Source organism: Candidatus Saccharimonadales bacterium (genome assembly GCA_036388415.1).
Classification (GTDB): domain Bacteria; phylum Patescibacteriota; class Saccharimonadia; order Saccharimonadales; family UBA4665; genus UBA4665.
Genome location: DASVRW010000002.1, coordinates 114,567 through 1,037,312 on the forward strand (window position 1 = coordinate 114,567; position 922,746 = coordinate 1,037,312).

The window sequence follows — 922,746 nt, forward strand, 5'->3', positions numbered from 1 at the left end:
TATCGACCTCAATAGCGCCTTTGCCAGCGCCGAACAGCAAGCCTGGCCGCATCTCCGCGGACGGCCCATGGGAGTAACAAATCGCATTTCCAAAGAATGCTGTGTGATTGCTGCCAGTTATGAAGCCAAAAATCTAGGTATTAAGGTGGGGATGCGGCGTAGCCAGGCTATGGAAATCTGCCCGGAGTTTATTATGCTGGAGACAGATCCGAGCAAGTACACCTGGATGTACCAAAACTTGATGCGTATCATGAAGTCATATTCGCCCAACATCAAAATGAAGAGCATTGACGAGGGTGTTATAGATTTTCATGGCACGCGGCTCGTAAACAGCCGGCCACTGCGAGACATTGGCGCGGAAATCAAACAACGCATGAAAGACGATGTTGGTAGCTGGATGCGTACGAATATTGGTATCGCACCAAATCGCTTTTTGGCTAAAACTGCCGCCGGGCTGCACAAGCCGGACGGCCTAGACGTGATTGATCATCATAATCTCGTCAGTACGTATGCTTCCATGCAGCTGCGTGATCTGAGCGGCATAGCCCGTGGGTATAGTACGCAGCTGCAACTGTACGGCATCCACACGCCGCTGCAGTTCCTGGAAGCCCCGGACGAACTATTGTATAAACATGTTTTTAAAAGTATCAATGGGTTGCACTGGTACGAGCGGCTGCGTGGTTACGAAGTTGACGACTATCCGACGCATCTAGGCATGGTCGGTCGGCAGTGGGTTGTCAAAGATCCGAGCAATGACGACGAATACTTGCGCTCCTGCTTGCATTACCTGGCAGAAACGGTTGGCGTCAAGCTGCGCTACCGCGGCGTCGAGGCGCGCGGCATCTGCGTCTGGATGGGATTCAGTGCTGGCGGCGGCTGGAAAAACAAGCAGATGCTACAAACGACTATTTACAGCAACCAGGATATCTGGAAGCAGGTTGCCCGCCTGTTTGAGTCTCGCCCAAAACATATGGTAGTCCGTATTATGGGGATTTATTTGTACCAATTGACGCCGTCAACCCGCAGCCAGACGAGTATGTTCGAGAATGTCGAAAAATCCGATAATTTGACGAAAGCCATGGATGGAATCAACGATTTTTATGGATCGTTTACGGTGCATGCCGCGGATACCTTAACCGGAACAAAGCATGTCAAACAGAAGATAGCCTTTGGCGGTACGGAGTATTTTGATCTGTTGCTAAAACGGGCATAACGAGGCAATGTTCTACAGGATTATGCTACTATAAGCGTATACGTTATGACAAAAACTGTAAGCTCAACGGTAAAAAATAGATACCGCGGCGTACCTTCTCTACGAATTTTTATTGTAGTCGGATTGTTTACGGCCCTTGGAATGCTGTACGGGCTTACAAGCCGTGCGGCGACACCGTATATATCAGCAGAGCCCGAAGCAGTAGCGCCAACTGGTCCAGCTGTGATCGGTTCTGATACAGCCGCATCGGGTGGTAAATTTGTACGGTTTGGTACTGGGGGAAATCCCGGCAAAGCAAACACGTTTTGGCTGCACTTTAACAGTACTCCCGTGAGTAATACGATGCTGGAAACCGAAGCAAAGCGACGCAAAGTCATTGTTCTCAATGCTTGGGAGCACCAATATATTCCGACGCTCAAAGCCGCAAATCCGAATATTGTCGTGCTGGTGTACAAAGATCTGTCATCAACACGCGACTATGAATGTACGAACGGCGTTGATAGTGCCTTGCTACCAACAGGCATTGGCTACTGCTTTGCAGATACGTATCACAAAGACTGGTTTCTACTCGATAGTGCTGGCAAGCGCCTGGCGTATTCTGGTTATGCGGGCCATTGGCAAATGGATGTCGGTAATGTGGCGTATCAGCAGCAATGGGCCGCCAATGTGAAGACCGAGCTTACGGCGCGTGGATGGGACGGCGTATTCATGGATAATGCGCTCGTTTCCTGCGATCAATATCATACCGGTGTCTGTCCTGCTAAATACACCACGGACGTAGCCATACAGGCTGCCTACAGCGCCATGCTGAAAGTAACCTATCCGGCACTAAAGAATGCTGGCTTGAAAAGCGTTGCCAATATGTCGAATGCCAGATTGTATCCTGGCATCTGGAATACTTATCTTGCGAACCTGGACGGCGGCTTTGATGAATGGTGGCTGACGTTTGATCCGGGCAATCATCTGGCGGAATACGGTACGCCCTCAATCGGCTGGAAGGCCCAGGTAGATGAAATAGCCGCCGCGGAGGCAGCCGGAAAAATGGCTATCGTCCAGGCACATACTAGATACACTGATAAACCCTCGTTTTATTACGGACTGGCAAGCTATTTTCTAGCGAGTGGCGGCAATTCATCGTATGGAGAGATAGATGTCGCCGATAATTATAGTAATCCAAGTCCGTGGCAGCCGGCGTATGATTGGAATCTGGGCGCGCCAGTGTCCGCGTATAGCACGATCAGTACACACCTCTATCGCCGTGACTTCAAATGTGGCGCCGCGATTGTCAATGCAAACAATACAGTGGCCACAACAGTCAGTCTCGGCGGGACGTACTTAAACGAATCAGGTGCTTCGGTAACGAGTGTCGCCATGGCAGCCAAGACTGGTACAGTGCTGCGCAAGCCCAACTGCTCGCCGTAAGTAGATCTGTCCACTTTCGTCCTATTACAGGGACTCGTCAGCATGACGACATAGTCATGGAGTGGAGATGAGAGATAGACAAAGTTTGCGACGGTGGAGAGATGAGAGTGTGGGTAGGTCGGCCGGATGGCTGACGAACGTTTGCTCTTATCAGCTACCCCCTGCCAACAAACCTTTGTCAGTCTCTCATCAGCCACTGTCCGTGTTCCTTCCGGTTTTGTGAGCATGTATCTTGTGATGATGGCGCGCTGTTGGCGGAGGCGGAGTAAGAGCCGGTGGATTGCCCAGTTAGGCTATCCGTATGATGCACGCTACGCCGACAAGAAAGGCGCCAAACATCGCTATGTCACTCGCGATGAAGCGGCCGATCCAGTGGACGGTTTTACGAACCATCTCGTTCTCCTTTCCTTGTCGTTGTCTAGCCGATTGGCCAGCCGTAGCCTTTGGGCGGTCCGACTGTCAGGAGTAGCACGATCACCGATACGGCGAGGATAATGCAGGCTCTGTAGACGTTGACCATGTAGATAATGCAGACTTTGCAGACGATCTTCATGTGCAGAACGAACCGCTTGGTCATAGTGGTGGGCCGGTTGGTCATGATACTCTCCTCATGTCTCGGGTATGTCTGGGTGGGTGGTGTACAAACTTTGTCTATCTGTCAATGTGCTTTGGAGTCTAGGTGTTAGCCTCAACAAAACAAGGAAATAATACCATTATTTACCGTATATATCAACTGTAAGCCTGCACTATCGTCTATTCAGATTGTGCACTAGCGGTAAGTGACTTTAGCGGCGTCGCTGACGACAGACAGCCACGTTTGACCAGGATTGAGCGCTATCACTTTTCCGGCATCGTCTTTGAATTCGAATTGGCTTTTTGGATCGCCTTTGGTCCATGTGCCGGTAGTGACGGTGCCGTCTTGAAATACGTACATTTTACCGCTTCCCTGCGTCGTGTAGGCAGAATGATAGCCGTCTGCCATCAGACCGTACTGCATAGCAAGTGCGATAACGACTTTGGGTGCAAGCTGCGTATTACTGTCGGCGTCCATGTGTGGCGTACCTGCCATATTGCGTTTGTAACTATTGGTGGCGGCGTCGTAAGCGTACTGTGCGTTATAATACGGTCCGGAAATGCCGAGGTCGATCGTATTCGCGGCAGTCCGCGCCTCTGCAGCTGGTTTCGACGGAGCGCTGGGAGTTGGAGGTGTCGTGGTGCTCGCCGCCGGCTTGTATGGCTGCTCAGCTTTGCGGGCAAACCCAGTAAATGTACTCGTCTCATAGCCTTTGGCTTTGGATAGGTTTGTCAGGTCGTCAATGCTGGTATAGACATTGTGCGGAGCGAAGCGCGTTGTAATCCGGCGATAAGCGGCCGGATTGAAAAACTGGTCGAGATCGCGAACTCCTAGATCTTTGATGCGCTGCAAGGCATCGGGACTGCCGCCAACATGAGCGTAACTGGCATCAAAGGCCAGTGCCCAGTCGAGATAGTATGGCCGGGCACTGCGGATAGGTCCGACATTTCCTGGGTGCGATTCTTGAAACAGCGCCAAAAACCGCGTAATGCCGGCTTCAGCGATTGCTTCGTACACAACGCCAGCATCTTTAAGACCCGACTGCGGACGGGCATTCGGGCTGTTTTCGACCATCACGCCGATGACGGGCAAGGTTTGCTGAGATGGGATGACCGGCATTCCGGTGAGCGGCGAAGTGATCGGCTTGGGTGCCGGCTTCACGACCACCTTGGCTTTGGCGACTGGTTTTGCGGGTGCTGGCTGATCCCGCGTCAGCGCATAGCCGGAGCTACCACCGATCAGCAGAAGTGCGACGACACTCGCCAGCAGAATTTTCTTTTTTGATACATCCCAGCGTCGGAATAATCGAACCGTACCGCTCAGAAACGATTTCTTTTTGTCAGGTGTGGCATGTGCCGGTAATAGGAGTTCGTCGGGTTCAAATAGGCCGGTCGGTTGCACAGTTTCGGGAGGTGCAATCGCTACCGGAATGCTGCCGGCGACCTCTTCCGGAGTGCGGAATCGGGGCTGAGAGCGATCTATGTGCAATGGGGTCGGACTGGTGCTTGCATTCGGTAGGCTGGCTGTGCGTTGCCGATACCCGCGGTTTGGATCTAGTCTGGTTGGTTGGCGTTCGGGTATTTGTTTAAAATCATCAATCATAAGCACTATTGTAACAACCCTGCAGACGACAGCCTAGGCCAAACGGGGTAAAAACCGGAAGTTCCAGTTGTAGTTATTACAGACTGTCTATTTGCGATTGCAGCCTGGCCAGTGCACGCTCACGTCCAAGCACGGCCAGCGTCTCTGCCAGACCGGGGCTGGACTGTGCCTGGGTCGTGGCGATACGGATCAGGCTAAACAGTACTGCTGGCTTTTGACCGGACGTCTCAAGTAGCGCGTTCAGTGCGGCTGTCAGGCTTTCAACATCAAAATCAGTTGTTTCGAGCACGGCTCGGGACTGTTCCAGTAAGCCACGGAGTTCGTTAGGCTCAAATTTTTTGAGCTGTTTGTGTGAACGTATGAGCTCCGGCCTGATCGGCAGGTCAACAAAGAAAAACTCAGTTAGTTCCGGGAGCTCTTTAAAGTATTTGAGCCGCTCCTGGACCAGGCTAAGCACCTGCTGACGGTAGCTATCGTCATAGTCGGCGGCTGCGGCTGGCCAGTAGTCGCGCACCATATCAGATAGGTCGTCCAGGGATAATTCGCGGATATGAGCACCATTCATCCATAGCAGCCGCTGTTCATCAAAGCGGGCCCCGCTCTTTTGGACTTTGCTGAGGCTAAATTTGTTGATCAGTTCATCGACGCTGAATATTTCCTGTTCGGTGCCGTCATTCCAGCCGAGGCTGGCAATAAAATTGATGAGCGTTGCCGGCAAAAACCCATCGCGGATGTAATCGAGTACGTCTTTGGCGCCGTCACGTTTGCTGAGTTTCTTATTGCCATCCGGCCCGAGTATGTGCGGCATCGTCGCCAGTAGCGGTCTACCCTGGCCGGGATACAGGCCAAGTGCTTCGTATAGGTTTAGATAATTCGGTGTGCTGGCGATAAACTCCTGGCCGCGGATGACGTGCGTGACTTCCATCTCAGCGTCATCGATAATGTGCGCAAAATTGTAAGTCGGGTAGCCATCGGATTTGATGAGTATGAAATCATCAATTGCTTCGGCACCGGCCTGCAGATCACCCATAACTTCGTCGTGCCAGGCATAATCCTGCGGCTGGCTACAGAACCGCAGCGGCATTGTGCCGTCCCACGTTGGCGGATTGTCCGGCCGGTAATTGCGGTACAAAAAAGGCTTTTTGGCGGCTCGAGTCTGGTCGCGGAAAGCTTGTACTTCGGCTGGCGTATACGGATCGGCATAGGCCCGGCCGGCGTCGATCAGCTGCTGCGCCCACTGGCGGTAGTGATCAAGCCGTTCACTCTGCTTGTATGGAGCGTGCGGGCCACCGACAGTGATGCCTTCGTCCCATATCAGCCCCAGAGCAGTCAGAGAATCCTGAATCTGCTGGCCGGAGCCTTTGACTTCCCTGGCCTGATCGGTATCTTCAAGCCGTAGTATAAATTTCCCGCCGGACTGGCGGGCGAGCAACCATGCAAATAGCGCAGTGCGGATGCCGCCGACATGGAGGTAGCCGGTAGGGCTCGGTGCAAAGCGGGTACGGACTGATGATACTTCGGACATGTCATTCTAGTATGTCACAAACAGGGGTTAATCGCTAGATCAAGTACGGATTGACACGAATTATAACCTACTAATTTTCCCGCGGACTTTGCTACGATGATTTTTGTTGTATTCAAATTTAGTTTGTACAGGAGCTTACATTGAGCTGGCGAGATCGAGTACTTGCTGCGAGGTCAAACTGGCGTTGCCGTCGACAGTGTACCAAATACCGCTGTCAACCCAGGTCGCGGTGTTGTTGCTCAGTACGTAGACAGTCCGGCCGGCCCGCTGATATGTTTTGTAGGCAGAATTGGCACTGGCAACAAAATTGCTGAGTAGCGCCTGGCTGTCCCAGCTGGAGGCTTTCTGAGTGATGTTGTATTGCCGGCCGTCCTGTTCGGACGTAAAGTTGGCAGTAATATTGCCTGGCTGGTAATCAAGATAACCGAGATTGAAGCCCGATGGCTGCTGAGACGGCAATGTTGCCTGTAGCCCAGCGCGGTAAGAAGCGATTTTGAGGCTCAAAGCTGGGGCATTGTAATATGCCAGAAAGCCGATAACGGCAAGCACAGCGGCAGTGCCGGCCGCGAAACGGAAAAAGCGGCCTCGTTTTCGAGTGCGAGTTGGGCGCTGATCATAGGTTTGTTCATGACTAATGGACCGAGCGATAGCGTCATCGAACATATCAGTTTTGGAAGCTGGCTTTCTCGTTGCAGCAGGATGCATTCTTTGCATTGCCGGAGCGTGTGTACCAGACGGCCGGCTGGCTACTGCTGGACGCAGATCGGTGAGCACAGGCTTGTGGGCTGCAATCGCCTGCGCGGCTGGCTGCGGCTGGACGGCAGAGTGGTGGCTTACCGGGCTGTGATGATGCGTTGGGGTGAGAGTGTAGGAACTAGCCTGTACGGTTGCCGAAGGACGAGCATAATGACTGACGGCCGGGCTTTTGATCATCCGCTCGGCGCGGCGGTGCCGTGTCGGATCAATGGCACTGACTGATAATTTTGGAGCGACCGTTTGCATGGGAGCTTTGGCCAGCAAATCAGTTCGTGTCTGTGCCTTGATGACTGTTGCAGATTTGATAACTGGCTTTTTGACAGCACTACGCATCAGCGTTGTAGCTTTTTGCTGCGCATGTGGTTTGACGCTGACAGCCGGTGCATGTGCGGTCCGGACTGGCTTAACGTGCAAAGGAGAATAAACTTTGGCTGTTGGTTGCGCTGGATGCTTAGGTATGGCTCGTAGCGGTTGCAATGCGGTGCCCCGGCTGACGCGTGTAAAGCCGTCAATTGTGCCGCCCATGCGTGGACGTGCAATCTGTTTTGTCTGGTTTGTCTTAATTTCCACAGTAATCCCTGCTACTTAAACGTATTACCATCGTACCGCTTATGCCGTGTAACCGCAAGGGTTTTCAGTGTAATCATAGTGTTTGTTCCCTTTTCTGCTAACGATAAGTGATACTATATAACAAGGAACGTTTTGTACCGCTGTGGCCATCCATCGCCTGCAGCAGCATGACTAACCGCATATATCTATGGATTTTTTAGACCCGCAAAAACAACGTGCTCACATGATCCGGCTTATCTCCGGCTATATTCTGATTGGTGTTGCTATCCTGTTTGCAACCTTGATTCTGCTCTATCAGGCTTACGGCTTCGGGCTGGGCAAAGACGGCGAAGTTATTCAAAAGGGTCTCGTCTTTGTATCGTCACAGCCTGACGCTGCCAAAATATATCTAGACGGCAAACTATATAAATCGACAACCAATACCAAGCTGCAGCTTGAAGCAGGCGAGTACAAAACCGAGCTGCAACGCGAAGGCTATCGATCATGGCAAAGAATTATTACCGTCGAGGGTGGCAGTGTGCAGCATTTTGATTATCCAAAATTGTTCCCAACTGCTATGACGACCTCTCCCGTCAAGACATACGCTGAGACACCTGGTTTTGCAACTCAAAGCCCCGATCGGCGCTGGATTGTCGTACAGCAAGGCGCATCGCTGTTCAATTTTGACGTATTCGATGTGGCCGATCCTGCTGCAGTGAATGACAACGTAACGGCAATCAGTCTGCCGGAAGCAATTGTTACAACGGCCCGTTCTACGGCACATACGTATAAACTTGTTGAATGGTCAACCGACAACCGTCACCTGCTTGTCGAACACAGCTATACGCCTGAGGGCGCAGCTGCCACGCTTGAGTATCTAATGATTGATCGAGAGGAGCCGGCAGCATCACTAAATCTGACCAAATCGCTCGGTTTGACTGCCGGCAAAGTTTTAACGCTCCGCGATAAAAAACACGATAAATATTATGTCTACGATTCAACCGCCAAAACGCTGAGTGCGACCACGCTTGACGATGCTGGCACGCTGACAAATATCCTTGATCAAGTCTTGGCTTACAAAACTTATGGCAACGACATGGTGCTGTATGCGACCGACAAAGATATTTCGACGGATAAATCCCTGCCGTCCGACAAGACGCAGTCCGTGCTCTATGACGACAAATTATTTTACAAGATTCGGGAGCATGGTGCGACGGGACCATTCCTGCTCGATATTGCCGAGTATAGCAATGATTGGTATGCGGCTGTCGGTGCCAGTGGCGACAGCAAAGTCTATGTCTACAAAAACCCACAGCAAATTCGTAAATCATCGCAAACTGCCGCGCTGGTGCCAGTACGAATCCTACGCGTTACGTCACCAAACCACGTCGCTTTTTCCAGTAACACCCAATTCATCATGGCCGAAAATGGTGTCAACTTTGCCAACTACGATGCTGAAAACGATAAGGGCTACAATTACACCTCAAGCTTACCGCTCGATGCGCCAGCGACCCATGCCAGGTGGATGGACGGCCATCGTCTTAGCTATGTCAGCGGCGGCAAACTTGTGGTCTTTGATTACGACAATATCAACGCTCAGACATTGGTCGCGGCCAGCCCGAACTATACGCCATTTTTCGACCGTGATTACGACAATGTGTATACGATGGTGCCAGCCACCAATCAAAGCGGTGTAACAACTATCACGCTGTCCGTATCTAGCTTACTACTGCCCGAAGATCAGTAATTATTAAATAGTGCAAGGCTGAATAGCCTAACTCTCAAAACCATTGCCTTGAGTGGCAACCTGCGGGGCGGCCCTTAGAATTGTTTATCTTGGGATAAGAATTTTAGGGGCGGACAGGCTAACGAGGCTCATGGATAGGTTTTGAGAGTTAGGCTATAGTAATGCTGCACAGATGTATTAATCCACCTGTCGATGTCCTTACGTAAAATGCGTACTACCACGCTTAGAAGACACTGTTCCAGATGCGTGACCATAATGTCGGGCCGTTACCAGGCAAGCCTGATTGCTTGGCGGCTGCAGCAACAATTGGCTTGGGAGTTTGTCCTTCAGGAGCCGCATTACCTGCTGGATCAGGACTGATTTGCTCGCCAACGACCACAAGCCGCCGCAAGCTGGTGCCGGGCGGATCACAGGTAATCAGCGTGGCTGTGGCGGCCTTGCCAGCGACTGGGCCAAGCACGCTGACTTCGCTCGGCTCAACAATCCGTTTACTGAATACGCGGTACGCATAGGTTTTACCATCATGTGTCAGATAGAACGTGTCGCCTTCAACCAGTTGATTCAGTAACACAAAGGCAAACTTATATTTGCCAGGATTGAAAATATTGTTACTGGAATGGCCAAAGAAGGCGGCATTACCAGCTTGGCCAGGCTTGACTGTCGTCGGGTAGTGCACGACACCGTTATCAAGCGCCAGTTCTATTTGTTTTTCGTCCGTCGTCGTTTGCGAATAGTCAGTTGGGATTTCCAGATTTATTTTGGGAATAATGATTTTTGGACCGCCGGATACGACCGTACTCGCAACGTCTACAATAATTGGCGTATCGTTGATCCGCCGGCTGGGCTGCACGAACGGTGCGATAAAAAGCTCATTAAAGAATCCAAAGAGAACAATAAAGACGGCAAATAGACCGGCGCCCAGTCCAAACGCCAGCGAGCGCAGATGGTGCTCTGCTTTGAGCTTACCACCAGCGCTCGCTGATCCGGCAGATTTGACTGACGAAAGAATACGTTTTTTGATGTCTGATGCATGTTCAGTAGTCAGAGCGGTTTTGAGCTTGCCGGCAGTTTTACCAATGGCTTGCTCGGCAGATTTCGTATGACGATCCAAGGCGGCAGCCCGGCTGGTTACGCGGGCCGAAACATCGACAACGGCTGGCTTTGGCTTAGCAGGTGTCGGCAGGTCCTTAATTGTCGGCTGGATCGTCTGGAGAGGCTGCGTCGGCGCCGTGAATTGCTGATACGCCGGATTAGAGCCGTTGGCAACGTAAAATTCCTGCCATACCTTGTATTTCTCCTGATCTGGCAGGCCGGCGTAATAGTTGTGCCAGGCGGTCTGGATTTCGGTCATACTTTTGCCGGAGCTGTTCAGCTGAGCCATATATTGCTGGTGGGGTGAACCCTGGTGTGTCAGGCTTTCTACTTTGACTATTTCTTGGCCTGCATCCGGCTCTTCAGCGTAGATGGCATGTATTTTGTTTCGTATCAGCTCGACGGCTGGATCGGATGAGCTGTTACGGGCTATAGGCTGCGTCGGCGTCACTATAGTAACCGGCTGTACGTAGGCCGGTTGCTGGTCAAGCTGGCCGCCGGGTGCCGGCGAGTGGTGAGAAGGTTGTGTAGGGTCTGACATGGTCCGTTGTCGTATACGACTTAGATGTTTGCTCAAGTTGGCTGACTGCTTATAAGTATAGTACAATACTCCTTCAGTGGCACGCTGTTAGCTAAAATTAGCTTATGTTTAATAATGCAAACGAGCAGCCGCCTGACGGGCGAGTGGCGGAATTGGTATACGCGCACGACTCAAAATCGTGTTCCTTACGGATTGAGGGTTCGATTCCCTCCTCGCCCACCATACAAAAAGACTCTGCCAACGGTAGGGTCTTTTTGTATGAATCTATTGAGAACCGAGCACCCAGTCGTCAGCTTTAGCTGACAGGATTGAGAAGTTCGATAGCAAAAAGCTCACGCAGAAGCAGCGCAGCAAGCTTTGAGTAAGCTTCGCAGATATACGACCAGAGCCATATTCCCTTCTTGCATACAATATTTTAGCACTCATTACTCTGTTACGTGCAGTGAATCAAATACTGCCGTTGTCAACGCCGCATGGGTATTGCTTGGATTTTGCAGCCACCAGGTGGCAGCGTGTCCGGCTGTCCGCACGCGCCAGATCGGCAGATCGGCTGTCAGTCGCGTACTGCTGACCTGTCCGGCTGATGCGGCGAATATATTGTCCAGATGTTTGACAATGATATTGACACCGTGGAGCTCTGTAAAGGCGTGGAGCGCGTCGACAAATCGTAATATATCCATATCAAAGGTAAATGCCGTCGTATACTTGGCGTTCATAGCCAGCTTTTGTAACTGCGCCATGCTGATAACCAGCAGCGTATCGGGCCGGGCCAGCAGCGTGTCCGGCGTTGTGATATAGTAGTCGGCCGCATCCTTGGCGATTGTCAGCTGACCTGGGTGTTTGATAGCAAACTTCTCCAGGAATATCGCCGTTTCGCTGTTGCGGCCGAGATCACCGGCGAGTTGTACGCCGTCAGCCCAGTTGCCCATTGCCAGGGCTTCAGCCAGCGCCAGCTGCGAGAACGAGCCGCTCGGCGTCGCCCTGCCAAATTCGCCAGCGTCAAAAGTTTTGCCGAGGAGCTTGTGCAGCGAATCCGGCAAATACATCCGCGCCGTGCCGATGCCTGCTGCGGTAGCAGCCGAGTAGGCTTCGGCTGACGCGGCAAATCCGTGGATGTTGCCGCCGATAATGAGCAGTTTGCCGGCAAATAGCCTATTTTCCGGACGGCTCCATAGCATATCCGGATAAAGCGGCGTGTCGGCGGTTTGTTTGTGCCAGTAGTCTCTGTCCATCTTACGTCTGCTGAAATTCCGGCACGAACTGGAATTGTCCCTGCGTCATATCGTTAGTAGCGTCAAACGTAAAGGTGGCCTGGACTAGTTTTCCTCGCAGCACCAGCGGCAGCCAGACACTATCGTCCTGCCACATGTCGTCATAGGGAATATTGGTCAGCTTATACCACTGCGGAGCCATCTCTTCGGTCTCGCACGGTTCCCCGCTCCATTGCCGGCAAAAATAGGCGTGAACCTGCATATCAGCTGTACCGTCTGGAAATACAAAGTCGTGAACGGCTACTTTGCTAAACTCAGTGGGTGTCAAGCCGATTTCTTCCTGCGTTTCGCGTACCAACGCTTGTTCTATTGTTTCACCTGGATCAACTTTGCCGCCGATACCGTTCCAAAGCCCGCTGCCGAAGCCGCGTTTTTTCATAGCCAGCAAAATTTCATCATCACGTAGTAAAAATACCAAGGTGCAGATCTTGAGAGGAGTTTCAGACATGTAGCTATCTTAGCGCATCGCCCTGGCCATAACCAAACATTGCCGTCTGTGCTACCTCGGTTCTATCCTGTCGTTCTAGTATGCTGCAGAATAATATGATGAATGAGATCGGCGTGCTCTCGCGTGTATAGCCAGCAGTCGTCATGCTCCCCCGGCAATCTGTAAAACGTAAAAGTTTCGTTGGTTGGTAACGCCTCAGCCGCGTTCGGCATAAACCAGGCGTCGTGGTCATTCCGGATGATCGCTACTGTCTCATGTGCTAGCGCTTCGTGAAAGTTATGCTTGCGCGCCAGTTGCCCGATTTTGACAACCCGGGCAATGTTGGCCAGTATGTATACCCAGTTCCAAGCTGTTTTATGCAGATAAAATCCGACCTTGCGGCGGCGGATATGCGCCACAAAATCCCACCAAGTTTTTTGGCAAATCCGCACGATGTTGCTGCGGCCAGGCCAGTACGGCGGATCGATCAGGATGAGCAGCTTGTTGTGACGCGTGTTCGGTAGAAAGAAGCAGCCAGCTGAGTGTGTAACAACGATGTCGGCAATTGAGGCATCCTGCACTGGCCGGTAGCCGTGTGTTGTTAGTTCACGGGCCAGCCGATTGGTGTGCCATGAACCTTCACCAAAACCCGGCATTATAGCAACAGTCGTTTGTGCACCGGGCGAGGCTAAATACTTGGCCATTATGCTCTATACCTCGAGTGTAATACTAACCGGACAATGGTCGGAGCCGTAGACGTCCGCATGAATAGCAGCGTCTGTCACCTTATCTTTGAGACTCACTGACACCAGGAAATAATCGATCCGCCAGCCGACATTACGCTCGCGGGCCTTGGCAAAATGCGACCACCAGCTGTAGTGGCCATTGCCCTGCTTGAACAAACGTAGCGTGTCGATAAATCCAGCATCCAAGAAGGCTTGAAAGCCGCTACGTTCCTCTTCGGTAAAGCCCTTTTTGCCGCGGTTGGGCTTGGGATTAGCCAGGTCGTCTTCGGTGTGTGCCACATTAAGGTCGCCACAGAAGACGACCGGTTTGGGGGTGCCATTGGCTGGCCCGCCGCCGCGTTCCAATTGTTTGCAATATTCCAGAAATGCCGGATCCCATTGCTTGTGACGCAGTGGTATACGACTCAGGTCGTCTTTGGCATTTGGCGTGTAAACGGTGACAACCCAGAATTTTGCGAACTCAGCAGCAATCACCCTGCCCTCTTTATTGGGATCGCCGTAGACATCGCCGCTGACGTTGTATTCGTCGATGATATCCTGCGGAAAACCATTCACGACTTGGAGCGGCGCAACTTTACTGAATATTGCTGTGCTGCTGTAGCCCGGCTTATCTGCCGAATACCAAAATTGGCTATAACCCGGCAGCTCAAGCTCGACTTGTTCCTGCTTGGCCTTGGTTTCTTGCAAACAGATGATATCGGGCTGCTCATTGTCGATAAATGGCTGCCACATGTTCTTTTTGATGACGGCGCGGATGCCGTTGACATTCCAGGAGTAAATTTTGATCATATGGCCAGTATAGCCGGGGTCGACATGATTTGCTAGACTGATAGATAATGTACAAACGCATCCTACTCAAGCTTTCCGGCGAACAATTATCAGGTAAATTCGAAGGTGGTATTGATGCTGAGCTTGGCGCCTGGTTGGCTCAAGAGGTCAAAAAAGTGATCGCGAACGGTACGCAGGTCGTGATCATGGTTGGCGGCGGCAATTATGCCCGCGGGGCCCAGCTGGCCGGTCATGGCATCGGACGAGTCACGGCTGACAATATCGGCATGTTGGCGACACTGATGAACACGCTGGCACTGTCTGATATCTTCAATGCTCAGAATGTGCCGACTCGTGGCGTTAGTAGTATTGTAGCCGAACAAGTGGTCGATCCGTTCACACATCGCCGCGCCATCAGTCATTTGCAGAAAAACCGGGTGGTTATCGTCGGTGGTGGTATTGGCCGGCCGTACCTGACGACGGATACTGCCGCTGTCAGCCTGGCGCTTGAGCTGGAATGCGAAGTAGTCCTGAAGGCCACCAAAGTCGACGGTATCTACGATAAAGACCCGGCTAAGCATGACGACGCCAAACGATTTGGGAGCTTATCGTTCCAGCAGGCAGTTGCCGACGATGCCATCATGGTCATGGACAAAGCGGCTCTCGGACTCGCCATGGAACATGACTTACCAATATTAGTGTTCGATTCATCGGTATCTGACAATATCTTGAAAGCAGTTGCCGGCGATCCAGTCGGAACTATCATCTCATAACATTTGTATTCAAGATCGATATAATCAAACCATATTATTGCTATTTGTAATAAATAGGTCTACATTATATTTTAAGAAACATAGCCGGGAGTTTGATATATGGGTCGTAGGATGATCTTAGGTAGTTCGGCATTGGTTCTGGGTGCAGCAATTGGCGTGCCATTAGGGGTGTACACGAGCGTAAATATCGACTCTGAAACAGACCCAGTTACAAAATTTTTCCATAACATGGGTGAATCTTATGATTCGGTCGGTCATGTTTTATCATTCATGGTCCAGGATGCGACGTGCTTCGCTAATGATGCCTGGTGTCCAACCGAGCCAGCGCGGGATGTGCAAACAAAGTCCCCGAGTGTACAATCCCAGGATCCATCCGCGGCACCAGCACCAAAAGACACCCCTTCACCCTCCCCGGCATCCGCAACAAAGACGAATAAAATAGATCCGATTGCCGAAAACTGCATGAGCCGGCATATCTCGCTCAGTGAGCGGCTTGGTAAATTGATGATGATCAAGGTCGACGCAAATAATACTGCTCCTATGACGCCGTTATTTAATTCGTATCATATTGGTGGTGCGGTTCTGACGGGTCAAATTGCCGATCCAAGCAAGGGTGAGGTAAAGGAATTCAAAGCAGCCACGAACGCACTGATTGCAGTCGAACAAGGTGAAATCAACCAGCCATTTAGTAATCTTAGTCTGCTACCTGCTCCGGCAATAGTTGCCGCGACGCAGACACCTGAGCAAGCAAAGACAATGGTGGCAGAACATGCCCGCAAACTGCATGAAGCCGGTGTCGATGTGGTACTTGGCGCGCAGTTTGAGCAGATGCCATCGAGTAATACGGCTATTCAGTCTGATCAACATGATCAGGATTTTGGCAAGAGTCCAGAAGAAATACGACAGTACAACACTGCTTATCTGCAAGGCTGGATCGACGGTGGAATTCTGCCAGTAGCCGAGCTATTTGGTGACGACACCGATCTGCAGTCATACAATAATCTGGGCAACAATTTTGGCGACAATGTCGGAGCTTTAACTCGTCAACATGCTACGACTAATCCAAATAATGTGCAGTCAGCTCAGCTGAGTACAAAAGATATTACTGGCAAATTAAGAAATCAAATGGATTTTAAAGGGCTTATCATCACCGAGTTGTTGAGTAATGAATCGATTCAGGGAAAATTATCTGTTGCCGTAGGCCGTGCGCTTATTGACGGTAACGACATGATATATGTTAAAGATTCCCCTGCTGATACTAGTTGGAACGCACAGCTGTATGCAAATGTAGCAAAATTACAAAAATTATATGAGTCAGGTGAGCTAACAGATAAACGAATCAATGCTTCGATAGTGAGAATCCAAAATACTCAAGAAATCAAAATCACATACGATCCATTGTGTTAAATACCGTCTTGTTAGTCACCAATGAAAAGAGTAAGCTTATGCCTATAACACCATGTACGACATATGTCTGAAGAACTAAGATCACGCGATCGAAAAACAAATCTCATGGCGATCGGCGCAGTCATAGGCTGCTTGTGTGCGGCAAGTGGACTTAGTGACGAGGTCTTTAATCAAGGCAAAATCCGGCACGTGGTTACCGACAAAACTATTGAATACTCTAGGGACTTTATCGATCAAAACATCGGCTCGTTAGGATCACCATCTTTTGTACTCGATGAGGCTGTGCCGATATATATTCATTCTGCGGTTATTCGACAATCCTAGCTTTACGCCTGATTATTTAAAATCTTTGGAGCCTTGCAATAACCACTCTATGATCTGATATGCTTCACGGATACGGTTAACTGCCTTTTTTGTACGTAGCGGATCCTCGCTATAATAGGGTATCTTGCCCTCTAAAGTCAGCTCAGCAAAATACAGCTGACGTGCGATTCTTACCATCACGTTTCGGCTGTCGATATTTTTTGTGTGGTCGAAGGGTCGGCCGTAGACGGTGATATTGCGCATTGGAGCAATGAGCATTTCGCGAATTATTGTATCGTGATGAACAAAGCCTTTATTGCGTATATCGTCTGGTACGAAAGCATTGCCTAATACGTTTTCTATGCCCATAACAGTCAAAGAAATCTTACGCACATTATCTGTTTGGTCAAGGATGTCGATGCCTTCGTTGAACGTAATGTAATCGAAAAAAGAGCCACTGAGAACAACGTCAAAATCAATATCTCCTGGCTTTTCGGCATGAGCGTATGAGCCGGCTATAGATATGTGCTCAATAGTGAACCCGAGCGGTCCGTAAGTTTTGTCTATAAAGTCGAGTACGATTTGTAAGTGCTCATTGATATGTACGACACGTTTGAGCATACCATCTCGCTCATAGACATTACCCTTCTGGTACCAATAGTTGTAAAGAAGTTCTTTTTGCAATACTTTTGCGTCAGCACCTATGTTCAGATAGCTTGGCTGAAATTCAACCAGAGGATATATAACGTTGAATGGCAGACTATCACGGTCATGATAGCTGTGTTCACTTGCATCACCCGGTTTCGCCAAAGTGACGTATGGTTTTTGAGGTTTGGCAGTATTCATTATGTGTTCTCCCTGGCTCTTACAAGTTTAATCGTATCAGAAAGCATATCAGGCTCAGCGGCAGTAAGGCTCTTCCCTTTTGCCGACAGGCCTTTATCAGCATAAGATTTATGCGCTACTTTTTGCTTCCTAAGTGAGACCGTTATTTCTCGAGCAATTTCGTGCATAGGAGTGCCACGAGTAAGTTCGACGATGCTTTTATTTGCATCTGGAGAATTGTTTAGGCTTTTCAAGAGAGCTTTATGATGAGACGGTATATCTTGTTCTCGATAGGCAAACTGACTTGCTAATGAAAGATTATTTGCCATAAGCTCATATAGAGATCCAACAACTAATCGGTCAAATGTCATTAATCCGCTGTGGCTAGGATTTGGTCCCTCATAATTTTTATCTCCGATGGTTATTGGACCTAGGTAACGCGTCAGCCTGTTGGAGACAAATTCTGGACCGACCTGACGATATGTGTCTGCCATAAGACTTTGCATTTCAGTTGTTGATCGTAATACTTCAAGGAGGCGATCATTTGCTAATTCGTTATTACCATCGCTTACGGCATTACGTGCGTCAAGTAAATTGTGGATACCATTATGTGCAAGCTGAATAGTATTATCAAAGATTGTTAATAAGGCGATTTCCGCCGCTTCACCAGTGTAAGTTGCGCCTAGATTTGCCGGCATACTTGCAGCATAATCATAAAAATTAGCACGAGGGTTCATGCCTCGTTGTATGAAATAATCAAAAGCGTAGTTGCTTGTCACCGCTTCGGTTAGTTTAGTCACTTTTCGCAGGACGAGTGCACCCGTTGCTTTATCTAAGTCCCGCCGTAGAGCTATAAGCGAGGTTTCATCAGCATCGCGGTGTTCTGTTATCCAGTCGTTTGATCGAGAAAATAGCTCCATGGCAGTAGTCGAAGTGTTTGACGAAGGATCTTCACTTTGAAGTTGTTCAAACAAATTATCATTGGACGCATTTAACGGGTCTAATTTTGCAGCATCAGCATGTGCATGTAAGAACGCATTATCTAATGCAATAAATTGTTCTGAAGTTATTGACAACATTGTCATATATTATATACTATACACTAATTATGCGCAAGTTGATAATGAATGCACCGATTCAAAACCGGGAATTTAATCCAGACGGACAGTTAGGTAAAGTTGTTCCACTTTTTGTTGCCGCTCATCTTCGTACGCAGGATGCATATATGTCTACTCCCGTCGAGTTATGGAACAATGTCATAGCTCAGGAACAACTCGGCTATGACGCCCGAAAATATGAAATTCGCAGCACAACTATGCTTGATCAAAAGTACGGTAGCTCAGTGCTGTCGCTTTTACATAGTCAGACTGGTGAGGCAGAAATCATCGCAGATGATGACTCGGATTTTACTAAATGGGCGACAACCGTAGTAGAGAGTGGGCTCGATTCAGGAAATATACGCATCGAGGAGGAAACAGTGTATGTTTGTCAAGATTGTCATGCAACTTTAGCTTTAGCCCACGGGCCAAAACCTCGGAATTGTGCATGTTGTTATGGATCAGGCGGAATAAATGAATTAAATACAGTTGCGATGACGGCTACCATAACGCCAGAGGCATTAGTATCGACCGCTCATGCCACAAAACAGTCAATACAGCTTGATTTAAGCGGACGAAAGTTTATTATCAACAAACGACGTGTTACGGGAGTTGGTCTTGAATGGGCAGGTTTTGCAGACGATGTCTTAGATCCTCGTATTGGAGTAGGCTTGCTTGGGCTCTATGCTGCTATCCGCAATAACGCTGATGCCGTAGATTTTGTATCAAGTCGATCCGCAATTTCTCATAATTTACCACAGTTTTTTGCTGCAATTGCATCCCAGTGCGATACATTACCGGCTCTCGAGATGGTTGGAATAGCGAAAGCTCCAGCAAACTACTTATCTATGCTTGTAAATAACCACACATTAAGTGCAGATCAAATGGTATCTGGGTTGAAAGATCGACTTGCGCCGCAACTCTTGAAAATGCGTAAAGATATGACACCACAATGCGCCGAGCAGCTTCTTTTTTCGCGCAGATTCAGATAGTTGACCAAAATAAACAAACATGATAAAATACTATTATGAATTATGCCATCGAGTCATTTACAGGTATTCGTCCGACCGCTGACTTGACTGTCGCAAATTATATTGGTGCTGTTCGTCCTGTATTAGATCGTGAATCAGATGGACAGTCTACATCTATTTTTCTAGCCGAGTTGCATGCAATTACTACTGCTCCTCCTGCTGACGTAATCAAGAATTCAAGGGAGCTTGGCAGGACTCTCATAGCAAGTGGTCTTCAAGGAGATATATACAGCCAACGCGAAGTGCAGGATTTAGTGTTTGAGGCAGAACATTATTTGCTAGGACTGACGAGCATATCCCGGTTACTTCGACTTCCAACGCTTAAAGAGAAAGTGACTCAATCTGATAACACGGAAAATGCTACAGTCGGGCTGGCAATGTACCCTATGCTGATGGCTTCAGATATAATTTTGGCACGTCCGGCTCAAGTACCAACTGGAAAAGATCAGAAACCTCATTTGGAAATAACAAACGAGCTTATCAGGGGGTTTAATAGGCAGCATGGTGCACGGCTTCCTGAGCCACGAATGCTTGAGGTTGAATTACCTAAAATTATGTCTCTCGACGGCAGTGGCCGCAAAATGAGTAAAAGTATTCCGAAAGGAGCGATCTTTTTAGACGACACACCACTCTCGGGCTTTAAAAAAGTCATGAAAGCTGTTACGGCTTCTGAACCTGGTCCCGTAATGGATAGCGCTCTCGACAATATGATCACAATGGTAACAGGCCTCGGTACCGAATCTGATATTGCAGGTCTAAAAGTAACTGCCGACCAAATTCGAGAGGGCCAGCCGTGTATAAAAGATTTTAAGGAACAGGCTGGCGATGCAGTTCGCGGCTTCCTTACGGACATGCAGGAACGGCGAGCTTCTGTTAGTGACAGCGAGGTTTCGCTCCGGATACTCGAAGGTAGCGAACGATTTCGACCGATTGGACAGGCCACTCTCAATTACATGAGAGATATGTACTGGTCTCGCTAATATTTCTATAAATTTTTATAAATAACATAAGAGACGTTGATAAATATAATTGTGGATTGAGTGTACGATAATCTGCCTGGCGGAGGGAGGGGGATTCGAACCCCCGAGGGCTTGCACCCAACACGCTTTCCAAGCGTGCGCCATAGGCCACTAGGCGACCCCTCCATGACGTTACATTTTACGCTGGCTCAAGTATAACGCAATTTTACTACAAAAACACCTTGCCTGTATGTGCGGGCCAGAGTTACACTAGTGTTAATGCCCATCATAGAGTTAGAAGACGTCAGTAAACTGTACGGCTTTGGCGACGCCGCTACCGTGGCGCTCGACGAAGTCTCTCTTCATATTGAAGAGGGTGAATTTGTGGCGATCATGGGTCCCAGCGGCTGCGGCAAATCGACGCTGATGAACATCATTGGACTGCTTGACCGCCCTTCATTTGGTAAATACACACTGAATACACGATCAGTCGCCAAGCTTCGCCCTGCCCGTGCGGCCAAGTACCGGCGCGATACGATCGGGTTTATATTTCAGAATTTCAACCTCTTGCCACGGCTGACGGCACTCGAAAATGTCTCGTTACCACTGGCCTACAAGGGTATGTCGCTGCACAAACGGACGCAAGCGGCCAGCGATATGTTGGCCCGCGTCGGATTGCAGCACCGCGAGTATTACTACCCGCGTCAACTCAGTGGCGGTCAGACGCAGTGCGTCGCGATTGCGCGGGCGCTCGTCAACAATCCCAAGCTGATCATTGCCGATGAACCGACTGGAAATCTCGATAGTGCCGGTTCACGTCTTGTCATGGAACTGCTGAGTGAAATTCATAAAATGGGCAATACGATCCTGTTTGTGACACACAACCCTGAGTTGACGCGCTATGCAACGCGTGTTGTCTACATGCATGACGGCGGCATAATGCGCGATGAACAAACGGCCATCGGCGAAGTCGCCGCCACGGCGAAGCGCGTTATGTACAATGTCCCCGTCAAGACGGTCGAAGACGATTTGGCTGGTGTCTCGGCGCTGATGAACCACTTGCCTGCCAATGAACCGACTGAGTCTATGTCTATGAAACAAAAAACCCGTAAGGTAAAGCGCTCGAAACGGATGCAAAAATGAAATCATTTACACGCGGTAACTTCAAGACGGCACTCTCGTCAGTCCGGAGCTCAAAATGGCGCAGCCTTATGACAATGATGGGTATTATTATCGGCATCGTGTCGGTTGTTACGATCGTCAGTATTGGTGAAGGTGTCAAACAACAAGTCACGGCGCAGATTAATCATCTCGGTGAAGATTTAATCACCGTGCGCCCCGGTCAAATCGTCAATCGCGATAAAGACGGCAAAATAACTGGCGTCAACCTGTTTGCCGGCTATACGTCGACTGGTGTACTGACAAATGATGATGTGCAGACCGTTCAAAAGACTACGGGTGTCAAGCAAGCGGTGCCGCTGAGTATCGTAGCCGGAACTCTGTCGTTTGATAAACGGCCGTACGCAGGCTATACGGTTATAGGTACGACGCCGGAACTGCCGGATGCGCTGAAACAAAAGGTTATGTACGGTGATTTCTTTAGTTCGAGCGACGGTAATCAAAATGGCGCTGTCATTGGAACTGGCGTCGCGGAAGACGTCTTCGGCCAGGACGTGCCGCTTGGTCAAAGCTTTGACTTCCAGGGCCAGACGTTCGTTGTCCGAGGTATCTTTGATGAATTTAAGTCAGCACCGCTGTCACTTGAAATCGATTTCAACCGTGCCGTGTTTATTCCATACGAAGTGACGCAGGAGCTAACAAGTCAAAAGGTGTCGATATACGAAATACTGGCGCAGAGCAAGACCGGATCGGCCGATACAACAGCTGCTGCAATTACCAAAAACCTGACAAAGGCACATGGCAATCAGACTGATTTCACGGTACTCAAGCAAAGTGATAGCCTCGGAGTCAGCGGTAATCTCCTCAATCTGCTGACCCGTTTTATTGGCGGTATCGCCGCTATTTCGCTGCTAGTCGGCGGTATCGGCATAATGAACGTCATGCTGGTATCCGTGACTGAACGGATGCAGGAAATCGGTATTCGCAAAGCCATTGGCGCCACGTCGCGGCAGATTATGAATCAGTTTTTGGTCGAAGCAACTGTACTAAGTGTCATTGGCGGCATTATCGGCGTTGTCGTCTCGCTGATCATTAATGGCATACTACGAGCATTTACCGATCTGCAACCAGTTATGAGCTGGCAAATCGTCGCTCTGGCGGCTGGCGTGTCGCTGGCAGTCGGTATTATATTTGGCACGGCTCCAGCGCTTAAGGCTGCTCGCAAGGACCCTATCCAGGCACTTCGTAACGAATAAATAAGACACAAGTTACTTACTTGACAAAATTCATTATATTGTTATAATTAAATAAAATCCATTAGGTAAAGGATCTTCGTTAATGGAAATTGTCAAAAATTCTCTTAAATTGAGCGGTGCGGCCGTGCTATTAGGCGCTGCCGGATTTACAGGTGCGTATGGCGCCGAATCATTTGCCGCAGCGGCAGCTGCTCCCGGTGATTACGCGCGTGAGCACGACGTAAGTAAGTCCTGTGATTCGAGTATCAGTGATCACGTCACGAGGATGGCGTCAGCTTCAGACAAGTCATATATGGCGGAATGCGGTGGAGTCTCACCAGCTAATATCGACAGGCTTATGGTATTGCATGAAGATATCGATGAGAGTTCATATTTTGCCATGAACGCTTTGCTACTGGGTGGTGGCAGTGCGGCCTTAGCTATATCAGGCGTGCGTGGATTGCGTAGTCAACCAGGTACACGCCGGGAACGTATACGAATTTAATCCTTTAGATGAGCGCGTAGATCGCTGCCATACCGGCAGCTGTCATAAGTAGGATCACGCACCAACCGATAAACGTCGTCAACGGTTTGTTGGTCCACCGTCCCATAATTCGCCGGTTGCTGCTCATAATGACAATCAGCAGCAGGATAAGCGGAGCTACGAGCCCGTTGGCAACGGCCGCATAGATGAGTGCCTGTATAGGATCAATCCCAATGAAATTGATCGCCAGTCCGATAAACATCGAAATGATGATCATACCGTAGAAGGCATGAGCTTGATTGAGGTTGCGGTACAATCCTTCTTTCCAGCGCAGGCTTTCAGCGATGGCGTAGGAGCTGGAGCCGGCGAGCACGGGTATAGCGAGCAGCCCGGTGCCTATGATGCCGATGGCAAATAAGAAGTAGGTAGCGTCACCGGCGAATGGCCGTAGGGCTTCGGCGGCTTGTGCGGCCGAGGTAATTTCGGTAATGCCGTTCTGGTGCAGCAATGCGCCGCAGGCAGCGATAATGAAGAACATTACAAGATTTGACAAGAACATACCAGTCCAGACGTCAACTCGCATGCTTTTGACGTCTTCAGTACTGGTTGCTGTGCTGCGCTGACGAAGCGTCGTCTTGCCCTGTAATATTTGCTCTTCCACTTCCTGAGACGTTTGCCAAAAGAATAAATACGGTGAAATTGTTGTACCGAGTATGGCGCAGATAAGGAGTAGTTGTTCCTTGTCAAAGCCTATCTGTGGCACGACAGCATGACGCAGCACGTCGCTCCAGTCAAGATTTGCGAGGAGTGTTGAAAATACATAGCTCAGTAGCACGAGTGCCAGCCATTTGAGATAGCGGGCATATCGAACGTAAGGCGTGAATATTTGCAGGAGCAGGCTGGTGACACTAAACCCGATGACGAGGGCGGCAAAATTAAGATTCGGATTAAACAACTGCACGGCTTTGGCCATAGCGCCCAGATCGGCACCAATGTTGATGGTGTTGGCGATAAACAGCAGTGTGGTGCAGACGTACAGGATCTTTTTGTTGAAATGTATTCGGATATTACCAGCCAGCCCCCTGCCTGTCACGAGGCCGATGCGGGCGCACATTTCCTGAATGACGGCCATCAGTGGAAACGTCAGCGGTGCCATCCACAAGAAATTGAAGCCGTACTTGGCACCCGCCTGTGAGTACGTCAGGATACCTGACGGGTCATCGTCGGATGCTCCGGTAGTTAGACCCGGTCCCAGCATGTGCCAGTAGTTGCCTGTTTTTTGCAGTACTTTACTGCCGGGCATGGCGTCGCGGACATGCAGTCCGGCAACAACGGTGCGCTCCAGCATTTCGGCTGGTAGTTCGGCGCTCTTTGTAATGAAATTTTTTGGTTTTGTCATCGGATATGTTTTATAGGCGTTAGCGGTATTATATCACGATATGACACTGGCTGCGGTCTTTGTCGTAGTGGCTACTCCTTGGCGCAATTACCAGTTGATACTGCCCTGTTCTGGGCTTGCGCCTGACTGATGGCGGCAGTAATTTGCGGTGTGCTGAGGGCATAGCCGACATTCTCGTATGACGTTGATTGGGCAAAGATAACGCCAATAACAGTGCCGTCGGCAGCTACAACCGGCCCGCCCGAATTCCCAGGAATCACCTTGGCGGCCAAACTATAGACGTCACGTTCTGTAATACCCTGTCCGTATATATCGCGGCCACGGGCTGTGAATTCATCGAGGACTTCGGCGCCACCGGCTGTCAGTGCGCCACCACCCGGATAACCGAGCACGGCGGCTTTGGTACCACGCGGTACGATTGAGTTATTGATGGTCAGCGGCTGCCCGGCAAGATTTTGCGTGCGCAAAATTGCAAAATCGAGATCTGGGTCGAACCAGATTGCAGTCGCAGAATGTTGGCCATTTGCATCTTTGATATACGGACGGCTGACACCGGCGACGACATGCGCATTAGTGACAACCAGGTCGGTGCCGATGACGAAGCCTGATCCGTCAACGATACCGCCGCAGCCGAGACCTTCGATTTTGACTGTCGACAGCTTTGCCCGATCAATCGCCTGCTGTAATTCTGGCCCGATGCCCGGAACTTCTGTATCGCCGCTAAGCGCCGGCTCATTATCAGTAAATACCCTTGGAAAGCCATTCGGTTCAATTAATTTGCCTATCCGGGCGATAATGTCGGGGGCTGGGGGGAGTGTCCGATTCATGGCAGAAATTATCCGAGAGCCACGAATTTGCTCCTGTACGCCGGCTGACGGTAGTGTTACCAGGATAGCTGCCGCCAGCCAGACTGATACAGCCAGCGTTGCTGCCCCCAGTAATGATCCAAGATAGCCATCGAATTTGTTGAGGTGTATCGTCGCCGCGACACGCTGCTTGAGTTTTCCGCCTATCCACTCACCGACCGCTAGCAATATCAGCGCGCAGCCTAGAGTTGTAGCGATAGTTACGACTGACCGTTCGATTGGCGTGTCCGCCAATGTCACAGTATATTGTTCTAGCCATGCACCCAGAAACAGCCCACCAATAAATCCAACCGTCGAGAATAGCTGCTTTACAAGTCCGATTTCAAAACCACGAAATAGCGAACTCGCTACCATTGCGATAATGATTATATCGAGTACGTTCATGAGGCTGTGGCCGCCGATTTTGCGTTGTCTATCATGCTATCTATAGTGTAGCAAAACTTATGGCTAACTATGCGGTACCACTTCTGCAGCACCCTGAGGATATATCACCAGTCCGTCGTCAGACACGCTCCAGGTATGCAGGACATGTTCAACAATCCGCCAGGCTTCAAGCACCTCAGTACTGGTCGTAAACAATGTGTGATCGCCACGGGCAGCATCGATAAGTACTCGTTCATATGCGTCCGGATGGCCATTGACGTCGAAGGCTTGCTGATAATTAAAGTTCATATGCACTGACTGCAGTTCATTGGTAAAGCCTGGTTTTTTGGCGTTGAGGTGTAACATAATTCCCTCGTCCGGCTGAATGCAAAAGACGAGCTCATTGGGATCGGCTACCATCTCAGCTATGCCACCAGACTGTTTGAACACCACTCGGATTTCCGTGAGTTTACGTTGCATGGCCTTGCCGGTCTGAATGATCATTGGCACATTGCGCCAGCGATCGTTTGCAACAGCTACAGTCAGTGCGGCGTATGTTTCGGTCGTGGTGTGCGGGCTTTGGACTTCTTGCCGGTATGTCTCATATTGACCGCGGACGGCCCGCTGCGCAACCTCGTCCGGCTGAACTGTCTCGACAGATTCCAGCAGCTTTTGTTTGCTGGCGTGCACGGCGTCACTGTCATCATTGCCCGGTAGCTCCATGGTCACCACAGTGAGCAATTGTAATAAGTGGCTTTGTATAAAATCGCGCAGTGCGCCGACACCTTCGTAAAACGCCGTTCGGCCTTCGATGGTAATCTCTTCGTAAGCAGTTATCTCGATGCGGTCAATATGCCGGGCATTCCATATACTTTCAAATAGCGGATTGAAGGTGCGAAATGCCAAAATGTTTTGGACGGTTTCCTTGGCAACATAATGATCAATCCGGAACAACTGGTCTTCGCGGAACCATTCGCCAGTTTCTTTGATCAGTGTTTGGGCAGAGGCAGTATCATAGCCAAACGGCTTTTCGACGAGCAGGCGTGCGCTGCCAGTACCGTGAGCGCATGTCTGATTATGTCCGTGTTGTCCTAGATTACGGACGATCGGTTCGAACATCTGCGGCGGTATCGACAGATAGTAGAGCCGGTTTAGGCACATACCCTTTTCGGCCTCGATGCCGTTCAGCATTGTCAGGAGTTGGTCGTATTCGGCACCGTCTGTCTGGCTCATCTGGTGCATGCGGAGAGCAGCTTTTACTTTGCGTATGCCTGTCGGATCGCAAACTTTATCAATTTCATTAACGCATAACTCCACTTGTCCCAATAGGTCATCGGCGGTTACATTGCGTCTGGTAATACCAAGAATGACACTGTCTTCGTGGAGGAGTCCATCTTTGAGGAGATGATACAGCGCGGGCAGCAGTTTGCGCTGCGCCAAATCGCCGGTGATGCCAAAAATAACAATGATGACAGGTTGGAGGCTCATGTCTTCGGCTCAACCTGGCTATCGACGGGACTTTCATTGTTTATTGCATGGCCGCCAAATTTGTTGCGCATTGCAGCCAGCAACTTGGTGGTAAAGCTGGTTTCTCCCTTTTGGCTGGCGAGCCGGACGTCGAATGAAGCTTGGATGCTCGGCAGCGGAATATTCAGTTCTTTGGCTGTCTCCAGTGTCCAGCGAGCCTCGCCTGATTCAGCCACGAAGCCGTCGATGCCTTGCAGCGTTGGGTTTTCTGCTAATGCCTGCGTTGTGAGCTTGTTTAGCCCCGAGGTGACAATACTGCCGTTTTGCCACAGGTCGCCAGCAGCCGCAAGATCGAGTTCTTTGTACGGGCCTTCATGGAGCATGCGGTAGCCTTCTGCAAGACTTTCCATCATCCCGTATTCAATGGCGTTATGCACCATCTTGACGTAATGGCCGGATCCAGTTGATCCAAAATGGTGGTAGCCGCCGAGTGGGGCTGCGAGCGATTGGAAAATCGGCTCAAGCAGCTGATACGACGTCTGGTCGCCGCCGATCATCATACAAAAGCCGTCTTTCAGGCCCATGATGCCGCCACTGGTACCGCTATCAAGCAGAATCGAACCGTGGTTGTGGACGGTTTCGGCGTGCTGCCTAGTCAATCGGTAGTCCGAGTTGCCGCCGTCGACAAATATCGTGCCTTCTGGCAGTATGTCCATCCAGTCGCTAAGCTCGCTGTCGATAATGGCAGCTGGCAGCATGATCCATAGAATAGCCTGCTCGCCGTCTTCAAATGCAGCTGCAACATCTTGTTTGCTGTATGCGGCAGTTGCGCCAAAGCCAGCGGCATGATCAACCTTATCGGAACTGCGGTTGTGCGCAATGACAGTATGTCCATCTTTGACCAATTTTTCAGCTATCTGCATCCCCATGCGTCCAAGGCCTGATATTGCGATTTTCATGAATGCTCCGTTCTAAGATTGGTGGTTATTTAGTCAATCTGATCATTATATACATACGAATCTGGGATATGCTTGATGATTTGGGCAGGTTGTTCGTCGAGGCTAAGGGTTTCGGCTTGCAGACGCTGCATCGCTAGACGCTTATCACTACCGAATGCAAAGACATAGGCAGCGGTCAGCTGCCGAAGGGCGTTAGGCGTCAAGGTAATCCGTGTAAAGTTCGGCGCCACGTAGCCGGCTGCCATGTCTGCCGATCGAACAGCAACCGAACCAGGCAGTATGCCGGCAATATGCCCGTCGGCGCCCATGCCAAATTGCCCGATGATTACATCGGCGGACCCGGTGGCTTGAGTAAAGGCTGCAGCATAGTGTGCGATAGTCTCCGGCAGCGACAGATTATCCCGAAGCACGGGTACGACTGTTGCCTGTTTTGGTAAAAACCCGGTTTCATCGAGCTGGTGTGCATTGGAATCGGGGTGTCCGACTGGTCCGAAGCGCTCATCAGTGAGTAAGATGGTCAAGCCCGCAGTCAACTCATCTGGCAGCTGCGCCATGACCGCAACTGTCAGCGGTATATTGGAGCCGCCGGGCACTAGCCAAACGACGCGTTTGCCATCAGCCAGCTCTTTGAGCAATCGATCACGTAGTGGCTCAACGCCGTCTGCTAATTGGTGTACCCTCACAAATTTCATATTTCTATAGTACACCGTCAGGTGCGTTGCCGGAATGGCTGCGGCCAATTTAATTATATGAACCGCCGCCTTTGATGTGTATCAGGCGTGTTATTTTGCCGTCAAACAGTAGATGGCTAAAATACCCGACGAGCGCCGCCCCGTACAAGACTAGCGCCGTATCCAAATAGGCACTGTTGTATAGATACGGCACCAGCACTATAGGTAGTGGCACGAGAATCATTGCTGGTTTGCTATGTGTCCAGCCGCGGTGATGACTCAGGATCGGCGTCATGGCCAGTAAGCCCAGGAAAGCGGCTGCCGTTATCCGGCCGTCGTATATGAGGAGTATGTCGGCTATGAATGCCAAGCCAAAAAATATATCCTGGCCCTTAGAGTTGGTGTCAATATCCGGAAACAAGCCAAACAAAATAGCGATAACAAACAGACCGATCAACAGCTGGACATCACTAATAAGATAGTGATTACTGCCGAGAACAGCATCAGGCGCGAGCGCCAGGGCGCCGACGTAGGCGCTATTGCAGACAGCAGCACCAAATACATGACCTTTATATCCTGGCATACCGGTAAGTATAAGCTATATTCCCACGAATGTCAGAACACCAGACACTAGAATCCGAGACCAAGCAGCAAAGCACCGATAACTGCCAGCACGGCCAGGTATCCCAGCAATTTACGAAAGCGGCTCAGTCCGCTGGTAATCTCTAGATATCCCCAGTAGGCGAGTGCGGCATAGCCGATGAAAGCAAACAGCGTTTGCAAGAAGCCTGGATAGACAATAACAGCTAGGATAATAAAGATGACAAAAATTACCTGCGGCACATTCGGAGCTTGGACAATAATGTATTTGCCGTTACGGCCATGCAAATCTTTGAATAACCAGTCCATACCCTGTTTTAGCTGTGTCATATTGACTGTCCTCGCTGCATAAAGTTTCTTATATATATTTTAACTTACTTGAAGCTGTAATGCCTGAACGGCCTACATCTGTAGAAAGTGATGCTAATCTAGGACGCAGAGCTTGTCGACTGCGCCAGCTCTTGCCGGCCAGTTTTCAGTATGCGTGCGAGCCAAATAAGCTCAGCATACAGCTTGCCGAGATTCCGGTCATAGCGTTCAGCATGTTCGGCTTTTATAGTGCCATCTTCCGTGAACAAATCTTGTACTCGAGGAAAGTATATATCCCACGATAGTACGACAAGGCCAGTTTCGCGTACCGCCGGCACCAGGGCTTCGACCGCGCGTACCCCGCCCCAGTTACCGCTGCTGGCGCCAGCAAGAGCGACTGGCTTGTGATTGTAGGTCTGCAGTTCGCTGTCGAGCATTCGCTTCAGGCTGCCCGGAAAGCTGTGATTGTATTCAGGAGTGACAATGAAGAATGCGTCAGCCTTCTTGGTAATATCGCTATAGCGCGGGTCTTTGCCTTCGGGGTCATTGCCGTCGCCGGGGAAATTAAAATCTATGGGATCGACGTACATAATCTCAACCCCATCCAGTTTTTGGCCGTACTGGGCTATATATCGGGCGGCTTTGTCTGATTCTCGCTGCGCCCGTGTTGTGCCAGCGAGAACGGCGATGGTAAGTGGTTGCATGTATGTAGTATACCCTGCTCTACCAGCGAATGCCGCGAATCAGCAATCATGACCCGCGACTCGTCTGACAGAATGGGCGCGGCTTGCTATACTAAGTGGCGTGCATCATAACAAACACACATCGTTTTATGGGTTTTTCTAACGTGAGCAACGATTCAATCCGGCAGATCACCGGTACGCTCGAACAAATTTCAAATTCCTTTCTTAACTTGGATTCGATTGTGACACTGGTGATATTCCTCGGTTTGGCGTACGCGCTTGGCCGGGTGCTGGCTGTACTGCTGCGCCGCATCGTCGCTGCGCTCGGCCGCCAAGCCGACAAAACCGAAAGCCTGCAAATGGTCAACCGGCTGCGCCGCTACGAGACGATTATTGTTATCTCTATCGCACTGATCAGGACATTTCTGATACTGCTGGCGCTCTATCTGTGGTGGATTGACGGCCATCCGTCGCAGCAGCCGACTGCCCTCATTGGTACTAGTGCCCTGCTGGCGATCATCATCGGTGGCGCCCTCGGGCCAGCGCTCCGTGACATATCGTCCGGTAGCGTTATGATGGCCGAACAATGGTATGCTGTCGGTGATCATGTCAGGATTGAGCCGTTTGGTGATATGCAAGGTGTCGTCGAGCGTGTCACCCTGCGTTCGACCCGCATCCGCGGCTTGAACGGCGAAGTTATTTGGGTTAACAATCAGAACATCCAAGCCGTGCGGATTACGCCGAAAGGCATCCGAACGATTGCCATTGAGTTGTTCGTCAATGACCTCGACCGCGGCCACGCCCTCATCGAATCCACCAATCGCCGCTTGCCGGGCGGTAAATTACTGGTTATAAGTCCATTGCAGGTTATGACCAGCAGCAAAGTCGGCGACAAACTGTGGCATATCACGGCAATTGCCGAGACAGCCCCGAGCCGCGAATGGCTGATCGAAAAATACGCTATCGATGTCATGACAGAAATAGACGAAAAACAAGAATTAAACCTGCTAGCGACAGATCCGATCGCCCGCTTCGCCGACACCGAATCAGAACGCCGCTTCGCCCGCGCCATCACCAATGCCCGCAAAGCCCCAACTGCCAAGCGCAGCTTGTCGGCACGGCGTTACACGACGAAAAAATAATTCGGCTGTGTAATCACTGATTAACCTGAATCTCAAAACCTGCCCATGAGCCTCGTCAACCTGTCCGCCCCTAAAATTTTTTATCTTTAGGGATAAAACAATTCTAAGGGCCGCCCCGCAGGTTGCCACTCAAGGTAGAGGTTTTGAGATTCAGGTTTGATTATGCTTGTGTTTAGTTGACACATGTAGTATAATGGTTATTAATAACTTAAATTATGTAATTATCATGTTTTCAAATGTTTATCCTACAACCGAAACTTATACACTCCGCCATGGGTTGTCGGATGACAATATAAATGCTGCCGGTACATTTGGCAGCAGAGATCCATCTCTTGTGGACATAGGGCGCACACAGGCATATCAAGCTGGGATATTTGCAGCTCGACTTGGCATTGGGCTTATCGTAAGCTCGCCTGCAATTCGTGCACGGCAAACAACCGAAGAATTTACCAGAGGTCTTGGCCATCCGGTCGAGATAGTATACGACTCGCGGGCAGCAGAACAGTACTATGGCCCATGGCCTGAAGGCACTTCAAAATCTGCCATATTTGATACACCCGAAATGATTGAACGAGCTAAAGCCGAAGGCTTACGATTGAAAATCCACCCAGAAGGTGAGAGTGAGGCGGACGTCGCAGAACGTATTGCTGAATTAGAGCGCGACTACCAGCATTTAACGCCTGGTAAATTACTAATATCTACACATGGTCAGACATCAAAAGCACTGCCCGGAGTACATCAAAATGTCAGCAGACAGGTATTTCGCAAATGTGATGTACCCAACGGATCAATCGCCCTGTTGGATGTTAATGACCCTAATCTCCGAACGCCAATATTCATACCGAGTATATAGTTACTGCTCCAGTTCCCGTATCCGGTCGTGATCGAGCCCATAATAATGCCCGATCTCGTGCCACAGCGTATGCCGTATCTCTTCTTTAAACTCATTAATGGTGCGGGCGCCTGAGGCCAGCGGATGCTTGAATAAGGTAATTTTATCGGGCATGAGCCGGGTTTGTCCTTGCCGGGCTGGCAGCGGGACGCCTTCGTAGAGCCCGTACAGCGATTGGTCATCACGCAGTTGCAGCAGTCGGCGTTGCTCCGGTGTCGGGTCATCCTCACGCAGAATCGCAATATTTTCGATTTGTTTGATGTGCTCGCCGGGCAGACTTGCCAAGGCTTCATTTATCAGTTCGTCGAATAATTCGTCAGATATATCTAGCATCAGCTCATTGTACCAAAATCCGCATACATGTTTGTTGGCTGCGCTAATCGAAGCGCGGTAGATCGAGGCAACTATTAATTGCCATGATGGGTACCCGTAGACGCTCGAGCGGTAGTGTATCGCCGCAGATGCTGGCTGCCATCAGTGTTGGCTCTTCAAACACCAATACAATTGAATCAAGTGGAATATCCTTGTCCAACAAGTAAGTGCACGAAGCTAGTACACCGCTAAATGTAACACCTTCGTTAAACAGAACTCGTTTGTCGTCTGCGGCGTTTAAGGGTTATCCGAGTGCAATGTATGTCTCGACCATGAACGGCTTACCCAGTATGTCGCCAGTACGAGACTGCCGTATAGTGTCTCGGATATGATCAATTCTGGCGTTTTCGGATGTAATCCTAGCTGATGAAACCTGCAGCTCCTGCAGAGCAGTAATGTATTCATGGGTCGGATAAGATTGTTCAGTCACGCTGGAATCCTCAATTGGTACTGCCAATCATAGCATTTCTCAAGACGAAGTTACAAAATATACTATTTTCTAATGACGTTACAGCCAGCGCTTGCGGTGGAACAGCCAAACTGCGGCTAACATTAGGCCGGCTATAATTAGCAGGACGTACAGGAAGGCGTGGCCCTGGTCGGCTAACGGTATTGGCACATTCATGCCGAACAGTCCACCAATGATCGTCGGTATGGTTAGAAAGATGGCGATGCTGGTCAGGCGTTTGAAGGTGTTGTTCAGGTTGTTGGTGGCGATGGCGTCATAGGCTTGGCGGATGTTGGTGAGCGTCCGCAGCCGGGATTTGGTCAGCTCGATAAGCTCGTTGGTGCCAAGCCGCAAGTCCTCGATCATTTCCTTGTCGTCTTCTGACAGGCGCAGGTATTTGGTGCTGCTCAGTGCCGCCAGCAATATGCCTTGCGGCTGCAGCGCGGCGATAAATTCGTTGAGGTCTTCTTCGAGCTCGATGATGCCGACAAAGGCGCGGTTACTGATCTGCGATTGTCGCAACTGAGCGCGGATTCTGAGAATCTGCTTGGAGACTTTATTGATCTGTTTCTCGTAGGAAATGTTGACTGCTTCCATGATTTGGACCAGCAAGTGGGCCTTTTGAGCCGTGTTGACTTCCATTTTGCCGTTTGTGAAATTTGCCAGCAGATTGTTATCAGTTCGCATGACGGTAATCAAGTGATCGGCAGTCGCGATCAGTAGCAACGGTTCAGTCGCGATTTCTTTGCCTTCGGGATAGCAATAACGTGTGTACACGTACACGCTGCTGCCGTCTTTTTCGACACGCGGCGCTTCGTAGATATCGACGGCGTCGGCCAGCAGGTCACGGTCGAGGCCATAGGCTTCAGCCAGCACATCCAGCTCGGCCTCGTCTGGCCCCATGACGGCAATCCAGGCGCCCTGCCTTGGCTCTGGGAGCAGCTCTATAGTGCCTTGCTCGGCCGTGTTGTAGTAGATACTGGTCATACTATTATTGTACCTGAAATATAAGCGTAAGCAGCATGTCTATATGGGGCTTACGCGCTGTGTTTATGTAATTGGAGTAATTTGCTGGGCGTGCTTGCGCTTAGAGGGCTATTTAGGGGCTACTTAGCGCGTTTTCTTTTATTAGGATCGAGTTCGCGTTTGCGCAGCCGTAGACTCTTGGGCGTGACTTCCAATAGTTCGTCGTTTTCAATAAAATCGAGGCACTGCTCAAGGCTAAAGATGGTCGGCGGTGTCAGCTGGACGACGCCGTCAGAGCTGGATGAGCGCATGTTGGTCAGGTGCTTTTGCTTACAGACATTGATTTCCATATCTTCTTGGCGGGTGTTGAGTCCGATGATCTGACCGGCATAGACCTTTTCTGCCGGGCCGATGAAGGTCGTACCGCGGGCTTCAGCATTTTGGAGCGCGTACGGCGTGGTGACGCCCTGCTCGAAGGAGATCAGCACACCATTGCGCAGTTGCTGTAATGCACTGCCAAGCGGCTGGTAGCCGGTGACCAGGCTGTTCATGACGATGGTGCCTTTGGTACCGGTCATCAGGATGTTGCGGAGACCGATGAGTGCCCGGGTCGGCAGTTCATAGACTAATTTCGTGACGCCTTTGGGGCTGGCAAACTGTTCGATTAGTGTCGCCCGGCGCTGGCCGAGTTCCATCTGGACTGTGCCGACGTGTTCAGCCGGGACTTCGATAATAACTTCTTCGAGTGGCTCTTTGGTGACGCCGTCTTTTTCGTCGACGATTGTAACGACCTGCGGGCGGCCGACTTCGAATTCGAAGCCTTCGCGGCGCATGGTTTCGATCAGGACAGACAGGTGCAGTTCGCCCCGGCCGGAGACCTTGAAGCCGATGCCTTCGTCTTCGACGCGGAGGCCGACATTGGTCTCGAGTTCCTTCTGCAGGCGGTCGCTGATTTGACGGCTGGTATTGAATTCCGCTTCCTGCCCCTTGAACGGACTGGTGTTGGGCCCGAGATAGATCTGGAGCGTTGGTGCTTCCACTTCTAGTACTGGCAGCGCTTCTGGTTGTTCAGCGTCAGCGACGGTTTCGCCGATCTGGGCATTGCCGACGCCAGTCAGCTGAACGATATCTCCGGCGACACCTTCTGGTACTTCAAATTTGCTGACGCCGTGGCTCATGAATACCAGTTCGACCTTGGATTTGCTGAATGTGCCGTCTTTCTTGCAGAGAGTGACTTGGTCGCCGCCTTTGATGCGTCCACGGGAGATTCGGCCGATGGCGTATTTACCCTTGTAGGTGTCCCAAGCAAGTGCTGTAACGAGCATCTGGAATGGCTTGTCGAGTTCGACGGAGGGAGCTGGAATGTCATTAATAATAGCCTGGAAAATCGCTTCGAGGTCACCATCTTCATCTGGATGGGCTGGCGGTGTGGTCCAGGCTTTGCCGGCGCGGCCGATAGCGTAATAGACTGGGTAGTGCAATTGGTCTTCATGAACGGCCAGCTCCAAGAATAAATCTGCCAGTTCGTTCTCGACTTCTTTGATGCGGGAGCCGTCTTTGTCGATCTTGTTGATAACGACGATTGGCTTCAGGCCGTTGGCAAGTGCCTTGGTCAGAACGAATTTGGTCTGTGGCATCGGACCTTCCTGGGCGTCGACGATCAGCAGACAGCCATCGGCCAGATTCAGCGTGCGCTCGACTTCCCCGCTGAAGTCAGCGTGACCTGGAGTATCAATGATATTGATACGGTAGTCACCGTGCTGGACGGCAGTTACCTTGGCAGTAATCGTAATACCCCGTTCACGCTCCTGGTCTCCAGAATCCATGATGAGGTCTTGCTTCATCTCGGCCTGGTTGTCGCGGAACGTCTGCGATTGCTTGAGGAGGCCATCAACCAGCGTTGTCTTGCCGTGGTCAACGTGCGCGATAATCGCGACATTACGAATCTTGGTTGGGTCTTGCATCTGGGCCATATAAATTACCTATCTCAATACTATTATCTTATTGCTTAATAAAAGACGCCCGCGTCTACCGGTCCATACGTATTGTCGGTACCGCTATCATCGGAGTAACGCGCGGAGCGTTGTATCTTGTCAGCATTATGACATAAGCAACATATTTTTTCAAGACCGGGATATAATTTTGCGATTGGAGTACTATGTATACCGGAAATTGCGATAATAAATGTATTGTCAGCCTGTTTGTTTATCGGTTTGTCAATTATATAGTAATGATATATAATTCAAATAATTATGACGACAGACGGTTCTAATCCTAATAATTCTCACACCGGTAAAGACTGGTGGGAGATGGGTGGGGGTATGTTTGTCCCAACTGATGCCGGATCACCGGCGCCGCCTGAAGCACAACCACCTGGATCACGGCCGCCTGCCCCGCCCCAGCAAAGTGGCTCAGCTCAGCCTTCTGTATTCCCGTTCGGCTCAGCAGTAAAGCCGCGCCCGGGACAGCCGCAGCCGCAGATTAGACTTCGCGTAGTTCCAGATCGGACACCGCCCCGCCCCATGCCACCGACCAACCCAGTCGCTCCTTCAGTCGCTTCGAGGGAAACAGGCGCGGGTTTTCTCGATGAATATGCAGAACCGGACGACGGCAATGAACGACGCAAGAGTGATCGTCCAGCAAAAATTCTTGGCGCTATAACATTACTTGTCATTGCGCCGTCAATCGGTATCTATGCATCTGGATATAGTGATGAAGTGATAAGATACGGCAAAAACTTTGTAGGCTACGTGTCTGATTCGCAACCCGACGGCAAGACTAGTACGGGCAATCCACAGACAGTGACTCCGACGGTCCCGCCGAGCCCATCGCCGACGCTAACTGAACCGGCCGCCATACTGACGCCACTGGAATGCGTGCAGAAAACACCGGTAGCTCAGCAAGTAGAATCCCGAACTATGATCCGAATCACTGGCGACGGTCTGCCGGCTGTTGCCAAAGAGCTGCAAGATCATCGTATCGGATTTGTATCGTTATCGACAATGCCACAGGACCTGACACAAATCAAAGCCTTCAAAAATATTATGTCCAATTCAACCGTCGTATTGCTGGAAGAAAAAGCTGTTGTCTATGGAGCGGTGCCACTAGAAACGCCAGCTCAAACACCCGCTCCGACAGCAGCTAACACGTCGTCGCCAACAGCGTCAGCGACAGTCGAGGCAACACCTGCCCCAACCGAATCACCTGCAGTTCCGGCTGCGACCGAGACTGCAGTCCCAACGACTGCGCCAACTGATGCGTCCACTGAATCAGCACCAGCGCCGACTGATTCAGCTACAAATATAGACTTGGCTGCGGCTGCCTCAGCGGCTGAGAAGCGAGCGACCGAACTCCGCAGCCAGGGTATAGACGGCGTCGTCGTCAATTGGGCAGATCTGCGCCAGGTGAAGGATGCAAATACTTCAATCAATGATCCGGCGGCTCTGGCAGAATACGCCAAGGTGTACGCCTTGGCATACCGGCAGGCTGGAATGAAATATGTTATTACTGAAGGTTTCACAGATAGTGAAACACCAGAAGACGTCACACAGGACATGCAAACAACCTATAAATTGCCTGGATTTTTTGACACAGAAACAAGCGTTAATGGTTCGGGTATTGATGATCAGGTCGTACCTGCCTTGTCAGATAATAACTCAAATGAGAAAGATTCGAATGTTTACTCGGTGCTGCGAGAACACACCGGGGATGATATCCCATTATTCTCAGATCCTATGTCCAAACAATCACTTGGTGAAAAACTTAGCAACGGCGTGCTGGACGTCTATCGGAGTGGTGCCGATGTAGTCAAGCTTCAGAACCGCGATGGATCTGAAATTACTAGTGCGGACATCACAAGCATTAGTAAAGCGGTATTACAGGCCGTCGATGATAGTCGAGACTTCGAGATTGCACTAGACACGGCGACACTACGTGTCATGAAGAACGGCAATATCGATCCGTGCGGTAACCTGCCGCAGGCTACGCCGAACGTTACTCCAGCTCCAGCGCCAACGGAAACCATGGCAACACCAACTCCTTCATAGGTGAGCTTTCATAGTGCTTCCAAGCGCATTTGTTTAGCTACACAGATAAAATGCTATCACAAAATTGGTGTAGCATTAATTTCATGCGCTGTATTTCTGTGTAGATTCTTGTGGTGCACTGAACACTTTACTTTCAATGCACCATTATTTTGTAAACACACCACTGTTCTATTATTAGTCTTTAGGTGACCAGTGCCAAGATTCGTGGATGTATTGCTTGAAGCCAAATTTTGCTCCATTTTCATTCAGCCATCGCCAGCCTTTATGGTCCGGTGCAACACATTTGCCGTCGTGCAGGTGGGCGCCTCGACAGTTACCGGAGCGACCACGGTTAGTATCTTTAAAGTCGATTGCTTCGCCGTTTTGGTGCTCGGAATGGCCAGGTTGCGCAACGTATTTGTTAGCGCCCGGTCTTCCTTTTATGCAGGCAGTGGTCGGACATAGATCTATTTGGTGCTGATTAGTCCGGTACGAGCTAGTAGCTTGTAGATTGACGCCGTCTGCTTTGGCGGCCGCTACCATATCGACGAGATTCTTTGAGTATTTTGCCAGGATGAGCGCGTTGCCTTCTGCGCCGCGTACGTAATATTTATTGCCGGGAGTACTTTCAGAGCCGCTACTTGGCAAGCCGACAACTGCACATAACTCAGTTTTACTGGCTTTACCATTAGTGTACACTTTGTGAATACCGACCGATACCGAGCCAACGGCGCATGCGCCACCGCCATCATCATTCGTATCGGGCTTAGCATCACGGTCCTTGTTTTCATTGCCATTCGGGGGGGTGACGGCTTTAGGTTCTTCGGCCTTCTTCTCATCTACCGGGGCTGGCGGAGGAGTGACAGGCGGTGGCGTTTCGACAGTCGGACCTTCGACGAGTACATCTCCCTCCGTAGATTCAATGATATCGAGAGAACTCTGATCACGCGGTTGTTCATCCGGTACTGTCTCGCTGTCTAGTACGTTGTCAGGAATGGTTATGCTCGATTGAGAAGGTTCTACATATAAAGCTGGATTGAGGACAAGATCTGTATCGTCTGTGTTGGAATTTCCCGGATCTTGAATCTCTGGATCGGGTGTTGCTGGTGCTTCTGTCGTTGGAGCCTCGGATGCAGGGCCTTCAACGGCAGGAATGTCGATGAAGGTGTCGGGCACAGTTGCGACCGCTCTGAGGCTATCAAAGAGTCCGTTGATGGCTGCTGTAGCGGGATCTATTGTAATAGGTACTGGAGCTGGGGCAGCCTCGGGAGTAATCGGGGCTGGTGGTGTCACGGGTGGCGTAGCAACCGCGCCGTTACCGGATTTCAGACCATTTTCCAAGGCTTCAAGTGCATTGTATACCTCGCCCATACTAACGTGCGCGCTGTTGAGGCCATCGCCGGCGTAGAAACTACGGCTTGGCCGCGACCCAGTCATTTTGGGGAGAGACGCCCATTCTTGAGCAAGGTTAGCGGCAAATTCTCGTCGGCTCAGACGGCCTTCCGCATACTCGCGTAGACCACGCCGCTCCAGTAGCTTGATTGCAAGCCGGTCCTGCAATTGGGCATCGAACTTTTCATTCATGTCCACATCGAGGTCTATGATTAATCCGCGTAATGTCCCCTGAATGAACTGGTATTTACCGACAGCGCTACTGGGGCTTCCGTTTTTAACATATGCTTTTTGCCAGGATAAAACCTGTCGCACGCTCATCTCGGTAAATTCTTTACTCGTGTTGTCTCCATTCCCGTAGTAAGCGTTGTAATTACCACCGCTTTCGCCTTTTGCGATGACATTTAGCAGCGGTGTGTATGCAGCGAGATTACGGAGGCGATCGTTACGTTCAGGAGCTTTTGCTTGGTTTGGTGCTTGTATCGGCGGCCGGACTGCTGCCGGTGGTGCGACTGACGGCTTTTGTAGTACGGCAGGTGCAAATAATACCGATGACTCCATCGGTGGTGCGAAGTCTGGCGATTGGGTGGCAGCCGCCAGAATATTTTGTATACTGGTCGGTAATTGGCCTGTCAGCGAGCTGGTTTCGGTTCCAGCCAATACCGAGGACAAATCTAATTTAAATGATGATTCAGCAGATTGTGTGGTTCTCACTGCTGCCGCTGCGCCTTCGGGATGTATCACTCCAAGCGCAATCGCACCAGCTACTGCGCTAGCTGCTACGGCCGGCCTGCTGACATCGGCGACGCGGCGGGTTGCGTCGCCACCTGCCTCTACAACTCGACGTTTAAATACCTGGCCTTCGACGAGGACTGCTCGTCCGCTTTCCTGCCATTTCTCTAAAGTGGCCGGGCGTATGTCTGGCATTTCAAGAGGTGGGTATTCAAACGTCATTGCATTGTACAGTGGGGCTGTCAGCATTTTGGTCAGATCGTGTGCCGGGGCAGCATGCTCAGCTGACCGAACTCTCCTGGGCATGAGCGCCTGGGCTGTTTCGAGTTGGTGGTGCCGGATGTCAGATAATTTTATTTCCTCGACGGTTACGTTGTCGGGATATGTAGAACCTTTAGAACGATGCGGTATAGCGCGTCTATCGTTGGCAGCGACCGCGCTGTGGGCCAATGCCAAACAGCGAAGACGTATGTCGTCGTCTTTGGCGATCTGCGCACCTTTTCGTTCCCTGACGCGGGCAGTGACTGCCTCGTATTCCTGCATGACACTGCGCGCGAGACGAAGCTCAACTTGTGGATCCGGTGTTTGTAAGCGGGCAAGCTGTGAGTATAAACGCTCAATGCCGCCTGATTCACGGTGATGTTTTGCTGATGGTTGGCTGATGTCTTTGACTCGCCGCAGAAGCTCACCGACAATAACGGTGCTCCGCTCAGCCTGGAGCTGGGGTCGTAGTTTCTCTGCCAGCAAGTGGGTACAGTATGCAGACTGAATGTTGTACAATGCCCATTCTTTGACAGTTTTTAAATCTTCTATAGAATCTTCTACAGAACGGGATCGACCGGCGTTCCGCTTGCCCCAGCTATTTATGCGATCGATCTGTTTTGAAGTCGTCGCGCGTGTTTGACTTTGAATCTGATGTACTGTTTCGACAGAGCTCAGCTCATCGCGTATAAGACTTCCCAGGGGACTGTACATGAGGCGTTTCATGTTTTCATTTGCCTGATCCTTACCCCGTCGGTAGGCTTCAAGACTATTTGGGGCGACTGTTATTCCGACAAACTGAAAGCCGCCACGCTCCTTTTCGATAACTGCGGAGGTGGCCAGAGGATCAGCGCTGCTATCAACATTCAGCGCATCGACAAGGTCGGCGCTGACAACTCCTGGGAACTGCTTATCGGAGCTGTCAACACCGCGGAGCTGCTCACTAAGCCGTGTTCTGTAATCTAGAAGGGCCGGATTGTCGGCTATGCTCTCTGGCGAGGGCGTTTGTACCTCAGCGGGGCTCATACTGGCTTGGTTCCGTTTTCTGAACACGATGTTTCCTTTCTCGACGATCCTATAATGACGATGCGATCTAATTTATTTGGCTGGGCTTATTACTAGTACGATTATGTTCACTTCTGTGCTTATCACCCATCTGCCGGCGGAGTCTTACGTCCTATCGAGAGTATTTTCCCTCCCAAAGTTTTTGCGGTTGGAGCCGTGGTGGCAATGCGACGATGCTCCTGGACTGCTGGTTGTTGCCGGGCTGCGTCTAGTAATTGTTTGACTTCGTCGACGATTGACGTAGTAGTTGGGGATAATTGTCGATCTATTTCGTCTCGAATCTGTCGCAATCTCCCAGTAATTAAACATGTACGATATTCTGCTTGCTTTAAGCTTTCTTTTAGACGATAGTACTCCCGTTTTGCGACAGCTGTATCCTCGCGGCTTTGCTGGGCCTTTTTGCCGAGAGCTGCTAATGGTTCGGTTTCCGTGAGTAAATCTGCTTTTAAACTCTCTCTTCGAGCGTATGATTGGGGCGCGAAATTGTCTTGTATATTAGCAATTGCGTCTTGAATCCTTATCGATAGATCTGAACTGGCGTTAGGGTCAGTGTCTCCCCTAACCGCGTATATTTGTAAATATTCATCAACTTCGGGGGTCTTGGAGGGCGGATCCTGTTTTGGCTCCCTCCAGACTCGGAGATATGCATCGCGTAGTACACCTAAAATCTCGCGATACTCTTTGAGTTGATGTGTTTCGGTATCAATGTCATGTGAAATACCACGAGCATGATGGCGCTTAAGTTCAATCTGAGCTTTAGTAGCGTCGTAGGTCATTTTATGCATTTTCACTTCCTGGTACGCCACCTCAACGGTCCGTCTGCAGGAAGATTGGTAATCGATAGATATCTGCAATTCGTTCCCAGCTCCCATAAGCTCGTTGCGTAGCTGTTGTATTTTTTGTCTATTTTGGATTGATCGCTCTGCGCGGGCCGCAAATACCTGTGCAAACGCTTGAGCAGCTGCTCTATCGGCTTCGTCACTCGATTCCCATCCGTCTTCAATATTCCGGGTCTGCTGATATGCGTCATTTGCTTTGGATCTCGTTCGTGAATAATCAGGCTGCTGATTGAGCGGCTCTGGGCCGAGTCCGGCAGCGGGGTCTTGCCCGAATCGTTCGTCACGCATGGCAGGGTCTCGGGACACCGCTAGCCTACTTGCAGCCGCGTGATCAACGGGTAAGTTATCTATGGGTAATGGTCGTGGATATTCGTTTGGTGACATTATTTTGCTCCCTTTGCTGGCTTGATGGCAGCTTCGCCGGACACGCAGGTTGGGTTCAACACGACATTCAATCCTGGGTTTGTTAATAATTTTTTGTTGTCTGCGTTTGATTCGTAGGCCTTTAGCAGACCGCTGTAGCTGCCGCTGAATGAGACAGTTGGCAACGGCGTTTTAACACCTTGGTTTTGTAAGTATGATTGTACAAACGTCGTCATCGATTCGTCTATAGCGCCTTGTAGTGTAGCGCATTTTGCTGGGTCATCCAGTGTTTTCAAGAATTCTGCGATCATTTTCGCACTGAATAGTTTGATGTAGTTTTTGTTGGTGCCGGCATTTGCATTATTAACTCCTGGCGTGGTTAATCGTGTGATGCGAGCATCCTCATTAACTATCTTCTCGTACCGGGGTGATTGGGTAATGTTGTCCTCGCCCAAAAACACGACATGCGTTTTACGATCATTGCCGACCCTAGCGGGATCGCAGACGATCAGCTTCGGGGTGGTCTCAATAGCAGTCATTCGTTCACATTCTTTACGGTTCGGTGACTGTTTATTGGGCGGTGACTCCATTGCGGCGTTTTGCATGATTATTGCCTCGCGGTGTATGACATAGCTGCCATTCGTGTATTCTGCCAGAGTTTGAGGCTCGTTATTTTTGGTCATACCGCAGACGCTGACACTGGCTTTTGCGATTGTCCGAAGGCCAACGGGGGTAAAGGCACGGACTTTAGTATTCGTTTCCTTGTCCAGTACGTCGAATCCTATTTCGATACGCCCGTTCGGGTCACGAAGAATCGTGCTGGCCACCGGTAGCGGCTTGATACCGCCGCCGCAGACCAGTGTATCGGTGCTCATGGTCGGATAGCTGGATTCTGTTTTGGACGCCTGTTTTGAGGTTGCACTTGATTTACCACTGAGGTCGGGAAAGCCCAGGAAGTAACCAGCTCCGCCGCCACCAACTAAAAGTACGCCAGCAACGGTACCAAGCGCAATGTATGCATTCCGGCGCCTGTGACCAGTGGATGGCGTCTCAACAGCCGGCGGTAAAGCAGCCGGACCCATTGGATTACCTGTCGGATTTCTGAGTGGATGGCCTTGCCGTGGAGAGTACATAGGGTTTCCGAACATATCTCTTTGCTGTGCCCTGGCTTGTTGGGCAGCTTGGGCAGCATGCTGAGCGGCTTGAGCGGCCCGGTAAGAGTTCTGACGACGCCTCTCTTCTATTTCTTTCATAGCTCGCTCCGAGACTGCAATATCGCGGACTTGTGGCACCACTGGCTGTGGTGCTTGTTGAAAACCCAGAGCTGCCCTCTGATCTAATCGACTGGCAGGCTGACTTACCACTTCCCCCCAATCTATTACTTGCTCGTGCTGTTCCGGTGGCTGAGACCGTTCAGGTCTTTGTCCTTTTTTGCCCATGTTAATTCCCTTGATTGTGATTAGTTTTTCGGACAAATATTTGTTCCAGATGTTCGCCAATGAACGGTATGCTTTTGGTGCTCTGCTTGCCTTGCTCACTCCAATATGAAGGAATCTCATCGTCGCCAGACATAAGTCTAAAAGCCCATGTTTCGGTCGGTTCAATAACAGTTTTTTCGATTTGGGCGCATATGGCTACAGCGGCGACCAGATAAGCGGTTGGCTTTCCTACAAAACGCCATAGCTTATTCCCTTTGTCACTACTGTCTTTGGGTGGTTTTTTGCCTGCTGCTGTAGACGCCTGAGGATTGTCGACTGCGGAAGTATTCGGTAGTTCTGGCTGCATGTCTGGCTGTGTATTGCCTGTTAGCGCCGGAGGTCCCTGGTAATGTGCGGCCTGCTCGAAGTTTGCATCAGCGTGGTACTCTTGCGGATAATAGCTTGCAGGGTCGACATAAGCATCAGTCGCTCTGTCGGCGGGATTATTTCCAAATGCACCCCGTAGGGCATTATCTAATATTTGTCCTGCTACATGTGCATCTTCTGGACGTGCTAGCCATCCGATGTTGATCCGTAATTCGATATTTCGCTCGATGCGCCCGGTAGCATCTGGCACTGGCCCCTGATCGTATTGCGGTGGTACGGGCTGTGCATAGCCCGCTGTCTCAGCCGAATGGTCAACTAAGTCTAAGTGAGCAAGCTCTTCCTGGGTTAATTCCCTAAAAGAGTTATCCGGGTAGCGTTCAACAAGCCCGTAACCTGGTTCGTAGTCAACATGCGTCTCTGTCATCTCGCTGCGCACCGACTCATCGACCGGCGGCTGGGGCGGCAGGTTGGTGATTGTCTGAACCTCTTCAATAGGTCGTCGGCGTCCTATAAATTTCACGGCTGCAACGCTCCATCCTTTGGTGCCTGACACTTAACTCCTGATGCTTTCATTATTATATCTGCGCCAGAAGGTGCGCTGAGTAATACGCCGCGTGCTTTGAGGTCATCTATCGCTGAACGGGTGTAGTCCGGAGGAGCGGTCGTCGGTTTGTTATCGTCACCGACAAATTCTACGAAAACGTTTTCTTCCTTCCAGCCTTTATCGACACTGGCAGCAACAATCGACTGTATAATAGCTTTTTGCTCTAGTTTCCACTGCAACGGTGCGCACTGCTTCTGAACTGCTTCAAGCGTATCAAATCGTAGTCGTTGCTGGATGACGGCGTCGTTCTCTAACAATCCTAGGAGTTTTTGCGGGTCAAGCTTTTGGCAGATATCGGGCTTCTTGCCTAAGGTGCTAAGATGGCAGGCTGCCTGGATCGGGGCTCCTGCTACGCCGGTTATCCCTTCTAAGAACATTGTCAGCTCATGGCTGGCGTTGACCTTTTCTATCCGAGCGTCCGCTTCTGGAAATTGTGCATTCGAGATGAGTGCACTATTCTCCGGCCCTATCGGAAAGGTGATAATTTGTTTTTCAACGCCGTTTTCGGTTATAACTTTTGTCGTTACAGTTCCAGCATCAGGATTAGAATTGAGCTTGCCCGAACCACTGAATATAAGTACCTTGCTCCTTGGATCAGACATCGTGCCGTCTGCCATCTTTTGTGGCTCACCAACGTTCACGAACTGAGCGCCGTTGCCCGTGCCAGGTACGTTGATTTTATCGAGTAAGCGCATTTTGGTATCAATCCTGCCTTCTACCGCGTAGACGGTGCTCGAATTGAGGTCTAGCTGAACGCTACTGATATCAATTGCTTCAACGGATAGTTTCTCATAGCCGGCATTTTGTTTCAGGCGATAGTTAAAACCGGCAACGCCAGCTACGACTGTGCCGGTAACTCCGACTACGAGGCAGGTAGCAGTTATTCCAAGCCCCATTCCAACAAGCGTCCTAGCTCGTATCGAGCCTTCATCGCCATGTAATAACCTGTCAGAAATAGCTCCTGATTCATGAGCTATTTCATCGACTGGAGTGACGAAACGAGTCTGGCTGTGTTCTGACATTGTATTGCACCTTTATATTTACCAATAAAATCAAAGAGACTAAGCTCTATACTACTTTTCAATCTGTGAGGCAACTGTCTGTTAGAGTTGAGCGTTAGCGGCGAGGCGCGTCCGCAAGCTGTAATAGCCAGGTGTCTATCATGCATCTGCGGGCTCGATCGCCACGTAGGTTGCATGACCGATAGGTACGATAGTTCATGCCTATTGGTCATACAGCTCGGGAAAATTTCGAGAAGTACTTTGGACTATAATACAGCCTTGACATGAAGTCAACAGTTAATTCAGTATTTTGGTGTTTCGTCAATTAACTTTCTTGGTGAACTCTTCAAAATAATAAGTTAAGGTGTAAATTCGACAATGCAATAGGTGTGGGGATCCGCATAGATGCGGTGGTGGGGACGGCGTCGCCAACTAGCAGCGACACCGCCCCCGCTGACACCACATGTGCTGTGCAGACGTGCCGACTCAGTCGCCTCCGGTGCCGAACCTGGCATCGAACTCGTCCCGGTCGAACGATGGAGCTGCGCTGGTTTCGAAACTGCCGTCCTCGTCCCATGCGAATGCCTGGGGACTCTCCTGGACGGTGCCGACGTGGACCTGCTCGTCGTGCTGTGGCGGTAGAGCTGCCGGCGGTGAGTACGCTTGGGTTGCCGGAGGCAGGTGCTGCTGTGCTGCTGGCTGCGGCACGGCTCTGGTTGCGTTGGCACCGATGGCTGAGGCCTGAACGAAGACTTCTTCCATCTGCTGGTGCTTTGCGGCCATTTCCTGCTCGCCAGCTGCCTTCGTGACCACAGCTAGACCCAGGGAGACCTTGAGCTCACCGCCTACTTGGCTGACCTCGACGAGCCGCTCGCCGAGCTGGTTGTTGAGCTGGATGCCTTGCTGCTGCAGGGCGTCCACCATCACAAGACGCTCGTAGAGGTCTTCCTCCTTGCGCGCCCACTCGGCTTGCTTGGCCTGTTCCAGCTTGTTGTGCTCGGCCATCTCGAACAGTCCAGGCAGTACCATCAGGATGGATACCGACAGCAGGAGAGCCGTCAGATCTCCACCGATAACGGTGAAGTAGCCGTAGACGACTGCTACCATGCAGGCCAGCAGTCCGTAGACTACCAGCTGCGCCGAGCCAGTTCCCTTGCGGAACTGTCCCTGCACGTAGGCCAGGAGGGCGAACAACAGGAAGGCACAAGGCAGCGCCTTTGGTTGGCCCATCATGGCGCCGGCGAGACCATCGTGGATCCAGAGCATCGCGAGAACGATGAGGAATCCGATGGCGCCGTCGATGCGGTTGAAGTAGATCAGCGTCCTGCCGGTGTACTTCTTGCCGTGCGCGTAGGTGCGCAGGGCACGGGTGCCGAGACGCTGTGACAGCGGAGGCTTCGAACTGCCGAACGGCTCGACTGGCTTGGGGCGTCGAGGCTGGGAAGCCTTCTTGGCCTCGCCAGACTTACGTCCGAGCTTGGGCGTCGTGATACCGAACATAGGATCTCTCCTCGTGTATTGCATTGTCGAAGAACGGCAACTGCAGTCCGTCAGCAATGCGGATGTGTGTGGCAATGCGAGTACTACAATTACTGCATGCAGGTTACACTTCTTTCCGCGCAAAAGTCAATATTATTATCGAGTATAGTAATTAAAGTATCGTATTAATAGTCATATGCACCATAGATACGATAATCACCCTTCCAATATCTGCAACACGCAACGTTCCTCGGGGCTCAGATACTGAGCCCCTTTTGCGTGCTTCATCGATTCGACGGTTCGGCGGACGGTGCGCAGGTCATCACCCTCCATGTAGCGCTGGATAATGCGCGGATCGATGTAGCTGCTGCGCGCGACTGCCGGTGTGTTGCCAAGCTTCCGAGCGACTTTGCGTGCGCAGGCGGTAATTGTCCTCTTGCGCTCCCGCTCCGACGCAGCCCGTTCAGCTTGTACGAGTTCGGCGCTGGCGATGAGCGTCCCGGCCCAGGTGCGGAAATCTTTGGCACTAAACTCTTCTCCCATGATTGATTTGATGTAGGCGTTCACGTCCGAACTTTTGACATCGTGGAGTTTATCGTTCTCGTCATAGTATTTGAATACTTCATAGCCTGGCAGTTCGTCGAGCTGACGGACAATGCGGGCCAGCGTCCGGTCTTCAATCTTTTTGATGTGATGTTTCCCGCTCTTTCCAATGAAATCAAATGTTATGGTACTGCCTTCAACTGTTGTATGTTTGCTGCGCAGTGTCGTCAGGCCGTAGCTCTGATTGTCTTTGGCGTAGGTGTCATTGCCAACGCGGATGTATGTCTGGTCCATGATACTGATAATGGTCGCCATAACCTTTTGGTAACCGAGTCCGGTGCGCGCCAAATCTTTGTCGACAATCTGGCGCATTTTTGGCAAAGCTCGCGCAAACCGCAGCACGCGTTCGAATTTTGCCTCTTCCTGGCGGGCCCGGAATGATGGATGGTAGATATATTGCAGTCGGCCAGCTGTATCGGTGCCTGTTGCTAGGATTTTGGCCTGTCTGTCACCGGCTATACGGACATCTTCCCATGCCGGTGGTATTCCCAATGATTTGCAGTAAGCTACAGTCGTTTTGTCGGTGATCGGCTCGCCAGATTCATCGAAGAATCGGAATGCCTTCGTTCCGCGCCGCACTATCCATGATTGTTTTAGCTTGCGCCTGGTGTCTGCTGTCATAGTACAAGCATGCGGCATTGCCGGTAACTCAGCAGTAAGTTATTTGATATTTGATACCCATTCTTTGCTTCGTCAACGCCATATTTTGTTCTAAGCGAAATTTCAGCATCTTTTGCTATAATTGTCCATTGTGCGCTCAGTTAAGTACCTATTTGATAGTACTTGAGGCATAATAAGAGATAAGCTTTATGAATCCGCAAAAAAACAGTAATTATCAATCGACTGAGCACGATATATTGCCTGCCCCGCAGCAAGTCCATCGCACGGCAACCGGCGCCGAGGCTGCTTTTCCGCCCCTTGGCACAACGCTGTCCAGCTATGCGCCAAATGCCTACGGTGACGCGAGCCGGTCACAGTCTGCAGTTGCTCAGGAAGCCCCAAAGCGCAACTGGAAGAAAATAATAAAGCGAACGTTTATCGTTCTTTTTATTGTTGCGCTGCTCGCTGGCGGCTATGTTGGATCAAAAGTCCTTATGAATGCCGGCAAATCTCTTGGCGGCAACTTGTTCGGGCTGTTGCAGACAGACAAGCTCAAAGGCGAAGATACTGGCCGGGTAAATATATTGCTGGCTGGTAATTCGGCTGATGATGTCGGTCATTCCGGCGGTGACCTGACTGATTCAATTATGATTGTCAGTATCGATACCAAAAACAACACGGCGTTTATGCTGAGCGTGCCGCGTGACCTCTGGGTGGCTATACCGGATCATGGGTACGGCAAAATCAACTCAGCATATGTATTTGGTAAGGCTGATAATTTTAGCGAGCCCGACTACCCTGCTGGCGGCATGGGACTGCTGGAAAAGATTATTGAACGTGATTTTGAAATAGACATTAATTATTATGCGCTCGTCAATTACACGGCGCTTCGTGATGCCGTCAATTCGGTCGGCGGGATTGACGTCACTATTGCCAGTACTGATCCGCGCGGACTGTACGACCCGAGCCGTGACTACAGTAAGCCGACTCGGGCACCGCTCGTGAAGCTCACGAACGGCGTGCATAGCCTGGACGGCCAGGAAGCACTGAACCTTGCCCGCGCCCGCGGTGACGCCTACGGTGCTTACGGCTATAATGCAGACTACACGCGTACTGCCAACCAGCGTTTGATGCTGACTGCCCTCAAAGACAAGGCAACCAGCGCCGGGGTCACCTCCAACCCGATTAAAATCGGCAGTTTGCTCGACAGCTTCGGCAATAATGTTCTGACGGATTTTCAAACCAATGAGGTCCGCCGCCTGGCGAGCATCTCCAAGGCTATACCCAGCGCCAGTATCAAATCGGCCAGCCTGAACGACGTTAACGGCAAAAACCTGCTTACCAGCTACCGCTCAGCAAACGGCCAGTCGGCGCTGATACCAGCGACAGGCGTCGATGATTACACCGATATTACCGCGTACCTCACCACTCTTATGACGCCGCCCGCCCCGGCTACTCCAGCCCAGCAGTAACATGCGCCGTATGCAGCATGTGCGGTTTAGTAATTTCTAAAGCATTTTTTAAGATTCAGTGGTTATGCTGTGAATGTTGGCTCACCGGCTAACACCACAAGCGAGCGTGTACGCCAGATATGCCCCGACATATTGTCAAACGGGCGCGTGACGCTCATAACCAAAAGACGAAACATAACAGAAGGAGAAATGTATGCAGCACATTGAATTACCGAGAGACTACGCATTAGTATTACAGACTGTTCATGAAAATGGTGAAGAAGATTTTGCAAATTTAGCCGAAACGCTCCGCTTTGACCGCCAGCGTTTAGCGCATATTATCGAGGCATTGCGCCACAAAGGACTGATATATCTCAACCGTTCGACCCGCAGCAGTAGTGACGCCTGGATACGGCTGAGCGCCAAAGGCCGCAAATGTATGACAAACATCTGGCCTGAATCGACGATGAACGGCGCCGCTTACAGCTACTAGACTCATTACAGCCCTAGGTGACAGTGCGGTTCGGGTATACCGGAGGCGAACGTCCCGCGTATCACCCGAACCGCTTTATTGCTATAATGACACTATATGACCGAACGTATGGCAGAAGATACAACTAGTACAACGACGACACAGACAAAGATGACAGCCCGCAGCAGCAAGCCCTGGACCTGGCTGCTTGCTGGCTTATTGCTGGGAGCACTGCTGATACTTGGCATCCGGTTTGCCACTTATCAGCCCCACGCCGAAACGCACTACCACGCCAACTTCGCCGTATATATCAACGGCGTCCGCGAAGAGTTCAAGGATCCGCAGTATTATCAAGAAGTCAAAATCTGCGACCTGCATGGCACTTCACCCCAGGCCCGGACGCATATGCATGATGAAGAAAACGGTGTTATACACGTCCACGATGATGCCGTCACTTGGGGCCAGTTCTTCGAAAATGTCGGCTGGATTGTCGGGCCGGACTTTATTCGTTCGACGACGACCCTGTACCAGGCCGACGGCACCAATAAGCTCAATATCCTGCTCAATGGCCAGGATCTGACTGATCTGACGACTATTACCAATGAAGTGATTGATAATAAGGACCGGTTGTTGCTTAGCTACGGCCCAGTTGACCAGGCTGTACTGCAGCAGCAATACAAAACAGTAGCATCTGACGCTGGAGACTATAATAACCGCCAGGATCCTGCTTCCTGCGGCGGCCACGAAGCATCAGGCATCTCCGACCGGCTGCGCAATCTATTCTAATCTGTGCTTTATTTAACTTACAGCTATGTCCGCAGACCTTATGATACATAGTGTTAGTAACTAACGAGGAGAAACGCTATGAGTATATTAGACGACGCCGCTGACAAGAGAAAAGATGTTCAGGAACGCCTGGATTCAACGCAGATCGATGACAAAGCCAAAGAACAGATGGAAAAGATGCGGAACAAAGATTCAAACGACTCATCAGATTCCGACAAGATGTAATCCACGCATTGACATAAAAAGAGCCCGTTATGGGCTCTTTTTTGTTTGAGCGACGTAGGATTATTGACAACGCATCGTCTCCGTAAGTAGAAATGATACTATCTGTTAGTTTCGAAAACCGCTGACAATAATACTATTGTCGACCAGTACAAGCCGGCGTTATAATCAGGGCTAGTATCGTGAGTGCTGGTCAACGTTGCTACGTGCTTTGTTTATCTTCCTACTCACCTGCTTTACAACCCAAGTAGCATACTCACTAGTTTGTAACGGCCCTATAGGCTTCAACAGACAAAGCGTCACTGCAATTCTTATTCAAGCAAGATATATGGTCATCTGTAGGTTATCTCTAAGTCAACTTTAGGATTTCCCCGTAGAAACAAGTCGACTCCCGAACGGTAGCGCTTCTTGTATCCATATCTCCCCTGTTCTAATCCGTTCACTGATTGCAGCTATGCTAGTCAGTTCTCTTCATAAATTTTATCTTAGGAGCTTGAACCTATGAACGATTCTCGAAATGCACGTGTTATTAATAAAGAAGTCAATGTAACAAGCGTTTACTTTCGCCCCGGACGCCACCTCAAGGGATTCCCAAAGCGCATGGAGTATGAAGGCCGGGAGTATACATTCGTCGAATCCGGACTGCGCTACCTTGTCCAAAAGGGACAGCAGCTATTTGAAATTTTCGACATGACTGACGGCGCCCAGGATTACCGGTTGAAATTTGATACAGATGCCCACGTCTGGACACTAATTGGCGTACGGGAGAACAATCATGTCACCGCTTAGTCTCGTTACGCGCCCTAGTGCAGTGCATGCCGATATAACGCGGGATGAGAACCGTGGCGGTTCGCTGGCAGTATTGAGCAAGCCGAAGAGATTTACCGCTTGTTTTCCGAACCTGCTGGATTGGCTGAGCCTGAGGCAGCCGTGCAGCCACCCGCGCTGTACTCGCTGCAGGACAATGATATGGTGCTCGGCGAAGCCGATACGCCGTACGTGCTGCGCGTCCGTGATATGGAAAGCCAACAAAAGCCACGGGAGAGGATGATCAAATACGGTCCGCAGGATTTAAGCTTGGCCGAGATCATAGCTATCTTGCTGGGTGTCGGCACGCGGCGCGAGGAAGTCATGGTCATGGCTCATCGCATACTCAAAGAATACGGCGAGCGCGCCCTGCTACGCGAAACCAGTCCCAAGCGGCTGGCGGCGTCACTGAACATTCCGCTGACCAAAGCGTGCCAGTTGGTTGCCAGCTTTGAACTAGGACGACGGTTTTATGAAAATCGGGCTGGCAAGCCGACGGTTGTGCGTACCTCAAACCAAGCATATCAGCACCTCAAAAACATGGGTGAATTGCAGAAGGAACAACTGCGGGCTTTATATTTGGGAGCTCGCTATCAGATTGTACACGAGGAGGTTATTTCTATGGGAAGTTTGACGGCTAATATCGTACATCCCCGCGAAGTATTTCAGCCGGCCATTACCTACGGAGCGGTAGCCGTGATCATCGCCCATAATCACCCTTCTGGTTCCCTGGAGCCGACACAAGCCGATGCAGAAGTCACCGACCAGTTGATTCAAGGCGGCAAACTGCTCGGAATTGATCTGCTCGATCATTTAATTATTGCGCGAGATGCATATCTTAGTATGATGGAAGAAGTATAAGCTGCTTACGTTAAGGCAATAGGAGACAGTATGAATCCAACAAATTACACCATCAAATCTCATAGCACGACACTGAGCCACTTTCCAGCAGTACAACCAATAGTGCGCGATACGGATGACCATGCAGATGTCTCACAAGAACTGATGATGCATGCCCGTGCCCGCTCCGGGGATTATTTGATGACTCTCGCTATCGAGCTTGACGTAGTTGCCCAGGAACTTGCAGCCACCGATGCCGCCCTGGCACCAGAAATAGAACGACTCGTCGCTGAACTCATATATCTCAACCGCGACTACGCAATCCGCAAAAAGTAGCTCAGATTATTTCGGCTGGTCTGGTAGCGGCATAGTTAGCTCAGATGCTGCATCTAATGGCGTGATCGTAATTTGAGTTGGTGCGTCTGAAGCAGGTTGCACAGACATCGCTTCAGTCGTCGGGGGTGTTTCAGTAGTAGTTACTGAAGCAGGTTGCGGGCTTTGGACTCCAGATACCGTTATAGGGGTTGCGTCGACGGTTGCAAGCGGCTGAGTGCTAGCCGGAGTAGTTTCTTGAATATTCGGTGTCGGAATTAATGGAGGAATATTAGTAGTTTTAGGACTGATGTCAGGTTGCTCCATAGCCGCCTCTGCTGTACTACGAGCAGCCGGTTGCGGAAATGTTGCAGGTATCGTCGCTTGGTTCGATGCTGTTGTGGGTCCTGCCGTAGAATCGCTCATGGCAGCATCCAACTGATTGTTGGCGGCTTGCAACGGTTCGGTTTTCGGATTTGTGGATATATCTGGCTTGAGCTGCCCCAACCCGATTGTTGCATCGGAGCTAGCGTCATTTAGTACAGATTGGCTGGTCGGTGAACGAGCCAATGGCTGCTTGCCAGAGTATGTCAGAGGGTTTTGAGTAAGATTGATCGACATATTCAATAGCGAAAGCCACACTACGACCAGACCGGCTGCCGTTACGGGCAAAATAATGGCCGCATTTATTCGACTGGCCCGGGTACCGAGTTTCTCGCGTGGTCCGTGGTGGATGCCCTTCCTCATAAAATATTTCATCAGTTTCTCCAAAGGTTATACGTACTACGCTACCTCATGGTAGCTATACAGTCAGTTAGATATGATACCAACATACATAGAGCAATGTTTCACGTCAGTAATACCGCAGCTCATATCATGCCGATACTGCAGCCAACCGGTGCAGAGTAATTAGCATAAATCATGAATAATCGTATATTATATAGTAATACCCCGCACTTTAATGAGGGCTGTTTATACGACTTGGCATCAGGCTGCTCTGTAAACAGGTATAAATAAAGAGAAGAATTGTATGTTACTATCTGTTGCTATTGGTGAAAAATCATTCGGAGATAAAGTCCTGTATCAGGGATTGCAGTTTTCTGTCCAAGAAAATGAAAAAGTAGGCTTGATCGGACGTAACGGTACGGGAAAATCTACGTTATTTAATATCATAGCCGGCGATGATCTGGATTATGATGGAGAAATAATACTCAAGCGTGGATCTATTCTTGTCGCGAGCCGGCAGGAACATCACGGACACGAAGCCAAAACGGTTCTCGAGTACATTCAGGGCGACCTACCGGACTACCAGAAGTTGGCGTACATACTCGATACCTACCCTGAAAGCATGGGTGATAGCACGCGTAAAATGCAGGAATACAGCGATGCACTCGAACGGTTCAGCGACCTCGGCTATTACCAGCTAGAGGATGAAATAGAACAGGCTTTTGAGCTGTATCAAATTGATAAAACCAAGTTGCACAGCGAGCTTGGCAGCCTGAGCGGGGGCCAAAAACGCATGGTTGAACTCATGAAAGTGCAGCGCTCCCGCGGTCATATTGCACTCATCGACGAACCGACCAACCACATGGACTACATCGCCAAAGAAGCTTTCGTAAAATGGCTCAAGGCGGCTCAAGAGGCGGTTGTTGTCATTACCCACGACCGTGATGTACTGCGCAGCGTCGACCGGATTATCGAAGTCCGCGACGGAGCTGCCTATGCCTTCCGCGGTAATTATGACGATTATCTCCGCACCAATAAAAGCCAGGTAACTTCACAGGTCAACGAATACGATATTACGCAGAAGCGGATTCGCAACCTGCAGGAAGATGTCATCCGGTTTCAGCGGCTCAAGGAAAAATCCCGCGACCCTGGTACCATTCGGCGTTTCAAGTCGCAGGAGCAAAAGGCTCGAGACGATTTGCGCGATCTGCAGTCACTCGAAAAACCTTCATTCTGGATCGACCAGGAATCAGCCAGCAGTATGAACGATAAAATGTCGGCTTCCTATGAAAAATATAAAGCTCAAAATATTCGTATTAGAACTGCGACCAAAGAGTCTGCCTCGCACCGTCTGCTGATTCAGGCCGACAAACTCAGTCTGGGGTACGGCGACAATCCCCTGTTTGCCGACATCAGCTTCGGGCTGCATGAATCAGAACGAATCCGCCTGCATGGCCGTAACGGTGCCGGCAAAACGACGTTGATTCAGTCAATTATGGCTCAAGCTCATGGAACTACTGCCGGCAGTAAGCGTTTCGCGGGTACGATCGCCACCGAGAAGGATTTGAAGATAGGCTTGTACGAACAAGAAATCAATCCAAAATATCTGCCGCTTCCACTGTCGCAGGCGCTTGAGCAGGTCCTGATGGACAAAGACTCGCCGTCCAGCCCGCAGCGTATCAAGCAGCTACTCAGTGACTATCTGTTCAACCCGGCTTCAGATGGTGATATGCCGGTGCAGCGGCTGAGTGGTGGCCAGAAGGCCCGCTTCCAGCTGATTAGTATGTTAGCGGACGATCCACTGGTACTCATTCTCGACGAACCGACCAACCACCTTGATCTTCCAAGTATCGAGGAGCTGGAGCACGCACTAACGGCTTACCACGGTGCCATCATATACATATCCCACGACAGTTATTTTGCTGATAAGTTGGGTGGCAAGATGATTGCGATCGGCGACTAAACGCCTTTATAGACACCGGGCTATGTGCGAATATGTTAGCGTGACATCAAGGCTGCCCACATGATGTCAAAATTTGTTACGGCCCGTCTGCATGAATGTACAGATGGGATTAACGCGCTCGGATAGCTTAGCGATTACAGACGATGACCCGCATGTGGGGCACTAATTGACGCGCTTCTTTATAGGTCATGCCGACTGTCACGCCGTAAGCCTTGGCTTGTTTAGAACATGATGTTATGTAGTAGCGGTTAAGATTCCGGCGCGGGCTGAGTGATGGCCGATAGCGTTTGGCAGGCGGCGTTATGTCACGGGCAAAAGCCCAAAAATATTTTTGATTCATGGCGTTTGTAAGCGAAAGTTGCATGTGAATAGTCCCCTCCCCAAAAAAGTAATGATATATACAGATGTCTCACGCGACGGATGCTGTGGAAGTGATCGAAATAGACGGCCCATAGGCCAAAAAACAAAACGGTAAATGATAGTAAGAAACAGTATTCAGAAGATTAAAATGAAGTTCGGACTAGTGAAGTTTGAGATGGCTCGTGCAGTGACCGAAGTGTGCTGGCCGATGTATGGAAGTCTGCGCGTAGGTGACCAAGCAAGTTATGTTGGGTACACGTGCACGACTATTCATATTATACATAAAGCTTGCGCAAAGTACTAAAAGATTATAAAAAGCTTATGCTTAGGGCGGTATTACACATATCTATCTATGCTGAGTGCAGCACGAAGCGTGGCCAAGCACTGAACTTAAAACGTAGATGCTATGCAGTAACTTTGATCGGAACTTGTATGATAAAACTAGTACCGCTGCCGATTTTGGATTGTACCTGGATTGTTCCGTTGTGCAGTTCGATCACCTCTTTAGACCAGTAGAGTCCGAGCCCAGTACCTCCGACTTTTACAGAGAGCGGATTATCAATACGTGAGAATTTTTTGAATAATTTGTCGAGGTCCTTTTCGGCAATCCCGACACCCTCATCCTGAATGATAATTGTTGCCGACTGGTCGGTATCGGCGGCGACGCTGACAGTAATTCGCTTGCCGACTGGTGAATACTTGCTAGCATTGTCGATCAGATTACCGAGCGCCATGCGCATGTATTCGGTATCGATATCCGCGATGATGGGTTTGCTGTCGTCAATATCATACGTGAGCGTCTGTTCACGGTTAGAAAGCAACGACGCCATGTCATGCAAAATACTTTCAAGTAGTTTACCGATATCGGTCGGTGCCTGCTTGAGCGTGATTTTTTTGAGATCAAGCTTAGCGACACGCAGGATATCGTTGACGACTTGGATTTGACGTTCGTTGCTTTCGTAGGCGCTACGCAAAAATTTGTCTTGTTCGGGCGTAATGTCGCCCGCGTATCCCTCGAGAATCATGCCGACGTACTGCTTGACTGCCGTTGCAGGTGTACGTAGTTGGTGTGAGGCAAGAGCGATGAATTCATCTTTTGACCGGTTGATTTCGATTAATTGGTGTACGCGCTGAGCTTCTATCAGCTTTCGTTGCAGGCTATACCGAAGGACACGGGATAATAATTCGCTGTCCAAGGCTCCCTTCACGAGGTAGTCGGCAACGCCCATTTTCATGGCCCGGCGTTCGACATGCTCGTCACCAGCTCCCGTCAAAATTATGAACGGCTCCGGACGCTGCACAAGGTCAAAGTCACTGAGTAGCTCCAGGCCATTTTCGGCACCGAGCCGATAATCAACCAGGTATATGTCATGGCTGGCCTGCGTAATGAGCTTTTTAGCCTTCGATAGATTTGATTCCCATTCGATTCTAAATGGTGATTGCGGAATTTTGGCAATCAAATTACGTATGATCAGGTAATCATCTTCATCATCATCGATCAGTAGAACATTTAAGCTATCAGACACTGGTTCCCTCGTTTTTGGCTGGCAATTCTACGATCTCGAACCAGTATTTACCGAGTGTTTGTATAACCTGCAGTAAGCCCTCGAACGTGACGGGCTTGGTTATGAATGAGTTGACGCCAAGCTGATATGACTTATATATATCTTCCTCCGCTTTTGACGTCGTAAAGACCACAACGGGAATGTTTTTGAGTTCTTCGTCTGATTTGATCTCACGAAGCGCTTCCCGGCCATCTTTCTTCGGCATGTTGAGATCAAGCAGTATCACGCCGGGGCGGGCATGCTCGCGTTCACCTTGATATTCGCCGCGTCCTTTTAGGTAATCCAGCAGTTCCTCGCCGTCTTTGACGCGGTGCAAGGTATTAAGCAGCTTACTTTCTTCCAAAGCCTTTTTGGTTAAAAGATAATCATCGTCATCGTCATCGGCCATTAGTATGACTATTCCATTTTGGTTCATAGTAAATTCTCTCCTTTTTTATGCCGCATCGGCAGCATCATGATAAATGTGGAACCTTTGCCTGGTTTGCTGGTCGCAGTTATCGAACCACCATGCCGCTCAATTATCTTCCGGCAAACAGCGAGTCCTATACCAGTGCCTTCATAGCTGTCGCGGTTATGCAGACGTTGGAAAACCGCAAAGATACGATCAAGATATTTTTCATCAAATCCAAGACCGTTGTCTTCGATCTCCAAACGACAATATTTGATATTATCAGCTTCGTTTGTTTCTATGGTCGACCTGATGTGCAGGTACGGTGGGACGCCGGGGCGTTGAAATTTGATAGCATTGGCGATGAGGTTTTGCATCAACTGCCGCATTTGCATGGCGTCAGCATGAATGCTTGGCAGCTTGTCGACTTCGATGACTGCTTGCGTGTCGGCAATGCGGATTTCCAAATCTCCCATGACTTCTTTGACAACAGTATGAAGATTGACGGTTGTGAATTCGCGGCCCTTGGTTGTAACTCTCGAGAACGAGAGAATGTCTTCGATCAAAGCGCTCATCCGGGCAGCAGCGTTACGCATCCGGTCGAGATAATCGGCACCTTCGCCGATGACATCACTGTACTCAGTTTGCAATAAATTTCCAAATGCTTGAATCTTGCGCAGCGGTTCCTGTAGATCGTGAGATGCGACATAGGCAAAATCCTGTAATTCCTGATTGCTTCGCTGCAGGCTTATGTTCGTTTCCTCGAGAAGCGCCGTGCGACTCTCGACGCGGTGCTCTAACTCTTCATTGACGATGCGCAGCTCTTCCTCAAGTCGTATACGTGCAGCCAACTCTTTTTGGGCGTCATCATACAGACTGGCATTGGTCATGGCGAGCGACGCCCGGCTGGCGAGTTCCTCGGCCATTTCAAGATCTGATTCGTTATAATTTCGCTTCTTGTCGGTCGTAATGAGCGTAATCGCTCCAACGGTTTTACCATGTGTTTTGAGTGGAACAATGATAATAGATGTCAACGCTAGATCATGAAGCAATTTGTATTCTTCCTCGCTTTTCGCTGATGCCAGTATCAGGTTGTCATCGATATATGGATAGAATTCTGGCTTGCCGGTACGCACCGTTTTGGGGATGCCCGTGGGATCATCAAGGTTTGGCGGACCTTGCTGTGCGCGGAGCTCACGGGCCCACGTAACTTTGGCAGGATCTTTGTGAGCAAGCGCAACTTGTTGCAGCTGATTTTTGTCATCCAAAATGTCCACAGTACACCAGTCGGCTACGTCTGGAACCATCAAATCAGCAATAGTCTGAAGCGTCGTCTTATAGTCAAGTGACTGCGACAAGACGGCACTGGCCTGCGCAAGATAACTCAAATTATTTTCGACTATTTTCCTCTCAGTAATGTCTACTAGAAAACCGGGGAATTTGACGGCCTTACCGGTGCGGTCTTTTTCGACGCTGCCCCGTGCAATCAACCAGCGGTGTGCACCGTCTCTGCTGATTGTGCGGTATTCGCTATGGAAAACGTCGCCGGATTTTATGGCTTTAGCAATCGCCTTCCGTACTTTTGGCCGATCGTCTGGATGCATCGCAGCCGTAAAGGCATCTAGCGGCAATCCGTTGGCAGCTTCGTCGACGGGTACGCCAAACATTGCAGCTGTGTTTTGGTCGCATATAATTTTGTCAGTATCAAAATCCCAGGTCCAGGTTCCAATCATGCCGGTTGATAGGGCTTCATTGAGCTGACGCTGGGTGTATTCCAATTTATCACCTGCCAAAACTTCCTGAGTGATATCTTTGGTTGCCTGATAGACAAGAGCTAATGTACCATCGGAGTTAAATATAGGGTGGTGGGTCAGGCGCCAATATTTTGGGACGAGCATGCCGGTCTGATCCTTCAGATCATACTGTATAGTCGGCATAGAATCCGGGCTACCAGTAGCGATAACACGTCGCATTGATTCGGCAACATCGTTAACGCCCGTTTTTTGAAATTTCTCTGAAGTATCAGGGAACACTTCAAACAGTGGTCTTCCCAGTGCGTTTTCCGGGTTCATCATCGCCATGCGGCTATGAACCCGGTTCTCGGCAACAATCGTAAAGTCCGGATCATCCGGGAGCACTGCAATATAACCTTCCGGTAACGAATCAAACAGTTGCTGGTAATCGATCGGGGTGCTGCGAGCTAACTTTTTGATTGTAGATGTGGGAGCGGTCATACGGCACAACGAGCAGAGATTAATCAATGCTCCTCTTTCTGTGTCTATAGTATATGCGACGATAATCAATCGCAAAGAGAATTATTTCATAGCGAAATTAATAAACGTTAGCGTAATAATTATGAATCGCCATATTTTATACATGAACGGTGTACAATTAAGGTATGATAGCCCTCGAAATACTGACTTGGTGGTACCGCCAGGGCTGGTCTCAGATCATCAAAAACGCGGAAACACGCAGTACTAAGGTATCGCACCTGTTTTCAGTTCCCATATTGCTCCGAACCTTGTTTGCGCCGTGGCGCCGGATCATAACATATCCAGGAGCCAGTATCGAGGCCAAATTCAGAGCCGCTGGTGATAATCTGGTGAGCCGGGTCGTCGGCTTTACGGTGCGCTCGCTGGTGCTGCTGTCCGCGGGAGTTATGTTGCTGCTCACGACTGTGGCGGCATTGCTGCAGCTAGTCATCTGGCCATTGATACCACCTGCCGTCATCGTTCTATTCGTAAAAGGAATAATTGGTTAATTTATGAATCCAGATCAGCAATCACCGACGCCACCGCCAAGTCCACTTCCGCCCGAGGCGCAGCCGCAGCATAACCCGGCAGTTCAATATATGGGGCCAGCACAGACGCAGTATGCCCCAGCCTACCCTGTCCCGACTGAAGCCGCAGTCACGGGGGCAGCGCCGCCAACTGCCGTACCTGGCAGTTTGCCCGAACCAGTGCAGCCACTGGCCAAGCAGCCCGCCTACCCTGCCACGCCGAGCCTCGATACATCCCGCCCGGCAGCTAATTCGCCCTATCTTGATCTTCGGTCACAGCGCGCCCGTTATGCGCGCCTGGGCCGGCGTCTGTCGCGCGGTGGGTACGCAGTACTAGTCGGGATTTCCGCGGTACTACTGTGCATCGGGCTTATTTGTTTATATGCCGGGCTGCAGCGGTATGGATTTTTAGCATTGTCGGCTGCCCTGCTGAGTTTTATGCCCGCAGCCTGGTATGCTATGGAGTTGAAGCCTTTGCCGGCGCATGGCAATACGCTGACGGACCACGTCTCGGCAACTATATTGTCCGCTTTCCAGCCAGATGACATACTGGCGCCGCAAGCGATTTGGCAGAAACTACGTAGCAACTGGCAATTTGTGTTTTATGCCAATCATTTCCTGGTGTCATCCGACATAATCGAGCAATGTCTGAGTACGCGTGAGCAAGACATGGCCCATGTCTGGTCCGAAGCTGAGCGCCTAGCGCGGGCAACAGACAGTAACGTCATTGAACCTGGCCATTTAGCGGGTGCGCTGCTTGTCACGTCGTCAGAATTCACCGATTTGCTGTCGCGGATGAAGCTGGCTGCCGGCGACGCCGAGGCGGTTGCCATGTGGCTTGGCCGGGCGCTCGATGCGATGCGTGCCGACAAACCGTATTTTGGCGGCATCGGCCGGGATTGGGCCAATGGCTTTACTCCGCAGCTAAATAAGTACGGATTCAATATCAGCTTGTCGATCGAGCAACACGGTTCGCATTTCGGCTGGTTAACAACCTCGCCGGGCGTGACGGCGATGAAAAACGCTTTTTCGCAGGGTACATCGACAATTGGCCTGATAGGCGAGCCGGGTGTCGGCAAAACTAGCCATGTGCATGCCCTCGCGCAGTTATTGCTCGAAGAAAAGAACGATCGCAATTTGGAACACCGACAGTTAGTTTCACTGAGTCCATCGACCATTTTGTCGGCGGCCAAACGGCCCGGTGAACTTGAAGATATTGTTATGTCGCTTTTGGTTGAGACGGTGCACGCCGGTCACATTATATTATTCCTCGACGACGCACAGCTATTTTTCCGGAGTGGTCCAGGATCATTCGATATGACGCAGATTCTGCTGCCGGTATTACAGTCCCGATCAGTCCAAATGGTCATGGCTATGACGCCGCACGACTATCAGCTACTGAAGGCAACAAATGCATCATTCGCGAATCTCATCAGTCCAGTCATGCTGAGTGAGCCGTCTGAACAGGATGTCATGCGCGTACTCGAAGACAATGCTTTGTCGCTTGAACATCGGCACAAAGTGCTGATTCCCTACGAAACGCTCCGTGAAACATATCGATTGAGCGGCCGCTACCTGCAGGACGCATCTTTCCCCGGCAAGGCATTGCAGCTGCTCGAGAATTCCCTGTCATACAGTGAACACGACGGTATCGTCACGGCTGTATCAGTACAAAAAGCCATCGAGCAGAGCCGCGGTGTTAAAGTCAGCTCGGCAGCGCCGGCTGAAGCAGACGAGCTGCTGCATCTCGAAGACCGCATTCATGAACGGATGATCAATCAAACGCATGCCGTCCATGTCGTTGCCAGTGCCCTGCGCCGTGCCCGCGCCGGTGTTGCCAACCCGAGACGACCGATCGGTAGCTTCCTATTTCTCGGTCCAACTGGTGTCGGTAAGACGGAACTTGCCAAAGCCGTCGCGGCCACGTATTTCGGCGCCGAGTCCAATATTATCCGGCTCGATATGAGCGAGTATCAGCAGCCCGACGATGTGCGCCGCCTGCTTAGCAACGGCGCCGAAGAAAGCCGTAGTCTCATTATGGCCGTACGCCAGCAGCCATTTGCAGTCGTACTGCTTGATGAGATCGAAAAGGCCCACGCAAATATACTCAATCTGCTACTGCAGCTGCTTGACGAAGGCCAGCTGACTGATACTGGTGGACGAATCGCTTCGTTCAAAGACTGCGTGATTATCGTGACCTCCAATGCCGGCGCCAGTACGATCCGGGACCGTATCGGCCACGGCGAGCAACTGGAAAGTTTCCAATCCGAGCTGGTTGATGAACTGATCAACAGCGGTCAGTTCAGACCGGAACTTCTCAACCGCTTCGATGAGATCGTGCTGTTCCGTCCGCTCAATGAGTCGGAACTGGCACAGGTCGTCCAGCTGATGATGAAGGATATTAATAAGACGCTGTCCAACCAGAATATCTCTGTCGCACTGACGGAGGCAGCTATCCAGAAAGTCGTGGCCACCGGCTACGACGCCCGTCTTGGTGCCCGGCCGATGCGCCGCGCGCTGCAACGCGCTGTCGAAGACGGTATAGCTAATCGGATTCTCCGTGGTGAGACGCGGCCCGGCGACCATGTTGTCATGGACGTGGCTGACTTAGGCTAGCTTAGATTTAAATTTGTTACGCCGACGCTCTTGAGATATATTTCACTGCCCTGCATACTAGGTATACGTTACGCTAACCGGATGCATACTGATATGAACGACCACACACCATTTTTGATACCTGGACAAGACAAGATCTTTGGGCGTTGGCCCGAGGGAGCGCTGGTCTATCATATATATCCACGCAGCTTTCAGGACAGTAATAATGATGGCATTGGTGATTTACCCGGCATTATCAGCCGCCTCGATCATTTGCAGGATCTACATGTCACTGCACTCTGGCTTAGCCCATTTTATCCGTCTCCCATGGCAGACTTCGGCTATGACGTCTCAGATTACTGCGATGTTAATCCGCTCTTTGGAACACTGGATGACTTCAAATCGCTTATGAAAGAAGCGGCAGCGCGTGACATCAAAGTCATGATCGATCTAGTGCCAAATCATACCTCGGATGAGCATATCTGGTTCCAGGAATCTGCCAAATCGGCCGACACTACCAATCCGTTTCGCGACTGGTATGTCTGGCGCGACCCAGTATACCGTGATGGTAGCGACCAGCCAAGCCCGCCAAATAACTGGCGCGATGCTCTTACCGGTGGGACGGCCTGGCAATGGAGTGAGTCGAGGCAACAATATTACCTGCATAGCTTCGATGTGCGCCAGCCTGATTTGAACTGGAGCAACCCTGCCGTCCGTGAGGCTATGCGGGCAGTTATGCGCTTTTGGCTCGATCTCGGTGTCGACGGCTTTCGAGTTGACGCCGTCTACTGGATGGCCAAGGAGCCGCTGATGAGCGACGATCCGGTTGACCCAGAATACGTCGAAGGTGAAGATCTGCCCTATCATGCGCTGAAGCATGACAATAGCCGCGGCTGGCCGGCAGTCTACGCCTATTTGTCAGAAATGGCCGAAGTGCTGCACGAAGATCGCTACAAGGACAAACAGCGCTTCATGGTCACTGAAGCTTACCCCGAGGGCCATAACCCACTGGTTGAGTATCTTAATTTTTATGTCGGCATGGACCCGCAGGTGGCGGCGCCGTTCAATTTTGAAGCCTTGGAGCTGCCTTGGGAGGCTGGCGCCTGGCGCAGATTCCTGCGCGCTTTTCACAGCGCGCTGCACCAGATAGATCCGCACTGCGTACCGAGCTATGCCTTTGGCAATCATGATAAACCGCGCATAGCCTCCCGTATCGGTGCCGAGGCTGCACGGTCAGCTGCTGTGTTACTCCTGACGCTGCCTGGCATGGCATTTCTGTATTATGGGGACGAGATAGGTATGAAAGATGTCGTCATACCCCGTGACCAAGTGCAGGATCCGGCCGCGAAAGGCGAACCGGGTTTGGAGCTCGGCTACGGCCAGGGCCGCGATCCGCAGCGTACGCCAATGCAATGGTCGAGCGGCCAGAGCGCTGGCTTTTCAACAACTGACGAGACATGGTTACCTGTCGCACCGGACTACCAGGAGCAAAATGTCGAAGCTCAGCAAACTGATCCAAACTCACTGCTTAATCTGTACAAAAAGCTGAGCGGTCTTCGGGCTGGATCGGATGCCATCAAATACGGCACGATAACTGTACTCGATGTTAGCAGCCAGCATGTCCTTGGATTCATACGCCGGCCAGCGGCCGATCACAAGAATGCTGACGGTATGTCATATATTACGCTTATAAATTTTTCAGATCAGGCTGTTGAATGCGCTGCTACTTTTTCGCAAGGCTATCAGCTCGGCCGCGTGGTTGTTTCGACTCATGAGAACTACCCGCTTGAGCAGGCTTCAAGCTCATCCGAGGACGCAGGCGATTCGCCGCGTTCCGCATCGACAGCGAAGATAGTGCTTCGCCCGCACGAGGCCGCCGTATACGAGCTGGCATAGCGTCAGCGCTACTAGCACGAGCGCTCCGTTCAATTTTACGCAGATAGCCACTATAATTAATGGCCTTTAGTAAGCTGCCAACAGAATTTTGGATCGTAAATTCATTACACGCCTGTCGTCGTTCGCGGGCTGTCAGCGGGCCTTTTGCGATTGCAGTGGCAATACCATTTGCAAGCGACTTGGGATCATCAGGACGTACCAGGACCACCCCGCCAAGGTTTGTTTCCGGTAGCCCACCAGAACGCGAGGCAACAACCCGGCATCCAGCGTGTTGGGTCTCAATTGACACCATACCGAATAGCTCCTGCCAAAAGATTGCCGTCGAAGGCATGACGACGATATCGTGCTTTGCCATCAGGGCAGCCATATCTTTTGGCTCGCGCTCGGCCGGAGCAATTGTGACGTAAGGGTTTTTGCGGAGCATTGCCAGCAGGACCTTGCCTTCAGCCGTATTGCTGCCTGACGTCGTAACCGTTAAGTCAAAGGGCGGCTCTTCCTGCTTGTCTTCCATGAACATTGCAGCCAGTAATGTATAAATACCCTTATCGTTCTTAAGGCGACCAGCGAATAAAACTTGCGGCCGGCCGGTTCGCCTGCCCTGCGTTCGCTGTGCCTGACTAAATGCTACATCGGCATAGGGATAGACAGTTGGCATGCGGCTGAAATTAGTCTTGAGATACCGCCGCCAGATACCAGCTGCAAATTTACTGGCCGTTATCAGGCGAACGTCCCGGAAGGCTTCGCGTTTGTACAGCGGATCGCCGTGCTGAAACGTCGGTGGCGGACAATGCAGGATAGCGTATGGCTGATGTTTTGTCTTGACTGCCAGTGGATAGATGACATAGACAAGCAGGTCGTCGAGCTCTGCTAGTTCTTCCTTTGATTCGAGGGATAGGAAAGGAATATCGGGAAAATCATCCCGGCCGTCGTTCAGGCCATGCCCGATCGTAATGATACGTGCTTCGATACCGCGCCGATGGAGTTCGCGTATTTGTCCCGCTGTATACGTTTCTGATCCACCCGAGCCTGCCGTAAAAGGATATTTTGACGACCAAACGAACGATATCATGTAAATACTCCGTAATAAAATATCACCTTATAGTACCTGGAAAATTGTTTCCAAGGTGTGAGATATTCCTCTATGTTTCCATTCTAGCTAGAAACATGAGCAACTTCAGCCTGTCAGACTGCTTTAATCTGCTTCGGTTTCTTGGTTTCTTTTTTGCCTTTATCTTTGGACATTACGTATCCTTTCATTAATTCTTGCTTGATATAGTATGCGCTACAACTGCCAGGAGTGCTATATATAAAGTTATTGATGATCTTGAATCAGCTTAGTACGGCTACAGGCGAGCCGAAAATACTGATGCGAAGCTGAGCCGAGCCGGGAGCGCTTTGGCAATCGGTCCGCGCTTGTATAAGGTACCGATTTTGCCGCTGCCAGCTGGGACGAGCCTATTGTATTGAGCAGTTAGCTCGGTAGACGGTACTAGTTGATTTTCGGGAATATCCTTGTTTCGAAAGAATGTCGGCGCAACGTCGTCATTGGTATTGGACATGATCGTGAGTATCTGACCATTGTTGTCGACGATTACCCTGCGCATCGGCAATATGCGAGCTGTCACGTGTATTTCCTGCACGACTGATAATTGCGCCGCCGAAGCGCTACCACCCGCAACGACAAAAGTTGAGAGCGTAATAGCGAGTGCAGCGATGAAGTGTGAGTGTTTCATACGCCTCATCATAGCGGCTTCGTGATATCCGCGAAGCTAAGAATTTAACTGCTTGAGTATGTTTTAGTCCTGATTTTGTAATCGATAGATAGCAGCGTCGGTATTGCCTGAAAAGTATGTATAACTGCTTCTAATATTTGGCTTTGAATAGGTTTCGGCGACCATAGCGGCAAACGCTTCGCTTCCCAGAACGACAGCTTGTTTGAGGCGGTTAACTTCTAGTGGATCGGACGCGTTATACTGATGCGCGGCCAATTTGCGGTGCAATCCGTGTAAACTCTGACTGACAGTGTCGTGCGTGTATACAAGTGCCTGTTCATCGGGTTCATCCGCTACCACCCTGTCATTGTCTAGAGTAATCGCTATAGCTGCCTCTGCAACAAGTCTGATTTTGTCGTGAGTATTTGGGGTTAGAGCTTCCCATTCAAATGTCGCTAAATGATCCGTGATAACGAGAGCATTACGGAGAAGCCGCTCTGCAGCATCAACATTGAAGACTTCTCTATCCTCTATCACGCGCGCGAGACTTGTATTAGATGTTGCAAGTAATTCAAAATCAATATATTCTGACATATTATGATAATATCATATTTAAGCATAAAAGTAAATAGATAGGTCGGGCTACTATTGGGCGTAGCCTGATGTACATGGCCACTAGCTTATACGGCTCAAGATTGGATGTTATCCAGCGCCCGATACACCTCGGCAATACTGACCTGCACTTTGTTTAGTCCGTCGCCGGCGTAGTAGCTTTGCTCAGGGTTCGATCCGATTATTTTTGGCAAGGCGGCCCACTCCATAGCCAGATTCGCTGCAAATTGCTGGCGTGATAATTTGTTTGTAGCGTATTCGAGTGCGCCGCGTCTTTCGAGCAGCGCGATTGCCAATCGGTCCTGCATCCCCTCGTCGTATTTCTCATTCAAGTCGATGCCGAGTTTCTGCACCAGTCCCGACAATGTCGGCTGGATGATCTGGTATTTGCCGACAGCGCTGCTGGGATTGCCCTGGCGCACAAACTCATCCTGCCATGCCAGTACCTGCCCGACGGTCATATCCGTGAAGCGTATCGAACTATTTGATGCGTTGCCGTAATGGGCATTATAATTTCCATTGCTCTCTCCCTTGGCAATGGTGTTGAGAAGCGGTGTATAGACTGTAGGATCGACGCGTGGTGTCATAGAGTAGTTATACACCATCCAGCCCGCGCCGAACATCAGGGCCAGCAATAATGCGCCGCCTGCCATAAGTCGTTTCGCGTCTAGATGTAGCAGTGACCGCAGCAGACCATAGCGCTTCAATTTTCGCTTCCATGTTTTCAATACTATAACTGCACCCTCCCCCGTTTGACGCCCCTTTAGATGACGCCCCGTATAGGCTTTATTATATCATTTTGACTGGTAGTAGACTGTACTATTGCTGACTGACGAGTATACCGCTAGCTATTGTCGATTGTCGTTATGTTCAGTGTTGAGCCCGGCTCCGGCGTCGAATTATTCTTGCGGACTACGTTGTAGTGCTTTTCGCGGCGAATTACTTTTTCGATCGGATCAACCTGGTGGTTTAACTTTATGATAAACAAATTCCGGTCTTCGTGGATTTGCTGATATTTGTTCAGTTCAAGCTGTATGCGTTCATTGCAGTTTTCATCCGAGCACTCGCATTTGAAGCGCAAGAGTAACAGCTCGTCCCGTATCAGGTGAACATTGCCGTCTTCGATGTGCATGGCGTCCAGCGCGCCGAGATCATCACCGACTTTCTCATTCAAACGACGGAAAATCATCTCATTTTCGATTTGGCGTCTTTCGGCAGTGGATATAGTCATAGCCTTATATAAACACATAAAGATAATAAAGTCTGTTAAAGTGTACCGAACCGTTAACTTGGAATAATTATGTCAAGCAGTAGCCATGCTGGGTCATTTGTTTTTATCGCCATTACCGATAGTGACAAAGATGATAATGCTCCAGCAACGATAATAAATGACCACCAACCTAAGGGGATACTATACAGAACAACCCCAGTAATGATCAGCAGGTCTAAAATTATAATAATAGAGGCGATGGAAACAAGCAGCCAATTCCTACTACGAGCTTTCATTTTCATGATTTACCAAGCCGCCTTAGTAGGACTCACAACCGTATCCGTCGTTATCGCGGTCGAACCTATGCGTATCACTGCCTATCACAGATACACTCATGCCGATATCACCGCAGTCCAAATCGTAGGAAACATTCGGAACGCAGGGTGTGTAATTTGGGTCGCAATCACTGTCTGGAGCGTCAGCTGGTGTCGTAACGACTGGTTCGCTATCAATGGCCTCAGGGGGTGTAGGTACACTATCCGGCACCGGTTCGGGTGTAGCTGATTCTAGATCCGGAGCGACTGGCTGAACCGCGGAAACTTCTTGTACATTTACCTTCGTATTGACGGGGTTTACATCAGAACTGTTATTCGCAATTGCAAACAGGGGTACTGCGACAATCATGAGCAAACCGAACAAGACAACTTTAACCGCATTTGACTGAGTACTGTTGGCCATAACTAAGCATAAGTATATACCTGTTTTCAATACTTGAGGCCATAATATAAAACCTAAGGTTTACATGTAAAAACAGGTCTACCTGTATTCGTCCTATGCAATGACGCTTAAAAAATATGGCTTGGCCGACTGCCATGCCTGCCGTTGATAAACGAACTTCGAATTATGACTTTGTAGTTTTATATTTCGAATTATTCAGGAGAGCACTGTGATACGCATCGTACATAAACGCAGCAATAGGAAGGATAAAGCAAAGGAATGATAAAATATCCCACACTCTAAATCCAGCATTGAGATATGGATCATCTGGGCTTACGGCTAGCAACGGGTCGAACATTGCAGCGACCGCCAGGACAAGAGTCGTCAGCAGCAAAATACCAAAAATACGCTTAGTGCCACCGATGTATATGTAACCTAATCCAGGAATAATATTCAGTATAGTAGCAATAGTTGGGTTTTTCATATCTACACTATACTATAAAAAATTGCATTGTCAAGTTTAAACTGTTGGAGCAGGACGAATTGGAGCTATAGAATAGCTGAGTCGTATTAGCATTCAGGGGAAATAACGGAGGTAACAGATACTTCTCTAGCGCAATGGCGTTGAAAATATTGGAGCCAAGTAGACCGGCAATAGTTATCTACTTCAAAATTAGTACTGCTCGACGTTGCAGCCAAGTTTAGCTAATGCTTGCCCTGACTCATAGTCGGCATATCTAACATCTAATCCCCATATACCATATGCTCCGATCTCGCGATAGGTGAAATTAAGCTTCGGCGCCTCATAGTTAACTAATTTTTCATTAGGATATACGGTTATAATGTCTTGCCCGTCGAGTATCCTGGTAATGGTAGTGGCGCCATTATTAAGATCGTAAATGGTATTTTCCAAGCATGCACCACCATCGGTATACGTATCTTCGAATGCATCTTCAGGTATCTTAAATATGCTTCTGTTGGTAAATGTAACTACGCCAACGGTGCCAGCCGCAGCAAGCAAGCCGACTGATAATGTGCCTGCTGCAATTTTATTCCTTAATTCAACGTTCATATATTTACTCCTATACGAAACACAGTACATTCTTAATCAAACATATTAACAAATATTGTAATACATGCCAAATTGCGCAATTCTCTGGCTCGGTGGAGTAGGATGAGTTGGAGTCGTTGTCGGATTGAACTACTGACTTTTGCTGACTTATCGCTAAACGCAGTTTGCTAAAAATTGAATGTTATGACACCTTGCTCGGGCTTAGCTCATTGTTCCTGCTCGCATACCGCTCAGAAATTCATTCGCTTCATCCAATTCAGAGGACGTTCCGACATTGAAGTACTGTATGTCTGGATTAAAGACCGCATGCATTTTCCTTAGCTCAACGAGCGGATTGATGACACTACTCCAGTCATTTCCATAACGCTCATCTAGAGTATGGATCGCTGATTTCGGTACCATTAAAAATCCAATATTTATCATCCCTTCCACCTCTGGAGATTGTTTATATTTTTCGCCTTTGAGTGTCGTCGTGGTTATTACATCTGCGCCATTTGTTTCAATAACCCTATGGCGAAATAAATTGCGGGCCCGAGTTGTAGCCATCGCACACTCATCGTTTTTGATTATGCTCAAACCCTGATTTATAAAAGAGTCTACATCAAGACCAACACGAATCTCATCCGTATTACAAAGAATAAAATGCGATGATGTGAGGTAGGGTGAGGCGCTCATTATTGCTGCTACAATGCCTGGCGCTTTCTGTTGCGAAATAACGATCTCCGTTGAAAATTTTTGCTGATGTATCCATTGCACCATTGTGTCTGCCTGGTGATCTACTGCAAAGATTAATTTATCAATAGCAGGTGCTGAATCCAGACTGTCGAGGGTATAACGGATCAGTTCTTTGTCCTGCACTTTATAGAGCGACTTTGGCAGCTTATCTTCAGTCACGTCCCTAAATCGAGTTCCTCGACCCCCACATAGCAGTACGACATTTATTTTCGTATTATTCACTTTTCTGCCTTTGCAATATAATTTGCAATATCAAAGAAGCGGTTAACGGAATTTTCATTGTCAAAATACCCGCCAATATAAATATTGTCTCCGACCACTTTAATATTTGGTTTTACCAGTACAGCTGATTTCTTCGTAAATTTGTGCTCTTCGGGTCCATTGTCATATTCAGCCAATCCGTACAGGTCCATTAAATCGCCTGATGCAAGTGCATCCGATAAGCTATCAATGAACTCATTTTTCGATGTCTCTTTTGTTACCCGAAAGCGGTAGTCGATCATTGATACGCCAGTGTATGGAACCAACGTATAGATAACTGTAAAGTTATCTTCGTGAAGAAAGTCTAATAAATGTGGTGCGACTTGCTCAAGAGTGCATGCACGGCGTTCAAGCGTGTTGAATTTTCCGTTTTTGTGTAATGGGATATTATGGATCACGCCGACATCCGAGTCGATTACGCCCCACCTGTCATGTACCCATTTAGCTAGCGGTATATAGGCATTAACCGTGCATGATCCATACGAAATTACTTTCCGTACATCTTGACTAAAGTTCTGATGATTATACCCGTACACTAATATCTGATCTGCCGTCCATGAAGTAGCCGAAATAACGACATAACGTGTTTTGCTTATTAATACTTCGCTCCAATCGCTTTTTTCTGTGTGCTTCCCAGAGCACTCTAGAAGTAGGTCCACCTCCCCAACCCAAGAAACGCTTCCAAGTTGAACTGTGCTGTATGATATATTCTTGTGTGTATTTCCGATCTTTATAATTAATGCATTTTCTTTGAAGTCGATGCTATTTTTTAGTGTTAAATAAGGATCATTTTTGATGATAGTCTTAATTTTTTCGATACTTAGGGCGTCGTCGTTGATGGCAACAATATCAAATTGCGCACCTTTATAGTTGTCTACCCAATACTGCAATAGATGCATTCCAAATCGACCAAAACCATTTATAGCAACGCGTATCATTTTCTCTCCAGATGTTTGCTAGTATCCTCCGAATCCAACTCGACGTCAATAACCGCATAGCTGACTTCACTGCCGTCTGGCAAGCCGGCAAACATTTTGAAAAAACCACCAACGATGCCATACGTAGCGAGTGCCAGAAATGGCTCGATAAATGGGATAAGTAGAACGATCTGAGTATTGAAGCCCGCCGTTAAAAACTGTTCTAAAGCTTGTTGGAAAATGGCACAAATATAGAGGCAATAAAAAAGAAGCCGTATAAATCGACTTCTGATTTAGTAATGCGCAATTCTCTGGCTCGGATGAGTGGGATAGGCTGGAACCATCTAAAATTACAAATAATGTCTATGAATGTTTTATCGTTATACTGTCGCGTGTTAAAATACAAGCCAAATCAAATTTATCAATGAGGTCAAAATCATATCAACAATCATAGAAAAGTTACAGTGTTTTGATAATTCAGTTTAATTGCTACTTTTACTTGGGCTCAGGCGGAAGTATGAGTAGGCTTGGGCTTGATTGGCCTTCAGGGTACCATGGTTCTGAAAATTCCGGGAGAGGTACGTAATCGTCACGTTCTCCATGTAATGTATGATCAATACCTGACAATGCATTACTGTCATACATCCTGTCACCTACTATCTCAACATCATCGCGAATTACATATTTTGCGGTATACATTGATCCAGCGCCCCTATCTATTAATTCAAGCCCTGCAATATGTCCACCCTCTCCACCGTAACTATCAAAAAGGATATGGCAATTTGCTTCTCCAGCATTTTTAATCAAATCACGGATTCGAAGTTGCTTTGCGGTTACGCTAGTATTAGACCAGTTCTGTAATTCATCGCTGTAGTCGTAAGGAGCATCCGGACAATACAGCTGTGGACTAGCACCGTATGCATTGTAAATAGCTACAGGAGCGGTATCAGTGTCGGGCTGCGGGTCAACTTTGAAAAAATCCTTAAGCAAAGTTGAGATACAGTCATTAAACCCTAGGCCGCCATCCTCATGGCCTTCACGAAACATATCATAAAATCTTTGCGGTAATTCAGCGTTGCGCATAGCAGCATCAAGTGATAGAGGTAAACAATAGCCTGCTGGATCTCCAAGTCTTTGCAACTGATTTCGGGCTGACATAGACGACATAACGTATAATTTACTATAACAAAGACACAGTGTCAAACTTATAACATGGAATATTACGAACAAAAATTCATATATAAAATGAATTACAAATCATATTCCGAAGCAATGCTGGCTTCTGATTTGGTAATGAATACTTCTCTGGCTCCCCATACAGGTCTTGAACCTCAAACAGAGATAAATGGCACAAATGAGACAGTAAATGGCATAAAATGAGTGTCTCGAAAATATCATTAATAACTATAAGGAAACGCTAGTTTCTGGCAATGTCCTATTATTACTTTTTGAGTTGTTTGATTCTCTTAATTAAATTAATCCACGATTCACAAGATTCCAGTAGTGTTGGCCAAGTACGGTAAGTTCGCAGGACTTACTTTCCATTGCTGCATTCCACATGTGTGGTGTTCCTACTGGACGGAGTAGATTAACTTTAATATATCTTTGCAAAATAGCAAATATAGCTGTATTAGTTGAATTTGGAACGGGTACATTAGCTTTTGCGTCATCTGAAGAACGTACCGGTTCAAACGTCGGATCAAGAGCAAATTCAAAATCAGCTGTTGGAAAATGTGTAGTTATCGCTTGCAAATCGGTTAATGCGATTGGAGGCTCTGCAGTACGCAGAGAAACAAAAGTCTTAACATTTGTTTTAAATACCGGGCGTTGAGCCCATGTACCTAATGATTGATCAACGTGTGCGTAAATGCTTCCCGGCGTTACATCGCCAAGAAGGTTTCCTGCAGCCCCATTTAGAGCATCGACAAACAAATTAGTAAAAACACCAGATCCTCCACCTGGAGTTTCCATGGCGTATTGGTCGGCTGTCGATGCTGACAAAATCGTAACACCATCTTTTATTTCAGCAAGACCAGTAACTAACGCATTGTTACCGGCAATGCCTCCATGGCAACTATCAAGTATAATTACCTTATTTCGCGCTGGAGATTGATTTGCTAGTGTCATTACTTCACTTAGTGCCAATCCATCATCACCGGATCGATCGTCACTAGCACAAAGGTAGCCGCCTACATCTTCTATGTATCCATGACCGGCAAAATAAAATAAAGCAATTTCACTATCGTCTGCAAAAAGTTCTCGCACCGCATCTTTAAGCTGCTCTCGGCTGATGGCGCTTCCGGCATCATTGCCGGTTAGGAGCTGAGGAGTAGCGAAGTTCAATGTCCCATCGGAGTGTCGTTCTAGTATGGCTTTTACGGCATGAGCATCGTTTACGCACCCACTCAGGTTACCTATTCTCTCATAAAAATCGATGCCTACAATTAAAGCCTTACGCATTATAGAGAATCAATGAAATTACTAATGTTTGCATCAGACCATGTATACGTGGTTACTCCGCTGATTGTTGTCCGATCTGCGCTGTATGCCCAGATTCCTCGCACAGGCGTGCTCTCCTCTTTTGCACATTCGATTTCCCATTTTTGACCTTCGGATGTAAGAGAGTTTTTACTTACTAGGACAATAACACCGTCGGATCGACGGATTCTCGTACGAACACGTTCCTTCCATTCTTTATCGTATGCTTGCTTTACGGACATATCGATAAATTCGAATGGTTGCCTGGGATGTAGCGATTGACCCTTTAAAAAGTCACGCTGATGCTCATCTTCAATTGCAAAAGCTACAAATATAATTTTCTTATCATTGTCAGACATATTACCCCCTTTTTTTCATAAGTCGGCGTTAGATACGCTGCTTGTTACTATTATACGCTGCAACTTGTCAACAGCCCAATGCACATGGTCAAATATTCTTATTTGAGCTATTGTACAGCTCGACGAATTGCTTCGGTGAACGGCGTGTCTTGTTCTTGTACGTCCGGCTCCAGTTCATCGTATGGTTTGATTGATCGATGCTCAGGGTCATTAAAACTCATCCATGCGGCCCAGACGTTGTGAACGTCTTCGTTGGTAACTTGCGTATGCTTCGCAAGCGCCAAGACGGCGTACATAAGCATTAGCTCGTCAAGGTTTTCGGCTTCTGGTAAAACTTCGGCTGGGATTTGGCCATGAATTTCACCGGCTAGTTCTTTTATGTAGTTCATGACTTAATAGTAGCACTTTAGCTTGGTATAATAATAATTAAGATAGGGGTAAACGTGAGCAACGGGAGAACAGTTTCAATCCAAGTTTCGACGGCGCAGCAATTCCATGTTGCTGCCGAAGCTCGCCGTGCTGCCCAAAAAACGATTGAAGCGTCTTTACCGGCTGAGAAGCTAGCCCTAATTGCTGAAGCCCAGCAACGCCAGGTGGCGGCAATAATGCCACGAATTAGTTCAATAACTGTACCAATATTCAAAGAGTTCCGTCGAACAATGCTGTTTCACGGTGCGGCTTTTCGCTCGGTCTCAATGCCCTATACTCAGCTGAACCAGTCGATTACGGCTTGGCAAAAAGTACTAAGCAGCTCGCTTATTACAGGCTTCCAACAATCAACATTTGGCTCGATACCGTTTGTTATCAACTTTGAAACGCCAGATATCCTTATGCCGCGCCAACTTGAACAAGCTGTTATTGCGGATGAGTCATTACAATTACCAGACAGTACAAATCTTACTGTTTCAATCGACCAATATGGCAACTTTGTTATTAATCAGCATACAATGTACCGTGCAAACGCAAATACTTCCGAACACGGCAAGCTACTGCACTTACTTGAGAGCCGTAAAGACGAGTTTATTAAAAATGACGAACTAAGAGCGCATTTTAAGGCTGGCAGCGTACGCGAAATTATGAAGAATCTTAAAAAGGATATGCGTGAATCAGGCTATCGGTTAGATTATGACCGGCACCGTCGCCAAGGTTTGGTGTACCACGGCATTATTCACCGCCAACAGTAGTCTACCCTCATAATACCCCTATATTCCCCCGTTTCATAAGCGGGGTTTTTTGTTATTCCTAAGACATAACGAAAGGAAAAGTTATGTCGGAAACATTGGAAATCAAACAAGTCGGCGTGTCATTGTTAAATCCCGCACCGTATAACCCAAGAAAATGGAGCGAACATTCGATCCGTCAATTGACTGAAAGCATTAAGCGCTTTGGAATGGTCGATCCGATTATCGCCAATAGCGCTACTATCCGCAAGAACATTGTTATTGGCGGCCACTTCAGACTCAAAGTTGCCAAAGACCTCGGCTATACCCTGGTACCGGTGGTTTATGTTGATATTCCGGATGAGAATCGTGAAAAAGAATTGAACCTACGACTTAACCGTAATACCGGTGAGTTCGATCTTGAGCTTTTAAAGCAATTTGATGTCGACCTTTTGCTCGACGTTGGCTTTGATGATAGCGACCTCGGCGACATTTGGAATGATGCGTTGGAAACCGATGACGATAGCTTTAATCAGGAAAAAGCCGTCAAGCAAGCTGAAGGCACTGATATCAAACTCGGTGACATGTTTCGACTTGGCAGCCACCGGCTAATATGCGGCGACTCGACTGATCCGACCGTTATTACTAAGCTAGTAAGCACTGATCGCCCCGCTATTTTTTATAGTGATCCGGTCTACAATATCAAACTTGATTATAGCAAAGGTATTAACACCGGCGGCAAATATGGTGGTTCAGCCAAAGACCATAAATCAGATAATGAGTATAAACAATTTCTGCAGGCTGCGCTGACGGCCGCGATGCCAGTCTTGGCCGAAGACGTCCATGTATTTATGTACTGCGACCAGAACTACATTGGCTTACTGCAATCACTTATGCAGGAAAATAATCTTAAGAACCGGCGCGTCTGCCTATGGATCAAGAACAGCTTCAACATGGTGCCAAAGGTAGCTTTTAATAAGGCCTACGAACCCTGCGTTTATGCGACTCGTGGTAATCCGTATCTATCGGATACCAGTAAAAACCTGACAGAGATTATTAATAAAGACATATCACCCGGTAACCGGACTATCGATGATATTACGGATCTATTTGACATCTGGCTGGCTAAACGTGAATCAGCACAGGAGTACCAGCACCCAACGCAGAAACCGGTAACCTTGCATGAAAAGCCGCTCAAACGCTGCACGAAAGTCGGCGATATGGTGCTTGATGTTTTTGGCGGCTCAGGTTCAACGTTGATTGCCTGCGAGCAAATGAAGCGTGTGGCCCTACTTAGTGAAATCGATCCGGTATTTTGCCAGGTCATCGTTGACCGTTGGCAAGCGCTAACTGGCAAAAAGGTAGTACAGCTATGAAATCCGGTGACATATACCGGCTTGGCAGCCACCGCTTAGCCTATGGCAGTTCTAGTGACACGGACCTACTTGCCCGGCTTGTAAGCGCAGATAAAGTAGCCATGGTCCTAACTGACCCGCCCTACGGCGTCTCATATGTTGAAAGCAAACGCGGTATTGCTAGTTTGGCGACCGATAAGGTTATCGCTAATGACAATATCGGAGACGAAACGGAATACAAGGCGTTCAGCGTGGCATGGATCGAGGCGGTTAAGCCGCACCTGGCCCGCAAGAATAGTATCTATATCTTTAATTCGGACAAAATGCTGGTGCCGACTGTTGAAGCTATGAAGTCTACCGGCTGTAAGTTTGCTCAACTTCTTATCTGGGCTAAAACTCATGCGGTGGTTGGCCGCTTGGATTACTTGCCTCAGCACGAGCTAATTCTGTATGGCTGGTATGGCACCCATACTTTTAAAAAGAGCAAAGATAAAAGTATTCTGGTCTATCCCCGGCCGAATCGGAGCAAACTGCATCCGACTATGAAGCCAGTCGGTTTATTACGGCGGCTTCTACTTAATAGCTCGAGCGTCCGAGATATTGTCTTTGACGGCTTTGCCGGGAGTGGCAGTACTCTATTAGCTTGTGAACAGACTAACCGCCAATGCTTGGCAGTCGAGCTTGACCCGGAGTACTGCCAAGTAATCATTGACCGTTGGGAAAGACTGACTGGCCAAACAGCGGAGCTGCTAATATGAGCCGCAACCAGAAAGCCGATAAGAAGCAACTACTGTTACGCCTTGAAAAGACACCGATTGTAGAGGTGGCCTGCCAACAGGCCAAAGTCCCCCGCAGTACCTATTACCGCTGGCGTAAGGCAGATAAAGCATTTGCCGAAGCCTGCGATGAGGCGCTTGAGGAAAGTATTGGCCGAATCAATGATCTAGCTGAATCGCAGCTCATCAGTGCGATTAAGGAGCAGAATATGGGGGCTATAACATTTTGGCTAAAACACCACCACAAACGCTATACTACCCGCGTCGAGCTAACGGCCCGGACTGACCAGGATGAAGCCTTAACGCCAGAACAAGCGGCTACGGTTCGGGCTGCCCTGCAGCTGGCTGGACTTCTAAGTAATGAAGTAAGCCTGAAAGATATCAATGAATAATCAACTACCGGCTGAACTATGGCAACATATTCAGTCTGACCGTAAGGTGCGAATGAAGACCGCCGAGCAAAGCCATGAATGGTTTTTTAGCTTATATCTGGCGGACTATGTATCGTATCCGACTGCGCCGTTTCAACAGGAGATATTCAATTTAACAGAGCGCACGGACATCAACCATATAGTGATCGTTGCTTTTCGTGGCTCCGGTAAGTCGACAATGGTTACCTTGTCATATCCAATTTGGTCCATCCTTGGAGTGCAGCAAAAGAAGTTTGTATTAATACTAAGCCAAACTCAAAACCAAGCTCGTATGCACTTGGCGAATATTAAACGAGAGTTTGAAAATAATGAGCTACTACGTGCGGATTTTGGCCCGCTTGAAGAAGAAAGCGATGAATGGGGATCATCTTCGCTTGTCTTAAGCCAATATGGCGCCCGTATTAGTGCCGCATCAACCGATCAGAGTATCCGCGGTATTCGGCATGGTAAACACCGCCCTGACCTTATTATATGCGATGACGTTGAAGATCTATTATCCGTGAAGACTTATGAAAATCGTAATAAGAACCATAATTGGTTGACCGGTGAAGTCATACCTGCCGGAGACAACAATACTAAGCTTGTTATGGTCGGCAACCTATTACACGAAGATTCCCTCCTCATGCGCGTCAAAGCCCGGTTTGAAGCCGGTGACATGGATGGCGTCTTTAAAGCGTACCCGCTTGTCTCTGATGATGGTCAAGTGCTATGGACTGGTAAATATCCAGATATTGCCGCCGTCGAAGCCGCCCGACGAAAGCTTGGTAATGACCGCGCTTGGCTTCGTGAATATATGCTCAAGATAATACCCGATGAGGATCAGATTATATTACCGCAATGGATTAAATACTATGATAATCTGCCGTCTAAGGATTTTAATACACTTCGTTACAAGGCGGTTGGCATTGACCTGGCCATATCCCAGCGCACTACCGCCGACTGTACAGCCATGTTATCTGCTGAGATACATGGTCTCGGCGAAAATATGAAAGTGTATATTCTGCCGGATCCGGTCAACGCCCATATGTCCCATTTAAAAACGCTCGAAAAGGCTCACGAGCTAGTTGCTAAGCTTGGTACAAAAAGCAGCGTGAAGTTGTTTGTTGAGGAAGTTGGTTACCAGGGATCGGTTATTGAACAATTAACAAAAGAGAATTATAAGGCCGAAGGCGTAAAGGTACGCGGCCAAGACAAGCGAGCGCGATTGTTATCGATCAGTCATCTGGTTGAAAGCGGCAAAGTTGTCTTCCCTCGATACGGTGGCCACCAACTTCTCCAGCAGCTATTAGGTTTTGGTAGCGAACGATATGACGATTTGGCAGATGCATTCTCGATATTACTCGAGAAGGTATTGGAGCATGATCACAGGCCTTCAGGAGGAACAGTCACATGGGGCACGGGTTTTTGGGATAATTATTGGAAGCACCGAAATGCTTTTGAAAGTAGCCGCTGGGAGGGACGAAGACATGGCTGGTGATATGGATAGGCTTGACAGCGTATAGCAGGTATAATCAATATTGTCTAGATCAGAGTAATTCAGTATTGCGCGAGCAGCCTCGCGTGGTGATGCCATAAAAATGGGCAGCCATGCGAAAAAGTAGGCATCACTGCTTGCTCTGATCTAGACAGTCTAGTGTGGCTGTCCATTTTTATATATCGGGCAGCCTCCAGCGCTCACAATAACTTAAACGGAGGCTAATCCCATGGATAGCACAAAAAAGCGAAACTTTTTCGCACGACATAAAATATTAACCGGGTTCCTAGTTCTTGTCGGGCTAGGAGTGATTATTTCTGCGGCTGGTAGTGGCGGATCAAACACCCAAACGGCTTCGAATAGTGGATCAAGTAACGCAGCTCAAACAGACGACAAAGCAAAGGTAGCAAAACTAAATGAAACAGCCCGAGACGGCAAATTTGAATTCACCGTTACCAGCATCGAATGCGGCAAAGCGTCAGTCGGTACCAATGAGTACTTAACGAAGCAGGCGCAAGGTCAATTCTGCCTGGCTAATGTTAGCGTCAAGAATGTCGGCACCGAAGCCCAAACGTTTGATAGCTCAAGTCAGTATCTTTATGATGCAGCCGGGTCCAAGTTTTCCGCCGATGGCACTGCATCACTATATGCTAACCCTGAGGGCAGTACCTTCCTAAATCAGATCAATCCAGGTAATAGCGTTACAGGTGCAATTGCCTTCGACTTGCCAAAAGACAAAACGCCGGTCACGGCAGAGCTACACGACAGTGCCTTCTCGGGTGGTGTAAAAGTCAGCTTACAATAGAAGCACGAAAATCATAAAATAGTCGTCTTCATGGCGACTATTTTTATTATGCTGGACTTGTTGAAACACTTGCGGCATTACTTGTGTTATGAACACAGAACCCGAACTTAAATACTGCTTGTATGCTCGCAAGTCCAGTGAATCAGATGAGCGCCAAGCTATGAGTATAGATTCTCAGTTAGCTGAAATGAGAGCCTTGGCTAGCAGTAGTGGACTCAATGTAGTATGCGAATTGCAAGAAAGTTACTCGGCCAAAGAGTCGGGTAAGCGGCCAGTTTATAATCAATTGCTTAAAGGGTTACGGGGTGACGAGTATAATGCTGTGCTTACATGGGCACCCGATCGTCTATCTAGAAATGCCGGTGATCTCGGCTCTATAGTAGATCTAATGGACCAGGGTAAATTGTTGCATATTAAGACGTACTCACAAACATTTACTAATAATCCAAATGAGAAGTTCTTGCTTATGATCCTTTGTTCGCAGGCAAAGCTTGAGAATGACAACAAAAGCATCAACGTCAAACGAGGTATTAAAACGAAGTGTGAAATGGGCTGGCGGCCAGGGGTCGCACCGCTCGGCTACATGAATCGGGCATTCGGTGGTATCAAGGACATCGTTCCTGACCCTGACCGAGCCGATATCATTACTGAAATGTTCCGTAAGGCTGGCCAGGAGGGCTGGAGCGGCCGGAAACTGAAAGACTGGCTTGACGGCCAGGACTTCCGCAACCGATCTGGCTTGCCGGTCATGTTGAGCCAGGTTCTTGCCATCCTCATTAACCCTTTCTATTATGGCGAATTCCAGTATCCAGAGTCGCCTGGCGGCAAATGGTTCAAGGGCGCGCATAAACCGCTTGTTTCTAAAGAATTGTTCGACCTCGTACAGCAAACGCGCGGTGTAAACAAAGGCGTGTGGGGATCGAAGCAGTTTGCTTTCCGCGGCTTAATATCATGTGGCCAATGTGGTGCAAGCTTTACGGCGCAGGAAAAGTTTAAAAAGCTGAAAAACGGAGACTATAACCGTCACGTTTACTATAGTTGCACTCGACGCGTTGATCCTAACTGCAAGGAAAAATATATCAACGAAACAAACTTCTGCCTGATACTCCAAGACTTTATTGAGCAGAATTACAACGGAATACGTATCAGCAGTAAGTTAAGGGCTAAAGTCGAACGACACTACAGTGCTACCAAAAGTTTGTTTGCTCATTACAAACTTGAGCAGCCCCTCGACAAGCCGTTCATCGAATATTCGAGATATGTACTGGACTGTGGATCAGAAAGCGAAAAAACGGCTCTGGCAGCTGGAATTGAAACAAAACTTAAGCTCACTTTTGGAGCTCTCGCTTTTGTAAAGTAAGATTCAGCGATATACCAACGATAAATCCAAAATGAATTTTATTTCAATTTACTTTTCAGGCTCACTTTTCATATTTTGAAATACTTTCCATCCTTCTTCCGTTCCATCTTCAATGTCCTCTTCGTGTCCAAAGTAGAGTGAAGACGCTTGAATAGTTTCTTTACCGTATTCTTCAAATTGTTCAGTTTTCCAATTAATAGGCGTTTCAGAATCGATAACTTCAAAAACTTCTGATGGCATCCACCAAGGCAATTCGCTGTCGTCAGTAACGATAAAGTAGAATTTACCCAAGTCATTGATACGAACACCATAACTTGTATACTCTTTATCAATCGTGATTTCAAGATTACCGTTTTGGTCCTGCGTAAATGCGAACTTTCTCAATTTAACACTTAGATCATTTATGTTATTTTTGATACACTTCAGTTTCATCGATATCTCTTTATCTTCACCTGTTTTACAGCTTTCTTAGACGAGTTGTAGAAGTAATGTACTATAACTTTCTTACCCTTATTTGTCAAAGGAACATGCCTGTACTCCATTTTTCGCCACCCATCTTTGGCTGAGTATCTAGCATCTTTAATTTTTCCTTTCATTATCTCTATGCCTACTTTTGGATTTGCACGAACAGTCTGCATAGCTAGCTTTTCACTAAGATTTCTAGCCGCTACTGTAGCAGCTTTCTTGGCTACATGTTTTGCGGCGTACTGAACTGCTATTCTCCCCGCAAATATCGCTACTGGTATTAAGAAAGCTGCTTGTCCGTCTAGATCTTCTTTGTTGATTGGATCAGCTGGGTAAATGTATCGATTTTCTACCCCGCCCTCTATTGGATCGACCTGTAAAAAGCGACCAAGGCTTGCAATATAGATCCTGGCACCCATTTCCTGAGGCTTAAGAGTAAAGTCTTTTTCAGTTTGCTTTTGATGCTTACCGACCCAGCCATAGCTATTGCCAGCGGTAGTGTTGTCTGCAGCAGTCGAGGACAACAATTGACCGAATGGATCATATTGATATGATCCGGTACTTGTACCATTAGTATTTGTTGTTGCCATGACGTCACCATGTATATTCGGTAGACTGTAGGTGTCTTTTTTAGCAGCATCGGTTTCAGTTGGTCGGATAGTAAGTAGAACGCCACCAGGAAGTGCCTGGTACTTCTCAACGACCGTCCAGCTAGTATTACGGATGAAGTCAGCGGTATCGCCAGTTCCAGTGTAGCCAGAAAAGGTTTGTTTTTGATTTAATCCATAATTGTCTTGACTGCGGTATTTAATGCGGTTTTGCGCATCGCGACTGAAGAAGGCTTCGACGCCTCCATTATTCTCAATTATCGCGCTATTGCGATCGCTTGAATCGTAACGGAATTCTGTTCTGGTCGTGCCACTGCCAAGGAAACGGGTATTGCCATGGGCGTCGTACTCGGCATTTGTTACAGTAGGATCTGTCGAACTCACAAGCTGATCGGCATTGTTGTAGCAGTAGTTAGTTGTAGTGGTCGTACCACCATTAGTACGGGTCGCGCTTGTTCGGTTAGCGTTTTTCCCGGCGTTTGCGTTGTCGCCAACGGCGCAACCGGTAGCGGTACCAAAGCCATAAGTGAACTGCTGCCCTGCAACCGTTGCACTTACTAATCTACTGGCTTTGTCATAGCTATAGCTTTTCGCTTGGCCTAGCTCTGTCCCGGAGATTATCTGACCAGACTGCGAACGAGTTACCGAATCGCTGACTTGAGATGTGCTGTCGCCAAGAGTGTAAGTAACATTGTTACTACGTCCAAGTTGGTCGTAACCGATACTGACAGCGGATGATCCGGCAGTCGGATATGTTGCGCTGTTCAAGCGGCCAAAGGCGTCGTAGCCAGCATAAGATAGTACTACTGAATCGAGTTTCTGCTCTGTCAAGCGATTAAAATTATTGTAAACGTATTCTTCAAGACCAACCGGGCTGGTTTTAGAGGTGAGTCGGCCAATTGCATCGTAAACATATTGTGTAGTATTTACGTACGAGTCTGAGTAGGTAACGGTTCGACCTAGCAAATCAAATGTCGTTTGTATAGTGCCCTCAGGATCACTCGTGTTTGTAATCAGTGGGTTTCCGCCTACTGCCCAGCTATTAGTAACTGTTCTGGCTGATGCACCATTGATGGCTGGTATCTGCACCTGTGTGACGCGGCCACGATCATCATAGGTTGTACATGTCCACGGGTCAGTGTTATAGCGGATAGCTACAACCCGACCTGCGTCATCGTAGACTGTTTCAGTAGTGCGAGCAGCTCCGGCTCCGGCAAGACCCGGCTCAGTCTTAAGCTTAAGCATGCCGCCTTGCTTAAATACTTCAGTAGCAGGTGTGCACGGGTTATCAGCTGTTTCAGTCGCACCAAAGTAGCCGTAACTTGTGTTGGTGCCGCCAGGCAGTGTCTTGCCAATCATGCGCATTAAGCTCCCAGTTGCGCCTTGTGCTTCGTAGCTAGAGGAGGTGTTATAGTTAAGCCCGCCCGGATCAACAATACTACTTTGAGCGAGGCCCAACTCTGGACTGGCGCCGTAATTGGTATTTGTCTGTGTGTCACCGACTTGAGTGCTAGAATCGAAATTCTTTTGAGAAGTTGTTAAGCCGTATCGGGGTGTCAGCAGTGATCCTAATGCAGCTGTTTCGGATCCTCCCGGCGAAGTTTTGTAAAGAATGAGTTGAGCATCGTTTTCGGTTGTATTCTTATTGTAATACTCAACTCGGATAGGGTGATAGCTGTTAGCAACGGTGTTATTAATCGTAACGTTCATATTCATAGCGTGAGAGCGTTGGCCGCCGTCTTCCCAGTCATTGATGATAAGCTTGTCATCAACGTATAAACGGACACCGTCGTCGCTATGTACCCTGAACGTATGTACGCCTACTTCATTGAGCTTGACATCACCACTTAAGCGTACGCCCCAGCCAGTATTGCCGTTGCCAGTATCGACCGGTGTCGGTACGGTTGAACCCCACGTCCGGTTGATATCACCGTTCGAGCCGCCAATACCTGTCTGATGGTTCTTAGGTGCTCCGCTCAATGTTTTAGTGCTGGATTTGTAGTTATAGTATGTAGCAGCAAGACTATTAATGCCTTCATCATAGCCACTTTGATTACGCGGTACTTGTGATACATAAGCAGCTAATGGCTTTCTATCTGCTCCAAACCAAGCGGACGGTGCTGCGCCGTATCTATCAGTCAACCGATCAGCATAATCATAGATATGCATTGTTTTAAGACCGACTGGGTCGGTGGTAGACAGGATCATGTCTTTAACTGGATCCCACTCGGTCGTAGTCATCAAGTTTGCTAAATCAGTATCTTGCAAGGTCCTGAAGGTACTGTCGTATTCAACCTTACGGTTAAAGCCGACTGGTTCCGTGGCACCATCAACTTTTACGAATGAGTATCCGGCACTTGCTACGCCACTCTGAGGATCAACGCTGTTGTATTGATAGGAATGAGCTTGCCTGGTAGCTCCCGGTGTTGCCTCAGGATATTTGACTTTTGTAGCCCGACCAATCAAATCGTAGCTTATGGTCGTATTAAGCAAATCACTTTGAGTTCTTACTCCAGCAGATACTGCATCGTTTGCTAGTGCGGTTCGCATCTGCGTAAGTAGCCCAGTTCCAGCTGAATCATAGCCAAATGATTGTATCTCATTGCCAGGCTCAACAATTCGTGCGAGTTGCGGCTTACCAGTAGGATCGTTCTGATAGACAAATTGAGTTACACGGTTATCGGAGGTCTTTAAGGCACATACCATATTTGTCGGTACGGCATCGAAACCTGATGGCACAGCTGGACAAGCCGATTCACCAGCGTAGATCAATTGTGCAAAACGCGAAGTGTCCACAGAATCGCTTAACTTCAATAGATGGGTGATGTTAGGGTTAGCAGATCCGGGGCTTGTACCGTAATCATAGTTTATGACGGCTGCTTTGCGGCTATCGACTGGATTAGTGACCGAGCGAATAGTACCATCGGAGTTAAAGACGTAGGTTTTTCCATCCGAATCCTGCAAAGTTAAGCTGCCATCGGCGTTACGAGTCAATATGCCTTCTTCATTTGGCGGAGCAACATAAGCATTGTTAACGTATTTGTATTCATGAGTTTCTCCAGTTGCGTCACGTAAGACTACGCTGCTGTTATTAATTGCAGCAAATTCGTAAGTTAAGTCACCATCTTCATCTGCACTTAGCTTCCAACCGTCCGGTAAGGCCGGTACTTCTTGTGTAAGCATTTCGGCTGGTACCACCCGTTCAGCTCCCGATGAATCTATCATATGTAGCTCTGCGGTAGCACCACCGGCGTTTTCATAGTACTCGACAGTAATTGGATATGACTGACCGGCGTTTAATTGAACGGTGTTTGATTGTGTCGTAATGCCAGGGTTATCAGCCCAGTTATTGAGTATCGGCGTAGTCGAATTATTAAGGAATACCCGACTGCCGTCATCAGCTACTGTCTTAAATTTGTAGTTATCGGTGACTTGAGGAGTGATATAGCCGCTCCAGCGAACCATGAAGTCGTCTGAAGGCGCACCTGGAATTGGACTACCGCCTCCCCAGTGGAATGATACCTGACTGTCATTACGTGTTAAGAAAAGTCGGTCATTAGCATTTGCAGGAAAGCTTGGTGAGGGGCCATTATTGTCGCTGTAGTAATACCGTCCTGTTAATCCGTACTTGTCACTCACCTGCTTTACGCCGGTTTGAAGCCAGTTACTTAGCACGACCCGTTCACCATTTGGATTAGATTGTGCATTGGCAAACTGAGGACCCTTTACATACAATTTCATTCTTGCACCTTGCTCCCAGTCAAAGTACTCAATCTTTATAGGAATAATTTGTCCGGCAGTCAGCTGTACTGAATCTGTACCGAATCTCAATGTCGGTGAACTATAACCCCAGCTGTCCAGTTTCGCGGTCGTTTCATTATTCACAAATATACGAACGCCATCATCAGCATCAGCACCAAACTTATATGTTCCATCTAGCGGAGCGACAAAGTAACCTTGCCAACGAGCTAAGAAATGATCATTGCTAATCGTGCCCGGTTGCGGCGATCCGCCCAACCAATCAGAGTCCACAGCACCGTCAACACGAGTTACGGCCGGTGCGGTGCTTGGGAAGCAGGCACAGTTGGCCGCATCATTCCAATACTGGGCAGTCAGCCCATTACGTGAGCGTACTGGGGAATTGTATTCTAGTCCTAAGCCTAGTGAGCCCCCTAATGCACTAACAGAATGAGTGTTATTAGAAGTAGTTACATTGCCAGTTGCCAAATCAGTTGAAACCCCTTCAACAGTGTCGAAGGCTTGCGTAGCGTCTTTGCCATTGCGCATATCAACCCTAAACGACCGCACTTCGCTGTCTTTCCAAGAACCTAGCCGACCAGTTGCAGGATTGCCAGCATCTACTTGATCCCACGTTTGCACTTTCCAGTAATAAGTTGTTCCGTCTTTCAATGCGTTATCCGGTACCGTCCACTGCGGTGAATCGAGCCAATCAGACGATACGACCATACCACTATTTCCATCATTGCCAGTCGTAACGCGGAAGCGATACTTAACCGCTTGTCCGTCAGGATCGGTCGCGTAGCCACTTGTTAGAAACGGTTGTACATTAACGACCGTTGCTTTATCTGCCGGAGCAGTTAAAGCACTAGCAGCTGGAAGATTGTCATAAGTAAAAGTGACACGGGTGTCTTCATAATCAAAAGTCTTAAATGTATAGTTATCACTTTCATCACCATTAACCATCATCCAGAAGCCGAAATCGCCGCCTGCAATCGCTTTACGGTAGAGCTCAGTCACGTCCATGTCACCTTGGTAACCGATGTTAGCACTGGCCGTACCATAGCTTCCGTCAATACCATGGTAATTGAATGCACCTAAGTGGCGTGCGTAGAACATACGTCCGTCGTATGTACCTTTAGTAGATATGGAGGAATCATTTGGCTCAACCATTTGAAGGTGCAGAGAGGCATTTAATAAGTACTTATTAGGATCTTGTAACTGATCAAAATTAGCGTGCGTAGCAAACCGCCAGATATAGTACGGTCTGTTGTTACCAGCGCTGTTGCTGCAGCCCATACCTGGATTGCATACGTAGCCATCGTGGCGGTAGTTCACATAATTGAAGCCATTGTTTGATACAAAGCTTGGGTCGACAATTACCGGAAATGATTTCTTATCTAATTTTGAAAACCAATCTTTGTCTACATCGACGGTTATTTCATTGTTGCTAATTGTCTGTTTAACATATGGTTCGGATCCGACAATACCCTGGTCGGCAAGGCCAACAGTAGGTGGTGCTATATTAAGGTCAGCCATTTCACCGTCCAATTTATAATAGCCAGGTTGATCAGGATTTGGACTTAAGCTTGCGCCATCTAATTTAAATTTGAAGTTGGTTTGACTTTCCGGCTTACTAATAACGATGCTTTCTTTTAGCTCGGAGGCATTAACTTCATACTTTACGTCTACCCCAGGCCAAACATTCTTGTAAGTAACAATTTGGTCAGAGCCGCTGTCACTTACTTCAGGCTCGCTATCTTTGCCGCCTATTGGAGTTAACTTTGCAGTTTGATTGCCCTGCTTTACATTAACGCCCTCAGTTTCAGTTAATTTCTTAAAAGTTACCTGCCACTTGTTGGCTTTTGTTTTCCACTCGTTCTTTGACTTGTCTTTTTCGAGAGTCATATCAATGTCTTGCCACTTGCCGTCTTTTTGATAACTTGTCGGTAAAACACTTTGCTCGACGGTTTTGCTGCCATCTTTATTAAGGAAGGTCTTTTGAGTTGGACTGCGATCTTCGTCGAGTACTTTAACTTTTGTAAGATCCCGTGGTTTACCGTTTTGAAGTACCTTACGGGTCTCGCTCAACTCGTTCTTCATTTTATCGGGAAGTTTAGAGACTTTCTTAGCGTCGCCCAGATCGACCGGGACGGCACCTGAAGCGACATTGTTCAAGGCTTGAGGCGTTCGGGCTTGCTTCTGCTGATAATCATAAAGAAATGAACCTAACCCAACTGTAAGGCTTGAAAAAGTAAAAACGGTTGCAACTGTTACTGCGGAAAAGCGCATATTAAAGTCTTTGATTTTACGCTCATTAAGCTTGTATTTTTTGTGTAATAAAAAAAGCGCCGTCAATTTTAACGGCGCTTTTGCAATTGCTTTGAATTTTTGGCCAAAACCTCTCATGACACACCCTACCGCATAAGTGTATTTATTGTTACTTACTCAAATCATACAGCAGCAGTAACAATATCGGCAATACTGCTAGTGCTTTTATATATTGTGTAATCTACATCTATATGAAAGAAGTAAAGTCATTTACTAATAGATGATAATACTGTTAATAATTGTCGTAGGACCGATCGTTTGAACGATTAAACGTTACAAATTATCAAAGAACCGGTTATGGAACCTGGTCGGCTTTTTGGCCGCATGCTTACCATAATGGCAATCGGTCGCGGTTAGAATTAAACTAAGGAGCAAAACGAAGAAAACCGCCCTTTCGGACGGTTCCAGCATATATCTCAGTATTCTACGTAATGAACAATTCTCTGGCTCCAAGAGGTCAAATGGAGAACAGGTCATAGAACCTGGTCACTCCTTTTGACTGCTTGGTCTGGCTCCGGGGACTGGGCTCGAACCAGCGACCTAGTGGTTACATATTATCCACTATTTTCATAGCGGCATGGACTATCTCATCATCCTTATTGCTAAGGATGCAGGGCGCTTATGAAGGATTATTGCTTAAGGTCTCACCTTCTAGTCTCTGAACCTTCCAAGCGTTGAATGTAATATTCAGTGCCTCTAGCTTGGCTTGGCTGCGGATCAGCATATCCCGTATAGGACGTAGCTTTCCCGACAATTCACCCTGTTTTCACTGCATGATTACTCATACAGGCTGCACTTCGACGATACCGGCATGCACTTCTCGGTGACAATTAGCGCAAATAAGGACGCATTTATCTGCTTCTTCGACAACTTTATTCCAGGCACGCGTTAATCCGCCTGATGACACACCGAATAATTTCTGATTCGGATCAATATGATGAAGGTCAAGAGCATCGATACATTTATTGTAACCGCACAGCATACATTCCCCGCCTTTATACTCGACTAGCTTCTTGCGAACTGCCCTGCGGCGTTTCGTAACAGCTTTTTTGAGATATTCTGCGCGGTGAATGTATAATCGGCGTTCTGGCATACTTCTATAAGTATACCGTATTTCGTACAGCCACCCGCTCTACCACTGAGCTACCCCGGACTATGCCAGAGAATTATTCACTACTACACTGCGAATTGTTAATGAACCCTTATGACTAGGGTGATTATATCCGACCTCTCCCTATGGTGCAACTAATTGTAAGATGCCAAACGGCTTACGAGCGCCTTGCCTTGAGGGCTGCATTGATATTGCGGGTTTCATCGCGCTTTTTGAGGGCTTGGCGTTTGTCATATAGTTTTTTGCCGCGGCCTGTTGAAATGCGAAGTTTTATGAACCGGGTTTTGGTCAGCATTTCAAGCGGCACGATGGTCTGGCCTTGTTGTTTGGCCGCGATCAGCTGGTCGATTTCTTTGCGTTTGGCGAGCAGTTTGCGGGCCCGGGTTTGATCAGATTCGCTGATCGGAATACCGTTGCTCGGGCTGATCGTGGCATTGATGAGCAACAGCTCGTCGTCTTTGATGGTCACATAGGCGCCGCGAAGCTGGCCGTGGCCCATGCGCAGTGCTTTGGTCTCTGCTCCGCTGAGCTGTATGCCGACAAGCAAGCTGTCGCCAAGTTCGTAATCATGCCGTGCTCGCCTATTAGTAATCGCTGACGCGGTGTGTTGTTTTTTCTTAGCCATGATCACTCTATTGTAGCGAACTATCCGTACTATTGACAAAAGTATTGACAAAAGTGATATAATGTATTGATATGTCACGAATGAGACGCCTGCAGGAATACTATGCTTTTGACGCTGCAATCGTTGACGATGTTGACCAAGCAGCAGAGCTTCAGAACCGCCTGAATTTTGCCGAGCTAGCCGACAAATATAACGTCGCAAACGGTTCGTCAGCCGTGCTACCTGATGGTGCTACGAAACCAATCGAAGTTATGACGCTGACACCCAAGCACGATTATGATGAGCACGCAGCTCGAGTCTACCACACGGCGTTTGGCTATCCCGTCAATAAAAATACTGCACTGCATGCTATGCGCATGTTTGAAGCCGACGACAGCGAGCAGCTGATTGTGATAGGTAATCCAGCAATGGTCGGTATGAAAACTGGCAAATTATCTTTGCGCCAATCTCATGAGGTATATAAAAATGCGTCGTTGCGTCCAGCGGTCGATGCGCCGCTACGCTACTTAGAACAAGCAGGTATCACCCACACGAAGCATTTGGGGTATTCATACGGCGCAGACAAAGCTGCTACGACAATAGCTGAAAGCGGTACCTACAGCCAGGTAGCTAGCCGAGGCGTCCTTATAGAGCCGGTGTCGGTTGTCGAACGTAGCATGATCGAGCTTGTCAAAGCTTTTGGTGAAAGTGGTAAAGTCCAGCGGCAGTATATTGACCAGACAGAGAGCCGGCCGTACGACGAAATTTGGTCCGAAGATTCGATCGTCAAGGCTGCAGCGTGGGGTGCGGGCTTGGTTCGAATGAGTAATCTGGCTATTGCTAGTATCCTCGCATCTGACGGATTCAAGCAGCGGGCATCGGATGCGCTGCAAGCAAATGACGAAACAGATCTCGTGATCGGTTGGGGCACGAGCAGCGAGCTATGTCCGGGCGATACATTACAGGCGGTGACAAACAGCCTGCGGGCGCAGCACGGTCTGACCAGAGTTGAGTCTATGCCGATTACAGGTATGCACCATGCCGGTGTCGATGATCTGGATTTACACGCTGCAGTTATGCTCCAGGGTATTCATTCGACCTCCCGACGGGAGTAATTCATCTCATATACATACCGCTTATGATTATTGTGGTACACTTTTCGTAACGATATGTAATGAGAAGGCTATGAACCCAACACAATCCCCCGAACCTGCCGATGTACCAACCAATAAACCACAAGCTGGGAGTGCACCAGGCGACCAGATACCGGTACGCGTAAGCCAAAATAACGACGGTGTACGTATTTCCCCGCCGCCGGCGCCATCTGCAAATACGGATACCTCCACTTCAAATACTCAGCCGAATGGCACTATCCAGCCGTCAAGTGCTCAGCCAACTTTCGCATATGATGCCGTGCGACCAGCCCAGCCGGCTGCAACTGACGCGCCAGCACCAGGGGTGTCAGTGTCTCAAGCGGCAGGAGCATCGGCACCAGTGCAATCCGGGCAGACCTCTGAGCAGGACATGCAGACAACGCAATCAATGACGCAGGAGACCCAGCCAGCCGTTCAGCCCGATGCGGCTCCTGCGCCGCAGCAAATCATATCTCAGCAATGGGCTTCTGGTGCTTCCGGGTCCCTGCCAACAGAAACGTCGGCTACCGCTGCGCCGAGCCCGGCGTTTTACTCTGATGATCATCCGGTTGTCGGCGGCAAGCCAGCAGGCAGACGCAAATTTGTCATTTTCGGAGCAGCACTGGCACTTGTACTGGTGCTAGCTGGCGGTTATGTGTTTGGCATGTATCTGCCGAACAAGCCTGAAAATGTTTACCGCACCGGACTGAGCCGCACTGGCGTCGCCGTCGATAAGCTGATAGACGCTGGTACTGAGCAATCCAAAATCGCAGCTATCAAGAGCTCGGATGTCAGCGGTACGATCCAGGTGACTGGTCCGGATGGCAAACAAACGGGCACATTCAGTACCAAATACGACGACAAACAATCTGATTCGGCGTTCAATTACCGTCCATCGGCTACAGCGAATAATTTTAACGTTCAGATCATGAGCGACCTGGCGGACGGCCAGACATATCCGAGCGTGTACTTCAAATGGACGAATCTGTCGGTGCTCGGACTCGACCAGATGATACCTGAACTCGCGAAGTACGATGGTAAATGGATCGGCGCGACCAGCCAATATATCGAATCAATGATACCCGCTGAATCGCAAGCAGCCGAGAAGGACAAGCAAGCGAAATTTACGGAAGCCGATGCAGCCCAGCTGGCCCGCACTGTGACGGACACGACCCGCGAGTATGTGCTGACTGGAGATAGTAATAAGGCTGTGCTTGTTCAAAAGTCGTTTAAGGGTACCGAGAAGCTTGACGGCGACGTAACGGCCAACAGGTATGTCGTCGGCATCGATAAGCCGCACGCCAAAGATTATTGCGCTGCCCTGATCACACGGGTTATGGCAGCTGATGCCTACAAGCGGGTGCCCGGCGTATCGACGGATGGTATTGCCAAAGACCGTGACGCTGCCATCAAAGACTGCAAGCAAAGTATCGATGATGACATCAAGGATTCTGACACCTTTGAAATGTGGATTGATAAAAGCAGCAAGCTGATACACAAAATACGTTTTGCGGAAAAAGATGACGCAGGAACCTATGTCGAGCTCGGCCAGTCATACAAAAGCGGCGACCGAATTCCGCTCTTCGTCCGATTTTATAGCAAAGCAGACAAATACGATGCCAAACTGACACTCGATGTCGACACTAAACAAAGCGTTACAACCGGTTCATTTACAGGTACCTTTACGGACGGCGAAGACAAAGACTGGACGGTGAAAGCAAGCATGACGTTCAAGCCATACAGTGGTGACGTCAAGGTTACGCCGCCGAAAGACGCCGTACCGCTGCAGGACGTCTTGACGCTGCTTGGTCTCGACCCAGCCATGCTTAGTACTGGTAGCGCCGAGAGTGATGCAACGCTGTTTGAAAGTGGGTCTACCCAGACTGAAGCTGAAGATACTGAGCGGCAGATTGATATATGGGCGTTGCAGGGCCAGCTCGAAGCCTACTATGCTACCAATGGCTGGTACCCGAGCCTAGCTCAAGTCAATGACGCCAGCTGGCGGGCTGCCAATATGAAAGGCTTGGACGCCGAAGCGCTCGTGGTTCCTGGCAGTATGCTGAAAACATTGGCTGCCAGCCCGAGTGTTACGCAGTACGGCTACCAGGCAGGTGGCTGCAGCGCCAACAAATGCCGGACATATTCTCTCGAAACTATTTTCAGTAATGGCGAGAAATTCATTGAGACAAGTCTCAATGAGGACGTATCTGCAGCTTGAGATAGTACCGATACTCTAGTATTGCTGCACCTGAATCTAAAAACCTCCACCCTCTCGTGGCAACCTGCGGGGCAGACCTTAGAATTATTTTATCCCTAAAGATAAAAATGGTAAAAATGGGGCGGGGGCAGACAGGTTGACGAGGCTCATAGGGAGGTTTTGAAAATAGGTTGCTACTTGTCCTGACTAGTTTCGAAGGTATCTTTGGCGACATTCCACAGGCTCGGATCCTGCAGTTTGATAAGACGGTAATACCAGTACTCGCTGCCCCAGAGATACATTTCGCGCATACCGGTTGCCCGGCCGTATTCGACCCGGTCTTTGAAACGCTGGGCGTCGAATGATTTGTTTTGCTCATCCAGAGACGTCTCCTGAATACTCTGGCCGCGCGGCGTCCAGGTCTCGGCTTGCAGCTCATGGATCATCATGTTCCGGCCGGTTGCCAGTCGTTGCCAGCCAGCAACAAAGCCGTAGTACCATCCGGGGTATGGGTATTCCATGTAGCGTCCGATCGGCGGGCTCCATACGCGCTTGTAGATAGAGATGCCGTGTTCGTCGGGTGTGGGCGCACCGACTGGCCAGCCAATAGCGTTATTGCTGCGGGCGACGATAGCCTTGTGTGTCGGATCGAGACGTTTGACAAGATTATATTCAGAGACCAGGCGATCGCGGTTGAAATTAGTGCAGATACCAAAGCCTTTCAGGAAAAATTCGTTTTCTACCTGATAGCTGTCCAGGGCCGGTGAAGTTTTGTATCGGTTTACAACTTGCGCCATAAAGGCTTCTAGCTGGGGTTGCCAGACGCTTTCCGGCTTGTTTCGGGCCCAATCCGGCATGTGGCACTCCGGCCAGCGCGGTTGGCGCAGGCCGAGGCTCAGCGTTACTTTGGCACCGGCCTGTTCAGCTTTGGCAAATTGCCAATCCAGCAGGCTGAAGTCGTATCTGCCCTGCTCCGGTTCCAGCTGATTCCAATAACTGACCAGCCGGAAATGCCGAACGCCGAGATCATTGATCAAGGCGTCCATAGTTTGCTTCGGATCGAGTCCAAGGCTCTCGGCATAAGCTGGGATGAATGAAGTGCCGACTACCAGCGGTTTTGATGCCTGGCTGGCTATGTACCAGCGGGCGATGCCGTACATGCCGCCGATCAGCAGCAAGAATGCGACGCAGCTAGAAGCAATTACTTTATGACGAAAGCTCGCCCGCTGGTAGCGCGCTATAGCAGAACCGAGTGATCGAATCCAGCTTATCATCAGGTTGTCCTTGTATACTTAGAGTTGTCAAATAGCGAAATGGTATGATGATATAGGTTATGCATATGGTAAACAAAAATCTTCGTGTTAGTATCGTAATTCCAGTATATAACGAAGCGGCCCACTTGCCTGCCTGTCTCGATGCTATTGCTCGCCAATCCGTCCAGCCCTACGAAGTTATTGTCGTCGATAATAATTCATGCGACGATACGGCAGCGATAGCCTGTCTGTATCCGTTTGTACGATTACTGACCGAAAAACGCCAAGGTGTGGTCTATGCACGGGACCGTGGCTTTGATGCAGTTCGCGGAGACATCATCGGCCGGATCGATGCCGACACAATTATTGCCGACGATTGGGTGGCGGTGCTACGGCAAATATTCGCGGACGGTACAACCGATGCCGTCACCGGGAGCGCTCATTATTACGATATGGCCCTGTCGTCAATTGTTGATCAAACGGATATGGCCATCAGACGCTACTACCGGCGCTGCCTCGGAAAAGCCGTTGTACTACAAGGCGCCAATATGGCGCTACGCCGCTCGACATGGCGCCACATCCGAAAAGATGTCTGCCGAACGGCGGGCGTGCATGAAGATTTTGATATATCGATTCACGCGTCACAATCAGGCTACCGTGTCACATTCGACGAAACGCTCGTGGCCTCACTGTCATTTCGGAGTGTCGAGGCCGCCCCGGCCGACTATCTCGAATATAACCTCATTAGTCCACGGACATATCGTGCACACGGCCTAAAGCGGCATGTATACATGTACCCGATAGTCGCTCTCGCGGTTGTGGGATATCTGCCTATTAGATTGCTCCGAAGAGGCTATGACGCACACACTGAACGATTCTCTCTGGTACGGATGCTGTCAGTTCCGGCGCAAGCCCGTGTGAACCCAGGAACTTTTGTCGATTAATCACTGATCGTTAGATGTATAACCGCCGCCGTTGGTAGGCTTGGGCGTGCAGTTACCCCATAGTCCTTTGGCTGCAGTCTTGGCTTGCTGCTGCGCGGTATCGAATTCGGTAGATTTGGTAAACGGAAAGTACGGGTAATAAAAGCCGTAACCTTCTTGAATCAATTTGAGATTTAGCAGCGTACCATCGGGGAGGTATACATACCGTAGCAGCCGGTTGTAGCGGTCGCGGTTGTTGCTGAGGCTGTCAGCGGCCAGCCGTACTTTTGAGCCAGCAGCAGTCAGGGTATTTTTGGTAAATGCTGACGCAGCAGGTCCGTAGCATTGGACTTTTTTGCGCGGGTCGTGCGTTTCCGGCGTGTCGACGCCGATGAAGCGGATGGTTTCGCTGGTCCCGAGCATGTCAATCGTGATGGTGTCGCCGTCTGAATATCGGGTGATCCGGTACATACCCGGCTGATTGGCTTCGATGGTCTTTTTGGCGGACTCAGCTGTCTGAGCCGTCTCGGATGCTGCCGAAGCGAACCAGCCCTGACTCTGGCCGTACCAGACAAACAGCGACATGACGGCGATCAATAGTGTCGTACTCGTGGATCGTCGCCGGCTCATCGATGCTGTACCGGTTTGGTTATTTCATTCACTTTCGGCGATTTTTGTTTGGTTAATTGTAGTGCTTGTGCGACGTAGACGGGCGTTATTTTGGTTCCGTCGAGCACTATCGGGTTTTCGTCTTTGGCGGGCGGTTCCAGATGGCTGGTAATGCGTTCAAAGTCTTTTGCTGTCATTGTGTCTTCGTAGCTATTCGATGCCGCATGCTCATGCGACAGGGCACGCTTGCGGGCGGTAGATTTGTTCAGTTTGATCCAGACTAGTTTGGTTTCGGCGTTGTATTTTGCGGCAATTGTACGGAGCATGTCGCGGTCTTTGCGAAAGTTGAAATTTGTATCAAATATGACGCTTTGACCGTCCGCCAGTAACAGTTCAGTCGATTTGTTGAGATGGTCGTAGAGTTTGCGGCTTTCCACGGCGCTGTGTGTCGGTTCGCCGAACATGGCACGGCGTTCGTAATCGGCCCAGATATGCACCGCGCCAGTCAGGTCATGGATAATGGTTGACGTGGTCGTTTTGCCAGACCCCGGAAATCCTACCAGTAGAAATAATGTCGCCCTCTTCACCCGCTCTATTGTACGGGCCGGATCTGCGGTAGTCCAGACGATCCGGCGTAATAAAGCCCTATTCCGGCACTCTGAGAGCGTCATGGACCTGTTGCAGGAAGTTGCCGTCGATAGGGATAGCTTGATCAGAGCGATTGCCGAACTCCCACACGTGCTTTCCGGGTAGATCGGTAGCCAGTCCTCGCCAGCCGGTGAGACTGACCTGCACGAACCGTCCATCCGCAGGATGTTCCAATTCGTACGGTATACCGCCGGCGATTCTTAGTTTCTTCCCAATTGATGCATAGCTTGTCGAAAGTGCTATATGCTTTGACTCCTGTAACGTTCTTATACCGAATGGTTCGGAGCTTCCGAAAGATGGGCTCGGAAACCTCATAAGCTGGTGCTCAAATTCGGCGGTCTGCAGCATAAATGCAACGACTTTACGAACTCTGTCTGGTTCACGAATATAACGGATTAAGTTTGGATTGAACATAGGACAATTATACGGACAAGTCAGACAAAAAAGATGTTAGGTTTATCACGTTTCGCCTTCGGCGCGTGGCTGTCAAAAGTCGATGCCCTTGTTCGCTAGGAATTTATCGTCAAAATGGTGCTTCAGTTTGGTCATATCGGTTGCGATGTCGACCTTGTCGAGTAAGTCCTTTGGGAAATCACGACCCGTCAAACACAGGCTGGTGGTTGGCGCTTTTGTCATCATCAGCGTCATAAGCTGCTCCCGGCTGATCAGTCCCTCATGGACGGCGTTATTGATCTCGTCGCAGATAACCAGGTCATATTCACCGCTTATGGCCGCAGATAATGCTTCGTCGTAGGTCAGCTGGGCGGCTTGCTTGTGCTGTTCCTCGCTGACATGCTGTGCACTCATATCCCCGGCTTTGTAGAAACCTTTGCCGCCTTTATAAAAGTACAATTTATCTTTGTAGATTGGCATGATGTCGCGAATGAAGACATGTTCGCCGACGCCCCAGTATTTGATGAACTGGATGACGGCGACTTTCCAGCGGTTGCCGAGAGCGCGCGTCATCAGCCCCATGGCGGCGCTGGTTTTGCCCTTGCTCTCACCGGTATAGACGATAATAACTGATTCTTTGGTTTGAAAATCTTCGAAAGCCACTTATAATCCTCGTTTCTCTAGATAATATTTGCTTCTGCTATGTACCGTGCCGGCAGACAGTATCTGGAGATGGGTAGCTTTTGCTTTTTGAATACTGTCAATACGTGCGCCGTATACTGCCAGCAGCGCCCGAACAATATCAGCGGCAGATGCCGCCTGCCGCAGGCGAAGCCGATGCTCCAGTGCCGCCGCTAATTCGATTTCGGGAAATATATGAGCGTTACGCATCGCTCTCTTAACAAACTCTTCCTGATATGCGAGTGCTTTGCCGTGTCGTACCCTGTCCGCTGAATCAATGCCAGGTGCCTTATCCCGGTAAAATGTACGCAGACCTGTTTCGATTGAGCCTGGCATTTTAAAAGGTATAGCTAGCTCTTTGCTGTCGTCAGCTTTGATTCCCGCCTGCTCAGCCGCAACCTTGTTAGCCGCAGCCTTCTCGACTGACGCTTGTTTAACTTCTGCTATGGTGTCATCCGCGTGCTGACTGACTGTTGCTCCGACCATTTGGCCAAATGTCTGTCTCTGTTCGGGCTCAATGGCAAATATGTCGATATGTAAGGGTTCGCATGCTTCAGCTATGGTTGATTCAATGCTTACGAGCCGCCGAAAGACGTCGAGCTGATAGTCGTTCAGTATATCGTCTGCACCGATCGGATGCTCAAATGTCGTATTTCCATTACCAGGAGCTGTTTCGCTCATAGTGTGTCTCCCCTTATGGTGAGCTCAGTGTAGTACGTCGGATGTCAGTTTGTAAACTGATAGCTGTAGACCACACCATTGAAACTACTACAGAAGCTTTGCGGCTTTGAGACTGGCATCGATCTTTGGACGATCAAATCCAACGATAATCGTGCCGTCAATGTCGATGACGGGTATTCCCATCTGACCGGACTTTTCGACTGATTCGGTGGCGTAGGCATGATCTGCTTCAATGTCGCGGACTTCGTATTTGACGCCGAGCTTATCAAAGTATTGCTTAGCTGCGTGACAAAAGGCGCACCAGTTGGCGCTATAGATGATAGGTGTTGTACTCATGTACTCCAGTATATCACTATACAATGTAAAGTAAATAGCTATATGCGTATTGATTCACACTTGGCAGCCTTGCCCGCCAAGTGCCAGGAATGGTATACTAGGTGTAAATGGTAAAAACATATCCAACCAGTAAAATTGGACTGGCTAGCACTGCTAGGACCGATGAGGGCCAGCATATTCAGGGGGCTGATCCTGCGCTGCGTTCGCAGTTTTCCAGTGCGGCGCTCGGCATGGGCTGGCAATTGGCTGTCGTCGTTCTTGTCCCGATTGTCGGTGGCTACGAGCTGGACAGCCGGTTTGACAGTTTGCCGGTTTTGACCCTTGTCGGTTTTGTCATTTCGATTGCCGGTTCGATACTGGTTATCAAGCGGGCGCTGGCTGCGTTTAACAACTTTATGCCCTCCACTCCAAATGCTCATGAAGTCTCTGACAAGGAGAAGCAATCATGATATCGACGCTACTCAGTCGTTTTGCCGCCGAAGACGGACCGGCTATTCATATTGCGCCGGGCGGCGTGTTTGAGGTTGGCGGTCTGACGATCACCAATTCAATTCTGTACGGATGGATATGTGCCCTCGCTATTATCGCGCTGATGGTATGGGTAGCCCGCCGGGTTACTATCAAGCCGCAGGGGGGCGTCGTGCAGTTTATCGAAGCCGGCGTTGAGTTTATTAGCAATATGGTCACCAACACCTTTGACGACAAAGCCAAAGGCCGGAAGTATGTTCCGTTCTTCGTCACGCTGTTCTTTTTCTTGCTGCTCAACAACTGGCTTGGTTTGCTGCCAGGTGTCGGAGAAGCTTTCAAATCCGGCGATGAGCCGCTGTTCCGCGCATTTACCGCTGATCTCAACGGTACGCTGGCAGCTGGTATTGTGACCATGCTGTTTGTCTACGGCGCTTCAATCCGTGAATCGGGCGGACCGCTCAAATATTTGCGCCATTTCTTTATCGGCAGCCCGTGGAACCCGCTGTACTTTATCATCGGTATTTTGGAAATGTTTACCGATTTAACCCGTGTATTCAGTCTGTCGCTTCGATTGTTCCTGAATGTCGCGATCGGTGAGATCGTTATCGCTGTATTCTCGTATCTGGGCAGCGGCGCGGCGCCACTTACCGCGTTGCCGTTTACGATGGTTGAAATGTTCGTCGGCGCCTTGCAGGCCTACATCTTTACTCTGCTGAGTTTGATGTATCTGTCAATCGCTGTTAATCATTCGCATGACTCGGCTGAAGATCACGCTGCACATGACGATGGCTTGACCAGTGACCGCGAAACTGGAACAATGAAGTTAAGACCGGGAGAAGCCTAGCGTGATACTAAGGTTATAATACTCCCCGTGTACCCGTCGTTCGTAAAACAATAATCAATCAAGGAGAAATGAAATGTTGACATTATTCGCTGCAGAAGCCATAAGTTTAGATGTAATTGGTAAGGGCCTTATGATTGGTCTTGGCTTTATCGGGCCAGCTATCGGTGTCGGTATTATTGGCGCTAACTACCTACAGGCCGTCGGCCGCAATCCGGAAGCTTCAAAGTTCTTCGGACAGGCCTTAGTATTTGTGGCTATTGTCGAGCTGTTCGGACTGCTCGCCTTTGCTGCCACCTTCATCGTTAAATAATATTTAGGATCATATGCAGTTATCTTTGACACAACATATAGGACAGTTTGGTGCAGAAAGCTCATCTGGTATCGGAGCTCTGGGTATCAACCCGCAGGCTCTTGTAATTCAGTTGATCACGTTCGTGCTGGCCTACCTGGTGCTGCGCAAATATGCCTTCAAGCCTATTCTGAAGGTTCTCGGGGAACGGCGCGAGCTGATTGAAAACGGCGTCAAACTGGGTGAAGAAATGCAAAAAGAGCGTACCGAGCTGGACCGCAAAGTCAGCGCCACTCTGCAGGACGCCCGCCGGCAGGCTGATACTGTTGTCGCTGAAGCGCATGATGCTAGCCGTGACCTGCAGCGCGAAGCCGAAGAAAAAGCTCGTTTGAAGGCTGAAAATATAGTTACCGAAGCCCATGCGCGCGCCGAGCAGGATAAGCAACAAATGCGCAAGCAATTGGAGCAAGAAGTTGTCGGACTTATATCGGATGCCACTGAGGTGATAATTGACGAAAAAGTCGATGCCCGCAAGGATGCAGCTCTCATTGATCGTGCTCTGAAGAGGCGTAGTCAGGGACGGCGCGCCTGATGAAAACACCTCGCCACACCATTGCTCGGGCCTTGGCTAAGCAATCACTGACAGTCAGTGATTTTGATAGCTTTAGCTCAGAAATTGCAGCCTATCTGCTGTCAGAGCGACGTGTCGGCGAGCTGGATTCGATTATGCGGGATATTATGCAGTATCGTGCCGATCATGGCATTGTTGAGGTTTCTACGATCGGCGCATATGAGCTCGACGATGCGGTGCGAGCTGACATAACTAATGAAGTGCAGGCACTCTACCCTGATGCCGAGCAAGTTATTATTAGCCATCGGATTGACACGTCAGTTGTCGGCGGCGTACGACTAGAATTTGCAAATCAGCAGCTTGACCTTAGCGTCCGGAATAAACTGAATCGATTGAAACAATTAACTGCACATCCCTAACCCACTTAACTTATTGGGACAACCCCTAAGAGACGAAAGGAACATATGGCCGAATTATCCATAAAAGAATTATCAGATGACATACGTGCATCAATTGCCGCTCTCAAAACGCGCCCTGAGATTGAAAATGTCGGCGTAGTGACCCGTGTCGGCGACGGCATCGCCTGGATCTATGGACTGAGCGAATCGGGCTTCAATGAGATGCTGGAAATCGATGGAACAGATGGCCAAAAAATTACCGCCTTTGCGTTTAACCTTGGTGAGGACGAGATTGGTGCGGTTATCCTCGGCAACGATGCCGAAATCAAGGCTGGAGCAACTGTCCGGCTGACTGGCAAAGTCCTGGAAGTTCCTGTCGGCCCTGAACTGGTTGGCCGGGTCGTTGACCCGCTGGGCAATCCGCTCGATGACGGCGAACCGATCAAAACCGCCCAGCGCAGCCGTGTCGAACGCCCTGCTCCTGGTGTACTCGCCCGTAAATCAGTCCACGAACCACTTATGACAGGTTTGATGGCTATTGATGCCATCGTGCCTATCGGACGCGGCCAGCGTGAGCTTATTATTGGTGATCGTCAAACCGGTAAAACTGCCATCGCGATCGACACTATGGTAAACCAAGCTCGCCAAAAGACCGGCGTTATCAATGTCTATGTCGCCATTGGTCAAAAGTCGTCCAAAATTGCCGCACTGCAGGAGCGCTTGAAGCGTGAAGGCGTTATGGATCAGACAATCATTGTTGCCACCAGTCCTGCCGACCCGGCAGCTATGCTCTACCTAGCGCCATACACCGGCGCAGCCATCGGTGAATATTTCCGTGACAATGGCCAGCACGCGCTGATCATTTATGATGATTTAACTAAGCACGCCCAGGCTTATCGCCAAATGTCGTTGTTACTCCGTCGTCCACCGGGCCGTGAGGCGTATCCGGGTGATGTCTTCTACCTGCACTCGCGCCTACTGGAGCGTGCAGCCAAATTGTCCGACGAACTTGGCGCTGGCTCCCTGACGGCACTGCCAATCATCGAAACCCAGGCTGGTGATATCTCGGCCTACATCCCAACCAACGTCATCTCAATTACCGATGGTCAGATTTTCCTGGAAACCAACTTGTTCTACCAAGGTGTCCGCCCGGCTATCTCAGTCGGACTGTCAGTTTCGCGTGTCGGTGGCGCAGCACAGACGAAAGCCATCAAGGCTGTCGGCGGTGGCCTCAAGCTGAGTTTGGCACAGTTCCGAGAACTAGCCGCTTTCAGTCAGTTCTCGACTGACCTCGATCCCGAAACGCGCCAGACTATCGAGCGCGGCCAACGCCTGACTGAGCTCCTCAAGCAGCCACAGTTCAGCCCATATTCTATCTGGGAAATGTACAGTTCACTGCTGGCTGCAACTGAAGGCTGCTTCGATAAAGTCCCACTCGAAAAGCTCAAAACTGCTGAAGAATCATTGCACCGCGAACTAAAGAGCAAGCATGCCAAAGTCATTGATGTAGTAAACAGCGGCGACAAAGTGTCAGACGAGAATCAAGCTATCATCGTCAAGGTCGCAAAGTCGGTCGCTGATGCTTACAGCGAAAAGCCAGCCTCTAATACCGGTAAGGCATAGGTGTAGCTCGTGGCAAGTATTATTGCACTCAAGCGGCGGATTACGTCTATCAAGAACACGCGGCAGATCACCAAGGCGATGCAGCTCGTCTCAGCCAGCAAGATGCGTCGTGCGCAGGATTATGCTTTCAAGTCACGCGCTTACCGCGATCTAGCGTACAGCTTGTTGCAGCGGCTCAATGCGACCCGTGAAGTCGAATCACAGCCGCTTTTCAAGGTGCGACCGGTTACATCACGTTTATATGTCGTCATTACGAGCAATAGCGGTCTGGCTGGAGCCTACAATGCGAATGTGCTCAAAATGCTGACCAAGGGTCTGCAGTCTGATCGGGCATCAGATATTAACAGCAAAGTCATCGTTATCGGTAATAAAGGCGCGCAGTTTGTCCGTCGCATTCAAGACGTCGAGCTGCAAGCGGTCTATTCGTCATTTGGCGATCATCCATCGGCCAATGATGTCCGTCCGATTTTAAATTCCATCATGAAGCAATATGCCGACGAATCAGTCGACGAAGTCCGCTTGATGTACACGTTGTTCAAGTCAAATATTCTGCAGGAAGCACAATCAGTGCAATTGCTGCCAGCCCGTCTGGATGACGCTGATCCAACCGACGATGTAAAGCTGCTCAGTAATTTTGAACCAGATTTGGAAACGGTTATAGAACAGGTTGCGACCCGCCTGGTAGAAGCGCAAATCTGGCAAGCGCTGTTGGAAAGTCTCGCCAGCGAGCACTCGATGCGTATGATCAGCATGAAGAATGCTACTGACAATGCCAACGATCTGATCGGTGATTATACGCTTGAATATAACACTGCTCGTCAGGCCGGCATTACTCAGGAGTTAGCTGAGATTACCGGTGGTGCGGAGGCTATGAATGGCTAAAATAATACATCCATGCTTGAAGCATAATGATAGGCATATGAAGAAACGATTGATGATTAACCGGACAGGAGAAATATAATGGCAACAGCAACCAAGGATAAACCAACACAGACTACCAAGTCTGGCCGCATCACTGCCATCGTCGGCGTGGTGATCGATATTGAATTCAGTACTGGCAACTTGCCGGCTATATATAATGCCCTCAAAGTTCAGAATGGCGACGAGGAATTAACGCTTGAAGTTGCTCAGCACCTTAGCGAATCAAGTGTCCGGGCAATTTCACTCGGTGGTACTGACGGCCTGGCTCGCGGCACCGAGGTTACCGATACTGGCGCGCCGATTCGCGTGCCTGTCGGCGAAGAAACGCTCGGCCGCATGTTCAATGTCACCGGCGAGCCAATTGACGGCCAAGGCGGTGATTTCAAGAACAAAGCCAGCATTCACCGTGCGCCACCACCGCTGATGGACCAGTCCGGGCGCGTCGAGATACTCGAAACAGGCATTAAGGTGATCGACCTCATCGCGCCGATTACCAAAGGCGGTAAGGTCGGACTATTTGGTGGAGCCGGTGTCGGTAAGACCGTTCTGATCCAGGAACTTATCAACAACATCGCCAAATTCCATTCCGGCTACTCTGTATTTGCCGGTGTCGGTGAACGTACTCGTGAAGGTAATGACCTGTACAACGAAATGCAGGAATCCGGCGTGATCAAGAACACTTCCCTGGTCTTTGGACAGATGAATGAGCCGCCTGGAGCTCGCCTGCGCGTCGCACTATCGGGTCTGACGATCGCCGAAGGCTTCCGTGACAACGGTAATGACGTGCTACTGTTCGTGGACAACATTTTCCGCTTCACGCAGGCCGGCGCCGAGGTGTCTGCGCTGCTCGGACGCCTCCCTTCCGCAGTCGGTTATCAGCCAAACCTGGCCCAGGAAATGGGACAGCTGCAGGAGCGTATCACCTCAACCAAAGAGGGCTCGATCACCTCGGTGCAAGCCGTCTATGTTCCAGCTGACGACCCGACCGATCCAGCGCCAGCAACTGTCTTTGCGCACCTTGACTCGACGATTGTGCTCGACCGCGGCCTAACGGAAATAGGTATCTATCCGGCCGTTGATCCGCTCGGCTCAAGCTCTACCCTGCTTGACCCGGAAATCGTCGGCGAAGAGCATTACCGTGTTGCCCGTGAAGTTCAGCGGGTACTGCAGCGTTACAAAGATCTGCAGGATATTATCGCTATTCTTGGTATGGAAGAATTGAGCGACGAAGATAAAAAGACGGTCGCCCGTGCCCGCCGTATCCAGCGCTTCCTAAGCCAGCCATTCTTCGTCGCCGAGCAGTTTACGAACAATCCTGGCCAGTACGTCAAACTTGCTGACACGATACAGGGCTTCAAAGAAATCCTCGACGGTAAGCACGATGACAAGCCAGAAAGCGCCTTTTATCTCAAGGGTGCAATTAGTGATGTTAAGGCAACAGAGAATAAATCATAATGCCATACTTACCCAGACCTGAATTGCCGTCTGAAACTCCTGTTATGCATAGTGACGATGTAAAAATTCAAATGTTGCATATGCTTGGTCTTGGCAACGAGGATTCGTATCCTATGCCTTCTGGCGAACTGCAAACCGATGACGAAATGCAGGTGCCAGCAAACGTTCAGACGTATTTTGATGCAAATGGCAGATTGGTCGGGCCTAAAAATGACGACGAATATATAATACGAGGAGCAGATAATGTTCCGTTTTAAACTTGTATCACTCAGCGGTATTCAATTTGACGATGATGTCTATGAAGTGCTTTTGCCGACTATGGAGGGCGAAATCGGCGTTCTAGCCAAACACATGCCGCTCGTTAGCGTCGCCAAAACCGGCGTGATTGCTGTTCGCCGCGAAGCCAGAGATCCTGATGATGCCCGCGAATACTTTGCAACCAACGGTGGTGTCATTGAAGTTGAAGGTGGCGAACTGCGCGTCCTGGTCGATGAGGCCGACCATGCCGCAGACATCAACGAGGCTGAAGCCCAGGCTGCATATGACCGGGCGCAAAAAATGAAATCGGAAGCGACTGATGAAGTTAGTCTAGAGCGGGCTCAACAACTCGTCGACCGCCATGCAGTCCGCCTGCAGGTTACGTCGCTCAAGCGGCGCCATCAGAATCGCAGCTAGGTCTGCGGTACCGCAGCGGGTTCAGTACCGTCAGATACGTTCCATATTTGCTCAGTCATGCCGTGCATAGATGCGTTTTCTATAAGTAAAGAAAACCCGACCAAAGCTTGTGCAATTGTTTGACGCTGCTCGGCGTTAGCACCGGACATTAATGCCGTATTACCTATGAATCGTGCGATCTGCGGCTGACAAAGTAGCAACTCACGCCAGTGCTGCGTAATAGCAAGCGAATGCTCGTTATCGCTGTTTTGTTTTTCCAACAGCTGTGTCACAATATGTTCCGGTATGTCAGGCGTTAGAGGCAGATTGATTTGATTGGGTACCGAGTCTGTCATTGTAGTCCTAGTTTAAGCCGCTACTGGTAGTGTACGAACATTGTAACCTACGCTAGTTGTAGTGTGATGTGATATTTATCTCAAGTTTTAACAAAGAAAGGGATAGGATGGGAGAATTTATGAAAGAAACAGTTGTACATGTAGATGTTATACCAATTCCAGTCAAAGGACGTGAACGGGATGAGATGCCTTTTGCGCAGATCGAGGCACAAGCTGAGATTAATCGGAGTAATCTTGTCGAAGTCGACTATCATAGCGTCCCTAGTACATGCTCGGATGAACGGCCACATGAAAACGAGGCTCGTCCGTCAGTGTTCGGCGGGTCGGACGTCTATGCTTTAGCAATCGGCGAACTAACCGGTCAGTTTGCTGGCAGCAAATTGGCGGCAAAGGAACGTTTGATTGTATCGAAGCAGACTATCAACGATGCGAAGCTTTTGAGTGGCGGGCACGTCAACTGCGCCGCTGCCACTTCCTTCGAAGTGTGGATGACATCCATCCACGAGCAACCAGAAAATATCATACCGTATGTCCGGCAAGAAATTGGTGATGACTATGATGACGATATGATGCAGGAAGTCATAGCTAATGCTGCCCGTGCGACAGATAACGGTACCTATGCCGACTTTTCTGAAGAAACTTTGCGCGATGTACTCGGTGATGAGGCAGAGCTTGCCATCGAACGGGTAGGAAATGTTCCGCATGAGGGTGTGACGCTAGCCAAAAACAAAGTCAATGGTAAGACAATCGATCAAACTGCCGTCTACGAACAGAGTGTTGCCGGTCGTGGGACATTCGACTTTGACGAGGCATATGCTCAGAAAATCGAAGATGCTGTTACTTCAGGTCCCGAAGCGGTTCGTCTGCAGAAGCTCGCGCATCACGCCCGTGAAGCAGTCATTGCGGCTATAAGTGGCGCAGTACCAAACGACCTTATTTACCAAATCACTATCAGCGAATAGCGCGAGTACGCGTCGCCCCAGAAGCTTAAGGGGTTTAACTTCTCTTGCATTTCTATTGTTAACCCGATATCCTGAAACTATCAACTAAGGAGGAATCCCAAATGTTCAAGAGAAATAAACTTGCCATGTTAGTGGCTGAGTTTCTCGGTACCGGCATATTGACGCTGGTTGTGTTAAGCGTACAACGCTCACAGCTGGGTCTGGCCTATTTTGTAGCAATCGCAGCTGGTCTTGCAGTCGTCGCGCTCACATACACGTTCAGTAACGTGTCTGGCGCTCACTTTAACCCTGCGCTAACATTCGCTCTTTGGACGGCACGACGTGTCCGCACGCCAGCTGCAGCAATGTACATCGTCGCACAGCTGCTCGGTGCGTGGGCTGCTTACGGATTGTACCGTTACTTTGTTAACACGGACGTTCAGCAAGTCACACAGGCATTCAGCGGCCGTATCATGGTTGCAGAGGCAATTGGTACAATGATCTTTGCAATGGCGTGGGCTGCTGCCGCCTACAACCGCTACGATACATCCAAATTTGCAGCTGTAGCTGGTCTTGGGTTTATTCTGGCTATCATTGTTGCGTCTGCTGCATCTGTTGGACTTGCAAACCCAGCTCTCGCAGTTGGTGCACGTGCTTGGGAAGTCTTCGGCAACAACGGCTGGGGTAATTACTTCCTTGGACCAATTCTTGGTGCTGTCATCGGCGTAAATCTCTACGGTTTACTATTCGCTGACGGTGTATCACCACTCGCTGCACTTCGCCGCCGATCATCGGCTGCAAAAGTTAGCAGTGTTTCATCTGTCGACAAAGACGAAGATCTGAGTGATGACGATGAAGATGATGCTGCTGAAGAAATTGACGTTGATAAAGCGATCAATAAGAATGCAAAAACCGGAACTGTCGCACCGCGTAGTGAAATCAAAGTGACTAAGTCAAAGAAATCGACAGTTAAGAAAATAGCTGCAAAAAAGAAGCGCTAAATATATTACTGTTCGTAAAAGCTGGCCAGGACACGTCCTCGGCCAGCTTTTTATTTTACGCCGTCAATCAGATCCTGCTCGAATTGCAACACGCCTGCCAGTGTTGGCGGGTAGGCGTCTGTAGCAGGAAAATCTAGTCTTTGGACATGCGCCCATATGCTGTTCATGAGCTGCTTAATCCGCTGAGCTTCGTCGTCTTTAAAATGTAATTCCAAATTATTGACGGTACCGTCTGCGTCGCTCTCGATAAACTCCAACCGGCCTTTGGTGACCGTATAGCCGGCATACGTCCGCGATCCTTCGATTAGTAATTTGTAAGCATACAGCTGCAGGTGATATCGATGCATACGTAGATCGGTTTTCCAACCCTTGTAAGATTTGCCTGTTTTGTAATCCACGACAGTAATTGTTTTGCTCACCGTATCTATTTCAAGCCTGTCGACGCGGCCAGCCATATGCACATCGCCGTAGAATACATTCTCATTGCGAAAGTTCTTTTCAGCAATGTCCTCGGGCATATAGATATGGCCGCGTTGCTGGGTATATTCCGTCAAGGCAAGGCGGCCTCGCTCCTGTTCTAGCGCAATACGTTGCTCAGTTAGTTTTTTTGCCTTGATGCGTATATCGAACTGTTGCAGAACGTCCGTTAGCTCTGGCCGATAGCCATGTTCGCTCACCTGATGCTGGTACCATTCGAGTGTTTCATGTATCGCAGTACCAAACTGGCCGTCAGGACTCGGTACGCGGGGGAATTTCAAAATTTCATCGAGGAAAAATTGTTGCGGGCCGGCGTATTCGATATCTACAAAACTGACAAGGTGCGTCGGACTGAATTGGTAATTATCAGTCCGGGCGCTGAGCAAGCTCGATAAACTGACATTCTGCAGACTACCCAGGTGTGTTGTTCGCCAGTCAAGCTCCAGTAAGCTTATCGGTGGGACTTCAATATCGTCCGATATGACACGCTGGACTGCCGCTGGCAAAACCATTGCTTCGACGTGGCCGTCTGTCTGTTCCTGCTCATCAAAATACTTCAGCCGTGTCGAAGTTTTGCCGCTGAAACTCCGCGTCGGACTTGTCAGGTACAGTCCGGAGCGAGCCCGTGTCAGTGCTACAAACAGAATACGCAGTCGTTCATCGTCAGTTGCTCCGGCATGCCGGATGGGTTGTAAGTTGGCCGGCAGTGTCAGCTTATTACTGTTACCGCGGGCGCCAGCGCCCCAGACATCGTCCAGACAGCCCGGCAGGAAGACGTGAGCATACTCCAGGCCTTTGGCTTTGAAAACCGTCAGTAGCTGCACGGCATCAGCCTGCTGACTATACGGGCTGGTATCGATCATCGGCTGTTCGGCTGCCTCAAACATTGCAATAAAACTCAGAAAGTCTGCCAGCAGGAGTGCGCTGTCGGCACGATCTTGAAAGTCGCTGAGCCGGGCACGCAGCACTGTCAAATGCGATAGCGTCATATAGAATAACTCTGGCTGCAAGCGCTGAACTTCGGCTGACGTGTAATATTCGCGCAGCGGCGACATGACTGACCCCGTCTCGGCGTCTGAACAGTGTACCGGCAGCTCAGTCGAACCAATCAGGTAATCCAGTATTGTCTCGCAGCTTTCAGTCCCGACGCGCGCGCCAGCAGCCAGTAGTACCAGACCGGCCCGTCGCACGCTTGGATCGGTAGAGTCGAGCACTGCTTGGCTCCACGTCAGCTTGGTTTGGCCAATATCCGGATTGTTACGGCTATCGCTCACTTGCCACGATAATCGCCATATAACATCAACAGGGATTTGCCAGAATTCATAACTCAGGACTTGCGGCCATAGAGCGTTCGCGGCGCCCTGATCATTGCCAGTCATTGCAAGCAGCAGCCGGCTCATCGTAACCAGCTGTCGAACCACGGCGGCATCCAGTATATTTTCGCGCTTTTCATAGCGAACTGGAATATCGAGCGCATTCAAATAGGGTACCAGTGGCTCAAGTTGTTTATGTTTTGGAGCTAGAATCGCGATTTCACTCGGTGCAACGCCTTCATCAATAAGTTGTTTGATACGGCCCGCGGTCCAACCACGTTCAGCAATAGCGCTCTGGAATTCGCGCCGTTCAATTGTCGAAGAGGCAATGCTGTTATTTGCGGCTAAGAGCTGCTTGCTCATGCCGTCAAAATCTGTTTGGAGCCGGGCATCTATCTGACTGGCAACTGCACTGGCCACTGACAGAATATCACTATGCGAGCGATAATTTTCTGTTAGGTTGATGACTGTCGTGTTCCGGTACATTTTGTAATAATCGCGCATATTGGAATACTGTGCGCCCTGAAAAGCGTAGATCGCCTGATCGTCGTCGCCCACGGCTAGAATGTTTGGTCGACCCTCGTTAACCGGGTTTTCCGTCAGTAGCTGCACCAGTCGCAGCTGCGCAGCATTAGTGTCCTGAAACTCGTCGAGTAGTACGTACAAGTAGCGTTCTTGCAGGGTATAGCGCAGGTCAAGATTGGTTTCAAGCGCATTGATGCTGCGCAGTATCATGTCGTCAAAATCGTATAATCCTTCGGCGGCCAGTGCCGTCTGATAGCTGTCCAGCACGTCGGCTAGTGCTGTTATGCGCCGGTTTTGCAGCTCGCCGTCGATAATGAAATGATTGTTGCTGTCTTTGGCCAGCCATTTGTTTTTCCATTTTGTGAGCGGTGTTGATTTGCCGGCTGCCTCAGCGTCTTCAAGTGCTGTTTGCAGCTCGCTGACGCAGAGACGGCTGAGCGGTTCATACCGCTGGAGCGCCGGTGTCTGCGGTACGGCCGCTGCCAGCGCAACCAGTGTTTCTTCGAAGAGCGGCCGGGCTTTTGCGAGTGTACCGGGCATCTTGGCTACCTGCTGGTAAATTGGCTGTAACCGCTTGCCTGCCTCAGTAATAAAGCGCAGGTTTTCGATTGCCAGCGCCCGCAAATCGTCACTCGTCAGCAATGCCCGCTTGACTTCACTGATGGTGCTCATCAAATCGCCGGGATGGTGGCGCGTTTGCTTGAGCGGATTCTTGTAGCTCATAGCTTCGACGATGCTCAGTATAATCTGCCGCTTCGCCAGGTCATCAATAGCATTCTGCAAGCGTGTTTCGCTAAAGTATTCCGGATATCGGCTGATAATGTCACTACCAAATGAGTGATAAGTGCCGATGTTGACGTCGTAGGCTGATTTGCCAATAAACCGCGTCAGCCGTTGCCGCATGTTGGCCGCTCCACTTTCGGTAAAGGTCAAGCACAGGATATTTTGGGCGGGTGTGTCAGTCGTGCGCAGAATATTTGCTACTCGTGCACTGAGTAGCTGCGTTTTACCCGTGCCCGGCCCGGCGATAACCAGCAGCGGTCCTTCGATTGTGTCGACGGCTTGCTTCTGCTTGGCGTTGAGTGCCCGGTAGGCTTCTTCAAATGCATTCATCTGTCATTAGTATAGCCGTATTGGGCTCTGACGGCGACTAACGATGCTTTATTTGTTGACACTGGCGACGTATGAAATTTATTTATCGGTCATAGCTTGGCGCTGCGCATGACGGCACACCGTGCAGGCTTCTTCAGCTTCAAAGCTGGTGAGCCATTGCCGTCCGGCTTTCCACCATGGCAAATAATCAGCGAAAGCTATGAGATCGGCAAACTCGCGTAGCACCCAGCCAAGCCGGCCGTACAAACGGATCTTTCCCCATACGACAGCTGCCCACTGCTCGCCGACAGGAATAACGGTAATCGGCTTTTTGATCTTGTAACTTTTCGGGTCTTTACCGTCAGCTTTTCGTTTCAAATTACCAGCAACGTAAATACCGTCGTGCAGGGCCGTCTGCGCCATGCCGCTATATGGTGTGTTGGCGTTGTCTCCAACGACGTATATATTGTCTTCGGCTTGGAGATACATATCGGTGCTAACTTTGCCTCTTGGGGTCATCGCAAAGCCATTGTTTTTGAAAAACGGATGATTTGATACGCCGGCCGTCCAAATGACAGTATGACTTCGGATCGGTTTGCCGCTGACGGACAGCTGATCGGCGGCTAGCGCTTCGACAACTTTGCCGGTATACAGTTTGACGCCGATTTTGCGTAGGCGCTTCGCTACCATTAGTGAAGTGTCCTTCGGCATGCGTGGAAGCAAACGCGGCGCGGCCTCAATCAGGTCGATGTGTGCGGCCTTATGCTTGATGCCATGATTAGCCATAATCTGTTTTAGGTACTCTGGTAATGCTCCCGAGAGTTCGATGCCGGTTGGGCCCGCGCCGACGATGACATAATTTAGATCCGGAGCTCTGTCGTCTTCGATCTGCTTGTGCAAATGCTCTTTGAAACGCTTGATTTCAGTTGGCGATTTAATGCTATACGATAGCTCCTGCATGCCAGGAATGCCAAAGTAATTGGTTACGACGCCGAGTCCTATGACCAAGGCATCGTATTGGACAGTTTGACCGTCCTGCAAGCCTATCGTCCTAGTTTTACGGTCGAGTGTCGTGGCTTCGCCGTGCAGCAAAGTGATTTTCGAGTCATCAAATAAACTTTTGAGCGGAATGATTGAACCTGCAACATTACCGCCGGTTGCCGTACGGTACAGTGATGGATAATACCGGAAATCGGTTTGATCTGACAGCACAGTTATATCGAAACGGCCAGCGTCTTCGGCTAGTTCAAGTGCGGTTTTGATGCCAGCAAAGCCAGCGCCAATAATCAGAACTTTTTGCTTCTTCAGTTTTGTGGTTTGGGCAGTCATTACTACGCAAGTATATAAAACTATAAGCAATATGGCTATGCTGAAATATGCTTATGCATATAGACTTATTAAAATCCTGACTCTCAAAACCTCTCCATGGGCCTCGTCAACCTGTCCGCCTCCACCCATTTTTATCTTCAGGGATAAAATATTTCTAAGAACCGCCCCGCAGGTCGCCAGAGTAAGGTAAAGGTTTTGAGATTCCAGTTCAGAAAGATTGCATATATGGGCTGAAACGGTTAAGCTTAATGCTATATGACCCCAGAAAATAATCCAGAAAATACAGAAAATCTTGCAAGTGTAAAACAAAAACTTGTGGAGCTCGGCTTCAAAGGCGATCTTGACGATAGCACTGAGACAAAGGACTTTTACAGTCATGATGCATCAATGTTTGAACTGATTCCAAAGCTGGTGGTATTTCCCAAGGACACCCAGGATGTCTCGACACTGATTGGCGTAGTTAATGCCAACAAAGCAACAATGCCGGAATTGTCGCTGACAGCCCGCAGTGCTGGCACCGATATGTCAGGCGGCGCGATCAATGATTCTATCATTGTTGATTTCAAAAAGTATTTCACGACAATCAGCGAAGTCACACCGACAACCGCCCATGCGCAGCCCGGCGTTTTTTACCGCGATTTTGAAGTTGAAACACTCAAGCACGGCGCGCTGATGCCAACCTACCCTGCTTCACGTGATTTATGCACGATTGGCGGCATGGTCAGTAATAATTCCGGCGGCGAGAAATCATTGGAATACGGCAAGATACATCGCTTCATTCCGTCACTGAACGTTATGTTCGCGGACGGCATCGAGCGCGTTGTCAAGCCACTGCAACGTCCGGAGCTTGACGCTAAGATGAAGCAGAATGATTTTGAAGGATTTGTATACCGAGAACTTTACCGCCTGATCGAAGATCATTACGACCAAATAAAGTCGGCCCGGCCTAAGGTTAGCAAGAACTCAACCGGCTATTCGCTGTGGGATGTCTGGGACCGCAGTACGGGTATATTTGATCTGACGCAGCTGATATGTGGGGCGCAGGGTACGCTTGGATTTGTGACGGATATACACTTCAAGCTCGTGCCGCACCGCCAACATTCCGGCCTGCTGGTATTATTTATGAAGGATATCAATAAACTTGGTGAAGTCATCAATGTCGTACTTAAGCACAAGCCGGCGACATTTGAATCATTTGACGACGCCACGCTGCTGTTATCGATCAAGTTTATGCCGTATTTCCTGAAGATGCTCGGCGTCAAAGCGTTTTTGAAGCTGATTATCGGATTAATACCGGATGGCCTGCAGCTGCTGCATGGCATACCGAAGCTGGTTCTCATGGTAGAATTCGACGGCGATTCCGCCGATGAAGTCCGCCAAAAAATCCGCGCTCTTCATAAAGAACTTGGCGCTAAGCGCACCTACTATGAAATCAACGGCTTCGAAGAAGATGATACTGAACTAAAGAGTGAAAAGTTTTGGATCATGCGCCGCCAGAGTTTTCAACTGCTTCGCAAAAAGGTCAAGGACAAGCACACGGCGCCGTTTATTGACGATTTGGTTGTTAACCCGCCGTATCTGGTGGAATTCTTGCCGCAGCTGCGGGCTATCATCAAAAAGTACAAATTGTTCGCAACCATCGCCGGCCACATGGGCGACGGCAACTTCCACATTATTCCACTGATGAAGCTGGAAGACCCTGAGGAACGCGCTAAACTTCTGCCGGCGATGAAAGAAGTCGACGAATTGGTGCTTAAATACCACGGCTCATTATCCGGTGAACACAATGACGGCCTGGTCCGCGGCCCGTGGCTGACACAGATGTACGGCCCGGAAATGGTTGACGTATTCAAGGCGGCCAAAAAGATCATGGATCCTCAAAACATCTTCAATCCGCATAAAAAATCTGACGCTGATTGGGATTACAGCTTCAGTCACATTCGCGACCATTTCTAATCACTATATCCGTCGTCTTTACTGCGTTCGGACCTGGATCACAAAACCTCCCCATGAGCCTCGTCAACCTGTCCGCCCCTAAAATTTTTCATCTTTAAGGATGAAACAATTTTGGGTCTGCCCCGCAGGTTGCCGCTCAAGGTAGAGGTTTTTAGATTCAAGTGTTCTACCTGACGCATGCTTGCCTGTTTATGATTTCAAGGTAGTCGGCAATATAACGCTGACGCTGGTTCCGCTTCCTTCGGTACTACTAATAACGATCTCTCCGTCATGGAGGTCGGCGATAAGCTTGGCAAGCGACAGTCCGAGTCCGAAGCCACGGGGTGACGGAGTTGATTCGTTGCTCGTACGCGCAGTGTCGGCGCGGTAAAACCTGTCGAACACATGCGGCAGCGCGCTGGCGGGAATACCGGCACCGCTATCCTGAATGTCGACAATTACCCTGCCGCGGCCGCGGAGCATAGTTAGTTTCACATTGGAGCCAGCCGGACTGTATTTGACAGCGTTTTCAAGCAGAATTATAAATAGCTGTGTCAGACTGCCACGATTTCCCTTCAGCTGTTTTTGCTCCAATTTAGCATCAATTTTTATATTTTTAGTCGCTGCCAGCGGCCGGACAGTTTCTGTAGCGTTGTTGATGACTTCCTGTATATCAAGCGTTGTGAACTCGTTGCGCAGCTTGCCAGCTTCCATGCTGCTGAGGAGCAACAGGTTATTTATGAGCGCTTCCATGCGCTCGACTTCCTCCATGTTGCTGCGCAGCGTACTACGTAGCTCTTTGCCGGATGATTTCGAATCGAGCAGGGCGACTTCTGTTTCCATCTTGAGCGCGGTCAGCGGGGTGCGCAGTTCGTGACTGACATCGGCAGTAAAGCGTTTTTGCTGCTCGTGGGCCGCCTCGATTGGCCGTAGAGTGCGCCGGGCTAGCAGATAGCTGGCAGCGGAGGTCAGGATGAGTACTAAAATGTTGAAGTAGACTATTTCCAGGAATATACGATGAGATCTCAGGGCAAGCTCGGCATTGGGCGTACCAGGTGTGCGCAGACCAAAAGGTTCGTAGGCGGTCGTCCAGCGGGTGTATTGATTATAGATGCCAGTATGCAACTCATGCACGGCGACGCGGTATAGTACGACGCTGAATACGATGCAAATTGACATAACGAGCGCCACATAGACGGCCGTCAGTTTGAATAGCGCCGAGCGAAACATCAGGCACTTTCACCGAGTATGTAGCCGAAACCGCGCCGGGTATGCAGCAGCGGCTTCTCGTCCGGGAAGGCACGGTCGATCTTGGTACGTAGATAGCCAATATAGACTTCGACGGTATTAGGCAGTATATCGGCCTCTTCGTTCCAAATGTGAGCAATCAGTGAATCTTTGGTGATGATCTGCCCAGCGTGATGCATAAAATATTCAAGCAGTAAAAACTCTTTGTGCGAGAGTTTGATCGGCTGTCCGGCACGATGTGCAGTATAGGCGACTGGATCAAACTCCAGGGTGTCAACTTTAAGGATTGTGCCGGTACTGGTAGCCGGCCGCCGAAGGAGTGCTCGCACGCGGGCGGTTAGTTCATCGAATGAGAACGGCTTGACGAGATAGTCGTCAGCCCCGCTGTTGAGGCCTTCAACTTTATCACCGATGGTTCCCCGGGCCGTCAGCATCAAAACCGGCGTGTGAACGCCATCGGCACGGAGTTTTTGGCACAGCGCAGTGCCGTCCATGCCGGGCAGCATACGGTCCAGTACAATCAAATCATAATCATCGCTCGAAGCGTAGGCGTAGCCGGCGTCACCGTCATGCACCATGTCGACAGCGTAGCCCTGCAACTCCAAACCGCGTTTGACGGCACTGGCTATCTTAACTTCATCTTCAACGACTAATATACGCATTACAGCTTACTATACGATATTCTATTGAATTTTTGCTGTAATTTGCTGCACATACACACGACTTATTCCTCATCACTCTTCGTTATGTGTTTTGGGCCGTTTGATAGATATTTCTTGGCTTGCATGCTGGTTGCAATAACAATCAGTATAAGCAAGTATAGGACGTAGACGCCGCGGTCGATCAGGCTGGCGGTGACCACCTGGCTGCTTGGCAGATGGTGCAGGCTCTGCGAAAAGACGACAAATGATTCGCGGAATCCAATCGCTCCCGGTGTAACGGACACAAATAGTGCGAAATTTGCTGCACCGGTGTAGATCAGTGCTGGTACGGCGCTGATCTGTTGCCCGAAGCTGCCGAGTTCAACATAGAAAATAATGGCGAACATAGTAACCTGCGCCAGCGTTGCGACTGCCAAACTGCCGACATGCTGCAGTTTGAGGCGTTGGAAGCGCACCGGCAGCCAGTGCGCCCGGCGAACTATCAGCGGTGCCAGGACGACGATCAGGCAGATGCCGGCCAGTACCCACAGACCGACAAAGTAAGCGAGTATGAACAACCCGCTAAAAGCAGCATAAAAAGCGTAATACAGCAGTGTGGCGATCGTATAATTTTTGAGCTTAATGTTATGGCGCCGCTTGAGGTATGCGGCCCGGAAGGCTGGACCGCTCTGCAGCGGGCCAAAAAAATTGATGATCGAGGAGTACATGATGAGCAGCATGCTTTCTTTGCGGCCGAGTTTGATCTCGCACAGTTCCAGCGTTTCGCGCTGAATCCAGACAAGCGTACCCAGAAATACACCATACAACGCCAGTAATAATCCCAGGTCAGCCAGCGACAGTTTAGTGATCTGCCGTATGATTTCTGGATTCTGCCGGACGTAGTAAGTAAATGCTATGCAGGTGGCGAGGAGGACAATGACTGCAACAGCAGACCGAAGATGCTTGCGGACCATGAGCATATTGTAGCGCAAAATCAGACCTTTAAGGCAATTGTCAGCAAAACCCAGTATAATGAGCTGTAATGGTATGTATTGTTCGTCGCGTTCAGGCATGGAAAGACGCCAGCATCTCGTATGTTTGATGCTGTCTCTCAGCTGGTGCTGCGCTGTTTGCGCTCCCGCAAGTTTTTTTACGGCATAGTCGGCTTGCTGGTTATCCAGGCGGCCTGGATTGCCCTGACTGCCCGCTATCCTCAGGCGTTTGACGAGAATTATCATCTCGGCCTCATCGAGCTGCATACGCGGCAGATACTGCCATTTTTTACCGAACAGCCTGCCGGTCCGGCTATCTATGGAGCGCTGGAACGTGATCCATCGTACCTGTATCACTACATCATGAGCTTTCCCTACCGGCTGCTGACGGATATCACATCAAGTGCGACTGCTCAAATTATTGTGCTGCGGTTTATCAACATCGGTATTTTTGTAGCCGCGCTGTACGTCTACCGCAAGCTGTTTCAGGAGCTTGGCATTGGCCGTGCATTAACAAATACGGTGCTGCTGTTTTTTGTTTTGCTGCCCGTCGTACCGCTGCTGGCAGCACAGATTAATTATGATAATTTTATGGTGTACCTGACTGGCCTGCTCTTTTTGTATATTGTTCGACTCTATCACCAGGTATACGGCGCTGGCCAGCCGAACCGAGCTATGCCAGTCGTCGTTGTCTTGCAGATACTTTTGGTGGGGGCTATTGGTAGTATCGTCAAATTCCCGTTTGCGCCGTTATTTTTTGCCGCCGCCGTCATCGCCGGTTTTATTATTTTTCGTCGCTGGCGAACGCTGCGAACGGCAGATGATGCGCGCGCGTCAGTATTTGCAGTACCGCCCCGGTCAGACCGCCTCAAATTGGTACTGCTCGCCGCCGTGACAGTAATTATGCTTGGCCTCTGTGTCGAGCGCTATGGTGTCAATCTGGTCCAATATCAGGCACCAGTGCCGAAGTGTGACAAAGTACTAAGCATTGATGCTTGCCAAGCCTACTCACCATGGGCACGGGATCACCTGTTTGCGGCGACCTATCCAAAGCCGACATTGCAGGGTATCGCGGTCTATCCAGCCGTGTGGGTACACCGAACTGTCTACGAAACGATGTTCTCGATCACCAGTTATTTTGAACCATCGGGCAAGGTGACCTACGCGCCAGTTCCGCCGCTGACAATTGCTAATTACACTGCCTGGACTATTGTCTGCCTAGGTGCGCTCTGTGCGGCGCGTTTCTGGCGCCAGATCTGGAACAATGCCGGGCTTCGCCTGACGCTACTGATCTCGGTATTTTATTTGGCGGTATTATTTATCCAAAATTTCGCGATGTATCTGCATACCGGCGAGGCAGTGGCGATACATGGCCGTTATCTCGTGCCAATGTATCCGGTACTGCTGCTGGCGCTCGCAATCGGAATTTCTGCTGCGTTCAATCACTACAAAGTAGCGAAATTTAAGTCAGCGCTTGTGATCGTGACCCTACTGCTATTCTTGCAGGGCGGTGGTATAACTGGCTGGATCGTCCGCAGCAACCCCTCATGGTACTGGCAGCAGAGTTCAGTGGCGGCACGAGCCAACTGGCTGGCTCAGGGCACACTAAAGCGGATAGTGCATCATTAACGAGTTTATGTTATAATACATATAGTTAAACACAACTGCATATGAAATTAGTCATTCAAATCCCCTGCTATAACGAAGAAGCGACATTGCCGATCGTCCTCAAAAGCATACCCAAAAAAATCAAAGGTATTGATAGTATTACGGTTCTTGTCATGGACGATGGGTCGACCGACCGGACTGTCGAAGTTGCCCGCAAACACGGGGTCAAAGAGTTTGTGCTGCACCGGCGTAATGTCGGCCTCGGCCGGCAGTTCCACGACGGCGTCAACCGTGCCTTGGAGCTCGGTGCCGATATCGTCGTCAATACCGATGCCGACAATCAGTATCCGCAAGACCGCATCGAGGATCTGGTACAGCCGATACTGCGCGGCGAAGCCGACATTGTCATTGCTGACCGACAAACGCATACAATCGAACATTTCTCGGCTTTTAAGAAATTTTTGCAAAAAGTTGGCAGTCAGGTCGTCAATAAAGCCGCCGGCACTGATCTGCCGGATGCTGCCAGTGGCTTCAGGGCTTACTCGCGTGAGTCGCTGATGCAGCTCAATACGATTACACGGTTCAGTTACTGCATGGAAACAATCATCCAGGCCGGTACCAAGCGGCTGGCTATAACTAGCATTGCGGTAACGACCAATCCAAAGCTGCGCGAATCCCGTCTATTCCGGTCCACGCCTGAGCACGTGCTTAAGTCGGCGATGGCCATTATCCGGGCCTACATTATGTATCGGCCGTACATGGTGTTCGGAACCCTCGGCCTAAGCTTATTGTTGCTTGGACTCGTGCCGTTTGCCCGCTACGTGTACTTAACGTTAATTAATGATACGGGTCGCGGCCATCTTCAGTCATTGATAGTCGGCTCTATCTTCCTGACCGGCGCGTTTCTCTGCCTCGTGTTGAATATCATCGCCGACTTGATCCGCATTAACCGAATTCTCATTGAAGACAATCTCGAACACACCAAGCGGATGCGGTTTCCAAAAAAATAAGGCCGTCATCGGCAGTTTTCAGAATTCAGGTGTATCCGTAGTTAAAAACTGATAGCTGCACAATAAAGCATAAGCACGTATACTGTAGTCAATCATGGCTACACGCACTCCGCCTGCTAAGCATCGTCCCTATCACCTGGCAATGCAGCGTAATCTACTCATTAATATAGTCATCTTTGGGGGTGTATTGTATCTATTTGGGTGGCAGCTGCGCGGTGTATCCGAAAGCCTGACGGCGCTGCGGCAAGCTGATGTCGTGCAAACACTTTGTGCCTTGGCGGCAATTATTGTCAGCTACGTCGCTGCTGCGCTCAGCTACCAAGCTCTAGCGATCCGGCGTCTGCAGTTCCGGGCGACACTGGCCGTCCAGGTTGCATCGGGCTTTACCAACAGGTTGCTACCGGCTGGCCTGGGCGGGCTGGGACTATTCGCAGCCTACTATAAAAAGCAGGGTCACACGCTGCCGGTTTCGTCTGCGCTTGTCGCGACTAATAACCTCGTCGGGTTTATCGGTAATAGTATTTTACTGATAGCTGTCGTACTGCTACATCCATCGTACATCAGGCAGTTTAACGGTCTTAATGCTTCAGGTGCAGTCCTGATTATAGCTGCGGGCATTGTGGCTGGCCTGTGTCTGTTTTTGTTCATTCGGCAGGATCTGCTGCGGCGCCTGATGGCATTTGTTCGGGCGACCTGGCATGCACTCCGCGTCTATCTTCGTCCCAATAGCCGTACAGTCAAAGCACTGCTATGTAATATGATAGCCACGAGCTGTAATGTCTTGGCTTTGAGCCTGGCCGTATCAGCTGCTCACGGTTCGCTCGATTGGCCAGCGGCGCTGCTCGTCTTGTCGCTCGGTACGGCTATCGGCGCTGCGGTGCCGACTCCGGGAGGTATAGGCGGCGTCGAAGCTGGCTTGCTGGCAGGCATGGTGGCGTTCAACGTTTCTCCGGCCAGTGGACTGGCTGCTGTATTTTTGTACCGTGGCCTGTCCTATTGGCTGCCAATCATTCCCGGCATCGTAGCTTTCCGGCTGATTGAAAAACGCTTGCTGTAGATTTTCTGGTCCTGCGCTTGCTACAATATAGTTTAAACGAGGAGTGTATATGTTTCAGGAATTTAAAAAATTTGTGCTGCGTGGCAATGTCGTCGATCTCGCGGTAGCGGTCGTCATCGGAGCTGCCTTTACATCGGTGGTTACTGCCTTTGTAACGGACTTTCTGACGCCGCTGATTGCATCTGTTCAGGGTTCACACGACTTCGCAAAATACGCATTTCAGCTAAACGGCACTAGTTTTCCATACGGGCATTTCCTCAATGCCTTCATTAGCTTTCTACTAACGGCTGCTGTCGTCTTTTTCTTCGTGGTACAGCCGCTTAATCATTTGACGGAAATCAGCAAACGAGCCAAGAAAACTGCCGACCCAACTACTCGCAGCTGCCCAGCCTGCTACGGAGAAATACCCGTCAAAGCGTCGCGCTGTATGCACTGCACGACGCGGTTCGCGCCGAATGATCCTTCGACGAAGTAACAGGCGTTAACTAGCTCTTATGTGTCTGATGTATCATCAAACATCGGTTTCGGCCAATCCTTCTGGGCTCGTACTGCCGTGATAACCAGCGCATAAATAATAATCTGCGATTGTATGTATATCCAAAACATTATGCCAAGTGTCAGGGCAAATGAGCCGTAGCTATCATTCAGTTTCGGCAGCTGTTGCGACATAATGCGGGTACCAAAATGCTGTACGAGCAATAGTCCGCTGGCAGCTATCAAGGCTCCGGGCACCAGCCAGTGAAGCCTAATGCGGTTTGATGTACCCAGCCGAAATACAACGAGAAACAAGCCGAATACAATCGCCAAGTTGACGATTGTTATGAGTATAGCGCCAATAATGCCAATATCGAGGATGCTGCTAAGCCCATAGCTGACAACCGTACCGATGATAATGCCAATACCGACAGAAAACATCATGGCAAAGCTGCGTAAGTTGTCACCGACAAAATTCGGCCGGTGCTGTTTGTCGACATGCCAAACGTTGTTGAAGGCTTCCTGCAGCATCGCCGCCAGACCACGGGCACCGTACAGTAGTGCAAGGATTTCTAGGGCTAGTACGACGCCGCTGCCCTTAAGGGTGTGCACGCTGTTTTGTATGCTTGAGCTCATCGCCGGAAAATATTGAAATACTTCACCACTAATGCGTTTTTGGAGTTCGGGATCACCGCTGGCGACTATGCTGAGAACGGTAATAAATACTAGCAGCAACGGGAATAAAGCCAAGAAAGCATAGTAGGTTATGAGTGCAGCTTGCCGTCCTGCCTTGTCATCACCGTAACGCTTGATGACAGCGACTGAAAAGGCTAAAACGGCATGTTTTTGCTGATATGTATCGACGGCACTCTTCGCCGAGTCTAAGAATTTCATATATCACTATGATACGGTGCCAAGCCAAGCATGCAAAACCCAATTTGGAGCTGTATTCGTATTATTGTAAGAATTCTCATAGCTTACGGTTATTGCATGCACGACAATGTGGTGTAGATTGTGAGGAACTACTACTATGGAAGCAAAAATTTCAGCGCTTGTGACAGAATACGAATCGCAGCAAAGACTAAAACTTGCTCGGTTTTATACCAGGCACAATTAAGCGGCGATAGGTTCTTAATTGCCTGCATAAGTTATACTCCATGAATGTTTTTGTTAGCACCGGATTTATTGTATGCAGCTGGCTATAGATGCATACCTCGACATGATTAGGCAATTTGGCAAAACGAGCGTATACTAGAGACATAAGAAACCATACGATCCTCGTATACACTTTCGGAAAGCTTTTCTATGAAACACGTCATCGGCAAAACCAATAATGGCGTCACGGTATATGTTGATCTCATAAGTTCCCAGGCAGCTAATCAAATCTCACGCCAACCCTATTTGCTGAATTTATTAAAGGAGCTGGTCGAACGCACGGTTATTACCGGAAACGAGCTGCAGTTTGACCAGGATATGGGCCGGCCGGTTGGTCACGAGTCTATTGTCGAAACTTCCGATACGGATACCGTTATATATGCCCAGAAGCTCAAAGACGATGTCTACACCCGGTTCGTCAAAAACGCCAAGCCAAAGCCGACACAGCACGTCACATTGATACTTCAAAAAAATACTGATGATGAGTACGAACTGATCGATACGTGGATCGGCCGGCTCAGCCCACCCCGCCCCGGCAGCAAATACGAAAATGCCGAGAGCATACCGTACTGGGCCACGCACGCCTACGTGCTCGACGGCGAACCAGTCCAGTCGAAGAGCATCACTAAAGATTGCCCGTACTAGCATAATTTGAGTAGAGCTGCCAAAAGCGCTCGCAGCGTACACCCACCGCGTAGATCACTTGTTTACTGAACGTTGTTCGGATTAAACTGGTTGATACTTTGTATAAACGGGTCTTGATCGGGGCTGGTCAATGGGCTGTAGGTCACGTGCAGTAATCTACTATCAAGCCCTTCGTCGGTCGCGGCAATCGAAACTATATTGCCTACTTGAGGATTTAGAACGCTATCCCTTACTTGCCTCATCGCATTAGCGACCGCTTGCGCACGCAGGGCATATCGTAAGTCTAAGTCTATGATTTGAGATATCTCAGCAACGTTTATGGCGGTCCTTTTGGGAAGTTCTGAATCCTTGTCGATGACAAGGTTGATATCAGTTTTAGGCGCGCCCAGTAAACCCTTTTTTTCAACTACTATTCCATGAAACCAGAATACTTTGGGTCGACCGCGGTCTAATTGTGGCATTGCCCATTGATCGGGGTTATCATTTCGGCCGTCGTTGTTTGGGGAAACGGTAGACGATTCTGGTGTTTGTGACATAAGCCTATAATACTACGTAAATAATTTATGTCAAATTATCTATTTGAATGATTGAGCGTGCGTGTCGTTCACGACTACTGACGAGTTGCTGGGCACGCGCACCTACTTATATACCGGGCCCAATTTATTTCTTCGCAAAATACTTCAGTGCAACAATGCCGAGCCCACCGCTGATAGCTGAGGCTATAAAGATGCTGATTTTGGCTGCTTGTATGAGTTGCTCTTCTTCGAAGGCAAGTTCTGTTACGAATATCGACACCGTAAATCCAATTCCGGCCAGCAGCCCGACACCAATGACATGATTCCAGCTCGACCCGCTCGGCAGCTCGGATATTTTCAAGCGTATCATGAGCCATGAAGCGCCGACGATGCCGAGAACTTTACCGACTACGAGACCAAGTATAATCCCTCCGGCAATCGGGGCAGTTCTGCTGTCGCTAAATATATCGAGCGAAAATGCTATCCCAGTACTAGCAAACGCAAAGAGCGGAACAACGATCAGTGTAGATAGCGGTATGGTGCGTTTTTCAAGCCGTTCAGCAATAGATTCGTGCTCATCTTTGCGAGTGGCTAGTGGTGCCAGCAGCCCGATGACCGCCCCGGCAATACTGGCGTGTATGCCTGATTGTTCCACTGCCAGCCAAAGCAGTATGCTACCACCTACAAACAGCGGCATCGACAGCAATCTGTACGTATGCAGAGCCGCAAAAAGTAGAGCGATTGTAGCAGCAATGCCGAGCATATATAGGTTAATGCCAGAGCTGTAGAAGAGAGCAATGATGACAACCGCGCCGATGTCGTCTACGATTGCCAGTGTTAATAAAAACAGACGTATCGAAGCCGGTATGCCCTTACCGACAAAAGCTAATATGGCGACCGCAAACGCAATATCTGTAGCCATTGGTATAGCCCAGCCGTTACTTGCCCCAGTCCCGCGGGTAATTATTAAATATAGTACTGCTGGCACAACCATACCACCGAGCGCTGCTGCAAACGGCAATGATGCTGTCTTTAGTCTGCGCAGTTCACCTTTGACAAGTTCCCGCTTTAGTTCCAGCCCGACGACCAGAAAGAAAATTGCCATCAGCCCCTCGTCTATCCAGTGGCGTAGGTCTTTTGATAGAACCCAGTCGCCCACTCCTATGCTGAGCTGCATATTCCATAAGCCGTCATAGGCTGTCCGTAGCGCAGTGTTGGCAGCAATCAATGCCAGAATGGTGGCTCCGAGTATTAACTTCCCGCTTATTGCTTCGTCCTTCAGTAAATACGTCGCGAGAGCCGATAGCTGCGCAGGATGGAATGCTTGAGCTATATTTTTGATTTTACTGTGCAAGATGTTGTCCAGTCGAACTTAATTGATCGCTGACCAGACTTCCCAGCACGCCTTATAAACATAGTAGCTGAATTGCTCCGTATGTACCAGGCGAAGTTCAGAATTGCCACCGTTCTGTAGACTGCGATTGCGTGTATGCAGTATAGGCGTATCGCATTTTTACCGTATTATTAAAACAAAACGTATATTTACAAAAAATAGATTGTATAGTATAATACCGTTTACTTTATTCAAGGATTATTATATATGAGTCATGAAATTCCAGTGTTTGATCCCAAAGTCGAAATGAAAACACTATACAGCGATGGCGTATCAAGCCTACGTGGTGCGTTCGACAGGCAGTCCGGTCCTCGCCTGCTTGAGGAATATGGTGCGGAATTGCAGCAAGCCAAAGATGCCAAAATCACCAAAGGGCGCGGTCCAAATCGTATATGGTTTCCAGCTCGTCCAGAAAAAATTTCAATGTTTACTGAGTTGATAACGCACCCTTACATAACGGAAGTCAGCGAGGCGGTGCTTGGTCATGATTATCAAATAGTCGAGCTTGGATTTGACGAGCCGTCGCAGGGTGCCAAAAATCAACCATGGCATCGTGATTTTCCAATTCCTAATGTTACAAAGGACGGAGGCAGATTAGACGCCTTAGCCTTTAACGTTACATTAAAGGACGTCAAGCCAGACATGGGACCATTCGAGATTGCTCCCGGCACGCAGTTTATGGAAGAGCCGGAATTTATGCTTGCGAGAGGCATGTTTGTCTACAAGCGGTATTATGATTATTTTACTGATGATACAACACAAAAGCGTATGGGAAAGCTGGGTGATATTCAGGTACGTACACCGCTGACCCTGCACCGGGGAACTACGCACGCCTCAGAGGAGACTCGACCAGTCATGATACTAGGCGTCTGTGCCCGTGAAGTGCAGACTGAAGGCGTGCATAGTTTGCCGGTTAGTGCCGAGTGGTTTGACGGGTTATCGCCGCGGATACAGGATACAATGCAGCAACACGTTCGATATACGCTCGTTGACACACTTAGAGCTATCAAAACACCAGGTACAGATGTCGAAGAGTTGATGATGGGTAACGAATCGCTCATCCCAAACTAAAGACTCAATAGAGTCGTAACGCATAATGGGCGCCAGTGCTACGAGAGCTAATAATTTAAGCCCACCGCACTTACATAATCTGAGCTACCTAATACTTTATATCTAAATCGCCTAAATCTCTTTTGATGGCTTCGGCTCGATCAACGAGTTCCGATAAGTTAGCTGTGTTATGCGTAGCCCATTTACCCGCGACTATTACAAGACCTAAGTCCGGGCGATGCTCTAATCCAATTTCGTGTTCCGGGGACTGAGCAACTCTGACGGTATATTGCTCTATGCCGTGTAATGCATTTAATTCTTCAGCGGCAAACTGTAAGTATGCTATGTTTCTTTTTTCTACGACTTCACCATTGACGGCTATAAGAGGCTGTCCAGAGAATAATCGAAGAGGTTCTCTGTCCATCATAACGTTACTGTACTATGTAATGATGTGACTGTCAAAAAATTACTTTATGTATTTTGTGCAGACTGCTTCTTATTTTTGCCGTCTAAACGCAGCGTATCTGTTTCATCGCAGTGTTTGCCCTGACTGCCCACGTGTTTGTCACTTATCTTAGGACCATGTTTTATGACATGGACTAAGGCCATGGCATGTCCATGCCCGAGTCCAAAATCTTGTTTGAGCCAGCTCACGATTTCGGCTGGTTTGACTGAGGGGTCATCAAAGCCCTTACTCTGAGCGAGCTTTATAAAATCATCCGGCGTTTTCCCGGTTTTTGCTTCGATATTATCTAAGTATGCTTGAAACGACATAGGTATAGTATAGCAAGCTGCAGCCTATGTTGCTGTGCTGCCGTTGGTACTACCATCGAAGCATCGACGAGATTGTTAATTCAACTCCTCCAGGTCTGAGGGCTGACCCTGCGGCACCAACCGATGTTGTGCGTCGGCACTATGCCGGTAGCTTTGCTTATAATGCGTACAGCGATTGAAAATAATGAGCTGCTGCTCTTAATCAATATATTTCAAACTCTTCTAGCCGATAGGGCCTATGGGCTCTCCTGTCTTACCGCTAAAAACAATCGTAGCGTTCTCATTGAATTTGTTGTATGTCGACGCGGATACTTCCGTGCGTTTCACAAAGCAACCAGGATCGGAAGTATGAGTATCTAGATTGAAAGAGGGGCGATTAACCGTCAATCCATTTTTGACGCTCTCAATATCTGAGATGCATTGCTTCAAACCAAAATAGTAGACAGTGGGCCATAGAGACGGATTGCTCGCGTCATATTCCGACTGGGCCCGCTTATAATCGATTTGAGCCGGGACACCGGATACGATTTGCTGCTCACCTGATTGGCCGCAATTGGCGACAAGCATCAAAATCGCGCCAGTACCTAGCGCCTGAGCGGTTTTTTTATCAAATATTTTATGGTTACCTTTCTCAGACATGCCGATACATTACCATATTTATGTGCGCGAGGAAACGCATCAATTTGGCGAGGACTAAGCGTCTGAGATTGTAGCTATCAATCTTGTAGCTTTTAGAAACTGTTTCGGTGATCGGTTTTCGCGAACCTAGCTATATTTAAATGTAAATGCCACAACACCGTATTCAGCTTCATCTTCAGGTGTATAAAATGTATGATACGTAGCTATTGCTTCATCAAGGGATTTTACTGTAGGTAATATAGACTCGATATCTAATGATTCCAGCATCTCGCGAAATGAGACGAAGTACAGTATTTGCGTGATCCTTATTATCCCCTGATTAGGGATGGATTTGATAATTGAGCCATTTTCCCATACGTCCTCGCGTAGCTGCAAGCTATCACCGACTTTAAGCTTTAAGAATTTTGCTTTCCCCAGTCTGCCTTCAACTGTCTTGTTTCCTTCAAAAATTTGCTTTAATACTGTAGATTCTATTCCAATTTCTTCCATTAGATAACTATAACAAACTAAGACCAGTTAAGTATTTTTCTGTAGATTCGCTGTAAGTTCGTAGAGTTAGCTCCCGCCAGTACATTTCCTTTATCGGTTTCGATAATGCGATACGACATCACCTGGCGGCAATACAGTGAATGTCTCGCCCAATACCCTCCGCATGGTTAGGTCGTATATATTCATGCTTTCAAAATTAAATGGTTCCCGAGCATAGAACGCAACCGCCTTTGGTAAAGCATATCCTATTTCCAATGCAGTCGATGCGCCAATGTAGCCTTCATTATTCATGACATACATAAAATCGGAGTTATCAATCGCTCGTAGGAACCTATCTTCAATTTGTTTCGCTGTTAGGTTCTCTTCGGTCGGTAATGGCCGTAATCGGCCTTGTGCAGAATAATGCTTCAATTCATGCGGAGGTATAATTAGCCACCCTTTTGTAGACTCCAATACCCAAACGCCTTGTTGACTAAATTCGTCTATAGCTTCATCTATTTCAGGCTTATATTTAAAACTTCCAGATATTACTGCTTTTATTCTCTCGCTCATTGAGTACTCATTTTTGCATTAATTACGAGTTATGCAAGCGTAAGCAATATTGCAACTCCTATCTGACGTACTTCGCAACTTGTAAGTATTTTTAATATTTCCGGTAACGTCATCCATAGCCCTCACGTACCAAATACCAACATCGGCAAATCTACTCAGCCGGCGAAAGCTTTTGTGATTCTACCGTCGTCAATTTCAAAGTTCATGCGATCGGCCGAATAATCCATGGTAGAGGTAAAACTCTCGCTATCTCTACGCACGATTCTGTATGTGACATTGTCTTTCTCGGCTCGGGCAACCGCTTCTTTCTCCGTAAGTCCTACGTATGCATCTGCAGTTGTCGTGCCAGACGTGTCGCGCGAAGTACCAGCCTGTTGATTATGTGCGGCGAATCCTAAGCCGATAATGACAATGGAGAAGGCAGCAACGATGAGTAATAACTTTTTCTTATTCATGAATGAATGATATCAAAAAAGACGCTTCAATAAGAATCATTCAAGCATAAGCAACTTGGCTATCCTTAGTTGATGTGCTTCAAACTTTTATATCCTCACAGCTAACGAATTAGCCATGAGGATTCCGTGATAACACATCGTCATTACCCTCGTCTAGAAGCGTAACAAAACTTTTTGAACCCTTTGAAAGCTCTTTTTCTGCACCATGCCGACTCCCCCATTCGCTGTATACATTTGCGTATAATACCGAGATCTTCGGAATTTTAGTCCTACTTTCCCCATCATCGTACCGACCGCGTCCAATTGTTTTGAGTCCACTCGTAGCTATTGCCGCATGTATCCCGGTACTGGAATGAGCTGGCTCTACTGTCCATGCCTTCGGAGTAAATTCACTCTGCCGGCCGCCCGTTGACTGGAGTAAAAGTTCTTTATAAGCTGACGCCAGCAATTCCTCTTCGTCCACACTCGTCCATGCATGTATATTCGGATTTGCATTGCCGAACGTTTTTGAAAGCGGGCTAATAGCAATTCGAGGAGGTAGCGGGATCCGCTGTCTTTTAAGTGGAAGCCCTGGATATATAGAGGCAGAGCCTTTTACGTCGCCATCAGCATTTACGACTGCGAAATGTCCTAGATCACGATGTTCAGCTTGACCCTTGCGTATTTTATTTTCGGCCTCGTCCAATCTACTGTATCTGGCGATTACGCCTTCTAAATTTCTTTGTAATAATAAGTCCGTACTTTGTGCAACTACAGAATGTAATTGATATGCCAATTCGAATGAGTCGAATTCGGTATACGGTATTAAAATTCGAGATATATCGCCCTGTTCATTTGATATAGTATTCATTAAACTATTATAACATGAAACATCAGTATATAAACATAAGAAGCTTGGCTACCCCTAGTTGATGTACTTCGTAACTTTTAAAGTAGACATTTCGCAGCAACTTTAAATTTGTCTGGTAAATCTAAGTTATAAAAATCATCGAAATTGATCCATTCGAAAGAACTGTGCTCATGGCTAATTGCTGTCGCATCGCCGTAATATTTTGTTGAGTAGAACAAAGTTAATATATATGCAGGACTTACTTCAGTTGATGCGTGTATTATGGTAGCCGTATTGATGTCAATCGACGTCTCTTCTTTGATTTCACGCAGTACTGCTGTATTAGGATCTTCCTTGTGTTCAACTATCCCTCCAGGTAAATCCCACTTCCCTGGCCTGATTCGCGCAGTGTCGGATCTTTTGAGTATGAGAACTCTCCCAGCATCATCTGTGATAAAACATTTTGTTACTAGGTTTATATTATTCATTCAGTAACTATAGCAAAAAGACTGCTTACTGCTTAATAAGAAGTCTTTAAGCATAATCAATATGGCTACTCCTAATCGACGTACTTCGCAACTATTTCCAAGATCCTATCGACAGTTTCGTTGATTGAGAGATCTGAATTATCAATAACATATCCGAAGCTTGGAGATGCAATACCCGTATCGTAATGGTATTTAACCCTAGATACTTCCCACTCCGAAAGTTTACGGTTTCCTCTAATGCCCTGTGCTATTTCTAGCCGGGGAGCAAGAGTAATGACAATTTGTGGCTTTGTGTGTATCTCATTCTTAAAACGAATAAAATCCTCAGGCCTTATAACATAATTCGCTACTACGTCTTTACCTTCATTTGAGTATTCGTTGATTGTAGCAATGGCGAGATCCATTGACTTGTCTAAATCAGTAGCAAGATTGAAATTTGGAATAGTATCGTTCAGATCATCTACATTTATTAAAGCTGCATTGATGCGATCGGCGAGTGCATTTGATGTAGATGTCTTACCGGAATTGATGCTACCTGATATAAAAATTAGCATAAACTATATAATATCATCAATAAACTAATATGTATACTGCTTATGCTCGACTAGGACGGAGGGATAGTGCACGTCAATCTATGCGCCGTGCTGCGCTCGGGCATGAGACTGACGACCGAACCTCGTTCATTGAATCCCGGCACTCGAACCAGGATATGAAAAAGCTCCAAGCGTTGCCTGGAGCTTTTTCATACGGCTACCCCTAGTTGACGCACTTCGAACTTTTATATCTGAGAACAGTCAGCCTCAGATACATTATCAATGAAATATTGTAGAGCTGGGCTAGTGATTAGAGCTTTCTGTATTTCTTCGTCTGTTGGTCGTTCAGAAGTTTTTGAAACTAGAGCAAACACATGATCGTGATCAATACTTTCCCCTAATGGGTTGTTCGTCAGTGCTTCATAAAATGTCATAATAATACAATAACATTAATAATGATATTTGGCTACCCCTAGTTGACGTACTTCGCAACTCTCAGTGACTGTATCAATCTAAGGAAAAATTAATTCCTATTAGAATCTATCTGATTCTAGAGTAGTCCACGAGCCTGTTTGTTCCTGAAGTATTCATCGTCGATGATGTCTATCGAACCTATTACTGATAATTGAGGGGCAGATGTATAACCGGTGAAGATAGGCGGCGCCTTCGGCTGAGGCGGGTAAAAGCCTTCATATTGGCGGTCTTTTGGAGATAAATCCTCAGCTTCGTCGTCCATGCCCCATGCAGCACTGCATTCTATCTCGCCAAAATCTGGTAAACTGCTGTTTAATTGTCGTTCATACTTAGGCATGTTGTGTGCTTCCTCTGCTAACAAATGGTAATTATACCTTATAATTACCATAATAGCAATAGCAGTCTAATCGATCCGAATGAACCAACAAATTATGCTTATGCTTGGCTAGGGCGGAGGGATTCGAACCCCCGAATGCCAGTACCAAAAACTGGTGCCTTACCACTTGGCGACGCCCTACTATAGCAGTGCGTGTAGAATTATACATTACAGAGGCGATCGGTGCTACCTATAGTCTGCCCCACCGCTGATACCAAAGAACTCTTCGAGTGTGGCAACCTTCTGTTTGCGTAGCTCTGCTGCAAGATCGACCCCGACATACCGAAAATGCCATGACTCTGCCCGGTAGCCAGTGATTGGTGTATCATCCGGTGTGTAGCGGAGTATGTATCCGTACTTGTAAGCATTGTCTGCGGCCCATTTGCCTTCAGCTGTTTCGCCGAAGCAATCTTCGATGTAGCAGCCACCGCCTGCCAGATCAACGCCAAAGCCGGTTTGGTGCTCGCTGTATCCGGGCCGGGCGCTCTGACTGTCGGCAACCGCCTGACCGTTGGTCGCTACCTCACGGTTATATACTGTCACCTGCGTAGTATAAGAGCGATAAGCGCTAGCTGGGGTAATTGTTAGTCCTGCTTGTTTGGCGTCGCTCAGCATACGTGCGAGTGCTGTCGCTGCTTCGGCGCGCAGATATTGCCCATTGCCGACAGCAGTTAGATCGGTCGGGGCGTACGACAATTGTGACAATGGATGGTGCTTGTTGACGACGACCCAAATACTACCGGGGTCAGTTCGCGACAGCCGAGTTTTGTTAAACGAAGCCGACGCGAAATTTGTAGCTGACGCAGGCTTTTGTTTTGTCGCTTTTGCAGTAGCACCGCTGACTGAAGCTGTACTGTCGGAGCGCGAGACTAATGTAATTGTTCCGACTATCAGCATGCATACGACAAGCAGTATAAGGATGATACGAGTGCGGCGTGGCATAGTATTGATTATACGTCACTACGAGGTTTCTACGCGAACCAATGACAAGGCTTATGCAGTGGCTAGCATATAGTTCTATACTAGAGCCACGCTCGCATCTATTCGAGTTGTTCGACTCTCGGAAATACGGTACAGTTGACATATCTATGGCAGAACAAACGCATAATCCGGCAGACTATATTGTGCCGCTTAATATTAGTGGACTCGAAGGCCGGATGCTGCGCTTGCCGCACCAGCCTTCCGGGAAATCGCCAGTACACCACCGCGAGATATTATTCGTATACGGTCATCACTCCACGCTCGAACGATGGTGGGGACTGATGGAAGTACTCAGTGAGTATGGCACAGTGACGATGCCCGACCTGCCCGGCTTCGGCGGCATGGATAGTTACTACAAAGTTGGGCAAAAGCCGACGATTGATGCGCTGGCAGATTATCTCGCTGCCTTCATCAAGTGGCGCTACAAGCACAAGAAAGTCACGATTGCAGGGATGAGTTTTGGATTTGTCGTCGTCACCCGCATGCTCCAGCGTTATCCTGAGCTGACACACAAGGTTGATATGCTTGTTAGTATCGTCGGTTTTGCCCACCATCAGGATTTTACCTTCACCCGTCCGCGCTACTGGTTTTATCGTTTGGGAGCTGGTGTTTTGTCGCACAATCCCATGGCATGGCTATTCCGCAGCACGCTACTGACTCGTCCCGTGCTGCGGGCTGCCTATGGTCGTACGCATAATGCCAAAAACAAATTTGCTGCTGCCACTAACGCCGATGAATTTAATGCCATGATGGACGTCGAAGTCGGGCTGTGGCAGAAAAATGATGTCCGGACGCATATGTTCACTACCGTGCAACTGCTGACGCTTGATAACTGCACGAAACAAGTTAATTTGCCCGTCTGGCATGTGTCGACCGAAAACGATCACTTCTTTGACCATACAGTCGTAGAACAGCATCTGCGCATCATATTCACAGACTTTCACGATGCTCCCACGACGTTGCCAAATCATGCACCGAGTGTCATCGCCGATGCGGCCACGGCTGCTCCTTTGCTGCCGACAGTGCTCCGCGAAGCGCTTTCGCAGCCTTCAGAAGCCTGACTATGGTATACTGATGGTAATGAAGATCGGTCTTATATGCCCGTACAACATCGCTAGAGGCGGTGGTGTTCAGGAAATTGTACGTGCCATGCAGAAGGAACTCATCCACCGTGGGCACGACGTCAAGATCCTGACACCTGAGCCGCGAGAGCTAGCCGATTCACATCGAACCAAAGATATTATCTTTGTCGGATCGGCCGCTGATTTCAAATCGCCCTTACATACGACATCGCAGTTTTCGGTAACGGCCGATATGTACGGTATTGAACAAATGCTGGAAGAACAACAGTTTGATATTTTGCACTTCCACGAGCCATGGGTGCCTATGCTCAGCCGGCAGATTCTTAGCCGTTCAACGAGCGTCAACATCGCAACCTTCCATGCCAAATTACCTGAAACCATGATGAGCCGCACTGTCGTACGAGTCGTTACGCCCTATACCAAGGCAGTCCTGCGCAATCTCGATGAATTGACTGCCGTATCCGAAGCTGCAGCCGAATATGTCAGCACCATGACTGATGCGCCGATATCGATTATTCCTAACGGTATCGATCTGTCGCAGTTTAAAGCCATCAGTAAAATTAGCACACCGAGTAAAAAGACCAAGAAGACGCTGTTATATATTGGTCGCTTGGAGCGCCGCAAGGGTGTCAATAATTTGCTCGAAGCCTACGGCCATTTGAGTGACCGGTCACCGGACGTCGAGCTTATCATTGCTGGTGATGGGCCGGACCGTGAAAAACTTGAAGCAACGGCCAGTGAACTTGACCTGCCAAATGTTAAATTCCTGGGCTACATCAGCGAAGAGGAAAAGATCAAATTGCTGGCGACAGCAGATCTCTTCTGCGCGCCTGCTCTGTACGGTGAAAGCTTTGGCATTGTACTGCTCGAGGCAATGGCATCGGGCCTGGTGACGGTTGCCGGAAACAATCCGGGGTACGCATCCGTCATGCAGGAGCTTGGTTCCATCTCGCTCGTCGATCCTAAAAACTCGGATGAATTTGCACGCCGGATGCACGTGCTGCTGTATGATGATGAGCTGCGCAGTCTCTGGAAAAAATGGGCTAAGGGCTACGTCAAGCAGTTCAGCTATCCGAAAATCGTCGATCAATACGTTGAAGTATACGAGACGGCTCACAAGCGCCACGCAACTATCAATGAAATGGCTTAGCAATTATGAAAATAGGCTTTGTACTCGACGATACGCTAGATTCAACTGATGGAGTACAGCAGTATGTGCTAACGCTTGGTGTCTGGCTGTCGGGCCAGGGTCATGAGGTGCACTATCTCGTCGGTCACACGACCCGGACTGACATGACATCGGTGCATAGCCTGAGCCGTAATATGAATGTTCGGTTCAATGGCAATCGGATGTCGATGCCGCTGCCTGCCAGCCGGAGGCGGATCAAAGCTTTGCTGGCCCGGGAGCAGTTTGATATTTTGCATGTTCAGATGCCTTATAGTCCATGGCTGGCTCACCGGATCATCATGGCAGCACCAGCGTCAACGGCCATCATGGGAACATTTCATATTGCGCCACATACCAGTCTTGTCAATCGTGCTACCAAAGCTCTAGCGCTGTGGACCCGTCAGTCACTTAGGCGCTTTGATGGCATTGTCAGCGTCAGTACGGCTGCTGCTGACTTTGCGCGTACGACCTATGGTATTGAAACAACGGTACTTCCGAATGTTGTCACGATCTCAGAATTTTCCAATGCTCAGCCCTTCCCGCGCTATGCAAGCAAGCCAACCATTGTCTATCTGGGCAGACTCATGCCGCGCAAGGGCTGCCAAGTGCTACTGGAAGCAGTTAGTCGTCTGCGGGCAACTGATCCGGACCTAGATTTTCAGGTCGTCATCTGTGGACGAGGACCGCTTGAATCGACGCTTAAGTCCTTTGTCGCTCGTCATAACTTGGCCGACCGAGTTGAGTTTACCGGTTATATCAGCGAGAGTGATAAGCCCAAATATCTGAAGTCAGCCGATCTAGCGGTCTTTCCAAGTAGCGGCGGCGAAAGTTTCGGGATCGTACTGATCGAGGCAATGGCAGTCAAAGGTCCAGTGGTGCTGGCGGCTCAGAATGCTGGATACGGGGCAGTGCTAGCGCCCTATCCGGATGTGTTATTCAAAGTTGATGACGCAGCCGAGCTAGCGAACAAGATTTGTACGTATCTGACTGACCCTCGAAAGCATGCTAGAGCTCTCAAATGGCAGGCATCGTACGGGCCGCAGTTTGACGTAGCGGTTGTCGGTGAAAAACTGCTCAAGCAATACAAACGAGCCCAGCAAAAGCGGACTAGCCGCTCCAATGAAACCGTGAGACAATAAACGCATGTTTAAACGATTTAAAAAAGATACTGTTGAAGAAACTGAAGTAACTATTAGTAACAAGACAGTGCTGCGCGTGCTGGCTCTGGTGATTGGTGCGTTTTTATTGCTGGCCGCCATCCAGCAAGCAGCCTCGTCGCTGATACTTATTTTTACCGCATTCTTCCTGGCGCTTGCCTTGAACGGTCCTGTTCAGGGTATCGCCCGCCGACTTCCTGGCAGCCTGCGCGGTAAGCGCTCTGTGGCAACGGCAATATCATTTCTGGTGGTCGTCCTGTTTTTCGTCGGATTTTTGGCAAGTATCGTTCCACCGCTTATCAAACAGACTGAGAGTTTTGTGAATTCAGTACCGCAGCTGGTACGCGATGCCCATGACCAGGATAGCGAAATCGGCAGCCTGATCCGACGCTACCGCCTGGAAGGACAATTAAACACTGCCTCGAATGATATCGGCGAAAAACTACAAGGCATTGGCGGCTCGGCACTGTCGACAGTTGCCAAAGTCGGTAGTAGCTTGTTCGCAATTTTGACGATACTTGTACTAACATTCATGATGCTGATCGAGGGGCCGAAAGTACTCGCCTTTTTCCGGGAACTTGTGCCTCCGAAAAAGCGCCGGCATGCCGATCGGCTGGCTGGCGATATGTACCGTGTGGTCAAGGGCTTTATTAACGGTCAAGTGACGCTGGCGGCACTCGCGGCGATACTCATATTCCCGGCCTTCTTTATACTGGACATCAGCTATCCGGTTGCGCTCATGGTCATTGTATTTATCTGTGGTCTCATACCGATGTTTGGACACACTATCGGTGCGGTCATCGTGACATTGGTCGCCCTCGCCACTTCCCCATTGGCCGCAATTATCATTTTTGGTTACTACATTCTGTATCAACAGATCGAAAATTATATTGTCCAGCCGCGCATTCAGGCTAATTCCACCAACATGTCTCCACTTCTGGTATTTATATCGGTTGTTATCGGTATCAAGTTCGGCGGCTTGTTCGGTGGTCTGTTCGCAATCCCGGTTGCTGGCTGTATCCGCATCGCCGTTCTCGACTATCTTGTCAATCATGAATACATCAATAACACGGAAACTCCGGTCATAGATAAAACTGCTGAAGAGGCAAAAGCCTAGCACTCCTTATGTGTATGCTATGTAGTTGGTTGTCAGACTGTTCTCGATAGATAATTTACTAACGCTGCGGCTGTAATCTACAGCCGATACCATAATGATCGGTCGCCAGCATCGCGGATGCCAATGCCTTGTGCGGATATTGCCTCACGCAGCTGATCGGATTGCGCCCAGTTCTTGTCGGCACGGGCAAGAGTACGTTCGGCAATCAGGTTCTTTTGCTCATCGCTAATGTCGGAGCTGGCAAGCAGGTCGATACCGAGAGCGTCATAAATGTAAACACTCAAAAACGATTCAAATACATCTTTGGCTTGACTGGTGTAGCCGTCTCGCAGCTGTGTTTCGTATTCGCTCAGTATAGCAAGTACCTGTGGGGTATTCAGGTCATGCTGTAGCGCATTGCTTATGAGTTTGGGTAGAGTATGAGTCAGTAATTCTATATAGCCGGCATTGGCGGCTCCTGGTATATCCTGCCAGCGGACATCAGCCATCGCCTGATAGCTCTGAAGCCGATTGTGGGCCGCTTCGAGACCGGCCATACTAAACAGGCTTTGGCTGCGATAATGCGATTCAAGCACATGTAGCCGTACGGTTTGTGCCGATATGCCCTTCTTTAGAATATCCTGCAAACGTATACCATTGCCGAGGCTTTTCGATATCTTATTACCTTCTGCCATCACGTGATTGCCGTGCATCCAATAATTCGCGAAACGCTTGCCGGTAGCAGCCTCGCTTTGAGCAATTTCATTGGTATGGTGCACGGGTACGTGATCGATACCGCCGGTATGTATGTCAATGGTGTCTCCAAGGTACTTCATGCTCATTGCCGAGCATTCAATATGCCAGCCTGGAAAGCCGATTCCCCACGGGCTTTCCCATTCCATATCTCGGCGCTTGTCGCCGTTTCCTTCAGTTGCGGCAGGACTGAATTTCCAAAGGGCAAAATCAGTCGGGTTGCGCTTTTCGGTGTTATATTCGACCCGCGCACCGGCCTGTTGGCCCTCCAGGTCCAGACGTGCAAAAGCGGCATAACTCTCAAATTTACTAGTATCGAAATAGACGCCGTCGCTGATAATGTAGGTGTAGCCCTTGTCTGTTAGGCGCTCGATTAGTGCAATTTGCTCGGCTATATGATCGGTTGCCTTCGTGATATGATCAGGCTTGGATATATTGAGCAGTTTCATGCAATCAAGAAAATCTTTGGTATAGAACTCAGCAACTTCCCATGCCGTTTTGCCTTCGCGTCGGGCGCCCTTTTCAAGTTTGTCTTCGCCATCATCTGCATCACTCACAAGATGGCCGACGTCGGTTATATTCATAACCCACTCCGGCCGCATGCCGCTCTGTCGAAGTGTTCTAATTAAAATATCCATTCGGATATAGTTAAACCAATGTCCGATATGGGCATAATCATAGACGGTGGGTCCACAGGTATAGACCGTTACGGTTGGTGCGTTCAGCGGCTCTATAGTATCAATTTGTCTGGTAAGTGTGTTGTAGAGTTTCATGGTCGGTTGCGTCCTGTTCAATTTTATCAAGAAGTATGGCTGCTTGTGTCAAACATTCACTTTTTATTTCGTTGAACGGCCGACCATCGACTACTTTGAAGCCGCTGGCGTAGGGATGTCCACCACCACCCATATGCGTTGCCAGCGCACCAGCAACACCGTAACCCGTGCTGGCTCGCAGGGCCGCCGTGACTTTGCCGTCATCGTATGTCTTAAAAACAATAGCCAGACGGACGCCCTGTACCTGCAGCATGTCGAACTGAACCAATGGTCCGGGATTGTATAATGGGCTGAAGCTGTTGATTTCATCCTGCGGTATCGTCAAGTGTGCAATCCGGCCGCCTGAGATAAACTCGGTTCGCGATAGCAGACGGCCTTTGTACCTGTATATTGTCTCCGGCATTTTGCTGTATTCCCGGCGATGCTCTTCGAGTTTTGGCCGGTTGGCACCATGCTCGACCAGATCGGCCATGACACGGTAGGTGCCGGCTTTGGTCAGCTCGTTCATGAGGCCCTGGGTATCGCCTAGAATCGATGCCATTAATGCTTCACAGGCAGTGCCGCTGAGCGGCCAATCATACGAGTCGGCTAGTCTATATATTAGTTCGCCCGTCGATGCGACCTGATTATCGCAAATTGTCACCTGCGCAAAATCGATTGGCTGTTCGACATTAGTATGATGATCAAGCACGACGCAAGGACGCGCCTTTACGGCCGCCAACATAATCGGTTGGGATGATAGTTTTTCGAACAGCGTATAGGTACCGGCATCAACAATAATGCTGGCATCAAATTGTTTAGGCACTTCGCGTTGTACCCGGTCCCAGCCCGCTAAATAGCGTAGATATTCCGGCATATCGACGCCGCAGTACATGTCCACATTCTTGCCGATATCACTCAGTATTTGCTCAAGCGCCAGCGCGCTGCCGAGACTGTCGGCATCGGGGTTGTCGGCCTGTAAAATGACAATATGCTGCGCTGCATCGATAATGGTTTGTAACTGCGTAGCTTCTGGATATAGGTCGGTTGTCATAAAGTTATTATACGGCACGCAGCACGGTTATAATGTTTGTCTGCCAGATAAAGCCCGACCCAGCGTGATTTGGTCAGCGTACTCAAGGTCGACGCCGATAGGCAGTCCGCGCGCCAATCGGGTTACTTTGACTGGCCTATTGCCGATTTGTTGCTGTATGAACAATGCAGTTGACTCGCCCTCAACGCTGGCGTTTGTCGCTAAAATAATTTCAGTGACCTTATCCTCGTCAATTCTGCTGGTCAGCTCCGCAATATGAAGCTGATCCGGACCAATGCCGTCGATTGGCGATACTAGCCCACCGAGCACATGGTACGTGCCTTGGAACTGACCGGTTTTTTCAAGTGCGACGACATCAAACGGCTCTGCCACAACTGCCACTACCTGCTTGTCACGGCGCGGGTCTGTGTACAGGTCTGATAGTTCACTGTCGGCCGATATCAGCGCAAAAGTCTTACGGCAATAGCTCACGCCGGTATGCAGACGCAGCAGCGTATCGGCCAGTCGGGCGCTAGTGTGCGGCTCGTGCTTGAGCAAAAAATAAGCATACCGCTCGGCCGTGCGCGGGCCGACACCGGGCAATGCGGCCAAAGCGTCAATAAGATCAGTTAAGGCAGGTGGTAGTACTTGCATGTACTACTTATAAACCTAGATTGCCAAGTGAACCCATCATTGGTTGCATCTTTTCGGCAGCTTCCTTTTGACTTTCCTGAATAGCCGTTTTGACAGCATCTTCAATCCAACGCTCCAGCTGTCCGATATCTTCGAGGTCTATGTAGTCTGGATCTATATGTATTTTCTTGATTTTCTGTTCACCGCTGATCTCTACTTTGACAGCACCGTCGCCGGCTTCAACAGTAATGATCTGATTGGCAAGTTCCTTTTGGATTTTACGAACCTGCATTAACATTTTGGCTTGATCAAATTTCGTCACGGTTATCTCCCTTATTCTGAAATATTCGAATACATTCAGTATACCAAATCAAGACATGAACGCGTAACCGGTGACTGTCCGGCAGTAGTATCGGCCTGTGTGTATCTGCTATAACTTTGTATTAAAAACTTTTGAAGTTTCGATGTTGTAGCGCCAGGCGACAAAATAACTGCGGGTCTGATAAACGCTAGTCAGGAACACAGCCAGTAAAATGGCCACAATGCCGCAGGTTCGGGCCAGCGGATTGTTTGGAAATACTTTCATCCATTCATGTAGTATGTAGGCTATTCCAGCCGCCAGCAGCAGATAGACGACCGGTATGACCATTGAAATCGAATTTATACCGATGATGCCGACGAGCGCCCAGGCAACGCCAGCCAGTGCGACGATCAGCCGGGTGCGGGCAGCCCGAAGATGCGTCGCATAAAAGTAGGCTCCGAGCGCAAACATAATAATTTCGAAGGAGCTGAGCAACGGCAGCGTACCAAGCCAGTGCACCGGATCAAACGAACTGCTGACAAATAGACTTTTCGGAACGTCAACCAGATTGGATAGAACATTCGTGACTGACAGATTCGCTGGCCCAGTTCCTGCCGGTAGCCCAATCCATTGCCAGACAAGTAACGGCGACTGGATCAGGCCATAGATAAGCGGCGCAATCAGTGCCAGGCTGCCAATAATGCTGGCGGCACGCAGCCAGCCAGCACGGGTCGCTTCCCAGGCTTCAAAGATATTTTTACGTTGCAAAATAATACCAGCCAATACCAACCACACCATACCAGGAACGTACAGAACGCCGATCAGGGCGGCAAGCGTTGTTGGTAGTGCCAGTGACGTTTGGCGGCCGTTCTTATTCGGAGTCAGCACAACAACAATAGTCAGTATGCTGACGAGCCACAATATTTCCGGGGTACCGAGCCGAGAAACATGCAAAAACCAGCTGGAGCTGATAAACAACCAGGTTGCCAGCATGGCGACACGCATGCGATGCCACTGCCGGGCAACAAAATAAAACAGCGTTGCTGCCAGTGCGCCAAACATGGTGCTGATCAGACGCTGCGAGGTGATACCGTCGTGCCCGGTAGCGACCACTAGCCGCCCGACGACACTGTACGGTGCATTGAGTGGATTCGTAATGATGTTTTGCCAACTGGCTGCTGCCGTCCGGCTGGCTACCTCTACATCAGCAGCATTGCCATAGGTCAGCGAGCCAAGCCGGAACCACAGCAACGTCAGCAGAAGTGCTACACTGGCAACTCCAAGCAGGATGTGCCATACATGACGACTAATAACTAATTTGTATTTTTTCATTGTTCAAATATGATGTTTGCTATATTTGCTCGGGATCAGCCTTGCTGCATGCAGTATAGCAATTTTTGGCGTAGAACTCGATATTTAGCGGCGTCTGCCGTGTCTTATTCGAACGGATCGCCTGCTCCGCCGTGATGGGTGTCGAGGCCGCGGAAACGCTGCTTGTCCTTATCGAAGTACAGCTCGACGTTGCCGAGCGGACCGTTACGGTGTTTCTTGATCAGGATATCGGTGATGTTTTTACGGTCGGTATCGGGGTTGTAATAATCTTCGCGGTAAATAAAGGCGACCACATCAGCATCCTGCTCGATGGAGCCTGATTCGCGGAGATCGGACAATTGCGGGATTTGCGGCGTCCGGCTTTCGACGGAACGGCTGAGCTGGCTCAGTGCAATCACCGGCGCGTTGAGTTCACGGGCGATGCCTTTCAGGCCACGGGAAATTTCTGAGATTTCTTGTACGCGGTTGCCGTCCCCACCGAACCTTGATCCGCCGCTCATGAGCTGCAGGTAATCGACAATAATCAGGCCGGGTGGACGCAGGTGCGCTTCGCGCCGCGCCTTGGTGCGCATGTCACTGACAGTAATACCAGGCGTATCATCGATGTATATCGGTGCTTCTGACAGCGTTCCCATGGCTTCACCAATTTTTTCAAAGTCTGTGTCACTGAGGTTGCCTGTCCGTAGCGCCCAGGCGTCAACGCCGGATTCCATAGACAGCAAACGGTCGACTAACTGCTCTTTGCTCATTTCCAGGCTAAATAACAGTACTGGCTCTTTGGAGTGGACAGCGACATTATGTGCGAGGTTGAGTACGAAGGCGGTTTTACCCATAGACGGGCGGGCGGCTAAGATAAATAAGTCGGATTTTTGCAGACCTGCCAAGATATTGTCCATATCCTTGAAACCGGTCGGGACGCCGCGGATGGATTTTTTGTCTTTGTGTAGTTCGTCGAGCCGTTCGAAGCTTTCGGCTAAGATATCCTCGATTGATACGATGGTTTGTTTGACGTGCTGCTGGCTAACTTGAAACAGGCGTGTCTCCGCTTCCTCGATCAGCTCTTTGAGGCTCCTTGATTCGTCAAAGCCAAGCCCGCTAATCTCATTTGAGGTGTGTATCAGTCGACGCCGCATCGATTTTTGGGCGACAATGTCAGCATACTGTTCGACGTGGGCGGCAGTTGGTACGAAATTTGTCAGTTCGGTCAAATACGTCGGGCCGCCGATCATATCCAGATAGCCCATATTTTTGAGCTGATCGGAAAGCGTCAGCACGTCAATGGCTTGCCGCTTTTCATAGAGCTGCGTAATGGCGTCGTAGATATGCTGATTACGAGCATCGAAGAAATCGCCGGGCAGTATAGCATCGGCTATTTTGACAATCGCATCGGCGTCGATGAGTATGGCGCCGAGCAGTGAGGCTTCGGCATCCGTATTTTGCGGCTGCTCTGTCTGATTGAATTTGGGTGTGGTTGTTTTGGTCGTTTTCATAATGTGTCGTTACGAGTCCAGTACTTCAGCGCTGCCGAATATGTTTTGTATCGCTTCCATATCGTTTCCGGAGGGGGTTGTGTCGGTAGCTGCTGTCACACCGCCCGAAACGCCGTCTTTGACGTAAGTACAGGTCACGATAGCATCAGAACCGGTAATTTGCTTGATGTACGCCGCGATAATTTTCTTGTTCTTGACTTCATTTAGTCGTTTCTGGTGAAACAAAAATTTAAACTGCAGTTCGACCCCATCGGCCGTAAATACCGGGTTTGCCATTCGCAGAACACCATACAAGGTATTATATTCCTTTTTTATACTGCCGAGTACGTTTGGCCAGGCAGCAGCATCCAGTAAAATGACAGCCGAAGGAGTGGCGGCCTCAGTATCAGCAGATTGAGGTGTTGGAGGTACTTCAGTCGTTACCGTGGCCTTCGGTGTTTTGGCGGCTTTAGCTGGTGTCGGTTGTGTCTCGTTTGCGGCCATTGGAGCCGGCTGCTGGACTGGATCGGGCATGCTACTGTCAATTGACGCAGACGCAGCGGATGTTGGCTGAGGAGCTACCGGCGTTGCTACCGCTTGTTGCTCGGCTGCTCTAACGGGTTCGGCAGTGGAATGAGCATGAGCAGGCGTCACGAGCGGCATGGGTGGCGATGAACCATGCACCGTATCGGCAGATTCAAGCAGCACTATTTCCAGCAGGCGCTCAGGATTGTGCGAGGCCGGCACTTCGATTAAGGATTTCATGAGCGATAATGATTGGCCGACTGGCAGTAACGGCTTGCTGACGGTCAGTGCAGTCCGTAATTTGCCAGCGAGCTGGCTGGCGATATTGGCAGCTTGCAGGCCCTGGGCGTACAAATCACTGAGTTTCCCGAGTAGTTCGCCGGACGGCGTTGCGTGGCTCAGTGCAATGATGAGCTCATCGATCGCTTCGTCTGGAACTATGCCCAGCAGCTGCCGGACATCGGCTGCGCGGATCTCCGTTTGATCATTCAGGTTGCTCAGACTTTGCGCCTGATCGAGGACGCTGATGCTGTCGCGGAACGAGCCTTCACCATGTGCGGCCAGGATGGCTAATGCCTCGTCGTCGATTGCGACGTTTTCGGTGGTTGCAATATGACGCAAATGCTCAATGACCTTGGCTGCATCGACGGTTTTAAAGGTGTAATGCTGCGTGCGGCTAACGATTGTTTCCGGTAGTTTGTGTGCCTCGGTGGTAGCTAGTATAAAGACAGCGTGAGCTGGCGGCTCCTCGAGTGTCTTGAGTAAGGCATTGAAAGCTTCGCGGGTGAGCATGTGGACTTCATCGATAATATAGACTTTGTAAGCACCACTGGTCGGCGCAATGTATACTTTGTCACGCAGATCGCGGATTTCGTCGATCCGCCGATTGCTGGCGGCGTCTATCTCAATGATGTCGAGGTGCATTGAGTCGTCAGTGTAGGCCAGTCCATTGATCTCGTGCGCCAGGATACGAGCGATCGAGGTTTTGCCGACGCCGCGCGGTCCGCTAAAGAGATAGGCATGACTAATACGCCCACTGGCGAGTGCCTTGGTAAGCGTGTCCGTGATGTGTTCCTGGCCAACTATCTCACTCAGCGACTTCGAACGGTATTTTCGATATAATGCTTGCCCCATAGTTACTAGCTATTATACTCGCTTATGCAGTAAGCAGCGCGTTGTAGATTTGCAGATAGATATAAAATGTACCAACGCAATCCGCGGTTACTGCCCGATTCGGAATATCGGCTTGTTGTTTACTTGCAAACAAATGGACGCGTATGGCTACTAGAGAGCAGCTTCGAGGGCGGCCCATTCGGCCTGTGAGTCGTCTTCGGGGAGGTTGACGCTAACCTGGTCATTTGGCTTGGCCTTGAAGTACGTCACGCTGGCTAGCAACACACGGTAGTGCTTGCCAGCGACATCGACGAAGTAATGGCCGTTTTCGAGCTTGAGTGTACCGACAACTTGTTTGCGGGCAATTGGCCCAATCTGCTTGTATAAAAATGAACCGTCATCGGCTATCGTCAGCTTGAGGATGTCACCCTGCACCAGCTTGGACTTCGACGCATAATTGGCTGGTACTGGATACGTTTTGCTATCGCTGCCGACCATATTCTGACCGTCAAATACGCCCTCTATGATTTTGCCCATCTGGTCATCGCGGGTTGCGGCTGGCGCAACCATTTCATCATCGCCAACTAGGCTGATGAGTAATTCAGTTGCTGCCGCCAGGCTGGTCTCAGCCTCTTGAATAAGTGCCCGTAATCTTTTGATTTGTTTTTCTGCTACATCTGCCATGATGGTATTTATTCTCTCTGCGTGTCTCTCAACTATGTCTCGTGGTAATACTGATAGTTTTTGTCTGGTGTCCTCTTAGACATAATCCTACCACTTCATCAAAGTCAAGTCAAAAGTTTATGAAATGGCTTAAGCTTTGATAAGCAAACCCTCTAAGTATTTGTTTCATACCTAGGGTATGCAGTTTATCCTTGCGTAACGGGTAATTTTACATCACTGGCTTCGGTATCAGGCTGTAATTGCGCCAAGCAGACGAAGTCATATTCACGGCCATTATTGACGCCAACTGGATTGGACAGACACGACACCGAACTTATATATCCGTTAATTTTTTCTTGATTACCGCATCCATTTGCCCATATGAGCATATTTGCACTTCTTGCAGCATCATCATAATCAAGCAGACCGGGTTCGACGGCAGTGACAGAAACCTCAGCAGTAGCAAAATAATGCCCGGCTAATTGTGTCAAATTCTGGCAGCGCTGCTCGTTGGCCACATACGCATCGGAACTTTCTAACATTCGCCTTTGATCGTGTAAGGCGTAAGCACTTCCAACCGATATGCTTGTTACTAAACCAGCAGCGACGAGAACTGCCGCGCGTAAATATTTACGATGTTTCACAGGTTCGATAAGTGGTAGTTCTGGCGATGTCATTAGAATATAATATCCTAAACAATAAGATACCGCAAACATATTGTCTGCGGTATCTTATTGTTGTTAATCGTTAGCTTAGATTAAAACTAGGCGAGTTCGACAGTAGCGCCGGCGTCTTCGAGGGCTTTCTTGGCCTTGTCGGCGTCGTCTTTGCTTACTTTTTCGAGGATGGTCTTTGGTACGCCATCGACAAGTGCTTTGGCTTCACCCAGGCCGAGGCTGGTGATGTCTTTGACGGCCTTGATGACAGCGACTTTCTGGGCGCCAGCGTCTTTGAGGACAACGTCGAATTCAGTCTGTACGTCTTCAGCAGGACCGGCGTCTCCGGCAGGACCAGCGACAGCGACAGCTGCAGCAGCTGGCTCAATACCGTATTCATCCTTCAGGATGGTCTTTAGTTCGTTTACTTCAAGTACAGTCAGCTTTGTCAGCTCTTCTGCAAGTTTCTTTAAATCAGCCATGATGTATGATTCCTTCAATTATATTGTTTGTGGCAAATGCCTTAATGATTGCTACTTACGATAGTTTGTACTTACGCGGTAGCTTTGTCTGAAACACCGTCAAGCAAAGCGTGCAGGTTGCCTGATAGAGCGTTCGTAACGTCGTGAACCGGCGACAGCAGCATTGCAACTACTTGGCCGATCATTTCGTTCTTGCTTGGCATGGTTGCCAGTGATTTGACTTCGTCCGCAGTCAGGAACTTGCCTTCGGCGCTGATCGCACCAACAAATTCAAGTGTTGGATTGAGCTTGGCGAAGGTAGCGATGACCTGAGCTGGCGCGACTTCGTCCTGATCGTTGAAGGCGTACAGTAGCATGCCTTCCAGGGCGCTCGTGTCAGTGCCTTTGAGAGCGTCTGATTGTGCGAGTGCCTTGATAACCAAGCGGTTTTTGACGACTTTGAGCTGCGTACCATTGCCACGGGCCTCGCGGCGCAGATTCTGCAATGCCTTGACAGTCGTACCCTGGTACTTTGTCACGACAGTCATTTTGGATGCGCTTAGTAGCTGGGCCACTTCTGCGACAACTTCGTTTTTCTTGTCCTTAGTTAATGCCATGTATGCATTATTCCTTTGATGCTTTGCAGCATTAATTTGCTTTCTGATCACGACTCGACCTTGTCGTGATGTGTTAGATCCGTTGCCAAACAAAAACGCCTCTTGCAGTTGTGTGGTGCAGAAAGACGTTCAAACATTCATCGATATCGTACATTACTGTGCAATATGAGAATTTGTTTGTACCTCGGCGACTAATTAAGGTAGGTACAAGTACTTACCTGTCGCTGTCTCTGGCAACTTAAGAACTATTATAACTCGAGAAGTAGCTATGCGTCAACTTGGACGGACCGGTTGCCGGGCTCATGAGTATATTTTGAATCCAGATCAACGGCTGCGACGATCGTTACGAATTTTTTGACAACTTCATAATACTGATAAAATTCTTTTTCACTGATCCACTCATTTGGTCCGTGATGGCCACCGCCTTTCGGCCGGGCGGAAATAGTTGTAATACCCCTCGGCACCAAATACCGGGCATCGCTCGCCGCAAATGAATGCGTATAGCCAGGCGCTTTGCCCGTTATCTGCTCCGTGACTGATTGCCACACCTCCAGCAACGGCGAGTCGACATCATGCTGAATCGCAGCAGCCTGCGCCGTGAAAACGGCTTTCACAGTATGTTTTTCGCAAAACGCCTGAAAGTGTTTCTTGAAACTGGCGTAGCTAGCTTCGTCAGGATAGCGGATATCGAATGTTGCGGTCGCTTCGCCGGGAATCTGGTTGTAAGCGGGCCCTGCATCAAACCTGGTCAGTGTGCAGGTTGTATCAAGCGGCGCGGTATATGGAAATTGCTCGCCGAGTAACGTCAGTATGTCTACCAGTTTCACGGCCGCATTATCGCCTTCCCATGGCCGCGATCCATGTGCACTCTTGCCGCTAACAAGAATTTCGGCGGTTGCAAAGCCCTTTGAGCTGGCCTCAATATTCCACTCATCACCGCTATCTGGCAGTATGCAGACGTCGGCGCCGTAGCCTTGGTTGAGCAAATAATCAACGCCGTTGAGGCCATTTACTTCTTCATCTGCCGTTAACATGACCGCAAAATCATACTGCTGCGCTGCTGGTCCCATATCTTCCAGTAAATGGACGAAGCAGGCAGCAGCGTATTTCATATCATAGACGCCGCGCCCAAATAATTTTCCTTCTTTTTGAACAAGTTGGAACTGCTCTGGATAGGCTGGAACGACGTCAATATGCGACTGCAATAGCACCTTGGGATGCTTCGTATCCTGGGTCGAGATGACAAGTGATTCGTAGCCGTTTGAGCTATAACGATTTATGTACAGCCGCGGTGACTGTATCTGAGATACAATAGAGTCGTAACACGATCCGACCTGCGCATGATTGCCGGTCACTGTTTCGAAACCAACGAGCTGTCGCAGCCCCTGCAAAAGTTGCACATAATCAGACATAATCGTATTGTAGCAGTTCGCTTAGAGAAATGTTTGTAGTGCGCGGGACATTACTGGGCTGTACTCGTAGCCCGTGGTTTCGAGACTGCGTGGTACGTCATCAGATTCGGCAGTTTCGAAACCGATGAGGACTTTGCCGGTATCTGCACCCTGGCCACGGTAGTGAAACAGGCTGATGTTCCATTTATTGCCCAGCGAGTGCAAAAAATCTGCCAACGCACCGGGCCGCTCTGGAAAATTAACTTCATATATTTGCTCGCCGCGGGCTGCGCGTGCCGGACCGCCAATCATGTGCCGGATATGTTCCTTAGTGACATCATCGCTCGAGAGGTCAGCGTAGTCGTAGCCGTGTTTGTGTAGTTTAGTGACAAAATAATCCCGATCGGTCGCACCGCTAACTGTGATTTCGACCAGAATATGCGCCTGCGTATGGTCGACCAGCCGATATGAAAATTCAGTAATATTATGACCGTTGACGACCTCAGTACAAAACTTAGCGAGAGCCCCCGGTCGTTCAAGTAAGCTGACGCTAAAGAGTAATTCGCGGCCGCTGCCGAGCATAGTACGTTCTGCAATGTACTGCAGCCGTTCAAATGTGATGTTGGCGCCGCTGCAAATGGTCACAATCTTTTTGTCATGAACCCGATGTGTAGAAATGTACTGCAGCGCCCCGGCGAGACTCAATGCTCCGGCCGGCTCCACAATACTCCTTGTTGTCTCAAATATATATTTTGTCGCTGCACATATCTGATCGTTGGACACGGCCACGACACTATCGACATAGGTGCGGCATAGCTCATATGTTAATTCACCCACCTGCTTGACGGCCACGCCATCTGCAAAGATACCGACATGCGGCAGTATCACGCGCTCATTGATCTTGAGTGATGCCTGCATCGCGTTACTGTCGGCAGGTTCGACGCCGATAATTTTCACACTTGGCATGAGCGCTTTGACGTACTGCGCGATGCCGGCAATCAGTCCGCCACCACCAACCGGTACAAATATATAGTGAACGTCTGGCAGTTGTTCGAGGATTTCCTTGCCCACCGTTCCCTGTCCGGCAATAACATATGGATCGTCAAACGGATGAATCAGCGTTTGGCCAGTTTCGGCCTGTAGTTTCAGGCAGCTATCATAGGCGTCGCTATAGCTATCACCGGCAAGCAGTACCTTTGCGCCATAATCTTTGACGGCATCGATTTTAATACTTGGTGTTGTTCTCGGCATGACGATGGTCGCTTTGATACCGAGTTTTTGAGCGCTGGATGCGACGCCTTGCGCATGATTGCCGGCGCTGGCTGCAATGATACCTTTGGCGCGTTCTGCCGATGATAAGCTGACGATTTTATTGTAGGCACCGCGAATTTTAAACGAATGTACCGGCTGCATGTCTTCACGTTTCAGATAGATTGCGTTATTGTGCAAACTTGATAATTTCGCGGCGAGTTGCAACGGTGTTTTGATCGCCACATCGTAGACTGGGGCCAGCAATGTTTGTTGTACTGCGTCGTTCATGATAACGTTTCGGGCGCTGTCTCAAGCTCCACATGGCGGACGTCCACAATCCGCTCAAGTAGTTTTATCAGTGGTTCCTGCCAGCGGCCGGGCGCTAGTATCGTACAGCGCATGACAACTTCTGCGTTTGGGAGCGTACCTGTTGTGAGTGCCGTCAGTTTGCACCCGCGGCGGCTTAGTATCTGTAGACACCGGGGCAATACAGTCATGGTGTCTTTTGCCGTAATGACAAGCGTACAAGTCGTGTTGGCCGGCATGTTATGTGCTCCCGATTGGCTTCTCTAGTTTTTTAGCGGGTGCTTCCAGCATCATGTGGGCATACGACCGGCCTGCCGGAATCATAGGGTATATGTTATCCGCCTTTTCAACCTCACACCAGACAACGACCGGCCCGTCGTTATAATCGAGCGCGCTTTGCAACTGTTGTTTTGCGTCACGTGATTGAGCAATGTGAAATGTTTTGATGCCGTAGGCTTGAGCCAAAAGTGCAAAATCCGGATTGCCATGCAGACTGATGCCGCTCTCGCGGTTGTCATAGAACATTTCCTGCCACTGACGCACCATACCAAGACATTTGTTATCGAGTATGATGATTTTGATAGGTAGCTTTAGGTTTGCAGCTGTAGCGAGCTCGTATTCGGTCATCTGGAAGCCGCCATCACCGCTGATACTGATAACCAGCTGGTCCGGCCGGCCGAGCTGGGCGCCCAGTGCCGCCGGCATGCCGAATCCCATTGTGCCAGCGCCGCCAGAACTAAGCCAGTGGCGCGGATGCTTAGTTTTGTAGAACTGTGCGGCCCACATTTGATGCTGGCCGACGTCAGTGCAGACGACCGCCTCGCCATCAGTTAGTTTAGTCAGCGTATTGATAATACACTGCTGCGACAATGTCTGGTCGGAGGCTACAAAGCTTAATGGATAGGCTGCTTTTAGATCGGCAATCCGTGCTAACCAATCAGGGCGTGCCCGTGGTTTAACGAGATTTTCCAGCTGCTCCAGTGCATATTTGGCGTCACAAATAGCGCTGTAGTCGGTGGCGACCATTTTATTTATTTCAGTCGCATCAATATCAATGTGGCAAATTGTGGCCTGGCTGGCAAAGACGGAGGCTTCACCGACAATCCGGTCATCAAACCGCGACCCGATGTTTATAAGACAATCCGTTTCGGTAATTGCAAAATTGGCGTAGGCCGTGCCGTGCATACCAAGCATACCGAGGCTGAGCAGATCAGTTTCGTCGATAGCGCCCTTGCCGAGCAGTGTTGTGACAACTGGTATCTGCTGCTGCTCGGCAAAGCCCCGTAATGCCTTAGCTGCACCCGAGATAAGCACGCCCTGGCCGACCAGTAATAACGGGCGTTTGGCCCGCGACACGGCGTCCGCGATTGATTGCAACCCAGTCGAAACCGACACAGTATCTGCCGGTGCTGCCGACAGTTGCACGACCGTTTTGTCTGCAACTTGGAGTGTCGCTGCCCCGGCCTTATATGGTGCGGAGCTAATATCTTTCGGTATATCTATGACGACCGGTCCGGGTCGTCCGCTGCTTGCAATACTGAAAGCTTCCCTCACAATCTGCGGTATGTCGTCGGCCCCCAAGATCTGATAGCTGTGCTTGACGACCGGCATGCTCAAGTTTATGACATCCGTCTCCTGAAAGGCATCTAGGCCAAGCATGCTGGTTATCTGTTGGCCGCTGATTAGCACCATCGGTACGCTATCCATATGTGCTGTCATCAGACCCGTGATAGCATTGCCAGCTCCCGGTCCGCTGGTGACCAGCACAACGCCGGGTTTGCCGGTAGCACGGGCGTAGCCGTCTGCCATGTGTACGGCGCCTTGTTCATGCCGGCTGGCTATGAGTTTGATACTGGTCTTCGTCGTTACGATGGCATCAAATATCGGTATGACGGCGCCGCCGCTGTAACCAAAAATATACTCGACATCAAGTAGTTCGAGGGTTTTTATAAGCGCCTGTGCGCCGTCGAGTGTCTGCTCTTTGGTTGTCATTTCTGTCGTCTCTTACTAGTGTTTGTCAATTACATGTGTAAATAATATGCACAGCTAGAACGGCTGTCGCAGGGCAATCAATTTCTTTTGATACAATATGCGACATCGGGAATTCCACATCTTCCTCCTTTAATTCTACAGCTAACGCAATATTTGTATAATTATTCTGCATTCAAAAGCTTGACATATCATGGGGTGCATGTAAAATTGCTACCGTGACGAACACATATCAATACATTATTATTTCAGTCTGCGACAAGATGCTTGCCCGCACTGTCTTTGATGATTCATTGGTCTGATTACGCTCACTAAACTAGGAACAAACGTAAGCCGGACCAACCAAAAAGGTCCGGCTTTTTTAAAGGAAATGAATTGCTTATGATGCAATCTCAAACTATACGCAAAGCATAAATACTATTGACAAAACAATGTAAACAATGTAATATAGTAAAAATATAAGTTTGAAATAATGAGTATATACATAGACTATCCTCACCAGGAAGCACCATCCAGATATATAAATGATCTAGGATCGGATGCTGAACTAACAGCTTATGGCCTTTTACGAACTCCAGGAGAACATATGCAACCTAATGATTGGAATAAAAGCAGTGGCGGCGAGTCATTCGTCTCTAAGGATGACCTAGCAAAAGATCCTGTTGAACTTGCTCATATACGATCTATGCATATGGCAAAATCAGTTGTCGATTCGTTATGTGAAATTGCTGATCCCAATACCCCTAAATCGGACGAAGAAAAATTTTATTTCAGTCTCGATAACGAAGTACATCGCCAAGCCTATAAACTAGTCAGGTCGGAATTTGGTTTACCTGTTGACGGTGAACCCGAACGCGGACGTGTATTTGATTTTGATTCAGCTGTCGTGGTATCCGAACCGGTTAATTATGGTCAACGAGAACTGCATGATAGTCCGTATGCGGATTTAGAAGGCAAAGTCTTTGGTGTCAATCTTCGTGTAACTCATAAGCGACACAAACACTAAGTTAACGTGAATATTGCTTTTAGGTCTAAAAATTTTGACTAATCGAGCTGTTGCAGCTTGAACTGCGTATACCGCTCGGCGGCCAGCCGCGTTAGCGCTTCGTCTTCGCCTTGATTGACGAATTTCATGGCTTCGGCGATCACGGGATGTATCTCCGCGACTTTGGCGTGCATTTCCTGGACGAGTTTTCGGTAGCCAGGATGTCCCTGCGGACTGGTACGTAGTTCATGCAGATGGAAGGCTTCGCGGGCATTGTAGGTAACTTTCCAACGCATTTTGTGCCCGAGAAGCGTAGCATATTGGGCTTCAAGGTTATGGCCAGCGGCTTGCAGCATACTGTGCAGTTTCAGGCTAATTTCAAAGCATTGCTCAAAATCGTCTACCAGGTCTGCTTGCTCGATCAAAGATGGCGTTTCAAAGCCATAGCGCGGCGTCAGTTCCTGCCATTCCAGATCGTCAACCATACGGTGCCGCTGCAAATCCCGGAAAATACCATAATCGCAGACCAGATCCCAGCTGTAATGTATCTTTTCGAGAGCTCTGCCGGGTTTGTGCCGGCGATTAAGTCGTTCGCCAAAATAGGTATGCATGACTTTGATCTTTTGTTCGTACGGCCAACTGGCAACAGTTTTTTTGATGTCACTCAGCGGAAGGTGGCTGTGCTCGTAGAGCATGTCGGCCACAATGTCGACTTCGTTTCGTGGCCAGACGTCAGTCAGCTGGACAGCAGCCGGATTGCCGTCAGCGTGTTGACCTGATAAGTATGCGGTAGCGAGATCGGCAACAGCGTCAGCTGTCGTTGCCCGGTACGCAATGGTAGCTCCCCCGCGGTCAGGCAGGTCGGCTCGTTCTAGAAATGACGGAATAACTTTGCGGGCTTCATCGAGAATTTTCTGACCAGTACTACGGGCTTCTGCAAATGGGTCACTCTGCAAATGCATAATCAGGCTCTCGAGCGCTTGGCCGGAAGCGTATATCCCGACAGTTGATGTCGTCGCGACTGGTAATACCGACCGGACGGCGTCACAGGCCTGGGCGCGCGTCGCACCGTTCCAAGCCATATCCCGATCGGCTTCCGGCGTGTCAGAATGGCTACGGACATAATCGGTCAGTGTATGAACCATGCTAGAGTATAGGTCGAAAATGGCATCCATATGTAGTATGTAGTCACTGCGTATCTGCTCACTCAGTGTTTCGGGCACGAAATATTTATAGCTACCATCTCTCGTTTTATGATCGTAATATATATAACGCGTCGATTGCTCCAGATAGGCGCCGAGGCGTCCCCATTGCAATTTTTTAGTCAGGATATTTGATGCATTTTCAACCACCAAATGCTGGCCAACAAGCTGCTGCACTGAATCATCCCCGTATGCAGTAATGACGCGCTGGATCAGTTTATCGTCTTTGTCCATTTTACCGGCAAATTCATCGAGTAGTATAACCCGCATATCATCGCCGCGCCGGGACAAGCGTGCCATCGCAGCTGCAGCTGTCAGGCTGCTCAGCTGCGATTTCGTGGCGTAGACGGGTCCGTCGACATTGGTAAGCATCTGGTCTAACCACGCATCTCCGTCGGGCGTTACCGTATAGCTGCCATTAGCGTTTTTTGATACTAATGGTGTATCTGTCGCTATTGATTGCTCATTGGTGGTGTTCTTTTCGACAATATAATCTGTAGTTTCGTCATTTTTTGGCGGTATATCACGTGCTGCAGTATCCCCTGTACTGGTCGGTGCTGCTGTGGCTGGGTCAGGCTGAGCCGAAACAGATGCAGATGCACTTGGAGCAACGGCCGCTACTGATGGGGCAGGCGCAGTGTGCTTGGCAAGCGAATTGGCGACGAGGCGCCAGATGGTTTCCGATATTACCTCAGACGTGCCCTGAGCGTCGATAACCGGTAGATTACGTTGCTTAGCTTCCCATAGGTAACCAGTCCGGACGCGTTCCAAGAATCCGAGATCTAGATTATCAAACCGTTCTCCGTTGCCCCTGCCCTGGGCCCGGGCATGCAGAACCTCTGCCGGAGCATCCATAACGATACACAGGTCGGGTTCCATGCCGTCGACAGCAAAATTGATAATGTTATTGATGGTGTGATAATCGGGTACGTCGCCACGTCCATAATACTGTATTGCCAGCGTGGTGAGATAATTACGATCAACAATACAGATCAAACCCTGATCGACACTGTTTTTGATAATCTGTAGTGACTGCGCGCGGGCAGCATTATAGAGAAGTACTTCAGTGCGAGTGTTCATTGGGTAGCGCGGATCCTGCGTCAGCTGGCGAATTGCCCGAGCCGTCAGGTCGCTTTGGCTGTCTGGCTCACGCAGTACGCGAACAGGCAGACCAGCGATCTGCAGCCTTCTGGATAGCTCCAGGATTTGAGTAGTTTTGCCAACGCCCTCCGGGCCTTCAAGAACAATGTAGCGGCCGCGTTTGTTTGGCGTAGCCGCATCATTCATAAAACAGCCCTTCAACAACAGTTGGCATAATTCGCACGTCTTTATAGGCTTTCGGTAACATCATATCCGGTGACCAGGTTTTGATAATCGTTTCAAGGTCACTACCTTGCTGGTATTTGCCGCTAAAGCCGGCATCACGGCCTTCGCCGTACGACCCTTGGACTTCGCCTGTCGTGTGGAAAACTGCTTGGGCGATGCGTTCGCCAACCGGCAGGAGCACTGTTTCTCTCTCATTAAGATTATAAATTTCGAGCGTCAGACGGTTGATGTAACCGGGGTCAACCCAGCCAGCGTCAAAACATACGGCTACGCCATTGCGGCCCCAGCTGGAACGCGATTTTACTTCGTAGGCGCCAGGTGGTTTAATGCCGAAGAATTCATGCGTATGTGCCAGAATCCGCTCCTGCGGCTTGAGTGCGATGACAGGATGTTCGAGCGGTATATTTTTGAGCGGGCTGATACCGTTCAGTTTGCACCATTCGCCGTGCGGCATGGCTTTGTACGGTCCGTCAAAATAGCGTTCGACATCTTCCTGATCGAACGGATTATAAATTGTCCGCTCCTGCATACGCTCGATACGGTAATAATGGTAGCCGAGCGTGACGTCGAGACTCGCATGGCTGACGTGTTTCGGATCGAACGGATGGCAGACGATATGGCCATCGGCCATTGCCTGCGTAATGTCAGTATTGCTGTAAACTCCCAAAATGCTGCTCCTCCACAGTTACTGCTATTGTAGACTGATCAATAGCCGAACAGCAATAGGACGTCGCAGAATAGTAATGTGAAATTTACGCAAACATCTGTCATTATGTTTATGTTTAACGGGACTAAACGCCGGCTGTGTGGATTATTTCCATAGTTTGTTCATGGACTGACTCAATTGAACCACTAGCATCAATAATGATTCCTCCATACAATTGTGCGGCCTCCGCATAACCTGCGATCACACGATTGTGGTAATCAGCAGGTTTATCTTCGAAATAGTCGCCCGCACCCCCGCGATGTCTTCTTCGTGATTCTAAGACTGCTAGGTCCGCAGTGTATATAAGCAGCAGTGTAGGATCGAAGTATTGCATATCATTATTGATGACAGGGTAAGCAATATCCGCGTCAAGGCCGCTGCCATATACTTGATACGCCAGCATTGATGCCGGGCTTCGATCCACTAGACAGGTTGTTCCTAAGCTTCGCTTTATGTGTAGTTCGTATGCTAACTCAGCATGGATCGTTCGGGATAGTAGTAAGTCAGTCAACGGACGCCGCGGCGTATCAGATAGCGACACCAATCGCAGTTTTTCTCCGACTGGTGTGCCGCCATGCGCGCGCGTAACGTAAACCGACTCACCTTGTTTGGTGAGTCGGTCAGCGGCCAACTCGACTTGTCTGGTCTTCCCAACGCCATCAGGACCATCAAACATGATCAAGCGACCGTACGGTTGAGGAGATGTCTCCATGGTCTGATTAGTTTGCGCTGCTGGTTTCGACTTTAATGGATGGGCCCATTGAAGTCGTCAGGTGGATGGCGCGGACATAATTGCTTTTGACGCTGCCCGGCTTGTTGCCTTTGATCGATGCCAGCGCAGCGGCAGCATTCTCGGCCAGGCGGTCTGCACCGAAGCTGACTTTGCCGATGCCGAGGTGGACGATACCGGTGCTGTCGACGCGGTATTCGACCCGTCCGGCTTTGGCTTCTTTGACGGCTTTGGCTACGTCAGTCGTGACGGTACCACTTTTCGGGTTCGGCATTAAGCCGCGTGGGCCGAGGGTGCGAGCGTATTTACCGAGCTTCGCCATCTGTGAGGGGGTAGCGATCAGCGTGTCGAAGTCCATTGAGCCTTTTTCGAGTAATTTCGTCACTTCGTCGATACCGGCGATATCAGCACCGGCAGCCGAGGCTTTGGCGGCATCATCAACATCAGCAAAGACGGCAACACGTATAGTGCGGCCAGTACCCTGTGGCAATACGAAATTGTCACGGATGTTCTGATCAGCGTGTCGGGGATCGACGTTCAGGTTGATATGCAGCTCGACGGTTGCGTCGAATTTGACTGGGTTAGTCTGTGCAGCGAGTGCAAGTGCTTCTGACAAAGGATATACCTTGCCCTTCTCAATTTGCTCGGCGGCCTTACGGAAGTTTTTACCCTGGCGCTGCAGACGTGTGCGAGTCGGATTGTGGTGCTGCTTTGGCTTGTCAGCGTCTTCGGCTTCTTGCTCGGCTTTTTCTTCTTTGCGGGCTTCCTTGGCAGCTTTGGCTTCAGCTTCTTCAAGCGCTTTTTCGCTGCGCTTGCCAGCTTTAGCGGTCGCTTTCTTGGTCTTGGTTTCATTCTTTTCTTCGACGACTTCTACTGCTTCAGCGTCAGTAATTTGGTCTGCAATGACTTCTTCAATCGGCTGGTCAGCTGCAATATCGGCTGCGTTATCTTTGTTGGCTTTTGCCATGTGTATGTCTCCTTCGTGGTGGTAACGGCTCTGGTTTATGCCAGAAGCCTCCCACAAATTAATTATGTAGTCTTTTTAGTGTGCATATCAGATAATGCTTGCAAGATTGATCCTGGAGTAATCTGCTGTGCTATAGCTCCTAGAAATGCGGCATTATCTGTTATGATTTCTGCCTGATCAATAACAGCTTCAATCTCGGGCTGTTGTGGCTCTGGGAAAGGTTCGCTCATTTTACCCCTCGACTTCAACGCCCATGCTGCGGGCGGTGCCGGCGACCATCTTTTTGACGGCTTCGACGTCGTCGGTGTTCATGTCGTGGGCTTTTTCGGTCGCGATTTTCGTCAGTTGAGCCTGTGACAGTTTTTTGCTGATCTTTTCAGTATTCGGTTTGCCGGAACCCTTTTGGATACCGAGCTCGGCGCGGATGCGGTCATCAGTTGGCGCGCCAACGACGCGGAATTTCATAGTTTTATCGGTGTATACAGTGATATGTGCGGTGACGGTAGCGCCCTGCATATCTCGAGTCATATCGTTGAATGGATTAATAAAATCCATCATGTTAACACCGTATTGTCCGAGCGTGCTACCAACTGGTGGCGCTGCGCTGGCACGGCCGGCCGGGATCTTCATCTTTAGATGAGCGCGGACTGGTTTTTCTGCCATATTGTATTCTCCTTTAGAATTTGTCGAGATTTCAGGAAGTATTGAAGCGATCCTTACTAACTCTCCTACCGTCCGTGATTGGAATGAGTAGTGTACATATGTGCGTAACAGATGTGATTGTACCAGATATAAGCGTATAAGTCTAGGCTATTGACACAGGGTGTAATACTGCTCATGTCAATAGATACTGCAACGTTTTGAGTGTGCCTGATACTGTACTAAACTCGCTTGACCTGCAATGAGTCGAGCTCTACAGGAGTTTCACGGCCGAACATGTTGACGAGGACTTTGAGTTTGCCTTTTTGCGGATCAATTTCGTTGATTGCGCCGTCGAAGCCCTTGAATGGACCGTCGGTAATAGATACGACGTCCCCAAGCTTGTAGTCTATCTTGTGTTTCGGCTGTTCGAGGCCCATGCGCTTCTGGATTTTTTCGATCTCGTCATTGCCGAGCGGTGTCGGATCAGTGCCGGAGCCAACGAAACCAGTGACTGATGGTGTATTACGTACGATGTACCAGGCATCTTCGCTCATTTTCATTTGGACGATGACATAGCCTTGGAAGATACGCTTTTCGACAACGCGGCGTTTGCCGTTTTTGATTTCAATCATTTTTTCTTTGGGTACCAGAACCTGATAGATCTTATCCTTCATATCGAGGCTGTCAGCTCGCTGGCGGATAGATTCAGCGACCTTTTCTTCGTAGCCGCTGTAAGTATGAATGGCGTACCATTGCTTAGTTGTATCGTATCGTTTAGATATAGACATCACTTTATTATTAACTCCTTAAATAGTTTATCAAGTACAAAATCTACCAGTGCGACGATGACGCCGAATACGATCGAGAAGACGATAACGGCGTAAGTCAGTTTCCAGCTGGTACGCCAATTGGGCCAGGTCACCATGCGCAGTTCACGCCAGCTGTTCCGCAGATACTTTGGAAGCAGTATGCGGCCGATAATTCTAAAGACACGGTAGCGGCCTAACTTGCCGACAAGGCGTCCAAGCTGGCGCAGTGGCCAGATAAATCCACGCATGAACGATCCGAAGAAACTGGATTTTGGTGCAGCTTCGTTCTTTTGCTGCTGCTGGAATTTTTCGGTTCGCTGCCGGACTGTTTCGCTATTGGTACGCAAGCGGCGCTTAGCTGGTTTCTTATCGGTATTGTCTACTACTTCACCTTCAGGTACTACTGGTTTGTCGTCGGCCATTACTCACCTTTGCTGATTGCTGTGCTGTTACTTGTTTGACATTAAAAAGCCTACTATTGACATAGTAGGTTTCTCACGTGCTATGTCAAGCATACGCCATAGGTGGGCCGTCGTCAATATGCCCTCTCGTGCAGCTTATCGCCCTGAACAGCGGACGCCGCAGTACGGCCAACGAATGCTATAGTAGAACCATGATGCTTGTGCTTGTATTCTTCGTGATGAGTTTGTTACTCGAAGTTTGTCTGCCGTTTGTACATGTGTCCCACTTATTTGCTAAGCGCTTTATTGCTGCAGTAATAATCGGACTCTTGCTTGCCAGCAGTGCATATCTCGTCTGGAACTATCCATCCGGATGGAGTGTCATATTTGCGATACTGACGTTGTACCGAATATTTAATGTACTGCGGATTGTAACAGCCCGCATGCATCCGGTGTACCTGCGTCGTGTCTGCAGTCTGACGACGATATGGTTGGCGGCTGGGCAAATCGGTACAATGTCGCTCCTGTACGTGTTGTCTGAAGCGCTTATCCCCGCTGTCATACTGACCGTTATGGCGATGCTCCTGGCGCTGGTAGGGAGCGTGACGATCTATATAACCGTCCGGGGACATGTCAACCGGACTGCGCAGCTGGCGGAGCCAAGCCATTATAGCAGTGCAACGATACCGAGTGTGACAGTGGCTATATCTGCCCGTAATGAAACCGACAGCTTACTAGCGTGTATCGAATCAATACTAGCGAGCGATTATCCGAAGTTGGAAATTCTGGTACTGGACGATTGTTCGCAGCAGCGCCGCACGGCAGAAATCATCCGCGGTTTTGCGCATGCCGGAGTCCGGTTCATTCCCGGTGATGAGCCCAAGCCGGGCTGGCTGGCGCGTAATCAGGCCTACGATGTGCTTGCCCGGGCTGCCAGCGGATCATATATATTTTATTGTAATACCTCAGTACGTATCGAGCCGTCAACCGTGCGCACGCTGGTGGCGATGGCAACGGCCCGCGACCGCTCAATGGTAAGTGTTATGCCCAGGTACGCTCTGGCGCCCGGTCAAATTTCGTTGATTGAACCGATGCGAGCCGCCTGGGAACTGCTGGTGCCGCGCAGTTTGGTGAGTCGTCCGCCAGTCTTTAGTCCATGTTGGCTGATACGAGCCGACGCTCTGCAAGCTTGGGGCGGATTCCGGGCCGTGAGCCGGATGGTTGCACCAGAATCCTACTTTGCCCGAGCAGCCAATACCGCTCACAGTTATGATTTTGTTGCTGACGGCGCTGCCTACGGCATTTATGGGGAATCAACAATACAAGAACAGCGTAGCACTGGCATTCGAACGAGCTATCCTGCTCTCCGTCGCCGACCTGAAATGGTCGCTAGCGTCAGCTTGCTGACGGCGATCATTGTTGCCGCGCCATTCGTTGCTATGCTAGGTGGTGTCATGTTGCATGACCTTTCGGTAGCTTGGCGAATTGCTGCGGTCTTAGCCGGGATTGGAGCTGCCGTCTTGCTACTGGCAGCTTACCGCCAAGTGCTGCAGCTCACCTACGGCAGCGCCCGGCTCAGCCAAGTTGTCAGTTTCCCGGCTGCCGTAGTTACTGCAATCGGACTACTGCATTATTCGATGTATAAATACGAATTTTCTGAGGTCATTTGGAAAGAACGCAATATTTGCCTGCCCGTAATGCACGTTGTGCCGTCGCTGCCAAAGATCTGAGCTACTGTAAGTTCGGCAGATAGATGGTAAATTTCGAGCCTTTTCCAAGCTCACTCTTAGTCGTAATTTCAGCATGGAGCAGTCGGGCCAGCTTCATGGTGACGTACAGGCCGAGGCCGGTGCCGCCTGTTTTGCGTGTCTGATAATTCTCGGCGCGGAAGAATTTATCATAAATTTTTTCTTGGTCGCTTTTGCTGATACCGATCCCGGTATCTTCGATAGTGACGCTAACGCCCTTATCATGTGGTTTGGCGGCCAGTGTGATGTGGCCGGCATCGGTGTATTTGATGGCGTTGGTTACGAAGTTCTGCATGACTTCGCGGACGTACAGTTTGCTCGACATCAGTAGCTCAAGGTGCGGGCTCAGCTCGATGTAAATGCGCAGGCCTTTTGCGGACGCTTCCGGACCATAGACGCGGCCCAGATCGCTGATGAGATCATGCATGTTGATCGACTCTGGCTCAATAGTCAAAACACCTCGTTCTGCCCGTGACAGGGTGGAAAGATCGTTGATCATGTCGGCCAGGAACAACGTCTGCTGATGAGCTTCGTGCAGCGCGTCCTTGATAGGTTTGCTGCCGCCGGCTTTGTCGACAATATACTGCGCGTTGCTGATGTTGCCCTCAGCTATCGTGATCGGCGTGCGTAATTCGTGGCTGACGACGCTGATAAACTCGTCACGCTCTTCCTCGAGGGATTTTTCATGGCTGATGTCACGCAGGACGATAACGTAACTTTGCTTGCCGGATTTGCCGTACCCAAGGTGTACGGGAGCAATACTCAGGTATAAGCTGACTTTGCTGCCGTCGGCATAGCCGATAGAATAATCGCGGCTGACAAAGGCTGTTTTGGCACTTCGTATCAGGCTGGCAATAGCAACCGGTTGATTGTCCGCGTCTACCAGTTTACAGACTGAGCTGAGCGATTTATCTTTCATCGAGCTGTTCAAATCAAGGATGTTAAGTGCGGCCCCATTGTATAAATCAACTTTCGCGTGCTCATCTACGGCAATAACACCGTCAACCATACTGTTAATTAAGCTGAGCAGGCGTTCATGTTCGAATTCGGCTGCCGCTTTGGCTACACCGGCTACTGTGGACTGATTTTCAGGCATAACCGTATTATGCCATACCCAGTTGCTTGGCGAAAATTAGATCTGTCTGCCTCGCGCTCGTTCGGTACCATCCGGCTTTTACCGCCTGTTCGGTTATGTAGTCGGTCGTAGGATCGGCTGGTGTTGTTTGATAACCTTGCGGAGCTGCTTAGCGCGTGGATCATGGCGCATGAACTCTGACCAGAAGGCATCGCTGTGATTGAGATGTTTCGTATGTACTAGTTCATGGATGAGTACGTAGTCGATCAGCTCCCAGGGTAACTGCATAAGGAATAGATTAAGTACGATATCTTGTTTGTTGTCACAGCTCCCCCAGCGGCCCTTGAGCCGTTTGATGCTGACGCTGTTATAATCGAATCCGAATTTGTCGGCTAGGGTGCGCAGCCGCTGCGGCAGTAGTGACTCGGCCTGTGCCCGGAGCGCTCGGATGCAAGCCCTCTGCGCGACTTTTTGCACTTCCGGATGCATGGCTGCCATGCCGAGTGGCCGGGTAATGCGGATTTCACTGCCAGCAAGACGCGATGATGGCGCATCGATAGTGGCTGTAGCAAATACTAGACGGTGCGCCTTGCCGATCCGCATGCCACTTGCGAGCGGCACTTCTCGAGCTGGGGCATTACTCAGGATCCAGTCTTTCCTAGACTTCGCAAAATCAATGCCGCTTTGATACGGGGTCCAGCTGGGTATCGTGACACGGACTTCGCCGTTTGCTGCGATGCTGATCCGTAGCGACCGGCTACCGCTGCGTTTGTTCACCCGCACGGTGCCAATGTCGTCCAGCTCAAAGAATTTTATAGCCACCATTACCCTCGTCTACATTATGTTGTTGCTGCCAGCGAGCCAGCTATACTGCCGCGAAACTGCGTGAGCAAACCGAGCGAACATCTGCCCTGCGATTCATCACGGCCTTAACGGATCATGATATTGCGGCGCGTCATATCGACACGGCCGGCGGCGGATGACGCAGTGTTATTCGGAATCAAGTTGACCAGGCCCGGTTTGACGATCTGGGTCAGCGCATCATCAAGTGAAACCAAGTTGAGCTCGTGCAATCGTTTGACGACAGCGCTGAGCTGCGTCTTGAAGACGTGCTTGCCGCTAATGACGATATAATCCTCGATGGTTTGCGGATTTTGCATCCGGCTGGCCATGGCATCGAATGTTGCATGGTCCATGGCGGCGGCATACTTGTCGTCACTGCGGCGGCGATCGCGCTTTGTGGTACGGACATACGATCCTTCGGCATCAATCTGCAACCAGACGAGTACTGGCTGAGCATGTGACTTGCGAGCCATTTCCCGGAGTCCGTGGCGCTGGGAGGCCCGCATAGCATTCGTATCATAGACGACGCTGATACCGGCGTTCAGGAATTCGCCAGTCATATAATCCATCAGTTGGGTGATAACATCATTTTCCTGTTTGTCATAGCGAGGTTCATCAAATAGCTCAAATCGAATGCGATCGTCCTGAACGTGCGCAGCCTGCACGTGTTCGCAAAATTGGCGTGCAAAATACGTCTTGCCCGAACCGGGATATCCATAGAGGTGGACGAGGAGCGGCTTTACTGGATTGATTTTTGCCATATGTATCTATTATTTATACCAGATAACATCGATGAAGCAAAGCACTGACAGATGACAATTCGACGCGAATAGCTTATTATTGAGCAGTCAGCTAAAATATATCAAATCCATACTATAGAGGGGTGTAGCTCAGTTGGTAGAGCACTGGTCTCCAAAACCAGGTGTCGCAGGTTCAAGTCCTGTCTCCCCTGCCAATATAAAACGGCCTGCCCTTGCGGTAGGCCGTTTTATATTGTTACAACGTAAAGATTTGGTTCTGCAGCGCAGATTAGGAAAACTCTAGTTTGTTTTTATGTAACACATTAGATTCCCAGGTATATATCATGTTAATGTAGTACAGAGAAGTAAGGGTAACATAATTCTAGGTTAGAGTTAGAGGGTATTGTGCAAGCTATTTCGGTTGAGAAAATTCGGAACAAATACGTGGCTTATATTGCAGCCTTTGTATTAGTCGCCGCCACGCTGATACTCTATTTTAATACTGCCGCCATTACACGCCAGCTGAATGCCTGGCAACTATTGCCACAGCCGGAACGCTTAACTGAGTTATACTACGAAAAGCATACCGAATTACCGACAACCTATGCTCCCGACATGCAGCAATCGTATAGCTTTACTGTTCACAATCTGGAATACCGCACAACCGCCTACAAATACGAAGTTATGGAGCAATCCGAGGACAGCAGCCAGCGCCGTGTCCTTTCCAGCGGCTCATTCGCACTCGAGCATGACAGGTCGCGGACAACTGCAATTACTATATCCCCTATCGATTTTGGACCTCGAGTCAAAATTGTGACGACAATTAACAAAAATGTTTCAGACAATGACGGCAATGAATCAATACATTATTGGGTGACGAGACGAGGGGCATGATGTATCGAGGAAAAACTAAAAAATTGACCGTTTTGATTCCATGTTACAACGAAGCCAAAGGCATTGGCGCTGTTTTGGATAAGCTTCCACTTGTTAAGCTGACACACAACCATTACGTGGTAGATGTGATAGTTATTGACAACAATTCTACGGACAAGACTGCTGAAGTTGCCCAGTCTCACGGCGCCCGCGTTATACATGAACCCAAAAAAGGCAAAGGTAATGCAATGCGTGCCGGCTTCCAAGCCGTGTCCGACGATACTGATTATGTTGTGATGCTTGACGGAGATGACACCTATGACGCCGGTGAAATTCAGCGCATGATTGAGCCTCTAGAAAATAAATTTTGTAGTGTTGTCATCGGCTCCCGCCTGGGTGGCAAGATGCATATCGGCGCAATGCGTACATTCAATCGGGCTGGTAACTGGTTCTTTACGCACATCGTCCGGATGTATTACCGGGTAAATGTCACTGACGTACTTACTGGTTATTTTGCGTGGAAAAAGCAAAACATCGACGAACTGCTACCCCATCTGGTATCAGAAGGTTTTGCCATAGAGATGGAAATGATCACGAAGATGGCCAAGCTCGGCCACGACATATACAGCGTGCCAATCAGCTATACACCGCGGAGCGGGGAGACGAATTTGCGGCCACTATACGACGGGCGGCGGATATTGCAGATGTATTTCAAGAATATACGGTGGCAACCGGCCCGGCAATATGAGGACGTGGGGGACGCTGGGTGAAAATAGTCTACGTCTCCGATTCCATCTATCCATACAACAAAGGGGGCAAAGAAAAACGGTTATACGAAATCAGCACACGGTTGGCTTCGATGGGCCATGAGGTTCATATTTATACTATGCACTGGTGGAAGTCAACGGAAACTTCTCGTCTAGAAGATGGCGTACATTTACACGCAATTAGTAAATACTACCCCTTGTACAAAGATGGTGGTGACCGGCGCAGCATAAAAGAAGGTGTGTTGTTTGGCTTGGCTTGCTTGCGACTATTTCGAGTGAAATTTGATGTGCTGGATGTCGACCATATGCCTTTCTTTCCTATCTACGCCGCCTGGTTTGTCTGCATTCTGCGTGGTCGTCGACGGCAGTTTTATGGTACCTGGCACGAAGCTCTAAACCGTAAGGATTGGATACGTTACATGGGCATAGCTGGAAATATAGCTTCCGTTATTGAACGAGTAAGTATACATCTGCCATATATGGTTACAGCGGCATCGCCACATACGCAGCGACTCATCAAATCAGAATTGAACCGCAAAAAACGCGTAGCATTGGTAACCTCCGGCATAGATCTGGATATGATCTCGCACATCAAACCGGCTCGGGTACGCTGCGATGTACTGTATGCCGGGCGGTTGGTGAAAGACAAAAATGTCGACGTACTCGTCGAGGCCATTGCCCTTATCGCAGCAAGTTACCCGAAGATTCGCTGTACAATCATCGGACACGGTATAGAAAAGGATAATATTGCTGAAAAGATTAAGCAGCTAGGAATGATAAAAAACATTTCCTTACTGGCACCCCTCACCGAATCAAGGGACGTATATGCTTATATGCAGGCCGCCAAGGTATTCTGCCTCCCGTCAGTACGCGAAGGCTTCGGAATTGTAGCACTAGAGGCTCTAGCATGTGGTACCCCCGTAGTAACCACAAATGCTGCGGCCAATGCTGCTAAAGACTTGATAACCGACGGTGGTAACGGCTCAGTTGTAGCGCTAGGGCCGATTACATTTGCCGTGTCCCTGCAAGAATGGGTGATGAGTCCCCGTAAGAAACACATCAGAGGCAAGGCAGAGGGCTACGGTTGGGGAGCATTAGCTTCGACGCAGGCAGAGGTGTATGCATTATGAAATACTCATTCGTATTGATTGCTTACAATGAAGCTGAAAACATTATCAATTGCATCCAGTCTATCGAGCATTTGCAAGAGCTTGGCAATAGCTACGAAATCGTTGTTGTTGACGATGGATCCCAGGATCAAACAGCCTCGATGGTGAGAGCGTACGCCAAAAAAAAACGTAAGGTGCGCTTAGTCAGTGACGGCAAGAACCATGGCCGTGGCTACGGACGGTACCGCGGAGTGGAAGTATCCACCGGTGACTATATCGTGATGGTCGACGCCGATATTATTATGCCGAAAGCTTGGTTGACATCTACCCTGCCTTACATGAAAACACACGATGTGGCCGGTGGTATCGCCGTACCGGATGGTGATGTGGCCTTTATCTATCGACGGTTTAAGCTAAAGCCAAAAACTGTCATGGGGAGTACGACCATTACCGGCAATAATGGCATATATAAACGACGGGTTTTTGCGGAGGCTCAGTTTGATCCTAAGTTGCGCGAAGGCGAAGATGTCGACTTTAATCACAGCCTTTCCAAGACCCAATACTCAGCCATATGCGTACCTGGCCTGACCGTTGAACATCAGGAACACAAATCATTTCCGAAATCGATGCAGTGGCTCTACCAGAGCGGAATCGGCGCTACGCGGCAATTGATCCGATACAAGGAAATACGGCTGCCGGACATCGCTTTTGGCCTGACATTTATGACGTTCATTGTCGCAGTCACCTTCACTATCACTGCCGGCAGATGGATTGCATTCCTCATCCCACTGCTCGGCGTATTGGGAGCTAGTTTTCTACACCTGCGTGGTAAGTTTAATTTTTCGCTAAGAACATGTGTACTAAGCGCTGGATCCTTATTTACAGATGCAATATTTATTATTTGCTACTACATGGGTCGTGTCACTGGCATAGTGATTTTTTTCAAGAAGTGGTTTAAAGGACAGCACATATGAGTTTACCACAAATTAAAGAACCTAGTTTCATAGTAGAAAAAATGCCGACTGTCACAATCGCCATACCTACATATAATGGTGAACACAAGCTAGAATCGACTCTTAATTCTGTTATTGAGCTTGACTATCCAAATGATAAAATACAAATAATTTTAATTGATGATGCATCAACCGATGCGACACTTGCAATTGCTAGAAGGTATAATGTCGATATTATAAAACACTCTGTTAATCGAGGTGTTTGCGCAGCTCGCAATAGCGGGCTCAAGCGGTCTTCATCAAAATATTTTGCAAGTATTGACGATGATTGTGTGCTCGATAAAGATTGGCTCAAGCTATTAATAGGTGGTTTCGAAAATAAAAATATTATTGGAACTGGAGGCTATTTAGAATCATATTCTGAGAATAAGTCATTTTTAGCCGTTTATTTGAACGCCGTAGGATATGGAATGCCAACGCCAATCAGTCTTGATGCACGAAAAACTCCGATTGAAAGAATTATAAACTTTATATCCGATGCACTAAAGCAAAGAGGTCAGATCGAAGGTCAGTATGTACGGGAATTGATGGGTGCTAATTCCGTCTTTAAAACTTCGGTTTTGAAAGAAGTCGGAGGCTGGAATGAAAATTTGTTAGCGTCTGAAGATATTGACATATGTATGAGGGTAAGAAATCGATACCCAATCAGAAAATTTTTATTTGTTCCTCAGTCACGTATGCGTCATATGATCACAATGAGTTCCTACCAGTATATAAGGCGAGCGTATGACCGTATGAGACATACTTATGCCTTTTACAGATCTCATGATTTGGTTCCGCCGGTAATGCCATTTCCTTTTCTGGTTCTGATATTCATAATTTCAGGTATGATACTCGATTTTAAAACTGGACTAATCGCGATAATATTCGCGCCACAAATAGTGTATTTTTGGTGGCTCTACAGATCAATAACAAGCCGAAAGGCTGTATATATTCTCATACCTTACTTTGAGTTCTTGTTACATTTAACGATGAATATGCAGGTGCTTAGGTTATTTGCATTGGGAAATAAACATGGATAAGCCGTTAATATCTATCGTAATAATTAATAAAAACGATAAAGGTATTTTAAATACCCTAAATCGATTACAAGAAATCGAACGTCCGGCTTTAACCGAGACTATTGTTGTCGATGCTTCAGGGAAAAAATTAGATTATATACGGCAAAAGTTTAATGATATCAAATGGATAAATTTTAAAGTCAAGACGGATAAAAAGTATACCATTCCTGAGCAGAGGAATATTGGTGTTGAGTGTGCTTCCGGTGAAATTATTGTTTTTACTGATGCAAATTGTATACCCAATGAAAATTGGTTAAATAACCTAGTGCAGCCAATCATTGAAGGAACTGAGTCTATTGTCGCGGGAGCAACATTTTCACAAAATCAAACTACTCTTCATGACAACAGAGCCGAAATAGACAACGAATACTTGAATGAGTGCCCCACCATCAATTTGGCATTTAAAAAAAAGATATATGAAGAAGTCGGAGGTTTCGACGAAGAGTTCGACTATGGATCAGACGTAGACTTCAGTTGGAGGCTCAAAAACTACGGCTATAAAATCAAATTTCAGAAAAATGCAACAATTACGCATGACTGGGGTAACGGTAAACAAGAAATCAAACGTGAATTTTTATATGGAAAAGCTAGAGCGAAGCTATATATAAAACACAAAGTTGACTTCATTAAGATGTTGAAAAACGACCCTGTCATATTTGTTTATCCTGCGTTCATACTCGGATTACCTTTAACATTTTTCTTTCCTTTCTATCCTGCTCTAATCTTATTATTAGCATTAAAAAACATTCAGCATAAACCATTATTAATCCTACTGCATCATATTGTCTATGGATTAGGGGCTATGAGTGAAGTATGTAAGTCACTTTTCGTAAGTCAGTTTACAGAAGCGCGTAGGATACGTTTATGGTTAGCATATTTCCTGATAGTTATCTCAAATATTCTACCGAATTTTATATCGTTGCCAACTATATTTAAGCCAATTTTATTTATTCTATTAATTTCATTAACAGGTTATATTTTTTCGTTTTTAATTAAATTCCCACGCGAAATATTGTGGCAACTGAGAATCGCATTCAGTGTGTTTTATCTTATTATTTTAGGATTATCAGTAAATACAGCTTTTACAATACTCTCCATAGATCATCCATTGATTCTGTCATATTTTTCATTAATCAATCTTGTTACCTCCACTATATTATTTATTTTTGCTTTAAAGACAAAAATTGTCTATATACCTAATAAAATAAATATTTGGAAGTCTGACATAGTTCTTTGTGTTGGTTATTTTGTTTTCATTGCACTTTGTATCTTTAACTCTATTCTGTTGAATAATGACGTTAATAATATATTAAGTGCCATTATCTTCCCATACATTGCCTTACTCATTTCCTTTTCTATATACAAAAAGGAAACTGATGATTGGGCGCATAAATTTAGCTTGTACTGTTTTGCGCTAGGCTTATTATATTTGTTTTCTTTAAGAGGTAACCTTGTAAATGGGTGGGATATACAATCTGAGATGTTTGTATTCAACCTTACAAATAATGGTGAACTTTGGAACATTAACCTATTACGTGACGCTTATAACGCTTCACTTAGTTTAAATATATTACCAACAATTCTAAGCAACTATTTACACGTTTCGGGTGATTATATATTTAAAGTTTATTATCCTTTAATTACGGCATTCTCATTGCCTGTAATATACAGTTTCGCTAAAAAGTTTCTATCACAATCGTACGCCTACATTTTATGTGTATTCTTTATTAGTCAAGCACAGTTTATGCAGCAATTACCGGCTCTAGCACGTCAACAAATTGCGTTTTTATTCTTTTTCATTTTAATTTACCTATGTTTCTCAAAAATTTCATCATCCAGTAAATTTACTTTGCAACTCATTATCGGAACTGGTATGATACTGAGTCATTATTCAACTGCTTATGTTGCTCTTGCAATACTAATATCAGGATTGGCAATCTTTAAATTATTAAAATTATTTGGCCTTATAAAATCACATACGGAATTAATAAGCATAAGGTGCATAATTATATTAGTTTTAGTAAGTCTTTTTTGGTATGGTCAACTAACAAATACCTCAAATAGTCTTAAAACTACTTTTGTTAAAACGCTAAATTCATTATCAGGATCCCCTGAAAATTCTCGCAGTAAATCAGCACAAGCAGCTTTGCCGGGATATATAGAACCGAATTCAGAAGAGTTAATGCAGGAGTATATAAAAAATAATATTTATAACAGTGAGTATCTTTCGCAGTCACAAAAAAAATCTGTAGCTAATGAGGTCAAGCTTTCAGATGACATATCTTCATCCGAAAATAATAATATCTTAGAAACATCTATAAGTATATTTACCGATACAATAAAACAACTATTTAAGCTTGGCGTAATAATCGGTACAGTCTTTTTAATAATTTTTTATAAAAATAAAAGAAAAAGTGCAGCTGTATTGAATATCATATGCATAAGCTCTGCAAGCATATTACTGCTTTCGGCTATTATATTATTACCCCAGCTATCACTCAACTACAATTCCGAAAGACTTTACCAACAAATCATTCCAATAATCGGTATCGGGTTATTTACACTACTATTGACAGCAGCAAATCGTTATAGCTATGTTTTTGTTACGTTTCTAGTCTATCTATCTTTATTGGCATATTTATTCACATATGTAGGATTTTTAGCAAATATTGTAAATGGTAATTCTACATTGCAACTGTCTGGCAGTGGCCAAGCATACGATCAATACTTTGTTCATAAGGGCGAGATAAAAGCATCAGAGTTCATAAAAATGGAGGGTTTGGAAACAAAATTAATCGTATCTGACGTGTATGGGTTAGTTAAGTTAAATCGTATATTGGGTAAAGATGTAACGACATCACAAAATATATATGCCCAAACCTACAATTCGGACACCGTATTCTTTTTAACCGATACTAACATTAGAGGTACTATGTATGGCGCTGAGTCCAATAACACAATATCGTTAATATATCCACTAAAGAGTCTCGATACTAAACGAAATCTAATTTACTCTTCTAGTACATCGAGAATTTATAAGTAATTATGAATAAGCACATGAAAATACTTGTTTTACCGAAGGACACAAATCCGTATCAAGAACTACTCTATAATCACATGCCAAATAAAATTACAAAAAAGTATTTGACATGGCCCGTTAATAAACTGTCGATATTGATATTTATGCCGTCTTTAATCATGCAACTTATTTATAATCGGATGATTGGATTTAATACTATTCACCTACACTGGACATATCCGTTCTCTGTTGATAATCGAGTTCCAATGCATCGATACATAACTACTTTAAATCACTTCGTGTTTATTAATGCATTAGCTATTTTAAAATACAAAATAGTTTGGACGGTTCATAATATCTTACCTCATGAACAAGAATCTTTAAATGATACAAAGGTAGTTCGTCGAATTATTAAACGCTCTACATTAGTTATTGTACATTCATCGCAAATTTTAAAAGAAATGGCTGACTTAGGTTTTGAGACAAGAAACACTCGTGTGATACCTATTGGAAGTTATGACAATATTTATACAAATACCTATAGTGTGCATGCTGCCAGACAGAAATTATTAATCAAAAAAAATGAAATTGTTATATTATTTTTTGGCATAGTTAGGCCCTACAAAGGCTTGGAGATATTGATTAAAGCAATTCGGATTTTGAATTCAGCAAATATCAAGTTAATTATTGCAGGAAAAGCAACCGAAAATGAATACATGCTCTCATTGCGTACGCAAAGTGAGGGATTGAGAGTCGAATTTTATGATCAGTTTATACCTGACGAAGATGTATGTTTATATTTTGCAGCATGCGACTTAGTCTGCTTGCCTTTCAAAAAGATTACAACGAGCAGCTCTGTACTTTTAGGTATGGCATTTAAAAAAGCAGTAGTCGTACCGAAAATGGGTATAATGCATGACTTTCCTGAAAATTCTGCTTTTTTTTACACTAATTCAACTGCTGAAGATTTAGTGAAAATTTTACGAATAGCTATAAATCAACAGAGCCTGCGAAAAGTGGTTGAATTGAATGGATACGAATATAGTAAATCCCTAAATTGGCAAAATATATCTAAATTAACATACGAAGCATTTAGAGAGATTCTATGAGTGATTCAGATATAAATATTCTCAGGAAAAAAATTGCTCTGAGCGGATTAGGGCAATTGATAAGCAAGTTTGGAATAATAATATTATCGATTTTCACCCTAAAGTACTCTACAAACATTTTGGGCGCAGACTTATATGGACAATATGCTGTTGTTATTTCTTACGTTTCAATCTTTTTGTTATTTACTGACTTAGGCTTAAGCTCAATTACTAGTAGAGAGCTTTCGAAACATCCTGAAAATAGCGAGCGGATATTAGGTAATAGTTTTTCACTTAGATCAGCGATTTCAATAATACTCATACCAATTGTTATTGTATTAGGTTTTTTATTGTATAACGAAAAAACGGAAAGTATAAAATTTGGAATAGCCCTAATGGCAATAACATTGCTGTTTAGTGCCTTACAATCTACTGCTTCCACCATATTTACTTCTCGCACCAGAAGTGACATCCCTGCATATATAAACTTGTTAAATAAGCTCACATATTTACTGTCTATATTGGCAGTTGGTGCTTTAGGATTAGGATTTTATGGATTTATATATGCATCGATATTCGCCGCCATCATTTCCACTATAGTTAGCATTGTATGGTCTTCAAAACTGGTAAAAATCAAGCTTCGATATGAAATTCGATCATGGAAAAATATTGTTATTGTGGCACTACCACTTGGAATAATACAGATCGTTAACGTAATATATTATAAAATTGATACGTTGATGCTTTCTATTTTTAGATCGGCTGATGAAGTTGGTGCATATTTTATCGCCTATGGTGTTATAGACATAGCTATGTCTATTCCTAGTATGCTAATGCTATCTCTTATGCCTACTATGTCAACAGCTCGTAGCTTGAAAAAGTTAATCAAGATTACAGAAAAAGCGTTTTACTTAATGCTACTTCTTAGTCTTCCTCTTACGGTATTTGGAGCGATAATAAGCTCGCACATTATACTTTTTATTTCTAGTCCTCAATTCATTTCTGCCGCACAGCCGCTAAGCATACTTTTAATTGGATGCATATTTTCCTACTTAAACTATGTATTTGGTTTCGCTGCCGTGTCAATTAATAAACAAGCTAAAATGCTTAAAGTATCGCTTGCGACTATCGCAATAAATATAATGCTTAATTTATATTTCATACCACATTACGGCATTACGGGCGCGGCCACAGCAACTTTCATTACCGAAATTATTGCACTTATAGCAATATATAACGTATTTAAGAACGAGACAGGTTTTAAAATTAACTTTTTAAAAATCTGGAAACCGATATTTTCGATTGCCGTAACCGCCCCCATTGGCCTATTAATTACCAATGTAATTAATCTGAATATTATTACAGCACTACTTATGTCTTGCGCTTTAGTGTTGATGTATGGAATTATATTAGCGGTTTTAAAGGCTTATCCGGAGGATGTACTAGTGTTGGCAAAAATATTTGTTCATAAAGCTAAGTCAATGATCCGAACATGATTCAACCAATGATAATTATCAACATATTTACAGTCATATAATAAGATCGCTGACACTCTACTTTACGGTATAAAAATAAGACATTAAACTCTTTGCCCAAATTTTTTAAAAGCATAATCTACATAACCTTTAAGAATTGCAAATACAATCATAATCTTTGCCGGTGCGGGACTACGTAATATCATCACAATCTTTTTTAATGATGCGATGAAGTGTCTGAGTAAATAGAATTTATTCACGTGATTCTTATGTTTATGTAGGAATAATAAAGAATTTCTAGTTACATAGTATTGATAATTGGGGGTAAAAAAGCCACCTGTCGACGCCGAGACTGCATGGCGACATATAGCTTTCGGGACATATGTTATTTCATATTTCATATCACTGAAAGAAACAGACCAATCTGTTTCTTCGTAATACAAAAAGAAACTTTCATCCATAAGTCCTACCTTTTTTATTGCATCGATACTTATCAGCATTGCGCAACCGCTCGCTCTACTTACTGGCTGAATTTGTTCATATTGCCTCGAATCAATCTCGCCTTGTCCACGATGTGGGCTCTCTCCTGTAGACCAGTCAATGTAGGCACCTGCATACCATAAAGCATTGCCGTCTATATACTTTATTTTTGGAGAAAGAATGGCACTCGATGGCGAAGCAAGAGCAACTTTCACAAGTTCTTCAAGGCACTTTACGTCTAGTATTGCGTCAGGATTCAAGATAAATATATAGTCTGAATTCTGTTGGTCAATAACTTTGCGAACCCCGACATTATTACCTGCCGCATAACCCAAATTGCTACCAGTATTAACTAGTTCTATATTTTGGAATTTTGATTTAACAAGTGTTCTTGTGTTATCACTAGAGTTATTGTCTATAACAATGATTTCCGATTTTAACGAAGATTGTATTACAGAATTGATGCAGTCCTCAATAAATGCTTGGCTGTTCCAAGTTAAAATAATTGTTGATATTATTGGATGTTTGTTTCTCATTGCCGCTTAGCTTATTTATTTGTTTATTTCATTTTGTATGATATGAAATGCAGGCTTTTTGATACCATCTTTGGTCATCAACCCATAAAAATTATCATTATCATCAGCCACTGTTGAGTTGTCTTTGAATGTGTACCAATATACTGAGTGCACCTGCGGCGTGCCCTTAGCTTCGTCAATAATCTGCTGCACGAAAGTCGCTTGCAGCTCTAAGCTGACATGGTCAAAAGATGAGTTATAAGGGACATCGAACGAATTGCGTATTTGTTTTGGCCCATTTGTGGGGATACCGATTTCATTTAACCAGATTGGTTTTTCAACATCATCATTTTTTGCCATTATCGATACTATATTGTTAGGAAGCCTCATTATTTTAGCCCAGCCATTGTTCTCTGCATTGACTTTAATTGACTGCAAATTTGTATAAGGATGATATGCAATTGCGTCAAAATAATTCTTACCACCATTATTGTATACGCCGTCAAGAAATGTTCTTGGATCAACATGCATAGCATTGCCGTCACCCGTACTACCTGAAAGTCCGCCAAGTAATACGACTGTCTTAGGATCGATTTTTTTTAGAGCCACATACGTATATTTTAAAAGGTCAACATAGTCTTTTACATTAGGTTGTGGTTTCCAAAAACTATATGTATTCGGCTCGTTCCATACTTCCCATGCTTCAACTTGTTTTCCGTAGCGTTCATATACCTGCGTAGCAAAATATGCAAATTTTTCAGGATCAGCTGGTGGACATAATGGCGACTCAACACAACTATCGGCTCGCGCCCAACGCGGAGTCCGATCTAATATTAGATTCGCTTTTAAGTTGTGAGCTCTTATGGCTTCCATAATTTTGTCAAAATTAGCCCAATCGTACTGTTCTTCAGATTGCGGTTGAACGATAGACCACTCTAAATCAAGTCTAATAGACTTAAAACCTGCATCTGAGATTTCTTTCAATTCACCGTTTAACGCATTGCTGTCTAAATAAGGAAGTTTACTCCCTATAGCAATTCCATTAAATAGAGGTTCTTTAGCGAATTCGTCAACGCTATCAATAGATTGTGTTTCAATTTTTGTAGGAATAACTTCTGACGGACGATATGCATAAGTCAGAATTGCTGCTGTTGTTGATAAAATGAGCAATATCAATATGAATTGGCGCCATTTCGATCGTATCAGTTTAGTTTTGGACATAAGCTCCCTATAAATATAGACTTAAACATTAAATCTGCATTATTTAAACTGAAAAGTAGCGCCTAAGCTTTACTTCCAAAATTATAAATATGCCACGGTAATACAATTGGCTTGGATACTTATAGTATGTCACATATCTATACAAGTTTCTGGTTAATATCCTAAACATTAAAATCCATCTTGATCTGTGTGAGGGCCAGCATAAGGTGAATATTCTCAATGGCGGCTATACTGGCTATATGAAATACCGAACTGCACTCATACTATTTGCAATAGCGACCGTTGGACCCCCTTGGTCTGCCTGCGGATTGACCCTATATACGTTCCACGGTCAGCCGATCGGATGGAGGAGGAGATCAGACTGTAACTGTTTCCCCATGAGTCAATTGTCTTTTACTGCAATACAAATACCGCCACAAGCCCGATATACGTCAGCTTGGCAGCGGCATTGACGCTGATTGTCAGTAGCACGTTCTGCTTCTTGTAATACACTGCAGCCAGCACAATACCCAGGATAGCACCAAGTACCGGCGTGAACATACCGCCACGATGGCCAAATGACATGCCGGCATATAATCCGGCCGACAGCACCGCTGCCAGTATTGGGTGCAGTAGCAGCATTGCCCGCTGCTGTATAAGCCCACGGAAAAATATTTCTTCGGCGATGGCAAAAACAATCGCTCCGAGCGCGACTAGTAATAGTGAGCTATCCCGGAAATCATACTGATTGCGTAGTAATGCATAGCCTAACAAACCAATGAACTGTCCTAGGATCAACATAAATGGTATAGCAAATAAGTAGCCATGGCGAGTCATTCTCATGCGGCTGCCGTCTGTCGGATAATCTAGTGTAAATAAGTACTGGTAAATCAGCCCAAGCGCTAGCAAGATAACTACAAGCACTGTCGTACGGACAAATACGGTCATTTCTGGCAAACTTAGGCTGACGAGCATTGTCAGCGGTATGATGGCAATGACAATATAGAACTGCCGGGCCCGTTCCTGGCGTACCGCCAGCCAGGTTAGGTTAGCGAAAACAGCAGCATTTACATACACTCCGATAAGCGGATTCACAAACAGCGCTAGCTGCGATGCAGCGATGACTACGATGATCCATACGAATAGCCATAGATTACGGCCGTAATGCTGCCCGGTATAACCGGTGGAATTTGTACCCTGAGTAATATTAGTAGGAGGAGTTATCGACTTTTTGAGCTTGGAGTTGTCGACTATGTCAGTTGGTGACACGTCTGTAGCGGTAAGCGCAGTAGGTGTAGCGACTTCCAATTTCTTCGGAGCCTTCTGCCCTACTTTGAACGGTTTGACAGGCTTTTTCCGTGTTGTATTCGTAGCAGCAGCTACTGCTTCGGTTTCGGATGCGTTTGGGGCAACCTTAAATGGCGCTGCCTGGACGGCAGACTTAGTTGCTTTGTCCGAGAGGTCTTCTCTTAGAAGTGGCGCCGTAAAGCGGTCGCGCATCGTCTGTCGCATTTGTTGAGCAGACGGCATCCGGATACGACGAAAATCTTTCGGCTTCATCTACGACTTCCCGACTTGCTTAATGACGGCGTACAACAAAATTCCGACGAGCACCATGAAGAGTGGCATGAATAGCCGTAAGTGCTTACGTTGTTCAGGTGCTGACTCCGCGTATACCAGCTCCACTGCAATCAGGGCACCTATAAGCAGCACCGTGTTCACGATAAGTGCCGTTTGCTGTACGGAATCATTAAATTCAAATGGAAACTTTAAAAACACGCTTAGTATACCTCAGTTATATACATCATAGTATATCCTTGCATGACAGGCAATTCGCTTTCGTTATACTTATGCTTGATGATTCATGGCGTAGAACATATGTAATTATTATAACCCTGTGACTAAACTAGCCATATCACCTTATTTGGGATCTGATCATAGAATGATCATTGCTGGCATAACTCTCTAGCGAGCGTAGATATCGTAATGAGTTATATCAACTGGCATTGAACTTTATTGTGGTTGTGCTTGTGTGAAATATTTCATATACTGAACTTAATAACATAAGCGCTTGATATGGGTAGTGGATGAAAATCTTGATGCTTGGGTGGGAATTGCCACCATATAACAGCGGAGGACTTGGGGTAGCTTGCTACCAGCTATGTAAGGCTCTCTCAGAACGACCAGATGTTGATATCGAGTTCGTACTTCCCTACGCTGCCGAACATGATATAGACTTCATGGAAATCACCGCCGCTATTCCGCAAGGTGTCGAGACGATAGTGGAAGCAGGCGGCGTGTACGACAGCCACAAATATGTGTATACAGATGGACACGAAGAGTGGCATGATATCGTTGGCCAGCAGCGGATGTTCGAAAAATCAGTCGGCCGCTTGGTAGATAGCCGCGAATTTGATGTCATACATGCTCACGACTGGCTGACATTTCGAGCTGGACTCCGAGCAAAAGCACAGTCAGGCTGCCCACTCATCCTGCATGTACACTCTATCGAACGTGACCGTGCCGGTGGTAATGACGGCAATCCGCTTGTCCGTGAAATTGAAGCTCTGGCGTTCTTGATGGCTGATCGTATCGTCGCTGTCAGCGCGCACACCAAACGAATGATCATGAAAGATTACGACATTCCCAGCGATAAAATTGATGTCGTTCACAATAGTATTGATCGCAGCCTGATGACACCGCTTGATGATAGCAATGCGTACCATTACTTACAGTCGCTCAAAGACGATGGCTGGCGGATAGTTACCAATGTCGGCCGCATGACCGTACAAAAGGGCCTATTTAACTTATTGCATGCGGCGCGTGAGGTCATCGCACGCCAGCCAAAAACGATATTTTTACTCGTTGGCAGTGGTGAGCAGTATAACGAACTGATTGCGCTCAGCGCTGATCTTGGTATATCAAAAAACGTTATTTTTACCGGCTTCCAGCGCGGCAAAAACTGGCGCGACAGCTTCGGCATTGCCGACTTGTTCGTTATGCCGTCAGTGTCTGAACCGTACGGTTTGACCGTGCTCGAAGCGATTGAATACGGAGCACCGGCTCTCATTAGTCACCAGTCGGGTGTCAGTGAAGCGATCATGAATTGCCTGCGTGTTGATTCATGGGATGTGGCTGACATGGCCAATCAAATTACCGCTGCCGTCCGTGACCGCAGCCTCCTTGAGGAACTTCATCACAATGCCTACCGCGAGCTATTGCAGCTATCTTGGAATGATGCGGCTGACAAGTTGCTGCATTTGTACAACCACCACGCCGCTGATCCGCATCTGCCGCGGCAAATCGTCGGAGTATACGCATGAAAGCCATAGTCCTCTATCTCCACGTTCATCAACCGTATCGTATACGTCACTACACAATCTTTGATGCTGGCAAAAACCACGATTACTTCGATGCGGCCTATGACAGTCGTGAGAGCAACGAACGCATCCTGCAGAAGGTCGCCGAGAAGTCATATTTGCCTACCAACGAGCGGCTGCTGACACTGCTACGCAATCATCCGGAGTTCAAAGTCAGCATGTCGATTACCGGTACGATTCTTGAACAGCTGGAGAAATGGTCCCCGCAGGCATTGCAGTCGTTCAAAGATCTTGTCGCAACTGGCCAGGTGGAAATCGTCGGTGAAACATATCACCACAGTTTGGCGTTTTTTTACTCACGGGCAGAATTCGAACTACAGGTGCGTATGCACCGTGAGAAGGTGCAGCAGCTGTTCGGGCAGACGCCAAAGGTATTTCGCAACACTGAGCTTGCGTACAACAATGACCTTGCCTATTGGGCCGACAAAGCAGGCTATAAGGGTATTTTGGCGGAAGGCTGGGACAAAGTACTTGATTGGCGCAGCCCGAACTTCGTATATCGTCCGACGTATACTAATAACATCCGCCTGCTCATGAAAAATTATAAATTGAGTGATGATATTGCCTTCCGCTTCGGCGATCAAAACTGGGAAGGCTGGCCTCTGACGGCCGATAAATTCTCGCATTGGCTCAATCAGGATCCTGATGCGACGAACTATAATTTATTCATGGATTATGAAACGTTTGGCGAGCATCAGTGGCATGAATCAGGCATATTCGAATTTTTGAACCATCTCCCGCAGGAATGGCTCAAGACAGAGGGTAATACATTTATGACTGTCAGCGAAGCTATCGATGCGTTTGATCCCCGTGACGAAGTGACTGTGCCGCAGACCGTTACCTGGGCTGATACGGAACGCGACCTATCGGCCTGGCTCGGAAATTCTATGCAGCAAGAAGCTATCCACGCTCTGTACAGCCTACAGGAACGGGTCATTGCGACGAATGATTTGGCGCTGATCGAGGATTGGCGGCGTTTGCAGACATCAGACCACTTCTACTACATGTGTACAAAATATTTTAATGACGGTGATATTCACGCATACTTTAGTCCGTATGCGACGCCGTATGAAGCTTTTATTAATTTCATGAACGCGTACCACGATGTATCATATCGATTAAAAGAAAAAGGAGTTGTCTGATGGGCCGACCTGTAATGCTCGGAAATGGTGCTTTAACGGTCGGGCTCAACGAGCAAGGTCTGGTGCATGATTTTTATTACCCCTATGTTGGCCTTGATAATCTGACGACGGCGCGGAGCATGCACCATATGATCGGCGTCTGGATCGATGGAGTGTTTTCGTGGGTAGACGACGGCTCGTGGGAGATACAGGTTGATTTCGAGACTGACGCCCTCGTCAGTAATATCACCATGGTCCATAAAAAGCTCCAAGTAGAACTGCATGCCGTTGACTTCGTTGACCCGGAATTGAATGCTTTTTGCCGGCAGATTACCATTACTAATGGCTCGTCCACCGATCGATCAATCCGGTTGTTTTTGCACCAGGTATTCCAGATCTCACGAGCTGGCCGAGCTGATACGGCACTGTTCGTACCTGATGAAAATTACCTGCTCGATTACAAAGGCCGCTGTTGCCTGCTCATCTATGGCCAAGATGCAACTGGCGCGGTCTTCGACCAATTCTCGGTCGGCAATTATGGTATTGAGGGCAAGCAAGGTACCTACAAAGATGCTGAGGACGGTGAGCTAACTAATAATGCCGTTGAACATGGCGGCGTCGATTCGGTGATGCGGTTTACCTTGTCGCTCGCTAGCGGCCAGAGCCAGCCGGTTGACTACTGGATAGCCGCTGCCGATTCCCAGCAAAGCTCAGAAGCGATTCATCACGTCGTCAAAAAAGACGGTTTGACGCTACGGCTCGATAAGGCTCGTGATTACTGGCAGACTTGGCTCGGTACCGGCGGTCAAGCAATCCAGGCAATGGACAGAGCGTATCAGCCGCTTGTTAAAAAGTCACTCATGCTTATCAAAGCTCACACTGATAAGCGCGGCGGGATTATCGCCTCCTGCGACTCGTCGATATATAATTACGGCCGCGATTATTACAGCTATGTCTGGCCGCGCGACGGCGCTTATGCCATGTGGCCGCTCATACGACTCGGCTATACGGAAGAGCCAAAAAAGTTTTTCGAATTTTGCCGCGATATCCTGAATCCTGATGGCTATTTGATGCATAAGTATCAACCCGACAAAGCGATCGGCAGTACCTGGCACCCGCTGCTCCATGGTAAACGTGCTGAGTTAGCAATTCAAGAAGACGAAACCGCCAGCGTTATCTATATGCTCGGTGAGTATCACGGCCATACTGGTGATGATGATTTCGTGCAAGGGCTGTACGAGACGTTTATTCGACCGGCCGCCGATTTCATGGCGAAATTTATTGATCCGCAAACAAATCTGCCGCACGCGACGTATGACCTATGGGAAGAAAAATTTCTAACCAATACCTACACCGTCGCGGTTACGTACCAGGCATTGCTCGTCGCCGCCGAGTTTGCTGAAAAATTCGGATATCCCGACAACGCACACGATTGGCAGGCGGCCGCAGTAACTATCGCCAAAGCAAGTGATGTCTTATATGACAATGGGCGCGGCCTGTACCGCAAAGGCTATTTGCTGCAAGAAGATGGATCGCTACGACATGACAGCACGCTCGATGTCTCAAGCCTGTATGGGGTGGTCATGTACGGTCTGAAGCCGTTCGGAGCACCAGAAGTTCAAACTACAGTACGCGCAATAGAAACGATTCTGCTCGATAAATCGCCGAGTGGCGGTTCGCCACGTTACGAAAACGATAATTATTTCGCGGTTGACCAATCATATCAAGGAAATCCATGGTTTGTAACATCGTTATGGCTGGCACAGTATTACGTTAAAGTTGATCGGCTAGATGCAGCGCATGGTATTATGCGCTGGACGATGGACCGGACGTTTCCGAGCGGTATACTCAGCGAGCAGATCAATCCAGTCAATAACGGGCCACTCTCGGTTGCTCCACTTGTCTGGAGCCATGCTGAATTCATCAATACGGCAATCGACCTGACGCAGCCACCTACTAATTCAAAGTCGTAAGTGCTGCGGCAGCAGGTTACTGTATATATAAAAAACTGCCGGATCCGGCAGTTTTTTTGATTGAGCGATATTATTATTTCTTTGGTTTGACTTCGTTGCGACCGAGGTTTTTCTTGGTTTCCAGGAACACGACGTGCTTGCGCAGCTTCGGGCTGTACTTTTTCAGGCTGAGCTTCTCAGGGGTGTTCTGAGTATTCTTGGTCGTATAGTAGATTCGTTCGCCCGACTCTTCACTCACAAGTCCTACGATTTTACGCTTATCACCTTTTTTTGCCATGACTAATCCTTTATGTCTGTTACTTATGTCAATCGTTTCCGTTAGTTTAACAGAGAACGGCCCTGATCGCAAGTCTACCATCGCCTGACAGGCATATATCCTTGCTTTACCGTAGATAACGCTTGTGGTAAGATATGAGTATAGCCTGCCAAATATTGGAGCAACCCGTCAACCATGAAAATCTGGTCAAAAAAATTTAATCAATCCGGCGATACAATTGTCGAAGTCCTTATAGCACTGGCCGTTATCAGTAGCGTATTGGCTGGTGCCTTTTTAGTATCTCAAAAGAGCGCCCAAGCGGTTCGAAACGGGCAAGAACAAGCTGAAATGCTACAAATACTACAAGGCCAGGTTGAGCAAACGAGATCTATGGCGCTTGCGGAAACTAATCCAGTGGCCGGCATATTCGCTACCAGCCCCAGGTATTTCTGCGTAAATGATAGTGATGCAAACAATTTGCAACGTGCTAATTACCCGGCTTCTTTCGATATAGGCAATCGTAACTTTGATGATTATGAAGCTGACTGTAAAAAAGGCCGGTACAATGTTATCGGAACGTACGATAGTGGAGCAAAAACCTTTACGTTTTATGGTCGTTGGGACGGCATAAGCGGTGGCAAAAACGAAGTTAAACTTTCATACCGGGTATATCCGGCAACGGCTGCAGCCGCAAGTATCGCAACTTTAAGTTCTGCAACGAGCACCCCAAGTGCATCTTCGGGACCAAGCCCAAGCCCAAGTCCGGCTCCGCGGGGTCAAGCAGAATTTACCAATAATTCGAATTGCGGAGGTGCGTTCTACCCGCCATGTCCGCCACCACCCGCCAATGGCCGGTACATCTATTATGCGCAGTACACAAATATATCACTCAATGACCCATCGATTGTTATTGGTTGTACATGGAACTGGGGAGACGGCACAGTTGAACGACTACCTGCAAATGATACAAGATGTCAGTACGGCCAAAGATCGAGCCGCCATCTTTATGCCGTCCCTGCAGGTGAATTGCCTTATCCTCAACAGTGTAGCGCTCGAACGGTCTACAGAGTTACGCTCGTCATGCATTTGATAAACGGAGTCAACACGCCGCCGTATAGTTCATCTGCAGTCATGCCCGTATGTGCGTAACCGGCTTGTATAACTTCTAATTGCGCTTTTTATTTTTGAAAACAAATCATATTGGGTGCGTGTCAGACTTTTTATTATAATATATAAACTTCGTTTTTCTAGGATCTCATGGCTACCAGGTACGTCCTTTATGGATGTAAGCAAATAAAAAACTCTGTTATTTCTAACAGAGGTGAACTATCTTACTTAAATCTTGGAGCCACGACTGAGATTTGAACTCAGGACCCCTTCCTTACCATGGAAGTGCTCTACCACTGAGCTATCGCGGCATTGTGGATATGTGTAGAATTGTACAATAATAAATGGTGCAGGGTGTAGGATTCGAACCTACGAACTCGGAGAGGGCAGATTTACAGTCTGCTGTGTTTGACCGCTTCACTAACCCTGCATATATAATTGTTAAACTTGCTCCGACAAGTATCTCGGTATGTTGGAGCCGACAGAGGGATTCGAACCCACGACCCGCTGTTTACAAAACAGCCGCTCTAGCCACTGAGCTATGTCGGCGATTTGTTAAGAAGCGGTATATCTAACGCTGATTAACAGATGTTAGTGTATCAAATTGACCCGCATTCAGCAACCATTGGAAGTGCATATCCTGATTTACTATATGACGACGCGCTTCGGACGGACAATTCGCTTGGGGCGACCTGCTGGCACAATAAGCTTTTTAATTTTGTCCTCGATGAGATCGGCTTCGGCCTGCATGCCAGTTGCCATGTACGCTTTATGCAACAAGGTGTAGGTTTCTTTGTTTGGTTCGAGGCCAACGGCCTTCTCGAGCTCTTGGATCATGAGCTTGTAATTACCAAGTTTTTCCTGCACCTTGGCGTAGGCGACGTGGCGTGCGGCCAGCTCGTCTTCCAGCTTCAGTGCTTGCTCGAATGCAATAGCTGCTTTTTCATAGTTTTCAGTTTCGTAATAGATGAGCCCGAGGTTGTGTAATGAAGACGAGGTCGCCTCAATACTGGATGCGATTTCAAAGCAATCAATCGCGTCCTTGTATTCTTTTTGCTTGGCGTACAGTATACCAAGCCGGTTGTAAGCAGCTGCGTTCTTTTCGTCAATTTTAAGTATAGTCAGAAGTGCTTTTTCGGCACGAAGAAAACGATTTTCACGCATGCCTTTGTGGGCAATATCCCAGAGTTTGCCCAGGCGATCGCCAACTTTACGCGGTACGGCACCAAATTCATCTTCATGTAATTGAGCATGACGATAGGCCAAAGCGCTAAAACCAGCAACAACAAGTAGTTCTATCATGTACAGCCATTATAGCAGGTAAACTGCGTCGTCGCAGCAGACGACATGGGCTCAAGTAAGCTACAATTTCAGCATCAAGTTTGTCAGTACCAGCTTCGTTTGTGTGTTGTACTGGAGCTGCTCGGTCGCATCATATGTAGCCTGCATGACAGTACGCCAGCGTTGAATGGCTTTGGGGTCGGAGGTCCTGCGTATTGCTGTCCGGGACATCTGCCCGAGTACGTATAGGATGTCGAGACATAGTTGTCGTTGTTTGCTCAAACCGTCTACAAGCAGCAGACGCTGATAGGTTTTGGACTGCAAAATACCTCGTGCGTGCGTCGTGGCAACAACTAGGGGATGGGCTGTATCCTCAGCAAGCAGCGCGGCAGTCAGGCCGGGTAGCTCTCCGCTGAGCATCATGGCGCGCTGAATATCGCTGCTTTTGTGTCCATGTGAGCTGAAATATTCCGTTAATGTATCGGCCGCGGGCGGTAAGACGGCTAGCTCACGAACACGGGACTGTATTGTCGGTAAAAGTGAATCAATGCTGGATGCGGTCATGATAATAACGGTGTCCCGCGGCGGTTCTTCAAGTGTTTTTAGTAGTGAATTTTGAGCTTCAATTGTGAGGAACTGCGCATCTTCGATGATTACGGCCCGAGAAAAACTCTGTACTACTTTGCCGGGAATAGTCAGATGTAAAAAATGCTGTAAACTGCGTACCGTTTCGATTGGTATGGCCTTATTGTCGATGGGACGAATAATACGTATGTATTGATGCTTAGCAATTGCGTCAGGGGTATCCGACGATAGACCAAGCATGCCTGCGGTTATATACTGGGCAACACTCGCTTTGCCGCTGCCGCTTGTTCCGGAGATAAGGAGCGCATGAGACGGCTGCCTCATATAGTCAGCTATAGCAACAGCCGTTCGTGGATGAAAGATAAGACTTGATGGAGCTAGCATGCTTTAGCTTAATCTTTCAGTAGTTCAGTAAACGCATCTGGAACTGGTGCGGTGAAGGTGCGCTCACTGCCGTTTGGCAGTATGAGCGTTAATTCTGCGGCGTGCAGGTACAGTCGATCGGCCGTACGTCCGCCGTACAGTCTGTCGCCAACAATCGGCCGTTTAAAATGCATAAGATGTACACGCAGCTGGTGTGTTCGCCCGGTCGTCGGCCGCAGACGTAGCATGGTGTAGGTGTCGTTAGACATGATGCTTTCGTAGGCCGTGACCGCTGAACGGCCATTAATACCAACTCTAAATGTTTGCGGTTTTTTAGGATTTCGTTCAATCGGCATATCTATAATCGCCTGTTCGGGATGCATAACGCCTTCGATAACGGCCACATATTGCTTTTTGGCATGACGCTGTGAAAACTGCCGTTGCAGCCAATTGTGCGTGTCAGGTGTTTTGGCGCAGATCATGACGCCGCTTGTGTCGCGGTCCAGCCGGTGGACAATGCCAGCGCGTTCTCCCTCCATGCTTCGTAATCTGCCGCGCAGCCAGGTTGCAACCGTCGCCTCAGCGTGAAACGCGCCCTTGCTGTGTGTCAGCACCCCTGTCGGCTTGTTGACGACGACACAGTCATCATCCTCATATAGCACTTGCAAATCAATGCTCGGTATTTCATAAAACATGTCTTCGTCATGATCTATAGTGACTTTATCACCCGGCTTCATTTTGTAGCCGGCTTTTGTGACGACTACGCCGTTCACTGTTACTTTGCCATCGTCGATCAGCGTCGCTGCATAATTACGCGTTAAGGTCGGCATTTGCTCTACAACTCGTTGATCAAGCCGCTGGGCACGTGAGATTTCGAGATTACTCATCGGTTGGTAGCTTGTCTGAGGCCGACGGCTTCCTGAGTGCGAAGTAGTACGCCACTTGCCTGCTGGCGCATCGCCGCTTCACTGGTTTCTAGTTTGGTTTGGATAGCATGTAGATCAACATTGTCGAGTTTGATTTGGAAATCTTCCAAAAATGCACAAATGGCATCGGCCACGGCAGATTTGAGCGGACCATACTGCGTTTGGCCTTCGTACTGCTGGCGTATATCTGCAATCGGTACGCCTGTGAAAAGCGATAGTAAGTCGAGCAGGTTTGTAATCCCAGGCTGTAGTGCTAAATCGTAGGTGATTTTGCCGATACTGTCTGTTGTCGCCGATAGTATTTTCCTGCGGGCGATTTCGCTGCTATCACTTAAGAATATGACGCCTCTGCCGGTTTCGTCTGATTTGCTCATCTTTTTGGTCGGATCGTGTAAGTCGCGGATTCGCAGGCCCTGATCTTTACCAAAGAAAGCATGCTGTTCCTTGACTGGTTTTGGAATGGTGTAGAGCTTGCCGAAGCGGTTGTTCATGCGCTCGGCAATATCACGAGTGAACTCGAGGTGCTGTGTCTGATCGTCGCCAACTGGAATATACGCCGCGTCGTATAATAATATATCGGCAGCCATGAGTACCGGATAATTAAATAACCCGACGGACAGGCGGTCATCGCTAAGTTTGGCGGATTTATCTTTGAACTGTGTCATACGGCTCAGCTCGCCAAAACCGGCAAAACAATCTAATATCCACGCCAGTTCACTGTGCGCCGGTACGAAGCTCTGCCTATAGATATGTATATGCTCATTGTCCAGCGGCAGGCCGGCCGCGACAAACACTGCCAGATTATCTAAAATCTGATTATATAGTTTTGTGTGATCTGTTGGCGTTGTAAAGCTATGTAAATCAGGCACGAACATATTTATCTGGTAGGCATCAGATTTCGTTGTAGCCATATCGACCAAGGGAAGCATTGCTCCGAGATAGTTGCCAATGTGTAAGTCGTTATTGGCGCGGAGGCCAGTCAATATTACGGGTTTTGTCATATATAGTTTCAGTATACCTTAATTTAATGGTGACGGCCGTTAGCCAATCAATCGCTGTCCGGCGTAATGCACGCGTATTTTGCGCTTCCCGGATGCTATTACTTCAGTTTAGTTAATGATTGCATTTGTACATTGAGAAATAAAAATCCGCCTGATTGGCGGATTTTCTGTGTATCTTACCGCTTGCGATAAGAAGATCGTACAGGAGAAACAGCCAAGCTCTTGCCGGTGTACACAAACCAATAAACGAAGTTAACTATATGACTCATTACATCTATTATAGATCACGATTCTTATGCTGTCAACAACCTGGTCATGTATACAGATTATAGAGCACCATGTACATGCAAAACCCGTAGATTTCTCCACGGGTTTTGCAAGCGATAGGTTATATTAACGCTTGGTAAACTGACGCTGTTTGCGAGCGCCTTTGAGTCCAAATTTCTTGCGTTCTTTCTCGCGTGAGTCACGACCGAGAAGATCAGCACGCTTCAAAGTTGTTTTGAGATTTTCGTCCATAACTGTCAAAGCTTTCGCAATGCCGAGACGAATGGCTTCGATCTGGCCATCGTGACCGCCACCACTCACATGAGCGGTGATAGTGTAGGTATTCTCAGTTCCCAAAACAGTAAACGGCTGGTTTAATTTTGCGAGTAAATACTTACTGTCGGCAAAATATTCTTCGGCAGATTTTTCGTTGACGTGGATAGTCCCTGTACCTTTGCTAATACGTACACGGGCCGTCGCGCTTTTGCGCCGGCCGAGAGCGTAGAAATAGTTATCAGTTTTATCAGCCATCTTATTTCTCCTCTACTTTCGTTGCACGTGACGCACGGGCTTTTGGTGCGCGGTCGGCTGCCCGGACAGACACTGATACTGGCTTTTGCGCCTCGTGTTTGTGTTCTGCACCCTCATATACTTTGAGGCGGGCTAACCGATCGTCACGTAGTTTGTTAACCGGCAACATGCCACGGACGGCGTGCATGATTGCGTGAGTCGGATCTTTTTCCATTTGTTCCGCAAAGGTGCGCTGTTTGATACCGCCTGGGAATCCACTGTGACGGTAGTAAATCTTGTCGGTAGTTTTTTTGCCTGTTACGACTGTGTCTTTGGCATTAATGATTATGACAAAATCACCACAGTCAATATGGCTGGTAAACATCGGCTTTTCTTTGCCTGTCAGCAAAGTAGCAACGCGGGCAGCGACACGGCCAAGCGGTGCTTCAGAAGCGTCGACGATATACCAGGCGCGAGTTACGTCACCTGGTTTGGCGCTATAAGTTGTATTATGTATTTTCATTATGCTTTCTCCTCCGTGCTGGCGGCGGCTTTTGATTTTGCCGTTCCTGCCGGCTTAGCTGCAGGCTTTGGAGTTGCCGGTACGGCAGCTTTGGCGACTGGAGCTTCCTGCAGATCGTCTACGAAGCTGACGCGTGCCAGCTGAGCGTTGTCACCACGGCGCGTGCGGGTTTTTACTATTCGCAGGTGGCCGCTGTTCCGTCCAGCAAGCTTTGGTGCGATTTCATCAACTAGCTTGTGGGCACTGGCGATGGTCTGCAGCTTGGCAATGATCTGACGGCGGTTATGTAAGTCACCTTTTTTAGCTTTCGTGATCAATTTTTCAATGTAGGGCACGATTTCCTTGGCTTTTGGCAAAGTAGTTTCGATTGTTTCATACTTCACGAGGCTATCAGCGAGACCCTTTACAAGAGCCCGGCGTTGATCGCGTTCGCGGTTGAATTTCTTTCCTTTATATCCGTGTCTGTGCATAATTAATTCCTACAGTTCCAGTTCCGCTAGCTTGTCTTTGACTTCGTCGAGCGCTTTACTGCCAAAACCTTTAAGGTCGCGTAGTTCAGCGTCATTTAAAGAAAAGAGATCTTTGATAGTGTGAATGTCGTTGTTGATCAGTGCATTGGTAGTGCGGGCAGATAAATTCAAATCTTCAATTGATGTATTCAGTGCGCCTGGCTCGTCACCACTGACTTCTTCTGACGGCTGTACGCTTGAAGTTGTGCTGTGTGATGACTCAGCAACAGCGACTCGAGTAGTACCGGCTAGAGCTGTGTACTGGTTCACAAGGATGGCTGCAGCCTCTTCAAAGGCATCACGAGCACTGATAGATCCATCAGTTTCTATAGTTAGGAGTAGTTTATCGAGATCGGTAACTTGACCAACGCGGGTGTTTTCGACTTTGTAGCGTACTCGAAGAACTGGCGTGAAGACCGCATCAAGCGCGATGGTGTCACCGGCTTTACGGGCAGTGCCTTCTTCGATGGTGCGGTAGCCGCGTCCGACTTCAACAGTTAGATCCATCGTGAAGTTTGCTGTATCGTCATCAATTGTTGCGATGACGTGGTCAGGATTGACGACTTCAACGTCCGCATTTGTCTGAATGTCTTTTGCAGTAACATTTCCCTTGCCTTTTTTGACAATACGCAGGTTTTGCACATCGTCACCGTAGACTCGGAAGCGGATACCTTTGAGGTTTAACATGATGTCAACGACGTCGTCTTTGACGCCAGGAACAGTTGTAAATTCGTGCGTTGCACCTTCAATTTTGAAGCTGGTAACAGCAGCGCCAGAAATACTGGAGAGTAATACTCTGCGCAGGGAATTGCCGAGCGTCATGCCGTAGCCGCTGTGCAGGGGCTCAATTGTAAATGTTGAGCTTGAAACGGTATGATCATCGACTGCGACGAGACCCGGTGTGTGAATGTGATTTGCCATTGTACTAGCGTCCTTCCCTTAACGTGAGTAGTATTCTACGATTAGTTGTTCATTGATATCTGGTTCAGCATCGTCGCGGACTGGAAGGCCCGTTACTTTGACTTCAAATTTCTTGCGGTTAGCGGTAATCCATTCAGGCGTCGATGGTGGAACTGGACTAACTTCATCAAGCCGCTTGAAATATTCAGTTTGCTTGCTGTGGTCACGAAGTGTCAGTGTATCACCGGCTTTCATGCGGATTGATGGAATATCAACGCGGGTGCCATTCAGTAGGAAGTGTCCGTGTGTAACGAGCTGCCTGGCTGCGCGGCGGCTTGGTGCAAAACCTGAACGGTATATGACGTTGTCGGCACGTCGCTCAAGCAACTGTAATAGTACAGCGCCGGATTGACCTTGTGAGCGGCTAGCTTCCTTCATGAGATTGCTAAACTGCTTTTCAAGCAGTCCATACAGGCGCTTGACCTTTTGTTTCTCACGGAGCTGCAAGAGGTATTGGCTGCCTTTGCCACCGCGGAAGCGGCCATTGGCTGCCTGACCGGGAGGTGTAGAGCGCTTGACAAGTGCTTTGTGAGCTTTTGGGTGAAGGGCATAGCCTTCACGCCGGCTCATCTTTACGATTGATCCTGTATCACGTGCCATGTTAGATTCTCCTCGCCTTCTTAGGTCGAACGCCGCCGTGCGGTACGCCAGTCACGTCTTTGATGCTTTCAACGGCTATGTCCATGCCTGCAAGCACGCGGACGGCTGCATCACGGCCGAGACCGACGCCTTTGATGAAAACGTCTGCACGCGAGAAGCCGTACTGTTGCTTGGCGGCTTGAGCGGCTCGTTCAGCAGCAACCTGTGCGGCGTATGCTGTTCCCTTTTTAGAGCCACGGAAACCACAAGCCCCAGCGCTTGAAGCCGTCAAAACTCCGCCGCGCGGATCGCTGAACGTTACAATTGTATTATTGAATGTTGCAAGCACGTGAACTTGACCTTGGGGAACGCTTCGCTTAGCCTTCTTCTTGGCTGTTGTCTTTGCGCCAGTTTTTGCTGATGGTTTAGTAGTTGCTTCTGCCATATGGATATCCTACGTCTTAGACGCGACTTTCTTAGCCGTGCCACCGACAGTTAATTTGCGACCACGACGGGTTCTGGCGTTTGTCTTTGTGCGCTGGCCGCGACTTGGCAGGTTTGCCTTGTGGCGAAGCCCGCGGTACGAATTGATTTCTTTGAGTCGTTTTATGTTGCCCGCAACAATACGCTGCAGCTCGCCTTCGACTGTGTAATCATTGTTGATAATTTCTTGAATGCGGCCTATTTCAGCATCAGTCAAGTCTTTGACCCGGACAGTCGGCTCAACTTTGGCGCCATTTAAAATGTCATAACTAGATTTTTGACCAATACCATGGACGTACGTTAACGCAATCCAGGTCTGCTTTTCATTTGGAATGGTAACTCCAGATATTCGCGCCATAGTTAACCCTGCCTCTGCTTATGCTTAGGTTTCATTTTGTTGATAACGTATAGTCTGCCCTTGCGACGGACGATTTTGTCATCTGGACTGATCTTCTTGACACTTGCACGTACTTTCATACGGATCATTGCCTTTCTTTATGTGGTAATGACACACTGCTTATAGTTTGTAAATATAACCTGAACCGTTCAGGACAGTGCAGTTTGGAACGATTCGCGAAGCCCGTAAGCGAGCCGTACTTCCGTACGGTGAGTGCGGACTGGAACGAATCGACCAAAATGTGCTGTAATGAAAGGTTCAGGATTTGCGATAGGTGATTCTGCCCTTAGTAAGATCATAAGGGGTCAACTCGACCGTCACGCTGTCACCGGGTACGATACGGATGAAGTGTTTCCGCATTTTCCCAGCAACATGAGCTATAATTCTATGGCCATTTTCGAGCTCTACAATAAATTGAGTCCCTGGAAGAGGCTCAATTATCGTACCCGTTAACTCGATTACTTCTTTGTTGGTGGCCATAAATATAACAAGTTCTAACTATAACAGACTATAGGGACGTTTGTAAAGTTCTAACTGATAAATCGTTGTTATTTTTCATCTTTATTTTTGTTGCGTGACTTAAATCGTGGTATGAAGCGAAGCCGTGAGCTCGCACCAGTAGCTGCTTCATTAGCGTTCAGTGGTTCATAGAAAAAGTCAGGCTGCGCATACTGGTCGTAAGTGACCATGAGGGCCCTCGACTCAACGGCACGTAGCGTCTGTAATGCAACAGACACCAAGATGAGTACACTGGTACCGCCGATTGCGATGTTGGCAACGTTTGTCACGAACATCTGGGCTATGATCGGCACTAAGGCTAACAAGCCGAGACTGAGCGCTCCAAAGAATGTCAGCCTGTTAACGGTTTTAGCTAAATACTTTTCAGTCTGAGAACCGCTCCTTACTCCTTCGATGAAACCGCCCTGTTTTTGCAGATTTTCAGATATTTCCTTGGAGTTGAAAGTTATGCTTGTGTAGAAATAGGTAAATACAAATACCAGCAAGAAGTACGCGACAGGATATATGTACGCATGCCAGCCGCCTGCAGCGAATGCTTCGGCGCTGGTCGGCGGTTGAAACCATAAAGTTAGGTTACCAGCCAGCTCGCGCAGTCGTTCGCTGCTTGAGTTCGTTAACAGCTGTCCGGCAAATGTCGGTACACTTAAAAATGCGACTGCAAAAATGATCGGTACGACACCGGCCGTTATAAGCTTCACCGGTAGTACTGTCGTCACGCCGCCGTAGGCGCGGTTGCCTTGCACACGTTTGGCATAATTCACCGTTATCTTCCTGGCTGCTTCATTGAGTTTGACCACAAGGAACGTCACGAATATAACCGCCAGTATAATTAATAATGCAGTCAGTAGTGCCTTACCGTTCACAGGTATGGTTTGGCCGAATAGTGTGAATTGCTGGCCTTTTGCGAAGATTGGACTACCAAGCTGGGCAATAGTTTGCGGCAAACTACTGACAATACCGACAGTAATAAGTAATGATATACCGTTTCCAAGGCTTTGTTCGGTCACCAGTTCACCGAGCCACATAAGCAACATCGACCCGCCAGTCAGTGCACTGACCATAAGTATCCATTGCCCGAGTGACGCGTTAGCCGTAATGTCTCCAACACCGCCAATGCTTTGTGCGGTTTGCCGGATGAGATATACGGCACCGATGGACTGTATGATGGCGAGTGGAAACGTCAATAGACGGGTGTATTGGTTGATCTTCTTCTGTCCGTACTCACCTTCCTTACGCATGGCTTCGAGCCGGGGAATGGCTTTTGTCAGCAGCTGCATAATGATCGAGGCATTGATGTATGGCCCGAGACCAGCGATCATTATCGAAAAATTCGCCAGTGCTCCACCGGACAAAACATTCAAAATATTCAAGAATTGGGGAGAATTACCGTTTTCAAAGATGTTGGAAAGAATCTGCTGCAAGGTTTGCGGATCTGTAATCGGTACTGGTATGTGCGCTAAAATACGAAATACCAATAATATTCCGAGTACAACAAAAATACGCTTTCGCATATCTTGCGATTTTAGCGAGCGGCCAATAACTTTCCAGTTCACGTGTTTCCCCCAATTATGAATACTTGCAATCAAGCAATTGTAGTTATGTTCATCAGTATAGCGCGAGTCCTACTCGACTAGCTAGTGTTGCAGTAAAAACTACTTATCAGTTTTAGCTGAAGGTTTCACCGGTTTTGATGTTTTCCGGCCTACTTTATCGTCCGTTCGGGCGGGGCGACCGACCTGAGCAACGATAGTAACGGAGCCGCCTGCTTTTGTCACCGCTTCACTTGCGTTGGCGCTTGCGCCTTGCAGATGAACCGATATGGCGCGGGTAACGTCACCTTTGGCAAGTAGCTTGATGCGTACATGCGCACTGCTGACAAGTCCGGCTTCAGCAAGAACGTGCGCGTCAACAGATTTTGCAGATAGTTCGTTGATCTGTCCCGTATACACATATTCCATGGGTACGCGGTGACTGCGGAAGCCAGGCAGCTTAGGTAGGGCTTGCATAAGTGGGTTTTGGCCACCGGCGAAGCCAGGCTTAGCCTTTGATCCGGTACGCGAGCCGTATCCCTTTGTTCCGCGTCCAGCGGTCTTGCCTTGTCCGGCTGCAATGCCGCGGCCGACACGCTTTGGAGATTTCTTGTGCTGAGTATTTAATTCGTTAAATTTCATTTTGCTTCCTTCTTGTCGGCTGCATCACTGACCATTTTGGCTCGGGATGCAGTTTTTTTCTCCAAGCTTGTCGTTACCCATTTGCTGGCTGGAACAATTTGTTCAAGCGCTGCGATGGTTGCATACGCTGTGTTGGCTTTGTTAGTTGAACCAAGTGATTTGCTCAGCGCGTTGCCGACACCAGCAACTTCAAGGATTGTACGTACGACACCGCCGGCAATGAGTCCGGTACCAGCGCTGGCTGGTTTGAGCATGATCTTAGCTCCGGCTACTTTGGCTTCGGTTTCATGAGGCAGCGTGCCTTTGTAGAGAGCAACGGTAATCATGTGCTTCTTCGCAACGTCGGTTGCTTTGGTGACAGCTGCCGTTACGTCAGCACCTTTGGCGATGCCGATACCGACTTTGTGCTTACGGTCTCCGACGACGACAAGTGCGCGGAATCGGAAGCGACGACCACCTTTGACGACACGTGCGACACGGTCAACGTGCAACGTTCGTTCATCAAATTGCTTTTCTTCGGGAGCCATCTCTGGACGTCGTGGACGTCGGTCATTGCCACCACGGCCACCGCCCTGACCACCACGGTTGTAGCCGCCCTGCGTTGCTTGCGGTGCTGCATTTGCTGCTGGTGCTTGTGTAGTTGTAGCGTCAGCCATATTAGAACTCCAATCCTGCGTTACGGGCTGCGTCAGCTAGAGCTTTGACGCGGCCATGATATGACCTGCCTCCGCGGTCGAAGACGACAGCGCTTACTTTGGCGCTTTTAGCCTTCTTTGCAATTTCTGTACCAACCCACATCGCTTTTTCAGTTAGGCTACCGGTGGCTTGTTTCTGGCCAACAGTAGATACATAGGCAACCGTTTTATGGGTTGTATCGTCAATAACCTGAGCGGTTACGTGGAGCAAGCTAACGTGCACACTGAGACGCGGGCGTGCAGTGGTCCCGCTGACGGTGCTGCGGATACGGCGCTTACGAATCATGCGAGTTTGTAATTTACGTGTAAGATTTGTCATGCGAACTCCTACTTGTCCTTTCCAGATTTACCAGACTTGCGGATAATACGCTCGCCTTCGTATTTAATGCCCTTGCCCTTGTATGGTTCTGGCTTTTTGAGCGCCCGGATTTCTGCGGCAATTTGTCCGACTTGCTGTTTGCTAATGCCATTCACGGTAATCGTGTTTTGCTCGACAACAGCGGTGATACCTTGCGGTAACGCAAAGTTGACGTCGTGCGAGAAACCAAGGTTCAGCTTGAGGCCGGATCCTGCCATAGCGACACGGTAACCCACGCCGTTAATTTCCAGCTTTTTACTAAAGCCGGTTGTCACGCCCTGGACCATATTGTTAATAAGCGCACGCATCAAACCATGCTTGGCACGGTTTTTCGGCTCGTCATTTGCGCGTGCAACTGTCAGCACGCCATTTTCCTGCGTTATTGTGATACCTGGCAGTGTGAACTGTGATAATGTGCCTTTCGGTCCAGTCACCGTAATCGTGTCAGGGTCGACAGTGATTGTCACGCCGTTCGGGATTTCGATCGGTAGTTTTCCAACTCGACTCATGATTATTCCTTATGTATTCCGTTATCCGGATTAGTAAACTTTACAAATTAATTCGCCACCAACGCCTTGAGCCTGGGCTTCCTTGCCAGTCATCATGCCCTTGGATGTCGATACAATAACGACTCCACGACCACGCTTGACAACAGGAATTTCCTTGGCACCGACATAATATCGGCGGCCAGGCTTACTGAGGCGCGTGATTTCAGTGATTCGGGCATTTTCAGATTCGCCGTTGATCGTAATGGTGAGCGTCTTGCCAATTGTAGCATCGCTGGTGCGTACTGCCATCAAGAAACCGCTTTTTTTCAGCAGTTCAGCAACTGCTTGCTTTGATTTACTATGCGGCATGGACACTTCGTGTTTGTTAACACCAATTGCATTGCGGATCCGGGTGAGCATATCAGCGATAGGGTCTGTGCTTGTTATCATCTGTATTTACTCCTTTCTACCAACTTGATTTAGTTACGCCTGGTATTTCGCCCCGGCTAGCGTGTTCGCGGAAACTGATACGACTGAGACCGAACATTCGCATGTAGGATCGGGGACGGCCTGTTTCGTTGCAACGGTTCTTCCATCGGGTTGGGCTTGAATTGCGTGGTAGTTTTGCCAGACCTTCTTGGTCACCGAGGGCTTTGAGTTCAGCTCGCTTTGCGGCGTACTGCTTAATCATTTTCTGACGCTTTAGGTCGCGGACAACGATAGATCGTTTAGCCATTATTTCTTCTCCTCTTTCTCAAACGGCATGCCGAATTTATCCAGCAGTGCACGTGCGTGAGCTTGTTCTTCGCACTTGATTACCATAACTGCCTGTAAACCGTGTGTGGTTGTCGTTTCTTCGAACGTGAGTTCAGGGAAGACTGATTGGTCGGTCATGCCCAGGCTGTAATTGCCTTGCTTGTCAAAAGCTTTGGCGCTGACGCCGTGAAAGTCACGCAGGCGAGGGAGTACGACAGTCAGTAAACGATCCAGGAATTCGTACATTCGATCACCACGGAGAGTGACTTTAAGGCCGACTTTATTGCCTTCACGGAGCTTGAATGTCGCAATTGACATACGAGCTACTGTTTCGACAGGCTCCTGGCCGGTGATTTTACGAAGCGTGTTAGCGGCAAATTCCATCAGTTTTTTATCGTCTTTGGCACGTCCAAGGCCGATGTTGACAATAATCTTTTCGAGACGTGGCACTTGATGTGCATTTGCAAGACTAAGCTCTTTGAGAAGAGCTGGTGCGATTTCAGTGACGTATTCTTCGCGCAGGCGAGGTCGAGTCGTAACTTTGGCTGAACTGCCTTTTGGCGTCGCTGTTGCAGCTGGCTTCTTGGTCGCGGTTGTTGCCATTACTTGATCTCCTTTCCTGTGCTTTTAAATACGCGTGTCTTGGTACCATCTTCGGCTACGTTGTAACCGATACGGCTGGCTTTTTTGGTGGTCGGCTCAACGAGACCGACTTTACCTACCCATATTGGCTTCGTTAGTTCTACGATACCACCTTGCGGGCGAGTCTTTGTCGGCTTCATTGCCTTTTTGACGATGTTGATACCTTCGACAGTAACTTTATTCTCAGTTGGGTGTGTCGCGACAACTTTGCCAGTCTTGCCTTTATATTTGCCGGCACGAACAACGACAGTGTCGCCCTTTTTAAGACGGATTTTGTAAATCTGCTTGGCTTCTTGAGTTCTAGAGTTGGACATTATAGTACCTCCGGTGCAAGGCTGATGATTTTGGCGTAGCCCATGTCACGAAGTTCGCGTGGTACTGGTCCAAAAATACGGGTTGCCTTTGGTAGTTTATCTTCACCAATGATGACGGCTGCATTATCGTCAAATTTGATAGTTGAGCCGTCTTTGCGGTTGATCTGATATTTCGTCCGGACGATGACTGCCTTGACGACGCTTTTCTTTTTGACAGTGCCATTCGGAGCTGCTTGTTTGACGGTTGCAACAATAGTATCACCGACGCGGGCGTAGCGCTTGCGGCTGCCACCGAGAACGCGGATACAAAGAATTTCCTTGGCGCCCGAGTTATCGCAGACGCCGAGTCTTGTTTCTTGTTGAATCATGATTCGGCCTCCTCGCTAGCGTCGTCAGACTTAGTTTTGACTGGTTCCTCGACTTTTGTGAGAGACAGTGAGTCCTCACGGAGTAGTGGCTTCTCGATAATCCGCTCAAGCGTGTGGCGCTTGCGAGCACTCAAAGGACGAGTCTCTACGATAGATACCTTGTCACCAACTTCAGCTTCGTTTTTTTCGTCGTGGGCCATAAATTTACGGCTGACGCTATATTGTTTGCGGTAAATTGGGTGGGTCTTACGGGTCTGCACAGTGACGACAATCGTCTTGTCAGTTTTGTTCGACGACACAATACCGATGATTGTTTTTGCCATTACTTGCTCTCCTTAACGAGCTGCTCACCGAGAACGGTTAACATCCGTGCTAAATCTTTGCGCTTGCCGCGGATAACGCGGACATTCTGGATTTCACCCATGTGTAAACCGCGTTTGAGACTCGCAATCTCGTCGCGGAGTTTGCTGGTTTCAACCGTCAGGTCTTGTGTGGATAATTTGCGTATGTCGATAATTTTCATATTATGCCTCCTCTTTCACGAGGAACTTGGTCTTAACTGGAAGCTTGTGAGCTGCAAGACGCATAGCTTCACGGGCGGTTTCTACGGGTACACCCTGCATTTCGAACAGGATGGTGCCAGGCTTTACTTTGGCGACGTAGAATTCAGGACTACCTTTACCACTACCCATTTTTACGTCCTGTGGCTTGCGCGTAACTGGAGTGTGTGGGAAGATGCGAATCCAGATTTTACCACCACGCTTAACGTAGCGAGTCATAGCTTGACGTGAAGCTTCGATCTGGCGCGAGGTGATGCGCTCGTGGCCTTGTGCCTGAAGTGCAAATTCGCCGTATGCTATGTTCTGTCCGGCAGTAGCAACGCCTCGGATCTTACCCTTGCGTACTTTGCGGAACTTCATTCGGTTTGGTAACAACATATTAGCTTACCTCGCCTTTGTAGATCCAAACTTTAACACCGATGATTCCAGCGTTTGTCTTGGCAGTTACGCCTGCATAGTCAATGTCAGCACGTATGGTGTGCAGTGGAACCGATCCGGCTACTTCTTTTTCTGTGCGGGACATTTCAGCGCCGTTTAGACGTCCTGCGACCTGGATACGAATACCAAGGGCACCGGCGCGCATAGTAGCAGCAGCTGATGACTTGATTGCACGGCGGAAGCTCATACGGCGTTCAAGCTGGTGAGCGATGTTTTCTGCAACCAGCTTGGCGTAGAGTTCTGACTTTTTGATTTCGTCGATATTGACGCGGACAGGAACTTTGTATACTTTTTCAATTGCAGCTTTGAGCTCTTGGGCACCCTGGCCACCGCGACCGATAACAACACCAGGCTTAGCGGTCGTAATAGTGACAGTAACAAGGTTTGGTGATCGCTCAATATCAACTTTGTTAATTGATGCCCTCGAACCGAGGTTTTTGATGATCATGCGGCGAATCGTGAGATCGTCTTTAAGGTATCCAGCATAATCACGCTTCGTTGCAAACCATTTGCTGCGCCAGTCTTTGTTGAGCTGGAGGCGCATGCTAATGGGGTTAACTTTTTGTCCCATATTATTTCTCCTCCTTAACTACTTTGGCCGTACTGGTGGCTGCCGCTTTGACAGGCTTCTTAGCCTCACGGATGTCACCATCAACGACAACACGGATGTGACTAGTGCGGCGCTGGAATGGCAATGCACGTCCTTGCGCAGCTGGGCGGTAACGCTTGATGCGCGGACCGTGGTTAACGGTAATTTCAACGATACGAAGCGTCTTTAGCTTCATGCCGTGATTATGGTCAGCGTTAGCGCGGGCGCTTTCGATAGCTTTGATAACCGGCAGTGCTGAACGACGAGGTGTGTTGGCAAGAATTACCAATGCATCCTCGACTGTACGGCCACGAACCAAGTCAGCAACAACGCCGACTTTGCGGGGACTCATACGAACACCCTTAGCGATAGCGATAACTCCTTTATTTGCGATTGCGAGTACACTCATATCATTTACCTTTTCGCCAGCTTACCGCCGTGATTGCGGAATTTACGTGTTGGACTAAACTCACCAAGCTTGTGGCCAACCATGTTTTCTGTAATGAACACAGGCACATGGACTTTGCCATTATGCACGGCAATGGTGCGGCCTAAGAAATCAGGCGTAATCGTGCTGGAACGGGCCCAAGTCTTAATGATTGTGCGGTCGTCGCTTCCGAGCGCCAAAACCTTCTTCATAAGCTTTGGGTCAAGAAATGGACCTTTTTTCAGTGATCGACTCATCTTATCTCCTCTTCGCGAGTGATCGGCTTCTGACGATCATGTTGTTAGTTGACTTACGACGGCGGGTTTTGAATCCAAGTGTTTTCTGACCCCATGGAGTTCGCGGAGCTTTGGCCATACGGTGACGACCACCATCACCACCACCGTGTGGGTGATCGACGGCATTCATGACGACACCACGGACACTCGGGCGCTTACCCTTGAGCCGGTTACGACCGGCTTTACCGATCTTAACGTTTTGGTGCTGCTCATTGCCGAGACTACCGATACTTGCCATACATTCGACAAGTATTTTGCGGACTTCACCAGATGGCAGGCGAACCTGTGCGTACTCACCTTCTTTGGCCATCAGCTGGGCACTGTTGCCAGCACTTCGCACCATTTGTGCACCTCGGCCTGGCTGAATCTCGATAGCGTGAATGGTGCTACCGACTGGGATGTTCTTAATTGCCAAGCGATTGCCAGTTTCGATTGGAGCTTCTTCGCCGCTGGTGATAGTTTGACCGACGGTCATGCCGTTTGCAGCAAGTATGTAGTGGTATTCACCAGTTTGATCTTTGATACGGGCAATACGGGCTGAACGGTTCGGGTCGTACTCGATGTGTTCAACAGTTGCGACTTTGCCAGCTTCAAATTTGAAGTTAACAAGACGGTAGAAGCGCTTGGCTCCACCGCCACGATGTCGGGTAGTGATGCGGCCCTGGTTATTTCGGCCGTTGGTACGGTTCTTGATAACAATCAGGCTGCGCAGTGGCTTCTTGGTGGTAATGTCACGCGAACTGATGCTCGTCATGCCACGTCGGCCGGGAGTAGTTGGTTTGTATGCAATTATAGCCATTACTTGCTCTCCTTCTTAGCCTGTTTAGCTGCAGATTTGGCTTCGTCTTTTGCGGACTTTGCTTCAGCTTTGGCAGCTGCTTTCGCGAACTGCTCATTTGCTTTGGCTTCTTTCGCAGAAGCTTCCTCGATAGCCGCGAAGATTGGCATAGAATCGCCGGCTTTTAATGTTACGTAAGCTTTCTTGACGTCAGACGTACGTCCTGCTGTCGGTCGGCCGCCCTTGCGAACAGTACGCTTCGTTTTACCTTTGGCATTTACAACGTTGACTTCTGTGACAGTAACGCCGTATTGAGCCTCAACTGCACGAGCAATTGTGTGCTTGTTGGCGGCTCGCTCAACGTCGAACACATAAGTGTTACGAACTTGGCTCAGGCCGTAGGCTTTTTCGCTGACGCGAGGTTTTAATACGAGGGACATACTCATGATGTTGCCTCCTTTTTAGTTGTATCACCGAGCCACTCAGAGACAATGCTCAGCGCGGGCTTAGTAATAACGATGGTGTCCGCATTCAAGGCATCAAAGGTATTGATGTATTTTGCTGAAATCAACTTTACATCACCAATGTTGTTTGTTGCACGTACCATGTCATCGGTTAGTATATCAACGACAACGAGAATACGGCGGGATGCGCCGACCTTGGCAAGCAATGCAACTGCAGCTGATGTTTTACCACGTTGTGCTGTGAAGTCATCGATAACGATAACGTTGCCTGCTTCGTGAGCCAAGCTGAGTGCCTGACGGATAGCTAACCGCTTCGCCTTGACGTTCATGTTTTTGATGTAGTTTTCTTCACCGGTTGGACCGAAAGCGATACCACCGCCACGCCAAATTGGGTTGCGTGATGAACCGAAGCGGGCGCGTCCAGTACCCTTTTGCTTCCAAGGCTTCTTACCACCACCGCGTACGAGTCCACGGGTCTTGGTAACTGCATTGCGCGTACGACCATTGGACAGGTATGCAGTGTACGCAGTTTTTAACAAATCGTGATTTTCTGGGACGACCTCGAATACATGCGCATCGAGCTTGGCTGCCGTTGTTGCTTTCGTGCCGTCAGCTTTATAAGTAGGAGTAGCCATGATTACTTCGCTCCTTTCAAAATGATAATGCCTTTACGAGGGCCAGGTACGGCACCGGTAACGCCAATGAGGTTGTTTTCCATATCAACGAAAGCTACTTTCAGATTCTGAATAGTTACCTGATCATGGCCTAGGTGGCCAGCCATTTTCTTTCCCTTGAAAATGCGCTGCGGATACATAGATCCGATAGAACCTGGCTTGCGGGTGTTACCCTTTCCACCGTGTGTTTTGCGCTGACGGTGGAAGTTGTGACGGCGAATTGTGCCAGCCCAACCTTTGCCTTTGGTGAGGCCAGTAACGTGTACTTCATCACCAACAACAAAAGAGTCGGCGGATACCATCGCGCCGACCTTGAGGTCTTCAGTAATTTCGTCCACGACGAATTCACGCACAATCTTTGGCATAACTTCTGTTTTAGTTGCGTCAGACGCGGCTTTGTAGTGGCCCGTCAGCGCTTTAGTAATGTTTTTACCAGTTTCAGCACCAAGCTGAACGGCGGTGTAACCATCTGTGTCGATGGTCTTCACTTGCGTTATTACGCAAGGACTAGCGGAAAGCAAGGTTACGGCAGTTACAACACCATCGTCAGCGATAGTGCTGGTCATACCAACCTTCCTAGTAATCATAGCTTTCATAGTTACCTCTTAATTACCCCTGTAATACCACTCGTATATCATCCCAAAGACTGACATAAAAATTCTTGGCGACTCGTGGTTTCGTCTCTGTTATTGCTAACAAAACCGACCAAACCGAGCACGCCAAGTACAGGTTTTTTATAATGTACCACACTAGAGTAACATGCGAGGATAACACCTGTCAATGCGTTGCGAATAATACTGCGTTACTAGTACGCCTTTTCACAATTCTAAAGGACTGGTCGATCGCGCTTAGCCCGTTCTGGCGCAGTCTTTGCTTCGTCAGCAGCCTTATCGGTGCTGTTTTTTACTTTTTCGGCTGTTTGATCAGCTGCATCTTTCGTTTTGTCGGCAGTATTATGTGCTTTGGAACGCACCGATTCAACACCCTGATTTACTTTTTCACGTGCATTTTCAGCCGCATCTTGTGATTTATTCTTCGCACCGTTATAACGTACTTTTAGATCTTCGCGCATTTCTATGCCACGTTTTGGAGCGAACAGAAGTCCTGCAACGGCGCCGGCTGCAGCGGCAATAAGCACCAATCCCATGCTGTTTGAGCTTTTGCCTGTTGTGTATCGATCGTCTGACATATCTGTCTCCTTCATATATTTGTTACTTAACATATCGTAGTTGATACTCGACAATTGGTATATAAAATTATTTACATGCCAAAAAGTAATAACCGCCCTGGTCGGGCGGTTATGTACTACATCTTGATTTCGACATCACAGCCTGCGGGGAGGCTAAGATTCATAAGACTATCGATTGTTTTTGGCGTAGGCTCAAAAACATCTATCAGGCGTTTGTGTACGCGCATCTCAAATTGTTCGCGGCCTTTTTTGTAAACATGCGGGCTCTTGACGACCGTAAAGGTACTTCGACGAGTCGGCAGCGGTATCGGACCGGCTAAAGTCGCTCCAGTACGTAGCGCAGTGTCGACGATCTGCTTGGCTGCTTGATCGATTACTTTATGGTCATAAGCCTTGAGGCGAATGCGGATCTTCTGCTTTACGTCTGTTTTAGCATCTGCTTTTTTAGTTGGCGTTGTGTCTGCCATTTATATAGCTCCTGTTGTTATACTGTAACCTCTTCCGGAGTTGCAATGATGCGTACCGGACGAGTTCTCAATATGATTTTGTGATGGATTTGATTATAACAGATACAAAAGTATATTTCCAATATTGAAAAAAACGCCATTTCTAGCGTCTTTTTCAATAAAGTAGTTTGTGTACTATTTGTTGATCTTAGTAACAACACCAGCACCAACGGTACGGCCACCTTCGCGGATAGCGAAGCGGAGACCCTGGTCCATGGCGATTGGAGCGAGCAACTTAACTTTGAAAGTTACAGTATCACCTGGCATGACCATCTCTTTGTCAGCTGGAAGCTCAACTTCACCAGTTACGTCAGTTGTACGGAAGTAGAACTGTGGCTTGTAGCCCTTGAAGAATGGTGTGTGACGACCGCCTTCTTCTTTGCTGAGGATATAGACTTCAGCATCAAATTCAGTGTGTGGAGTAATAGTACCTGGCTTAGCAAGGACCTGACCACGCTCGATGTCATCACGCTCAATACCGCGAAGCAGGATTCCGGCGTTATCGCCAGCCTGACCTTGGTCGAGGGATTTCTTGAAGGCTTCAATGCCAGTAACAACTGATTTCTTGGTTGTACGGACACCGACAATTTCAACTTCTTCGTTGATTTTGACAATACCGGATTCGATACGACCGGTTGCGACTGTACCACGGCCTTTGATCGAGAAAACGTCTTCAATAGGCATCAGGAATGGCTTGTCGAGTTCGCGCTTTGGTTCTGGAACGTAGGCGTCCATGGCTGCAACAAGTTCGATGATAGCATCTTCGTTTTTAGCGTCACCTTCGATAGCTTTGGTAGCTGAACCTTTGATGACAGGACAATCGCGGTCAAAGTCGTATTTCGCAAGCAAATCGCGGATTTCTTCTTCAACGAGTTCGACGAGGTCTTCGTCAGCAAGGTCCATCTTGTTCATGAAGACAAGAATAGAAGGAACACCGACCTGCTTTGCAAGCAGTACGTGCTCACGAGTCTGTGGCATAGGACCGTCAGCAGCAGATACAACGAGGATAGCGCCGTCAATCTGTGCAGCACCGGTAATCATGTTCTTGACGTAGTCGGCGTGACCTGGCATGTCAACGTGTGCGTAGTGGCGCTTCTCTGACTCATATTCCTGGTGAGAGGTAGCGATGGTAATACCACGAGCGCGCTCTTCAGGTGCGTTGTCAATTTGGGCGTAATCAACAGCTTTGTTAACTGCAGTAGGCATGCGCTTTGCAAGCACCATGGTGATCGCTGCAGTGAGGGATGTCTTACCGTGGTCAACGTGACCCATGGTTCCTACGTTAACATGAGGTTTAGTTCGGTCGAATGCTTGTGCTGCCATATAGCGGATACTCCTTATTAGATGATTTATAGCATGAGGGTAATTATCTCTGAGAGACGCTCACACGAGTTACTCGAGATAGTATAGGGATATTACAGGGGTTTGTAAAGAGGCCGACTGCCGTTTGACATAACCTAATCTAATTCGGTCATTAAATCGTATCCCTTGTGTCTACTAAGAACCGCCTCGGCCACTTCTATTCTTGTTACCAGTTCACCAGATAACTGTGAATCAACAATCTGATTTGTATCAAAATGATCTAAAGCTGTGCCGTATATGACACGTTCTGCCATCGCAGTAATTACTGGAGCTAAGACGACCGCGCCTAAAGTGGCTGTCATTGACGCCACATTATGATCTATTTCCCAAGCTTTCCGAGATCTCTCAACTGCGTTCAGATAATTGTGCGCTGCATCAAAGACGTTCATTGGTACAACTTAATTTCTATTTCGAATTTTTTGCAATGATCGCTTCAGCGACGTGGCTTGGTACGTCAGCATAGTGGTCCAGCTCCATACTCGAGCTGGCACGACCTTGTGTACTGCTGCGAAGGTTGGTCGTATATCCGAACATTTCGCCAAGCGGTACAAAGGATGTGATTTCTTTGATGCCTGTCGTCAGGTCTTCCATCGATTCGATACGGCCACGCTTACTGTTGAGGTCACCGATGACGTCACCCATGAATTCTTCTGGTGTTACGACGACAACTTTCATGACTGGCTCTAGGAGTACCGGTCCGGCTTTACGGACACCCTCTTGAAGTGCCATTGAACCGGCAATCTTGAATGCCATTTCGTTGGAGTCGACATCGTGGTAACTACCGTCATACAGTTCGGCTTTGACGTCTACGACTGGGTATCCAGCAATGACACCGTTTGCTAAAGCTTCGATGATGCCCTGCTCAACGGGCTTGATGTATTCCGATGGGACTACACCACCCTTGATCGAGTTGATGAATTCAAATCCAGCACCTTGTTCGTTTTGAGACAATCGTAACCATACATCACCGTATTGTCCGCGTCCACCAGATTGGCGAATGAATTTACCTTGGACCTCGACGTCAGATTTGCGAATCGATTCACGGTAGGCGACCTGTGGTGCGCCGATGTTGGCTTCGACAGAGAATTCGCGCTTCATGCGGTCGACAATGATATCAAGGTGAAGCTCACCCATTCCCGAGATAATCGTCTGCCCTGTTTCTTCATCGGTCTTAACTCGGAAAGTTGGATCTTCTTCAGCCAAGCGTTGAAGGGCAATACCCATCTTTTCCTGGTCAGCTTTGGTCTTTGGCTCGATGGCAATAGACACCGGCGGATCTGGGAAAGTGATGTTTTCGAGAACAATTGGGTTCGACGGGTCGCAGAGCGTGTGTCCAGTGGTCGTGCCTTTTAGGCCAACGATGGCGGCGATGTCACCGGCGCCGACTTCAGTAACGTCTTCACGCTTGTCGGCTTGCAAACGGACGATACGGCCGACACGTTCTTTTTCACCAGTTGAGCTGTTCATGACATATGAACCAGCCGTGACAACTCCCGAGTAGACGCGGAAGTAAGCTAGCTTACCGACAAATGGATCGCTGGTGATCTTAAAGGCTAAGGCGGACATAGGATCGGATTCAGAATTTTTACGCTCAATCTGATCACCAGTCTTCGGGTGTGTACCCCATACATTGCCGCGGTCATCAGGAGCCGGTAGATAATCATTGACCAGGTCGAGGACTTTTTCAACCATGACGCCACGTCCGTCGCCGCCAGTTACAATAAAGAATTTACCGGTCAGGGTTGCTGCACGGATAGCGTGCTTAATCTCAGCTTCGCTGAGGCCCTCTTCGCCAACTTCGAAATATTTTTCCATAGTCGCTTCGTCTTCGGCGACGGCGTTTTCAATCAATAGGCTTCGGTAGCGTTTGACTTTGTCCATCATGTCAGCCGGGATTTCAGCTTCGACCATTTCATGGTCAGTGAATTCCTTGTAAGTGTAGGCTTTCATGGCAATCAAATCGACAATGCCGTTGATCGACTGCTCAAAACCGATAGGAAGGTGTATCGGGAAAGCGTGCTTGCTGAGACGAGCGTGAATGGTATCAAGCGATTTATAGAAATCACCGCCGGTTTGGTTGATTTTGTTAATAAAGCAGATGCGAGGCGTGCCGTATTTGTCTGCTTGGCGCCAGACAGTTTCGGACTGCGACTCGACACCCATCTTGCCGTCGAATACAACGCAGGCGCCGTCAAGCACGCGCAAACTACGTTCAACTTCGGCAGTAAAGTCGATGTGACCTGGCGTGTCGATGATGTTGATCTGGTGATTCTTCCAGTAACAAGTAACCGATGCAGCTACAATTGTAATACCACGTTCGCGTTCTTGAGCCATCCAGTCAGTCGTTGTTCCGCCTTCATGTACCGCACCGATTTTGTGCTTCAGCCCAGTTCGGTACAGAATGCCTTCTGTCGTCGTCGTCTTACCGGCGTCAATATGCGCGATGATGCCGAGGTTGCGGATCTTGTCCATTGGTGTTTTCTTGTCTGCCATATATTCCTACTTTCACTTAGTCAATAAAGAGTCTATTTCAGGTGTTATTGCTCTAACCCTCGTGCAATGCCCATTAATGCATTTTTGATTCCAGAGATACGATTTTTACTATCGTGTTCTACGATTAACTCGATAGCTCTGTCTTCATCAATTCCCAGTGCGCCCATATAAAGTCGAACTCTATTTCTGTCTTTTAACGCGTATGATAGCTCTAGAAACTGAGATGCACGATTTTCGGTTGCCGATTCATCGGGATGCGTAACCCAGTATGAATTCCATGCGTCAACATCGGACGGGTCAATTGCTGACAATTCGACATCTTGATCGCGAAAATCCGCCGAACAGCGGTATAGCTCGTCATCATATGATTTAGCTAGCGCGATTATCTCAGCTGAATGGGTTTGGGATGCAAGCATACCTAGATTACGCCGAATTTCATCAGCAACCATTTTCGTTGCTTCGACGGTATACATGTCGAGCGGCGAATCAGGAACTTCAGACATGCTAGGTCCGGGCAAAGTGCGCAAAGGCACGGTTAGCTTCTGCCATCTTGTGAACGTCTTCACGCTTTTTGACTGCTGAACCTTGGCCATTATAGGCGTCCGTCAGCTCTGCAGCGATACGATCGGCCATGCTAATGCCTTTGCGTGCACGGCAGGCTGCAACGAACCACATAGTCGTCAGGTGATTCTGGCGCTGACCATGTACTTCGAAAGGAATCTGGTAGTTGGCACCACCGACACGGCGAGATCGAGTCTCAACATGCGGACGGATGTTCTTCATGGCAGTCTCAAAGACTTCAAGTGGATTTTCGACTTTCAGACGATCTGCAGCTTTCTGCATACCATCATAGACGAGACGTTCAGCCAGCTGCTTTTTGCCGTTCAGCATGACACGGTTGATAAGGCGAGAGACAGGGACGCTGTTATACAGACGATCCGGTGCAATTTCGCGGACTAAAGCTTTAGTTTTCTTACGAGGCATTTTGATCTCCTTGTACTACGGTCGTGTCGGTCGGAAAATGAAATTCAGCTTGTGGGTCGCTGACTTTGAGAGGTGACTCGTCTGCACGATCTATCAGCCATTTCTCCATTTTTCGTGGATCTGATTGATCAGGTATAAAGCCGAAGTCTTTGGCAGTATTGCCCTTAAACATTCTGTTAGATCCAGAAATCATTATTTGCTCGCTTTCTTGGTGCCGTATTTGCTACGGCCTTGTTTGCGGTTGTTGACACCTTGCAGGTCGAGGCTGCCACGGACGATGTGATAACGTACACCCGGAAGGTCTTTGACCCGTCCGCCACGAACGAGCACAACGGCGTGTTCCTGGAGGTTGTGGCCTTCGCCGCCGATGTAGGCCCAGACTTCGTAGCCGTTTGTCAGGCGCACGCGGGCAACCTTACGAAGGGCGGAGTTCGGCTTCTTCGGTGTCTTGGTCGTTACCTTGACACATACACCGCGCTTAAATGGCGCTGGCTTCTCATAGTTTTTGGTTTTGAGGTTGTTCACGACGCGTTGCATAGCTGGTGACTTCGTCTTCGAAGTCACCCGTACGCGTGGCTTGCGAACTAGTTGATTAATTGTTGGCATTATTTCTCCTTATCAATCTACCGCAGCGGGGAGTCGCCATGACCTGTGCCAACTCACTGGCGACTCCTGTTCCCGGCTCGGATTGTTTAATGTAACTGTCTCTAACAATATTGTACTTTAACAGGTATCAGAACTATTTTCAACTATTCAGTCTGCACTGATTTTATAGTGCATTCGTAATGCTTGCCAGTGGCTCCATCATTTCGAGTCCGCTGGTACTGCTAGCGGTTTTACCGTAGCCGGTACCCACTGGGATTTTGCGACCCAGAATGACGTTTTCCTTCAGGCCATACAGCTGATCGATGCGACCACTGGTAGCGGCTGCGATCAAGACACGGGTTGTGTCCTGGAATGACGCGGCACTCAGGAAGGAGTCAGTACTCAGGCTTGACTTGGTGATACCGAGCAACAGCTGATTGTACTGGACTAGTTCCTTCTTATCTTTTGCTAGACGCTCGTTGGCATCAACGACGGCGAGCTTACTGACGATGTCACCGGTAACGAATTCACTGTCGCCAGCATCTTCGATCTGCACGCGGCTGAACATCTGGCGCACAATGATCTCAAGGTGCTTATCAGCAATATTCTGGCCCTGACCAGCAAACATACCAAGGATTTGGTTCATGATGTAACGCTGGGTTGGCTCAACACCTTGCAGACGCAGTAGGTCTTGCAGATTGATCGAACCATTTGTTAGACGCTGTCCAGCTATAACTTCATCACCGTCCTTGACGAACAGTTGCTTGTAGCCGGGGATTTCGTAGCGTACGACACTTTGGCGGACAGGTATGATGATGATTTGCTTATCAGTCACCTCTACTTTACCGGCCATAGGTGCGATCAGTGGTTGCGCACCGCTATCTTTGCTGGCAACAACATCACCGATTGCAATGTCAGATCCGGTTGCGACTTGTACTTTACGTTCACCGATTTCAAGGATCACGTTTTCTTTGTCGTGCGCTGTAACTTGAACGACATAGTGATCGCCCTCTTCCCAAGTATTAGCTGTACCACCGACGTCAGTCAGATAAGCCTGACCCTTTGGTGTTCGAACTTCGAAGAGTTCTTCGACACGGGAGAGACCCTGTGCAGTATCGTCGGCAAGTGAAGCGCCGGAACGGTGCTTAGAGTCGAGTGACAGCTGCGTACCTGGCTCACCGATTGACTGTGCGGCAATAACACCGATCGGGTGGTGGCTGGCAACCTTCAGTCCGGTTGCTGGGTCGACGCCGTATGATTTCTGTGGAACACCGCGAACTGAAGTACAGCTCAGGGCGCTCATGATGCGGACACCATCAATTGATTCATCAGCCTCAATTGCTGCCGCAGCTTCAGGACTAAATTGCTCACCAGCTTTGATGTGTTTCTTCACATCTTCAGCGGCAAAGCGACCGATTAAGCGTGAACCGTAACTAACGCCAATAGCAGCTGCATCCTCGCGGAGCATTGCAAAGCCGGGGTCAGTGGTTTGATCGTCTTCATCAATCGTAAAGACATCTTGTGAGACATCAACGAGACGACGAGTCAGATAGCCGGCATCAGCTGTCTTGAGGGCGATGTCGATGAGTGCTTTACGAGTACCACGGGTACCGGTGAAGTATTCAAGTGGGTTTAGACCTTGAATGTATCCGGACTTGATAGGCAGCTCGATGGCGCGGCCGGATGCATCGGACAAAACTCCAAGCATACCGACTGCGTTATTCATCTGAGAAATGTTACCACGGGCACCTGAGTTGATTGCGATTGCGGTTGCGCTGTCGCGGCCTTTCATTTGTTCAGACAAGGCGTCCTGAACTTTGGCTTCGACTTTTGTCCAGTTGTCGACAGTGAGACGGTAGCGTTCATCTTCGGTAATGAATCCACTTTCAAATTGTTCGGATATAGCAGCCGAGCGTGTATCGCCGGCTTCGAGCATCTCACTCATGCCTTCGACTTCTTGGAAGTCGCCCATGCCCATCGACAGGCCTGACAGTGTTGCGTAGTAAAATCCAAGATCTTTCAATTTGTCGGCTAGTTCGGCAGTAATTTCCTGACCGTAACGGTGATAGGCGTCGGCAAGAACTTTCTGCAGCCGCTTTTTGGTCATTGGCTCATCCTGGAATGGGAAATCTTCGGGGAAGGTTTCGTTGAAGAGCAACCGGCCAAGTGTTGTTTCGCGGCGCTCACCACGGAACGGTACACGGATCCGGTTTTGCAGCGTCAGGCTACCAGCATCAAGTGCCAGTACAGCTTCATTGATATCACTAAAGCCGCGAACTTCCTGGCTGATGCCGGGACGGTCGTATGTCAGATAGTAACAGCCGAGCACAATGTCCTGTTCAACATGTAGGATTGGCGAACCGTCAGCTGGCTTCAGCAGGTTTTTGTTGGCAGCCATAATGTCGCGGGCTTCAGCTTGCGCTTCGTCGGAGAGTGGCAAGTGAACAGCCATCTGGTCGCCGTCGAAGTCGGCATTAAAGCCCTTACAGACGAGCGGGTGCAGCTGGATGGCGCGACCTTCTTTAAGGACGGGCTGGAAAGCCTGGATAGACAAACGGTGCAGAGATGGCGCACGGTTCAGAAGTACGTATTTGCCCTTGATGACTTCATCGAGTGCATCCCAAACGGCTATCTCACCGGTTTCAATCATGCGAGTTGCTGAGCGAATGTTGTGAGCCAGTTCTTTTTCGATCAGTTCACCGATGACAAATGGCTTGAATAATTCGAGGGCCATCATCTTCGGCAGACCACACTGGTGAATCTTGAGTTCAGGACCAGATACGATAACAGAACGACCAGAGTAGTCAACGCGCTTACCAAGCAAGTTCTGACGGAAGCGTCCCTGCTTGCCTTTCAGTAGGTCGCTCAGTGATTTCAGGCGGCGGCGCTGGCCAGTTGCGGCGACAGCACGGCCACTGCGGGCATTGTTGTTATCAATCAAAGCATCAACGGCTTCTTGTAGCATGCGCTGCTCGTTGCGGCGAATAACTTCTGGAGCATTCAGATCCATCAATTTCTTCAAACGGTTGTTGCGGTTAATGACGCGGCGATAGAGATCATTCAGATCTGACGTCGCGAAACGGCCACCTGTCAGCTGTACCATTGGTCGAAGGTCTGGAGGAATAACCGGCAGTACCGAAACGCACATACTTGACGGCTTGATACCGGCGCGGTCCATTGATTCAAGCAAACGAAGTCGCTTCATGATCTTTTTCTTGCGCTGGCCTTTAGCTTCATCAGCTTCAGCGCTGAGGCTCTCGATCAGTTCTTTGAGGTTGATTTGCTCGAGCATTTCGCGCAGTGCTGCGCCGCCCATACCGACTTCAATCAGATCTTGCAGATCTTCAGGGAGGTTACGGTAATCGGTTTCGTTGATGAGGCTTAAGCGCTGCAGGCTGGTAAGCTGGGATTTGAGCAGTTCAAAATCAGCCGCAGTCTCTTCCTGCTCTTTGGTCTGCAGTTCTGCAAGAGTCTTGATGCTAGCATCTTCCTTCTTAGCTTCTGCTTCATAGCGGTACTTGATCGCTTCTTTGGCAGCAGCGAATTCAGCTTCCTTGTCAGCAAGCATTTGGTCGCGCTTGGCAGTGTCGACTTTTTTGACGATGTAACTCGCAAAATATGCCACGCGCTCTAAATTTTTGACGGTCAGGCCAAGGAGGAGACCGATAGCAGATGGTGTTCCACGGAGGAACCAAATGTGTGCCACGGGAACAGCCAGACTAATGTGGCCCATGCGTTCGCGGCGGACAATACTTTTTGTCACCAGCTCGCCGTTCTTGTCGACAGCGGCTTCACGTGAACGCACGCCCTTGTATTTAGCGTCGTGCGGATTGATATCCTTAACTGGTCCGAAAATACGCTCACAGAACAAGCCATCGCGTTCGGGCTTTTGAGTCCGGTAGTTAATCGTCTCGGGTTTCGTTATTTCTCCGTAACTCCAATCTAGAATATCTTCTGGACTGGCAACAGCCAAGCGTACGGCTGTAAAATCGGAAATACTAGTGCCGTATGAATATTTGCGCATTAGGCTGTCTCCTCACTATCATTTTGGGTAACATTTATTTCAGTGCCTTCATCAGTAGCTGCTGCGACAGATAGTACTGCTTCTGCATCAATGGTGTGCACTTCATCATCGACGTCAATGACGCTAAATTCATCGAGTGAATCGTCCTCGCTCATTTCAATATCGGATACTGATGGCTGCGGAACCTCGACTTCAGCCAGGGAAGCTGCCTCTTCTTGAATGTTTGTTGCAAGAATGTTCTCGGCGTCAATAACTTCGTTAGCATGTGTATCGATGAGGTCAACTTTCAGACCGAGACCTTGCAGCTCTTTGACGAGCACGTTGAACGATTCTGGGACTTTTGGTCCGACAATCGGAGCTTTCTTAATGATTGACTCATAGGCCTTGGAACGTCCGTAGACGTCATCAGACTTGATAGTCAGCATTTCCTGCAACGTCGTCGCGGCGCCGTAGGCTTCGAGAGCCCAGACTTCCATTTCTCCAAATCGCTGTCCACCGTTTTGAGCTTTACCACCAAGTGGCTGCTGCGTAACCATGGTGTATGGTCCGGTTGAGCGAGCGTGAATCTTATCGGCGACCATGTGATTCAGCTTGATCATGTACATAGATCCGACCGTTGTGCGTTCTTTGAAAGCTTCGCCGGTACGACCGTCGTATAGTTGCTGTTTGCCATCTTCCGGCAGGCCGACTTCACTGAGCAGACTGCGGATCTTGTCACCAGATACACCGTTGAATGACGGACTGGCTACTTTGATGCCTAGTGCTCGTGCTGCCATACCGAGGTGTGTCTCGAACAATTGTCCGATGTTCATACGGGATGGAACACCGAGTGGGTTGAGGACAATGTCGAGAGGCGTGCCATCTTCAGTAAATGGCATATCTTCGATTGGAAGAATTTTAGCGATCACACCCTTGTTACCGTGACGACCACCGAGTTTATCTCCTACGGAAATTTTGCGCATTTGTGCGACGAACACCTGGATCTGCATGATGACGCCAGCTTTGAGTTCATGACCGTTTTCGCGGGAGAACACCTTAACGCCGACAACTTTGCCGTGCTTACCATTACTCATGCGCTGCGAAGTATCACGAACTTCCTTGGCTTTTTCACCGAAAATGGCACGAAGCAATCGTTCTTCTGAGCTAAGCTCTTGTTCACCCTTGGGTGTAATTTTACCGACCAGGATGTCACCGGCATGAACTTCAGCGCCAATCCGGACAATACCATCTTCATCGAGGTGACGTAGTGTTTCCTCGGAAACATTCGGAATATCACGTGTTACGACTTCCGGTCCCAGCTTGGTTTCACGGACTTCAAGCATGAAATCAACGATGTGAACGCTCGTCAAAGTATCATCTTCGACTAGACGGCGAGAAATGATGATGGCGTCCTCGAAGTTGTATCCAGCCCACGGCATGAATCCAACGAGTAGGTCTTTACCAAGTGCCAGTTCGCCGTTTTGAATAGACATACCTTCGATCAGGACGTCGCCGGCTTTGACGTTGTCCCCAGTGTTGACGACGATCTTCTGATTGATACTGGTTCCTTCGTTGCTGCGTACAAAATGCTGGGGCTCGTAAGTAACGGCGCCGTCTGCATAACGTACGACGACAGCATCGCCGGAAGCCTTGATGACTTCGCCGTCACCTGTCGCTAGAACAACCTGGCCGGTGTTACGGGCGGCAACCGATTCAAGCCCGGTACCAACGATTGGTGACTGCGGCTGAATCAGCGGAACTGCTTGGCGCTGCTGGTTGGAGCCCATGAGCGAGCGGTAAACATAGTTTTTCTCAATGAATGGAATGAGACCGGCCGATGATCCGATAATCTGATTTCGGGCGGCATCCATGTAGGTAACGTCATTAGAGTCGACTTCGCTTGATTTCAGGCGGTTTCGGGCACTGACGCGTTCGTCAATAAAGTAGCCGTTTTCATCCAGTTCGCTACCGGCTCCAGCAATGACTGCCACTTCTTCAGCATAGGCATCAAGATAGACGATTTCGCTGGTGACCTTGGCACGAATTGGCCAGGTAACCTGCTCGGTAACCTTGGCAAGCTTCGCTGCATCGGCGCTAGTGATCGTCTTGCCTTCAGCAACGATGACTTTGCCGTCAGCATCTTCCAAATTGACGGCAGCGATGTGACCTTCTGCGTCAGCGGCAGTGATTGCATTTACTACCTTACGGTATGGTGTTTCAACAAATCCATATTCGTTGATGCGGGCATAATTAGCCAGGTTTAATACCAAGCCAATGTTTGCGCCTTCTGGTGTTTCAACGGCACAGATACGGCCATAGTGTGTGGCGTGGGCGTCACGGACTTCAAAGCCGGCGCGCTCACGGGACAGTCCACCTGGACCCATCGAACTTAAGCGGCGCTTGTGGGCAAGTTCGGACAACGGGTTGATCTGGTCCATGAACTGTGACAGCTGAGAGCTGGCGAAGAATTCGCGGACAGCCGCAACAACTGGTCGAGCATTGATAAGCTGGCCAGGTTGGACAGTTTCGATCTCGCTCATGCTCATACGATCTTTGGTGTTGCGCTCCATGCGAAGCAGACCGATGCGGAATTGGCGCTGCACCAGCTCACCAACCAATTTGACACGGCGGTTTGCCAGTGAATCGATATCGTCAGCCGGTTCCTGTGTGTTGTTCAGGCGAATAATCTCAGCGATGATAGCTTCGAGGTCTTCAAGCCGCATGACACGGTTCTCGGTAGTATTCGGCACGTCGAGGTCAAGACGCTTGTTGATCTTGTAGCGACCAACGCGGCTGAAGTCAAAGCGTTTGAAGTTGTAGAACATATTCTCAAGCAGTGATCGGGCGTTGTCGACAGTCGCAAGGTCACCTGGGCGAAGACGGCGGTATACTTCGATCAGAGCGTCGTTTTGGCCTTTGGCTGGATCCTTTTCAAGAGTGGCATCCAGGTAGCTCAGCTTACCTTGATCAACATGCTTAAATGAATCTTTCATGCGCGCTTCAGACATACCGAGTGCTCGCAACAATGTGGTAACTGGAATTTTGCGCTTGCGGTCAATTTTGACATAGACTGCGCCGTTTGCAGCTGTTTCGAATTCCAGCCATGCACCGCGGCCAGGAATGACCTTGGCGCCGTACAGTGCGCTAGAACCATGCTGATCAGCGGTAAAGAAAACACCAGCTGATCGAATAAGCTGAGATACGACGACACGCTCAGCGCCGTTTATAACAAAAGTTCCCCGAGTTGTCATCCATGGGTAGTCGCCAAGGTAAATTTCCTGCTCTTTGACTTCACCGGTAATTTTGTTGGTCAGTTCAACCGTTGCTTTCAGCGGAGCGTCGTATGAAACGTTATTTTCACGAGCGGCCGCTTCGGTCATTTTTGGTTCGTCAAAGTGATAATCTTTGAATGAAAGTGATAATTTAGTGCCGGTGTAGTCATCAATTGGACTGATTTCTGCGAGTAATTCACCTAGGCCTTCAGCCACAAACCATTTAAATGACTCGTTCTGATGATCGACCAGGCTTGGTAAATCGATTGCGTCATCTGCCTGCGTGTAGAAAACACGTGAGCTTTGTAATGTAGTGTCGTTCTTAGCGTTTTTAATCATAAGCTAGTAACAATGCCCCCTGCTAAAAATTGATAATGTACAAGCGTTGTCCACCTGCATATATTTCTGTTGGCTTCTGTTGTAACTCAAATATCAATATACATACAGCCTCGTGCAGCTGCTGCGTAATACACTTGTGCGTTTGCATATATAGTTTGAATTGTTGTAGTTTTCGCGCGAAGGTTAACTACGTACAGGGTTTTTGGACGTTGACATTGCTTTCACAACTACATCAAACATCTCCGAACGTACACTACTTCTTACATAGTACTATGAAGGAAGCGACATTAAATGTCAACAATCTGCGTTATTTTGTCAATGCTAATTATAACTGCGCAAACGGCGTCATTTTAGTTGTTCTTTTGGCGGATTACTGACAATCTTGTCAACGATGCCGTATTCGAGTGCTTCCTGAGCAGTCAGCCACTTGTCGCGTTCCATATCGGTGTGGATTTTTTCTGGTTTTTGCCCAGTGTTTTTGGCCATGATTTCCTCAAGTAGTTTTTTGATGCGCAGTGATTCTCGCAGATCAATTTCCTGATCAGTGATTTTGCCGCGAGTTCCGCTCGAAGGCTGATGAATCATGACCGTGGAATGCGTCAACAGTTGGCGCTTGCCTTTAGTACCTGAACTCAGCAAAAAAGCTGCTGCTGAGGCCTGAATGCCAATGCCGACAGTCTGTACGTCGTTAGTAATAAACTGCATGGTGTCGTATACCGCTAGCGCATCGTACACGCTGCCGCCAGGGCTGTTGATATAAAAGAAGATATCTTTTTTGGCGTCTTCAGCCTGCAAGAAGAGTAACTGCGCGACAATAACATTCGCACTAGCTTCATTAACGTCTGAGCCAAGGAATATAATTCGTTCCTTTAGTAACCGGGAGTAGATATCGTAGGCTCGTTCAAATCGGCCTTCACTTTCGACAACGGTTGGAATTAATACTGACATACTTACCTCCTCGGTTATTGTATTTGCAATCATGCAATGCGCATTTGATGTATTATCGTACGCACTAAACATGCAAATCTATAGATTTATGATACAAAACTAGCACTCTCAAGTCAAGAGTGCTAGTTTAGAATAACGTAACTTTAGGCTTTGGCGGGTGTCGTTTTATTCTTGGAGGCGTAGCCGACTAGTTTAGCGACGGTATGCTCGCTCAACAGACGTGATGCCAGCTCACGCTTATTCTCCAGCTTATCAAGTTCGGCTTGCATGGCTGGATCCTGATATTGACCCTTTAAAAGCTGCAGGCGCATATCAAGCTCTTCGGGACTAACTTCAACTTTTTCACGATCTGCTATTTCAGCCAGCACCAAGCCAGCTTTGACGCGCATTTCAGCGCCAGGGCGGTTTTTGACGCGGTGTTCTTCATCGGTAACGCCCTCTTCAGCAAGGTGCTCCTCCCAGGTTTGACCACGGTAGACAACATTTTGGCGCTCTTCACGCTCCAAGCGGGAAAGCTCTTCTTCGATCAGCGACTCCGGAACGGATACCTGCGATTTCTCAGTAATGTTGGTAAGAAGTTCACTTTCGTAATCACGATCATTCTGATATTCACGCTCGCTGGTAATCTGCTTTTTGATGTCAATACGAAGCTCGGCTAGCGATTTAAACGGACCAGCCTTAGCGGCAAAGTCATCATCTTCTTTTGGTAGTACGACTTCGTTAACCTTCGTAACTGTAGCAGTAAAGGTGACTTTTCGTCCCTGCAACGTCTTGACTCCATAATCTTTTGGAAATTCAAGCGTGAATTCACGCTCTTCACCGGATTTCGCACCTACCAGATGCTCTTCGAAACCGGGTATAAAGGTATTGCTGCCAAGTACCAAGGGATAGTCTTTGCCGTCACCGCCTTTGATAGGCTCACTCGTCTTTGCATCAACGCCGACAAAATCAATCCAGACTTCATCTTTTTCGGCAGCAGCGCGTTCGACTGGTTGTTTTTCAGCCATTCGAAGCCGAAGATTCTGGACAACTTCATCGACGTCTTTGTCAGTGATTTTAACTGGCTTTTTGGTGAGACTGATCTTTTTGTAGTCCGCGAGTTTCACTTCCCCGATAATATCGAGTTCAGCTTCAAACTCAAGCGTTGTAAAGGGTACGAATTTTTTGACGGTTACCTGAGGCTGGGACACCGGGCGGACGTTTTGCTCGGTCAGCGCCATGCCGTACATACGGTTAAGGGCAGCATCGAGAAAATCAGACTGCAATGTCTGCTGATTAATATTCTTTTCAACGAGCTCCATAGGGACCTTGCCGGCACGAAAGCCAGGGATTTTAACATTCCGCTTTAGGCGCAGTAGCGTCTCACGCTTGGTGTCTTCGAGGAGCTGAAGGTCAGCATCAAACGTTAATTTGATACGAGTGTCGGTAAGTTGAGTCTTTTGTACTTGCATAAGGAGTTATTGTAGCAGAATAGCTCGCTTTTGACCAGAGACACTGTTCGAAATAGATAAGCACAAGCGACATGCAAACGGAGAATTATTCCTCGTCATCAGTCCGGCGGTAATCTTTGACGATACTGACGATGCGATCGATGCCATGCTTTTCTTCGATACCTGTCTGCAAGTTTTTGATGGTATAGTGGCCGGTTTCAAGCTCATTTTCGCCGATAATAATGACGTAGTGGATACCTTTTTTCTCAGCTGTCTGTAATTGAGCGCCGATCTTGCGGCCCGACACATCAACTGCCAGGTTCAGTCCGGCGACACGAAATTCGGCAATCGGTTTTTGGGCCTGCGCGGCAATCTCGCCGACCAGAACGACGTAGGCATCGGTTTCAGGGTGGAGCGTAGGCATTAAATCATGCAGCTCAAGGAAATTAGCTAACGTAACGTCTCCGAAGCCAAAGCCGACCGTCGGAACTGGCGCAACGCCAAACAGGCCAACTAAGCCGTCGTATCGTCCACCACCGAGCATCGCGCGATTATTGTCGGGATGAGCGTCAAATACTTCAAATACAATGTCGGTATAATAATCAAATCCGCGCATAATCGTCGGGTCAAATTCGGCATTGGTAATGCCAGCTTCTTCCAGCATTGTCATCATTTCCTGCAAAGCAACGACAGACGGATGTCCCTGTAAATGTTGTGGCAGCATGGTGATGCGCTTTGCCTGCAGTACGTCCAGCAATTGCTCGACAATACCCTGATCACGCTGAGACTGCGTACACAGCCCATCAACTTGAGCAATGAACTGGGCGTGATCGAGCTTGTGCATGCGGTCAATTAGTTTGCTCATGCTATATGCCTGCACCTCATCAAGGCCAAGATAATTGCGGAGCGTGTAGTCTGTGAATTTCCGGCTGTTGACTTTGACAGTATACATATTTCGTTTTGCCCGGAACGACTGCAGCATCGTATCAATCAGTAAAATTATCTCATATTCAGCCTGCACGTCGGCGACACCGAATATATCGACATTCAGCTGCCAGTGTTCGCGGAGTCGGCCACGCTGCGGTCGCTCGTAGCGCCATAAATTCGGAATGCTGTACCATCGTAACGGGTACGCCAGTTCCTGGCGGCGGGCTGCCACCATCCGGCTGACTGTCGGCGTCATTTCAGGTCGTATGACAACTTGCCGCCCGCCACGGTCCGTAAAGGCATAGGTTTGTTCATTAACAATTTCTTCGCCGGATTTTGCTAAATATAAATCTAGGGATTCAAGTATTGGAGCGTCATACTCTTCGTAGCCAAACTGTTCGACGGCACGGCGAATGGTGTCGAATATATATTTTTGCTTACGCTTGTCTTCCGGATAGAAGTCGCGAGCGCCTTTATAGGGTTGTGTTGATAATGCCATAGTTAAGTTAAGTATACGCTAGCTGTTTGCAAAGTTATGGTGGGGATGAGAGGACTTGAACCTCCACGCCTTTCGGCACTAGTTCCTAAAACTAGCGTGTATACCAATTTCACCACATCCCCGTCGATGTATTGGCGTTCTACTCTGGTGATTATACAAATTCGATTGATATTTGTACATGCCTGTACTTATTGACAAAATCAGCACTACGCCTGATGATGAAGCTAAAGATTAAATCATATAAGGATCAACATTGAGATTATTTCGTACCGATAGAAAATTGACAGGCAGCTGGGATCTAATTTTACCGAGCATACGGCTGGTTCGTGACAACCTGTGGCCAGTGTTTTACCTAGGTTTTTTACCCGGCTTGCTCACACTTACTGGATATAGTATGGCCGAAAGCACGATTCAGCCAGCAAGCCAAATGCCGCCAATTGATGGCCGAGCAGCTACTGGCCTTGTCATGATGCTTATTGGAACTCTTTGGACTATTCTAGCGTACCCTGGCTTACTAAAACTTCAGCTAAAAGCCGTGCGAGGCGAACAGCCGGATGCAGTGGAGTGTCTCAAACAAGGCTTACCCCGGCTGGTGCCATTTATTATGACGACGGTGCTTGTGGCAATACTGTTAGTATTTGGATTAATTGCCTTCATCATACCTGGCCTTATTCTGCTGCGCGGTTTCTACCTCTCGATGTATTATGTCGTTGATCGTAATCTAGGTCCTGTTGATGCTCTCAAGCAAAGTTATAATGATTCTAAGCCGCACGCTGGCTACATATGGGGACTGATCGGTGTCGCGCTGATAATTGCGTTCCTCAGTTCTGGACTTGATGAAATTCCAGTTGTGGGCTATGTCCTAAGCTTGGCATTTGGATATATCTACTCCTTTGCTCCCGCTATTCGTTATAACGAAATAACCTCTGCAGCCCCAGAATTGCCCAAAGACCCGGCATATCCGAAGCTATAATTTGCGGTAAAACACCAGCTGCGCATCGCCGTAACTCTTGCTTGTGAGTACTGTGACGCCGGGAAATACACGCACCGGTTCATTGCCCGGCCAGGACAGAACAAACACGCCGCCAGGCTTGACCTGCACCATCAGCGTCTGCAGCAGCTGCGGCCGTATGTCGTCATATGGCGGGTCAGCGAGCACAATATCAAATGTTTTATCCCGGTTATTTCGTGACCAGCCAGCGACATTTTTACGCATCACTATCACCTGCTCAGATAGATTGAGTAGAGCAATATTTGCTTGAATTGTTTGGTGTGCTTCTTTGTCGACGTCAATGGCAAGTGCCGAGGCGGCACCGCGGCTGATTGCTTCAAAACTGAGCGCTCCGCTGCCAGCGAACGCATCGAGCACTGTCAAGCCATCAATGTCACCAAGTATGTTAAACAAGGCACCACGTATTTTGTCGCCCATCGGATGCGTCCGATGTCCGCGCGGGGCATCAAAGGTACGTCCGCCAAGCTGGCCCGCTATGATTCTCATGCTGGCTCCGCAATCAAATTTGCATCGCAGAGCGCTGCAAACCATGATAATGTTACAATCCGAACCATTCGCGGCGCTAGCTCGCGTCGTATATCGCGTGTTAGTTTTGGTGTCCAGCCCTGTTCATAAAATCGCACATATAAATCATACGAGGCAATTTCGCGGGCATAGCGATGAAATATCTCGACAATACCATGCTGCCGGATCGCTATCAGGTCTTCCCGCGTCGGCAGAGCTTTTTTGAGACGCATCGGCGCCATGATCGAATAGGCTCCGCCTTCAAACATAGCATGGGTCGTCAAAAGTCCTTTTGGACCAATCAGCTGGAAACTGCGCCGTAGTGAATCACGACGGTTGTCGCCTTTGACGTAGGCCCGCCCAACCAGACCTTTGCGACTATGGCGGACGTCACCACGCAGCGCTTCAAGCTCTTTTTCGTACGGATAATGATGTGCAGGTGTCAAGCCGTCCACGAGTGCATGAGCCAGCCAGGCAGCTTCAAAACCGCTCCGTATTTCATCCCTGGCAGCCAGTGCAGTTACCAAATTCGTATAATGGTCGCTGATAAGATAGTGCAGGCTGGTGTCAGCTTCATCGAACGGATCGATGAAATGCCAGGGCTGCTCAACATTTTCTTTGTTCTTGAGCTTAGCCGCATCTGGACCATTGCGGCCTTCAAAATGAATAATTTGCGGCAGCGCCGGGAAAAACACGTCCTTGTCATGCAAAGACAGCAGATGGCGATAGGCGACTTTGTCGATTTTTTGATGCGCATGGAGAAAAACGGCGTACATATGTGTCAGTCAATCCAAATTCTATCAGTTCAAATTAGTCACGGCACTGAGTTTGGCCACTTGACTACTGAGATAAGGATATTGTAACAAATTCTCCTGCTTGTCGATAAATGTCTGGGCTGCCGTTCGAGCTTTGGCTATCAATTTGCTATCGGTCAGTGAGGCGACACGCAGGTCGAGCTGCCCGTGCTGCATTGTGCCATATATGGCGCCGGGGCCGCGGATTTGCAAATCGAGCTCAGCCAGTTTAAAGCCGTCAGTCGAACTTTCCAGGGCTCGCAGCCGGCGGCCCGGCTGTTTTGAGTCGCTCATCATAAGGTAACAGTAGCCTTGGTCTTTGCCACGGCCAACTCTGCCGCGCAGCTGATGGATCTGAGCCAACCCAAAGCGCTCAGCACCTTCAATCAGCATGATACTGGCGTTCGGCACATCAACGCCAACCTCAATCACTGTCGTCGATACCAAAATATCAAGTTTATGCTCAATAAACTGCTGCATAATGGCGTTCTTTTCGTCGGCTTTCATTTTGCCATGCAATAGTCCAACGGTCCGATGCTTAAAATCTTTTTTACGTAATACTTCGTACATTTCTTCGGCCGACACCGCCGGCATCATGTCTGACTCAGCGATCAGCGGACAAACCACAAACATCTGACGCCCCTGCGATAGCTCACTTTCGATCTGAGCATAAAGCTGTGGACGCGAATTGGGTGAAACAATTTTTGTCATAATTTCAATTCTGCCGGGTGGTTTAGCATCGAGTATAGAAATATCCAGCTCACCGTAGAGGGTGAGTGCCAACGACCGCGGAATCGGCGTTGCCGTTAGGCTCAGCACATGCGGCATGTGACCAGCCTTGGATTGCAGTCTGGCACGCTGTCCAACACCAAAGCGGTGCTGCTCATCAATGATAATGAGTTCGAGTTTCGACATATCAACCGTATCTTGTATCAGTGCATGCGTGCCGATGATAAAACGGATATGACCTTTAGCAATGTGTTCATGCGCGCTGCGTTTTTGAGCCGGTTTCATGCCACCGACGAGTAAGCCTACTCGATCGCCGTACCCGAGCGGTGCGAGTAGACGCTGCAACGTCTCGGCATGCTGTCGGGCTAGTAGCTCGGTTGGTGCCATCAGTGCGACTTGATGCCCATCGTAGAGCACCATGAGTGCCGCCATGGCAGCTACGACAGTTTTGCCCGAGCCGACGTCGCCTTCGACGAGCCGGTTCATGGGTTGGGTCTTTTGCATATCCTGAAATATTTGCCAACAGACTTTGCGCTGCGCGTCAGTCAAATCAAACGGTAAATGCTTTACAAAATTTTTTGCCACTGACTCACGAAATGGCACAGCCGGCGCTTGTTCAAGTTGCAGATCATATTTATTCCGCAGTGCGGCCAACGTCAGCACAAATACCTCTTCAAACCCAAGGCGGCGTCGTGCTTGCTCGAGATTTTCCATATCCGCCGGAAAATGCATAGCCATGACTGCCTCGCCCCGGCTCATAAAATGCTCTTGCTCAATTAACCACGCAGGCATCGTTTCAGACAACGTACGGACAAGTGGTACAACCTGGCTTAATACTGCGCGGATTTGCCTCGAAGTAAAACCTTTTGTTTCGCGGTAAATTGGCAAAACGCGAGCTGCCTGCAACGGAAAATCGCTTGTCAATTCGATTGACGGATTCATAATACTCAGCCGCTGATGACTAAGCTCAAAATTACCGGAAATATAGTAATCTTGGTTGTGTTGCAATGAAGCTGCCCGATACGGCTGATTGAACCAGATGAGCCGGACACTACTGGTAGTATCGCTTGCAACCGCCTCGGTTACATGCATCCCGCGTCGTACATAGCGGCCTGAAACCTGCTTGATAGATGCCTGTATTGTGACAGCGCCTGGCTGCAAGGCTTCAATTGGCGTCAAATGTGAATAATCTTCATAACGCCGCGGATAATAGTCAATCAAATCACCGATGGTACGCAGACCGAGAACTGCAAACTTTTTGGCAAATGCCGGCCCGACGCCCTTTAATGCGGTCAACTCAGTCGCTAATGTCATATACAACCATTATAAAGAAATATTCGCGCATAATACGGTGAACTACAGATTCCACACACCCGAGCCACATTCTTAAATGTTACTTGGCTTTTTTGACGAGCAGAAACACGCTGGGGCCAAAGTAACTGTGAGCTAGTGCGGGCTGCAGAATTCCTTCGACAGCTAGCATAATGCTTTTCGGAAGGATTTTTTTCAGGCCTGGACTGCGCAGGTTTGAAACTGATAATATACGTTCAACTTTTAGACCGGCGTGGGCGAGTTGTTTTATGACCGTCTTCGGATTATGATTCACGAAAGCAATTTCATCTTTGGTCCGGTGCTCGGCGGAGCGGATGTCGACTGGCTGCGTCGGCAGTTTTTTGCGCTGCATGATGTGTTTGACGCGGTTGCGGGCATGGCTGTAATTCGCAACTTCAATTATTGCGTAACCATCTGATGCAAGTACGCGGTTGATTTCAGTAAACTCTGCCGAAGGCTCTGGTAAGTGGTGCATGACACGAACCATTGTCAGCAGATCGACCGAGCTGTCTGCAAATTTCAGATCATCGGCTTGTAATAATTTACGGTCAATTTCCGGGTGATCTTTGAGGTAGTCTTTAGCGATGTCGAGTTGTTGCTGGCTCGGCTCTGCCAATGTTACTTTAGCAGCATATTTTTCAAGCAATACGCAGAGACGGCCATAACCTCCGCCTACGTCGACGGCATTACGGAATTTCTTACCCTCTAACAAGCGCTTGACTGCCATTTCTTCGGCGGCATGTTCGTAATCCCGTCCATCCCAATAGTGAAGGTAGTTGTGATTCGGGTCATTGTACTGGTCGGCTTTTTTGTGCGTTTTCGAATTCGATAGTTGTGTGGCTTTTTGCATATTACTAGTTTACACTAACCCTTTATATTTATTTACAATTACTGCAGTTCTACTAGCGCTGCGTCCCGGAATTTTTTGCCTTTTTTGACTAACAGCCGGCCATTGGTAAAATCGCTCGATTGCAGCGTCTCGCGGGCTACTTTTTCACCGTTGATTGCAACCGCATTGCCCTGAATCAGGCGGCGGGCCTCGGACACAGAAGCAGCTAGGCTGGCTGATACGAGTACCTCGAGCAAAGATCCGTCAGCCGATGAACTAACAACTGGCATTTCGGATCGCAAGATTTGAATAATGCGCTCGTCTGCCTCAGCGATTGGTTGTGCGCCTGTCAGATACTGCGTAACTAGCTCAGCCGCTTCCATTTGCTCCGCACCATGGACCAATGCTGTCACCTGGCGGGCCAGTTGGATTTGCGCATAGCGAGCAGATTTATCAGCCTGATGCATTGCCATAATTTTATCTACCTCATCTTTTTGCAGTTCAGTTACTATTTTCAGGTAGCCTTCGACACCTTCATCATCGACGTTAATCCAAAATTGATAAAACTGTGTCGGCGAAGTTTTGGCCGGATCAAGCCAAATAGCGCCGTCTTCGCTTTTTCCGAATTTTTTGCCCGTAGCCTTGTTGATGAATAAGTTTAGCGTCATGACATCCACGGATGCGCCGCGTGCCCGACGGATTAGCTCAACACCTGATAAGCAGTTTCCCCATTGATCAGATCCGCCGAGCTGCAAGGTAACCCCTTCAGTGTCGTACAAATGTAGATAATCCATACCTTGCAGGATTGTGTAGCTAAACTCTGTGTAGCTGATGCCTACCCCACCTTCACCAATACGATTAGCAATATAGTCCCGTTGGACCAGCGGTGTCATGCTAAAGTGCTTACCGATGTCACGGAGAAAGGTCAGCACTGGCAAGTCACGTGTCCAATCAAGATTATTAACCAGTTTAAAGTCATGACCGCGCAAAATAATTTGCAGCTGTTCGGCAGCTCGGGCGACATTGTGCGCAATCGTTTCTTCGCTCTGCAGGATGCGTTCTTTGTCCTTGCCGCCTGGATCGCCAATCAGACTGGTCGACCCACCGGCTAAAAGCACGCCTTTGTAGTTGTGCCTGAGGTAACACTTCGCGAACATCATGGCTGCAAGATTACCGACGGTCTGCGAATCTGCCGAAGCATCAAACCCGAGATAAAAGGTACGCGGCTCAGTGTCCAGCGTCCGCAAATCGTCGATTGTCGTTTGATTAACGAAACCCCGCCAGGTCAGTTCTTCGGAAAGTGTCATATATGTGGTCCTTATTTACCGGTGTTGTCTGTTCAGTACGTCTTATCTGCTAGTATACCAATTCTGACCAGCTATGCCATATACAGATTGGGTAGGTTTTCGAAAACATAATCTTAAATACTATGGTTAATTTTAAGGTTCAATTTGATATAATACGGAAGACAAATACAGCAACTTACGGGGGTCTTGTATCATATTATGAATGACATTAACAGAGGTGGTTCAAACGGCCAAAACAGACGCCGCCCTAACAAAAACATTTATACAACAAAAAGTGGTAAAACAATCAAACTGCATCAAAGTCTTGGCGAACGAATGCGCGCCCGCAAAAACTTCCGCGCAGCTACAAAAGCAACATACCTGAGTACCCTGCCAAAGAATCCCGTTAAACGGATGTTTTACCGCATGCACCCAAAGCGATTTTTCGCCTACTGGTTTAGCCGTGAAGGCGGTATTATGGCCCTCAAAGCGACCGGTATCGGCATTATTGTTTGTTTCTTTCTGGCCGTCGGCGTCTTTGCTTACTTCCGCAAAGATCTTCCAAAGATCAAAGATTTATCTGGTGATAAAATCGGTGGGAGTATTACATATTACGATCGCACCGGCGAGACAGTCCTATGGCAGGATTACGGTGCCGTCAAGCGCGTCCCTGTCCCAGGTGACCAAATAACTGATTATATGCGCAAGGCAACCATTGCCATTGAGGACAAGGATTATTACAAACACGGAGCTTTCGATGTCCGCGGTATCTTGCGCGCCGGTGTCACAAACGTAGCTGGCGGCAGCGCCAAACAAGGTGGATCAACCATAACCCAGCAGCTGGTCAAAATCAATCAAAAGTGGACTAATGAGCGCAGTCTATCGCGTAAGGTCAAGGAGCTGATATTAGCCGTTGAGCTTGAACGCCAATATAGTAAAGCCGACATCTTAAACGGCTACTTAAACATCGCGCCGTACGGTGGTGTAAACTACGGCGTTGAGACTGCTGCCCGCGATTATTTCGGCATTAGCGCCAAAGATCTAACGCTGGCTCAATCAGCTATGCTAGCCTCTATCCCCAAAGCTCCGACAGCCTACTCACCCTATTCAGATCCGCGGTGGAATCCGTCGGCTACTGACAGCTTGTTTGACGAGGAGGCATTGATTGGACGCCAACACTATATCCTCAAGCAGATGGCAGACCAGCGTCTGATCACTGGCCAGGAAGCGGAAGCTGCCAAAAAGGTAGATATTCTGGCTCAGGTCAAACCATTAGTACCGAAGTATTCTGGTATAAAATCACCGTATTTCGTACTCGCAGCTAAGAAGCAACTTGAACAAAAATACGGTGCTGCGACTGTCGACCGTGGTGGCTGGAAAGTCGTAACGACTATGGACAGTAAGCTGCAAGCAACAGCTGAAGATCTGGTTGCCAAAAACTTAGCTAACGCTAAGCGAGCTGGCGCTGACAACGAGGCTATCGTGGCCGAGGACGTACAAACCGGACAGATTGTGTCACTAGTCGGTGGTACGGACTTTAATAACACTGAGTTCGGTCAGAACAACTTTGCATCAGGAATTTTGCTGCCTCCTGGTTCAAGCTTTAAGCCGTATGATTATGCAGCGCTCATCGACAATAGCAGTAATGTCGGAGCCGGCTCCGTCTTCTATGACACGCAGGGTGCAATACCCGGCTATCCATGTACGCAAAAGCGTGTTAGCACAAAAGAACCGGGCAATTGTTTGCAGAATTACGACTTTGGATATCCAGGTCCGGTTACGCTCCGCTACGCACTCGGAGGGTCACGGAACGTTCCGGCAGTCAAAGCGATGTTGTCGGCAGTACCGAATGATAACAGCACTGGCCGGGTTAACTCGATTAATAAAGTTATTTCGACTGCCAGCGCAATGATGGCCAATCCATACGTCAAAGGCAATACATATAACTGCTACAGCGATGAAGCATTGACGAGCAAGACACAGTGTTACGGTGCTTCCGCAATTGGCGACGGTGCTTTCCTGCACCTCGATGATCACGTTAACGGTCTATCCACGCTCGCCAGGCTTGGCAACGCGATCCCTCGAACCTATATTCTCAAGATTACCGATGCTGGCGGCAAGACTGTTGACGAATTTAAGCAACCGGCTGGCAAGCAGGTCATCAAGGCCGATACTGCTTACATCGTCAACGATATGGCCAGTGATGCAAATGCCAGCTATCTACCAGCTGCTTTCAAATTTCAAAATCAAAAGAACGGTTGGAAGTTTGCCGTCAAGACCGGTACGACGAATGATGGTTACGACGGCCTCATGACAAGCTGGTCATCAAAATACGCAGTTGTTACCTGGGTTGGTCACCATGAACGCAATGTGACGCTCAGGAGCTCCATGGAGACTCTAACAAGCCCGCTGGCTCGAGGCTGGATGGAGGCTGCACATGCTGACCTAAAGCCGGTTGCCTGGACTAAGCCGGCCGGACTGAAGACTTTGCCTGCCTATACAGTCCGCAATAAAGTATCACGGCTCGGCGAAGTCGTACCAAGTCCAACAAACGATTTGTTCCCATCTTGGTATCAGCCAAAGTCCACCTCAAGTACAAGCCAAACAACGGATAGAGTAAGTAGCAAGGTTGCTACCAGCTGTACTCCGGAACTTGCCCGCCAAACCGCCAGCAACAGTAATGCAGCCGGTTGGAACATCGATCTGTGGAACGGCGGTAGTACAAGCAGCACGAATACCGCCGGCACATCCAAGGAGACTGATGATGTCCATAGCTGTAACGACAGCCCGCCGTCAATTACGATTACCTCACCGGCCAACTGTGACGCAGATGATGGCGGCTGTACAATAACAGCAACAGCCAGCCAGGGTACGCACGCCCTGACTGACCCAGCCCGGGCTCAGTTCCCCGGCACCGTTAACTTCCTAATCAATGGCCAGGTCGTAAAAACCGCCAATGTGTCTGACTCGCCGAGTACCGTATCATTCCAATATACACCGACTGAAAATGGCAACATAACGATTACCGCTCAGGCAATAGACAGTGTCCTGTACCAGGCGACGGATAGCGCAAATTTTACGGCAGTAGCCTCAAACGTACTGTCGATAACCAGCCCGACGAAGGACGGCAATGTAAGCGGAAACGTGACTGTTAGTTGGAGTGGCGGCAAACCAGGGTATATCATAACTGTTACAGGAAACGGTAAATCATCGACTAAGTCGAGTCCCGGTAACTCTATCACATTCAACGACGGCGACATTGGTATTGCCGTACTCCCTGTTTCTTATACAGCCACCGTCACCGCTGCTGACGGAAAAACATCTTCGGTAACGTTCAAACGCAAATCTTAAACTAACTTACAGAGCAACCGTAACTTCGTCTAACGGCCAAAACAAGTCTATCGACTTCAAGCGGTAGCTGAAACGTACAATTTCGTAGTATTTTTGCACCGGTGCCTATTCTTTTTCAAGAAATTGATTCAGTGCTTCACGGACTGATGGCACACCATGCAGAAAATCATCTTTTTTGGCGAGTCGGTTGCTACCTTTCAGCATTGGTCCGATTGCGCAGTCAAAACCGAGTTTCTTAGCTTCAGCAATTCGCTTTTCAGCAAACGGTACGTGGCGGACTTCACCAGATAAGCCAAGCTCGCCAAAAACAACTGCATTCTGCTTCAGCTGCAATCCACGGGCTGCAGAACCGATTGCCATACAAACGGCAAGGTCAGCTGCCGGTTCAGTAATACGCATACCGCCTACTATGTTAATGTATATGTCTTGTTCAGAAAGATTAAGCTTCGTGCGTTTCTCCAGCATGGCGATAAGAAGATTAATCCGATTGATATCAATGCCACTGGCAGCCCGCTTCGGATAACCATAGCTCGATTTATTGACGAGTGCCTGGACCTCTACGAGTAGTGGTCGGGTGCCCTCAAGTGTTGCAAGAACGACAGATCCATCACTGACTTGGCGTTCTTCCAGTAGCGCTGCGGATGGATTGTCAACTGGACGCAATCCAGAATCTACCATCTCGAAAATACCAGCTTCGCTCGTTGAACCGAAGCGGTTTTTGATAGCGCGCAGTATTTTGAAGCCACCATATCGGTCACCTTCTAGCTGCAATACAACGTCAACAACATGCTCGAGCACCTTCGGACCAGCAATCGCTCCTTCTTTGGTAACATGCCCGACCAGCACTACAGCAGTATTGACCTGCTTGGCCGCCGCCATAATCAAATGCGTACTATTTGTAATCTGAGATACGGTACCTGCACTCGACGACACGTCGCTCGCGGCAATGGTTTGAATTGAATCTACAATGACAAGTGCATATGTACCACTGGCTATAGTTGCCGCTATGTCATCAGCTGAGGTGCTGGTAGCTAACTGCAGACCATTACGGGTTGCGCCAAGGCGCTCGGCCCGCAGTCCGATTTGATGCGCTGACTCCTCCCCGCTGATATACAGCACGCTGGCATGGCCAGCCACTGCATACGCAAGCTGCAGCAGTAGAGTACTTTTGCCAATTCCGGGCTGTCCGGCAATCAGGTTGACGCTACCAGCCACAATGCCACCGCCCAAAATAATATCAATATCGGGTATACCTGTCTTCAGGCGTGGTTGGTCTGCGCTAACGAGTTCACTGACTGCTTGCGGGACAAGCGCCCGTCCGGTTGTGCTAACCCTGCCGCCACTTCCAGTACCGGCCACAATTTGGACTTCCTCTTGCAGAGTATTCCAATCACCGCACTGCGAACAGCGCCCAGCCCAAGCACTCGACATGGCGCCGCAGTTGGTACAGACATATTTTGGAGTTTGTTTCTTCGCCATAGAACTTGTAGTATAAATCCTTTTATCATTTTACTATTGTCTGCAGCTATTTCTGTTCGATTGCTTGCAATGAGCTATCGATAGAACGGGCCAGATCAGCAACCTGCAGTGCGACGGCGTTTCGATCCTGTACCAGCTGATTATAGCGTGCTACGGATGATTTTGTCATTGTAATAAGGTTATTGTAGGCATCGATTTGCGCATTGTAGATAGGTACGTACTGATTATAGGTAGCGATATCCCCTGCATTACGGGAGGTTTCAAGCTGGCTGCGTAATACCGATATTTTCGATTCCTGTGTTTCGAGCTTTATTTTATTGGCATCAATTTGCTGTCTCAGTATCTGCAAGTCTTTATCATAACTAGAAACCTGCGTTTGCCGTGATGTAAATTCAGCCTGGTAGGTAGCAGCGTACGCTGTGACAACGGAACGGTCCTGGAAATACTGTTGATAGTATGTTTCAAGCTCGCCAGGCAGTTCAACAATTTCTGTTCCAAAGATCGCATGCATTTCATTCACCACATCATTCGGCTCTGATTTTGTATAAGCTCCAATGATTGTCTTAATACGCTCACTCTGCAGTTTATTCTGGTAGAAATCTTGAAGCATCGTATCAACTCGCTGGCGTTCACGACCAGATAATCTATCGTAGGCGGCGTGCAGCATTTCATGCGCCGCAGTTACTTGGCTCACACCTGTCAGCCGTGCGTCAGTTACCTTATAGATATATATGCCGCGGTCAACTGGATGATAGCAACCAAGTATAATTGTATGCTCATCGTCCTTACTGCAAGCTGCGTTAAAGGCAGTCCGGTCTTCTAGCTGCGGATGATTCACGTAAAACAATTTGCGTGCCTGGGGCGTAAACTGTAACTGATTAGCCAGCTGGCTGATCGATGCCGCTGGCTGATAGTTATAGAGGCGCATCCAATCACGTATCGCTTGTTGTTGCCAAAATCCAACGATAATGACAGCTAGCAAAGTAAATAGCAGCCATACCTTCGCCGATTTGAAACCGCTCTTTGACATAACCATAAGTATAGCAACTTAATGTATACGTAGTGAAGTTATATGACTAACCATCATATTATTCTGTGGCTGCAGCGTAGGCTAAGACGCCACGTTTGGCGGCTACTTGTAATATGTGACCCTTGGTCAGTTTTTCTGCCAGCAGCTCCATGGCTACATGATCTTCGATCGTATCCTGTATCAGCCTGCGGAGTGGGCGGACGCCATTCTTTGAGTCGTAGCCCTTTTGCAGCAAATGATGCTTGGCCTGCGCACTAACTTCCAGTCCGACTCCTTGTTTCTGCAATCTGGTACGTAGGTCGTCAAGTTGCAGATCCACAATGTGCAAAATATCTTTCTTCGTCAATGCGCGGAAGACAATAATCTTATCGATGCGGTTCAATAGTTCGGGTCGCATCATTTTCTTCAATTCGTCGAGCACTTTATCTCGGTTACGCTTGTGAAGATCATCAAGGTCTTTCAAATCGCTACGATCGGTCGCCTGAAAGCCAAAGCTCGATTCTTTCTGCAGCTTATCAGCACCAATGTTACTGGTCATGATTACGATTGTATTCGTGAAATCAATCCGGCGACCCTTCGCATCAGTCAGATAGCCGTCTTCCAGCATTTGCAACATCATATTGAAGACATCTGGGTGCGCTTTTTCTATCTCATCGAAGAGTACCAAACTGTACGGTTGGCGGCGGATCTTATCGGTCAGTTGCCCACCCTCGTCGTAACCGACATATCCTGCCGGCGCGCCAACCAGGCGCGAGACGTTATGATGCTCGCCAAATTCACTCATATCAATTTTGACGAGCGCGTTTTCTGAGCCAAAGAATTCTCGAGCCAGCACCCGTGCCATCTCCGTTTTACCAACACCAGTTGGCCCAAGGAATATGAATGATCCGATCGGCCGGTTGGTCGCGCCAATACCTGAACGGTTTCGGCGGATAGCCCGTGACACAGCTTCAACGGCTTCCGATTGGCCAATAACATATTTACTGAGCGTCTTCTCAAGGCCAATTAAGTACTTTGCTTCGGCACGAATAACCTTCTTCGTAGGGACGCCAGTTATACGTGACACAACCTCAGCGACGTCTTCGCTCGAAACCTTGAGGCGCTTTACTTCGGGCGCATTTTTAGCTAGCTTGGCCAGCTCTTCGTTGATCTGAGAAGCACGAGTTTTTTCGCGGGCTGCTTTTTCGTAATCTTCGCTGTCGACAGCTTCTTCGATACGCGTGTTGACAAGCTTCAGCTCTTTTTGCAATTTGCGAACTTCCGGCGATGTCTTGCCTTTATCAACGCGCAGGTGTGCAGCCGTCTCATCGAGTAGGTCAATTGCCTTATCCGGCATGAAGCGGTCATTAATGTAGCGCTTGGCAAGTGTTACGGTATCTTCTAGTACCTCATCGCTAATGACGACACCGTGGAAATTCTCGTAATGCTTACGGAGACCTTTTAATATTGCCAGTGTTTCAGACGGAGTTGTTTCCGGTACTTGCACCGGTTGGAAGCGCCGTTCCAGGGCGGCGTCCTTTTCGATATGCTTGGTATACTCGCTGGTCGTAGTTGCACCAATTACTTGGATTTTTCCGCGGGCTAGTGCCGGTTTCAAAATGTTACCAGCATCCATGGCACCTTCGGCGGCGCCGGCACCAACTATCAAGTGCAGCTCATCAATAAAGACAATTGTTTTCTTGTCCTTTTCGAGTTCGCTCATGACTTTTTTCAGCCGCTCTTCAAATTCACCACGGTACTTTGTACCAGCAATCATTCCCGCTAGATCGAGCATGACAATACGCTTATCGAGCAGGCTGTCTGGCACATCTTCGCTGACAATACGCTGCGCTAAGCCTTCGACAATTGCCGTCTTACCGACTCCAGGCTCACCGATGAGCACCGGGTTGTTCTTAGTGCGGCGGTTCAGAATCGTAATAACGCGGCGTATCTGCGCTTCCCGGCCGACAACTGGATCAAGCTTATTGTTGCGCGCCTGGGCAGTTATATCAGTTCCATAGTGATCAAGAGCGGTTTTCTTGCCCTTTTTGGACCGCGTAGAGCCACCATCGGTACCTGCCTCTGACTCTTCGTATTGTTGGCGGTTCAGGAACTGTTCAAGCTCGTTCATAAGACTATCGACGTCGATATTCATATCGCGTAGTAGTATGGTTGCTCGGGCGTTTTTTTGGCTGATGATACTGAACAGGATATGTTCCGTACCACAAAATTCTTGGCTGTAATCCTGAGCAACATCATACGCCATCTTGAGTGTTAGTTTGGCTGTTTCGCTGAGGCCTTTGGCACCCATATTGATGACTAAAGTTTTTGGCGTTAAATTCAATGCCATGCGGGCGCGGTCGAGCGTGACTCCAGAACCTTCCAGGATTTTGGCGCCCATACTAGAATCCTGCGCCAGTACACCGAGAAGTAGATGCTCCGTACCGATGTAGGCACTACCAAAACTACGGGCAATTGCATCAGCGTGCTTCAACGAATTGAGCGCGTTGTTGGTCAAGTGATTTAAAAATTCTCTAAAATCTGGACTATTTGGCATCATAGTTTTGTACCACCTTTTCTCATTTCTACATTGTAACGGCTCAGAATGAAAATTTGCTGTGAGGAATCCCACGTCTATCTGCATTTTCGCGGTGAGCTATACAGCTATCATACTAAAATTAGCACTCTCAAGTCAAGAGTGCTAATTACGACATAATCTATAGCAGTGAAATCTATTCGCCGTGTTCTTCGATCGCTTCCAGCAGGCTGTTTTCCAGATCTGATTTGCGCTTCAGCTTTGGAACTTTAGGCAGTTCGGTTGTCTCAACGATACCTTCGGATACTTCAGCCTGCGGCTTGTCAGCTTCAATATCGATGTCGTAACCAGCAAGTTTGCTAGCAAGACGAACATTTTGGCCGCTTTTACCGATTGCGATGCTGAGCTGGTCCTCGGGAACAATAACGCGGGCTTTTTTGCGCTCTTCGTCGAGAACTACTCGGCTAACTTTAGTTGGGCTCAGTGCACCGATAATATATTCAGTTGTGTCTTCGTTCCAGACAACAATATCAATCTTTTCCTGTTCGCCAATTTCGCTCATAACTGCATTAACACGGGTTCCATGGCCACCAACGAAGGTACCGACTGGATCGACGCCAGGTACGTTGCTGGATACAGCTATTTTGCTACGGACACCGGCTTCACGGGCAATGCCCTTGATTTCGACGGCACCGCTTTCCATTTCAGGCACTTCAGCACGAAACAGCCATTCGACGAACTGCGTGTTGCCGCGCGATACAACTAGCTGTGGACCGCGGAAACCGCGCTCGACATCTTTCAAGAAGACCTTTAGCCTCTGGCCAGGATAGTAGCGTTCGCCTTGAATCTGTTCTGAACGCGGCATAATTCCCTGGGCTTTGCCAAGATCGATCCGGACGATATTCCCTTCAACTCGCGAGACAACTGCATTGATGACAGTGCCGATCTTGTCTTCGAATTCTGCCATGACAATTTCACGCTCCGCTTCGCGCAGACGCTGCAAGATGACCTGCTTTGCTGTCTGGGCAGCAACACGGCCGAAATTTTCTACTTTTTCATGAATTTCGATAATATCGTCTTTTTTGGCATCCTTTTTAATCAGCTGAGCATCTTCAATACTGATTTCATAGTCGGGATCACCGACTCGCTCAACGACATCCTTTTGTACGTAGGCGTCAACGTCACCAGTGTTGAGGTTCATAGTGACACGGACATCCTGTTCGCGGTCGCCATAATCGCGGCGATAGGCAGCGGCCAGGGCTTGCTCAACGACTTCCTGAACAGTTTCTTCCGGCAAGTTTTTTTCCTCGGCAATTGCTTTGATGGCGACACCTAATTGTTTAAAATCCATGTCCATTGGTTTCTCCTTTTGGTTAACGGTATTTTCTTCTTACGGACTTATTCATTATCTGAAGTTCTAATAATCTCAAGTCGCAAGAGTTTCTTATGAAAAAATCCGACCAGCTGGCCGGATCGAACATCTACAATTATACATACGAATGACGGTGACTGTCAATGTCGACCTCGTATTAGCAGCTATTCCGGTGTTCCGAAGCCAATACCGCCTTCAATGTTATCCAATCGCCTTAAATAGCTATCACGACTGCCTGCTATGTCCTTCTCAGCTTGATGTTCAAACATGGCAGTGGCCGCTACGCTGACAACAAGTCCGCCTATAAACATCGGCAGAAGACCGCCGGTTGCTTCTGCGCGGTAGACGATGTCTGCCGTAACTCCAGTACAAAACCCACTAATAGGTAAGATTGCAGTCATGAGTGGCCTCTCTCTTGGATCATCGTATGGTGAAACATGCAGTGTTTGCGGGTCAAGCTGTTCCTTTTCGATAAGAGCATCTCCTTCGATACTAAGGACGGAGATATATTGACCGTTTTCGCTACTATCAGGATTTCGTATATGTGCCAAATTACTGATTTGCCGACTACTCCACCAGTCGGCCTGCGTTCGATCTCCGATCAAACCAACTGCCATACCGGCCACAATGCCAACAACCGTCATGGCTTCGGATCTGTCAGCCATTGGCAAAGCTTGGCCAACCGCGCCTGTTAGCAAACCAGTACCGACTGATATACGGCTCAGCACGGTAGAAGCGGCAAATCTACGCTGTATACTGTCTCTAGCATTTTGGACAGATTTCTCATGAGAAGCACGAAACATAGATTTTAATCATACGTTTATTATGATTTTTGTCAAGTGTCTACACGACCGTTCATCGGTGATACTATAGAAGTTACGCAGGTTCATCAGCAAATACACGCAGTTCACAGGAGGTTTACCATGAGCGCATCGGTCACGAGGTTATTTACACAGTTTCAGCCAGAACATTATGACCTGGCACTCGAGCTAGATAGAGCCAATATGAGTTTTCGGGGCCAGATTACCATCACGGGCCGAAAAACTGGCCGGCCGAGTAAGCGGCTGACCTTTCACGCCAAAGACCTCAAAATTACTTCGGCAAGCGTATCGGTAACTGATAAAAAAGGGTTGCGTGATGTAGCTATTGAGCGCATCAATCTGCAGAAATCGTTTCATGAAGTCCGGCTGCACGCATCCGAAATGCTATATCCTGGCAAGTACACCGTGCAGCTAGATTTTGAAGCGCCAATAACACCTGGTATGACCGGTCTGTATCCTTGTTACTATAAGCTTGAGAACCAGGAATTTGCTTTGCTGGCGACGCAGTTTGAGAGTCATCATGCCCGCGAAGTTTTCCCCTGTATTGATGAGCCAGAAGCCAAAGCAACGTTTGATTTGACACTGGTGACAGAACCCGGCGTGACGGCACTGGGCAATACACCCGTCAAGAGCCAGGTTACGACCGACCCAGCCGCGCAAACCGCATCCGAGGCAGAAAACAATACCGAAGCCAAAATGACGACGACCTTTGAAACGACGCCGCGTATGAGTAGCTACTTACTGGCATTCGTTGTTGGCGATATGCAGTCGAAATCTGCCAAGACTACAAGCGGCGTAGAAGTGAGTGTTTGGTCTACCCGGGCGCAGCCGATTGATTCGCTGGACTTCGGACTGGATGCAGCGGTTCGCAGTATAGAATTCTTCGAAGATTACTTTGGCGTAGCCTATCCACTGCCGAAGGCGGAGCATGTTGCTCTGCCCGATTTCAGCAGCGGTGCGATGGAAAACTGGGGGCTCATCACCTACCGTGAGCGCGTCCTGCTGGCATACCCCGGTGAATCGTCCCAATCAATCAAAGAAACAATTGCCCTGGTGGTTGCCCACGAGACATCGCACCAATGGTTCGGGAACCTCGTTACAATGAAATGGTGGAATGACCTCTGGCTCAATGAATCATTTGCCAACATGATGGAGTATCAGGCAGTTGATGCTATGTTCCCTGAGTGGCATGTCTGGGACACCTTCGTAGCGGCCGAAGGCCTGTCGGCGCTCCGCCGCGATGCTACGCCTGGCGTGCAGGCTGTTCGCGTCGAGGTTAACCATCCTGACGAAATCAGCACACTGTTTGATCCATCCATCGTCTACGCCAAGGGCGGCCGACTGCTGTACATGCTAAAAAGTTATATCGGTGATGATAATTTCAGAAAAGGCCTGAGTCAGTACTTCACAAAATTTGCCTACAAAAACACTGAGGGCAGCGATCTGTGGAAAGAACTAAGCGATGTCAGTGGTGTCGATGTGGCGGCATTTATGAATCCGTGGCTCGAGCGCCCCGGCTTCCCCGTTGTAACTGTGTCGCAAAACGGCAAAACGGCATCGATCGGTCAGCGGCATTTTTCCGACAATCCGGACAAAGCCGATAAGGCCCGTATATGGCCCGTACCGCTGTTTGCAGGTGACGGCACAACACTACAATTGTTAGACTCGCCTTCGATTGAGGTTGAGTTAACAAGTGACGATCCTCTACACATCGACAAAGATGCGCGCGGCCATTACATCGTCAACTATAGTCAATTTGCACACCGAGGCGCCCTGGCATCCCGCGTAGCGGCAGGAACATTGTCAAACGCTGAACGGCTGATGCTACTCAATGACAATTCCATGTTGTCCCGCGCCGGCTACCGGCCGTTTGGCGATGTACTGAGCCTGCTGGCGGCGTATGGAAATGAAAGCAATGAATCCGTCTGGGACATTATGTCGCTTATTGTTGGTGAATCGCGGCGCTTCGTTGATGGCAGCGGCCACGCAGAGGAACTCGAAAAGCAGATAAAGTCATTTATCCGAGGGCTTATCGCCGAGCAATTCGACCGGCTGGGGTGGGACGAACAATCCGGCGAGTCAGCTGCCGACCAAAAACTACGCGCGCTTATTATTGGACTTGGGTCGTATGCTGACGAGCCAGCAATCATCGAACAAGCCAAACAGCGCTTTACTGCCTACCAATCCGATCCGTCAAGCTTGTCGAGTGAGATACGCGCAATTGTCTTCGGGGTACCGATCAAACTGGGCGACGACACAGCCTTTGAATTTTTACTGCAACTGCACGATAGTACCAGTAACAGCGACCTCAAAGCCGACATATCCGGCGCACTGACTGCCACTCGCTCTGCAGACAAAGCAAAGCTTTTGCTGGAACGCATCAAAGATCCGAAAATCATTAAGCCCCAAGACGCTGACCGCTGGCTGGTATACCTAATGCGCAACCGCTATGTACGAGACGTCGGCTGGAATTTTATGGTCGACGAATGGTCGTGGATTGAAGAAACATACAAAAATGATAAATCATACGATTACATGCCCCGCTATGCTGCGGCTGCCTGCAATAGCCATGAATGGGCGGCAAAGTATAAAGACTTCTTTGAGCCAAAGCTCGACCAAGTCGTACTAAAACGCAACATCCTTATTGGAATTGAAGAAATTAACAACAGAGTCAATTGGCTGGAGCGCGACCTGGCATCTGTAGAAGCGTTTTTTGGTCAGTAGTAAGCTACCTAAATTTACAAAGCGAGTAACGATCACTAGTCCATTACATCAATAAAGGTATCGACCGTAAACTCTTGGCCACTGACTTCGATTGCCGCTAAGACGTATTCGTCGTTCCAGCGTCGTTCACGTACCCATGTTTCTGCAGCCCGCTGCATATGTTGCAGCTTCCTGGCATCAATATAGTCTAGGCCTGCACCATTTTTATCAGTTGCCCGGTATTTCACCTCGACAAAATAGATTGTGTTATCAAACCGTGCCACGATATCAATCTCGCAGTGCGGCCGCCGGTAATTCATTTCCAGAACGTCGTAGCCTTCGTCCGCAAGGAATGCGGCAGCGGCTTGCTCTGCCCGGCCGCCTGTCTCAACGCTCGTCATTATGCTGGCAACTTCGAATCGTGGCAATATGCATACATGCGTCAGATTGTACCACGCTCAACAAACACCCACACTACAGTTTCAGGCTTAATGATTAAGGAGGGCTTGTATCGGCTTGAAGGATTTTCGATGCAGCACCGTCACGCCGTGCGTCTGAAGTGCAGCGATGTGTTGTGCCGTGCCATACCCGACGTGTCGTTCAAACCCATACAGTGGGTAGTCGACAGCCTGAGTAGCCATATAATCATCACGCGCAACCTTGGCTACAATACTGGCAGCACTGACTTCTGGTATAAGCCCGTCGGCTTTGACTAAGGTCGTAACGTGTGCGTACTGTGGCAAAAAATTATAATTACCGTCGATAATAATAGCTTCGTACGGGTATTTGATCTGTGCAATTGCCTGTTCCATTGCTGATTTGACAGCTGCTGTAATACCACTTATGTCAATAGCTTCCGGCCACACCCAGCCGATGCCAACTGATGCTGCATTAGCATGGATCAGCTTCGCGAGCAGTTCACGCTGGTTTTTGCTGAGTGTTTTGGAGTCTTGTAAGCCAGCGATTGGTATTTCTGGGTCCAGTACGACCGCAGCCGCTACCAGCGGACCGGCCCAACATCCCCTGCCAACTTCGTCGATGCCGATAATTACCATAGACTCACTATAGCAAGCGAAAATACTTAAAGACTAATGGCTATCATCGCGGTCAGCGCCACTATAGCCGCCTAACGGGTCATAAAATTTAGCAAAGACCGGCTCGACCGTCTCACCGATATACATAAAGCGCGGCTTCATAATGCCGTCAGCGATAACTTCCTCGAAGAACATTTTGTAAGGTCGCACCCAGACCTTGGCGCCGGCAGCGCCACTTAACTGAATGTAAGCGACCAGCTTCTCCTTCGTCTCACTGTGTTGGGCAACGCTGAGCACTAAATATAAGCCACCTTTGTAATGCTTATAGACGCCGGCTTGTAACTTATGCATAATGATCGCGCCTCAGCGCCTGGAACTACTTGGTTTCTTCAGCTGGCTCAGCAACAGGCGTTTCTTCGGCGACGGGCAATTCATTGACAGCGCGCTTGTCGAAATCAAGGCCAGTCAAGCGGGCAGCCTTGCCAGTACGCTCACGCATGTACGTAAGGTAGTTACGGCGGACTTTGCTACGCTTCGTCACTTCAACCTGCACAATAAGCGGGCTGTGTAGTAAGAAGCTCTTTTCGACACCAACGCCGCTGGCAATCCGACGAACAGTGATGCGGCTGGTGTGCGAACCTTTATTGTCGGTACGAATAACCAATCCCTGGAAGATCTGAACACGCTCTTTGTTGCCTTCGCGAATCTTCTGGTGCACCTTGACGGTATCACCGCTCTGGACGTCAACGACTGCCGGCTTTTTAAATTGACTTGCAAATGAGTTAACGATTGATTCCATGTATGTAACCTTACACTTAGTATTGCTTTTGATTCACTATATCATATCTGTTAGGCGGAGACAATACTTACGTATCTAAGTCTCAAAACCTCTCCATGAGCCTCGTCAACCTGTCCGCCCCTAAAATTTTTTATCTTTAGGATAAAACAATTTTGGGGCCGCCCCGCAGGTTGCCACTCAAGGTAGAGGTTTTAAGGCTCGGGTTTACCTTACTCAGCCAACAACACGATAGACTTCTTCGAGTGTTGTGTCGCCATTGATGACCTTGAGGACGCCGTCCTGCAACATGGTGATCATACCTTCTTCGACAGCCTTTTGCTCAATCATGTCAGTTGTCACTTGTCCAGGCGGCATGCGAAGCAGTTGCTGAACGCCCGATGTCATCTGCAGTTGCTCACGTATCGGGAACTGGCCGGTATAGCCGTAAGGATTGGCGGGTGACGTACCGGCTTTGTATAGCGTTAGCTGGCTCAGGTCCGGACGGTCGACACCGGGCGGCAGCGAATCGACGACAGTCTGCAGCTGCGCTCGCAGGCCGTCATCAGGCTGAAAGGCAACTTTGGTAGCGTCGTCGAGCCGGCGTATCAAGCGCTGGGCCATGATCAGGCGTATCGCCGAAGCAAACAGCGGATTGACACCGACAAAGTCAATCATCCGGGTTAATGCCGCTGCTGCCGATGAGGCGTGGAAAGTACTGAGGACGAGGTGACCTGTCAGGGCAGCCTGCAGCGCCGTCCGGGCAGTGTCCTGATCGCGGATTTCACCTACCATCAAGGTGTCCGGATCAAGCCGCAGGACAGCCCGAAGCTTATCGGCAAAGCCGGACGTGTTGTGATCGCCCTGCACCGGTATCTGCACGACGCCTGGAATGTAATATTCGACTGGATCTTCTAGAGTTATGATCTTGCGTTCATCGGAGTTAAGCGTCGTTATCAGCGAGTACAAAGTCGTCGTCTTACCGGATCCAGTCGGGCCCACCACCAGCACCATACCCGTCGGATGGCTGATGATATCGTCGACGACACTGCGCTCACGGACTGACAGCCCGAGGCCGTCCAAATTGAGCATTTCCAGTTTTAGATTAAACAGGCGCATGACGACGTCCTGTCCGTAAATCGTCGGTACCGTTTCTACGCGAAGATTAACGGTTACTTTTTCGCCAGTTGCCATGGCATATTCCTGGTTGATGTGACCGCTCTGCGGGTCGGGTGAAGCTGTCGACATGTTGGCAACAATCGCCATGCTGGACATCAATTGTTTGTATTTGCTAGGACTCAGCCGGGCGATGGAATGCAGCACGCCGTCAACCCGAAAGCGGATCCGGACATCATCTTTTTCATTTTCCATGTGAATATCCGAGGCTTTGAGCCGGTAGGCCTGTTTGACGAGATAGGCTAGAACATCATCTGATAGCACTTGCTCCAAGGTTGCAGATACGCTTTTGATCAGATCGAGGTCTGTCGTCGTACCGAGCGATACATCTTCGTAGGTAATTTGTTTTGGCGGATTATAAAGCCGTAAGTAATCCCGAAATCCATTTTCAGAGATAATAGCAAAGGTAATGCGCTGACTATTGAAATGAGCCTTGATGGCATTCATCGTCTGCTGCGATGTCGTCGTCGTGATACCAAACAGCACGTTTGATTTGTCGGCCTGCAATGGCACGATGCGGTATTCACGGATCTGGGGTTCAGTCAGCAAATCTTTGTAAAGTTGCTTATCGGCAATCTTTGACGTATCAACATATGATAGATTAAGTATACGTGCCCGGCGCTGGGTAGCTAATTCCTCGTCAGATCGTGCGTCTTGGCTCATAACCATAAGTATAAATTAAAAGCTCGCTGGAGTACATTAAATGGCCGGTAGCCACCACCAGAACAATCCGACAAGCCGGAAGATTATCCTCATCGCCCATAATTTACGAAGCTGTCATAATGTCGGCTCGCTGCTTCGAACCGCCGAAGGGCTCGGCGTCAACGAAGTCATCCTCAGCGGCTACACGCCATATCCGCTGCGTGACGAAAATAATGACGATCGGCTGCCCCACATAGCTCACAAAATTGATAAACAGATCCGCAAAACGGCACTTGGTGCTGAAACTATGGTAGCTTGGCGTCACGAAGTGAACATACAGAGCATTATAGATGAACTGCGCGGCGACGGTTGGCAGCTTGTCGCCGTGGAGCAAGCTGCTGATGCAGTCGACTTACCGGCGTTTATGCCAATGGGCAAAGTAGCGCTGGTCGTTGGACGCGAAGTTGAAGGTATCGAGGCTGATATACTGACCGCCATGGATAACATTGTCGAAATACCGATGTCCGGCCGCAAGGAATCGTTCAATGTCGTGCAGGCAGCGGCAATGGCATTGTACCACTGCCGTTTCACCCGCCTTTGACGATATTTACAGCCTATAAGCACAAGCTTATTGCTCGTAAACAGCATGCGTGATAGAATTATTGTAGAATACCTAAAAACAAATATATGGCTCTGACAACTCAGCGTAAACCAACCGCCCATCACAAAAAAGCCACCGGCCAGCACCACCGCCGCAGCAAGCACTATCTGAAGGCGTATTCGCCGTACCTGCCGCTGCTGCTCGTCGTCCTCATCGGACTAGCTATCAACAGCTTTTGGGCATCACGGACACAGGTCCTCGGTGCTGCGACCACCTTGTCAGCCAATGAACTATTGCAGGACACCAACATTGAACGTTCACGGCTGCAGCAGCCTGACCTAATCATCAATCCCAAGCTCAATGCCGCTGCCCAGGCCAAAGCCAATGACATGGTGCAGCGTGATTACTGGTCGCACAATGCGCCGGACGGCACGACGCCGTGGAGTTTTGTCGAGAGCAGTGGCTATGAGTATCAGGCTGCTGGCGAAAATCTGGCATTTGGATTTATGAACGCTCAGACCATTCTGGCGGGTTGGATGAACAGTCCGGAGCACCGGGCCAATGTCCTAAACAGCAATTATGCAGACGTCGGCTTTGGTATTACGACTGCCGAAAACTTCCAAGGACAAGGTCGTACAACCGTCGTCGTGGCTATATATGGCCGACCAATATCAGCAAATCTTGGTGTCACGGCTACCGTTAGCGGCACGGAGAGCGCGGCCACAACACAGCCCTACCGCAATGTTTCACGGATTGAGCTACTGACTGGTGGCGTCGCACCCTGGAGCTTTGCCCTACTCACGGCCATAACACTGCTGGCGCTGGCTTTCCTGGTATTCCGTCACGCTATCGCCTGGCATCGTATGCTCATCAAAAGCGAAAACTTCGTACTACACCACAAGACCTTGGATGTTATCGTACTCAGCCTTCTCGTCGGCAGCGTCATACTAACGCGCACAGCTGGTTATATCAACTAGGACAATACCGAAAACTTAGTCTTAAAACCTCAGCTCTAATGTGGCAACCTGTTAGCGTTCTACAAATTATTTCATTCTATTTGATGGAAGATGTCGAGAACTAACAGATATGTAAAGCTGATAGGTAGGTTTTGAGATGCAGGTTATGTAACCTAGTGGACTTTGACGTTCTCGCGTCCGACGAGTGATTGCAGTCGTTCCAGTGCCGGCAGTTCTTTGGCCATACCGACAGGCAACTTAATGATTTGCTTTTGATTGTCGGCGCCGAGCACCAGGACTACTTCGGTTGATCCTCGGTGCTCATCAATGGCTTGTTTGAGCGACATAAGCGTCGCGTTATCATTGGCGCTCAGCAAACGGATATACACTCGTTCAGGAGCTACCGGTGATGGCGGGCCTGATTCCTCACCCGAAGTCCGTGTCGGCGCGGCCGCAGCTGCTTTTGCACCAGGGCCTTTCAGCGCGACCAGCTGCTTGCCTTTGAGGGGCTTTGGAATTGCTTTTTTGCGGCCGCGCGCCTTGTAGGCCTGAGCTTGCTCAAAGGTTATTTCACGGGCATCATCAACTAAAATTTTAAGTTCGTCAGTCAGTTTGCCCTCACGGTCCCGGGCATTCACCTTGCCGTGCATCAGGATGATATGATCGCGCTCCCAAATACCAATCGTCTGCTGATAGGTGCTCGGGAATAGAATAACTTCGATATCACCAAACTTGTCCTCAATTTTCACGAACGCCATCTTATCACCCTTTTTGGTGGTAATCTCACGCATGTCGACGACGACGCCGCCAACCGTGACTGATTTGCCGTCGTGCGCTGCTTTGAGCTCGGTCAGCGGTACTGTCTGCTCTTCGAGAATATCAGTGTACATATCGAGCGGGTGCTGCGATAAGTACAGTCCGAGCAGTTCACGCTCCCAAAGTAGCTGTTCGCGGCTGTTGTAGATAGTCGTGGCCGCTTCCAGGTCGAGTTGCGGCTTCAGGTCAATGCCGTCGACTGATTCGCCAAATAAATCGACCTGGCTGCTGTTTTGAGCTTTCTGGACGCGGTTTGCATAGGCCAGCATCAATTCCAAATTACACATCAGCTTGGAACGGTCGCCGTAACGATCGAATGCTCCGGCCTTGACAAGGCTTTCCATGGCTTTTTTATTACAGGTTTTGATATTGACGCAGCCGAGAAACTCCTCCAGATCATCAAACTTGTCGCAGACCTTGCGGGCGCGTAGTATTTCTTCGACAGCTCCGGTACCGACGTTTTTGATTGCCGCCATACCAAACCGAATCGGGGCTAGGCGGTTGTCCGGATTTTCGGGATCGGGCACAACGGCAAACTCAACGAACGACTCATTAACGTCGGGCGGCAAAACAGCAATTCCCATTTTGTTGCATTCCGATATTTCAATCGACAGACGATCGGTATCGTCAAAATCGCTAGTCATTAGCGCCGCCATGAAAGCCGCCGGATAATGCGCCTTGAGGTAGGCTGTTTGATATGAAATCATACCGTAGCAAGCGGAGTGCGATTTGTTAAAACAGTAGTCAGCGAAGCCGAGCAGGTCTTTCCAGAACTTTTCTATCACTGGCTTCGGTACGCCGTTGGCGACGGCACCGTCAATGAATTTGACCTGCATCTTGGCCATAACATCTTTTTTCTTTTTGCCGATTGCCTTACGGAGCGTATCAGCTTCTCCGCCGGTAAAGCCGCAGACATCACGCGATATACGCATCACCTGCTCCTGGTAGACCAGGACGCCGAATGTTGATCCCAGCGCTCCTTCCATAAGCGGATGGGCGTACACAACCGGCTCGAGATTGTTCTTGCGCTTGATGAAGCTATCAGTCAGTCCGGCGCTGAGGGGACCGGGACGATACAAAGCGCCCATGGCGATCACATCGTCAAATTCAGTCGCCTTCAGCTCGCGTAAGTAGCGCTTCATGCCACTTGATTCAAACTGGAACACACCGGTGGTATCGCCGCGCCGCAGCAGCTCAAACGTCTTCTCGTCGTCAAGGGGTAGCGTGTTGATATCTATTTCTTTACCGTACACCTTACGGATAATACGTAGGGCATTATTCATAACTGTTAAGTTAGATAAGCCTAAAAAGTCCATTTTGAGCAAGCCGAGTTCCTCGATTGGATCTTTGGAATACTGTGTTGATACAACGCCTTTTTGGGCCATTTCAAGTGGCGCAAATTTGACGATATCGTCAGGAGCGATCACCACGCCACAAGCATGGACACCATGCGAGCGGATCGTACCTTCAACACGCACCGCCAGATCAAATACCCGATGTGCGACTTCGTTTGTCTCATATTCTTTCTTAAGATCAGCATCAGCTGCTATAGATTTCTCGAGTGGGATGTGACGGCCCTGCACGGGTGCGGGGACCATCTTTGACCAGCGATCAGCCTCGGCGTATGGCACCTGCAGCACCCGGGCAACATCGCGGACAGCATTACGGGCAGCCATGGTACCGAACGTGGCAATATTTGATACCCGCTCAGCGCCGTATTTGTCGGAACAATACTGTATCACCTCATCGCGGCGGGTGTCCTGAATGTCTATGTCGATATCAGGCATACTGATACGGTCAGGATTCAGAAAACGCTCGAACAAGAGATCGTACAGCAGCGGATCCAGCTCAGTGATGCGCAGCGCATAGGATATGATGGAGCCTGCCGCAGAGCCTCGGCCAGGACCAAACACAATCCCCTGGTCTTTGCCCCAATTCATAAAATCGGCAATAATGAGGAAGTAACCATTGAAACCCATCTGTTCTATAACGCTGAGTTCGTACTCAGCACGCTTCAGCACCGGAGCCGACAACGAGGCTTTAATCTCATCTGTCGACAGGGCCTTGGCGGCTTCATTTGTTAGGCCGTTGTAACGCATTGTTAAGCCCTGATAGACTGTCTCGTCGAGGTAGCTTTTTTCGGTCATGCCTGCAGGCACGGGAAATTTCGGAATCAATATGCCGCCGAGTTCTATCTCGACATTGCAGCGGTCAGCAATCGTCCGCGTATTGCGGATAACCTCGGGATGTTCAGGGCCCCATCGCTTGATAAGCTCGTTTGGGTCTTCGACGTGCAGCGGATAATCTTTGAGCGACATGCGCTTTTCATCACTCAGAAACGAGCCAGTCCCGACACAGAGTAGAATCTCGTGAGCGTCCTGATCTTCGTGCTTCAAATAGTGGGCGTCGCAGGTCAGCGCAACCTCTATACCAAGCTCTTTACCCATTTTGAGCACCTGTTTGTTGATGTTGCCTTGTTCGACACTCGGCAGTGGATTATCCGGGTGTCCATGGTCTTGGATTTCCAGATAATAGCGGTCACCAAAGATGCTTTTGTACCATTTGGCGATTTCGTAAGCTTTTTCAGTCTGACCCTCTTTAAACGCGTTCCCGACCTCACCACCCATGCAGGCGCTGAGTACGATGAGCCCTTCGTTGTACTTCTCAAGCAGCTCGTGGTCGATACGCGGATGGTAGTAAAATCCCTGCAAATTGGCTACTGTCGAAAGTTTCATCAGGTTTTGATAACCCTTGTGGTTCATAGCGAGCAAAATCAGGTGAAAACGCTGTTTGTCCTTTTGCGGATCCTTGTCGGTATGACGCCTCGAGGCCACATAGGTTTCAAGGCCAATAATCGGATTGATGCCGGTAGCTTTGCCGGTTTTATAGAAGTCAATTGCCCCGGATAGCGTTCCGTGATCCGTCATGGCGACAGATGTCATGCCCTGTTCTTTGACATAATCAAATAGCGCCGGCAGCTTCGTGAGACCGTCGAGCAGACTGTACTGCGTGTGATTATGTAGATGCACGTAATCACTAGGACTGAGTGGATTGACTGTGTCAGCCGCCATATTGTTACCCTTTATGTTTGTACTCATTATAAGAGCTGGCGCCGATTCAAGCGAGCATACAATTTACAACATGCACATCAAATGGCCCGGCACATAGATAGCAACGGTTCAAAATTGGTAGAACTACTTCTTTTTCAGATATGTTTTCATGGCTTTGATGGCTTTGGACGCTTCACTGACGGCCGTATCTAGGTCGTGGTCATTAGCGTTTCCATCATGCAAGGCACTGAGGATTTCACGCGCCTTCTGGCGGGTCCGTGATGCTCTATGTACTATCTCGCCCTCCAGGGCAACTTCGTGTTTTTGTCTAGAAGAATGCTTTTCGTCGTGCTTGATTTTGCTTTCGGCCTCACCAAGCAAATGATTGAGTTCTGTATGCAATTGCTTGAGCTGTTTTTCGGCCTTGGCAATGCTGCTATCGCGGACGCTGCGAATGCTGCTCCGTGTATCGCTACCGCTTTTTGGAGCGGTCAAAATACCAGCTACGTAGCCGACCGCACCAGCTACAATTGTCCCAAGAGCGATCCGTTTTGCTTTACCATTCATGCTGTACCTGCCTATGCTTAGACTTATTTAGACTTATTGTGGTGCCGGACAATGTTACTGACCATTTTCAATATAGCCAGTGGACCAGAAGCGTTCTTGAGCATATCACCGGCAGAACTGACTGAATCAACGGCTTTTTCTGCTCGGTCTGCAATCAGCTTGAGTTGTTTCATCAGCTTGACGGCTAAAACAATTACCACAATCAATGCGATGAGGAATAGTGTGAGTGTTGCTGAAACGATGATGACCAGTATTTGTGTGGCGGTATCCATAAGTATCTCCTGTAATATGTCTAGTTAGTCGAAGGTGCCCTTGTGTATAGTTATACCACGCAGAGTCTACTATTGAAGCAAAATAATTTACACAACATCGTTCAGCTATACAGCCACAATCTACATCTTCGAACGCAAATATGCCATGATGTCGTCCTGCATATCGGGCCGTTCAAGTGCAAAGTCGATGACCGTCTTAATGTACTCAAGCTTGTTTCCCGTGTCGTAATAAGTTCCGTTTTGGACTTCGTATCCATAAAACGGATGACCGTCGGCCATCATGGCTTGCATGGCTGGCTGAATTTGTAACTCAATTTTACCATCATAATTGGCAGCAGCTTTTTCAAGGTATGGAAATATTTCAGGCACCAACAAGTAACTACTGACACTGGCTAAGTCTGACGGCGCATTGTCCTTGCCTGGTTTTTCGATTATCTGGCTCATCTTAAGAATACCGTCATGTCCATCGACAGATTCGCCCGCGACAATTCCATAACGCTCGTAATCTTCATCCTTCTCGACACGAATACAGCTAAGTACCGATCCTTGTAGTTCATCGTATAGATTAATGAGCTGCGTGAATCGACTTGGACTGGCCCGGAAAAAGTCATCGGCATAAGTATAAATGAACGGTTCATCACCTATGAGGTGCGCCGAATTGAGCAGTGGCGTCGCATTGCCGTATGGACCTTTTTGACGCAAGTAAATAAAATTGGCCAGGCCGGCAATAGCTTCAATCTCTTCGATATAGTGTTTTTTGCTCTCACCGCCAGCGATTAGGTTTGCCAGCAAATCCTGGCTTGGCATATCAAAGTGGTCTTCGATAGCCCGCTTGTTGCTGCTACCGACAATGATAATATCTTTGATACCTGCAGCAACTAAATCTTCAACGATATATTGGATAATCGGTTTATCAACCAGTGGCAGCATTTCCTTGGGCATAGCCTTAGTCTGCGGCAAGAAGCGAGTACCGAATCCGGCTGCTGCAATGACTGCTTTTGTTACTTTGGCCATATCGTATCTCCTGTTTACCGTTTACGCCTATGCAGTATAGCAACCTCTCTGCTATGCATCCATCCCCAGCTGTTTTTTTATGAGTTTTTGGGCAAGAGCTGGGTTCGCTTTGCCTGTCGAGCGTTTCATAACCTGGCCGACTAAGAAGCCAATCGCCTTCATTTCACCACCACGTACGTCATCAGCTGCTTTGACATTTTCTTTCAGGACAGCATCAACGATCTCCAGAATCGCAGTCTCATCTGACTCCTGTATGAAGCCTTGCTGCTCGGCAAAAGTGGCAATATCTCCGGGCAATACATCCGCGGCCAGCAAAACGAGCGTCAGAGCCTTGGCGTTTGTCGAACTTAGCTTACCGCTGCCGACTAAATCGGCAATCTTTCGGTACATTACAGCACGGTCCACTCGCACCAGCGATACGTCACGGTTCACCGCCCCAGTCATTTCATCCGAATCATTGTGCGTCTCTGGCTTGCCAGCTTCCCGAACATAGGGAATATCAATATTAACCAGCCAGTTGGCAAGCTGTCTGGCATAGGCCTGGTCATCGAGCGATTGTTCAAGGAGCGGTAAATAATTCTCTGCGAAGTACTCCACCTGTGCGTCGAGCAATGTTTCAATCTGCGCCGTGTTCAGTCCGAGTTCACCAAGACGGCTGCGCCATGCATCTGGCATTGGCGGCATTGCAGCCCGAATCTGCTCAATGTATTCGGCAGTCAGCACGATAGGCGGCAGATCGGGATCTGGAAAATAGCGGTAATCATGCGAATCTTCCTTGGACCGCTGGCTAAACGTTACCTGGCGGGCATCGTCCCAGCCACGCGTCTCCTGATCAATCACCCCACCTTTTTCCAAAACTTCAATCTGGCGGTTCGTTTCATAATCTACCACTTTTTCAACTGCCCGGAAGCTATTGATGTTTTTGGTTTCCGTCCGCGTGCCCAGCTGGTCGGAGGTACTGACGCTAACATTGACATCAAATCGCATATTTCCATAGTATAAATTGGCGTCAGACACATCTGCATACTTCATACGGAGGTATAGTTCGTGAGCGTAGGCTTTGGCCTCAACCGCCGAATGCATATCCGGCTCTGAAACGATTTCCAGCAGCGGCGTACCGGCGCGGTTCAGGTCGACCAAGCTGTAATCTTTGCCTGCAGGATGCGTACTTTTACCTGCATCAGCCTCGAGATGAGCCCGTGTTATGCCGATGGTTTTTGGCTTGCCGTCGATGGTAACCGTAATAGAACCGCCCAGAATTATCGGTTCGTCGAACTGGGTAATCTGGTAACCGAGCGGCAAATCAGGATAAAAATAATGTTTCCGATCGAATTTACTGAACTTCTGTGGCTCCGAGCCGAGCGCAAATGCCGCCCGGGCAGCGAGATGTACTGCCTCGGCATTGAGTACTGGCAGTGCACCAGGCAGGCCGAAGCATAGGTGACTGACGAGCGTATTTGGCGGCGCCTCGCGGGCATCGTTACCGACAGCAGCAAACAGTTTTGATTTTGTCTTGAGCTGGACATGACACTCAATGCCGATCGTAATTGTATATTTGTCGCGAGTTTCTGATGTAATCATTTGAGAGCCCCTAAATCTTTGAGAGCTTGCCGGATGCCGATGAGTGCATCTTTGACATCTCGCTCAGTCAAATTGTCATATTGCTCATGCACCAGCTTGTTACGTAGCTTGTGCGCATACCAGACACCATCGTTGTCACTGAGATCGCGTTGCACGGTAACCAAGCGTTCTCCCATCGTTTTGCCTTTGACCCGGCTTTTCTTAAGTGCCTCGTCGAGCAGTTTATCGGCGTCTATAATAGCCAGCGGCCAGGTCGCCCTGCTGGCGCACTTTTTTTGTATCACTTGCCATTTTTCCGCAAAGTAACCGGTGTTCAGACGGCTGCCAGTCCGGCGGCGCACCAGCCAACTGGCGCCGAATATCAGCACCAGCAGAATGACGATAGCTATACCGGCCATAATCAAATTGGTTGTGCCAATATCAATCAGTCCTGATGGATTCATCGTACAAGCTCCTCAGTTTGGCGAGCAAACGCTAGAAGTGACCGGTCTGCACGCTGGGCGGCCATGAGCTGCACGCCCACCGGCAAGCCGTCAACCATACCAACCGGTACTGAAATCGCCGGTATCCCGGCCAGGCTTGGGCCGACAGTCATAACGTCTGATAGATACATCTGCAAAGGATCATTGCTGTTTTCGCCGATTTTAAATGCCGTCGTCGGCGCCACTGGGCCCAACAAGAAATCAACCTGTTCAAAGGCTATGGCAAATTCGTTGATAATTTTGGTGCGGACAGTCTGCGCCTTTTTATAGTAGGCGTCGTAATAGCCGCTACTGAGTACATAGGTGCCAATCATAATCCGGCGTTTCGCTTCTTTTCCGAAACCCGTGCCGCGTGACCCGCGGTAGCTATCCTCGAGCGTCGTCGCATCTGGATAACTATAGCCGAAGCGTTGGCCGTCATAGCGGCTCAAGTTACTGCTGATTTCAGCTGGCACGATGATGTAATACACTGCCAGCGACAAAGGCAGCGATGGCAGGCTGAGTTCCTGAACGTCGGCACCGGCGGTACGAAGCCGTTGCAATACGTCATCAATAATCTGGCTGACACCGGGTTGAAGGCTGTCACCCATATATTCGCGGATAACTCCGATTTTCTTGCCAGTAAGATTGATGTCTCCTGGCAGATCAGCATAGCCGGCAGCATCCCGCTCGATGGTTGTACTATCAAGTTGATCCCTGCCAGCAATAACGTCAAACACGAGAGCGCTGTCAGCGACCGTTCGTGTCAGTGGACCCATCACATCGGTACTACTGGCCATCGCCACCACACCGGAGCGTGACGTCAGGCCGTATGTCGGCTTGAATCCAACGCATCCACTAAAGCTGGCTGGCTGGCGGATCGAACCACCCGTGTCGGTACCAAGCGCAAACGGCGCCATGTCGAGCACGACTGCTGCTGCTGAACCGCCGGACGATCCACCAGGTACCCGAGCCATGTCATGTGGGTTTTTCGTCGGATAAAAATCGCTGTTTTCAGTCGAACCGCCGTGCGCAAAGGCGTCCATATTAGCCTTGGCAACACATATCGCTCCTTCAGCTTCCAGTCGCTCGATAACGGTCGACTGATACGGCGCCGTGAAGCCACGCAGAATATTGCTGGCGGCTGTTGTCTCGGCCCCAAAAACCAGATAATTATCTTTGGCAATAAACGGAACGCCAGCCAGACGACCGGCGGGTTTCGAGGCAGCTATGTCTGCATCAATCTGCCGTGCCCGCGTGCGTGCCCTATCTTCGGTTGTCGCGATGATCGCATTGTACTGCTGGTGCTCAGCAATCGTGCGCAGAGACTGTTCGACCAAGTCAACTGCCCGTAGCTCGCCCGAGACAACTTTAGCCGCAATCTCCGCTATAGGCAGCCATTGTGAAGCAGTTGTAGCAGCGCTCATTATCCGATCATCCTTCGAACTTTAATAAGATCACCCTGCACTGTTGGCACATTTTGTAGCAAACTTTTGGGCTCATAGCCATAATCACCGATTTCGTCGGCGCGCGTTACATTCACTAGACCAGTCACCTGGCTGGTTGGCTGCAGTCCGGCTGTATCTACGGCGTTTAATTGTTCGACATACTGTAAAATTTCATTAAATTCCGACGAAAAAGCCGCAACTTCATCGTCATCAAGCGAGATCCGGGCAAGTTGCGCCAATTTCAAAATATCATCCCGTGTGAGGTCGGCCATATCCGTCAAGTATAGCACCGCTCGTACGCACAAACCAGTATAAGTATGCTTTAAATTACGACCTACTGACTCGATTCAGCCGTCAATTTTTTACTACTTTAGCCCTACTGTCATATTAAAGTTACTATATTATAAACACTACTGTGTTTACCTAGTCCGGCTGATCAAATAGTATATTTACATGCACAGAACATTATAATTATCTGGCTACATCTTCTGCTTTAAATCGTTAATAATATCGCGTAGCTCAGCTGCTTGCTCAAACTGCAGGTTGGCAGCGGCCATATCCATTTGACGATTCAGGTCTTTAAGCAGATGCTTGTATTCGTCCTTCGGTATTTTTTTCAGATCCAGCTTAGCGGTTTTGGCTTGCTCAGGCAGGTCAGGCCGCATACCTTTCTCGACGGCTCGGCCGGCACCGGTTGGCGTGATACCGTGCTCAGTGTTGTATGCAGCCTGAATATCACGGCGCTTGTTCGTCTCACCGATGGCTCGTTCCATGCTGCCGGTTACGCGGTCGGCGTACATTATGACGCGGCCTTCGACATGGCGGGCAGCCCGGCCGATAGTCTGGATGAGTGCTTGCTCGCTGCGCAGAAAACCTTCTTTGTCAGCGTCTAATATGGCGACCAAACTAACTTCAGGCAGATCGAGTCCTTCACGGAGCAGGTTGATGCCAACAACAACGTCATAAATCCCGAGCCGAAGATCACGCAGTATATCCGTTCTATCCAGCGTATCGACATCACTGTGCAAGTACGTTACTTTGATGTTTATCTCTTTCAGGTATTCAGTCAGGTCTTCGCTCATCCGCTTTGTCAGCGTTGTTATCAGGACGCGCTGCTGCTTGGCGATGGTCGCTCGGACTTCATTGATCAAATCATCGATCTGGCCGTCAATCGGCCGGACTTCTATAACTGGATCGAGTAGTCCAGTCGGTCGTATAACCTGCCGGGCAGGCTCCGGACTGCGGCTGAGCTCATAATCCGCCGGTGTCGCCGACACGTAGACAGCTTGATTCACGTGGCGTTCAAACTCGGTAAAGGTCAATGGCCGGTTGTCGAGGGCGCTCGGCAGCCGAAAGCCGTGCTCGACCAGCACTTCTTTGCGGGCGCGGTCACCGTTGTACATGCCGCGGATTTGCGGAATGGTCATATGCGATTCGTCTACCAGCAGCAGGTAGTCATCCGGGAAGTAATCCATGAGCGTCGCTGGCTGCTCGCCCGGTTCGCGGTTCGTAAGATACCGGCTGTAGTTCTCAATGCCTTTGACGAAGCCAGTTTCCTCCAGCATTTCCAGGTCAAAGCGCGTGCGCTGTTCCAGGCGCTGGGCCTCAAGCAGCTTGTTTTCCATTTTGAACTGTGCCAGCCGCTGATCAAGTTCTGATTCGATACTGCCGAGTGCGACCTTCAATTTGTCGTGCGGAGTCACGTAGTGCGAACTCGGGAAAATCTTCAGTTCCGTCAATGTCGCTAGTACTTCGCCGGTCAGCGGTTCGAGCCGAGTAATTTTCTCTATTTCATCGCCGAAGAATTCAATTCGGTAGGCGACTTCTTCACCAGCTGGAAACACATCAACCACATCGCCTCGTACCCGGAAGGTACCACGGTGAAAGTCAATGTCATTGCGCTGATACTGAATATCCGTCAGCTGGCGCAGCAGCTTATCGCGCACCCGGCGCTCACCGACAGCAACCTTGACGGATAATCCGTCATAATCCTCGACTGATCCAATGCCGTAAATACAGCTGACACTGGCAACAATAATAACGTCACGTCGGCTGAGGAGTGCGTCAGTGGCAGCGTGGCGCAGCCGGTCGATCTCCTCATTGATCTGTGAATCCTTCTCGATAAAGGTATCGCTGCGGGCTATGTAAGCTTCCGGCTGATAATAATCGAAGTAACTGACGAAATAATGGACAGCGTTGTCCGGGAAGAAGCTTTTGAATTCGCCGTACAGCTGAGCCGCCAGCGTTTTGTTATGACTGAGAATCAAGGTCGGTTTCTGGACGCTTTGAATAAGATTCGCCATTGAGAATGTCTTACCGGAGCCGGTTACGCCCAGCAGCGTCTGGTCGCGCAGCCCATCATTGATGCCTTGAACTAGCTGCTTGATAGCGGCCGGCTGATCGCCCTGCGGCGTATAATCACTATGTAGTCGTAGTTTACTCACCAAATAAGTATACCGTACAATTTGGTTTGCTATTTATGACAACCTGGCCAATACACTAGAATATGCCGAGGGAAACGAACTACAACTGCGAACGGCGGAGCCGTGCCAGATATTACACTTTACTGCGTGACGGCTTCAATGCCAATGAAATGTTTCGAAAAGCTTTTGACGACATTATGAAATTTCTCTGCTGTGACTTGGTCAACTTCATAATCACCAGTGGTTGTTGTGGCAAAGCAGGCCGGGCCGTATTGTTTTTTGGTGGCAAGTCCATACATGTGTTTGCCGACGGTTCGGTGCTCATTGTATGGCATAGCGTCCGTTTCCTGCCAGCGAGGATCATCGATTGGCATACGCATGACGTAGGCGAGATACTCGCCGCCGCAGTTTTTGCCGGTTGGACCGATGATCTGCTCAGTGTTTGTAGCGGTGATCGTGAGTATGGACTGGTCAGTAGGCGATGAATCATGAAACGCATATGAAGCTCCCGAATCGACTTCGCTCAGCGGTATACGGACACCCCACTCTTTGATTACGAGATACTGCCGCTCCAGTGTCGTTATGGAATTGTCGGTAAATACCGTTCCGTCAGCCGTGACGCACTGCTGCGGTGTTGACTGCACCAGCGTGTTTGTCCGGTCTTGTTTGCAGCCGTCAAACGACGTAACCCGCTTGGATGGCTGCGCCTGCAACTGCCGCCCGGCTGTGTCGTGCCGGAAAATTTGCAGACCGATAAACCCGACGACTATCAGAACGAGCACCACTACGCCGGCTGCGAGGTGCATAAAACCATGTTGATTGATAGTAGTGCGTTTCATATTCAGGTACCTACTTTGCATAAATATCAGCGTACATTTTGCGCTCTTCGTTGAGGGCCAACGTCAACTGTTTGACGAGCTCATCGGGAGAATCATTGAACAAGACAACAGAACCCGGCTTAACGGGTTGCGCCAGCGCCATGATTGCCTCTATCTGATTGCTGATGCCGCCAGCTCCCTGCAAAAAACCGATCGGGGTGTTACTCTCCATCGCAATCGTAAATTCGTGGAGTGTTCCTAGCCGGCCGCCAATACTAACGACCGCATCACTCGAGGTAATGAGCAGTGAATCGCGCCCGACATAGTGCAAACCGCTATACAAAATAACGTCGTAGGCTTCGGTCGGCAAGCGATACTTGAGGACATGCTCGACCTTGCTGCCAGCCGGACTGATGCCAAGGCTCATTTTGCCGCCGGCTGCCTTGTAGCCTTCGGCCGCATAATTCGGCAGTCCAACGGTGGCACCGGTCATGAGAGCGTGTCCGGCGTGAGCGATAGCTGCTCCAGCTGCTCGTGCCAGCTCCTTGCCTTCTTCGACGCTATCGCCTTTGGCGGCTCCTGATACACAAATTTGATACATACTAGTTTCTCCTCAAAATTCTTGTTTAATTATGACAGCGCCATCTCTGGAGCCAGCTTACGCTGCAAACCGCCCAGCACAGCCTCTTCCAGCTTGTGATGACTCAAATACTGCAGCAACAGTTCGGAACGCAGTGACTGTTTGAAATACTGGACGACCCGGTTGTCAAACGGCAATTGATTGCAATGACTCAGCAGTGCATCGGTCAGATTGCATGACACCGCATGTGCACCGCTGATCATACCGAGATGCTGGCTGCCTTGCCAGAAATGGAGCGACGGTTCGATTTTTGCCAATGCGTCCTCGACGGTCGTCCAGGCAAGCTCCGGGGCGGCAATCATTGGTTCAAAGATATCGGACCGCACCGAGCTGCCAAAGCGTGCAAAGTACTGATGCAGACTATGCCATGACACTGGTTCGTCGAGCGAAAGCGACGGCAACATCGGTTCACCGTAGACCACTTGCTGCACAATTCCGCCGAAATTCGATTGCATTTGATGCAATTTCATAAAGGTTCCTGCTGCTCGGATCTCATTGACGGCATGGAGCACTAGTACTGCCGTGGTCAGTGTCGATAGCTGCGGTTTGTTGACAGGTAACGGCAGCATGACAACCGAGCCAAGTTCCTTGAAGCTCAGCACGTGATGTTTTTGAACTGCAACCACCGATTCACTGAGCGTCTGCCATCTTTTTGATGCGGGATATTCAAGCGTCAGCGGGCGCTGTTCGAAATCGCTGGCAGCCAGCTTGGTGTAGGCGGCCAGAATCCGCTTAGTCCACTGTGGTGATTCGATCAGCCAGGCGGCCGCATACAGTGACGCAGCTGATTCGTGCTTCAGCATTGATTCAGACGAACGGTAGCCCAGCGCTTTCATGGTTTTACGCGGCAGATGAGCCCGCAAGATCTTTTTGGCAGCCGTTGATTTCAGTGCAAAGCTCCGAGCTGGTGCAATGTCGTTTTGCAGCACACGGGCCAGCTGCTGCGTTATGTCTTCACTGGTTTGCGCAATCGAAGCAGCCGAAGATCGTATCGCCTGTTCGAAGCGCTGATCATCGATCCGCAGGCGCTGGCCAAGTGCGGCGTAGAGCTCAGGTCCGGTTGTGTCGTGGGCATCCAGCTGCAGTTCGTGCAGCTTCCCGCGCAGCGCCTGCTGCAGAGAACTCGATAATCGTATATCAGCACCGGGATGGCCGGCTAGGATTTCAAGTTGCTTTAAACTTTGCTGAAACAATGGCTCACGGGCGCCCAATAATTCAGATAGAACCCTTGTCATAGTGTCTCTATATTAGCACAAGCGTCATTCGAGAGATAGCGCTTTACTCAGTTAGAATCGTTCTGGCTTGTAGCCTGCAGGTGCGCTGCGCAGCAAGCTTTCTACTTCTTTTTCAGTCAAAAGACCCGCCTGAGCTCCTATCTTTTGCACGACACTCATCGAGTTGATTGGCGCCCACTGCAATGCGCCTTCGAGCGTATTGCCTTTGGCAAGTGCCGCGACAAATGTACTTGCGAAGGCGTCACCTGCGCCAGTGCGGTCAACTGGATCGGCCGGGTCTGGATATAGCGGCATTTGAAAGCGGTTTGCACCGTCACTGGCGTAGGCACCGTGCGGGCCGTCGGTTACAACGACTATCTTAGCGCCCAGTTCGTGTAGCTTATTGATAAGGTCATGGAGATCTTCGTGATTGCCACCACCTACTGTGACCGCCTCTTCGCGGTTGAGGATCAAAACATCACTGCGGGCGTACAGCCGCTTCAAGCGCTCGGCACCAGCTTCCATCTGGAATGTTCCCGGTTGGAATGCTAATTTGACATCTGGGTTAGCATCGAGCCAGTCAGAGACTTGGTCATGATACGGTATGGCATGCTCGCTGATCGAACTAAAATATAGCCACTTTGGAATATCGGTCGGCGCGAATACTGGCCAGTGATAGTCATACTCTTCGTGTTTAATAAGTATTGTGCGCTCGGCTCCATATCGAAGGACGTAGTGGTAGTTGCTCTTTTTGTCTGGATTGACGCGTACAAAGCGGGTATCGACATTTTCAGCATGGAGCGCCGTGATCATGTCGCGGCCATCTTGGTCTCCACCGACATTAGTCACAAAACCGCTGCTGACTCCTAGCCGAGCAAACGCGACGGCAGCATTGGCAGCATTGCCGACAGCCGTGACGACATCTGCACTATCGAATGGTATTTTGGCACCAAACGGCATTGCCAGCACATTTTGGCCTTTGTCGTCTACGTACGTCCACGCTTGGTCATCGAGCAGCTTGATAAAGGCATCGGTTACGATATCGCCAATACTCATGACGTCTATTTGGTTTTGACTCATCCCACCCACTCCTCGTTCTCATTTATCTAGGTTATGTTTAACCGTATTGTACATCGATTACTAGGTTTATGGCAATGGATGGCACTCGCGGGATTATATTTGTGCTTTGCCAGTACTATTGAAGCTATCGATCTTGCTTTCGACGACTTTCTGCACGGCTGCAATCACTTTGGGCATCAGCTTGATGACGGCGTACTCTGTCGGGTCTTCGTCAAGTACTTTCTCAAGTGTCGTGCGATACGCATAACGCATGTCGGAATTGATGTTGATCTTGGTGACGCCAATCTTGACAGCATCAACAAAATAGTGGCCCGGGGTGCCGCTGCCACCGTGCAGGCTTATATTACAGTCGATAGCATCACGGATTTCCTGCAGCAATACAAGATCTAGTTTCTTAGGCACTGGATATTTGCCGTGCAGATTGCCGACTGCGGCCGCATAGGTGTCAATGCCGGTTGATTTGACAAAATGGTAAGTGCCTTCCGGCGTGCTAAAAGTTTTTTTAATTTCAGCATAGTCAATGCCTTCAGTATGGATGTTGGAACTGCCGCCAAAGTAGTGCGGCTCACTCTCGACCAGCGCACCGGTCATTTTGGCGTACTCGACAACTTCGCGGGTTGCTTGGATGATTTCCTCTTCTGTTGCATCGTGATTGGCCTGCGATATATCAATATGGATAAATTCATAACCGGCATCAATACCGGCCTTGGCATCTTCGACAGTCGGTGAATGATCAAGATTGATATATATCTCGACGCCAAGAATGGCTTTGTAGTTATCAACCATATCACGGACGTTTTCGAGGCCGAGTGCCTCGACCTCTCCCTGACTGATTTCGACCAGTACTGGCGCATTACGGCTCTTGGCAGCCTGGGCGACAGCCCGCAGCGTTTCCTGGTTGTCCAAATTAAAGGCGCCGAGCGCAAAGTGCTCGTCCCGTGCCCGCTGCATCGTCGCGCGAGCTTTTTGACAGTTTTCTCTAATTTCTCGAAGTGTTAATGGCATACGAATATAATACCATGCTTATGCTTGCAGAAACTATTACAATCAGTATTCGTACTTGAGCTACTTTCGGTCAACCACATGATGGGCGGCCATTGCAATATGCTTAGCGTCGAGTCCAAAGTGTGTCAGCAGCTCGGACGGCTCACCAGACTCACCGAAGCGGTCTTTCATGCCGATGCGTACCATCGGTGCCGGGCATTCATCAGCTAGCAGTTCGGCGATTGCGCCGCCCAGACCGCCAGCCATCTGGCCTTCTTCGGCCGTGACGACGCAGCCTGTCTTGCGAACACTCTTCAGTATCGTTTCGGTGTCGAGCGGCTTAATGGTTGGGACGTGCACGACTTCAGCTTCTATGCCTTGTTTGTACAGGCTTTCGGCTGCTAGCAGTGCCTGATGCGTCATGGTGCCGCAGGCGATGATCGTGACATCAGCACCAGGTGAAAATACATAGGCCTTGCCTATTTCAAACGGTGTTTCAGGTGTTGTGATCACTGCCGATGCTTCACGGGCCAGGCGTAAATAATTAGGCCGGCCATCTTCCGCCATCGCCAGCGTAGCCTTTTCGGCTTCAACACTATCGCACGGCACGATAACGACCATATTTGGTAGTACGCGCATGATGGCGATGTCTTCCAACATTTGGTGGGTCGCGCCGTCCGGTCCAACTGAGACGCCAGCGTGAGAGCCGACAACTTTCACCGGGCGATCGTTGAGGCAGATCGTAGTGCGTATCTGTTCCCAGTTGCGTCCCGGACTAAAGGCAGCATACGAGCTGACGAAAGGTATTTTGCCCATTGCTGCCAGTCCCGCACCGACGGTGACCAGGTTCTGCTCGGCGACACCGATTTCAACAAAACGTTCCGGAAATTCGGCTTTGAACAGACTCATCTGCGTACTATCAGTCAGATCAGCGCAGGCAGCGACAACCTGGGCATTCCGCTTACCTGCCTCAAGCAGTCCGCGTCCAAAGCCTTTGCGAATCGGCTCCTGCTGAAGCGTCCCGTTCATGTCTGCAAGATGCATATCGGCCATTACAATCCCACTCCTCTCAATATACTCAGCATGTGCACGCTGTGTTTTAGTACAAACCCACTCACGAGCAGTCCAACGTAAAATAACAATCCGGCAGCGCCGTACACAATGATACAGTTCGACAGTTTGTCGCGGTGATCATCATACACGTTATGCATGCTGATTCCGCCATTTAGATATCATGACAATCAACCCAATAGTTATAAGCAACCATATTAATGAAAATATTATTGCCGTCATATGCGACGGGTTGCCACAGGCGCTCTGGCTGGCCGTTAACGAAGATGTGCATGGTCTAAAGCTAAGAAATACCTGTAGAAGTAGGTATGCCGCAAACAACCAAACAGCTCCTAACACTGTCGTGGAAATTGCTAATATGGTTTTTTTGTTATTCATGCTCGCTCCGGATGCGTCCGCCGAGGGTACGGAGTTCTTTGAGTGCTTCGACGGCCTGTTCATGGTTTGGTGGCATGCCGTGCCAGCGGAAATCGTATTCCATAAAGTCGACGCCCTTGCCTGGGATAGTGTGCGCGATGATCATCACCGGCTTTTCGACAATTGCCCGTCCCATGGCGCAAGCATCAATGACGGCCTCGATGTCATTGCCGTTGATTTCGATAACGTGCCAGCCGAACGCTTCCCATTTGCCGCGAAGATCTTCCAGTGGCATGACAGACTCAGTCGGGCCATCGATTTGGATGTTGTTGCGGTCAATAATACCAATAATATTATGCAGTTTTTCTTTGCCGGCCAGCATAGCCGCTTCCCATATATTGCCTTCGTTCAACTCACCGTCACCCATTACGACATAGACCCAGCGGTGCGTGACCTTGTCCATGCGCATGGCAAGAGCGATACCTGCTGCCTGCGACAAGCCGCATCCTAGTGGCCCACTAGTAGTTTCCATGCCAGGCAGCCGTGTCCGCTCAGGATGACCCTGCAAACGTGAGCCGAGCTTCCGGAGCGTCATGAGTTCTTTTTTATCAAAATAGCCGGCTTCGGCCATGGTAGCATATCGTACCGGGACGCAGTGGCCGTTGCTCAGTAGCAATATATCGCGTTCGTCCCAATCGGGATGCTTGGGATCGTGTTGCAGTACATCAAAATACAAAGCCGTAAATATATCGGCCAGTCCGAGCGGTCCGGCCGAATGCCCACTGCCTGCATGTTCGAGCATACGGATAATATCACTGCGGATATCTACCGCTTTATGTTCCAGCCAATCAATCGAGTAAGTTTTTTTCATTCTGCTCATGATTATACCATTAGGCTGGTCGAATACGCATGCAGAACCTAAACCTCAAAACCTACCCATGAGCCTCGTCAACCTGTCCGCCCCTAAAATTTTTCATCTTCGATGAAATAATTTTGGGGCCGCCCCGCAGGTTGCCACTCAAGGTGTAGGTTTTGAGGTTTAGGTTACAGAATCCTGCCAAACGTGTGTTGGTTTAATGAGCAGGCTGAGCAACCAGCTGCGCGAGCAATTCGTAGGCGGCATGCGCATCCTGGCTGCGCTGAATATAGCCACCGACGTTGAGTACGTCGACCCCGCCCGCAGCCAGTTGACAGATATTCTGGTCGTTGATGCCGCCGTCCCAACCGATCTCAAGCGTTGGCTTAGCAGCCCGCAGCTGCTGGACTTTGTCGAGTAAACGCAGGTCAGCCGTGCCACCAAAGTAGCCGAGCTTTCCGGAAAATATCAGTACATGATCTATAATATCGATGGCTGGAAGTATAGTTTCGACGGACGTATCCTGCAGGAGTGCGACGCCGGTTTCTATACCATGCTTATGGAGCGTATCGGCAAACGCCACAAAATCTCCTTCAGCCTCCGCATGGACAATGACCATCTGCGGTCCCAGCACGCGGTATAGCTGCGTATGCTCAAATGGATTCTTAAGCATGACGTGCAGATCAGCCCGCACGCCGCCTGGCCACCAGATCTGATCCAGATCGAGTAGTTTATTTGGCGCCAGCACTCCGTCGGATACATCGATATGAATCCGTGGCGCAAAGTCGGCAATGCGCTCAATCTGCGCCCGGTACAAATGGGCGTTTTCGGCTGTAACCGTTGGGCAAATACTGACCATACTATACTTTGTCTTTCGTTCGAATCAGGATTATAAGGTATGCCACCACACAGACAGCCATAATCACATAATCAACTGCGTATGACGTTACCCACGCTGGCGGCTGGCTACCTGGCTGCGAGTCGCCGACGAAAAAAATTCCAGAATAATTTTTTAATGAGACCAACACGCCATATACGGCCATGAATGCAGCAGATTTTATAATTGCCACGAACCATCGGTTGAGTCGAATTGGATACCGCCCGGATAGAATGTAGGCAATGCAGAATGCGATCACTGGTAGTAACCCGCTCAGGATAATTACAGCCGCATAACTCCATGAATAACCCGTTGAATTGAAGATATACAGAGCGAGCGTAAATGCCATTCCTACAGCCGCCGACACAGTCATTGCAATGACGAATGCCCGCTGCAGGCCGGCTGGTACCTGCAAAGCTCCGGCTGAGGCCGCGGTTCGTTGTTTTGGAAATTTCATATTTGCTTCCGTTATACCCTATCCAAGTTGATCAAGTTCCTGCAAGCGGCGTTTGAAACGGGTTGCCCCGGCAAACGGCGTGTTGAGCCAAGTTGTCATGATAGCCTGCGCCTTGGCGTCATCGAGACTGCGGGCACTAAGGCAGAGCACATTGCTGTCATCATCATTGCGGGCCGACCGGGCTTCAGTCAAGTTCCAGCACAGACTGGCTCGTATACCCTTGAATCTATTGGCAGCCATGCACATGCCCTGACCACTACCGCAGATGAGGATGCCTTTAGAACTAGCGTCGCCGTCAGCGAGCAGCCCAGTAACCGCCCGGCCAGCAAACTGTGGAAAGTCATCATTTTGGTCTAGCTGCAGGTCGCCGGCATCGATTACGTCATAGCCGCTGCGCAGCAAAAAATCGTATAATTGCTTTTTGAGATGAAATCCGTTGTGGTCGGCGCCGATATATATTTTCATTGTGTATTCTATACCAGATTAATCGTGCTTGTGTTCTTCGGCCTTATGCAGCAGTTTACCGGTGTCAGCGACAACTTCAACCAGTCGGTTACTGTAACCCCACTCATTGTCGTACCACGCAACCACCTTAAGCATGTTACCGGCGACAACCGCGGTCAGTTTGAGGTCAACGATCGCCGAATGACTATTACCAATAAAGTCTTTGCTGACAAGTTCTTCTTCGGTGACGTCTAAAATGCCTTGGAAGAATGGTTCTGTCACGGCTTTTTTGAATGTTTGATTTACTTCTTCGACGGTAACATTGCGTTTGGTGATGATGACAAAGTCGCTCAGTGATACGACGGGGGTTGGTACGCGGACTGACATCCCGCCGAATTTGCCTTGCAATGCAGGCAATGCTTGCCCGGCTGCAATCGATGCGCCAGTAGTGGTCGGTACGATGTTTTCGGCAGCATTGCGGCCTTCGCGGAGATCTTTGGCAGGAGCATCCTGCAGCACCTGGCTGGCGGTGTAGCTGTGTACGGTGGTCATCATAGCCTTATCGATACCAAATGCACCCTCGATAACAGCCATGACTGGTGTAATACAATTGGTCGTGCACGATGCGTTACTGATAATATCATTTGAACTCTCGAGCTTGTCCTCGTTTACGCCCAGTACGATTGTCGTCGCGCCTTCGCCCTTGGCTGGAGCTGACAATACAACTTTCTTGGCACCGGCGTCGATATGAGCCCGAGCTTTGGCCGGATCGACGAAGAAACCAGTTGATTCGATAACTACATCAACATCAAGCGATTTCCAGTCCAGCTGGGCTGGGTCACGCTGTGCAAATACCTGCACTTTTTTACCATCGACGATAATGTGCTGCTCATCGTGGCTGACATCATGCGAGTAGAGACCGTAATTACTGTCATGCTTGAGCAGATGCGCCAGAGTTCGCGTATCCGTCAGGTCGTTGATGGCAACTATGTCAATGTCGCTGCGCTCAAAGGCTACCTTAAAAGCATTCCGCCCAATTCGTCCAAATCCGTTAATTGCTACGCGTGTCTTCATGCAGTACCCTCACTCAAAGTTATATTGCTTATGCAAGCATTGTAGAAGTTATGCTCGTCTGGTGCAATAGCTTAAGCACATTGACAACGATAATAAATCGTGTATAATAAGTATGATGATATGGGATACCCCACCGAATCAACTGCAAGAAGCAGAAATGAATTTCAGAAAAGCACCGCATATGCTGGAACAAACTGAGCTGATTCATAGCAAACTGCATGATTTAGGTTTGCCTACCAGCCCTATAGATTATTTCGAAATACCTTCCCGCGCGCATAGTGTAGGCAAACTAGTTGTGCCATTTGTACACTTGTTAGACACCGGCGAGATCGACGCTGGGTTACCACCCATTTACGGCGTTACCAGCCAGCCGAACGCACATACCAAACGGTCGTCGGTACTCCGTTCACAAGAAGCCCATGTCTTTGCTGAAGATTTAGCGCTGCGTCGCGGAATATTCACCCCGTACGCACGCGGCAGTAGCGAAGTGATAGCAACAAAATTGATTCCAAAAGCATATCTTCCACAGTACGTCAGTGACCGAGTCGCACACCTGGGAGCGCTCATTGTTGAAGTTGACGAAACTCGTAACCTGACAAAAAAACAACGCGCATTCGTGATCAAGGAAATTGGTAGCGCTAAAGGGATGCTCGAAGATAAATAGATACAGAATCTATTTAATGCTGCTACACGGCCGCTGTACGGTTCCACTCATTGACAGCTACCATTCGCAACCGGCACATTTTACCAATCTTAGGTGCAATTGCTTGAGCTCGCTCATCGTCAAAAAATATCCATTCTGCATGCACAGGACCATTCGGATCTAAAACCGGTGTTTGTGTATTATATAAATCATTTCGAGTTGCCGATGCTACAAATGGATAGCAAAGATCCAGCGACATGACGGGTTTTGCTCCAGAATAGTCAGGCGGCCGAACCGCAGCCATTGAATAATCAAGCGGGACCTGCGGATCTTGAGCTACTACGTGAAGCGCCTTGACGAGCATAGTACCCGCGAGCGTTGACGCTATTTCATGAGCAGCAACTTGTGGTTCGACACCAGGCGTATCGAGTGCAACACCTGGCAATATCCAATGATCGTTGGTTTTGTCATACAGCATACACACCTGGTCTTTGGTCGCTGAAAGTATTAATGCACTCGTAGTCAGCCCCTGCGTCGCACCGTTATCGTAACTCAGTCCTGCATTCAGATATGCATTTTCAACATAATTATCAAGTGAAGCACCGGCTTCAGGAAACAGCGTAAAATAGGTTCTTGAACTGTTCAAATGGTTTAGGCTCATTATAAAGAAAGTCTACCACGAACAATGCTTATGCTACAAAGATCCCGTGCTTTAAGCCATACGCGAGGCCGGTACCATACATCGGGTGCGGAAACAGCCGCAGTGCTTCCTCGGGGGTTACCCATTGGTACTCGTCATGTTCGAAGCTGAGCTGCACCGCCGCATCCTGCACCCGTGTCCAAAATAGTAAACGCGTGATATTAGTATCGCGGTATATTTCTGAGGCAGCGTAAAACAAATGGACATTGCCAACGGCTACGCTTAGGCCAGCTTCCTCAAAGATCTCACGGCAGACAGCCGCTCGGTACTCTTCGCCGTCTTCGATACCGCCGCCTGGAAAATCTTGTTCGCCCGGACGGCGCGTGTCAGTCGCGCTGCGCCTGAGCAGCAGTACATTGCCAGCAGCGTCAAATACAACTGCTTTTGCGATGAGAGATGTCCGCATACTTATGCTCCGCTAGCGTAGCGCGCGATTGATTCAGCAATGATCTGCTTGGCAGCTTCTACGTCGCCCCAGCCTTCGACCTTGGTACTGCCAGGCTTTTTGAGGTCTTTATAGTGGGTGAAGTGCTGCTCAACTTTCGCCTTCCAGCGTTCGCCGAGATCATCAAGTGTCTGGATGCTGTCGCCAGTATTGCGGTCATCGGCTGGTACGCAAACAATCTTGTGATCAGCTTCACCGTCGTCAATAAAGTTCATCACGCCAATCACTTTTGCACTAGTATAGACGCCAGTTGGAATCGGCTCGTCGCAGACAACCAAGGTATCGAGTTCATCGCCGTCCTCATCAAGCGTCTGTGGAATGAAGCCGTAGTTAGTCGGTTTGGCGTATATATTCGGCTCGACGCGGTCCAGCATAAAGCAGGCCCGTTTGCGGTCCCATTCAATCTTTAGAAAGCTACCCTGCGGTATTTCGATAACCGTATTGACGATGCCGTTTTGATAATCGCCTGTCTCAAGTACTACGTTATAGTCAGCCATGGTATATTCCTCCGTTACATTAGCGTCTGTATCGCTCATATTGTACACTCTAAGATGAATATATGACAAAAAACAATACCACAAAAATTGTGGGCCACCGTGGAGCAGCCGGTCTCCAACCGGAAAATACGCTACCAGGTTTTTTATTAGCAAAAAGATTGGGCGTCGACGCCATCGAACTTGATGTGCGGCTAACCCGTGACAACCAATTCGTCGTCTGTCACAATGATCGTGTCAGGCTGAGCAACGGAACTCATGGCAGGGTTTCAAAACAAACATACGGTGAACTTACGGTTAGTTTATTGTCAAATGGCCATCGCCTGCTGCTACTGCAGGAGGTGCTGGCTGCGGTTCCGAACATCCCTATTGTACTTGACCTCAAAATCGATCACGGCATTTCTGAGCTCAGCAGACTTCTCGAAACATACGACAACGAGTTTACGTTTGTTACCCACCGCAACCGCGTGGTACGCGAATGTAAACGATTACGACCGGATATACCGGCTTTTGTTGGCCGCCACTACAGTCCAGTCGGGTTGATGCGAAGCATCCGTATACATGATGCCGATGGTATAAATCTCAATTATATATGGCTCAATCCACTGACATACTACGCCGCACAGAAGCTAGGGCTGCAGATTCAGGTATACACCGTCAACAACGTCACCGTCGCCCGCCTACTACAGCGGTTTTATCCCGGTATTTGGATTTGTACCGATCGCCCTGACTTGCTCATAAGGTCTCTGCGCTCCAAACCAATCTATTCGGTTGAATAGCCGGCATTACTAGTGGGCACTGCAGTCTGCTACACTACTATAGATGCGTGCGCGATTCGTGAAACAAGAATGGGAAAATCAGGCACGAACCATTGCCAGTTTATATTTTAGTCCTGTGCCAGGACAACCTGCCTACCGCTACGAAGCCGGGCAATATGCCTCTATTGTCGTTCCCCATTCTGATATAGACAGCCGCGGCGATAGCCGCACAATGACGCTGTCGTCTTCACCAACGCAGGATCTGTTGAAGATATCGCTGAAAGTTTTCAATGACGATGGTAGTAGCTTCAAGCGTGCCCTGCTTGCGCTACGCCCCGGGGATGAAATCATAATATATGATGCGATGGGTGATTTAATCCTACCCCTCGATGCATCTATTCCGTTATTGTTTGTGGCAGGCGGTATCGGTATTGCATCCTACACCGGTATGACGCAGTATCTGCTTGATACTAAAGACACCCGGAATATTACGCTTCTCTACACCGTGGCGCGTCTTGAAGACATTGCACTGCAGTCCGTGTTCGACGCTTATAATGAGCAATCTGGCTTGACAAGGCGGATAATTACACCCGATGTCAAGCCCGTCATGGACACGACTGCCGGAACAGGCAAGCGGCGATTGGCAAGCAGTGATATCATGCAGCACTATACATCTGACACGCAGATCTATTTGTCGGGCGTCGAATCAATGGTGGAACAATTTCACACTGAACTTATACGCGACTATCATGTTCCGCCGCATCAGATCGTCTTTGATTATTTTGAAGGCTATAGCGAATTATAAAACAGTCCGTCGTTCGGAAATCCGACACGTATACCGTTCAATACGACGCTCATAGGATAATACGCTTTTAGTTCTGCACTGGGTGTGGCTGGGATTCTAGGTATTCGCGGAGTTTGAGCGCTGCCGTGGCGCCTTCACCGGCTGCCGATGCAATTTGCATAGTCGCACCGCTGCGTATGTCTCCGGCTGCAAACACACCTGGCATCTGCGTCTGCATATGCTGATCAGTCAGAATGAAGCCAATTTCATCGAGCTTGACTTCTGATTTCTGCAGGAACTGTGAGTTTGGTGACAAGCCGACAAAAACAAATACGCCATCGGTCGGAAACTCTACTGTAGCGCCAGCTTCGTCACTACCCACCACTTTTGTAACTTTATTATCTTCACCAGCAATCTCTTCTGTTTTAGTACCGAGATGTACCGTAATTTTGCCGGCGTCAACGTATTGCTGCAAATCTTTCTTCAATACATCGCTGGCTTTGATAGTCGAGCGAACCAGCAGGTCAATGTGTGATGCAAAGCGAGTTAGAAAAATAGCTTCTTGTACCGCTGAATTACCGCCGCCGACAACGACCAAGCGCTTATCCCTATAAAAGGCACCGTCACAGGTAGCACAGTAATGGACGCCGCGCGCATAATATTCCAGTTCGCCGGGTACGTCGATTTTCTTATAATCACTACCGGTAGCGATTAGCACCGCTCGCGCACGCATGTCACCGCTGGTTGTTTCTAGACGCTTGTAGGTACCCTCGTTAACGATCCGCGTTACTTCACCAAGTTCAATGACAGCACCGAAGCGTTCAGCCTGTTCTTGCAGGTTGGTTGCCAGTTTCAGCCCTTCGATACCCGTTTGGAAGCCAGGATAGTTATCAATCATGTCAGTTACAGCAGCCAGCCCACCGATAACCCCACGCTCAAAAAGCAGCGTTTCAATATCTTCGCGCGTGGTATAGATCGCTGCCGTCAAGGCCGCTGGCCCGGCGCCAATAATAATGACTTCGTGGGTTGGTATTTCAGTTGTCGTTGCACTGGTTGTTTCTGTCATGCTAGTTGTCCTTTGTTGTAGTTGGTCAAAAAAATACTGTTGTTTCAGTTTACTAGCCGGGATATATCTTAAGCGACAGCCGGAGCCAATTTGGCAAGGTTGAATCCGACTATAACCTCGCGGGAGTTATCGTCTTTCGTTACAACAGTTACTGGAACTGTCAGCGCACCGCTCAGCTCAAGCGCCTCAGCCTGGCGGTCAGGGTATTGATCAATATTGACTTCCTCGTATGCGTGTCCCTTTGCAGCGAGCCATTTTTTGACCATGACACAGTAGGCGCAGGTGTTAGTCGTAAAGATTGTAATATTTTTAGCCATAAGAAGTTTCCTCCATGCACATACATGTGCTTTTTTGTATTATACCGTACTTCGTACAGTATATATAGCGTTTATGCTATACACAATACGCTACATGTTGTGTTTTTTTCCAATATTCCCTCGATTTACGCGTCGATTTGTACCAGCTCTATATCGAACACGAGATCAGCATCAGCCGGTATACCTGAGCCGGGAGGAGGCGTCGAGCCGTATGCCTGAGCTGCCGGTATCAGCAGACGGCGTACACCGCCGACTTTCATACCTGGGACGCCGTCAGTCCAGCCCTTGATAACTTGATGCAGCCCGAATGATATTGGACGACCAAACTCTTTGGAGCTTTGAAAAACAACTCCGGTTGCAGCAACGGCACCGGTGTAGTGAGCCGTGATGGTTGCGCCTGGCTGTACTTCATCGCCGGAACCTTCGCGTATATCAATTTTTGTGAGTTCAGCTACGTGATCGATGGGGGTGAAATTATCCATGTGTGTCTCCTTAATCAAATTTATATATGGGCTACAGAACGGATTACTGGGCTACCTTTTGTAGCGTAATATCAAACACCAGGTCAGAATTGGCTGGAATACTTCCGGTTGCCTGCTCACCGTACGCCTGAGCAGCTGGAATGACCAAACGGCGCTTGCCACCTTCTTTCATACCAATCATGCCGGTTTGCCAGCCTGGTATCACTTCACTGAGCTTCCTCGTAAACGGCTGGCCTGCATCGAGTGAACTCTCAAAAATAGTACCGTCCTTGGCGAGGGCGCCGGTATAATCAGCAGTGATAGTATTGTCAACGGAAGTGATTTCAGCACCCGTTCCTGGCGTGAGGTCCGTTGATTGGATTTCAGTTACTGACGCTACTGGCGTAAATCCGGCAAGTTTCGTACCTTGTAGCTTGCCTGCTTGAGGCTTCTGATCTGTTACTGCCGTATTAGCCGTCTGTTTCTTTTGATTATTCTCTTGTATGATCTGTGCGATGACAACAACCGTCAGCGCTATCGATGTTACAAAAAATAATATGGCACCACTGAGCGCAAATGCCCGGTCCCGTACTTCCTTAAAATCAGCCACTGTGCTCCCCTTTCTTACATTGTTACTACATCTATCGTTACCCTAACTGCAGACAATTCTACCATATCACTCCCCTATCATTCTATGGGCTGACGGTCAGCCGGTCTTCAAACGATCGTTTTAGGCTGCGATATCAAACTCTTTGAGCTTTTTGTCGCGAGCTTTGCCGCTGCTGTACTGCTGTAGTTCAAGTAGTTTTGCATAGACGCCACCTGACTGAGCTAGTTCAGCTGGAGAGCCGGATTCATCAACCGTACCGCCTTTGATCGTTACAATCTGGTCAACATGCTGTATGGTACTGAGCCGGTGGGCAATGATGATCGTCGTGCGATGTTCCATCAGCCGCTCCAAGGCTTCCTGTACCAGCAACTCACTTTGGCTATCAAGGCTGCTGGTCGCTTCATCGAGCACCAGGATGGGCGCGTCTTTCAGAATTGCGCGAGCTATAGCAATGCGCTGTTTCTGACCGCCGCTCAGTCGGAGACCACGCTCACCAATTTCTGTCTTATATCCGTCAGCTAGTTTCTCGATAAATTTATGGGCATTTGCTGCTTTGGCGGCTGCAATTATTTGATCGTTGCTCGCTTCTGGATTGCCGTACGCGATGTTTTCCTGAATCGTACCACTAAACAGCGCCGGCTCCTGAAATACGACGGCAACCGACGCCCGCAGGCTGGACTGAGTAACATGTTTGATATCCTGGCCGTCAACCGATACTATGCCGTCATCTGCCGTATACAGCCCAAGCAAGATACTTGAAATCGTTGTTTTGCCTTCGCCGCTCTGGCCAACCAAAGCGACTTTGCTATTGGGCTGTACCTTGAAACTTACGTTTTGTAGCACCGGTACACCGTCTTTATAGGCGAAGTTAACCTTATCAAACGTCACGGCAGCCCGGTCGACCTGCAATTGTTTCGCATCATCGCTATCAATCCGCTCGAGTGGTTCGTCCATAACTTCAAAATAATCCCGGCTATTACTTATAGCGCGCTGCGTCTGATCGACAAGATAGCTGATACTAAACAGCGGTATGCGGATAAGCTGCATGTATTGTATGAGCAGCACCATAACGGCGATGCTATAGGTACCACGGGCAGTTTCGACGAATATATAGGCATAGAGCGCAAAACTGATTACCGCCAGCACGCTACGTCGGAATATATCCTGCTTATGCCAGTACTTACTCTGTGGGTTGGTGGTTTTGACAACCCGGCGCATAAGACGGTCGAAGTAGCCCAGCTCCAGTTCCTCACGGACAAAACTTTTGACAACCTTGATTTGACTGACCCCCTCAGCAAACCGTCCGCTGGCCACATCAAGATCGGTATTGATAGACTTCTGGTATTCCTGCCAGGTGCTGCTGGAGCGTGCCGTCAGCCAGATAAATACTGGGTAGAGTGAAGCCAGCATCAACGCCACCGGCCAGGCAAAGTACGCCACGATCGCCAGTGTGAAAACTGTGCTGAATATAAACTGCAAGAAGTTGTTGCTCAATGTCTGCGTATAGGATGTAATCTGGTCAATACCGCGGCTCATGCGGTTGATAATCTTGCCGGACAATTCGCGGTCAAAGTAGTGCTGCGGCAGTCCGAGAATATGCGCATAATATTTCTGGCTGAGTAGCCGGCGCTGCTTGGCAGCCAGTAAATCGCCGAAGTACCCGCCGACATTACTAAAGATAGTCTGGGCGATATCTGTCAGGAATATCAATGCCGCAATGATAGCTACGTACCGGACATTTGCGTTTTGTACGCCGCCCGCTTCAGTTATCTGATCGATTGCCGCTTTGGTCAATAATGGTGTCAACTGAGAAAGAATAGCAATCAAGATTGTGAAAACTGAAACAGCAATATAATAGCGCTTCAGCTCGCTAGTAAAGCTAATAATTCGCCATATACTTTTCATCGTTATCTACAGTATAGCGGTGACAGGGTAAGTCATGAAACAAAATACTTTGCTTATGGCACAAATTGTTCTATAACTGTATGCATGTCTCCGGGACCGTCCCGTGATGACACGCACCTCAGAGGAGTTACACATGTCCACGAAGAGTGACCGCGAGAGCAATGCACTGCTCATCGGCTGTATCGTCGGTATTGCTTCACCGATGCTGTACGCCCCGCTTCTGAAGTGGATCGTACCAGGAATGCCCTGGTTCGGTGCAGCAAGTGCAACGACCACCGCGCTCATTCTGTCAGCCGTGACAGGTCTATGGGCTGGGCGTATGCAGTTGAGGGAATGGACCGACTTGTTCGGGCGCCGTACCGATATAGCTAGCGATCAGCCTAAACAAGATCGTCAGAGCACGGTGATCGCTTGGCTGTTCGTGATGACGGCGTCCGCAGCTCTGATCGGACTGGGTCTGATTTGGACTCCAGCAATGCCGTTCGCGGTCCTGCTAACTGTGCTGCTGTTCGTGACCCCGATCCTGTTGGGATTCCTGCGCGGATCGATCGAGGAAGCCGAGAGGGCTACGATCGAGAAGCATCTGAAGCCTGTCAAGCCAAGCGCTCGTCTCGCCAAGATCATTCCACCGGCTGAGACGATCAGAGTAGATGTACACAGACATCCTGTGTACATCTCTCCCTACGTTCTGCTCATGCTAGCGGCCTTGGTCGCTGCGCATCTGATCGGACGTGCCGTCGACAACGTGGTGGTATCCCTTGCAATACTAGGGACCGCTACAGCCTTCACGTCATGGAAGGTCTTGGGCTGGTACCGGACCCGTCTGGTCATCACGCTCTGGCGATATCTGGAGATCAGCGGAATACTTCGGACGAAGTCGCCTGGCTCTGCTGTCAAGACTTTCACCGATCTCACAGTCTACGTCCCGTTCTGGTCACATGTCTTGGCTGGAATGCGAATCATCTCCGTTCCGTATGGAGATCTCAGAGTGGAGACACCGGGGCAGGAACAGGGCATAACCCTTGTGAAAGGAGTACCGGGAGTAACACCCATCAACCTGATCCTGGTCAGCGAAGCCTTCGCCCCGGCTCAGGTCGAGAAAGTCGATGATGCAGAAGATGACCCGATCGACGAGCTCGAGCATGATGCCGTCGAACCGGAGGAACCAACTTCAGAGTCCGCACCTGATACATGGCCTTTCCCTCCAACGAAGGAGTAACTACCTACGTGGTGCGAACGGTCCTGGTGGCGAAGATTTTTGAGTCCCTTCGGGATTCTCATCGCCATCAGGACCACGCACAACTTTATCCTAGAACCACATTACACTCGTACAGCGCCAAACCTATCGGCTGCTGCCTGGGCAACGCCATCGAGTAGAACGCTCACTTCTTTATCGGTCATCGTTTTATCAAATGAGGCAATACTTATCCTAAAGGTAACTTGCTTGTTCTCGGCATCATCTGAGCGCTGATAGATATCAAGCGGTGTTAGCATAAAATTCATCTTAGCGGACGGCTGCCGGGCATGAAGTGACTGGTATATCACGTCGTGGAGCGGCTGATATTGCTGCCCAGCGGAGACGCGCAGGCTGATGTCCTGTGAAACTTTAGGAAAACGTGACTGAGTAACGTAACGTGTTCGGCTCTCAGAGCTCAGACTGTCTGTAGCGAGTTCAAATCCAGCACTGTAGCGCGGCAGTTTGAAAGCCTTCTGGACGCTCAGCTTATATTCACCGACAATCCCGACAATCTCATCATTTTGAATGAGGACAGCTGAGCGAGAAGCGTCAAACGGCGCTGCCAATTGTTCCAGCAATGTACCGTTCCCATTTGTTACTTGGCTAAGCGGTTGGAGCATCAAAGACACTTCGTCGGCTTGAGTTAGCGCCGACAAGTATTTACGTGCTTGGTAATAGGCTGCGCCGCTGTATGATTTCTGAGCTTTTTTGTCATCGGCTACAAAGACACAGGCTAAGCGGTTGGATTCTTTTGGCAAACTATCTTCATCCGTTTCACCGACGGCGTGTACTTTCCCTATTTCAAAAATTGCGAATGCGTCATAGCCGGATTTGATATTGGCATGAACTTTGTCGAGTAAGCTCGGCGTCAGGCTGAGACGGTAATACTGCAGATCAGGGCTGAGAGCATTGCTGAGTTTGTATGCAAATGCTTTGTTTTGTTCTGATTTATCGATCGTATTGCCGTGAACAAAACTATATGACAGCACCTCATTGGCACCGGCTGCCTTGAGTACATTTCTAATATAATATTGTTTTTCAAACGGCATGCATTTGTGGGCTGGCATCAATGCTCGAAGCGGTAGGTCGAGAGGAAGACGGTCATACCCATACAGGCGACCTATTTCCTCGACAATATCTTCCGGAATCTCGATGTCAGTACGCCAAAATGGCGCCCGGACAGTTAGGACATTGTCTGACAGCTGTACATCGAATTCGACTGCTTGCAGTAAGCCTGCCATGTCTTCACCACTGAGCTGGACGCCTAACCGTTCGGTGACAAATGCGGTCGGTATGGTCACGTCAGGATACAAAGCTTTGTTTTCCATCACCCTAGACTCAAGATGATTATCATCCACCAGCTCGCCTGCCACGCGGCCGCCAGCAATCTGCTGCAAGCCCTCGATGATGTGGCCGAGCACCGCTAGGTTCTGCAACGGGCTTTGGCCTTTGTTGAAGCGAGTGACGGCGTCGCTGAATAGCCCATGTGCCATGGAGGTTCGGCGAATTGAATACATATCGAAGCTAGCGCATTCCAGAATGATATTGCGGGTTGAGGCGTCAACTTCCGTATCAGCGCCGCCCATGACGCCGCCGAGTCCAATAGCTCTGCCAGCACTAGTAATCAAGATGGCTTCACTGCGTGGTTCAATCGTTTTGCCGTTTAGCAGCTTCAGTGTCTCTCCAGTATTTGGCTGGCGAATAACGATAGTTGCGTGATCCGCTCCTTCGTCCTGAGCCACGACTTTGTCATAGTCATAGGCATGCAGCGGTTGCCCCGTGAGCAGCATGTGATAATTCGTCAAATCAACGACATTGTTGATCGGACGCATGCCGAGGCGAGACAGCTCGACTTGCAGCCACACTGGACTTGGCCCAACTGTAATGCCAGACATCGGCACAGCTACAAAGCGCGGTACCAGACCCGGCACTTCATTGCGAATGTCGATACGCAGACTACTATCTGCAGATGTATCTACAGGTGCATCAGCAAGGTACCAGGCGGGACTGGTGTACTTCTGACCTTGTATGCCAGCAATCTCACGGGCTACGCCGAGAATCCCAAAGCAATCCGGACGATGCGTAAACATTTTATTTTCCATATCGATAACGACGTCATCCCGCAGGCCGTATTTATCAGCAAACATCGTGCCGGGAGCAACCTCTTCGTCGATTTCGAGTATACCGTCATGATTGTCCCCCAAGGCAAGTTCCTGAGGACTGGCCAACATGCCGTGGCTGACTTCACCGCGCAGTTCGCGGACTGATAGGACAAATGGATCAGTGTCGTAACTGCTGGGCACGGTAGATCCTGGCGGCAACCATGCGACTAACATGCCAGCCCGTACATTGGGGGCACCGCATACCACCTGCACATAGCCATTACCGTCTCGCTTGACATCGGGTGTATTACTACTGTTGTCAAGGCTTATGTTCGCTCGGGTGTTAAATCCGTCATCAATGGTGCAAATACTGAGGTGGTCAGAGTTTTCGTGCTTACGGCAATCAACAATACGAACGATAATGACGTCAGCATATTTTTTGCCGATGGCAACGACCTCTTCGACTGCTGCTAGCTGTGCACCGATTCGCTCTACGAGCACTTCTACGCCGTCCAGGGCTGGATCACCGGCGCAACCATAACGTTCATTAAATGCTCGGATAGCATTAACACTTATTTTCATGATTTTGGCTCATCAATTCGCTTAGTAATCGTATCCATCGTACCTAAAAACTCTTTTTCCAGATCGATGCCATAATGATTGGCAATCACAAATAGAGACCATAGACAATCAGCCAGTTCATGGCCGAGCTTGGCGTCGACGTCACTGATACCGCGCAGATTTTCTTTGGCCATAACCAGCTTCATGAGATCGCCGAAGTCACCGCCGAATCCCATAGCGTAATCGCGGATGCGCCAGGCTTCAAGGCCGTTTTTGGCATTTGATTCTTCATATTTCTGTCGAATCTCTTCGGCGCGCCGCATCAAATCTTGTATGTCACTCATGAAAATTGCCTCAAAAAATCTAATTTACCTGATTCAAAATGCCGGACATCCTCGATATTATATTTCATCATGACCAGCCGTTCGATGCCGCCGCCCCAGGCAAAGCCGGTGTATACAGTCGGGTCGATCCCGGCTTCGCGCAGTACGTTCGGATGAATCATACCGCAGCCGAGCAGCTCGATCCAGCCGGACTGGCTGCAGATACTACAGCCTTGCTTGTTGCAGAACGGGCAGCTCATGGCAAATTCAAATGACGGTTCGGTAAATGGGAAATAGAATGGCTGTGTCTTGATGTCGAGTTCTTTTTGGTAATAAGCTTGCAGAAAGGTTTTGAGTGTTGCCATCAGATGGCCGACGTGGACGCCTTTGTCGACATAGATGCCTTCGTACTGATAAAACGTATGCTCATGCCTGGCATCCAGGTCTTCATTGCGAAATACGCGGTCCGGAATCACGACAGCAATCGGCTGACCGCTGCGCAAACCGTCAGCGTACTCGCGTAGTATACGGTGCTGCATGGTGCTGGTATGAGCCGGCGCGATCAGCCGCTTGCCGTTGCCGTCAGTTTGTTCGGTCATAAATGTGTCGTAGTCATCGCGAGCCGGATGGCCTTCCGGGAAATTGAGCGCACCGAACATATGATAGTCATCGTCTATTTCCCGCGATTCGGACGCAGTAAATCCCATGCGGTAAAAGATGTCGAGCATAATCTGACGTTCGCGCATCAGCGGGTGCGCCGAGCCAACTTCACTGCTTAGCAGATGTGGCCGACAATCCGCCGGTACATTCATATCAAACGGCGCAGTGACATCGATCGGTGGCAATGCTTCGGCCTGCTCCTGCTGCGCCGAGACAAGCGCCTGCAGCTCCTGCTTCAGCTGGTTTAATTCTTTGCCGAACGAACCGCGCTCTTCCGGCGCAAGCGTTGCAATCTCGCCGTACAGTGCTCGAAGCTCAACTGCCTTCAATATATCTTCCTTGACTGCGAGTGTCTGAAAACGGTCATGTAGCAAAGCGGCTGTTTCAGCGATTTTCAGATTTTGATAGGTCATAGGTAGATACAAGTATAGCAGTCCGCGGCCGACCTGGCACGCCAAATATGGCCGCAGAACAGACTTACAACATAGTATTTAGATCAGCGTCAAGCGAGCTATCGTCAAGGCCGCTATCGAGCTGGCTGCCCGATTGGTCTAGGCTCTTGCCTGTCGCCGTCAGATCGGCTTGCGTCTGAATAGTCTCCGGCGCCGTGGTAGCCGCAGGGATTTGACTGGTAGTATCAAGTTTATTCATGCTGACTACTTTGTAGCCGACGCCCGCGATGACAGCCACCAAAAGCAGTCCGACAAGCACGCCGACAGCCCCAAAACCAGCTTGGTTTATTCTAGAACGGTTCATTCGGTTGTCTCCTTTGGTTCAACGGTTGTACTGCCGGCTGGCGCTGCAGTCTGTTTGGCCGTCATGAGAGCAACAAGCACTGCCTTGACTGACGTTCGGTACGATTGCAGAGCGGTCCGAGCGTTTTTAACTGCTTCTTTGACGACTGCGACGGAGGCGGCAGGGTCAGACACCGTGCAGTCTATATCGACACTGACTGCCGACAGCGCTTCGACTGCGGCCGTTGCCTGTGATTTTTCGGTTACTGCAGCTGCGGCCAGCGAGTCGTACGATGGCACGGTTAGCTGCTTCTCAGTTTGATAGTCTTGCAGCTTGGTCAGTGTCGTGTCGTATTTTGCCAAATGATTTTTGGCATTTCGGCTGTAGTTTACGATTTTTTTGTTGAGATTAGCTTCGCGGGCCTGGCAGGCTTTTTGGCGGACTGCCAAGGTTTTTTCTGATTTCTTTTCTTGTCGGTCAGCTTGAACTTTCTTCTGGGCGCGCTGCCGAAGGTCTTCGACCTTTCCAGTTGTATTTTGTTTGTCTGCTTCAGTTTCAGTTCCGGATTCAGCCGACGGTTGGCTACTCTCCGAAATTACTGCCATGTCGGCTGTATCATCGCCGCCGCTATTCATGCCACGGGCTGATGCCGGTACGACTGCCAGCATACCTGCGGCCAGCACCGACACGAGCGTCATGCCTATTTGAATTTTTATACGCATTATCAAATACCTTTCGTTGTTCTATTATCAATAATTTCAGCTTATTCCAATAAGCTTATGTTTGCAACATCGCCGGGAGAGACTACAATAAGATTATGCCAAGTTTCTCTTTTGACGCAGTATCCGAATATGACAAAGCCGAGATGAATAATGTCTTCGATCAAACCGAACGCGAACTAACAAGCCGCTACGATTTCAAGGGAACACCAGCTGCTATCGAATGGCTGAACGGCGACAAGACTGGTTTGAAAATTACCGGTGCCGGCGATTGGCAGATTGATACCATACTAGACATCGTTCGTAAAAAGCTCGCGGCTCGCGGCCAAAGCCAAAAAATTCTCGATTTATCGAAAGAAGTTGTCGAAAGCAACCTCAAAGCCACCAAAGAAGTTCCATTTATAAAAGGCCTGGATCAGGAAAAAGCCAAGAAGGTCTCGGCCCTCATCCGCGAGCACTATCCAAAGGCCAAGCCGCAGATTCAAGGTGACCTAGTCCGCGTTACCAGCGCTAGCAAAGACGATCTCCAAAACGTTATGCAGCTTTTGCGCTCGCAGGACTTCGACTTTGCCATTAGTTTTACTAATTACCGCTAGCGGCTTCCTCTTCTCGCGAAATAGCTACAAACACCCAATAATCATCCTACTAGATCTACATAATAACGAGTGCAGTAGCGTATACTGGAAACCATATGCAAGATAGCGAAATTCCTGTCGAAACAGATCTTCCTTCAGATGTTTTGAGCAATGATACTATTGGTCAGCCGACCATGTTCGAAGCAGCCGCAGCTGTACTGGCTGCAAATGACCGCGGCGGCCTATACACTGTTCCCGGCGCAAAATTATACCCACATCAGTGGTTGTGGGACAGCTGTTTTACGGCTATTGGACTACGTCATATCGATAGTGAACGCGCACAAACCGAAATTCTGAGTCTACTACGCGGCCAATGGTCGAACGGTATGGTACCAAACATCATTTTTAATGACGATAAAAAATACGCTACCGACCGCAACGCCTGGCGCAGCTGGGTCAGTCCCTATTCACCAGACAAGGTTGCGACGAGCGGTATCACCCAGCCACCGATGATCGCAGAAGCTGTCACACGTATCGGCGAACTGATGACCAGTTCTGAGCGGCAAGCATGGTACAAAGAAGTCTGGCCAGCACTTCTGGCATATCATACTTGGCTATACAATGACCGCGACCCGCACAACGAAGGTCTTGTCTTACTTATACATCCTTGGGAGGCCGGTATGGACAATACACCGCCGTGGATGGCGTACCTGCACCAGCATCAGCTGCCCGGCTGGATTCGGGCACTTGAAAAGCTCAAGCTACTCGGTATTGTCGGTAAATTCCGTAGAGACACTCAGACGATACCAATGGACGAGCGCTTTGAAACAATCGAAATCCTGGCGCTATTTGACACACAGCGTCGGCTGCGACGCAAAGCATACAATATCGACAAGATCATGGACCATTCGCTTTTCCTCATCGAGGACCTGGCATTTAACTCAATGTTTGTCCGGGCCAACCAACAGCTTCGTGGCATCGCAAAAGCCTTGGGTCGTCAGGTTCCCACGGATCTAGCGACCCGGATGACAAAGACTGAAGCCGCACTGGAACAATTATGGGACTCGGACAGTAAGCAATATTATTCAAGGGATTTCATAACTCATAATCTTATGAAAGAGACGAGCGTCGCAGCATTACTGCCGCTGTATTCAGGCTGCATATCAGCGGAACGTGCCGAACAACTTGTAAAACTGATTGAAAATGACAATCTATACGGTCCAGCCTTCCCGTTGCCATCAACGGCTGTTGGATCGAAATGGTTTCAGCCCATGCGGTACTGGCAGGGCCCATCATGGATGAATATTAACTGGATGGTTATCGATGGTCTGGAGCGCTATGGCTATCACGATCACGCATCAGCGCTGCGTGACATGTCGCTAGAAATGGTCGGCAAGTCTGGCTTCGCTGAATATTTTGACCCGATCACCGGCGAACCGCTCGGCACTGATAATTTCAGCTGGACGGCGGCTCTGGCAATTGACTTGCTACACCAGGAATCTACCAAACAAAACGGCTGAGCGCTATTGAGCCTGAATCTCGAAACCTACACCTTGAGTGGCAACCTGCGGGGCGGCCCCAAAATTATTTCATCAAAGATGAAAAATTTTAGGGGCGGACAGATTGACGAGGCTCATGGGTAGGTTTTGAGATTCAGGTGTTTAAAGGTTGAGCACGGCTGGTTTAGTCAGCGCGCACCTCGATAAGTTTTGGAGCTTCCTCAGCTTCTGCGACTGTTTTGTCAGCCAGTTTCTGTACTTTTGTGAGCTTACTCTCAATCGTGCGCGACTTGCGTGATGCATCCTCGATCGTATTCGTTGCTTGCAACAATTTTTCATGTGTCTTGTCGAGCAGATCGCCGAATTTACCGAACTCACCTTTGATGCCAGTTAGCAGTTCCCAGACTTCGCTGGTTTGTTCGGCTATGGCCAGTGTGCGGAAACCAAGCTGGTAGCTGCTGAGGATAGCAGCAATCGTCGTCGGACCGGCCACCGTGACACGGTAGGTTGACTGCAGCATTTCAAACAGTCCTGGCGTACGCAGCACTTCGGCGTACATGCTCTCGATGGGTACATACAGCACGGCAAAATCAGTCGTTTTGGGCGGCACAATATATTTCTCTTTGATGCTTTTCGCCTCGGCCTTGATACGGCCGATCAAAGCCTTTTGCTCGATAGCTGCTTGCAACAAATCGCCTTTTTCCTCGGCTGCAACTAAGCGCTGATAATCTTCGAGCGGGAACTTCGCATCAATCGGTAAATATATAAATCCTTTGCTGTTACTTTTGTCAGGCAGCTTAATACAGAAATCGACGGCGTCACGGCTGCCATCACGGACTGTAACCTGTTTTTCATAATGGTCTTTGATGAAAACCTGTTCCAATAAATTTTCCAGCTGTACTTCTCCCCAGGTTCCACGTGTCTTGACGTTGGTCAGCACCCGTTTGAAATCACTGACATCGGTTGCCAGGTTTTGCATTTCACCAAGTCCCTTATGCACTTGCTCCAAGCGGTCGCTTACCAGCTTGAATGATTCACCAAGCCGCTTTTCCAGTGTGCTTTGCAGTTTTTCATCAACTGTTGCACGCATTTTTTCCAGTTTTTCGGCGTTATCCTTTTGCAGCGATTCAAGCCGGCCTTCAACAGTCCGGCGGATCTGCTCCAGCTTTTCGTCGTTTTTATCGCGCATTTGTTCCAACCGTTTGTCGAGCGCTTCGCGTGTTTGATATATACCGTTGCTAACTTCCGTCCGCAAATCTTTACTAGATGCTGCGTATTCTTGACGGCTGCGAGCAAATTCCTGCGCCATCGTCTGAGTCAGATTACGGGTAACGGCTCCATCAATCCCGCCAGCGCGGCGCGTCGCCATATAGAGCAATCCAAGCAAATTTATGACACCGAGTACCACCAGAACATATTCCATATACTATCAGTATACCCTACCCCGTTTATGTTTATTCAAGTAGCTGGGTAATCACAAACATAGACACGACGCCAAGTATCGTCAAGCCGATGGTTTTGTACGACGAATGTTTACTGTGGGCTTCCGGCAATATTTCGCTTGCACCAATGTATAGCAAAAATCCAGCGAAAAAGCCAAGGTACCAGATAAGTGCCGTATCTGACAAATGGAAGAAAAACGTTGATACTGCACCTAGTATCGGAGCTACCGCATCCAAAAACAAAAACTTTATCGCCCGGCGCTTGCCATTTTTGTGGGTCAGCATTAGCGCCACTGTGTTCAGCCCATCAGAGAAGTCATGTGCCAGCACAGCGATTGCCACAGCAATACCGACAGTAGCGTCAATCTGAAACCCAAGCCCGATACCAACTCCATCGAGGAAGCTGTGTCCGCTTAGTGCCAGTGCCGATGCCATGCCAACCTGCGGGTGGTGGTGTTCGCCGTATTCTGTTTCATGCGAATGATGAATAAGAATACTCTTTTCGATAATATGAAACGCCAGGAAGCCGACAACCAGCGCAATCATCGGACCTGTAGCCGATATATTCTGCTCTTGCATGGCGTCGAATATTTCCGGCAGCAGGTCAAAAGCGACGACACCGATAATAACACCGGCCGTATAGCCCAGTAGCCGATGCAGATTATCCTTGTGACGCAGTGCCGTCAAACCGCCGAGTAAAGTCGAACAGAATGCTGCGACAGCGAGTAGTATGACAATCATTTTAAAACATACCTCATGTTAGCTATTGTCATACAGCAACAATTTAATTGCAAATTTGTTGCAATTAAAGCCTAAAGTGCAACCCACCAAAAAGACCCGGTAAAAACCGGGTCTTGGTTGGAAGCCTCACACTTCCTATATTTAGCTTATGCCGATACATGCGTTTTATCAAGTCCTCATAGTACATACACCCGCCTAGTTTTTATTGTCAGAGAAAATCTTTTATTATAAGAGTTGCATGCAAACAACAAAGCTACGTTTCAAAGACCGCTTCTGGCACAAATTACTCGGTCGCCCCTACCGGCTGCATGTGATTGATCATGGCGGAGATAAACCTGTCATAGTCTTATTGCATGGGCTTGGATCATCATCGGCCAACTGGCACGAACTAACACCCTTGCTCAAAGCGTCGTATCGCTGCATCACGATCGATCTGCTCGGTTTCGGTTCCTCCCCAAAACCGCAATGGGTATCTTACAGTATGGAGGACCATATCCGCTCTATCCAGGCGACACTGAACGCCCTCCATTTACATCAGCCATATATACTGCTCGGCCATTCACTAGGGAGCCTTCTCGCAACGCGCTATGCCCGTCATCATGCCAACTATATACGTCGGCTCATACTACTGAGCCCGCCGGTGTACGCGCCGATTGATACTATTAAAAACAGATCGGCCCGACAGCGTACTTCCATATATCTGCGAGCATATAGATTTCTTCGAACGCATCACCGGGCTACCCCAGAAAATATGGCCCGCTTAGGTAATCTCCTGCCGCACGTCAATCCATTTGCCATCACCCGTGATACCTGGACGCCCTTTGTTCGTTCGTTGGAGCAGTGCATTGAAAACCAAACGCTCATTGCCGATATCAAGGATGTATCTGTGCCAATTGATATTTATTACGGTATTTTTGATGAGGTTGTCGTACCATATAACGTCAAACAACTCGCCAAGATCCGCGACGTCGAACTGCATCCACTCCGCGTCAACCATGTCGTCGGCAAACGCTATGCTAAATCAGTCGCAACGGCGCTTCTAAAACAGGCTTAGTAGCGTAAACAGCTCCGACTACTTATATTGATTGCTGGCATTGCAGCCCGCGGCATTTTTGCTCCCGAACAATACACTGCGTATCGCAGCACTATGAATAAACGTCACTAATATTACTACGCCTGAGACTTTATTCAGAGAGTCATTAACGTTATAATATGTAGTATTAGCACGTAACGAAAGGGGGTAATTTTTGAAAAATCCTAAATCTAACGGGCAGGAAATCACAATCGACATGAGAGAGGTACTCGCGTCGTAGTTTCGTAACCTTAGACGTTTGCCTGCCTTAAGTAGGTCAAATACCTTAGCCGCTTCTCCTCTCGAGGAACAAAGAAGCGGCTTTTGTTATATCAAGTACATGCTCGATGCAGACAATCTAACGTCTGGCTAGCTGCCAAACCCGGTAATTATAGTGCTAAAACGAGTATCAACGGTTGCTGCTACTCGTTTCTGTTCTATCTGTTCTAGAGCCATAAAAGTCGTGCCAGCGACTAATTCCGCGACATGGGGGTATATCGTCGAAGGATCAAGCTCAAACTGATAAGCACCGACTAGTCCATCGATTGTCGGTGCTGTCTCGTAATATGCTGTCGCTGCTTCGTTTAGCCGTTCGTAGGCATCAATATAGCCGTCGTGGGTTTTAATAACCTGTAGATCCTTTGCAGATGAAATGTTTGGCTCCGATCTAAATAATATCCGCGCAACTGAACCCGCAAATAAATAAGCTCGGTTCGTTGTTTCATATGCCGAAGGACTAAACTCACCATTGTTTACAATACATGAGAGCGTCGTAAGGTATTGCCTTACATCTGAAGGCGTTTGCGGGCCTGTAGGCAGTACGAAATTCGGCGGTGGTCCATCAATATTAATCTGCGCATTCAAACCGTTCATTAACGGCGTCATGGATTGCTCAGCTAATCTTTCAAGAGTATGAAACGTAATATCGCCGTATGCTTCAGGGTCACTACATTCGAACATTTGAGAAAACTATAAACTATATAAATTTCTGTGTCAAGTTTTTATCATAATACGCTTAACTGCGTAACTGTTCGATCTTCGTCTATGACCTCAGTGTCATCGTCTCCGATATCGAGCTCGAGTGTTTTGATGGTCGGCAGTGCCCGATTAGTAATACCTTGGAGATCGCCGTACATGCCAATGGTGTTGTCAATAACTGCTCGGATGGCTTTTTCCTGGCGCGCCCATTTGAGCGCACTCGATCTTTTTTCACGTTCAATTTCATCTTGGAGAACAGTATAATTCTCAATAATCGCTTCGACTCTATGCCGAAACTCTGGGCCCACCAGGAATTGGTAGAGGGCTTCCATTTTAGCGTCTTTACCGGCATTCATCTTGTTGGCGCTATCGACATGCAGGATAGTAATACGCAGTGCCGCAGCAAGACGCGTCGCCAGCTTCGGTGAGACCACCCAGACATTGCCTTCAATATTCTTAAGGTCGCCAATTTCGCTCGGCGTTTCCTGCGATACTATTACGCCAATGCTGGCATTCGCACCGCGAATATCGGCTTTGAATTTTGCAATCCAGGCCGGCTGCCACTTACCGTTTTTGGTTTCCCACAGCAAAATGCCGCAGGCAGTACCGCCAGGATTTTTGACATGTTGCTTCACGTCAGCACCGCGAACTCCCTTTTTGACTTCTTCAATTTCATCATAAGGGAATTCTTCCCGCAACCGGTTTTCGAGATCCAGTTCAAGCACCTCACCTTGATTTTGCTGCGAACCTTGGGCGGCTTTGCGCTGAGCGTCTTCAAGCGCTTTTTGTGTATCGGCCAGCTTCTTTTCGCTTTCGGCAATCTTGAGGCGGTATTTTTCATCAGATGTGCGGGCTACTTCTTCGCGGATTTTCCCCTCTTCAGCGGCTAATTTTTTCTGTGCTTCAAGTTCAGCATTCTCGCGGGCTTTCTTTTCTCCGCGCAGGCTCTGCATCAACTCCCCGAGCTGCGTGCGAAGCTGTTTGTTTGACTGTTTTTCGCTCTCGGCGTCTTCACGGAGAGACTGTACCAGCATCTCTTGATCGGCCAGAGATTTCTTCTGGGCACTCAACACTTCGCTTTCCAGCTTTTTGCGGGCCATTTCAAGCTCTGCCTCAGCTTCTTTCTTCAGCAATTCTTTTTCGCCTGCCAGCTGCTTGCGCGTTAGCAGGGTTGCAGCGTCACGTTCACGCTTTGCTATGGCTTCGACTTCACTACGGACGCGCGCTAGCTCCAGCTCGTGTTTCTTATGCTCGGTTGCACGTACCTGAGCCTCAATCTGTCCCTGCATCGCAGCGTTGACTTCTATAGTCTCCCCACAAGTTGTACATATGATCGTATTCATTATTATCCCTCTATACACTCATTATAGCGTGCGGGCAGTCAGACGCGCGACGTAGTACCTACAACGGACTAGCTAAATATTAGGTCTTCATAGATGTCAGTAAATATCTTATGCTCATAAAAACTAGAATTATAATGGGCTTTTGTAATGTTCTGTTTTTGGCGGCCAACGAGGAAAGTAGCTGGCACAAGCAGTAGATCGCCGTCAACTTTTGTCTGCGGATAACCCATAGTGAAAGCCGATTTTAGCCAATATGGGATATCCAGGATGCTTTTGACGGCTGCTTTGGCGGAACCACTGACACCATACTGATCATAAATCTGACGGTCTGGATCTGCCACAATTGAATAGGGCGGCGGCAATTGTTGACGGTCATAAATGTTTTTTTTGATATTTTCAGCGCTTGATTGCACGAAAGCAATTACTTCGCAGCCGCTCTTTTTGAGCATTGGATACTCCAATGTCAGGCGGTGAAGCGTTAGATTGCACAGTGGACAGCCGGAGTAGCGCAAGAACACTAGCAACACGAAGCCGTCCTTGTATTCAGTCAACCTCACCTCATTCCCTAAAACGTCGGTAGTTTTGAAGACTGGTGCTGCATCCCCTGCTCGAATTTCTGGCCGCATCATTGTATCTCACTATTTTTTGTATAGTTTACCCATTTCTATTGTACGCTACTAATCTGAGATGCCACTGGCAATATTAAGAGTCAAGGTTGAGTGGTGGCTCAGCTTACTTCACTCACGTCATGGGGCAATAATACCGCGTATACGCTTAACATCACAATTAAAACTTGAGCAAAACATACGGTTTTTGTAACGCCACGACAGCGCGCGCTTTTTTGGGATGAGTTTTGATCAGATGTGTGTGCTGATGCGCGACAGAGCGCTGGCCGCTGCCGAAGCCGCGGGCGTAGATGTTATAACCCTGTGCTTCGTATTCACCGAGAATGTTCATAATATCGAGCTTGGCTTCGTCGCTCAGTTCTTGCAACGATGTAACGTGTTTCCGCGGTATAACGAGCAAGTGGTCGACGACATTGCGCATTTCCCAGACATCATACGACACCCGATTTGGCATAACATATACATGCTCGGTCATGCGTTCAGAACGACCGATAAGATCATCTTCACAAAATGAGCACACGGCCGGTTTCGGAAAACTTTTATATTGTTGATGGGTTTTGCGGTAATGAAACACTAATATGTAGTATCACACATCAAACATGAGCATGAAACTCATAAATTAATTTTACTGCGGGTATTAGCTTTAATCATTTCATCGCTACTAGTTACCTGCGAAAGATTATCTGTGAAAGATATTACTTCGTGTATATGTGGATGGAAGTAAAGTAATACAGAACAGTAAGGAGGTAACGATGGCAGACGACAATCAGAGCAAACCACAAGATCAATTCACGATGCAGGATCCGACCAAGCAGTATCCTAAACCAGATTATCCGGAGCAGCCCCAGGATGCACCTGGCCTCGCCGGTGAGATGACTCCTAGGCCCGACCACGGCGAAAACACTTATCAAGGCTTTGGCAGACTAAAGGGCCGCCGGGCAATCGTAACAGGCGGAGACAGCGGTATCGGCAGAGCGGTGGCCATTGCCTATGCCCGCGAAGGCGCAGACGTGCTCATAGCATACTTACCTGAAGAGGAAGCTGACGCTCGTGAAGTCATCGAGCAAATTGAAAAAGCCGGACGTAAGGCCGTTGGCTACGCTGCGGATCTCAGTATCGAAGCAAACTGCCGGGAACTTATCGACAAGGCCGTACAGGAACTCGGCGGCATCGATATCTTGGTCAATAATGCCGGCAAGCAAGTTGCTGTCGAACAGCTGAGCGATATATCGACGGAACAGCTGACCAAGACGTATGCTACCAACGTCTTTGCAATGTTCTGGCTCTGCAAGGCTGCCCTGCCGCATTTGCCGGCCGGGGCAACTATCATTAATACCACTTCAATCCAGGCATACCAGCCCTCGCCAACATTGCTTGATTACGCGTCGACCAAAGCCGCTATCGCTAACTTTACGCATGGATTCGCGCAGCAAGTCATCAGTAAAGGCATTCGTGTGAACGGTGTGGCGCCAGGACCAATCTGGACGCCTCTGCAGCCAAGCGGTGGCCAGCCCCAGGACAAAATCCCGAGCTTTGGTGAGCAGGCACCGATTGGCCGGGCTGGTCAACCAGCCGAGCTAGCACCGATCTACGTCTTCCTGGCCAGCCAAGAGTCTAGCTACATTACCGGGGAAATTATGGGCGTAACAGGTGGTCAGCACTTACCATAACCCGCTCGTTACGGTCGTCGCATCCGCTTGCGGTAGGGACCAAGCAATTGTCCGACGACAGCTCGGTATATAGCTGGTACGATTCGGTAGCTCAACCATGAACTATAGACATACCACTGCGTAAATATAACCGGCTTATTGCGCTGTGTACCGCGCAGGATTTTGCGAACTGCTTTGTCGGGCTGGATCATGTAGGCACTTTTCTGAAGCAATTTTTTAGCTTCGGCTTTGTCCGTTTTGCTGTATATGCCAGTATCATAGATTGGCGTATCGACTAAGCCGGGCGTAACGGCGCTGACTTTGACACCTAGGCTTTTACCTTCTAGGCGCAGCGCCTCAGACAAGCCAGTTATGGCAAACTTTGATGCGCTGTACACCCCCATTAGTGGCAGCGGAAATAGCCCAGCACCCGATGAGAAATTAATGATATGCCCTGATTTTTGCTTCGACATAATGCGGTAAGCGTAGAAGCTACAGTACGACGTCCCCAGTACGTTGGTTGTCAGTATTTTCTGTACATCTTCTATGGCATGGTCGCGGATTTCACCGCCCATGATGATACCAGCAGAGTTGAAGGCATAATCCAGCCGGCCATGACGCTGCATAATTGCCGCGAAGAAACGTTCGCAGTCCTCAGGCTTGCCGATATCAATCGGGGTGTAGCTGACAGCTGCACCTGACGCAGCCAGCTCAGCTACCAGACTCTCAGCCGGGACAGGATTGCGGGCACCGATAATCACGGTTGCACCCTGTGCGGAGAGTTGCCGGACGAGCTCAGCGCCCATGCCGGACGAACCGCCGGTAACTGAAACGATTTTGTCCTTGAAAAATGTATTCATAGCTATAGTGTAGTCCAACTATCGACAGTTATATAGTCGTCGTTACGGGCGCCGCCTATTAGGCTGCGAGTCCGAGTTCCTGCTTGAACTTTGCCTGGTTGAAGCCGGTCATTTTGACCTGAGTGCCATCATCTTTATCGATAACCGTGAACGGTACACTAATCATACCGTCGTTGATTGACATAAACTCGATCATCGCTTCACCGTCTTCGTCAGTGATCTTGGACGTGTAGGCAATGTCTTGTTTGTCGAGCCAGCCTTTCAGCATGTGACACTCTGCGCAGTTAGCGGTCGAAAAAATTGTTATATTCATGTGGTTCTCCTTATTTATTAACTTCCGAATGTAAACACGTTCAGTTCGATACCGGCTGGGACTTCCAGCTCAAGCATACCGTCTTTATCAAATTTTGGATATGATATGAGGCGATACAAACGATTTTCGCCGATTTCTACCTGGCTGCCACGGACATCTTTGCCAGCGTTATTGCTGGCATCAACTGGCTTTCCATCGAGTGTCAGCTTGATCGATTGCTTACTTGCCGATCCTGCAACCAGATAGACGTCTTTCCCAGCAACTCGAAATTGCAGTTTGCTCGGCGCACCAGCTGTACCACGGGCTATGATTTTTTCTGACTGGACTTCCCAGGCGCCGCTGAGCGACCAGTAATTTTGTTTGAGGGGACCATCGGCTGCAAACGTGCTGTTTGCGCCTGCCGCGCCGAGCGCTGGCTTGCCGCCAAAGTTACTGCTGCGCTTACTGCCTAGGTAGGTTTCGGGTGTTTCCATCGTGCTGGATGGCACTTTTTCGCTGCCGCTGGTAAACATCTTGGTTGGCAGCTTGGCGCCAGCTTCTTCGAGCAGTACCCGGATAGCTTGCTCGGTCTGCATGTACTGGCCTTCGCCGTAGTGAACACGGCGGACTTTGCCGTTACTATCGATCAGATAGTTAGATGGCCAGTACTGGTTTTCGTATGCTCCCCAGGTAGCAAAGTCATTATCGAGTGCTACTGGATAGGTAATCCCGGCTTCGCGGACGGCTTTTTGAACGTTTGCCGGCACGCGCTCAAAGGCGAACTCTGGTGCATGGGCCCCGATCACGACCAGCCCGCTGTCTTTGTAGGTCTCATACCAACCTTGAATGTTCGGTGTCGCACGAATACAGTTGATGCAGCTGTAAGTCCAGAAATCCAGTAGTACGACTTTGTTTTCAGCCTGCAGCTTCTTGAGCGTCAGCGGCTGGCTGTTGATCCAATCCTGCAAACCAACTAGTTCCGGTGCGTCGTACGGCGTGACATTCAGGACTTTACTCTTATCAATCTTTGCGCCGCTCTGCGGTATTAGCTTGGCGCTCAGTGCATCAAATTTGAATGGTGTGTGCTCTGATACGTAAGTCTGTACTTTTACAGCTGACCCGGTAAACACCAGTAGTCCAACGAGAATAAATATGATTGCAAGCGTGCGCTGGAAGATACCCTTTGGGTTACTGGCAAATTTGATGCGTCCAATAAACTGCTGGCCATAATATCCAATGATAAGGAGGATTAAGCTCAAACCAACAACGTAAGCAGCAATATAGGTCATCGCGACACCGAAGTTAGCCGGTAGTACGGTTGCTAGTATATAGCCGTAGAACGGACTACAGCTGGAGAATACCGGGCCGAGTGCTGCACCAGTAATTATAGGTCCGATGAGTGAACTTTTTGATTTAAATCCTTTACCGAGAAGCTGTTGAGCTTTGTGCTCCAGTCCAATTTTGTTGACGATCCGGGCGTAGACAGCTGGGAATAAGGCTAATAGCCCAAGGACGATAATGATAGATCCTGAGAAGTAGTTGATGTACTCCGGCGGAATGTTGACGAATAAGGTCGTAACCTTCAAAAGTAAGGTAAAGATAATCAATGAGATCGCCAGCGAGACAGCTATGACAATCGGACGTTTTTTATCCTTAGCTCCACCCGAGACCGATCCGCCGATAATAATCGGCAGCAGCGGCAATACACAGGGCGCAAGCACAGTGAGTACGCCAGCGACGAAAGCTCCAAGGAGTAACAACATGTTGATTACCTATATCCAATTTCTGAGGTTAATGTCGGGTTAATAGTTGTGTGAGACTTGTTTTTTATTTCAATTAGAAATGGGAGGCTTCCCCACCCCGCTGCATATGGTGATGCGCTGGGTGAAGAAGCCGAATCCGAGACTGCTACTAGCTAGCCATCAACACGTTGTCAATAACGTGTGTGACGCCGTTGCTTGAGATAACATCGGCAGTTTCAATAGTAACTGCGTTGCCCTTAGCATCTTTGATTTTCAGTTCGTTGTTTTCCATGACAGGAGTCAATATGCCACCCTGTACGGATGTTAAGGTTTCACCCTTTGAAGCCATAGCTGTCAAGTCAGCACTGGTATATGTACCAGATACGACGTGGTAGGTAAGAATGCTGGTAAGCATTTCCTTGTTCTCTGGCTTCAGGAGCGTATCTACTGTTCCAGCAGGAAGCTTATCGAATGCACCGTTGTTTGGAGCGAAGACGGTGAATGGACCTGGCCCCTTCAGTGTGTCGACGAGTCCGGCAGCTTTAACGGCTGCAACGACAGTTGTAACGTTTTTGGCGTTGACTGCGTTATCGACGATGTCTTTAGTACGTACCATCTTAGCACCACCGACGAGTACGCCATCGCTCTCAGCACTGGCTGTGTTGGCGTTTTGGCCTGTTGTCATTGATGCGTTCGATGAACCATCTGTTTTGTTATTACCCATGCTATAACCGATACCGCCACCGACGAGTAAACCGACGACGAGGGTTACGATTGCTATTCCTGTTTTATTTCCTGAGTCCATATGACCCTCCTTCTTTAGTTACCGTTTAGTTCACTTTACAAAGTAAACCTTTTACTATACTATTATGTGGTGCCCCCAAAGTCAAGTAAAATAGAAGAGTATGGATATTAGCAACATTACTACCTACCAATCAGGTGTCGCCCAGTCATCAGCTTATCGTAATCTACATAAGCTCTTTTCGAAGTTTCTGAAAGACTATGACCTCACCTGCATGCAATGGTTCGTACTTGGTACTATATATGACAGCGGGCCTGGTGGTATTCAATTGTCCAAATTAGCCACCAAGCTGCAAACCGGCCTGCCCTTTATAACGAATATCATTAATCTTCTTGAATCGAAAAGTATGGTCGTGCGCCGCGAAAGCGAGACAGACAGCCGTGCTAAATTCGTATCAATAGCACCCGACTACCGTAAAGAATGCCAGCAAATTGAAATCGACCTCCGTACCAAACTACGCTCGTCAATTTATGCTGATATTACTCCTGATGACCTTATCATATACATCAAAGTGCTGTATCAGCTGAGCGCTATTCAAAAATAGGCTATTGTTTCCGTTTGATCAGCCGATAAAGTCTGTTTGTTCAGATGGTCGCTCGGTGCGCTGTTCCTGGTGTATCACATAGGTGATAAGTAGCAATATTGCCAGGTTGAACGCGAATCCAGGCAAAGCGTCAAATTCGATACGTGAAAATACGAAGAATTCAGTCAAAAACAAATTTATAAGTGTCGCACGGCGAAAATATTCGAAGGCTTTCAATCTCGATTTCTTCAGGTAGAATGCACCGTAGACGATAACGGCTGCGGCAACGAGGGACGATACGAACTGTCCAATCAACAAACCGACCCCGTACGTCACCTTGCCGGAGAAAACCTGTGCAATGTCATCCAGGTTTATAAATGCGTTGGCCGCAACCGCAATCACGAAAATAGCAGCTTCAGCGATGAAGAAAATACGTACAAGTAATCGAGTATTACGCTTCCGCCAAAAGGTAACGTACATCGCATCCAGCTTGGCTAGTACTCTCCGCAACATACGCGGCTGTGTTTCTGGCACCAGATCAATGCTTTCGAGCAGCTGCTGCAAATGCGTCGTGATAACACTGCGCCGATTCGCATGAGCTAGCAGCGTATGCGCTCGCTTTTTTTCAAGTGGGTCCATATCGTGCAGAATAGCTTCCTCCAGCTGTGCCATCGCATTCAGCTGGTATTCGCGCGAGGTAAGCTTTTGCTTTCGTCCAAGAAAGTTAAAGGTCAAATACAAAATAATGAATATTGCATAAATAATGCCGACTGCCGGACGGTAAAAGTAGTTATTGTCGCTGGTAATGAACTTACCGATTTCATCGATAAAGATTCCAAATCCAATTCCTCCCAGCAGCGCCGATAGCCGCTGCACGCGCAGACCCAGAAACGCCAAGCTGATTGTAATGCTTGCCAGCATAAATAGGCCGCCGAACAACATATGGCCAATATGCAGTCCGTTGCCGCCGATCTGCGGATAATTGGCCACTGCCAGGAAAAACCTGGTCAGCAGCAGACTGCCGATGGCGGAAATAAGGAAAATATCAAGCTGTTCGCGCGCTCGAACGTTCCGGTAAAAGAGTTGTTGTTTCATGAAGGTAATACTAGTATAACGCACCATGACAAGTGCTACGGTTTTGAGACGTATTGATTGCCGCGTATATAAAACCGCCATGGCACGTCCTGAGCCTGTTTGATACCAATCCGGGTCGTCTGTACAATGCGGTCAGGCGACACGGGGTCTTGCACCTCAAGCTGCAGCGGAGTAGTGCGTAGGTCATGCCCGTTCAGGGCTTTATCGATCCGCATCGCCTGACACAGTTTGGCCGGGCCATTTGTCATGTCCAGTCCGGTTCTGCCCCGCCGGTTTTGTGCTAATATATCTATCCCCTCTATTGGTTCAACGGCACGTATTAGCACGGCCGCCCCCTGCCCTACAGCTCCTGTCACGACATTGCAGCAATAATGCATGCCGTACGTAAAGTAGACATACAAATGCCCCGGCGGGCCGAACATAATCGCAGTTCGTGGTGTCACCCCGCGGTAGCTATGGCTGGCGGCATCGGTTTGGTTGTAGGCTTCAGTTTCGACGATACGGCTCACGACCTTTTTACCATTCAGCTCGCGTATCAGAATACAGCCGAGTAGACGCCGAGCGGCCAGGTCGGTCGGACCGGCTAAAATCTCATCTATTGACTCTTTGTACATGCTGCTATTGTAAAGTACCGAATATAGGCTTAGAGACGGACGTTACGCTGCAATCTTATTACTGTCTTCAGTTTTATTCAGCCGTTTTGAAGCCACCAGCGATGCACCGATGATGGCAACTGTCACGATACCAGTAATAGCTTCTGGCAAATGGTAGACGAGGCTGATAAGCATGGCGAGCGACAGGAACAATACTGCGTAGTGAGCGCCGTGTTCGAGATAGGCGTAGGCATCAAGTGTATTGCGGCGCACCATGTACACCGTAAACGACCGCACCCAGAATGCACCGACCCCGAGACCAACAGCAATCAGTACGACATCCGTCGTGATAGCAAATGCTCCGATCACGCCGTCGAACGAGAAGCTGGCATCGAGCAGTTCCAGATACAAAAATGAGGTAAAGGCGGCCCAGCCAACCAGATGCGTCGCATCGGGCGTTTTAGCTTTGACGGCCTTCTGTGCGGCCTTCAAAATCAGCTGCATCGCAACATACACGATGACGCCGAGCGCACCGGCTTTGAGCGTTTCAGAAACATGGTCGTTCATCGGTAAGGCTGCGAAAATGCCGAGCAGTGCGAATGCCACGATTGGCGGCAGCCACCAGTGGCCCAACCGCTGCAAATGATTTTCGAATGGTAGCCAGTGGACATGCCGCTCTTTGTCAAAAAAGAAATATAAGGCCAGCATCAGCAGGAACGATCCACCGAAAGCCGCAATTGACGGATAGGCGTCCTCGATATAATGCGCGTAGGCTTCGGAGTCGTTGAGAGCAACGCGGATCACCTCACCGATAGACAGCCCGGCAGTGATGGCGACCAGCAGAATAGGAAAGACTAGGCGCATGCCAACGACTGCGATCAGGATACCGACAGTCAGGAACAGGGTTTGCCAAAACTTGGAGAGCTTGGCGAGGACTTTGGCATTGATAACCGCATTATCAAAGCTAAATGCAACTTCGATGACCAGCAAAACCAGCGTAACGCCAGCAGCCGCCCAGCCCTTGCCGAGCAACATAGCGATGATAGCAATGATTGTTATTGAACCCGAAAACCAGAAGTGTCGTACTAAATGTTTCACCGTATATACTATACAGCATGAAGACAAAGCCGCTAGCAGAAACAATCTACGCCGAGAAATTAATCAGTGACAACATAAAACAATTTCCAGAAAATTTCATGTGGGGCGCCAGCACTGCCAGCCACCAGGTTGAAGGTGGTAATCATAATCAGTGGAGCGTCTGGGAGAAGCAGAACGCCAAACGGTTAGCTTCTGACGCAGTTCATGACCTACGGTTGCTGCCAAATTATGATGCACTACGAGTTCAACTGCAAGATCCCAACAATTACCTCTCTGGCGCTGGTGTCGAACACTACTCCCGCTATGAAGCGGATTTTGACCTCCTTGGACAGCTCAATATGAACGCTTTTCGGTTCAGTATCGAATGGTCGCGGCTTGAGCCGACTGAGGGCCTTTGGAACGAAGCCGAAGTAGAGCATTACCGGCGTTATATCACCGCCTTAAAATCTCGTAATATTGAGCCGGTTTTAACGCTGTGGCACTGGACACTACCCGTGTGGTTTGCCGACAAAGGCGGCTTCGAACGATCAGACAATATACATTATTTTGAGCGCTACGTCCGTAAAGTAGCTGAAGAATTTGGCGCTGAACTGCGCTATGTCGTCACACTCAATGAACCAAATGTTTACACCTCGTTCGGCTATGGCACAGGTACCTGGCCACCAGCTCGGAAGCGGCCATTGCTGGCGGTGCGGGTTTACCGCAATCTGATTAAGTCGCATATCGCCGCCTACGATATACTCAAGCTTACGAACCCGGAACTGCAAATTGGACCAGCGGCGCAATTGTCCGACAGCAGGCCAGTACAGCCACGCAACCCACTTAACCGGATAGTCATTGCATTGCAGATGCGTATCTGGAATTGGTGGTTCCTAAATGCCGTTCGAAACAAGCTCGATTTTATCGGCGTTAATTATTACTTTACCGAGTACCGCGATTGGATGGGTAGGATCAAAAATCCACCAGGACCACGCAGTGATCTGGGCTGGTACATGGAACCGTCCGGCATACAAGATCTGCTGCAGTCCGTCTGGCGTAGATATCACAAACCGCTGCTGATCATAGAAAATGGTTTGGCTGATGCCGACGACAAACAGCGCCAGTGGTGGCTCGAACAGACGTTGTCCGCTCTCAATAAGGCAATGCTAGGCGGCGTACCAGTCATTGGGTACTTGCATTGGAGCCTGCTTGATAACTTCGAATGGGCGTATGGCTGGTGGCCGAAATTTGGATTGATTGCAGTGGATCGCCATACCATGAAGCGCACTATCCGTCCGAGTGCTCATTGGCTGGCGAAACGTATACAAAGCGAGCGGTCTTCCGCGGCCGCGCTCAAAATAGACTAGCTAAGCTATACTTATACCTATGTCACTGCCCGAACAACGACCGCTCGCCGAAAGAATGCGCCCCAGTACGCTTGATAGCGTCGTCGGACAGGATCATCTGGTTGGCGCTGGCAAAATAATCAGGCAGATCATTGAGCAGAAACAGCCGACCAGCCTGATACTGTGGGGTCCGCCCGGCAGCGGTAAAACGACTTTGGCCCGGATTATCGCCCAAGAAACTGGTGTTGAGTTCATCGAACTGAGTGCCGTTACTTCTGGCAAAGCTGACGTACTGAAAGTCGTTGAACGAGCGCAGCAAAATCAGCGCCTCGGTATGCGCACTATCTTGTTTGTCGATGAAATTCACCGTTTCAACAAGGCACAGCAAGATGCCTTTTTGCCCCATGTTGAAGACGGCACCATTATACTGATCGGTGCCACTACCGAGAATCCTAGCTTTGAGGTCATTACTCCACTGCTCAGCCGCAGCCGGGTGCTGGTACTCGAACCGCATAGCCACGCAGATATCGTAGCCATACTGCAGCGAACTGCCGAACAGGAAAAGCTTGATACGACACGCTTGCCCGTCAGCAGCATCGAACTACTCGCCGAAATATCCGGCGGCGATGCTCGGGTAGCTCTGGGCAACCTTGAGCTGGGATTACAACTCACACAGGGCCCGCTCACCGAAGAAGTCATCAAAACCGCCGCCCAGAAGCGCGTCCCCGGATACGATAAAAACGGCGAGAATCATTACAACATCATCAGTGCTTTCATCAAAAGTATGCGCGGCTCCGATGCCAATGCTGCGCTCTACTACCTAGCTCGCATGCTGCAAGCCGGCGAAGACCCAAAATTTGTGGCCCGCCGGATGGTCATATTCGCATCAGAGGATATTGGTTTGGCAGCGCCAGCCGCCCTCAATCTCGCCATATCGACTTTTCTAGCTGTCGAACGCATCGGCATGCCGGAATGCGGCTACAATCTGTATCACTGCGCCAGCGTGCTGGCTAAAACTGCTAAATCGCGCGAAGTCGCCGATGCGATGTACGCCGCCCAGGCCGCGGCGCGTAACCATCCGGATTTACCTGTGCCACTACATCTGCGCAATGCGCCAACCAAACTTATGAAAGATTTAGGATACAGCAAAGGTACGAAGTGGGAAGCTGGCTTTCAGCATCCCAAGGGATTTTTGCCAGATGAGATTGCTGACGCTGATTTTTTCAGTCAGTGCGACTAAATGTGTCTTCGCAAGCCTACTTTTGGCGCGCCTGACGCCCCTGCTTTTACTAGCACGTACGTTGACCGATGTTAATGCACGGCACGCAACAGTTATAGTCAAGCGGCGTATTTGATTTCTATCGAGTCGTGCAGGTTCTGACTTCTGGTGCAGTTAGAGCGCGAGTAGCTTTGAACTTGTAGGTTACTTTGTAGTGTCCGGCGAGTGCTGGACCTTGAGTGCTATAAGTGGTGTAACGCCATGTGGCATCTGGTCCCCACAACGACTGTACGTATTTTGAAGTAGCAGTGACAGACGCTGAACTAACATACCATTGACCGCCACGCTTGGTCTGGTATTCATGGTATGTTGTTGTGCCTCGTAATTTACCACCTAAAAGCGTACAGGATTGCACGCGGTCCCGCTTAGCTACAACCGCAGCCGACGCCGAAAAAGTACTGACCATGGTAACCGCAAGTAAAACTACGGCAAACATGGCAACTTTTATTACCAAGCCACGTGATATGGAACGACCAATTGATAAATTCATAATTGCACCTCCGCGCATAGTTTATTACATAAGGATTCGATTCGAATTATATACTATATGTATAGTAAGTGCAATAATCTGACGTAACAACTATAATCGAGCTGACGAACACAAACTATCCGCTAGTGACCCCGTGAACGTACGCTGCACGGGCTTATTGTGACCAGCGTTCCACATAGCCGTTCCGAGCGGGCTCAAATTCAGGCCCGGACCGCCACCACCGTAAAACGCTGAGCCATCGTTCTTCAAACTATAATTATCGCCGTGCGTACCTGACCACTGAATGAGTCCAAAGCCATATTTGGGCCCCAATGCAAACATGGCGTCAGCAGCCTGTTTGTTCATCATATACGTACTATCAGTTGGTGCAACATCATATCTGTAGCCGAACTCGCCGACGATCAAAGACAATTTCAGCAGTTTCATTTGGTCAAACAGTTTTGTATAGGTTGTCAAATTATTATTCCAGCCGTAGGCATGGAGGCCGAACATCTGGTTGCACTTGCCGGCAGCAAGTTTTGGTCCCATCGACGGATCGTATATATGCAGGGCGCCGTTGGCTGCGGCGTCGTTGCCAGAATTCATAATGTCAGCAACGGCAATATTCTCGGCACCCCGGGTACGGACTAGATTATAGAAGTGATTATTAAGTGTTATGAAAGCTGCATTGTCATTGCCGAACGGCTCATTAAAGAAATTGAACCAGACATATGGGTTAGATTTGTAGCGGTCAGCGGTATCACGCCAATATTCTTCCATCTGCTGACGATACGTCTTGCCGACGTCACTTTGATTGCCGGCATTAATGCCAGCACTACCCGGCTGAAGGATGACGGTATTCTGCTGTTCGGGCGTTGACCAGATCTGAGCATATGGATCATGACATTCCAGCATAACGACAATTTTTCTTGCCGTGTATTCACGGACGACGTCATCGACCTGCTTGAGAAGCGCGGCGTAGCCATCCCGGTAGCGGGTGTTGTAGGTAACCCGATTAGTACACGCGTAATTAATTCTTACGATATTCCAGCCCCAGGCGGCGGCTTCGGCCGCGTGGCCGGTCGCAACCCCCTTCCAGTCAAAGGCGTTGCGGATGCCGAGATTGGAGCCGACCGGATACATAATCTTGCCGTCAGGATCGACAATATCAGATCCGACGATATAGAAATTTTTGACGGCGCCGAATTTGAGCGCTTTGGTGCCACTGGCAGTTGTGTCAGATACAATTGAACTATTGCCTGTCAGCGTTCCAGTTTCGGGCTGTGTCGATACAAACGGCGTAGCAGCTTGGCTAAAACGGTTGAGATACACGCCAATAGATACGACACTCGCTACGACGGCAATCGCTAATAATCCCGATATAATCCTACGTTTATTCATGACTATACATATAATTTACCACACCAGGGCGATACGTTTATGTTTACTTTGTAACAGCTTGTAGAAAATTATGCAGTTGTTGGAGAAACGACTTCTTCCCATGGCAGCCCCGCTTTGCCAAAGTGCCCATAAGCAGACGTCTGACTATAGATCGGCCGCGCCAGCTGTAATTTGTCGATAATACCCGACACTGATGTATCTATCAGCGCATCTTTGAATGAGTACAGCTCGGCTTCGCTGACCGTCGCTGTACCAAATGTTTCGATAGTTTGCATCAACGGTGCCGGCTGACCAATGACGTACGCTAGGCCAACCTCGCATTTGGTCGCCAGTCCGGCTGCAACAATATTTTTGGCAATATAGCGGGCAGCGTAGGCGCCCGAGCGGTCGACCTTGCTCGGATCCTTGCCACTGAAAGCGCCACCGCCAACGCGGGCATAGCCACCGTAGGTATCGACGACGATCTTGCGTCCGGTCAGCCCGGCGTCTGACTCCGGACCGGGTATGTGCCACAGCCCTGTTCCATTGATAATGATGTCGGCATCGTCCGGCAGCTCGAAACCATAGGCTTCAATAACTGGCTTAATTACCGTCTGTAATAGTTGCTCACGGACTTCCACGGCGGTCGTGTCTTCATGATGCGCGACGGCAGCAACGACTTTGGCGATGCCAACAGGCTTGCCACCCTCATATCGCACCGTCACCTGTGCTTTGCCGTCAGGGCGCAGCCAGGCCAGTTCGCTGGACTCTCGAGCTGCATCAATCCGGCGGGTCAGGCTGTGCGCCAGGGCAATTGGCAGTGGCATAAGCTCCGCCGTCTCGTTACATGCAAAGCCAAACATCATGCCCTGATCACCGGCACCGATCGCATCAGCCTGATCAACGCCTTGTGCAATTTCTGGAGATTGCTGATGTACAAAGTTGCTAAATGTCGATCCGGTCGCCGAGAATCCCCACGCCTCATCGGTATAGCCCTGCTCGCGAATCGTGTCACGTACGATGTGCTCGTAGTCGAGATTAGCTTTGGTTTTTATTTCGCCGAATAGACTGATCTGATTAGCTCCAGCCACCGTTTCGATACCAGTACGGCTGTTCGGGTCCTGCTTGAGCGCAGCATCCAGGATCGCATCGCTGATTGCATCACATATCTTGTCCGGATGTCCTGCGCAGACAGACTCGCTCGTGAATAGCGTAGTACTAGGAGAATTTGACATAAAAATATCCTTTCTGGCGTGTAGCGAGAAAGGATATAAGGTGAAAATATCTTTCCCGCAGCCGGGGCTAGACGAAGCACCTTGTCTACTCGAAAGTAGATAGGTTGCTGGCGGGTCAACGAGCTAGATCTCTCTCCGCACTCTGTATATTTATAATTGTTAAGCTCTCCTAGCGTAGCACAGCATATTGCGTCCCGCAAACCCCTTGCGCATTTCACATTCACTACAGAGTTGGCGTATAGTCTAGCCAAAATCAACAAATTTCGATATAATCACCGAGGTTGAGCAGTCGCTCACACAATCATGGGGATTGGCCAAGTGGTAAGGCAGCGGATTCTGGTTCCGCGATCGGGGGTTCGAATCCCTCATCCCCAGCCATAGAAAAAAGACTAAGCCAACGGTTTAGTCTTTTTTCTATCTCATGAGTTGGACTTGAACCCACGATCAGCGAATGCAATGAGCAAGATCGGGGGTTCGGTCGGCCAGCTCGCCCGCAGAAATATATTTCGAGGACGAGTGCAGCCGTGCGACTATCCCTCATCCCCAGCCAATCATTGACTATACATATAAGTTGTGATATAATGTATTAATGATATCTAATTATTCGGAAACAGGCGCAGTACTTTATTCATTTAGCGATGATAAACTTGATAAAGTCCACGAATTAATAGATTGTGACGACGCACTACAATTGTCATTGACTCCTGGTGAGGCTATAACTTACCGTGTTGATACCGTTACAAGCCTAGCATTAGGAGAACTGTTCAAATCTACCGATGAAACCTTTGATGCTACCGTTAAATATGTAGGCGCTAGAGCCGTCAAGAGTACCATGCAACGAGTGTTTGCAATACAAAAATCAGGGCAAACTGATACAATTGAGGCCGCTCTAGGTATAGTTCACATGGAAGGTTTGGTAGAAGGTTCAGATTCAGATTTTCCGCCTCAACTGACTCCTGTATTTGAAGTGCTTGTTCCCAAAAAATCAGAATAGTTGCGAAGTACGTCTACTAAGGGCAGTCATAAAGCTTATACTTATTATCCTTCTACGGATTTATATTGATATATTATACTTTTGTTGTTTAAATTCTTTTATGAACGAACAGGCATTTTATCGAGTAAGTGTTAAAGGTGTTGCATTTGATGCTGAGGGCCGGCTCCTCTTGGCACGTGAAGATAATGATATATGGGAGATGCTAGGTGGCGGACTAGACCACGGCGAAGATCCAAGAGCTTGTCTTGTCCGGGAAATCCAGGAAGAAACTGGGATAAAAGTCTTGAATGTTTCTGAAAACCCAATAGGATTTGTAACAGTGCCTAAAGCAAATGGTAGTCATCAAATTGCGAATGTCATATATGAAGTAATACTTGATAATTTGGATTTCGTGCCATCCGATGAGTGCCAAGAATTAAGATATTTTAGCCTAGATGAAGCAGCTAAGATTAATGCGTTTCCTAACGTGACAAAATTCCTTGGTATTTTAGCTTCTCGACAGTAGTAAAGTTGCGAAGTACGTCAACGATGGGCAGCCAAGTTAAGCAGTATGAAAGACTTCTACGGAAGTCTTTTTTGTTACTATAATATATATGAGATATCCTGAACTATCCGCAGAGCTCGTACGACTACTTGAAATGGATCAAGGCGAATGGAAAAAGTTTGCTCGTGCAGAGTATGTACAAAAAATGCCCGAATCAGAGCTTAAACAGTTACGCGTGAAGCTACGAATGAGCTTAGAGACTAGAGCGAAACGTGCTTTAGCCATCCTTAATGAAATAATAGATCCTTCGATAAGCAACATTGGTGCCGAAGCAGCTAAATCGCTATCCATACTTGCAACTCATCATTCCCGTGCAAGTACTCATAAAGTCTTATCAGCTTTCGAAGTTTTGTATGATGAGTCTCCTAACGATACATATAAAGAATCCATACCTGCCATGACTGACTGGCTCGCGATACTTGAACATCGTCCACAAACATTCGGCACCATATGGCTGTTTGATGACAAGCAATTTCCTTTTTTGCCGACTGTCAGAGATTTCAAAAATATTAATGAACGACGTGTATCATACGGCATCGAACCTTTAAGATGGCCGAAGTCACTTGTTATTCCCGAAGAAGAACAACCCTGGCTGAAAAAACCTATTACTTCAGCTGTCATGCGTGAACCGACTTCTGATGAAATTTCTACACTTATTGACTATCTTTAGCTCAATGATGGCCTGCTCTGTCTCACCAGAATAGTTCTAACCTTGTAACAGATGTCCAGCCATACAGCTTATGCTTATAAAAGTCATTGTTTGTGACACTTTATTCCTTCTTGTATTACAATATGTTTATAGCTGTTAAGTGATAATTTGACGTATAATAAAAGTATTATATTTATATAAGGATACAATTGTTCGTTCGCGCTGCTTCCTTCAATGTTCTAGCCGATGCTTACACGGGCTACGGTGATTATTCTCATGTAGATCCCGCTCTGCTACTTCCTGGTGCACGAACTAAAGCAATAATCCGTTTAATAGACGAACTACGGGTAGATGTTATCGGTCTACAAGAAGCCGAAGAACCTCTAAAAGTTGCTGTCGAAGAATCAGATGACTGGCAAACCTTTTGGTCACCCAAAGAGCGTGGCAAAGCTGATGGATGCTTGACGCTCGTACGACAAGGCCTCGATGTAAACCGATTTGATGCCTATGCATATAGTGACGGCTCGGGTCATATTGTCCAGTCTGTACAAATAGGTGAAGTAGTATTCGCTAACACACACATCAAATGGGCTCCGGCGGATTCGCCTGACCATTTTGGAGTAGGCCAAGCGAAAGAACTATTATCACAGTTCGATCCAGATCAACGAGCGGTAATATTTGCCGATTGTAATGATAGACCAAAAGGACCAGTCAGAAAGTTAGTAGAAGATGCTGGATTTATGAATGTTTATGACGAGCCCACTGCCCTAGTCAATGGTGAGCTGGTCGCTTTAGATTTGCTAGCAGTACGCGGGGTTACTGCGCGGAATGTAACAAAACAATATGATTTGATTACAATACCTAATTGTTTCTGTCCATCTGATCATATACCTGTAGTTGCGGAACTCGAGATGTATTAAGCTGAAAGTTGCGTAGTACGTCTACGATGGGCAGCCACGAAGCTTATGCTTATTCTAATCACTAAACGTAGCTCTTTTTGTTTTACTCTTGTTTATATATTTATAAATTCTAGAATAAGCCGTATGAAACAAAGCGTGACTCAAGAATTAGATTATGGATGCGGCGTAGCTTGCTTTGCTTACGCATGCAATATGACTTTCAAACAAGCACAAAAGTTTTTAGGCGTAACCTATAGCGTAAAGCATGGTTGGCGCCCTAGTGATCTGGTCAGTCAGCTTAATCGCTATGGGTTCAAATATAAGAATCATTATGTACGCAAAAAACTTGATGCCGTTTGCCCGATTGGTACCATCGTGCTTATTGAGAGGTCACCTTCTTATCCAGTCGGTCATTATTTGATCTTGGGTAAAGCAGGTTGGATGGACCCCTGGATCAATCTACCTATATCAAATAATTTGTCGCTTGCCGAATCAGGTTTCAGGGCTAAATTACCAGGTAAAGCAATGTACGCACTTACACCAGAATCGTAGTCGTAAAGTTGCGAAGTACGTCAACGATGGGCATCCAAGCATATGTATTATAATTAATGGCTTGACGCACTACATCATGAAATCTGATTCACTAGGCGGCCTGCGAGGTGCTGTATATCCAGGGTCACGCATACCGAGGCAAGCACGACTGCCCTGTTCAAAATTTGAGCATACCTTCGGACGGCGCTCATCCTCGTAAATAGAACAAATCGCAGCAGAGCCTACTTGTTTCAAAAAGGAGCAATCCTGCCATAGATAGTAATAGTGTTCTGGCTCAGCGTCATTAACGCTTGAGGAACTTAGATCGGTTCGAGTCAAGTCAACACCGCTTGCTTCGAAAAATGCAGCCTCCGTATGAGTTAGTTTCATTGTAGTCCCGCGCCTGCAACAAGCGCCCGTACAACTACTGCATAGACTTTCTGCTGGAATAAGAGGTAGCTTTTTTCTTTCGGGCATTAGTAAACAATATTATAAAATATACTTTTGTACAATATTTTGCTTAACAGCATATCGACAGAAAAGATCGAAGTATGTCAACGATGGGCAGCCGTATAAGCAGCATAATTGTTAGCTTGATATATTGAGCTTTTTATGTATAAATAATCGGATGACTCATTCATTCGAAGATTATGAACAACAAGGACCGTACATCGAAGTTACGTCTCACATCGCTGATCTAGCAAATCTTGGTAAACCTAGAGAATTTGCTATGCGTAGCGCTCGATTCAAGTCGCAAACCGACCATAGAATATCATGGATCTTGCTTAAGGCTGTCGATGCGACTCGTCCACTGCGTACAGCGATAATTAGATTTGAGGACGATACGGATTTCTCAATAAGTTTAGTGAATGGCAACGTCGAAAGTATTACGCATACAGATCCGGCTCAGGCAAAAGGTATGGATTTAGACAGAGTTATCCCTTTTAGTGGCGGCAAACGGAGAATTGATTATGTATCTGATAGGCATAAAAATGAATTTACACACGAAAATTTAGCCGACTCAGCCGTCCCCGCCCTTGTATCGGATGAATCAGCCGTCAAAATGATTGATGCTTTCATAGGCAAGGTGTTTTCAGAAGAAGATCGGTTTGCAAGCTCTTGGGCAAAAGAGCTTGATCCTTCAGACATAGAAATGGATACTGTGGTAGATATTCTGATGTCCCTTCGTCCAGAAGACAGGGTTGATGTATATCCCCATGATTTGAGTTAAATACTAAGCACCTCCTTATAACAATTTAAAAGTCACGATGTACGTTAACTAGGGGCAGACTACATTCTTTTATTCATGGTCTTCAGTCGTAGTGTTTTTGTTATTATGACATTATGTATATTCAGCCACTAATAGTAGCAGCCTCATCCGTTTTATTAATTGAGACCTTTTTTCTTGTTATCAGATACCGCGACAGTCTCAACAATAATCCCCGGCCTAATTTCATTGATTACGTACCACTGTATCAGCCTATTACGTACATGAGCGTAAGAGAATTTTTAAGTGGCGGTGATAGGCGATGGGCAATATATTTTCTATACCGGTACACACCGCATCTTGTCGTTCTCTTATTGCTCGCGGGAGTTTTACAAGAATACTTCTCCATAAGTAATGTCCTCCCCTACCTAGCATTAACTACGACGATATCGGTCGTCAGTAGAAATGTATCAGGTTGGTACAGGTCAAAGTTCATTTCTGAAAAATTACTCCATACCTTCAACTCAATCATGCTATATCTGATAACTGCTGCCGTATGGGTAATCTCGGAAGCAGCTAGTCTCGCATTTCTTGCGCCAAGTGTGTCGGGGGTGTTGGATAATCTATGGTCGTCAATATTAGCTGCGAGTGCTGTCTTGCTTTACGCTCGTTTAACTAATCCTAATAGTAGATTGGCCGACAAACAAGCGGAAGACACTGCTCGCGACAACCATGTATTAAAAGCATATAATCACATTAAAGCTCAACATGAAAGCATCATAAATGATAGCTGTTCAAAGTACTCATGCTCACGGCCAGTTCTATACGCTGTACTGATATATGAGAATATGAATAGACCGCCTTTGTTTAGAAAATTTGAAAATATAATTGTAAAACTAGGCAAAACGCCGCTTACTGTGGGTATTGCGCAAGTAAAATCAGATAAGCCATTGTCAGATGCGGAAAGCATCGAAAAAGCAGCGCGCATATTGTCAGGAAGCGCATCGACAGATATTGATTTTGGCAGTGGATACATTGACATGCAGCACTTAGAGGGGCTGTTGGAGAATTACAATACAAGCGCCTTGTATGCGGAATCCATAGCCGAAATAATGTCCGTGCTCCGAAGATACACAAATGCATACTCTTTCAAGAATAATGGTCCGATAGGATACTAAGACCCTGACGTATTATTTGAGTTTGCTACAATTACTAAGTGGTTAAAACCTTAGCAATTGCCAATACGTTATTCAATGATGAAGATAAAGAACTAGTAGATTCACTTTTACGAAAAATCGCTGTCGCAAGGACTCGAAATGATCGTATGTCGGTAGTCTCGCGGCGAGAGATAACAAGTATACTCAACTCCGCAGAGATATCTCAGATAGAGAAAGTTTATTCCCTTGATCCTTTTCAATTCGGCTTCAAAGGACCTAAACAAGAGATAGAGCCCGTACCAGGAAAACTTGTCCGTATCCCACCGATGCCATATCATTCAAAAGGCATAGGACTGTTAACAGCCCCACAATATATACCAGATCACACTTATACAGTGTACATGCGGATGGCGAAAGCTATATATGAACAGCTCGGCAGGACGTTGTTGATCGAATCCTGTTACCGCTCCAATGATTTTCAAGCTATTACATTTTTGAGAATACTAAAAATAAACAATTTTAACATACAGCAAACCATACAACGTGCTGCAATTCCAGGATATTCTGAACATACCACTCCTAGCCGCTTAGCATTAGATTTACAGAATGTAGACGGCTTTCCTACAGATGAAACTCCTCAAGATTTCCAGGATACCCTCGAATACAAGTGGCTGGGTGAAAATGCTGAATTGTTCGATTTTTATATGTCTTATCCTAAGGATAATCCATATGGGCTCATGTTTGAGCCTTGGCATTGGCGTCGTATCCCCAGTTAATTGCGTTAGGCTCGAAAGTTGCGAGGTACGTCTACTAAGGGCAGCCGGTAAAAATCGCCGACAAGACCGGTGTTTTTTACTGCTCTGCGGACTAACGAACGAGGTCGACCATCTACATCCTGTCTGAGCGAAGCGTGGCGCAGACATCGACGTGCACTATCCGTCATCTCCAGCTACCAAAGAGATCTACTCCTGGAGCGACTAGATCATTTATTGTACACTGTGTACAATATGCAAGTTTCCGATTTTGATTACGTGTTACCAGCAGAGTTGATTGCCAATACCCCACCCGAGGTGCGGGGTACGTCGCGACTCCTGGTTGTTCACCGGAGCAACGAAAAATTAGAAGATGCTAAATACGGTGATATCGTCAATTACCTGAACGCAGGTGATGTGCTAGTCCTAAATGATACGCGCGTCATAAAAGCTCGCCTCAAAGTAACTAAGGTGAATGGCGCCTCCCGTGAACTAATTGTTCTTGAGCGACATAGCGCCGATACCGATTGGCATAAGCATAAAGTCATGTACCGCCGCAAGCTTACTGTTGGCGATAAGCTTACTATCGGTGATGCGGAAATTATTGTTGAAGAAATCGTTGGCCAAGGCATTGCCGTCGTGAGCAGTAGCCACGACTTGCTGCAGCTGGCCGAAAAATATGGGAGCGTCCCCTTGCCTCCATATATGCACCGCGATGCGAACGACATTGACATTGAAAGGTACCAGACCGTATGGGCCGAACAACAAGGTTCGGTGGCAGCGCCAACTGCGAGTCTTAATATGACCGATGAGATTCTCGACAGGCTGCGTGCTAAAGGCGTTATTATTAAAACGATCACACTGCACGTCGGCCTTGGGACGTTTCTGCCGATAAGGGTTGATGAACTGGATAAACACACTATGCACCAGGAATATTTTAAAATTCCAAAATCAACGGTCGAAGCAATTCAGCACGTCAAACAAAATGGCAACAAAGTCATAGCCCTCGGCACAACCGTCGCGCGAACGCTTGAGTATGCCGCTGAACAATTACAGCAGCCTGCTATGGACTTAAAGGGTGAAGCCGACATTTTCATTTACCCCGGTTACAAGTTCAAGACGGTTGATGGACTACTTACCAATTATCACGCGCCGAAAAGTACCGTTCTGATGTTAACGGCGGCATTCGCCGGCTGGCCGCTACTAGCCCAAGCATATGCCCACGCCATTTCAGAGCGTTATCAGTTCCTAAGTTATGGTGACTCAATGATTATCCTATGACCAACCCAAATATATCGTTTACCATACATGACAGATTACCCGGGACTCTAGCTCGTACCGGTACTATTCACACCCCGCACGGTGATATTCAAACGCCAGCCTTCATTGTCGGCGGCACGAAGGCGACCGTCAAAACGCTGACTGTCGAACAGATCAAGGCCTTCAATGGGCAAGCAGTACTAGCTAACACCTACCATTTAATGCTGAAACCCGGTGCCGATGTGATTCGAAAAGCTGGCGGCATACATACGTTCATGAACTGGACTGGTCCGACATACACCGATAGCGGTGGCTTTCAAGTCTTTTCGCTCGGAATGGCTTACAAAAAAGGTATCGATATGACGAGCCATAGCCAAAAAGGCGTCAGTACGACTGCCGTGCACAGCCAAGGCCAATTAGCCAAAGTTACTGACGATGGCGTGAGTTTCCGGTCGCATATCGATGGCAGTCTGCAGCGTATGACCCCGGAAAGCTCAATGGAGTTACAGCATGCAATCGGCGCTGATATTCACATGGCATTCGATGAACTGACGAGTCCACTAGCTGGGCGTGACTATATACAACGGGCAATGGACAGGACGCATGCCTGGGCCGAACGTTGTCTCAGTAGCCATATCGACCTTAATGCTAAACATACAGCCGCCGGAGAACCACTCCAGGCGTTATTTGCGGTTGTGCAAGGCGGCCGCGAAGCAGACTTTCGTACTCAGAGTGCCAGTTTTCTCGGAAGTCGTGAGTTTGACGGATACGGTATCGGCGGCGTATTCGAACCGGGCGAGATACCAACTGTTGTCCGGTGGGTGTCCGAAACACTACCCGAAGATAAACCGCGCCATCTGCTTGGCATGGGCGCTCAGCCTGCTGACCTGTTTCTGGGCGTCGAATACGGCATAGACACCTTCGACTGCGTAGCCCCGACCCGACAAGCACGTAATGGCGCACTGTACACCTACGATGGCCGTATTAATATTCTCAATCGGCGCTTTGCTGAAGACTTCACTGCCCTTGACCAAGAATGCGATTGCTATAGCTGTGCCAACTATACGAGCGCTTACCTGCACCATTTGTTTAAAGTCGACGAAATTCTCGGCTTTACGCTCGCGAGCATCCACAATGAGCGCTTCATAATACGGACGGTTGACGCGATCCGGCAGTCGATTACAGACGGCACATTTTTTAAATACAAAACTTCATTCTTAAACCGTTACTACGGCGAGAACAAAGCCGCATCATTCCTGCACTAGTCTGAAGCTATTTCGACTTTTTTTAATTCCTTAATAACACGAAGTGTAATCGGCGAAACAACAAGTTCGACCAGGAGTTTGATACACCACACTGTTGCCATCAGTTGTAGTAATGTTGATCCGCTCATTGTTCCGGCAAAAGCGATGACACTGAATATAATAGTATCGACTAAACTGCCCAGCCCAGATGCTCCAATGATACGTCCCCACAGGTACTTACCTTGCAAGCGTTCCTTAAGACGGTTCTGTACATAACCACTGAAAAATTCACCGGCGGCGATCGCAGTAATACTGGCGAAAATAATCCGAAACACTACACCGAGAGTAGCATCGTATGACGATTGCCCGCTCCAATCGGCTGCAGCCGGCAGAATACCTACGATCCAAAAAACTAAGCTCGTTAGCAGTAGCATACCGATGCCGATATATAACATTTGACGTAAACGCTTGAAGCCGTAAACCTCGTTGATGATACCAATGAGAATGTATGCGAACGGAAATAATATAGTGCCAGCATCAAAAACCGCTGGACCGATTGAAACTATTTTTACCGACGCGATATTACTTACGATCAATATGGTGACGTAGAGTGCGGCGCAGATTTGGAAAGCGGTACTATATTGATTTTTCATTGGTGACAAATAGTATATTACACTAGTTTATGGCTATTGAGTAATGAATGCCGGTAATCTCGAACATTGTGTGTGTATTCTAGAACTGATGTACCGCCCACAACGTAAGGTTACTAAGTGCATCTGGACATAACTGCTCAAATATTTATACGCAGCCGAATTAACAACTGATTATCGACAGTTGCAAAGTATGTTAACGACGGGCAGCCAAGCATAAGCAGTATTTAGTCCCGAATGATTTTTGATATAGTTGTAATATGAAGAAAGAAAGTAAATCATACATTGCAGTCGGATACCTTTTTATGATAGCCAGTGTAGTGGCAATAACGTTAGATGAAACCTCAATGTTTGCAACTTGGCTTCCAATTGGCGCCGCTTTTTTGGCTATAGGCTACAACGAAAAACGTAGTAAATAATAGCAACCTATAGATACTAATCAGTTCTCGATATATGCCCCTGCAGGAACAGTAAACACAATTAAGAGACAGTTAATATTAGCTACGAGGTGCGCTGACGATGATTAGTCGTGTATGCCATCATTGATATTACGAATCTAGCGTATACTTCGTATATGAACAACAATAAGCGAAATATGATAATCTGGCTATCGACGGCAACTACGTTTTTAGGTGCAGCAAGCGCCTATAAATCCATCGTGACTCCTGAGTTTAGATTAGCCAACAATATAGCCATCGCTGTTTTAATAGTAATCATATTAGTTATGGTATACCAATTATCTAAGTTAAGGTAAGCTGAAATTTGACCCTAACCCCTACCCCGGTCAATACTTTAGTCTCTGCAGCTAAACAGTTGCAGAAGGAGCAGATAACGGGGTGACGTCGCATTCGTAATCAAATTCAGTCCGTGCTTCATTACGCTTAATCATTTCGCAATCAAATGAACCATTCCGCACATTTGGTGGGATATTCGAAAAATAGATTTCTAAAGCTTGATCACCTTTGTTTAGTTCATCAATAATACTCATCTCAGCGTTACTATCTGTAACGGGCGTGTCGAATTTTTCCGATGCATATAAATGCCCCTTGTTTGTAGTGGGATTGTAGGTAAACTCTCTAACTGAGTATTCTCTGGCTACAACGTATATACTGTCATTGGACTCGGTGGAACTACATCCTGACAGGGTGACTCCTACCACAACAAACGCAGCGAGTTTTCTGGTAATAGTGTGCGTACTCCCTAGCTCAGGAGCGGTATGTGGTGGCGTATTCATCAAACTACCCTATATGATTTAGTAAATTTAGTCAATGATGGGCGAGCCGCACAACTCGTGCTTACTAAACCTTTGTCTTTAGATATTTTTATTATTTACTGCCGTTATAAACGGCTACGCCGAGTCATTCGGACCTTCCGCGTTGCCGCTTGACTTCCACGATCTTGCCATGAATGCGATGCGGACAATATGTCTCGAACTGGCAGCCCGCTTCTTGATTGATATAGTGCATGATGACCATTTTGGCTGGGATAGCACCCTTTATACAAGCCGGGCAGATCACAACTTTGCACGCGCTAAGGCGCAGTATGATATCTACTCCCAAGCCAGCTCTGCATTGTAACGGCTAGTGAATAAATCAAGCCCGCAAATGCCGTTTGCTAAAATAACAGGATGGACACAAAGCTAATTCTACTCAGAGGCCCATCCGGTGCCGGCAAAAGCACCATAGCCCGTTTGCTACAAAAAGACAGTCCTAGAAGCATCTTACTTATAGAGCAGGACTATTACAGAAATACAGTTCTCGGTGGAAAACCGGATGAGAAAAGCTTAGTTCCAGAAATGGTATATGAAAATGCCCTGACAATTCTTAGCGCTGGCTATGACGTAATCATCGAGGGAATATTCCGTAAACAAAAATATCTGCCTATGTTCGAACAGTTAATGGATAACCATGCCGGTGAAAATTACATGTTTTATTTCGATATAAGCTTCGAGGAAACCGTCAGGCGTCACAGTACGCGCTCCAAGGCCACACAATTTGGCAGGGATGAAATGCAGGATTGGTATGATCTGGCAGAACCGCTAAGTACGAAAAATGAATATATCATCAAGGAAGCAAGCTCACTCACAGAATCAACAAAATTTATCAAAAAAATAGCACTCATATAAATTCATACTAGGACAGTTTACACCGGTTGAGTCATGAAGTGTGACGCCATTTGTTGGCCGAGTATGAACACTTACGTCTATGCAATCTTGGTTTATAATAAACAAGATGTCACTCTACAATCATGCGCTTTATCAGGTAGCAACTAAGGCCTTAATATACAAAGGCGAAAAGATATTAGTGCTTATTACGCCTGATGGCTATGTGGACTTTCCTGGAGGCCGCGTAGACGAATCCGAGCGCGATATACCGTGGACCGAAGCACTAAAGCGTGAAATAGCGGAGGAGTTAGGCGAAAACATCGTTATAGATATAGGAGACACTGTTTTCGTATCGAAGCGGCAGTACAAAATAGACACATTGCAGCACATAGCGGCCATATTTTTTAGATGCACTTATGTGAGCGGCGAAGTGACGCTTTCTGAAGAACACAGTGATCATGTATGGCTTACCGCCAAAGAATTAATTGATTCAAAACGAAAGTTTTTATCTGAGGATGAACGAAAGCAGCTTTCTACTTTATTTAGCACAATTTAAATAATATAGGTGCGAAGTACGTTGAGTGATTAACAGCCAGGAAGCTTATGTCACTAGCTTTCGTATTCTATAGATAGGATTATAATCAGTGTCATGACAGATGAAGAATCTACACGCAAACAAGCCTTAGCTGATAACGTTACCCATTTCGCTACTGGTATAGCAGTATTCCGGGATTCTACACTATTAGTCGTACGCCGAGCCGTAGAAGATGATTTTCTTGGAGGAGAATGGGAGCTGCCTGGCGGCGGCGTAGACGCAGGAGAAACGATAGAACAAGGTGCAATTAGGGAATTGTTGGAAGAAACGAGTTTAGCGGTCGACAAAATTATTGAAACTTTTGAAAGCTTTGATTATGCAACGCCTAAAAAGCCTAAAGTCCGGCAGATAAATTATAAAGTCACAGTAAAATCAGGTGATATAAAACTAGAACCGACCGAACATGACGCCTATCGCTGGGTAGTTGCCGCAGATATTCCAGGTCTCAAAACAAATGCAGTCATGCAAGAATGCTTGTATAACGCGTTTAAATAAGCATACTATGCTATAATCTAAACATTATGCCAATACGAGATAGGATTAGACAAGTTAAGCATTTACAAAATAAATACTTTATATGCGTGTTAGAAAACCCGAAAGACATAGTAAATATTGCGGCTGCCATGCGAAACATTTCGGCATTTGGCGTTGAGAAGCTATACGTAATTGGCGATAACAATATCGTTAAGGATTTCGAAACGTCAAGAAGTCACAAAGGACTTACGAACACGAGCGTTGGAGCAAATAAATGGGTATACGTAAAGCAATTTGACACCGCTGCGGATTGTATAGCACACCTACGCGAAGATCGGTATACCATTGCCGTAACCTCCTCCCATCTCAAGAGCAAGGACAACGTATACCTATACGATGAAACATTCACTCAAAAGCGGCTAGCCGTATGGTTTGGCAATGAATCAAAGGGCATTTCGGATGAAGTAGCCGGTGAGGCAGACATGTGTATTCAAGTACCGATGGGCGGCATAGTCGAGAGCCTGAATCTCGGAACAAGTACCGGTATCATCCTAAGCTACATAAGTTATCAGCGCCTGAAATATATCTACGAAAACGATAAAGCAACTTTCAAGCCAAAGAGTATAGCTGCATCAAAAATGCAATCATGGCATGAGTTCATCAAGCCACATCGAGACTGATAACATAGCGTAGAAATAAAGTCAGGCAGGCTGCAGCTCGGTCGACCGTTCTTTTCGTTCATAGTAAATAATGCTAATGTTTATATAGATGACAATCAAAAATAAACATAAAAGCTGGAAATTGCTACTCTTAGCTAGCTATGCGCATAACCTGGGTTGGGGTATATATGCACCGCTCTATGCGCTGTACGTTTTGGAGATTGGCGGTACGAATTTTGATGTCAGTTTATTATGGAGCATGTACGCACTCATCGCAGGTTTGCTGATGATAGTATTTGGGCGACTGGAAAACCGCAAGGATTACAATCCGATCAATATGCTCGTCGTTGGATACGGCCTATTTATCATTGTTGCCGTCGGTTTCTTATTTGTAAAAAACGTTCACCATTATTATATATTGCAGTGCATACTGGCTTTGGCTATGGGCATCATGACGCCGGCCACAAAGGCTACCTATAGTCGGGCGCAGGTCAAAGGCAAAGAGGCCGGCGGCTGGGGTATGTTTGACGGTGGGAACTACATACTGATGGCTATCGCAGCCTTCTCGGGAGGACTGCTGTTCAAGGCCGGCGGCTTTCAAGCAATATTCATAGCTATGATCTGCATCCAGACGGGTGCAATGTTGCTGGCACTCAACAACAAGCGTTTATACGCGTAATATAACCGCTGGAAATCCGTTGTATGTCAGTGGCTGATATCGAGATCTAGAGCAGTTACTTCAGCCGGATGCTCAGCCCGAGCCCGCCGAACTGCTGGCAGACAAAAACGGGCTGCGTATCGGTACTCAGGCGTTTATGATAGCGGTAGTTTAACTGGTCATATTTAACTATCTGTTTCGCATCGTCAATTTTATTAGTGATGAGCCAGTTAGCAAAAGATCCGCGGGCGATCTTGGCGTGCACTGTTACAAATACCGGCAGACTCGTCTTGTCGTTGACTGTGAGGAATTTTGGGGTTAGCATCCGTGAACGCTGCAGTCTCTTTTCGACAACTTTGAAATACTCTTTCGAAGTGAGGTTTAGATATACGTCGCTGGTGTCTAACGTCTGCGCAATCTCATTTTCCCAAAACTTATCTAGTATCATTCCATTATCCAGTTTAAACTTGTATCCCATTTCAAGCCGGTATGGTTTGATCTGGTCGTAAGGCCTCAGCAGGCCATACAATCCGGAAACAATGACAAGATGTTTTTGTGCGAATTGCGCATCGGCTTTGTTCCATGTCGCAGCAGACAAACCACTATAGATATCGCCCCTAAAGGTTAACGCGGCAGCCGACGCGGCAGTTTCATCCATCCAATTGTCTATGTGCGCTTTGACTGTATCTGCGATTTTGCCGCTCACTCCCATCAGCGTCATCAACTGCGTTTTATTCATACGGCGCAATTGTTGATTCAGATAAGTAGCCTGCTCAATATACTGCGGTGAAGTCAGCGCATGCACCGTGGACGATGCAAGCTTCATAGATTTGGAACTATGCAATAGTATCTTCATGATTGTCTATAAGTATAGTGTACGTCCACATGTAAGCACTCTCTGCTGTATTCGTGACTAGCATATTGCGGCATGTAGAAGCTGCTTAGCAAGATCGGATAACTTAGTTAAAAGTCTTTACTATTGATATACTCAGTAATAGAAACCATAAATCTTACCGGAGACATATACATGTGGATCGTCGCAGTCATAGTAATTATTATATTTATTTTATTATTTGACGGCCTTTTTATCGTACGGCAGCAAACATCGGCAATCGTCGAGCGCTTCGGACGATTCAAGCGAATCGCACCTGCTGGACTCAACATCAAGATACCGCTCATCGACCGCATCTCTGGCCGTTTGACACTGCGCATCCGACAGCTTGATGTGCGCATCGAAACCAAAACCAAAGATAATGTATTCGTGTTCGTTGTTGTCAGCGTGCAGTACTATGTTCTCCCTGGCAAGGTCGTTGACGCATTTTACAAATTGCAGGATCCGCAGGGACAGATCACTTCATTCGTGTTTGATACTGTCCGTGCCCGTGTGCCGTCTATCGTACTTGATGATTTATTTGAGAAGAAAGATGACATTGCGCAGGCTGTAAAAACCGAGCTGGACGCAGTTATGGACGCCTTCGGATATGGCATCATCAAAGCACTGGTGACAGATATTGAGCCGGATGCTAAGGTCAAGGCCAGCATGAATGAGATCAATGCGGCGCAGCGCCTGCGTGAAGCTGCTATTCAGCAGGCCGAAGCCGATAAGATTCGTGTCGTCAAGGCCGCCGAAGGTGAAGCCGAAAGCAAAGCCCTCCAAGGTCAAGGTATCGCCAATCAGCGAAGAGCGATTATCGATGGGCTGAAAGAATCGGTTGAGAACTTCAGCAAAGGCGTTAACGGACCCAAAGCCGAGGATGTCATGAATTTAGTGCTCATGACACAATACTTTGACACCTTGAAGGAAATCGGACTGTCCAGCAAAAGCAACACGATACTCATACCTCATTCTCCCGGCGGCATGGGCGATATCAGCGACCAGATGCGTAACGCCATTATTACCGCCAACCAGGTCACAAAAGATTCGAAAACAGGCATTCAGTAAATACTTCGGTAACGCGCAAGCTGAAGCGCACTGCGCGCTCATGGCTATGGTATGATTTGACTAAGCATGACCTACATAGACCTCACCCATACCTTATCTACTGATACACCCATCTTTCCTGGTGACCCCAAGCTGCATATTGAACCGGCTGCAACTTTTGACCTACAGGGCAATTCGGGCCATAGCCTGTCCTTAGGTACACACACTGGAACACATATTGATGCTCCGGCTCACATGATACCGGGCGGCAAAACGCTCGATGACTTCGATGTAGCCAGCTTCATTGGCCGCGGCGTATACATAGCCGTGTCTGGCGCTACTATATCACTCGACCTGGTGCAAGCCGCCGACATACACCACGGTGACATCGTTATGATTGATACCGGCATGGTGTCGAAATACGGACAGACTGCATACTACGAATCTTACCCGGTATTGACCACTGAAGCGGCCGCTTACCTTGCCCAGAAGGGCATAAAAATGGCTGGCATCGATGCTTGTAGTTTTGATAACGACCCTAGCTTCCCTATCCACAAAATATTACTTGGCGCTAATATCCTGCTTGTAGAGAACGTCGCTAATCTACACGTGCTAGCTGACACATCTTTCACGGTTTCTGCATTACCGATACGCCTCAATCTCGATGGAGCACCCGCCAGAGTCATAGCGGAGGTACAATGATGGCGAAGAAAGTATTAATTACTGGTAGTGGCGGCGTGCTTGGCAGCGTACTCCGCAAGGGGCTACCCCACGACACAACCGACTTTGACTTGCCGCACTCCAACGTCGGAGATTTTGACCATCTTATGGAGAGGGCACGCGGTCATGATACCATCATCCACCTGGCTTGGAACAAGACTCACGACGACTGGTTGGCCGAGAATCTTAATACCGAAAATATTCAAAATTGCTTTAACGTCTATGAAGCTGGCCATCAAGCGGGCGTCAATCGAATCATCATTGCCAGTTCAGTACACGCCGATGATTTTGTGGGAAGCCACATCTCGAGACCGCTGGATCCCTATGCCCTTCCGACACCCGACAGTCCATACGGCGCAAGCAAATGCATGATGGAAGCACTTGGCAGATACTATGCGCACGCCAAAGGCCTAGAAGTGATATGCATACGTTTCGGCGGTGTCAACAGAGATGACACTCCGCCAGCTTCCCCGCAGTCCGAGCGTCAGGTATGGCTGAGTCACGCCGACTGCGTTTCACTTGTTGCAACTTGCCTAAATGCAGAGGCGGTGCCGGCAAATTTCTCCATAGTGTACGGGATTTCAAATAATGTGAACCTGCTCCATAATCTATCGAACCCATTTGGTTGGGTGCCCAAAGACGGCGCTCGTTAGCAACAGACTGCGGACAGTACAAACTAATTTTGTACAATATTTTTGTTATGTTGCTGCTGCATGTCTGCATAGGATCGGGCAACCAGTATTTCTAAAACATTTATGTCGACGTCAGCCAGCTTATGAATATATAAACAGCTTTTACTAATTTTATGCTTGCCTAGTTTACTTACTATGTCGGCATAGTCGTCAAAGCCGGACAGTATGTACAAAGTCAGATTTTGCTTGCGCGGCGAAAAGCCGGCGAGCATCCAGTCACCTTCTTGACGGCTGCGCAATCGAGGCTGTTACGTAACAGGCGTATCCTGAAATCGTACGAATTTGCTATTATTAGCATAATGATTAGTTCAATACAAATTTCCGGTTTCAAAAATTTTCGAGGCAAATCTGTGAAGCTGACTGATTTGAACCGTATCAATCTATTAGTTGGCATAAACGGCTCTGGCAAAAGCAGCATACTCGAACTGATGATGGGCGTATCGAAATTGAGCCAACTGAATAACACCGGCAGACAGGATATATACGTCGGCAAGCACTCCGAGCGGCTGCATTCACTGTTCGAGCCGGAAACTGAGATTAAGTTCACCTACACTGACAGCCGGGAGTCTTACCGCCTGAAGATTATTACCCAATCCGGCGATAAATGGCAACTTGAGAAAGCCGGCCAGCCATTTGGAGGTAGCGACGTCATAGCCATGATGAACGTCGGCTCGTCACCGTTTCATAACCTTGTGGGTACTCAAGAAGGGGCACGGAACGACAAACCATTCAGTGACATAACAATCTTTGACCGTGATGCGCATGTTCGCTTTACCGACATTGAAAAGGCTAATGCTATCCTGCAAAAAATAAACGCAGCGCAGCGCCATTTTCGAGAGCGAAGTCTCTCGAGCGGTTCGTTCACGTTCGAGAATGAAAATGAAATCAGACCTGAGTTTGTAGCTGGCGGCACACGCTACATTGCTGGACTGATAGCAGCGATACGGCAACTCAGCAATGCCAGCCCGGTGCTATTGGTCGATGATCTCGGCGACGAGCTATTCCCTGCTGTCCGCAAAATATTATTGCCAGAAATCATTGATCTCATCGAGTCGTCAGAAAGTACGCAGTTCGCACAGATGTTTGCCACCACGCACAATATCGAAATCGTCAAAACCGCCCTGCATCACCCAGAGTACTGCAGCGTCTACATGTTTGACTACGATGGAACGCTCCTCGAAATAGAAGGCGCACAGCAAAGGAAGGTAGAAAGTTCTGCCGGCATCCGCTCGCAGGAAGTCGTACCAGCCATTGCAAGCATGCTCGGACTAACAGATGTCGACCTCGGATTCCCGGAACTCGTAATACTCGTTGAGGAAGAAACTAAAAAAACATTTTTGGACGCACTCTTCAAAAATCCGCATTTCAAGCGTCAGTTTAAAACCTTTGATGTGTTGGTTCCGTTTCAATCCGGCGATGGTAACACCTCAAAAGCCGTTCACAACCTGCTCGATTTGAGTAAATATTTCTTCTACTCCGAAATTTGGTCCGATAGATACGCTATATTTGTCGATTACAATACTGCAGACTACAGTATTCAGGGACTCGCCAAAACCGACAGTACCAGACAAAAGGCGCTCGCCGTAGCTCAAGCAAAACTTGGACACGGCAAACGCTTCCTGCTAACCAAACGTGACGGTGAATATATGCCAACATTTGAAGAAACCTACCCAACGCGACTCTGGGAAGCATACAGAAAGCTGCATGCAATTCCAGAAACCAGCCCTGCATTGTGGCTTGGCGCGCTAGATGACCATGCGGAACGTGGCAAGGCAAAAAATGGTTTGGCGCTGTACGTTGCCGAAAATATCAACAGTCCCGAACTAGATACACACTATCCCGAACTAAAGTACCTGCTAACGATGCCAATTGAAACTACTGAGTACGTAGAACCGATCATCCTTGCAGACGTTGAGGATTCTGATCCGATCGATCAAATGCTCGAAGATGCCCTACGCGCCGTAACCGACAGTCAAAAGGCTTCAACCAGCATGCTTCAGCGAAAACTGCGCATCGGCTACGGACGAGCTGCCAGAATAATCGAACAACTTGAAACCTTGCAGATAATAGCACCTGCCGACGGTGCACGTCCCCGCAAAGTCTTGGTTGCGTCATTCGACGAGGCGCTCGCGATAGTGCGAACTAATTTCCTGTAAACCGCAGTTGGCTTGGGTCGGTATCACAAACGATACATTAACTTCTGATCGCACAATCATTCCCAGTGTTGCAATCTTCAGCCTGCGTCATACCCCTCGGGCGGTGCGATGTATTTTGGATGCTTTTTCCGCAAATACGCCATTAATTGCTCATACACAAGCGCTGTATACGGCGGGACACCGGCGGCCAGAGCAGCTATGAACCTTACAGGACCCCACCCCATACTGCGAGCAGTGATGAGCACGCCGACAAAATATAGCAGAAACAGCACGCCGTGCAGCCTGCCGGCAATGCCGATAGCAATTTCAAATCCTGGCAAGTCGAACTTGCGGTAGATGATTGCCGCGATCAACATTGTCCAGCCGGCAGTTTCGCCAAACGCAAACACTTTGTATATCGCCCAAGCATCTTTGTCTACAAACCAATGCGTCTTATCGTACACGTAGCCTATGCCATGAATGAACGGACTGAGTACCTTATCATGCAGTAATGATGGTACATTCATATGAACAGTATACAAATTACACGTCACAAGCGGAATTCTGACAGTATCAATGTTTGCAAATGTATAGCGAATCGATGTAAATGATACCCCATTATCTGCTCAAACTGAGTTTTGTCTGAGAGGCTCCGTATAAATTATCAGCTAAACCTAATTATCTATTTTGAATTGGATATGTTTTAGTATGTTTCCTAACTTCGAGCGCGTGACATAATAGTGTCTTGCTACAATTACTTCACAAAATAAAGCAGTTAGTTATATTACTAACTGCAGTTCATTTACTCTGTAAAGTATTTTTTAGCGTCAAGTACGCTGCGTAGCAAGCAACAGCTACTACAAATGTAATTAGGAGGTCTATATGCAAAAGCAATTAGCATTACCAAATATCAAAACAAGTTTAGTCGCAGCTGCTATCACAGTATCCGCTATGGCAATGATGAGTGGTAACGCATCGGCTACCAGCATGCCGACGTCAGAACACCACGGAAACTCCCATGTAGCCATGGCCAGTCATGAGGACAAGAAAACTCATGAAAATAAGATGAAACACGAAAATAAGGATCACGGCAACAAGCATCAGCAAAGCCAGGCAGCGATTGACCTGCGTGTCGGCCTGAACAATTTACTGGCTGAGCACGTCACAACCAACCTAACGGTGAACCGCAGTATTGCCGGTGGTGCGTCTTCGGCACAAATTGAAGCTGGTATGCAGGCCCAATTAGCGAACTCTGACGCGCTCTCTGCAGCTGTTGGTAGCGTATACGGCGCCGAGGCACAAGCACAGTTCTCAGAAATGTTCCGTGAGCACATTGTAGAATCAAATGCATACGCCCAAGCTGTCGCTGCCGGCGATGAATCTGCTAAAGCAGCAGCTAACGCAGAACTCCAAGAGTACTTGCACGAACTTTCAACATTCTTTAGTACAGCAATTCCCGGCCTTCCCCAAGAAGACGTCTATAGCTTGCTAAACCAGCACGAAGAACTCATTAATGCGTCAACAGAAGCCTTCAAGGCCGGTGATTATCACCAGTCATACAAGCTCGAACACGATGCATTAGTGCAAGTTGCTACGATTGCCGACGCACTTGCCGATGGTATCGTCCGTACGCAACCAGACTTGTTCTAGTACTATCGTACGTAACTCTAAGAAGCCCGGATTTCCGGGCTTCTTTCTTTTTGCCTTCGTTAGATTGAAGCGGCGACGCTCCCGCATGACAGTCCAAGGATGCTATGTAGTCATCAACTCTGGCAATTTCCAAACCCGTTTTCCACTTAATACAAATGCTCATGCGATACTATCATGCGACCGCATAAGCTCAAGTATCTTGACAGTCGTGTTCCAATTACGGATTGTCATGGACCGGTAAGCTGAAGTACCGATAATTTTGCCGAGGCGGCTTTTGGTACGCAGCTCACTCACGCGCTGGGAATATATGACGCCGTTACCGGGCCATACATGGTCGACGCCTTCACGTGGATCGAATACGGACATAGCCTGCCCGGCATCTATGTTAATCAGGAACACGACATCACTGTGATAGACATCTGGTTGTTCGCCAAATCCGGCGGGTTTATTATCTACAATATGCTGGAATTGAGCCCTATCTAGTACAAGCACTTTGATGAGTGAGCTATCGAGCTTGAAATTATTCGATATCATCGTTTCTACAGCCGGGCCGAGTTGCTGAGCGTCCATATCTGAGCGAACGACGACATTACCGCTTTGAATGTATGTGATCACGTCGCTGCAGCCAAGCTGTACGAGACAAATCCTCAGATCTGCCATAGGTATTTTGTTTTTGCCACCGACGTTAATGCCGCGCAGCAACAATGCATAAGTTTTCATGTATACACTCTAGCATACATGCCTCAGGGCATTCATTGTACGAGACTATGCAAACCACCGTCATGCACGTTATAGAGCTGGGAACTATGCAGACCGCTATAGCCATAGCCATAGCCGCAATAATACTAAGGCGTTGCAGAATTTGTTTTTTTATCTGTTCTTGCTTATGCTTAGCATATGAGCAAATCTGCAAAAAACCTCAAAGCCTCTACAGCACCGCGTCATAAATCTTTATACATAGTGCTCGCATTAGCTTTCGTCGTGTCACTGCTGATCGTAGTTTGGACCCAGCATACGGTCTCACAAAAGCAAGTTTTCAAGGATACATACGTTACACAAAGTAGGCTCGCCTACGTAGACGGCACGGACGCAGCCGCTCATGTCGCCAGCTTCTATAAACAGTACATCGATCCGCGAACGCCAGCCGCGAATAAATTAAAATTTATTGATGCCTACGGCAACAAAAACCTGCTGTTTTATAGTCAATATTATCTCCATGGTTTCGATCCTATTACTTGCAGCCAGGATGCGCCGACTGACGTATCGACTTCTCTCGCCTCTACCGGGCCGGTTGCAACGGTGAACGTCATTCCACTCAGCCCAGATGCAGACGGCACGACCGAGACAATCACTGCGCGAGTTGTGCTTGACGAAGAAGGACTGAGCATCGACTCTATCACCTGCCCTGGAAACAAAGCGAACTTACCGCCAAATTCTTAAATTTCGGTACGATGTCGGTATGGATGACAGATCTACATACTCATAGCTGTAAGTGGAAATTCTTGCGGCATGAGCATGTGTCAGCTGGTATACTATGACGTATGGAAATATTTGAATTCTTCATAACTATCGTTAACAGCATTGTCGGTGTCCTAAATGGCTTGCTTAGCTTCGTCGAGCGCATATTCACGCCAGTCATTGATCTAGTGCAGCGTTGGAATAATCTTTTTGGACGCGTGGCTCAGTAAGGTCCTGCGACAATAAACCGTAAGCCTCCAGTGTATTATCGAAAACAGAGAGCTATCATACGCGAGGTTGTTTACTTAGCACAGCCTTACGAACCCACGGGCTCATTGGCTTGTCGGTACGATGTATACAGCCAACCCAGCAACAAGGCCGTCGTTTGCCCTCTGCAAGTTGCGAACAAACACGCGCCACGTGTTCAGTCCGGGTACTGCTTTGCTTCACGGATATTGTCCAGCAAATCCACTCGTTACGAGCCAGCGGCGTGATATTTTCCCATGCACTTAATGCTTCCGGATGACTCAGTAACGCCTCTTTCAAGTCAGCCGGTAATTCGTGTGCTGTGCCGCTGCTAATTGTGTGCTTCATTCTGATTTTATAATACTCCATGCATGAGATATCATCCACGTCCAACAAGCTTATAACGCATGTGATTTTTGTAGTCCACATAGAAATAGTATCGACCGCCCGATATCATATAACCGCGTCATCGACTGTTGTGCCGCCTGTAGCGACTGCTGCAGTTTCTGCAGAAATTCACGAGTACCGATTTCAAGGGGCGCCTCTACTGCTTTGTTCATTGCGGTGTTTGTCAGCAGACTATCCAAATAGTGGATATGTGTCAATGTACGACATGACTCAAGCAACTGCGGTGTGTATTCGATATCCAGTTCGACAAATAGCTCAACAAATAATGCTTCAATCTTTTGCTTGGCAGTTTGCTCATCAGCTTCTGCAGGCACGGCAACCACGTCCATAATATCGTTAGTGCTATCCCTATTGCTATCTTTATTGCCGGTTATGTTGGCCGGTGTCGTAATGATTTCCTGAAGGATTCGATGAATTGCCTGTGCTTTGGGAGATTTTGGACGATCAAGCGTGTCAATAATCAATGTTATTGTCGTCTGAATTTCTGCGATGGTTGCAGGTAATTTCGGGGCGCGCCGTGCTGCCAAATCATACAATTCAGGCTGTGGCAGAGTAAGACCGTCTACCGTTATCTTATGTTTCTGTAGCGCTTCACCTACGCCGGTGGCATTGTCATCATTGTCGTTGTACGCTGCCCCTTCGGCATTATCTCGAAGCTCAGTCATTTGGCCGATCGATTCAATCGTGCCCATGCAATATTCCGCAAACTCATCATATGATTCATTTGGCTGTAATAATACCGACACAGGCACTTGTGCTGCTGGATATAGCGGCTCAGGAGCATACCCTGAGCTGCTATGGTTTTCGAATCTGATTGCCGGTGTTTGGGCTGGGGCATTTGTATGCGCGTCAGAAGCACGACTATCGCTAGGTGATCCTGGCACATCGGACGGGCGCAGTATGGTCACAATTAACGGCTGCGTCGCCGGTTTCTGGACACTGCTTCGAATTTCCATCGTTCCGTCTAGTATCCACGAGGGTCCATCCGGAGTAGCCTCAACATACAAATCCTGTTTGTTGGTACTTGCTGGTTCTTGCACTGGCCGACGTACAACGCCGAGATCAGATTTGAATAGTTCGTCAACTTCGCTTACAACAATTGTATCTACATGAGCCTGCCGTATCAAAGATGCCGGCTCGATTGGTTTCATGCTACTGATGCGCGGAATCTGCTCACGCACGTTTTCCTGCTCAGATGATTTAGTTGCTTCGGGACGTGCCGGGTATAAGGCTGTCTCTAATTGCGGCACTATTAGCTCTCCCAGTGGGATGGCCGGAGTTGTTGCAGGCTCCTTTGCGACGCGACTAAGTCTGGATTTACTAACCGCATGAGTGGTATTGTCCTCTTCTTTTTTCGTGATTTTCACTGGATTGGGAGCAGTTGCCTTTTTTATTGATAGACGCTCAGTGACCACTTTCTCTGCTGATCCCGTTCGGGAAGCTATTAATTCTTTTCCCAGGGCTTCAAGCTCCAATAGCAGTCCCGCCTGCTTTATCGACATGCCGCCAAGCACCGGACACATGCCTCGAGCTACGTCGACAGATTGCGCTTCATATATTTGTCCGCCAGCATGTTCATAGCTGTAAACTGGCGTTTGCTCAGCCTGCTGGTTTACTTCCATGTATACATCCAGCCGTACTACTCTGCTTGAGCCGCATTAGCAAAATAACTTTGAAATGCCTTGCGCGCGGCTTCTATAAAATCGTTGTAACGGGGATGGCTCGGATTAATCGATTCAAGAGCCGCGAAAATAGGCCCAGCATGATCACCGCACAATTTATCAAAATCCCGAGCGAGTACAGGTACACCATCAATGTAATGACCAGTCGGCCGGTCCATCATGTCTCCATATCCAATCAGCTCCAGCCAGCGCTCGCCGTCTGGCTTTTGCTCATACTCTGGCGATTGTGGCGGTGTCTCAGCGTTCGTCATATTAAACATCCCATTTATGGTTATAGTATGTCATACTTCAGCATGTAAACATACAGATGACGTCCATTTAAATCCGGCCAAATTCATTTGCATACTCTCGGAACTGACATCATGAGACCAATATTGTTCACTCTAACTTTCGTACTTGAACTCGTAGCATTTTTCGGTTTTGCGGCCTTTGGCTACACGTTCAATATTTCTGATAGTGCTCAAATTATGAGTTTTGCTGCTTTGTTGACTGTACTTGTCATTTTTTGGGCTCGCTACATGTCGCCGCGAGCCCCATGTCCAATAAGCCCACAATACGCATACGCCGCACGAGCACTTATATACGGGGCTGCTGGGTATACGCTTTACGTCCTGTTACACAGCAATGCCGCGGCTATATTTATCTGCGTATGGCTCGCTGACGAAATCTTGCTGCGGAAATATAAAATTCATGCAGGTCGCTAAATACTGGTCTGTGGCATTTTCTAATACTATACGATATGTATTAGCTTTGATTTTTGGTAAAAGTTTACGTACGAACTGACTGCTTTTTGTTATTATACAAAACCATGGTTTATCAAAATGAATGCATACCAGTCATAGTTCGTAGCGTGCAACCAGAAACCCCTGGACATATCAGCGTGTATTTTGAACGGCCGCGCCTGTTCAGTTATGCGCCTGGGGACTGGATTGAACTTGCCCTACCCACCCATCAACTCGCTGGCGGAAAGGTGTATTCGTTGTCCTCGTCACCACATGAGCCGGAACTGCGCATTACCTTCAAAGCAGGTCTCAGTCCATTCAAAAAAGCACTGGCAGCGCTTCGTCCTGGCGATGAGCTGCGCATCATACGGCATGGCAATGATTCCGGATTTAGCCTGAAAGAGCATCAGCCGAGCGTACTGATCGCTGGAGGCGTGGGCATTGCACCATTTCGGAGTATGCTGAGCAATATGGTGTATACGGCCAGCAGAGATACGGTTCGGCTGATATATCTGAATACGTTCGAGGATTTCCTGTACCATGCAGAATTCGCAGACTGGCAATCTGCACTGCCCGGCCTATCCATACATCTTATTGCGACAAAAAATCTCAAACGAAAAGATAGAGAAAAAACAGTTGGTGATTTGTTGCTCGGCAGCGAACCGCAGCATTATATCGCCGGCCCGACAGCTATGGTCTCGAACACCCTCACGCTACTCAAGCGGCATGGCATATTTATGAAAAGCATCAAGATTGATGACTTTGGCCTGTACTAAGGATGGTTCAAAATTGAGTCGACCAGCCGGTCTAAGTCATCATTTTGCAGGTTGGCTTTGACAACATAGCCTTCAATACCTTGTTCGCGCAGTCCGGCTGGGGCATCTGCTTCATTGAGATTGGAAATAATTAAAACTTTGATGTCTTTGCCCCATTCGCTGGCCCGCATTCGTTCCAGAATCTGGTCACCGGCTACTTTCGGCACCATCAGGTCAAGCAGTACAAGTTGCGGCTTGACCTGCTCGATCAATCGTAAAGCTTGCTCACCGTCAGTCGCGATAGAGCAGGTATACCCCAGTATCTCCATCCGCGTCTTATATATTTCTGCCAATGCCACGTTGTCTTCAACGATAACTAAGCGCGGACTCATATTGAATATACTCATAATGCTTAGAATTGTAGAGCACGACTAACCATTTACCAAGCCTGACTCTCAAACCCCTACCAAATCGTGGCAACCTACGGGGCGTCTCCAAAATTAATTATCTTATAATAAAAATTTAAGGGGCGGATAGGTTGACGAGGCTTATGGATGGATTTTGAAAGTCAGACTTATAAATACTTATTAGTCAAAAATTGTGAGCAGCCATAGCCATAATTCTGAACTAGACTACAATAAGTACCATGGACCCAGCATCATTTGATTCAATATATGAATTGCCAATTTATAATCGCCGGGCTGAAATAGTTGATTCTGTCAATCGCAATCAGGTTACGATCATCACCGCTGAAACAGGCGCCGGCAAAAGCACGCAGGTACCGCAGTATCTGGCCGAACATGGTTACCGCAAGGTTATCGTTACCCAACCACGCATCCTGGCAGCCCGCAATCTGAGCGGACGCGTGCGACAAGAATATTCATGGCGCCGCGGCAGTGACAGCACATCGCTGGTCGGCTACCGTACAGCCCACGAACAAGACGACAGCCCGGACAATGTCATTTTGTATTGCACCGATGGTTTGCAACTTGTCCGCGAGCTAACTGGCAGCGGCATCAATGAGCGGCAGGTGCTCATTCTGGACGAAATCCATGAATGGAATGAAAATATGGAAGTCCTGATAGCCTGGGCCAAGAAACGTTGTCAGGAAGAGCCGAGTTTCAAGCTCGTGCTGATGAGTGCGACAATTGAGGCCAACAGCCTAGCTGAATATTTTGGCGCGCCACCACCGATTGCCGTCGAAGGGCGCAGCTATCCTGTGGAGCGCCGCTACTCGCCGGATATATTAGCAGTCATTGATGAACAGCTCCAGCGGCCGGCTGCTAATATTCTGGTGTTTCTGCCGGGTAAAGCCGAGATTGAACAGACTACCGAAGCCATCCAGGACGCGGCGGCCAGCAAGCCTATTATTCCCCTGCATAGCCAGCTGGAAGCCGAAGCCCAGCAAAAAGCTTTTGCACATTATCCAAGCGGCAAAATCGTACTCTCCACCAACATCGCCCAGACCAGCATTACCATCGATGACATTGATACCGTGATTGATTCCGGACTTGAACGCCGGGCTGAGGTCCGCAGCGGCGTAGAAGGCTTATTTATATCCGAGATATCTCAAGCTGACTGCCTGCAACGGGCGGGCCGAGCGGGCCGAACAAAAGCCGGTGTATATATCTTATCCCAATACGACCGGCTGCCCTGCTCCCGGCTCGAAGACCGGCCAGCTTATGGTGTACCGGAGATTATGCGCAAGCATATAGACCGCTTGGTGCTGCGTCTCGCAAATGTCGGTATTGATATCGAAGCCCTTGAGTTTTTCCATGCACCCAGCAGAAACACCATCAAACAAGCGAAGCGCACCTTGGCAGCGCTCGGAGCGACTGAAAACGGCATAGTTACGGCAACCGGCCATAAAATGGAGCGTTTTCCTGTCGAGTCCAGTTACGGACGGATGCTTGTCGAAGCCGAAAACTATACAGCCGCAGTTCAGACCAAGCTTGCGGCCATTATATCAATCCAAGAAGTTGGCGGCATCGTTAAGGGCGGACCACGTTACAGTGGCTGGCAACGCTACAACCACCAAAGCCGGTCTGATTTGCTGGCCCAATACAATGTACTGCTGGCATTACCAGATATAGATGAAACTGATTATGAAGATTTAGGCATTATTGCCAAAAACATTGATAAAGCCCGTGAGGTGAATGAACGGTTATGCCGTGACCTTGGCATGGAATATGGCGAACCGACAGCGATTATGCCCGAGGAAATCGAGCCGCTGCTAAAATGCATCGTAGCCGGACTACTCCATCAAATATGGGCGTTAGACCAAAACGGTGAAGCAGTACACTTGGCCAATCAAAAACACCGCGAATTATCGAGTACGACGGTTGTCAGACACGCCGGGCTTTTTGCCGGCACACCATTTGACCTCGAAATTGCTACTGGCGCCGGACTAGAAGTCATGCACCTGGTAAATGACATTACGACAGTCGATCCAGCCTGGCTCCATGAGCTCGCGCCCGGCTTATTCAAATTCCAGCCGGGCAAAGTATATTACGATAGTTATCTCGGTACTTTAGCAGCGCGAATGCAGCTAAAGTTTCGCGGCCGCTCAGTCGAAGTCGGCGGTACGCCAATACTGGAGCGTAGCCGTGAAAACAAGCGGCTGTTCGTGTCACTTTATGCCGGCTGGATCAATCAACAACTGGAAAAAGAACGGATGACTATACGCGGTACGCATCATCAGCGCGTTCATGCCGTGCCGCTGAAGCGGATTGAGGAAAAGATTCGAGCCATTGCTCCGGGTGCGATCTCAGTCGCAGAATTACCAAAAAAAGACCGTATCCAGCTCGCTCAGCTCGCGAGACTGGAGACGTGGCTCGGTAAAAATTTTATGCAGCACGCACACATAGCTTCACCTGGCCAGGGAGCACGTCACCACGAAAACCGCTCGCATGGCTGGCGATCACGACCCAAAAAAGATCGCTGGCGCAACCGGGACTAACTGACATCCCGAGCGGTTGTGCTAATAAGAGTCTGATATGATACGTTTATGAAGAAATATCAATTTTTACTCGGCTTACTCTGCGCAGGCCTCATGTTCATGACAAGCAGCATCCCGGCATTTGCTGCAGTCAATGATTTTTATATTCAAAATTATAAAATTGATTATTATCTGGATCGTGATAACGCTGGCCGGTCGACGCTCAAAACAGTTGAAGCCATTGCCGCTGTATTTCCTACAACCGATCAAAACCACGGCATCGAACGGGCAATACCCAATACCTATGACGGTCATCCGATTAATCTAGCGATAACATCTGTCACCGACGAGACAAACACCACCCGTGAATATTCGACCCGCAGTTCAAACAATAATACCGTCCTTCGCATCGGTTCGGCGTCAAGCTATGTCCATGGGATGCAAACCTACAAAATCACCTATACGCAGCGTGATGTCACCAAATATTTCAAAGATATTAACGACGATGAATTCTACTGGGACACGAACGGCACGCAGTGGGCCGTCCCTATTAACGCTCTGCAGGTCCGGCTACATATCGCCGACGCACTAAAGGACAAACTAACGGCGCGGCAAGAATGCTACGCTGGACAGGCCGGCTCCTCGAGTTCTTGTCAGATTACTACTGAAGGCGATGGGTTTGTTGCCAGCGCAAACGGACTGCAGGCCAATGAAAACATGACACTGGCTATCGGATTTCAGCCAAAAACTTTCACGAGTTACAAGATGTCGTCGCGCGATTTTCTATTTAGTGTTGTTGTCCCGGCACTGCAGTTACTAACGCTTGGGCTTGCCGTTCTGGCCATAATCTGGATCATCGTCCGCTATCAACGCAGGTCCGAAAGGACCGCGGAAATCGGCACCATCATTCCCGAGTATCTGCCTCCGGCTGATACCAGCGTGACCGCCTCAGGCCGGATTATCGGAAAATCCAGCTTCAGCGCGCAACTTATTGATTTTGCCGTGCGGCATTATATAAAGATATACCAGACGAGAGAAAAATCACTACTGCGGGCTGCAAATTATGAGATTGAGATCATTCGAGATATAACCGATCTTAAGCCGGAAGAGCAAGAGATTTTGCGCGACTTGTATGGTGACCCATATGTCGGGGCACGTTTGGATATGGCGACTCTTAAAAATAACCGAACCGTATCGCGGAAGTTAGTCGACAACCAAGGTAAGCTCATGAAAGACATCACGGGTCAGTACGGACTGCGAGCTCGAAACAGCGTTGAATCAGCTTGGTTTAAACGCCTGGGCATCATCTTGCTGTTACTTGCAATAGTGACACTGTCACCGTGGCTGCTGATAGCGTCTATCATCGCCTTTGTCTGCAGGACAACGCTCAAGCCACTGACCGATCAGGGTCTGCAACTCGCAAGATACTTAAAGGGTCTTGAAATGTATATAAAAACCGCAGAAACAGATCGCCTGCGGATGCTGCAAAGTCCGAATGGTGCCGAAAAACTCGGCGCGCCAATCGATACGAACGATGCGCGGCAGCTTATAAAATTATATGAACGAGTACTGCCCTATGCCATTTCGTTTGGCCAGGAAAAGGAATGGAACAACCGGCTCGGTCATTACTATGAAACGCTCAATGAATCACCAATTTGGTATGCCGGACACAACAATGCTGCTTTCAACGCAGTTGCGCTCAGTTCGGCGATGAGCAGTTTCAATACTGCTGCCTCGTACAGCGATCCTTCCAGCTCTTCATCGGGTGGCAGTAGTGGCGGTGGCTCATCTGGCGGTGGCGGTGGTGGCGGTGGAGGTGGCGGCTGGTAAGACAAATTGTACCGTGCATACGCGGCTTCTTCTGTAAAATACGCTAGAAAACTATACAGTTTACAAGAATATTGGATTAGTCGAGCTGAAATTCGTCGTCTACATGATTATCTGAAGGATTATCTAAAGGTCGGGCGACGGCAACCGCTAGCAATGAGGACGCGATAGAAAGATCACGGAGACCAGTTTGCCAGCCTTCTTTTTCGGCGCACAGCGGCAATACTCCGAGCCACCATAGCGCAGCCAGGCCGGCAATCGGTTTTGACGGCTTGCGAAGCAGCAGCAAGCCAAGTGTTATATTGATGGTACCGTGTACCCTGAGGCTGGTTTCGGGCGATACGGGTAGGGCTTCGGCAAGCACGTCCGGGATGTAATCCGTCCATTTTTGAGGCCGCAGCAGCTGGCTTGCGCCAAAGGCGAACATTGTCAGTCCGACGCTGGCAGTAATTATTTTGTGTGATCGGCGCAGTGGAATAGGCATAGTGCCGTATTATATCTACTATTGCCACGTACTGGCAGTGTATTTTCTTACATCAGCTGGTTTATAGCAGCCTCTGTCGCCGAAGACACTATGTCTGACACTAGCGATTAAATCCGGTGGGGTAGTCAGCGAACCGTAATTTTTGCCAATCCCGGCTTCGTTTGCCAGGACGATATATTGATGATAATCGCTTTGCGACAACGCCTTCCATGCCGAGTTCCTGGGTCGCCTGTATTACCTCGTCTCGTTCCGCAAACATTGGCGATATCTGTATGTGTGTTTGCGGCTTAACGGCTGCATCGAGCAGCTGTCGCCGATCTCGAAGTGGCGCGTCGATAATTGGTTTGCCGTCAAACTCTAGTATATCGAAGATAATACAGGCTGCTTGGGGGCGTCTTTTGCGAAGCTCAGTAAAGTTCGGTGCACCCGACGCGTCAAACGCAATAATTTCGCCGTCAATGACAGCCGTATGTCCATCGAATGCATCAGGAAGCTGCCCGGCAATATCGGGGAATTTGTCCGTAAAATTATTGCCATGTCTGGACATAAGTACGACGCGTTCGACGGCAACACTGGCAAGGACTCGAAAGCCGTCATATTTTGCCTCATACGCCCAGTCGGGGCAGCTCGGCAGCACATCAGCTTTTGTGAGTAACATGGGTGTGTAGTGTCGTTCTGTCATACATACCAGTATAATCCTGCTGGCAATACTTTTGACATAACTAAAATGATACTACCCACATGCAATAACGCCGCAACAGGTTCATCAAAGGGTTTCGCTTATGGTATGCTTAGCGTATACATATGCGTAAACATTCTCGTATTATTATGGCGTGTGTGGCTGTCATTGGAGCCGTGGTCGCGGCAATCGCATTACTGAGCCAGCTTAGTTTTGCGGTGCTTGATCCAGCCGGTCAAATCGCCAGTCAGCAGCGAAATCTTATAATTTTCTCCTGTCTGTTAATGCTTTTGATTGTGATACCGGTGTTTGGCCTGACCTTTTATATTTCCTGGAAATACCGCGCCGGCAATACGAAAGCCAGGTACGAGCCGGACTGGGATCATAATTCGCGGCTTGAGACATTATGGTGGGGCTTTCCCTGTGCAATTATTCTGGTGTTGGCAGTCGTCACTTGGAATAGCAGTCACAGCCTGGATCCGTATAAGCCTATTCAATCTGACAAAAAGCCCATGACCATCCAAGTTGTTGCCTTACAGTGGAAATGGCTGTTCATATATCCGGCCCAGCGAATCGCCAGTGTCAACCATGTGCAATTCCCGGCTGGTACGCCGATTAAATTTGAAATAACCTCTGATGCGCCGATGAATTCTTTTTGGATTCCCCGGCTCGGTGGTCAGATATACGCCATGCCAGGCATGACCACGCAGCTGCATTTAATGGCCGACAAACCGGGTACCTATCAGGGATCTTCGGCAAATCTGAGTGGTGCCGGCTTTGCCGCTATGCGCTTTACTGCCACATCCAGCACGAGTGAGGATTTTGACATGTGGGTACGAACCGCCAAAATATCTCAGTACAGCAATCTCAGCCAAAACGAGTACGCAAAACTAGCCGAGCCGGCAGTCATGCCCGAACCTCGGCAATATGCCACCTATGAACGTGACCTCTATGATACAGTTGTTATGAAGTATATGGCGCATCACGGCGTCAAACCTGCTGCCCACGGAGCTGCGACTTCTGGCAATAATATGGAATCAATGCACCATGAATAAACATCCAATCGAGGGCGCTCAACTATGCTAGGCAGGCTCAATCTTGATGCATTTATGCACGACCCGGTCACCTTAGGCGGGATTATCGGTGGAGCGATCGGCTGTATCGGTCTTGTTGCTCTTATTACCTACCTCAAGCGCTGGCGCTGGCTCTACAAAGAATGGCTGACTTCACTCGATCCGAAGAAAATCGGCATCATGTACATGTTGGTTGCTGCTTTGATGTTACTACGCGGTGTTGCCGACGCCGTTATGATGCGTATCCAGCAGGCCATATCCGTTGGCGACGCCCAGGGTATCGTAACGAGTGACACCTACCAGCAGGTGTTCTCGGCGCATGGTACGATTATGATTTTCTTTGTTGCCATGGGATTTATGTTCGGCCTGATCAACCTGATTGTACCGCTACAGATTGGCGCCCGTGACGTTGCCTTTCCCTTCCTCAATTCTGTCAGCTTCTGGCTATTTGTCGCCGGTATGGTGCTTATCAATCTGTCTCTCGTAGTCGGCGAATTTGCCGCTGCCGGATGGCTGGCATATCCGCCGCTGTCAGGACTCAAGTACAGTCCAGGCGTCGGCGTCGATTATTGGATTTGGAGTTTGCAGATTGCGGGTATAGGTACCTTACTGTCGGGCATAAATTTCTTTGTAACAATCCTGAAAATGCGGGCACCCGGCATGACACTTATGAAAATGCCGATTTTCGTTTGGAGCGTACTCGGATCGATGTCACTGGTTATGTTTGCTTTCCCTATACTGACGGCGACTCTTGCGATGTTATCACTCGACCGGTTAATGGGTATGCATTTCTTCACGTCTGACTACGGCGGTGATCCGATGATGTATATAAACCTCATTTGGGCTTGGGGCCACCCCGAGGTATACATATTGATATTGCCGGCGTTTGGGATATTTTCCGAAGTAGTAGCAACATTTTCCGGCAAACGTTTATTCGGATACAAGTCCATGGTATGGGCAATCGGGGCTATTACCTTCCTGTCTTTCGTCGTCTGGCTGCATCATTTCTTCACAATGGGTGCTGGTCCGGACGTCAATGCATTCTTTGGCATAATGACGATGATTATTGCCATTCCGACAGGCGTAAAAGTATTTAACTGGCTGTTCACGATGTACCGTGGCCGGGTCAGGTTCACGACTCCGATGCTGTGGTTTCTCGGCTTTGTTACAACATTCACGATCGGCGGGATGACAGGAGTCCTTATGTCAGTACCAGCCATCGACTTTCAGCTGCACAACAGCCTATTTCTGGTTGCCCACTTCCACAACATGATTATCGGCGGCGTGCTGTTTGGCTATTTCGCGGGTATCACGTACTGGTTTCCCAAGGTAGTCGGATTCCGGCTCAACGAACGTATTGGCACCTACGCTTTCTGGTGCTGGCTCATCGGCTTCCTGCTCGCCTTCCTGCCGCTCTATGCACTGGGCATCATGGGCGCGACGCGGCGACTGGATCACTATGACCCTTCCATGGGATGGCAAGGCTTGTTTATCGTTGCCGCCGTCGGTGTCGGTGTCATATGTATCGGTATCGCCATGCAGGTGCTCCAACTTGTCGTGAGCGTCGTGCAATGGCGCAGCCGCCAAGACCTGACTGGCGATCCGTGGAATGGCCGCACACTCGAGTGGTCGATCGCCTCACCAGCCCCGGCATATAACTTTGCGGTTATACCGGCAGTTACAGACCGTGATGCCTTCTGGGTTAGCAAACAAGCGAATGACCAACCAGCTCAGCTAAGCGCGTCTGATTACACGGACATCGAACTGCCGCGTAACAGCGGCATGGGATTGGCGATTGCCGGCTTCGCCGGACTAGTCGGCTTCGGACTGATTTGGCATATCTGGTGGCTGGCAATTGTGGCGTTTATTGGTATCGTTGCCGCGATCATCATTCGTTCGATGGACGAAAACACTGAGTACGTGATTCCAGCAGCGGAAGTACTGCGCATCGAAACGGCGCGCCGGCAAAGGATGACGGAATCATGAATAAGCCGATTCGCAGCGTATCTGCCCGTCACGCCATCGTAGACGTAGACCAGTTTACCGACAAAACGACATTTGGATTTTGGGTCTATCTCATGACCGACTGCGTCCTGTTCGCGACGCTATTTGCGACCTACGCCGTGCTGCACAATAATACCAACGGCGGCCCATCTGGAGCTGAGCTGTTCAGCCTGCCGTTTGTCTTGGTCGAAACACTGCTCCTCCTCACCAGTAGCTTTACCTGTGGTCTAGCTATGCTGGCCGCCCGGCGAGCCGACAGACGACAGGTATTAGTCTGGTACGGAGTCACCTTCCTACTTGGGCTGGCCTTTGTCGGCATGGAGCTCAGCGAATTCAGCCACTTAATAGCGGAAGGCCAAAGCTGGCAGCAAAGTGGCTTTCTGTCGGCCTTTTTCACGCTCGTTGGTACCCATGGGTTGCACATTTTAGCAGGCTTAACCTGGATGTTGGTACTTATGATACACGTAGCTAGACAGGGACTCGGCGGAAATACCTTCAAGCGCCTCACGCTGCTTAGCCTGTTTTGGCACTTGCTTGATATTGTCTGGATATTCATTTTTAGTATCGTATATTTGATCGGAGCGGCTTGATATGGCGAACTCAATTTCTGATAAATCGCACTCTCATCAGCCTGCAATCAAAGCGACGCCACCGCACACAGGGCATGCCACGCTGCGTTCCTATGTTATTGGCTACGTCCTGTCGCTAGTACTAACGATTGAAGCGTTTTTGCTCGTTACGAATCACACATTTTCGTCAAGCGTGATCATAACGACGGTTATAGTGCTTGCAATAATTCAGCTCTTCGTACAACTATTCTTTTTCCTCCATCTCGACCGAGCAGCGAAAGCGCCGTGGAATATAAGTTTGTTTCTATTCATGGTGCTGGTAGTGCTGATCATTGTGCTCGGCTCACTATGGATAATGGGACACCTGCACTATAATATGACATCGCCAGCTGAGCTCGACCAGCGCCTGCTGAAAGAGGAAGGCATTACCAAAGGACCCTGACATTACAACGTTTCAACACTATTATGCCCTGACTAAGCCTGGTATTATCCGTGGCAATCTGATTACGGCTACGGCCGGATTTTTCTTAGCTTCCGGGGGTACTATACAGCTCGGACTCTATATAGCCATATTGAGCGGCCTGGCGCTAACGATCGCCTCGGCATGCATTTGCAATAATTACCTCGACAGGCGCATTGATCAAAACATGGAACGAACCGCATCTCGCGGGCTGGCAAGCGGTGCTATACCGATTCAAAACGCTTTGCTCCTGGCGGCCGTACTTGGTACCGTCGGACTCTGCATGCTCATCTGGTACGTCAATCTGCTGGTGGCGGCGTTAGGCATTTTCGCGTTCATCGCCTACGTTATTGTGTACGGCGCCGCAAAGCGGCGCAGCGTTCACGGTACCGTGATTGGCAGCATATCCGGCGCACTTCCACCCGTGGCAGGCTACTGTGCTGTCAGCGGCCATATCGACCTCGCCGCAGTATTACTATTTTTGATAGTAACTGCCTGGCAGATGCCGCATTTTTATGCCATCGCCCTATATCGAATGAGCGACTATAAAGCAGCCAGCATACCAGTTTTGCCGCTTGTAAAAGGCACGCGTACCACCCAATTGCACATACTGTACTACATTGGGTTATACATCGTCGCAGTAGCCGGGTTATATCTATTTGGCTACGCAAGTCTTGTTTACCTGCTCATTAATGTCGGGCTTGGTCTGGCGTGGCTGATGATTGGAATTCGCGGGTTACAAATCCGCAGTTCAGCACAGATTGTGGCCTGGGGTCGTCAAACATTTGGTTTTTCACTGCTTGTCATAACCGGATTTTGTGGCAGCTTGATTCTTGATGCCTACATTCGTTAATCCCTAAATGCGCCATAGTGATTCGTGAGAACGAGCAAATCACAACAAAGACATCGTCCAATGCCGTGCTAGCAGCGGTTATTTATAGCGAAGTAATTGTCGTACTGTCTGCAGACTTTCCCTGTACATGGCAGCTATAATCTGCAATGGTTCCGAGCGGTTTGCATGCTTTTTGAGCCAAGCGGTTACCCTGCGGTAGCGCAGCTCAAGCCAGGTATCAAACCGGGCAGCCCGTGGACGCAACCATAGCCAGGTCTGCGTGGCTTGTCGCCCACCGCGCACACGAATCCAGCTATAGGTCGCTATCGTCCACATTGCCGTTGCTCGGCCCATCCGGGGCAGTAGCCCCACGCCTGAGGTAGCGAGCCGCGCACCCATAGCAGTGAGCGTCCGCGCAGTAAACGTAAGCCTATGGATGATGCGAAGAAATGTGTCGGACCCGGTATCAAACACGCGCCGCAGTCGCTGAGTCCAAGCATACTCAACCGCCCAAGTAGATTGGCGTGCGAACTTGTTGGAGACTGTCCGAAACCAGGACATCTTGTTATTTACAGCCAGATGTTCGTTTGTAGTACTTGGCTGGCTCAGCTGTACGGCTGGTGTAGCGGTTGGCTGGTCGGCAGGTTGGTCAGCTATATGAGTGCCGCTCACATGTACAGCTGGCGTAGTCAGCCCGAGCTGACGCATCGCTCTTTTGACGGCTATAATGCGCTTGAGCCAAAAAGCTGCGATCAGTACAGCCACGCAGGCACAGCCAGCCATGGCTCCAATAATCATTGTATCCGGCGATAAGACGCGGTCAGAGCCTGGTACGACGCCACCAAAACAAAAGTCTACAATGGCTTCTAGAACCATTGGGCTCGCGAGTACATATATGCCAGCAAAACAGACAAGCGCATAAACCAGGTATTTTACCTTGATCATATTCCGCATGCGCCGAAGACTGAGTAGTACGTCCATGTCCACCTTTATAAACTATATGTCTGTATTATAACATATTTTAATTTATTTATCTAGAGGTAAATATGGAGGTAGATCATGTAGGATGCGTTTGACGCCTCGCTGTTGCCCGAACAGTATATTTATAGGCTTACAACTGTGTGAGCCGCCGCCTACTGACGTCCCGCCAAACTCGACAAATGCTGCTCGCGGTATTTGTCGAAAGCCGCCTTATCGCTACCATTGCGCTGAATAAAGCCGCTTGCCTGCTCGCTACCGATATAATGTGGCAACAACACGTAGGAAGCGCCCTTGTCGTATAGCAGCAACGCTTCCTCCATCGTGCTGGCATGACAAACAAATATCGTGTCTTTACCCCGGCCCATAATGTGACTGATGATCAATAAGTTTGATTGCATATCAGCGATCGTACTGACAACAAGTTCAGAATTGTGCAGGCTGATTTCATTGAGAAGTTCAAGGTCAGTCACATCACCATACAAATGGCTCGCATGCTGCCGCTCCAAGTGTTCTATTACTTCAGGATCATAGTCAATGACAATGTAGCGTTTTTTCATTTGCCGGAATGTCCGCAAAAATTCATAACCGCCCTTTCGGTATCCAAGCAAAACTAAGGGATATGTCTTCAATGAGCGTATTTCCCGTTTTGTCTGGCCGCGTTCAAAAATTGATAACGGTTTTTGCCATAATTTGTACAGCACATCGTCATATTTCATGAGGTATGTCGAACAGACAATCGTTATGATAGCAGTCAGCGTTACGATGGTTGCGATTTCTGGACTGGTTACTTGCCGGCTGACTGCCAGCGCTACCAAAACTATCGAGAACTCACTGATCTGCGACAGGTGCACCGCTGTCTTAAAACCTGTTTGCTTAGTATACCCAAGAAGTCCGAGCGTCGATATAATCGTCAGCGGCTTGACTATCATAACCACAGCCGACAGGACGATTGCCGGTAGGATTGCTGAGCTCAGGTTGTCAATATTGAGATTTTGGCCAAGCTCGACAAAGAACAGCACCAGGAAAAAATCACGGAGCGGCTTGAGACGAACACTTATCTCCTGAGCATAGGGCATGTGCGCCAAGCACACGCCCGCAAACAGCGCGCCGACTTCCATAGAAAATCCATACCAATAAAAGACACTTGCGACACCAAACGCCCAGGCCAGCGCAAATATATACAGCAGTTCCTGGCTCTTCGCAAACAAATGCACGGTGCGCGGCAAGAGATAGCCACCGCATACGATCAGCGCCGCGGCCAGCACCGCACCTTTGGCCAGTAAAGTGACAAGTGTTGATGTCTCAGCGCTGCCGGCACCACTACCCTGCGACGATACAAACAATAACGCCAGCGTCGCAGCAATATCTTCAACAAGCAAAATACCGATAGCAATCTGGCCATACAGTCTAGATTGCTCCTTCTTGTCACTGAGTGAGGTAATAACGATAATCGTACTGCTGAACAACAGCGCTACCGACAGGACAATCGTATCTGCCTGGCCGAATCCCAATAACTTCGATACAAGAAACGTGACACTTCCAACGCCCGCGATGATTGCAACGCACGCGAATAACACCGGCTTGCCAGTCGCCCGAATAATACCTGCATTCAAGCCAAGACCAATAACGAATAGCAACAAGGCGATGCCAATTTGGCTGAACGACGAAAACGCCTCATGATCGTGTATCAGATTGAGCAGCGAGGGGCCAGCTAAAAATCCCGTCAAAATATAGGCGATGACGAGCGGCTGGCGGAAATATTTGAAGGTGAGCGACAACAGTGCGGCTAGCGCGAGTACGAAGCTGAGTTGTATGAAAACAGTATGATCCATGATTTCAAGTACTTACCATAAGTAGTATGACAGAATTGCCGTATTGAAACAAAGAATTACCATACAAAATAGCCCCGGAATTCCGGGGCTATTCAGGACATCATGTCAATATTTATTCACTTGTTTTGCGGCTATCACTGCCCTTGGCGCCACGCTTTTCATGAAATGCCTTGCCGCCCATTTGTGCGACTCGGATACGCGTTTCCTTGCTTGCGCTCTTCAGTCCTCGTTTATCATCACTACTATTATCACGATTAGTTGCTCCAGCCATACTCATACTCCTTGTTACGTTAGCATAGCCAGTGTAGCCCAAGCGATACCAGCAGACAGTATGAATTTTCATAAACAATAGCGGAAAGTATATAATGCGACAAGCTGAGTGATAATTCATACTGCTAAGTATCGCTGGCAGGCGCACAATAAAAACATACTAACCGATGGAGACAGGCACGTGGCAAAAATATTTATTGTTGAAGACGACCAGGATTTGAATGCAGCTTACCGCATGATCCTGACAAAAGAAAAATACGATGTACAAACCGCTTTCAATGGTGAAGAAGCACTCAAGAAAGTTAACGATTTTGATCCAGATCTCATACTGCTCGACCTACTTATGCCGGTAAAATCTGGTGTTGAGTTTTTGCAGGAATACGACGTCGTTAATAAGCACAAAAAAGTAAAAGTACTGATATTTACCAATCTGGAACACGCGTCTGAGATTCATGAAGCGTTCCGGCTCGGTGCCGATCAGTGCATCATCAAAGCCTGGACCGCTCCACAGGGACTGGTAAAGATCGTGTCCGACGTGCTCGGACCTGACAGCACATCAAAGTCCAAAACTGCACCTGCCAAAACTGCCTCTTGATTATTTATTGCCCAGTGGCGCCTGGACGATAAACTTTGAACCCCGGCCTTTTTGAGATACGACTTTTACTGTGCCTCCGTGCAGAACCATGATTTGTTTGACCCAGTATAATCCCAGTCCACTTCCCTCGGTATTCGCAGAAAACTCGTTGGCCAAGCGAGTAAATTTAGTAAATAGCTTCGGCATCTCGCGCCTTTCGATTCCTAAGCCGTGATCGTGCACGATGACTTTAAAGGTATTGTCAGCCGGGTTCGCCCGAATGCGGACACTGATGCGGGTTTTATCGTGTGAATATTTCATGGCATTATCAACCAGTTTTTGTATGACACTCTTAAAATACGTCCGGTCGACAGCCGCCATCAGCTCGTCTGGCGCCTGCAGCGTCAAGGTTTGTTCCCGTTCACTGCTATGTTGATCGTAGTCCTTCAGTACCTGCTTCACGATGGCGACAATATTGACACGTTGCTTTCGGATATGAATTCGCTTAAGGTCGAGCTTAGCGACATCAAGCAAATCGTTCATGATCCGGATTTCTGATTCATTGTTTTTATAGGCAATATTCAGGGCATCGCGCTGTTTGCTACTGATGTCGCCAAGATAACCGTCAAGCAGCAGCCCAATATATTGCTTAACATTAGTGGCCGGCGTACGCAATTGATGCGACGCCAAGGATAAGAATTCATTTTTCGTACCCTCAAGCGTTCGTTCGCGGCGTATGGCATATTGAAAGTAGCGCACGATAACGACACAGAGCCCAAGCACGAGTACCGTTACCGCTCCGGCAACCCATAGTGCCCGCTGTAAATAGTCTTCAGATTGCTGTTGCTGTGGCCGGATCGAATTCAAACTCCGGGATGAAATCGCGCTGACTTGGGCGCGAATAGCATCCATAATCCGCCTACCTTCCCCACTCGCCATGGCCGCACGGGCGGCGTCTTCACCAGAACGTTGGCGCGTCTCGACCGTTTGCTGCAATATAGCCAGTCTTTCATTTGACAGCGATTGTAGCGTTTTCAGCTGACTCGCTGAAATATTGTGCGTTTGCTCCGAATGCGGCTGCATAGACGCAAAGCTACGCGGTATAGCACGGAGAGCAGTAGTATAAGTATCAAGATACGCATCGTCGCCGGTAATGACATAACCGCGGGCACTCGACTCAGCATCTTCCAAATCTATAAAAAAGTCTTGCAGAATTAACGCCGATCCAACGTCCTGACCACTTTTACGAATCAGCGAATCAAGATTCAGCAGTGCGTAACTAAGAAAAAGTATAGATGCAAGTGTCGCTAGAACAAGTAGGCTGAGGATCGCGAGCAGGCCTTTATTGACAAATTTTAGCGCTGGCAATAAATGTATTTTGTACATGACCTTTATACGTTTACTATACACCTTGCGGACCAGAAGTTTACATATCCGTGTCCATGGCATACAATATTTGATATGGTAAAAGTACTTATCGTCGAAGACAACGAAACACTCAACGAGGCTTACAAGCTCATCCTGGAAAAGGATGGCCATGATGTCACGACTGCATTCAACGGCGAAGAAGGTCTAGAAAAACTCAACGACCTGACTCCCGACCTCATATTACTCGATATGCTCATGCCCAAAATGGACGGCCTTGAATTTCTTCGCAATTTTAAATTAGATAAGTATCCAAAGACGACAATCATCATCCTCAGTAATCTCAATGAAGATGAACAAGTCGAAGAAGCCCGTAAGCTGGGTGCTCACCGCTACATCTTGAAGGCAAATACATCGCCCCGCGAGCTAGCGGCCCGCGTCAATCACATTGCCCGCCATCTGTAGTAATAGCTTACAGTCTACATAATAGATGTACTCTGTACACACAAAAAAGCCCGATCAATGATCGGGCTTTTCGTTAGGGAATGGTTATCGTCTATTAGACGGTACGGTGAGAACCGCGGCGAACCATATTGTAGATGAACAGCAGTACAACTGCACCCATCAATGCAACCAAGAAGCTACGAATATCAAATCCGTTAACGCCGGTTGTGCCAAGAGCGTTCATGATGAATCCACCAAGGAATGCACCAAGTACACCAACGACGATGTTGCCTATGATGCCTTGTTCAGCGTTGCGGCCCATAATAATTGAAGCGACCCAACCTGCTAATGCACCGAGTACGATAAATGCTAATAATCCCATATTGTCCTCCTTATAGTTCAGACGTGGTTTGTTAATTGATTATATTGGCAGCATTCTGCCTAAGGTACAGATATTCTCATCATCGCGTTGACCCGGACGGTTCTGTTGGTGCAGCTTCCGGTCGGCGCCATGACTCAAATCGACGTCATCAGTAAAAGTGCGGGCTAACTTCGAATCCAGTGTGCTTGCATAAAAACTGCCCAGCCTGGACTTAAGTTGCTGCCTTTGCAGACATACAAACGCTTTAGTTTCATATGTATTAACTATCACGTTGCACCCTCCTTTCACGATTGTCGTTGCCTCCCTCACTGAGCTACTATATGATTGCTCAACTGAGGCTACGTCTATAGTACGAGACAACAAACATCTTCACAGCGAAATAATTCGCATTCGTTTAAGGAGTTTAATCAATATAAATGTCAATTAGATTTTTAAATCGATACGTACAAAGCCTTCGGCATACTGCACGCCGATCGTCGCTCCGGCTTCCTGTGCCATAGTCGTCATCATGACTGCTGATGATTCAAGCCCAGGCCATTGGCTGGCGTGCGCCTGGAGCGCTGCCTGTTTACGCGCGAACTGCTGACTCATATCAACATAAAAATTTTGTTTTTCGGCGTTGACTAGTAACAGTGTCGACACATGATGCGGTTCAAGACCTTCGTGTAGTAATTCGGTGAAACTTGGACGGTTGCATGCCAAAGGATACACAGAGTCAATCGCTGCCTGTCCGGCAGCCCGATGATCAGTATGATTAACAAGACCTAATTTTGCATCGTACAGCACCGTCGGATCGATTGTCAGCACAACATCAGGTGTAACTTGCCGAATATAACGCACAATATCACGTTTTACATCCATGGTAGCTTCGAGCTTGCCATCTTCATAATCACAGAAGAATACGTCCTTTGCACCAACTATATCGCCGGCAGCCCGCTGCTCACTACGCCGGGTTTCACCGAGCGACATCATAGCTTCTATGTCTGCACCGCCGCGGCAGCCGCTCGTTAGAATCAGATAATACACCTCAGTGCCTTCGTCTGCCCAGCGTGCCAAGCTTCCCGCCATGCAAAAGTCGAGATCATCTGGATGGGCCACAACAGCCAAAACACTCTGTGGATTTAACGCTGGGAAGCTTTGTGTAGTCGAGTCGGCCATAATACTTTTCCTGCTATCAATTGTACGCCGACCCAACCAAACTGCCTACTATCGGTGCTCTGGCCCGGATTATCGCCTTCGACATACACTTCATAGTTTCTGACGCGAGATATACGTTTGATGATATCCCGATTATTCCGGTGCAAAATTACAATGTCGCCGATCTTATAACTGCGGCTTGGACGATTCAGTGCGACGACAATTTGACCAGGCTTAAGCGTCGGAGTCATGCTATCTCCACTGACGCGCCGCACAATCAGCCAGTTACTACGCCTTCTTGGTGGCCCAGAAAATATCGGCAATCTCATCTATCATCGCGATCAGTTTTTCGGCTTCTGCCGGCTCAAGGTGGTGCTTGCACTCGCCAGCCTGCTTAGTTGCTTTCCAAAATTTGTCATGCAAATCCGGATATTGCTCCAGGTGCTCCGGCTTGAAATAATCAGTCCATAGTACCCACAGGTGATGCTTGGCGAGTTCAGCCCGCTCTTCTTTAATAAGAACCGCTCGCATTTTGCCGTGCTCATCGAGACTTTCGTACTTGTTCATAATATTTAGCACGCTCTGCGCTTCGATGCGGGCCTGCGCTGGGTCGTACACGCCGCACGGCAAATCGCAGTGAGCGTAAACGGGCTTGATCGACGGTAGTAGTTTCATATATGTATCCTCCGGTTATACTACCAGTATAGCCTAAGAGGAAAGTTTACTGTTGCCGTTTCGCCATTTCAATATCTCAGCGTGATGGCCACCGAGCAGCACTTCTGGCACCTTTTCGCCGCGAAATTCGGCTGGCCGGGTGTACTGAGGGAATTCGACGCTGGTGTCGTCGTCCTGGAATGATTCAATTTCAGTACTGGTTTCGCCGCCTAATACACCAGGTAACAGCCGCACAACCGAGTCGACAATAACCATCGCCGGCAGTTCGCCGCCAGTTAGGACATAATTGCCGATGCAGTATTGCTGATCGACCCACTTAGTAACACGTTCATCGTAGCCTTCGTAGCGTGGGCAGATAACGATTAAGCCGCCGCCGTCCGCTGCCAAGCGCTTAGCGTCAGATTGCTTGTAGATTTCACCGCGCGGCGTAGGTAACAGCACCCGGGCTGTCGGATCCTGTAATTTGGCAAATTCAATTGCTGCCACCAGCGGCTCCGGCTTGAGCAGCATGCCATCACCGCCGCCATACGGCGTATCATCGACCTGCTTTCGCGGACCAGCGCCGTAGTCGCGGAGATTGATAAGCTCATACTGCACTATGCCACGGTCGCTAGCCTTCCAGAGCATGCTGGTACCGAGCACCGCCGTGAACATCTCCGGAAACAGGGTTATAACTTGTATTTTCATACTTTTATGATACTATAAATATCGTGTTTTCTGCAAATAAAGCAGCTATTGAAAGTGTCGTAAGCAACCTAAATACTAAACATCTAAATCGTCGTAAGCTTCAAGTTCTTTGCGAGTTTTGGCGATAACGTCACTTTCCGTGGTGTCGTAAGCCGACTTACGAGTATCGACTTCGTCGAGATCATCGTCCTGCGGTTTGGTAACGGTTGAACTTGATGGCGCGTAGGATGATTCTGACCGATCTTGAGCTGTATTGTCGCGTAAGTCGTCACGCCTATCATTGCTACTGTCATCGTCTGAGCCCGAATGGCCGCCGACGCCGTTATCGACGATTTTCAAATTGTAGCGGGCATCATTCTTTGTACCAAGTGCTCGCAGCAGTGTCCGGATACTCTGAGCCGTAGCTCCACGTTTTCCGATAACACGGCCAAGATCTTCAGGATCTACCGTGAGTTCCAGCAAAACGCCTTTTTCATCAATACGCCGATCGACGATAACAGCGTCAGGATTACTTACGAGTGATTTTACGACAAACTCGACAAATTGCTGGTCAATACTACTATTCATAGCCGGACTCCCTCTTTCGGATTAGGTGGTGGTGTGCTGAATATTATAGCAAAATAACGGTATTGTCATTGTACGGCACTTCATAGACGGTAGTACATAGTGTCTGGTATACTCTGACGCTGCATTTACAGCAGACTATTTATCGGTCATTTGCGCGTCTTGTAAAAAGACGGGGCAATAACTAACGATAGTTATTAGGATTCAGTTGTGCCGGTAACGGCTTCAGGTGCGTCTGCTGGCGCATCGTCAGTAGGAGCGTCGGCCGGTTCAGCTTCAGCAGCTGGCTGGTTTTTGCGAAGTTTATCAGGGTGACGAGTCGTGCGGCTCTTGGCATCCGATAGCTTAACCCATGATGGAAGCTCGACACCTTCTTTTTGCAGCAACAGTGCAGCACGGCCAGATGGCTGGGCGCCGTTTTTGAGATATAAGCTAGCCTTCTCGACGTTCAACTGAGCAGTTTTGCTGTGCGGATCGAAGCTACCGAGCTGCGCGACAACTTTGCCGCTCGTTGGAGTGAGGCGTGATTCTTGAACCACAATACGGAACATGGCGTGTCCCTTACGACCGGTACGTTGCATTCGAATTGATAGCATAACTGACTAACTTCTCACTTTCTTATATTCTCAGTACGAGATTTAACACATTGATAAGGTATTCCACACTATTTTACAGATATGGACCTCCTTTGTCAATCAATGGTCAAACTATAGTCGGAAGCTTACCCGCATAATACTCCAGCGCAGCTTCGGCAGCCTTCTGCTGCCCGTTTTGTTTGCTCGGCCCACTGCCGCTGCCGCGCAGGTTATTATTTACAAATACGCCGACTGTAAATACCTTGTCATGATCCGGGCCGACTTCTTCAAGCACTTTGTATACAGGCGTAAAGCCTTCTTTACTTTGGACAACTTCCTGCAAATGCGACTTTGGATCCATCCATGAGCCGCTATCAAGAATTTGCTTGAACGTGCTGAGGATGGTTTCTGTGATAAATTTTTTGGCAGCATCATACCCCTGGTCCAGATACAACGCACCAGTAACTGCTTCGTAGCTATTGGCTAAGATCTGTTCGCGGGCGCGGTCACTGCCGCGCTTTTCTCCGCGGCTGAGGCGAAGTAGCGGCTCAAAGCCGGCTTTGAGTGCCGCCGCACCGATACTCTCAGTCCGAACCAGGGCGCTGCGCCAGTTAGTAAGTACGCCTTCGGGGTCATTAAAATTGCCGTAGAGGTACTCGGTGACGACCAGCTCGAGCACTGCGTCACCCAAGAACTCAAGCCGTTCATTGTGTACGCTAACGGTTTTTTTATGTTCATTGACGTATGAGCGGTGCGTAAAAGCCGTGATGAGCAGTTCGATGTCGTTGAAGGTGACGCCAAGTACTTTGGTTGAAAATTCGGTATAGGGTGTGTAATCCATGGTGGTATTTCTATTGTTAATCTTATAATTTGGCGTCGCGGATCTTTTTCATTCCGAGTAGCATTAATTTGCCAATATCATCGTAAGCGATCTTATCGACTGCCTCGTGAGATGGGAACCATTTGATGTCAGTTAGCCAGTCCTCACCCTGTAGCTGATTGGTGTCGGCCAGGCCTTTGACCAGGTAAATATGCATGGTCATGAGTACCAGCGTGTGTGTGCGGCGGTAGCGAAAGTTAACCTTGCCAAGCCAATTGTAGACTTTCATTTCCTGCAGTCCCGTCTCCTCGCGGATTTCCCGCTCAGCTGTTTGCTTGGGCTCTTCGCCTTCTTCGACGTGGCCTTTGGGTATCGTCCAGCGGTTTTTAGCGTCTTGAATCAATAAAATTTCGACTTGGTTGGTGCGGTCGTTATGCCGAAACACAATCCCGCCAGATGTCGTCTCACGGACAACCTCGTCAATCGATGGCCGGCGCTTAGCGACAAAATCGCGAATACCCTGTATCGGGCCCGGACGCTTGCCGAAAAGACCGCGGTCCCTGCCAGAATCCTTGGCGGCGCTGTTATCGGCATTCGGCTTTGGCTCGTCAGCCATGCTAGGTTACCTTCGCCTTATCAGTTGTTTTGTCAGTTTTGGCCGTTTTAACAGCAGTATCGGCTTTGCCTGCTTTGCCGATTCCAGCGGTTTTGGCAGTATTTGTTGCCTTGGCTACTTTGGCAGCCGCAGTACCCGTACCGGTAGTCGTGTCGACAGCAGCGACACCGGCATTATCTCCGTCTGTGTCATTTCCCGTGCTGTGCGCTGGACCGCTGCGTTGGCGAAGGACAGTGCCAAGCACACCGTTGACGAACTTGCTCGAATTTTCTCCGCCAAAGGCTTTGGCAAGTTCTACGGCTTCATTGATAACAACCTTTGGCGGCACGTCCTGAGTATGGAGGAGCTCGTACAAGCCGATCCGGAGTACGATGCGGTCCATGCGCGCAATCTGATCGATCGGCCACTCCGGTGCAATCGGCTGCAATGTCGCATCAAGCGTCGCAGCGTGCTTGATAACGCCGTTAACTAGATCTGTAATAAAGTCGACGTCATCGACCATCTCAGCATAGCGCGATATATTACGCTCGAGCACTTCCCCCAGATCAAATTCCGCATCGGCGGCGTCACGCCGAAATTCTTCCTCGTACAAGGTTTGAAGGGCGATAATACGACCGAGGTGACGATTTGATGCCATATTGTTAAGGCTCCGTACAGATTATTGTTTACAAAATGCCAGTGACTACGAGTGTGTACCTCTTAGTATAGCCGACACGGGCCGATTATGCCCATGCTTTTATAAACATACCGTTATACTTTGGCGACTGGCTTACCGAGGTTTTTGCTTGATTCACGGCGGGTCGTGTAAGCTTTGATAGGTGATTTTGCGTTAACTGCTCGTGCCAGCTTTAGCAGTAAGTGGCTACGGCGTGCGCCGGTAGCTCGTGGACTAGTTCGTTTCTTTGGTTTTCCCATACAAATAATCTCCTGACTGCATTAGGTGCAATCTATTAATACTAAGCGTTGCCATTAATAATAGCTCATTAACTCCTTGTTTACAAGGCTCAATGTTGCATATTCGCATGTAAAGTTGTTTTGTTGTTTACTTTTTATGTCTTTTGTGGTATATTAGTAGCCATGGAACGATCTCGTTCGATAAATACTCCACACAACCGCGCTACAACGCGCAGAACGCTCAGTGCGCTTACACTTGCAGCCACTAGTCTGGCATTCGCCACTGGCTGCGGTGGTTCGGATGCGGCTGATAAATTCATGCAGCAGAGCCACCCCGTTGAGATATCACGAGGCGAAATACCTGCAGGAACAAATATCCGACATACGCCTCGTGCGTATGACCGCAACGATAATGGTGCTTCAAATCTGTGTACAACACTTGATGAATCGATCAAATTTTTACCTATGAAAAATGCGCTTCAGAATCCGGGTGATTTCAATGGGCCCTTTATCGGATTTAACGGCGATAGTTTATCGCCTTGGCTGGCCAACAAATGCGCCGATCCGAACGGTATTGTATGGGTGGCTAAAAGTCAATTACACGAGGCACGGGTCACGCCCCTACCTTATGATCGAGTACCTGGCTCAGAAAATAGCTAAACAACGAAATTAACCAGTTTTCCTGGCACGTAAATCGTCTTTCTGATCATTTGCCCGGCTATGTAAGCTACGACTTTGCTGTCTGACTGGGCCATACTGACGATGTCATCTTGGCTGGCATCCGACGAAACGCTGATTTCGGCGCGGAGTTTGCCATTGATTTGCACGACAATCGTCATGCTGTCTTGCCTCAGATATTGCTCGTCATATACCGGCCAGCTGCTGGTGTGCACAGATACGTCGTGGCCGAGTTGCTGCCATAGTTCTTCAGTGATGTGCGGCGCGAGCGGCGCCAGTAGCTGTACGAGCGATTCCAAAGTCGGCTTCCAGTCCGAGGACGTATAGCTGTGCGCTGCCTTGATACGGAACAGCTCGTTCACCAGCTCCATGAGTGCGGCGATGCCGGTATTAAAGCTAAGCGTATCGATATCCTGGCTGACCTTTTTGATAGCCTTGTGCGTTGCACGCTGTAAGTCGGCAGATTCCGGGCCGTTGTGGTCTGAGGTTTCGTTATATTCCTGGACCAGCGTCCAGACGCGCTGCAGGAAGCGGAAAGCACCGCCCATGCCTTCGACACTCCAGGCGGCTGACTGGTTCCAAGGCCCGATAAAGAGCTCCATGATCCGCACCGAATCAGCGCCGTACCCCTGATCAATCAAGACACTCGGCTCAATGGTATTGCCCTTGGATTTACTCATTTTCTGGCCGTCCGGCGCCAGGATCATACCATGGTTACGCAGCGTATTGAATGGTTCATTAAAATCAATCAACCCTTCGTCATGCATGACTTTGGTCCAAAAGCGGGCGTACAGCAGGTGCATAACGGCGTGTTCGGCGCCGCCAATATAATCATCGACGGGCAGCCAAGACTTGGCCTTGTCGGTGTCGAATGGCCGTTCGTTGTTGTGCGGATCGGCAAAACGCAGGAAATACCAGCTGCTACAGGCGAAGCCGTCCATGGTATCCGTCTCGCGTTCGGCCGGACCGCCGCAAGTCGGACAGGTAGTACTCACGAATTCTGGAACGTTGGCCAGCGGGCTGCGACCGTCACCGGATGGTTCAAAACTCTGTATTTCTGGCAGAATGACCGGCAGTTGGTCGTCGGGCACGGCAACTGCGCCGTCTGTCGGGCAATGTATGATCGGAATCGGCGCGCCCCAGTAGCGCTGACGGCTGATTAGCCAATCACGGATTTTATAATTCGTGCGCTCCGTAGCTACACCAGCGCGGCTGAGATCGGCTACGATGTTTTCGCGGGCTTCGGTACTCGGCTTGTCGTCATATATACCGGAATTGATCATAACGCCTTCGTCATGCGAACAGGCATCGTCGGCCGCGTCATTCTGTACGACCCGTACAATCGGCAGCTTGAATGTCGTCGCGAAAGCATGGTCGCGCTCGTCGTGAGCCGGCACTGCCATAATGGCGCCGGTGCCATAACCGCTCAGTACGTAGTCGGCAATCCAGATCGGAATTTCTTTTTTGGTTGCCGGATTGACAGCATAGGCGCCAGTAAAGACGCCGGTTTTTTCACGGTTGGTTTCCTGCCGCTCAATATCACTCTTAGCAAGTGTGGCAGCGCGGTAGTCCTGCACTGCCTGGCGCTGAGCGTCAGATGTGATTGATGCAACAAGCGGGTGCTCTGGGGCAAGCACGATGAAGGTGGCACCGTATAGTGTGTCCGGACGCGTTGTGAATACCGTTACTGCTTCGTCCGCATCGACTAGTTTGAACGTTACCTCAGCGCCCGTACTCCGCCCAATCCAATTGCGCTGCATCGATTTGATGGAATCACTCCAGTTAAGATCTTCGAGGTCGTCAGCCAGGCGGTCGGCATAGTCAGTTATCTTGAAAAACCATTGTTTGAGCAATTTCTTTTCGACTTGGTTGCCGCAGCGCCAGCACAGGCCGGCCTCTACCTGCTCATTGGCGAGTACCGTCTTATCATGCGGGCACCACCACTGTAAACTCTCCTGCTGATAAGCCAGCCCGCGGCGGAACAGCATCAGGAAAAACCACTGCGTCCAGCGGTAATATGCGGGATCGGTGCTATCAATCTCGCGGGACCAATCGTAGCTGAAACCCATTTGCATCAGTTGCTGTTTGAATTTACTGGTATTGTCGTCTATTGCCTGCCGTGGACTGATCCCGGTCTTAATGGCGTAATTCTCAGCCGGAAGCCCAAAGCCGTCCCAGCCCATTGGATGCAGTACGTTGTAGCCAGCCATGCGGTTGTAGCGAGCTAAGACATCACCGATTGTATAATTACGAACATGGCCGACATGCATAGCAGCACCGCTGGGATATGGGAAATACTCTAAGATATACTTTTTGGGCTTATTGGCATCCTCAGAGACGGCATAAACTTTGTCAGCTTCCCACTTTGCCTGCCAACGCGGCTCAATATCTTTTGGATTGTAACGCTGCATGAGATCGGTCCTTACTTACACTGAGAAATAGTATTCCTTAAAATTATAACCTACCCAAACAATTAATCCCCAAGCAGATGAAATCCCATATCATTGAACAACTATTTGAGATCGGGGTGCTCAAATGCATGTTCATCTGCACCTAAACGCCGAAATTCATAGTCATTGTACGGCCGCGCCCGCAGCAGTTGTCGTGTCGATCCCAGGAATAATTCCACTTGTTTATCATCGGCTGGAATACCAATATCGAGCGGAGGGTTATTATTGACAGTCTGTACAATACTTACTGTCAATTCATGGTTATCAGGCTTAAAATCCCATGTATATGTAGGATTTCCAAGATCTGAAAGATTTGGATAATGTTGCTCCGCCTGATACTTTTGAGGTTCACTGCCTGCTATTTCTACCAATCCGAGAAACTTATTGTGCTCAGTCCAACCGGCATAGCCATCTTCATCTGGTATAAATGCACGTACCCGGTTATTTCCTTCGGCTGACTGCGTAACAGGAATTTGACCCTCGCCAGCGAATATCCGCCGAATATTCTCAGCGGCTGTTTCAAGTCGTTCATGCCGATCTTTGGCCAGCGTATATTCACGTTCAAGTCTTCCGAGATCCTCTTTTGCCATGACTATCCTTTCTACGGTGTCTCGCACTTATCTGTTACATAGACAGCATACCAGAACGCCTGTCTTCAAATAAAGCAATGTTATGATTTAACTCCGACTACTGACATGCACCGAGTTCACGACAATACTGGTGGTGGCGTCGTCGATTCGACTTCGGTGACGTGCGGTACCGGTCCGAACTGCTTTGCCTTAACCCGCATCCAGTACGCTGATTGCCGCACCAGTTTTTTGGCATCTGCCGGATCTGCGAGGAGAAGTTTGAGCGATTCTTCGGCGAAGACGCGATTTTGGGAGCCTTCGGCCAGTACAACGGCACCGTGCTGGACATGCTCCCGGATATACAAGCCAGCTTCGTACGGACTGCTAAAAGTTTTGACATGGCATCCATGAGCTCGGGCCGCGGGAGCCAAGTACTTTGCAGCATTGTCGCCAATAGTGACAACGAGGTCGAGCTTGCTAGCGTCGCAGTATTTGCCGACTTCGACATGCGCGGCTTCGCTATAATCTCCAAGCTCATTCATTGTACCGAGCACCGCGATGCGTTGCGGCGCTGGCGTCGCATAGAGTACGTCGAGTCCTGCCGTCACGGCGACCGGACTGGCATTGTAGGTATCGTCAATAATCGTACTGCCGCGGATACCACGGAGAATTTGCATCCGGCCGGCGAACGGTTTGACTTCAGCTAGGCCACGGGCAATCTCATCTCCCGGCAGTCCGGCAAGCTGCGCTGCCGCTGCCGCTGCCAGCACGATTTTGACACCCTGTGCGCCAAGTATGGCGACCTGCGGTTCGAGCGTTACTCCGGATTGAAGCCGTAGTGTTACCTTGCCGCCACGCAGGCCGTCCGGATTGTAATTGCTGGCTTGATAATCACAGGTCTGCTCGGTTCCATAAGTTTGCATGTTTTTGTCAGATACGTATTGCAGCGGTGTGTCGTCGGCATTGATAAGCACCGTTTTGGAGTAATCGCATACGGTCAACTCTTCTGCAGCCACGGCATCCAGCGTCCCAAAATATTCCATATGTTCAGGGGTAATTGCAGTCACAATCGTAATATCAGGCTTCAGGTACGCAAAGTGCTTCATATCACCCGGATGGTCTGTGCCCAGTTCGACCACCGCGACGTCGTAATAATGCGGCCGTTTGATGGCGCGTTCATTGGCCATAAATATCTTTATCCATGCGACCAGATTGAATAGATTCGGCAATTTTTGGCCGAACAGTACCAGCGGTACTGTCACCCGATCGTTGTAATTGCCAGTTTGATATATCACCCGGCGTGACGGCTCCAGTGTATGAGCTATCGCCAGCTTGGTTGACGTCTTACCGATACTGCCAGCAACGGCGATCATCGTAAACTGATGCTTGGCGCGCAGTTGGACAACTTGCTTTTCGAGAATCTTACAAACAATTGCCCGGCCGGTCGTTTTAGGATGCAGAACAGACCACAGCAGTTTGTAAGCAGCGTAGAACAGAGCCAGAGCGTGCGCCCAGACAATTGGCGACGAGACAACCAATGCCAGCCCAAACCACGTCGCTTCTGGCATATCACGCTGCAGTGCATAGACAAGCAGTGCCAGGCCGAGCATCGTTTGCAGCAGACTGCCGAGCATCACAAACATAACCAGCGCACGGTTTCGACTTGTCGGCGTCGGACGCTTGCCTGTCAGTGTCGAAAAGTCCTGTGTTGACCAAAACCGTGCTAAATACAAGTGGATGCTGTATCTTGTAGATTCAAGCAGCCAAACGAGGCTACTCAGATAACCAGGTGCATACAGCGCACTGGCGGACCGGACAAATTGATTAAATTGCTTCATACGTTACCAATCATTATATCGAAAGTGCTTACGAATACTATGCCGCAATCGCACAAAACAAAATTGTACCTTACGAAAAATCATAGCATGTCAGTATTCTTCAGTAATTTATATTATTAAAAACACGTAGCGTATTGATTTTTAGAATGTCAACGTCGCGGTTAGTGGTGATTCAACCAAACAACCCCTAGAAATTCAGTCAGATGGGTATACGAAGCCTTGCATTCCACTCGGAAAAGAAGATAATAAATTTAAATTAAGGAGAAATTATTGTGGCAGAATATATTGAAGGTGAAAGCGAAGATTGCTGGATGAACCAGACGTTATTGAATGGAAAGCGGGGTGAATATGATCGTCTTTCCAAAAAGCGAGGTGAAGCTATAGCTCGAAGACATATAGCTACTAATCCTTTTTCCAGTATCATTGCGGCTGTCTCTGTGCCAATCTATGAAAGGCGCATCGCACAAGTCGTGGATGACATAAAAACTATCTTGACCAACCTCAACCTCTTTCGTACGAAAATTAAGCTACTTCGAACCGATTAATTCCTATCAATGATAATCCAAAGTTTGAAATATACATATAAAACATGGCTAGACAGTCTATGATTGCTGGTCGTACAGCTACCGAGAGTTAAATCGTCCTGTCCAATGTTACTATTTCGACGTTCCTAGTTCAAAAACTATAATGCATATCTCTAACATATACGCGTTGTTATCGCTTTGTCGAGCGCAGACCGTTCTGAGCGCGCGATCGCTGCCATTCTTTCTACGAACTCCGCATGAATCTCGTCGAAGCGGAGTCGTCCGTCGTGTTCTTCTAGGTAGTTGAATGGCATTTCTAGAGCTATAACTCCTATTTGTGGGGCATACCGATCGAAGACAGTTTCAGGATGATTTTGATCGCCCAGCTCATTAATTTTTCGAGATACGACCTGCCTGAAAGCCTGCTGCGGCATTAGTTCTGCTGCTTGAGTACTTTGCTCATGGGACATACAAACTCCTTCGTTTGACCTCAGTATACATCGACTTGCGACACACGCATATTAATACAATAGAATGGGTTGTAAGAGTTACTTTATGAAAAATGAATTAACGAATATGAAGACCGCTCATTATCAGGGACGAAGTTGCCGTCGATCCCGGCGAGGCGCAGGTGCACCCATCCAAACGCTTGTCGGATTCTCATCAAAAAACTTATCAACTGCTAATTCGCCTGCAATTGCAGCTGCCTCTTTCACGTAAAAGCGCTTTTCGCCGAAATGCGAAAGTGATGCCAAAAATTCGTATCCTTGTTGTACAGTTTCACGAGATGCCCCTAAGTCATCAAGCCCATATACAGCTGTTTTGACGGTTTCTTTGTCAGCGCCTTTCGCCCTGCCTAAGTCCGTGTACAATCGTACGACTGATCCTAAGCTATCAACTATACGATCTTTAAGTTCATCTACTTCTGCTCTATGTCTGACGGGATTGTCCCTATTGGTAACGTCAATGGAATGCTGTCTTAATAACTCAGTCGCTGTTTTATAAGCTTCGATCGCCTCCGTAGCATTGACTTGTTCTTCATACGATACGCCGAGTTCGAGCGCACCGACACCCGCAGAAAACAATTCTCCTCTCGTATCAAATGTAGTGACCGCATCAGTAAAAGCTTTAATTTCACGCCCCTTGATTTCTTCGCGACCGACAGAGGCAATCTCTTCCAGATCAGTTATCAGCTCGTATGGCGTGCCGAATGCTTGCTGCATTGCATCACTCTGAACTTTGTCGCGCCTACGGTCAACTTGTATTGCTCGATCTATTCTATTTTGTCCTGTTGGTATTGGCTCTGCATCAGAAAATTCCATTCCCATTGCCCGTATGACGACATTTTGATCAAATATAAAACTTCTGCCCCGTGAAGGAATTTCCACCGCCAGCCGGCTGCATACTATCGCTCCTGCTGGGTCAGCCGCGGCAATAGAACTCCGGGCATGTTCGATATGCGTATCTCTAAACTCTTTTCTTCCAGCGGCATATTCTTGAACCCATTGGACTGCATCTCTCGTACTATGCCCAACATCAATCTGTACATGAGCCCCTCTACCTGAGTCGTCAGTCCAGCTTGTCATTTTCGGTGCTAATTCGTACGTCGGAAAGTCCGGAAAAGATTCTGATGCCATACGATCTCCTAAATTAATCACCTCATACTATATAAAACTTAACGCATACGCAAGCACCTACACCCCCAGCCGTTCGCTTACTGTCCGATCAAACTTTTTTGTAATTCATTCGCTGCTATATATTTGCTCGGAGCAGCCACTTCTGACACAACGCCGTAGTCTGAAAATACGACGCTGCGCGACTTGGCTGCATACTCAATCTTTGCCAGTCGTCCCGAAGACGTATCAACGTAAAATTTCATGTTTTCAGCTTTTTTGGTATCAAAGCTGGCTGCGCTAACTGTATCAAGGTCTTTTAGGCCATATGCCTTGGCGACACGTTTCATAAAATCGATATAGGGGCGTGGCTGTACTGCAATCTGGTAGATTCTGTATGATGTCGTATCTGTTTTTTGCACGGTACTCGCTGACATATTTGTTTTGAACACCGTGTTTTTCTGCAGCTCAGCTGTTAGGTCACGAGCTTGCTTGGTAGTAAGATGCGCCAGCGGAACGATGCAGTTGCCAAGTGCCGTTTGACCAAATAAAGTTGCCGCTTGCTTGCTGGTATCGACTTTGCCCCAGACATTAAGCACCTTTTGGAAGTCGGGAGTTTTGCCGGCGGCATTTTTGTCTGTTGAGGTGATGTTGGTATACCGAATGAAGTTGCCGCTCGGTACGACAATCTCTTCCAGCTCGACTGAGCGTGATGGTGCAGCCGCCCGTAGTGTCGAACGTGCCTGCTGTTTGCTCGCCAGATCAAGCGCTATAGACTGGCGGGACGTGGTCGTACCGACTGTTTCCGTAATCGTACACGTCAGGCCTTTGTCCTCCAGGTTTTGCTGCAGCGCCTGATAAAACAATTCTGATGGATCGCTCGGCGGCCGCGAACGTGAACCAACCAAGGTGACTCCGGCAGTAACTACAGCAATGAGAAAAAGTAATCCAAATAATATCCGGGCACGCCGGCTAAATACACGCATATCCTGATTATACCAAAATACTCATGCATTGATCGGGCCGCTAATTTACTGTATTGTTCCGCCGATTGATGTACCTATGATATAATCACCCTGTTACACGGCAACATTGCCACCACATGGGGATATAGCTCAGTTGATTAGAGCGCTGCCCTGGCAGGGCAGAGGTCCAGGGTTTGAGTCCCTGTATCTCCACCAACGAACGACACTTTTAGCGCTGTTATACAGTATCGTATGCTTTTGAGAATTATTTGTTACTAAAAGCAAATGTTTACTAACAGTGACCCTGCTTGCCTTTTATTAGACTTATATATCACTCCTCGGGTAATACTGACTGCGCGCCGGACCTTGACATTCGACTGAAACCTGTAAGTTATATGCGGATTTTGAAGAAGCTATTCTGTTCGGAGGCGCTCCGTTTAAAGAGCTATAATAGTAGTAGACAATAAAACAGATACGCATGTTAGTAGTTGAGCCTGCGAACGTATCGCTGACAACTTTTACGTCCTGGGTTTTTGGTGTTTCCGAATAGAACAAACCGGGATCAGTAGAAAGCTTATCACCGATAAGATCTTTTCTTTGAGCAAGTGAATCGTGCACCCTGTTCGTCATCATCTCTACCGCTTGCGGACTGCTTGCATCGTATATAAGGGCACGTCCAACATGGCAACTTAATGGTCCGGCTTTCAATTTTTGATGAGGTGCGCTACATCCACGGATAGATTCTGAGGACAACGGACTGCCAAGCTCTTGTTCTATCGCAGCGCTTACCTTGCTTGTATAGTTAAACGTTTCTTCAAAATTATTTAACTCGATAGTATTTTTGATTCTATTAGTTACTACTACAGACACGACTAATAACAGAAGGCTAACAAGTACTACATAAATAATTCTTCGAGAAATGCTACCACGTTTACGATATGAACTTAATTCCTTCGTCTTTGTATGTGTTGAAGTAATTTTAGGCTTTTTTATCTCAGCAGTCATTATGCTTATGCTAACATGATGTTTTAACTTTCATAGAAATTTTTTACAATTATACGGCACTTTAATTAATACTTTTTGGATATCTACTTTAGTGTGAGTAAAAGTTAACACGTCTTTTTATCACAGCAATGCTATGAATTAGCGTGCTAGAATAGCAGTATAAATTTGGAGTGAGACTATGACTCAGCAAGATGATGTATCTGGGATTTGGAACTGTCGTTACTGGTATCCAAGTAACGCGCACCCTGGCGAGGAAGAAGTCAGCGAATATGAAGTTCATGCTGAACAGACTGGCAATCAGCTCATCTTGCAAAGCATTCCGAACGCGACTGATTCATACATTTTGATCCGCCTGATCATCGACGGCGTCTACGCCAGCGGCAGCTGGACTGAGAACACATCACCAAGCGGCGAATTTGCCGGCATGATTTACAGCGGGGTTGTACAATTACTTATCGATAATGACGGGCAGCGGATGCGCGGTAAATGGGTCGGTGTGGGCCGTGACTTAGTGCGGCAACAGCCGGACGTCTATGAGGGCCGCTGGGAATTGACGCGGGTCTAAGAAATGCGGGCACAGGCCTAGTTTTGCAATACATAAAACACCGGCATTCGCCGGTGTTTTATGTTCGTGCGCGCCCACCCGCGCGGCGGATGAGAGCATTTTATTTTTAGGTGAAATGTTTGTTTCACGCGCCGCGGTAGCTAGCGCACGAATTACCTTAAGCATAACGCACTGCTATAAAATGTCAAGTAGCTCTAAGCTGCGACGCAAATGCTACACCTTGAGTGGCAACCTGCGGAGCGGCCCCAAAATTGTTTTATCTCTAAAGATAAAAAATTTTAGGGGCGGACAGGTTGACGAGGCTCATGGGTAGGTTTTGAGACGCAGCTACCCAAGAATTTCAATCAGCTCTGCCTCGGTCAATTTCGTAGTGCCGAATTTTTCGGCTTTTTTGAGCTTACTGGCACCGACGTTGCCGCCGACGACCAGATAATCAGTATCTTTACCAACGCTGGACTGGAAAACGCCGCCGAGCGCCCGGATTTTCTCGGCCGCTTGGTCGCGGCTCATGCTATCCAGACTGCCGGTGACAACAAAATTCTGGCCGCTGAGTTTGCCGCCAACTTGCTTGACGTCTTGCGGCTGTACGCCGTAGGTTTTAAACTTTTCAAGTAACTGCTGATTACCTGGCTCCGCAAACCACTCAACCAATGATTCGGCAACGACTTCGCCAATGCCGTCCACTAGACTGAGTTCATCAATCTTCGCAGCAGCTAATCCATCAAGCGTTCGGAAATGATTTGCCAGGTCAATCGCCGTCTGCACGCCGACGTGCCGAATGCCTAATCCGTATATAAAGCGCGCCAGCACCGGCGTTTTCTTGGCTTGGATAGCCTTGACGAGCTTCGTAGCAGATATTTCGGCAAAGCGGTCCAGCTGCACCACTTGCTCCTGCGTCAAAGTAAAGATATCCGCCGGATCTTTGATAAGACCAGCGCCGAGCAGAGCGATAACATTCTTTTCACCAAGACCTTCGATATCCAGGGCAGCCTTGCTGGCAAAATGCTCGATGCGCTTCCAGGACCGCGACGGACAGGCTTCGTTCGGACAGCGCCAAGCGGCGTCCTTTTCTTTGAGCTTGACTAGCTTAGTACTACATTCCGGGCAAACCGTCGGCATTTGAAACAGTAGTTCTGAACCATCCCGCAGTGTAACCAGCGGTTCGACAACTTCGGGAATAATGTCGCCGGCTTTGTGAACGATGACGGTATCGCCAACTCGGATATCCTTGCGCAGGACTTCGGCTTCGTTATGCAGCGTCGCCATCTGCACCGTACTGCCAGCAATGACAACCGGCTCCAGCATGGCGACTGGCGTGGCTGCGCCAGTGCGGCCGATGGAAATAAAGATGTCTTTCACCTTCGTTGTGGCTTGCTCGGCGGCATATTTGTAGGCGACAGCTGCTCGTGGCGCTTTGCCAACGACACCGAGACGATCGTATAGCAACCGGTCATTGACCTTGACGACCAGACCATCGGTGTTAAACGGCAATTCTTGGCGCTTCGTTTCCCAAGTCTGCGCAAAATTCATAATGTCTGTCACCGTTTGCAGCACGGGCGCGTCCGCATTGGCCAGGAAACCGAGACCGCGCAGCGCAGTATACGCATATTTGTGCGTCGGTATGTCTGTAGCTTCTGGACGGCGCAGGTCATAGGCCCGGAAATAGAGCGGCCGGCTAGCAACTAGCTCGGGATTGAGCTGACGGATGGTACCAGCCGCGGTATTGCGGGGATTAGCAAACAGCGGCTTGCCCTGCTCGGCCCGTGCAGCATTCAAGGCTTCAAAATCTTGTTTATACATAACGATTTCGCCGCGGACTTCAGTAGGTCCAGTGAGCAGCTGGCCATACTCCTGCGAGGCACGTAGCCTGAGTGGGATCGAATCGATCGTCCGGATATTAGCCGTTACATCCTCGCCGACGAAGCCATCACCGCGGGTAATGCCACGAACCAGCACGCCGTCCTGGTAGTGCAGCGCGCAGGCTAGTCCATCCATTTTGATATCCGCAAAGTACTCGATCTTGCTGTCTGCCGGCGCCAGTTTCGTGATTCGATCCGCCCAGGCTCGAACCTCAGCTTCGTCAAAGACATCATTGAGACTTAGCATGCGTTGACTATGCGCGACAGACGTAAACTCCGGCGATGGCGCACCGGCTACGCGCTGTGTCGGTGAATCTGATGTTATCAGGTCGGGATATTGTGCCTCCAGTTGGCTCAGCTCATGCTTGAGACTGTCAGCCGCGGCTTCACTCATAATCGACTCATCGAGCACATGGTAATGATAGCGGTAATCATTTATGACTGCTCGTAGTTTTTCAATGCGTTCAGTGGCAGCAGATTTATCAAGTGGTGCGGTCATTTCAACAGCTCCCGGTACAGCGTGTATAGGTACGCGTGGACAGCAGGCAGAGCGGCAATCGTCAGGACAAAGAATGTCCATTGTGCCAGTGGTGTCACCAGCATAATAACTGGCAGCATAATCAGCAAAGCTATCAGCAGCAGACAAAATGGCAGAAATAGTAGCTTCCGCAGTATCGTCCAGCGCCGAGTTCGCACCAAATCTTTCGCCGAACGAAGCGCCTTCATCGGCGTCATATCCGGCAGCGCCGCGATATACACAGCGAAGATAGAGGAGATAATCATACGAAAACTCCAAGCCGTCAGCAGCAAGCCGAGCACCGCGAATAAAATCTCCTCAATCGGATGCGCGGCAATACCCTGACTAACGACAATACTGTAGAGCGCGGCACCGATAACCATAGGTAGTAACTGCAAACCAATAGTTAATATTACAAGGAGCACTGGAATCAATGGATACATACCTTGGTAAAACGCATCCCGGACTCGAACCTGCACCGGACTGTTGAAGACATGTCGCAGTGCCCAAATGACAGCCAAGCTCATGATCAGTATCAAAAATGTCTGGTAGAGGCCTGCTACTTGGGTAGAACTACTGCCGGCATTGACGGTTAGAAGCGTAAAGACAAGCAAGCCGCCTGTGAGCGACTTGGCGTCGCCGTTCAGTATCGTCTTCAAATCGAGCGAGTCTGCCGAAATGCTGAATCCCTTGACGAGCACGAGCGACAACACGAGATAGACTGCAGCGATGCCGAGAAACAACTTCCAATTGTCACGGAGACGCATGGCTGCACTACGGGCAATCCGCCAAGCTGGCGGCAGTCGGACGGGAGGTTTAGCTGGCTTTGACTGAGACGATGCCGGCTTCGATGGCATTATTTTAGATGACGTCGGCTTTGATAGTTTTTGTTTGGGTGTTGTTGATTTCGGCATAGTTGTTGACTAGTTACAATATATTGAGACGCTACAATCTTTATTTAAGCGTGCGTATTCATTTCGCGCAAACGGCGAACGCGCTCTTCGATTGGTGGGTGCGTACTGAACAAATTACTAATGCCGCCAGATTTCAACGGATTAGCGAAAAACAAATGAGCAGTAGCAGAGTTTTGCTTACGGGTTACACTACCGTAGCTGCCGATCTTTTCGAGTGCACTGGCCAGACCTTCTGGATAGCGGGTCGCCAGCGCACCGGTGGCGTCGGCCAGATACTCACGGCGCCGAGTGATTGCCAGTTGAATCAAGGTTGCGATGAGCGGCGCCAGGATTGCGCCAACGATTGCCAAGACAAAAAATACTGGATTGTTGTTGCCACCCTCATCATCGTTGCTTCTGAAAAACGTCATGTGCAGCATAATGTCAGCAATCAGCGATATCACACCGGCCAGCGCGAAAGCTATCATCGAGACACGGATGTCATAATTCTTGACATGCCCCATTTCGTGAGCGAAGACACCTTCGAGCTCGTTGTCGTCCATAATTTCTAAAATACCCGTCGTTGCGCAGACGGCAGCATGAGCTGGATCCCGGCCGGTGGCAAATGCGTTCGGTGCTGGATCTTCCATGATATACACTTTCGGCATTGGCAGGCCTTCGGTGATTGCCAGGTTTTCGACGATCCGCCACAGGCGTGGATTGTCACTTTTCTGGATCTCCTTGGCCCCGTTGACAGCCAAACTCAGTTTGCTGCCGGAGTAATACATGACTAGCGTATAGATAGCGGCACCGATCAAAACACCGATAGTCATATATGGCGGATAGCCCATAAATAACGTGAGCAAATATCCAATCAGTGCAACGAATGCGATGAAAAAGGCCATAATCACCCAAGTTTTTTGCTTATTGCGTGCAATTTCGCTATACATGACAGCTTCTCGCCTCCCTGCGAGCTAAAAAACACGTTATTAGAATTTGACTTCAACTGGACTTTGGACTGCGGCAGTTTGTGCCTCATCGAGTTCGAAGAATACTTTATCTTTTTTAAATCCAAAGATACCAGCCAGGAAATTGACGGGGAAAACAGTTCTCGAAGTGTTAAAGTCGCGCACAACACCGTTGTAGAAGCGGCGTGATGCCTGGATCTTGTCTTCGGTATCGACCAGTTCAGCCTGCAACTGCTGGAAGTTCTGGCTGGCCTTCAGGTCAGGATAGGCTTCGGAAACGGCGAACAGGCTTTTCAGTGTCTTCGTAAACTCACCTTCGGCAGCAGCGGTTTCGGCGACACCTTGGGCGTTCAAAGCATTAGAGCGAGCAGCGGTGACTCTCTCGAAAACACCACTTTCGTGCTGTGCGTAGCCTTTGACCGTATTTATAAGATTAGGTATCAGATCGTAACGCCGTTTTAACTGAACGGTGATGTCACTCCAGGCTTCTTCCGACCGAACGTTGAGACGGACAAGCTTGTTATAGATTACGACAAGCGCGATGATTATGATGACCACGACGACTGCGACAATAATGAATGTAATCGGACCCATGGATATGTACTCCTTTAAACTGTTTACTTAATTATACACCGAAACTACTAGTATCACTACTGTTTACGGCCCTGATTGTTGTACATTCTCAGCCAATCGCCAGAAATATATTCTGCGTGGATAAGGTATCATAGACATAAGATGTATCGAACATATAATGCCCGCCCGCTACCACAACAAGCAGCTCAACGCCGATCGAGAAAACTGCTGTATATCTTTGCTGCAATCGCATCCCTAGTTGCCGCCTATTGCGCATTTGCGCTGCTACGACCCGTGCCTGGTCCGCAAGTTGTCATATCGCCGCCTGTGTTGCCAGCACTTGTGAAGGTTAATGTCCCTTGGCCAGCACTCACGCCGGGTCAACAAGTTGCGTTTGGAGCTGATGGCTACGGCGTGCTGGCGCACAAATCCTCGGACAATACTGAAACGCCCACTCCAATGGCGAGCGTTACCAAAACAATTACCGGACTGGTTATTCTCGACAAAAAGCCGCTCAGCCCCGGCCAGCAAGGCCCGAACATCATCCTGACGCAGCATGACGTTGATCTTTATAATCAATATATTGCCAAAGACGGCTCAGTTGTACCGGTGTTTGCCGGCCAAACAATCACGCAGTACCAGGCGTTGCAGGCCCTAATGTTGCCCTCAGCCAACAACATCGCCGACACGCTTGCCGAATGGGCTTTTGGCAGTATAGCGGCCTACAATACGTATGCTAATGACTACGTCAAAAAGGTCGGTATGACTAGCACGACAGTGACCGATGCCAGCGGCTTTGCGCCGACTACCGTCAGCACGGCGTCCGACTTAGTACGCCTGGGTGATGCTGCCCTTGATAATCCCGTTATGGCTGAAATTTTCAATCAAAAAACTGCTACTTTTCCTGATTATGGCACGATCCGCAATGTAAATTCTTTGCTTGGGCAGTCCGGCATCCGCGGTATCAAAACCGGCAATACCGACGAAGCCGGCGGCTGCTACTTATCTGCCGCCGATGTGATAATTGGTACCAAAAAAATTACTGTCATTACCGCAGTCATGAAAGCTCCGGACCGCGAGACCGCCATGCGCGCATCACTGCCCTTGATACAATCCGCACCGTCCCAGTTCCAAGTCATGCGCGCAGTTCGCAGTGGTCAGACTGTCGGCAGCGTCACGACGCCGTGGGGTGCAACCTCAAACATTCGAGCAGTCCGCGAAATCAGCGCTGTCGCCTGGACTGGCACGACCATCGCACCCAAAGTTACCAAGAGCAAATTGTCCACCCCAGCACCTGCCGGCAGTTCTGTCGGCTCACTTGACCTCAAGTTTAACGGCACCGCCCAAAGCAGTGAACTGCAGCTGACAAATGCAATTTCTGGTCCAAATGCGTGGTGGCGATTGAGCCATCCGCTGTAAATCGGTAATAGCATTAGCCTTATGTATCATTCGTAGTTCTAACACCAAAATAAAAAGGCTCCTTGCGGAACCTTTTTATTTTGGTGGGTGATGAGGGACTCGACCTACCTACGGCAGGCCCGCAACTTCACTGTCAAAAGCATAGCTTTTGCCGGAAGATTGCCTTGCGAATTGCCACTGGCAATTCTCACCCCTCCCCTTGGCGTCGTGAGCCCTAGCCCGTCATACATGCATGAAAAAAGCCGGTCAGATGACCGACTCTTTTCATGGTGGCCCTAACGGGGACGAGTTCGAGGCAACGTACCGTGATCGCTCGTGTCTTTGCGTTACTGGACGGGCCGAGAGCGTCTCTGCGACGTGCTGGCGCGGCGGTAGTAAGTCAGCCGCAGCGACGGCTCACCGAGCTGGAGGCGGCTGAGCTGGTTGCTGACTACATGGTCGGCGCCACCATGCAGCAGCTTGCAGTCAGCTGGAAGTTGCACCGCACGACTGTGACCGAACACTTGCGACGTGCCGACGTGCACATGCGTCGCCAAGGCATCCCAGCTGACGAGGCATCTGTTGTGGCTGCGCTGTACGCGCAAGGCTTGTCATGCGCCCGTATCGGAGCACGTTATGACTGTGATGGTGAGACTGTCCGACAGGTTTTGCTCAAGGCCGGAGTGCGACTTCGGGCACCTTATGAGCGCCGAGTAGAGGGGTTTTGAGACCTCTAGCTTGAGGGGTACCCCGTCGGATGTCCATGCGTGTCTCTGCAGCGGTAAAACTCAAGAAGTAGCCAGCCGTGAACGCTCGTCGGAGTCTGCATTCCCCCAGCTCACTGGGGCTTGCCCCGCGTCAGGGCGAGATCCATCTTTGCCGATAACGTCTGCTCATTTCCCAGGCCCCAGATGCCGACCTCAGAATCATCTTGTGGTGGGGACACCGCGTCGCCATGCTGATTATAGTGTTGGCGAAGAGAGGGCCGCCAGAAGAAATAGTCGCGCCTCGGGAATTGCTCGACAGCCCCAACTCTTTCGGCATAGCCCAGCGTCCAAGGCCGCTGATTGACGATTGCAGGCGGCATGAATAGCGGACGCTGCACCAACTCGTCGAAGTCTTCGATCTCCCCCGACTCCGAACCACCTGAGAAAATTGTCACGAGGATGCTGCCGGGAGCCATCGGGCCAACGGCCATGTTGCCATCGACGACCAATCCGAAGTAATACGGACTGTCGGCGAAGCGAACACGGAATACGTCACCGGTAGCGGGTCGCTTTTGCCGTCCCGTTAGCTTATCGAGAACGGGGCCTTCGTCTTCACTCATAAGATCATTTTACCAGATCGCTCATGTCACGGGTATGTGACATTGTGTGTCTTCAGCCATGCCTTACCCCACTCGACAGCATCATCGTAATAGTTCTTGGGAGAGATGCTGTTAATCTTGTTCAAAAAGCGGGGACTCTTGGGATCTAATACTTATGGCTGATGTATTGGTTCTACCAGTGCTGGCTGTGAGGCATTTCCGTGGGCTTCACTCAGATGCATGGACCTTGACTGCGATAATCTTTATTTTTATGTCGCCACTGATCTGTGGTACGTATTCGATCGATATGCACTGTAAACACGACAGACGGCGGCCGCGCAAATGTTGTAGTATCGAGATAGCGGTCAATACGCTTAGAATGAAAAACTAGTCCTCAGTTGATCGTCGGGTTAGATACCCGACTTCACGTTTAAATCTATCATCGATATAGCGATTGACCCGCTCGTCGAGTTCTTCTATGGTCAACCGTAATAACTCACGCTCGGGAAGCAGAAATGGGTTCGCGGCTTCCTCGTGAAGCTTATCAGATTGTCCTATCGCTATTCGACCGACAGATACCGGAGATGGTAGATTCAACTCATGTCCGCAATTGGGACCTTGATCGGGTTGCTGATCTGGACACGAGGTGGATATTTTTTTCATATGTGTAACTCTACAGTACATTTTAGACCAGTTGGTCTCGCATGTCGACATTAATGTCTCAGTATAGCGATATGCTGGGGCACGTCGAGCTGCTGGCTGAGCTCATAGTGACAGACACTGATGTTGTTTGCACCACGATCGGCTTTGCTTGCCGCATAGGCAGGACCACCGGAGCGGCAGCTCGCCAGCACCCGACATGGTCGGAGACATGAAAAGACGCCGTAGCGGAGGCCGCTACGGCGTCTTCACCCGTGTCCGGGGTTCGAACGTCGAACTTTTGGTGGGTGATGAGGGACTCGAACCCCCGACCCTCTCGGTGTAAACGAGATGCTCTAGCCAACTGAGCTAATCACCCATAACTATTAAACTACTTACTACTAAATTACCAGATTGAGTATACCACAACAGATTACAGCGGCATATAGTTATATAATATAAGTACATGCGATATGCCCCAAAACGAGTATATACCTGGTCTGCAGATACTGCGTACTGCGTCGGGCTTATTGCCAGTGACGGCTGTTTGTCAAAGGACGGCAGGCATATCGACCTTACGTCAACCGACATCGAACAACTCAATAATTTTTGTACGGCATTGCGACGAGATATACCTGTTGCATCCAAATCCAATGCTAGCTCTACGCCTGCCTACCACCTACAGTTTAGCGATGTCGCCTTTTACGATTTTTTACTGGCTGCTGGTCTAACGCCTGCGAAAAGCATGACAATCAGCAGCGTGAGCGTGCCTGATGAATTTTATCGTGATCTTTTACGGGGCATCCTTGACGGCGACGGCTGTGTCCGCGGCTACATGGACCCACGCTGGACGAATAGTTTAATGTTTTATACTGAATTCGCCTCGGCCAGTCCGCAATTTATTCAATTTATACGTGATAAAAATGTGGAGCTTTTCGGAGTTACAAAAGGCTCTGTACATCAGTCGCCAGGCGTGCAAACGCTGAGGTACGCTAAGAAAGATAGTATTAAGCTTGCGTCTGCGCTGTACTATGCCGATACAGCAGTATCACTGTCGCGTAAACGACTAAAGCTTCTCAACTTTGTAAAACAACATGAGGCTGCTATAATTGCACGGAACGCGCGAGTGGCGGAATGGTAGACGCGTTAGCTTGAGGTGTTAATGTTCGCAAGGACGTGGAGGTTCAAGTCCTCTCTCGCGCACCACATAATTTACCTTAGCTTCATGGCTAAGGTTTTTTATTACCGAAGTTTCTGCACCCAAACGAGCTATTGACATCGGTTGTGATACTACTTATGTCAATAACCTGCGGAACGCCTATCCAAACAGTCTAGCTTCGTGGCAAATGGTCGTACAAATGCTCCATGCTGTAGTGGGTGCGCACCATTCCCTTGAGGTCTTCCATAGTGACGCCAACTTTGACACCGGGGTTCAACGTGCCATATGGGTCGCATATCTTTTTGACCTTGAGAAATAGCTCGTAGGCATCGTGGCCATAGACTTTGTCGAGGTACGGACCGCGCAGGCGGCCATCGTTGTGTTCGCCGGACGTAGAACCGCCAAGTGATAGTACCAGGCTGTAATACTCGTCCATTATTCGAAAGGCCAGTTGCCGGTCACCAATTTGGCTGAGATCAAGGAACGGCTGCATGTGCAGGTTGGCATCACCGGCGTGGCCCCAGAGCGCGACCTGCAAGTGGTTTTTAGCAAATATACTATAGACGCCGTCAACATATTCCTTGAAACGGTTGAGTGGCACGACGCCGTCCTCAATGATGGGTACCGCTTTCTTGGCGCCCACGCTATGCGCGACAACTGCGGCTGACGCATGACGGATCTTCCATAGCTTTTCCTGCTTCAGCGGGTCTGTTTCCTCGATCAGCTTGGCGGCAGTTTGCTCCAGCACCTTACGTACCTGCTTGGATGTCTTTTTGCGGGCTCGATCACTGTTTTCGTCACACTCGACCAGCAAAACGACTTTTGGAAACGGCATTTCGATGACGTCTTTCAATTGATTGGGATTAGCTTGCTGGACAAGTTGCAAGAGATGCTCGTCGACCATTTCTATGGCACTCGGTGCGCTGTCATGGCGCTTTAGTTCCAGTACCGCCGTCTGGGCGGCGTCCATGCTATCAAAACTGGCGACAAATAGCGTTGTGACTGGATTATGCACTTCTGTTTCGAGCGTTACTTCACTGACGATACCAAGTGTACCTTGGCTGCCGACAAATAGTGGCGTCAGGTCAAAGGTGCCGTCGCGGCGCTTGATATCGAGCAGATTGTAGCCAGCGACGTTTTTGGACACAGATAAAATCAAGTCGTCGAGCACTTGCTTGTGCTCCTCAAGTAATCCGTCAAGTGCGCGGTAGATTTCACCTTCGAACGTAGCCAGACCAAGCTTTTTGCTGAGTTCTTTTTTGCTCAAACGGTAAGTTTCGATGACCTCGCCGTTGGCGAGCACGACGCGGAGCGAACGGACATAATCCAGTGTAGCGCCGTATTTGACCGTTTTTTCACCGCTGGAATTATTGGCAACTGCACCACCAATGGTGCAATATTCATAGCTGGCTGGAAACGGCGGCAAAAAGCGGCCGTGAGTATGCAAGGTTTGCTGCAAGCGGCCGTAGTTTATACCCGGCTCTACTACAACAACGCCGGTTTTATTGTCAAATTCAATGATGCGGTTCATGTGAGCTGGCATTGCCATGACAATGCCAGTGCCGAGCGCCGCCCCGCTTTGGTCAGTACCCGAACCGCGGGCTGTAATCGGTATGACACGGCCACGCTCGGCGAGCTGCCAGGTAAAGCGGGCAGTCTTACGTATATCATTTTCATTCTGCGGATACACCACCATCAAGGGTAACAATGTGAAAATACTACCGTCTGTGGCAAAATAGCGCCGGGCATCGGCACTGGTCATAACTTCACCCGTCAAATGATCCTGCAGATAGTGTGCGATTTTACTCATCGGTAGCTTGACCTCTCAATTTGATATCATGCATATCTATAATTTTTATCATACTAACTGTGGTAATAATAGCACGAACAATGGCGTTGCGCTCGTGTTTACATTCTACGCTGTTCCTAGCCGCCATTATAACCATGCCGAGCATTGCACTTTGAATTATAATTCCATATAGTCATAACCAATATAGCCATTTCCATCTGTTCATGAAAAATACGCCCTTACATCAAATTTTACAAAAAGAAATGAGCCGTAAGGAATTTCTCGGTGTCAGTGCTTTGGCGGTCGTCTCTCTCTTTGGCATAGCTGGGTTGCTGCGTGAGTTATCTACATCTGCGGCGACACCTGCAATATCTAACGAACCGGAAAATGGCACTGCCAGCGGTACGAGCAACATATCAGATACTACTGCAAGTGGCAGTACATCTGTAAAATTTGGCACCGGCACGGCTATGTACGCTCAGCCGACCGATAGTACGACTGGCATAGCAACGCTACCCGCCGGGGAACAAGCGGCTATTGCCGCTAACGTTGTTACCGGAACGGTCACCTTGTCGACGGGCGGAACCCCTGGCAATCCGTTTATTTATGAGCTGAAAACGGTTGAACGTATTGTTGTCGCCGCATCGTATGTCCGAATCCGCAAATGCAAAGTTGTCGGCGGCCCGCGCGAATCGCAGACGACGACAGATGTCGGGCTTATCCAGTGCACTTCAGGCTCGCTGGTCGGTATAGAAATTGAGGATTGTACGATAGATCCTGTCCATCCAAATGAATATATATCCGGTATCCGCGGCCACCATGTGACACTTCGGCGTAATCGCATCAAAAACGTCACCGACGGTTTTGATATTGTCGGTGTTCCCACGACGACAGCTTCGGCTGAGGTCTACATGTACGGCAATTATATATCCGACCTGGCAGTCTGGATGCCTGACCGCGCCGGCAACCGGCCAAACGCCCATAATGACTGCATGCAGATTCCCGGCTGGGGCGGCGTGTATTGTTACGGCAACCGCTTCTCCTGCAATGCTTCATCGAAACGTGGCTCCGGCTATGATGGCTATCCGCCGCTGACGGGCACCAACAGCTACGCTCCTAGTGCCATCGGCCAGTGTATCGGCGTCACCCAAAATGTCAGTGCCGCCAACCACCCGATCGTTATCGAAGACAATTGGTTCGCTTATGGTGCCACCTGGCTAATTTGGATTAAGGCCGGCAAAACTAACACGAGTGGCGTCGCACATTCAATTAAACGCAACGTAGGAAACTATCCAACGCTTCATCCGGCCGGTGGCACCTCTCGTCCATTTGTGATTGATCCGTCTATCAGCGTACCGGGCATTCCGACTATTACGAATACCCTGGATACGTCAGCCGCCGAGGGCGGCTCAGCAAATGTATATACCGATAATAGTTATGCTCGCTTTTATCGATCGAGCTCATAACATACAGCCATAGCTGTTTCGTCGTTTTTTGATAACAAGCTAAAGCCTATTTTGAGAGAGTCCCTATTTATTATGTGGCGAGAAACTACGTATTGAGTTTGCGATATGCCATGCCTTTACCGCACGTCGCGCGGTAATTTGGGCCGCATCTTTTTTGTATGGGTTAATACCGGTTAGCAAAATTTTACTTATAAGTTTTGCGTATGGAATGCTGTCCGTCTCGGGTTCTCCATCTTCAGGAACAATGATGCCTAAATAATCTCTACGCAGCGTTTTCGGGGCAATAACATCAATCATACGCTCTAGGTGCGCAAGCTGGGCAACAATTGCCACAGGTCGAGCGTCATTCGGACCAAAATATCCACCGTCTTCGCTGAATGTAAAGTTTGTAACCGTATCAATTGAACGGCGCTCAACAGCGATACGCGCAGGATTTACTTTTTGGGAAAGCAATACCTGTTTTATAGAATCAGCTTCAGGCACACCTACGTATACTTCATCAGGAGTATCTTCGGGAGACCAGGCTACGCCTTTGTTTTCTGCAGGAGTTTTATATCCAGTACAAACTAAGTAACCCATTTTACGCTCAAGCTTGTGATCATTATAAAACTCAGCACTATGTTTTGCTCTTGCAATACTATGCTCAGAAAGCCCGTTACCGCTTTCGTCTCTGCCTCGGCCTGGAATTATGACATGTGCTATTTCGTCAATGCTGAGTCCAGGAGTTCCTGGCATGATGTCGTAGGTATTCATTTGTATTGTTGAAAGTAATTAAAATATTGTGTATGCATCAAACTATAAAGTCATGGACGAACATTATTTAAGACACTGACTGATGACGCTTTAGATTGGCAACATTATTGAGGTCACTTATAATCCGACGATTATCTCTGTACTGAGATAGATGCGTTACGACAATGTAATATATAACTTGTCCGCAAACAACGAAAAAGCTTTTCCTATCAGAAAGGATCTTTTTCGAACTATGGATTACTTGCAAAACTTATCTGGTGCGGATGAGAGGACTTGAACCTCCACGCCTTGCGGCACTAGTACCTGAAACTAGCGTGTATACCATTTCACCACATCCGCAGGATTCGGCTAAAGTACAGGGGTAATTGTACTGTACAACTATGTCTGAAGCAAGCAGGCTTACTGCGGTCGCTGATTAGTCTGTTCAATCTCGCGGATTTGCCAGTTATTCACGTTGTTGTATCTGTCGGTATTAGTGTTCAAGACATGCCGTTCCATGCCGTAGACGATACCGTGCGTCAGATACTCATAATGCGGCTGGTACAAGCCGAGCGCTGGAACATCCTGCTGCCAGGCCTGCAGGAATGGTTTATACTTTACGACCCGCAAATCCGGCTCAATACGAGTACGGCCAGCCTCGAGTGAGACATCAGCAGTTTTGGATTTGAATTCTGAAAAATTAAGTCCGCTCGAGCGAACGTCGGTTTGTGAGCCGTGCCAATATACAAAAACGTCTGGATCAACGCCGACAGATATTCCGTACAGTAAGGCATCGTAGTCACGACTAGAAATTGAACGCTGCAGATCCTCGCTGCTTTGCAGGCGAACGATTGGCGCAACGCCTATAGTGCTCCAGGCTTTGACGAGTTGACCAGTTACCATTCGGCTTTCGGCCGTGTCTTGCCCGTAGAGCGAAAAACGCAGTGGAACACCGGCTTTACTGCGCACGCCGTCCTCACCAAGCTTCCAACCGGCAGCATCGAGTCCGGCCGTTGCAGCAGCGACGTCGAAGACTGGCTGTACCTGCGTGTTGTCATAGCCTAGCTGCCCCAGCAGGAACGGGCCGCGTACCGGGTGTGTCGGGTAACTCAAGCTGTCTATAATCGCCTGGACGTCTACTGATTGTACTAAGGCTTTCCGGACGGCAACATCAGCCAGCACTGGATTGCTATGCTTAAAGAACACCATGTTTGCCGCCGACAACATAAAGCTGTTCGAGTTGATACCGTCTTGCTCCACGAGATCTTTCGGCGGATCCATGATACTGGCAGCTGTTAATTCCTGATTTTTGAAGCCTTCACGCAGCTGTTCAGCGTCATGAAAAGCATGGACGACGAAACTTGCCAGTTTGGGCGCACCGCCATGGTAGCCCTGGAATGGCTGCAGCGCGATTTTGGATTGGCGGGTTTCCGGTGATTCACCAGTTACTTCAATATTTTGCCAGGCAAACGGACCAGCACCAACCGGCCTTTCCGTGTTGAAGCTGACTGATCGCATTTCGGACGGCGCAACGTCCTTCAGCAGATGCTTTGGAATAATACCGTTCGTCATGTTATACGGAAATGAGCCGAGTACGCTCGGGAGTGTAAAGCTAACCGTGAGCGGATCGACAACAGCGATAGTAATTCCCTGCCAGCCGCGGTTTAGAACAGAGAGGGCGTCGGGATTTTGTATCATGCCGTACGTAAAGACCACATCTTCGGCGGTCAGCGGTGCACCGTCATGCCAGGTCAGTCCGGGCTTAAGGGTCACCGTATAGGTCTTGCCGCCTGGGTCAACCGTGTAGCCGGCTGCCAGATCGCCGATGAGATTGTTATCGTCGTCGTATTTAAATAATCCGGCAAATATAAGTTTTGATACCGATTCGTCAACCTGGTTGGTGGCATAGAGCGGGTTGGCATTGGTGAAGTCACCTAGTATTCCTTCAGTAAAAATTCCACCAGTTGTCGGCTGTAAAGTTTGAAAATAACCATCAAGTGCCCGTATCTGCCCGACAAGTGCGGCACAGAGCAAGGCTACAAGCACCAGCCAGCCAGCGACAAATCTGCGCACTGCAACTAAGCGGTCAAGCCGTTTGAAGAAGAAGCGCTCTGAAGCATGCTCAGCACGGGCACTGAGGCTTTCCACCTGAGTGCGCCGTTTGCGGAACTTGCGCCGAAAGAAAATCTTGGAATCGTGTAGCATAGTGTATTTTACGCAAGGATACTAAATAGCAGTGACAATGTGAACAGTAGTCCGGTAATGACCGTTAACTGGAAAATTGTCTTGTCGGTGCCGCGCCGCGTCGTATTTACTTCAGCCGATCCACCGATACCGGCACCAAGGCTAGCACCGCGTGTTTGCACTAGGATTAAGATTGTCATAAGTACCGTTGAACCGATTGTTACGTAATTCCAAATAGTCATTCTATCCCCTTATTTTCTTTCTTCTAGAATTGCTGTTACTAGATAGTTTACAAGCCCGATTATCATCCCGGCAAGTATTGCAGCCCAAAAATTAGTTATTTCGAGCGGCGCATACAGTTTACTGACCAGAAATACCATCAAACCGTTGACGACAATCATGAATAATCCAAGTGTTAAAAGGATAGCAGGAAGCGACAATATCACCACGATTGGCTTAATGATGACATTGACAATCGCCAGAAGTAATCCAGCGATAATAATCACGAAGACGCGGTCTTGGTAATCAATACTATTGCTCAGCAAGCCTGCGGCGATCCAGAGGCCCAGACTTGATACCAGCCAGCGGATCAAAAATCGGTAAAATGGCCGTTTCATTACTGTTTATTGTAGCATGCAGGACATGCATTCAGATATCAGATTACATAAGCGTTTTAGGTAATCGGGCACTCAGGACCGTGGCACCGTCCGCTGTAATCAGAACGTCGTCTTCCAAACGCACGCCGATTCCTTCGGCTGGGATATATATACCGGGCTCATTGGTCAGGACCATGCCCGGTTCGAGCGGCTTGGTGTAATCACCGACATCATGGACGTCTAGGCCCAGGAAATGCGACGTGGAGTGTGGAAAATAGGTACGGATTGATTCGCGGTCTACCGTTTTGATAAGCTGCAGTTTTTGTAGAGTCTGCCCCATATACTTTTCAACGGCTGCTTCATACTCCTTGAGTAGGGTACCGGGCTTGAGCAACGTTAGAGCGTATGTCTGGACGTCTAGCACGGCCGCAAACACTTCTTGCTGACGCGCCGTGGGGGTACCGTAGACTTTGGTGCGGGTTATATCTGCAGCATAGTGACTGACTTCGGCGCCGACGTCCAGTATAACCAGCGAATTAGCCTGCAGAGCGCCGTTATTTGCGACGTTATGCAGCGTGCAAGCCCGCTTACCCCCGGCGATAATCGGCGCAAATGCATGGCCACTAGCTCCGCGGAACCGGAATTCTCGTCCAAGATCGGCTTCGATTTCATATTCGTTGTGGTAGCCGCCGAAACGGGCTGGTTCCGTCAACAGCAATAAACTATCGATGGTCGTATCAATAGCGGACTGTAAAGCCTCTAGCTCGGCGGGCTGTTTGATGCTACGCAGTGTTGCCAGTTCGGCGCGGATATCAATAAAATTAATGTCTTTGACATGCTGGCGCAGCCGGTCAGCCAGGCCGAGGCGTGCTGGATTGGTGTACATACCGTATTGCTCAATGTATGCGGCTGGCGCTACCGGAGTTGCCACTGACTTTGACTTCGTGACATCAGCTGCCAGCTTCGACCAGCCAGTGTCAGCATCAAGCACCGTCTTAATACCCGAAATCCGCGTTAGCTCAGCCGCATCGACGGCTCCATCAAAGGCTTCCCGGCTGGCGCTGCGTCCGGGTACAATTAAATATTCCTGGCCGTCATGCATGACGAGCATAAGATCAGGCTCGGAAATGCCCGTCAAATACCAGAAGCTACTATCCTGCTGAAACGGAAATGTATTGTCGGCATTCCGCTGCAACAAACCATTAGCCGTTACGACGATTGGAACAGCATTCTGAACTGCATCACGCAGACGCTGCCGGTTACCGGCAAAAAATTCTGCTGTAAATAATAGATTAGTGTTCATAGTCATTAATTTTCAAGTATATCAAAAAGCCAGCGGTTATGACTGGGCTGACTTTATCGGCAGCAAATACTTACGGAGCTCGGCTGCCCTTTTATCGCCGAGACAGACAGCGAGTTCGGTCGGAGAGGCCTCGGCAATGCCCTTCATACTGCCGAATGTTTTAAGCAGTTTTTTGCGGGTGGCTGGCCCGAAGCCTGGTATATCGTCCAGCATGCTAGCTGTCTGACGCTTTGACTTAAGCACGCTGTGATAGCTGACTGCAAAGCGGTGCGACTCATCGCGGATACGCTGCAGCAATTTTACGAGGTTTGTATTGTGCGGCAGATTAACGAGCGTGAAATCCTCGCTGACGGTACTAAAACCGCCGAGTTTATGCAGATACTCCGTGCTAAGCGTGACATTACTGAAATTATGCTTGATGACAATCTGCTCTTCACGCTTGGCGAGGCCAATCATCGGAATGTCTTGGCAGCTTGGGATAGCTGTCACAGCGCCGTTATCGTCAACTGGACCAGCTTTGCAGGCTTCGTCACGGGCGCGGGTGGCTGCATCGAGCTGCCCTTTGCCTCCATCGACCAGTATCAAGCTCGGCTTGCCCCAGGCTTTCAGATTTTTCTCTGATAGTCTGCGGCTGAGCGTCTCGTGCATGTTAGCAAAATCATTGTTATGGTCCTTTTTGGTTTTGAATTTGCGATACTCTGCTTTGTCACTGGCACCATTTGTGAATACAACCATGCTGGCGACAACATCCGTACCGGACATATGAGAGATATCGTAACCTTCGATGCGCTGCGGAAACCGCGCCAGCCCGAGGAGCTCGACCAGTTCGTTGAGCGCGTGGTCTTTGCTGATATCCATAAACTCTTTATCACTGAAAATGACCTGCTTGTTGAGGTTTTGCAACGCCGTCAGCCGGTTGCGAAGCTGCGCTGCCTGCTCAAAATCCTGTGCTTTGGCAGCTGTCTTCATATCCTTTTCGAGTTCACGGATGATTGTAACCCGTTTGCCTTCGATATAGGCCATCAGCCGACGCAGATTTGCCCGGTAATCCTCCAGCGTTGTCCGGCCTTCCTCGAGGCCGGGATCCAGTCCAAGGTGATACTGCAGCGTGGCCCGTTTTTGACCAGTCGATTGCTTGGTGGCATAGGGGAAAATGCGGCGCAGCAGCTTGAGCGCGACGCGGACACTGGATAGCGATGGATATGGCCCAAAGTAACGGGCACCGTCATCGAGCGGCCGGCGGGTGGTACTTACCGTTGGATAGCTAGCATCATAATCAATCCTGATGTAGGCCATGGCTTTGTCGTCGCGCAGCAAGATGTTGTACTTCGGCATATAGCGCCGAATCATTTCTGCTTCGAGAAACAAGGCTTCAATTTCGGATTCCACGACCATCCAGTCGGTATCAGCTATTTCACTCACTAATACATCTGTTTTGACATCACGGAGGCGCGACTTCTGGAAATACTGACGGACGCGGTTACGCAGGACGGCGGCTTTTCCGATATAAATAATACTTCCGCTGGCGTCTTTGTGGAAGTAGACGCCCGGCTGTTTGGGAAGATCCTGCAGTTTCGTTTCAAGCGCCGATGATATTTGTATGTGCATAGCATAATCTATTATATATCGGTTACGCCTGCTTTCTATTCCAAATTATGCCGACGAGGGTTTAAGCCCATTCATATCTGCCAACTAACGGTTACGAATTCGGTATGTTGCACCGGCTGTGGTACTGATGACGTTCTGGCCGTCTGCCGCACTCACGAGCAGCGTTGAGTTCAGATCGTAACTCAGGCTTGCTGTGCCGCTGGCACCTGGCAATACCTTGAAATTGACAGTTGCAACTAGTTGCTCGCCGGTCACACCAGCGGCTGAACCAGTTGCAATACTTCGTGCGATGCGGATCAGACCAGGCGTTGATGTATCGGTTGATGCGACAACTGGAAACGCCGTACTCTCCCCGATACTCATAAATTCAAGTTGGCCCGCAGGATAGACGAGCGCAATCTGTGCGACATTAACTGGGACTGTACCGCTATTTGCATAGATAGCAGCTGACACATTGGAACCTGGTGTAATTGTCGTCGATGCTGGTTTGATAAGTAATGTTTGAACTGTAGCAGTCGGCTTGGCGCGTGCGGCCTGGCTACTATTCTGATAGTTGACACCTGCAGCCCCAACAATCAATACCGCCACAATTGCCAGTCCGGCTGACATTAGCCTGAAACGCTGATTGGTTGCAATCTTTTTATTCGATTTTTTGGACTTTTTCATATTATTTCCTTATATTATGGGCGACTAGCGTAGCTGCATTGACCCGGTTGATTGTCCGAGGATATTTTGATTATCGGTACTTCGCACCAAATATGATTCTCCCCAATCAACCGTCAACTCAGACACCAGATCAACTTCCTTAAGCGCCTTAAATGTAAAAGTTACCACTTGATTTTCACCTGTTACAGACGCGGCGTTTGCTTCGACAGAACGAGCAAACCGGACTAACCCTGGCGTTGTTGTGTCAGTTGCAGCTTCTTGAGGAAAGGCAGTTGCCGTTTTGACGTCGACGATCTTGAGTTTATCAGATGGATAACGGACAACTCCTTGGACTGCATTAACAGGTTGGGTTTGACTATTTGCATACAGGCTTATGGTAACCATATTGTCTGGCTTTGTTTGAGCATGCACCAGCGGCTTCAGTGATAATGAAGCCTGCGTATCTTTTTGCAGATTTTTTTGCTGACTGGCGGCATTCTGCAAAGATGCCGGCTTATCATAGTCTGCCAGGCCTAGTGAAATAGACACCAGCATAGCAGCGGCAAGTACAGCCCCCGCCGTAAATACCGACCGCTCTTTCTGGGTTGCGGCCTTCGACTTCGTTGACCGCGACCTACTCCAGACACTACTCATGCTCTTACTTGATACTTTACTTGCTTTTGCAACACGAGCTGATTTGGCTGGTGATTTTGTTGGCTTGCTCGGCATGGCTTGAATCCTTGTTATGCTTTGTTTGTATTCTATCACGGAAGCATACCGTTTATGGTGTACTCTAAAACTATTTTACAGTAACAGCAGTTTCGCAGGCTGGACAGCTGGTTCGGGCCATGCATGCGGTGCAAACGACAATCAGTTCATTGCACTGCTTGATCGCACAATTCGTGTAGCGGCTGGTTTTATCACCGCAGTGCACGCATACACCGATGTCTGTAGCCTTGTCAGAGAATTTAACGCCCATACGTCCGTCAAAGACATACAATGAGCCCTCCCATAGACCGTCATCAGCGTATTGCTGACCGTATGTCACGATACCACCGTCCAGCTGATAGACCTCTTTAAACCCACGTGTTTTCATTAAACTGCTAAGAATCTCGCAGCGGATACCGCCAGTACAGTAGGTCACGACGGGCTTATCTTTAATGTCATTGTACTTGTCACCTGCCAGATCAGTCAAAAAATCTTTCGTGGTCCGGGCATCAGGAACAACCGCGTTTTTGAACTTACCCACTTTAGCTTCATAGGCGTTACGGCCGTCAAAAAAGATAACATCCTCGCCGCGTTCTTTAACTAATTTATGCACGTCAGCTGGCTTGAGATGTTTGCCGCCGCCGACAACGCCGTGATTATCAACCTGCAACTCGTCGGCCGCTCCAAACGTTACGATCTCGTCGCGCACTTTGACAGAAAGCTTCGGGAAATCATCCCGCCCACCATCACCCCATTTGAACTGAGTGCCTTTGAAGGCATCGTAGGCCTTGGTTTCTTTGATGTATGTTTTGACATCGTCGATTTCACCGCCAAGCGTCCCATTGATACCATGTTTGGATATGATGATGCGGCCGCGCAGCTCCAAACGCTCACAGAGAGCTTTTTGCCACAGCCGAACTGCCGCAGGGTCAGTAACTGGTGCGAATTTGTAATAAAGAATAATTTTTTGCATGTGTCCAGTATACCTGATTGGGGCCAGTTTTGTCTTGATGCGGAGTATGTCAGTACAGGCACGCCTGAATCTAAAAATCTCTCCATGAGCCTCGTCAACCTGTCCGCCCCTAAAATTTTTCATCTTAAGGATGAAATAATTTTGGGTCTGCCCCGCAGATCGCCACGATAGGGTAAAGGTTTTTAGATTCAGGTAGGTACAAATAGTCTGCGCAGCTACTACGCAGTCAGTCCCAGCAGCACCGCAACCGTCAAGCTGACAAGGACGACCGTCACGGTTATGGTGGCGATTTGCTTGTCGCGAATCGCTTTGAGTGTCGCCGCGTCCGGCTGTGGACGCGGACCGCTGTACGTGCTGGACGCGGACTGATCATCAGTCGCCAGCCGATGATCATTTGCGTCATTGTGTCCGTTAATACTGTCAGAACTAGTTGCCATTATGCCGCCGGCTACTAGAGAAGCGGCTTGTCCGCCGGTCGATTGCCGCATGCGCGGGTCGCGTTCGTATTTTAATTCTTTTTCCCGTATTTCTCGGCTGACAGCGGCACTGACGTCCCGCCCTTCCAAAAATTCGCCGACCACCCGGCGAACGGCTCGCTCGTCAAGACTGCCGAGTTGCATCATTTCTTTGAGGCTGAGACCTTGGACGCTGATTTTTTCAGCTGCCCCGACCAGTTCTTCGCGGCTGAATTCTTCGGCAGTTTTATGGAATGGCACAACAGGAGAGCGCTCAGCTTTGTCAGCGATATTTGCAGCGGCGGCGGCAAGTGGCACTTCTACCAGTAAACGGCCGACGTTTTCGGATCTCGCAAACTCAGCTGGTGACTGGTTCGACTGCAGTTCGGCCTTGAATGCGGATGCTGCCGTAGCCGGTTGCCGGGCGTAAAGCTCGCCCGCTATACCGGCACCAATTCCGGCGAATACCGCCGCTTCCGCAGTCGGCTGTTCAGCATGAGGTACAACAATGTTTTTGCCAGTCGCTTTCGGTACCGGCTGCAGTAAATCTTTGACAAAACGCTGGCGTTCCGGGACGCCGGTGATAGCCTGCACTTTTTCACGGGCCAGGGCTTTAATCTGACTTTCTTTATGAACAATGGTTGCTTGCAGATTTTGAAGCTGCCGTTCCAAACCGCGCTTAACGGGAGCTGATTGCCTTTCAGCAGTAGCCTGACCGATCTTTTTGCCGCGGCGGCGGCCAATGAAGTATCCGACCAGTCCGCCTGCCAGCAAGCCTTGGCCTGCCGCCGCACGTGCCTCCCGCGCTGCCTCTCCTAGCGAAACAGCATTTGCAGCTAGTTCTGTATTTCGTGCCGAAAAGCTGCCTGGCCTCCCACCTGAATAATCAGGAGATGACGGGCCACTGTTGCCATACAACGGCGGTATCGGTGGCGCAGCCGCGGATGCCGCAAATACCATGCGGTCCTCAGTGGCTCTATCTGGCAACGGGGGCAGCGCTTCGGCCAGACTGCGCTGCGGGCCCATACCACCGAGCGTGTCGGTGTTTGGCGGTAAGGCAGCGCCCTGGGGGTCGGTATCGACAATTTCTGCTGGCTCGATTGAAAGATTTTCAATGCGTTCGACAGCTGCTTGACTAGCCTGTTCGATGGCCTGCGCCGCTGTCTGCGGATTATCATCAGCTAGGCGTTCCTGCATACTGCGCAGCAGCGCCACATCAGCTGCTGTTTCAGCGGCGATGGGACTGGCTGACATATCCAGTGGCAGATCATGTAGCTCGCCGTCTGCCGCGTGTAATTGGATTTCCGCAAAGTCATGGGCAGCGCGTTTAAGCTCTCTATTGTCAGCTGGGCTGAGTTCGGCGGAAGTGGTCTCTGACCTTTCCGCATTGTCTGAGGCAGAGAGAGCTGCTGCTTCTTTGCCCGCGCTGGTTAATCCGCTGGCAGTATCCTCAGGCTTCGGTATACCGAACAACGGTATGTCCGCGGAGTCGCTTTTGTTCTCAGGCGCACTGATAATTTTCTGCCAGTACGACTCTTTTTTGCTGCTGCGCAGTTTGCGCTGCTCGGCTTGCTCGCGCTTCACCGAATCGCTAGTTGCTATCTCAGCCAGCGCGGCCGCCGACGTTGATTTCTTCTTCTTTTCTTTGCTTTTAGAGTCATCATCTTTTTGTGATTCTGATGATGGCTTTGGTGAGGATGATTCCGGTGATGAAAATGTGCCGAATTCCATGGCTATAGTACAGTGTAAGCGAAATAACCACTATTTGACAACTTGCTTCTGTGCGTTCTTGTATTTATAACGGCAAACGTATAAGATAAGAGCTATTATTTAGCAATCAATCCGGAGTCGGCGACATGTTCCAGTCAATTCAGTCATACAGTATTTGCGCCGTTCGCGTCTCTTCTGACGTCGTACACCTCGCACGCGCCGCGCATGTCCTCCGTATGGATAATCGAATTGCTCGACTCCCGTTATTGCATTCGATATCGTAACAAACATTCCGTCCTCCGCTATACCTCTTCGACATTTACAAAGTAACTGCTAGTCTGTACTGCCGCACGGCGTCAACTAGCCAACATAAGGCCCCATTTTAAGCACCATGAGCACCAAAACAATTCCTAAAATTCCAGACTCTGAAAACACGACCCGCCAGGCAATCCGGCTCTTTTTGAGCCATGCCTTACGCTACAAGCGTTTTCTAATACCTTTGCTGATATCTATCCCTCTTACTATACTGATCATGGAATTTTTGCAACCATATATACTATCGCTGGTTTTCCAAAAGATCAGCCAAAAACAGTACGATACCAATAATCTATGGCAGAGCTTTTATCCGTATATCGGTGCCTACGCCCTGGCGACTATCCTCAGCAGCATAGCTGGCTGGCGGCTTAATGTCTGGCTGATCTGGCAGCTCGAGCTCCGGGTTGTCCGCGACCTGTCACAGCGCAGCTTTGATCATTTAGTTGATCTGAGCGCCGATTTTCACAGCAACCGCTTTGCTGGTTCTTTGGTGTCGCAGTCTCAGAAGCTGACCGGGTCGTACATCAGGTTTATTGATTCGACGGTGTTTAATCTCATTCCTCTGATTGTTTCTATGATTGCTACGGTGGTCATCCTGGCGCCGCGGGTACCGCTCTATGCGCTCAGCCTGCTCGGGTTTTCAATTATATATGTGATCGGTACAATTTACTTTTCAAAATCTGTCCGCCGCGCTAATATCAACGAATCTGAAGCCCAAAGCCGCCAAACTGGGTATTTGTCTGACAGCATATCTAATCTGATGGTTGTCAAAAGTTTTGCCGCATCGGGCTACGAAAAGCAACGGTTTTGGGACGTCACTGGCGAGACGCAGGCAGCCGGCTTCCGCAGTATGCGGGCCACGACAGTGCGCGAAACGTACTCGAGCATCATCACCTCAAGCATTGGTATATCAGCGCTTGTCATTGCCGTCGTTGGAGCTGGCGCCTTCCAATCGGATATTGCAACGCTCTTTTTGATCGTGAATTACACTGCGTCTGTCGGCCAACGCCTGTGGGACTTCCAAAACGTGCTACGGCAATACAACCGAGCCTTTGGTGATGCCAGTGACATGGTGAAGATTCTGCAGATTGAGCCGACTATCAAGGATCCGGTTAATCCGGAACCAGCCCGAATCATCCGCGGTGATCTAAAATTTCAAGATGTTACATTTACACACGGTGAAAACAAAGACCCGCTGTTTGATAAGCTCAACCTGCACGTCAAAGCCGGTGAAAAAATCGGACTTGTCGGCCCAAGTGGCGGCGGCAAAACATCACTCACCCGGCTTCTGCTAAGATTCAGCGATATTGATAGCGGCGCAATTATCATAGACGGCCACGATATTCGTAACATTACGCAATCGGATCTACACCGGCATATTGCCTATGTTCCACAGGAGCCGCTGCTATTCCACCGCAGCCTGTCGGAAAACATCGGCTATGGACAGCCGGATGCCTCGCAGCGTGAGATTGAAGCAATTGCTAAGGCAGCAAACGCCCATGAGTTTATACATCGGCTTGATAAGGGCTATGCCACACTGGTCGGCGAGCGCGGTGTCAAACTGTCCGGTGGTCAGCGGCAGCGCGTGGCCATCGCCAGGGCAATGCTCAAGAATGCCCCGATACTTGTTCTCGACGAAGCCACCAGCGCACTGGACAGCGAAAGTGAAGTCTTGATCCAGGATGCGCTATGGAAACTCATGGAAGGCCGCACGGCAATCGTCATCGCTCATCGTCTGAGCACAATCCAGCACATGGACCGCATCGTGGTACTCGACCGCGGCACAATCGTCGAACAAGGCAGCCACCGGGAACTCATTCGTGCTGGCGGCACCTATGCCAAACTCTGGAGCCACCAAACCGGCGGCTTTATTGAAGACTAGCTAGCGGTTGTTAAACTGCCGGCGGGCATTAGCTTGCCGCGGGCAGGTCATGGGCTATATATAAAAGACGGCTGAGTAAGCCGTCTTTTTATTGAACTTAGGTATTGTCCGCAATCGACAACGCGGTGCCTAGTGCTTTTCCGGGTTGTGTCCCTGAGTCTTGTCTTCAAATTCTTTTTTACCGCCTGGACGAATTTCGTCAGCACCGGATGTCTGATCATCGGTTTCGGCTGAACCATGCTCAGAGTCAACTGCGGCAGCTTCGTCGCCGGTTGCTTCTTCGGCGTCACCACCAGCAGCATCATTAGCCGCTGCAACAACTGTCGGGTCGTTAACGGTCACAATAACTTGCGCTGGATCAGTCATAATCTCGACGCCGGCTGGCGCAACCAGATCACCAACTGTAACGTGGTCACCGACTTCGACCAGCTTTTCAGCATCGTATTCCAGAACATCAGGCAGTTTGGATGATATCGCCTGGACAGTTACAACCGTCAAGTGCGGTAGTACCAGCAAGCCGCTGCGTTCTGCCGGTGATGATTCGTTGCCTTCTGCGAAGACAGCGAGCAGTGGAACTTCTGTTTCTACCTTTTCAGTTGCCGATACGGCGTTGAAGACAACATGTGTCAAAGCCTGTTTGCGCGGCTCGAATTCGATGGTTTTGATCATAGCAGTGTAATTCTTGCCGGCTGCACTGAGTTGGATTGGGTGGTGCTTGCCGGCTTGTTTGTAGGCCTTAGTTATAACACGGACATCGCCCTGAACTAGTACAGAATCTTTGCCGTGGTCATGGACGACTGCAGGAACGATGCCAGCTTTGCGCAGGTGCTTGACGGCTTTGCCTTCGACAGTACGCGCTTCGAGGGTTAATGCAATTTTATCTTGTGACATGTCAGTTCCTTTTCAAACTACTCTCAGTCGTTGCAGAGTACGGTTATTTATACGTGTAATCATTCTATTTTAACAGATTCGGGCTACATTTCCACCCCTATTCCTGTATCTGTTCGTCAAGCTGCTTATGCAGTTGGACTTATTGTCGTCAGTACGGTACCCTGATTACATATGTTTGGCGAAGGCTTAACCGAATTCATTATTACCAGCGGATTGCTGGTCATTGCCGCAACCGTGTTTATCGAGTGCGCCTTTATATTTGGTTTCTTCCTACCTGGCGATAGTCTTCTGTTTCTAGCTGGTTTCATTGCCGGTGAGGGCGAGAACAATATTTTCCTGACGATGCTGGCAATCTTCATCGCAGCAGTCGTTGGTAATGTCGTTGGATATCGTATCGGCGAACGCACTGGCCCCAAACTGTTCCGCAAAGAAGAGGGTATATTTTTTCAGAAGAAATATATTTTGCAGGCACAGCAGTTCTACGCGAAGCACGGTGGCAAGACACTTATCCTAGCACGCTTTGTCCCTGTTATGCGCACCTTCGCACCACTGGTGGCTGGCATCGGTAACATGCCCTTCGGCCGCTTTTTCTTGTACAGCACGGTTGGCGCAGCATTATGGGCAGTATCCATACCGCTAGTCGGGTTTTATGCCTACCGAATCCTTGGGGAAGCCATAGATATTGAAAAATATGTTATCCCAGTTGTCTTTGCCATCATGCTACTTTCTATCGGTGGCAGTCTACTTCACGCTGTCCGCGAAGGCGTAAAGAATAAAAAACGTAAAAAAGTCGACGCCAGCGAGCTCGAAGCCAGCCAGGCAGCGGCCGATGAGCAAATCGACTAGCAATCTGACTACCCACTCCACACAAAGTTTATAGTTTGTATTTTATAACAATAAACTATACATTACTTTATAACATCTTACGTGCGACTCCATGAAACCTGATTTTAGTTCATTATCAAGTGGTATATACACACCTACAGGCGCCAGCTTATTCGTGATAGCGTCATGCAGTACGCCCACGCATACCGAAGATTACAGTACCGCGGTGACTGCACCATTTAAACTTATATAAAGTAAAGTTGCGGATACTGTTATTTGATGCTATAAATATTACACAAACATAATTACGAGTTAGGAATATGTCGTGAAAAAACGTTTTGAACGAACCGGTGCAATTGTTGCCTTGACAAGTCCTTTACTTGGCATAAGCGCCTGTAGTGCGTTAACATCTGAATCACCAGATCCGCAAGTAACTGCTACAGCAACAATAACACCACCTGAGACGTCTAAGTCTGATCTTCCACGAACCACAGAATCGGGGCAAGCCCTTCACGACACTAGACACGTGGATTACGGAATTGAAACACAATGGACTTTGAGTGCGAAACACATCGGTAAAATCGTACATACTCATGGCTCATTTAATCCAGGAAAAGTTACAACTTATGAGGACATTGCCTGTATCGAAGAGGGCGGCATAGCCGCTACTGTAAAAACAAATAAGGACACTGAACCTTTGTCATTCGAGTTTGGAAATAAAAATGATACTCATTCTTATTATTCTCAAGTTTCTGATTTTTGTGAAAATGGAGTTTTACAGCCGTTAAACATCGACACGCTCACAGATTTTCGGCAGGTTTTAGATCAAGCCGAGTCATATGCTCATAGCGATGAAGCCGTAAACCAATAGAAACTGGCTATTTCTTCAGCATGCGCTTCAGGAACTGGCCGGTGTGACTATCGGTTACTTTAGCAACCTGCTCCGGCGTGCCTTCAGCCATGACACGGCCGCCTCCCGAGCCGCCTTCCGGTCCCATATCTATCAGCCAGTCGGCGTTCTTAATGACGTCAAGGTTATGTTCGATAATAACCATGCTGTTACCGCTATCGACAAGGGCGTGCAGCATATGCAGCAGTTTGTCGACATCGGCCATATGCAGCCCTGTGGTTGGTTCATCAAGAATGTAGAGCGTCTTTCCGGTCGGGCGCCGGGATAGTTCTGTCGACAGTTTGATACGCTGTGCCTCACCTCCGGACAAAGTTGTCGCCGACTGACCAAGCCCGATATATCCAAGCCCGACGTCAACCAGCGTCTGAAGCTTACGGGAAATCGACGGGATGTTTTCGAAGAATTGTAACGCCTGCTCGCAGGTCATCTCCAGGATGTCGCTAATTGTTTTACCCTTGAAATGGATCTCAAGCGCTTCGCGGTTATAGCGTTTGCCATGACAGACTTCGCAAGGCACATAGACATCGGGTAGAAAATGCATTTCAATTTTGATGATACCGTCGCCCGAACAGTGTTCGCAGCGACCACCTTTGACATTAAAGCTAAACCGGCCGGCGGCATAGCCGCGCAGTTTTGCTTCGGGCGTTTGCGCAAACAGCTCACGAATCGGTGTAAAGAGGCCGGTGTATGTTGCCGGGTTGGAACGTGGCGTCCGTCCGATCGGCGACTGATCGATGATGATCGCCTTGTCGAGCAGCTTGATACCTTCAATATCATCATGACGACCAGGCACTGTGTTGGCGCGGTGCAGCCGAGCCAACAGTTCTTTGGCGAGGATATCATTAATCAGGCTTGATTTACCAGAACCGGACACGCCACTGACAACCACCATCTTGCCGAGTGGTATCGTCACGTCGACATTCTGCAAGTTGTTTTCCCGGGCATTTTTGATCACCAGCCGCAGGCCATTGCCTGCCCGGCGCTTCTTCGGCGTGGCTATTTCCTTTTTGCCTGACAGATACTGCCCAGTAATGCTCTTGGCGTTTTTCATAACTTCGGCCGGCGTACCAGCCGCAACAACATGGCCACCATGAATACCGGCACCAGGCCCAATATCAAGTAAGTAATCTGCCGTACGGATTGTATCTTCATCGTGCTCCACGACGATCACCGTATTGCCAAGATCGCGCAGATGATGCAGCGTCTTGATCAGGCGGTCATTATCACGCTGGTGCAGTCCAATACTCGGTTCATCAAGCACATAGAGTACGCCCTGTAGTCCGGAGCCAATCTGCGTTGCCAGGCGGATGCGCTGCGCCTCACCGCCGGATAACGTCGTCGCACTACGAAGCAACGTAAGGTAGTTTAGGCCAACATCCTTTAAGAATTTCAATCGGGCGTGTATTTCTTTGAGAATTTGTTCTGCAATATGGCGCTCAGCGTCACTCAGGCTAACTTCATCAAACCAGCCCAGGGCATCATCGATTGACAGTGTACAAATATCCATAATCGAGCGGCCATGAATTGTAACAGCCAATACTTCAGGACGCAGACGCATGCCCTTGCATTTGTAACATGGGCGTTCTTGCATGAAACGCTCAATGTCACGACGAATAAAGTCGCTGTCTGTTTCCTTGTGCCGGCGTTCGAGATTTGGCACAACGCCTTCGTACGTCGTATTGAATGACCGGCCAGCGCCCAAGCGGACTTTGTAGGTTTCAGTGCCAGTACCATACAGAATTTTTTCGAGATTTTCCTTGCTGAGTTCGCCTGTTGGCACGTGCAGACTAAAGCCGTAGCGTTCAGCAACTGCCTGCAGCTTTTTCATATACCAGTTATCGACGTTGATGCGGTTGTAGGGCCGGATGGCGCCTTCGGCAATCGTCAGTTTGCCATTCGGCAAGACGAGTTCCGGATCAACTTCCATGCGCGAGCCAAGCCCAGTGCAGACCGGGCAAGCACCGTGCGGTGAGTTAAAACTGAACGTCCGCGGTTCGAGCTCTGGTATGTGTACATCCGGGTGGTCGACACAGGCATACATCAGACTATAGCTAAATTCTTCCTGAGTGTCAGCATTGACGACGCCCAGACGGCCCTCGGCTACGTCGAGCGCCTGCTCGACTGATTGCGTCAAACGAGTTCGGCTATCGGTGTTGTTGACGAGACGGTCAACTACAACGTCAATGGTGTGCTTGCGGGCTTTGTCGAGTTCCGGAAATTCATCAAGTGCGTACACCACGCCGTCCACGCGGACGCGGGCAAAGCCAGCCCGTGTATACTGCTCCGGAACGTGCTCGAAGGCGCCCTTTTTGTCGACAATGATGGGAGCCAAGATCATCAGGCGGGCATCAGCCGGCAGCGCACTGACTTGGTCAACAATGGCATTGGTTGTCTGACGGGCGACCGGCTTGCCACAGACCGGGCAATGCGGTACGCCGACACGGGCATACAACAGACGTAAATAATCATAAATTTCTGTGACCGTCGCGACGGTAGAGCGCGGGTTACGGCTGGTCGACTTCTGGTCGATCGATATCGCCGGACTGAGCCCATCTATCTGATCAACATCGGGCTTCTCCATCAATCCCAAAAATTGGCGGGCATATGAGCTGAGCGACTCGACGTAGCGGCGTTGCCCTTCAGCGTAAATGGTATCAAAAGCCAGGCTCGATTTACCAGAACCTGACAACCCCGTAATCACGACCAGCTTCTCCCGAGGAATCGTTACACTGATATCCTTGAGATTATGCTCCCGTGCCCCGCTAACAACAATATTGTTACTCATATAGCCGTGCCATTATAGCCGAAAACAAGAAGATTTTCTAGTCTAATCAATAACCACGCTTGAGTAATATGCGTTATGGCTTTGATACGCTACGCACAATAGGACTGCCCATGGTAACCATAACGGGGGCAAGCCTACAGAGCCCTTCGATAATACGAGTATATTGGACGTCTGTTACATCTCCCGGAAATCGAGCGAAAGGGGCGACGATCTGAGACAGATCTGACGGATATGCAATCCGAGGGCTGTCGCGCTCAAGCCGGATCGTGACTGCTCGTGACTGCTCACTGAGCACGCGGTAAGGTACTTTCGACGGATCAGGGAACAGTCCCACAACGTGATCACGGCCACGTTCTCCAACGACGCCAACAGTACATGAGACTCGCGTGTGAACCGGATCTACGCTATGAGTAAGGCTTATGTCTTCAAACTGTTGACTCAGTCCAGCAAATTTTCTACTCGCTCGTCGTCGCTCCCCGGTTTCAGGATCCCGTATAGTATCATAGCGGGTAACCGTCTTTGCTCCGAGTTGAGACATTGTACGACCAATAGCAAATCTTGACGCAAGATGACCGGGCACTCCTCGCGAGACAACGACCATTGTCAAATCATTAGGCGCACATACTTCGAGTAACGGATCTGCGATTGGTGAAATGTCATGAATGGGCTCATGGAGTTCATCTTGCCATTCATCAGAAACATCAAATCCATATCGAGCGAGCGATGTTGCGTGTTGCGTGTCATCACCAAGAATTCGACGCCCGACTTCACGTGCTTGAGTCAAAAACCGCCTTCCATCCGATATCGGTCTGTCGACCTGAATATAGGCGTACTCTCGTGGATTTGGTGTTGTCATGTAATTTGCAACATTATGCACGATATTGTAACACTAACTAACTTGAATCTGAAAACCTCTACCCTATCGTGGCAACCTGCGGGGGCCCCAAAATTATTTTATCCCTCAAGATAAAAAATTTTAGGGGCGGACAGGTTGACGAAGCTAATGGGTAGGTTTTGAGATTCAGGTTAACTATTGGTGTTTGCTCAATATTGCTTTCGGTGCACCGAAATCCATGACCGGTGATAGTTGTACTTGATATTTCAAAGCACTTGGAAGTCCTTTATTACCAAAGTGTTCCTCAGGAGTAAAAATGGTAGCATGCGGTTCCCATCCATCTTTTTCTAACCTGGAGGTATCCACGCGTTCACTGACTCGAAGATGACGTACCATAGCATCTCGCTCTTCGTATAGATCCGGGTTAGTCGACAAGTCCAAGGCATATCCTGGACCATACATGCCAACACCGCGAACTTTGTAGGTTGCAGCTACAAATGGAAGATCAGCGGATTTGACGGATACAGGCTGAGTCTGTAATTCAGTTATTGATTCGGTATCCGCATCGGGGCCGTATTGATCTCTCAATTGGTTTTGGTTTGGGACATATCTGATTTCTTGCCACGAGCGAGCTTGACTATGTGTATCATGTCTAGGCATGTCATGAGCAATCCGCATATCACGGAGCTGCTCAGCATTAGCGGTCATCTGAGCACTCCGCATCAGGTCATATAATCCGCTTGCGATTTTGCGCTGCAAATCAACCGTCTTTGCCCTAGATGCGTATAATTTAGGGTATTTGTCCTCAAGCATCATGTTCATAGCTTTCGCAGGTATAAACACAATTGCGATTGATCCAAGTGACCGGGCAGTGCCGCTCCCATAATTCCTTCTACCGACATCATCCAGGTATTCGTGCCAGTCAGGCGCTATGCGAGACTCTGGTTCAGCCTGACGGACAATCCGGAGTTCTGGCCAGGGACCTCTAATTTCTGCAGGTGCAGTTCTGCTGCTTCTTGCCTTGTCAACAATAACGAACTCGTTACCTGGGCGACTTCCTTTGGCCACAATGGACTCCTCTGTCATAATGCTCATGCTAATATGAGCTAATAACTCTCAGCATACGACTATTGTTGTATCGTGTACACTGATCTATTGTAGTAAAATCGTCAACCGGCGCTCTTCGGTAACTAGTAACTTTACTAGAGATGGCGTACACTAATGGAAATGTCACAGGAAATATCTAAAAAGTTTAAACGCATTGGCACCGATATCGCCGGCTACGCCCTGGTACTCCTCGGTATCGCATCCGGCTGGCTGCCTGGCCCGGGCGGTATTCCGCTCGTGTTGGCTGGTCTTGGCCTACTATCAATCAATAATGAATGGGCGCGCCGGCTGCGTGACTACCTTATCAAACACGGTGGTAAATTTGTCGAAAAGCTATTTCCAAAAAATCCGCATGTTCAGGCACTGTACGATTTTATTACCGTAGCGTTGCTGGCGCTGGTGGCATGGCTGGCCTGGCGGCATGCGGCACTGTGGCAAATCAGCCTGGCAACGGCCCTGTTCTTTATCGCGCTGCTGATAGCCGGCATGAACCGCGACCGCATAACTCGTATAAAGCAGCGCGTTAAGGGCTAGCGTCCTGATCGGTGTCCATGATCGGCATAATCGATTCGCCGTATAGGTGTAGCTCCTCGAGTGCATAACGCTGGTTTTCAGTCAGGCCATCCTGGCGGGCCAATTCGTCAATCCGCTGAAAATATTTTGCCAAACGGCTTTTCTGTGCCCCGTCGATGAGACGCTGCTTGCAAAACTCGTCCCAAGCCTGCCGCTCGTCCGGCCCGAGCAGCTGCGGAAAGTTACGGGCCTTGTACAGCGGCAGGAGTGCCTGCAACCGCTTGTCACGCAGCTCGACATGAAGATCCGTAAAGGCGGCAGCCGTGTCAGCACGCCGAATTGCGCTCATTGCGTCTTTGTCCGGCTTTGAAAAGAAATCACCGTCGTATAGTTGCCCGTCTACGGCCTGCACGTCCCCGACTGGCACGTCGCTATGATGATACGGCCGAGCTGCCTCAACCCGCTCAATCGCTTCAATAACCCGTGCCACAAAGTCAGTTTGCCCGCTGAGTGCATTGACGTGCTTCTGTACCGTTGCAAGCGGTAATTTCAGACGGTCCTGCACTGATGTATCCGACAATATGCCGATTGGCGCAATCGCTGGACAGCGGTTATAACGCATGATTTTGACTGGGAGTTTGACATGTTCCGGGTCTCGGCTGAATTCATAGCATTTCACCAGCTCATCGACTGACATATCCATAAACTGTGCCGGATCCGCCCGCAGATCGTAGACGTAGCCGTAGGCTTGCCCCACGTGGTGCGCCAACAACTTTACAGCGGTAGTATGCGTATACTCTACTGAATACCGGCCAGAGGTGTACAGGAACGGCTGTTTGCCCTGTACGAAGCTATTGAGGTGCTCTTTGCACTTTTTCTTGCCGCGGCAATCCAATAAATAATCGAAGAGACCTTTCTGCTTGTCCCGGATTAATCTGGCCACCGCTATCGACGCCGTGACGTCGCTCATGGCATCATGCGCCTGCTCGTGCTCAATGCCGTTGAGCTTCGTCAGCAACTCCAGGCGGTTAGTCGGCTTGCCGTCAGCATAAAACGGCCATTCGATGCCTTCCGGTCGCAGCGCACGGGTCATCCGGATGACATCAAGCAAATCCCAGCGCGAACACTCATCACACCACTGCCATTCGTAGGCATCATAGAAATTGCGGTAATGCAGATAGCGCATAAACTCATCGTCGAACCGTACCGTATTAAAGCCGAGGAATATTGTCCCCGGCTGCACGACTTCGTCGTAAAATATTTTTAAAAATTCAGCTTCAGTCACGCCGTCCGCGATCGTTGACTGCGGCGTGATACCCGTCACCATGATGGCATCCGGCTCCGGCACGATGTCAGGTGTCAGTTTGATGAGCACATTTACCGGCTCACCAATCGGGTTGAGTTCCATATCAGTCCGCTGCCCGGCAAACTGCATAATGCGGGCATCGCGCGGATTCAGGCCCGACGTCTCAAGATCATAAAAGAAAAAACTGGCAGCCATACGTAGTTTCCAGTTTAGCAGACTTGTGGAGAATTGGACGTTCTAATTGCAATTCAGGTCGAAAGGTTCTGGTCAAAAGCGACTGATAGGAGGCAGGCCGATATCGTCGGCGATTTGATACATGCCGTCTATCCATGTATTAGAATCAAATGGCTCAAGTGGCTCAATTTCTTTTATTGCAGTATGTCCTACTAACGAAGCAACGATTACGCGACGGGCGACCTCGCATGCGTGATCAGGATGCACAACACGATCATGTTTATTAACAATAACAATGTCATTTTTTCCATTTTTGACTTCTTCATGGGATAAATGCCATGTATTTCCAATTGGATTATATACGACTTCAACAGTAGTTCTACCCAAATCAGCTACACTACTCGTGTAACGAGAACTCATTAAAGGTCGAGGCCGTTCGATGGGATCAGGTTTCCAATCAGCTGATCGTCGTTGTTTAATTACAGGTGTCGAAATTCGAAGTGCGGCGTACACGACATCGGTACGGATTTGTGCAGATTCTTCAATCTGTTGCAGTACTGGGTCGGGATCGCTGAGCAATCTTACATCGGGCTTAGCCAATCCCATCAAATCTCCATTAAAATCGTAAATTGCCATTGATCAATTATACAACATTATGAAATTTGTCAATATTATGATTGAAAATATATTATTGAATGAACTGTACACTTATAAATTAAAATTCGACGATATAGAATACAAACAATTCGTAGCCATATCACTAACAATATCGTTTGAAGGCATGCTATTACTACGTCTTACGCTTATAAATAGCATTGAAAATTCCGCGAATAGTCGGCGGCTGAGGAAGATCAAATTCCTCTACAATACTCAGCTTGCCTCTGCTTTCAATAAGTGGATTCAAGGTTTGTTGCCATTCATCTAAATTCTTTGGAAATTGTGTTTCGGTTTTGATTACGCCATCATTACCAAGAAATCCGTTGGAATAAGTTGTGAGAGTACCGCGGGTCCTGTATGTAGTGTCAGAAATTATTAAGACTTCCACGTCATTACATGTAAAATTACGGAACTTTTCTGTCGTGTTCTGTACTACTTTCATTTCAGCCGAAATAGCATTATCAGTCGGCACAATAAGATCAATTACCTTGACTTTTTTTGCAGGGTAGGATTGCGTTGCCTGAAACCGAGCAACACCATCTTCAATTAAATCACACTTCCAGTCACCAAATCTTTCGCGATTTGTGACGGCTGTATAGAGGTCAGCAACTTCAGTTCTCATAGCGACTAGTCTATCTCGGTCAGCAGTCACTTCAATGAGTTGGCCTGACAATTCAGCCTCATCAGGGTCTTCGCCGCCATAATGATACATTTCTTTGCTCATAAAGTTTATTATACACCTTATGTCAACAAAAGTCAATGCGCTTATGCTAGTAGGTTATCGAGTAGGCGCTGCCGATGCGGATAACCTGGCCCGGCTCGATACCCTGACGAATAAGGGCGTGCATGATGCCCATTTTCTTCATAATGTCACGCAGGCGCTGGATGGCTTCTTCGTTGTCGTATTCGGTGCGGGCAGCAAAGCGTTCGATTTTGGGGCCAGTTACCTGGAAGCCGCCTTCAATCGGCGTAACACTCCATGGAATACTGTCTGCCGCTGACAATCGAAGCGTCGGGATGTCATCTTCTGGCGCTACTTCTTGAACAATGCTGCGGCGCGTCGTAACGACGGCGTGCACTGCGTACAAGAACTCCTTAAGGCCGGTACCGGCGACTGCCGAGATAGCATACACTGGTGTGCTAGGAGGAGCAACTTCTTGCAGCTGTTTGGTTAGGTCGGCAATTATTTCGGCGTCAAGCCCGTCGATTTTGTTCAGTACAACAATCTGCGGGCGGGCGCTGAGATCAATTTCATAGGCAGCCAGCTCGTCTTGAATAGTGGTGTATGCTGCTGCGACATCGTCATTGTAGGCTTCGATCAGATGCACGATAACTGCGGTTCGTTCGATATGACGTAGGAACTCGTGGCCCAGGCCCTTGCCTTCGGCTGCACCCTCGATGAGTCCAGGAATATCCGCAAAGAGTAAGCTCGACCCTTTATCGATATCGACCACACCAAGATTGGGACGAAGCGTTGTAAACGGATAATCGGCAATTTCTGGACGGGCATTGCTGATACGGCTCAGGAGCGTCGATTTGCCAGCATTCGGCAGACCAACCAAGCCAACGTCGGCGATCATCTTGAGTTCCAGCATTGCTTCCAGCTCTTCGCCTGGCTCGCCCTTTTCGGCAAATGCCGGGGTTTGGCGACGCGAACTAACAAAGTGGGCATTACCAAATCCACCCTTACCGCCTTTGGCGATGATGGCTTCCTGACCGTCTTCGATGAGATCAGCCAATACTTCCGTACCGTCGGCATTCATGACTATTGTGCCAACGGGCACGTTGACGATTAGGCTTTTGCCGTTGCGGCCATGCTTTTTGTTGGTACCGCCTGGCATACCAGGATCTGCCTGCAATTCGCGCTGATAGCGGAAGGCGGCCAGCGTATTGTGATTACGGCTGGCCATGAATACAACGTTGCCACCATGGCCAGCATCGCCGCCATCCGGGCCGCCTTTATCGATGAACTTCTCCTGACGGAAGCTCATTTTGCCATTGCCACCATCACCGGCTTTGATTAACACCTTTGTCTTGTCTATAAAATTCATACTGCCTCAGTATAGCAGGGTGTAGGCACTGCCAAGCGGAAATTTTTATTATCAGCGCTGTTTCGGGATAGAATTACTGGTAAATATAGTTTTCAAATTTGGCCGCACTGACGAAATCAGGGGTTGAACCGACACGGCCCCAGCCAGACAATCCATTCATATCCGAGTATTTAATCATGGTACCATCTGCCGAGACATCGGTGACGATGGCGACGTGGCCTTCTGCACCGCGGTTCGTCTGACCGATGGCACCGACGCGCGGCACCGAGCTGACTGTCCAGCCACTGATGGCGGCACCGTTATCCCAGGTGTTGGCATTACCCCAGTTTGATGGCACGGCGACACGACCAGCAACATACCAGGTACAGTAACCATAGGCGTAGGCATTGTTGCCATAAATTGGCGCGGTACCGAAAGCGAATCCGCCAGCGTTTGAGGCTGCCGTACGGACTGGCGCGATGACTGGTGCGGCGATGCTGCCGCCAGGAATAATAATGCGTTCACCGACCTTAAGCGGTGTTAATTCGACGTCGTTGAAGGCGGTAATTTCATCTTTGCTCGCCTTATACTTTGTTGCTAAGCTTTCGGGGGTATCACCGGCTTTGACGGTGTAGACGATACCAGACACGCCTTCAGGTGGTATGGACAAGGTCTGACCAACGGTCACGACAGAGCCGGACAGATTGTTGGACCACTTGATACTGTCTGAGGTAACGTTGAATTTTGCTGCGATAATCGCCACATTGTCACCAGCAACTGCAACATACGTCTTAATGTCTTTTTTGCTCTTGAGCGCCGTGCTGACGACTTGCGGTTTGGAGACGATACTGGCAGTAGCCGGCGCAATGGTCAGTTCGATATTGACTGATGCGGCCTGGTTGGCGACGGCAGTAACTTCGGACATTGCACTCATACTGGCAACATTGAATGCGATATCAGCTGATGATACCTGGTCAAGCGGATTCGCGACAGACTTAGGTGAGCTCGCGGCTAGGGCCGACGAGCGTAAGGTGTTAGTACTGTCAGCATTTGCCTGGTGACCAGCCACCACAAAGCTAATAACGCCGAGCAGTAATACGACGTTGAGACCAACAAGTCCGTAGCGGATAGCTTGGCGTCGAAAAGACTTCCGACGAAGCGTTTTATGGACCTTTTGGTCGAGCTTGCGGTAGGTTTCAGTTGATTGCACGGCTTCAAGCGGCAGATGTGAGGTAACCGATTGCAGATGTGAGTTGCTTATACAAATCTCCTCAGTATTGAGCCGGCAGCAGAAATCTGACACTGGCTCGTATACTATGGCTATTAAAGCTGATATTTGGTGTAATACTAATGAAATGTAGCTTTGCTACCCCTGTAGTATACCAAATATGTTGCAATTATCAACCTTTTTACGGTTATGTTTACAAATTACAGAGTTTATTGCAATACTGTTTGATGAGCGCGTTGTGCTCTTCAAATGTCTTTGAAAAATAGGTATTGCCGTCATCACCGGCTACAAAATACAGCCAGTCGGTATCAGCCGGGCGAGCAATCGCATTGAGCGAACTCTCGGATACATTACTGATCGGACCAGGTGGCAAACCCTTATACATCAGTGTGTTGTACGGAGAATCGTACGTCAGTGAAGGTTTTTGTCCGGCAATGACCGAACCGTAGAACGCCGTCACGTCAGACCCGAGTGGCATATCGACCTCAATTCGCTTCAGGAATACTTGTGCTGCTTGAGCCCGGTCGGTATTTCGAGACACTTCTTGTTCGACAATCGATGCCAGCGTAACGGCCTGAAAGGTGTTTAAGCCTTTTTTGGCGTAGGCAGCCCGCAGGTCTGGCGTTAATTTGGCGGCCATTTCGGACAACGACTGCTCCACAATCAGCTTCGGGTCAGTCGAAGCGCTCTTTTGGTATGAATCCGGATACAAGAAACCCTCGAGCGAAGCACCGGCCGGTTTATCGGTTAGCGCAGCATTGCCGGCATAGGCGGCCGGATCGAGCGCAGCATCAACGGCCGCCGGATCAAATTTGGCTTTGACGAAGGCGTCGCGAATTTGCGACAGGCGCGCGCCAGGCAGGATGGTCACCAGGTCTACTGCAACCTTGCCGTCAGCAATCTGCCGCGCAATATCACGAGCACTCTGCGAAGGAGAGAATTTATAGGTACCGGCTTGCAGCTGCGTGCCGAGCGAGTGGTTGCGAACATAGCGTTCAAAGGCCCAGACCTGCCGGATAAGGCCGGCCTGCTTCAGATCATTGGCAATCGTCGGGACGGTAGCGTCAGACTCTACAGTTATGACTTTCTCGTCTTTTGAACTGCTGACGGGCTGCAGATTGACGTCGTAGATATGTCGTACGACAATCACGCCCGCAATCAGTAGCACTAATAATGCCAGCGCCGTGTATAACAACCGCTTCGGCCAGTGCCGGACTCTCGAGTACATTGAATATTCAGCCATGATGCTCCTTTGATTGTTCGATCAAAAAATCTTCGAGTATGTACGTTGCCGCTAGTGCATCGATGTCGCCTTTGGCGTGTGCATACGGTTTACGTGCGTTGCCTCGGCTGCGGATCTCGGCTTCAGCGCGAGCAGAGGTCAGCGCCTCGTCCGTCCAGTATACCGGAATCGGCGCGTTGCCGCTTGCGAGACGCTGTTGTAATTCGTCTCCAAATGCCTGTGTCTGTGCCGTCTGTGCCGTATCCTGGCCTTGCATGCCGCGTGGCAAACCGATCACTACCCAAGCAACATCCTCTTGGCGCACTAGTTCGCATATATCATCAACGAAACGGTCTGGCTGCTCAAGTGTAGTTAAGGGTCTTGCGAAGCGAACACCGAGGTTGGCAACAGCCACACCAATCCGCTGTGTGCCGACATCAAGCGCCATCCCGCTCCGCTGGTGATCGTTACTGATTTGATCCATTAGTCGTGCGGGCTGGTTGAGCTGACTTTTCTATAATAATTTCGACTTTACTGGCGTTCTTTGGAACGGATGAAATCCAAAATGGGCTGTATTTGACTGTAGCATCACTGACACCTGGGATGGATTTCGCAACAGATTTCACATCACCGGTTTTCTTGCCCGCTAACTGGCTGGCGAGCCTATCAGTCTTGATGTCCGGGCCTGCAAGTGAGGTAGCGCTGAGCGTCACTCCAAGCGGACCAGCCGTGTTCGGGGTATTGATCTCGTATTTGGCGGTGTCAAAGCCATCTTTGAGGATTTCCTGCTTGCTCGTGTCAATCTGTTCGCGGACATGGGCAGCGATAATCTTTTTGATATCGGCAGACTTTGCGCCGTACATGGTATAGGTCGTCGATTGCGATACGGTAACCGTATCGGCTTGATCACCGACGGCAGCACTCGGCGTAACCGTCGGTTCACCGGCTTTGAGACTTGCAGCGATCGCCGTATAGCCTGCGGCGGATAATTTTTTAGCTAAGTCATCTTCGGCAGTATTACTGTCTTTTTCCTGACCGGCAATCTTCTGCTTGGCACTATCGATATCTGCCTGGGCAACGACTTTTACGATGTTGTCGGTGCCACCAGACATCGGATCGCTTGAACCGCCACTGACATTCGAATAACCAGCCACTGTAAAGGGGCTGGGCGGGAGATTATAACCCGCACCTGCTTTTTGAGCTACGACGCTAACCCCTGCAGTTGATACATCTTTGAAATCAGTATTGCGACATTTACCAGCAATCTTCACGCTTTCCATCGTGGCACTTGATTGCGTTATAAAGGTTTGACCACCCGAGCTGACACCGGTACCCGCGGGTACGGTCACCGAATCCACATCACAATTGAGAAGCGTTAATGTCACCTCACCTGTTGCCTTCGTACCGTTATTCTTTTCACCGCTGGTACTGACTTGCTGGGAGCCAGTTTGCTGCTTGGTTTCTATACGAGCGGGCAGCGTGTCTGTTTCGAGGTCAACCTCCTTCACGGACGGGTCAAGCGTTAGGCTGGCCTTAGTCAGTACATCGCTACTGTTAGTCTTGAGCGTGATCGTGGCTTTGGCGAGCGCAATATTGCCATATATAAATCCGCCGATAAGCAGGACAAATACGGCGACTCCGGCGATCAGCAGTGTACGGAATTTATTGAAGTTCGGTATTTTGAGTTTCTTGTTTTTACCCTTGACGGCCGCGGTTGCAGCGGCGCTACCGGATACAGCTGCGGCGCTGGCGCCAAGTTTTGCACTGTCTTCGTCGTCATTCATCTGTATGGTTTCTGGTTCTTCCGGTGGCAGTCCTGCCAAAACGCCGATTGGCTTGTCTGCTGCGGCGTCGGCGCTAAAATCTTCGACGTCGCTTACCATATCATCACCGTTATTCATTGCCATGTCACCGCCAAGAGAAGCCGGCACGACGGGTATTGCCGGCTTAGACTGCAGGCTACTGGCTACGTGGAGACCGACAACGCCAGCCAACGGCAGCAGCCCAGACTCTGAAGTAATCAGGACGACATGTTTTTTGGCATTGTCAGCGGATCGCTTGAGTAGTTTCATGTTAACAACACTCTGCAGAACGGCGGCGCGCTTTGGTAATACTAAAGCAACGATACGCTGCGGTGAATTTTGCAGTTTTTCAACGATTGATGTTATCTCATCATCGACATCAATGTAGACGGTGTCTTTTTTGATTTCCCTCGACGAGGAGGGCGATGAGGATGATGATGCGGGTAATACGGCCATAATGCTAATTTCTCTTGGTTATTATTACGTTTGAAGAATGCGGTCAATCTTTTCTTTGACAGAGTTACCTGATGCTCCGGCGTAGTGCAACGTATCGAGACCGACGCGGAGCAAGCCCATGGCAGTAATGAAAGTATGGTCGGAAACATTGCCGGTTCGATCGGTAATGCCGACAACCTGGCTTGGGCTGATGTGCTGGACGACCGGCTTGCGGGTAAATGGCAAACTGCGGTACCAATCGGTTTTCTGCAGTGCGTCCATGAGCATATCGAGGCTTGAACCACCACCGCAGAGCAGTAAGCGGTGTGGCAGGTGGTCGAGCTGCGGAAATTCAGCCAGCGCCAGCTCGACACCGCTAGTCCAGACATTTAACGTCTTTTGCAGACTAGCTTCAACGGCTTTGATCTTGGCTGGCGGCAAACTGCTTCGAACATCAGCGGAAGCCATCGCTAGCTTGAGTTTTTCAGCAATATCGAAATCTACACCGAGGTCGCGTTCGATTGATCGAGTATACGCCCGCCCGCCGATACCGAACATCTTCGTGCCTTGCACACCGCCTTCATTGATAACAGCAATATCCGTGGTACCGCCACCGACGTCCATGAGCACTGCACTGAATCCGGTGTTTGATTCATCACCGATAACCGAGCGGGCGACTGCGAACGGTTCGGCCGCGACTGCCAACAGATCGATATCCAGCTCGCTGGCAACACGCTCTAATGCGCCGATATGAATCATCGGTGCAAAAGCGGTGTAGAGCTGCACGACGACGTCACTGCCCTGAAACCCAATCGGGTTTGTGACTGGATAGCCGTCGATTTCAATACTGACAAGCGCGCTGTTCACCAAGCGGACCTCGACATCCTTGCCGCCAAGTTCCCAAGCCATTTGCGTGCGAGCTTTGGATTCAGCACGCTCCTGCACGAGCTTGATGATCTTTTCCATTTCGGCAATATCAAGCGGCTTTGTCGCTAGCTTGCGCGTGACGCGGACTGTGGTTGTCGTCCCCTTGACGAGTTCTCCTGCGATACCGATAACGGCACTGCGTACGCTGACGCCGGCTTGCTGTTCTGCTTTGTTGAGCGCTTCGTCACAGTTTCGCACTACGCCCGCAATATCAGAGACTGCCCCTGCTTGCATATCTGACAGCGATTGATGCTGGCGGCCAACACCAATGATATCAATCTGGCTGGAGTCTGCGGAGACTTTGCCGATCAAGGCTTTGACGTATTCGGTACCTATATCAAGTGCGACGATATACTGCTCATCGCTCGAGCTATTGCTGGTTTTGCGATTTTTAAGAGAAGCGTTGGCCTTGCCCGCGCTTTCCCTGGCTTTGTCGGCTGCTTTGCCAGCGGCTGACAGCCCGAGTTGTTTCATCTTTTGCAAATCAAGCATATGCATTATTTTATCACATCCAGCAGTTCAAGTATTTGATTGAGACGTCGTATTTTGCATTTCGGCATAGTTATTGCGCATTTGCACCAATAATGATCAGTATATCAGCGTCCGGACGGTTTTCGCCTGCCGGCAGTTGCGCTACTTCTCCGCCGATTAGCTCCGCTGTACGCTTGGCTACATCTGGGCGATTACCCGCTATATCGATGACAAGTGTTTTGGGGTAGTCTCGCTTATTGGAGGTGTCCCGCGACACAATGGTAAATCCAGCCGCCTGATTGAGCTTGTCGCTGACCGAAGAAGGCACATTTTTGCTCGAGCCATTGCGTACGAACACCTCGGCCGCCGGCTGTGCAAGTGGGCCCATATTGACAATTTGCCTCGTCGACGGCCGATAGACGATAGCTTGCCCTGATTGAAAATAGAGTAATACCTTGTCGCCATCAGCCGCGTTTGCTAGAAATGTCTGATTTATTTTCTTCTTATCAACGACTGTTGTGATAGTGGGCGTTTCGCCCTGCGGTAGGACGGCTCGCTCGGCAACTTCAGCTACAAGCGCTTTGTTGGCAGCAGATGTCGTATCGTCTGTACTGCGGGCTTGATACGCCCAGACGAGTCCGAGTACACCGACGAGCAGCACGAAACTGGCGACAATCAGACGGGTACGGGTTACTTTAAGAATTTTGTGTTTCTGTAATGGCGGCTGTACTCGTGATGATTCTAGGGTATCAGTTTCGGAATGACTTTGGGATTGTTTGGGTTTGTCATGCAGAGGTCGAGAAGCATTATCTGTTGATTTATTTAGTCCTACAAACAAATCGTCCGTCGTATCATTCGAATCAATAGATTTACTATCACCCGATACGGGCTTTGCCTGTACCGCAGCAGTACTTCCTGTATATATGCCGGGAACTGTAGTAGATGAATCTAGCTCGGTCTCCGGGGCGGCATTGTTGATGTCAAGTTGTTGGCTATCAATTGAGGCCGCTTGCTCAGCATCATGCGAAGTAACTAATTCAACTTCTGGCGCTGTTTTCGAAGCCGGCGGCATTAGAGGAGCGACAGTTGGCATTGAGGTAGATTTATATGATGAATTATCCAGAGATTGGACACTCGTTGCATCCGATTGTTTTCTCCGCGTGGATTTTTTGAAATTTGATTTTGGATTTTTTACCATTGTGCTATTCCTGCCATTATGACTTAGGTTTTAGTAATTCGATAAATGCCTTCCAGGATGCATCATCAAGCTGGCGGTCGGTATGAATAAACAATAAAACCTGCGTATCACCAAATACTGCCAGCTGAGTTTTGTCTTCGTTAGTAGCAATATAGATAGGACCTTTGCCAGTATCGATGCGCTGCTTGGCGTTTATGCTGTCGGCAGCAGCTGTAATTGCCTTGGGGTCATTTGCAAACCGTGCCGGTACCGGCTGTTGGCTAACTGTGAGGCGTACACCACTAAAGGTAGCCGCGTAACTGAGCATATTGCGCTTGCCGTCATACTGTGTTGCACTGGCCTGCTCGGCAGACGGCATTAACGGCTTAAAATCAGGTTCTGTTCGTTCGGCGGCAGCTACTTTGCCTGAATCAGGTGTAGTTGTATCTTGAGCCATGCGTATAGTGAATCCGACAACGAACACGGCAACCAGCGTTAGGCCGATGGCGAGCGGACGGCGCAGCCGGAAAAACTTTGGTAGTTTTGGTAATTTGGCAGCTATCTTTGGATGAAGACGCGGTGCAGCAACGTTAACGGTAACCGATACACCCATTCGGGACGGCCTGGCTGGCTGCATGCGCCGCTCAGAATGCGACAAGCGAACAGCGCGCGGAGGTCTTGGATTTCGTTTTGATTTTTTACTGGCTGGTTTCTTGATTTTTGGGCGCGCGCTGACAGATTTACGCTGGTTAGTCGCATCAATTTCAACACTCTTCAACTTCGTGCTTTCCATTATTACCCTCTCGCCATATCTGTCAGCTTAGCATAAGCGTGCACTGTGCTTCAACCCGGCAATTGAACTGTTGGCGTTTCGTCGCTTTAAAAAGTACTGCTTACGGGATCGGTGTATCCAGCGGCTGCTGGACGCCGCCAGTAAACGTCTTGCCGTGTATCAAACGCTTGGACGGGTCACTGGTAAAGAATAGCGACAAGTCATTGATCGTCGGGCCACGAGACACATCTTCCGGATAGCCAAATGCCTGCGAACTGTCGATAGACACGCTGAGGTAGTAATAGCGGGCAAAATTCGTATTAGTGCCGACACTGTCGACTGGTGTGTATGTCGCAGGCGTGCCAAGCGTTACCGTACCGTAATCGGTCGTTTGGCCCCATGCTGCCGTCGCGTCGGTGCTGGAACGATAGGTAAACTTCCAACGGGCACCAACATCATTATCGAGGCCGTTCATCAGCCATTTTGATGGGAATACATCGGTATCGGTGTCGATAAGTAACGAGTATTTGGCGACCTGTGGCTGCGATTGCAATGTCGAATAGTAAGCTCGTTCACCGGCCGCCACCATTGCCGTACAGCCACCCCCAAGGATATAGGCTCGGCCTTGGTCGTAGGCTGCTGCTACGCCGTAGCGGGCACCGGCATATTTGACATTGGTTTGTGACCAATCGCCAAGGCCAGTTGGGTTATTGCCGGATGCGATAGTGGTATTGGCACTGATCGGCGCAATATAGGTATTAGTCGTACAGGTCGTCGCATTTGACCGGCCTCCGAACAAATACATATATCCGTTGGCCGTAAAACCATCTGCCTGGTAGACGCGCTGCGGCAGACTCGTCGTATAGCTCCAGGCACCGACTGCACCAGTAGAGCTGATTTTGGCATACTGGACATCATTCAGATAATTCGTACCGTCGAAACCACCAAGTACATAGAGATTTCCAGCATATGCCATTGTTGTATGGCCAGATCGTGCAATATTAAAGGCCGTATCTGTCGTTACCCAGGCTGAGCTGATGTTTCCACCGGCACTCATGTCTGGACTACGATAGACTGTTGTTTGCGCGGCATTGGCGCCATCAAGTCCGCCCGTTACATAGATACGATTATTCCAGACTGAAGCACCGATCTGACTGCGTACTGCAGGCAATCCATTAGTCGCAGCAGTAATACTCCATGTCGGAACGCCGTTACTGATACCGGAAGTATAGTAAACAGTGGCCTGTTCGGCGCCACCACTATCCTGTCCGCCCACATAGTACAAGGTGCCACCTGCCGCCACGAGCTTGCCCCATGCCCGAACGGCCGGCATGGTACTGGCGGCTAATGTCCAGGCGCCAACAGTACCGTCGGGGTTTAGCGGTGCGTAATAGGTGCTATTACTAGCTGTCGTGCAAGCGATAACTGTACAGCCACCACTGTAGTAGACGTAGCCATTCAGCACCGTAGCACTACCTCCGATTCTGTCTACACCAGTTGTGCTTGTCGTATTATATGCAGTTGGAGAACCAGAATAGTTGTTATAGAGCTGGAAAGTCTGAATCGATGCAGTCATTGCAGTACAGCTGGCCGGAGGGGCTCCTGTACTACAACCGCCAATGGCATACACATAACCGTTCGCTACAATTGCTCGCAGATCCCATCTGGTAGTCACAGTTACATTTGAAGTATTGAACGGCTCAATACTTCCATTGCTTACGTTAATCTTGGCATACAACAAATCGTTTAACGACGCGGTACCGTTGTACCCAGCAAGTGCATAAAGATATCCGTTGTAACCGAATGCAAATCCGCGCCTCCGAACTGGATTAAGCTGTTCGGAGGAAACGGTCCATATTGTACCGGTCACCGCAACAATATTATTAGAGTTATCGATTTTAGCATAAATAATTTCCCCGCGCTGCGGTGTATTAGCATCAGAGCCACCGACTAAATAAACATAGTTTGCATATACTGCGCCTGCCATCAATCCCAACCCCTGATTGCCGGCTACACCAGGATCGGCATCGACCTGCAGCTGGCCAGCAGTGCTACATCCCGAGACACTCCCGGCAATCGTGATATTACATTTATAATTCTCCGTGTAATACGCACTACAACCAACGCCCGCATTACTAGAGCAGCCTCCCATAATATACATATTTCCAGGGTTCGTACCGGCTGATGCAGGATTAGCGCGGGTAAACATATAACTATAGCCGCGTCCGGTTGTAGACAAACCCGTTGCTGCGGCAGTCTGCGGAGTCCACGCGCCACTTAAACTGCCGTCCGCATTTAAAGCCACGTAGCTCAGCGTCGTTTCGAATGTTCCAGTGCCGTCTGTACCTCCGTAGACATACAATGTATTATTAAACACGCTGAACGCCATCGTACCTAGTCCCGACGTATAGATAACATAGTTCTGATTTGCAACAGCCTGAGTCGTAGTAACAGTAAGTGACGTGTTATTGTTACGAGCGGTAATAGTACCTCTACTGCCGTTTGCAAAAACTATATTCATTCCTACCATAGCTGCTGTCCACGTCGTACCGTTACCAGTTATATTCGTACCGGCGATTGTACAGTTATTTGCGGCATTGCCTTGACAAGCAGTACCCGTAGAATAAAACTGGTTTGGAACTTTGTTGGTACTATCGACACACCATGTGCCACTCGAAAAAGTGCCGCTACAGCTAGCAGGAGCGACGATTGTACCATCTGAAGCAATTGCGGCATAGGATACGTTTCCACTCATTGCGGAGGCGCCGCCATTTGCCGTACATTCATTGGTTTGCGAAATATCCGTACAACCGCCTATGACATATATATAGCCATTATTAACAACTACGCCGGAGTTCATTTGGCCACCTTGTCCTGCACCGCTCCCTGCTGGTGGAATATTACAGGTATTTAGCGATGCACTACCCGTTGCAAAGCCACTGCATGGATTGCCCGCGACTACACCAGCACTATAGGGCTGGGAACTGTTCACCGTACTAGCGTCACCGTCACCATTTATTACACCGTACTGTATTGCCGGAGCTGTTGTCGAACATGCACCAGTGGTAGTGTTTTGAGCAGTACAGCCACCAATCCCATACAATGTGTTACGCCACGCCAGGAGACCGTAGCCTATCCGCGGTGCAGTGACGCCGATGATATCGGACCAGTCCGTCAGGCTACCATCGGCATTAATACTGGCCAGCTGAATTGTATTGCCACCGGTGATCCCAGCAGCCGAACAGTTGCCAGTCGTCAGTGAGGTACAGCCACCACCAACATAAATATAGCCGCCCCAAATGGTACTCATATTACCGCCCCAGGCCATGCGGGCCGTCGTAAATGGTGTGGTCGTTACCCACGAACTGGCTAGCGTGCCGTCGCTGGAAATTTTGATATATTGCACACTGTTCTGAAGCGTACCGTTACTATTACCACCGATGGCATACATACGGTCGTTGTATATCTGTACGCTATGATTATGCCGCACACTCGGCATAACTGTCATTCCGGCTATAGACCAACTGCTAAGTGTTCCGATTGGATTTATATCAGCAACTTCGACAGTATTAACACCACCGGAATTTGCATTGGTTTGACCACCTAGGAGATACATGCGGTTATTGTACGCGACCGCTGCCGAATAGCTACGTTCGGACGTTAGCGACGCCGCCGTGTGCCAGTACACCCAGTTGTTCTGATTTGTGTCAGTCGGATGCCATAAGGCGGGCTCACCAGATTGGCCGAGCTTGGCAATGTAGACGCTATTACTGCGGGCGCCAGCGCCATCAACGCCGCCAAAGGCGTAGAGATAGCCATTGTACGCCACGACTGACAGGCCGGCGCGGGCTGCTGGCAGATTGTACGCCGTATCGGTACACCAGCTGGCACAGGCTCCGTTGCCAGGATTTGGTGCGACAATCGCATTTGTCGAGGTATCGAACTTGGCCCAATACACATTTGATTGGTTGACGCTTCCACTACTGCCACCGACGACGTAGGCATAGCCCCCGGCAACAGCGCTCCCAAAATTCCAGCGGGCAGCCGGTAGTGTCAGGCCGGTTGTCCAGGCGTCGAAGCGCGCACCAGTTAACTTACCCTTTTGGATAAGTTCATTGCTGGTATCGAAGTCGACATTTGTTTCATTGTTTCCGCGCATCAGCTTAGTGGCAGTCTCGACATAAACACTGGGGTCAATTGACAGTGGGTATGTCGCTTGCTTGAGCCGGTCAGCGTGCATGGTCAAAACATTCTTCTCGAGACTAAACCAGGCTTTGGCGCCACTCGATTTGCTTCCGGATTCACGTATAAAGGGCGCCGGTATGGTAAAGAGCAGATTGTTTTTTTCGCCATTAGTGCGCGCCTTGCTGAGCAGTTCCTGATCCTGTGCTGTTCCCGTCGTAACATTACCGAGTAAGCTGTTTGATACGCCGTACACCCCGAGTGAGCCATCCTGCTCGAGACGAGCTTCGGTACCATCACTAAGAACGAGGTCATAGGCAAATTTTAAAGCATCTCCGGCATATGCGTTCAGCACGATGTCTTCTTTGTATCCATCTCCCTTGAAGGTGTAGATATTTTGGCCTGGTTTGCCAAGTAACGGGTATACCAACCGGTTGTCGTCCTGAACAGGCGTGGCCATAGCAAATTTTGGTTTCATCGTCAGTGATGCCTGGCTGACTGGATCAATAATCGTTGAGCCCAGTTCAGGTTTGGCGCTAAAATTAGCTGAGAATTTTGGTCCACCACCAAGCCCGGTTACGCCGCTGGCACCGTCGCCCGGTTTGTACCCCTTGTTGTACTCATAGCTTTGGCTGGCAGCATCGTATCTGAGGCTGGCAGCATAGGCACTGTTGGCACGGCCAACCAGTTTTTCGGCTTTAGGCGACAGCTTATAATCCTGTGCCGAAACACGGGCTTCGAACACTTGCATGTACACTGTCGCACTCATCAGAAGCGCCATCATTCCCCATCCGAGTCGAGCCAGAACAGGATAGCGTCGTACACCTGGCAAATAGCTGACCGCCCAAATAATTTTGGTGCGTAGCCGCTGCTGAAGTTGTTGCAAGTGTATGTTCATACTCACTACTGGCCCGTCGTCGTAAAGCTGAGCGTACCGACATATACGTTGGCGTTGCTTCTGGCTTTTACATTTATTTTGAAGATTGCGAAGTTATTGGCTGAGCTGCTGCTAAATCCACAGGATGTTAATTCATTTCCGTTAATGCCTACAGTCTGCCATGTATTGAGAGTAGAGGTAACGGTCGTCTCAGTACCACATGCCGACAACGCGCCAGCCTGACTGCGGAACATTTCATAGCTCACGATACCATTTGCAACATTATCTGTACGGGCGGTCAGCTGGATCGTGCTATCACTCTGGAACTGCTTAAACGCCGCCGGCAACTGGTACGACACGTAGATGCTGTAGGTTTGCTGGGTGGCCTGCGGCGAGGTCCATTTGTAGTAGTTGAGCGCCTGGCCAGTGCTACAGAGAGACAAATTGACTTGTAGCACAGTTGACTGATTGGAACAGAAGTCAGATGTCAACGTGCCGATACCTGTGCCATTAAGCACGGCACCGGTATACTCAGGCACCAGGTTAACGTAGTTGTCTGGTGATGAACCGCAAGCACCCCAGCCATCTGCTTCGTAGCACTGAATGCGGCCCGATGTTGTGTCGTAGTACATCGAGCCGAGTAGTGCCGTATTGCCGGTGGCAACAGGTGCGCTCGATGATCGGTCGAGTGTCAGGACTGTCGGCGCGCCGCCGTACAGACCACCACCAATCTGCACGTTCGGTGGTGTCGAAGTCGCCGTCAGGATGGTGACACTAAGGTTATCAACCCAAAAGGTACGGGCAGTTGCATCCGTTTGTCGAATAATCAGATCAGGGTTTGTCGCCGTCGTCGCATCAGTCGTAAAGGTACAGGTCACCTTGCTCCAACCGGTCGTTACCAGCGTCGTTGTGCTGACATTAGTACAGGCTGTTAGCGTCGTACCGCCATCGCGGGAATAATCGACATCGAGTGTCGTAAAGCTACCACCGCCAAGCAAACCGGTGAATGAAACCTGGTATGTCGTACTGACAGCCGGGTTTGCTACCAGATTGTTCCGGATACCAGTGTTAATGGCTGTGGTGGTTGCAACTTGTGCTGAAGCCTGTCCGGTCGCAACGTTAGCCAGTGTCGTGTTGCGTGTAACTGTTGCTGCGCCGATAGCCGTCCAGGCCGTGCCAAAGCTGGCTGCCGTCTCGGCACCACCGTTGGCGGCGAGCTCTGTGGCGTTATTGTTGACTGACAGCAGGTTGGTACCAATAGCGGACTGAACTTCGAGCAGTCCGCCAGTGATCGGCGTCGTGGCATTGTTACGAATCGTAAATCCGTCAGCGTTGCCACCGGAACCATTGAGAACGATTTCGGCACCACCAGCTGATGTCAACGTGTTGTTGTAAGCAGACTGAAGGTCAGTCGAGCTGGACGCACCGGCCGCCGTCCAGCCAGTACCATTCCAGATAAGCGTAGCTGTCGAATTTGCCTTCATGGCAATCGCAATGCTCGTCCCACCAAGTGAAATCGTAAAGTCATTCGATCCACCGGCTGCAGTAACATACAAGACGCGTCCCGTCACCGCGCTGAGCGGTACGGGAACACTTATCGTCAAGTTGGTGGTATTTGCCGTCACAGGTATCGAACTATACTGATCGACTATACCAGCCGCGATAGAGTTCGTCTGAAGCGGCGAAGCCGAAAATGCTGCCGTTGAGAGATTTACAAGACCCTGTACGCCGGTTCCGGTACCAGCGCCGCCGCTCAGGATCAGATTGCCGCCGTTCACATTGCCCGTACCGGCAGCACTGCCTCTCAGCGTCAGGTCGGTACCCGCTCCGGCAGCTGACGCAGCGATGGCTATCGTACGGCTGGCGCCGGATCCAAGCGACAAATTACCAGTTGACGTATCAAACGCAAAGAGCGTTGCGGTACCGGCAGCATTTTGTACAGACAGAGCGGTAGCGGATGATGATCTGATGGTTGTATCACCATTTACAATCAGTGTCCTGCCACTAGCTATAGTTGTATTACCATTTAGCGCCACGGTGCCCGTACCCGTACTGAAGGTGCCACTCGATGCAGATTGATTGAAGTTACCTGAACCGCCCGTAAACACAACACTCCTGTTGGAACCAACATTCAAATCCTGGACATTCAAGGTCCCGGCGACGGTCGTCGAAAACCCACTTTTACCGATTGTGATTGAGGATGCATTAACGGTACCGATATTGAGAACTGCGGCTGATGCTTGATCAAAAAATCCTGCCTGGTAGCTGGCTGCGATACCGACACCGGTGATGTTGAAATTACCCGTTTCAGCCGTACCCGGCGTACTGGACTGGAGAGATATATAGGCGTTACCGCCAGAACATGAGCCAAACATCAGGTTTGTTGTCGAAGCATTCGCCGTTTGTAAACACTGCAAGCCGGCAGTTGGCGCTGACGCCGGCAGATTGATACTGTAACTCGCCGTAAGACCGATTGTCGACAACGTCACCTGCCGGTTGTTGGCGGTGCCGTCCCGAAATACTATGCCGCCAGCAGCGGTCGTTGATCCCAAATTAAGTGAATTATTGCCCTGCAGCGACATAGTGAAGCTACTACTCATCGTCGTATTTTTAGCAAGTGTAATGCCGCTGGCATTAGCCGATCCCAGCGTCAGTGCCGTACCACCAACAGCCGAGTCAATAGCTGCCGCATTGACGGCAGCCCCGCTGGTAATGTTGCCGCTGACGTTAATCGTACCCGTCTGCTGTGCTGACGGAGATAGCTGCACCAGCGATGAACTGTCGAGGCCATCAAGCATGTCAGCATTAAAGGCGTACGGTACTGACGTGAGACGGATGCGCGGTGTCATTTCGGTATCGCCATTGAAAACGACCCCGATATACAATGAATCGGTATTGAAGTTCACTGATCCCGGCAAAGCAGTCGTGTCTCCAAGATTGGTTTGGAATATACCGTTGACGGTCGTCAGACTTTTGGATTCTTCCCATAGACACGTCGTCGAACAAGGAATTGCAGTGTCGCCAGTAGCGCTGGTATAGATACGGAATTTGAATGTGTAACTGGCGTCAGGAACATTGATGCCGCTGGTGCTCACGACTTTACCCTGGAAGTTGACAGTTTTGTAGACACCGGGAGCTGCCTGTGCTGTCGAGGTGACACCAATGGCGATAGCTGCAACTAGACACAATCCGAATACAGCTACTACAGCCGTAACGAGGACCCGACGGGCCTCAAATAGCGTTTTTATTCGCAAAACTATGTGTTTCATCCCAAATTTCAATCAGACAACCCCGTACGTCACCCTTGTTTCGTAGTACTTTAAGGATAACAGTTTTGGCAGTTCAAAACAATGCGCTTACGCTATCGAAATTTTCACACTACGTCTGTATTATTGTCTGTTAATGTGGGTCAGTTTACCCTCAGCAGCTAGACTTCGTTACCGAGGATTCTTACCGACTCGGCCTGGCAGCCGTCTTAATCGGCTACCAAGTTTTTTCAGACTTTGTTTAGTCCACGTACGCACGCGCTTACTGAGCACTATAGATAAGCCAGCAGCCACTATGGCAAGTACTCCGAGGGCAAATCCGAGATTGACATACACAAAGCTTGATTCGACCGTACGAAAGGTGGCTTGATCGTCATAGCGGTATGCGATCGTCATCTTGTAGCGACCCGGCAGCCACGCAGCTGCTAGCCTGTCGAATGGCATACTGATACTGCGGAATGTCTCCGGCATCACGATGGCCGAGTCTGGATTTATAGTTGCCCGCTGAACAATTCTGCCGCGCGGATCAGTCACCGTCGCGATACCCCGCGGCGTGACATGAACATTACCCCGATTTTGAAACCGCAGATCAAGCGTGCCGGGCAGTGACAGCAGACGGGTTGCTATGTTTGAGTTGCTTAGATTGAGATTATAGACTTCCCCGCCGAGCTTTTTCACAAACAGCAGCGAAGATGCGACTTGATCTATTTGAACTTTTTGCTGCGAGTTACCGCCGACCTCGGTCGGTGTTACCAGTACTGCTCCGTAGTGGCCGCCGGGAGTGAGCGATTCTTTGTTGTTCAGCGTAATCGGGATCTTCTCAGTCGCATACGGAGCTACCACGATCCGATCTTTTTCGAGTGTCACCCACGGAGATAATGCATAACGGTAGCTCAAGGCCTTTTCGGCGTTGCCGACAAACAAAACACCGCCAGTTTCGTCCAAACTTCCAAAATCGACAACTGACAACGCAAATTCATACTCCTGAGCCGAATTGTTGGTAACCGCAAAATCAAATGTTCTTGTGGTATTGTCTGAGGTTAGACTAATCTGTTGGAAGGCCGGTGAAACGGTAACACCGCCACGTTTCGATGTGCCGACAGCTGGCCGATTGCCGGATTGCTGACTTGCAGTTGCAGCAAATGAACTACCGATCGGCGCTAGCAGCTGGCTTGCTGCTGCCGCTGGAGCCGCATGTAAAGCTATCGTGAGCAGGCCGACGATAGCGAGACCGAAAATACTGCCGTGCAGACGATGTCTCATCAGTCCTTGAGCTCGGGAGCTGTTTTACGTTGATCGGACGCTTCTGCGGGCGGGATACCAGAACTTTTTGACGGTTGATTCGGCCTAACTTCTGGAGCTGTTTTCGGCGTACCATCAGCTGCTGGTACTATTGTCTCTAAGTTATCTGTATGCCGCACACTGGACAGCTTTGGCGCAGTTTGGGTGTCATCCGCGGAAGCATGCTGTACTGGCATATCGACGCCATCAGATACTGTGCGCTCGTCTTCTTTTGCCACCAAGGCTGGCTCAGGTGACATCGCTGCCGCAGTCGGGGCTGAGCCGCCCGTATCACTGGGACGCCGCCGAATCTTTTTCCATATACTGCGTAGTATCATCCACAGACCTGCCCCGACGAGCAGCAAAATAAGCAGCAAAACTCCGAGTATGCGCCACGGTATTATCCAGAAACCGACAGTTGCTTCGATAGGGATATCACGTTGACCATCGTCGTAAACAGCCACGAGCGTTGCCGTATAGTGCCCAATCCGTAGTTTTTGTATTTGGCCAAAATCCCATTTTAGTTCTTTGGTAGTCTTTGTGCCACTTGTTTTGACATCATAATACGGGAATCCATCATTCCATGTGGCTTCGAAGGCGCGCGTGGAAGCTGGCAGGATATTGCCGCGCTGCGTATTAAAATCGATGAGGGCAATTTGCTTGTCGCCGCGTTTAATAAATATACTGCCGGCGGGCGCTACATGGACGTTGCCATTATTCCGGAGCTTGATTTTGAAATTAGCCGGCAAAAACTCATAGACTTTGCGGTCTGCCGTCAGGCTAATAACACTGGCTTCCCGCTTGGACCCAGGCGCATTGACGTCGAGTAATACCAGACTTGCGACGCCGCCTTCGACAGCGCTGGAGCCACCCGTTGGTTTGTCCGGTGTAGCCCTCGAGAACAAGACGGCTAGATAATATCCGAACGCCGCAGATGGTGGCGTTTTGATTGTCATTTTGATAGTTTTCCAAACTCCCGGTTCAGCTGTAAAAGTATCCTCTGAAAAACTCACCCACTCAAAATATGTATCTTTAGCTTCCCGCTCACGAAGTTGCGGATTGCCGGTTTCGCCGTTCGCGCCAAACTTGAGCAGCTCAATCTTGAGTTTTTCCGTCGACGTATTATTGTTTTTGACACGAAGATCGGCAGTAACCGTTTCGCCGGGCTGTGTCACCACATTGAGTGGAATCGGCGAAGTCGTCAGACTGAGCGGCGGCCTCGTCGTAGTTGCCTGTGCCGATACTGCGACCGGCAACAGTATATTGAGCGCCAAAGCCATCATGGCTGCTATCCCTAATGCCCATGATCCGAATTTTTTAACGTGAGACATTATCAACCATTATATACTCTCTGTCCCGCTTATGTATAATCAGGAATACTAGAATTTACATTTGACGATGTAGTATCATTTCAACCGCGCTAGAACTGGCCGGCGCCAATAACCTGGACGACATCCGTATAATCCGATGCTGCCGGCGTAATACCAGCGATAGTAGCAGCCGCAGCTAGCGTCACAACCGACGTATCGGATGTACCACTTGATGATGCAACCTGACGGTAACTGTTGTCAACGCCCGTTCCTTCAAACGTACCACCTGTTGCATCAAATGCAGTCGAGACTGCCATAGTACCAAGCCCAGCGACCTGAGACATACCGGTTACACCCCAGACATACTGTTCGGTTGAGGCTGCCGTGTCGACATCGACAGCCGTACCGGGTGTCGTAGGTGCGATATTTTTGGCGACGCCAGTCGAATACAATCCGTTTGCATCGGCATTTCGAATCCAAGCTACCCAACCTGTCTTGGCATTTGTATTAACGGTAAACGTACGTGGAGTAGTTGTGCGTTTCGTTCCTGGCGATAAGTCTGCCGTGAATGCAGTCGTGTTACTATCAAGCTGGAAGTTGAAAGTCGGCGGAACATTGGCAGTAACGGTAATCTGATCTTCGGCGACAACACGCAGTGCGACTACAGCCTTGTCATCGACGGTTGCGCCAGTTTGGGTGGTCAAGACCGCATGATACTCGCCCGCTATCGGCAATGTGACTGCCGATGTAGAAGTAAGGTCGAAACAGTAGCCGGTTGAAGGTGCTAAGTTAGTAACACCTGTAATAGTCACGACCGGGCTAGCGCCACTGACAACAAGCGTGCCGGGTAAAGCGGTTTTTCCCGTTTCAGTCGCACACGTGGCCGTTGTCACGGTTTGGGCTGCATTAACGACGCCAGATGAACCGGTCCACGTCGTTGTATCGGTACCGTTAAAATCAAGTTTGACCGTATCTTCAGTTGCCGTAGCAGTAGACGTCGTAAATACGACACGCACGCTCGATTGCGTAGCGGCTTTCATCCTGTCCAAACGGACATACGTATTAGTCATACCTGCCGCAGAAATATTACCAGGTAGTAATAAGCCGAGACCAAGAACAAACGCTACTAATAACGCAGTCTTTTGTCCTATGTTTGTTTGTATCCGCATTATCTCGCCGTCTCAACCTTTATGGTTATGCTAACTAGTATCATATTACTTGTTGATGCTTATGGTGTCAACATATTATAAAACGTCATTGTAGTGTCTTATCGCCACCGTACAGATTCAAGCATTTTCTGGTATTCACCGGCTGTCGCTTCAGAATTAATCGTCACACTCGTTATTGTAAACGTGAGCAGCTTTCCCTGGTGCACCCAGAAAGCCGCCTGCTGAGAATCCTTTTCGTTGAGCGCGACAATCACCTTTTCACCCTGTATAGTTTGCGGCGTCAATTTGTACGTTTCCGGATGCAGGCTGCGCATGAGATACGACGCATCATCTTCAAGCCGGCCTGAAGGCAGCGCCACGACGGTGACCGTCAGTATTTTACTCATCATTCCAGACGCCCTCAGCAAGTGCGTCTCCAGGCTGTTGGAATTATCCTTTGTGGCTGGCTGCACTTGATACGTATTAGGATACGCAAATGTCATATGGACGCCTTCGAATTGTTCCAGCTCCACGGCTGACTGTGTCTGAGATGGATTTTCAGGAATTGCATTAACAATTATTCCTTCCGACGGACCGACCAGCATCTGAGCGCAGATATACACAACTCCGGCAAGTCCAGCCGTAACAAATAGCAGCACAATAGACCGTTTAAACTTATTTCGTAGTGAGCGTTTCGGCTTTTTAGGTTCTGAAGCGTCATTGGTGCTGAGCGTGTCAGGTAGCTGCGTCATATCAAAAGCTCGCTGCCGCAACAACGGTTAGCTTTTCACTATAATCGCTTGATGACGGGGTTGTAGCGGTGATCTTTGCTTTGAGTTGCAACGATGAACGACCTGCAGTAACTGGAGCTGCCGCAGAGTACACTCGGCGAATATTGGTGTCAGTTATGCCTACGGTATCGCTCGTACCATTGTACGGGCTGGCTACGGTAAATGGTCCGCCTGAACTCTGTGTCGCCGAAGTGCTTTGCGCGCCAAAGCCTTGTGCGATTGCTGCCAAATTACCAGTTAGCGCGCTGATCGTATAAGCAACCGCCACGCTGCGCAGACCGCCATTTTGACCGTATGCGTATATATTACCGCCAAAATCGCCGTTAGTATCAAAATCAACCCAAATTTTCTGCGGACTGTTGACGACGGTATTCGGGACTAAATCATTGAACGCGAGATTATAGGGTGCCGCCGTCTCTACGTCGCTCGATGCGATGTCGAGGTCAAATGTCAGCGAAGGATTTACCGTTGCGGCCGTGGCTACGGCGCTATATCCGGATTCAGTAAATTTGCCGTGCTGGGCCCGTACTTTGACCTGGTAGTTTGTATTGGGAGTTAAGCCAACCAGCGTAACACCGCTGGCACCACCCCAGCTGGCGTAGGTTCGATAATCGCCGATCACGAGCGACGAGCCAATAGTAAAATCACTTTTAATGTACTGCGTCGTGGCAAAATTATCACTGCTAATAGCAACGGCAAAGATAGCGTCACTTGGATTGCCGCCGTTATTTATGACAAGCTGTAGTTTATTATAAAAATTACTTGGATTAGTCAGCGTCGGCGCAGTCGGAACATTCGCCAACTGTGTCGTCACGAGCCCGCTGCCGCCGCGGTATGTTGTGCCAGACATCTGGGTACCGCTCACTTCCCCGCTTATACCTTCCATGGCATAGGCAGAAGAAGTTGAATTAGCCGTACCACCCGAGCCGACACCATAACTTTCGAGCTTGTACGTCGTTCCTGTCGGTACGGCGGCAAACAGCATTGCTGCACCTGCCATCAATGAAAGAGAACCCATAGTCAACTTGCTAAACATAACTACAATCACTGTAACCCGAATTTACAGCCTCGTCTAGTTCAAAACGCGCTGTGCAATTACGTCATCACAATAGCTTTACTTGACATTTCGTTATATATAGTGTATTTTATATTTATGAGACAGCCTGAATTACCTGACTGGTATGTCAGGACGCGTCGGTATGACGAATCGTCAACTGTCGTAACCAGTAATATTGCATTAGAAAAAGCCGACTACGCTCCATTGTCGGATTTAACTGGCCCTATATCAGACGCTCTTCTATGGCGTGGCCACCAACGCAGACAACAATCACTTGCTCCAACGCCTTTATTTCCTGCACATTTTCAACCAGGCTCAACACATCGAGGCCTATTAGACACTCCGTTTAGCTATGTTCAGTACGATGTCACCTCGGATGAAGACTTAAGTGGGAGTAATCTAACGACCGCTACTATTCAACTCCGAAACGCCGGCAATACTGGCTGTGCCGAAATACGAATCGATAAACGTGGCGCATCTAAGCCAACATACAAACTATCTCAAGCGAAGTTAATACATGAGCTCAAAGACGCAGGTACCCAACTACTCGATGAACCAGCTACCCTAGACCTTTTAGCAGATATACGACGTCAAACACACCGCTATCAGAGTGGCACGCCAGAGCCGGCCACGATTGACGAATTTTGCGATTCGCTTATAGCAGCTTCGCCAAAGGTACGAGAAGTACAGGAAGGCATATATCAAACTTATAACGACGAAACTAGTACGGTTATCATGAAAGTCGGTAAAACAATTGTTCAGACATACCGAAATCCCGAAGAAACCGACATTGCCGTGCGTCTTGACGTGCGCCAAGCTCTCGGCGTCGACGATGATTCGTTTGCTGCGACGGCATTAAAATTCGCGACTCAGCAGAATGGACGAGGCGTACAAGCTAGTGTTGCCGCAGGCATAACTGCAATATCTCGTAGAGATCTAAACATGGAGACAAGGGACAGCTACCTCGCGAAAATGATACAAGTATATCGAGAGCCGGATGTGTTTATGGACCGAATACTCACAAATATCGGACGCATTTTATAGCCGGTTACACTAACACGGCTTTGATGCGGCGTATGCCGGAGCTCGATGATTCTTCTTTGGTGATTTTGAAGCGTTTGCCGTCTTCGGCAAGCTGGCCGGTGTGGTCAACGTGCGGACCGCCGCAGATTTCGAAGCTAAATGGCACATCATCGCCGTCGGCCTGCATACGATAGCATTTCACAACGTCGCCGTAGCGGTCACCGAACGCACCGAGCACATGCATCTCGTCAATGGCGACAGGCGTCGGATGCTCTTCCCAGGTTACAGTCAGGTTTTTGTCAATTTGCTGGTTTACCATGTTCTCAACTTGCGTAATTTGCTCCGGCGTCATTTTGTCGGGATGACTGAAGTCAAAGCGCAGACGCTCTTCGGTGATATTACTACCGTGCTGGACGACGTGATCACCAAGCACGGTACGCAAACTCTGATACATCAGATGCGTCGCCGTGTGGTATTTTTTATGCTGGAGGGTTTGACCGCCGAGACCGCCCTTAAATGTTCCTTTGGCTGCAGTTTGGCTGCGGGTTCGCTGCTCGGCCATTTTAGCGTCAAATTGCGCGCGCCAATTTTCGCTCACTTCGATATTATGCTTAAACGCTTCCTCTACACTGAGTTCAGCCGGAAAGCCGTACGTATCGTACAACGTAAAAATAGCCTCGCCGTCAATCGACTTATAATCACCGCCGGGCATATCAGTTAAAATCTTCAAGCCCTTTTTGAGCGTCTGGCGAAATACCTTTTCCTCTTTAGCCAGCACGGCAATGACATCAGTCCGCTTCGCTTTGACCTCCGGGAAATCCATTTCATAGCAATCAGCGATTACCGGTACGATCTGCTCAATAAAATTCTGTTCAATACCAAGATTGAAGGCTTTCATAATCGCCCGGCGCATCAACCGACGCATGACGTAGCCCTGCTCTTTGTTGCTTGGGACGACACCATCAACGGCCAGGAAGGTAGCCGCGCGGAGGTGGTCGGCGATGACGCGCATACTGGCAGCATTACTGTCGTAGCCCTTGCCACACAACTGCTCAATTTTTTCTATGATTGGCCATAATAGGCTGATACGGAATGCGTCTGGGCTGTTTATAGCAGCGGCGGCAATCCGCTCGAGTCCGGAGCCGTGATCAATGTTTGGCTTTTCTAAGGCTTCAAAGGTGTCATCGGATACTTTGCGGTACGCCATAAAGACGTTATTACCAATCTCCATAAAGCGGCCGCAGTCGCAGTTTGGGTGGCAGAATTCACCCCACCGCGTGTCATGTGGCGTACCGAAATCATAAAACATCTCAGAGTCCGGTCCACACGGATCGCCGACTGGCGTCGTATCCGGACCAGTCTTACCGCGGTTCCACCAGTTTTTGCTGCCATCATAATAAAAGACGCGTTCACCCTCTTTGATACCGCGTTTATAACCGTTCTCTTCCGAACCAATATCAGCAATGCCAGACGAGATGCCTTTGGCGGCAAATAATTTTTGCCAGGTTTCAGCGGCGACTGTATCTTTTGGTATGTCATAGCGCTCGTCGCCGATGAAGCAAGTCGCATAGAGCTTGCTGCTGTCTAGTCCGACCACATCGACTAAAAACTCAAACATCCAGTTGATCTGCTCCGTCTTGAAGTATTCACCAAGTGACCAGTTGCCAAGCATCTCGAAGAAAGTTGTATGCCGGTTGTCGCCAACTTCCTCGATATCCTGCGACCGCAGGCAGGTCTGGCTGTCCACCAGCCGCGTACCCTCCGGATGAGGCTCGCCAAGTAGATACGGAATCAGCGGCTGCATGCCCGAGCCGGTAAATAATGTCGTCGGGTCGTTTTGTGGTACCAGCAAAGCCCGCGGAATAACGGCATGGCCACGCTGGGCATAAAATTTCAGGTAGGCGGCGCGGATATCTTGTGCATTCATAGCTACTATTGTAACAGATTGGATAGTCGACAGAATAGATATAATATGGTACAGTCGGCATACGTTCGTTCGAGAGTGTCGAAATGTGCAGGGCAACCGCCTCAGCACACATCACTACACAGTGAGGTGAGTCGTATGAACCGATCGTATGCACAGCAGCCCCCCAGGAAGCGCGCTTGGTGGGAAGGCTGGTGGGAGGCCTTCAAGCTCTTCCTGAAGAGTCCGGATTCCGGTCCCTTCATCAAGCTGATGGTTGTCCCCGCACGGGTGTTCGTCACTTCAGTGGCGGCCTACCTGCCTGTCAACGTTGCCAATGACGTGCTCTTTCCATTCGCTGGGATGGCTGACGATGTGGTCATGCCGATCAACTTCCTCTCAGCCGTCTGGCTGGTGTACAAGGTCAACAAGTACCGCAAGGTACCGTGAGCTGTGACTCCGTCGAACGAACACCCTTCGGTACACCGAGGTCACACAGGCATCACGAGTGTGATTGGAACCCGAGGGGCAAGCCGTGGAAGTAATTTGTAGTTTGATCGACGTTTTGATAGCCAACCTTGGCATCATCTACTCTCAACACTACTTAATACTTCCCCGGCTTTTTTCATAACTTGCTTTATGAAGTTACAGGACAATCTATACAATTTGTTACTCCAGTAATTTGGACGCCGTGCTACAGTGATTTCAAAGGAGAGTACACATGGCGCAGGCAAATGAAAATGTACCAGCTCAGCGCAGCTGGAGCGAAGCGTTTATGTTGTTCCTGCGTGACAGGCAGGTTAGTATTATACTAAAGTTTGCCTTTGGGCTCGGACCCATCACAATACTTGACGATATTATTCCAGGTATTGGCTTGCTCGATAATCCGCTCATTCCAGTTTGGTTGATAGTCGTTGTCGTTGTGTTCTTCAAAGTTCGATCATATCGTTAAATGTTTCCCTTTCGTATGTAAACCACACCACAATTTACTTCTTCAGAATCTGTTGTATTTTATACTTGTTATAAAGCAGGTTTGACGAAAAAGTGCTACTGTGGGTTGGTAACGAAAAGTTCCGAGAAAGAAAGTCATTTACGACTTGCCTCTAGTAGCTTAACAGCTTTACTTGCTTTACCTCATCCCAGCGGCGGACAGACAGCTGACCGTCACAACGAGAACGGAGCACGGCATGTCCATTCACGCACACGTCCTCGCGGACGGTCTGACGCTGGCTGCGAATGCGGCAAGCGAGGCATCCAGCCGTCCCAACTTCACGAACGGTCTGGCCGGCGTCATCGTCGCTCTGGCGATCTTCGGACTGTTCAACCTGTTCAAGCCCACTTCGATGGCGGTTCGCATTATCGTCGGGATCCTGATCCTCGGGGTCTTCGTGGTCAATGTCGGCTTCCTGCTCGACTTCGGTCGCTGGATCCGGCGTGGCATCACGACCCTGGCAACCAACTGGGGAGCACCCGAGGTGGCAGGACCGTTCGTCTTCACCCTGCTCGTGATCGTGCTGCTGGTGTTCGCGATCATCTTCCTGCGGAGAAACCCTACCAGCGGATTCCTGCGTCTCCTGGTCATCCTGCTGGGAACCTCGCTGTTCACGGTCTCTTCCTTCCAGGAGGCCATCGTCGCCTACAGCGACCTCGCATCGCAGGGTCTGGTCAAGCTCGGCGAAGGCGTTCGGCTCTGAGCGAACCGGCGTCGGTACGGCCGAGCGCGTGGAGATTTTTCCGCAACCTCGGCCGTACCGCCATCCCAGATTGTGCAAGGTAGCATTAACAAATTGGCAGGGTGTGCTGGATTATATCTCGACGATACGTCGAACCAATCCACCACCCATCACCACCCCTCGTAGAGCTTTTCGTTACATTTCCCAATTTGCTTTATACACACATTTATTCGATAGCCAGGCACTAAGCCTGGCTATTTATATAACAATCCCACCGCCGACCACGTGGTAGCCATGAGCACCATCTTGCTCGTAGAGGACGGCTGATTGACCCGGTGTTATCGCCCGGACTTCTTCTTCCATATCGACGACCAGCTCAGCTTCGTAAGCATCGCGTGAAAGGAAACATTTCACGAGCGGCGCCCGGTATCGGGTGCGTACATAGTATTCGCGGCCAAGCGTCGGATAACTATTAATCCAGTGCTCGCTTGTCAGCGTCAGCTCGCGGGTCCAGAGTTTGTCGTCATTCAGGTCTGTGGTGACATAAACTTCGTTCTTATGCATGTCTTTGCCGATAACATAGTACGGCAGGCCGCCACCGACATCGAGACCATGACGCTGACCAATAGTATAGAATATGGCGCCGTCATGCTCACCGATGTGGCGGCCTGTGCTGTCAACGATCGCACCCGGTTCGGTCTGGACGAATTGCTGCAAAAAGTCTTTGATCCCCACCTTGCCAACAAAGCATATTCCTTGGCTATCCTTCTTCTCGGCTGTACTGAGGCCGTACTTCCGGGCCAGCTCGCGAACCGCCGGCTTTTTGTATTCACCAATCGGCATCAAGCTCCGCAGAAGCGCCGATTGCTGCACACGATACAGAAAATATGATTGATCCTTATTAGCATCGAGACCAGTCAGCAATTGTCCATCTCGGATACGGGCGTAATGCCCTGTAGCAATCATATCCGCGCCGTCTTCTAGAGCAGCATCGAGGAATAATTTGAACTTCACTTCCTGATTGCACATGATATCAGGATTGGGCGTAATCCCCGCCTTGTAGCCCTCCAGCATATAGTCGACGACTCGCTCACGGTACTCGGTTTCGAAGTCATACATTTTGAAGTCTATGCCCAGTTTCACGGCGACGCGTTTGGCATCCTGATAATCTTCTTTCCAGGGACAAATCATGCCCGGCAGATCCTGGCTCCAGTTTTTCATATACACACCCGTCACGTCATAACCCTGCTCAAGCAGCAGCGCAGCCGTAACAGAACTATCAACACCGCCGGACATGCCGACATATACTTTTTTAGACATAATACTTATATTTTATCAAACTTATCGTGGATTCAGCTAATTATTGTATTCACTGTTGGTGCTGGCTTCAATCCGGCGGCGTAGTACCTGCAGCTCGTATTTCCGGCCCAGCCAGAACGTTGACAGTGTCAGCGGCAACGCAAGGAGTGATGGAATAATTGAATACTTGGTTTTGGTGACAGTCGTGGTCGAGCCACTTTTGTCATCTTTAGCATTGGTGCTGCTGGAGCCAACGGCTCCGTTCGCAACTCCGATCAGCTGCAGATAGGCAGTCGACCCCAAAGAATCAGTTGCCTTGACGATAATCCGGTAGACACCGGCAGCGTCATAGATATGGTCAAAATTTAGCGTGTCTGCAAACGGCACGCTCTTGAGTGTAACGGGCTTACCGTCACCCCAATCAATACTTATAGCATACGGCCCGACGCCGCCACTGAGGATAATTGGCCAGGTCAAAGCGTCACCGGGGTTAGCGCCCTTTTTCGCGAAAGAGCTGCTCAGCGTCACCCGGCTGGCAAACGTACCGAATGAGGCATCATTGAAGGTAACGTTAACAATATTCGAGTCCGGCCCAGCCTGATCGAGGTCATCAAACACCCGTGCAATCAGTTCGTTCTGGCCGCTAAACAGATCCACCTGCAGGCTATAGCTACCATTGGTACAGGTAACTGATCCGATAAAAATATTGTTTGAAAACAGTTTTACCATGACGCCCTGCGGACAGAGACCATTGACGGTTACCGGCAGCGTCGTAAACGACCGGCCGCTCACTGGAGTCGTTATTGTGGCCGCGCGAGTCGGTGGTGGTGAAGATATCGTGCCTTCAAGGCCGACTGAACCATTTTGGGGATTTTGCGGCAACGGCGCTGCTGCTTCCACGACGGGGCGCGCCAGCAAAAGCATAGTGCCAATTGACAAAATGGCAGCGCTGAAGGCAATAATTCGCCAAGAGTGAAATAGTTTTTGCGTCATAGGAGATTACTTTTATATTTTACCATAACCGATATAAAGTTTTGCGTGCGTCGGTCCACTAATACGTCGCGGTTGCAATCAATGTCAGCGTCGTCGTGTAGACACCGGCCTCGGTCGTACCGGCGGATTTAGCAGCAAATTCAATCGTACTGCCTGATACATCATTTGGCCCGCTCGTCTTACCAATTTCTTGACCATAGAGTGTGTTGGTAAATGTTGGGTCAAATCCATGGAATCCAGTTGCACAATCGAACGGAGCTGTTGCCAACTGGTCAGTACCCAGCGCGCTAATGCGTAGGCCGAACTGCTCTTCACTGCCGACGGTTGAGTCCTGCGTACAGGCGTTGCCATGCGGCGAGATCGAGAATGATCCCGACTTCAGGGTATCACCCTTGATTTTTACGGATACACCGCCAAATGAGTTGCTGGCCACATCGTAATAGGCATTACCAGTATACGTGGTGCTTGTATTGAGCAAGACGCCGTTAGTATCACCGAGCGCGATTCCCGTACCGCCCGCCGCACAATCGGCGCCGGTATAGACGCAGAAGGTCAGCGTTTCCTGGACCTTGGCAGTGACGTTCAGCTGGTTGGCGGTACTCAGGGCGATACCACCGGCATCGAGTGAATCTAAAGTTTCACTCCCGCTTCCAGTCGTGCTCGAAAACGTCAGGATACGGGCATAAAAAGTCGTATTGTCGTTAGCAGGATTAGTCAGTCCATTGGTCGTGCCGTTACCAAGCGTAAAGCTGACTGGTCCATTAGCAACGGCACCGGGTGTCCGCGTCAGTACGACTCGGTTCGACGTGCTTGTGCCTTGAGCGGTATTGATGCTAAGCCCCGTTATGTTTCCGGTCACATTATTGAGCGACAATGAGGCGTAGTTCGTATCAAATCCAGATGCGATACTACAACTATCGCCTATGATCGGGCTGTTGCTACAAAACTCTACAACTACCGAACCGATGTTTTGATTGTCGGTAACGGTCGTAAAACTCACAGAATAGGCAACGTTGGTGGCAGCACTGGCTGTGCTGCTCATAAGGATAGAGCGGTTGGTAAGTGCGCCGTAAGCGGACGCGGTGGCGGGCATAAAACTAAAGATCGCCGAGAACAGCAATATACCAGACATAGCACTATACTGCGCGCGACGTACAACCGTCCTTACCACAGCAGCCGCCCGCTGTTTGCTTTTGAAATAATCTGTAAAAACTATTCTTCCCATGCCTAGCGTCTTCGATTTTGTTTTGCTTTTCGGATAATGCTTTCGTTGTAGGCACGTATCAGTCTTGGAAGAATGAATACTACGAACACGAGGAGTGCGATGACGCCGCCTATCAGCTTGTATGGGATAACGTAAAAGGTCTTTTTGGCGAGCAGTAATTCCCCATTGCTACCATAGCCGAAGCTAGCTTCTGCGGTGTACTTACCGAAGAATTTTTTATTGCTGACAGGATTACTAAACTTACGAATACTAGCCGGCAAGATACTGCCCCGGGGCTGAGCATTGTTTATTTCGATCGTCTCTATAATCTTGCCGGAAAAATTCTTAATATATATCTTTCCGAATGGCTGGACATGGATATTACCGAAGTTACGGAAACGAGTCTCAACGCTAATCGGACCACTACTGAACAGCGAGCCCAGCTCGTTGTTGTGTGCTACCCCAAAGCTTTCGATACTGATTTTTTCAGTGATATTGCCGGGGACGCGGACAAGGAAGATTGATCCGACGCTGGCGCTGAGGGCAACGTTTTTGTCATTTTCACCGTTACCTGGCGAAAACCGGACGGCACCATAGTAGCCGCCGCTGGCAGCCTTGGCGGGAACGCTGAGCGTCACCTTGACTTCGCGCCGTTCACCTGGCTGCAATGTAACAGTCGGTAGGTCACTTAGCAGCGACTTAAAGCTATTCCCTGGCGCCCGCTGTGATTCATCCAAAATGATACGGGGTTCACCCGATTCATCGTCGCTCGGTATAAAATCGTTCGTCACGCCTCGCACCGTGACGGGAGAAGCAGTCACGTTTTCGACAAATAAGCTGACAGTCCGACTCGTCCCTTTATCTATAGTGAGGTCAGTTCGAACCGGTGCGATCTTCAGACCGTTGCCAGTACCTATTGGTGCGCCTGCCGCTGGGGCCTGAGCTGAGGCGCTGCTGTCAGCAGCAGTCCAGATAACACCAACAATCAAGGCACACAGAGTAGCTGCAATAGCTACAGTGCTTCGAGCACGAATCATTCCATTCCTCACAAGGGGCCTCACGTTTTAGTCTACTAAGCATAATGGTAACAAACCCCTAAAGCTTATTCAAGGACTAAAAATTTGCGAGACAGATATAGGAGACAGTGGCGACGTACCTGCCAGGCGGCTGGTTTGATCCGACGTTGACGATATAGCTCATAGTAAGCTTGCGATAATCATCCGCATTACTACTACTGGCGACGATGTCGCCACTGTTAAATTTGAATATGTTGGGCGTATTGTAGCCATTAGCTGGATTGATCAGTCCAGGCCCGTTGGGCTCACTGCCGACGGCTGGCGATACGTTTTGGCGAGCATTGACGCCAAATTGATTCGTTCCACGCTGCGAAGCCCCGCCCGTCATAGCTGGTATGACATTATTACCGGCAGTCATCGTCGTACCGGCCAGTGTCACACTATAGCCATAGGCTGCGTTAGTACTGGCTAGCATCTGCGATGTTGCAGACCGCGGCGCTTGGCTTGATAACTCACCGAAACTGATAAAATTGCCGGCAGCCGTTGAGCAGTCATAGCCATCGATCGTGATACCCGTACAAAATAGTAAGTATGGCGGTACCTCTGTTGTGATACCGATACCTTCAGTCGTCGCATATACGACAATGCCATAATCTGTTTCGGGGCCGCTGGCATCAGTCGTTACAAATGTGCTGATACGAACATAGCTACTCCCGATGGTGCTCGGGTTGGTGATGTCTGAAAATTCCATTGTCAGCTGCTGCGGTGAAGCCGGCAAGCTGACAGACCGGCTCAATATGAGCTTATTGCCGGTTGAGGCAGGATTGAGTGTAAAATCTGCAATACCGGTCTGTCCAGACAGTGTTGCATTACTCGCATCAAATCCGGCGGGAGGCGTACAGGGATCGCCCTGCTCGTATTGGTAATTATCACAAATCTCAAAGGCGACAGAACCGATTGAATTGCTGGTATTCGTATTAAAACTAAAATTGTATTTTACATCTGTAGAGCTTACCGTCGCGTCAGACAACTGGAGCTGTCGAAAAGACAACTGAGCGGCATTCGAAGAACTATACAGCAAAAATGGCACCGCTGCTGCTAGCAGAAGTACCGTCAAACGCGAAACTGCTCTATATGTAGAACGGCGTATGGGCAGAAGATTCAGCTGTCGTATCCGGCGCAACATATGCGTCCTCTCACAGAATTACCGTTAATATGTTGCTGTTGCTATCAATGTGAGCGTCGTCGTGTAGACACCGGCCTCAGTGGTACCGGCGGACTTGGCGGCTAGTTCAACGACACTGGTCGACGAGTCGGTGGCACCAGCAGTCGATGCTATGTTTTGGCCGTACACCGTGTTGATGTTTGCAACGTCAAAGGTATGATTGTTAGTCTGACAGCCGTACAGCGGATCAGCCGTTTGGCCAGCGCCAACTGTACTGACACGTAGACCAAACTGTTCAGTACCGGTGACTACTACATCTGCGGTACATACAGGACCGTGTGGTGTGATCGAGAATGATCCTGACTTCAAGGTATCACCCTTGAGCTTGACGGCGACACCGCCAAGGGCATTGCTGGCAAGATCGTAACTGGCAGTATTGGTGTAGGTCGTACTAGTGGAGGATAGTACACCGTTGCCATCGCCCAGCGCAACTGCGGTGCCGCCATTGGCACAGTTGATGCCAGTATAGACACAGAAGGTCAGCGTTTCCTGGACCTTGGCGGTGACGTTCAGCTGGTTAGCAGTACTGAGGGCGACACCACCGGCGTCGATTGAGTCTGCAATCTCATCGCCGGCGCCCGTAGTCGAGTTGAAGGTAATAATCCGAGCGAAGAAGGTCGTATTGGTCGTCGTCGGATTGGTGACACCGTTGTTCGTGCCATTACCCATTTCAAAGGTTGTTGTACCGTTTGCGACTGTGCCGTTGGCACGAGTCAGTACAAGGCGATTAGCCGAGCTGTTAGTCGTGTCAATAGTAAGACCTGTAACGTTACCGGAGTAGTTATAGAGCGCCAGTGTCGCTTGGTTGATGTCCATGCCAGTTGGCGGTGTGCAGGTATCACCGAGGATTGGCGAATTACTACAGAATTCAACCACAACCGATCCGACATTCTGGTTGTTTGTTACCGTTGTAAACGTCACTTTGTAAGCTGTGTTGGTGGCACCGTTGGCTGAGCTACTCATTTGGATAGATCGGCTGCTGAGCAAGCCATAAGCTGCGACCGGTGCTGGTCGCACTGTCGAGAAGACAGCCAAAGCAAAGGCGGCTACGACCAACAAGCAACCGGCGCGCTTTACTTTAGTATTAAAAGTCATGCTTTTTCCTCATTTTTGTGTTTTAGTTTTTTTGATTACAGACTGAGTGTACCATAAGCGCTTTAATACATACAAGTATTTATTTGAATTAAGAGTTACTTTCGTTACCTGCTTATCCACATGTACGGTAGGTACGACTGCCTCACATCTTAGCGACGGCTGGCAGAATAGCGTCGTTTACCGAGCTTACGTACGATCAGCACGACCGTGCCAATTATCAGCAACAATCCGGCGGCGACAGCAAGTACAAACCAAACGGGCAAATACCAGAAGCTGACGAGCGAACGTAGTTCATGCGATGAGCTGCCATTATCGCCGTATACAAGCGCAAGCTGGGCGGTGTAGCGACCGGGGGACATATTAGAATCGTTACACTTCGTCTCTTCGACTTCACGGCCACTCTCCGAGTCATTGCGAGTAATCTTTTGTTCGTTGAGACACAAATCAATGCGACGAGTCTGATCTATCAGCACTGTGCTCTTATTTGGATTGGCATTTTCAAATATTTTTATCTTTTTCCCAAAGACGTTTTTGAGCGCTATGCTGCCTGTTGGCTGCTCGGCCACATTACCTTTGTTGGTGAGGCGGTATGACAAATATTTGGGTGGCGTACCGATATACAATTTGCCGAAGCTACCGCTCGTCCCGGTAGAATTTGGCGTAAACGGCCCGAATTTGTTAAGCAGTAATACGTCGTTGGCTTCGCCCGGCACCCGCACGAAGACGAGTGTTGCACTCGAGCTCGTTAAGCTCACATTATTATTGGCCGTGTCGCCACCCGTAGTTGAGTATTTGATAGCACCGTAATAGCTACCGGCACCAACTTTGGCCGGTATGGCAATCGTGAATGGCAGCTGGATAGACTTACCAGCTGGTACGCGGACATTGCTCGCAATAGTCAAATACGGCTTTAGGGACCAGCGTGTTGGCTCTTTTTCGGTGAGCAGCAGCTTGGGAGAACCTGTTTCATCCTGCGGACCAAAATCTATCAGCTTGATATCGATAACAAGATCGTCAGTTTTACTCAAATTCGAGACGCTGAGTACATCACTCACCTTCTCTCCCGATTTAATGGTATAGTCACGCCGCGGATTAACTCCAAGGCTGTTGGACGCCGCAGATGCTGGCATTGTTGGAGTGAGCATAGTAGACAGCAATACAAAGACCGCTATACTAGAATAAATTTTCGTTCGCAAATGTCGCATATTTTCCTCTTTGTTACAAACTCGTGTCCCGACTATTGTAGCAAAAGACGCGACTTATTAGAATAAGCATTTTGTCAAAACGGCTATATCATATTTAAAATACAACAGCCCTCATATGAGGGCTGTTGATGTAATCACTTACATTTGATGTTTAGAATGTGGGTGTTGCGATGTAACCAATAGTTGTCTTGTAAACACCAGGCTTGGTTACCGGGCTAATGTTCGCGACATAGCGTACAGAGCCAGTATCGCATGCAACCGTCGTGCCGGTCGTTGCGCTAGCTATTTGTACAGGCGACGTCATACTTGCAGTATTGAAGGCGAAGTTAGCTGTGCCCAAGTTAGTTATAGTACCTGCAGCCGCAGCATACGGCGAGGTGGCTACGAGGTTTGTAAAACTATGGCCGAACAGCGTTGTATCATCCGTATCAATACCTAGACCGAACTGAGAAGTACCCACTTTGCTTTGTTCTCCAGTAGCTAGAGCTGCAGCAATAGAATTTGTTCCACCAGCTGTCTTTAATGTATCACCAGTATAGGACACGACGGTTCCATTGGCTGCATTAGTGCTGAGGCGAAAGTAAGTGTGATTGTCATATGCAACTGACGTATCAAGCACGCCGCCGGAACCAAGCGTAATCGCACCGGTACCCGTCAGAGCCGCACAGCCGGCGCCGGGATCCTGATTTTTAGCTGCCGAGACGCTGAAGTTCAGCTTTTCCTGGACTTTGGCGGTAATATCGATGTTTTCGTTCACCGAGCCAGCGACTGCGGCTGCATCGATCATGCTGGCTGTCGTGTAGGTAGTATTACTGAAGGTGTAGATACGGACATAGAACGTACCAACGGCAGTTGGGTTCTGAATCCAATCGGTGCCGGTACCCTGTCCGAAGGCCAGCGATATTGCCTGACCAGCAGTAATATTCGTACCGCTCGCACGTTGCAGCGTGATACAGTGTGCCCGGCTCGTACAAGGGTAGGTCGCGAAGTAATTACCCGTCGTTACGCTCGTAGTCGTGTCGAGCGTAAATGGCTGAGCACCACCACCCGATTGAGTGGCAACGGAAGCGACAGTGCCGGTATTCAAGCCAGTTGGCGCCACACAGGTGGTATCAAGTAGTGGCGTCGTACAGTATTGCAGTAATACGGATTGAACTGTTCCAGCAGTACCAATCGAAAAGTCAAAGGTGTGCCGAGCGAAAGCACCGTTGCCGCCAGAACCTTTGGCGACGGTAGCAGCGTTGGCGTCAGTAGATATGTCACCCTTTGTTTGGCTGCTCATAGTCAGCTTGCGGGGTGAGAATTGCCCTGCAGCAGAGGCTGAGCCGGATATCACTACCGGTGCAACGGTAGCAACCGCAAAAGCAAACGCAGTCAGCGCGCTGCCGCTGCGGCCGATAAGGCGTTTAATAGAATTCATGGTTTCTCCTTGTTAATTTTTGTTTTTTGGATTACTTAGGGATTTTACCATAAGCATTCTTGCATTTGCAATAGCGCTTATGCAAATTTGCAAGTTGATCTATGCGGCTATGTAGTTAGAAGGTAGGCACAACATTGATAATCAACCTGCCGCCGTACGCGCCTGCTTCAGTTGTCGTGCCGATATTGGCTATCATTGACATCGTGTAATCAGTTTGACCGCTGCTCTTGTTTGACGCGGCGATAAGGTCTCCTGGCACGTATTTGAAATTATTAACTGCTGAGTACCCGGCGGATGGAGCACCGAAACTAAACGTACCACTCGGAATCTGGGCCACGTCGGCACCAACAGCCGGCGACGTATTGAGCCGTAGATTAATGCCGAATTGCTCTATACCAACCTGCGAAGCAGCCGCAGTACTCATTGGCGTCAGTGCATGACCGCCGACACTGCGCGGCGTTGTACCGTCGATATATACGTTGTAGCCGGAAGCGAGGTACGACTTAACGGCAAACGTCGTACTTCCCTTACCGGTTGTCTCGGGCGTCAGATCCCCAAGGTTAACGACCGCACCGGATACGCTAACCTCCAGGAAAGGTTCACGCTGCGTATTAAACCCGCCCTGGGCTTGATAGTTCGTACTGCTGGTATTCCCGACTGTCAATTCGCCGGCAGATTGCTTGGCACAGTAACTGGTGGAGCAGGCCCGTAGGACGCCACCGCTGCCGAATTGTACCTCGCTGACGCCATAATTCGAGGATTTAGCCTGTGACGCCATGACTGTCGGGGTATACGACAGAGCAGTCAGCGTACTGAGCAGGAATGCAGCTAGTATTTGTTTTGGCTTTATCATAAGTACTATACATAGTGTGCAGCATTACGGCCGTTTTGACAATTCCGTTTACGTTTAAATACTTATTTAGTATAGTTATAGCATAGGGGCGCTGCCCAGAAACAACTGTATCGACTATGGCTACCGACGAAAAAGACACAAACACACAGCAAGACGCACCTGCGGTTATCGAAACCGATTCGCTTGAGACGCCGTCCGAAGGTGGTGTTCAGCCGGCTCCTGGACAGCAACAAGCCCCTGTCATTCCGAAACAACCAAATGGTCTGAAGAAGTTCGGGCACAAGTTTAATATATATTTATTATTGTTCGTGCTGGTCATTATCATCAGCGGTGCAATCGTCATTATTACAGCTACCTCACAAAAGACAGACGATGACACCGCCAAAATATCCAGCCAGGCCATACCTAGTGACGTGCTTAAGCAGCTCGCCAAATCTGATGCTACTGTCGGTGATCCAAAACAAGTATTGAACGTCCAATCAAACGCTGTCTTTACCGGCAAGGTCCTGATCCGAGACAGCTTGGATGTCGCCGGTGCGCTTCGGGTCAATGGTGGCTTGTCTATACCGGATATAGCCGTTAGCGGCCAGGGATCATTTGACCAACTTCAGATCAATAAAACACTTAATGTTGGCGGGGACACCTCGGTGCTAGGACAACTCAATGTCAAAAAGGGTATGTCTGTTACTGGCGGTGGCACCTTTGGCGGACCGGTAACAGCGCCGCAAATTGCGACGAATCAATTGCAGCTCATTGGTGACCTGACGATCAGTAACCACTTTATTGCTGGCGGTCCAACACCGGGACGCAGTAACGGTGGCGCTCTCGGTGGTGGTGGCACGACATCCGTCAGTGGGACTGACACCGCTGGCAGCATCAATATCAACACTGGCGGTGGCCCGGCCGGCGGTTGCTTCCTAACCGTAAACTTCAGTAATCGCTATAATTCCACACCGCATGTTGTAATCACGCCGACAAGTCCAGCCGGAGCAGCACTCGACTACTACGTAACTCGAACGACCTCTGGATTTAGCGTTTGCGCCGCTTCTACACCTCCGGCCAACAGTAGTTTCGGATATGACTATATCGTCGTCGGATAATACTACACGTTTAGAAAAATAATAACCTGATCAGCTTTGACGTGCATGATACCGCCCGAAATACGCACTCGGACGTCTTCCCCGGAGAGCGTCTTTATAACAAGCTCTGCTTCACTCAGCAGCGAAATGAAGTTATGGTGGTGCGGTAATATATCAAATGGTCCGCTGGCATTAACGCCAGACAGGCTGGCTGCATCATCATCAAAGAACGTTTTGAACGGCGACGACACGCGCACATGCATAATTGGCACTTCATGCTGTTCTTTCTTTTCCGTTTTTACGCTGTCTGCGCCTGCCGCGGCGGTTGCAGGAGTTTTGGTATCATCTGCCATACGATCTAACCCGCTTAAATAATTATCTCTTCAATTTTTGTCAGCATTTCTTCGCGGGTGACAAATTCTCCCGGAATACCATTAAGTTTTTCCATAACGAACATTTTCTGTCCGAAATAATCAACTAGCTTACGGGCTTTGGCAAAATCTTTGCGGTCTTCGGGGCTCAGTTCGTTTTCACCGATGATGGCGATAATACCCTTCAATGATTCGTATTTTTGCAACAGTGCCTGAACCTGCACGCTGAGGACATAGTGTCGTTCACCGACGATATCCGGCGACAGTAAGCTTGAGGTTGTCTTCAGCAAGTCGACAGATGGCCGAATGCCCTGTTCGGCGACTTTACGACTGAGTACCAGCGTTCCGTCGAGCTCATGCTGAATCATCTGCACCGCCGGATCGGACAGGTCGTCGGCCGGCACGTAGATAGTCTGGACGGCAGTAATTGAGCCATGCTGATTGGAACTCAGCCGGTCCTGCAACAGCTTGACGTCAGAGAACAGTGTCGGCTCGTAGCCGCCTTCTGCCGGAATCTGATCCAAAATCGTGGATAGCTCGTTGCGGGCCTGGATATAACGGTACATGTTGTCAGCGAAGAACAAAATGTCTTTCTTGTGTTCATCGCGGAAGTATTCTGCCAGCGTTACGGCTGACAGTGCGATCAGGGCGCGCTGCACCGGGTTCTGGTCCATCTGTCCGAAGAACATACAGGTGTTCTTAAGCAGGTCATTTTCGCCCAGCGTCTGGAACAGTTCATGGCCTTCACGAATACGCTCACCGATACCAGCAAAGAACGCCATACCAGCGCCGGAGCGCGACACATTGTTGATCAGCTCCATGGTAAGCACTGTCTTACCGACACCGGCACCACCGATAATGCCGATCTTGCGGCCTTTGACGAACGGCGTAAAGAAGTCGATGACCTTGATGCCTGTTTCCAGTATCTCCGGCTTGGTGACAGCAAACGAGGTGCTGCGCTCCGGAATCGTAAATATACTGCGGTATTCCAGTATCTTGCCTTTGGCAGCGACGATTGGTGGCCGGCCGTCAACCGGTCGGCCATTGGCATCGACCACCCGGCCGATCAGCTCGGTACCCACAGGAATCTGGATACTTTTGCCGGTACGGACGGCTGCCATGCCTTTTTGCAAAGTCGTCGCGCCACGAACGTTTAGGCAGATAACCTTGCCTCTCTCCGTGACATGATCGACCATGAGCGGTGAGTCATCGCCGTCAGCGGCTAGCAATACTTCAGCTATATCCGGGTAATCATCATCGAATTCAACGCTAACAACCAGGCCTTTGATTGATCTAATAACTCCCTTGTTCATGCTTCTACCCTTTTGCGTCCGTTAAGAATTTCCTTGAGACGTTCGTCAGCTATGTTGCGCTTAGTGCGATTGTACAGCGTGTGCAGATCGGCCAGTGTCTCGCCGGCCCGGTCATGGGCGACGGTCATAGCCCGAAATCGGCTGGCATACTGCGCGAGCTTCGAATCCAAAATGACCTGACTCAGCGTAATCTCGAGCATCGACCGCTCCAAGTGTGCCACAACTTCGAAGGGGCTTGGCTCGAATATGTAGGTCCGTTCGCTGATCTCTTCCTCGGGCTTGCCAGCCATGTTTCCCGCCAGCTGTACGGCGCTGTTAAGCTCGATACGCTTGACATCCTGCGTGGTCAGAGACACATATGTCTGATAGTAAACTCTAGTCGACTGGTATTTTTTGACTTGCTGAATCAGCGGTTGGACATTGATATGGTCGTCTTTTTCGGGTAATTTATAAAATTTCATATACTCAACCTTGGCCTGTGCCAGCTGCGTCGCACCGTGGTGGCCGATAATTATCAGGTCATGTTTGGTCGGATCGTAATCTTTGAGAAGCGTGGAAATCAGCTTTTGGTCGATATCGCCGCTGAAGCCACCTTCTGCCGTCACGGCTATAAACAAGCTTTTGTCACCGATCTTGTCGTCTTCAGACCGGCCAAACCGAAACAAGCTGTCGACGCGCAGCTGCGAGTAGATATGCCACAGCTCGTTGAAAAAGCCTTGCGACTGCAATACCTGGGTTTTAGTCTGCGAAATGCGCATACTGGCCAGGCTCTCGAAAGCACTGGTCAGACCGACGATGGTTGTCATGTCAGCTTCCTCAAGGGCGATATCCTGCGGCCGCCTCATTTCTTGAGCTCCACCAACGATTTCTTGAGTAGTTCGGCACAGACTTTATCAAAATCCTTGTCAGATTTGACCTTGGCGGCATATTCGCGGACATGGAGCTTCATTTGTTTGACATCAATTACCTGGTCATCTTTGAAGTTCATCACAATGTCGAGCATCAGCGTTTGCGCCACAATGCTGTAAGTATCTTCAGGAGTTTGATTGAGCAGCTCATAGATGTGCTTGCCGCGCTCCAAATCCTTTTGAGCCGTCAGGGCCAGCTCGGAGCCGAAGTGGGCGTATTGTTCAGCCTGTTTGTAAGCATTCAGCGCTTTGACCGTTTGGGCCAGCAGATCATGCTGCCGCTTGCTTTGGCCGACACCACCGACACGGGTGACTGACAGACCAGTGTTGACTGCCGGGCGCATGGTATCACGGAAAATATTCATATCGAGGATCCACTGTCCGTCAGTGATAGACATGATGTTGGTCGGCATGTAGGCGGTAATGTCACCGCCGTTAGCCAAGACAATCGGGATCGACGTCAGTGACTTATGATTCCGGTTCAGCTTGCCGGCGCGCTCCAGCAGACTTGAGTGAGCATAGAACATATCACCCGGGTATGATTCGCGGCCTGGGCTGGTCTGAGCCAGCAATGAAATTTCGCGGTAGATTTGAGCGTGGCTGGTTAGGTCGTCATAGATAATGACGGTATCCTGGTCTAGTTTTTGCCACAAATACTCCGCCATCGCGCAGGCCATGTACGGTGCGAGGTAGCTCGAAACCAGCGATTCAAACATTGTCGAGACGACGACAATAGCCGTGCTCATCGCATTAGTGTTTTCCAGCCGGGTGAGCAGCATGTCGACATCACTACGGCGCTTGGCGATACAGACATAGATAACAACGACATCGGTATCACGCTGGCTGATAGCGACTTGGGTTGCCAGTGCACTCTTGCCGGACTTGCTGTCGCCGATCAACGCCATACGCTGCCCCCGAACAATCGGGAACATTTCATCGATGACGGTCACACCTGTCTCTAGCTGCTTGTCGAGCAGTTCACGCTCGTAGAGCATCGGTGCCGCATTAAATATCGGCCAGACACTCTCGGCTGATATCGGGCCTTTGCCGTCAAGCGGATCGCCGTTGACTGATATCACCCGGCCGATGAAGCCTTTGCCAACTTTCGATACCAGTTCATTGTGCTGTACCACAGCCATAACGCCGACAGTCACGGTAATGGTACCAAGGTGCAAAATGATCACATGGTCGTCAAGAATCTGGTAAACAAATCCCTTACTACCATCTTCGAACATAATGAGCGCATGGATGTTGACTGGCTGCAAGCCTTTGACGCGGACCAGGAAGCGGTCCACGCCGATGACTTCGCCAACGGGATTGCCTTTGCTGACGAGGGCATCAAAATGTTTATTATCGCTCATGCCTGACTCTTTCCGGCGGTTTGCTTAGTTGGTGCCACGGGCTTAGCTGCGGGTGCCGACCGGACGGTACCATTTTCGTCGATCATGACTTCAGTCGACGTGGCGGCAGGCGCTACTGCCTGAGGGGCTGGCACTACTCCGGCTGGCTGCAACTGAGTGCTCGGCTGCGAATACTCGCGCAAACTACTGACGAGCAGCTCGCGTTGGCGCTCAAATGCCTGGGTCAGCGAAAAATCGAATTGCTTATTGGAAGTCCGCACGATACAGCCGGCTGCAATCGATGGTTGCAGGCCTAGATGCACCAGCACCTGCGGATGGATGTTGCTACGCAGCCAGATGATCAGTTTATTCATAAATGAAGCCGACGGTTCGCTGGCAAAGCTAAAGTGCAATACCGGTGCGCTGGTAATCAGATCAGTCAAATATTTTAATAATTTTGCCCGGTCGGCGCTTTGCAACATATTGACATTCGTTTCACTGGCCAGCTCATCAATCAGCCGGCTGGTTTGCGGCATCTTGAGGGCTTTGCCGCCTTGGCGCAAGCTGGCCTGATGCATAAAATCATCCAGCGCTTCCAGCTCGCGGCGGGCTCGCTTGAGGTCGCTCGGCGAGACAATCATGGTTGTCAGCGGCAGTATTTTAGCCATTCGCTATGTCTTTCATAATTTCTTTTTTGTTGGCTTCCAGCTCGCTCATGATGTAGCCCAGCTGATCGCTCATATCGATCTGGTTCCCGATAGCCGCCAGCACGTAATGATTGACGACCCGGGCCATATCTGACTCAAAGCGGCTCATGAGCTGCTCTTTCTCGGCGGCCACTTGCTGCTGTAGCTCTTTGCCAAGCGTCTGGCGCTGCTCCTCGATCACAGTATTGGTCTTCTCTATTGAATCGACGGCCAATTGTTTGGCGTCCATGATTGATTCTTCGTACTTTGTAAATTCTTCCTTGAGCTTGCGGGTGATTTCCGATTTCATATATTCATTCAGTTGGCTAGTCGTCAGACGCAAATCCTGTTGCAGGAACATCGCGTTCTCACCAATGATTTTCTCGAAATGCAGCCGGCCACGGTTACGAAGCTCTTCACGGAAATCGTCATTAAAGATTTGCTCGACATGCTTGTCTGCCGCTTCATCGATTGCCCGGATGCCGCCCGCCGCCTTTACCTTGGGCTTTTTGTGCACGATATTATTCTCGATTGTTACATAGATTAATACCGCGGCCAAACTACCGAGTACTGCCAGTGCCGCTACAATCATCCAGGTTGTCATGTATTTATTCCCACCATACTGTCTTACCGGTCTTTATGAGCCACACTGGCGGATACGGCAATCAATCGTCTGTTGCATATTTTTTGAACATCCAAACGATCGCCAGCTATATTCGTAAGTGCTAAAGCTTTAATATTAAATATACCCCAAGTAAGCCGATTATGAAAATTATTATGCTCACTAGCACTACCTGGAATAAGCCTCGGAGAATAGATTTTTTGGCAAGCGGGTTTCGGCCGATTGATACCATGCTGCTGCGAACACCGCCGTATAAAATACTTCCAGCAATGGCGGTTACGGCAACTAATATCAGTAGACTCAGATAGAGGCGCGAAGGATCAACCGTTTTGTTGACCAGCGCCTTGGCCCCGGATTGCAAAAATGCCACTCCCGGTACGCGGCTTTCCTTTGGCTTCTCGAGAGGGTTATGGGAGATATTGATATCAACTGGAATAAGGCCAAAGGAGACCGATTTTGCTGCCCCAGCCGAATCCTTCAGTGACGTAGTGCCGCTAATACTCGATTTGCCGTCAAAGCCGACCAGTGCTTTGCCAGCGACTATCGGCTGATTAGTATCAGCTTTCATGGCTACGCCCTTCAGGGATGATATCGTCAAATAATCCCCGGCCTTAATGACACCATTCTGATTACTGACGAGTAGATTATAGCGTCCGGTTGTTGCTACATAGACTTGCTGTAATGTCGCATCAGTGCTCGACAATGTCACCGGAGAGTCATTGGCGGCTACAATCACACCTTCCATCTTGGCAGCTTCAGTATCAGCCAGGGCTTCAACTTTATTTTTATCTTTGGAGGTTAATTTGACAATCATACCCCGTTGTAGCTGCGAATCTGTCAGGTAGGCCCGGGTGACGGCCTGGGCAGCAACCGTGCCAGGACTAAGCACAAGCAGGGCCAGCAAGCCCGCGGTAGCAGCAAAAGATGTAAAACGAAGCATTGTAGGATTAAGTATAAACGTTTTGAGTTATGTCGCAAGAAGCATAACAACTATACACAAGACTAGCGGGCAAAATCACTAAGTGCTTGAAGCGTGCGCTCAAGTGCCGCCTTGTCGGTAGCGCGGCCCATAGTCAGCCGCAAGCTGGAACGTGCGTCAGCTTCGGACAGCCCCATTGCCAGCAAAACATGCGAAGCAGCCTCATTGCTGGCACTACAGGCCGATCCAGCTGCTGCCATGATGCCTGCATCATCAAGCTGATACAGCAGCCGCTCATTGTCTTTGCCGGGAATCGTTATATGCAGATTATTAGGTAATCGGCGTTTCAACGATCCGTTGATGATAGCAGTCGGCAGATATTCCTTAAGCTGATGATAAAAATATCGCTGCAGCTCAGCAAGTCGTTTCGTCTCCTCATTTCGCATGCCCTGCGCAATCTGGAGAGCGGCCGCACATCCAATGATGCCCGGTACATTTTCGGTTCCACTACGAATTTTGTGTTCCTGACCCCCGCCTGTTATCAGCGGCAAGAGCGTAACACCTGCCCGTATATAGAGCGCACCCGACTGTTTTGGTCCATACATTTTACCGCCATTGAGTGTCATGAGGTCTACGCCCAATCGAGAAACCTGCATATCGAGGTAATTGGTCGCCTGCGCCGCATCGGTGTGAAAATATAACGGCAGGTCGACACCGCGTGCTCTACGGTCGTTACGAACTTGGTTGATGATGCCGCTAATCTCCCGGATTGGCTGGATTGTACCGACTTCATTATTGGCATACATAATTGTTACAAGCACCGTTTGGTCGTCAATGCGGGCCTGTACGGCTTCAGCCTGTACGATCCCCTGCTCTGATACCGGCAAAATACTGTGCTCATACTGTTTGGCTGTTTCGAGGACAGAATCATGCTCAATTGCGCTCAGCAGCATGCGGGCCTGCGGGTAGCGGCGCATTACACCGCTGATCGCCAGATTGTTTGCCTCTGTGCCGCCAGCCGTAAAGACGACTTCTGCCGGACGCACACCGAGGCACAGCGCCACGACACTCCGCGCCGCCTCGATGTCCCTATACACACCCTGGGCAGCGCTATACATGGCAGATGGGTTATAAAATCGTTCACTAAAATACGGCTGCATTGCTGCCAGCACTCGTGGGTCTAACGGCGTGGCAGCCGCGTGGTCAAGATAAATCATATCCATAGCGTGTATACAGTATAAGCCCGGCGACGGCGCTACGACTAGACGGCTTGCAACATCAGCTGTTGTTCGGTGCCGATTTTATCATTGTATAATTTGACGGCGCGGTACAGATTGGCCAGCTCTTGCCGGCTAAGGCGCTGATACGAAGCGCCGCCTTGCGACTTGAGTATACCGTTTGGGCGGACATCGTAGCGGGTAGTCACGGCTTGCCATTGGCCGTTTTCATCCTTCCATTCCTCGTGCCACACCCAAGTGTGCTCATCGAGACAAAAGAATTCACGGCGGTGGCCTTCCGGAATCGGCCCGAACAATTCGCCGCCGATTTTGGCTTCGTGATGGATCAGCGCGCTGTAGATTTCGGCTTGGCGCTCTTCTCGTTTTTGGCGGAAGTAGTTGTTAAGCAGCATGACGGTTCTCTTCTTCAGTATGATTGTCGTCTGACAAAGTCTCTATGTAGCCATCGTTCATACCAGCCCCAGAGCCATCAGAGTCACTGAACAGATAATTATCATCAGTAGGATAGATTTCAGCCACACGGCTGCGCGCTTCATCAAGACTGAAAACATTACTGTTCGTATCTGATGATGATATAGACGCCGTGGTTGTCGGAGCGTTCAGTTGAGTTGGCTTTGGAACAACTGATAAAGCCGGACGAGCCAACCGCGCTGCATACACGTCCTGCTCACCCGATATTTGGTCAGCTGATGCCGCACCAGCTGACATTTCGTTAGATAGCTTGGAGCTAGCCTCTATCTCGTTTACCAGCTGCGGATCGATAGTTCGGACAGCTGCAAACGTCTCGTTGACAATAGCTTTGAGAATAGTAGCCCGCTTTTCGAGCGGAAGGCGGCCTTCCGCATTGCTTTTGCGGGGGTGCTGGTCAAAAGACTTGTGTCGTATGTCGTTGCTTGTTTTCATAATCTATATTCGAAATGAGTTATATCCGAAACAATTGTTTTGCATTACTCGATGTTGCTTCAGCTAGCTCGCCGAGGGCTTCATTTCTAAGTTCTGCTAAAAATTTTGCCGTTACACTTGTGTGATATGGCTCACAAATATTACCACGGTACGGAGATGGTGTCAAGTACGGCGCGTCGGTTTCCAGTAAAAGTCTTGACAACGGGATGCTTTTGTACATTTCACGCTGCTGGTCACTTTTGGTGAAAGTTGCGATCCCATTTACGCCGATGTACAAGCCTCGTTCAAGCGCCATAGCCAGATTCTCCGGCGAATCCGTAAAGCTATGCAGGACGCCTCGTATGCCATCATACTGATCAAAAATTGGCCAAAAATCATCAAACGCCTCGCGGACGTGAAATATCATCGGTAAGTCATGTTCTAATGCGAGTCGTATCTGGTAATGCAATACTCGGGCTTGTTCGGCCGGCGCTGAATGCTCATAGAAATAATCAAGCCCGCATTCACCGACTGCAACAACTTTGTCATGCGCGGCCATTGCAGCAAATCGCTGCAATTGGGACTTCGTTTTATCGTCATGACTGCTGTAGTCTTTGGCTTCATGCGGATGTATGCCGATGCTGGCGACGCAGTTGTCACGGCTTTGCACAAATTCGACGGCCAGCTCGCTATCCGCAATAGTGCAGCCGACACAGATCATTCGCCGGACGCCCGCATCAGTCGCCCGTACGATCAGCTCGTCGCCAGTCGGAAAGCCAGCTTTTTGCCACATATTACGTGTTATCGCTTCACCGCCATCGCCACTTTTAATGGTCGAACCTTGAATATGACAGTGCGTATCAATAAACTCCATATACTACTCCTCTCGTGAATTCTTAACACTTTGACGGGGCATGTATGTCACTGAGTGTTCTCGCCTCTATAATATTGCGACTGACCGAATGGCCCTCCAATCTTGCGGGCGGTAACGGCTAATCTTCTTGCGGGCGATCGTGCTTCGGAAACAGCGTGCCGTCGATCGGATGGACAATGCCCTGTTCGAACACCGCTTTGATGCGGCTGGCCGTCGTCGGCATGAATGGGTCGAGCAGTTCAGCAATCTGCATCAGCGAACTGGCTTGATAGGCCAGCACTTCACGCAGGTGATCCATATCCCCGATTTTTGCTATTGTCCACGGCTTTTCGGCATCGATATACTGATTGATGCCGCGAACTTGTTCCCAGACTTCATCGAGTGCTCTGTCGAAGTGGCAGACCTCCAGCGCTTTGCGGTATTCCGCAGTATCATGCTGCGGTTCCGGTATGTCACCGATCAGGCCGTCTTGATATTTGATGATCATGGCAGCGGTACGCTGGACTGCATTACCGAGTTCGTTGGCTAGTTCATTATTGTAGGCCGCTTCAAGTTTCTCCCAACTGAAATCGCCGTCTTCGTATGATGGCACGTGGCGCAGGAAATAGTACCGGAAGGCGTCGGCGCCGTATTTGGCTATGACGTCATGCGGGGATACAGAATTACCGAGTGATTTACTCATTTTTTTGTCGTCAACAGTGACATAGCCATGGACATACAGCGTTTTTGGCAATGACAAATCAAGCGCTAGCAGCATGCCGGGCCATATTGCGGCATGAAAACGCAGTATTCCCTTGCCGATGACCTGAATATTGGCTGGCCAGTAATGTTTAAAGTCTTCGTATTCTGGATAGCCGAGGACGGTGATGTAGTTCATGAGCGCCTCAAACCAAACGTACATAACCTGGTCTTTGTCGCCTGGAACCGGAATACCCCATGAAATTTTATCGTTTGGGCGCGAAATACTAATATCTTCTAAACCTTCGTTAATAACCGACAGTATCTCATTACGCTTTGTTTTAGGAATAATCTGGAACTGGCCGGATTCAATAGCTTTTTTGATTGGCTCGTTATATTTGCTAAGCGCAAAGAAATAGTTCTCTTCTTCAATCTTTTCGTAGGGACGGTTGTGGTCCGGGCACACTCCTTTGTTTTCATTGACGACCGTTTCAGTAAAGAATTCCTCGTCGCCGGTACAATACCAGCCGATGTATTTGTTCTTGTATATGTCTTTTGATAGCGCTTTCCATATCACCTGCGCCCGCTGTTCATGCCCCTTGTCTGTCGTTCGGATAAAGCGGTCGGCGCTGATGTCAAGCGAAGCCGCCAGATCGCGGAATTTTTGACTCATCTGATCGGCCATTTCTTGTGGCTTGAGATGCATTTCTTCGGCTTTTTCGGCAATCTTGCCGCCATGTTCGTCGGTACCAGTACTGAATATGACATCATTGCCATGGATACGGGCAGCTCGGGCAAGTACGTCCGCCATGACAAATTCCATAGCGTGCCCAAGGTGCGGTTCGCCGTTTACATATGGAATAGATGTTGTCACGTAGTATTTCATTGAGACTCCTCGTGTACCGTTTCCGGTGTCTTTGTTACTGACTGTAGTATAAGGAAATGCGTAAATAGACTGCCCGCATGGGCATATATCGCATCGTCGCATACTGCATTATATTCATAGGATCAGTATAGCATCCTACTTAAGAAGATCAGTCACGGCATCACGCTCCATGTCGTCGAGTTCGGCATACAAATCTGACTCGTACTGTTCGGCGACTTTAAAGATGTAATCGTCGTTGGAGCGCGGCAGTACATGGAACACCAGGTGATCCAGTTTTATCTCATTTTGCGGTCGGAACGGGCGGTAGCTCTGCCGGATATCGAAGCCGTCGCCAAGTTTGCCAATCAGTTTTTGCTCTATATCGAAAATCAAATCAAAAATACTAGTAATTTCATCTTTGGTGAGATCCCATGGCTGTTCGACGTGGCGACGCGGCATGACCAGCAGATGGCCAGGTACTTTGTGTGGGTCACTCAGGATAACCTGAGCCAATTCATTACCCTCGAGGACACGTTCCTGCGGATGACAAAACGGACAATTTATCGGATCAGCCATGTAAAACACCTATCTTATCGTTGCTTGGTGGGCGAGGTGGGATTCGAACCCACAACCCGTTACCGGGGACAGATTTTAAGTCTGTTGTGTAAACCATTCCACCACTCGCCCGAATATATCGACATTGTGACACTTCAGCGACGCTGATACTGGCAATAGCCCGATTATACTACGATTCATCAGTCTAAAACTACTTCGCCGGACATAATTTTGTCAAACAATGCCTGGACACCCGGTGCAAGCGCTAAACTTAAGAGATCCTCGGTATCAAAATATGCTAAGTCGTCATACATCGCAGTTTCATGCAGGACTGGGTCGGCATCTATAACGACTGCCTGAAACCAGGTGTAATGATAGTCATTTTCGTCATCTTCGAATTCTCCAGAACCGAGCGCTTTGGTGAGACGCACTGCAATACCGAGCTCATCAGCAATAGCTTGGACAGCTGCCTGTTCGGCCGGCTCATCTTCGTCCACCTCACCGCCCGGCAGCTCCCACCACGTCTTTTCCGAGGCAGCTTTGTGCAACAGCAGAATCCTGCTGTAGTCATCGAGAATCACACAACCAGCTTGTTGAATTTTAGACATATTGTAGTGCCAATCCCCTACGATCGCCTTTCGTGTTTAAACAAATAAAGATATAGCAAATATGGAGGCACCTACCGGGTTCGAACCGGTGTACGCGGTTTTGCAGACCGCTGCGTAACCACTCCGCCAAGGCGCCTGATAGTGTGTAATCTCTAATTGTTGCCGTATTACTCCCCAGATTATACATGTTCTTGCACCGAAAAGCACCGAAGGGGCCGGTACGAACCAGGAATAAGCCAGGAAATAAGATAGTAAGTTAGCTAGGATATGTGAAATATATAACTGTAAGCATGTGCTGAATGTTTTAAAGTTTTTGCAGGTGAGCAAAACAGCAAACCAAAATAAATTCGACATAAACCGCAAAAGCAACATTAAAACAGCCAACACAGAAAGTAGTAAATATTACAGAAGGAAACACATATGACGATCGAAGAAATAATATCAAAAATAGAAAACACGCTGACCGAGCGCAAAAGTAGACATCCACACAATAATGGGTCCCGCCATAATGGAAATGGGCGCGGTGGTTCTCCTCGCGCCTAAACCATCTTATATATTTTACTTACCGGCGTTACCGCTTACAGACTGCGGATATTGTCGTAGCAAATAATTACCGTAGGTGTAGGTGTTTTGGCATTCAAAAGCAGTTTGGCAGACCGCACCGTCAAATTTGGCATATGACAGAAATGTTGACTGTTTTACAGTCACGTCATCATCAGACAGATTTGCGGGCAGAAGCTTATTAGAGTATCCGAGGTACTGTAATAATTCGTGCGGTTGCAAATAGCTTGCGGCTGCCTCAGTCGTTAACGTACCGACATCATGATGATCGGCATGATCACCGTCTGCTTTATCATGTGAGCCCTGCGTACGAATTTGGTTCGGAAGATCTTCGATCATAATCTGGCGCAGTGCGGTCACCAGCTGCTCCTTGGTATAGGTATTCGTGCCGTCCACTGTATGCAAGAGCGGCATCGCTCCGCTAACCAGCGCCTGCAGGCTTTCATGCGAACGGCCGGCGAATCCCTGCCCGCTCAAATTGCCGTCCGGCAACCGTAGGAATACCAGCGACACCTGCGGTATATTCTCTAAGTAACTGACGGACACTTTGCGGCCAGCTAACATTTGCTGCTCATCACGCCAGATGTTTGGCATACCGTACATTTCGGCATAAGCTGCCTTGGCACCAAGCTCACGACCACCCCAATAATTGACTTGCTCGCCAGCGTCGCCAGCCGTCACGTAGACCGTCCGTATACATTCTCCCTCCCGAATACTAGCTGAGACATCCGGATTCATAAACAACAGATCATCGTCCTGATGGGCAATCACTTGTAGCGTCGTGCCACGGCGACAGGGATCGATTTCAGTAAACGGCACGAACGATACTATCTCAGGCGGCTTGGCAGCTGCCGGTTTTGAAGAATTAGTAGGTGCAGCGGATTGTCTGGAGGGGGTAAATAAGGGGGAACGAATACCGTCTGGATACAACAACAGCAGAACATCGGGTGTAGTCTGCATGGCATTACTCTTAGTGCTGCCAACGGATACACGCTCGCTCGGGACACCGTATTCGCCAACCACGCGGGCCAGACTGCAACCATTGTAGGTGGGCGTTTGTTTGGCGGTGCCGGCGCTAGCAGAATCAGCGTCTTTTACGGCAAGATAGGCCGCGGAGGTACGGTCAGGTTTTTGGAACCACGCGCCACTGCTCAGTACCTGGCGCGGTAGTATACAGGTATCAACTGGCATAATGGTGAGCGGCCGGTTGGTTTTGGCCTTGATCGGTGTTACGTCCCAATAATCACCAACTAGACGGTCAATATTACGCCGCTCCAACTCTTCACTGACGCGGTTAGCGACTATGTTTTTACCCGATAATGCCGCGACGTCCGTCCGGTACTCCTGCCAGGATGTGTATAGTCCGATAGGTATTGCAAGTATCAAAAGCGTTGTTACGACAACAACATATGATTCAGGCACTGTACGATGCCGAATGTAGGCGGCGGCGGCGATGAAAACTGCAAACAAACCAATCGTCATATAGCGCGCATCGACGGGATAGTAATGATCAGTCAGGACGAAAACAGCGGCGGCGGTCAGCGTCGAGCCGAGTAGTACAATTGCCAGCCGCGTCCAAATATCACCGTGTTCGTTTCCTTCTTGGACGCGGGTTTGCTTAAAGAAAATCAGCCGTAAACATGCATACAGGCCCCCGAGCAGCAACAATAAATTGACAGTGTAAGGCAGCGTTGAAAACTGCGTCAGACTCTGTAGCAGTGCAGCCGGTATGTCCCGGACGATATTGGTTCCGTGTATGGCACTGGCACCGAAATTTGCGGCAATCGCATCAATACTATAGATCATACCGGTGGCCAGCTGACTAGCTGACTGTACGAGCGGGTACGGCGAAGCCCGCTCGCCGTCGCCGATATTGGTAACCGATGCCTTGTCTATGGCCAAGAGCAGTCCGGTTGCGGCGATTAATCCGACGGCTGCAGCAGCCAGCCAGCGCAGTTCTGGTAGCAGCCCGTCGCGGCGGCGCGTGCAAATACCATACCAAGCACAGGCAGCAATACCACCACCAATACCTAGCACTGCAAAAAGCTTGTCGCTAGCAATGAGTAAAATCATAAGCACCATAGCGCTCATAAAGCTATAACTCATCAACTTACGCGACCGTAGCGCCAGATACAGCGCGGCAATATAAACGACGTATTCAAGGTTACGGGTCGTCGTCATCGCCATGTTCACCGGTAATAATGTACCCGGTATCGGCTGTGCTGGCACCAGCAGCAACATGGACGCCAGTATCAAACAGAACAGACCAAATACGATCGGACGCTTTTCTATCCGGTACAAAATATAGACCAATGTTCCAACAGTAATAAACACCATAACAATCGTTGCAAGCATAAACACTGCCAGCGAGCTGCCGAGAAGGCTTATCGCCAGAAATAATGGCCATTTAATGAGGAAGCTGTGGGCGCCTGGGAATACAGCTTGTTGAAATGTTTGTAGGCTCTCGAACAAATAGGCATCGATAAGCTGGTCGGCGTTCAGTTCGTGTAGCCGGGCCGTCAAAACAGTCCAAAACAGCGTCGTGGCAATCAATATACCAAGGCTGATCCAGGCAAAGGCTTTGGCAAAGCTGGTCGTCCGCATATACGGCGGTACGAGGCTTGAACCCTCCGCGGATACTTTTTGCGGCGGTTGGCGGACAGCAGTTGCAGTCCGTCTGGGAGTAGCAGATTTTCGGCTGGATTTTTTACGTGCTGCTGCTTTCTTATGCTTTGTCATTTTTGCCGTGGTTTATAGCTTTGATACGTTCGATTATACCTAACTATTTTCGCATACTGCACAATAACATATCCACGAGCGATGTGGAGCGATCAACCGTATCAATTTATTTCTGTTCGAAACGCACTATAACTCCTACAACCGTCGGCGTGGTACAGCTTAAGCGGTTCCGGTGTATTATAGACATTATGGAGCATCCTCAGGACCGGCAAACAGAACAATCTGCTCCCGGGCGCCGTACCTTCCGATTCATTTCACTATTGACTGTTTGTTTTCTCGGCATTGCACTGGTGCTGGTATTTATATATATTCAAATAAATCGGCCGGTTAACGGCACAATCATTCAAACAAAACAGCCGACTGTGCGTGATACCCCAACCACCAAGACGCTGACGACGCCGTATTACAGCTTGCAATATCCTGTCAATTACGACCTGGAGCCACGGCCGACAGCATCGGCTTCACTGAGTGCCGAAGTTCTGAAAGCACGGCAGCAGAACCGCTTTGGTACCGGCAGCCGGATTACTATTACCGTTGAGCCAACTCCTGACGGAGGTGTCACCGAACACAGCAGCTACAAACTTTATATGTCTCAACCTGATATCTACACCGTTATGACCGCTGAAGTTGGTGGTGAAAATACTATTTCCGCCAGCCGCGTCGATCCAAATTTTGAAAAAACAATTTTGTGGGAACATGGCAAATATCTTTTGACCGTCACGCTCATCGCCGATACCTCCAGCTCGACACTCGATGCCGAGCTGCAAACTATACTGACGAGCCTCATTTGGCAATAATCTGTAGAATTGAATCTCAAAACTTTCCCATGAGCCTCGTCAACCTGTCCGCCCCTAAAATTTTTTATCTTTAGGGATAAAATAATTTTGGGGCCGCCCCGCAGGTTGCCACTCAAGGCGAAGGTTTTGGGATTCAGGTTCTGAAAATTTAGTTAAAGCGTCATGTATACTGGTTATGTATGAAAGTATTTGGATTTGATTGGCTCGGTGGCATCGGTGGACTGTCCGCGGGCCTTGTGCTGTTTAGCGCGCTGCCGGCAACACCCAATTATCAGCTCAATAGCTACGGCTTCGGCAGCGGCGGTGTTTCTAATGCCACCACCAGTACCTACGCACTAGAGGGTACAACTGGTGAGCTCAGTGGCTCAAACGGCGCAAGTTCGACGGCGGCGTACAGCCTAAAACCAGGATTTACTCAGACCCAGCAGGCCCAGGTGCCAAAATTATCGGCGTTCGATAACGGCAGTAACACCTATTACAACAAGTTGCATTTCGTCATCGACACCCAAAGTAATCCATCTGACGCGCTGTATGCGCTCAGCATCAGTACCGACAATTTTAGTAGCGACATTCGTTATGTCAAAAGTGACTTAACGGTTGGCTCCAGCCTGGTTGTCGCCGACTATCAGACTTATGCTGCGTTTGGCGGTGCCAGCGGTACCAATATCATCGGCCTGACCCCAAGCACAACCTACTACGTTCGAGTCAAAGCTACGCAGGGCAAATTCACCGAATCTGCTTTTGGTCCGGTCTCAAGCGCAACTACCGTCGGATCCAGCGTGTCCTTTTCTGTATCGACCAATGCCGTCACTATGGGTGCGCTGCTGCCCTCGATCGTCACCACTGGAGCGCCGGCCGTAAACATTACTTTCGCGACCAATGCGGCCTCTGGTGGCGACATCTATATTAGTGGCAAAAATATCGGATTACTCAGTACGAAAGCTGGCGTAACCATTCCTTCGGCAACAGGTGATCTGAGCTCACTGCAGCGAGGTTATGGCGCCCAGGTAGCAAGCGTCGGAACAACGACAGGAACACTTCTTCGGGTCAGTCCGTACGACGGAGGTGCAAACAACGTTGGCGTTACAGATACAGTTATTCGGCGCATCATAACGGCAACAGGCCCGATTGCCGGAGGCACTGGATCAGTGGTATTCAAAGCCAAAGCAACTGCAACTGATGCGGCCGCCAATGATTACAGCGAAGTCAATACCATGCTCGCCTCTGGAAATTTTTAAAAATTTCAGATATGCACAAGCATTATATTGACTTCACGAAAGCATAACTGGTATTGTTACATCAGTATCCGTATTAATGTCTAAAATAAAGGAAAAATAATGTCATATAAGCGCCCTCTGACTCTGACAGCACACTATATCTCCGCTATCATGCTGGTCGTGCCATTTGTGCTCATATCGATTAACGCGCAGATTGTGGACGCTGCTGCTCTGACCACCAGCTATATTCGTCTAAACCGTATCAAAGCCGGACAGACCACCTCGTACCGCGTCGTCTTTCGTACCGTGAGTGCTGGCGCGACATCAGTTGCTATCAACTTCAATGGCACTGATTCTACGACCTGGACCGGATCATCGGGCGTCGTGCTGACGGGAGCACAAGCTACCAACACAGCGACCTGTGCATCTGAAACAGGCAGCACGGCCCTTCCTGGCACCTTAACTGCGACCGGATCTGGTTCGGCCCTCACTATCTCTGGGGTGACCGCACTCGCAGCAACAACAACCTATTGTGTCGACCTAACGGCTACTAATGCCGTCACAAATGCAACAGTTGGTGAATACCACCCAACAATCACCGTCGGTAGCGATTCAACAACAGTCGCCGTTCGAACTATTTCTGATGATCAGATTGTTGTGTCAGCGACCGTGCCGCCGACCTTTAACTTTGTCATCACTGGACCAAACACCGATAGCTTTACAACCAGCTTGAGTCCTGGCTCCGTTGTGTCGACAAGCGGTAAGGCAGTTACTATCACATCAAATGCAGCAGCAGGCTGGATTGCCTGGGCCAAAAACGCAAACGGTTCCAGCGGAGCCACCACCAAGGGTGCTTTGCGTTCATCATCTGCTGCAAACTACACAATCCCAACCCTCAATGCCAACGCCCTCGGCAGCGCGTCACACACCCTGACGCCCGGTACCGAAGACTACGGACTCGGCGTTACCATAACCACCGACGCATCAGGTGGCGGTGCAGTCGCCGTAGATGCAGCCTATGACGGCACCGGTACAAAAGCCGGCGTCCTTGACCCGACAAACTACCGCGCTATCGCATCCGCCAACGGCACTGCCAATGGCGACGTCATCACTCTGACAGAGCGCGCAACCATATCCGGTAACACGCCTGCCGCCAACGACTATTCAGACACCTTGTCTATCATCGGCGCAGCAGCGTTCTAGACTTCGTCTGCACTCTAAAAGAACCGGCTTACTGAAGCCGGTTCTTTTACGTTACAACTCTACAGCAGCATGGTTTGGCGTGTGCATCTGCTTCGTGTATTATAAGCATAAGTATGCGTACATCGAGGTTCATTGGACTACTAGCAGTCATGGTATTGTCTGCTAGTATTTTTTTGATCACATCAGCGCCTGTCCATGCAGCAACCGCCGAGGACACCACGCTCAATCTTATTACCTCGCCTCTTCCTATTGACCTTAAGGCAACGCCAGGTAGTACCGTCTCAACCGAAATTCGTATCAAGAACGGTAGTCCGCACAGCGAAACGCTCAAAGTCCGCCTCATGAAGTTCTCTGCCTTCGGCGAAGAAGGCAAGCCCTCGATTCAGGACCGCGGTCCTGGTGACACTTATTTCGATTGGGTAAATTTCTCATCTGAACGATTTGTTGCGCCTTCCAACAAATGGGTAACGATCAAAATGTCGATTACAGTTCCGAAGGACGCGGCTTTTGGTTATTACTACGCAGCCGTGTTCTCGCGGGCCGATACCCCGAAGCCGGCTACATCTAGGCAGAATGTCCTCGTCGGCTCAACGGCTGTCCTAGTACTCGTAGATGTCGACGTACCCGGTGCGAAGCGCACGGCTGAGATCAAGAGCTTCACCGTCAACAAACACACCTTTGAATTCCTGCCAGCTGATTTTGCAATCAAAATTCGCAATACCGGTAACGTTCACCTTGTGCCGACGGGAAATATATTCATTAAACGTGGTAACAAAACCGTCGCTACGCTGAACGTCAACTCGCCTGGCGGTAATGTCCTGCCCGCCAGCAACCGCATCTTTACCGCCAGCTGGACAGACGGCTTCCCCGTATACACACCGAAAGAAGCGGGCGGTCAGGTAGTGCTCGACAAAAACGACAAGCCCGTTACTGAACTCAAGGCTGATTTTACCAAAGTTTCCAAGCTTCGCATCGGACGCTACACCGCCCATGTCTTGCTAGCGTATGACAACGGTAAATCGGATGTCCCGCTTGAGGCTACCGTCAGCTTCTGGGTAATTCCCTGGCGCCTCATCCTCATCGCTATCGCCATCCCGGTCGTGCCAGCAGTGGCGGTGTATCTGTTTACCAATTGGCGTTTCAAACGGCGCCTGGCACGGGAACGAGCTACCAAAAAGTCCCGCATTGAGCAATGATGACGCAGACAATATTTCGGGTTAGTATTGTCGTGACGGCACTGTGCGGTCTGTTGTTTCTAGCACCACCCGTAGAGGCAGCACAATCAACCGCTCCCGCTATTGCAGCTCCAGATCAGTCAGTTGTGGTGTCTCCTTTTCTCAACGAAGTCCAAATTGCAGCCACTGATACATCGAAAGACGTGAGTATAAACTTAACAAATAATACTGCGGCTGCACAAACTTACACCATAGCCGTTGTCGATTTTGGATCGCTCAACGAAAGTGGCGGTATAGCCTTTGCTGGCAATACCGACGACAAGCTGGTGCGGAAATATGGTCTTGCCAACTGGCTGCGGCTGCCCCGCGATCGTGTCAGCCTCAAGGCTGGCGAAAGCACTAAAATACAAGCTACTGTCGTCAACGAAACCTCTCTCGGTCCAGGCGGCCATTACGCTGCTCTCGTCGTCTCTATTGACAATGCGGATGCTGTCGGCCAGCAGACAGTCAGCGTTCAGCAAAAAATATCCGCCCTGCTCTTTGCCACGAAAGTCGGTGGTGAAGTCTATGACCTAAAGCTCACGAATATTCAAAAGGACGGCGACTGGCGACAACTGCCCAAAATCATCACGCTCGATTTCAAAAACACTGGCAATGTCCATGTCGTCCCACGCGGTGTCGTACAGCTGATCGCCCCTGGCGGCAAGACTATCAGCAAAGGTGTCATCAATGAGGCATCAGCATATGTGCTGCCAGAAACAACCCGCCAGTTCGTCGTACAGACAGAACCTGTCAGCAATCAAGGCTGGCGGCCCGGCACATATACACTGCGCGTAGATTATCGCTACGATGGATATGACACGTTTGCCAGCAAGCTAATTGCATTTCGATACAACAATCTGTCTGGATTCGGCTTCATCATTGTACTGCTGATCCTAACAATATACACAGGCTACAGACTGCGCCAAAGACGAGCTCGCACAGCCGCCCCATCGACGTAGCCCTGGTGCTCGTGACCGCTGTAAAAATTGTTTATACACTACACGAAGATGCTTGTGGTTGACTGTCAAAACGGTTATACTAAAACGCAGATGGGACATATAATCAGGTGAGTCATATGCTTCGTTGGGTTCAAGGGAATAAATATCTCCGCTACGCTGCTGCCAGCATAGCGTTTATTGCTGTACTCGGCCTGTCGTATGTTGGCACCAACCAAACTGCCTCAGCATTGCCAAACCCAAACATGATGAACTTCCAGGGTAAAGTCGTAAACAGCGATGGCACCAATGTCACGAATGGCAGCTATACCTTTCGCTTCCGGCTGTACACCTCGACCGCTCCGACTGATGCTGCCAATGTCTGTAGCGCCAACAGCTGTAAATGGGAAGAAAGCAAGACCGTAACTGTTACAAACGGCGTATTCCAGACTGAGCTCGGCGATACGACAACGATGATCGATGTGAGCCTCTATACTGATCTCTACCTCGGCGTCCGCTTCAACAACGATGCAGCCGGCGAAATGACACCTCGTGTGCACCTGAACAGCGTTGCCTATGCACTAAATGCCGATAAAGTCGGTGGCATTGGCGCGGCTGGCTTCGTGCAGCTTGGCGCGACGCAGTCTGGCAACATCAATATCGGTACTGGTACTATCACGTCTGGCAACATCAACAGTCAGACAATTGGCACAGCGGCTAACTTTACCGGCACACTCACCATCCAGGGCGCCAACGCCCTGGCACTTGGCACGTCTAGCACCAACAACGCTTCGATACTGTTCCGCTCGTCTGGTGGTGCCAACACTATCACCCTGACCGCTCCAACCACTAACCCAACATCGTCCTACGTTCTGCGACTGCCGACTACTGCCCCAGCCCTCAGCCAGTGTCTCCAAAACGACGGCACGACCATTGGCCAACTTACGTTTGGGTCGTGTGGTTCAGGTGGTGGCGGTGACAGTATCTCGGTTAATGGCACGGCCGCAACTGACGCTAACTTCCTTAATACTACTGCCACCGGTACAGTTACCGGTACGACATTTACACTAAACACCGGCGCAACCCCAAACACCGTCGCTGTTGCTATCGGTAATGCATCGACAACCACAGCTGGTGCAGTTACCAACGCGGCGCAGACATTTGCCGGTGACAAAACTTTCCAAAGCACAACCAATTCTACCACCGCATTCCGGGTTCAGAATTCATCCGGCTCTGACATATTGAGCGTCGACACCACCGACACCAATCTCATTGCCAACAATCCCGGTTTTGAAGCCGCTATCACCGGCTGGACGGCCGCCAACACGACCGCCCCGACCCGCGTTACAACCACTGAATACTTGGGTATCGCATCCGGAGCCGTCACAGCAGTGACGGCAGCCGGCGAAGGCTTCAGACAAGTGCTTGCGAGCGCCTTACCGAACGGTACCTACACTATTTCGTGGTATGACAAGCTTATCTCTGGGCCAGCTTTTACTGATGTTCGCGCCGCATACTCAGCTACCGGTGGAGCCGCTGTCGATTGTACCGGCCAGAATAGCGCTGTTGTCGTAACTACCGGCTGGACACGCCACTGGTGCCAGATTACCGTCAGCGGCGCCAGCGCCAGCAATTTTATCACGATCCGCCAAGTTGGTGCATCTGCAGCACGGACTTGGAACATTGACGCCGTCCAGCTCGAGCTCGGTGCAGCTCCAACTGCATATGGTGCCGGTACGCTCAGTATCAATTCGAACATCATATCACCAATTAACTTCAAAAATGCCGAAGATTCAACAACTGCTTTTCAGATCCAGTCGTCAAATGGCACAAACTTAGCGACCTTCGATACGCTCAATAAAGGCCTGACTTTTCAGGGTGATATCAATCTAAATGCTCAAACTGACATACGCTTTGCCGATACCGACAGCTCGAACTGGGTGGCTCTGCAGGCACCTGATACTGTTACTTCGAATGTAACCTGGAAATTGCCGTCGGCTGATGCTGCTGGCTGTCTGAAATCGGATGGTTCCGGTAATCTCTCCATTTCTCCGTGTGGGGATACGAACGTTCAGACATTATCTGCAAATGGATTTTTTACTATTCCAGTAAATGGACTCATAACCATCCTTGAAGCCTGGGGTGGGGGTGGTGGTGGTGCAGGTGGTACCGGAAACTCTCTGGCTGCATCACGTTCTGGTGGTGGTGGAGGTGGTGGTGGTGCTTATAACACGACAACAATTGTTCCTTCATCTTTAGGCTTACCGAACGCAAATATACCTGTAACCGTTGGTGGTGGTGGTACTGCTGGAAACGGCGGAACAACAAACCTTGGAACAGTTGGTGGTGCAGGTGGACAGACATGTCTTAGCAGCACGTCTAGTTGCGGAGGAACTATGTTTATTCAAACATTTGGTGGTGGTGGAGGCGCATCTGTCGCAGTCGGAAATGGTGGTGGGGGTGGTGGCGGGTCACAAGCTGTTGGAGGAAACTCGACATCTGTAACTGGTGGTACTGGCGGTGGCCCAGGCGGATCAGGCGCAACCGCGTCCAACGCAGCATTTGGTGGTGGTGGTGGATCAACCGCTACAACCGGAACATTCACAGTTGGAACTGGCGTCATGGGTGGTGGTGGTGGTGGAGCATCGACCACCACTGGTGTCAATAACTCTGGTCCGGGTGGTGGCAGTTATCAAGGAGGAGCAGGTGGTGGTGGTGGTGCAAGCACACCTATCACTACATATGTTCAACGTTCCGGTGGCCAGGGTGGTCGTTCGCCCATACTTAGCGGTGGCGGTGGCGGTGGTACAGCCGGTTCAACTGCCGGACAAGCTGGTGGTCCCGGCTCATCTGGTGTTGGAGGTGGTGGTGACGGTGGCGGTGGTGGTGGCTCCACAGGTGCCGTCAGTGGCGTTGGTGGCGCAGGAGGAGTAGGTGGCACTCGTGGTGGCGGTGGTGGCGGTGGTGGTGCAAGTGCTGGCACTGGTACGCAAGTTGGTGGCGCAGGAGGAGTTGGAGGATCCGGATTCTTCAGAGCTACCACCCTCCGTGGCCAAGGCGCCGACCTTGCTGAAATTTATTGTACGAACGACTCAGACATGGTCGCTGGCGACGCCGTATCAATCGATCCTGCCCTTCGCGCTGGTGTCCGTAAAACCACCAAGCCATATGACAACACCGCTATTGGCGTTATTTCTACGGCTCCTGGCCTGACGATCGGTACCGTCGAAGAAGAGTGTGCCAAGCCGGTGCTGGTAGCTCTTGCCGGACGTGTTCCGCTCAAAGTATCCCTCGAGAACGGCCCGATCAAATCCGGGGATTCACTTGCGGCTTCATCTATACCTGGCGTAGCCATGAAAGCCGTCAAAGCCGGTACCGTTATCGGCCAGGCACTAACAGCTTATGATGGCCAGCCTGCTGATGGCTACGTCGTCGCCTTCGTCCAAAACCATGTCTCAAATGGTAGCTCCCTTGCCGAATTCATCCCCGGCCTCGACACGAACCAGGATGTACCCGTCAGCCAGCAAGCACTTGAATACTTACTCACCAAAAAGGACGAAGCCGTTGCTTCGCAGTACGTATCAGAGATTACAACCGACCGCGTGACTGCTGGTCTTGAAATAATTACTCCATCAGTCATCACTGATGCCCTGACGACCAATAGCATCGGCTCATCGGGTGGTGATATCTCTTTCATTCTCGGTGACAGCAACAAGCTCGTCGTCAAAGGCCGGGCTGGCGAACCAGCCTTCAGTATCGATGCCACCGGCAACGCCACCTTCGGTGTCAGCTTAGTCGCACTTGGCGACATCGAAGCTAAGGGCGGCCTGATCGTCGATGGCGACGCCCTCTTCAATGGCATTGCGACCTTCACTAAGCTGGCTCAGTTCCAGGGTGACATTGACGCTCTAGGCCGCGTCACCTTCAACAAAGACGCCGGTGGACTTGGACTCCTCACCAAGGGCGGCACCAGAGTCGACATCGTATTCGACAAGCCGTATGAGCGCCCACCGGTGGTTGCCGTGACGCTTGTCGCCGATCAGACGGTCCTACCAAATGGCACCATCGAAGATAGTAAACTCAAGGAACAACGTCTCTTCGCCGCTGGTTACAGCTACCTGGTCTCGAATTCTACGACAAAAGGCTTTACAATAGTACTCAACAAAAAGGCCTCCGAAAATCTCCAATTCAGCTGGAATGCCGTCGCTATCAAGGATCCCACGACAACAACCGGCGATGCAGACACCACCGAAGCACCGGCCGTTCTAACATCATCACTCGCAGAAGGACAATAGACATATGAGCAAGAAGAAATCCAAATCACAGGCGAGCGACACCAGCCCGCTTCCTCCGCAGCAGCCCATCCAAACCAATCCACCACGAGCCATTGATAATTCTGCCCGTCAAAATCCCCGTCAGCAACAATCGTTCTCCCCACGCTCACAGCAACAGCGCGATCAGGCACCCCGGCCACAACGCCGATCGACGCTGCGCTGGGTTCTGAGCTCCCGCGCCCTACAACTACTCGTCATCGGTCTGCTGATTGCCCTACCGAGCTACTATTTTTATAACCAAGGCAAGAAAGTCGAGAGCCAAACCAATAGCCCGGCCCAAAACAACCTGCAGACAACTGCCGAAGTCGTGAAGCAAGTCAGCAAGCACATTTTACTACCTTCTGGCGAGCAACCAACCGTCGCTACCGTATCCGACGCCAGCAAAGTTCGCAATCAAGCCTTCTTCACTAACGCCGCCAGCGGCGATAAAGTCCTTGTGTACGCCCAGGCCAAAAAAGCCTACCTCTACCGCCCCAGCATCGATCGCATGATCGAGGTTGCTCCACTAGCTCCGAATAAAACCACACCATAATTCACTGATATATCCACAGATTATAATGCTTATGATTTGCAGTAATCACACAGTGTAAATGATACAATACGGTTATGTATAAACTGAGTGGGATTATATCGAGGCCGTTTACATTTGTAATCTTGTCGGTTCTTACCATCAGTACCATTATCCCGGCGACCGTCTACGGTGATATCGATGCCTGCTCAGCGCTATTTTCAGGATCCAGTATAACGCCCGGCACGCAGAGCAACCTGAACATACAGGTCAACAACGAAAGCAATAATCCTATCAACTGGATCCGCGTTGTGCGGCCGAACAATAATTTCGTCATTTCCGGCGCCAGCTCAGAAGATTGGGCAGCCAATTTCGCTGATGATGCCGCCGTATTTAGCGGCAGCTCACTAGATCCGAGCACGGCATACAACCGGCTGTATCTGTCGGTTGACGCCGCTGCCAATGAAACACCGCCTGCAACCTGGCTGATACAAGTCTCCGACGATCCGGGCGGCAATAATCCATTTACCTGCGCTAATGGCGGTCTGGATTTGGCCATCAGCGACGGCGCGGCGCCGACATTTTCAGACATTATCGTCGAGAATGTCGATACCAGGTCGGCGATTATTACCTGGACATCAGATCAGCCGTCAAACGGACAAGTGTTTTATGGCAAGACAAGTCAGTATGGTAGTGCCTCGGCACTCAGTAGCACCTACACAACCAGCCATACGGCTACGTTGTCAGGTTTAACACCGAATAGCGCCTATCATTTTAAGATCGCCGGCACTGACGCTGCTGACAGTAGCAGTACATCCGGCGACAATACCTTTGTGACGCTCTATGAACCGCCCGGCAGTGTCGCGACCACACCGCAGGTCATTAATAACAACTCCGGCGGCGGCAGTCTGAGCAATTTTGGCATTGCGCTCAAAACCACGCCAACCGAGAAAGTAGTACCAACCATTGCAACCAAAACTGACTTCACGAAGCCCTTCAAAGTCGCTCCACTCGTTACCGGAACAGCGCAGGACAATGAGTCAGTCGCCATTATCGAATACTCAATGAACGACGGCAAAGACTGGCTACCAGTAGACGCCGCACCGGGCATTGGAGGTAAATCCGTAAGTTACAGCTTTACGCCAATGGGACTCGAAGACGGCAATTACAACTTGCTCGTCCGGGCCATTGATACATCCGCGAATGTCGGCACGACAACTGCCGTTACCATGATCATTGACCGGCTCGATCCGCTGGTCGGCGGTATTGTCGTATCGCAGGGTCCCCAGGTCATATCACCCGCTAGTGACGGAACTATCTCCGCCATGGCCGGTGTCAGCCAAAGAATTACCGTCAGCGCCGTTGGCGGCCCAACAAAAATCACGCTTGTTGCCGCCCAAACAGACGGCCAGCCAGGCGGTGGCACGACCGGCAAAAACGCTCAGCCGCAGTCGTTTTATCTGACAAAATCTAGCGATACTGGCCTATGGATGGGTGACGTCAATTTCAGCTCGGCTGGTCGTTATGACATCGTAGCCACTGCCGTTGATGGTGCTGGCAACCGTACCGCCCGCGTCCTCAGCGCCGCACAGGTCGCCAGCCCTGCACAAACGATCGACGAACGGACGATGGCCGGAGTTATCAGCAAGGTCACGCTGTACTACCAGGAGCCTGCCTCCAAAACCTGGGTTATTTGGGATGCCGCTGGCTACAGTCAATCAAATCCGCAGGTCACTGATAGCAACGGTTACTTCAAATATTTCCTGCCGGCTGGAAAATATTACATCCGGTCCGAAGCTAAGAATTACAAAACCCTTATTAGCAGCATATTTCAAATTAAGCAATCTCAGGCATTCAGTAGCACGCTAACACTGAAACCACTCCATAAAATTGGTGTCGGCAAGGCAAGCGTATCATTTCCGTTGCTGGCAGCCCAAAACATGACTCTACAAAATGGCCAACAAAATCAAAATAACCAATCTACGAAAGTCCGTGATGCCGTAATCGACAAAACAGCACCCGACTTTACGCTTAAGGACACCAACAACGCTACCGTATACACCGCCGACCTGCTCGGCCGACCCACGCTGATATCAATTGCTTCGACCTGGATGCCCGCCGCCAGCGAACAGCTGGGTACGCTCGACGAACTACAGCGCAATAAAGACATTAATATTATCCCCGTCGCGTTGCAGGAAAACATCAACAAGACGCGGGCCTACACAGCAATAGCCGGACTGGATCTGCGTTGGCTAGCCGATCCTGACAGTACGCTCACCACCAAATACGACATTTCAAATCTCCCGATGCATTATTTCCTCGACCGCAAAGGCGTGGTCCGGCAGATAGAAACAGGCGTTGTCACTAAACAGCGAATAATCGACATATTATCAAGCTATTAAGCAGCAAAGCTCAAGAATCATATGAAAAAGCTCATGGTTACTATATCATTAGGTAGAAGCAACACGTCACCGGCCAGCAGTGCCAGGGAACAAAAGTAACTCATATGGTGCCGCTACAATTTTTTGGTCAAAACATCCACTTCGCAATCAGTCTGTTTGCGGCCCTAGTGTTTTTCGCCGTTTTTTGGCTTGAATTCGACGCCTGGCTCGCCAAGCGCGCACCGAAGGAACTAATACAGTGGTCGAGCTTCCTGCTCATTGCCCTGTCATTCTTATTCAGCGCGACCATCATCGAGCAGTCAGTACTTGGCCAGTCGTTTTTCGGTAGTCTGTCAGAGACAATTGCATTTGTCCTGCGGGCACTCGGCTATATCGGCATTATCATCGCCCAGTTACTTGACCCACTCCAAAAAATACCCGAGCTGAAGGGCGTCCAGGCAGAAGAATTCGTGGATACGCCTGCCCCCGTAGCATCTGAGCAACCTAAGTCCGCGTCTCTCACCCCTGCCCCACTCACCCACGCTCAATCTGTCTCCGCTTTGCCGACTTCCGAGTCTGGAGTGCAAGTAGCAGTTCATCCGCATTCGACGCCTGCTGGTCACATCCACAAGAAACCTGCCAAAAAGCCTGCAAAGCGCATGCAAGCAGTCGGCTTTGCCAGCTTGCCAAACGTAGCCCAATTATTACTACCACTTAGCGCACTGGCGATCGCTGCACTCTACTGGCGCCGGGCGACAACTGGGCTGGAGCGGCACTACAAGCCAGTGGCTATCTCATTTGGACTATTGTTTCTGTACGAAACGCTGGCATTGACCAGCCTCTGGCAAGACAGTAGCAACCCGCAGGTCGCGGCACTGGTGGCAGCATTTGGGCCACTTTGGATCGTGCAGCAGCTTGTTCTACTGGCAGCCGTCATCGTACTCGGCCGATGGGTGTGGCAGTATTTAACTCGCCGTTTCCTATCGCAACTATTTATGATCTTCACCTCACTGACGCTGGCAATCTTCTTGCTCACAACAATCAGCTTTACCTTCTTGCTCGTAAGCAATATTCAGAAATCCAGCCTTGATAACCTCAAGACGGCCGCCGCCGTACTTGGCTATGCAATCGACGGCAAAAAAGCTGAGACGCTCGCCAATACACAATCAATCGCCGAAAATCCTGATATCGCCAGAGCCGTCAGTGCCAAAGACCACACTGCGCTGATCGGCCTCACCCAGTCCTTCCTTCGTGACAAAAAGCAGTCCTCACTGCTCATTACGAACGACAGCGGCCAGGTGCTGCTGCGTGCCGAGGATCCGGACCGCTATGGTGATTCGGTGTCGTCAGATACACTTGTGCGGCGGGCACTGATCGGCCAGCCCAGCTCGAGCGTCACCAGCCGCGAAGGCGTGCTGGCGCCAGTCATCTACATTAAGTCCACTATTCCGATCCGTGAGCCAGGTGGACGGGTTGTCGGTACCGCTACGGCTAGCCTGGTTGCCGACAATGCCTTTGTCGATGGCATCAAGCGCTCGACAGGGCTCGATAGTGCTATATACGCCGGCAGCATCCGTTCAGCAACGACGTTCGTCGCGCCAGACGGCGTGTCGCGCTGGATCGGTGTCAAAGAAACCAGCAGCGAAGTACAAAATACTGTTCTCAAACAACGACGCACCTTCCAGGGGCCGATCGAAGTACAAAACCGGGGTTACCTCGCCGTGTACGCTCCGCTCAAAGACATCGACAACACCGTCATTGGTATGTTGTTTATCGGCCAGCCGAAGTCAAATATACTGCAAGCCGCCGGACGATCCATAGAACTTACCTTCGCAGTCACGGCACTTTTGCTGATTCTATCTATTATTCCTGCCTACCTCATCGCGAAATACCTGGCATATCAGCTGGAATAACAAGACATATCTTCAAATAAACGCCGGGTAGGCATAAATAGTTCCTGCAGCATGCATATGGTAGGATATAAGCACTAGCACTTCGACAAGACAATCATTATGAATACAGAGACCGCTAGTCAAATCGCCGAAAAGGAGCAGTCGAGAGATACGACTAGTCAGTTTAATGCAGCCAGTCCCACTGATACGCCTGTTGAAGATCGTCCACCTCAAACAAAACGCATGCCGCGCAAAATATTTGCTGCTATTCTCTTTATTATTTTGTTGACTGGCATAGGAATATATTCGTTAAGCAACCGCACATCACCGCCATCGGCAACAACAGCTAACACACCAAAGCTATATCATGTTGGTATACTAAGTGCTCTCGATTTTTTTGCCCCAACGACTGAAGGCTTCAAGCAAAGAATGACTCAACTTGGATACATAGAAGGTAAAAACATTGTATACGACATACGCCGAGCCGACAGGCCTGTTGGGAATCAATCGATCATCAAAGATTTTGTTGACGCCAAAGTAGACCTTATATTAGCCTTTCCTACCGAGGCGGCAATAGAGGCCAAAGCCGGAACAAAAGGCACGAGCATTCCAGTCGTCTCTGGCAATACGATCATAGAAGGAAGCAGCCTGGTAGATAGCCTGCAGCGTCCCGGCGGCAATATTACCGGGGTTAGATTTCCTGCTCCTGAAATAGCATTAAAACGTCTTGAACTGATGCAGCAAATTGCACCAAAAGCCAAACGTCTAATGGTGCCGTACCTCAAAGATTATCCCTCGATATCTGCTGCATTTGCAGCCATCGAACCAGCAGCCGCCGCCGCCGGAATAAAGCTCATAAAAGTTCCTTTAAACACGACTGATCCTACCGATCTCAAAGCCTACCTTAGTTCGTTACCTGCTAAAGGAAACGTTGGATTTGATGGTATCTTATTTATACCAGAGCCAGTCGCCGCTCTCCCTTCTACGGTGGGAATACTATGCGACTATGCCGCAGTTCACTTACTGCCAGTAGGCGGTGGTGCACTAACGAGCACTGACCGTGGAGCCATTTTTACTATTGGGCCAAACTCATTTGAGGTCGGCAAACTTGCAGCACCATTAGCCGTCAAAATATTTACAGGTACCAAGGCCGGTGATATTCCGATTGTCAGTCCTGAAAATGAATTAAAGTTCAATATAAAAGCGGCTCAAAGGCTCGGGCTGACCATCGATGAAAGCCTGCTCAGTACCGCAACTAGTATAGTCCGCTAACGAGAAGTTAATTATGAAAAAACACAAATATACCCGCGGATTTAAAAGCCTGTCAGCTACCCTTGCCTTATCCTTTGTGATTTTAAGTCTTTGTACTCTATTGGTTGCCGGATGCATCAACACATACTTTGCCTATCGCTCTGAAAGCAGAGCGATTACCGATCGCCAGCAACTAGTCGCGGGTAGCGCCGCCCGTACCGTAAAGGGCTTTATGGATGACAAGCTTCTCGCAGCTAGCCTGTCAACAAAACTGTACAATCTATCATCTGGGAATACGCAATCCAGCCAACTAGCTCTCAGCAAGCTGCTCGGGATTGAGCCCGCATTTCGATACGTAAAAGTTGTAGATACAAACGGCGTACTAAAGCAACAGATTAGCCGTAACGCCAGCTTCAGTACGTCGACCTCAAACGACAGCAAAGCGTTGCTTGAGACAGTAAAGAGTGGCAAGAATTATATCGGGCCAGTCTACATAGATACCGTGACGAGCGAACCATTAGTAGAAATAGCGACGCCTATTCAAGATGTATTCAAAGACTACAAGGGTGCGCTTGTAGCTGAAGTAAATTTAAAATTTATGTGGGAACTTGTTGACAACATAAAAGTTGGTCAGCGCGGCCAAGCCTATGTGGTCAACAAAGACGGCAGCCTTATAGCCTACAAAGATACGAGCCGGGTACTCGCTCGCGAAAATCTCAAAAACCTAGAAGAGGTAGACGCATTTATACGCAATAAATCAATCCATGCCGCCGGTATATCGTACACAGCTACAGGTATCAACGGTGGCAAAGTCGTTGCCTCGCATGCCGCGCTTCGGTCGCCAGCTTGGGCAGTCATAGTTGAAATGCCGGTAAACGAAGCCTACGCGCCTATCATTCGTAATCTATATAACTCCTTATTAGTATTTCTGTTAAGCGCACTGGCAGCTACAGCTGCTGGCTACTACGTCTCCCGACGAATAACCCGGCCGCTCGTCGAACTCCAAAAAGCGACAGAGCAAATCGGCCAAGGCGATCTGGCCGTCCGCACAAATATTGCCGTTCGTAATGAAATTGGAGAATTAGCGCGCGCCTTTAACGCGATGGCGCAGGGCCTGCAGACATCCGGCCAGAAGCTCTATGATGAGCATGCCCGACTTAAAGCATCTATAGACAGCCTCGACGTAGGACTGCTGATGACATTTAAAGACGATCAGGCGATTTCATACAACACAGTAATGCCGAAAATTCTTGGACTTGGCATGACGCAGTCCGGCCGGCAAATTACGCTTCAGGCACTCAGGACAAAACTGCTGACCAAAGGATTCGACCTCATACAGTCGCTAGAGGCGTGTCAACAGACCGGTGAAAGCTTTGAGGTAGGAGAAATATCGTATGACGACCGTATACTTCGTATATTTGGTGCTCCGATAATGGGCAGTGACGATCGTATCATCGGAGCAATTGTCCTGCTGGACGACATCACTGAAGCCAAAGTACTGGAACGCAGCAAAGACGAATTCTTTTCAATCGCCTCTCACGAACTCCGAACTCCACTTACCAGTATTAAGGGCAACAGTAGTATGATCTTGGAGTACTACAAAGAAGCTCTTAAGGACGACCAGCTCAAAGAGATGGTGGACGATATGCATACCAGCAGTGTACGACTTATCGATATCGTAAACGACTTTTTGGACCTGTCACGGCTCGAACAGGGCAAAATTAGATTTAACTACGAAGCAACTCATATTGAGCCGGTAATCGAAAGTGTTGTGTACGAAATGCGTCCCGTGCTCGACGAAAAGAAGATATACCTCAAGCTCGACGAGCTTACCTTGAATACACTTCCACAAGTCTGGGTGGACAAAAACCGGCTCAAGCAAGTCGTCTACAATCTCGTTGGCAACGCGGCCAAATTTACCGATGAAGGCGGTATCATGATTACCGCTCGCTTAGACCGGGCCGCACAAGCTGTCAAAGTTCTCGTAAGCGACACGGGCCGGGGTATGACGATCGAATCACAAAAGTTGCTCTTCCATAAATTTCAGCAGGCCAGCAGCAGTTTACTGACCCGTGACACGACGCGCGGTACTGGTCTTGGACTATACATATCAAAGATGATCGTAGAGAATATGGGCGGTGCCATAGCTCTGGACGAATCTGTCGAAGGAAAGGGCACGACGTTCAGCTTCACGATACCACTAGCTACGCCCGAGCAACAGAACAATGCGGCGGCCAGCAGACACGATACAATCACAGACACAGCGACGGGGCTGACCGTACAAGACAAAAGCACTAAAACAGATCAAATATAATTATTTTGCTTGCTATCGGCTAGTGCTTGACTGTAGAATACAGACATATGACTAAAGTACTTATTATCGAAGACGATCCGTTGATGTCTCGTATGTATCAGAAAATCTTCACGTTTCAAAAATACGATGTAGAGCTAGCTGGCGACGGCGAAGAAGGACTCACAAAAGTCGCCGAGACAAAACCAACAGTCATTTTGCTCGATGTGATGATGCCCAAAATGAACGGTCTGCAAGTACTTGAGATACTCAAAGCTAATCCTGCTACCAAAGCCATACCGGTTATAATGCTGACAAACCTGGCCGGACAACAAGACGCAGAAACAGCCCTCATGAAAGGCGCCGTCAAATATATCGTCAAAAGCGAGCACGAGCCCAAAGAAATTGCTGACATGGTCGAAGAAGTTATTGCTGGTTATACCCGCAACGATATTCCATCGGTTGCATAGATTGTCCGTAAGCACCGGGTTACACATAGCGATGTATCTATTGTAGTTATCCCGTTATGACGCAGCCGGACCGATTGAGGCGTGCGCCTTCATTAGATCCCAGGGAAATTACATGTCAGACAGACAAGATCCCGCCAAGTGTGGCGACCAAACTAATTTCAATCTATACCGTCAAAATTTCGAAAACGACGGGCGGTACCAAAGCATCGAAGCCGAAGGGATATTTGATGAAAATGCTTTTGGCCGGGCGCTGCATGATCCGCGATCGGTGATACTGGAATCCCGGTCTGATAATGCGATCCGGCGCACGCCGCTACTAACACCCTTGGAACTGCTCGATTGGTACAACCTCGATTACCATCAGAGATACGCAGGCACAGACGTACCACTCGTATATTACGGCCATGTATCTGCCCTGTACGAACAGCACGCCGGTCCGTACACTCAAGCCATGCAATCCGGTCTCCGGCGGTTAGCCGATCAAAGGGGAGTTATCGTAGTCGAACACACAGACCATGAAGCACCAATAATCAACCGTCAGCTTGGCGCTTTAGCCTCCGATCTCGCCATTACGCTGACGCCCGTCGAAGGCCCAGAGGGAGAGATTACGCCACATTATCATTATGCAAGTTTTGCGCGGCCACAGGAGCAGACTACATCATCCCAAAGCCTGTCGCTCTACGATGCGTATGCAGCCGGCATAAGAGAAAATGTATTTAGCGAGAATGACGCAGTCGTTGCACCTAGCCTTTCCCTGGCAGATATCGAACAACTCTGGAGCTTTTATAAACCAGTGTTTGATGGCTTGTCACATGACGATCCGGTTCAAGCCGGCTTTGATGAACATGATTTCAAAGCACTCATGCAATCTCCGAAATGTATCAAGTTTTTATATAAAGAACAGCAAGACATTATTAATCTATGTCTGTTCATCGATATAAGAAATTGTTCTTGGATGAACCAATTTTATTATAAACAGCATTTCAGCGAACAATACGATGCGGGTCTCGTGTACTGTTCGCCGGGCATCATAGCCAACCCGCACCGAGCCCGCGGATCGACCAGCATGCACACCATCGGTATGATGGGCCGGGTTATTAGGCGGGCCGGCATAGAACCAGTCATAACATTTGCCTGTGACACTGAAAGCAACAAAAAGGTGCCACGCATATCACAAATGGCATTTCAGCGCGTTGGCATTGATACTGATTTTGCCCGTCCTGTCGGGCACCAGCTTTTTCGTATGCTAAGAGTATCAGTCAGCTAGCGAGAATCAGTTATCGTGTATTTCTTTAGCTGGCTGATTGGGTTAAATTGCTGTTTCATGCGACGCAGTCCACCAATCCCTAAATCCTGCTCAATATTCATCAAACTGCCGCCATCTTGAACAAGTCTTTCGGCTACTTGATGCATTAAATACCGGTATATTCCGCGATAATGCGTATCAGCTTTCCAAAAATGCCCAGTGTACCACTCTTGATCAATTCTTTCGCTGATCATAAATGCTTTCAAATTACCGTCAATGGTAAGTCCGTACGCCGAAAGCATCGACAGGTCAGCCGCCGAGAACAAGCGCCCCAATGCCATCAGTTCGCTTTCGGCTCTATTCTCATGGTCATTATCTAGTTTCGTCTTTTCGCGGTTCAAGAACACTTTGAATACATCGCCTTGCGTACCTGGATCGGTCAAATCAAGCTCGCTAAACAAGGTTGCTTGGCCATGCCTGGTATAAAAATGATTGATTTCGTGACGCATATGTCGAAAAGATGAACCATGCTTCCGAACGATGTCAGTTAAGGAAATAACATAATCGTGGCCATCAACATCCTCTGCCAGGCTATATTCAGTAGAATTGGCTAACGCCAGTGTACCAACGGCAGGCACCAATCGAAGTTCCCGCGTTGGCGTACAGCGTTCCGCCTCATTCAGCAATATTTCTACTGTAGCATCGACTTGAGTATCTCCTAGATAGGAATAAAACTCAGAGCCATTCAAATAATCAGGAAACCTGGCGACGAGATTTCCATTGAGCAGTGCCACCCGCGCACCGCCCGTAACATCCCAGCTGACCATATTCGTATAATTGAAATCGGAGTACGGCTCGTACCGCGCAGTATAGGCCAGCAATTGATCCCTAATAGAAATATCCACCGGACTATAGTCCGGGAATTGAGCAATTTCACCCATCATTCTCATCCTTATGTGTTTTTATGTACTGTTCATATTCTAACATCAACCATAAGCATTTTATGTGCACTTGTTATTGATTGGGGATTGCTAAGCACCGTGATATAGTCAAGATAACACTTATGCTTTATACATGGCTTTCATACTCAATACCTATCATCGGACTTTTTGTTATTGGGTTAGTGACAGTACTAAAGGATTCCCGGCAGCTTGTAAACAGACTGTTTTTTCTACTATCTACCGTGATTGCCCTCTGGCTGTGTGCGCTATTCATTGCGGATCTTGCGGCTGACACTACAATCAGTCTGTGGTCTGTTCGTACAGCAACATTCGTAGGCACACTTATGGCACCGCTACTACTATATCTCGGCAACGCCTTCCCCGTTCAGACTAGCAAGCCGTCCAATCTTTTGTTTGCGTTTGCAGTTATACCAAGCGCGCTATTCCTGTCGGCGGCCTATACACCGCTTCTTGTCCCAGGTATTACTATCGAAGGTCATAGTGCACAGCCTAATGACCTCGGACTGCTGTACACATTGCAGAGTCTATATATAGCAGGAAGCTTCATCGCATGTATTGTTATGATGCTCCGCAAGCGCAAGCACGTAAACTCGCGGCAGCGGGCACAGATCATGTTGTTTATGACCGGTTTACTCATTGGCTTACTAGTAAATGTCGTCACTGGAATATTTTTGACGATGCTAAACCAGTCAACGAATTTTTCAAACCTGGCGGGCGCATTATCGTTCTTTGCGTTAGTCGCAACTACTTCGTACGCAATTGTGAGGTATCGGCTGTTCGACATTCGGCTCGCCATAACCCGGGTGATTGGATATTCGATTACAATTGGCGTTGTAGCGGCATTTTATTCGCTGCTGATTGTTCTCATTGGCACGAAGCTTACGTCATTCAATGATATTGACGCTAAGGATCTTACAGTATTACTGTTGCCGACTATATTTATAGCTCTGACATTTCACTATGTAGAACGGTTTGTAGCCAAGCACACACAGCGTCTCTTTTACCGCGACGCCTACAACGAGCGTGAAGTTTTGGACAAATTATCAGACGCGCTCATCACCGAAAACGACATCAATACTATCATGGAGCAAAGTCTCACGGTGCTCGGAGATGCCCTAAAGCCGCGCACGGCTTATCTCGCAGTGCTTAATGCCTCAGGAACTGTCTATCACCAGGCAGCCCGAGGAAGCGAAGAGCCGGTATCAATCAATGCTTTACTTGGCCAGCTCAAGCACGAAAAACAAATGCTTATCGACATTCACGAAAACCCGACAAGCAGCATCGCGCGCATAATGGCCCAAGGTGACGCCGAGATACTACTTCGTCTCGGTACGCCAGATAAGCCCGCAGGATTACTCTTGCTCGGTACGAAGCAAAACGGCAGCATGTACACCACCCAGGACGTAGCATTGCTGCGTATATGCGCAAAAAGCCTAAGCCTGTCACTCGAAAATGCCAAAAAATTTGAACAGATCCTACACTTCGCCGACACCATGCACTCTGAAGTAAAACGGGCAACGTCACGGCTCCGCAAGGCTAACAAAGAGCTCAAAACCCTGGACGCGCTCAAGGATGACTTTATTGCGACAGCGTCGCATCAGCTGCGCACCCCTGCCGCCTCCGTACACGACGCACTCCGCATGCTCAACCATCCGATGATCACAAAAAAGGATCGTGACGAGCTAATAGAAATGGCGGAAGCTAGCAGTGAACATCTGGTTACTGTCGTACGGACCATGCTCAACATGGCACGTCTCCAAGCCGGCCATTTTACAATCGACAAGAGCAATACCGACCTCGTATTACTCACCGAAAGAGTCATCGATCAGGTCGAGGTACTGGCATCACGGAAGAATAGTCGTATCACACTGCTCAAGCCAGATCACCCCGTCCGTCTTAATGTCGATGTCGCCAAAATAAATGAAGCACTGTCAAACTACATCGAAAACGCCATCAAGTACAGTCCGGAACATAGCACGGTCACTGTCGATCTGGCTGTGACGGCCGATAAAATCATCTTCGAAATAACTGACCAGGGTATGGGCGTACCTTTAGCGGAGCAGCCGAATCTGTTTGGTAAATTCTATCGAGCCACGAATGCCCGCCAGGAACAGCCGGACGGCAATGGCATTGGTCTCTACGTCGTCAAATCAATTGCAGAAGGACATGGCGGTGAAGCATACTACCGTCCAGCCACGGAGCAAGGCAGCGTCTTTGGCTTCTGGTTGCCCGTCACATCAATCAAAACATAGAAGTAGTACGTGTAGGGCGCATCACTTCCCGGCCCGGCACACGTTCATAGCTCACGTAATATACGCAGTTATCTGCCGTTACCGGCCTGGCTTATCCGACAACTTATCGTTGTGGTACGCCATAATATCACCAGGCTGACAGTCCAGTGCGCGGCAGATCGCCTCCAGCGTTGATAGGCGCACCGCTTTTGCCTTGCCGTTTTTCAGAATAGAGAGATTCGCCATAGTGATGCCGACCTTTTCCGTGAGTTCAGTCACACTCATTTTGCGACGCGCTAACATAACATCAATAGTAATTATTATCGCCATAGTACTAGCCTCAAACCGTTAAATCATTTTCGCGCTTGATATCGACAGCATGCTGCACAAGCCTCTGCAGAACGCCCGCGAAGATTGCCATGACAAGCGACGCGCCAATTATGACGAACCCTACTGCCGCTACCCCGGGTGCGTCATCCCGGTCTGCTACATAAAATATATACGGCATACCCGCCGCGTATAAAGCACTGATAGCACCAGCGCTGTATTTGATGTATTTTACCGCCCTGACGGATAGAGTCGAAAAAGCCAGATTGCGATCTATGTAGCCAAGGAGTTTGAGGGCTTGATAGAGAGCGAAGAAAAGAGGTATAGCCGATACATACATGCCGACGAAGATCGGGCCGTAATCGAAATCACCCCGCAACTCCGCGCCGATTAAACGTGGCAATACGAAAACACAAATCGCCAGCACGATGAGACCGATGGCCGCGATAACTGCTTTTAATATCAATGTTGAGCTGCGTTGCATATGGTATCTCGATTAATTTATTCTTGTATTATAGCAAACTATTTATCGTTTTGCAATATATTTTTATTGTTAATACTATATAACGGTACTGTAAATAACAGTTTATGCTGTTTAAAAGCGGTGCAATGCACGTAGCCTGCGGTGGTATATTTCTACGACATACCGCGGCGTCAGACATAATTGGTCTATAATGATATTCAGGAGGAAATATATATGAAATGTCCAATAGACCAAACTGAACTCAATATGACCGATCGTCAAGGCATAGAAATAGATTATTGCCCGCAGTGCCGGGGTGTCTGGCTCGACCGCGGCGAACTTGACAAAATCATCGAACGTAGCGACGCGTCACCTGCCCCGACGCCCCCACCGTCAACACGCCCGTACACTCCAGAGCCGGCGCAGTATGAGCAACAGCGCCACTATGAGCCGTCAAAGCCCGATTACCACCACGACCAGCACAATACACATCGAAAGCACAAGAAAGAAGGCTTCCTGGGTGATTTGTTTGATTTCTAGATGCAGCCGTTCATGATTGACATGACGCTATCGGATATATACGACATCATCATTTGGCTCGTCCCGTAAGCCATGCCGTTAATATATCGAACTATTGCGCTATTGCTTACTATGAAGTAGAATTGTATTCAAACAAGCTGTATTATGAGCAAAACGACACCAAATTCCCGATTTGCATTATTGCACAGACACATCTTGCTTTTTTTAGTGGCTACTACGTTTGTCGCGGTTGGTATTGCAGCTGCATTGTCGATTCGAGCTGCTACCCCATTCATATCGGCAGAACCGGAAAATGGAACCATCAGCTCTGATGCCGGTTCCATAATATCAGACGTAACAGCTTCAGCAGGAAAAGCTGTCAACTTTGCTGCCGCAGTTACACCGCCTCCGCCAACGGGCATCCATCGTTTCCCGTACAGCTTCGGTGACACCCAGTTTTTCACGAACATGACAGCATCGTCACCTATCCGGCTCGGCTGTGAAACCCGCTCTAATCTAACGATCACTACTCATGCTGAGCCGGCATCTGTCAACAACAACTGTGGCAGTGGCACGAGTACTATCAACCGTGTTCGTCTTGGTGCAGACGTCAATGGTGGCGTCCGGGAAGGTTACCGCTGTAACGGTTCCGGTACTATGGTTATCCAGAATAGCTGGCTCGAGGCACAAGGAATAGGCGATGATCACGCCGATGTCATCCAATGCTATAATCCGAACAATTCACCAACCGCGACAATGCGGGTCAGCAACACCACGATTCGGGGTTATAACAGTTCAGCTACAGCCGGCTTATTTGTAGCCGATAGCTACGCTGCCGATGTCTATTTGTCAGACGTGTTGTTCTGGGGTGCGCCGTATGGTCTTAGGATTCACACCGATGGCCGACCTGGCAAGCTGTACATGAACAATATCTGTTTCTATGGGACAAGCTATGCAGACCATTCATTCCGGACTGGTCCGATGCTGCTGAGTCCATACACGCCGAGCATTATGGAATGGAACAACGTCAACTGGTGTACCATCAGCAATGGTAATCTCGTTGTACATGGTTCTATCCCGCGACCGTAGTTTCCGTGTTGCTATGGCGGGTTAGTGGTTGCCGGATAGTCAGTAGATCTCAAAACCTTTATACTGCATCGTATGAGAAAGCGTATACACATCCCAGCCCTGCTTATACTAGTACTGCTTTTTGCTGCGTATGTTGCATATGATCGTATCATCGCCCCGACGAACTCTTCTTTACCAACTAGTCAGCTGAGCAACCAAGACCGCAACAGCATTTCTACTGTCATAGGTAATCTCGACACACCCTGGTCCATTACTAGTCTGCCGTCCGACCGCCTGATGATATCCGAACGTAGCGGCATTATTCGAATCATCGGAAATGATAACCGACAATTCCAAATTGCCGACGTTGTCGAGCGTGGCGAAGGTGGTCTACTCGGGGTTGCCCTCGATCCACGTTTCGCAGACAACGCTTACGTGTATGTCTACAAAACAACGGGTGACAGCAATATTGTTGAGCGCTATCGGCTCGCGAAAGATCAGCTCGTGGAGCAAACCAACGTACTTATAGATATTCCAGCCGCCGCAAACCACAATGGTGGCGCAATCAGCTTTGGTCCTGATGGCAAACTGTATATTACGACCGGGGATGCGCAAGTTGAAAACCTGGCTCAAGACCGCCTTAGTCTGGCTGGCAAAATCCTTCGGATCAATGCCGACGGCAGCGTACCCTCAGATAATCCGTTTGGCAACGAAGTATGGAGCTATGGCCACCGCAATCCGCAGGGTATAGCTTGGGATGATGAGGATCGGTTATGGTCCACGGAGCACGGACCGTCCGGTTTGCAAACCGGACACGACGAGCTGAACCTTATACAGAAGGGTGGTAACTATGGCTGGCCTGTCGTTCGCGGCGCTGAGACACGGAGCGGCATGATAGCACCAGTTGCAGAATCGGGCGCCGATGACACCTGGGCGCCAGCCGGCTTGGTCCACGCAGATGGCAAGCTCTATTTCACTGGCCTGCGCAGTCAAACGCTCTACCAAGCCCGTATTGATGGCGAAAAAGTTGCGCTTTCCCGGCATCTCGTCGAAGAATATGGCCGTCTCCGCGCCATCACCACTCACGATAACAGCCTGCTTATCAGTACGAGCAACAAGGACGGGCGTGGCAGCCCCAAACAAAGTGACGACAAGATCCTCCGCGTGCCATTAAGCCTTCTGTGACTTTCAAAGCACCCCGCAACCCCTTACGCGCAAGGCGCGCTCAATAATTTTCCGAGCATATGTATGAGCCTAGTTCTAAACTTGCAATGACTATACTTTAAACTGCGCTGGTTCCACTAACGCAATTTCAGCAGCCCACGATTCTTCATGATATGTTTGTAGTCCCACTGAATCTGTACAGCCTTGTGTAGATATCGTTTCAAATCAGCATGCTCAATCTGCTTTGCATCAGTATACCGGATTTCCGCGGCCTTGAAACTGCCGGTACTTATCAGACCGGGTTCGTCAAAAGATTGTCCGCTCCAGAACATCATTCGCACATCACCCTTCAGTTTGCTGTACCCGACAATTGGATTACCGTCAATGAACCATACGGGATGTGCATGCCAGACTTTCGCGGTCGCCTGCGGCAGGTTTTTGCTGATAATCTCGTAGAGCTGCTGACATATACGCTCGTCTTCGGATGTTTGCTTATTATGATACATCTGAATGTCTTCTTGCATACCTTCATCATAGCAAATGCGACAAATATAGTGTCAGTAAGATTATAGATGGATTCAAGCTGTCTACAATTGCAATCCCGGCAAGCGAGAGTAATAACATATCTAAAAAATAGCAGCTATACTGCTAAACAATGGCTTCAAGCCCAAAGACACACGTTGTCGTCTGCTCAATATTCAAAGTTTATTAATGACTAGCATTATTATGCTTTGCCGAACCAGCTGAGTAACCCCAATCCTTTTGCCACTGTTTCAGCTGGCGAATTTCTTTTTGTTGCGCTGAGATTATTTCCTTAGATAATTGCTTGATCTCATCATGTTTTGCGTTTGCTGCGGACATTTTTGCCATTTCAACCGCGCCTTCGTGGTGCGTGATCATTTCAGACATAAAGGCCGCGTCAAAGTCGTCTCTGCTTTTTGTCGTCAGATTACTCGCCGACATCGAGCCGTGGAGCGCGCTAGTGTTTTGTTGCTCAGGTGGCCTGTCAAATGTCGTGGCCGCAACAGACACCAGCAATCCGCCTATAAAGAACCCGATAAGACCGTATAATAATGGTTTGGTTTGCATAGTACTTACCCCCTAGGTGTTATAACATTCGACTCATCGCATTAACCAACTCATCGGCTTTGTCGCCCTCACCACGTCCTTCGACTGTATCATTATTTAGACAATGCCTTGCGTGGTCTCGTAACAATTCCAGTCCGACTTGGTCCATTGCCGCCTTAACTGCACTTACCTGCGTCAAAATATCGATACAATATTTGTCTGCCTGCACCATTTTAGACACGCCCCGTACTTGTCCTTCGATACGTTTGAGCCGTTTGAGCAAGTCAGGTTTATTATCTGCATAGCCATACTTTTGCATATCAATTGTTGTCCTGATGATGCTCGTGTCCACCCAGCGCATTCATCGTTATAGCGTGGCCTTTGTTCCGCTTCAGCAAATATTTGTTTACCGGTAAGGCTGCAAAAAATGCAGCAGTCAGTGCGAGCGGCATACTAATCCAAAACAGTGGACTTACCAACCCAGCATGTAAAGCCCCGGGTATTGCTACCATTACCAGATTATCAACAAGCTCCATCGTAGCTATTGATAGCGTATCCGCGGCCGCTACCAGTGATATTGCTGCCGTAAATCCAATACCAGCTTTTACTAGTGGCCAAGCAGAAAGCGCAAAGCCAAACACAAAAGCCAGAGCAACCGCCAGAAGGATCGTTAAACCGGTACTCAGGCCATACGCCGTACCGATGACCAAACCTAGCACTTCACCTATTGCGCAGCCAGTAAGGCAATGGAGCGTGGCGCTGACTGCCATAGCATGTACGCCATCATTGTTTACAACATGATGATCATGCTTTGTCGTGTGCTGGTGTGTTGCATCTCTTTGCACTATCTTGCCTTTCTGTAATTGCATACCCCTATGGGGTATATAATACACCGTATTTATAGTCAGAAATAGTGGGTAGAACTGATTGCCGAATTAAGCGCTCTGCAAAAGCAATACTTTGGTGACGACTGGACGACGTCGTTCAATGGTATACATATCCTTATACCGATGCATGCATTAAAGACAATCAGCTACGAGTAGAGGCGCATTTACTCAACTTCGAGCAAGATGATGCCAACATTCAGACGGACAACAATGCACACGTGATTAGTACCGAACGACACGAAAAAGGAATAAATGTGGTCGACGAAGTAAAAGAGACTCCTCGATGGAGCCTCTTTTATTTCCTAACCACGCTTCATTGAAAATTATTCAAGAATGCAGCGGTTGTCGATAACAGCCTTTACCATTTCTCCAAATTATATTCGCCAGTACAATGCAAATTCTTTAGCAATTCAATGCAGTTTCTTGCCTTGCGCAAGCATCTCTAGCAGTCTCTCCGTTCTACGATTCCTCGTCTGCTCCGTCTTCGCAGTCTGCAATCTCCAAGCGATAGCGTAAGTATTTGTTTTATTCAGTGTGCCGTAGAATTCCAGCGCTTGAGGATTCTTCTTTAGAGCATCCAGAAAATAGTCAGGAGCTACCATTTCACTGGGCTTATCGTATGCCTGATCCCACCTGCCGTCTTCTTTTGCCCTAAAAACTTCAGATAATCCAGCGGGCGTCATTCGTCCTGCAGCTTCCAGTCTCGCGACATACTCTATGTTGCGCTTGGACCACATACTGTTTTTACGTCTCGGCGTGAATTTTTGGATATAAGACACATCGTCTTTTTTCTTCATCTGCCCATCTATCCATCCGTAGCACAATGCCTCATCCAGGGCATCCGCATATGTGACCGACATAATACTAGAAGCTTTCTTATACATACGCAACCAGACACCGTCCGTATCTGCGTAATGTGCGTCCAGCCAGGCTTTCCATAGCTGGGCATTTTCAAATTCTACTTCTAGGTATTCTGCTTTCATGAATTAATACTATCCTTCAACCGCTACCTCAAACCCACCGTATGCCATCTTTTTCATGTCAGCAGGCATTTCGAAATCAATCTGATCGCTATATGAGTCCTCCATCTCAGCAATAACTTTTTTGTTTACTTCATCGCGGTGCTCTTTTGATTCAAACACAATGAACGAAAACCAAACGTTTTCCTCATCGCTTGCGCCAGTCACTTCTTGAAAAGCTCGTGATTTTTCGTCTCCCATTTCTTGCTGCTTGAGATCTTCACCCCTACACTCAAAATATTGAAGGGCACCATGCTTCATCCAGGAATCGCGTCCTTGTTTCGCCATTTCCTCATACTCTGCTTCTTTGCCTTTCGGTACTACCAGAACAAATCCATCAACGTATTTAGCCATTTTACCTACTCCCTATATTACAGTTGCATCCTTTATGATTTTAGCACTCTGAGTAAAGCGGCAGGACGTCGGAGCATCCCGTGATTAATATTTGGTGCAGATATACAGCATTTGCTTAAACTTTTTGATTGGTTACTTAGTGAACCTAACCGTCCATTCAATATAGCTTTGACCGAGAGGACTGGCATTGTTAGCTCAATTATATATTGAGTGTATGCTGCCTTAAAGAACGGTCAGAATTTCTACGCCATTTTCAGTTACCATAACGGTATGTTCAAAATGCGCTGATAAACTGCCGTCTTCAGTTGAAACTGTCCAACCATCATCTTCGAGGATAACTTTTTCACTTCCTAATGTAGTCATCGGCTCAATAGCTATCGTTGTTCCTGGCGTCAGCATTATGCCCGTACCTTGATGACCATAATTCGGTATATTCTCAGGCTCCTGATGCATATTATGCCCTATACCGTGTCCAACCAGATCACGAACAATACCTAATTTTGCCCTATTCAATTCCTTCTCTATGGCTGCCCCTATGTCACCAATACGTGTAGGACCATTTATTGCGTTAATGCCAGCATACAGACTACGTTGAGTTGCACGTAATAAGTGTTCTTGAATGTCTGTCGGCTCGTCTCCTACCGTCATTGTAAATGCGCTATCCGTCTTCATGCCTTTATAGGTCAATACCAAATCAAAACTGACTAGGTCACCTTGTTGCAGTATGTAATTTGTAGGTATGCTATGTACCACTTGATTATTAACAGAAATACAAATGGATCCCGGAAAATTCACCTCATTAGTTCTATACGTCGCAATAGCACCGTAACGCGTAATCTCTTTTGCCGTCCAGTCATCCAGTACTTTCTCACTAACACCTGGTACGACTTTATCGCGCAAATCTAGTAATATAGTGGCTAGAATTCTACCGCCATCACGCATTGCCTGTATTTCTGCCGCCGTCTTGTGTGGACCTATCATCAATAAATGATAACAAAAAACACGCCAATAGGCGCATTTGTCATATTAGCTAAATTGGTGCAGCACAGTTACTGAAGTTATAACCATACTAACATATACAAACAGTCGTTCGGCTGCTTAAGTTGCATAAACAACGTTAAACCATATACAAACATTGTTAATTAGCACTCTTGACATGAGAGTGCCAGTTTGATATATAAATAATAGGTGGGTTTAAGCAAACCACCACTGTAAATTAAACGTTTAATGTCTGTCATTTCTCCGCTAGCTATGGTTATCGGAGTTGGGAGATGCATTAATAGCCCAACTACCGTAGGCGCATCACTCCGAAGCTAAAAGTAGCAAGAGAGGTGTACAGGAAAGGAGGATAATTATGTTTGATCTAACTCGTCGGCCAAGCAGCAATTTAGGATTATCCACTTTTGAAGAGATGGATAAGCTGTTTGATAACTTTTTCCGATCAGCTGGTCTGCCAACAAAAGCTTTCAACTTGCCATCAGTAGATATCTACAGCGAGGATGATAAGCACATGGTTGTCGAGATGCCTGCTCCAGGATTTGATGTCAATGACATCGATATTAATATCCGAGAAGGTGTACTTGAAATCAAAGGTCAGATTACTGAAAAAGACGAGCAGAAAAAAGACGGACGCAACTATATTGTTCGTGAAAGCAATGCAAGTTTTGCACGTCGAGTAGTTCTGCCTGAAGGTGCGGATGCAGATAATATTGAAGCTGAGCTTGATAAAGGTCTGCTGAAAATCAAAGTGCCTGTTCACCGCCCAGAAGCAAAACAGGTAAAGGTTCAGGCCGGTAAAAGCTCCGGTGCTAAAAAGATTGCAGCTTAGGCTTAATGCTTAAGGCACTATAAAGCCCCTGTATTTATAGCAGGGGCTTTTAACTAATGTCTTATGAAGTACTAAAGAATAAGTTCGAACGCCCAACTTAATCTATATAATCTGACAGATATAAAATGCCGCGCAGAGAATCACAGATAATGTTAGAACCGAGACTATAACCAGTAACAGATAAGTGCAAAATATATAGCGCACCCTAATGATTTGCTATATCTATAAATTCGGCTTGGTGCAGCAGGTAGAAAAAGTTTTCACTCTATCAGAGATGAATACCATAGATGGAGAGCCATTTTAGATAAACCTTATCAGATGTTTGCAAGCATCAGGTGAGTCCTAGTACTTACACTACTATATAGAGGGCTTGTACTCTTCTAGAAGCAAATAAACTAATACCTACGATGAAAGCTACTCACCAAGCGGCTTGATTGGCATAGACTCTGCAAGCATATTGACAGCACCGTCAGCACGAAACTCAACCATCAGAGTACCCTGGCCATATCGGTCAGCAGACAGCATTTCAGAATAGGGGTATACTTGCACATCAGCCTCATCAAGCCTAGCCTGTACAGTTAGTGTCAAAAGATTGGTGATTAGTTCATCTCTCGGAACCATAGCCCACTTAACAGACGGATCTTGCGTCCATTCTCCTGGCGTCATCACTACTGCCCTGACATTTGAAACCCCGTCAGTTGCGAAGCGGTCTACTGCTTCCGCTAACGTGCTGGCACCTAACTGATCATTGAGGGGGCTGTAGTGTTGTACGTAACCTTTGCGTGTCCCATCGGGTAATTCTGCCGAAATTGCTACGGCATTACAGCCACCAAGACCAAAGGTAGCAATTCGCTTCTCTTCGCCGTTATCAGCAGTAATGTCACCTCGTGCATCCATATCTACTAACACTGTTCCCCGTCCTTTTTCTATCTCATAGAAGCTAGGGCGGTGATACGAGGGTTCCATTTCAATACAACCTCTACCGAGGGTAGAGCGACCAAGACTTTGAGCATAGTCAGTCTTTTCATAAGGACTTACTGACTTTTCAAATGCAGGTAGGTCAAACTTTGGCTTTGGAATATCAGACATAAGCAATATTGTATCATTATTCTCGTGTATTGTCTATAGTGAAACACCTGATATGGTGGTCGCGATTATTACTCAGCCGATTTAAGCCATTTTGACTTGCCATCACTAAACACACCGCTAATATATTCAACGTCAATCTCGCTAATTCTACTGGCTTCTCCGCGAAGTAAATTGTTCATTAGGTCATGCGTGTCCTTGATGGCTTCTCTAGCGTCACCGTCCATGTACCATACCGTGTTTCCATAAACATTATTCAACTTATTGACTAAATCTTTCACATCTTCAAACAACTTAATATAATCATCCTCTGATACAGTGTTAATTGTCTTCAGATCAACGTCACCAAGGTGAGCAAAATAGTCCATTCTTAATTCGGTTATCGTTTTGAGCGTGGTGTTATGTTTTTGTCTCAATTTTTCTAAGTCAGCTGTAAAATTACCTTCTCCTGCGGCTTGCATTTTGTTGATTACCTTCTCTAGTGACTTCTTATCATTGCTTGATACAAGGCGATTAAGGTTATTCATTGTGTATGACAGAGCGCCTTCTAGTAGTGGTAAGAAAAAACCCTTGTGGCTAGTAATCACTTTAAGGTATGCTTCCGCCGCATCTGCGTTCACTGCTTTATTGAAATGTAGATAGACTTCACGCCTAACTAAGTATGCATTTTCAATATGAAACACTTTTTGGTTAATGTCATTAAGCAATTTCTGATTTTCATTTTCGGCCATACTGTTAGTATAAATGATATTGCTGCATCTAAATGTCGCACAATGAATCTTGTACGACAGCGATTAACAGCGGTAGAGTCATTTTTTTCTGATAAAACGTCTTGTCAAGTATCTGTAATATCTTTGCCCACCCCTGTTAGATAACATATTATACAATAATGGGGTTCCAGTCTAAATAATCGCTATCTATTGCCTTTTGCCCGGTTGTGAGACTTGCAGAGCAATTCACAATTCTCTTTTCCTGTAGAACCACCCTTGCTCCATGCAGTGACATGGTCAGCATCCATATCACTTAACGCCCAGACTTTGTCCTTGTTTGCGTCATGTCCTATAGCGCAGTATGAGCAATTAGATATGCCCTTTTCTTCAGCGGCCTTAGTCTGCTCTGAATAAACTGCTCTTTTTGTGGGCTCATCAAATACACGGATATTTAGTAATTTAGTGTCAGTGGAGCCGCCAAGAATATATTCGTATACACCACGACGGTCTTTGACCTCATAACTACCCAACAGCTTATGTAATTCCGCAGATACCGCCTGGGGATCGTAGCTCTTGTTATAGTATGTTTCGTATAGCCTGCCCCATTCCAAGCCCTTCATCTCACTTTCGACGTCGCTAAAGACGTTTGATACCCAGTTGATTACAGTATTGAAATGCGTTTTCAGCTCGTTAATATTATCGTCATAGCGGTGTTTGCTCATATAGTCACCGATATTACCTCGGCTCACCCAATTAAGCGCCCGTTCCAAAAAATCTTGCCGAATAGCACTGCCATTAATAAACGTGCTCCATTTATTGATGTTAGCATTCTGACTATTGCTAAATTCTTCTTTAGCAAGCGTAACGAACGGTCCAGAATACACGGCGTTCAAAAGTTCCTGTTCATTGAGCGGAACGCCGACAATGTTAATGGTCTTAAACCATTCTTTAATTTCGCTTTCGGTGCCATGACATTCATATATCAATAGCCTACTGTTCATTATCAATTCGCGTTTGTCATCGGCCATGCCACTAAAGTACTGCTCATGACCGTTCTCGTCGCGTACGGCAAATTTGCCGGTAACAAACCGCCCCACACTTGTTATACGCTGCTGTCCATCAAGCACCTCATATTTACCATCGCTGACTTTATTGAAATATATAAGACCCAGGGGGTAGTCCTTCAGTAAACTTTCGATAACAGCCTGTTCTCGTCTACCACTGTCGCTGGCATAGATGTAATTCCGTTGGTATTCGGGCTGAATGGTTAGCTTACCGCCTAAACCAAACAGTCCCTTACCCTCTAATTCGTTGTATACAAAGCCATCAACGACTTCCCGAACGGTAGTGTTTGTCCAAAGGTTAGTAATCATGCGGTTGCCTTTCTGTGTTGAATAAAAATGCGGGCGTACAGTTGCTTGTAATATTTACCATCAACTATGTAATAAGTATCTCCCAACGGCGGCGTATCGAACTGAATCGTCACGCCGTCATTTAATTTCGAGACAGTGCTTGTTGCGCCGTTTTTACTAACTTGGATTTGTGCCGGGTAGATTTTATTGGCAAAATTGTACCAAGTCTTGGATATTCCCAAAATTTCAAATTGCTCTGGATCATATTTATCCAAAAAAGTAATCGGTACTCCCATCACGCCATTGCAATCGCTTGGTATCGAATCTGTAAAAGGCACCTCGATAGCGTCATAATTATCAAAACGGTCATAGTCTGTTTTACCCGCCATCTTTTTGTTGAACTTCAGATTATCCGACATAGTCATCAGACTGAGCGGTTGGTGACGACGGCCATGATCAAGATTAGTGAACCAGTGGACTCCTGGTACTCGAACAAATTTATTTCCTTTTTCATCAGTTCGCTGACTCGAAGAATGCAACACCACTCCTGCCGGTACTTGGAATTCTCTATCGCCTCCCGTAATACTTGGCCCATACCAAACTTTATTCTCTTTGATTAATGGAAATATCTCTTTATATGTGACAGCATTTTTATTACCAATTATGCAGAATTTCTTATTATGCTCTACTAACTGCGCCATATATTCTCTAAATAAACTGAACGGCGGATTCGTCACAACTATGTCACTTTGTTTGAGTAACTCCACGCATTCATCGCTCCTAAAATCACCATCTTCATCAAGAGGCGACCACTCATTATGCTTATTGTCCTTTAGCTGCTTAGCAACGTCTTGCAAACTGAATTGCCCGTCACCATCATAATCCCCAACATCGGAGATTATGAATTTGTTGGCAGTAACTTTTGGCCGTCCCTTTATTTCAATCTTTTTTTCTGTCGGTTTTTCGCCGTTAAATACTTCTAGAGTAAGCTGAACTTCGGTGTTCGCGATCGGAGATGGCTTATAACTCGTAGTAATCAATTTCTTCAGTCCCAGCCGTTTAAAATTCAGCACAAAATAGCGAAAGAAGTTACTCTCGTATGGATCGTCGCAATTACAGTAGACCACCTTGTCCTTAAATGTGTTGGGGTCAAACTCCAGGTATGCCTCGATCTCCTTCTGAATGTCAGCGTATTGTGTGTAGAACTCGTCGTTTTTTGCTTTCTTTGCTGTACCAAGATTTTTATTTGCCATATGTAAGGATAATTATACTGTATATCTGACTATTTTACTGACCGTATTTTCTGACAGCACATCCCTTAAAAAGGTGTCAAAACCATGCAAGTTTTCTAATGAATTGTCAGAAAACTCATAACTAATTTATCTTGGTTGGCTTTAGCGGCTGCGATCTTATCGGCGAACATATCATTGTCCAGGTGCCGATAGAATGTATCCCTGCTGATTCCAGCATACCGACAAGCGTCAGTAACATTCGCATTGTGTTGTATAGCGTCAGCCAGCTTAATAATGATTTTTAGATTAACTTTTGGTGGCCTGCCTACAGCTTTTTTCGCAGTCATATAACTCCTTTTGTTTTTACGCTTCTATCTATTCATTATGACAGGTGGGCACTTTATCAACTTTCGTTTAAAAACCCGTCCTAGACGCTCCTCCTGTGTTTCAGAGGGTAATCGAAGTCGTTCATCTTTTGCCTTATCAGAAAGCAGAGCAACCCCTCCCAAATTTTTTTCCGAGATAACGTTGTCAATTTGACTGTAATGATAGCTTGTATTTCGACAAGCATAAGCGTATAGTAGATGACAAACTATAGGTTTAGCCACTCGCTGGTTCCTCCCTTCTACTCAGAGTCAGCTAACCCGAAAATCATCATAATAATCCTATATCAGAAACCACGTCGTTCAACGGGGTAAACGATAGGATTTTTTTATGTATGACTTCGGTCAGTCGGCTAACCCACTGACACATAAAGCAACAAACAAAAATACGGTTGTCGAGAGACCCGTACTCACACCAAAACAACTACAAAAGCAGGACGCACTGGATCTTGCAGAACTCATCTATGACATGTATAAGGATGGTTTGTCCAGTGCTAACATGGAAGAAAATAACGAAAAGGACAATAACAATGGCTAAAGAATTCTCTATATCAAGCTGTAGGGTTTCCACGCCGGAACAACTTGAAAATAACAGCTTAACTCGTCAGCACGAAAACGTTCTGAGAGCGTCAGATGAACTTGGTGCGCCAATTATTAAGTATTGGTCTGGCAATATGTCTAGCAAACGTGGCACAATATTGATCGTACCGACATCAAAGATATGATAACTTTCTGTAAAAAGAATAAGCAGGTAAAATACCTGATCGTAGATGAGCCAGATAGGTTCATGCGCTCTGTAGACGAAGGTATATATTTTGAAGTTGTGTTTCAGTAATTAGGCGTTAAGGTTTGGTATGCTTCAGACCCGATCTTGAATGGTAATAATCTTTCCGCGAAACTACTAAAATTTCTAAATATTTCTCTGCTGAAGGCAGCAACGATGAGCGAATATTAAAATCTATTAACGGGCAAACCACAGCTCTTAAATCAGGTAGGTATCCCTTCTCGCCGAAGCCTGGTTATATGAAAGGTGCTCGAACTGGTGTACCCGAAGTGCATCCAGTCAGAGGACCCGCATTACGTGATATTTTAGTAAGAGTCGCTGAGCATAGAATAACACCCACACAAGGTCTTATTGAGCTAAATAAAAGTGATTACACCCAAGAACGTGCATTATTAAAAATGGATAAGTTTCGTAAGATAGCGACTGATCCATTTTATGCGGGGATTACAGATATTAGCAAACAAGTGACTGTTCGTAATGAGAGTGCGCTGCATGAACCGCTAATCACCCTGGCATATCACAAAGAGCTTATAAGGGTATTCACTGCAAAGAAAAAGAATCAGTCAGGACCACGTAAAAACGGCAATCCGGAATATCCACTAAACATAATCACAATACACGACACATGCCTCGAATATAAAAACAAAGGTAAGTTCGTTGGATTCCAACATAGCAATGGAAAAAATCCCAATCTCATATACAAGAAATACCGTTGTCGCTCATGCAAATTTTATGTTGGCCGGGATGAGCTACACTCAAAAGTAGCTCAACTGTTCGCCGACAACCCTATAACATTCGAAGGCGTTAAAAGACTCTTAGAAGCTTTGGAAACCGTATGGAAAACGAAGGAATCTCAAGCCAGACAGGACAGTATACGTATTAGCCAAAAGATTAGCTCTCTGAGGGAAGATATAAGTAATCGTGCTCTGGCCGCTATTGATCCATCAAACATTTCAATTAAATCAGAGATACTGGCCAATATAGAGATGATGAAAACAGAAGTAACCGATTACGAAGAACAGCTGACGACGTTAAATCAAAAAGCTGATACCGACAAGCAACGTTTCCTAGAATTCGCGTTCAACTTTGTCATTAATATGAAGGATAGCTACTTCTCTTTAACACCTGAAAATGCCAAAAAGTGTAAACAAATCATTTTTCCAGCTGGTTTTTACATGGACGCTAACAAAAATGTTTACACCCCCGAAATAAGCCCTCTCATCAGATTAGCGACAAACAAAAAGGACACCGAAGTGTCCGATAAAGCTCATTTGGTGCAGGATAGCCGACGCATTTCAAACGTCAGCCATGAACGCCAGTGAGGATTATAAACTCAAGAACTTGGTAGAGATATTCGGATTGTCAGGTAATCTACTCGACACTTAATGCCGATCGGGGTAATTAAGCGTTAAGCAGGCTTCTTGTTTGCTGAATCGCGATTATATTGTCGCATGTTGAATATCTGAACCGGCTTCAGTTCACGCTCGGTATAAGCAGGTTCAACCTTGTTGCCAAAACCAGTCACTCTTAGCCATGTTGCAGCTCTTACATCGCCACCCATTGCTTTCAGCATCATGACCGTGACAATTGCGTACGCAAAGTTCTTATTAGGTAGATGTTGCCAGTAACTTGGTTTACGCGCCAAAACCTTACCTGCAAGGTCTTCATCATCAAGAAGTTGTTTGACGATTGTAGCTATGTTTTGAGAGCCTTTAGGGCGGCCTTTTATATTGCCACTAACACCGGGTTTAAACCTCGTTTTTATGCCGTGCTCTGCTATATCAGGATTTGCCATATACCTTGATAATAGCCTGTTTTTCGTAACTTTCATATCCTCTTATGCTTGCCTAAACGCAGTCATAAAATCATAATTGTTTGCAAGGAAACTGTTATGCCTACAAATACCAAGCAAGAAATGAAAAAAGAAGCCAAACGCGTTGAAGAAAGCGCTAAGTATAGTGCGCAGACACAGTTTGAATACTCTAAAACCTGGAGATCGGTAGATCGTTGGATCAGCGCTATTGCTGCATTGATCGCTGCAATATCTGGTGCTGGCGGCCTAGCTGACGTGATACCAGGAAAATGGGCCGGGTTAATCACTCTTATCTCAGCTGGGCTTAGTGCCATCGCCGTTTCGCTAGGCGCTCCCAAAACCAAGACATTAGCTCACGCCTCTGCAAACGCATACCTTGCGCTTCAACAAGATGCGAGGGCTTTCATAAACATTGACCTTGACCTTCTGCCTACCGATGAGGCGCGCGAAGTACTTGCAAAGCTGATTGCACGACACCAAGAGCTTAATAATACCGCCGAAATACCTTCCTCACGAGCATGGAAGAAAGGTAAAAACAATGTTGAGGCGGGCGATCAAAAGTATGAAGTTGACGGCTAATGGCAACGACAACAATACAAGCGTTTAAGGAATTCGCTGAAAAAATCAAGCCAACATCAAATCAGCTTGAGACGATCCAGACCAAACGCAGCGCAACCCATAATTATCTCTTAGAAGGCTTTGACGCAAGCGACGAAATGCCGCTGGATCGCACAGTTATTATTGGCTCTGCTAGCCGCGACACTATCATTAGGCCGCTCGATGATATCGATATATTAGCCGTATTCTCAGATGCGACCAACATTTACGAGAATAAGTACATATACGATTCGCATGCCTTTATCAATCGTGTTCGGAATGTCTTAGGGCAGAACTTTACTGATACAGTCGTTGGTACACGCGGGCAAGCAGTAAGGCTATTTTATAAATCTGGGCCACATGTTGATATTGCCCCAGTCTTTATGGACTCCGGCGGCGGATACTTGCTACCTAGCGGTAACGGTGGCTGGTTAAAAACCGATCCTGACGTTCAGGCGGCGTGGTTTTCTGAGCAAAATAAGGAACTCGATTATCATCTGCGACCGCTCGTGCGCCTGCTAAAGCGCTGGAACAATGAGCATAGCAAAGATATCAAGTCATACCACTTAGAAGTAATGGTAGCAAATACTTTCAAAACGCTAGGTGGCAATTCGCGCAATGCGATAAATAAGTTTTTTACGTGGTCGCAGTCGCATATCGATGTTTATGACCCTGCTGGCCACAGCGGCAATTTATCCAACTACCTGACATGGAACACAAGAAGGGACTTAATCGCTCGATTAACAAGCGCGGCCGAACGCACACAAAAAGCACTCGATGCTGAAGATGCCGGCGATCATGCAGAAGCTATTAGACTTTGGAGAATTGAGCTTGGTTCCGAGTTCCCCTCCTATGGCTAGACTTCATTATCGAAAATAAAGTCAGCGTAGCGCTCGGGATGATACTTTTGCTGATATGCTAAATCATTCTCAGCCCATAGATCCCAATGTTGTTCGTTTTCATTACCCGCATCTCTTAGCTTGCCGCGTTGCTTCGCAACCTCGATAGGTGTTTCTATCCAGATTTTATAATCGTAATAGCTGGCGATGGCAGGATGGAATGCGGATATGCCCTCTATAATTAGGTAGTCACTATCCGGCACCTTGATTGGATCACTGAGCTTATTCTGTTCCCATTCTAGCCGATGATACGTAACGGGCTGGCCCGTTGTTGCAGGTATCAAAACCTCTTTCTCGAGCCGGTCACGATCGAAACCAACCTTATCAGGTGAGCGATCAGTCAGCTTGTCTTTAATTATAAAATCGTCAATGTTGATAACTTGAGCAACCCCAAGAGCTTGCTTGAGCATCTCGGCGACAGTAGATTTACCCGAGCCGCCATAACCCTCGATCGCAATTATAATGGGTGTAGTAGCTGTATCAGATTTTATCTCTGCAATTATTTCTTCAAACGTCATTTATGTTCTTAATTTCCATTCTAGGTATCTATGGTGTATTGTTTTTGCATTACGGGCATACCCATACTTAATGCTTTATCAATTGTATCCTGAGTTCCTAAAGAACTATTGACCTGAAAAGCTAGAAGCTGGTCGGCATCCTCTAGTACTTTTGTATTACGATCGTAATAGCTTTCTTCATTCAAGATAGAATGGCCCATTTCAATCAGCGATTGTTCCCTGCGCTGTTTGACGGTGCTTAACAAGCCGATAAGCGCTTCAGATTGCTCAAGCGTAATAACACCTTCATCGGCTCGTTTACGATAGTGAGCGGCATAAATATCAAGCGTGGTCGTCAGTATAATGGTTATGCGGTCGGCTTCTGGGTTGCGTTTAATGGCTTCCTCTGTGGCAACATAATCTACACCTAAAGCACCGCCAATAACAATACCGTTACCCCGCTCAATTACGTCAGCTACATCATCTCGTACATCCTGTACGATCTCAGGACTTGATCGACGCCACGAGCCGGAGATTGCAACCCACTTCATTTAGTAGCCGTGCCTTTCCAGCAGTTCCAAACATAGGCGCACATTTTCAGCCTGAGCTTGTCGGCGACTCAGATCGCGGTCTTCATCAATATCGCGACCGCTTAGTATTGAATCCAGCCAAAAACTAACCAAATATGCCAACATCTGTGGATCATATTTTTCCGGGTGCTTCTCGTATGGGTCAAAACCGAACTTATACATATTGATAAACAGCGGGGTGGTGTCTAGACTAGCGTCTCCTATACAAAGCCAATTCCAATCAATCAACTTGCCCGTTTTTGTTTTAGGATCGTAGCCGAAGTTGTCTGCCCGTATATCTTGATGGGTTAAGGTATCGGCCTGAAAAGACCAGCCCTCGTTCATGGCGGCTAACTTCGTTAAAGTATCGTAATTTACATCTATGCTCGTGCCAAGTTCAGGCACACGCTTGCTTAGCCATTCGACTGATTCGTCCTGTAGCAATGTTGGCCACTTATTATCCAAACTAACCACGCTATTTGGGCTAAAATCCTCATCGCCTTTAAATAGGTATGCAAATGGTTTCAAAGCCTCTTGAGCTTCAATAACAGCGTTTAGCTTGTCATCGTCCCATGTGTCTTCAAAACTATAATCACGTAAGTACTCTATCGCCATGCCGGTGTCGTTATCATTTACTGCGTATAGCATCGGTACGTGCGGGTAACCGGCCTCATTGAGTTTTTGATAAACCTTCACTTCTTTTGCAAGCCACTTCTTAGTCTGCTCTCCCGTTCCAACCTTAACAAATAACTTAGTACCATCCTCTATGATGATAAAACCACGCTGCGCAGGAGAATAGCCGCCCGATACCTCACCCATAGACTCAAGGCGAGGAATAATATCGCTATTCCAGTTGTATTTCATGCCTTTAGTAACTCCTTGAGCAAAGCAAACTCTCTATAAGGCTGATTAAACGAACCCGAACCCATGTGGCCTTGCCCGCTCGCTAGTATAAACTCAGCGCCTAATTTCTCGGCTACCGGACGAGCTTGCTTATCATTACAGCCCCAAGGATCGTTATCGGAGTTGATCAGTACAATCTCTTTAGCAGCTTGTTTTATTGCTTGCCAGTCGTACTCTTCTTTTTGCAACATTAACTCAGAAAAACCCTCATCATCTATTGATTGATAAAAGCCAGAGACTAAGATCAACTGCTTGATAGGCACTTGAACATACTGCATCAGTGTCAGCAGAAGCGGGCAAGCCGACGAGTGGCCAATGACAATAGTTTCTTCATCAAATGGAGGCATATTATCTTCAATATAGTTTCGGCTTTCCTCAAGCTCTGGCTTGTCGGTGTTTGGCAGTAACGGCCACCAAACAGTGTATCCCTTAGACTCTAGGTACTTCTTTGTATCCGCAAACCAGAAGTAGTCCGTGTTACTCCCGCCCGTTCCGTGAAGTAGCCATGCCGTCTTCACGCCTGCTCCAGTCTATAAACGTCGATCGCAGGCTCTTCGTACGAGTGTGCCTCCCGAATTGTTTTAACAACTTCTTTTAGGCTGTCACCGTCACAGGTAATTTCAATACGCTCTTCTACAACTTGCTCTAGTTTACCTACTTCACCTATTGCTGGGTTTGCGTCGTCGCCGGGTAGAAATCTACCGATACCTTTTACAGAGAAGCTACAGTGCGTATACTTGCCAACTCTGCCACCGCCAGCGTTACCAATAGCATCCCTTAGCTTGTCAGCTTCGCCTTCGGGTACGGTAACGACTACCTTGTAAATTGTCATCGGCTCGTTCATTGACCGGCCTTTCTGACCATTTCAATTTCAGGGATATGCGTATTACCATACACATTACCCTCATCAACAATTTGCGCATCCGTTTGCTCAAAACCAAAGCGTTTGTAAAAATCTATAGCGTTTTGATTGTAGCTAGCAACGCGAAGATAAATATCATCACTGTTGCCATGCCACTCAAGTATCTTATCTATGAGCTTGCTACCTACACCCATACCTTGTGCGTCGGGTGAAACATATAATGCTCCTACATGTTTTCTGCCATCAATAAAGCCAGGCCCAGCCATGCCAATTATCTTGTTCCCCGCACGTGCGACAAATACAGCTCCCGTTCCATCCTCACTCTCGATTCGTTTACGCCAGTTTTCTATATTTTTTGGAATACGTTCACCATTTGCGCCTTCAGTACGAAGTCGGATATCTTCTTCCGTAATGCCCTCAGCTTCATTAGGGTAGGTTGCCATCCAAGTACGTCTTAATAAATCCGAAACGGCCTCAGCATCTTGCGAGACAGCTCTCTCAATAGAGACGCTACGTTTATCGGCTTCTCGGTTATTTACATCTGCTTTTAGCACCATTTCAATTTGAGGCAACGACTTCATAAAATCAGGTCGACCCGGCTCGTCAGTCACCACTGCGTCAGTCTTCACAAAGCCAAAACGATTATAAAAATTGATAGCATTTTGATTATAGGCAACGACCTCAAGGAATATGTCATCGCAGGGTCCATGCCACTCAATTGCTCGTTGTATAAGCCTACTACCTATGCCAACTCCTTGAGCTTCCGGTGAAACGTAAATAGCGCCTATGCGACGTTTGCCGTCTTCTATAGACGGATCGACATAGCCAACAACTTTACCATCGACCTTAGCAACAAATGTGTCTCCGTCGGGTCTGTCGGTTTTTCCGAGCTTTTCTTTTAGATAGGCGATCCTGCGTGGCACAAACTCGCCCTCAAGGCCCTGCGCATTCACTTTGATATCTTCAGGCGTGATTCCAAGCTCGGGGTTAGGATAGGCTTCAATCCAAGCTCGGTCTCTGATGTCACAAATAACTTCAGCATCTTCGGGTAACGCTCGCTCAATTTCAACTGATTGTTTATCGTACTCTGGCTTTGGCATAGTTGTTTCGCTCATATTTAAGTATGTAATTCTGGATTATAGATCTTTATAAACTCTTTAACCTGCGGGAATAGATCCTCTTTATCAGCCTCGTCTTTATTAAAGAATCGCAGCTCAATACACTCGTCAGATGGAGTAAAGTTAAGGTCTTTTAGTTTTATCTCATAAATAATGTTTGCAACATAACCCTCTCGCCCAACTTTAGGCGCAGTTACGAAGTACTTTGGAGTCGAGGATACTTTGATTATTTCAAGGCCAGTCTCTTCTTTTATTTCTCGTTTCAGGGCTGCGATCGGATCTTCGCCGTGGTCTAAGCCGCCGCCAAGTAGTTCCCATTTACCATTATCTTCTTTCGCCAATAAGAATCTGCCCGTTTCGTCTATCGCAATCCCTTTGACGCTAACTCGAAAGTGGTTCTGATCGTTCATCTTTGCGCCTCATTGAGTAGATCCTTTATCTGCTGATTGGATTTAAAGAGTCTAGCATCTATGCCTAGTGCTTTCGCTGTATTGATCTTTGACTCGCTATCGTCAAAGAAAATAACTTCATTCGGCTTCAAGTCAGGATAATCGTCACCTAACTTTTGCAGCACTAGCTCAAAAAATCTTGAATCTGTTTTTGTGACACCAAGTTCGGCCGAAACAAAATAGCCACTAAATAAGTCTTTGAACATTACATTTTTCATATACTCTGCGCGATACTTTTCTTGGTCGGTAGCGAGATAGCAAGGAATGCCTCTGCCCTTAATGTCGGCAATAATTTTGAGAAGTTCTTCGTTGCGTACGTCTTCGGTTTTGAACCAGTATTCAAGGAGTTCGTCTACACTACCCTCCCATTGCCATAGCTCAGGGTTGGCAACCATATGCTCTTTTAGATCCTTCGCACCTGTCACAATTGACTGCCACTCGTTTCTAAAAAAGTCTTCAAATAACTCCGGGTCAAGCGCATGAGAGCGCGCATAAACAATTGAAAATACGTCTTCAGGTAATGTTAAAACGCCATCAGCGTCGAATAAAATACACTTAGTCATTTTTACCCCTATTTAAGAGCTTCATTATATCTTCCCGCCTGTAGCGCCTGTCGCCCCGTGTGCCGAAACGTACGGCAACTAGGTAGCCTTTAGCGTCCCATGCCCGCAATGTGTTCGCGTGGCAATTTAATAGCTCACACGCTTGCTTGAGCGTTAGGAGCTTCGGTTCTTTTTTCTCTGGATGTGGCATACTATAACTATACAATACTTACCAGCAGGAAGATAAACTAGCAGATACGAATTATGGATGCTTTAGAAGACCTCGCCGATTTTTATAAAGTATTTTTATTATCAGAATATGCCATCAGAATTTACAAAATATATGATGCTTTCTTTGCAGATAACGATATACCGCAGGAAGATGATCATCTCAACAATTTATATGCAGCCCTGGTTATAAAAACTGACAAGTTGCTTGAGCATCCGAGACTAGCTGGCTATCGTAGCTCACGCCCGAATATACACCGCAGTTTTGCAGGAAGGCTTAATGAGATATCAAAAGAGTACGACGCCGACTTCAAGACAAGGCTCTGGAAATTCTATGAGAATGCGAACAGTATGGTAGCTGAATTAGCCGCGGATATGGGAGGCTATCATATAGGAGACCCTAACATACGTTTGTTCTTTGAGGACATAGATTTTTCTATCAAGGATCATGTAGCAATGCTCAGAGGTTTAGATAACGGCCTCACTAAACACTCTGAGCCATCGTTTAAGCTAAGAGCCAAAATTAAATTTAACTCCAATACAAGCATTCTTACTTTAGATCGCAGAACCTGTGATATACCCGATGAAACGCTTGAGCATTATATTTGTAAGCTCACTTTCAAAAATCGTAATGTTGCTGCACTAGAAGATGATATTTTAGAAAAATCAGTAAAAAGTCAGAATAGCCAACGAGCAGTTTATGATGCAATGTTGCGTGTAAATAAGAAGGCGAAAGCCGAGTTAGGTATCGACAAGCTGCTGGTTTACAAAGCAGCTAAGCTACGCATAAATAAAAAATATCAGTAGTAATTTGTGAGTGAACTGTGAGTCAGTGAGCCTCTAACTCCAGTCGTATTCCCCCCACGTAGTCTCATAAATGAGGCTATTTTTTATGTCCACACAAAATCAACCACAACCAGCAGAACCACCAAAGCATACCGAACAAGGCGTGGCTGTTGAGTTGAGTGCGGAAGCACTGCACAACCTGACTGGTTATTTTGATGTGCTCATTCAGATGGACTTTGCACAAAAGCAACGTAACAAACTGAGGAGTCAAAGCAATGACCGAGTTAGAACTACAAAAGATAATGGCGCGAGTGGCGCGTGAATGTCACATACAGCGATCGGTTGCCATCAAGCGCGGCATACAACGCATGCGCACTAAAAGTGGAGCTGTGATCGCTTACCAATTTGAAGATAACGGATCATATGTTCGTTTGGGGAGGGTCGGAAATGAAAAAGCTAGCATATAACCTTCTGCAGCGCAGTCTTCGAAAGCTGATCGACTGGCTCATGACAGCATGGCTCTGGGCCAACAAGCGTGAGAAGCAAGTTGAAGAAAGTTATCGGAAATAGTCATGGTAGATACGATCAAGTTACTGCTAAAAATCGACGACCCTATGGTTCTTAGCAAAGGTGCTTTTACGCCATTAAGCGTCAAGCAGCTCATGCGAGCGGGAGGCATGACAAGAACTTTTCTAAATCCCTCGTCGAAGTATGCTTCGCACCTCGGTAAGTATATGCCGCGCCTGACACTACATAGACGGGCCGCAAAAACCATCGGTGTCGTTTACCAGTTAGCCGTTGAGTTCTCAGCGCCCAAGCTGCTATACGGTAATAACTTCAGCGAGGTGGAAGAAGAGGATTTCATCATGATCCTGATGGTGTTGCGGGATAGGATTCACGAGCTCACGAGTTACAAATTCACTCTTAGCGAGCTGGCAGCGGCAGATGTTGGGTCATGGCACCCATGTAAAAACGTCATCTTTAGGGGCTACATATCAGCTCAGACAATCCTTGGCACCGTCCCCAAGCTAGATGTCAGCAGACTCTACGATGTGCAACGCACTAACTTTCGGGACGGTCATGTCGTGCATATCCACTGCAATTCAGTAGATGTCGCCTTTTACGATAAGCTAGCCGATCTTCGCAAAGCAGCAGTCAGTGATAAGCGAGCATTCGAGGACGATAGCGCGATCCAGCTAAGGCATCTGGCGAGTCTTGAGAAAAGTGGGGTCACGATACTACGTCAGGAGGTGCGCTTGGGTGGTAGGCAGGCCATTAAGCGAGCCTTCTCTGATTTGGACAGCTGGACGTTTGAGTCACTATATAAGGCCGAGTTATGTCAGGCAACGCTACTAAAGCATTGGCATCGACTTAGTAATTCGGTGGATATGCTTAGCCTCGATGCCGCCAGACCCTATGAGCTATTGCAAAACTACATGCTCGATAGTCCAGACGCATCAGCCAAAGACGCATTAGCAGCCATTGGTAGCCTGTTGGTGTGTGGGCAGGAGGGCGTACTCGGTCTACGTAACTTGATAGAGCCACAGTACGGTTCTAATGTGTGGTATCGCATTAAGAAACTGGTACGTAATCCTTCCGCACACCGTTTTACGCATTTTCAACATGTGCAAAACACCCTTGAAACATTCAAACCGCTACGGATGTCAGACATAAAATTGTTTGAAGATGATAGTAAGTAATGGTAAGTTAGTAAGGAGTAATATATGGAAAAACGAATTCTTATAGCCAGAGTATCAGACGTTGAGCAGCGCAAAGCACTGCCTGCACAACGCCAAAGGCTAGAGAACTATGCCAAACAACTTGGCGGCCCCTACGAGTATTTTGAGTTTGATGAGAGCGCCTATAAAGAAGCTCGGCAAAAGTTCTCTCAGCTCGTAGAGAAAATCAGAACCCTCGACCACTTTGCGATTATTGTCTTCGATAAAATAGATCGTTTTACCCGTGACGCTTCGCAGTCTGAAGTGCGAATAATGGGTGGCTTGGTCGAGAAGGGCAAGATCGAGATGCACTTCCCGTCTGATAACTTGGCGATCACCAAGGACTCACCTGCTACCGATCTCTTCCGACTGGGTATTGGCATGCTGCTGGCAAAGTACTATTCGGATGCCAGCCGTGATAATGTGAAGCGCCGCTTCGAACAAATGCTAAACGATGGCATATGGGTACACCGCGCGCCGACTGGTTACAAAAATGTGATCACGGGTGGCACGCCTCAGCGCCCCACTAAAGACATAGAAGTCGATCAAGCCAAAGCTCACTTTGTGGTTAAAGCATTCGAGATACGGGCGCAGGGTATCTCGTACGGCATGATCGCAAAAGAACTTGGCAAGATGGGCTTCAGTAGCAATGTCGCTGGCAACAAACCGCCGACTAAAGCATTTCTAGAGCGCATGCTTAATAACAAGTTCTACTACGGAGTAATGACGCACTCGGGTAGAGATTACCCTCACAAATACGAACCCTTAATTGAGCGCTCCCTATTTAACCAATGCCAGTCGGTGCGTGATAAACGCAAACACGACAAGACCAAATATGACAGCATCGACTATACCTTTAAGAAGATCGTGAGCTGCGGCGTATGCGGTCGCGCCGTATCACCTTTTAAGGCGCGGAATACGGTCTATTTACGATGTGCCAGCGCCGGTAAGTGTGGTGATCCGAATACGGCGGAGAGTTTGGTGATAGATCCCGTGTCCGCCGATATGAGCTTTGTCGGCATACCAGAAGAATGGTTAGAACAGATAATTACTGAGCTGCGCAAGCGTCATGACGACCAGCAGCAATACTATGGTAAAAACATTGAGCAGACTAGAGCGGAATACGATCGCCTAAAGTTGAAGATGAAGCGACTCTATGATGATTACCTCGACGGGCGTATTACTCAGCAGACTCACGACGATTACGCCAACGAGATGGAATCTAGGCAACAAGAACTCAATGATCGCCTAAAAGTTCTAACAAAGGACAATAAGAGCTTTCAAGTGACCGCTTCATACCTGTTAGACCTAGCACAGCGAGCTGAACTGCTCTTCAAAACCAGTGACGAAGGGCTAAGACAGAAGCTCCTTGAATACGTACTTTCAAACATTGAATTAAAGGATAAGAAGTTGTCGTATATGTTCAATAACCCCTTTGGAACAATCGTCGAGGCAAACAAAAAGGCCCTTGCGGGCCAAAATGATACTATTTGGTGCGGGTCAGGGGACTCTAACCCCTGGCCTCGTCCTTGGCAAGGACGCGCTCTAAACAACTGAGCTAGACCCGCATAACTAACTTGCTTGATTATACGTAACAGAGGCGACTATTGCAAGACCGTCTCACTTTGAATCATCTTGTTGTTTCTTTAGCTCTCTATAAACACTATACGTTATAGATCCACCCGCCGCGTCTTCGACATATGAGTTGTGAGTTAGTTCCAGGACCGCTAATATACAAATAACGGTTGTGTATCGAGGTCATCACTGCCACATGTATCGTCATCACGTAAAAACCGGTCGATTATGACCGGTTTTTACAATTCTTAGGAAACTAACTGTGGTGGCTCCTCCCAGACTCGAACTGGGGACACGCGGCTCTTCAGGCCGCTGCTCTACCAACTGAGCTAAAGAGCCGTTTGACGTACAACAGAGGTCATTTTACCTGATAAAGTGCCCCGAGGCAAGCTAACCAGCCGGTATTGTCTTGATTTACCCGCATGAAGAGCAATATTGCCTTGGTGCGTAATAAATCAGTAGCTATACATCTTGCTAGCAACAAACTCGCTATTGAATATTGTCACAAAACTGGGAATCAAAGCTTTGTCAGTACCGAGAGCTGTCATCTGCGCCGTTATAATTCATGAAGAAAAAGGAACTTATCGTAGCGTCGGGTCCCCCGCCTGCTGTTGCAGCCCCTGAGCCTGACTCTTCAAATCCTGCATGGCACCTTCTTTGCTGCGGGCTTCCTGCTCGAGACTGGCGGACTTCTGCTGGACCTCGGTTTTTTTGTTGTTTATCTCGGTTTGTAGATATTGGACTCGGGCAGATAATACTGCAATGCGCTGCGCATCGTCGCCAGCCCGGTCCAGCTCAAGCTGCCGTACTTTGAGTTCGGTCTGCATGGTCGTGATGTCATTGTCAGTCCGATACTTGAAATTGGTCGCTTCACTGCGGAGTTGATCTGCCGACTGCTTGACGGCGGTTGCGGCTTGCTGCAGATTCGATGCTGCGACTTTGAGATATGCGTCTGCTGCCATTATTTCTCCTATCGTTTTATTGATGATTAGAGTTCAGTATAGGGCGGCCAACGATATCTGGCGATGAGAATATTCACAGTATAGAGAACCGTGCAGTCATGCAGCTCTCTACAGGCCTATTGCTTGGGTGGCGTATCGATATAATCTTGGCAGAGGCGTTCGAAGACGGCGTTCGTCCAGCCAAAGCCAGTTTGCGACGGATAAACGCCTTTGACAGGGGGTTTCTCAGGATTTACGACATGGTACTTTTCCAGGAAAACGCCGTTGGCATTAAACCAGTTGAGATTTGTCTTCAGCCATTTCATGGCAATCCGGCGTGCATCGTCGTGATAACCATAGCGCTCCAGCGCTTGAATGACGATAAACTGCAGTGGCGCCCAGCCGTTAGGATAGGCCCACTGTGTTGGCAGCGAACCCGGCGTTAGCTGCTGGCCGAGCGGTAGAGCATCAGTTGTCGCTAGACCACCCTTATTTTCAAACTTACGAAGTGCCCGCACCATTTGTTTGGCCTGTGCTTCGGTGACCATACCGGCCCACATCGGAAAATATGCCGCCAGCGAGCTGATCGATCCGCGCTTCAGGCGCTTATAGTCGTAGTCGTAGTATAAGCCGCGAACCTTGTCCCACATCAAGTCATTCATCGAGCGTTTGCGGGCATCAGCTGCCTGTTCCCAGCGGATGGCATCGCGCTTGTCACCGTAGATACGAGCTGCCCGGGCAAAGTCCATCTCATATTTATACAACAGTGCATTCAGATCAACAGGTAAATAATTTAGCGCCTTCCGGCCGAAGCGCGGCGTCATGTCCCAGCCGCTTTCGGCTTCAGCCAGATCATGGAGATAATTGATATCGTAATACCGAGACAAACCGTTGTGCACCAGCCGCTCATTCGGCTTTTTGATACCCATCCACACGATAGCGTACTCTTCTTTGGCAATTTCAATTGCCCGTGCCAGCCATTCGTCGCCCGGGTCATATGCCTGATAGACGTCAAATATAAAAGTTGTCAGAAAGGGCGGCTGCGAACGACCCATCAGATACATCCGGGAGGCGTTCGGGATGACTCGGAACCGTTCGAAAAGATGTAGTAAATCTTCGAGAATGCCCATGACTAGCTTCTTGTGATCTTTGTCGATCATACCCTGGACCATGAAGAAACTATCCCAATAGTACAGCTCATTGTAGTCAAATCCAGCGTCTTCGGTAAAAGACGGTACTAAATACGGATGCGGAACACCCAGCAGACTTTCGTCGTCCTTTGGATGATACCGTTCAAGCTTCGGCCAGTAGGCCGTGATGTAGTCGCGGGCGATTTGAACATCAGTGGCCGTCAGTTCAGCATCTGGCCTGAACGGAAACAAACCCTTGCCCCGCAAGGCAAGAATTCGAGCTTGATCTTTAGCTTGATTAGCAGCATCTCGTAACATAATATATTCAGCCTACCATAGGAGGTCCTGCCCGCGTCAAGCAATATAATTCAATATTGCTCATTCTACAGACTTCTCTAAGCCGGACTCCCGACCATACTTTGCAGTACCTTGAAATAGGTTTGTAAATCCTGCAGTGAGACGTCCTTGGTCATACCGGCAACTTGCTTCTGGAGGCGCGACTCAACAACCTCGATAATTTCCTTTGCCTTGCTGGTGACATTCAGTACCTTCTCTCTCTTATCGGGCGTGCGTACTACGCTAGTAATGAGACCTCGTTTGCGGAGTGGGCGCGACATCATGGTGACAAGCGGCACTTCAACATGCATGAATTTAGCCAAATCCGTCGTGCGTAGTCCCGCCCTGATATCGTTCAGACGGCTGATTATCAGCCACTGCGTCAGATTCAGCTCATACTCTTCGAGAATAACCTTTATGCGTGACTGCAGTTTTTTGTTTGCAATCACCTGCAAGGCAGCACCTCCGTATAATATTGGCGCTTCTTGGAGTTTTTTCTTTGTCATCGTCACCCCCTTTCGGCATTATTTGTTCAATAGACTGAAAGCAAAGATAATACATCCTCGTACGTCCAGCATACAACATATAAATTAGTTAGTGCTGTTAATTAAATTACTTAAACATAGACAAAAAGAGTTATACTGATTTTATCAGGCAAAATGCTTGAATATAAACTCAACAGGAGGTTCTCATGTTAAAGAAAGCAGCTCTCGCTACAGGGATAGTGTTTTTGCTTATTGGAATTCTGGGTCTATTCGACGCTTTTACTCCAGACGGTAAACTACTCGGAATTTTCCTCGTAGATGGCGTACATAACGCAGTGCACATCTTGTCTGGCCTGGCAGCTCTTGCCGCTTCACAGCGCGCTGACTGGTCGAAGCTGTTTTTCAAAGTCATGGGTGTCGTCTACGCACTTGTCACTGTTCTCGGCTTTCTTGCCGGTGACGGCGGACAGGTCCTCGGCTTGTTCCATGTGAACACCAACGACAACTTCCTGCACCTCGTGCTGGCAGCAGCCTTCCTGTACCTAGGTTTTGGCGTTCCTGCTGACCGCGAGAGCACAGCAGCTCGAGTCTAGTCAGATTCGAATTGCGATGATAAAAAGTCCGGGCTTGCTGCCCGGACTTTTTAATTGCTAAGATTTCGAACCAAGCGGACCGTACAATTGTAACCGGTACCCAACCTGAATCTCAAAATCTCCGCCTAGAGTGGCAACCTGCGGGGCTGCCCCAAAATTGTTTTATCCCTAAAGATAAAAAATTTTAGGGGCGGACAGGTTGACGAGGCTCATGGGGAGGTTTTGAGATTCAGGTTTACCTATACTTTAGAGCCAGCCTTGCTCGACACAGTCACGGAAACTCCAAACATTCGGGCTACTTTCTGTACGGTAGGTCCAGTAAAACCACGCCGAGGACTGGCTATACGTCAGTAACTGCGTCGCTCCGTACGCCCGCCGAGCGGCAGCAACCTGCTGAGCATCAAGCCCCTTGAGAGATTCAGGATCAAGTGCGAGACTCCATTCCCCTACAATAATAGAGTGATGCCGCCGCATTGCAGCTAGCTCTCTCGGAATTTTGTGCAGTGTCTTATCTATATGGCCGGTTATGTCCAGTTTTTTATCTTTTTTGTTAAATGTCTGATACTGATGCGTATCCATTAACATATTTGAATATTTGTTACCGGTAAGCTTACGTTTCCAGCGGCGGGGACGAAAATTGTCGCTAAACACTACCCAGACATTCGGGCCACATTCCTTACGGATCAGTTGATAGGCCGCTTCGTAGTAATGCAATAGCGGGGCCCGCGGAACAGTCCACTTCGGTTCATTTAGCAGCTCGATACCAAGTAGCTGCGGATGCCGGGCATAGCGCTTTGCTAGCTTGCCGACGACAGTTAGTGTTTTGATAATATTTTGTTCATCAGTATGCCAGCCGCATACGCCGCTTCGCCCGCTATGGTCCCATCCGTTCTGCGAACCGGGGGCGGCGTGCATATCCAGCAACACAAATAGACCGGTTTCCGCGGCCCAGGCAAATACATTGTCAACGTACTCAATTGTTTTCATATACGGCGCCTCGTCACCGAACGTCCAGTAACCGACAGGGAGACGCACAGCGTCAATGCCATTGGCTTTCAGCCATACAAAATCATCTTTTGTGATAAACGTATCCCGGTGCTTTCGAATTCGGCTGACGGTAGCCGCACCGCCGTGCGTACACAAACTATATTCGTCGTTTGCCGTCATATTGCCAAACAAACCAGGTGTAATCCACTTTTCTAATACTAACCAGCCACCGAGATTGACGCCTCGTAATGGCGGATGCGAGACGGGCGCTCGTTTGCGCTTAAAAAACATATTGTAAAACCTCGTCATGTTGCCTGACATTATACACGTCGTGCAGAGTGGTCAAAACTGCTTCTCGCTGGGCAGTAGGTCAGTCGGCGCTGCCACTCGCCAGATGCCATAGATGACAATATTTGCATTTGTAGGCATGTACAGTTGTTCCATGCATATATTTCACGACGTTGGCCGATGCATCCGCTTCGCGCTTAGTGTCAAATGCTAGCTTGTTATTGCACGGCAATTCAGGTTCTTCATCATACTGCGAATCAAAATTCATATTCGTATAGTACCTTCATAGTCTTATGGCGGGATTGGCAATGAGTACTATTCGCATTATACTAATATTCTGTTAATTATTTGATGGCCGACACAAAATTCTATAGGTAATCTATAAATATATCGTATGATAATAAATTACGGAGGAATGTAATGAAGCGGTTATTTTTAGTAGGTAGTTTGCTGGCCGTAAGCGTGCTCGCGCTTGTTACGAACGGCACTACACAAGCACAAAGCACTACGCAAACGACGACGAATCAGACGCAGAGCAGCGGCAGTATCATATGGGATGGTCTATGGTCGGGACACAACTTTGACTTTAGCAATTTGGGATTCCCGGCATCGCCCCGACAGTCACCGACAACTTCTCCCAGTCCTGATGCAACGCGGACGTATGCTGCACTCGGAGATTCAGTTGCAGCCGGTCTCGGATTGCCCGGCATGTCTACGCCCACTGGCACCGACACGCGCTGCGGACGATCGACGCAGTCATACGCCTACGCAGTTGCGAGTTCAACAAACATGCCCCTGCTGCATGTTGCCTGCAGCGGCGCAAAAGTAGGAGACTTGTTTACCAAACAAGCTGTTGAGGGACCCAATATCACTGCCCAGCTCGACAGTGCATACGCATCCGGTACGCCGGAGTTGATTACTATTACCGCCGGTGCGAATGACGCACATTGGGATGAGTTTATCCGTGGCTGCTATGCCGCTAACTGCTCCAACCGCGCCACAACATTGCTCGCCAATGGTTATCTCGTGTCACTTCGCACAAAATTACATGTTGCATTGACCGCAATTGCTGAGCGAAGTAACAATAAGCCGCCACAGGTAATCTTGACTGGCTATTACAACCCCTTGTCGGCAACCTGTACGCAGTATCAGTCAAACATCACTGCCAGTGAGATTGCCTGGCTGACATCTGAAACCGATGCACTCAACAAAACCATCCAAAACGTCGTCAAAAAGTACCCATTTGCCAGCTTTGCTCCAGTCGACTTTACTGGTCATGACATATGTTCAGGCGATTCCTGGGTACAGGGACTGACTGATCCGGCACCGTTCCACCCGACTGCACAGGGTCAGCAAGCCATCGCCCAATCAGTGCTACGTGCCGTTAATTAACGCATGTATTCTATTTCGTTTGATACATTAACTCAGACAGATATCACTACGCTCAACAGCGCTAATAGGCATGAAGTTGTGATTCGTTATCAATGGTTGATGCCCGTCGGACTGAGGCTGCGGGCAGTCTCTGGGGGCTTTACGTATTTTTCTACTACCGAATAGCCGTCTTCTTTTTTTACAATCTGCTCGATTTTGTTCGTTTCGTGGCCATTCAAAATAATAAACCGGCTGCGGTTTTGGTGTATTTCGTTATATAAACTGGGTTTCATCTGTATGCGATTACGGCAATTCTCGTCGGAACATTCACAGTAGAAATGCAGCGGCGTATCATCTTCTGGGATTAGATACTCTTGGCCACTCTGTTTTGCTTCTTTGACGATTTCATCAAAATTCTGTCGGACCCGTTCATTGTATTGACGAAACACAACTTCATTTTCTGCCATCCTGCGGTGAGATACTGTCTCGCTCATATGTACATAATATCAAAAATATAGCGTAATGAAAGCAACCGTTCCGGTAACGGTAAGATATTACAGCCAGTCTTACGCTCTCTAAACAAGCAGCGTGAAATATTGGACAGCCATTATTACGGTGAGCGGATATGCTACAGGCAATAATCGTAATACCCATAGGAGCTGTCAATGGTAACAGAAAAAACATCGGGCAAGGTAGCAGTTATCACGGGAGCCAGCAGTGGCATAGGCTTGGCGACTGCGCTGGCTTTTGCCGAACAGGGATACAACGTAGTTTTGGCAGCTCGCCGCTTACAAGAGTTGGAACAAGCTGCCGCCGAATGCAAAGCTCATGGTGTCGGTGCACTGGCAGTAGCCGTTGACACCACTGATGATCAGGCCGTGCACCAGCTGGGCCAAGTTGCCGTACAAACCTTCGGCCACATTGATATATGGGTCAATAATGCAGCCGTCTATCTGACGGGTAAGTTCGAAGATGTTCCAATCGGTGACATGCGGCGGCTGATGGACACCAATTTCTTCGGTTATGTACACGGCAGCATGACCGCCCTGACACTGTTCAGGGCCCAGACATACGGCACTTTGATCAATGTCAGCTCGGTGAATGCTGCCGCCCCGCAGCCGTACGTCAGTATTTACAGTGCTAGTAAGGCCGCGGTCCGTACGCTTGACGAAAGCCTGCGGATGGAACTGCGGCTGGACGGCCTGCACAAACAAATCCATGTCTGTACTGTCATGCCTGCGTCAGTAGACACGAACCTGTTTCAGAATGGAGCCAATTATAGTGGCCGACGCGTCCAGGCCATCGAACCGGTATACGATCCACAGTATGCTGCCAAACATATCGTAGGGCTTGCGCACACGCCAAAGCGTGAGATTATCATAGGTCCTGCCGGTAAGCTTATGGCGCTGCACAATGCGCATATGCCCGCCAGCTACGAAAAGCAGGTTGGACGCTTTACGCGTGCCGATCTCCTAGACAGCGAACAGGCCGCGCCGCTATCTACTGGCAACTTGTACGCGCCGCTAGAAGAAAACCGCGGTATGCGCGGCGGCTGGCGTGAGGAGCGCGTCCGGGCTGACAAGCTTAATGCGGGTATGGGTATCGGGCTGGCAGTTGCTGCTGGCATGGCCGGACTTGGATTTTGGCTACTGCGGCGCTCATCCCGTTCGTAATGCTCTACGCTTATTCGGGCGGGTAGGCTTGTTCGATGTAGCGTATCAGTTCATTGAAATCCTGGCGTTTCTCGAAGTGACCACCACCAGGGATTTTGAACTTATCCGGACCAAGATGCACAGCGATATACGCAAATTCTGATTGCGGAATGTACGGATCGTCGTCGCCGTAGACGAGCGCGATTTTCTTTTGGTTTGCTTTGATGGCTTTCCAGTCCCACGGCGCGTCATAGTAGCCGCTTTGCTTTTCCAGCTCATCGCCAAGATCGGTATAGCATGGAGACATCAAAATAGATCCGCGCAGTTTATATAGTTCTGCATAGCGCATAGCTGCAACCGCCCCGGATGACCAGCCGATCAATACATCAGTCGGACCGACTTTTACTTCATCGTGGAGATATGGCAGCCAAATGTCCTTACGGGCGATATGCGGGTCGGGCATGGTCTCGAAGTGCGTATCGTAACCCATCCCTGTTAAATTCATTTTGAGCCACACAGCCCATGGCACCTGCCAGGTCGACGACTGATTGCCATGTACAAACACGAATCTAGGTTTCATGACCTCAGTATAGCAAACCATTTGGCAGCATTACTGTATAAGCACCGACGTGCGTACACATTGACCAAGCGGACTAAATTTTACCGTAATCCATCGGCATGGCCTGCATTCTGTCCCACGGGAAGTTCCTCATGATATTGTATCCGGGCACACCCTGCCGTAATCCATCCCATGGATTAACACCAGTGGCCTCATATGCCGGCTGGCCAGATTCACACACGATCGACACAGCGCCACTCTTGTCCTGAATGATAAATCCATATTGTTGCGCGGCGATTGCGATCGTTCTGGCAATAGGAGTCAGGTCGAGACTACTCACATTGACGGCCGGGTCAAGTCGAAACCTGATTCCCTCTGGAATTGTATGTGTTCCGTTCGGATCGTAGCCGTCACTGCGCTGCGCCGGCCAGGAAAAGATGTTGTATGCCTTAGCATCGACAACATTAAGGGACATGGCATGATCAATCTTGCCCGCCTGAATTTCTTTGATACGAATAACATTTCCAGAGTGCGGCAACCCTGTTGCTGTCGTGCCAAATCCACCACTGAACCAGCCTGGGTTAGTCGACACGTTATCTATCCGGCCTCCCCAGCAAGCTTGCCATTTTGGCGCAGCCGCCGTGCCTTGATTGGACGCTTTCCAGTATTCCCAAACCTTGTCGCTCGAAGGGCTGTAGATAGTCAGATTACCGTCAGCACCTGAGGCTGGATGAGCATCACTCGGAATCGGAACTTGTTTCCACTGTGCCGTTCCGGTATAGACATTCGACGGTATATAGCCTTTGTTCTGACAGTCATAAAACGCTATGTCAACTTTTGGCACTTCTGGACCAACGGTATATATTGCAGCCGAATAATCCCAGGTATTGAACGCCGCAACGCCGTTGTAACGACTAATGATTTGATTGCGCAGGTCAGCTACCATAGCCGGGCTGTTGGGATGAAGTGGTGCTCCAACAAGGGTTTTCCGCAGCCAAGATGATGTTGGAAAAATACTCGTCAGCGGCGCCATCCGGCTGTCAAAGCTGCTGGCAGTACGGGTTGAAAACTTAACTGCTCCGCCGGCTGACGCAGTGGTGTCGGTGACTTTGACTGCTGGCGCCGTTATCATACCCTGCTCAGGCTCGGTCAACGTTGAGGTGGCGGCCTGCGACACATACACCAGACTTGCCCCGATAATGCCGACGACCGCAACAGTGCATAGCATGACCAAATTTTTTTTCTTACTTTTGTGGATTTTAGATTTGGATTTCGGCACTGAAATTTGATTCCCTCTCATCCAATCATATCTACAAACGGAGATATGATTGTTGGCAAATATCTTATGCTTATATTGTATACGATGAGCATCTACATGCGCAACGACAAGACTCACCAAGCAACTGGCTCTGCCGCAATGCGGCCGTAATCGTACTAGAATTATGCCAGAAAATTGCTTATTGCACTTTATATTCATTCGGACCGTTATTTAATTGATAATCTGAGTAGCCGACATATGGTATAGTTTTTACTTGTTTGTAAATAACGGAGGGCCAACTTATGAATATATTACGAAACCGATGGTCCGTCGCTACAGTCGGAGTATTGAGCTCAACATTAGCCGTAGCCGCGTGTTCTTCGTCGGCCGAAGACAATCCACAGCCCGTACCTTCAGTCATGCAGTTGAACCCGCAGCCAACTCCAGTTATTGAAACAGTCTGTAAGGCCGATCGGCCAGAAAAATGGGGAAGTATCCCTGAATATTTAAATATAGAGAGATTAGCCGGTCGCCTGGCTGTGCCTTTTGATAATATTGTCCAAAACGGCAAATTTGGCCCGGCAATCTGTGAAATACCACTCAGTACAGATCGTATCAGTTCGATCGAAGCACCAATAGTAGAAGTAAGCAATATGGGTAGCCCCTGTGTTGTAATGGGCACTCAGGAACGTCCTGTTCCAGGTACCGTAACTCAGAGAATTCTGGCAGCCTGCGCCGATATACGTCGTATTTAGATTTTGCTCGCAAGTCTATGTGCGCAAAATTGTTGTAGCAACTTGGCTGACGTTCTCTAAAGCTACCGCACCTAAGGCTGCGGATGCATCAGCTTTAACTACTTCAATGACCGGTGACGACCCTTCAGCGGGGGCAGCATAATATACAGCTTTGTAATCGTGCGGATTGACCCAGACCTTTGTAAAGGCCTTCGTTAATCGTAGCGATGTTCCAGGCTTTCTTTGAATAGCCATTATTTTAATACGACTCGGATCGAGACGTGGTCTAATACCATTTTGCCAGTCTGGCTCATATGTTGCTGCGTGGTCAACGCTGGCCGTAGACAGGTGGTCTAGCAAATGTTTCGCAGGCGTTTCATCTCGGTCAATATTACCTGGCTCGTTGTCATAACGTATCCAGCTAGTCCAGCTGTGTTCAGTAGCAATAATCATTATACCGTTGTCCGTTAGCTGGTTGTACCAATTCGCAATAGCTTCCAGGGGATTATTGAGATACTGCAGCGTTTCGACAGATGTAATAATATCCACTGGCTCTGGCAATTTAACCGTTTCAATGTTGTCGGTGATCAAGCTTGGCTCGGCACCTGGTTCGGTCACTCCAGGCACAAGACTTTCAATGTACTCAAGCTCATTTGGCTGTAAACCGTCTAGTCCATAGTTAAATAAATCTACATTGGTCATCTTTAGCTTCTGCTTGAAGCCTGGCATACTGCCGAGTTGCCTCATTACTAACGCGCGGCCACCGCCCATATCTACCCAATCAACCGATTCTCCACCTTTTGTTTTGATTAAACCTTCAAGTACACCCTGTAGCGTGGTACGCTCTGCATCACCGATGGTTGATTTAATAAAATCAACTACAGCACTTCCCCGAGGTTCACGCCATTCCTGACCCGGAAAAATATAGTTATTGTATTCCGCAAGCAATCTGCCTTGAAATTTTTCAGCTTGCACGACCGTTTGTTCGGCAACGAGCGCATCATGGCTAGGTAATTCGAAATCAGTTGACATAATATATATTATATAATAAATGTATTGGCTATACTATGCGCCACTATTAACATTATTAGCAGCCAAAGTTACGAGCTCATAATGTATCCGACCGTTGCTGGCCCCTTTCTCTACACAGCTTTCGTCCTTTTGGACTCATCAGCATAAGCACACACTTATGAAGCAGTGTAACAAGCAAAAAGTATAGGAGTAGATACGAGAGAGGCGTAGCACCTGTGATAGCGTGCCACGCCTCTCTTCGTATCCACACTCACCAGCGTGGGCGATACGTGCGGCCGTTGGCCACGATGTTGCCCATCCCTGATACGCGTGCATCGACGTCACCGGAAACCCGGTTGGCATTGATGCTGCCCATCCCCGAGACCCTTAGGTTCGCGCTGTCGAGGACGGTACCACGGTGGTCGATCGAACCCTGGCCGGAGACGCGGGCACGCATGGAACGCGAGCTGCCACCGGCGACACGAATGTTGCCTTGACCCGACACGCGCGCGTCGAACTTGCCACTCACCGAACCGAGGATGAAATTGCCCTGGCCGGAGACATGGACGTCAGCCGACTCCTGGACGAGTTGCACCTCGGCATGACCTTGGCCAATAACCTCACCAGTGAGTTCGGTGACGTCGTAGGCGAAGATGTGTGTGTCGAAACGTGCAGTGAAGTCCAGAGCACCGCCCAGGTTCGGACCGATGCCGACCGCGCCGACTATATCGCCTACTCGGACGTTGGTACCGACCGGGACGATGATCGCAAGCTGGATGTGACGCGACAGGTCGACTTCACGTCCGCCAACGATCAGCCTGCGCTGTCCGCCACGACCATTGGTCGAGAAGCTGCCACCACCGATGTAGGCCGAACCGCTCATGATGACTACGTTGTCCCCGAACACGTTGTGCGAACCACCACCGGATTGACCCGGCTTGAACGGCAGCTCGCCCTCGATGTTCAGGACACCGCTCTGCACGTTGGCGCGCAGTCGACTGATCATCTCCTCGTCACCACCGAAGCCGGCGAGCGACACATGGTCGGTCTGCTGTGGCATGATGGCGACTTGTCCGAGCATGGTTTCCAGCTTGATGGTGTGCACCTCGTGGGGGTTCCAGCTCTCGATGATGCGCGGACGCGTCGTCGGCAGACCCTTGCGGTCGGCCAAGTCGCGGCCTGCGCCCAGGAACTGCTCGATCTCGGTACCGGCCATGAGGATCTCCTCAGATAGAAAGTGAATGAAACGGGTGGTTAAATAGAATGCTCATAGAGAGCCTACGATACAGATGATTTCTGCACACTAGGCTCCCTACGAACTCTTATACTTATTTGCTTGTTAATGTACCTCGGAGTAAATTTTACTCTACGAAGTACCTTACATATTGTCATATTTTGTACATTATGTCAATATGTAACACCTCACGGACAAAGAAAAAGGCCCTCATTGAGGACCGAAAATCTTATTTGGAGGAGCTGGCGGGCACCGCCCCCGCGTCCGCCGGTTTATCTTGGTTAGTCGTCTACAGGCATAGTCTCGCTCTGTTCTCCTGGGCGAACCATGGAGTCTTAAGGAACGACATATGAACGGACGAGTTGTTCATTCCAGCAATCCTAAGTCTTAGCGGACGCTATGGATCATAGAATCCGAGCAACCAGATGAATTGGCGCGCACTTTGGATATCTGACGTCTCCGCGTGCACGGCTACTAGTAAACTAGGCAGCTAGTGCGAATGCACTCTTTGGAGCGAGCTTTGCAGCAAGCGTATCAATGAGTGATTCGCGGTCTTCAGTAGATGTTGCATCTAGAAGGTTTTTGTCTATAACGCTGACAAGCGACCTGCTGATCTAACCGATAAAGTCCAACGTCAAGCTTAAAGTCAGCCCCGTACGTGTTTACTTGGCATTGTAACCAAGCTAATGATTATTATAGCACATTTGTCGATATAAGCATAAGTTTTCTCTGCCGACTCGGTTTAGTAACCAATGATATTTCGCACGGTCGTGTAGGCAGGCTTCGGCTGGTAACTGGTGTTGAACATGAGCGGCATTTCACCGGCGCCAAGCCAGGTGTGGCCATCATCGACGCCCCAAACTGTAATCCGGGTGCAACGGCTGACAGCCTGGCAGGCATTGGCAATATTCGCATACATATTCGCCTGGGCCTTCAGCTTCTGAGCAGTCGTGCCGCCAGTCGGCGATGTTTTTACGTCCAGTTCGGTAAATTCTACGTCAACACCAAGATCAGCGAAGCGCTGGACATTGGCTTGGACTTCTTCGCGGGTCGGCGACCAGCCGCCCGGCTCTGTCTCTAAATGAGCCTGGAAGCCAACACCATGAATCGGGACACCTTGGGCTTTGAGGTTTTTAACGAGATTATACATAGCCGTACTTTTGGGGTTGATCCACTCGACGCCGTAATCGTTCAGGAAAAGTTTGGCGGTTGGATCAGCTTCGTGGGCATACCGGAAAGCATTGGCGATATAGTTCGGGCCAAGAGCGTTATACCAGACGGTCTGCCGCCAGCCACCGTTATCGTCAAAGGGTTCGTTAACTACATCCCAGACAGGTACCTTTCCTCTGAAATGCGCCAGTACTGTCTGAATGTGGGTTTTCATAACTGGATCAAGCGTGGCAGCAGTCCAGCTGCGACCGGTGAGCCAGCCTGGGTTAGATACATGCCAGACGGTCGTGTGGCCGCGGATTTGCTTGCCGTTTGTTAGGGCGAAATTGACCATGGCGTCAGCAGTCCCAAAATTGAATTGTCCCTGCTGCGGTTGTAATGGCTCCATTTTCATTTCCCACTCAGCAGATAATGAACTGAAGTTCTGCAGGAAGGTATTCCGGTAGGTAGCATTGCTGTTGATAGTGCCGATTTGGATGGCAGCACCCAGCGTGACCTTGCTGCGGCTGGCGCCGAACGTAACCGCATTGCCTCCAGAAGCAGTCGTATCCCTCACGACTGACGCCGGCGCCGACAATGTGCCGCCCTCCGGCTCAGCTGCGACGAGAGGAGTTGCGGCTTTACTTATCATCAATGTGACGATGCCAGCCGCTACAATCATCAGGACAATACAGATCGCCACAATATTTGGTCGTCGTGAGCTGAGCTTAGTAGTATGTCGGTTTTTTTTAGTTTTTGTGGCCATATAACTATTAGCCTATCATGCTAATGCTTTGGTATTCAACCCTTTTTTACATAGGCACTGTAGAGTTCGTGCCATTGATCCAGCGACAGATTCTGTGCCCGTAGCTGCGGGCTGATACTGGCTTGTTCGAGCAGCGCAGTTGTTTGTTGTTTGTCCAGATGCAGGCCGGCACTGAGCGAATTAAGCAGTGTCTTACGCTTGGCGCCAAACCCGGCTTTGACGAGACGGAAATACTGTTTGCTATCAACGTCAGGAAACAGCAGTACGTCCCGGCGTTTTAGTACCACAATCTGTGAATCCACCTTTGGCGGCGGCGTAAACAATTCGGCGCCAACAACTGGGCCGAGTGATACTTCCCAGTAATACTGGCTGGTTACGCCGAGTATCGACAACTGCCCTGGGGACGCTGCCAGCCGCTCGGCGACTTCTTTTTGCACGAGCAAGGCAGCAATAGCTGGCGAGTTGGAGGACTCAGACAGCACACGGACAAGTTTACTCGTCAAATAATACGGAATGTTAGCGACAACCTTATAATCAGTCGCCATCGTCGTCAGGTCAAACCGCAAAATGTCACTCTGTACAACCCGAAGGTTTGCAGCCGGCACACGCTTCGCGAGATCACGTGCCAATGCTGGATCGAATTCAACTGCCGTGACTGCCGCTGCCGACTGTACGAGTAGCCGGGTGAGCGCACCGGGGCCTGGACCAATTTCGAGTACGACGTCGTCGGGCTGAACGTCGGCAGCAATCAGCATATTTTCGAGGCTGAGCTCGTCGTCAAGCCAATGTTGGCCAAGAGACTTGTTAGGTATCGGATTGTTTGTCATAGGAGTTATATAAGAATACGTTATTACCAGTCTGTCGTGAAGTCCGAACCTTGGAAGCTATGCGAGATTATGCAGTAATTCATGACAGCGCGCGATGCAAGTCGATGTGGTACCGAGCCAGCCCAGCGAATCGGTCTTACCGGGCTATCGAAAACATTACCAGTGGTGGTTGCGCAGCCAGTAGTTATAAGCCCCAGCCCAGCCGCCATGACGCGTCACGGCGTAGTGGTTGCACCATCGCAGCTGCGTGACGGGATTAGTGCCCCAATCCGGGCCGCCACCCCTAGAAGCGTTCGCCATTTTACTACCCGGTGTTGACTGGCAGAGGCCATAGCCAACGCTCGGGTCTGTTGGTGTGCCATGGTACGGCGGGCAGCCGCCGTATTCACCCTGCCACTTTGTCGGACACCAGCCAGATTCACGGCCAATGATATAGTCGGCGTACTGGTAGTCACTCGGTGCGATGCCAGCCAGTGCCATATCACCTTTGATGCCGCTGAGGTTAGCGCCTTGTGCGGTAATCTGCGTCACTGGCTGCTGGACGATGACCGTCTGCATGGCCTTGCGGCTGACCTCGACACCATTCTGCGTATTGATTTCGTACGTTACCGCACGCTTACCAGGCGCGCCCTGCTGCCGGACAGCTGATACGCCGTAGGACAGTGTGTTGTCAGGCACCAGCTGCACCGGCATCGGGATGTCTTCCTGGACTGTTGCCGTCGTCAGCCCGTTACGGATAATAGCAATCCGAGCGTCAGCTGTAATCGGCGCGTCAATCCCTGGGTTAACGATATCCTGTGGCTTGAGATTTACTTTCTTCTCGGCCAGCAGTTGTCGAATCGTCGTAGCGTGAGTCCGCATGACGATTGGTGCGCCATACAAATTCACATTAATTGGCGTCGCCCGGTCAATGATCACCTCATGGCCAATACTGCCGTCAGCCACAAAATTACTGACTGGCCGGGTTTCTATAGTGTCCTCAGGATAAATAGTCAGCCCGGCCTGGCGGGCGACGCTGCGCGATGTTGTCGCTGCGCTGAAGGCAAATTGTTTTTGGTCGCCGTCCACGATTGCCACTGGTACGGCACGGTAAATATTGATCCGGAAATCATCCTGCTGTATCGGCGTTGACAGCACCGGTTCGACGATGTCACCGTCATTGACTTTGAGATTAAGCTTTTTGAGCAAAGCGCCGACAGTCGGTTCTTTGCTTGATACGATCTGTTGCTGCGAATCGTGTGATATATACACAACATTCGGACTGATCGTTGCTGGCTGGCGATTGAAAATGGCGAGTAGTAATCCGGTAATACCGATAAGGCAGAGCAGCGTAAACACTGGCACCGCAAACGGGTGGCGGGCAGCCAACCGGGCACGCTTGACGTGTTTACTGTGATTTTGGCGATACGTATTGCGGTAGCGCTGATACTGTTTCTTCATAGGCATAGCTTGCGAGATGTTAGGAAGTTATAACGGTAAAACCTCTCGATAACTACGCCTCATTGTAGCAAAACCGGGATGGTATGACAAAGTCGGCCTGCAGCCAGTGTGTGTCTCGGTGTGTCTCTGTTTCTATTTCGTTGTAGGCTTCAGTTGCGACTACGCGGCTCACTATCTTTGTACCGTCCAGCTCGCATTACAAGCGGGCAGCCGCAACCGCCGTGTGAACATCAAGCCCAAACTGCTCAGGTGTTACCTGCTTTGGATTCACCCAGCTGGCATCGGTAATCTCAAATCGCTGCAAATCAAGCGCTGGCTTTTGCGGCAACTGCACAGTGTAATAATGACACATGAAGCGTAAGCCGCGTGAGCGGTATAATTCGCTCCTTAGAAATTCAATATCAGCTGACTGCAACGTCAGGCCGATCTCCTCTCGAACTTCACGCAGCAATCCACTCGTCTTGTCTTCGCGGCGATGCAACCCTCCGCCGGGCAGTGACCAGCGGCCATCCCCAAGCCAGGTTTTCGTGACCAAAATCTCATCTTCGCAGACAATGAGCAATCTGGTTCGCTGGCTCCATCGCAGATACAGCCATAGTCCGGGCCAGCTCAGCCAAAAGGCGACAATGCCAAGTCGCGTTGGCAGCCGCATTACAGCTTTTCAAGCGGCGCAAAACCGATGTTTAGTTTTTTGGCGCCTTTGCCTTTGAAATATATCGTTGCGACATCGCCATCCAGCTCCATAATCTGCCCAACCCCGAAGACCTGGTGACGCACTGCATCGCCCTCGTCCAAATCAGGCACGTAGCGCGGTTCGCCGTTGTCAGGTTCGGCCGGTGCTCCCAGTATGCCTGGCGCTGGCGTATTGCGAATACTGTCAAGCGCGAAGCCGCCGAAGGCTCCACCACCGCTACCGTGGCCCCCAGACTGGCCGTAGACGCCGCGGTCACCGCCGGTGAATCCGAAGCTGCCTGCGTCCGACTGGATATCGCCGCCTATTTCACTCAGGAACCGTGATGGTGGATTGTGCTGGACACCGCCGTACAGCATACGACTGGTCGCGCACATCAGGTACAGCTCTTCGCGGGCTCTGGTCATACCGACGTAACACAGACGGCGCTCCTCCTCCATTTCCGCTTGATCATAGAGGGCGCGGGAATGTGGAAAGATGGTTTCTTCAAGTCCGGCCATGAACACCACCGGGAATTCCAGGCCTTTGGCGGCATGCAGCGTCATCATCGTCACAGCGTCACCACTGAGGTCGGCACTGTCGATATCGCTGACCAGACTGATTTCCTCAAGAAAACCATCCAGTCCGACTTCGGCATAGCTCTGCGCGACACTGAGCAATTCACGGACATTTTCCTGGCGAGATTCGCCCTGCGGCGTGCCATCGTCCAGATAATGCAGATAATCAATCCGCCGCAGGAGCGAATCGAGCAGCCCGGTGACCGGCACTTCGTCCACCATCCGGCGCAGACTGAGCAGAATATCACCGAGCTCTGTGAGCGCCTTACGGGCTTTAGCCGTCACGTCCATGCAGGTTGCTGCCTGTGTCAGCGCCTGCGACATACTGAGATCAAGCGACCGCTGCCAGGCAAAGAAATTTTGCAATGATTTCGCACCGACACCGCGGGTTGGCACATTAACGATCCGCTCAAAACTAATGCGGTCGTCAGGTTGATAGATCAGTCGTAGATAGGCAACGATGTCTTTGATTTCCTTGCGGTCATAAAAGCGCTGGCCACCGACGATGCGGTACGGCACGCCGTAATGAATAAACGCTTCTTCCAGCGACCGGCTCTGGGCGTTCGTGCGGTACAGTACAGCGTAATCCCGGTAGGAGCGCGTGCCGCTGTCGATGCCGCGGCGCATAGCAACCACAATAGCTTCACCTTCGGCCCGCTCATTGATGACCTGCTTGAGCTGCACCGGCAGTCCATTGCCAGCCTGAGTCCACAGTTCCTTGTCGGACCGCTGCGCATTTTTGGATATGATGGCATGAGCAGCATCAAGAATATGCTTCGTCGAACGGTAATTCTGTTCAAGCTTAATTACGGTACATTCCGGATAATCCCGTTCGAAGTTCAAAATATTACGGAAATCGGCACCTCTCCAACTATAAATCGATTGCCAGTCGTCACCGACTACAGCAATATTATTATCAGGATTTGTCAATAATTTGACCAGTTTGTACTGCGCCAGGTTGGTATCCTGATACTCGTCAATCATGATGTATTTGAACTGAGTGCGCCATTTTTGGCAGACTTCGGCGTGGTTTTCGAGCATACCGACGGTGCGGTTAATCAGATCATCAAAATCAAGCGCTGAGGCGTCCTTCAGTATTCGCTGGTATATCGGGAAGACCTGAGCCGCTGTCTGCTGCGCCGGGCTGTTCGCTACGCCCTTGTATTCGTCAGGACTCAGCATTTCATTTTTGGCATTGCTAATCAGGCCCGATATCATCCGGGCCGGAAAGGCTTTTTCATCGAGCATCAGTTGCTTGCTGGCCTGTTTGACCGCTGATTGGCGGTCTGATTCATCAAATATGACGAATGTTTTCGGAATACCGATATAGTCACCGTCTTGGCGTAGCAACCGGACGCAGATACCGTGAAAGGTGCCCATGTACGGCATAAAGCTGCGATTGTCAGAATTTTGTCCAACCAGCTCGCCGACGCGGTGCCGCATTTCTTTGGCTGCCTTGTTGGTGAAGGTGACGGCCAGGATGTTATACGGCGTCGCCCGATGGGAAGCGATCAGATAGGCGATGCGGTGCGTCAACGTCTTGGTCTTACCTGATCCGGCGCCGGCCTGGATGAGGAGCGGCCCTTCAGTCGTTTCAACGGCTCGCCGCTGCTCTGGGTTCAACCCCGTCAATAAGTCATCAAGCATCAGTTTGCTACCTTGTTATCCCTCGTCATCATCCTTGTCATCATATTATTTTAACAAGCAGCAGCGACTTCAGCTTGTTGTTGAATTGTTTGAACCCATTTCAAGTCTTAATTACTGAAAAAATGCGTGATCGGCCGGATGCCGTCTATCATGATAAAGCCGGCATCAAGTGCCAGGTCAATCCACAGCAGCGCCAATAAGATAATCAAAATTAATCCGAATATAAAGACGTGCTTGCTACGGCGCTTTTCGACAGCATTGATTGGCAAGAAGTATGATTTCTGTTCGACCAGCGTATCAATCTCATCTTGCGCCCGAGCATCGGCTTCCAGCTTGGCGGCATCCCTGTCAATGGCGGCAACTGGTGACGGATCGGCGTCCATCGGCAGCTGGTCTGACTGCGAATCAGGTGACGGTGCCACATCAGGCGTGGATTTTGTATCAGCCGAAGCGGGTAAGTCAGTTGTTGGCCTCGAACCAGCACTGGCTGGTTTTTTTGCCGACGGCGTGTCCGCGACCGACACCGCGGCTGCTGTATCGGTCGACTTGCCGACGTGCGATGTTTCAGCGGGAGTCGTCCCACTAAATGCCGCCGTTGCCAGCGCCACGGTATCAATTTTCTGTGGAACAGCGTGGTCGCGGCCGACCGTATGATCAACCACGCCATCAGCATCAATGTCCTGACCGTCTCGTCCATTTAATCCCATAGCTTCTGCTGCTGGTGCGGCAGAAATCTCTTCCAGCGGCGTAATGACAAGTTTTGGAGCGGCTAATGCCTGCGGCTCGGCTTCAGCAACGGGCGCATTGACGGCAGGCTTTTGAACAACCATCGGATCTTGCATAATCGTCCGGTTCGTCACGATCACCGGCCGGGCGGATGACCCCGCTGGCTGGAGTGTACCTGGCCGAGCTACGTCAAAAATGCGCACCGGCTGGCTCGAGAGGTTATCTGGCTTATTGTCTGGTTTTGTTTTTTTTGTCGGCATAACAATTCTCTGGGACTATTCATGCAGCGCACGGTAGGCGCTATCAACAATTGCGCTGAATTTTGCATAATTCAAGCTAGCGGCGCCGACGAGCACGCCATTGCAGCCTGGCAGATCCAGATAAGCCCGTGCGTCTTGCTCGTCAACACTGCCACCATACACTATTCGGACATTTTCGGCAGCCGTCGCCCCGTAGAGCTCTTTGATCTGGAAACGAATATAATTAAATGCCTTTTGCATATCATCCGGCTTGGCAATTTCGCCCTGAAAAGTTGAGATGGCCCAAATTGGCTCATAGGCAATGACGATATTATCAATATCATCAGAGGTCACGTTGCTCAGTGCGGTCGTTAATTGATCGTGGATAACCTGTTTGGTCTCGCCGGCGTCGCGCTCTTGCTTGGTTTCACCGATACAGAGAATCGGCGTGATGCCGTTCCGGACAGCGGCAGTCACCTTGTCGCGGATGAGCTCCAGCGATTCACCGAAGTAGACCCGGCGGGCTGAGTGTCCAACAATACTGTAATGAACCAAGCCTTGCAGCATCGCAAACGACACTTCGCCCGTAAAGGCGCCTTCGTCGACTGGGTAACCGTCTTGGGCGCACAAGCGGAACTTGCGGCGGTCCAGCTCAACACTGAGTGGCTGCAGGCTGAGCATGCTCGGAGCTACGACAATTTCAATATCGCGGTGCGCCTGGATCCGTTCGCTATATCGGTGCAGCAGCGCGCTCGCTTCGTGTGTCCGAAGGTGCATTTTCCAATTGGCAATGATGAGTGTTTTTTTCATAGCTTATACTTCTAATGCTTGCATTTTATACCATTGTACAATGGACAGCACTATTTTGCACCTTTCAGGTCGTTAAGAGCCTCGACACCAGGCAGTTTGCGGCCGGCCATCAGTTCCAGGCTGGCGCCGCCACCAGTCGAGACATGTCCGAAAGCCTGCACCAGCCCACGGTTTTGTACATATCCGACAGTATCACCGCCGCCAACCAGACTAAACGGCTTTGTTGAACCATTACCAAATTGTCCAAGCATTGCCTCCATGATCAGGTTCGTGCCGTGGGCATACGGACCAATTGGCCCCTGCAGTCCCCTGGTCTCGGTAACACCCATTGTTCCGTTCCAAACCACCGTTTCAGCCAGCTGCAAGGCGCCAGCAATAAAGGCGCCGGTAAACGGCCCGATATCCAAGATCATTTCGTGCTCAGCGATAGAACCGCTACTCACTGGCGCCCGCTTCGGGTAATGTTCTATGTCGGCAATAACGTGTGCACTCCAGTCAACGATGCGGGTCGACGCGGCCGGGTCAATCTTGCTGGCTACCACCCCGTCCTGAGGTACATAGAATACAAACTTGCGCTTGGCGGCTTCTTTTTGGGCTTTGGCTATAATGTCTTTGGCTACGCCTATTTCGTCACTGTCCACCAGGCTGGCCGCCACATCTATGCCTTGCGCTTTGAGAAATGTATTAGCCATCGCACCACCAACTGCCACAAAATCAGCAATCTCAATAAAGCGGTGCAGTATGTCTATTTTGTCGGCAATCTTGGCACCGCCAATGACAGCCGCCAGTGGCCGCTCAGGATTCTGCATAACACGGGTGATCGTGCCGACTTCACGCTCCAACAGCAGCCCGGACACGCTAGGGAGATATTGCGTCACGCCCGCGGTGCTGGCGTGCGCCCGGTGCACAACCCCAAACCCGTCCTGCACAAATACATCGGCGATACTGGCCAACTGCTTGGCAAATTCTGCATCATTGGCTTCTTCTTCAGCATAAAACCGCAGGTTATCAAGTAGTAGTACCGTACCCGGTTTTGCCGTCTGTACAGCTTTTGTGACTTTCGGACCAATACAGTCCGGTACGAACTGTACGTTGGTATTCAATAGTTCTTGCAGCCGTTTAGCTACCGGCAAGAGACTAAAGGCGTCATCGTGTTTGCTCTTTGGCCGTCCAAGATGCGAACATATAACGACTTTCGCGCCGTGCTCCAGCAGATATTGCACTGTCGGCAGGGATTGCTGTATGCGGTAATCATCTGTGATAGTTCCGTTTTCGAGCGGCACGTTATAATCAGCGCGCAGCAGCACTGTCTTATTCTGCAGCTGGATATCCCGGATTGTCTGCTTTGTAAACAAATTGTCAGTCATATCACATCCCACCTATGCGTTTATGCTAATTCTACTCCAAAAGCCGGTTACTGCCTAGCTCGGCTATTCAAGGACCCGGACTTTTATCGTGTCAGTCGCACCGGCCAGTCCTGGATACTGTCCGGAAACGGTGATAACGACGTCACCTTTGCTCAGCACTTTATTTTGCCCCAGCCAGCTCGTCAGCTTATCGGCTGCCTTGGCGTCTACCGGCCGCAGGTAGCTTTTGACACCGTAGAGCAGCGTCAGTTGCTGCAGGGTGCGAATATCACTAGTGACGGCTATCTGGATGATACTTGGGCGGCGCGACGATATCTGCAGTGCCGTTGCACCGGTGCGGGTCTCGGCGACGATCGCCCGGGCCTGGATACTGCTGGCAAGGCTAATTATCGCCCTTGAGATCGAACCGGAGCGGCTATGGTCTTCGTACTCCGGATACGTCACTTTCAGTGGCATATTGTCTTCAGTGTAGCGAATCACCCGCTTCATAACCTGCACCGCTTCAATCGGGTATTTACCGGCGGCCGTCTCTTCGCTGAGCATCACGCAATCCGCACCGAGGAATACTGCCGTTGCCACGTCCGACACTTCTGCCCTGGTCGGTTCCGGCATTTCGGTCATACTGACTAGCATCTGCGTCGCGACAATCGTCGGTTTGCCGAAGCGCAGTCCCATACCAATGATCTTGCGCTGCACCACAGGGACTGATTCAGCTGGCGTTTCGTATGCCAGGTCACCGCGAGCTATCATCGCCATATCGGTTGCTTCCATAATCTCTTCCAGGTTCTCGACTGCTGCCTGCGTCTCAATCTTGACGATCACTTTAGCATTAAAGCCAAGGTTTTTCATGCGGCGGCGCAGGTCATGCACATCGTCAGCTGTCTGGACGAAGCTCAGCGCCACATAGTCGATATCCTGCTTGGAGCCGAAGGCTAGATCAGCTTTGTCTTTGGTCGTAAAGATATCGCCGCCAAAGTCGGTGTCGGGCAGGTTCATGCCCTTTCGCTTCAGGAAGAGCCCGTCGTTCTCAATTTTGGCATAGACGATGCCGTCTTTGACGCTGGATATATTCGATTTTATTCGACCGTCATATATGTACAACCGTTCGCCGCGCTTGACCTTTTTACTTAGGTCATACTGAATCGGTACGATGCCGTCTTTCAAGTCGGCGGCACTCGGATTGTACTTGAAGCGGACTGTTTGGCCTTTGGTCACATTGATAAAGCCGTCAAAATCACCGAGTCGCACCTTGGGGCCCTGCAGATCCTGTATGATGGCGACCGGCTTGCCGAGTTCCTTAGAAGCTTTGCGAATCCAGGTAATGCGCCGGGCGTGCTCTTCGTGCTCACCGTGGCTGAAATTCAGCCGGAGGCCATTGGCGCCGCTTTTGATAAGCTCCCGAATGGTTTCATAATCATCAGACGCCGGACCGACCGTAGCCACAATTTTCGTTCGTTTATAATCGTCCAGCGAGACTGCTGGAACTGTTTCAGTAAATTTCATATCGCTACCTTTACGTTGTTTAGAAGTTATCTCGCTTGTGCTTAAACTCTACTGTTTAGTATAAACCTTGAACTTATAATGTACATATAATCGTATACGTATCAAATTATTTATTTTACAAAATTCTAATCGGGTGTATGATAGCAACACAAATTCAGGGAGCGCACACTATGACTGTCAATATAGCTATTACTCGTATCAAGCTTTTTATCGCAGCATTTATCATAGCGACCATGGCAGCGACACAATTGCTGACCGCACAGGCATCAGCCGCCTCGGCAAATGTGAAGACGGCTCAAGACATACTGACAAAATTCACTATTCCCGTCGGAACAGCTGATGGTGTATTCGGTGCCCAGACAGCCCGCGGACTATGCGCCTACCGTTATATTGCCGGCATGACGACCAGCCGCAGCAATGTTTCCACCAGCTTCATGACCAGCCTCAATTCATTCAATTCTAAGTACAAGTCCCTGGCACAAGTTCCAGCACCAGCCAAGGGCGGCAATACAACCTACCTGGTGGTCGAGAAAAAATGTCAGGTTATGTTCTACGTGCAAAACGGCCGCTATGTTAAAGTTCTTCCTGTTTCTACCGGTATACAAGGCCACCGTACGCCGAACGGCAGCTTTTTGCTAGGGAACACCAACCGCGGTTGGAGCTGTAGCAACCTTTACGAAGGCTCCTGCAGAACACAGACATCTGGCAGATTCGCCAGCGTCAAACAAACAACAGGCAAATTCGCTGGTAAAAGCAATTACGGCAACATGTACAATAAACGCTTCTTCAAGAGCGGTGGTTACTTTATCCATGGATCGACTTCCGTACCGACCTCTCCTGCCAGTCACGGCTGTATCCGTGTCACCGTCGCTGCTTCCGATTGGATGTACGATAATGTCGGCAACAACGGCGCCGTTCGGCTCTATGTCGTCAACGAATATTAAACATAGATTTCCGATACGTAACTTAGCTCGAACACATCACCTTTCATAATCTAAGCAATCCAGCGGTCCGCACGGTCGCTGGATTTTTGTTATACCTGCTTCGAACACGCTTCAAAAAATTTATTAAATCATTGAATCAACTGTATAGCATAAGCTTTTTGACCGTATGTACAACTTGTATTACTACGGCTTCATTGATACTATCAAAAGGTTGCACTTCTGCCACTTGCTCGCAGCCAAAACGAAATCGAACAGCAGAACAGCATAGCGCCCGAGTGGACACCGTAGCGGGTGAGGCAACAATTATAAGTGAATGGAGGGATATGGGTAGTCGGTTTATTATTATGCGCGGCCGGAACATTTTGCGGAGCGCGCGTCTGCTCGCAGCCGCCTTTGTCATACTTAGTGTTGTCAACATGGCAGCTCCGGCATCAGCTGCAATCAACTATAATGCTGAGATCAAACGGCTTGAAGCCGAAAAGTCATCAAACGCTTCGTCACGTGCCGCACTCGAAGATACGGCTCTGACGCTCGAACAAAAGATTAGCAATTTACAGACTACTATCACATCACTTGATGCTCAAATCCGAACTAACCAGGCATCACAGGCTGATCTTACCGCTAAAATTCTCCAGACGACCCGCCAGATTCAAGAGGAACAAGCAGCCCTCGGCAAGCTCATTCGTCAAATGTATATCGATAACGATATCAGCATGCTGGAAAAGATGGCTTCCAGTAAAAACATGAGCGATTACGTCGAAAAAGAAGAATACGCCCGCTCTATGCAAACCCAGATCAAGCAAACAATCGACCGTATCAATGCACTGAAGAAACAACAGGAAAGTCAGAAAGTACTTGTCGACAAGCTCGTCGCCGACAACAAAGCGATGCAGGTGCAGGTTACTGCCGAAAAGCAAGAAGTCACAACACTCCTGGCCATGAACCAACAACAACAATCCGCCTACACCCAGAGCATCACCACAGCCAGCACCCAGATAAACAGTTTGGAGCGCGAACAAGCCGAAGAAAACCTGCGTTTTCAACGTGAACAAGCCGCTCTAGCCGAAGCCGCCCGCAGGAAAGCCGCCGCAAATCCACCTGCTGCCACCGGCAATAACTCCGCAGCAGCTCAGCAGGCACCTCAGGCTGCCACTCCCTCGTCGAGTGGTCGTGCCGTCAATGGCCGTGCCTATCCATATGCCAATGCACCATTCCCAAATGAAACATCTGACTCCTGGGGTATGTATCAGCGCCAATGTGTCTCCTACACCGCCTGGGCTGTCGCTACCTCCGGACGCCACATGCCATATTGGGGCGGACGCGGCAATGCCAAGCAATGGGACGATAATGCCCGCGCAGCCGGCATACCCGTCGACCGCAACCCCCGTTCCGGTGACGTCGCCGTCAGCAACCGCGGCACCTACGGCCACGTAATGTACGTCGAAAGCGTCAACGGCGACGGCTCAATCAACATCAGCCAATACAACGCCGCCTGGGATGGCCGCTACAGCGAAGCCCGCATATTCCCTGGCGACCTCGTGTTTATACACTTCTAAGGCCTCATACTGAACATCTCAGCTAGCTCGTAGCTATAGCGCTACTAATACCTGCCCAACGTGCAGCAATGCGATTTGCAAATAACACATACCATTAAGAAAGTTCAGTCTTCGAAACATCAGTCCTTAAAAATAAAAAACTTCCCAAATCGGGAAGCTTTTAGTCACATAATTTGGTGACCCACATCAAAATAAATTGGCACGAATTGGTTGAGGAACTAGTTCGATGGAATGAGATTCTATCGGGATTCAACACGACTCATCGCATCGTATATCCAGTCGACTCGTAGCTTATTGTCCTCTTTCATTGCTGTGATTTCATCGAAACTGAACCATTTTGCATCAAGGATTTCATCTGGCTGAACTTTCAGCTCACCCCCGATAATCGTAGCGACGAAAGCATGCCGGACAGGCGATTCAATGGTCTCGTGATAGATACCAATCTTGTCTCCAAGCTCGACATCATAACCTGTCTCTTCCTTGGCTTCTCGAACCGCCGCAGCTTCAATAGACTCGCCTTTGTCTACATGTCCTGCCGGGAGATTCCATAACCCATATACTTTTGGCTGCTTTTCCTGAACCAGCAGATACTTGCCATCATCACGGCGTACAACGCAGCCAGCAACTACTCTCGACCATGCTATACTCGCTTCCCATTCTTCTGTATTCATATAGGTAATCATATCAGAAATAAAAATAACCCCAGATGAATGGAGTTATTATTCTTATGCTTGGTGACCCCAAGGAGAGTCGAACTCCTCTTGCCGGGATGAAAACCCGATGTCCTAACCGATAGACGATGGGGCCATGTTCTGAATATAAGTGAGTCGTACAAACTATTGGGCTATTACTTGTATGTTTTATAGCACAAATACAGCCACTAACACCGGAAAATTGTAGCATAACAGAGACAATTTTACAAATCGACTATAGCATGTAGCTACATTGCAAATACTAAACAGCGATTTTTGAGCAAATCGCAAATTACATAATAGATTTTCTTTCGAGCGGCCAGTCAGGGCTTTTGAAACTGTCTGGATTTTAGCACAAAGACACGCTATAAGCTAGAGCTTATCCACAGGACGCCTGAAACTGCCCTGATGCCACTCAGTTATTAGCATGGACTGGAGTACAAAATCCAAATCGAATCATGACAAAACACATACATAAATGGGGGGGGTAAAGCGAGGGTGAACATAAAACATGGAGAGTGGTGTGACGTTGCCGTCTTATCAATCAACTGCATTGATTACTCATCCTGTGCCTGTTCACTCCTCGCTTGTCGTACTACATTCGTACTGTTCGCTGTCTGAACGACATAACCACGAGGGGTCCGGGACTAGATAGCCGAAGCTACACTGCATCGCTGGATGCGACACACCAGTCCCGGAACCACCTCGATGATTAGTTGCCTGCGACTGCGATGTGCTGCGATGCGCCCACTTGACGACCGTAGACGTCAGTGCCGTAGACCTCGGGCTCGTACTGACCGGGGTCAGTATAGGTGTAAGAGCCGATCGGGTCTTCGTCTGTCAGACGCAAAGTTTTTGCGCTGATGTCTTTCGTGAGTACCTCGTACGTCATGTCGTCACCGATTGAATCCGAGACATCGAACGTAACCGTCAGACCACCTTCGACAGCGATAGCGCTGAAGATGACCTTCGGCCATGGGTAGTCCTTCAGACACTCTGGGTGGCTTCCCAGGGCAATCAGCTCCTTCTTCAGCTCGGCATCAGTCGAACGGACAGTCCGCTCAGCCTTGAGGGCTGCCTCGGTGCCATCAGGCGTGTAGGACTGCGCGGTACGTGCTGCTTGGTCGGTTTGCTTGGCCTTCCCGACGGCTTGCACAAACGGCTTGCAGTACTCCTGCGTGTTCGTCGTTGCTGGAGCTGTCGACTCATCACGAGACCCGCGGGACACACCAAGCCAGATGAGTGAAAGCAGACACACGACCACGAGCATGATCATGAGCGTACGCGTCAATTTCGGCCATTTACCGAACACAACACAGATGGCCGCGACGATCCAGATCAGCCATAGCCATGACTGGAAGGGTGGCGTGATCGAAAACAGCCGGGTCACCAGGTACATGAGCGGGAAGCCCAGCAGCTTAATCAACGATGGCCATGTGGCCAACCAGATAGCTACGGCCGTCACGAGAGCGATCACGATGATCTGCCAGAGAGCGAATCCAAACATGACTATTCCTCCTCAGGAACAGGCTGTCGATTACCGGCTGGTAATCTATACATATCGCTTGTCCCAAAGGGAGCGACTTGCTACGGACAAGTGTTATCCGCACCGAGCCGCTCCCTATCTTGGAAACGTCAAACCTAAAAGTACATATATGTAGTACGCACTGCACATAATGAGTGTTCGGAGCTACCTACCGTGCCTATGCATCAGCGTCTCACAAACACAACAATCAGTGCAGTCCATAGTCACAGAAACATTACTTCTGCCACCCTGGACTGCACTGAAGCCTATTTCTTGCAGCAATACTGCGTACTGTCATGATTCGAATTGTAAATGAACACCCGTATTACCTGATTGTAGACTAGCCGGATAGACCATACCTACATCCTTCAGGCAACATAAAGTCATATAATAGTACAACTTACGTTGTATTTTGTCAATGATCCAAATTGTTGTTTACAGAGGTAAACTGCCGCTAATTTATGCTTGGGATTTAGGAAGCAGCTTCGCCTTCGGTATCGTAAAGCCAAATGTACTGCCCTTGTTTTCTTTACTTTCGAAAATTACCGCGCCACCCTGTGCCACAATCACCTTTTTCGCCATAAAGAGGCCAAGGCCGGTTCCATCTGGCCGTTCACGGCGGGCATTAATCGCCCGGTAAAATTTTGTAAACAAATGATGCTGCTCCAATTTCGGCACCCCGATGCCGTCGTCTATGACACGAAGCTCGACAGCATTTGGCCGGTCTTTTAGCTCCACCCTGACATGTCCCCCGGACGGCGTATAATGCAGCGCGTTGTCGATAAAGTTCATGACTACCTGCCGGGTTTTGGTCTCATCAAGCAGCAGCATTGGGAATTCCTTGGGTTTATCAAACGTCAACTCCAATGACCGGCTAGCCGCTGTCTCCCGCAACTGCCCAATCTCTTCACTAATCAAATGCGCTAGATTGAGCGGTACCGGGTCAATTACAAACTTACCCGTCTTGAGCCGCGACACGTTTAGCAGATCAGCAATCAAGAACACCATCCGCTGCGAACTCATAAACGCCTGATTCAACATCTTCTTCTGCAGCGGCGTCACCGTCCCCGCATCACCCTCGATCACCATACTCAAATAGCCCTTCACCGCCGTCAGCGGCGTCCGCAACTGATGCGAAGCCATGGATATGAAGTCGTCTTTCGTCTCGTCAAGAGCTTCGAGCTTGGCGTTCGTGTGGCGAAGCTGCATCGTTGCGTCGTCCACCCGCTGCTGCAGAGTAACGTTGAATTTTTGAATTTCTTCAAATCTAAGCGCGTTTTGGATGGCTATCGATAATACGTCAGACATGGCTTCAAGTGCGGTTGCGTCTTTTGTATTATAGCTATTTCCACTTTTCTTGTATCCCAATAGAATGTAACCGAAACCATTTTCATCATCAGATACATTACTTGATAATTTCACCAATACGGCAACATTATTTTTTATAAGCATCTGCTTTAGCTCGTGTTGATCTATGTCAATATGGTCTGCAATAACAACATGAGATCCAGGCGTAAGAACTATAGTTTGCACTCTGTTCATATCAGATGCAGAAATCTTTTTGTTGTCTGTGCCTATAAATCTTAGACGGGATATTTTTGTTTCATTAAGCGCAAAAATACAAAATTCAGCCTTTAGTGCCTGGGCTATGAGACTTGAGCTGTTATGCAGTAGATGGCTCAGATCTACAGTCGATGCTAGTACTTTATTGAGATCCCCAAGAACGACTGCGGCGTCGTATGAATCTCGGAAAAATATTTTTGACGTTGTTTTGTCAAACCAAGATCTCAGATTTCCAAAATTCAATGCGGCTATTGTCCCGAATACAACCCCCACTAAAAATTTAGATAACTCGAATTCAAATCCCATAATCACTATGCCCAGGATATATACGGCAGGAGCAATATAAACCACGCTCAGCACTAATACGGTCAACGTGTAGGCAGCAGCACGTATTGCGAAGAATTTTATATCAAAAAGCCGCTTGTAGACCATTGCATAGCTAATGATTGCTATCATTATGAACGCCGATAGGGGCCTTAGAAATTGTGCATTTTGATTGTTAGCGAATACAATACCGGACAATAATGTGCCTATGAGAAAAGGGAGAAATGCAGCAAAAAACAAATATGTCTGATTTTTTTCCTGTTGCGAAAGTTTACGAAGCCGAATTGCCAGCACGATAAAGCCAGCAACAATATATGCTAGCACCATGAGTGTCTGGTATTTATACAACGGCCCGAAAAGTAGTGAAGCGTTACCGCTTTGTTCTGACTCTATTATGAGTAGCTTGGAAAAAGAATATGGTCCAAACAATAATAATGGAGCTGCAAGGATTAAGCCGTACCGCTTATAATCAAACTTATAAGACGGATACGCAAAAGTAAAAGCCAAGAAAATTGGCGTAATGATTTCTGTTGCAATGAATCCCAAACCCAGCCAAAAAGTAGTATTAACATTCTGATCAATAAAATATTGGGTTATGAGCCAGAGAGCTACGCTGTACGAAAAAAGTGCATAGTATACATGCGCTTGCTTTTTTTGTCTTGACAGCACAAATGTACCGGTTAGTAGAATTCCGACTATACTCATCCAATATAAAATTGTCTGCAAAAGCATATGCTACTTTAAGCATAATCTTTTCAAGTAAAAATACTAGAGCAAACTAAGCCAACTCGCTTGCAGCTACTGTGTATTTCTTATAATAGCCGATTGGCTGTTGATTTCGCTTGCTTTGTCGTAACCCTTCAATTCCTAAATCCTGTTCATTGTTAACATAGTCGACACCATGTTCAGAATATATATATCTTAACGTCTGAACCATCAGGAATTCATATGCTTTATTATAGATCACATTTGCTTTGCCGAAATGAGTAATTGCATAATCATCATGAACTTCGTATATACAGAAACCTTCCATCTTGCCGTCTATATATATCGCTAAGCATTCAATTTTCAGTTTTTCACTTAAGCACGTGGCAGCATTGAGAATTCTACTGATTGCGCTAAGTTCATTTTGTGCATTTATCGAGCCTTCCGTTCCCATAAAGGCCCATTCATAAGCCAATTTTTTAATTTCATTCAGTACAAAATCATCAGACAAGTCAACGATTTTAACTACTGTCCGATCACCATACAATTTTTCGAATTTATTAATGTTCTTGCGTTTATTTGCAAATTCTTTGCCTTCCAGCATCATGTATTTTTTTGCCGATAAAATGTAGTCATGATTGTCAGGATCTTCGTCTACGTGAAGATTTTGGTCACTGATGAGCTGTTTTGCCACAGTCTCGGGCACGCATACTAGTTTATTACTGTACACATCGTTATTTTTTGCGAATTCAAGAAGCGCACGGCTCGTACCTCCTATATCGCTATCTCCAAGCACGCTCAAAACCCAGGTATCCTGTAGATAATCCTTAAACGACAAAACAAGATTATCATTATGTAGGCTTAATCGGCATGCGTTGTCGGTATCCCAGCTATAAAGGCTCACATAATTAAAATCGGAATACGGCTCGTATTTATCTACGTAAGCTGCGTATGTCTCATAATCAACGTCATGAAAATCTATGAAATCCGGGAAAGTAGGTATGTATGTCATGATATAGCCTCTACTCTTCTCGATTTCTAATCGCGTAATAATTCAAGCGGGACTTTGGTTGTTGTATGTCACTGATCTTGCCCGCTCCAGACTTCCAAATGCATAGGCGTACGCCTTTGGGAACATATTTGGCGCTTATGTCACCACATTCAAAGGTGAGGACAGATGACGAATCTTTAAGCCGCGCAGTTTGCATCAGCAGCTTAATCAGAGAATAACTATGGAAGCCAGCTCGATGCTCCTTGTCTGTTACTATTCCCGTAAATATGTAAATATTTTCGGTATCAAAAGCCTCAGGATATTGATCTCGGTAGTATGTTTCATCTAACCATGGGCAATGCGAAAAATCCGTTACAAATAGCGCAAGTCCCGTGACCTTACCCTCTTCCCTGTGCACGACCTTTACAACATTCGGGTCTTTCAAAACAGTCATAAAAGCCTTATGGTCGAAGCCTGCATTTATTGGGTGCTCTTTTCCGAGATGAGCAAAAGGCATGTCATACATATCCCATAACTTTTCAGCATCTTCACCCTCGATCGTTTCAACCATAGCCGGTCCGGACGATGGGTCAAAATTAATTTCTCCATTCTCAACCGCTTCTACATATTGATCAAAAAGTCGCTTTCCAGGCTTGAACTCAAGACTCTCTTGATCTTTATACTGTATGGTTCCCGAGTACTGATCGAGGTAACGGTCTTGACTGCCGCCGCCCAGTTTTTCACGCACCATACCGTTTGCATTTGCCATCGTTTCAAAAAGATCGCCATGAACTTCTTCATCGCTCGTTACCGTATCATAGACAATGACTCCACCATCATGCACGACAGATTCAATGATTTGTTGTGCATTGTCATTTTGGGTTATCTCAATTGGAGGATGAGCATAATAATACAATTTGTCCGTATCGTACTGTTCTTCTAGGTATTTTCTGTTATACCAATACAGTTCTTTTAATGGAACAAGCATCGGCTCAAACCTTTTTTTGCCCGTATTCTTATCTTCAACGCATATTTTGATGACATCTGGGTTCTGAAGGGCTTGGTCCCTATCTTCAATTGACAAGCCGAGTCTCTGCGGTGCTAGTCGATGAGGCTTTGGTTCGCTTTCAGTATCTTCTGATACAGAAAATTTATTCTTACCCCATTTATATGCGCCCAATACCGTGCCGACAGCCAATGCGCCAGCCGCTAGTTCGGTTGTAGAAATATGCTGTATGCCTTCAGCTGCTAAAATCGCTTGACCAGTTGTTACGACACTGATGCCAGCCGCAGAAGTAAGGCCGTATTTACGATTCAGCCAGCGAGAGCGATGAGGGTCCTGAACATGCTTTGCGAGCGTTACTACAGCCGAGCCACCAGTTAGAGCAAGAACAGATTCAGCCATCAATCCAGTTTTGGGTATTTTGTTACCCGTCATATTACGGAATCTGGCATTTACTTTGTCGATTATGCCGCCGCCACTTTTCGTATCGAGCACATCTGCCGTAGTAATCGCAGCTGCGCCTTCAATTGCAAATGTTGACGCTCCAGCAATCACAGCAGCCGAGGCTGAGTCACCATACTTTAACGCAGCACCAAAAGCAGCTAAACGCATCGCTTCATTGAGCGGTGTAATTTCTGCAATCAAAATAGAACTTGCAACCATTTTACCGGCAACATTGCTTGTCCAGTTTGTATACTGAACCGCCGGCTGAGCATATTCGCCAATTACTAAGTTGTCTTGAGGGTGTTCCATAATAGTAAGATTAGACGGATCTAACTGATGAGCGTAGCATTGTTTTGCCAGTCACTCGACTGGTATACGGCAACAACCATGGCGCAAATTGGAGTACCCGTACATATCCCGCCTGTCACTTCCATATGAATGGGGCTAAAGTCGATTCCACGGGTTTTCATAAGCGCGTTCAAGCTATCTTCAATATCGCGCCGCACAGCTGTTTCGCTTTCACCTTCGTGTTCAACGAACAAGCCCTTGTTTGTTTCGGGATCTTGCACCCAACCAATGCCAGCCCACGCTTCCACATTAGGCGTATCAACGCGGTGTTCAGCCATAACAACATACAGTCTGTCACCCCAACCGCCTGGCATGAGGCTAGGTGGAATAGCTGTTCCTGATTGCTGGATTGTTACTTTCGAATTAGGAGGGATTACTGAACTTAGGCACAGAATATTGTAGTTAGCGATACCGGTAATATTGAGCGCTGCATCGAATGCTGCAAGCGTTGTAGGACCGGTGCCGATTCCAGATGCTAGTTGTATATTCATTGGTTGATTTGACATAGTGTTATATTAGCATTATTGTTACAATTTGTCAATAAAGTTATACTCATCGATAAATTGAATTATCTGATCTTTGGGTTATCCAGTTTTTCGGAAACCTCGAGTTATAAAAAAGGCGTACAGACCTGTGTGATGTCTGTACGCCTTAGGCTCGTAATGTGCTGATAACTAGTGGCAATATAGCACGCTATGTGGTACAAAACAAGTACACGGAGTACACGGCATGAACAACGGACAACCAAAGCGTGTCCTTCTCGTGGAGGATGACGAACCTATTCGAGCATTATATTCCCTGAAGCTATCGCAGGAGGGATTTATCACGACGACGGCCAGCAATGGCCAGCTAGGGCTGCAAGCGGCGCAGCGCGATATGCCCGATTTGATACTTTTAGACCTGCGCATGCCCGTCATGAGCGGCGACGAGATGTTGGCCCATATGCGAGCGACGGATTGGGGCAGCAGCATACGCGTGATTATACTCACGAACATCAGCAAGAGTGAAGCGCCCCACGCGCTGCGGTTCCTGCATGTCGACCGCTATGTCACCAAAGTCCACCACACACCGTCACAGATTGTGGCCATTATTCGTGAAGTGCTCAGCTAGCAGCCGGGCGACGTATCGGTTACCAGCGCATAATGGCCCTGGTAAGCCGTTTGTTGCACTCCTTGAACCATATCGTATACAATACCCTTCATGACACAGTCTCACTACAAAATTGCGATTATCGAAGATGACCAGGCTATTTCACAGATGTACCGCTTCAAATTTGAGGCTGAGAATTTTACAGTTAACACCGCCGAAAATGGCAAGCTCGGCTTGGAACTGATCGAGAAGATGAAGCCGGACATTATTTTGCTCGATATTATGATGCCGGAAATGACAGGCGACGAAATGCTGATCAAGCTGCGCGAGCTACCATGGGGTAAAGACATCAAAGTCATCATCCTGACCAATAAGGGCGAGCAGGAAATTCCAGATTCTATCAAGACGCTCAATGTCAGCGCCGTGGTACTAAAATCGGACATGACACCACGCCAAGTCGCCGAACTGGTCAAAAAACAACTCGCCGCGGCATGAAGATAGCGATTCTTGGTTACGGACTACAGGGCCGCTCCGCATACGACTATTGGAAGTCGAACGACAACCAGATTACAGTGTGCGACATAAACCAGTCCCTTGAGCTGCCAGCAGACATCACGCCTCAGCTTGGTCCCAACCACCTGCACGAGCTCGACCAATATGATCTGATCGTCCGGTCGCCGATTGTACATCCGCACGATATTGTGGCGGCCAACTCACCTGAAATTTTGCGTAAGGTTACGACGGTTACGAATGAGTTTATGAATATCTGCCCGACGCGCAATATTATCGGCGTGACCGGTACCAAAGGCAAAGGCACCACCAGCACTATGATAGCCGACATGCTTGCGGCAGCCGGCAAAACGGTCCACCTGGGCGGCAACATCGGCACGCCACCGCTCGACCTGCTAAAGAATGGCATCCAGCCAGACGACTGGGTAGTATTAGAGCTGGCAAATTTTCAACTGATTGACCTAAAAGTATCGCCGATGATCGGTGTCTGCCTGATGGTCGTCCCGGAACACCTCAACTGGCATGCCGACATGGCGGAGTACGTGGCAGCCAAACAGCAGCTGTTCGTATGGCAAACGTTTGATGATATCGCGATTTATTATCATCGTAATGAATACTCGGTGACTATCGCCGGAGCCGGCAACGGCGCCAAGCTTCCCTACTTTGCGGCACCCGGCGCGGTCATCGACGAGGGCTGCATTAGTATCGGCGGGCAGATCATTTGCCATACTGATGAGCTGCAGCTACTGGGCGAGCATAATTGGCAAAACGCCTGTGCCGCCGTCACGGCTGCTTGGCAAATTACACACAGCGTTACGGCGCTTCGAAGCGTCCTGACAACGTTTACTGGGCTTGAGCACCGGCTGGAGCACGTCCGTGAACTGCACGGCGTCAACTATTATGATGATTCATTCGGCACGACTCCCGAGACTGCTATCGTTGCCATTCAGGCCTTTGCGCAGCCAAAAGTCATCATCCTGGGAGGTTCTGATAAAGCTGCCGATTACAGCGAGCTGGCAGCCATCGTCAAGAAATGTAATGTTCGCAAAGTAGTACTGATCGGCGATCAGGCCCCGCGCCTACAAGCAGCCTTAGAAGCTGCCACATTCACCGACTTTGTCGCTGGTGGTTCAAACATGGACGAGATTGTCCAGACTGCTCGCAGTGCCGCCCAACCAGGCGATGTTGTACTGCTGTCAACCGCTTGCGCCAGTTTTGATATGTTCAAAGATTACAAAGACCGCGGTGACAAATTTACATCGGCAGTCGAGAAACTATCTACCGGTTGAATTTAATATTCTAGTACGAATTTAGTAGCGTTTTGCCCTAGATCAGCGTCATTAAGGATGAGGCGTCCGACGCCATCTCCGACAAAATCAGGCGTTACGGCGCTTAGGACCTTCCGGCTATTCGCGGTGAGATCAGTTATATTCGCAGCGCCAGTCAGAGCGACCAATGTGAGAGCGCCGATGGCGAACGCTTGTCTCGGTGTCGGTAGATTTTCAAATATATCGTGGTTACCTGTTCGAGAAACTATCTTCATAGATAACATAGTACACTATTCTGCTGATTTGTCAATGCTTATGCTTTTCTGCATTGTCTCGCGAGCCGCCCGGATGACATTGTCGAACAGAGCGCAGATGGTCAATGGGCCGACACCGCCCTTGGTTGGTGTAATCGTCAGATCATCGCGTTCGTAGACCTCCGCAGCCAAGTCGCCGACAGTCTTGCCCTGCTCGCCGGCCACACCAGCGTCAACGACAACAGCACCGTGCTTGATCATGTCCGGTGTAATCAGTCCGGGCCTGCCGGTGGCTGTGATAATGACATCTGCGGCCAGGCAGCTGGCCTGGATATCTGGAGTTTTGCGGTCAACTACTTCGAGATCAATTCCAGAACTGTTTAGCATTCGCTCAAGCGGTTGGCCGACCAGCTTGCCTCTGCCGACGAGCACGACTTTTTTGCCCTTCAGGTCGATATTGTAGCCGGCCAGCAGCCATAGAATTGCCATCGGCGTCGCCGGATCGTAGATGATATCCTGCCCCAGTCCATCAACATCTTTAATCGGTAAGACAGCATTGACGATCTCGTCGGTTTGCGATGGATCTTCAAGCGGCAATTGCACGATGATGCCATGCACCGCCGGGTCGTTATTGAGCGCGGCAATGGTTGTTAGCGCTTCCGATTGCTGAATGCGGTGGATGTCGACGTCAATCAGAATGTCAGCACCGTATCTGGTTTTCATACGCATGTAGACATCGATGGCCGGGTGTTCAATCGTTACGACAATTGCAAGTTTCGGGAATATTTCGTGGGCTTGCCGCAGCGCCCGGACCTGCCGGGCTTGGCGCTCTTGAATAAAATCCGCTAGTTCGCGGCCATTTAACATCTTCATCACAACTATTGTAACAGATGCGGCCCCTTGCATGTGTGATAGCCCCGGACTTGCAATAACAGAGGTATTTTGCTAAAGTAGCACAGTTATCTATGGGCCAGTAGCTCAGCTGGTTAGAGCACCTGCCTCTTAAGCAGGGTGTCGAGGGTTCGAGTCCCTCCTGGCCCTCCAAGATTCGAAAACTTGTTCCAAAGCCGTTTCTTTATCCTTAGAAGCGGCTTTTTGGTTGGTTCTAGCCCAGAGGTAGCGTTTTTCAAGCTCCGGATATTGCTTACCGATAGGAATAAGCCATTCATTCGGTTCTACCGTAAGCAGTCTGTCTTTCAACACCAACTTGGTGCCAAGCGTTAAAAGTATATCCCGTTTTACCTTCAGGTCTTTGGTTTCCCGGAATCTGATTTGGGCATATGTAGCAAAATCAAATGCCTTCTCTGTAAGCTCCATCCATTCATCTGCCCTATCTTCGGTTGTACGCAGCAGCTCATCAACCCTAAGCCGCTCTAATTTGAGTCGGTTCTTTTGCTCCGCATACTCTTCATCATCAATCAAATCACGTGTCCGCATATCGATAAGTTTGTCTAATTGAGTCTGGATTTCTTGGCGGCGCTTTTGCTGGGCTGCATAGATTTGCGAGCGGCTTTTTATCTCCGTTTTGTTACTTCGGCGCAAGATTTTCAATGCTAGATCCCGAAACTCTGGCAGTATTGTGTACTTTCCTAGCTCGCTGTCTATCTGTTCCTCAAGCTCCTTGAGAGTTGTGTATTTATTCTGAGTACAAGGCCTTACGTCACTTTTCCTTGTGCAACGATAATAAACGTATGTAGTCAGGCGGCCGGTACTTTTCACCATCTTATCTTTGCATTCTCCTACAATAGAGCAGCCACACTCACCGCAGACCATGATACTGGCGTAAGCGAGGTCATCGCCTCTATCGCGTGGCTTGCCCTTATTGCCTAGTAGCTTCTGTACATAGTCGTACTCTTCCAGCGTTACCATCGGCCGCTGATTGCCAGGGTATACCTCGCCATTGTGGCTTATCAGACCCGCGTAGAAGACGTTGTTGAAGATTTTGTACATCATACTCGTCGTCAGTGGCTTGCCGCCAATCTTGGCCGACCTACGGGTCTTAAACTGCCATTCCTTGTTTGCTATGTCCCGAATCTCTGCGACAGAGTGTCTACCGGACGCCAGCATGACCCACATCTGCCTAATCATGTCGTACCGTTCTGGATCTATGTCTGTCTTGGTGACGAGCTTATTGTCCTTGGGTTTTATGAGCGGCTGGCCATCAGCATCCATTACCGGAACTTTGCGATATCCTTGGGGGACCTGTCCGGGACGTTCCTGCATCAATGCAACTTTCTGTTCCATGCCGCGCTTTACATCTCTTCCTTGCTTAGATGACTCATATTGCGATTGGCTCATTACCATCTGCAACATCATTATGCCTTCGGCCGAGTTATCGAAATTGAATGAACAAAACTTCAAATCTTTCATCTCACCGGTTCGAAGCATGTATGTTATCTCAGCGGCCTCAATCTCATTGCGGCTCATTCTGTTCGGATGCCAGCCGACTAGGCCGTCAGCTTCTCCGGCTTTGATTCGGTCTAATGCCTGCCGGAATAATGGCCGATTGCCTGGTTTGAATGCACTTCGGTTTTCTTCGATGAAATCCACAATATCCAAATCTGAGAAATGCTGAGCAATCTTTGATTTTTGTGCCGAGAGAGATAACATCTGTCGATCTTCTCGCTCTTCAGACTTGCGGATATAGGCTATGTACCGGTTGCGCTTGTTAATCATTAACTTTATTGTAGTCTTTATTTTTCTGGAGTTGCCATAACCAATTTTTCCACCCCGTATTCTTCATTCATTTGAGTGGAGCCAATGGTGCGTGGTCCAATGCGAAAGCTCAGATTTTCGACTGTACCGTCTCTTACAAGTTGTAGCAGCTCTGGAGTAAAGACTTGTTTAACAAAGCGTATAAGCTGCTCGGCCATATCAGTCTCATCTTCGTAATCAAGTATGTTCACCTGTTCACAGGCATAGCCCGATGATATATCGGCATCTACAGATACCCATGAAGCATTTTTTGGCTGGTCTGTATCAATCCTGTACTTCAATTTTCCTGCATAACTCATTACATTCTCTTCTAACAAATCATTAGTTTTATCAAAATCATTATTCACTTCCATCTCCTTGTATAGTTATCCAATAACGGTAATCAATATTTGATATCTTTAGGACTAGCTTGATAACTAACCTAATAGATATATCTATATAGATATCAGTTATCTATATAGATGGTCATGGCGGAAAGATATCGTCTACATTAAGCTCGGTATCCTCGATGATTTCCATTTCATTCAAATATCGGTCATAAGCCCGCAGCACTTCGTCTTCTATCAGTTGCTTAAGCAGGCTAGTACCTGGGAATTCCAACGGCGCAATCCAACGGTTATAAATAGGAAATTTTGGCATCTGCACCCATGGCTTGCCTTGCTCGGCGTACTTCGACGAACGTCTCACAGTTATGCTTGTAATGTATAAGTCTAAATCGGGTATATGGATTTTGACGTAGTAAACGCCCTTATCACTGCGTTTATATACGCTCCCGTGTATTTTAGATAAATCGACTCGTATTATTTGTCCGTCCATTTTCATCTCCATTTACATATGCGCTCTTCTTAATTGGTCGGTATACAAGCTCCATCTGTCTTACGAGCAGAGTCAGTTTCTTGAAGGCATCCTTCCTATCTATTGGCCTGCCGAACTGCTTTTCGTACAAACCCTGGAATTCGGCCACATCCGCATCCGTAATCATAACTAGATCCCAGCATGAAGCCTGCCTTTCACAAGCTTGGCATTGGTTAATATCGTCCTTGGATTCAGGGTGAGCCTGTCCTGGAAAAATGCCTCGGCGTCATGCCTGATATGGCTGGCATGCTCAAATTGAAATAAGGCACGCGCGGGATTACTTTTATCAACATAGATAAGCCGATACCCTAATGCTGAAAGGGTTACGGCGAGTTGATAATCTGATGTGTCGAATGTATTCATTTGCAGCCTCATTTCCGCCATTTCACCAGCAGTTCATGCTAGAAGCGGACTCAATGCTGCCCATACTAACCACCAGTTTCTGAAGTGTAAAAGTTTATTAGACAACAATCTTGACAAAGCTCGTAAACTCTTGATAACTCTTGGATATTGTTGTCGCGCTAATATTTAGGGCTTGGAATTGATATTATCGGTCGTTCAGTCGTTTTTACACCTTAAACCAACATGAAAAACGGACGTAGAAGTACAGCTACTACTTAGGGAGGCGTTAACGGAGACGACTTAGGCGCAATGATGTTAAAAGCACTTCAATCGACTTGTTTTTGCTACTAATTCAATTGGTATGACTGGCAGGAGGCTAGGAAACGTTTTGCAACCTAAAGCACGCCGGTGAATATACGGTCATGTATCGGATACTGTGCTTCGTGGAGTACCTCATCGTTATAAACCTGGAGCATCGCTAAGTTCTTATGGCGAGTAAACTGCATCACCCTGAACAAGTCTCCCCGATAAGCCTTAACAAGCTGCGTGCAGTAGTAATGCCTAAAGCCATGAACGGTCCGGTCTATCTCCAGCCTTTCCAATACAGTCATGACTATGCGCCGTAGCCCTCTAGTGGTTAAGGGCATGCCGTAAGAACTGTTACTGGTGCTAAAGAACAGTGGACCGCTCGCGACGGCATATTCAGCGCAATACAGCCGAAGGATTTCAATAACCGCTTCATGCAAGTGCACAGGCTGCTTATCATGCTGTCCCTTTCCTTGAACCATAGCCCTAGAGTTGTTGAAATCAATATCCTCATACCGAAGCCTGCATATTTCGATTTGGCGGAAGCCCTGGTAAGACAACAAAAGCAGCAGCGCATATGTGCGAATACGTCGGCTTGTAAGCGGTTGCCCATCATGGAACCAGTCCCTAATCTTTTTGATGTCGCGGCTATCTAATCCATTGGTCTTGTGGAGACCACTTTGCTTGAAGTTCTTTACCCCTACCGTGATGTCACGATCCAACATGCCCCTCCGGTAAGCTTCTCTCAGAATCAGTCGTGCAACGGTTAGACGTTTGTTTTTGGTAGAAACACTCGTGGAGTTATCAGTGGCAAGAAGCCGTTTATAGTCGAGCAACGAGTTAATATTCACTCCCTGCATCTGAAGAAGATGCATGAATTCAATTGAGCGTGCCTGATATTCAAGCTGGGTTTCAAAGCTAATGTCGGCCTTACTGAATACTTGCCCGAGAAACCGCTCCAAGAGCGAATATTCAACCAAGCTGGTCTGCAACATCGATGAGTTCGGCTTTATGCGCTTCACGTTATTCACCGCTGGCTTCCAGTACCGGTAATTGCGACTCTGAATCATCCTGTCCCAGTAGCTCCTTATACTCCTCCCAGTATACAAAGAACTCCTCATCCGGATACTCGTCCGGGTCAAGCCTACCGTACCTGTCCCATAGATACTTAGTCTTTTGCCTGCCAGCGTCCGTACCGCTGAATCTGTCGTCATACGCTCGGCCCTGTTTTTTAGCAATAGCACCTTTGGCTGTATGTAAATCTAGCGCAAAACTTGGTATGACCTTGGGGCATTTCTTCAAAGTGCCTACCGCTTTACTCCAAAGGTAATCAACTTCCACGCCGAGTGGCTCCTCCCACCACTTGGTAGCTCTGGCCATTCTGGCGACTAGAAAGAATATATGGTCTGTTTCATTCACTTTGCCCGCCATCTGATATACGGCGTATGCTCGCATTACGATAGCTTCGTCGAAGATGTCTTCTGCCGCCATGATCCACAGCTGCTTCGTTACAATCTTCTGGCCTGACGGGCTTCCCGTCAAAATCACATTCGCCCAATAGATAGCATCCTCGACCATGCCTAGTTTGATACACTTCCGAAGTGCCGACACTACTTCATAATAATCGTACTGATTTAGCTTGGGTTGTGCATATGACATAGTGGGATTCGCCTCTGTTACTATAAGCGTATTCTGCTTGCACCATGCTCCAAGTCAAGTGTTATTTGTTATGATTATGGCAATGGAAGCAAACATAGAAACAGAGCTGACAAAACACTACTGGCTATATGCATTAAAACTTGAGGATGACAAATACTATGTCGGCATAACAACCAAAGCTGACCCTGGTTCAAGGATAAAAATGCATGGTGGCTTTTACGGTGCTAAATGGACTCATAAACACAAGCCAGTTGAAACGCTTGAGACAAGAGAACTTGGTTTCGTTACTGAAACTGAAGCGGCTAGGCAGGAGCAAGTACTTACACTTGACTACATGAAGCGGTATGGCTACAAAAACGTCCGTGGCGGCACGCTAAGTTATAGCGGCAATTATACGAAACTTGGGGACCGTTATTTTACTGAGGAGCAATGGTACGCGTTCCGAGCGGTCAGTATTTTAACTTTCTTGATGCTGCTCACACTTATTGCCATCTTATTTCAGAAGTTCAGTGACTGACAACCATAACCGTTAACGAGCCTTTCGTGGCATAATAAGACTAATATGCAATATGACCTACCTGACCCAGATTCCGAAGAGCTTCTCGAATTAGTGCACAATACATCAGAACGAGGCATTTACAGGGCTTTATACGAGAATCGTGACCGGTCTCTGACGATGGCGCAAATCCGTTCAGAAATGGGCCTACAATCTGGCGAACAGGAACAGCTAGGACGACGGCTTAGGAGCCTGTATGCCAACTTTGAAATTGAAGGTAGTAGAAATGGGAATGATTACCAATATAAACTCGTAGCAAGACGTGAAATCGCCCTCAACACAGAATCCATCAGTAATAGGGTCAGGGCGGAAGTTCTCCAAGACCAGCGGTGTGTGCAGTGTGGTAAAACACCTAGCGAAGACCATGTGCGGTTGCATGTCGACCACAAGATCCCACAGGCATGGGGCGGTACAAACGACATAGAAAATCTTCAAGCTTTATGCTCCGACTGCAATGAGGGTAAGAAAAATTTGTATGCCACCTATGATGAGTTCGCAGACAAGATTAAGTTGGCTGCAAACTATGACGAAGTCCACCAGCGGATTGGCGAATTATTGAAGGCTTTCAATGGCAAGCCAGTGCCAGCTGAACTCGTCGAAATTGTGGCAAAGTCAAAGCAGTATCAAGACGACTGGCAAAAACGCATGCGTGAGCTTCGAGAACTTGGCTGGGAGTATTCATTCACTAAGAAACGTGAGGGCGACCGAGTACGGTCTTCGTTCATACTGGAAAAATGGAATCCCTGGCCGGAAGGCAGTATCCGTGCAGCTATAAGGCAGCAGGAGCTTCGGAAGAAACAAGCCCAGCCGGAATCTGACTAGCGTCTTCATCCTCATCATCAGTAGTCGTAACAGTCGTTTGAATAGGAACCATCAGCAATGCATTACTAATTGCGGTACCGACTTGAGCTGCGACTGGCGGCGGAAAGGCATTACCGACTTGCTTGTAGGCGCTGGTCTTGCGCCCTGCTAGCTTCCAATTTTTAGGGAAGCCTTGCACTATGGCCGTCATTTGAACCGTTAGTCGTGGCATGCCTTCGAAATCCTCATGAGGAGCCTCGTCTGCTACACCCTTGCCGTCAACACCCAATTTTGCCCATGCAGCCTTCGCTCGTGTCGGGCCTAAATCAGCTCCGCCATGCTTCTTGGATCCTCCTACTAATGTAGGAGCAACCTTGTTAGCCGTCATTTTCCATTCGTCGGCAAGTTTCCAGCCGTTACTAGCCATTTCTTCATACAGCGCTTCACCTACAGTAACTTGATCTTCTATGGGGCGTGCATCCGGCCATTTAAAGTATTCCCAGTATTCAGGACGTAAAGCAACTAGTATGGAACGCGGCCTCAACTGTGGAACGCCATGACTAGCAGCCTGGATTAGTTTCCATTCAGCCTTATATCCCAGTTCTTTAAGTCTGGCTAATATTTTTTCCCGGTAATCTTCAAACTTGGGGTCTAGCAATCCACGAACATTTTCCAATAATACAGCCTTAGGCTTTGTGTCCTCTACGAGCTTCAGTGCGGCAGGAAACAAGTCACGCTCATCTAAGTGGCCAAGCTGTTTGCCAGCATGGGAGAACGGAGGGCAAGGCACGCCACCAGCTACTAAATCGACACCTGCGTAAGGTTTGCCGTCAAATTTGTTAAGGTCTTCCTCGATGACATTCCACTCAGGTCGGTTCAATTTAAGGGTCTCGCAGCAGCGAGCATCATATTCAACTAGGGCAACATGGTCGAAGCCAGCCATCTCTAATCCTAGAGCCTGCCCACCGGCTCCCGCACACACTTCAATAGATGTCAGTTTCTTCTGCTTTTTCCCCATAATTCTTACCCTTTCGTACTATCTACTATACCAATAAATGACTAGCTATAAAATGGCGGCGCAAATAAAATCAAGTGTATGGCCGACATGTATACCCCAGAAAAACGTAGCGACATTATGTCCCGCATCCGTTCAAAAGAAACGAAGGCCGAGAAAACGGTATTCCGATATCTACGGGAGCAAAAAATATATTTCCAGAAGCATTACACCAGAGCACCCGGCAAGCCTGATATCGCTCTGCCTCGTAAGAAGCTTGCCGTGTTCATAGACGGAGACTTCTGGCATGGCCGCACATTCGACAAAGTTGTCTTGAATCATGCGCCGGACAGTTACTGGGTCACGAAGATTACTCGCAACATGGAGCGTGACTATCAGCAGCGTGCTTCATTAGAGGCGGCAGGATGGAAGGTGCTGGCGGTATGGGATAGTGACTTGAATCGCAAGCGCACACAAACTCAGGAATTGGAACGAATCGCTGATTTTCTTACAAGTTAGACTCCTGATTACCCCTTAAACTTCCACGCTTACGCCGACTTCAACATCAATCATCTGAGATATTTCCTGATATATGTCAGTAGCCTCATCATGCACCATATCTTCGATAGTAATCGCAACGCTATATGACTGAATTAGGCTTGCGTCAACCTGGTCATTTAACGCCTCCGCCGTTACTTCAAGCTGCCAAAATACACCCATGTGCTCCCTTGTATTTTTTTCGACTGTCGGATAGCTTTTAACATTTGCTTTTTTGGCAGCCCCATCAAGATAGCTTTGAGTCGTGCCATTATCAACGGGCTGGTCATCACTCCTGACAATCTTCGCAGATATTAAGATTGGATTGTACAGTCCAGGCGCAACTGGATTAACAAGAGGGTTATATACCAGCGTCTTACGCAATCGCAGCCTTTTGCGCGATGAACCCGCCAATGCGGCCGGAATGGGTATCTTAACCCGTTTGCGACTATTCACCTTTATCGTGTCCTCAATGATAATCGTGGTCGATGTGCTCAGTGAGTTCAGCGTACGGTCAAGGTCTGGAAGGCCATGACCGGTTAAAGCTTTAAGCATATTTTCGTCACTAATCTGGGCTGATGCCAGCGGCTGCGCGAAGTGTATCAGCAGGGCTTTTAATGAGTTTGCGGTGTACGCCGGGTACTTTTTGGAAAGCACGGCTAGATCGTGAGCCACCAGTGGTGTAGCGAAGCTAGTCCCAGGGCCACGGATGAGCCCACCGTCTGGGTGCGCCATATAAGGACCGTCATCCTCAGATGAGAAGTTTGTGTCAAAGTTAGAATCATAATGCATCAAGTCAGGCTTGACGAGATGATAGCCCTTTGTCTTCAAGAATCCTCGACGAGTAATAGGCGTTGGTTCCTTCGGGCCAGCTAATGAGTTGGGACTAGACCTGTACGCAATCGAGCCAACGGAAATTGGATTAAGCCCATCGGCCGGTGGCAATACGCAGGTTATCGGGTGATTGAAATAGTTTGGGTAGCCCATGTCCAAAACTTGGTCAATCACGGGCTGAGGCCAGCCAGTAAACAGATTTCCTGCCGATACTACGAAGATGCAATTATGCTTTACGGACAGTTCATCAAATAGTACAGTGAGCCGATGAATTTTCCGACGGTCATAAAATCCATAATTATTGACTGAGAAATTGGCTATAAGAACTCTATCGGGAGCAGTGTTTTTTTGAACTGCATCAATTATTGCCTGCTCGTTTAGTAGCCTCTTCCCATTTACGAGTGGAAAGACATTGATTGGTCTAACCTTATTGTCCATTACTAGCCGGCCACTCGAATTGAGCTTTGTGCCATGAACTACAAGGCTGGCGACCTGGTTGCCGTGCGTTTCGCCGCCGGTTACATACTCATCGCCAACCTGATCCATGCACGCAGGGGCTAACAACTCATGGTCGGTATTCACTGGGTAGTCGAGTATCAGCACGGGGTTGCTACCCTCAGTCTCATCGACCAGCTCATAGCTTCCGTCCATGGCTTTTTGAGTACCGCTGCTCAGTATGACCTCGATTGGCTTTTCGATGCCAATAATTCCCGAATACGAAGCCACTACTTCTTCTAATTTGTCCTTGTCGATGTGCACCCTACAATAGTGAACCAGCTCAGTATTAACCTCACTAATGAAGCTGTCGCCGAGCCAGTCCTGCATATCCTCGAACTTCCTGGCACTTGTAGCTCGGTCATCACCAAAAACTATATCGATATATTCTTCATCTTGCTGAGCTTCAAGCTTGGCGAGCAGTTCGGGGTCAGTAACTTCCTTTACATCAAGCGGCACCAGCTCCTCGATAAGCCCAAACTTGGACCTACCCTCGTCTGTCTGTATATAATTATCGAGATCCAAGCTCAATTGTTCGTAGTTAGACCTCGCCTGTCGTGGCAACCGACGATTACTGACCTTACCAAGCACAACCTCGTTGGTATGCTCCTGACCCTCTGGAGTGTCATCGTATTTTGCATACACTGCAACACCATAGCGCTTAATAAGACCTTTATTCGCCGCACCTTGGAATCGTAGCTTAATATCCACTACTTCCTTGTCTGAATCGAGCCTCTTCTGTGGCAAAACGGCTTCTTCGTACCGCTTCAATTTGTTAACTTCGCTTGCAAGCCGGTGTTTATAGGCAGCCTGGTCAGGAAAGCCAGGTAACGGTTGGCCGAATGGCGTCGGAGCGGTCGGCGTGTGTGTCGCAGGCGTACCGATTAAAGAATTAGGAAGTCGTATATGGTCGTATTTACTTGGCATAATTTATAAGTGAGTTACGATGGATACCCAAGAAGTCTGCGACGTCTGACTTTGTCACATTGCTAGTTAGATACGTCATCAATTTTTTAAGCATTTCGGGATTAGTATCATGAATCTTCTTGATAATGTCAGCCGTTAGTATCCCATCAGTCGTCGCCGCTTCAAGTATGTCGGAAATGTCCCCAAGATTTTTTTTATTGATGTGAATGCTGATTTGAGCAGATTCGAAAACGCCCTTTATGGCATCGACTGTCCTAAGATTGGCCGCAAAAAGCAAATCAACAAGCAGGGTTTTCTCCACCGGCTTAACTTGTAATTGTTCCTTGAAAACTTCCTCGAGCAAAAAGTCCACATAGTCCTTTATATCTTTTTTGGTAAGTTCTGGGATATTCAGCTTAATGGGAAATCTTCTTAGAATTGCAGGGTCAATCGTGTCAACAAGATTGGTCGCTACAATCACTATTCGGTCGCTCGATACTACGTCAAGGGTCTGTATCAGCGAGTTCACGATCCTTTTCAATTCACCAACGTCATTAGTGTCCGAGCGGCTTTTAGCGAAAGCATCGAATTCATCGATGAAGATTATCGAATTGCCCTTATCTTCAAAAATGTTCGCCATATTTTTGAGCGTCTCACCAAACTTGAAAGATATAACGTCTGATACTTTCACATATTCCAGTTTCCTATTGAGTCGCTGTGCAATGTAGAATCCGACCGTAGTCTTGCCAGTGCCAGGAGGTCCATACAAGAGAATTTTATTGAATTTACCCTTTAAAGAAGCGGGCATTGTCGGATCTTCACACAAATTAACGAGCTTGTCCAACCGTTTTTGCATTACCTTATTGAACCAAAGATTCTCTTGAGAAGCGCTGTTCTGTCGGGTGTATCCCGAGGCCATTACCACCTGGTTTTCTTGAGATTCGATAATCTCCACTAAGCCGTGATAAAGGCTGATTTTCTTCTTGTTGGCGCTGTCAGCTGCCAAAAATTTAAGGTAGTCAAGTAGGGCGACCTTGTCTCCCGACAAACCCAGCTTTGCCAAATTGATTACAGATTCAGTATTCATAGTCCGCCCTTCTTTTGCACAATTTTAGTATAACTCTTAATATTTGTGCAGTAAAGAATCATAACCGATATTTTTATCACTTAGGCATTAGGAGCTCACCATACCGCCATAATTCATTGCCGCCATGCTAGCTGGCGGATTTTCGGTAAGTTTAGTCCTGATAACCTCCACGATGGCCCTCCAATAAGGTTATGCTTAGAACGGAGTCAATACTTCTCTGTTTTAAGATTCTAACATGAGTTTAAAATGATTCAGTAAGCGTACCGCTGTCTTACGTACATCTGAGCGATTATCATAGGTTTGATTTTCGTCCACTACACTGTCTACTACGGCTCTGGCACAGTCGTAAGGGTTGGCCGTAGAGTTATCAATTAGCGAAACATCATTCTGGCCTAAAGCCCATTCTATATTGCTAATTCCTTCTTGTAGTCGTTTTTTAATATTATCTTCATCGCCAATTATAAGACGTTCCTGAACTCTTTCTTTCCAAACCCCAGGCTCTACAGCTAGACAAATTTTAGCCAAGCTTTTAAATGGTAAGTCTTCAAGTTGCGGTATTGAACCCGGTAAGGCTTCAAGCAGACAATACCTGGTCGCATATTGATCGGCATGAGAACCATACACATCACCTGTAGTGGGATGTACGACATATTGCACTATCTGGCCTTCTTTGATCTCAGTTGCTATCTTACGAAGGGCATCAGTTGAGTTTCCTCTGAAATCATAGGCATCCTCACCTTCGGTTGGTCTTATGCTGCGTGTCGTAAAACAGCGCACACGACTAAAATCAGTGTCGATATCACATATAGTCTTTGAAATTGTTGATTTACCAACCGCAAACGGCGCAACCATAGCTACCAGACCTACTCGTCCAATCTGATCCACTATTTCTGAAGCTGGCTGATAGATTGATTCTTCTCGGAGAATCCCTTGCAAAGCTTCTGTAGCATTCATGAGAGTAGAGTACGAATATTATTTATAACAGTCCCGTATAATCTACTATATTCTGCTTTGCTCATATGTGAATGGCTCCTCTCTTTCCAGCTTTTCTAACAAATTTATAGCCAACGTCTGCGTAGAGAGAAACATCGAGGTATTATCACGTATTTCTTGTAAGTTAAACCAGCCTATATCATTTGATTCTTCTACTCGATGCATTATGGAATCATCATCAACTACACCAACATAACAACAGTCGAGATGATAATGCTCGGCCTCGTCTTTTCGGGCCGGGATAAGCTGCTCAAAGAAAAATTCTGGTGGTAATAGCCACGTGGAGTCAGTACCAGGTACTTCACGATTAATGAAAGAAATGAGTTTAGGAGTAGTTTGCGTCTCCTCAAACGTTTCTCTGAGCACTGCCTCTACGGGATTTTCATAGTCTTCGACGTGCCCTCCTGGAATCATCCATCTATCAAACTTCTTATGATGAACAAATAGTATTTTCCAGCCCTTACTAGACTTGTTCATCACGAACATACTCGCCGTATAGTGTTTGGTTCTTTGATCGCTATTCATGTTCATACTCCTTGTTTTATTAAACCCTCGTTGAATGTATCAGCTATATAGCTTAAATCATCTTCGCTCAGTCCTTCATGGGTTGGCAACGTAATTATAGAACTAATAAGCCTTTCAGCTACCTCACATTTTACTTTAAACTCATTAAATAAGGGCATCTCGTAAAGCGGTTTATAATTATATGCATAGGTATCAGAAACAATACTGTGTAAATTTAAATAATCAGCCAATGCACTTACATTAATAATGGAATCATCCAAGACTACTGCCAATGAATAGTAGTTACTTATTCCGGCGACCTTTACTTCGTACGATAGGCTAGGCAATTTAATCATTTTGATGATTCTTTGAGCATTGCTGGTTCTAGTTTCAATTTTGTCGTCCAGCTTACTAAGCTGAGTTATCCCTAATGCTCCATTTATCCCACACAAACGGTAATTGAGTCCAAACTCAACACCATATTCATACGATGTACCTACACCAAATGATCGGTAGCCAACCAGCGCTCTGCGCATATCCTCGTCGTCGGTTAAAATAAATCCCCCCTCTCCAGTCGTAATCATTTTGCGTTCATGCGTACTGAAGATCGATATGTGGCCGCTAGAACCCATAATCTTTCCATCCGCAAGCTTACTCCCGTGACAGTGCGATAAATCTTCAATTAATGTAATACCCCTTGCCTGGCAAAAATCTTTTAGCTCGTTACTATTATTTGGATACCCCCACATGGGTACATTCAATAAAACTTTGGTTAAATGAGTTATCTTTTTGCTTATGTCGTCGATTGATATGTCGAAATTCTCAATTGATTTAAGGTCCACGAATACCGGCTTTGCACCGAGACTCAGTATGGGCAAAATAGACATTATAGGGGCTGTAGGAGGAAGCATTACCTCGTCCCCATTCCTTACACCTGCTACATATAGCGCCATCACAATCGCTGATGTGCCATTTGAACAGGTAATTGCGTATTGTGTTCCAAAGTAGTCAGCGAGTCGACGTTCATATTCATCAATAAATGAACTCTTGCCAGAAATAACATCACTTTTAAGGGATTTACATACATATGCAATGTCTTCATCAGTGATATTCACGAAGCAGTTTCGCAGTATATTCATTTTTTATACTTCCCGTTTAATTCAGTTGATAGATATGAAATGATCTCATATGTTGGCACCATACTCTCTAGACTATTTTTAAAACTCAAACCACGACGTACGTCGCGAAAGAAATTGTCCAGCTCGTTTGAGAATCCTGCATTTTTGGCGGAGGAAGATAGTGGAGAATTATTGAAATTCAAAGACGGCGCTTTACCAAAAATAATTCTTTCTTTCTACTTCGGCAACAATCTTCATCTGATTTATATTGTCAACGGAGGCAACAAGACCGTTCGAACCGTAAATTTCTACCCGGTGTTCAAAATACGGATAATATGTGCTGCACTTCAAAATGCCAATGGTGCCGCTAGTAAAGTCAAGAATTACATCAACAAAAAGAGGGCTGTCGTGCATGGACGAACGAAACGATACATCTCTGACCTTTCCTCCGATCTCTAACATTTGGTGCAATGGGTGAATAAGTTGAGCTAAGAGAAAAGAATCTGCTATGCTTTCGTATCCCCAAAGTGGTTCACGAGGCTTGCTAGAATGGTGGTTAATCTCGATCCTAGTTATATCACCAAAATACGCTGTATCCCGGATGATTTTGGTTAGCGCACCTGACATCTCTGTAAAGCCGAAATTCATACCGACACCCGTCATTGCGGAGCGATATTTTTTGTTCAAATCAATCAATTCCGTTAACTGCTCGATATTCTCTACCGGTGGCTTCTCCACAAATACATGCTTGCCTTTTTCTATTGCTTTCTTGGCAACCAAGTAATGCACATTTGGGTGACTTGCGACTATTATAGCTTCGATGCTGGGGTCGTTAACTAAATCTACGTAGTTCGTATAGGTATTTTCAACGTTATATCTGCGGGACGCTGTTTTCAATTCTTTAGTATCGATGTCACATATTGCCATAAGATTTGCAAATGAGGAGGTTAGAACTGCTGGGATTAAGTTATCGTTACTTTGTTGACCGATACCAACCACACCAACTTTGACTAACTGCTTGTTCATATCTTAGATAGTATATAAATTAACATTGTTTAGTTATAGCCAATTTCATTTTATTATCGGTAGCTACTAATCTAGTTGCAATAACGTCTACGATGGCCCTCCAAGCATAAACATTATGAGATCTCTGTATATCAGAGGTCTTTTTGTTATAATTCGTAAATGATCGATATCACGTTTATAACTGGCAATCAAAATAAAGCTGATTACCTAGCAAGATATTTGGAACTCCCCGTCAAACATCACAAGATGGATCTGGACGAAATCCAGAGCTTAGACTTGCGCACCATCGTGAAGCACAAGCTATTACAGGCCTATGATGAAGTGAAGCAGCCAGTTCTCGTCGAAGATGTCTCTCTTGAATTTGAAGCATTAGGCAGGCTGCCTGGTACATTCATAAGATTCTATGTCGACGAAGTACCCTTCGAAACTATTTGTAGAACTTTGGATGGACTCAGTCGTAATGCCACGGCTAAAAGCATCTACGGCTACTACGACGGCACAAGTATGGAATTCTTTGAGAGCGGCATGAAGGGCGTTATCGCAGACCATCCACGAGGCGAGAATGGCTGGGGCTGGGATAAGATATTCATACCTGTCGGCTACACGCAGACGAGAGCTGAACTGGATGAGGAAGAAGATAAGAAAACTTATATGATAATTAAGCCTTTTGATAAATTGAAGGCTTTTCTTGAAAGCAAATAGTTCCAATAGCGTCTACAATGGCCCTCCATACCGGTTATGTTTAAACTCCTCTTTTTGAGGAGTTTTTTTATTTTTCTAATTGACTTTTTGTTATGTTAACGCAATAATTCGTTATGTGATGATACACAACAGAATCGCATTGTTACGAACTGCAATGGGCATGTCTCGTCAGGAACTCGCCAAGTTAATAGACGTTAACTACCAAACAGTAGGATTTATAGAACGCGGCGACTATTCACCGAGCCTTGAGTTAGCTTTCAAGATTGCTAAGGCTTTTGATACAGATATTACAACCGTTTTCTCAGACAAACCTTTCGAGCCGCTATTCACTAAAAAGGAGAATGATAATGGTTAAATTAACTGCCCCGATACATGAAGTATTTCCTCCAAACGGAAAGCTCGCAAAAACATTAACTATCATGTACATTTTGTCGCTAATCGTAGGAATCGCTGCAATAATTCAGTCCTACAACTATGTTTTCTTCAATGAGAGAGCAATCGCTTTACAAAATACAGGGCGTTTTATGGGGTTACTACAAATCGTACTTCTTCCCCTGATATCTGGCATACAAAATGATACATATCGCGCTATACGATTAAAAAAGAAGCAATTAGACGAGCGACAAATCCAAGTCAGACGAAGGATATTAGAAAAAAGCTACGCTTTTATGACAGTCGTGAGCATTGCCTCACTTTACATTGTGGTTTCGAGTAAGGATTGGGTAATACAAATGCAGCTACGCCCCTTCGGCAATGACATGCTTTGGTTGCCTTTTTACGTTTCTCTTCTATTCTTCGCCCTGCCCCCTATTTTTGCCGCCTGGCAAAAAGACAGCTAAGTATCCATTGAAATTTGGATTTTGGTTGCGATAACGTCTACGATGGCCCTCCAAGCATAAGCACTATAAGATACGCCTAAACTGACTTTTCTGGTATTCTATTTACATGAAATTAACCAAAAAAGGTTTGTTAATTGCTTATGCGATTATATTCATGGCTGCGATTATCACGGGAATTGTATTTTATAATGCTGCTATAGGTGACGACAGTACCAATATTTTTAGTGTCATTTTCGGATGGCAGTGGCTTTACCTTGCTATTTTTAGTTTTATTATTCTATTGGGGGCAGCCCTCAGCAAACGCAAGAACTCATATACTATACCTGGAGTCATCTTAATTTCGCTTACGATAGTTTTTCTACCAGCCCGCTTAGTGGAATCAAGCCATTTGTACGTCACTGGCGGAGCAGGCCCTTCCGGGCCTCACTTTGCTTGTTTAACGTGGAAAAACTCAGCGATAAATCTTCGTAGCGGAGCCTATGGAGATAATTTAGGCTTATGTACCCTTATGTCCATTCCTAGTTATAACAAATTTCTTATCGATAGAAGTATTGATGCCGATAGTACGTATGCAACAGCAACAGCTTCGTATTACACTATGCTAGCAATAAATCAGATGATTATTCTGGTTGGCGGATGGTTTTCCTATCGTACTTTGTCAAAATCAGCTGGATCTTAAATCATAAGTTTAGCTCAAATAGCGTCTACGATGGCCCTCCATTTCGGTTATGATTAAACGTCACACGGGAGGTTTTCTACAATTATTTTAAGTGTGAACGTGCAGGTCGCTATCAACTGAGCCGTTAATCTAATTGCAATAGTCACCAGACTATCTCTGCGGTATTATGTACAGATGGTAAACATTGACGAAAACTGGCTAAGCGAGCTTGGAGTAATGGCATCTAGCGAGAAGGAAACCGAAGCTTTGCTGGACATCATTGAAGAAGAGCTTGAAATTAGAGTCGGAACGAAAGTCATAAACAGCATGAACAAAACCCAGCTGGAAGAATTTGAGAAGCTTGACGACGACAAACGCGAAAGCTTTATTGACAAGGTCTTTCCAAATTACGATGAGGTTGTCGTACAAGAATACAATTTCATCGGTTACCAGATCACGAAGTCAAAAGACAAAACCGAACTTATTAAGAGTTGGGCTGCGTAATCGTCGTCAACTGATATTTTTCATAATTTTATGCACTAAGGTCTGCGATGACGCTTTAAGCATAGACCTTTTGAACTGACATAATCATGAACTACTGATTTATGATACGCATAAATTTATGATACGTTAGGCCTATGGCAAGCATACGCATAAAAGGCAAAACTTCTGTCAGTCCGGAACAGTTCATAGCCTCTCTGACTGACTTTGGGCCAAATAGGGAAAAGGTTTGGGGAAATAGTCAGTCAAGATTTATGGTTGTACATGACCGAGGAACCACATGGACCGAGGTAACAGAAGGCTCGAACTTTTTAGGGGGCATGTGGGAACGGGTGCATTACAACTGGTCGGAACCAAATACCATAGTTTTGCGTACTATCACTAGTAATGTCTGGAATGACAAAAGCGGCTGGCAGTACCAGCTGAATGAGGCGCCAGATGGCTCTGGCACTATGATCGAGTATACGATTACGCGTTTTGCGAAGAACAGAAAAGGACGCTGTATACTCATCCTGATGCGGATTATTGGTAAGCCTTTACTTACCCGAAACTTCCGTCAGACATTGAGGGCCATTGAAAAAAGTGTTACTTATTAAAAAATCACGACCACATCACATCTTTGCAGCAGGTCAGATCACATTAGGCATCTGTTTGTTACTATGCCTAATATTGGTGCCTCGTTATTTCTTTTCCTTGAACCAGGGTGGGATAAGTAATTACGGCACTGAACCACAAACGAAGTGGCTATACGCCGCCGGTTTCAGTGGCGCCACGATCGGTACTATGCTAGCGGCCATAGTACTGCCGAAAGCCACAAAGCGACGATTGCAATTACGGTTTATTCTATTAATTCTGAGCGCCCTCTATCTGGTAGTCATGGTCAGTACTTTTTCCTATAAGCTCAGCCCGTCATTCCAGCAATTTCATGAATTATCTGCACTTGTTCTGTTTATTAGCATGCTTCTAACCTCTCTCTGGTTGAGGTTTATTGCAGTAAAAAACAGCTACATAAATCGGTTATTCATATTTTTATGCATATGCATGGCCCTTGGTGTCCTCAATTACCTTGAAGTGTTACATATATTGTTCGTCATTGAAGTGGTAACTGGTGTAATATTTGCCTTGCAGCTGACACATTGGTTGCAAACTTCAGCAGCACGCTGATGTTGTAGTAGCTTGCATTTGTTCCGATAACATCTATGATGGATCTCCAATCCGGTGAGTCTTTGATTAAGTTAGCACATACACGGCAAAAACCTCCTCCTACCCACTTGCGGTTTCTTTTTATGTCGAACCTACCATAGTTGAGACGGTATAAAATGACAATAATACGACTTGCAACTGGTTGCTTTTATAAATATTTTATTATATTATATCGTGCATTATGAGTAATGAAGCGATGAAAATATCCGATGGATCAATACTTTTGTCGCCGGGTCGTCGTATGTGCGCTTATGACGACAGCAATCGTTATCTTGATGCTATGGAATTACACTTCGAAGAAATAAAGGAACATGGCTTTAATTCTGTACTACTCTGTATTACAGAGGCGGATTTGGCTCAGCGAACTGCAATGTATCCAAACAGATCACATATCTCTAAAATGTTCGAGCTTGCGCATGACCACGGTTTATACCCTGGCATAGACCCTTGGAAGCTCGGCAATATATTCGGTGGCGAGGCGATGAGCGGACTCGGTACTCAGACACTGCATAAAAACGGCCGAATAAAGGAAGTTGGTATCGCAGACCCACATCGGCAAGAAACAGTAGACCTAATGGAACTGTTCCTCGACACGGCAGCAATAGCCAATACAAAATATGTGTTTTTCGACGAACCAAATTTCGGTCCTGAAAGCACTGCCGCAGAAATAGAGTTCATAGATAGATGGACGGAGTATGCCCATAGCTTGGGTATAGCCACTTCAGTCTGTCTCACGTCCGGTAGAAAATTACATGCACTCGCCGAAAAAGTCGTAGCTCTTACTCACGTTGACGAGATAGCAACCGATCCGATATATAGTGGTCCTGCCATTGTTTCCCTTCTTCCTGGCAGCAATAATGACTCAGTTGAAACATATGTAGGTAATGCTGCTATGACAGTCAGTAAAATAGCACAGGACGCAGGCAAACAAGCGGCCGTATGGATTCAAGGTCATATTATCGGGGATGGACATGAACAAGTAATTGTTCATGATGGAGCTACTGAAGCTGCCAAGTATGTAAAAAATCTGGGATTTTGGGGATTCAGAGGCTGTACCACATATAGCAATATTTCTTCCGTCAACCCCGAACTAGTGTGGCAGATTGCTGGAAGAACCTTTAGCGAACTAGCAAAAACCACTCCACAATATTCTCGGCACGATGGTGAATTATAGTTTGAATTCCGATAGCGTCTACTATGGCCTTCATGGCACTTGAATTCTATCAAAAATACATTTCCTAATTTAGTGACTCCATTATTTCAGGTCCCCTTTGCTATCATATAACCTATGACTAATCAATTTGCTGAAATGCTATCCGTCGGAGGAAAATCAAACTCACTCGGCAAGGTGTCTGAAATCATTGATGCGACCCTCAGTGACCAGTCCCGACTTAACGAGTTATATGAATGTTTATTTGACGATGATGCATGGGTAAGAATGCGCGCCGCCGATGCGATTGAAAAAGTATGTCGCCAAAAACCTGATTGGCTACTATCGTACATTGATAAGTTCATAGCAAAATTAGCAGAAAGTAACCAGCCATCGATACAATGGCATTTATCGCAAATCTATGCTCAAGTTGATTTAACACTTACTCAAAAGCAATTTGTTATAAAATGGCTTGAAAATCTTTTAGCTAACTCCCGGATCGACTGGATCGTCGCAGCAAACGCAATGGACACGCTTGCCCAATTTACAAGAGACGGTTCTTTTAAAAAAGATAAAATGCTTGCTTTACTCGCAATCCAGCAGCAGCATAAATCTAACGCTGTCGTTCGGCGGGCTACTAAACTGCTTACGGAATTATCTGCAAAATAAAAGCAGCTATCTGTGTTTGCGCAGATCAACGAATCGATAAGCGGCACGCACTATTCTTGTTGATACGAAGCTTGCTATAGTCATTCAAGAATGAGTATTATGAAAACCCCTGTCACGGAAGTGTATTTGTTATTATGTAGGAATGTCAGAAATACATTCAGACGCAGAACGGGCACCAATTGGCTTATCGAAGAATGGTATCCCTGTTTGGTACGACAAAACATCTTCTCATGCTGCCACCCATATAAATGATACCCCTGATCTCGAAGCACTCGCAGCAGAGATTACAAGAAGCACAGAACTAAATGGTGATTATATGCAATTTCATACAGATATGGGCCGCGTTGTCGGTACTTCTGATTTAGTTGATGTTGAGCCTGGAGACAAACTGGTTTATGCGAAACGATTAAACCGAGAAAGCTATACGGTGTTCAACTTGTCTAAGTTGCCACAGCCATCATCATTGGTAACAACAGCGTATGAGGCCAGCAAAGACGGGTCTTATGAACTTATAAGTACGTGGATTGGGCCAAGCGATTCTCCATCGTTCCCAGGAACTGAACGAGAAACACCCGATAGCAAAGAATTTTGGGCGAAACATGCGCTGGCGTGGGGAAACCAAGCGATTCAACCAACTTCAAAAACCGATGTTTGCCCTTGGTAATATTTCGTTTTTAGTTCCAATAATAACTACAGACGTCATCTGCAATAGTCTAAAACGGACATAAAACTACTCAGCCTTAGAAAGCTAAGATAAATACACAAGCTCAGCCAGTAACTAATCTTATATCAAGACACTGTCAAACATTACAATCAGCTTCTGTTACTGAAAATCAACACACCAGCTAGCCGCAAAGTCTTTACGATTTCAGCATTTAGATTTACACTAGCATAGCAAGCATAAGCAAAATATAAATCGTTTGTTATATCTATAGATACTTTATTGACAAATATATAAATTTATGATATAATAACTAAATGAAAACAATGTTAAATATAAAAACACAATTACGTCGAATTTATCATCCAAAAACAGCTCGTCAAGTTAGCGGAGTTTTACTCGATTCTGGCGAAGATCCATGGGTTACAACCTACGCAGGTATTTCATACTTCTGTACTGTCGATCGGGACAAAAGAGGTATTTCAGTATCAAAATTTGAAGAACTATCAGAACTGCCTGAATCCGAATTAAAATCAATTTGGCCAGCCACCCAATCCGAACTGCCACCGTATAAAGAAATTTGGGCCCCTGAACTACAACGAGTCGACGACAAATGGTATGTGTACTTTGCGCTCAATAATGGCGATCCCGGCGAAGAACGGATGCACGTACTAGAGGCGATGACCGATAACCCGCAGGGCAAGTATGTCTACAAAGGCAAGATTGCGGCAGAAACTGATAGGTGGGCGATTGACGGATCAGTCCTAACGCTGCCAGGTTCAAATGAAAAATATTTCGTATGGTCCGGGTGGGACGGCGTCATGAATGAGCAACAAAACATATATATTGCCGCTATGGCAGATCCCTGCACGCTCAAAAGTGACCGGGTTTGCATTTCAAAACCAGAGCATACTTGGGAAAAACAAGGCTATCCGTATGTCAACGAAGGCCCTCAACCCCTATGCAATGACCAGGGTGATACATTTATTATCTACTCTGCCAGTGGTAGTTGGACGGACGATTATTGTCTTGGCCAGCTTCGCTTGGTTGGAGATAATCCACTTGATCCAGCTGCCTGGGCAAAACACTCCCAACCGGTTTTTAAGAAGACTGACACCATATTTGGCCCCGGCCATTGTTCGTTTGTCAAAAACAAGGACGGCACTGATAGTATCGTCTATCATACTGCCCGCGCAAAAGGTTCGGGTTGGGACCGCCAGATCAGGGCGCAAGCATTCACCTGGAACGCCGACGGTAGCCCCGATTTCGGAAAACCCCAATAGTCGACATTAGGCCTACACCTCAACAATCTAAGCTGATAGCTCCGTGCGTAAAATAAACGCCTGATTTTGGGTTTTGCTATAGTTGGTATATGGGCGACACCACATATGCAGATAATTACCGCAATATTGACTTTCGGCTTCATCCGGAAAAATATCGGATAGGTAGAGGTGAGCAAGGCGTCTTAATAGCTCAGCCCTACAAGGACGAGATTTTGCCGCATTGGAAATTTGCAACGCCAGAAGCTGCGACAATATCGGCACAGAAGATATTTAGTCTGTTTGAAGCCTATAAGCAACAATCAGATTTCGTCGGCATGGACATGGCCAGAAAATTCCTGCAAATGGGATTTACCCGGTCACGGCGCTATGCCAATCATGCTTCGGGACGCAAGTATAATGCCGACGGCACTGCCAAGCCGCAGGATGCTGCCTCGGAGACATCCGACAAAGCAGCCTCGGCCCGGATATTTTATGAATACTATACGAGGGCCAAGGAAGATACTATCTATCAAAGCCTGAAAGCTGAACATGTAGCCCGGCAATCGTAACTAAGGTAGTTATATTTTTTATTTCTCTGATGCGAGCCGTACCCTATACTGACAATCAAACTAAGGAGTAAGCCAATGACAGATTTTTCTAAAGTCGATAAAGTGAGCTGGAATACTCCGCAGGGCAAAACTCACGGCCATGTAACCCGCAAGCTAATCGACGACACAACCGTCGGCGGTCACCACGCCAAAGCCAGCGCAAGTGATCCGCAGTATGAAGTAGAGAGCGATACCTCCAGTAAAAAAGCCGCTCACAAGCCAGAAAGCCTGGACAAATCATAGATGCCCACTATTGTTTGGTTTCGAAACGACTTACGGCTGCACGACCACCCTGCTCTGTCTACTGCCGCGCAGGACGGTGAAGTAATCCCGGTATTTGTGTTCGACCCGAAACTTCTACATGGGCCGCGCGCCAGCTCAAACCGCAACCGCTTCCTACTTGAATCACTCCAGGATCTGCAAAATGGCCTGCGCACGCGCGGCGCTGACCTGGTCGTACTGCACGGTAATGCAGTGGAGGAACTAAGCAAACTGGCAAAACTGACTGGTACTGAGCATGTCTACTGCACTGCTGACTATACGCCGTTCGCACTCAAACGTGATAAAGCCGTCAAAGCCGCATTACATGCTCAATCTATCGAGCTACGATTATTTCCTGGACGACTAATAGTCAGCAAAATGGAAGGACTGCAAACGAAAGCCGGTACACCGCATAAAGTATTCACGCCGTTCTACAAGCAGTGGCTGACGATATCACGGCGCCGACTGGCAGAATTACCTAACTCCCTGCATATGCCGAGCGGCATCGGATCAACGGCCTTGGCTGAGTTGAGCGATATAGCCAAGCCAACCGAGCTCTCGCCTGATGCCCTGCCCGGTGGCGAAGCCGCCGCCCTGCGCCGTCTGAATAGCTTTCTACAAAACGGCGTCCAGGATTATGTCGACAAGAATAATGATCTGGGTGCAGAAGGTACCTCGCGGATGAGCCCGTATTTGCACTTCGGCTGTATCAGCCCATTATACATCGAGAGCATATTACCGCAGGACAATCCAGGACCGCGTGCCTGGCATCGCCAACTAGCCTGGCGTGAATTTTATAATTTCATATTGTTTCATTTTCCCGACAATGCCCGCTTGGAGTTCCAAGAGCGCTTCCGGAACCTTGAGTGGACCGACAGCACGGCGCTACTTGATGCCTGGAAGGCTGGTCAAACTGGTTATCCAATCGTCGATGCCGCTATGCGCCAGCTGCGACAAGAAGGTTGGATGCATAATCGCAGCCGGTTGATCGTCGGATCATTTCTTACGAAAGACCTGGGCTTAGATTGGCGACTAGGTGAAGCTCATTTCCTGCAGATGCTGATGGACGGCGACGAAGCCAACAATAACGGCAACTGGCAATGGATTACCAGCGTCGGCGTCGATCCGGCACCTGTTTTTCGCCGTTTGTACAATCCCGTAACCCAGCAGTTACGACACGATCCTGAAGGCACCTATGTCCGGCGCTACCTACCTGAACTCGCCGACGTGCCGACAAAGTACATTGCCGAGCCATGGACTATGCCGGACGATATACAGCAGAGCGCTGGCTGCATCATTGGCCAGCACTATCCTGCGCCGATTGTCGACCATAGCGAGGCACGCAAAATTGCGCTTGAACGCTTTCGAGTGGCAAGCGAAATATACAATCAACAGACGGTATGACGCTTCGCACAGGTTCAATACATACCAGGATCATATGTTCGTATTGCGCGAGATTTTTGCTGCAAATGACGCCAAGTAAGATGGTTGTGTCAGTAAACTGCACTTGTAGCCGGTTGTTATAACGGTTATGCTGTAAAGTAGATATCTGAGCAATTGTTGGTGGACAATTATGAAATTACAAACATCTTTTCAAAAACAAACTTCCATGGCGTTTGGAGTGCTCATCGTAATATGCAGCCTTTTTGCTGCTATTGGTTGGCAATATGCTCGTTTTTCACTACAAACCATGCCTGGCCTGCAACTCGGCGAGTTGCTCTGCGCTGTCGGACTACTGATCTGCGGCGTGGCAATTATTGCCCGAAGCTGGGCACAACCAAGGCTGTTTGCTGTGCTTGTATTTGCTTTGGCATGTACAGGAGCGCTCATATTATTACAAAGTTGGTTTGAAGTTGGTTTGTTACCAAATACACTTGAAGAAACTCCAGGGGTAAAGCGATTCATTGAGTCAACGGGGGTAGTGTATGTGATACTTTCCTGCACGCTGATACTCATGCAGTATCAAAGTCACAAAACCATGCGCATCGCATCTCGTATTCTACCGACAATTGCAGTACCAATTTCAATCATCGGTATGTTTGGAATGTTGTATTTTAATCTTGACATTGCTTTTGTACAGCCATTAGTTGTATCTTTACTTTTTCGAGCCGGATTAGCGCTGACTGCCCTCTACATCGTCTGTATCACCAACCAGTCGCTCATAAACCGACTGTACGTCGGTAAGCTCGGAATCCTGACAATCATTGTTCTGCTTGTCGTACAAATTGTGACTTTTTCAGCGTGGAGACAAGCTGAGCGGAATAATAACCTTGAGTCATCGGCAGCTATTGATAATGAAGTTCATAAATTTCATGATAAATTTGAACAAACGATTACAGCTTATGTCAGTGCGTTGCAAGGCTTTAAGGGTTTGTATGCTGCAAGTGAGGCGGTCGATCAAAATGAGTTTCAAAACTTTTATGATTCGCTTGATGACATTCGGACGTTTTCTGGCCTCAGAAACATAACATATGTTCAAATAGTGCAGTCAAAAGATCTTAGTAAATTTGCCCAAAACCAAAAAGCCGATGACAGTCTTGGTATTCAGGCAAATAAAAATTTCAGTTACAAAAATCTTAGCAATAATCAGACTCATTACATCGTTAGCTATCTTGCGTCGGCCGCTCAATCAACATCTGTCGGATTGGATCTCTCATCGGAATCAGATCGAAAACAAGTTTTTGATACAGTCTTAACAACAAACATGCCCCAAGCATCTCAGTCTGTTGTATTTAATGCCAACAACTTGATCGGGAGTGAAAAAGGCTTTTTTATCGTCATGCCAGTCATTCTCAAAAATACGATAACCCCTGTCGGGTTTGCGAATGCGAGCTTTGGCTACCAGCGTCTATTTGATCAGATAGACAAAGATATGGAGCAAACGGGTATCAGCTATATCATTCGCGACACTGCAGGCATAGAAATCTACAACAACGGGAGCAAATCTTCATCTAATTCTGAAGCCGCCACGACGATGCAGGTCACCAAATCAACCTTACCTGTTTTGTCTACATCTTTTGAGCTTAGCATTATTACTCCATCGAATTTTGGTATAACCGCCACCAAACACGCGCCCCTCTACACATTTTTAATTGGCCAACTGTTTTCAGTCATATTATTGATAGCATTTCTTGTACAAAGCACAACACTTCGACGAGCCGTGGATTATGCAAAGCTGATCAGGAAAGATCAGTTGCAACTTCAATCATCAATTAACAGTTTGCGTGTCGGCTATATACTCACCGAATCAACAGGCACAATTGTCATTATCAATGCAATGGCAGAAAAAATGCTACACATGCAGCAAAATACGCAGCATATAGAAAGTATTAAAGACAAGCAACTTCTACCAGCAATCTTATCATTGATCAAAAAGTCGGAACGGGCTGGGAAACATATGCGTCAGACAAATTTGCAGGTTGGCTCAAAATCCTATGCCATTGACGTCAATCCAGTTTTTGACGACAACCATACGCAAATTGGATCTGTTACACTTATCGAGGATATTACTGAATCAGTTGTTATAGCCCGGTCACGAGATGAGTTTTTCTCCATCGCGTCACATGAACTTCGAACGCCGCTGACTGCCATACGTGGCAACACGACGATGATACAGGATTACTACGGCGACCAAATACACGATGCCGACTTTAGGCAGATGATAGCCGACATACACGAATCCAGCGTCCGGCTGATAGATATCGTCAATGACTTTCTTGATGCGTCGCGGCTTGAGCAAAACAAGATCCAGCTCAGTATGGAAGTGTTTGACATCAACCATATTCTTGAGAGTGTTATTCATGAAATGGCGGCAACGGCTGCCGAGAAGCACAATCGTTTGGGCAGCGACACGACGACACTGCATTTGCCTGAAATATATGCAGATCGGAACCGAGTCAAGCAAATAGTCTACAACCTTGTTGGCAATGCAATGAAATTTACTGAATCTGGTACTATTACGCTCAGCGCAGCTGTCATAGATAGCAAAATTAAAATCTCGGTAACAGATAGCGGACCTGGTATCTCAGAAGTGAATCAAAAATTGTTGTTTCACAAATTCCAGCAAGCGAATGACAACCTGCTTACCCGCGAAGGCAGTCGCGGTACTGGCCTCGGGCTCTACATATCAAAACTGCTCTGTGAAAAAATGGGCGGCAATCTATCGCTCGATCAGTCAAAACTTGGCGTCGGCAGCACATTCTCTTTCAGCGTCCCTATTGCGACAGCGCTGCATAAAAAGCCTGGCTCGACAACCAATCTCACGAAGTAATTCAAACTAAACCGTCAGTCGACTAATCACCATAAATTGTAAACGCTTATGAATGCATAATTTGCAAGTATAGTATATGCTAATAAAGTTACTCTGTAGTTGCTTGAGGTCATCATTGCTACAAATAAGCAAGCATAGAATAACACCTTGCAAAAACAAAACATTGTCACTAAATCATCGGCTATAAAATGACGCAAATATATCCTCTGTAATATTTTTTACAGATTTTTTTGCAAATTTCGACAAGAATATGAAGATAATCATATCTTATAACGGTGAAAAAACAATTTATAAATACTTATTCTTGTGGCAACCATGCTGGCAGAAATAAGGTGGAGTTAAATGTTATGGACGTGGACACGACTATTTTAGAGAAGCATTGCCGTGTAGCGTCCAAGAGCAACGTAGCGGGACGGTGAAAGGTAGAAGCTGTTTATGAGTAAACGTCGTACGACACAATCGAAACTGATGCATCGTTTTAGCCGTCTCGCCGGACCGTTCGAAAAACTTTCGAAATACCAGCGAAACGCCTACACAGTAGAATTTGTGTCAATTCTTAGTAAGACACAACCAATTTATAGGTATTGGGCAAAAATTTTATCATATGGCGCCCTGCTACTGACAATCGCATTTGCAGTTGTATTGTTTCAACCGGAACACTGGATTATTAATCAGCAGCCAAATTCACCGACAAAAGTCGGCAATATAGCCATGCTTGTCTGTCTGGCTTTGCTGCAGATATTCGCAATTCTTGGCACAATCTCCGCCACTCGGTCAACGCTGCGCGCCAAAGATCCGGTACCGGTGCGCCCATTGCCTGGACTCCAGGTTGCATTCGCGACAACCCGCGCGCCTGGCGAACCAATCAGTATGGTTGAATCTACCCTGCAATCCATGCTAAGAGTTCGCTACGCCCGTGGAAAAGTTGACGTATGGCTGCTGGACGAAACCGGGGATGCATCGTTGCAGGAAATTTGTCGCAAGCTGAACGTTAAATATTTTAGCCGGGCAGGCGTACCAGAGTGGAACACGCTCAAACAGAAACACCCTCTCCTGCGAAAAGTATATGTGACTCTTACTCACTTTATTTTGCACGGTGACCTTGAGGAACTTCGGGGCCAGTCCTCTCATGATCCATTTTTTGCAGCGAAATCAAAACATGGCAATTTTAATTCGTGGATGCAATACATACAGTCGGAAGGCATTGAGTACGACATTTTGGCTGGCGTCGACACCGATCAGGTACCTGAGCAAAATTATCTTGAACGACTGCTTGGGTATTTCCGTGACCGCGATGTCGCCTACGCGGTTGGTCCACAGGTGTACGGCAACTACAGCGCAGGCTTAAAGGGCCTTGTAGCCCGATGGGCAGAATCGCAAGCCTCATTTTTCCAAAGTACGATTCAACGCGCCGGCAACGACAGTCAATCGGCTATGTTCGTCGGCACAAATTATGCGGTACGCATGACTGCACTGCGGCAAATAAATGGCTTTCAACCCTGTATAACCGAAGATATGGCGACAGGTCTGGCCATACATACCACGCGCAATCCTCAAACCGGCAACCGCTGGAAATCTGTCTACACACCTGACGTGCTGGCGCGCGGTGAAGGGCCTGACTTTTGGGGGCCGTACTTTACGCAGCAGTGGCGATGGGCCGCCGGGACATTTGATACTTGGAAACGAACAGTCTGGAGGGTATTTTTTAAATTATCTCCCAAGGCAATGTTGCACTATTTCTTGATTCTGACGTATTATCCACTTACGGCGCTAACCTGGCTGCTGGCATCAATCAGCAGCATCATCTACCTGACCACCGGATCGACCGCCATTTTAGCACCCTGGAGCGAATTCCTATCGCTTTATGCTATGACACTTGTTATGCAACTCAGTCTGTATTTCTGGAACAGACAAAATAACGTTTCGCCACACGAAGCGCCTGGCTCGTACGGCGTAGCTGGCATGGCGATATCAAGCCTGACAGCACCAATATATCTATCGGCGTTAATTGGAATCATAATTGGCAAAAAATCGAACTTTGTAGTCACTACCAAAGGTGGCAGCGACAATCCCGATTGGTTCCCATCTTTTAGAACCCATCTACAATGGGCGGGAATTTTAGGCATCGCGCTCATATTTGGCGTAGCGAATGGTCATAATCATCCGGCTATGCTGCTTTGGGCCGGTATATTAGTATTGCTTTGTTTGATACCCTTTGTTCTCGGTATGTCACTAGCCGCTCCGGAACGGTTCAATAAATATACGTCAGCAAAACAATTTAAAACGGAGGATGTTCCACATGTCTAATCAGCCGGCAGGCGTACGGCGCGGCCAACCATTTGTATTACTAATAACGACTATACTGGCGCTTTTGTTTGCATCCGCTCCAATATCAGTGCCGGCGCTAGCTGAATACGAGCACAATCAGCAGATCAATGATCCGGCATATATAAAAGAAAAGGGTCGATGGGACATCATTGATTTGCCTGAAGAATTTCGGATCAATACAATACATGCTGCACTGCTGCCAACTGGAAAAGTACTACTTGTAGCCGGTAGTGGGAACAATGAAGAAAACTTCAATAAATTCCACGAAGATGGGAAAATTGCCGTACTTAGAACGGTGGTATTTAATCCTGAAGATAATAGCGTTAAAAACGTTGTAACACCCGAAGATTTCTTTTGTGGCGGCCATTCGATGCTGCAATCAGGCAATTTATTAGTTGCGGGCGGTACAAGTGGGTATGAAAAGCTTGAAGGAAAAGTATCGAAGCCAGCTGGAAGTATGACGATACATAATGAAGATCCTGACAGCCAACAGCGTACCTTTAAAAAGGGAACAAAATTTATAAGTCCGGCGGGTAAAGCATATATATCCACCAATGATGTGGTAGTGGAGCCAGCTTCCAAAATGGATCACGGTGACGGCGACGTCATGATCCACCACAGTTCAGCAACAGTATTTGTCGAGGCCGAGAAGGCCGATGTATCGTATATTACAAAAGGTCAAAATCAATACCAGATCGAAGGACTGAAAGGCAGTGATGTGCAAAACATTTACGGCCAGGCCGGACCGATGACGCTCAACAAACAGGATTTCCGCGGCGATAATGTATCTTATGAATTTGACCCCGTCAGAGAAGAGTATGTTAAGACCAGCGATTTAAACGTCAGCCGCTGGTACCCGACGCTGACAACTTTGACAGATGGTAACGTCATTGCAACGTCCGGTCTTGATAACGCGGGTGTCATTACCACCACAACCGAAGAATACAACCCGGCAACTAAAAAATGGACGCTCGGCCCAAATCAGCAATTTCCAACCTATCCAGCGTTATTCCGAACTCAGAATCCAGATGTACTATTTTATTCTGGATCAAGTGCGGGATATGGGCCTGTAGACAAAGGTCGTAGTCCCGGCTTCTGGAACTATAAGTCAAACACCTTTAGTCCAGTAGCCGGTCTCAGGCAGCAAAATATACTCGAAACCAGCGGATCAGTTGCATTGCCGCCAGCCAAAGCCTCAAATGACGGCAGTCAAAGCCACCGCATCATGGTGGCAGGTGGTGGCGGAATTGGCGAATCGCCTCTCGCCACAGCGCGTACTGACATAATCGACTTATCGAATGCCCAGCCACACTACACGCCCGGTCCTGACTTGCCGGCTGCCTTGCGTTATTTGAACCTGGTAGTTACGCCGTGGGACGAAGTCATTGCAAATGGCGGCTCAGCAAACTATAGAGCCAAGGATAATAGCTACTCGAAACAAACATTTTCTATAGATCCTGCGACTAACAAAATTACCCCGCTCGCTGATGAACTTGTCGGTAGGAGTTATCACTCAGGTTCCCTGCTATTGCCTGATGGCCGTATTATCGTATTTGGCAATGACCCACTGTACAGCGACAAAGACAACACGGCTCCTGGAAAATTTGATCAGCGGCTTGAGATCTATACCCCGCCACAACTATACCGTGGCGATCGTCCCACATTGACCGGCGGTCCTGCATTACAACAGGTACAACGTGGGCAAACATTGTCATATGCGTTTTCGAACGCCAGTACAATTCGAACTGGCCGCATGATTCCACCAAGTTCAACTACGCACGTTACCAATGTCGAACAGCGTTCAATTGGGGTAATTGTCAAACAGGAAAATGACCAGGTAACCTTTACGCTACCGGGTGATAAGAATCTGATGCCCAATGGTTGGTACATGTTATTTGCAGTCAATGAATCTGGCACTCCATCTATCGCAAAAATGATACAAGTGACTGACTAAAAGTCGAAGCGTGACTTGGCTTAGTCAGATACATAGCTCGCTATATTACTTTCTATACTAATGACTTGAAGTAAAGTTCGGGTAATTATTAGAAATATACATACCTTCGTCAGGACGTCTGTAGACAGGTAGCAGGATTTACCTTTTAGCGTTACGGGCAAGTTCGAGAGCCAGGCGCGCATCCAGTGTCCCAGCCGGTGGATTACCAAAACAGTCACCGTCACTCTCGCCAGCATTCTTAACCCAAATATATGCATCAATGTACGCTTTATCGGTAGTGGTGGTGGGCACCGTCCCGAGCCCACGGCCCGCTGGATTACACCACCTGGCAGTTCCAGTAACATTCTTGGGAGCAGCCCCCGTACCATTTCGGCTGGTGTCAATAATGATACCCTTGTCAGATCCCAAACGATCAATAATAGCCTGAGACCAAGAAATTGTTTGATCGGTATCTACAAACGATGAGACATTTACGGCTATACCTCGTGCCTGGTCAATACCCGACTTCCGCAAGTGATCGATCAGCGTCTTTGGATCAGGTTTCCATTCAGCATTCCCGGCATCGAGGTATACCCCGAGGACCTGTTGGCTACTACTCAGTGTTTCAACGGTGGACTTTAGCAAACTGTATCGGGCCTCCCTTTTTTCAGTTGTCAAACAGCCTTGTTCATCGGCATGAGCAATTGAATCCGGCTCCAGTATAATAATGCTAGGTGTCTGTAAACTATCACGGATTTGGGCAATCCACTGCACGTATTGCTCGTTAGTCACAAAACCGCCTTTTGAAAATCCGGCACAGGCATCACGTCCAGGCAGTGCATAAAGTACGTATACTGGGGTCGTATCCGATGCGGCCGCTTCCTGTGAAGTGCGCGCAGCATCAGATACGTCGTTGGCAGCCGTTGGATCTGATTCTGATGGCCCTGTCAACCATGTTGATCCCGGCTGACTGGTGATACGGGACAGCAATGCCGCATCATCTGCCTTTCCTTGCTTTGTAAATTCGGCAGCCAACTTTGTAATCGATCGTTGGTCGTCACGGTATAGCGCCTTACCAAGCAGCGGGCTCGTACTACGTTCATCGGCCAGCATAGACATAGCATTTTCTTCCTTACCTTTGCTATCTGATATTGTATTTCGAATTATCATAAATCCGGCCAATATGAGCACGATGCTACCGGCGGCTAGTATCATTTGTTTGGTTGTCATTTGAAAATCTCTAATATCTGTCCTGTTAAACTTATATGTTATTGGCCGCAAAGAACTAGTATAGTCAAAATTAAGTTATCTAGCTGTGAAAATTTCCTTAGTGACGTAGTCTTTCGGGTATTGTATTTTAGCCATATCCATTATAATTGTGCTTATGCCATTTCACATGATAGTAACTGCAAAAAAAAATAATACCACAAAACAGAAATTTTATTTCTTATACGCACTTACATTTATCGCTGCATTGTTTGCACCTATCTATATTTCAATCAGTACTTACGCGTCAAACAATCCATTGACTGGCTCATCATTATTTGTAGACCCTAATGGAAACAATGCGACCGCCCAAGCGGCAGCCTGGCGCTCAACCCGGCCAATCGACGCCGCGCTCATGGATACGATTGCAAACCAACCAAAAGCATTTTGGATGGGTAATTGGACAGCAGATAGCCAGCAGGCAGCGAATGATTACGTCAGCCGCGCAGCTGGTGCGGGAAAAATGGGCGTGATAGTGGCCTACAACATTCCAAATCGTGACTGCGGCAGCCATTCCGCGGGTGGCGCCAGCTCACATGCCACCTACAAAAGCTGGATCGATGGCATGGCAACCGGTATTGGCGGTCGGCGAACGGTTGTTATTATCGAACCGGACGCAATTTCGCAGTTAGACTGTCTTGACCCTAGAGGCAAACAAGCCCGGCTCGATTCACTCAGTTATGCAGTGACAAAGCTAAAGGCAAGTAATGCCGTTGCTTACCTTGATGCTGGCAATAAGGGGTGGATTGGCGCCGCCGAAACCGCCGGTAGACTAGCTCGAGCAAATATCGGTGCCGCTGACGGCTTCAGTCTGAATGTATCAAATTTTTACACCGCCAATGAAACGATGCCATATGGCAGTGACGTCGCAAGTCGCCTTGGCGGGAAGCATTTTGTTATCGACACATCGCGCAGCGGCCTTGGGGCGAACGGTGAATGGTGCAATCCATCGGGACGGGCGCTTGGCAACCTACCTTCGTCGAGTACCGGTTCAGCTTTAGTTGACGCATATTTGTGGATCAAAGCGCCTGGAGAAAGCGATGGACCCTGCAACGGCGGCCCGGCTGCGGGAAACTGGTGGCCAGAATACGCCCTCGGACTTGCCCAAAGAGCACAGCAGTCAAGCAACGCTCCGTCGCGGCCCACATCCCCTCCGCCAGCACCTGCAACAGTGGCCAGTCCAGCAACAGTTACGCCGAAGCCAGTAGCCCCAAGCCTAGAGCCGTCCGCCAAAAAATCTTCACCAGTTATTACACAACCAGTACAATCAAATGTGCAGGGCACCTTCAATGTAGTGTCAGCACCATTAAAACCCGGTGAAAAGGTTGCCGTACTCGTTAACGGTAACCCGATTAAAGGCACAACCATAGATACCAAGAAATTAAAAAACGGCAAACATATCATAACGATACATAAGACAGATAAAAGTGGGCGTGCCACGACCACGCAACAGCATATACTGGTTGCAAACAAATTATCTCTGACCGATAAAATACGGAACAGTAGTGCGCCGATTGCCACTCTAGCCTTTGCCACCCCGATTCGAACATCGATAGTAGCAGTCATCGCTGGTTTTGTGATCAGTATACCGTCATATTTCCTGTACCTACGCAGTAAACCATCGCGGCACCGTACGAAACTCGTACGATATTCTAGCAAGTAATCAGCATATGTTCACACCAGCGCAGGTTGCTGTCGCCGTAACGCCTGCTGTACCGGCAGGTACCCACTTATGGATGCCGTGGTCGGTGTGATGGGTGTTTTGCGCCAACCAGTTTCAAAAATTCGCGTCGTTCGCCAAGCCAAAAACTGGCAATCATAATAGCAACGATAACATATGTCCACCAAGCAAGTTGCAGCCACCCAAATCCATTATCTTGCGGACCGACTGGCCCAACGGGCGGGATAATTGCACCACTAATCGGCTTATCCCCTGGCTTTCTGATAAATGCGACAAGTTGCATGGATGTTGTTCGCTTATTCGCGTCAGTGCCTTGTACTGAAATGATATAGACGCCGCTATCTGTATAGGTGTGGACCATTTTGAAAGCATCGTGCGACGATACGGTCTTATCGGAGGTCTGGCCATCACCCCATTCAACATGTGTCGCAATAGGTAGCGCGCCCGTTCTGTACTGCAACCGGAGTTCAAAAACGTCAAATGTCGCTGCCACCGCGAATTCATACTCCGTTGATAGCAAAAATGGCAATATCGCTCTGTCTTCCAAGGAAATAGCGGTAGTAGATAGTGGTGGGATATATTTTAACGGCGATACCATTGCAGTGGTAGGGGCTGCAGGGGGCGCTGTCAGCACAGACTCTGGCGTGCCGGCCGGTGGTGTATAGGTGACGGTAACGCTCGCAGTCGCCGGTCCCGGCTGATCGGTAATATTATAGGCCTGCGCCTGCAAGGCATTTAAGCCAACAAATAAATCTGTTTCGATTTGAAACATGCCATTTGTGCATATGGCTGTACCGCTAAACGCGTCGTTCCGGATTAGTTTAATATAGGCGTCGTTCGGACAAGTACCAGCAATGATAATTGGTTTTGACGTAAACACCTCATTATCATTCGGACTGGTAATAAAGGCACCGGACTGCAATGGAGCTGCTTCGACAACCGCGTTAACCGAATAATCAGTAGCCGCTGCGCTATATGTCATCCCGGCCAGCAATACGCCAATGATTAAGAGTCCAAAAGTACTAGTCGGGTGCATGAAAAGCCGTTTGGTCCACGAGCGATTCGATCGAATGGCATGCCTGGCCCGCGTGTGCACGCTAGCTTTCGATATAACTTTTGGAGTACGACGACGAACAGTACTGGTACGACCGGCAGCTGATAATTTTTTTTGTTTCATTGTTTGTGTACGTGCTTACTACGCGTATTGTAGCACACTAGTGGTCGGCAATAACGGCGCTGTCACGGGCTACAACTTCGACCGCATAAGCTGATAACTGCATGTACTGCCGTCGAAACGATCGTGCTATGCTGAAACTACATAACTTGGAGTACATACATGGCATATATTTATCCGCAGGCATACCTCAAAGACCACATTGTACCTATTGAGAGCGCCACGCTCAGTGTGGCGAGTTCAGCGGTACTGTATGGACTCAGCGTCTATACGGTGTTTCAGATCCAAGTTGGCGACGATGGTTCAGTCCGTGCCTTTCGACTATCCGACCACTACCGGCGGCTCATTAACTCGGCCCGGATCATTGGAATTGATACTTTTGAACCCGACTGGCCAGCTGAGCGCTTTACTGAGGCAGTACAACAATTGGTAGCTGCCAACGAATTGACTGAAAATGCTTTTGTGCGGGCTACCATTCACGTCGATGAGCTGGTACCCGGTACGCGGTCTCGCGGCATGTCGACGGCACTTAGTATGTTTATATACGAGGCACAGTCAATTCTGCCGCAGGGTGGTGCCCGTCTCAAAACAAGTGTCTGGCGCCGAATACCGGATTATTCTATCCCGTCCCGCGCCAAGGTGAACGGAGCCTATATTAATTCAGTCCTTGGCAAACAGGACGCCCTGGACAGTGGTTATGATGACTGCATATTTCTGGACGCCGCCGGGCACGTATGCGAGCTAAGCGCTGCCAATATATTCCTTGTCCGTAACAATGTACTTATCACGCCGGACGCCACCAGCGATTTGCTAGAAGGTATCAATCGGCAGACTATTTTGCAGCTCGCTAAAGATATGGATCTACAAGTAGTAGAACGCACCGTCGACCTAACGGAACTCTATATCGCAGATGAACTATTTGCCTGCGGAACATCAGCCTACATTGCACCGGTACTCGAAGTTGACGCCCGGCGGATTGGCAACGGCCAAATCGGACCCATCACGCAGAACCTCAAAGAAAAGTACTCGTCCATACTACAAGGCCATGATGCCGACTACAAAGATCTTTTAACCGTTGTCAGTAGCTAACGCTAAGTCAGCTACTTGAAGGTGTTGCAGCTTGCCGGCTTGCCCGTGGATAAACCTGTATTGAACCACTGTACCCGCTGGGCTGACGAGCCGTGCGTCCAGGTCTCCGGTGTTACCCTGCCCTGTACAGTCTTCTGGATACGGTCGTCACCGACTGCTTCAGCAGCAGCAATAGCTTCATTAATTTCACCAGGCTGGAAGACACCCTCATTAGCTACCGAATGGGCCCAAACTCCTGCAAAGCAGTCAGCCTGCAGTTCCAATTTGATCGAATCGGCATTTGACGTCACATTGTCTGTGGTCCCGAGTATATGTTGGACATGGTGCCCGACCTCGTGCGCAATGACGTAAGCTTGAGCTACATCTCCCTTGGCACCTTCACTGGCACCAAGCTTGGCGGTTAGCTCGTCAAAGAATGTTTCATCGAGATATATCGTTCCATTGGCTGGACAGTAATGCGGACCGACCTCAGACGTCGCTCCACCACAGGCAGACTGGGTAGCATTCCGAAACAATACGAGCTTCGGCGGCTGGTACGTCTTGTTGCTTTGCTCAAATACACCGGTCCAGGTGTCGTTAGTCGATCCTAGAACCGTTGATGCAAAGGTTTCATAACTGTCCTGGCCTTCGAATTGCTGCGACTGGCCAGTTTGCGGCCTGGCTTGAGACTGTTGCAATTGATTAAGCGTGCTGTTCAGATCGACCGAGCCGCCAGACAATATGTTGAACAGCAGTATTATAGCTGTGCCCGCCAAACCTAAGCCACCGCCGCCCAGCAGCAATGGGCTGGCACCGCGCCGGTCTTCGACATCGCCGCGAGAAGTGATTCTGTCCCAGTTAGCCATGTATTCCCCGCTTTCTTACGCATAGTATATCGATAATTGCCTCAATCTGCCGTTGTATCAGCATCGGTCACCTCCTCAAGTTTGTTATTGACCTGTGCACCAATGAGGACAATGAGCGACGAGAGATTAAACCAGGTCATGAGTACGATAATACCCGCAAAGATACCGTACGATTTGTTAAAATTTCCAAATTTTTGTGCATAATAGAAAAACAAAGCCGTACCAAGCAGCCAGATGATAGTAGCGGCTGCCGCTCCCCAACTCACCCAAGACCAGCCGGGTGTTTGTCGATTCGGCGCATAGCGGTAAATCACCGATAGCATGATAGAAATGAGTACGATTAATATCGGCCAGCGCAGCCAGGGGAAAATCGTCGCAATCATATGCGGAGCACCGAGTTTATCAAGTGCCGTGCCTTGTAGCAGCAACATGACAAGAATTGCCGTACCCAGCAGTAGCAGCACCAGGCTAAGTACTATGCTTGTCAGTCGAAGCTTGACGAGCCCGCGCGTCTCCTTGACGCCGTAGGCAACATTTGTGGCTTTGATCAGGTTTTGCAGTCCGCCGGACGTCGTCCAGAGCAGTGCCAGCACACTGACGATAGCCGCGATTCCCAGCGATCCTTTGTGGGCACTCGCGAGCGGGCTAAGCTGCTGGTCGATAACATCGTATATTGCCGGGGGTACAATGCCTTGCAGACCGGCAATAAAATCCAGCAATGTCTGCGGACTGGTGAAGGTGGCGTACACAGTGGCCAAGCCGAGGAGGGCCGGAAAGAATGTCAGCGTCGTGTAATATGCCAGTCCGGCGGCCTGGGTGCTCAGCTGTTTGTCCTTGAGTGCCACTTTGGTACGCCGCAAAGCGTCTTTCCAGCCAGATGGTGATAAATCGGCTGGGCTGTCAGCGTCTTCACCATCAGCGGCCTGGGGCCCGGAAACAGTATTTCGAAAATTGAGACGGCCAACCGTGCTCCGAAGGCCAAGTAGCAATAATCCTGCCACGACGACAATCAGGCTTTTGAGATATTTCATAGCGCAAGTATGTAATGATGGTTAATTTTTGTAAGTGAAATATTTACAGTCACAAGCGTAGAACCAGCGGTACACTACAGCTATGTTTTTCATACCATATGGCACCCGCGAAGATCAGCCGCGTCAGATATTTCCAGTTGTTACCGTCTTGCTCGTTTTGATTAATATCGTCCTGTTTGGTCTTGAGGCACACATACTGGCTACTTCGGGCGAAACGGGGCTGAGTAACTTCCTGAATACCTACGCTGTCATCCCCGCAACAATCACTGGTGGCAATCCGTTACAAATTGGATTATTAACTTCTATGTTCCTGCATGCCGGTTTACTGCATCTTCTTGGTAATATGATCTATCTGTTACCATTTGGTGATAACGTCGAAGACCGGCTTGGCCATCTGCGGTATTTGGTTTTCTATATACTCTGTGGCCTTTTTGCCACCTTTGCTTTCATTCTAACGGAACCGAATACCACGACGCCGCTACTTGGGGCCAGCGGCGCCATCGCTGGAGTGCTTGGCGGTTATCTGGCATTACATCGGCGAGGCGTCGTCAAAGGCTTTTTGTTTATCGTTATCGTATTCATCCGCGTTGATCTGCCAGCAATATTATTCATTGGTTATTGGTTTATCATGCAGCTTTTCAGTAGCTTCGCATCACTAGGCGGTGAAACCGTCGAATCAACCAGCGTGGCATTCGTTGCCCATGTCGGCGGCTTTATTGCCGGACTCATACTCGCTCCCATTTTTGCCGCTAGCCGGCCTAAGAAGTCTGTACCGCAGTCGACTGTATATTCTTAAATTTACTCAGCGTATAGCTGGGCACTAGTACGAACGAAATATTTATGCTATGATACTAGTAATTGTTTTGATGGATCCATGGTTTAGATAGTACGTTACCAAGGCTTCACTCTTGGCAATACTCGGCAATTTTCGCATTCCGAGCACACTAACTAAACATAAGGATTCTTTTTTATGCCGTACAACAACACATCAAGCCGTGGCTCATCATATGGGGGACGCAGTAGCTCTAGTCGTGGCGCCAGCTTCGGCGGACGCTCATCAGGAGGCTCACGCGGCCGTTCCGGTGGTAGCAAATTCAGCAAACAGTACATCAACCCCTCCCGCTTCATTCAGGCTGCAAAGCCGAGTGACGCAGTCGAGTATGTATCCAAGCACACGTTCAATGATTTTAATTTTGATGACCTACTCAAGCGCAACGTGATTGCCAAAGGTTACATCAACCCGTCTCCTATCCAAGACCAGGCGATTCCACTTGGCCTCGAAGGCAAAGACATCGTTGGCATCGCTAACACTGGCACCGGCAAGACAGCCGCCTTCGGACTACCGATGCTGCACAAACTCATGAACGACAAAGACTCACACGCCTTGGTCATCGCCCCTACCCGCGAACTTGCACAGCAGATCGAGGAAGAATGCCGGTCGATTGCCCGTGGCAGCGGCTTGGCAGCAGCTATTCTCATTGGCGGCTCGCCAATGGGCCCACAGCTCCGCGACCTGCGCTTCAATCCAAACCTCGTTATCGGCACACCTGGCCGCATCAAGGACCACATTGAACGCGGTACGCTCGATCTCAGCAAGTTTGACATCGTCGTACTCGACGAGGTCGACCGTATGCTCGACATGGGCTTCATTACTGACATTCGTTTCATTCTTGACGTACTGGCGACACCGCGTCAGTCATTCTTCTTTTCCGCCACAATGGAGCCGAGCATCGAACAGCTGATCCGTACTTTCCTCCATGACCCAGTTATGATTTCCGTCAAAACTGGCGTTACCAGCGATAATGTCGAACAAGCGGTCGTAGAATATGGCAGCTCGCACGAAAAAATCGAAAAACTGCATGACATCTTAAACAAAGAAGAGGTCGCAAAAGTTTTAGTTTTTGACGACACACAGCGCAGCGTAGAGCGTCTCAGTGAAGAGCTGGTAGCCCGCGGCTTCAAAGCCAACGCCATCCACGGCGGCAAAAGCCAGGGCCAACGACAGCGCGCTCTCAAACAGTTCAAAGATAACCACATCAATGTTTTGGTTGCGACCGACGTTGCCGCCCGCGGTATCGACGTTGCTGACATCACGCATGTCATCAACTACAGTCAGCCACAGACATATGATGACTATGTCCACCGTATTGGCCGAGCTGGTCGTGCTGGCCGCACCGGCAACGCTTTGACGTTCGTTGAACGCTAAAGTCTCACTGCTGACAATAGCCAACAAAAAACCCTCTCATTACTGAGAGGGTTTTTTGTTTAAGCCGAAGCTTAGGGGTCTAGTGGGATACTAGAAGCGTGAACGGCCACCGCCGTTGCCGCCACCGTAACCACCACCGCCACCTGAGTTGCGATCACGGTTGTAACCACCGCCACCACCACCCTGGCCACCGAAGTCGCGACGAGGTCGGTCTTCTTGTGGGCGAGCTTCGTTGACAACGATTGAGCGTCCACCGATTTCGCTGTTGTTCAGCTTGTCGATAGCAGTCTTTGCAGCTGCGTCGTCGTTGAATTCAACAAATCCAAAGCCTTTTGAGCGGTTGGTTTCGCGGTCAAAGATGACCTTGGCTGAAGCGACTTCACCGAACTCTTTGAAAAGTTCTGCAAGATCATCGTCAGTCATGCTGTATGGCAGTGAGCCAACAAATAGTTTAGTTGCCATTTATATTACTTCCTTCTTCTGTTTACTTCGAGTAACCTGGCAACACTCACGTACGCACACAGTTAGCTGCTCTCATCCGTTAAACTACAATTGTTAAATATTCTAGAACCTGTCCCTCATTGCATTAACGCGGGATATTACTAGCAGCTTATTTCTAGTAGTAGTATTGTAGCACATTTGATAGATCTTTACTACATTCACCTCTGACGTATTGTTTATCACACTGGACAAAAAAGCTCATGCTTAGTTATTGAGCCCGTCAAGTGCACATTTATGAGACTTTAATCACAAGCAGCATGTCGAAATTTTCACAGTACGTGTTTGCTTGTGCTGTCATGATAGAAATACTAATAAGCCATAAGGAGAATGCGGTGAAAAAAACTCATTTATTAACAAAGCCAACCCGAATTCAGGACATCAATTTTGACGATCTTGATGACGGTATTGATACAAGAGGTGCAGAACGAGTCGAACGTTCCCGCATCAGAAGTTACCGCAAACTCCGTCGTGCTGAGTCATAAATCTACTTACATTTCGTCGTTCAAAACAGGGGCTTTCGGGTCCTTGTTTTTATATTCAGGCGATCAGGTTATAATAACACTTTCCACCAACCCATAACCACGGTATGATAGATAGAGATATGCAGAAACTCGACGAATTCATCCAGCGCTACCCCCTGCGCAAATTTGACAAGGATCAAATCCTCCTCGTGCAGGACGAACGTCCGCGCGATATTTTTTATGTCAAAACTGGCTTTATCAAGGGATATGACATCAACGTCGACGGTATCGAGCAGCACATATGGCTCGGCGCGAAATCTGACATAATTCCCTACGAATGGCTGTTTTCTGCAGTCGATAGTACGCAGCTGTTCTACAGTGCTTTTACCGAGCTGGAAGTATACGTCGTCAACCGCCAGGAACTGATCGAATTCTTCTCAAAAAACCCGGACGTCCTGCTTCATGTCGCTCATGACCTGGCTATAAAACTCAGCGAACTCACCGAGAAGTTGACTGCCACCGAAAAGCCAAAAGCCAGCGAAAAAATCGTCTACATGCTCAACATCCTAGCCAAGCGTTTTGGCGACGAAAACGAAGCCGGCGACAAAACGCAGATTACTGTACCACTGACACAGCAGGACATCGCCAATCTACTCGGCCTGACCCGTGAAACCGTTGCTACGGAACTCAAAAAGCTCAAAGACAAAGGCTACGTCTACTACGACAAATGGCAGTTCGTCGTCCACACCGACAAAATTTCCGAACTTATGTAGCCTAAACAACTTTAGCGTTCAGTGCCGTCTTGTTCGTCAGCCGGATCCATGTCACCTAGGTGGTCACTGTCCGGATCAGCATCTTCGGGATAGTTGCCATCCGCTTCGTCATGTTTTGAGCCACCGTCGGCTGCCTCTAGTTCTGGTATTGTCCCCCGGTCATCATCACCAAGTTCCGGTGTGAATATAGACTGGCTCGGATCGTCAGCTTCGTCACCTGGCAGTTCTGTCGCACCACTCACCGTGTCGTCGGTCTCCGCCAAGATATTATCGGGATCGTCGTATACTTCATCAGCTGTGTTGTCTGTCATGCACTGTCTCCTTCATAAATTTAAAACGGTAGTAGCCATCTGAGTCATAGTACGTAGCCTCGCTAATTCCGACTATCAAATAGTTCACTCGTCGAAAGTCTGCCCTTCATTTATCGGCTCCCGCAGTTTATTGAAAATCGTCAGAGGTGGTACACTGTATGGAATGCGCCCGTAGCTCAGCGGATTAGAGTACTTGGCTTCGAACCAAGGGGTCGTAGGTTCGAATCCTGCCGGGCGCACCATGTGTATGTAATCGAAGATGTATGTATGAAAGAGGAAATATGGAATTAATTATTGTACTATTACTCGCAGTAATTGTTCTACAGCTCGGGTGGATACGTGTTCGTATTGATAAAGTAAACGAAACCCTGACAAAAAAATAGCTCGGCCGTACCAACAATAGGTATACTGAGCTTATGAAGATAGTTATATTCGGTGCCAGCGGCAAAGTCGGACGACAGGTCGCACAGGAAGCGTTGAAGCGAGGACACGATATAACCGTGTTTGTTCATCATACTCCACCGAGTGATGATCCACATTTACGTATTATTCGCGGAGACGTGCATGACAAAGCCAGTATCGAGCAGGCACTCGATGGACAGGATGCCGTCATCTGCACACTGGGCAGCTGGGGAACCAAGCAAAAAGATATTTTATCGTCAGCCATGCACAGCATCGTGCCAGCGATGGAACAGCGCGGTATACACCGCATAGTTTCGTTAACCGGCAATGTGGCCGCGGCGCCAAATGAGAAGCTCAGCTTTGCCTTTATTGCCGCCCGCACGGTACTCGGTAAGCTTGCGCCCAAAATACTCCGTGACAGCGAAAATCACATTGCGCAGCTCGCAGCCAGTCAGCTTGACTGGACCGTCGTTCGGTCGCCCGTCATGGTGCCACATGGCAGTCCGACCTATGCACTCAAGCACACTGGCTCACTACTATCAGCCACTGTCAATCGCACGGCCGTGGCATACAGCCTGATTGATTTACTTGAATCTACATCGACCGAATGGCACCGTCAGGCCCCGTACATAGCACGTGCCTAAAGACTCAGGTATAATAACTTAGGTTATGCACCCGTAGCTCAGCTGGATAGAGCGTTGGTTTCCGGTACCAAAGGTCGGGGGTTCAAATCCCTTCGGGTGTACCACTTAAGATCTAATCCGTAGATACTGCAACAATACCTACTTTTATCATTAAAAAGTCACGATCGATTTCGCTATATTCAACTCACTTGTATAACAAGCTAAAGCCTCAGTACTCGTCGCCGATCACTATATATCTGAGCGGCAGTGGTTAGATCCTGTTCGAACGCCTGCAATATTACTCCGCCGTATTCGCAAACATCTGGACGAACAAGCTCTTTATCGCCTAAGGCATGATTTAAATCCCACCCCGATCGATGATTCCCTCTTTGGGCTTCGTCTAGTTCTTTACTAATAAAACAAAGTCTGCCGGCGTCAGTTACGACTATATGCCGTTGCCAGCGAGACGTAACACCATGGGTTCCATCAAGCTGATCTTGCGCCTTATCGACCTCTAATGGATTACCCATGTAATCCTTACCGCTTCTGATTACCCAGATGCCATATTCCCGAATGGTTACACCGTCCCATGTGCGAGCATAGGCAGTGTCATGACCTGCGTCTTTCCGATGCATAGAAGTTGCAAAGTCTGAAGCTTGTTTTCGCATCAACCTGACAATCATTATCTGTTCTGATAACTCTTCCTGACTCGCGTCTAGTCTAAGGCCTGGCAATTCTAAGATTGTGTCGGTAGGCGCTTGCGGTGGACTTAGTAGTACTTGATCGGGAGTTGCCATAATCTATATTTTTTCTCTATATAATTAAGCTACAAATTTTAGTATTTAATAAATTTATTGTCAACTAACTTACATGTACGGATAGACGCAGATGGCGCTAAGTTAAAACGCTTGAAAATGACTGGTCTCGTGCTAAGCACAAGCATTATTGTCTAACAGTAGGTACTTATTGTACAATCGGAATTAATGGCAAAAATATCAAACAAAAACGTTAAGGGATTTAACTTCCGCAGACTATTGCTACCTACATTAGTCGTCCTGCTCGCCATAGGTTTCATCATGCAAGCCTTGTTTATTCATACACTTTACCAACAGAGTCATGTGCAAGCCAATGTTTCCATTGCCAGATTAATTGTTGATGCTGTGGACAATATGAACAGCCCACTGCCGAAAGATCCGAAAACTGGTGTCGTTTACTTCAGCGAGGCGAAACTGGCCTTGCCGCCTACACCGACGAATATAGGCCCCATAACGTACTCCTATCACACTGCACTCGACGGCTTTGATCCTGCGCTACGGCTAGCCCAAAATAACGACATACAGTCTGCCAAATCACCCGTATTAGCAGCACAGGCGTCACTCGATAAAACTTTTGAAGGCGTTCCCAAGCTACAAGCCTGCGCCCGTGGGGTTTTGATTACCTACAATCAAAAAGACGTCCAGCATGCTGCTGGCAGCAAAGTACTGTCCGATGGCAAAACTGTGTATTTCTCTACGGAACCACTCTGCCCAAGCGAAAGCTTGCTTACATATGCGAAGACGATTGATAGCTATAATTAGTCCATACCATATATGCTTACATTGGCATACGCATCAAAACCTTAGCTCTCTTCTGCGAATAAATATGCAGCTGCTCACGGGTCAGTGATCCCGTCTGCAATGCCCGGAAATTTTTCCAGGCCGAGAAGCGCCATAGCTTTGCGAGCGCAGACATCGTCAGTTTTGCTGGCAGGCGTAGCGGACGTTGCTTCGGATTAAGTAATTTGTCGGTTCCATGGAGCGCTGCAATTGCCTCATCAATACTGGCGTGAATGATGGCATTGATCCGCCGATAATCTTTCCTATGCTTGTCTTTGGCACCGCAATCGTACAGTACCTGCGGTATGTCGTTATTGATGTGCGCATTGACTCCGAGGGCCATAATAGACAGCGGCGACGTGCGGCCGCTTCTAGCAGCGTCAAAAGCAATCCGCCAGGCAAATACTGTTTCTTCATCGTGTACGTAGCGACGCAGGGCCTCAAAATAATACCAGGCAAACCGAACGTCAAATTTTTGCAGAAACTCCGGATGCTCGAATGCGCCTGCCGCCATGTTGCGACGGACGTTATGCGTTATAATTCGGTAGACTTCAGTAAAATTATGCAATTGCTCGAGTTCTGTCGACACTAATGTTTGATCCAGCTTTTTAAGAGCTCGTTCGACATCGGCAATACTATTAAAATGATTGTTACCAAGTTCGCCGTCTACTGCGTTCGTATGCATGATTTATATCATATAGTGGGCAACGGCCGCATTCGGCAAGATATTTTATATTGATACGTCAGGTTTTGGCATATGCTGGGTATGTAAACCAGGGAGGTACCTATGGAAAAACCAATGTCCGTATCATTTGGAGTCGCACTCCTGATTCTTACGATTGCTGGCTTCGTACTAGACACTAAGCACTTACTACGGCTGATGAACATAGACGATAATCATAGTATCATCCGTGTGCCGCTAACCGCCGCGTTACTACACGCCGGTACCGACGCCAATTTGAAAACAACCCGTAAGATTCTACTTGGCACGGGACTATTGTATGTAGCTATCGGTTCAGCTGGGCTTATTGACAAAAAACTTGGCGGCCTTTTGCCCTCCAAACTTACAAAGTTTGATATTGCCTACCATTTCGCCGCCGGCACGGCAGCAATCTGGATGGGTAGTCGTAGTAGCCGTATGCTCAAGCCATAAGCCGGGACACTACGGCTTAAGTACGATTTTAATAGCATTGTCTTGCTTCTTTTGAAAGATTTCATAGGCATGCGGCGCATCGCTCAGCGGTAAACGGTGGGTCGCGAAATTATCAACGTCGAATAAATTATCCTCAAGTAGCAGCGGCAGGATTTCCTGTGTCAAAAACGGCGCGTTCGCCTGGCCCATTCGCAACTGGATTTGCTTGTCAAACAGTGCATCGAGCGATATCGGGTCAGCCTGCCCAGCGTACACGCCGGACAATGATATCGTCCCGCCCCGCCCGACCATTTCGATGGCACTATGCAGCGCAAACAAGCGGTCCATGCCGGCTGTCGTAAATATCTTTTGGGCTGCAGCATCAGGCAGCATGCCAGTCATCGTTTGGATTGCTTTGATATTTGGTGAGCCGTGCGCCTCCATCCCGACTGCATCGATGACCGCCGAAGGCCCGCGGCCGGCCGTCAAATCCCGGACAGCCTGAGCGAGTGCTTGTTGGTCGCCTTCGAATTCTCGGACGTCAATCGTATCAATACCGTTCGCCTTTGCCCTAGCCAAGCGCTCTGGCACAAGATCTATACCAATAACGGTTTTAGCGCCGAAGTATCTGGCGATACGGGTAGCCATGTCACCGATCGGGCCGAGTCCAAGCACAGCTACAGTGTCATTTTCGGGAACGTTTGCATACTTCACTGCCTGCCAAGCCGTGGGCAGGACGTCCGAAAGATACAGAAACCGCTCATCGGGCGGGCCGACGGGAATTTTTTTAGCCATAAAGTCGGCATGCGGCACGCGGAGAAACTCTGCCTGACCGCCAGGTACATGTCCGTACAATTTCGTGTAGCCGAACAGTGCGGCGCCGCGGTTGTGTTCTTTGACCTGCGTCACCTCACACTGCGTGGTTAAGCCCCTTTTGCACATGTGGCAGGCGCCACAGGCAATATTGAATGGTATAACTACCCGGTCCCCCGGCTTGATTTGCTTAACTGCCGCTCCCACCTCTTGCACTATTCCCATGGGCTCGTGTCCCATGATGTCTCCCTTGTCCATGAAGGGCGTCATAACTTCATAGAGATGCAGGTCTGAACCACAGATGGCAGTGGAGGTAATCTTGATGATTGCATCTGTTGGATCTTGAATACGAGGATCGGGAACTTCTTCGATACTAATCTTTCGTTTGCCTTGCCAGGTTACAGCCCTCATAGTCCCTCCTACATCAATTACATATCTTATACTGAGTATAGAAACTAAAAGAATTGCTACTAGTAAATTTCTCACTAGCCGACAATTTGATGCATAGGAGGCAATTTTATTGACATTATTACATTATTAGTGTATACTGTAGCAATTAACTTATATATTGGTTTTAAGCCACTTAGGAGAATACATGGTCCAACAAATTAAATTTACCCGTTCTGCGCCGTACCGCCGGACAGCAACCAGCCTTGCTCTCGCAATCGCGATGCTTGCACCTATGGGCATCGCCAGCGCAGCAGCTGCACCGAATGCCAAAGTATATGGCGCGCCAACTACTGCTACTTGCATGAGCGCGGCTAATTGCTTCGCACCTACTGCTGGCAACCGCGTCGATATCCGCATGAAGCTTGGTACGAAATTTACCAAGACTCAACAGTCATTAAATACTGTATGTCTGACCGTCAAGTTTAGTCAGGCCAACCCATTGAACCCCGGTGAACAGTTCGAAGTGACTAATTTCGCTGGTGCCATGAACGTGAGTGATACACCACAGTACCAACGTTCCGTCTGTGTTGACGCTGACGCAACAAACAACTACCTTGCTGATTTCATGAAAGGCAAATCTTCAGTTTCACTGTTCAGCAACAATATTGGCGACAGCGTGACCGTGGAAAGCGCCCAAGTCAGCTACCAATAAGCTCCAATCTTGTAGAGCTAGCCTCTGACCGAGTTATACAGGCGGACGATTTGGGATTACCTGAATCGTCCGTTTTATTGATGACTGAAATACATAGTCACGCGGCACGGTTCTTGGCTGAAATTCTGGAACTGATACAGCAGCACGTACTTTGATTCGCCCGGTATCTCGAATCGTTCGTGCGAGATACCCATGTCATCGTGCATTTCCGGCTGGCAGACCAGTCGCACATACGGATCCTTGACCGCCGCATTATATACTCCTGCCTGCACTGCCTTACCACTACACGGTTGGACGGTGATTGTTTTCTTGGCAATGTTCTGTGGCAATTGCTCAAGATAGGGTGCAGATTTAGCCTGTTTAGCCATAATAATATCCTTATACATCATGGAGCACATTTTGTAGGCTCACTATAATTTTCGATTCCGTTGCCTGTGTCGCCGAATAAATATCACATATACGGAAGGCATCGCCTAAGCTACAATGAAAACGGTAATTAATATGTCATAATCTATTGATTAATGGCAACATTAATGTTACAGTAGCTTAAGAAACACTTTATAAACATTCAAGGCGAACCAACACTGTTTATGATACCTCCGGAATCGGAAACATGTCAAGGATTTACCATAAGGACCTTACAACTCCATGCTCTATTTTAGTAACCAAGAACTTGCCAACACACACCATGTCTCAGTTCGAACTGTACGTAACTGGATAGAATCAGCAAAAAGCGGAAAACTAGACATTACTCTACATACCAAAGGAGAACGAGTTTATATTGCTAATACATCCAAAAATATAGCTGTTGTCCAGGGGCTAGCAAAAACCGGTAAAAAATTCAGGCCTCACCGATCCCAAAAGACCGTAACACCAAAATCCGAGTTTTACGAATTATATACACAGGGACAGTTATATGACATTGTATCTGATTTAGAGATTAACCACGAAATACCACGTAAATACAATTACTTCGGTAAAGGTGCAGACAACTGGAATAATTATGCTAAGCGATTATCTCAAGAAGACACGCCAAATACGCTCAAAGCTTCAATAGAATTACTCCAAAACAACCAAGAATATCTTGATTACTTATTAGAGCAATACGATCAAATCAACGTCATAGACGTTGGCGTAGGTAATTCTCTACCAGTCAGAGAGTTCTTAGGTCGATTGCTAGAAAAAAAGAAAATTGGTCGTTATATTGGCCTCGATATTAGTCCGACCATGCTTAAAATTGCTGAATCAAATATACAAAGCTGGTTTGGAGGCGACATTATATTTGAAGGGCATGAGGTAGACATAGATCATGAGCGTTTCGGAAATTTATTAGCAGAAGAATATATCAAGACTGATTCAAGTCGCACAACAAATCTGATTATGTTCTTGGGAGGTACAATTGCTAATTTCCGAAAACCAGAAACAGTACTGCAAGTCATACACGACAGCATGGGCGTCAATGACTTCTTTATCCATTCGCAAAAACTTGATACTCTATCAAGCCGCCGTTACTTCGACTTCAATCCTACACCATCTACATCCCAATTAGCACCCCTCCATCAGTATATTTTTGATTTGCTCAATATTGACGATTCCCTCTATGAAGTAGATATGGGATTAGATAAAACTCATCACGAGCGGTACATTAGAGTTATTTTGAAAGTCGGGCTAGACATACGATTCCGTTTCCAAGGCGGTGAGCGAGTCATAAGTTTTGACAAAAATGACAAAATTTTGCTTTGGCGAGCTCGACAAAATAATGTCACTGGCGTCGTAAACCAGTTAACTGAAAACGAGTTCTATCCTATACATATAAGCCAGACTAGCAATCAGGAGTTTGTTTTAACCGTATCTCGTATCCGACGAGACTAATTATGACTTCCGTCTCGCATCGCCCCTGCATGTACACTCGTATTTGATATATTAATAACATGCAGGAACACATCAATCCTCCCCGATCACAGCGAAAGCCGCTACGGCAGCTCGTACCGAAGCTGTTACTCGTGTCTGCATATTTTTGGGTGCCGACACTTGTCTTTCTGTATCTCGCGAATCACATCAAAGCCAACGGACCGCTGCCTGGAGATATAGCCGTACTTAATGCACTGCGGCAGCTGTCAAGCCCCACCCTGGATACAGCCATGATTGCCATTACGACACTCGGCAGTGCCGTAGTGGTTATCGCTGGAGTGGCCATAGCTACCGGCATACTGGCATATTTGCATCGTCGCAGACAGGCAGTATTCCTGCTATTCAGTGCGGCCGGTACCGGGGCGATCAACATCGGTTTCAAATATTTATTCCAACGTGATCGGCCGTCGCTCTGGCAGCAGATCGTGACTGAAAACGGCTTTTCGTTCCCGAGCGGCCACGCCATGATATCAAGTGCACTTGCGCTCAGTGTCATACTGATATGCTGGAACACACGTTACCGTGTATGGGCAATCGTGGGTGGGAGTGTCTACTTCCTACTTGTCGGACTCAGCCGGTTGTATCTCGGCGTGCATTTCCCTTCTGATGTGCTCGGCGGCTGGTGTGTCAGCCTGCTCTGGATTCTGACACTGCACTACGCATTCGACCACTTCGGCAAGCGTAGAAATACATCGTCCACTACAGTGCCCGGTCGTACTACGTAATTATTTCTGTAAGTTAAGTAAATAATTTAACTGGAAGTCTCTGTTTCTATTGATATAGTTTGATGTATTAATTAATACGGAGGATACACCCATGCGGGATAGCACAGATTCGGCAAGCCGATATTTGGATAATTTTTTAGAACATATTGTAAACGGAATACCGAAGTTGCTCGGTGCTCTTGTCGTACTGCTGATCGGCTATTTTGTTGCTAAAGCAATTTCTGCGGCTATACGCAAGTTGCTCCAAACCGCGAAGTTGAACCAGCACGTTCACGCTGGCAAGGGCGGTAACATCATTCAGCGGGCCGTACCAGATCCAACCAACCTGCTCGCGACTATCGTATACTGGGTTGTATTTCTGTTTGCGATCTCCATTGCCGTATCAGTACTCGGTATACCGGTACTCGTCGACTTCGTTCGAGCCGTATACGGATATCTACCGAACATCTTCGCCGCAATCCTGATCTTCCTTGTGGCCGGCGCCATTTCAGCCGGAGTAGCCACACTCGTAACGACTGCGATGGGCGACACGCCAACTGGCAAAGTAATAGCCGCAGCCGCTCCAGTGCTCGTCATGGTAATCGCAGTATTCATGATTCTAAACCAACTCAAAATCGCCCCGGCTATCGTGACTATCACCTACGCGGCACTGCTCGGCAGTACTGCGCTTGGTATGGCGCTTGCCTTCGGACTTGGCGGGCGCGAAGTGGCAGGCCGGATGCTTCAGGACTTGTACGACAAAGGCCAGGACCAAAAAGGCCGTGTCGTAGCCGATTTCAAGCATGGCTCTAACGAAGCCAAGCAGCGAGGCAAAGACCTCCGCGGCAAAATGTAGCATAAGCTACGCTTAGTAAAACACCCGGACCAACATCCGGGTGTTTTTATACTATCGTAATTACAATACTACATAAAAATACCCCGTCAGTGCGGGGTATTTTTATTAGTAATACATGGGGCTAGCGACCGCTTGTCAGCTGGTGTAAGTCGCTCCAGTCATCACGTATATCTTGATCAAGTGAGTTAAATTGATTATCTGCTACTCGTTGCCAATCTTTACGTGTCATATCATCATCTCCTTAGTTCAGTACGTATAACTATACCGGCAATCAATGAGCTGTGTTGTGAATTATTTAGCTTAACCACATTAAATATTTGTAAAAATTACAAATATTTAAAGGCTGTGCTGCTACCTCTATTCGTTCGGCGATTGACGGTCACGTGGATCGGGTAACTGTTTCGGACCCTGGTAGCGTGCATGCAGTAAGGCTTGCTGCAAAGCAGCAGAGACTGCTTCAGCCTGCTGCAGGCTCATGCCGACTCTAGCGATTGGTTGCGGCTGCGGCTGGCCATTGACCATACCTCCGGCTTGCGTAAATGTCATAACGACACCGGCGTTATTAAGATGTATATCGACACCGTCGGTATACTGCGTCCTGGCGTCAAATGCCAGCAACATAACAACCGGCTTGCCGGACTGCATGTCATCATGCAAATTTGAATGGAGTATATCCGGGTTGGAGCGGCGATCATAACCAGCAAGTTCCCACAGCTGCACAGCTTCGGTATCCTGCATGTTGAAATGGCTGATAAGCAGCATCAATATCTCTTCGCTCGGCCGTTCAATCCCCTGTTCTATCCGTTCCAGAATATCTTCGTTGATTTCAACGGCACCAGATACTTCAGCAAGTGTTTCAGAATTATGCTCGCGCAAATACTTCAGATGAGTTCCGAGTGTCTTGAATGGTGGGGTGTATTTGGACTCTTGCACCCTTTTATAATAGCCTCGTTATCCGCATGAGGCAAGCACGAGCGGGGTGTACGTAGCCGATCTTATCTGTATACTACAAGCATGAATATCGTAGAAAATGTCGATCTGTCTCAATACACAACTATGCGTCTTGGCGGCAAAGCCCGTTATATGACGGAAGTAACATCTCGAGGTGACATCGAGGAAGCTGTCCAGTGGGCCGTCGATAACAAAATGCCACCGCTGATGATTGGTGGGGGCAGCAACATATTCTGGCGTGACGAAGGCTTCGACGGTTTGCTTATCGTCAATAAGATTATGAAATACGAGGATTTTGCCGAAGATGACATTAATCACTACGTTACGATTGGCGCGGGAGAAAATTGGGACCACGCAGTTGAACGCACCGTCAATGCAGGACTGTCTGGAATTGAAGCGCTGTCGCTAATACCGGGCACTACTGGTGCCACACCAATTCAAAATGTCGGCGCCTACGGCCAGGAGATCGCCGACGTGCTTGTCAGCGTCGAGGCCTACGATCTACATACAAGAACTTTTATGACCATACCAGCTATCGACTGCGCACTTGGCTATCGTACCAGCCGTTTCAAGACAGTTGACCGCGATCGGTTTCTGATCAGCAGTATCACGCTCCACCTCATGAAACAAAATCCGGCGCCGCCATTTTATAGAGCGCTCGCGGATTATTTTAGTTCTCAAAATATTACGGCTTATTCACCGCTTTCTGTTCGCAGTGCGGTTATTGATATTCGATCGCAAAAACTACCGGACCCGGCAATAGTCGCCAATAACGGTTCGTTTTTTGCAAACCCTATCATTGACGGAGCAATTCTGACGCAGCTGCAGGCAGACTTTCCAGATATGCCACGCTGGCCAACTGATGACGGCCGTGTCAAAATACCGGCAGCCTGGCTGATTGAACATGCCGGATTTAAAGATTATCATGACCCAGAAACAGGTATGAGTACATGGGCACAGCAACCGCTCGTGCTCGTCAACGAAAGCGCCCATAGTACGGCAGACCTCCTAAAATTCAAAACCAAAATCGTTGACGCCATACAGGCAAAGTTTCAGATCGCCCTTGAACAAGAACCAGAATTATTGCCGTAGTCAGTATCTGTCTTGTAGCCAACCGAGCAGATGCGGCGTTGCAGTCAGGCCTGCTGGGTATCACTCGGCAGCGGGAATGTCAGTGCAAAGGCTATAACTTCGCTGTGAATTGCAGCTAGTTCCGTATCGTCCTCGCGGGCATCTATAGCGCGTTTCATCCAATCAGCTAACGTGGCCATATCGTCTTCCGCTAGCCCGCGGGTTGTGATTGCTGGTGTGCCGAGCCGGATGCCGCTCGGACGGAACGGAGGCAGCGTATCGTCGGGGATCGAATTTTTGTTGAGTGTTAAGCCAATTTTATCGAGAGCTTCCTCGGCAATTTTGCCGTCGATGCCAAAGCTTTTATGTATGTCTGCCAATATAAGATGATTACTGGTGCCGCCAGTTACCAAGGAAAAGCCCCGTGATTGCAATTCATCAGCCAGACGAGCGGCATTTTTGACCACCTGCGCGGCATATGTCTTAAACTCGGGCTGTAGGGCTTCGCGGAATGCAACGGCTTTGGCAGCAATGATATGCTCATGCGGACCGCCTTGCATACCGGGAAACACAGCTCGGTCGATGAGCGTTGGAATGTTTTCCAACGTCTTGTCAGGAGCTTTGAGCGGGTTACCGACGGTACCCATAGACAGAATGAGCCCACCGCGTGGACCGCGCAGCGTCTTGTGTGTTGTTGTCGTGATGACATGAAATCCGTAATCAAATGGATTTTTGGCGACACCCGCAACGATCAAGCCGGCAATGTGAGCCATATCAGCCATCAGCAGACAGCCGTCGATCGATTTGCCGATTTCTGCGAACTTTGCATAATCCAGTTCTCTCGGATAGGCACTGAATCCAGCCAGTATAATCTTCGGCTGATGCGTCCGGGCCAGCTCAGCCAGCTCGTCGTAGTCAATTTCGCCAGTTGCCGGATCTTTCATTTTGTAACGAATAAAGTTGTACAGCTTGGCGCTGCGCGTCACTGGTGCGCCGTGCGTCAAATGCCCGCCGTGTCCGAGGTCCATCGCCAGCACCGTGTCTCCCGGTTCAAGCCAGGCGCTGTAGACTGCCTCATTTGCCGGCGCACCAGAGTGCGGCTGGACATTGGCATGATCTGCTCCGAACAGCTGCTTGGCCCGCTCGATAGCGATCCGTTCGACTTTGTCGGTATTTTCCTGCCCGCCGTAGTAGCGTTTGCCCGGATAGCCCTCAGAATATTTATTCGTAAAGACGCTGCCCATGGCGGTGAGTATGTCGCGGCTGACATAATTTTCAGATGGAATCAGCTCTAAGCCTTCGCGTTGGCGTTTTTCTTCGGCAACGATCAAATTTCTAATGTCGCTGTCTTGCATATCATCAATATTCATAGCAATCCCCTATTTACAGTAATTTATTTGAATGTGCAGTGAGCAAAGAGAATTAAACCATATTTCCATTGTAGCAAGCTTGCTGCCGGAGCGTGGAAGATCTATACTTTACACAGACATACGTAGACATAAGCAACTAAAATTTTAGCAATAATTATCCTTGCGGCTACATATCATATATGGTAATATTAAGCCATATGGATAGTACAAACGAAAAAATTGGTCAACTTATTGCTCATATAAGGCAAGAACGTAACATTACTCAAGCGGAATTTGCCCGGCGGCTCAAGACATCGCAGTCGGCTGTCAACCGCATGGAACACGGCAAACAAAATCTGAGCCTCGAGACACTCGGTCGTATCAGCGACGTACTGAACAAACAGCTTATCAGCGTCAATGGTGGCGGGTCGATGAACCTCAAGATCGAAGGCGGCCACGAATTATCCGGTGAAATTACGCTCAAAACCAGCAAAAACGCCGCCGTCGGTTTGCTCTGCGCATCACTACTGAACAAAGGTGTTACTAAGTTCAAATCTTTTCCGCGGATCGAAGAAGTCAACCGCATCATCGAAGTCCTCGAAAGCATGGGCGTCAGCGTCAAATGGCTTCCGGGTAATGACCTGGAGATCCGCCGGCCTGCCGAACTCAAACTCGACAAGATAAACGGCGTTGCGGCTCGTAAGACCCGCTCGGTTCTCATGATGATCGGGCCACTGCTCCACGACTACGAATCGTTCAAGATTCCTTACGCTGGCGGTTGTAAACTTGGAAGTCGCACAGTAGCGCCGCATCTGTATGCTCTCGAAGAGTTTGGTGTTTCTATCGCTGCAACGACCGGCAATTACCAAGTAACCGTCAACAAAAAGCCAGCTGGCCGCATCGTGCTGTACGAGTCCGGGGACACAGTTACTGAAAATGCCTTGCTGGCCGCTGCCCGCACACCCGAAGAAACTATTATTCAATTCGCCAGCGCCAATTATATGGTGCAGGACGTCTGCTATTTCCTGCAGAAACTCGGCGTCGCTATCGAAGGCATCGGCAGCAGCACGCTCCGCATCAAAGGCGTCAAAGACATTAAGAAGAATGTCATATTTGCACCATCTGAAGACCCGATCGAAGCCATGTTCTTTACGTCGGCTGCCGTCACCACCAACTCGAGCATCACCATCCGGCGTGTCCCGATCGACTTCATGTCTCTCGAACTGCTCAAACTCCGCAAAATGGGCCTCAGCTTCGACGAAAGCGACCGCTACAAAGCAACCAATGGCAAAACTGACCTAGTCGATCTGACAATTCACAAGCACAATGGCAAGCTCAAAGCTTTGACGGAAAAGATTCACGCCAATGTCTACCCAGGCCTCAACCAGGACAATCTGCCGTATTTCGTCCCAATCGCTGCCGTCGCAGCCGGCCGCACCCTGATACACGACTGGACATACGAAAACCGCGCTATCTACTACACCGAAATGACCAAAGTCGGTGCCTCGGTCGAACTGGCAGATCCACACCGCGTATACGTCCAAGGCCCAACCAAATTCCGATCGGCCGATGTCGTCTGCCCGCCTGCCCTGCGCCCGGCCAGCCTGCTGCTCATCGGTATGCTAGCCGCGAGTGGCACCAGCATCCTGCGTAATGTCTACACCATCAACCGCGGTTATGAAGACCTCGCCGAACGCCTTAACTCACTTGGTGCTCAGATATCTGTGTTGCACGAGCTTTAGATCTGTATATTCGAACCAGCCCTAAACCTGATCGGTCGGATTATCAGCGCCCCAATCTTGATTTAACCACGAGCATAATAACAGTTTCTTACTATACTTGTATTTTTGTATAATTTGTTGTACATTAGTATCAACGTTATATGTTGAGAGGTTAATGTCATGCGGTCGTACACGGCGGCTCCTATTATTATGCGAAACGCGGTATTTTACCTGCCACGTTTTCAGTCAGATCGAATATCTGCGAAAAACATTCAATATATTCCGCGGGTAGCTACACCTTCTCGGCGACCCATCACATACTCCACTAATCGTTCCAATGCGTCACGGCATACAAAGTCTATGACGATCAACCGACAATTATCAGCCGGTCAAGAAACATATACCACATCATACAAAAGCATAAATGAACCATTGTTGACTTATAGTACAACTTATGATAATATAATAAACGATACCGAGATGCGATTCAGGGAAGGTGCGGACAATGATGGTATGTCTGATGTCATGTCAGAGAATCCCACTGCTCCGCTGCCTAAACAATCGGCCGACGATGAATTAAATAATGGAGATGTGACAATGGCACGTGCAAAAAAATATCCACTTCTTATTGGGCTTATATCTTCAAAAAACCCAGTGCCAGCACTTGTTTTGACTGTACAATCCTTATTTGAAGGTGGCGCTGCTCGCGTCGTCGTTGTGGACGACGGATCCGACGATCCCGAATCAATTGCTATTTTTGACCAAGCCGAAGCAGTTGGCGCAAAAGTAATCCATCTCAAAAAAAATGTCGGCAAATCAAAGGCACTCAAAAGAGGATTCAAAACCTTGCCGAAGAACTGTATTATCGTACAAACCGACGACGATACGCTGGCCGGCAGGCTGTCTGGCCCAGCACAACTTATTATTGAAGGTAAGGCTGATATCGTTGATATTCGAGTCGAGACCACCAAAACCCATTCCTTAATCGGTGTATTACAAGAGTTTAATTATTGGCTTGTAAATGCTGTCACCAAACGCATTCAAGACATTTTCCGGGCACGATTATGGATGTCCGGCGCATCTGTGATGTACAGCTATCAAGCTGGAAAAGAGTTGATTCTTCACGAAGCCGAAACTATGACTGAAGATACCGAAGGTTTATTCCGGGCTCGAACAAAAGGCTGGAAAGTACGCTATTATGCAAAGCACGACGGCCAATTCCTGACAATGGTCCCAGAAGATTTCTCCGGTCTGCACAAACAATGGAAAAGATGGTCTATTGGCAACGGCCAGGTCATTGGAATATATGGAATGGGTGGTGGCAATGCGCGTATTTCGACTATCAATATTATTTCATGGTTCAATTTACTCGTGTCACCCATACTCGTGTCACTTCAGTTTGGCGCAGCTTCAACTATGCTTTGGGCATCAGGCTGGGGAATCATCATGGGATTCATTGGAGCTATCCGTTTGAAGCGCATGCGCGTTATGTTAGTCGGCATGTTTCTTCCATACATTACAGCAGTCTGGGCGCTCCATGCCTTCCAAGGCCTCCTGCTTGCATATTGGCGCGCCCGTTCAGGCGTCAAAACCTCTCTGACATGGGTATCTCCGAAGCGTACCACTATTGATGTTGATGCCATGCCGCTACAATCATAGACAACATAATCCCTGAAAGACAGATTCACATGCTCAATAAACTCCAACAACGTTCATTCTACCGACTACTGACTGGTTTACTAGTTATAAGCATTACGCTGACACCACTAGCAAGCCGCATGGTGTCAGCAGCAGGTACTAACCTGCTCGCAAATCCATCAGTCGAAACACAGCAAGGTGCCGCACCAGTCAGTTGGCGGGCAGACGATTGGGGCACGAGCACCACTCGCTTAGGCGTGACGAACGACGCACGCAGCGGCACATACGCCCTGACCGTCAGCAGTTCCGCACGTACCAGCGGAGATGCAAAATGGATAGCTGATGCAGTCCCTGTTACTGCCGGCCAAAAGTACATATACACCGATTATTCTAAAGCATCAGTTACTACGCAGCTCATTGCTGCCTATACTGACGCGAGCGGCGCTGTGTCATATATGTACCTCGGCGACGTGCAGCCGAGTACTAACTGGCAAGCCAACAGTATTAGCTTTACCGTTCCAGCTGGCAAACAACAAGTTCGCATACTGCATATCTTGGGCACCGCCGGTACGCTGACGACGGATGATTTTAGCCTGACTGCCGAAGAGCAAGTCGTGCCGCCACCTGCAAGTAGCAATAACATGATCGCCAACCCATCAATGGAAGCGTCAAATGGCAGCGCACCAGCTGGATGGCAATCTGATTCTTGGGGCACAAATACTGCGAGATTTACTTACCCTACCAACGATGGTCGCACGGGAACATCAAGCGCAAGCGTTCAAATCAGCAATTACACTGATGGCGATGCAAAATGGTATTTCACGCCCGTCAGCGTCCAGCCAAACACCGCCTACAACTTTAGTGATTACTATAAATCAACCGCAACAACACACTTGGTCGTACGTTTTGATGACGGCGCGGGCAATTATACCTACAGCTGGCTCACGAGCCCGGCCCTTGCTAGTAGCTGGACGCAGCTGAGCGCCAGCTTCACTACACCGGCCGCCACCAAGTACGCTACAGTACTGCACGTCCTGGCAGCAAATGGAAGTTTACAAATGGATGACGTAGTACTCAAGCCAGCCGTACAGACGACTCCGCCACCCGTTTCGACAAACAGCATGCCGAATCCATCATTCGAAACAGCCAACCCCAATAATCCAAACTTGCCTGATGGTTGGCAACCTGGCGGTTGGGGCACAAACTCGGCAAGCTACAGCTACCTTACGGGTGGGCATACCGGCTCTCGAAGTGCAAAAGTCCAGATCAATTCCTACACAAATGGCGCTGCTTACTGGCGCACGGCAGCTGTACCGGTAACCGGCGGACAGCTGTACGATTTTACAGATTACTACCAATCCGACGTATCGACTGAGATCGACGCCACAATAATTATGAAGGATGGTAGCTACCGTGATGTTTATCTTGGCACAGCATTCAAAAGTCCGGACAGCTGGACCAAATACCAGCTGCAGTTCATGATTCCTGCCGGTGCAGCTTCCATTATTATCTATCACGTTATTTACAGTGTTGGCTACGTGACAACCGATGATTACAGTCTGTCACCGTTCAGCTATCAAGGTTTCGATAAAGCCATGGTTAGTATTACCAATGATGACGGTTTTGCCAGTCTGTACACTAACGGCTTGCCCGTGCTGCAAAAATACGGCGTACCGATGACCGCCTATGCTCTGTCCAGCTACATTGACGCACCAAAGTATATGACGACAACTCAACTGAAGAGTCTCGCAGCAGCGGGCATAGAAATCGGTTCGCACTCAGTGGATCATGCCGATCTGACGCAGCTGTCGGCCACAGCCCAAGACGCTCAGCTAAGGTCATCCCAGACAACGCTCCAAAACCTGCTTGGCTTGCCTGTAACAAATTATGCTGCTCCATACGGAGCCTATAATCAGCAGATAGTCAGCAGTGCTCAAAAGTACTATCAGAGCTACCGCGGCGTCCAGTCAGGCTACAATGCCCGGAACAATTTTGACATCATGAATTTGCGGGTACAAAACGTCGAATCGACAACTGCTGTGTCCGACATACAAAATTGGCTGCAGCAGGCCGCCGTTACTAAAACCTGGTTGATTCTGGTGTATCACGAAATCGATGCCAACCCTGTTGATGCAACCCACAATACAATGCCAGCCAACTTTGATGCTCAAATGGCAGCGGTCAAAAACAGCGGCTTGACGCTCAAAACTGTTTCTCAGGCGTTAGCCGAACTCAAACCGCAACTTTAAATCCTAGTGCGCCGTATCGTAGAGCCAGATGCCAATTCCGGCGGCGGTCGTATCTGCAGCAAACGAGCTGAAGGCAGCGGCCGACGCCGCGTTGTCGCCCGGGCTATGCCAGTATGACCAATCAATGCCTTCGCTAAGATCGGCTTTGTTTTCGGCGAACACGTGAATAGCCACTGTGAAGCCCTGCGCTTTTGTCAGAATTGCCTGCTGCGTAATCCCCTTTAGCATGATCTGCCTATCTGCAGCCACCATCGACACAGTTGCCTTAGGCTGGCCCGCATAGATCCGGCCGAAAGTGCCGGAATTTAACCAGATTGCATTGACTCCCAGGTAGCGTGCTGCCTCGACCGCCAGATCACTTCTCAAAAATATTTTCGGATCATACAAAGTGCTTGGCGGCTGGTTGGCAGGCCCTGCCCATGGAAAGCCCTGGATACCAAAACTGTCGATCAAACCCTTTGGAATACTACGCACATAGGGCACTAGACTGGCGTAGCTGCCCTGCCCCCATGTCTCACCGACTGGATATGTTTTACCATCTAGCATCAAAGCTGCCTGACTACCAGGAAAATGCTGCTTTAAGCTTGACGCTGTCCGCGTAACAACCTGGGCGTAGATTGTCGGATCTGTCGTACTCCACACTGGTAAATTACCTTCTGGCAAAAATACCCATGTTCCCATTTCCGTACTGGTAACCCCTGCCGACTGCAATGCTTTGAAGTAGGTGTCTACCGCTCCGTCATACGCCCCGCTTCCGTACGCACGCAAATCAAGCTTGGCACCTTGCAGATCATTCGGTTCCATAAAAACCAGCGGCGCAACACCGGCACGGGCAAATGCCTTCAATACACCGGCTATCCCGGCCGCACTGGTATGTGCCTGCTCGACTGTGCTCGGAGTCGGGACGAAAAATGATACTTTGCTGGCGACAGCACCGCCGCACAACTGTTCGTACTCAGCTAATTTGCGCAGTTCAGGCACCGTTGATGAGCTTAATCCAGCATGTTTGGGGCCGTAGCCAGTACAGGCTACGTTCTTGACAGCAGCACCTTGAGCTGCGGATTGCTGGCTGGCGGCAGCTCTTTCCGTTGCGGCCGTAGAAGGTAGAGGCGGCTTTTCATTTGGGGCACTTTTGGGTGACTGCCCCTTTTTGATCGTCGGCATAGCAGACGAGCTATCGTCACTAGACTGACTGTTTGCCCCGAAGCCGAGCGCTTGTAAAATCGTATTTCTTCCTGGATGCATTGCTATTCCTATAGTTAATATCAGTACAATCGGCAAAAATATACTGAGTCTTGTGCGGTAATTAAGGGGCAGCCGACGCATCAGTCCTTTATGTATTCTCTGGCCGTATCTATATACCATGCTGATCTTATCATAAAGCATAAATTGGCGGAGACGCAATTTCATGTCTTTATTATAAGGCTTATGCTATCTATAAACCACACGCATGTAAATTATACAGCGCCGCCATTACCTTATTATCAGTTGATCTGGGCAGTATGACAACTATTTTTGATTGATGTACGGGTAGTACTGTATTGACTCTACGCGCAATGAGGCCGGCAAGGCGTCACGGTCGATGCCATCAATCGGGAAGTTTTTTCGGTCCTGTCCGGCCCATGTTCCGCCCATGGCAATATTTATAATCAGATAAAACCGCTGGTCGTATGGCCATGATCGATAGTCAGCGCCAGCTGGCTTGGCATACGAGAAAAATGTTTTGCCATCAACCTTATACGTCAGACTTGTTGGCGTCCACTGCACTTCATAGTTATGAAATGTTGTATCATTACCCGGAATTTTAACTGTATTAAAGTAGGTTCTATCGACACCATTACTGTCATACGACAGTGAGTGAGCCACGCCGTAAACGACGTTCGGTTGTCGGCCAATGGCCTCGGCGATGTCAATTTCCCCATCTGCCAAATGACTTGATTCGGTTGGTGAAATCAGGGCTGCGTACTTGGGTTGACTCGGCAACATCCATATCGCCGGCCACGTCCCCGTGGCTTTTGGCAGCTTAGCACGCACGACAATCCTACCGTATAAAAAGTCTTGTTTTGTCTTGGTATCGATTCTAGCCGAGGTATACGGCGCTCCCGGCTGCGCGCCATTCCGTGCTTCCAGCACAAGGCTACCATTTTCAATTCGGACATTTTGCGGACTAGCAGTATATATCTGCTGTTCCTCGTTCGTCCCCGAGCGTCCTTTGAATATATTTAAAAATCTTTCGCTTACTGACCCATTAGCTGCTTGTCTATAATCGAGCACAAAACTCGGACAAGTAGCAAAATCCTGTGTATGACTCGGCGCGCTGGCAGTACATTTAGGTACAGTGGTGTCGCTGTATACGCTATCGTCTGGGACGAGCAACATCGTGGCCCCACCTGAAGATGAGAATATGGCAGATACCTTACTGACGATAGTGTCACGGACGACATCAAACGGCACAAACATGGCAAACGTGGCCACTGCCAATATAGCAGTTACGGCAACAGCCTTGAGGAATACAGCTATCTTTTGGCGATACGTTCGCAAGCTCTTGCTTCCAGTGCGGATTCGAGGGAATAGCCGCATAACACTACTCCGCATAAGCACTATGTTCATAAATATATACTACATTATTATTGGTTATTTGTCAATGTTATACAATAAAAAGCTTATTTATAAACTGCACATTCTGAAAAACTATGACTCACACTAGTTTTCTGCTATAATCGCCCCTGTTATTGCAATATTGCCATAATAGATATAACTTCGTCTATAACAAGACAAGTTGGCATTCATTTTGCTCGACAAGCACATGCGGGTGTCGTATATCGGTTATTATCCCAGTTTTCCAAACTGGTGAGCGGAGTTCGACTCTCCGCACCCGCACCATCAAAGCAGGCAATATGAAGATCATAAGTATAATTTTTCAAGACATCGCCCCTATTCTACTCCTCATAGGATCTGGCATCGTGCTACTATACACGGTTATTTCAATACAAAGCGGTGTGTTTGAATGGCTAACAATTAGTATCGGACTGATTTTGGTTACTTTGGTTACTATGGCAATACTGATGGTCCGGTTTGTACAAAAACATAAGCAGATTAGCTGGAACGACGCTCTTTTCGGACTTTTTGTCTGGCCATAATATTACATTCAGTATAATACAATTAGGTGCATGCCCTGGTAGCTCAGCTGGATAGAGCAGGAGACTTCTAAGCTCAAGGTCACTGGTTCGAATCCAGTCCGGGGCACCATCGACTTTCGTATCTGTTATTTTTATTGACCCGAACATCACTTCCGAACTTTGCTATAGTTAGGTAATGAATGAAATCAGAGTAATTGCCCCTTCAGATAGCTGGAAAGTTAAAAGAGAGGGTTCTTATACTAGAGCAAGAGAGCGTTTTGAAGAAGCTGGCTATAGAATTAGTTATAGTCAAAATATTAAATCTTTATTACATCTAGGTACCGCTTCCGCAAAGCTTAGAGCTGAAGATTTCAATAATGCTTTTGCTGATAAAAATGTCAGTGCTGTTATAGCACTTCATGGCGGATTTTCAGCGAATGAAATTTTACCGCTCATTAACTGGGATATTGTCAAGAACAATCCTAAACCGCTTATTGGATACTCCGACATTACGGTACTGGTAAATGCAGTACATGCTAAAACTGGAAATACCGCGTTTCTAGGTCCAAACTTCGGAACTAATGGCTATGAAGACTTGTGGCAATACAGTATTGAGGGTGTGCTAAAAGTTTTGAGCGGTCAGACGTCATATACTCTACACGCTAGTAAAAAGCATATTGATGATGACGCTATCCATATTTCCAAGCCTTGGAACGTTCTTCAGAAAGGTACCGGAGAAGGAAAATTACTGGGCGGCAACATTCAGAGTTTCTTCCTGCTCCAAGGCACTGAGTATCTCCCTAAGTTTGACTGCGATTATATTTTAGCCATAGAAGATGACTCTTTATCAAAGGAGTACACTCTACACGGACTATCTCGTAACTTGGAATCTATTTTGCAGCTACCTGGTGCTCGTAAAAATATAAAGGGCATTTTGATTGGTCGCTTTGAGTTAGCCAGTAAGGTAAGTGACTCTGACTTAAGGAGCGTTATCAGTTCCAAAAGTCTTGAAGTTCCGGTAGTTAGCAACGTAGATTTCGGGCACACAACGCCAATGGCAACCTTACCTATTGGCGGCACTTTAAGTATTGAGGCCCTTACAAATACTCCAGTTATAAAAGTAATATCTTACTGATAAACTGACCCTTACTGTTTCGTGAACTACAAATACTGCCTACTCACAGTTAATCCTTTAGATATATCAACAATGGCCTGATAGTAATCCGTTCGGAAAACGTCTACTACGGGGCACCAAACTAAAAGGGCTAGCCTTGGTTAGTCCTTTTAGTTTGGCTCGAATCGGATGCGAACCGGTGACGCAGATTTGCTTTAGCAAAGATGCAAGTCACTGGTTTGGTCGCCAAGTCTGCCCGCAGATGCTTGCATCGAGGACGGGTGCAGGCGTGCGCTATCCAGTCCAGGGCACCACTTCCGGAAACCTACTTTTTAATCAGTTATCCTAGTTCTGATATTAGCTACACCAAGCTGGACGAAAGTACTAAGCACTATCTGTTAATATATTGACATGATAGCTGCAGCAATATTTGATATGGATGGCTTGCTTATAGACAGCGAGCCTTTTTGGCATAAGGCCCACATTCAAACCGTACAAACGTACGGTCATGAATTGAGCGCTGAGGACGTACGGCTTAAGGCAGGGCATAAGACGATTGAGATTGCACAAAATTGGATTGAGCGCTTTGAATTGGACGTTACTGCAGACGACCTATGCGTACAAATCGTAGATAGAGTCATCGTTTTGATAGAAGAGGATGGTCGAACATTACCGGGCGTTTACGAAGCTCTCGAACTATTTGCACGGCATGATGTACCTATGGCGATTGCTTCTTCAGCTTCTCCTGAAGTCATAGATGCAGTAATACAGAAACTAGAACTTAGCAAGTATATTCTTTTTGCTTACTCGGCAGTCCATGAATCCAAAGGCAAACCGGATCCTGCCGTATTCTTAACTACCGCAAAGAAGCTCGGCGTAGAACCCGCTGACTGCCTTGTGTTCGAAGATGCTCTTTCAGGCATAAAAGCGGCTAAATCTGCAGGCATGAAGTGCATAGCAGTTCCGGAGAAAATAAACAGTAACAAACGAGAATTCATAGATGAAAGCGACTTGATACTTCATAGTTTACGCGAGCTAGATTGGGATGTGGTCAAGGCATTGTTTGAGATAGGCAAGTTCTAACTTGGTACAGAATGCTGCACCACACGAATTTTAAAATTTTTATCTGCAATTTCGATCCAAGTAGGGCCACCGGCCAGTACAGGCGCACAGCCTGAGACCGCCTCCACAAATCCTCAATAACATGTCAGATTATACGTACATTTGATACAGTTAAATTATGCTTATCATTTCTTTGATAGCCATCGCTCTCGTAGATAGCTTGAATCCTTCTATCATTCTGATGACGCTGTACCTGCTGAGCACCGAAAAGCCAATGCGTCGTACGGCAAGTTACATATCAGCAGTCTTTCTCACTAACTGGGCTTTGGGTTCACTGGCGTTCTTTGGTCTAGGAGCTGTATTTAGCATTTTACTAGATAGGATCTTATCGACGACCGCATGGTGGGTATATGCACTTCAGTTTGTTGCCGCTATTCTATTGTTGTACTTTGCGTTTTCAATGAAAAACACACAAGATGCATCATTAAAAAAGAAGCCTCGTGCGATAAATCCGAAAGCAACTTTCGCTTTGGGCATAGGTACAACATTCTTAGAATTTTCAACAGCCGCACCTTATCTGGCGGCCATTGCCACACTTACGAGAGCCGATGTATCTGCAGTCTATGCAGTTACTTCGCTTGCCATGTATAACATCTTCTACATGATTATCCCCCTCGTGTTCGTAGCCGTGTATATTTTTAAGCGCGAACAAGCCGCCGAAATATTGGTAAGAATAAGCAAACGATTAAGCCGAATCATTCGTAAGTCGGCTAAAGTTCTCTTTTTTGTACTGGGTATAATTCTGCTCCTGGACTTTGTAGGCTATCTATTCGGCAGACCATTCTTAGTTTTCTAATATAGGCTGGATTGTGCTGACTCGATTAACTTCTCTAAGACACATTTATAATAGTCCGTATCATTCCGTCCAGAACTTATGTATTGAGGGCAGAAATGAAAAAGCTTGGCTTTTGTGGCATCATCTTTTGGTATAGTTATTACATGTTGTATCTCATCGGTGGTCCTCCTCGAATGGGCAAAAGCACAATGGCTCAGAGGCTGCTAAAAGACGCTACCCTTCCATACGTGTCGACAGATGGCTTAACGGTTATGTTGGAGCCTGCTGGCCTGTCATCCTTTTATGATGTCAGGAAGTCTGAATTATTTTTCCCTTACCTTGATTTATTTGTTTCGAGAATAATAAAATCATGTCCCGACTATTTAATTGAGGGTGATGCTTTTGGCCCAGACCACGTAGAAATTCTAAAAACGAAATACGATTTAAAGTGTGTCTTTTTGACTATGAATCATACGTCAACTGAAAAGATCGTCCAAAACGTGGGCTTTGACAGATGGACGGATGAAGTCTCAAACGAACATCTCGAAGGATTAGTAAAAAGAATACAATTAGCAAGCAAGGACATTCAGCTCAAATGCGAGCTTTACAATATCAAATGTATTGATTTGTCAGAAAATTATACTGAAGGATTTGACGAAGCATATCAATTCTTACGGAGCAATTAAGCCTTCTCCAGTTCACTTCATGTTTAAAAAGCGGCTGCCAAAGCCGAGAAAAAGGGTAATGAAGCCAGCCAATATTACCGGACTAACAAGTCCGTGCAACGATTATAACTTCAAATAATAGTAGTGGTTGAGTTTATAATGGTTTTTCCTTGCTTGATTATTGCCCGCTAATGCATACTGTAGACAACATATGAATATACATTATGCAATATTGTTCGGCGGCTTACTCTTATTACCTGTGTTCTACTTTGTGCTGAATAAACTGGCTGATGCTTGGGAGGCTGGCGTCGGTAAGATAATACATCGTACCTATTGGCCGCGTAAGTTCATACTGCCGTTTCTCGTATTTGCAGGGTTCGTGCATATCGCATTATGGCTTATTATTCCTATCGTAAGATCATTGTAGTTCGGGTTGAAGCGCGACATCATATTATATTTAATTTTCGCTATTCAGACTCTGTAACTTTTCGTTTATGTAATTATTTGTGATTTATATTGTAAAATATGTGAATGTCTAGAACTACTATTGGTGCATCAAATCTGAACATACTGCCGGCAGCGGCGCTCACTCATTCAGCGTCTGATTACGTTTCATTTCTTTCGCAAGGTGAATTTGATACATCTGCTGGCTTTGAATGGAGCGACCTCAGGCTTCCGGCGGCAAGACGGGCTGGCAGAACTTTAGCTGCAATTGGAATGATTCAAGTAGTTCATGAATCTTGGAACGAAAACAGTATCTGGGAAGCTTGCGCAAACCTCGAAGCGTTAAAGATTGCTGCCGCCTTTCCGCGACTCGATAAATCATACGGCCAATTAGACAAACTACAAGTCTTAGCCGGCAAAAAGCTGCCGATTATCGTCCACCCTGCCGGACAACATTTGGGCGGCACAGAACCTAAGCAAATTAGACAATCACAGCCGGACGGTATATTCGATGAAATCTGGTATCAGCCGACTGTCGAATGGGCAGCGGCGCAAGGCATAGCTACTGACAGTGAAGATACGGCTGCAATTGCCGAACAGATTTCGTCGGCACAGATCCGGAATGGCCTGGACAAAACCGCCGTAGATATACATCACTTGACGGCAGAACGAAATGGTATGCGATTTAGAAATCCTGGTGACCTGGCGGTTGCTATGGTTCAATCATCAAGTTTTGGTGAATTACAGGTTTCGATTCGGCCTGATTTTGGCGACAACCGCTCTTCGCTCGCTCTAGCCTGCAGCGGTCGGCTCGTAGATACGCCGACAGGCGAAATCATGAGTGCTATTGCCTCTGCTGTGAAACCACCTCACCCGATTAGAGTAATCAGTGAAATCCCGGCTACCGAAATTCGTGCCGCCGGGCAGCGCAATATAGCGGAAGCCCATGCGGTCATCAACCATAGCATACGAACGATACTAGGATAGTGCTGAACTCAGTATTCCTGTGCTTATTTGCTAAATGATTACATACTCACAAGCTCGACTATTAATCGCGGATTGTTGATTATTGTTTTATAATATAGTATTATAAGGGGTATGAGTGCTGAAATATTACGAGACAAAGCAAGTTGCCCAATTAGCCCTGCGGCCGTAGCAGCTGTTGTTCAAGCACGGCGCGAGCAACAGTCAGCGGCCGAAGCAGACGCACAAGCCCAGCGCACGGAGCAAGAGGCTGCCGAAGCCAATGACCGACGTCGACGCGTACATGCAGTAAGCGTTGCAGTAAGTCAGCTTCTATTCGAACACCGCAGCCAAAATCCATAATCACGATTAGACTTGTCTACTTGCAATACCAATATATTAAAAAATAAGTAAACTGCATTTTGCGCTTGTCAGCGTCGAGCTATCAAGCGTCTGGATTTGCTATACATCCGACTTCAAACAACTCGAGCACCCTATTTTGAAACAATATTGACCCAAGTGCGTCGGTATGTCATATTACTTGAATGAATAAATTAAAGAGAAATGTAACATTCGCAGCAGCAGGTGCCTGCTTAGGCGGCGTGACCGTGTTCGGGTTTACAGCGAATGAACGTCATAATGATATGGTATTGGCCGATACTATGGGCCTCGACGAACTCGCAGATACAAAAAGAATTGACCGAAATGCCGAGTTAGGCAAGGCTGGACTGGGGATTTTCGTACTTGGCGTCGGAATTGGTGAAAATATTCTTGCACGCCGGCCCGAAGAAGACTAATTGAAACAATTATCACATAGACAGCGGGTGTATAGTAGTATGCATCAGACAAATGGTCGTCTGGCATAAGGAGATATCGTGAAAACATTCGTTACCGCTTTCGTATCGGGCATACTGACATTACTCTGCGTATTCACGCCACTCGCGTCCGCACAAGCGACTCAGACGCAAAGCAGTGCCATGCAGCGCGATGTGTCCTCAGATGCACTTGACGTAGCCAGCTCATACTCGGTACCACGCTGTGGTAATACCGGTTCGCGTGTACTGCTATCGTATGACGATTGGTCGTATGGTGCACCGACCCGGATGGTATCACAGGCAAAACTGCTCAAAAGCCGCGGCGTCGGCGCCATGTTTTTCCCGGTGCAACAGCTGAACATAAATTACCAGAATGCTAATGGCGTTAATCTGGTGACTCAAGTTCGCGATCAAGGCCAGTACGTCGGCAATCACACCTGGAGCCACCTGAAACTGACGAACTACGGTACCGCAACCATCAAATCACAAATCGGCAAAGGCGCGGGAGGCTATAAATCAGCGACAAGCAGTCCCGGTTACTTGCGTCCACCGTACGGTGCCTACAACGCGACCGTCAAAAATATTGCCGAAAGCATGGACTATCATGTGTGCACCTGGACGCTAGACACCAAGGATTATGCCGGCAAAACAGCCAGTCAGATATGCTCCTATGTCAAAGCCAACGCCAAGCCCGGCTCGGTCGTCCTGATGCATCTGCAGACTAAGGCGTACGACGCAACAAACTGTATCGTCAATGGCCTGCGCGCCAAAGGGCTGAGCCTGTGCCGGCCGTACAAAGTAAATGGCGTAATTGCCCGTGCGCCAATTCGCGCGCCGTATCCATTACAGTGCTGAGGTATGCATACCGACCCCTCTGACACTAATGGTTGTCTTGCACGCCACAATCAGGTATAATCACCTCTGTTCTACACTTTTTGGCGAGCGTAGCTCAGTTGGTTAGAGTGCTGGTTTGTGGAACCGGAGGTCGAGGGTTCAAGCCCCTTCGCTCGCCCCATACATAGATTGTGGCAAGGAGACTCATACGAGTCTCCTTTTGCTTGTAGCATTATTTCAAACTGACAAGAGCAGCAGCCGACCGCACGAATGCTATAATCTAGCTTATGAGTATCCTTGAAGCAATACTGCTTGGCACCATTGAGGGTGTAACTGAATTTTTACCTATATCAAGTACCGGCCACCTGACAATTGTCGAGAAGCTACTTGGCTATTCGATCGACGATCCTGACATTACGGCTTTTACGGCAATCATTCAAGTCGGCGCCGTGCTTGCGACATTACTGTACTTTCGTAAAGATATATTTACTATTGTTTCCGCCTGGCTGCAAGGAGTGTTTCATAAAGACCGAAGACACGAAGCTGGCTACCGCTACGGCTGGGCGATTATTCTCGGCTCCATACCGATTGGTATAATTGGGCTGCTCTTCAAAGATCAAATCGAAACGGTACTTCGAAGCCTGTGGTACGTCGGGTTTGCCTTGCTGTTATGGAGTGGAGTTATGTGGTACGCCGACCATAAAGGCACGCAACGACGAGGCGAAACATCGGTTACCTGGAAAGACACATTAATCATCGGCATCACGCAGTGTCTCGCGCTGATACCTGGCGTGTCCCGCTCCGGCGCCACTATGTCGGCCGGGCTATTGCGCGGCCTGGACCGCGTGACTGTCACTAAATTATCATTTTTCCTATCAATCCCGGCCCTGCTTGCGGCCGGCACGCTGCAATCGATCAGTGAATTCAGTAACATTAGCAACGGTGTGGGGTGGACTGCAACGCTGATTGCCACGTTCGTCAGCTTCGTCGTTGCGTACATAACTGTCGCCTGGCTACTCAAATTCATTGCCGGGCACACATATACGCCATTTATTATCTACCGGCTTATTCTCGGTAGTATTCTGTTGATTTCACTATTCACTGGCACTATTTCTGCGACCTGACGAGTATCCACTGCGACTAAGACCCTGGAGGGAGCCACCGATGGTTTCGTCATACTTATACGAGAATACTTTGTCTGTGCTACCCGATGATACTGGCAGCAACAATAATAGAGATCGCGATAAATAATCCGGCAAGCATAATTCCAAACGCCATATTGTGATCATCAAGCAGCTCTTTTTTTATGTTTAGCTTGAATATGTAATTGGATAACAGTGTGCAACCGACCATTATCAAGACACCGACGACGGAATACGCGGCGATAAGCCCAAATAAAGCTAACTGATCAGTCAAAGTTGTATTTAGCACGGCAAAGTATGTCATAATAATCATAGTATACACGACAAATATCTTGAGGCATATGGACAACAATTCAGACCAGACGAAAACTTTTAAACGGTACGCCACGGCAGCTATTGTCATTGGTGGTGGCGCAATACTTGCGTCCAGTGCTATTACTTCTAGCTTCTCGCAGAATTACGGCGTGCCCGTATATCATAATGGACAACGTTATTACGTCCGCAATGACAGTAAACGAGTTGTCTACCCATCACGCGAAGCATGTCTGCAGGAGGTTCCAGCTTACATGCAGGATGAGTGTGAGCCAGTTTCGAATTATCGTAGTGGCGGCTCAGGCTGGTATGGTCCCGTGTATTCGCCGCGTGACGACTCCAGCTACCGGCCAAGCAGTCAATATCCATCTGAAACAGCAAACAGCTCCAACGTCGGCAGACAACTTCCACACGTTGCAAACTCGCATGGCTTTGGGGAAAATGGCAAGGCCTTTACCGGCTCTAAAGGCAGCTAATAATGCGACGAGTCACGATGACACCGCGGCCTGACTGGCCTGAAAAATGCCAGCAAGTCGGCTTTAACTTTTACGATTTAGCCTCAGAAAATAATGAGCCGTACTGGCGCGAGTCCGCAGCCTACGAGGTAACGATGACGGAGGTAGACGCCATCGAGGAAGCGACTGAGGAACTTTATGCTATGTGCCTGAAGGCAGTCGATTTTGCAATTTCCAACCAAAGACTACATGAATTTGAGATTCCAGAACAATTTTGGCCGTACATCACTGAGGCGTGGCAGCATAAACAGCCGACCGTTTTTGGCAGATTTGACCTGGCTTGGTTACCCGATAATTCTGTAAAGCTGCTTGAGTTCAATGCCGACACTCCAACATCATTACTCGAAACATCCGTCGTGCAATGGTTTTGGATGAAAGATATGTTTGGTGATAGCAAAGATCAATTCAACAGCCTGCACGAACAGCTGATCGACCGCTGGAAAAACATTCGCGTCAAAGATTGGCGGCTGCCCCAAAACGCGCCACTGTACATGGCTTCGCTGCGGGATAACGGCGACGGTCAGCTCATCGTAGAAGATTATGATAACGTCGCTTACATGGCAGAGGTAGCGAAAGCTGCTGGTTTTTCACCACGCCAGATATTTATGGAAGATATCAGCTGGAGTGATCAATATCAGTCATTCGTCGATAAAGACAAACAGCCTATACGCCATTTATACAAATTATACCCCTGGGAATGGTTAGTACATGAAGGTTTTTCATCTAACATACTCGCTGCCGGGCCGCGGACAATATGGATTGAACCGATTTGGAAAATGCTCCTGAGTAATAAACAGCTGCTTGTACTGCTATGGGAACTATACCCTGGTCACCGTCTACTGTTGCCTGCCTTTAACACCAAGGTCCCGTTGCAAGGCAAAAAGCATGTTCGTAAGCCAAAACTCGGACGCGAAGGTGCAAATGTTCATATATTTGGACAGGATGGCAGCCTGCTCGAATCACAAGCAGGTGGTTATGGCGCTGAGGGATACGTTTGGCAGGAATACATATCATTGCCCCATTTTGATGGCTGGAATGCGGTCATTGGAAGCTGGATTGTCGGCGACACGCCTGCCGGTATCGACTTCCGGGAAACCTCAACGCTTGTAACAGGCGATATGGCGTTCTTCGTGCCGCATTATATATCGTAGCTTGCATGTCGAGTGAACTGTCTTAATAAATGATAATAAACGCCCTTTTAGTCTATGCCGGACGAGGAATACGACCTACAATGATCTCAGCATACATACAGTGCTTATGTGGTACTGTACACAGTAAAATATGCCACATACAAAATTAACTTTCAATGATAACATTATGGTAAAATGTCAATATTAGATCGAAAATGGAACAGTAGTATGAAGAATGCGAGAATTTTCCGTGCATTGACGGCATTTTACGGCTATAGTCTGCGCAAAAAAATCCTTATTATCGGACTCGCCGGCATGCTGGGCTTGCTGCTCATATCATTGCTCACCTTTGCCTGGTTTGCACGTGATATAGCAGACCGCGAACGATTGATGAACCGCAACAATACCGGTATCCGTTTGCTTGATAAGGACGGCAGGTCTTTCTATACTTTTGGCCGGGTTAAGGAACAAAATGACATCAAACTCGATCAGATTTCAGACAATATAGAGCGTGCGCTCGTAGCCAGCGAAGACAAAGACTTTTATGAGCATGGCGGCTTTTCAATCCGCGGTATCGGTGGTGCGATTGTTGGCAATGCGCTCAATAGGGACGCCACGGCCTACGGCGGCTCCACTATCACACAGCAGCTTGTCAAAAATAATCTCTTGTCAGACAGCAAAACATTCCTTCGCAAATACCAGGAATTATCCATCGCTATTGCCGTTGATCGTAATTACACGAAAGATGAAATACTCGAAATGTATCTCAATTCAGTCTATTACGGCGAGGGAGCGTTCGGCATAGACCAGGCAGCCAAAGTCTATTTCAATAAGACACCTCAGGAACTGTCACTCGCTGAAAGCAGCTTGTTGATCGGCATACTACCAGCACCGAGTGCCTACTCGCCAATTTCAGGCGATCCAGCCAAGGCCGAGCGCCAGCAGCAACGCGTACTGAACCGCATGGCCAGCCTGAACTATATTAGCCAGAGCGAGGCCGATACCGCACTCCAAGAACAACTGACGTACGGTACTGGTCTGGATGCGACCAATACGCACGCTCAGCACTTCTCAGAAATGGTTATTAACGAGCTCAATAAACGCTACGGTGAGGAGCGTGTGACGCGTTCTGGATTTGAAGTGACCACCAGTCTGCAGCTCGACTGGCAGAAGGCAGCCGAGCAACAAGTTAAAACCCGCGTCGCACAGCTAAGCGCCCAAGGCGGCCGTAATGCCAGTGTTGTTGCCGTCGATCCAGGTACCGGAGCGGTGCGGGCCCTCGTCGGCAGTGCCGATTGGAACAATGAACAATTCGGTAAGGTCAATATGGCGCTGACTCCACGCCAGCCCGGATCAAGCTTCAAGCCTATCTACTTTGCTGAAGCCATGGACCGCAAACTGATTAGCCCGGCGACTATCCTGCGTGATACGCCGCGGACATTCGGCAGCTATGCGCCCGAAAATTACGACTTTAAATACGCCGGCAACATAACTGCCCGCAAAGCACTGGCTCAATCACGCAATCTGACAGCAATCGAAGTCATGGAAAAACTCGGCATTGATGATTCTATAACCGAAGCGCAGCAGATGGGTCTCAAAACAATTAATGGTACATCACAGCAGTACGGGCTGGCGCTGGCGCTGGGAACTGCCGAAACGCCGCTCATGGACATGACGAATGCTTATGCTGCCTACGCTAATGGTGGCAACCAGTTCGATCCGACAACGATTATTAGTATTAAAGATAAATTTGGTAAAACAATTTATGATTACGCACCTATACAAAAGGAAGTTCAAAGTCCTGAGGCTTCGTATCTTATATCATCAGTCTTGTCCGACGTGCAAGCCCGCGGCCCGACGTTTAGCAGTTTGAATATACCAGGCAAATCTGTGGCCGTCAAAACCGGAACTACTAACGACAATCATGACGCCTGGACAATCGGCTACACACCGGGCATTGCCGTCGGCGTCTGGGTCGGCAACAATGAAAACCAGGCGATGACCGGTGTTGCTGGCGCATCCGGAGCCGGACCAATCTGGCGCGCTACCATGGAGCGAATTCTCAGCGATATACCATCACGGTCATTTGCCCGGCCAGCAAATGTCGAAGCCGTCTCAATTTGTAGTGCCAATGGCCGGCGTGCGCTGACTGGTGGTAGCGGCACCTACACTGAATACTTTATTGCTGGCACCGGGCCACGCGAAACCTGCAATGCGCCGCAACCAGTCGAAAAGCCAAAGGACGATACCAAGAAAAAACAAGACGACAAACCAGAAGATACCACCGATCAAGGCACTGATGAAGACACAACCACACCGGCTACTCCACCCCAAAATCAAACGCCCACCCCAACACCGCAACCATTAGCCGCTTGTAATGATAAGTTAGATAATGATGGCGATGGCAAGATCGATGCCGCTGACTCCGGTTGTACCGACACGACGGACAATGACGAAACAAATACGCCGACACCGACGACGCCCGTTAACCCTGTAGCACCTGGCAGGTTATAGATTCGCTCAGTCCGCTATGGGCAAGGTGATGACAAATGAACTGCCTTCACCGATTTTGGATGACTGCAAATCGATCGTACATCCCATGCCTTCGCAAAGCAGCCGCGCATTATACAGCCCCAGTCCAACACTATGCGTGACGTCACGCGTCAGGATATTATCACTGGCTTGTTGAAATTTACGGAACAGTAAGAACTGTTTGTCCGCCGCGACACCTTTACCGGTATCGCTGATTATCAGTTGTACTGTACCGTCTTTGCGTTTTCCGCGGATCGTTACAACCCCTGCGTCAGTAAACTTGTACGCATTACTAAGCAGTACATCAACGACTTGCCCGAGTGCCGTTTTGTCAGCCAAAACTAGCGGTAGATTGTCTACTTGTACGTTTGTTTCGACTTCAGCATGCTTTATGGAAGCTGCTAGCGCGACACTGCGCGGTACAAGCGTCGACAACTGTACTTTTTCAATAGCAAACATATGTTTACCCTGCTCGAGCGTCGATGTATCCAAGAAATTATTGACGGTGCTGATTAACCGTACACTCGCCTCATGCATATCATGAATCATTTCTTTCAAACTTGAATCCGGTAATTTATCACCGTACATATCGAGTATCATGCTCGTTGTACCCCGGATTGCCGTTAAAGGCGTGCGCAGTTCATGCGAGGCAATTGAGAAAAATTCATCGCGGGATCTATCCATAACACGCTGCTCTGTGACATCGGCAAGTGTTACGACTGCGCCGTCTATATTTCCATCATGGGCGACAGGAGATATTGCGATAACAAGTACTTTGTTTTGCAGATTTACATCATAAATCTCTGTTGTCTTGCCTGATAGTATTACCTGGTTCACTCTTTCCCTGAGAGGCACCGTCGAGCCAAGCGCATGAACAACGGCGTCAAAACTATGTTTGCCAGTCAGCCCAAGAAGTTTTGTCGCGGAAGTATTGAGCGCTTTTATATGCAGGTCTTTTGTCACGATAACAAAGCCGAATGTCAAACTTTCTATCGAAGCTGTTAGCCGTGCATGTTCCGCATTAAGTTCATCCGTCCGGCGGCGAACTTCACTTTCAATGTTTTGTTTTTCATACGCGTTCAATCTATAGGACCGCAGCAACAATATTCCGACCGCTATGATCAGAATCATCGTTAGAATAGTACCGGCGGCAAGCGCAAGCGTCGTTTCACTCTCCGCAACCTTTTCTTTAATTTTTCCATTATTCAATTCGGACATTTTGATATTTTCCAGGCTTGCCAGATTGACGCGGAGTGCGTCCATCGTATTTTTTCCTTCGTCGCTGAGAACGATTTCTAGAGCCGCCTGCGGCTGGCCCGCCCGGCGCAGCTGTATGGTACTGTTAAGTTCAGCAAACTTCTGGTCTGACAGAATCCTGATAGTGGCAATTGACTGCTGCATTTCTGGGGCAAGTTTTTCAAGAGTATCAATGTTACGCGATACCGCTACCCGCGCGTTTGTATACGGTTGCAAATAACGTTCTTTGCCTGTTAGCAAATATCCGCGTTGACCGGTTTCTGCATCTCCGAGCGCAGCCAGCGTCCGGTTTGCGGCAAGGATAACATTATACGTTGTGTCCACTTCGGTTCTGGTTTTGATAAATACCTTCGTACCGTGTAGCGTAATCAAACTGACCGCAATGAATAGAACCGGTAATATCAAAAAACCAATAACAATACTAAGCCGCGAATGTTTGCCGCTACTACTTTTACCAAAAAATAATGTCCCCATAATGCCTTCCTCAGCACGCAGCAGCAGCATTGAAGACGCCAACAGCATGAAACAAATTGTCGTATGGAGCGCCATGGGAATGAAGGTGCCGACACCATAGAGTGACTTAACACCGTACAGGTAGCCGTTCAAAGCCAAAAATGCCAAAAATAGACTGGTAAAGCTCAGGTACTGCGCTAAATGAACCCGGTGAGATGTTGGTCTTGCCAGCAGCATTAATCCACAGCCGGCAATAAAAAAGTTAAGTGCAGTGTTGGGGGCTATCCGGCTTGGCAAAAAATTGCCGTTGTTGACGAGCTTATCGGTAAACAGCCATTGGTCTACGGGTATATCCCATCCGCTGAGCAAGGCTGCCAGCTTCAGAAAGCCGATTGTTGCTATTACAAAACCACTCACCAGCGCTACCTGGTATTTATGTTTGACCAGCGCTGCCAATGCAACGCCTGCAATCATAAACCCGACAGCCGTCACGGGATTCATAGATAACATGTTGGGCAAGACGCTTTTCAGGTATTGGCTGTCTATTGCCCAGCCTACCTCGACCAATATTCCGACTAAACCAATAAGCAGGGCAATACAAAGCGGAATGACAGTCTGAAGCTTTCGAATGCGAAACATACGTATTCTAAGTATATAAATACATAAGCGTTATTCCAAATCGAGACACGCCCACACAGTATTACCTCGTTATTGTTCTAATACTGCTATAGCTATACCATATTGATACCATTATGCTGGTACGGCGTATGACATTACTGGTATACTTAACAGATATGAAACGACTATCTGGATTTTCTGTATTGGGTTTTGCGCGCAAATATAAACTCTTTAGCCTGACATTGTTGGTAGCGATAATCAGCCTCGTCCTGCGGTCACTCGATCAGCAAACGGCAGCAAACTGGCTGTTGGCTGCAACCGCCCTCATCGTCGCGTTGCCGCTGGTACGCGACATGTACCAGGACATACGGCACGGTACGTATGGCATCGATCTGCTCGCTATCACGGCCATCGTCAGTGCAGTCATACTCAAAGAATATTGGACGGCTATCGTTATCGTTCTTATGCTGACAGGTGGTGGCGCGCTTGAAGATTATGCTGAAAATCGCTCACGTCGTGAGCTCGATGCGCTACTCAATCGAGCACCGCAAAAAGCGCACATTGTGCGTGGACGCAAGGTGGTTGATATCGCGGCTAGCGCCGTTCGGACTGGTGACACTATTCTTATCAAACCTGGTGAAGTCGTACCAGTTGATGCTGAAATTATTGACGGCACAGCCAGCTTTGATGAATCTAGCTTGACCGGAGAAAGCCTGCCAGAATCCAAAACAGTTGGTGATGACATACTCAGTGGATCGATTAATCTTGATGGTGCCATCAGGGCGCGCGCCGTTCATATTGCCGCCGACAGCCAATATCAACAAATCGTCAAGCTCGTCACCAGCGCCGCCAACAGTCAGGCACCATTCGTGCGTCTGGCCGACCGTTATAGTATTCCATTTACTATCATTGCCTTTGCAATTGCCGGCGGCGTCTGGATAGCGTCTGGCGACCCGGTTCGCTTCCTGCAAGTTATCGTCGTTGCTACACCCTGCCCTTTGCTGTTGGCAGCTCCAATCGCCATTATCAGCGGCATGAGCCGCGCCAGCAAACAGGGTATCATCGTCAGAACTGGCTCCGCCCTCGAACGCCTGGCCAAGGTACAAACTGTGGCCTTTGATAAAACCGGTACTCTCACGACTGGCAAGCCGGTCATTGCAGACATTATGACGTTTGGAAATTATGACCAGTCAACCGTACTCAGCATGGCGGCCGCTCTTGAATCCTCGTCGGGCCATGTCCTGGCTCATGCTATCAATGAGGCAGCACTGGAGCGTGCCGTCAAAGTACCGAAAGCCCGTAACATCAACGAATTTGCCGGCAAAGGCATGGCTGCCATGGTGGCTGGCAAGCAGATTCTGGTAGGCCGCAAAAGCCTGCTCGATGAGCAAAATATACCGATGCCGCCAAAATTCCGGGCCGCCAGCATCAAGCAGACGGCGACATACGTGGCCATTGGCGGCGAACTGGCGGGCGCTATTACCTTTGTCGATGAAATACGCCCCGAAGCTGAAGCGACGCTGGCTCGGCTGCAAAAACTTGGCGTCAAACAGTTTGAAATGGTAACTGGTGACAACAAAGCGGTTGCTGCTGCTGTCGCAAGCCAGCTTGGCATTACCCAGGTGACCTCCGAGGCTCTTCCGGCTGACAAGCTGCTTGCCGTCGAAGCTATGCGCTACCGCCCAGTTGCGTTTGTCGGTGATGGCGTCAATGACGCACCGGTGCTCACCGCCTCGGATGTCGGTATCGCGCTGGGCGCCCGCGGATCCACTGCCGCCAGCGAATCGGCTGATATGATCATCATGGTCGATGACATCAGCCGCGTTGCGACTGGCGTCGCCATCGCCAACCGAACCTTCAAAATTGCCCGCCAGAGTATTCTAGTCGGTATCGGCCTCAGCGTTATGCTGATGATCATTTTTGCAACCGGAAAATTCCCGCCAATCTACGGCGCAGCCATTCAGGAACTGGTCGACATCGTGGTGATATTCAATGCACTGCGGGCGCATACCGGCGGTAGTGGCGACCAGGACTAAACTCGGCCGCGCCAATGGGCCACTGGCTCGGCTGCTGCCAGGAAAACAGCTAGCATAACACGATTATCGTCATAGCCACCTCCTCGTACTAGAATTTAATAGATATCAAGCGGCATACAGTAGCGCCACACCGACGAGGAGTGGGATCAGCAGATTATCAAGTCCAGCTACTCCCACGTTTTCGACTGCCGTCGCCGTCATTGCCAGGCCCGCAATTGTCAGCGGGCTAAGCACTGTTCCGGACAGTAAGCTGTAAGCAACGAGGATTCCAATCGACACAACCAGGAACGTCGCCGAGCCGACGATACTCTTAGTTTGCCGGAACACTTTGTATTCTGTCTTACCGCCCCACGTGACACCCGTGACTGCCGCCAAGCCGTCCGCCAGGCTCATATGCAGCAGCGCTGCCGCATATATCCACGGTTCCTGCGTGACAAGAGCCAAAACGCCCACTGCCATTGCAAAATATACTTCTCCCCATGTAGGCCGCTCAACGGCGTGAATAGCTTTGAAAATATGAAAGTATTTGGACACCGCAACGACGACAATGAACGCCGCACTCAGCAGCAATATTTGATCCCAAGACAGATAAAACGGCCAGGTCGCCGCAAAGCTTCCGACAACAATATGTATAAACTTTCGGCTTAGTTCATCGTGCGGTTTGCGGACATACCACCAAATTTCTGACAGCAGCAAGACGAAGAAGATTCCAAGAACGGTGAGTGCAAGGGCCATGAGCCACATTGTACGCTACACGGAGCGAACTAAAAATGGTCTGTGCTTTCTTATAGCAGGACGTATCTAAGCAGCCGCTATTTCTCATTTGGTAGGGTTTCCCATAGTTGCTCAAACAGCAATCGCTGCATTGCAGCCGCCCCCAGATCATCAACGATAACACCGTACGGCGTATCGTCACTGGTAATCGATATAGTAGCTACCTTTGATCCGTAGACGATCGTATAACTCGATATACTGCCCGATGGAGGTTCGGCAAGCCATTTGCGAGCTGCTTTTGGTGCCTCGTCGCCGCCTGCTCCAACGGCAATAACCTTGACGCGGATATCTTCGGCAACTCGCCGCTCAGTAAACTGAGGAAATTCTTTATACAGATAGCGTCTCACCTGGCTGGAAGAATAAGCATAATACTCAGGGATATCGAGCATACGGCAAGTCTGCAGTACGTCTTTCAGAATCGTAGTTACGCCGCCGTCACCCTCATAATATTTGACGAGTGGGCGTCCTTCACTATGCGCTTGACGAGCCAACAGACCTGGAACAATTTTTTTGGCGTCTTCTGCTATATCCACCAGATCACGCCGTTTCTCACGGATGATGTCATATATTCTTTCGGGAGATTCAGCAGTGTATTGTTCACGTTTGCCATTTTGCTTGATACTAACCAGCCCAAAAGTTGTCAATTTTTTTAGTGCATCGTAGGTGGTTCCGCGGTTTATCTCAGTCTCAGCAGCGATCTTACGGATCGAAGTCGATTCAAGACGAAGTAAGGCCGCATAGGTAGCAGCTTCGTTCTCCGACAGCCCTAGATCAGTGAGGAGCGATATAATCGTTTGAGTGTCGTGGTGCATAAAATGTAATACTATTGCTTAAATGTATTTTTGTCAATTTATTGTTGCCATTGTAGATTGTAATATGAGTATAAAGTGTTACAATATATTTGTAATACAGAAAACTATGTGATGAAAGATATTGAACACATACCACATTTTGAGGGTGCCTTGACAGTCGGTATCTTGGGCGGTGGCACGGCTGGCAAAACAGCAGCTGGCTATATTGATGCCGTCGAAGCTGGCTTAGTACCCGGTGTAGCGCATGCCGACGTATTTGTCGGTGTCGCTACTTGTGACGACGGCTCGGCGACGGGACGACTGCGCACACTGTACAATACCCCGGCCACTGGTGATATTCGGCGATCAATCTCTGCACTCAGCATAAACCAAGACGCAGCTCAGGATTTTGAAAATCGGTTCAGCTTAGCATCAACCGCTGATGACGTGCGCACGACTGCCGAGCAATTGATGGCCACTCTCAGTTACAGCAAACCGGCCGCCGACGGTGTGGATACGGCACGGATTATTGATATGACTGTCGAGCTTAGCCGTAATATTATCTCGCGGGATCCAAACGGTTTGATGGGCATTGCACTTGGCCATTTGGTCCTGACAGCCTTGACCCTCGAATCTGATCTCGATCAGGCCAGCCAGACGGCCGGAGACCTGATGATGACCCGCGCCGCGGTCATACCAGTATCATCAATACCCCATTACCTCAAACTACGTGATGGTGACAAAATTGTCATTGGCGAGCATATGATCGACACCGATTACACACTCGAACATCCGGAAGATTTCGATATTACCGCCTGCAGTGGACCCGAGGGAACCGACATGATAATCCCGACGACTCCCCGGTTACTCGATCGGCTTCGTACCGCTGATCAAGTCGCTATCGGCCCAGGCAGTTTCCTGACATCAACACGAGCCGCCCTGCTCGGCGCTGGCACCTCAGAAGCCCTGCGCGAAATCAGCTTAGCGGACGACCGTGAGTTGTTCCTACTGGCCAATATAAAACTCGACGACGAAACCAAAGATTGGACCGTTGCCAAATTTGCGCACGAACACACCAAGGCTATCGGTGGACCGCTCGACGCCGTTATCTGCAACAATGATATCGAAGACCTCAGGAGTCCTGTTGTGTTTGACGAACATGATCTAACGACAAGTGGCGAGTTATACAAAGTCATTTCCCTGCCACTTCGTAAACTCAGCCATACGCCCAAAATTGCTGGTGACCCGCTGGCTCATCGACGTTCCGACGTCGAACACGACATGAATGCCGTTGCCATTGCCATGGGCGAGGAGCGGATGAAGAAACAGTCAGTCGCAGACAGCCAATACACCCGCGCTGCATCTTGATTAACGTGTCGCCTCTCTCAACTCTATTTACCCAGTTATATATCTTATAGAACGACATAACTAAATGGTGTTGAATGGGGGTTATAAGGAGCATGTATGGAAGCAAATCGTAGCACAGCCGGAAAATCTCGGTACCTGATTATACTCACCATACTGCTACTGCTTGTGGCAGGTGTTATAGTGGCGCGTGGTGCCTTGTCGAGCGTCGACAATCGAACGCAGCCAACTCAGCAAAGTCCGCGGACGACGAATCAAAACTCTACCGAAAGTACAAACGGTTCAACTCAGGAAACCAATACGCCAAGCGACCGTACCGTACCAAGTCAATCCGGAGGCGAAGCCAACACTATTCTTAATCCTTCGCAGTAGTATCAATTGACGGCTTGTGCCGCCCGCCGGGACGCCAGTCGGCTGTAGTCAAAAATGGCTGAAACAAATCAGTTTCGATCGACAGCGTCGTTTCGGCGAGTTGTTCAGCAGTTGGATCATGGTTCTCAAATTGAACGGTCGAAGCATCAGTCAATACGCAGAGCGGTGTTTGCTCAGCGCCTTCACCCATAGCCAGTACCGCAGCAGCCGCTATACCTTCTGCCACATTTGCCTGCGTGACGCCAAATGGCCGCCCGAAGATGTCGGGCTTACCTATGTAATTATTGAGCGCCGCAAAGCCACTGTGAGCCAGCGATATGCCTGTCGTTCCACGCCGGAGCGGCCTGGTCGTACTGTCTGTTATGACAACTCCAACTTCGCGTATATTGTGTTTACGCAAAAGATGCGCGCGGACCTCATTAGCAGTCTGCTGCGAATTCCGCGGCCAAAGAATGTAATATCCTTCGCCGTTCGACTCATCTATACCGGCCATGGCGATAAGCGTATTGCCGACAATCGTAAAATGATGCCCGTATGCGCTAGCTTCTGCCGGCAAATACAGATCGGATTCACGCACCACTAAATCGGCTTTGCTAATATCATCATATGGAACGATACTGCCTTCACAGATTGACACGATTTTTGACGTAATGACGACAATGCTTTTCTCGGTCACAACGGGCAAGTATGTATCGAGTACATCATACAAAGTTTGCTGACTTGCAACAATTTTCGCTGTTTTTATAGCCGATATGATCATATTCTGACGCGTCCTTGCCTGTCTTTGCGCTCACTTGCTATCTACATCAGTGTATACTACAAGGGATGGATCCTCGAGAGATTGATACATTAATCATGGAATGCGCGAAAAGTCTGGCTGTCGCGCATGACAAGCGTGACTTGTATCAGAAAATTGTAAATACACCGTTTATGTATAAGCGCGAAACCACGCTGCTTGGACTCGGCATCATCGTGCTCCTACTCAAAAACGACGATCAGCATACGCTCGACCGTGTCGCCCTGTCCCGAACTGAACGCGCCCAGGGAGCTGTCCAAATATCGGTCAAAAAGTTTGAGGATATTCGCATCCCGCTGGATGCCAAAGAAAACATCCTGATCCACGCCCTCGATACTGACGAGTTCAAAATGATTACGGACTGGAAATATATGTTTATCCCAGCGCTGACAGCCCAGGAGGCGCGGCTGAACCAGGCCGGTGCCGCCATCGATTGCAGCGTCGTGTATCCGCTCAGCCGGCTTCCAGGCGGCGGCGTCATGATCTTTAGTTTCTTTGAACCTATGAGTACACTGACGGGCTTGCATCATCGTTTTATGCGCAGCTATGCCGACGCCTGCACGACAGCACTAAATGTTCTCAAGTAATAAGGCTGACGCATACCTACTAACCCGTATGTTAGTCGCGCGTCCGTCCGTCCAGCTAAACAGGGTTTGAAAGCCTTTTTCAGGACATTTTTTATCATACGCCATCGTTTGATACGGATAGGGTTCATCGGGCGGATGCCAGTTGTCCCTAAAATATATACCGCCCGGCCGTGATGGATCGGGTGTGCCAAATTCCTGTTCTAGCAAGACGCCATTCGGCGCTAAAGGCTGCAGGCAGTTATGCAGTATCCACTTTAGCATTTCGGGCTTATTTTTGTACGGATACCACCAGGTCGATCCAAATCCCAAATCAAAACCACCATTTGGTATATACGGCAGGCGAACTTCTGCAGCTGCCATATCAATATTCCATGCAAATTCGACATCGTTCGTTTCCGCGGTCATCGATGTATCAAAACGCTCCAAATTTGCAGGATTTCGCAGTTCTATTGGATAGTGTGAATTCGATCGTGTTCGGTGACTCCTCTCAGGAGTTGGCTCGGGCTGAATATCAACGCCCAATATGCGGCCAAATTTTCTGCCAGGATTTGTGGAAGTTGCGATATGTATTTGGGATTCTACAAGCGCCTTGTCTCTTTCGGTTAGACTCGTATCTTCAAAACTAATTTTTTTGAGGCGTGAAAATTCCATGCGCATGGCGAGCTGCTTAACTCCGATGCCGATACTGGTACCGTAGTCAATCAGTGTTGGTGCTTCGCCAAAACGCTCACCGTAGACCGCTGCAGCCAGACATACGGCCTTATAGCGCCCGACGACGATGCTATCCAGCGGCTGCCCGACGTAATCATCGATAAATTCCTTGCGTTTTACGGGGTCAGCGGCAATCTCTGTGATGACGCCACTCCACCGCTCCGGCTTATCATAGCTGTACGGGTAATCCGGGTCTTCGTAGCGAGGATACTGGAGAACGGCCAGTGCCTGTTTGATCCGGTGTGAAGTCGAGCTATCAAGCTGCGACATCGCCTGATCCATCATAGATCTGACATTGCCGTCAGGCTCAAGGTAGGCATCCCGCAGCCCTCTCGCAAAGCTAGCATAATATTCGTCATCGAGTGGCGGACTCTGCGCCAAGTCATCAAGCGTCCGTAAAAATCGCCGTTCGTTATCCGTCTGTACTGACGAACGCTCTGATTGTTGTCGTAGTGTAGGTATATGTTCGTTCATAGAGGTATTACAGGCTCAGCGATACCTCTATGATAGCAAATTGAGGCTAACTGCGTATAACAGAAACTGCTCAGGTTAACGGGCGTAGCGACCGAAGCCTCTGGCTGCACCATTTTGTGGCTTAAACTTGCCACATCCAATTCCGTCAAAGTTGGGGTTAGCTTGAACTTTGAGTGAGGAGTCATCTACTTTAAACATTGCCTTGTATTTTTTCATGTTGTTCGTTTTAATTGCTTTGACCTGTTCCGGCGTTTTGCCTATCAGTTGCCTTTTGTTTTCGGGGACTGCGTAGGATACACCGGTTTTCATGTCGTTAGGCTTCGTGGTCGAGCGTCCGGCATAATTGCTTCGAGCGATGACCGTGTCGCCTCTACTTGCTCTATCGGCTATGCCTACAAGGTGTATGCCGACGGGGTTGTTTTCATCAACCATTTTAGCTGTAAGGTTTTTTTCGATCACCAATTTTGCGACCTTGCCAGCTGCAAGAATACCATGCCTAGCGTAAGCGGCTGTAGTGTGGTCAATCTTTATACCACTACCGCCATACTCAGGAACAGTTGGAGCACCAGCTCCAATCTTGATAGCGGATCCACTTGGCGCACCGTAAAGTATGTTACGACTCATACGGCCATTAGAGTATTCCTTGAGTCTATTAGCTATATTTATATATACAAGGTGATGCCGATCCTGCTCCGCATACGTAAGCGTCTCGGGATGTTCTGGAGTACTTGCGTCATGGACACAACTATTAGAGAAATTCCAATCTTTTGGGTTCTGTTTTCCGGAACTTATTGCGACCACAGCAAGAGCATGGACCCCTTTTGCGTTAAAGAATTCACTATCGACAATACTCCATTTTTTGCCCCCGGCCACCGCGAAAGCATGACTGCCCCGTCTGATTCCCTCAACACGGATATTACTAATTTTTAGATATTCAGGATTATTAAATGTAATGCCGCCACGAAGCAGTGCGGGTTTCTTTTTATCCAATGAGCTAATTGTGATCGGCTCATTTGAGGTACCTTTTAAGTCATTTATGACCATACCGCCGATGTCGTACGTACCTTTAGGGAATAGCAGCTTATCGCCAGGGTCAAGTCCTTGAATTACTTGTTTCACACTTCCCTGCTTCTTCGAGTAGACATGTCGTTCACCGGCTTCGGCTTTAGAAGCATTCATGACTGAAATACTTGTGAAGGCCGATAAAGCAAGCAGAGCGGCGCCAGCGCGGCGACCGAGACGACTTTTCGTACTACTTCGTTCAGCACCTGATCGTCTACGACCAGCCGAGACGATATGCACGTCTTCTGAAACATCGTGCGGTACATCGCTCGTATGTTGTAAATCATGGCTTTCAATAGCTTCGTTAACTGCTCGTTGATTTTTTATATCTGAGTTAACATTTTCTGTGGGGAATGGGCCATTCATAAGGTCGATATTGGATAACTTAGTTGTAGCCTCAGAGGATAATAAAAAAGGAGAAGTAGTAAGAGGTTCGTCAATAACTGCGTATGGTGTATTTCGTGATTCTTTCATAAGTTTTATAATAGCATAAGCTGTATTATTTTGCAAGTGTATTTTATAATTAGACTATAAAACAACATGCGTAATAGATATGCAACATTTTATTGCAGTATTGTAACAACGCCATTAAGTTTGAGACATTACTTAAGGCTTATAACGTATCTGCTTGCCGGCATTTAGCTTATCGGTGTATACCGTATGTACTGTGTATGAAACTACGTTATCTAGGATGCTTGGCTAGGGCACCATAAGTCTGTCTAACTTTTACATTCGCTACTGCGCCAGAACAATTTACGCGTAAGCCAGGATTAGACGTGGCTTTGATATTAGTCTTATTGTCTATTCTGAATTTTTTTAAATATTCAGACATAGGTATTTTGACGGGTTTTTGCGGAGGGGGCGTTGCTACGACCGTATCGACACCGTAGGCATAATTTGCAGCTACTTTTGCGACTGATCCGTCCTTTACATCGGTAGTAATGTAATTCATATATATCGCGGCTGAGATATTTTTATCAAGGGCGCGGACTACGAGATTGCGCATCACGATATTGTGACGGGTTTCACCAGAGAACATAATGCCACGCTTAACCTCTGAAATTGTGTTATTGACAATTGTTATACCGCTCGCGCTCGGTGTCTTATTTGGAACTACAACACCATTCCTTTCAGTATATGGAGCACCAAATCCCACCTTTATACCGGCTCCGGCAAATGCATGGAATATGATATTTCCTGAAATCAGCCCTTTTAGGCTTTGTCCTGTCCTGGGAGATCCTTCGTTGACATAGATATTATGTTTTCGATCAATCGACCCTTTGGCAGCGTCATGAATACAGTTATCGAGTACTTTCCAGTTTGAAGCAGGTCGCTTCGGCCCATACTTCGACGTAGAGATGGAAAGATTAGCATCGGCGCCTGTTTTGTTGGCGCCCGTGATTTCATTGTTTCTCACCGTAATGTGATTACCGCCGCCTATCGTTAGCGTGACGGAATTTTTTCGTGTGCCCAGCAACTTCAGATTATCGATCTGCGTATACTTAGAATCGTAGAGAGTGGTGTTGCCGACGAGTATAGGTTTGTTGCGAGGGTCCAGGGCAGTAATCCGAATTGGTTTTTTGGCAGTACCGGGGTGCATTCTTACGACCATACCGCCAATATAGTGCGGACCGCGAGGCAGACGCAGGGTATCTCCGGCACGCAGGTTGCCAATAGCAGACTTAACGGTTTGACCGGGCTTCAGTCGTCGTTCGGCAGCCTCCGCGCTTGAGGCATTTGATACTGAAATACCTGCAAATAGAGCGGTAGCCAATGCAGTACATACTAACCGGCGTCTGTTGCTGCTCGACGGTGTCTGAGATATGTTCGGATTTGCTGCTGCAAATGGTATACGTAGCTGCGGCGTGTGTAGACGCTCCATATCGTCTGGGCATGTAATATCTCCTGCAAAATTATCCGCAGAACCAGAACTGACTAATGAACTTGCAGTAACATCGCTTTGAATAACCTCGGGGTCCCGTGCGTAGAATAATTCAAGATTTGTCAGCTTATTAGCTGGGTCGGTTAATGGTAGAAAAAGTGTTGGTGTAAGTGTCTCAGAATTTGATGTCTTCATAGTATTCACGTAAACCGTGCCTCTTAATTAATAGTGTTGTTACATTACATAAGCTGTATTAATATGCAAGACTATTTTCTAATCAGTCTTTAATACAACATGTTTAACAAATACACAATATTTTATTGCAGTATTGTAACAAGTTCTACTCAAAATAAAAACATCGAAATGCCTCGCCCGGCGATATAGCGGAAATTGTCGTAAAAAGCCAGCCGTAGGATTAGGCGATATAGCGGAAATAACCCCTGTGGAAAGTAGAAATTCTACTATACAATATGATGTTGTAATATTCTATTGGTCGACCAACGGATCCAACCGAATTACGGCGCAGTTTATTATGGCTGTTAAATGCAAAAATAGCACATTCTGTAAATATACGACAAATTTGTTGAACCTCTATTAGGATATGGCCGTGCTCACTAAGCGTAAATCTTCTAACGCACTAGTGAGCATATCTGGCCCATTATTCGTTGTAGCACTAAAAGCCTGGTAATAAGGGATCTCTGTAAGATGAGCTTGTAGGCCAGCTAGGTCCACAAGCCCAGCTAGGTTATAAGATTGGATCGCCACGTTGAGGTTTTCGTCAAATCCTACTTCATCGAGTGCTATTTCGTCCATTTTTAGACCCCTAAGACCTTTTAGTAAAGCATCGGCGCCATAAGCCATAATCGCCACCTGGCCACGCCTTACGTGAACAGCTTGCGCCTTGTCCCATTTTTCTTTTAATTCGTCTGTGATAGAAGAGTCCGCTGCAAGTGGTGCGTCAAACATTTTGGGTAATTCACTATCTGCGAGTTCCATACTCGGCCATATGATAGCTAAGTCAGCACGTAAGGCTTCGCCCGTTTCAAATGGAGATATTTCTTCAATTACGTCTAAGGCGACTTCCCTGAAAGGATTTGGATCTTGTAGTCGCTCTGGTAATTGCTGCAGGTAATGACTTGCCGCCAGATAGCCAAGTCCTAAAAAGACTTCGCCGGCGTAGAGGCTGGTTTTATCTGCCTCGGTGATCGGTTGGCCGTCATACCATGTGGTTTTACCATTCCTGACGTACCAAAGCCCTTGGTCAATATCTTCATGATTATAATGTGGAGCTTCTTGGGCAATCAAATGGCTATGACCTATGATTACAAGAGCATCAACTTCTTTAGACATAAGTTATATTTTACAACTATTCATACACTACGCAAGTAGATGCAGTGTCCCACAGTCGATGCTGAAGTTAAAACAATTACTATTTCGATAATTTATGTATGAAGTTAAGCGATGTTGTAAAAGACTGACTTTTGCTAGGTATAGTTATAGCTGTTCAGCCGAACTAAAGGCTTGTTTTACCGCCGTATTTAGACTGGCGTAAGCAGCATTAAACTTATCCTGGGCTAATGTATCCTCAGATTCACATCCGATCGGAGCGTTCATCGAAATGTAATAATCGGGAAGTTGTTTAAGTACATTTGCGCTTGTCATCCTGGTAGCCGTACTTGCTTCATAATCGCCCTCTTCACGCGTCAGACCCGGGCCAAACTTGTCGGCATCACGAATAAGATCATCGGCGGTTGGCGTCATGAACTGTGAAGGATCAGAAGATTCTATACATTTTTTATAGGCATTGACTAATTCATCAGTGTTTACCAGTGTATATTTTGTATCTCCAGCAATCTGTTCGCTGAACTGCAACTTTAAATTTTTCTCATTTCTTACGATTTTAGTATTTAAACCAGGAACAATAATATATTCTTTGCTCGTATCGGCAGCGGTTTGGCGTGACGCACTATTGGCTGTAGTCGCAGTCTTAGTGTCTTTATTGCCGTTCATGACATAAAAGCCAACGCCGACAATAAGTGTGAGCGCAATGATTACGAGTAATCCTTCTATCGCACCGAATCCATTTTGATTAAATTTTAGTTTCATACCAGCCTTTTTATTATGCTTATGTTTGATTCGATAGTACTTTATACATGCTGATAATTCAATAGTTTTGATGCTCAGCGCCACGATGCAAGTGAATTTCATGAATAGCGACTGAGAGGAGTTGGCGACCATACACCGATTTATACAAAATTAGTACTTCGAATACGACAATCTTTTCAAGTATTAAATCACTCAAGTTATGAAACGAATATTTTCAATGAGTATATTAGAGGACATTTATAAGCGGTTCGAAGTTGTAAAGCTTATTGCGTTCTCTGGTAGGCGTAAGATCCCTGATCAAACCTGCTTTCACAAATTTTGCAATGAGGTTCAACGTGGTTTGCGTATTTTGAATATTGGCTCGTTTCGCGATGGATGTAGGAGTAAATGTCGGTTGCGTAAATAGAGCATCGAGTAAGCTTGATGCGTAAATCGAATTAAATTCAGGCAATCTTTCGCGAAGCCGTCTGTAGAGGTTTTCGATTCTATCAATTCGTTCTTTAGAAACCTTTGCCTGCTCACGTACAGCTCTCAAGAAAAACTCAATCCACTCTAGCCATTCATCCTGTTCGCTTACACCATTTAGTCGCTCATAATAGTCGCGGCGGTGAGTTTCAAGAAATTCTGAAACGTACAAATTTGGATACTTTGTTAAGCCTTTTTCATATAGATATAGAGGTATTAGCAACCTACCAACCCGCCCATTACCGTCAGCAAAAGGGTGTATTGCTTCGAACTGGTAATGCATGACGGCAGCTTGGATCAATCTATCTGGTTGGTCATCGCTATGCATATAATGCGCGAGGTTAGAGACAAGAGCGGGAATTTCAGTATGAACAGGCGGAACATAGCTCGCTTCGTCTATGGTTGCGCCTGGGGGGCCAATATGTACCTGGTGAGTCCTGAATTCACCGGGATTTTTGTTTTTGCCACGTACAGAATTCAAGAGCTCCTTGTGTAGCTCTTTGAAAACATTTTCATCAAGCGGTTTGTCCTTGAGGAGTTCTTTTCCATAATCTATCGCCAGACGATAGTTGGCAATCTCCCGGTAATCCCTTTGCTTCTCATTTTCTTCAGTTTCTAGTTCGTCTGCATCGAACTCCAAAACTTCTTCAAATGTTGCTTGCGTTCCCTCGATTTTTGAACTCAAGACAGCTTCTTGTGTCTCAAATGTTCTACGTATGATGGTTGGATTCAATAACCGATTAACCGCTTCATCATATCTTGCTACCGCATCCCTAGCATCAGTTAATAAACTTATAAGAGGCGTAAGATCAATATGGGGCGGTAGCTGAGGAGGTGTAAAGGGTTGTTTTGTCATAATCATTCTTCATTTCTAATCGATTAGAATTAGCATACACGTAACTCTAATCGATTAGAATTATACTCTCATTAACTCTAATATCAAGCCCTAAATTAGAATTAGGGCAAATGTATCTCTAAATATGCGGTGTCTGACAAGGTGAAATGTTGGCTATTACATTATTGTAGAAGGAGTGCATATGTACCGACGAAGAATAAGGTTACGGCACAGTAAGCACACGGCATAAAATAAAAGAACTCTGTGCAGAGTTCTTTTATTTTAAAGGTTTCAATTGTGGTCGGGGATAAAGGACTCGAACCTTCGACCTCGCGGTCCCAAACCGCGCGCGCTACCAACTGCGCCAATCCCCGTTACTACGATGCGTAACAGATAGGAATTATACTGTAATTGTCTGCAAATAGCCAACTTTTCTGTGAGTGTCGTCGATGTGCTTGAACTTAGACAGCCACTGCTACGTATCTGTTCAGTAGGTCTCTAATCGCTAATCTTGCGGATATATTGGATTGAGCGGGCTTGTCCAGTTGTTTCATCGATATCAGCAAGGACTGCGTTGCATTGCAGACGACCAGTAGATTCAAGCGTATTGCGGCTAGCCTGGCCTGTTTTCCAGCGATTTATAATGACATCGAATTCGACGCCGAGGCACGAATCCATGCTGCCGCACATACCGACATCACTGATGTGCGCCGTGCCGCCCGGTAACACCATGGCATCAGCTGTCGGCACGTGCCAGTGATCGCCAACGACGAGGCTGGCCCGGCCGTCGAGATAGCGGCCGATGACAAACTTTTCGCTGCTGTAATCGCCATGAAAATTAACGATTGTTGCTATCTTCGGCACGTCTTTTTGACTGTCGATAATTTGATCTACAATAGTGAGCGGATTATCGACAGGCTTGGCGGCATCGCGGCCAACAATCTGACCGAGTAAGCTGACGATCAATATATTACCTTTGCTGGTATTCAGATATTTATAACCTAGGCCCGGCGTACCTTCGGGATAATTGGCTGGTCGGATAATAGGCTGAGCCGGATCGTTCATAGCTTGAATAATTTCATCACGGTACAAACTCCAGTTGCCGCCGGTACAAAAATCAATTCCCATCTTTCGTAACCTGGCAAAATCTTGCAGTGATATACCCTTGCCTTCGGTTGTATTTTCGGCCTGCGCGATGACCACGTCTACATTGCACGAGCGGCGTATTTCCGACAGCATTTTTTCGACAGTCTGCATGCCGAGTTCACCCATTATGTCGCCGAGGTAGAGAATATTCATGTGATGTGCTTTGCCTGTAGCCACTGCGGCGCGGGGTCATTGAAGCTGATTATAGACAGTGTGTTGAACTCGTCATCCGATACATTGTATTCAGCTCGATACACTACCTCGACTGTCCCATGCACCCTTCTTTCCCAATCTAAATCTAGTTTATGGGCCAAATCAGCTAGAGACTGCTCGTCGGAACCTTCGATTTCAATATAGGGCTGTGCCCACGGCCATTCGTCCAACTCAATCTCAAAATTATTAAGACGCCAGCTTTCACGCCTCGTTTCCTGATATGATTTTGCGGTTAATCCCAGTTGTTCGAGGAACGTACAAGCCTGCTCAAAACTATCGACCTGCATATTAACCTCAAGTGTGCCATGTAGACTGCGGTCGTTGAGTTGTTTATAGGTCATTGTAACCTTATTCCCCTCATCCCGAACTCTGGCTAAGCCATTTTTGCTCGTATACAACCGACCATCGGGAAAATCATACATCCGGCGGCGCATGAGCCGCATGGGCTGGGCACACACAGCGCCGAGCGACAAAAGCTTGGCGCGGAGTGCATCATGATCAGCGTGGAGGAATTTTACTTCAATTTCAGGCTTCATAAGCTATCTGATTATTTAGCAAACTCGATGGCCCGTGTCTCACGGATGACATTGACTTTGATCGTACCAGGATATTGCATGCTTGATTCAATTTTAGTGGCGATATCACGGGCCAGCTTGATGGCAGTTAGGTCGTCGACCTGGTGCGGTTTGACGAAAACGCGGACTTCCCGCCCGGCGCTGATGGCATAGGATTTTTCAATACCGGGAAAGCCGTTGGCAACGTTTTCGAGGTCACGCATGCGTTCGCCGAAGTTTTCGGCAGATATGTTGCGGGCACCGGGTCGTGATGCACTAATCGCGTCAACGACGCGGATAATGAGCGCTTCGACGCTGGTGGCTTCGATGTCGTCATGGTGTTGTTCGGCAGCGAGGGCGACCTCTTCGGGCGCGCCGTATTTGCGGAGCATCTCACCGCTGATGTGGTGGTGCTTGCCTTCCATTTTGTGCGTCAGCGCTTTGCCGAGATCATGCACTAGGGCCGCATATTTGGTGATTTTGACATTTGCGCCGACTTCTTCAGCAATCATCCCGGCAATATGCGCCATTTCGGTACTGTGCTTCAGGACATTCTGACCGTAACTGGTGCGGAATCGCAGCTCGCCAAGTAAGTGTAAAACTTCTTTTGGAATACCAATTATGCCGACTTCACGAGCGGCGTCTTCACCGGCCCGGAGCACATCTTTTTCAACGTTTTTTTGTGCTTTTTCGACAACTTCCTCAATGCGGCCAGGATGGACGCGGCCGTCTTTTAATAAAAGTTCGAGAGCCTGGCGGGCGACTTCGCGGCGAACGGGATCGAATGAACTGAGGACAATATAGCCTGGAGTATCATCGACCATAATGTCGACGCCGGTCGCCCGTTGCAAAGCTTGAATGTTGCGGCCTTCTTTGCCAATAATACGGCCTTTCATTTCTTCGTCTTCGAGCTTGACGCTCGTGACCGTACGCTCAGCCGTGACTTCACTGGCCATACGCTCCATGGCGGTGGTGATAATCAGCGCGGCCTTTTCTTCAGCATTGTCGCGGGCTTCGTTTTGCATTTTATTGATCATACCGACAAGGTCATTGCTGATGTCACGCTCGGTCATTTGCATTAATTTTTCTGCTGCATCGGCCTTACTCAGTTTGGCGACTTTTTCAAGTTTTTCCTGCTGTCTGATACGAATATCACGAATTTCATTTTTGAGTTTTTCAACTTCTTCTTCGCTGTTGCGCAGGCTGGTGGTGCGTCTGTCGAGTTCGTCGAGCTTTTTATCAAGTGATTCCTCGCGGGTGATAATGCGGGCTTCAAGATCTTTGAGCTCGCTACGCCGTGTTTGCTCGTCCCGGCGGGCTTCGTCTGCCAATTTTGCGGCTTCCTCGCGAGCCTTGGAAAGTGTTTTTTCGGCCTCTTTCTTAGCTTTTTCCTGTTCTTTGAGAGCCTGCTCTTGGGCTGAGCCAACTTTTTTGTTGTTCAGCACGGTATGCGCCCCGAATCCTATTCCTAACCCTATCAGGGCAAGAATAATGGTAATTGGATCCATTATTGGTCCTTTCTATTCAGTTCAGATGTTTTAATACCGCAACGTATGAGCAATCGCTATCACTTCACTAGCTATATGGAGGGATTATTATCTGAAAATCGAATGTCGTTATGGTGATTATAGAAAATGTCGTCAGGATGTACTTATGAAAAAGTAGTTAACCCTACCATAAACTATACGCTTTACGCCTGCAAACCGTCAAACTTTCGCTGATGGCAGCAGCAAATCAGCCTTTTGGCTGGGTAATATGGACTTCAGTACCGTATACTGGCATGGCTATACCGTCAGTTTCTCCTGCCAACAAACGCGTTATGGCATCCGAGCGCCATTCGTCGCCGCTGGTTGCAATAATCGGCGCATGCAGGGCATATGACAGTGCGTTGGCAACGGTTAGCCCTATCCGAAGACCAGTAAAGCTGCCAGGTCCTGCGTAGCAGGCGATTGCATCGATATCGTTTAGGTTGTAGGAATGAGCACTTAGCATATGCCGTACGGTGTCATGAAGCGTTTCAGCAAGTTGCCGGTGGGCCATCCACGTCTGACTGGCAAGCTGGCGGGTGTCCTCATACAGCCCTATTTCGGCCTCCGGTTTATCAGTTCGTATCGTGAGAATGATCATGTTTATATTTCTCCGTCCGGCATAAGATACGACTGACCCGGCTGATATTCAATCGTAATGTCCCGTTCGTGTTCGCTCTTGCTAATAATATTGATACTCAGTCTGGTGCTAGGCAGTACGCCGGCAACAATTTCACTCCATTCAATGACAGTAACTGCCAACGGATCTTCGAGTGCTTCGGCTAGTTCAAGCGTCATAATTCCAGCTTCGTGAAGCCGATAAAAGTCAAAGTGATATAGCGCCAGCTTTTTGCCCGGGGATGTGTATTGGCGACCGATCGTAAATGTCGGACTGGAAACATGGTCCTGACTTCCCATACCGCGAGCGAGCCCACGCACGAATGTAGTTTTGCCGCCACCGAGATCACTATTCAGTGCTATAACCTCGCCGCCACGCAGTTTGGCTCCGATCTGAGCGGCCAGACTTTCGGTTTGCTCTGAACTGTGCGATTTTATTTGAAATGTCATGACGGTATTCATACAGTCCGTATAGTACCGCACAGGCCGCTACAGCGACAAGTATCCCTGGGTGAATTGGCGGCTTCGGTTTTACGTCGCTCGTTGCGCTGAATGTCGCGGTATTAGCTTTTTTGGTTTTTTCAGTTTTTTTGGGTGCTTTAGCTTTTTTGGTCGCTGAGGTGCCCTTGATTTTGGGAGTTGACGTTTTGGCAGTCGATTTTTTGGCAGTCGCTGCCTTGGTAGATTGCTTCGTAGTAGCAGCGGTTGCTTTTGCGTCCGCTGCCTTGGATGTCGATTCAGCCGTTATTACATTAACAGCTCCGGGTGTCGCGCTCGCAGTCCACTGCCAAATGCCGCCACTGAGCGCCCAAGCCATGTTGTCGCTTGCGGCGCTGTATGCTGTTGCCTGACTGGCAATCGATTTTGATGGATCGCGTAACCTGACTTGGCTGCCGGAATTTGTGAGAGAAAGCCGGGTATCGCGAGCATAGAATGCTCGGTAGCTCTGTGCAGGGACGATGGTAGCGTCAGTAAATGTGAAACTGCGCAGTGTGGTCGTGCCGACCTCAATACTATAGCCGCGCAGGTCAAAATCAGTCCTATTCGAGTTGTATAGTTCAATGAATTCATCGGCAGAGTCAGTCAGCGGGCTAGCCGGGTTTGGCAATATCTCTGTAATGAGCGGGGCCAATATTGTAGTGGTTTCAGCCGTTTCATTCGCAGGCTGTAGCGGTAGTGTCGTCCCGCCTTCGTCAACAGGCGGATCAATTGGATTGTCGTCAGGGTTATCGGTGTCATCAACCGTGGTCTCGCCCGATGAAGGCGGTTCCGGAGTCGGTGTCACGATGACTAGAATAGGTGGCACCCAGGCTGCAAGCGGCGTGAGATCATCTTTAATCATAAAGCTAGTCAGATTATTGTCGATAGTGGTGTATTCATCATCGTCATTTGGAATGCGCTGCTGGCTCTTGCCGGTGCCGGGCTTTGACATGACATTCCATGGCATAACCGGGTTTGATGCCGGATCGAGCCACATGATCCGGTCATGGGCCACGGTATCTATCGCCGTTGCTGTTGGCGTCATACTGAGTAATTGTAATCCGCCACCCGTATCGGTCATGAGGTGCGAACTGGACGGATCATATACTTGATCCGGCTGAACGTTGTTCGGTTCGTAGTCAGTACTACTAATCAGATAATAATCGTGGGCCGCAATGACGCCCGATAGCGTAATGGAATTACTTGCAGTGATGGCTGTATTCCAATTCGGCAAGCCTGTCTTGACGGCTGTGGAGTTATAAAACTGGATTTTCCACTGCGAACCAGTCGTGTCTGCGGAGTCACTAAAATCAATGTCCGTGTCAGTCGCATTGTATAACTCGATATACTCCTCGGAAGCACTACCACCATTAGTCTGGAACTCGGTAATAAACACATCTGGCGTGCTCCGTACGGTGACACTGGGCGATGTGTTTGCCGACGCATAAACCGGTAATGCGGTGAGTAATACACATAGTAGAGTTACAAATCCTACCCTGAGCCGTCTGGTAATCTTCTGCATGGGCATCATAGTAATCAGCACTCGGCGCCATCGCAAGCAATAGCGTCATATATTTCATTTTTCTACAACAAATTACTTCGTGAACAGCGCCGTATTATATTCCGCGCTATACTGTGAGTATGTTACAACTATCCGGAACTATGCTGAACCGCGACGTACTATCACTACGTACCGGCAGTCCTATTGCTCAAATTACCGCCAGTATCATCAATCCTGATAATTTAAAGATCGAGGGCTTTTACTGTACAGAGTTTGATACTAAACAACAGATGGTATTGCTGTATCAGGATATTCGCGACATCCTGCCGCAAGGCGTCGTTGTTAACGATCTCGATGCACTGTCGGAACCAGAAGAATTGATACGCCTCAAAAAAATCCTTGAAATGGATTTTGAGTTACTCGGAAAACCAGTCGTAACAATCAGTAACGAAAAAATAGGCAAAGTTAGCGACTATGCGTTCGAAACAGCGACGCTGTATATCCAAAAGGTGTACGCGTCGCAGTCACTGCTCAAAAGCTTGACCGTCGGCAGCCTGAGTATAGACCGTAATCAGATTCAAGAAATTACACCGAAAAAAGTCATCATACAAGACCTGCTGCAAGGCACGCCAGCTGGCGCTGCGGCCACCGCCTAGCCATCAGTATCTTCAGCCTTCAAAGCTTGTTTGATATCGTCATAGCCATAGCCCTGCCGGGCTAAGTATTGCATGAGTTTCGTCGGATCTTGATAGCGGCTTTGGCGGCGCTTCTTGTTAATGAGCTGCCGGATTGTATCACTATCTGTCGTCGGATCGTCCTCCAGGACTTGCTGAACTACTGTATCTGGCACGTGCTTTTGACGTAATTCCTGCATCAGCCGTCGCCGGCTTACAGATTTGATTGCCCGCCGGTTATCCACCCAGCTGCGGGCAAAATTCAAATCGCTGACATATCCAAACTTGCGCAACTTATCTAGAATTTGATCACCAGCGTCCTCATCAATATCTTTGCGCCGGAAATAGTCACGTAGTTCCCATTCACTGCGCAAGCGACGTGCTACGTAGGCCAGCGTCAGACCATATGCTTTATCAAGCTTCGACGTGTCTTTGTAGGTCACGAGCTGTTCGGGAGTAACTTCTTGGCCGATATATATTTTCTGGTCAAGCAGTGCGCCTTCGCTAAGTGAGAAAGCGTATTTGTCGTTTACATATATAGAATAACGGTGCTGCAACTTGATCTGCTGCTTGATGGCACTGATTTTCATGCCAGCAGCAGCTGATTTTGATCGGCTTGGTCCACGAGCGGACAGCTCGGCGCTGTCCGCTCCGTGAATGATGGAACCTGTACTCAAAGCCTATTCCTTGACGACACTGTCACGGACTTTAGCGGCAATCTCTTCCATGATGGACGGATTTTCCATTAAGAAGTTCTTGGAGGCTTCGCGGCCTTGTCCGACTTTAGCACCTTCGTAGCTGAACCAGGCACCGGCTTTTTCTACGATATTTTTGCTGACAGCCAGATCAAGAATGTCACCGGAACGCGATATGCCCTGGTTGTACATGATGTCAAACTCAGCTTCACGGAATGGCGGAGCAATCTTATTTTTAACTACTTTAACGCGGGTGCGGTTGCCAATTACGGCATCGCCCTGCTTGATCTGTGACGTACGCCTGATGTCCATTCGGACTGAGGCGTAGAACTTAAGGGCGTTACCACCGGTAGTCGTCTCCGGGTTGCCGAACATAACGCCGATCTTCATACGGATCTGGTTAATAAAGATGACAGTGGTGTGCGAGCGGCTGATAACACCCGTCAGTTTACGCAGTGCCTGGCTCATCAGACGGGCTTGCAAGCCCATATGTGAATCACCCATGTCACCCTCGATTTCGGCACGCGGCACTAGTGCAGCGACGGAATCAACAACAATTAAATCAACAGCGTTGGATCGAACCAATGTTTCAACAATTTCTAGTGCCTGCTCACCGTTATCCGGCTGGCTGAGCAAAAGGTTTTCGACATCGACACCAATGCGCTTGGCATATGACGGATCAAGTGCGTGCTCGGCATCGATAAATGCTGCCGTGCCACCTGCTCTTTGAACTTCAGCAATTGCGTGCAGTGTCAGTGTCGTCTTACCGGAGCTTTCAGGACCGTAGACTTCAACAATACGGCCCTTTGGAATACCGCCGCCAAGTGCGATATCGAGTGACAACGAACCAGTTGGTACGGTTTCGACGTTGATATGCGTCGATTCACCGAGCTTCATAATCGAGCCCTTACCAAATTGCTTTTCAATTGTCTCAAGCGCCAGGCCAAGTGCCTTGTTTTTGCCCTCAGTTGCAGCAGCTGATGCTTTTGACACTTTAGCAGCGTCTGCTTTATCAGCCTTACTCGGCTTTGGTGCGTTAGAAGCTGCTGGAGTCGCCTCCGAATTTGTTGCAGCGTTAGTAGATGTGTTAGCGTCTTCCGCCATATGTATACCCTCCATTACCGGTCTTAAAACCCTCTCCGGTCGTTAGTTATATTATACCTCAAATTTCATTGTTTTGCACCTGCCCCATAAGAGTTTTCTCTGTCAGATCCGGCCATATTTACAGATTGTCTATCGGTCTCTGTCTCTTTCTCATCCGGTGCTCAAATGTACGAATTGGTAATACCGAAATATATAACAAAGCCAAAATGCTCATGCCAAACTATTCAATAAATATTACTACATGCCATTTGTCGCCCGCACTTCGGTAAGCGACCATTTTCCTGCCGCAGACAACGGACAGCGCTGCAATCGCATATAACGTTTATGTTTTGCACGATTTTTGCTAAAATGTGACCAGGATGGGTGGGATTACAATAAAAACAATATTTGGGACGGGCTGGTAGTCATGCGAATTTCCGACGACATGGTCGAGAAACTGCTGAAGGCCAGCGGTACATTCAGCGACGAACAGCTGAAACCGCTGCGTGATCAGGAAAAAACTGAAAAAAAGCCGCTGCAGGATATAGTTATAAAAAACAGCGTCATTACTGACAAAGAGCTGACAAAGCTGTACGCCGCCGAGATTGAAATACCATACATAGAATTTAATCCCCGTGAGCTCAGCCGCGAGATTCTCAAACTTATTCCGGAACGCATTGCCCGCCAATACAAGGCCGTTGCCTTTAGTGTTGACAGCGAGGGCTCGCGGCTTATCGCCCTAGAAGATCCGGACGATATTCAGGCTATTAATTTCCTTCGCAAACAACTCGGCGCCAACATCAAGCTTCATATTACAACTGAAGCAATTATCCAAGGCGCGCTGGACCAATACCGCGGAAATATTTCTAGCGAGCTCACCAAGGTTATATCCAGCGACGTAACCGCCGAAGAAGATGAAGAAGAAATCAGCGAAGATGAAGTTGCCGAAGATTCGCCCATAGCTCAAACCGTTAATCTTATTATCGAGTACGGTGTTAAAGCCGGAGCAAGCGATATACACATCGAACCGCGCGAAGGTTATGTCCTGATCCGCTACCGCGTCGACGGCGTGCTTCGTGAAGCCAACAAGCTGCCGCGCAAAGTACTCGGTGCGCTTGTTAGCCGCATTAAGATACTTTCCAATCTCAAAATCGATGAGCACCGAGCACCGCAGGACGGCCGGTTCAAGGTAGAGGTCGCCGGGCTTGTCTATGCTCTGCGTGTATCCACTCTACCGATCGTGGACGGCGAAAAAGTCGTTATGCGTATTTTGAATGAATCAAGCAAGCCTTCCACACTCGAAGAACTTGGCTTCTGGGGCGTGGCGCTCAAAGTTATTCAACAAGCTATTGTGCAGCCACATGGTATGGTGCTCGTTACTGGCCCGACTGGCTCTGGCAAATCGACAACACTATTCAGCGTCCTCAGTATGCTCAATAGTCCTAACGTCAATATATCTACTGTTGAAGATCCCGTGGAATACCGCATTTTCGGAGCCAACCAAGTACAGGTCAATCCTGTGGCTGGTATGACGTTTACCAATGGACTGCGGGCGCTCCTGCGTCAAGACCCCAACGTTATTATGGTCGGAGAGATCCGAGACGGCGAAACAGCGCAACTAGCAGTCCAGGCCGCACTAACTGGACACTTGGTATTCAGTACGCTGCATACCAACAACGCCGCCACCTGCCTGCCACGGCTGCTCGACATGAAGATCGAACCATTCCTCATCGCCAGTACCGTTCGGGTCGTTGTCGGACAACGGCTGGTGCGACGGCTCTGCATTGATTGCCGAAAACAATACACGCCTGACGCTACAACCATGGAACGGGTTTCGGCGACATTTCACCTGGATAAAGCAGAAGTTATGCGCGCGCTGCATGATCTTGAAAAGCAAGCCTTACAAGGCGGTATCGGCGCGACAATCAGCAAGACGGCCGGCGCACCGGCGTCAACTGAACTTGGCAGTACCGAATCGGCTATAAAACAGCTTTGGAGTGCAAATATCCAAGGCTGTGAATCGTGCAATCACACCGGCTACCGCGGTCGTATCGGTATTTACGAAGTGCTCGATAATACTTCAAGCATCCAGAAAATGATCGTAACAAACGAAACCAGTGAAAATATACAAAAAGCCGCAATTGAAGGCGGCATGGTAACTATGCAAATCGATGGGCTAGTCAAAGCGCTGCGTGGTCAGACTACGGTCGAAGAAGTCCTACGCGTAACGGCCACAGAATAATAAATCTATCATGAAATATAGCTACAAAGCACTCAGAAGCGGTAAAACTGTCGAAGGTACGGCCGATGCAGCCAGCCGCGAAGCGCTCGTTGCCAGCCTGACGCATCAAGGTATTCACCCGCTCGCGATCAAGGAGCTTGGCCAAAGCGGCAAATCAGGCCGCTCATTCAGCTTTGGTGGCAAAAAGGTCAAACTGCAAGATTTGGTTATTTTTACGCGCCAATTGTCGACGATGATCAGTGCCGGCGTGCCGCTAACGCGTTCGCTGGCGACACTCGGTGCAGACACCCAAAGCCCGGTGCTCAAAGAAGCGATTACGGCGATTACGAAAGAGGTTGAGGGCGGCGCTCCGCTCGGTGCAGCCTTTGCGAAGTATCCAAATATTTTTTCTGACGTCTACGTCAATATGGTTAAAGCCGGCGAAGAAGGTGGTATCCTCGACGAGATTCTTAAACGGCTCGCACTCCAGGTTGAGCTCGACGCGACTATCCGCAAGAAACTCAAGAGTGCCATGGCCTACCCGGTGGTATTGATGTTCATAACCATTTTCGCATTTTTCGGAATTATGCTCGGCGTACTGCCAAAAATTGGGAAAATTCTGACCGACCTTGGTGGGCCTGATGCCAAACTGCCGGTATACACGCAGTTTCTTTTGAATGCCAGTGATTTTATGGTGAACAACATTATCTTCATATTTGGATCGCTTGGATTAATTATATTTCTGACGCTCCGCTATATTCGTACGCCAAAAGGGAAATATAATTTCCATCTCCTACTACTCAATGCACCAATCGTCAAAAATATTACCATGAAAATGGCTGTTGCTCGCTTTTCGAGAACTTTCGCTTCACTTATGTCAGCCGGTGTCAGTGTACTCGATGCACTGGAAGTCACCGGTGGCGCCATCGGCAATAAAGTAATTGAAAAAGAATTGCACGAAGCGGCAGTCCAGGTTCGTAATGGTAAGCCGCTCAGCGACCCGATCAGCAAAAGTCCACACTTCCCTCCTATCGTCAGCCAAATGCTCGCCGTTGGAGAAGAAACTGGCCAGATTGACACTGTTCTTATCAAAGTAGCTGATTTTTATGAAGAAGAGGTTAACACTCTCATCGATGGACTGGCTGCTGTTATTGAGCCAATCATGATCGTCGTACTCGGCGGCGCGGTTGGCTTGATCGCCGCCAGCGTCATGGGTCCTATTGCCAGTCTGAGCAAAAATATTGGCGCATAGTTGGTCATATGACATTTAAAACTTGACGTTGTAGTGCTTATGTCTATAATCATAATCAGATACTGGCTACTTCCCTGAAGAGGGCCTGGTAGTCCAAGATCAAAACAACCAAATAACTAACAACAAGGAGGGTGGGTCCTAATGAGCTCACTAAGCAAACGAACTCAGCAGGGTTTCACTATTGTGGAACTTCTCATCGTAATCGTCGTGATCGGTATTTTGGCCGCACTCGTCATTACGACTTACAACGGTATTCAACAAAAGGGGCGCAACACCGAGCGCACAACCGATCTAAAAGCTATCCAAGGACAGCTTGAAGCGTTCTACGCAACAAATGGCCGATATCCAACGTCTGCAAACCTTGGTTCAACGAGTGCGACAAACGTAGCTTTCATTCAGAGCGAAATGAAAGGTCTTGACAAGGAAGCACTACGCGACCCGAAGGCAACGGCAACTCCGCTTGACTACTCGCTTGCTTCCAGCCCGACCGCTAACAAGTACTCATACGCACCATCCGGTGATGCAGCGGGCAGTACTTGTGACAACACCCCTACAGGTGGCGATTGTACGAAATACGTTCTCACGGCCAAGCCTGAAGGCAGCGGTGCTGACATCGTACAAAACAGCTTGAACTAAGCATAGTTTGTTCTGATGAATAACTAAAAAATCCGGCGTCCATATGGTCGCCGGATTTTTTTAAGGATAAGTGGTATAATTAATCGGAGAAGGATACGCTACCGGTGGGTAACACTAAATCAACATTTTTTTTCAAAGATAAACCAATTTTCGGACTCGATATCGGGCATGGGTCTCTGAAGGTTATGCAAACCGAACGCCACGGCAAAAAATCCCGTGTCGTCGGGTATGGCACGGCTTCATTCGACGCATCCGCAATTCAGGACGGTGTTATCGTCAATCCAAAAGCTATCGCTAAGGCGACGCGCGAACTTTTTGAGCATCGCCTGATAGGCGACATCACGACGAAACGTGTGGTTGTCGCTATTCCAGCTTATCGTACATTTACGCGGCTCATTAACTTGCCAGTCATGTCCGGCAACCAGCTGCAGGAAGCCGTCGAACTGGAAGCCGAGCAGTACATTCCAATGCCACTTGAGGAACTATATCTGGACTATGATGTCGTTGGCCGCACAACTGAAAAGGGCGAGGAGAAACTGGATGTCTTTGCCGTCGCCGTTCCACGCAAAACTGTTGATTCGCAGCTGCAGCTGATGCAGCTACTCGGGCTTGAAACAGTCGGTGTGCAGACAACAATTGATGCCGCCGGGAAACTATTTCTACAAGACAAACAAAGCGATGTCCCTGCCGTACTTATAGACTTCGGTTCATTATCAGCCGATATTACGATTTTTGACAAACACATGCTCGTCAGCGGTACCGTCACTGGTGGTGGCGAGGTCTTCACAAACCGTATCCGCGATAAACTCGGCGTTACCCAAGCCGAAGCTCAAATTATTAAAACAAAGTACGGACTCGGCCCAAGCAAACGCCAAGCGGAGATCGAAGCCGCGCTTGAACCAGTCTTGTCGCAGCTGGCGCAGGAAATTCGGCGTATGATTCGCTATTACCAAGAGCGCTACGGCGACAAACGTAAGGTTACGCAGGTTATCACACTTGGCGGCGGTGCGAACATGCCAGGATTATCAGGCTACATGACCAACTCACTGCGCCTGGCAGTCCGCTCCTGTGATCCATGGGAGTACTGCGAGCACAAAGGTCTACAGCCCCCGTCAAAGGCTGACAAACCGATGTTTGCCACTGTCATGGGACTCAGCTTGATTCCACCGCAGGAGCTACTAGTATGAGGACCGCGCAGTGATTAATCTATTACCAACAGACCTCAAGCAGGAATATTTGTACGCCCGGCGGAATACGCAACTTCGCCGCTGGGTATTTGCTTTGCTGTTTGGACTGATGGGCGTTGGCCTCGTTGCAACTGCTGGCATGCTCTACATGCAGCAGTCGATCGATACCTACAGCAAGCTGGTCGTCACCTCCGAAGATTCTTTAAAGCAGCAAAAACTAAGCGAAACCCGCAAACAAGCCGAGGATATCACGAGTAGTCTCAAACTCGTCGTGCAAGTCTTGTCGCGTGAAGTCCTATTCTCTAAGCTGCTGACACAGGTTGCAGCCGTAACGCCACCCGAAACCAGTCTGACTGATCTGACTATCAGCAAAGTACAGGGCTCGCTGGAAATCACTGCTATATCCAGCGATTATAAGAGCGCCACACAGTTGCAGGTAAACCTGGAGGATCCAGCAAACAAAATCTTTAGCAAAGCCGACATACAAACTATTTCGTGCAATGCGACTGCAACCAATGCCAAATACCCTTGTACAGTTACCCTCAAAGCATTGTTTGCCGACGACAATCCATTCTTATTTATTAACAAGGACAAAGGAAGCACGACGCCATGAACAGTAAGCGCACATTTTATGTCATGATTTGTGTTATTGTCCTGCTAGTCCTCGCGATTATCGGCAGCGCGTATATTGCAAATTTGCAGCTGCAAAAACAATCCACCAAATTAGTTGAGTACAAGATGCAAAGTGAAGTTCTTAGCAAAGAGCAAATTGGCCTGACGAAAGCAAAAAAGGATGTTGCCACTTATAGCTCACTCGAAAAAATTGCCAAAACAATTGTGCCGCAAGACAAAGATCAGGCACAAGCAGTTCGTGAGATTGTCAACATTGCCGCCGCAAGCGGTATCAAGCCGACTGCCATCGCCTTCCCTATATCGACCCTTGGCGCCACAACGTCTTCAGGCGCAGTTAGCCCCGCTGCTGGCAGCGCAGTCCCAGGAGCGGTAGCAACACCAAAAAAGTCCTTGTCACAGCTAACCCCTGTCAAAAACATACCCGGTGTCTACAATCTCCAAATTACCATTCAGCTCGACGCTGCCGCAGCTGTGCCGTATGCTAAATTCATTGACTTTCTGAGCCGCTTGGAGCAAAATCGGCGAACCGCCCAAGTAACAGGAATTGTGCTGCAGCCATCACCTCAAAATCCTGACTTGGTATCATTCACATTAACCGTAGACGAGTTTATAAAGCCATGAATATAACTACTAGCAGCATTCGAGACGGCCTGGTTCGTACTTTGCAACGAGTCCGTCGTCACACCCTACTACTATTTGTACTTTTTCTACTGTCAATTTACGGCTTTCTTAGCTGGCGTATTGTGACGCTTAATCAAGTTCAGCCAGACCAAAACGCTATCGCTGCCAAATTGAAAACGGCTGGCGTGCCTCGGATTGACCCCGACGTCCTCAGCAAAATCCAACAGCTGCAAGATAACAGTGTCGGTGTACAAACATTATTCGATGAAGCTCGTCGCAGTCCATTTCAAGAATAAACCGTACAGCACGCCGAGACGGGCCGGTATTTGTCTACTCCGCAAACTGCCTTTTCACCATAAAGGTTTTGTAGAATTAGGTAGGCGTCAATCGTCGCCGGTAACCGGGCGGCCGTTTTTGAAAGCCTCAACGGCGTTATTCAGTACGGCGATTTGTCGTTTTGGATTGCTGGCGTAATTGAAGCGGTACGTCGTCTCATCTCCCTCTGTCGACAATCGGATCATTCCATAGTGAAACAGATGCGTCATGACCCCGTCCTGGGTATAGCTGGCATCCTCGATATTAGCTAGACTCACCGTTTGTTCGCGCTTGGAAAATAAGCTGGTCTGAATCTGCTGAATGACACTTTCGTTCGTCAAAAAGAATTTGTTGGCGTTATAAATGATTGTCGCAATGAACCCGAATATCAGCGCAAGTAGCGATATCAGTACGACCGGGATCGCCAAGAGCTCTAGCGATGGCGCTGTTCCGCCTTCCAAGCTACTACTTGAAGCCGTGCTCGATAGTATTGCAGCCAGTGCGACAAGCGCCAGGATAATGGCACCGACGGAGAACCAGATGCCGATCAGGCCAATTGGATGACGGTCGATTGCGCTAATGATAAACTCCCCTTCACTCAGGTTGAGATCAGGGTATTTTCGCTTTGACTCTTCGTGACGCTGTCTCGAGGCCGGACTCATTTCCGGCTTGAGCGGTTCATGTGGCCGTGACATGTAGACAATTTGCGGCTGTGTACCTTGGGCTGGCTGGTTGGGCTGGCTGTTGGACGAGTCAGTACTGTCCGGCGATTGCGGGCTCGGCTGCTGAGGTGTTTGTGGTGAAGCGGGCGGCTGGTCTTGTGGATTCATACTTGCTATTATAGCTCAAAAATACCAAAGTAGACCATCCGTGTCGCCACTGTATCTATTATCGCTGCGAGGTAATATGTTCGGCGCGGCCCAAATGTTTGTAGGCCTTGGGCGTTACTTTGCGGCCGCGGGGCGTGCGCTCCAGCAGGCCGATCTGCATGAGGTATGGTTCGATAAAATCCTCAATCGTTGAACGTTCTTCGGCAGTCAGCGCAGCAATCGTTTCCACACCGACTGGTCCGCCTTTGTAGTTATCAATGATGGCGAGCAGTAAGATCCGATCAGCCGGATCAAGACCAAGGTCATCGACATCGAGCAGCGCCAGGGCTTGTTTGCTGATAACTGTATCAATGATGCCGTCACCGTTAACGTCAGCAAAGTCGCGCACCCGTTTGAGCAGCCGGTTGGCTATCCGCGGCGTCAGGCGCGACCTTTTGGCCAGCTCGTGGGCGGCCTCGTCATGAATTTTGACATTTAGTATATCTGCTGTCCGGCCGATGATCTGGCCGATCTGGTCATGATTATAAAATTCCAAACGGTGGATCATCCCGAAACGGTCGCGCAGCGGCGCAGCCAGTGCACCCGTCCGTGTGGTGGCACCGATCAGCGTAAACTTCGGCAAATCGAGCCGCAAGCTGCGCGCCGATGGACCTTTGCCGATCATGATGTCGAGCTTGAAATCCTCCATGGCACTATACAGTACTTCTTCGACTGTGCGGTGCAACCGGTGGATCTCGTCAATAAACAAAATGTCACCGTCCTGTAGATTGGTCAACAGACTGGCGAGATCACCTGCCCGTTCGATGGCCGGACCACTGGTAATACGGATTTGGGCGCCCATTTCATGAGCGATGACGCTGGCCATGGTCGTTTTGCCCAGTCCCGGCGGCCCGTATAGCAGCACATGGTCTAGCGGTTCACCGCGTTTCTGGGCGGCAGCAATTGCCAACTGCAAATTCTGTTTTAGTCTGTCCTGACCGATGTAATTTGCAAAATCCTGCGGGCGAAGTTTGTTCTCGAATTCCTGTTCGACAGGATCTGGCTCATCGTGATCAGCGGCAGTGCTGACGATTCTATTGATAGCCATTAGAAAGTACCTTTCAGGGCATGCTTGATCCTATCTTCTGTCGGCAGTGTGTCATCGATTGCACTGAGTGCCACCGCTGCGTCCTGCGGAGAATAACCGAGACTAACCAGTGCCTCGACGGCTTCGTCTTTCATGAGCAGTCCCTCGCCCTGCAATATGCCGGTCGTACTGAGATCGACGCCTTCCAGTCCTACTTTGTCCTTCAGTTCAACTACGATCTGCTCGGCGGCTCGTTTGCCAACTCCCTTCGCAGTCTGTAGCTGCTTAACGTCGCCGCCGGCTATCGCCACCCGGACAGCATTAGCGCTACCGATATCAAGTACTGCCATCGCTACCTTGGGTCCAACGTTTTTGACGCTCAGCAGTTGCTCGAACAACCGTTTATCGTCGAGAACTAGGAATCCAAACAGATCATGGCTATCTTCTTTAATATTTTCATAAATATATAATTTTGTCCGTTCGCCCGTGTGGACGCGGCCAAGATCGCTGAGTGTCAGCAAGACACCATAGCCGACACCAGCCGCGTCAAGCACGGCCTGCGAACCAATTTTCTCTGTAATTACCCCCGTGAGTGTTGCAATCATTTATTCTATTATACCACTAGCAAAATGAACTGGGCTGTTGTCAAAACTATATCCGCATTTGCATAGACTGCGTGATGGCGGCGGCCAGGGCGTCGGCTGCGTCGTCCGGACGGGGAATTTCTTTGAGTTTCAGTATAATCCGCACCATTTCCTGCATCTGCTTCTTGTCGGCGCTACCATACCCGGTTATAGCTTGTTTGATCTGCATCGGCGTGTATTCATATATTTTCATGCCAGCTTGCATGGCCGTCAGCAGTACGACGCCGCGGGCCTGTGATACCGTCATGGCGGTCGTGACATTCCGGGCAAAAAACAGCTTTTCGACTGACATGATTGTCGGCTTGGTCTCACTAATAATTTGCGTTAGCTCGTCATAAATAGTCAATAGCCGGACAGCGTCATCTTCGTGGACTGGCGTTCGGATGACGCCGGCATCTACCAGTACCGGCTGTGTCCGGACAATATCAATGACGCCAAATCCCAAAATTCCCGTGCCGGGATCAATCCCCATGATCCGTGTCATACATATAGTATAGTACTAGTTATGATAGGCACCGAATCCCGCCACCCCAAATATGCCTTTTATACGACCCGCGAATACTGGTCTGAACTGCGTAACCGTCTAGATAAAACAATACGCGGTGACAACGTACTGCTCATGACGATGTCATTCGATCATACCGATAGTATGATCACTCAAATTCTCAAGTCGTTGCACCAGGCTCTAGCACGTGGCGTACGAGTACAGATCGGTATAGACGGCCATAGCTTCTTGACTGACCACGGACGAGCAGGACCGCTCTGGACACATGGCCGGCTGCGCTCACCCATGCGAAAAGTGTTTCGAGACAAGCTGTCTGCCATAGAAGCGCTGCGGACATACGACACGTGCACGGTTACAATACTCAACAAACCAAACCACAGATTTAGCGTCCCGATCGTGGGACGCTCTCACATAAAAATCGCGCTGATCAACGATAATATTTTCATTGGTGGCTGCAATATGGACTACAGCGGTTCGATTGACCTGATGGTCGGCTTGCAGGATTCGAAAACTGCTAAATTTCTGTACGACATAATGTCCGGAATTATCCAGGCTGAGCGGACTGGATTCGCGATGCGTGGCGCCGATGTCCTTCGTCAAGTGGACGCTCAAACCCGTGTACTTATTGACGCTGGGGTAAAACGTCAATCGATTATATACGATCAGGCCATCAATTTGATTGATTCAGCCGAAAAATGGCTTACTATCACCTGTCAATTTTTGCCCAATAGCAAAACCGCTGAACATTTGGTGATGGCCAAGAAGCGCGGCGTCATTGTCGATGTCATCTACGGACATCCGTGGCACCAAGGCATGATGGGCGGCTTGTTACAGCACGTCAGTAAGCTGCGCGAACGAATGCGCGTACCGGCAGATTACTTTGGGCACCGGCTTAACCGGTCTGATCCCATGCTGCATGCAAAGCTCATCGCCTGCGACAAAGGCATGATGATTGGCAGCCATAATTACGTCCAGGCTGGGGTTACTTTCGGCACCGCCGAGATTGCGCTGCTTGTACAAAACGAAAAAACCGCCCTGCAATCACTGCGTAGCCTGGAGCGGTCTTTGAAAACATCTGCCTGACATCACTGTCTAGGCCGGTAACAAATCTTCTGCTATATCGAAGTTGACGTAGGTATTGCTGACGTCGTCCAAACTTTCCAACGCGTCCATCAGGCGCATGATTTTGCCAGCGGTTGCAGCGTCCGTTACTTCAACGGAGGTATTAGGGACGTATGTCAGCTCAGCCTCGGTAATCTCAATACCGGCTGCCTTAAGGGCATCCCGGACTTTGGCAAGATCAGTTGCGGCGGTGTAGATAACCGATTCGGCCGATTCGGCGTCAGTGTCCTCTTGCATGTCTTCAGCACCGGCTTCAATCGCCTGCATGAGCAGCTCGTCGCCAGAGCCTTTGACGCGTATCATACCTTTGCGGTCAAACTGAAAGGCCACTGCACCCTTTTCGGCAATATTTCCGCCGTGTTTGCTAAAGGCCAGTCGAACTTCCGGATAGGTGCGGTTGAGGTTGTCGGTGGCACACTCAGCTAGAATGGCAACACCACCCGGGCCATATCCTTCGTACAAAACTTCTTGCAACTGGGCGGCGTTTTTGTCTTTGACACGGTCAATGGCCCGCTGGATGTTGGCGCTCGGCATATTGGCAGCTTTGGCTTTGTCAATCGCCAGACGAAGCGTGAAGTTAGTGTCCGGATCGGCACCACTGCGGGCTGCCATGGCAAGCGCATTGCCGAGCTTAGTAAAGACCGCTCCACGGGCTGCGTCTTTGGCGCCTTTTTCTCGTTTAATTGTTGACCACTTTGAATGTCCGGACATGTCTTTTCCTCTATTTATACGTTGCCCTCAGCAGCGTATTTTCATCTCGTAATGCTGTTATTATAGCAGGATTTCGCTTCAGCCGCGAGTGCAGCAGCCAGTTCATGGCGATGAGTATGACATACATAGCAACCATGCCGGTCAGCGTTATGTAGACATTTTCCTTAAAAACGTAGGGGATGCTGGCTAGAATATGCGCCGCATCGAGCATGTAGGTCAGCACCATCGTTGCCGGCCAGGCGAACCAGCCGACAAATGGCGTAATCAACATACCAGCCAGCCCGGCAACAAGTGACAGCAGCATCGCTATCGGCACAAAGGCCGCGACTGCAACATTCGCAACCAAGCTGATGGCTGACAATTGCCCGAATATATATAGCACGAGCGGCAAAGTCGCGACTTCGGCAGCCAAGCTCTCTAGGCCTATTCCTATTAGCACAGAATTTTTGAAACGGCCTGTCAGGAAACGGTGATGCACCTGGGGCGATATGATCAGCACACCGTAAAACGCCAAAAAGGACAGATACCATCCAATGTCACACCATGGATACAGCGGGCTGGCATAGCTGGTAATAGCGGCGGCAAGCAATATGAGTAATATTGGCTTAAATGTGCGGCCGTAGTACCAAGCCGCCAGGCTCAGCGCACTGACAATTGAGGCCCGCACGATTGATGCGCTGGCGCCAGTAATCAACAAAAACACCGCAATCAGCGTGATGGCAACTGCAAATGTTTGATACTTTGACCGATCACCCAGTAGCCGCATGCAGGCCCGCAGAATAATAGTCAGATTATAGCCTGAGACTGCAATGATGTGCACGAGGCCGACCGTCACAAGATCATCATAGACAGATTCTGGTAATGTTGCCCGCTGGCCAATCAATATACCCATTGCGAATGACGCTGCCGGTTCGGGTAATGCTGACTGCATGCCGGCAGCAAACTTCCGGCGAAAAGTATCAATTGGCGTCATATGCGACGAAACTTGCTGCAACGTCGCATAACTCATGTAGCCTTGCCGGGCACCCTTGTCGGCTGGACGCAGCTTGCCTTCGACGCGTACCGTGTCTCCGCGGAATATGACGTTCGTACCAAATCCGCTGACACCAATCCGGCCAACCAGCGGTTCGCCCTTGCCTTCGACGCGGGCGTCGGTCAGATCGAATGATAGCTGCGATTGCCGGCCATAACCAGCGTCATCGACAGCCGTACCGATTAGCACAACTTTTTGATTATAGACGGTGTCATATTGAGCCAGTCTCTGCATGTATACCGTGCCACGCAGTCCGCCGACGCTGACACCGAGCAGCGCAACTGCCAGGAGTGCGGCTAAGCCCTGTCTGCGAACGCACGCCAGCAGCAGACACAGGCTAAGCACAATCAATGAATAATCAAAGCTCATGCCCCTCGCCAGCCCGATGCCGCCGAGCAGCGCTGCACAAAACACTGCCGCTAGTGTCGTCCGCCTAAACCGGTGGCTGAGAAGCCGTTTCATTCCTAGATACTAGACAGCTAAACGAACGGAAGCAAGCATGAGCACGCTACAATTGTAAATCTGAATTCTAAAACCTATCCATGAGCCTCGTCAACCTGTCCGCCCCTAAAATTTTCATTTAAGATGAAACAATTTTGGGGCCGCCCCGCAGGTTGCCACTCAAGGTAGAGATTTTAGAATTCAGATTTACAATTGCTTGCGGTTACAAACGGCGGTAGCGCGCAGCATGCCAGGACAAATCAATCGGCACCGCATCGAACGGAAATGTCGTGTTCAACGATGGATCGAACGGGCTGCCAGAGTTCGTCGAAATGTAGATATTCTTGCCAGACATGCCGCCAAAGCTTGGATTGCTATTAAACTTTGCCTTGTCGAAACACAGTCCGTTGATGGCCAACATGTAAATGTTTGGTGCGCTGACGTTGCCGTTTAGGAACATCGATCCACCGAGCGGACAAATACTGGTCTTCGATGCGGGGTCGGCGCCGTATGTGACCAGGACGATAGGACCGCTGCCGCTGGCCGTGGCAATACCGTTGAAGAACGCTGTGCCTTCGATAAATATATAGCGCGGCGTCGAGGTAGGATTGTTGAAGGTTGGCGAGCAGTTACTGCTAGCACACAGATTGGCTCGAATATGGACATTATCTGTGATGTTATACTGGCCGGTGCCAAGGTTCAAATCGCCGGATACGCCACATGACGTACTGACATTACTAGCTGAATCAGGATAATGCGTTTGCTTGGCACGGCCAGCTGACGGTATCGTCCGCGGAAATGCCCCGGTCGTCCAGTCGGCGCAGCCAGATGAAGAATTTTGATACGAGCTGTCCATATACTGCGACCACGGAATGTAGGTGGATTGAATCTTGCCGAGTGTTGTTTGATTGGTCAATACGTCAAAATTAGCGTTGCTGCTGTTGCCGGGCGGACTAATACAGTTATTGTAGGCCGTGATAATTTTGGTTTTGGTTTGGCCGGGCGTCGAAAACGAGGTTGGCTTGACGAGATTACCAGTGCCACCGATCGAGCAGTTGGACGCTCCGGTATCCTTGCCGGCAACAGTGATTGTTTCTGCATGGAGGTTGGTCGTGTTTTTGTTCATCTTGAAATAGCCGTTTACGTACAAATCACGGGCGTATATGTCTTTGACGCTACTGGCCACTTCGATAATGTTCCGACTGAGCATTCCTGCCACTGCAACCGAGCTAGAAGTCCGCTGCGCAGTAATTTCAATTTTGCGCGTATATGCCGCCGCCGTGGCTGTTTTTGGCCGGTACACTTTGCCAACAGCCGTAATAATCCGTTCGTTCAATGTCGAGCCGGCCGTGACTGTCGTACTGTAGGTCGACCGGTACTTTGCGTTGTTTAGTATCGTGATCTCCGTTCCACCCGTACCGCTGTAACTTCCAGTAGAATCAGCATTCAGCTTTGCGATTGCCGAGTCAGCGCCGGATTCAGCTGCATACTGTGATTGCAGCAGATAGATTCTGCCTTTGGCGCGCGACAGATTTGCATTCGCCAGGACGATTAGGGCGAGAACGATTGTCGTTAGGAAGACAGCCACAATAAGCATTGAGATGATTATTGAGCCACCTTGTGAAGCACGCGGCAACCTGTATTGTTTATGCATTGCGAAGTGCCACCCGAATAATCGTGCTGTTCTGCGTCGCATTGGTTTGCTGCAAAAACGGCTTTTTAGTTAAATTGATATTAAACTCTACGACTTCGACCGCCGTAAAATCCGGTCCGATATAATTCCCTGTTGTGCTGTCGACAATTGATGTGTAATTGATAAGGTTACCAGCGCGGGAAAAATAGCGCATATCAATAGAGGCCAGATCAGTCGCAATCGTTTTGTCAGCCGGACAACTAGCAGTCGCCGAGCTCGGCGGACAGCTTGTTTTGACTCTGTTGCCGACGGCGTTCGGATTCGCCAGGGTTCGCTGCATCAGTGACTTAGTTGATCCATCCAAATAATAGATAAACTCATCTTCGTACGGCTGCGTACCGTTCATAATAAAAGCTTTTGATGCGTCCAGGCTCGGCCGGCGATAGTATACCAACGGCGTCTTTACCCCGTTGCCGCCAATAGGCTTATTACCGGGGATAGCATGTATCGGTTGCCAAAATAGGCCAGAACTAATCGTACTGTCGGCTAGGCCCGGATTGTTGTCGGGGATACTATTTTGCGAAACGAGACCAGTTGACGTGGCAATGTTTTCGCGTATAAAGTCGCCAGCGTTAAGCCGTGTCGAGAGAGTGGTAAGATCTGCTTCGAGCAACGCGCTATACCGCCAGTAACCAATCATAAAGTTACTGATAATACCGGTAAATATCAGCGTCATGACCATAACAACAATTAATTCAACCATTGTGACGCCCCGTTGGTCCAGCCGCCTCAGCCAGTTGACACAAATCAGCAGTCTCATTGCTGCCCTATCCCATTTCGAGTAATCAACATGCGTAGTTCAAGCGGCGAAGCCGTACTGTGCTGATAGCCAACCGTTATGTTTATGACCTTTGAGTCGGGCACATCACGCAGCGGGTCGGATGCTGCCAATGTAGGCGTCGATGTCACAGTCAGATTTGGCGAATAGCTGATGATGCGACTGCCGCCACCTTCTGCCTTAAAAGTGTTGTTCGGATAGCAGTTGGTTGCACTGCTCACCGAGTCGTACTCTAGCGCTCGATCAATCTCCGGACAGGCGCTCAGCACCGCATACATCTCGTTTAATTCCTTAGCAATTGTGTACGATTTGCGCACTGCGTCATAACCGCTGACAAGACCTGCGACAATAATCGGAAAGATAGCCAGCGCCAATATAAATTCTACAATACCGAACCCGGATTGATCTGACAGTTTCGCGAAGCGCTTCATCTCCACACATTATAAGACATAAGTACTTTGGTAGCACGCTATTACACACGATCCGGCTTCATAGATTGACTTTTGCCCCAAAATACGGATAATGTAAGGAGTTATTTGCGCTAATAAGCGCTAATTCCACATAAGGGTCCATAGCTCAGCCGGTTAGAGCACCTGCCTTTTAAGCAGGGTGTCGTGGGTTCGAGTCCCACTGGACCCTCCAATTAAAGAACGTCAGCTGGTCTGGCGTTTTTTAATTGCTAGAATGTACGATGAGCTAGAACCTGCAACGCAGATTTGCCCTAGCAAAGATGCAAGTCGTGAGTTCGGTCGGCAAAAGCAACGCGCAGATGCAGCGAAGAATGCTTCGAGCATGGCTTCAGCCGTGCATTGTCCTCCTGGGCCCACTAATAAGTTTGTGCTTAAACAAAAGTAAATTGCTCTTTTTTTGTTATTATCTAGCTATGAACCCTGAGCAAAATAAACCTCCTAAAAATAATAGAAAATTGAAAAAGATATTAATTATAGTTTCTTTGATTATTATTGCTATTCCTCTTTTAGGATATTTATTTATAGTTATTAGCTTCTCCGGCGGCATCGGCGGCATGATTAGTGATATGAAGTCTGCCCCCAATCCTAGAAGCTCAGGCATCTCAGCGAAACGAACTACAGCACAAAGTGATATTGAAGCAGCATACAATCAATTGCAGCAATCCACGGGTTTTAAAGAGTATAAAAATGCTACCTATGATCAGTGTTATGAAGGGCAGAATAACTGGAAAGTAAAAGATGGGTACGCACATCGCTGTGATTATCGAGTTACAAAATACTACGGATTCAATGGCGACTTTCGCCAAGAGATGTTAGATCTTGAGCGAAAACTTTTCGCGCTTAATTGGCAGATATCGAATGGCGACCGAAACCAGCTAACATACTATATTGAGGAATATTACGACCAGTCCTATCTAGTGTCTAATATGCCGACTGTGATTTACGGATATGCAAAGAGTGGCATTACTATGGATATTGCATACAGCGAAAGAGACAGCGAGGATATATTTTGGCTAGAATCTGCTCAAGACGGCATTGGTAAAGGATTCCCTACATACGAGCAAAAAAACTTTATAGACGTAAAGTCGGCTTTTGCAGAAGTAACTCAGACCAATAAATACATTGTGGCTATCTCATTAGAGAAGAATTATTTTGAAAATTAACAATAAATAATCGACCGATAATTTTGACGTATTCGACATGTGGACAGTTCCGGCTCTAAAATTTGATGTAGTTTCATTGCAATAGATACCACATGCTCCTCCAAAGTAAAAGCCACACCAAGGTATGTATACCGAGCATGGCTACAGGCGAGCACTGTCCCATTTACCCCGCATCGTCCCTCTCGTGTAACCTAGATATCGATTACCCTGCCCATTTCCTTCTATGCTACACTGTCCGCATGTTCGGAAAATCAAAAAAGTTCCAGCCACTCAATGAATACCCGGAGAACTGGGTAATGATTCAAGATACCAATGAGGGAAAACCAATGTTTGTGAGAGTACAAGCATCTTTAAAAGATGCGGTAGGCCATCCTGAATACCCCTATCAAATCGGGGTGGCAGTACCGTTACATAATCAAACCTCAAATGGATTGCCACGAGAAAATGAGTTCAATGACCTCAATGCAATCGAGGATACGCTTTGCGATACATTAACTGATGCGGTGCTAGTAGCAATAATCACTACAGATGGCATGCGAGAATTTGTGTTTTATGCCAAACAATGGAAACCGGAAGAATATGAAGCCCGAGTCAACGAAATCGAAACACAGCAAGGTACGCATCAGCTCCAGTTTGTAATGCAGCATGATCCGGAGTGGTCGACATTTAAAGCTCTCCTTCCTTAATACAGCTGAGACTTCTACGCATTTTAGATAGGATGAGATTTGTGACAGATATGCGTCTGCGGGCATATCTGGTGTATAATTATCTCTAACTACTTAAACACCTTCACTATGTCAAGCAAAACTCCAGCAATACAAGTCAAAAACCTCACAAAATCCTATGGCACCAACAACGTGCTGCGCGGCGTTAGTTTTGAGGTCGAGCCAGGCACGATGCTGGCGCTGCTTGGCCCAAATGGCGCTGGTAAAACCACGACTGTTCGTATCCTGAGCACACTGCTGGAGCAAGACGGTGGCACGGTAACTATCGAAGGTCACGATCTCACCCGCGAGGCAGACAAAATCCGCCAAGTTATCGGCCTGACCGGCCAATCCGCGTCGGTCGACGAACTGCTGACTGGCCGCGAAAACCTGATCATGATGGGGCGATTGTATCGCCTTACTAAGAACAGCGCTGTTGCCCGTGCCAGCGAACTGCTTGAAGACTTTGACCTGGTTGATGCAGCCGACCGGCAGGTAAAGACATACTCGGGCGGTATGCGCCGCCGGCTTGATCTGGCAGTTAGCCTTATTGCCGTGCCGCCAATTATTTTTCTTGACGAACCAACGACCGGGCTTGATCCGCGTTCCAGAATCGCCATGTGGGAAATCATCAAAAAACTGATGTCGACTGGTACCACTATACTTCTGACGACACAATACCTCGAAGAAGCCGATCAGTTGGCCGATAAGATCATTGTCATTGACGGCGGCAAAGTCATTGCCGAAGGTACGGCTAACGACCTCAAGAGCAAAGTCGGTAAAGACCGTTTGGAGCTTGTCTTTCCAAACGCCAAAGCACTGAATGCCGCTACGGCAGAGCTTGGCAAAGATCTAGTCGATGTTAACCACAAACAAAACACGCTTTCACTGCCGATCAGCAATACCAGCCAGGATATCAAGGACGTTCTCGACAAGCTGTCACTGAAGTCCATTCCGTTCGAGTCGCTGTCCGTGCACAAACCGACGCTTGACGACGTATTTTTATCTCTTACTGGCAAACAAAGTGATAGCGACGAAAAGGAAGTTCTATGAGCGCACAATTAGAATATTCAAATAAATCGAAAATGCTGCAGAGCATCAGCGATTCCCTGCTCATGGTCAAGCGCAGCAGCACGCATATCATACGCAATACTGATCAGTTACTCGGTACTTTCTTTCAGCCAATTATGTTTCTAGTATTGTTCTCAGCCGTTTTTGGCGGCGCGATTTCGAAATCACTGCCAGCAGGCATTCCGTATCTTAATTTCCTGATGGCCGGTATCATTGTCCAGACACTTGCCTTCGGCTCGACGACGACCGCAATCGCTGTCAGTAATGATTTGCAAAAAGGCATAATGGACAGATTCAAATCATTGCCAATGAGCAACATCGCAGTCCTGAACGGTCATGTAATTTCTGATTTGTTCCGTAATGGTATCTCGACGGCAGTCATTATTCTTGCGGGAATAGTTATGGGATTTCGAAGCCAAGCGACCGTCGCGGAATGGCTGGCAATTATTGGTATACTAGCTCTATTTACGCTGACGTTTTCGTGGCTGGCAGTCATCGTTGGCATCAAAGCCAAGAGTGTTGAAGCCGTACAATGGCTATCATTTATTATTGTATTTCCGTTAACCTTCGCAAGCAGCGCTTTTGTGCAGACTGAGGGCATGAACAAGTACCTCAAAGCCTTTGCCGAGAACCAGCCAATCACCCACATCATTGAAGCTGTTCGCGCATACATGATTGGCACACCTGTCGGCAATCACGCCTGGATAGCCGTTGCCTGGTGCGTTGGCTTACTGGCTATCGCAATCCCGATCTCACTGTATCTCTACAATAAAAAAGCCTCTTAGTCTTTTTTGCTAGATTTATTGGCTACTATTTGTCATCGTGCACTGGCTTTGGCCGTTGCATCCAGAGATACAGTAATGTCAGCAAAGCATTGACACTAATAATAAGCGTTTGTAGACTTTCGAGTTTACGCCATAGTTCAAGCTGAACGATTGAAGCTGTCAGTCCATATGACATTAGCGGTACTGCGAGCAATGCTACTAGTACCCCGACGCCAACTGCTGGCAGAAAATTGTATGCCAGCCTGGCTTTGCCTTTGACGGACTTGATCATAAATATCGTCGTCAGAACGACCGGCAACAGCAGTAGGAACAGATTTACATATGATTGACCTGCCAGCATGCCTGGTTGCCGGGCTGACGTACTCGCGACAATTGTTGCCGCATCCGGACCGACAAACTGCACAAGTACCGCTCCCAGGCACAGGCTCAAGAATACCTGTGCAGCATTAACGCGGAGCACCATGAGCAATAATACTGGCGCAGCCAATAGCGCAATAAGGATAATCGTCGCGTCCATCATTGCTTACTATACCATAAGCGTTGTGCAGACGGCAGCCGGTGTATGCACACCAAGCTAGAGATTGACTGATTGTCCGACTTTGAGCTGATGCTTCGCGGCGCTACCAGACGGCAGCTCTATAACATACCGGCCATTGGCGCAGAAAACTTTGGGGTACGACGACGGACTAAGATTAGCTTCAATCTGCGTAATCTTCTGATGGTCGTCAAGCCAAATAATATCGATGTTGAAGCGCATATCCTTCATCCACATACAGCGCTCCGCGGTTTGATCATAACTGAACAACATGCCAGACTGGGCGCCGAGCGACGACCGGTCACTCAGACCCTGACTCTGCTGATCGGCAGTGGTAACCGTTTCAAGCGTATAGGTGGTTATCGATGAGGTATCTTTACCAAGAATCAGCACTCTATCGGTGCCAGATTTATTGAAATAGAGAGATAGCAACAATATGACTACTGCAAGAATTACGACTATCGATCCTGCGACGAATAGTTTCTGCGATTTCAGCTTGTCATTCATATTGTCATTCTGACAGGTGTGTCGAATCAGCGCTATAAGCTGCGCTAAGCGCCGACTTTATCTTTCTTCGGCTTGCTCTTAGCAGTGTGCTCGATATATTCGATAATTTTTGTTGCCACGTCTCGGCCTGTCACTTTTTCGGGCGTCATAATACTAGCCGATGAATTGACTTCTAGCACTTTAGGTCCGTCCTTGGATCGCATCATATCGACGCCGCAGACAGGCAGGCCCATGGCCTTGGCGGCACGAATGGCCATCTTTTCCTCTTCGGCAGTTAGCTTGACGGCCTTGCCGATGCCGCCTTGGTGCGTATTGGAGCGGAAATCGTCATCGAGGCTTTGGCGTTCGATGCTGGCGATAACGCGGCCACCGACAACAAGCGCCCGGATGTCAGTACCGGCAGATTCGGCCACGAATTCCTGCACCATAAAGTTCACACCTTCGACATAGAAGGCCTGCATAACCGCCTTGGCAGCCTTGCGGGTTTCAGCCAGCACTACTCCATTGCCATGCGTGCCGCGGGCGACTTTGATAATAACCGGTGCACCACCAGCTAGCTCAACAACCTCATCCAGGTTCGCTGTTTCGCGGGCGAAAACAGTCTTCGGGATGCCAACATCATTGCGGGCCATAATCTGATACGAGCGTAGCTTGTCACGTGACCTGTTAATCGCGATTGAGCTGGCAGTCGTGAAACTTCCTTGCATTTCAAACTGGCGTACAACTGCGGTACCGTATTTGGTATAGCTCTGCGCTATACGAGGGATGATGGCGTCAAATTTCGCTAGGATCTCACCTTTATAATAAATCACCGGCTTATTGCGCTCCATGGTCATGTAGCATTTAGCGTAATTTACGACAACCACTTCGTGGCCACGAGCCTCGGCGACTTCACGAAGGCGTTTGGTCGTATAATTCAGCGATCCTTTGGATAGTATTGCTATTCTCATCGCGTATTGTCTCCTTCGTCGTCAAGTTCTTCATTGAATCGCACATCAACAAGTAAATTATTTTCTCTTAAAAATCTTCTTCCTATAAGGACAGAACGCTTCAAATCTGACCTGTCGGCTAGTCCAATACGTATAGGGTACTTTATACCATGAATTACGATTGTCGTATCAACAATATATCGCTTGATGCGATGGCCAGTTGCGCTACGTACATGCGTTTGAACAAACACGTCGGTTTCAGTTGCGAGTGATGACTGTCCCAATGGTGTAAACTTCAGGATTCGCTTACGTACAATCCCGCGCCGTATAATTTTGATATCCGTACAATGAAGCGCACCTGAATATGCACCAGTATCGATCTTTGCTATCTCGGATTTAACCCCAAGATCAGGTAAATCAACTGGTTCAAAGCATCCCACAATTATATTGTCGATTTCTGGCATCTGTTCTACTCCTCTGCTTTCTGTATCATGTAATCTGCCAGCGCCGCCGCCTTCTCATTTTCAAACATAGTTCCTTCAATTTGCGGCGCACGGTTCACTTCAAAAAAATAATACTTACCAGTTATGTCATCATTTTCAAATACAACATCTACCCCGGCCACGTCGCGTTTCAATAGCGCCGCCGCCCTGATACATTCTTCCAACACATGTTGCGGCAATGCAGCACTGTCAATCAGCTGGGCTGGGCTGCCCTGGGAAGTATTATTCAGATGGCCCGACAGCCTGGAGCGATACAATATTGGACCGATTGTATCGCCACATATCCACACTCGATAATCTGCAGAGTTTGGAACAAAACTCTGCACTACGAAGTGTACTTTAGGATGTTGCAACAAGGTAGATTCTAGATCAGTCCGAGATTGAACCAAATAATTATCACTACCCCTACTGCCGCTGACCGATTTCATAATTACAGGATATTCGACCGTTTCGGTGTCGATTGCCTTGAGTAGTATGTCATGTGACGATGCATAGATCGTTGCTGGAAACGGTAAACCAGCGAGCGCAAATTCCATATACTGCGTCAGCTTGCCCATTGATCCGGGACGGGTGGCAATTTCCTCGTCAATCACTGCTATGCCGCGTCCTCTGCAGTATTTTCCAACCGCGATGGCCTGCGCGGTACTTTCCTTGATGCGCCGTAAATAGACAACATCGTAGTCATCAATGGTCTTGCCTGTCGAGTGGACCGTAATTGACTGTTCGGAAGCATGAAGCACATACGACAAATCGTCATAAACTGCCATGTCGACGGTAATTGGTTGTGAAGCATTCGACTCTAGCAAGGACTGCAGGCGAGCAGGATGAGCCTGTCCCATATCAATGCTTTCTTGTGTAAACAAAATCAGCGCTCGTGTCATTTGTGCCGGCTCCATACATCGAGCATATCTACTATTTTTGCAGGCATGTCGACAATTTTACCGCCGCGCATCCCAAAATACAGCCTTAGTGCTGGCGCGGTATTGAACTCCATAAATACATAATTATCATCAGTTTGAGGAGCTTCAAAATTTTCTATCATCAAATCGACAACTAGAAAAGCTGGATTAAGTTCGCGGGCCAGCTTTACGGCTGTTTTCAAATAACTCTCATGTATTTCATCAGAAATATCATAGAGCGACGCACCACCGCTTGTCAGTGAATTTTTGCTTAGCTCAACGACTTCGCCCGCTCCCGGAATACTGTTTGACGTCATGAAGTCTGCGGGTATAATCGCACTGCTTAGCGGCGGATACGGTATTTGTTCGAATTGTAATCCGCGCCGGGCGTCATTTTCTTGCTCTATTAGCTGCGCTATCGTCGAATGGCCGTTACCAATAACGCGGGGAGGTTGACGCCAGATAACTGAGACAACTTCACCATCAGCTATAGTTATTCGCACTTCCTGGCCTATGAATTGGCGCTGTAAAATTACCTTACCGGAATATTCATGCGCGTAATCAATCGCTTTATGGAGGTCTTCAGTATTTTTGATACCAAGCGTTAATCCGTGCGAGCCGGATCCGTCAGCTGGTTTTGCAATAATCGGCGCATTTGCGGTTAGAAAATCTGCCATTTTATCATTGTCGCCAGGTAGATATATGGTGCGCGGTATACTGACGCCATAGTGTGCCGCGAACTCATAACCCAGAGTTTTATTGATGCTGATTTTCTTGGCAGCTACCGACACAAAGGGATAAGACATTGCTGCCCAGCGGCTTAACCATTTTTTGCCATTTGGGGCCGTGACCTGCATGTAGGTACTAGACAAGGGTAGCATTTGTATTGTATACCCCCGTGCGACAAGCTCTCGCGACAGCAAGTGGTACGGAGAATAGCTTTTTCTTGGCTTTAAAGCAGAGGTCATCATTACAATTATTATAACATTTTGATAGTTTATTTTCAATAGTAACATAGTTAGTACTGTGCGAACTGCACTTGTGTTTTCAGTTTGCTCTGGTATAACCAGAGTATGCTATGGATTGTCGGTCACGCTTTCGCAGATATTCGGACATACTTACATGACCGTGAGATTTCGTTTGGCGTGCTCATAAATAAAAATGCACCTCAGCACCGTGCTCTGGCTGAGACACGGGTGGCCCCAGTTGATTTTTCGTCGCCAGAATCACTACTGGCATCGGCTGATGCGCTAGATATAGACGTCTCGGGCATACTCGTGGCCGGTTATGAAAATTACGTGTTGCCGGCAGCTATATTGTCCGAGCATTTTCATGTACCAGGTCTCAGTCAGGAAGTAGCGGCAGCAACTACAGATAAGGCAATCATGCGGCAAAAATTTATTGAATATAACCCAGCTATTGGTCCAGATTATAAAAAGGTAACTGATTGGAATGATATAGACTCATTCATGTCATCCCACCATTTCCCGGTCATGCTCAAACCGACCAACCTTATGAAAAGCCTTTTTATCACCAAAAACAATTCTCTCGACGAATTACAGCGTAACTATAATGAAATGGTCAGGCAATTGGCCGGTTTACACGACAAATTATATACTATGACTCCTCCTGAGATAATCATCGAGGAATGCCTGATAGGCAGCATGCACACGGTTGCAGGTTACGCCGATGCCGATGGTAACCCACATTTATTCGAACAAGTAGTGGACTGTGTCACGGGACAGGACGTCGGATTCCATGAAAATTATATTTATAGCCGCCAGCTGCCAAGCATACTCAGCCAGCAGCAAATTTCCGAAATTCTTGAGGTTTCCAGGCAAGGCATGTTGGCGCTCGGCCTGACGAGCACAATGGTGCATATCGAGTTGATGCTGACGTCAGACGGTCCAAAACTGATAGAAATCGGTGCTCGCATCGGTGGCTATCGTACGCGAATGTATGAGTATTCAAGTCACATTGACTTGAATAAGATCATGATCGATCTCGCGCTCGGCGAACAGCCCAATCCTACTTTGGGCAGCCGTACCGATCCGATTGCTGTAATAGAGCTGTTTCCCGAAGCCGAAGGCATGTTCGATCACATTATTAACGAACAGAGCTTAAATCAGCTGCCGAGCTTACGTCACTTCAGCATCAAAGCAGAATCCGGCAAGGCCGTCGGGCGTACTAGTCACGGTTACAAAGCGACTGCAGTCGTTATTATCGGCAACTCAGACAGATCCACGTTTGAAGCAGACTTCGCCTACATCAAACAGCATGTTCGAGTCGCAATTAGGTAGTTTTGCTATCCATAAGTTTTTGAATATATTGATCTTGTCCTGGCTGCAAGGGATTGTACTTTGCAGCAAATAAGCGCAAAAAATGCTTTTCTGGAAGCGGTTGACCATTGTTTTGTAAGTATTCAATGACTTCGGTGTTATCGTATACTCGGTCTTTGGGAAATACACAGCCAGGAACATCGGTTGGCATACCGCGCCATATCCGTACCAGATTTGAATATGCAGACGTTTGAGCCGATTCAACTTGCATATCATACGATTTATCCTGTGTATATTGATTGACAGCGCTAAGCCGCCAGAGTATTTCGTAACAATCTCTAAAGTCGCGTTCAGGATGTGCGTCGTATCCGGCGGCTAAAGCTATGGCGATCGTAAACGGCTCTCCGGCTGATTTTGGCTTACCATGATACATTGAGGCTACCGTTGCGGCAAATGGCTCTTCAAACGATCCATAATGCAAAAGCCCAAATTCTGCTAGGCCAGCGCCGAGTTTTTTGCCTTTGGCCTGTCTGCCGGCGTGCACTTCTGCTTCGTGGATCTCAGATTCAATAACTTTGTTTTGCTTTCTCATACCCGCAGTCCGCTTCTCGCCGATTTCGATGACAGTATCGGTCATTTTGGCAGCACACGACGATCGATTTGGTACCAGGATAGCCTTCCAGCCATCTTCAGCATATCCCTGTATCTGCAAATAGCGATTAAACACGTCTGCGCTTTCAGTCGTTTCGAGAATATCTTTGCCATTTACTTCTTCAAGTGAATATTCAATCGCTTTTTGGCACATGGTCCGAATAAGGGTTCTATAATGGCTTACCATTTCCTCGCTCATTGTAGCCTCAGATGTAGCGAATTCGGGTAGCGTTATGGATGCAATCAATTGCTCAGCTATATCGTGCATAGGATGCGACTCATCAGCCACAATGTTTCTGGCTTTTTGCAGCCTGCGATCGATCAAAGTCAGGGCACGGTTAATGTCCGGCATGCCGTATATTTCCCTGGCGGTTGATTTGAGTGCTTCTGCTTGTCCGGCGCGCCGTTCAGGTGACAGTATATTTGCCGCAATCGTTGCAGCTGTCTCAACAAAATCAAGTTCTCGGACGCGCGAAGCTATCATACTGTCAAGCAATCCGTCTTCAGCAGACGCAACAACGCCCTCATCTCGACGTTGTTCTTGTACGAACTTCAGACTTGTTGCAACGCGCCGCATTTCACGGCGATTAGACCGCTGTAGTTCAAAATTCGGACAGTTGTTGAGGACTGGATTACGAACAGTACCTTGCAAAAACGCACTTTTCTGACTATCTCGAAATTCGCTTGCATCACGCATCCCAGGCATGTCTCCAGATACATCAAAGCTCTCAAAAGCCTGCAATACACCGGCATTGTTGTAACCATGAATGACATGTTCGGTTGTGGGAGGTAACGTTTCGGCAACTATAAGGCCATGTCGTTCATACATAAATATACATTATACACTATTTTTTATTATTTTCAACTAGGATCATGCGCCGGTAGCTACGCGAGAATATACCAAAAATATGAGAAACGCCGTTACGGCGAGTATACAAAGCATCATCGGAATGAAGCCGCGCTGGTTAGACGAAAGCTTTTTCATTACATTAATTATGCCAGTTGGCCGTAGTATTGTACAGACAAGCATGAGCATGATTGCATTTTATGTTTTTTCGTGTATAATAGCGTTATGACTACACCAGAATATCCTCGACAACCTCGTGACCGTGACGAACAACGCCATCCTGGGAGCCGTCAGGTACCGCGTGAAGGATTCGATATGAATCAGAGATTAGCGCAAGGCATTGGAGAACGCCTAGATTCCAAAAGAGAATTAGCTGCTGCTAAGGCCGAGATGGAAAAATGGAAGCACACTGCAACGCATCATGAAATTTCGGGTCTACCAAATGCTTTAGGTTTTGAGCTTGGCGTAAATGAAATGCGTAAACAAAACCCGTATACCCCGCTTGGTATCATTGCTATGGATCTGTCAGGATTCAAAGCTTTAAATGATACACTCGGTCATGCCAAGGGTGATGAGACCCTTAAAATATTTGGCAGCCAATTACGGGCTACCGATTTAGAAGCAATCATCGATACTACCTCCATACCAGGTCATCCTCACGGTGATGAGTATCTGCTTGCTTCACTGCTTGAAGGTAGGCGTGACCCTGATTTGACACCCGAGCAACGCCTAGGTGCTATTGTCGGTAGAGCGCGAAATATCGGTCGTATTCTACGGGAGCAAGATTCTGACCTGTTAAAGGTTAATTTTGATCTATCCGTCGGTGCAGTGGTCATGGGGCCTGACATGCCGTTAGAGGATGCGCTACGTGCTGCAGATGAAGCAATGTATACAGACAAACAATCAGGCAATCGCGGTCGTTAGATTGCGCTAGTTCCAGAATTTCCGCTTTGGCGTACTCTCGGTTCTGAATGATTGCAGTAGTTCCTGCTGACGCTTCGATAGCTTCGTTGGTATGTCGACGACGATGGTGACGATGTGGGCACCACGTGACTGGTCGGCTACCGGCCGGCCGCCGCGCAGGCGTGGAACGCCGTGTCCGGATAGCTTGAAGTCGCTGCCGCTTTGTGTGCCAGCCGGTACTTTCATACGAATTGGACCGTCAACTGTCTCAACTTCGATCTCAGTACCGAGTGCCGCCTCGACCATATCGATGTGCTCATCGCTCAGTATCAGCTCGCCTTCGCGTGTGAAGCGTTTGTGAGGCTTAACGCGGATATTGACGTACAAATCGCCTTTTGGCCCGTTAGCAATCGCTTCGCCGTGTTCGCGCAGGCGCACCGTTGCACCATCGTCGATTCCAGCTGGAATCTTCATTTTGACAACTTGCTTTTTGGCCTGCGTACCCTTGCCCCGGCACACGGTACAGACCTTTTCAGGGACTTTGCCGCGCCCGCTACACTTTGGACAGATACTTGCCTGCTGGATATTACCGAAAATAGTGCGTGTCATATTGACAATCTGACCGGAGCCACCACATTGGTCGCACGTTTTCAGATCATGACCCGGCTCGACCGTTGTTCCCTTGCAATGCTCGCAGGTATCTTCGAGATTTAGATTTAGCTCAACTTCAGTGCCGAACACGGCCTGTTCAAAGCCGATGTCAACCTGTGTTTCAACGTCGCGGCCGCGCGCTGACTGACGACGGCCGGACTGGCCGCTACCGCCAAAGAAACTGCTAAAGATATCGCCGAGACCGAGATCTCCGAAGTCAAAGTTTGCACCTTGGCCGGCCTGGCCGCCAAAGCCGCCATAAGGATTACCGCCACCATTGCCGCCGACGCCAGCATGGCCGAACTGGTCATAACGCTGACGCTTAGACGGTTCTTTAAGAATTTCATAAGCTTCACTAATTTCTTTGAACTTGGCTTCGTCACCACCACGATCGGGGTGGTGTTCAATTGCAGCCCGGCGGAAGGCTTTTTTTATTTCGTCGGCACTCGCATCCTTACTGACGCCCAATATTTCGTAATAATCTCGTTTGGTTGCCATTGCTTATTCCTGTCCTACTTCTTTATCATCACTGACATCTTCCGGATCCTGCCATTTTTTGTCACTCGGCGCATGCAGTTTTGGAAACATAGTCTGGTGCGACTTGGCGCTACCAGGGTGAAAGGCATTGATAATTTGCTGCCGGGTATATGTCAGTGTACGGTCTGTTACTTTAATGAGCGCATCATTTTGCTCTTCCTCAAAACACACATACGTAATATGAGCGCCGCCGCGCCGGGCGATGTTCAACGCTGGAATCATATCAGCATCACTGCTGAGAACAACGATATCCTGAATGTTATCGTGCACGGCTGCCATGACGATTTCCGAGGCTAGCCGGACGTCGACGCCCTTTTCCTGTAGCACCATGGTACGGCGGCCGCAGTGGTAGCAGGCGTTGCTTTCTTTGACTTTCAAATTGCCTGCCTTGATAACGGCAACACCTTGATTGGTCAGCATAGCTATCCAGCGGCGATGTGATTCCTGAATCGAAGTAATTTTTCGTTCCAACATTTCAGGGATAGTGAATTTTGGCTGTTTGATGCGGGTTGTGTAGTAAGTAATACTCTCCGGGACTTCGCCGAGTGCATTTTGGACAAGCTGTCGGATATCGACACTAAATAAATCATCGCGGTCGCCAATGAGGTGTTCCTGATGCAGCACAGAGACCAGCCTATGCCGCAAGTTTTCGCCGTCGATGAAAAGTTTCATTTAGTATCTCGTTTCGTCTGTTAGTATGGCCGCAGTTACTATTGTATCAACATTCTGTATTAAAAAGCCCCGCTGAGGTCCAAGGACCAACACGGGGTGTATTTCGTATGGTACGATGTACACCCCGTGTTGTCAAGGTTTCGAATGGTGCGGCTTTCATGCTCCTAATCGCTGCCGACTATATTTTCTGACTTATGAAGTATGCTACTTCTTTTCGTCGACAACTTCGCCTTCGACTGGTCCATCGGCATCATCAGTTTTGGTGTCGGTGCGCTTGGCGGTTGACTCGCTATCGGTTGAGCCGTCCGTGTCAGACCCCTCAGCGTCGGCTGGAGCGTCTTTGGCAGCCTGCTCGTACATCTTTGCACCAATCGGCATCAGTTTGTCACTGAGCTCTTTGGCGGCCTTTTCCAGGTCTTCCTTAGTTGCCTTGTCGTCTTTTACCGTTTTTTGGGCCGTTTCGACGGCTTCATCGAGCGATTTCTTGTCGTCGTCACTCAGTTTGTCACCGTTGTCGTTCTTTAGCTTCTCAGCTTGGTAAATGGCACTGTCGAGCAGGTTGCGGGCTTCGACAGCGTCTTTGCGCTGTTTGTCCTCTTCGGCGTGTGCTTCGGCTTCTTTGGCCATTTTTTCGACTTCAGTCTTGTCGAGATTGCCTGAACCCTGAATGGTAATGCTCTGTTCTTTGCCGCTGCCCTTGTCTTTGGCGGCGACGTGGAGAATGCCATTGGCATCAATATTGAAGGTGACTTCGATCTGCGGCACGCCGCGTGGAGCTGGTGGAATGCCATGGAGTACAAAGCGGCCAAGACTCTTATTGCCGTCAATCATATCGCGTTCACCCTGACCGACATGGATTTCGACTTGCGGCTGGCTGTCGGCAGCGGTACTGAATACTTCCGACTTGGATGTCGGGATAGTAGTGTTGCGCTCGATGAGCTTCGTCATGACGCCGCCCATGGTCTCAATACCTAAGGAAAGCGGGGTGACGTCGAGCAACAAAACGTCTTTGACGTCACCTTGCAGGACGCCGCCCTGGATAGCGGCACCGACAGCGACGACCTCATCGGGGTTAACACCCTTCATCGGGTCTTTGCCAAAGATTTTCTTGACTTGTTCCTGAACGGCCGGCATACGGGTCATACCACCGACAAGTACAACGGCTTCGATGTCAGAGGCTTTGAGACCGGCATCTTTGAGAGCTTTGGTGCATGGGTCGGCAGTTTTGCTAATAAGATCTGCGACCAAACTCTCAAGCTTGGCACGGGTAAGATTGTGCTCAAAGTGCTTTGGACCATCCGCATCGGCAGTTAGGAACGGCAGGTTGATGTTGACTTCCTGAGAACTAGAGAGCTCAATTTTGGCTTTTTCGGCTTCATCACGAAGACGCTGCATAGCCGCTTTGTCGTTACTGATATCGAGGCCATGTTCTTTCTTGAACTCATCGACGAAGTAATTGACGATCGTGCGGTCGAAATCGGCACCACCAAGGTGAGTATCACCATTAGTCGATTTAACTTCGAAGACGCCGTCACCAAGCTCCAGGATCGAGACGTCAAATGTACCGCCACCGAGGTCGTAAACGGCAATTTTTTCGTCCTTTTTGTCCGCTTTATCGAGACCATAAGCCAGCGCTGCAGCGGTCGGTTCGTTGATAATGCGCTTTACCTCAAGACCGGCAATCTTACCAGCGTCTTTGGTCGCCTGCCGCTGGGAATCATCGAAGTAAGCCGGTACGGTGATGACGGCTTCTGTAACTGGGGCACCGAGAAAGCTCTCGGCATCAGCTTTCAACTTGCCAAGGATCATGGCGCTGACTTCTTCCGGGCTATATTCTTTGTCGGCCATTTTGACTTTGACGCCGTTGCCGCTTTTGATAATTTCGTAACCCATCAGTTTTAGGTCGCGCTGGACTTCTTTGTCGTTAAAATTGCGGCCAATCAGACGCTTAACTTCATAAATGGTGTTTTTGCTGTTAGTAACCTGCTGGCGTCGAGCCACTTGGCCAACCAGACGTTCGCCGTTTTTATTGACGGCAACGACAGATGGTGTAGTGCGGGCACCTTCGCTGTTCGCAATGATTTCTGGCTTACCTGACTGCATGACGGCCATTGCTGAGTTAGTTGTACCGAGATCGATTCCGATAATTTTACCCATAATTACTTTTCCTTCTTATTATTCTTAACTGTTGAAATAGCCCAGCTCGTGATCCATACTAACGCCATAATAACTGCAGTTTTTACGAGAGCCTCGGTCCAGCTGCTAGGAAATATGAATCGATCAAACAATACCAGTAAAGCATAGACAAGCACGAGGACTTTCCATTCTGTCTTGTAGAGTGGTTGTGCCGACTTTGACGCAGATACCTTAGAATTATTTGATGACATTATTGTCCTTCCATTAGCATGTAGTATGTTAGAGTGCTAAAACTATTTTATCATAAAAAATTAGCACTCAAGTGTCAAGAGTGCTAATTAGTATCAGCTTCCAGGTCAATAGCTCGCAAATTGGTGCGAAGTGGAACGTCCTCGGGAGAACTGCCCCATACAACGCCTAGAACCTTGCCATCTTCACTCCAAACTTCCATTGGCTTCCATCCCATTTGTCTCATTTCCTCAGCAGATAAGTCTTCCCAGTCGCCCGGAATGTCACGAAACGGAAACTCCGCTCCGTTGCTACTCATGACTGCATTTGCACTTTAACCATGGCATGACGAATAATTTCGCTGCCAATCTTGTACCCCGCTTGGAGTTCGTCGCTCACGATTTCGTGGGTGCCGTCGCCTTCTTCCATAGAGACGGCTTCGTGATACATCGGATCAAATGGCTCACCGACCGTTTTGATACGCTCAACCCCAATTTTGGTCAAGGTCGTTTCAAATTGTTTAACTACACCCTGGACGCCTTTGATGTAATCATTTTCTGCGAGATCGGCAGGTACATGTTTGAGTGCCCGCTCAAAGTTATCGATGACGGGCAGCAAGTCGCGGATCACGTTGGCTTTAGTATGAGAGCGCATACCAGCAATCTGCTCATCATGACGGCGACGGATATTAGTGGCATCGGCACGCTCCCGCTGCAATGCCTCGGTTAGCTGATCGATTTGAGCCTGCATGGCAAGCATAGTATCTTCGGCGGCTATATCGGCCGGTTGACTGTCCTGCGGTATGTCCGGCGTATTCAGCTGACTATCCTGATTGTTTTTGTCGTCTTTAGGCATATAGCGCCACCTCCAATTCCTCGCCGGCGTGCCGGACAAGGTTCATTACTTCTTTATAACTCTGCCTGGTCGGTCCGAGCGTTCCGATATAACTGCGGTCGCTAAATGGACTGCGGAAGCGGCTGATTACCAAACTACAGCCAGCGGTACGGCCAATCGGGTTCTCGCGGCCGATGTAGACGCTCAGCGGCTGATTGGGTGCAGCCTCACGCAGCCATGGTTCAAGATTGTCCAGCAGACTGGCGACGGCTTGGACCTGTCCGGCCTGGATAAACTCCGGCTGTCCGAACAGGTTCGACAGTCCGCTCATATACAGCTGATTGCCGATGGTTGCAATGCCGAGATTGTGCGTTAGCTCTACGAGCGTATCGACAGCACTGCGAATGGTTTGTTCGGGCATACCGCCAGACTGTACGCGAACGCTTAAGGCTCGCTCGCCGCGGTGCGGTGTATGCACAGGGTTGACGGGAGTGTCATTTAGCCGGTTAACGTACAGCCGGTAGCCTTTGTCGGTTGGCACGCGGCCAGCGCTAGTATGCGGCTGTGCAATATAACCGGCTCGCTCTAGTTCGGCCATTTCAGCCCGGATTGTTGCTGAAGACACATGAAATGCTTTGGCAAGCAGATTACTGCCAACTGGGCTAGCGACTTCAGCGTATTGTTCTATGATGGCGGCTAATAATAATTCTTGTCGTTCGGTCATAGTATATGTCCAATCTTAAGAAGATTATAACCGCATTGGCACTCAATCGTCAAGAGTGCCAATGGTGTCGCCTCGTATTACCAGGTCCACTTGCTGAGTAGGATTGCCATGTCAGCTGAGCCAACCGTGCCATCGTTATTGAAGTCAGCTGGTGGATAGTTTTGTCCATCGCGGGAGATGAGCATTGACAGGTCGATCGCGTTGATGCGGCTATCACCGTTGACATCACCAGGCAGGTTTGTCGAAGCACTTGTTACAGTGACACTAACAGCTGTTGATGTTTTGGTATTGCCTGCAGCATCATAGGCCTTGGCAGTGATTGCATGAGCGCCAGTGGCGACTCCTGTGGTAGCCCAGCCATAAGCATATGGTGCAGTCGTATCGGTGTTTTTGAGAACATTATCGACGTAGTACTCAACTTTTGTTACACCCACGTTATCGGTAGCGGTAGCAGCCACGTTAACTGTTGCACCGGCAACAACGCTGGTTCCGGATGCTGGTGCGGTGATCGATACTGATGGTGCGGTCGTATCGGCTGGCTGTCCGACAGTTAGCGGAATGCTCAGTGTATTGTTCGTTTCATTTGATTCTGGGAATCGGTTAATGTCATCGACCATGGCCAGGATAGTGTGTGCACCAGAGGTAGCGGTCCAATAGTTAACTCCTGCTGGACCATTATTTGCAGTTAAAGTGACACTCGCTCCCGGTGCTAATGATGATGTGTAGGTCGAACTATAGGACACTACGGTACCATCGACTTTGAAGTTTACGCCTATGGTTGTTCCGGCCGGCGTTGCAGCAGTACCTTGGTTTTTTACAACTGCACTATACACTACTTGGTTTCCAACGATCGGTGCTGCTGGATTCGCGGTCACCGAAGTTATGATGACGTCTGGTTGCGAGACAACGTTATTGACGGTAACTGAGACGCTGGCACTGGTAGTCGTATTGCCGGCAGAGTCAGTAGCACGAGTTTGTATAGTGTGTGCACCGTTTGCAACGGTTGTCGTATCCCAAGCATAGCTATATGCGGACGTCGTGTCTGTGCCCTTTACAGCTCCGTCAACCAGGAAGTCAACTTTGCTAATGCCTGAAGCATCTGCTGCTGATGCAGTTATCGTCGTTGTTCCGCTAACCGTTGCTCCTGCGGCAGGCGCTGTTACAGCTGTCGTCGGTGGCGTAGCATCATTGACGGCACAGTTGTCACCGGTTCCAGTCGGAACACAAGCCGTGTCACTCAGTAGTAGTACTCGGTCAAGCTGCACATCAGCTTCTTTACCAGTGTACGTCAGAGTATGAGCGCCAGCCGTCAGCGTTACGCTGATAGTCGATGCTGCTGCGCCATCCTGATAATTAACCCACGTCCAGGCGTTGGCAGGTATGTTGGTCGCATCACCGACATTGTACGAACATCCAGTATCAACTTGGAAATAGTAGGAATTTGCCGTGGTATTTGGTGCCTTAATACGGCTCCATACCCGGTAAGTTCCGGCAGTGGCAACATTAACCGTCTGTTTGACCTGACCGTATGTCGTGGGTGGTGCAGTTGTGATACAGGCTGCCGAGGCATCACCTACCAGCGGATTGACTTTTGCCGGCAATGCCAAGGCAGCGGCATTCATCATGAACACTGCAAACAGCAAAAAAGGGATTTTGTTTATTTTTGACGACAATTGGCCGATGTATATTTTCATATTTTTTGTTACTTATAGCTTATGTTTAATTTATATACCTCTAAGTATCGTATATTTCAATAATAATGCAAGCAAATAATAATTTTTATGCTTATTTATGCTGCAGACTGGCTTGTACTCTCGCGAGCATGTCGTTTGCAACACTCTTAGCAAACTGTTGACGCTCGTCATGAATCTGATTAAACTCGACAATGTCACGAATATCGCTGGCGCATTGTGGAATTGTGTTGTTTATCACTAATTTGTAGTATGGCTCGGCCAACATGTTCTGAAGCACCGTCTGGGCAGTCGTCAAACGATTGATAAATTCATCAGGGTGCATATCTTCACGTGCCTGCAGGCGTCGCATCCATTCGTCATAGCTTGGTGGCAGCAAGCCAATGATGTGGACATCAGGTTTTGCCATTGCTATATAGTGGGCGCCGCCAAATTCAGTTTCGTGGATTGTTATCTTGCCTTTTTGATTGGCCAGCTCAAGCTCTCGAATGCTCGTACCCGAAACTTGTTGGTTATGGATAATTTCGGCTTCAACGAATTCACCCATTTGAATATCACGCAGCATGTCCGTCTCGACGCGAAAGTGATAATTGACACCATTTTGCTCCATAACGCCGTCACGCAGTTTTGGCGGCCGCGTCGTATCCGAAATTAGAAAATTGTAATCATGTTCCTTTACCAGGTAGTTGATGACGGTGTTGCGCCCACCACCGGCGAGTCCGGACAGGAGTGCGAGACGCGATGCAGCTAGTACCTTCTGGGCATGAGCAGACATTTTGTAGTCATGCAGCGCCGCGCGGAAAGCTTCGATGTTATCAAGATGTACTGGGTGTGCCATTAAGCTATAAATATATCAAATTAGCGCTGGCTACACCAGTATCGACGATGAGCTAGTCGCGTTTCAACATAACCGTAAATGCTTCAGCCGGGATATCAACTTTTCCAAAACGTTTCATACGCTTTTTGCCTTTGGCTTGTTTGGCGAGGACCTTTTTCTTGCGCGAGACGTCACCGCCGTACAATCCGGTCGTGACGTCCTTGCGGTAGGCGCTGATATCTTCGCGGGCAATGAATCGGCCGCCGATGGCCGCCTGCAGCGATACCTGAAAGTTTTGACGTGGAATGACGTCTTTGAGCTTGGCGACTGTTTCACGGCCAAGTGACTGCGCTTCGCTCCGGTGCACCATAATACTGAGCGCACTGACGATATCGCCGGCTATATAGAAATCCAGCCGTACCAAATCCTCTGCCCGGTAATCATCGAGCTCGTAATTGAATGATCCATAGCCGCTGGTAATACTTTTGAGTTGGTCATAAAAATCAGTCAACAGGTTGGCCAGCGGCGCTTCGAAGCTGACGAGCGCCCGCGATTCGACGTAACTGAGGTTTTTGTGGATGCCGCGTTTGGTAGCAATCAGCTGGATAACGGGGCCGACATAATCCTGTGGTACTACGATTTCTCCCTTAATCCACGGTTCGCGGATTTCGGCAATTTGCGCTGGATCCGGCAGATCAGCGGCACTTTTGATGTCGATTTCAGAGCCGTTGTTCATTGATACCTCGTAATCAGTCGAGGGATTCGTAACGACGAGCTCAAGGTTGTACTCACGCTCCAGCCGTTCACGGACGATATCCATGTGCAGCAAGCCAAGAAACCCAATACGGACACCGAAGCCGAGAACAGGAGAGTTTTCCGGGGCAAACTGCAGTGCGGAATCACTCAGGCTCAGCCGCTCGATGGCGTCTTTCAGGACCTGATAGTTTTCGTTGCTGTCAGGAAAAAAGCCGGCGTACACGAAGGGCTGGACATTGCGGTAGCCCGGTAGTGGGTTGGTAGCCGCCATGCTGGCAAGCGTCACTGTATCACCGACTTTCGCCTCGCGAGTACTGCGCAGGTTGGTGACAATATAACCAATCTCGCCATTTTCCAGGGCTGTATTGGCTGTCATTTCCGGGCGCAGTGCACCGACTTCGAGTGCAATACCAGTAGCACCGGTCGCTATCATCTTGATATGAGAATTTTTCTTTATCTCGCCGTCAAAAATACGGACATAGAGAATGACACCGCGGTAATCGTCATAATAACTGTCGAATATTAACGCCCGTGTTGTTGTTTCGGTTGAAGGCTTGGGTAATGGTATGTCTGCGACAATGCGCTCGAGCACTTGATCAACACCCTGCCCTGTCTTGGCGGAAATCATCAATATATCTTTGGGTGTGCAGCCAAGCAGGCTGATGACTTCGGAGCTGACACGCTCGACGTCTGCCGCCGGCAAATCGATCTTATTAAGGACAGGGATAATAGTAAGTTCAGCTGCCATTGCCAGATAGACGTTGGCGAGAGTCTGGGCCTGTATTCCCTGCGTTGCATCGACAATGAGCAAAGCTCCCTCACAGGCTTCCAGGCTGCGCGAAACTTCATAGCTAAAGTCGACATGTCCGGGTGTATCAATCAGGTTCAGCTGATGACCCTTGTATTCCATCCGCACCGGGGCCAGCTTGATAGTAATTCCCTTTTCACGCTCCAGATCCATCCGGTCAAGCAACTGCGCCTTCATATTGCGTTTTTCGACGGTACCGGTCATTTCCATAAGCCGGTCCGCCAGCGTCGATTTGCCATGATCAATATGCGCGATAATACAGAAGTTTCGAATACGAGATTGTTCCATTGAGTACATTATAACAGAGGCAGTAGTAATCGCTGATCGGCGCTTAGACAGTTTAGTACGGCTGCCCGATAGATTTATAGACGAACTGTCTGACACGTTTGAAAATTGGTCGGACTTCTTCGAGATCAAAAACTGCCGATATGCCAATATGGACAGCGAACGTCACCAGCGTCAAAAATGCTAATTTAGTGCCAAGCGTCAAAAAGCCGCGGTCATCAATACCCAGCGGATACAGTGTAACCGTCGAGAAGGCAGCCACAATACTAAAGCCCGTCACCGAAACAATTTTGACCATGCCCCGCCAAAATGAAGCATCGATAAGTTTGTGATCGCGCATTACCATAATTGTAAACAGCACCAGGACTTCAATAGTCGCGACGATCGACTGTGCCATCGCAAGACCCTCTACGCCGTATGCTCCCGGCCGGGACAGCATATACGCCAGAATGATATTCAGAATAATGATGAATACCGAGACGACTAACGGAGTTATTGTATCCTTCTGTGAATAAAACCAGCGGGAGACCAGCGCATAAATAGTCCTGAAAAAAATGGCCACGACCAAGAAGCCGAAGACGGCAGCAATCTGTGGTGCATTTTGGCTGAAAATCAAACGCGCCAAATAGCCGCGAGCGAAAAACGAAATAACGACGACCGGTGTCGTCAGCCAAATAATAACCCGAAGCGTCCGCAGGAAATCTCGTCGGAACAAATCAGGCCGACCCATAGATAGCCGTTCGTTGAGCCGCGGAAACGCCGCTGTTGAAATGGCCGTACCGAGCAGCAAAATCGGTGCCGTGTGCAATATGTAGGCATTATTGTAATTACTAATAGCCGTTGCCCCGCCAATCGTAGACGCAAACCTGGTGTCAACCACGCTTTGCACTTGATCAATTCCCTGATCGAGAGACCGTGGTGGCAACTGTCGAAGCATTTCTTTGAAATCTTTGTTGTGCCACATGATTTTGGGACGCCAGTGAAAATCAGTCCCGATTAAGCCCAGTGTGACGACAATAAGCTGTAAGATGCCACCGACCAAGGCACCGATGCCTAGCCCGACGATACCAACATCAGTGCCTTTGAATATATAAATGCTGGCGATAATGCTGACGTTATAAAACAACGGTGCGATGGCATAAAAGAAGAACCGCCCAATCGTCTGCTGCGCGCTGGTTATGATGCCGGAAACAGTAAACAAAAATGGATTGAGAGATAAAAAGCGCATGAGCGTCGCGGCATTATTTTGCTGCTCAGGATTGAGCCCGGGTGCTACAAGATCAATCAACGGGTGGGCAAATACGAAAATTATAATTCCCACCACGAGCATAATCAGCGCCAGAAGATTCATCAAACTGGCCGATAAATCCCACATACCGCGCCGGTCGCCTTTGTGAAGCCGGTCGGCCAGATATGGCATAAAGGCCACACCCAAAGCTCCGGCAGCAATCGTGTAGAAAAACAAATCTGGTATGTTAAAGGCTGCAAAATAGACACCGGCCCGTTCGCCAAGCGGCGTTTGCGGGTTGTCGAAGTTGGCATTAATCAACTTGGTACGTAAGAATCCAAGCACTTGTCCGATCAGCGCCGTACCGATCAACAGCAGCGCGACACTGCTCATAGAAATTCGTTTAGCTGGTTTTGGTAATTTTACTGCTGGCATATTGTTACTGCTTTGAAATTGGTTTTTGCTGGACATGCGTATCATGCGGTTGATCAGTCATTGAAATAGGCGACGGACGACCAGACTGTGTATTGCTTTCTTCGGCTGGCGCTGCTTTTCGTTTACGGTGGCGGATACGTTTTCGTTTTGGCTTTGCGTCATCAGGCAGCGCTGCCGGGTTCGTGTTGGCCGCAGCGCCAGCTTGCCCAGCCTGAGGACTGCGACCTGTTCGTGCTGAATGCTGAAGTCCGGAGGCTCTCAAAGCTTGATCAAGTTGGTCAGTTTGAGTAGACTTTGGGACACCAGAAGTATGAGAGTCCGGTGAACTAGGCGTCGATAACGGCGCTGGTTTATTCGCCCTGACAGCATTGATCAGCGACTTCGGCAAACTAATTGCTTTCCGTTCAGAGCGTCGGTCATCCGGACGGGCTGCACGTGAGGCGGGCGCTGGATTCGAAACCGAGCCCGGAATATGAAAGTCATCAAACTGATAACGCTCGTTGACGTAGCGTTCGACGTATTGCCTGGAGGAAGCGTAGGCAGCCCGGCTATACTCGACAATGCTGGCACTATAATCGGCTTGCTGCGGCGGCAAATTGAGACTGATCGCTGAAAAGGCTGGTGTTTTCTCGCCCTCAATCGTCATGCTGATAACAAAGTGACGGTTATGCATATGAACCAGGTCATATTCTTCGAATTTCGGTTCGAAATAACGCAGCATCGACCGGGCATCGTCCGCTCCCATACGGAACGCGATGACTGAGCCGACATTACCAAATACAGCGTCTTTTACCTCGATGGACATCTGAGCCGTATATTGATTGGCGACGGTCAGGTTGAGGCCATACTTGCGAGCTTCCGACAGTATCGTTGCGAACGAGTCGGTTGCGAAGTTTTGAAACTCATCGACATAGAGATAAAACGGCGTCCGCTGTTCGGCAGGAATATCAGCCCGGCTCATCGCCCCAAGTTGTATCTTGGTTACCAGCAATGAACCAAGCAGCGCGGCATTGTCTTCGCCGAGTAGCCCTCTCGAGAGATTAACCAGCAAAATTTTGCGTTCATCCATGATCTGGCGCACATTAAAGCTGCTTTTGGGCTGGCCGATAATGTTGCGGACCAGCGGATTTGCAACAAATGCCCCGACCTTGTTCAAAACCGGTGCGACTGCTTCGGCGGCAAACTTATCATTCCAGCTGGCAAATTCAACAGTCCAAAAATTGCGGACGACTGGATCTTGGACATACTTCAGTACTTCATTACGAAATTTCTTTTCAGTCAGAATACGTGTAATGTCGAGCATGGTAGCATTTGGATAGTCGAGCAACGCAAGCAGACTGTAACGCAGGATATATTCCAGCCGCGGCCCCCAACTTTCGAACATTCGCTTCAGGACACCGATGAGTTCCGAGGCGGTATGTGTTTTGAGCTTCGGGTCACTGACTTCCATCGGATTGAACGCCATTGGGAATTCGGTGTCTGCCGGATTGAAATAAATGACGTCTTTGACTCGTTCCGGCGGTATTCGCCGCAGTACGTTGATGGCATAATCCCCATGTGGATCAATGACAGCGAATCCATATGGGCTATAGATATCCGATATAGATAGTAGCTCAAGCAAGCCGGATTTACCGACACCGGTCTGCCCGATAATGTATAAGTGCCGGCTGCGGTCGATGCGCGGCATGCCGAACATCGTGTTGTGGCCCCGGAAGTTTGTAGTGGCAATCGGACTCAAATCTTGACGAAATTCACTGGTTACAATCGGTAAATTAGCTGGCGGCTCGGCAGTCTGCGATGATGCCCATAATATATACGGGGTTTCGACGTTGGTATGTGGCAAATGGCACAAGGTAGCGACTTCTTCGATGTTGAGTATATAGCCGCGGCGATTGAAAGCGCGGGTCCGATATAATCCAAGCACGTGTGGATCGGCCATGATCCGTTTGTGCTCGAATCCGTTGAGATAGGTGGTGTTGAATTGTTTGTAACTAGCAATGATGGACTGCAGCCGGAGTCGCGCCTGATGCAGGTCGCCAGAACCACGGTAAACAATCCGGAGCTGACTCTCAAACGCCAGCTTTTGGCTTTTGTCCTCAGCGGCCTTTGCCCTGACTGATTCGTACTCTGTTGGCTTGTTCGAGTCTGTTTTCGGTGTTGGCGGCGTCCATAGCGCACTGACCAGGCCGACCATGTTTGTTTTGCTGCCGCCTTTGATTTTGGCAATATAGCGTTCGCTTTTGCGGTGCCAATGCTGTGCCGCCGGTCGGATTGTCAGCTGCACCCAAGCCTCCTCGTCGGCTTCAAATTTCGCAAATGTCGCGGTTATAGCCGCCAGCGGGTCGACTTCAAAACTTTGAAAAGTCTTTATAGGTAATACTTCTAGGCCAGTCAGCTTCAGTTCGGTCACAAGTATCGACTGAAAGCCTTCATCTGGAGTCATAGTGTAATCAGGCACTTCAGATATCTGCACCGAGGGATATTGGGCATACATCTGCTCTTCAACATAGCTTTTTAGATATGTCGGCACCCACACATAAAATCCGATGCGCCGCTTAACAACCGCAATTTCGAAACTGATACGTTCACGAATTGTCGTCTGGAACAACCCATGTGCTGGTATAGTAAGTAACCCAAATAGACTAGCGAACATTTGCTCAGCTGCCAGCTCCTTCTTGTCATTGGTGCGCGGCACTTGCAGCAACAATACAACCCCTGTGTCTTGGGGCGCTATCGTAGTAGACGGGGAATCTGATTTGTGATTTGCCATATGTAATCAGCGAGGCTCTCTATGGGCCAAACTATGTACATATTGTCGCATCTTTATAAGCTTAAATACAGCGCAATAACATAACTATAACGACTGCAGTAGATGCGGCCTAGTACAAAGCTGCGGCTTTTGGCAGCGAGGCACCAGCAAAGACTTCAATAACTTCTTCGGCTTCAACGGTTTCTTTGTCGAGCAAACGATCCTTGAGTGCTTCCAGCTTGTCGACATTCGCCTTGATGATGATACGAGCCCGATCGGCTGCCTCGGTGATGAGCGCTTCAACTTCCTGGTCAATAACCTTTTTGGTATCCTCAGACTGGTTGCTTTCATGGACTAAACGGTCCATCATCATGCCTTCATCGACTTGGAATACCTGGTCGCGAAGTTTGTCACCCATGCCCTGATTCATGATCATATCGCGTGCCAGTTCGGCGGCCTTCTGCAGATCGTTGCTTGCACCCGTTGTGATACGATCAGCACCAAACATAACTTCTTCAGCGATACGACCGCCAAGGCCTCGAGCTAAAATATCTTTATATTGAATCAGGGAAACGTAGTAACGATCCTCTGGCGGAATGAACCAGGTCACGCCACCGGTACCACCGCGGGGAATAATCGTCACCTTGTGGACAGGGTCACTATCTGGCAGTACATGTCCGACAAGGGCATGGCCAGCTTCGTGGAAAGCCGTCAGAACTTTGTCAGCTTCGGTCATAACCTTGCTCTTTCGTTCTGGTCCGATTGCGACACGCTCGAAGGCTTCGGTCACGTCGTGCTGTGTTATCTCAGTGCGGTTGTGTCGGGCGGCGATTATAGCAGCTTCGTTGGCAATATTGGCTAGATCAGCGCCCGAAGAACCGGCCGACTTACCAGCTAAGGCACCGAGGTCTACATTCTTGGCAAGTGGCTTTTTGGCAAAGTGTATCGTCAATATGGCTTCGCGGTCCTGACGGTCAGGCAGGCCTATGTTGACACGACGGTCAAAGCGGCCGGGACGTAACAATGCCGGATCAAGCACATCAGCTCGGTTGGTAGCCGCAAGGACGATTACGTTTTGCCCCTGTTCGAATCCATCCATTTCAACCAGAATCTGGTTAAGCGTCTGTTCACGCTCATCATGGCCGCCACCCATACCCGAGCCACGGCGCCGTCCCACGGCGTCGATTTCATCAACAAAAATAATACATGGCGCATTCTTCTTAGCTTTGGCGAACAGATCGCGGACACGTGATGCACCGACACCGACGAACATTTCGACGAATTCAGATCCGGAAATACTGAAGAATGGCACGTTTGCTTCACCAGCCACGGCGCGGGCCAGCATTGTCTTACCGGTACCGGGAGGACCAACCAATAACACACCCTTTGGTATGCGCGCACCAACGCTAGAAAATTTCTTTGGGAACTTCAAAAATTCAACGACTTCTTCGAGATCTTGTTTCGCCTCACCGCTACCGGCGATCTCTTTGAAGGTGACTTTGTCCTTTTCATTGCCGTAGAGACGGGCCCGGCTCTTGCCAAACGACATGGCTTGATTGCCTTGGCCCTGAGCGCTGCGCAACATGAAGTACAGCAAGCCGCCGATCAGTAAAATCGGCAAAATTGAAACCAGCAGCGCACTGCCGAGTCCACCGCCGTTAGAAGCCGGCTCATTGCTAACCTCGAACTTAGACGTGTTATAACCTGACTCTTTGAGGCTGGCCTGCGGGTCGGTATAGGTTTTCAAGCTTGGCTTGTCTTCGCCGCGCTTGGTGATGGTGAGTTCGTTGCCGTCTTTGACAACTTTGGCATACTCGCCGTTGTTAGCCTGGCTGATAGCCGTTGATTCAGGAATTGTCTTGAGACTGGCAGGTTGGCCATAGGCATTAAATATTATAAGTGACAGTAAAATGAGCAATGCAGCAAAGCCAGCATTTTTCCAGCCCTTATTTGGGCTTTTGGTATTCTTCGACTTGGTGCTACGAAACGGTTTTTTATCCATATGCCAACTATTATATACTGTCCAAAATAAATTATCTAGCGCTCAATGCACTTGAGTGCCAAATAATCTTTATTGATAGTCATTTGCCAACTTTGCTTAACATGCACATTCTTGATCGGTGCAAACGTCTTGGCGGCATGAATCAGCCGTTCAAGCATCTTTTTGTCGATATCTTTTACGCCGTTATTCTGCAACCACCGGGCCATGACTTCACGGGCAACTGTATGCGGCAGCAAAATAAATTGCCGGCGCTGCAAGGTTCCTTGAAAAGACATATCAGCCACGATCTGATCAAGCAGGTGATCGATTTCGCTGTTGGCACTCCGCATACCTACAATAATGTCGTGCATGTTTTGGCGATCGGCCGCAGAAAATCGGCTCATAATATTATGACGAACGTAATTACGCTTATAGCCAGTATCGACATTGGTACTGTCCTCGCGCCACAGCAGCTGATTGTCGCGGGCATAGCGCACGATGGCCGCTTTCGGAATATGTAACAGCGGCCGCTTCACGATATCCGTTGATTTCAGGCTGGTCATGCCGCGGCGGCCTGTCCCGCGCACTATATTCATAACCGCTGTTTCCAGAACATCATCCTGGTGGTGGGCCGTAATTACAGCCGTTGCTGCAGCCGCCTCCCGGACGTGGTGCAAAAAACGATAGCGCGCTGCACGAGCTACAGCCTCGCTTGCTGAAGCGCCGAGATACGCCCGCTCGTACACATACGGCAGTCCATATTGCCGCGCCAGCTGGCGCACCTGTTTCTCATCTTCGCCAGAGTCAGACCGAATACCATGATCGAAATGAGCTACCGTCAATCTATAATCTGGTTGTTGCCGCAAAATATGCAAAAGCGTCACCGAATCGACGCCGCCTGAAACTGCAACAATATACCTTCCAGGTTCAAGTTTGCCATCAATATCCATCTGTTTAGTATACTAAATGAATGCCCGATCTAACGTTTGTAACTGGTAATGCAGCTAAATTTCATATCGGCAATTCGATCTGCACTCAATATGGCATAAAGCTACGTCAAACTACATTGGATATACCTGAGCTACAAGCTGAAGACGGTATGGTAATTGCTCGAGATAAAGTACGGTTGGCGTACGAAAATCTTCTACATCCAGTGTTGGTTTCGGACGACAGCTGGCTAATACCGGGTCTCAATAATTTTCCCGGACCCTACATGAAATCTATGAACACTTGGTTTACTCCTGAGGACTGGCTTCGATTAACTTGCAGTCTGCAAAACAGAAAAATCATACTACGAGTGATAGTAGCCTACCAAGACGCGCACGTTCAAAAACTTTTTTGCTCAGATATTAATGGGGTATTACTCAAAAATGCCGTAGGTACATCAAAGTTTACTCATACCACAATTACATCGTTCAATAACGGGTCTTCGAGTCTGGCAGAAGACATTGCTGCAGGCAGAGCAAGCAGTGACGTCCCGGGTTCGGCATGGCATCAATTTGCCAAATGGCATACAGAGATAACAGCATGAAACGCCTCTATTTTTGCCGGCATGGCCTGAGCGAACTCAATAAAGCCGGTATATGGTCCGGCAGTCTTGACACGCCACTCGCCCCCGAAGGCCGACAGCAGGCAGAAGCCGCCGCTGTCATTGCGAGCATTTTACGTATCGATTACATATACAGTTCATCGCTGTCACGGGCATACGATACTGCCGTGATTATTGCCGAGGCAATTGGCTATCCAGTCGACAAAATCGAGCAAAGCGACCTTGCCATAGAACGGCACTTCGGCGTTATCGAAGGTACACCCTGGGGCACTGATGTCGTTATGGACAGTGTTCCAGACGCCGAATCGTCACGCGGCGTCATTGCCCGCGCCCAGAGCGTCTACCAACACCTGCAAACTATCGATGCCAACAACATATTAATTGTCAGCCATGGCACATTTGGCCGTGCCCTACGGCATGTGATCCATCCTGATATCCCGTTTGATGATTCAGGCAAGTTCACTAATGCCGAAATCGTTCAATTGCTATAGCAACCTTAATGGTATCCCGAGTTTTATCACCATTTATCGCAAGTCAAAATTTATAAATACTGGCATTTTTTGAATATGTACCGCAATTTCACTCACTCCGGTTGGTGTTCAGTTACGCGAAGTTGAAAAGTACCCAGATCATATACCCGAGGTGTCTTTTGCTCGGACGCTAATGCAGCGATCCAAGGTTCGCATTCTCTATCGTTTTGTATTCTCCTCTCCACGTGCAATTTCGCCCTAGCAATTTGCATGTTTCGACGTAAAGCTACTACTCTATCTTTTATACTTATGGTTGCTTCGGGCAACACTTCATATGCTGCACCTCTTTTTTCCGCTCTATCAAGCAGCAACGACACAGCACCGATCCGTGACGATCTTATGTCTGCCAGCAATTCTGGCTCTAAACCTAGCCTGCCGGCAAGATTATCAGAATTAAATATATTTCTTTCGACTGTCACGTTACAGCTCCTTTGTGCGTATACTATGATTCAAATAAGTATAGTACACGATGCAATGAATATACTGGCTGATTACTGTAAGTTGTGCGAAAATAAAGGTCATGCTTAGTATTGGACTGTTCGTCGCCTGCCTGATTGCCGGTATGGTAAATTCGGTGGCTGGCGGCGGTATTATGGTTGTGTTTCCAGCCCTGCTTGCCCTTGGCTTGCCACCGCTGACTGCCAACACCACCAGTAACCTCATCTCCTGGCCAGGCGCACTTAGTTCAGCCTACGGTTACCGGGCACATCTGCGCAAACTGCCGCCGAAATATCTGTTTCTGTTAGTTCCCTGTTTTGTAGGATCGATTATTGGATCAATCCTACTAGCCCGCACTGACAGCGCAGAATTTTCAAAGATCGTTCCCTATTTGGTATTGGCCGCCGTGCTACTGTTCCTCGTACAGCCGTTTCTTCATCGGCACCTGGCGCACAACCTGAAGGCGCACCGCAATGCCCCGATTATCATCATTGGGATTGCCCTGCTGCCCATGTCAATATACGGTGGCTACTTTGGTGCCGGCTTCGGATTCTTGATGTTGGCATTTCTAGGCTTTACCCGTATTACCAGTATGCATCAGATTAATGGGCTCAAAAACCTGGCCAGCGCGACGATCACGCTAGTGTGTACCGTTTATTTTGGCTGGAAAGGCCTGATCGACTGGCAATATGCCCCCATTATGATCACTGGCAGTTTGCTCGGTGGCTACTTCGGCGCTCGCTGGGCGCAGCGGGTCAACGTGGCAGTCGTGCATTATTTTGTCATTGTCCTCGGTCTCGCGCTGGCTGGCGTACTGTTTTACAAATCGTAATTACCAGGCCCGATAGTTCTCGTGCTAGCCAACAGAGACAATTCATGCTATATTTACCCCTGTCCGAAAGACACGGCGACGTAGCTCAGTGGTTAGAGCACAGGACTCATAAGCCTGGGGTCGGTGGTTCAAATCCACCCGTCGCTACCATATTCAGATTTCTTCATAAATTAGTATCGTCATATTTCTTATGCTTACATTTGACTTTATATCTTATGTATGTTATTATATAGTACATGGGATTCTTTTCGTTCGAGCGGCGCAAGCGCTTAAAACCTGATCAAGAAATCTTCGAATCAGCTCATGAAGAGACGTTGCTGGCTTTGGCTGGCATCGCGAAGGCAAAAGCTACGCAGGGGCATCACTTCAAACCGACGGAGCTCTTTGACGAATCTGACGATAGTACGACATTTGATAACTCCAGTATTGTTTTAGATATCCCAAACGACGAAGGTAGAATTATTGTTAGTTATTACGAGGGGGCGTATCGACCCGTCGAGAACGATAATCCACTGATTGCTGAAATCAGCGTCCTTCATATATCTGATGATTCTGCGAAGTACAGTGCGGCGAAATACAAAATGAGCGAAACTGCTGATGGCAATACGAACATCGAAAAGGTGGTACAAATGACAGATATGACATAGCCAGGCAATGCGCCAGACATAGCGATGGAACGTGCAATGGGGTTAACCCTGGTTTCTGAAGCAGAAACGCAACGTCTCATCGGGCTCTTAACCATCAGCATACCGAGCGATAGGCCGGAGTAAGCGCCGCCAAATTTACACCTTTAGAGTGTATACGCCATTGTGGCATTACCAGAGGGCCGGTCCGACAAACCGGGATCTTTTTGCTATGCTAAATCTATGAAGATCGCATTACCTCAACTTCCAAAAGATCTTCCGGATGCAGCTGATCTCCAAAAACTCCTGAAAAGCGATGAGACTATAGCAAGCGTCAGCCTAAGTCATGAAAACGTATCGAACGCCAACATCAGAGGCGTACAGGCGGAGGAAATCAGATTAGCGCATATTGATGCAACGCAGGCGGTTCTTGAGCGAATGGTCCTAAGTGACTGCGAAATACTGGCCTGCGACCTGATAGCAACTCAGATGGCTGAAGCGGCCTGGCGACGGGTGCTCGTACAGGGCTCGCGCTGCTGCGGTATACAATTGCAATCCAGCAGCTTGAAAGACGTGACGTTCATTGATTGTAAGCTAAACCTCGCTAATTTCAGGTTTTGCAAGCTGACTAATGTGCGGTTTCAGAACTGCGTGCTTGAGGAGGCTGATTTTTATGCGGCTGAGATGACAGATGTTGTCTTCGAGCACTGTAAGCTCGATAAAACAGCATTTAGCAGCGCCAAGCTCAAGCGAGTCGACTTCCGGACATCGGATATTACAGGCGTAAGGAACATTCAGGGCCTGGCCGGGGCAACCATAGATTCAACACAGTTAATGGCAATCGCGCCGCTTCTGGCAACAGAACTAAAGATAGTCGTCAAAGACGATATGTAAGCTGCAAAAGTTTCCGGCAGACCGTACTCGCATCTCAAATATGTAATTCTATTATATGACTGTCAGCCTATAGCCGCTGCCGCCAGCGCTGCCACGGTGCCTGCGCCGGCCAGTGTATAGAGAGGCTGCGCAGGCCTTTCCTGTAGCGCGACGGTAGGTTCGAAACACGCAGTGAACGGGCTGAAATACCAACCGTTAGAGATGGCACGAAGAGTACGCGTGAGCTTGCTGACAGGTGCATCGACAGGTCAATGTCATCGTGGATATCGGCTCGCGTGCGGTGCACGTCATCCGCGATTTTTAGCCAAGCCGTACGGCGGATGGCGCAGTTCGACCCAAAGAGCGGCCACTGCGCGATTGCCGATCCAACGCTTATGAAATAGGCGTACATATACCATACTTGCGCCCACCAATTGACGAGCCAGTGCGTATCATAAAACGTGCCCGGCCCGGTAATAGCGACAGCTTCCGGGTGCGCCTGCAGCTGTTGTTCTATACGCTGCAGCCAGTCCACAGGGACAATGGAATCGGCGTCACAACGAGCTATTATATCGCCGGTACTATGCTGGTAGCCGGCATGTGCTGCCGGCATAATTCCCTGCTGCGGTTCAGTAATGACGCGTGCACCGCACTGCCGGGCGATATGCGCCGTGTCGTCTATGCTGTTGTTATCAACGAGAATAATCTCATCGGCTTGTCTAGTTTGTTGCCGTAAAGCCTGGAGGCAGGCTTCGATAGTTGCCGCTTCGTTATAGGCAGGAATGACGACTGATATTGTCATACAGATAGTACGTGGATGTATATAATTAGCATCGTTGCCGCAAAGCCAGCAAAAAGATTGAGGTAAATAAATTGCCGCCAAGCTTTATTCGATCGGTGCGAGTCCGCATCAGACACTGCCCGGAACGGAAAAATATTAATAATATACAGCAGCCCGACAACAGCATACAGCGCAACTGACATGCCGTAAGTCAGCAAAAGCAAACTGCTGGCAGCGTATAATCCGAGTGAAAACCACACTGTTTTACTGGCTCCAAGAGCCGTGGCGATGGAACGGATGCCTCCCTCGCGGTCGGGAACAATATCCTGCACTGCCCCAAAGGCGTGTGACGCCATGCCCCATAGGAAAAATGACGCGACAAGCGCATATGCAGAGCTGGTATGCCCCGCTAGCGTTAGCCCATAGATCAGCGGCCCGACGAAATGAATACTTGACGTAATCGAATCGACAAACGGCCGTTCCTTGAAGCGAAGTACCGGTACGCTGTACGCCAGCACAAAAAACATGACGACGGCGAGCACGAGATTAGCCGCCAAACTCCCGAGGACAAACAAACCAACCATGAACGGTATGCCAACGACGGCTGACGCAATCAGGATAGGACGGTGTAAACGCTTAGCAGATAGGGCCCCCTCCATCCCGCCTTTACGCGGGTTTCGAATATCCGATTCATAATCATAGACGTCATTAACGCCGTACATGATCAAATTATACGGAATCAGGAAAAATAGCGTCGCAATGACGAAGCGTGTATCAACCGCTCGCTCCAACACAAGGTAGGTGGCAGCAAATGGATATGCAGTATTGAGCCATGAAATTGGCCGCGACACTTTTAATAATTGGAGTATCAGGTTCATATCTTGTCTTTCATCTTTTCCCAAATATACGGTACTAGCAGGCTGGCGCCAATCGCATAAGCAAAATCCTCAATCGGCGCCTTACCGATATATAGCCCGCTGATACGAGATACATCGTAGGCGACAATGCCGCTCGCAATGATGAGATTGTCAAAAACAACCGTCAATATGAGTAAGGCTGCGGTAGCTGCAAGTATCACTTTCCAGACTATACGCTGGCGCCCCGTATATACGGCTGCTAGTATCAGCCCGAGCATAACAACGTTTAGTATTAGGTACGTTGCCATAGTTGCTCTCCGCCGCGGTATAATAGCAGCGCGCTGTAGGTGAGCAAAGTGAGGAAAAATAACTCTTCAATTGGGAATTCAGCACCGATGCGCAGCCCTGTCAGGTAGGTCGTTTCGCCAACCCGAAAAATACGGTTTATAACGCCGAATACATCCCAGACTATAAACACGGCGACGCTTAGCCCGATAGTTGCCAGGGTGCGTTTGCGGTCATAAAACACCGCCAATCGAAAGCGGTGATCAAGCGTCAGTAGTCCCGATATAGATACCAAAAGCGCAGCAAGATAGGCATATTGTTCAAGCATCTGATGATCTCAGCAGTGACGTTATCGGCGTCGAAGTCGTATCGCCAGTCAGACGTTTGTAGACGAGTTCGGCACCGATGAGACACATTGGCAAGCCAACTCCTGGCGTCGTGTTAGCACCGACATAGTACAGATTGTTGAGACGCTTGCTGTGGTTAGACGGCCGGAATAGAGCACTTTGATTGAGCCGGTGCGACAAGCCAAGCGCAGTCCCTTGCCAGGCATTGTAGGTGTGTGCAAAATCATTCGGCCCGGCCAAACGCTTCACGACAATTCTGTCTTTTAGATCAGCTATGCCCGTCATAGCAACAATTTGATCTAAGTACGTTTCTGACAGTGCTTCCAGCTGCTGCGGGGTAACGTCAGGATTGGCAGGCGCGGGTACCAGCACGAACATATTTTCGTGGCCTGCTGGCGCGACCGTCGCATCAGTCTGACTCGGTTTACAAATATAGATAGAGGCCGGCGTCGGCCAGGTCTTGGTTTTGAAAATAGCATCGAAGTTCGCCCGCCAATCCTCAGTAAATAGCAGATTGTGATGATCGAGCTCCGGCAGCGAGCCTTTGACGCCGAGATACATCAGAAGTGCTGACGGCCCGGCCTGCTTTTTCTTCCAATAGCCAGCGTCATAGGTCCGGTTAGCCGGAGCGAGTAGCTGGGTTTCGGTAAAATGCAGATCGGCATTGGAAATGATAATGTCAGCTTCATCGACGGTGCCGTTTTCCAGGCGGACGCCCGTAGCTATTCCTTGAATGCTCTCAATTTTTGATACTGCCGTGTTGTAGTGATAGGTAACGCCGCTGCGGGTGCCAATTGCGACCAGCGCCTCGATGATTGCATAGAGTCCGCGCCGTGGATAGAAGACGCCTTGATTAAAGTCCATATGGCTCATCAAACTATATATTGCCGGTGCTTCGTACGGTGACGTACCCAAAAATACCATGGGATATTCCATGATCCGTCGCAACCGCGAATCTTGAAAGTAACGGCCGACGTAGCGGTCGATCGGCGTTAGCGCCGCGACTGCCATCCTGGGTAATGTTTTGATTGTAGCCGGTCGCAGCATCGTCTGCGGCCGTTCGAAATTCGTGTACAAAAATTGCTCAATTGCAGCCGTATATATATCTTCTGACCGTGCGAGGTAGCGTTCCAGGCGCGCACCCGATCCGGACTCAATCTGCTCAAATGTCTGCTTGTCAGCTTCCAGGTCGGCATGGATCGTCACCGGCGCGGCCTCACCTTCAAAAAACACTTTGTAGGCCGGATCCAGCCGCTGCAGTTCCAGAAGCGTACTGACATCTTCGCCGAACAGCCGGAAGTATTGTTCGAAGACTTCCGGCATGAGGTACCACGACGGACCAGTGTCAAATGTGAAACCATCGATGTGCAATCGTCCGGCCCGGCCGCCCGGCTGATCATTCTGCTCATAGATTACAACTTCGTAACCGCTGGCTGCCAACAGATTAGCCGTAGCCAATCCTCCAATACCGGCTCCGATGATAATAACTTTTTTCACCGCTTAATCCTCAGGGCCTGCGGCGCAAGTAGCAGCGCTTTACGGTAAGCCGGAATACGGATACGAGCTTGCTTAATATGGTCGATATCAGCCCGCTCGAGCAGTTCAAGGAGTGCGTGATAGTAGCTGTAGCTTGTCATGACTGCTGGCCGTACTCCGGCTGGCAGGGCGCGTATATACGGCAGTGCGGCAGCGAAGTCTTGGCGTATGTCAGCCGTTACCGTTTGTTTTGCGGCGCCGTCAAAGGTCGCATACGTGTAACCCGGGAAATAGAAGCGCCCGAGCTCCTGATAGTCGTCTTTGATGTCACGCAGAAAATTTACCTTCTGGTAAGCTGCTCCCAGCCGCTGGGCGCCAGGCTGCAGTTGCCGATACTGCTCAGCGTTGCCGGCACAAAAGACATGCAGGCACATTAGTCCAACGACTTCAGCTGAGCCATAAATATACTTGTCATAATTCGCTTGGTCGTAGATTGTAGCCGTCAGGTCCATGCGCATACTGGCAAAAAACGATGTGACTAACTGTTGGTCAATGCCCCAGCTTTGGTGTGTCTGAGCATAGGCGTGGATGATTGGATTGGCCGAAAATCCGCGCCGGATAGCCTGATATGTTTCTTGCTCTAGTGCGTCAAGTAATTCGGCGCTATCGCTGCCGCGATAGGTGTCGACAATCTCGTCGGCGACACGGACAAGTCCGTAAATATTGTATATATGGCTCTGCATCGCTTGCGGAAACAGCCGGCTGGCTGCCGAAAATGACGTCGAATACTGACGCGTCAATAGCTTCGAAAGCCGTGATGCGGTGTCAGTATACAAGTCCATCAAAATCTCCGCTTCGTCGCAACCAACAGCAGTTCGTGCAGGTCGGCTTTGTATTCGGACGTGACGTTCATGCCGTCAATGATATCAGTAGCCGTCCGAATATACTCGTCGATTTGCTGCTGACAGACTCGTTTCGCGCCACTGCGCTCGATAACAGCGCGCAGTGTCTGACATTCATTATCATTCAGGTCGGGCATGCCGATTAATTCGTCAAGAACCTGTCGATCCGACGAAGTGGCCATTGCATAGGCCTGCTGTAAAATGTAAGTTCGTTTACCTTCGCGTAAATCACCACTGTTACTCTTGCCAGTTAGAGCTGGATCGCCGTATATTCCCAACATATCATCCACGAGTTGAAAGGCGCACCCGAGGGCGACGCCGAATTGTCGGATATCGTCCAAATCAGCTACCGATGCCCCGGCAATCGCCGCTCCCGCCGACATTGGTCCAACAAACGAATAGAGCGCAGTTTTGTAGGCCGCGACCGTTAACGGCTCAGCCGTTACGAACGTTTGTAGAGTTGATTCAGTATCAAGTAGCTCACCGCCCGCCACGGCGAAAATCGCATCAGCCAGGTAGCGTTGCGCGACTAATTTCTGTTCTGAGGTCAGCTCAGAACTATCGAGCACAATTTCATACGCCGACGACAAAGCCAAATCGCCAGCCAGCAGCGCCGCACTGGCCGCCAAATGCTGCCTCCGTTCTAGTGACGGTTCGTTATCATAGATATCCATATACGATCCGGCAATGTTTTTGACCCCATAGCGTATCAGGTCATTATCAATGATGTCGTCATGGATCAGCATCGACAAGTGCAACAATTCCCAGGCAGCAGCCACAGAGATTATCTGATCGTGACGACTGCCACCAAATGCATGATAACCGAGCACGGCCATATATGGCCGCAGTCGTTTGCCGCCCGCTTGATTAAGTCTGGCCACGTCTTGCCATAACCGTTCATATGATCCTGCGATGTGAGCCGAGCGCCGTATACGCTCCTCAAAAAAAGTAGCCAGCGCAGCATTAACATCATTCAGCACCGAGGCACGCGTCGGTCGGGCCGTTGTAGTGGCCGTCTTAAGCATGGACGGCCTCGCTGCGCGTGAGAGCACGTTCGATACAGACTGCCAGCTGCTCGACTAATACTTGTGTATCAGCCTGCGACAAATCCTGATCGAAATATTCCATCAAAAAGCCGTTGACCATATGTGTTGTTGCTTTAGCCGAGAACATTTCTGAATCAGGGCCATATATACCTTGTTCAACACCGCGTCGGATAACGCGCAGCATGTGCTGATAGGCATGAACTGGTACATAGCCCCCGTCGGTACTGGGAAAATCCTGGCGCATTGCCATAAAATACTGCAGCAAGGCTACGATGTAGGTGCGGTTTCTGAGCTGAAAGGCAATTGTCAGCCGCAGCAGTGTCGATGCATCGGCCTTGTCCGGATACGTCTGATCTCTAGTCAGTTGGTCAATAATATACATTCTTGTGGCGCGGAGCAATGACTCCTTGTCGGCAAAATGAGCATAAATATTTGATGGCTCTTTGCCAATAGTCGCGGCAATCTTCCGCATCGAAGTCCCGGCATAGCCCTCGCGGGCGAGAATCGGTATAGTCTGGATAATAATATCTTCTTTGGTATGCATACTGTGTGACGAGCCGCTCATTTATCGTTGTTTAACGATCGTTCGATAATGTTTATTATACATCATAAGCACCGTATCTACAAGACGAAAGCATGGGTGGCTACGCCGGTCGGTTCAGTAACACGCTTTGATGGTCAGCCGCTGGCGCGTGCTGCACACCTTGTTTGGCATCATACAGTTCTTTTTCCAGTCGCTTGAGCCGATCTGGTGTTGCTAGCGGCACAGTAAAAGCAAAGCATGAGCCCTTGCCCGGCTTTGCGTCCAGCAGGCGAATCCGGCCACCCATGCCCTCGATCATCAATTTCGTAATATACAGCCCCAGGCCGGTACTCTTGGAACTGTCACGAGTATACTTATTGTTAGCAGCCTGGAAGTATTTTTGGAACATATGCTCCCGGCTCTCCGCTGGGATACCGGGTCCGGTATCCTGCACGAGTATATCTAGATCGGTTGCGCTATCTTTACCCAGGCGAACAGTAATGCCGCCCGTTTCAGTAAATTTTAAGGAGTTACCGATCAAGTTTGTCAGTACCTGCGCTACCCGGACGGGATCGCCAACCACTTGTATTTCAGAGCCTTCGTATTCATCAAATACCAATGATAGATTATGCTCTTTTGCTATAACGCCGAGGCCCCGAACCGTTTCTCGAATTACGCCAACAGCCTCAAATTGTTTCAAATCATAACTCACCCGGCCTTCCTCCAGCCGGCCCATATCAAGGAATTCGCTGACCATCGTCAGTAAATTTTCGCTACCGGATCCAATATCGCGGATCATCTCGCCCAGGCTTTCGTCTTTCATGGCTTCAGTATAATATTCCTGGATCAGCAGACTGTTGCCGTGAATTGCCGTCAGCGGCGTCCGCAGCTCATGTACCAGAAAGGACAAAAACTGGTCGCGGGCGTGCTCCTTGGCTACAGCATCAGTAACGTCTTCGAGCGTCAGCACATTACCCTCAAGATCATCGTTATGAAACACAGGGGACAGCGATACCCGAGCAATACGGTCACCAAGTGGAACTTCGCGAAAACTACACGATTTATGTTCGATCGAGCAATACTTGACATGGTCAAGTAATTGTAGCTGCTCCGGTAACTTTTTGACTACTTGCTCAAGCTTCGCTATATCGTCACTCACAACCAGCAATTGCCGGGCCGCGTAATTAATCCGTACAATTTCATGATTGTTATTAGTAACGATATAGCCGAACGGCAGATTTTCGATCGACGTCTCTTCTATGCTAGATAGCCTTCCGACAATCGCATTTGATGATAAATTAGGCATAAGCACAGTATAGCAGCTGGCATACTATAGCCTTTGCCGTTTTAGCATTTCCGTGAGTGCGCGCCTGGATTGCCTTGCCATTTTGAGGTAACTATTTCAAAATTAATTCATGCACGAATCTGCCGCAGCCGCTGCTTGGGATGCTACATACCCGGCCTATTATCAGCTTGCTGATGTTCTAAAATCTGTCGCTGAATCACATTGCAATGTCCACATTGATAATCTGACATTGTTGAGGTGGCGTGAACTGATGGGAATTATGCGCGAAATCGACACTCATGTAGACGACACGGCCGCTACTCCTTTGTCGACAATATCCGAAATCCAACGGTTTGATATTTTCCGTGACAGATACCCCAATTTAACACCAGAGGCTCTGCAGCCAAACGTTCACAATAATTTACTATCGCGAACCAATACCATACTTCGAATCGGTCATTATCTGACGCGCGCCAATAGTGTTTACCGCTTTATACGACTCCGTGGAGCCGAAGCTGTACAGACAGCAGAATTATTTGCAGACAGTGCTACTGAAGAGGTTCGAAGTCAGCCCCAATTTTCGGATACGTTTATGCCAATTCTGCGTGAGCTTGGAATTGCAGCCTGTATGCTTGACTCGGCACACGATGCGCCCGATGATTATCGGCAGAATAAAATAACCTTGCAACCGAAGGTTTCGTTTCGTATGCGCACAGCCATAGCTGCAGCCAAGCATACAATCCCACTGCTAGGCGTCAGCTTTCATAAGCCAGTACTTCATGAATTGTGGAAAGCCAGCCATATCCGCGCCGACCGCAAAAAATACGCACAAGAGTTCATTACTTAAGGCGTTTTTCGAGCAGTACTCTAAGCTCTGCAATATCTTTGAGCTGGCGTTCGTTCTGTTGCATCAGTACTTCGATTTCCTCTTTGGCGGCTATGTCAGTGGCTAGGTCACGGCGGGCCTGGGCAGCGCTAATGGCGTCCATTCTCTTGGCAGCGATCAGCAGGATAGCGCCTTGCAGGGCAGCCAACATCGATAAAAATAAATTGAGCAATATGAACGGGAATTTATCCCAGTGCGCAACATTCGGATTAGTGTTTAGCAAGGCCCATAGACCGAGGAATGTCAGAAAGCCAAAAACAAACGACCAGCTGCCCATGGTGTTACGGAGAATATCTGCCGCCCGTTCACCGGTTGTCAGCGATTGTTTGTGTTGCTTGTGCCAGTTTGTGGGGTTGCGCATTGCTCTCATTATAAAGCATAAGCATAAAATCTATATTGCCACAAAAATAACACAGCCCGAACGAATCCGGGCTGTGTTATCAGATTGTGTACGGTGACCGTTAAATATTCTTGAGGAAACGATCGAATCGAGACACTTGGGCGTCATTCGTTGAAGTGAATTCGAATGCTAAGCCGCTCTTGGTATTGTTAGTTTTCATATAATAATTTGCCCTTTGCTTACTAGTTACTTTTTGTATTTTTATTGTTTGGAACGTTTTTGTTTGTGATCACAACACTTATTATTATACATGAGTTTGCGTTTTTGTCAATGTATTTTATTTGATGTTATCTTTGGTGTGAGCTCATCATACCGGAATGCCTCTGTTGCAGCAATGATAATGTGTAGTATTTTTGTTCACGCATTTAGACGGCGCAAAAAGCCAAGAATTCTGTATAGCAGCGCTGCTGTCAACTATCTGGCAAAAGGGTAATGATTACACTATACTGATGGTAATGGGGCAAACTGGGGGGAGTATATTAGACACGCCAATGGTGTTCGTCGACATCGAGACGAATGGGTTGAGCCATATCCGTGGCCGGGTGATTGAAGTCGCCGCTATCCGCGTTGAAAACGGCCGGATCACCCGCGTCTTCAATCAATTGATTGATCCAGAAACCGAGCTGCCATTCTTTATAACAAAGCTGACGGGGATCAGGAGCGAGGATCTGCGCGGCGCTATGCCATTTCGCCAAATTGCCGTGGAACTGCACGATATTCTGAGCGGGGCAATCTTTGTCGCTCACAATGTACGATTCGATTATTCATTTCTGAAGCAGGAATTCAAACGCGTAAACAAAACTTTTCTGCCAAAACAGCTCTGTACCGTTAAATTATCTCGAACACTGTATCCAGAACACAAAAGCCACAAGTTAGAGAGCTTGATTGCCCGGCACGGCTTTAGCTTTGAGAAACGCCACCGGGCGTACGATGACGCCCATGTTCTTTGGCAGTTCCTGCAACTGGTGCACGCTGATTTCCCGGCTGAAATTATCCAAGCTGCTATCTCCCGCCAGCTTCGTCAGCCAGCGCTTCCAAAAGGACTGCAGGCTGATCTGATCAAAGAACTGCCGGAAACTCCCGGAGTCTATATATTCGAAGATGAACAAAATAAACCGCTCTACATCGGTAAAAGCATCAATATAAAAAAGCGCGTGCTTAGTCATTTCGGCCATGACCATGACGACAGTAAAGAATTCAAGATTTCTCAGGCAATTAAGCATATTTCGACTCGGACAACTGGCGGCGAGCTGGAAGCATTGCTGCTAGAATCGCGCCTCGTCAAAGAAATGATGCCGCTGTACAACCGCAAATTACGCAAGACGCAAAAACTGCTGATCGCCCGCCAATCAGTTGACGCAGACGGTTATCATCACGTGAGCCTCGAGGAAGCCAGCCAGCTTGAACCAGATAATTTGTCGAGCGTCTTGGCTGTGTATGCTCGTCGTAATCAAGCCCGTACGTCGCTAGACGGTATGCAAAAACTATACAATCTCTGTCCAAAATTACTGGGACTTGAGAAGTCAGCCAAAGCCTGCTTTTCATACCAGCTGCACAAATGCCGCGGCGCTTGTGCCGGAGCCGAAGCTCCTGAAGTATACAATCAACGCTTAGGCTTAGCATTTGAGCGCCAGCGGATTCGTGATTGGCCGTATCAGGGGCCAGTACTAGTGCAGGAACGATGTACGGAATCGACAATGTCATCGGGTATTATTGTTGACCAATGGTGCGTACTGGCAGAAGTCAGTCAGGACGAATATTGCGATCCCGAGATAAAGTCACTGGCAAGCCAGACGGCCAAAACATTTGATCTCGATACCTACAAAATCCTGCAGGGATTCTTGGCGGCTAAGCTGCACAAACTCGTCATCCAGCCATTGTCTGCACAGCAGTTGCAGCAATTTGGTATCTAGGAGCGGTCAGGGGCCGTTATCTAGACGCCAGGAACGACCGGGAAACCTTCTGCTTCGTGTTCCATTTCGTGGTCGAGCTCATCTTTGGTCAGTGTATGATTCTGCAGACCGATCAGGGCGATCACACTGGCAGCTATGGCCAGCAGCGAGGCGATCATGAAAGCACTGCGGAATCCTTGGACGAGTGCACCATTCAGTGCAGCTGGATTACCTCCTGCGGCGGCCATAACACTGTTTGTTTTGGCAGTCGATATAGTGGTCAGCACAGCCAAGCCGATGGCACCGCCGATTTGCTGCGAAGTATTCAGCAGCCCAGAGACGAGGCCAGACTCTTTGGCTTCGACGCCGCTAGTTGCGGCCAGCGTCAGGGCGACAAATGTGGCACCCATGCCAGACGCCATCATGGCGATACCAGGCAGGACATCTACTAAATAGTTGCCGCTAACAGGAATCCGGGCAAAATATGCCAGACCGGCGGCGGTCAATAATGGTGCGAAAATCAATATTTTCTTTGGTGATACCTGAGCAACCTTTTTGGAAGCAATAGTGGCAGTCAAGGCGATGAAGAAAGTGAACGGCAGATTGTGCACACCAGTTTTAACGGGGGAGTATTCAAGAATCTGCTGCAAATAGAGCGACAAGTAGAAGAACACGCTGAACATTCCGGCTGTAATAGGCAACTGCATCAGATTGCCGGCGGTAACATTGCGGTTCTTAAAAATCCGTAGCGGCATCAATGGATGCGCTACATGCAGCTCATTGATAATAAAACCGACCAGCAGGGCTACGGCCAGAGCAATACCGCCAAGGGTTTCGATGCTTGCCCAGCCGTACTCTGTGGCTTTGACAAAAGAATACACCAGTACCATGAGACCCGAGGTAACGAGTACCGCTCCTGGTAGATCAAGACTGCGGCTGCCGGCTGCCGGCGCGCTTTGTGGCAAGTTGCGCAAAGCCAGGAATACTAACACAGCTGCTACAGGTACATTGATAAAGAAAATCCAGCGCCAGTCGACAAACTGCGTCAGCACGCCGCCCAATAACAGACCAACGGCCCCACCACCGGCGGCAACTCCGCTCCAGACACCAAGCGCTTTGTTGCGTTCGGCGCCTTCAGCAAAAATGCTCAGCACCAGCGATAAGGCGGCTGGCGACAGGAGTGCTGCGCCCAGCCCCTGCAATCCACGGAAGGCAATAATTTGCGTTGGGTTTTGGGCAAAGCCTGCCAGCAATGATGCAATAGCGAATAAAATAATGCCGATCAGAAAGACCTTTCGGCGACCCATTAGATCCGACAAGCGTCCGCCGAGCAGCAAGAATCCGCCGAATAGTAATGTATAGGCCGTCACGATCCATTGCAGTTGTGCGGTACTGGTAAATACCAATGCCTTTTGTATGGATGGCAATGCAACATTCACGATAGTAGCATCCAGCACGACCATAAACTGGGCGCCAGCTAGGATGAGCAGGGCCAGTCCTTTGTTCTTTACGGTTTCAATCATAATAGGTCCTTGTTTTAACGTATATTACTTTTTAGTATAAATATATACTTGAACTTGTCAACTATTTAGTTCTTCAAGTATAATGACGTATATGGATATATCAAATTCGCCCCGTGATCTTAAAATCTGTTTAGAAATATTACAGCTTTGGAAAATTATGAAGTCAAACATTGAGCACTTCGCTACAGTCCGCGACCTTACCTTGCAGCAGATAATGATGCTCTATCACCTGTACGGTGAAGATCAGATCCTTATGGGGACGCTTGCCAAGCAAATGCACTGCGACGCATCGAATGTGACTGGCCTTGCCGAACGGCTGCAATTGCTCGGCCTTATAAGCCGCCGTGAGATGCCCGAAGACCGCCGCGCCAAACAACTTGCGATCACAAAAGCCGGCAGGGAACTGATCGAAACTCTCCTGCCCTGCCTACCGAATGGCATTGGGCTGGAGCGGCTGAGCACTGCAGAAAATACTGAATTGTCGCGGCTACTTGGAAAATTAGGTGCATAAACATACAAACGGCATTACATTTGCCCATCTTCAAACTTATAGCATTAGACCAAAGAGCGTACTTAGCCGCCCTGAGGAAATCAACGGCGTATTAGCTAGGCTTGATTCAAGTATTTGATTTTTGACTCGCATCAATGAGTGTATCCAACTGATTCCACGTGTCCTTGACACCCTCCAGCATGCCCATTTCGACTAATTTCTGGACTTCTTCGGCCGTCTGATAGGTACTGATTGAGCTCAGTGTCGTTTTGCCGTCAGTTTCGTCAAAGGTAAACGTGGCTTCGCCCTCGGGGAGCTTCGAGTCGACTGTTCCCTGCTCATCAGAAAACACGTCAACAAAACTTAGACTATTTGGCTCATCAATTGTCTTAAATGTAGCCTTTCCCCAGGCTTTGGTGTCGTCCGGACCGGTCATGTAGTAGTGCCAAACGCCGCCTTCGGTAAAGTCAAAAGCCGCGATCGTAGCCGGCCATTCCGCCGGCCCCCACCATTTTGCCAGCTGCTCAGGGTTTTTGAACATTGAAAATACCAACTCTTTGGGAGCGTCATACGTCCGTGACAGTGTTATTTTGTTATCAACAACTGCAACCTGCATAGGTGTTTGATCTGACATCGCTTTCTCCTTTGTTAATGGGGCGTCGTGGGCGTATAGGTATGGTATAAAGTCCTGGCATTTTTGTCTATGCAGCAAGCATTCTTTCTGGCACTTAAAGCTGTCGACAACAAAGTGTTATAATATATCTATACCATAAATACTTGACTTAGCAATATATATATGATAATGTTTCTGTAAATTATCAAGTTTGTGTGGAGAACATTATGAATAAGAATATTAAAAACGTCGCTGTAAGCGTCAGTATACTAGCCGTTACAGTTGCCACGGGCGGGTTGCTGGTTGCCTATTCGTCAAACCAACCATCAAATGAGACTGTATCTCCTAAAACTAGCCCGGTAAGTACCTCTGATACATCGGTAAAAACGGATAAAATCACTGCTGACAACCTGACCAATACTACTTCGGCTCCTGCGGATAATTTTACAGGTAGTGTCCCCGCTGATGAGCGGGTTGCCGCTACTAAGAAGCGACCGGCCAATGTTGTGCAGGCAAACATTGCCGTAGCGACACCTACGGCTACCGGTGCACCGGTAGCTGAACAGACTACCACCCCAGTACCATCACCTGCACCAACACCAATCGTCAGTGAACCAGTTGTACCCGCCAAGCCAGTTGAGCCAACGCCACGGCCAACATTTCAGGTGGTGTTACGTGAGCACGAAGCTTATGTTAATGACCTTCGCTATATAGACGCGAAGCAGCTGATCATTCCGTTTGATATCGTGACGGACGAAGGCTATGTCTACCCAGCAAACGAATACGGAGGCATGGGATGCAGGATTATAGCTGCACCGACTATCGACCATGGCGTACTGTGCGACGCTCACCAAAAAGAATCCGGCTATGGATCATTAGTAATTCAGTATGGCAGCAGTTCTATCGCTGGCACCTACAGTGCACAACTCGTTTACAATGACGGCGTGACTGAGCGTACCGCTATATTTGATTTCGAAATTGCTGACTACAGCCCTGTTGAAATCTAGCAGCTGACAAACAGCCACTATACACCTCGGCATGAACCGAACGGCGCATCGGCTCAAAATAATAGAAATAAAATATAATTTTGATGACGGTTAGAGCTGATAGCTTTAATTAGTAAGGTTATTGAAGAGTTTGGTTGCTCCGGCAGCGACGTCAGAAGCCAAATCTAACTTAGTCAGAAATGCCGGCAGAACGATATTGACAGACGGGTCTATAAAATCAATTTCAGCGATTTCGATGGCACCGTGAGTAGTCGATTCGAGATTTATATGTTCGTAGTCATCACTGTTTGCGATGTGGAAGAAAAATTCAAGATGTTCCCAGTCATTATGCTGAAATTGTTGAACATAAAGCAGATTGCCAACTGTGGGCCTTACACCTGTCTCTTCGATAAGTTCGCGCTCCAAAGCCGGAATAAGCGGTTCGCCGACATCAACTCCGCCGCCTGGTGTACACCAGTAATCTAGGCCGTCGTCAGTTGACCTGCCTTTATATTTTTTGAGCCTAACACCAAGCATCTTACCGTTTTTCAATATTAAACCTCGGACAGCGATTCGACGATTTTGCATGACTTGTAGTGTATCAGAACCAGCATACTATTTCTAGCGTGCTCTGGCGTCTGCACTTCATTCCAGCATAGGCTTAAGGCCGACGCCAAATCTCATAGTGAAATTCCTGTTTATTACTATTACTTGTTAAAATATAGTTGTTTTAATTACATTAGTCTTTACATAAAGTACCACGTGTTGTACTATCAAAATGGGTAGTAAGAGATTCGGCTACTTCGTTTGTAATATGAATCAACGCCGGTCTCGCTTTTCTCCCGATTATGTTCGTTCACAATAGTAGGACACAGTAATGCGAGAACTTCATCGTCTCTGGTTTACGGTGCCGGCTGACCCCGGCATACCTAGGTTCGAACCCTAGTTTTGTTCTCGCAAGTTTTCTTGTCTTACTATTGTCAACGAAATCAGGAACCTACCCGCTTACTAATTACTCACTCAGGAGGAGCAAATGGCTCTTTTTAACACAACAAATAAACCTAGTACCGTCACAAATTTGGCGGGCGGAAATGCATACGAGCAATCCCCTGAAAACGCCTTAGTTTCTTTGCTGCTTACCAATTTTCTACGTAATCAAACTTATCGTTCAGGTAGCGATGCCTTAAGCTCGTTACAGGAGCTTATATCTAAAGTTGACCCGTTATTTGCGGCTAAGGCCGGCATCTACGCTCGTCATGAGTATGGCATGCGTTCTGTTAGTCACGTACTCGCCGGTGAGCTTGCGCATAGCGTCAAGGGCGAAGCATGGACTAGACATTTTTATGAAAAGGTTGTTCGCCGTCCTGATGACATTACAGAAATTGTAGCCTATTACCTTCAGGAATATGGCAAGCCTTTGCCGAACTCTCTCAAGCAAGGACTAGCTAAGTCATTTGACAAATTTGATACCTACCAGCTGGCTAAATATCGTAGCAAGACAAATAAAATATCACTTGTTGATGTCGTAAATCTGGTGCACCCACGTCCAAGCGAAAAAAATGGTGATGCGTTAAAAGCCCTGGTCAGTGGAGAGCTTCGATCAGAGAATACATGGGAAAGCCGTATTTCAGCAGCCGGACAGAGTACTGCTCAACGCGGCCTGGTCTGGAAAGATTTACTTGAAACGAACAAACTCGGTTACTTCGCTTTGCTCCGCAACTTACGCAACATCATGACAGATGCTCCCGGCTCAGTTGCACTCGCATGCGAGCAGCTTGTCGACGAAAACAGGATCAAGAAGTCTTTGGTTCTACCATTCCGCTTCACGACAGCTTTGAAGGAAATTGGCCAGATTCCAGAATCTCGAGAAGTCGTCTCGGCGCTGTCAAAAGCTATTGATATTTCTGCGCAGAATTGTCCACAATTTGACGGTAGCACGCTAATCGCTGTCGATACCTCAGGCTCAATGAGTGGCCGTCCTTCCGAAATTGCTACTCTATTTGCTGCAATGCTCTACAAGAAAAACAGCGGGGCTGACTTGCTCCTATTTGATACGCAGGCGCATCCGATTACACCCAATCCAAATGATTCGATCATATCCATAGCACAATCTATGCCATTCCATGGCGGCGGTACTGACTTCAATATCATCTTCAATTATGCTCACAAAGCGTACGATCGAATTATAATTCTATCTGATATGCAGGCGTGGTCGGATGAAGGTATGGATGGCTGGATGATATACAACGGCTCGCACGGACATAATGGCGACCCCAAAGCCGCACTAGCTGACTATCGTAAGCGCACCGGCGCTAACCCAAAGCTATATTCGTTCGACCTTCAGGGATATGGCTCCATCGCTTTTCCAGAAAAGAACGTTTACAGTCTGGCTGGTTTCTCTGACAAGGTACTCGACCTCATGGGTGCGCTCGAATCAGGCGAAAGTTTAGTCGATAGTATTAATAAGGTTGAACTATAGTCGGGCGTACCCAGCTATGAAGCGTGTTACCTTCTATTTAGACGACGACGAATATCGTAGCCTCAAGATAGTACTGGCAATACACGGCATGAGTGCCAGCGAATGGTTGCGCCACCAGATGGCCCAGTACGTAAAAGGCGCCATGCCAAACGTACCGCTGAATGAACTAAAGAATTATCCTCGGGCACCTAAGCGCGAAATACAACATCCAAAACCAGATAACTTCAATGAAGATATCGATTTACAATAGAATATAAGGACATTCCACTATGCAGAAAATTACTAAAAAATTATACAATTGGGCATCAATCTTAGACGACAATGCCAAAGAGCAGACTCTCCGGACATCGGCGATGCCCTTTGTTTTACCACATCTCGCTTTAATGCCTGATGCGCATATGGGAGCTGGCGCAACTGTTGGTTCAGTCATACCGACCGTCGGAGCTATTATGCCGGCAGCCGTTGGTGTGGATATCGGATGTGGCATGATAGCCGTAAAAACGCAGTTCAAAACCAGTGACCTTACAGATAAGGATCTGGGCGTCTTGAGGCACAGCATTGAGCGGTCAATACCGCTATCTGCCGGTAAGTTCAATCATAAATTGACTGATTCAGTGAAGCCACGGATTGCCGAACTTGAAAACATGGCTGGTGAGCGGAAATCGTTTTACGACAAATTAACTCGAACGAGCTGGGTATATCAACTCGGTACGCTTGGTTCGGGTAATCACTTTATTGAAATCACTGTCGATCAAGACGAAACTATTTGGTTATTCCTGCACAGCGGCAGCCGCGGCATAGGTAATTCCATAGCCATGCATCACATCAAGATTGCCCAGGAAAATATGAAAAAGTGGTACATCAAGCTTGAAGACGACGATTTAGCATACCTCGTAGAAAACACATCCGAGTTTGATCAGTATATTTTTGATCTCAATTGGGCACAGCATTTTGCTTTGCTGAACCGCGAAGAAATGATGGATAGAGTCATTAAAGATTTCGAGCATTTTATGGGCAATAAAGTCATAGAAAGTGAGCGCATCAACTGCCACCACAACTTCACTCAAAAAGAGAACCACATGGGTCGTAATGTCTGGCTTAGCCGCAAGGGCGCCATTCAGGCAGATAAAGGCCGCAAAGGCTTGATTCCCGGATCTATGGGTACAGCCAGCTACGTGGTCGAGGGCAAAGGCTATGCTCCATCCTATAACTCGGCTCCGCATGGTGCTGGTCGAGTATGGGCTCGCAAAGCAGCTTCCAGGCACTTCACGATCGACGACCTAGATAAAGCCATGGTCGGCATTGAATACAATCGTTCTGAAGCATTTTTGGACGAAATACCAGATGCCTACAAAGATATCGATGTCGTCATGCATGACGCCAATGATTTAGTTGAAATTAAAAACACTTTTCATCAAATTGTAAACGTCAAAGGCGATTAGAAAGTTATATCTAGTAAGGACCTCTTACGCCCCCGGCAGAATCACGGGCGCTGCAAATTGGCAACAAATTAATTCGATGGCTACAACTTATCCGCGAATACAACTAACCGTTCAGAATACTGATTCTCTGCTTCATCCCAATCGCCGACGCAGGTAATGAGATTCAGATGTGAACCCTGCGCGCTATGGAACACTTCCTTCGGCTGGTCGTCCTTGCCATACCGCTTCGTATGTTGCACTTTAAATATTGCCGATAATCCATTCGTGTCGACAGTCTCTATCGTATCTCCAGCCCGCAGTTCAGCTAATCTGGCAAAAACGCCCGGCTGGCCTTGCGGACCGTTCACATGTCCCGCCATAACCGCACTACCCTTGTTGCCGGGCAATGGACCGAGTTTGTACCATCCCGTTTTAGCAATGTTCGATGGTGTAGCCATATTTCCGGTAGGCGTAACTCCGGAATACTCAATCAGGCTATCCACATCGATACTCGGGACAATGAGGCGCGCAGGCAAACTAGGCACAGCGGGGGCAACCTGATCCTGATCGGGTTGCCCTACGGCCGCTTGCAGTACTAGTGGGGATGTAGGTTGGGGCGAGCTACGGATTTTACCCCACTGGATAAAAGCAAAGGCGCAACCTACAGTAAGCAAGAAGATGAGTCCACCGCTCAAGTAGAACCGGAGAACGTGCCGTTTACGCTGCCGGTTCTGTCTTTCTAGCTGCCTGCCGCTCAAAGTTGTCTCAGATGCGCTTACGAACGACCAGGCTTGCCGAAGATAAAAATGCGATTACAGCTACCGGCGCTGCCCAAAGAGGCAGGCTGGCGGCCGGTGCACCGCCACCACTATTTGGCAGTCCGGGCGTCTTGGAAGTCGTAGTTGCAGTTGCAGCGGCTGCATTCGTACCGGAAGCAGTAGTAGAAGCAGCTGGCGCTGAGGCAGCAGAACATACAGGCACGGTATTGATAGTGTCAGTCGTCGTAGCCACCGTACCGCCAAACGCTAATGCCCGGCCGGTCCAATTGACTGTCGAGCCAACAGTAATGCCTGCAGGATTTATGATTGTACCTATAAAAGTTGAACTTGCTCCAAGCGTTGTGGCCGCACCTGGTGTCCAGAAAAGGTTGCAGGCCGAAGCCCCGCCCCCGCCTGTCGCTGTCACGATCGAATTAGCGGAAGTACTAAGCGCTCCAGTTGATCGGAAAATATAGACACCCGCCCCATTCAACGTTATCGTACCGCCTCCACCTATCGAGACTGCCCCGTCAATACAATACACGCCCGGCGTATACTCTCCGACATTGCCGAACGGTGCTTCAATAGCAAGATCCTTGGCTCCAGCCGGAAAAGTAAACGTACACGGCTGACTATTAAGCTCAGATAGAGCACTGGCTTGGTCGATTCCGGCTTGATTGTAGGCAGCATTAGCCACATGAGTATTACCAGAAACCGTCGGAGCAACCGCTGGTGGTGTCGTATAGCCCAGATCACCATTGATAACGGTTCCAATTGCCGTATTGGTGTAGCTACCGGCTAATACGCTATACGTATTTGTGGTACCTAGATTTGGCTGCGGAGCAGCATATAGGACGGGCGTTATAAGAAACACCCCTAAGAATACTGCGAGTATGCCTTTGTGTCTTAATGACTTCATTTTTGAGACCTCGTGTTAGTTTTAGTTTTCAATATCTGTACACAGGTTAGCATAAGCGTACCCATTAAACTATTTTTTACTGAGCGTTATTAAATCATGAGGAGACCGGAATGATTTGTTGATTAATCTGTATCATTTAGCTCTAGACTATACACATCATGGCTTAAGTACTATCTTTTTGTTGAATTGTAACCCAAAGAGTCTTTTTGACTTTATAAACAATTTCCCTTCTTTGATGGCTGCCAGATATTTCGTAATGTCTTCAATCGTATTTTTGTTGATCTCGTCATATTCAAAATCAAAATCATCGAAATGCATGAAAGCTTTTGAAATTCCGTCACCGTACATGCCTATCCAGACTTTAGGTACAGGTGAATTCTCAATAAAAGATGTGTTTATAGTCAGCTCAACACTTTGTGGGCTATCAATATTAGTTTTCTCAACGTTATTTACTCCAAATAAATCACCGCAAATAGCTGATATGGCATCAAACTCTATCATAATTTCCTAAACTTTCCATACTTAAATACAGTTAGTTTTGCAAGGTCAATCCATAAGACTAAGTTTGGTCATATGTTTTCAAATTTTTTAGTGCTTCAGATACTCTGTTGGCATCCTTTTCTCTGACTACTAAATTCGGCTTCCAGACCGTACCTTTGTCAGTATTGGGCACGGAGTAGATATTATCGGTAGTACCTAGATCCCGATCTACTTACACGTCATATATATTCCCAGTTGGATACTCCCATACTTGGTAATTGCCTTCTTTGACGTCTTGGTATTCAAGATTGCTTAACTTCTCTTCAAGGTTTTCAATAATATGTTCTGCGAAATATTCACTTCCATGAAGATTTGCAAATATCTTAATTTGGGTATTTAATTCAATCATTTTTTTATTGTAACCTATCTGAAGAATTTTCTAAATGTAGTCTGCCACGGCCTATGCCAGTCCTTACTAGTTCGTGCCTGATTATTTTTAGGTTGCGCAATTCAAACGAATACAGCGAGTCTTTTGGATGAGCATGTCTTTCGCAACAGCTCGATTATTACGTGGCTTAAACTCAATAACTTTGACCTATCGCCGAGAATTTAACCAATGGCTTAACTCTACCGAGCTCTTTAAAATCCATTCATTATCTGTGTCGGATTTAATCTGTAAGGAAATATCTTCATAACAAACTTTATTGCCTACCAGAAACTGAGATGCCTTCAAAGGATCACGTAGCGTATTGATAAGCGGTTTTATTATATACAAAACCTGTTTCTGGAATGTCGAACCAGACCATTGTTCGTCTTTCTGTATACTCAGAGGCCGCTCGTACTTTCTCTGTAGGGATTTAATAAGGTGAAATAAATCTACCCATTCAAATTCCACATTATCTTTGCGTAGTTTTATATTTGCATTCAGGTCGATTTCATTCTTTTCGGCATAATTGCTTGATATAAACTCAAAGATTAGTGTGACGTCACGATTATTAATATATAGACTACTGCTTTCAAGCCGACACTCAATTGGGGCGACATCATTCACTATCGACCGCAATACGTCCTTGCGTGTCCATAATTTACCATCCACTCGTTTTTTATAACCTTTGAAGACTTTCATTACCGACACCCTCTTTGACATTTATACTTGAAACTACCATACCATGTCTTCTTATAGGTCCACAATGAGCCTTGACGTTTTTGTGCATCGTTTGCTACGTAGCGGTTGAGCTGTTTCATTCCTTGATCAATTGCACGCCTATTATGCGGTTTTAACTCGACAAGCTTACCCTTGATTACACCATCAGCACGGCCGGCGCCCTTAATTGTAGTCTCACTTGTCTTGTATTTAGCTTGAAACGCCCTATGAGCTTGACGCCCCATGACCATCGTACTCTTAAATTCTTTCCCTGCTTTGGCCGCCTGTGCAGCTTTTACTGCAGCTCCCGCCCCCACGGATGCCGCACCAATAGTCGCAACAGCAATCAATGCTTGTTTCCTGTCCCCAGCCGCCGCATAAGCCGCTGCAGATACCGCGGCACTTGCCATCCCAATCGGTCCAGGTATCACAGACCCGATACTAGCAATGGACGCTATCCCTTTCATACTCATTTGGCCCGTCAAATCGTAATCGTTCACCGGATCCGGCGGATACACATAGCTGTTTGGCGTACCACCTTCTACTTGGTCGACACTGGCAAATCTGCCGAGCGTCGGAAAGTAAACTCTAGCTCCCATTTGGATGGGGGCGAGAGCGAGGCTGGTTTCAGTAATCTTTTGGTGTTGACCGACCCAACCGTAGGATCCACTTGCATGGTTGTCTGGGTGGGTGCTGCCAGGCAGGATGTTGCCGAATGGATCGTAGGCGTAGGTTGCGGCTGGGCCGTTGCCGGTGGAAGTGTTGACTCCGCTGGCGTTAGCGGTAAGCATGGTATCGCCATGGATGTTTGGGAGAGAGTATTGTTTCTGAGCGTTGCCTGTTTCCTGCGGCTTGATCGTTACGTTGACGCCGCCCGGCAGCTGTAGGGTTTTTTCGACTATTTCCCAATTGCCATTCCGAACAAAATCAGGCGCATCACCACTTCCCGTATGCCCATACCAATACTGGTTAGTGACATTCCAGTTCCAGTTAGTAATTGCATCTTTTTCGCGGTAAATTATCCGGCCTTGGACGTCGCGACCGTAGTACATACCCGTACCATTGCCCGAACTGTCATAGCTGTCGAGGCAGCTGTTCCTATCGGAACTGTCGTAGCATAGACGGATTGGGGTAGCATTGGTACCCATATTTGTCATATTGCCGTGGCCGTCATACACAGCAGCGGTGCTTGCTGCATCTGTGCTAGTTATGAGCCGGTCAGCATGATCGTAACAGTATTTTGTTGTTACGTTATTAACAGTCATGCTTGTCCGGTTGCTATTCTTACCGGCATTTGGATTCATATTGCCGGCATTGCCACAGAAATTTGCGTCCTGCTGGCCAAACCCGTAATCATACGAATGCGACCCAATGTCGGCATGCGTCAGTCGGCCTGCTTTGTCGTACATATATGAGTTCCACAGGTCCTGGCTGCCGGATGACACGATACTATGTTGTGTCTGTCCTGACTGCGATCGCACGACGTTGTTAGTAACCGTTTGTGCCGAATTAGCTTCTTTCAGTTCGGCATCATCGAGCTGCAACCAACCGACCGCTCCTAGTGTATGGTACATGCTCAGTTTTTTAGCCGTCGCTGGTGTCGTAAAGCTATGGCTAGCCTGTGTCCAAGTGGGGCTGGCATTATTGCCACCGATCCATGTATATGTCACGCTATTATCCTGGTGCGTAACCTGTGCCAGCACCTCTGTCCGTACGTTTGATTTGTAGTAATCGCGGTAATTGTATTTGGTGTTTTCTAATCAATTCTTTCATATGAACATGGGTAGGCTTAGCGAAATACTAGAAAAACTTCTATGAGATTTTCATAACTTAACAGGGGTGACGGGCGTAGAAGCTTGGGAGATAGTGACACAAATGTCATCATCTCCCATAATTAATCAAAGGCTTTAACAGGGGTAGTAATGCGAACGGAATTAAATGTGGTATTTGAATGCCTACATTCGTTCATCTTCTCGGCTTTGGTATTCTTCCATACCATTTAAAACAAGCAGCTGACTTTCTTCACTCATTTCACCTTCGCAGAGAATCTCCTCGATTATTTCATGAAGCTGATTCTTTGAAATAATATTATCCGCGACACATAAAACTACATTTTCCATAGAAGGGATGAACACGCCCACCAATGCGCCAAGCCCGTTGACTATCATAAAGTAGGATCCGATTGCAATCGATGAACGTTTGTTTCCATCGGCAAAGTAGTGACCAACTTTTGCGACTGAAAAGACTATATGCGTCAGCTTATCGGCAAAACTTTCGTAATAGGTATCGTCTTTGATAAACTCTAGCATGCTTTCAAGCTCTGCCTTCTTCTCCTTGGATATGCCAGAGAGACCACCCGTAAACAAGATGATGTAATCATGCTCTTTAATTGCCCAATCAACTCCAAAATATATGAAGCCTGGCATGGTTATTTATCTTTTAGACGCTTAAATACTTCTTGGTACTGCTCTATTTGTTTCGCTAAATCTGCACTTTTCTCACCTAGAAATTTTTCAAATTCTTCAGTGTTCAGAGGACCTATATACTTAACTAACTCAGGATGAATAACTGAACGGAAGCCATAATCACGGCTGGCCATACTGATTCGTGCCATCTCTAATTGTGGCACCCAAGTCGGATCTTCTTCGAAAGTTTTGAATATTTTATCAGCCTCGGCCGATGTGATTTTGCGCTTCAGTCGTATCGATTCAAGTTTGATTTTATTTCCTAGACCTGTCTCGTACATTGATATTGTAGTCAAAATTTCAGAGTACATGGTGTCTCGTACATTTTCTTTTTTTGTCAAAGACAAAATATTTCGGTATTCACGTGCTCTTTCATGAAAAATACTTTTATAGATTTTATTGGTATAGATTGAGTACTTTGACTGTCCCATATCCAAATAATCCTTTAATGCATCGATAAACACTTTGCGATAACCTTGACCCATATAAGTTGCGATCAGGTACTTTTCGTCACGCTGGTTAATAAGTTTTATACTACCGCCACTCTTTGTACTCATAGTATCAAGAACTAGGTTAAGAATTATGCCTCTTAATATCCTGGCCTTTTCACTTTCAGCAAGTAGCATACCGATGTTTATTAACGCCCTAAAGTTTAGAACAGCAAGCCTACCTACATTCGCTAGATTCCCTTCCACAGATTCTTCCAATTGTCTTTTTGCGGCACTGAGTTTTTCGCCGGTAAGTATTTCATATCCGTTGCTTTTAAGCTCTTCTTCATAGCGAGCAATGTAACGGTTTATCGTACGGGGGTCTACTTCATAAAACTCTGCTACCTGTCTTATAGTGAATTTGTATTCATCTTCCACGGTGATGCCCTTAATGCCAATTTGCTCTTGAATTGCAGCAACTGCATAGGGATTATTGAGGATATTCTGTCTATCAACCATCGATTTTGATAACTGCCTACGATCCATTGTCCTATATTAACATTATTTTCGACTTTGACTATTAAATGCAACCTCTGATTCTCAAACGCAACTACTTTTGAGCAAGCTTTATATAAATTAAATAAAATCTCTGTCGACTTGACAGAGATGATAGAGCTTATGGTTGCGGGACCAGGACAACGCACGTTAATCCAGCCGCCCGCTGGCGCTGGGGGCTGTGACTAACGACCGAACCTTTTGGATCGAGCACAGCTCTATACCAAGAAAAATGACCCATCCGAAGATGAGTCATTTTTCTTGGTTGCGGGACCAGGACTCGAACCTGGGACCTCGTGGTTATGAGCCACGCGAGCTGCCGCTGCTCCATCCCGCGTTATCTGCTATGAAAAGCTTGAGTAACTATACCAAACAGGGGTGTATATGTCAATGAACTAGCTTTCTGCCAGTCCGCGGTGCAGGAAGAAATTCATCCATGCCTGGATATTACGCTGGTAGAACGGCTGCTTTTTGTCAGCGGCTTCCGAGCCAGGTTGCGTGGCTGCCGTACTGCTGGCGACCTGTACGCCGCTGACGCGGGCCATGGCAACTTTCTTGGGTACGATAAGTTCTTTTTCGCCGGGTAGTGCCAGGCCAAAGTTTTGGCGGGCCGCCAGCTCCAGATACTGCGGCGTATTGTAGTATTGATTCTTCAACTTTTGATTACTGTTTTGCAGGCGTTGCAAGTCACTTTCCTGTTGCAAGCGGGCAATCTGTTGTTCAAGCTTATAATTTGACTGAATTGCTTTGACGCCGCTCCAACTCACCAGCAAAACTATGACCGTAAACACGATCAAGCCGAGCGACTGCACGTCCCGTAATTGCGATAGCAGCGCATGATTGGAATATTTTTTTGTATTTTTGAATATATCAAGCATAGTTTATACCGCTTATTATATAACTTCAGGGCATTATCTGCTATACTCTCATCTGTTAGCGCCGGTATTACCTACGCGAACAAGCAGGTAGTACTCGACATAATCAGTCAATGTCCAGTCGCAGTACAATTACCTAAACCCAGGGGGCGTAGCTCAGTGGTTAGAGCAGTCGGCTCATAACCGATTGGTCGCTGGTTCAAGTCCAGCCGCCCCCACCAGAAGTTGGAAGCTCGAACAGTAAACCAAATGGATGCTATCCGATCGCGTTCACTTGAAGCTGATACTATGAAACGATGAATATTAAAAACGTGTCAATACCCTGCTCTGGCTATTCTTTAGTTGCAGATTGGTATGAGAACAAAACTTCCGATAAAGTTCTTCTCACATTCCTTGGCTACAGTTCCAGCAAAGCACGTAACCGTGACTTCCTAATGGCATTGAGCGACAAAACCGGTATGAACGTACTGGCCGTTGACTTATCTGGCCACGGCGAGAGTCCGTTCGAGCTGGACAAAACTCGCCCAGGGCAACATCTTCTTGAAGCAATTGAAACATTTGACTGGCTAAGACATGAACGCCCCAATGCAAAAATCACTGTCTTAGGCACAAGTTACCGAGGCTTCTTAGCTGCCTACCTGACAAGATATCGTAACTTTGACAAATTAATACTGCGAACGCCTGCAATATATCTGCCGTCGGATCTATATTCGTTTCAGGATGGAATAGACAGAAATTATACGTCTAATGTTTTCCGAAAGGACAAGCATGCAGTGTCTAGCCATCCGCTATTCAAGCAAATCTCCGTTTTTAACGGTAGTACCTTGCTGATTATACATGAATTGGACGAAGACGTCCCTATACAAACAACTGACATTTACAAAGAATCATTTTCTGCTGATGTATATATAGCTTCGGGATTTAAACATTCAATGAAAGACATGTCAAATCCCGTTGAAGGTTTAGTTTATTATCAAGATACTATTGTAAACTGGTTATTGAAGTAACATTAACGCTGCCATCAGAAGTATCACCCCGATCACGAACATAACCGCCCGATACATTATGCTTGATTTAGTAACTTCATTACTATTTTGACCAAATGAAGAAACATTGTCACTTTCAGAGTTCCGCAATAACAGATACACTACCGTTCCAATAACAAACAAGGGTAATATAAGATATAGCAATTCGATCAATGTCATTTAAAATCCTATTTTAGGAAATCGATAAACACATATTATTTTTTGCTCTTAGAATATGCCGAATATCCGATTATTGCGGCAACACCGATTGTAAGTAAAATCACTATGGCCGATGCCGTATAAGACTGCGGTTGGTCGAGCGATTGAAGAATTCCAATCGCAAATATAATTATAAGTATTACCGAGAAACAGATTGACAGTTGTGAAGTTGCTTTCCGTATTTTGGTAATTACAAATTTATCTGTTGAAAGGTTTTCATAGTAGGACAATTTAAATTTAAAATATATCTGTCCCAGTAAAATAAATATGAAAAATATTACTCCAACTATATTGAAAATTAACGAGCCATTCATAAGTTATTCTGTTTACATTGCATATGGATTTTCTCCTGTAAATCCTCCGTAAATGAAGGTGGCGATTCCTAATACAATCGCACCCTGTAAGGCGCCCGCTTTCGACCCGACAATACATCTGGCATATGCACCCGGAGCAGCTCCTATGCCACCCGCTGCTGCTCCTGTAATACCGCCACCTATGGCACCGCCTACACAATCTGCAGCACCACCAACGATTGACCCCGTTTTCGCTCCATCTTTTGCCGCATCTAATCCGCTATAGATTGAGAAATACCCGCTCGAATCCACAAAGTTAACCGGATTCGCCCCTGCATACACATACCCGTACTCTGCACCGCTCGGATCGAGCTGTGTCCAACGAGCATCAGTAGAATTGTAGTACCGAGCTCCCATTTTGTACAGTTGTGTTTGGTAGTCGTAGTAGCCATTGGAGTTATAGCTTATATTACCAATGTTTGATAGGAGCTGCTTTTAGGCTTAAGACTTGCGGTCCAAGATTTTCTGTCCTATAACTACTACTCCAGCTACCAGAGAAAGCCTTAATACTAAGGAAAGTCTCTCGGCAACCGTGCCGTTTAAGATAATATCTCTATTAAGCATAAACACAATAGTAAGTGCTAGTAAAACTACTATTATTGCTACTACTTTACCCCTAGCTGTTTTGACGGAAGAAAATTTATACTGAGCATCTCTAAATTCTTCATCGGAATTATATCTGTGCAAAAAGTATAGTGAACCAAATATTAAGCATAGCGCTAGGAAAGGATATATTACATTCTCATTAATCATCGCCTGCCTTACTTATTTCGTATAGAAATTTAATTCTTAAGAAATCGATATAATGCCCTTACACCTAGTAGAACTACAGAAGTACCGGCAACGACAATTATAATTACTGAAACTTTTCTTTGAAAAGGGTCAAAGCTCTTCTCATAACTGTTCCGACTGAAGTATTATACTTATCTGTTTTTTAATATTCTGCTTAACTGATATACACCGTTCAGCAAGACAATTACCCAAAATATGGTAGCCAGCACGGATTGCATTATGACTACACTGTATACCGCACCAGATATAGCTAAGACAATGCCAAAACCTGCGATTGATTTTTTTAATCTATAAGACATATTCGCGTATACCTCCGTGTATTTTTGTTAATCGCAGAGTCCGGCGAACTGAGTTATTCTACCATAAGATTATTTTTGTAATCCCTTATAACTATCACCCCAAGCAGATTTTCTAACGACACTTAGCTCCATAGATTATTTTTATCGCACATACGTGTTTAAACCTAAGTCAATTAAGTCCTCGGCTTGTTGGCCTATTATCGGAAAATTTAAATCTAATAAGTATATGCTTTTAGGCGTGCTAATCTTATGATCGTCGCTATAATTAATTATAAAATATACGTCCTCGCTTTTTTATTGAGTCCTTTTATTCACATAAAGCTGAAGTGCGTATGCTAGTAATAGAGTGAATATCAAGATTGCTATTACCTTTATCGGACGATCGAATCCAATTAATCTAGATAATATAAATATCATCGAGCTAATCAATAAAACTGGTAAAAGAAATAATGTGTAATTTTTTTTGTTTGTAGTAGCAGATTGAGGGTTGCGTGGGGGTATTAGATAAAAGACCTTATCTTTATCAGTTCCAGTTATGCTTAGACCATAGATTATCATTCCTATCGCAATCGCAATAATAAGTATTTCAATCATTATTCCGCCTATCTAAGTTTGTTAAAAAAGCTAATTATATCATAGAAAGCTCCCGCCTCAGGCCCTGCCTGGGTAGCAATCACCCCTCCAACTATACCAGAACCGCATCCTGTGATTATTGCGCCAGCTCCTATAGGTACACCTACTCCTGTAGAAGCGGCTACGGCAGCGGGAACTAACGCACCAAGAACACCATATGCGCACCCAGTTGAGGTGTTAAGTGCTAGTTGCTGATAATAGGGCAATTCGGGCGCATACCCACTCGGATCCACTAAATTAACCGGATTCGCCCCCGCATACACATACCCGTACTCTGTACCGCTAGGATCTAACTGTGTCCATCGGGCATCAGTTGAATTGCGTAGTACCGGTAATGTTATTTTTTTCTATTCTTATTAAACTTTCGAGCTACTACACTTGCTATAATAGGAGACACAATAGCCGTAAAAAGTATAATAAATAAAGATTCTTTGTCCACTAATTAATCCTTTCAAGAGCTGAAATACTTTAAGAAACCGCCCGCTGCTCCACCGATAGCTCCATCTAGTGCGGCATCACTAGCTTCATCGGAATTACCACCACCAAGCAGAGATCCATAAAATCCGCCTACAACACCGGCGTAATGTTCATTAATCACACTACTCAACCTGCTCTCCATACACGTGGTTTATGTTGCGTTCAGCCAGATATTAATCGATATACTTCTCTGAGACCAAAAAATATCATTCCTATTCCTACTACAAAGACAAATACATGTGTAAGTTTGCGTTGATAATTTCCATATCGCGCTTCCAAAGTATTTTTCTGGAAATTTTCAATGTAATCCATGAAGTAATTTCTTCTTAGAAGGATCCAGGTACCTAAACTAAGACTTAGTAAAATGTAAATAATCTGATACATTTGTTTACCTCACAAATTTTATTTATGCATTCCTTCGAATGACAAATTGAATCCTGCACCACCGCCTATCTCAAGGCTGCCGTCCGAACAAATTTTCCCACCTACTCCAGCGTATCCTGATAGGTCCCCGGTTAAGCACCCGTAGTCAATGCATAACCAATTATGAATATATACTATTTCTTCTTGTGATCATTTTGCTTACGTTTTATCAGATATATAAGAACAAATAATGAGAAGAGTAATAAAAACTGTATTAATTTATCGTAATCCATTATTTGCAAAATCCTCCTCCGTAAATTGAAAATGCTGAGTATCCTCCGCCAACAAATAATGACGCTAAGCTACTAATAGGTGACGCATATGTAATGAACGCTACAGATAAATCTGCTGCAAGTTTATCCGCATTAGAGCATGCGCCGCCGCTTTTGAATGAAAATCCGCTGCTCAATTCACTCGTCCCCAAACAGTCACTACGGGCCGTATAAGTACACGGTGCATATCCACTCGGGTCTATGAGATTCACCGGATTCGCCCCGGCATACACATACCCGTACTCTACTCCGCTAGGATCGAGCTGTGTCCAACGAGCATCAGTAGAATTGTAGTACCGAGCTCCCATTTTGTACAGTTGTGTTTGGTAGTCGTAGTAGGCTCCAGCGTAGCGCCAAGGATTCTGGACTGAGCCAGTTGAGCTGAGTAGCGTACCGTATGGGTCGTAGTCGTAGGTATTTTGAACGGTGCCGTTTATGTCAGTAACTTTGACTATGGAGCCACGGAGATCAGTCAGGAAGTAGTAGGCTGCGCCGTTGACGACTTCGCCAACTACCGGACCATCGCCGTGCGTAGAGTGCGTGTAGTATCGGGTGTTCGTACCGGCTACGTCACTGTATAGGCCTAGGATACCGTTATGCTGCGCGTCGGCGCCGATCTGTGTACGGTCGGTTTGCCCGACGTCCGCGTAAGATGCGGTAATGGTCGGGTTGCCGGCTGGCGTAAACGCCGTTGTCTGGTTTTTGGCGTTATAGCCCATATTTACCCCGCGGCCGAGCCAGGTTTGGTTGCCGGCGGTGTCAAACGTACCCCAAGGATTGCCGGTTGCGGTCACGATATGGTTCGAGACATTGAAGCCGTACAGCGAGCTATAATTACCGTTTTTAGAATGTTGTGTCCGGTTGCCGTTGGCGTCATAGGCATAGGTATAGCTGTTCGCACCGGCACCGACGCCGTTTACAGCTGTCAGCCTATTAAGCCCGTCATATACGTAGTTACTCGTCCGACCAAGGAGGTTGTTGGTTTCGGACTGAAGCAAGTCGGAATCTTTGTTGGCTGTAGTGGTATATGATCCGGTGAAGTGCGTTAGCACGGTTGCGCCCTTCATAGCTTTTATTGACGTTTTTCGTCCGGCATTGTCGTATGTCATCGTCTGCGTGATACCGCCGGGCAACGTCATGGCTGTCATGCGCCCATCAGTAAAGGTAGCCGTCTGTGTCGCGCCGTTGCTAGATTGGTTAATACTTGCCAGCTGATTAGCATTGTCGTAAGTGTACGTAGTTGTTCCGGCAGGACCAACTTCGGTCAATAAGTTTCCGGCTGCATCATACGTATAGTTTAGGCCTGGTCTGTTCGGCTGCCCGAGGTAAACCACCCGATTAAAGACATCGTGAGTGTAAGTGGTCGTGCCTGACGCATCAATACGCTGTATCAAAGTCCCGTCGGCGTTATAGTCATAGTCAACGACCGAACCATCTTTGGCGTACGTAGCAACTGTGGGGCGATCGGCGTTATCGTAATCAATCGTGACTTTAGACCCCACGCCATCAGTGACAGTTTTCACGCGCGCTAGGTTGTCGTATGTATAGTCGGTTCGTCCCATTGGTCCGGGAGGTACGACCTGAATTAAGTTACCGTTAGTATCGTAAGAATACGTTGTCAAGTTGCCGCGCGGATCGGTCATAATGCAAAGCTGACCGTTCTTACCATTACAAGTAATTATGCCTCCTGAGCCGTTCGAATCGCCTTGATACTTGTATGTAGTGGTCGCCATGTGAGCGCCACTAGCACTCGCTTTTACTTCGCTGGTCACACTCTTGTTGGTATTGTAGGTGTACGTGGTGGTATTTCCCGCTGAGTCTATAGCCTTTGATGGTAGGTGTGGATGAGTAGTATTGTTATATTCATAGGTAGATTTAGAGCCGGCAACTCCACCGGTTGTCGTAGGATTCTGTCTGGCTGTAAGATTATTAAGCGTATCAAAAGTTGCTGTCTTAATTTGAGCAGATGGGTCTTTGATGGCTGTCTGATTATTGTTAGCATCCCAGGTAGCACCTCGGCTTTCACCAACTGCATCTATGATATCTATCACCCGTCCTCCAGCGTCATAGGAGTACGTCGTATTGTGGCTTAGCGGATCGCTCACAACTGTATTGTTCGTGTTATACGTGTAGTTATATTCCGCAACGGCAGTCGTATAGTCTGCATATTTGATTTTGGTGACCCGGCTAGCCGCGTTATACACAATGGTTGTCGTCTTACCACTCGGCGTATCAATCTGGTTCAGTCCGTAATCGTTCGGGAAGTAGAACAGCTTCCACACACCACCCATAGTGTCAGTCAGACCAGTCAGCTTGCCACTAGTATACGTATAATTGACTGTCCGTCCTGCTGGATCGGTAATAGTACCGATATTAGTACCTGAGTAATTCGTAAACGTCGTTATCTTCCCTTGCGCGTCGGTCGCCGACGCCAGCGTGCCATTAGTATTATAGGCATAGGTAAGCTCTAGTCCTGCAGCGTCAGTATGCTTGATTTGCTTGCCTGCCGCATTAAAGATGTAAAATTCGCCAGTTTTATTGAAGGTCAGTTTCCAGCCACCACCAGTAACTACACTTAACTTTGCCTCAGTATATGCGGCCGGGGTAGTGTATCCGCCGGCACCGTTGGAGAGAAATGTGACACGAAATCCAGATGGTCCTTGGTACGTGGCTGACCCATTGGCATTCGCCGTAATAGTAATATCTCCACCGATACTTAAAGTGCCGTTCATGCCCACCTGTCCTGAGCCACTGCCAAGATTGTTATAATAGCGGGTAATATTTAGGTCGGGACCAACGCTGGCTACTTTTAATTCCTCAGATTTCAGAATAAGGTTACCGTTAGCTACATTGACATCAATACCGACGCGGTCAGTTAATGGCCGAGATTGTAGTGTTTGGTAGGGTAAATCGCCGAGAACTAACGGCCCTATTGCCTGTACTCCAGTCTGGCTCGTAGTTAAGACTACTGCCGCTACAACAGTCAGTCCAAGGGTCATGAGAGATCCGATCGCGCGGTATGGATGCTTTACTATTGTTCTCGCCACACTGCCGTGCAATCGATAAACTTTATGTTTAGCAAATATCGCTCGATGCATTTTCCCACCTAACTGTACTGTTTAAATTGCTTACCTAATTTCAATATATTCCTGGTTACGCTTTAACGCAAACAGGCAATAAGTGACAGATATCACATTTGATTTTTTACGGTAATGAGTTAAAAAGTATTATCTAATAATGAACCAACATCTGCGCTTCCCGTATATCGGATGAACTAGTAGTTATTAGCGGATCATCGAGTGTAAATCGCGTTATTATTACTGAATATCCATTATAATAATAGGATCTAATGGTTCAAGATTTCTTGCTTCTCTGATACTAAACCTAGACACCACCAATCAACCACTCATCAATGCTCAATCATTGACTTTTCATAGCGCTTGTGGTAACATGCGCTTAGTTAACACATAACACACTAAAAATTTAAAACCACAAATATGCACATCATTGCCCACCGCGGCGCAAGCGGTTATCAGCCCGAAAACACTTTGGCCGCTTTCCAGAAAGCAATCTCACTTGGTGCCGACATCGTAGAACTTGATGTGTTTGTTCTGCGCACAGGCGAAGTCGTTGTCATGCACGATGATACCGTCGATCGCACCACAAACGGTAGGGGTAAAATCAGGGATTATAGCCTGGAAGCCGTGCGCAAACTCGACGCTGGGGCTGGCGAAAAAGTACCGCTACTAAGTGAAGTATTTGATCTTGTCCATAAAAGAGTCCGTATAAATATTGAGATGAAAGGCAGGGGCATAGCCCGGCCTGTCGCTGAGCTGATAGCCGTATACGTCGATGAAAAAGGCTGGAGCGACAGTCAGTTCATAGTATCGTCGTCTAATTATACTGAGCTGAGGCGCTTTGCACAGTTGCGCCCGACAGTGCGGATCGGGACGTTGTTCAGAGGCAGCCCTCCTTACAGACGCGTTTTGACGAACCGCGACTATGGTTTTTCTGCAAACCTAGCTTTGGCAAATGCAACGGCCCAAAGCATCCGAGAGGCTCACAATCGTGGTCTCAAAGTGTACGTATATACCGTGAACAGCAAGCGAGATGCTCAGCGCTTGCGGTCGCTCAAAGTTGACGGCGTGTTTACCGATTATCCCGATCGAATATTAGCCGCAGTCGCCTGATTATCGAGGTACTGTCGCCTGCTCGCTACTTTTGCTATCAATGAGATTGACAACCGCTTCTGCCATCCGGCGGGATAACGTCACTTTGCCGCCCACGATACTGACAAAATTATCGATGCCCTGTTCCGCATGGTCTAGTACATCATAAGAACGGCTAATAGACCGGGAGCTACGATTATTTCTGGTATCGTGTTTGTCCATAAGCGGCCGGACACCGGCATAGGCAAACCGGATCATTGCGTTTTTTAGGGCTGGGATCATCGTCACGCCTTCTCGCACCAATAGACTGATTTCTTCGGGCGTCGGTTCGCAGTTGTCTGGGTTGGCAATCACGCGTGATGTGGTACCCATGATACTTTGGCCCGCATGCGGAGCAAGCAGGTCGCCGTCACTTTCCGGACGGCAACGGTTGAGAACCGCCTTGTTGTATTCGCGCTCAAACATGACCATCGTGCCCTTGTCGTATATCATCGGTATCTCGAGACCGACCATCTCGGCTATCCGGTCTGCCCATACGCCGGCTGCGTTCACGACGTAGTCGCAGGCGACAAGCTCCTGAGTATCCGCCCCAATATCGCGCAGTATTACGGAGGAGATGCTGTTATGAGACTTTTTGAAGCCAGTCACAACATGGTTGGTCAGGAACGTAGCTGGCATATCCGCCTCTACTGCAGCTATGCGGTTCAGGCGCAACAACTCTACGCCGTCGATAAAGCCATCGGGGACAGTAAAAGCAGCTTTGAGAGATTTCGACAGATGCGGCTCGGCATGCAATGCTTGCTCAAGAGTCAGGCTTTTGACCTCTATACCGCTCTGTGCACAGGCGTGCATGATGGCATGGCTATGAGCAACTTCCTCATCGGTAAGCGCCACGAACATACCTCCTGTATCGGTGATAGCCGATGGTATCAGCCGCCGGAGCAACTGATTTTCCTGGAAACATTCCGCTGCCACTGCCGGGTCGCTGACCGCGTAGCGGGCTCCACTATGCAGGATCCCATGAAAATTGCCGCTCGTACCGCTTCCCAGCTCGCCGCCGTCTACCAGTACAACATCATAACCACGCGCGGCAGCATCCCTGGCAATACCGGTCCCCGTGGCACCACCGCCGATAATGACTATTCGCGGTGTTATTTTGCCCTTTTTATCTGATGTGGCCATGTCTATCAGTTTACCATTGCTCTGCAGCTTTCAGTTGGTTTAGACTCGACTAATACGCTTTATGGATTAACTTGTGAGCACACATAGCCCTTACCCTTCTAGAGTCATGCGCAAATTTTGTTCTCTATTATTTTGCAAATGTATACATATATTCGCAAAATTTAGAAAACAGGACCAAAAATATACAGCGCAAGGCAGTTGCGTATAATGCAGCTGCAAAGTCTTTACTTATAATTACAAAAGGAAGATAATGACAGCACCAATCGTTGTAATAAAACACTCAATATGAACACTATTTTGCAAATGCTCGGTCTTCGAACGCTATGTTGTAACACTAAAATGTTCGCGTGGCACCACGACAAGTTCTACTGTATTGGTTGCAAGCAGCCGATTCCACTGCGTCATCACCCATTAGCATAGCATCCACATGGGCGGTGCTATGACTTGCGCGTGCCAGTATCGTTACTATGAGCTTCCGTGTTTTGTGCCTTGAAGATAACTTTGCTGTACCAGAGGTAATTCCAGACCAGGCTGATACCGGTTGCCAGTAATTTCGGCAATAGCGTGCTGACGATTTCACTGTATGAGCCAAGCAAAGCACTTTGACCAGACAGAATGGGCTGTAATAGATGGTTGAAGCCGTATATTGCTAGAGTCTGCAGTACCCAGACACCGAACAACGTCACGACGATGAAGAGTGCGAAATTACGTACCGTCCACTGCCGCGTCTGAAATGTGTACCTGGAATTGAGTATGAAGCTAAAGACCAGCGCCGCACTCGTACCGAGTATGTTTGCAATGACTATCGACCCAGTAGCCTGGAAAACAGCATAGTATATACCGAAATCAACCAGCGTATTCAGTACGCCGATTACAGCAAACTTGGATTTTTGGTTCACAGTGCTTCCTGAGACTCCAGTGATCCAACGGCCGGAACGGTGTAGTAACCGACCTGGTAAACATAGAGCGTCAGGCCTGGCGAGTATGTCTTACGGCTGATCTGCTTAAAATTCGTGAGGTAATACTGATAGATCGTGTCTTCATAACCCTGATCCTGGCTGAGTAGCAGGTAGATGTAGCGGTGGTTTTTATTTAATTCCGCAACCTGACCCGGTAGCTTCGCCCTGTCGAATGCTGGTATTGAGCCGGCCTGCGAACGATTCCAGTTCGGAAGTGTCGCGATCTGTGCATCACCGCGGTAATAATACTCGAATGGATAAATGGTAAATGGTGCAGACAGGACGACCACATCCTGTGGCTGGATTGAACTATTAATATCCATGGCAGCTTGGCGATAATCTTCCTTGACCGGAGTACCGGAGCTGGTCGCCTGGACCGCCGAACCGGCGATTGTTGTTACGAATAGCAGCGCAACAACAAAGGCGGCGTACTTTTGGCGGTAGCGACTAAACAGATAAACGATCATGATGAGCACCGGCGGGACGATAGTCGCCATGTACCGGCTGAGGAACAGCGGTGTGATGACCAAACTAATGGTATACGCCAGTAGTACCGGAAGGATGCTGACTGTCGCTATAAATTTCAGTTCTGATGACAGACCACGACTGCGGCGCACCGCTACCAGGGCAATCAGCATGACAACTGGCCAGGCCGATAGGATGAGCGTGTTGACTGTATTGCTTTGAAACCCGAAAATAATCTGTGAAAATACGTTGAAAAAATCAACAGTCGAAGGTCGCGGCAGTTGCGGCCTGGTGCCGCTGGCTGAACCGAGCGAATAGACGTACATGAGCCACGGCAGCAAAGACAGTACGACGGCGACGGCGACGGCAATAAACTTTTTGAATGAACCGGGCTTAAATTGTTTACGATTGTAGAGGTAATAGAGGGCTTCGGCAGCCAGATTGAACATAAAAAAGTAGTGCGAATATGCGCCGATGATTGCCGTTAGTCCATACCAGAACCAGCCCTTGCCGGTTTTAAGAATCCGTAGATAGAACAATTGGTTGAGGGCTGTCACGAAAAGCAGCAGTGTATACATGCGGGCTTCACTGCCATACCAGCTGAGGAACGGTGAAAAACTGAAAAGCAACACGACGATTAGCGACCAATTCCGAGAGAGCACGTGTCGGCTGAGCAAATATATGACTGGCACGGTTGCCATGAAAAAGCCGAGTGACAGCAAACGTGCGGTTGTGACATCGCCACCGAATATCGTGATGACAAAATGCAGTATCAGGTGATACAGCGGCACGTGAACGTCACGGGCAACGACGTTCAGTACCCCGCCTAGCGAATGGCTACTCTGCCACAAGCTCTGTGACTCATCGAGCCGCAGGCTGAGATGCATGAAAAAGTAATAAGCAATGGCGGCAATCCCGGCCATGCAGCCAACGATGACAGCTGGCGTGAGCATAGTATCAAGCGCCCGGCGCCAGCGGCTAGTACTCGCGCTCGCATCGGTAGCTGTCGTTATGGCGGCCCGGTTCGGAGCATCAGTCTGTGTGCGCAACGGAGACTTCAGAATATTGGACTGCGTTTTTGATCGTTTTGTAGCTACATTTGTTTTTGACATTACGATTTTATCTTTCCAGCAGAAAGTGGCTTGTTAGTTTTCGTGAGTGATAGTCCGAAGAAATTCCGAACAAAATTCTGTGGTAAAGAAGCTGCAATAAACGGCAGAAACACAATGATTGTCACGACTGCCCACGATAAGTTGGCAATCAGCGAAGCGTCAAAACCTTCGCGTCGAATACCGACGATTATACCGACTATGGTCAGTGCAATGTAGATAAAGTGCGGAATAACCAGGTAGCTGAAATTACCTTGCTGCTGGCTTTTGGGAGTTACCGCAAAGGCTGTTTTCTGATTCAGCAGGACACCGACGATGGCCCGCAGCTGCAGATAGAACGAACTCAGTGAAAAGGCGATCGCCGCATAGGTGTACGTGAAGTTACTGCTCTTTTGCAAAGTGTACAGATTCAGGAATATGTATGGCAGGAATATCATCGCCACCGCCATCGTCTCAGTATTGATAGCCGTGATCCCGGTATACAAGAAAATGAGCGGAATCATCATATCAATGAGGACAATGACACCCGACAGATAGTAGCTCGCGGAGACAAGGTACTGGATACGCTGTGGGAACGTTAGTCCACGCATAAACAGCGGATTGTACTTGAAGATCACTTCGAGGCTACCGCGCGTCCAGCGGAACTGCTGCTTGTAGTAGCTTAGGAAATCTTCTGGTGCTAGGCCCTCGGCTAGGACCTTTGGTACGTATCGGCTGTGCCAGCCCTTAGCATGGATGAATAATGAAGTCAGGAAATCTTCGGCAATGTTGAATTCGCACATACCGCCCGCTTCCAGGATGGCCTCACGGCTGACGACCATATTAGTGCCACACATGAATGCTGAACCAGTGCGGTTTTTGCCTTTCATAATTGGACCGAAGAACAGCGTTTGCTGGTCCCAAGCGGTTTGGGTGACAAAGTTTACTTTCTGGTTGTGGTAGTACTGCGGCGTCTGGACGAAGCCCATGCGCTTGTCCTTGAAGTACCCCATGGTTTCCCGCAAGAATGATAGGTATGGTACATGGTCAGCATCGAAAACGACGAAGTACGGGCTCTTGGTTTCGCGCAGGCCATTGTTGATGTTACCGGCCTTGGCGCCGCCAGGAGTCCGGCGTGTAATGCTAGTGATGCCGAGCTCGTCAGCTAAGGCGTCGATTTCCTTCCAATTATCCTTCTTTGCGACGTAGCCATCATTCAGCAGAAATACTTTGAAGTTCGGATAGTCCATAGCTATGGCAGCGCGCGCCGTTTCCCGGACGATTTCAACCGGCTCGCCGCACACGGTGATGAAGACATCGACTGGTTTCGCAAAGCGCGGGTCGAAGGCTGGCTCCGGCGCTGAGCCCCAAACGGTGTAACAGTAGCCGATAACCTGGAATAGGTGGAATATTTCGCCAATGATCAGACCGGCAAACAGGACGTTGTTACCGTGCGAAAATCCAAAGGTAATCGCCAAAAAGTAGATAGTCGCCATAATGGCGTTCAACACGATAAGTTTTTTATCAGCAGTACCGTTCAGAAAGGCAGTTTGATCCTTTTGTATAGTTGCAGTCATGTTCGTTTCCTTAATAGTTTTCAAGGGCTAAATTCGGTAAATTATCAGTCATCAGGGCTATGCCAAACCACGCCCAGTTACTATCGTAGTAACTCAGGTTAGTTCGAGCTTTCTGGGTGTCGGGATTGTAGAGGGTCTGTAGTTTTTGCTGATATATTTCTTTTGCAGCCTCTGGCTGAACCAGCTTGAAGTAGCCAATTGACCCACCGTACATAGCGGGTGTTTCATAATTCCCGACAACTGTGCCGTCGTGGGCGTAGATAGCTTGGAGCTTGTTGTCTGACTGCCACTCGCTGTCCAGAAACCCAAAGTGCTGCAGGACGATCTTTGCTCGTTCATCCTTGTTCCAGGCGTAGTCGAGTGCCATACGGAATGGAATACGTAGCGCGTCGAAGCCGTAATTGGTATCGAGGCCGGCCTGCGTGGCAGGCACGAATGCGCCAGTTTCGATATTCATCTTAATCCAGTTCGGTGGCAGTTTACTGCTGGTGGTGCTACCGAGTGTATCCTCGCTGAGTTGATTGAGCAGGTCATACGAATGATCGGCCAGCCCGGTCCAGTCATGGCTAGGGTCAACTTTTGCAAATAATTTATAGCTGGACGGTGCAAAATATGACGGATTGACGACGACTTCAGTTTCAGCGTTTTTCTCAAGGTCGTCGGCCGTCATGACAGGCTTGCCAGCTACCATTACGACCTCTTCATTCCAAATACTAGTGATGATTTGCTTGGCCTGGTAAAGATATTTTGCATCGTTCCAGCGACTGTAGGCCATCATGAGGCTCAGCGCAATGTCAGCGTCGGCATCAGATGCCGTGTTTTGACCACCAATATCAGTCAGAATACCGTATGATCCGTCCAACTTTTGACCATATTTCCAGGAAAACAGATTGTCCTGCGGCCGTTGCATATTGTTTTTAGTAAATTCCCAACTTTCATCAAACGTGGTCCGATCATCCTGCCAAACGGCCCGTAGCATCGTATAGCTCTGGCCCTCAGAAGTCGTAATATTGTTTTGTGACTTATCAATCGTCCTGTTTGAATTTGGCTCAATATTATTGACTTTATAATCAGCCCAGAGTTCGTTCAGCATAGCTTTCTCGGAGTAAACGATCGGTGCATCAGATCGTGTGGCATTATTATACTTCGTATACACAAGCGACGCTGACACAGTAAGGAGTAAGCCTACAATTGGAATAAGTAGTAATTTCTTGGAAGTGTTCATAATTTATAGCTTATTTCTTGGCAACAATCGGTTGAACTGAAAATGTTCGATTCTTGAAGTACAAAACGTATATGGTTAGAATACTGGCTAAACCAGTAAATATCAAACTAAACACCAATATTTGCGGTAGACCCATTGATTTGATGGCAGTATATACACCAGACTGGCGAATGGCGGTTGCAGGACCATAGGCAGGCACGTCGGTTGGACGAACATTGCTTGCGGATTGCATAAGTACCGGCGATTCATTTGACGTACCAGATACATTCAAGGCGCTTTGCGTCTGGATCATGTAGTTTTGGCGTGCAGGTTGCTGTGAAACAGCTACCTGTGCAGTCGAAGTGGGCCGTGAATTCTGCGACTGAACCGGCTGAACTGCGTTAGTAGCAGCCGCGACCGGTTGAGTAATTATCTGGGCTACAGGAGCGGACTGAACCGGACTTACTGGCACAAGCGGGTTGTTGCTACTTACGTGTTCTACGGGTAGCACATCGATCATCGGTGCAGCACCAACAGACTGTGGCAATATACTGGCAGTACCGGTATTTGTTGGTTCCGGCACCGTGACAGCTGGTAGCGCTGGAGCGACCGTAGCCGGTACTGGTACGTCGACAGCTGCAATTGGTGCCTGCTCTACTGTCTCGGCTACGACATTTTGGACAGTAGCGATCGGGCTGATTTGATTTAAATCTGCAAAGGCAGTTTGCGGATTAAGTCCACTGATGGCGACAGACAAGCCGACGACGACTGCAGCCAGCGATTGTCGCACGAAATGCATGTTGGAGCGTCTTCCAGACCGCAGTGAGCGGATCGAAGTGTTGGCCCGCAGTACAACTGAGGCTTTTGCCAGTTCAAAAGCAACATTTAATACTTTGACCTTCGTCAGCCCGTTTTGGCGTTCTGAAAACGGAATTGGATAAGACAAGATTCGGCGGTGGTTTTCGAGTGACTTAACCAAAAACTCCAAATCGAAGCTCCATGGTGACGGCGTCAGTTCGAAATTCTTCAAAATGTCTTTGCGGAATAGCTTTAAGCCTGACTGCGTGTCAAAGCGAATACCGAACAGCATCTGAGCAAAAATGAAATTGAAGACTTTTGAGCTTAACTTACGCAGCACGCTCGTGTCATTAGTATGGCGTTCACTGACAACGACATCAGCGTTTGTGGACTGCAGCAGCTCATACATAGGAGCAATCGCTTCGGGTGGGTACTGCAAGTCAGCGTCAATCATGAGAAGTAATGGCGCCGAAGCCTCATCAAAACCTTCCAGCAGCGAGTAGGCCTTGCCTGGCTTGCCAGCTTTTGTCAGCGTGCGCAGCCATGGCTTAGCATCGGAAGTGTAGGCGCGACTCAGCGTATCGTCTGTCGAGTGATCATCGATAATAAGCAGTTCGTAAGCAAGTCCCGCCTCCGTTAAATTACGGTGTATGCGGTTACAGAGCTCGACGATATTGTCTGCTTCATTCAATGTCGGAACTATTACTGATATAGTCGGGCTGTGTTGCATGTCCGGTAACTCCATTGTTATGCATGTCAGCAACATATGTGCTGCATACTTAATACGTCTCATTCCAATATTACTATAATATCACAATGTCGTAATAATATCAAGTAGTTGTTTTTATTTCAATAAGATATTTTACTTTACCTTGTAAACTATCAGTTATGTTTATGTATATATGTTCATAACATGTACATTCAGCCATTCAACTAAATTAATGCAGCTGGTAAACCGCGGATCGTCGAATTCTGTACAAACCGTAGCGTCATCTTTTAGGCCAATGTATGTACGGTATGCCGATGCTGTTGTCGACATGACATATATTGACTGAGCGAAAGTATAGTATGCAATAATTAAAAATTGCTGAAGTAATCATAAAAGGCTTTTAGACAATAAGTCTGTTCTATACCTTTCATGATGCATATGCTATGATAACTGAGTAAACATTTAACACAAACAACAATGAAAAAATCAAAAACCAGCGGCATGAAATATGAGTTCATGCCAAAACCCAACTACAAAAAACCCAAGAAATAAGAGTTGCTTGCACATTTGCAGTAATGTTTGCTGTCTATCTACAGCTATGAGCACGCATGATTAGGGATCGCTATGTGGCAAAGCTCTTGTCGCAACATATATTTATACGTCCAAAGCTCGTACGAAGCGGCGCCGTGATGTATCAATTGGCGTCGCGACGTACAAACAGCAGCCAGGCTATCAGCCAGCCGGCGGCAATGTAGGCAAGCAGCACGACGAGCGCATTGGGGTAACTTTGAGGATTTTGCTGGAGTACGCTACCGAGCGTACTAAATGGCAAATATTTGGCATCGTCCTTCAGTAATAAACTCAGCAGCATTTCACCCAAGCCCGGCACCAAAAACAGACCGGCGATAGCACCAACTTGGCTGCGGACAATTGTTGCGATGATAAGTGCCAGCATGGAGTAACCCCATACAAACAAGACGGACCGAAGCAGCAGCTCTGCAAATGGAAAATCTTGCGGTGTGAGTGACAGGCCTCGCATGTGCAGCCCCAACTGCGTCAGGTACGGCGCGGCACTGCAAGCCAGCGCCGTGACGACAATAGCAAAAACAGATACAACCAGAATTTTTGCAAACAGCACGTAGCTGCGACTGGCGGCCGATGTCAAAGAGTATAAAATCGTGCTATAGCGGTACTCATGAGTCATGAGCAATACGCCGGCAAGCGCAACAAACAAACTTATACCCTGGGCTACCGTGACGACTTCGGATGCCAACTTTTCCGGAGAAGCGACGCCCGACGCCTGACGAAATCCTTCGATATAAAACGCATAAAATATAGTTATTGCGGCGCAAATCAGCAAAAAAATGTACGTTGAACGAACGGTAAGCAGCTTACGAAATTCAGCTCGGATTGCAGGAATCATATTGTGGTTTTCTCCTTGCCGGCGGACGGGGTATCCTGATGTGTTTTATATTCTTGGGCATTGGCCGTCAACTCTAGAAAAGCATCTTCGAGCGACGCGGCATGGTTGGCGAGCTCAAGAACTGTGATACCGGCACCGAAGGCTAGTTGACCAATATCGTCAGTCTTGGCTCCTTCTATTTTTAGGCCGCCGTTTTCTGAGACGTAAACAATGTCTTGGCTGCGGAGTGCTGCTTCAAGCCGTGCGCTGTCGCTCGCCCGCACGAAGACTGCACTATGGCTACTGCCACTGATGAGTTTACTGATGGAAGTACTGGCAATCAGTTTGCCCTTACCGATGACGATGATGTTGTCAGCCATCTGCGACATTTCACTCAGCAAATGGCTCGACACAAAGACTGCGTTGCCCTCGTCAGCATACTGCTGCAGGAATTTACGGAGCCAAGCAATACCTTCCGGATCAAGACCGTTAGCCGGTTCGTCAAGCATTAGGTATTTGGGCTTACCGAGAATTGCGGCTGCGATACCGAGCCGCTGCGCCATGCCAAGCGAAAACTTTCCAGGTCCCTTTTTGGCAACTTCGCCGAGTCCTACAACGTCGAGGACTTCATTGACGCGGGAACTTGGTATACCGCCGGCGTCTGCCAGCACCTTGAGATGATTGCGGGCCGAACGTGTCGGATGGAAGGCCTTGGCCTCAAGTAACACACCGACAACCTTGGATGGTTGTGCATAAGCCTCCAACGGTTTGCCGTCATAGGTGGTCGTACCCTTGCCGCTATCGAGACCGAGCATCAGGCGCATTGTTGTCGATTTACCGGCGCCGTTAGGCCCGAGGAAGCCAGTAACTTTGCCGGTTTCCACTTTGAACGACATATCATCAACAGCAATTTTGCCGCGGTACGATTTGGACAGATTATCGGCAGTTATCATAAGCTCTACTATAGATTACTGGGCTTGTAATTACCACCTGCCTCTGTCCTATGCACAGAACCGTATCTAGGCAGTTAACGGTTCTTGCTGAGCGCCTGGAGCGATGTCAGCAATTGCGCAGTTGACTCGGATGCCATCAACTGCTCGCGTAGCTCATGCGCGCCATCAAAGCCATTAATGTATATTTTGCAAAATTTATTGAGCGTATAGACGGGGCGTTCGCCGTCTCTCCAGGTGGCCGCGAATAGCTCGACATGGCGCTGGTATAGTGCAATCTTCATGTCACGGCTCCACGACTGCCACGGACTCGTCTCGGCAAACACAAACGGATCATGGAATACGCCGCGGCCGATCATGATACCGTCGAGGCCGTATCGCTCCGCGAGTTCCATGCCGTGAGCGTGGTCCCGAACGTCGCCGTTGCCAACAATCAATGTATCAGGTGCAATACGATTTCGCAGCTGCCTTGCTTGGCCGATCAGCTCCCAGTCGGCAGGAACCTTGCTCATTTGAGCACGTGTTCGGCCATGGACCGTCAGCATTGCCAGCTGTTTTGATAGTAAAAACTCGATCCATGTCATGTCAACTGCATTGAACCCGACCCGTGTTTTGACGCTCAGAGGCAGCTTGCCGTCCAGTCCGCGCTGTGTTGCCTCGATAATGGCTGACGCCAGCTCGCGGTTGTTGATAAGGGCGCTACAGGTGCCGTTACTGACCTCACTCTTGGCGGGGCATCCCATATTGAGGTCGATGCCGGCATAGTTAACTCCCTCAGGCAGTCCGAATTCGCGTGCCAGCGTACCATCCGCCACTTGTCTGGCTACTGCTTCAAAATTGTCTGGCTTCAGCCCCCATAATTGAAGTATAAGCGGCCTGTCGATAGTCGTAAACCGGGCTTTTTTCAGCAGTTTTGAGCGGCCGACGCTCATGAGGCCATCAACGTTTACAAATTCGGTAAAGTACATATCTGGTGGCGCACAGCTCGCAATGATGCTTCGAAACACGGTGTCAGTGACATCGTCCATCGGCGCCAGTACCAAAAATGGTGTGGGCAAATCTAAATAGTTGGCGGATTGCTGCATTACATCAATTCTAATCTGTTTGTTACGTATTCTACATGGGTTATTTTGTTTTACTGGTGATGCCGCTCACGGTGAGCTCGTTGCAGTGCCAGTAAGTGACGATACTCATCAGGATCGCCAGCTGCATCCAAACGCGCCTTGCCGGCGACGACATCCCGTACGGCTGCGGCACCTCTGGCTAACATCACTTGTTGTTCGGGCGTAAGTTCTATGCGCGGCGCATTCCAGCTCAGGTCAGCCGCACTGTCAGGAATCTCTGGGAATGCTCGTCCGCCACGGCGGGAGAGGTGTGGTACACGAGGTGGCCGATCGATCATAGGAGTTGGTGTTCGATATTGGGGGAAATCGCCTTCAATCAAAGCATCTGCGAGGTACTGCGGAAAACCGCCACCGTCTATCAAAGCATCTCGTCGATGCTCGGCAGGGTCTCTGAGTGGGCAATCAGGTGGTTCTATAGGATTTTCATGACGCAGTGTCATGATCTATTTATACCACAGAATAGCAAATTATGCAATGGTACTTATGTTTGACTCCAGTGCTATTCCCAGCGGAATACTCGGAAGGCGACGGCGTAGATTACAATTGTCCATAGAGCCATCAAACCGAGCTGTGCGCCGATGTCAGTCAAGTGAGCACCCTGAGTCGTCAGTAACCGAATACCATCAATCACGGGTGTTAACGGCAAAAAAGTCGAGACATTCTGCAACCATTCCGGCATGGCGAAGCGCGGGAAAAACGTACCTGACAGGAACAGCATTGGGAACACGACAATGTTACTCAGCGGTGCCGCCTGACGCTCGTTCTTGGCCCAGCCGCCAATAGCCAGCCCGATGCCGAGAATAGTAATAATACTGAATACAAGAAACAGAACAATTTCCAGGTAATTGCCGATGACATTGAGATCAAAGATCAACACGGCGACAACGAACATAACTGCCAGGCTGACCAGTCCGATAATTGCTTGAGCAATCATCGTGCTTAGGAAGTACTGCCAGACTTTAAGCGGCGTTGTGTGCAGGCGACGCAGAATTCCCTGCTTCTTGAGTTCCGGAAAGACGTTGATAGGCCCGAAGATACCCATACCAACAATGGCAAAGCCGAGTAGTCCGGCAAAGGTATAGTCAAATGGCGTCAGACTCTTTTGGTTGGTTTGCTTGGTTTCGACGCTGAGCGGCGGATTTACGCCGGTAAATTGCTGGTTGAGTTTGGCAAATTGTCCTTGCAGCGCCGTACTCAGTCCCTGCCCAGCTTGAGCATTGTTTTGAGTATAAGACACGACGGCTTTACCAGTAGGGCATTCGGAACGGCGGCCTTCGGCGGCACCAGCAGACGCACCGCACAATGTTGTCTGACCGAAATCTTTTGGCAAGGTAATAGTTGCGTCCAGTTGGCCCTTGCCCATCCGGTCGGTTGCTTCGACCTGCGATGTGACAGCTTCGTCTATTTTGATAACCTGGCTTTTAGCTAGGTCTTTGACGAACTGCTTAGAAAACTCACTCTGCGATTGATTGATGACCGCTACCTGGAAATTCGGTGAACTGTTGCCGCCGGAGATACCGCCAAATACAAATAGAAAAATAAGTGGAAATAATATGCCGAAAAAGATGGCTAACCGGTCACGAAAGAAGCGCCTGGTGTTGAGCCGGGTAAATACCAGGACGGTGAAAAGCGAAGTCCGAAGTTTGTCCATAATGCTACGATTAGTCCCTGAGCGCTTTGCCCGTTAAATCAATAAATACGTCTTCCAGATCAGCTTGTTCGACGTGTTGAGACTTTTTGAAACCGCGCTTCAACAGTTGCTGAATCAAATTTTTTGGCGTATCGATGGCAATGATCTTACCCTTATCCATGATAGCGACTCGGTCGCAGAGCAATTCCGCTTCGTCCATATAATGCGTCGTCATAACAACCGTTACACCTTTGTCACGGATTTCCTGAGTTAAGTCCCACAGGTTACGACGAGCCTGCGGATCAAGCCCGGTGGTTGGTTCGTCCATAAAAAAGACTTTGGGGCTGTGCACGAGTGCTGCCGCGATACTGAGGCGCTGGCGCTGGCCGCCAGAGAGGTTTTCGGCGTAACTATCTGATTTCTCGCCAAGCTGTACGTCATCGAGAAATTCGCGGGCGTTGACCTTCTGGCCGTAAGCTGCGCCAAAGAGTTCGATAATCTCCGTTAGTTTTGTCTTGTCCTGAAAGGCTGGCGCCTGGGGCTGGACGCCGACGATCCGTTTGACGCTGTCGGGCTGCGATGCGACATCGAGACCATCAATGGTGATACTGCCGCCGTCAATCGGCCGCATTGTCTCGATCATTTCCAGCGTCGTCGTCTTGCCAGCACCGTTTGGCCCGAGAATACCGAATATTTCGCCGCGTTTGACCTGAAAGCTTATGCCATCAACAACTGAAGTGCCATCGTAGATTTTCCGCAGATCTTTAACATTGAGTATTATGTCTGTCATCTGCGTCAATTATACCAGAAATTTATACCATTTAAGGATTGGCGCGCGGTCGGAGAGGTGGTGTTTACGCAATAAAACCGGCCGCAATGGGCCGGTTTTATTCTAAATGCAAAGTTTGCTATTTCTTGTTGCTGACAGTCAAGAATCCATTGCGTGGGTTTTCTTTGACGACTTTTCCATCAGGCAGGTCGACAGCTTCTGGGCGCTCGTCCTTGCTGAAGTAGTAGATCGGCTGTTCTTTGCCGCCGCGAAGTGTGACCTTCTTGGAATTTAAATAATATGTGACACCCTTCGAATTTGTGTGCTTGTATGCCATGTGAGTTACCCTCTCTTATGGTTGTCTCGTTAGTTGATAGGTCGGCCAAGGCGTAACACCTCAGTACCCCTAAAATACTCTTGAGAGATTTTACTTGTCAACCATTTCTTACAGATTAGCTCCACTTTGAGGCTAATCTTGCTTGGTGCTAGCGAATGTATTACACTAGGGATACTGTAACCATAATAAGTTTCGATATAAAGTAGGGGTAGGTACACACACGATGGATTTTAGAGGCCGAATGAATCAAAATACGCCTGTTACACCGGCACAGCCAGCGAACAGGGGCAACAACGTATCTAGTGCGACGAGTACTGGTAGTAGCTTTAGTAATTTACACAAACAACCAGGCAACAAGCTATTTAAGATCGGTTCCGTGGCTTTATTATTTTTTGCAACCGCTTTGGTTGTCGCATCGATAATCATGCTAGGATTCGGCGGCAATAATTCACAGCAGCAAGCTGTACTGAAGGACAAATACCAAGCAGTCTTCTTGAACAATGGCCAGGTATACTTCGGAAAAGTGAACTCCATTAATCCAAAAACTGTCGACCTGCGTGGTATCTACTACCTTCAGACGAACGGTAGCACTGACACGACCACACAGGCATCAACCGCGTCAACCAATGTTTCGCTCGTTAAGCTCGGTTGTGAACTGCACGCTCCATACGATCAAATGCTGATCAATAACGATCAAGTTATTTTCTGGGAGAATCTGCAGGACAGCAGCCAAGTCGTACAGGCTATCACGAAATACCAAAAAGACAACACTGGCAAGCAGGCATGTAGCACAGCCAGCCAAAACTCAACACAGCAGGCTCCATCAACGACCGCTCCTGCGACCACTGCTCCAACGACAACAGCACCAGCTCCTGCGACAACACCTACTATCAAAAAACCATAATAAACAAACTGTTACAAATAGCTCCTCGTACGAGGAGCTATTTTATTTGAGCGTACCGAGACCCAGATAGCCTAACGCGTACTGTGCGGAGCTCGGTGAGCAGCATGGGTTAGTAGCATTACTCGTGGGCGCTTGATGTCAGCAGAGCTGATATATCTCAGTATTGAATTGTAATATGTCGCCAGCCGTAGCTGTATGTTTAGCGGCGAATGAACAGTCGGCGCGCAACCCAGAGAGCGACGGACGTGACCAGCAATGTGATTGTCGCAAGCAGGCTCCATCCAGCAACATCAGGCGACCACGAAGGCGAGACAAAATCATATTTATATAAGCTGTCTGGTATGGTCTTCGGCGCATTCGCACCATGCGTCGAAACATATTCCTGAATACACGGCACACGGTTGCGGCCGGAAAAATCCGTGCTATTGAGGCCTTCACAATGCTTTTGAGCGTCGTTGTATATCTGTTCATTGCTCAGCTGACTGTTATTCGCGGCCTGAAGACGTTCATAGGTGTATTTCAGTTGAATTGGCGGATAGACGGCGTTACGGCCAGGCGTCAGGTCTGTATTCATGTGCGAGGTGACGTATTGTTGTAACTCTGTCAGGGCACCGCGAACATCGCCATTATCTTTGTCGGCCTGGTAGACATCGGAACGAAGCGTGACCATCGTCAAATTATTAGTTCTAAGACCATTGATGCACACAATACTGCTTATGGCGGCGGCCGTAAGGAAGTAAACGGGTTTTGCGGCCTTTAATGTGCCGATGTAGGCAGTTGCTTTATGTTTTGTCATCTTGGTTATGATTATACCTGAATGGCCCGCATTAACCCGAATCTCAAGAACTTCCACCTTGAGTGGCAACCTGCGGGGCGGCCCTTAGAATTATTTTATCCCTAAAGATAAAAAATTTTAGGGGCGGACAGGTTGACGAGGCTCATGGAGAAATTCTCGAGATTAGGATTTATTACTGCTAGCTCTTACCCGGCACTTGCGACTTACCGTATGATGATTAATACTTAAGTCTATGCATATTTTCTTTTCAGGCATTGGCGGCACAGGACTAGGCCCACTGGCACTGATTGCCCATCAGGCGGGCTATACAGTATCCGGCTCGGACAAACAAGATTCGCAGTATATTCATTATCTGCGTGATCATGGCATCGAAAATATTGAAATTGGACAAACTGTCGAACAAATCGAGGCGATCCACGCCAAACGTCCGATTGACTGGTTTGTGTATTCGTCGGCAGTTGCAATCGAGAATCCGGACGCTCCGGAGCTGCGCTTTTGCCATGCCGAGCATATACGGACTAGCAAGCGTGATGTATTGCTCAATGTTATTCTGGCTGACAAAAATCTCAAACTCATAGCCATTGCCGGTACGCACGGCAAAACCACCACGACGGCAATGGCGATCTGGCTGCTATCACAGTTAGGCATCCCAGCTAGCTATTCAGTGGGCGCTAAAATATCATTTGGCGAAATGGGACATTATGACCCTGCCAGCCAGTATTTTGTCTATGAGGCTGATGAGTTTGATCGAAATTTTCTAGCTTTTCAGCCATATATGTCCGTTATCACGGGCGTTGACTATGACCACCATGACATATATCCGACTATTGAAAACTACCAAGCTGCCTTTCGACAGTTCGTGGATCAGAGTTCAGAAGTTGTCATGTGGAAGGAAGATTTTGACAAGCTTCGTCTGAGCGCTAGTCCACAGCGCTTTATTGTCGGCAAAGAAGATGCAGCTATCGACGAACAGCTGCATCTGCCTGGTGAAGTCAACCGTCAGGATGCCTGGCAAGTCGCTGCCGCCGTCCAGCTGATCACCGGACTTCCCCAAAATGAGCTTATGGCGCATTTAAACGCCTTCCCCGGCGTTTCACGCCGCTTCGAACAAATCATACCGCATTTATATAGCGACTACGCCCACACGCCGCCAAAGATTCGCGGTACGCTCGAGACTGCCCAGGAAGTAGCCGGAGACAATCCGGTAATTGTCGTTTACGAGGGTTTGCACAATACCCGGCAGCATTTTATCAAGGATGAGCTACGGACGCTGTTTGACGATGTCGAGCATGTCTATATCGTGCCGAGTTATTTAGCCCGCGAGGATCAGACGCTGCCGCTGCTATCCCCTAACGACCTCGTCGGGCTGCTCAGCGAGAAGGCTCGGGCCAAAGCGACACCTGCAGCGCTGGACACTGCTCTAGAGCAGATAATCAAATCACAACGAGCCGCCGGGGCTACCGTTGTGTGCATCAGCGCCGGTGGTGGTGGCAGTCTCGATGAATGGCTGCGCCAAAAATTTGCAGTCTGAGCATCCTAGGACCGATATTATCGATTGTCGCCAGCGCCTTTTTGTACGCCGCGCTGCTTGCGGTCGAGCAGTTTTTGCAGATTTTGCTCCATAAGCGTATCGAACGACAGTCCGAGCTTGTCGGCTAAGACGGCAATATACCAGACGACGTCGCCTAGTTCTTTTCCAAGTTCCGCACGATCCTCTTCAGTGATTTCACCGTTTTTGTAAGCAACAATTTTCTTCCATTTCTCGATGACTTCGCCGGCTTCACCGGCCACACCCATAGCCCAAATCGTTGTATCCATCAAGGGGTCCGGATTGGATATCGCCGTTGTGAGCGCCTGTTTTTGATATTCATCAAATGTCATAATTGTATTGTCCCTTTGTGCGCCTAAATTGATTAGTATTATTAATTTATTGTAACAGCGCCGCTGCGCAGCACCTCGACAGCGTCGTCGACGATCCGGATAATTGTCGATGGTTTGTTGGCCGAGACATCGCCGCCGTCGACATAAAAATCAACGGTAGTCCCAAAATAATCCTGGGCCTGCGGCACGTTGACGGCTGGCGGTTGGCCGGGGTGATTAGCGCTGGATGTCAGCAGCGGACCGGTCTGTCGCAAAAGATCCTGTATGCTCGGTATAGCCGGAATACGTACCGCCAGACTCTGTACGCCTTGATGCAAATATTCCAGTTCATGCCAGGATGGAATGACGACACTGACGGCGCCCGGCCAGTACTGCATAACCGGTGTCAGGTAGCGGCGTTTCAGGCCAAGCTCTACTAATTGGTCTACGTCTGCCGCGATAACGGTGCCGGGCTTATGCTCGCGGTGCTTTAGCTCATACAGCCGAGCGACAGCAATCGGATCGTCGGCACGGCAGACAATGCCGTACACCGTATCCGTCGGCAATACGCCGACAGCGCCGCTTATAAGTTGTTGCGCGACAGCGGAGTCTGAAATAGAAAACAGTGTATCTGTCATAGTTTCTAAGCTGTACTATTTCCTTGAGCTAGACGCCTTTCTTCGCTTCGTATTTTAGCACAGTCTCTACCTGTCGGTAATGTGCGAATACTAGTGCGGTTGCCATAAATATCAGGCAATTCTATACAGGTTAGCATGATACGCAATCATTCCTTCTGTCTGCAGATCAGTCAGGACAGATTTGGTCCGCGCATCTGGCATGGCAGCCATGATGTCGGCACTAGACTGCGGCCCGGCTGTCAGCATTCGTATCACCCTGCCGCGCAGTTGCCGGCGCGAGCCTTCAAATCTAGATTGGCGGCTGTAGCTGGCGCTGGCTTGGTTAAGATTTCCGACTGATTGTTTCAGATAGGCACCGTAGTCCATCAGAGCCCAATAAAATTCACGTGGCGACATATACGTATCACCGTCTATATCTGCGACTATTTCGGTGACGATATCTCGTATCGCAGCCTCAGGTACGGCCACTTCATTGGGGAAAAAGTGATGTATGATAACTGTCCGGATGTTGGTCTCGACATACACGGCTGGTTGATTGTAAGCGTAAGCCATGATCGCACCGGCAGTGTTCGGCCCCACACCGGGCAGCTGTAGTAAACCGTCGCGAGTAGCCGGGAAAACGAGTTCATAGTCGCGGATTATCATGTGTGCGGCCGTCCACAGATATTTTGCTCGCCGATTATAGCCGAGACCACTCCACATTTCCAGCACGTCTTGAAGCGTTGCATCGGCCAGGCTCTTGACTGACGGAAACCGATGTATGAACGCCAGATATTTTGGTGTGACGCGCGGCACCTGCGTCTGTTGCAGCATCAGCTCGGATACCAGTATTTTGTAAGGATCGAAACTACTGTCAGCTTCAGGCTGACGCCATGGCATATCATGTCGGCCGTGATCGTCATAATATGCTCGTAGCTCTCGCTGGAACAGACGAATTGTCTCGGTATTCATACTTTTAGTCTACACGAGGATTGTAGGGTCCGTAGCAGTGCTACCGGTAATTCCAGCGGCCAAGCCCGGCCGTACCTGTCACATCAACAATTTTTTTGGCGGCGCCGCCGTCGAGGCTAATCGCATAATCTGCCGTTTCAGACGGGGTTGTGACGCGGTAGACAATGGTACGGTCATTGAGCCAACGCACTGGATAGGTCAGACCACTCTGTGAAGCGAGCGTCACGTCTTTGCCGGTGCTGGCATTGTAAGCGATCAGCACGCCCTTGCCGTCACGAGTTTCCGTCCAAAGAGAGCGTTTACCATCGGGCGCATCGAGATAAAAACGCGTTTCGTTGAAAGCTGGCATACTATCAGCTGATTTTTTGACCGACGGATCACCGATTTTGTAGCCAAAGGTGCCCTGCATAACTGAGAGGTTCAGCATGTCATATGAAGTGCGGGCAATGTTCCAAACATCGGTTTTATCGAGCAGAATTTGCTTGCCGGTATTGTCGGCCAAGATTTTGACAAACTGTGAATTGCCGCCTTGATAATTGTTCGAAGCTGCGTAGTACAAATTGCCTTTTGCGGACAGGACATCGTTAAAATAATTGGCGCTAGCCAGCTGGATTCGGGCAGCTGCCTGATAGTCGTATGAGACGAGTTGGTATCGTTCAGGATTGCCAGCACTGGTGCCAGCTTTGATTTTAACGTACACCAAACGGTCACCGATCCAATCGACGATTTGGATACGTTCCGAACGATCAAGATTAAGCACCCGCCCGGAAGACACGTCAACTATCGTAAGTGACTGTAGCGGATAACCGTCCTGGTTTTTGGTCGTATCACGTCTCGAGACCAACGCGACCTGGTCGCCGCTGCCGTGCTGCACGACTGCGATGTCGTTGTCCTCATGGCCACTGGCCGCCAGTAGGACTTCTTTGTTCTTGCCATCGATATCTATTTTGTACAAGTCGTATTTACCACTTTGTTTGGTAATATAGACTTCTTTTTGGCTGGGCACCATGGTGATAGTCTGGCTTTGTTTTTGACCGTTATCGAGATTGATTGCTTCGCTGCGGTAGCCATCGGCACGAATAGTCGCTTTAGCATCGCCAGGTTCGTTCTGATCGATTGTCAGCACGATTTCACCCGCTTTATCGGCCTGAGCATTGGCATCGCCACGGCTTATCTCGGCATCCTTGACGGGTTTGTTACTCAGATAATCAGTCAGCTTGAAGCGAAATTGCCGCCCAACTGCCTCCAGGCTAAATTCGCCGAGAGGATTACTGCCCCAGCCGAGCGTAACCGTCCGGCTGATAGTCGAGAACCCAGCCTGACTAACGGCCAATGACTGAACGCCAAGTGGCAACTCGCTGAGCTTGACGATACCGTCTTGGTTTGTCTTCGCCGTACGCTCACCCAGCTTTACAGTTACATTTTTGAGTGGCTGCTGCGTTGTTTTATCGAGTATAGTCAGTGACGCCGCCGAGCGCACGCCAACTGCATTCATGGCGTAATAACGGCTTGTTGGCATTGCGGCCAATCCGCCGAGCCCGACTACGAGCAGCAGTATCGTGCCGTAACGAGCATACTTATTGTGCCACCAGCTAGCAAAAAAGCTTTTTATACGCATTCCCAGAGTCGGACGCACATATAAACCGCCCGCAGGCTGTTCCAGCCGAGCGTCGCGGGCTGCCAGCAGTTCGTCACTTTCGCGAACCAGAATGTCATCAACGAGCGCATCGGTAGTTGGGTCACTGAGTGGATCGGCATCGGCAACTTCATGTGCGGACGGTGCGGCATTCGCCTCTGTTGGTAGTTCAGTGTCGGTGCTAGCTGTTTTTGGTTCGGGTGGCTGGGCACCAATATCCGTAAAAAGCGGCGCTGACGGAGTAATCGGCTGTTCGTCCGGCAATTTGGTATCCATCATGGCATCGACGTGCCGCTCCAGATTTGATTCAGCCGCGCCAGCAGAGCCGTCAGCTACAGTTGTGACGTTTGAATCTGGTACTGAGCTATCTTTGTTTTGTTTTGCTGACATAATTGTACGGCCTTATGCAGACTAGTATATCAAGAACTACATAAGCAGTATAGGCTTTACATGTCACACATATTGCCCATATTGCTTGTGGGGCTTACAGCCTAATTGAATTTGGATGTTCGTCTGATTGTCGGCGGCGTATGACTGCCGTTGCTATAAGAGCAACATTAAGTACCACAAAGCCGATGAGGGCAGCAACGGGACCAATAACCATTCCGAGCGCCACGCAGACCGCTAGATTCAGCGCCAGCCAGCCCAAAAAGAGCTTTCGTGATATTTTCATTCGCAGGTATTCGCCCCCGAGGTAATAGTACGGGAAAACTGTAATGACCAAGAAGGTACTGGAAAGCAGTCCGAATATCAGCGTAACGGCCAGGCTTTGCCAAAACGGACTGGTCAGCGCGAGTGGTATCAGTGACACGACTGCCGTCAGGCTGGTTGCAACCAGCGGCCGGAACCGCTCGCCGAGTGCAGCGACGGCTGCGTCGACCGCAGGGAGTCCGGCTCGACGGGCTTGGTTAGCATAATCAGTCAGTAGAATCGTATTTTTGATGCTGAGACCGATCAGTGCAAAGAAGCCGAGCATCGAGAAGAAGCTGAAGGCGTTATTAGTGAAGTAAAGTCCGAGCGCAATTCCGAAGAAACTAAATGGCAAAGCCATAAATATGAGGAGCGGCTGCAGCAGTGACCGGAACTGTATGAACAGCAGGATATATATTGCCAGTAATACCAGTGGAAATGCGACAGCGAGAGCTTTGAAGGAATCCTGATTTTCTGATTCCTGGCCGAGATCAAAGCTTATATCACTGGTCGTAAGGCCGTACGCCGCGAGCCGTTGATTGTCGTAATGATCACTTACGGCGGCTTTTGCGAGCGTCGTTAGCGTCGTCGTGTCAGTGCCATCAAACATAGCGGTGACTGATAGAATTTGCCGTTCTCCAGATCGCTGGTAGACGCTGGTGTTACTGAGGGAAACTTCCGTTATTGTTGCCTCCTTGCCACTCGGCCGCATCAGTTTTCGGCCATTCAAGTATTCAGTCATATCTTGAGAAAGCCGGGTTGCCTGCTGACGGTCGGTTGCCGTAATATCGATTTTAAATCCAGACGATGGCGGGCCGACATCAAGCGGATAGGCGGTAACCCGGGCTTCGGGGAAATCCTTGAAACGCGCCTTAAGGGCGTCGACGAGTTGCGGCGCAGTTGCCTCGCGCTGGCTATACGGCGTCAATTCGACACTGAGCATCGCAGTTCGGTTATTGGCCATCCCATAGTATGAGGCTTCAGCAAAATTCGCTCCCAGCACCTGGCTCGTAATATCATCAGCACGGGATGCGATCGCAGCAGCCTGTTCGACTGACGTATCGGGAGGGAATGTCATAGCTACTGCAAGCTGGTTAGTGTCTTTACTCGGCGGAAAGATATTAAATTCAACCTTTTGAAAAACATAACCTCCGCCAAGTACGAATGCTAGGCCGATAACTACAGCCGCAATGCCGACCGTGAATTCTTTGGGCCTGGAGTGCCGTGCCCAAAGCATCGGTCGGACAATTCCCTTTGCCAAACGGGCTTCAAATGCGTTGGCCCCGCCTGCCGTTCTACCTTGACCCATTTGTTTTTTGCCAAGTAATAGCCAGCGCGCAAACAAAGGTATGAAGATAAGCGCAACAACCAAACTAATTAGCAGTGCTGAAATAATGGTAACCGGTATTGCCCGTATGAAACTGCCCAGCACGCCGCCGACAAATATAAGCGGTGCGAAACTGAGTGCAGCCGTCAGGGTAGCAGCAACCATAGCGCGGCTGATTTTGCGCGTTGCCTCTTCCACTGCAGCCCGTTTATCAGTCGTCCGCCGCCGGGCATTATCAATCGCTTCAACCATGATAATCGTGTCGTCAACAATCAGCGCCAAGCCCAGAATGAGCGCAAACAGCGTAATGACGTTCAGCGTATAGCCGACAAGATACACCACGGCAACGGTCGCGGCGATTACCGTAATCATCGATATGACCGTGATGAATGAGGCTCTGACAGCGATAACAATCGAGCCGATGACAAGCACCGCCAGCAAGCCCTCCAGCAGTACGCGCTGTAATTCGGAAATACTGTCTTTGATCGACGGAGCATAACTGGCGCTCACTGCCGTGCGGATTCCTTGCGCTTCTGGCGTTACCTGGTAATCGGCCAGAACTTTTCGGATCTGGTCATCGAGTTTGATAACATCTGCCCCAGGTACGCTTGCGACATTTATGATGACTGATTCATGGAATATATTTTTGTCCCCTGCGCGTTCCCCAAAACGGTCAAAACTGCGCTGCACGGTCGCAGTCTGTCCATTAGCGGGATTTAATACCGACTGAAATGGGCTGGCAACAGAAAATTTTGATACCTGCGAAGGTTTGCGGGCCTGCATATACTCCGCGGCTTGCTGAGATTTTTTGACTAGGCTAGTAATGTTTACGGAAGGATCGGTGCTATATAGAGATATTGTCGCGTCAACTTTTTCAATCGAGCCGCCAGTGACGCCGAAATATGGAGCACCGAGTGTAAGTTTTGCGCTGCTCGGTATGTCTTTGTTCTGATCAATTGCGGTTTGCAACTTCTGTTTGGCATCTGCGGCTTGGACGCTCTCGTCATACTGGACGGTAAGGCTCATAAAATTTGGCCCACTCTCTGATGAAACCGATTTTACGCCTGGCTGTTTTAATGCCAACGAAGTCACCGGTGCGGCAAGCGATTTGTCGACGACCGCCGCATCATTGACGCCGTACGTACCGTTGACGATAACAATCGGTATGCTAATACTCGGAAAACCGTCGCGTTTGAGCAGCGTAGTGTAGCTGACAATACCGAATAATGTAATCGCAATCCAAAGCAGCGCCGTTATGCGTGGCCGGCTAAAGAAAGCGAGGGTCAGCTTCGGTAATAATTTTGCCTGAGTATCAGTGACGGTCGTAGGTTTTTGCTTCATAAGCTTAAGCCTACCAGATGTGGGGTTGACTGCACAATTGCAAAACACTATATACTAGGCTACATGCCAACAACCCCGACAGCTAATCCATCAACGCTACAAGAAGCTGCCCTCTACCTATCGGCTCATGATCCGACACTCGCACCCATTATCCAGAAGATCGGCCTCTGTACCTTGCGGCCTCACACCAACTATTACCAGGAGCTGGTACAGTCAATCTTAGGTCAGCAGCTGAGCCTCGCAGCTGCTGCGGCTATCGAAGCCCGCTTTATAGCTTTGTTTGATGGCCAGTTCCCGACGCCTGATCAAATCCTGGCTCATGATGTCGAAACATTTCGGGCGGTTGGCCTGTCACGCGCCAAAGCCACCTACATACAGGATCTGGCGCAGCATGTCCTGGACGGCCGGGTGCACTTTGACAACATCGACAGGCGGGATAATGCCACTATCGTCAATGAGCTGACTACTGTCAAAGGTATTGGCGAGTGGACAGTCCATATGTTTCTCATATTTTGCATGGGCAGACTTGACGTGCTACCCACGGGAGATCTAGGCATCAAGAATGGTATCTGTAATCTATACGGCTTTGACTCTCAGCCGACGCCGCTTGATGTGGCAACAATTGCTACGAAATATCAATGGCACCCATATGAATCAGTGGCTAGCTGGTATGTCTGGCAGTCGCTGACACTGGAAAGTACAGCAACCACTCCAGCGCAGGATTAGTCCTCTACGACTGTTTGAATACTCAGTTCTTTGAGCTGAGCAGCTTCGACGATGCTCGGAGAATTCATCATCGTGTCAATACCGGAGCCGTTTTTAGGGAAAGCCACGACCTCACGAACGTTTTCTTCGTTTTGCAGTTCCATAAGCATACGGTCAACACCGAAGGCACAACCGGCGTGTGGCGGCGCACCGTACTTGAAGGCATTAATCATGGCACCGAACTTCGCATCGACGTAGTTTGTGTCATATCCTAAGGCGCCAAATGCCTTGTACATGATGTCTGGGTTGTGGTTTCGGACGGCACCCGAACAAATTTCATAGCCGTTCATGGCCATATCGTACTGGTCGGCGACGATGCTGAGTTTATCTTCGACATCAAGACCCTCTACGCCGCCTCGAGGCATCGAGAATGGGTTGTGGCCGAAGTCAACCTTCTGGGCTTTGTCATCCCATTCATAGAATGGGAAATCGACGATCCAAACTAGTGAGATAATGTTTGGGTCTTTTAGTTTGAAGTAATTCGCGAATTCAATGCGCAGCTTACCGAGAACTTTGTTTACAACCTGGCGTGTATCCGCTCCGAAGAATACGATGTCACCGTCTTCAGCGCCAAGCTTAGCTTTGATAGTATCAAGCTCAGTCGGTTTAAGAAATTTAGCAATCGGCGATTTGATTTCGCCGTCCGCAAACGTCAGGTACGCCAGACCGCCGGCGCCTTCTTGTTTGGCAATTTCTGTGTAGTGGTCGATTTGAGACCGGCTCAGTACAGCTGCGCCTTTGACACAGATCGCCTTTACCGTTCCTCCGTTTTTAATAGCTCCAGCAAACACGCCAAATTCAGAGTCTTTCAATTCTTCGGACAATTCGATTAGTTCCATCTTGTAGCGAAGGTCGGGCTTGTCTGATCCGTAGCGGTTCATTGCATCGTCGTAGGTTATCCGTGGAATATCTTCATGCAGCAGCTGCTTACCGGCAAAATCAGTTACCAGGCTCTTGATGAGCGGCTCAATGGTCATACGAACTTCCTCGCCACTTTCAGCAAATGCCATTTCCATGTCAAGCTGGTAGAATTCACCGTACAGGCGATCAGCCCTGGGGTCTTCATCGCGGAAACAAGCGGCAATTTGATAGTAGCGTGGCACGCCGCCAACCATCAGCAGCTGCTTGAACTGTTGCGGAGCTTGCGGCAAAGCATAGAATTTTTCCGGATGGATACGTGACGGAATCAAAAAGTCACGGGCGCCCTCTGGACTGGAATTAGCCAGTACAGGCGTGGTTATTTCAACAAAGTCGCGTTCGTCCATGTAGGTCCGCATCCGCTTATACATAGCGGCCCGCGAGCGCAGCATGTTTTGCATTTTGGGGCGGCGTAGATCAAGGTATCGGTAGCGTAGTCGTAGCTCTTCGCTTGCCATGGCATCGCTGTGGATTTGAATCGGCATCGGTTCTGAACGGTTCAGAATAGTCAGCGCATCGACTTTTATTTCGATGGTTCCGCTGGCAATATTCGGATTTTGGAGGTGTTCCTGACGGGCTCGCACAACACCGACGGCTTTGATAACGAATTCATCACGCAGCTGTTCGGCGGTAGCAAATGCTTCTACAGTGTCAGGCTGGATAACCAATTGGGCGAGTCCAGTGTGGTCACGGATATCGATAAATATCAGGCCGCCATGGTCGCGCCTGGACTGCACCCAGCCTTTCAGAATAATACTTTCACCGACATGTTGCGGTGTTTCTTGTGTAACAGTTCTCGTTTGTGTGCTCATCGCCGTTATTCTACCATTTATCAGCTGCCGTGGCGACTAGTTCGTGTCACCAGCTGGCAATGTGTCAGTTTCGTCAATAGATTTCCCTGAGGTCTCACCGACCACTTCCGAAAGCGGTATGGTGTGTTTGCTGCCGGCCGCAGCCACGGCGCGCCTATCCTCATAACTATCGAAGTCATCATCAATTTTATGGCCAATTACCTGCTCAAGCACATCTTCGATCGTTATAATGCCGACATACGTTTCATCACTATTGATGACGGCGAACAGGTGTTGTTTGGTAGTTTGAAAGGCGTGCAGCACTTGGTACAAGGTCTGATCCTCGTGGACGAAATGTACGCTTGGCTTCATACTGTCCGCGACCGAACCGCCACTTTTATCGGCTACAAGATCTTTTAAATACACTATGCCGGCAATCGTTTGATCATCGGCACCAACTACTGGGAACCTCGAAAAACCACTTTCGTATAATTCATCCATCAGAATTGGTCCCAGCATATCTTGTTCGCGGACGACTTGGACCTGACTGCGCGGTACCATGATGCTTTGCACCGTTTTCTCGCCAAAACTTAGTGCATGCTCGACGATATCCAGCTCGGCGTCCGATATCCGGCTGCCGGCGATACCGCGTTGGCTTTTGATGAGGTCAATCAAATCTTCGCGTTCAAACAGGCCGGTGTGAAACGTAATTGGCCGATGATGTTCTATGTTCCGGGTTATAAAGTCCAGAAATGGATGTGTGTAATACAGAATCCAGGCAAGGAGCGGAGTTAGCAGCACCGCCAGACGCACCGCTAAGCTTCCGACGCGGGCATTGGGTATCCAAGCGAATCCATACCATACGGCTCCAGTAACGGCTACAAACACCAACCAGGCGGGAGCAACGACAGAGAGCAGCAAAAAGCTGCCTGCTACCGCCAACCCGATCAAGAACCACAGTAACAGACGCAAGCTGGCGCCGTACGCCACCGCCCGGTACATGGCTGCGGCCTCATTATCACCGCTGCGGGCCTGGCGCTTGAGTTCGCGGGCCGGAAAATAATAATACGTTTTTTGCAGCATTAACAGCAAAAACGCGAAACAAAGTAATAGTAGTCCTAAAATATATTCGTACATAGCGTGGTCACATACCCCCTGGATACCGGTTCCTGCGTATACAACGCTAGCGAGCCGTGTATACTATAGATAATATATGAGGAGGATGGTTTAGGCTATGGACAAACGCTTTTTGGGACTGCTAGTTGTTATTGCTCTGGTGCTCACGGGAATATTCTTTATCAGCAACAATAAAACAGCTGAAGCCCCGTCAGGTCCTAAGGGCGGACTTACCGACCACATCCAAGGAACAGCTTCTGCGAACGTCAAACTTGTAGAGTACGGCGATTTCCAGTGCCCAGCCTGTGGACGATATCATATTCCAGTCAAAGAAGTAGTTGAAAAGTATGGATCGCTCATATCGTTCCAATTCCGCAATTTCCCCCTGTTTTCGATTCATCCCAATGCCATAGCTGGCGCCCGGGCAGCCGAAGCAGCTGACCTGCAAGGCAAATACTGGGAAATGCATGACAAACTATATGAGGAAAACTACGCTCAGCAAATTGCCCAGAGTCAAGGCAAAAATTACTCCACCTGGCTCGACGCTTCAAATCCGCAAAGCAACTTCGACAACTACGCCTCTGGGCTTGGCTTGGATCTGACAAAATTCCGCCAGGACTACAAGAGCAAGACCACTAATGACCGCGTGCAAGCTGACCTGAGAGAAGCGACCCGTCTGGGCGTCGACAGCACACCGACATTCTATTTGAACGGCAAAAAGATCAGCACCCCGAGTCCAACGCTTGAAGCATTCAGCAAAGTAATCGACGCCGAAATTGTCAAAAAAGGCGGCACACCACCACCTGCAACAGCGCCTGCTGCAAGTACAGCCCCAGCCGCCGAGACAACCCCGGCACCTGCCGAATAGTAGGCTTGGTAAGTGTATTTTCGCGCTAAGGCACATCGGAAGCGCGAAATGTGCCATTTGCTGGCGCACATTTCGTGACCCGTACGTGCCGTGCGAGTAAACAGAATTACCGCCACCTAGATTTAGCGGCTCATTGAGCCTGGCGATACATACAGCCATTCCTGGCGAGCGTAGCGGCTGACACTTGTCAGCAAGCCTTGCGCATATTGCCCAGTACGCAGCGCTTGGCGGATTACGGCAGACGATACGTCAGGCGCATAACTATCAATAATCGTTAGCGCCCTTGGCTGCACAGTCCAAGCTTGTACCGACTTGGCTACAGTCTGGTGCTGATGCTGTGACCGAACGCCGACAACCAGCTCAGCAACCTCCAGCAAACGTTGGACATGCGGCCAGGCTGGCATGTCCAATGCTGCGTCAGATCCCATCAAAAATATCAGTTGCGCCTGTGGAAACAGAGATCTTAGCTGCGGCAATGTCCGACTGACGCTATACTGCCTATCTACCATTTCCAGCACAGCTAGTTTCGGGTGTGGCTTCAGGGCTTTCTTTAGCATGGCGACACGGTGTGCGTAGTGCTCAACGCCTGGCTTAAGTGGCGGTCTACGTTCTGGCATAAATATTATTTCATCCAAGCTGGCCGCCTGCAGCGCCTGCAGGGCAAAACCAACATGCCCGGCATGTACAGGATCAAACGCCCCGGCATATATACCGAGGCGTACTTGTTTTGGCTGTTTGTGTATATTAGGCCGCAATAGGTCCACCTTCGCAACATTTCGTCGGTACTTTACATTCGGGACAAACAAAATGTCCGTGCACTGGCTCAATCGGATAATGGCCGCAGCTGTCGCAGCATAGTTCAAGTGACCGCTCTGTAACCATAGCGGCATATGCGTCGTAATCGGTATCGTTTGTGTCATTGCTCATGCCTTTATTATACCTTGGCTAGATTCAACTTGTCAGTGCGAGATGATGTGGTTTTATACTTGCGAATTTGATCTAGAACACTTTTCCATACATCTTCTGCACTTACCTGGCTTTCCGGAGCCTGCCGTTGACCTCTTGAGCTCATCGTCGGGTCGATACCGCTATCAAACTTGTGCTGACAGTTGCGGCAGACACTACAGGGACCGACTTCTGTTGGCCGTGGACTCGGACACGACTCAACGCGGCAGACGCCTTTTTTCCAGGTCCATGACGAAGCTTCACCGTCAGTTGTATTACTGTCCAGTCCTTCAAATTCGTTTGCTAGCCCGTTGGTGCCTTGTTCCTGTCTGAAATTACCCTGCGTCCCGCCGGCACATCCCCCGCTAATCTTGAAGTTTTGTCGTGCCAAAGAACGCATTATTTGAGCCTGGTGGCTGGCAATCAATTGAGCGTCCATATTATTAGACTGCATATGGTATAAAGTATCAATTTGCACTTGCAGCTGCTGGGCAGTTGCCTCGTCTACCTGGTCTAGCACGCTTTGATTACTCGTTACAACAGCGGCTTCGCTCATTAGTAGATGGCGCTTTGCTTTCTCAAGCATTGCAGCTAACCGCTCGGTCATAATATGACTACCGGCGACATCATGACCGAGAATCGTACGCACGTCTTCATCATTCCAAGCATGCTGCATGACGGCTATAAACTGCTCTATTTCAGGCGTAGCCCTGCCCCGTTCCATACTTCGCGCCAACTCAATGTCAAAATTTAGCCATTCTTTGGCGGTCCGCTCCGATTGTACTCGGTAGCGCTGTTGATCTCCTCGGAATCTGGCGATTTGCTGCTCCACCTTCCGCCTGTCAGACGGATTCGCAATATAGGGCAGCACTGATTTGAGGATGGTGACAGGGCCCTCAGGCACCAGCTCATCAGGTAGTTCCAAGTGTCTGAACGATTCCATGACGGACAAGGCTGATGCCTTATTTGCGAGCGTTAATGGCACGTCAAAGATATTATTGGGATCTTCGAGCAGCGCTATCCATGCCTCGAGTGGTATGTCTCGGACCAGCAGCGACTGCGTTTGCCGGCCAATGACGACGCCTAATTTATCAGTAATTGCATATGAAACTCGAACCGCGTCATCTTCGTAAAGATTTTCGGATTTTGCAACCTCATTACTGGCATCAGCCCGACTCATCTTCGGTGAAATAAACACTTTTGCCGTGCCGGCTTGTAACGTTTCTTCGCTGTCTCGAGCCTCCCGCACTTCAATATCGTTGCGGCGACGACCCGCTTCCGATACATAAAATTCGGCGCCAGCTTCAGCTATCTCAACTGCCGATCTTCCAAGCCATCGCAAAACCCGTTTTGAGCGGCCCCACTCGTCGGTAACCGCTTCAAAGCGCTGAATAGTCGTGGTGACGGCACCCGGCATGGCCATTTCCTGAACGCCGGTCATATAATTGACGAGCATGTCGTTCTGGTCGGCGTCAGACAAACTGCCGTTAAACGCCAACCGCTCGCGGATATGCAGGACGTCGCGGAGCAGCCGCTGATTTACGCTTATGTCCGGCGCACAGCCTTCACTATCACCTGCCAGAGCCGTTTCGGTTGTCCTGGCTGTCTCGGCCATATATTTCCCTCTCGCCCAAGTCGGCAGAGGTACAGCCGGCCGCACGGATGGACGGACAACCATTGCTCCTGCTCGGGAGACTTGATTAGCAGCTGTATCGGACTCACTCTTGACTAGTGGTGTATATCGCTTATGTCAAGAGTTTACCGTTGCGGCACAGTTCCCGAATTCTTTTACGCACACAGTGTGAGCGGCAAAGGCACGGGATTCCAGCATGTTTTGTTAAGTATTAGTAGTTTAACATTCAGGGCCTACGCTAGATATAGTATTTTTGTATACGAATTATATGACAACGAAGCTTTCGAGGATACGGTAAAAAATCGAATAGTCGGGTGTTGAATTGTTGTCAGTATAGACAAAGAAGAACGAGTGCTGGCCTGACGTCGGGCCGGCCAGTGTCACTTTATTGATGCTAGCTGGCGAACTTGTCCCAATGACATTGCGAGTTGTATTGTCATTGTCACACAAAAACTCGACGCCGTCCCATTTGGCAGAAATTGCCAGTGGCTTGGCAATACGGGCCTCGCTGGATGTAGCGGCCGTGAATGTTGTGCAGTTTTCGGATGTTTCGCCATGTGCCAGATTATTTCCTTGGGCCCGCACGGCTACAGCTCTGTTGACAGCCATGGTTTGCGGAATTTTATCAATATATATATCGAGGTAGCGGTTATCGGCATTGGTCAGGCTGGCCCGGAAGCTATACATATCATACGGAGCGGTATCATGATTAATAAGTTTCCAGTCGGCCGGTGCGTCAAAAGCGAAAACGCCTTGATCAAAACGCATAGTTTTCGAGTTGGGTATCTCGAGCGGTCGGGTCGTACCGGCTGAATTCTTGATTTCGGGCTGCGTGGTTGCCTGGAACTCCATATTGACATAATAGCCGCCGCCGAGCAACGCAAGCATGAGGACGCCAACGATCAGCGCTCGGCGGCTTTTGCGGCGCTTGTAGCCGATTTCGTAAGTTTTGCGTGGCATGTTAGCCGTTCCTCATCGAATCATCGGTGTCAGCAACGGTTACCTGAAGTTGGGCCAGCCGCGGCACAAAACGAGCTGCCGCGGCATGACACTCGAGCACTTTCAGCGCATCGACCAGTACGGTCATTTCTTGCAATCCGTAGGTACTTGCTTGTTCATTTTTCTCCAGACGGCTAATCATCGATTCAATACGGTCGACCAGCCATTTTTCCTGGCTAGCAGTAATGTTTTGAGCAACTGGCAGGTCAGGCCCAATGTCGGAGCCAACGACCTCGAGCGACCGCGCTGAGCGGTCGCGTTTACGTATATGGCCGCGGCGAATCAGGCTGTTAACATGCAGGGATACGGTCGCAACCGACGTATAGTTCAGACCGTTCATAATTTCACGGTAGCTCGGGCTATAGCCATGCTCACCGATAAACTGCTCAATGTAGGTGAGAATGTCCCGCTGTTTTTTGGTCGGTCGAACTGTTTCGCTCATGGTTATAAATTATTATACTCCTTGTGGCGTAGTCGGTTTTCCTGAATTACGAAATTTAAGATACATCACGAGACCCTGTACGACGAACGGCTATCCCACCTATCGCGGCACCGGCCAGCCCCCACCAGACATAGCTGAGCGTATCATCGGTCCAAACATGCGACAACAGAGCAACTAGTGATATCCCGACAAGACTAGCAAGCAATATCTGCGGCAGTCGCGCATGTCGTCGTTGCCATAATCGCTGCGCTACCAATAGATTAATCGCGGCAAACAAGAGCATCCCGATCACACCGGCCTCTTGGCCAAGTTGTAAGTAATAATTCTCGGCAATACGGGCCGGTTTGCTGTCATTGTATGCTGACGCCGGGCCGGCAGAGCCAGTACCACCGCCTTGCGGCTGGCGCAGGATATCGATGAGGCCATCCCGCGAAGCAGTCAGATGCCCCTCGTTGGAACTGCTGGCTGAGCGTGAATTCTCATCAGTATGTAGAATCGTGTTTTGAAACACGTCGTTATCGCGCAGCGCATAGCCAGCAACCAGCAGCAGCATACACAGCAGACTACCGCCAATGAGTAGTCCCTTGCGAACTTTATTAGAGCTGATTGACCACCAGGTCAGCCAGGCTAATGCCAGGGTAGTTCCGAGCCAGGCACTGCGGGAAAACGTCATAGCTAGCGCTGCACATGCCGCTGCCAGCGAAACAATATATAGCCATCGTTTTGGTGACGCACGACTGGCGAGTACTGCCAGTGCGGAAATAATAATGATCAGGTAGGCACCGAAGGGGTTGGCGCCGCGCAGTGTTGATTGAATACGCTGATAGGTGGATTTTTGGTCGATCGTCTGTACAGCATCAATCGTATCTGCTCCATAGCCAAAATGCCGCAAAAAATCTGCTGGTAGCAGCGTCGCCTGCAACAGACCAAACACAACGACGATAGCCGCCGGTAGCAGCAACAATTGCCGCCAATGATCAACCAGCCAACTGCTACGGCGTGCCACCAGCCATGTTACTATGAAAAAAATCAGAAACCGGCTATCTAGAAGTAAGCCGTATGCAAAGGCCTTGGGCGTCACTGCGCCGCTGACAACGCTGGCAGCACCACTTCCAGCTAGTAGGATTATGTAGGCGCCTATTAGCAGCAACAGCGGTTGACGACGCATCGCTGCACGTATGTCTTGCTCTGCGCGAAGCATATTCACGGCTAGGACAGCCGCACCGATTAGCAGCACAGCCAGGATACATTCTTTCCATAGCCGCAGGAGCGTATAGTTACCGACCAATGTAGAGCCCCAGACAGTGATAAAGGCGTGGAACGGTAAAATTGCCAGTATGAGCGCACTCAGCCCGGTCATAGAACGTACGATAAAACGTTCAGAAGGCGAAAATTGCGATGTCGTAAGCTTTTTCATAGGGTGTTACAATCTAGTATATGGCACTTGCGCTCAAAATGTTCGCAGACTCGCGCATGACACACTAGGTAGCGTGAAAAATCATGAAAAATAACGCCTCACAAATCTATAACATATTTCTCATTTTTGGAGATTTTTTAGCGCTCATTGCCGCATTCGCCGGCGCGTTCGTCCTGCGCGTGACGCTCAGCGACATTCCAATTGCCAACCCTGTTCCCGCCATAACTTATTTGAAGATTTTCTTGCTCGTAACGCCCTTTTGGATCCTGATATTTGCATTACTCGGCCTCTACAACAGTAGTATTCATGAAAAACGTTTTGTCGAATTCGGGCGGCTGCTCATCGGTTCGTTCATCGGTCTGCTATTCGTGATATTTATCAACTTCTTGTCTGCAGAACCGCTCTTCCCAGCCAAATTAGTGCCAATTTATGGGTTTGGACTCGGATTTTTGTTCTTGCTTGTCTTCCGCAATCTGGCCCGGCTGGTCCGGACTGAGCTGTTCAGCTTTAAGGTAGGACTCGACCACGTCCTCATCGTCGGCAACACCATTATGACGGCCGAGCTGGTCGAGTTACTGAGAAGCAGCCGGCAATCAGGTTACAAAATACTGGGTGTCATTGGCACTCAGCACGCACTTGGCCTCAATAGTCACCGTGACGACATTCCGGTGTATCCAGAATTCAAAACTGCCCTGGCTCACATCACCGAACCAGTCCACACCATCATTCAGACAGAACTGTATGCCGACGAAGCCCGCAACCGCGATTTACTGGAGTACGCCCAGTCTCATCACGTCGCCTTCCGTTTCGTACCAGGGAATACGGAGCTTTTCGTCGGAAACATTGACGTCCAGCTGTTTCGCGGTTCTATCCCGGTGATTGCCATCCATCAAACCGCGCTGATTGGCTGGGGCCGGATTGTGAAGCGCATCTTCGACTTTGCAGCGGCGGCACTCATACTTTTAGCTGTTTCGCCGATCATGTTGATTATTGCCGTAATCCTAAAAATAGTTGACCCTGGCCCCATCTTTCTGCGCCAGACACGACTGACTCGGTTCAACAGTGAATTCAAAGTGTTTAAATTTCGCAGCATGAAAAAGACTTACAACGGTATGACTCCCGAGCAAGCCTTTACCAAAATGAACCGCCCCGAATTAATTAATATATACCGCCAGAACGGCGATCAACTGCCGAATGATCCGCGCATTACGCCAATTGGGCATTTCCTACGCCGCAGCAGCCTGGATGAGTTGCCGCAATTATTTAACGTACTAAAGGGGGATATCAGCCTGGTTGGACCGCGGGCATTGGTACCGGAAGAATTGTCAGTCTACGAGAAGCGTCACACCATACTCAGCGTCAAATCCGGCTTGACCGGTCTGGCGCAGGTGTCAGGACGGCGTAACATCAGCTTTGACGAGCGCCGCAAGCTCGACATCTTTTATGTGCAGAATTGGAGCTTCTGGCTTGATCTGGTTATTCTCGTCAAGACAATTCGCGTCGTGCTGGAGCGTACCGGCGCCGAGTAAGTTCATACTCTTGATGTAATTTATTCAGCGGCACGGCAATTTACTGTCGTTTTCATCCGTGCTACGTCTACAATAAGGATATGACCGAAGCCAGGATGAAAACAGCATCAAAAACGACCAAAAAGCTAGCAAAAGCACCCAGGAAGGTGGCTCGTAGAATCGCCGGGTCTGCCATCAGCCCAAAATCGTCCGTTGACCTGCAGTCACTCAAGGTCGCCATTGTCTGTGACTGGCTGACAGGAACGGGCGGCGCCGAACGGGTTGTGCTTGAAATGCACAAATTATTCCCAAAAGCGCCGATATATACGTCGCAGTACGATAGCAATCCGGCAATTTGGTACGGTGATACCTGGTTCCAGAAGGCCGACGTACGAACCACGGCATTGCAAAGATTGCCGAAGCGCCTCAAGAAATTTTTGCCGGTTCTGCGTGCACGGACATTTAGCCGGTTAGATCTTAGCGCATACGATCTGGTGATCGCATCAAGCGGTGCCGAGGCAAAAGGCGTCAAAGTGGGGCCTGACACCAAACTCGTCTGGTACTGCCACGCGCCGACACATTATTATTGGGGCAGGTACGAAGATTATTTGAAACATCCGGGTTTTGGCGGCTTTGATCCGCTGGCTCGAACTGGCCTTTATGCATTGGTCAAACCACTCCGCACATGGGACTACGCCGCAGCTCAGCGACCCGACCTGATTATTGCCAACTCAACACACACAGCGAGCGAGGTCAAAAAATACTACGACCGCGACGCAAAAGTAGTTTTTCCGCCCGTTGATATCGACCGTTTCGGCGCACAGTCGAGTCGTAAGGCGCGTATAGAACCGCGCGCAGAAAGATTTGGATTTATTATCGCCGGCAGGCAAACGCCTTACAAAAAAATAGCCTTAGCCGTTGAAGCCTGCTCGCAGCTCAATCTGCCTCTAACTGTTATCGGCAACGGTCCTGAGCATCACAATCTGACTGCTCTGGCCGGGCCGTCGGTGCGCTTTCTCAGCAAAGTCAGCGACGCTGAAATGGCTCGTCATTTCAAACTTGCCAAAGCATTTTTATTCCCAGGTATCGACGACTTTGGTATTGTCGCCGTCGAAGCCCTGAGTGCCGGAACACCCGTTATCGCCTACCGTGGTGGCGGCGCACTGGATTACATCAAAGAAGGTGTTACCGGCGAGTTTTTTGACGAACAAACAGCAGAAAGTCTGGCGGCGGCACTTCGTTCGTTTGATGCCTCCAAGTATGACAGCTCGCAAATTATGAAAGAATCAAAGCGCTACAGCACGGCTCAATTCGGACGCAATCTAACCAAAGCTCTCCAAGCTTGCATGAAGCAAACAAAAAAATAATGAAGTAGCAGAGTGTCGCAATTGTCGGCAACAGAGGTATAATGAGCCTTGAGACATAATAGACATAATGAAACTATTTCACACACCGCGAATTTCGATCGTTATACCGTGTTTTAACGAAAATGATAATATTACTCCGTTTTTTGATGCGCTTGATACAATGGCCGAATCACTGTCGCGATACAATTTCGAGTTTGTCTACGTTGATGACGGCAGCATAGACAGCACCCTGACAACCCTGCAGGAAATAGCCAAACGTGATAAACGCGTCAAAGTCATCCGGTTTTCCCGTAATTTTGGTAAGGAAATGGCGACGACGGCTGGTATTCGTCAGGCAACCGGCGACGCAATTATACTTATGGACGCCGATGGTCAGCATCCGGTGACATCTATTCCGGCGTTCCTTGCCCATTGGAAGTCTGGCACACAAGTCGTCATTGGCGTTCGCAGCAATGCTCACAAAGGTTTTCTAAAAAATATATCGTCAAAGATATTTTACCGTCTGTTCAATACGCACGCCGATCAGGAGCTTTTGCCCGGCTCAACAGATTTCAGACTCATCGACCGCGTAGTACAGCAGGAATTTATCAAACTCACCGAACACAGCCGTATTACCCGCGGCCTGATAGATTGGCTCGGCTTCCGGCGAGAGTATGTCTATTTTGATATTGCCGAGCGAGGTGCCGGCGATGCCAGCTATAGCTTCAATAAGCTAGCTGGCTTAGCTCTCAACAGCTTCGTTTCTTTGTCATTAAAGCCTCTGTATGTCTTGGCGTATCTCGGAGCCAGTGCACTCATACTGTCAATCGTGCTGGCGGTATTTTCTGCGGTTGAAATGCTGATTGGCGATCCGCTGGGACTCGATATTACCGGCACGGCGTATTTGGTTATGCTGGTGTTGTTTCTTGTGGGAGTCATTCTCATAACCCAGGGTGTTTTAGCACTATATATTTCCCATATACATACCGAGAGCAAGAATCGGCCACTATTCGTCATCGACCAGGGCGCTTCGCGGGGCATACAAGCAAAGGAACGGGCGTAATGGATCAATACATCCAGCAGGTACGGGCATTCCTAAACCGGCCGTTTGGCCGTTACCTACTGATCGGTGGCGGCGTCTATCTGTTTGAACTGCTTGTCATATATATTGCACAGGAAATGGGCGCCAGCGCCTTGGTAGCTGTCGGACTTGGCTTTTGGCTCGGATTGATTGTGTCATTTCTATTGACGAAATTTGTGACATTTCAAGACAAGCGGACACAGCACCGTATTTTGATTCCGCAGATCATCGCCGTGAGCCTACTCGTACTGTTTAATTTTGGCTTTACCCTGCTCGTTACCGCGCTACTGTCAGATGTCGTGCCTGCCGCCGTCACCCGCACGCTAGCCCTTGGCATAACTACCATATGGAATTTCTATCTCTACCGAACTAGGATTTTTAAACAGGTTTAAAGGCTAATTTACTCTGGTTTTTTGGCAAGCAGCAGCGTCCACGGCAATGGCGTCTTAACGACCTGTACTGGACCGAAATGCTGCTCTACATACTTCTTAATGCCGTTAGTCGACCAATGGTTCAGGTGGCCAGGCGTATTACCGAAGCGCTTCAAATATTTGCCGCGGGCCATATTGAGCGCGCACCACAGCGGTTCGCGCGGTACGCCGAGCACTATGAAGCCACCAGGCTTAGTAATGCGCTGCAGCTCTGCGAGGCCCTTATCCGGAAAATCGAGGTGCTCAAGCACTTCCAGCAAAAACACCAGGTCGAAGGAGTTGTCAGCATGCTGCAGATCATACACACTCTCTTCGGTGACGCGCATGCCGGGGTTGTTGGCCTGTGCCTTCGGAATCATATGCGCTACGTACTCTGACGCCTCAAGCGTAACCTGCGCCGGCAGCAAATCGTTCAGCCGTTTCGTCGAGAAGCCTTCGCCGCAGCCAATCTCGATCGCTGCCGCTGTGTCCCTCCGGCTAATAGCCGATATTTTGACAAGCTGCGCAACATTATTAAAATAGCCGTCAAGCAACCGCCGGCCAATCTTGCCCTGCCCTTCTTCGGTGTACTTGTGCGCGAAGTCTTCGACTTCTGGTGTCGCTTTTAGTTGCTGCGGGGTTTTTGTCGGTGTACTGGCTGCCATTACCTATTCCTGTGAGTGTTATATCATTCCTGTGCAATAATCGTGGTCGAAACTACGATTTATGGCGCATTTTGAATGGTCTACGCGTTTGTGTCTAGAGATTTTAACTGTTTTACCAGTTCATTATACGACTTCAGGTCATTAACTGCGATCCATTTACCAGCTTTTAATCCAGCAGACCACAACATCTGCTCTTTGGCCAGCAATGGGAATAAGACTTGTTCAAAATCACTTTTTTCAGTCAGGCTGAACAATTCGCTGAAACGAGGTAGGATCTTCGCGGAGAATACAGTGATGCCAACATGCGCCGGTATCGGTATGAACGGATACATCTGCGTATCGACGACGGCGTTGTCGACGACCATCATGCCAGTGGCAGCGTAGTGCTGACCCAAGCCAAGCACGGCGGTGGCCAACATGCCGCGTGTTTCGGCTTCGATATGCGCTTCACCGATAAACCGGGCATAGTTCCCGGGAAAGTTCAAAATGACGTCATCTGGATTGACGACGATCAGATTACTATCTGTCGGAATAGATCCATTTTCGATCGCGTTTCGGATCGCTCCGCCTTTGCCGGCCGAAGGTTCGGGATCCTGACTATACACAATTTCGACGCCAAGTGCAGAGCCGTCACCGAGCCGATCCTCGACAGTATGGGCATTATGGTACACCAAGGCGACAAACTTTTTGATACCGGCGTCCCGATATTCACGGATCGCCATTTCTATCATCGTGTCGTCGTTCGGCAAGACATGGGCATTTTTTTGCACCTTTTGACCGCCGAGTACCGCCGCATAGCGACTGCTTTCGCCGCCCGCCATTAAAGCAACAACGGTATTTGCTGCAAATTCGCTCCACTGCTCGTCCGAGACGTGTGGAGCTTCATGAAAACTGGCCGTCCGCTGTGCCAAATTATCCAGTTCCTGCTGTAGATTCATACCCTTGTACTACCTCCGAAGTTTAATCACGGCTTGTTCTGCATCGTTACAAATAGTCGATTGCACCGTATGCGTGCAGCTCTATAACGGTGATGTCGTGCTGACTACCCTCATCAATACGTTTTATAATAGCAGAAAATAGCTGGAACTGCCGGTTACGGGTTATGATAGAGAATATGCTAACGTCTGGAGGTACTACTGTGAATGATAATGGAAACGACAATAATAATTCAATCAGCAGCATTTTTAAGGCCTACGACATTCGTGGCAAGGTCGGTAGTGAGCTCAACGCTGAAGTTGTCGGCAACATCGGCCAGGCATTCGCCAGCTGGCTGCCGGATGGTGCCGGAGGTACAGATGGCAGCAAAGGCACTATCGCCGTCGGCCGTGACATGCGGCCCGATTCAGCCGAGCTTGCCACCGCCCTTATCGAAGGTGTCCGGGCGCAAGGTTACGATGTCTACGATATCGGCCAGGTCACCAGTGATATGATCTATTTTGTTGTTGGAAACTTCCAGTTAGCTGGCGGCGCCATGATTACTGCTAGTCACAACCCTGGTGAATACAATGGCATCAAACTCTGCCGCGAAGAAGCCCGGCCTGTTGGCCAGGATACCGGCCTGTTTGATATACGCGACGCTGTCCTAGCCGCCGATTTTACGCCCGCTACTTACCAGGGCACCGTGGAAGACAAAGACGTTGTCGAAGCCTGGATCCAACACACCTTGTCGTTCATCGAAGCCGACAAGCTAAAACCGCTTAGCATAGCCGTCGACGCCGGCAATGGTATGGCTGGCAAAATCTTCCCAGAGCTTGAGCCGTACGTACCATGGGACGTAACCGAAATGTACTTCGAGCTGGACGGAACTTTTCCAAACCATGAAGCCAATCCCCTCAATTTTGAAACGCTTACTGATATGATCAAAGTCATTCAGGACAATCAGCTTGACGGCGGTATCGCTTTCGACGGCGACGGCGACCGAGCATTCCTGGTCGACGAAACCGGTACGGTTATACCGGGTAACGTCATGATCTCACTTATCAGTGAATACTTCCTCGGACGTTTCCCGAGTTCAGCTATTCTGTACGATGTCAGGGTTAGCAAAAGTGTCCGCGAGCTTATTGAAGCCAAAGGTGGCAAACCTATCCGTACCAAAGTTGGCCATTCGTTCATCAAACAAATTATGAGAGAAGAAAACGCACCGTTCGGCGGCGAAGTCTCCGGGCATTTCTACTTCCGCGACAACTTCTTTGCTGATTCGGGCTTGATCGCCGCAGTCATCAGCCTATACGTGGCCGGACTCCCCGCGTACGAGGGCAAGAAACTTTCTGAGATCCGTGAGATGTACACTAAATACCCAAGCATTCCTGAGACAAACTTTGTGGTCGAAGACAAAGCCAGCGCTCTGTCGCGCCTCGAAACCGCCTTTACCAACGCTCAGTTCGACCGTTTGGACGGGCTGACGGGGATTCTCGACAACGGCAGCTGGTTCAATGTCCGTGCTAGCAACACCGAGCCCGTGCTGCGCCTGAACGCCGAAGCAACGACACAGGAAGATTTGGATGCGCTCGTCGAAAAAGCTACAACGGTGATACAGGGGGCGTAATGCACGTACTCGTTACCGGCGGCGCCGGTTATATTGGTAGTCATACAATTATAGAACTGTTAGCGAACGGCCACAGAGTCACGGTTGTCGACAGCCTGGTCAACAGTTCAAAAGCCTCGCTCGATCGAGTAGAAGATATAACAGGTCAGGCTATACCATTTACAGCACTTGACCTCTGTGACAAGCCCGCACTTGAAGCGGTATTTGCCACCAACACATTTGATGCAGTCATTCATTTTGCCGGCCTTAAAGCAGTCGGTGAGTCAGTACAGAAACCGCTGTGGTACTACCGCAATAATATAGACTCAACCTTGGTGCTCTGCGAGGTTATGAGTGCGCATCATGTCAAAAAGCTGATTTTCAGCTCCTCAGCAACCGTCTACGGCGTGCCCGAGAGTTTGCCTCTTACCGAATCGAGCCGCACCGGCGTTGGCATCACCAACCCGTACGGACAGACCAAATATATGATTGAGCAAATTCTCCACGATCTGGCCGTTTCAGATCCGCAGTGGCAAATCAGCATACTCCGTTACTTCAATCCCATCGGTGCTCACGCCAGCGGCCAGATCGGCGAGGATCCGAACGGCATACCAAACAATCTCTTGCCCTATGTATCGCAGGTGGCAGTTGGTAAACTTGCTGAGATCCAAATATTTGGCAATGACTACGAGACTTCGGACGGTACCGGCGTCCGTGACTACATTCATGTCGTCGACCTCGCCAAAGGGCACGTCGCCGCTCTCGAACACCTCCCTGTTCCTGGTGACGCAAATGCCTACAACCTCGGTACTGGAACCGGGGCGTCCGTGCTCGAGCTCATTCATGCCTTCGAAAAAGCCTGCGGCAAACAGTTGCCTTATAAAATAACTGGTCGCCGACCGGGTGATATAGCAAATTGTTATGCCGATGTATCGCTAGCGGCCAATGACCTTGCCTGGAAGGCTGAAAAGTCTATTGAAGACGCCTGCCGGGATGCTTGGCATTGGCAATCACAGCATCCTAATGGCTATAAGTCGTGATCCACACTATATAATAAATGTTGTAGAAATATAGAATGTTGCTGATTTTACTAACTACAACGTACGACAGCTACTAGAACAGGATACAATACCATTATGAAAAAAATGCTTGTTACGGGAGGCGCCGGGTTCATTGGTTCGAATTTCGTGCATTACACGCTCCAGAATCACCCAGACTATTCAATAACGGTTATCGATAAATTAACCTATGCTGGCAACCCTGATAATTTCGCGGCAGTCCTGGATAAAATTGAATTTGTCACCGGTGACATTTGTGACGCCGAACTGATCGATAAGCTGGTCGCCGAGACTGACATAGTTGTGCATTTTGCAGCTGAATCGCATAACGACAATTCGCTCAAAGACCCTTGGCCGTTTATGGAGACGAATCTTATCGGTACGTACCGCATTCTTGAGGCTGTGCGTACACACGGCAAACGACTGCACCATATTTCGACAGATGAAGTATACGGGGATCTTGAACTCGACGATCCAGCAAAATTCAACGCCACCACCCCCTACAATCCATCGAGTCCATATTCAAGTACCAAGGCCGGTTCAGACCTGTTGGTCCGTGCGTGGGTACGCAGTTTTGGCGTGCAGGCCACTATCTCGAATTGTTCCAACAACTACGGCCCCTATCAACACGTCGAAAAGGTTATTCCCCGGCAGATTACCAATCTCCTGAGCGGCGAAAAACTCAAGCTGTACGGTGCTGGCGAAAATGTTCGGGACTGGATACATGTCGACGACCACAATTCTGGCGTCCATGCCATTATCGAAAAGGGTAAAATCGGTGAAACATATCTCATAGGTGCCGACGGCGAAATGAACAACCTTGAAGTCTTCAAACTAATTTTAGAACTTATGGGCAAAGACGAGTCCTGGCTTGAACACGTCAAAGACCGGCCAGGCCATGACATGCGCTACGCTATCGACTCGACCAAGCTTCGCACTGAACTCGGCTGGACGCCGAAGTACACCAACTTCCGCGACGGTATGCAGGCAACCATCGACTGGTATGCCGCCAATGAAGCCTGGTGGAAACCACAGAAGTCCGACACCGAGGCCAAATATAAGGCAGCGGGCCACTAAACCTACGGGGGCGGAGTAACGGTATACGTATGACGGACACACTAACAGTACACGAGACAGCAATTCCCGGATTTTATACAGTCAATTTAGCCGTCCACGGTGATAATCGTGGTTGGTTCAAGGAGAATTATCAGAAAGAAAAAATGGAAGCCTTAGGCCTTCCCTCATTTGACATAGTACAAAATAATTTTTCATTCAATGCTGAACTGGGCGTAACGCGAGGACTACATGCTGAACCATGGGAAAAGTTCGTATCGGTCGCCAACGGCCGAGTATTTGGCGCTTGGGTAGACCTGCGCAAAGGTCCCAGCTTCGGGCAAACGCTCAGTCTCGAGATTACTCCTGATGTAGCCGTCTTTGTGCCCCGCGGCGTCGCAAATGGCTATCAGACACTTGAACCAAATGTAACGTATACATATCTTGTTAACGCTCACTGGTCAGCCAATGCGCAGTACACATTCGTCAACCTATTCGACCTAGCGCTTGAGATTAACTGGCCGATAGCCCGAGAGACGGCGATTATTTCTGACAAGGATACTGCCCATCCGATGCTAAAAGATGTAATACCGATGGAGGTGTAGCTGTGGCTGTTTTAGATCCGGTAAAATTTGTAATTATTGGCGCCAAGGGCCAACTAGGCACAGCGCTCAAAAAGAAATATCCTCAAGCGACAGCCGTTGATTCCGATGAGCTCGATATAACTAATGCGGACGAAGTAGCACGGTATGACTGGTCGAATGTATCTGTAATCCTCAATGCTGCCGCCTACACCAATGTTGATGGCGCCGAGACCTTAGGGGGCCGTGCTATTGCCTGGCGCGTCAATGCAGTCGGTGTTGCGAACCTCACGAAAGCCGCCATGACACACAATCTTACTCTCGTTCATGTCTCTTCGGAGTATGTTTTTGACGGGACGGTATCTCCTCACGGCGAAGATGAACCGCTGACACCACTTGGTGTCTATGCGCAGAGCAAAGCAGCCGGCGATGTCGCTGCATTACTACACGACAAAACCTACATACTTCGCACCAGTTGGGTGATTGGTGACGGCCAAAATTTTGTCCGCACCATGATCGGGCTTGCCGGCAGAGATATTTCTCCTACCGTCGTTGGCGACCAGATAGGCCGATTGACGTTTACGTCAACACTGGTTGATGCAGTAGCACACCTACTAACTACGTTGCCGGCAAGCGGCATATACAATATCAGCAACGACGGTGATCCAGCTTCATGGGCAGACATCACCCGAGCAATCTTTAGTGAGCTCGACAGGAGCGATCTAACGGTTACTGACACCACGACAGACGACTACTTCAAGACTAAACCAGAAGCAGCACCACGCCCACTGCAGAGCGTTATGGACCTCAGCAAGATCAAGGCATCTGGACTTGATCTACGCAGTTGGCGAGATGATTTATCTAAATATGTAAAATACGAGGTTGAAAAGGAGAAAATTTCATGAAAGGTATTATATTAGCCGGAGGTTCCGGTACGCGTCTCTACCCGATTACAAAAGGTATATCCAAGCAGATCATGCCGATTTACGACAAACCGATGATCTATTATCCGCTGAGCACCCTTATGCAAGCCGGCATACGCGAAATACTCATCATTACAACACCGCAGGATCAAGCGCAGTTTCAGCGCCTCCTCGGCGACGGCTCTGAACTTGGCATATCGCTGCAATACGCTGCCCAACCTAGCCCCGACGGCCTTGCCCAAGCCTTCATCATCGGTGAAGAGTTTATAGGCGGTGACAAGGTTGCCCTCATTCTTGGAGATAATATATTCTACGGCGAAGCATTCGGCGACAGCCTTCAGGCCTGCAATGACCCTGACGGCGGCATCGTCTTTGCATATGAAGTTTCCGACCCTGAGCGCTACGGAGTCGTCGAATTTGATGCCGACCGCAATGCCGTCTCTATAGAAGAAAAACCATCTCAGCCGAAATCCAACTTTGCCGTCGTCGGCTTGTATTTCTACAACAATGACGTTGTTGAAATTGCCAAGAATATTAAGCCTAGCAACCGCGGCGAACTGGAAATTACCACCATTAACGAAGAATATTTAAAGCGTGCCAAGCTCAGCGTCCAAACTATGGACCGCGGCTCGGCCTGGCTCGATACCGGTACTTTCGAAAGTATGAACGACGCCAGTGAATATATTCGCGTCATTGAGAAACGAACTGGTATTAAAATTGGGTGTATTGAGGAAATTGCGTACCGACAAGGGTTTATTACTAGAGAACAGTTGCACACAATTGCTGAGCCGCTCAAAAAGTCTGGGTATGGAGTATACCTGCTCTCATTGGTGTGATAACAAGGTCTACTCGGACCAAAAATCTGAGTTTGAAATCACGTTGAGCACATTCGTATTGTCAGCAGCACTGATGCCGAGCGTCGCGTTGGGATCTAAACTTAAAGTAGCCCGTCCATCAACGCTTAACATTCGAAATGTTAAGCGGACCACTTCACTATCTCCATTTTGAGGAGACGCACTTGGAGTTCCCCTTGCTATCCTGATCAGTCCTGGGGTTCTCGTGTCAGTAGCAGCGATCTGAGAAAACAATGAAGTATTCTGTACGCTCACATATTGTACTTTAGTCGGATCAAATTGGATTGAAGCTTGCGCAGTATTTATTTTATCGACAGTATTTGTACGGACTGAAACAGTAAATATGTCATTTGCCTTAATACTGGCCAGTCTTGGAGAAACATACAGCGAGTTAGCAGCAGGCGCTCCAACTGAATCCGGCACGTAATAAGCTATCCCTTCGTATCGATAGGTATTCAGCTGGGCGGCTAGAATTTCTTTCTCGCTGGCTGTCGTTGTATAGAAATGTATACCCTGGTTCAGGTTATACAGTCTGTAAACTGCAGTTAAACCGTCCCCACTATTAGGCATGCCGTAATAGGCTATTCCCTCATTCCGGTAAGCGTTGGTTTGGGCGGCAACCGAATTATACTCATTAAAATTGACTGTGTAGAAATGATAACCTCTGACTTTATCGTATAGCCGATAAATAGGTGAACTTCCTGCCACTTGAGCCGTATGCGCATAATATGCAGTTCCTTCATATGAATATCCGGAATTAGTACTGATAACGGTATTGCGTTCTGGCTTTGAGGAAGTGAAAAAGTGCCCTCCGGCAAGCCTATAAAATCTATAGATTGGAGTAACGCTCGTATTAGTCACTACGCTCGGTATTGCTGCGGCATGGCTTTGAGAAAGTATATTTATTCCTACGGTAGCGAACCCAAGCGGTACTATTAGGAGCAGTAGACTCTTGACATTCAGGAACTTGAAACGCGATATAGTATAGTTCATGTTCATACTATAAGGCTTATGTTAAATTATTAAAAATATCTTACTGGTTTGCTATGCAGATTAGATTGTGGTTAGTTTAAATAATCTTCTTTATCATTTTTTTCGAATGAGTCTTCACCGCGATAACTTTACCTTTGATTTTGTAAGTAAAGCGGTTATGGGTAAGGCGATGTATATTTTTGTATTTGATATTTAATTGATGGTTGTGCTGGAATAATGCCAGAGTGGGATCAAAAATATTGTCATTACGATATTCCGCACGGTGTTGTTGGAGGTATGCAACCGCGTCAAGAAGGACTTCATACCTATCGGAACTGAAGAATTTATCGAGCTGGATTTGTTTCGCCGCTGTTGCCATAGCTATTGATTCCTCAGCGTGTGATATTATCCAATCGAGCGTACTAGCGAGACTTTCGTGATCGCCTGAAGTGTAGACAAATCCCGTTCGCCTATCCTCAACTAATTCCAAACCACCGCCCGTATTATTAGTAACGACAATCCGTCCAAAAAGTTGACCTTCAATTATTGTACGACCGAACGGCTCGTAGGTGGCTGTGCTTAAGATAGCATTGTATTCGTTCATCCGTACATATGCCTCTGAAGTGAATCCTTTGATCTTAACTTGATCACTTATACCATTATCGCGGATATACTTCCTAAGCTGCTTTGTATAGCGAGCATCCGCTTCTGTATCACCGTACAAATCTAAAGTAATGAATTTTTTACCTTGATCGCTTAGTATCTTAATAGCCTGTACTGCCTCTAGTTGATTTTTTCGGGGCGAAAGTGCTCCGAAGATTGCAATCGAAATATTTTTTTTAATTTCATTCTTTTTATATAACTGACGTATTTTCTCTGCATCGAGCGGAGGTAACGGATATAATATCTTTTCTGCTAATTTAGGTGAAGCAAAGCTGCTGTCGAATTCATTTTTAACGAACAGCGAGTTGAATATGATGTAATCAGAATTATCATTGAGGATTTGACCATATCGTTTATAGTCGGGCACCATTCGTAATGATGGATCTTTTTCATTTAAAATTTCATGCACGAGAACTATATTCGGGATGCCGAATGCCCTTCCAGCATACATACCCCATGGTATGACCGTAGTGTTGGAAATGATCACATCTGGCTTATATTTTTCTACTTCTTGAAATATTCTTACTAAAGAATTTCCAGTACTCGCTAGTATGCGATGCGGGTGAACTTTTCTATGAGGTTTAGTGGCCCATCCATATCCAACTACGATACTAGGAATGTTCTTCTTGGCTAGATTTTCTGTCATCGGACCTTTATAAGGAACCATTACCGTACATTTATATCCATTGCGGATTAAGACATCGACGTATTCAAGTAAGCATTGTTCTGCTCCGCCAGTTACCGCGCCAGTATGTGACAAAAATAGGATTTTTTTCATTTAAAAGGCTCCTCGATTCCGTCCCAGTATTCTTGGACTAAATTTCGATAATTTGGATATCTTTCGAGGAGGATTTTTTCATTGCGTTCAATCTGCGCATTTCGTACATCTTTACCGAAACTACGAGATTCATAATGGAAAACATATGAGTGGTTTGCAACCGCGCATTTCCATCCTTTACTTCTGAGTCTCATCGCAAAATCATTTTCTTCGCCGTACCCTTTGCCATAAATTTCATCAAACAAACCGTATTTGTTTATCACTTCTCGTCGTATGAGTACGCAAAAACCATGAATGGTTGGCGTTATATATCTTTCAGGCAGTTTTCGTTTAATTAGACGGTAAAGCGTGTATGAAGCTGATTTATAATTTGCTAATCGACTTGTCATCGGAACGGACCAAATCGTTGCATTGTTACTACGGGAGGTGGTGGCAGCGATTTTGGGTTCTGAGTAGAGAGTCTTTCGCATTTCGATCAAAAAGTTCTTCGTGACTTTTGTGTCGCTATTTAGCAGTAATACGTCGTCTTTTTGATTAACCAATTTGAGGACTGCTCGATTGCAAGTCTGTACGAATCCAAGATTTTGCGGATTCCGATGGTAATAGAAATTAGTCAGCCCCGTAATGCTATTCAAAATATCTTTTTCTAATATATCAGCGTCTGGACCGCAATCATTAACATAGTGAACTGACACATCCTCCGAATTTCCCACTTCTTTTATTAATGATTTGATATTAATAGCCAAGGATTGCCAATCAGCATATACCGGGACTATGATACTTATCTGTGGCCTGCCGCCTGATACATCCCCGAAATACCAATCAGGAAACGATGATCCACTATTTTCAATTTTTACTATACCTCGTCTAGAAGAACCAATCATATCTTTCCTTTTTAGTTGCGGTAATATACAAAAAACTCTCTCTAGCGCATGTGCCGTCGTACGGTCAAATTGTCCTTGCTCTGATTGAAAATTTTTTGAAGAAATGTTCAGAACAGTACTGATACTTGACAAGTCTACCCAAAACATTGTCCCTCCAAAAAATCCTATTGTGTCGATGTATTCAGAGGAAGAAGCACTGAAAAAACTAGAGTCGACTTCATTATAGAGTAACTCTTGAATAATTTCTCGGTTATGCCTCAGATACATTTTGATTGGGTAAAAGTATTCTGACGGACCAATCATTCCCGTCTGATTGCTGTTCAGTTTCTTTAATATATTTTTTAATTTTGTTTTATCATCTGGAATCAATGCTTCAAGCGTATTATTCAACCAAACATCACCACCTCCTGCTGAAGCTGTGTTACTGGTCTCGCGATGTACAGATTTCTTGGAATGAATTTTTAAAACTTTTTTATAACCTAAAGTATCGAGTAATGAAGCTACTTTTATAAATGGCAGCACATCCCGACCTTTGTTTGGCACGATCAATATATTTGCGGCAGGAAAATCATGCCTTATGTCAGATACATACTTTTTATTGGATTGCGGCATTGTTATGTAAAGATCTGTAGACAAAGCGGCAGACAATGTAAGTAGCTTGGGCGAGAATACTTCACTCCAACTTTCGGGATGATATAAGTGCAATACAACTGCGTAATCTGATTTTTTCTCGAAGTTTCCATTTTTTTCTATGAAGTATCTTTCATACCTGGCATTCTTGTTATTATATCGAAACAACTGATGGCGTAGTCGCTTCGGCAATTTAAAACCAGTTAAGCGGCTTTTGATTGATAAAGTTTTAGTATATAAACGTCTTACGAGAGATCGACTGGTGCGTTGCGTTATCATATTCATATTTTATCTATAGATTATACCCTATGCACGCCTTGTATGCTTTTGATATAATATACTTATGCATAATGTATCAAAAATCAAAATTAGTATGAAAAGAGTTGCTTTAAGCGCTGTCATATTCCTTATAGCAATCGGATTCGTTATAACGTTATTAGAAAAAACAAATGTTACCCATCTATTTCATTCCGAGTCGTCAACCGCCGTTAAGCACGATCAAAAATTTCAAGCGGACAAAAAGGCTGCGACTATTGATTCTGATGGTAATGCCGTCAGTTTAGATAGTAAAGGAAATCCAGTTAAAAATACTGGTAATTATACTCCGCCCAGCAACTCAGAAAATATCTCAATTTCTGCTAATCGGCAAGACGATGCGTTAGTAATCGGAACCAAGCTGGCTGGATATAGTGATGGCACATGCGACCTGGAACTGACGAGTGGCGCACTGACGATTAAACGCCAAGTGACGGTAGTGTATGCCCCCAATTATTCAACGTGCGCCGGTTTTTCAATACCAACAAGTGAGCTGCCACGCGGCGATTGGAAAATTATGATTACAGTATTGTCAGGTGGCGTTACAACATCAAACTTCATAAATCATAGAATCTTATGACCGCACTAAGCCGACTCACTAAGAAAATATTACTGATAGCACTTTTATTGGTATCAACTGCTGCTATTTCTAATCCTACTTCAGCGAGCGCTATAGACACCTCCGAGTGGCAGGCCGGCAAGATTATAGATGATCACAACTTTTCGGACGCTGATAGTCTCTCAGTTGATCAGATACAAGCGTTTTTGAATAATTTAGTACCTGATTGTGATACCTATGGTAACCAACCTGCTGCCAATTATGGCCGTCCTGATTTGACGCGCGCTCAATATGCAACGCAGATAAAGGGATGGCCAGCGCCTCCTTATGTTTGTTTAAAAAACTATCACGAAGTTCCGAAGACTAGTCCCGGACCAGGCGTACCTGACAACAGCTTCAATCACGGTGGTGGCGCATTCACAGGAGGTACTAGCGCTGCTCAGTTGATATACAATGCAGCACAGCGATATCGTATCAGTCCTAAAGTACTTTTAGTTAAGATACGCGCCGAATCCGCGGGGCCGTTGACAAATGACAGCTGGCCTTTTGCTAGCCAATATACTTATGCTATGGGAGCACATTGTCCTGATAGCGGTCCAAATAGATCAGCGAATTGTGATCCGAACTATGCCGGATTTTCAATACAAATTTCAGAAGCGGCCTCTTTAATGCGGTACTATTTAGATAATATGGGTCAGCCATGGTGGCCCTACAAAAAGCCCGGAGTAAATTCAATACAATACCATCCAGATCCAACGTGTGGATCAAGTGGTGTAAATATATCATCACAAGCCACCGCTGCACTATACACTTATACTCCATATCAGCCGAACGCCGAAACACTTGCAGCCGGATATGGTACGGCGCCTTGTGGAGCGTATGGAAATAGAAATTTCTGGCTATACTACAGGGAATGGTTTGGTAGTACGACCTATTCTCCACCAGTATGTAATTCTCGAAGATCTGGTGTTGCATGCGTTTGGCAGCTGAATAATGTCTTTAGCGACAGTAACTTCCTAACGATTAGCAATAGTGAGCGAGACACTGCAATTAGCAATAGTCTGTATATGTACAACGGTCAACCGTTTTATGGTTTTACCGCACAACAACCTGGTTTAATTCCGGTGTATAGATTTAAGCTGGCTAAAGAGCACTTTTATACTACGAGCGAGTCAGAAAAAACATCCATATTGCAAAACTCGAGTAACTCGTACGAGGGTGTGGCATTTTACGCGTACCCAGGATCGTCGAATACAAACGCTACTTATCCAATTTATCGATTATCTTCGACCAACGGTCACGTATTCGTAGCAGATGCCGGTAAAAAAGATGCCCTGATTAATTTAGGATATACGTACGAAGGTGTAGCATTCAATACGCCTAGTGCGCTAGGGAGCCAACCCACTCCATTGGCAAATCATTTCAATGTCTATCGGTTAAGCAAGGCCGGTCATCATATTTACACACAGGATCTTTCCGAAAATGACACTCTTCTTCGCGCTGGCTGGGTCAATGAAGGAGTGCTATTAAATGCCCCTGTCAGTCAGACTACTACACCTGTGTTTAGAATTACTAACGGATCTGATCACGTGTATACAAGTTTGATTAATGAGAGGAATCAGCTACTATCGCTTGGTTGGAAATATGAAGGAATAGCATGGTATGTTGATGCAACAACACCTCAAACATTTCGTTTCTATATAGATAATAAACACTTCTATACCGCAGATCCTAATGAATCGTTACTCCTTGCTTATAATTCGACACGATTTGAAAGCATATCTTTTGGCTACAAACAGCCGAATGATTATACCGTATATAGAATGTTTAAAAATTCCGCTCACTTCTTTACTGCCGATATTACAGAGGCCATGAACGCTTCGAGTGCTGGATGGAAATATGAAGGAATAGCGTGGTACGCAAATCCTACAAGTACGCAATCGACCATTCCGGTGCATAGATTGGTTATCGGACAAAGGCATTTCTACACTGTAAGTGATTCCGAGAAAGCTCAGCTCATGAGTGCTGGATGGAAATATGAAGGAATAGCGTGGTACTAAACAGCGATCCGACTAGCTAGCTATTTATTCTTACGAGTTATAGCATGTTTAATTCTATGTATGCGCGTAACTGATTTCCAAGCTTTTGAATTCTTTATGTCATTCAATTCTGCTAATATTACTGCATTCATTGCTTGCTCAGACTTTAGTAAGTGCTGTGAATGTATCAAGTCTTTATGTAAACGATCCATCTCTTTAGACGCCCAGTCTTCTTTGCCTAAATGTATTAGGTCTTGCTCATGGAGTTGACGATCGCTATAATGCTCGCCTAGAGCTCCAACATACTCAACTTTTTCCACAATTTTTCTATTACTACACACTAGGTAAAAATATAAATGTTGCTCGCGAGTTTTCGAAGTCAGGTTCAGCAACTTACAATTTACGTCACTATTGAGTTGCGTTTCACTTCCCACGGCTACATATTTCCATGTTGACTGGAAGTATGGCTCAATATTTTTATAATACTTCTTAAGGAGCGATGTCAGTTCGTTGTACTCAAATTCATGTAAATGAAAGTGATTACCTTCTGCAAACTCTACATCATTTGGCGTAGAAACTAACGCTACCCCATCAGGCTTAAGGACGCGCTGAACCTCGTCTAGAAACTTCTTATAATCCTTGATGTGCTCGATGGTTTCAAAAGTAATTACCACATCGACACTATTTTCCTCTAAGGGTATTGATTCGCCGTCACCTACCCGGTACTCGATATTTTTCGCGTCGTAATTTTCTTGAGAGTATTTAACCGCGTCCTCATTGACGTCCACCCCATATACAAATTTTGCAGATTCTGCTATCAATTTAGTCCCGTAGCCTGAACCACTAGCGATGTCTAAAACGACCTTGTTTTCGACGACTGGCTTGGCCGCTAGATATCGAGTCAGGTGCTCAGCGTATATTAAATGACCCTTGTGGAACTCTGGTACCATTCGCTCATAATCGTTTTCCAACTTCGTCCGTTTTTTTGACATGTCAGACCTTTGCAATATTAACTTTAATTTCTGGGTCAACAATTCCCGCGGTCTTAGTGTATTTTCTAACCTTGAATGTTGCTGCATTATTAACCCACTGATAAAAGTGTGTCGTTGATTGATCACAGCAAGCTACGCTTAGAGTGAATGTCCCGTCGGGAAGCATGTTTGGAATTTTCCAAGACAACTTTAGAGAATCACCTTGTTTGACCGAGATTGTCTTTAATTTTTCCTTGATCGTGTTTGCTTCTAGAACATTGACTCCTGCTTGGTTATACAGGACAAAACCGTAAACTGGTGGCGGGAGGTTTTTTGAAGCCGTGTAGGACGTAATCACTTCTATTGCGTCATCAGTAACTTTAACCGAGGTATTGTCCACGACCATACCGCCTTCGCCCCAAACATCACTTTCAACCTCGACTTCATCACTAGAGGCATCTATGAACAACTTTTGATATTCCTGCGCAACCTCTTCGGCAGTACCCGATTTAGCAATTTGACCTTTTTCGATCATTACAGCTCGGTCACAGTATTGTCTAACCGCCCCCATGTCATGAGTTACGAGTATTACTGTTTGCTTTTTTTTCTTTAAAGACATGAAGTAGTCATAGCATTTTCTTTGAAAATCAGCATCGCCTACAGCTAATACTTCGTCGAGAAGCAGGATGTCTGTCTGTGCCTTGATTGCAATTGCGAACGCGAGCCTAACCTGCATACCGCTACTGTAATTTTTGAGCTTTTGATCCATGAATTTTTCGATCTCTGCGAAAGCAACTATATCTTCATACATCGCATACATTTCTTTTCTACTGAATCCAAGTAGAGCACCGTTCAGAAACACGTTTTCGCGACCTGTTAGTTCAGGGTTAAAGCCGACGCCCAACTCAATGAACGGGGTTAATGAACCATTGATTTTCACACTCCCCTCTGTTGGCATATATATACTTGCCAGTATTTTGAGTAACGTACTTTTTCCTGAGCCATTTCGTCCAACTATGCCAAAAAATTCTCCCTTTTTGACTGTAAAAGAAATGTCTTTAAGTACATGTTGTTGCTCAAAACTGCGTCGGCCACCTCGAAACCTATGTATTAAAGCACTTTTGACAGAAGTTTGTCGTTCATGGGGTAACTTAAAAGTCTTACTAAGGTGGTCGACATGTATTGCATAGTCTTTCATTAAATATTCTCCGCAAAACTTTTAGCTTGGCTTCTAAAATAGACTACACCGCCTACCAATACTAGGATGACTATGGCAAATGGAATTAGTCCATACCAGCCGCCATCGAATATTCTATGGATGGTAATTGTTTCATGAGTAATTGAACTATATCGAATATCTTGTATGGCTTGTGTCATTGGGCTCATGAATATCAGCTTTTGTAAGTTCAAGTCTGTTATTTTAGACAATGGATAAATGATCGGGGTGAGATAGAAACCAGCCTGTAAAATCACTTCCCAGATATACCCAAGATCTCTAAATTTTACAAACGCAGCAGCGAAGAATAGTGATATGCCAAGTGCAAATAAGTACACTTCTACTAGAATAAGGGGTACAAATAGTAGTGTACGGTACACATCGACATGGTTAATCACCATGAATATACTTACGACAACTAGATTAAGTCCGAGATTTATCAATGCTGAAATGCTGCTACTAAATACAATAATCCACCTAGGAATACTAATCTTACGTATTAGATCGCCACGTCCAACAATTGACCCCAAACTTTGCTGAGTCATCTCTGTGAAAAAATTCCATACTACTATACCCAAAAGTAGGTACACCGGATAGTGAGGGATGTCATCGCCCAATTTCAAAAAGCGAGCAAAAACTATGTACAAAATGACAAATATTAGTAGTGGCCGTAACAATGACCAAGCATACCCCAATGCTGATCCTTGATAACGAAGCTTGAAATCAGTGCGCACTAATTCAGCCAGTAGGGCACGGTTTTGTTTCGTGAATATTCTGCTTAGTCGGTTCATCTGTTGTAAGGTATTATAAGGTAACGATATGAATAAGTCGATTCAATCCCCTGTAGTCGTCATCCCAAATATCAATGGCGGTGACGGCCTGTTAAGAGCCGTTGACTCGTTAGTACTCCAAACTACACCGCTTCATATTATAATCGTGGACAATGCATCCACGGACGATTCGATTCAAAATCTTCTTAAAAAATTCCCGCTCATTGAAATCATCAAACATAGCAACAACAAAGGTTATGCAGGAGGAGTAAACCCAGGCTTTAAAAGAGCATTAGAATTAGGGGCATCCTATACTGCTCCGTTTAATAATGACGCCGTAGCCGACCCTCGTTGGTTGGAACGACTTGTTACATTTTTAGATTCCCATCAGGATTACGGCGCAGCGGCCAGCAAGGTGCAGGACATAAAAAAAAACAAGTTAGATAGTAGCGGAGAATTTTACTCTGTTTGGGGATTACCATATCCACGAGGTAGATCTAATTCGAATATATCAAGATATGATATGGATACCGAAATATTCGCCGCTAGTGGCGCTGCCAGTCTATATCGTACAAAAACCATAGCGGACGTAGGTCTGCTTGACGAAGATTTCTTCGCCTACTACGAAGACGTTGATTTGGGCTTTCGAATGCAGCTAATGGGCTGGAAAGTAGGCTATGTCCCACAATCGGTTGTCTATCATGCCACTGGCTCAACTAGCTCTAGAATTCACGGCTTCACTACGTTGCAAACCTTAAAAAACCAACCTTTAGTTTTATGGAAGAATGTACCTACTAAGTATCTATGGTCGGTTAGTTGGAGATTTATAATTGCCCACAATCTTATTTTCCTTCGAGCTATTTTTAGTGGAAATATCAAAGCTGCTTGCACTGGCTATTTTAAGGCGGCATGGTTAATACTTCGGAAGACCAGTCAGCGTAAATCAATTCAAAAACGCAAACGAGTTTCCGATGACTACATATGGAGCATCATGACACATGACTTGCCTCCGAACGCGACCGCCCTACGCCGTCTACGATCTTTCTGGTGGAGACTTATTGGCCGACAACACAACGATCAGGATGTAGGGACGAGCAAGGGTAGTGGCTTATGAGCCACATCGTTATAGACGCCCGAGAATATACGACGACAACTGGTCGCTACATGTATCGGCTGCTGCAGTATCTCGATAAAATCGATGCCATGCAGGCGACCGGCCATGAATATACTGTTTTGCTTAAGCCGCGCGATATGAGGGTCTACGAATTCGTTAGCCCCCGATTTCGTAAAGTCACGTGCCCTCACCAGGAATTTACATTCGATGAGCAGCTCGGCCTACTTGGACAGATCCAAGACCTGAAGCCTGATCTCGTGCACTTCGGCATGGTACAGCAGCCTATCGGCTACCACGGGCTCAGCGTGACAACGATGCATGATCTGACGACCATTCGCTTCCGTAACCCTTCAAAAAACGTTGTGTCTTTTACTATAAAGCAGCAAATATACAAAGGTGTGAACAAGTATGTTGCCCGTAAGTCGGCAGTAATTCTGACGCCAACAGACTTCGTGAAGCAGGATATTGTCAACTACACCGGTGTAAAGCCCGATAAAATTACCGTGACCTACGAAGCAGCTGACAAAATTGAGGACATACCCGAACCCGTTTCGGCAGTGGCAGGTAAGCGGTTTGTGATGTATCTTGGCCGGCCTTTGCCGCACAAAAACCTTGGCAGACTTATCGATGCTTTTGAGCTGCTTAAACAGACGCAGCCCGATCTGATGCTGGTGCTGGCCGGCAAAACCGACCCGCTGTACGAACAACACTATGAAGACGTGCAGAAGCGTCGCATCTCTGACGTGATCTTTACGGGTTTCGTCAGCGAAGGTCAATTACGCTGGCTGTACGAAAACTGCCAGGCATATGTCTTTCCGACGCTCAGTGAAGGTTTCGGCCTGCCAGGTCTGGAGGCGATGATACACGGCGCGCCAGTCGTCAGTAGTAATGCTACCTGTCTGCCGGAAGTCTACGGCGACGCTGCTCACTATTTTGATCCGCTGGATGTGCCAGCCATAGCAAAAGCCATGAATGACGTCTTAACTAACCAAAAATTACGCAATGGTCTGATACAGAAAGGTGGTTTGCAGGCTGCTGGCTATTCCTGGGAGCGCATGGCGCGGCAGACGCTCGACGTCTATAATAAAGCGCTCGGTGCGTAACGAAAATTTACTCCTCTTCAGTAGCTGCAGAAGTTTTGTCGTCATCAATTGCCGCTGGCTTTAGTATAATATGCCGCTCACGTCCTTCGCCAACTGATTCGGTAGTGAGGCCCGCTTCCCCCGCTACTTTATGGACGATTCGTCTATCGGCGGCGTTCATCGGCCTTAAAGCATAGGGCTCACCGCTATCCTGGACAATTTTAATCCAATCCTGGGCAGTTTCTGCCAGCCGATCGGCCCGCTGCTTTTTGTAGGCAGCGACGTCAACATTGACGCGGGTGTAGCGGTAATTATTGTTCTTGAGTGCACTGCTGACGACAAACTGTAAGGCTCGCATCGTATCACCATGCTGACCGATCAGAAATCCGTTCAGATGCGTCGATGGTATGTCGAGCTCGATGACCTCATCATCCTCAGTTGTCGCGTGTACGTCAGTATTGATACCGAAAAACGACAGGATGTCTTCGAGGTACTTGCGGGCAAATAATATCGCTTCGTCAATTGAATCGTGCTTGTAGCTCGCTGCGGGAGCTCCAGCTGTGCCGTCTTCGTCTGTCTGTACGCTATCGTCTGCAGTCATTATCTCCTCCTTTGCTTCTTACCGTACGTCACACTAGTGACGGTGGAGCCGGATTTTGGTTGGAACGATTTTGTTTTTTTGGATGATTTTGCCGCTAGCATGTCCGTTTTGTCTGCTAATTTTGATGATTTTGAATCGATAATCTCTGCTTCCGGGATGGCCATCGTGTCTTTCGTATTTTTGCCGGATTTCTTGCTAGAACTACTCGTACCGCTCTCGCTCAGCTCTTCCATCTCCTTGGAGTCCCCACCGAGCACGATAGACTGCTGGATGAATGCTACCAGTCCGCCGATAAACCAGTACAGGCCAAGCGCCGAAGCGATATTGACGGTGAACACGAATATCATCACGGGTAAAATATAGCGGGTACTGCGACCAATGGCGGCGCTGACCTCCGATTGATCGGCCTGCTTGCCGGCACCAGCGTCCTTCATGATGGCTCGCAGGCTGCGAGCGTCTTTGTCATTTGGCATCAGCTGCTTGGCCTGGAAATACTGGGTGACAGCACTGGCCAGCACGATGATCAATGCCGGTACATACAGGCCTTGTGGCCCAATGGCGGCCCGGCCGAGGTCGACAATGCCAAACAGGGAACTATCGAATAATTTAATATTGTCAGACAGCTGTTGCATCCAACCGAGGTTTTGCAGTGCCGGATAGGCAAAGTCGACCATCTGGTTCGGGTCCTTAATGACGCGCTGCAGTCCAATATATAGGCCGATGAGCACCGGTAGTTGCAGTAAAGCGACGCCGATTGAGCTAAACGGATTGATGCCCCGTTCCTTATAGAGCTCCATTTGCATCTGGCCCTGTTTCACTTTGTCGCCTTTGGTTTGCTTGGCGATCTTCTTCAGTTCAGGCTGAATCTTGCGCATCAGTTTTGCCTGGTGCAACTGCTTTTTGACTAATGGCCACAGCAATAAGCGGATGATGATTGTAAAGATAATAATCGCCAGACCAAAATTATGACCAGGCAGCACTGCATAAATCAGTACCAGCAGGTTAAAAATGGGCTGCACAATAAAAGTAGTAAACATAATTTAAGTGCGCTCCTTACTATCTACTATAGCACGCGATTGTCCATCTGGCCGAAGGTGTGAGCTAGTACCTACGGCTGATACGATACCGGCCCGCTCGAGCTGCTGAATAACCGCCTCGCACAGTTCAGCCGCTGGCATCGTGGCAAGCTGTTCGCTAAAGACAGTAATAATAATATCGTACGGCGCAGCTATGTGCGCTTCCTGACCCCTGATAACTTCATATATTCTGCGCCGTATCCGCCCACGCACGACAGCTGACTTGTGAACCTTACGACTAACTACTACGGCGGCTCGATACGATGACCGCTTGGGGTTATGTAGATATTTGACAGCCAAAAGCGGTCCGCGGACGGTCTGGCCACGGCCATAAGCGTGACGGAGCGCGTTATAACCATGGAATCTATGTGCGCGGATGATCATAATTTTCCAAGATACGTTGGTGTAGATTATTCGTAAATGTACAAAATACGAACAAAAGGGCAGCCGCGCATCTCTACGCTGATAGCTTGCGGCGGCCCTTGTTGCGGCGGCGCTGCAAAAGCGAACGGCCAGCGCGAGTCGCCATGCGCTTCATAAAGCCATGAACTCGTGATCGGTGGCGCTTTTTTGGTTGGTAGGTTCGCTTTGGCATATATGTCCTTAGGTTTGTAGTTAGTTAAACATTTGCATAGATTAGCAAAATGTCATCATTGATATATAGTAACGACTAACGTCTCTCGGTGCAAGCGTAGGCATTACTTACCTACCAGTCTTTTGTCTAGACTGAGCATTAATGTACGGTCGGCGTAGTTTTCACAATGCCTAGGTTACACATTCAACAACGTTTACCCCGTATTTAACCCACTAATTTTACCAAGTTTTCCTCTTTTTGCCAAGACTTATCCACAGATTATCAGATGAGGAGCGCGGCTGTGCACAAATACGGTACAAACCGCTGTCACCCCTTCCCTGCCTTTCATAATGAAAAATTGCTTGTGGAAAAGTCCCCCCAAATCGACTATAGTAGGCGCTAGGCACACATTGACATGTGGGATAAGCAGCTGATAGACAGGCGGAGGGTAATAGCGAATGCATTCGGGTAATTTGTGGCAGGCCGTACTGGGCGAGATCGAACTTTCGGTTTCCCGCGGTAATTTTATGACATGGTTCAAGCCGACACAGCTACTAAAGTGCGACAACGATGTGGCGATCATCGGCGTCCCGAACGTCTTTATCCGACAGCAGCTGGAACGTAAATACACGACGCTGATCGTTGAAACACTGCAAAAGAACGGCGTCACGCCGGAAAAGATCGAATACAAGATTTATACCTCTGCCGCCAAAAAACAACCTGCCGAAGATCCGATGACACTGCAAGACAACCGACCGCAGCAGCTGACGCCTGCCCCGAGACCAGCTGACGCCATGGCCCGGCCCGCTTCCAAATACAGCACTGATTATAAATCAACCCCGCTCGCCAGCTCGACAAGCGGCGGCGGTTCCGGGCATACAACTTACCGCCAAGGCCTCAACGAACGCTACACCTTCGAAAATTTTATTGAAGGCTCCGGCAACGAACTTGCTTACGCCGCCTGCCAGGCGATTGCGACCAGCCCTGGTACCAAATACAACCCGTTGTTTCTATACGGCGGTGTCGGCATCGGCAAGACACACCTGATGCAGGCTGTCGGTAATGCCGTACTGGCGAATAACCGCTCGGCTCGTATCGTCTATGTCTCAAGCGAACAATTTCTGCAGGAATTCGTAACGGCACTGCGGTTCAAGAAAATATCTGACTTTACAGAGGTGTACCGGACAGCCGATGTATTGATTGTCGATGATGTGCAGTTTATTGCCGGCAAAGAAAAGGCTCAGGAAGAGTTTTTCCATACCTTTAACACCCTTCATCAGGGAAACAAGCAGATTATTATCAGCAGCGATAAACCGCCGTCCGACATTCCGGGGCTCGAAGATCGCCTGCGATCAAGATTTGTCTGGGGTATGAGTATTGATATGCAAATTCCGGATTTTGAAACTCGCTGCGCAATCATTCAGACCAAAGCCAGCACCCATGCCGTTGAGCTGCCGCCGGACGTAGTTGAATACCTAGCGAGTCACATACAGACGAACATCCGCGAACTCGAGGGTGCACTCAACCAGTTGTTGGCGTTTTGTGAAATGCGCGCCATCGAACCCAACCTAGCTATTGTCAGCGGGCTGCTTGGCAGCGCTAAGACACGCCCGAAGCACATCAGCGCCAAACAGATCATCGAGCGGACTGCCCGGCACTTTTCCATCAGCGTCGATGAAATCTTGAGCGCCAAACGTGATAAGGACATCGTTATGCCCCGGCAAGTCGCGATGTATATCCTGCGCAGCGAACTGCACCTCAGCTTTCCGAAGATTGCCCGTGAACTCGGCCGCAAGGATCATACTACCGCTATTCACTCAGTTGAAAAGATCGAGAAGGAAATCCACGTCGACAATACTATCCGTGAGGCTATCAACGATATCAAGGAACTGCTGTATGCATAAATCTCATATACCAATTGCCGTCCGTTCACATCCCTTTCTACACGTGCAGCCGAAAATAGCTACTTTTGCAATTTGCTTTTTTACTCATTTGAATTCAATACGCTGTGCACAACCTGTTCAAATCTGGGGAAAAGCCGTGCACACCATACGGGATGCGTGTGTACGAAATAAGCACTTACACACATACCTGAAGCGACATGCTGGCTGGGCTGTGCGTAAACTAGTCCAGATAGCGCCGCCTTACCTGTCCATTACCCACACCTCATCCTATGATTTTTTTGCTCAATTTACAGATACCGTCAGACATTTATCCACCCTATCCACACCCCCTACAATAACTACTACTAAGTATATAAAGATATAGTAAGGAGCAATTAACATGAAGCTGCAGGTCACCCAGGAAAACCTCAACAAAGCTCTCGGCATTGTCGCTCGAGTCGCCAGTGCACGTGGAACATTACCGATACTTGCCAATGTGCTCATAAAAACCGTCGATAACCGGCTGAGCATTTCAGCAACCAATCTAGATATCGCGATTACTCAGCATATTGGTGCCAAGGTGTCCGAAGAAGGTGCTATTACCGTCCCTGCCCGGCTGATGCAGGACTTCATCAACAGTTTGCCGGCTGGTGTCATCGAGCTGAAGCTGGAGGATCATAAGCTGCATATCACAACTGACCAGTACCAGTCAGTCGTGAATGGTGTGATGGCTGACGACTTCCCTGTTATGCCAGCCATTAGTGCCGACAGCGAGCAAAGCCGTACCTGGACGATCAATGCGTCTACCTTCAAAAAAGGTTTGCAACAAGTCATCATGGCCGCCAGCTCGGACGAATCCCGCCCGGTACTCACCGGTGTACTACTGCAAACAACCGAAGGTAATTTGTACGCTGCTGCCACGGACAGCTACCGCTTAGCAGAAAAGAACCTTGGCCCCAACAGTCAGGATGTCAGGCTGTTGATCCCGGCAACTGCTATTCAAGATTTGCTGCGCATACTCGGCGACTACGACGATAACGTCCAGGTAACGCACGATGACCAGCAAATTTTATTCCAAGCCAACGATGTCGATCTGGTTGCCCGCCTGATTGAAGGGAAGTATCCGGATTACCGCAAACTGATTCCAGCGGATTTTGCGGTTGTCGCGCGGGTCAAACGGGCTGATCTAGTTAACGTCACAAAGGTTTCCAGCCTGTTTGCGCGCGAATCAGCCGGAAGCGTAACCATTAACGTTGACGATGTTAAAAACGAGCTGAGCATACGCTCTGTGGCCTCACAGCTTGGCGAAAACACTGCCGCCGCATCTGGAGCAATCACTGGATCAGGCAGTATCACGCTCAACTCCCGTTATTTGCTGGATGCGCTGCATGCGTTTGGCAGTGACGAAGTCGAATTCTGCTTCAATGGCAAGCTGGAGCCAACTCTGCTGCGCGATTCCGGCAATAGTGACTACCTGCACATCATCATGCCACTGAAATCTTAAAAGTCATTTGAAGTCTCGTCTACGGCCGACAGACTGCTCGTACATACACGACGATATAGCGACACAGTACGACAGACAGAGCGTTCACGCGCCGGACAGTGCCCGCTGAGCCTTATGGTCTCATCGGATCACTGTTCGGGCTTCACTTCGAGACGGTAACTCTGTCTGTCGTACTGTGCCGCTAGCCAAGCTAGTATACGAGCAGGAATGAAACCTCGTCTGCGGGTGGCAGTCGTCGGGGCGGCCCCAAAATTATTTCGTTAATACGAAAAATTTTAGGGGCGGAACGGCTGACAGGACCCGAAGGAGGTTTTGAGTTTAAGCTTGTATACTTTAGTAATGATATCCGATATTCGCCTGCAGCATTTCCGGTCGTACGACGACGAAACATTTGAATTCACGCCGGCTGTCAATATTATCGTCGGCTCAAACGGTAGTGGTAAAACCAATTTACTAGAGGCAATACTCGTAACAGCCCGCGGCTCCTCGTACCGCGCCAAAGACGCCGAGCTGATTCAGTATGACCAACCATGGGCCAGGATCGACGCCCATGTTGATGGTGATATTCGCACCGTCAAGATCGTTCAGGACGCCGCAGCTACGAAAACAACCAAAACATATGAGATCGAAGGCCGCATCTTTCGCCGGCTTATGCCCGCCAAAACCTTGCCAGCCGTTATATTTGAACCGAACCATTTGTATATGCTGACGGGCTCGCCGGAACTGCGGCGTAGCTACCTTGATGACCTGCTGGAGCAGATCGATCCAGATTACGCCCGGCTGCGCAGAGATTATCGCCGGGTGCTGACGCAGCGCAATACGCTGCTCAAGCGGCTTGGCATGGATGCGTCCACACAAATATTTCCCTGGAATATTCGGCTCAGCGAACTTGGTGGCAATATAATGCAGGCCCGGCTGCAGCTGCTCGAAACGCTCAACCAAGCTGCCAGCGAACTCTATAGCAGTTTGGCGCAGCACGATACGACGGTTGAGCTGCGCTATGAAACCAAACTCCCGTCGGACGGCTACGGCTCTGCCCTGCTCCGGTCACTGGAAACAAACTTTGCACTGGATGTCGCCCGCGGCTTCACTGGCGCAGGGCCGCACCGCGAAGACGTCACCGTACTGATTCGGGGTCGTACGACGCAGACGTCCGCCTCACGTGGAGAGACGCGTACGGCCGTGCTTATGCTGAAAGTCATGGAACTGCGACTCATTGAGCAGTCACGGGCTGTCCGGCCGCTCCTGCTGCTCGACGACGTCTTCAGCGAGCTCGACGGCGCGCGGAGGCAGGCGCTCACCAATTATCTACAGGATTATCAGACTTTTATCACGACGACTGATGCTGATGTCGTGATCCACCACTTTATGGACAAGTGCACGATTATACCGCTGCAACCTCATGACTAACTTTACTGAGTGAAAAATATACGCTCGACAGGTATAGGTATCGCATCTTCCGTTATACGAGTAAGCACAAGTTTTTTTGCATTTTCAAATTCTGATGGATCATAGGTAATTTTGCCAGTTGCCCTGTCGGAAGTAAATGACGTTAGGGCTAGTTGAACCTTGATTGAGTCAGAAGTGTAATCCATTTGAATAATCGGTAAATCATCAGATGATTTATATGGTAATGTGTCTTCTAATCGACGTGATGTGAGGGGTGTGGCGGTCAGTGCGTAGCTACTTAGGTTGCCTGACGTATCGTTATTTGTAAATGCGTTGAAGGTGAACTGCCCGCGTGTACTTGATAATTTTGAAACAGTTTGTCGCTTACTGCTAAAAACTCTATATGCTTGGCTAGTCATATTATCGTATGTAAAAATATTGTTATTCCTCGTAAAGTATAATTTTCCGCCTGTCGTATGAAAATCATTTATATTATGAGAGTAGAACACTTGCCGAGGTTTATTCTCGATTGAATACACCATAAGTCCTTTGCTATCGAGTAATGCGACAGTGTTAAGATCAATTAATTGCGCACTATTTATGCGAATACGATCTGGAAATTCGACAGTCCTTTTAAGCTCTCCGGTGCCTATGTCATAGAGGGTAATGATGTTTTTGTGAACAATACTTTGATCATCGTCACCTGCAATGTCTGGTTGCCCAATTGTAACTGTAAATATGCCGTTAAGTAGCTGATACGCACGACTCGATCCTTCTGAATTTTTTTGATCGGGTAAATTTATCGGCACGGGTGATGTATCGGTGACAGATTTGTATACGTAAGCTTTGCCATTCTGATCGTCGACTAATACGAAATGTTCATCATCACTAAAATTATCTACAATGATCGAATATTCTCCTTCTGAAGACTTTGATGGCAAGGTAATATTCCCTGTCATATTTGTAGTCGTATCAATATATTCAATAGAATTCCCATCTGATTGCTCGAAACTTGCAATTACGCCGTTTTTGTAGGGAAAAGCTCCGGATATTTGCGATGCTCCGTTATACAAAGGTGTATTAGCGACAAAGGCATTTAAAGGGTTATTGTGCTTCATGACCAAGCTTTTGCTCGCACACGCGTAGCTATAGAGCGTATTGTCTTGGAGTATGTCACACCCGAGACTGCCCGAACCGACTTTGTTGAGAGTCACTTCAGGATTCAATTCTATATCGACTATAGATGTTTTCATTCGAACTATATCAACTGATGCAATCGTTTGTCGATCATCAGTACGTACATCAATAGTTTTACTACCGGCTGGGAAACGTTGCTTGATAGTCTCGCCCGGCACTACCTGTCGGCTGAATAATTGCTCACCACTGTCTACGTCGTTAATAGTGATGAGTACAGATTTGGCGTTACTAACGATCGTCAGCTTCAAAGTACCGCGTAGCAGTACGTTTTGTATCAAAAACCAACTTATAAATATTATAAATAAAAGCGCTAGTCCTAATAGTATTCGTTTACGCATAGTTACCTATTCCGGAAGTCCATTAAATAATTTATTCATTAATTCATTTATGCCTGGGTCGCGGCAATCATCTGATCCACCGGGTTGCTTGACACCGTTAATCACACAACCCCTATCTATGTGCAGATGAGGGTCAGATCCATTACCTGTACAGCGGCGCTCTCCCTCGATCGCTATTTGCTGACCTGCCGTGACTGGCTGATTTTCTTTGACACTTACATTCTGGATGTGGCCGTGCCAGTAGTAAAAGCCGTCACTGCCGACGAGCTGAAACGACTGACATCCTGCTTGGCCTTTATATGAATTACGGATATTTGTAAGTTTTCCGGATGTAATAGCATAGATAGGTGTACCCACTGCAGCATCTCCCCCTGGTTGTCTCGAAATATCAAACGCAGCACTCCCGTCGTGATGACACGATGCTCGATTGCATGGTAGCGTGCTCATGCTGGCTAAGCCACCATTTTGGCTTTTTCGCTGCGGACCTACTGGAAACGCATACCCATCAACGCTTGCTCCAGATCCGCAAGCCGATAGGCTGGCGCTAGCCGGTACGCCACTCGGAGACCCTCCAAATAATGTTCCTGTCTTGCTGGCGTCGACGAATTTTGCTGATTCCATCAGATAACCTTTTGCAAAATTAGAAGCTAACAGCCAGTACGTCATAATGACGTAATCAGCGTTCTCGCCGCGCGGGAAGGCATTGAGCTTGACTCCGTCAGGCGCACCGCGGCCGTTGTACTTAGCGGCATAATACAATAAATTTGTATTTTCTCTTTGAAAAACTACCGTGTCGAAATCAGCTTCTGGACTAGTGCCCGTATACCCTTGTGATGCTATCGGAAGTTTCGCTGACCCTAGTTGGTGCTTGAAGGCAGCATGGACCGCGTCTTTAGGATTGTTTGGATCTTTCAGGCCGTCACCATCGCCATCTGTTCCCATGGTTGCCCAAGTCGCAGCAATAAATTGCCACGGCCCTTGTGCGCCGGCAGATGAATCGCTCCACCCTGTTGTCTTGTATTGTGGCCAACCCCGGTTCTCCACCCAGAGTGTCGTGGCTACAAGTCGTGGATCTGCCGTAGGATATGTAGCGGCAACGCTGTTTATGAGGTTCCGCCAAATATCCGGTATGGATGCGGGCAAGTCGGTTGACCCAGTCCCAGCTCCCGCTCCGCAGGTCTGCGTAGCGGCAGGTTCGATATCGTAATATCCGATACCTATGTCATACAGCTGCTTTTGGGCATCACTTAGTGCGAATGTCTGGACTGGAGCTAATAGCAGCAGTATGATCGCTCCAATAAACGATAGTGATTGGATAGTTTTACGGTGTTGATATATGTACATGATTGCATGAATCCGGGAATAATCTTACCTTATTAATCGGGTTTATGGCATCGCCAGGGCAATCGCTCGGCTTCGGTACTCCCATTCCTGAACCGTCGGGTAGTATGCCAGTTATCTCCTGCATAAACGCTCTGTCTTGTTGTCCGGCAGTTGCTCGTCGGCCATCGATAGTATTGATATCAAGCGCCTGCCCGGAATAATGATCTGAGCCATCTGAATGGCAGCCATTGGTGATATAGCCAAGTCCGAGGGTGTGCTTCTCGAGAATAGCTAGTATTGTCTGTAATAAAACGGGACTTAGCGGAGTGGTCATTTTACTCGCATTCGTACAACGGGGCTCTATAGAAGCTTCCTTACCGTCTACAGTATCCTGGAGGCCTTGTTTGGCAAGAGGTTGAGTAAATGAAACGCGTGTGCCTTCGAGCGCTAGTATTTGGGCGGCAAGTGACGCGGCACTGCCGGTTGGTGTTGTTGTCGCTCCAGGAGCTGGAGCTTGTTGTGCACTGCCGTTCAGTTCAGCACAAGCATCATCCTCGCCTTCGTAACAAGCCAACCCTAGTCCGGTGATCATGTCAGCGTGGTAAAACCTGTAATGGATCAGCTCAGTATTGTTCGGATCCTTACACTTGTCAGGAATTTTGGTAAAGTCCCCTGACTGCCCGTACACTAGCTTACCCTCACGGGTTATTTGCATACCAAAGCAGGCATCACCGTATTCGAGATTCATGCGTTCCAGCCGATCACCCTCAAGCATATAGGTTTCATTTGCATAGGGATCTTCATTAGCAGGGTCATTCTCCTCGTCCGGGCTGTAGCCATACAGAGGGAAGCCATAATCGTAGGTCGGTGCGGCAGCCGTGACCTTTGATCCTCCGAGTAGTGTTAGTGCCATACTACTAAAGGTTGATGGTAAACGTGTCAGGCTGGCAATCGCCTCAGATGGAGATTTAGGGGTTTTCATATACAGGGCCGCTGCCACCGAATCACTATTGCGTACATTAAAATACTTTTCGTAGCTGTTAGCCCGTGCCAATGTTTCGGCTTTTTCAATTCGCGCGATTTGCTTAACTTCTGCAGTCTCTGCAGAAGTCAGCTCACGACCTCCCATGGCAATAAATTTGTCGTTAGCGGCCATTCGTGCACCGATGTTTGCCTGCCCGCCCCTTTCAGCTCCACGTGCAAGTAGATCCAACCCTCCGGTTGCAAAAAAGTCCCGAGCCATTGCGATCAATTGCTCCTGCGAGGTGTTGAATGGCTTTAGCGCTAAATCAACTCCTTTAGATGCAAACTCTGAAGCCTGTTTGATCAACGGAGCATCACTTGCCGCATCAAGCACGACGCACACATCGGCCCTACCGACTGGTGTATCAAAGCCAGTCGGTACCTGGTTAGCTACCTGGAATATAAGCGGCAGTTCCTTGGAGCCTGGCTTAGCATCCTTAAGATAGTCAGTGCCTGTTGGAGATTGTCCTAACTCTTGCTGAATTCCAGGGTCGTCATAAAAAGTCGTCTGGGTAACGGGGTCAAAGAATTTCTCGCTTTCTACACCGAGTTGCTCGGCATTGAAATCGTCACCAGTTGGGACTTGTGATCCCATTGTAATCACATCCATCCCAATTCGTTTATACTGTTGCTGATTCTCTAGGTTTTTGTCTTCAATTGAATCGCTAAAAGCTTGTACGCCACATACAACGCCAGCTACAACGGTCGGACCGAACGCTCTTTCTAGAAAAGATATAAGTTTATCAGAGATGGCTTTGATTTTAATTCGGAGCGGGCTTTCCACGCCGCCAGGACCATTTCCTAGTTCGGCAGCTCTTGCCTGCCGCTGTGTCTCCCGATACTTGGCGTAGGTGTCGGCTTGAGAGCGGACGGCGTTTTTGAGGGGGTGAAAATTAACTCCAGCCCGCTTATTCAATAGCCTAGCTCCTATGAACGAAGATATTTTATTCAGTCCAACACTTTCTGTCGCTGTGCGAGTTACTGCTCTTCTTTGTCTAAATTTCGAGTCACTTAGGTCAGCTCCTCTGATGTCAATCGGATTGCCATCGATATCAACCCCCTTTATTGAGCCAGACAGCGGCACCCCTTGCCGCTCCATGTCGTCTACAAATCGGGCAGATTTTGCGTCGTCGATGATGCCGTACCCAATTATTCGTTGAGTTCCCGGTTGGTATATAGATTTGAGGCCAGATTCGTTGTTTAAACGTGCTTCCCATGGGTCGGCGAATTTGTTGGCAATCACACCAAGCCGGCCCTTGGCGGTACGACCTGCCGCCACGTACAAAAGAAACCGGCTCGATCGATAATCTCCAAAGTCATCACCGATACCAAAATGAAATCCCTGGAGGATTTGAGCGGCATGTATAAACTGCAGAGGACCTTGCAGTATCGTAAACGCACCGAACAGTAATCCTATAATTGTGCCGATAATACCACCGCCGACTAAACCTTTTTTCCGATTAGCCAGTACCCTGTTCGCTAAATTTTTACCAACGCCAGCAATACCGCCTTTAAAAAATGAACCAGCCAGGTCTGTTGCTCCTCCTGTAGACAGTAGCTTGTCCTGTGGTGGCCCACCCGACTCAGCATTTTGGAGTTCGTTTTTATCAGATATTTTATCATCCGACGATCCAGCTGGATTATACAGACCTTCACGCTCGCCAATGTCTTTAAACCTATCGTTATAGGCCGACTGCTCCATGCCACGTTCGTCGTTACGGCTAATTCCGGTGATTTTGTTCAAATCATCGGTAGTCGTCCGTTCCTTCTGGTCGTCGTATATCGCCATTGCTCTTAGTCCTTATGCTCTATCATACACCGGGGGTCAGCCGATTGGAAAGGTCAATCGTGCCTGCTAGCGGCGCTGCTGTGCCATCCTGTTGTGAAGATATTTGTTGTACCTGCTGCGGGTTGGTGGTTATTAGTCCAGTTTCTGTCGGGCTGGCAACTACCTGTATGTGGACATGGTTTTGTCCGGCAAAGAACAGCCCCTGGCCTACCGGGAACTGCGCCAAACGCTTCTTTTCTTCGGTCGTCAGTTTGAACACATCCGACAGTACATCGACAGCCGTCGGTGATTGCTTCAGCAGGAACTGCATCGAAGCGTTGGCGACGATCGCCCGGCCCATCCGGCTGCCCATAAAATCTTCAACATCCTGGGTAATGGTGGTGATACCGAGGTTGTATTTGCGGGCACGCTTGGCGAGGCTGAATAGGAAGTTGGCAGAATCTTCATATTTCATCAGTTGCCAGGCCTCGTCGACAATCAGCAGGCGCTTTTTCTGGTCAGATTTCGTCTTGTTCCAAATGTAGTTCAGGACGATGTACATGGCGACTGGCCGCAGCTCGTCTTCCAGATCGCGGATATTGAACACAACTAATGGATTGTTAATATTGATATTCGATTGCTGGGAAAAGATGCCGGCGAAGGTGCCGCTGGTGTATTTGCGCAGGCGCTGCGCCAGCTGGGGGCCGCTGCCACCCATGTGCAGTAGCGTCTCGTATAGATCGATAATGGTTGGCGGCAAGCCGCCGTGTGTCAGCGGATCGTTAGTAATGCCTGCCTTGGCGTAGGTTTCGATCAGAGCGGCATCTAAGTCGGACTCTTCAACTGGGCTGAGCGCTGGCATGAGTGTCGCATTACCGCCCATCATTTGCGCCTGGGCGCCGCCCATCATCAGCCGCAGCAAGCCGTGCAGTGTAATAAGGTTTGATCGCAGGGCGTTGTCTGCCTCATCAATTTCGACAACTTGTGGCAGGTCAAACGGATTGATACGAGTCGTTGAGCCAAGACTGAGGCGGACATAGGCGCCGCCGACGGCCTCGGCCATCCGCTCGTATTCGTTCTCCGGATCGATAATAAATATTTCAGTTCCGAACATCAGGCTGCGCAGGGCTTCAAGCTTAACGGTAAACGATTTACCGGCTCCCGACTTGGCAAATACGACTGAGTTGCCGTTTTCCAGCGAAAATCGATCAAAGATCACTAGCCCGGAGTTGTGCATGTTAATGCCGTACAATATGCCGTTATCCATCGACAGGTCTGCGGACGTGAACGGAAAGCTGGTGCTCAATGCGCCGGTACTGATGTTGCGCCGGATCTGTAATTGATCGGTGAACTGCGGTACGGTGCTGTTGAGCCCCTGTTCCTGCTGCGACGTCGCCGCTTTGGAGTAGACCAGCTGCTGTCCGAGTAGTGATTCAACTTTGTGGGATATAAACTCCAGTTCGTCTGTCGAACCGCCATATACCGTAAAGTACAGCCCAAAGCGGAAAAAACGCTCTTCGCCGACCTGCAGCCGATCGCGCATTTCCTCGGCGTCCATAATGGCGGCTTGCTTTTGCGGATCGCGGACGCGGCCCTTTTCGCTGTCGATTTGTATGCCGGCTTCCAGCTGCGTCACCTTTTTGCGCAGATTCTCCAGCACAACCTGACTTTCTACCGGATAGATGTACATAGACAAATCCATCACCTCGTCCAAGTTGACCATGCTGCTCATCCAGCCGGTAAAGAGCTGGCGCGGATAGCCGTAGACGTAGAAGGTCCGGGCATAGCGTGTACCGAGGTGGAACAAGCCGCTTTCGTACTCAATTGAGCTGGGCGCGATAAAGTCGCGCAGTGCCGTAATACCCTTCTGAAAAGCCTGGCTAACTTCTTGTTGTTCGCGGGCACGCTGTTCGTTGGCGATGGCCACAGGATCCATTTGAGCACTTTGGTTCTTACGCTTGAATATTGCCATACTACTCTAACTCCCGTTGCAGGTGCGGCTGAACTGCCCTGCCCTCGCCTTTAGTAATAATATCGGCGTCCATATTTTCATAATTTTTGAGTTGCTGCCGTGTCGCCGTGTCGGGATTGTAGGTGTCGTAGTAGAGTTCAATAAGTTCTTGGGTATCAAGCGGCAACCCTTGAACGCTGCACTGCCTCAGGCCACTCAACGCTGACTGAACGCGGTTCCGTAACTCGGCTTTGGCTTTTTCGAGGTCAGCTTCGTTGATAGTGACGTGCTGTTCCTTGTGGTTGAACAGGGCCGCCACACCGCTGAAGAAGTTTTTGCTCTGTGTCAGCGGCTTCACCTCTTCCTGGTTCGGGAAATAAGGAACAACGATGTAAAACCGCTTGTCCATAATGTTGGTCTGTTGGCTGAGCGCGTCGATGTAGCCAATGTAGTCGTCCATCAGTAGTGCCAGCAGCATATTGTCATGTTCAGTCCGTATTTTGTCGAGCTTTTCTATATAGGGCTGCAAGTCGACCTTTTGAGATCGGATAAATATCTGCACCGGGAAATACAGCGAATTGAGGAAGCTCTGGTAGCTGTATTCGATAGCCTCTTGTTCCTGCTGGCTCATCAGATCAAAGTTAATGCTCTTCAGCATAATAACCGACCGGAAGCTTCCGTCGTTCATGATCACAATCCCGTCACGAATTTCCGCTATCTGCAACGTATTTTGGGTACTATTCGGGTTTGTAGCGGGTTGCCCGGCATTTGCTGTTGGACCGCCGGGCTGAGTATTTTGACCGTATTGAGGTGCCTGAGGGTTCATGTGAATGTCTACTATCCCACCGTAGCTCTATCTTAGTAACTTCCCAAACTCACTTTGTCTCGTGGAGCGAAACGACAACTTCGCCATTCAGGCCGATGCTGCGTGCCTGGGCCTCCCGAGCTATAGTTGCGACGTTCAGGTCGTTATTGTTTGCTAGATCAAGTATAACAGGACTCGGTATGGCTGTCACTGGCGGTTGTGATGTTTGCTGCGAACTGCCAAGCGGGGTTGCCTGGACGCCAGGACTACGCATATGCGCGTAGTTCGATATGATTGCTGGCTGCGTCACCAGAGGCTGGGCGGGCGCCATCGGCATTTGCTGTGGCTGTACAATGCTCTGCGGATAATAGACAGGCGATGGCAGCGTCAGATCATACGGATACGGCGTATTTGGCGCGAGACCCGGCAGGCTGGCGAGCGGCGCTGGATTTGGCACGACAGCGTGTTCAATCGGCGCGACATTATGCATGTGCCAGTATTCCGGCTGCGTCGCTACCTGCTGCAACCCCGATGTCTGCTGACTCGCCGTCGCTGGCTGCTGCGTCGGCACTATCTGTCCTGTTGGCTGCTGCGCCGCCATCTGCTGCACGATCTGTTGCCGGTGCTGATTGGCCGCCTGAGCCATCATGGTGTCGAACTTCTGAGCCACCGGATTGTTCTGTGTATCAAATATGTCAGATGTAGCCGTCGTATCATAATTCGGGACATCTTGCGGCAAGCTCGAAGGAGCTATCAGCCGATCAGAGCTACTCGCTTGCTGTCCACTGCCAACCAGTGAATGCATAAAGTACGCTGGATCAACATTTTTGACTGCCCAGCCGCGGCTGTCAATAGTGTCTGCAAGGGCTTTGAGCCGGCTGGTAACTTCAGTCGGTGTCAAGTTGCTGATGTGCGCCTGCTTGACAGCCTTCGGGACTGTAATCGTCACCAATTCTTTCGCACCCGACTGATTCCAAATCCGCTTGCGCGGCTTGAAATAAAATCGTATCTTCGCCAGTGCCCACACCTCTGTCGTTTGCTGCTTGCTCCACGGAAACGCAAAAAACGCTCCAAAAGCCACGAACGGCAGCAGAAAAATTGCCATGAATGCAGCCCCTTTTGCTACCGATATGAACGTCAGATACGCTGCTATTACAGCTATAGCTGCATAGATACACTGCCGCAGCGTCAACGGTCCGATGAGCGTATCTTCAGCTTCAATATCTTGGAGTACTTTGTAGGTGGCCATGCTTAGTTAAGTATAGCAAGGCTTGGCCGGAAAAAATACGCATCGTACCTATCGGTCTCAGGTCACAACATCGTTATCGAGTTCTACTAAATTCCCTAAGAGCATGCTTCAGCATAACAATTACTTCGTCCGGGGCATCATCATTCGTATAGTCGCTGATTAGTTTGTTTCGAACTGCTTGCGTTAATTGCTTAAATTCGTCACTTGGCACGACTGGTATAGATCGTGCTTCACGTATAGCTTTTGCCTGGCTGCGAATTTCTTGAGCAATATCTTCACTCAATTTTTCCAGCTTGGCATCTTCAAATAGTGATACATAAGCAGGGTCAACTTGGGCGCGTATGTTGGCGAGATTTTGTTCGGCTTGTGCCTGTTTGTCTATAGTTGAACCCTCGACTCTATCAAGCGGAGCAGGCTGTACGCGGGTACCTACTATTCTTCTACCTGTTATGTCCATGCCTCTTGCTAACATGGCTGCTTCCTGTTGACGCATCGCATCTCGTTGAGCGCGCGTTGACATAGTTTCAATAGGCTGTTTAGCCTGCTCCAGTTGCGCTGCACTGTAGGGATTTACCCGCAACTTCGTTAAACGCTCAGCGTTCCAATGATTGTCATCTGCGAATGGATCCGGCTCAGGCGTTTCGACTTGTTTTCTGGCTAGAAGTGATCCAAGTTTCTTGACATAACCTAAATAATGAGCGCTGTTTCGTCCTGCCTCATCTTTTCGTTCAGTAATAAAGCGTTTAGTACGACTTTCACTAAGTGCTGAGCCGTAGCCAGTGAGTGATGGAGGGCTTTGTTTCCGAGTTGTTCTGACTACGTATGTATCTTCGGTTTCACCCACTGTTTGTTTCGAGATTATTCCTTTGTCCTGAAGTGTTTCAAATGTCGCCACTAGTTCTGGAACAGTAAGTGAGCTACCATCATCATGGTCTATGCTATGGGGTGTAGAGTTTCCGTAAGCTTCTTTCGGGGCCTGTCCGGTCAACAGTTTTTCGTACCCTTCCGGTGTAATAGCAGTAGTATGATGATTTTGTACAGTAAGCTGAATTGCGTCCCATTCTGAAATACTCATAGGAACATCGGTTAGTTGGTCGGTAGTCAAAAATCCACGAGGAAATTCAGCACGAGGCTCGGTGGGTGGGGTTGATCGAGGTGATTCCATGATTTAATCCTAGCATAATAATGTACTATTGTCAATAATCGTAAGTAGTATAATCTAGATGAAGCCAATCGATGAGAGTAGTCTAATGGTCTTGATCGCGATTTTGTCGATCTCGAGCGACTGCTAATGGATCTACGCCCTGGCGGTTGCGCTGTAGGCTTTCTTCCTGATACGGTCTTTGACCGTATAAGGTCTGTTCGTGTGCGTCTGCAACGGCACCTCCAAACGTAGCTGTACCTGGTCGTCTATTTTCAACAACTCGTCCATTCTGTACACCCAGTCCTTGACGGGTACCGTAAATAGCTTCGGTGTTAACCTCTGGCCCATAAGCTGTGTTGCTTTCCATATTTTCCATTTTAGCCCGTATTTGACCTAAGGTTACTTCGGATTGGTATCGCTGAGTTGTAGGTACGGAGGTAGGATCGGCAGCTGCTTGCTCAAGTACGGACGCGTGCCGTGCTTGAGCCCCGTTCATGCGACCCATCATGTTACGGATTGATGAAGGTTTGTTACGTGCTAATGACATACCATCTGTACCGCGAGCAGCTTCAACGGCCATATCTTCAAATCGTTCACGATATTGAATACCGATTTGATTCGAAGATGCACGAGCGTTACCGCTATCAATGATATCGCTTAACAAAGCCGAACCCATCCCATAAGATGTTTTAAGATCATTACGCCCTGCTCGCTCTGATGTTCCGCGCATTTCTCCCCACATTGAATCAGCGAGTACTTTATTGCCACCGGAAACCCTGGCAATTGTTGAATACATCTGTGTATCGTCATCATAGCCAGTTCCTGTTGCTGCTAACTGCTTGGCTGCATATACTTGACGCGCCTTGCCGAATCCGCCACTTGCTTTTACGCCTGCAATTGACTGCTCTACATCCTCGCTATTCATGCCATAATCTCGCGCCATTCGGTTTCGTGCTTCAAATGCTGAGCCATAAGTCATCGCCCGCAAGGAATCGTCCTTGAACATAATGCCTTGTGCTTTCTCCGATTTGGCAAATGCTCCGGCAGAAACCGCCATTTTTTGGTCGTAGGCTTCTCTACCTCTTCGGCCAAATCCAAGGTTACGAGTTGACCCCCTTGCAGTAAGCGTATTCATTGTCTTATTGTTGTATAACTCTCCGGAACTGGCCTTCTGTTTGCGCGTAGCCATTGTGTTGCCACGGTACTTCCTGAGCCGGTCAAATCCGCCGCGGCTGCGGTCGTTGAAGCTGCCGCCGATAGTACGCATTAGACCGCCGGCAAACTTGAATGTCAGCGGAATGAGGAAGTACGGCATGATGTAGGCTGCAAAGGCCATAAGTTGGCTAATGGCATCTGCCTTGCCTATGTCGCTGCCCACCGCGACCACTGCAAAAACCTTTCCAACTGCCAGGAACGCAACGATGATCGGGAACATCATTAGGGCTTTGGTGAATGATTCATACCAGAGCTTGTAGACGCTCTGTGTATTTGGCAGGATGGAACAGGCGATAGCGATCGGTGCAAATAGTATCAGTACAATTATGATGAGCTGTCGAACGATGAGTACGAGAAATGCGATAGCCACTGCCATAGCTGCAGTTACGACGAAGCTGAGCAGTCCGACGATGCCGAGAGCAGCGATAGCACCGCCACCAATGATGTTCATGATGAGTTGTCCGGCGACATCGAGCTGAATACTATTATCTAGATTTTTGAACGGTAAATAAATAATCTGCCGTATCCCTACCCCCAAGTCATTGGTTAGTATGACGAAGAATTTCATAATTTCCCACGACAACGCGATGCCAACGATGGCAAAAATTAACCGAGGCAGTATCTTCTTGATTGTGTATGCGTCAAGCACTTCAAACCCGAGGGCCTGCGCAATAACCATGGCAAGGGCGGCAATGACAAGTATGGCCAGTGCAATACCGCGGAAGGTCTGCCAGGCGCCGTAGTAGCCTTTCCCGTCTTCGGTAGAAAATATTTTTTCCTGGTCAACTGATAGCAAGCTAACAATACCTTCATCGAGCGTTACGATGACAGCGTTCATGCCCTGGATAGTCGGACATAAAAGCCAGGTCAAAGGATTGCGCTTTTTAAAGTCACAGTCGAGACTAGGATCTGCCGCTCCTGCTGCGCCCGAGGTACTATCGGTTTTCTCGGCCGAGCTGCCTGGGTTGGCTGCTACGTAAGCTTTAAATTCATTCGCATACTTTGCATCACCGAGTCTTTTAGCGATAGATTGACACTCTAATTTGGCATCATTGCCACTGTCGACACCGAAACCGACGACGGGTGCATCCGTCTTGTCTGCAGTGTAGCCATATGTTGTGAGGCTTACCGTGTCAGTTTTGATGTCATAGACGTGTATAGGAAATTTATTTGCCGGCTGGTCATTGACGTTAGCAGGTAGTAGCGATGCGTTACATCCTTTGTCGGCCACGACATTTTTGTACATTATATAGTACATGGTCTGGTCGGGAGCGATGTTTGGAATATTGCCTTGGAATAGCTTGGAGCCGATCAAATTCAGCATGGTAGTTTGAGCGGTACCGTCATTCTTTGGAAAGTATGAACCGGCTACTTTATTGAATATCAGGTCAGCGGGCTGAGTATAGTCTCCTGTGTACCCTGCTAGATTTAATAAATTTGAGAACCAATTATTTTCATTATTACAACCAAGCCTACCGTCGCCAGCGTCTATGTGGAGACCCACGCGGGCTTTGTCACCTGCAAGCCATTTGCCTGATTTGATATCGGCCTCACTGACGCCTTCTTTCAGGTAACATTCCCCTGACTTGAGTGCGGAATATGTCGACCAGACTGTTGCTTGCTCGGCGACCGTCATAGTATAGAAGGTACCGGTTGCAGTGCCAGGGTCTGCTGCGATGGCAGCATAAGCTGTAGAGCTAGTCTGGGGTAATATGCTGCTGAGCGCGGTAAAGCTGACGAGCGCTACCGCGATAAGATAATTGAATCGTTTGAATGCTTTTTTCATGATTTGCCGTTTAATGCTGGCGGACCCACACCAAAGTTGTCTGATACTTACATACTATATCATAGACCTGGCAGGTAAACACAAAAACTTACAGAGGGTTGTATATCTGTAATAAGCAGGATATATTAGCAATAAAGCAGCCATGAAGATAAAATTATCATATATGAAAAAAATTATAACTTTAACGTTATTAGTGCTCGGCATCATCAGCATTAGCGTGTATGCCGCGCCTTCGCTGACTGTATATGCCGAAACCCTCGGCGAAAGAGCGCAGTGCCAGGGCGATCGCACAAGTTGTGTCTGCCCAACTACTGGCGCGCGGCCAGCCGGCTGTACCGATCCTGCGACGACGGATGAGCCGATTATTGATTGCAATGATGACGGTAAATTCGACAAGAACTGTAACCTTTTTACCAAATATGTTAACCCGCTCATCATCCTTCTATCCTCGATGGTCGGTGTGGCTGTCGTCTTCGGCATCATCTACGGCGGTATTCAGTATTCTGCTTCGGCCGGAGATCCGCAGAAGGCCGCCAAAGCCAAAAACCATATTCGTAATTCCATTGTTGCCCTGCTATTCTTCTTCTTTTTGTATATGCTATTGAAGTTCTTGATACCTGGAGGTAGCCTGATAACGGGTTAATGATTATGCTGACACAATTTTTATCACGATTTGCGGTTTCGGAAGAGTGTGCCGCTATAGAACCATCATTTTTTGGTCTAAAGCCGTGGTACCACTATCTCGATACTGATGCAAAATGCAATGTTATTGATTTCAATTTCCTGGACATCAACGGCCGCAGCGATATTGCGCTGATCGCACTTGCTATCGTCGATGACCTGCTTCGTATCGCGGGGATCATAGCTATCGGCTACATCATATACGGCGGTATACTATACGTGACTAGCCAGGGTTCCCCCGACCAGACACAAAAGGCCCAAAATACGATACAAAATGCTTTGATCGGGCTCGTCATCGCCGTACTCGCCATCTCGGCAGTTGCATTCTTCGGCAGTAGAATAGGATAATGTATATGATGAAAAGATTTTCCGCACTACTCCTGACAGCTCTAGTCGCAGTTTCGCTTGCCGGCGGCGTCGGCACCGCGTCTGCTTTTGCTCCACTCACCGGTGTCAACACACTGGCAGCTACTGGATACGAAGTTGATATTTCACCATTACCGAAGGCTGATGCCGACGAAACTAGTGTCCGGGCCATATTCGCTGTTGTATTTGGCATCATCGGCGCGTTGTCGCTACTCATGCTTACAATCGGTGGATTCCGCTACATTACATCGGAAGGTGATCCGCAGGCCGCCGCCAAAGCCAAAGGGACAATCATTTACGCACTCGTCGGACTGGTTATATCAATCGCTGCGGTCAGTATCGTCAGCTTTGTCTTATTGAGGGTTACTTGATCATGTACAAACTTACTATCATACGATTTGTCATGTCACTGGCCTTTATTGCTGCCATGCTGTTCCCTGTCTTGCCGGCCCATGCGGCGACAAACCCATTCGGTAGCTTAGAATGTGCGAAAGCCAGAGAATCTCCGGTTTGCAAATCCACAGGTGGCAACCCCATATCCGGTGAAAACGGGATTATACGTAATGCGACCAGGCTCATTGCCACTCTCGCGGCCGCAGTAGCGATCATCATCATCATCTTGGCCGGTATCCGCTACATTACCTCAGACGGCGACGCTGAGGCCGTAGCAAAAGCCAAACGGACGATTATTTTGGCTGCTGTCGGTCTAGTCATTATCGCTCTTGGCCAAGCACTTATTAATTTCGTATTAAACAGGGTTATATAATGAAAAAATATATTGTTGGTTTACTAATGGCGATAACGATGATTAGTGGTGGCATAGGTTTCACCGGTCAGGCGCTGGCAGCCCCTGCACCGACAAGTTCGGCAAGGGCTGAAGTGTGTGCTGGTGTCAACGGCCAAGTCACGGGAGGGTGTAGTACGACGAGCGGAGCGAGTATTTCTAAGATATTAAAAGGCCTTATCAACCTCCTCAGCGTCATTGCTGGTATAGCGGCGGTGATTATGATCATCATCTCAGGACTCAAGTATATTACTTCTTCTGGCGAGGCGCAGGCTGTGTCGAGCGCTAAACGCACGCTAATCTATGCCGTTGTCGGCCTCGTTGTGGTAGCCGTGTCACAATTCATCGTCCATTTCGTTCTTACGACCGTATAGTAGTTATGCTTGCATTATCGGTGTTAGATGTGATATAAATAAGTTGAAATTGAAACAATAAGGAAAGGTAATTATGATTACTAAACTAAAAAAATTAACATTGATTGTAGCAGCTGCACTTGCTCTGAGTGTACCTGCGCTCGTTTCGTCGACAGGCTATGCAGCAGATCCGGTACCGGCGGTAGATGTTCAAAGTGGACTTAATTGTGGTGCCGACTTCAACCTCAACGCCACAACAGGTTGTGCTGACCCAACGACTGCTTCTGGTAATGGACTTACTAACCTTGTCCGTAGGATCGTAAATATTTTCTCGGTCATTGTCGGCGTTATTGCTGTCATTATGATCATTATCGGTGGTCTGAAGTACATTACCTCCGGTGGCGAATCAAGTAACGTGTCGGGTGCGAAGAATACGATTATTTATGCAATCGTCGGTCTTATAGTTGTCGCATTAGCTCAATTCATTGTTCGTTTTGTACTTACCAATACAACCGGCCTTACGACAGGATAGTTTGGTAATGTTACTGTCTGAAAAGCTCGCTTCGGCGAGCTTTTTTTATTAGTGTATTTTAGTTAATACGTATGTTACACAAAAATAACCCCTAGGTGTTAATGTCTAGGGGTTATTTAAATTATGAAATTCAGTCTACAGAATCTGAATCTTCTTCACGGTATCCTGCTTGACCTTGCCAAAGCTGATGGTCAGGACGCCGTCTTTCAGGACAGCTTCGATCTCCTCTTCTTTAACTGGCACTGGCAGTGCGATGCTGCGTGAGAATTCACCCCAGTAACATTCCTGCAGGAAGTAATTTTCGACGTCATCTTCGTTGCCGGCAGATAGGGTGCCACGGATAGTCAGTGTATTGTCGGAGATGCTGACATCAAGGTCGTGCTTGTTGACACCAGCAGTGCGAGCTTTGACAACCAGCTTTTCTTTGGTTTCGTAGACATCGACAGCCAATTGGCCAGGGACGCTTTCTTCTTCGTCCCATTCGTCGGCTGCAGGAGCTGCCGGTCCGGCAGGACTTGGTGATGAACCGAGATCATCGTCACCGAGGAATGCTGCAGTCAGTTCATCCTCTTCCATCAACAAATCGTCGTCGCGAGATCGTCGAGCCATAATAATATTATCCTCCAATAAGTAGTGTTATAAACGTTAGATAAGAGATGCGGCCGCCGTGTGGTGCCCTGCTCCATGCTTTGATATTCCAGACAGACATATTGCATGTAGAATACTGTCATTCTGGATGTGCTTGCATTTTTGTGTTATTAAAAGTATATCTAGTATCGTAACTCCTTGCAACTAACTCTAGCAGTATTTACAACGCATTAATCACAACATGAAGCTTTTTGACGATCTGATTTCCTTGCTCGCTCCCTACGACTGCATCGGCTGTAACGCCGAGGGCCGCCTGATTTGCACGAATTGCCGTAGTGGGCTGCAGTCGGCGATTAAGCGTTGCTATCGCTGTCACGCCAGTGGCCGGAACTTCGCAACCTGCCCGGCATGCTGCCCAGCGTCGCCACTGAGCTCGGTGATGGCCGCCACGCGTTATGACGACATTGCCAAAGACGTTATCTGGCGATTAAAATTTGGTCGGACGCGCGGCGCGGCAAGCGAAATCGCCGATATAATGGTGCAGCAATTACGTCTGCAGCGAGTGCTATCTACGGTACCTGATCTTATCGTTACGCATGCGCCAACGGCGACGTCACGTGTCCGGCAGCGTGGCTACGATCAGGCTAGCTTAATTGCCCGTTCCCTGGCATCTGGTAGTCATGTTCGGTATGCCCCGCTACTGGCCCGTATGGGGCACCAGAAGCAGATTGGCGCTGACAAAGCCCAACGGGCAGCTCAGCTGATGCATGCCTTTCGCGTCATCAATCACAGCCGTGTCCGCGGCGCGCATATTACCTTGGTTGATGACGTTGTCACGACCGGAGCGACACTCGAAGCCGCCGCGCAGACATTACTTGATGCTGGTGCCAGACGGGTTGATGCGATTGCCTTCGCTCAGGCTTAGTTATGTGTACAAAATAAAAAGACTTGCAAAACGAATTTCGCAGGTCTTTTTATTTGGCGGAGAGAGAGGGATTCGAACCCTCGCAGGGACTCTCGCCCCTCTAACGATTTAGCAAACCGTCCCCTTCAGCCACTTGGGTACCTCTCCATGGGACAATTGACTAGCTTATTGTACATGAATTTCTACAAGTTTCCACTACCTGAGCGCTCTCTGTTAGTAAGTTAGCTGCTCAATTGGCGCAAAATTGTCTGTCAGCAGCTGCCCGGTCTGCTGAAATGGCACTTTCGAAACTGCTGTATCTGGCGTAATCTTGGCAAAAGTTTTGTCACTGTTGGTAGCGTAAAGTATGAAGTTTTGGCGACCGTCACTAAGTCGGGCGGCCGGATCCGCCAAATAGAGTGCGACATTATCAAAAGTTTGTTCGTACGTCGTTTGTACGGCACGCAGGTACGGATCGTTATTGTTTAGATAATTTCCAATGAGATTAACGACGATGACGCCGTCGCTACTAAGGTTTTGCTTCAGTCTCTCGGTCGCTTCCAGAGTAGTCAGCTGAAATGGCGGGCTGAGCGACGAAAAAGCATCCATGTATATCAAATCGTATGTGCCGGTGTTTTTGTTGATGAATGTCCGGCCGTCTTGGTGATGAATGGTCAGGCGTGGATTGTCCTTGAACTCAAAGTGCTTACGAGCCAGCTCATCGAGTTTCGGATCGATCTCTACGACATCGACTGCGGTAGTGGGAAATGAGTCTACCAGTGCCGAAGGAAAAGTGTAGGTCCCGCCACCGACGACCAAGACTTTGCCCGGTTTGCCGTAGCGCTCGGCGGCTTCATAAAAATGCTGGACGTATGACAACACTAACTCCTTAGAGCCGTTAGTCGGAACGGCAGATTGAATGCCGCCTCGGTCGGTCGTCAGGATGTTAACGGGAACAGCATTATACAATGTGCCGAATACCTGGTAGCGGGTGTATGAGCTGTCCACATCTGCCAGGAGGTTCGAAGGATTGCTCGTATTTATTATGCCTATGCCACCCAGTAGCAGTATGCCGACAACAAACAGGCGTATGCCCTTCCAGGCGTGACGATCAATTATAAATGACGTCAGGAGCAACAGTCCTGCAACTCCAATAACGATTTGACGCGAGCCAAATAGGCCGAGTAGGAAGTATCCACAGGAAAATGTCCCAATAATACTTCCTAACGCACCCGCCGCTTCGAGACGGCCGATTGAGCGGCCAGTTTGTTCTAGGGATTTAACCTGAATTTTTGCGAGATGTGGTGACACCATGCCGATCAGAAAGCTGGGGACACCGAAAAGCAGCAAGGCCGCAATTACCGCGCTAAGGCGCAGGTCAAGATTGAAACTGGCGATAGCATTGAGGAGTGGTTCCTGGGTAAAGCTAATCAGCAGTACGGTCAAGGCGGCCGCAAAAAGTATGCTGCCAACAAGGGTGTTGTCGGGGCGCTTGTCGGCGAGTAGCCCGCCTGCCCAATATCCTAAAGCCAGTAGTCCGAGGATAACACCAATTATTGCCGTCCAGACATATAACGATGTTCCGAAAGTAGGCGCGATCAGACGTGCACCGACAATTTCCAGTACCATGACCGATGCACCGGTCAGGAACGCTACGAATTCGTACTTGTATGACCGTAAAAAGTTGAGAGTATTCATTTAATATAAGTATAGTGCCTGGCAGTCAATCAGGAAACAGCACTATCTGGCGGAAGGGGTGGGATTCGAACCCACGGTACCGTTGCCGGCACGACGGTTTTCAAGACCGCTTCCATCGACCACTCGGACACCCTTCCTTGGCGTCAATCGTAGACCAAGATAGACTTGTTATACGATGGTCATTAACAGGGGTTGATTATAGCAGACAACCGTTGCAAGCGCTACTGCTCGCCCGCAGGTTTTGTATCAGGCAGCAAAATCGAGTACAATATCGCTTATGGATGGTCAAAATCAAACTTCTGAGGACACTGCCAATTCTGACCCTCATGGCTCGGTGGTCATCTCTCCGACAGTTCCGCAAAATCCGGCTCCGGCCATAGTATCACCGACGCTTCCAAGCCCGCTGGCACCGCAGCAAACGATCCAGCTTACCGCTGCGCCATCTGCAGCACCAGCACCTGCTACAAATGCCCCTGCACCGGTCGCACAGCCCGCAGTCGAGCCTTACCGCGCTGTAGAACCGCCAAAGCCGACAGCTGCTCCAAACCCCGTTTCAGTACCGAGCTCATCGCAAGCTGAAAACTCAAGTGTACCGCTAGCAGCCGGCGCGGCATTTCAAGCACAGCCCCAGAGCACGAGCCCAGTGAATGCACCGGCCTTTCCTCAATCCCAAGAGTCAAATCCGTATGCTATCCCACTAGATGAGGCATATGTACCAGATGGCGGCACGCAGAACGCACCAGACGGATCGCAGGCGATATCCTGGACGGCAGCCGAGTTTGCCCACCACCCAAAACAGATGTACTGGTACGTTGTGCTGGCTACCATCGCAGCTTTTGCCGCGATTTTGACGTATGTAATCAGTGATATCGTAACTTCCATCGTTGTCGTGGTTTGCGCCGGTCTATTCGGCTATATGGCGTCCCGCCAGCCGCGCGATCTCAACTTCGCGCTCGACTCTACCGGTATATTGGTGGGAACTAAACACTATCCTTACGCCGAATTCAGTACCTTTTCGATATTTGAGGATGGTGACCATTGCAGTATCGATTTCGCTCCGCTCAAGCGCTTTGCGCCAGTATTAACAATTTCCTATGTTCGCGAACAAGAAGATGAGATTATGTATGTTCTCAATCAGCACCTGCCCTTCTCGAACCATAAGCGTACGATGATTGATACGCTGATGCACCGCATAGGATTTTAACTTGAGCTATGGCAAAAATTTCTCCCGTATCTTCGCGGTCCCAGCCGCTGCATAAATCAAACAGTATTTCGTTGAAACGCTTGGTCATCGTTGTCTTTGTCATTTTGGTCACACTTGCCGGTTTGGCGGCAGGCTGGCAGGCGCATCGTGAGAAAGCCGTTGCCGCCGACAAAGCCCGCTTTGCTCAGGCCGAACAAGACATCAGCCGTATCTCTCAAAATATCATCACGACTCTCGGCGAACCGCTTCGGGTTGATAACAGCAAATTTTGCTCAAAACCACGTATGAAATATGAAACAGGACCACTGAGTTGTAATGTAAGTCAAACAATATTTTATCCTGCTAATAATCCTCAGGATGCTAATACTATTATGAGTAATTCAAGCGTACTGCTTGATTCAAAGTGGACACGAGTACAAAGCTCTATTGGAGGAGAAAGAAAGCAGTTTTCAACTTCAGACACTGTGTCTAACCCCATGCTAAATTATCAAAAAATTATTCAAAAATACTACAACGAAAATGTTAATATTGCGTGTGATATTGTATATGGATTTTATATGGCATCTCTACCACCAGATCCTGCTTTCGCAGTAAAATCTAATAGCGATTATTCAGTCGTACTTAATTTGAGCTGTAACGATAAAGCTGAGGCCGAATACTATCCTTTAGATTCATAAACGCACATGCTTGCGTCCCATGGTGATCCGTATTATATTGCGGATAATTTATTAATTGGAGAGTAATATGTTTCGGCGGATCGTTTTGCCAAGTTTTGCCTGTGCTGTATTACTGTTCGTTGGGACTAGCTTAGTCCAAGGCCTTGGCGGTGATACTAGTCCTTGGATAAGTACCGCTAATCCGACTCTTCAAAAGACGTTGGATTTACCGTCAAACATACTGCCATCTGCCAGTAATCTCGACTGTACTCCCATAACAACCAAGCGTCATGGCTCAAACACCCCTGTAAATGATTGCGCGGTTACTGTACCGATGGGGCAAGTCGGCCCGGCAGGCGTTATGTTCAGCGGTACGAATGAAGTTGTCCCAATTGTACCGGCGTGGCCTCATTATGGTCTCGATCCTATTCCAAACCAAAGCATGCTTATGACCTATTCCAGCGCACCCGTCGTCGGTACGTACTTATTTTTTTACAAGAGCATACTCGATAAAATTGCTTTGTCACCCGAAAATATTAATGGAAATGTGCAGTTTACCATCAAAGATCCACCTGATTTTGCATTAAGAGATGCCAATAATAAACTGCTGATTGTAAACACATATTCCATGGCATTTTCAGCAAATGGTAGTTGGATGGTAGTGGATCTACCGTGGCAAGGCTTTGTACGGATTAATCTTGCAACCTTTGAAATGCAACCTTTCGCTCCGTCGATGCAACAAGGTTCAGATTATTCCAGCCGGAGAGCCCAGCTTTCAATATCTAACGATGGGCGTCAAGTTGTCGTACTGCCAAATGACCATAATCGCTTTAAAGTCTATGATCTGTCAAACTGCAGCGGCACTAGCCTGCCAGTTAGTCCCGAAAGTGACCGATGTTTGTCGCGTGATTATTACAATTATGTCAGCGGTCAGATACCAAATTTCAGGGGAATATACCGGCCCCGCTTTATCAATAATACGCAGCTGTCGTTTTCGGCCATATACAATTTTAACGGCGGTACCTTTAACGCCGCTTCGTATGTATTAACGGCGCCGGGTCAGGATGCAGTCGGCATAGACTATCTTGGCATGGGCGACTCATATGCTTCTGGTGAGGGCGCCTTTGCCTACACTGCAGATACCGACACGGCGAATAATACTTGTCATTTGTCCGGCAAATCATATCCGTTCGTATTAAGCTCGCAGTTACACAACAGCGGTCATACTGTAGCCTGTTCGGGAGCAGTAACCAATGACGTTATCGACAAATTATTAAATTATAACGGTCAAGTTCAAGACGGAATCGAAAAAAATAAGAGAGCTGAATCGTTCATATTATCGACTCTTGCAAACTACACCCCAGGCTTCCTAGCGCAATCCGAGTTCATTGATACTTACAAACCACAGGCTGTCACCCTGTCTATCGGTGGCAATGATTTTGGCTTTTCAGACATTGTAGAGAGCTGTGTTTCGCCCATTAGCGACAATCAGAGTTGTTATCCGACATACGAGGACCGTGTCGAGCTTGCTCGCCGCGTCAACGGTATTTTTGACAAGCTTGTACATACGTACAAAACTGTCGCTAAGCCGGGTAAGCGAGTCTACGTTGTCGGTTATCCTCAAATCGCTGCGCCAGGCGGAAACTGCGCGCTCAATGTTCATCTGGATGCCCGTGAAGTCCAGCTGGCAGCAGATATTATTGATTATTTAAATGGGGTGATTCAGCAGGCTGCCGGTAATGCTGGCGTACGTTATGTTGATGTCAGTCGGGCTTTTGAGGGACATCGGATGTGCGAAGCAAAATCATTCGAGGTAGCCGTCAATGGCTTCACGATGGGCACGGACGCCGGTGTCCGCGGCGTAAAATTTATTGGCAATGAAAGCTATCATCCGAATGCGCTTGGTCACGACTTGCTGGCCAAAACTATTCGTCTGCAAACAGATAACCTCAGGCAAGCCATGCCGGCTGCAGATCCGGCGCTTCGTCCTCCGGCAGCGCCTCCACCTATCGGTGGCACTGCCGCACCGGTAACAAACCGTCTGCTGAATATTGTTCTGGCCGATCCCACTTTGTCACTGGATGTGCTTATGCGCGGTCAGTATATAAATGTTGCCGTCGACAGCCAAAAAATTATTCTTAAATCGTTAACCCAGTATCGGCTTGTACTTCGTTCCAATCCGGTAGAGTTAGGCACAGCCATAACTAATTCCCAGGGTGTTCTACAATCGACCGTGCGCATACCAGCAGGAATTCCTCCGGGCTTTCATACACTGCACGCGTATGGCCCGAATATGCTGGGCCAGCCAGTTGATATCGTGAAAACGGTCTATGTTGCCGCCAGCCCCGATGACTATAATGGCGATGGTGTATTAAATACCGTTGATCCATGTGCCTTCTTGCCTTCGTCCGGAGTGGACGTAGATGGTGACGGTATTGACGATGCCTGCGACGGATTTGTCGCCGAAGCTCCGGTACGTGGTCCATGGAAGATTTCCAGCTCAGCAAGCCTGACTGACAATTCAATTACAATTACGCGTTCTGGGCCATAAATTCGCGTCACCTGTTAAATATCTCATAACATGCTCATGCTATTCCCTATATGCTGTGGGTATACATAAGGAGTTATACAATGCATTCTACAAGCACACATAGTACTATCGAACGAGTCTCACGCCGCGGCCACCGCGACGCGCAGGCAGCTCGCTTGCTGTCGTCGGCAGCGCCTTGCCTGCATACTGCAGTACCATTCGACACAATCCGCTAAGTACTCGATTGTTGTTCTATCCCTTAAAAACATGTCATATATGACATGTTTTTAATATAGTACCAATAAAAGTTAGCTAGTATATGCGAATGTGACGAGCAACACATATCATAAGTAGAATAATTCACATACACCGCTAAGCTTATGCTTCAGAATAGTAATTAGTAAACGATAAAGGGAGGCATGAGATGTCACGAGGATTCTACGACAACAACAAAGATATTGATTCAGACGCTGAGACAGCACGCCGCAGATCCTTTATTGAACGCATGGAGCGTAAGCTTGAAATGAAAGAGTCAATCTTCGACGGTCGCTAATCATTGTTGCTTTGCCTTGACACTACAAACGTCACAATAAAATAGCTCCCTAGTACGGGAGCTATTTTATTGTGAAATGAATTGCACCTGCCTAGGCTTCGCGGCGCGTCAGCGTAAACAGTTTGGCAATGCCGTAGGCAACCAAAGCATAAATAACCATGGCGAGCAGCGTGTAGGTCTCGAAGCGGGATACGCCAGCTGCCGGATCATAACCGAATACTCCAAAGAATGGAGATACGAGCGGCTTGGTAATGCTGTAAATGAAGCTGACAAAGCCACTTGCAGCATTGGCACCAAGCAGTGCGAGCAAGAAGCGCAAGGCTAATAGAGCCAAAATAACGCCGGCAATGTACCATACGACACGCGAAGCGACATTTTTCTTGTAGTCGTTTGATGCAACCGGGTTTTCGACACGGCGGGTTTGTTGGACGGTGTTGCCGTCCTGAGTTGTGGTTTCTTGTATTTCTCGTTCGGCTAATGCCATATATGATCTCCTTGTTAGTACACTCTTATATTATTCAATAATTTAACCACTCGCAGTTAAAATTACCACATTAAATACCCCCGCACGTATGTCAATTCTTTGCCATAACCTCATCCAGTGAATCGTTGAGCACCGGAATCCACACCTGGTAGCCAGCGGTATTCGGATGAAACTTATCAGCTGCAAAAAGTTTGTGATTGTTCGCAAATATCGGACCGGTTTTGGCGGCCAATGGTGCCAAAACAACACGCCCGGCTGGTATTGTTTTTGCCAGTGCTTGATTGATGTCGTTTGTTCGCAATTTAGCGGCATAACGGAGCGGCTGTGGCAACCTCGGGACTGATCCCATCTGCGGTGCGCCGGTAACGACGATACGTACTGCTGGATTACTCGATTGCAATGCTGCCACCGTATCCTGAATGTTGGCAACAACCTTATTGACGGGCGTCAAATGGGTGACGTCATTGGCGGCTATGTCCAGTAGTACGACGTCAGGCCGCAGCTTGAGCGCTTCAGGAAGTTGAGAACGAAGGACATCGGCCGAGCGCGCGCCAGAAATAGCAAAGTTATGCAGTGTTACTTGACGATTTGACGCCAGATGCCGTGCCGTGCCACGGGCAATTGCCTTATCATAATCACCGCCCTGCCCGACTGCCGTACTATCACCGAGCACGACATATGTCAGTGCCGGACCATTGCCATACGTTTCGGGGCCGCGCGGTATGTTTGGTACCGGTACGGGCGTGCCGTTGTACTTGATCAGCAAAAATTGAACGATAGCGAGTAGCACTAATGCGGTAATAAAGATGGCTAGTGATACAAGAAGTCTATGTTTCATATCTGTAGCTTAGCAGACAGATCTCGCTAGTTCCACAGACAATTACAGCGCGTCACGGTATACTAATGCTATGCCGAGTTTTTCCTATATCGCAATCATATTTAATCCCAACAGCACTGGTAATGCCAAGAAGCAGGCCAAGCAGCTGCACGCTGTCCTGCAAAAGAAATTACCTGGCGTGACGACGAAACTGATGCCAACGCAGCACGGCGGGCATGCTATCGAACTTGCCTATGAAATTGCAAAAACTCACAAAAGCCCGCTTATCATATCTGCCAGCGGTGACGGTGGCTACAATGAGGTTGTGAACGGCGCTATGCGAGCCGTAGAGGAAGGTTCAGACCCGATTTGCGCTGTGCTGCCGTCCGGCAACGCCAATGATCATGCTCGTACCATGCAGGACAAACCGCTCGCCGAACGGATTATTGCAGATGCAGTGACCCGCCTGGAACTCTTAGAAGTTACCATGACCGATGATAGTAATAAAACGACATCGCGTTACGCTCACTCGTATGTGGGCCTTGGGTTAACCCCGACAATAGCTGTCGAGCTCAACAAGCACACCCTCAATTCTTTCCGCGAGACATGGATTGTACTCCGAACATTCTGGCGCTTGCGCCCAGTAGTGCTCCGTACGGCCGGGCATACTAGCAAAGTGGACAGCTTGATCTGTAGCGTCATACCCGAAATGGCGAAAGTGCTAACACTGTCTGACAAGGCGCATCCGGACGATGGTATGTTTGAAATCACAACCTTGCCACATAATAAGAAGTTTATGCTCGTGTTCCGCCTGCTCAAAGGCATCTTCTCTCATATGGGCGGCACCAGCCGGGTGCATGATTATAGCTGCACCGTTCTGGAAGCGACGCCGATCCAGTTGGACGGCGAGGTTATGGATCTGGCAGCCAATACTGAACTTACAATTTCAATCCGGCCAGCTGCGATCCGGACAATTGTATAAGTTGAATATTTTACGGCTGAATTCCTGCAGAATCGCTAGTATAGCTAGCATGATAGATCAAAACGGTAAATTCGTATTCAAATTCCTGCTCTGGCCGAGCATTATTATCAGCATCGTGTTGACAGTGTTGCTCAACCTCATTTTTTGATAGAGACATAAGCAAACGTGATCGAGCAATTGTCTAGGCGGTTGGCGGTGTGTTGCCAGCTCTGCGACGAGTCAGGGCAAAAACACTGGCAATCAATGCCACGAGACTGATGCCGAGCGGTAACAAATCGGTTTTTTCTTCGTGTACGCTAGCAGTTTGTGCGCTGGTCGTCTTTGACGCGGTAAGGTCGTTGACAATATTTGTTGTGGAGTACGGGCCGGTTGTCTCGCCTTCAGTCTCTGTATTGGTTGGTTTTTGATCCCAAGCTACTGTCGTGCCGTCGGCATAGGTTTGGTAAGCTTTCCAGACGAGGTTGGTGCGCTGCGCTGGAGCCTGCGTTCGGAATGTAAAATCATCGCGCTGACCGGCTGGAATTTCACCGCCGCTCCAGGTAATGGCGTCTTCGGTCGTTGTAATAGTCCAGCCCGGATGAACTGTCGGCTGCACTTCTTTAATGCCGTCAGGAATACTCAGCTTTAATTCGGTGACGGCCACATCTTTTTCGTTTGGTACGCTCATCGAAAACGTCGTGCGTGCACCAACGACGGCTTCATTTGGGGTCACGACGATATGCGCAAAGACTGCGGACGGCAGCGTCAGCGCTACCAGCAAGCCGGCTGTAGCAGTTGATAGAAAAATCCGGAATTTCATGTATGTAGCCTCGTACTTATAGTTATGCCTTTAAGTGTAACACTATAGCGCTAGGTACGTTTGCCGTAACGTCCGCCGCGCTTAATCAACTCATTGGCGACAATTCCAAGCAGCAATAACGCCGTGAGACTGAGCATGATAACCTGCCAACCGCTCCCGAGATCAGATGATGATTCGTCGCTTGCTGATGGGCTGACGACGCGCAGCTGGTATGCTAGCTTAAACCGTTCGCCCGCATACCCTGCAGCAAAGCCTTGTACGTCTACCTCATAGACACCTGCGGCTGGAAAATTTATACCCGCATAACCTTTGATTGCGGATTTGTCAGTACTGTAGAGCGGACTGGTAATTGGGCGGTTTATTCCGTCTTGCGCAGTCACTACACAGTCGCAGCGGCGAAGGTCAAAGCGACCGTTTTGACTCGTAAAGTTAAAGTTGAGGAATGTTTCGCGCTCGGCATACGGATTGTCGTCTGGCGGTATATGCAGCACAGCCGAGACGCCTTTATCCTGTTGCAGTTCGTGTGCGCTGACAGGCGTTGCACCCACGAGGACGCTAACAAATATATAAAATGCTAACATAAATAGTTTTTTGCCGTACCGCTGCATTATTTTCTTTGCTCCAAATGACCTTTGTGTTCCTGAATAACCGCGTTGTACCCCAAATGTTGAGTTAGCCCGTAATTTAGCACCGCAAGCAACAAGACAGTACCATAGCAAAGTCCGATAATCCGCCAGACACTTTGCGACGGATCACGGAGTAGGAAATATACATTGCAGCCAATCCAAAGCGCCGATATCAGTGCCAATACCGCCAAGACTACAACGCTCGTAGCGTGCGCACCAATCATAAAGGCGTGCATCAGCACCGCCAAAGCACTAACATACACCAGCCGATGCAACCGGAACCACCAAACACCCAAGGCTCGCATGACGGCATTCATAGATGTTGCGGCTAGTATCATTAATATAATTAAACCTACCAGGCCGAGTAGTAGCGATTGTTGATAAACTTTCGGCAGCTCTAATGGGTTGCTGCCCGGAAACTGTCCGACGTACGCGATAACAGCGTGCAACAGCGCAAACCAAGCAGCGCCAATGCCGATCATTCGCCGGCCCTCGCGGATCTGTTGTTTGCCCGGTATATTAATGATAATTTTTGTGACGGGACCTATCAGTAAAGTAACTGCCAACAGCGCAACGCTGATCCAGCCGTAGACTTCCTGCAACCGCACTGCAGCCAGACGTTGATCGTCGAATACGGTGGTTGCCCACCACCAGACTTCGAGCGTAATCAGTCCAATTCCAAGCGCCAAATATAGCCGAACGCCCGAAAGCCAATATTGCAACGTCTGTTTCATACCCTTAATCCTAGCAGATTTTTATGCTCGGACCGCTACCGTTATCATGGGTAGAACTCGCATTAACTGTAACACGATCTAATTGTCTCGTACCGTTCTGTTAAAAGAGCCGGTTGCAACCGGCTCTTTTAATGTTTATTCTATGTTTTCAGACTAGCGGGCTTTCCCATCCTCGTCACCAGCCAGCTCGATACGCTCCTTGCGGATATCTTCGCTAACGGTTTCTTCGTCGGTAATGACTTCTTTGTCCAAACGAACTCGCTCCACGGGTACCGTTTCTTTATTAATAACGGGTCGTTCGGCGTGCAGTGTGACTTCGTGCTCCTCTTCTGATAAATCTGGTCCGTTTGTCGCTTGACCACGGTTTTCGTCTGTAATCGGTTCGCGCTCTAGGCGTACTTCTTCGCGCTGTACCGGCACGGTTTGCTGAACATTTTCGGTAACAATATACTTACGTAGTCGGACTCGTCCGGTTTCTTCCTGTTCGGTTCCCACCTGCAGGCGCTCTTCGGAACGCGTCATGGCGTCGTCTGTTGTCGGTCCGCTCGTATCGTGACCGACTGTGCCGGCAGCGTCCTCTTCAGTTGCGTCTTCGTCATCATCGTCATCGCCAACTTGCCCTTGGCGGTAGTGCCGGAATAAGAGTGCTTGTTCTGATGGTGTTAATTCCTGGTCAGCCTCGACTCCCGGCGCAGACTTTATAGTATCGGCAGTGGTATGAAACAGCACGCTGCCATCGCCTGCTTCCGCGAGCGCTAGAGGCACGAAATGAGTTTTGGTACCAAACAGACCAGATTTGACTGTTGCCCACTTTGGTTCATCGGTGTCGCCGTCTAAATACAACTGATCAATTGTTCCGACTTTATTACCATTCTCATCAATCGCATCCTGCCCAATTATTTGTTTGTAATCCATATGCACCCTCCTCTTAGCGTTAGTCAATAAGTATCATAAAAAATTTATTGGACATCGACTGTTAAATATACTGCATAGGGAAAAAGTGGTACGGGGATATAGTCACATATTTTAAAAATTCTGTCCCGAAGCTACCCCAAGTCAGTTACTCCAAAAACTTCTCTACGTTTTTACAAAATTAACGGAGGTATCATGATAGTTTAGGGCTTGTGCTTTGGTTTTAACACCAATTAGCCGATAATAGTTTTAAGATGCGCGATTCACAAAATCAGTTTTCTCTGTTTGCGGAAGATGTTCCCGAACAAAGTTTGATTGAGTACAAAACGTCAAAAAACGGAAATTTGCCCAAAGATATCTGGGAGTCAATAACCGCTTTCACAAACGCCGACGGCGGGAAAATAATATTTGGAATTACTCCGGACCAAAAACATGTCGGGCTGTCGGTCGGCGACATAGATCTGATCCAAAGAAACATCCAGAGTGATACCCTGAATTCTTATAGCTTTAGGATTCACACTGAGATATCGGTCGTCGGAGACACTGTAACTGTGTATGTTCCCCCGGCTCCCGCACCGGTCAGGCCCGTGTATCATCTGAAGCAAGGCCCCGTCGAAGGGGCCAGGGTCAGGGTCGGCTCGTCAAACGAAAAACTGGATGATGAATGGATTCGTAGATTTGCCGTTGCCGCCAAGGGTGGGGCTGAACTACTCTGGATTGATGCTTCAGCCGAAATCGTATTGGACAAAGCCGCCATTACGCAGTACATCGAAAAGCTCAACAAAACCCGAGGCGGCGTCTATACCAAATACACGTATGACGAATTGCTCCCCAAACTCAATATTGTCAATGACAAAAATCAAATTTCACTCTTTGGTATGCTGTCTTTTTCAAACGATGCTTCCCTGCAGGATTTAGTAAGTCCGACCATGACCGTGTCGATAACGCAGTACACCGGCACTGCCAAAGTAACAACTGACGGGACGACCGCCTATAGAGATAAGAGAGAGTTCTTCGGTCCCGTCAACAGACAGTTCGATGCCGCCCTGGCGTACATACTGGACAAAGTCCCGATACAAGGCGTCATCGACAAAAAGTCCGGCCTGCGAACAGACGATTATTTAGTACCGGCGCTTGCCATACGGGAAGCTTTGGCCAACACATTGGCTCATAGAGATTACAGTGTCCATTCCTCCAAAATCCAGATAGATTTATACGCGGACCGAATTGAATTCATCAATCCTGGCAAAAGCCTCATTCCTATCAACGAACTTGAGCGTACGTCTTCCGCCACCAGAAATCCATTGCTCATGAATTTCATGCGTGAAATGGGTTACACCGAGCATCTTGCGCGCGGCATCAGAACAATCAAATACGAACTAAGGAAAGCTGGGCTGAAGGAGCCTAGTTTCCAAAACACCAGCACGTCTTTCGTGGCGACCATACATAGCACTGCGTTCATAACCGCAGAGGACAAAGCCTGGCTCGAAAAATTCAAAGGCCTACGCCTAAACGAGCGGCAGATGGCGTGCCTGATCGTGCTGAAGACGTCTATGGACGGCATAAATAACAGCGAATATAGAGAATTAAACGGTCTGAACCAAATGGGTGACGATAAGAAAACCAACAAAGAACTCCGCAGAATGGTCGACAAAGGCGTGTTGGTAAAACACGGCGACTACATAAACACCAGGTACTATTTGGCAGACGCTTACATAACTGAGTAGTCGACAATCCCCCTTAATCCCCCACCTAGCGTAATCGGCCACCCCTGTTAATATAACGGATAATCCCCCTTAATCCCCCTATTATTGCCTCTCATACTTTTTATGCTACGTGTACAGAAAAAATAATGTTGGCGTGCCGCCTACAGTAATCCTGCTGCCATTTATGATGGCGACACTGGCTTCGAGTATGTCTCCCCTGTTTACTGGAGTGTCGATATGTACGCCAATATCAAGTCTGTACTGACCCGCCACTAGCCTCCGGGCCCTTATCGCTTAAGGAACGTTTTTACTTAGCTTGTAGCGTCTGAAGCTTGTTCTCTAATTCTTCAACAGTTTGTTCAAGTTCCTTGTACTTTGTCATGTCCCGTGAGGTGATAAGTATCCACTGTACGTCGCCGTAATCGTTGATAAGTGGAGCTAAGGACACTTCCCAGTACTTCATTGTTCCCTTGAATGTTGGACAGTAACCTTCGAATTTAGCCAATTTGCCAGCACTGGCCTGGAGTAGCGCAGTAGCAGCTTTATGTTCCAGGCCCTCGCGCCAGAATGACAACCAGTCTTTGCCCAGTACATCCCTTTCGTCGTCGATTTCCATTATTTTCAAACCGTTCGGATTGAACGACATCAAAATCCCGTCTGGACTGATCACTTTGACACAATCTTCTGACGAGTCGTAGAAGCAACTAATTATTTTATCTGTCGGTAATTTCGGCATGTCATATAAGTATAGACTATTTGTCAGCCCGGTATCAGGTTTGTAGAAAAGATTTTGTCGCAGTCTAGTCGAAGCGAAGGTCTTTAAGTTTTGCACTAAGGTCGTTGTCTGTCAGTGAATAATGACGCGCATATAGTTGATCGGTGGGTACTGTGGTATGTGACGCCCAGCTAAGTCCAAGTTCGCTAGCTGCTTTCTGTAGTGACGGTATGCTTGCACCTTCTATTTCGACATAGGTTGGAAGTTCTGGCCAGCGTTCCAGCTCGACGAGTGTTCCGTCTTCCAGTTGCCAGGTTTCGCGCCAGTTTTCCTGGTAATTAGTTGGAGTTAATCCAAAAGCTTGAAGTATGTTCGCAGCATTATCAAAATTATCAACAACAACCTGTACTTCTCGTTGAGATGAAATATCGCCGTCGACCGCGCTGTACTTAGCGCTCATAGTAACTACATCGCCTTCGTCTCGAACGCGTCCGTACGTGCATGTCATAGCTGCATTCATTTCATGTCCAAAAACGATCCGACGCATGAGTCGGTCAGGCGTCTTAAGGACAGAGCCAACATTTTGTAGTCGTGTGCGAGTTAAATCTAAATTAACATCAAAAAACTTAACTTCAATTTCGACAGGAGCTTCGTATTTTTCAATAGCCATAGGTATATTCTATATTATATTGCTTTATGTTGTTTCTGCAAGCGTCGATAGTCCCATTCGCGATACGCAGCTACTTTCTTTCCTGTACCTTGGGGACTCAAGAATCTCTCAATTGGTTCGGCAGTATCCATTTTTTGAATGCATGGACTTACGTAATACGTATTCTCGACATCTTTGTAAAGGCGAAGTCCGTAGTAGCCTTCATGACATTCACCGGCTTTGTCGATCGGACAGTTGTCGCAGACGTCCGATAACCGTGATAATCGAGTTTGTTTGAAGGTGACTTTTCGGCCGCCAGGCAGTTCGTAATCATAATTATCAATAGAGCATCCGGCAACAACATTTCTGGCAGATGGGTGGGCACCAATCTCTTTCATAAACTTATAGATTGCAGCTAATGATAGTGTGCGGCTGCTTGTGTCGGCTTGAAATCGTACTTTTGAAGATACTGGCGTGCCTTCGTTATGACAAAAGTTGCAGGTCATACCGCACAGATCGAGTACTTTAACACGTATCGTGTCGTCAATAGTTATTTCAGGTCGCAGCGCTTACTCGGCAGCAATGAGATCCTGATATGGTTCAAATGCACCACTTTTTGACAGTGCGTTAATTTGAGCAGTAGTTTCTGCCACGATATGCCTCCATTTTTCGATGAATTTATTGTCAACGGGGAATAATTTATTCCTGGTGGTCATCAAATTTATAATCAAAAATGATAATTAAAGGTAACTGTACTTTATTTTTGATAAAATGCAAGCAATAGTTCATATTAAGTTCGAATAGTGTAGAAATTGTGGCATGAAGCTTATGATATAATTTCAAAAGAAATGAACCGTGCTTCAAGAGTAAAGAATGTGTCACAAAAGTACTGGTTGCCGTTAGCAATTGTAATGTTACTAAGCGTATGTGGACTCGCAGTGCTCCGTGGCTCGTCAGCCGCTACGCCGTTTATCAGTAGCGAAGCAGAAAACGGTTCGCTGGCAGACGGAGCGATTGTCAATGCCGATACCGGCGCTTCAATGGCCAAAGCAGTCAAATTTAATCGTCCCGCTGGACCGCCTTCGACAACGACCCGCGGTTCATTTGTCGAGCGGCCATGCACACGCACATATACCTTGTCAGGCATGCAAGTCGGTACTACCGGCGACGCAGTTGCTAACGGCAATAGAATGCGAGCGGTGCTCGCGGCAGCGGTATCAGGTGATTGTATCACTGTCGCTGCCGGCCATTACCGGCTGTCCGGAAATATAGAATTTACTGTCCCAAACGTAACTCTGAAGGGTCTTGGCGCCAACCGCGAAGCAGTGTGGTTCGAGCATACTACCGAAAGCCGCGCCCTGTTCATGATTAAGGCTGGCGGCATTCATCTGTACAACTTTACCCATAGAGTTTTCGGTACGGCGCGTAGCAGTCTTGGCCAGTCCGGCGAGGGAAATATTTGGGCCCAAGGCGGCCACAGCGGTCTCCGTATGCAGGACGTCCTGGCCTGGGGTTCCAGAGATGCGGCTATCTTTATGTACGGTGTGCACAATTTTGAATTCAACCGGGTAGAAAGCCGTGACAGTATGTCCGATGCGTACCACATAACGCATGGTTCGAGCGGCGGCAAATGGTTTGACTGTGTGTCCCGTAACTCCGGTGACGATGGTATCGGCATCGTCGGATATGACTCCGGTACCGCGCTCGTGCCGCACCACATGACCGTCGTTCGCCACCACGTAGCCGGACAAACCTGGGGCCGTGGCATCGGCATCGTCCACAGCAATACACTCGATTTTTATGGGCCGACGCTAATCGAGCAAAGTGCCGGAGCAGCCGTCATCATCGCCCGCGAGCCTTACTACGGCACACAGTCAGTGTATGATGTCCGTTTTTACGGCGAATTACGCCTCCGCAAATCAAACACCCGCCAGGAAGTTGACCACGGCGCCATACATATAAACAATCCTGACACACTCGGCTCAATTGAGCGTGTCCTCTTTGAAGGCCCCGTCATAGCGGTTGACACCGGCGTCCTGCGTACGACCATGCCTTCGGCGCAATTCTGGGCCCACGGTTCTGGCAAGATCCAGGCCGAAATACGTAATATGCAGTTTTATGGCAGAGGTCCGACGACCCGGCTCATAAAAGATGTATCATCTACCTCCAGTGTAAACGCGGTCGGCTGGTCCAATACCACTCCCTATCTTGCCGCTGAACCACCCTACCCGCTTTCTAATTGAAACCTTTCGAGTATTAGCATGTAGCGTTTTCATATTGTGTGACGAACCGGCTACTGCACAATATAGTTGCAAAATATTGATAAGTATTCTAATGTCAAAGAATGCGCGAATTATTCCCCGGCCCTAGACCGTACATGCCAACACATACACCTCGCTTGGTAGAGCGGCCAGCCCACCCCGAACTGCTAAGTGCTATCATGGAAAATGCCTCAGATTATTACGGAGCTGAATGCACTGCAGTTGATCCTCGCATTTTGACTTTTCCAGATGAAATAGGCTCGCTTGACGCGCCCGCACCAACAGCTTTAGCCATTGGTGATATTATGTCCGGTATTCTGTCATCTTTAAAGGAGCGTAAAGTCGAAGTATTCCAGCATCGTATTGGCGGTAGTTCCGATGAAAGCACAACTCCAACCATTGCATTAGTGGGTTTCGGTGCTTCATTCGAGCATGTAACAGCAGTTTCTGACGAACTGCGCGTACATGTCAACAGTGCCCTGCAAGCACTCGGTTCTTCCGTCCGCTTGCCGTAGTAGAGACATGATTGCTATGCTGATTCCGAGTACTTGCAAACCAGCGTAAAGATTATAAAACTTTATCTTACCTGCATATGTCGCTACGGTTTCATATAGGGGTCTAGAATTTTCTGTTCATGCCCGGTAAGATTGGCGACATTAAGCGGTCGTTCTCGCAGATCTTCTTGCACTGCGCTTGCATATGCTTCTTGGGGCTGCCATTCCGCTTCTACGACATTCCGTTGTGGGCAAGCAGCTGCTCTTGCCATTTGCGTTAGGCCGATTATACCAACTGCCGTAGCTAGCCTTAATTTCTTTACTGGGCTGCCTTTCTCTGCATCTTCCCTGTATCCTGCAGCAGTATAAGCTTTTCTGGGACAAAATACGTCGCATTGGTTAGCATTCGTCATAAGCATGTCTCCTTGGTTCAATCGTATAATATACTACTTTTTCCAATAAAGTTTAGTTAATTTTCCAATTAAAGATTTTAGGAAAGTCCCATTCTTTCAAGCTTAATGACGTATTCTGATACTTTATATTATCGTCAGATTAGAGCGAACCCAGGTGCTCCTGTAGCGCAACAACACTTTCCCGCAAGCTTGCCTTGGCGGGATGACCGCCATCGATACGAGCTATCAATTCAGCAGGCGTTAGCCATTCAGCACTAGTAAAATCATCTTTATTGAACTCAGGAGTTGCATTGCTGTGGACGAGGAAGATACTACGAAAATATCTGACGTTATCTGATTTCATCTTAGCCACAAGCTCTAACTGCCCGGCATGTATGTCAAGGTTTATTTCTTCTTTTGTCTCACGGATTATCGTGTCTATATATGTGTCTCCCGCTTCGACATGGCCGGCAGCGCTGTAATCATAGCCGTTCGGAGCAATAGTTTTCGCCGCTGTCCGAACTGGTATCCAGATTTTACCCTCGTCATTTACTATAAATAACTCAGAAGCTCGGATATATCCAAGACTCTCTGCGAGGAGCTGACTGTAATCTTTACGATTGATCGTTCCGATTACACTGTCATTCTCATCTACTAAATCAAGTATTTCATTATCCATCTGAATAGCATACCAAATAAAAAAGACTCCTCAACGAGAAATCTTTAAGTATTAGCAACATGGTGTAGCAACGTTACAAAGATTAGAATCAGTTTGACGAACATAAAATGCGAACCAATGCTGTAAGATGTCAATATGAGACCTGAAGTAACATACATTAAACAATCTATAACTCATTCAGCCGGTCATGTGTATGAGCATATTATTGCTGATAGCATAAATAATGCATATATGGCAAAAGGCTACTTGCCGCTTTTAAATTTTGAACTGAATGCGAATACCCTTGACGGAATCATCGTAATATCGGTAGAGGCTGATACCGAAGCTATGCTTACTGATGTTGAGGCGATATTGAATAATGAAGTTATCACCGCAAAAGCTATTGATAACGCCGTAATGCAAATCAGCAGCGAGTATAAACGACTTGCTCGATATGATGCAGATCAGTTATATCATGAGATTAATGACCTGCATGCGGCTACATGGGCGACCCGGCAGGAATTTTCACGGACTACCCCTGTCGATGATGTGGCGCGTCAGTTGAACTCGGCATCAATAAAGTTTGGCCGTTTGGCGCCACGCAGTTTCACGGAGTTCTCGCTGACATATAGTATCGAGAATTGTCCATTTGAACTAAAGCCACTGGCAGTGTATGCCTTACAAGGTCTGGCACTTTCGCATATAAATTTCATGAACAATTGCTTTAATTGTAGTTACGATGCAGGGGATGAATGGGCAGAACACCAAGAATTGGTAGGATATTCTCACAGGTTACGAATCCTTACGTCTAAAGCACCAGGGATTGATGACTTACGTAATATTGAGAGAGATCACAGAAATACCCTGTTTGCCGAAAATTTCCCAGTTAAGTTAAGGAGATATCTCTTAAAACATGCAACGGATTCTATTCCGTATTTCAACACTAAAAACATGTACGCTTATTCTTATCAGGTAGTAGGACATAGTGGCTGGAAAGAAATTATCTCGGACACAAATATCAACAAGGTGCTAAAAAAACTCAAAGTTGAAGTGAGGTGACGCTATTTTAAAGGTTAAAACTGTGCTCCAAGTTTCGAACTATTCAAGTATCAGTACTACAGTGTTGTAGGATCTTTAAATCTGTATCTCGTCAGTCCATCGTCGTCAAATGGCTCGGCTTCACCGTTTGAAACGAGTTTTAACCACAAACCATGAGCCTCTTCAGAGGTGTCGCCGCTTGGATCGGAATGTAACTCGTGTCCAAAATGAGCCATAGACAGATTGTTCATAATTCTTGCTCTTTGAACTCCAAGTCCTTGCCTGCGTGAAGCTTCAGCGGTCTCGGTGTAAGCTACATACGGTTTGTTGAATACAGATGGGGTAGTAGGGTCACCGGTGGCAAAAGATATGTTGCCCATGCCCACAAATTTACCCACTATGTTGATGTCTATTAACATTAAATCTCGCGCTCCAACACCTTCCTCAGTTCTTATCGGGTGATCATAAATAATAGGGTAAGATATGGTGTTTTCGGTCAGGATCGGGTCAAGTATATTTCCATCAGACAGTAGTACATCGACTTGCTCGTCATCTTGAAAAAATCCTTCAATACGTCTACGACCACAGTCGGAACGGATGGAGTGTGTTTTGTTTCAGTAGCGGCTTTTACATCAATACCGCTTGGTAGCGAAACTTGCCAGGCGCCACCATCATCTTCAATTATAGCATCAGTAGCTAAGTTGTCTAGTGAGGCTGAAGTTTCCAGCCGACCCGTACGCAGCCATTCTGCCTGCTGCTGAAGTTCATTTATATATGGCGAGATTGGTTCGAATTTATTGGGTATAATTAGTGTATTTTTTACTCGGAGTATTGTTTTTACTAGATTTAAACATTACATCAAATTATTGTGCTTTTGTCAATATTGCTTATGTTTATTCTATCTTCAACCGCCTCTTCTTAGCGAACAGAAAAGCAGGCCGATGTACCCTGTTTAGTGTCTGGTATTTCAAGTTCCGACATGAGGTGTACCAATATTGAAGGTTAGAACTATTTATGCGTTAACGTGAAGTTTTTGAAAATATAATATGCAATGACGGCATTGACAGTAAATGGAGATATTAATGCCAAAACCACAGTTACCACTATGGAAGCGAAGCCAGGAAGAATATATCGCCGGCGGAAATAGCCAGTAACCTTATCTGACGAATCAATAATCCTTTTAGAATTAATTATCAAGGAAATGAAAGCGTATACGAATCCCGTTACGAAGGCTATCTGTAGTTTCCTGTCTAATCCACTTGCAGCCGCTGTAATCAATACGGGAATGCCGATAATTAAGAAAATTCCAACAACCAGAACCCACAAAGCCTTCTTCTCGCTGGCGCTATGTATCGAGTTCCTGTCTTTGACGAAAGCATACAAAAAATAAAAACTCAGGAACTCTAACGCAACAGGCGCAGCCAGCAAAACCTGATCGCTGTTAATGGCCTGGTTCAACGTTTCTTTTTCTACAAAAAGACTTGGAAGTAACGGTAAACTAAGCAAAAAAGCAAATAATGTATTTCTGTACTTCACTGCCTCCACTATACCAAAAAAGACTTCCCATATGAGAAGTCTTTAAACATAAGTACAATGGTGTACCCGACAGGATTCGAACCTACGACCTTCGGCTCCGCAAGCCGACGCTCTATCCAGCTGAGCTACGGGTACACGTATGTGTATTTGTTACGGCTATGTCCACATGTAGACTGTATAAACATCTGGATAGAGCGCTTCGCTATTTATTATAACGGCTTCGCCTGGGCCAGCTGAGCTACGGGTACATGTGGCTTATTTACAGCAACAGAGGTAATCCTATCATATTATGGCTTTGCTGGCTAGTCCGAAAAGGCCTGTCGTCACCTACCCTGTATCTGTTACAATATCGTGGTCGATAGAAGCAGGGAGAGGTCGCATAGTTGGTCTAGTGCGCTACACTCGAAATGTAGTATGGGGGCAACTCCATCGAGGGTTCGAATCCCTCCCTCTCCGCCATATTATATGAACCAGGCCATGGCCTGGTTCATATAATATAATTGGAAGGTGGATTACTGAACGGGTTCGGTCGTCAGTCATAGCCCCCAGCGCAGCGGGCGGCTGGATTGACGTGCGCTATCCCTCCCTCTCCGCCACAGTTAGATTTTATATATTGCAAGTGTAAGCATTTTGGTAAGGTAGTGACATGACAATAATTTACGCCTACGAAGCTTGTGCTCAGCACCGGAATGAGAAAATGTATGCAGCAAGATAGTATTTTTACCAAGATTATCAAAGGCGAACTTCCCTGTCATAAAGTATATGAAGACGCGCAGACTATCGCTTTTTTGCCGCTTCACCCAATCGCGCATGGCCATGTGCTGGTTGTGCCGAAGCTGCAAATCGATCAATTCTATGATTTACCGGCAGCTGAGTATCAGGCGCTGATGGCGACAGTACAAAAAGTTGCGCAGCATCTGCAGCAGACGCTAGGTACCAAGCGGGTCGGCCTCAAAATTGTAGGCCTTGATGTTCCGCATGCTCATATTCACGTTATCGCTTTCAATACTCTGGCAGAATATAATGAGCAGCCAGACGAAACGGCCGAACCTGACCACCTCGCCCTGGCTTCTCTCGCCAAAAGGCTTATGCTCTAGTATACTGAAGCTATTAAGAGGTTGATATGCCGAATTGGTTGATTGCATTAATGTTTGGACTGGGTGTTGCGGGTTGGACATATACCAAACTCGTCCATGCAAATGGCAATCCCACTCCTTCTCAGGACCTTGCTGGCGCGGCAATTGCGGGCACATTTGCCTTTATATTTCTCTTTACGCTTCTCAAATTCGTGTTTAATTTCTAAGTAGCCATTTCGTACTAGTATCTTTCCTTTTGTGGTTAAAACTGGTATGATACGGCTATGGATGAAAAGGGGCTGGGTCAAAGATTGCAGGAAGCGCGCCGCGCGGCTGGACTAACGCAGCAAACCCTTTGCCAGAAAGCCAATATTAGCTACTCGACACTCGCTAAGATTGAGCGCGGCGCCATCAAAGCTCCGTCAATCTTTACGATTCAAAATCTGGTGGGCGCCCTCGGCATCACGCTCGACGCGCTTATGGGAACGCCGGCTACTGCCAGCCCTGACAGCGCCGGCCCTGCCCTGTCGACGCGCTCAAAGAATGGTATCAAGTTTGTCTACTTCGACGTCAACGGTTGTCTTGTTCATTTCTTTCAACGGGCTTTCACGTGCCTGGCACGCGAAACGGGCATGTCGGCCGATACGATTGAGACCTACTTTTGGCGTTACAATGACGCAGTCTGCCGCGGCCAGATGTCGATTACCGACTTTAATGCCGAATTTGCCAGCTGCCTGCACGTCACGTCAATTGATTGGCAAGATTATTACTTGGGAGCCGTCGAGGCTGTTCCGGATATGCATAAGCTTGTCCGCTGGGCTGCCGAAAACTACCGTATCGGACTGCTGACGAACATCATGCCTGGATTCCTAGATACGTTACTGGCGCGCGAGCTGATACCGGGTATAGAATACGACGTTATCATCGACTCCTCGGTGGTGGGCGTCATTAAGCCTGAAGCAGCCATCTTCGAGCTGGCGCAGGCACGGGCAGCTGTCGAGCCAGGCGAAATACTCCTGATCGACGATGACCGCTCAAACATTATGATAGCCGATAAGCTGGGCTGGCATGTACTGTGGTGCGATGATTATCACCCCGAAGACACCGCCAGTCGCGCCCGTCAGGCGCTTGAGATGATCTCGTAGAGGGTCCGTACGACCGCTACTAGCTGGCAACGACGAATCGTTCACGTTCACGTTCGATGTTTTCAAGCAGCAGCTGAGCTTCTTCGAGCTGTGACCGTGTCTGCTCTACGATATGCTTCGGCGCGTCTTGGACGTATGATTTGTTATCGAGGCGGGATTGCAGACGCGCAATCACCTGTTCCTGTGACGCCTTTTTGGCATCCAGCTGTACTTGATAGGCCTGCGCCGTCGCCTGGTCTATGTCGAGCCAGCAGCGGTAGTGTGTACTGGTCAGGTAAACGCCCGTACCGGCTTTGACGTCCGTAACGCTTGCCAGCCGCGCCAGCCGCGCGATCAGAGCGGCATTCTCTGTCAGTACCGGCACATCTGTGTAATACAGCGTCGCGCCTTGTACGCCGAGGGCCTTGGTTATAAAGCGGCATTCGCCGACAATAGCCTGAATCTCATCAAAGGTAGCGGCTTCTTTATCATTATATTTCGCAGCGCTTGGCCAATCCTGCTTGGCGAGTACGCTGTCTCCCTCCCAGGCCAGTGTTTGCCAGATAGTTTCGGTGACAAATGGCGCGAACGGGTGCGTCAGTTTCAAGATACTTTCCAGACAATGTGCCAGTAACTCATGATTGGGCTCAGATTTACTGGCTTCAATATACCAATCTGCAAAGTCATCCCAGACAAAATGATATAGCGTGTCATAGGCTTCAGCGAAGCGGTACTGTTCCATGTGGCTAGCAATGCCGTCGGCGCATTGTTGTAATTTGCTCAACATCCAGTGATCGGCGGCAGTTTGCGGTTTGGCATGGTGCTTGTTCTGGTAGTCGTCGCCAATTTTGTCTTCAATGTAGCGCGCAATATTCCATAATTTGTTACAGAAGTTGCGTGCATCTGCCACCTTACGGGGGTCGTAGCCGCGGTTAACTGCCGGTGCCCGGCTGGCGATGATACCCATACGCAGCGCGTCTGAACCGAACTCTTCGATGACGGGAATCGGGTCAACCACGTTGCCAATTGATTTACTCATTTTGGCGCCGTCTTCGGCCATAACATAGCCGTGAATGTAGACCGCTTTGAACGGCACTTCGCCTGTGACGTACAGTCCGAGCATGACCATCCGGCTGACCCATGGGTATAATATTTCCCCGCCCGTTTCCATCAGGCCGAGTGGATAAAACTTTTTAAAATCGTCATCATTGTCGGTGCCGTAACCAAGTGTTGCGTATGGCCACGAACTGCTGCTGAACCAGGTGTCGAAAACGTCGGAATCGCGGCGGTAAGTGGCGCTGCCGACAGTAATCAATTCTTCGCCGACGCGCTCATCGTATATCCAGTCGCTTGGATCATCGATGTTCTGGAAGGCCGGGATCGGTATTCCCCAGGCGATCTGGCGTGATATATTCCAGTCGCGCAGCCCCCGCAGGTAGTTGCTGAGCTGAACCTTTTTTGCGTCTGGATAAAAGGTAATTTTATTGGCATCAAGTGCGGCAATAGCCTTGGTGGCCAGTGGCTGCATGTCTATAAACCACTGTTCTCGCAGCATTGGCTGGAGTACAGTACCACATTTGTAGCAGTGACCTACATTGTGCTTCAGTTCCTCGGTTTTGAGCAGCAATCCCTGCTCTTCCAGGTCGGCTACGATCTGTTTGCGGGCGTCAAGAACGGATAAGCCGTGGTAAGCACCTGCTGCCTCGTGGCTGATCTTGCCTTCATGGTCGATGACGGTGAGCTTGGGCAGGTCATGGCGCTCGGCCGCATCATAATCGTTCTGGTCATGCGCCGGGGTCAGCTTGACCGCACCGGTGCCAAATCCCTTGTCCACGAAGTCGTCCGCGATGACTGGTATTTCACGCTGTGTCAATGGTAGCTTGATGGTTTTGCCTATAAATATACGGTACCGTGGATCATCCGGATGGACCGCGACAGCAGTATCACCGAGCATGGTTTCCGGGCGGGTGGTCGCCACGACAAGTTCGCCAGTACCGTCAGTCAACGGATAGCGGATATACCACAATTTCCCTGTTTCTTCTTTGTGCACAACTTCGACGTCGGCGAAGGCAGTGCCATGGAATGTACAGAAGTTTACGAGCCGTTCACCCCTGTAAATTAAGCCTTCGTCCCACATTTTTTTGAAGGTAGCATAGGCTTGATTAACGATACGGTCATCGAGGGTGAATGTATATCGTGACCAATCACAACCGACGCCCATCCGGCGGAACTGTGTCTCAAAATTGCCTCTGTTTTGAGCTACGAAGTCCCATATCTGCTGGTACAGCTCTTCCCGGCTAAAATCGAAGCGGCTTTTCCCTTCTTTAGCGAGATGCTTTTCAAATACAGTTTGCGTTTCGAAGCCAGCGTGATCGGCGCCAGGCAACAAGAGGGTGTTATATCCTCTCGAACGGTGATATCGAGCCGCGATATCCTCGAGCATAAAGGTAAGCTCGGTACCGATATGGACATTGGCATTCGCATTGGGCGGTGGCATGACAATAGCATAGGGATCGCCCTTCCCGCCCCTGTCTGAGGCCGGTTTGAAGGCCTCTGTTTTTTCCCATAAAGCGTAAATATCCTGCTCGTACAAACCCGGTTCATAAATTTTCGATAACTTCATATATGTCTATCCGCAATCCGTTACGGCAAATGCTGCCCTGCTATTGTGCTGTAGTATGCCCTGTCTCACCTGAGCTGCTTCTAGCATACCATCTGCAGCGACAGATATCCACCTCTGTTATAACGAATATATTTTCATGTGAAAAAAGCAACTAAACATAAGGCTTTTCACGTGAAAGCCCTCTATCCAATTGCCTTTCTAATTTTCAATATCCACAGAACATTTTTGTTTTACCCCTATGATAGTGCTAATGATTGTCTTTGTCAAGTGCTGCTTTAAACGACACGCATGGACATGGCGCAGCAATATAACTGGCAATATTGTCACGCCGGGGCAGGCGGTCATGCGGTAAAGGCCGGCCACATCTACATCGACAAATTCGGTGCGATATCAAGCCGGTAGGGGTCAGCCGTTTCGGCGCCAAGCATGGCTTTGTAGCAGCCCAGTGTCGCAATCATGGCACCATTGTCGGTACACAGCTTCGGATCAGTATATTCGATAGGGAAGGCGTGGCTTGGATCCGCACGGCTAATATGGGGCAGGCGCACAGCGAGCTGCCGCCGCAGTTCAGGGCTGCTGGCCACACCGCCGCCGATGATAACCGTAGCCGGCCGATACTCCTCATAGGCAAGCACCGTCTTGTCGACAACCGTTTCGATAGCGACGCGTTGAAAGCTGGCCGCTATGTCAGCCTTTTGCGTATTACTCAGCCGAGCCGCCAAACCACTAGAATGAAACGAAAAATCTTCGCCAATCTGCTCCTGTGCTAGTCGCAGCACTGCAGTCTTGAGGCCGGAAAACGAAAAGTCATATTTGCCGCTCATCCGGGCCTTTGGCAGCTGGTACGCCTGCGGGTTGCCCTCGAGCGCTTTACGGCTGACGCTTGGGCCGCCAGGGTAGGGCAGTCCGATGATTTTAGCTACTTTGTCGAAGGCTTCACCGATGGCATCGTCCTGTGCTTGCCCGAGCAGCGTATAGTCAAAATGATCACGAAAGATAACCAACTGGCTGTGTCCGCCTGAGACAATCAGACCTAACACGGGGAAGACTGGCTGCACCGGCGGCAGTACATAGCCAGGCAGGGCAGTCTCAGTCAAGAAATTGGCGTATAAGTGTCCTTCAACATGGTTAATTGCGTACAGCGGTTTATCGTATGCGATCGCGAGTGTCCGCGCTGTCAATACGCCGATCAGCAGGCTGCCGCCGAGTCCGGCACCGTATGTTACGGCTATTGCATCAATTTGCCGCCATTGCTCATCCTGTCGGCCAGCCAAAACAGGGAAGGCATCGTCCAGAGACTGCCGGATAACCGGCATAATCGATTCGATATGGCTGCGGGCCGCAATTTCCGGTATCACGCCACCATACTGGGCATGCAGATCCATACTGGTCGCCACCACATTGCTGAGCAGGCGCCGCCCATCGACGACCACCGAAGCCGCCGTTTCGTCACAACTCGTTTCTATGCCCAAAACTGTCATATCTACCTCTAGCATACACTATACGCAATACCGGTATTTGCAATCATAGCAAAATGGTTACGTTACTATTGACAATAAGCACATAATTTGCTAGTATAAGCATGTTAGAACATAAACAAAACAAAAATATACTTCTCGGAATCACGAATATTTGAATTATGAGCCATAATCAAGCACCGATATCTCAGCCTAGCTTAGAAAAACAGCGTCTAGCTGCTGACCTAGACGACGTAACTGCTATACCGTTCGATCATTGCAGTTACGGAGAACTGCCCCCATCTCAGGTACCTCATACTCGCAAGATTGAAGTTGTAGAAATTACTCCAGATGCCGAAGAAGCAATTGTGAAAGTACAGAACCCGGTAGCTCGGCAAATCGAAGCCAGAACGCGTGCTGCAGAAACACAACAACGTGTCGGCAAAATTATACAACGAAGCCGGGATAAAATGGCGTTTAGTGATGAACACCGTCAACGCAGTCGATAGCCTGAAATAAGCATAAAGAACTTAAAAGAGTAGATATCATTTATGAATCCAGAATTAAACCCAACAGTCGAACCAGCCTCCGCCGCGCTGGAGCCCAGACAGCAATTAGCCTTGATCCACATCAGCATCAATGGACAGAGCAAGATTCCGACGCTGCAGAAGCTCGACATGGCGCGTCATAAAGCGGGCCGCGTATTAGAGACGGTCGAAGCAGTCGAAACTGAAGCTGCCGGCTCGTACGCTAAACTCGCGAGGGAAGTCCGGCAACAGCTGGATTATGATTCCTGGACACTTAACCAGCCACAGGCTATGCAGGTTGGTGCGATCCTGGACGTAAAATCTCTTAAAGGATTACAAAACTTGCAACAAATCAGCGCAAAGGACCAAGCAGGTAAAATACCGCTGCCGACGTACGATCCGTTTAGCCTGATGTACACCAATATATCGCCTACGTCGTCATCAAAAAATCCACTCGAGGAATTGCAGCAGCGCCACCGCGATCGCATGCTGTTGTCAGAGGCAATCAGGGCTCGTCAATCTGCAGTCGCAGAAAAAGACGACGATGTACTAGTGCAGCTCGACCAGTTTGCGGAACAGCTTGAACAATCCGAACGATCAGAGCCAGGTTTGCTAACGAAGGTTTTGGGCCGCACGGCCAGCCGTTTTTCCCGCAGCGCTGGCAACAACGAAGCGGCGCCCGCAGATCAGGCCAGCAGTCACCGGACGTTCGGGACGGTTGCTGTAGCAGCATGGAGCACGCTAAAAGTAGGCGTAGTCAAAAGGTTGTCGCGTACGCCTGAGCAAATATCTATGCAAGCTGAACCGCGAGACTTAACCGAGCAAACTGGTCAGGGCAATGTAGCCGAGACGAAGCCACTTGGTTTGATACAGAGGATCGAAGGCATACCGATCCTACTTGGGGCGCACGCCATGGTCGGTATTACGAAAATCCGTGAACATTATAATGATGCGGAAAAGGGTCGAGCTCGCAAGAAGCGTGCAGCTATTTTCGCTGGCGGTGTTGCCCTAGTTGGCTTATACGCAGCAACGAGGGGCATCTCGTTGCCGTCGTCACATACTCACGAATTATTGACCGATAATTTACCACAGGGAATTGACACTCCTACCACAGCGAGTGTCGACGGCTTACCAACAAACGATGGTTTTTTGACGGAGCCAGCCGACAGGTTGAGCGACATCCCAGGTCAGTCGGAACTGCGTAATGGCCAAAACACCAGTACGAGTGGGCAGGGGGTATATGAGTATATACCAAAGACCAGTGAACGGGCCGCAGATGTTATTGGCGCACCTGCTATTCAGGCGCCAAATATATCCACAGAAACGCTTCACAAGGTTGTAGCCGGTGATCGAATCTGGGATATTGCGCGAGATCATCTGCAGGAACAAGGCATCAAGCATCCGTCTAATGCACAGATAGATCATTTTTCTGACGCGATTCGTCGCGCCAATGATCTGACGGAAGCAGCTGCTCGCAGCATCAAGCCTGGCGCTCAGCTGAAGATACCATAGCCATAGTATCTGCTGTATACATAATGTATGAGCGGGGCGTTTTCGGTAAGCGTATCGTATACTTAAAGTCATGAACGCACGCAGCCTCATAAAAAAATTTATTCCAAGCGGGCTGTTTCCGGCGATTGAGCCGTACGGCCATTTGGCAGAAGCAGCAGTGCTCAATACACTGAACGGCTTTCCGGCACGAGGCATCAAGGTAATCGGCGTGACCGGCACCAACGGCAAGACATCGACGAGTTACATGATCCACCGCATGCTGCACGAGGCAGGCTATAAAGTCGGGTTGATGACAACGGTGGCATACGGTGTCGGAAATGACATTCACCCGCAGATCCACCACATGACCAATGTCGGCGTGCCTGAGCTCATGAAGCGGCTGAAGTGGATGAAGTCTCAGGGAGTCGAATGGCTGGTACTCGAGACGACAAGCCACGCGCTGGCTCAAAACCGAGTGTGGGGCGTGCCGTATTCCGTGGCGGTGATGACCAACGTAACGCACGAGCATCTGGACTACCACAAGACGTTTGAGCGGTACCGCGATGCCAAAATAAAGTTGTTCAAGCTTGCTGCCGCCAACAAACATGGTTTACGGCTCGGCGTCGTCAACGCCGAAGATCCGTCAGCTAAGAAATTTATGACTGCCGTGCCGCATGCCATCAGCTACGGCGTCGGCAAGGGAAGTCTGAGTGCGGCCAATGTCCGCGCGACGCCGCAGGGAAGCTCCTTTACCGCAACCTTTGATGGTTCGCAGGATCCTGGCGCCCACGACGTTGTGTTCGGAGGCGGCGTGGCCAAAAAAGACCAAGCACCGCGAAAACTACAGCTGACTGTCAATATTCCCGGATCATTTAATATATCCAATGCGCTCGCCGCCGCGAGTACGGGAATAGCGATCGGCTTGACTGATACGCAGATCGAACAGGGCATCGCTGCACTTAGCGGCGTCGAAGGCCGCATGACCAACATTAATGAAGGCCAAGATTATAGCGTCATCGTCGACTTCGCACACACGCCGGATAGCTTCGAAAAGTTATTCAAAGATTTGAAACCGATTGTCAAAGGCCGGCTGATCGTCATGTTTGGCTCGGCGGGACGCCGGGATGAAGCCAAGCGGGCAGTGCAGGGCAAGCTGGCCGGCACCTATGCTGACGCCGTCGTAATTACCGAAGAAGACGACCGCGATATCGACGGAAAGGCCATCATGGCTCAAATTGCCAAAGGGGCCGAAAAAGCCGGCAAAGTCCGCGGCATCAATTTGTTTCTCGTACACGACAGGACGGAAGCGATAGCTTTTACCATGAGCCTAGCACACAAAGATGATACCGTATTGCTGCTGGGCAAAGGCCATGAAAAAACCATAGAGCGCGCCAATGGTGAAAATCCCTGGGACGAGATCGGCGCGGCGCATGACGCTATCAAGGCGCAGTCCGCCAAGAAGCCTCATAAGACAACGCGAAAATAGCAGGACAACGCTGACGATCTGCAAATCCTACAAGAAAATTCTGAATTTGTGGACTTTTGTTGTTTTACGTTGTATAACTATATCAAATGACTGAAATAATCAAGAATGACCAGACGGCAACGCCTGATACGAAGCGACGGTCGCCGCGCCGAGCTGCCGCTGGAATTGTCCTTGCCGGGACTGTTATCGCAGGAGTAAAAATTGGCTTTTTTAATGAGTCGGCAGGCGATACATGTACTGCATCATATGACATCGGTGTTGCTACGTCCGCTGAATATGTTAATGAAACACCCGATAATACACGCTTCAAATTGTTTGTCGGGGCAATTGATAATGATGTTATATCATTGGACGTTCGCACGTATACCGGATCACAACAGCCAAATATGTTCGATATGCAGGGCTACAGTGGTCTTCAAGATGTTTCGTTAGAAAGTCTACATTCTGGCCCGGAACTGGTTTATCCAATTAACAGTCACAATGAACTACTTGTAAATGTTACCCCGGATGCGGTTGCCACAAGTTGCCGGATACCAATAACTGCACCAGTTCAGCCAGCAGGCTAGACCGTATCAAGCGTCAGCGTCGTACAACGGATAAAGCCACCACCTTTAACAAGTTCCTGGATATGTGGCGTGATAGTGCGCAGGCCATGCGCTTCTATGGCTGCCTGGAGCTGCGGAGCTGTGTCGCTCATGACGACTGTTTCGCCAGTTGACAACAGATTGCAGGCAAAACCCTGGGTTGCTTCCTCGAGTGATACCTCGATCTTTTCAATTGGTAGAGCCCGGATCTTCTCTTGGCTGTCTGGCAGAAAAGCGGCGGGGCACCACGCGATAAGATCTTCCCGGAGTATTGATATAGCCAGGTCGATGTCATAGAAGAAACTATCCGGCCAGCCCGTGACGGCATTGATGACCGGCGTGCCCTCATTGTCGAGTTCTGGTATGGTCTGGAGCGATATGACTTCATAGCCAAGCGTGTCCGCGACGAACTGATGCATCCGTGGATCTGTCCGGTAGTTCGATCCGGCGAACAGGTACTTGCCACAAGGCAGGGCGTCACCCTGGCCACTAAAGCGGTACGGCGCTTTGATAATTTTTTTGCCAGCTGCGCGTAGCGCCGCTTCGGCAAACGGTTCTTCGGCCTGGCGCATGTTTGGCAGCGACGACATAATTGCCGTGTCGCCGCGGCACAATGCCCAGTTGGCAGTATAGACGCCGTCCTGACAGCCCGCCGGGGCGCTAATTTTGGTAACGGCGACACCAGCTTGCCTCAAGGCGTCCTGGATAGCAGCGTGCTCATGCACCGCACCGGCCACATTTGGCTGGTTTGTTTTGTCGGAATAGGGGTTTAACTCTTCGACGCTGAAGTAGTCAGCGCCGGACATGAGGACGGTTTGGTTTATTTTATGATACATGATGAGTATTATGCGTAACGATCATGTAATGTGTACAAAAAGCGTATGTTATGAATATTTGAATTATTTTTAAAATAGACTACTCTATTAAAATTGTTTAATTGCAGATCCTATTGTAATTTTTAAAAAAAGTAGTATAATAAAGAACATAATGATCAACAATCCATTCAGTGCGCGCGAAAGCGGCCTTTCTATTTCAAGAGGAGCAGCTCGGGCTACAGAGTTTCCGGGTCTTGTTGAGCCATCAGCAGAACTGATACCAAAAGGACTGCCCGGAATGTTCAGTGCCGTAGAGGAAAGCGGCTTTATGTTTGATCGCAAATTTATGCCAGGCGTATCAGATTTGGCGTTAGAAGCGGAGCTTATAGAGATATCTGACCACGGAAAAACTCGTGAAGAAAGTGGGCATTTGGTATTTTTTGGACAACTTTTATTAAATGCAGACGACGAAGGAGAGCATTCATTGCATGTTGCGGTAAAACCGTTTGACAACGTGAGAGAAGCTGCGCAAGAGTATGCAGTAGAAAGTTATTTTGCTGAAGGAAAAGTACCACAATGCGAAACGTTTACTCCATTGGGAGTAACACGGCTACCAGAAGGTCAAATTGGAATAGTTTCACATTATCGACACTCAGTTAGAAGTATGGATGGAATATTTTGGAATGAAGATCTTGTCACCGACTCTGATATCACGCGCAAGGCGCTCGGAAGGGCGGGTGTGTCACTCGGACTGTTACATTCTGCTGGATGGACGCATGGCGATGCGCAGGTTAAGAACGTTGCATGGGATGTAACGCGTCCATTTGACAGTACGATTGTTCCAGACTTAGAGGATGCACGTCCAGTAAATCACTTAGGCCGTATAGAACAGGACGAACTCAAAGAGCGGGATCTCGATACGTTTATTAGTTCGCTTTTTCAGTTGCAAGAAGCCGGATATAAATTACCATACGATTATGGGGACCAGATTAAAGAACATTTCGGTATTGTATATACCGGTACTAATCAGAACATTTCAGCCACTAAGTCGGCTATAGATATTAGTGTCATTGCCCGAATTGTTGACCGAAATATTTAAATATACATTGCTTGACGTCCTTTTTATCCTCGATTATTATGAGTGCTGAGAGTTAGCACTCTAATGCTTTAAGTGCTAACCTTTATACAGACAACCTGATAATACGGAGGAGTAGCATGACTGCAAACAGTGTTAATAGTGTAAACATACAGCCATTGGCCGACTATGTTGTCGCCCAGGCTGAGGAAGCTGCCAGCAAAACAGCCAGCGGATTATATCTACCAGACAACGCCAAGGAGAAGCCAAAAACTGCCAAAGTTATTGCCGTCGGACCCGGTAAAATCGGTGATGACAACGAGCGGATTCCAATGACTGTCAAAGTCGGCGACCGCATCATTTATAAAAGTTACAGCACGACGGACGTCAAAGTCGGCAATGAAGAGTACATGCTCGTCAAAGAAGAAGATATTCTGGCTACGGTCAAATAAGATAACTAAATTTACGGAAACAGGGGAGTTATAATTTATGGCTAAAAAAGTATTCTACGATGACGATGCACGCAGGCGCGTGCTGGCTGGTGCGCAAATTTTGTATGATGCAGTCAAGACAACTATGGGGCCAAAAGGCCGCAATGTTGTTATCAGCAAAGGCTACGGCAGCCCGACCGTTACGCACGATGGTGTGACGGTTGCCAAGGGTGTCGAGATCGCTGATGTCGATGACGAGACACTAGGGTACAAAGTTGGTGCTGAGCTGATCAAGCAGGCCGCCAGCAAAATGAATGATGTTGCCGGTGACGGTACGACGACGGTGACGGTACTGACGTACCATATATTGAATGAAGCCAACAAGCTGATTGCCGCCGGCCATAATCCAATGCTGCTGCGCCGCGGCCTGGAAGACGCAGCGACGCAGGTAATTACCGAGCTTGAAGGTCTGGCTGAAGACATCAAGGGCAAAAAGAGCCGCGTGGCCGAAGTCGCCACTATTTCTGCCGGAGACGCAGCTATCGGTGAGTTGATTGCCGATGTTATGGATGCTGTGGGCCGTGACGGTGTCGTAACGGTCGAAGAAGGCCAGGGACTGCTGCTAGAAAAGGAAATTGTCGAAGGCTTTACCTTTGACCGCGGTTTTGTCAGTCCGTACATGGTAACTGACACGGCCCGAATGGAAGCTGTCTACGACAAACCGGCGATTGTCATTACGGACAAGAAAATCTCCAACGTTCAGGAATTCCTGCCGCTGCTCGAGAAGCTGGCACAGGCTGGCAAAAAAGATTTGGTCTTGATTGCTGAAGACGTCGAAGGGGAAGCACTTGGTACGCTGGTACTCAACCGTTTGAAAGGCGTCTTTAATACAGTGGCTATCAAGGCGCCGTCCTTTGGTGACCGCCGCAAAGACGTGCTAAATGATATCGCTATCCTGACTGGCGCGACTGTCATCAGCGAAGACCAAGGCTATACATTCGAAAACGCTGAACTTGATATGGTGGGAACTGCCCGGCGCGTTATTGTTGCTAAGGATGAAACGACCATTATCGAAGGCGGTGGCACCGTAACCGAGCTCGATGCACGGATCAAGCAGATCAACGCGCAGGCTGATGCTGCCAGCAGTGAATACGACAAAGAAAACCTCGAGAAGCGCCGGGCTGCCCTCAGTGGTAAGGTTGCGGTTATCAAAGTCGGTGGTGCGACAGAAACCGAAATCGAAGAAAAGAAATTCCGGGTTGATGACGCTGTCCACGCCGTAAAAGCTGCTTTGGCCGAAGGCATAGTGTCGGGTGGTGGCGTCACGCTCATTAACGTTTCAAGTAAATTAGATAAGGTAGAGCTATCAAATAAAGGTATTGCGAGTGGTGATCTCTCATATTCCGCTGGATTTTACCTCCTCAAGAATGCGCTTGAGCAGCCATTCCGTATCTTGATGACCAACTCTGGCCTCAATGCCGACGAATGGCTACCTCAGGTTCGCAAAGCCAAGGCAGGGCAGGGCGTCAACGTCAATGATCCAAGCAAGCTGGTAGATCTGAAGGCTGCTGGTATTATTGATCCAGCCCGAGTGACCAAAGAAGCTGTGCAAAATGCAGTTTCCATTGCCGGCACGGCTATGACGATGGGCGCATTAGTTGTTGATGTTCCTGAGAAATCAGCCGGCGGTGCCGGGGGTGGCCTCGACGCCATGGGCGGCATGGGCGGCATGATGTAACCATCAGTCGTGTAATACCATACACAATAAAATACCGGCCTAGAGATGGGCCGGTATTTTATATGCAAACCAGAGTAATAATTACTTGCTTCGTTGTGGTGGTCGCCTAACGCCATCGACGGAGCGAGTATTGCTTGAGTGTAATACGTTATTTTCTGGCAATGAGCTGCTTGACGCGGCAACTGCTTGTAGCTGTGCGGCTGGCGACAGAGAGCCTGACATAGTCCGAATTGCGTCAAGCTCTGTCTTTATTGAGGATGAAACAGCCCGGACTGTAGACTCTAACGGGGCCATGGCAGTGTCTTCGGCTTCGCGCCAGGTTGTCTGGAAATCGCGTAAGCGTGCTTCGCGCTCGGCACGTGCCACTTTGTCCTGTTCCAGCAGCGTACTGGCACGGCGTGATAGTTTTGGGCGGTTAACATACGCGATTAGGCCAATACCGATTTGGTATGACAGAATCATCGGACCGGCAAGCATCAGCTGGTCAACGACATTCGGCGTCGGGTTCATGATGAATGCCAGCACAAACGCGATGAGAATCATCCAGCGTTCCTTGCCAAATAATCCCTTCGGCGTGAGAGGCTTGATGCGATTGATACAGACTAGTATTAACGGAACCTGAAACAGCAGGGCAGCCCCGAACATATATATCGTCACAAAGGACATGTATGACTGAATAGTAATGAGGGGATGGATTTGATCCGTTGTGAATTGATTAAAAAGGAAATGCATTGTTGCCGGCAGGCCTGCAAAATAGCCAAATGCCATGCCACACATGGCTAGACAGGCCGATATGATACTGCCTTTTAGGGCAAATCGAACTTCATTATCGCCGATTAAAGGTTCAATATATTTCAATATCTGATAGACAATAACCGGCAAGCTGCAGACAATACCGGTGTACATGCAGACTTTAATCAGGAAATCGAGGCCGCCACCCGGTGTCGTATAGATAAGATCCTGGCCTCGGGACGGACGCAGTAGAAACCCTACGATCTGCTGTTGCACACCGTAGGCAGCAGTGGAAAATACAGCTACAGAAAGCGCGACATAGATCAGCCGCCGTCGTAGTTCCAAAATGTGCGCCAGAAAGGTGAGTTTCTGCTCGGTCTTAGGAAGAGGCTTCCGTACGCTTTTCGTCTTTAACGTCTTTTTTGGCATGATCTTCGTTCAGTCCTTTACGCAGCTCGTGCACTGACTCGCCGAGGCTTCGTGATAATTCGGGCAGTTTTTTGCTTCCAAAGAGCAGTAAAACGATTGCAAGAAGTATGAGCAGTTGTGGAGTACCAAGATCGAGGATAGCAAATTGTGTTACCATAGTTTGTCCTTATTCATTAGTCAGTTTATGCTTAAGCTGTAAACATTATTATAATATCATAAGCACAATACAATAAATAGGAGATTGCTGTCAAAAACCTGAGTCTCAGAACGTATCGATGAGTCTCGTCGGCCTGCAGCTGCTAGGACGGGCCAACCAATATCGACAGCTCACGCGCGCAGGGCATTGCGCTTATCCCTTGTTACTTAATCAAAAATATTGCTTAATAATTAGACCGCGGGTATAATGTATGGTATGAAACTATTCAATCGTAAAAACAATACTGCCGCCGCCATACCGGAAGACTTGCAGCCTTATTACAGCAACAAACAGTCAGGCATCAAACGCTGGACTGGGCCTATCCTTCGCATTTTGCTGTTGCTTGCTGTTTTGGCGCTTCTGATATTTGGTGTTAGCTGGTTGGTTCGTCAATTTACCAAGGATGACCCCAAAAATGCAGCTGGCCAGACATCATCGCAGAACATACCTGACCCAGCAGCCGAAAAACCGGCTGGTGATCAGGGCAAGACAGGGACGAGCTCGACATCTACTGCCAAGCCCGCTGCACCCGCAGCCCAATCTCCGACGACGCCTGGCTCCGGCTCAGCAGCAACGCCTGGAACGGCTGCTGCACCAGCTGCTGGCAGCGGTCCTGATACGCTCGCTAACGCCGGACCAACTGAAACATTTGCGCTTTTTGCAGTCGTAACCATGGTCGGCGCATTTGTGCACCGCCTCTATACTGTTCGCAAACTCGGTTCATAATCTGATAATTCGTTCCAATTAAAAACCCGTTGCAGGGCAGGTTTTGAGAGTCAAGTATATTAGGACTGCGAGTTTTGGGTGAAGTAATTGATCTCGTTAACGATATCGAGTAATGCCTGGGCGCGTTCTTTTTCATTTGTGATCTGCTTCGCAGCTTCGTAGGCAACTTTGACAAGTGAGTGATCGTCGGACGCCTGAATCATCATCATGGTCGTGCGGAAGCGTTCTTCCGGCGTTTGGTCGAGTTGGCCGACAAGCGGGCTGAGCGCGCGAAGTGCTTCGTGTTTGATATCGAGCAGGTCGTCTGTGCCGGCGTGAGCCGTTGCCGCGACAGGCGTGGCTACGAATCCACCGAGTGAATTACCGCTCGTGTCGTCCTGCTGCTGGTCGGCAGGGGCCTGCGTCGCAGGATCGTGATTTTCTGATGGTACCTGTGCATTTTCGTCGCCGTCTTGATTGTCGTGCCCAAACATTTCTGTCCCCCTAGTGTGATATATGCGAAGCAGCCGACAGCTGGCCAGTCACCAAACATGATCGAATTTCGCATAAATATTTTAATCCGATATACAATACATATGATACCAAAATTAAGTCGTAAGCAATAGCTGTTTGGAGATTACCATGCTCGATGACCTCAAAATGATTCATGACCGCGATAAAGATGATGCGCTCGGTGTCGCAGAAAAGCAGTGGCAACAACTCCAGCATGTCTTCGATGTTGATGTTCCGCAGTTCGATGGCATTCAAAATGTCATCCTGGCGGGTATGGGCGGGTCGGCCTTCCCGGGAGTGTTCGTTCGCTCATGGCCCGGTACGAGTGTGCCGTTTGAAATTGTCCGGGATTACGACATACCAGCATATGTCGACGAACACACACTGTTTATATCATCCAGCTACTCTGGTAATACCGAAGAAACGCTGTCAGCCCTGCAGGCAGCCGAAGCCCGAAATGCTTGCATCGTTGTCATCGCGGCAGGCGGTAAACTGGCTGAATACGCACGGGAAAAGTCCTATCCGCTATTTACTGTACCGGGAGGAATCCAGCCGCGTATGTCATCGTTCTTCTTCTTGGCAGCAATGATCCAGTTACTCGAACCACTTGGTATTGTTCCGCAGGGAAGCGGTGCCGAAATGGCAAAGACTGGCGACTGGCTCAAAGAACAGACAGCTGGCTGGCGCCCGGACGTCGCAACCGGTAATAACGCCGCCAAGCAGCTCGCGCAGGAACTAATGGGCAAATCAATCGTGGTATACAGCGGCCCCAAGCTATTCCCAGCTGCCAACAAATGGAAAATCTGCACCAACGAAAACGCCAAAAACGTGGCCTGGGTCAACCAATATCCAGAATTCAATCACAACGAATTCATAGGCTGGTACAGTCACCCAACAGATAAGCCGTACGCAGTTATTGAAATCCGGTCCAATTTGGAACATGAGCGTATCCAGAAGCGGTTCGTTGTCAGCGAGCGGTTACTGTCAGGCCTGCGTCCCGCGCCGCATGTTGTTGTTCCAGAGGGGCAGACATTGCTGCAACAACTCGTCTGGACGTCTAACTTTAGTGATTTTACCAGTTTGTATCTGGCGCTGCTCAATGGGCTCAATCCGACGCCAGTAGACCTCGTTGAGAAGCTCAAGGTCGAACTGAACGCATAATATATAACGACCATAAGCTATATTTGGACTGAGTTGGTATACTAAGACTACGATGGTAGAGGTAAAACGCCGGTGGCCCGAGTTGAGCGGCACATTACTGCTTGCATCCTGCGCCAGTCTCGGGCTGTTTGCTGCTGGGGTTATTCGAAATAACAACTACGGTTACAGCTATATGGTTTGGAATCTTTTCCTGGCCTGGCTGCCGCTGCTGCTCATGGTGTGGCTGGTTCGGATTTTGCGGGACAAACGCTGGTCGAGCTGGCAGGGAATTGCCGTTAGCGTTGCCTGGCTTGGGTTTTTGCCCAATAGTTTTTATATGATTACAGACTATATCCATCTGCAGGATACGCCGCGTGTCGACGTCCTGTTTGATGCTGTTATGCTGACCTCGTTTGTCTGTACCGGCCTGGTACTGGGCTACATGAGCCTCTATATGTTTCACGTTGAGCTGCGCAGGCGCGTGCCAGCGCGGAGTGCCGCCAGATTAATCGCGTTTATCATATTTCTGTGCAGTTTCGCGATTTACCTCGGGCGGGATTTACGCTGGAACACCTGGGACTTATTCGTGAACCCGGCGGGTATCTTGTTCGACGTATCCGACCGGCTGATAAACCCGCGGGCCCACCCGCAGATGTTCGTCACGATTTTGTCATTTTTCCTGCTGCTCAGCGTGCTCTACCTGCTCGTCTGGAACGTCATTCATACACTGCGCCCGCTGCCACGGCGCTAATCCTCGGCGCAGGCAGCATAGACTACAATATCCTGTCTGTAACCTCTGTTATACTAGATGGTAATGAAACAAACTATCGAACAAGCCGTCCAGGCCGCCTGCGCTGAGCTGTTTGACATCACGATTGACGCCGAACTAACCCGTCCCGAAGAAAAATTTGGCGACTATGCGACCAATGTCGCACTACGCATGTCCAAACAGCTTGGCCGCAGCCCACGCGAGCTAGCCGAACAGCTGGCAACCAAATTGCGTCAAACGCTCGGTGAAGCAGTCACCGATGTATCAATCGCCGGACCCGGCTTTCTAAATGTGACATTATCGGACGCAGCGCTCCAGGACAGCGTAGCGGCTCGTTCGGTTAGCCGCACGACTGCCGACCATTCAGTTGTTATCGAAACCAACAATCCCAACCCTTTTAAGGCTATGCATATTGGTCATGCATTTAATGCCATTGTGGCTGACGCTATCGCCAACCTGATTGATGCTGGCGGCGTTGCGGTGTGGCGGGTTAGCTATCATGGTGATGTTGGCGCTCATGTCGGCAAAAGTATGTACTCGCTGCTGAGTTACGTCGGCGACGATATCCAGCGGCTGCTAGATATTCCAGAAACTGAACGTAATAGTTTTATGTCGAAAATGTATGCCGAAGGGGCTCAGGCTTACAAACAGGATGAGCAGGCTCAGGCCGACATAGACAGGCTGGCACAACAGTCGTTTGTTCTAGACGATCCGGTCTATAAGCAAGTTTATGAGACATGTAAGCAATGGAGCTTCGACCAGATAGATCATATTGTCGAGCAGCTTGGCAACAAGCCTATCGTGCGCCGCTATTTAGAAAGCGAAGCCGATGCGCTCGGCGTTCAAACGGTCAGAGAACATGTACCCGATGTCTTCCAAGAAAGTAATGGAGCGTTAATTTTCCAAGGCAGCAACTATGGGACATTTGACAATGTTTTTGTCAGCCGCAGCGGCCGGGGTCTGTACGGTGCCCGCGATATTGGCCTCATGCAGCTCAAACACCGCGATTACCCAGCTGCCAGCAAAAGCTACATCGTGACCGCAGAAGAGCAACGAGACTACTTTAAAGGAGTTATTAAGGCCGCCGAGCTTTGCTTGCCTGAGCTGGATGGCTTTACGGTCAACATCTCGACAGGTACGGTCAAACTTAGTACCGGTAAGATGAGCTCCCGAACTGGCGATGTGATTGAGATCGGCTGGCTTTTCGACAAGATTAGCGAGGCTGTACTAGCACGGGGCGGCGAAGCCGCAAGCGATGTTGTGGCAGGAGCACTACGGTATCAATTCCTAAAAGTCCGTGTCGGCAGCGACGTTACATTTGATATTGCAGAAGCTGTCAGTCTGCAGGGTAATAGCGGCCCCTATCTGCAGTACGCTCATGCCCGGGCACGTAGTATACTCGCCAAAGCTGCGTCCGAAGGCGCAGGCGAGGCGGTAAGTACCGGCGATGGCAATCAGCCTGATCATACGGACACTCTACCGGCCGACGGCTTTGAACCTGGCGAGCGCAGTTTGCTGCGCAAAATCAGCGAGTACCCCGAAGTCGTCGACAAGGCTGTTGCTGATCTGATGCCGCATTACATCTGTACTTATCTCTATGAACTAGCCCAGACCTTCAATTCGTTCTACGAGCACAACCGCGTTATCGGGGATCCTCGCCAAGCGGTCCGATTGCAGCTGGCAGAGCGCTATGCAGATACACTCCGTGATGGCCTGACTCTGCTCGGCATTACCGCGCCCGAACGAATGTAGGTGCGGCGCCGAAAGCAAGCCAGGTCGCTCTTACACTTGCAAAACATAAGCATTTATGCTACATTAATATTACTATGCCAAAACAAAAAGATCAGTCAAATCTCAAACAGCCGAAACCAGCTGCTGTCGACCCAAAAACTCTGCGCGTTGAAACTAAATCAAAGGTTGCAAAGAGCAAAGCTCGTCGTAAGTCGTCGGTCGACGTTCTGCTCGAGACTGATGATGTCGTCAAAGCTCAGTTTAGCGGTTTCGTCAACTTTATCCGCGAACACGCCATCGTCGGTGTGGCGGTTGGTTTCGTCGTCGGTCAGCAGGCGCAGGGGATCATCAAGCAGCTTACCACCAGCTTTATCGATCCGGCTTTCAAATTGTTCTTTGGTCAAAGTTTAAGCGGTTTATCATTCACACTGCACCTCGGAGCTAACAACGCTAAATTTATGTGGGGTGCCCTGGTCTATGTCCTCTTAAACCTACTCTTCGTATTAGCGACGATCTATGCGCTTATCAAAATTTTCCAGCTAGACAAACTCGACAAAAAGAAAGAAGATTAATGCATGCAAGATGTATCTGATGACGAATGGAAGCAGAAACTAACCCCCGAGCAGTACGCCGTGTTGCGCCAAAAGGGGACTGAGACGCCGGGTAGTGGCGCGCTGCTGCACAATGACGAAACCGGTGATTATACCTGTGCTGCCTGCGGCAGCGTCGTGTTCCGAAGTGATACAAAATACGAATCGACCATGCCGGGCTTGATTGGCTGGCCGAGTTTCTCGGACATGGCGAGCGATGGTGCCGTACAGCTCGTCCCGGATGACAGCCTCGGCATGAGCCGGACAGAAGCGATCTGCGCCAACTGCGGCGGCCACCTCGGGCATCTGTTCGACGACCCGACCTCGCCGAACGGCCAGCATTATTGCATCAATTCTGTTTCGCTGGATTTCAAAAAGGCTGACGAAAAGTAGGTAGCGGGCAGTTCATACCAGGCGGCATGGCCTTAACGGCAGAGCGTCAACAGTATCTTCGTCGTCCGTCGGACAAACTAAATACTACTCCCAAGAAACAGCGAATTTACCACGCCTGAATTTTGAACTGATTCCGCACTAGCAATCTATGGACGAATCTGGCTCCCTGTAGTACTTGCTGCCCCAGACAGCCATTTGCTGCAGAATAGGGATAAGATCCTGGCCCTTGTCGGTCAGCGCATATTCGCAGCGCGGTGGAACGTCACTGTAATTTTGCTTCGTTATGATGTTGTGTGATTCCAAGTCGTCAAGGCGCTGCGACAAGGTACGCGGGCTGATTGCCGTTGCACCGCGGCTGCCGCGCAGTGATTTTTCGAGTTCTCCAAACCGCTTCGAACCGGTAGCCAAATCGCGCAGAATCAGCGCCGTCCATTTATTGCCAATAATTTCCATGGCGCCGGCAATGCAGCCGACTCGAGGCTCTATAGGAGGCAATGATGTTGCTACGAAAATTCCGTGAGTAGTCATGTTTCTATTATTTCATACTTTACAATGTATAGCTACTAGTGCTACGATAAATACTATACAAAGTATAGCACGTTTCGCGCCAGTATACGCGCCGAACTGCTTAAAGAAAGGGAAACAACATGAAAACAGCAATCATTATCGGCAGTACCCGCGAAGGCCGCCTGACTGACCGCCTGGCCAAATGGGTAGCCAGCGAAGCTGCAAAGCACGGTGACACAGAAGTTCTGGATCTGCGTGATTATCCAATGCCGTTTTTCGATGAGGCTATCAGCCCTCGTTATAATCCGGCGCGTACGCCGTCTGAAGCCGTCAAAAAGTGGCTCGATAAAGTTGCTGAGTTTGATAGCTACGTCGTAGTAACGCCCGAGTACAACCGCGGCGTGCCGGCAGTCCTCAAAAATGCTATCGATGAACTTGGATTTGAAATCGATAACAAGCCAGTGGCTCTGGTGGCCCATGGATCATCAGGCGGAGCTCAGGCAGTCGCCAGCATGCGGTTCGCGTTACCAGGGGTCGGTGCAGTTACCATCCCACAAGCGATGTACGTCAATGGCCGTATTGGTGACATGTTCACTGAAGAAGGCGTATTTGGCGAAGCCGATCCAAACAATCCTTACGGACCGCAAGGACAACTGGTGGCCCAAATGGCCAGCCTGAAGTGGTACAGCGACGCGCTTGCTACAGCCCGTGCTGCCGCCTAGACAGCCGACAGCTACCACACATAAAACCCCGGTATCACACCGGGGTTTTTTGTTTCAGGTACGCCACCGAGTATAATGGTAGTAATGAGTGATATGAGTAGCATACTGCCCACCAAACTGCTGTGGGTGGATCTGGAGATGACCGGCCTTGAAGTCGACAAAGATGTGATCATCGAGATTGCTGCCGAGGTTACGGACTTCAATTTCAAGACACTTGCCAGCTATGAAGCGCTGGTGTTGCAGCCCGAGGCCAAATTAACGGGCATGAATCCGTGGGCCCAAAACCAGCATGATGCCAGCGGCCTGACTGAGCGTGTGCGCACTCAGGGCAAGCCAGAGCGTGAGGTCATTCATGAACTCATCGGCTTTATCAAGGGCCAGTTTGGTGACGAGCCTGCTATCTTGGCAGGGAACTCGATTCATAATGACCGGAATTTTATCAAACGGTGGTGGCCGGAAGTCGACGCACTGCTGCATTACCGCATGATGGATGTGTCGTCGCTGAAAATATTGATGCAGGCCAAATACGACGTTGGCTTCGAAAAGAAAGAAACGCACCGTGCCTTTGATGATATCCAGGCTTCAATTGCCGAATTGCAGCACTATCTGGAGTGGTTCGCTGATCAAAAAGACTAGATCTTATCCTGAGTCTTTATCCGTTCTAGTCACAAAATTAGCTATCAGCAAATTGGCCTATTATGGAGTAAGTACGGGGTATGTGAAAATTTTCACGTAGACTTTTAATTATATACCTTTGGTCTATTGTTCGCAGTGATTATTGCCGTATTGCCTAGTATGTGTTTTAAGAGCATTGTATGGATATGAACTTCTGTTTGCTTACAAATCTTTAGATATAAGATTTAAGTACGCACTTCATGGATCATGAACTCTAATTGGAATGGAAGGCAACTATGGCAATAGAAGGCATACCAGAGCAACCAAAACAATACGGGGAAGTGCTACACCTGCCAATGAATTACTGGGAGTTAGTTAAACAAGCTGCTTGGGAGCGAGTTGACGAGCGTTTAGCGTCAGCTCTCGATCCGATTGAGGACGACATTAACTTCGTACTTGTAGAGACACAGGCAAAAATTGTGGTCACTGGCCATGAGAAGAGTGGTAAATATTTTCGGGAATTGCTCCAAGAATATACCGAACGAACGCCGGAAATCGTCGACAATATGCGGCGGCTTGGACAAAATGATACGGCTGTCTTGCGAATTGAATCAGGTACTGTCGCACCGCTTATTGCAGAAAGAATCGTAACAGAACTCAGAATTGGTTATCAAGCGATTGTCGCAATGGAAAACTGTGACGCCGAGTTGGCAGAACTATTACATTTTGATTGATTTGCTAGTTTAAGAATTATTGATGCGTATATTGTCATTTACCGGTGTTTTGAAAGGCAGTTGGGTCTGCTGAAGGAATGAGATCGCTCGGGTCGATGTTTTTAGCTGCATCCCCCACGTCTAGTCCAAAATCGATAACTTCGGCTATTGGATGCGCGACGATATTGAGAGGGTTTTTGGAATATGTCAGGCTTTCATCGCTTGTACGGAGTCCGTACAAATCAACAGCGCTCGTAAATGCAGTAGCTGCCAAGATACCAATACCAATACGCCTAGCTACACGCTTCTCATGTTTAGTTAAAGGCACATATTCCCGCCCACTGTTATTAGGGTGGTTCGAATTTGAATTGCGCAAGGATGTCATAAATATACATTAGCACAAACATTATACAAAGTCAATAATATGTTCCATTATTTTGATATAATAGAGGGAATGAATCATAAAATCGTCGAAGATTATATATTGAGCATGCCGGATACGGTGCGAGAATATCCGTTTGGCGAGGGAGTTGCCGTTTATAAAGTTGCCACCCGGCGCGGAGCAGAAGACGCCAAAATGTTTGCACTGATTGCAGAGGATAGTGATCCGCTACAGCTGAGCCTGAAATGCGACCCGCAGTTGGCCGTACTACTGCGTGAAAAATACGAGACCGTCATGGCCGGCTATCACCTGAATAAAAAACATTGGAATACAATGATACTCAGCGGGCAAGTACCAGTGGATGAAGTCCAGGACCTGATCCGACATTCATATGTACTGGTGTCGGGGATAACCGAGCTTCCTGAATACGTCAGCAAAACACCTGGCCGTCCGAAATCGAAATAGCCAACCGGCCGAATGTGCCAATCATGCGTCTCAAAACCTTCACCTTAGTGGCGACCTGCGGGGCGGCCCCAAAATTGTTTATCTTAGGATAAAAATTTTAGGGGCGGACAGGTTGACGAGGCTCATGGGTAGATTTTGAGACGCAGGTCACTTACGGCTGGCTGATCATCTGTAGCAGCAGTTGCGCGGCTGACAGCTCTTTTTCGACGATGGCACGTTCGCCTGCAGCAGGTTTGGCGTTTATAATTTTTTTGAGATTTGTAATGTAGTCACTGAGTAACGACTGCATGGCGGTCGTAAAGACGGCGTCGTACGTACCGGCCGCCTGGGCAGCTTCAAGTGACTGGTCAATGGCGGGGCTGCTAATCAGAGCAAGCTGTTTGGCGTCTATTGTGCCGCCGCGCTGATTGATGTAGGTAATGAGTTCCTGCTGGGCTGACGTCGTTGAAACCTTGGCAGTGGTAGCAAAATTGATCAGGTTTTGCGATTCAAGCGTCTTGAGGCCAGCGTCACTAGTGCGGATAATGCGCTGCTGGTTAGAGGTGAGCGACGATAACCCGGGTGTGTCACCTTGGCCGCCGCGGAAGATGCTCAGCACAATTGCTAGCACGATGAGTGCCGCAAAAGCTGCCGCCGCCAGGAGTAATATAGTAGTAAACTTTGAACCGTTGCCGGGAAGTCGCTTTTTAGCAGGCTTCGGCTTACTTTCCAAGAAAAAATCGTAGGGCGTGCCAGCTGGCTGAGCCGGCAGTACCTGCGCCGGATAGGTGGGCTGCATTTGCGACGGGTGGGCGATGTAGCCAGAATTTTGCGGCTGTGTTCCGGCGATTGGCGGGTATGCTGGCTGCTGCCGGGGAGGAGTGGCACTATGCTGCTCTGGGGCAGGGTATCCAGGCTGTTGGACCGGCTGCGGTATTGGAATAGATGGTGCCGAAGCCGACTGTGCGCCGGGCTGCTGCCCTGGTTGTGGCGGCAGATAATAAGCTGGCTGTTGACCGGGCTGAGCTGGCAGATAGTAGGGCTGCTGGCCTGACTCCAGCGGATAGTACGGCGCTGGAGCAGGTGGCGGTACCGGATTGGACTGCGTGGGTGGCTGAGAGGCAAATGGCGTGCTCGGTGTAACCGGCATGGCCGGAATCGGGCCGGGCTGCTGCGGTTGTTGTGCGGGATAGCCGCCTGGACCTGGTCGAGGAGAGTTATTTGCTGGAGGCATCTGTCTTATTTAATCATAAACGGGTTCAAATACACAGGGGTGCACCGATGCAAACCAGCTAAGACGGGCGGGCGGCTTGCTACTTCACCAGAGATACTGCACACTAAATAGAGATATGGATGCAGTCGAGGAAGTCAAGAGTCGTTTGGGCATTGAGGATGTCATTGCTGAATATGTCGAACTCAAACGCGCCGGGCGGAATTACAAGGGTCTGAGCCCGTTCAGCAGCGAAAAGTCACCGAGCTTTGTTGTCAGTCCCGAAAAGCAGATTTGGCATGATTTCTCATCTGGCAAGGGCGGTGATATGTTCAGCTTTGTTATGGAAATGGAAGGGCTCAATTTTAAGGAAACACTAGCGCTGCTGGCCCGCAAAGCGGGAGTGGACCTGGAGCAGTTCCGTGGATCCGGCAACGGCCAGAACAATGCCCGGCGCAAAGAACGGCTGTACGCGGCCAGCGAGCTGGCTGCCAAATTTTATCAGGTGCAGTTCAGTCGCAGCAAAATAGCGCTGGAATATGCCCTCGGTAAACGTAAGTTTAGTAAAGAAACGGCGCTGCAGTGGCAGCTGGGTTATTCGCCAAACACTGGTAGCGCCCTGTGTGATTTTCTCATGTCCAAAAAGTTTACGCCGGATGAGATCCGTGACGCCGGACTCAGCTCCGCCAATCGCTACGGTAATTCGGGCAGAAATAGTCTGCGCGATATGTTCCGCGGCCGGCTGATGATACCGCTGCATGATCCGCAGGGCAGAGTAATCGGCTTCACGGCGCGCTTACTGGAAGATAATAACGTCTCTCCCGGCGCAGCGCAAAGCGGCTCGTACGATGCCCCCAAATACATCAATACGCCGCAAACTGCTCTGTACGACAAAAGCCGACATGTCTACGGGCTGCACCTGGCCAAAGAATCGATCCGCAAAACCAAATACGTAGTGCTAGTCGAAGGGAACCTCGATGTCATCAGCAGTCACCAAGCGAATGTCCGGCAGGTGGTGGCTACAGCAGGGACGGCGATGACTGAACAGCATTTGAAGGCGCTCAGTAAATTTACGGGTGACATCCGGCTGAGCTATGACCAGGACAAGGCCGGACTGAATGCGACCGAGCGCGCCATCGGTGTGGCTGCAAAAGTTGGCGTCTCAATCAGCATGATTACGATTCCTTCTGGCAAGGATCCCGACGAGCTTATCAAACAGGATCCGCAGATCTGGCGTGATGTCATAGAAAAGCATCAGTATGCCCTCGACTGGCTGATTGACCGTTACCAGAGCCTACTCGATATATCGAGTGCGCAGGGCAAGCGTGAATTCAGTGACGTACTGCTGCCGGTGGTGCGAGGGTTGCAGGACAGTGTCGAACGGGATCATTATCTGCAACGGATCGCTGGTATTATTGGTGTCAGTCAGGATGCCCTCACTGATAAATACGAACAGACCACCCGCGAGTTGCCAGTACCGCGCAAGCGCCAAACCGCGACGCCAGCCCAGGTTGACCGTCAAACTGCCGAAAACTTCCGCATCCAAGATCAACTGCTGGCCCTGGCGCTGATGCAGCCATCACTGCGCAGCCATCTGGCGCCGATAACGCCGGACATGCTCTTTAGTGACAATGCCCGGACGCTGCTGCAATTTTTGCAGAACCATCCGGATTTTACCGGCAAAGAGGCTGATAGGGTTGCGGAATTGCGGCCTATCGCGGATTATGCTAAAATATTATCTGTAGCATATGAAGAGCTCTATCAGGGTATTGAGATTGTCGACCTCCAAAGTGATGCGACCCGGCAACAAACCCGGTTGATAGAAAATTATGTAAAAACGCAAAAACTCCAAATAACAGACAAGCTGGCAACTGCCGATGAAGCCGAAACCCGACACCTGCTCGGACGGGTACGGCAGCTCGACCAGCTCCTCAAACAAGTGAAGTGATATAACAGGTCATTACAGCCTGTTTGTATGGTGGAATTCACGGTATTTATAATAAGGAGACATGCATGGCAGACGCCCCCAAGAACGACAAGAACGAAGAAGTGAACAAAAAGAACGACGGCAAAAAGGACAAAGCCGCCAAGAAACCAGCTGCAACTGACAAGGCTGCAGCGACAACTGTCGAAGAGCAGAAGCAACAGCTGATTGCCAAAGCCAAAAAAGACGGCCACATTGAGCAGCGCGAAATATTCGCTGTTATACCCGAAACACCAGAAAACGCCGAAGCGCTTGATGCGCTCTATACTGAATTAGCCGAGACAAACGTTGAAGTGACGACAACCGACCCCGATGTTGCCGCCTTTACCGATGACTGGGTCGCCGAAGCCGAAGAGGAGGAAGCGGAAGTCGCCGGCAGTGGCAGTGCTATCGTCTATCTAGACGACGACGTCGCTGACGACTCCGTTCGTCTGTACCTTCGCGAAATTGGTAAAATCCCGCTGCTAAACGCCGAAGAAGAACTCAAGCTGGCCTATGAAATCAAAGCCGGTTCCAAAAAAGCCAAAGACAAGATGGCCGAAGCCAATATGCGACTCGTTGTCTCGATCGCTAAGCGCTACGTCGGTCGCGGTCTTGATCTGCTCGATTTGATTCAGGAAGGCAACACTGGACTGCTGCGTGCCGTTGAAAAATTCGATCCTGACAAGGGGTTCAAATTCTCAACCTATGCAACCTGGTGGATCCGCCAGGCAATTACCCGTGCTATCGCCGACCAGGCGCGTACCATCCGTATTCCTGTCCACATGGTGGAAACCATCAACAAGCTGCTACGTACTCAGCGCCGCCTGACCCAAGAACTCAACCGCGAGCCATCAAACGAAGAAATAGCCAAAGAGATGGAAATCGAAGTCGACAAGGTCGAGCATATTATGAAAATCAAGCAGGATATTTCCAGTCTTGACGCCTCTATTCGTGACGACGAAGAAGATTCCGTTTTATCTGATTTCATCGAAGACGAAGACACGGTGAGTCCCGAGGAATCCGCTACCAATCAGCTGCTGAAAGAGCAGGTGAAGGAGATATTAAGTGCTCTGACAGAGCGCGAGCAGAAAATTTTAAAATTGCGCTTCGGCCTGGAAGACGGCAAACAGCATACTTTGGAAGAAGTAGGCCAGGAATTCAGCGTCACCCGTGAGCGCATCCGTCAGATTGAAGCCAAAGCCCTTGCCAAACTGCGCAAGCACAAAGACGCCAAGAAGCTGCACGACTACATTAAGTAGCATTTCCACTCCCTTGACGCCATCAGTGCCGCTACAAATTTGACAACATTTATTATTTGTATCTGCAAAGGTATGTGGTTATTATCAAAAAATAACTGGAGAAGGTAGCTGATGACTGAACGAAGTGTATACATACAACCTTACGAGGGTAATGATGGCTCTGACGAGAGTGACTGGCGTGCTTATGCCCTCTGCGCCCAAACAGATCCAGAAGCTTTTTATCCTGAAAAAGGAAGAGGGAGCGCAAAAGCGGCAAAAGCAGTCTGTAAGGTATGTACCGTCAAGGAACCATGTTTAGAAGATGCCTTGAAAAATGGAGATCGATTTGGTGTATACGGCGGATTATCTGAGCGTGAGCGCCGCAAGCTGCCTAAAGACCGTAAGTAGCTGCATGGTTACATTAGATAGGAGGGGTATAAATCAGAATAACAGGTGCAACACGTCTGTCATTCCTGTCATAATGTGGTAAGCTTAAGTTAAATGCAGAAACCAAAATTAAAGTCATATTTCAGTCTGTTTACTCCGTCGCCGCTTGGTATAGTGTTTTATGTCTTTTGGTCGGTGCTAGCAATAGCTTTGAATCAAATCGACGCTATTCAGAAGGTGTTGCAGCTGCCGCGCGGACTCGATTTTATTGGTGCGATAGCAAGATTTGCCGATCGGGTTTTGACATCAGCAATTGGTGAATCCAGTACCCAAACGCTGGTGGTGGGATTGTTTTGGGCCGGTGTTGGTATGGTCGTTTATGTTTTCCTGCGAGCATTGTCAAAGTTAGTGGTTGAGCTGGACGATGATATCGATGAGCGGCGCTACGTCTGGCCGAAAGGCATGAACCGCTCTGGGCCGCTGCTGATTTTTATAGAAAAGGGCATCTTGCGCACCGTTGCGGCTATTGCACTGATCCTAACAATTATCGGACCACTCGCAACGGTCATTAGCCGGCCGGTATTTACTGATTTTCTTGGTTCAAATAAGCCACTGCAGTATATCGTATGGTTCATAAGTAGTGTGATCGTGTGGCACGTCGTGGTCGTACTGCTACGTTTAGTCGTACTTCGAGCCCGGTTGTTCGAATAAGACACGGCTTTACGGTATAATTGTGCAGGTATGAGTATGATTATTATTGGAATTGCTGGAACCAACGGTGCCGGCAAGGATACGGTTGGTCGCATCTTGGCTGAACAGCATGGCTACCTTTTTGTGTCAGTCACTGACGTGCTACGGGCCGAGCTGCGGCGCCGAAACTTACCGATCGATCGTTTGCATATGCGTGATCTCAGCGCCGAATGGCGCCGGGAGTATGGCTACGGCGTACTTATCGACCGGGCGGTGGATGCTTATAAATCGGCTATGGCTACCGGTACATACAACGGTATGGCCGTTGCCAGCTTGCGCAATCCTTATGAAGTCGACCGCGTACACGAGCTCCAAGGAGTTGTCTGGTGGGTGGATGCCGACGCCCGGCTGCGCTTTGACCGCATTCAGCGCAATGCCGCCACTAGAGCCCGCGCCGGAGAAGACGAAAAAACTTTTGAAGAATTCCTGGCAGAAGAAAAAGCGGAAATGTACTCCAGTGGCGACGAAGCCACGCTCAATATGTCGGCCGTTCGGGATAAATGTGATGTCAAACTCCAGAATGGTGGCAATTCGCTGGAAATGCTCGAGCAGGAAATTACCGGCATGTTTGATGATCCGCAAATTGAAGGCGCCGGTGGGCTGCAGGTCTAAGTGGCGTCCAACGGGTTAGCACTCAAGGTAGAGGTTTTGAGATCAAGTCGCTAAACTTTTCGTTTTGCTTGGCGTGGCAGCTTTTTGTAGCCAGGATCTTTGCGAATCGAGCGATCAAGTAACTGCCACAATTCCTTGAAGGCGCGGGCCACAACTTTATTTTTGACGCGGATTGCCGATGCTTCGTGTTCGAAGCAGACAATCATTAGTTCATGGCCGCTGACTGTCCATTCGACGGGAGCGGTGTAGTCATCGTTATGTATCCAGGTTCGCGTCAGATTGTTCTCGCGGTCAATGGCCGGATTGGCTGAAGCCTCAAGGCAGTCCTGCGTTATACCGTAGCGCTGCGCGCCGACTTTGGCTGGAAGACTGCGTAATTTACTCATAGTTTCATGTCCCATAACCGGGATATCAGCCCGCGTCTTTATAAAATAGATCGGCTGCTTCAGGCCCGTTTGATGCTCGTACAAAGAAGCTACGACCTGGTTGCCGTGGTAACTGCGCACATCCTTTTCGCCGGTAGATTTTTCATAGTCGCGGCGAAGCTCCTGCAGGGAGTCGCGGATACCTTGCTCAAGTGCCAGCAAACGGTTGCGCTCGGTGGCAACGATACCCGTGAGCGCGATCGGATCTTCAGCCTTATAGACAAACTTTCCGCGGACTTCAGCGCGTGCAATCAGCTGCATCTCAAATAATTTTTCAAGCACCTTGTAAGCGTTCGAACGAGTCAAGTCCAATGCTTTGGCTATTTGCGGCGGGGCTGACTCACCCTGTTTGAGAAGATACAAATATGTTTTGGCCTGAACATCGTTGAGACCGACCTGCTGTAATAAGTTTTCCATAAGCATAATATAGCACAATTTGTATATATTGTGAACGTAATATTCACAATATATACATTATATAACAGATACGCCAACAATATTGTCACAAATAAGTTTCAGTAAAATATTTATTATGAAATAATGTTAACTGTAAAGAAAGGATGTTATATGAAAGCACCGGAAACCTATGAAATACCTCGTAGTACATTATTGGGCGAAGAAATAATGAAGTTGCTACAGCCAAGTACAGTTGTTGAATTCGAAAGTGCCCTTCGGAGGGATGGGGAATTGGAATACCGAGAATCCGTCTGCCGACTCGTAGACACGGATCGGTTTATGGGCTGTGTTGCCGTTGAATATTACAATGAAGATTTTGCCTTAAATCCAGGATATGAGCGAGGTACTCGCAAAACACTGGTTATAGCGGGAGTTGTCGAAGGTGACATGGTAAGCTACAAGAAATCTGATTATGTTGAACCCAATCTAGGTGTCATCCACTTAAAGCACGTAGAGATTGCCATGGAAGAAGTAATACAAAGCTTACATGATCATCTTGCCACCCTTGAATAGATCAGTTTCCTACATCCGCTATATAAGTCCTACCAACATCTTGGTCTCTCCGCCGGACGCGGTTTGGAATCCGGAAAAGCCTGGTACGCTCAGCGAGACGTACCAATTGGTAAAATTTTTGAAAAACCGTGGTTGGGAGTGGGGCGGTGACTGGCTTCCAAAAAGTGGCCGCACAGATTATCAGCATTTCCAAAAACTGATCTAAACTGCCAACCCTTCAAAGGTTAACAAAGGTAGACCAACGAGGTTTATATAAATGTGATATCGAAATTCACAAATATAGTTATCCACGTGTGCATTATTTCTAATGTATAAATAAAATTCACAGTTTTAGAGTGTGCTCGACTTGCACATCATACAAATTAGTTGTATGGTTATTGCTACCAAGAAGTGTATATGTACACGTAATGGGGGGGGTGTCGTATATACGTATATAAATCTGATGAAAGTGTACACCTTATGGCAGAACAGTTAGATCAATCCTTTACCCCTGAAACGCCAGATATTTGTATGGTTATGGCAAACATGTTTCGCAACAGACTTACAATCCTTGAGGCATCGAAACATCTGGGTGAATTAGCGACACTCGACCCATACGAGATTACTGTGCCTGAAGTTGAAACATTTGAGGATACGACTGGCGGGGAACTTAAAGAATTTGCTGACCAAATGTTGGAATTCGATGCTTGCACTGAGAAATCACCAAACGGAAAAACTGAATTCTGGATAATTCGTGAGAAGACTGACTATGCCGGTAGGCCACTAAAGGCGCTTCGTAAATTAGGTCGTGCGAAGAGCTGGCTGCCGCAAGCTATAGTTGTTACGACAACCGGCCGGCTCGATATTGCCACGGCTGTCGACATACGAAAATCGGCATTTCGACCCGAGGGAAACACTAATCTGTTGTCTATCTTAAGCCTGCCACGTATTCGCAGTACTGATCAACAAAATGTAGTCCACGGTAAATTACTCGCAGATCTTTGGATGGCTGAGGATAGATACTTAGACGCCGATAAGCCCGTCTGATAGTTGGTTTTGATATTGCCGCCTGACCTCTACTGATCGGCTGGTTAGTTGCTGGACGGTAACGTATACTTTAATTTATGAGTGAAAAGAGTCAGGCGTCTCGCAAGAAGCTCGTCGTCATTGACGGCAAGTCAGTGTTTTACCGTGGCTATTATGCCATGCCGAATTTATCGACAAAGGACGGTACACCGACAGGTGGTGTGTTTGGCTTTGCGTCGATGGCGCTCGAAGTCATCAAGCGGTTGCAGCCGGACTATGTGGCAGTAGCCTGGGACAAGCCAAAGACCAACATTCGCCGCCGCCTGGCGCTGTATCCAGAGTATAAAGCTGGTCGTAAGCCGACGCCGCCCGATTTCAAAGCGCAGATACCGGTGCTGCAGGAATTACTACAGGCATTTGGCTGGCCGCTGTATGAAATGGACGATTACGAGGCTGACGATATAATGGGCGCTTTGGCGGTGCAGGCAACAGCCAAAGATATCGAGACCATGCTTATTACCAGTGACCTCGACATGCTCCAGCTGGTCAATCCGCACGTCCACGTCTACGCCCTCAAAAAAGGCCTCAGTAATATTGAAGAATTTTCGCCGGAGAGTCTGGAAGCGAAATACGGTATTCGTGTCGACCAGATGTTGGACCTAAAGGCTCTTAAGGGCGACTCGTCGGACAATATTCCTGGTGTGCCCGGCATTGGTGAAAAGGGTGCCGTCGCACTGCTGCAAGAGTTCGGAACGCTTGACAATATTTATGAAAACCTTGGCCTCATCAAGGACGCCACGCGCCGCAAGCTGGAAGCTGGCCGTGAACTGGCATATCTGAGCAAGCAGCTGGGTGCTATCTGGACGGACGCTCCGCTCAAGCTCGATCTGAAAGAAGTCGATGGTACGCTGTGTGATCCACAGAAGATTCTGGATCTGCTGCAAAAATTAGAATTCAAGAGCCTGGTACGTCAATTGCCAGATGTTATGCACATCAAGGGTAAAATAACAGCCACCAATGCTTTCCAGCAGGGAAAGCTAGCCAAAAACACCATTATCTCATCCATCGATGAGCTACAAAATCTTAAACTGACGCCGTCGCAGGAACTGACAGTGCACGCTCGGGCCGCTGGCCGGCATGGCAAAGATCCGCGCGTCCTGCTGCTCAGTCCAAAATCCGATGAAGTTTATAGCTTTGATCTGGCCAAGCTGCCGCACGAAGCAGTTGCCGAAAAACTGAACGATTATATGGGTGAGAGCGGCGCTTACCTCATTGGTTACGATATTAAAGCATCTCTGAAGGTACTTCGTGAAATTGGTGTTGGCAGGCCGGCAGTCGGCCACGATGTCATGATTGGAGCCTTTTTACTCAACGCGCTGCGCCGTGAGCAGACACTGACCGATCTGGCAGAAGCCGATCTCAATTATGCCGGCTCATCGCTTGAGGACCTTAGCGATGAAGAAATTATCCAACGGGCCCCAGATTTTGTATCACTCATCGCGGCACTGTACGAGCATCAGGCTACATCGCTCAAGGAAATCCCGAAGCTCGATCAGCTTGCCAAGGATATCGAATGGCCGGTTATCACCGTGCTGGCCGACATGGAATATGAGGGCATGCTGCTCGACACTGCGTACCTGGCGGACTTCTCAGACGAAATAAACAGCCTGATTGGCGGTTACGAACAGCAGATATATGAACTGGCCGGGCAGGAATTCAATATCGGCAGCCCAAGCCAACTGGCCGATATATTGTTCGACACGATTGGTATGTCGCCGCTCGGCATCAAAAAGGGCAAAACTGGCTACAGCACTGCTGCCAGTGAACTAGATAAGCTGCGCGGTCAGCACCCAATTATCGACCTCATCACGCAGTACCGCGAAGTCGCTAAGCTGAAGAATACCTACGTCGATACATTGCCGAAGCTAGTAGACGACGAATCGCGGGTACATACCACGTTCGCTCTGACCGTGGCCCAGACTGGCCGGCTCAGCAGCAACGATCCGAATCTGCAAAATATCCCAACCCGCACCGACCTCGGTCGCCGGATTCGCACGGCCTTTGTAGCGGGCCATTCGGGAGACGGCAGGCGCAACAAGTTTGTCAGTGCCGATTACAGCCAGTTCGAACTGCGTCTGGCCGCGGTGATGGCCAAGGACGCCGAGCTTGTCAGTATGTTTAATAGCGGTGCCGATATTCATACTGCAACTGCCGCCAGGGTGTACGGCCGTCAGGTAGAGGATGTGACGAAGGGTATGCGCCGGGCGGCGAAGGTAATTAACTTCGGGATTTTATACGGCATGAGCCCGCATGGCCTGTCGATAGCCACCGGCATGAGCCGCGAACAAGCAGTGACCTTTATCGACAAATACAAGCAAGTGCGGCGGCCACTGTTCGACTATATGGACCGTACGCGCGAACTGGCCCGATCTCAAGGCTACGTTGAAACCCTGCATGGCCGCCGCCGACCGATGCCTGATATCCATTCGCCGAATTTCATGGTCCGCCAGGCTGCCGAACGGGCTGCCATCAATATGCCCATCCAGGGCACCGAAGCCGACCTCATGAAGCTAGCTATGATCCGGGTTGACGAATTGCTGCATGAAAATTTCCCGGCATCAAAGCAGCTGCTGCAGGTGCACGATTCTATTCTCGTCGAATGCCCCGAAGCAGACGCCCCGGAAATCGCCGCGCTGCTCAAGGAAGCCATGGAAAACATCTATACGCTACCAGTCCGGCTTGATGTCGACGTGACAATCGGAGACAACTGGGGAGAACTATAACGCAGAGCGCTACCGTAAATTATTCTACTGCCCGGGCGCAGCAAATCCGGTACGATACAACCACCATATAATCTGGAGATCCTACCATGCCTGAAATACCTGACCTTACACTGAATACCGGGGCCGCAATACCACAAATCGGCTATGGACTATGGCGTAATGCCGATCATGATGAGTGCGTTGACGCAGTAGCCTATGCCCTTGACGCCGGCTATACGCACTTTGACGGTGCGCAGATATATGGCAACGAGCAACACCTCGGTGAAGCGATCGCGAACAGCGGAGTTGACCGGGCAGAATTGTTTATCACTACCAAGATCTGGACCGATAATATGGACGCTGGCACCGTCGAACCGAGCTTTCGAGAGTCACTAGGGAAGTTGCGCACTGACTACGTTGACCTGCTGCTGTTGCATTTTCCGGTTACCGAAACGCGCGCCGAAGCCTGGCTGGAGCTCGAGAATATATACGAATCGGGCGCCGCTAAAGCAATTGGCGTCAGTAATTACACCGTCGGTCATCTGGAAGAATTATTAAAAACCTGCAAGGTTAAACCAGCCGTAAACCAGGTGGAACTCAGCGTCGTGTTGCAGCAGCCGGAGCTAGTAGAATACTGCAAAGATAACGACATAATTGTCGAGGCCTACACGCCGCTTGCAGAAGGCCATTTCTTTGACGATCCAATCTTGAAGGAGCTGGCAGCCAAGCATGGCAAATCCGTCCAGCAGATCATGCTACGCTGGTGTATCGATTACAGCGTCGTTTGTTTAACCAAGTCTGCCAAAAAGGACCGCATTGAACAAAACATTGATATATTTGATTTTGAACTGGATAAAGACGATATGACAAAACTCAAAACACTTGATCAAAATCACCGCACAAACTGGGACCCAACCCACGTTGCGTAAATAGCGCAGCCTAGTATCTTACTGACAATGCACGAGCATAAGCCCATGATAGGAGTTAGAAGGCACACACAACGTGCCTTCTTTAAGTGGAGGTATATGAAATGGTAAAATTTGAAGGCGACGATGAATTGCAAACGCAACCTGGTTCTATGTCTGGTGGTGTAAATACATCGGAAGAAGATTTACCAGAAATAACCAGCGGTGAGCGACCATTTTATGCGGGCCGACAGAGCAGTGAGCCAATCCCAGGTATACATACGGAAATCAATGAAGATGATCAATCGGATATGTCTGCGGAGGCAGGTGATATGGCACATACTAACCTCTCAGGTTGGGAAAGAGACCCTACTAAATTATCACAGTTGCCACGCGAAGATGTGCCTGAAGCACTAGGTAGCTTAGTTGTGCCAATCCCTGATCCGGTAGTTCCCGTCAAGCCTGGCTCGGATAACTTTTTACCATAAGACTACGAAATGGAAGTTTAGTAATGGATGAACAATTACTTCGCTCAGTACAACGACAGCTCCGCGCGATTAAAATAATGCTCGGATTCTTTTTTGTCATGATTTTAGCTATGCTGGCGATTCTCGGCTTCATTACCTATAAAGTCGTTACTTTTACCCAGGATATTACAAACAAAGTTACAAATATCCAAGATCAGACCAAGCAAAGCCTGAACCTAAAAAGTCAGGTTTGTGAGAATAAATCTTTAACCAATTTGCTCGGTAGCAATAATAGTTTGTGTAATGGTCGATAAATTTCTGCCGACCGATGAATAATATGCATATGCTATTGCAATATAGCTAACTATGTGCTATTATAAGCACACTACGCTCAATATAGGTGAGGTGTGTACATAATTATGAAATTTATCATTGGTTTTCTTATCTCAATCGGACTGCTCATCTTTGTGTTTGTCCTGATTTTTCGTGGCGGCGGTGATTCCGCTGACCAGACGACCAAACAGGGAACGAAGCTTATTGATTATGCCAATAGTAGTAGTGCTGTTATGCAATTTACGCAGGAGGGACCGGTAACGGCCGACCTCACACACAACCGTGTCCGGATTACTGTTGGCCGTGACCAAACGACAATAGAAACGTTCAAGGGTTACGAGGGTCCTGCCGTAAATAGCAAATCGTATGCCAATAACTCCACGGCATATGCTGATTTTCTGCAGGCTTTGCAACTCGCTGGCTATACCGAAGGCAATAGTGACAAAGAATTTGCCGATGAACGTGGCCGTTGTGCAACTGGTCAGCGCTACATCATGGGCATCCAGGATGGCAGCAGCGAAATCCAACGCTTTTGGGCAACATCATGTGGCGGCGCAGCTACCTTCAAGGGTAAATCAGCAATTGTTCGAAGCCTCTTCATTCGCCAAGTCCCGGACTATAACACCGTCGCTGGCAATCTATCCCTCTAGGCAGACCGGACCGCAGCCTTATATACTGGTAGAGTGATACAAGCTGTAATATTTGATTGTTTCGGCGTCCTGACGTCTGACGCTTGGCTACCGTTTAAGCGGCGCTATTTTGGTCATGACCCAAATCTGGAGCAGCAGGCAACTGACCTCAACAAACAAGTCGATGCCGGCCTGGCGGATTATGATGATTTTATCAATGGCATCGCTGAACTTGCAGGCATGCAACCGACGCAAGCCCGGGCGGAAATTGCTAACAACGTCGCTAACGAAGCCCTTTTCGAATACATGGCTCAATTTTTGAAGCCGCAGTATAAGATTGGCTTGTTGTCAAACGCTGGCGCTAATTGGCTCGACGAACTGTTTGGCGAAAAGCAGGCCGGTCTGTTTGATGCTGTTCAGTTATCCTGCGACACCGGCTTTGTGAAACCCGACGCCCGTGCCTATCACGGTGTGGCCGACGCACTTGGCGTGGCACCGGAAGCATGCATTTTTATAGACGACCAAGAGCGGTACTGTACCGGGGCCCGCGACGTCGGCATGCAGGCTGTGGTGTACCATGAGTTTGAACAATGCAGAGACGAGCTTGAGGGGTTGCTGGGGCGCTCAAGCCCACGCTAGGCTGGTATGTCCGCTTAAGCAATCCGAAAGATGAGCCGTTTGCTGGTGCTGGCCGCCCGCTGAATCTGGCGTGTCTGCATCCGCAGCGAACTAGTAAAGGCGGCGCCCTGGGCCGTTATGATAATTTCTTTGTCGCGCACCGTCACGGCGACGGTTTTGCCAAATGCCTCAAGTACATAGCTTTTGATAGCGAGTGCTTCGTCGGGTTCATCATAATTTCGGTTTAGTAATATATCTGCGAGAGAATTGCTCATAGCTATGTAGTATGAATTTCTTGTGTGTATTCGGCAAGTACGTAGTAAATGGACCAACTGTAGTTGCTTGTGTTTATAGCTGTTTTACTTGCTAAACTTGACGTATGCCTGAATTACCAGAAGTTGAAACCGTTAAGCGTGGTTTGTCGCGGCTGTTGCCGGGCCTGACAATCACGCACGTATCGCATGATACTCCCAAGAGCTTTCCGAATGCTGAACATGACGTCGCGCAGTTTTTGCTGAGTTCAACGGTCGTTGCGGTCACGCGGCGGGCCAAAGTGCTGCTGATAGAACTCAGCAGCAAATACAGCTTGGTCATACATCTGAAGATGACGGGACAACTCGTCTACCGCAGTAGCTCAGAGCGCTTTGGGGCCGGCCATCCAAATGCCAGCCTGATCGGGGAACTGCCGGATAAATCGACGCGAGTGACGATAGATTTCAATAATGGGGCGCATCTGTATTTTAATGATCAACGCAAGTTCGGCTGGGTGCGGCTGGTACCAACCGTCGAAATTCCGCAGATTGATTTCTTCAAAAGGGTTGGGCCAGAGCCGTTGTCGGACGATTTTACGTGGCAAATTATGCGTGAACGCCTGCAGCGGCGCAAAAACACCAGTATCAAAGCTGCCTTGCTCGATCAGTCGGTCATAGCTGGTGTTGGTAATATATACGCTGACGAAAGCCTGTGGGGTGCGATGATTCATCCTTCAACGCTGGTCAAAAATGTTTCAGACAATCAAATACAGTTGCTCTATACTGCGCTGCGCGATGTGCTGCAGCTGAGCATCGACAAAGGTGGCTCAACAGATCAGCATTACGTCGATGCCGAAGGTAAGCCGGGCAAATACCTGACATTTGCCAATGTCTTCCGCCGCGAAGGTTTGCCATGCTCCCGCTGCGCCGCGACGATAGAAAAATCGCGCGTTGCCGGGCGGGGGACACATACTTGCCCGCAGTGTCAGGTCCTGTATGTGTAGTTGCTGACGCTTGGCCAGGATGGTAGATTGATACGATGCAACATAATAAGTTAACACCGAATAACATGATGTCCCGACAATATGACGATTTGGTTCTCACGGCAAACGTTAAAGCCGAGAGGGTGGGTTCAAAAGACGTGTTGGACGCGACAAGTGCATTAATGAGTGTGGCCGCCACAGAAAGACTAACTGTAGGCGAAATACTGATGAGCGGTCAGTACAGAAAGGGAACATTATTACCAGTATCGTCCGGAGTGTACACATTTGAACTCGATAACGTCGTCAGAGAGAGCCTGCTGGTATCAGGCGACAGACTTACAGTACGGAGCATTGCGCACGATAGCGATGCGGCCGTAATCCGTCTTGCGGGCACGGTCTTGACGGCTGCCTCGGAGCCATACCAACTGCAGCGAATTGCCAGTTTGGTGAGTCGGGTATCAAGACAGGGTCATGTCGGCCCTCGCCAGCGCACGTTGTCAATTGTGGGACAAAATGTTGTAGAAGATTTCTGTAGTTCGCTGCAAACATTTGATACAAAGCGTGGCTCAATGGTCGCGGAAGCAATAACGGATTTAGTCGTTGAATACGGCCCAAAACTCATCGAGGATTAGACGCGGATTATGCGCTCAGTCGTTTGAGTAATGCATAGACATCATCCGTCGTCTGTACCCGGTAGCGGGCTATCGACCGGCCACGGCCGACTTTGATGGTGTAAGCCGTGAGCGGCAGGCTGTCGAACATATCTTCATCGGTGTAATCATCGCCCATACAGAGGATAAAATCTGGAATTTTAGCTGCCGGGTATTGGTCTAGCAGGTGCGTTACGGCTGAACCCTTGTTGACGTCAGTTGGCTTGATCTCGAGAATTTTATTACCGTTAAACACGCCGAGGCCATGAGATTTGGCGTAGGGCCGCAGCAAACGCCGTAATATGACGAGATGCTTCTGCGCATAGTAGGGCGACGCGGCGCGGTAATGCCAGACCAGCGAGAAGTTTTTGGCTTCGACGAAGGCGCCGGGCGTATTAGCGGCGTATTTCTCAAGGATTGGCAGTACGGCGTCTTGCCAGGCCGGCGAGGCATCAGTCAGACGCTGCCATTTGGCGTGAGCTGCTTTCTTGGCTGCAGGTTTGCTGCTCTTCGTGCTTTTGGTAGTTTTGCTGGGCCGAAGCAGGGCACCGTGCTCAGCTACCAGACTTATCGGCAGGTCCCCAAGCCACAGCTCCAGGTCCTGCTGGCTTCGGCCGCTGATGATGGCTATGTCTACTTTCTCGGTTTGGCTGAGTTTGTTGAGCGTCCGGAGTATTGATGTAGTCGGCGCTGCTTTGGCTGGGTTGGTGACATGCGGCGCTAGCACACCGTCGTAGTCGAGCAATAATAGCGGCCGCTGTGCCCGGCTGAATGTTTCGAATAGGTCCTCTTGACGCTCCTGCGTGAGCGTCCTGGTGATATGGCGAGTGCCAGGAATCGGCTTTTGAAGCGATTGCATGAAGTTACCGGCCCAATGTTGCACGGTATGCGTGGCGATCTGTTTGTGCATGGTCGAAATGCGATGTTTTAGTTCACGTTTCGGCATTTTGACAGCGCTCGTCAATGCTTGGACCAATGACTCCGGACGGCGTGGATTAACGAGTAGGGCGTCGGTCAGCTCCTGGGCGGCGCCAGCGGTGCTACTGAGAATGAGTACGCCGTCGTGTTTGGGGCGGCTGGCAATATATTCTTTGGCAACCAGGTTCATACCGTCGCGCAGCGGGGTGATAAAGGCGACATCCGCTACCTGGTACAGTGCCGTTACGGCTTCGACGGACATTGAGGTATACATGTAGTCAACTGGCTGCCAGGATTTGGTGCCGAACTCTTTGGATATGCGCGCCACCAGGTCTTCGACGCGTTCCCGCAGCTGTATGTACTCATCAATCTCAGTGCGCGACGGCACGGCCAGCATGACCATAATGACTTTGCCATGAATAGTTGGTGTCCGGCGTAGAAATTCATAGTAGGCTTCCAGGCGTTCTACGAGGCCCTTGGTCGGATCGAGCCTATCGACGGTCAGGATGACTTTGAGACCTTTGTACTTTCGTTTATGTTGCCTCAGTTCTTTTTTGACGGCGCTGAGTTTGCGGGCACGGGTAAAGCGATCGTAGTCGATGCCCATTGGAAAGTCCATAACCCGAGTCGTATGCACGCCTTGAATGACCTGGCCGGACTCAACAATTTCACTCGTCAACTCTTTGCATGCTTCGAGATAGTTATCGGCGTATGACTTAGTATGCAGCCCCATAAGGTCGGCGCCGAGCGTGCCGGCCAGCAAATGTTTGGCAGAGGGAACCTTTTGAAAATGTTTGAGCGACGGGAAAGGGATGTGCAGGAAAAAGCCGATTTTGGCTTTAGGTCGAACGACACGCAGCAGGGCAGGCAGGATGAGCAATTGGTAATCGTGTACCCAGATGGTGCTGCGCGTATCGCTCAGCGCCAGTACGACGCCGGCAAAAGCTGAATTGACCGATTTGTAAGCTTTCCAGTATCTGTCGTGAGCTTCGGTATGGGCAGGCAGATCGTGAAATATTGGCCATAGAATGGTATTGCTGTAGCCGTTATAGAAATTATCCAGTTGTTTTTGTGTCAAAAATACGGGGTAGCAATTGCTTTTTCGAAGCGTTGTCGTGATCTCTTCGCGCTCGGCCTTTGTCAGGTCGTCGCTCGGAATACCCGGCCAGCCAATCCATTTGTTTCGCTTGTCGTCGACATATGCGGCCAGGCCAGTTGCCAGCCCGCCAACACTTGGATAAAAGGCCAAGCTGCCGTCCGCAGACTTCTTAATACTGATCGGCAGCCGGTTTGAAACAATAACTACTGATGGTGTCATATCTACGCTAGAATGTATCACACTTTTGGCCTTTCTTTAGTAAGATAGCCTACTTTGTGGAGCAGCAGAAGGGTCATACGTATGCGTAAAACCAGCGCGGCTGGCCAGCGTTTGTTATGATTGGAGCAGTGATTACGATACTATCGGGAACCAATAATTATCTGTTGCGGGCGGAGCTGCGCCAAATGATAGCAGTATTCGAAGCTGAGTACGGCGATATGGCGCTTGAGCGGCTCGACGGAGAAGACTCGTCCTACGAACGCATCCAAGAATCGGTACAGAGTTTGCCGTTTTTATCTGACCGCAAAATGGTGGTGCTGCTGACGCCAGGGGCGAGTAAGCAATTTGCCGAAAAAGCCCCAAACCTGCTGCAAGAACTGCCGGATACCACTGATCTCATCATCGTTGAGCCCAAGCTCGATAAGCGTTCAACCTATTATAAATTCCTCAAAAAACAGTCAGGGTTTACCGAATATAACGATCTCGATGAAATGGGCCTGGCCAAATGGCTGGTAGGTCTCGCTCGAGAAAAACAGGCCCAGCTCGGCATTGCCGATGCAAAATACCTGATTGAGCGAGTCGGCAGCAATCAGCAGATGCTGGCCAGTGAAATCGAAAAACTATCGCTCTATCAATTGGACATCAGCCGGACGGCTATCAACGCACTGACCGTCGCTGCGCCGCAGAGCACTATATTTCAGCTGCTCGAAGCCGCTTTTGCCGGCAACACCCGCCAAGCGCTGCATATCTACGGCGAACAGCGAGCACTGAAGGTCGAACCGCAGCAGATTATCGCAATGCTTGCCTGGCAGCTGCATGTGCTGGCGCTCATCAAAGCCGCCGGCAACGGCTTCGCGCCCGATGTCATCGCCCGCGAAGCCAAGATCAGCCCGTACGTGGTGCGCAAAAGTGCGAGCATCGCCCGCAAGCTAACCGTCGCTCGGACGAAGCAGCTCATTTCCGACCTGCTGGTTATCGATGAGCGCCTGAAGCGCGAGAGCCTGAACGCCGATGATGTATTGCTGGATTACTTGATCCGGCTCGCAGACTAGATGCATGCCCCGGCTGCGTGTGCTCATTCGTCCAGACAAATAAAATAGCCGCTCAACGAGCGGCTATTAGGAGTTCTAGCTGATAAGACTATTTTTTTGCAGCTGGTTTCTTAGCAACGGGCTTCTTGGCGGCTGCCGGCTTCTTGGCAGGGGCTTTAGCAGCTACCTTTGGAGCGGCTTTGCTGGCTGCTGGCTTTTTTGCTGCCGCTTTTTTAACTGGGGCTGCCGCACCGGCGTCTTTGGCTTTCTTGGCGAGCTGCGCTTTTTGGCGGGCAGCTTTGTTCTTGTGAATCAGTCCTTTTTTGGCAGCTTTGTCGATGTTGCTTTGAGCAGCGGCGTGGGTGTCAGCCGACTTTTCACCGCCAGTGATGGCTTTGTGAAAAGCTTTCAATGCAGTTTTGAGCGTCCGCTTGGTTTTGCTGTTGCGAATGGCAGCTTTTTCAGCAGTACGGACACGTTTTTTGGCTGATTTGATAATTGGCATGAAAGGGTTCCTTTGATTACGTATCTATTGGTTGTTCGATTGTAAACTATAACAGATATAACCGAGTGTTGTAAAGAAGGGCATAGACGCTTGTTGTCACAAAATGATTATGGTAAACTGACAGTAAGGCTATTTAAGAATATTGTACAAAACGTATTCTACAAGACAGAAAAATAAACAAACATATGAATGAAACACCTATGAATCCGAATAACAGTTCGCGCGACCCCAAATCTCAAATAGTCGAGAAGCTGAAGTCTACCAACAGCATACTCGTGACAGTCAGTGCTAATCCATCCATAGACCAATTGGCGGCATGTCTCGCCATGACGATGGTCCTCAATAAGATTGGCAAAAGCGCTACGGCAGTATTCAGCGGCAAAGTGCCATCGGTACTTGAATTTTTGCATCCCGACGAAACGTTGCAGACGACGACCGACAGTCTGCGTGACTTTATAATCGCAATTGATAAATCCAAGGCCGACAAACTGCGCTACAAGCTGGAAGACGAAGTCGTCAAAATCTTTATTACACCGTACAAAACCAGTATTACCGAAGCTGATCTCAAGTACAGTGCCGGTGATTTCAATGTTGAGCTTATCTTGGCGCTTGGTGTCAAGCATCAGCAGGATCTGGACGCCGCGATTACCGCCCATGGCCGTATTTTCCACGATGCCGTGACTATGAGTATCAACGCTGCTCCCGGCGGTGACTTCGGCGTAGCAAACTGGGAAGATTTGAATGTCAGCAGTTTATCTGAGCAGGTCGCCAGCCTGATCGACGCGCTCGACCCGCGTCTGCTTGATGCTGATATTGCGACTGCATTACTGACTGGCATCGTTGCCGAAACCAGCCGGTTCAGCAACGTGCGGACCCGCCCAAGCTCCCTGACGGCCAGCGCGGCGCTGCTGGCTGCTGGTGCCGATCAGCAGCTCGTCAATCTGAAGCTCCAGGAGCTCATCGGTACGGTGGTAGATCTACGGGCAGGCGACGAAATTGCACCGACAGTCAGCGACCCAAGTTTAGTGCGTCATGACGTTGCCGAAGAGCTTGTGATTGATGAACATGGCGCATTTAAACAGATTGAAAATACGCTTGCGCCATCAGGCGAAGTGGTGCCGCAATCAGATGAAGCAACAGCAACAGACAAGGGTATAGAAACAGCTGCAGATGATAATGCAAACCCGTCAGCTGAATCTGCCTCTCGCGTAACGGCTGAACTGCATGCTGACGTAGCTGCACAACCGGACCAAGAGAGAGCTGCTGGCGATGCTTCAGATTCAACGGCTGAGCCTAGGTCCACGCCGGCTCAAGCAGCAGATACATCTGATCAGCAAACGCCTCCAGAAGCCGAACTTGCCAATCCGACCGCATCAGAAATGTCTCAAGCTGCACCATCAGAACCCGACGATGCTGCTTCGGCTCGGCAGGCAGTCGAAGCAGCACTCAGTAGCCTCGATGCGGTAGCCCACACCGAACCGGCTGTCGTTATAAACCCGTCGCCACAAACACAAGAGCCGTCAGAACCATCAGAATCTCATGTCGATGCTGTACCGATCAGTATTGTCGAACCTGCGGCGCCGCAGTTTCAAAATCCGTTGATTACGCCAATATCGCCAAACCAGCCTTCCTATAGCAATCCGGCAACAATGACCAATTATGACGGCCCGCAGGCGCCAACAGCACAGAATAACGAACCGGCACCGCTGAGCATGTCGCCAGCCGACCAAGCCTTCACAATGCCAATGCCGCCCGCCAGCGCTATGCCGGCAGCAAACCGTCCGATGTTTCCGCCACCGCCCACACCACCAGAACCGGCCGGTAATGTACCACCCCCATTGCCTCCGCCAATGATGCCAGGCGCTTAGTCCTGCCTACAACGGCGTAGTAAACTGCGCTTGTATCAGGTAAGCTAGTGCCATGCAGGGAATACTCCTTATTGATAAGCCGCGCGAATGGACGTCATTTGACGTCGTCAATTACGTGCGACGTCAAGTAGCCCAGCTGGAAGGCAAAAAACCCAAAAACTGCAAAGTCGGTCATACTGGCACGCTTGATCCACTGGCAACCGGGCTGCTTATACTAGTTGTCGGCAAGGAATATACCCGCCGGGCCGGAGAATTCAGCAAACTTGATAAAACATATGAAGTGACCATGAAACTCGGAGAGACCAGCACCACCGGAGACGAGGAAGGTACAAAAAGTGCCGGTTCGACCAATACACCAACTGAACAGCAGATTACAGACGCCTTGCGGGCATTCACAGGCGATATTATGCAAACACCGCCAGCTTTCTCGGCCATGAAAATCAACGGTGTCCGCGCCTACAAGCTGGCCCGCGAAGGCAAAACAGTCGCCATGGAGGCGCGGCCGGTTACTATTTACAGCAACACCCTGACAGCATATGACTATCCGTTCATAACGTTCGTCAGTGCCGTGAGCAGCGGCACTTACATACGCAGTCTCGTCGAAGACATTGGCAGGCAACTAGAGACAGGCGCGTACATGAGCGACCTGCGCCGTACAAAAGTTGGCGTACATTCTATCGCCGACGCTACAGAGGTAGAAAATATAAACATGAGCAATATCACATTGCGGCTGTTGACATTACCTGCGACGGAGACTATACCGGAATCATAGCCTTTTGTGCGAATAATGGCATAAAAGAGAAAGCGTATGCCTACGTAGCCATCAATAATATGCGTCTCCCGATCGGGTGACTGTTTTGTACGTCTCAGCCCGACTTGCTATAAGAGAGTATTTAAACCCGTACCTATTGACAATAAATATTATATATTGTATTATTATAACTTCAGTTTATTTTTACTGCCGTGTGCGGTATAAGAAAGTGTATTGATAATGTTTCTCAGTACAGAGAACGCGCCGCAGATTCGGCAGTTTGGCATTGAGCATACCGGCACCCTCAAGCACTCGCCGATTGCAACTCGTGTCGGTGTAGCTGTCGTGTTTCTTGCAAACGATTCTGAAGCTATTTATTATGACAATAACATGGCCGAAATGCAGGATGCGCAGGCAAGTTGTATATCAAGTGCCGGCGTTGAAGTGTATACCAGGGCGCAGTTATGTGTGGATGGGGAGCATCCTGATGATGATATTGGCGGACGGATTAGCTCTATTATGCCTCGAAGCGAGGCCGGTACCATCATGGTAATACAGAGCGGCGTGTTGTATGCAGCAGTTCATCATATAGCTCAAAAGCTACGCGTTTTACAAGATACAAGTAAATATCCAGAAGAGGCTATAGCAGCTATGCTATCTAATCGTATGATGGACGGACGGAAAATTGACTATATTGTCAGCGAAACCTTCGACAATAATATGCGTCAAACTGACGTCACGTTCTGTAAAGTAGGGAGTGCGGCACGCGCCCCGAGAGCCAGTCGAGTGTCGCTGCCACAAAACGTATAGACTGGCATCTTGCAGTAGGATGCTGTATCTGGTAGAATACCATTCATATGATTACAAGTGAGAAGAAACAAGCAGCTATCAAAAGCACACAGGTCCACGCCAAGGACACTGGTGGTGCGTCTGTCCAGGTCGCGATTGACACTGAGCGCATTAAGGAACTGACCGAGCACCTCAAGGTCAACAAGAAAGATTTTGCGGCCCGCCGCGGTCTGTTGCAGCTCGTTGGTAAGCGTCGCCGTTTGCTCCGCTACATCGCCGGACGCAATAGCCAGGGCTACCTTGATCTTATCAAGCAACTCGGCATTCGCCGCTAATACTATATAGAGCCGTACGATAAAGACCGCTAAATAGTTCACTGCGCACAAACCAGGACCTTTATACTATAGAAAGGTCCAAGCTTGTGCACATTTAAAAGGCAGAGTTCCATACGTTGGCTGCAAAGCTACAGATATATCGCGTCGAGACTACTATAGACGCACAAGCGTACGCATATATTTGAACCTTGCAACCAACATCTCAGCCAGAAAACAGGAGTACCTATGAGTGCAACTACACCAACAACCACCCAGAAAAATCCAATGGGCAAGGACATCATTAAAGTAGAGACAGAGTTTTGCGGCCGCACGCTGAGCCTGGAGGTCGGCCGCGTCGGCTTCCGCACCTCTGCCTCGGTCATTGCACGCTACGGTGATACAGTCGTACTGGGAACGGCTATGGTCAGCCCGCGGACTGTACAGGGAATGGATTATTTCCCGCTCAGTATTGATTATGAAGAAAAATTTTATGCTGCCGGCAAGATTAGTGGCAGCCGCTATATCAAGCGTGAAGGCCGTCCGAGCGATGATGCTATCCTGATCGGCCGGCTGATTGATCGTCCAATCCGCCCACTGTGGCCAAAAGGCTATCGCAACGAAGTACAAGGCGTGGCCACAGTTCTGTCCATGGATCCAGCCTTTCGGCCCGATATGATCGCTATGATTGCGCTCAGCGCAGCGTTTATGCTCACTGGTGCGCCGTTTGATGGTCCGGTGGCCGGACTTCGCCTCGGTATGGTCGACGGCAAAATCACACCGTTCGCATCCGCCGAGCAGCTGAATGCTGGCGCGCTCGACCTTGTCGTTGCTGGAACGAGCGAGGGTATTATGATGGTCGAAGCTGGAGCCTCAGAAGTTACCGAAGAGCAGATCGTCGAAGCCTTGGCCATGGCCCAAGAAGCCATGCAGCCAGCCATTGCACTGCAAAATGAGCTCGTCAGCCGAGTCGGCGTTACCAAGCAGGAATATGAGCTCGTACTACCTGACGAAAACATCCAAAAAACCGTTGCCGAATATGTAGCCGAAAAGCTTGGCGAAGACCTGCGCGCACCGTACCCAGAGCGCAATGAACTTGTCGCAACGCTGCGCGGTCAAACAATGGACCATTTCAAAGAAGAAGTCGGCGAAGATTTCGCCAGCCTCAAAAACGAATACGATGAAGCTTTCACGATGGCGCTGCACAAAGACGTCCGAGCCGGTATTATTAGCGATCAAACCCGACCAGACGGCCGCAAATTGACAGAAATTCGTCCGTTATCATCCGAAGTCGGACTGTTGCCGCGCGCTCACGGATCCAGCTTGTTTACCCGTGGATTGACACAGGCGCTAAATGTCGTAACATTAGCACCACTCAGCTACGCTCAGATGGTTGACACCATGGAGCGCAATGACGAACGGCGATACATGCATCATTACAATGCGCCGGGATGGACGGTCGGTGAAGTCCGCCGTCTTGGCAGTCCTGGCCGCCGCGAAATTGGCCACGGCTACCTAGCTGAGCGTGCTCTGACGGCGGTACTGCCGCCAGAAGCAGAATTTCCGTACGCCATTCGTGCAGTTACCGAAATCATGTCGCAGAATGGTTCAACGAGCATGGCCGCAACCTGTTCTTCGACGCTCGCGTTATTGGACGCTGGCGTGCCACTAAAAGCACCTGTTTCCGGCATCGCTATGGGGCTGATGATGGACGGTGACACGCCGTACGTGCTCAGCGACATCGCTGACGCTGAGGATTTTGCTGGAGACATGGACTTCAAGGTGACAGGTACCAGCAAGGGAATTACCGCGCTTCAGATGGATATGAAAGTCCACGGTTTGCCCGTCGAAATCCTCGCCAAGGCACTCGAGCAGGGCAAGCATGGTCGCGCGCATATCTTGGAGCACATGGTATCGGTTATGCCGAAGCACCGCGATAGCCTTAGCCCATTCGCGCCGCGCGTCGAATCGATCCAGATAAATCCCGACAAGATCCGCGAAGTCATCGGCAAGGGCGGTGAAGTCATCCAGAAGATTACTGCTGAAACTGGTGCCGAGATCGACATTAAAGACGACGGAACAGTCATGATTGCCAGCCCGGACGGGGCAAGCATTGATGCTGCCAAAGATTGGATTATGAGCATTGTCGCCGAGCCGGAAGTCGGCGCTATCTACCGTAATAAACCGGTGATGAGCGTGCTTGATTTCGGAGCGTTTGTTCAGATCATGCCCGGCAAAGACGGACTAGTGCACATCAGCGAAATATCCGAAGACCGAGTCGAGCAAATTGGCGACGTCATCAAAGAAGGCGACAAAGTCACCGTCAAACTTGTCGCTATCGACGACCGCGGCCGCCTACAGCTCAGCATGCGCGCAGCTGCCCGCGAACTAAATGACGCGCAGGAATAAGAACGCATAATATTTCAGAGTAATTCGGGAACCAAAGGTACAAGCATACTATATGAATAATCAAAACAAACTTTTTGCCTGGCAGGAGACGAAGATTGGCTTAGCCGTTATAGTGCTGTTCGACGCGGTTATAACGTATGTTTGGGTTTTATTGGCCATCGACACCGGTAGTTTGCTTAATTACTTCCTGGCCTTTTTGTTCTTGCTATTCGGTATAACGGCTGCGGTAAAGCTTTTTAAGAAAGTAACGCATAAATGAGCACCAGTAAGCAACAACAGCTCGACGCTATTCGACAAAGCATTCTGGACGATCAGGTAACGCCGGAGCTGGCGGCCAGTGCGACGCAGCTCGTACTGGGGGATGGCAACCCTGATGCCGACATCGTGCTTATTGGTGAAGCTCCCGGCAAACAGGAGGATATACAGGGAAAACCATTTGTTGGCGCGTCGGGTAGGTTTTTGAACGAAATGCTTGCTATAATACAGTTACAGCGCGAGGATATTTATATCACGAACATCGTCAAATACCGGCCGCCGGAAAACAGGGATCCGACGCCGGAAGAGAAAAAGTCGTTCCTGCCATATTTACAGGCCCAGTTAGAAGTAATTCAACCGAAAGTTGTCGTGACGCTCGGTCGTCACAGTAGTAATTGCTTCTTACCGGATCTGCAAATCAGTAAAGAGCATGGGAAGCCGAAGCGCCTGCGGCTGGCATTCCGATCCGATCCGTCCCAAGTGCTCGAAGTTGTTGTCCTGCCTCTGTATCATCCGGCAGCTGCACTGTACAACGGCGGTATGCGCCAAACGCTTATCGACGACTTCGCGCAGATACCCGACATAATCAAGAAAATTACATAATTTAATCGAAGAAATAAGATATTAAACAAGGAGATTCTATGAATCCAGAAGAAAATACGCCAAGGGAAAACCCCGGCAATACTAACAATAATGGTAGCTCAAACAGCGACCTCGGCAATGGTGGAGCAAACTCAGCTGGAAACAGCGACAGTCAACCACGCCCAAGGGGACGCGGCAGCCGCGGCCGTGGTGGACAAGGCGGCCAAAGTGGCGGCGGCGGTGGACAGCGCCAAGGCGGTCCGAACGGCTCAAACAATGCTAACGGCCAGAATGGCTCGAATGGCCAAGGTGGACGCTCCCAAAACGGCGGTGGCCGCAGCTCCGGACGACAGTCCGGTGGTAACGACCAGCGCGGACAAGGCAATGGTAGCGGCCAGCGGATGGGTGGCGCCAGTGGCGCATCCCGGGGTGCGGCTGTCCGCGCTCAGAAGCGTTCTCAAATGGATGCTCAAAAAATTGCCAATCAGTACCAATCGGCAAATATCGAAGGTGCTCCCTACAACAGGGAACGCGCCAACGTTGTCGACGATCGCCCACGTCTTAAAGTGATTGGTCTTGGCGGTATGGACGGTGGTGGTTCCAAAAACATGATTCTCGTTGAATACATCAACGACGCAGTTATTATGGACTGTGGCAACGACCTTGGCGTTGACTTGCCCGGTATCAACTACGGTATTGCCGATACGGCATACCTGGAGACAATCCGCCACAAGCTGCGGGCCTACATCATCACCCACGGCCACCTGGACCACATCGGCGCCTTGCCGCATATCGTCCCAAAATTCCCAGCACCTATTTATGGATCCAAATTCACAATTGGCCGCGTCGAAGAAATCTTTGAAAATTTTGGCCTGCCAATGCCTGAAGGTTTTGAGCTGAGAACGGTGACAATGAATGAAAATACGCACGAAAAACTCAAAATCGGTGAATTCTTCGTTGAGCTCGTGCGTATTACACACTCTATTCCTGGCTCGACTTGCATCGTGCTTGATACGCCCGTGGGCCGTATCATTAACACCGGTGATTTCCGTTTCGATCCAAACCCGCTCGACCACGAGAAAAGTGATTATGACCGTCTGACCGAGCTCGGTAACGAAGGCGTGCTGGCACTACTCAGCGAAAGCACGACAACGGAGCGCATGGGCCGCACGCCGTCAGAAAGCACGATCGAGCAGAGCTTCGTCGACATTATCAGCAATGCACCAGGCCGGATATTCGTCGGGCTGTTTTCGACCAACATGAACCGCGTCCAGATGATTGTCAACGCCGCCGTCCATCACAACCGCAAAGTTGCCATGGACGGACGCAGTATGGTAAGTACGCTTGAAATGGCAATCCGCCATGGATTTATGAAAGTCCCTAAGGGAACATTCGTGCCGATCGCCTCTGTACCGACTATGAAGGATCAGGACGTCGTCGTAGTCTGTACCGGTTCTCAGGGCGAGCCAAGCAGTGCTTTGCAACGCATGGCTGGCGGCGAACATCGCCATATCAAGCTCAAAGAGCAAGATACGGTTATTTTGTCCAGTACGCCAATCCCTGAAAGCGGTAACGATGCGCACGTCGGCACGATGGTCGACGGGCTAACTCGCAAAGGTGTGCATGTCTTCGAAGCTCGCCACCACGAGCTTGATGGCGTTGGACCACTGCACGTATCCGGCCACGCCAGCCGCGACGAATACGCTGATATGATTAACATGACAAAACCAAAATTCTTTATACCGATCTACGGCGCGTACCGCACCAAGCAGCGTCACATCGATATTGCAATCGAGCAGGGAATTCCACGAGCTAACTGCGTTAACGTTGAAAACGGTGATGTTATCTGCTTAACCGCCGACAAAATGACCGTCGAAGGCCAAGTGCCGCACGGTACAATCCTGGTCGACCAAACCGGAGCTATTGTCAGTAACGTCGTCATCAAAGACCGCGTCCTGCTCAGCGAAGAGGGTCTAGTCGCTATCGTGCTGACTGTCGACAAAAAAACTGGCAACCTAATGACCAGTCCAGACATCATTAGCCGAGGCTACATATATATGCGTGACAACGAAGATCTGATGAACGGTCTACGCATTGAGCTGAAGCGGGCTGTTCAACAACGCTTCAAACGCGTCGATCTTGACCGCTTCAAGGCGGAGATCAAAGACCACGTGACGCATTACCTGTTTGAGCACACGCAGCGCAGCCCAATCATCATCCCAGTTGTCAATGTCATTAGCGGTGGCAAGGGCGGGGATAACGGCCCTAAGCCCACTGACACCAAACTCCCAGCTGGTGCCAAGCCGAAGTCAGCCGAAGAGGTTGCCATTGAGCAACAAAAGCGTTTTGATGAAATGCGCGCCCGCTTACTGACTCAAGACGCCCGCGTCGATTAAGTTTGCATCTGCGCACAGTCGGCAAGAATAACCATGCCCTTTTTTGCAGCAAAACTTTGAGGTTGTTTTTACAACACATCTGTCTTATACGCAAAAAGTCCTTGCTATATTACGAAGCGTAAGCATAATAGTATGCAAAGCAATGTAATACATTTGGATATAGCGTGAAGTGGATACAATCCCGTCGAGAGTTAGTACGAAATAGTTTAGCCGTAATTGTTGTGTTGATCGTCAGTATACTTGGCGTAAAAATATTGATGGGCAGCCAGGCTGCAACCGGTGCGACCATGTCAATGAAGACGTCGTCTACCTCTCTTGCCCCTGGATCAACTTTTTCTGTGACGCTGAGTGAAGACAGCGGTACTGATTTAGTAAACAGCGTACAGGCTTCACTGAGTTACGATGCGGCTCAGCTGCAATATGTCAGTATCACCAACGGCACAGCCTTTCCAACGGTAGCCGCCAACAGCACAAGCACGCCAGGCATCGTTCGCGTCGGCCGGGCTGCCACCACTCCCGTTAGCGGCGTTAAAGACATCGTTACGGTTAACTTCACGGTCCTAGCCAGCTCCGGCACGATCGGCCTGACCTATGATAAGAATTTCTCCTTTGTTGTACGCAGCACTGACAATACGGATATTTTGACGACAACAACCGGTCTCAGCCTGCCAGTATCTGGTGGCTCAACAGCCAGCGCCAGCATGTCGCTCAGCCCTGCGTCGGGGAATGTCGCAGCCGGATCGACTTTTACGGTCACTGTTCGCGAGAACAGCGGCACGTCTGCTGTTAATACTGTCCAAACAGCTATCACGTATGATCCCGCCAAATTGCAGTATGTCAGTATGGCTGAAGGAAATGTGTTCACAAACATTGCTGCAACGGATACGGTAACGGCGGGCAGGGTACGGGTTGCCCGAGCCGTTCAAGCTGGCTCGGCCGGCGTTTCGGGCGATAATCCGGTCGTTGTGTTAACTTTCAAAGCATTGAGCGCGTCAGGAGCGACCTCGCTGACCATAGACAAGACTCAGTCATACGTCAATCTTGCTAGCACGAGTGCAAATATCCTCGGAACTGTTGCCGGCAGTACGTTCACTATAGCCTCCGCGCCAGCGCCCGCTTCTGCCACCTTATCACTTAGTCCGACGAGCGGAAGCTTTGCAAACGGCTCAACCGTCGCAGTTACGGTTAAGGCAACCAGTACTGCTGCACCTATGACAACGGTTCAGTCAACTATAAATTATCCTGCGGCTCAGCTGCAATACGTTAGCACTACCGAAGGCGGCGTCTTCCCAACGGCGCAGCGCACCAATACCGCCACAAGCGGAGTCATTGACATCATTCGCAGCTTACCTGGTGGGAGCGATGGAGTGACTGGTGCAAATAATGTTGTGACGATCAGCTTCAAAGTTATTGGTACGACCGGAGCAGCAGCACTAACTTTCGGAAATACCTCAGCTATCTACGATGATTCTGGCACCGGCACAAACATTCTTAGTATCGTTAATTCGACGGCTGCAAACTATACCGTAGCTTCGCCACAGCCAACTTGTACCGGCAACCCAAGCCAGCCAACCGCGCTAACCCGAACCAGCACCAATTACACGACGCTTGGACTGTCCTGGACCGCCAGCACGCCAGCCAGCGGTTGTACACTCGCCGGATATCACATCCTCCGCGGCGGGGTGAGCATTGGCGATGTCACGACTGGTACGACGTTTACCGACAGCGGCCTCGTATCAGGAACCAATTACGTGTACAGTATTCAAGCCTTCGATACTGCCGGTCGTGTATCGACTGCCAGCACCGCTGTAACCATGACAACGAAGGCAGACGATCAGTCTCCAACCGCTCCGGCTGGCGTGACGGCTGCGGCACCCGGAGCAGTCAGCGTCAACCTTTCCTGGAATCCAAGTACTGATTACCCTATACCCGGTGGAGTAGGGCTTGCTGGATACCGTATATACCGTAACAATGCAACGACACCGACCTACACAGTCACAAATGGCACAACCTATACTGATACCAATGTAACTGCCAGTACTACCTACGGCTATACGGTGACAGCCTATGACAACCTCGGCAATGAAAGCGCACCGTCGAACGTTGTTTCAGCCAGGACTGCTACCGGCACGGTAGCATGCACCGGCAATCCTACGGTACCGACTGCGCTGGCATCTGGTGCGAGCACCATGACCACGACCAGTTTGTCCTGGACTGCCAGCACGCCAGCCAGCGGTTGTACGCTCGCCGGCTACCGTATCCTGCGCAATTCGACAGTTATCGGCAGCTCCGCTACTACCAGCTTCAGCGACACCGGCCTGACACCAAACACCAGCTACACATACGCTGTTCAAGCATACGATGCCAATGGTAATGTATCGGCACTCAGCACCGCCAGGACGGTTGTCACGGCAAGTGACACGACAGCGCCAGCTGCACCAACTGGCGTAACCGGTACTGCAGTATCGCCTGGACAAGTGACACTTGCCTGGACCGCCAGCACTGATAATGTCGCCGTAACAGGGTACAAGGTATACCGCGGTACAACGCTCCTGACGACAACGTCAGCTACAGCTCGCACTTACAATGACACGACGGTCAGCGCCGACACCAGCTACGTGTACACCGTTTCAGCTATCGACGGAGCGGGCAACGAGAGTACCAAGACAGCAGCGACACCAAATCCAGTCCGCACCCCAATAGCCACTGATGCAACCGCACCAAGCGCTCCCGCTAGCCTCCGAACTGTTACCATAACGACAAGATCAGTTGCGCTCACCTGGAACGCCAGCAACGATAATACCGCAGTCACCGGCTATCATGTCTACCGAAATGGTGCCCTCATCGGTGATGCGACTGGGCTGTCCTACACAAATACTGGTCTGACCGCCAACACGGCTTACGTCTACACCGTCAAAGCCTTCGACCGGGCAGGTAATACATCTGCAGCGTCAAACGCATTAACGGTTACGACTCTTACGCCAACTGGCACAGAGCTCGGCGATTTCAACGGCAACGGCATGGTCGACCTGTCAGACCTGTCTACGCTGCTGACACACTGGCAAGAAAGAAATGTACCGATAAGGTACGGAGACTTAAACCAGGACGGTATAGTGGACCGCACTGACCTTTCAACGTTACTGAGTTACCTAGGAGAGAAAGTATGAATCGTGCACTTGCTAAATTTAACCACCTAGAGAAGCTGATGCCGCTGCTTGTTGTCGGCGTTCTCATAGCGGCGGGTGCGGTAATCTACAATTTCAATGCCCGAGCAGCTACAGCCGGTTTCTCGTTCACTACCTCAGCAAACAGCTACAAGATTGGCGACACTTTCGAAGTCGCAGTCTACGAGAACTCTGACACCCAGTGTGCCAACGTCGTCCAGGCTGATTTCACCTATCCGGCAAATTTGCTCAAATACAACGCTGCATCGGCTAGTGGCAGTAAATTCGAAAGCGTTCTGTCATCAGACTCAGGAAATGGCACCGTATCGCTGCAACAATACACCACACGCAAAGAGTGTGGCAGCGGGGGAGCCTCTACCTCCGGCGTCAGTGGCAATCAACTGATCGCACGTGTGTCATTTACGGTTATCAATGCTGGCACAGCAGCACTGAATTTCAGCCCTAACAGCACTGCCATAAGTAGCTCCGACAACCAGACGAATGTCTCACCTAGCAGCACGGGCGTTAGCCTTACGCTGACACCGCAGACTTCAACCACCACACCGCCCGTAACTTCTCCGCCAGTTACAAAGCCGCCGTCAGCACCTCCGAAGCCAGCCCCACGTCCAGTTACCGCCATCACGCCGACGACGACCGGCACGGCAATCCCCCTGAACGACAACGATGTTCTTCAGCTAGAAGCACCAGCTGATGTCACGCCACTGCCTGTCCAGCCTGATGGTATCAACAGAATCGAGTATTACCTTGGTGGTAAGCTGGTCGCAACAGTCAAGACTGCGCCGTACAAATACCGCCTCGATACCGCTAATATGCTCAACGGCAGGTACAATCTGACGACCAAGACCTACTACGCCAACGGTCAGTTCAAATCAGTCAGTCAGACAGTAATCGTTGATAATCCATTCGGTTTCACGCAGTTCAAACTCATCATGAAGAAGTTCGCATGGCTCATCATCCTGCTGCTTCTACTCATCGCTGCCGCAGTTGCCGCCTGGATCATGCACCGCGGTGGAAAATGGAATGGACACGATGACGACCCGACCGACTTCACGCCTGGAACCCACAATGTTCCTAGTGACGGACCAGTCATTCAGCCCAGCAATGTGCCGCTTGTATCTAAGCCAGTTGCTCCCAAGAGCAGTGAAGCAGTGAGCGCTGACATCAAGAAATCACCAGCAACTCAAACAGTGTGGCAGCCCCGACCGCTTCCTTCGTCGCCAGCAAAAACTGTAAAGCCCAGTGAAGCACACGATCTGACCATTGCCTCTCCCCCCAAGGAAACAGCTGCCGTCGGCAAGCCTGAAGTCTCGGATGATGGTGCAAACATCATACACCCGACGACTCCGACCGATACCGCACGGTAATTACAAACATAGATAACTAGTTTTATAGCCTCTGAAAATGTGCTAACATAAGCATAATGTGCAGGGAAAAGAAGGCATGGTAAAATCAATAATTTTGAACAATAGACGTTTTCGTTCTGCTGTATCACTTACGGTAGCGTTGCTTCTAGTAGGTGTCATCAGCTACCTAGGTGTCACTACGTACCGGGCCAGCCAAGCGTCGACAGGCCCGTCCATATACGCCAGCCCAGGATCTGCGACACTTGTCAGTGGTTCGACAGTCTCGATTACAATCCGTGAGGACAGCGGTACTGAAAAGGTCAATAGCGTCCAGACGACGATGAATTATGATGCCGCTGTCCTGGAATTTGTCAGTATGAGCGAAGGCGGTGTTTTCCCAGTTGTTGCCGCCACAGATACCAGAACGCCTGGCGTTATCCGTGTTGCTCGGGCCATAGCCGACGCCGACGTCAGCGGCGACAAGCCAATTGTCACGATCAGCTTCAAAGTCATCGGTACCACCGGCAGTGGGGCAATCGGATTTGATAAAGCCTACTCTTACTTAGTACGAAGTTCAGACAATAAAGACATTCTGCAAAATGTTGGCAGTGGCAGTGTGGCTATTGGGCCATCTCCTGGATCTGCCACTCCAGTGGCAACTGCGCCAGCTACTAACTCATCCAAGCCGACATTTTATATCAATCCGCCAACCGGATCATTTGCACCAGGTTCAACCATTACGGCTGCCGTCCGCATAAACACCCATAGCGTAGCCGTTACGACTGTCGAAGCTGCCATTAGCTATCCAGCAAATCAGCTGCAATACAATGGAGTCAGTGAAGGCGGACCATTTGTAACCAAGCAGCGTACCAGCGCCGGCAACGGCACGATTAATGTCATTCGCAGTATCCCGGGTGGCAGCGAGCCGGTGCAGGGCGACGAATCGGTAGTGACAATTTCATTCAAGGTAATTGGCCGGTCAGGCGATGCGACACTCAAATTCGATGCATCATCAGCAGCTTATGACGCCTCCGGAACCGGCACCAACATACTCGATCAGGCAAGTTCCGGCATTGGTAAATATACTATTTCGTCGACGGCGCCAGCCACATCAGCCAGCACCGAACCGGCCGTTCCAACAACCGTCGTATCTCCGGCTCAGGCAGTATCGATCACATCGAAAGGCACAAGTGGCCGGGCGGCTATAACCTCCGACAGCAGCGGCGCGACCATCACCGAACTATCTGGCGAAGTAACGCTGGCTCCTATCATAGATCCAACCGTCACAACGCCTGGTTCCAAAGAAACAGTCAAAAAAGTCGAGTATTTCCTAGGAGAGGAATTAATCGTATCCAAAAGCAGCCAGCCGTTTAGCTTCACCTTTGATTCAAAGTCCAAACAGAACGGTACCTACACGCTTGTCGTCAAAACATATTACAGTAGCGGCAGGGTAGATTCCCGCACCGATACGCTGCTTATCAAGAACAAAGTTGACGCTACCTACGTTGCCCGCAATTACGGCAGTTATGTCCTGGTCACGGCCATCACGCTCGGGCTGCTCGCATTTGTCATAGTCAAACTCGTCATCCCGCGCGCCGCGCGCCGCCACTCGGCTACACCAACGAAGGACCCAGATGCACTCTACGGTTTTAGCCAGCAACCAAATACATTCAATGGCGGACCAGTTGCCAGCGATCCGACCGTCGTTGCCCCCACCGGCAGCCTGGCCGCGCCAACCGCAGTCGCTGGTATGTCATCGGCTATGATGACGCCAGCCCTGCCAATGAATAATACGAACGATATCAACACGACCAATCCGGTCGTTGCAGAATTGCTTGCTCCTACCATGCAAGCCAGCCAGGCGCTTGCCGCACCGCTAAATCCAACTCCGTCGCCGCAAAGTCCGTCAGCACCGATTGCTCCACCCGTATCGTCATCGTCAACAGGGGCTATCTCTCCCGTTACCAATTCGATAGTGACACCGTCGGCTACGCCACAGGCGTCCGGCTTGCCGCTGTCGTCAGCAGTACGCTACGTCGATGGTATCCGCCCTCCCGCAGCCACGTCGTCGCCCGTGCGCCCGGCGCCAGCCGATGCACAAACTCCGTCACCGATGCCTGCTCCTGTCCAGCCGTCCAGCTCGTCTATATCACCAGTATCAGCCACGTCGTCCATGCCACTAACACCGTACTCGCCTGCGACTGCTTCCGTGCAACCAATTGTCTCAATTTCGCCAGCCGTCCCACTGACGAACAGTGTGTCGCCGGTCCTCAACTCGCCCGTGTCTACGAGCTCACAGCCGTTACCAACCCCACCATCAACCCCAACTCCACCAACATACGCTCCATCGGCCACCGTCTAACACCGTAGACCACAATATTGACATAAGCATGATACTTTGATATAGTATTGATATGGCAAATCCAAACAAAAATTCCCCATTTGGTGATTCAGATCCCAGAGATCCTCAAAGAATTGGACAAATTTTTGACCAATTTATCGAGAAGGGCTTTGAGACGACCGGCGCTGACGAAAGTGGTCTAACTATTGAACAAAAAATTAAACTTGCCGCTGATCGCAAGCGACTGTTAGAAGAGGAGGGCGATGAGCTTCGTGCCCTTGGGGATGCTGCCGACCCACTACTCGTCAGAGATTATAAACAACGGCTACTACAAGGAATTGCAGACGTGCACGAATTAAATGAAGAGTCAGGTGGTTTTCCTTACCGCGAACCAGAAAGCTAGACCCTCTTCGCACGAGAGGGTATACTAAAACAGTTATGGCAAAAAAGAAAAAACAAACAAGAAGCAAAAAATCAGCTCCGAGGCAGCCGTCTCCGTTTTGGCAGTACGCCAGTGCTGTATTTCTGATACTGCTAGCACTCTTCGTACTACTTGGCGGTTTCGGGACTGGCGGCGCATTACCGATCAGCCTGTTTGACGGTGCTCAGTCCGGGCTTGGTCTGGCGGCCTACATGCTGCCCGTTGTACTCGTCTATTGGGGCGTTATCAAATTCATGTCCGACAATCACCGCATGCCGCTTGGCAAACTACTGAGTTTGTTCGCAGCTCTGTTTATAGCTGCTGGGTTCTTGCATATCGTCACGGCAGTGCAGGGCACGGCTCTGGATGGTACGGCAGCCTGGCTGGACGGCAAGGGCGGCGCTATCGGCAGCTTCTTTGGCGGGCTGTTACTCGGCGCGCTCGACAAACTGCCGGCTGCCATCGTATCAATTGCCTTATTTATACCAGCCGTCTTCCATGCTTTCGGGATTCCACTCAGCGTTATTTGGGATACCCTCAAGTCTATGATTCCTGAACCGCGGGAGCGCGAGGATACCGACCTGAGTACGCTTAAGAAACGCAGCAAAGCTGAGCCAATCGGCTTCAAGATCAATGAAGGCACACCGTCTATCATCGAAGCAGCCGAACCAGAAGAAGCACCGGCCCGGCCGCGTTTCGGCGGCCTCAAAAACAGTGGTGTTCGCATGGCTGCTACGGCCGCCGAAACCACCCAGGACGCGCTTACCACTACCAGCGACCCGAATTGGCAACTGCCGACGCTGACGCTGCTCAACCAAAAGCAGGATAAGCCTGACGCCGGTGATGTCAATGGCAACGCTGCTATCATCCACGACACCTTTGCCAACTTCAATATTGATGTCGAAATGGAACACGCCAATATCGGTCCGCGCGTCACCCAGTACACCCTGAAACCGCCGACTAACGTCAAACTGACTAAGATTACCGCCCTCGAAAACAACCTGGCACTCGACCTGGCAGCTCACTCTATCCGCATGGAAGCGCCGATTCCCGGCCAGCGCGCCGTCGGTATCGAGGTACCAAACGAAAAGGCTGCGACCGTCCGCATTGGTAATCTCTTCGGCTCGGCCGCCTGGAAGAAATTATCAGCAAACCCGCTCGGATTTGTTATCGGCAAGGACATTGCTGGTGACGTCGTGGTAGCAGACTTGGCCAAAATGCCGCACCTCCTCGTGGCTGGACAGACCGGCTCCGGTAAGTCAGTTATGATTAATACATTCCTGACAAGTCTGTTGTACCACAACAGTCCGAGCGACCTGAAGCTGATCCTGGTCGACCCCAAGCAGGTTGAAATGGCGCCGTACAATGACATTCCGCACCTGCTGTGTCCGGTTATCAATGAGCCAGAGAAGTGTATCAGTGCCCTGAAATGGGCGGTTGCAGAAATGGAACGCCGTCTGCGGACCATGGCAGACGTCGGTAAGCGCAATATTGGTGAGTACAACAACCTGAAGAAGGAAGAGGGCATGCCGTACATCGTGATCGTTATCGACGAGCTGGCTGACCTGATGATGATGGCCGCCCGCGATGTCGAAGCGCTCATCGTGCGTCTGGCTCAGAAAGCCCGCGCCGCTGGTATACATTTAGTGCTTGCTACCCAGCGCCCAAGCGTCGATGTTATTACCGGACTTATTAAGGCCAACGTCCCGGCCCGTATCGCCTTTACCGTTGCCAGCCAGGTCGATTCCCGGACTATCATCGATCAGATGGGTGCCGAAAAGCTGCTTGGCCGCGGTGACATGCTGCTGCTGACAAGCGACATGCCAAAACCGAAACGTGTCCAGGCCGCGTTGATCGAAGATGACGAAACCGCCAAGGTAACTGACTTCATCAAGATGCAGCGTCCGCCAGCGTATGACATGGATGTTATCAGCCAGCCAGTCCAGCTAAACGGCAAGGGCGGGGTGGTAGCTGATTCCGGCAGCGGCGGCAGTGATGCCGAGAATGATATGTTCCGCGACGCAGTCCGCGTCGTCATCGAAGGCAAGAAGGCCAGCACCAGCTTATTGCAGCGCCGCCTGCGTATCGGCTACGGTCGAGCCGCCCGCTTGATCGAGGAAATGGAAGAGCAGGGCATCATCGGCCAGGCCGACGGCGCCCGGCCGCGCGAAGTGCTGGTGAGCAGCTTGGAACAAGTATTCGGCGGCGGCAACGCTGAAGGCGACCCCGCGGCTACAGAGCCCGAACCAGCTGTCCGGCTTGTCCAGTAACACCGCTTGATAGCTGTCCAGTTTGCGTTACTGCCGACAGGTCAGGGTAGTCAAAGCTACTCTGTTAGCTGCTTCGACACCGCCACCGGTAAAAGCAGGCAGCCAGGCGGCTCTACCCAGGAAGTGGCACTGGTAACTTGCAATCGTGCCATGTACAATTAGCATAAGCTTAAATGAAAAACAAAATGAAACGCGTATCAAAAGCTAGGTTTAACAAAGACAAATGGCTGCTGCTAGCCGTTGTCGGCCTGTTCGTCGTCGGCGGTGCCATCACGCTGCTGCGAAGCCAGGCTGCTGTGCCGACGCCGACGAGCGGCTTCGTGACTCGTAGCGGACCGAATCTGATGCTGGACGGCCAGGAGTTCCGCTTTTCCGGCCCAAACATCTACTGGCTGGGACTCGATGAAAACGTCGGTGGCGTTGACTATCCAACCAAGCAGCGTATTGACGATGCCTTCCGCGATGCCAAATCAATGGGCGCTACAGCGGTGCGGGCGCACACGCTTGGCATTTCAGTTGGTTGCGCTAAGTGTATCTCACCGGCTCTCGGACAGTACAATGAAGCGGCCTTTGATACTATTGATTACTCCATTATGAAAGCCCGCGACAACGGCCTGAAACTGCAAATACCGCTGATTGACCAGTGGAATTATTATCACGGTGGCAAGAGCACTTTTCTAAATTGGCGCGGTCTGGCCCCAAAGGATTCTGACCGTGATAGCCGCAGCAATATATTCCATACTAATCCGCAGGTTATCCAGGATTACAAAAATTACATCAGCCATATCCTGAACCATACCAACAAGTACACGGGCGTGGCGCTGAAAAATGACCCGACCATTATGATGTGGGAGACGGGCAACGAGGTATTTACCTGGACCGGCGAAGGCAAGGGCGGTGACGAGTGGTGGAGCCAGCAGTGGACAGCCGACATCGCGGCTCATATCAAGAGTTTGGCGCCAAAGCATTTAGTAATGGATGGCCGCGGCGGCAACGAGGAACATGTACTAACAGAAGCCCAGTATGCCGCGGCTCTAGCTGAGCCCCTGATTGATGCCATGTCAATTCATCATTATCCGATGCGGACGGCCAATCTGCTCACCAGCACTGACATTGCTACCCGCAGCAACAAAGCAATCGTTATGGGCGAATACGATTGGACCAACAAAGCCGGGCAGGGCGACTCGCTCGACAGCTTCCTGGCAGCCATTGAGGGTTCCGGCATGGACGGCGATATGTATTGGAGTCTGTTCCCGACCTACGTGAACCACAACGACGGCTATACGCTGCACTATCCTGGCGATGACGACAATATGAAGGCCCGCGTTACTAAGCTCACGGACCACGCCCGCAAAATGTCGGGTCTGAGCGGACCGATTACGCCGTTGCCACCACCAACACCGCCAGTTGTCATTCCGGGTAATGTTTTGCAGAATCCATCGTTTGAAACCAATGCTACCAAAAACGGCAACCCGCGCACGACCTTTGACCCTTGGTGGCTGGAGATCAAGACCGGTGCTGATGCCACCTTGAGCCAAGATACGACGACATATTCCGACGGTGGTTCGTCGGCTCGCGTCAACATAAACGCTACCGATGCCTTCTACAAAGTGCAGTTGCTACAACATGTAGCAACCACCAGCGGCAGCCGGTACACTGCCAGTTTTTGGGCCAAGGCGGCTACGCCGCGCCGCGTTGTGCTGGCCATCCAGCAGGCAGTCAGCCCCAACACGCTATACCAGGAAACATCGTTTGCCGTGACGACAGAATGGAAGCAGTACAGCGTGGTCTACAACGCGGCAGTCAGCAATAGCGATACGCTATTTGCTCTCAATGTTGCTGATGCAACCGGCGCTGTCTGGATCGATAATGCCGGCCTGACGACACAGTCTGGCGGTACGACTCCGCCGCCACCATCAGGAAATGGTGACGCCAACGGTGATGGCCGCGTTAATGCCTTGGACCTGTCAATACTGCTGTCGCGCGACCGGCAAAACTACCCTCCAGCTGATTTTAATGGCGACGGCACCGTCGGATCGGCCGACATGGCGATATTACTCGGACGTTGGACCTGGTAGACGAAACAGCCTAGATTTTCTTGCCGTAAGCGTAATACGGGCGTACTATATAATCAAACACAAACCTAAGCTGGGCGGAGGATAGCGTGCCACAAATGCAGCGTGTCGGGGTTCGCCTCAGTCGTTTCGACGATATCACGCTGCAGCACGCCATGCAGTTACAGCCCGGCTGCAAGGAAATCTATGGGTTGGGTACATGAAGCTCTTGTCGAATGCGACAGGGGCTTTTTTATTGTTTAAGCGCAGGGAGGCGTCGTGATTGGTGACTACGAATTGGGTAGTGGCATGGCCAGCCTCGCACCTCCGGTAAGTAACGAAGCTTATGGTTTTGCACCGCTGGCTGAGTCGTTCACGGGGGCAATCAGCTACAAAGAAGGCTTGCCGCCGTTGGACGTCCGCTTGCTCAATGCGCAGCACGACAAGATACCGACACCAATCAATGATCTCGGTCTGATCGATGTCGACCAGCTGATCGTGGACGTCAATCGAACCATTGCGCCCGGCTACACCTGGCCGTCGCCCCCGAGCCGGCACCATATATACTGGCCTCGTACCGATTATGTAGAATTTCAAGAAGATCAGCCTGAAGTGCCGGCCGTGCGCTTCCGGGAACAGTCAGCGCACCTGATCCGCGTGCCACGTGAATTTGAAAACTGGCTGCACGCCATAACTGAACCGCCGCCCATGCCCGAGCCAGAGGTGATGGAGCAGGTTAACGCAGCCTGGACGGTCGCACAGGGCTTGTTCCATAGCATCCGCGAAACAACCAAAACGGTGCGTATGTTTGAGCGCGCCCGCGGCTACCGTGAGTTTAGCGAGGCGCAGGAAGAAATTATCCATGATATGGTCAGCAATGATCTAGCGGGGGTGGTGACACATCTTTATAAACTGGATGAAATCCCAGTCGAGTTCTGGCCGTTTAGCCCTGATGTGCAGGCGCAGATCGCGGCCGGACAGATCGGCGAGATTATGACCAAGGGCTGGCTGCGCAAGACTCGAGCCGCCAATCAGCGTGACGCAGCGTAGACTCCCACTGAGATAGGAGTTACACATGTTCTGTATGACTTTGTTGAAATAGTTATCAATGTGTAGGCATGAGAAAAGCCGCGTGGTGATGAATGTAGATGAGATGAGTAGAGAAGTGGGTGTCTTGCGGTGAGGCAAGGCGGTCATAATCTCGATACTGTTATCGATCATCCGGGTCATCAGACGCGGCTTGTTGTTCGTCTACCGTTGGACTGCTCTGTGTATTGTGTCTTGCCCTCTGGGGAACCAATCACGCTCACGGTGCATGCGTAATCTCAGTATCCAGAGGGCGGGTGACAGAGTGATGTCAGGGCTTGTCTTTCGACAGCCGGCCAGAACAGAAAGCGGACACGACCGCAATGCACGCAGATCCGACAGCTGCACTAGTCTCGTGCTCGTAAGCAAGGACGAGACTAACAGGTGCCATTACGCACGCTACGAACAGTCCTAGGATTGTTGCTAGCATGATTTCACCTCCCTCTGGGATGTTGTTGGGCCATGCGGGTCAGAACAAGCTGGTCGACACTCGTCCAGCGGTGTGAGCACACCCCACTGCGATGCCTACGAATGCGACCGCAATAGTTCCGCGACGCTTCTTGTTGGCCACAATGCTTGCCGCTACAGCCGCTGTCACGATCAGTAGCAGGAAGAAGTATGCCATTATCTTCACTTCCCTCCGAGGTAAAATATGCGCGGTATCCGTTGGTGAACGAACTAGTATAGTTAACATATATATCGTGTAAAAGTCAATCATAGGACATAATCGGATATACTGAATTGACTAACAGGGGTAGGTAGGCTATAATTGTATGTACTATCAACTTCAGCTTGCAGCTATCGCTCCCAGATTCTTTCCGAATCACGCGGGGCACAGGCGTGCAGGCTTAACCCAATGGAAGGAGTACTGATTTGAATCAGTATGAAATCGCTGTGTTATATCACCCGGATCTCGAAGTAGATCTGGATAAGGCCACCAGCCGTGTCGAGAAAATCTTCACGGATAACGGCGGCAGTGTCGTGTCTCAGGACAACTGGGGCAAGCGCAAACTGGCGTATGACATCAAGAAGTGCGAATCAGCAATCTATGTCATCTACACGGTTGAATTCCCACCGGAAAATGTTCGCAAAGTCGAAACGACGTTGAACATTACTGATGAGGTTATCCGGTTCTTGATCACCAAGCCTGACCTTAAAGCTATTGCCAAGGCAGAAGCTGCCAAAGAGGAAAAAGCCCGCAAGAACGCTGAACGCGGTGAAAATGCCAACGACGACGACCGCGAAGAGCCAGAAGAACCACGCGAACGCCGTGGCCGCCGTGACGACCGCTAGATAAATAATCGGTGGGAAGGAGAAAAATTATGGGAAATGAATATAAGCAAATACCAGGCGAAAATGGTGAAACTATGAAAGCAGTGACACACAGTTGGGATGGTGCTCCTGAAACTGATTTGGGTGAGTTTAGTATGACTAGAGTTGCCGATCCAGAGGTAGTTGCAACAGTTGGAACAATAGAGGTAGTTAGGCACAAATTCCAACTCCGACCAGTAGTTTCTGAGGGTTCCGGCGATCAAAATGATACTTCCGCTGAATCTCTATTCAACAAAAGGTAAAGTTGTAGAATTAACTTCCTCACTTGACGGCAATTGCATGTAGAGCGTAGGGTAAGAATACAAATTAACAGGACATAGTTCCTACAAGGAGGATAGCCACATGGCTCGTAGTCTCAACCAAGTAACTTTAATGGGCAACCTGACTCGGGACCCAGAACTTCGCAGTACACCAACTGGCCAGCAGGTCTGCAGTTTCAGCCTCGCGCTGAACCGCAGCTACAAAGCTGCTGATGGCGAATGGCAGGAAGCCACCGATTACATCGACGTTGTAGCCTGGGGACCACTCGGCGAGCGCGTCGCTCAGTATCTAGCCAAGGGTCGCCGCTGTCTCGTACAGGGCCGACTCCAAAGCCGCAGCTGGGAACAAGAGGGACAGAAGCGCAACAAAGTCGAAGTACTTGCCAGCGACGTAACATTCCTCGATGGCCGCGGCGAAGGCGGCGAGGGTAGTTCTGAGGGTAGCGGCTCCGGCGGCTACACCCGCGGCAGCGGCACTTCGACCTTCAATGGTGGAAATGGCGGAGGCAGCAAGTCTCCAGCTAAGAAGAAAGATGACGTCGTCATCGAAGACATCGGTGACGAGCCGATCAACCTTGACGATATTCCATTCTAAGGAACAATAAAAGATGATTTTTTTATCGGTACTACTGATTGGAGTGGTGATTGGCATTCTTGCGCTCCGCCCACAGCTACACATACTTGTAAAATTGCTACTAATAGTAGCGGCATTCGCTATAGTAGCAACATTCGTGTATATCGGAACTAATAGATAATTAATAGTAGCTTTACTATAGGAGAATAGATTATGGCAAAGATATTTAAACACCGAACAGATGTAGCATATTTCGACTACAAGGATTACAAAACCTTGCAGCGCTATGTAAACGTCTATGGACAGATTGAAACCCGCAAGAAGACTGGCCTGACTGAGTCTCAGCAGCGCCGCTTGGCGAGCGCGATCAAGAAGGCACGACACATCGCTCTTATGCCATTTGTCGCAAACAACTAACGAGTACTGTTCATATTGGCAGAATATTAGGCGTGATGCCGGTACAATAGAAATATGAATCCGCCAACATCACCGTTCGTACTATCGACCCGGCTTGCCGGGTACATTGGGGGTATACTGTCCGCGTATGACATCGACATGCTCGACCAGGGTCAGCGCCGGGAATTTGCGCTTATGCGCCAGCTGATGGCTGACGCACGGCTTGATGCCCGTGACTATGAACTCAGCGAAACCAGGGCAGAACAGCTCGAAAACGCGATTACCACCAAGAACCGCTTGGAAAAGTTACGTTTATTGATTTTGCGGTCCAGTGAACGCGATGTCTTCAGTGCTATCGATGTAGCACAGATATCAGCACAGCTCGATGAAATAGTTGATCAGCTGCGGTAAAATGAGTGGAGTAATAAAGTGAGTGTAGTTACTGGTCCGGCAACCAGCGGCTGCACGAAGTATGCAAGCCGCAATAACAGGAGGAACTCCCCATGGCATCACCGTATGAACCGTATTACAAACAGGCGCTCAAATTAGAATTCCGTTACAAAGATATTGTCGACGACCAGGATAACCCGCTGGCTCAAAATCTCCAACGCGAGATCCATGCGCTTGTCGAAGATCTGAAGGCAGAAAAGGATCCGAGGGACGTCGAAGAACAGATCAAAACCATCGATCGTCAGTTGTTGCAGGCCCGTGCGCAAGGCGAAATATGCATGAGTTACCAAGATATTGATCAGCTACAGGACGAGTACCGTGAGCTCCGGGAAGATATTCGCGAACTGCCAAATTATTAGATAAGAAGTAGGAGTACCAGATGGCATTAAGCATTACAGAACTCAAAAAAGGTACGCTATTCCAGCTGGATGGTGTCCCGTACCGGGTGGTTGATTACAACCAAAAAGTCATGGGCCGGGGTGGTTCGATTGTCAATGTCCGTATCAAGAGCCTGCTTGATGGCAAAGTTCTGGAAAAGACATTTAAGGGCAATGAGCAGCTCGATCGGGCTGATGTCAACAACCAGACGGTCCAATATCTGTACAGTGACGGCAGTACGTTCTATTTTATGAATGAAGAGACTTTTGAGCAGTTTGAAATATCGGCGGACCTCGTCGGTGATGGTGCCGGCTATCTCAAAGAAGGCGACAAAGTGACGCTGCAGTTCTTTGACGGCGTAGCTATCAATGTCGAGCTGCCTAAGAATGTACCGCTGCTGGTAACCTATGCTGAAAATGCCGTCAAAGGCGACACCAGCTCATCGATAACCAAAGAAGCGACGCTCGAGACTGGCATCACGATCCGCGTTCCGGCATTTATCAAGCAAGGTGACCTGATCTCGGTCGACACCAGTAACGGTTCGTACCGCGAGCGCGTCAAGGCGTAAGTATGGCGGAAACTGGCGACTATATCGTGGTGCACTTGGTGGATACGCGGAAAGTAGGCGACCGGTTTGAACGCAAGCGGCTCAGCTGGCCGCTGCACATTACGCTGGTGCCGTGGTTTGTGGCGTCAGACATGCAAGCGGTGAGCGGCTTGCTCGAGCAAGTGGCAGCACGTCACGAGCCGTTTGAGGTGCGAGTCGGCCAGATTGACCATTTCGGGGCTGATAATGAAATTCCCGTCAATGTCATAGCAGGTCCGCAGCCGCTGCGACGAGTGCACAGTGATGTACTTCAGGTTCTGCAGGATACTCATGCCACGCTGCGATCAGTACGGTGGACAGGTGACAACTACATACCGCACATTACCCGGCACGAGGCAACGGATCATTATAAAAACGACGGTGATATGGTGCGGGTTGCAGATTTTCATGTCGTTAAACTAACCGATGATAATTGGTGCGAAGTCGACGCCGTGTACCGACTGAAAGGGGACGTATAACATGGCAAAATACGAAAAACATCCGTACCGCGAAGGTGTGCGGCATTTTGGTAAAGCTGCGGTAGTAATAGGCGGCCTGGCAGTCGGCGCGGTGATACTATCATGAAACAGCGCCTCGATCAGACGCTGGTAACGCTCGGACTCGTGCCGACACGGTCGCAAGCTGAAAGCTATATCAAGCTCGGTGATGTCAAAGTCAACGGCCGTGTTATCACTAAATCTGGCGAGCCAGTAGGTGAGCAGGACAAGATTGTGCTGGCGCCGCGCCAGCAATATGTATCGCGAGCTGCCCTGAAGCTGGCTTCCGTCACAGCCGCGCTCAATATCAGCTTTAAGGGCAAAACAATTCTGGATGTTGGCAGTTCAACCGGTGGATTTACGGATTATGCGCTCAAGCACGGCGCCGTCAAGTCGATCGCCGTCGAAGTCGGTACAAATCAGTTGCATCCTAGCTTGCACGGTAATCCGCTGATTGAGCTGCACGAACAGACGGACATCCGTGATTTTAAAACCGATCAACTGATCGAGATTGTTGTGGCCGACGTATCATTTATTAGTCTCCGCGAAATACTGCCGAGCGTGGCCCGGCTGTGCACGCCACAGACTGCTATTATTGCTATGGTCAAACCGCAGTTCGAGGCGGGCCAGTCCAGTCTGAAACACAAAGGCGTCATCAAAAACGACCGCATGCGCCGCGATATATTGCACGATTTTGAAACCTGGACCAAAAGCCACTTCAAAATCGTCAGCAAAGCCGACTCGCAGGTCAGCGGCAGCAAAGGCAACGTCGAGCGCTTTTATCATTTGCAGAAACTCGTGTAATTCGTCGATGCTTACATGAGTCTGCAATGCAGCCGAAAACAACCAATAAAACAATACTGTTGACAACACTCAAATATTATAAGAGTATAAGACCACAAATATTGGTAGATAATGAGGAGTCAGTATGTCCGAATTAAACAAAATGCCACCATACGCAGGAAATATTCTGCATAGACAACGAAGCGACCGCCGGGCCTTGGGCGCGCTGGGACTGGCAGTAGCGGTCGCTGTGCTGCCGGCAGGATGCTCGGCCGTAGGACAAGATGATACTATTCGAATGCAAGCGAACGGTGTAACTCTCGAACCGTTAACCGTCACAACGACCGTCACGGTCGGACCTGAAATCAGTGCTACGCCCGCACCGACACCTGAGGTCACGCCTGATAACCCACTCCCTACGCCATCGGCTACAACAAAAATGAAACGTTATAAAAGGATCAGTCCTAATCATCTAAAACCACTTACTATTGCCAAATGTGAGTCTGAAGGAGTGTTTGATAGAGAATTTTCCTGCGAAGCACGTATGTCGGGCATTTACTCACTCGTTGAGAGGGGTGATGTCATCGACCAAGAAACTGTATCGGCAGGAGAGGAATTCCGTTTGAAGGATAAACGCAAGTCCAGTTCTGAGGCCGCGGATTGCAGGACTGCTACCGTGATCTTTCAGAAAACTGCTGACGCACAAAAACATTTTGTCAGGAGTAGTTATCCCTGCGGCAAGCTCAGTCCAAATTCGGGAAACCGCGATCTGACCTTTACACCGGATAGTTCACGCCAAGAGCAGGACGCTCTACCCCAAATACAAAAGTAATTTTTGCAGGTAATGCACACACAAACGTGGTTACCTTACCTGCTGAAGATGCTAAAATAGAGCATATGTATTTCGCCAGTCGCTTGCAGGCCGGCCGTATGCTCGCCAGTCAGATGTCTGGGAAATACGCCGACAAAGATTGCGCCGTGGTGGCACTGTCGGACGGTGGGGTGATTGTTGGCGCCCAGATTGCGCTTGCGCTGCACGCGCCGATTGGTATGCTGCTCGCCGATATGATCGAGTTGCCGCGCGAACTGACGGCAATCGCCGGCATCACGCAAGACGGCGCCTTTAGCTACAATCAAGCCTACTCAGATGGTGAAATCGAAGAAATCGTCAGCGAATACCGTGGTGTTATCGAGCAGCAAAAATTAGAGAAACTGCATGACATGCACCGTATGCTGGGCAAAGACGGCCTGATACGGGAAGATTATCTCAAAAATCATCATATTATTCTGGTTTCGGACGGGCTGTTAAGCGGTTTCTCGATTGATCTGGCGCTGCAATTTCTGAAACGTATTTCAATCAAGAGTATTGTCGTAGCAACGCCTTTTGCCAGCGTGCCGGCCGTTGACCGCATGCATATTCTGGCTGATGATATTTATTGTCTAAACGTGCTCGAGAATTATATTTCGACTGATCATTATTATGACTCGCAGGACGTACCGGAACACGAAATTATCATCGCTAAGCTTGAAAAAATTACCCGCGAATGGACACCGCCCGACCAGTTGCCGCCAGCCTAATGGCACCAAATTACTGTAAGTAGCTATGAAGTTTGTTGAGATCTTTGAGTGTAATAAGTGACTGATGGTTCGTCAGCAGATCTTTGCGTTCCAGCGCCGCCAGCTCACGGGTGGTGGTTTCCCGGCTGGCATTGATCGAGCTGGCGATATCCTGGTGTCGCAGAGGCACGTTAATTAGCAGCCCGTCACGCGTTTTTTTGCCGAAGCGGTGCGACATAGTGAGCAGGAACGAGATAAGCCGTTCGCGGACGGAGCGGTATTCCAGATTGAGGATGCGTTCACTATGAATCCGGTACATCTCAAGTGTCATATCGAGCAGGGGGGCGAGAGCTTCCGGGTTGCTGCCAATATGCGCCAGAAAATTGTCGCGGGTAATCTCCCAGACAGTGGTCGGTCCGATTGCTTCGTAGATTACCTGGCGTTCCTGACCGGTGATAGCCCAGATGAGCGGGAACACTTCGCCCTCGCGGCGGATGATCAGTAGGTTTTCTTCGCCGTATTTGGTGATATCGTAGGCTTTGACCAAACCGGATTCAATATAAAAAACGCCTGAAGGAATTTCCCCAGGCCGAATGATAAACTCACCTTTTTTATAGGTGTATTTGGAACCTTGTCTTCGAAATACTTCCAGTAATTCTTCGGTTTGTTGTATTGTTGCTAACATTACCTCTGTATTATCTCATAATCGATACCAAATCGCCTCATCATTATCAAGCGGCAAGTTTGTGATATTAATCGGTATTTCTGTGTGAGGGAAGGTACGGCAGAACTGCAGGCAACCATCTATGATGAGAATACTAAGGAAAGGAGGAGTCGAATGGTTACTTTATCCGTCGTCGATGCACAACTCAAACAAGCGGGGTGTCCAGTCCGTATGTGGGGCCGCGCCGAAGTGAAAGAGCTCTGCGAAATCCTCCTGCCCGGCGAAACGATCGCCCAAGCCGTCAATGGCCAGTACGATGCCGGCTTCGCCATGCTGGTCGCCACCGACTTCCGGGTGCTACTGATCGACAAGAAGCCCAAATACCTGACACTCAAAGACATTCGCTTCGATATGATAACCGAGCTCGACTACGCCAACCGCCTGATGGATTCGACCATACGCATCTTCACGCCGAACAGAGAGCTGCGCTTTACGGCATTCAACAGTGCCCGCCTGCGTAAACTCTTTACTCACAGCCAGCACAAGGTTATGGAGATCCGCAATCACTTTATGATGCAGCAATTCGAGCAGCACCACCTGGCTAAGAACACGCCTCCCGGCTTGGCGATGACTATGCAGCGTTACGGCGAAGCTCTAGACGTCACGGCGCTGCAGGACTACGCGCCAAACCGCAATCAGGCTACTTCCGGCGCAAGCCAAGAGCAGCACCCGCGGCAAGCCCAAGCACCGCATATCTACGAATCGACCGAGGAACAGCTCAAGCTGGCCGCCGCCATGGGTGCTGCAGGACTACGCAGTATCGTGCACAACGGCCGCGTCATCAAGGACTACATGTCAGTACCGTTCACGCAGCGCTGGCGCAAGCGCCCTTACGGCTATACGAATACGCCACTCAACAACCGGCCGCAGGCCACCACCGGATCGTAGATTGCGCCGTCAGGATATACAGTCCCAAGATTGCGCTCTACAGGCAGGCGCCTGATTACATCAGAGCCTGGCCTATGGCGCTAGCTATTCTCTCGACACTGCATATTCCTGAGGCGCGACCAGTGGTTACTTGCTGACGTTGAATTTGAATTCAACGATGTCGCCCGGCTGCATAACGTACGTTTTGCCTTCGGTACGTAGCTTGCCGGCTGCTTTGGCTGCCTGGAGCGAACCGGCCGTCATTAGGTCAGCGTAATCGACAATATCAGCGGCGATAAAGCCACGCTCAAAGTCTCCGTGAATCACGCCTGCCGCCTGCGGGGCGGTCGAGCCGCGGCGAATCGTCCAGGCGCGAACTTCTTTCTCGCCGGCCGTCAGGTAGCTCTGCAGTCCGAGCGTGTCGTAGGCAGCATGGATCAGCTGCAGTAGGCCAGACTCAGTTTGGCCGTAACTCTCGAGCAGTTCGGTGGCATCTGCTGGATCGAGTTCCTGCAGTTCGCTCTCCAGCTTGGCGCAGACGAACAGGGCAGTAGCCGGCGCGACCAGCTGGCGCAGTTCAGCCCGGCGCGTCTCGTCGCCCATGTTGTTTTCATCCATGTTAAACATATAGATAATCGGCTTGGCCGTGATCAGCTGCAAATCAGCAATGTGTTCGTGGTCTATATCGCTGCTGCTCCAGAGCGGCGTGCCAGCGTCTAGCAGTGCCAGAACTTGTTGATAAGTTTCGACGATCGGCTTGAGTTTCGGATTGGCACGGGCTTCCTTTTCGGTACGTGGCAGACGCTTCTGGATAGTTTGCAGATCAGCCAGCACCAGCTCAGTGTTGATGACGTTGATGTCCGTACCGGGACTGCGCTTGACGGCCTTGTCGTCGTCCACATGAATAACATTATCGTCATCAAAGGCGCGCACAACCTGCACGATTGCGTTACAACTGCGGATGTGGCTGAGGAACTGATTGCCGAGACCTTCGCCCTTGCTGGCACCCGCCACCAAACCAGCGATATCTACAAAAGTAACGGTAGCAGGGATGACTTTATTGGTATTGTATAGCTCGGCAAGTTTCTGCAACCGCACGTCAACCACCGGTACAATACCGGTATTCGGCTCAATCGTTGCAAACGGATAATTGGCGGCCAGAATATTGCTGCCAGTCAAGGCATTGAAGAGGGTAGATTTGCCGACGTTGGGGAGGCCGACGATGCCACAACTAATAGAACTCATTAATGCAAGTATAACAGATTGAGTGTATTGCAAAAACTGAAATAATATGCTAATGTATAAATTATGTCATTTGAATCATTAGAAGAAAAAAGAATCGAGCACCGATTACCAACCGTAGAAGCGATACCTGCCGATAGAGTAGTTACAGACCCTGCCCATGCGTGGCATGCAGTTCGCGGTTTCGATTTTGCAGGCCTAGAGGATATCGTAACTAACGGCTTACGCCCAGCGGATAATCAGGGTAGTTCTGCGGTATGTATGTCAGCATCACCGACAATCTCACATTCGGTTGGTCGAGAAGCAAACTCATTCTATGCATATACATTGCAGAATGGAATCAGCCTAGCGGTTAATACTGAAAGCCCCGTGTATCCCCGGGGAGTCACGGCGGATTTGTAGATGAAGTTAGAGTGCCATCCATCAGCGGAAACTCCATCGACGGCGTAATGTTGCCTGAAAAAGCTCTAGATATGCCACTTGCGGAAATCACAACGCGGCATGAGGCCCGAAAACCACTGCAGGCAATTGCATTTAATGAGCGAACAATTCGCCACTTATCGGATTTAGGCATTGAGCTGACTGAAGCCGAAAAAGCTAAAGTTGAAGAAGCTGATCGCATTAGCCGTCAGGGCGAGTATCTTGACAGGGAACTGGCACAAGAGCTGGAGAAAACTTTCCTATCCGCATATGCTGGTTACTTGAAAACTGAACTGGGTGTTGAAGCTCCGACCGTGAGGGATATGCTCGGAGTAGTATTGGCAGAAGCTGGTCGTGCTGACGACATCACTGTCTATACATATGATGATGATCTGAAGCGAGAAATAGGAAGTGCGAACGCGAAAATTGCCGCTCAAAGTCCGAATTACAGTCGGTTTGGTAGTATCGGTATGTATGAAACTTCGTACCGATTCAAAGACTAGTTCGACAATTTAATTCAAATTCAATCTCAAAAAGTTGGTTTACTGCGTAACCATGGTGCAGGAAATAGAGCTCATATAAATTGTGTATGTCGGTATGCGCATATTGCAAAAAACGTAATAATATGCTAATGTTTATATAGAACAGAAAAACAAAAAATGCCCGAAACATTCCCAAGACCATCAGCCGAACAAAATTTAGATCCATCTGTCCAAGACAGGGAGGCTATAGAACATGCTGCATGGCAGCAAACACGTCAGGAATTTGCAGATGCGGCATTTACCAAATTAGAGCAAACTAATCCGGAGCTCATGGAAGGCAAGGTAGCGCAGCAATTCGCGGAGAAGCTGAAGCTGGCCGGCTACGACCGGTATGCGGTTGGCTTCAATCAATCTGATGCCATACAGACCATCGATGAAGCGGAGGAATTACTAGATGAACAGGGAGGCGTAGCGCTGGGTATGTACAATATCTATCAGCGCTTCCTTATACATGACCAGGAGTCCCCCATGCCAGAATATACTCTTGGTTACTATGGGCCGCGTGCGGGCCGGTTTGTATACGTATTTCCAGTGGATAACAAATCAAGTCAGCCCGCCCGTGTCGAAGCGTCGCACGCTTCCGAAATAGACAATGAACATTTGCCAGCCGACATGTTTCTTGAGGGACCCGACGAAGAGCCGGTGGTAAATAGTAAGTATTGCGTTGGCTTTATAGACGGCGAACAAAATTTCCACCCGAATGAAGATTTTATGGAAGACGCTGAAGGCAACGAAGTTGGTAGGCTTCTGCTCAGCAGCGGAATAGGAGAAACGGCTTTAGGCGGTGAAGGCCTTGCTACCCCTAGCGAGGAAGATAATATGGCCGAAACGGTGGATGCTGCCGCGCAAGTGGTAGAGGTAAACGGTACGGATATTGATTCTCAAAGTCAGAAGTTTGAGGGTACTGTGAAGGAGCGGGTTCACAGCATATGGACAGCTGCCATGTCGGAAGGCCGGCACCAGCTCACCTCGCAGGAATTATCAGAAATCAAAAACTTAAGCGAGCTAGTCACACAACAAAGAAAATTTACAGAGCGATTCAAGCAGTCACAAGAAAATTCTGTAGAATCTGATGCGTCTGCCAGTGCGCAAAATGCCCAGAGACTAGTAGACAGGTACGCGGCCATAGCCCAGGACAGGGGCTTGAATGCTGCCGAGAAACTAGCTTATCGGAAAGCAAAACTGTTCTTACACGAGCGCGGCGCTTAGTCGAAACAAATATAACGCTGTATCAAATGTATTACGCTAAAGCTTAAGTTATCTCTAATTTTTTGGCAAAAACAGGGGAGTAACCTTTCTTTCCTAAGCCAGGCTTCGGTAGCTGGGAAGATATAAAACACTACATTATTGACAAATAAGCATAAGTGTAGTAAAATGTTACGTATAATAACAAAACGACAAATGTAGGAAATGTATGTCAGAAATTTTTCCCCAATCTAATCAAGAACAACCAAAAATACTTGAGCTTATTCCTCATCCTGAAGAACCATCATCCGTATATTTCGGAATAGACCGATACACAAGAGGCGTTGACGTTACAACTACTCTTCGCTACCTGGATCCAAGCTCAGAGAAGGTGCGTGAACAAATAGACGCAATGCTAGAATGGGGAATTGAAAAACGCGGGTTATTGAAAAACGCGGAAATAGTCGTAAAGGATCCAATTGGTTATGTTTCGGGGCAATTATCATTTACGAGATCTATTAAGCTGGGTGAAAAACCTAAATATAGTGAAATAAAAGATGCACTGAAACTTATATATGGTGACGATACTCAACAATTCGAAGAGTACATATTTGTCAGTTTGGTAGACGAGGGAAAATATGTGGGTTGTACAGTACAGGGTTCGCAGCATAATGAAATTGCTGTAGCAGAACCAGATCAAATTCTGTTGGAAATGGAAGCGTTGAGTAGAGAATTCGGTAAAGATAGTTAAAATTGCGAAAACAGCATCAGTTTCAAGCTACAAACCAGCGGTCCACCACATAGCGTTCTGATGGTTATTGTAGTCATTGCTGGTTTGGCTGAGGAGCTCGATGAGGAGCGTGGTGATGCCGAGTTTGTCGTAGAGCCAATCTTCCATGGCGCCGGTAGTGTCGTAGTCGAAAATGGCACCAGTTTGGGCGTTGGCGGAGAAGTAAACCGATGATTTGTCAGCATATTGGCGGGCGACTGCCACGCTGTCACCGGCGTCGTTCGGAATGACAATATTGCCGGAGGCGTGATAGGTCAGTACCAGCCGCGGACGCTGGGCTACCAGGTAGTCGGCGATGGCTCTGGACTCGGGCTCTGATAGCGGTGCAGACCCGCCGCCAGCGGGCAGGAATGTTTTGTTGGGCAGGGTGACGCCGGACTTCCAGTTGTTGGCCGGAAAGTTGCGGTTGAGATCGACATTGCTGGCGTTGGTGCGGCTGTTGGCGGCGTACCCGTCGGGATTGAGGGCAGGAATGACGATGATGGATGTCCGAGCGGGAATGCGGCTGGACTGGGCTTCGAGCTGTTCGATCCAGCGGTTCAGTATGGTGACGGAACTCTTTTCGTTGCCATGCGTGCCACCGACATAGACGATTTTGTTATCTCCGTTACCGAATCGGTAAGCGGTGATGCCTCGGCCGGCGGTAGACGTGCCGATGCTGAAAACTTGCTGGCAGGTTATGCGCGATGCGTACTGCCAAGCCGATCCCCCGACGACGCCGTGTTCGTTCTTCAGGCCGTCGAGTACTTTGACGGTAAATCCGGAGCAGGGCGCCAAACTGGCTGGTCGAATGGTAATGCTATTGCCACTGGCAGATATGGCGGCGCTGACGTTGCCGCCTGATTCAATCTTGATAAAATCATTGAGATTTTGACCTGCGCCAATTGGGCTGTCGAAGGTCAGCACGATCGGCTGGCCGGAGGAGATTTTGTAACTGCCAATGTTGACTGATTGCACTTTTGGGCCGCCCGATGTTGCGAAAGCAAGTGTATATGGAGCTGCTAAATAGCCGCCGTCGGCGGACGTGATGTTCTCAACGCTGAGCTGTAGCGACACGCTCCGGGGCAGCGGCTGTTCCAGCTTGAATGTCACGACCTTGTCTTTGAACGTTGGGGTGGCCTTGATTGTCAGGGCCGGGCCGGTGGTGGTCTTGAGTGTCACATTCTTATAATTGTTGGCGGGCTTGTTGAGAGTCAGGGTAATTTCTGTCGGTATGCTGTATACGGTCTGTCCGCCAGTAATCGATGAGCTGACGACTTGCAGCGGCTCAACTATCTGAATAGACTGTCGGAGGGCGGTGCCAGCTGGACGGCCCGCATAGTGCCGCTCGATGGCTACGTCGTAGCGGGCACCTTGGGTGAGGCGCAGGCTCGGCAGATCGCAGAGCAGCGCGTTGTCTTTCTGAGGACATTCCGCCCGAACAGCCTTGGACTCGGTAATAGTCGAGATATGATACGTAAATACACGGTCGGCTTGATTGATGGTAAAGCGCAGCGGATCTTTGGTAGATATGAGCTGACCTGGTGTTACTGACCGGCTCAGTGCTGGATATGAGCCAGTGGACACGCTGACAGTCTTGCGCAGCGCCGGTATACCGGGCAAGGCTAATTTGATCTGTTGCTGAGAATTCTGCTGCGGAATATTGACGGCACGGAGACATGCGGTTCGGGCAAACAATACAGTTTTGCCAATAGATACGGTGGGGACGGAATCCAGCCGGAAGCTGCGGCTTGGTTGCTGACGGGTCGTACTTGGCAGAAACTGGGGCAAGAAGGTACAAGACTGGCTGGAATACGAAAATGCCACCGTCTTTGGCACGTAGAACTGCAGTACGTACACAGCGGCCAGCACCGCGAACACGATACCGAATATGATCGCAGATTTGCGTCTGCCGGGGAGCTTGCGACTGAGCGATTTGACATGTGCAACAAACGAACTGGCCATAGTCTGGCGAGGTTGTTGCTCGATTGGAGATTGCTGTACGTTGCCCGGATCCATGTCTTGTGTATAAGTATAAGGGTTATGAGTGAAGCCGGCAAAAAATGTACTTATTCTGGCTGCAGGACAGTCTTGCAGCTACTACAGTAGCCGTTTAATTCCACAGTGTGCTGCCGTAGGTCGAAGCCGTATTCTGCCTCGATATCGTGTAATGCTTTCTCAAGCCGGTCGCTCTTGATAGCTATGGATGTACCACATTGCAGGCAAGAGAAGTGATGATGGTGGGCAGAAAATCGCTCGCTGAGCTCGACACTGCTTTTCATGCCATTCCACACCCGGTGTACGATACCGATTTTTTCAAAGAGCCGGATAGTTCTGTATACAGTAACTTTGTCGAGTGCAGGCAAGCTGTATATGAGTTGCTGGACGGTAGCCGGTTCATGCAGGTTTACCAAGGCTTCAAATATGCGGAGCCGCGGCAATGTCATGCTGTAGCCATGTTTGCCAAGTAATTCTGTAAGCTTTTGAGAAGTCTCCATATTGCAAAATAGTACACAAATTGCAACTAATTTGCAAATATAGCTGAGCTTACCTAAAATTCAAGGTACAGCTTATGAAAATATACGATACATTCGATGCGGTAATACACGATTATTTCGAGACAAATGCGGTAGGGTTCAGCTTTGACACGTGGGCTATCGCGAAGTTTTTGCATACATCTGATGCAGATTACCAGCAATTAGTTGCAACCGGCGGCAACACCCTTGGCTATCAGCCGACAATGCTCACGCTTGCAGATCCATTGCAGCAGCAAAAAGATGAAGTAATAATTCGGAATCTTCCGACCTCAACCTATGCCGCAGTCCGCGAGCAGTATGCGCATCGTTTCATCGACCAGCTGCCTGGTCGGTTTGGGCTGTTTCACAGCGACAAAAAACAAGCCGATGCCATCTTTAACTCCTGGGAAGAATTTGCGGGTGAATGGCTGGAGCGGGATGGTCAAAGTTTACTGCCATACAATCTGCCACTGTTATTTGACCATGTCTCAGACGCGGAATACTGGGGCTGGCAGCAAAAAGGTTTCGATCCTTGCGGTACGCAGCGTTTGATAGTGACGGTGTTTCAATATCGAACTGGCCGGTTCGCCGATGTATTCATAACCAATGTGACTGATGCTGAAATGGCCCGTATCCGCATGCTGATCATGAGCAGATTGACACTCGGGATAAACGAAATTTTATGAGTGGCTGCGAACAGCCGCATGATCATCGTGAGCATGAAACCGGCTTGCATACTGAGCATGGACTTGATGAGCACGTACACGGCCCGCACTTTCCAGAACAAAGCCAGCTGCCTGAACATACAATTGAGATCAAACATGCTCATGCCTGCGAGGCAGATTGCCCGGACCATCGGCAGAGTAATCATCAAGAAAATGGCGATAACATCAGTCGTGAGAATGCTCATGAGCCGAAACACCATATCGAACAGAAACCGCACGCTTGCGGTGCAGATTGCCATGAACATGGATCGGCGTCGTCGGTACACGAGCACAGTTCTTCTGTCGAAAAAAATCGTCTTGCGCCACCGATTATCGAACGGAAGCCCCATGCTTGCACAGCCGACTGTCCGGAACACGGCAGTCAGCATCATGCGGAACATAGTCATCGACCTGAGAAAGCTCACGCGCCTGCCGTTGAGCTCAAAAACCAGTGCTGCGGCGTAGACGGGCCTCATGTCCACCACGGTGAGCATGAACACGCTCATGAGAAGCCGCACGAGCAAGCACGCCAGGGACGTCGAGAACATAGTACAGCGGCAATAGAGCATACACATCATCAGCACGACAAGAAACACGCAGAAGTACCGGTTGCTGATATTGCGCCGGCAGTTGAAAAACAACGCGCAGAAACAATCCCTGATAATTATGTGCTCGCAGAGGAAGCGCTACGCCGAACTGAAGCCGAGGTAAAGCAGAAAGAACTGGCCGCAGATGTGACGCAAGCTGTAAATGCGCAAGCCGTAAAAATCCGCGCGGAGCACTCGGAGCAAGCAGATGTGAATAATCATGCAGAGCGCCACATGGATAAAAATCTGGAAGCGGTTGCTGAGAAGACAAACGAGGTTGCAGAGTCTGTCGAACCAGCTGCTGCCGTACGTGTACGAAATAGTGAGCCGATTACTGAAACCGAGACAGTAAATAACGAAACACACGTGCAGCCCCAAGCTGAAATAGTGGAAGACCATCCGACGCAGCAAACATCAAAGACGTTAATGAATCGTGAAGGTGCGTCAATATCTGAGCCGACATATGAAGGCCAAAATGTTGTCAGTGCAGGCGAAACGACAGATTTTCAGGATGCTGACACACTGGAAGTATCGAAGCTAGCAATAGCAGAATCGTATGCTGACATAGAAGATGAATCTGCACCTGCGGAGCGCGAACTTGACTTGGCTGAGGGCGAGGCGACGCCTATACTCGCTGCTGTTGATGGCAGCGTTGATGTGCCAACAAGTCATTTTGAACAGTTTGAGTCGCAGCTGGACGTACCCATGATACCAGAGAAGGGCGCTGCGGATTCGGAAC

Annotated in this window: 915 protein-coding genes, 33 tRNA genes, 3 pseudogenes, 1 riboswitch and 1 other annotated feature (2 of these 953 running past the window's edge); of the genes and pseudogenes, 377 read left to right on the forward strand and 574 right to left on the reverse strand. The window is 48.7% G+C overall.

Annotated features, from left to right (window positions below):
* Nucleotides 1-1,213, forward strand: partial view of a hypothetical protein gene (locus VF575_00755; protein ID HEX8182113.1) — the 3' portion only. Its footprint begins 146 nt before the window's first position; the window shows 1,213 of its 1,359 coding nt (coding positions 147-1,359); its start codon lies off the left edge, out of view; it ends in the stop codon at nucleotides 1,211-1,213.
* Nucleotides 1,214-1,258: 45 nt separating this feature from the next.
* The gene (locus tag VF575_00760) at nucleotides 1,259-2,635 is read left to right on the forward strand and encodes a putative glycoside hydrolase (protein ID HEX8182114.1); all 1,377 of its coding nucleotides are present in this window, start codon (nucleotides 1,259-1,261) and stop codon (nucleotides 2,633-2,635) included.
* 418 nt (nucleotides 2,636-3,053) lie between these two features.
* Here VF575_00760 and VF575_00765 read toward each other — a convergent pair whose 3' ends face one another.
* The 4 genes from VF575_00765 to VF575_00780 form a co-directional block, all read right to left on the reverse strand.
* Nucleotides 3,054-3,233, reverse strand: a complete 180-nt coding sequence (locus tag VF575_00765) for a hypothetical protein (GenBank protein HEX8182115.1) — start codon at nucleotides 3,231-3,233, stop codon at nucleotides 3,054-3,056.
* Nucleotides 3,234-3,404: 171 nt separating this feature from the next.
* The gene (locus tag VF575_00770; protein ID HEX8182116.1) at nucleotides 3,405-4,811 is read right to left on the reverse strand and encodes a DUF3048 domain-containing protein; all 1,407 of its coding nucleotides are present in this window, start codon (nucleotides 4,809-4,811) and stop codon (nucleotides 3,405-3,407) included.
* A 76-nt stretch (nucleotides 4,812-4,887) separates the two neighbouring features.
* On the reverse strand, nucleotides 4,888-6,336 hold the full coding sequence (gene gltX, locus VF575_00775; protein ID HEX8182117.1) for a glutamate--tRNA ligase: 1,449 nt from the start codon (nucleotides 6,334-6,336) through the stop codon (nucleotides 4,888-4,890).
* A 135-nt stretch (nucleotides 6,337-6,471) separates the two neighbouring features.
* The gene (locus VF575_00780; protein HEX8182118.1) at nucleotides 6,472-7,662 is read right to left on the reverse strand and encodes a hypothetical protein; all 1,191 of its coding nucleotides are present in this window, start codon (nucleotides 7,660-7,662) and stop codon (nucleotides 6,472-6,474) included.
* Between the two features lie 187 nt (nucleotides 7,663-7,849).
* Here VF575_00780 and VF575_00785 point away from each other — a divergent pair, with 187 nt between their 5' ends.
* Entirely contained in the window at nucleotides 7,850-9,388 is a 1,539-nt protein-coding gene (locus VF575_00785; protein ID HEX8182119.1) for a PEGA domain-containing protein, read from the forward strand.
* Nucleotides 9,389-9,611: 223 nt separating this feature from the next.
* On the opposite strand, the gene VF575_00790 is transcribed toward VF575_00785, so the two are convergent.
* Nucleotides 9,612-11,021 (reverse strand): sortase, encoded by a 1,410-nt coding sequence (locus VF575_00790; GenBank protein HEX8182120.1) that lies wholly within the window; start codon nucleotides 11,019-11,021, stop codon nucleotides 9,612-9,614.
* Nucleotides 11,022-11,158: 137 nt separating this feature from the next.
* Between VF575_00790 and VF575_00795 the strand changes: the two genes are divergently transcribed.
* Nucleotides 11,159-11,243: transfer RNA gene (locus tag VF575_00795), tRNA-Leu, on the forward strand.
* A gap of 203 nt (nucleotides 11,244-11,446) precedes the next feature.
* On the opposite strand, the gene VF575_00800 is transcribed toward VF575_00795, so the two are convergent.
* The 4 genes from VF575_00800 to VF575_00815 form a co-directional block, all read right to left on the reverse strand.
* On the reverse strand, nucleotides 11,447-12,253 hold the full coding sequence (locus VF575_00800; GenBank protein ID HEX8182121.1) for a hypothetical protein: 807 nt from the start codon (nucleotides 12,251-12,253) through the stop codon (nucleotides 11,447-11,449).
* Nucleotide 12,254: 1 nt separating this feature from the next.
* Nucleotides 12,255-12,740, reverse strand: a complete 486-nt coding sequence (locus VF575_00805; GenBank protein ID HEX8182122.1) for an 8-oxo-dGTP diphosphatase — start codon at nucleotides 12,738-12,740, stop codon at nucleotides 12,255-12,257.
* A gap of 62 nt (nucleotides 12,741-12,802) precedes the next feature.
* Complete coding sequence (locus VF575_00810) at nucleotides 12,803-13,423, reverse strand: hypothetical protein (protein ID HEX8182123.1); 621 nt, start codon at nucleotides 13,421-13,423, stop codon at nucleotides 12,803-12,805.
* 6 nt (nucleotides 13,424-13,429) lie between these two features.
* The gene (locus tag VF575_00815) at nucleotides 13,430-14,254 is read right to left on the reverse strand and encodes an exodeoxyribonuclease III (GenBank protein HEX8182124.1); all 825 of its coding nucleotides are present in this window, start codon (nucleotides 14,252-14,254) and stop codon (nucleotides 13,430-13,432) included.
* Nucleotides 14,255-14,301: 47 nt separating this feature from the next.
* Between VF575_00815 and pyrH the strand changes: the two genes are divergently transcribed.
* The 3 genes from pyrH to VF575_00830 all read left to right on the forward strand — a co-directional run bounded on the left by pyrH (nucleotide 14,302) and on the right by VF575_00830 (nucleotide 16,737).
* Nucleotides 14,302-15,006, forward strand: a complete 705-nt coding sequence (gene pyrH, locus VF575_00820) for a UMP kinase (protein HEX8182125.1) — start codon at nucleotides 14,302-14,304, stop codon at nucleotides 15,004-15,006.
* Nucleotides 15,007-15,105: 99 nt separating this feature from the next.
* On the forward strand, nucleotides 15,106-16,413 hold the full coding sequence (locus tag VF575_00825) for a glycoside hydrolase family 3 N-terminal domain-containing protein (protein ID HEX8182126.1): 1,308 nt from the start codon (nucleotides 15,106-15,108) through the stop codon (nucleotides 16,411-16,413).
* A 63-nt stretch (nucleotides 16,414-16,476) separates the two neighbouring features.
* Nucleotides 16,477-16,737, forward strand: a complete 261-nt coding sequence (locus tag VF575_00830; protein ID HEX8182127.1) for a hypothetical protein — start codon at nucleotides 16,477-16,479, stop codon at nucleotides 16,735-16,737.
* A 12-nt stretch (nucleotides 16,738-16,749) separates the two neighbouring features.
* Here the strand turns inward: VF575_00830 and VF575_00835 are convergent, their stop codons facing one another.
* The gene (locus tag VF575_00835; protein ID HEX8182128.1) at nucleotides 16,750-17,562 is read right to left on the reverse strand and encodes a hypothetical protein; all 813 of its coding nucleotides are present in this window, start codon (nucleotides 17,560-17,562) and stop codon (nucleotides 16,750-16,752) included.
* A complete protein-coding gene (locus tag VF575_00840) occupies nucleotides 17,562-18,620 on the reverse strand; it encodes a hypothetical protein (protein HEX8182129.1) in 1,059 nt (352 codons plus the stop codon). Before VF575_00840 ends, VF575_00835 begins: the two co-directional genes overlap by 1 nt.
* Nucleotides 18,621-18,664: 44 nt before the next feature.
* Here VF575_00840 and VF575_00845 point away from each other — a divergent pair, with 44 nt between their 5' ends.
* Nucleotides 18,665-19,630 (forward strand): hypothetical protein, encoded by a 966-nt coding sequence (locus VF575_00845; GenBank protein ID HEX8182130.1) that lies wholly within the window; start codon nucleotides 18,665-18,667, stop codon nucleotides 19,628-19,630.
* Nucleotides 19,631-19,665: 35 nt separating this feature from the next.
* Nucleotides 19,666-20,649: a hypothetical protein gene (locus tag VF575_00850; GenBank protein ID HEX8182131.1), complete on the forward strand. Its 984-nt coding sequence runs from the start codon at nucleotides 19,666-19,668 to the stop codon at nucleotides 20,647-20,649.
* Between the two features lie 77 nt (nucleotides 20,650-20,726).
* Here VF575_00850 and VF575_00855 read toward each other — a convergent pair.
* Nucleotides 20,727-20,814: transfer RNA gene (locus VF575_00855), tRNA-Ser, on the reverse strand.
* Between the two features lie 93 nt (nucleotides 20,815-20,907).
* On the opposite strand from VF575_00855, the gene VF575_00860 reads away from it, so the two are divergent.
* The 3 genes from VF575_00860 (at nucleotide 20,908) to VF575_00870 (ending at nucleotide 23,487) form a co-directional block, all read left to right on the forward strand.
* Complete coding sequence (locus VF575_00860) at nucleotides 20,908-21,771, forward strand: ABC transporter ATP-binding protein (protein ID HEX8182132.1); 864 nt, start codon at nucleotides 20,908-20,910, stop codon at nucleotides 21,769-21,771.
* The gene (locus VF575_00865; protein HEX8182133.1) at nucleotides 21,768-23,003 is read left to right on the forward strand and encodes an ABC transporter permease; all 1,236 of its coding nucleotides are present in this window, start codon (nucleotides 21,768-21,770) and stop codon (nucleotides 23,001-23,003) included. The genes VF575_00860 and VF575_00865 overlap by 4 nt, the downstream gene beginning before the upstream one ends.
* 82 nt (nucleotides 23,004-23,085) lie before the next feature.
* A complete protein-coding gene (locus VF575_00870; GenBank protein HEX8182134.1) occupies nucleotides 23,086-23,487 on the forward strand; it encodes a hypothetical protein in 402 nt (133 codons plus the stop codon).
* Between the two features lie 4 nt (nucleotides 23,488-23,491).
* Here VF575_00870 and VF575_00875 read toward each other — a convergent pair whose 3' ends face one another.
* From VF575_00875 to VF575_00910, 8 genes are all read right to left on the reverse strand, one after another.
* Nucleotides 23,492-24,865: an Nramp family divalent metal transporter gene (locus VF575_00875; GenBank protein HEX8182135.1), complete on the reverse strand. Its 1,374-nt coding sequence runs from the start codon at nucleotides 24,863-24,865 to the stop codon at nucleotides 23,492-23,494.
* A 71-nt stretch (nucleotides 24,866-24,936) separates the two neighbouring features.
* Nucleotides 24,937-26,115, reverse strand: a complete 1,179-nt coding sequence (locus tag VF575_00880) for a MarP family serine protease (GenBank protein HEX8182136.1) — start codon at nucleotides 26,113-26,115, stop codon at nucleotides 24,937-24,939.
* Nucleotides 26,116-26,178: 63 nt separating this feature from the next.
* On the reverse strand, nucleotides 26,179-27,582 hold the full coding sequence (zwf, locus tag VF575_00885; protein HEX8182137.1) for a glucose-6-phosphate dehydrogenase: 1,404 nt from the start codon (nucleotides 27,580-27,582) through the stop codon (nucleotides 26,179-26,181).
* Entirely contained in the window at nucleotides 27,579-28,520 is a 942-nt protein-coding gene (locus VF575_00890) for an NADP-dependent phosphogluconate dehydrogenase (GenBank protein ID HEX8182138.1), read from the reverse strand. The genes zwf and VF575_00890 overlap by 4 nt, the downstream gene beginning before the upstream one ends.
* Nucleotides 28,521-28,549: 29 nt before the next feature.
* The gene (locus VF575_00895; GenBank protein HEX8182139.1) at nucleotides 28,550-29,212 is read right to left on the reverse strand and encodes a 6-phosphogluconolactonase; all 663 of its coding nucleotides are present in this window, start codon (nucleotides 29,210-29,212) and stop codon (nucleotides 28,550-28,552) included.
* Between the two features lie 49 nt (nucleotides 29,213-29,261).
* Complete coding sequence (locus VF575_00900) at nucleotides 29,262-29,774, reverse strand: metal-dependent hydrolase (protein HEX8182140.1); 513 nt, start codon at nucleotides 29,772-29,774, stop codon at nucleotides 29,262-29,264.
* Nucleotides 29,775-29,821: 47 nt separating this feature from the next.
* A complete protein-coding gene (locus VF575_00905) occupies nucleotides 29,822-30,121 on the reverse strand; it encodes a hypothetical protein (protein HEX8182141.1) in 300 nt (99 codons plus the stop codon).
* A 98-nt stretch (nucleotides 30,122-30,219) separates the two neighbouring features.
* Nucleotides 30,220-30,804: an NAD(P)H-dependent oxidoreductase gene (locus VF575_00910; protein ID HEX8182142.1), complete on the reverse strand. Its 585-nt coding sequence runs from the start codon at nucleotides 30,802-30,804 to the stop codon at nucleotides 30,220-30,222.
* Between the two features lie 128 nt (nucleotides 30,805-30,932).
* Between VF575_00910 and VF575_00915 the strand changes: the two genes are divergently transcribed.
* Nucleotides 30,933-31,925 (forward strand): mechanosensitive ion channel family protein, encoded by a 993-nt coding sequence (locus tag VF575_00915; GenBank protein HEX8182143.1) that lies wholly within the window; start codon nucleotides 30,933-30,935, stop codon nucleotides 31,923-31,925.
* Nucleotides 31,926-32,151: 226 nt separating this feature from the next.
* Nucleotides 32,152-32,778: a histidine phosphatase family protein gene (locus VF575_00920; protein HEX8182144.1), complete on the forward strand. Its 627-nt coding sequence runs from the start codon at nucleotides 32,152-32,154 to the stop codon at nucleotides 32,776-32,778.
* Here the strand turns inward: VF575_00920 and VF575_00925 are convergent, their stop codons facing one another.
* The 5 genes from VF575_00925 to typA all read right to left on the reverse strand — a co-directional run bounded on the left by VF575_00925 (nucleotide 32,779) and on the right by typA (nucleotide 36,576).
* Nucleotides 32,779-33,150, reverse strand: coding sequence for a metallopeptidase family protein (locus VF575_00925; GenBank protein HEX8182145.1), 372 nt, complete (start codon nucleotides 33,148-33,150; stop codon nucleotides 32,779-32,781).
* A 43-nt stretch (nucleotides 33,151-33,193) separates the two neighbouring features.
* On the reverse strand, nucleotides 33,194-33,352 hold the full coding sequence (locus tag VF575_00930) for a hypothetical protein (protein HEX8182146.1): 159 nt from the start codon (nucleotides 33,350-33,352) through the stop codon (nucleotides 33,194-33,196).
* A gap of 81 nt (nucleotides 33,353-33,433) precedes the next feature.
* Nucleotides 33,434-33,619 (reverse strand): hypothetical protein, encoded by a 186-nt coding sequence (locus VF575_00935; GenBank protein HEX8182147.1) that lies wholly within the window; start codon nucleotides 33,617-33,619, stop codon nucleotides 33,434-33,436.
* A 78-nt stretch (nucleotides 33,620-33,697) separates the two neighbouring features.
* Nucleotides 33,698-34,624 (reverse strand): magnesium transporter CorA family protein, encoded by a 927-nt coding sequence (locus VF575_00940; GenBank protein HEX8182148.1) that lies wholly within the window; start codon nucleotides 34,622-34,624, stop codon nucleotides 33,698-33,700.
* A 119-nt stretch (nucleotides 34,625-34,743) separates the two neighbouring features.
* Nucleotides 34,744-36,576, reverse strand: coding sequence for a translational GTPase TypA (typA, locus tag VF575_00945; GenBank protein HEX8182149.1), 1,833 nt, complete (start codon nucleotides 36,574-36,576; stop codon nucleotides 34,744-34,746).
* A 279-nt stretch (nucleotides 36,577-36,855) separates the two neighbouring features.
* Between typA and VF575_00950 the strand changes: the two genes are divergently transcribed.
* Nucleotides 36,856-38,649 (forward strand): hypothetical protein, encoded by a 1,794-nt coding sequence (locus VF575_00950; protein HEX8182150.1) that lies wholly within the window; start codon nucleotides 36,856-36,858, stop codon nucleotides 38,647-38,649.
* A gap of 174 nt (nucleotides 38,650-38,823) precedes the next feature.
* Here VF575_00950 and VF575_00955 read toward each other — a convergent pair whose 3' ends face one another.
* The 7 genes from VF575_00955 to VF575_00985 form a co-directional block, all read right to left on the reverse strand.
* Nucleotides 38,824-42,066 (reverse strand): D-alanyl-D-alanine carboxypeptidase family protein, encoded by a 3,243-nt coding sequence (locus tag VF575_00955; GenBank protein ID HEX8182151.1) that lies wholly within the window; start codon nucleotides 42,064-42,066, stop codon nucleotides 38,824-38,826.
* A 95-nt stretch (nucleotides 42,067-42,161) separates the two neighbouring features.
* Nucleotides 42,162-43,301: a hypothetical protein gene (locus tag VF575_00960; protein HEX8182152.1), complete on the reverse strand. Its 1,140-nt coding sequence runs from the start codon at nucleotides 43,299-43,301 to the stop codon at nucleotides 42,162-42,164.
* On the reverse strand, nucleotides 43,301-44,719 hold the full coding sequence (locus VF575_00965; GenBank protein ID HEX8182153.1) for a hypothetical protein: 1,419 nt from the start codon (nucleotides 44,717-44,719) through the stop codon (nucleotides 43,301-43,303). The genes VF575_00960 and VF575_00965 overlap by 1 nt, the downstream gene beginning before the upstream one ends.
* A gap of 1 nt (nucleotide 44,720) precedes the next feature.
* Complete coding sequence (locus tag VF575_00970) at nucleotides 44,721-45,605, reverse strand: hypothetical protein (GenBank protein HEX8182154.1); 885 nt, start codon at nucleotides 45,603-45,605, stop codon at nucleotides 44,721-44,723.
* Nucleotides 45,602-46,711, reverse strand: a complete 1,110-nt coding sequence (locus VF575_00975; GenBank protein ID HEX8182155.1) for a hypothetical protein — start codon at nucleotides 46,709-46,711, stop codon at nucleotides 45,602-45,604. Before VF575_00975 ends, VF575_00970 begins: the two co-directional genes overlap by 4 nt.
* Before the next feature lie 465 nt (nucleotides 46,712-47,176).
* Entirely contained in the window at nucleotides 47,177-48,190 is a 1,014-nt protein-coding gene (locus VF575_00980; GenBank protein HEX8182156.1) for a hypothetical protein, read from the reverse strand.
* Between the two features lie 195 nt (nucleotides 48,191-48,385).
* Complete coding sequence (locus tag VF575_00985) at nucleotides 48,386-49,393, reverse strand: hypothetical protein (GenBank protein ID HEX8182157.1); 1,008 nt, start codon at nucleotides 49,391-49,393, stop codon at nucleotides 48,386-48,388.
* Nucleotides 49,394-49,581: 188 nt separating this feature from the next.
* Between VF575_00985 and VF575_00990 the strand changes: the two genes are divergently transcribed.
* The 7 genes from VF575_00990 to VF575_01020 all read left to right on the forward strand — a co-directional run bounded on the left by VF575_00990 (nucleotide 49,582) and on the right by VF575_01020 (nucleotide 54,286).
* A complete protein-coding gene (locus VF575_00990; GenBank protein ID HEX8182158.1) occupies nucleotides 49,582-50,844 on the forward strand; it encodes an LCP family protein in 1,263 nt (420 codons plus the stop codon).
* A gap of 193 nt (nucleotides 50,845-51,037) precedes the next feature.
* Nucleotides 51,038-51,316, forward strand: coding sequence for a MarR family winged helix-turn-helix transcriptional regulator (locus tag VF575_00995; GenBank protein ID HEX8182159.1), 279 nt, complete (start codon nucleotides 51,038-51,040; stop codon nucleotides 51,314-51,316).
* 96 nt (nucleotides 51,317-51,412) lie between these two features.
* The gene (locus tag VF575_01000) at nucleotides 51,413-52,081 is read left to right on the forward strand and encodes a hypothetical protein (protein HEX8182160.1); all 669 of its coding nucleotides are present in this window, start codon (nucleotides 51,413-51,415) and stop codon (nucleotides 52,079-52,081) included.
* Nucleotides 52,082-52,159: 78 nt separating this feature from the next.
* A complete protein-coding gene (locus VF575_01005; protein HEX8182161.1) occupies nucleotides 52,160-52,306 on the forward strand; it encodes a hypothetical protein in 147 nt (48 codons plus the stop codon).
* 498 nt (nucleotides 52,307-52,804) lie between these two features.
* Nucleotides 52,805-53,092, forward strand: coding sequence for a hypothetical protein (locus VF575_01010; GenBank protein ID HEX8182162.1), 288 nt, complete (start codon nucleotides 52,805-52,807; stop codon nucleotides 53,090-53,092).
* Between the two features lie 99 nt (nucleotides 53,093-53,191).
* Nucleotides 53,192-53,971: a DNA repair protein RadC gene (gene radC / locus VF575_01015; GenBank protein ID HEX8182163.1), complete on the forward strand. Its 780-nt coding sequence runs from the start codon at nucleotides 53,192-53,194 to the stop codon at nucleotides 53,969-53,971.
* A gap of 30 nt (nucleotides 53,972-54,001) precedes the next feature.
* Nucleotides 54,002-54,286 (forward strand): hypothetical protein, encoded by a 285-nt coding sequence (locus tag VF575_01020; protein HEX8182164.1) that lies wholly within the window; start codon nucleotides 54,002-54,004, stop codon nucleotides 54,284-54,286.
* A 6-nt stretch (nucleotides 54,287-54,292) separates the two neighbouring features.
* Here VF575_01020 and VF575_01025 read toward each other — a convergent pair whose 3' ends face one another.
* Nucleotides 54,293-55,021, reverse strand: coding sequence for a hypothetical protein (locus VF575_01025; protein HEX8182165.1), 729 nt, complete (start codon nucleotides 55,019-55,021; stop codon nucleotides 54,293-54,295).
* A gap of 271 nt (nucleotides 55,022-55,292) precedes the next feature.
* Here VF575_01025 and VF575_01030 point away from each other — a divergent pair, with 271 nt between their 5' ends.
* Nucleotides 55,293-56,951 carry an ABC-F family ATP-binding cassette domain-containing protein gene (locus tag VF575_01030; protein ID HEX8182166.1) on the forward strand — a complete coding sequence of 553 codons (1,659 nt, stop codon included), beginning with the start codon at nucleotides 55,293-55,295 and terminating at the stop codon, nucleotides 56,949-56,951.
* A 127-nt stretch (nucleotides 56,952-57,078) separates the two neighbouring features.
* Here VF575_01030 and VF575_01035 read toward each other — a convergent pair whose 3' ends face one another.
* From VF575_01035 to VF575_01050, 4 genes are all read right to left on the reverse strand, one after another.
* On the reverse strand, nucleotides 57,079-57,315 hold the full coding sequence (locus VF575_01035; GenBank protein ID HEX8182167.1) for a hypothetical protein: 237 nt from the start codon (nucleotides 57,313-57,315) through the stop codon (nucleotides 57,079-57,081).
* Between the two features lie 400 nt (nucleotides 57,316-57,715).
* A complete protein-coding gene (locus tag VF575_01040) occupies nucleotides 57,716-58,837 on the reverse strand; it encodes a hybrid sensor histidine kinase/response regulator (GenBank protein ID HEX8182168.1) in 1,122 nt (373 codons plus the stop codon).
* Complete coding sequence (locus VF575_01045; GenBank protein HEX8182169.1) at nucleotides 58,830-59,291, reverse strand: response regulator; 462 nt, start codon at nucleotides 59,289-59,291, stop codon at nucleotides 58,830-58,832. Before VF575_01045 ends, VF575_01040 begins: the two co-directional genes overlap by 8 nt.
* Nucleotides 59,288-61,498, reverse strand: coding sequence for an ATP-binding protein (locus tag VF575_01050; protein ID HEX8182170.1), 2,211 nt, complete (start codon nucleotides 61,496-61,498; stop codon nucleotides 59,288-59,290). The genes VF575_01045 and VF575_01050 overlap by 4 nt, the downstream gene beginning before the upstream one ends.
* A 164-nt stretch (nucleotides 61,499-61,662) precedes the next feature.
* Here VF575_01050 and VF575_01055 point away from each other — a divergent pair, with 164 nt between their 5' ends.
* From VF575_01055 to VF575_01065, 3 genes are all read left to right on the forward strand, one after another.
* Nucleotides 61,663-62,025, forward strand: coding sequence for a hypothetical protein (locus VF575_01055; protein HEX8182171.1), 363 nt, complete (start codon nucleotides 61,663-61,665; stop codon nucleotides 62,023-62,025).
* Nucleotides 62,026-62,028: 3 nt separating this feature from the next.
* Nucleotides 62,029-64,659 carry an AAA family ATPase gene (locus VF575_01060; protein ID HEX8182172.1) on the forward strand — a complete coding sequence of 877 codons (2,631 nt, stop codon included), beginning with the start codon at nucleotides 62,029-62,031 and terminating at the stop codon, nucleotides 64,657-64,659.
* A gap of 93 nt (nucleotides 64,660-64,752) precedes the next feature.
* Entirely contained in the window at nucleotides 64,753-66,534 is a 1,782-nt protein-coding gene (locus VF575_01065) for an alpha-amylase family glycosyl hydrolase (protein ID HEX8182173.1), read from the forward strand.
* Between the two features lie 124 nt (nucleotides 66,535-66,658).
* On the opposite strand, the pseudogene VF575_01070 reads toward VF575_01065, so the two are convergent.
* The 11 genes and pseudogenes from VF575_01070 to VF575_01120 all read right to left on the reverse strand — a co-directional run bounded on the left by VF575_01070 (nucleotide 66,659) and on the right by VF575_01120 (nucleotide 73,791).
* Nucleotides 66,659-67,603: pseudogene (locus tag VF575_01070) on the reverse strand (glycosyltransferase family 4 protein).
* Nucleotides 67,604-67,877: 274 nt separating this feature from the next.
* Entirely contained in the window at nucleotides 67,878-68,267 is a 390-nt protein-coding gene (locus VF575_01075) for a hypothetical protein (GenBank protein ID HEX8182174.1), read from the reverse strand.
* Between the two features lie 63 nt (nucleotides 68,268-68,330).
* On the reverse strand, nucleotides 68,331-68,840 hold the full coding sequence (locus tag VF575_01080) for a hypothetical protein (protein HEX8182175.1): 510 nt from the start codon (nucleotides 68,838-68,840) through the stop codon (nucleotides 68,331-68,333).
* A 95-nt stretch (nucleotides 68,841-68,935) separates the two neighbouring features.
* On the reverse strand, nucleotides 68,936-69,586 hold the full coding sequence (locus VF575_01085; protein HEX8182176.1) for a hypothetical protein: 651 nt from the start codon (nucleotides 69,584-69,586) through the stop codon (nucleotides 68,936-68,938).
* Nucleotides 69,587-69,702: 116 nt separating this feature from the next.
* Entirely contained in the window at nucleotides 69,703-70,089 is a 387-nt protein-coding gene (locus VF575_01090; GenBank protein ID HEX8182177.1) for a hypothetical protein, read from the reverse strand.
* Between the two features lie 53 nt (nucleotides 70,090-70,142).
* On the reverse strand, nucleotides 70,143-70,370 hold the full coding sequence (locus tag VF575_01095; protein HEX8182178.1) for a hypothetical protein: 228 nt from the start codon (nucleotides 70,368-70,370) through the stop codon (nucleotides 70,143-70,145).
* 16 nt (nucleotides 70,371-70,386) lie between these two features.
* On the reverse strand, nucleotides 70,387-70,806 hold the full coding sequence (locus VF575_01100) for a hypothetical protein (GenBank protein HEX8182179.1): 420 nt from the start codon (nucleotides 70,804-70,806) through the stop codon (nucleotides 70,387-70,389).
* Nucleotides 70,807-70,969: 163 nt separating this feature from the next.
* Nucleotides 70,970-71,269 carry a hypothetical protein gene (locus VF575_01105; protein ID HEX8182180.1) on the reverse strand — a complete coding sequence of 100 codons (300 nt, stop codon included), beginning with the start codon at nucleotides 71,267-71,269 and terminating at the stop codon, nucleotides 70,970-70,972.
* A gap of 189 nt (nucleotides 71,270-71,458) precedes the next feature.
* Entirely contained in the window at nucleotides 71,459-71,857 is a 399-nt protein-coding gene (locus VF575_01110; GenBank protein ID HEX8182181.1) for a hypothetical protein, read from the reverse strand.
* A 201-nt stretch (nucleotides 71,858-72,058) separates the two neighbouring features.
* A complete protein-coding gene (locus VF575_01115; GenBank protein HEX8182182.1) occupies nucleotides 72,059-72,814 on the reverse strand; it encodes a sugar phosphate nucleotidyltransferase in 756 nt (251 codons plus the stop codon).
* On the reverse strand, nucleotides 72,811-73,791 hold the full coding sequence (locus VF575_01120; GenBank protein HEX8182183.1) for a glyceraldehyde 3-phosphate dehydrogenase NAD-binding domain-containing protein: 981 nt from the start codon (nucleotides 73,789-73,791) through the stop codon (nucleotides 72,811-72,813). Before VF575_01120 ends, VF575_01115 begins: the two co-directional genes overlap by 4 nt.
* An 11-nt stretch (nucleotides 73,792-73,802) precedes the next feature.
* Here VF575_01120 and VF575_01125 point away from each other — a divergent pair, with 11 nt between their 5' ends.
* Nucleotides 73,803-73,955, forward strand: coding sequence for a hypothetical protein (locus VF575_01125; GenBank protein HEX8182184.1), 153 nt, complete (start codon nucleotides 73,803-73,805; stop codon nucleotides 73,953-73,955).
* Between the two features lie 310 nt (nucleotides 73,956-74,265).
* On the opposite strand, the gene VF575_01130 is transcribed toward VF575_01125, so the two are convergent.
* The gene (locus VF575_01130) at nucleotides 74,266-74,928 is read right to left on the reverse strand and encodes a hypothetical protein (GenBank protein ID HEX8182185.1); all 663 of its coding nucleotides are present in this window, start codon (nucleotides 74,926-74,928) and stop codon (nucleotides 74,266-74,268) included.
* A 54-nt stretch (nucleotides 74,929-74,982) separates the two neighbouring features.
* Here VF575_01130 and VF575_01135 point away from each other — a divergent pair, with 54 nt between their 5' ends.
* A complete protein-coding gene (locus VF575_01135; GenBank protein ID HEX8182186.1) occupies nucleotides 74,983-75,150 on the forward strand; it encodes a hypothetical protein in 168 nt (55 codons plus the stop codon).
* 90 nt (nucleotides 75,151-75,240) lie between these two features.
* Here the strand turns inward: VF575_01135 and VF575_01140 are convergent, their stop codons facing one another.
* From VF575_01140 to VF575_01150, 3 genes are all read right to left on the reverse strand, one after another.
* The gene (locus VF575_01140) at nucleotides 75,241-76,230 is read right to left on the reverse strand and encodes a caspase family protein (GenBank protein HEX8182187.1); all 990 of its coding nucleotides are present in this window, start codon (nucleotides 76,228-76,230) and stop codon (nucleotides 75,241-75,243) included.
* On the reverse strand, nucleotides 76,230-76,607 hold the full coding sequence (locus VF575_01145) for a TIR domain-containing protein (GenBank protein HEX8182188.1): 378 nt from the start codon (nucleotides 76,605-76,607) through the stop codon (nucleotides 76,230-76,232). Before VF575_01145 ends, VF575_01140 begins: the two co-directional genes overlap by 1 nt.
* A gap of 107 nt (nucleotides 76,608-76,714) precedes the next feature.
* On the reverse strand, nucleotides 76,715-76,996 hold the full coding sequence (locus VF575_01150) for a hypothetical protein (GenBank protein HEX8182189.1): 282 nt from the start codon (nucleotides 76,994-76,996) through the stop codon (nucleotides 76,715-76,717).
* 54 nt (nucleotides 76,997-77,050) lie between these two features.
* Between VF575_01150 and VF575_01155 the strand changes: the two genes are divergently transcribed.
* The 7 genes from VF575_01155 to VF575_01185 all read left to right on the forward strand — a co-directional run bounded on the left by VF575_01155 (nucleotide 77,051) and on the right by VF575_01185 (nucleotide 83,968).
* Complete coding sequence (locus VF575_01155; protein HEX8182190.1) at nucleotides 77,051-77,791, forward strand: hypothetical protein; 741 nt, start codon at nucleotides 77,051-77,053, stop codon at nucleotides 77,789-77,791.
* Nucleotides 77,792-77,874: 83 nt separating this feature from the next.
* A complete protein-coding gene (locus VF575_01160; protein ID HEX8182191.1) occupies nucleotides 77,875-79,143 on the forward strand; it encodes a DNA methyltransferase in 1,269 nt (422 codons plus the stop codon).
* Nucleotides 79,140-79,880 carry a site-specific DNA-methyltransferase gene (locus VF575_01165; GenBank protein ID HEX8182192.1) on the forward strand — a complete coding sequence of 247 codons (741 nt, stop codon included), beginning with the start codon at nucleotides 79,140-79,142 and terminating at the stop codon, nucleotides 79,878-79,880. The genes VF575_01160 and VF575_01165 overlap by 4 nt, the downstream gene beginning before the upstream one ends.
* Nucleotides 79,877-80,290 carry a phBC6A51 family helix-turn-helix protein gene (locus VF575_01170; protein HEX8182193.1) on the forward strand — a complete coding sequence of 138 codons (414 nt, stop codon included), beginning with the start codon at nucleotides 79,877-79,879 and terminating at the stop codon, nucleotides 80,288-80,290. Before VF575_01165 ends, VF575_01170 begins: the two co-directional genes overlap by 4 nt.
* Nucleotides 80,283-81,806, forward strand: coding sequence for a hypothetical protein (locus tag VF575_01175; protein ID HEX8182194.1), 1,524 nt, complete (start codon nucleotides 80,283-80,285; stop codon nucleotides 81,804-81,806). The genes VF575_01170 and VF575_01175 overlap by 8 nt, the downstream gene beginning before the upstream one ends.
* 226 nt (nucleotides 81,807-82,032) lie before the next feature.
* Nucleotides 82,033-82,608, forward strand: coding sequence for a DUF4352 domain-containing protein (locus VF575_01180; protein ID HEX8182195.1), 576 nt, complete (start codon nucleotides 82,033-82,035; stop codon nucleotides 82,606-82,608).
* Nucleotides 82,609-82,696: 88 nt separating this feature from the next.
* Nucleotides 82,697-83,968: a recombinase family protein gene (locus VF575_01185; protein ID HEX8182196.1), complete on the forward strand. Its 1,272-nt coding sequence runs from the start codon at nucleotides 82,697-82,699 to the stop codon at nucleotides 83,966-83,968.
* Nucleotides 83,969-84,016: 48 nt separating this feature from the next.
* Here VF575_01185 and VF575_01190 read toward each other — a convergent pair whose 3' ends face one another.
* From VF575_01190 to smpB, 4 genes are all read right to left on the reverse strand, one after another.
* Nucleotides 84,017-84,400 carry a hypothetical protein gene (locus tag VF575_01190; GenBank protein ID HEX8182197.1) on the reverse strand — a complete coding sequence of 128 codons (384 nt, stop codon included), beginning with the start codon at nucleotides 84,398-84,400 and terminating at the stop codon, nucleotides 84,017-84,019.
* Complete coding sequence (locus VF575_01195; protein HEX8182198.1) at nucleotides 84,397-91,188, reverse strand: PA14 domain-containing protein; 6,792 nt, start codon at nucleotides 91,186-91,188, stop codon at nucleotides 84,397-84,399. The genes VF575_01190 and VF575_01195 overlap by 4 nt, the downstream gene beginning before the upstream one ends.
* A 703-nt stretch (nucleotides 91,189-91,891) precedes the next feature.
* Complete coding sequence (locus VF575_01200) at nucleotides 91,892-92,203, reverse strand: HNH endonuclease signature motif containing protein (GenBank protein ID HEX8182199.1); 312 nt, start codon at nucleotides 92,201-92,203, stop codon at nucleotides 91,892-91,894.
* 175 nt (nucleotides 92,204-92,378) lie between these two features.
* Entirely contained in the window at nucleotides 92,379-92,846 is a 468-nt protein-coding gene (gene smpB / locus VF575_01205) for an SsrA-binding protein SmpB (GenBank protein ID HEX8182200.1), read from the reverse strand.
* Between the two features lie 71 nt (nucleotides 92,847-92,917).
* On the opposite strand from smpB, the gene VF575_01210 reads away from it, so the two are divergent.
* Nucleotides 92,918-93,940, forward strand: a complete 1,023-nt coding sequence (locus VF575_01210) for a hypothetical protein (GenBank protein ID HEX8182201.1) — start codon at nucleotides 92,918-92,920, stop codon at nucleotides 93,938-93,940.
* Nucleotides 93,941-94,010: 70 nt separating this feature from the next.
* Nucleotides 94,011-96,176, forward strand: a complete 2,166-nt coding sequence (locus VF575_01215) for a hypothetical protein (GenBank protein ID HEX8182202.1) — start codon at nucleotides 94,011-94,013, stop codon at nucleotides 96,174-96,176.
* A gap of 173 nt (nucleotides 96,177-96,349) precedes the next feature.
* Here the strand turns inward: VF575_01215 and VF575_01220 are convergent, their stop codons facing one another.
* Complete coding sequence (locus VF575_01220; GenBank protein ID HEX8182203.1) at nucleotides 96,350-97,429, reverse strand: beta-galactosidase; 1,080 nt, start codon at nucleotides 97,427-97,429, stop codon at nucleotides 96,350-96,352.
* 65 nt (nucleotides 97,430-97,494) lie between these two features.
* Here VF575_01220 and VF575_01225 point away from each other — a divergent pair, with 65 nt between their 5' ends.
* Nucleotides 97,495-98,352: a glycosyltransferase family 2 protein gene (locus tag VF575_01225; protein HEX8182204.1), complete on the forward strand. Its 858-nt coding sequence runs from the start codon at nucleotides 97,495-97,497 to the stop codon at nucleotides 98,350-98,352.
* Here VF575_01225 and VF575_01230 read toward each other — a convergent pair whose 3' ends face one another.
* From VF575_01230 to VF575_01255, 6 genes are all read right to left on the reverse strand, one after another.
* The gene (locus VF575_01230) at nucleotides 98,353-98,961 is read right to left on the reverse strand and encodes a thermonuclease family protein (protein ID HEX8182205.1); all 609 of its coding nucleotides are present in this window, start codon (nucleotides 98,959-98,961) and stop codon (nucleotides 98,353-98,355) included. It abuts the gene before it with no gap.
* Nucleotides 98,958-99,527, reverse strand: coding sequence for an ATP-binding protein (locus VF575_01235; GenBank protein ID HEX8182206.1), 570 nt, complete (start codon nucleotides 99,525-99,527; stop codon nucleotides 98,958-98,960). Before VF575_01235 ends, VF575_01230 begins: the two co-directional genes overlap by 4 nt.
* Before the next feature lie 58 nt (nucleotides 99,528-99,585).
* Nucleotides 99,586-100,002 carry a hypothetical protein gene (locus VF575_01240; GenBank protein HEX8182207.1) on the reverse strand — a complete coding sequence of 139 codons (417 nt, stop codon included), beginning with the start codon at nucleotides 100,000-100,002 and terminating at the stop codon, nucleotides 99,586-99,588.
* Between the two features lie 72 nt (nucleotides 100,003-100,074).
* Nucleotides 100,075-100,644 carry a cob(I)yrinic acid a,c-diamide adenosyltransferase gene (locus tag VF575_01245; protein HEX8182208.1) on the reverse strand — a complete coding sequence of 190 codons (570 nt, stop codon included), beginning with the start codon at nucleotides 100,642-100,644 and terminating at the stop codon, nucleotides 100,075-100,077.
* Entirely contained in the window at nucleotides 100,645-101,343 is a 699-nt protein-coding gene (locus VF575_01250) for a hypothetical protein (protein ID HEX8182209.1), read from the reverse strand.
* Between the two features lie 87 nt (nucleotides 101,344-101,430).
* A complete protein-coding gene (locus tag VF575_01255) occupies nucleotides 101,431-101,679 on the reverse strand; it encodes a glutaredoxin domain-containing protein (GenBank protein HEX8182210.1) in 249 nt (82 codons plus the stop codon).
* 107 nt (nucleotides 101,680-101,786) lie between these two features.
* On the opposite strand from VF575_01255, the gene VF575_01260 reads away from it, so the two are divergent.
* The 10 genes from VF575_01260 to atpC all read left to right on the forward strand — a co-directional run bounded on the left by VF575_01260 (nucleotide 101,787) and on the right by atpC (nucleotide 108,923).
* Nucleotides 101,787-102,128: an AtpZ/AtpI family protein gene (locus VF575_01260; protein ID HEX8182211.1), complete on the forward strand. Its 342-nt coding sequence runs from the start codon at nucleotides 101,787-101,789 to the stop codon at nucleotides 102,126-102,128.
* Nucleotides 102,125-102,991 (forward strand): F0F1 ATP synthase subunit A, encoded by an 867-nt coding sequence (locus tag VF575_01265; GenBank protein HEX8182212.1) that lies wholly within the window; start codon nucleotides 102,125-102,127, stop codon nucleotides 102,989-102,991. Before VF575_01260 ends, VF575_01265 begins: the two co-directional genes overlap by 4 nt.
* 73 nt (nucleotides 102,992-103,064) lie before the next feature.
* Nucleotides 103,065-103,301, forward strand: coding sequence for an ATP synthase F0 subunit C (locus VF575_01270; protein ID HEX8182213.1), 237 nt, complete (start codon nucleotides 103,065-103,067; stop codon nucleotides 103,299-103,301).
* Between the two features lie 25 nt (nucleotides 103,302-103,326).
* On the forward strand, nucleotides 103,327-103,872 hold the full coding sequence (atpF, locus tag VF575_01275) for a F0F1 ATP synthase subunit B (GenBank protein HEX8182214.1): 546 nt from the start codon (nucleotides 103,327-103,329) through the stop codon (nucleotides 103,870-103,872).
* On the forward strand, nucleotides 103,872-104,270 hold the full coding sequence (locus VF575_01280) for a F0F1 ATP synthase subunit delta (protein ID HEX8182215.1): 399 nt from the start codon (nucleotides 103,872-103,874) through the stop codon (nucleotides 104,268-104,270). The genes atpF and VF575_01280 overlap by 1 nt, the downstream gene beginning before the upstream one ends.
* A 45-nt stretch (nucleotides 104,271-104,315) precedes the next feature.
* Nucleotides 104,316-105,872, forward strand: coding sequence for a F0F1 ATP synthase subunit alpha (gene atpA / locus VF575_01285; GenBank protein HEX8182216.1), 1,557 nt, complete (start codon nucleotides 104,316-104,318; stop codon nucleotides 105,870-105,872).
* 9 nt (nucleotides 105,873-105,881) lie between these two features.
* Nucleotides 105,882-106,754 (forward strand): ATP synthase F1 subunit gamma, encoded by an 873-nt coding sequence (gene atpG, locus VF575_01290; GenBank protein ID HEX8182217.1) that lies wholly within the window; start codon nucleotides 105,882-105,884, stop codon nucleotides 106,752-106,754.
* Nucleotides 106,755-106,832: 78 nt separating this feature from the next.
* Nucleotides 106,833-108,248 (forward strand): F0F1 ATP synthase subunit beta, encoded by a 1,416-nt coding sequence (gene atpD / locus VF575_01295; GenBank protein HEX8182218.1) that lies wholly within the window; start codon nucleotides 106,833-106,835, stop codon nucleotides 108,246-108,248.
* Nucleotides 108,249-108,292: 44 nt separating this feature from the next.
* Entirely contained in the window at nucleotides 108,293-108,505 is a 213-nt protein-coding gene (locus VF575_01300; protein HEX8182219.1) for a hypothetical protein, read from the forward strand.
* On the forward strand, nucleotides 108,492-108,923 hold the full coding sequence (gene atpC, locus VF575_01305; GenBank protein ID HEX8182220.1) for an ATP synthase F1 subunit epsilon: 432 nt from the start codon (nucleotides 108,492-108,494) through the stop codon (nucleotides 108,921-108,923). The genes VF575_01300 and atpC overlap by 14 nt, the downstream gene beginning before the upstream one ends.
* Here atpC and VF575_01310 read toward each other — a convergent pair.
* The gene (locus VF575_01310) at nucleotides 108,920-109,258 is read right to left on the reverse strand and encodes a hypothetical protein (GenBank protein ID HEX8182221.1); all 339 of its coding nucleotides are present in this window, start codon (nucleotides 109,256-109,258) and stop codon (nucleotides 108,920-108,922) included. The genes atpC and VF575_01310 overlap by 4 nt on opposite strands.
* Nucleotides 109,259-109,377: 119 nt before the next feature.
* Between VF575_01310 and VF575_01315 the strand changes: the two genes are divergently transcribed.
* Both VF575_01315 and VF575_01320 read left to right on the forward strand, forming a co-directional pair.
* Nucleotides 109,378-110,220, forward strand: coding sequence for a hypothetical protein (locus tag VF575_01315; protein ID HEX8182222.1), 843 nt, complete (start codon nucleotides 109,378-109,380; stop codon nucleotides 110,218-110,220).
* A 101-nt stretch (nucleotides 110,221-110,321) separates the two neighbouring features.
* Entirely contained in the window at nucleotides 110,322-111,200 is an 879-nt protein-coding gene (locus VF575_01320) for an aquaporin (GenBank protein HEX8182223.1), read from the forward strand.
* Nucleotides 111,201-111,250: 50 nt separating this feature from the next.
* Here VF575_01320 and VF575_01325 read toward each other — a convergent pair whose 3' ends face one another.
* Nucleotides 111,251-114,628, reverse strand: a complete 3,378-nt coding sequence (locus VF575_01325) for an ATP-dependent DNA helicase (GenBank protein HEX8182224.1) — start codon at nucleotides 114,626-114,628, stop codon at nucleotides 111,251-111,253.
* 78 nt (nucleotides 114,629-114,706) lie between these two features.
* Entirely contained in the window at nucleotides 114,707-115,936 is a 1,230-nt protein-coding gene (locus VF575_01330; protein ID HEX8182225.1) for an FAD-dependent oxidoreductase, read from the reverse strand.
* A gap of 255 nt (nucleotides 115,937-116,191) precedes the next feature.
* Between VF575_01330 and VF575_01335 the strand changes: the two genes are divergently transcribed.
* The gene (locus tag VF575_01335; GenBank protein HEX8182226.1) at nucleotides 116,192-117,892 is read left to right on the forward strand and encodes an FAD-binding oxidoreductase; all 1,701 of its coding nucleotides are present in this window, start codon (nucleotides 116,192-116,194) and stop codon (nucleotides 117,890-117,892) included.
* A 189-nt stretch (nucleotides 117,893-118,081) separates the two neighbouring features.
* Here VF575_01335 and VF575_01340 read toward each other — a convergent pair whose 3' ends face one another.
* The 3 genes from VF575_01340 to VF575_01350 all read right to left on the reverse strand — a co-directional run bounded on the left by VF575_01340 (nucleotide 118,082) and on the right by VF575_01350 (nucleotide 120,833).
* Complete coding sequence (locus tag VF575_01340) at nucleotides 118,082-119,101, reverse strand: ATP-binding protein (GenBank protein HEX8182227.1); 1,020 nt, start codon at nucleotides 119,099-119,101, stop codon at nucleotides 118,082-118,084.
* Nucleotides 119,101-119,781 carry a response regulator transcription factor gene (locus tag VF575_01345; GenBank protein ID HEX8182228.1) on the reverse strand — a complete coding sequence of 227 codons (681 nt, stop codon included), beginning with the start codon at nucleotides 119,779-119,781 and terminating at the stop codon, nucleotides 119,101-119,103. The genes VF575_01340 and VF575_01345 overlap by 1 nt, the downstream gene beginning before the upstream one ends.
* 62 nt (nucleotides 119,782-119,843) lie before the next feature.
* Entirely contained in the window at nucleotides 119,844-120,833 is a 990-nt protein-coding gene (locus VF575_01350; GenBank protein HEX8182229.1) for a lysylphosphatidylglycerol synthase transmembrane domain-containing protein, read from the reverse strand.
* 21 nt (nucleotides 120,834-120,854) lie between these two features.
* Between VF575_01350 and VF575_01355 the strand changes: the two genes are divergently transcribed.
* The 4 genes from VF575_01355 (at nucleotide 120,855) to mscL (ending at nucleotide 124,902) form a co-directional block, all read left to right on the forward strand.
* Nucleotides 120,855-122,381, forward strand: a complete 1,527-nt coding sequence (locus tag VF575_01355) for a hypothetical protein (GenBank protein HEX8182230.1) — start codon at nucleotides 120,855-120,857, stop codon at nucleotides 122,379-122,381.
* 41 nt (nucleotides 122,382-122,422) lie between these two features.
* Nucleotides 122,423-123,370, forward strand: a complete 948-nt coding sequence (locus VF575_01360) for a glycosyltransferase family 2 protein (protein HEX8182231.1) — start codon at nucleotides 122,423-122,425, stop codon at nucleotides 123,368-123,370.
* 94 nt (nucleotides 123,371-123,464) lie between these two features.
* A complete protein-coding gene (locus VF575_01365; GenBank protein ID HEX8182232.1) occupies nucleotides 123,465-124,427 on the forward strand; it encodes a lysylphosphatidylglycerol synthase domain-containing protein in 963 nt (320 codons plus the stop codon).
* 49 nt (nucleotides 124,428-124,476) lie between these two features.
* Entirely contained in the window at nucleotides 124,477-124,902 is a 426-nt protein-coding gene (gene mscL, locus VF575_01370) for a large conductance mechanosensitive channel protein MscL (GenBank protein HEX8182233.1), read from the forward strand.
* Nucleotides 124,903-124,919: 17 nt separating this feature from the next.
* Here mscL and VF575_01375 read toward each other — a convergent pair whose 3' ends face one another.
* Complete coding sequence (locus tag VF575_01375) at nucleotides 124,920-125,795, reverse strand: YihY/virulence factor BrkB family protein (GenBank protein ID HEX8182234.1); 876 nt, start codon at nucleotides 125,793-125,795, stop codon at nucleotides 124,920-124,922.
* A gap of 411 nt (nucleotides 125,796-126,206) precedes the next feature.
* Here VF575_01375 and VF575_01380 point away from each other — a divergent pair, with 411 nt between their 5' ends.
* Nucleotides 126,207-126,701: a hypothetical protein gene (locus VF575_01380; protein ID HEX8182235.1), complete on the forward strand. Its 495-nt coding sequence runs from the start codon at nucleotides 126,207-126,209 to the stop codon at nucleotides 126,699-126,701.
* 62 nt (nucleotides 126,702-126,763) lie between these two features.
* On the opposite strand, the gene VF575_01385 is transcribed toward VF575_01380, so the two are convergent.
* Nucleotides 126,764-127,237: a hypothetical protein gene (locus tag VF575_01385; protein HEX8182236.1), complete on the reverse strand. Its 474-nt coding sequence runs from the start codon at nucleotides 127,235-127,237 to the stop codon at nucleotides 126,764-126,766.
* 124 nt (nucleotides 127,238-127,361) lie between these two features.
* On the reverse strand, nucleotides 127,362-128,570 hold the full coding sequence (nhaA, locus tag VF575_01390; protein HEX8182237.1) for a Na+/H+ antiporter NhaA: 1,209 nt from the start codon (nucleotides 128,568-128,570) through the stop codon (nucleotides 127,362-127,364).
* A gap of 246 nt (nucleotides 128,571-128,816) precedes the next feature.
* On the opposite strand from nhaA, the gene VF575_01395 reads away from it, so the two are divergent.
* Nucleotides 128,817-129,680 carry a phytanoyl-CoA dioxygenase family protein gene (locus VF575_01395; GenBank protein ID HEX8182238.1) on the forward strand — a complete coding sequence of 288 codons (864 nt, stop codon included), beginning with the start codon at nucleotides 128,817-128,819 and terminating at the stop codon, nucleotides 129,678-129,680.
* A gap of 88 nt (nucleotides 129,681-129,768) precedes the next feature.
* Here VF575_01395 and VF575_01400 read toward each other — a convergent pair whose 3' ends face one another.
* From VF575_01400 to VF575_01455, 12 genes are all read right to left on the reverse strand, one after another.
* Nucleotides 129,769-130,086 (reverse strand): hypothetical protein, encoded by a 318-nt coding sequence (locus VF575_01400; protein HEX8182239.1) that lies wholly within the window; start codon nucleotides 130,084-130,086, stop codon nucleotides 129,769-129,771.
* A gap of 44 nt (nucleotides 130,087-130,130) precedes the next feature.
* On the reverse strand, nucleotides 130,131-130,433 hold the full coding sequence (locus VF575_01405) for a DUF4287 domain-containing protein (GenBank protein HEX8182240.1): 303 nt from the start codon (nucleotides 130,431-130,433) through the stop codon (nucleotides 130,131-130,133).
* 222 nt (nucleotides 130,434-130,655) lie between these two features.
* A complete protein-coding gene (locus VF575_01410) occupies nucleotides 130,656-131,072 on the reverse strand; it encodes a hypothetical protein (GenBank protein ID HEX8182241.1) in 417 nt (138 codons plus the stop codon).
* A 126-nt stretch (nucleotides 131,073-131,198) separates the two neighbouring features.
* On the reverse strand, nucleotides 131,199-131,561 hold the full coding sequence (locus VF575_01415; GenBank protein HEX8182242.1) for an ASCH domain-containing protein: 363 nt from the start codon (nucleotides 131,559-131,561) through the stop codon (nucleotides 131,199-131,201).
* A 90-nt stretch (nucleotides 131,562-131,651) separates the two neighbouring features.
* Entirely contained in the window at nucleotides 131,652-132,113 is a 462-nt protein-coding gene (locus tag VF575_01420) for a hypothetical protein (protein ID HEX8182243.1), read from the reverse strand.
* Nucleotides 132,114-132,268: 155 nt separating this feature from the next.
* Nucleotides 132,269-132,568 carry a hypothetical protein gene (locus VF575_01425; GenBank protein ID HEX8182244.1) on the reverse strand — a complete coding sequence of 100 codons (300 nt, stop codon included), beginning with the start codon at nucleotides 132,566-132,568 and terminating at the stop codon, nucleotides 132,269-132,271.
* 109 nt (nucleotides 132,569-132,677) lie between these two features.
* On the reverse strand, nucleotides 132,678-133,418 hold the full coding sequence (locus tag VF575_01430) for a hypothetical protein (GenBank protein ID HEX8182245.1): 741 nt from the start codon (nucleotides 133,416-133,418) through the stop codon (nucleotides 132,678-132,680).
* A gap of 77 nt (nucleotides 133,419-133,495) precedes the next feature.
* Nucleotides 133,496-133,885, reverse strand: a complete 390-nt coding sequence (locus VF575_01435) for an NUDIX domain-containing protein (protein HEX8182246.1) — start codon at nucleotides 133,883-133,885, stop codon at nucleotides 133,496-133,498.
* 71 nt (nucleotides 133,886-133,956) lie between these two features.
* Nucleotides 133,957-134,439: a hypothetical protein gene (locus VF575_01440; GenBank protein ID HEX8182247.1), complete on the reverse strand. Its 483-nt coding sequence runs from the start codon at nucleotides 134,437-134,439 to the stop codon at nucleotides 133,957-133,959.
* A 529-nt stretch (nucleotides 134,440-134,968) separates the two neighbouring features.
* Nucleotides 134,969-135,229 (reverse strand): hypothetical protein, encoded by a 261-nt coding sequence (locus VF575_01445; GenBank protein ID HEX8182248.1) that lies wholly within the window; start codon nucleotides 135,227-135,229, stop codon nucleotides 134,969-134,971.
* Nucleotides 135,230-135,334: 105 nt separating this feature from the next.
* A tRNA-Gln gene (locus VF575_01450) sits at nucleotides 135,335-135,409 on the reverse strand.
* 45 nt (nucleotides 135,410-135,454) lie between these two features.
* Nucleotides 135,455-136,210 carry a M15 family metallopeptidase gene (locus VF575_01455; GenBank protein HEX8182249.1) on the reverse strand — a complete coding sequence of 252 codons (756 nt, stop codon included), beginning with the start codon at nucleotides 136,208-136,210 and terminating at the stop codon, nucleotides 135,455-135,457.
* 146 nt (nucleotides 136,211-136,356) lie between these two features.
* Between VF575_01455 and VF575_01460 the strand changes: the two genes are divergently transcribed.
* The 4 genes from VF575_01460 to VF575_01475 are packed head-to-tail and all read left to right on the forward strand — an operon-like array spanning nucleotide 136,357 to nucleotide 140,773.
* The gene (locus VF575_01460; protein ID HEX8182250.1) at nucleotides 136,357-137,310 is read left to right on the forward strand and encodes an alpha/beta hydrolase; all 954 of its coding nucleotides are present in this window, start codon (nucleotides 136,357-136,359) and stop codon (nucleotides 137,308-137,310) included.
* Nucleotides 137,311-137,329: 19 nt separating this feature from the next.
* Nucleotides 137,330-138,481, forward strand: a complete 1,152-nt coding sequence (locus tag VF575_01465) for a glycosyltransferase family 4 protein (GenBank protein HEX8182251.1) — start codon at nucleotides 137,330-137,332, stop codon at nucleotides 138,479-138,481.
* 5 nt (nucleotides 138,482-138,486) lie between these two features.
* The gene (locus VF575_01470; protein HEX8182252.1) at nucleotides 138,487-139,638 is read left to right on the forward strand and encodes a glycosyltransferase family 4 protein; all 1,152 of its coding nucleotides are present in this window, start codon (nucleotides 138,487-138,489) and stop codon (nucleotides 139,636-139,638) included.
* A gap of 4 nt (nucleotides 139,639-139,642) precedes the next feature.
* A complete protein-coding gene (locus tag VF575_01475) occupies nucleotides 139,643-140,773 on the forward strand; it encodes an AI-2E family transporter (GenBank protein HEX8182253.1) in 1,131 nt (376 codons plus the stop codon).
* A 77-nt stretch (nucleotides 140,774-140,850) separates the two neighbouring features.
* Here VF575_01475 and cysS read toward each other — a convergent pair whose 3' ends face one another.
* From cysS to ilvB, 15 genes are all read right to left on the reverse strand, one after another.
* Entirely contained in the window at nucleotides 140,851-142,278 is a 1,428-nt protein-coding gene (gene cysS / locus VF575_01480) for a cysteine--tRNA ligase (GenBank protein HEX8182254.1), read from the reverse strand.
* Entirely contained in the window at nucleotides 142,244-143,311 is a 1,068-nt protein-coding gene (locus VF575_01485) for a DHH family phosphoesterase (GenBank protein ID HEX8182255.1), read from the reverse strand. Before VF575_01485 ends, cysS begins: the two co-directional genes overlap by 35 nt.
* Nucleotides 143,312-143,338: 27 nt before the next feature.
* Nucleotides 143,339-143,944 (reverse strand): recombination mediator RecR, encoded by a 606-nt coding sequence (gene recR / locus VF575_01490; GenBank protein ID HEX8182256.1) that lies wholly within the window; start codon nucleotides 143,942-143,944, stop codon nucleotides 143,339-143,341.
* A gap of 7 nt (nucleotides 143,945-143,951) precedes the next feature.
* Nucleotides 143,952-144,245 (reverse strand): YbaB/EbfC family nucleoid-associated protein, encoded by a 294-nt coding sequence (locus VF575_01495; GenBank protein ID HEX8182257.1) that lies wholly within the window; start codon nucleotides 144,243-144,245, stop codon nucleotides 143,952-143,954.
* A gap of 108 nt (nucleotides 144,246-144,353) precedes the next feature.
* Entirely contained in the window at nucleotides 144,354-145,556 is a 1,203-nt protein-coding gene (locus tag VF575_01500; GenBank protein HEX8182258.1) for a hypothetical protein, read from the reverse strand.
* 104 nt (nucleotides 145,557-145,660) lie between these two features.
* On the reverse strand, nucleotides 145,661-147,046 hold the full coding sequence (gene dnaB, locus VF575_01505; GenBank protein ID HEX8182259.1) for a replicative DNA helicase: 1,386 nt from the start codon (nucleotides 147,044-147,046) through the stop codon (nucleotides 145,661-145,663).
* A 9-nt stretch (nucleotides 147,047-147,055) separates the two neighbouring features.
* Nucleotides 147,056-148,684: a DNA polymerase III subunit gamma/tau gene (gene dnaX / locus VF575_01510; GenBank protein ID HEX8182260.1), complete on the reverse strand. Its 1,629-nt coding sequence runs from the start codon at nucleotides 148,682-148,684 to the stop codon at nucleotides 147,056-147,058.
* A gap of 150 nt (nucleotides 148,685-148,834) precedes the next feature.
* Complete coding sequence (locus VF575_01515; GenBank protein HEX8182261.1) at nucleotides 148,835-149,347, reverse strand: hypothetical protein; 513 nt, start codon at nucleotides 149,345-149,347, stop codon at nucleotides 148,835-148,837.
* Nucleotides 149,348-149,532: 185 nt separating this feature from the next.
* Nucleotides 149,533-150,003 (reverse strand): hypothetical protein, encoded by a 471-nt coding sequence (locus VF575_01520; GenBank protein ID HEX8182262.1) that lies wholly within the window; start codon nucleotides 150,001-150,003, stop codon nucleotides 149,533-149,535.
* A gap of 86 nt (nucleotides 150,004-150,089) precedes the next feature.
* Nucleotides 150,090-150,464 (reverse strand): 50S ribosomal protein L7/L12, encoded by a 375-nt coding sequence (gene rplL / locus VF575_01525; protein HEX8182263.1) that lies wholly within the window; start codon nucleotides 150,462-150,464, stop codon nucleotides 150,090-150,092.
* Between the two features lie 71 nt (nucleotides 150,465-150,535).
* Entirely contained in the window at nucleotides 150,536-151,060 is a 525-nt protein-coding gene (gene rplJ, locus VF575_01530) for a 50S ribosomal protein L10 (protein HEX8182264.1), read from the reverse strand.
* Between the two features lie 81 nt (nucleotides 151,061-151,141).
* Nucleotides 151,142-151,312, reverse strand: a sequence feature (ribosomal protein L10 leader region).
* A 14-nt stretch (nucleotides 151,313-151,326) separates the two neighbouring features.
* Nucleotides 151,327-152,472: a M20/M25/M40 family metallo-hydrolase gene (locus tag VF575_01535; GenBank protein HEX8182265.1), complete on the reverse strand. Its 1,146-nt coding sequence runs from the start codon at nucleotides 152,470-152,472 to the stop codon at nucleotides 151,327-151,329.
* Nucleotides 152,473-152,493: 21 nt separating this feature from the next.
* Complete coding sequence (gene ilvA, locus VF575_01540; GenBank protein HEX8182266.1) at nucleotides 152,494-153,990, reverse strand: threonine ammonia-lyase, biosynthetic; 1,497 nt, start codon at nucleotides 153,988-153,990, stop codon at nucleotides 152,494-152,496.
* Entirely contained in the window at nucleotides 153,987-154,247 is a 261-nt protein-coding gene (locus VF575_01545; protein ID HEX8182267.1) for a hypothetical protein, read from the reverse strand. The genes ilvA and VF575_01545 overlap by 4 nt, the downstream gene beginning before the upstream one ends.
* Nucleotide 154,248: 1 nt before the next feature.
* Entirely contained in the window at nucleotides 154,249-156,000 is a 1,752-nt protein-coding gene (gene ilvB, locus VF575_01550) for a biosynthetic-type acetolactate synthase large subunit (protein HEX8182268.1), read from the reverse strand.
* Between the two features lie 583 nt (nucleotides 156,001-156,583).
* Between ilvB and VF575_01555 the strand changes: the two genes are divergently transcribed.
* Complete coding sequence (locus VF575_01555) at nucleotides 156,584-157,003, forward strand: hypothetical protein (protein HEX8182269.1); 420 nt, start codon at nucleotides 156,584-156,586, stop codon at nucleotides 157,001-157,003.
* A gap of 38 nt (nucleotides 157,004-157,041) precedes the next feature.
* Here VF575_01555 and tmk read toward each other — a convergent pair whose 3' ends face one another.
* The 8 genes from tmk to secE all read right to left on the reverse strand — a co-directional run bounded on the left by tmk (nucleotide 157,042) and on the right by secE (nucleotide 163,786).
* On the reverse strand, nucleotides 157,042-159,471 hold the full coding sequence (gene tmk, locus VF575_01560) for a dTMP kinase (GenBank protein ID HEX8182270.1): 2,430 nt from the start codon (nucleotides 159,469-159,471) through the stop codon (nucleotides 157,042-157,044).
* Nucleotides 159,464-160,177 carry a deoxycytidine triphosphate deaminase gene (locus tag VF575_01565; protein ID HEX8182271.1) on the reverse strand — a complete coding sequence of 238 codons (714 nt, stop codon included), beginning with the start codon at nucleotides 160,175-160,177 and terminating at the stop codon, nucleotides 159,464-159,466. The genes tmk and VF575_01565 overlap by 8 nt, the downstream gene beginning before the upstream one ends.
* A gap of 124 nt (nucleotides 160,178-160,301) precedes the next feature.
* Nucleotides 160,302-160,928, reverse strand: coding sequence for a hypothetical protein (locus tag VF575_01570; GenBank protein ID HEX8182272.1), 627 nt, complete (start codon nucleotides 160,926-160,928; stop codon nucleotides 160,302-160,304).
* Between the two features lie 7 nt (nucleotides 160,929-160,935).
* On the reverse strand, nucleotides 160,936-161,913 hold the full coding sequence (gene rplA, locus VF575_01575) for a 50S ribosomal protein L1 (protein HEX8182273.1): 978 nt from the start codon (nucleotides 161,911-161,913) through the stop codon (nucleotides 160,936-160,938).
* A gap of 62 nt (nucleotides 161,914-161,975) precedes the next feature.
* A complete protein-coding gene (locus tag VF575_01580; GenBank protein ID HEX8182274.1) occupies nucleotides 161,976-162,143 on the reverse strand; it encodes a hypothetical protein in 168 nt (55 codons plus the stop codon).
* A 1-nt stretch (nucleotide 162,144) separates the two neighbouring features.
* A complete protein-coding gene (gene rplK, locus VF575_01585) occupies nucleotides 162,145-162,576 on the reverse strand; it encodes a 50S ribosomal protein L11 (GenBank protein ID HEX8182275.1) in 432 nt (143 codons plus the stop codon).
* Between the two features lie 218 nt (nucleotides 162,577-162,794).
* Entirely contained in the window at nucleotides 162,795-163,343 is a 549-nt protein-coding gene (gene nusG, locus VF575_01590; protein HEX8182276.1) for a transcription termination/antitermination protein NusG, read from the reverse strand.
* Nucleotides 163,343-163,786 (reverse strand): preprotein translocase subunit SecE, encoded by a 444-nt coding sequence (secE, locus tag VF575_01595; GenBank protein ID HEX8182277.1) that lies wholly within the window; start codon nucleotides 163,784-163,786, stop codon nucleotides 163,343-163,345. Before secE ends, nusG begins: the two co-directional genes overlap by 1 nt.
* Before the next feature lie 77 nt (nucleotides 163,787-163,863).
* On the opposite strand from secE, the gene VF575_01600 reads away from it, so the two are divergent.
* The gene (locus VF575_01600; GenBank protein HEX8182278.1) at nucleotides 163,864-165,495 is read left to right on the forward strand and encodes a glycosyltransferase family 2 protein; all 1,632 of its coding nucleotides are present in this window, start codon (nucleotides 163,864-163,866) and stop codon (nucleotides 165,493-165,495) included.
* A 1-nt stretch (nucleotide 165,496) separates the two neighbouring features.
* On the opposite strand, the gene VF575_01605 is transcribed toward VF575_01600, so the two are convergent.
* From VF575_01605 to VF575_01615, 3 genes are all read right to left on the reverse strand, one after another.
* The gene (locus tag VF575_01605) at nucleotides 165,497-166,609 is read right to left on the reverse strand and encodes an ATP-binding protein (GenBank protein ID HEX8182279.1); all 1,113 of its coding nucleotides are present in this window, start codon (nucleotides 166,607-166,609) and stop codon (nucleotides 165,497-165,499) included.
* Nucleotides 166,610-166,702: 93 nt separating this feature from the next.
* A complete protein-coding gene (locus VF575_01610) occupies nucleotides 166,703-167,413 on the reverse strand; it encodes a SprT family zinc-dependent metalloprotease (protein ID HEX8182280.1) in 711 nt (236 codons plus the stop codon).
* Between the two features lie 104 nt (nucleotides 167,414-167,517).
* A complete protein-coding gene (locus VF575_01615) occupies nucleotides 167,518-168,192 on the reverse strand; it encodes an ATP-binding protein (protein HEX8182281.1) in 675 nt (224 codons plus the stop codon).
* A gap of 118 nt (nucleotides 168,193-168,310) precedes the next feature.
* Between VF575_01615 and VF575_01620 the strand changes: the two genes are divergently transcribed.
* The 9 genes from VF575_01620 to VF575_01660 all read left to right on the forward strand — a co-directional run bounded on the left by VF575_01620 (nucleotide 168,311) and on the right by VF575_01660 (nucleotide 178,597).
* Nucleotides 168,311-168,386, forward strand: a tRNA-Trp gene (locus VF575_01620).
* A gap of 190 nt (nucleotides 168,387-168,576) precedes the next feature.
* Nucleotides 168,577-169,065, forward strand: a complete 489-nt coding sequence (locus VF575_01625) for a DUF1616 domain-containing protein (GenBank protein ID HEX8182282.1) — start codon at nucleotides 168,577-168,579, stop codon at nucleotides 169,063-169,065.
* Entirely contained in the window at nucleotides 169,062-169,814 is a 753-nt protein-coding gene (locus tag VF575_01630; GenBank protein ID HEX8182283.1) for a glycosyltransferase family 2 protein, read from the forward strand. Before VF575_01625 ends, VF575_01630 begins: the two co-directional genes overlap by 4 nt.
* A complete protein-coding gene (locus tag VF575_01635; GenBank protein HEX8182284.1) occupies nucleotides 169,811-170,941 on the forward strand; it encodes a glycosyltransferase in 1,131 nt (376 codons plus the stop codon). The genes VF575_01630 and VF575_01635 overlap by 4 nt, the downstream gene beginning before the upstream one ends.
* Nucleotides 170,938-171,894: a glycosyltransferase family 2 protein gene (locus VF575_01640; GenBank protein HEX8182285.1), complete on the forward strand. Its 957-nt coding sequence runs from the start codon at nucleotides 170,938-170,940 to the stop codon at nucleotides 171,892-171,894. Before VF575_01635 ends, VF575_01640 begins: the two co-directional genes overlap by 4 nt.
* The gene (locus VF575_01645; protein ID HEX8182286.1) at nucleotides 171,891-172,955 is read left to right on the forward strand and encodes a glycosyltransferase family 2 protein; all 1,065 of its coding nucleotides are present in this window, start codon (nucleotides 171,891-171,893) and stop codon (nucleotides 172,953-172,955) included. The genes VF575_01640 and VF575_01645 overlap by 4 nt, the downstream gene beginning before the upstream one ends.
* Nucleotides 172,948-176,037, forward strand: a complete 3,090-nt coding sequence (locus VF575_01650) for a glycosyltransferase (protein HEX8182287.1) — start codon at nucleotides 172,948-172,950, stop codon at nucleotides 176,035-176,037. The genes VF575_01645 and VF575_01650 overlap by 8 nt, the downstream gene beginning before the upstream one ends.
* Nucleotides 176,038-176,312: 275 nt before the next feature.
* Nucleotides 176,313-177,122, forward strand: coding sequence for a glycosyltransferase (locus VF575_01655; GenBank protein ID HEX8182288.1), 810 nt, complete (start codon nucleotides 176,313-176,315; stop codon nucleotides 177,120-177,122).
* Nucleotides 177,119-178,597, forward strand: coding sequence for a flippase (locus VF575_01660; protein HEX8182289.1), 1,479 nt, complete (start codon nucleotides 177,119-177,121; stop codon nucleotides 178,595-178,597). Before VF575_01655 ends, VF575_01660 begins: the two co-directional genes overlap by 4 nt.
* Before the next feature lie 83 nt (nucleotides 178,598-178,680).
* On the opposite strand, the gene VF575_01665 is transcribed toward VF575_01660, so the two are convergent.
* The 4 genes from VF575_01665 to VF575_01680 all read right to left on the reverse strand — a co-directional run bounded on the left by VF575_01665 (nucleotide 178,681) and on the right by VF575_01680 (nucleotide 182,550).
* Nucleotides 178,681-179,592, reverse strand: a complete 912-nt coding sequence (locus VF575_01665) for a glycosyltransferase family 2 protein (GenBank protein ID HEX8182290.1) — start codon at nucleotides 179,590-179,592, stop codon at nucleotides 178,681-178,683.
* Between the two features lie 15 nt (nucleotides 179,593-179,607).
* Nucleotides 179,608-180,792: a hypothetical protein gene (locus tag VF575_01670; protein ID HEX8182291.1), complete on the reverse strand. Its 1,185-nt coding sequence runs from the start codon at nucleotides 180,790-180,792 to the stop codon at nucleotides 179,608-179,610.
* 393 nt (nucleotides 180,793-181,185) lie between these two features.
* Nucleotides 181,186-182,331: a type II CAAX endopeptidase family protein gene (locus tag VF575_01675; GenBank protein HEX8182292.1), complete on the reverse strand. Its 1,146-nt coding sequence runs from the start codon at nucleotides 182,329-182,331 to the stop codon at nucleotides 181,186-181,188.
* Nucleotides 182,332-182,550 (reverse strand): hypothetical protein, encoded by a 219-nt coding sequence (locus VF575_01680; protein HEX8182293.1) that lies wholly within the window; start codon nucleotides 182,548-182,550, stop codon nucleotides 182,332-182,334. It abuts the gene before it with no gap.
* A 308-nt stretch (nucleotides 182,551-182,858) separates the two neighbouring features.
* Here VF575_01680 and VF575_01685 point away from each other — a divergent pair, with 308 nt between their 5' ends.
* Genes VF575_01685 through VF575_01695 form a run of 3 tightly spaced genes read left to right on the forward strand, consistent with a single transcriptional unit; the run spans nucleotide 182,859 to nucleotide 187,245 of the window.
* Entirely contained in the window at nucleotides 182,859-184,094 is a 1,236-nt protein-coding gene (locus VF575_01685) for a glycosyltransferase family 4 protein (GenBank protein HEX8182294.1), read from the forward strand.
* Complete coding sequence (locus tag VF575_01690; protein ID HEX8182295.1) at nucleotides 184,091-185,293, forward strand: glycoside hydrolase family 57 protein; 1,203 nt, start codon at nucleotides 184,091-184,093, stop codon at nucleotides 185,291-185,293. Before VF575_01685 ends, VF575_01690 begins: the two co-directional genes overlap by 4 nt.
* Nucleotides 185,293-187,245: a glycoside hydrolase family 15 protein gene (locus VF575_01695; protein HEX8182296.1), complete on the forward strand. Its 1,953-nt coding sequence runs from the start codon at nucleotides 185,293-185,295 to the stop codon at nucleotides 187,243-187,245. Before VF575_01690 ends, VF575_01695 begins: the two co-directional genes overlap by 1 nt.
* 73 nt (nucleotides 187,246-187,318) lie before the next feature.
* Here VF575_01695 and rpmG read toward each other — a convergent pair whose 3' ends face one another.
* Nucleotides 187,319-187,603 carry a 50S ribosomal protein L33 gene (rpmG, locus tag VF575_01700; GenBank protein ID HEX8182297.1) on the reverse strand — a complete coding sequence of 95 codons (285 nt, stop codon included), beginning with the start codon at nucleotides 187,601-187,603 and terminating at the stop codon, nucleotides 187,319-187,321.
* A 93-nt stretch (nucleotides 187,604-187,696) separates the two neighbouring features.
* Between rpmG and VF575_01705 the strand changes: the two genes are divergently transcribed.
* Nucleotides 187,697-188,650 (forward strand): hypothetical protein, encoded by a 954-nt coding sequence (locus VF575_01705; protein HEX8182298.1) that lies wholly within the window; start codon nucleotides 187,697-187,699, stop codon nucleotides 188,648-188,650.
* Between the two features lie 194 nt (nucleotides 188,651-188,844).
* Here the strand turns inward: VF575_01705 and VF575_01710 are convergent.
* The 51 genes and pseudogenes from VF575_01710 to VF575_01960 form a co-directional block, all read right to left on the reverse strand.
* Nucleotides 188,845-188,919: transfer RNA gene (locus VF575_01710), tRNA-Thr, on the reverse strand.
* Between the two features lie 34 nt (nucleotides 188,920-188,953).
* A tRNA-Tyr gene (locus tag VF575_01715) sits at nucleotides 188,954-189,038 on the reverse strand.
* Between the two features lie 43 nt (nucleotides 189,039-189,081).
* A tRNA-Thr gene (locus VF575_01720) sits at nucleotides 189,082-189,157 on the reverse strand.
* 99 nt (nucleotides 189,158-189,256) lie between these two features.
* A complete protein-coding gene (locus VF575_01725; GenBank protein ID HEX8182299.1) occupies nucleotides 189,257-189,910 on the reverse strand; it encodes a tetratricopeptide repeat protein in 654 nt (217 codons plus the stop codon).
* Between the two features lie 60 nt (nucleotides 189,911-189,970).
* Nucleotides 189,971-190,798, reverse strand: a complete 828-nt coding sequence (locus VF575_01730) for a hypothetical protein (protein ID HEX8182300.1) — start codon at nucleotides 190,796-190,798, stop codon at nucleotides 189,971-189,973.
* Nucleotides 190,799-190,866: 68 nt separating this feature from the next.
* Nucleotides 190,867-191,724 (reverse strand): RluA family pseudouridine synthase, encoded by an 858-nt coding sequence (locus tag VF575_01735; protein HEX8182301.1) that lies wholly within the window; start codon nucleotides 191,722-191,724, stop codon nucleotides 190,867-190,869.
* Nucleotides 191,721-192,764: a tryptophan--tRNA ligase gene (gene trpS / locus VF575_01740; GenBank protein ID HEX8182302.1), complete on the reverse strand. Its 1,044-nt coding sequence runs from the start codon at nucleotides 192,762-192,764 to the stop codon at nucleotides 191,721-191,723. The genes VF575_01735 and trpS overlap by 4 nt, the downstream gene beginning before the upstream one ends.
* Before the next feature lie 393 nt (nucleotides 192,765-193,157).
* The gene (rpsI, locus tag VF575_01745; protein ID HEX8182303.1) at nucleotides 193,158-193,562 is read right to left on the reverse strand and encodes a 30S ribosomal protein S9; all 405 of its coding nucleotides are present in this window, start codon (nucleotides 193,560-193,562) and stop codon (nucleotides 193,158-193,160) included.
* A gap of 1 nt (nucleotide 193,563) precedes the next feature.
* Nucleotides 193,564-194,064 (reverse strand): 50S ribosomal protein L13, encoded by a 501-nt coding sequence (rplM, locus tag VF575_01750; protein ID HEX8182304.1) that lies wholly within the window; start codon nucleotides 194,062-194,064, stop codon nucleotides 193,564-193,566.
* A 119-nt stretch (nucleotides 194,065-194,183) separates the two neighbouring features.
* Nucleotides 194,184-194,537, reverse strand: a pseudogene (gene rplQ, locus VF575_01755) (50S ribosomal protein L17).
* A 6-nt stretch (nucleotides 194,538-194,543) separates the two neighbouring features.
* On the reverse strand, nucleotides 194,544-195,494 hold the full coding sequence (locus tag VF575_01760) for a DNA-directed RNA polymerase subunit alpha (protein HEX8182305.1): 951 nt from the start codon (nucleotides 195,492-195,494) through the stop codon (nucleotides 194,544-194,546).
* 18 nt (nucleotides 195,495-195,512) lie between these two features.
* Nucleotides 195,513-196,133: a 30S ribosomal protein S4 gene (gene rpsD / locus VF575_01765; GenBank protein HEX8182306.1), complete on the reverse strand. Its 621-nt coding sequence runs from the start codon at nucleotides 196,131-196,133 to the stop codon at nucleotides 195,513-195,515.
* A 1-nt stretch (nucleotide 196,134) separates the two neighbouring features.
* On the reverse strand, nucleotides 196,135-196,557 hold the full coding sequence (rpsK, locus tag VF575_01770; GenBank protein HEX8182307.1) for a 30S ribosomal protein S11: 423 nt from the start codon (nucleotides 196,555-196,557) through the stop codon (nucleotides 196,135-196,137).
* Nucleotides 196,558-196,566: 9 nt separating this feature from the next.
* The gene (gene rpsM, locus VF575_01775; protein ID HEX8182308.1) at nucleotides 196,567-196,953 is read right to left on the reverse strand and encodes a 30S ribosomal protein S13; all 387 of its coding nucleotides are present in this window, start codon (nucleotides 196,951-196,953) and stop codon (nucleotides 196,567-196,569) included.
* A gap of 2 nt (nucleotides 196,954-196,955) precedes the next feature.
* Nucleotides 196,956-197,072, reverse strand: coding sequence for a 50S ribosomal protein L36 (gene rpmJ / locus VF575_01780; GenBank protein HEX8182309.1), 117 nt, complete (start codon nucleotides 197,070-197,072; stop codon nucleotides 196,956-196,958).
* Between the two features lie 178 nt (nucleotides 197,073-197,250).
* Nucleotides 197,251-197,472, reverse strand: coding sequence for a translation initiation factor IF-1 (infA, locus tag VF575_01785; protein HEX8182310.1), 222 nt, complete (start codon nucleotides 197,470-197,472; stop codon nucleotides 197,251-197,253).
* A gap of 68 nt (nucleotides 197,473-197,540) precedes the next feature.
* Entirely contained in the window at nucleotides 197,541-199,022 is a 1,482-nt protein-coding gene (gene secY, locus VF575_01790) for a preprotein translocase subunit SecY (protein ID HEX8182311.1), read from the reverse strand.
* 141 nt (nucleotides 199,023-199,163) lie between these two features.
* Nucleotides 199,164-199,682, reverse strand: a complete 519-nt coding sequence (rplO, locus tag VF575_01795; protein ID HEX8182312.1) for a 50S ribosomal protein L15 — start codon at nucleotides 199,680-199,682, stop codon at nucleotides 199,164-199,166.
* A complete protein-coding gene (gene rpsE / locus VF575_01800; protein ID HEX8182313.1) occupies nucleotides 199,679-200,338 on the reverse strand; it encodes a 30S ribosomal protein S5 in 660 nt (219 codons plus the stop codon). Before rpsE ends, rplO begins: the two co-directional genes overlap by 4 nt.
* 1 nt (nucleotide 200,339) lies before the next feature.
* A complete protein-coding gene (gene rplR / locus VF575_01805) occupies nucleotides 200,340-200,696 on the reverse strand; it encodes a 50S ribosomal protein L18 (GenBank protein ID HEX8182314.1) in 357 nt (118 codons plus the stop codon).
* Nucleotides 200,697-200,704: 8 nt separating this feature from the next.
* Nucleotides 200,705-201,244 carry a 50S ribosomal protein L6 gene (gene rplF / locus VF575_01810; protein HEX8182315.1) on the reverse strand — a complete coding sequence of 180 codons (540 nt, stop codon included), beginning with the start codon at nucleotides 201,242-201,244 and terminating at the stop codon, nucleotides 200,705-200,707.
* A 30-nt stretch (nucleotides 201,245-201,274) separates the two neighbouring features.
* Entirely contained in the window at nucleotides 201,275-201,673 is a 399-nt protein-coding gene (gene rpsH, locus VF575_01815; GenBank protein HEX8182316.1) for a 30S ribosomal protein S8, read from the reverse strand.
* Between the two features lie 16 nt (nucleotides 201,674-201,689).
* Nucleotides 201,690-201,959, reverse strand: coding sequence for a 30S ribosomal protein S14 (rpsN, locus tag VF575_01820; protein ID HEX8182317.1), 270 nt, complete (start codon nucleotides 201,957-201,959; stop codon nucleotides 201,690-201,692).
* Complete coding sequence (gene rplE, locus VF575_01825) at nucleotides 201,959-202,582, reverse strand: 50S ribosomal protein L5 (GenBank protein HEX8182318.1); 624 nt, start codon at nucleotides 202,580-202,582, stop codon at nucleotides 201,959-201,961. The genes rpsN and rplE overlap by 1 nt, the downstream gene beginning before the upstream one ends.
* Entirely contained in the window at nucleotides 202,582-202,893 is a 312-nt protein-coding gene (gene rplX / locus VF575_01830) for a 50S ribosomal protein L24 (protein ID HEX8182319.1), read from the reverse strand. The genes rplE and rplX overlap by 1 nt, the downstream gene beginning before the upstream one ends.
* Nucleotides 202,894-202,934: 41 nt before the next feature.
* Nucleotides 202,935-203,303 carry a 50S ribosomal protein L14 gene (gene rplN / locus VF575_01835; protein HEX8182320.1) on the reverse strand — a complete coding sequence of 123 codons (369 nt, stop codon included), beginning with the start codon at nucleotides 203,301-203,303 and terminating at the stop codon, nucleotides 202,935-202,937.
* 80 nt (nucleotides 203,304-203,383) lie between these two features.
* Nucleotides 203,384-203,626: pseudogene (gene rpsQ / locus VF575_01840) on the reverse strand (30S ribosomal protein S17).
* The gene (rpmC, locus tag VF575_01845; GenBank protein HEX8182321.1) at nucleotides 203,626-203,826 is read right to left on the reverse strand and encodes a 50S ribosomal protein L29; all 201 of its coding nucleotides are present in this window, start codon (nucleotides 203,824-203,826) and stop codon (nucleotides 203,626-203,628) included. The pseudogene rpsQ and the gene rpmC overlap by 1 nt, the downstream one beginning before the upstream one ends.
* 1 nt (nucleotide 203,827) lies before the next feature.
* On the reverse strand, nucleotides 203,828-204,241 hold the full coding sequence (rplP, locus tag VF575_01850; protein HEX8182322.1) for a 50S ribosomal protein L16: 414 nt from the start codon (nucleotides 204,239-204,241) through the stop codon (nucleotides 203,828-203,830).
* A gap of 1 nt (nucleotide 204,242) precedes the next feature.
* The gene (gene rpsC, locus VF575_01855) at nucleotides 204,243-204,872 is read right to left on the reverse strand and encodes a 30S ribosomal protein S3 (protein HEX8182323.1); all 630 of its coding nucleotides are present in this window, start codon (nucleotides 204,870-204,872) and stop codon (nucleotides 204,243-204,245) included.
* A gap of 1 nt (nucleotide 204,873) precedes the next feature.
* Entirely contained in the window at nucleotides 204,874-205,299 is a 426-nt protein-coding gene (gene rplV / locus VF575_01860) for a 50S ribosomal protein L22 (GenBank protein ID HEX8182324.1), read from the reverse strand.
* A gap of 5 nt (nucleotides 205,300-205,304) precedes the next feature.
* On the reverse strand, nucleotides 205,305-205,574 hold the full coding sequence (rpsS, locus tag VF575_01865; protein HEX8182325.1) for a 30S ribosomal protein S19: 270 nt from the start codon (nucleotides 205,572-205,574) through the stop codon (nucleotides 205,305-205,307).
* 1 nt (nucleotide 205,575) lies between these two features.
* On the reverse strand, nucleotides 205,576-206,412 hold the full coding sequence (gene rplB / locus VF575_01870) for a 50S ribosomal protein L2 (GenBank protein HEX8182326.1): 837 nt from the start codon (nucleotides 206,410-206,412) through the stop codon (nucleotides 205,576-205,578).
* Nucleotides 206,412-206,837 (reverse strand): 50S ribosomal protein L23, encoded by a 426-nt coding sequence (gene rplW / locus VF575_01875; GenBank protein ID HEX8182327.1) that lies wholly within the window; start codon nucleotides 206,835-206,837, stop codon nucleotides 206,412-206,414. Before rplW ends, rplB begins: the two co-directional genes overlap by 1 nt.
* On the reverse strand, nucleotides 206,834-207,490 hold the full coding sequence (rplD, locus tag VF575_01880) for a 50S ribosomal protein L4 (GenBank protein HEX8182328.1): 657 nt from the start codon (nucleotides 207,488-207,490) through the stop codon (nucleotides 206,834-206,836). The genes rplW and rplD overlap by 4 nt, the downstream gene beginning before the upstream one ends.
* Before the next feature lie 2 nt (nucleotides 207,491-207,492).
* Complete coding sequence (gene rplC, locus VF575_01885) at nucleotides 207,493-208,125, reverse strand: 50S ribosomal protein L3 (GenBank protein ID HEX8182329.1); 633 nt, start codon at nucleotides 208,123-208,125, stop codon at nucleotides 207,493-207,495.
* A 230-nt stretch (nucleotides 208,126-208,355) separates the two neighbouring features.
* Nucleotides 208,356-208,718, reverse strand: coding sequence for a YtxH domain-containing protein (locus VF575_01890; GenBank protein HEX8182330.1), 363 nt, complete (start codon nucleotides 208,716-208,718; stop codon nucleotides 208,356-208,358).
* A gap of 116 nt (nucleotides 208,719-208,834) precedes the next feature.
* On the reverse strand, nucleotides 208,835-209,185 hold the full coding sequence (gene rpsJ / locus VF575_01895; GenBank protein ID HEX8182331.1) for a 30S ribosomal protein S10: 351 nt from the start codon (nucleotides 209,183-209,185) through the stop codon (nucleotides 208,835-208,837).
* 174 nt (nucleotides 209,186-209,359) lie between these two features.
* Nucleotides 209,360-210,547 (reverse strand): elongation factor Tu, encoded by a 1,188-nt coding sequence (gene tuf / locus VF575_01900; protein ID HEX8182332.1) that lies wholly within the window; start codon nucleotides 210,545-210,547, stop codon nucleotides 209,360-209,362.
* Nucleotides 210,548-210,681: 134 nt separating this feature from the next.
* The gene (locus tag VF575_01905; protein HEX8182333.1) at nucleotides 210,682-210,975 is read right to left on the reverse strand and encodes a hypothetical protein; all 294 of its coding nucleotides are present in this window, start codon (nucleotides 210,973-210,975) and stop codon (nucleotides 210,682-210,684) included.
* Nucleotides 210,976-210,991: 16 nt separating this feature from the next.
* Complete coding sequence (fusA, locus tag VF575_01910; GenBank protein ID HEX8182334.1) at nucleotides 210,992-213,079, reverse strand: elongation factor G; 2,088 nt, start codon at nucleotides 213,077-213,079, stop codon at nucleotides 210,992-210,994.
* 44 nt (nucleotides 213,080-213,123) lie between these two features.
* On the reverse strand, nucleotides 213,124-213,582 hold the full coding sequence (locus tag VF575_01915; GenBank protein HEX8182335.1) for a hypothetical protein: 459 nt from the start codon (nucleotides 213,580-213,582) through the stop codon (nucleotides 213,124-213,126).
* 1 nt (nucleotide 213,583) lies between these two features.
* The gene (gene rpsG / locus VF575_01920) at nucleotides 213,584-214,063 is read right to left on the reverse strand and encodes a 30S ribosomal protein S7 (GenBank protein HEX8182336.1); all 480 of its coding nucleotides are present in this window, start codon (nucleotides 214,061-214,063) and stop codon (nucleotides 213,584-213,586) included.
* On the reverse strand, nucleotides 214,053-214,235 hold the full coding sequence (locus VF575_01925) for a hypothetical protein (GenBank protein HEX8182337.1): 183 nt from the start codon (nucleotides 214,233-214,235) through the stop codon (nucleotides 214,053-214,055). The genes rpsG and VF575_01925 overlap by 11 nt, the downstream gene beginning before the upstream one ends.
* A 20-nt stretch (nucleotides 214,236-214,255) precedes the next feature.
* Complete coding sequence (gene rpsL / locus VF575_01930; protein HEX8182338.1) at nucleotides 214,256-214,669, reverse strand: 30S ribosomal protein S12; 414 nt, start codon at nucleotides 214,667-214,669, stop codon at nucleotides 214,256-214,258.
* 163 nt (nucleotides 214,670-214,832) lie between these two features.
* Nucleotides 214,833-218,672 (reverse strand): DNA-directed RNA polymerase subunit beta', encoded by a 3,840-nt coding sequence (gene rpoC, locus VF575_01935; GenBank protein HEX8182339.1) that lies wholly within the window; start codon nucleotides 218,670-218,672, stop codon nucleotides 214,833-214,835.
* The gene (locus tag VF575_01940; protein HEX8182340.1) at nucleotides 218,672-222,262 is read right to left on the reverse strand and encodes a DNA-directed RNA polymerase subunit beta; all 3,591 of its coding nucleotides are present in this window, start codon (nucleotides 222,260-222,262) and stop codon (nucleotides 218,672-218,674) included. The genes rpoC and VF575_01940 overlap by 1 nt, the downstream gene beginning before the upstream one ends.
* Before the next feature lie 345 nt (nucleotides 222,263-222,607).
* Entirely contained in the window at nucleotides 222,608-223,210 is a 603-nt protein-coding gene (locus tag VF575_01945) for an ATP-dependent Clp protease proteolytic subunit (protein HEX8182341.1), read from the reverse strand.
* Between the two features lie 143 nt (nucleotides 223,211-223,353).
* Nucleotides 223,354-224,661 carry a trigger factor gene (tig, locus tag VF575_01950; protein HEX8182342.1) on the reverse strand — a complete coding sequence of 436 codons (1,308 nt, stop codon included), beginning with the start codon at nucleotides 224,659-224,661 and terminating at the stop codon, nucleotides 223,354-223,356.
* An 85-nt stretch (nucleotides 224,662-224,746) separates the two neighbouring features.
* The gene (hisS, locus tag VF575_01955) at nucleotides 224,747-226,066 is read right to left on the reverse strand and encodes a histidine--tRNA ligase (protein ID HEX8182343.1); all 1,320 of its coding nucleotides are present in this window, start codon (nucleotides 226,064-226,066) and stop codon (nucleotides 224,747-224,749) included.
* Between the two features lie 37 nt (nucleotides 226,067-226,103).
* A tRNA-Leu gene (locus VF575_01960) sits at nucleotides 226,104-226,188 on the reverse strand.
* A gap of 272 nt (nucleotides 226,189-226,460) precedes the next feature.
* On the opposite strand from VF575_01960, the gene VF575_01965 reads away from it, so the two are divergent.
* The gene (locus tag VF575_01965; protein HEX8182344.1) at nucleotides 226,461-227,039 is read left to right on the forward strand and encodes a hypothetical protein; all 579 of its coding nucleotides are present in this window, start codon (nucleotides 226,461-226,463) and stop codon (nucleotides 227,037-227,039) included.
* Here VF575_01965 and rsmD read toward each other — a convergent pair.
* The 5 genes from rsmD to tyrS all read right to left on the reverse strand — a co-directional run bounded on the left by rsmD (nucleotide 227,034) and on the right by tyrS (nucleotide 232,573).
* Nucleotides 227,034-227,564 carry a 16S rRNA (guanine(966)-N(2))-methyltransferase RsmD gene (gene rsmD / locus VF575_01970; GenBank protein ID HEX8182345.1) on the reverse strand — a complete coding sequence of 177 codons (531 nt, stop codon included), beginning with the start codon at nucleotides 227,562-227,564 and terminating at the stop codon, nucleotides 227,034-227,036. The genes VF575_01965 and rsmD overlap by 6 nt on opposite strands.
* Entirely contained in the window at nucleotides 227,561-228,358 is a 798-nt protein-coding gene (locus tag VF575_01975) for a hypothetical protein (GenBank protein HEX8182346.1), read from the reverse strand. Before VF575_01975 ends, rsmD begins: the two co-directional genes overlap by 4 nt.
* A gap of 24 nt (nucleotides 228,359-228,382) precedes the next feature.
* A complete protein-coding gene (gene recG, locus VF575_01980; protein HEX8182347.1) occupies nucleotides 228,383-230,419 on the reverse strand; it encodes an ATP-dependent DNA helicase RecG in 2,037 nt (678 codons plus the stop codon).
* 79 nt (nucleotides 230,420-230,498) lie between these two features.
* Complete coding sequence (locus tag VF575_01985; GenBank protein ID HEX8182348.1) at nucleotides 230,499-231,287, reverse strand: class I SAM-dependent methyltransferase; 789 nt, start codon at nucleotides 231,285-231,287, stop codon at nucleotides 230,499-230,501.
* A gap of 38 nt (nucleotides 231,288-231,325) precedes the next feature.
* A complete protein-coding gene (tyrS, locus tag VF575_01990) occupies nucleotides 231,326-232,573 on the reverse strand; it encodes a tyrosine--tRNA ligase (GenBank protein HEX8182349.1) in 1,248 nt (415 codons plus the stop codon).
* A gap of 198 nt (nucleotides 232,574-232,771) precedes the next feature.
* Between tyrS and VF575_01995 the strand changes: the two genes are divergently transcribed.
* On the forward strand, nucleotides 232,772-235,903 hold the full coding sequence (locus tag VF575_01995; protein HEX8182350.1) for a transglycosylase domain-containing protein: 3,132 nt from the start codon (nucleotides 232,772-232,774) through the stop codon (nucleotides 235,901-235,903).
* 105 nt (nucleotides 235,904-236,008) lie between these two features.
* Here the strand turns inward: VF575_01995 and radA are convergent, their stop codons facing one another.
* The 5 genes from radA to VF575_02020 form a co-directional block, all read right to left on the reverse strand.
* A complete protein-coding gene (gene radA, locus VF575_02000) occupies nucleotides 236,009-237,382 on the reverse strand; it encodes a DNA repair protein RadA (GenBank protein HEX8182351.1) in 1,374 nt (457 codons plus the stop codon).
* 46 nt (nucleotides 237,383-237,428) lie between these two features.
* Nucleotides 237,429-238,412: a hypothetical protein gene (locus tag VF575_02005; protein HEX8182352.1), complete on the reverse strand. Its 984-nt coding sequence runs from the start codon at nucleotides 238,410-238,412 to the stop codon at nucleotides 237,429-237,431.
* A 58-nt stretch (nucleotides 238,413-238,470) separates the two neighbouring features.
* Nucleotides 238,471-240,951: an ATP-dependent Clp protease ATP-binding subunit gene (locus VF575_02010; protein HEX8182353.1), complete on the reverse strand. Its 2,481-nt coding sequence runs from the start codon at nucleotides 240,949-240,951 to the stop codon at nucleotides 238,471-238,473.
* 172 nt (nucleotides 240,952-241,123) lie between these two features.
* Complete coding sequence (nusA, locus tag VF575_02015) at nucleotides 241,124-242,278, reverse strand: transcription termination factor NusA (GenBank protein HEX8182354.1); 1,155 nt, start codon at nucleotides 242,276-242,278, stop codon at nucleotides 241,124-241,126.
* Nucleotides 242,279-242,463: 185 nt separating this feature from the next.
* Nucleotides 242,464-243,102: a hypothetical protein gene (locus VF575_02020; protein ID HEX8182355.1), complete on the reverse strand. Its 639-nt coding sequence runs from the start codon at nucleotides 243,100-243,102 to the stop codon at nucleotides 242,464-242,466.
* A 120-nt stretch (nucleotides 243,103-243,222) separates the two neighbouring features.
* On the opposite strand from VF575_02020, the gene VF575_02025 reads away from it, so the two are divergent.
* A complete protein-coding gene (locus VF575_02025; protein HEX8182356.1) occupies nucleotides 243,223-245,844 on the forward strand; it encodes a M1 family metallopeptidase in 2,622 nt (873 codons plus the stop codon).
* A gap of 35 nt (nucleotides 245,845-245,879) precedes the next feature.
* Here VF575_02025 and VF575_02030 read toward each other — a convergent pair whose 3' ends face one another.
* The 5 genes from VF575_02030 to VF575_02050 form a co-directional block, all read right to left on the reverse strand.
* Entirely contained in the window at nucleotides 245,880-246,251 is a 372-nt protein-coding gene (locus tag VF575_02030) for a YraN family protein (protein ID HEX8182357.1), read from the reverse strand.
* Nucleotides 246,252-246,311: 60 nt separating this feature from the next.
* Nucleotides 246,312-246,878 carry a ribonuclease HII gene (locus VF575_02035; protein ID HEX8182358.1) on the reverse strand — a complete coding sequence of 189 codons (567 nt, stop codon included), beginning with the start codon at nucleotides 246,876-246,878 and terminating at the stop codon, nucleotides 246,312-246,314.
* 33 nt (nucleotides 246,879-246,911) lie between these two features.
* Complete coding sequence (locus VF575_02040; GenBank protein ID HEX8182359.1) at nucleotides 246,912-247,208, reverse strand: DUF1653 domain-containing protein; 297 nt, start codon at nucleotides 247,206-247,208, stop codon at nucleotides 246,912-246,914.
* Nucleotides 247,209-247,233: 25 nt separating this feature from the next.
* Nucleotides 247,234-247,656: a 50S ribosomal protein L19 gene (gene rplS, locus VF575_02045; protein ID HEX8182360.1), complete on the reverse strand. Its 423-nt coding sequence runs from the start codon at nucleotides 247,654-247,656 to the stop codon at nucleotides 247,234-247,236.
* Between the two features lie 213 nt (nucleotides 247,657-247,869).
* Nucleotides 247,870-249,471 (reverse strand): GspE/PulE family protein, encoded by a 1,602-nt coding sequence (locus VF575_02050; protein HEX8182361.1) that lies wholly within the window; start codon nucleotides 249,469-249,471, stop codon nucleotides 247,870-247,872.
* Nucleotides 249,472-249,511: 40 nt separating this feature from the next.
* Between VF575_02050 and VF575_02055 the strand changes: the two genes are divergently transcribed.
* Both VF575_02055 and VF575_02060 read left to right on the forward strand, forming a co-directional pair.
* Nucleotides 249,512-250,051 (forward strand): TrmH family RNA methyltransferase, encoded by a 540-nt coding sequence (locus VF575_02055; GenBank protein HEX8182362.1) that lies wholly within the window; start codon nucleotides 249,512-249,514, stop codon nucleotides 250,049-250,051.
* A gap of 86 nt (nucleotides 250,052-250,137) precedes the next feature.
* Nucleotides 250,138-251,028, forward strand: coding sequence for a CAP domain-containing protein (locus VF575_02060; GenBank protein ID HEX8182363.1), 891 nt, complete (start codon nucleotides 250,138-250,140; stop codon nucleotides 251,026-251,028).
* 152 nt (nucleotides 251,029-251,180) lie between these two features.
* On the opposite strand, the gene dnaE is transcribed toward VF575_02060, so the two are convergent.
* The 20 genes from dnaE to gap form a co-directional block, all read right to left on the reverse strand.
* Nucleotides 251,181-254,894: a DNA polymerase III subunit alpha gene (gene dnaE / locus VF575_02065; protein HEX8182364.1), complete on the reverse strand. Its 3,714-nt coding sequence runs from the start codon at nucleotides 254,892-254,894 to the stop codon at nucleotides 251,181-251,183.
* Nucleotides 254,895-255,017: 123 nt separating this feature from the next.
* Nucleotides 255,018-255,440, reverse strand: coding sequence for a YtxH domain-containing protein (locus VF575_02070; protein ID HEX8182365.1), 423 nt, complete (start codon nucleotides 255,438-255,440; stop codon nucleotides 255,018-255,020).
* A 23-nt stretch (nucleotides 255,441-255,463) separates the two neighbouring features.
* Entirely contained in the window at nucleotides 255,464-255,712 is a 249-nt protein-coding gene (locus VF575_02075; GenBank protein HEX8182366.1) for a hypothetical protein, read from the reverse strand.
* 120 nt (nucleotides 255,713-255,832) lie between these two features.
* Nucleotides 255,833-256,726: a sugar phosphate nucleotidyltransferase gene (locus tag VF575_02080; protein ID HEX8182367.1), complete on the reverse strand. Its 894-nt coding sequence runs from the start codon at nucleotides 256,724-256,726 to the stop codon at nucleotides 255,833-255,835.
* A gap of 51 nt (nucleotides 256,727-256,777) precedes the next feature.
* Nucleotides 256,778-258,307: an Asp-tRNA(Asn)/Glu-tRNA(Gln) amidotransferase subunit GatB gene (gene gatB / locus VF575_02085; protein HEX8182368.1), complete on the reverse strand. Its 1,530-nt coding sequence runs from the start codon at nucleotides 258,305-258,307 to the stop codon at nucleotides 256,778-256,780.
* Nucleotides 258,304-258,750 carry a hypothetical protein gene (locus VF575_02090; protein ID HEX8182369.1) on the reverse strand — a complete coding sequence of 149 codons (447 nt, stop codon included), beginning with the start codon at nucleotides 258,748-258,750 and terminating at the stop codon, nucleotides 258,304-258,306. Before VF575_02090 ends, gatB begins: the two co-directional genes overlap by 4 nt.
* Nucleotides 258,747-260,195: an Asp-tRNA(Asn)/Glu-tRNA(Gln) amidotransferase subunit GatA gene (gene gatA / locus VF575_02095; GenBank protein ID HEX8182370.1), complete on the reverse strand. Its 1,449-nt coding sequence runs from the start codon at nucleotides 260,193-260,195 to the stop codon at nucleotides 258,747-258,749. The genes VF575_02090 and gatA overlap by 4 nt, the downstream gene beginning before the upstream one ends.
* On the reverse strand, nucleotides 260,195-260,488 hold the full coding sequence (gene gatC, locus VF575_02100) for an Asp-tRNA(Asn)/Glu-tRNA(Gln) amidotransferase subunit GatC (GenBank protein HEX8182371.1): 294 nt from the start codon (nucleotides 260,486-260,488) through the stop codon (nucleotides 260,195-260,197). The genes gatA and gatC overlap by 1 nt, the downstream gene beginning before the upstream one ends.
* 207 nt (nucleotides 260,489-260,695) lie before the next feature.
* Nucleotides 260,696-262,660, reverse strand: a complete 1,965-nt coding sequence (uvrB, locus tag VF575_02105; protein ID HEX8182372.1) for an excinuclease ABC subunit UvrB — start codon at nucleotides 262,658-262,660, stop codon at nucleotides 260,696-260,698.
* Nucleotides 262,661-262,779: 119 nt separating this feature from the next.
* Nucleotides 262,780-263,478 (reverse strand): hypothetical protein, encoded by a 699-nt coding sequence (locus tag VF575_02110; GenBank protein ID HEX8182373.1) that lies wholly within the window; start codon nucleotides 263,476-263,478, stop codon nucleotides 262,780-262,782.
* 10 nt (nucleotides 263,479-263,488) lie between these two features.
* Nucleotides 263,489-264,058, reverse strand: a complete 570-nt coding sequence (locus VF575_02115; GenBank protein ID HEX8182374.1) for a hypothetical protein — start codon at nucleotides 264,056-264,058, stop codon at nucleotides 263,489-263,491.
* Between the two features lie 29 nt (nucleotides 264,059-264,087).
* Nucleotides 264,088-265,332: a hypothetical protein gene (locus tag VF575_02120; protein HEX8182375.1), complete on the reverse strand. Its 1,245-nt coding sequence runs from the start codon at nucleotides 265,330-265,332 to the stop codon at nucleotides 264,088-264,090.
* Between the two features lie 51 nt (nucleotides 265,333-265,383).
* The gene (locus VF575_02125) at nucleotides 265,384-266,391 is read right to left on the reverse strand and encodes a carbohydrate kinase family protein (protein HEX8182376.1); all 1,008 of its coding nucleotides are present in this window, start codon (nucleotides 266,389-266,391) and stop codon (nucleotides 265,384-265,386) included.
* A gap of 93 nt (nucleotides 266,392-266,484) precedes the next feature.
* Nucleotides 266,485-267,396: a class II fructose-bisphosphate aldolase gene (locus VF575_02130; GenBank protein HEX8182377.1), complete on the reverse strand. Its 912-nt coding sequence runs from the start codon at nucleotides 267,394-267,396 to the stop codon at nucleotides 266,485-266,487.
* A 60-nt stretch (nucleotides 267,397-267,456) separates the two neighbouring features.
* A complete protein-coding gene (locus VF575_02135; GenBank protein HEX8182378.1) occupies nucleotides 267,457-268,428 on the reverse strand; it encodes a transketolase C-terminal domain-containing protein in 972 nt (323 codons plus the stop codon).
* 388 nt (nucleotides 268,429-268,816) lie between these two features.
* The gene (locus VF575_02140) at nucleotides 268,817-269,674 is read right to left on the reverse strand and encodes a transketolase (GenBank protein ID HEX8182379.1); all 858 of its coding nucleotides are present in this window, start codon (nucleotides 269,672-269,674) and stop codon (nucleotides 268,817-268,819) included.
* 202 nt (nucleotides 269,675-269,876) lie between these two features.
* Nucleotides 269,877-270,518, reverse strand: a complete 642-nt coding sequence (locus VF575_02145; protein ID HEX8182380.1) for a hypothetical protein — start codon at nucleotides 270,516-270,518, stop codon at nucleotides 269,877-269,879.
* Between the two features lies 1 nt (nucleotide 270,519).
* Nucleotides 270,520-270,993 (reverse strand): hypothetical protein, encoded by a 474-nt coding sequence (locus VF575_02150; protein HEX8182381.1) that lies wholly within the window; start codon nucleotides 270,991-270,993, stop codon nucleotides 270,520-270,522.
* 18 nt (nucleotides 270,994-271,011) lie between these two features.
* Nucleotides 271,012-271,458: an RpiB/LacA/LacB family sugar-phosphate isomerase gene (locus tag VF575_02155; protein HEX8182382.1), complete on the reverse strand. Its 447-nt coding sequence runs from the start codon at nucleotides 271,456-271,458 to the stop codon at nucleotides 271,012-271,014.
* Nucleotides 271,459-271,476: 18 nt separating this feature from the next.
* Nucleotides 271,477-272,511 (reverse strand): type I glyceraldehyde-3-phosphate dehydrogenase, encoded by a 1,035-nt coding sequence (gene gap / locus VF575_02160; protein HEX8182383.1) that lies wholly within the window; start codon nucleotides 272,509-272,511, stop codon nucleotides 271,477-271,479.
* Nucleotides 272,512-272,668: 157 nt separating this feature from the next.
* On the opposite strand from gap, the gene VF575_02165 reads away from it, so the two are divergent.
* Complete coding sequence (locus VF575_02165; protein ID HEX8182384.1) at nucleotides 272,669-273,175, forward strand: hypothetical protein; 507 nt, start codon at nucleotides 272,669-272,671, stop codon at nucleotides 273,173-273,175.
* Between the two features lie 22 nt (nucleotides 273,176-273,197).
* Here the strand turns inward: VF575_02165 and VF575_02170 are convergent, their stop codons facing one another.
* The 3 genes from VF575_02170 to VF575_02180 are packed head-to-tail and all read right to left on the reverse strand — an operon-like array spanning nucleotide 273,198 to nucleotide 274,835.
* Complete coding sequence (locus VF575_02170; GenBank protein ID HEX8182385.1) at nucleotides 273,198-273,800, reverse strand: hypothetical protein; 603 nt, start codon at nucleotides 273,798-273,800, stop codon at nucleotides 273,198-273,200.
* A 43-nt stretch (nucleotides 273,801-273,843) separates the two neighbouring features.
* A complete protein-coding gene (locus tag VF575_02175) occupies nucleotides 273,844-274,260 on the reverse strand; it encodes an NUDIX hydrolase (protein HEX8182386.1) in 417 nt (138 codons plus the stop codon).
* A gap of 2 nt (nucleotides 274,261-274,262) precedes the next feature.
* A complete protein-coding gene (locus VF575_02180; GenBank protein HEX8182387.1) occupies nucleotides 274,263-274,835 on the reverse strand; it encodes an inorganic diphosphatase in 573 nt (190 codons plus the stop codon).
* Nucleotides 274,836-274,858: 23 nt separating this feature from the next.
* Between VF575_02180 and VF575_02185 the strand changes: the two genes are divergently transcribed.
* Nucleotides 274,859-275,572, forward strand: coding sequence for a glycerophosphodiester phosphodiesterase family protein (locus tag VF575_02185; GenBank protein ID HEX8182388.1), 714 nt, complete (start codon nucleotides 274,859-274,861; stop codon nucleotides 275,570-275,572).
* Between the two features lie 43 nt (nucleotides 275,573-275,615).
* A complete protein-coding gene (locus VF575_02190) occupies nucleotides 275,616-276,356 on the forward strand; it encodes an FAD-dependent oxidoreductase (protein HEX8182389.1) in 741 nt (246 codons plus the stop codon).
* 67 nt (nucleotides 276,357-276,423) lie between these two features.
* Here the strand turns inward: VF575_02190 and VF575_02195 are convergent, their stop codons facing one another.
* From VF575_02195 to VF575_02215, 5 genes are all read right to left on the reverse strand, one after another.
* Nucleotides 276,424-277,401, reverse strand: a complete 978-nt coding sequence (locus tag VF575_02195) for an FAD-dependent oxidoreductase (GenBank protein ID HEX8182390.1) — start codon at nucleotides 277,399-277,401, stop codon at nucleotides 276,424-276,426.
* A gap of 68 nt (nucleotides 277,402-277,469) precedes the next feature.
* Nucleotides 277,470-277,718 (reverse strand): glutaredoxin family protein, encoded by a 249-nt coding sequence (locus tag VF575_02200; protein ID HEX8182391.1) that lies wholly within the window; start codon nucleotides 277,716-277,718, stop codon nucleotides 277,470-277,472.
* Nucleotides 277,719-277,843: 125 nt separating this feature from the next.
* Nucleotides 277,844-278,200: an FKBP-type peptidyl-prolyl cis-trans isomerase gene (locus VF575_02205; protein HEX8182392.1), complete on the reverse strand. Its 357-nt coding sequence runs from the start codon at nucleotides 278,198-278,200 to the stop codon at nucleotides 277,844-277,846.
* A gap of 43 nt (nucleotides 278,201-278,243) precedes the next feature.
* Complete coding sequence (locus tag VF575_02210; protein ID HEX8182393.1) at nucleotides 278,244-278,789, reverse strand: FKBP-type peptidyl-prolyl cis-trans isomerase; 546 nt, start codon at nucleotides 278,787-278,789, stop codon at nucleotides 278,244-278,246.
* A gap of 120 nt (nucleotides 278,790-278,909) precedes the next feature.
* Entirely contained in the window at nucleotides 278,910-280,694 is a 1,785-nt protein-coding gene (locus tag VF575_02215; protein HEX8182394.1) for an ABC transporter ATP-binding protein, read from the reverse strand.
* A 133-nt stretch (nucleotides 280,695-280,827) separates the two neighbouring features.
* On the opposite strand from VF575_02215, the gene VF575_02220 reads away from it, so the two are divergent.
* The gene (locus tag VF575_02220; GenBank protein ID HEX8182395.1) at nucleotides 280,828-281,913 is read left to right on the forward strand and encodes a hypothetical protein; all 1,086 of its coding nucleotides are present in this window, start codon (nucleotides 280,828-280,830) and stop codon (nucleotides 281,911-281,913) included.
* Between the two features lie 101 nt (nucleotides 281,914-282,014).
* On the opposite strand, the gene pheT is transcribed toward VF575_02220, so the two are convergent.
* The 5 genes from pheT to VF575_02245 all read right to left on the reverse strand — a co-directional run bounded on the left by pheT (nucleotide 282,015) and on the right by VF575_02245 (nucleotide 287,034).
* Nucleotides 282,015-284,615: a phenylalanine--tRNA ligase subunit beta gene (pheT, locus tag VF575_02225; GenBank protein ID HEX8182396.1), complete on the reverse strand. Its 2,601-nt coding sequence runs from the start codon at nucleotides 284,613-284,615 to the stop codon at nucleotides 282,015-282,017.
* A complete protein-coding gene (locus tag VF575_02230; GenBank protein HEX8182397.1) occupies nucleotides 284,612-284,938 on the reverse strand; it encodes a hypothetical protein in 327 nt (108 codons plus the stop codon). The genes pheT and VF575_02230 overlap by 4 nt, the downstream gene beginning before the upstream one ends.
* Nucleotides 284,935-285,990 carry a phenylalanine--tRNA ligase subunit alpha gene (locus VF575_02235; protein HEX8182398.1) on the reverse strand — a complete coding sequence of 352 codons (1,056 nt, stop codon included), beginning with the start codon at nucleotides 285,988-285,990 and terminating at the stop codon, nucleotides 284,935-284,937. Before VF575_02235 ends, VF575_02230 begins: the two co-directional genes overlap by 4 nt.
* Before the next feature lie 64 nt (nucleotides 285,991-286,054).
* Nucleotides 286,055-286,333, reverse strand: a complete 279-nt coding sequence (locus VF575_02240; GenBank protein HEX8182399.1) for a hypothetical protein — start codon at nucleotides 286,331-286,333, stop codon at nucleotides 286,055-286,057.
* The gene (locus VF575_02245; GenBank protein ID HEX8182400.1) at nucleotides 286,330-287,034 is read right to left on the reverse strand and encodes a hypothetical protein; all 705 of its coding nucleotides are present in this window, start codon (nucleotides 287,032-287,034) and stop codon (nucleotides 286,330-286,332) included. The genes VF575_02240 and VF575_02245 overlap by 4 nt, the downstream gene beginning before the upstream one ends.
* 95 nt (nucleotides 287,035-287,129) lie before the next feature.
* Here VF575_02245 and VF575_02250 point away from each other — a divergent pair, with 95 nt between their 5' ends.
* Both VF575_02250 and VF575_02255 read left to right on the forward strand, forming a co-directional pair.
* Nucleotides 287,130-287,627: a YajQ family cyclic di-GMP-binding protein gene (locus tag VF575_02250; GenBank protein ID HEX8182401.1), complete on the forward strand. Its 498-nt coding sequence runs from the start codon at nucleotides 287,130-287,132 to the stop codon at nucleotides 287,625-287,627.
* A gap of 95 nt (nucleotides 287,628-287,722) precedes the next feature.
* Nucleotides 287,723-289,126, forward strand: a complete 1,404-nt coding sequence (locus tag VF575_02255) for a trehalase family glycosidase (protein ID HEX8182402.1) — start codon at nucleotides 287,723-287,725, stop codon at nucleotides 289,124-289,126.
* Nucleotides 289,127-289,289: 163 nt separating this feature from the next.
* Here VF575_02255 and rmuC read toward each other — a convergent pair whose 3' ends face one another.
* Both rmuC and VF575_02265 read right to left on the reverse strand, forming a co-directional pair.
* Nucleotides 289,290-290,528 carry a DNA recombination protein RmuC gene (rmuC, locus tag VF575_02260; protein ID HEX8182403.1) on the reverse strand — a complete coding sequence of 413 codons (1,239 nt, stop codon included), beginning with the start codon at nucleotides 290,526-290,528 and terminating at the stop codon, nucleotides 289,290-289,292.
* Between the two features lie 31 nt (nucleotides 290,529-290,559).
* Complete coding sequence (locus VF575_02265; protein ID HEX8182404.1) at nucleotides 290,560-291,288, reverse strand: ZIP family metal transporter; 729 nt, start codon at nucleotides 291,286-291,288, stop codon at nucleotides 290,560-290,562.
* A gap of 238 nt (nucleotides 291,289-291,526) precedes the next feature.
* Between VF575_02265 and VF575_02270 the strand changes: the two genes are divergently transcribed.
* On the forward strand, nucleotides 291,527-292,342 hold the full coding sequence (locus tag VF575_02270) for an alpha/beta fold hydrolase (protein ID HEX8182405.1): 816 nt from the start codon (nucleotides 291,527-291,529) through the stop codon (nucleotides 292,340-292,342).
* Between the two features lie 387 nt (nucleotides 292,343-292,729).
* Here VF575_02270 and VF575_02275 read toward each other — a convergent pair whose 3' ends face one another.
* From VF575_02275 to VF575_02290, 4 genes are all read right to left on the reverse strand, one after another.
* Nucleotides 292,730-293,320, reverse strand: a complete 591-nt coding sequence (locus tag VF575_02275; protein HEX8182406.1) for a hypothetical protein — start codon at nucleotides 293,318-293,320, stop codon at nucleotides 292,730-292,732.
* 44 nt (nucleotides 293,321-293,364) lie between these two features.
* On the reverse strand, nucleotides 293,365-294,681 hold the full coding sequence (locus tag VF575_02280; GenBank protein ID HEX8182407.1) for a DUF2130 domain-containing protein: 1,317 nt from the start codon (nucleotides 294,679-294,681) through the stop codon (nucleotides 293,365-293,367).
* Nucleotides 294,682-294,749: 68 nt separating this feature from the next.
* A complete protein-coding gene (locus VF575_02285; GenBank protein ID HEX8182408.1) occupies nucleotides 294,750-295,310 on the reverse strand; it encodes a peroxiredoxin-like family protein in 561 nt (186 codons plus the stop codon).
* Nucleotides 295,311-295,467: 157 nt separating this feature from the next.
* Complete coding sequence (locus tag VF575_02290) at nucleotides 295,468-295,761, reverse strand: HIT domain-containing protein (protein HEX8182409.1); 294 nt, start codon at nucleotides 295,759-295,761, stop codon at nucleotides 295,468-295,470.
* Nucleotides 295,762-296,059: 298 nt separating this feature from the next.
* On the opposite strand from VF575_02290, the gene VF575_02295 reads away from it, so the two are divergent.
* Nucleotides 296,060-296,977: an SDR family oxidoreductase gene (locus VF575_02295; protein ID HEX8182410.1), complete on the forward strand. Its 918-nt coding sequence runs from the start codon at nucleotides 296,060-296,062 to the stop codon at nucleotides 296,975-296,977.
* 8 nt (nucleotides 296,978-296,985) lie between these two features.
* Here the strand turns inward: VF575_02295 and VF575_02300 are convergent, their stop codons facing one another.
* The 4 genes from VF575_02300 to VF575_02315 all read right to left on the reverse strand — a co-directional run bounded on the left by VF575_02300 (nucleotide 296,986) and on the right by VF575_02315 (nucleotide 300,655).
* A complete protein-coding gene (locus VF575_02300; protein ID HEX8182411.1) occupies nucleotides 296,986-297,816 on the reverse strand; it encodes an SDR family oxidoreductase in 831 nt (276 codons plus the stop codon).
* Nucleotides 297,817-297,874: 58 nt separating this feature from the next.
* The gene (locus VF575_02305; protein HEX8182412.1) at nucleotides 297,875-298,129 is read right to left on the reverse strand and encodes a glutaredoxin family protein; all 255 of its coding nucleotides are present in this window, start codon (nucleotides 298,127-298,129) and stop codon (nucleotides 297,875-297,877) included.
* Nucleotides 298,130-298,146: 17 nt separating this feature from the next.
* Nucleotides 298,147-299,871, reverse strand: coding sequence for a cytochrome c biogenesis protein DipZ (locus VF575_02310; protein HEX8182413.1), 1,725 nt, complete (start codon nucleotides 299,869-299,871; stop codon nucleotides 298,147-298,149).
* Between the two features lie 148 nt (nucleotides 299,872-300,019).
* Entirely contained in the window at nucleotides 300,020-300,655 is a 636-nt protein-coding gene (locus VF575_02315) for a fasciclin domain-containing protein (protein ID HEX8182414.1), read from the reverse strand.
* Between the two features lie 100 nt (nucleotides 300,656-300,755).
* On the opposite strand from VF575_02315, the gene VF575_02320 reads away from it, so the two are divergent.
* A complete protein-coding gene (locus tag VF575_02320; GenBank protein HEX8182415.1) occupies nucleotides 300,756-301,196 on the forward strand; it encodes a MarR family transcriptional regulator in 441 nt (146 codons plus the stop codon).
* Nucleotides 301,197-301,214: 18 nt separating this feature from the next.
* On the opposite strand, the gene VF575_02325 is transcribed toward VF575_02320, so the two are convergent.
* The 3 genes from VF575_02325 to VF575_02335 are packed head-to-tail and all read right to left on the reverse strand — an operon-like array spanning nucleotide 301,215 to nucleotide 303,961.
* Nucleotides 301,215-302,270, reverse strand: a complete 1,056-nt coding sequence (locus VF575_02325; GenBank protein ID HEX8182416.1) for a hypothetical protein — start codon at nucleotides 302,268-302,270, stop codon at nucleotides 301,215-301,217.
* Nucleotides 302,271-302,305: 35 nt separating this feature from the next.
* Entirely contained in the window at nucleotides 302,306-302,884 is a 579-nt protein-coding gene (locus tag VF575_02330) for a DNA-3-methyladenine glycosylase (GenBank protein HEX8182417.1), read from the reverse strand.
* A gap of 42 nt (nucleotides 302,885-302,926) precedes the next feature.
* The gene (locus VF575_02335) at nucleotides 302,927-303,961 is read right to left on the reverse strand and encodes a DUF475 domain-containing protein (protein HEX8182418.1); all 1,035 of its coding nucleotides are present in this window, start codon (nucleotides 303,959-303,961) and stop codon (nucleotides 302,927-302,929) included.
* Between the two features lie 17 nt (nucleotides 303,962-303,978).
* Here VF575_02335 and VF575_02340 point away from each other — a divergent pair, with 17 nt between their 5' ends.
* The gene (locus VF575_02340) at nucleotides 303,979-305,307 is read left to right on the forward strand and encodes a glycoside hydrolase family 1 protein (GenBank protein ID HEX8182419.1); all 1,329 of its coding nucleotides are present in this window, start codon (nucleotides 303,979-303,981) and stop codon (nucleotides 305,305-305,307) included.
* A gap of 19 nt (nucleotides 305,308-305,326) precedes the next feature.
* Nucleotides 305,327-306,526, forward strand: a complete 1,200-nt coding sequence (locus tag VF575_02345) for a replication-associated recombination protein A (GenBank protein ID HEX8182420.1) — start codon at nucleotides 305,327-305,329, stop codon at nucleotides 306,524-306,526.
* Nucleotides 306,527-306,644: 118 nt separating this feature from the next.
* Here VF575_02345 and VF575_02350 read toward each other — a convergent pair whose 3' ends face one another.
* The 3 genes from VF575_02350 to metK all read right to left on the reverse strand — a co-directional run bounded on the left by VF575_02350 (nucleotide 306,645) and on the right by metK (nucleotide 309,649).
* Nucleotides 306,645-307,055 carry a hypothetical protein gene (locus tag VF575_02350; protein ID HEX8182421.1) on the reverse strand — a complete coding sequence of 137 codons (411 nt, stop codon included), beginning with the start codon at nucleotides 307,053-307,055 and terminating at the stop codon, nucleotides 306,645-306,647.
* Nucleotides 307,056-307,145: 90 nt separating this feature from the next.
* Nucleotides 307,146-308,435: a cellulase family glycosylhydrolase gene (locus tag VF575_02355; protein HEX8182422.1), complete on the reverse strand. Its 1,290-nt coding sequence runs from the start codon at nucleotides 308,433-308,435 to the stop codon at nucleotides 307,146-307,148.
* A gap of 68 nt (nucleotides 308,436-308,503) precedes the next feature.
* Nucleotides 308,504-309,649 carry a methionine adenosyltransferase gene (gene metK, locus VF575_02360; protein ID HEX8182423.1) on the reverse strand — a complete coding sequence of 382 codons (1,146 nt, stop codon included), beginning with the start codon at nucleotides 309,647-309,649 and terminating at the stop codon, nucleotides 308,504-308,506.
* A 43-nt stretch (nucleotides 309,650-309,692) separates the two neighbouring features.
* Nucleotides 309,693-309,802, reverse strand: a riboswitch (SAM riboswitch).
* A 151-nt stretch (nucleotides 309,803-309,953) separates the two neighbouring features.
* Between metK and VF575_02365 the strand changes: the two genes are divergently transcribed.
* The 11 genes from VF575_02365 to tgt all read left to right on the forward strand — a co-directional run bounded on the left by VF575_02365 (nucleotide 309,954) and on the right by tgt (nucleotide 318,907).
* A tRNA-Gln gene (locus VF575_02365) sits at nucleotides 309,954-310,027 on the forward strand.
* A 211-nt stretch (nucleotides 310,028-310,238) separates the two neighbouring features.
* The gene (locus tag VF575_02370) at nucleotides 310,239-310,643 is read left to right on the forward strand and encodes a hypothetical protein (protein HEX8182424.1); all 405 of its coding nucleotides are present in this window, start codon (nucleotides 310,239-310,241) and stop codon (nucleotides 310,641-310,643) included.
* Nucleotides 310,644-310,743: 100 nt separating this feature from the next.
* Nucleotides 310,744-311,148, forward strand: a complete 405-nt coding sequence (locus tag VF575_02375) for an NUDIX hydrolase (GenBank protein ID HEX8182425.1) — start codon at nucleotides 310,744-310,746, stop codon at nucleotides 311,146-311,148.
* Nucleotides 311,149-311,281: 133 nt separating this feature from the next.
* Entirely contained in the window at nucleotides 311,282-311,857 is a 576-nt protein-coding gene (locus tag VF575_02380; protein ID HEX8182426.1) for a hypothetical protein, read from the forward strand.
* A gap of 188 nt (nucleotides 311,858-312,045) precedes the next feature.
* Nucleotides 312,046-312,756 carry an endonuclease/exonuclease/phosphatase family protein gene (locus VF575_02385; GenBank protein HEX8182427.1) on the forward strand — a complete coding sequence of 237 codons (711 nt, stop codon included), beginning with the start codon at nucleotides 312,046-312,048 and terminating at the stop codon, nucleotides 312,754-312,756.
* 123 nt (nucleotides 312,757-312,879) lie between these two features.
* Entirely contained in the window at nucleotides 312,880-313,287 is a 408-nt protein-coding gene (locus VF575_02390; GenBank protein ID HEX8182428.1) for a hypothetical protein, read from the forward strand.
* A gap of 607 nt (nucleotides 313,288-313,894) precedes the next feature.
* Nucleotides 313,895-314,497, forward strand: a complete 603-nt coding sequence (locus VF575_02395; GenBank protein HEX8182429.1) for a hypothetical protein — start codon at nucleotides 313,895-313,897, stop codon at nucleotides 314,495-314,497.
* 113 nt (nucleotides 314,498-314,610) lie between these two features.
* Nucleotides 314,611-315,651: a hypothetical protein gene (locus VF575_02400; protein HEX8182430.1), complete on the forward strand. Its 1,041-nt coding sequence runs from the start codon at nucleotides 314,611-314,613 to the stop codon at nucleotides 315,649-315,651.
* 38 nt (nucleotides 315,652-315,689) lie between these two features.
* Nucleotides 315,690-316,406 (forward strand): D-alanyl-D-alanine carboxypeptidase family protein, encoded by a 717-nt coding sequence (locus tag VF575_02405; protein ID HEX8182431.1) that lies wholly within the window; start codon nucleotides 315,690-315,692, stop codon nucleotides 316,404-316,406.
* 231 nt (nucleotides 316,407-316,637) lie between these two features.
* Nucleotides 316,638-317,663 carry a tRNA preQ1(34) S-adenosylmethionine ribosyltransferase-isomerase QueA gene (gene queA, locus VF575_02410; protein HEX8182432.1) on the forward strand — a complete coding sequence of 342 codons (1,026 nt, stop codon included), beginning with the start codon at nucleotides 316,638-316,640 and terminating at the stop codon, nucleotides 317,661-317,663.
* The gene (gene tgt, locus VF575_02415) at nucleotides 317,660-318,907 is read left to right on the forward strand and encodes a tRNA guanosine(34) transglycosylase Tgt (protein ID HEX8182433.1); all 1,248 of its coding nucleotides are present in this window, start codon (nucleotides 317,660-317,662) and stop codon (nucleotides 318,905-318,907) included. Before queA ends, tgt begins: the two co-directional genes overlap by 4 nt.
* On the opposite strand, the gene VF575_02420 is transcribed toward tgt, so the two are convergent.
* On the reverse strand, nucleotides 318,904-319,539 hold the full coding sequence (locus VF575_02420) for a queuosine precursor transporter (protein HEX8182434.1): 636 nt from the start codon (nucleotides 319,537-319,539) through the stop codon (nucleotides 318,904-318,906). The two genes, tgt and VF575_02420, sit on opposite strands and share 4 nt — an antisense overlap.
* 257 nt (nucleotides 319,540-319,796) lie before the next feature.
* On the opposite strand from VF575_02420, the gene VF575_02425 reads away from it, so the two are divergent.
* Nucleotides 319,797-319,955 carry a hypothetical protein gene (locus VF575_02425; GenBank protein HEX8182435.1) on the forward strand — a complete coding sequence of 53 codons (159 nt, stop codon included), beginning with the start codon at nucleotides 319,797-319,799 and terminating at the stop codon, nucleotides 319,953-319,955.
* A gap of 386 nt (nucleotides 319,956-320,341) precedes the next feature.
* Here the strand turns inward: VF575_02425 and VF575_02430 are convergent, their stop codons facing one another.
* Nucleotides 320,342-320,770: a hypothetical protein gene (locus VF575_02430; GenBank protein ID HEX8182436.1), complete on the reverse strand. Its 429-nt coding sequence runs from the start codon at nucleotides 320,768-320,770 to the stop codon at nucleotides 320,342-320,344.
* A 393-nt stretch (nucleotides 320,771-321,163) separates the two neighbouring features.
* Here VF575_02430 and VF575_02435 point away from each other — a divergent pair, with 393 nt between their 5' ends.
* The 5 genes from VF575_02435 to VF575_02455 all read left to right on the forward strand — a co-directional run bounded on the left by VF575_02435 (nucleotide 321,164) and on the right by VF575_02455 (nucleotide 324,047).
* On the forward strand, nucleotides 321,164-321,661 hold the full coding sequence (locus VF575_02435; GenBank protein HEX8182437.1) for an AAA family ATPase: 498 nt from the start codon (nucleotides 321,164-321,166) through the stop codon (nucleotides 321,659-321,661).
* Between the two features lie 106 nt (nucleotides 321,662-321,767).
* Nucleotides 321,768-322,196, forward strand: coding sequence for an NUDIX domain-containing protein (locus tag VF575_02440; protein ID HEX8182438.1), 429 nt, complete (start codon nucleotides 321,768-321,770; stop codon nucleotides 322,194-322,196).
* 93 nt (nucleotides 322,197-322,289) lie between these two features.
* Nucleotides 322,290-322,730 carry an NUDIX hydrolase gene (locus VF575_02445; protein ID HEX8182439.1) on the forward strand — a complete coding sequence of 147 codons (441 nt, stop codon included), beginning with the start codon at nucleotides 322,290-322,292 and terminating at the stop codon, nucleotides 322,728-322,730.
* Between the two features lie 86 nt (nucleotides 322,731-322,816).
* On the forward strand, nucleotides 322,817-323,389 hold the full coding sequence (locus VF575_02450; protein ID HEX8182440.1) for a TrmH family RNA methyltransferase: 573 nt from the start codon (nucleotides 322,817-322,819) through the stop codon (nucleotides 323,387-323,389).
* An 88-nt stretch (nucleotides 323,390-323,477) separates the two neighbouring features.
* Nucleotides 323,478-324,047 carry an MFS transporter gene (locus tag VF575_02455; protein ID HEX8182441.1) on the forward strand — a complete coding sequence of 190 codons (570 nt, stop codon included), beginning with the start codon at nucleotides 323,478-323,480 and terminating at the stop codon, nucleotides 324,045-324,047.
* A 55-nt stretch (nucleotides 324,048-324,102) separates the two neighbouring features.
* On the opposite strand, the gene VF575_02460 is transcribed toward VF575_02455, so the two are convergent.
* Nucleotides 324,103-324,882 carry a YaaA family protein gene (locus VF575_02460; protein HEX8182442.1) on the reverse strand — a complete coding sequence of 260 codons (780 nt, stop codon included), beginning with the start codon at nucleotides 324,880-324,882 and terminating at the stop codon, nucleotides 324,103-324,105.
* A 171-nt stretch (nucleotides 324,883-325,053) separates the two neighbouring features.
* Here VF575_02460 and VF575_02465 point away from each other — a divergent pair, with 171 nt between their 5' ends.
* From VF575_02465 to VF575_02475, 3 genes are all read left to right on the forward strand, one after another.
* Nucleotides 325,054-325,968, forward strand: a complete 915-nt coding sequence (locus VF575_02465; GenBank protein ID HEX8182443.1) for an SPFH domain-containing protein — start codon at nucleotides 325,054-325,056, stop codon at nucleotides 325,966-325,968.
* Between the two features lie 66 nt (nucleotides 325,969-326,034).
* Complete coding sequence (locus VF575_02470) at nucleotides 326,035-326,649, forward strand: cyclase family protein (protein HEX8182444.1); 615 nt, start codon at nucleotides 326,035-326,037, stop codon at nucleotides 326,647-326,649.
* Nucleotides 326,646-327,320 (forward strand): NAD(P)-dependent oxidoreductase, encoded by a 675-nt coding sequence (locus VF575_02475; protein ID HEX8182445.1) that lies wholly within the window; start codon nucleotides 326,646-326,648, stop codon nucleotides 327,318-327,320. Before VF575_02470 ends, VF575_02475 begins: the two co-directional genes overlap by 4 nt.
* Nucleotides 327,321-327,343: 23 nt before the next feature.
* Here VF575_02475 and VF575_02480 read toward each other — a convergent pair whose 3' ends face one another.
* Complete coding sequence (locus VF575_02480; protein HEX8182446.1) at nucleotides 327,344-327,571, reverse strand: DUF1801 domain-containing protein; 228 nt, start codon at nucleotides 327,569-327,571, stop codon at nucleotides 327,344-327,346.
* Nucleotides 327,572-327,658: 87 nt separating this feature from the next.
* Between VF575_02480 and VF575_02485 the strand changes: the two genes are divergently transcribed.
* On the forward strand, nucleotides 327,659-329,515 hold the full coding sequence (locus VF575_02485; protein ID HEX8182447.1) for a DNA translocase FtsK: 1,857 nt from the start codon (nucleotides 327,659-327,661) through the stop codon (nucleotides 329,513-329,515).
* A 77-nt stretch (nucleotides 329,516-329,592) separates the two neighbouring features.
* Here VF575_02485 and VF575_02490 read toward each other — a convergent pair whose 3' ends face one another.
* Nucleotides 329,593-330,021 (reverse strand): DUF3817 domain-containing protein, encoded by a 429-nt coding sequence (locus VF575_02490; GenBank protein HEX8182448.1) that lies wholly within the window; start codon nucleotides 330,019-330,021, stop codon nucleotides 329,593-329,595.
* Nucleotides 330,022-330,376: 355 nt separating this feature from the next.
* Between VF575_02490 and VF575_02495 the strand changes: the two genes are divergently transcribed.
* Nucleotides 330,377-331,144 (forward strand): hypothetical protein, encoded by a 768-nt coding sequence (locus VF575_02495; GenBank protein HEX8182449.1) that lies wholly within the window; start codon nucleotides 330,377-330,379, stop codon nucleotides 331,142-331,144.
* A 159-nt stretch (nucleotides 331,145-331,303) separates the two neighbouring features.
* Here VF575_02495 and VF575_02500 read toward each other — a convergent pair whose 3' ends face one another.
* Entirely contained in the window at nucleotides 331,304-331,864 is a 561-nt protein-coding gene (locus VF575_02500; protein HEX8182450.1) for a DUF1697 domain-containing protein, read from the reverse strand.
* A gap of 177 nt (nucleotides 331,865-332,041) precedes the next feature.
* Here VF575_02500 and VF575_02505 point away from each other — a divergent pair, with 177 nt between their 5' ends.
* Both VF575_02505 and VF575_02510 read left to right on the forward strand, forming a co-directional pair.
* Nucleotides 332,042-332,584 carry a hypothetical protein gene (locus tag VF575_02505; GenBank protein HEX8182451.1) on the forward strand — a complete coding sequence of 181 codons (543 nt, stop codon included), beginning with the start codon at nucleotides 332,042-332,044 and terminating at the stop codon, nucleotides 332,582-332,584.
* Nucleotides 332,585-332,685: 101 nt separating this feature from the next.
* Nucleotides 332,686-332,832 (forward strand): hypothetical protein, encoded by a 147-nt coding sequence (locus tag VF575_02510; GenBank protein ID HEX8182452.1) that lies wholly within the window; start codon nucleotides 332,686-332,688, stop codon nucleotides 332,830-332,832.
* Nucleotides 332,833-332,887: 55 nt separating this feature from the next.
* Here VF575_02510 and VF575_02515 read toward each other — a convergent pair whose 3' ends face one another.
* The 3 genes from VF575_02515 to VF575_02525 are packed head-to-tail and all read right to left on the reverse strand — an operon-like array spanning nucleotide 332,888 to nucleotide 335,198.
* Nucleotides 332,888-333,196, reverse strand: a complete 309-nt coding sequence (locus VF575_02515) for a YdeI/OmpD-associated family protein (protein ID HEX8182453.1) — start codon at nucleotides 333,194-333,196, stop codon at nucleotides 332,888-332,890.
* Nucleotides 333,197-333,246: 50 nt separating this feature from the next.
* Nucleotides 333,247-334,878, reverse strand: a complete 1,632-nt coding sequence (locus tag VF575_02520) for a hypothetical protein (GenBank protein HEX8182454.1) — start codon at nucleotides 334,876-334,878, stop codon at nucleotides 333,247-333,249.
* A 17-nt stretch (nucleotides 334,879-334,895) separates the two neighbouring features.
* On the reverse strand, nucleotides 334,896-335,198 hold the full coding sequence (locus tag VF575_02525) for a hypothetical protein (GenBank protein HEX8182455.1): 303 nt from the start codon (nucleotides 335,196-335,198) through the stop codon (nucleotides 334,896-334,898).
* A 548-nt stretch (nucleotides 335,199-335,746) separates the two neighbouring features.
* Between VF575_02525 and VF575_02530 the strand changes: the two genes are divergently transcribed.
* A complete protein-coding gene (locus tag VF575_02530; protein HEX8182456.1) occupies nucleotides 335,747-336,436 on the forward strand; it encodes an FAD-dependent oxidoreductase in 690 nt (229 codons plus the stop codon).
* Here VF575_02530 and VF575_02535 read toward each other — a convergent pair.
* Nucleotides 336,433-336,822: a response regulator gene (locus tag VF575_02535; GenBank protein ID HEX8182457.1), complete on the reverse strand. Its 390-nt coding sequence runs from the start codon at nucleotides 336,820-336,822 to the stop codon at nucleotides 336,433-336,435. The genes VF575_02530 and VF575_02535 overlap by 4 nt on opposite strands.
* 239 nt (nucleotides 336,823-337,061) lie before the next feature.
* Here VF575_02535 and VF575_02540 point away from each other — a divergent pair, with 239 nt between their 5' ends.
* Nucleotides 337,062-339,374, forward strand: a complete 2,313-nt coding sequence (locus tag VF575_02540; protein HEX8182458.1) for a helicase-related protein — start codon at nucleotides 337,062-337,064, stop codon at nucleotides 339,372-339,374.
* Between the two features lie 48 nt (nucleotides 339,375-339,422).
* A complete protein-coding gene (locus VF575_02545; protein ID HEX8182459.1) occupies nucleotides 339,423-341,183 on the forward strand; it encodes a DUF2207 domain-containing protein in 1,761 nt (586 codons plus the stop codon).
* Between the two features lie 76 nt (nucleotides 341,184-341,259).
* Here the strand turns inward: VF575_02545 and VF575_02550 are convergent, their stop codons facing one another.
* Nucleotides 341,260-341,664 (reverse strand): hypothetical protein, encoded by a 405-nt coding sequence (locus VF575_02550; protein HEX8182460.1) that lies wholly within the window; start codon nucleotides 341,662-341,664, stop codon nucleotides 341,260-341,262.
* 100 nt (nucleotides 341,665-341,764) lie between these two features.
* On the reverse strand, nucleotides 341,765-342,346 hold the full coding sequence (locus VF575_02555; GenBank protein ID HEX8182461.1) for a hypothetical protein: 582 nt from the start codon (nucleotides 342,344-342,346) through the stop codon (nucleotides 341,765-341,767).
* A 122-nt stretch (nucleotides 342,347-342,468) separates the two neighbouring features.
* Here VF575_02555 and cyoA point away from each other — a divergent pair, with 122 nt between their 5' ends.
* From cyoA to cyoE, 5 genes are read left to right on the forward strand one after another with little or no spacing between them, the layout of a single operon-like run.
* The gene (cyoA, locus tag VF575_02560) at nucleotides 342,469-343,398 is read left to right on the forward strand and encodes a ubiquinol oxidase subunit II (GenBank protein ID HEX8182462.1); all 930 of its coding nucleotides are present in this window, start codon (nucleotides 342,469-342,471) and stop codon (nucleotides 343,396-343,398) included.
* A 24-nt stretch (nucleotides 343,399-343,422) separates the two neighbouring features.
* The gene (cyoB, locus tag VF575_02565) at nucleotides 343,423-345,402 is read left to right on the forward strand and encodes a cytochrome o ubiquinol oxidase subunit I (protein ID HEX8182463.1); all 1,980 of its coding nucleotides are present in this window, start codon (nucleotides 343,423-343,425) and stop codon (nucleotides 345,400-345,402) included.
* Nucleotides 345,399-346,010 carry a cytochrome o ubiquinol oxidase subunit III gene (gene cyoC, locus VF575_02570; protein HEX8182464.1) on the forward strand — a complete coding sequence of 204 codons (612 nt, stop codon included), beginning with the start codon at nucleotides 345,399-345,401 and terminating at the stop codon, nucleotides 346,008-346,010. Before cyoB ends, cyoC begins: the two co-directional genes overlap by 4 nt.
* 1 nt (nucleotide 346,011) lies before the next feature.
* Nucleotides 346,012-346,431: a cytochrome o ubiquinol oxidase subunit IV gene (cyoD, locus tag VF575_02575; GenBank protein ID HEX8182465.1), complete on the forward strand. Its 420-nt coding sequence runs from the start codon at nucleotides 346,012-346,014 to the stop codon at nucleotides 346,429-346,431.
* A gap of 1 nt (nucleotide 346,432) precedes the next feature.
* The gene (gene cyoE, locus VF575_02580) at nucleotides 346,433-347,302 is read left to right on the forward strand and encodes a heme o synthase (GenBank protein HEX8182466.1); all 870 of its coding nucleotides are present in this window, start codon (nucleotides 346,433-346,435) and stop codon (nucleotides 347,300-347,302) included.
* Between the two features lie 78 nt (nucleotides 347,303-347,380).
* On the opposite strand, the gene VF575_02585 is transcribed toward cyoE, so the two are convergent.
* From VF575_02585 to VF575_02595, 3 genes are all read right to left on the reverse strand, one after another.
* Nucleotides 347,381-348,262, reverse strand: coding sequence for a hypothetical protein (locus VF575_02585; GenBank protein ID HEX8182467.1), 882 nt, complete (start codon nucleotides 348,260-348,262; stop codon nucleotides 347,381-347,383).
* 152 nt (nucleotides 348,263-348,414) lie between these two features.
* Nucleotides 348,415-350,094 (reverse strand): cation:proton antiporter, encoded by a 1,680-nt coding sequence (locus VF575_02590; GenBank protein ID HEX8182468.1) that lies wholly within the window; start codon nucleotides 350,092-350,094, stop codon nucleotides 348,415-348,417.
* 112 nt (nucleotides 350,095-350,206) lie between these two features.
* Nucleotides 350,207-350,365, reverse strand: coding sequence for a hypothetical protein (locus VF575_02595; GenBank protein ID HEX8182469.1), 159 nt, complete (start codon nucleotides 350,363-350,365; stop codon nucleotides 350,207-350,209).
* Nucleotides 350,366-350,545: 180 nt separating this feature from the next.
* Between VF575_02595 and VF575_02600 the strand changes: the two genes are divergently transcribed.
* Entirely contained in the window at nucleotides 350,546-350,959 is a 414-nt protein-coding gene (locus tag VF575_02600; protein HEX8182470.1) for a response regulator, read from the forward strand.
* On the opposite strand, the gene VF575_02605 is transcribed toward VF575_02600, so the two are convergent.
* Nucleotides 350,960-352,324 (reverse strand): ATP-binding protein, encoded by a 1,365-nt coding sequence (locus VF575_02605; protein ID HEX8182471.1) that lies wholly within the window; start codon nucleotides 352,322-352,324, stop codon nucleotides 350,960-350,962.
* Between the two features lie 75 nt (nucleotides 352,325-352,399).
* Here VF575_02605 and VF575_02610 point away from each other — a divergent pair, with 75 nt between their 5' ends.
* Entirely contained in the window at nucleotides 352,400-352,768 is a 369-nt protein-coding gene (locus VF575_02610; GenBank protein HEX8182472.1) for a response regulator, read from the forward strand.
* A gap of 94 nt (nucleotides 352,769-352,862) precedes the next feature.
* On the opposite strand, the gene VF575_02615 is transcribed toward VF575_02610, so the two are convergent.
* From VF575_02615 to VF575_02665, 11 genes are all read right to left on the reverse strand, one after another.
* Nucleotides 352,863-353,129, reverse strand: coding sequence for a GlsB/YeaQ/YmgE family stress response membrane protein (locus VF575_02615; GenBank protein HEX8182473.1), 267 nt, complete (start codon nucleotides 353,127-353,129; stop codon nucleotides 352,863-352,865).
* Nucleotides 353,130-353,552: 423 nt separating this feature from the next.
* Nucleotides 353,553-354,287, reverse strand: a complete 735-nt coding sequence (locus VF575_02620) for a PIG-L deacetylase family protein (GenBank protein HEX8182474.1) — start codon at nucleotides 354,285-354,287, stop codon at nucleotides 353,553-353,555.
* Nucleotides 354,251-354,595, reverse strand: coding sequence for a nickel-type superoxide dismutase maturation protease (gene sodX, locus VF575_02625; GenBank protein ID HEX8182475.1), 345 nt, complete (start codon nucleotides 354,593-354,595; stop codon nucleotides 354,251-354,253). Before sodX ends, VF575_02620 begins: the two co-directional genes overlap by 37 nt.
* Nucleotides 354,555-354,941 carry a superoxide dismutase, Ni gene (gene sodN / locus VF575_02630; GenBank protein HEX8182476.1) on the reverse strand — a complete coding sequence of 129 codons (387 nt, stop codon included), beginning with the start codon at nucleotides 354,939-354,941 and terminating at the stop codon, nucleotides 354,555-354,557. The genes sodX and sodN overlap by 41 nt, the downstream gene beginning before the upstream one ends.
* Nucleotides 354,942-354,974: 33 nt before the next feature.
* Nucleotides 354,975-355,628, reverse strand: a complete 654-nt coding sequence (gene trmD / locus VF575_02635) for a tRNA (guanosine(37)-N1)-methyltransferase TrmD (protein HEX8182477.1) — start codon at nucleotides 355,626-355,628, stop codon at nucleotides 354,975-354,977.
* 75 nt (nucleotides 355,629-355,703) lie between these two features.
* Nucleotides 355,704-356,195: a KH domain-containing protein gene (locus VF575_02640; GenBank protein HEX8182478.1), complete on the reverse strand. Its 492-nt coding sequence runs from the start codon at nucleotides 356,193-356,195 to the stop codon at nucleotides 355,704-355,706.
* A 194-nt stretch (nucleotides 356,196-356,389) separates the two neighbouring features.
* Nucleotides 356,390-356,773, reverse strand: coding sequence for a 30S ribosomal protein S16 (gene rpsP / locus VF575_02645; protein ID HEX8182479.1), 384 nt, complete (start codon nucleotides 356,771-356,773; stop codon nucleotides 356,390-356,392).
* Between the two features lie 121 nt (nucleotides 356,774-356,894).
* Nucleotides 356,895-357,608 carry a ribonuclease III gene (gene rnc / locus VF575_02650; protein HEX8182480.1) on the reverse strand — a complete coding sequence of 238 codons (714 nt, stop codon included), beginning with the start codon at nucleotides 357,606-357,608 and terminating at the stop codon, nucleotides 356,895-356,897.
* A gap of 22 nt (nucleotides 357,609-357,630) precedes the next feature.
* Nucleotides 357,631-358,203: an NUDIX domain-containing protein gene (locus VF575_02655; GenBank protein ID HEX8182481.1), complete on the reverse strand. Its 573-nt coding sequence runs from the start codon at nucleotides 358,201-358,203 to the stop codon at nucleotides 357,631-357,633.
* Between the two features lies 1 nt (nucleotide 358,204).
* Nucleotides 358,205-358,840 (reverse strand): transcription antitermination factor NusB, encoded by a 636-nt coding sequence (nusB, locus tag VF575_02660; protein ID HEX8182482.1) that lies wholly within the window; start codon nucleotides 358,838-358,840, stop codon nucleotides 358,205-358,207.
* A gap of 113 nt (nucleotides 358,841-358,953) precedes the next feature.
* On the reverse strand, nucleotides 358,954-359,118 hold the full coding sequence (locus VF575_02665; GenBank protein ID HEX8182483.1) for a hypothetical protein: 165 nt from the start codon (nucleotides 359,116-359,118) through the stop codon (nucleotides 358,954-358,956).
* 162 nt (nucleotides 359,119-359,280) lie between these two features.
* Here VF575_02665 and VF575_02670 point away from each other — a divergent pair, with 162 nt between their 5' ends.
* Complete coding sequence (locus VF575_02670; GenBank protein HEX8182484.1) at nucleotides 359,281-359,757, forward strand: hypothetical protein; 477 nt, start codon at nucleotides 359,281-359,283, stop codon at nucleotides 359,755-359,757.
* Here the strand turns inward: VF575_02670 and leuS are convergent.
* From leuS to VF575_02685, 3 genes are all read right to left on the reverse strand, one after another.
* Nucleotides 359,754-362,186 carry a leucine--tRNA ligase gene (gene leuS / locus VF575_02675; protein ID HEX8182485.1) on the reverse strand — a complete coding sequence of 811 codons (2,433 nt, stop codon included), beginning with the start codon at nucleotides 362,184-362,186 and terminating at the stop codon, nucleotides 359,754-359,756. The genes VF575_02670 and leuS overlap by 4 nt on opposite strands.
* Nucleotides 362,187-362,287: 101 nt before the next feature.
* Entirely contained in the window at nucleotides 362,288-362,815 is a 528-nt protein-coding gene (locus tag VF575_02680; GenBank protein HEX8182486.1) for a hypothetical protein, read from the reverse strand.
* Between the two features lie 116 nt (nucleotides 362,816-362,931).
* A complete protein-coding gene (locus VF575_02685) occupies nucleotides 362,932-364,632 on the reverse strand; it encodes a Mur ligase family protein (protein ID HEX8182487.1) in 1,701 nt (566 codons plus the stop codon).
* Nucleotides 364,633-364,904: 272 nt separating this feature from the next.
* Here VF575_02685 and VF575_02690 point away from each other — a divergent pair, with 272 nt between their 5' ends.
* Entirely contained in the window at nucleotides 364,905-365,177 is a 273-nt protein-coding gene (locus tag VF575_02690; GenBank protein HEX8182488.1) for a hypothetical protein, read from the forward strand.
* A 152-nt stretch (nucleotides 365,178-365,329) separates the two neighbouring features.
* Here the strand turns inward: VF575_02690 and VF575_02695 are convergent, their stop codons facing one another.
* The 3 genes from VF575_02695 to VF575_02705 all read right to left on the reverse strand — a co-directional run bounded on the left by VF575_02695 (nucleotide 365,330) and on the right by VF575_02705 (nucleotide 367,755).
* Nucleotides 365,330-365,626, reverse strand: a complete 297-nt coding sequence (locus tag VF575_02695; protein ID HEX8182489.1) for a hypothetical protein — start codon at nucleotides 365,624-365,626, stop codon at nucleotides 365,330-365,332.
* A gap of 123 nt (nucleotides 365,627-365,749) precedes the next feature.
* Nucleotides 365,750-366,793 (reverse strand): hypothetical protein, encoded by a 1,044-nt coding sequence (locus VF575_02700; protein ID HEX8182490.1) that lies wholly within the window; start codon nucleotides 366,791-366,793, stop codon nucleotides 365,750-365,752.
* 77 nt (nucleotides 366,794-366,870) lie between these two features.
* Entirely contained in the window at nucleotides 366,871-367,755 is an 885-nt protein-coding gene (locus VF575_02705; protein HEX8182491.1) for a hypothetical protein, read from the reverse strand.
* Between the two features lie 118 nt (nucleotides 367,756-367,873).
* Between VF575_02705 and VF575_02710 the strand changes: the two genes are divergently transcribed.
* Nucleotides 367,874-367,950 (forward strand) — tRNA-Ala (locus tag VF575_02710).
* A 108-nt stretch (nucleotides 367,951-368,058) separates the two neighbouring features.
* Here the strand turns inward: VF575_02710 and VF575_02715 are convergent.
* Complete coding sequence (locus VF575_02715) at nucleotides 368,059-368,739, reverse strand: hypothetical protein (protein HEX8182492.1); 681 nt, start codon at nucleotides 368,737-368,739, stop codon at nucleotides 368,059-368,061.
* 178 nt (nucleotides 368,740-368,917) lie between these two features.
* Between VF575_02715 and VF575_02720 the strand changes: the two genes are divergently transcribed.
* Nucleotides 368,918-369,304 (forward strand): hypothetical protein, encoded by a 387-nt coding sequence (locus tag VF575_02720; protein ID HEX8182493.1) that lies wholly within the window; start codon nucleotides 368,918-368,920, stop codon nucleotides 369,302-369,304.
* Between the two features lie 327 nt (nucleotides 369,305-369,631).
* On the opposite strand, the gene ligA is transcribed toward VF575_02720, so the two are convergent.
* The 4 genes from ligA to VF575_02740 are packed head-to-tail and all read right to left on the reverse strand — an operon-like array spanning nucleotide 369,632 to nucleotide 374,135.
* Nucleotides 369,632-371,662 (reverse strand): NAD-dependent DNA ligase LigA, encoded by a 2,031-nt coding sequence (gene ligA, locus VF575_02725; GenBank protein HEX8182494.1) that lies wholly within the window; start codon nucleotides 371,660-371,662, stop codon nucleotides 369,632-369,634.
* A complete protein-coding gene (locus VF575_02730; protein HEX8182495.1) occupies nucleotides 371,659-372,594 on the reverse strand; it encodes a hypothetical protein in 936 nt (311 codons plus the stop codon). Before VF575_02730 ends, ligA begins: the two co-directional genes overlap by 4 nt.
* Before the next feature lie 44 nt (nucleotides 372,595-372,638).
* Entirely contained in the window at nucleotides 372,639-373,523 is an 885-nt protein-coding gene (gene htpX, locus VF575_02735) for a zinc metalloprotease HtpX (protein HEX8182496.1), read from the reverse strand.
* 39 nt (nucleotides 373,524-373,562) lie between these two features.
* The gene (locus VF575_02740) at nucleotides 373,563-374,135 is read right to left on the reverse strand and encodes a LemA family protein (protein ID HEX8182497.1); all 573 of its coding nucleotides are present in this window, start codon (nucleotides 374,133-374,135) and stop codon (nucleotides 373,563-373,565) included.
* 141 nt (nucleotides 374,136-374,276) lie between these two features.
* Here VF575_02740 and VF575_02745 point away from each other — a divergent pair, with 141 nt between their 5' ends.
* Both VF575_02745 and VF575_02750 read left to right on the forward strand, forming a co-directional pair.
* The gene (locus tag VF575_02745; protein HEX8182498.1) at nucleotides 374,277-375,533 is read left to right on the forward strand and encodes a hypothetical protein; all 1,257 of its coding nucleotides are present in this window, start codon (nucleotides 374,277-374,279) and stop codon (nucleotides 375,531-375,533) included.
* Nucleotides 375,534-375,799: 266 nt separating this feature from the next.
* On the forward strand, nucleotides 375,800-376,240 hold the full coding sequence (locus tag VF575_02750; GenBank protein ID HEX8182499.1) for a hypothetical protein: 441 nt from the start codon (nucleotides 375,800-375,802) through the stop codon (nucleotides 376,238-376,240).
* Between the two features lie 110 nt (nucleotides 376,241-376,350).
* Here VF575_02750 and VF575_02755 read toward each other — a convergent pair whose 3' ends face one another.
* Together VF575_02755 and VF575_02760 are read right to left on the reverse strand one after the other, a co-directional pair.
* Nucleotides 376,351-376,839, reverse strand: a complete 489-nt coding sequence (locus VF575_02755) for an Imm26 family immunity protein (GenBank protein ID HEX8182500.1) — start codon at nucleotides 376,837-376,839, stop codon at nucleotides 376,351-376,353.
* A gap of 920 nt (nucleotides 376,840-377,759) precedes the next feature.
* Nucleotides 377,760-377,836: transfer RNA gene (locus VF575_02760), tRNA-Val, on the reverse strand.
* A gap of 87 nt (nucleotides 377,837-377,923) precedes the next feature.
* Between VF575_02760 and VF575_02765 the strand changes: the two genes are divergently transcribed.
* Nucleotides 377,924-378,598 carry a hypothetical protein gene (locus VF575_02765; GenBank protein ID HEX8182501.1) on the forward strand — a complete coding sequence of 225 codons (675 nt, stop codon included), beginning with the start codon at nucleotides 377,924-377,926 and terminating at the stop codon, nucleotides 378,596-378,598.
* Nucleotides 378,578-378,663: transfer RNA gene (locus VF575_02770), tRNA-Leu, on the forward strand. The genes VF575_02765 and VF575_02770 overlap by 21 nt, the downstream gene beginning before the upstream one ends.
* Before the next feature lie 125 nt (nucleotides 378,664-378,788).
* Here VF575_02770 and VF575_02775 read toward each other — a convergent pair.
* Nucleotides 378,789-380,426 carry an FAD-binding oxidoreductase gene (locus tag VF575_02775; GenBank protein ID HEX8182502.1) on the reverse strand — a complete coding sequence of 546 codons (1,638 nt, stop codon included), beginning with the start codon at nucleotides 380,424-380,426 and terminating at the stop codon, nucleotides 378,789-378,791.
* Between the two features lie 242 nt (nucleotides 380,427-380,668).
* Between VF575_02775 and VF575_02780 the strand changes: the two genes are divergently transcribed.
* A complete protein-coding gene (locus VF575_02780; GenBank protein HEX8182503.1) occupies nucleotides 380,669-381,871 on the forward strand; it encodes a hypothetical protein in 1,203 nt (400 codons plus the stop codon).
* 63 nt (nucleotides 381,872-381,934) lie between these two features.
* On the opposite strand, the gene VF575_02785 is transcribed toward VF575_02780, so the two are convergent.
* The 11 genes from VF575_02785 to VF575_02835 all read right to left on the reverse strand — a co-directional run bounded on the left by VF575_02785 (nucleotide 381,935) and on the right by VF575_02835 (nucleotide 392,806).
* A complete protein-coding gene (locus VF575_02785) occupies nucleotides 381,935-382,624 on the reverse strand; it encodes an ElyC/SanA/YdcF family protein (protein ID HEX8182504.1) in 690 nt (229 codons plus the stop codon).
* Nucleotides 382,625-382,879: 255 nt separating this feature from the next.
* Nucleotides 382,880-382,963 (reverse strand) — tRNA-Leu (locus tag VF575_02790).
* A gap of 60 nt (nucleotides 382,964-383,023) precedes the next feature.
* A complete protein-coding gene (locus tag VF575_02795) occupies nucleotides 383,024-384,808 on the reverse strand; it encodes a peptide ABC transporter substrate-binding protein (GenBank protein ID HEX8182505.1) in 1,785 nt (594 codons plus the stop codon).
* An 8-nt stretch (nucleotides 384,809-384,816) separates the two neighbouring features.
* A complete protein-coding gene (locus tag VF575_02800; protein HEX8182506.1) occupies nucleotides 384,817-385,029 on the reverse strand; it encodes a preprotein translocase subunit SecG in 213 nt (70 codons plus the stop codon).
* Between the two features lie 9 nt (nucleotides 385,030-385,038).
* Nucleotides 385,039-385,404 carry a phage holin family protein gene (locus VF575_02805; GenBank protein ID HEX8182507.1) on the reverse strand — a complete coding sequence of 122 codons (366 nt, stop codon included), beginning with the start codon at nucleotides 385,402-385,404 and terminating at the stop codon, nucleotides 385,039-385,041.
* A gap of 43 nt (nucleotides 385,405-385,447) precedes the next feature.
* A complete protein-coding gene (locus VF575_02810; GenBank protein ID HEX8182508.1) occupies nucleotides 385,448-386,692 on the reverse strand; it encodes a Xaa-Pro peptidase family protein in 1,245 nt (414 codons plus the stop codon).
* Between the two features lie 30 nt (nucleotides 386,693-386,722).
* Entirely contained in the window at nucleotides 386,723-388,294 is a 1,572-nt protein-coding gene (locus VF575_02815) for an excinuclease ABC subunit UvrC (protein HEX8182509.1), read from the reverse strand.
* Between the two features lie 84 nt (nucleotides 388,295-388,378).
* Nucleotides 388,379-388,960 carry a cohesin domain-containing protein gene (locus VF575_02820; GenBank protein HEX8182510.1) on the reverse strand — a complete coding sequence of 194 codons (582 nt, stop codon included), beginning with the start codon at nucleotides 388,958-388,960 and terminating at the stop codon, nucleotides 388,379-388,381.
* 24 nt (nucleotides 388,961-388,984) lie between these two features.
* A complete protein-coding gene (locus VF575_02825) occupies nucleotides 388,985-389,668 on the reverse strand; it encodes a cohesin domain-containing protein (GenBank protein ID HEX8182511.1) in 684 nt (227 codons plus the stop codon).
* Between the two features lie 70 nt (nucleotides 389,669-389,738).
* Complete coding sequence (locus VF575_02830) at nucleotides 389,739-390,620, reverse strand: rhodanese-related sulfurtransferase (GenBank protein HEX8182512.1); 882 nt, start codon at nucleotides 390,618-390,620, stop codon at nucleotides 389,739-389,741.
* A gap of 218 nt (nucleotides 390,621-390,838) precedes the next feature.
* A complete protein-coding gene (locus VF575_02835) occupies nucleotides 390,839-392,806 on the reverse strand; it encodes a hypothetical protein (protein ID HEX8182513.1) in 1,968 nt (655 codons plus the stop codon).
* A gap of 370 nt (nucleotides 392,807-393,176) precedes the next feature.
* On the opposite strand from VF575_02835, the gene VF575_02840 reads away from it, so the two are divergent.
* Nucleotides 393,177-394,982, forward strand: a complete 1,806-nt coding sequence (locus VF575_02840) for an ABC transporter ATP-binding protein (protein ID HEX8182514.1) — start codon at nucleotides 393,177-393,179, stop codon at nucleotides 394,980-394,982.
* A gap of 129 nt (nucleotides 394,983-395,111) precedes the next feature.
* On the opposite strand, the gene VF575_02845 is transcribed toward VF575_02840, so the two are convergent.
* Entirely contained in the window at nucleotides 395,112-395,873 is a 762-nt protein-coding gene (locus VF575_02845; GenBank protein ID HEX8182515.1) for a 50S ribosomal protein L25, read from the reverse strand.
* Between the two features lie 171 nt (nucleotides 395,874-396,044).
* On the opposite strand from VF575_02845, the gene VF575_02850 reads away from it, so the two are divergent.
* Nucleotides 396,045-396,719, forward strand: coding sequence for a DedA family protein (locus VF575_02850; GenBank protein ID HEX8182516.1), 675 nt, complete (start codon nucleotides 396,045-396,047; stop codon nucleotides 396,717-396,719).
* Nucleotides 396,720-397,023: 304 nt separating this feature from the next.
* Entirely contained in the window at nucleotides 397,024-397,569 is a 546-nt protein-coding gene (locus VF575_02855; GenBank protein ID HEX8182517.1) for a hypothetical protein, read from the forward strand.
* Between the two features lie 7 nt (nucleotides 397,570-397,576).
* Here the strand turns inward: VF575_02855 and uvrA are convergent, their stop codons facing one another.
* The 3 genes from uvrA to VF575_02870 form a co-directional block, all read right to left on the reverse strand.
* Complete coding sequence (gene uvrA, locus VF575_02860) at nucleotides 397,577-400,393, reverse strand: excinuclease ABC subunit UvrA (protein HEX8182518.1); 2,817 nt, start codon at nucleotides 400,391-400,393, stop codon at nucleotides 397,577-397,579.
* Nucleotides 400,394-400,466: 73 nt separating this feature from the next.
* The gene (locus VF575_02865; protein ID HEX8182519.1) at nucleotides 400,467-401,249 is read right to left on the reverse strand and encodes a hypothetical protein; all 783 of its coding nucleotides are present in this window, start codon (nucleotides 401,247-401,249) and stop codon (nucleotides 400,467-400,469) included.
* 174 nt (nucleotides 401,250-401,423) lie between these two features.
* Complete coding sequence (locus VF575_02870; GenBank protein HEX8182520.1) at nucleotides 401,424-402,296, reverse strand: hypothetical protein; 873 nt, start codon at nucleotides 402,294-402,296, stop codon at nucleotides 401,424-401,426.
* Between the two features lie 159 nt (nucleotides 402,297-402,455).
* On the opposite strand from VF575_02870, the gene VF575_02875 reads away from it, so the two are divergent.
* Nucleotides 402,456-402,869 (forward strand): PGPGW domain-containing protein, encoded by a 414-nt coding sequence (locus VF575_02875; protein ID HEX8182521.1) that lies wholly within the window; start codon nucleotides 402,456-402,458, stop codon nucleotides 402,867-402,869.
* Here the strand turns inward: VF575_02875 and sbcB are convergent.
* The 18 genes from sbcB to VF575_02965 all read right to left on the reverse strand — a co-directional run bounded on the left by sbcB (nucleotide 402,859) and on the right by VF575_02965 (nucleotide 428,922).
* On the reverse strand, nucleotides 402,859-404,349 hold the full coding sequence (sbcB, locus tag VF575_02880; protein ID HEX8182522.1) for an exodeoxyribonuclease I: 1,491 nt from the start codon (nucleotides 404,347-404,349) through the stop codon (nucleotides 402,859-402,861). The genes VF575_02875 and sbcB overlap by 11 nt on opposite strands.
* Nucleotides 404,350-404,421: 72 nt before the next feature.
* Entirely contained in the window at nucleotides 404,422-404,964 is a 543-nt protein-coding gene (locus VF575_02885) for a hypothetical protein (protein ID HEX8182523.1), read from the reverse strand.
* A gap of 154 nt (nucleotides 404,965-405,118) precedes the next feature.
* Nucleotides 405,119-405,709 (reverse strand): hypothetical protein, encoded by a 591-nt coding sequence (locus tag VF575_02890; GenBank protein HEX8182524.1) that lies wholly within the window; start codon nucleotides 405,707-405,709, stop codon nucleotides 405,119-405,121.
* Nucleotides 405,710-405,755: 46 nt separating this feature from the next.
* Entirely contained in the window at nucleotides 405,756-407,036 is a 1,281-nt protein-coding gene (gene obgE / locus VF575_02895; GenBank protein HEX8182525.1) for a GTPase ObgE, read from the reverse strand.
* 73 nt (nucleotides 407,037-407,109) lie between these two features.
* The gene (locus VF575_02900; protein HEX8182526.1) at nucleotides 407,110-408,318 is read right to left on the reverse strand and encodes a LysM peptidoglycan-binding domain-containing protein; all 1,209 of its coding nucleotides are present in this window, start codon (nucleotides 408,316-408,318) and stop codon (nucleotides 407,110-407,112) included.
* Between the two features lie 118 nt (nucleotides 408,319-408,436).
* Entirely contained in the window at nucleotides 408,437-409,486 is a 1,050-nt protein-coding gene (mltG, locus tag VF575_02905) for an endolytic transglycosylase MltG (protein HEX8182527.1), read from the reverse strand.
* Nucleotides 409,479-409,949, reverse strand: coding sequence for a Holliday junction resolvase RuvX (gene ruvX, locus VF575_02910; protein HEX8182528.1), 471 nt, complete (start codon nucleotides 409,947-409,949; stop codon nucleotides 409,479-409,481). Before ruvX ends, mltG begins: the two co-directional genes overlap by 8 nt.
* Nucleotides 409,933-411,723: a hypothetical protein gene (locus VF575_02915; GenBank protein ID HEX8182529.1), complete on the reverse strand. Its 1,791-nt coding sequence runs from the start codon at nucleotides 411,721-411,723 to the stop codon at nucleotides 409,933-409,935. The genes ruvX and VF575_02915 overlap by 17 nt, the downstream gene beginning before the upstream one ends.
* 24 nt (nucleotides 411,724-411,747) lie before the next feature.
* Nucleotides 411,748-413,121 carry a cell division FtsA domain-containing protein gene (locus VF575_02920; protein HEX8182530.1) on the reverse strand — a complete coding sequence of 458 codons (1,374 nt, stop codon included), beginning with the start codon at nucleotides 413,119-413,121 and terminating at the stop codon, nucleotides 411,748-411,750.
* A gap of 70 nt (nucleotides 413,122-413,191) precedes the next feature.
* On the reverse strand, nucleotides 413,192-414,298 hold the full coding sequence (locus VF575_02925; protein HEX8182531.1) for a LytR C-terminal domain-containing protein: 1,107 nt from the start codon (nucleotides 414,296-414,298) through the stop codon (nucleotides 413,192-413,194).
* A gap of 16 nt (nucleotides 414,299-414,314) precedes the next feature.
* Entirely contained in the window at nucleotides 414,315-415,070 is a 756-nt protein-coding gene (locus VF575_02930) for a hypothetical protein (GenBank protein ID HEX8182532.1), read from the reverse strand.
* 100 nt (nucleotides 415,071-415,170) lie between these two features.
* On the reverse strand, nucleotides 415,171-420,129 hold the full coding sequence (locus VF575_02935; GenBank protein HEX8182533.1) for a hypothetical protein: 4,959 nt from the start codon (nucleotides 420,127-420,129) through the stop codon (nucleotides 415,171-415,173).
* A gap of 5 nt (nucleotides 420,130-420,134) precedes the next feature.
* On the reverse strand, nucleotides 420,135-423,377 hold the full coding sequence (locus tag VF575_02940; GenBank protein HEX8182534.1) for a carbohydrate binding domain-containing protein: 3,243 nt from the start codon (nucleotides 423,375-423,377) through the stop codon (nucleotides 420,135-420,137).
* A gap of 168 nt (nucleotides 423,378-423,545) precedes the next feature.
* Entirely contained in the window at nucleotides 423,546-424,637 is a 1,092-nt protein-coding gene (locus VF575_02945) for a hypothetical protein (protein ID HEX8182535.1), read from the reverse strand.
* On the reverse strand, nucleotides 424,637-425,986 hold the full coding sequence (locus VF575_02950; protein ID HEX8182536.1) for a hypothetical protein: 1,350 nt from the start codon (nucleotides 425,984-425,986) through the stop codon (nucleotides 424,637-424,639). Before VF575_02950 ends, VF575_02945 begins: the two co-directional genes overlap by 1 nt.
* Before the next feature lie 89 nt (nucleotides 425,987-426,075).
* A complete protein-coding gene (locus tag VF575_02955) occupies nucleotides 426,076-427,134 on the reverse strand; it encodes a hypothetical protein (protein HEX8182537.1) in 1,059 nt (352 codons plus the stop codon).
* Nucleotides 427,135-427,232: 98 nt separating this feature from the next.
* Nucleotides 427,233-427,865: a hypothetical protein gene (locus tag VF575_02960; protein ID HEX8182538.1), complete on the reverse strand. Its 633-nt coding sequence runs from the start codon at nucleotides 427,863-427,865 to the stop codon at nucleotides 427,233-427,235.
* A gap of 1 nt (nucleotide 427,866) precedes the next feature.
* Nucleotides 427,867-428,922, reverse strand: coding sequence for a hypothetical protein (locus tag VF575_02965; protein ID HEX8182539.1), 1,056 nt, complete (start codon nucleotides 428,920-428,922; stop codon nucleotides 427,867-427,869).
* A gap of 135 nt (nucleotides 428,923-429,057) precedes the next feature.
* On the opposite strand from VF575_02965, the gene VF575_02970 reads away from it, so the two are divergent.
* A complete protein-coding gene (locus tag VF575_02970) occupies nucleotides 429,058-430,005 on the forward strand; it encodes a hypothetical protein (GenBank protein ID HEX8182540.1) in 948 nt (315 codons plus the stop codon).
* Nucleotides 430,006-430,009: 4 nt separating this feature from the next.
* Here VF575_02970 and VF575_02975 read toward each other — a convergent pair whose 3' ends face one another.
* Nucleotides 430,010-431,911 (reverse strand): alanine--tRNA ligase, encoded by a 1,902-nt coding sequence (locus VF575_02975; GenBank protein HEX8182541.1) that lies wholly within the window; start codon nucleotides 431,909-431,911, stop codon nucleotides 430,010-430,012.
* Nucleotides 431,912-432,046: 135 nt separating this feature from the next.
* On the opposite strand from VF575_02975, the gene VF575_02980 reads away from it, so the two are divergent.
* The 3 genes from VF575_02980 to VF575_02990 all read left to right on the forward strand — a co-directional run bounded on the left by VF575_02980 (nucleotide 432,047) and on the right by VF575_02990 (nucleotide 433,581).
* Nucleotides 432,047-432,337: a hypothetical protein gene (locus VF575_02980; protein ID HEX8182542.1), complete on the forward strand. Its 291-nt coding sequence runs from the start codon at nucleotides 432,047-432,049 to the stop codon at nucleotides 432,335-432,337.
* 271 nt (nucleotides 432,338-432,608) lie between these two features.
* Nucleotides 432,609-432,839, forward strand: coding sequence for a hypothetical protein (locus VF575_02985; protein ID HEX8182543.1), 231 nt, complete (start codon nucleotides 432,609-432,611; stop codon nucleotides 432,837-432,839).
* A gap of 235 nt (nucleotides 432,840-433,074) precedes the next feature.
* The gene (locus VF575_02990) at nucleotides 433,075-433,581 is read left to right on the forward strand and encodes a hypothetical protein (protein ID HEX8182544.1); all 507 of its coding nucleotides are present in this window, start codon (nucleotides 433,075-433,077) and stop codon (nucleotides 433,579-433,581) included.
* Nucleotides 433,582-433,818: 237 nt separating this feature from the next.
* Here the strand turns inward: VF575_02990 and mnmA are convergent, their stop codons facing one another.
* The 9 genes from mnmA to VF575_03035 all read right to left on the reverse strand — a co-directional run bounded on the left by mnmA (nucleotide 433,819) and on the right by VF575_03035 (nucleotide 443,870).
* Nucleotides 433,819-434,880, reverse strand: coding sequence for a tRNA 2-thiouridine(34) synthase MnmA (gene mnmA / locus VF575_02995; protein HEX8182545.1), 1,062 nt, complete (start codon nucleotides 434,878-434,880; stop codon nucleotides 433,819-433,821).
* 36 nt (nucleotides 434,881-434,916) lie between these two features.
* Entirely contained in the window at nucleotides 434,917-435,852 is a 936-nt protein-coding gene (locus VF575_03000) for a hypothetical protein (protein HEX8182546.1), read from the reverse strand.
* 58 nt (nucleotides 435,853-435,910) lie between these two features.
* Nucleotides 435,911-437,077 (reverse strand): hypothetical protein, encoded by a 1,167-nt coding sequence (locus VF575_03005; GenBank protein ID HEX8182547.1) that lies wholly within the window; start codon nucleotides 437,075-437,077, stop codon nucleotides 435,911-435,913.
* 2 nt (nucleotides 437,078-437,079) lie between these two features.
* A complete protein-coding gene (locus VF575_03010; GenBank protein ID HEX8182548.1) occupies nucleotides 437,080-438,093 on the reverse strand; it encodes a hypothetical protein in 1,014 nt (337 codons plus the stop codon).
* Between the two features lie 76 nt (nucleotides 438,094-438,169).
* A complete protein-coding gene (locus tag VF575_03015; protein HEX8182549.1) occupies nucleotides 438,170-439,189 on the reverse strand; it encodes a hypothetical protein in 1,020 nt (339 codons plus the stop codon).
* Between the two features lie 93 nt (nucleotides 439,190-439,282).
* Nucleotides 439,283-440,392 carry a hypothetical protein gene (locus VF575_03020; protein ID HEX8182550.1) on the reverse strand — a complete coding sequence of 370 codons (1,110 nt, stop codon included), beginning with the start codon at nucleotides 440,390-440,392 and terminating at the stop codon, nucleotides 439,283-439,285.
* Between the two features lie 149 nt (nucleotides 440,393-440,541).
* Nucleotides 440,542-441,522 carry a hypothetical protein gene (locus tag VF575_03025; protein ID HEX8182551.1) on the reverse strand — a complete coding sequence of 327 codons (981 nt, stop codon included), beginning with the start codon at nucleotides 441,520-441,522 and terminating at the stop codon, nucleotides 440,542-440,544.
* Between the two features lie 226 nt (nucleotides 441,523-441,748).
* Entirely contained in the window at nucleotides 441,749-443,017 is a 1,269-nt protein-coding gene (locus tag VF575_03030) for a hypothetical protein (protein ID HEX8182552.1), read from the reverse strand.
* Between the two features lie 115 nt (nucleotides 443,018-443,132).
* A complete protein-coding gene (locus VF575_03035) occupies nucleotides 443,133-443,870 on the reverse strand; it encodes a hypothetical protein (protein ID HEX8182553.1) in 738 nt (245 codons plus the stop codon).
* A 116-nt stretch (nucleotides 443,871-443,986) separates the two neighbouring features.
* Between VF575_03035 and VF575_03040 the strand changes: the two genes are divergently transcribed.
* Complete coding sequence (locus VF575_03040; protein HEX8182554.1) at nucleotides 443,987-444,970, forward strand: hypothetical protein; 984 nt, start codon at nucleotides 443,987-443,989, stop codon at nucleotides 444,968-444,970.
* A 2-nt stretch (nucleotides 444,971-444,972) separates the two neighbouring features.
* Here VF575_03040 and VF575_03045 read toward each other — a convergent pair whose 3' ends face one another.
* From VF575_03045 to VF575_03125, 17 genes are all read right to left on the reverse strand, one after another.
* Complete coding sequence (locus VF575_03045; GenBank protein HEX8182555.1) at nucleotides 444,973-445,302, reverse strand: hypothetical protein; 330 nt, start codon at nucleotides 445,300-445,302, stop codon at nucleotides 444,973-444,975.
* A 14-nt stretch (nucleotides 445,303-445,316) separates the two neighbouring features.
* The gene (locus VF575_03050; GenBank protein HEX8182556.1) at nucleotides 445,317-446,633 is read right to left on the reverse strand and encodes a F0F1 ATP synthase subunit beta; all 1,317 of its coding nucleotides are present in this window, start codon (nucleotides 446,631-446,633) and stop codon (nucleotides 445,317-445,319) included.
* The gene (locus VF575_03055) at nucleotides 446,630-447,478 is read right to left on the reverse strand and encodes a F0F1 ATP synthase subunit gamma (GenBank protein HEX8182557.1); all 849 of its coding nucleotides are present in this window, start codon (nucleotides 447,476-447,478) and stop codon (nucleotides 446,630-446,632) included. Before VF575_03055 ends, VF575_03050 begins: the two co-directional genes overlap by 4 nt.
* A complete protein-coding gene (locus VF575_03060; protein ID HEX8182558.1) occupies nucleotides 447,475-448,902 on the reverse strand; it encodes a sodium-transporting two-sector ATPase in 1,428 nt (475 codons plus the stop codon). Before VF575_03060 ends, VF575_03055 begins: the two co-directional genes overlap by 4 nt.
* The gene (locus VF575_03065) at nucleotides 448,899-449,549 is read right to left on the reverse strand and encodes a hypothetical protein (GenBank protein ID HEX8182559.1); all 651 of its coding nucleotides are present in this window, start codon (nucleotides 449,547-449,549) and stop codon (nucleotides 448,899-448,901) included. The genes VF575_03060 and VF575_03065 overlap by 4 nt, the downstream gene beginning before the upstream one ends.
* On the reverse strand, nucleotides 449,542-450,171 hold the full coding sequence (locus VF575_03070; protein ID HEX8182560.1) for a hypothetical protein: 630 nt from the start codon (nucleotides 450,169-450,171) through the stop codon (nucleotides 449,542-449,544). The genes VF575_03065 and VF575_03070 overlap by 8 nt, the downstream gene beginning before the upstream one ends.
* Before the next feature lie 121 nt (nucleotides 450,172-450,292).
* Nucleotides 450,293-451,129, reverse strand: coding sequence for a hypothetical protein (locus tag VF575_03075; protein HEX8182561.1), 837 nt, complete (start codon nucleotides 451,127-451,129; stop codon nucleotides 450,293-450,295).
* 62 nt (nucleotides 451,130-451,191) lie between these two features.
* A complete protein-coding gene (locus tag VF575_03080; GenBank protein HEX8182562.1) occupies nucleotides 451,192-452,331 on the reverse strand; it encodes a cysteine desulfurase family protein in 1,140 nt (379 codons plus the stop codon).
* Nucleotides 452,332-452,369: 38 nt separating this feature from the next.
* Nucleotides 452,370-452,738, reverse strand: coding sequence for a hypothetical protein (locus VF575_03085; GenBank protein HEX8182563.1), 369 nt, complete (start codon nucleotides 452,736-452,738; stop codon nucleotides 452,370-452,372).
* Nucleotides 452,728-453,249 (reverse strand): hypothetical protein, encoded by a 522-nt coding sequence (locus tag VF575_03090; protein ID HEX8182564.1) that lies wholly within the window; start codon nucleotides 453,247-453,249, stop codon nucleotides 452,728-452,730. Before VF575_03090 ends, VF575_03085 begins: the two co-directional genes overlap by 11 nt.
* Before the next feature lie 19 nt (nucleotides 453,250-453,268).
* On the reverse strand, nucleotides 453,269-454,102 hold the full coding sequence (locus VF575_03095; GenBank protein HEX8182565.1) for a TatD family hydrolase: 834 nt from the start codon (nucleotides 454,100-454,102) through the stop codon (nucleotides 453,269-453,271).
* A 118-nt stretch (nucleotides 454,103-454,220) separates the two neighbouring features.
* On the reverse strand, nucleotides 454,221-455,666 hold the full coding sequence (metG, locus tag VF575_03100; protein ID HEX8182566.1) for a methionine--tRNA ligase: 1,446 nt from the start codon (nucleotides 455,664-455,666) through the stop codon (nucleotides 454,221-454,223).
* 135 nt (nucleotides 455,667-455,801) lie between these two features.
* The gene (locus tag VF575_03105) at nucleotides 455,802-456,221 is read right to left on the reverse strand and encodes an HIT domain-containing protein (GenBank protein ID HEX8182567.1); all 420 of its coding nucleotides are present in this window, start codon (nucleotides 456,219-456,221) and stop codon (nucleotides 455,802-455,804) included.
* 25 nt (nucleotides 456,222-456,246) lie between these two features.
* Nucleotides 456,247-456,332: transfer RNA gene (locus VF575_03110), tRNA-Leu, on the reverse strand.
* Nucleotides 456,333-456,400: 68 nt separating this feature from the next.
* On the reverse strand, nucleotides 456,401-456,808 hold the full coding sequence (locus VF575_03115; GenBank protein HEX8182568.1) for an NUDIX hydrolase: 408 nt from the start codon (nucleotides 456,806-456,808) through the stop codon (nucleotides 456,401-456,403).
* Nucleotides 456,809-456,870: 62 nt separating this feature from the next.
* Nucleotides 456,871-456,944, reverse strand: a tRNA-Cys gene (locus VF575_03120).
* A 422-nt stretch (nucleotides 456,945-457,366) separates the two neighbouring features.
* On the reverse strand, nucleotides 457,367-460,108 hold the full coding sequence (locus VF575_03125) for a PIG-L family deacetylase (protein HEX8182569.1): 2,742 nt from the start codon (nucleotides 460,106-460,108) through the stop codon (nucleotides 457,367-457,369).
* Between the two features lie 188 nt (nucleotides 460,109-460,296).
* On the opposite strand from VF575_03125, the gene VF575_03130 reads away from it, so the two are divergent.
* From VF575_03130 to VF575_03190, 13 genes are all read left to right on the forward strand, one after another.
* Nucleotides 460,297-460,905, forward strand: coding sequence for a hypothetical protein (locus VF575_03130; protein HEX8182570.1), 609 nt, complete (start codon nucleotides 460,297-460,299; stop codon nucleotides 460,903-460,905).
* A gap of 179 nt (nucleotides 460,906-461,084) precedes the next feature.
* Complete coding sequence (locus VF575_03135) at nucleotides 461,085-462,143, forward strand: hypothetical protein (protein ID HEX8182571.1); 1,059 nt, start codon at nucleotides 461,085-461,087, stop codon at nucleotides 462,141-462,143.
* A 99-nt stretch (nucleotides 462,144-462,242) separates the two neighbouring features.
* On the forward strand, nucleotides 462,243-463,325 hold the full coding sequence (locus VF575_03140; GenBank protein HEX8182572.1) for a hypothetical protein: 1,083 nt from the start codon (nucleotides 462,243-462,245) through the stop codon (nucleotides 463,323-463,325).
* A gap of 113 nt (nucleotides 463,326-463,438) precedes the next feature.
* Nucleotides 463,439-464,521, forward strand: a complete 1,083-nt coding sequence (locus VF575_03145; protein HEX8182573.1) for a hypothetical protein — start codon at nucleotides 463,439-463,441, stop codon at nucleotides 464,519-464,521.
* On the forward strand, nucleotides 464,518-465,501 hold the full coding sequence (locus VF575_03150; protein HEX8182574.1) for a hypothetical protein: 984 nt from the start codon (nucleotides 464,518-464,520) through the stop codon (nucleotides 465,499-465,501). Before VF575_03145 ends, VF575_03150 begins: the two co-directional genes overlap by 4 nt.
* A gap of 116 nt (nucleotides 465,502-465,617) precedes the next feature.
* The gene (locus tag VF575_03155; GenBank protein HEX8182575.1) at nucleotides 465,618-469,772 is read left to right on the forward strand and encodes a hypothetical protein; all 4,155 of its coding nucleotides are present in this window, start codon (nucleotides 465,618-465,620) and stop codon (nucleotides 469,770-469,772) included.
* A 4-nt stretch (nucleotides 469,773-469,776) separates the two neighbouring features.
* Nucleotides 469,777-470,343, forward strand: a complete 567-nt coding sequence (locus VF575_03160; GenBank protein ID HEX8182576.1) for a hypothetical protein — start codon at nucleotides 469,777-469,779, stop codon at nucleotides 470,341-470,343.
* Between the two features lie 74 nt (nucleotides 470,344-470,417).
* Complete coding sequence (locus VF575_03165; GenBank protein HEX8182577.1) at nucleotides 470,418-472,721, forward strand: redoxin domain-containing protein; 2,304 nt, start codon at nucleotides 470,418-470,420, stop codon at nucleotides 472,719-472,721.
* A 104-nt stretch (nucleotides 472,722-472,825) separates the two neighbouring features.
* On the forward strand, nucleotides 472,826-474,613 hold the full coding sequence (locus VF575_03170) for a cache domain-containing protein (protein HEX8182578.1): 1,788 nt from the start codon (nucleotides 472,826-472,828) through the stop codon (nucleotides 474,611-474,613).
* Between the two features lie 99 nt (nucleotides 474,614-474,712).
* Complete coding sequence (locus VF575_03175) at nucleotides 474,713-475,864, forward strand: ABC transporter substrate-binding protein (protein HEX8182579.1); 1,152 nt, start codon at nucleotides 474,713-474,715, stop codon at nucleotides 475,862-475,864.
* A gap of 13 nt (nucleotides 475,865-475,877) precedes the next feature.
* Nucleotides 475,878-478,157 (forward strand): ATP-binding protein, encoded by a 2,280-nt coding sequence (locus VF575_03180; protein HEX8182580.1) that lies wholly within the window; start codon nucleotides 475,878-475,880, stop codon nucleotides 478,155-478,157.
* Between the two features lie 47 nt (nucleotides 478,158-478,204).
* Nucleotides 478,205-478,603, forward strand: coding sequence for a response regulator (locus VF575_03185; GenBank protein HEX8182581.1), 399 nt, complete (start codon nucleotides 478,205-478,207; stop codon nucleotides 478,601-478,603).
* A gap of 112 nt (nucleotides 478,604-478,715) precedes the next feature.
* The gene (locus tag VF575_03190; GenBank protein HEX8182582.1) at nucleotides 478,716-479,870 is read left to right on the forward strand and encodes a hypothetical protein; all 1,155 of its coding nucleotides are present in this window, start codon (nucleotides 478,716-478,718) and stop codon (nucleotides 479,868-479,870) included.
* Here the strand turns inward: VF575_03190 and VF575_03195 are convergent.
* Complete coding sequence (locus VF575_03195) at nucleotides 479,867-480,793, reverse strand: phosphatidylglycerol lysyltransferase domain-containing protein (GenBank protein ID HEX8182583.1); 927 nt, start codon at nucleotides 480,791-480,793, stop codon at nucleotides 479,867-479,869. The two genes, VF575_03190 and VF575_03195, sit on opposite strands and share 4 nt — an antisense overlap.
* 119 nt (nucleotides 480,794-480,912) lie before the next feature.
* On the opposite strand from VF575_03195, the gene VF575_03200 reads away from it, so the two are divergent.
* Nucleotides 480,913-483,063 carry an ATP-binding protein gene (locus VF575_03200; protein ID HEX8182584.1) on the forward strand — a complete coding sequence of 717 codons (2,151 nt, stop codon included), beginning with the start codon at nucleotides 480,913-480,915 and terminating at the stop codon, nucleotides 483,061-483,063.
* Nucleotides 483,064-483,141: 78 nt separating this feature from the next.
* Here the strand turns inward: VF575_03200 and VF575_03205 are convergent, their stop codons facing one another.
* Both VF575_03205 and VF575_03210 read right to left on the reverse strand, forming a co-directional pair.
* A complete protein-coding gene (locus tag VF575_03205) occupies nucleotides 483,142-483,372 on the reverse strand; it encodes a helix-turn-helix transcriptional regulator (protein HEX8182585.1) in 231 nt (76 codons plus the stop codon).
* A 10-nt stretch (nucleotides 483,373-483,382) separates the two neighbouring features.
* Nucleotides 483,383-483,853: a DUF2975 domain-containing protein gene (locus VF575_03210; protein ID HEX8182586.1), complete on the reverse strand. Its 471-nt coding sequence runs from the start codon at nucleotides 483,851-483,853 to the stop codon at nucleotides 483,383-483,385.
* Between the two features lie 213 nt (nucleotides 483,854-484,066).
* On the opposite strand from VF575_03210, the gene VF575_03215 reads away from it, so the two are divergent.
* The 3 genes from VF575_03215 to VF575_03225 all read left to right on the forward strand — a co-directional run bounded on the left by VF575_03215 (nucleotide 484,067) and on the right by VF575_03225 (nucleotide 486,604).
* Nucleotides 484,067-484,372 carry a zf-TFIIB domain-containing protein gene (locus tag VF575_03215; protein ID HEX8182587.1) on the forward strand — a complete coding sequence of 102 codons (306 nt, stop codon included), beginning with the start codon at nucleotides 484,067-484,069 and terminating at the stop codon, nucleotides 484,370-484,372.
* A gap of 144 nt (nucleotides 484,373-484,516) precedes the next feature.
* The gene (locus VF575_03220) at nucleotides 484,517-485,440 is read left to right on the forward strand and encodes a hypothetical protein (GenBank protein HEX8182588.1); all 924 of its coding nucleotides are present in this window, start codon (nucleotides 484,517-484,519) and stop codon (nucleotides 485,438-485,440) included.
* A 72-nt stretch (nucleotides 485,441-485,512) separates the two neighbouring features.
* Nucleotides 485,513-486,604, forward strand: coding sequence for a PQQ-dependent sugar dehydrogenase (locus tag VF575_03225; protein HEX8182589.1), 1,092 nt, complete (start codon nucleotides 485,513-485,515; stop codon nucleotides 486,602-486,604).
* A 116-nt stretch (nucleotides 486,605-486,720) separates the two neighbouring features.
* Here VF575_03225 and VF575_03230 read toward each other — a convergent pair whose 3' ends face one another.
* The 7 genes from VF575_03230 to map all read right to left on the reverse strand — a co-directional run bounded on the left by VF575_03230 (nucleotide 486,721) and on the right by map (nucleotide 490,892).
* Nucleotides 486,721-487,107 carry a DUF1801 domain-containing protein gene (locus VF575_03230; GenBank protein HEX8182590.1) on the reverse strand — a complete coding sequence of 129 codons (387 nt, stop codon included), beginning with the start codon at nucleotides 487,105-487,107 and terminating at the stop codon, nucleotides 486,721-486,723.
* Between the two features lie 184 nt (nucleotides 487,108-487,291).
* Nucleotides 487,292-487,672, reverse strand: coding sequence for a DUF305 domain-containing protein (locus VF575_03235; GenBank protein HEX8182591.1), 381 nt, complete (start codon nucleotides 487,670-487,672; stop codon nucleotides 487,292-487,294).
* Nucleotides 487,673-487,691: 19 nt separating this feature from the next.
* Nucleotides 487,692-487,970: a metal-sensitive transcriptional regulator gene (locus VF575_03240; GenBank protein HEX8182592.1), complete on the reverse strand. Its 279-nt coding sequence runs from the start codon at nucleotides 487,968-487,970 to the stop codon at nucleotides 487,692-487,694.
* Between the two features lies 1 nt (nucleotide 487,971).
* Entirely contained in the window at nucleotides 487,972-488,520 is a 549-nt protein-coding gene (locus VF575_03245; protein HEX8182593.1) for a DUF4396 domain-containing protein, read from the reverse strand.
* Between the two features lie 428 nt (nucleotides 488,521-488,948).
* Entirely contained in the window at nucleotides 488,949-489,521 is a 573-nt protein-coding gene (locus VF575_03250) for a YdeI/OmpD-associated family protein (GenBank protein ID HEX8182594.1), read from the reverse strand.
* Nucleotides 489,522-489,530: 9 nt separating this feature from the next.
* On the reverse strand, nucleotides 489,531-489,911 hold the full coding sequence (locus tag VF575_03255) for a DUF1428 domain-containing protein (GenBank protein ID HEX8182595.1): 381 nt from the start codon (nucleotides 489,909-489,911) through the stop codon (nucleotides 489,531-489,533).
* A 222-nt stretch (nucleotides 489,912-490,133) separates the two neighbouring features.
* Nucleotides 490,134-490,892 carry a type I methionyl aminopeptidase gene (gene map, locus VF575_03260; GenBank protein HEX8182596.1) on the reverse strand — a complete coding sequence of 253 codons (759 nt, stop codon included), beginning with the start codon at nucleotides 490,890-490,892 and terminating at the stop codon, nucleotides 490,134-490,136.
* Nucleotides 490,893-491,265: 373 nt separating this feature from the next.
* Here map and VF575_03265 point away from each other — a divergent pair, with 373 nt between their 5' ends.
* Nucleotides 491,266-491,739 (forward strand): Hsp20/alpha crystallin family protein, encoded by a 474-nt coding sequence (locus VF575_03265; GenBank protein HEX8182597.1) that lies wholly within the window; start codon nucleotides 491,266-491,268, stop codon nucleotides 491,737-491,739.
* A gap of 414 nt (nucleotides 491,740-492,153) precedes the next feature.
* Here the strand turns inward: VF575_03265 and VF575_03270 are convergent, their stop codons facing one another.
* The 5 genes from VF575_03270 to VF575_03290 form a co-directional block, all read right to left on the reverse strand.
* Nucleotides 492,154-492,828 carry a hypothetical protein gene (locus VF575_03270; protein HEX8182598.1) on the reverse strand — a complete coding sequence of 225 codons (675 nt, stop codon included), beginning with the start codon at nucleotides 492,826-492,828 and terminating at the stop codon, nucleotides 492,154-492,156.
* A gap of 68 nt (nucleotides 492,829-492,896) precedes the next feature.
* A complete protein-coding gene (locus VF575_03275; protein HEX8182599.1) occupies nucleotides 492,897-493,556 on the reverse strand; it encodes a hypothetical protein in 660 nt (219 codons plus the stop codon).
* 182 nt (nucleotides 493,557-493,738) lie between these two features.
* Nucleotides 493,739-494,908 (reverse strand): DUF262 domain-containing protein, encoded by a 1,170-nt coding sequence (locus VF575_03280; protein ID HEX8182600.1) that lies wholly within the window; start codon nucleotides 494,906-494,908, stop codon nucleotides 493,739-493,741.
* Nucleotides 494,905-496,140, reverse strand: coding sequence for an adenine-specific methyltransferase EcoRI family protein (locus VF575_03285; GenBank protein ID HEX8182601.1), 1,236 nt, complete (start codon nucleotides 496,138-496,140; stop codon nucleotides 494,905-494,907). Before VF575_03285 ends, VF575_03280 begins: the two co-directional genes overlap by 4 nt.
* Before the next feature lie 95 nt (nucleotides 496,141-496,235).
* On the reverse strand, nucleotides 496,236-496,466 hold the full coding sequence (locus tag VF575_03290; protein HEX8182602.1) for a hypothetical protein: 231 nt from the start codon (nucleotides 496,464-496,466) through the stop codon (nucleotides 496,236-496,238).
* Between the two features lie 367 nt (nucleotides 496,467-496,833).
* Here VF575_03290 and VF575_03295 point away from each other — a divergent pair, with 367 nt between their 5' ends.
* The 3 genes from VF575_03295 to VF575_03305 all read left to right on the forward strand — a co-directional run bounded on the left by VF575_03295 (nucleotide 496,834) and on the right by VF575_03305 (nucleotide 498,608).
* A complete protein-coding gene (locus VF575_03295; GenBank protein ID HEX8182603.1) occupies nucleotides 496,834-497,040 on the forward strand; it encodes a hypothetical protein in 207 nt (68 codons plus the stop codon).
* On the forward strand, nucleotides 497,033-497,227 hold the full coding sequence (locus VF575_03300; protein ID HEX8182604.1) for a hypothetical protein: 195 nt from the start codon (nucleotides 497,033-497,035) through the stop codon (nucleotides 497,225-497,227). The genes VF575_03295 and VF575_03300 overlap by 8 nt, the downstream gene beginning before the upstream one ends.
* Nucleotides 497,228-497,525: 298 nt before the next feature.
* Complete coding sequence (locus VF575_03305; protein HEX8182605.1) at nucleotides 497,526-498,608, forward strand: hypothetical protein; 1,083 nt, start codon at nucleotides 497,526-497,528, stop codon at nucleotides 498,606-498,608.
* 86 nt (nucleotides 498,609-498,694) lie between these two features.
* Here VF575_03305 and VF575_03310 read toward each other — a convergent pair whose 3' ends face one another.
* Nucleotides 498,695-499,081, reverse strand: coding sequence for a DUF5681 domain-containing protein (locus tag VF575_03310; protein ID HEX8182606.1), 387 nt, complete (start codon nucleotides 499,079-499,081; stop codon nucleotides 498,695-498,697).
* Nucleotides 499,082-499,177: 96 nt separating this feature from the next.
* On the opposite strand from VF575_03310, the gene VF575_03315 reads away from it, so the two are divergent.
* On the forward strand, nucleotides 499,178-499,678 hold the full coding sequence (locus tag VF575_03315) for an SLATT domain-containing protein (protein HEX8182607.1): 501 nt from the start codon (nucleotides 499,178-499,180) through the stop codon (nucleotides 499,676-499,678).
* Complete coding sequence (locus tag VF575_03320) at nucleotides 499,678-500,556, forward strand: hypothetical protein (GenBank protein ID HEX8182608.1); 879 nt, start codon at nucleotides 499,678-499,680, stop codon at nucleotides 500,554-500,556. Before VF575_03315 ends, VF575_03320 begins: the two co-directional genes overlap by 1 nt.
* Here VF575_03320 and VF575_03325 read toward each other — a convergent pair.
* From VF575_03325 to VF575_03360, 8 genes are read right to left on the reverse strand one after another with little or no spacing between them, the layout of a single operon-like run.
* The gene (locus VF575_03325; protein ID HEX8182609.1) at nucleotides 500,553-501,113 is read right to left on the reverse strand and encodes an AAA family ATPase; all 561 of its coding nucleotides are present in this window, start codon (nucleotides 501,111-501,113) and stop codon (nucleotides 500,553-500,555) included. The genes VF575_03320 and VF575_03325 overlap by 4 nt on opposite strands.
* 20 nt (nucleotides 501,114-501,133) lie before the next feature.
* On the reverse strand, nucleotides 501,134-501,643 hold the full coding sequence (locus tag VF575_03330) for a hypothetical protein (GenBank protein ID HEX8182610.1): 510 nt from the start codon (nucleotides 501,641-501,643) through the stop codon (nucleotides 501,134-501,136).
* On the reverse strand, nucleotides 501,644-502,525 hold the full coding sequence (locus VF575_03335; GenBank protein ID HEX8182611.1) for an aminoglycoside phosphotransferase family protein: 882 nt from the start codon (nucleotides 502,523-502,525) through the stop codon (nucleotides 501,644-501,646).
* Nucleotides 502,522-503,082: an alpha/beta hydrolase gene (locus VF575_03340; GenBank protein HEX8182612.1), complete on the reverse strand. Its 561-nt coding sequence runs from the start codon at nucleotides 503,080-503,082 to the stop codon at nucleotides 502,522-502,524. The genes VF575_03335 and VF575_03340 overlap by 4 nt, the downstream gene beginning before the upstream one ends.
* Entirely contained in the window at nucleotides 503,079-503,408 is a 330-nt protein-coding gene (locus VF575_03345; GenBank protein HEX8182613.1) for a hypothetical protein, read from the reverse strand. The genes VF575_03340 and VF575_03345 overlap by 4 nt, the downstream gene beginning before the upstream one ends.
* Complete coding sequence (locus VF575_03350; GenBank protein HEX8182614.1) at nucleotides 503,405-504,541, reverse strand: GNAT family N-acetyltransferase; 1,137 nt, start codon at nucleotides 504,539-504,541, stop codon at nucleotides 503,405-503,407. The genes VF575_03345 and VF575_03350 overlap by 4 nt, the downstream gene beginning before the upstream one ends.
* Nucleotides 504,542-504,543: 2 nt before the next feature.
* On the reverse strand, nucleotides 504,544-504,954 hold the full coding sequence (locus VF575_03355) for an NUDIX hydrolase (protein ID HEX8182615.1): 411 nt from the start codon (nucleotides 504,952-504,954) through the stop codon (nucleotides 504,544-504,546).
* Complete coding sequence (locus tag VF575_03360) at nucleotides 504,951-505,556, reverse strand: HAD family hydrolase (protein ID HEX8182616.1); 606 nt, start codon at nucleotides 505,554-505,556, stop codon at nucleotides 504,951-504,953. Before VF575_03360 ends, VF575_03355 begins: the two co-directional genes overlap by 4 nt.
* A gap of 243 nt (nucleotides 505,557-505,799) precedes the next feature.
* On the opposite strand from VF575_03360, the gene VF575_03365 reads away from it, so the two are divergent.
* The 4 genes from VF575_03365 (at nucleotide 505,800) to VF575_03380 (ending at nucleotide 508,249) form a co-directional block, all read left to right on the forward strand.
* A complete protein-coding gene (locus tag VF575_03365; protein HEX8182617.1) occupies nucleotides 505,800-506,570 on the forward strand; it encodes a hypothetical protein in 771 nt (256 codons plus the stop codon).
* Between the two features lie 85 nt (nucleotides 506,571-506,655).
* Complete coding sequence (locus VF575_03370; protein ID HEX8182618.1) at nucleotides 506,656-506,871, forward strand: hypothetical protein; 216 nt, start codon at nucleotides 506,656-506,658, stop codon at nucleotides 506,869-506,871.
* A 125-nt stretch (nucleotides 506,872-506,996) separates the two neighbouring features.
* Nucleotides 506,997-507,119: a hypothetical protein gene (locus tag VF575_03375; protein HEX8182619.1), complete on the forward strand. Its 123-nt coding sequence runs from the start codon at nucleotides 506,997-506,999 to the stop codon at nucleotides 507,117-507,119.
* Between the two features lie 2 nt (nucleotides 507,120-507,121).
* A complete protein-coding gene (locus VF575_03380; GenBank protein ID HEX8182620.1) occupies nucleotides 507,122-508,249 on the forward strand; it encodes a hypothetical protein in 1,128 nt (375 codons plus the stop codon).
* 1,509 nt (nucleotides 508,250-509,758) lie between these two features.
* Here VF575_03380 and VF575_03385 read toward each other — a convergent pair.
* The 5 genes from VF575_03385 to VF575_03405 form a co-directional block, all read right to left on the reverse strand.
* Nucleotides 509,759-509,835: transfer RNA gene (locus VF575_03385), tRNA-Gly, on the reverse strand.
* Between the two features lie 270 nt (nucleotides 509,836-510,105).
* Nucleotides 510,106-510,181, reverse strand: a tRNA-Phe gene (locus VF575_03390).
* Between the two features lie 242 nt (nucleotides 510,182-510,423).
* Entirely contained in the window at nucleotides 510,424-510,804 is a 381-nt protein-coding gene (locus tag VF575_03395) for a hypothetical protein (GenBank protein HEX8182621.1), read from the reverse strand.
* A gap of 116 nt (nucleotides 510,805-510,920) precedes the next feature.
* Nucleotides 510,921-512,231, reverse strand: coding sequence for a trehalase family glycosidase (locus VF575_03400; protein ID HEX8182622.1), 1,311 nt, complete (start codon nucleotides 512,229-512,231; stop codon nucleotides 510,921-510,923).
* A gap of 77 nt (nucleotides 512,232-512,308) precedes the next feature.
* Entirely contained in the window at nucleotides 512,309-512,755 is a 447-nt protein-coding gene (locus VF575_03405; GenBank protein ID HEX8182623.1) for a MarR family transcriptional regulator, read from the reverse strand.
* Nucleotides 512,756-512,940: 185 nt separating this feature from the next.
* Between VF575_03405 and VF575_03410 the strand changes: the two genes are divergently transcribed.
* The gene (locus tag VF575_03410) at nucleotides 512,941-513,327 is read left to right on the forward strand and encodes a DUF4383 domain-containing protein (protein HEX8182624.1); all 387 of its coding nucleotides are present in this window, start codon (nucleotides 512,941-512,943) and stop codon (nucleotides 513,325-513,327) included.
* Between the two features lie 246 nt (nucleotides 513,328-513,573).
* Here the strand turns inward: VF575_03410 and VF575_03415 are convergent, their stop codons facing one another.
* Nucleotides 513,574-514,605 (reverse strand): glycoside hydrolase family 5 protein, encoded by a 1,032-nt coding sequence (locus VF575_03415; protein ID HEX8182625.1) that lies wholly within the window; start codon nucleotides 514,603-514,605, stop codon nucleotides 513,574-513,576.
* A 79-nt stretch (nucleotides 514,606-514,684) separates the two neighbouring features.
* The gene (locus VF575_03420) at nucleotides 514,685-514,870 is read right to left on the reverse strand and encodes a hypothetical protein (protein HEX8182626.1); all 186 of its coding nucleotides are present in this window, start codon (nucleotides 514,868-514,870) and stop codon (nucleotides 514,685-514,687) included.
* Between the two features lie 152 nt (nucleotides 514,871-515,022).
* Here VF575_03420 and VF575_03425 point away from each other — a divergent pair, with 152 nt between their 5' ends.
* Entirely contained in the window at nucleotides 515,023-515,994 is a 972-nt protein-coding gene (locus VF575_03425) for an SGNH/GDSL hydrolase family protein (protein ID HEX8182627.1), read from the forward strand.
* An 89-nt stretch (nucleotides 515,995-516,083) separates the two neighbouring features.
* Here the strand turns inward: VF575_03425 and VF575_03430 are convergent, their stop codons facing one another.
* Complete coding sequence (locus tag VF575_03430; protein ID HEX8182628.1) at nucleotides 516,084-516,467, reverse strand: hypothetical protein; 384 nt, start codon at nucleotides 516,465-516,467, stop codon at nucleotides 516,084-516,086.
* A gap of 171 nt (nucleotides 516,468-516,638) precedes the next feature.
* Here VF575_03430 and VF575_03435 point away from each other — a divergent pair, with 171 nt between their 5' ends.
* The gene (locus VF575_03435) at nucleotides 516,639-517,646 is read left to right on the forward strand and encodes an SDR family oxidoreductase (protein HEX8182629.1); all 1,008 of its coding nucleotides are present in this window, start codon (nucleotides 516,639-516,641) and stop codon (nucleotides 517,644-517,646) included.
* 10 nt (nucleotides 517,647-517,656) lie between these two features.
* Here VF575_03435 and VF575_03440 read toward each other — a convergent pair whose 3' ends face one another.
* Nucleotides 517,657-518,205, reverse strand: coding sequence for an alpha/beta fold hydrolase (locus VF575_03440; protein HEX8182630.1), 549 nt, complete (start codon nucleotides 518,203-518,205; stop codon nucleotides 517,657-517,659).
* 73 nt (nucleotides 518,206-518,278) lie between these two features.
* Nucleotides 518,279-519,412: a hypothetical protein gene (locus tag VF575_03445; protein HEX8182631.1), complete on the reverse strand. Its 1,134-nt coding sequence runs from the start codon at nucleotides 519,410-519,412 to the stop codon at nucleotides 518,279-518,281.
* A 332-nt stretch (nucleotides 519,413-519,744) separates the two neighbouring features.
* Between VF575_03445 and VF575_03450 the strand changes: the two genes are divergently transcribed.
* Nucleotides 519,745-520,197, forward strand: coding sequence for a hypothetical protein (locus VF575_03450; protein HEX8182632.1), 453 nt, complete (start codon nucleotides 519,745-519,747; stop codon nucleotides 520,195-520,197).
* A 15-nt stretch (nucleotides 520,198-520,212) separates the two neighbouring features.
* Here VF575_03450 and VF575_03455 read toward each other — a convergent pair whose 3' ends face one another.
* The 11 genes from VF575_03455 to pyk all read right to left on the reverse strand — a co-directional run bounded on the left by VF575_03455 (nucleotide 520,213) and on the right by pyk (nucleotide 534,143).
* Complete coding sequence (locus VF575_03455; GenBank protein ID HEX8182633.1) at nucleotides 520,213-521,208, reverse strand: hypothetical protein; 996 nt, start codon at nucleotides 521,206-521,208, stop codon at nucleotides 520,213-520,215.
* A 250-nt stretch (nucleotides 521,209-521,458) separates the two neighbouring features.
* Nucleotides 521,459-522,403 carry a DUF2807 domain-containing protein gene (locus VF575_03460; GenBank protein HEX8182634.1) on the reverse strand — a complete coding sequence of 315 codons (945 nt, stop codon included), beginning with the start codon at nucleotides 522,401-522,403 and terminating at the stop codon, nucleotides 521,459-521,461.
* A gap of 760 nt (nucleotides 522,404-523,163) precedes the next feature.
* Nucleotides 523,164-524,336 carry an endo-1,4-beta-xylanase gene (locus VF575_03465; protein ID HEX8182635.1) on the reverse strand — a complete coding sequence of 391 codons (1,173 nt, stop codon included), beginning with the start codon at nucleotides 524,334-524,336 and terminating at the stop codon, nucleotides 523,164-523,166.
* A 35-nt stretch (nucleotides 524,337-524,371) separates the two neighbouring features.
* Nucleotides 524,372-525,163: a 16S rRNA (adenine(1518)-N(6)/adenine(1519)-N(6))-dimethyltransferase RsmA gene (rsmA, locus tag VF575_03470; protein ID HEX8182636.1), complete on the reverse strand. Its 792-nt coding sequence runs from the start codon at nucleotides 525,161-525,163 to the stop codon at nucleotides 524,372-524,374.
* Nucleotides 525,164-525,319: 156 nt separating this feature from the next.
* Nucleotides 525,320-526,603 (reverse strand): G5 domain-containing protein, encoded by a 1,284-nt coding sequence (locus VF575_03475; GenBank protein HEX8182637.1) that lies wholly within the window; start codon nucleotides 526,601-526,603, stop codon nucleotides 525,320-525,322.
* Nucleotides 526,604-526,799: 196 nt separating this feature from the next.
* On the reverse strand, nucleotides 526,800-527,255 hold the full coding sequence (locus tag VF575_03480) for an NUDIX domain-containing protein (protein HEX8182638.1): 456 nt from the start codon (nucleotides 527,253-527,255) through the stop codon (nucleotides 526,800-526,802).
* Entirely contained in the window at nucleotides 527,255-529,498 is a 2,244-nt protein-coding gene (locus VF575_03485) for a UvrD-helicase domain-containing protein (protein ID HEX8182639.1), read from the reverse strand. Before VF575_03485 ends, VF575_03480 begins: the two co-directional genes overlap by 1 nt.
* Before the next feature lie 107 nt (nucleotides 529,499-529,605).
* Nucleotides 529,606-530,484, reverse strand: coding sequence for a hypothetical protein (locus VF575_03490; GenBank protein HEX8182640.1), 879 nt, complete (start codon nucleotides 530,482-530,484; stop codon nucleotides 529,606-529,608).
* 15 nt (nucleotides 530,485-530,499) lie between these two features.
* Nucleotides 530,500-531,273 carry a triose-phosphate isomerase gene (gene tpiA / locus VF575_03495; GenBank protein HEX8182641.1) on the reverse strand — a complete coding sequence of 258 codons (774 nt, stop codon included), beginning with the start codon at nucleotides 531,271-531,273 and terminating at the stop codon, nucleotides 530,500-530,502.
* Between the two features lie 50 nt (nucleotides 531,274-531,323).
* On the reverse strand, nucleotides 531,324-532,640 hold the full coding sequence (locus VF575_03500) for a phosphoglycerate kinase (GenBank protein ID HEX8182642.1): 1,317 nt from the start codon (nucleotides 532,638-532,640) through the stop codon (nucleotides 531,324-531,326).
* Nucleotides 532,641-532,703: 63 nt separating this feature from the next.
* Nucleotides 532,704-534,143, reverse strand: coding sequence for a pyruvate kinase (gene pyk / locus VF575_03505; GenBank protein HEX8182643.1), 1,440 nt, complete (start codon nucleotides 534,141-534,143; stop codon nucleotides 532,704-532,706).
* Nucleotides 534,144-534,280: 137 nt separating this feature from the next.
* Here pyk and VF575_03510 point away from each other — a divergent pair, with 137 nt between their 5' ends.
* Nucleotides 534,281-535,087 (forward strand): L,D-transpeptidase, encoded by an 807-nt coding sequence (locus VF575_03510; protein ID HEX8182644.1) that lies wholly within the window; start codon nucleotides 534,281-534,283, stop codon nucleotides 535,085-535,087.
* A 323-nt stretch (nucleotides 535,088-535,410) separates the two neighbouring features.
* Nucleotides 535,411-536,643 (forward strand): CHAP domain-containing protein, encoded by a 1,233-nt coding sequence (locus VF575_03515; GenBank protein ID HEX8182645.1) that lies wholly within the window; start codon nucleotides 535,411-535,413, stop codon nucleotides 536,641-536,643.
* A 239-nt stretch (nucleotides 536,644-536,882) separates the two neighbouring features.
* Here VF575_03515 and VF575_03520 read toward each other — a convergent pair whose 3' ends face one another.
* From VF575_03520 to VF575_03550, 7 genes are all read right to left on the reverse strand, one after another.
* Entirely contained in the window at nucleotides 536,883-537,314 is a 432-nt protein-coding gene (locus VF575_03520; GenBank protein ID HEX8182646.1) for an NUDIX domain-containing protein, read from the reverse strand.
* A gap of 61 nt (nucleotides 537,315-537,375) precedes the next feature.
* Nucleotides 537,376-537,450: transfer RNA gene (locus tag VF575_03525), tRNA-Glu, on the reverse strand.
* Nucleotides 537,451-538,047: 597 nt separating this feature from the next.
* A complete protein-coding gene (locus VF575_03530; GenBank protein ID HEX8182647.1) occupies nucleotides 538,048-538,842 on the reverse strand; it encodes a hypothetical protein in 795 nt (264 codons plus the stop codon).
* Between the two features lie 477 nt (nucleotides 538,843-539,319).
* The gene (locus VF575_03535) at nucleotides 539,320-541,479 is read right to left on the reverse strand and encodes an ATP-binding protein (protein HEX8182648.1); all 2,160 of its coding nucleotides are present in this window, start codon (nucleotides 541,477-541,479) and stop codon (nucleotides 539,320-539,322) included.
* Between the two features lie 46 nt (nucleotides 541,480-541,525).
* Nucleotides 541,526-542,464, reverse strand: coding sequence for a phosphatidylglycerol lysyltransferase domain-containing protein (locus VF575_03540; protein HEX8182649.1), 939 nt, complete (start codon nucleotides 542,462-542,464; stop codon nucleotides 541,526-541,528).
* A 10-nt stretch (nucleotides 542,465-542,474) separates the two neighbouring features.
* Nucleotides 542,475-544,199 carry a hypothetical protein gene (locus VF575_03545; protein ID HEX8182650.1) on the reverse strand — a complete coding sequence of 575 codons (1,725 nt, stop codon included), beginning with the start codon at nucleotides 544,197-544,199 and terminating at the stop codon, nucleotides 542,475-542,477.
* A 20-nt stretch (nucleotides 544,200-544,219) separates the two neighbouring features.
* A complete protein-coding gene (locus VF575_03550) occupies nucleotides 544,220-544,729 on the reverse strand; it encodes a pyruvoyl-dependent arginine decarboxylase (GenBank protein HEX8182651.1) in 510 nt (169 codons plus the stop codon).
* A 238-nt stretch (nucleotides 544,730-544,967) separates the two neighbouring features.
* On the opposite strand from VF575_03550, the gene VF575_03555 reads away from it, so the two are divergent.
* The 3 genes from VF575_03555 to murD all read left to right on the forward strand — a co-directional run bounded on the left by VF575_03555 (nucleotide 544,968) and on the right by murD (nucleotide 547,126).
* Nucleotides 544,968-545,348 (forward strand): response regulator, encoded by a 381-nt coding sequence (locus VF575_03555; GenBank protein ID HEX8182652.1) that lies wholly within the window; start codon nucleotides 544,968-544,970, stop codon nucleotides 545,346-545,348.
* Nucleotides 545,349-545,438: 90 nt separating this feature from the next.
* Nucleotides 545,439-545,822, forward strand: coding sequence for a response regulator (locus VF575_03560; protein ID HEX8182653.1), 384 nt, complete (start codon nucleotides 545,439-545,441; stop codon nucleotides 545,820-545,822).
* Nucleotides 545,819-547,126: a UDP-N-acetylmuramoyl-L-alanine--D-glutamate ligase gene (murD, locus tag VF575_03565; GenBank protein HEX8182654.1), complete on the forward strand. Its 1,308-nt coding sequence runs from the start codon at nucleotides 545,819-545,821 to the stop codon at nucleotides 547,124-547,126. The genes VF575_03560 and murD overlap by 4 nt, the downstream gene beginning before the upstream one ends.
* Nucleotides 547,127-547,128: 2 nt before the next feature.
* On the opposite strand, the gene VF575_03570 is transcribed toward murD, so the two are convergent.
* Together VF575_03570 and VF575_03575 are read right to left on the reverse strand one after the other, a co-directional pair.
* Nucleotides 547,129-547,380, reverse strand: coding sequence for a hypothetical protein (locus VF575_03570; GenBank protein HEX8182655.1), 252 nt, complete (start codon nucleotides 547,378-547,380; stop codon nucleotides 547,129-547,131).
* A 15-nt stretch (nucleotides 547,381-547,395) separates the two neighbouring features.
* On the reverse strand, nucleotides 547,396-548,232 hold the full coding sequence (locus tag VF575_03575; protein ID HEX8182656.1) for a bifunctional 5,10-methylenetetrahydrofolate dehydrogenase/5,10-methenyltetrahydrofolate cyclohydrolase: 837 nt from the start codon (nucleotides 548,230-548,232) through the stop codon (nucleotides 547,396-547,398).
* 94 nt (nucleotides 548,233-548,326) lie between these two features.
* Here VF575_03575 and VF575_03580 point away from each other — a divergent pair.
* A tRNA-Lys gene (locus VF575_03580) sits at nucleotides 548,327-548,403 on the forward strand.
* A gap of 1,649 nt (nucleotides 548,404-550,052) precedes the next feature.
* Here the strand turns inward: VF575_03580 and VF575_03585 are convergent.
* The 5 genes from VF575_03585 to VF575_03605 all read right to left on the reverse strand — a co-directional run bounded on the left by VF575_03585 (nucleotide 550,053) and on the right by VF575_03605 (nucleotide 553,236).
* Complete coding sequence (locus VF575_03585) at nucleotides 550,053-550,421, reverse strand: hypothetical protein (protein ID HEX8182657.1); 369 nt, start codon at nucleotides 550,419-550,421, stop codon at nucleotides 550,053-550,055.
* 118 nt (nucleotides 550,422-550,539) lie between these two features.
* Nucleotides 550,540-550,761 carry a hypothetical protein gene (locus VF575_03590; GenBank protein ID HEX8182658.1) on the reverse strand — a complete coding sequence of 74 codons (222 nt, stop codon included), beginning with the start codon at nucleotides 550,759-550,761 and terminating at the stop codon, nucleotides 550,540-550,542.
* Nucleotides 550,762-551,058: 297 nt separating this feature from the next.
* Nucleotides 551,059-551,292, reverse strand: coding sequence for a DUF5659 domain-containing protein (locus VF575_03595; protein HEX8182659.1), 234 nt, complete (start codon nucleotides 551,290-551,292; stop codon nucleotides 551,059-551,061).
* 374 nt (nucleotides 551,293-551,666) lie between these two features.
* A complete protein-coding gene (locus VF575_03600) occupies nucleotides 551,667-552,647 on the reverse strand; it encodes a tyrosine-type recombinase/integrase (protein ID HEX8182660.1) in 981 nt (326 codons plus the stop codon).
* Nucleotides 552,601-553,236, reverse strand: a complete 636-nt coding sequence (locus VF575_03605; protein HEX8182661.1) for a hypothetical protein — start codon at nucleotides 553,234-553,236, stop codon at nucleotides 552,601-552,603. The genes VF575_03600 and VF575_03605 overlap by 47 nt, the downstream gene beginning before the upstream one ends.
* Before the next feature lie 82 nt (nucleotides 553,237-553,318).
* On the opposite strand from VF575_03605, the gene VF575_03610 reads away from it, so the two are divergent.
* Both VF575_03610 and VF575_03615 read left to right on the forward strand, forming a co-directional pair.
* The gene (locus VF575_03610) at nucleotides 553,319-553,753 is read left to right on the forward strand and encodes a GIY-YIG nuclease family protein (protein ID HEX8182662.1); all 435 of its coding nucleotides are present in this window, start codon (nucleotides 553,319-553,321) and stop codon (nucleotides 553,751-553,753) included.
* Between the two features lie 45 nt (nucleotides 553,754-553,798).
* Nucleotides 553,799-554,614, forward strand: coding sequence for an HNH endonuclease signature motif containing protein (locus VF575_03615; GenBank protein HEX8182663.1), 816 nt, complete (start codon nucleotides 553,799-553,801; stop codon nucleotides 554,612-554,614).
* Here VF575_03615 and VF575_03620 read toward each other — a convergent pair.
* Nucleotides 554,562-555,611, reverse strand: a complete 1,050-nt coding sequence (locus VF575_03620) for a DNA cytosine methyltransferase (protein HEX8182664.1) — start codon at nucleotides 555,609-555,611, stop codon at nucleotides 554,562-554,564. The two genes, VF575_03615 and VF575_03620, sit on opposite strands and share 53 nt — an antisense overlap.
* A 78-nt stretch (nucleotides 555,612-555,689) precedes the next feature.
* Between VF575_03620 and VF575_03625 the strand changes: the two genes are divergently transcribed.
* Nucleotides 555,690-556,106 (forward strand): very short patch repair endonuclease, encoded by a 417-nt coding sequence (locus VF575_03625; GenBank protein ID HEX8182665.1) that lies wholly within the window; start codon nucleotides 555,690-555,692, stop codon nucleotides 556,104-556,106.
* A 15-nt stretch (nucleotides 556,107-556,121) separates the two neighbouring features.
* On the opposite strand, the gene VF575_03630 is transcribed toward VF575_03625, so the two are convergent.
* The 6 genes from VF575_03630 to VF575_03655 form a co-directional block, all read right to left on the reverse strand.
* Nucleotides 556,122-558,380, reverse strand: a complete 2,259-nt coding sequence (locus tag VF575_03630) for a S8 family peptidase (protein ID HEX8182666.1) — start codon at nucleotides 558,378-558,380, stop codon at nucleotides 556,122-556,124.
* Nucleotides 558,370-559,446: an ATP-binding protein gene (locus VF575_03635; GenBank protein HEX8182667.1), complete on the reverse strand. Its 1,077-nt coding sequence runs from the start codon at nucleotides 559,444-559,446 to the stop codon at nucleotides 558,370-558,372. The genes VF575_03630 and VF575_03635 overlap by 11 nt, the downstream gene beginning before the upstream one ends.
* A 222-nt stretch (nucleotides 559,447-559,668) precedes the next feature.
* A complete protein-coding gene (locus VF575_03640) occupies nucleotides 559,669-560,400 on the reverse strand; it encodes a hypothetical protein (GenBank protein ID HEX8182668.1) in 732 nt (243 codons plus the stop codon).
* 45 nt (nucleotides 560,401-560,445) lie between these two features.
* Complete coding sequence (locus tag VF575_03645) at nucleotides 560,446-560,964, reverse strand: NUDIX domain-containing protein (GenBank protein ID HEX8182669.1); 519 nt, start codon at nucleotides 560,962-560,964, stop codon at nucleotides 560,446-560,448.
* A 2-nt stretch (nucleotides 560,965-560,966) separates the two neighbouring features.
* Nucleotides 560,967-562,058 (reverse strand): DegT/DnrJ/EryC1/StrS aminotransferase family protein, encoded by a 1,092-nt coding sequence (locus VF575_03650; protein HEX8182670.1) that lies wholly within the window; start codon nucleotides 562,056-562,058, stop codon nucleotides 560,967-560,969.
* A gap of 216 nt (nucleotides 562,059-562,274) precedes the next feature.
* Entirely contained in the window at nucleotides 562,275-563,087 is an 813-nt protein-coding gene (locus VF575_03655; GenBank protein HEX8182671.1) for a Gfo/Idh/MocA family oxidoreductase, read from the reverse strand.
* Nucleotides 563,088-563,246: 159 nt separating this feature from the next.
* On the opposite strand from VF575_03655, the gene VF575_03660 reads away from it, so the two are divergent.
* The 16 genes from VF575_03660 to VF575_03735 all read left to right on the forward strand — a co-directional run bounded on the left by VF575_03660 (nucleotide 563,247) and on the right by VF575_03735 (nucleotide 580,153).
* Entirely contained in the window at nucleotides 563,247-563,789 is a 543-nt protein-coding gene (locus tag VF575_03660) for a non-canonical purine NTP pyrophosphatase (GenBank protein HEX8182672.1), read from the forward strand.
* Between the two features lie 118 nt (nucleotides 563,790-563,907).
* Nucleotides 563,908-564,144: a helix-turn-helix transcriptional regulator gene (locus VF575_03665; protein ID HEX8182673.1), complete on the forward strand. Its 237-nt coding sequence runs from the start codon at nucleotides 563,908-563,910 to the stop codon at nucleotides 564,142-564,144.
* A complete protein-coding gene (locus VF575_03670; GenBank protein ID HEX8182674.1) occupies nucleotides 564,137-564,628 on the forward strand; it encodes a hypothetical protein in 492 nt (163 codons plus the stop codon). The genes VF575_03665 and VF575_03670 overlap by 8 nt, the downstream gene beginning before the upstream one ends.
* 106 nt (nucleotides 564,629-564,734) lie before the next feature.
* Nucleotides 564,735-565,307, forward strand: coding sequence for a hypothetical protein (locus tag VF575_03675; GenBank protein HEX8182675.1), 573 nt, complete (start codon nucleotides 564,735-564,737; stop codon nucleotides 565,305-565,307).
* A gap of 174 nt (nucleotides 565,308-565,481) precedes the next feature.
* The gene (locus VF575_03680) at nucleotides 565,482-565,790 is read left to right on the forward strand and encodes a DUF5663 domain-containing protein (protein ID HEX8182676.1); all 309 of its coding nucleotides are present in this window, start codon (nucleotides 565,482-565,484) and stop codon (nucleotides 565,788-565,790) included.
* A gap of 134 nt (nucleotides 565,791-565,924) precedes the next feature.
* On the forward strand, nucleotides 565,925-566,383 hold the full coding sequence (locus tag VF575_03685; protein HEX8182677.1) for a hypothetical protein: 459 nt from the start codon (nucleotides 565,925-565,927) through the stop codon (nucleotides 566,381-566,383).
* 788 nt (nucleotides 566,384-567,171) lie between these two features.
* Nucleotides 567,172-568,164, forward strand: a complete 993-nt coding sequence (locus VF575_03690) for a hypothetical protein (GenBank protein ID HEX8182678.1) — start codon at nucleotides 567,172-567,174, stop codon at nucleotides 568,162-568,164.
* A gap of 114 nt (nucleotides 568,165-568,278) precedes the next feature.
* Nucleotides 568,279-568,809 carry a hypothetical protein gene (locus VF575_03695; protein HEX8182679.1) on the forward strand — a complete coding sequence of 177 codons (531 nt, stop codon included), beginning with the start codon at nucleotides 568,279-568,281 and terminating at the stop codon, nucleotides 568,807-568,809.
* Nucleotides 568,810-568,951: 142 nt separating this feature from the next.
* Nucleotides 568,952-569,473, forward strand: coding sequence for a hypothetical protein (locus tag VF575_03700; protein ID HEX8182680.1), 522 nt, complete (start codon nucleotides 568,952-568,954; stop codon nucleotides 569,471-569,473).
* 314 nt (nucleotides 569,474-569,787) lie between these two features.
* Nucleotides 569,788-570,753, forward strand: coding sequence for a glycoside hydrolase family 43 protein (locus VF575_03705; protein HEX8182681.1), 966 nt, complete (start codon nucleotides 569,788-569,790; stop codon nucleotides 570,751-570,753).
* 89 nt (nucleotides 570,754-570,842) lie between these two features.
* Nucleotides 570,843-571,301: a DUF4385 domain-containing protein gene (locus VF575_03710; GenBank protein HEX8182682.1), complete on the forward strand. Its 459-nt coding sequence runs from the start codon at nucleotides 570,843-570,845 to the stop codon at nucleotides 571,299-571,301.
* A gap of 75 nt (nucleotides 571,302-571,376) precedes the next feature.
* The gene (locus VF575_03715; GenBank protein ID HEX8182683.1) at nucleotides 571,377-571,583 is read left to right on the forward strand and encodes a DUF2945 domain-containing protein; all 207 of its coding nucleotides are present in this window, start codon (nucleotides 571,377-571,379) and stop codon (nucleotides 571,581-571,583) included.
* The gene (locus tag VF575_03720) at nucleotides 571,584-573,005 is read left to right on the forward strand and encodes a deoxyribodipyrimidine photo-lyase (GenBank protein HEX8182684.1); all 1,422 of its coding nucleotides are present in this window, start codon (nucleotides 571,584-571,586) and stop codon (nucleotides 573,003-573,005) included.
* 169 nt (nucleotides 573,006-573,174) lie between these two features.
* Nucleotides 573,175-575,871 carry an ATP-binding protein gene (locus VF575_03725; protein HEX8182685.1) on the forward strand — a complete coding sequence of 899 codons (2,697 nt, stop codon included), beginning with the start codon at nucleotides 573,175-573,177 and terminating at the stop codon, nucleotides 575,869-575,871.
* A gap of 435 nt (nucleotides 575,872-576,306) precedes the next feature.
* Nucleotides 576,307-578,178 carry a glycosyltransferase family 2 protein gene (locus tag VF575_03730; GenBank protein ID HEX8182686.1) on the forward strand — a complete coding sequence of 624 codons (1,872 nt, stop codon included), beginning with the start codon at nucleotides 576,307-576,309 and terminating at the stop codon, nucleotides 578,176-578,178.
* Entirely contained in the window at nucleotides 578,171-580,153 is a 1,983-nt protein-coding gene (locus tag VF575_03735; GenBank protein ID HEX8182687.1) for a galactose oxidase early set domain-containing protein, read from the forward strand. The genes VF575_03730 and VF575_03735 overlap by 8 nt, the downstream gene beginning before the upstream one ends.
* A 138-nt stretch (nucleotides 580,154-580,291) precedes the next feature.
* Here the strand turns inward: VF575_03735 and VF575_03740 are convergent, their stop codons facing one another.
* On the reverse strand, nucleotides 580,292-581,362 hold the full coding sequence (locus VF575_03740) for a glycoside hydrolase family 6 protein (protein HEX8182688.1): 1,071 nt from the start codon (nucleotides 581,360-581,362) through the stop codon (nucleotides 580,292-580,294).
* Between the two features lie 154 nt (nucleotides 581,363-581,516).
* On the opposite strand from VF575_03740, the gene VF575_03745 reads away from it, so the two are divergent.
* A complete protein-coding gene (locus VF575_03745) occupies nucleotides 581,517-583,061 on the forward strand; it encodes a glycoside hydrolase family 6 protein (protein ID HEX8182689.1) in 1,545 nt (514 codons plus the stop codon).
* A gap of 67 nt (nucleotides 583,062-583,128) precedes the next feature.
* Here the strand turns inward: VF575_03745 and VF575_03750 are convergent, their stop codons facing one another.
* Nucleotides 583,129-584,256 carry a hypothetical protein gene (locus tag VF575_03750; GenBank protein HEX8182690.1) on the reverse strand — a complete coding sequence of 376 codons (1,128 nt, stop codon included), beginning with the start codon at nucleotides 584,254-584,256 and terminating at the stop codon, nucleotides 583,129-583,131.
* A gap of 159 nt (nucleotides 584,257-584,415) precedes the next feature.
* On the opposite strand from VF575_03750, the gene VF575_03755 reads away from it, so the two are divergent.
* A complete protein-coding gene (locus VF575_03755) occupies nucleotides 584,416-585,342 on the forward strand; it encodes an aminotransferase class IV (protein ID HEX8182691.1) in 927 nt (308 codons plus the stop codon).
* A gap of 11 nt (nucleotides 585,343-585,353) precedes the next feature.
* On the opposite strand, the gene VF575_03760 is transcribed toward VF575_03755, so the two are convergent.
* Nucleotides 585,354-586,187, reverse strand: coding sequence for a neutral zinc metallopeptidase (locus tag VF575_03760; protein HEX8182692.1), 834 nt, complete (start codon nucleotides 586,185-586,187; stop codon nucleotides 585,354-585,356).
* A 41-nt stretch (nucleotides 586,188-586,228) separates the two neighbouring features.
* Nucleotides 586,229-587,218: a YihY/virulence factor BrkB family protein gene (locus VF575_03765; GenBank protein ID HEX8182693.1), complete on the reverse strand. Its 990-nt coding sequence runs from the start codon at nucleotides 587,216-587,218 to the stop codon at nucleotides 586,229-586,231.
* An 82-nt stretch (nucleotides 587,219-587,300) separates the two neighbouring features.
* On the opposite strand from VF575_03765, the gene VF575_03770 reads away from it, so the two are divergent.
* Nucleotides 587,301-588,014 carry a rhomboid family intramembrane serine protease gene (locus tag VF575_03770; protein HEX8182694.1) on the forward strand — a complete coding sequence of 238 codons (714 nt, stop codon included), beginning with the start codon at nucleotides 587,301-587,303 and terminating at the stop codon, nucleotides 588,012-588,014.
* A 174-nt stretch (nucleotides 588,015-588,188) separates the two neighbouring features.
* Entirely contained in the window at nucleotides 588,189-589,424 is a 1,236-nt protein-coding gene (locus VF575_03775; protein ID HEX8182695.1) for a DEAD/DEAH box helicase, read from the forward strand.
* A gap of 90 nt (nucleotides 589,425-589,514) precedes the next feature.
* On the opposite strand, the gene VF575_03780 is transcribed toward VF575_03775, so the two are convergent.
* Complete coding sequence (locus VF575_03780; protein HEX8182696.1) at nucleotides 589,515-589,886, reverse strand: RNA-binding protein; 372 nt, start codon at nucleotides 589,884-589,886, stop codon at nucleotides 589,515-589,517.
* 371 nt (nucleotides 589,887-590,257) lie between these two features.
* Between VF575_03780 and VF575_03785 the strand changes: the two genes are divergently transcribed.
* Both VF575_03785 and VF575_03790 read left to right on the forward strand, forming a co-directional pair.
* A complete protein-coding gene (locus tag VF575_03785; GenBank protein ID HEX8182697.1) occupies nucleotides 590,258-590,407 on the forward strand; it encodes a hypothetical protein in 150 nt (49 codons plus the stop codon).
* 104 nt (nucleotides 590,408-590,511) lie between these two features.
* Entirely contained in the window at nucleotides 590,512-591,159 is a 648-nt protein-coding gene (locus VF575_03790; GenBank protein ID HEX8182698.1) for a Crp/Fnr family transcriptional regulator, read from the forward strand.
* 11 nt (nucleotides 591,160-591,170) lie between these two features.
* On the opposite strand, the gene VF575_03795 is transcribed toward VF575_03790, so the two are convergent.
* The gene (locus VF575_03795; GenBank protein ID HEX8182699.1) at nucleotides 591,171-591,470 is read right to left on the reverse strand and encodes a hypothetical protein; all 300 of its coding nucleotides are present in this window, start codon (nucleotides 591,468-591,470) and stop codon (nucleotides 591,171-591,173) included.
* A gap of 165 nt (nucleotides 591,471-591,635) precedes the next feature.
* Here VF575_03795 and VF575_03800 point away from each other — a divergent pair.
* The 3 genes from VF575_03800 (at nucleotide 591,636) to VF575_03810 (ending at nucleotide 592,620) form a co-directional block, all read left to right on the forward strand.
* Nucleotides 591,636-591,712: transfer RNA gene (locus tag VF575_03800), tRNA-Arg, on the forward strand.
* A 174-nt stretch (nucleotides 591,713-591,886) separates the two neighbouring features.
* The gene (locus VF575_03805) at nucleotides 591,887-592,516 is read left to right on the forward strand and encodes an NAD(P)H-binding protein (GenBank protein ID HEX8182700.1); all 630 of its coding nucleotides are present in this window, start codon (nucleotides 591,887-591,889) and stop codon (nucleotides 592,514-592,516) included.
* Nucleotides 592,517-592,543: 27 nt separating this feature from the next.
* Nucleotides 592,544-592,620 (forward strand) — tRNA-Arg (locus tag VF575_03810).
* 96 nt (nucleotides 592,621-592,716) lie between these two features.
* Here the strand turns inward: VF575_03810 and VF575_03815 are convergent.
* The gene (locus tag VF575_03815; GenBank protein ID HEX8182701.1) at nucleotides 592,717-593,292 is read right to left on the reverse strand and encodes a hypothetical protein; all 576 of its coding nucleotides are present in this window, start codon (nucleotides 593,290-593,292) and stop codon (nucleotides 592,717-592,719) included.
* A 186-nt stretch (nucleotides 593,293-593,478) separates the two neighbouring features.
* Between VF575_03815 and VF575_03820 the strand changes: the two genes are divergently transcribed.
* Nucleotides 593,479-594,072, forward strand: coding sequence for a hypothetical protein (locus VF575_03820; GenBank protein HEX8182702.1), 594 nt, complete (start codon nucleotides 593,479-593,481; stop codon nucleotides 594,070-594,072).
* A 16-nt stretch (nucleotides 594,073-594,088) separates the two neighbouring features.
* Here the strand turns inward: VF575_03820 and VF575_03825 are convergent, their stop codons facing one another.
* Nucleotides 594,089-594,775: a DUF5995 family protein gene (locus tag VF575_03825; protein HEX8182703.1), complete on the reverse strand. Its 687-nt coding sequence runs from the start codon at nucleotides 594,773-594,775 to the stop codon at nucleotides 594,089-594,091.
* A 102-nt stretch (nucleotides 594,776-594,877) separates the two neighbouring features.
* On the opposite strand from VF575_03825, the gene VF575_03830 reads away from it, so the two are divergent.
* Nucleotides 594,878-595,243: a hypothetical protein gene (locus tag VF575_03830; GenBank protein HEX8182704.1), complete on the forward strand. Its 366-nt coding sequence runs from the start codon at nucleotides 594,878-594,880 to the stop codon at nucleotides 595,241-595,243.
* A 9-nt stretch (nucleotides 595,244-595,252) separates the two neighbouring features.
* Here the strand turns inward: VF575_03830 and VF575_03835 are convergent, their stop codons facing one another.
* Nucleotides 595,253-596,446 (reverse strand): zinc-dependent alcohol dehydrogenase, encoded by a 1,194-nt coding sequence (locus VF575_03835; protein ID HEX8182705.1) that lies wholly within the window; start codon nucleotides 596,444-596,446, stop codon nucleotides 595,253-595,255.
* A gap of 184 nt (nucleotides 596,447-596,630) precedes the next feature.
* Between VF575_03835 and VF575_03840 the strand changes: the two genes are divergently transcribed.
* On the forward strand, nucleotides 596,631-597,137 hold the full coding sequence (locus VF575_03840) for a hypothetical protein (protein ID HEX8182706.1): 507 nt from the start codon (nucleotides 596,631-596,633) through the stop codon (nucleotides 597,135-597,137).
* Nucleotides 597,138-597,211: 74 nt separating this feature from the next.
* Here the strand turns inward: VF575_03840 and VF575_03845 are convergent, their stop codons facing one another.
* Complete coding sequence (locus VF575_03845) at nucleotides 597,212-597,505, reverse strand: hypothetical protein (GenBank protein ID HEX8182707.1); 294 nt, start codon at nucleotides 597,503-597,505, stop codon at nucleotides 597,212-597,214.
* A gap of 280 nt (nucleotides 597,506-597,785) precedes the next feature.
* On the opposite strand from VF575_03845, the gene VF575_03850 reads away from it, so the two are divergent.
* The 3 genes from VF575_03850 to VF575_03860 all read left to right on the forward strand — a co-directional run bounded on the left by VF575_03850 (nucleotide 597,786) and on the right by VF575_03860 (nucleotide 600,608).
* Nucleotides 597,786-599,009 (forward strand): L-histidine N(alpha)-methyltransferase, encoded by a 1,224-nt coding sequence (locus VF575_03850; protein HEX8182708.1) that lies wholly within the window; start codon nucleotides 597,786-597,788, stop codon nucleotides 599,007-599,009.
* 59 nt (nucleotides 599,010-599,068) lie between these two features.
* Nucleotides 599,069-599,773: a phosphatase PAP2 family protein gene (locus tag VF575_03855; protein HEX8182709.1), complete on the forward strand. Its 705-nt coding sequence runs from the start codon at nucleotides 599,069-599,071 to the stop codon at nucleotides 599,771-599,773.
* Between the two features lie 91 nt (nucleotides 599,774-599,864).
* A complete protein-coding gene (locus tag VF575_03860; protein ID HEX8182710.1) occupies nucleotides 599,865-600,608 on the forward strand; it encodes a hypothetical protein in 744 nt (247 codons plus the stop codon).
* A gap of 357 nt (nucleotides 600,609-600,965) precedes the next feature.
* Here the strand turns inward: VF575_03860 and VF575_03865 are convergent, their stop codons facing one another.
* Complete coding sequence (locus VF575_03865; GenBank protein HEX8182711.1) at nucleotides 600,966-601,541, reverse strand: helix-turn-helix transcriptional regulator; 576 nt, start codon at nucleotides 601,539-601,541, stop codon at nucleotides 600,966-600,968.
* An 81-nt stretch (nucleotides 601,542-601,622) separates the two neighbouring features.
* Between VF575_03865 and murB the strand changes: the two genes are divergently transcribed.
* Nucleotides 601,623-602,651, forward strand: coding sequence for a UDP-N-acetylmuramate dehydrogenase (murB, locus tag VF575_03870; GenBank protein HEX8182712.1), 1,029 nt, complete (start codon nucleotides 601,623-601,625; stop codon nucleotides 602,649-602,651).
* A gap of 44 nt (nucleotides 602,652-602,695) precedes the next feature.
* Here the strand turns inward: murB and glyA are convergent, their stop codons facing one another.
* Nucleotides 602,696-604,000, reverse strand: a complete 1,305-nt coding sequence (gene glyA, locus VF575_03875) for a serine hydroxymethyltransferase (protein HEX8182713.1) — start codon at nucleotides 603,998-604,000, stop codon at nucleotides 602,696-602,698.
* A gap of 197 nt (nucleotides 604,001-604,197) precedes the next feature.
* Here glyA and VF575_03880 point away from each other — a divergent pair, with 197 nt between their 5' ends.
* From VF575_03880 to VF575_03890, 3 genes are all read left to right on the forward strand, one after another.
* Nucleotides 604,198-605,721, forward strand: coding sequence for a UDP-N-acetylglucosamine 1-carboxyvinyltransferase (locus tag VF575_03880; GenBank protein ID HEX8182714.1), 1,524 nt, complete (start codon nucleotides 604,198-604,200; stop codon nucleotides 605,719-605,721).
* Nucleotides 605,722-606,180: 459 nt separating this feature from the next.
* Complete coding sequence (locus tag VF575_03885) at nucleotides 606,181-607,359, forward strand: glycosyltransferase family 2 protein (GenBank protein HEX8182715.1); 1,179 nt, start codon at nucleotides 606,181-606,183, stop codon at nucleotides 607,357-607,359.
* A 29-nt stretch (nucleotides 607,360-607,388) separates the two neighbouring features.
* On the forward strand, nucleotides 607,389-609,587 hold the full coding sequence (locus tag VF575_03890; GenBank protein HEX8182716.1) for a polysaccharide deacetylase family protein: 2,199 nt from the start codon (nucleotides 607,389-607,391) through the stop codon (nucleotides 609,585-609,587).
* A 3-nt stretch (nucleotides 609,588-609,590) separates the two neighbouring features.
* Here VF575_03890 and VF575_03895 read toward each other — a convergent pair whose 3' ends face one another.
* Complete coding sequence (locus tag VF575_03895) at nucleotides 609,591-610,832, reverse strand: hypothetical protein (protein HEX8182717.1); 1,242 nt, start codon at nucleotides 610,830-610,832, stop codon at nucleotides 609,591-609,593.
* Between the two features lie 264 nt (nucleotides 610,833-611,096).
* The gene (locus tag VF575_03900) at nucleotides 611,097-612,167 is read right to left on the reverse strand and encodes a glycoside hydrolase family 16 protein (GenBank protein HEX8182718.1); all 1,071 of its coding nucleotides are present in this window, start codon (nucleotides 612,165-612,167) and stop codon (nucleotides 611,097-611,099) included.
* Between the two features lie 228 nt (nucleotides 612,168-612,395).
* On the opposite strand from VF575_03900, the gene VF575_03905 reads away from it, so the two are divergent.
* From VF575_03905 to VF575_03935, 7 genes are all read left to right on the forward strand, one after another.
* A tRNA-Gly gene (locus VF575_03905) sits at nucleotides 612,396-612,470 on the forward strand.
* Nucleotides 612,471-612,759: 289 nt separating this feature from the next.
* Nucleotides 612,760-612,836 (forward strand) — tRNA-Arg (locus VF575_03910).
* A gap of 66 nt (nucleotides 612,837-612,902) precedes the next feature.
* Entirely contained in the window at nucleotides 612,903-613,841 is a 939-nt protein-coding gene (locus VF575_03915; GenBank protein ID HEX8182719.1) for a S66 peptidase family protein, read from the forward strand.
* Between the two features lie 390 nt (nucleotides 613,842-614,231).
* Nucleotides 614,232-614,903, forward strand: a complete 672-nt coding sequence (locus VF575_03920) for an HAD-IA family hydrolase (protein ID HEX8182720.1) — start codon at nucleotides 614,232-614,234, stop codon at nucleotides 614,901-614,903.
* 157 nt (nucleotides 614,904-615,060) lie between these two features.
* Nucleotides 615,061-615,738 carry a GAP family protein gene (locus VF575_03925; protein HEX8182721.1) on the forward strand — a complete coding sequence of 226 codons (678 nt, stop codon included), beginning with the start codon at nucleotides 615,061-615,063 and terminating at the stop codon, nucleotides 615,736-615,738.
* Nucleotides 615,739-615,833: 95 nt separating this feature from the next.
* Nucleotides 615,834-616,403, forward strand: coding sequence for a hypothetical protein (locus VF575_03930; GenBank protein HEX8182722.1), 570 nt, complete (start codon nucleotides 615,834-615,836; stop codon nucleotides 616,401-616,403).
* Between the two features lie 510 nt (nucleotides 616,404-616,913).
* Entirely contained in the window at nucleotides 616,914-617,813 is a 900-nt protein-coding gene (locus VF575_03935) for a hypothetical protein (GenBank protein ID HEX8182723.1), read from the forward strand.
* A 151-nt stretch (nucleotides 617,814-617,964) separates the two neighbouring features.
* On the opposite strand, the gene VF575_03940 is transcribed toward VF575_03935, so the two are convergent.
* Complete coding sequence (locus tag VF575_03940) at nucleotides 617,965-618,150, reverse strand: hypothetical protein (GenBank protein HEX8182724.1); 186 nt, start codon at nucleotides 618,148-618,150, stop codon at nucleotides 617,965-617,967.
* Between the two features lie 184 nt (nucleotides 618,151-618,334).
* Between VF575_03940 and VF575_03945 the strand changes: the two genes are divergently transcribed.
* The 4 genes from VF575_03945 (at nucleotide 618,335) to VF575_03960 (ending at nucleotide 620,562) form a co-directional block, all read left to right on the forward strand.
* Nucleotides 618,335-618,586, forward strand: a complete 252-nt coding sequence (locus tag VF575_03945; protein ID HEX8182725.1) for a hypothetical protein — start codon at nucleotides 618,335-618,337, stop codon at nucleotides 618,584-618,586.
* Between the two features lie 78 nt (nucleotides 618,587-618,664).
* Nucleotides 618,665-619,459, forward strand: coding sequence for a polysaccharide deacetylase family protein (locus VF575_03950; GenBank protein ID HEX8182726.1), 795 nt, complete (start codon nucleotides 618,665-618,667; stop codon nucleotides 619,457-619,459).
* A gap of 83 nt (nucleotides 619,460-619,542) precedes the next feature.
* A tRNA-His gene (locus tag VF575_03955) sits at nucleotides 619,543-619,619 on the forward strand.
* 106 nt (nucleotides 619,620-619,725) lie between these two features.
* Nucleotides 619,726-620,562, forward strand: a complete 837-nt coding sequence (locus VF575_03960; protein HEX8182727.1) for an undecaprenyl-diphosphate phosphatase — start codon at nucleotides 619,726-619,728, stop codon at nucleotides 620,560-620,562.
* A gap of 79 nt (nucleotides 620,563-620,641) precedes the next feature.
* Here the strand turns inward: VF575_03960 and VF575_03965 are convergent, their stop codons facing one another.
* Entirely contained in the window at nucleotides 620,642-620,884 is a 243-nt protein-coding gene (locus VF575_03965) for a DUF350 domain-containing protein (GenBank protein ID HEX8182728.1), read from the reverse strand.
* A 37-nt stretch (nucleotides 620,885-620,921) separates the two neighbouring features.
* Here VF575_03965 and VF575_03970 point away from each other — a divergent pair, with 37 nt between their 5' ends.
* From VF575_03970 to VF575_03980, 3 genes are all read left to right on the forward strand, one after another.
* The gene (locus VF575_03970; protein ID HEX8182729.1) at nucleotides 620,922-621,368 is read left to right on the forward strand and encodes a hypothetical protein; all 447 of its coding nucleotides are present in this window, start codon (nucleotides 620,922-620,924) and stop codon (nucleotides 621,366-621,368) included.
* Between the two features lie 2 nt (nucleotides 621,369-621,370).
* A complete protein-coding gene (locus tag VF575_03975; protein HEX8182730.1) occupies nucleotides 621,371-622,558 on the forward strand; it encodes a glutathionylspermidine synthase family protein in 1,188 nt (395 codons plus the stop codon).
* A gap of 207 nt (nucleotides 622,559-622,765) precedes the next feature.
* Nucleotides 622,766-625,051 (forward strand): PBP1A family penicillin-binding protein, encoded by a 2,286-nt coding sequence (locus VF575_03980; protein ID HEX8182731.1) that lies wholly within the window; start codon nucleotides 622,766-622,768, stop codon nucleotides 625,049-625,051.
* 6 nt (nucleotides 625,052-625,057) lie between these two features.
* Here VF575_03980 and VF575_03985 read toward each other — a convergent pair whose 3' ends face one another.
* A complete protein-coding gene (locus tag VF575_03985) occupies nucleotides 625,058-627,418 on the reverse strand; it encodes a CHASE3 domain-containing protein (protein HEX8182732.1) in 2,361 nt (786 codons plus the stop codon).
* Between the two features lie 155 nt (nucleotides 627,419-627,573).
* Between VF575_03985 and VF575_03990 the strand changes: the two genes are divergently transcribed.
* Nucleotides 627,574-629,433 carry a heavy metal translocating P-type ATPase gene (locus VF575_03990; protein HEX8182733.1) on the forward strand — a complete coding sequence of 620 codons (1,860 nt, stop codon included), beginning with the start codon at nucleotides 627,574-627,576 and terminating at the stop codon, nucleotides 629,431-629,433.
* A 105-nt stretch (nucleotides 629,434-629,538) separates the two neighbouring features.
* Here the strand turns inward: VF575_03990 and VF575_03995 are convergent, their stop codons facing one another.
* Together VF575_03995 and VF575_04000 are read right to left on the reverse strand one after the other, a co-directional pair.
* A complete protein-coding gene (locus VF575_03995) occupies nucleotides 629,539-630,168 on the reverse strand; it encodes a hypothetical protein (protein ID HEX8182734.1) in 630 nt (209 codons plus the stop codon).
* 77 nt (nucleotides 630,169-630,245) lie between these two features.
* A complete protein-coding gene (locus VF575_04000; protein HEX8182735.1) occupies nucleotides 630,246-631,019 on the reverse strand; it encodes a helix-turn-helix domain-containing protein in 774 nt (257 codons plus the stop codon).
* A 111-nt stretch (nucleotides 631,020-631,130) separates the two neighbouring features.
* Here VF575_04000 and VF575_04005 point away from each other — a divergent pair, with 111 nt between their 5' ends.
* Both VF575_04005 and VF575_04010 read left to right on the forward strand, forming a co-directional pair.
* Nucleotides 631,131-632,366, forward strand: coding sequence for a 2-phospho-L-lactate transferase CofD family protein (locus tag VF575_04005; GenBank protein ID HEX8182736.1), 1,236 nt, complete (start codon nucleotides 631,131-631,133; stop codon nucleotides 632,364-632,366).
* Nucleotides 632,367-632,462: 96 nt separating this feature from the next.
* Nucleotides 632,463-632,735 carry a hypothetical protein gene (locus VF575_04010; GenBank protein HEX8182737.1) on the forward strand — a complete coding sequence of 91 codons (273 nt, stop codon included), beginning with the start codon at nucleotides 632,463-632,465 and terminating at the stop codon, nucleotides 632,733-632,735.
* Here VF575_04010 and VF575_04015 read toward each other — a convergent pair.
* Nucleotides 632,719-633,495, reverse strand: coding sequence for a coenzyme F420-0:L-glutamate ligase (locus VF575_04015; GenBank protein ID HEX8182738.1), 777 nt, complete (start codon nucleotides 633,493-633,495; stop codon nucleotides 632,719-632,721). The two genes, VF575_04010 and VF575_04015, sit on opposite strands and share 17 nt — an antisense overlap.
* A 65-nt stretch (nucleotides 633,496-633,560) precedes the next feature.
* Here VF575_04015 and VF575_04020 point away from each other — a divergent pair, with 65 nt between their 5' ends.
* The gene (locus tag VF575_04020; protein ID HEX8182739.1) at nucleotides 633,561-634,118 is read left to right on the forward strand and encodes a hypothetical protein; all 558 of its coding nucleotides are present in this window, start codon (nucleotides 633,561-633,563) and stop codon (nucleotides 634,116-634,118) included.
* On the opposite strand, the gene VF575_04025 is transcribed toward VF575_04020, so the two are convergent.
* The 13 genes from VF575_04025 to VF575_04085 all read right to left on the reverse strand — a co-directional run bounded on the left by VF575_04025 (nucleotide 634,101) and on the right by VF575_04085 (nucleotide 647,586).
* On the reverse strand, nucleotides 634,101-635,303 hold the full coding sequence (locus VF575_04025) for a hypothetical protein (protein ID HEX8182740.1): 1,203 nt from the start codon (nucleotides 635,301-635,303) through the stop codon (nucleotides 634,101-634,103). The genes VF575_04020 and VF575_04025 overlap by 18 nt on opposite strands.
* A 75-nt stretch (nucleotides 635,304-635,378) precedes the next feature.
* On the reverse strand, nucleotides 635,379-636,839 hold the full coding sequence (locus VF575_04030; GenBank protein ID HEX8182741.1) for a hypothetical protein: 1,461 nt from the start codon (nucleotides 636,837-636,839) through the stop codon (nucleotides 635,379-635,381).
* Between the two features lie 208 nt (nucleotides 636,840-637,047).
* Nucleotides 637,048-638,442: a hypothetical protein gene (locus VF575_04035; GenBank protein ID HEX8182742.1), complete on the reverse strand. Its 1,395-nt coding sequence runs from the start codon at nucleotides 638,440-638,442 to the stop codon at nucleotides 637,048-637,050.
* A gap of 399 nt (nucleotides 638,443-638,841) precedes the next feature.
* Complete coding sequence (locus VF575_04040) at nucleotides 638,842-639,597, reverse strand: hypothetical protein (protein ID HEX8182743.1); 756 nt, start codon at nucleotides 639,595-639,597, stop codon at nucleotides 638,842-638,844.
* Between the two features lie 144 nt (nucleotides 639,598-639,741).
* Nucleotides 639,742-640,485, reverse strand: coding sequence for a hypothetical protein (locus tag VF575_04045; protein HEX8182744.1), 744 nt, complete (start codon nucleotides 640,483-640,485; stop codon nucleotides 639,742-639,744).
* 94 nt (nucleotides 640,486-640,579) lie between these two features.
* Nucleotides 640,580-641,674, reverse strand: a complete 1,095-nt coding sequence (locus VF575_04050) for a Fic family protein (protein ID HEX8182745.1) — start codon at nucleotides 641,672-641,674, stop codon at nucleotides 640,580-640,582.
* A 277-nt stretch (nucleotides 641,675-641,951) separates the two neighbouring features.
* Nucleotides 641,952-642,027: transfer RNA gene (locus VF575_04055), tRNA-Pro, on the reverse strand.
* Between the two features lie 124 nt (nucleotides 642,028-642,151).
* Complete coding sequence (locus tag VF575_04060; GenBank protein ID HEX8182746.1) at nucleotides 642,152-642,952, reverse strand: TIGR00282 family metallophosphoesterase; 801 nt, start codon at nucleotides 642,950-642,952, stop codon at nucleotides 642,152-642,154.
* Entirely contained in the window at nucleotides 642,949-643,548 is a 600-nt protein-coding gene (locus VF575_04065; GenBank protein HEX8182747.1) for a class IV adenylate cyclase, read from the reverse strand. The genes VF575_04060 and VF575_04065 overlap by 4 nt, the downstream gene beginning before the upstream one ends.
* An 11-nt stretch (nucleotides 643,549-643,559) precedes the next feature.
* Complete coding sequence (gene rny / locus VF575_04070) at nucleotides 643,560-645,074, reverse strand: ribonuclease Y (GenBank protein ID HEX8182748.1); 1,515 nt, start codon at nucleotides 645,072-645,074, stop codon at nucleotides 643,560-643,562.
* 226 nt (nucleotides 645,075-645,300) lie between these two features.
* Nucleotides 645,301-645,693: a tRNA (adenosine(37)-N6)-threonylcarbamoyltransferase complex dimerization subunit type 1 TsaB gene (gene tsaB, locus VF575_04075; protein ID HEX8182749.1), complete on the reverse strand. Its 393-nt coding sequence runs from the start codon at nucleotides 645,691-645,693 to the stop codon at nucleotides 645,301-645,303.
* Nucleotides 645,694-645,695: 2 nt separating this feature from the next.
* On the reverse strand, nucleotides 645,696-646,160 hold the full coding sequence (tsaE, locus tag VF575_04080; protein ID HEX8182750.1) for a tRNA (adenosine(37)-N6)-threonylcarbamoyltransferase complex ATPase subunit type 1 TsaE: 465 nt from the start codon (nucleotides 646,158-646,160) through the stop codon (nucleotides 645,696-645,698).
* A complete protein-coding gene (locus VF575_04085; protein HEX8182751.1) occupies nucleotides 646,060-647,586 on the reverse strand; it encodes a lamin tail domain-containing protein in 1,527 nt (508 codons plus the stop codon). Before VF575_04085 ends, tsaE begins: the two co-directional genes overlap by 101 nt.
* Before the next feature lie 245 nt (nucleotides 647,587-647,831).
* On the opposite strand from VF575_04085, the gene VF575_04090 reads away from it, so the two are divergent.
* Nucleotides 647,832-648,347: a PRC-barrel domain-containing protein gene (locus VF575_04090; protein ID HEX8182752.1), complete on the forward strand. Its 516-nt coding sequence runs from the start codon at nucleotides 647,832-647,834 to the stop codon at nucleotides 648,345-648,347.
* On the opposite strand, the gene VF575_04095 is transcribed toward VF575_04090, so the two are convergent.
* Nucleotides 648,344-649,042 (reverse strand): RecX family transcriptional regulator, encoded by a 699-nt coding sequence (locus VF575_04095; GenBank protein ID HEX8182753.1) that lies wholly within the window; start codon nucleotides 649,040-649,042, stop codon nucleotides 648,344-648,346. The genes VF575_04090 and VF575_04095 overlap by 4 nt on opposite strands.
* A 3-nt stretch (nucleotides 649,043-649,045) precedes the next feature.
* The gene (gene recA, locus VF575_04100; GenBank protein ID HEX8182754.1) at nucleotides 649,046-650,164 is read right to left on the reverse strand and encodes a recombinase RecA; all 1,119 of its coding nucleotides are present in this window, start codon (nucleotides 650,162-650,164) and stop codon (nucleotides 649,046-649,048) included.
* Nucleotides 650,165-650,570: 406 nt separating this feature from the next.
* Between recA and VF575_04105 the strand changes: the two genes are divergently transcribed.
* The 7 genes from VF575_04105 (at nucleotide 650,571) to VF575_04135 (ending at nucleotide 656,989) form a co-directional block, all read left to right on the forward strand.
* Entirely contained in the window at nucleotides 650,571-652,385 is a 1,815-nt protein-coding gene (locus VF575_04105) for a GspE/PulE family protein (protein HEX8182755.1), read from the forward strand.
* A 10-nt stretch (nucleotides 652,386-652,395) separates the two neighbouring features.
* Nucleotides 652,396-653,616: a type II secretion system F family protein gene (locus VF575_04110; GenBank protein ID HEX8182756.1), complete on the forward strand. Its 1,221-nt coding sequence runs from the start codon at nucleotides 652,396-652,398 to the stop codon at nucleotides 653,614-653,616.
* Between the two features lie 141 nt (nucleotides 653,617-653,757).
* Complete coding sequence (locus VF575_04115) at nucleotides 653,758-654,252, forward strand: prepilin-type N-terminal cleavage/methylation domain-containing protein (protein ID HEX8182757.1); 495 nt, start codon at nucleotides 653,758-653,760, stop codon at nucleotides 654,250-654,252.
* Nucleotides 654,253-654,356: 104 nt separating this feature from the next.
* The gene (gene pilM, locus VF575_04120; GenBank protein HEX8182758.1) at nucleotides 654,357-655,439 is read left to right on the forward strand and encodes a type IV pilus assembly protein PilM; all 1,083 of its coding nucleotides are present in this window, start codon (nucleotides 654,357-654,359) and stop codon (nucleotides 655,437-655,439) included.
* Nucleotides 655,440-655,449: 10 nt separating this feature from the next.
* Nucleotides 655,450-656,052, forward strand: a complete 603-nt coding sequence (locus tag VF575_04125; GenBank protein ID HEX8182759.1) for a PilN domain-containing protein — start codon at nucleotides 655,450-655,452, stop codon at nucleotides 656,050-656,052.
* The gene (locus VF575_04130) at nucleotides 656,049-656,693 is read left to right on the forward strand and encodes a hypothetical protein (GenBank protein HEX8182760.1); all 645 of its coding nucleotides are present in this window, start codon (nucleotides 656,049-656,051) and stop codon (nucleotides 656,691-656,693) included. Before VF575_04125 ends, VF575_04130 begins: the two co-directional genes overlap by 4 nt.
* Complete coding sequence (locus VF575_04135) at nucleotides 656,690-656,989, forward strand: hypothetical protein (protein ID HEX8182761.1); 300 nt, start codon at nucleotides 656,690-656,692, stop codon at nucleotides 656,987-656,989. Before VF575_04130 ends, VF575_04135 begins: the two co-directional genes overlap by 4 nt.
* Before the next feature lie 87 nt (nucleotides 656,990-657,076).
* On the opposite strand, the gene VF575_04140 is transcribed toward VF575_04135, so the two are convergent.
* Genes VF575_04140 through ruvC form a run of 4 tightly spaced genes read right to left on the reverse strand, consistent with a single transcriptional unit; the run spans nucleotide 657,077 to nucleotide 660,032 of the window.
* Nucleotides 657,077-657,838 carry a hypothetical protein gene (locus VF575_04140; GenBank protein HEX8182762.1) on the reverse strand — a complete coding sequence of 254 codons (762 nt, stop codon included), beginning with the start codon at nucleotides 657,836-657,838 and terminating at the stop codon, nucleotides 657,077-657,079.
* A 58-nt stretch (nucleotides 657,839-657,896) separates the two neighbouring features.
* A complete protein-coding gene (gene ruvB / locus VF575_04145; GenBank protein HEX8182763.1) occupies nucleotides 657,897-658,925 on the reverse strand; it encodes a Holliday junction branch migration DNA helicase RuvB in 1,029 nt (342 codons plus the stop codon).
* A complete protein-coding gene (gene ruvA / locus VF575_04150) occupies nucleotides 658,925-659,509 on the reverse strand; it encodes a Holliday junction branch migration protein RuvA (GenBank protein ID HEX8182764.1) in 585 nt (194 codons plus the stop codon). The genes ruvB and ruvA overlap by 1 nt, the downstream gene beginning before the upstream one ends.
* A gap of 46 nt (nucleotides 659,510-659,555) precedes the next feature.
* Nucleotides 659,556-660,032 (reverse strand): crossover junction endodeoxyribonuclease RuvC, encoded by a 477-nt coding sequence (ruvC, locus tag VF575_04155; GenBank protein HEX8182765.1) that lies wholly within the window; start codon nucleotides 660,030-660,032, stop codon nucleotides 659,556-659,558.
* Between the two features lie 21 nt (nucleotides 660,033-660,053).
* Here ruvC and VF575_04160 point away from each other — a divergent pair, with 21 nt between their 5' ends.
* Nucleotides 660,054-661,136, forward strand: coding sequence for a phospholipase D-like domain-containing protein (locus VF575_04160; protein HEX8182766.1), 1,083 nt, complete (start codon nucleotides 660,054-660,056; stop codon nucleotides 661,134-661,136).
* 9 nt (nucleotides 661,137-661,145) lie between these two features.
* On the opposite strand, the gene VF575_04165 is transcribed toward VF575_04160, so the two are convergent.
* From VF575_04165 to VF575_04185, 5 genes are all read right to left on the reverse strand, one after another.
* Nucleotides 661,146-661,886 (reverse strand): YebC/PmpR family DNA-binding transcriptional regulator, encoded by a 741-nt coding sequence (locus VF575_04165; GenBank protein ID HEX8182767.1) that lies wholly within the window; start codon nucleotides 661,884-661,886, stop codon nucleotides 661,146-661,148.
* Between the two features lie 10 nt (nucleotides 661,887-661,896).
* Nucleotides 661,897-663,381: a ComEC/Rec2 family competence protein gene (locus VF575_04170; protein HEX8182768.1), complete on the reverse strand. Its 1,485-nt coding sequence runs from the start codon at nucleotides 663,379-663,381 to the stop codon at nucleotides 661,897-661,899.
* 202 nt (nucleotides 663,382-663,583) lie between these two features.
* Entirely contained in the window at nucleotides 663,584-665,014 is a 1,431-nt protein-coding gene (locus tag VF575_04175) for a hypothetical protein (GenBank protein ID HEX8182769.1), read from the reverse strand.
* Complete coding sequence (locus tag VF575_04180) at nucleotides 665,007-665,756, reverse strand: hypothetical protein (protein ID HEX8182770.1); 750 nt, start codon at nucleotides 665,754-665,756, stop codon at nucleotides 665,007-665,009. Before VF575_04180 ends, VF575_04175 begins: the two co-directional genes overlap by 8 nt.
* A 53-nt stretch (nucleotides 665,757-665,809) precedes the next feature.
* Nucleotides 665,810-666,262: a hypothetical protein gene (locus tag VF575_04185; GenBank protein HEX8182771.1), complete on the reverse strand. Its 453-nt coding sequence runs from the start codon at nucleotides 666,260-666,262 to the stop codon at nucleotides 665,810-665,812.
* Nucleotides 666,263-666,396: 134 nt separating this feature from the next.
* On the opposite strand from VF575_04185, the gene VF575_04190 reads away from it, so the two are divergent.
* From VF575_04190 to VF575_04210, 5 genes are all read left to right on the forward strand, one after another.
* Nucleotides 666,397-666,473, forward strand: a tRNA-Lys gene (locus VF575_04190).
* A 241-nt stretch (nucleotides 666,474-666,714) separates the two neighbouring features.
* On the forward strand, nucleotides 666,715-667,464 hold the full coding sequence (locus VF575_04195) for a hypothetical protein (GenBank protein HEX8182772.1): 750 nt from the start codon (nucleotides 666,715-666,717) through the stop codon (nucleotides 667,462-667,464).
* Between the two features lie 239 nt (nucleotides 667,465-667,703).
* Nucleotides 667,704-668,150, forward strand: coding sequence for a DUF695 domain-containing protein (locus VF575_04200; protein ID HEX8182773.1), 447 nt, complete (start codon nucleotides 667,704-667,706; stop codon nucleotides 668,148-668,150).
* A gap of 108 nt (nucleotides 668,151-668,258) precedes the next feature.
* Nucleotides 668,259-669,221 carry an ATP-binding cassette domain-containing protein gene (locus VF575_04205; GenBank protein HEX8182774.1) on the forward strand — a complete coding sequence of 321 codons (963 nt, stop codon included), beginning with the start codon at nucleotides 668,259-668,261 and terminating at the stop codon, nucleotides 669,219-669,221.
* Complete coding sequence (locus VF575_04210; protein HEX8182775.1) at nucleotides 669,218-670,024, forward strand: ABC transporter permease; 807 nt, start codon at nucleotides 669,218-669,220, stop codon at nucleotides 670,022-670,024. The genes VF575_04205 and VF575_04210 overlap by 4 nt, the downstream gene beginning before the upstream one ends.
* Before the next feature lie 25 nt (nucleotides 670,025-670,049).
* Here the strand turns inward: VF575_04210 and VF575_04215 are convergent, their stop codons facing one another.
* From VF575_04215 to VF575_04240, 6 genes are read right to left on the reverse strand one after another with little or no spacing between them, the layout of a single operon-like run.
* Nucleotides 670,050-670,544: a hypothetical protein gene (locus VF575_04215; GenBank protein HEX8182776.1), complete on the reverse strand. Its 495-nt coding sequence runs from the start codon at nucleotides 670,542-670,544 to the stop codon at nucleotides 670,050-670,052.
* 54 nt (nucleotides 670,545-670,598) lie between these two features.
* Nucleotides 670,599-671,066, reverse strand: a complete 468-nt coding sequence (locus VF575_04220) for a DUF192 domain-containing protein (GenBank protein ID HEX8182777.1) — start codon at nucleotides 671,064-671,066, stop codon at nucleotides 670,599-670,601.
* Nucleotides 671,067-671,110: 44 nt separating this feature from the next.
* Nucleotides 671,111-672,016: a RimK family alpha-L-glutamate ligase gene (locus VF575_04225; GenBank protein HEX8182778.1), complete on the reverse strand. Its 906-nt coding sequence runs from the start codon at nucleotides 672,014-672,016 to the stop codon at nucleotides 671,111-671,113.
* Nucleotides 672,013-672,459 carry a RimK/LysX family protein gene (locus VF575_04230; GenBank protein ID HEX8182779.1) on the reverse strand — a complete coding sequence of 149 codons (447 nt, stop codon included), beginning with the start codon at nucleotides 672,457-672,459 and terminating at the stop codon, nucleotides 672,013-672,015. The genes VF575_04225 and VF575_04230 overlap by 4 nt, the downstream gene beginning before the upstream one ends.
* A 5-nt stretch (nucleotides 672,460-672,464) precedes the next feature.
* Entirely contained in the window at nucleotides 672,465-673,394 is a 930-nt protein-coding gene (locus VF575_04235) for a hypothetical protein (GenBank protein HEX8182780.1), read from the reverse strand.
* The gene (locus tag VF575_04240; protein HEX8182781.1) at nucleotides 673,376-674,278 is read right to left on the reverse strand and encodes a hypothetical protein; all 903 of its coding nucleotides are present in this window, start codon (nucleotides 674,276-674,278) and stop codon (nucleotides 673,376-673,378) included. Before VF575_04240 ends, VF575_04235 begins: the two co-directional genes overlap by 19 nt.
* 192 nt (nucleotides 674,279-674,470) lie before the next feature.
* On the opposite strand from VF575_04240, the gene VF575_04245 reads away from it, so the two are divergent.
* Nucleotides 674,471-675,697 carry an ATP-grasp domain-containing protein gene (locus tag VF575_04245; protein ID HEX8182782.1) on the forward strand — a complete coding sequence of 409 codons (1,227 nt, stop codon included), beginning with the start codon at nucleotides 674,471-674,473 and terminating at the stop codon, nucleotides 675,695-675,697.
* Here VF575_04245 and VF575_04250 read toward each other — a convergent pair.
* Complete coding sequence (locus VF575_04250; protein HEX8182783.1) at nucleotides 675,690-677,156, reverse strand: hypothetical protein; 1,467 nt, start codon at nucleotides 677,154-677,156, stop codon at nucleotides 675,690-675,692. The two genes, VF575_04245 and VF575_04250, sit on opposite strands and share 8 nt — an antisense overlap.
* A 243-nt stretch (nucleotides 677,157-677,399) precedes the next feature.
* On the opposite strand from VF575_04250, the gene VF575_04255 reads away from it, so the two are divergent.
* Nucleotides 677,400-678,098: a GGDEF domain-containing protein gene (locus tag VF575_04255; GenBank protein HEX8182784.1), complete on the forward strand. Its 699-nt coding sequence runs from the start codon at nucleotides 677,400-677,402 to the stop codon at nucleotides 678,096-678,098.
* 6 nt (nucleotides 678,099-678,104) lie between these two features.
* Here VF575_04255 and dnaJ read toward each other — a convergent pair whose 3' ends face one another.
* The 14 genes from dnaJ to tilS form a co-directional block, all read right to left on the reverse strand.
* Nucleotides 678,105-679,226, reverse strand: a complete 1,122-nt coding sequence (gene dnaJ, locus VF575_04260) for a molecular chaperone DnaJ (GenBank protein HEX8182785.1) — start codon at nucleotides 679,224-679,226, stop codon at nucleotides 678,105-678,107.
* A gap of 3 nt (nucleotides 679,227-679,229) precedes the next feature.
* Nucleotides 679,230-679,937 carry an NYN domain-containing protein gene (locus tag VF575_04265; GenBank protein ID HEX8182786.1) on the reverse strand — a complete coding sequence of 236 codons (708 nt, stop codon included), beginning with the start codon at nucleotides 679,935-679,937 and terminating at the stop codon, nucleotides 679,230-679,232.
* A 204-nt stretch (nucleotides 679,938-680,141) separates the two neighbouring features.
* Entirely contained in the window at nucleotides 680,142-682,094 is a 1,953-nt protein-coding gene (dnaK, locus tag VF575_04270; GenBank protein HEX8182787.1) for a molecular chaperone DnaK, read from the reverse strand.
* Between the two features lie 2 nt (nucleotides 682,095-682,096).
* On the reverse strand, nucleotides 682,097-682,324 hold the full coding sequence (locus tag VF575_04275; GenBank protein ID HEX8182788.1) for a hypothetical protein: 228 nt from the start codon (nucleotides 682,322-682,324) through the stop codon (nucleotides 682,097-682,099).
* A gap of 83 nt (nucleotides 682,325-682,407) precedes the next feature.
* Nucleotides 682,408-682,620: a hypothetical protein gene (locus VF575_04280; GenBank protein ID HEX8182789.1), complete on the reverse strand. Its 213-nt coding sequence runs from the start codon at nucleotides 682,618-682,620 to the stop codon at nucleotides 682,408-682,410.
* Complete coding sequence (locus VF575_04285) at nucleotides 682,617-683,156, reverse strand: nucleotide exchange factor GrpE (GenBank protein ID HEX8182790.1); 540 nt, start codon at nucleotides 683,154-683,156, stop codon at nucleotides 682,617-682,619. Before VF575_04285 ends, VF575_04280 begins: the two co-directional genes overlap by 4 nt.
* A complete protein-coding gene (locus VF575_04290; GenBank protein ID HEX8182791.1) occupies nucleotides 683,149-683,859 on the reverse strand; it encodes a transcriptional regulator in 711 nt (236 codons plus the stop codon). Before VF575_04290 ends, VF575_04285 begins: the two co-directional genes overlap by 8 nt.
* Nucleotides 683,860-683,936: 77 nt before the next feature.
* Nucleotides 683,937-685,553 carry an Ig-like domain-containing protein gene (locus VF575_04295; protein ID HEX8182792.1) on the reverse strand — a complete coding sequence of 539 codons (1,617 nt, stop codon included), beginning with the start codon at nucleotides 685,551-685,553 and terminating at the stop codon, nucleotides 683,937-683,939.
* A gap of 91 nt (nucleotides 685,554-685,644) precedes the next feature.
* On the reverse strand, nucleotides 685,645-686,388 hold the full coding sequence (locus tag VF575_04300; protein HEX8182793.1) for a hypothetical protein: 744 nt from the start codon (nucleotides 686,386-686,388) through the stop codon (nucleotides 685,645-685,647).
* 52 nt (nucleotides 686,389-686,440) lie between these two features.
* Nucleotides 686,441-688,219 (reverse strand): translation elongation factor 4, encoded by a 1,779-nt coding sequence (gene lepA, locus VF575_04305; protein ID HEX8182794.1) that lies wholly within the window; start codon nucleotides 688,217-688,219, stop codon nucleotides 686,441-686,443.
* 52 nt (nucleotides 688,220-688,271) lie between these two features.
* The gene (murJ, locus tag VF575_04310) at nucleotides 688,272-689,879 is read right to left on the reverse strand and encodes a murein biosynthesis integral membrane protein MurJ (protein ID HEX8182795.1); all 1,608 of its coding nucleotides are present in this window, start codon (nucleotides 689,877-689,879) and stop codon (nucleotides 688,272-688,274) included.
* 4 nt (nucleotides 689,880-689,883) lie between these two features.
* Nucleotides 689,884-692,649, reverse strand: coding sequence for a DUF87 domain-containing protein (locus VF575_04315; GenBank protein HEX8182796.1), 2,766 nt, complete (start codon nucleotides 692,647-692,649; stop codon nucleotides 689,884-689,886).
* A gap of 109 nt (nucleotides 692,650-692,758) precedes the next feature.
* Nucleotides 692,759-694,630 carry an ATP-dependent zinc metalloprotease FtsH gene (gene ftsH, locus VF575_04320; GenBank protein HEX8182797.1) on the reverse strand — a complete coding sequence of 624 codons (1,872 nt, stop codon included), beginning with the start codon at nucleotides 694,628-694,630 and terminating at the stop codon, nucleotides 692,759-692,761.
* 35 nt (nucleotides 694,631-694,665) lie between these two features.
* Nucleotides 694,666-695,559 carry a tRNA lysidine(34) synthetase TilS gene (tilS, locus tag VF575_04325; GenBank protein HEX8182798.1) on the reverse strand — a complete coding sequence of 298 codons (894 nt, stop codon included), beginning with the start codon at nucleotides 695,557-695,559 and terminating at the stop codon, nucleotides 694,666-694,668.
* Nucleotides 695,560-695,579: 20 nt separating this feature from the next.
* Here tilS and VF575_04330 point away from each other — a divergent pair, with 20 nt between their 5' ends.
* Nucleotides 695,580-696,140 carry a non-canonical purine NTP pyrophosphatase gene (locus VF575_04330; protein ID HEX8182799.1) on the forward strand — a complete coding sequence of 187 codons (561 nt, stop codon included), beginning with the start codon at nucleotides 695,580-695,582 and terminating at the stop codon, nucleotides 696,138-696,140.
* Nucleotides 696,137-696,649, forward strand: a complete 513-nt coding sequence (locus tag VF575_04335) for a histidine phosphatase family protein (GenBank protein HEX8182800.1) — start codon at nucleotides 696,137-696,139, stop codon at nucleotides 696,647-696,649. Before VF575_04330 ends, VF575_04335 begins: the two co-directional genes overlap by 4 nt.
* 92 nt (nucleotides 696,650-696,741) lie before the next feature.
* Here the strand turns inward: VF575_04335 and VF575_04340 are convergent, their stop codons facing one another.
* Entirely contained in the window at nucleotides 696,742-697,107 is a 366-nt protein-coding gene (locus VF575_04340; protein HEX8182801.1) for a hypothetical protein, read from the reverse strand.
* A 101-nt stretch (nucleotides 697,108-697,208) separates the two neighbouring features.
* Here VF575_04340 and VF575_04345 point away from each other — a divergent pair, with 101 nt between their 5' ends.
* From VF575_04345 to VF575_04360, 4 genes are all read left to right on the forward strand, one after another.
* A complete protein-coding gene (locus VF575_04345; GenBank protein HEX8182802.1) occupies nucleotides 697,209-697,958 on the forward strand; it encodes a sulfite exporter TauE/SafE family protein in 750 nt (249 codons plus the stop codon).
* 74 nt (nucleotides 697,959-698,032) lie between these two features.
* A tRNA-Met gene (locus tag VF575_04350) sits at nucleotides 698,033-698,108 on the forward strand.
* 86 nt (nucleotides 698,109-698,194) lie between these two features.
* Complete coding sequence (locus tag VF575_04355) at nucleotides 698,195-698,605, forward strand: hypothetical protein (protein ID HEX8182803.1); 411 nt, start codon at nucleotides 698,195-698,197, stop codon at nucleotides 698,603-698,605.
* A gap of 219 nt (nucleotides 698,606-698,824) precedes the next feature.
* Nucleotides 698,825-699,475, forward strand: a complete 651-nt coding sequence (locus tag VF575_04360; GenBank protein ID HEX8182804.1) for a pentapeptide repeat-containing protein — start codon at nucleotides 698,825-698,827, stop codon at nucleotides 699,473-699,475.
* 67 nt (nucleotides 699,476-699,542) lie between these two features.
* Here the strand turns inward: VF575_04360 and VF575_04365 are convergent, their stop codons facing one another.
* From VF575_04365 to VF575_04405, 9 genes are all read right to left on the reverse strand, one after another.
* On the reverse strand, nucleotides 699,543-700,256 hold the full coding sequence (locus VF575_04365; protein ID HEX8182805.1) for a glycosyltransferase family 2 protein: 714 nt from the start codon (nucleotides 700,254-700,256) through the stop codon (nucleotides 699,543-699,545).
* Nucleotides 700,253-701,113, reverse strand: coding sequence for a prenyltransferase (locus tag VF575_04370; GenBank protein HEX8182806.1), 861 nt, complete (start codon nucleotides 701,111-701,113; stop codon nucleotides 700,253-700,255). Before VF575_04370 ends, VF575_04365 begins: the two co-directional genes overlap by 4 nt.
* Nucleotides 701,110-701,400: a lycopene cyclase domain-containing protein gene (locus VF575_04375; protein HEX8182807.1), complete on the reverse strand. Its 291-nt coding sequence runs from the start codon at nucleotides 701,398-701,400 to the stop codon at nucleotides 701,110-701,112. Before VF575_04375 ends, VF575_04370 begins: the two co-directional genes overlap by 4 nt.
* Nucleotides 701,385-701,705: a lycopene cyclase domain-containing protein gene (locus VF575_04380; GenBank protein HEX8182808.1), complete on the reverse strand. Its 321-nt coding sequence runs from the start codon at nucleotides 701,703-701,705 to the stop codon at nucleotides 701,385-701,387. Before VF575_04380 ends, VF575_04375 begins: the two co-directional genes overlap by 16 nt.
* Complete coding sequence (gene crtI / locus VF575_04385; GenBank protein HEX8182809.1) at nucleotides 701,698-703,221, reverse strand: phytoene desaturase family protein; 1,524 nt, start codon at nucleotides 703,219-703,221, stop codon at nucleotides 701,698-701,700. Before crtI ends, VF575_04380 begins: the two co-directional genes overlap by 8 nt.
* On the reverse strand, nucleotides 703,218-704,042 hold the full coding sequence (locus tag VF575_04390) for a phytoene/squalene synthase family protein (protein HEX8182810.1): 825 nt from the start codon (nucleotides 704,040-704,042) through the stop codon (nucleotides 703,218-703,220). The genes crtI and VF575_04390 overlap by 4 nt, the downstream gene beginning before the upstream one ends.
* On the reverse strand, nucleotides 704,042-705,127 hold the full coding sequence (locus VF575_04395) for a polyprenyl synthetase family protein (GenBank protein HEX8182811.1): 1,086 nt from the start codon (nucleotides 705,125-705,127) through the stop codon (nucleotides 704,042-704,044). Before VF575_04395 ends, VF575_04390 begins: the two co-directional genes overlap by 1 nt.
* Nucleotides 705,120-705,713 (reverse strand): TetR/AcrR family transcriptional regulator, encoded by a 594-nt coding sequence (locus VF575_04400; GenBank protein HEX8182812.1) that lies wholly within the window; start codon nucleotides 705,711-705,713, stop codon nucleotides 705,120-705,122. The genes VF575_04395 and VF575_04400 overlap by 8 nt, the downstream gene beginning before the upstream one ends.
* Nucleotides 705,714-705,792: 79 nt before the next feature.
* Complete coding sequence (locus tag VF575_04405) at nucleotides 705,793-706,977, reverse strand: PAS domain-containing sensor histidine kinase (GenBank protein ID HEX8182813.1); 1,185 nt, start codon at nucleotides 706,975-706,977, stop codon at nucleotides 705,793-705,795.
* Between the two features lie 109 nt (nucleotides 706,978-707,086).
* Here VF575_04405 and VF575_04410 point away from each other — a divergent pair, with 109 nt between their 5' ends.
* Nucleotides 707,087-707,803: a hypothetical protein gene (locus VF575_04410; protein HEX8182814.1), complete on the forward strand. Its 717-nt coding sequence runs from the start codon at nucleotides 707,087-707,089 to the stop codon at nucleotides 707,801-707,803.
* Here the strand turns inward: VF575_04410 and VF575_04415 are convergent.
* Entirely contained in the window at nucleotides 707,796-708,203 is a 408-nt protein-coding gene (locus VF575_04415; GenBank protein HEX8182815.1) for a DUF1003 domain-containing protein, read from the reverse strand. The genes VF575_04410 and VF575_04415 overlap by 8 nt on opposite strands.
* A gap of 494 nt (nucleotides 708,204-708,697) precedes the next feature.
* Here VF575_04415 and VF575_04420 point away from each other — a divergent pair, with 494 nt between their 5' ends.
* Nucleotides 708,698-710,155: an exonuclease domain-containing protein gene (locus tag VF575_04420; GenBank protein HEX8182816.1), complete on the forward strand. Its 1,458-nt coding sequence runs from the start codon at nucleotides 708,698-708,700 to the stop codon at nucleotides 710,153-710,155.
* Between the two features lie 20 nt (nucleotides 710,156-710,175).
* On the opposite strand, the gene VF575_04425 is transcribed toward VF575_04420, so the two are convergent.
* The gene (locus VF575_04425) at nucleotides 710,176-711,657 is read right to left on the reverse strand and encodes an MFS transporter (GenBank protein ID HEX8182817.1); all 1,482 of its coding nucleotides are present in this window, start codon (nucleotides 711,655-711,657) and stop codon (nucleotides 710,176-710,178) included.
* Between the two features lie 91 nt (nucleotides 711,658-711,748).
* Here VF575_04425 and VF575_04430 point away from each other — a divergent pair, with 91 nt between their 5' ends.
* Nucleotides 711,749-712,168, forward strand: a complete 420-nt coding sequence (locus tag VF575_04430; protein HEX8182818.1) for a MarR family transcriptional regulator — start codon at nucleotides 711,749-711,751, stop codon at nucleotides 712,166-712,168.
* 106 nt (nucleotides 712,169-712,274) lie between these two features.
* On the opposite strand, the gene VF575_04435 is transcribed toward VF575_04430, so the two are convergent.
* Nucleotides 712,275-712,781, reverse strand: a complete 507-nt coding sequence (locus VF575_04435) for an SRPBCC domain-containing protein (protein ID HEX8182819.1) — start codon at nucleotides 712,779-712,781, stop codon at nucleotides 712,275-712,277.
* Nucleotides 712,782-712,987: 206 nt separating this feature from the next.
* On the opposite strand from VF575_04435, the gene VF575_04440 reads away from it, so the two are divergent.
* Nucleotides 712,988-713,767: a hypothetical protein gene (locus tag VF575_04440; GenBank protein ID HEX8182820.1), complete on the forward strand. Its 780-nt coding sequence runs from the start codon at nucleotides 712,988-712,990 to the stop codon at nucleotides 713,765-713,767.
* 105 nt (nucleotides 713,768-713,872) lie between these two features.
* Here VF575_04440 and VF575_04445 read toward each other — a convergent pair whose 3' ends face one another.
* On the reverse strand, nucleotides 713,873-714,334 hold the full coding sequence (locus tag VF575_04445) for an NUDIX domain-containing protein (protein ID HEX8182821.1): 462 nt from the start codon (nucleotides 714,332-714,334) through the stop codon (nucleotides 713,873-713,875).
* A 445-nt stretch (nucleotides 714,335-714,779) separates the two neighbouring features.
* On the opposite strand from VF575_04445, the gene VF575_04450 reads away from it, so the two are divergent.
* Genes VF575_04450 through VF575_04460 form a run of 3 tightly spaced genes read left to right on the forward strand, consistent with a single transcriptional unit; the run spans nucleotide 714,780 to nucleotide 717,667 of the window.
* On the forward strand, nucleotides 714,780-716,225 hold the full coding sequence (locus VF575_04450) for a TROVE domain-containing protein (GenBank protein HEX8182822.1): 1,446 nt from the start codon (nucleotides 714,780-714,782) through the stop codon (nucleotides 716,223-716,225).
* 16 nt (nucleotides 716,226-716,241) lie between these two features.
* The gene (locus tag VF575_04455; protein HEX8182823.1) at nucleotides 716,242-716,475 is read left to right on the forward strand and encodes a CopG family transcriptional regulator; all 234 of its coding nucleotides are present in this window, start codon (nucleotides 716,242-716,244) and stop codon (nucleotides 716,473-716,475) included.
* A 19-nt stretch (nucleotides 716,476-716,494) separates the two neighbouring features.
* Entirely contained in the window at nucleotides 716,495-717,667 is a 1,173-nt protein-coding gene (locus VF575_04460) for an RtcB family protein (protein ID HEX8182824.1), read from the forward strand.
* An 80-nt stretch (nucleotides 717,668-717,747) separates the two neighbouring features.
* On the opposite strand, the gene VF575_04465 is transcribed toward VF575_04460, so the two are convergent.
* The 10 genes from VF575_04465 to VF575_04510 form a co-directional block, all read right to left on the reverse strand.
* Nucleotides 717,748-718,191, reverse strand: a complete 444-nt coding sequence (locus VF575_04465; protein ID HEX8182825.1) for a class F sortase — start codon at nucleotides 718,189-718,191, stop codon at nucleotides 717,748-717,750.
* A gap of 220 nt (nucleotides 718,192-718,411) precedes the next feature.
* A complete protein-coding gene (locus tag VF575_04470; GenBank protein HEX8182826.1) occupies nucleotides 718,412-719,323 on the reverse strand; it encodes an ice-binding family protein in 912 nt (303 codons plus the stop codon).
* A 156-nt stretch (nucleotides 719,324-719,479) separates the two neighbouring features.
* Nucleotides 719,480-719,824, reverse strand: coding sequence for a hypothetical protein (locus VF575_04475; GenBank protein ID HEX8182827.1), 345 nt, complete (start codon nucleotides 719,822-719,824; stop codon nucleotides 719,480-719,482).
* Nucleotides 719,825-720,035: 211 nt separating this feature from the next.
* Entirely contained in the window at nucleotides 720,036-720,212 is a 177-nt protein-coding gene (locus VF575_04480; GenBank protein ID HEX8182828.1) for a hypothetical protein, read from the reverse strand.
* A gap of 186 nt (nucleotides 720,213-720,398) precedes the next feature.
* On the reverse strand, nucleotides 720,399-720,929 hold the full coding sequence (locus VF575_04485) for a hypothetical protein (protein ID HEX8182829.1): 531 nt from the start codon (nucleotides 720,927-720,929) through the stop codon (nucleotides 720,399-720,401).
* Nucleotides 720,929-722,617, reverse strand: a complete 1,689-nt coding sequence (locus VF575_04490; GenBank protein HEX8182830.1) for an RHS repeat-associated core domain-containing protein — start codon at nucleotides 722,615-722,617, stop codon at nucleotides 720,929-720,931. The genes VF575_04485 and VF575_04490 overlap by 1 nt, the downstream gene beginning before the upstream one ends.
* A gap of 285 nt (nucleotides 722,618-722,902) precedes the next feature.
* The gene (locus tag VF575_04495; GenBank protein HEX8182831.1) at nucleotides 722,903-723,373 is read right to left on the reverse strand and encodes a type II toxin-antitoxin system death-on-curing family toxin; all 471 of its coding nucleotides are present in this window, start codon (nucleotides 723,371-723,373) and stop codon (nucleotides 722,903-722,905) included.
* 2 nt (nucleotides 723,374-723,375) lie between these two features.
* Nucleotides 723,376-724,386 carry a DNA-binding protein gene (locus VF575_04500; protein HEX8182832.1) on the reverse strand — a complete coding sequence of 337 codons (1,011 nt, stop codon included), beginning with the start codon at nucleotides 724,384-724,386 and terminating at the stop codon, nucleotides 723,376-723,378.
* A gap of 271 nt (nucleotides 724,387-724,657) precedes the next feature.
* Nucleotides 724,658-724,732 (reverse strand) — tRNA-Met (locus VF575_04505).
* A 58-nt stretch (nucleotides 724,733-724,790) separates the two neighbouring features.
* Complete coding sequence (locus tag VF575_04510; protein HEX8182833.1) at nucleotides 724,791-725,273, reverse strand: septum formation initiator family protein; 483 nt, start codon at nucleotides 725,271-725,273, stop codon at nucleotides 724,791-724,793.
* Nucleotides 725,274-725,415: 142 nt separating this feature from the next.
* On the opposite strand from VF575_04510, the gene VF575_04515 reads away from it, so the two are divergent.
* Together VF575_04515 and VF575_04520 are read left to right on the forward strand one after the other, a co-directional pair.
* Nucleotides 725,416-725,491 (forward strand) — tRNA-Ile (locus VF575_04515).
* 75 nt (nucleotides 725,492-725,566) lie between these two features.
* On the forward strand, nucleotides 725,567-726,277 hold the full coding sequence (locus VF575_04520) for an alpha/beta fold hydrolase (GenBank protein HEX8182834.1): 711 nt from the start codon (nucleotides 725,567-725,569) through the stop codon (nucleotides 726,275-726,277).
* A 563-nt stretch (nucleotides 726,278-726,840) separates the two neighbouring features.
* Here VF575_04520 and VF575_04525 read toward each other — a convergent pair.
* The 4 genes from VF575_04525 to VF575_04540 form a co-directional block, all read right to left on the reverse strand.
* Entirely contained in the window at nucleotides 726,841-727,284 is a 444-nt protein-coding gene (locus tag VF575_04525) for an RHS repeat-associated core domain-containing protein (GenBank protein HEX8182835.1), read from the reverse strand.
* Nucleotides 727,285-727,308: 24 nt separating this feature from the next.
* Nucleotides 727,309-727,620, reverse strand: coding sequence for a hypothetical protein (locus VF575_04530; protein ID HEX8182836.1), 312 nt, complete (start codon nucleotides 727,618-727,620; stop codon nucleotides 727,309-727,311).
* Nucleotides 727,621-729,042: 1,422 nt separating this feature from the next.
* On the reverse strand, nucleotides 729,043-729,189 hold the full coding sequence (locus VF575_04535; GenBank protein HEX8182837.1) for a hypothetical protein: 147 nt from the start codon (nucleotides 729,187-729,189) through the stop codon (nucleotides 729,043-729,045).
* 534 nt (nucleotides 729,190-729,723) lie between these two features.
* A complete protein-coding gene (locus tag VF575_04540; GenBank protein HEX8182838.1) occupies nucleotides 729,724-732,810 on the reverse strand; it encodes an RHS repeat-associated core domain-containing protein in 3,087 nt (1,028 codons plus the stop codon).
* A gap of 450 nt (nucleotides 732,811-733,260) precedes the next feature.
* Between VF575_04540 and VF575_04545 the strand changes: the two genes are divergently transcribed.
* Nucleotides 733,261-733,953 (forward strand): glycerophosphodiester phosphodiesterase family protein, encoded by a 693-nt coding sequence (locus VF575_04545; GenBank protein ID HEX8182839.1) that lies wholly within the window; start codon nucleotides 733,261-733,263, stop codon nucleotides 733,951-733,953.
* Here the strand turns inward: VF575_04545 and VF575_04550 are convergent, their stop codons facing one another.
* The 13 genes from VF575_04550 to VF575_04610 form a co-directional block, all read right to left on the reverse strand.
* On the reverse strand, nucleotides 733,954-735,114 hold the full coding sequence (locus VF575_04550) for an FAD-dependent oxidoreductase (GenBank protein HEX8182840.1): 1,161 nt from the start codon (nucleotides 735,112-735,114) through the stop codon (nucleotides 733,954-733,956).
* 437 nt (nucleotides 735,115-735,551) lie between these two features.
* The gene (locus VF575_04555; GenBank protein ID HEX8182841.1) at nucleotides 735,552-736,013 is read right to left on the reverse strand and encodes a GtrA family protein; all 462 of its coding nucleotides are present in this window, start codon (nucleotides 736,011-736,013) and stop codon (nucleotides 735,552-735,554) included.
* Complete coding sequence (locus VF575_04560) at nucleotides 736,010-737,650, reverse strand: glycosyltransferase family 39 protein (GenBank protein ID HEX8182842.1); 1,641 nt, start codon at nucleotides 737,648-737,650, stop codon at nucleotides 736,010-736,012. The genes VF575_04555 and VF575_04560 overlap by 4 nt, the downstream gene beginning before the upstream one ends.
* Entirely contained in the window at nucleotides 737,650-739,203 is a 1,554-nt protein-coding gene (locus tag VF575_04565; GenBank protein ID HEX8182843.1) for a glycosyltransferase, read from the reverse strand. The genes VF575_04560 and VF575_04565 overlap by 1 nt, the downstream gene beginning before the upstream one ends.
* 10 nt (nucleotides 739,204-739,213) lie before the next feature.
* Complete coding sequence (locus tag VF575_04570) at nucleotides 739,214-740,428, reverse strand: glycosyl hydrolase family 8 (GenBank protein HEX8182844.1); 1,215 nt, start codon at nucleotides 740,426-740,428, stop codon at nucleotides 739,214-739,216.
* Between the two features lie 10 nt (nucleotides 740,429-740,438).
* A complete protein-coding gene (locus VF575_04575; GenBank protein ID HEX8182845.1) occupies nucleotides 740,439-741,998 on the reverse strand; it encodes a glycosyltransferase in 1,560 nt (519 codons plus the stop codon).
* A gap of 610 nt (nucleotides 741,999-742,608) precedes the next feature.
* Nucleotides 742,609-743,337 (reverse strand): ABC transporter permease, encoded by a 729-nt coding sequence (locus tag VF575_04580; protein HEX8182846.1) that lies wholly within the window; start codon nucleotides 743,335-743,337, stop codon nucleotides 742,609-742,611.
* On the reverse strand, nucleotides 743,334-744,269 hold the full coding sequence (locus VF575_04585) for an ATP-binding cassette domain-containing protein (GenBank protein HEX8182847.1): 936 nt from the start codon (nucleotides 744,267-744,269) through the stop codon (nucleotides 743,334-743,336). Before VF575_04585 ends, VF575_04580 begins: the two co-directional genes overlap by 4 nt.
* Nucleotides 744,270-744,343: 74 nt before the next feature.
* Nucleotides 744,344-745,351 (reverse strand): tRNA-dihydrouridine synthase, encoded by a 1,008-nt coding sequence (locus tag VF575_04590; GenBank protein ID HEX8182848.1) that lies wholly within the window; start codon nucleotides 745,349-745,351, stop codon nucleotides 744,344-744,346.
* 50 nt (nucleotides 745,352-745,401) lie between these two features.
* Nucleotides 745,402-745,830 (reverse strand): hypothetical protein, encoded by a 429-nt coding sequence (locus tag VF575_04595; protein HEX8182849.1) that lies wholly within the window; start codon nucleotides 745,828-745,830, stop codon nucleotides 745,402-745,404.
* Nucleotides 745,831-745,889: 59 nt separating this feature from the next.
* Nucleotides 745,890-747,041 carry an ABC transporter permease gene (locus VF575_04600; protein ID HEX8182850.1) on the reverse strand — a complete coding sequence of 384 codons (1,152 nt, stop codon included), beginning with the start codon at nucleotides 747,039-747,041 and terminating at the stop codon, nucleotides 745,890-745,892.
* 10 nt (nucleotides 747,042-747,051) lie between these two features.
* Nucleotides 747,052-747,810: an ABC transporter ATP-binding protein gene (locus VF575_04605; GenBank protein HEX8182851.1), complete on the reverse strand. Its 759-nt coding sequence runs from the start codon at nucleotides 747,808-747,810 to the stop codon at nucleotides 747,052-747,054.
* Between the two features lie 118 nt (nucleotides 747,811-747,928).
* Entirely contained in the window at nucleotides 747,929-748,126 is a 198-nt protein-coding gene (locus VF575_04610; GenBank protein HEX8182852.1) for a hypothetical protein, read from the reverse strand.
* Nucleotides 748,127-748,349: 223 nt separating this feature from the next.
* On the opposite strand from VF575_04610, the gene VF575_04615 reads away from it, so the two are divergent.
* Nucleotides 748,350-749,030 carry a hypothetical protein gene (locus tag VF575_04615; protein ID HEX8182853.1) on the forward strand — a complete coding sequence of 227 codons (681 nt, stop codon included), beginning with the start codon at nucleotides 748,350-748,352 and terminating at the stop codon, nucleotides 749,028-749,030.
* Nucleotides 749,031-749,229: 199 nt separating this feature from the next.
* On the opposite strand, the gene VF575_04620 is transcribed toward VF575_04615, so the two are convergent.
* Nucleotides 749,230-749,826, reverse strand: a complete 597-nt coding sequence (locus VF575_04620; GenBank protein ID HEX8182854.1) for a hypothetical protein — start codon at nucleotides 749,824-749,826, stop codon at nucleotides 749,230-749,232.
* A gap of 232 nt (nucleotides 749,827-750,058) precedes the next feature.
* On the opposite strand from VF575_04620, the gene VF575_04625 reads away from it, so the two are divergent.
* Nucleotides 750,059-751,357 (forward strand): Mur ligase domain-containing protein, encoded by a 1,299-nt coding sequence (locus VF575_04625; protein ID HEX8182855.1) that lies wholly within the window; start codon nucleotides 750,059-750,061, stop codon nucleotides 751,355-751,357.
* A 17-nt stretch (nucleotides 751,358-751,374) separates the two neighbouring features.
* Here the strand turns inward: VF575_04625 and VF575_04630 are convergent, their stop codons facing one another.
* The 5 genes from VF575_04630 to VF575_04650 form a co-directional block, all read right to left on the reverse strand.
* On the reverse strand, nucleotides 751,375-751,707 hold the full coding sequence (locus VF575_04630; protein HEX8182856.1) for a nucleoside triphosphate pyrophosphohydrolase family protein: 333 nt from the start codon (nucleotides 751,705-751,707) through the stop codon (nucleotides 751,375-751,377).
* 41 nt (nucleotides 751,708-751,748) lie between these two features.
* Nucleotides 751,749-752,324 carry an L-threonylcarbamoyladenylate synthase gene (locus VF575_04635; GenBank protein ID HEX8182857.1) on the reverse strand — a complete coding sequence of 192 codons (576 nt, stop codon included), beginning with the start codon at nucleotides 752,322-752,324 and terminating at the stop codon, nucleotides 751,749-751,751.
* A 111-nt stretch (nucleotides 752,325-752,435) separates the two neighbouring features.
* Nucleotides 752,436-753,275, reverse strand: coding sequence for a hypothetical protein (locus VF575_04640; GenBank protein HEX8182858.1), 840 nt, complete (start codon nucleotides 753,273-753,275; stop codon nucleotides 752,436-752,438).
* Nucleotides 753,276-753,315: 40 nt separating this feature from the next.
* Complete coding sequence (locus VF575_04645; protein ID HEX8182859.1) at nucleotides 753,316-755,301, reverse strand: hypothetical protein; 1,986 nt, start codon at nucleotides 755,299-755,301, stop codon at nucleotides 753,316-753,318.
* A gap of 94 nt (nucleotides 755,302-755,395) precedes the next feature.
* A complete protein-coding gene (locus VF575_04650; protein ID HEX8182860.1) occupies nucleotides 755,396-758,269 on the reverse strand; it encodes an efflux RND transporter permease subunit in 2,874 nt (957 codons plus the stop codon).
* A 63-nt stretch (nucleotides 758,270-758,332) separates the two neighbouring features.
* Here VF575_04650 and VF575_04655 point away from each other — a divergent pair, with 63 nt between their 5' ends.
* A complete protein-coding gene (locus VF575_04655; protein HEX8182861.1) occupies nucleotides 758,333-758,995 on the forward strand; it encodes a hypothetical protein in 663 nt (220 codons plus the stop codon).
* On the opposite strand, the gene aspS is transcribed toward VF575_04655, so the two are convergent.
* Together aspS and VF575_04665 are read right to left on the reverse strand one after the other, a co-directional pair.
* The gene (gene aspS / locus VF575_04660; GenBank protein HEX8182862.1) at nucleotides 758,992-760,764 is read right to left on the reverse strand and encodes an aspartate--tRNA ligase; all 1,773 of its coding nucleotides are present in this window, start codon (nucleotides 760,762-760,764) and stop codon (nucleotides 758,992-758,994) included. The genes VF575_04655 and aspS overlap by 4 nt on opposite strands.
* Before the next feature lie 36 nt (nucleotides 760,765-760,800).
* The gene (locus VF575_04665) at nucleotides 760,801-761,880 is read right to left on the reverse strand and encodes a CBS domain-containing protein (protein ID HEX8182863.1); all 1,080 of its coding nucleotides are present in this window, start codon (nucleotides 761,878-761,880) and stop codon (nucleotides 760,801-760,803) included.
* 97 nt (nucleotides 761,881-761,977) lie between these two features.
* Between VF575_04665 and VF575_04670 the strand changes: the two genes are divergently transcribed.
* Nucleotides 761,978-762,727 (forward strand): thioredoxin domain-containing protein, encoded by a 750-nt coding sequence (locus tag VF575_04670; GenBank protein ID HEX8182864.1) that lies wholly within the window; start codon nucleotides 761,978-761,980, stop codon nucleotides 762,725-762,727.
* 122 nt (nucleotides 762,728-762,849) lie between these two features.
* On the opposite strand, the gene nadD is transcribed toward VF575_04670, so the two are convergent.
* The 5 genes from nadD to VF575_04695 all read right to left on the reverse strand — a co-directional run bounded on the left by nadD (nucleotide 762,850) and on the right by VF575_04695 (nucleotide 768,163).
* Nucleotides 762,850-763,647 (reverse strand): nicotinate (nicotinamide) nucleotide adenylyltransferase, encoded by a 798-nt coding sequence (gene nadD / locus VF575_04675; GenBank protein HEX8182865.1) that lies wholly within the window; start codon nucleotides 763,645-763,647, stop codon nucleotides 762,850-762,852.
* Between the two features lie 14 nt (nucleotides 763,648-763,661).
* Nucleotides 763,662-765,287 carry a hypothetical protein gene (locus VF575_04680; protein HEX8182866.1) on the reverse strand — a complete coding sequence of 542 codons (1,626 nt, stop codon included), beginning with the start codon at nucleotides 765,285-765,287 and terminating at the stop codon, nucleotides 763,662-763,664.
* 282 nt (nucleotides 765,288-765,569) lie between these two features.
* On the reverse strand, nucleotides 765,570-766,265 hold the full coding sequence (locus VF575_04685; protein HEX8182867.1) for a hypothetical protein: 696 nt from the start codon (nucleotides 766,263-766,265) through the stop codon (nucleotides 765,570-765,572).
* 1 nt (nucleotide 766,266) lies between these two features.
* The gene (locus tag VF575_04690; protein ID HEX8182868.1) at nucleotides 766,267-766,746 is read right to left on the reverse strand and encodes a hypothetical protein; all 480 of its coding nucleotides are present in this window, start codon (nucleotides 766,744-766,746) and stop codon (nucleotides 766,267-766,269) included.
* A gap of 55 nt (nucleotides 766,747-766,801) precedes the next feature.
* Nucleotides 766,802-768,163 carry an O-antigen ligase family protein gene (locus VF575_04695; protein ID HEX8182869.1) on the reverse strand — a complete coding sequence of 454 codons (1,362 nt, stop codon included), beginning with the start codon at nucleotides 768,161-768,163 and terminating at the stop codon, nucleotides 766,802-766,804.
* Between the two features lie 83 nt (nucleotides 768,164-768,246).
* Between VF575_04695 and VF575_04700 the strand changes: the two genes are divergently transcribed.
* The 4 genes from VF575_04700 to VF575_04715 all read left to right on the forward strand — a co-directional run bounded on the left by VF575_04700 (nucleotide 768,247) and on the right by VF575_04715 (nucleotide 772,490).
* On the forward strand, nucleotides 768,247-769,692 hold the full coding sequence (locus VF575_04700; protein ID HEX8182870.1) for a sugar transferase: 1,446 nt from the start codon (nucleotides 768,247-768,249) through the stop codon (nucleotides 769,690-769,692).
* An 80-nt stretch (nucleotides 769,693-769,772) separates the two neighbouring features.
* Nucleotides 769,773-771,038: a glycosyltransferase gene (locus tag VF575_04705; GenBank protein HEX8182871.1), complete on the forward strand. Its 1,266-nt coding sequence runs from the start codon at nucleotides 769,773-769,775 to the stop codon at nucleotides 771,036-771,038.
* 67 nt (nucleotides 771,039-771,105) lie between these two features.
* Nucleotides 771,106-772,080, forward strand: a complete 975-nt coding sequence (locus tag VF575_04710; GenBank protein HEX8182872.1) for a glycosyltransferase family 2 protein — start codon at nucleotides 771,106-771,108, stop codon at nucleotides 772,078-772,080.
* A complete protein-coding gene (locus VF575_04715; protein HEX8182873.1) occupies nucleotides 772,080-772,490 on the forward strand; it encodes a GtrA family protein in 411 nt (136 codons plus the stop codon). Before VF575_04710 ends, VF575_04715 begins: the two co-directional genes overlap by 1 nt.
* Before the next feature lie 8 nt (nucleotides 772,491-772,498).
* Here VF575_04715 and VF575_04720 read toward each other — a convergent pair whose 3' ends face one another.
* Complete coding sequence (locus VF575_04720; protein ID HEX8182874.1) at nucleotides 772,499-773,173, reverse strand: class I SAM-dependent methyltransferase; 675 nt, start codon at nucleotides 773,171-773,173, stop codon at nucleotides 772,499-772,501.
* An 80-nt stretch (nucleotides 773,174-773,253) separates the two neighbouring features.
* Nucleotides 773,254-774,111, reverse strand: a complete 858-nt coding sequence (locus tag VF575_04725) for an NDP-sugar synthase (GenBank protein HEX8182875.1) — start codon at nucleotides 774,109-774,111, stop codon at nucleotides 773,254-773,256.
* 200 nt (nucleotides 774,112-774,311) lie between these two features.
* On the opposite strand from VF575_04725, the gene VF575_04730 reads away from it, so the two are divergent.
* The 6 genes from VF575_04730 to rfbA all read left to right on the forward strand — a co-directional run bounded on the left by VF575_04730 (nucleotide 774,312) and on the right by rfbA (nucleotide 780,148).
* Nucleotides 774,312-775,718: a phosphomannomutase/phosphoglucomutase gene (locus VF575_04730; GenBank protein HEX8182876.1), complete on the forward strand. Its 1,407-nt coding sequence runs from the start codon at nucleotides 774,312-774,314 to the stop codon at nucleotides 775,716-775,718.
* Entirely contained in the window at nucleotides 775,718-776,737 is a 1,020-nt protein-coding gene (gene galE / locus VF575_04735; GenBank protein ID HEX8182877.1) for a UDP-glucose 4-epimerase GalE, read from the forward strand. The genes VF575_04730 and galE overlap by 1 nt, the downstream gene beginning before the upstream one ends.
* Before the next feature lie 96 nt (nucleotides 776,738-776,833).
* A complete protein-coding gene (gene rfbB, locus VF575_04740) occupies nucleotides 776,834-777,832 on the forward strand; it encodes a dTDP-glucose 4,6-dehydratase (GenBank protein HEX8182878.1) in 999 nt (332 codons plus the stop codon).
* A 29-nt stretch (nucleotides 777,833-777,861) separates the two neighbouring features.
* Nucleotides 777,862-778,413 (forward strand): dTDP-4-dehydrorhamnose 3,5-epimerase family protein, encoded by a 552-nt coding sequence (locus VF575_04745; GenBank protein HEX8182879.1) that lies wholly within the window; start codon nucleotides 777,862-777,864, stop codon nucleotides 778,411-778,413.
* A gap of 2 nt (nucleotides 778,414-778,415) precedes the next feature.
* On the forward strand, nucleotides 778,416-779,294 hold the full coding sequence (locus VF575_04750; protein HEX8182880.1) for an NAD(P)-dependent oxidoreductase: 879 nt from the start codon (nucleotides 778,416-778,418) through the stop codon (nucleotides 779,292-779,294).
* The gene (rfbA, locus tag VF575_04755) at nucleotides 779,291-780,148 is read left to right on the forward strand and encodes a glucose-1-phosphate thymidylyltransferase RfbA (GenBank protein ID HEX8182881.1); all 858 of its coding nucleotides are present in this window, start codon (nucleotides 779,291-779,293) and stop codon (nucleotides 780,146-780,148) included. The genes VF575_04750 and rfbA overlap by 4 nt, the downstream gene beginning before the upstream one ends.
* A gap of 9 nt (nucleotides 780,149-780,157) precedes the next feature.
* On the opposite strand, the gene VF575_04760 is transcribed toward rfbA, so the two are convergent.
* The 3 genes from VF575_04760 to VF575_04770 form a co-directional block, all read right to left on the reverse strand.
* On the reverse strand, nucleotides 780,158-781,159 hold the full coding sequence (locus VF575_04760; GenBank protein ID HEX8182882.1) for a cohesin domain-containing protein: 1,002 nt from the start codon (nucleotides 781,157-781,159) through the stop codon (nucleotides 780,158-780,160).
* Nucleotides 781,160-781,235: 76 nt separating this feature from the next.
* Nucleotides 781,236-782,579, reverse strand: a complete 1,344-nt coding sequence (locus VF575_04765) for a glycosyltransferase (GenBank protein HEX8182883.1) — start codon at nucleotides 782,577-782,579, stop codon at nucleotides 781,236-781,238.
* Entirely contained in the window at nucleotides 782,576-784,378 is a 1,803-nt protein-coding gene (locus VF575_04770; protein HEX8182884.1) for a rhamnan synthesis F family protein, read from the reverse strand. The genes VF575_04765 and VF575_04770 overlap by 4 nt, the downstream gene beginning before the upstream one ends.
* A 58-nt stretch (nucleotides 784,379-784,436) precedes the next feature.
* Here VF575_04770 and VF575_04775 point away from each other — a divergent pair, with 58 nt between their 5' ends.
* Nucleotides 784,437-784,988, forward strand: a complete 552-nt coding sequence (locus VF575_04775) for a hypothetical protein (protein HEX8182885.1) — start codon at nucleotides 784,437-784,439, stop codon at nucleotides 784,986-784,988.
* Nucleotides 784,985-787,027, forward strand: a complete 2,043-nt coding sequence (locus VF575_04780; GenBank protein HEX8182886.1) for a hypothetical protein — start codon at nucleotides 784,985-784,987, stop codon at nucleotides 787,025-787,027. The genes VF575_04775 and VF575_04780 overlap by 4 nt, the downstream gene beginning before the upstream one ends.
* Nucleotides 787,028-787,047: 20 nt before the next feature.
* Here the strand turns inward: VF575_04780 and VF575_04785 are convergent, their stop codons facing one another.
* From VF575_04785 to VF575_04795, 3 genes are read right to left on the reverse strand one after another with little or no spacing between them, the layout of a single operon-like run.
* On the reverse strand, nucleotides 787,048-787,998 hold the full coding sequence (locus VF575_04785) for a class I SAM-dependent methyltransferase (protein HEX8182887.1): 951 nt from the start codon (nucleotides 787,996-787,998) through the stop codon (nucleotides 787,048-787,050).
* A 1-nt stretch (nucleotide 787,999) separates the two neighbouring features.
* A complete protein-coding gene (locus VF575_04790; GenBank protein ID HEX8182888.1) occupies nucleotides 788,000-789,175 on the reverse strand; it encodes an ABC transporter ATP-binding protein in 1,176 nt (391 codons plus the stop codon).
* The gene (locus tag VF575_04795) at nucleotides 789,175-789,984 is read right to left on the reverse strand and encodes an ABC transporter permease (GenBank protein HEX8182889.1); all 810 of its coding nucleotides are present in this window, start codon (nucleotides 789,982-789,984) and stop codon (nucleotides 789,175-789,177) included. Before VF575_04795 ends, VF575_04790 begins: the two co-directional genes overlap by 1 nt.
* A 28-nt stretch (nucleotides 789,985-790,012) precedes the next feature.
* On the opposite strand from VF575_04795, the gene VF575_04800 reads away from it, so the two are divergent.
* Nucleotides 790,013-791,077, forward strand: coding sequence for a glycosyltransferase family 2 protein (locus VF575_04800; protein ID HEX8182890.1), 1,065 nt, complete (start codon nucleotides 790,013-790,015; stop codon nucleotides 791,075-791,077).
* A complete protein-coding gene (locus VF575_04805; GenBank protein HEX8182891.1) occupies nucleotides 791,074-792,180 on the forward strand; it encodes a glycosyltransferase family 1 protein in 1,107 nt (368 codons plus the stop codon). Before VF575_04800 ends, VF575_04805 begins: the two co-directional genes overlap by 4 nt.
* Before the next feature lie 7 nt (nucleotides 792,181-792,187).
* On the opposite strand, the gene VF575_04810 is transcribed toward VF575_04805, so the two are convergent.
* From VF575_04810 to rpmH, 4 genes are all read right to left on the reverse strand, one after another.
* Complete coding sequence (locus VF575_04810) at nucleotides 792,188-792,760, reverse strand: R3H domain-containing nucleic acid-binding protein (protein HEX8182892.1); 573 nt, start codon at nucleotides 792,758-792,760, stop codon at nucleotides 792,188-792,190.
* Nucleotides 792,760-793,797, reverse strand: coding sequence for a YidC/Oxa1 family membrane protein insertase (locus tag VF575_04815; GenBank protein HEX8182893.1), 1,038 nt, complete (start codon nucleotides 793,795-793,797; stop codon nucleotides 792,760-792,762). Before VF575_04815 ends, VF575_04810 begins: the two co-directional genes overlap by 1 nt.
* A 3-nt stretch (nucleotides 793,798-793,800) precedes the next feature.
* Complete coding sequence (gene rnpA / locus VF575_04820; GenBank protein HEX8182894.1) at nucleotides 793,801-794,220, reverse strand: ribonuclease P protein component; 420 nt, start codon at nucleotides 794,218-794,220, stop codon at nucleotides 793,801-793,803.
* Between the two features lie 73 nt (nucleotides 794,221-794,293).
* The gene (rpmH, locus tag VF575_04825; GenBank protein ID HEX8182895.1) at nucleotides 794,294-794,431 is read right to left on the reverse strand and encodes a 50S ribosomal protein L34; all 138 of its coding nucleotides are present in this window, start codon (nucleotides 794,429-794,431) and stop codon (nucleotides 794,294-794,296) included.
* Nucleotides 794,432-794,868: 437 nt separating this feature from the next.
* On the opposite strand from rpmH, the gene dnaA reads away from it, so the two are divergent.
* From dnaA to recF, 3 genes are all read left to right on the forward strand, one after another.
* A complete protein-coding gene (gene dnaA, locus VF575_04830) occupies nucleotides 794,869-796,314 on the forward strand; it encodes a chromosomal replication initiator protein DnaA (GenBank protein ID HEX8182896.1) in 1,446 nt (481 codons plus the stop codon).
* Between the two features lie 379 nt (nucleotides 796,315-796,693).
* Nucleotides 796,694-797,797 (forward strand): DNA polymerase III subunit beta, encoded by a 1,104-nt coding sequence (gene dnaN / locus VF575_04835; protein ID HEX8182897.1) that lies wholly within the window; start codon nucleotides 796,694-796,696, stop codon nucleotides 797,795-797,797.
* Nucleotides 797,798-798,136: 339 nt separating this feature from the next.
* Complete coding sequence (gene recF, locus VF575_04840; GenBank protein ID HEX8182898.1) at nucleotides 798,137-799,207, forward strand: DNA replication and repair protein RecF; 1,071 nt, start codon at nucleotides 798,137-798,139, stop codon at nucleotides 799,205-799,207.
* A 2-nt stretch (nucleotides 799,208-799,209) separates the two neighbouring features.
* Here recF and VF575_04845 read toward each other — a convergent pair whose 3' ends face one another.
* The 8 genes from VF575_04845 to VF575_04880 all read right to left on the reverse strand — a co-directional run bounded on the left by VF575_04845 (nucleotide 799,210) and on the right by VF575_04880 (nucleotide 812,985).
* Entirely contained in the window at nucleotides 799,210-800,661 is a 1,452-nt protein-coding gene (locus tag VF575_04845; GenBank protein ID HEX8182899.1) for a hypothetical protein, read from the reverse strand.
* 66 nt (nucleotides 800,662-800,727) lie between these two features.
* The gene (locus VF575_04850) at nucleotides 800,728-802,065 is read right to left on the reverse strand and encodes a peptidoglycan DD-metalloendopeptidase family protein (protein ID HEX8182900.1); all 1,338 of its coding nucleotides are present in this window, start codon (nucleotides 802,063-802,065) and stop codon (nucleotides 800,728-800,730) included.
* The gene (locus VF575_04855; GenBank protein ID HEX8182901.1) at nucleotides 802,043-804,856 is read right to left on the reverse strand and encodes a hypothetical protein; all 2,814 of its coding nucleotides are present in this window, start codon (nucleotides 804,854-804,856) and stop codon (nucleotides 802,043-802,045) included. Before VF575_04855 ends, VF575_04850 begins: the two co-directional genes overlap by 23 nt.
* Before the next feature lie 22 nt (nucleotides 804,857-804,878).
* Nucleotides 804,879-806,807: a DUF87 domain-containing protein gene (locus tag VF575_04860; GenBank protein HEX8182902.1), complete on the reverse strand. Its 1,929-nt coding sequence runs from the start codon at nucleotides 806,805-806,807 to the stop codon at nucleotides 804,879-804,881.
* Nucleotide 806,808: 1 nt separating this feature from the next.
* Nucleotides 806,809-807,612, reverse strand: a complete 804-nt coding sequence (locus tag VF575_04865) for a hypothetical protein (protein ID HEX8182903.1) — start codon at nucleotides 807,610-807,612, stop codon at nucleotides 806,809-806,811.
* 49 nt (nucleotides 807,613-807,661) lie between these two features.
* Nucleotides 807,662-808,840, reverse strand: coding sequence for a PrgI family protein (locus VF575_04870; GenBank protein ID HEX8182904.1), 1,179 nt, complete (start codon nucleotides 808,838-808,840; stop codon nucleotides 807,662-807,664).
* Nucleotides 808,841-808,913: 73 nt separating this feature from the next.
* Nucleotides 808,914-810,005, reverse strand: a complete 1,092-nt coding sequence (locus VF575_04875) for a hypothetical protein (GenBank protein HEX8182905.1) — start codon at nucleotides 810,003-810,005, stop codon at nucleotides 808,914-808,916.
* 82 nt (nucleotides 810,006-810,087) lie between these two features.
* On the reverse strand, nucleotides 810,088-812,985 hold the full coding sequence (locus tag VF575_04880) for a hypothetical protein (protein HEX8182906.1): 2,898 nt from the start codon (nucleotides 812,983-812,985) through the stop codon (nucleotides 810,088-810,090).
* A gap of 163 nt (nucleotides 812,986-813,148) precedes the next feature.
* Between VF575_04880 and VF575_04885 the strand changes: the two genes are divergently transcribed.
* The 6 genes from VF575_04885 to VF575_04910 all read left to right on the forward strand — a co-directional run bounded on the left by VF575_04885 (nucleotide 813,149) and on the right by VF575_04910 (nucleotide 815,701).
* Complete coding sequence (locus VF575_04885) at nucleotides 813,149-813,628, forward strand: hypothetical protein (GenBank protein HEX8182907.1); 480 nt, start codon at nucleotides 813,149-813,151, stop codon at nucleotides 813,626-813,628.
* Nucleotides 813,629-813,633: 5 nt separating this feature from the next.
* Nucleotides 813,634-814,014, forward strand: a complete 381-nt coding sequence (locus VF575_04890) for a hypothetical protein (GenBank protein HEX8182908.1) — start codon at nucleotides 813,634-813,636, stop codon at nucleotides 814,012-814,014.
* Between the two features lie 5 nt (nucleotides 814,015-814,019).
* Nucleotides 814,020-814,403: a pilin gene (locus tag VF575_04895; GenBank protein HEX8182909.1), complete on the forward strand. Its 384-nt coding sequence runs from the start codon at nucleotides 814,020-814,022 to the stop codon at nucleotides 814,401-814,403.
* 2 nt (nucleotides 814,404-814,405) lie between these two features.
* Nucleotides 814,406-814,798 (forward strand): hypothetical protein, encoded by a 393-nt coding sequence (locus tag VF575_04900; protein ID HEX8182910.1) that lies wholly within the window; start codon nucleotides 814,406-814,408, stop codon nucleotides 814,796-814,798.
* Nucleotides 814,798-815,190 carry a hypothetical protein gene (locus tag VF575_04905; protein ID HEX8182911.1) on the forward strand — a complete coding sequence of 131 codons (393 nt, stop codon included), beginning with the start codon at nucleotides 814,798-814,800 and terminating at the stop codon, nucleotides 815,188-815,190. Before VF575_04900 ends, VF575_04905 begins: the two co-directional genes overlap by 1 nt.
* Before the next feature lie 73 nt (nucleotides 815,191-815,263).
* Nucleotides 815,264-815,701 carry a pilin gene (locus VF575_04910; GenBank protein HEX8182912.1) on the forward strand — a complete coding sequence of 146 codons (438 nt, stop codon included), beginning with the start codon at nucleotides 815,264-815,266 and terminating at the stop codon, nucleotides 815,699-815,701.
* Between the two features lie 135 nt (nucleotides 815,702-815,836).
* On the opposite strand, the gene VF575_04915 is transcribed toward VF575_04910, so the two are convergent.
* The gene (locus VF575_04915; GenBank protein ID HEX8182913.1) at nucleotides 815,837-816,310 is read right to left on the reverse strand and encodes an Hsp20/alpha crystallin family protein; all 474 of its coding nucleotides are present in this window, start codon (nucleotides 816,308-816,310) and stop codon (nucleotides 815,837-815,839) included.
* Between the two features lie 220 nt (nucleotides 816,311-816,530).
* Here VF575_04915 and VF575_04920 point away from each other — a divergent pair, with 220 nt between their 5' ends.
* Complete coding sequence (locus tag VF575_04920; GenBank protein HEX8182914.1) at nucleotides 816,531-817,214, forward strand: phosphoribosyltransferase family protein; 684 nt, start codon at nucleotides 816,531-816,533, stop codon at nucleotides 817,212-817,214.
* Between the two features lie 54 nt (nucleotides 817,215-817,268).
* Here the strand turns inward: VF575_04920 and VF575_04925 are convergent.
* The 3 genes from VF575_04925 to VF575_04935 form a co-directional block, all read right to left on the reverse strand.
* Nucleotides 817,269-817,361, reverse strand: a tRNA-Ser gene (locus VF575_04925).
* 66 nt (nucleotides 817,362-817,427) lie between these two features.
* Nucleotides 817,428-818,891, reverse strand: a complete 1,464-nt coding sequence (locus tag VF575_04930) for a fused MFS/spermidine synthase (protein ID HEX8182915.1) — start codon at nucleotides 818,889-818,891, stop codon at nucleotides 817,428-817,430.
* A 47-nt stretch (nucleotides 818,892-818,938) separates the two neighbouring features.
* A tRNA-Ser gene (locus VF575_04935) sits at nucleotides 818,939-819,028 on the reverse strand.
* A 140-nt stretch (nucleotides 819,029-819,168) separates the two neighbouring features.
* Between VF575_04935 and VF575_04940 the strand changes: the two genes are divergently transcribed.
* The 5 genes from VF575_04940 to VF575_04960 all read left to right on the forward strand — a co-directional run bounded on the left by VF575_04940 (nucleotide 819,169) and on the right by VF575_04960 (nucleotide 823,834).
* Entirely contained in the window at nucleotides 819,169-820,095 is a 927-nt protein-coding gene (locus VF575_04940; protein ID HEX8182916.1) for a hypothetical protein, read from the forward strand.
* Nucleotides 820,096-820,103: 8 nt separating this feature from the next.
* Complete coding sequence (locus VF575_04945; protein HEX8182917.1) at nucleotides 820,104-820,772, forward strand: hypothetical protein; 669 nt, start codon at nucleotides 820,104-820,106, stop codon at nucleotides 820,770-820,772.
* Between the two features lie 67 nt (nucleotides 820,773-820,839).
* Nucleotides 820,840-823,302, forward strand: coding sequence for an SGNH/GDSL hydrolase family protein (locus VF575_04950; GenBank protein HEX8182918.1), 2,463 nt, complete (start codon nucleotides 820,840-820,842; stop codon nucleotides 823,300-823,302).
* 80 nt (nucleotides 823,303-823,382) lie between these two features.
* Complete coding sequence (locus VF575_04955; GenBank protein HEX8182919.1) at nucleotides 823,383-823,517, forward strand: hypothetical protein; 135 nt, start codon at nucleotides 823,383-823,385, stop codon at nucleotides 823,515-823,517.
* A 188-nt stretch (nucleotides 823,518-823,705) separates the two neighbouring features.
* Complete coding sequence (locus VF575_04960) at nucleotides 823,706-823,834, forward strand: hypothetical protein (protein ID HEX8182920.1); 129 nt, start codon at nucleotides 823,706-823,708, stop codon at nucleotides 823,832-823,834.
* A 91-nt stretch (nucleotides 823,835-823,925) separates the two neighbouring features.
* Here the strand turns inward: VF575_04960 and VF575_04965 are convergent, their stop codons facing one another.
* Complete coding sequence (locus VF575_04965; GenBank protein ID HEX8182921.1) at nucleotides 823,926-824,318, reverse strand: hypothetical protein; 393 nt, start codon at nucleotides 824,316-824,318, stop codon at nucleotides 823,926-823,928.
* A 91-nt stretch (nucleotides 824,319-824,409) separates the two neighbouring features.
* Nucleotides 824,410-825,156: an SGNH/GDSL hydrolase family protein gene (locus VF575_04970; GenBank protein HEX8182922.1), complete on the reverse strand. Its 747-nt coding sequence runs from the start codon at nucleotides 825,154-825,156 to the stop codon at nucleotides 824,410-824,412.
* 70 nt (nucleotides 825,157-825,226) lie between these two features.
* Here VF575_04970 and VF575_04975 point away from each other — a divergent pair, with 70 nt between their 5' ends.
* The gene (locus VF575_04975) at nucleotides 825,227-826,117 is read left to right on the forward strand and encodes a diacylglycerol kinase family protein (GenBank protein ID HEX8182923.1); all 891 of its coding nucleotides are present in this window, start codon (nucleotides 825,227-825,229) and stop codon (nucleotides 826,115-826,117) included.
* 181 nt (nucleotides 826,118-826,298) lie between these two features.
* Here the strand turns inward: VF575_04975 and VF575_04980 are convergent, their stop codons facing one another.
* From VF575_04980 to VF575_04995, 4 genes are all read right to left on the reverse strand, one after another.
* A complete protein-coding gene (locus VF575_04980; protein ID HEX8182924.1) occupies nucleotides 826,299-826,916 on the reverse strand; it encodes a DUF1775 domain-containing protein in 618 nt (205 codons plus the stop codon).
* Nucleotides 826,917-826,966: 50 nt separating this feature from the next.
* Nucleotides 826,967-827,497 (reverse strand): hypothetical protein, encoded by a 531-nt coding sequence (locus VF575_04985; GenBank protein HEX8182925.1) that lies wholly within the window; start codon nucleotides 827,495-827,497, stop codon nucleotides 826,967-826,969.
* 26 nt (nucleotides 827,498-827,523) lie between these two features.
* The gene (locus VF575_04990) at nucleotides 827,524-828,276 is read right to left on the reverse strand and encodes a ferric reductase-like transmembrane domain-containing protein (protein ID HEX8182926.1); all 753 of its coding nucleotides are present in this window, start codon (nucleotides 828,274-828,276) and stop codon (nucleotides 827,524-827,526) included.
* A gap of 153 nt (nucleotides 828,277-828,429) precedes the next feature.
* The gene (locus VF575_04995; GenBank protein HEX8182927.1) at nucleotides 828,430-829,191 is read right to left on the reverse strand and encodes a PRC and DUF2382 domain-containing protein; all 762 of its coding nucleotides are present in this window, start codon (nucleotides 829,189-829,191) and stop codon (nucleotides 828,430-828,432) included.
* Between the two features lie 251 nt (nucleotides 829,192-829,442).
* Between VF575_04995 and VF575_05000 the strand changes: the two genes are divergently transcribed.
* Nucleotides 829,443-830,915 carry an ATP-binding protein gene (locus tag VF575_05000; GenBank protein ID HEX8182928.1) on the forward strand — a complete coding sequence of 491 codons (1,473 nt, stop codon included), beginning with the start codon at nucleotides 829,443-829,445 and terminating at the stop codon, nucleotides 830,913-830,915.
* A 286-nt stretch (nucleotides 830,916-831,201) separates the two neighbouring features.
* On the opposite strand, the gene VF575_05005 is transcribed toward VF575_05000, so the two are convergent.
* The 4 genes from VF575_05005 to VF575_05020 all read right to left on the reverse strand — a co-directional run bounded on the left by VF575_05005 (nucleotide 831,202) and on the right by VF575_05020 (nucleotide 832,974).
* Nucleotides 831,202-831,630, reverse strand: coding sequence for a PAS domain-containing protein (locus VF575_05005; GenBank protein HEX8182929.1), 429 nt, complete (start codon nucleotides 831,628-831,630; stop codon nucleotides 831,202-831,204).
* 64 nt (nucleotides 831,631-831,694) lie between these two features.
* Nucleotides 831,695-832,279, reverse strand: coding sequence for a hypothetical protein (locus tag VF575_05010; GenBank protein HEX8182930.1), 585 nt, complete (start codon nucleotides 832,277-832,279; stop codon nucleotides 831,695-831,697).
* A gap of 14 nt (nucleotides 832,280-832,293) precedes the next feature.
* The gene (locus VF575_05015) at nucleotides 832,294-832,656 is read right to left on the reverse strand and encodes a hypothetical protein (protein ID HEX8182931.1); all 363 of its coding nucleotides are present in this window, start codon (nucleotides 832,654-832,656) and stop codon (nucleotides 832,294-832,296) included.
* Nucleotides 832,657-832,827: 171 nt separating this feature from the next.
* Entirely contained in the window at nucleotides 832,828-832,974 is a 147-nt protein-coding gene (locus tag VF575_05020) for a hypothetical protein (protein ID HEX8182932.1), read from the reverse strand.
* A 132-nt stretch (nucleotides 832,975-833,106) separates the two neighbouring features.
* Here VF575_05020 and VF575_05025 point away from each other — a divergent pair, with 132 nt between their 5' ends.
* Together VF575_05025 and VF575_05030 are read left to right on the forward strand one after the other, a co-directional pair.
* Complete coding sequence (locus tag VF575_05025) at nucleotides 833,107-834,501, forward strand: hypothetical protein (protein HEX8182933.1); 1,395 nt, start codon at nucleotides 833,107-833,109, stop codon at nucleotides 834,499-834,501.
* 101 nt (nucleotides 834,502-834,602) lie between these two features.
* Entirely contained in the window at nucleotides 834,603-835,034 is a 432-nt protein-coding gene (locus tag VF575_05030; GenBank protein ID HEX8182934.1) for a hypothetical protein, read from the forward strand.
* Between the two features lie 83 nt (nucleotides 835,035-835,117).
* Here VF575_05030 and VF575_05035 read toward each other — a convergent pair whose 3' ends face one another.
* Nucleotides 835,118-835,285: a hypothetical protein gene (locus tag VF575_05035; GenBank protein ID HEX8182935.1), complete on the reverse strand. Its 168-nt coding sequence runs from the start codon at nucleotides 835,283-835,285 to the stop codon at nucleotides 835,118-835,120.
* Nucleotides 835,286-835,565: 280 nt separating this feature from the next.
* Nucleotides 835,566-836,084: an NUDIX domain-containing protein gene (locus VF575_05040; protein HEX8182936.1), complete on the reverse strand. Its 519-nt coding sequence runs from the start codon at nucleotides 836,082-836,084 to the stop codon at nucleotides 835,566-835,568.
* A gap of 135 nt (nucleotides 836,085-836,219) precedes the next feature.
* Between VF575_05040 and VF575_05045 the strand changes: the two genes are divergently transcribed.
* Nucleotides 836,220-837,122 carry a hypothetical protein gene (locus tag VF575_05045; protein ID HEX8182937.1) on the forward strand — a complete coding sequence of 301 codons (903 nt, stop codon included), beginning with the start codon at nucleotides 836,220-836,222 and terminating at the stop codon, nucleotides 837,120-837,122.
* Between the two features lie 56 nt (nucleotides 837,123-837,178).
* Here the strand turns inward: VF575_05045 and VF575_05050 are convergent, their stop codons facing one another.
* From VF575_05050 to VF575_05060, 3 genes are all read right to left on the reverse strand, one after another.
* Nucleotides 837,179-837,481 carry a hypothetical protein gene (locus VF575_05050; protein HEX8182938.1) on the reverse strand — a complete coding sequence of 101 codons (303 nt, stop codon included), beginning with the start codon at nucleotides 837,479-837,481 and terminating at the stop codon, nucleotides 837,179-837,181.
* A 628-nt stretch (nucleotides 837,482-838,109) separates the two neighbouring features.
* Nucleotides 838,110-838,637, reverse strand: coding sequence for a hypothetical protein (locus VF575_05055; GenBank protein HEX8182939.1), 528 nt, complete (start codon nucleotides 838,635-838,637; stop codon nucleotides 838,110-838,112).
* A 58-nt stretch (nucleotides 838,638-838,695) separates the two neighbouring features.
* Nucleotides 838,696-838,772 (reverse strand) — tRNA-Arg (locus VF575_05060).
* 233 nt (nucleotides 838,773-839,005) lie between these two features.
* Between VF575_05060 and VF575_05065 the strand changes: the two genes are divergently transcribed.
* From VF575_05065 to VF575_05080, 4 genes are all read left to right on the forward strand, one after another.
* Nucleotides 839,006-839,096: transfer RNA gene (locus VF575_05065), tRNA-Ser, on the forward strand.
* Between the two features lie 242 nt (nucleotides 839,097-839,338).
* Nucleotides 839,339-839,734 (forward strand): HIT domain-containing protein, encoded by a 396-nt coding sequence (locus VF575_05070; protein ID HEX8182940.1) that lies wholly within the window; start codon nucleotides 839,339-839,341, stop codon nucleotides 839,732-839,734.
* Between the two features lie 26 nt (nucleotides 839,735-839,760).
* Entirely contained in the window at nucleotides 839,761-839,940 is a 180-nt protein-coding gene (locus VF575_05075) for a hypothetical protein (protein ID HEX8182941.1), read from the forward strand.
* 57 nt (nucleotides 839,941-839,997) lie between these two features.
* Complete coding sequence (locus VF575_05080; GenBank protein HEX8182942.1) at nucleotides 839,998-840,858, forward strand: HAD-IA family hydrolase; 861 nt, start codon at nucleotides 839,998-840,000, stop codon at nucleotides 840,856-840,858.
* A 19-nt stretch (nucleotides 840,859-840,877) separates the two neighbouring features.
* On the opposite strand, the gene VF575_05085 is transcribed toward VF575_05080, so the two are convergent.
* Both VF575_05085 and tsaD read right to left on the reverse strand, forming a co-directional pair.
* Nucleotides 840,878-843,460, reverse strand: coding sequence for a valine--tRNA ligase (locus tag VF575_05085; protein HEX8182943.1), 2,583 nt, complete (start codon nucleotides 843,458-843,460; stop codon nucleotides 840,878-840,880).
* A 365-nt stretch (nucleotides 843,461-843,825) separates the two neighbouring features.
* Nucleotides 843,826-844,941 (reverse strand): tRNA (adenosine(37)-N6)-threonylcarbamoyltransferase complex transferase subunit TsaD, encoded by a 1,116-nt coding sequence (tsaD, locus tag VF575_05090; GenBank protein ID HEX8182944.1) that lies wholly within the window; start codon nucleotides 844,939-844,941, stop codon nucleotides 843,826-843,828.
* Nucleotides 844,942-845,099: 158 nt separating this feature from the next.
* Between tsaD and VF575_05095 the strand changes: the two genes are divergently transcribed.
* The 4 genes from VF575_05095 (at nucleotide 845,100) to VF575_05110 (ending at nucleotide 848,987) form a co-directional block, all read left to right on the forward strand.
* The gene (locus VF575_05095) at nucleotides 845,100-845,426 is read left to right on the forward strand and encodes a hypothetical protein (protein ID HEX8182945.1); all 327 of its coding nucleotides are present in this window, start codon (nucleotides 845,100-845,102) and stop codon (nucleotides 845,424-845,426) included.
* Nucleotides 845,427-845,468: 42 nt separating this feature from the next.
* Nucleotides 845,469-846,956: a LysM domain-containing protein gene (locus VF575_05100; protein HEX8182946.1), complete on the forward strand. Its 1,488-nt coding sequence runs from the start codon at nucleotides 845,469-845,471 to the stop codon at nucleotides 846,954-846,956.
* Between the two features lie 70 nt (nucleotides 846,957-847,026).
* Nucleotides 847,027-848,421, forward strand: a complete 1,395-nt coding sequence (murE, locus tag VF575_05105) for a UDP-N-acetylmuramyl-tripeptide synthetase (GenBank protein HEX8182947.1) — start codon at nucleotides 847,027-847,029, stop codon at nucleotides 848,419-848,421.
* Nucleotides 848,422-848,507: 86 nt separating this feature from the next.
* On the forward strand, nucleotides 848,508-848,987 hold the full coding sequence (locus tag VF575_05110) for a hypothetical protein (GenBank protein ID HEX8182948.1): 480 nt from the start codon (nucleotides 848,508-848,510) through the stop codon (nucleotides 848,985-848,987).
* Here the strand turns inward: VF575_05110 and VF575_05115 are convergent.
* Entirely contained in the window at nucleotides 848,984-849,841 is an 858-nt protein-coding gene (locus VF575_05115) for an arginine deiminase-related protein (protein HEX8182949.1), read from the reverse strand. The two genes, VF575_05110 and VF575_05115, sit on opposite strands and share 4 nt — an antisense overlap.
* A 151-nt stretch (nucleotides 849,842-849,992) precedes the next feature.
* On the opposite strand from VF575_05115, the gene VF575_05120 reads away from it, so the two are divergent.
* The 3 genes from VF575_05120 (at nucleotide 849,993) to groL (ending at nucleotide 853,064) form a co-directional block, all read left to right on the forward strand.
* Nucleotides 849,993-850,919, forward strand: a complete 927-nt coding sequence (locus VF575_05120) for a hypothetical protein (GenBank protein ID HEX8182950.1) — start codon at nucleotides 849,993-849,995, stop codon at nucleotides 850,917-850,919.
* 116 nt (nucleotides 850,920-851,035) lie between these two features.
* Nucleotides 851,036-851,347 (forward strand): co-chaperone GroES, encoded by a 312-nt coding sequence (locus VF575_05125; protein HEX8182951.1) that lies wholly within the window; start codon nucleotides 851,036-851,038, stop codon nucleotides 851,345-851,347.
* Between the two features lie 37 nt (nucleotides 851,348-851,384).
* Complete coding sequence (gene groL, locus VF575_05130; GenBank protein ID HEX8182952.1) at nucleotides 851,385-853,064, forward strand: chaperonin GroEL; 1,680 nt, start codon at nucleotides 851,385-851,387, stop codon at nucleotides 853,062-853,064.
* Nucleotides 853,065-853,145: 81 nt separating this feature from the next.
* On the opposite strand, the gene tatC is transcribed toward groL, so the two are convergent.
* Nucleotides 853,146-854,225, reverse strand: a complete 1,080-nt coding sequence (gene tatC / locus VF575_05135) for a twin-arginine translocase subunit TatC (protein HEX8182953.1) — start codon at nucleotides 854,223-854,225, stop codon at nucleotides 853,146-853,148.
* Nucleotides 854,176-854,382 carry a twin-arginine translocase TatA/TatE family subunit gene (gene tatA, locus VF575_05140; GenBank protein ID HEX8182954.1) on the reverse strand — a complete coding sequence of 69 codons (207 nt, stop codon included), beginning with the start codon at nucleotides 854,380-854,382 and terminating at the stop codon, nucleotides 854,176-854,178. Before tatA ends, tatC begins: the two co-directional genes overlap by 50 nt.
* Before the next feature lie 255 nt (nucleotides 854,383-854,637).
* On the opposite strand from tatA, the gene VF575_05145 reads away from it, so the two are divergent.
* Complete coding sequence (locus VF575_05145; GenBank protein ID HEX8182955.1) at nucleotides 854,638-855,147, forward strand: hypothetical protein; 510 nt, start codon at nucleotides 854,638-854,640, stop codon at nucleotides 855,145-855,147.
* Nucleotides 855,148-855,206: 59 nt separating this feature from the next.
* On the opposite strand, the gene VF575_05150 is transcribed toward VF575_05145, so the two are convergent.
* Entirely contained in the window at nucleotides 855,207-855,620 is a 414-nt protein-coding gene (locus VF575_05150) for a hypothetical protein (GenBank protein HEX8182956.1), read from the reverse strand.
* A 148-nt stretch (nucleotides 855,621-855,768) separates the two neighbouring features.
* On the opposite strand from VF575_05150, the gene VF575_05155 reads away from it, so the two are divergent.
* The 5 genes from VF575_05155 to msrB all read left to right on the forward strand — a co-directional run bounded on the left by VF575_05155 (nucleotide 855,769) and on the right by msrB (nucleotide 860,262).
* On the forward strand, nucleotides 855,769-856,800 hold the full coding sequence (locus VF575_05155; protein HEX8182957.1) for a bifunctional phosphoglucose/phosphomannose isomerase: 1,032 nt from the start codon (nucleotides 855,769-855,771) through the stop codon (nucleotides 856,798-856,800).
* A gap of 52 nt (nucleotides 856,801-856,852) precedes the next feature.
* Nucleotides 856,853-857,530: a DUF1361 domain-containing protein gene (locus VF575_05160; GenBank protein HEX8182958.1), complete on the forward strand. Its 678-nt coding sequence runs from the start codon at nucleotides 856,853-856,855 to the stop codon at nucleotides 857,528-857,530.
* 63 nt (nucleotides 857,531-857,593) lie between these two features.
* Nucleotides 857,594-859,300: an arginine--tRNA ligase gene (gene argS / locus VF575_05165; protein HEX8182959.1), complete on the forward strand. Its 1,707-nt coding sequence runs from the start codon at nucleotides 857,594-857,596 to the stop codon at nucleotides 859,298-859,300.
* A 74-nt stretch (nucleotides 859,301-859,374) separates the two neighbouring features.
* Nucleotides 859,375-859,851, forward strand: coding sequence for an MscL family protein (locus tag VF575_05170; protein ID HEX8182960.1), 477 nt, complete (start codon nucleotides 859,375-859,377; stop codon nucleotides 859,849-859,851).
* A gap of 3 nt (nucleotides 859,852-859,854) precedes the next feature.
* Complete coding sequence (gene msrB / locus VF575_05175) at nucleotides 859,855-860,262, forward strand: peptide-methionine (R)-S-oxide reductase MsrB (protein HEX8182961.1); 408 nt, start codon at nucleotides 859,855-859,857, stop codon at nucleotides 860,260-860,262.
* A 138-nt stretch (nucleotides 860,263-860,400) separates the two neighbouring features.
* On the opposite strand, the gene VF575_05180 is transcribed toward msrB, so the two are convergent.
* Nucleotides 860,401-860,790, reverse strand: coding sequence for a helix-turn-helix domain-containing protein (locus VF575_05180; protein HEX8182962.1), 390 nt, complete (start codon nucleotides 860,788-860,790; stop codon nucleotides 860,401-860,403).
* Between the two features lie 119 nt (nucleotides 860,791-860,909).
* Between VF575_05180 and VF575_05185 the strand changes: the two genes are divergently transcribed.
* From VF575_05185 to VF575_05195, 3 genes are all read left to right on the forward strand, one after another.
* Nucleotides 860,910-861,491 carry an NAD(P)H-dependent oxidoreductase gene (locus VF575_05185; protein HEX8182963.1) on the forward strand — a complete coding sequence of 194 codons (582 nt, stop codon included), beginning with the start codon at nucleotides 860,910-860,912 and terminating at the stop codon, nucleotides 861,489-861,491.
* Nucleotides 861,492-861,575: 84 nt separating this feature from the next.
* Nucleotides 861,576-862,127: an oligoribonuclease gene (orn, locus tag VF575_05190; protein HEX8182964.1), complete on the forward strand. Its 552-nt coding sequence runs from the start codon at nucleotides 861,576-861,578 to the stop codon at nucleotides 862,125-862,127.
* A gap of 275 nt (nucleotides 862,128-862,402) precedes the next feature.
* On the forward strand, nucleotides 862,403-862,840 hold the full coding sequence (locus VF575_05195) for a hypothetical protein (protein ID HEX8182965.1): 438 nt from the start codon (nucleotides 862,403-862,405) through the stop codon (nucleotides 862,838-862,840).
* 34 nt (nucleotides 862,841-862,874) lie between these two features.
* On the opposite strand, the gene VF575_05200 is transcribed toward VF575_05195, so the two are convergent.
* Nucleotides 862,875-863,147, reverse strand: coding sequence for a hypothetical protein (locus tag VF575_05200; protein HEX8182966.1), 273 nt, complete (start codon nucleotides 863,145-863,147; stop codon nucleotides 862,875-862,877).
* A 126-nt stretch (nucleotides 863,148-863,273) separates the two neighbouring features.
* Here VF575_05200 and VF575_05205 point away from each other — a divergent pair, with 126 nt between their 5' ends.
* Nucleotides 863,274-863,666, forward strand: a complete 393-nt coding sequence (locus VF575_05205) for an MmcQ/YjbR family DNA-binding protein (protein HEX8182967.1) — start codon at nucleotides 863,274-863,276, stop codon at nucleotides 863,664-863,666.
* A 151-nt stretch (nucleotides 863,667-863,817) separates the two neighbouring features.
* On the opposite strand, the gene VF575_05210 is transcribed toward VF575_05205, so the two are convergent.
* Entirely contained in the window at nucleotides 863,818-864,879 is a 1,062-nt protein-coding gene (locus VF575_05210; GenBank protein HEX8182968.1) for a hypothetical protein, read from the reverse strand.
* A 115-nt stretch (nucleotides 864,880-864,994) separates the two neighbouring features.
* Between VF575_05210 and dnaG the strand changes: the two genes are divergently transcribed.
* The 5 genes from dnaG to VF575_05235 all read left to right on the forward strand — a co-directional run bounded on the left by dnaG (nucleotide 864,995) and on the right by VF575_05235 (nucleotide 869,808).
* Nucleotides 864,995-866,803: a DNA primase gene (gene dnaG / locus VF575_05215; GenBank protein ID HEX8182969.1), complete on the forward strand. Its 1,809-nt coding sequence runs from the start codon at nucleotides 864,995-864,997 to the stop codon at nucleotides 866,801-866,803.
* 65 nt (nucleotides 866,804-866,868) lie between these two features.
* Nucleotides 866,869-868,080, forward strand: a complete 1,212-nt coding sequence (gene rpoD / locus VF575_05220; protein ID HEX8182970.1) for an RNA polymerase sigma factor RpoD — start codon at nucleotides 866,869-866,871, stop codon at nucleotides 868,078-868,080.
* A gap of 111 nt (nucleotides 868,081-868,191) precedes the next feature.
* The gene (locus VF575_05225) at nucleotides 868,192-868,467 is read left to right on the forward strand and encodes a WhiB family transcriptional regulator (GenBank protein HEX8182971.1); all 276 of its coding nucleotides are present in this window, start codon (nucleotides 868,192-868,194) and stop codon (nucleotides 868,465-868,467) included.
* A gap of 93 nt (nucleotides 868,468-868,560) precedes the next feature.
* Complete coding sequence (locus VF575_05230) at nucleotides 868,561-869,157, forward strand: hypothetical protein (protein ID HEX8182972.1); 597 nt, start codon at nucleotides 868,561-868,563, stop codon at nucleotides 869,155-869,157.
* A 30-nt stretch (nucleotides 869,158-869,187) separates the two neighbouring features.
* Nucleotides 869,188-869,808, forward strand: coding sequence for an AAA family ATPase (locus tag VF575_05235; GenBank protein ID HEX8182973.1), 621 nt, complete (start codon nucleotides 869,188-869,190; stop codon nucleotides 869,806-869,808).
* A 50-nt stretch (nucleotides 869,809-869,858) separates the two neighbouring features.
* Here the strand turns inward: VF575_05235 and VF575_05240 are convergent, their stop codons facing one another.
* A complete protein-coding gene (locus VF575_05240; GenBank protein ID HEX8182974.1) occupies nucleotides 869,859-870,650 on the reverse strand; it encodes a helix-turn-helix domain-containing protein in 792 nt (263 codons plus the stop codon).
* A gap of 150 nt (nucleotides 870,651-870,800) precedes the next feature.
* On the opposite strand from VF575_05240, the gene VF575_05245 reads away from it, so the two are divergent.
* The 9 genes from VF575_05245 to VF575_05285 all read left to right on the forward strand — a co-directional run bounded on the left by VF575_05245 (nucleotide 870,801) and on the right by VF575_05285 (nucleotide 877,942).
* Nucleotides 870,801-871,202, forward strand: coding sequence for a hypothetical protein (locus tag VF575_05245; protein ID HEX8182975.1), 402 nt, complete (start codon nucleotides 870,801-870,803; stop codon nucleotides 871,200-871,202).
* Nucleotides 871,195-871,407: a M15 family metallopeptidase gene (locus tag VF575_05250; protein HEX8182976.1), complete on the forward strand. Its 213-nt coding sequence runs from the start codon at nucleotides 871,195-871,197 to the stop codon at nucleotides 871,405-871,407. The genes VF575_05245 and VF575_05250 overlap by 8 nt, the downstream gene beginning before the upstream one ends.
* A 254-nt stretch (nucleotides 871,408-871,661) precedes the next feature.
* On the forward strand, nucleotides 871,662-872,228 hold the full coding sequence (locus VF575_05255; GenBank protein ID HEX8182977.1) for a hypothetical protein: 567 nt from the start codon (nucleotides 871,662-871,664) through the stop codon (nucleotides 872,226-872,228).
* A gap of 77 nt (nucleotides 872,229-872,305) precedes the next feature.
* Nucleotides 872,306-874,990 (forward strand): DNA polymerase I, encoded by a 2,685-nt coding sequence (gene polA / locus VF575_05260; protein HEX8182978.1) that lies wholly within the window; start codon nucleotides 872,306-872,308, stop codon nucleotides 874,988-874,990.
* Nucleotides 874,991-875,076: 86 nt separating this feature from the next.
* Nucleotides 875,077-875,898, forward strand: coding sequence for an aldo/keto reductase (locus tag VF575_05265; GenBank protein ID HEX8182979.1), 822 nt, complete (start codon nucleotides 875,077-875,079; stop codon nucleotides 875,896-875,898).
* A 101-nt stretch (nucleotides 875,899-875,999) separates the two neighbouring features.
* Nucleotides 876,000-876,362 carry a hypothetical protein gene (locus VF575_05270; protein HEX8182980.1) on the forward strand — a complete coding sequence of 121 codons (363 nt, stop codon included), beginning with the start codon at nucleotides 876,000-876,002 and terminating at the stop codon, nucleotides 876,360-876,362.
* Between the two features lie 23 nt (nucleotides 876,363-876,385).
* Nucleotides 876,386-876,655: a hypothetical protein gene (locus VF575_05275; GenBank protein ID HEX8182981.1), complete on the forward strand. Its 270-nt coding sequence runs from the start codon at nucleotides 876,386-876,388 to the stop codon at nucleotides 876,653-876,655.
* Between the two features lie 105 nt (nucleotides 876,656-876,760).
* Nucleotides 876,761-877,324 (forward strand): hypothetical protein, encoded by a 564-nt coding sequence (locus VF575_05280; GenBank protein HEX8182982.1) that lies wholly within the window; start codon nucleotides 876,761-876,763, stop codon nucleotides 877,322-877,324.
* 33 nt (nucleotides 877,325-877,357) lie between these two features.
* Nucleotides 877,358-877,942: an HAD-IA family hydrolase gene (locus VF575_05285; protein ID HEX8182983.1), complete on the forward strand. Its 585-nt coding sequence runs from the start codon at nucleotides 877,358-877,360 to the stop codon at nucleotides 877,940-877,942.
* Nucleotides 877,943-877,956: 14 nt separating this feature from the next.
* On the opposite strand, the gene VF575_05290 is transcribed toward VF575_05285, so the two are convergent.
* Nucleotides 877,957-878,196, reverse strand: coding sequence for a hypothetical protein (locus VF575_05290; GenBank protein ID HEX8182984.1), 240 nt, complete (start codon nucleotides 878,194-878,196; stop codon nucleotides 877,957-877,959).
* A 104-nt stretch (nucleotides 878,197-878,300) separates the two neighbouring features.
* Between VF575_05290 and mutM the strand changes: the two genes are divergently transcribed.
* Nucleotides 878,301-879,176, forward strand: a complete 876-nt coding sequence (gene mutM / locus VF575_05295; protein ID HEX8182985.1) for a bifunctional DNA-formamidopyrimidine glycosylase/DNA-(apurinic or apyrimidinic site) lyase — start codon at nucleotides 878,301-878,303, stop codon at nucleotides 879,174-879,176.
* A gap of 35 nt (nucleotides 879,177-879,211) precedes the next feature.
* A complete protein-coding gene (locus VF575_05300) occupies nucleotides 879,212-879,787 on the forward strand; it encodes a hypothetical protein (GenBank protein ID HEX8182986.1) in 576 nt (191 codons plus the stop codon).
* A 7-nt stretch (nucleotides 879,788-879,794) separates the two neighbouring features.
* Here the strand turns inward: VF575_05300 and VF575_05305 are convergent, their stop codons facing one another.
* Nucleotides 879,795-882,041 (reverse strand): bifunctional alpha,alpha-trehalose-phosphate synthase (UDP-forming)/trehalose-phosphatase, encoded by a 2,247-nt coding sequence (locus VF575_05305; GenBank protein HEX8182987.1) that lies wholly within the window; start codon nucleotides 882,039-882,041, stop codon nucleotides 879,795-879,797.
* Between the two features lie 128 nt (nucleotides 882,042-882,169).
* Between VF575_05305 and holA the strand changes: the two genes are divergently transcribed.
* Nucleotides 882,170-883,093, forward strand: coding sequence for a DNA polymerase III subunit delta (gene holA, locus VF575_05310; protein ID HEX8182988.1), 924 nt, complete (start codon nucleotides 882,170-882,172; stop codon nucleotides 883,091-883,093).
* 88 nt (nucleotides 883,094-883,181) lie between these two features.
* On the opposite strand, the gene rpsT is transcribed toward holA, so the two are convergent.
* Complete coding sequence (rpsT, locus tag VF575_05315) at nucleotides 883,182-883,577, reverse strand: 30S ribosomal protein S20 (GenBank protein ID HEX8182989.1); 396 nt, start codon at nucleotides 883,575-883,577, stop codon at nucleotides 883,182-883,184.
* A 185-nt stretch (nucleotides 883,578-883,762) separates the two neighbouring features.
* Between rpsT and VF575_05320 the strand changes: the two genes are divergently transcribed.
* From VF575_05320 to VF575_05390, 15 genes are all read left to right on the forward strand, one after another.
* Nucleotides 883,763-885,445 (forward strand): hypothetical protein, encoded by a 1,683-nt coding sequence (locus VF575_05320; GenBank protein HEX8182990.1) that lies wholly within the window; start codon nucleotides 883,763-883,765, stop codon nucleotides 885,443-885,445.
* A 52-nt stretch (nucleotides 885,446-885,497) separates the two neighbouring features.
* Nucleotides 885,498-886,217, forward strand: coding sequence for a tRNA pseudouridine(55) synthase TruB (gene truB / locus VF575_05325; protein HEX8182991.1), 720 nt, complete (start codon nucleotides 885,498-885,500; stop codon nucleotides 886,215-886,217).
* A gap of 219 nt (nucleotides 886,218-886,436) precedes the next feature.
* Nucleotides 886,437-887,006, forward strand: a complete 570-nt coding sequence (locus VF575_05330) for a hypothetical protein (protein HEX8182992.1) — start codon at nucleotides 886,437-886,439, stop codon at nucleotides 887,004-887,006.
* A gap of 47 nt (nucleotides 887,007-887,053) precedes the next feature.
* Nucleotides 887,054-887,320, forward strand: a complete 267-nt coding sequence (rpsO, locus tag VF575_05335; GenBank protein ID HEX8182993.1) for a 30S ribosomal protein S15 — start codon at nucleotides 887,054-887,056, stop codon at nucleotides 887,318-887,320.
* A gap of 225 nt (nucleotides 887,321-887,545) precedes the next feature.
* Complete coding sequence (pnp, locus tag VF575_05340) at nucleotides 887,546-889,705, forward strand: polyribonucleotide nucleotidyltransferase (protein HEX8182994.1); 2,160 nt, start codon at nucleotides 887,546-887,548, stop codon at nucleotides 889,703-889,705.
* Nucleotides 889,706-889,757: 52 nt separating this feature from the next.
* Nucleotides 889,758-889,964, forward strand: coding sequence for a hypothetical protein (locus VF575_05345; GenBank protein HEX8182995.1), 207 nt, complete (start codon nucleotides 889,758-889,760; stop codon nucleotides 889,962-889,964).
* Nucleotides 889,961-890,563 (forward strand): uracil-DNA glycosylase, encoded by a 603-nt coding sequence (locus VF575_05350; protein ID HEX8182996.1) that lies wholly within the window; start codon nucleotides 889,961-889,963, stop codon nucleotides 890,561-890,563. The genes VF575_05345 and VF575_05350 overlap by 4 nt, the downstream gene beginning before the upstream one ends.
* 38 nt (nucleotides 890,564-890,601) lie before the next feature.
* On the forward strand, nucleotides 890,602-892,938 hold the full coding sequence (locus tag VF575_05355) for a ribonuclease J (protein HEX8182997.1): 2,337 nt from the start codon (nucleotides 890,602-890,604) through the stop codon (nucleotides 892,936-892,938).
* Nucleotides 892,939-893,102: 164 nt separating this feature from the next.
* Nucleotides 893,103-896,105, forward strand: coding sequence for a cohesin domain-containing protein (locus VF575_05360; protein HEX8182998.1), 3,003 nt, complete (start codon nucleotides 893,103-893,105; stop codon nucleotides 896,103-896,105).
* A complete protein-coding gene (locus VF575_05365; protein HEX8182999.1) occupies nucleotides 896,102-897,487 on the forward strand; it encodes an Ig-like domain-containing protein in 1,386 nt (461 codons plus the stop codon). Before VF575_05360 ends, VF575_05365 begins: the two co-directional genes overlap by 4 nt.
* 76 nt (nucleotides 897,488-897,563) lie before the next feature.
* The gene (locus VF575_05370; GenBank protein ID HEX8183000.1) at nucleotides 897,564-899,828 is read left to right on the forward strand and encodes a cohesin domain-containing protein; all 2,265 of its coding nucleotides are present in this window, start codon (nucleotides 897,564-897,566) and stop codon (nucleotides 899,826-899,828) included.
* A gap of 52 nt (nucleotides 899,829-899,880) precedes the next feature.
* Nucleotides 899,881-900,210: a hypothetical protein gene (locus VF575_05375; GenBank protein ID HEX8183001.1), complete on the forward strand. Its 330-nt coding sequence runs from the start codon at nucleotides 899,881-899,883 to the stop codon at nucleotides 900,208-900,210.
* Between the two features lie 35 nt (nucleotides 900,211-900,245).
* Nucleotides 900,246-902,498: a DNA translocase FtsK gene (locus VF575_05380; protein ID HEX8183002.1), complete on the forward strand. Its 2,253-nt coding sequence runs from the start codon at nucleotides 900,246-900,248 to the stop codon at nucleotides 902,496-902,498.
* Between the two features lie 173 nt (nucleotides 902,499-902,671).
* Nucleotides 902,672-904,576, forward strand: coding sequence for a carbohydrate binding domain-containing protein (locus VF575_05385; protein HEX8183003.1), 1,905 nt, complete (start codon nucleotides 902,672-902,674; stop codon nucleotides 904,574-904,576).
* Between the two features lie 255 nt (nucleotides 904,577-904,831).
* Nucleotides 904,832-905,602, forward strand: a complete 771-nt coding sequence (locus tag VF575_05390; protein HEX8183004.1) for a hypothetical protein — start codon at nucleotides 904,832-904,834, stop codon at nucleotides 905,600-905,602.
* 307 nt (nucleotides 905,603-905,909) lie between these two features.
* Here the strand turns inward: VF575_05390 and VF575_05395 are convergent, their stop codons facing one another.
* Entirely contained in the window at nucleotides 905,910-906,068 is a 159-nt protein-coding gene (locus VF575_05395; GenBank protein HEX8183005.1) for a hypothetical protein, read from the reverse strand.
* A 39-nt stretch (nucleotides 906,069-906,107) separates the two neighbouring features.
* Nucleotides 906,108-906,332, reverse strand: a complete 225-nt coding sequence (locus VF575_05400; protein ID HEX8183006.1) for a hypothetical protein — start codon at nucleotides 906,330-906,332, stop codon at nucleotides 906,108-906,110.
* A 179-nt stretch (nucleotides 906,333-906,511) separates the two neighbouring features.
* On the opposite strand from VF575_05400, the gene rpsF reads away from it, so the two are divergent.
* From rpsF to VF575_05455, 11 genes are all read left to right on the forward strand, one after another.
* On the forward strand, nucleotides 906,512-906,931 hold the full coding sequence (gene rpsF / locus VF575_05405) for a 30S ribosomal protein S6 (protein ID HEX8183007.1): 420 nt from the start codon (nucleotides 906,512-906,514) through the stop codon (nucleotides 906,929-906,931).
* Nucleotides 906,932-906,960: 29 nt separating this feature from the next.
* Nucleotides 906,961-907,212 (forward strand): hypothetical protein, encoded by a 252-nt coding sequence (locus VF575_05410; GenBank protein HEX8183008.1) that lies wholly within the window; start codon nucleotides 906,961-906,963, stop codon nucleotides 907,210-907,212.
* A 100-nt stretch (nucleotides 907,213-907,312) separates the two neighbouring features.
* Complete coding sequence (gene ssb, locus VF575_05415) at nucleotides 907,313-907,825, forward strand: single-stranded DNA-binding protein (protein HEX8183009.1); 513 nt, start codon at nucleotides 907,313-907,315, stop codon at nucleotides 907,823-907,825.
* A 192-nt stretch (nucleotides 907,826-908,017) separates the two neighbouring features.
* Nucleotides 908,018-908,221 carry a 30S ribosomal protein S18 gene (gene rpsR / locus VF575_05420; GenBank protein HEX8183010.1) on the forward strand — a complete coding sequence of 68 codons (204 nt, stop codon included), beginning with the start codon at nucleotides 908,018-908,020 and terminating at the stop codon, nucleotides 908,219-908,221.
* A 54-nt stretch (nucleotides 908,222-908,275) separates the two neighbouring features.
* Complete coding sequence (locus VF575_05425; GenBank protein ID HEX8183011.1) at nucleotides 908,276-908,611, forward strand: hypothetical protein; 336 nt, start codon at nucleotides 908,276-908,278, stop codon at nucleotides 908,609-908,611.
* Between the two features lie 92 nt (nucleotides 908,612-908,703).
* Nucleotides 908,704-909,009 carry a hypothetical protein gene (locus tag VF575_05430; protein ID HEX8183012.1) on the forward strand — a complete coding sequence of 102 codons (306 nt, stop codon included), beginning with the start codon at nucleotides 908,704-908,706 and terminating at the stop codon, nucleotides 909,007-909,009.
* Nucleotides 909,010-909,029: 20 nt separating this feature from the next.
* Complete coding sequence (gene efp / locus VF575_05435) at nucleotides 909,030-909,596, forward strand: elongation factor P (protein HEX8183013.1); 567 nt, start codon at nucleotides 909,030-909,032, stop codon at nucleotides 909,594-909,596.
* 2 nt (nucleotides 909,597-909,598) lie between these two features.
* Entirely contained in the window at nucleotides 909,599-910,093 is a 495-nt protein-coding gene (locus tag VF575_05440; GenBank protein ID HEX8183014.1) for a 2'-5' RNA ligase family protein, read from the forward strand.
* 102 nt (nucleotides 910,094-910,195) lie between these two features.
* On the forward strand, nucleotides 910,196-910,915 hold the full coding sequence (locus tag VF575_05445; protein ID HEX8183015.1) for a TlyA family RNA methyltransferase: 720 nt from the start codon (nucleotides 910,196-910,198) through the stop codon (nucleotides 910,913-910,915).
* A gap of 124 nt (nucleotides 910,916-911,039) precedes the next feature.
* Nucleotides 911,040-911,726 (forward strand): hypothetical protein, encoded by a 687-nt coding sequence (locus VF575_05450; GenBank protein HEX8183016.1) that lies wholly within the window; start codon nucleotides 911,040-911,042, stop codon nucleotides 911,724-911,726.
* Nucleotides 911,727-911,791: 65 nt separating this feature from the next.
* Entirely contained in the window at nucleotides 911,792-912,472 is a 681-nt protein-coding gene (locus tag VF575_05455) for a phosphoribosyltransferase family protein (GenBank protein HEX8183017.1), read from the forward strand.
* 10 nt (nucleotides 912,473-912,482) lie between these two features.
* On the opposite strand, the gene VF575_05460 is transcribed toward VF575_05455, so the two are convergent.
* A complete protein-coding gene (locus VF575_05460; GenBank protein ID HEX8183018.1) occupies nucleotides 912,483-913,136 on the reverse strand; it encodes a Crp/Fnr family transcriptional regulator in 654 nt (217 codons plus the stop codon).
* Between the two features lie 153 nt (nucleotides 913,137-913,289).
* Here VF575_05460 and VF575_05465 point away from each other — a divergent pair, with 153 nt between their 5' ends.
* Nucleotides 913,290-914,063 carry a PH domain-containing protein gene (locus VF575_05465; GenBank protein HEX8183019.1) on the forward strand — a complete coding sequence of 258 codons (774 nt, stop codon included), beginning with the start codon at nucleotides 913,290-913,292 and terminating at the stop codon, nucleotides 914,061-914,063.
* Nucleotides 914,064-914,189: 126 nt separating this feature from the next.
* On the opposite strand, the gene ychF is transcribed toward VF575_05465, so the two are convergent.
* A complete protein-coding gene (ychF, locus tag VF575_05470) occupies nucleotides 914,190-915,287 on the reverse strand; it encodes a redox-regulated ATPase YchF (protein HEX8183020.1) in 1,098 nt (365 codons plus the stop codon).
* Nucleotides 915,288-915,697: 410 nt separating this feature from the next.
* Between ychF and VF575_05475 the strand changes: the two genes are divergently transcribed.
* The 3 genes from VF575_05475 to VF575_05485 all read left to right on the forward strand — a co-directional run bounded on the left by VF575_05475 (nucleotide 915,698) and on the right by VF575_05485 (nucleotide 918,182).
* A complete protein-coding gene (locus VF575_05475; GenBank protein ID HEX8183021.1) occupies nucleotides 915,698-916,207 on the forward strand; it encodes a hypothetical protein in 510 nt (169 codons plus the stop codon).
* Between the two features lie 156 nt (nucleotides 916,208-916,363).
* Nucleotides 916,364-917,455, forward strand: a complete 1,092-nt coding sequence (locus tag VF575_05480; GenBank protein HEX8183022.1) for a hypothetical protein — start codon at nucleotides 916,364-916,366, stop codon at nucleotides 917,453-917,455.
* 205 nt (nucleotides 917,456-917,660) lie between these two features.
* Entirely contained in the window at nucleotides 917,661-918,182 is a 522-nt protein-coding gene (locus VF575_05485; GenBank protein ID HEX8183023.1) for a hypothetical protein, read from the forward strand.
* Between the two features lie 27 nt (nucleotides 918,183-918,209).
* On the opposite strand, the gene VF575_05490 is transcribed toward VF575_05485, so the two are convergent.
* Nucleotides 918,210-920,219, reverse strand: a complete 2,010-nt coding sequence (locus tag VF575_05490; GenBank protein HEX8183024.1) for a DUF2817 domain-containing protein — start codon at nucleotides 920,217-920,219, stop codon at nucleotides 918,210-918,212.
* Between the two features lie 50 nt (nucleotides 920,220-920,269).
* The gene (locus tag VF575_05495) at nucleotides 920,270-920,698 is read right to left on the reverse strand and encodes a Fur family transcriptional regulator (protein HEX8183025.1); all 429 of its coding nucleotides are present in this window, start codon (nucleotides 920,696-920,698) and stop codon (nucleotides 920,270-920,272) included.
* Between the two features lie 74 nt (nucleotides 920,699-920,772).
* On the opposite strand from VF575_05495, the gene VF575_05500 reads away from it, so the two are divergent.
* The gene (locus tag VF575_05500; protein ID HEX8183026.1) at nucleotides 920,773-921,402 is read left to right on the forward strand and encodes a hypothetical protein; all 630 of its coding nucleotides are present in this window, start codon (nucleotides 920,773-920,775) and stop codon (nucleotides 921,400-921,402) included.
* Nucleotides 921,399-922,746, forward strand: partial view of a hypothetical protein gene (locus tag VF575_05505; protein ID HEX8183027.1) — the 5' portion only. It continues 590 nt past the right edge of the window; the window shows 1,348 of its 1,938 coding nt (coding positions 1-1,348); it begins with the start codon at nucleotides 921,399-921,401; its stop codon lies beyond the right edge, outside the window. Before VF575_05500 ends, VF575_05505 begins: the two co-directional genes overlap by 4 nt.

Excerpts from the sequence above, each read along its gene's own strand:
- VF575_00760 (HEX8182114.1), top strand. The coding sequence starts at position 1,259 with ATGACAAAAACTGTAAGCTCAACGGTAAAAAATAGATACCGCGGCGTA.
- VF575_00765 (HEX8182115.1), bottom strand. The coding sequence starts at position 3,233 with ATGACCAACCGGCCCACCACTATGACCAAGCGGTTCGTTCTGCACATG.
- VF575_00770 (HEX8182116.1), bottom strand. The coding sequence starts at position 4,811 with ATGATTGATGATTTTAAACAAATACCCGAACGCCAACCAACCAGACTA.
- gltX (HEX8182117.1), bottom strand. The coding sequence starts at position 6,336 with ATGTCCGAAGTATCATCAGTCCGTACCCGCTTTGCACCGAGCCCTACC.
- VF575_00785 (HEX8182119.1), top strand. The coding sequence starts at position 7,850 with ATGGATTTTTTAGACCCGCAAAAACAACGTGCTCACATGATCCGGCTT.
- VF575_00790 (HEX8182120.1), bottom strand. The coding sequence starts at position 11,021 with ATGTCAGACCCTACACAACCTTCTCACCACTCGCCGGCACCCGGCGGC.
- VF575_00800 (HEX8182121.1), bottom strand. The coding sequence starts at position 12,253 with ATGGACAGAGACTACTGGCACAAACAAACCGCCGACACGCCGCTTTAT.
- VF575_00805 (HEX8182122.1), bottom strand. The coding sequence starts at position 12,740 with ATGTCTGAAACTCCTCTCAAGATCTGCACCTTGGTATTTTTACTACGT.
- VF575_00810 (HEX8182123.1), bottom strand. The coding sequence starts at position 13,423 with ATGGCCAAGTATTTAGCCTCGCCCGGTGCACAAACGACTGTTGCTATA.
- VF575_00815 (HEX8182124.1), bottom strand. The coding sequence starts at position 14,254 with ATGATCAAAATTTACTCCTGGAATGTCAACGGCATCCGCGCCGTCATC.
- pyrH (HEX8182125.1), top strand. The coding sequence starts at position 14,302 with ATGTACAAACGCATCCTACTCAAGCTTTCCGGCGAACAATTATCAGGT.
- VF575_00825 (HEX8182126.1), top strand. The coding sequence starts at position 15,106 with ATGGGTCGTAGGATGATCTTAGGTAGTTCGGCATTGGTTCTGGGTGCA.
- VF575_00830 (HEX8182127.1), top strand. The coding sequence starts at position 16,477 with ATGTCTGAAGAACTAAGATCACGCGATCGAAAAACAAATCTCATGGCG.
- VF575_00835 (HEX8182128.1), bottom strand. The coding sequence starts at position 17,562 with ATGAATACTGCCAAACCTCAAAAACCATACGTCACTTTGGCGAAACCG.
- VF575_00840 (HEX8182129.1), bottom strand. The coding sequence starts at position 18,620 with ATGTTGTCAATAACTTCAGAACAATTTATTGCATTAGATAATGCGTTC.
- VF575_00845 (HEX8182130.1), top strand. The coding sequence starts at position 18,665 with ATGAATGCACCGATTCAAAACCGGGAATTTAATCCAGACGGACAGTTA.
- VF575_00850 (HEX8182131.1), top strand. The coding sequence starts at position 19,666 with ATGAATTATGCCATCGAGTCATTTACAGGTATTCGTCCGACCGCTGAC.
- VF575_00860 (HEX8182132.1), top strand. The coding sequence starts at position 20,908 with ATGCCCATCATAGAGTTAGAAGACGTCAGTAAACTGTACGGCTTTGGC.
- VF575_00865 (HEX8182133.1), top strand. The coding sequence starts at position 21,768 with ATGAAATCATTTACACGCGGTAACTTCAAGACGGCACTCTCGTCAGTC.
- VF575_00870 (HEX8182134.1), top strand. The coding sequence starts at position 23,086 with ATGGAAATTGTCAAAAATTCTCTTAAATTGAGCGGTGCGGCCGTGCTA.
- VF575_00875 (HEX8182135.1), bottom strand. The coding sequence starts at position 24,865 with ATGACAAAACCAAAAAATTTCATTACAAAGAGCGCCGAACTACCAGCC.
- VF575_00880 (HEX8182136.1), bottom strand. The coding sequence starts at position 26,115 with ATGAACGTACTCGATATAATCATTATCGCAATGGTAGCGAGTTCGCTA.
- zwf (HEX8182137.1), bottom strand. The coding sequence starts at position 27,582 with ATGAGCCTCCAACCTGTCATCATTGTTATTTTTGGCATCACCGGCGAT.
- VF575_00890 (HEX8182138.1), bottom strand. The coding sequence starts at position 28,520 with ATGAAAATCGCAATATCAGGCCTTGGACGCATGGGGATGCAGATAGCT.
- VF575_00895 (HEX8182139.1), bottom strand. The coding sequence starts at position 29,212 with ATGAAATTTGTGAGGGTACACCAATTAGCAGACGGCGTTGAGCCACTA.
- VF575_00900 (HEX8182140.1), bottom strand. The coding sequence starts at position 29,774 with ATGCCAGGATATAAAGGTCATGTATTTGGTGCTGCTGTCTGCAATAGC.
- VF575_00905 (HEX8182141.1), bottom strand. The coding sequence starts at position 30,121 with ATGACACAGCTAAAACAGGGTATGGACTGGTTATTCAAAGATTTGCAT.
- VF575_00910 (HEX8182142.1), bottom strand. The coding sequence starts at position 30,804 with ATGCAACCACTTACCATCGCCGTTCTCGCTGGCACAACACGGGCGCAG.
- VF575_00915 (HEX8182143.1), top strand. The coding sequence starts at position 30,933 with ATGGGTTTTTCTAACGTGAGCAACGATTCAATCCGGCAGATCACCGGT.
- VF575_00920 (HEX8182144.1), top strand. The coding sequence starts at position 32,152 with ATGTTTTCAAATGTTTATCCTACAACCGAAACTTATACACTCCGCCAT.
- VF575_00925 (HEX8182145.1), bottom strand. The coding sequence starts at position 33,150 with ATGCTAGATATATCTGACGAATTATTCGACGAACTGATAAATGAAGCC.
- VF575_00940 (HEX8182148.1), bottom strand. The coding sequence starts at position 34,624 with ATGACCAGTATCTACTACAACACGGCCGAGCAAGGCACTATAGAGCTG.
- typA (HEX8182149.1), bottom strand. The coding sequence starts at position 36,576 with ATGGCCCAGATGCAAGACCCAACCAAGATTCGTAATGTCGCGATTATC.
- VF575_00950 (HEX8182150.1), top strand. The coding sequence starts at position 36,856 with ATGACGACAGACGGTTCTAATCCTAATAATTCTCACACCGGTAAAGAC.
- VF575_00960 (HEX8182152.1), bottom strand. The coding sequence starts at position 43,301 with ATGTCACCAAACGAATATCCACGACCATTACCCATAGATAACTTACCC.
- VF575_00965 (HEX8182153.1), bottom strand. The coding sequence starts at position 44,719 with ATGGGCAAAAAAGGACAAAGACCTGAACGGTCTCAGCCACCGGAACAG.
- VF575_00975 (HEX8182155.1), bottom strand. The coding sequence starts at position 46,711 with ATGTCAGAACACAGCCAGACTCGTTTCGTCACTCCAGTCGATGAAATA.
- VF575_00980 (HEX8182156.1), bottom strand. The coding sequence starts at position 48,190 with ATGTTCGGTATCACGACGCCCAAGCTCGGACGTAAGTCTGGCGAGGCC.
- VF575_00985 (HEX8182157.1), bottom strand. The coding sequence starts at position 49,393 with ATGACAGCAGACACCAGGCGCAAGCTAAAACAATCATGGATAGTGCGG.
- VF575_00990 (HEX8182158.1), top strand. The coding sequence starts at position 49,582 with ATGAATCCGCAAAAAAACAGTAATTATCAATCGACTGAGCACGATATA.
- VF575_00995 (HEX8182159.1), top strand. The coding sequence starts at position 51,038 with ATGCAGCACATTGAATTACCGAGAGACTACGCATTAGTATTACAGACT.
- VF575_01000 (HEX8182160.1), top strand. The coding sequence starts at position 51,413 with ATGACCGAACGTATGGCAGAAGATACAACTAGTACAACGACGACACAG.
- VF575_01005 (HEX8182161.1), top strand. The coding sequence starts at position 52,160 with ATGAGTATATTAGACGACGCCGCTGACAAGAGAAAAGATGTTCAGGAA.
- VF575_01010 (HEX8182162.1), top strand. The coding sequence starts at position 52,805 with ATGAACGATTCTCGAAATGCACGTGTTATTAATAAAGAAGTCAATGTA.
- VF575_01020 (HEX8182164.1), top strand. The coding sequence starts at position 54,002 with ATGAATCCAACAAATTACACCATCAAATCTCATAGCACGACACTGAGC.
- VF575_01025 (HEX8182165.1), bottom strand. The coding sequence starts at position 55,021 with ATGAAATATTTTATGAGGAAGGGCATCCACCACGGACCACGCGAGAAA.
- VF575_01030 (HEX8182166.1), top strand. The coding sequence starts at position 55,293 with ATGTTACTATCTGTTGCTATTGGTGAAAAATCATTCGGAGATAAAGTC.
- VF575_01035 (HEX8182167.1), bottom strand. The coding sequence starts at position 57,315 with ATGCAACTTTCGCTTACAAACGCCATGAATCAAAAATATTTTTGGGCT.
- VF575_01045 (HEX8182169.1), bottom strand. The coding sequence starts at position 59,291 with ATGAACCAAAATGGAATAGTCATACTAATGGCCGATGACGATGACGAT.
- VF575_01050 (HEX8182170.1), bottom strand. The coding sequence starts at position 61,498 with ATGACCGCTCCCACATCTACAATCAAAAAGTTAGCTCGCAGCACCCCG.
- VF575_01055 (HEX8182171.1), top strand. The coding sequence starts at position 61,663 with ATGATAGCCCTCGAAATACTGACTTGGTGGTACCGCCAGGGCTGGTCT.
- VF575_01060 (HEX8182172.1), top strand. The coding sequence starts at position 62,029 with ATGAATCCAGATCAGCAATCACCGACGCCACCGCCAAGTCCACTTCCG.
- VF575_01065 (HEX8182173.1), top strand. The coding sequence starts at position 64,753 with ATGAACGACCACACACCATTTTTGATACCTGGACAAGACAAGATCTTT.
- VF575_01075 (HEX8182174.1), bottom strand. The coding sequence starts at position 68,267 with ATGAAACACTCACACTTCATCGCTGCACTCGCTATTACGCTCTCAACT.
- VF575_01080 (HEX8182175.1), bottom strand. The coding sequence starts at position 68,840 with ATGTCAGAATATATTGATTTTGAATTACTTGCAACATCTAATACAAGT.
- VF575_01090 (HEX8182177.1), bottom strand. The coding sequence starts at position 70,089 with ATGACTATATCCACTGCCGAAAGACGCCAAATCGAAAATGAGATGATT.
- VF575_01095 (HEX8182178.1), bottom strand. The coding sequence starts at position 70,370 with ATGAAAATGAAAGCTCGTAGTAGGAATTGGCTGCTTGTTTCCATCGCC.
- VF575_01100 (HEX8182179.1), bottom strand. The coding sequence starts at position 70,806 with ATGGCCAACAGTACTCAGTCAAATGCGGTTAAAGTTGTCTTGTTCGGT.
- VF575_01105 (HEX8182180.1), bottom strand. The coding sequence starts at position 71,269 with ATGAAAAACCCAACTATTGCTACTATACTGAATATTATTCCTGGATTA.
- VF575_01110 (HEX8182181.1), bottom strand. The coding sequence starts at position 71,857 with ATGAACGTTGAATTAAGGAATAAAATTGCAGCAGGCACATTATCAGTC.
- VF575_01120 (HEX8182183.1), bottom strand. The coding sequence starts at position 73,791 with ATGATACGCGTTGCTATAAATGGTTTTGGTCGATTTGGAATGCATCTA.
- VF575_01125 (HEX8182184.1), top strand. The coding sequence starts at position 73,803 with ATGTTTGCTAGTATCCTCCGAATCCAACTCGACGTCAATAACCGCATA.
- VF575_01130 (HEX8182185.1), bottom strand. The coding sequence starts at position 74,928 with ATGTCAGCCCGAAATCAGTTGCAAAGACTTGGAGATCCAGCAGGCTAT.
- VF575_01135 (HEX8182186.1), top strand. The coding sequence starts at position 74,983 with ATGGAATATTACGAACAAAAATTCATATATAAAATGAATTACAAATCA.
- VF575_01140 (HEX8182187.1), bottom strand. The coding sequence starts at position 76,230 with ATGCGTAAGGCTTTAATTGTAGGCATCGATTTTTATGAGAGAATAGGT.
- VF575_01145 (HEX8182188.1), bottom strand. The coding sequence starts at position 76,607 with ATGTCTGACAATGATAAGAAAATTATATTTGTAGCTTTTGCAATTGAA.
- VF575_01150 (HEX8182189.1), bottom strand. The coding sequence starts at position 76,996 with ATGAACTACATAAAAGAACTAGCCGGTGAAATTCATGGCCAAATCCCA.
- VF575_01160 (HEX8182191.1), top strand. The coding sequence starts at position 77,875 with ATGTCGGAAACATTGGAAATCAAACAAGTCGGCGTGTCATTGTTAAAT.
- VF575_01165 (HEX8182192.1), top strand. The coding sequence starts at position 79,140 with ATGAAATCCGGTGACATATACCGGCTTGGCAGCCACCGCTTAGCCTAT.
- VF575_01170 (HEX8182193.1), top strand. The coding sequence starts at position 79,877 with ATGAGCCGCAACCAGAAAGCCGATAAGAAGCAACTACTGTTACGCCTT.
- VF575_01175 (HEX8182194.1), top strand. The coding sequence starts at position 80,283 with ATGAATAATCAACTACCGGCTGAACTATGGCAACATATTCAGTCTGAC.
- VF575_01180 (HEX8182195.1), top strand. The coding sequence starts at position 82,033 with ATGGATAGCACAAAAAAGCGAAACTTTTTCGCACGACATAAAATATTA.
- VF575_01185 (HEX8182196.1), top strand. The coding sequence starts at position 82,697 with ATGAACACAGAACCCGAACTTAAATACTGCTTGTATGCTCGCAAGTCC.
- VF575_01190 (HEX8182197.1), bottom strand. The coding sequence starts at position 84,400 with ATGAAACTGAAGTGTATCAAAAATAACATAAATGATCTAAGTGTTAAA.
- VF575_01195 (HEX8182198.1), bottom strand. The coding sequence starts at position 91,188 with ATGAGAGGTTTTGGCCAAAAATTCAAAGCAATTGCAAAAGCGCCGTTA.
- VF575_01200 (HEX8182199.1), bottom strand. The coding sequence starts at position 92,203 with ATGCCAGAACGCCGATTATACATTCACCGCGCAGAATATCTCAAAAAA.
- smpB (HEX8182200.1), bottom strand. The coding sequence starts at position 92,846 with ATGGCTAAGAAAAAACAACACACCGCGTCAGCGATTACTAATAGGCGA.
- VF575_01210 (HEX8182201.1), top strand. The coding sequence starts at position 92,918 with ATGTCACGAATGAGACGCCTGCAGGAATACTATGCTTTTGACGCTGCA.
- VF575_01215 (HEX8182202.1), top strand. The coding sequence starts at position 94,011 with ATGAACCCAACACAATCCCCCGAACCTGCCGATGTACCAACCAATAAA.
- VF575_01220 (HEX8182203.1), bottom strand. The coding sequence starts at position 97,429 with ATGATAAGCTGGATTCGATCACTCGGTTCTGCTATAGCGCGCTACCAG.
- VF575_01225 (HEX8182204.1), top strand. The coding sequence starts at position 97,495 with ATGGTAAACAAAAATCTTCGTGTTAGTATCGTAATTCCAGTATATAAC.
- VF575_01230 (HEX8182205.1), bottom strand. The coding sequence starts at position 98,961 with ATGAGCCGGCGACGATCCACGAGTACGACACTATTGATCGCCGTCATG.
- VF575_01240 (HEX8182207.1), bottom strand. The coding sequence starts at position 100,002 with ATGTTCAATCCAAACTTAATCCGTTATATTCGTGAACCAGACAGAGTT.
- VF575_01250 (HEX8182209.1), bottom strand. The coding sequence starts at position 101,343 with ATGAGCGAAACAGCTCCTGGTAATGGAAATACGACATTTGAGCATCCG.
- VF575_01255 (HEX8182210.1), bottom strand. The coding sequence starts at position 101,679 with ATGAGTACAACACCTATCATCTATAGCGCCAACTGGTGCGCCTTTTGT.
- VF575_01260 (HEX8182211.1), top strand. The coding sequence starts at position 101,787 with ATGGTAAAAACATATCCAACCAGTAAAATTGGACTGGCTAGCACTGCT.
- VF575_01265 (HEX8182212.1), top strand. The coding sequence starts at position 102,125 with ATGATATCGACGCTACTCAGTCGTTTTGCCGCCGAAGACGGACCGGCT.
- VF575_01270 (HEX8182213.1), top strand. The coding sequence starts at position 103,065 with ATGTTGACATTATTCGCTGCAGAAGCCATAAGTTTAGATGTAATTGGT.
- VF575_01280 (HEX8182215.1), top strand. The coding sequence starts at position 103,872 with ATGAAAACACCTCGCCACACCATTGCTCGGGCCTTGGCTAAGCAATCA.
- atpA (HEX8182216.1), top strand. The coding sequence starts at position 104,316 with ATGGCCGAATTATCCATAAAAGAATTATCAGATGACATACGTGCATCA.
- atpD (HEX8182218.1), top strand. The coding sequence starts at position 106,833 with ATGGCAACAGCAACCAAGGATAAACCAACACAGACTACCAAGTCTGGC.
- VF575_01300 (HEX8182219.1), top strand. The coding sequence starts at position 108,293 with ATGCATAGTGACGATGTAAAAATTCAAATGTTGCATATGCTTGGTCTT.
- atpC (HEX8182220.1), top strand. The coding sequence starts at position 108,492 with ATGTTCCGTTTTAAACTTGTATCACTCAGCGGTATTCAATTTGACGAT.
- VF575_01310 (HEX8182221.1), bottom strand. The coding sequence starts at position 109,258 with ATGACAGACTCGGTACCCAATCAAATCAATCTGCCTCTAACGCCTGAC.
- VF575_01315 (HEX8182222.1), top strand. The coding sequence starts at position 109,378 with ATGAAAGAAACAGTTGTACATGTAGATGTTATACCAATTCCAGTCAAA.
- VF575_01320 (HEX8182223.1), top strand. The coding sequence starts at position 110,322 with ATGTTCAAGAGAAATAAACTTGCCATGTTAGTGGCTGAGTTTCTCGGT.
- VF575_01325 (HEX8182224.1), bottom strand. The coding sequence starts at position 114,628 with ATGAATGCATTTGAAGAAGCCTACCGGGCACTCAACGCCAAGCAGAAG.
- VF575_01330 (HEX8182225.1), bottom strand. The coding sequence starts at position 115,936 with ATGACTGCCCAAACCACAAAACTGAAGAAGCAAAAAGTTCTGATTATT.
- VF575_01335 (HEX8182226.1), top strand. The coding sequence starts at position 116,192 with ATGACCCCAGAAAATAATCCAGAAAATACAGAAAATCTTGCAAGTGTA.
- VF575_01340 (HEX8182227.1), bottom strand. The coding sequence starts at position 119,101 with ATGTTTCGCTCGGCGCTATTCAAACTGACGGCCGTCTATGTGGCGCTC.
- VF575_01345 (HEX8182228.1), bottom strand. The coding sequence starts at position 119,781 with ATGCGTATATTAGTCGTTGAAGATGAAGTTAAGATAGCCAGTGCCGTC.
- VF575_01350 (HEX8182229.1), bottom strand. The coding sequence starts at position 120,833 with ATGCCTGAACGCGACGAACAATACATACCATTACAGCTCATTATACTG.
- VF575_01355 (HEX8182230.1), top strand. The coding sequence starts at position 120,855 with ATGTTTGATGCTGTCTCTCAGCTGGTGCTGCGCTGTTTGCGCTCCCGC.
- VF575_01360 (HEX8182231.1), top strand. The coding sequence starts at position 122,423 with ATGAAATTAGTCATTCAAATCCCCTGCTATAACGAAGAAGCGACATTG.
- VF575_01365 (HEX8182232.1), top strand. The coding sequence starts at position 123,465 with ATGGCTACACGCACTCCGCCTGCTAAGCATCGTCCCTATCACCTGGCA.
- mscL (HEX8182233.1), top strand. The coding sequence starts at position 124,477 with ATGTTTCAGGAATTTAAAAAATTTGTGCTGCGTGGCAATGTCGTCGAT.
- VF575_01375 (HEX8182234.1), bottom strand. The coding sequence starts at position 125,795 with ATGAAATTCTTAGACTCGGCGAAGAGTGCCGTCGATACATATCAGCAA.
- VF575_01380 (HEX8182235.1), top strand. The coding sequence starts at position 126,207 with ATGAAACACGTCATCGGCAAAACCAATAATGGCGTCACGGTATATGTT.
- VF575_01385 (HEX8182236.1), bottom strand. The coding sequence starts at position 127,237 with ATGTCACAAACACCAGAATCGTCTACCGTTTCCCCAAACAACGACGGC.
- VF575_01395 (HEX8182238.1), top strand. The coding sequence starts at position 128,817 with ATGAGTCATGAAATTCCAGTGTTTGATCCCAAAGTCGAAATGAAAACA.
- VF575_01400 (HEX8182239.1), bottom strand. The coding sequence starts at position 130,086 with ATGATGGACAGAGAACCTCTTCGATTATTCTCTGGACAGCCTCTTATA.
- VF575_01405 (HEX8182240.1), bottom strand. The coding sequence starts at position 130,433 with ATGTCGTTTCAAGCATACTTAGATAATATCGAAGCAAAAACCGGGAAA.
- VF575_01410 (HEX8182241.1), bottom strand. The coding sequence starts at position 131,072 with ATGTCTGAGAAAGGTAACCATAAAATATTTGATAAAAAAACCGCTCAG.
- VF575_01415 (HEX8182242.1), bottom strand. The coding sequence starts at position 131,561 with ATGGAAGAAATTGGAATAGAATCTACAGTATTAAAGCAAATTTTTGAA.
- VF575_01420 (HEX8182243.1), bottom strand. The coding sequence starts at position 132,113 with ATGAGCGAGAGAATAAAAGCAGTAATATCTGGAAGTTTTAAATATAAG.
- VF575_01425 (HEX8182244.1), bottom strand. The coding sequence starts at position 132,568 with ATGAATAAGAAAAAGTTATTACTCATCGTTGCTGCCTTCTCCATTGTC.
- VF575_01430 (HEX8182245.1), bottom strand. The coding sequence starts at position 133,418 with ATGAATACTATATCAAATGAACAGGGCGATATATCTCGAATTTTAATA.
- VF575_01435 (HEX8182246.1), bottom strand. The coding sequence starts at position 133,885 with ATGAATAATATAAACCTAGTAACAAAATGTTTTATCACAGATGATGCT.
- VF575_01440 (HEX8182247.1), bottom strand. The coding sequence starts at position 134,439 with ATGCTAATTTTTATATCAGGTAGCATCAATTCCGGTAAGACATCTACA.
- VF575_01445 (HEX8182248.1), bottom strand. The coding sequence starts at position 135,229 with ATGCCTAAGTATGAACGACAATTAAACAGCAGTTTACCAGATTTTGGC.
- VF575_01455 (HEX8182249.1), bottom strand. The coding sequence starts at position 136,210 with ATGCCACGCCGCACTCGTATCATCCTTATACTGCTTGTCGTATGCATG.
- VF575_01460 (HEX8182250.1), top strand. The coding sequence starts at position 136,357 with ATGGCAGAACAAACGCATAATCCGGCAGACTATATTGTGCCGCTTAAT.
- VF575_01465 (HEX8182251.1), top strand. The coding sequence starts at position 137,330 with ATGAAGATCGGTCTTATATGCCCGTACAACATCGCTAGAGGCGGTGGT.
- VF575_01470 (HEX8182252.1), top strand. The coding sequence starts at position 138,487 with ATGAAAATAGGCTTTGTACTCGACGATACGCTAGATTCAACTGATGGA.
- VF575_01475 (HEX8182253.1), top strand. The coding sequence starts at position 139,643 with ATGTTTAAACGATTTAAAAAAGATACTGTTGAAGAAACTGAAGTAACT.
- cysS (HEX8182254.1), bottom strand. The coding sequence starts at position 142,278 with ATGAAACTCTACAACACACTTACCAGACAAATTGATACTATAGAGCCG.
- VF575_01485 (HEX8182255.1), bottom strand. The coding sequence starts at position 143,311 with ATGACAACCGACCTATATCCAGAAGCTACGCAGTTACAAACCATTATC.
- recR (HEX8182256.1), bottom strand. The coding sequence starts at position 143,944 with ATGCAAGTACTACCACCTGCCTTAACTGATCTTATTGACGCTTTGGCC.
- VF575_01500 (HEX8182258.1), bottom strand. The coding sequence starts at position 145,556 with ATGAAAAAATACAAATTAGTTATTAGTCGTCATGTATGGCACATCCTG.
- dnaB (HEX8182259.1), bottom strand. The coding sequence starts at position 147,046 with ATGAAAACGACCAAAACAACCACACCCAAATTCAATCAGACAGAGCAG.
- dnaX (HEX8182260.1), bottom strand. The coding sequence starts at position 148,684 with ATGGGGCAAGCATTATATCGAAAATACCGTTCGAAGTCGCTGAGTGAG.
- VF575_01515 (HEX8182261.1), bottom strand. The coding sequence starts at position 149,347 with ATGGCAGATGTAGCAGAAAAACAAATCAAAAGATTACGGGCACTTATT.
- VF575_01520 (HEX8182262.1), bottom strand. The coding sequence starts at position 150,003 with ATGACATCGCCAGAACTACCACTTATCGAACCTGTGAAACATCGTAAA.
- rplL (HEX8182263.1), bottom strand. The coding sequence starts at position 150,464 with ATGGCTGATTTAAAGAAACTTGCAGAAGAGCTGACAAAGCTGACTGTA.
- rplJ (HEX8182264.1), bottom strand. The coding sequence starts at position 151,060 with ATGGCATTAACTAAGGACAAGAAAAACGAAGTTGTCGCAGAAGTGGCC.
- VF575_01535 (HEX8182265.1), bottom strand. The coding sequence starts at position 152,472 with ATGTCTGATTATGTGCAACTTTTGCAGGGGCTGCGACAGCTCGTTGGT.
- ilvA (HEX8182266.1), bottom strand. The coding sequence starts at position 153,990 with ATGAACGACGCAGTACAACAAACATTGCTGGCCCCAGTCTACGATGTG.
- VF575_01545 (HEX8182267.1), bottom strand. The coding sequence starts at position 154,247 with ATGCCGGCCAACACGACTTGTACGCTTGTCATTACGGCAAAAGACACC.
- ilvB (HEX8182268.1), bottom strand. The coding sequence starts at position 156,000 with ATGACAACCAAAGAGCAGACACTCGACGGCGCACAGGCGCTTATAAAA.
- VF575_01555 (HEX8182269.1), top strand. The coding sequence starts at position 156,584 with ATGCAACCTAATGATTGGAATAAAAGCAGTGGCGGCGAGTCATTCGTC.
- tmk (HEX8182270.1), bottom strand. The coding sequence starts at position 159,471 with ATGAATGATGCGGCTACGCCAAACAAACGCGGCCGCTACATTGTTCTT.
- VF575_01570 (HEX8182272.1), bottom strand. The coding sequence starts at position 160,928 with ATGGAGACATCTCCTCAACCGTACGGTCGCTTGATCATGTTTGATGGT.
- rplA (HEX8182273.1), bottom strand. The coding sequence starts at position 161,913 with ATGGCAAAAGCCAACAAAGATAACGCAGCCGATATTGCAGCTGACCAG.
- VF575_01580 (HEX8182274.1), bottom strand. The coding sequence starts at position 162,143 with ATGAGCGAACCTTTCCCAGAGCCACAACAGCCCGAGATTGAAGCTGTT.
- rplK (HEX8182275.1), bottom strand. The coding sequence starts at position 162,576 with ATGGCAGAAAAACCAGTCCGCGCTCATCTAAAGATGAAGATCCCGGCC.
- nusG (HEX8182276.1), bottom strand. The coding sequence starts at position 163,343 with ATGTCTATATCTAAACGATACGATACAACTAAGCAATGGTACGCCATT.
- secE (HEX8182277.1), bottom strand. The coding sequence starts at position 163,786 with ATGGCCGACGACAAACCAGTAGTACCTGAAGGTGAAGTAGTAGACAAT.
- VF575_01605 (HEX8182279.1), bottom strand. The coding sequence starts at position 166,609 with ATGCCTGAAAATCAGTCCACAGTAGCCGGTGTAGCCAAAGCGGCAGCC.
- VF575_01610 (HEX8182280.1), bottom strand. The coding sequence starts at position 167,413 with ATGGTGGCTATAAAATTCTTTGAGCTGGACGACATTGGCACCGTGCGG.
- VF575_01615 (HEX8182281.1), bottom strand. The coding sequence starts at position 168,192 with ATGGCAAAAATCAATCCAGTAAAGCCGCTCCTCGTCCACCTCTATGGA.
- VF575_01630 (HEX8182283.1), top strand. The coding sequence starts at position 169,062 with ATGATGTATCGAGGAAAAACTAAAAAATTGACCGTTTTGATTCCATGT.
- VF575_01640 (HEX8182285.1), top strand. The coding sequence starts at position 170,938 with ATGAAATACTCATTCGTATTGATTGCTTACAATGAAGCTGAAAACATT.
- VF575_01645 (HEX8182286.1), top strand. The coding sequence starts at position 171,891 with ATGAGTTTACCACAAATTAAAGAACCTAGTTTCATAGTAGAAAAAATG.
- VF575_01650 (HEX8182287.1), top strand. The coding sequence starts at position 172,948 with ATGGATAAGCCGTTAATATCTATCGTAATAATTAATAAAAACGATAAA.
- VF575_01660 (HEX8182289.1), top strand. The coding sequence starts at position 177,119 with ATGAGTGATTCAGATATAAATATTCTCAGGAAAAAAATTGCTCTGAGC.
- VF575_01665 (HEX8182290.1), bottom strand. The coding sequence starts at position 179,592 with ATGAGAAACAAACATCCAATAATATCAACAATTATTTTAACTTGGAAC.
- VF575_01670 (HEX8182291.1), bottom strand. The coding sequence starts at position 180,792 with ATGTCCAAAACTAAACTGATACGATCGAAATGGCGCCAATTCATATTG.
- VF575_01675 (HEX8182292.1), bottom strand. The coding sequence starts at position 182,331 with ATGAAGCCGAAAGATTTTCGTCGTATCCGGATGCCGTCTGCTCAACAA.
- VF575_01685 (HEX8182294.1), top strand. The coding sequence starts at position 182,859 with ATGAAAATCTTGATGCTTGGGTGGGAATTGCCACCATATAACAGCGGA.
- VF575_01690 (HEX8182295.1), top strand. The coding sequence starts at position 184,091 with ATGAAAGCCATAGTCCTCTATCTCCACGTTCATCAACCGTATCGTATA.
- VF575_01695 (HEX8182296.1), top strand. The coding sequence starts at position 185,293 with ATGGGCCGACCTGTAATGCTCGGAAATGGTGCTTTAACGGTCGGGCTC.
- rpmG (HEX8182297.1), bottom strand. The coding sequence starts at position 187,603 with ATGGTAGACTTGCGATCAGGGCCGTTCTCTGTTAAACTAACGGAAACG.
- VF575_01705 (HEX8182298.1), top strand. The coding sequence starts at position 187,697 with ATGAAAATCTGGTCAAAAAAATTTAATCAATCCGGCGATACAATTGTC.
- VF575_01725 (HEX8182299.1), bottom strand. The coding sequence starts at position 189,910 with ATGATAGAACTACTTGTTGTTGCTGGTTTTAGCGCTTTGGCCTATCGT.
- VF575_01730 (HEX8182300.1), bottom strand. The coding sequence starts at position 190,798 with ATGAGGCAGCCGTCTCATGCGCTCCTTATCTCCGGAACAAGCGGCAGC.
- VF575_01735 (HEX8182301.1), bottom strand. The coding sequence starts at position 191,724 with ATGAGTAATCTCGAAATCTCACGTGCCCAGCGGCTTGATCAACGAGTT.
- trpS (HEX8182302.1), bottom strand. The coding sequence starts at position 192,764 with ATGACAAAACCCGTAATATTGACTGGCCTCCGCGCCAATAACGACTTA.
- rpsI (HEX8182303.1), bottom strand. The coding sequence starts at position 193,562 with ATGGCTGATAAAACTGATAACTATTTCTACGCTCTCGGCCGGCGCAAA.
- rplM (HEX8182304.1), bottom strand. The coding sequence starts at position 194,064 with ATGAAAATACATAATACAACTTATAGCGCCAAACCAGGTGACGTAACT.
- VF575_01760 (HEX8182305.1), bottom strand. The coding sequence starts at position 195,494 with ATGGCAAATCACATTCACACACCGGGTCTCGTCGCAGTCGATGATCAT.
- rpsD (HEX8182306.1), bottom strand. The coding sequence starts at position 196,133 with ATGGCACGTGATACAGGATCAATCGTAAAGATGAGCCGGCGTGAAGGC.
- rpsK (HEX8182307.1), bottom strand. The coding sequence starts at position 196,557 with ATGGCAGAAGCAACTACTAAACCATCAGCAAAAACTGGCGCAAAGACA.
- rpsM (HEX8182308.1), bottom strand. The coding sequence starts at position 196,953 with ATGGCGCGAATATCTGGAGTTACCATTCCAAATGAAAAGCAGACCTGG.
- rpmJ (HEX8182309.1), bottom strand. The coding sequence starts at position 197,072 with ATGAAAGTACGTGCAAGTGTCAAGAAGATCAGTCCAGATGACAAAATC.
- infA (HEX8182310.1), bottom strand. The coding sequence starts at position 197,472 with ATGGCCACCAACAAAGAAGTAATCGAGTTAACGGGTACGATAATTGAG.
- secY (HEX8182311.1), bottom strand. The coding sequence starts at position 199,022 with ATGCGAAAGCGTATTTTTGTTGTACTCGGAATATTATTGGTATTTCGT.
- rplO (HEX8182312.1), bottom strand. The coding sequence starts at position 199,682 with ATGAAATTTAACGAATTAAATACTCAGCACAAGAAATCTCCAAAGCGT.
- rpsE (HEX8182313.1), bottom strand. The coding sequence starts at position 200,338 with ATGGCTGACGCTACAACTACACAAGCACCAGCAGCAAATGCAGCACCG.
- rplR (HEX8182314.1), bottom strand. The coding sequence starts at position 200,696 with ATGACAAATCTTACACGTAAATTACAAACTCGCATGATTCGTAAGCGC.
- rplF (HEX8182315.1), bottom strand. The coding sequence starts at position 201,244 with ATGAGTCGAGTTGGAAAACTACCGATCGAAATCCCGAACGGCGTGACA.
- rpsH (HEX8182316.1), bottom strand. The coding sequence starts at position 201,673 with ATGATAACAAGCACAGACCCTATCGCTGATATGCTCACCCGGATCCGC.
- rpsN (HEX8182317.1), bottom strand. The coding sequence starts at position 201,959 with ATGGCTAAACGATCTATCGTTGTCCGCGACCTAAAGCGTCAGAAAATG.
- rplE (HEX8182318.1), bottom strand. The coding sequence starts at position 202,582 with ATGGCAACAACCGCGACCAAGAAGCCAGCTGCAACAGCGACGCCAAAA.
- rplN (HEX8182320.1), bottom strand. The coding sequence starts at position 203,303 with ATGATTCAACAAGAAACAAGACTCGGCGTCTGCGATAACTCGGGCGCC.
- rpmC (HEX8182321.1), bottom strand. The coding sequence starts at position 203,826 with ATGAAAATTATCGACATACGCAAATTATCCACACAAGACCTGACGGTT.
- rplP (HEX8182322.1), bottom strand. The coding sequence starts at position 204,241 with ATGTTGTTACCAAACCGAATGAAGTTCCGCAAAGTACGCAAGGGTAAG.
- rpsC (HEX8182323.1), bottom strand. The coding sequence starts at position 204,872 with ATGGGACAAAAAGTTAACCCCATTAGCATGCGCCTCCAGCTCAACAAA.
- rplV (HEX8182324.1), bottom strand. The coding sequence starts at position 205,299 with ATGAGTGTACTCGCAATCGCAAATAAAGGAGTTATCGCTATCGCTAAG.
- rpsS (HEX8182325.1), bottom strand. The coding sequence starts at position 205,574 with ATGAGTCGATCACTGAAAAAAGGTCCATTTCTTGACCCAAAGCTTATG.
- rplB (HEX8182326.1), bottom strand. The coding sequence starts at position 206,412 with ATGGCTATAATTGCATACAAACCAACTACTCCCGGCCGACGTGGCATG.
- rplW (HEX8182327.1), bottom strand. The coding sequence starts at position 206,837 with ATGAGTATGTCCCTCGTATTAAAACCTCGCGTCAGCGAAAAAGCCTAC.
- rplD (HEX8182328.1), bottom strand. The coding sequence starts at position 207,490 with ATGGCTACTCCTACTTATAAAGCTGACGGCACGAAAGCAACAACGGCA.
- rplC (HEX8182329.1), bottom strand. The coding sequence starts at position 208,125 with ATGAAAGCTATGATTACTAGGAAGGTTGGTATGACCAGCACTATCGCT.
- VF575_01890 (HEX8182330.1), bottom strand. The coding sequence starts at position 208,718 with ATGTCAGACGATCGATACACAACAGGCAAAAGCTCAAACAGCATGGGA.
- rpsJ (HEX8182331.1), bottom strand. The coding sequence starts at position 209,185 with ATGGCAGACACAACGCCAACTAAAAAAGCAGATGCTAAAACAGACGTA.
- tuf (HEX8182332.1), bottom strand. The coding sequence starts at position 210,547 with ATGGCAGCACAAGCATTCGACCGAACTAAACCTCATGTTAACGTAGGA.
- VF575_01905 (HEX8182333.1), bottom strand. The coding sequence starts at position 210,975 with ATGAACGTCTTTGATGCAGCGCACAATTATCTGAACGCAGTTGAGAGA.
- fusA (HEX8182334.1), bottom strand. The coding sequence starts at position 213,079 with ATGGCAGACAAGAAAACACCAATGGACAAGATCCGCAACCTCGGCATC.
- VF575_01915 (HEX8182335.1), bottom strand. The coding sequence starts at position 213,582 with ATGTCTGAAGTTCCTGATTCGCCGCTCGACATGTATACCGTCGAAGCA.
- rpsG (HEX8182336.1), bottom strand. The coding sequence starts at position 214,063 with ATGCCTCGTAAGAAAACTAAAGCTTTAGTCCGCGAAATTGCACCGGAT.
- VF575_01925 (HEX8182337.1), bottom strand. The coding sequence starts at position 214,235 with ATGTTTAAGGGCAATACTGCCAAAGACTTCGGCTTTATACCTGATCAA.
- rpsL (HEX8182338.1), bottom strand. The coding sequence starts at position 214,669 with ATGCCAACAATTAATCAACTAGTTCGCAAGCCACGCGTACGGGTGACT.
- rpoC (HEX8182339.1), bottom strand. The coding sequence starts at position 218,672 with ATGCGCAAATATTCATACGGCACTAGTATTTCCGATTTTACAGCCGTA.
- VF575_01940 (HEX8182340.1), bottom strand. The coding sequence starts at position 222,262 with ATGATTAAAAACGCTAAGAACGACACTACATTACAAAGCTCACGTGTT.
- VF575_01945 (HEX8182341.1), bottom strand. The coding sequence starts at position 223,210 with ATGTCAGTATTAATTCCAACCGTTGTCGAAAGTGAAGGCCGATTTGAA.
- tig (HEX8182342.1), bottom strand. The coding sequence starts at position 224,661 with ATGCAAGTACAAAAGACTCAACTTACCGACACTCGTATCAAATTAACG.
- hisS (HEX8182343.1), bottom strand. The coding sequence starts at position 226,066 with ATGGCATTATCAACACAACCCTATAAAGGCGCTCGCGACTTCTATCCG.
- VF575_01965 (HEX8182344.1), top strand. The coding sequence starts at position 226,461 with ATGGCCGAAAGCACGATTCAGCCAGCAAGCCAAATGCCGCCAATTGAT.
- rsmD (HEX8182345.1), bottom strand. The coding sequence starts at position 227,564 with ATGAGAATCATAGCGGGCCAGCTTGGCGGACGTACCTTTGATGCCCCG.
- VF575_01975 (HEX8182346.1), bottom strand. The coding sequence starts at position 228,358 with ATGTACGCCGTTTTTCTCCATGCGCATCAAAAAATCGACAAAGTCGCC.
- recG (HEX8182347.1), bottom strand. The coding sequence starts at position 230,419 with ATGACATTAGCGACTGAGTTGACCGCATTAAAGGGCGTCGGGCCGGCA.
- VF575_01985 (HEX8182348.1), bottom strand. The coding sequence starts at position 231,287 with ATGCAAAAAGCCACACAACTATCGAATTCGAAAACGCACAAAAAAGCC.
- tyrS (HEX8182349.1), bottom strand. The coding sequence starts at position 232,573 with ATGACACTTTCCGAAGAACTGACCTGGCGGGGTTTCGTTAATCAAACG.
- VF575_01995 (HEX8182350.1), top strand. The coding sequence starts at position 232,772 with ATGAATGACATTAACAGAGGTGGTTCAAACGGCCAAAACAGACGCCGC.
- radA (HEX8182351.1), bottom strand. The coding sequence starts at position 237,382 with ATGGCGAAGAAACAAACTCCAAAATATGTCTGTACCAACTGCGGCGCC.
- VF575_02005 (HEX8182352.1), bottom strand. The coding sequence starts at position 238,412 with ATGTCAAAGAGCGGTTTCAAATCGGCGAAGGTATGGCTGCTATTTACT.
- VF575_02010 (HEX8182353.1), bottom strand. The coding sequence starts at position 240,951 with ATGATGCCAAATAGTCCAGATTTTAGAGAATTTTTAAATCACTTGACC.
- nusA (HEX8182354.1), bottom strand. The coding sequence starts at position 242,278 with ATGGATTTTAAACAATTAGGTGTCGCCATCAAAGCAATTGCCGAGGAA.
- VF575_02020 (HEX8182355.1), bottom strand. The coding sequence starts at position 243,102 with ATGTTTCGTGCTTCTCATGAGAAATCTGTCCAAAATGCTAGAGACAGT.
- VF575_02025 (HEX8182356.1), top strand. The coding sequence starts at position 243,223 with ATGAGCGCATCGGTCACGAGGTTATTTACACAGTTTCAGCCAGAACAT.
- VF575_02035 (HEX8182358.1), bottom strand. The coding sequence starts at position 246,878 with ATGGTAATTATCGGCATCGACGAAGTTGGCAGGGGATGTTGGGCCGGT.
- VF575_02040 (HEX8182359.1), bottom strand. The coding sequence starts at position 247,208 with ATGCATAAGTTACAAGCCGGCGTCTATAAGCATTACAAAGGTGGCTTA.
- rplS (HEX8182360.1), bottom strand. The coding sequence starts at position 247,656 with ATGGAATCAATCGTTAACTCATTTGCAAGTCAATTTAAAAAGCCGGCA.
- VF575_02050 (HEX8182361.1), bottom strand. The coding sequence starts at position 249,471 with ATGAGCCAAGACGCACGATCTGACGAGGAATTAGCTACCCAGCGCCGG.
- VF575_02055 (HEX8182362.1), top strand. The coding sequence starts at position 249,512 with ATGGCCGGTAGCCACCACCAGAACAATCCGACAAGCCGGAAGATTATC.
- VF575_02060 (HEX8182363.1), top strand. The coding sequence starts at position 250,138 with ATGGCTCTGACAACTCAGCGTAAACCAACCGCCCATCACAAAAAAGCC.
- dnaE (HEX8182364.1), bottom strand. The coding sequence starts at position 254,894 with ATGGCGGCTGACACAGTCAATCCACTCAGTCCTAGTGATTACGTGCAT.
- VF575_02070 (HEX8182365.1), bottom strand. The coding sequence starts at position 255,440 with ATGAATGGTAAAGCAAAACGGATCGCTCTTGGGACAATTGTAGCTGGT.
- VF575_02075 (HEX8182366.1), bottom strand. The coding sequence starts at position 255,712 with ATGGATACCGCCACACAAATACTGGTCATCATCGTTTCAGCAACACTC.
- VF575_02080 (HEX8182367.1), bottom strand. The coding sequence starts at position 256,726 with ATGGCCAAAGTAACAAAAGCAGTCATTGCAGCAGCCGGATTCGGTACT.
- gatB (HEX8182368.1), bottom strand. The coding sequence starts at position 258,307 with ATGATTACATCAGAAACTCGCGACAAATATACAATTACGATCGGCATT.
- VF575_02090 (HEX8182369.1), bottom strand. The coding sequence starts at position 258,750 with ATGAATCCATCAGGACTGATTGATATTGGCACAACCAATTTGATTATG.
- gatA (HEX8182370.1), bottom strand. The coding sequence starts at position 260,195 with ATGAGCGCTGCTACAACTGCTTCACAATGGCTGCCTATAGCGGAGATT.
- gatC (HEX8182371.1), bottom strand. The coding sequence starts at position 260,488 with ATGGCCGACCTCACACGGGATGATATTTTGAAATTGGCGCAACTTGCC.
- VF575_02110 (HEX8182373.1), bottom strand. The coding sequence starts at position 263,478 with ATGAAACGCACTACTATCAATCAACATGGTTTTATGCACCTCGCAGCC.
- VF575_02115 (HEX8182374.1), bottom strand. The coding sequence starts at position 264,058 with ATGTATCAAATTTGTGTATCAGGAGCCGCCAAAGGCGATAGCGTCGAA.
- VF575_02120 (HEX8182375.1), bottom strand. The coding sequence starts at position 265,332 with ATGACAAGGGTTCTATCTGAATTATTGGGCGCCCGTGAGCCATTGTTT.
- VF575_02125 (HEX8182376.1), bottom strand. The coding sequence starts at position 266,391 with ATGAGTCAAAACCAAATAGACGTCATGAGTATTGGCGATATCGTAACC.
- VF575_02130 (HEX8182377.1), bottom strand. The coding sequence starts at position 267,396 with ATGCCATTAACACTTCGAGAAATTAGAGAAAACTGTCAAAAAGCTCGC.
- VF575_02135 (HEX8182378.1), bottom strand. The coding sequence starts at position 268,428 with ATGGCCGATATGCATCTTGCAGACATGAACGGGACGCTTCAGCAGGAG.
- VF575_02140 (HEX8182379.1), bottom strand. The coding sequence starts at position 269,674 with ATGAAAAAAACTTACTCGATTGATTGGCTGGAACATAAAGCGGTAGAT.
- VF575_02145 (HEX8182380.1), bottom strand. The coding sequence starts at position 270,518 with ATGGTCAGTATTTGCCCAACGGTTACAGCCGAAAACGCCCATTTGTAC.
- VF575_02150 (HEX8182381.1), bottom strand. The coding sequence starts at position 270,993 with ATGAAATTTCCAAAACAACGAACCGCGGCCTCAGCCGGAGCTTTGCAG.
- VF575_02155 (HEX8182382.1), bottom strand. The coding sequence starts at position 271,458 with ATGAAAATATATATCGGCGCCGACCACAACGGATTTCATCTCAAAAAG.
- gap (HEX8182383.1), bottom strand. The coding sequence starts at position 272,511 with ATGAAGACACGCGTAGCAATTAACGGATTTGGACGAATTGGGCGGAAT.
- VF575_02165 (HEX8182384.1), top strand. The coding sequence starts at position 272,669 with ATGAATTTCAGAAAAGCACCGCATATGCTGGAACAAACTGAGCTGATT.
- VF575_02175 (HEX8182386.1), bottom strand. The coding sequence starts at position 274,260 with ATGCGGACATCTCTCATCGCAAAAGCAGTTGTATTTGACGCTGCTGGC.
- VF575_02180 (HEX8182387.1), bottom strand. The coding sequence starts at position 274,835 with ATGAGCGATACAGACGCTAATGTAACGGAGGAATATACCATGGCTGAC.
- VF575_02185 (HEX8182388.1), top strand. The coding sequence starts at position 274,859 with ATGACAAAAAACAATACCACAAAAATTGTGGGCCACCGTGGAGCAGCC.
- VF575_02190 (HEX8182389.1), top strand. The coding sequence starts at position 275,616 with ATGCGTGCGCGATTCGTGAAACAAGAATGGGAAAATCAGGCACGAACC.
- VF575_02195 (HEX8182390.1), bottom strand. The coding sequence starts at position 277,401 with ATGACAGAAACAACCAGTGCAACGACAACTGAAATACCAACCCACGAA.
- VF575_02200 (HEX8182391.1), bottom strand. The coding sequence starts at position 277,718 with ATGGCTAAAAATATTACAATCTTTACGACTAACACCTGCGCCTACTGT.
- VF575_02205 (HEX8182392.1), bottom strand. The coding sequence starts at position 278,200 with ATGGATAATTTCACCCCCATCGATCACGTAGCTGAACTCACAAAAATT.
- VF575_02215 (HEX8182394.1), bottom strand. The coding sequence starts at position 280,694 with ATGAAAAGTATATGGCGAATTATTAGCTTTACTAGCGAGCTGAAGCGC.
- VF575_02220 (HEX8182395.1), top strand. The coding sequence starts at position 280,828 with ATGTCCACGAAGAGTGACCGCGAGAGCAATGCACTGCTCATCGGCTGT.
- pheT (HEX8182396.1), bottom strand. The coding sequence starts at position 284,615 with ATGAAAATAAGTGTTAATGCTATCCGAGCATTTAATGAACGTTATGGT.
- VF575_02230 (HEX8182397.1), bottom strand. The coding sequence starts at position 284,938 with ATGAGTGACATACAAGATTTGATGCGGCGCGCCGAAGAGATTCGACAG.
- VF575_02235 (HEX8182398.1), bottom strand. The coding sequence starts at position 285,990 with ATGACCTATCAAAATCTGAAAATCGCTGAAACAGCCGCTTTGCTACAT.
- VF575_02240 (HEX8182399.1), bottom strand. The coding sequence starts at position 286,333 with ATGAACCGTTCTAGAATAAACCAAGCTGGTTTTGGGGCTGTCGGCGTG.
- VF575_02245 (HEX8182400.1), bottom strand. The coding sequence starts at position 287,034 with ATGCGTATAAAAATTCAAATAGGCATGACGCTCGTGTCGGTGCTGGCC.
- VF575_02250 (HEX8182401.1), top strand. The coding sequence starts at position 287,130 with ATGCCAAGTTTCTCTTTTGACGCAGTATCCGAATATGACAAAGCCGAG.
- VF575_02255 (HEX8182402.1), top strand. The coding sequence starts at position 287,723 with ATGCAAGATAGCGAAATTCCTGTCGAAACAGATCTTCCTTCAGATGTT.
- rmuC (HEX8182403.1), bottom strand. The coding sequence starts at position 290,528 with ATGGAATATGTTCTGGTGGTACTCGGTGTCATAAATTTGCTTGGATTG.
- VF575_02265 (HEX8182404.1), bottom strand. The coding sequence starts at position 291,288 with ATGATTGTCATACTACTCGCTGTCGCAGCATTCTGTTCGACTTTACTC.
- VF575_02270 (HEX8182405.1), top strand. The coding sequence starts at position 291,527 with ATGCAAACAACAAAGCTACGTTTCAAAGACCGCTTCTGGCACAAATTA.
- VF575_02275 (HEX8182406.1), bottom strand. The coding sequence starts at position 293,320 with ATGTTCGAATGTAGTGACCCTGAAGCATACGGCGATATTACGTTTCAT.
- VF575_02280 (HEX8182407.1), bottom strand. The coding sequence starts at position 294,681 with ATGAATACGATCATATGTACAACTTGTGGGGAGACTATAGAAGTCAAC.
- VF575_02285 (HEX8182408.1), bottom strand. The coding sequence starts at position 295,310 with ATGATGCGGCCAGAAATTCGAGCAGGGGATGCAGCACCAGTCTTCAAA.
- VF575_02290 (HEX8182409.1), bottom strand. The coding sequence starts at position 295,761 with ATGCCAAATCGGGTGTCGTATGATGTCTGGGAAATGCGCAATGTCGTC.
- VF575_02295 (HEX8182410.1), top strand. The coding sequence starts at position 296,060 with ATGGCAGACGACAATCAGAGCAAACCACAAGATCAATTCACGATGCAG.
- VF575_02300 (HEX8182411.1), bottom strand. The coding sequence starts at position 297,816 with ATGAATACATTTTTCAAGGACAAAATCGTTTCAGTTACCGGCGGTTCG.
- VF575_02305 (HEX8182412.1), bottom strand. The coding sequence starts at position 298,129 with ATGAATATAACAATTTTTTCGACCGCTAACTGCGCAGAGTGTCACATG.
- VF575_02310 (HEX8182413.1), bottom strand. The coding sequence starts at position 299,871 with ATGTTGTTACTCCTTGGAGCTTTCGTCGCTGGCGTACTCACTGTGCTT.
- VF575_02315 (HEX8182414.1), bottom strand. The coding sequence starts at position 300,655 with ATGGACTCAGGAAATAAAACAGGAATAGCAATCGTAACCCTCGTCGTC.
- VF575_02320 (HEX8182415.1), top strand. The coding sequence starts at position 300,756 with ATGGATATTAGCAACATTACTACCTACCAATCAGGTGTCGCCCAGTCA.
- VF575_02325 (HEX8182416.1), bottom strand. The coding sequence starts at position 302,270 with ATGAAACAACAACTCTTTTACCGGAACGTTCGAGCGCGCGAACAGCTT.
- VF575_02330 (HEX8182417.1), bottom strand. The coding sequence starts at position 302,884 with ATGTACAAAGAGTCAATAGATGAGATTTTAGCCGGTCCGACCGACCTG.
- VF575_02340 (HEX8182419.1), top strand. The coding sequence starts at position 303,979 with ATGAAGACAAAGCCGCTAGCAGAAACAATCTACGCCGAGAAATTAATC.
- VF575_02345 (HEX8182420.1), top strand. The coding sequence starts at position 305,327 with ATGTCACTGCCCGAACAACGACCGCTCGCCGAAAGAATGCGCCCCAGT.
- VF575_02350 (HEX8182421.1), bottom strand. The coding sequence starts at position 307,055 with ATGAATTTATCAATTGGTCGTTCCATATCACGTGGCTTGGTAATAAAA.
- VF575_02355 (HEX8182422.1), bottom strand. The coding sequence starts at position 308,435 with ATGAATAAACGTAGGATTATATCGGGATTATTAGCGATTGCCGTCGTA.
- metK (HEX8182423.1), bottom strand. The coding sequence starts at position 309,649 with ATGTCAAATTCTCCTAGTACTACGCTATTCACGAGCGAGTCTGTCTGC.
- VF575_02370 (HEX8182424.1), top strand. The coding sequence starts at position 310,239 with ATGATATCTAATTATTCGGAAACAGGCGCAGTACTTTATTCATTTAGC.
- VF575_02375 (HEX8182425.1), top strand. The coding sequence starts at position 310,744 with ATGAACGAACAGGCATTTTATCGAGTAAGTGTTAAAGGTGTTGCATTT.
- VF575_02380 (HEX8182426.1), top strand. The coding sequence starts at position 311,282 with ATGGATCAAGGCGAATGGAAAAAGTTTGCTCGTGCAGAGTATGTACAA.
- VF575_02390 (HEX8182428.1), top strand. The coding sequence starts at position 312,880 with ATGAAACAAAGCGTGACTCAAGAATTAGATTATGGATGCGGCGTAGCT.
- VF575_02395 (HEX8182429.1), top strand. The coding sequence starts at position 313,895 with ATGACTCATTCATTCGAAGATTATGAACAACAAGGACCGTACATCGAA.
- VF575_02400 (HEX8182430.1), top strand. The coding sequence starts at position 314,611 with ATGTATATTCAGCCACTAATAGTAGCAGCCTCATCCGTTTTATTAATT.
- queA (HEX8182432.1), top strand. The coding sequence starts at position 316,638 with ATGCAAGTTTCCGATTTTGATTACGTGTTACCAGCAGAGTTGATTGCC.
- tgt (HEX8182433.1), top strand. The coding sequence starts at position 317,660 with ATGACCAACCCAAATATATCGTTTACCATACATGACAGATTACCCGGG.
- VF575_02420 (HEX8182434.1), bottom strand. The coding sequence starts at position 319,539 with ATGAAAAATCAATATAGTACCGCTTTCCAAATCTGCGCCGCACTCTAC.
- VF575_02425 (HEX8182435.1), top strand. The coding sequence starts at position 319,797 with ATGAAGAAAGAAAGTAAATCATACATTGCAGTCGGATACCTTTTTATG.
- VF575_02430 (HEX8182436.1), bottom strand. The coding sequence starts at position 320,770 with ATGAATACGCCACCACATACCGCTCCTGAGCTAGGGAGTACGCACACT.
- VF575_02435 (HEX8182437.1), top strand. The coding sequence starts at position 321,164 with ATGGACACAAAGCTAATTCTACTCAGAGGCCCATCCGGTGCCGGCAAA.
- VF575_02440 (HEX8182438.1), top strand. The coding sequence starts at position 321,768 with ATGTCACTCTACAATCATGCGCTTTATCAGGTAGCAACTAAGGCCTTA.
- VF575_02445 (HEX8182439.1), top strand. The coding sequence starts at position 322,290 with ATGACAGATGAAGAATCTACACGCAAACAAGCCTTAGCTGATAACGTT.
- VF575_02455 (HEX8182441.1), top strand. The coding sequence starts at position 323,478 with ATGACAATCAAAAATAAACATAAAAGCTGGAAATTGCTACTCTTAGCT.
- VF575_02460 (HEX8182442.1), bottom strand. The coding sequence starts at position 324,882 with ATGAAGATACTATTGCATAGTTCCAAATCTATGAAGCTTGCATCGTCC.
- VF575_02465 (HEX8182443.1), top strand. The coding sequence starts at position 325,054 with ATGTGGATCGTCGCAGTCATAGTAATTATTATATTTATTTTATTATTT.
- VF575_02470 (HEX8182444.1), top strand. The coding sequence starts at position 326,035 with ATGACCTACATAGACCTCACCCATACCTTATCTACTGATACACCCATC.
- VF575_02475 (HEX8182445.1), top strand. The coding sequence starts at position 326,646 with ATGATGGCGAAGAAAGTATTAATTACTGGTAGTGGCGGCGTGCTTGGC.
- VF575_02480 (HEX8182446.1), bottom strand. The coding sequence starts at position 327,571 with ATGCTCGCCGGCTTTTCGCCGCGCAAGCAAAATCTGACTTTGTACATA.
- VF575_02485 (HEX8182447.1), top strand. The coding sequence starts at position 327,659 with ATGATTAGTTCAATACAAATTTCCGGTTTCAAAAATTTTCGAGGCAAA.
- VF575_02490 (HEX8182448.1), bottom strand. The coding sequence starts at position 330,021 with ATGAATGTACCATCATTACTGCATGATAAGGTACTCAGTCCGTTCATT.
- VF575_02495 (HEX8182449.1), top strand. The coding sequence starts at position 330,377 with ATGCAAAAGCAATTAGCATTACCAAATATCAAAACAAGTTTAGTCGCA.
- VF575_02500 (HEX8182450.1), bottom strand. The coding sequence starts at position 331,864 with ATGAAAACTTATGCATTGTTGCTGCGCGGCATTAACGTCGGTGGCAAA.
- VF575_02505 (HEX8182451.1), top strand. The coding sequence starts at position 332,042 with ATGAGCAAATCTGCAAAAAACCTCAAAGCCTCTACAGCACCGCGTCAT.
- VF575_02510 (HEX8182452.1), top strand. The coding sequence starts at position 332,686 with ATGGAAATATTTGAATTCTTCATAACTATCGTTAACAGCATTGTCGGT.
- VF575_02515 (HEX8182453.1), bottom strand. The coding sequence starts at position 333,196 with ATGAAGCACACAATTAGCAGCGGCACAGCACACGAATTACCGGCTGAC.
- VF575_02520 (HEX8182454.1), bottom strand. The coding sequence starts at position 334,878 with ATGGAAGTAAACCAGCAGGCTGAGCAAACGCCAGTTTACAGCTATGAA.
- VF575_02525 (HEX8182455.1), bottom strand. The coding sequence starts at position 335,198 with ATGTTTAATATGACGAACGCTGAGACACCGCCACAATCGCCAGAGTAT.
- VF575_02530 (HEX8182456.1), top strand. The coding sequence starts at position 335,747 with ATGGTTTATCAAAATGAATGCATACCAGTCATAGTTCGTAGCGTGCAA.
- VF575_02535 (HEX8182457.1), bottom strand. The coding sequence starts at position 336,822 with ATGAGTATATTCAATATGAGTCCGCGCTTAGTTATCGTTGAAGACAAC.
- VF575_02540 (HEX8182458.1), top strand. The coding sequence starts at position 337,062 with ATGGACCCAGCATCATTTGATTCAATATATGAATTGCCAATTTATAAT.
- VF575_02545 (HEX8182459.1), top strand. The coding sequence starts at position 339,423 with ATGAAGAAATATCAATTTTTACTCGGCTTACTCTGCGCAGGCCTCATG.
- VF575_02550 (HEX8182460.1), bottom strand. The coding sequence starts at position 341,664 with ATGCCTATTCCACTGCGCCGATCACACAAAATAATTACTGCCAGCGTC.
- VF575_02555 (HEX8182461.1), bottom strand. The coding sequence starts at position 342,346 with ATGACAGAACGACACTACACACCCATGTTACTCACAAAAGCTGATGTG.
- cyoA (HEX8182462.1), top strand. The coding sequence starts at position 342,469 with ATGCGTAAACATTCTCGTATTATTATGGCGTGTGTGGCTGTCATTGGA.
- cyoB (HEX8182463.1), top strand. The coding sequence starts at position 343,423 with ATGCTAGGCAGGCTCAATCTTGATGCATTTATGCACGACCCGGTCACC.
- cyoC (HEX8182464.1), top strand. The coding sequence starts at position 345,399 with ATGAATAAGCCGATTCGCAGCGTATCTGCCCGTCACGCCATCGTAGAC.
- cyoD (HEX8182465.1), top strand. The coding sequence starts at position 346,012 with ATGGCGAACTCAATTTCTGATAAATCGCACTCTCATCAGCCTGCAATC.
- VF575_02585 (HEX8182467.1), bottom strand. The coding sequence starts at position 348,262 with ATGGACGTACTACTCAGTCTTCGGCGCATGCGGAATATGATCAAGGTA.
- VF575_02590 (HEX8182468.1), bottom strand. The coding sequence starts at position 350,094 with ATGGATCATACTGTTTTCATACAACTCAGCTTCGTACTCGCGCTAGCC.
- VF575_02595 (HEX8182469.1), bottom strand. The coding sequence starts at position 350,365 with ATGGCTGGAGCAACTAATCGTGATAATAGTAGTGATGATAAACGAGGA.
- VF575_02605 (HEX8182471.1), bottom strand. The coding sequence starts at position 352,324 with ATGTACAAAATACATTTATTGCCAGCGCTAAAATTTGTCAATAAAGGC.
- VF575_02610 (HEX8182472.1), top strand. The coding sequence starts at position 352,400 with ATGGTAAAAGTACTTATCGTCGAAGACAACGAAACACTCAACGAGGCT.
- VF575_02615 (HEX8182473.1), bottom strand. The coding sequence starts at position 353,129 with ATGGGATTATTAGCATTTATCGTACTCGGTGCATTAGCAGGTTGGGTC.
- VF575_02620 (HEX8182474.1), bottom strand. The coding sequence starts at position 354,287 with ATGGCCGACTCGACTACACAAAGCTTCCCAGCGTTAAATCCACAGAGT.
- sodX (HEX8182475.1), bottom strand. The coding sequence starts at position 354,595 with ATGAGATTGCCGATATTTTCTGGGCCACCAAGAAGGCGTAGTAACTGG.
- sodN (HEX8182476.1), bottom strand. The coding sequence starts at position 354,941 with ATGAAACTACTACCGTCGATCAAGCCCGTTTACGCTCACTGCGATTTG.
- trmD (HEX8182477.1), bottom strand. The coding sequence starts at position 355,628 with ATGAAAATACAAGTTATAACCCTGTTTCCGGAGATGTTCACGGCGGTG.
- VF575_02640 (HEX8182478.1), bottom strand. The coding sequence starts at position 356,195 with ATGAATAGTAGTATTGACCAGCAATTTGTCGAGTTTGTCGTAAAATCA.
- rpsP (HEX8182479.1), bottom strand. The coding sequence starts at position 356,773 with ATGCAACGTACCGGTCGTAAGGGACACGCCATGTTCCGTATTGTGGTT.
- rnc (HEX8182480.1), bottom strand. The coding sequence starts at position 357,608 with ATGGATTACACACCCTATACCGAATTTTCAACCAAAGTACTTGGCGTC.
- VF575_02655 (HEX8182481.1), bottom strand. The coding sequence starts at position 358,203 with ATGGCTGACGAGCCAAAGCCGAATGCCGATAACAGCGCCGCCAAGGAT.
- nusB (HEX8182482.1), bottom strand. The coding sequence starts at position 358,840 with ATGGCATCAAATCGTCACCTCGGTCGTATTATCGCCCTTCAAACCTTG.
- VF575_02665 (HEX8182483.1), bottom strand. The coding sequence starts at position 359,118 with ATGGGAAAACCAAAGAAACGAACTAGTCCACGAGCTACCGGCGCACGC.
- VF575_02670 (HEX8182484.1), top strand. The coding sequence starts at position 359,281 with ATGGAACGATCTCGTTCGATAAATACTCCACACAACCGCGCTACAACG.
- leuS (HEX8182485.1), bottom strand. The coding sequence starts at position 362,186 with ATGCAGCGTTACAATCCAAAAGATATTGAGCCGCGTTGGCAGGCAAAG.
- VF575_02680 (HEX8182486.1), bottom strand. The coding sequence starts at position 362,815 with ATGGCAAAAGAGGATCTCGGAAGACTTGAACGTGAATATACGCTGGCC.
- VF575_02685 (HEX8182487.1), bottom strand. The coding sequence starts at position 364,632 with ATGAAGCAATTTAATCAATTTGTCCGGTCCGCCAGTGCGCTGTATGCA.
- VF575_02695 (HEX8182489.1), bottom strand. The coding sequence starts at position 365,626 with ATGTCCCATGAGCAAAGTACTCAAGCAGCAGAACTAATGCCGCAGCAG.
- VF575_02700 (HEX8182490.1), bottom strand. The coding sequence starts at position 366,793 with ATGGCATCAGAATCTTTTCCGGACTTTCCGACGTACGAATTAGCACCG.
- VF575_02705 (HEX8182491.1), bottom strand. The coding sequence starts at position 367,755 with ATGCGTGTATTTAGCCGGCGTGCCCGGATATTATTTGGATTACTTTTT.
- VF575_02715 (HEX8182492.1), bottom strand. The coding sequence starts at position 368,739 with ATGACTGCTGAGATAAAAAAGCCTAAAATTACTTCAACACATACAAAG.
- VF575_02720 (HEX8182493.1), top strand. The coding sequence starts at position 368,918 with ATGACTCAGCAAGATGATGTATCTGGGATTTGGAACTGTCGTTACTGG.
- ligA (HEX8182494.1), bottom strand. The coding sequence starts at position 371,662 with ATGACCGCACCACTTGATAAATCTGCTGCCACTGAACGCATTGAAAAA.
- VF575_02730 (HEX8182495.1), bottom strand. The coding sequence starts at position 372,594 with ATGCCGAAATCAACAACACCCAAACAAAAACTATCAAAGCCGACGTCA.
- htpX (HEX8182496.1), bottom strand. The coding sequence starts at position 373,523 with ATGTATAGCGAAATTGCACGCAATAAGCAAAAAACTTGGGTGATTATG.
- VF575_02740 (HEX8182497.1), bottom strand. The coding sequence starts at position 374,135 with ATGGGTCCGATTACATTCATTATTGTCGCAGTCGTCGTGGTCATCATA.
- VF575_02745 (HEX8182498.1), top strand. The coding sequence starts at position 374,277 with ATGTATCGAACATATAATGCCCGCCCGCTACCACAACAAGCAGCTCAA.
- VF575_02750 (HEX8182499.1), top strand. The coding sequence starts at position 375,800 with ATGGTGGCCCTAACGGGGACGAGTTCGAGGCAACGTACCGTGATCGCT.
- VF575_02755 (HEX8182500.1), bottom strand. The coding sequence starts at position 376,839 with ATGAGTGAAGACGAAGGCCCCGTTCTCGATAAGCTAACGGGACGGCAA.
- VF575_02765 (HEX8182501.1), top strand. The coding sequence starts at position 377,924 with ATGCGATATGCCCCAAAACGAGTATATACCTGGTCTGCAGATACTGCG.
- VF575_02775 (HEX8182502.1), bottom strand. The coding sequence starts at position 380,426 with ATGAGTAAAATCGCACACTATCTGCAGGATCATTTGACGGGTGAAGTT.
- VF575_02780 (HEX8182503.1), top strand. The coding sequence starts at position 380,669 with ATGAGCCGTAAGGAATTTCTCGGTGTCAGTGCTTTGGCGGTCGTCTCT.
- VF575_02785 (HEX8182504.1), bottom strand. The coding sequence starts at position 382,624 with ATGAATACCTACGACATCATGCCAGGAACTCCTGGACTCAGCATTGAC.
- VF575_02795 (HEX8182505.1), bottom strand. The coding sequence starts at position 384,808 with ATGCTACACGATTCCAAGATTTTCTTTCGGCGCAAGTTCCGCAAACGG.
- VF575_02800 (HEX8182506.1), bottom strand. The coding sequence starts at position 385,029 with ATGACTATTTGGAATTACGTAACAATCGGTTCAACGGTACTTATGACA.
- VF575_02805 (HEX8182507.1), bottom strand. The coding sequence starts at position 385,404 with ATGAAACGGCCATTTTACCGATTTTTGATCCGCTGGCTGGTATCAAGT.
- VF575_02810 (HEX8182508.1), bottom strand. The coding sequence starts at position 386,692 with ATGACTATGAACACTAATCTATTATTTACAGCAGAATTTTTTGCCGGT.
- VF575_02815 (HEX8182509.1), bottom strand. The coding sequence starts at position 388,294 with ATGCACATACAAATATCATCGGCGCTTGAAACGAAACTGCAGGATCTT.
- VF575_02820 (HEX8182510.1), bottom strand. The coding sequence starts at position 388,960 with ATGAAAAAGTCCAAAAAATCGAATAAAAAGATTGCAACCAATCAGCGT.
- VF575_02825 (HEX8182511.1), bottom strand. The coding sequence starts at position 389,668 with ATGCCGAGCAAGCCAACAAAATCACCAGCCAAATCAGCTCGTGTTGCA.
- VF575_02830 (HEX8182512.1), bottom strand. The coding sequence starts at position 390,620 with ATGCAAAAAATTATTCTTTATTACAAATTCGCACCAGTTACTGACCCT.
- VF575_02835 (HEX8182513.1), bottom strand. The coding sequence starts at position 392,806 with ATGGAATTCGGCACATTTTCATCACCGGAATCATCCTCACCAAAGCCA.
- VF575_02840 (HEX8182514.1), top strand. The coding sequence starts at position 393,177 with ATGAGCACCAAAACAATTCCTAAAATTCCAGACTCTGAAAACACGACC.
- VF575_02845 (HEX8182515.1), bottom strand. The coding sequence starts at position 395,873 with ATGTCACAAGATAAAATTGCATTAACCCTCGAAGCGCGTACTGTCGAA.
- VF575_02850 (HEX8182516.1), top strand. The coding sequence starts at position 396,045 with ATGTTTGGCGAAGGCTTAACCGAATTCATTATTACCAGCGGATTGCTG.
- uvrA (HEX8182518.1), bottom strand. The coding sequence starts at position 400,393 with ATGAGTAACAATATTGTTGTTAGCGGGGCACGGGAGCATAATCTCAAG.
- VF575_02865 (HEX8182519.1), bottom strand. The coding sequence starts at position 401,249 with ATGACAACACCAAATCCACGAGAGTACGCCTATATTCAGGTCGACAGA.
- VF575_02875 (HEX8182521.1), top strand. The coding sequence starts at position 402,456 with ATGTCACAGGAAATATCTAAAAAGTTTAAACGCATTGGCACCGATATC.
- sbcB (HEX8182522.1), bottom strand. The coding sequence starts at position 404,349 with ATGGCTGCCAGTTTTTTCTTTTATGATCTTGAGACGTCGGGCCTGAAT.
- VF575_02885 (HEX8182523.1), bottom strand. The coding sequence starts at position 404,964 with ATGGCAATTTACGATTTTAATGGAGATTTGATGGGATTGGCTAAGCCC.
- VF575_02890 (HEX8182524.1), bottom strand. The coding sequence starts at position 405,709 with ATGAGCAAAGAAATGTATCATTATGGCGGCGAAGACCCTGATGAGGCT.
- obgE (HEX8182525.1), bottom strand. The coding sequence starts at position 407,036 with ATGAATTTTATAGACAAGACAAAGGTGTTAATCAAAGCCGGTGATGGT.
- mltG (HEX8182527.1), bottom strand. The coding sequence starts at position 409,486 with ATGGCTGAATATTCAATGTACTCGAGAGTCCGGCACTGGCCGAAGCGG.
- ruvX (HEX8182528.1), bottom strand. The coding sequence starts at position 409,949 with ATGGATCAAATCAGTAACGATCACCAGCGGAGCGGGATGGCGCTTGAT.
- VF575_02915 (HEX8182529.1), bottom strand. The coding sequence starts at position 411,723 with ATGGCCGTATTACCCGCATCATCATCCTCATCGCCCTCCTCGTCGAGG.
- VF575_02920 (HEX8182530.1), bottom strand. The coding sequence starts at position 413,121 with ATGCTTGATTTGCAAAAGATGAAACAACTCGGGCTGTCAGCCGCTGGC.
- VF575_02925 (HEX8182531.1), bottom strand. The coding sequence starts at position 414,298 with ATGGTAAAAAATCCAAAATCAAATTTCAAAAAATCCACGCGGAGAAAA.
- VF575_02930 (HEX8182532.1), bottom strand. The coding sequence starts at position 415,070 with ATGGAAAGCACGAAGTTGAAGAGTGTTGAAATTGATGCGACTAACCAG.
- VF575_02935 (HEX8182533.1), bottom strand. The coding sequence starts at position 420,129 with ATGAACATACACTTGCAACAACTTCAGCAGCGGCTACGCACCAAAATT.
- VF575_02940 (HEX8182534.1), bottom strand. The coding sequence starts at position 423,377 with ATGAAACACATAGTTTTGCGAATAAAAACGCTATTTGAGGCCCGTCGG.
- VF575_02945 (HEX8182535.1), bottom strand. The coding sequence starts at position 424,637 with ATGAGACATCGTCTGCACGGCAGTATTTTCGGTCTCGCTATCGTCGGC.
- VF575_02950 (HEX8182536.1), bottom strand. The coding sequence starts at position 425,986 with ATGTCTCACGTTAAAAAATTCGGATCATGGGCATTAGGGATAGCAGCC.
- VF575_02955 (HEX8182537.1), bottom strand. The coding sequence starts at position 427,134 with ATGCGGATACAAACAAACATAGGACAAAAGACTGCGTTATTAGTAGCG.
- VF575_02960 (HEX8182538.1), bottom strand. The coding sequence starts at position 427,865 with ATGACGCAGCTACCTGACACGCTCAGCACCAATGACGCTTCAGAACCT.
- VF575_02965 (HEX8182539.1), bottom strand. The coding sequence starts at position 428,922 with ATGGGTTCTCTTTCATTGATGGCAGGTGCAGCAATGCTGTTTGCCGCC.
- VF575_02970 (HEX8182540.1), top strand. The coding sequence starts at position 429,058 with ATGAGACAGCCTGAATTACCTGACTGGTATGTCAGGACGCGTCGGTAT.
- VF575_02975 (HEX8182541.1), bottom strand. The coding sequence starts at position 431,911 with ATGAATGCACAAGATATCCGCGCCGCCTACCTGAAATTTTATGCCCAG.
- VF575_02980 (HEX8182542.1), top strand. The coding sequence starts at position 432,047 with ATGAACCGATCGTATGCACAGCAGCCCCCCAGGAAGCGCGCTTGGTGG.
- VF575_02985 (HEX8182543.1), top strand. The coding sequence starts at position 432,609 with ATGGCGCAGGCAAATGAAAATGTACCAGCTCAGCGCAGCTGGAGCGAA.
- VF575_02990 (HEX8182544.1), top strand. The coding sequence starts at position 433,075 with ATGTCCATTCACGCACACGTCCTCGCGGACGGTCTGACGCTGGCTGCG.
- mnmA (HEX8182545.1), bottom strand. The coding sequence starts at position 434,880 with ATGTCTAAAAAAGTATATGTCGGCATGTCCGGCGGTGTTGATAGTTCT.
- VF575_03000 (HEX8182546.1), bottom strand. The coding sequence starts at position 435,852 with ATGACGCAAAAACTATTTCACTCTTGGCGAATTATTGCCTTCAGCGCT.
- VF575_03005 (HEX8182547.1), bottom strand. The coding sequence starts at position 437,077 with ATGGGAAGAATAGTTTTTACAGATTATTTCAAAAGCAAACAGCGGGCG.
- VF575_03010 (HEX8182548.1), bottom strand. The coding sequence starts at position 438,093 with ATGATTCGTGCTCGAAGCACTGTAGCTATTGCAGCTACTCTGTGTGCC.
- VF575_03020 (HEX8182550.1), bottom strand. The coding sequence starts at position 440,392 with ATGACTTTTAATACTAAAGTAAAGCGCGCCGGTTGCTTGTTGGTCGTA.
- VF575_03025 (HEX8182551.1), bottom strand. The coding sequence starts at position 441,522 with ATGCCAGCATCTGCGGCGTCCAACAGCCTTGGAGTTAATCCGCGGCGT.
- VF575_03030 (HEX8182552.1), bottom strand. The coding sequence starts at position 443,017 with ATGAATTCTATTAAACGCCTTATCGGCCGCAGCGGCAGCGCGCTGACT.
- VF575_03035 (HEX8182553.1), bottom strand. The coding sequence starts at position 443,870 with ATGATAAAGCCAAAACAAATACTAGCTGCATTCCTGCTCAGTACGCTG.
- VF575_03040 (HEX8182554.1), top strand. The coding sequence starts at position 443,987 with ATGGCTACCGACGAAAAAGACACAAACACACAGCAAGACGCACCTGCG.
- VF575_03045 (HEX8182555.1), bottom strand. The coding sequence starts at position 445,302 with ATGGCAGATGATACCAAAACTCCTGCAACCGCCGCGGCAGGCGCAGAC.
- VF575_03050 (HEX8182556.1), bottom strand. The coding sequence starts at position 446,633 with ATGAACAAGGGAGTTATTAGATCAATCAAAGGCCTGGTTGTTAGCGTT.
- VF575_03055 (HEX8182557.1), bottom strand. The coding sequence starts at position 447,478 with ATGAGGCGGCCGCAGGATATCGCCCTTGAGGAAGCTGACATGACAACC.
- VF575_03060 (HEX8182558.1), bottom strand. The coding sequence starts at position 448,902 with ATGAGCGATAATAAACATTTTGATGCCCTCGTCAGCAAAGGCAATCCC.
- VF575_03065 (HEX8182559.1), bottom strand. The coding sequence starts at position 449,549 with ATGGCTAAAATACTGCCGCTGACAACCATGATTGTCTCGCCGAGCGAC.
- VF575_03070 (HEX8182560.1), bottom strand. The coding sequence starts at position 450,171 with ATGACAACCTGGATGATTGTAGCGGCACTGGCAGTACTCGGTAGTTTG.
- VF575_03075 (HEX8182561.1), bottom strand. The coding sequence starts at position 451,129 with ATGCTTCGTTTTACATCTTTTGCTGCTACCGCGGGCTTGCTGGCCCTG.
- VF575_03080 (HEX8182562.1), bottom strand. The coding sequence starts at position 452,331 with ATGGATATGATTTATCTTGACCACGCGGCTGCCACGCCGTTAGACCCA.
- VF575_03085 (HEX8182563.1), bottom strand. The coding sequence starts at position 452,738 with ATGCTGCTTAACAACTACTTCCGCCAAAAACGAGAAGAGCGCCAAGCC.
- VF575_03090 (HEX8182564.1), bottom strand. The coding sequence starts at position 453,249 with ATGAAAACAAGCAACGACATACGACACAAGTCTTTTGACCAGCACCCC.
- VF575_03095 (HEX8182565.1), bottom strand. The coding sequence starts at position 454,102 with ATGGAGTTTATTGATACGCACTGTCATATTCAAGGTTCGACCATTAAA.
- metG (HEX8182566.1), bottom strand. The coding sequence starts at position 455,666 with ATGAAATACTACGTGACAACATCTATTCCATATGTAAACGGCGAACCG.
- VF575_03105 (HEX8182567.1), bottom strand. The coding sequence starts at position 456,221 with ATGGCTGATCCGATAAATTGTCCGTTTTGTCATCCGCAGGAACGTGTC.
- VF575_03115 (HEX8182568.1), bottom strand. The coding sequence starts at position 456,808 with ATGTCTAAAATTCAACAAGCTGGTTGTGTGATTCTCGATGACTACAGC.
- VF575_03125 (HEX8182569.1), bottom strand. The coding sequence starts at position 460,108 with ATGACAAAGCATAAGAAAGCAGCAGCACGTAAAAAATCCAGCCGAAAA.
- VF575_03130 (HEX8182570.1), top strand. The coding sequence starts at position 460,297 with ATGGAGCATCCTCAGGACCGGCAAACAGAACAATCTGCTCCCGGGCGC.
- VF575_03135 (HEX8182571.1), top strand. The coding sequence starts at position 461,085 with ATGAAAGTATTTGGATTTGATTGGCTCGGTGGCATCGGTGGACTGTCC.
- VF575_03140 (HEX8182572.1), top strand. The coding sequence starts at position 462,243 with ATGTCATATAAGCGCCCTCTGACTCTGACAGCACACTATATCTCCGCT.
- VF575_03145 (HEX8182573.1), top strand. The coding sequence starts at position 463,439 with ATGCGTACATCGAGGTTCATTGGACTACTAGCAGTCATGGTATTGTCT.
- VF575_03150 (HEX8182574.1), top strand. The coding sequence starts at position 464,518 with ATGATGACGCAGACAATATTTCGGGTTAGTATTGTCGTGACGGCACTG.
- VF575_03155 (HEX8182575.1), top strand. The coding sequence starts at position 465,618 with ATGCTTCGTTGGGTTCAAGGGAATAAATATCTCCGCTACGCTGCTGCC.
- VF575_03160 (HEX8182576.1), top strand. The coding sequence starts at position 469,777 with ATGAGCAAGAAGAAATCCAAATCACAGGCGAGCGACACCAGCCCGCTT.
- VF575_03165 (HEX8182577.1), top strand. The coding sequence starts at position 470,418 with ATGTATAAACTGAGTGGGATTATATCGAGGCCGTTTACATTTGTAATC.
- VF575_03170 (HEX8182578.1), top strand. The coding sequence starts at position 472,826 with ATGGTGCCGCTACAATTTTTTGGTCAAAACATCCACTTCGCAATCAGT.
- VF575_03175 (HEX8182579.1), top strand. The coding sequence starts at position 474,713 with ATGAATACAGAGACCGCTAGTCAAATCGCCGAAAAGGAGCAGTCGAGA.
- VF575_03180 (HEX8182580.1), top strand. The coding sequence starts at position 475,878 with ATGAAAAAACACAAATATACCCGCGGATTTAAAAGCCTGTCAGCTACC.
- VF575_03185 (HEX8182581.1), top strand. The coding sequence starts at position 478,205 with ATGACTAAAGTACTTATTATCGAAGACGATCCGTTGATGTCTCGTATG.
- VF575_03190 (HEX8182582.1), top strand. The coding sequence starts at position 478,716 with ATGTCAGACAGACAAGATCCCGCCAAGTGTGGCGACCAAACTAATTTC.
- VF575_03195 (HEX8182583.1), bottom strand. The coding sequence starts at position 480,793 with ATGATGGGTGAAATTGCTCAATTCCCGGACTATAGTCCGGTGGATATT.
- VF575_03200 (HEX8182584.1), top strand. The coding sequence starts at position 480,913 with ATGCTTTATACATGGCTTTCATACTCAATACCTATCATCGGACTTTTT.
- VF575_03205 (HEX8182585.1), bottom strand. The coding sequence starts at position 483,372 with ATGGCGATAATAATTACTATTGATGTTATGTTAGCGCGTCGCAAAATG.
- VF575_03210 (HEX8182586.1), bottom strand. The coding sequence starts at position 483,853 with ATGCAACGCAGCTCAACATTGATATTAAAAGCAGTTATCGCGGCCATC.
- VF575_03215 (HEX8182587.1), top strand. The coding sequence starts at position 484,067 with ATGAAATGTCCAATAGACCAAACTGAACTCAATATGACCGATCGTCAA.
- VF575_03220 (HEX8182588.1), top strand. The coding sequence starts at position 484,517 with ATGAGCAAAACGACACCAAATTCCCGATTTGCATTATTGCACAGACAC.
- VF575_03225 (HEX8182589.1), top strand. The coding sequence starts at position 485,513 with ATGAGAAAGCGTATACACATCCCAGCCCTGCTTATACTAGTACTGCTT.
- VF575_03230 (HEX8182590.1), bottom strand. The coding sequence starts at position 487,107 with ATGCAAGAAGACATTCAGATGTATCATAATAAGCAAACATCCGAAGAC.
- VF575_03235 (HEX8182591.1), bottom strand. The coding sequence starts at position 487,672 with ATGCAAACCAAACCATTATTATACGGTCTTATCGGGTTCTTTATAGGC.
- VF575_03240 (HEX8182592.1), bottom strand. The coding sequence starts at position 487,970 with ATGCAAAAGTATGGCTATGCAGATAATAAACCTGACTTGCTCAAACGG.
- VF575_03245 (HEX8182593.1), bottom strand. The coding sequence starts at position 488,520 with ATGCAATTACAGAAAGGCAAGATAGTGCAAAGAGATGCAACACACCAG.
- VF575_03250 (HEX8182594.1), bottom strand. The coding sequence starts at position 489,521 with ATGAAAGCAGAATACCTAGAAGTAGAATTTGAAAATGCCCAGCTATGG.
- VF575_03255 (HEX8182595.1), bottom strand. The coding sequence starts at position 489,911 with ATGGCTAAATACGTTGATGGATTTGTTCTGGTAGTACCGAAAGGCAAA.
- map (HEX8182596.1), bottom strand. The coding sequence starts at position 490,892 with ATGATAGGTCCACACAAGACGGCGGCAGAAATACAGGCAATGCGTGAT.
- VF575_03265 (HEX8182597.1), top strand. The coding sequence starts at position 491,266 with ATGTTTGATCTAACTCGTCGGCCAAGCAGCAATTTAGGATTATCCACT.
- VF575_03270 (HEX8182598.1), bottom strand. The coding sequence starts at position 492,828 with ATGTCTGATATTCCAAAGCCAAAGTTTGACCTACCTGCATTTGAAAAG.
- VF575_03275 (HEX8182599.1), bottom strand. The coding sequence starts at position 493,556 with ATGGCCGAAAATGAAAATCAGAAATTGCTTAATGACATTAACCAAAAA.
- VF575_03280 (HEX8182600.1), bottom strand. The coding sequence starts at position 494,908 with ATGATTACTAACCTTTGGACAAACACTACCGTTCGGGAAGTCGTTGAT.
- VF575_03285 (HEX8182601.1), bottom strand. The coding sequence starts at position 496,140 with ATGGCAAATAAAAATCTTGGTACAGCAAAGAAAGCAAAAAACGACGAG.
- VF575_03290 (HEX8182602.1), bottom strand. The coding sequence starts at position 496,466 with ATGACTGCGAAAAAAGCTGTAGGCAGGCCACCAAAAGTTAATCTAAAA.
- VF575_03295 (HEX8182603.1), top strand. The coding sequence starts at position 496,834 with ATGTATGACTTCGGTCAGTCGGCTAACCCACTGACACATAAAGCAACA.
- VF575_03300 (HEX8182604.1), top strand. The coding sequence starts at position 497,033 with ATGGCTAAAGAATTCTCTATATCAAGCTGTAGGGTTTCCACGCCGGAA.
- VF575_03305 (HEX8182605.1), top strand. The coding sequence starts at position 497,526 with ATGAAAGGTGCTCGAACTGGTGTACCCGAAGTGCATCCAGTCAGAGGA.
- VF575_03310 (HEX8182606.1), bottom strand. The coding sequence starts at position 499,081 with ATGGCAAATCCTGATATAGCAGAGCACGGCATAAAAACGAGGTTTAAA.
- VF575_03315 (HEX8182607.1), top strand. The coding sequence starts at position 499,178 with ATGCCTACAAATACCAAGCAAGAAATGAAAAAAGAAGCCAAACGCGTT.
- VF575_03320 (HEX8182608.1), top strand. The coding sequence starts at position 499,678 with ATGGCAACGACAACAATACAAGCGTTTAAGGAATTCGCTGAAAAAATC.
- VF575_03325 (HEX8182609.1), bottom strand. The coding sequence starts at position 501,113 with ATGACGTTTGAAGAAATAATTGCAGAGATAAAATCTGATACAGCTACT.
- VF575_03330 (HEX8182610.1), bottom strand. The coding sequence starts at position 501,643 with ATGAAGTGGGTTGCAATCTCCGGCTCGTGGCGTCGATCAAGTCCTGAG.
- VF575_03335 (HEX8182611.1), bottom strand. The coding sequence starts at position 502,525 with ATGAAATACAACTGGAATAGCGATATTATTCCTCGCCTTGAGTCTATG.
- VF575_03345 (HEX8182613.1), bottom strand. The coding sequence starts at position 503,408 with ATGAACGAGCCGATGACAATTTACAAGGTAGTCGTTACCGTACCCGAA.
- VF575_03350 (HEX8182614.1), bottom strand. The coding sequence starts at position 504,541 with ATGAGCGAAACAACTATGCCAAAGCCAGAGTACGATAAACAATCAGTT.
- VF575_03355 (HEX8182615.1), bottom strand. The coding sequence starts at position 504,954 with ATGAACGATCAGAACCACTTTCGAGTTAGCGTCAAAGGGATTGCGATA.
- VF575_03360 (HEX8182616.1), bottom strand. The coding sequence starts at position 505,556 with ATGACTAAGTGTATTTTATTCGACGCTGATGGCGTTTTAACATTACCT.
- VF575_03365 (HEX8182617.1), top strand. The coding sequence starts at position 505,800 with ATGGATGCTTTAGAAGACCTCGCCGATTTTTATAAAGTATTTTTATTA.
- VF575_03370 (HEX8182618.1), top strand. The coding sequence starts at position 506,656 with ATGTCCACACAAAATCAACCACAACCAGCAGAACCACCAAAGCATACC.
- VF575_03375 (HEX8182619.1), top strand. The coding sequence starts at position 506,997 with ATGAAAAAGCTAGCATATAACCTTCTGCAGCGCAGTCTTCGAAAGCTG.
- VF575_03380 (HEX8182620.1), top strand. The coding sequence starts at position 507,122 with ATGGTAGATACGATCAAGTTACTGCTAAAAATCGACGACCCTATGGTT.
- VF575_03395 (HEX8182621.1), bottom strand. The coding sequence starts at position 510,804 with ATGGCAGCAGACGCATATCTCAAAGTCGCAGCATCGAATCTGCAGCAA.
- VF575_03400 (HEX8182622.1), bottom strand. The coding sequence starts at position 512,231 with ATGTTACGAGATGCTGCTAATCAAGCTAAAGATCAAGCTCGAATTCTT.
- VF575_03405 (HEX8182623.1), bottom strand. The coding sequence starts at position 512,755 with ATGACAAAGAAAAAACTCCAAGAAGCGCCAATATTATACGGAGGTGCT.
- VF575_03410 (HEX8182624.1), top strand. The coding sequence starts at position 512,941 with ATGTTAAAGAAAGCAGCTCTCGCTACAGGGATAGTGTTTTTGCTTATT.
- VF575_03415 (HEX8182625.1), bottom strand. The coding sequence starts at position 514,605 with ATGTTTTTTAAGCGCAAACGAGCGCCCGTCTCGCATCCGCCATTACGA.
- VF575_03420 (HEX8182626.1), bottom strand. The coding sequence starts at position 514,870 with ATGAATTTTGATTCGCAGTATGATGAAGAACCTGAATTGCCGTGCAAT.
- VF575_03425 (HEX8182627.1), top strand. The coding sequence starts at position 515,023 with ATGAAGCGGTTATTTTTAGTAGGTAGTTTGCTGGCCGTAAGCGTGCTC.
- VF575_03430 (HEX8182628.1), bottom strand. The coding sequence starts at position 516,467 with ATGAGCGAGACAGTATCTCACCGCAGGATGGCAGAAAATGAAGTTGTG.
- VF575_03435 (HEX8182629.1), top strand. The coding sequence starts at position 516,639 with ATGGTAACAGAAAAAACATCGGGCAAGGTAGCAGTTATCACGGGAGCC.
- VF575_03440 (HEX8182630.1), bottom strand. The coding sequence starts at position 518,205 with ATGAAACCTAGATTCGTGTTTGTACATGGCAATCAGTCGTCGACCTGG.
- VF575_03445 (HEX8182631.1), bottom strand. The coding sequence starts at position 519,412 with ATGCTATGCACTGTTGCGGTCGTCGGCATTATCGGGGCAAGTCTGGTG.
- VF575_03450 (HEX8182632.1), top strand. The coding sequence starts at position 519,745 with ATGAATATATTACGAAACCGATGGTCCGTCGCTACAGTCGGAGTATTG.
- VF575_03455 (HEX8182633.1), bottom strand. The coding sequence starts at position 521,208 with ATGTCAACTGATTTCGAATTACCTAGCCATGATGCGCTCGTTGCCGAA.
- VF575_03460 (HEX8182634.1), bottom strand. The coding sequence starts at position 522,403 with ATGGCCGGTACCGAGATCGAGCAGTTCCTGGGCGCAGGCCGCGACTTG.
- VF575_03465 (HEX8182635.1), bottom strand. The coding sequence starts at position 524,336 with ATGGCCACAAAAACTAAAAAAAACCGACATACTACTAAGCTCAGCTCA.
- rsmA (HEX8182636.1), bottom strand. The coding sequence starts at position 525,163 with ATGACAAACAATCCGATACCTAACAAGTCTCTTGGCCAACATTGGCTT.
- VF575_03475 (HEX8182637.1), bottom strand. The coding sequence starts at position 526,603 with ATGAAGAAACAGTATCAGCGCTACCGCAATACGTATCGCCAAAATCAC.
- VF575_03480 (HEX8182638.1), bottom strand. The coding sequence starts at position 527,255 with ATGCGGCTGCCAACGCGACTTGGCATTGTCGCCTTTTGGCTGAGCTGG.
- VF575_03485 (HEX8182639.1), bottom strand. The coding sequence starts at position 529,498 with ATGCTTGATGACTTATTGACGGGGTTGAACCCAGAGCAGCGGCGAGCC.
- VF575_03490 (HEX8182640.1), bottom strand. The coding sequence starts at position 530,484 with ATGCCGACAAAAAAAACAAAACCAGACAATAAGCCAGATAACCTCTCG.
- tpiA (HEX8182641.1), bottom strand. The coding sequence starts at position 531,273 with ATGAAAAAAACACTCATCATTGCCAATTGGAAAATGCACCTTCGGACA.
- VF575_03500 (HEX8182642.1), bottom strand. The coding sequence starts at position 532,640 with ATGACTGACAATTTGTTTACAAAGCAGACAATCCGGGATATCCAGCTG.
- pyk (HEX8182643.1), bottom strand. The coding sequence starts at position 534,143 with ATGAAATTTACTGAAACAGTTCCAGCAGTCTCGCTGGACGATTATAAA.
- VF575_03510 (HEX8182644.1), top strand. The coding sequence starts at position 534,281 with ATGATAGCAACACAAATTCAGGGAGCGCACACTATGACTGTCAATATA.
- VF575_03515 (HEX8182645.1), top strand. The coding sequence starts at position 535,411 with ATGGGTAGTCGGTTTATTATTATGCGCGGCCGGAACATTTTGCGGAGC.
- VF575_03520 (HEX8182646.1), bottom strand. The coding sequence starts at position 537,314 with ATGAATACAGAAGAATGGGAAGCGAGTATAGCATGGTCGAGAGTAGTT.
- VF575_03530 (HEX8182647.1), bottom strand. The coding sequence starts at position 538,842 with ATGTTTGGATTCGCTCTCTGGCAGATCATCGTGATCGCTCTCGTGACG.
- VF575_03535 (HEX8182648.1), bottom strand. The coding sequence starts at position 541,479 with ATGCTTTTGCAGACAATTTTATATTGGATGAGTATAGTCGGAATTCTA.
- VF575_03540 (HEX8182649.1), bottom strand. The coding sequence starts at position 542,464 with ATGACATACATACCTACTTTCCCGGATTTCATAGATTTTCATGACGTT.
- VF575_03545 (HEX8182650.1), bottom strand. The coding sequence starts at position 544,199 with ATGGAACACCCTCAAGACAACTTAGTAATTGGCGAATATGCTCAGCCG.
- VF575_03550 (HEX8182651.1), bottom strand. The coding sequence starts at position 544,729 with ATGAATATACAACTAGCATCTGGAATCGGCACCGGTCCTACAACGCTT.
- VF575_03555 (HEX8182652.1), top strand. The coding sequence starts at position 544,968 with ATGAACAACGGACAACCAAAGCGTGTCCTTCTCGTGGAGGATGACGAA.
- VF575_03560 (HEX8182653.1), top strand. The coding sequence starts at position 545,439 with ATGACACAGTCTCACTACAAAATTGCGATTATCGAAGATGACCAGGCT.
- murD (HEX8182654.1), top strand. The coding sequence starts at position 545,819 with ATGAAGATAGCGATTCTTGGTTACGGACTACAGGGCCGCTCCGCATAC.
- VF575_03570 (HEX8182655.1), bottom strand. The coding sequence starts at position 547,380 with ATGAAGATAGTTTCTCGAACAGGTAACCACGATATATTTGAAAATCTA.
- VF575_03575 (HEX8182656.1), bottom strand. The coding sequence starts at position 548,232 with ATGAAGATGTTAAATGGCCGCGAACTAGCGGATTTTATTCAAGAGCGC.
- VF575_03595 (HEX8182659.1), bottom strand. The coding sequence starts at position 551,292 with ATGAATACATTCGACACATCAGATTATCAACTCGCCGTAACCCTTTCA.
- VF575_03600 (HEX8182660.1), bottom strand. The coding sequence starts at position 552,647 with ATGATTCAGAGTCGCAATTACCGGTACTGGAAGCCAGCGGTGAATAAC.
- VF575_03605 (HEX8182661.1), bottom strand. The coding sequence starts at position 553,236 with ATGTCATATGCACAACCCAAGCTAAATCAGTACGATTATTATGAAGTA.
- VF575_03610 (HEX8182662.1), top strand. The coding sequence starts at position 553,319 with ATGGAAGCAAACATAGAAACAGAGCTGACAAAACACTACTGGCTATAT.
- VF575_03615 (HEX8182663.1), top strand. The coding sequence starts at position 553,799 with ATGCAATATGACCTACCTGACCCAGATTCCGAAGAGCTTCTCGAATTA.
- VF575_03620 (HEX8182664.1), bottom strand. The coding sequence starts at position 555,611 with ATGGGGAAAAAGCAGAAGAAACTGACATCTATTGAAGTGTGTGCGGGA.
- VF575_03625 (HEX8182665.1), top strand. The coding sequence starts at position 555,690 with ATGGCCGACATGTATACCCCAGAAAAACGTAGCGACATTATGTCCCGC.
- VF575_03630 (HEX8182666.1), bottom strand. The coding sequence starts at position 558,380 with ATGCCAAGTAAATACGACCATATACGACTTCCTAATTCTTTAATCGGT.
- VF575_03635 (HEX8182667.1), bottom strand. The coding sequence starts at position 559,446 with ATGAATACTGAATCTGTAATCAATTTGGCAAAGCTGGGTTTGTCGGGA.
- VF575_03640 (HEX8182668.1), bottom strand. The coding sequence starts at position 560,400 with ATGAATGCTACAGAAGCTTTGCAAGGGATTCTCCGAGAAGAATCAATC.
- VF575_03645 (HEX8182669.1), bottom strand. The coding sequence starts at position 560,964 with ATGAATAGCGATCAAAGAACCAAACACTATACGGCGAGTATGTTCGTG.
- VF575_03655 (HEX8182671.1), bottom strand. The coding sequence starts at position 563,087 with ATGAACAAGCAGTTAGTCAAAGTTGGTGTGGTTGGTATCGGTCAACAA.
- VF575_03660 (HEX8182672.1), top strand. The coding sequence starts at position 563,247 with ATGATCGATATCACGTTTATAACTGGCAATCAAAATAAAGCTGATTAC.
- VF575_03665 (HEX8182673.1), top strand. The coding sequence starts at position 563,908 with ATGATACACAACAGAATCGCATTGTTACGAACTGCAATGGGCATGTCT.
- VF575_03670 (HEX8182674.1), top strand. The coding sequence starts at position 564,137 with ATGGTTAAATTAACTGCCCCGATACATGAAGTATTTCCTCCAAACGGA.
- VF575_03675 (HEX8182675.1), top strand. The coding sequence starts at position 564,735 with ATGAAATTAACCAAAAAAGGTTTGTTAATTGCTTATGCGATTATATTC.
- VF575_03680 (HEX8182676.1), top strand. The coding sequence starts at position 565,482 with ATGGTAAACATTGACGAAAACTGGCTAAGCGAGCTTGGAGTAATGGCA.
- VF575_03685 (HEX8182677.1), top strand. The coding sequence starts at position 565,925 with ATGGCAAGCATACGCATAAAAGGCAAAACTTCTGTCAGTCCGGAACAG.
- VF575_03690 (HEX8182678.1), top strand. The coding sequence starts at position 567,172 with ATGAGTAATGAAGCGATGAAAATATCCGATGGATCAATACTTTTGTCG.
- VF575_03695 (HEX8182679.1), top strand. The coding sequence starts at position 568,279 with ATGACTAATCAATTTGCTGAAATGCTATCCGTCGGAGGAAAATCAAAC.
- VF575_03700 (HEX8182680.1), top strand. The coding sequence starts at position 568,952 with ATGTCAGAAATACATTCAGACGCAGAACGGGCACCAATTGGCTTATCG.
- VF575_03705 (HEX8182681.1), top strand. The coding sequence starts at position 569,788 with ATGAAAACAATGTTAAATATAAAAACACAATTACGTCGAATTTATCAT.
- VF575_03710 (HEX8182682.1), top strand. The coding sequence starts at position 570,843 with ATGGGCGACACCACATATGCAGATAATTACCGCAATATTGACTTTCGG.
- VF575_03715 (HEX8182683.1), top strand. The coding sequence starts at position 571,377 with ATGACAGATTTTTCTAAAGTCGATAAAGTGAGCTGGAATACTCCGCAG.
- VF575_03720 (HEX8182684.1), top strand. The coding sequence starts at position 571,584 with ATGCCCACTATTGTTTGGTTTCGAAACGACTTACGGCTGCACGACCAC.
- VF575_03725 (HEX8182685.1), top strand. The coding sequence starts at position 573,175 with ATGAAATTACAAACATCTTTTCAAAAACAAACTTCCATGGCGTTTGGA.
- VF575_03730 (HEX8182686.1), top strand. The coding sequence starts at position 576,307 with ATGAGTAAACGTCGTACGACACAATCGAAACTGATGCATCGTTTTAGC.
- VF575_03735 (HEX8182687.1), top strand. The coding sequence starts at position 578,171 with ATGTCTAATCAGCCGGCAGGCGTACGGCGCGGCCAACCATTTGTATTA.
- VF575_03740 (HEX8182688.1), bottom strand. The coding sequence starts at position 581,362 with ATGACAACCAAACAAATGATACTAGCCGCCGGTAGCATCGTGCTCATA.
- VF575_03745 (HEX8182689.1), top strand. The coding sequence starts at position 581,517 with ATGCCATTTCACATGATAGTAACTGCAAAAAAAAATAATACCACAAAA.
- VF575_03750 (HEX8182690.1), bottom strand. The coding sequence starts at position 584,256 with ATGAAACAAAAAAAATTATCAGCTGCCGGTCGTACCAGTACTGTTCGT.
- VF575_03755 (HEX8182691.1), top strand. The coding sequence starts at position 584,416 with ATGGCATATATTTATCCGCAGGCATACCTCAAAGACCACATTGTACCT.
- VF575_03760 (HEX8182692.1), bottom strand. The coding sequence starts at position 586,187 with ATGGCTAACTGGGACAGAATCACTTCTCGCGGCGATGTCGAAGACCGG.
- VF575_03765 (HEX8182693.1), bottom strand. The coding sequence starts at position 587,218 with ATGAAATATCTCAAAAGCCTGATTGTCGTCGTGGCAGGATTATTGCTA.
- VF575_03770 (HEX8182694.1), top strand. The coding sequence starts at position 587,301 with ATGTTTTTCATACCATATGGCACCCGCGAAGATCAGCCGCGTCAGATA.
- VF575_03775 (HEX8182695.1), top strand. The coding sequence starts at position 588,189 with ATGCCGTACAACAACACATCAAGCCGTGGCTCATCATATGGGGGACGC.
- VF575_03780 (HEX8182696.1), bottom strand. The coding sequence starts at position 589,886 with ATGGCAACTAAACTATTTGTTGGCTCACTGCCATACAGCATGACTGAC.
- VF575_03790 (HEX8182698.1), top strand. The coding sequence starts at position 590,512 with ATGATAGATAGAGATATGCAGAAACTCGACGAATTCATCCAGCGCTAC.
- VF575_03795 (HEX8182699.1), bottom strand. The coding sequence starts at position 591,470 with ATGACAGACAACACAGCTGATGAAGTATACGACGATCCCGATAATATC.
- VF575_03805 (HEX8182700.1), top strand. The coding sequence starts at position 591,887 with ATGAAGATAGTTATATTCGGTGCCAGCGGCAAAGTCGGACGACAGGTC.
- VF575_03815 (HEX8182701.1), bottom strand. The coding sequence starts at position 593,292 with ATGGCAACTCCCGATCAAGTACTACTAAGTCCACCGCAAGCGCCTACC.
- VF575_03820 (HEX8182702.1), top strand. The coding sequence starts at position 593,479 with ATGGCAAAAATATCAAACAAAAACGTTAAGGGATTTAACTTCCGCAGA.
- VF575_03825 (HEX8182703.1), bottom strand. The coding sequence starts at position 594,775 with ATGCATACGAACGCAGTAGACGGCGAACTTGGTAACAATCATTTTAAT.
- VF575_03830 (HEX8182704.1), top strand. The coding sequence starts at position 594,878 with ATGGAAAAACCAATGTCCGTATCATTTGGAGTCGCACTCCTGATTCTT.
- VF575_03835 (HEX8182705.1), bottom strand. The coding sequence starts at position 596,446 with ATGAGGGCTGTAACCTGGCAAGGCAAACGAAAGATTAGTATCGAAGAA.
- VF575_03840 (HEX8182706.1), top strand. The coding sequence starts at position 596,631 with ATGGTCCAACAAATTAAATTTACCCGTTCTGCGCCGTACCGCCGGACA.
- VF575_03845 (HEX8182707.1), bottom strand. The coding sequence starts at position 597,505 with ATGGCTAAACAGGCTAAATCTGCACCCTATCTTGAGCAATTGCCACAG.
- VF575_03850 (HEX8182708.1), top strand. The coding sequence starts at position 597,786 with ATGCTCTATTTTAGTAACCAAGAACTTGCCAACACACACCATGTCTCA.
- VF575_03855 (HEX8182709.1), top strand. The coding sequence starts at position 599,069 with ATGCAGGAACACATCAATCCTCCCCGATCACAGCGAAAGCCGCTACGG.
- VF575_03860 (HEX8182710.1), top strand. The coding sequence starts at position 599,865 with ATGCGGGATAGCACAGATTCGGCAAGCCGATATTTGGATAATTTTTTA.
- murB (HEX8182712.1), top strand. The coding sequence starts at position 601,623 with ATGAATATCGTAGAAAATGTCGATCTGTCTCAATACACAACTATGCGT.
- glyA (HEX8182713.1), bottom strand. The coding sequence starts at position 604,000 with ATGAATATTGATGATATGCAAGACAGCGACATTAGAAATTTGATCGTT.
- VF575_03880 (HEX8182714.1), top strand. The coding sequence starts at position 604,198 with ATGGATAGTACAAACGAAAAAATTGGTCAACTTATTGCTCATATAAGG.
- VF575_03885 (HEX8182715.1), top strand. The coding sequence starts at position 606,181 with ATGCGATTCAGGGAAGGTGCGGACAATGATGGTATGTCTGATGTCATG.
- VF575_03890 (HEX8182716.1), top strand. The coding sequence starts at position 607,389 with ATGCTCAATAAACTCCAACAACGTTCATTCTACCGACTACTGACTGGT.
- VF575_03895 (HEX8182717.1), bottom strand. The coding sequence starts at position 610,832 with ATGCATCCAGGAAGAAATACGATTTTACAAGCGCTCGGCTTCGGGGCA.
- VF575_03900 (HEX8182718.1), bottom strand. The coding sequence starts at position 612,167 with ATGCGGCTATTCCCTCGAATCCGCACTGGAAGCAAGAGCTTGCGAACG.
- VF575_03915 (HEX8182719.1), top strand. The coding sequence starts at position 612,903 with ATGAATGAAATCAGAGTAATTGCCCCTTCAGATAGCTGGAAAGTTAAA.
- VF575_03920 (HEX8182720.1), top strand. The coding sequence starts at position 614,232 with ATGATAGCTGCAGCAATATTTGATATGGATGGCTTGCTTATAGACAGC.
- VF575_03925 (HEX8182721.1), top strand. The coding sequence starts at position 615,061 with ATGCTTATCATTTCTTTGATAGCCATCGCTCTCGTAGATAGCTTGAAT.
- VF575_03930 (HEX8182722.1), top strand. The coding sequence starts at position 615,834 with ATGAAAAAGCTTGGCTTTTGTGGCATCATCTTTTGGTATAGTTATTAC.
- VF575_03935 (HEX8182723.1), top strand. The coding sequence starts at position 616,914 with ATGTCTAGAACTACTATTGGTGCATCAAATCTGAACATACTGCCGGCA.
- VF575_03940 (HEX8182724.1), bottom strand. The coding sequence starts at position 618,150 with ATGGATTTTGGCTGCGGTGTTCGAATAGAAGCTGACTTACTGCAACGC.
- VF575_03945 (HEX8182725.1), top strand. The coding sequence starts at position 618,335 with ATGAATAAATTAAAGAGAAATGTAACATTCGCAGCAGCAGGTGCCTGC.
- VF575_03960 (HEX8182727.1), top strand. The coding sequence starts at position 619,726 with ATGAGTATCCTTGAAGCAATACTGCTTGGCACCATTGAGGGTGTAACT.
- VF575_03965 (HEX8182728.1), bottom strand. The coding sequence starts at position 620,884 with ATGACATACTTTGCCGTGCTAAATACAACTTTGACTGATCAGTTAGCT.
- VF575_03970 (HEX8182729.1), top strand. The coding sequence starts at position 620,922 with ATGGACAACAATTCAGACCAGACGAAAACTTTTAAACGGTACGCCACG.
- VF575_03975 (HEX8182730.1), top strand. The coding sequence starts at position 621,371 with ATGCGACGAGTCACGATGACACCGCGGCCTGACTGGCCTGAAAAATGC.
- VF575_03980 (HEX8182731.1), top strand. The coding sequence starts at position 622,766 with ATGAAGAATGCGAGAATTTTCCGTGCATTGACGGCATTTTACGGCTAT.
- VF575_03985 (HEX8182732.1), bottom strand. The coding sequence starts at position 627,418 with ATGTTTCGCATTCGAAAGCTTCAGACTGTCATTCCGCTTTGTATTGCC.
- VF575_03990 (HEX8182733.1), top strand. The coding sequence starts at position 627,574 with ATGAAACGACTATCTGGATTTTCTGTATTGGGTTTTGCGCGCAAATAT.
- VF575_03995 (HEX8182734.1), bottom strand. The coding sequence starts at position 630,168 with ATGGCCCTTGCACTCACCGTTCTTGGAATCTTCTTCGTCTTGCTGCTG.
- VF575_04000 (HEX8182735.1), bottom strand. The coding sequence starts at position 631,019 with ATGCACCACGACACTCAAACGATTATATCGCTCCTCACTGATCTAGGG.
- VF575_04005 (HEX8182736.1), top strand. The coding sequence starts at position 631,131 with ATGAAAGATATTGAACACATACCACATTTTGAGGGTGCCTTGACAGTC.
- VF575_04010 (HEX8182737.1), top strand. The coding sequence starts at position 632,463 with ATGGAAGCAAATCGTAGCACAGCCGGAAAATCTCGGTACCTGATTATA.
- VF575_04015 (HEX8182738.1), bottom strand. The coding sequence starts at position 633,495 with ATGATCATATCGGCTATAAAAACAGCGAAAATTGTTGCAAGTCAGCAA.
- VF575_04020 (HEX8182739.1), top strand. The coding sequence starts at position 633,561 with ATGGATCCTCGAGAGATTGATACATTAATCATGGAATGCGCGAAAAGT.
- VF575_04025 (HEX8182740.1), bottom strand. The coding sequence starts at position 635,303 with ATGAACGAACATATACCTACACTACGACAACAATCAGAGCGTTCGTCA.
- VF575_04030 (HEX8182741.1), bottom strand. The coding sequence starts at position 636,839 with ATGAAAGAATCACGAAATACACCATACGCAGTTATTGACGAACCTCTT.
- VF575_04035 (HEX8182742.1), bottom strand. The coding sequence starts at position 638,442 with ATGAAGACATCAAATTCTGAGACACTTACACCAACACTTTTTCTACCA.
- VF575_04040 (HEX8182743.1), bottom strand. The coding sequence starts at position 639,597 with ATGTCTAAAGAAGTTGATGCTCTTGTAATCATAGGTCATAGCCATTTG.
- VF575_04045 (HEX8182744.1), bottom strand. The coding sequence starts at position 640,485 with ATGGTCGCCAACTCCTCTCAGTCGCTATTCATGAAATTCACTTGCATC.
- VF575_04050 (HEX8182745.1), bottom strand. The coding sequence starts at position 641,674 with ATGACAAAACAACCCTTTACACCTCCTCAGCTACCGCCCCATATTGAT.
- VF575_04060 (HEX8182746.1), bottom strand. The coding sequence starts at position 642,952 with ATGAATATTCTCTACCTCGGCGACATAATGGGTGAACTCGGCATGCAG.
- VF575_04065 (HEX8182747.1), bottom strand. The coding sequence starts at position 643,548 with ATGAAGCCTGAAATTGAAGTAAAATTCCTCCACGCTGATCATGATGCA.
- rny (HEX8182748.1), bottom strand. The coding sequence starts at position 645,074 with ATGGATCCAATTACCATTATTCTTGCCCTGATAGGGTTAGGAATAGGA.
- tsaB (HEX8182749.1), bottom strand. The coding sequence starts at position 645,693 with ATGATCATTCTCACGATACGAACTGATAAACCGGAGGCCGAAATAGGG.
- tsaE (HEX8182750.1), bottom strand. The coding sequence starts at position 646,160 with ATGACATTTCAAATAAAATCGCACAGTTCAGAGCAAACCGAAAGTCTG.
- VF575_04090 (HEX8182752.1), top strand. The coding sequence starts at position 647,832 with ATGTTACAACTATCCGGAACTATGCTGAACCGCGACGTACTATCACTA.
- recA (HEX8182754.1), bottom strand. The coding sequence starts at position 650,164 with ATGGCGGAAGACGCTAACACATCTACTAACGCTGCAACAAATTCGGAG.
- VF575_04105 (HEX8182755.1), top strand. The coding sequence starts at position 650,571 with ATGCGAATTTCCGACGACATGGTCGAGAAACTGCTGAAGGCCAGCGGT.
- VF575_04110 (HEX8182756.1), top strand. The coding sequence starts at position 652,396 with ATGAAATATAGCTACAAAGCACTCAGAAGCGGTAAAACTGTCGAAGGT.
- VF575_04115 (HEX8182757.1), top strand. The coding sequence starts at position 653,758 with ATGAGCTCACTAAGCAAACGAACTCAGCAGGGTTTCACTATTGTGGAA.
- VF575_04130 (HEX8182760.1), top strand. The coding sequence starts at position 656,049 with ATGAACAGTAAGCGCACATTTTATGTCATGATTTGTGTTATTGTCCTG.
- VF575_04135 (HEX8182761.1), top strand. The coding sequence starts at position 656,690 with ATGAATATAACTACTAGCAGCATTCGAGACGGCCTGGTTCGTACTTTG.
- VF575_04140 (HEX8182762.1), bottom strand. The coding sequence starts at position 657,838 with ATGAATCCACAAGACCAGCCGCCCGCTTCACCACAAACACCTCAGCAG.
- ruvB (HEX8182763.1), bottom strand. The coding sequence starts at position 658,925 with ATGGCTATCAATAGAATCGTCAGCACTGCCGCTGATCACGATGAGCCA.
- ruvA (HEX8182764.1), bottom strand. The coding sequence starts at position 659,509 with ATGATTGCAACACTCACGGGGGTAATTACAGAGAAAATTGGTTCGCAG.
- ruvC (HEX8182765.1), bottom strand. The coding sequence starts at position 660,032 with ATGACACGGATCATGGGGATTGATCCCGGCACGGGAATTTTGGGATTT.
- VF575_04160 (HEX8182766.1), top strand. The coding sequence starts at position 660,054 with ATGATAGGCACCGAATCCCGCCACCCCAAATATGCCTTTTATACGACC.
- VF575_04165 (HEX8182767.1), bottom strand. The coding sequence starts at position 661,886 with ATGTCCGGACATTCAAAGTGGTCAACAATTAAACGAGAAAAAGGCGCC.
- VF575_04170 (HEX8182768.1), bottom strand. The coding sequence starts at position 663,381 with ATGAAACGGCTTCTCAGCCACCGGTTTAGGCGGACGACACTAGCGGCA.
- VF575_04175 (HEX8182769.1), bottom strand. The coding sequence starts at position 665,014 with ATGCATAAACAATACAGGTTGCCGCGTGCTTCACAAGGTGGCTCAATA.
- VF575_04180 (HEX8182770.1), bottom strand. The coding sequence starts at position 665,756 with ATGGTTGAATTAATTGTTGTTATGGTCATGACGCTGATATTTACCGGT.
- VF575_04185 (HEX8182771.1), bottom strand. The coding sequence starts at position 666,262 with ATGAAGCGCTTCGCGAAACTGTCAGATCAATCCGGGTTCGGTATTGTA.
- VF575_04195 (HEX8182772.1), top strand. The coding sequence starts at position 666,715 with ATGAACCCTGAGCAAAATAAACCTCCTAAAAATAATAGAAAATTGAAA.
- VF575_04200 (HEX8182773.1), top strand. The coding sequence starts at position 667,704 with ATGTTCGGAAAATCAAAAAAGTTCCAGCCACTCAATGAATACCCGGAG.
- VF575_04205 (HEX8182774.1), top strand. The coding sequence starts at position 668,259 with ATGTCAAGCAAAACTCCAGCAATACAAGTCAAAAACCTCACAAAATCC.
- VF575_04210 (HEX8182775.1), top strand. The coding sequence starts at position 669,218 with ATGAGCGCACAATTAGAATATTCAAATAAATCGAAAATGCTGCAGAGC.
- VF575_04215 (HEX8182776.1), bottom strand. The coding sequence starts at position 670,544 with ATGATGGACGCGACGATTATCCTTATTGCGCTATTGGCTGCGCCAGTA.
- VF575_04220 (HEX8182777.1), bottom strand. The coding sequence starts at position 671,066 with ATGAATGACAAGCTGAAATCGCAGAAACTATTCGTCGCAGGATCGATA.
- VF575_04225 (HEX8182778.1), bottom strand. The coding sequence starts at position 672,016 with ATGAGAATAGCAATACTATCCAAAGGATCGCTGAATTATACGACCAAA.
- VF575_04230 (HEX8182779.1), bottom strand. The coding sequence starts at position 672,459 with ATGCCAGAAATCGACAATATAATTGTGGGATGCTTTGAACCAGTTGAT.
- VF575_04235 (HEX8182780.1), bottom strand. The coding sequence starts at position 673,394 with ATGGAGCCGGCACAAATGACACGAGCGCTGATTTTGTTTACACAAGAA.
- VF575_04240 (HEX8182781.1), bottom strand. The coding sequence starts at position 674,278 with ATGCTACCCTTGTCTAGTACCTACATGCAGGTCACGGCCCCAAATGGC.
- VF575_04245 (HEX8182782.1), top strand. The coding sequence starts at position 674,471 with ATGCTATGGATTGTCGGTCACGCTTTCGCAGATATTCGGACATACTTA.
- VF575_04250 (HEX8182783.1), bottom strand. The coding sequence starts at position 677,156 with ATGTATGAACGACATGGCCTTATAGTTGCCGAAACGTTACCTCCCACA.
- VF575_04255 (HEX8182784.1), top strand. The coding sequence starts at position 677,400 with ATGACTACACCAGAATATCCTCGACAACCTCGTGACCGTGACGAACAA.
- dnaJ (HEX8182785.1), bottom strand. The coding sequence starts at position 679,226 with ATGGCAACCAAACGAGATTATTACGAAATATTGGGCGTCAGTAAGGAT.
- VF575_04265 (HEX8182786.1), bottom strand. The coding sequence starts at position 679,937 with ATGAAACTTTTCATCGACGGCGAAAACTTGCGGCATAGGCTGGTCTCT.
- dnaK (HEX8182787.1), bottom strand. The coding sequence starts at position 682,094 with ATGGGTAAAATTATCGGAATCGATCTCGGTACAACTAACTCAGCAATG.
- VF575_04275 (HEX8182788.1), bottom strand. The coding sequence starts at position 682,324 with ATGTCATCAAATAATTCTAAGGTATCTGCGTCAAAGTCGGCACAACCA.
- VF575_04280 (HEX8182789.1), bottom strand. The coding sequence starts at position 682,620 with ATGAGTAGCAACGGAGCGGAGTTTCCGTTTCGTGACATTCCGGGCGAC.
- VF575_04285 (HEX8182790.1), bottom strand. The coding sequence starts at position 683,156 with ATGCCTAAAGACGACAAAAACAATCAGGATAGTCAGCTGAATACGCCG.
- VF575_04290 (HEX8182791.1), bottom strand. The coding sequence starts at position 683,859 with ATGACCGAACGACAAGAATTATTATTAGCCGCCATCATAGAACAATAC.
- VF575_04295 (HEX8182792.1), bottom strand. The coding sequence starts at position 685,553 with ATGAAAATATACATCGGCCAATTGTCGTCAAAAATAAACAAAATCCCT.
- VF575_04300 (HEX8182793.1), bottom strand. The coding sequence starts at position 686,388 with ATGGCACACCCAGTACATCTTGATAACATCGAAGCTTTCCGCGCGGCG.
- lepA (HEX8182794.1), bottom strand. The coding sequence starts at position 688,219 with ATGGAACAATCTCGTATTCGAAACTTCTGTATTATCGCGCATATTGAT.
- murJ (HEX8182795.1), bottom strand. The coding sequence starts at position 689,879 with ATGCCAGCAGTAAAATTACCAAAACCAGCTAAACGAATTTCTATGAGC.
- VF575_04315 (HEX8182796.1), bottom strand. The coding sequence starts at position 692,649 with ATGGCAAATCACAAATCAGATTCCCCGTCTACTACGATAGCGCCCCAA.
- ftsH (HEX8182797.1), bottom strand. The coding sequence starts at position 694,630 with ATGGATAAAAAACCGTTTCGTAGCACCAAGTCGAAGAATACCAAAAGC.
- tilS (HEX8182798.1), bottom strand. The coding sequence starts at position 695,559 with ATGGATATTGATGGCAAACTTGAACCTGGAAGGTATATTGTTGCAGTT.
- VF575_04330 (HEX8182799.1), top strand. The coding sequence starts at position 695,580 with ATGCCCGATCTAACGTTTGTAACTGGTAATGCAGCTAAATTTCATATC.
- VF575_04335 (HEX8182800.1), top strand. The coding sequence starts at position 696,137 with ATGAAACGCCTCTATTTTTGCCGGCATGGCCTGAGCGAACTCAATAAA.
- VF575_04345 (HEX8182802.1), top strand. The coding sequence starts at position 697,209 with ATGCTTAGTATTGGACTGTTCGTCGCCTGCCTGATTGCCGGTATGGTA.
- VF575_04355 (HEX8182803.1), top strand. The coding sequence starts at position 698,195 with ATGGGATTCTTTTCGTTCGAGCGGCGCAAGCGCTTAAAACCTGATCAA.
- VF575_04360 (HEX8182804.1), top strand. The coding sequence starts at position 698,825 with ATGAAGATCGCATTACCTCAACTTCCAAAAGATCTTCCGGATGCAGCT.
- VF575_04365 (HEX8182805.1), bottom strand. The coding sequence starts at position 700,256 with ATGACAATATCAGTCGTCATTCCTGCCTATAACGAAGCGGCAACTATC.
- VF575_04370 (HEX8182806.1), bottom strand. The coding sequence starts at position 701,113 with ATGAACCTGATACTCCAATTATTAAAAGTGTCGCGGCCAATTTCATGG.
- VF575_04375 (HEX8182807.1), bottom strand. The coding sequence starts at position 701,400 with ATGGCAACGTACCTAATACTAAACGTTGTTATGCTCGGGCTGATACTA.
- VF575_04380 (HEX8182808.1), bottom strand. The coding sequence starts at position 701,705 with ATGCTTGAACAATATGCCTATCTTGCTGCGCTTTTGGTATCTATATCG.
- VF575_04390 (HEX8182810.1), bottom strand. The coding sequence starts at position 704,042 with ATGGACTTGTATACTGACACCGCATCACGGCTTTCGAAGCTATTGACG.
- VF575_04395 (HEX8182811.1), bottom strand. The coding sequence starts at position 705,127 with ATGCTTAAGACGGCCACTACAACGGCCCGACCGACGCGTGCCTCGGTG.
- VF575_04400 (HEX8182812.1), bottom strand. The coding sequence starts at position 705,713 with ATGAGCGGCTCGTCACACAGTATGCATACCAAAGAAGATATTATTATC.
- VF575_04405 (HEX8182813.1), bottom strand. The coding sequence starts at position 706,977 with ATGCCTAATTTATCATCAAATGCGATTGTCGGAAGGCTATCTAGCATA.
- VF575_04410 (HEX8182814.1), top strand. The coding sequence starts at position 707,087 with ATGCACGAATCTGCCGCAGCCGCTGCTTGGGATGCTACATACCCGGCC.
- VF575_04415 (HEX8182815.1), bottom strand. The coding sequence starts at position 708,203 with ATGCGCAACCCCACAAACTGGCACAAGCAACACAAACAATCGCTGACA.
- VF575_04420 (HEX8182816.1), top strand. The coding sequence starts at position 708,698 with ATGGGGCAAACTGGGGGGAGTATATTAGACACGCCAATGGTGTTCGTC.
- VF575_04425 (HEX8182817.1), bottom strand. The coding sequence starts at position 711,657 with ATGATTGAAACCGTAAAGAACAAAGGACTGGCCCTGCTCATCCTAGCT.
- VF575_04430 (HEX8182818.1), top strand. The coding sequence starts at position 711,749 with ATGGATATATCAAATTCGCCCCGTGATCTTAAAATCTGTTTAGAAATA.
- VF575_04435 (HEX8182819.1), bottom strand. The coding sequence starts at position 712,781 with ATGTCAGATCAAACACCTATGCAGGTTGCAGTTGTTGATAACAAAATA.
- VF575_04440 (HEX8182820.1), top strand. The coding sequence starts at position 712,988 with ATGAATAAGAATATTAAAAACGTCGCTGTAAGCGTCAGTATACTAGCC.
- VF575_04445 (HEX8182821.1), bottom strand. The coding sequence starts at position 714,334 with ATGCAAAATCGTCGAATCGCTGTCCGAGGTTTAATATTGAAAAACGGT.
- VF575_04450 (HEX8182822.1), top strand. The coding sequence starts at position 714,780 with ATGGCTCTTTTTAACACAACAAATAAACCTAGTACCGTCACAAATTTG.
- VF575_04455 (HEX8182823.1), top strand. The coding sequence starts at position 716,242 with ATGAAGCGTGTTACCTTCTATTTAGACGACGACGAATATCGTAGCCTC.
- VF575_04460 (HEX8182824.1), top strand. The coding sequence starts at position 716,495 with ATGCAGAAAATTACTAAAAAATTATACAATTGGGCATCAATCTTAGAC.
- VF575_04470 (HEX8182826.1), bottom strand. The coding sequence starts at position 719,323 with ATGAAGTCATTAAGACACAAAGGCATACTCGCAGTATTCTTAGGGGTG.
- VF575_04475 (HEX8182827.1), bottom strand. The coding sequence starts at position 719,824 with ATGATAGAGTTTGATGCCATATCAGCTATTTGCGGTGATTTATTTGGA.
- VF575_04480 (HEX8182828.1), bottom strand. The coding sequence starts at position 720,212 with ATGATTGAATTAAATACCCAAATTAAGATATTTGCAAATCTTCATGGA.
- VF575_04485 (HEX8182829.1), bottom strand. The coding sequence starts at position 720,929 with ATGAAAGTCTTCAAAGGTTATAAAAAACGAGTGGATGGTAAATTATGG.
- VF575_04495 (HEX8182831.1), bottom strand. The coding sequence starts at position 723,373 with ATGCCAGGCTTCATATATTTTGGAGTTGATTGGGCAATTAAAGAGCAT.
- VF575_04500 (HEX8182832.1), bottom strand. The coding sequence starts at position 724,386 with ATGGATCGTAGGCAGTTATCAAAATCGATGGTTGATAGACAGAATATC.
- VF575_04510 (HEX8182833.1), bottom strand. The coding sequence starts at position 725,273 with ATGCTTGATATATTCAAAAATACAAAAAAATATTCCAATCATGCGCTG.
- VF575_04520 (HEX8182834.1), top strand. The coding sequence starts at position 725,567 with ATGAATATTAAAAACGTGTCAATACCCTGCTCTGGCTATTCTTTAGTT.
- VF575_04530 (HEX8182836.1), bottom strand. The coding sequence starts at position 727,620 with ATGATTAATGAGAATGTAATATATCCTTTCCTAGCGCTATGCTTAATA.
- VF575_04545 (HEX8182839.1), top strand. The coding sequence starts at position 733,261 with ATGCACATCATTGCCCACCGCGGCGCAAGCGGTTATCAGCCCGAAAAC.
- VF575_04550 (HEX8182840.1), bottom strand. The coding sequence starts at position 735,114 with ATGGCCACATCAGATAAAAAGGGCAAAATAACACCGCGAATAGTCATT.
- VF575_04560 (HEX8182842.1), bottom strand. The coding sequence starts at position 737,650 with ATGTCAAAAACAAATGTAGCTACAAAACGATCAAAAACGCAGTCCAAT.
- VF575_04565 (HEX8182843.1), bottom strand. The coding sequence starts at position 739,203 with ATGACTGCAACTATACAAAAGGATCAAACTGCCTTTCTGAACGGTACT.
- VF575_04570 (HEX8182844.1), bottom strand. The coding sequence starts at position 740,428 with ATGAACACTTCCAAGAAATTACTACTTATTCCAATTGTAGGCTTACTC.
- VF575_04575 (HEX8182845.1), bottom strand. The coding sequence starts at position 741,998 with ATGAGACGTATTAAGTATGCAGCACATATGTTGCTGACATGCATAACA.
- VF575_04580 (HEX8182846.1), bottom strand. The coding sequence starts at position 743,337 with ATGATTCCTGCAATCCGAGCTGAATTTCGTAAGCTGCTTACCGTTCGT.
- VF575_04585 (HEX8182847.1), bottom strand. The coding sequence starts at position 744,269 with ATGATAACTGCCGATAATCTGTCCAAATCGTACCGCGGCAAAATTGCT.
- VF575_04590 (HEX8182848.1), bottom strand. The coding sequence starts at position 745,351 with ATGCAGCAATCCGCCAACTATTTAGATTTGCCCACACCATTTTTGGTA.
- VF575_04595 (HEX8182849.1), bottom strand. The coding sequence starts at position 745,830 with ATGACACTGCGTCATGAAAATCCTATAGAACCACCTGATTGCCCACTC.
- VF575_04600 (HEX8182850.1), bottom strand. The coding sequence starts at position 747,041 with ATGGACAAACTTCGGACTTCGCTTTTCACCGTCCTGGTATTTACCCGG.
- VF575_04605 (HEX8182851.1), bottom strand. The coding sequence starts at position 747,810 with ATGACAGACATAATACTCAATGTTAAAGATCTGCGGAAAATCTACGAT.
- VF575_04610 (HEX8182852.1), bottom strand. The coding sequence starts at position 748,126 with ATGGCATACAAGCACACAAATTCGAAGGGTGTCACATATTATTTAAAT.
- VF575_04615 (HEX8182853.1), top strand. The coding sequence starts at position 748,350 with ATGGATTTTAGAGGCCGAATGAATCAAAATACGCCTGTTACACCGGCA.
- VF575_04620 (HEX8182854.1), bottom strand. The coding sequence starts at position 749,826 with ATGACAAAACATAAAGCAACTGCCTACATCGGCACATTAAAGGCCGCA.
- VF575_04625 (HEX8182855.1), top strand. The coding sequence starts at position 750,059 with ATGCATATTTTCTTTTCAGGCATTGGCGGCACAGGACTAGGCCCACTG.
- VF575_04630 (HEX8182856.1), bottom strand. The coding sequence starts at position 751,707 with ATGACATTTGATGAATATCAAAAACAGGCGCTCACAACGGCGATATCC.
- VF575_04635 (HEX8182857.1), bottom strand. The coding sequence starts at position 752,324 with ATGACAGATACACTGTTTTCTATTTCAGACTCCGCTGTCGCGCAACAA.
- VF575_04640 (HEX8182858.1), bottom strand. The coding sequence starts at position 753,275 with ATGAATACCGAGACAATTCGTCTGTTCCAGCGAGAGCTACGAGCATAT.
- VF575_04645 (HEX8182859.1), bottom strand. The coding sequence starts at position 755,301 with ATGTCAGCAAAACAAAACAAAGATAGCTCAGTACCAGATTCAAACGTC.
- VF575_04650 (HEX8182860.1), bottom strand. The coding sequence starts at position 758,269 with ATGAAGCAAAAACCTACGACCGTCACTGATACTCAGGCAAAATTATTA.
- VF575_04655 (HEX8182861.1), top strand. The coding sequence starts at position 758,333 with ATGCCAACAACCCCGACAGCTAATCCATCAACGCTACAAGAAGCTGCC.
- aspS (HEX8182862.1), bottom strand. The coding sequence starts at position 760,764 with ATGAGCACACAAACGAGAACTGTTACACAAGAAACACCGCAACATGTC.
- VF575_04665 (HEX8182863.1), bottom strand. The coding sequence starts at position 761,880 with ATGTACGAATATATTTTAGGACTACTATTACTTTGTTTCGCGTTTTTG.
- VF575_04670 (HEX8182864.1), top strand. The coding sequence starts at position 761,978 with ATGGACAAACGCTTTTTGGGACTGCTAGTTGTTATTGCTCTGGTGCTC.
- nadD (HEX8182865.1), bottom strand. The coding sequence starts at position 763,647 with ATGACACAAACGATACCGATTACGACGCATATGCCGCTATGGTTACAG.
- VF575_04680 (HEX8182866.1), bottom strand. The coding sequence starts at position 765,287 with ATGGCCGAGACAGCCAGGACAACCGAAACGGCTCTGGCAGGTGATAGT.
- VF575_04685 (HEX8182867.1), bottom strand. The coding sequence starts at position 766,265 with ATGCCACGCAAAACTTACGAAATCGGCTACAAGCGCCGCAAAAGCCGC.
- VF575_04690 (HEX8182868.1), bottom strand. The coding sequence starts at position 766,746 with ATGAGCGAAACAGTTCGACCGACCAAAAAACAGCGGGACATTCTCACC.
- VF575_04695 (HEX8182869.1), bottom strand. The coding sequence starts at position 768,163 with ATGAAAAAGCTTACGACATCGCAATTTTCGCCTTCTGAACGTTTTATC.
- VF575_04700 (HEX8182870.1), top strand. The coding sequence starts at position 768,247 with ATGAAAAATAACGCCTCACAAATCTATAACATATTTCTCATTTTTGGA.
- VF575_04705 (HEX8182871.1), top strand. The coding sequence starts at position 769,773 with ATGACCGAAGCCAGGATGAAAACAGCATCAAAAACGACCAAAAAGCTA.
- VF575_04710 (HEX8182872.1), top strand. The coding sequence starts at position 771,106 with ATGAAACTATTTCACACACCGCGAATTTCGATCGTTATACCGTGTTTT.
- VF575_04715 (HEX8182873.1), top strand. The coding sequence starts at position 772,080 with ATGGATCAATACATCCAGCAGGTACGGGCATTCCTAAACCGGCCGTTT.
- VF575_04720 (HEX8182874.1), bottom strand. The coding sequence starts at position 773,173 with ATGGCAGCCAGTACACCGACAAAAACCCCGCAGCAACTAAAAGCGACA.
- VF575_04725 (HEX8182875.1), bottom strand. The coding sequence starts at position 774,111 with ATGAATCTACAGCAGGAACTGGATAATTTGGCACAGCGGACGGCCAGT.
- galE (HEX8182877.1), top strand. The coding sequence starts at position 775,718 with ATGCACGTACTCGTTACCGGCGGCGCCGGTTATATTGGTAGTCATACA.
- rfbB (HEX8182878.1), top strand. The coding sequence starts at position 776,834 with ATGAAAAAAATGCTTGTTACGGGAGGCGCCGGGTTCATTGGTTCGAAT.
- VF575_04745 (HEX8182879.1), top strand. The coding sequence starts at position 777,862 with ATGACGGACACACTAACAGTACACGAGACAGCAATTCCCGGATTTTAT.
- rfbA (HEX8182881.1), top strand. The coding sequence starts at position 779,291 with ATGAAAGGTATTATATTAGCCGGAGGTTCCGGTACGCGTCTCTACCCG.
- VF575_04760 (HEX8182882.1), bottom strand. The coding sequence starts at position 781,159 with ATGAACTATACTATATCGCGTTTCAAGTTCCTGAATGTCAAGAGTCTA.
- VF575_04765 (HEX8182883.1), bottom strand. The coding sequence starts at position 782,579 with ATGAAAAAAATCCTATTTTTGTCACATACTGGCGCGGTAACTGGCGGA.
- VF575_04770 (HEX8182884.1), bottom strand. The coding sequence starts at position 784,378 with ATGAATATGATAACGCAACGCACCAGTCGATCTCTCGTAAGACGTTTA.
- VF575_04775 (HEX8182885.1), top strand. The coding sequence starts at position 784,437 with ATGCATAATGTATCAAAAATCAAAATTAGTATGAAAAGAGTTGCTTTA.
- VF575_04780 (HEX8182886.1), top strand. The coding sequence starts at position 784,985 with ATGACCGCACTAAGCCGACTCACTAAGAAAATATTACTGATAGCACTT.
- VF575_04785 (HEX8182887.1), bottom strand. The coding sequence starts at position 787,998 with ATGTCAAAAAAACGGACGAAGTTGGAAAACGATTATGAGCGAATGGTA.
- VF575_04790 (HEX8182888.1), bottom strand. The coding sequence starts at position 789,175 with ATGAAAGACTATGCAATACATGTCGACCACCTTAGTAAGACTTTTAAG.
- VF575_04795 (HEX8182889.1), bottom strand. The coding sequence starts at position 789,984 with ATGAACCGACTAAGCAGAATATTCACGAAACAAAACCGTGCCCTACTG.
- VF575_04800 (HEX8182890.1), top strand. The coding sequence starts at position 790,013 with ATGAATAAGTCGATTCAATCCCCTGTAGTCGTCATCCCAAATATCAAT.
- VF575_04805 (HEX8182891.1), top strand. The coding sequence starts at position 791,074 with ATGAGCCACATCGTTATAGACGCCCGAGAATATACGACGACAACTGGT.
- VF575_04810 (HEX8182892.1), bottom strand. The coding sequence starts at position 792,760 with ATGACTGCAGACGATAGCGTACAGACAGACGAAGACGGCACAGCTGGA.
- VF575_04815 (HEX8182893.1), bottom strand. The coding sequence starts at position 793,797 with ATGTTTACTACTTTTATTGTGCAGCCCATTTTTAACCTGCTGGTACTG.
- rnpA (HEX8182894.1), bottom strand. The coding sequence starts at position 794,220 with ATGATCATCCGCGCACATAGATTCCATGGTTATAACGCGCTCCGTCAC.
- rpmH (HEX8182895.1), bottom strand. The coding sequence starts at position 794,431 with ATGCCAAAGCGAACCTACCAACCAAAAAAGCGCCACCGATCACGAGTT.
- dnaA (HEX8182896.1), top strand. The coding sequence starts at position 794,869 with ATGCATTCGGGTAATTTGTGGCAGGCCGTACTGGGCGAGATCGAACTT.
- dnaN (HEX8182897.1), top strand. The coding sequence starts at position 796,694 with ATGAAGCTGCAGGTCACCCAGGAAAACCTCAACAAAGCTCTCGGCATT.
- recF (HEX8182898.1), top strand. The coding sequence starts at position 798,137 with ATGATATCCGATATTCGCCTGCAGCATTTCCGGTCGTACGACGACGAA.
- VF575_04850 (HEX8182900.1), bottom strand. The coding sequence starts at position 802,065 with ATGTACATATATCAACACCGTAAAACTATCCAATCACTATCGTTTATT.
- VF575_04855 (HEX8182901.1), bottom strand. The coding sequence starts at position 804,856 with ATGGCGATATACGACGACCAGAAGGAACGGACGACTACCGATGATTTG.
- VF575_04860 (HEX8182902.1), bottom strand. The coding sequence starts at position 806,807 with ATGGCAATATTCAAGCGTAAGAACCAAAGTGCTCAAATGGATCCTGTG.
- VF575_04865 (HEX8182903.1), bottom strand. The coding sequence starts at position 807,612 with ATGAACCCTCAGGCACCTCAATACGGTCAAAATACTCAGCCCGGCGGT.
- VF575_04870 (HEX8182904.1), bottom strand. The coding sequence starts at position 808,840 with ATGGCCACCTACAAAGTACTCCAAGATATTGAAGCTGAAGATACGCTC.
- VF575_04875 (HEX8182905.1), bottom strand. The coding sequence starts at position 810,005 with ATGGAATCACCTCGATCAACCCCACCCACCGAGCCTCGTGCTGAATTT.
- VF575_04880 (HEX8182906.1), bottom strand. The coding sequence starts at position 812,985 with ATGAAAAAAGCATTCAAACGATTCAATTATCTTATCGCGGTAGCGCTC.
- VF575_04885 (HEX8182907.1), top strand. The coding sequence starts at position 813,149 with ATGAAAAAAATTATAACTTTAACGTTATTAGTGCTCGGCATCATCAGC.
- VF575_04890 (HEX8182908.1), top strand. The coding sequence starts at position 813,634 with ATGCTGACACAATTTTTATCACGATTTGCGGTTTCGGAAGAGTGTGCC.
- VF575_04895 (HEX8182909.1), top strand. The coding sequence starts at position 814,020 with ATGATGAAAAGATTTTCCGCACTACTCCTGACAGCTCTAGTCGCAGTT.
- VF575_04900 (HEX8182910.1), top strand. The coding sequence starts at position 814,406 with ATGTACAAACTTACTATCATACGATTTGTCATGTCACTGGCCTTTATT.
- VF575_04905 (HEX8182911.1), top strand. The coding sequence starts at position 814,798 with ATGAAAAAATATATTGTTGGTTTACTAATGGCGATAACGATGATTAGT.
- VF575_04910 (HEX8182912.1), top strand. The coding sequence starts at position 815,264 with ATGATTACTAAACTAAAAAAATTAACATTGATTGTAGCAGCTGCACTT.
- VF575_04915 (HEX8182913.1), bottom strand. The coding sequence starts at position 816,310 with ATGGCTCGACGATCTCGCGACGACGATTTGTTGATGGAAGAGGATGAA.
- VF575_04920 (HEX8182914.1), top strand. The coding sequence starts at position 816,531 with ATGAAGCTTTTTGACGATCTGATTTCCTTGCTCGCTCCCTACGACTGC.
- VF575_04930 (HEX8182915.1), bottom strand. The coding sequence starts at position 818,891 with ATGAATACTCTCAACTTTTTACGGTCATACAAGTACGAATTCGTAGCG.
- VF575_04940 (HEX8182916.1), top strand. The coding sequence starts at position 819,169 with ATGGATGGTCAAAATCAAACTTCTGAGGACACTGCCAATTCTGACCCT.
- VF575_04945 (HEX8182917.1), top strand. The coding sequence starts at position 820,104 with ATGGCAAAAATTTCTCCCGTATCTTCGCGGTCCCAGCCGCTGCATAAA.
- VF575_04950 (HEX8182918.1), top strand. The coding sequence starts at position 820,840 with ATGTTTCGGCGGATCGTTTTGCCAAGTTTTGCCTGTGCTGTATTACTG.
- VF575_04955 (HEX8182919.1), top strand. The coding sequence starts at position 823,383 with ATGCATTCTACAAGCACACATAGTACTATCGAACGAGTCTCACGCCGC.
- VF575_04960 (HEX8182920.1), top strand. The coding sequence starts at position 823,706 with ATGTCACGAGGATTCTACGACAACAACAAAGATATTGATTCAGACGCT.
- VF575_04965 (HEX8182921.1), bottom strand. The coding sequence starts at position 824,318 with ATGGCATTAGCCGAACGAGAAATACAAGAAACCACAACTCAGGACGGC.
- VF575_04970 (HEX8182922.1), bottom strand. The coding sequence starts at position 825,156 with ATGAAACATAGACTTCTTGTATCACTAGCCATCTTTATTACCGCATTA.
- VF575_04975 (HEX8182923.1), top strand. The coding sequence starts at position 825,227 with ATGCCGAGTTTTTCCTATATCGCAATCATATTTAATCCCAACAGCACT.
- VF575_04980 (HEX8182924.1), bottom strand. The coding sequence starts at position 826,916 with ATGAAATTCCGGATTTTTCTATCAACTGCTACAGCCGGCTTGCTGGTA.
- VF575_04985 (HEX8182925.1), bottom strand. The coding sequence starts at position 827,497 with ATGTTAGCATTTTATATATTTGTTAGCGTCCTCGTGGGTGCAACGCCT.
- VF575_04990 (HEX8182926.1), bottom strand. The coding sequence starts at position 828,276 with ATGAAACAGACGTTGCAATATTGGCTTTCGGGCGTTCGGCTATATTTG.
- VF575_04995 (HEX8182927.1), bottom strand. The coding sequence starts at position 829,191 with ATGGATTACAAACAAATAATTGGGCAGGATGCGATTGATGAGAATGGT.
- VF575_05000 (HEX8182928.1), top strand. The coding sequence starts at position 829,443 with ATGCGCGATTCACAAAATCAGTTTTCTCTGTTTGCGGAAGATGTTCCC.
- VF575_05005 (HEX8182929.1), bottom strand. The coding sequence starts at position 831,630 with ATGCCGAAATTACCGACAGATAAAATAATTAGTTGCTTCTACGACTCG.
- VF575_05010 (HEX8182930.1), bottom strand. The coding sequence starts at position 832,279 with ATGGCTATTGAAAAATACGAAGCTCCTGTCGAAATTGAAGTTAAGTTT.
- VF575_05015 (HEX8182931.1), bottom strand. The coding sequence starts at position 832,656 with ATGAAAGAGATTGGTGCCCACCCATCTGCCAGAAATGTTGTTGCCGGA.
- VF575_05020 (HEX8182932.1), bottom strand. The coding sequence starts at position 832,974 with ATGACCACCAGGAATAAATTATTCCCCGTTGACAATAAATTCATCGAA.
- VF575_05025 (HEX8182933.1), top strand. The coding sequence starts at position 833,107 with ATGAACCGTGCTTCAAGAGTAAAGAATGTGTCACAAAAGTACTGGTTG.
- VF575_05030 (HEX8182934.1), top strand. The coding sequence starts at position 834,603 with ATGCGCGAATTATTCCCCGGCCCTAGACCGTACATGCCAACACATACA.
- VF575_05035 (HEX8182935.1), bottom strand. The coding sequence starts at position 835,285 with ATGGCAAGAGCAGCTGCTTGCCCACAACGGAATGTCGTAGAAGCGGAA.
- VF575_05040 (HEX8182936.1), bottom strand. The coding sequence starts at position 836,084 with ATGGATAATGAAATACTTGATTTAGTAGATGAGAATGACAGTGTAATC.
- VF575_05045 (HEX8182937.1), top strand. The coding sequence starts at position 836,220 with ATGAGACCTGAAGTAACATACATTAAACAATCTATAACTCATTCAGCC.
- VF575_05050 (HEX8182938.1), bottom strand. The coding sequence starts at position 837,481 with ATGGGCAACATATCTTTTGCCACCGGTGACCCTACTACCCCATCTGTA.
- VF575_05070 (HEX8182940.1), top strand. The coding sequence starts at position 839,339 with ATGCAGCAAGATAGTATTTTTACCAAGATTATCAAAGGCGAACTTCCC.
- VF575_05075 (HEX8182941.1), top strand. The coding sequence starts at position 839,761 with ATGCCGAATTGGTTGATTGCATTAATGTTTGGACTGGGTGTTGCGGGT.
- VF575_05080 (HEX8182942.1), top strand. The coding sequence starts at position 839,998 with ATGGATGAAAAGGGGCTGGGTCAAAGATTGCAGGAAGCGCGCCGCGCG.
- VF575_05085 (HEX8182943.1), bottom strand. The coding sequence starts at position 843,460 with ATGAAGTTATCGAAAATTTATGAACCGGGTTTGTACGAGCAGGATATT.
- tsaD (HEX8182944.1), bottom strand. The coding sequence starts at position 844,941 with ATGACAGTTTTGGGCATAGAAACGAGTTGTGACGAAACGGCGGCTTCG.
- VF575_05095 (HEX8182945.1), top strand. The coding sequence starts at position 845,100 with ATGAGCCATAATCAAGCACCGATATCTCAGCCTAGCTTAGAAAAACAG.
- VF575_05100 (HEX8182946.1), top strand. The coding sequence starts at position 845,469 with ATGAATCCAGAATTAAACCCAACAGTCGAACCAGCCTCCGCCGCGCTG.
- murE (HEX8182947.1), top strand. The coding sequence starts at position 847,027 with ATGAACGCACGCAGCCTCATAAAAAAATTTATTCCAAGCGGGCTGTTT.
- VF575_05110 (HEX8182948.1), top strand. The coding sequence starts at position 848,508 with ATGACTGAAATAATCAAGAATGACCAGACGGCAACGCCTGATACGAAG.
- VF575_05115 (HEX8182949.1), bottom strand. The coding sequence starts at position 849,841 with ATGTATCATAAAATAAACCAAACCGTCCTCATGTCCGGCGCTGACTAC.
- VF575_05120 (HEX8182950.1), top strand. The coding sequence starts at position 849,993 with ATGATCAACAATCCATTCAGTGCGCGCGAAAGCGGCCTTTCTATTTCA.
- VF575_05125 (HEX8182951.1), top strand. The coding sequence starts at position 851,036 with ATGACTGCAAACAGTGTTAATAGTGTAAACATACAGCCATTGGCCGAC.
- groL (HEX8182952.1), top strand. The coding sequence starts at position 851,385 with ATGGCTAAAAAAGTATTCTACGATGACGATGCACGCAGGCGCGTGCTG.
- tatC (HEX8182953.1), bottom strand. The coding sequence starts at position 854,225 with ATGCCAAAAAAGACGTTAAAGACGAAAAGCGTACGGAAGCCTCTTCCT.
- tatA (HEX8182954.1), bottom strand. The coding sequence starts at position 854,382 with ATGGTAACACAATTTGCTATCCTCGATCTTGGTACTCCACAACTGCTC.
- VF575_05145 (HEX8182955.1), top strand. The coding sequence starts at position 854,638 with ATGAAACTATTCAATCGTAAAAACAATACTGCCGCCGCCATACCGGAA.
- VF575_05150 (HEX8182956.1), bottom strand. The coding sequence starts at position 855,620 with ATGTTTGGGCACGACAATCAAGACGGCGACGAAAATGCACAGGTACCA.
- VF575_05155 (HEX8182957.1), top strand. The coding sequence starts at position 855,769 with ATGCTCGATGACCTCAAAATGATTCATGACCGCGATAAAGATGATGCG.
- VF575_05160 (HEX8182958.1), top strand. The coding sequence starts at position 856,853 with ATGGTAGAGGTAAAACGCCGGTGGCCCGAGTTGAGCGGCACATTACTG.
- argS (HEX8182959.1), top strand. The coding sequence starts at position 857,594 with ATGAAACAAACTATCGAACAAGCCGTCCAGGCCGCCTGCGCTGAGCTG.
- VF575_05170 (HEX8182960.1), top strand. The coding sequence starts at position 859,375 with ATGCCAAAACAAAAAGATCAGTCAAATCTCAAACAGCCGAAACCAGCT.
- msrB (HEX8182961.1), top strand. The coding sequence starts at position 859,855 with ATGCAAGATGTATCTGATGACGAATGGAAGCAGAAACTAACCCCCGAG.
- VF575_05180 (HEX8182962.1), bottom strand. The coding sequence starts at position 860,790 with ATGACTACTCACGGAATTTTCGTAGCAACATCATTGCCTCCTATAGAG.
- VF575_05185 (HEX8182963.1), top strand. The coding sequence starts at position 860,910 with ATGAAAACAGCAATCATTATCGGCAGTACCCGCGAAGGCCGCCTGACT.
- orn (HEX8182964.1), top strand. The coding sequence starts at position 861,576 with ATGAGTGATATGAGTAGCATACTGCCCACCAAACTGCTGTGGGTGGAT.
- VF575_05195 (HEX8182965.1), top strand. The coding sequence starts at position 862,403 with ATGGCAATAGAAGGCATACCAGAGCAACCAAAACAATACGGGGAAGTG.
- VF575_05205 (HEX8182967.1), top strand. The coding sequence starts at position 863,274 with ATGAATCATAAAATCGTCGAAGATTATATATTGAGCATGCCGGATACG.
- VF575_05210 (HEX8182968.1), bottom strand. The coding sequence starts at position 864,879 with ATGCCTCCAGCAAATAACTCTCCTCGACCAGGTCCAGGCGGCTATCCC.
- dnaG (HEX8182969.1), top strand. The coding sequence starts at position 864,995 with ATGGATGCAGTCGAGGAAGTCAAGAGTCGTTTGGGCATTGAGGATGTC.
- rpoD (HEX8182970.1), top strand. The coding sequence starts at position 866,869 with ATGGCAGACGCCCCCAAGAACGACAAGAACGAAGAAGTGAACAAAAAG.
- VF575_05225 (HEX8182971.1), top strand. The coding sequence starts at position 868,192 with ATGACTGAACGAAGTGTATACATACAACCTTACGAGGGTAATGATGGC.
- VF575_05230 (HEX8182972.1), top strand. The coding sequence starts at position 868,561 with ATGCAGAAACCAAAATTAAAGTCATATTTCAGTCTGTTTACTCCGTCG.
- VF575_05235 (HEX8182973.1), top strand. The coding sequence starts at position 869,188 with ATGAGTATGATTATTATTGGAATTGCTGGAACCAACGGTGCCGGCAAG.
- VF575_05240 (HEX8182974.1), bottom strand. The coding sequence starts at position 870,650 with ATGGAAAACTTATTACAGCAGGTCGGTCTCAACGATGTTCAGGCCAAA.
- VF575_05245 (HEX8182975.1), top strand. The coding sequence starts at position 870,801 with ATGAAAGCACCGGAAACCTATGAAATACCTCGTAGTACATTATTGGGC.
- VF575_05255 (HEX8182977.1), top strand. The coding sequence starts at position 871,662 with ATGGCAGAACAGTTAGATCAATCCTTTACCCCTGAAACGCCAGATATT.
- polA (HEX8182978.1), top strand. The coding sequence starts at position 872,306 with ATGAGTGAAAAGAGTCAGGCGTCTCGCAAGAAGCTCGTCGTCATTGAC.
- VF575_05265 (HEX8182979.1), top strand. The coding sequence starts at position 875,077 with ATGCCTGAAATACCTGACCTTACACTGAATACCGGGGCCGCAATACCA.
- VF575_05270 (HEX8182980.1), top strand. The coding sequence starts at position 876,000 with ATGGTAAAATTTGAAGGCGACGATGAATTGCAAACGCAACCTGGTTCT.
- VF575_05275 (HEX8182981.1), top strand. The coding sequence starts at position 876,386 with ATGGATGAACAATTACTTCGCTCAGTACAACGACAGCTCCGCGCGATT.
- VF575_05280 (HEX8182982.1), top strand. The coding sequence starts at position 876,761 with ATGAAATTTATCATTGGTTTTCTTATCTCAATCGGACTGCTCATCTTT.
- VF575_05290 (HEX8182984.1), bottom strand. The coding sequence starts at position 878,196 with ATGAGCAATTCTCTCGCAGATATATTACTAAACCGAAATTATGATGAA.
- mutM (HEX8182985.1), top strand. The coding sequence starts at position 878,301 with ATGCCTGAATTACCAGAAGTTGAAACCGTTAAGCGTGGTTTGTCGCGG.
- VF575_05300 (HEX8182986.1), top strand. The coding sequence starts at position 879,212 with ATGCAACATAATAAGTTAACACCGAATAACATGATGTCCCGACAATAT.
- VF575_05305 (HEX8182987.1), bottom strand. The coding sequence starts at position 882,041 with ATGACACCATCAGTAGTTATTGTTTCAAACCGGCTGCCGATCAGTATT.
- rpsT (HEX8182989.1), bottom strand. The coding sequence starts at position 883,577 with ATGCCAATTATCAAATCAGCCAAAAAACGTGTCCGTACTGCTGAAAAA.
- VF575_05320 (HEX8182990.1), top strand. The coding sequence starts at position 883,763 with ATGAATGAAACACCTATGAATCCGAATAACAGTTCGCGCGACCCCAAA.
- truB (HEX8182991.1), top strand. The coding sequence starts at position 885,498 with ATGCAGGGAATACTCCTTATTGATAAGCCGCGCGAATGGACGTCATTT.
- VF575_05330 (HEX8182992.1), top strand. The coding sequence starts at position 886,437 with ATGTTTCTCAGTACAGAGAACGCGCCGCAGATTCGGCAGTTTGGCATT.
- rpsO (HEX8182993.1), top strand. The coding sequence starts at position 887,054 with ATGATTACAAGTGAGAAGAAACAAGCAGCTATCAAAAGCACACAGGTC.
- pnp (HEX8182994.1), top strand. The coding sequence starts at position 887,546 with ATGAGTGCAACTACACCAACAACCACCCAGAAAAATCCAATGGGCAAG.
- VF575_05345 (HEX8182995.1), top strand. The coding sequence starts at position 889,758 with ATGAATAATCAAAACAAACTTTTTGCCTGGCAGGAGACGAAGATTGGC.
- VF575_05350 (HEX8182996.1), top strand. The coding sequence starts at position 889,961 with ATGAGCACCAGTAAGCAACAACAGCTCGACGCTATTCGACAAAGCATT.
- VF575_05355 (HEX8182997.1), top strand. The coding sequence starts at position 890,602 with ATGAATCCAGAAGAAAATACGCCAAGGGAAAACCCCGGCAATACTAAC.
- VF575_05365 (HEX8182999.1), top strand. The coding sequence starts at position 896,102 with ATGAATCGTGCACTTGCTAAATTTAACCACCTAGAGAAGCTGATGCCG.
- VF575_05370 (HEX8183000.1), top strand. The coding sequence starts at position 897,564 with ATGGTAAAATCAATAATTTTGAACAATAGACGTTTTCGTTCTGCTGTA.
- VF575_05375 (HEX8183001.1), top strand. The coding sequence starts at position 899,881 with ATGGCAAATCCAAACAAAAATTCCCCATTTGGTGATTCAGATCCCAGA.
- VF575_05380 (HEX8183002.1), top strand. The coding sequence starts at position 900,246 with ATGGCAAAAAAGAAAAAACAAACAAGAAGCAAAAAATCAGCTCCGAGG.
- VF575_05385 (HEX8183003.1), top strand. The coding sequence starts at position 902,672 with ATGAAAAACAAAATGAAACGCGTATCAAAAGCTAGGTTTAACAAAGAC.
- VF575_05395 (HEX8183005.1), bottom strand. The coding sequence starts at position 906,068 with ATGCTAGCAACAATCCTAGGACTGTTCGTAGCGTGCGTAATGGCACCT.
- VF575_05400 (HEX8183006.1), bottom strand. The coding sequence starts at position 906,332 with ATGTTAACTATACTAGTTCGTTCACCAACGGATACCGCGCATATTTTA.
- VF575_05410 (HEX8183008.1), top strand. The coding sequence starts at position 906,961 with ATGGGAAATGAATATAAGCAAATACCAGGCGAAAATGGTGAAACTATG.
- ssb (HEX8183009.1), top strand. The coding sequence starts at position 907,313 with ATGGCTCGTAGTCTCAACCAAGTAACTTTAATGGGCAACCTGACTCGG.
- rpsR (HEX8183010.1), top strand. The coding sequence starts at position 908,018 with ATGGCAAAGATATTTAAACACCGAACAGATGTAGCATATTTCGACTAC.
- VF575_05425 (HEX8183011.1), top strand. The coding sequence starts at position 908,276 with ATGAATCCGCCAACATCACCGTTCGTACTATCGACCCGGCTTGCCGGG.
- VF575_05430 (HEX8183012.1), top strand. The coding sequence starts at position 908,704 with ATGGCATCACCGTATGAACCGTATTACAAACAGGCGCTCAAATTAGAA.
- efp (HEX8183013.1), top strand. The coding sequence starts at position 909,030 with ATGGCATTAAGCATTACAGAACTCAAAAAAGGTACGCTATTCCAGCTG.
- VF575_05440 (HEX8183014.1), top strand. The coding sequence starts at position 909,599 with ATGGCGGAAACTGGCGACTATATCGTGGTGCACTTGGTGGATACGCGG.
- VF575_05445 (HEX8183015.1), top strand. The coding sequence starts at position 910,196 with ATGAAACAGCGCCTCGATCAGACGCTGGTAACGCTCGGACTCGTGCCG.
- VF575_05450 (HEX8183016.1), top strand. The coding sequence starts at position 911,040 with ATGTCCGAATTAAACAAAATGCCACCATACGCAGGAAATATTCTGCAT.
- VF575_05455 (HEX8183017.1), top strand. The coding sequence starts at position 911,792 with ATGTATTTCGCCAGTCGCTTGCAGGCCGGCCGTATGCTCGCCAGTCAG.
- VF575_05460 (HEX8183018.1), bottom strand. The coding sequence starts at position 913,136 with ATGTTAGCAACAATACAACAAACCGAAGAATTACTGGAAGTATTTCGA.
- VF575_05465 (HEX8183019.1), top strand. The coding sequence starts at position 913,290 with ATGGTTACTTTATCCGTCGTCGATGCACAACTCAAACAAGCGGGGTGT.
- ychF (HEX8183020.1), bottom strand. The coding sequence starts at position 915,287 with ATGAGTTCTATTAGTTGTGGCATCGTCGGCCTCCCCAACGTCGGCAAA.
- VF575_05480 (HEX8183022.1), top strand. The coding sequence starts at position 916,364 with ATGCCCGAAACATTCCCAAGACCATCAGCCGAACAAAATTTAGATCCA.
- VF575_05485 (HEX8183023.1), top strand. The coding sequence starts at position 917,661 with ATGTCAGAAATTTTTCCCCAATCTAATCAAGAACAACCAAAAATACTT.
- VF575_05490 (HEX8183024.1), bottom strand. The coding sequence starts at position 920,219 with ATGGATCCGGGCAACGTACAGCAATCTCCAATCGAGCAACAACCTCGC.
- VF575_05495 (HEX8183025.1), bottom strand. The coding sequence starts at position 920,698 with ATGGAGACTTCTCAAAAGCTTACAGAATTACTTGGCAAACATGGCTAC.
- VF575_05500 (HEX8183026.1), top strand. The coding sequence starts at position 920,773 with ATGAAAATATACGATACATTCGATGCGGTAATACACGATTATTTCGAG.